796 protein-coding genes, 5 tRNA genes, 3 rRNA genes, 38 pseudogenes and 8 riboswitches (2 of these 850 running past the window's edge) are annotated in these 922,746 nt (G+C 66.0%); of the genes and pseudogenes, 471 read left to right on the top strand and 371 right to left on the bottom strand.

The features are described 5' to 3' along the window. Positions 1-368: the 3' portion of a pantetheine-phosphate adenylyltransferase gene (coaD, locus tag G6N08_RS19255; protein WP_163760119.1), read on the top strand. Its footprint begins 115 nt before the window's first position; 368 of the gene's 483 nt are visible here — the last part of the coding sequence; its start codon lies beyond the left edge, outside the window; its stop codon occupies positions 366-368. A gap of 124 nt (positions 369-492) precedes the next feature. Here coaD and G6N08_RS19250 read toward each other — a convergent pair whose 3' ends face one another. Then, positions 493-1,671 carry a permease gene (locus tag G6N08_RS19250; RefSeq protein ID WP_163760116.1) on the bottom strand — a complete coding sequence of 393 codons (1,179 nt, stop codon included), beginning with the start codon at positions 1,669-1,671 and terminating at the stop codon, positions 493-495. A 216-nt stretch (positions 1,672-1,887) separates the two neighbouring features. Between G6N08_RS19250 and sepIVA the strand changes: the two genes are divergently transcribed. The 15 genes from sepIVA to G6N08_RS19175 all read left to right on the top strand — a co-directional run bounded on the left by sepIVA (position 1,888) and on the right by G6N08_RS19175 (position 21,452). Further along, positions 1,888-2,625: a cell division protein SepIVA gene (gene sepIVA / locus G6N08_RS19245; RefSeq protein ID WP_163760115.1), complete on the top strand. Its 738-nt coding sequence runs from the start codon at positions 1,888-1,890 to the stop codon at positions 2,623-2,625. Positions 2,626-2,676: 51 nt separating this feature from the next. Continuing rightward, the gene (locus G6N08_RS19240) at positions 2,677-3,261 is read left to right on the top strand and encodes a YceD family protein (protein WP_163760111.1); all 585 of its coding nucleotides are present in this window, start codon (positions 2,677-2,679) and stop codon (positions 3,259-3,261) included. Further along, positions 3,258-3,956 (top strand): ribonuclease III, encoded by a 699-nt coding sequence (gene rnc, locus G6N08_RS19235; protein ID WP_163760108.1) that lies wholly within the window; start codon positions 3,258-3,260, stop codon positions 3,954-3,956. The genes G6N08_RS19240 and rnc overlap by 4 nt, the downstream gene beginning before the upstream one ends. After that, the gene (gene mutM, locus G6N08_RS19230; protein ID WP_163760105.1) at positions 3,957-4,808 is read left to right on the top strand and encodes a bifunctional DNA-formamidopyrimidine glycosylase/DNA-(apurinic or apyrimidinic site) lyase; all 852 of its coding nucleotides are present in this window, start codon (positions 3,957-3,959) and stop codon (positions 4,806-4,808) included. Between the two features lie 142 nt (positions 4,809-4,950). Then, complete coding sequence (locus G6N08_RS19225; protein ID WP_163760102.1) at positions 4,951-5,364, top strand: OsmC family protein; 414 nt, start codon at positions 4,951-4,953, stop codon at positions 5,362-5,364. Next, entirely contained in the window at positions 5,351-5,632 is a 282-nt protein-coding gene (locus G6N08_RS19220; protein WP_163760099.1) for an acylphosphatase, read from the top strand. Before G6N08_RS19225 ends, G6N08_RS19220 begins: the two co-directional genes overlap by 14 nt. A 102-nt stretch (positions 5,633-5,734) precedes the next feature. After that, positions 5,735-9,337 (top strand): chromosome segregation protein SMC, encoded by a 3,603-nt coding sequence (smc, locus tag G6N08_RS19215; RefSeq protein ID WP_163760095.1) that lies wholly within the window; start codon positions 5,735-5,737, stop codon positions 9,335-9,337. Positions 9,338-9,432: 95 nt separating this feature from the next. Then, on the top strand, positions 9,433-10,728 hold the full coding sequence (gene ftsY, locus G6N08_RS19210) for a signal recognition particle-docking protein FtsY (RefSeq protein WP_163760092.1): 1,296 nt from the start codon (positions 9,433-9,435) through the stop codon (positions 10,726-10,728). Between the two features lie 134 nt (positions 10,729-10,862). Continuing rightward, complete coding sequence (locus tag G6N08_RS19205) at positions 10,863-12,392, top strand: ammonium transporter (protein ID WP_174813311.1); 1,530 nt, start codon at positions 10,863-10,865, stop codon at positions 12,390-12,392. Beyond that, positions 12,280-12,582 (top strand): P-II family nitrogen regulator, encoded by a 303-nt coding sequence (locus G6N08_RS19200; RefSeq protein WP_246216876.1) that lies wholly within the window; start codon positions 12,280-12,282, stop codon positions 12,580-12,582. Before G6N08_RS19205 ends, G6N08_RS19200 begins: the two co-directional genes overlap by 113 nt. A 31-nt stretch (positions 12,583-12,613) precedes the next feature. After that, entirely contained in the window at positions 12,614-15,100 is a 2,487-nt protein-coding gene (locus tag G6N08_RS19195; RefSeq protein ID WP_163760085.1) for a [protein-PII] uridylyltransferase, read from the top strand. A 57-nt stretch (positions 15,101-15,157) separates the two neighbouring features. Then, positions 15,158-16,681 (top strand): signal recognition particle protein, encoded by a 1,524-nt coding sequence (gene ffh / locus G6N08_RS19190; RefSeq protein WP_163760081.1) that lies wholly within the window; start codon positions 15,158-15,160, stop codon positions 16,679-16,681. 7 nt (positions 16,682-16,688) lie between these two features. Next, complete coding sequence (locus G6N08_RS19185; RefSeq protein ID WP_163760078.1) at positions 16,689-17,756, top strand: metal-dependent hydrolase family protein; 1,068 nt, start codon at positions 16,689-16,691, stop codon at positions 17,754-17,756. 36 nt (positions 17,757-17,792) lie between these two features. Continuing rightward, positions 17,793-19,562: a serine/threonine-protein kinase gene (locus G6N08_RS19180; protein WP_246216815.1), complete on the top strand. Its 1,770-nt coding sequence runs from the start codon at positions 17,793-17,795 to the stop codon at positions 19,560-19,562. Positions 19,563-19,682: 120 nt separating this feature from the next. Continuing rightward, positions 19,683-21,452 (top strand): N-acyl-D-amino-acid deacylase family protein, encoded by a 1,770-nt coding sequence (locus G6N08_RS19175; RefSeq protein WP_163760075.1) that lies wholly within the window; start codon positions 19,683-19,685, stop codon positions 21,450-21,452. A 275-nt stretch (positions 21,453-21,727) separates the two neighbouring features. On the opposite strand, the gene G6N08_RS19170 is transcribed toward G6N08_RS19175, so the two are convergent. Continuing rightward, positions 21,728-22,597, bottom strand: coding sequence for a D-alanyl-D-alanine carboxypeptidase family protein (locus G6N08_RS19170; protein WP_163760073.1), 870 nt, complete (start codon positions 22,595-22,597; stop codon positions 21,728-21,730). 76 nt (positions 22,598-22,673) lie between these two features. Between G6N08_RS19170 and G6N08_RS19165 the strand changes: the two genes are divergently transcribed. The 5 genes from G6N08_RS19165 (at position 22,674) to trmD (ending at position 25,250) form a co-directional block, all read left to right on the top strand. Next, positions 22,674-23,093: a nuclear transport factor 2 family protein gene (locus G6N08_RS19165; protein ID WP_163760070.1), complete on the top strand. Its 420-nt coding sequence runs from the start codon at positions 22,674-22,676 to the stop codon at positions 23,091-23,093. A 168-nt stretch (positions 23,094-23,261) separates the two neighbouring features. Continuing rightward, positions 23,262-23,780 carry a 30S ribosomal protein S16 gene (gene rpsP / locus G6N08_RS19160; protein WP_163760066.1) on the top strand — a complete coding sequence of 173 codons (519 nt, stop codon included), beginning with the start codon at positions 23,262-23,264 and terminating at the stop codon, positions 23,778-23,780. A gap of 8 nt (positions 23,781-23,788) precedes the next feature. Then, positions 23,789-24,031 carry an RNA-binding protein gene (locus tag G6N08_RS19155; RefSeq protein ID WP_163760064.1) on the top strand — a complete coding sequence of 81 codons (243 nt, stop codon included), beginning with the start codon at positions 23,789-23,791 and terminating at the stop codon, positions 24,029-24,031. A 23-nt stretch (positions 24,032-24,054) separates the two neighbouring features. Beyond that, positions 24,055-24,573 carry a ribosome maturation factor RimM gene (gene rimM / locus G6N08_RS19150; RefSeq protein ID WP_163760061.1) on the top strand — a complete coding sequence of 173 codons (519 nt, stop codon included), beginning with the start codon at positions 24,055-24,057 and terminating at the stop codon, positions 24,571-24,573. A gap of 2 nt (positions 24,574-24,575) precedes the next feature. After that, on the top strand, positions 24,576-25,250 hold the full coding sequence (trmD, locus tag G6N08_RS19145; protein WP_163760058.1) for a tRNA (guanosine(37)-N1)-methyltransferase TrmD: 675 nt from the start codon (positions 24,576-24,578) through the stop codon (positions 25,248-25,250). Positions 25,251-25,310: 60 nt separating this feature from the next. On the opposite strand, the gene G6N08_RS19140 is transcribed toward trmD, so the two are convergent. Then, a complete protein-coding gene (locus tag G6N08_RS19140) occupies positions 25,311-26,219 on the bottom strand; it encodes a serine hydrolase (RefSeq protein WP_163760054.1) in 909 nt (302 codons plus the stop codon). Between the two features lie 302 nt (positions 26,220-26,521). On the opposite strand from G6N08_RS19140, the gene rplS reads away from it, so the two are divergent. The 4 genes from rplS to G6N08_RS19120 all read left to right on the top strand — a co-directional run bounded on the left by rplS (position 26,522) and on the right by G6N08_RS19120 (position 28,893). After that, positions 26,522-26,863 (top strand): 50S ribosomal protein L19, encoded by a 342-nt coding sequence (rplS, locus tag G6N08_RS19135; protein ID WP_163760051.1) that lies wholly within the window; start codon positions 26,522-26,524, stop codon positions 26,861-26,863. Positions 26,864-26,917: 54 nt separating this feature from the next. Continuing rightward, positions 26,918-27,772, top strand: coding sequence for a signal peptidase I (gene lepB, locus G6N08_RS19130; protein WP_163760048.1), 855 nt, complete (start codon positions 26,918-26,920; stop codon positions 27,770-27,772). A 2-nt stretch (positions 27,773-27,774) separates the two neighbouring features. After that, entirely contained in the window at positions 27,775-28,509 is a 735-nt protein-coding gene (locus tag G6N08_RS19125) for a ribonuclease HII (protein ID WP_163760044.1), read from the top strand. 78 nt (positions 28,510-28,587) lie between these two features. Beyond that, complete coding sequence (locus G6N08_RS19120) at positions 28,588-28,893, top strand: DUF2469 domain-containing protein (RefSeq protein ID WP_012393608.1); 306 nt, start codon at positions 28,588-28,590, stop codon at positions 28,891-28,893. 14 nt (positions 28,894-28,907) lie between these two features. Here G6N08_RS19120 and G6N08_RS19115 read toward each other — a convergent pair whose 3' ends face one another. The 5 genes from G6N08_RS19115 to G6N08_RS19100 form a co-directional block, all read right to left on the bottom strand. After that, positions 28,908-29,663, bottom strand: a complete 756-nt coding sequence (locus G6N08_RS19115) for a GAF and ANTAR domain-containing protein (RefSeq protein ID WP_246216875.1) — start codon at positions 29,661-29,663, stop codon at positions 28,908-28,910. Positions 29,664-29,840: 177 nt separating this feature from the next. Further along, the gene (locus G6N08_RS21475) at positions 29,841-30,041 is read right to left on the bottom strand and encodes a hypothetical protein (protein ID WP_503826686.1); all 201 of its coding nucleotides are present in this window, start codon (positions 30,039-30,041) and stop codon (positions 29,841-29,843) included. A gap of 188 nt (positions 30,042-30,229) precedes the next feature. Further along, positions 30,230-30,709 carry an Rrf2 family transcriptional regulator gene (locus G6N08_RS19110; protein ID WP_163760038.1) on the bottom strand — a complete coding sequence of 160 codons (480 nt, stop codon included), beginning with the start codon at positions 30,707-30,709 and terminating at the stop codon, positions 30,230-30,232. Positions 30,710-31,019: 310 nt separating this feature from the next. Next, positions 31,020-31,811: a 3'(2'),5'-bisphosphate nucleotidase CysQ gene (gene cysQ, locus G6N08_RS19105; RefSeq protein WP_163760035.1), complete on the bottom strand. Its 792-nt coding sequence runs from the start codon at positions 31,809-31,811 to the stop codon at positions 31,020-31,022. A 96-nt stretch (positions 31,812-31,907) separates the two neighbouring features. Continuing rightward, positions 31,908-33,626 carry a bifunctional sulfate adenylyltransferase/adenylylsulfate kinase gene (locus G6N08_RS19100; protein WP_163760032.1) on the bottom strand — a complete coding sequence of 573 codons (1,719 nt, stop codon included), beginning with the start codon at positions 33,624-33,626 and terminating at the stop codon, positions 31,908-31,910. A 593-nt stretch (positions 33,627-34,219) separates the two neighbouring features. Here G6N08_RS19100 and G6N08_RS19095 point away from each other — a divergent pair. Continuing rightward, on the top strand, positions 34,220-35,152 hold the full coding sequence (locus G6N08_RS19095; RefSeq protein ID WP_371869070.1) for a hypothetical protein: 933 nt from the start codon (positions 34,220-34,222) through the stop codon (positions 35,150-35,152). Positions 35,153-35,770: 618 nt separating this feature from the next. On the opposite strand, the gene G6N08_RS19090 is transcribed toward G6N08_RS19095, so the two are convergent. Next, positions 35,771-37,195, bottom strand: a complete 1,425-nt coding sequence (locus G6N08_RS19090; RefSeq protein WP_163760027.1) for an MFS transporter — start codon at positions 37,193-37,195, stop codon at positions 35,771-35,773. Positions 37,196-38,584: 1,389 nt separating this feature from the next. Here G6N08_RS19090 and G6N08_RS19085 point away from each other — a divergent pair. The 3 genes and pseudogenes from G6N08_RS19085 to cysC all read left to right on the top strand — a co-directional run bounded on the left by G6N08_RS19085 (position 38,585) and on the right by cysC (position 43,331). Then, complete coding sequence (locus tag G6N08_RS19085; RefSeq protein WP_281352782.1) at positions 38,585-39,544, top strand: fatty acid desaturase; 960 nt, start codon at positions 38,585-38,587, stop codon at positions 39,542-39,544. Between the two features lie 1,113 nt (positions 39,545-40,657). Then, positions 40,658-42,110, top strand: a pseudogene (locus G6N08_RS19080) (MFS transporter). Positions 42,111-42,614: 504 nt separating this feature from the next. Further along, positions 42,615-43,331, top strand: a complete 717-nt coding sequence (gene cysC / locus G6N08_RS19075; RefSeq protein ID WP_163760021.1) for an adenylyl-sulfate kinase — start codon at positions 42,615-42,617, stop codon at positions 43,329-43,331. Between the two features lie 122 nt (positions 43,332-43,453). Here the strand turns inward: cysC and G6N08_RS19070 are convergent, their stop codons facing one another. Beyond that, the gene (locus tag G6N08_RS19070) at positions 43,454-44,761 is read right to left on the bottom strand and encodes an ISL3 family transposase (RefSeq protein ID WP_163757659.1); all 1,308 of its coding nucleotides are present in this window, start codon (positions 44,759-44,761) and stop codon (positions 43,454-43,456) included. A 128-nt stretch (positions 44,762-44,889) separates the two neighbouring features. Between G6N08_RS19070 and G6N08_RS19065 the strand changes: the two genes are divergently transcribed. Further along, positions 44,890-45,783, top strand: a complete 894-nt coding sequence (locus tag G6N08_RS19065) for a sulfotransferase domain-containing protein (protein ID WP_246216874.1) — start codon at positions 44,890-44,892, stop codon at positions 45,781-45,783. 124 nt (positions 45,784-45,907) lie between these two features. Here G6N08_RS19065 and G6N08_RS19060 read toward each other — a convergent pair whose 3' ends face one another. The 3 genes from G6N08_RS19060 to G6N08_RS19050 are packed head-to-tail and all read right to left on the bottom strand — an operon-like array spanning position 45,908 to position 48,640. After that, positions 45,908-47,068: a PPE family protein gene (locus tag G6N08_RS19060; RefSeq protein WP_163760016.1), complete on the bottom strand. Its 1,161-nt coding sequence runs from the start codon at positions 47,066-47,068 to the stop codon at positions 45,908-45,910. 21 nt (positions 47,069-47,089) lie between these two features. Continuing rightward, positions 47,090-48,340, bottom strand: coding sequence for a PPE family protein (locus G6N08_RS21135; RefSeq protein ID WP_281352781.1), 1,251 nt, complete (start codon positions 48,338-48,340; stop codon positions 47,090-47,092). Positions 48,341-48,349: 9 nt separating this feature from the next. Then, positions 48,350-48,640 carry a hypothetical protein gene (locus G6N08_RS19050; protein WP_163760013.1) on the bottom strand — a complete coding sequence of 97 codons (291 nt, stop codon included), beginning with the start codon at positions 48,638-48,640 and terminating at the stop codon, positions 48,350-48,352. Between the two features lie 1,365 nt (positions 48,641-50,005). Further along, positions 50,006-50,067: riboswitch (Fluoride riboswitch) on the bottom strand. 300 nt (positions 50,068-50,367) lie between these two features. Here G6N08_RS19050 and G6N08_RS19045 point away from each other — a divergent pair. Continuing rightward, positions 50,368-51,761: pseudogene (locus G6N08_RS19045) on the top strand (IS1380 family transposase). Positions 51,762-51,925: 164 nt separating this feature from the next. Here G6N08_RS19045 and G6N08_RS19040 read toward each other — a convergent pair. The 6 genes from G6N08_RS19040 to G6N08_RS19015 form a co-directional block, all read right to left on the bottom strand. After that, positions 51,926-53,329 (bottom strand): PPE family protein, encoded by a 1,404-nt coding sequence (locus G6N08_RS19040; protein ID WP_163760010.1) that lies wholly within the window; start codon positions 53,327-53,329, stop codon positions 51,926-51,928. A gap of 72 nt (positions 53,330-53,401) precedes the next feature. Continuing rightward, complete coding sequence (locus G6N08_RS19035; RefSeq protein WP_163760007.1) at positions 53,402-54,646, bottom strand: PPE family protein; 1,245 nt, start codon at positions 54,644-54,646, stop codon at positions 53,402-53,404. Between the two features lie 849 nt (positions 54,647-55,495). Further along, positions 55,496-55,828 (bottom strand): DUF732 domain-containing protein, encoded by a 333-nt coding sequence (locus G6N08_RS19030; protein ID WP_163760004.1) that lies wholly within the window; start codon positions 55,826-55,828, stop codon positions 55,496-55,498. 42 nt (positions 55,829-55,870) lie between these two features. Further along, positions 55,871-57,193 carry a PPE family protein, SVP subgroup gene (locus tag G6N08_RS19025; RefSeq protein ID WP_163760001.1) on the bottom strand — a complete coding sequence of 441 codons (1,323 nt, stop codon included), beginning with the start codon at positions 57,191-57,193 and terminating at the stop codon, positions 55,871-55,873. Between the two features lie 12 nt (positions 57,194-57,205). Continuing rightward, on the bottom strand, positions 57,206-57,505 hold the full coding sequence (locus G6N08_RS19020; RefSeq protein ID WP_163759998.1) for a PE family protein: 300 nt from the start codon (positions 57,503-57,505) through the stop codon (positions 57,206-57,208). Between the two features lie 434 nt (positions 57,506-57,939). Then, positions 57,940-58,001: riboswitch (Fluoride riboswitch) on the bottom strand. Positions 58,002-58,215: 214 nt separating this feature from the next. Further along, complete coding sequence (locus tag G6N08_RS19015; protein WP_163759995.1) at positions 58,216-58,773, bottom strand: histidine phosphatase family protein; 558 nt, start codon at positions 58,771-58,773, stop codon at positions 58,216-58,218. Between the two features lie 543 nt (positions 58,774-59,316). After that, positions 59,317-59,391, top strand: a riboswitch (Fluoride riboswitch). 208 nt (positions 59,392-59,599) lie between these two features. Between G6N08_RS19015 and G6N08_RS19010 the strand changes: the two genes are divergently transcribed. From G6N08_RS19010 to G6N08_RS18940, 15 genes and pseudogenes are all read left to right on the top strand, one after another. Then, positions 59,600-60,520, top strand: coding sequence for a respiratory chain complex I subunit 1 family protein (locus tag G6N08_RS19010; RefSeq protein WP_246216814.1), 921 nt, complete (start codon positions 59,600-59,602; stop codon positions 60,518-60,520). Then, positions 60,517-61,200, top strand: coding sequence for a hydrogenase (locus G6N08_RS19005; protein WP_163759989.1), 684 nt, complete (start codon positions 60,517-60,519; stop codon positions 61,198-61,200). The genes G6N08_RS19010 and G6N08_RS19005 overlap by 4 nt, the downstream gene beginning before the upstream one ends. 3 nt (positions 61,201-61,203) lie before the next feature. After that, a complete protein-coding gene (locus G6N08_RS19000) occupies positions 61,204-62,694 on the top strand; it encodes a proton-conducting transporter transmembrane domain-containing protein (RefSeq protein WP_163759986.1) in 1,491 nt (496 codons plus the stop codon). Next, entirely contained in the window at positions 62,691-64,211 is a 1,521-nt protein-coding gene (locus G6N08_RS18995; RefSeq protein ID WP_163759983.1) for a hydrogenase large subunit, read from the top strand. Before G6N08_RS19000 ends, G6N08_RS18995 begins: the two co-directional genes overlap by 4 nt. Next, positions 64,212-65,003 carry an NADH-quinone oxidoreductase subunit B family protein gene (locus G6N08_RS18990; RefSeq protein ID WP_163759980.1) on the top strand — a complete coding sequence of 264 codons (792 nt, stop codon included), beginning with the start codon at positions 64,212-64,214 and terminating at the stop codon, positions 65,001-65,003. Then, positions 65,000-67,033, top strand: coding sequence for a proton-conducting transporter transmembrane domain-containing protein (locus G6N08_RS18985; protein ID WP_163759977.1), 2,034 nt, complete (start codon positions 65,000-65,002; stop codon positions 67,031-67,033). The genes G6N08_RS18990 and G6N08_RS18985 overlap by 4 nt, the downstream gene beginning before the upstream one ends. A gap of 151 nt (positions 67,034-67,184) precedes the next feature. Continuing rightward, positions 67,185-67,553 carry a YraN family protein gene (locus tag G6N08_RS18980; RefSeq protein ID WP_163759974.1) on the top strand — a complete coding sequence of 123 codons (369 nt, stop codon included), beginning with the start codon at positions 67,185-67,187 and terminating at the stop codon, positions 67,551-67,553. After that, positions 67,553-69,064, top strand: a complete 1,512-nt coding sequence (locus G6N08_RS18975) for a YifB family Mg chelatase-like AAA ATPase (protein WP_163759971.1) — start codon at positions 67,553-67,555, stop codon at positions 69,062-69,064. Before G6N08_RS18980 ends, G6N08_RS18975 begins: the two co-directional genes overlap by 1 nt. After that, positions 69,061-70,230 (top strand): DNA-processing protein DprA, encoded by a 1,170-nt coding sequence (gene dprA, locus G6N08_RS18970; RefSeq protein ID WP_163759968.1) that lies wholly within the window; start codon positions 69,061-69,063, stop codon positions 70,228-70,230. The genes G6N08_RS18975 and dprA overlap by 4 nt, the downstream gene beginning before the upstream one ends. 113 nt (positions 70,231-70,343) lie before the next feature. Further along, positions 70,344-71,201, top strand: coding sequence for a siderophore-interacting protein (locus G6N08_RS18965; protein ID WP_163759965.1), 858 nt, complete (start codon positions 70,344-70,346; stop codon positions 71,199-71,201). Positions 71,202-71,224: 23 nt separating this feature from the next. Continuing rightward, a complete protein-coding gene (locus G6N08_RS18960) occupies positions 71,225-72,385 on the top strand; it encodes an alpha-hydroxy-acid oxidizing protein (protein ID WP_163759962.1) in 1,161 nt (386 codons plus the stop codon). 32 nt (positions 72,386-72,417) lie between these two features. Next, positions 72,418-73,331 (top strand): annotated as a pseudogene (locus G6N08_RS18955) (tyrosine recombinase XerC). Between the two features lie 280 nt (positions 73,332-73,611). Beyond that, the gene (locus G6N08_RS18950) at positions 73,612-74,154 is read left to right on the top strand and encodes a hypothetical protein (RefSeq protein ID WP_163759959.1); all 543 of its coding nucleotides are present in this window, start codon (positions 73,612-73,614) and stop codon (positions 74,152-74,154) included. A gap of 276 nt (positions 74,155-74,430) precedes the next feature. Then, positions 74,431-75,345, top strand: a complete 915-nt coding sequence (locus G6N08_RS18945; protein ID WP_163759956.1) for a tyrosine recombinase XerC — start codon at positions 74,431-74,433, stop codon at positions 75,343-75,345. 271 nt (positions 75,346-75,616) lie between these two features. After that, a complete protein-coding gene (locus G6N08_RS18940) occupies positions 75,617-76,165 on the top strand; it encodes a hypothetical protein (protein ID WP_163756977.1) in 549 nt (182 codons plus the stop codon). 70 nt (positions 76,166-76,235) lie between these two features. On the opposite strand, the pseudogene G6N08_RS18935 reads toward G6N08_RS18940, so the two are convergent. Then, positions 76,236-76,763, bottom strand: a pseudogene (locus tag G6N08_RS18935) (M23 family metallopeptidase); the annotation flags it as partial. A 208-nt stretch (positions 76,764-76,971) separates the two neighbouring features. Here G6N08_RS18935 and rpsB point away from each other — a divergent pair. The 3 genes from rpsB to G6N08_RS18920 are packed head-to-tail and all read left to right on the top strand — an operon-like array spanning position 76,972 to position 80,155. Continuing rightward, positions 76,972-77,829: a 30S ribosomal protein S2 gene (gene rpsB, locus G6N08_RS18930; protein WP_163759953.1), complete on the top strand. Its 858-nt coding sequence runs from the start codon at positions 76,972-76,974 to the stop codon at positions 77,827-77,829. A gap of 1 nt (position 77,830) precedes the next feature. Continuing rightward, positions 77,831-78,685: a translation elongation factor Ts gene (gene tsf / locus G6N08_RS18925; protein WP_163759950.1), complete on the top strand. Its 855-nt coding sequence runs from the start codon at positions 77,831-77,833 to the stop codon at positions 78,683-78,685. A 51-nt stretch (positions 78,686-78,736) separates the two neighbouring features. Further along, positions 78,737-80,155 carry an amidase gene (locus G6N08_RS18920; protein ID WP_163759947.1) on the top strand — a complete coding sequence of 473 codons (1,419 nt, stop codon included), beginning with the start codon at positions 78,737-78,739 and terminating at the stop codon, positions 80,153-80,155. A gap of 393 nt (positions 80,156-80,548) precedes the next feature. Here the strand turns inward: G6N08_RS18920 and G6N08_RS18915 are convergent, their stop codons facing one another. Further along, the gene (locus G6N08_RS18915) at positions 80,549-82,927 is read right to left on the bottom strand and encodes a glycoside hydrolase family 65 protein (RefSeq protein ID WP_163759943.1); all 2,379 of its coding nucleotides are present in this window, start codon (positions 82,925-82,927) and stop codon (positions 80,549-80,551) included. A 1,596-nt stretch (positions 82,928-84,523) separates the two neighbouring features. Between G6N08_RS18915 and G6N08_RS18910 the strand changes: the two genes are divergently transcribed. The 4 genes and pseudogenes from G6N08_RS18910 to G6N08_RS18895 all read left to right on the top strand — a co-directional run. Further along, positions 84,524-85,126, top strand: a complete 603-nt coding sequence (locus G6N08_RS18910) for a DUF1643 domain-containing protein (RefSeq protein WP_246216813.1) — start codon at positions 84,524-84,526, stop codon at positions 85,124-85,126. Positions 85,127-85,421: 295 nt separating this feature from the next. Continuing rightward, positions 85,422-86,369 carry an alpha/beta fold hydrolase gene (locus G6N08_RS18905; RefSeq protein WP_163759937.1) on the top strand — a complete coding sequence of 316 codons (948 nt, stop codon included), beginning with the start codon at positions 85,422-85,424 and terminating at the stop codon, positions 86,367-86,369. Between the two features lie 181 nt (positions 86,370-86,550). Continuing rightward, entirely contained in the window at positions 86,551-87,090 is a 540-nt protein-coding gene (locus G6N08_RS18900) for an anti-sigma factor antagonist (RefSeq protein WP_246216812.1), read from the top strand. 217 nt (positions 87,091-87,307) lie between these two features. Further along, positions 87,308-88,225, top strand: a pseudogene (locus G6N08_RS18895) (LysR family transcriptional regulator); the annotation flags it as partial. A gap of 297 nt (positions 88,226-88,522) precedes the next feature. Here the strand turns inward: G6N08_RS18895 and G6N08_RS18890 are convergent. The 3 genes from G6N08_RS18890 to G6N08_RS18880 form a co-directional block, all read right to left on the bottom strand. After that, positions 88,523-89,242, bottom strand: coding sequence for a phosphoadenylyl-sulfate reductase (locus G6N08_RS18890; protein WP_163759928.1), 720 nt, complete (start codon positions 89,240-89,242; stop codon positions 88,523-88,525). Positions 89,243-89,272: 30 nt separating this feature from the next. Next, positions 89,273-90,940: a nitrite/sulfite reductase gene (locus tag G6N08_RS18885; RefSeq protein WP_163759925.1), complete on the bottom strand. Its 1,668-nt coding sequence runs from the start codon at positions 90,938-90,940 to the stop codon at positions 89,273-89,275. Between the two features lie 1,214 nt (positions 90,941-92,154). Then, a complete protein-coding gene (locus G6N08_RS18880; RefSeq protein WP_163760904.1) occupies positions 92,155-92,889 on the bottom strand; it encodes a PAS and ANTAR domain-containing protein in 735 nt (244 codons plus the stop codon). A gap of 407 nt (positions 92,890-93,296) precedes the next feature. Between G6N08_RS18880 and G6N08_RS18875 the strand changes: the two genes are divergently transcribed. After that, on the top strand, positions 93,297-93,770 hold the full coding sequence (locus G6N08_RS18875) for an MPT63 family protein (RefSeq protein WP_163759921.1): 474 nt from the start codon (positions 93,297-93,299) through the stop codon (positions 93,768-93,770). Between the two features lie 457 nt (positions 93,771-94,227). Here the strand turns inward: G6N08_RS18875 and mbp1 are convergent, their stop codons facing one another. Then, positions 94,228-94,470: a microaggregate-binding protein 1 gene (mbp1, locus tag G6N08_RS18870; protein WP_163759919.1), complete on the bottom strand. Its 243-nt coding sequence runs from the start codon at positions 94,468-94,470 to the stop codon at positions 94,228-94,230. Positions 94,471-95,418: 948 nt separating this feature from the next. Between mbp1 and G6N08_RS18865 the strand changes: the two genes are divergently transcribed. From G6N08_RS18865 to G6N08_RS18830, 8 genes are all read left to right on the top strand, one after another. Then, positions 95,419-95,772, top strand: a complete 354-nt coding sequence (locus G6N08_RS18865; protein WP_163759916.1) for an STAS domain-containing protein — start codon at positions 95,419-95,421, stop codon at positions 95,770-95,772. Between the two features lie 278 nt (positions 95,773-96,050). Next, complete coding sequence (pyrH, locus tag G6N08_RS18860) at positions 96,051-96,836, top strand: UMP kinase (protein ID WP_163759913.1); 786 nt, start codon at positions 96,051-96,053, stop codon at positions 96,834-96,836. A gap of 64 nt (positions 96,837-96,900) precedes the next feature. After that, positions 96,901-97,458: a ribosome recycling factor gene (gene frr / locus G6N08_RS18855; RefSeq protein ID WP_163759910.1), complete on the top strand. Its 558-nt coding sequence runs from the start codon at positions 96,901-96,903 to the stop codon at positions 97,456-97,458. Between the two features lie 22 nt (positions 97,459-97,480). Then, complete coding sequence (locus G6N08_RS18850; RefSeq protein ID WP_246216810.1) at positions 97,481-98,389, top strand: phosphatidate cytidylyltransferase; 909 nt, start codon at positions 97,481-97,483, stop codon at positions 98,387-98,389. 33 nt (positions 98,390-98,422) lie between these two features. Further along, positions 98,423-99,565 (top strand): dual-specificity RNA methyltransferase RlmN, encoded by a 1,143-nt coding sequence (gene rlmN / locus G6N08_RS18845; protein ID WP_163759907.1) that lies wholly within the window; start codon positions 98,423-98,425, stop codon positions 99,563-99,565. Positions 99,566-99,613: 48 nt separating this feature from the next. Next, entirely contained in the window at positions 99,614-100,123 is a 510-nt protein-coding gene (gene dsbE, locus G6N08_RS18840; protein ID WP_163759904.1) for a disulfide bond-forming protein DsbE, read from the top strand. A gap of 7 nt (positions 100,124-100,130) precedes the next feature. Further along, positions 100,131-101,057 (top strand): cytochrome c biogenesis CcdA family protein, encoded by a 927-nt coding sequence (locus tag G6N08_RS18835; RefSeq protein ID WP_163759901.1) that lies wholly within the window; start codon positions 100,131-100,133, stop codon positions 101,055-101,057. A gap of 122 nt (positions 101,058-101,179) precedes the next feature. Further along, positions 101,180-101,917, top strand: coding sequence for a DUF4097 family beta strand repeat-containing protein (locus G6N08_RS18830; protein ID WP_163759899.1), 738 nt, complete (start codon positions 101,180-101,182; stop codon positions 101,915-101,917). A gap of 17 nt (positions 101,918-101,934) precedes the next feature. On the opposite strand, the gene G6N08_RS18825 is transcribed toward G6N08_RS18830, so the two are convergent. Continuing rightward, positions 101,935-102,189, bottom strand: a complete 255-nt coding sequence (locus G6N08_RS18825) for a DUF2631 domain-containing protein (protein WP_163759896.1) — start codon at positions 102,187-102,189, stop codon at positions 101,935-101,937. Between the two features lie 103 nt (positions 102,190-102,292). Here G6N08_RS18825 and dxr point away from each other — a divergent pair, with 103 nt between their 5' ends. The 14 genes from dxr to G6N08_RS18760 all read left to right on the top strand — a co-directional run bounded on the left by dxr (position 102,293) and on the right by G6N08_RS18760 (position 117,393). Further along, the gene (dxr, locus tag G6N08_RS18820) at positions 102,293-103,477 is read left to right on the top strand and encodes a 1-deoxy-D-xylulose-5-phosphate reductoisomerase (RefSeq protein ID WP_163759893.1); all 1,185 of its coding nucleotides are present in this window, start codon (positions 102,293-102,295) and stop codon (positions 103,475-103,477) included. Continuing rightward, positions 103,474-104,676 carry a M50 family metallopeptidase gene (locus tag G6N08_RS18815; protein ID WP_163759889.1) on the top strand — a complete coding sequence of 401 codons (1,203 nt, stop codon included), beginning with the start codon at positions 103,474-103,476 and terminating at the stop codon, positions 104,674-104,676. The genes dxr and G6N08_RS18815 overlap by 4 nt, the downstream gene beginning before the upstream one ends. Before the next feature lie 22 nt (positions 104,677-104,698). Then, on the top strand, positions 104,699-105,862 hold the full coding sequence (gene ispG / locus G6N08_RS18810) for a flavodoxin-dependent (E)-4-hydroxy-3-methylbut-2-enyl-diphosphate synthase (RefSeq protein WP_163759886.1): 1,164 nt from the start codon (positions 104,699-104,701) through the stop codon (positions 105,860-105,862). 40 nt (positions 105,863-105,902) lie between these two features. After that, positions 105,903-106,760, top strand: a complete 858-nt coding sequence (locus G6N08_RS18805) for a GNAT family N-acetyltransferase (RefSeq protein WP_163759883.1) — start codon at positions 105,903-105,905, stop codon at positions 106,758-106,760. Positions 106,761-106,939: 179 nt separating this feature from the next. After that, the gene (locus G6N08_RS18800; protein WP_163759880.1) at positions 106,940-107,701 is read left to right on the top strand and encodes a cutinase family protein; all 762 of its coding nucleotides are present in this window, start codon (positions 106,940-106,942) and stop codon (positions 107,699-107,701) included. A gap of 191 nt (positions 107,702-107,892) precedes the next feature. Next, positions 107,893-108,255, top strand: coding sequence for an amidohydrolase family protein (locus G6N08_RS20380; protein WP_218033401.1), 363 nt, complete (start codon positions 107,893-107,895; stop codon positions 108,253-108,255). After that, positions 108,240-108,863, top strand: a complete 624-nt coding sequence (locus tag G6N08_RS18795) for an amidohydrolase family protein (RefSeq protein WP_246216872.1) — start codon at positions 108,240-108,242, stop codon at positions 108,861-108,863. Before G6N08_RS20380 ends, G6N08_RS18795 begins: the two co-directional genes overlap by 16 nt. 271 nt (positions 108,864-109,134) lie before the next feature. Beyond that, complete coding sequence (locus G6N08_RS18790) at positions 109,135-110,952, top strand: penicillin-binding transpeptidase domain-containing protein (protein WP_163759877.1); 1,818 nt, start codon at positions 109,135-109,137, stop codon at positions 110,950-110,952. Between the two features lie 48 nt (positions 110,953-111,000). Further along, a complete protein-coding gene (locus tag G6N08_RS18785) occupies positions 111,001-111,579 on the top strand; it encodes a DUF1707 SHOCT-like domain-containing protein (protein ID WP_163759875.1) in 579 nt (192 codons plus the stop codon). Positions 111,580-111,641: 62 nt separating this feature from the next. Then, positions 111,642-112,499: a type I methionyl aminopeptidase gene (gene map / locus G6N08_RS18780; protein ID WP_163759872.1), complete on the top strand. Its 858-nt coding sequence runs from the start codon at positions 111,642-111,644 to the stop codon at positions 112,497-112,499. A gap of 55 nt (positions 112,500-112,554) precedes the next feature. Next, positions 112,555-114,081, top strand: a complete 1,527-nt coding sequence (locus G6N08_RS18775) for a cobyric acid synthase (protein ID WP_174813331.1) — start codon at positions 112,555-112,557, stop codon at positions 114,079-114,081. Between the two features lie 162 nt (positions 114,082-114,243). Beyond that, positions 114,244-114,798, top strand: a complete 555-nt coding sequence (locus tag G6N08_RS18770) for an alpha/beta hydrolase (RefSeq protein ID WP_163760898.1) — start codon at positions 114,244-114,246, stop codon at positions 114,796-114,798. A gap of 211 nt (positions 114,799-115,009) precedes the next feature. Then, complete coding sequence (locus tag G6N08_RS18765; protein WP_163759869.1) at positions 115,010-115,720, top strand: gamma-glutamyl-gamma-aminobutyrate hydrolase family protein; 711 nt, start codon at positions 115,010-115,012, stop codon at positions 115,718-115,720. 236 nt (positions 115,721-115,956) lie between these two features. Continuing rightward, positions 115,957-117,393 carry a multicopper oxidase family protein gene (locus tag G6N08_RS18760; protein WP_246216809.1) on the top strand — a complete coding sequence of 479 codons (1,437 nt, stop codon included), beginning with the start codon at positions 115,957-115,959 and terminating at the stop codon, positions 117,391-117,393. A 92-nt stretch (positions 117,394-117,485) separates the two neighbouring features. Here G6N08_RS18760 and nicT read toward each other — a convergent pair whose 3' ends face one another. After that, positions 117,486-118,601 (bottom strand): Nickel transporter NicT, encoded by a 1,116-nt coding sequence (nicT, locus tag G6N08_RS18755; RefSeq protein WP_163759867.1) that lies wholly within the window; start codon positions 118,599-118,601, stop codon positions 117,486-117,488. Positions 118,602-118,708: 107 nt separating this feature from the next. Next, positions 118,709-119,821 carry an alkaline phosphatase family protein gene (locus tag G6N08_RS18750; RefSeq protein ID WP_163759864.1) on the bottom strand — a complete coding sequence of 371 codons (1,113 nt, stop codon included), beginning with the start codon at positions 119,819-119,821 and terminating at the stop codon, positions 118,709-118,711. A gap of 91 nt (positions 119,822-119,912) precedes the next feature. Here G6N08_RS18750 and G6N08_RS18745 point away from each other — a divergent pair, with 91 nt between their 5' ends. Beyond that, complete coding sequence (locus G6N08_RS18745; RefSeq protein ID WP_163759862.1) at positions 119,913-120,410, top strand: Fur family transcriptional regulator; 498 nt, start codon at positions 119,913-119,915, stop codon at positions 120,408-120,410. On the opposite strand, the pseudogene G6N08_RS18740 reads toward G6N08_RS18745, so the two are convergent. Beyond that, positions 120,407-120,712, bottom strand: a pseudogene (locus G6N08_RS18740) (mycothione reductase); the annotation flags it as partial. The gene G6N08_RS18745 and the pseudogene G6N08_RS18740 overlap by 4 nt on opposite strands. A 112-nt stretch (positions 120,713-120,824) precedes the next feature. Between G6N08_RS18740 and mqo the strand changes: the two are divergent. From mqo to G6N08_RS18700, 8 genes are all read left to right on the top strand, one after another. Next, the gene (gene mqo, locus G6N08_RS18735; protein ID WP_163759859.1) at positions 120,825-122,363 is read left to right on the top strand and encodes a malate dehydrogenase (quinone); all 1,539 of its coding nucleotides are present in this window, start codon (positions 120,825-120,827) and stop codon (positions 122,361-122,363) included. Next, positions 122,360-122,830 (top strand): GNAT family N-acetyltransferase, encoded by a 471-nt coding sequence (locus G6N08_RS18730; protein ID WP_163759856.1) that lies wholly within the window; start codon positions 122,360-122,362, stop codon positions 122,828-122,830. The genes mqo and G6N08_RS18730 overlap by 4 nt, the downstream gene beginning before the upstream one ends. Beyond that, on the top strand, positions 122,827-124,665 hold the full coding sequence (locus G6N08_RS18725) for a magnesium chelatase subunit D family protein (protein ID WP_163759853.1): 1,839 nt from the start codon (positions 122,827-122,829) through the stop codon (positions 124,663-124,665). The genes G6N08_RS18730 and G6N08_RS18725 overlap by 4 nt, the downstream gene beginning before the upstream one ends. Positions 124,666-124,686: 21 nt before the next feature. After that, on the top strand, positions 124,687-125,301 hold the full coding sequence (gene cobO / locus G6N08_RS18720; RefSeq protein WP_163759850.1) for a cob(I)yrinic acid a,c-diamide adenosyltransferase: 615 nt from the start codon (positions 124,687-124,689) through the stop codon (positions 125,299-125,301). A 97-nt stretch (positions 125,302-125,398) separates the two neighbouring features. Next, positions 125,399-126,775 (top strand): cobyrinic acid a,c-diamide synthase CobB, encoded by a 1,377-nt coding sequence (locus G6N08_RS18715; RefSeq protein WP_163759847.1) that lies wholly within the window; start codon positions 125,399-125,401, stop codon positions 126,773-126,775. After that, the gene (gene cobA / locus G6N08_RS18710) at positions 126,772-127,968 is read left to right on the top strand and encodes a uroporphyrinogen-III C-methyltransferase (RefSeq protein WP_163759844.1); all 1,197 of its coding nucleotides are present in this window, start codon (positions 126,772-126,774) and stop codon (positions 127,966-127,968) included. Before G6N08_RS18715 ends, cobA begins: the two co-directional genes overlap by 4 nt. 33 nt (positions 127,969-128,001) lie before the next feature. Continuing rightward, positions 128,002-129,582, top strand: a complete 1,581-nt coding sequence (locus G6N08_RS18705; RefSeq protein WP_163759841.1) for an MFS transporter — start codon at positions 128,002-128,004, stop codon at positions 129,580-129,582. Between the two features lie 143 nt (positions 129,583-129,725). Next, on the top strand, positions 129,726-131,474 hold the full coding sequence (locus G6N08_RS18700) for a proline--tRNA ligase (RefSeq protein ID WP_163759836.1): 1,749 nt from the start codon (positions 129,726-129,728) through the stop codon (positions 131,472-131,474). A gap of 61 nt (positions 131,475-131,535) precedes the next feature. On the opposite strand, the gene G6N08_RS18695 is transcribed toward G6N08_RS18700, so the two are convergent. Both G6N08_RS18695 and G6N08_RS18690 read right to left on the bottom strand, forming a co-directional pair. Further along, the gene (locus G6N08_RS18695) at positions 131,536-132,039 is read right to left on the bottom strand and encodes a ferritin-like domain-containing protein (protein ID WP_281352779.1); all 504 of its coding nucleotides are present in this window, start codon (positions 132,037-132,039) and stop codon (positions 131,536-131,538) included. Then, positions 132,036-132,560 (bottom strand): hypothetical protein, encoded by a 525-nt coding sequence (locus G6N08_RS18690; RefSeq protein WP_163759830.1) that lies wholly within the window; start codon positions 132,558-132,560, stop codon positions 132,036-132,038. The genes G6N08_RS18695 and G6N08_RS18690 overlap by 4 nt, the downstream gene beginning before the upstream one ends. A gap of 187 nt (positions 132,561-132,747) precedes the next feature. Between G6N08_RS18690 and rimP the strand changes: the two genes are divergently transcribed. From rimP to G6N08_RS18655, 7 genes are all read left to right on the top strand, one after another. Beyond that, the gene (gene rimP, locus G6N08_RS18685) at positions 132,748-133,275 is read left to right on the top strand and encodes a ribosome maturation factor RimP (protein WP_163759827.1); all 528 of its coding nucleotides are present in this window, start codon (positions 132,748-132,750) and stop codon (positions 133,273-133,275) included. Next, entirely contained in the window at positions 133,272-134,315 is a 1,044-nt protein-coding gene (nusA, locus tag G6N08_RS18680) for a transcription termination factor NusA (protein ID WP_163759824.1), read from the top strand. The genes rimP and nusA overlap by 4 nt, the downstream gene beginning before the upstream one ends. Positions 134,316-134,690: 375 nt before the next feature. Next, positions 134,691-135,053 (top strand): YlxR family protein, encoded by a 363-nt coding sequence (locus G6N08_RS18675; RefSeq protein WP_218033400.1) that lies wholly within the window; start codon positions 134,691-134,693, stop codon positions 135,051-135,053. Between the two features lie 65 nt (positions 135,054-135,118). After that, the gene (gene infB, locus G6N08_RS18670; RefSeq protein ID WP_163759821.1) at positions 135,119-137,818 is read left to right on the top strand and encodes a translation initiation factor IF-2; all 2,700 of its coding nucleotides are present in this window, start codon (positions 135,119-135,121) and stop codon (positions 137,816-137,818) included. A 75-nt stretch (positions 137,819-137,893) separates the two neighbouring features. Then, positions 137,894-138,409 (top strand): 30S ribosome-binding factor RbfA, encoded by a 516-nt coding sequence (rbfA, locus tag G6N08_RS18665; protein WP_163759819.1) that lies wholly within the window; start codon positions 137,894-137,896, stop codon positions 138,407-138,409. Continuing rightward, the gene (locus G6N08_RS18660) at positions 138,387-139,385 is read left to right on the top strand and encodes a DHH family phosphoesterase (protein ID WP_170301278.1); all 999 of its coding nucleotides are present in this window, start codon (positions 138,387-138,389) and stop codon (positions 139,383-139,385) included. The genes rbfA and G6N08_RS18660 overlap by 23 nt, the downstream gene beginning before the upstream one ends. A gap of 51 nt (positions 139,386-139,436) precedes the next feature. Beyond that, a complete protein-coding gene (locus G6N08_RS18655; protein ID WP_174813308.1) occupies positions 139,437-139,715 on the top strand; it encodes a hypothetical protein in 279 nt (92 codons plus the stop codon). A gap of 245 nt (positions 139,716-139,960) precedes the next feature. Here the strand turns inward: G6N08_RS18655 and G6N08_RS18650 are convergent, their stop codons facing one another. The 7 genes from G6N08_RS18650 to G6N08_RS18620 all read right to left on the bottom strand — a co-directional run bounded on the left by G6N08_RS18650 (position 139,961) and on the right by G6N08_RS18620 (position 151,067). Next, a complete protein-coding gene (locus G6N08_RS18650; protein WP_163759813.1) occupies positions 139,961-142,561 on the bottom strand; it encodes a LuxR C-terminal-related transcriptional regulator in 2,601 nt (866 codons plus the stop codon). 1,304 nt (positions 142,562-143,865) lie between these two features. Then, on the bottom strand, positions 143,866-144,624 hold the full coding sequence (locus G6N08_RS18645; protein WP_163759809.1) for an enoyl-CoA hydratase: 759 nt from the start codon (positions 144,622-144,624) through the stop codon (positions 143,866-143,868). Positions 144,625-144,731: 107 nt separating this feature from the next. After that, positions 144,732-145,649: an NHL repeat-containing protein gene (locus tag G6N08_RS18640; RefSeq protein ID WP_163759806.1), complete on the bottom strand. Its 918-nt coding sequence runs from the start codon at positions 145,647-145,649 to the stop codon at positions 144,732-144,734. A gap of 65 nt (positions 145,650-145,714) precedes the next feature. Then, positions 145,715-146,878: a DUF1501 domain-containing protein gene (locus G6N08_RS18635; protein ID WP_163759802.1), complete on the bottom strand. Its 1,164-nt coding sequence runs from the start codon at positions 146,876-146,878 to the stop codon at positions 145,715-145,717. Between the two features lie 58 nt (positions 146,879-146,936). Then, positions 146,937-148,442, bottom strand: a complete 1,506-nt coding sequence (locus tag G6N08_RS18630) for a DUF1800 domain-containing protein (protein WP_163759799.1) — start codon at positions 148,440-148,442, stop codon at positions 146,937-146,939. A 118-nt stretch (positions 148,443-148,560) separates the two neighbouring features. Further along, positions 148,561-149,127 (bottom strand): DUF7676 family protein, encoded by a 567-nt coding sequence (locus G6N08_RS18625; protein WP_174813307.1) that lies wholly within the window; start codon positions 149,125-149,127, stop codon positions 148,561-148,563. Between the two features lie 191 nt (positions 149,128-149,318). Beyond that, positions 149,319-151,067, bottom strand: coding sequence for a PPE family protein (locus tag G6N08_RS18620; protein ID WP_163760890.1), 1,749 nt, complete (start codon positions 151,065-151,067; stop codon positions 149,319-149,321). A gap of 310 nt (positions 151,068-151,377) precedes the next feature. Here G6N08_RS18620 and G6N08_RS18615 point away from each other — a divergent pair, with 310 nt between their 5' ends. Further along, the gene (locus G6N08_RS18615; RefSeq protein WP_163759796.1) at positions 151,378-151,977 is read left to right on the top strand and encodes a DUF1802 family protein; all 600 of its coding nucleotides are present in this window, start codon (positions 151,378-151,380) and stop codon (positions 151,975-151,977) included. Here the strand turns inward: G6N08_RS18615 and G6N08_RS18610 are convergent. Both G6N08_RS18610 and G6N08_RS18605 read right to left on the bottom strand, forming a co-directional pair. Continuing rightward, positions 151,936-153,627: a CocE/NonD family hydrolase gene (locus G6N08_RS18610; RefSeq protein WP_246216807.1), complete on the bottom strand. Its 1,692-nt coding sequence runs from the start codon at positions 153,625-153,627 to the stop codon at positions 151,936-151,938. The two genes, G6N08_RS18615 and G6N08_RS18610, sit on opposite strands and share 42 nt — an antisense overlap. Positions 153,628-153,848: 221 nt before the next feature. Beyond that, entirely contained in the window at positions 153,849-154,424 is a 576-nt protein-coding gene (locus G6N08_RS18605; RefSeq protein ID WP_218033399.1) for a DUF3558 domain-containing protein, read from the bottom strand. 117 nt (positions 154,425-154,541) lie between these two features. On the opposite strand from G6N08_RS18605, the gene pptH reads away from it, so the two are divergent. From pptH to G6N08_RS18585, 4 genes are all read left to right on the top strand, one after another. Then, positions 154,542-155,534 carry an ACP phosphodiesterase PptH gene (pptH, locus tag G6N08_RS18600; protein WP_163759790.1) on the top strand — a complete coding sequence of 331 codons (993 nt, stop codon included), beginning with the start codon at positions 154,542-154,544 and terminating at the stop codon, positions 155,532-155,534. Continuing rightward, positions 155,531-156,208 (top strand): 4'-phosphopantetheinyl transferase PptT, encoded by a 678-nt coding sequence (pptT, locus tag G6N08_RS18595; RefSeq protein ID WP_163759787.1) that lies wholly within the window; start codon positions 155,531-155,533, stop codon positions 156,206-156,208. Before pptH ends, pptT begins: the two co-directional genes overlap by 4 nt. Further along, the gene (truB, locus tag G6N08_RS18590) at positions 156,205-157,083 is read left to right on the top strand and encodes a tRNA pseudouridine(55) synthase TruB (RefSeq protein WP_163759784.1); all 879 of its coding nucleotides are present in this window, start codon (positions 156,205-156,207) and stop codon (positions 157,081-157,083) included. Before pptT ends, truB begins: the two co-directional genes overlap by 4 nt. A gap of 106 nt (positions 157,084-157,189) precedes the next feature. Beyond that, positions 157,190-157,891: a TetR/AcrR family transcriptional regulator gene (locus tag G6N08_RS18585; protein WP_163759781.1), complete on the top strand. Its 702-nt coding sequence runs from the start codon at positions 157,190-157,192 to the stop codon at positions 157,889-157,891. Here G6N08_RS18585 and G6N08_RS18580 read toward each other — a convergent pair. Next, positions 157,835-159,406: a PE-PPE domain-containing protein gene (locus tag G6N08_RS18580; RefSeq protein ID WP_246216805.1), complete on the bottom strand. Its 1,572-nt coding sequence runs from the start codon at positions 159,404-159,406 to the stop codon at positions 157,835-157,837. The genes G6N08_RS18585 and G6N08_RS18580 overlap by 57 nt on opposite strands. A gap of 441 nt (positions 159,407-159,847) precedes the next feature. Between G6N08_RS18580 and G6N08_RS18575 the strand changes: the two genes are divergently transcribed. From G6N08_RS18575 to G6N08_RS18555, 5 genes are read left to right on the top strand one after another with little or no spacing between them, the layout of a single operon-like run. Further along, a complete protein-coding gene (locus tag G6N08_RS18575; protein WP_163759779.1) occupies positions 159,848-161,038 on the top strand; it encodes a lipid-transfer protein in 1,191 nt (396 codons plus the stop codon). Between the two features lie 21 nt (positions 161,039-161,059). Further along, positions 161,060-161,500 carry a type II toxin-antitoxin system Rv0910 family toxin gene (locus G6N08_RS18570; protein WP_163759776.1) on the top strand — a complete coding sequence of 147 codons (441 nt, stop codon included), beginning with the start codon at positions 161,060-161,062 and terminating at the stop codon, positions 161,498-161,500. A 13-nt stretch (positions 161,501-161,513) separates the two neighbouring features. Beyond that, positions 161,514-162,374, top strand: coding sequence for a MaoC/PaaZ C-terminal domain-containing protein (locus G6N08_RS18565; RefSeq protein WP_163759773.1), 861 nt, complete (start codon positions 161,514-161,516; stop codon positions 162,372-162,374). Positions 162,375-162,403: 29 nt separating this feature from the next. After that, the gene (locus G6N08_RS18560; protein WP_163759770.1) at positions 162,404-163,273 is read left to right on the top strand and encodes an SDR family oxidoreductase; all 870 of its coding nucleotides are present in this window, start codon (positions 162,404-162,406) and stop codon (positions 163,271-163,273) included. 18 nt (positions 163,274-163,291) lie between these two features. Next, complete coding sequence (locus G6N08_RS18555; protein ID WP_163759767.1) at positions 163,292-164,542, top strand: acyl-CoA dehydrogenase family protein; 1,251 nt, start codon at positions 163,292-163,294, stop codon at positions 164,540-164,542. Between the two features lie 90 nt (positions 164,543-164,632). On the opposite strand, the gene mntR is transcribed toward G6N08_RS18555, so the two are convergent. After that, a complete protein-coding gene (gene mntR / locus G6N08_RS18550; RefSeq protein ID WP_163759764.1) occupies positions 164,633-165,328 on the bottom strand; it encodes a manganese-binding transcriptional regulator MntR in 696 nt (231 codons plus the stop codon). A 73-nt stretch (positions 165,329-165,401) separates the two neighbouring features. Here mntR and G6N08_RS18545 point away from each other — a divergent pair, with 73 nt between their 5' ends. The 6 genes and pseudogenes from G6N08_RS18545 to G6N08_RS18520 all read left to right on the top strand — a co-directional run bounded on the left by G6N08_RS18545 (position 165,402) and on the right by G6N08_RS18520 (position 172,306). After that, complete coding sequence (locus tag G6N08_RS18545; RefSeq protein WP_163759761.1) at positions 165,402-166,376, top strand: bifunctional riboflavin kinase/FAD synthetase; 975 nt, start codon at positions 165,402-165,404, stop codon at positions 166,374-166,376. Between the two features lie 154 nt (positions 166,377-166,530). Continuing rightward, entirely contained in the window at positions 166,531-166,800 is a 270-nt protein-coding gene (gene rpsO, locus G6N08_RS18540; RefSeq protein WP_163759758.1) for a 30S ribosomal protein S15, read from the top strand. Between the two features lie 9 nt (positions 166,801-166,809). Beyond that, complete coding sequence (gene lppU, locus G6N08_RS18535; RefSeq protein ID WP_163759754.1) at positions 166,810-167,313, top strand: LppU family putative lipoprotein; 504 nt, start codon at positions 166,810-166,812, stop codon at positions 167,311-167,313. Between the two features lie 366 nt (positions 167,314-167,679). Continuing rightward, on the top strand, positions 167,680-169,956 hold the full coding sequence (locus G6N08_RS18530; protein WP_163759751.1) for a polyribonucleotide nucleotidyltransferase: 2,277 nt from the start codon (positions 167,680-167,682) through the stop codon (positions 169,954-169,956). Next, positions 169,934-171,279 (top strand): annotated as a pseudogene (locus G6N08_RS18525) (M16 family metallopeptidase). Before G6N08_RS18530 ends, G6N08_RS18525 begins: the two are co-directional and overlap by 23 nt. A gap of 4 nt (positions 171,280-171,283) precedes the next feature. After that, positions 171,284-172,306: a nitronate monooxygenase gene (locus G6N08_RS18520; RefSeq protein WP_163759748.1), complete on the top strand. Its 1,023-nt coding sequence runs from the start codon at positions 171,284-171,286 to the stop codon at positions 172,304-172,306. Between the two features lie 71 nt (positions 172,307-172,377). Here G6N08_RS18520 and ald read toward each other — a convergent pair whose 3' ends face one another. Further along, complete coding sequence (gene ald / locus G6N08_RS18515; protein WP_163759745.1) at positions 172,378-173,493, bottom strand: alanine dehydrogenase; 1,116 nt, start codon at positions 173,491-173,493, stop codon at positions 172,378-172,380. 98 nt (positions 173,494-173,591) lie between these two features. On the opposite strand from ald, the gene aldR reads away from it, so the two are divergent. From aldR to htpG, 13 genes are all read left to right on the top strand, one after another. Beyond that, positions 173,592-174,107, top strand: coding sequence for an HTH-type transcriptional regulator AldR (gene aldR / locus G6N08_RS18510; RefSeq protein ID WP_163759742.1), 516 nt, complete (start codon positions 173,592-173,594; stop codon positions 174,105-174,107). Positions 174,108-174,203: 96 nt separating this feature from the next. Then, on the top strand, positions 174,204-174,689 hold the full coding sequence (locus tag G6N08_RS18505; RefSeq protein ID WP_163759739.1) for a hypothetical protein: 486 nt from the start codon (positions 174,204-174,206) through the stop codon (positions 174,687-174,689). Positions 174,690-174,694: 5 nt separating this feature from the next. Then, positions 174,695-175,432: a 4-hydroxy-tetrahydrodipicolinate reductase gene (gene dapB, locus G6N08_RS18500; RefSeq protein ID WP_163759736.1), complete on the top strand. Its 738-nt coding sequence runs from the start codon at positions 174,695-174,697 to the stop codon at positions 175,430-175,432. After that, positions 175,429-175,887 carry a tetratricopeptide repeat protein gene (locus G6N08_RS18495; RefSeq protein WP_163759733.1) on the top strand — a complete coding sequence of 153 codons (459 nt, stop codon included), beginning with the start codon at positions 175,429-175,431 and terminating at the stop codon, positions 175,885-175,887. The genes dapB and G6N08_RS18495 overlap by 4 nt, the downstream gene beginning before the upstream one ends. Continuing rightward, positions 175,880-176,335: a flavodoxin family protein gene (locus G6N08_RS18490; protein WP_163759730.1), complete on the top strand. Its 456-nt coding sequence runs from the start codon at positions 175,880-175,882 to the stop codon at positions 176,333-176,335. The genes G6N08_RS18495 and G6N08_RS18490 overlap by 8 nt, the downstream gene beginning before the upstream one ends. 20 nt (positions 176,336-176,355) lie before the next feature. Beyond that, positions 176,356-177,939 carry a class I adenylate-forming enzyme family protein gene (locus G6N08_RS18485; RefSeq protein WP_163760884.1) on the top strand — a complete coding sequence of 528 codons (1,584 nt, stop codon included), beginning with the start codon at positions 176,356-176,358 and terminating at the stop codon, positions 177,937-177,939. Positions 177,940-177,952: 13 nt separating this feature from the next. Next, entirely contained in the window at positions 177,953-181,138 is a 3,186-nt protein-coding gene (locus G6N08_RS18480; protein ID WP_163760882.1) for an acetyl-CoA carboxylase family protein, read from the top strand. A 12-nt stretch (positions 181,139-181,150) separates the two neighbouring features. After that, positions 181,151-181,972, top strand: coding sequence for an SDR family oxidoreductase (locus tag G6N08_RS18475; protein ID WP_163759727.1), 822 nt, complete (start codon positions 181,151-181,153; stop codon positions 181,970-181,972). Further along, entirely contained in the window at positions 181,969-182,742 is a 774-nt protein-coding gene (locus G6N08_RS18470; RefSeq protein ID WP_163759724.1) for an SDR family oxidoreductase, read from the top strand. Before G6N08_RS18475 ends, G6N08_RS18470 begins: the two co-directional genes overlap by 4 nt. Continuing rightward, a complete protein-coding gene (locus tag G6N08_RS18465) occupies positions 182,743-183,771 on the top strand; it encodes a phosphotransferase family protein (RefSeq protein WP_163759721.1) in 1,029 nt (342 codons plus the stop codon). It abuts the gene before it with no gap. A gap of 12 nt (positions 183,772-183,783) precedes the next feature. Further along, entirely contained in the window at positions 183,784-184,995 is a 1,212-nt protein-coding gene (locus G6N08_RS18460) for an acyl-CoA dehydrogenase family protein (RefSeq protein ID WP_163759719.1), read from the top strand. Next, the gene (locus G6N08_RS18455; protein ID WP_163759716.1) at positions 184,992-186,104 is read left to right on the top strand and encodes an acyl-CoA dehydrogenase family protein; all 1,113 of its coding nucleotides are present in this window, start codon (positions 184,992-184,994) and stop codon (positions 186,102-186,104) included. Before G6N08_RS18460 ends, G6N08_RS18455 begins: the two co-directional genes overlap by 4 nt. Positions 186,105-186,182: 78 nt before the next feature. Continuing rightward, positions 186,183-188,126: a molecular chaperone HtpG gene (htpG, locus tag G6N08_RS18450; protein WP_163759712.1), complete on the top strand. Its 1,944-nt coding sequence runs from the start codon at positions 186,183-186,185 to the stop codon at positions 188,124-188,126. 65 nt (positions 188,127-188,191) lie between these two features. Here the strand turns inward: htpG and G6N08_RS18445 are convergent, their stop codons facing one another. Further along, positions 188,192-188,935 (bottom strand): dienelactone hydrolase family protein, encoded by a 744-nt coding sequence (locus G6N08_RS18445; RefSeq protein WP_163759710.1) that lies wholly within the window; start codon positions 188,933-188,935, stop codon positions 188,192-188,194. A 42-nt stretch (positions 188,936-188,977) separates the two neighbouring features. Between G6N08_RS18445 and G6N08_RS18440 the strand changes: the two genes are divergently transcribed. The 5 genes from G6N08_RS18440 (at position 188,978) to G6N08_RS18420 (ending at position 193,831) form a co-directional block, all read left to right on the top strand. Beyond that, positions 188,978-189,778, top strand: a complete 801-nt coding sequence (locus G6N08_RS18440) for a thymidylate synthase (protein ID WP_163759707.1) — start codon at positions 188,978-188,980, stop codon at positions 189,776-189,778. Then, the gene (locus G6N08_RS18435) at positions 189,775-190,260 is read left to right on the top strand and encodes a dihydrofolate reductase (RefSeq protein ID WP_163759704.1); all 486 of its coding nucleotides are present in this window, start codon (positions 189,775-189,777) and stop codon (positions 190,258-190,260) included. The genes G6N08_RS18440 and G6N08_RS18435 overlap by 4 nt, the downstream gene beginning before the upstream one ends. 111 nt (positions 190,261-190,371) lie before the next feature. After that, positions 190,372-191,124 carry an FAD-dependent thymidylate synthase gene (gene thyX / locus G6N08_RS18430; RefSeq protein WP_163759701.1) on the top strand — a complete coding sequence of 251 codons (753 nt, stop codon included), beginning with the start codon at positions 190,372-190,374 and terminating at the stop codon, positions 191,122-191,124. A gap of 120 nt (positions 191,125-191,244) precedes the next feature. Next, entirely contained in the window at positions 191,245-192,147 is a 903-nt protein-coding gene (gene dapA / locus G6N08_RS18425; RefSeq protein ID WP_163759698.1) for a 4-hydroxy-tetrahydrodipicolinate synthase, read from the top strand. A 7-nt stretch (positions 192,148-192,154) separates the two neighbouring features. Continuing rightward, positions 192,155-193,831 carry a ribonuclease J gene (locus G6N08_RS18420; protein ID WP_163759695.1) on the top strand — a complete coding sequence of 559 codons (1,677 nt, stop codon included), beginning with the start codon at positions 192,155-192,157 and terminating at the stop codon, positions 193,829-193,831. Positions 193,832-193,856: 25 nt separating this feature from the next. Here the strand turns inward: G6N08_RS18420 and G6N08_RS18415 are convergent, their stop codons facing one another. Genes G6N08_RS18415 through G6N08_RS18405 form a run of 3 tightly spaced genes read right to left on the bottom strand, consistent with a single transcriptional unit; the run spans position 193,857 to position 195,868 of the window. Continuing rightward, positions 193,857-194,729: an SAM-dependent methyltransferase gene (locus G6N08_RS18415; protein WP_163759692.1), complete on the bottom strand. Its 873-nt coding sequence runs from the start codon at positions 194,727-194,729 to the stop codon at positions 193,857-193,859. Positions 194,730-194,732: 3 nt separating this feature from the next. Beyond that, a complete protein-coding gene (locus tag G6N08_RS18410) occupies positions 194,733-195,557 on the bottom strand; it encodes a mycofactocin-coupled SDR family oxidoreductase (RefSeq protein ID WP_163759689.1) in 825 nt (274 codons plus the stop codon). Beyond that, a complete protein-coding gene (locus G6N08_RS18405) occupies positions 195,554-195,868 on the bottom strand; it encodes a putative quinol monooxygenase (RefSeq protein WP_163759687.1) in 315 nt (104 codons plus the stop codon). The genes G6N08_RS18410 and G6N08_RS18405 overlap by 4 nt, the downstream gene beginning before the upstream one ends. Positions 195,869-196,000: 132 nt before the next feature. On the opposite strand from G6N08_RS18405, the gene G6N08_RS18400 reads away from it, so the two are divergent. Further along, positions 196,001-198,475, top strand: coding sequence for an FtsK/SpoIIIE family DNA translocase (locus tag G6N08_RS18400; RefSeq protein ID WP_163759683.1), 2,475 nt, complete (start codon positions 196,001-196,003; stop codon positions 198,473-198,475). A gap of 83 nt (positions 198,476-198,558) precedes the next feature. Here the strand turns inward: G6N08_RS18400 and G6N08_RS18395 are convergent, their stop codons facing one another. The 4 genes from G6N08_RS18395 to G6N08_RS18380 form a co-directional block, all read right to left on the bottom strand. After that, a complete protein-coding gene (locus G6N08_RS18395) occupies positions 198,559-199,635 on the bottom strand; it encodes a PDR/VanB family oxidoreductase (protein ID WP_218033398.1) in 1,077 nt (358 codons plus the stop codon). Between the two features lie 11 nt (positions 199,636-199,646). Then, positions 199,647-201,452, bottom strand: a complete 1,806-nt coding sequence (locus tag G6N08_RS18390) for an SDR family oxidoreductase (protein ID WP_163759680.1) — start codon at positions 201,450-201,452, stop codon at positions 199,647-199,649. Between the two features lie 17 nt (positions 201,453-201,469). After that, a complete protein-coding gene (locus G6N08_RS18385; RefSeq protein ID WP_163759678.1) occupies positions 201,470-202,378 on the bottom strand; it encodes a metal-dependent hydrolase in 909 nt (302 codons plus the stop codon). A gap of 156 nt (positions 202,379-202,534) precedes the next feature. Further along, positions 202,535-202,867 carry a hypothetical protein gene (locus G6N08_RS18380; RefSeq protein WP_163759675.1) on the bottom strand — a complete coding sequence of 111 codons (333 nt, stop codon included), beginning with the start codon at positions 202,865-202,867 and terminating at the stop codon, positions 202,535-202,537. A 935-nt stretch (positions 202,868-203,802) separates the two neighbouring features. Here G6N08_RS18380 and G6N08_RS18375 point away from each other — a divergent pair. Then, positions 203,803-207,042 carry a fatty acyl-AMP ligase gene (locus tag G6N08_RS18375; protein WP_163760878.1) on the top strand — a complete coding sequence of 1,080 codons (3,240 nt, stop codon included), beginning with the start codon at positions 203,803-203,805 and terminating at the stop codon, positions 207,040-207,042. 74 nt (positions 207,043-207,116) lie between these two features. Here G6N08_RS18375 and G6N08_RS18370 read toward each other — a convergent pair whose 3' ends face one another. Then, on the bottom strand, positions 207,117-208,127 hold the full coding sequence (locus G6N08_RS18370) for a diacylglycerol/lipid kinase family protein (protein WP_163759672.1): 1,011 nt from the start codon (positions 208,125-208,127) through the stop codon (positions 207,117-207,119). A 332-nt stretch (positions 208,128-208,459) separates the two neighbouring features. Between G6N08_RS18370 and G6N08_RS18365 the strand changes: the two genes are divergently transcribed. Continuing rightward, entirely contained in the window at positions 208,460-209,329 is an 870-nt protein-coding gene (locus G6N08_RS18365; protein ID WP_163759669.1) for an oxidoreductase, read from the top strand. 34 nt (positions 209,330-209,363) lie between these two features. On the opposite strand, the gene G6N08_RS18360 is transcribed toward G6N08_RS18365, so the two are convergent. Continuing rightward, positions 209,364-209,879, bottom strand: coding sequence for an amino-acid N-acetyltransferase (locus G6N08_RS18360; protein ID WP_163759666.1), 516 nt, complete (start codon positions 209,877-209,879; stop codon positions 209,364-209,366). A gap of 57 nt (positions 209,880-209,936) precedes the next feature. Here G6N08_RS18360 and pgsA (G6N08_RS18355) point away from each other — a divergent pair, with 57 nt between their 5' ends. From pgsA (G6N08_RS18355) to pspM, 4 genes are all read left to right on the top strand, one after another. After that, the gene (pgsA, locus tag G6N08_RS18355) at positions 209,937-210,536 is read left to right on the top strand and encodes a CDP-diacylglycerol--glycerol-3-phosphate 3-phosphatidyltransferase (RefSeq protein ID WP_170301297.1); all 600 of its coding nucleotides are present in this window, start codon (positions 209,937-209,939) and stop codon (positions 210,534-210,536) included. A 113-nt stretch (positions 210,537-210,649) separates the two neighbouring features. After that, a complete protein-coding gene (gene clgR / locus G6N08_RS18350) occupies positions 210,650-210,976 on the top strand; it encodes a transcriptional regulator ClgR (protein ID WP_163759664.1) in 327 nt (108 codons plus the stop codon). Positions 210,977-211,162: 186 nt separating this feature from the next. Further along, positions 211,163-211,978, top strand: a complete 816-nt coding sequence (gene pspA, locus G6N08_RS18345; protein WP_163759662.1) for a phage shock protein PspA — start codon at positions 211,163-211,165, stop codon at positions 211,976-211,978. Positions 211,979-211,988: 10 nt separating this feature from the next. Continuing rightward, a complete protein-coding gene (gene pspM / locus G6N08_RS18340; protein ID WP_163759659.1) occupies positions 211,989-212,819 on the top strand; it encodes a phage shock envelope stress response protein PspM in 831 nt (276 codons plus the stop codon). 19 nt (positions 212,820-212,838) lie between these two features. Here the strand turns inward: pspM and G6N08_RS18335 are convergent, their stop codons facing one another. After that, positions 212,839-213,285 carry a limonene-1,2-epoxide hydrolase family protein gene (locus tag G6N08_RS18335; RefSeq protein ID WP_163759656.1) on the bottom strand — a complete coding sequence of 149 codons (447 nt, stop codon included), beginning with the start codon at positions 213,283-213,285 and terminating at the stop codon, positions 212,839-212,841. Positions 213,286-213,328: 43 nt separating this feature from the next. On the opposite strand from G6N08_RS18335, the gene G6N08_RS18330 reads away from it, so the two are divergent. The 9 genes and pseudogenes from G6N08_RS18330 to G6N08_RS18295 all read left to right on the top strand — a co-directional run bounded on the left by G6N08_RS18330 (position 213,329) and on the right by G6N08_RS18295 (position 220,991). Continuing rightward, on the top strand, positions 213,329-214,489 hold the full coding sequence (locus G6N08_RS18330; protein ID WP_163759653.1) for a glycosyltransferase: 1,161 nt from the start codon (positions 213,329-213,331) through the stop codon (positions 214,487-214,489). 10 nt (positions 214,490-214,499) lie between these two features. Next, positions 214,500-214,694: a DUF3046 domain-containing protein gene (locus G6N08_RS18325; RefSeq protein ID WP_163759650.1), complete on the top strand. Its 195-nt coding sequence runs from the start codon at positions 214,500-214,502 to the stop codon at positions 214,692-214,694. Between the two features lie 210 nt (positions 214,695-214,904). After that, positions 214,905-215,201, top strand: a pseudogene (locus G6N08_RS20945) (PE family protein); the annotation flags it as partial. Positions 215,202-215,303: 102 nt separating this feature from the next. Further along, on the top strand, positions 215,304-215,735 hold the full coding sequence (locus G6N08_RS20940; RefSeq protein WP_246216869.1) for a PE/PPE C-terminal domain-containing protein: 432 nt from the start codon (positions 215,304-215,306) through the stop codon (positions 215,733-215,735). A gap of 68 nt (positions 215,736-215,803) precedes the next feature. Next, positions 215,804-217,033, top strand: a complete 1,230-nt coding sequence (locus G6N08_RS18315; RefSeq protein WP_163759644.1) for a PPE family protein — start codon at positions 215,804-215,806, stop codon at positions 217,031-217,033. Between the two features lie 190 nt (positions 217,034-217,223). After that, positions 217,224-218,276, top strand: a complete 1,053-nt coding sequence (gene recA / locus G6N08_RS18310; protein WP_163759641.1) for a recombinase RecA — start codon at positions 217,224-217,226, stop codon at positions 218,274-218,276. Then, a complete protein-coding gene (gene recX / locus G6N08_RS18305; RefSeq protein ID WP_163759639.1) occupies positions 218,242-218,763 on the top strand; it encodes a recombination regulator RecX in 522 nt (173 codons plus the stop codon). Before recA ends, recX begins: the two co-directional genes overlap by 35 nt. A gap of 105 nt (positions 218,764-218,868) precedes the next feature. Then, on the top strand, positions 218,869-220,383 hold the full coding sequence (gene miaB / locus G6N08_RS18300) for a tRNA (N6-isopentenyl adenosine(37)-C2)-methylthiotransferase MiaB (protein ID WP_163760873.1): 1,515 nt from the start codon (positions 218,869-218,871) through the stop codon (positions 220,381-220,383). Continuing rightward, positions 220,383-220,991, top strand: a complete 609-nt coding sequence (locus G6N08_RS18295; protein WP_163759636.1) for an Rv2732c family membrane protein — start codon at positions 220,383-220,385, stop codon at positions 220,989-220,991. The genes miaB and G6N08_RS18295 overlap by 1 nt, the downstream gene beginning before the upstream one ends. Positions 220,992-221,027: 36 nt before the next feature. On the opposite strand, the gene G6N08_RS18290 is transcribed toward G6N08_RS18295, so the two are convergent. Together G6N08_RS18290 and G6N08_RS21385 are read right to left on the bottom strand one after the other, a co-directional pair. Beyond that, entirely contained in the window at positions 221,028-222,350 is a 1,323-nt protein-coding gene (locus G6N08_RS18290; protein ID WP_163759633.1) for a DUF349 domain-containing protein, read from the bottom strand. Between the two features lie 333 nt (positions 222,351-222,683). Further along, positions 222,684-222,991, bottom strand: a pseudogene (locus tag G6N08_RS21385) (type II toxin-antitoxin system VapC family toxin); the annotation flags it as partial. Positions 222,992-223,160: 169 nt separating this feature from the next. On the opposite strand from G6N08_RS21385, the gene G6N08_RS18285 reads away from it, so the two are divergent. From G6N08_RS18285 to hflX, 7 genes are all read left to right on the top strand, one after another. Next, positions 223,161-224,165 carry a DMT family transporter gene (locus G6N08_RS18285; protein ID WP_170301307.1) on the top strand — a complete coding sequence of 335 codons (1,005 nt, stop codon included), beginning with the start codon at positions 223,161-223,163 and terminating at the stop codon, positions 224,163-224,165. A gap of 136 nt (positions 224,166-224,301) precedes the next feature. After that, positions 224,302-225,222 (top strand): DMT family transporter, encoded by a 921-nt coding sequence (locus tag G6N08_RS18280; protein WP_163759630.1) that lies wholly within the window; start codon positions 224,302-224,304, stop codon positions 225,220-225,222. A 160-nt stretch (positions 225,223-225,382) separates the two neighbouring features. Further along, positions 225,383-226,297 (top strand): DMT family transporter, encoded by a 915-nt coding sequence (locus G6N08_RS18275; protein ID WP_163760871.1) that lies wholly within the window; start codon positions 225,383-225,385, stop codon positions 226,295-226,297. A 9-nt stretch (positions 226,298-226,306) separates the two neighbouring features. After that, positions 226,307-227,002, top strand: a complete 696-nt coding sequence (locus G6N08_RS18270) for a class III extradiol ring-cleavage dioxygenase family protein (protein WP_163759628.1) — start codon at positions 226,307-226,309, stop codon at positions 227,000-227,002. 10 nt (positions 227,003-227,012) lie between these two features. After that, positions 227,013-227,933, top strand: coding sequence for a tRNA (adenosine(37)-N6)-dimethylallyltransferase MiaA (gene miaA / locus G6N08_RS18265; protein WP_163759625.1), 921 nt, complete (start codon positions 227,013-227,015; stop codon positions 227,931-227,933). Between the two features lie 4 nt (positions 227,934-227,937). Beyond that, complete coding sequence (gene dapF / locus G6N08_RS18260; RefSeq protein ID WP_163759622.1) at positions 227,938-228,810, top strand: diaminopimelate epimerase; 873 nt, start codon at positions 227,938-227,940, stop codon at positions 228,808-228,810. A gap of 48 nt (positions 228,811-228,858) precedes the next feature. Next, entirely contained in the window at positions 228,859-230,307 is a 1,449-nt protein-coding gene (gene hflX / locus G6N08_RS18255; protein ID WP_218033397.1) for a GTPase HflX, read from the top strand. Here the strand turns inward: hflX and G6N08_RS18250 are convergent. Then, a complete protein-coding gene (locus G6N08_RS18250) occupies positions 230,302-230,805 on the bottom strand; it encodes a hypothetical protein (protein ID WP_163759616.1) in 504 nt (167 codons plus the stop codon). The two genes, hflX and G6N08_RS18250, sit on opposite strands and share 6 nt — an antisense overlap. Before the next feature lie 143 nt (positions 230,806-230,948). Between G6N08_RS18250 and G6N08_RS18245 the strand changes: the two genes are divergently transcribed. Continuing rightward, positions 230,949-232,109, top strand: coding sequence for an acyl-CoA dehydrogenase family protein (locus tag G6N08_RS18245; RefSeq protein WP_163759613.1), 1,161 nt, complete (start codon positions 230,949-230,951; stop codon positions 232,107-232,109). 68 nt (positions 232,110-232,177) lie between these two features. Here G6N08_RS18245 and G6N08_RS18240 read toward each other — a convergent pair whose 3' ends face one another. Then, a complete protein-coding gene (locus tag G6N08_RS18240) occupies positions 232,178-233,365 on the bottom strand; it encodes a TerC/Alx family metal homeostasis membrane protein (protein ID WP_163759609.1) in 1,188 nt (395 codons plus the stop codon). Positions 233,366-233,683: 318 nt separating this feature from the next. Between G6N08_RS18240 and G6N08_RS18235 the strand changes: the two genes are divergently transcribed. After that, on the top strand, positions 233,684-235,627 hold the full coding sequence (locus G6N08_RS18235) for a sunset domain-containing protein (RefSeq protein WP_371869049.1): 1,944 nt from the start codon (positions 233,684-233,686) through the stop codon (positions 235,625-235,627). 3 nt (positions 235,628-235,630) lie between these two features. Here the strand turns inward: G6N08_RS18235 and lexA are convergent, their stop codons facing one another. Next, entirely contained in the window at positions 235,631-236,323 is a 693-nt protein-coding gene (lexA, locus tag G6N08_RS18230; RefSeq protein WP_163759602.1) for a transcriptional repressor LexA, read from the bottom strand. Positions 236,324-236,530: 207 nt separating this feature from the next. Here lexA and G6N08_RS18225 point away from each other — a divergent pair, with 207 nt between their 5' ends. From G6N08_RS18225 to G6N08_RS18215, 3 genes are all read left to right on the top strand, one after another. Next, positions 236,531-237,007 (top strand): LysM peptidoglycan-binding domain-containing protein, encoded by a 477-nt coding sequence (locus tag G6N08_RS18225; protein ID WP_163759599.1) that lies wholly within the window; start codon positions 236,531-236,533, stop codon positions 237,005-237,007. Positions 237,008-237,157: 150 nt separating this feature from the next. Next, positions 237,158-237,622 (top strand): transcriptional regulator NrdR, encoded by a 465-nt coding sequence (nrdR, locus tag G6N08_RS18220; RefSeq protein WP_163760869.1) that lies wholly within the window; start codon positions 237,158-237,160, stop codon positions 237,620-237,622. Positions 237,623-237,659: 37 nt separating this feature from the next. Then, positions 237,660-238,145: a peroxynitrite isomerase gene (locus tag G6N08_RS18215; protein ID WP_163759597.1), complete on the top strand. Its 486-nt coding sequence runs from the start codon at positions 237,660-237,662 to the stop codon at positions 238,143-238,145. Between the two features lie 57 nt (positions 238,146-238,202). On the opposite strand, the gene G6N08_RS18210 is transcribed toward G6N08_RS18215, so the two are convergent. From G6N08_RS18210 to G6N08_RS18200, 3 genes are read right to left on the bottom strand one after another with little or no spacing between them, the layout of a single operon-like run. Beyond that, complete coding sequence (locus G6N08_RS18210) at positions 238,203-238,889, bottom strand: PhzF family phenazine biosynthesis protein (protein WP_163759595.1); 687 nt, start codon at positions 238,887-238,889, stop codon at positions 238,203-238,205. A 33-nt stretch (positions 238,890-238,922) separates the two neighbouring features. Further along, a complete protein-coding gene (locus G6N08_RS18205; RefSeq protein ID WP_163759592.1) occupies positions 238,923-239,945 on the bottom strand; it encodes an alpha/beta fold hydrolase in 1,023 nt (340 codons plus the stop codon). A 29-nt stretch (positions 239,946-239,974) separates the two neighbouring features. Beyond that, positions 239,975-240,943: a proteasome assembly chaperone family protein gene (locus tag G6N08_RS18200; protein ID WP_163759589.1), complete on the bottom strand. Its 969-nt coding sequence runs from the start codon at positions 240,941-240,943 to the stop codon at positions 239,975-239,977. Between the two features lie 200 nt (positions 240,944-241,143). Between G6N08_RS18200 and G6N08_RS18195 the strand changes: the two genes are divergently transcribed. Then, positions 241,144-241,941 carry a trypsin-like serine peptidase gene (locus G6N08_RS18195; protein WP_163760866.1) on the top strand — a complete coding sequence of 266 codons (798 nt, stop codon included), beginning with the start codon at positions 241,144-241,146 and terminating at the stop codon, positions 241,939-241,941. Between the two features lie 348 nt (positions 241,942-242,289). Then, on the top strand, positions 242,290-243,345 hold the full coding sequence (locus G6N08_RS18190; RefSeq protein WP_163759587.1) for a DUF4192 domain-containing protein: 1,056 nt from the start codon (positions 242,290-242,292) through the stop codon (positions 243,343-243,345). A 55-nt stretch (positions 243,346-243,400) separates the two neighbouring features. Here G6N08_RS18190 and G6N08_RS18185 read toward each other — a convergent pair whose 3' ends face one another. From G6N08_RS18185 to G6N08_RS18175, 3 genes are all read right to left on the bottom strand, one after another. Continuing rightward, positions 243,401-244,093 (bottom strand): iron-dependent transcriptional repressor DtxR, encoded by a 693-nt coding sequence (locus tag G6N08_RS18185; RefSeq protein WP_163759584.1) that lies wholly within the window; start codon positions 244,091-244,093, stop codon positions 243,401-243,403. A 114-nt stretch (positions 244,094-244,207) separates the two neighbouring features. Then, positions 244,208-245,197, bottom strand: a complete 990-nt coding sequence (gene sigB / locus G6N08_RS18180) for a sigma-70 family RNA polymerase sigma factor SigB (protein WP_163760865.1) — start codon at positions 245,195-245,197, stop codon at positions 244,208-244,210. 117 nt (positions 245,198-245,314) lie between these two features. Further along, the gene (locus G6N08_RS18175; protein WP_163759581.1) at positions 245,315-245,776 is read right to left on the bottom strand and encodes a DUF3099 domain-containing protein; all 462 of its coding nucleotides are present in this window, start codon (positions 245,774-245,776) and stop codon (positions 245,315-245,317) included. A 45-nt stretch (positions 245,777-245,821) separates the two neighbouring features. Here G6N08_RS18175 and G6N08_RS18170 point away from each other — a divergent pair, with 45 nt between their 5' ends. Beyond that, positions 245,822-246,061, top strand: coding sequence for a DUF3039 domain-containing protein (locus G6N08_RS18170; RefSeq protein ID WP_218033396.1), 240 nt, complete (start codon positions 245,822-245,824; stop codon positions 246,059-246,061). A 56-nt stretch (positions 246,062-246,117) separates the two neighbouring features. Here the strand turns inward: G6N08_RS18170 and G6N08_RS18165 are convergent, their stop codons facing one another. Beyond that, positions 246,118-246,312: a DUF7455 domain-containing protein gene (locus G6N08_RS18165; RefSeq protein WP_163759578.1), complete on the bottom strand. Its 195-nt coding sequence runs from the start codon at positions 246,310-246,312 to the stop codon at positions 246,118-246,120. 113 nt (positions 246,313-246,425) lie between these two features. Here G6N08_RS18165 and G6N08_RS18160 point away from each other — a divergent pair, with 113 nt between their 5' ends. Next, on the top strand, positions 246,426-246,803 hold the full coding sequence (locus tag G6N08_RS18160) for a DUF952 domain-containing protein (protein ID WP_163759575.1): 378 nt from the start codon (positions 246,426-246,428) through the stop codon (positions 246,801-246,803). Here the strand turns inward: G6N08_RS18160 and G6N08_RS20935 are convergent. Next, positions 246,740-247,144, bottom strand: a pseudogene (locus G6N08_RS20935) (Rid family hydrolase). The gene G6N08_RS18160 and the pseudogene G6N08_RS20935 sit on opposite strands and share 64 nt — an antisense overlap. A gap of 104 nt (positions 247,145-247,248) precedes the next feature. Between G6N08_RS20935 and G6N08_RS18150 the strand changes: the two are divergent. Then, on the top strand, positions 247,249-248,166 hold the full coding sequence (locus G6N08_RS18150) for a hypothetical protein (protein WP_218033417.1): 918 nt from the start codon (positions 247,249-247,251) through the stop codon (positions 248,164-248,166). Between the two features lie 302 nt (positions 248,167-248,468). On the opposite strand, the gene G6N08_RS18145 is transcribed toward G6N08_RS18150, so the two are convergent. After that, entirely contained in the window at positions 248,469-250,115 is a 1,647-nt protein-coding gene (locus G6N08_RS18145) for an RNA polymerase sigma factor (RefSeq protein WP_163759573.1), read from the bottom strand. A 166-nt stretch (positions 250,116-250,281) separates the two neighbouring features. After that, positions 250,282-251,088 (bottom strand): polyphosphate--glucose phosphotransferase, encoded by an 807-nt coding sequence (gene ppgK / locus G6N08_RS18140; protein WP_163759570.1) that lies wholly within the window; start codon positions 251,086-251,088, stop codon positions 250,282-250,284. Positions 251,089-251,203: 115 nt separating this feature from the next. On the opposite strand from ppgK, the gene G6N08_RS18135 reads away from it, so the two are divergent. Beyond that, positions 251,204-252,079 (top strand): inositol monophosphatase family protein, encoded by an 876-nt coding sequence (locus G6N08_RS18135; protein WP_163759568.1) that lies wholly within the window; start codon positions 251,204-251,206, stop codon positions 252,077-252,079. Positions 252,080-252,111: 32 nt separating this feature from the next. On the opposite strand, the gene cei is transcribed toward G6N08_RS18135, so the two are convergent. Continuing rightward, positions 252,112-252,762, bottom strand: coding sequence for an envelope integrity protein Cei (gene cei, locus G6N08_RS18130; protein WP_163759565.1), 651 nt, complete (start codon positions 252,760-252,762; stop codon positions 252,112-252,114). A gap of 164 nt (positions 252,763-252,926) precedes the next feature. Here cei and G6N08_RS18125 point away from each other — a divergent pair, with 164 nt between their 5' ends. Continuing rightward, a complete protein-coding gene (locus tag G6N08_RS18125; protein WP_163759562.1) occupies positions 252,927-253,229 on the top strand; it encodes a DUF4193 domain-containing protein in 303 nt (100 codons plus the stop codon). A 7-nt stretch (positions 253,230-253,236) separates the two neighbouring features. Here G6N08_RS18125 and G6N08_RS18120 read toward each other — a convergent pair whose 3' ends face one another. Continuing rightward, complete coding sequence (locus tag G6N08_RS18120) at positions 253,237-253,713, bottom strand: DUF3093 domain-containing protein (protein ID WP_163759559.1); 477 nt, start codon at positions 253,711-253,713, stop codon at positions 253,237-253,239. A gap of 25 nt (positions 253,714-253,738) precedes the next feature. On the opposite strand from G6N08_RS18120, the gene dut reads away from it, so the two are divergent. Together dut and G6N08_RS18110 are read left to right on the top strand one after the other, a co-directional pair. Further along, positions 253,739-254,203 carry a dUTP diphosphatase gene (gene dut, locus G6N08_RS18115; RefSeq protein ID WP_163759556.1) on the top strand — a complete coding sequence of 155 codons (465 nt, stop codon included), beginning with the start codon at positions 253,739-253,741 and terminating at the stop codon, positions 254,201-254,203. A 49-nt stretch (positions 254,204-254,252) separates the two neighbouring features. After that, entirely contained in the window at positions 254,253-255,005 is a 753-nt protein-coding gene (locus tag G6N08_RS18110) for a DUF3710 domain-containing protein (RefSeq protein ID WP_163759553.1), read from the top strand. A 20-nt stretch (positions 255,006-255,025) separates the two neighbouring features. On the opposite strand, the gene G6N08_RS18105 is transcribed toward G6N08_RS18110, so the two are convergent. After that, positions 255,026-255,733: an alpha/beta hydrolase gene (locus G6N08_RS18105; RefSeq protein WP_246216802.1), complete on the bottom strand. Its 708-nt coding sequence runs from the start codon at positions 255,731-255,733 to the stop codon at positions 255,026-255,028. 157 nt (positions 255,734-255,890) lie between these two features. Between G6N08_RS18105 and G6N08_RS18100 the strand changes: the two genes are divergently transcribed. Both G6N08_RS18100 and G6N08_RS18095 read left to right on the top strand, forming a co-directional pair. Beyond that, the gene (locus tag G6N08_RS18100) at positions 255,891-256,259 is read left to right on the top strand and encodes an OB-fold nucleic acid binding domain-containing protein (protein WP_163760861.1); all 369 of its coding nucleotides are present in this window, start codon (positions 255,891-255,893) and stop codon (positions 256,257-256,259) included. A 53-nt stretch (positions 256,260-256,312) separates the two neighbouring features. Next, positions 256,313-256,930, top strand: coding sequence for a DUF3159 domain-containing protein (locus tag G6N08_RS18095; RefSeq protein WP_163760859.1), 618 nt, complete (start codon positions 256,313-256,315; stop codon positions 256,928-256,930). A 45-nt stretch (positions 256,931-256,975) separates the two neighbouring features. Here the strand turns inward: G6N08_RS18095 and G6N08_RS18090 are convergent, their stop codons facing one another. Continuing rightward, on the bottom strand, positions 256,976-257,665 hold the full coding sequence (locus tag G6N08_RS18090; RefSeq protein WP_163759546.1) for a potassium channel family protein: 690 nt from the start codon (positions 257,663-257,665) through the stop codon (positions 256,976-256,978). 76 nt (positions 257,666-257,741) lie between these two features. Beyond that, entirely contained in the window at positions 257,742-258,413 is a 672-nt protein-coding gene (locus tag G6N08_RS18085; RefSeq protein WP_163759543.1) for a potassium channel family protein, read from the bottom strand. 142 nt (positions 258,414-258,555) lie between these two features. Here G6N08_RS18085 and G6N08_RS18080 point away from each other — a divergent pair, with 142 nt between their 5' ends. Both G6N08_RS18080 and G6N08_RS18075 read left to right on the top strand, forming a co-directional pair. Then, positions 258,556-260,553, top strand: a complete 1,998-nt coding sequence (locus tag G6N08_RS18080; protein ID WP_163759540.1) for an APC family permease — start codon at positions 258,556-258,558, stop codon at positions 260,551-260,553. Further along, a complete protein-coding gene (locus tag G6N08_RS18075; protein WP_163759537.1) occupies positions 260,553-261,755 on the top strand; it encodes a class I SAM-dependent RNA methyltransferase in 1,203 nt (400 codons plus the stop codon). Before G6N08_RS18080 ends, G6N08_RS18075 begins: the two co-directional genes overlap by 1 nt. 45 nt (positions 261,756-261,800) lie before the next feature. On the opposite strand, the gene G6N08_RS18070 is transcribed toward G6N08_RS18075, so the two are convergent. Further along, positions 261,801-263,090, bottom strand: a complete 1,290-nt coding sequence (locus G6N08_RS18070) for an ArsB/NhaD family transporter (RefSeq protein WP_163759534.1) — start codon at positions 263,088-263,090, stop codon at positions 261,801-261,803. Between the two features lie 52 nt (positions 263,091-263,142). Further along, positions 263,143-263,586, bottom strand: a complete 444-nt coding sequence (locus tag G6N08_RS18065; RefSeq protein WP_163759530.1) for a CBS domain-containing protein — start codon at positions 263,584-263,586, stop codon at positions 263,143-263,145. A 116-nt stretch (positions 263,587-263,702) separates the two neighbouring features. On the opposite strand from G6N08_RS18065, the gene dxs reads away from it, so the two are divergent. Beyond that, complete coding sequence (gene dxs, locus G6N08_RS18060; RefSeq protein WP_163759527.1) at positions 263,703-265,625, top strand: 1-deoxy-D-xylulose-5-phosphate synthase; 1,923 nt, start codon at positions 263,703-263,705, stop codon at positions 265,623-265,625. 12 nt (positions 265,626-265,637) lie between these two features. Here dxs and G6N08_RS18055 read toward each other — a convergent pair whose 3' ends face one another. From G6N08_RS18055 to G6N08_RS18045, 3 genes and pseudogenes are all read right to left on the bottom strand, one after another. Beyond that, positions 265,638-266,894: an HRDC domain-containing protein gene (locus tag G6N08_RS18055; RefSeq protein ID WP_163759523.1), complete on the bottom strand. Its 1,257-nt coding sequence runs from the start codon at positions 266,892-266,894 to the stop codon at positions 265,638-265,640. 1 nt (position 266,895) lies between these two features. Further along, positions 266,896-267,530: pseudogene (locus G6N08_RS18050) on the bottom strand (DUF3000 domain-containing protein). A 51-nt stretch (positions 267,531-267,581) separates the two neighbouring features. Then, positions 267,582-268,421 carry an enoyl-CoA hydratase/isomerase family protein gene (locus G6N08_RS18045; protein ID WP_163759518.1) on the bottom strand — a complete coding sequence of 280 codons (840 nt, stop codon included), beginning with the start codon at positions 268,419-268,421 and terminating at the stop codon, positions 267,582-267,584. A gap of 173 nt (positions 268,422-268,594) precedes the next feature. Here G6N08_RS18045 and hemE point away from each other — a divergent pair, with 173 nt between their 5' ends. Genes hemE through G6N08_RS18025 form a run of 4 tightly spaced genes read left to right on the top strand, consistent with a single transcriptional unit; the run spans position 268,595 to position 272,502 of the window. Next, the gene (gene hemE / locus G6N08_RS18040; protein ID WP_163759514.1) at positions 268,595-269,656 is read left to right on the top strand and encodes a uroporphyrinogen decarboxylase; all 1,062 of its coding nucleotides are present in this window, start codon (positions 268,595-268,597) and stop codon (positions 269,654-269,656) included. Next, entirely contained in the window at positions 269,653-271,014 is a 1,362-nt protein-coding gene (locus tag G6N08_RS18035; protein WP_163759511.1) for a protoporphyrinogen oxidase, read from the top strand. The genes hemE and G6N08_RS18035 overlap by 4 nt, the downstream gene beginning before the upstream one ends. A 4-nt stretch (positions 271,015-271,018) precedes the next feature. Beyond that, complete coding sequence (gene hemQ / locus G6N08_RS18030; protein WP_163759507.1) at positions 271,019-271,714, top strand: hydrogen peroxide-dependent heme synthase; 696 nt, start codon at positions 271,019-271,021, stop codon at positions 271,712-271,714. Positions 271,715-271,737: 23 nt separating this feature from the next. Next, positions 271,738-272,502 (top strand): class I SAM-dependent methyltransferase, encoded by a 765-nt coding sequence (locus G6N08_RS18025; RefSeq protein WP_218033395.1) that lies wholly within the window; start codon positions 271,738-271,740, stop codon positions 272,500-272,502. A 212-nt stretch (positions 272,503-272,714) separates the two neighbouring features. Here G6N08_RS18025 and msrB read toward each other — a convergent pair whose 3' ends face one another. The 9 genes from msrB to G6N08_RS17980 all read right to left on the bottom strand — a co-directional run bounded on the left by msrB (position 272,715) and on the right by G6N08_RS17980 (position 280,104). Further along, positions 272,715-273,137 carry a peptide-methionine (R)-S-oxide reductase MsrB gene (msrB, locus tag G6N08_RS18020; RefSeq protein WP_163759504.1) on the bottom strand — a complete coding sequence of 141 codons (423 nt, stop codon included), beginning with the start codon at positions 273,135-273,137 and terminating at the stop codon, positions 272,715-272,717. Then, positions 273,134-274,444, bottom strand: coding sequence for an arabinofuranan 3-O-arabinosyltransferase (aftC, locus tag G6N08_RS18015; RefSeq protein WP_163759501.1), 1,311 nt, complete (start codon positions 274,442-274,444; stop codon positions 273,134-273,136). Before aftC ends, msrB begins: the two co-directional genes overlap by 4 nt. 29 nt (positions 274,445-274,473) lie before the next feature. Next, positions 274,474-276,036: an alpha/beta fold hydrolase gene (locus G6N08_RS18010; RefSeq protein ID WP_371869048.1), complete on the bottom strand. Its 1,563-nt coding sequence runs from the start codon at positions 276,034-276,036 to the stop codon at positions 274,474-274,476. 84 nt (positions 276,037-276,120) lie between these two features. After that, positions 276,121-276,894: a pyrimidine reductase family protein gene (locus G6N08_RS18005; RefSeq protein WP_163759498.1), complete on the bottom strand. Its 774-nt coding sequence runs from the start codon at positions 276,892-276,894 to the stop codon at positions 276,121-276,123. 116 nt (positions 276,895-277,010) lie between these two features. Then, complete coding sequence (locus G6N08_RS18000; RefSeq protein ID WP_163759494.1) at positions 277,011-277,592, bottom strand: GNAT family N-acetyltransferase; 582 nt, start codon at positions 277,590-277,592, stop codon at positions 277,011-277,013. Positions 277,593-277,603: 11 nt separating this feature from the next. Next, positions 277,604-278,062, bottom strand: coding sequence for a hypothetical protein (locus G6N08_RS17995; RefSeq protein WP_246216867.1), 459 nt, complete (start codon positions 278,060-278,062; stop codon positions 277,604-277,606). Positions 278,063-278,252: 190 nt separating this feature from the next. Continuing rightward, positions 278,253-278,843: a methylated-DNA--[protein]-cysteine S-methyltransferase gene (locus tag G6N08_RS17990; protein WP_163759492.1), complete on the bottom strand. Its 591-nt coding sequence runs from the start codon at positions 278,841-278,843 to the stop codon at positions 278,253-278,255. Then, a complete protein-coding gene (locus G6N08_RS17985) occupies positions 278,840-279,316 on the bottom strand; it encodes an RNA polymerase sigma factor (protein ID WP_163759488.1) in 477 nt (158 codons plus the stop codon). Before G6N08_RS17985 ends, G6N08_RS17990 begins: the two co-directional genes overlap by 4 nt. Before the next feature lie 53 nt (positions 279,317-279,369). Continuing rightward, positions 279,370-280,104, bottom strand: coding sequence for a Clp protease N-terminal domain-containing protein (locus tag G6N08_RS17980; RefSeq protein ID WP_163759487.1), 735 nt, complete (start codon positions 280,102-280,104; stop codon positions 279,370-279,372). A 180-nt stretch (positions 280,105-280,284) separates the two neighbouring features. Here G6N08_RS17980 and G6N08_RS17975 point away from each other — a divergent pair, with 180 nt between their 5' ends. Further along, positions 280,285-281,784: an alanine/glycine:cation symporter family protein gene (locus tag G6N08_RS17975; RefSeq protein ID WP_163759484.1), complete on the top strand. Its 1,500-nt coding sequence runs from the start codon at positions 280,285-280,287 to the stop codon at positions 281,782-281,784. A 40-nt stretch (positions 281,785-281,824) separates the two neighbouring features. Here the strand turns inward: G6N08_RS17975 and G6N08_RS17970 are convergent, their stop codons facing one another. Then, positions 281,825-283,009, bottom strand: coding sequence for an NAD-dependent formate dehydrogenase (locus G6N08_RS17970; protein ID WP_163759481.1), 1,185 nt, complete (start codon positions 283,007-283,009; stop codon positions 281,825-281,827). A 315-nt stretch (positions 283,010-283,324) separates the two neighbouring features. Here G6N08_RS17970 and G6N08_RS17965 point away from each other — a divergent pair, with 315 nt between their 5' ends. Next, entirely contained in the window at positions 283,325-283,624 is a 300-nt protein-coding gene (locus G6N08_RS17965) for a DUF732 domain-containing protein (RefSeq protein ID WP_246216799.1), read from the top strand. 84 nt (positions 283,625-283,708) lie between these two features. Here the strand turns inward: G6N08_RS17965 and G6N08_RS17960 are convergent, their stop codons facing one another. From G6N08_RS17960 to G6N08_RS17940, 5 genes are all read right to left on the bottom strand, one after another. After that, complete coding sequence (locus tag G6N08_RS17960; RefSeq protein ID WP_163759474.1) at positions 283,709-284,557, bottom strand: histidine phosphatase family protein; 849 nt, start codon at positions 284,555-284,557, stop codon at positions 283,709-283,711. Positions 284,558-284,586: 29 nt separating this feature from the next. Beyond that, positions 284,587-284,877: a histidine phosphatase family protein gene (locus tag G6N08_RS17955; protein WP_163759471.1), complete on the bottom strand. Its 291-nt coding sequence runs from the start codon at positions 284,875-284,877 to the stop codon at positions 284,587-284,589. A gap of 309 nt (positions 284,878-285,186) precedes the next feature. Continuing rightward, positions 285,187-285,261, bottom strand: a tRNA-Val gene (locus G6N08_RS17950). A 28-nt stretch (positions 285,262-285,289) separates the two neighbouring features. After that, positions 285,290-285,360: transfer RNA gene (locus tag G6N08_RS17945), tRNA-Cys, on the bottom strand. Between the two features lie 29 nt (positions 285,361-285,389). Continuing rightward, positions 285,390-285,462, bottom strand: a tRNA-Gly gene (locus G6N08_RS17940). A gap of 171 nt (positions 285,463-285,633) precedes the next feature. On the opposite strand from G6N08_RS17940, the gene G6N08_RS17935 reads away from it, so the two are divergent. Together G6N08_RS17935 and G6N08_RS17930 are read left to right on the top strand one after the other, a co-directional pair. After that, positions 285,634-285,705 (top strand) — tRNA-Val (locus G6N08_RS17935). A gap of 237 nt (positions 285,706-285,942) precedes the next feature. Further along, entirely contained in the window at positions 285,943-286,854 is a 912-nt protein-coding gene (locus G6N08_RS17930) for a hypothetical protein (RefSeq protein WP_246216798.1), read from the top strand. Positions 286,855-286,902: 48 nt separating this feature from the next. On the opposite strand, the gene G6N08_RS17925 is transcribed toward G6N08_RS17930, so the two are convergent. The 5 genes and pseudogenes from G6N08_RS17925 to G6N08_RS17905 form a co-directional block, all read right to left on the bottom strand. Next, a complete protein-coding gene (locus G6N08_RS17925; protein WP_170301296.1) occupies positions 286,903-288,549 on the bottom strand; it encodes a DUF7159 family protein in 1,647 nt (548 codons plus the stop codon). A 415-nt stretch (positions 288,550-288,964) separates the two neighbouring features. Further along, a pseudogene (locus G6N08_RS21470) lies at positions 288,965-290,715 on the bottom strand (IS1634 family transposase). A gap of 140 nt (positions 290,716-290,855) precedes the next feature. Next, positions 290,856-292,086: pseudogene (locus tag G6N08_RS17915) on the bottom strand (HNH endonuclease signature motif containing protein); the annotation flags it as partial. Positions 292,087-292,481: 395 nt separating this feature from the next. Beyond that, entirely contained in the window at positions 292,482-292,913 is a 432-nt protein-coding gene (locus tag G6N08_RS17910; RefSeq protein WP_170301295.1) for an anti-sigma factor antagonist, read from the bottom strand. 532 nt (positions 292,914-293,445) lie between these two features. Beyond that, entirely contained in the window at positions 293,446-294,105 is a 660-nt protein-coding gene (locus tag G6N08_RS17905; protein ID WP_163759468.1) for a DedA family protein, read from the bottom strand. Between the two features lie 466 nt (positions 294,106-294,571). Here G6N08_RS17905 and G6N08_RS17900 point away from each other — a divergent pair, with 466 nt between their 5' ends. From G6N08_RS17900 to G6N08_RS17885, 4 genes are all read left to right on the top strand, one after another. Then, positions 294,572-295,531 (top strand): Rieske (2Fe-2S) protein, encoded by a 960-nt coding sequence (locus G6N08_RS17900; protein WP_163759465.1) that lies wholly within the window; start codon positions 294,572-294,574, stop codon positions 295,529-295,531. Then, a complete protein-coding gene (locus G6N08_RS17895) occupies positions 295,528-296,013 on the top strand; it encodes a hemerythrin domain-containing protein (RefSeq protein WP_163759463.1) in 486 nt (161 codons plus the stop codon). The genes G6N08_RS17900 and G6N08_RS17895 overlap by 4 nt, the downstream gene beginning before the upstream one ends. Before the next feature lie 159 nt (positions 296,014-296,172). Beyond that, complete coding sequence (locus G6N08_RS17890; protein WP_163759461.1) at positions 296,173-297,171, top strand: YihY/virulence factor BrkB family protein; 999 nt, start codon at positions 296,173-296,175, stop codon at positions 297,169-297,171. 340 nt (positions 297,172-297,511) lie between these two features. Beyond that, positions 297,512-298,741, top strand: a complete 1,230-nt coding sequence (locus G6N08_RS17885) for a lyase family protein (RefSeq protein WP_163759459.1) — start codon at positions 297,512-297,514, stop codon at positions 298,739-298,741. A gap of 19 nt (positions 298,742-298,760) precedes the next feature. On the opposite strand, the gene lnt (G6N08_RS21380) is transcribed toward G6N08_RS17885, so the two are convergent. The 3 genes and pseudogenes from lnt (G6N08_RS21380) to ligD form a co-directional block, all read right to left on the bottom strand. Further along, entirely contained in the window at positions 298,761-300,293 is a 1,533-nt protein-coding gene (lnt, locus tag G6N08_RS21380; RefSeq protein WP_371869069.1) for an apolipoprotein N-acyltransferase, read from the bottom strand. 120 nt (positions 300,294-300,413) lie between these two features. Continuing rightward, positions 300,414-301,520, bottom strand: a pseudogene (locus G6N08_RS21375) (MFS transporter); the annotation flags it as partial. Between the two features lie 80 nt (positions 301,521-301,600). Next, the gene (gene ligD, locus G6N08_RS17875; protein ID WP_163760847.1) at positions 301,601-302,581 is read right to left on the bottom strand and encodes a non-homologous end-joining DNA ligase; all 981 of its coding nucleotides are present in this window, start codon (positions 302,579-302,581) and stop codon (positions 301,601-301,603) included. Positions 302,582-302,738: 157 nt separating this feature from the next. On the opposite strand from ligD, the gene G6N08_RS17870 reads away from it, so the two are divergent. From G6N08_RS17870 to otsB, 4 genes and pseudogenes are all read left to right on the top strand, one after another. Continuing rightward, positions 302,739-303,437 (top strand): rhomboid family intramembrane serine protease, encoded by a 699-nt coding sequence (locus G6N08_RS17870; RefSeq protein ID WP_163759455.1) that lies wholly within the window; start codon positions 302,739-302,741, stop codon positions 303,435-303,437. Continuing rightward, positions 303,422-303,646: a DUF2905 domain-containing protein gene (locus G6N08_RS17865; RefSeq protein WP_163759452.1), complete on the top strand. Its 225-nt coding sequence runs from the start codon at positions 303,422-303,424 to the stop codon at positions 303,644-303,646. Before G6N08_RS17870 ends, G6N08_RS17865 begins: the two co-directional genes overlap by 16 nt. A gap of 622 nt (positions 303,647-304,268) precedes the next feature. Further along, a pseudogene (locus G6N08_RS20920) lies at positions 304,269-304,394 on the top strand (hypothetical protein); the annotation flags it as partial. A gap of 2 nt (positions 304,395-304,396) precedes the next feature. Next, a complete protein-coding gene (otsB, locus tag G6N08_RS17855) occupies positions 304,397-308,059 on the top strand; it encodes a trehalose-phosphatase (RefSeq protein ID WP_163759450.1) in 3,663 nt (1,220 codons plus the stop codon). Here otsB and G6N08_RS17850 read toward each other — a convergent pair. Then, the gene (locus G6N08_RS17850) at positions 308,056-308,328 is read right to left on the bottom strand and encodes a hypothetical protein (RefSeq protein ID WP_163759448.1); all 273 of its coding nucleotides are present in this window, start codon (positions 308,326-308,328) and stop codon (positions 308,056-308,058) included. The genes otsB and G6N08_RS17850 overlap by 4 nt on opposite strands. 274 nt (positions 308,329-308,602) lie before the next feature. On the opposite strand from G6N08_RS17850, the gene fdxA (G6N08_RS17845) reads away from it, so the two are divergent. Beyond that, positions 308,603-308,941 carry a ferredoxin gene (gene fdxA / locus G6N08_RS17845; protein WP_163759447.1) on the top strand — a complete coding sequence of 113 codons (339 nt, stop codon included), beginning with the start codon at positions 308,603-308,605 and terminating at the stop codon, positions 308,939-308,941. Positions 308,942-309,111: 170 nt separating this feature from the next. Here fdxA (G6N08_RS17845) and G6N08_RS17840 read toward each other — a convergent pair whose 3' ends face one another. Both G6N08_RS17840 and G6N08_RS17835 read right to left on the bottom strand, forming a co-directional pair. Then, positions 309,112-309,531 carry a DUF302 domain-containing protein gene (locus G6N08_RS17840; protein ID WP_163759446.1) on the bottom strand — a complete coding sequence of 140 codons (420 nt, stop codon included), beginning with the start codon at positions 309,529-309,531 and terminating at the stop codon, positions 309,112-309,114. Between the two features lie 55 nt (positions 309,532-309,586). Further along, positions 309,587-309,856 (bottom strand): metal-sensitive transcriptional regulator, encoded by a 270-nt coding sequence (locus tag G6N08_RS17835; RefSeq protein WP_163760845.1) that lies wholly within the window; start codon positions 309,854-309,856, stop codon positions 309,587-309,589. Between the two features lie 281 nt (positions 309,857-310,137). Between G6N08_RS17835 and trxA (G6N08_RS17830) the strand changes: the two genes are divergently transcribed. Together trxA (G6N08_RS17830) and G6N08_RS17825 are read left to right on the top strand one after the other, a co-directional pair. Next, complete coding sequence (gene trxA, locus G6N08_RS17830; protein ID WP_163759445.1) at positions 310,138-310,512, top strand: thioredoxin; 375 nt, start codon at positions 310,138-310,140, stop codon at positions 310,510-310,512. A 256-nt stretch (positions 310,513-310,768) separates the two neighbouring features. Then, entirely contained in the window at positions 310,769-311,914 is a 1,146-nt protein-coding gene (locus G6N08_RS17825; protein WP_163759444.1) for a YncE family protein, read from the top strand. A 63-nt stretch (positions 311,915-311,977) separates the two neighbouring features. Here the strand turns inward: G6N08_RS17825 and G6N08_RS17820 are convergent, their stop codons facing one another. Continuing rightward, on the bottom strand, positions 311,978-313,390 hold the full coding sequence (locus tag G6N08_RS17820; protein WP_218033394.1) for a dihydrolipoyl dehydrogenase: 1,413 nt from the start codon (positions 313,388-313,390) through the stop codon (positions 311,978-311,980). A 242-nt stretch (positions 313,391-313,632) separates the two neighbouring features. Between G6N08_RS17820 and G6N08_RS17815 the strand changes: the two genes are divergently transcribed. Together G6N08_RS17815 and G6N08_RS17810 are read left to right on the top strand one after the other, a co-directional pair. After that, on the top strand, positions 313,633-314,256 hold the full coding sequence (locus G6N08_RS17815) for an SAM-dependent methyltransferase (protein WP_163760841.1): 624 nt from the start codon (positions 313,633-313,635) through the stop codon (positions 314,254-314,256). Positions 314,257-314,422: 166 nt separating this feature from the next. Then, the gene (locus G6N08_RS17810; RefSeq protein WP_170301306.1) at positions 314,423-314,842 is read left to right on the top strand and encodes an Hsp20/alpha crystallin family protein; all 420 of its coding nucleotides are present in this window, start codon (positions 314,423-314,425) and stop codon (positions 314,840-314,842) included. Between the two features lie 186 nt (positions 314,843-315,028). Here the strand turns inward: G6N08_RS17810 and G6N08_RS17805 are convergent, their stop codons facing one another. The 5 genes and pseudogenes from G6N08_RS17805 to G6N08_RS17785 all read right to left on the bottom strand — a co-directional run bounded on the left by G6N08_RS17805 (position 315,029) and on the right by G6N08_RS17785 (position 319,518). Then, positions 315,029-315,478, bottom strand: coding sequence for a hydrogenase maturation protease (locus G6N08_RS17805; protein WP_163759442.1), 450 nt, complete (start codon positions 315,476-315,478; stop codon positions 315,029-315,031). Further along, the gene (locus G6N08_RS17800; protein WP_163759441.1) at positions 315,475-316,767 is read right to left on the bottom strand and encodes a Ni/Fe hydrogenase subunit alpha; all 1,293 of its coding nucleotides are present in this window, start codon (positions 316,765-316,767) and stop codon (positions 315,475-315,477) included. Before G6N08_RS17800 ends, G6N08_RS17805 begins: the two co-directional genes overlap by 4 nt. After that, a complete protein-coding gene (locus G6N08_RS17795; protein WP_163759439.1) occupies positions 316,764-317,522 on the bottom strand; it encodes an NADH-quinone oxidoreductase subunit B family protein in 759 nt (252 codons plus the stop codon). The genes G6N08_RS17800 and G6N08_RS17795 overlap by 4 nt, the downstream gene beginning before the upstream one ends. After that, a complete protein-coding gene (locus G6N08_RS17790; RefSeq protein WP_163759436.1) occupies positions 317,523-318,380 on the bottom strand; it encodes an FAD/NAD(P)-binding protein in 858 nt (285 codons plus the stop codon). It abuts the gene before it with no gap. Next, positions 318,373-319,518, bottom strand: a pseudogene (locus G6N08_RS17785) (4Fe-4S dicluster domain-containing protein). The gene G6N08_RS17790 and the pseudogene G6N08_RS17785 overlap by 8 nt, the downstream one beginning before the upstream one ends. Positions 319,519-319,989: 471 nt before the next feature. On the opposite strand from G6N08_RS17785, the gene dosR reads away from it, so the two are divergent. The 3 genes from dosR to G6N08_RS17770 all read left to right on the top strand — a co-directional run bounded on the left by dosR (position 319,990) and on the right by G6N08_RS17770 (position 323,543). After that, positions 319,990-320,640, top strand: a complete 651-nt coding sequence (gene dosR, locus G6N08_RS17780; protein ID WP_163759435.1) for a hypoxia response regulator transcription factor DosR/DevR — start codon at positions 319,990-319,992, stop codon at positions 320,638-320,640. 33 nt (positions 320,641-320,673) lie between these two features. After that, on the top strand, positions 320,674-322,422 hold the full coding sequence (locus tag G6N08_RS17775; protein ID WP_246216794.1) for a GAF domain-containing sensor histidine kinase: 1,749 nt from the start codon (positions 320,674-320,676) through the stop codon (positions 322,420-322,422). Positions 322,423-322,553: 131 nt separating this feature from the next. Then, a complete protein-coding gene (locus tag G6N08_RS17770) occupies positions 322,554-323,543 on the top strand; it encodes an Acg family FMN-binding oxidoreductase (protein ID WP_163760837.1) in 990 nt (329 codons plus the stop codon). 43 nt (positions 323,544-323,586) lie between these two features. On the opposite strand, the gene G6N08_RS17765 is transcribed toward G6N08_RS17770, so the two are convergent. Next, positions 323,587-323,880, bottom strand: coding sequence for a GNAT family N-acetyltransferase (locus tag G6N08_RS17765; RefSeq protein ID WP_163759433.1), 294 nt, complete (start codon positions 323,878-323,880; stop codon positions 323,587-323,589). A gap of 311 nt (positions 323,881-324,191) precedes the next feature. Between G6N08_RS17765 and G6N08_RS21370 the strand changes: the two genes are divergently transcribed. Further along, entirely contained in the window at positions 324,192-324,932 is a 741-nt protein-coding gene (locus tag G6N08_RS21370; protein WP_163759430.1) for a hypothetical protein, read from the top strand. A 159-nt stretch (positions 324,933-325,091) separates the two neighbouring features. Then, positions 325,092-326,103 (top strand): annotated as a pseudogene (locus G6N08_RS21465) (hypothetical protein); the annotation flags it as partial. Between the two features lie 371 nt (positions 326,104-326,474). On the opposite strand, the pseudogene G6N08_RS17740 reads toward G6N08_RS21465, so the two are convergent. The 4 genes and pseudogenes from G6N08_RS17740 to G6N08_RS17725 all read right to left on the bottom strand — a co-directional run. Next, a pseudogene (locus G6N08_RS17740) lies at positions 326,475-327,054 on the bottom strand (transposase); the annotation flags it as partial. Between the two features lie 119 nt (positions 327,055-327,173). Further along, on the bottom strand, positions 327,174-327,704 hold the full coding sequence (locus tag G6N08_RS17735) for a GNAT family N-acetyltransferase (protein ID WP_246216866.1): 531 nt from the start codon (positions 327,702-327,704) through the stop codon (positions 327,174-327,176). Positions 327,705-327,741: 37 nt separating this feature from the next. After that, entirely contained in the window at positions 327,742-328,575 is an 834-nt protein-coding gene (locus tag G6N08_RS17730; RefSeq protein WP_163759421.1) for a universal stress protein, read from the bottom strand. Positions 328,576-328,732: 157 nt separating this feature from the next. Then, positions 328,733-329,533 carry a universal stress protein gene (locus G6N08_RS17725; protein WP_163759419.1) on the bottom strand — a complete coding sequence of 267 codons (801 nt, stop codon included), beginning with the start codon at positions 329,531-329,533 and terminating at the stop codon, positions 328,733-328,735. Between the two features lie 417 nt (positions 329,534-329,950). Between G6N08_RS17725 and G6N08_RS17720 the strand changes: the two genes are divergently transcribed. The 5 genes from G6N08_RS17720 (at position 329,951) to G6N08_RS17700 (ending at position 333,251) form a co-directional block, all read left to right on the top strand. After that, a complete protein-coding gene (locus G6N08_RS17720; protein WP_163759417.1) occupies positions 329,951-330,931 on the top strand; it encodes an Acg family FMN-binding oxidoreductase in 981 nt (326 codons plus the stop codon). A 79-nt stretch (positions 330,932-331,010) separates the two neighbouring features. After that, positions 331,011-331,370 carry a ferredoxin gene (fdxA, locus tag G6N08_RS17715; protein ID WP_163759415.1) on the top strand — a complete coding sequence of 120 codons (360 nt, stop codon included), beginning with the start codon at positions 331,011-331,013 and terminating at the stop codon, positions 331,368-331,370. A gap of 168 nt (positions 331,371-331,538) precedes the next feature. Continuing rightward, the gene (locus G6N08_RS17710; RefSeq protein ID WP_163760835.1) at positions 331,539-331,985 is read left to right on the top strand and encodes a group III truncated hemoglobin; all 447 of its coding nucleotides are present in this window, start codon (positions 331,539-331,541) and stop codon (positions 331,983-331,985) included. 160 nt (positions 331,986-332,145) lie between these two features. Further along, on the top strand, positions 332,146-332,829 hold the full coding sequence (locus G6N08_RS17705) for a helix-turn-helix transcriptional regulator (RefSeq protein WP_163759413.1): 684 nt from the start codon (positions 332,146-332,148) through the stop codon (positions 332,827-332,829). Next, positions 332,826-333,251, top strand: coding sequence for a hypothetical protein (locus G6N08_RS17700; protein ID WP_163759411.1), 426 nt, complete (start codon positions 332,826-332,828; stop codon positions 333,249-333,251). Before G6N08_RS17705 ends, G6N08_RS17700 begins: the two co-directional genes overlap by 4 nt. Before the next feature lie 46 nt (positions 333,252-333,297). Here the strand turns inward: G6N08_RS17700 and G6N08_RS17695 are convergent, their stop codons facing one another. The 4 genes and pseudogenes from G6N08_RS17695 to G6N08_RS17680 all read right to left on the bottom strand — a co-directional run bounded on the left by G6N08_RS17695 (position 333,298) and on the right by G6N08_RS17680 (position 337,137). Next, entirely contained in the window at positions 333,298-333,630 is a 333-nt protein-coding gene (locus tag G6N08_RS17695) for a cupin domain-containing protein (protein WP_163760833.1), read from the bottom strand. 509 nt (positions 333,631-334,139) lie between these two features. Beyond that, positions 334,140-334,637 carry a DUF1990 domain-containing protein gene (locus tag G6N08_RS17690; RefSeq protein WP_163759409.1) on the bottom strand — a complete coding sequence of 166 codons (498 nt, stop codon included), beginning with the start codon at positions 334,635-334,637 and terminating at the stop codon, positions 334,140-334,142. 83 nt (positions 334,638-334,720) lie between these two features. Continuing rightward, on the bottom strand, positions 334,721-335,779 hold the full coding sequence (locus G6N08_RS17685; protein ID WP_163759407.1) for a hypothetical protein: 1,059 nt from the start codon (positions 335,777-335,779) through the stop codon (positions 334,721-334,723). A 52-nt stretch (positions 335,780-335,831) separates the two neighbouring features. Beyond that, positions 335,832-337,137: pseudogene (locus G6N08_RS17680) on the bottom strand (ISL3 family transposase). Between the two features lie 218 nt (positions 337,138-337,355). On the opposite strand from G6N08_RS17680, the gene G6N08_RS17675 reads away from it, so the two are divergent. The 11 genes from G6N08_RS17675 to G6N08_RS17625 all read left to right on the top strand — a co-directional run bounded on the left by G6N08_RS17675 (position 337,356) and on the right by G6N08_RS17625 (position 348,228). Further along, on the top strand, positions 337,356-338,228 hold the full coding sequence (locus G6N08_RS17675) for an aldo/keto reductase (RefSeq protein ID WP_246216793.1): 873 nt from the start codon (positions 337,356-337,358) through the stop codon (positions 338,226-338,228). A 115-nt stretch (positions 338,229-338,343) separates the two neighbouring features. After that, a complete protein-coding gene (gene thrS, locus G6N08_RS17670) occupies positions 338,344-340,398 on the top strand; it encodes a threonine--tRNA ligase (protein ID WP_163759405.1) in 2,055 nt (684 codons plus the stop codon). Continuing rightward, positions 340,391-340,975, top strand: coding sequence for an ATP adenylyltransferase (locus G6N08_RS17665; protein WP_163759403.1), 585 nt, complete (start codon positions 340,391-340,393; stop codon positions 340,973-340,975). The genes thrS and G6N08_RS17665 overlap by 8 nt, the downstream gene beginning before the upstream one ends. Next, positions 340,957-341,643, top strand: coding sequence for a phosphatidylinositol phosphate synthase (gene pgsA / locus G6N08_RS17660; RefSeq protein WP_371869047.1), 687 nt, complete (start codon positions 340,957-340,959; stop codon positions 341,641-341,643). The genes G6N08_RS17665 and pgsA (G6N08_RS17660) overlap by 19 nt, the downstream gene beginning before the upstream one ends. Beyond that, positions 341,640-342,590: a phosphatidylinositol mannoside acyltransferase gene (locus tag G6N08_RS17655; RefSeq protein ID WP_163759399.1), complete on the top strand. Its 951-nt coding sequence runs from the start codon at positions 341,640-341,642 to the stop codon at positions 342,588-342,590. The genes pgsA (G6N08_RS17660) and G6N08_RS17655 overlap by 4 nt, the downstream gene beginning before the upstream one ends. Then, entirely contained in the window at positions 342,590-343,720 is a 1,131-nt protein-coding gene (locus G6N08_RS17650; protein ID WP_163759397.1) for a glycosyltransferase family 4 protein, read from the top strand. Before G6N08_RS17655 ends, G6N08_RS17650 begins: the two co-directional genes overlap by 1 nt. After that, entirely contained in the window at positions 343,720-344,754 is a 1,035-nt protein-coding gene (locus tag G6N08_RS17645) for an NUDIX hydrolase (protein WP_163759395.1), read from the top strand. The genes G6N08_RS17650 and G6N08_RS17645 overlap by 1 nt, the downstream gene beginning before the upstream one ends. Before the next feature lie 81 nt (positions 344,755-344,835). After that, a complete protein-coding gene (gene pdxS, locus G6N08_RS17640) occupies positions 344,836-345,747 on the top strand; it encodes a pyridoxal 5'-phosphate synthase lyase subunit PdxS (protein WP_163759393.1) in 912 nt (303 codons plus the stop codon). 9 nt (positions 345,748-345,756) lie between these two features. Next, positions 345,757-346,602, top strand: coding sequence for an acyl-CoA thioesterase II (tesB, locus tag G6N08_RS17635; RefSeq protein WP_163759391.1), 846 nt, complete (start codon positions 345,757-345,759; stop codon positions 346,600-346,602). Between the two features lie 47 nt (positions 346,603-346,649). Continuing rightward, complete coding sequence (gene pdxT / locus G6N08_RS17630) at positions 346,650-347,246, top strand: pyridoxal 5'-phosphate synthase glutaminase subunit PdxT (protein WP_163760829.1); 597 nt, start codon at positions 346,650-346,652, stop codon at positions 347,244-347,246. A gap of 226 nt (positions 347,247-347,472) precedes the next feature. Further along, positions 347,473-348,228 carry a YebC/PmpR family DNA-binding transcriptional regulator gene (locus tag G6N08_RS17625; protein WP_163759389.1) on the top strand — a complete coding sequence of 252 codons (756 nt, stop codon included), beginning with the start codon at positions 347,473-347,475 and terminating at the stop codon, positions 348,226-348,228. A 200-nt stretch (positions 348,229-348,428) separates the two neighbouring features. Here G6N08_RS17625 and G6N08_RS17620 read toward each other — a convergent pair whose 3' ends face one another. The 3 genes from G6N08_RS17620 to G6N08_RS17610 form a co-directional block, all read right to left on the bottom strand. Continuing rightward, positions 348,429-348,872, bottom strand: a complete 444-nt coding sequence (locus G6N08_RS17620; protein WP_163759386.1) for a hypothetical protein — start codon at positions 348,870-348,872, stop codon at positions 348,429-348,431. A gap of 408 nt (positions 348,873-349,280) precedes the next feature. Next, positions 349,281-350,507, bottom strand: a complete 1,227-nt coding sequence (locus G6N08_RS17615; RefSeq protein ID WP_163760827.1) for a class I SAM-dependent methyltransferase — start codon at positions 350,505-350,507, stop codon at positions 349,281-349,283. Between the two features lie 192 nt (positions 350,508-350,699). Beyond that, positions 350,700-351,251, bottom strand: coding sequence for a hypothetical protein (locus tag G6N08_RS17610; RefSeq protein ID WP_163759384.1), 552 nt, complete (start codon positions 351,249-351,251; stop codon positions 350,700-350,702). 376 nt (positions 351,252-351,627) lie between these two features. Between G6N08_RS17610 and ruvC the strand changes: the two genes are divergently transcribed. From ruvC to G6N08_RS17590, 4 genes are all read left to right on the top strand, one after another. Then, positions 351,628-352,182, top strand: a complete 555-nt coding sequence (gene ruvC / locus G6N08_RS17605) for a crossover junction endodeoxyribonuclease RuvC (RefSeq protein WP_163759381.1) — start codon at positions 351,628-351,630, stop codon at positions 352,180-352,182. Next, complete coding sequence (gene ruvA, locus G6N08_RS17600; protein ID WP_163759379.1) at positions 352,179-352,760, top strand: Holliday junction branch migration protein RuvA; 582 nt, start codon at positions 352,179-352,181, stop codon at positions 352,758-352,760. Before ruvC ends, ruvA begins: the two co-directional genes overlap by 4 nt. Then, positions 352,757-353,800 carry a Holliday junction branch migration DNA helicase RuvB gene (ruvB, locus tag G6N08_RS17595; RefSeq protein WP_163759377.1) on the top strand — a complete coding sequence of 348 codons (1,044 nt, stop codon included), beginning with the start codon at positions 352,757-352,759 and terminating at the stop codon, positions 353,798-353,800. The genes ruvA and ruvB overlap by 4 nt, the downstream gene beginning before the upstream one ends. A 414-nt stretch (positions 353,801-354,214) precedes the next feature. Beyond that, complete coding sequence (locus tag G6N08_RS17590; RefSeq protein ID WP_371869068.1) at positions 354,215-354,796, top strand: hypothetical protein; 582 nt, start codon at positions 354,215-354,217, stop codon at positions 354,794-354,796. A gap of 59 nt (positions 354,797-354,855) precedes the next feature. Here the strand turns inward: G6N08_RS17590 and car are convergent, their stop codons facing one another. From car to G6N08_RS17565, 5 genes are all read right to left on the bottom strand, one after another. Continuing rightward, positions 354,856-358,359, bottom strand: a complete 3,504-nt coding sequence (car, locus tag G6N08_RS17585) for a carboxylic acid reductase (RefSeq protein ID WP_163759374.1) — start codon at positions 358,357-358,359, stop codon at positions 354,856-354,858. 158 nt (positions 358,360-358,517) lie between these two features. Beyond that, positions 358,518-359,858 carry a 4-aminobutyrate--2-oxoglutarate transaminase gene (gene gabT / locus G6N08_RS17580; protein WP_163759372.1) on the bottom strand — a complete coding sequence of 447 codons (1,341 nt, stop codon included), beginning with the start codon at positions 359,856-359,858 and terminating at the stop codon, positions 358,518-358,520. 696 nt (positions 359,859-360,554) lie between these two features. Then, complete coding sequence (locus G6N08_RS17575; protein WP_163759370.1) at positions 360,555-361,394, bottom strand: type IV toxin-antitoxin system AbiEi family antitoxin; 840 nt, start codon at positions 361,392-361,394, stop codon at positions 360,555-360,557. Positions 361,395-361,431: 37 nt separating this feature from the next. After that, a complete protein-coding gene (locus G6N08_RS17570; RefSeq protein WP_246216792.1) occupies positions 361,432-362,151 on the bottom strand; it encodes a nitroreductase family protein in 720 nt (239 codons plus the stop codon). Next, positions 362,148-363,290 (bottom strand): amidohydrolase family protein, encoded by a 1,143-nt coding sequence (locus G6N08_RS17565; RefSeq protein ID WP_163759368.1) that lies wholly within the window; start codon positions 363,288-363,290, stop codon positions 362,148-362,150. Before G6N08_RS17565 ends, G6N08_RS17570 begins: the two co-directional genes overlap by 4 nt. A gap of 157 nt (positions 363,291-363,447) precedes the next feature. On the opposite strand from G6N08_RS17565, the gene yajC reads away from it, so the two are divergent. The 7 genes from yajC to G6N08_RS17530 all read left to right on the top strand — a co-directional run bounded on the left by yajC (position 363,448) and on the right by G6N08_RS17530 (position 372,269). Then, a complete protein-coding gene (gene yajC / locus G6N08_RS17560; protein ID WP_163759365.1) occupies positions 363,448-363,804 on the top strand; it encodes a preprotein translocase subunit YajC in 357 nt (118 codons plus the stop codon). 99 nt (positions 363,805-363,903) lie between these two features. After that, positions 363,904-365,622 carry a protein translocase subunit SecD gene (gene secD, locus G6N08_RS17555; RefSeq protein WP_163759363.1) on the top strand — a complete coding sequence of 573 codons (1,719 nt, stop codon included), beginning with the start codon at positions 363,904-363,906 and terminating at the stop codon, positions 365,620-365,622. A 4-nt stretch (positions 365,623-365,626) separates the two neighbouring features. After that, positions 365,627-366,877, top strand: coding sequence for a protein translocase subunit SecF (gene secF, locus G6N08_RS17550; RefSeq protein WP_163759361.1), 1,251 nt, complete (start codon positions 365,627-365,629; stop codon positions 366,875-366,877). Positions 366,878-366,881: 4 nt separating this feature from the next. Then, the gene (locus tag G6N08_RS17545) at positions 366,882-368,540 is read left to right on the top strand and encodes an ABC transporter substrate-binding protein (RefSeq protein WP_163759359.1); all 1,659 of its coding nucleotides are present in this window, start codon (positions 366,882-366,884) and stop codon (positions 368,538-368,540) included. Beyond that, complete coding sequence (locus G6N08_RS17540; protein WP_163759357.1) at positions 368,522-369,070, top strand: adenine phosphoribosyltransferase; 549 nt, start codon at positions 368,522-368,524, stop codon at positions 369,068-369,070. The genes G6N08_RS17545 and G6N08_RS17540 overlap by 19 nt, the downstream gene beginning before the upstream one ends. 31 nt (positions 369,071-369,101) lie before the next feature. Beyond that, positions 369,102-371,465, top strand: a complete 2,364-nt coding sequence (locus tag G6N08_RS17535; RefSeq protein ID WP_163759356.1) for a RelA/SpoT family protein — start codon at positions 369,102-369,104, stop codon at positions 371,463-371,465. A gap of 495 nt (positions 371,466-371,960) precedes the next feature. Continuing rightward, positions 371,961-372,269: a helix-turn-helix transcriptional regulator gene (locus tag G6N08_RS17530; RefSeq protein ID WP_163759354.1), complete on the top strand. Its 309-nt coding sequence runs from the start codon at positions 371,961-371,963 to the stop codon at positions 372,267-372,269. Positions 372,270-372,292: 23 nt separating this feature from the next. Here the strand turns inward: G6N08_RS17530 and G6N08_RS17525 are convergent, their stop codons facing one another. Then, the gene (locus tag G6N08_RS17525) at positions 372,293-373,171 is read right to left on the bottom strand and encodes a peptidylprolyl isomerase (RefSeq protein WP_163759352.1); all 879 of its coding nucleotides are present in this window, start codon (positions 373,169-373,171) and stop codon (positions 372,293-372,295) included. A 726-nt stretch (positions 373,172-373,897) separates the two neighbouring features. On the opposite strand from G6N08_RS17525, the gene G6N08_RS17520 reads away from it, so the two are divergent. Together G6N08_RS17520 and G6N08_RS21125 are read left to right on the top strand one after the other, a co-directional pair. Beyond that, the gene (locus G6N08_RS17520) at positions 373,898-374,164 is read left to right on the top strand and encodes a hypothetical protein (RefSeq protein WP_163759350.1); all 267 of its coding nucleotides are present in this window, start codon (positions 373,898-373,900) and stop codon (positions 374,162-374,164) included. 85 nt (positions 374,165-374,249) lie between these two features. Continuing rightward, positions 374,250-375,792: pseudogene (locus G6N08_RS21125) on the top strand (hypothetical protein). 820 nt (positions 375,793-376,612) lie between these two features. On the opposite strand, the gene G6N08_RS17505 reads toward G6N08_RS21125, so the two are convergent. Beyond that, positions 376,613-377,980: a hypothetical protein gene (locus G6N08_RS17505; protein WP_163759343.1), complete on the bottom strand. Its 1,368-nt coding sequence runs from the start codon at positions 377,978-377,980 to the stop codon at positions 376,613-376,615. A 652-nt stretch (positions 377,981-378,632) separates the two neighbouring features. On the opposite strand from G6N08_RS17505, the pseudogene G6N08_RS17500 reads away from it, so the two are divergent. From G6N08_RS17500 to G6N08_RS17460, 9 genes and pseudogenes are all read left to right on the top strand, one after another. Further along, a pseudogene (locus tag G6N08_RS17500) lies at positions 378,633-378,974 on the top strand (IS607 family transposase); the annotation flags it as partial. A gap of 33 nt (positions 378,975-379,007) precedes the next feature. After that, complete coding sequence (gene tnpB, locus G6N08_RS17495; protein WP_163760822.1) at positions 379,008-380,387, top strand: IS607 family element RNA-guided endonuclease TnpB; 1,380 nt, start codon at positions 379,008-379,010, stop codon at positions 380,385-380,387. Positions 380,388-380,438: 51 nt separating this feature from the next. Further along, positions 380,439-381,113, top strand: a complete 675-nt coding sequence (locus tag G6N08_RS17490; RefSeq protein ID WP_163759341.1) for an MBL fold metallo-hydrolase — start codon at positions 380,439-380,441, stop codon at positions 381,111-381,113. After that, the gene (gene hisS / locus G6N08_RS17485; RefSeq protein WP_163759339.1) at positions 381,110-382,381 is read left to right on the top strand and encodes a histidine--tRNA ligase; all 1,272 of its coding nucleotides are present in this window, start codon (positions 381,110-381,112) and stop codon (positions 382,379-382,381) included. The genes G6N08_RS17490 and hisS overlap by 4 nt, the downstream gene beginning before the upstream one ends. Before the next feature lie 684 nt (positions 382,382-383,065). Further along, positions 383,066-384,436, top strand: a pseudogene (locus G6N08_RS17480) (HNH endonuclease signature motif containing protein). A gap of 60 nt (positions 384,437-384,496) precedes the next feature. Further along, the gene (locus G6N08_RS17475) at positions 384,497-385,510 is read left to right on the top strand and encodes an Rv2578c family radical SAM protein (RefSeq protein ID WP_163759337.1); all 1,014 of its coding nucleotides are present in this window, start codon (positions 384,497-384,499) and stop codon (positions 385,508-385,510) included. 150 nt (positions 385,511-385,660) lie between these two features. Next, complete coding sequence (locus tag G6N08_RS17470) at positions 385,661-386,446, top strand: aldolase (protein WP_163759335.1); 786 nt, start codon at positions 385,661-385,663, stop codon at positions 386,444-386,446. Positions 386,447-386,464: 18 nt separating this feature from the next. Further along, a complete protein-coding gene (locus G6N08_RS17465; protein ID WP_163759333.1) occupies positions 386,465-387,358 on the top strand; it encodes a dihydrodipicolinate synthase family protein in 894 nt (297 codons plus the stop codon). 516 nt (positions 387,359-387,874) lie between these two features. Then, positions 387,875-388,960: a hypothetical protein gene (locus G6N08_RS17460; protein WP_163759331.1), complete on the top strand. Its 1,086-nt coding sequence runs from the start codon at positions 387,875-387,877 to the stop codon at positions 388,958-388,960. Between the two features lie 250 nt (positions 388,961-389,210). On the opposite strand, the gene G6N08_RS17455 is transcribed toward G6N08_RS17460, so the two are convergent. Next, entirely contained in the window at positions 389,211-391,022 is a 1,812-nt protein-coding gene (locus G6N08_RS17455) for a fatty acyl-AMP ligase (protein WP_163759328.1), read from the bottom strand. 55 nt (positions 391,023-391,077) lie between these two features. Further along, positions 391,078-392,274 carry an outer membrane porin GjpA gene (gene gjpA, locus G6N08_RS17450; RefSeq protein ID WP_163759326.1) on the bottom strand — a complete coding sequence of 399 codons (1,197 nt, stop codon included), beginning with the start codon at positions 392,272-392,274 and terminating at the stop codon, positions 391,078-391,080. A 1,805-nt stretch (positions 392,275-394,079) separates the two neighbouring features. Between gjpA and G6N08_RS17445 the strand changes: the two genes are divergently transcribed. The 6 genes from G6N08_RS17445 to G6N08_RS17420 all read left to right on the top strand — a co-directional run bounded on the left by G6N08_RS17445 (position 394,080) and on the right by G6N08_RS17420 (position 398,835). Beyond that, the gene (locus G6N08_RS17445) at positions 394,080-395,279 is read left to right on the top strand and encodes a hypothetical protein (protein ID WP_163759323.1); all 1,200 of its coding nucleotides are present in this window, start codon (positions 394,080-394,082) and stop codon (positions 395,277-395,279) included. Positions 395,280-395,699: 420 nt separating this feature from the next. Beyond that, positions 395,700-395,999 carry a PE family protein gene (locus tag G6N08_RS17440; RefSeq protein WP_163759321.1) on the top strand — a complete coding sequence of 100 codons (300 nt, stop codon included), beginning with the start codon at positions 395,700-395,702 and terminating at the stop codon, positions 395,997-395,999. Positions 396,000-396,013: 14 nt separating this feature from the next. After that, on the top strand, positions 396,014-397,285 hold the full coding sequence (locus tag G6N08_RS21120) for a PPE family protein (protein ID WP_163759320.1): 1,272 nt from the start codon (positions 396,014-396,016) through the stop codon (positions 397,283-397,285). Between the two features lie 69 nt (positions 397,286-397,354). After that, positions 397,355-397,651, top strand: a complete 297-nt coding sequence (locus tag G6N08_RS17430) for a WXG100 family type VII secretion target (RefSeq protein ID WP_163757283.1) — start codon at positions 397,355-397,357, stop codon at positions 397,649-397,651. 19 nt (positions 397,652-397,670) lie between these two features. Next, a complete protein-coding gene (locus G6N08_RS17425; RefSeq protein ID WP_163757281.1) occupies positions 397,671-397,955 on the top strand; it encodes a WXG100 family type VII secretion target in 285 nt (94 codons plus the stop codon). A gap of 223 nt (positions 397,956-398,178) precedes the next feature. Continuing rightward, on the top strand, positions 398,179-398,835 hold the full coding sequence (locus G6N08_RS17420) for a DUF5642 family protein (protein WP_170301293.1): 657 nt from the start codon (positions 398,179-398,181) through the stop codon (positions 398,833-398,835). 9 nt (positions 398,836-398,844) lie between these two features. Here the strand turns inward: G6N08_RS17420 and G6N08_RS17415 are convergent, their stop codons facing one another. The 5 genes from G6N08_RS17415 to G6N08_RS17395 all read right to left on the bottom strand — a co-directional run bounded on the left by G6N08_RS17415 (position 398,845) and on the right by G6N08_RS17395 (position 402,746). After that, positions 398,845-399,873, bottom strand: coding sequence for an ESX-1 system-associated protein (locus tag G6N08_RS17415; protein WP_163759318.1), 1,029 nt, complete (start codon positions 399,871-399,873; stop codon positions 398,845-398,847). A 78-nt stretch (positions 399,874-399,951) separates the two neighbouring features. Beyond that, complete coding sequence (gene ypfJ / locus G6N08_RS17410; RefSeq protein WP_163759316.1) at positions 399,952-400,833, bottom strand: KPN_02809 family neutral zinc metallopeptidase; 882 nt, start codon at positions 400,831-400,833, stop codon at positions 399,952-399,954. Between the two features lie 176 nt (positions 400,834-401,009). Beyond that, the gene (locus tag G6N08_RS17405) at positions 401,010-401,426 is read right to left on the bottom strand and encodes a TA system VapC family ribonuclease toxin (protein ID WP_163759314.1); all 417 of its coding nucleotides are present in this window, start codon (positions 401,424-401,426) and stop codon (positions 401,010-401,012) included. 7 nt (positions 401,427-401,433) lie between these two features. After that, positions 401,434-401,655, bottom strand: a complete 222-nt coding sequence (locus G6N08_RS17400) for an antitoxin (protein WP_163759312.1) — start codon at positions 401,653-401,655, stop codon at positions 401,434-401,436. A 203-nt stretch (positions 401,656-401,858) separates the two neighbouring features. Continuing rightward, the gene (locus tag G6N08_RS17395) at positions 401,859-402,746 is read right to left on the bottom strand and encodes an oxidoreductase (protein WP_218033410.1); all 888 of its coding nucleotides are present in this window, start codon (positions 402,744-402,746) and stop codon (positions 401,859-401,861) included. A gap of 73 nt (positions 402,747-402,819) precedes the next feature. Between G6N08_RS17395 and aspS the strand changes: the two genes are divergently transcribed. Next, positions 402,820-404,583, top strand: a complete 1,764-nt coding sequence (gene aspS / locus G6N08_RS17390) for an aspartate--tRNA ligase (protein WP_163759308.1) — start codon at positions 402,820-402,822, stop codon at positions 404,581-404,583. Positions 404,584-404,940: 357 nt separating this feature from the next. Here aspS and G6N08_RS17385 read toward each other — a convergent pair whose 3' ends face one another. Continuing rightward, a complete protein-coding gene (locus G6N08_RS17385; protein WP_163759306.1) occupies positions 404,941-405,384 on the bottom strand; it encodes a transglycosylase family protein in 444 nt (147 codons plus the stop codon). Positions 405,385-405,668: 284 nt separating this feature from the next. Between G6N08_RS17385 and G6N08_RS17380 the strand changes: the two genes are divergently transcribed. The 3 genes from G6N08_RS17380 to G6N08_RS17370 all read left to right on the top strand — a co-directional run bounded on the left by G6N08_RS17380 (position 405,669) and on the right by G6N08_RS17370 (position 410,624). Then, complete coding sequence (locus tag G6N08_RS17380) at positions 405,669-407,654, top strand: hypothetical protein (RefSeq protein WP_163759303.1); 1,986 nt, start codon at positions 405,669-405,671, stop codon at positions 407,652-407,654. A 126-nt stretch (positions 407,655-407,780) separates the two neighbouring features. Further along, positions 407,781-409,229, top strand: a complete 1,449-nt coding sequence (locus G6N08_RS17375) for a DUF7159 family protein (protein ID WP_163759301.1) — start codon at positions 407,781-407,783, stop codon at positions 409,227-409,229. A 42-nt stretch (positions 409,230-409,271) separates the two neighbouring features. Further along, a complete protein-coding gene (locus G6N08_RS17370) occupies positions 409,272-410,624 on the top strand; it encodes a replication-associated recombination protein A (RefSeq protein WP_163759300.1) in 1,353 nt (450 codons plus the stop codon). A gap of 3 nt (positions 410,625-410,627) precedes the next feature. On the opposite strand, the gene G6N08_RS17365 is transcribed toward G6N08_RS17370, so the two are convergent. Further along, complete coding sequence (locus G6N08_RS17365; protein ID WP_163759298.1) at positions 410,628-411,248, bottom strand: hypothetical protein; 621 nt, start codon at positions 411,246-411,248, stop codon at positions 410,628-410,630. Between the two features lie 151 nt (positions 411,249-411,399). Between G6N08_RS17365 and G6N08_RS17360 the strand changes: the two genes are divergently transcribed. The 12 genes from G6N08_RS17360 (at position 411,400) to aroQ (ending at position 421,879) form a co-directional block, all read left to right on the top strand. Beyond that, positions 411,400-411,816, top strand: a complete 417-nt coding sequence (locus G6N08_RS17360) for a secondary thiamine-phosphate synthase enzyme YjbQ (protein WP_163760818.1) — start codon at positions 411,400-411,402, stop codon at positions 411,814-411,816. Positions 411,817-411,861: 45 nt separating this feature from the next. Next, entirely contained in the window at positions 411,862-414,558 is a 2,697-nt protein-coding gene (alaS, locus tag G6N08_RS17355) for an alanine--tRNA ligase (protein ID WP_163759296.1), read from the top strand. After that, the gene (gene ruvX / locus G6N08_RS17350; protein WP_163759294.1) at positions 414,559-415,071 is read left to right on the top strand and encodes a Holliday junction resolvase RuvX; all 513 of its coding nucleotides are present in this window, start codon (positions 414,559-414,561) and stop codon (positions 415,069-415,071) included. Between the two features lie 55 nt (positions 415,072-415,126). After that, positions 415,127-416,308: an endolytic transglycosylase MltG gene (mltG, locus tag G6N08_RS17345; RefSeq protein ID WP_371869067.1), complete on the top strand. Its 1,182-nt coding sequence runs from the start codon at positions 415,127-415,129 to the stop codon at positions 416,306-416,308. Then, positions 416,286-417,101 (top strand): shikimate dehydrogenase, encoded by an 816-nt coding sequence (locus G6N08_RS17340; RefSeq protein ID WP_163759290.1) that lies wholly within the window; start codon positions 416,286-416,288, stop codon positions 417,099-417,101. The genes mltG and G6N08_RS17340 overlap by 23 nt, the downstream gene beginning before the upstream one ends. Positions 417,102-417,111: 10 nt before the next feature. Then, positions 417,112-417,540, top strand: a complete 429-nt coding sequence (locus G6N08_RS17335; protein WP_163759288.1) for a prepilin peptidase — start codon at positions 417,112-417,114, stop codon at positions 417,538-417,540. Between the two features lie 33 nt (positions 417,541-417,573). Then, positions 417,574-417,906, top strand: coding sequence for an antitoxin Xre/MbcA/ParS toxin-binding domain-containing protein (locus G6N08_RS17330; RefSeq protein ID WP_163759286.1), 333 nt, complete (start codon positions 417,574-417,576; stop codon positions 417,904-417,906). Then, a complete protein-coding gene (locus tag G6N08_RS17325) occupies positions 417,903-418,454 on the top strand; it encodes an RES domain-containing protein (protein WP_163759284.1) in 552 nt (183 codons plus the stop codon). Before G6N08_RS17330 ends, G6N08_RS17325 begins: the two co-directional genes overlap by 4 nt. 102 nt (positions 418,455-418,556) lie before the next feature. Next, positions 418,557-419,771 (top strand): chorismate synthase, encoded by a 1,215-nt coding sequence (aroC, locus tag G6N08_RS17320; RefSeq protein WP_163760816.1) that lies wholly within the window; start codon positions 418,557-418,559, stop codon positions 419,769-419,771. Between the two features lie 7 nt (positions 419,772-419,778). Continuing rightward, positions 419,779-420,366 (top strand): shikimate kinase, encoded by a 588-nt coding sequence (locus tag G6N08_RS17315; RefSeq protein WP_163759282.1) that lies wholly within the window; start codon positions 419,779-419,781, stop codon positions 420,364-420,366. Continuing rightward, complete coding sequence (gene aroB / locus G6N08_RS17310) at positions 420,363-421,451, top strand: 3-dehydroquinate synthase (protein ID WP_163759280.1); 1,089 nt, start codon at positions 420,363-420,365, stop codon at positions 421,449-421,451. Before G6N08_RS17315 ends, aroB begins: the two co-directional genes overlap by 4 nt. Continuing rightward, complete coding sequence (gene aroQ / locus G6N08_RS17305) at positions 421,448-421,879, top strand: type II 3-dehydroquinate dehydratase (RefSeq protein ID WP_163759278.1); 432 nt, start codon at positions 421,448-421,450, stop codon at positions 421,877-421,879. Before aroB ends, aroQ begins: the two co-directional genes overlap by 4 nt. Here aroQ and G6N08_RS17300 read toward each other — a convergent pair. After that, positions 421,870-422,583 carry a B-4DMT family transporter gene (locus G6N08_RS17300; RefSeq protein WP_170301292.1) on the bottom strand — a complete coding sequence of 238 codons (714 nt, stop codon included), beginning with the start codon at positions 422,581-422,583 and terminating at the stop codon, positions 421,870-421,872. The two genes, aroQ and G6N08_RS17300, sit on opposite strands and share 10 nt — an antisense overlap. 33 nt (positions 422,584-422,616) lie before the next feature. Between G6N08_RS17300 and G6N08_RS17295 the strand changes: the two genes are divergently transcribed. Genes G6N08_RS17295 through nusB form a run of 3 tightly spaced genes read left to right on the top strand, consistent with a single transcriptional unit; the run spans position 422,617 to position 424,779 of the window. Continuing rightward, positions 422,617-423,711: a M24 family metallopeptidase gene (locus G6N08_RS17295; protein ID WP_163759276.1), complete on the top strand. Its 1,095-nt coding sequence runs from the start codon at positions 422,617-422,619 to the stop codon at positions 423,709-423,711. Positions 423,712-423,728: 17 nt separating this feature from the next. Next, positions 423,729-424,286, top strand: coding sequence for an elongation factor P (efp, locus tag G6N08_RS17290; RefSeq protein ID WP_163759274.1), 558 nt, complete (start codon positions 423,729-423,731; stop codon positions 424,284-424,286). A gap of 1 nt (position 424,287) precedes the next feature. After that, positions 424,288-424,779 (top strand): transcription antitermination factor NusB, encoded by a 492-nt coding sequence (gene nusB, locus G6N08_RS17285; protein WP_163759272.1) that lies wholly within the window; start codon positions 424,288-424,290, stop codon positions 424,777-424,779. 82 nt (positions 424,780-424,861) lie between these two features. Here nusB and G6N08_RS17280 read toward each other — a convergent pair whose 3' ends face one another. Genes G6N08_RS17280 through G6N08_RS17270 form a run of 3 tightly spaced genes read right to left on the bottom strand, consistent with a single transcriptional unit; the run spans position 424,862 to position 427,351 of the window. Next, complete coding sequence (locus G6N08_RS17280; protein WP_163759270.1) at positions 424,862-426,475, bottom strand: IS200/IS605 family accessory protein TnpB-related protein; 1,614 nt, start codon at positions 426,473-426,475, stop codon at positions 424,862-424,864. Further along, positions 426,472-426,732 carry a hypothetical protein gene (locus G6N08_RS17275; protein WP_163759268.1) on the bottom strand — a complete coding sequence of 87 codons (261 nt, stop codon included), beginning with the start codon at positions 426,730-426,732 and terminating at the stop codon, positions 426,472-426,474. Before G6N08_RS17275 ends, G6N08_RS17280 begins: the two co-directional genes overlap by 4 nt. Beyond that, positions 426,725-427,351 carry an IS607 family transposase gene (locus tag G6N08_RS17270; RefSeq protein ID WP_163759266.1) on the bottom strand — a complete coding sequence of 209 codons (627 nt, stop codon included), beginning with the start codon at positions 427,349-427,351 and terminating at the stop codon, positions 426,725-426,727. Before G6N08_RS17270 ends, G6N08_RS17275 begins: the two co-directional genes overlap by 8 nt. 61 nt (positions 427,352-427,412) lie before the next feature. Here G6N08_RS17270 and G6N08_RS20895 point away from each other — a divergent pair. The 3 genes and pseudogenes from G6N08_RS20895 to G6N08_RS17255 all read left to right on the top strand — a co-directional run. Then, positions 427,413-427,712, top strand: a pseudogene (locus tag G6N08_RS20895) (antitermination protein NusB); the annotation flags it as partial. A 114-nt stretch (positions 427,713-427,826) separates the two neighbouring features. Continuing rightward, entirely contained in the window at positions 427,827-428,084 is a 258-nt protein-coding gene (locus tag G6N08_RS17260) for a hypothetical protein (protein ID WP_163759264.1), read from the top strand. Between the two features lie 106 nt (positions 428,085-428,190). Next, positions 428,191-431,016 carry an aminotransferase class I/II-fold pyridoxal phosphate-dependent enzyme gene (locus G6N08_RS17255; protein ID WP_163759262.1) on the top strand — a complete coding sequence of 942 codons (2,826 nt, stop codon included), beginning with the start codon at positions 428,191-428,193 and terminating at the stop codon, positions 431,014-431,016. Positions 431,017-431,067: 51 nt separating this feature from the next. Here the strand turns inward: G6N08_RS17255 and G6N08_RS17250 are convergent, their stop codons facing one another. Next, positions 431,068-432,273 carry a serine hydrolase domain-containing protein gene (locus tag G6N08_RS17250; RefSeq protein ID WP_163759260.1) on the bottom strand — a complete coding sequence of 402 codons (1,206 nt, stop codon included), beginning with the start codon at positions 432,271-432,273 and terminating at the stop codon, positions 431,068-431,070. 287 nt (positions 432,274-432,560) lie between these two features. Here G6N08_RS17250 and pyrR point away from each other — a divergent pair, with 287 nt between their 5' ends. The 6 genes from pyrR (at position 432,561) to pyrF (ending at position 440,813) form a co-directional block, all read left to right on the top strand. Then, positions 432,561-433,124, top strand: a complete 564-nt coding sequence (gene pyrR / locus G6N08_RS17240) for a bifunctional pyr operon transcriptional regulator/uracil phosphoribosyltransferase PyrR (RefSeq protein WP_163759258.1) — start codon at positions 432,561-432,563, stop codon at positions 433,122-433,124. Further along, positions 433,121-434,080 carry an aspartate carbamoyltransferase catalytic subunit gene (locus tag G6N08_RS17235; protein ID WP_163759255.1) on the top strand — a complete coding sequence of 320 codons (960 nt, stop codon included), beginning with the start codon at positions 433,121-433,123 and terminating at the stop codon, positions 434,078-434,080. The genes pyrR and G6N08_RS17235 overlap by 4 nt, the downstream gene beginning before the upstream one ends. Further along, positions 434,077-435,381, top strand: a complete 1,305-nt coding sequence (locus G6N08_RS17230) for a dihydroorotase (protein ID WP_163759253.1) — start codon at positions 434,077-434,079, stop codon at positions 435,379-435,381. The genes G6N08_RS17235 and G6N08_RS17230 overlap by 4 nt, the downstream gene beginning before the upstream one ends. A gap of 23 nt (positions 435,382-435,404) precedes the next feature. Beyond that, entirely contained in the window at positions 435,405-436,529 is a 1,125-nt protein-coding gene (gene carA, locus G6N08_RS17225) for a glutamine-hydrolyzing carbamoyl-phosphate synthase small subunit (RefSeq protein WP_163760814.1), read from the top strand. An 85-nt stretch (positions 436,530-436,614) separates the two neighbouring features. Then, positions 436,615-439,962, top strand: a complete 3,348-nt coding sequence (gene carB / locus G6N08_RS17220) for a carbamoyl-phosphate synthase large subunit (protein WP_163759250.1) — start codon at positions 436,615-436,617, stop codon at positions 439,960-439,962. Between the two features lie 2 nt (positions 439,963-439,964). Continuing rightward, complete coding sequence (gene pyrF, locus G6N08_RS17215; protein WP_163759248.1) at positions 439,965-440,813, top strand: orotidine-5'-phosphate decarboxylase; 849 nt, start codon at positions 439,965-439,967, stop codon at positions 440,811-440,813. Between the two features lie 70 nt (positions 440,814-440,883). On the opposite strand, the gene G6N08_RS17210 is transcribed toward pyrF, so the two are convergent. Then, complete coding sequence (locus G6N08_RS17210; RefSeq protein ID WP_163759247.1) at positions 440,884-441,306, bottom strand: TOBE domain-containing protein; 423 nt, start codon at positions 441,304-441,306, stop codon at positions 440,884-440,886. Between the two features lie 555 nt (positions 441,307-441,861). Between G6N08_RS17210 and mihF the strand changes: the two genes are divergently transcribed. From mihF to metK, 5 genes are all read left to right on the top strand, one after another. Next, on the top strand, positions 441,862-442,179 hold the full coding sequence (mihF, locus tag G6N08_RS17205; RefSeq protein ID WP_163759245.1) for an integration host factor, actinobacterial type: 318 nt from the start codon (positions 441,862-441,864) through the stop codon (positions 442,177-442,179). Positions 442,180-442,361: 182 nt separating this feature from the next. Then, on the top strand, positions 442,362-442,988 hold the full coding sequence (gene gmk, locus G6N08_RS17200) for a guanylate kinase (RefSeq protein ID WP_163759243.1): 627 nt from the start codon (positions 442,362-442,364) through the stop codon (positions 442,986-442,988). A gap of 70 nt (positions 442,989-443,058) precedes the next feature. Then, a complete protein-coding gene (rpoZ, locus tag G6N08_RS17195; protein WP_163759241.1) occupies positions 443,059-443,400 on the top strand; it encodes a DNA-directed RNA polymerase subunit omega in 342 nt (113 codons plus the stop codon). 101 nt (positions 443,401-443,501) lie between these two features. Further along, positions 443,502-444,743 (top strand): bifunctional phosphopantothenoylcysteine decarboxylase/phosphopantothenate--cysteine ligase CoaBC, encoded by a 1,242-nt coding sequence (gene coaBC / locus G6N08_RS17190; RefSeq protein WP_163759239.1) that lies wholly within the window; start codon positions 443,502-443,504, stop codon positions 444,741-444,743. Between the two features lie 140 nt (positions 444,744-444,883). Further along, positions 444,884-446,083, top strand: a complete 1,200-nt coding sequence (gene metK / locus G6N08_RS17185) for a methionine adenosyltransferase (protein ID WP_163759237.1) — start codon at positions 444,884-444,886, stop codon at positions 446,081-446,083. A gap of 63 nt (positions 446,084-446,146) precedes the next feature. On the opposite strand, the gene G6N08_RS17180 is transcribed toward metK, so the two are convergent. From G6N08_RS17180 to G6N08_RS21110, 4 genes are read right to left on the bottom strand one after another with little or no spacing between them, the layout of a single operon-like run. Continuing rightward, positions 446,147-447,631 (bottom strand): flavin-containing monooxygenase, encoded by a 1,485-nt coding sequence (locus G6N08_RS17180; protein ID WP_163759235.1) that lies wholly within the window; start codon positions 447,629-447,631, stop codon positions 446,147-446,149. Next, positions 447,628-449,028: a cytochrome P450 gene (locus G6N08_RS17175; protein ID WP_163759233.1), complete on the bottom strand. Its 1,401-nt coding sequence runs from the start codon at positions 449,026-449,028 to the stop codon at positions 447,628-447,630. The genes G6N08_RS17180 and G6N08_RS17175 overlap by 4 nt, the downstream gene beginning before the upstream one ends. Positions 449,029-449,042: 14 nt before the next feature. Further along, the gene (locus tag G6N08_RS21115; protein WP_281352775.1) at positions 449,043-449,423 is read right to left on the bottom strand and encodes a transposase; all 381 of its coding nucleotides are present in this window, start codon (positions 449,421-449,423) and stop codon (positions 449,043-449,045) included. Continuing rightward, a complete protein-coding gene (locus G6N08_RS21110) occupies positions 449,398-449,967 on the bottom strand; it encodes an IS110 family transposase (RefSeq protein ID WP_281352774.1) in 570 nt (189 codons plus the stop codon). The genes G6N08_RS21115 and G6N08_RS21110 overlap by 26 nt, the downstream gene beginning before the upstream one ends. A 419-nt stretch (positions 449,968-450,386) precedes the next feature. Here G6N08_RS21110 and G6N08_RS17165 point away from each other — a divergent pair, with 419 nt between their 5' ends. Further along, on the top strand, positions 450,387-451,412 hold the full coding sequence (locus G6N08_RS17165) for an AraC family transcriptional regulator (RefSeq protein ID WP_163760812.1): 1,026 nt from the start codon (positions 450,387-450,389) through the stop codon (positions 451,410-451,412). A gap of 42 nt (positions 451,413-451,454) precedes the next feature. Here G6N08_RS17165 and lipI read toward each other — a convergent pair whose 3' ends face one another. Then, positions 451,455-452,405, bottom strand: a complete 951-nt coding sequence (lipI, locus tag G6N08_RS17160; protein WP_163759231.1) for an esterase LipI — start codon at positions 452,403-452,405, stop codon at positions 451,455-451,457. 120 nt (positions 452,406-452,525) lie between these two features. On the opposite strand from lipI, the gene G6N08_RS17155 reads away from it, so the two are divergent. Next, positions 452,526-454,580, top strand: a complete 2,055-nt coding sequence (locus G6N08_RS17155; protein ID WP_174813306.1) for a primosomal protein N' — start codon at positions 452,526-452,528, stop codon at positions 454,578-454,580. Positions 454,581-454,615: 35 nt separating this feature from the next. Here the strand turns inward: G6N08_RS17155 and G6N08_RS17150 are convergent, their stop codons facing one another. Continuing rightward, positions 454,616-456,013: an MFS transporter gene (locus G6N08_RS17150; RefSeq protein ID WP_163759229.1), complete on the bottom strand. Its 1,398-nt coding sequence runs from the start codon at positions 456,011-456,013 to the stop codon at positions 454,616-454,618. Between the two features lie 189 nt (positions 456,014-456,202). Next, positions 456,203-457,021 carry a class I SAM-dependent methyltransferase gene (locus G6N08_RS17145; RefSeq protein ID WP_163759227.1) on the bottom strand — a complete coding sequence of 273 codons (819 nt, stop codon included), beginning with the start codon at positions 457,019-457,021 and terminating at the stop codon, positions 456,203-456,205. A 195-nt stretch (positions 457,022-457,216) separates the two neighbouring features. Between G6N08_RS17145 and G6N08_RS17140 the strand changes: the two genes are divergently transcribed. The 5 genes from G6N08_RS17140 to ribD are packed head-to-tail and all read left to right on the top strand — an operon-like array spanning position 457,217 to position 461,831. Continuing rightward, complete coding sequence (locus G6N08_RS17140; RefSeq protein WP_163759225.1) at positions 457,217-457,696, top strand: MarR family transcriptional regulator; 480 nt, start codon at positions 457,217-457,219, stop codon at positions 457,694-457,696. A gap of 36 nt (positions 457,697-457,732) precedes the next feature. Then, positions 457,733-458,665 carry a methionyl-tRNA formyltransferase gene (gene fmt / locus G6N08_RS17135; protein WP_163759223.1) on the top strand — a complete coding sequence of 311 codons (933 nt, stop codon included), beginning with the start codon at positions 457,733-457,735 and terminating at the stop codon, positions 458,663-458,665. Continuing rightward, the gene (locus G6N08_RS17130; RefSeq protein WP_163759221.1) at positions 458,662-460,083 is read left to right on the top strand and encodes an RsmB/NOP family class I SAM-dependent RNA methyltransferase; all 1,422 of its coding nucleotides are present in this window, start codon (positions 458,662-458,664) and stop codon (positions 460,081-460,083) included. Before fmt ends, G6N08_RS17130 begins: the two co-directional genes overlap by 4 nt. Before the next feature lie 42 nt (positions 460,084-460,125). Then, entirely contained in the window at positions 460,126-460,815 is a 690-nt protein-coding gene (gene rpe, locus G6N08_RS17125) for a ribulose-phosphate 3-epimerase (protein WP_163759219.1), read from the top strand. Further along, complete coding sequence (ribD, locus tag G6N08_RS17120; RefSeq protein WP_163759217.1) at positions 460,812-461,831, top strand: bifunctional diaminohydroxyphosphoribosylaminopyrimidine deaminase/5-amino-6-(5-phosphoribosylamino)uracil reductase RibD; 1,020 nt, start codon at positions 460,812-460,814, stop codon at positions 461,829-461,831. Before rpe ends, ribD begins: the two co-directional genes overlap by 4 nt. Before the next feature lie 105 nt (positions 461,832-461,936). Here ribD and G6N08_RS17115 read toward each other — a convergent pair whose 3' ends face one another. Beyond that, a complete protein-coding gene (locus tag G6N08_RS17115) occupies positions 461,937-463,475 on the bottom strand; it encodes an MFS transporter (RefSeq protein ID WP_163759215.1) in 1,539 nt (512 codons plus the stop codon). A gap of 4 nt (positions 463,476-463,479) precedes the next feature. Then, a complete protein-coding gene (locus G6N08_RS17110; RefSeq protein ID WP_163759214.1) occupies positions 463,480-464,193 on the bottom strand; it encodes an LppX_LprAFG lipoprotein in 714 nt (237 codons plus the stop codon). A 117-nt stretch (positions 464,194-464,310) separates the two neighbouring features. Here G6N08_RS17110 and G6N08_RS17105 point away from each other — a divergent pair, with 117 nt between their 5' ends. The 14 genes from G6N08_RS17105 (at position 464,311) to secG (ending at position 479,317) form a co-directional block, all read left to right on the top strand. Continuing rightward, a complete protein-coding gene (locus G6N08_RS17105; RefSeq protein ID WP_163759211.1) occupies positions 464,311-464,910 on the top strand; it encodes a riboflavin synthase in 600 nt (199 codons plus the stop codon). 115 nt (positions 464,911-465,025) lie between these two features. After that, positions 465,026-466,303, top strand: a complete 1,278-nt coding sequence (locus G6N08_RS17100; protein WP_163759209.1) for a bifunctional 3,4-dihydroxy-2-butanone-4-phosphate synthase/GTP cyclohydrolase II — start codon at positions 465,026-465,028, stop codon at positions 466,301-466,303. Positions 466,304-466,319: 16 nt separating this feature from the next. After that, positions 466,320-466,802, top strand: a complete 483-nt coding sequence (ribH, locus tag G6N08_RS17095; RefSeq protein WP_163759207.1) for a 6,7-dimethyl-8-ribityllumazine synthase — start codon at positions 466,320-466,322, stop codon at positions 466,800-466,802. After that, on the top strand, positions 466,799-467,287 hold the full coding sequence (locus G6N08_RS17090; protein ID WP_163759205.1) for a PH domain-containing protein: 489 nt from the start codon (positions 466,799-466,801) through the stop codon (positions 467,285-467,287). Before ribH ends, G6N08_RS17090 begins: the two co-directional genes overlap by 4 nt. A gap of 170 nt (positions 467,288-467,457) precedes the next feature. Then, a complete protein-coding gene (uvrC, locus tag G6N08_RS17085; RefSeq protein ID WP_163759203.1) occupies positions 467,458-469,437 on the top strand; it encodes an excinuclease ABC subunit UvrC in 1,980 nt (659 codons plus the stop codon). Next, positions 469,437-470,393 carry an RNase adapter RapZ gene (rapZ, locus tag G6N08_RS17080; protein WP_246216791.1) on the top strand — a complete coding sequence of 319 codons (957 nt, stop codon included), beginning with the start codon at positions 469,437-469,439 and terminating at the stop codon, positions 470,391-470,393. The genes uvrC and rapZ overlap by 1 nt, the downstream gene beginning before the upstream one ends. After that, a complete protein-coding gene (gene yvcK, locus G6N08_RS17075; protein ID WP_163759202.1) occupies positions 470,390-471,460 on the top strand; it encodes a uridine diphosphate-N-acetylglucosamine-binding protein YvcK in 1,071 nt (356 codons plus the stop codon). Before rapZ ends, yvcK begins: the two co-directional genes overlap by 4 nt. Next, a complete protein-coding gene (gene whiA, locus G6N08_RS17070; RefSeq protein WP_163760807.1) occupies positions 471,457-472,434 on the top strand; it encodes a DNA-binding protein WhiA in 978 nt (325 codons plus the stop codon). Before yvcK ends, whiA begins: the two co-directional genes overlap by 4 nt. Before the next feature lie 159 nt (positions 472,435-472,593). Further along, positions 472,594-474,354, top strand: coding sequence for a DUF3556 domain-containing protein (locus G6N08_RS17065; protein WP_163759199.1), 1,761 nt, complete (start codon positions 472,594-472,596; stop codon positions 474,352-474,354). Beyond that, positions 474,351-475,769: a phytoene desaturase family protein gene (locus tag G6N08_RS17060; protein ID WP_163759197.1), complete on the top strand. Its 1,419-nt coding sequence runs from the start codon at positions 474,351-474,353 to the stop codon at positions 475,767-475,769. Before G6N08_RS17065 ends, G6N08_RS17060 begins: the two co-directional genes overlap by 4 nt. Positions 475,770-476,013: 244 nt before the next feature. Continuing rightward, positions 476,014-477,036 carry a type I glyceraldehyde-3-phosphate dehydrogenase gene (gene gap / locus G6N08_RS17055; RefSeq protein WP_163759195.1) on the top strand — a complete coding sequence of 341 codons (1,023 nt, stop codon included), beginning with the start codon at positions 476,014-476,016 and terminating at the stop codon, positions 477,034-477,036. Positions 477,037-477,038: 2 nt separating this feature from the next. Next, complete coding sequence (locus G6N08_RS17050) at positions 477,039-478,253, top strand: phosphoglycerate kinase (RefSeq protein ID WP_163759193.1); 1,215 nt, start codon at positions 477,039-477,041, stop codon at positions 478,251-478,253. A gap of 14 nt (positions 478,254-478,267) precedes the next feature. Continuing rightward, the gene (gene tpiA, locus G6N08_RS17045; protein WP_163759191.1) at positions 478,268-479,053 is read left to right on the top strand and encodes a triose-phosphate isomerase; all 786 of its coding nucleotides are present in this window, start codon (positions 478,268-478,270) and stop codon (positions 479,051-479,053) included. Between the two features lie 30 nt (positions 479,054-479,083). Next, positions 479,084-479,317: a preprotein translocase subunit SecG gene (secG, locus tag G6N08_RS17040; RefSeq protein ID WP_163759189.1), complete on the top strand. Its 234-nt coding sequence runs from the start codon at positions 479,084-479,086 to the stop codon at positions 479,315-479,317. Positions 479,318-479,379: 62 nt separating this feature from the next. Here the strand turns inward: secG and G6N08_RS17035 are convergent, their stop codons facing one another. The 6 genes from G6N08_RS17035 to tkt form a co-directional block, all read right to left on the bottom strand. Continuing rightward, positions 479,380-479,757 carry an ATPase gene (locus G6N08_RS17035; RefSeq protein WP_163760804.1) on the bottom strand — a complete coding sequence of 126 codons (378 nt, stop codon included), beginning with the start codon at positions 479,755-479,757 and terminating at the stop codon, positions 479,380-479,382. 227 nt (positions 479,758-479,984) lie between these two features. After that, entirely contained in the window at positions 479,985-480,743 is a 759-nt protein-coding gene (gene pgl, locus G6N08_RS17030) for a 6-phosphogluconolactonase (protein WP_163759187.1), read from the bottom strand. Next, positions 480,740-481,651 carry a glucose-6-phosphate dehydrogenase assembly protein OpcA gene (opcA, locus tag G6N08_RS17025; RefSeq protein WP_163759185.1) on the bottom strand — a complete coding sequence of 304 codons (912 nt, stop codon included), beginning with the start codon at positions 481,649-481,651 and terminating at the stop codon, positions 480,740-480,742. Before opcA ends, pgl begins: the two co-directional genes overlap by 4 nt. 49 nt (positions 481,652-481,700) lie before the next feature. Then, a complete protein-coding gene (gene zwf, locus G6N08_RS17020) occupies positions 481,701-483,266 on the bottom strand; it encodes a glucose-6-phosphate dehydrogenase (RefSeq protein WP_163759184.1) in 1,566 nt (521 codons plus the stop codon). Then, the gene (tal, locus tag G6N08_RS17015; protein ID WP_163759182.1) at positions 483,263-484,387 is read right to left on the bottom strand and encodes a transaldolase; all 1,125 of its coding nucleotides are present in this window, start codon (positions 484,385-484,387) and stop codon (positions 483,263-483,265) included. The genes zwf and tal overlap by 4 nt, the downstream gene beginning before the upstream one ends. 41 nt (positions 484,388-484,428) lie before the next feature. Further along, positions 484,429-486,540, bottom strand: a complete 2,112-nt coding sequence (gene tkt, locus G6N08_RS17010) for a transketolase (protein WP_163759180.1) — start codon at positions 486,538-486,540, stop codon at positions 484,429-484,431. Between the two features lie 270 nt (positions 486,541-486,810). On the opposite strand from tkt, the gene G6N08_RS17005 reads away from it, so the two are divergent. The 3 genes and pseudogenes from G6N08_RS17005 to G6N08_RS16995 all read left to right on the top strand — a co-directional run bounded on the left by G6N08_RS17005 (position 486,811) and on the right by G6N08_RS16995 (position 490,094). Further along, the gene (locus tag G6N08_RS17005; protein WP_163759178.1) at positions 486,811-487,725 is read left to right on the top strand and encodes a heme o synthase; all 915 of its coding nucleotides are present in this window, start codon (positions 486,811-486,813) and stop codon (positions 487,723-487,725) included. Between the two features lie 71 nt (positions 487,726-487,796). Further along, entirely contained in the window at positions 487,797-488,519 is a 723-nt protein-coding gene (locus G6N08_RS17000; RefSeq protein WP_163759176.1) for a DUF2275 domain-containing protein, read from the top strand. A 271-nt stretch (positions 488,520-488,790) separates the two neighbouring features. Further along, a pseudogene (locus tag G6N08_RS16995) lies at positions 488,791-490,094 on the top strand (ISL3 family transposase). An 8-nt stretch (positions 490,095-490,102) separates the two neighbouring features. Here G6N08_RS16995 and G6N08_RS16990 read toward each other — a convergent pair. Further along, complete coding sequence (locus G6N08_RS16990) at positions 490,103-492,361, bottom strand: heavy metal translocating P-type ATPase (RefSeq protein WP_163759174.1); 2,259 nt, start codon at positions 492,359-492,361, stop codon at positions 490,103-490,105. A gap of 68 nt (positions 492,362-492,429) precedes the next feature. Here G6N08_RS16990 and sigC point away from each other — a divergent pair, with 68 nt between their 5' ends. After that, a complete protein-coding gene (sigC, locus tag G6N08_RS16985) occupies positions 492,430-492,984 on the top strand; it encodes an RNA polymerase sigma factor SigC (RefSeq protein ID WP_163759171.1) in 555 nt (184 codons plus the stop codon). A gap of 161 nt (positions 492,985-493,145) precedes the next feature. Beyond that, entirely contained in the window at positions 493,146-494,687 is a 1,542-nt protein-coding gene (locus G6N08_RS16980; RefSeq protein WP_163760802.1) for a PPE family protein, read from the top strand. Here G6N08_RS16980 and G6N08_RS16975 read toward each other — a convergent pair. After that, a complete protein-coding gene (locus G6N08_RS16975) occupies positions 494,684-495,667 on the bottom strand; it encodes a quinone oxidoreductase family protein (RefSeq protein WP_163759169.1) in 984 nt (327 codons plus the stop codon). The genes G6N08_RS16980 and G6N08_RS16975 overlap by 4 nt on opposite strands. 19 nt (positions 495,668-495,686) lie before the next feature. Here G6N08_RS16975 and G6N08_RS16970 point away from each other — a divergent pair, with 19 nt between their 5' ends. After that, complete coding sequence (locus G6N08_RS16970; RefSeq protein WP_163759168.1) at positions 495,687-496,358, top strand: DcsG N-terminal domain-containing protein; 672 nt, start codon at positions 495,687-495,689, stop codon at positions 496,356-496,358. On the opposite strand, the gene G6N08_RS16965 is transcribed toward G6N08_RS16970, so the two are convergent. Continuing rightward, positions 496,314-497,237 carry a COX15/CtaA family protein gene (locus G6N08_RS16965; RefSeq protein ID WP_163760800.1) on the bottom strand — a complete coding sequence of 308 codons (924 nt, stop codon included), beginning with the start codon at positions 497,235-497,237 and terminating at the stop codon, positions 496,314-496,316. The two genes, G6N08_RS16970 and G6N08_RS16965, sit on opposite strands and share 45 nt — an antisense overlap. Before the next feature lie 535 nt (positions 497,238-497,772). On the opposite strand from G6N08_RS16965, the pseudogene G6N08_RS21460 reads away from it, so the two are divergent. Next, positions 497,773-499,543: pseudogene (locus tag G6N08_RS21460) on the top strand (IS1634 family transposase). Positions 499,544-499,621: 78 nt separating this feature from the next. On the opposite strand, the gene G6N08_RS16955 reads toward G6N08_RS21460, so the two are convergent. Genes G6N08_RS16955 through mptB form a run of 3 tightly spaced genes read right to left on the bottom strand, consistent with a single transcriptional unit; the run spans position 499,622 to position 503,024 of the window. Further along, positions 499,622-500,398 carry an ABC transporter permease gene (locus G6N08_RS16955; RefSeq protein ID WP_163759166.1) on the bottom strand — a complete coding sequence of 259 codons (777 nt, stop codon included), beginning with the start codon at positions 500,396-500,398 and terminating at the stop codon, positions 499,622-499,624. Beyond that, positions 500,395-501,327: an ABC transporter ATP-binding protein gene (locus G6N08_RS16950; protein WP_246216788.1), complete on the bottom strand. Its 933-nt coding sequence runs from the start codon at positions 501,325-501,327 to the stop codon at positions 500,395-500,397. Before G6N08_RS16950 ends, G6N08_RS16955 begins: the two co-directional genes overlap by 4 nt. A gap of 11 nt (positions 501,328-501,338) precedes the next feature. Then, the gene (gene mptB / locus G6N08_RS16945; RefSeq protein ID WP_163759164.1) at positions 501,339-503,024 is read right to left on the bottom strand and encodes a polyprenol phosphomannose-dependent alpha 1,6 mannosyltransferase MptB; all 1,686 of its coding nucleotides are present in this window, start codon (positions 503,022-503,024) and stop codon (positions 501,339-501,341) included. A gap of 49 nt (positions 503,025-503,073) precedes the next feature. Between mptB and G6N08_RS16940 the strand changes: the two genes are divergently transcribed. From G6N08_RS16940 to G6N08_RS16910, 7 genes are read left to right on the top strand one after another with little or no spacing between them, the layout of a single operon-like run. Further along, positions 503,074-503,913: a helix-turn-helix transcriptional regulator gene (locus G6N08_RS16940; RefSeq protein WP_163759162.1), complete on the top strand. Its 840-nt coding sequence runs from the start codon at positions 503,074-503,076 to the stop codon at positions 503,911-503,913. Continuing rightward, the gene (gene sufB / locus G6N08_RS16935; RefSeq protein WP_163759160.1) at positions 503,910-505,361 is read left to right on the top strand and encodes a Fe-S cluster assembly protein SufB; all 1,452 of its coding nucleotides are present in this window, start codon (positions 503,910-503,912) and stop codon (positions 505,359-505,361) included. Before G6N08_RS16940 ends, sufB begins: the two co-directional genes overlap by 4 nt. Next, on the top strand, positions 505,358-506,563 hold the full coding sequence (gene sufD, locus G6N08_RS16930; protein ID WP_163759157.1) for a Fe-S cluster assembly protein SufD: 1,206 nt from the start codon (positions 505,358-505,360) through the stop codon (positions 506,561-506,563). The genes sufB and sufD overlap by 4 nt, the downstream gene beginning before the upstream one ends. Next, a complete protein-coding gene (gene sufC / locus G6N08_RS16925; RefSeq protein ID WP_163759155.1) occupies positions 506,560-507,342 on the top strand; it encodes a Fe-S cluster assembly ATPase SufC in 783 nt (260 codons plus the stop codon). The genes sufD and sufC overlap by 4 nt, the downstream gene beginning before the upstream one ends. Before the next feature lies 1 nt (position 507,343). Continuing rightward, positions 507,344-508,597 carry a cysteine desulfurase gene (locus G6N08_RS16920; protein WP_163759153.1) on the top strand — a complete coding sequence of 418 codons (1,254 nt, stop codon included), beginning with the start codon at positions 507,344-507,346 and terminating at the stop codon, positions 508,595-508,597. 3 nt (positions 508,598-508,600) lie between these two features. Further along, entirely contained in the window at positions 508,601-509,080 is a 480-nt protein-coding gene (sufU, locus tag G6N08_RS16915; RefSeq protein WP_163759150.1) for a Fe-S cluster assembly sulfur transfer protein SufU, read from the top strand. Next, positions 509,055-509,402: a metal-sulfur cluster assembly factor gene (locus tag G6N08_RS16910; protein ID WP_163759148.1), complete on the top strand. Its 348-nt coding sequence runs from the start codon at positions 509,055-509,057 to the stop codon at positions 509,400-509,402. The genes sufU and G6N08_RS16910 overlap by 26 nt, the downstream gene beginning before the upstream one ends. An 88-nt stretch (positions 509,403-509,490) precedes the next feature. Here the strand turns inward: G6N08_RS16910 and G6N08_RS16905 are convergent, their stop codons facing one another. From G6N08_RS16905 to G6N08_RS16895, 3 genes and pseudogenes are all read right to left on the bottom strand, one after another. Then, positions 509,491-510,057 (bottom strand): DUF5666 domain-containing protein, encoded by a 567-nt coding sequence (locus G6N08_RS16905; RefSeq protein WP_163759147.1) that lies wholly within the window; start codon positions 510,055-510,057, stop codon positions 509,491-509,493. A 323-nt stretch (positions 510,058-510,380) separates the two neighbouring features. Further along, positions 510,381-510,790, bottom strand: a pseudogene (locus G6N08_RS16900) (acyl-CoA dehydrogenase family protein); the annotation flags it as partial. Between the two features lie 16 nt (positions 510,791-510,806). Continuing rightward, the gene (locus G6N08_RS16895; protein ID WP_163759146.1) at positions 510,807-511,157 is read right to left on the bottom strand and encodes an ArsR/SmtB family transcription factor; all 351 of its coding nucleotides are present in this window, start codon (positions 511,155-511,157) and stop codon (positions 510,807-510,809) included. 101 nt (positions 511,158-511,258) lie between these two features. Between G6N08_RS16895 and G6N08_RS16890 the strand changes: the two genes are divergently transcribed. The 5 genes and pseudogenes from G6N08_RS16890 (at position 511,259) to G6N08_RS16870 (ending at position 516,449) form a co-directional block, all read left to right on the top strand. Then, entirely contained in the window at positions 511,259-513,202 is a 1,944-nt protein-coding gene (locus G6N08_RS16890) for a heavy metal translocating P-type ATPase (protein ID WP_163759145.1), read from the top strand. Between the two features lie 88 nt (positions 513,203-513,290). Continuing rightward, on the top strand, positions 513,291-513,650 hold the full coding sequence (gene trxA, locus G6N08_RS16885) for a thioredoxin (protein ID WP_163759144.1): 360 nt from the start codon (positions 513,291-513,293) through the stop codon (positions 513,648-513,650). 42 nt (positions 513,651-513,692) lie between these two features. After that, positions 513,693-514,520: pseudogene (locus G6N08_RS16880) on the top strand (enoyl-CoA hydratase); the annotation flags it as partial. Positions 514,521-514,535: 15 nt separating this feature from the next. Next, complete coding sequence (locus G6N08_RS16875; protein ID WP_163759142.1) at positions 514,536-516,158, top strand: ABC-F family ATP-binding cassette domain-containing protein; 1,623 nt, start codon at positions 514,536-514,538, stop codon at positions 516,156-516,158. Positions 516,159-516,257: 99 nt separating this feature from the next. Then, positions 516,258-516,449, top strand: a complete 192-nt coding sequence (locus tag G6N08_RS16870) for a helix-turn-helix domain-containing protein (protein WP_163759141.1) — start codon at positions 516,258-516,260, stop codon at positions 516,447-516,449. A gap of 84 nt (positions 516,450-516,533) precedes the next feature. Here the strand turns inward: G6N08_RS16870 and G6N08_RS16865 are convergent, their stop codons facing one another. Together G6N08_RS16865 and acnA are read right to left on the bottom strand one after the other, a co-directional pair. Continuing rightward, the gene (locus tag G6N08_RS16865) at positions 516,534-517,097 is read right to left on the bottom strand and encodes a TetR/AcrR family transcriptional regulator (RefSeq protein WP_163759139.1); all 564 of its coding nucleotides are present in this window, start codon (positions 517,095-517,097) and stop codon (positions 516,534-516,536) included. Positions 517,098-517,106: 9 nt separating this feature from the next. Beyond that, positions 517,107-519,932: an aconitate hydratase AcnA gene (gene acnA, locus G6N08_RS16860; RefSeq protein ID WP_163760796.1), complete on the bottom strand. Its 2,826-nt coding sequence runs from the start codon at positions 519,930-519,932 to the stop codon at positions 517,107-517,109. Between the two features lie 260 nt (positions 519,933-520,192). Between acnA and G6N08_RS16855 the strand changes: the two genes are divergently transcribed. From G6N08_RS16855 to G6N08_RS16815, 9 genes are all read left to right on the top strand, one after another. Continuing rightward, positions 520,193-520,771, top strand: a complete 579-nt coding sequence (locus tag G6N08_RS16855) for an Rv1476 family membrane protein (protein WP_163759137.1) — start codon at positions 520,193-520,195, stop codon at positions 520,769-520,771. Positions 520,772-521,000: 229 nt separating this feature from the next. Beyond that, complete coding sequence (ripA, locus tag G6N08_RS16850; RefSeq protein WP_163759136.1) at positions 521,001-522,407, top strand: NlpC/P60 family peptidoglycan endopeptidase RipA; 1,407 nt, start codon at positions 521,001-521,003, stop codon at positions 522,405-522,407. Between the two features lie 12 nt (positions 522,408-522,419). Then, positions 522,420-523,139, top strand: coding sequence for an NlpC/P60 family peptidoglycan endopeptidase RipB (gene ripB / locus G6N08_RS16845; protein ID WP_163759133.1), 720 nt, complete (start codon positions 522,420-522,422; stop codon positions 523,137-523,139). A 174-nt stretch (positions 523,140-523,313) separates the two neighbouring features. After that, complete coding sequence (moxR1, locus tag G6N08_RS16840; RefSeq protein ID WP_163759131.1) at positions 523,314-524,447, top strand: chaperone MoxR1; 1,134 nt, start codon at positions 523,314-523,316, stop codon at positions 524,445-524,447. Then, a complete protein-coding gene (locus G6N08_RS16835; RefSeq protein WP_163759129.1) occupies positions 524,444-525,397 on the top strand; it encodes a DUF58 domain-containing protein in 954 nt (317 codons plus the stop codon). The genes moxR1 and G6N08_RS16835 overlap by 4 nt, the downstream gene beginning before the upstream one ends. Positions 525,398-525,412: 15 nt before the next feature. Continuing rightward, entirely contained in the window at positions 525,413-526,420 is a 1,008-nt protein-coding gene (locus G6N08_RS16830) for a VWA domain-containing protein (protein WP_163759127.1), read from the top strand. Between the two features lie 80 nt (positions 526,421-526,500). Further along, positions 526,501-527,286, top strand: a complete 786-nt coding sequence (gene fabG1, locus G6N08_RS16825) for a 3-oxoacyl-ACP reductase FabG1 (RefSeq protein ID WP_163759125.1) — start codon at positions 526,501-526,503, stop codon at positions 527,284-527,286. Between the two features lie 29 nt (positions 527,287-527,315). Continuing rightward, complete coding sequence (inhA, locus tag G6N08_RS16820) at positions 527,316-528,125, top strand: NADH-dependent enoyl-ACP reductase InhA (RefSeq protein ID WP_163759123.1); 810 nt, start codon at positions 527,316-527,318, stop codon at positions 528,123-528,125. A 5-nt stretch (positions 528,126-528,130) separates the two neighbouring features. Continuing rightward, positions 528,131-529,162, top strand: a complete 1,032-nt coding sequence (locus tag G6N08_RS16815) for a ferrochelatase (protein ID WP_163759121.1) — start codon at positions 528,131-528,133, stop codon at positions 529,160-529,162. A gap of 6 nt (positions 529,163-529,168) precedes the next feature. On the opposite strand, the gene G6N08_RS16810 is transcribed toward G6N08_RS16815, so the two are convergent. Beyond that, complete coding sequence (locus tag G6N08_RS16810; RefSeq protein ID WP_163759119.1) at positions 529,169-530,029, bottom strand: Rv1486c family protein; 861 nt, start codon at positions 530,027-530,029, stop codon at positions 529,169-529,171. A gap of 57 nt (positions 530,030-530,086) precedes the next feature. Between G6N08_RS16810 and G6N08_RS16805 the strand changes: the two genes are divergently transcribed. Next, entirely contained in the window at positions 530,087-530,521 is a 435-nt protein-coding gene (locus G6N08_RS16805) for an NfeD family protein (RefSeq protein ID WP_163759118.1), read from the top strand. A 68-nt stretch (positions 530,522-530,589) separates the two neighbouring features. Then, the gene (locus G6N08_RS16800; RefSeq protein ID WP_163759116.1) at positions 530,590-531,729 is read left to right on the top strand and encodes an SPFH domain-containing protein; all 1,140 of its coding nucleotides are present in this window, start codon (positions 530,590-530,592) and stop codon (positions 531,727-531,729) included. Between the two features lie 541 nt (positions 531,730-532,270). Here the strand turns inward: G6N08_RS16800 and G6N08_RS20880 are convergent. Further along, the gene (locus G6N08_RS20880; protein WP_163759114.1) at positions 532,271-532,897 is read right to left on the bottom strand and encodes a hypothetical protein; all 627 of its coding nucleotides are present in this window, start codon (positions 532,895-532,897) and stop codon (positions 532,271-532,273) included. Between the two features lie 428 nt (positions 532,898-533,325). On the opposite strand from G6N08_RS20880, the gene G6N08_RS16790 reads away from it, so the two are divergent. Further along, positions 533,326-534,027: a response regulator transcription factor gene (locus G6N08_RS16790; RefSeq protein ID WP_163759112.1), complete on the top strand. Its 702-nt coding sequence runs from the start codon at positions 533,326-533,328 to the stop codon at positions 534,025-534,027. Beyond that, a complete protein-coding gene (locus G6N08_RS16785; protein WP_163759110.1) occupies positions 534,024-535,538 on the top strand; it encodes a HAMP domain-containing sensor histidine kinase in 1,515 nt (504 codons plus the stop codon). The genes G6N08_RS16790 and G6N08_RS16785 overlap by 4 nt, the downstream gene beginning before the upstream one ends. On the opposite strand, the gene G6N08_RS16780 is transcribed toward G6N08_RS16785, so the two are convergent. Next, positions 535,512-536,216, bottom strand: a complete 705-nt coding sequence (locus G6N08_RS16780) for a TVP38/TMEM64 family protein (RefSeq protein WP_163760794.1) — start codon at positions 536,214-536,216, stop codon at positions 535,512-535,514. The genes G6N08_RS16785 and G6N08_RS16780 overlap by 27 nt on opposite strands. 208 nt (positions 536,217-536,424) lie before the next feature. Between G6N08_RS16780 and mutA the strand changes: the two genes are divergently transcribed. The 4 genes from mutA to lipL are packed head-to-tail and all read left to right on the top strand — an operon-like array spanning position 536,425 to position 542,820. Then, positions 536,425-538,251, top strand: coding sequence for a methylmalonyl-CoA mutase small subunit (mutA, locus tag G6N08_RS16775; RefSeq protein WP_163759108.1), 1,827 nt, complete (start codon positions 536,425-536,427; stop codon positions 538,249-538,251). Between the two features lie 5 nt (positions 538,252-538,256). Next, positions 538,257-540,509 carry a methylmalonyl-CoA mutase gene (gene scpA, locus G6N08_RS16770; RefSeq protein ID WP_163759106.1) on the top strand — a complete coding sequence of 751 codons (2,253 nt, stop codon included), beginning with the start codon at positions 538,257-538,259 and terminating at the stop codon, positions 540,507-540,509. Next, on the top strand, positions 540,510-541,499 hold the full coding sequence (meaB, locus tag G6N08_RS16765) for a methylmalonyl Co-A mutase-associated GTPase MeaB (RefSeq protein WP_163759104.1): 990 nt from the start codon (positions 540,510-540,512) through the stop codon (positions 541,497-541,499). 52 nt (positions 541,500-541,551) lie between these two features. Then, positions 541,552-542,820 (top strand): esterase/beta-lactamase LipL, encoded by a 1,269-nt coding sequence (gene lipL / locus G6N08_RS16760; protein ID WP_163759102.1) that lies wholly within the window; start codon positions 541,552-541,554, stop codon positions 542,818-542,820. Positions 542,821-543,108: 288 nt separating this feature from the next. Here the strand turns inward: lipL and G6N08_RS16755 are convergent, their stop codons facing one another. Next, the gene (locus G6N08_RS16755; RefSeq protein ID WP_163759100.1) at positions 543,109-543,444 is read right to left on the bottom strand and encodes a hemophore-related protein; all 336 of its coding nucleotides are present in this window, start codon (positions 543,442-543,444) and stop codon (positions 543,109-543,111) included. Positions 543,445-543,851: 407 nt separating this feature from the next. After that, the gene (locus G6N08_RS16750; protein ID WP_163759098.1) at positions 543,852-544,928 is read right to left on the bottom strand and encodes a PPE family protein; all 1,077 of its coding nucleotides are present in this window, start codon (positions 544,926-544,928) and stop codon (positions 543,852-543,854) included. A 1,130-nt stretch (positions 544,929-546,058) separates the two neighbouring features. Between G6N08_RS16750 and G6N08_RS16745 the strand changes: the two genes are divergently transcribed. Further along, a complete protein-coding gene (locus tag G6N08_RS16745) occupies positions 546,059-547,534 on the top strand; it encodes a PE-PPE domain-containing protein (RefSeq protein WP_163759097.1) in 1,476 nt (491 codons plus the stop codon). Positions 547,535-547,854: 320 nt separating this feature from the next. Here the strand turns inward: G6N08_RS16745 and G6N08_RS16740 are convergent, their stop codons facing one another. After that, positions 547,855-550,938, bottom strand: a complete 3,084-nt coding sequence (locus G6N08_RS16740; protein ID WP_163759094.1) for an MMPL/RND family transporter — start codon at positions 550,936-550,938, stop codon at positions 547,855-547,857. A 346-nt stretch (positions 550,939-551,284) separates the two neighbouring features. Between G6N08_RS16740 and G6N08_RS16735 the strand changes: the two genes are divergently transcribed. Further along, positions 551,285-553,033 (top strand): AMP-binding protein, encoded by a 1,749-nt coding sequence (locus G6N08_RS16735; protein ID WP_170301291.1) that lies wholly within the window; start codon positions 551,285-551,287, stop codon positions 553,031-553,033. Positions 553,034-553,084: 51 nt separating this feature from the next. On the opposite strand, the gene G6N08_RS16730 is transcribed toward G6N08_RS16735, so the two are convergent. The 8 genes from G6N08_RS16730 to G6N08_RS16695 all read right to left on the bottom strand — a co-directional run bounded on the left by G6N08_RS16730 (position 553,085) and on the right by G6N08_RS16695 (position 568,664). Continuing rightward, entirely contained in the window at positions 553,085-554,461 is a 1,377-nt protein-coding gene (locus tag G6N08_RS16730) for a PE-PPE domain-containing protein (protein WP_163759092.1), read from the bottom strand. 454 nt (positions 554,462-554,915) lie between these two features. Further along, positions 554,916-555,674: a phthiotriol/phenolphthiotriol dimycocerosates methyltransferase gene (locus G6N08_RS16725; protein WP_163760790.1), complete on the bottom strand. Its 759-nt coding sequence runs from the start codon at positions 555,672-555,674 to the stop codon at positions 554,916-554,918. Positions 555,675-555,917: 243 nt separating this feature from the next. Next, positions 555,918-556,829, bottom strand: coding sequence for a sulfotransferase family protein (locus G6N08_RS16720; protein ID WP_163760788.1), 912 nt, complete (start codon positions 556,827-556,829; stop codon positions 555,918-555,920). A gap of 502 nt (positions 556,830-557,331) precedes the next feature. After that, positions 557,332-558,057 (bottom strand): GAP family protein, encoded by a 726-nt coding sequence (locus G6N08_RS16715; protein WP_163759091.1) that lies wholly within the window; start codon positions 558,055-558,057, stop codon positions 557,332-557,334. Positions 558,058-558,185: 128 nt separating this feature from the next. After that, entirely contained in the window at positions 558,186-559,436 is a 1,251-nt protein-coding gene (locus G6N08_RS16710; protein WP_163759089.1) for a glycosyltransferase, read from the bottom strand. A 59-nt stretch (positions 559,437-559,495) separates the two neighbouring features. After that, complete coding sequence (locus G6N08_RS16705) at positions 559,496-560,959, bottom strand: condensation domain-containing protein (RefSeq protein WP_281352771.1); 1,464 nt, start codon at positions 560,957-560,959, stop codon at positions 559,496-559,498. 49 nt (positions 560,960-561,008) lie between these two features. Beyond that, positions 561,009-567,281, bottom strand: coding sequence for a sulfolipid-1 biosynthesis phthioceranic/hydroxyphthioceranic acid synthase (gene pks2, locus G6N08_RS16700; RefSeq protein ID WP_163759087.1), 6,273 nt, complete (start codon positions 567,279-567,281; stop codon positions 561,009-561,011). A gap of 750 nt (positions 567,282-568,031) precedes the next feature. Further along, positions 568,032-568,664, bottom strand: coding sequence for a TetR/AcrR family transcriptional regulator (locus G6N08_RS16695; protein ID WP_246216787.1), 633 nt, complete (start codon positions 568,662-568,664; stop codon positions 568,032-568,034). 250 nt (positions 568,665-568,914) lie between these two features. Here G6N08_RS16695 and G6N08_RS16690 point away from each other — a divergent pair, with 250 nt between their 5' ends. The 4 genes from G6N08_RS16690 (at position 568,915) to G6N08_RS16675 (ending at position 572,145) form a co-directional block, all read left to right on the top strand. Beyond that, positions 568,915-570,357 carry a sugar porter family MFS transporter gene (locus tag G6N08_RS16690; RefSeq protein ID WP_163760783.1) on the top strand — a complete coding sequence of 481 codons (1,443 nt, stop codon included), beginning with the start codon at positions 568,915-568,917 and terminating at the stop codon, positions 570,355-570,357. A gap of 27 nt (positions 570,358-570,384) precedes the next feature. Beyond that, positions 570,385-570,666: a phosphoribosyl-ATP diphosphatase gene (locus G6N08_RS16685; protein WP_163759085.1), complete on the top strand. Its 282-nt coding sequence runs from the start codon at positions 570,385-570,387 to the stop codon at positions 570,664-570,666. A gap of 32 nt (positions 570,667-570,698) precedes the next feature. Beyond that, positions 570,699-571,559: an ATP phosphoribosyltransferase gene (gene hisG / locus G6N08_RS16680; RefSeq protein WP_163760781.1), complete on the top strand. Its 861-nt coding sequence runs from the start codon at positions 570,699-570,701 to the stop codon at positions 571,557-571,559. A 103-nt stretch (positions 571,560-571,662) separates the two neighbouring features. Next, positions 571,663-572,145 carry a DUF4126 family protein gene (locus G6N08_RS16675; protein ID WP_163759083.1) on the top strand — a complete coding sequence of 161 codons (483 nt, stop codon included), beginning with the start codon at positions 571,663-571,665 and terminating at the stop codon, positions 572,143-572,145. A gap of 65 nt (positions 572,146-572,210) precedes the next feature. Here G6N08_RS16675 and G6N08_RS16670 read toward each other — a convergent pair whose 3' ends face one another. Further along, complete coding sequence (locus G6N08_RS16670; RefSeq protein WP_163759081.1) at positions 572,211-573,092, bottom strand: RecB family exonuclease; 882 nt, start codon at positions 573,090-573,092, stop codon at positions 572,211-572,213. Positions 573,093-573,165: 73 nt separating this feature from the next. On the opposite strand from G6N08_RS16670, the gene G6N08_RS16665 reads away from it, so the two are divergent. Further along, positions 573,166-574,029, top strand: a complete 864-nt coding sequence (locus tag G6N08_RS16665; protein WP_163759079.1) for a tRNA (adenine-N1)-methyltransferase — start codon at positions 573,166-573,168, stop codon at positions 574,027-574,029. 53 nt (positions 574,030-574,082) lie between these two features. On the opposite strand, the gene G6N08_RS16660 is transcribed toward G6N08_RS16665, so the two are convergent. Genes G6N08_RS16660 through G6N08_RS16650 form a run of 3 tightly spaced genes read right to left on the bottom strand, consistent with a single transcriptional unit; the run spans position 574,083 to position 575,434 of the window. Continuing rightward, positions 574,083-574,376, bottom strand: a complete 294-nt coding sequence (locus G6N08_RS16660) for a DUF503 domain-containing protein (protein ID WP_163759077.1) — start codon at positions 574,374-574,376, stop codon at positions 574,083-574,085. Between the two features lie 2 nt (positions 574,377-574,378). Continuing rightward, positions 574,379-574,924, bottom strand: coding sequence for a lipoprotein LppK (lppK, locus tag G6N08_RS16655; RefSeq protein ID WP_163759075.1), 546 nt, complete (start codon positions 574,922-574,924; stop codon positions 574,379-574,381). A 9-nt stretch (positions 574,925-574,933) separates the two neighbouring features. Further along, positions 574,934-575,434 (bottom strand): MTB12 family secreted protein, encoded by a 501-nt coding sequence (locus tag G6N08_RS16650; RefSeq protein ID WP_170301290.1) that lies wholly within the window; start codon positions 575,432-575,434, stop codon positions 574,934-574,936. A 154-nt stretch (positions 575,435-575,588) separates the two neighbouring features. Here G6N08_RS16650 and arc point away from each other — a divergent pair, with 154 nt between their 5' ends. The 6 genes from arc (at position 575,589) to G6N08_RS16620 (ending at position 582,795) form a co-directional block, all read left to right on the top strand. Next, positions 575,589-577,403: a proteasome ATPase gene (gene arc / locus G6N08_RS16645; RefSeq protein WP_163759072.1), complete on the top strand. Its 1,815-nt coding sequence runs from the start codon at positions 575,589-575,591 to the stop codon at positions 577,401-577,403. A 123-nt stretch (positions 577,404-577,526) separates the two neighbouring features. Next, positions 577,527-579,023 carry a pup deamidase/depupylase gene (dop, locus tag G6N08_RS16640; protein WP_163759070.1) on the top strand — a complete coding sequence of 499 codons (1,497 nt, stop codon included), beginning with the start codon at positions 577,527-577,529 and terminating at the stop codon, positions 579,021-579,023. 92 nt (positions 579,024-579,115) lie between these two features. Further along, the gene (locus G6N08_RS16635) at positions 579,116-579,310 is read left to right on the top strand and encodes a ubiquitin-like protein Pup (protein WP_163759069.1); all 195 of its coding nucleotides are present in this window, start codon (positions 579,116-579,118) and stop codon (positions 579,308-579,310) included. After that, positions 579,307-580,197: a proteasome subunit beta gene (gene prcB, locus G6N08_RS16630; protein ID WP_163759067.1), complete on the top strand. Its 891-nt coding sequence runs from the start codon at positions 579,307-579,309 to the stop codon at positions 580,195-580,197. The genes G6N08_RS16635 and prcB overlap by 4 nt, the downstream gene beginning before the upstream one ends. Next, on the top strand, positions 580,194-580,934 hold the full coding sequence (prcA, locus tag G6N08_RS16625) for a proteasome subunit alpha (protein ID WP_163759064.1): 741 nt from the start codon (positions 580,194-580,196) through the stop codon (positions 580,932-580,934). The genes prcB and prcA overlap by 4 nt, the downstream gene beginning before the upstream one ends. A gap of 107 nt (positions 580,935-581,041) precedes the next feature. Beyond that, positions 581,042-581,217, top strand: a riboswitch (M-box (ykoK) riboswitch). Positions 581,218-581,295: 78 nt separating this feature from the next. Beyond that, positions 581,296-582,795, top strand: a complete 1,500-nt coding sequence (locus G6N08_RS16620; RefSeq protein ID WP_163759062.1) for a stealth family protein — start codon at positions 581,296-581,298, stop codon at positions 582,793-582,795. 52 nt (positions 582,796-582,847) lie between these two features. Here G6N08_RS16620 and G6N08_RS16615 read toward each other — a convergent pair whose 3' ends face one another. Continuing rightward, a complete protein-coding gene (locus tag G6N08_RS16615; RefSeq protein ID WP_163759060.1) occupies positions 582,848-583,768 on the bottom strand; it encodes a phosphodiesterase in 921 nt (306 codons plus the stop codon). Positions 583,769-584,159: 391 nt separating this feature from the next. Here G6N08_RS16615 and pafA point away from each other — a divergent pair, with 391 nt between their 5' ends. The 7 genes from pafA to G6N08_RS16580 all read left to right on the top strand — a co-directional run bounded on the left by pafA (position 584,160) and on the right by G6N08_RS16580 (position 592,630). Next, positions 584,160-585,518 (top strand): Pup--protein ligase, encoded by a 1,359-nt coding sequence (gene pafA, locus G6N08_RS16610; RefSeq protein WP_174813305.1) that lies wholly within the window; start codon positions 584,160-584,162, stop codon positions 585,516-585,518. 72 nt (positions 585,519-585,590) lie between these two features. Beyond that, positions 585,591-586,589 (top strand): helix-turn-helix transcriptional regulator, encoded by a 999-nt coding sequence (locus G6N08_RS16605; protein ID WP_163759058.1) that lies wholly within the window; start codon positions 585,591-585,593, stop codon positions 586,587-586,589. Between the two features lie 49 nt (positions 586,590-586,638). Then, positions 586,639-587,625, top strand: a complete 987-nt coding sequence (locus G6N08_RS16600) for a helix-turn-helix transcriptional regulator (RefSeq protein ID WP_163759056.1) — start codon at positions 586,639-586,641, stop codon at positions 587,623-587,625. A 29-nt stretch (positions 587,626-587,654) separates the two neighbouring features. Beyond that, entirely contained in the window at positions 587,655-587,918 is a 264-nt protein-coding gene (gene tatA, locus G6N08_RS16595) for a Sec-independent protein translocase subunit TatA (protein WP_163759054.1), read from the top strand. Positions 587,919-587,963: 45 nt separating this feature from the next. Further along, entirely contained in the window at positions 587,964-588,914 is a 951-nt protein-coding gene (tatC, locus tag G6N08_RS16590) for a twin-arginine translocase subunit TatC (RefSeq protein ID WP_163759052.1), read from the top strand. Between the two features lie 105 nt (positions 588,915-589,019). Further along, positions 589,020-591,755 carry a DEAD/DEAH box helicase gene (locus G6N08_RS16585; protein ID WP_163759050.1) on the top strand — a complete coding sequence of 912 codons (2,736 nt, stop codon included), beginning with the start codon at positions 589,020-589,022 and terminating at the stop codon, positions 591,753-591,755. A gap of 89 nt (positions 591,756-591,844) precedes the next feature. Further along, a complete protein-coding gene (locus G6N08_RS16580; protein ID WP_163759048.1) occupies positions 591,845-592,630 on the top strand; it encodes a DUF4333 domain-containing protein in 786 nt (261 codons plus the stop codon). A 3-nt stretch (positions 592,631-592,633) separates the two neighbouring features. On the opposite strand, the gene G6N08_RS16575 is transcribed toward G6N08_RS16580, so the two are convergent. After that, positions 592,634-593,575, bottom strand: a complete 942-nt coding sequence (locus G6N08_RS16575) for a 5'-3' exonuclease (protein ID WP_163759046.1) — start codon at positions 593,573-593,575, stop codon at positions 592,634-592,636. A gap of 42 nt (positions 593,576-593,617) precedes the next feature. Between G6N08_RS16575 and G6N08_RS16570 the strand changes: the two genes are divergently transcribed. From G6N08_RS16570 to G6N08_RS16545, 6 genes and pseudogenes are all read left to right on the top strand, one after another. Next, a complete protein-coding gene (locus G6N08_RS16570; RefSeq protein ID WP_163759044.1) occupies positions 593,618-594,736 on the top strand; it encodes a M24 family metallopeptidase in 1,119 nt (372 codons plus the stop codon). 101 nt (positions 594,737-594,837) lie between these two features. Then, a pseudogene (locus tag G6N08_RS16565) lies at positions 594,838-595,029 on the top strand (GNAT family N-acetyltransferase); the annotation flags it as partial. 1,377 nt (positions 595,030-596,406) lie between these two features. Then, positions 596,407-597,651: a PPE family protein gene (locus tag G6N08_RS16560; protein WP_163759042.1), complete on the top strand. Its 1,245-nt coding sequence runs from the start codon at positions 596,407-596,409 to the stop codon at positions 597,649-597,651. A 176-nt stretch (positions 597,652-597,827) separates the two neighbouring features. Next, positions 597,828-599,249 (top strand): PPE family protein, encoded by a 1,422-nt coding sequence (locus tag G6N08_RS16555; protein WP_163759041.1) that lies wholly within the window; start codon positions 597,828-597,830, stop codon positions 599,247-599,249. A 165-nt stretch (positions 599,250-599,414) separates the two neighbouring features. Then, positions 599,415-600,143, top strand: a complete 729-nt coding sequence (locus G6N08_RS16550) for an MgtC/SapB family protein (RefSeq protein ID WP_163759039.1) — start codon at positions 599,415-599,417, stop codon at positions 600,141-600,143. A 169-nt stretch (positions 600,144-600,312) separates the two neighbouring features. Then, positions 600,313-600,999 carry an Rv1815 family serine proteinase gene (locus G6N08_RS16545; RefSeq protein WP_371869046.1) on the top strand — a complete coding sequence of 229 codons (687 nt, stop codon included), beginning with the start codon at positions 600,313-600,315 and terminating at the stop codon, positions 600,997-600,999. A 1-nt stretch (position 601,000) separates the two neighbouring features. Here the strand turns inward: G6N08_RS16545 and G6N08_RS16540 are convergent, their stop codons facing one another. Further along, entirely contained in the window at positions 601,001-601,447 is a 447-nt protein-coding gene (locus G6N08_RS16540) for a nitroreductase family deazaflavin-dependent oxidoreductase (protein ID WP_163759037.1), read from the bottom strand. Positions 601,448-601,567: 120 nt separating this feature from the next. Between G6N08_RS16540 and G6N08_RS16535 the strand changes: the two genes are divergently transcribed. The 3 genes from G6N08_RS16535 (at position 601,568) to G6N08_RS16525 (ending at position 604,310) form a co-directional block, all read left to right on the top strand. Beyond that, on the top strand, positions 601,568-602,251 hold the full coding sequence (locus G6N08_RS16535; RefSeq protein WP_218033392.1) for a TetR/AcrR family transcriptional regulator: 684 nt from the start codon (positions 601,568-601,570) through the stop codon (positions 602,249-602,251). Positions 602,252-602,346: 95 nt separating this feature from the next. Next, positions 602,347-602,844: a VOC family protein gene (locus G6N08_RS16530; protein WP_163759032.1), complete on the top strand. Its 498-nt coding sequence runs from the start codon at positions 602,347-602,349 to the stop codon at positions 602,842-602,844. Then, on the top strand, positions 602,841-604,310 hold the full coding sequence (locus tag G6N08_RS16525) for an FAD-binding protein (RefSeq protein WP_163759030.1): 1,470 nt from the start codon (positions 602,841-602,843) through the stop codon (positions 604,308-604,310). The genes G6N08_RS16530 and G6N08_RS16525 overlap by 4 nt, the downstream gene beginning before the upstream one ends. A 140-nt stretch (positions 604,311-604,450) precedes the next feature. Here the strand turns inward: G6N08_RS16525 and bacA are convergent, their stop codons facing one another. Beyond that, positions 604,451-606,370 carry a vitamin B12 ABC transporter pemease/ATP-binding protein BacA gene (gene bacA, locus G6N08_RS16520; RefSeq protein WP_163759028.1) on the bottom strand — a complete coding sequence of 640 codons (1,920 nt, stop codon included), beginning with the start codon at positions 606,368-606,370 and terminating at the stop codon, positions 604,451-604,453. Between the two features lie 91 nt (positions 606,371-606,461). Here bacA and G6N08_RS16515 point away from each other — a divergent pair, with 91 nt between their 5' ends. The 12 genes from G6N08_RS16515 to gcvP all read left to right on the top strand — a co-directional run bounded on the left by G6N08_RS16515 (position 606,462) and on the right by gcvP (position 619,869). After that, positions 606,462-608,105 carry an acetolactate synthase gene (locus G6N08_RS16515; RefSeq protein ID WP_163759026.1) on the top strand — a complete coding sequence of 548 codons (1,644 nt, stop codon included), beginning with the start codon at positions 606,462-606,464 and terminating at the stop codon, positions 608,103-608,105. A 67-nt stretch (positions 608,106-608,172) separates the two neighbouring features. Beyond that, positions 608,173-610,497: an accessory Sec system translocase SecA2 gene (gene secA2 / locus G6N08_RS16510; protein ID WP_163759024.1), complete on the top strand. Its 2,325-nt coding sequence runs from the start codon at positions 608,173-608,175 to the stop codon at positions 610,495-610,497. Positions 610,498-610,507: 10 nt separating this feature from the next. Then, the gene (locus tag G6N08_RS16505) at positions 610,508-611,173 is read left to right on the top strand and encodes a CDP-alcohol phosphatidyltransferase family protein (protein WP_246216785.1); all 666 of its coding nucleotides are present in this window, start codon (positions 610,508-610,510) and stop codon (positions 611,171-611,173) included. Further along, a complete protein-coding gene (locus G6N08_RS16500; protein ID WP_163759023.1) occupies positions 611,166-612,089 on the top strand; it encodes a DUF881 domain-containing protein in 924 nt (307 codons plus the stop codon). The genes G6N08_RS16505 and G6N08_RS16500 overlap by 8 nt, the downstream gene beginning before the upstream one ends. A 91-nt stretch (positions 612,090-612,180) precedes the next feature. Next, the gene (locus tag G6N08_RS16495) at positions 612,181-612,513 is read left to right on the top strand and encodes a small basic family protein (RefSeq protein ID WP_163759021.1); all 333 of its coding nucleotides are present in this window, start codon (positions 612,181-612,183) and stop codon (positions 612,511-612,513) included. Positions 612,514-612,519: 6 nt separating this feature from the next. Then, a complete protein-coding gene (locus tag G6N08_RS16490) occupies positions 612,520-613,356 on the top strand; it encodes a DUF881 domain-containing protein (protein ID WP_163759019.1) in 837 nt (278 codons plus the stop codon). A 32-nt stretch (positions 613,357-613,388) separates the two neighbouring features. After that, positions 613,389-613,784 carry a glycine cleavage system protein GcvH gene (gene gcvH, locus G6N08_RS16485; protein WP_163759017.1) on the top strand — a complete coding sequence of 132 codons (396 nt, stop codon included), beginning with the start codon at positions 613,389-613,391 and terminating at the stop codon, positions 613,782-613,784. A 152-nt stretch (positions 613,785-613,936) separates the two neighbouring features. Then, positions 613,937-614,422: a glycogen accumulation regulator GarA gene (gene garA, locus G6N08_RS16480; protein ID WP_163759015.1), complete on the top strand. Its 486-nt coding sequence runs from the start codon at positions 613,937-613,939 to the stop codon at positions 614,420-614,422. After that, positions 614,419-615,162: a transcriptional regulator FtsR gene (ftsR, locus tag G6N08_RS16475; RefSeq protein ID WP_163759013.1), complete on the top strand. Its 744-nt coding sequence runs from the start codon at positions 614,419-614,421 to the stop codon at positions 615,160-615,162. The genes garA and ftsR overlap by 4 nt, the downstream gene beginning before the upstream one ends. 106 nt (positions 615,163-615,268) lie before the next feature. Next, on the top strand, positions 615,269-615,763 hold the full coding sequence (locus tag G6N08_RS16470; protein WP_163759011.1) for a bifunctional nuclease family protein: 495 nt from the start codon (positions 615,269-615,271) through the stop codon (positions 615,761-615,763). 263 nt (positions 615,764-616,026) lie between these two features. Then, positions 616,027-616,659 carry a MerR family transcriptional regulator gene (locus tag G6N08_RS16465; protein WP_163759010.1) on the top strand — a complete coding sequence of 211 codons (633 nt, stop codon included), beginning with the start codon at positions 616,027-616,029 and terminating at the stop codon, positions 616,657-616,659. A gap of 111 nt (positions 616,660-616,770) precedes the next feature. Next, positions 616,771-616,867, top strand: a riboswitch (glycine riboswitch). A 161-nt stretch (positions 616,868-617,028) separates the two neighbouring features. Beyond that, the gene (gcvP, locus tag G6N08_RS16460; protein WP_163759007.1) at positions 617,029-619,869 is read left to right on the top strand and encodes an aminomethyl-transferring glycine dehydrogenase; all 2,841 of its coding nucleotides are present in this window, start codon (positions 617,029-617,031) and stop codon (positions 619,867-619,869) included. Between the two features lie 62 nt (positions 619,870-619,931). Here the strand turns inward: gcvP and G6N08_RS16455 are convergent. The 10 genes and pseudogenes from G6N08_RS16455 to G6N08_RS16410 all read right to left on the bottom strand — a co-directional run. Beyond that, positions 619,932-620,162: pseudogene (locus tag G6N08_RS16455) on the bottom strand (alpha/beta fold hydrolase); the annotation flags it as partial. A gap of 2 nt (positions 620,163-620,164) precedes the next feature. Continuing rightward, entirely contained in the window at positions 620,165-622,336 is a 2,172-nt protein-coding gene (locus tag G6N08_RS16450; protein ID WP_163759005.1) for a substrate-binding domain-containing protein, read from the bottom strand. Positions 622,337-622,438: 102 nt separating this feature from the next. Then, on the bottom strand, positions 622,439-624,628 hold the full coding sequence (locus G6N08_RS16445) for a malate synthase G (RefSeq protein WP_163759003.1): 2,190 nt from the start codon (positions 624,626-624,628) through the stop codon (positions 622,439-622,441). 36 nt (positions 624,629-624,664) lie between these two features. After that, positions 624,665-625,555, bottom strand: a complete 891-nt coding sequence (locus G6N08_RS16440; protein WP_163759001.1) for a 3-methyladenine DNA glycosylase — start codon at positions 625,553-625,555, stop codon at positions 624,665-624,667. After that, positions 625,548-626,600 (bottom strand): hemolysin family protein, encoded by a 1,053-nt coding sequence (locus G6N08_RS16435; protein ID WP_163758999.1) that lies wholly within the window; start codon positions 626,598-626,600, stop codon positions 625,548-625,550. The genes G6N08_RS16440 and G6N08_RS16435 overlap by 8 nt, the downstream gene beginning before the upstream one ends. Beyond that, a complete protein-coding gene (locus G6N08_RS16430) occupies positions 626,600-627,955 on the bottom strand; it encodes a hemolysin family protein (RefSeq protein ID WP_163758997.1) in 1,356 nt (451 codons plus the stop codon). The genes G6N08_RS16435 and G6N08_RS16430 overlap by 1 nt, the downstream gene beginning before the upstream one ends. A gap of 179 nt (positions 627,956-628,134) precedes the next feature. Next, on the bottom strand, positions 628,135-629,571 hold the full coding sequence (locus tag G6N08_RS16425; protein ID WP_163758996.1) for a GuaB1 family IMP dehydrogenase-related protein: 1,437 nt from the start codon (positions 629,569-629,571) through the stop codon (positions 628,135-628,137). Between the two features lie 92 nt (positions 629,572-629,663). Further along, complete coding sequence (gnd, locus tag G6N08_RS16420; RefSeq protein ID WP_163760770.1) at positions 629,664-631,100, bottom strand: NADP-dependent phosphogluconate dehydrogenase; 1,437 nt, start codon at positions 631,098-631,100, stop codon at positions 629,664-629,666. Positions 631,101-631,249: 149 nt separating this feature from the next. Continuing rightward, positions 631,250-632,200 (bottom strand): M56 family metallopeptidase, encoded by a 951-nt coding sequence (locus G6N08_RS16415; RefSeq protein WP_163758994.1) that lies wholly within the window; start codon positions 632,198-632,200, stop codon positions 631,250-631,252. Positions 632,201-632,214: 14 nt separating this feature from the next. After that, a complete protein-coding gene (locus G6N08_RS16410; RefSeq protein WP_163758992.1) occupies positions 632,215-632,631 on the bottom strand; it encodes a BlaI/MecI/CopY family transcriptional regulator in 417 nt (138 codons plus the stop codon). A gap of 397 nt (positions 632,632-633,028) precedes the next feature. On the opposite strand from G6N08_RS16410, the gene G6N08_RS16405 reads away from it, so the two are divergent. Further along, positions 633,029-633,442 (top strand): PaaI family thioesterase, encoded by a 414-nt coding sequence (locus G6N08_RS16405; RefSeq protein ID WP_163758990.1) that lies wholly within the window; start codon positions 633,029-633,031, stop codon positions 633,440-633,442. Here the strand turns inward: G6N08_RS16405 and G6N08_RS16400 are convergent. The 3 genes and pseudogenes from G6N08_RS16400 to G6N08_RS16390 form a co-directional block, all read right to left on the bottom strand. After that, a complete protein-coding gene (locus tag G6N08_RS16400) occupies positions 633,439-634,821 on the bottom strand; it encodes an NAD(P)/FAD-dependent oxidoreductase (RefSeq protein WP_163758988.1) in 1,383 nt (460 codons plus the stop codon). The two genes, G6N08_RS16405 and G6N08_RS16400, sit on opposite strands and share 4 nt — an antisense overlap. A 139-nt stretch (positions 634,822-634,960) precedes the next feature. Further along, positions 634,961-635,877: pseudogene (locus tag G6N08_RS16395) on the bottom strand (LLM class F420-dependent oxidoreductase). Between the two features lie 38 nt (positions 635,878-635,915). Continuing rightward, positions 635,916-636,593: an SDR family oxidoreductase gene (locus G6N08_RS16390; RefSeq protein ID WP_163758986.1), complete on the bottom strand. Its 678-nt coding sequence runs from the start codon at positions 636,591-636,593 to the stop codon at positions 635,916-635,918. Positions 636,594-636,959: 366 nt separating this feature from the next. On the opposite strand from G6N08_RS16390, the gene G6N08_RS16385 reads away from it, so the two are divergent. From G6N08_RS16385 to G6N08_RS16375, 3 genes are all read left to right on the top strand, one after another. After that, positions 636,960-637,967 carry an alanine and proline-rich secreted protein Apa gene (locus G6N08_RS16385; RefSeq protein ID WP_163758984.1) on the top strand — a complete coding sequence of 336 codons (1,008 nt, stop codon included), beginning with the start codon at positions 636,960-636,962 and terminating at the stop codon, positions 637,965-637,967. 206 nt (positions 637,968-638,173) lie between these two features. Next, positions 638,174-638,452 carry a GlsB/YeaQ/YmgE family stress response membrane protein gene (locus tag G6N08_RS16380; RefSeq protein ID WP_163758982.1) on the top strand — a complete coding sequence of 93 codons (279 nt, stop codon included), beginning with the start codon at positions 638,174-638,176 and terminating at the stop codon, positions 638,450-638,452. Between the two features lie 220 nt (positions 638,453-638,672). Further along, positions 638,673-639,701, top strand: a complete 1,029-nt coding sequence (locus G6N08_RS16375) for a zinc-binding alcohol dehydrogenase family protein (protein ID WP_174813304.1) — start codon at positions 638,673-638,675, stop codon at positions 639,699-639,701. A gap of 47 nt (positions 639,702-639,748) precedes the next feature. Here G6N08_RS16375 and trxB read toward each other — a convergent pair whose 3' ends face one another. Then, positions 639,749-640,720 (bottom strand): thioredoxin-disulfide reductase, encoded by a 972-nt coding sequence (trxB, locus tag G6N08_RS16370; protein ID WP_163758979.1) that lies wholly within the window; start codon positions 640,718-640,720, stop codon positions 639,749-639,751. A gap of 380 nt (positions 640,721-641,100) precedes the next feature. Here trxB and G6N08_RS16365 point away from each other — a divergent pair, with 380 nt between their 5' ends. From G6N08_RS16365 to G6N08_RS16355, 3 genes are read left to right on the top strand one after another with little or no spacing between them, the layout of a single operon-like run. Continuing rightward, entirely contained in the window at positions 641,101-642,768 is a 1,668-nt protein-coding gene (locus G6N08_RS16365) for a nitrite/sulfite reductase (protein ID WP_163758977.1), read from the top strand. Further along, positions 642,765-643,508 (top strand): phosphoadenylyl-sulfate reductase, encoded by a 744-nt coding sequence (locus G6N08_RS16360; RefSeq protein WP_163758975.1) that lies wholly within the window; start codon positions 642,765-642,767, stop codon positions 643,506-643,508. Before G6N08_RS16365 ends, G6N08_RS16360 begins: the two co-directional genes overlap by 4 nt. After that, positions 643,505-644,221, top strand: a complete 717-nt coding sequence (locus tag G6N08_RS16355) for a sirohydrochlorin chelatase (RefSeq protein ID WP_163758974.1) — start codon at positions 643,505-643,507, stop codon at positions 644,219-644,221. The genes G6N08_RS16360 and G6N08_RS16355 overlap by 4 nt, the downstream gene beginning before the upstream one ends. 48 nt (positions 644,222-644,269) lie before the next feature. Here the strand turns inward: G6N08_RS16355 and G6N08_RS16350 are convergent, their stop codons facing one another. After that, positions 644,270-645,220, bottom strand: coding sequence for a LysR family transcriptional regulator (locus G6N08_RS16350; RefSeq protein WP_163758973.1), 951 nt, complete (start codon positions 645,218-645,220; stop codon positions 644,270-644,272). Positions 645,221-645,657: 437 nt separating this feature from the next. Between G6N08_RS16350 and G6N08_RS16345 the strand changes: the two genes are divergently transcribed. Together G6N08_RS16345 and fdxA (G6N08_RS16340) are read left to right on the top strand one after the other, a co-directional pair. Then, positions 645,658-647,025, top strand: coding sequence for an FAD-dependent oxidoreductase (locus G6N08_RS16345; protein WP_163760766.1), 1,368 nt, complete (start codon positions 645,658-645,660; stop codon positions 647,023-647,025). 58 nt (positions 647,026-647,083) lie between these two features. Next, positions 647,084-647,425 (top strand): ferredoxin, encoded by a 342-nt coding sequence (gene fdxA, locus G6N08_RS16340; protein ID WP_163758972.1) that lies wholly within the window; start codon positions 647,084-647,086, stop codon positions 647,423-647,425. A gap of 62 nt (positions 647,426-647,487) precedes the next feature. On the opposite strand, the gene G6N08_RS16335 is transcribed toward fdxA (G6N08_RS16340), so the two are convergent. The 3 genes and pseudogenes from G6N08_RS16335 to G6N08_RS16325 all read right to left on the bottom strand — a co-directional run bounded on the left by G6N08_RS16335 (position 647,488) and on the right by G6N08_RS16325 (position 652,061). Next, the gene (locus tag G6N08_RS16335) at positions 647,488-648,948 is read right to left on the bottom strand and encodes a nitrate/nitrite transporter (RefSeq protein WP_163758971.1); all 1,461 of its coding nucleotides are present in this window, start codon (positions 648,946-648,948) and stop codon (positions 647,488-647,490) included. A 131-nt stretch (positions 648,949-649,079) separates the two neighbouring features. After that, positions 649,080-649,581, bottom strand: a pseudogene (locus G6N08_RS16330) (CPBP family glutamic-type intramembrane protease); the annotation flags it as partial. 101 nt (positions 649,582-649,682) lie between these two features. Beyond that, positions 649,683-652,061, bottom strand: coding sequence for a phosphoketolase family protein (locus G6N08_RS16325; protein WP_163760761.1), 2,379 nt, complete (start codon positions 652,059-652,061; stop codon positions 649,683-649,685). Positions 652,062-652,316: 255 nt separating this feature from the next. Between G6N08_RS16325 and G6N08_RS16320 the strand changes: the two genes are divergently transcribed. Together G6N08_RS16320 and G6N08_RS16315 are read left to right on the top strand one after the other, a co-directional pair. Then, positions 652,317-653,789, top strand: a complete 1,473-nt coding sequence (locus tag G6N08_RS16320) for an acetyl-CoA acetyltransferase (protein WP_163758970.1) — start codon at positions 652,317-652,319, stop codon at positions 653,787-653,789. A gap of 120 nt (positions 653,790-653,909) precedes the next feature. After that, positions 653,910-656,036 (top strand): NAD-dependent epimerase/dehydratase family protein, encoded by a 2,127-nt coding sequence (locus G6N08_RS16315; RefSeq protein ID WP_163758969.1) that lies wholly within the window; start codon positions 653,910-653,912, stop codon positions 656,034-656,036. 14 nt (positions 656,037-656,050) lie between these two features. On the opposite strand, the gene G6N08_RS16310 is transcribed toward G6N08_RS16315, so the two are convergent. Both G6N08_RS16310 and G6N08_RS16305 read right to left on the bottom strand, forming a co-directional pair. Then, a complete protein-coding gene (locus G6N08_RS16310; RefSeq protein WP_163758968.1) occupies positions 656,051-657,283 on the bottom strand; it encodes an NAD(P)/FAD-dependent oxidoreductase in 1,233 nt (410 codons plus the stop codon). Positions 657,284-657,374: 91 nt separating this feature from the next. Next, the gene (locus tag G6N08_RS16305; RefSeq protein ID WP_163758966.1) at positions 657,375-658,100 is read right to left on the bottom strand and encodes a DUF72 domain-containing protein; all 726 of its coding nucleotides are present in this window, start codon (positions 658,098-658,100) and stop codon (positions 657,375-657,377) included. Positions 658,101-658,274: 174 nt separating this feature from the next. Here G6N08_RS16305 and G6N08_RS16300 point away from each other — a divergent pair, with 174 nt between their 5' ends. Then, positions 658,275-659,552, top strand: coding sequence for an ATP-binding protein (locus G6N08_RS16300; protein ID WP_163758964.1), 1,278 nt, complete (start codon positions 658,275-658,277; stop codon positions 659,550-659,552). 35 nt (positions 659,553-659,587) lie between these two features. On the opposite strand, the gene G6N08_RS16295 is transcribed toward G6N08_RS16300, so the two are convergent. Both G6N08_RS16295 and G6N08_RS16290 read right to left on the bottom strand, forming a co-directional pair. Then, the gene (locus G6N08_RS16295; protein WP_163758962.1) at positions 659,588-660,595 is read right to left on the bottom strand and encodes a cytochrome d ubiquinol oxidase subunit II; all 1,008 of its coding nucleotides are present in this window, start codon (positions 660,593-660,595) and stop codon (positions 659,588-659,590) included. Further along, on the bottom strand, positions 660,592-661,947 hold the full coding sequence (locus G6N08_RS16290; protein WP_163758960.1) for a cytochrome ubiquinol oxidase subunit I: 1,356 nt from the start codon (positions 661,945-661,947) through the stop codon (positions 660,592-660,594). Before G6N08_RS16290 ends, G6N08_RS16295 begins: the two co-directional genes overlap by 4 nt. 335 nt (positions 661,948-662,282) lie before the next feature. Between G6N08_RS16290 and G6N08_RS20865 the strand changes: the two genes are divergently transcribed. Then, positions 662,283-662,513, top strand: coding sequence for a hypothetical protein (locus tag G6N08_RS20865; RefSeq protein ID WP_246216882.1), 231 nt, complete (start codon positions 662,283-662,285; stop codon positions 662,511-662,513). Between the two features lie 41 nt (positions 662,514-662,554). Here G6N08_RS20865 and G6N08_RS16280 read toward each other — a convergent pair whose 3' ends face one another. From G6N08_RS16280 to G6N08_RS16265, 4 genes are all read right to left on the bottom strand, one after another. Beyond that, positions 662,555-663,799: an alpha-hydroxy acid oxidase gene (locus G6N08_RS16280; RefSeq protein WP_163758956.1), complete on the bottom strand. Its 1,245-nt coding sequence runs from the start codon at positions 663,797-663,799 to the stop codon at positions 662,555-662,557. A gap of 140 nt (positions 663,800-663,939) precedes the next feature. Further along, the gene (locus G6N08_RS16275; RefSeq protein ID WP_163758954.1) at positions 663,940-664,419 is read right to left on the bottom strand and encodes a nucleoside deaminase; all 480 of its coding nucleotides are present in this window, start codon (positions 664,417-664,419) and stop codon (positions 663,940-663,942) included. 44 nt (positions 664,420-664,463) lie between these two features. After that, positions 664,464-665,000 (bottom strand): alkyl hydroperoxide reductase, encoded by a 537-nt coding sequence (locus G6N08_RS16270; RefSeq protein ID WP_163758952.1) that lies wholly within the window; start codon positions 664,998-665,000, stop codon positions 664,464-664,466. Between the two features lie 8 nt (positions 665,001-665,008). Further along, positions 665,009-665,596, bottom strand: coding sequence for a peroxiredoxin (locus tag G6N08_RS16265; protein ID WP_163758950.1), 588 nt, complete (start codon positions 665,594-665,596; stop codon positions 665,009-665,011). A gap of 102 nt (positions 665,597-665,698) precedes the next feature. On the opposite strand from G6N08_RS16265, the gene G6N08_RS16260 reads away from it, so the two are divergent. The 5 genes from G6N08_RS16260 (at position 665,699) to G6N08_RS16240 (ending at position 669,323) form a co-directional block, all read left to right on the top strand. Continuing rightward, entirely contained in the window at positions 665,699-666,643 is a 945-nt protein-coding gene (locus tag G6N08_RS16260; protein WP_163758948.1) for a hydrogen peroxide-inducible genes activator, read from the top strand. Between the two features lie 68 nt (positions 666,644-666,711). Beyond that, a complete protein-coding gene (locus G6N08_RS16255; RefSeq protein ID WP_163758946.1) occupies positions 666,712-667,350 on the top strand; it encodes a PaaI family thioesterase in 639 nt (212 codons plus the stop codon). 40 nt (positions 667,351-667,390) lie between these two features. Continuing rightward, positions 667,391-668,089 carry an EthD domain-containing protein gene (locus G6N08_RS16250; protein WP_218033391.1) on the top strand — a complete coding sequence of 233 codons (699 nt, stop codon included), beginning with the start codon at positions 667,391-667,393 and terminating at the stop codon, positions 668,087-668,089. Between the two features lie 10 nt (positions 668,090-668,099). Further along, entirely contained in the window at positions 668,100-668,543 is a 444-nt protein-coding gene (locus G6N08_RS16245; RefSeq protein ID WP_163758944.1) for a TIGR03618 family F420-dependent PPOX class oxidoreductase, read from the top strand. A 21-nt stretch (positions 668,544-668,564) separates the two neighbouring features. Next, the gene (locus G6N08_RS16240) at positions 668,565-669,323 is read left to right on the top strand and encodes an enoyl-CoA hydratase/isomerase family protein (protein WP_163758942.1); all 759 of its coding nucleotides are present in this window, start codon (positions 668,565-668,567) and stop codon (positions 669,321-669,323) included. Positions 669,324-669,350: 27 nt separating this feature from the next. Here G6N08_RS16240 and G6N08_RS16235 read toward each other — a convergent pair whose 3' ends face one another. Further along, the gene (locus tag G6N08_RS16235; RefSeq protein ID WP_163760757.1) at positions 669,351-669,536 is read right to left on the bottom strand and encodes a (2Fe-2S)-binding protein; all 186 of its coding nucleotides are present in this window, start codon (positions 669,534-669,536) and stop codon (positions 669,351-669,353) included. A gap of 273 nt (positions 669,537-669,809) precedes the next feature. Here G6N08_RS16235 and bfr point away from each other — a divergent pair, with 273 nt between their 5' ends. From bfr to G6N08_RS16215, 4 genes are all read left to right on the top strand, one after another. Beyond that, positions 669,810-670,292: a bacterioferritin gene (gene bfr, locus G6N08_RS16230; RefSeq protein WP_163758939.1), complete on the top strand. Its 483-nt coding sequence runs from the start codon at positions 669,810-669,812 to the stop codon at positions 670,290-670,292. 321 nt (positions 670,293-670,613) lie between these two features. Beyond that, positions 670,614-671,120, top strand: coding sequence for a carboxymuconolactone decarboxylase family protein (locus tag G6N08_RS16225; RefSeq protein WP_163758937.1), 507 nt, complete (start codon positions 670,614-670,616; stop codon positions 671,118-671,120). Positions 671,121-671,170: 50 nt separating this feature from the next. Next, positions 671,171-672,523 (top strand): type I glutamate--ammonia ligase, encoded by a 1,353-nt coding sequence (locus G6N08_RS16220; RefSeq protein WP_163758935.1) that lies wholly within the window; start codon positions 671,171-671,173, stop codon positions 672,521-672,523. Between the two features lie 2 nt (positions 672,524-672,525). Beyond that, on the top strand, positions 672,526-673,656 hold the full coding sequence (locus tag G6N08_RS16215) for an amidohydrolase family protein (protein ID WP_163758934.1): 1,131 nt from the start codon (positions 672,526-672,528) through the stop codon (positions 673,654-673,656). On the opposite strand, the gene G6N08_RS16210 is transcribed toward G6N08_RS16215, so the two are convergent. The 5 genes from G6N08_RS16210 to G6N08_RS16190 form a co-directional block, all read right to left on the bottom strand. Beyond that, positions 673,580-675,406 carry an N-acyl-D-amino-acid deacylase family protein gene (locus G6N08_RS16210; protein WP_174813303.1) on the bottom strand — a complete coding sequence of 609 codons (1,827 nt, stop codon included), beginning with the start codon at positions 675,404-675,406 and terminating at the stop codon, positions 673,580-673,582. The two genes, G6N08_RS16215 and G6N08_RS16210, sit on opposite strands and share 77 nt — an antisense overlap. Positions 675,407-675,471: 65 nt before the next feature. Beyond that, the gene (locus G6N08_RS16205; protein ID WP_163758932.1) at positions 675,472-676,788 is read right to left on the bottom strand and encodes a cytochrome P450; all 1,317 of its coding nucleotides are present in this window, start codon (positions 676,786-676,788) and stop codon (positions 675,472-675,474) included. Between the two features lie 131 nt (positions 676,789-676,919). Next, a complete protein-coding gene (locus G6N08_RS16200; RefSeq protein ID WP_163758929.1) occupies positions 676,920-677,753 on the bottom strand; it encodes an SDR family oxidoreductase in 834 nt (277 codons plus the stop codon). Between the two features lie 9 nt (positions 677,754-677,762). Then, positions 677,763-678,221, bottom strand: coding sequence for an SRPBCC family protein (locus G6N08_RS16195; protein ID WP_163758927.1), 459 nt, complete (start codon positions 678,219-678,221; stop codon positions 677,763-677,765). A 156-nt stretch (positions 678,222-678,377) separates the two neighbouring features. Further along, positions 678,378-678,806, bottom strand: a complete 429-nt coding sequence (locus tag G6N08_RS16190) for a DUF6188 family protein (protein ID WP_163758925.1) — start codon at positions 678,804-678,806, stop codon at positions 678,378-678,380. A 296-nt stretch (positions 678,807-679,102) separates the two neighbouring features. Here G6N08_RS16190 and G6N08_RS16185 point away from each other — a divergent pair, with 296 nt between their 5' ends. Both G6N08_RS16185 and G6N08_RS16180 read left to right on the top strand, forming a co-directional pair. Beyond that, complete coding sequence (locus G6N08_RS16185) at positions 679,103-679,492, top strand: hypothetical protein (RefSeq protein WP_163760753.1); 390 nt, start codon at positions 679,103-679,105, stop codon at positions 679,490-679,492. Between the two features lie 141 nt (positions 679,493-679,633). Next, positions 679,634-680,236, top strand: a complete 603-nt coding sequence (locus G6N08_RS16180; RefSeq protein ID WP_218033390.1) for a lipoprotein LppJ family protein — start codon at positions 679,634-679,636, stop codon at positions 680,234-680,236. 57 nt (positions 680,237-680,293) lie between these two features. Here the strand turns inward: G6N08_RS16180 and G6N08_RS16175 are convergent, their stop codons facing one another. Beyond that, positions 680,294-680,560, bottom strand: a complete 267-nt coding sequence (locus G6N08_RS16175) for a DUF1918 domain-containing protein (RefSeq protein ID WP_163758924.1) — start codon at positions 680,558-680,560, stop codon at positions 680,294-680,296. A 177-nt stretch (positions 680,561-680,737) separates the two neighbouring features. After that, positions 680,738-681,724: a diacylglycerol acyltransferase/mycolyltransferase Ag85B gene (gene ag85B / locus G6N08_RS16170; protein ID WP_163758922.1), complete on the bottom strand. Its 987-nt coding sequence runs from the start codon at positions 681,722-681,724 to the stop codon at positions 680,738-680,740. 329 nt (positions 681,725-682,053) lie between these two features. Here ag85B and G6N08_RS16165 point away from each other — a divergent pair, with 329 nt between their 5' ends. After that, on the top strand, positions 682,054-683,280 hold the full coding sequence (locus G6N08_RS16165) for a DUF7159 family protein (RefSeq protein WP_163758920.1): 1,227 nt from the start codon (positions 682,054-682,056) through the stop codon (positions 683,278-683,280). A 99-nt stretch (positions 683,281-683,379) separates the two neighbouring features. On the opposite strand, the gene G6N08_RS16160 is transcribed toward G6N08_RS16165, so the two are convergent. The 4 genes from G6N08_RS16160 to G6N08_RS16145 form a co-directional block, all read right to left on the bottom strand. Continuing rightward, positions 683,380-684,036 (bottom strand): DUF4389 domain-containing protein, encoded by a 657-nt coding sequence (locus G6N08_RS16160; RefSeq protein ID WP_163758918.1) that lies wholly within the window; start codon positions 684,034-684,036, stop codon positions 683,380-683,382. 98 nt (positions 684,037-684,134) lie between these two features. Beyond that, positions 684,135-685,031 carry an LLM class F420-dependent oxidoreductase gene (locus tag G6N08_RS16155; protein ID WP_163760749.1) on the bottom strand — a complete coding sequence of 299 codons (897 nt, stop codon included), beginning with the start codon at positions 685,029-685,031 and terminating at the stop codon, positions 684,135-684,137. 13 nt (positions 685,032-685,044) lie between these two features. Next, a complete protein-coding gene (locus tag G6N08_RS16150; protein ID WP_246216784.1) occupies positions 685,045-685,596 on the bottom strand; it encodes a YceI family protein in 552 nt (183 codons plus the stop codon). An 81-nt stretch (positions 685,597-685,677) separates the two neighbouring features. Continuing rightward, complete coding sequence (locus G6N08_RS16145) at positions 685,678-686,940, bottom strand: cytochrome P450 (protein WP_163758916.1); 1,263 nt, start codon at positions 686,938-686,940, stop codon at positions 685,678-685,680. Positions 686,941-687,204: 264 nt separating this feature from the next. Between G6N08_RS16145 and G6N08_RS16140 the strand changes: the two genes are divergently transcribed. After that, positions 687,205-687,630, top strand: a complete 426-nt coding sequence (locus G6N08_RS16140) for a hypothetical protein (RefSeq protein ID WP_163758913.1) — start codon at positions 687,205-687,207, stop codon at positions 687,628-687,630. A 112-nt stretch (positions 687,631-687,742) separates the two neighbouring features. Here G6N08_RS16140 and G6N08_RS16135 read toward each other — a convergent pair whose 3' ends face one another. Next, complete coding sequence (locus G6N08_RS16135) at positions 687,743-688,873, bottom strand: nitronate monooxygenase (RefSeq protein WP_163758911.1); 1,131 nt, start codon at positions 688,871-688,873, stop codon at positions 687,743-687,745. A 228-nt stretch (positions 688,874-689,101) separates the two neighbouring features. Here G6N08_RS16135 and G6N08_RS16130 point away from each other — a divergent pair, with 228 nt between their 5' ends. Genes G6N08_RS16130 through G6N08_RS16120 form a run of 3 tightly spaced genes read left to right on the top strand, consistent with a single transcriptional unit; the run spans position 689,102 to position 691,835 of the window. Further along, complete coding sequence (locus G6N08_RS16130; protein ID WP_163758909.1) at positions 689,102-690,175, top strand: NAD(P)H-dependent amine dehydrogenase family protein; 1,074 nt, start codon at positions 689,102-689,104, stop codon at positions 690,173-690,175. A 59-nt stretch (positions 690,176-690,234) separates the two neighbouring features. Then, the gene (locus G6N08_RS16125; protein ID WP_163758907.1) at positions 690,235-690,975 is read left to right on the top strand and encodes a glucose 1-dehydrogenase; all 741 of its coding nucleotides are present in this window, start codon (positions 690,235-690,237) and stop codon (positions 690,973-690,975) included. 50 nt (positions 690,976-691,025) lie between these two features. After that, positions 691,026-691,835, top strand: coding sequence for a thioesterase family protein (locus G6N08_RS16120; RefSeq protein WP_246216857.1), 810 nt, complete (start codon positions 691,026-691,028; stop codon positions 691,833-691,835). A gap of 46 nt (positions 691,836-691,881) precedes the next feature. Here the strand turns inward: G6N08_RS16120 and G6N08_RS16115 are convergent, their stop codons facing one another. Next, the gene (locus tag G6N08_RS16115) at positions 691,882-692,619 is read right to left on the bottom strand and encodes an SDR family NAD(P)-dependent oxidoreductase (RefSeq protein WP_163758906.1); all 738 of its coding nucleotides are present in this window, start codon (positions 692,617-692,619) and stop codon (positions 691,882-691,884) included. A 164-nt stretch (positions 692,620-692,783) separates the two neighbouring features. Between G6N08_RS16115 and G6N08_RS16110 the strand changes: the two genes are divergently transcribed. Next, on the top strand, positions 692,784-694,715 hold the full coding sequence (locus tag G6N08_RS16110; protein WP_163758904.1) for a flavin-containing monooxygenase: 1,932 nt from the start codon (positions 692,784-692,786) through the stop codon (positions 694,713-694,715). A gap of 1 nt (position 694,716) precedes the next feature. After that, complete coding sequence (locus G6N08_RS16105) at positions 694,717-695,748, top strand: alcohol dehydrogenase catalytic domain-containing protein (RefSeq protein ID WP_163758902.1); 1,032 nt, start codon at positions 694,717-694,719, stop codon at positions 695,746-695,748. A 133-nt stretch (positions 695,749-695,881) separates the two neighbouring features. Here G6N08_RS16105 and G6N08_RS21200 read toward each other — a convergent pair whose 3' ends face one another. The 3 genes from G6N08_RS21200 to G6N08_RS16090 form a co-directional block, all read right to left on the bottom strand. Beyond that, a complete protein-coding gene (locus G6N08_RS21200) occupies positions 695,882-696,085 on the bottom strand; it encodes an HAD family hydrolase (RefSeq protein ID WP_163758900.1) in 204 nt (67 codons plus the stop codon). A gap of 155 nt (positions 696,086-696,240) precedes the next feature. Continuing rightward, entirely contained in the window at positions 696,241-697,155 is a 915-nt protein-coding gene (locus G6N08_RS16095; RefSeq protein ID WP_163758898.1) for a class I SAM-dependent methyltransferase, read from the bottom strand. A gap of 17 nt (positions 697,156-697,172) precedes the next feature. Next, a complete protein-coding gene (locus G6N08_RS16090; protein ID WP_163758896.1) occupies positions 697,173-697,334 on the bottom strand; it encodes a hypothetical protein in 162 nt (53 codons plus the stop codon). A 531-nt stretch (positions 697,335-697,865) separates the two neighbouring features. Between G6N08_RS16090 and G6N08_RS16085 the strand changes: the two genes are divergently transcribed. After that, positions 697,866-698,525 carry a cutinase family protein gene (locus tag G6N08_RS16085; protein ID WP_163758893.1) on the top strand — a complete coding sequence of 220 codons (660 nt, stop codon included), beginning with the start codon at positions 697,866-697,868 and terminating at the stop codon, positions 698,523-698,525. Between the two features lie 8 nt (positions 698,526-698,533). Here the strand turns inward: G6N08_RS16085 and dtd are convergent, their stop codons facing one another. Next, entirely contained in the window at positions 698,534-698,965 is a 432-nt protein-coding gene (gene dtd, locus G6N08_RS16080; RefSeq protein WP_163758891.1) for a D-aminoacyl-tRNA deacylase, read from the bottom strand. Between the two features lie 89 nt (positions 698,966-699,054). Here dtd and G6N08_RS16075 point away from each other — a divergent pair, with 89 nt between their 5' ends. After that, positions 699,055-699,372: an MTH1187 family thiamine-binding protein gene (locus G6N08_RS16075; RefSeq protein WP_163760745.1), complete on the top strand. Its 318-nt coding sequence runs from the start codon at positions 699,055-699,057 to the stop codon at positions 699,370-699,372. A 5-nt stretch (positions 699,373-699,377) separates the two neighbouring features. Here the strand turns inward: G6N08_RS16075 and G6N08_RS16070 are convergent, their stop codons facing one another. Beyond that, positions 699,378-699,872 (bottom strand): macro domain-containing protein, encoded by a 495-nt coding sequence (locus tag G6N08_RS16070; protein ID WP_218033389.1) that lies wholly within the window; start codon positions 699,870-699,872, stop codon positions 699,378-699,380. A 683-nt stretch (positions 699,873-700,555) separates the two neighbouring features. On the opposite strand from G6N08_RS16070, the gene G6N08_RS16065 reads away from it, so the two are divergent. From G6N08_RS16065 to G6N08_RS16055, 3 genes and pseudogenes are all read left to right on the top strand, one after another. Continuing rightward, positions 700,556-700,846, top strand: coding sequence for a hypothetical protein (locus tag G6N08_RS16065; RefSeq protein WP_163758887.1), 291 nt, complete (start codon positions 700,556-700,558; stop codon positions 700,844-700,846). 1,285 nt (positions 700,847-702,131) lie between these two features. Then, positions 702,132-703,328 carry an Rv2253/PknI dimerization domain-containing protein gene (locus tag G6N08_RS16060; RefSeq protein ID WP_163758885.1) on the top strand — a complete coding sequence of 399 codons (1,197 nt, stop codon included), beginning with the start codon at positions 702,132-702,134 and terminating at the stop codon, positions 703,326-703,328. 279 nt (positions 703,329-703,607) lie between these two features. Next, positions 703,608-703,871 (top strand): annotated as a pseudogene (locus G6N08_RS16055) (IS21 family transposase); the annotation flags it as partial. Between the two features lie 102 nt (positions 703,872-703,973). Here the strand turns inward: G6N08_RS16055 and G6N08_RS16050 are convergent. Further along, positions 703,974-704,279: a DUF732 domain-containing protein gene (locus tag G6N08_RS16050; RefSeq protein WP_218033388.1), complete on the bottom strand. Its 306-nt coding sequence runs from the start codon at positions 704,277-704,279 to the stop codon at positions 703,974-703,976. A gap of 169 nt (positions 704,280-704,448) precedes the next feature. Then, positions 704,449-704,661 carry a hypothetical protein gene (locus tag G6N08_RS16045; protein WP_163758881.1) on the bottom strand — a complete coding sequence of 71 codons (213 nt, stop codon included), beginning with the start codon at positions 704,659-704,661 and terminating at the stop codon, positions 704,449-704,451. A 191-nt stretch (positions 704,662-704,852) separates the two neighbouring features. Between G6N08_RS16045 and G6N08_RS16040 the strand changes: the two genes are divergently transcribed. Further along, a complete protein-coding gene (locus G6N08_RS16040) occupies positions 704,853-705,017 on the top strand; it encodes a hypothetical protein (protein WP_163758878.1) in 165 nt (54 codons plus the stop codon). An 89-nt stretch (positions 705,018-705,106) separates the two neighbouring features. Here G6N08_RS16040 and G6N08_RS20855 read toward each other — a convergent pair whose 3' ends face one another. From G6N08_RS20855 to G6N08_RS16025, 4 genes are all read right to left on the bottom strand, one after another. Continuing rightward, on the bottom strand, positions 705,107-705,268 hold the full coding sequence (locus G6N08_RS20855; RefSeq protein ID WP_246216783.1) for a recombinase family protein: 162 nt from the start codon (positions 705,266-705,268) through the stop codon (positions 705,107-705,109). Positions 705,269-705,610: 342 nt separating this feature from the next. Further along, complete coding sequence (locus tag G6N08_RS20850; protein ID WP_246216782.1) at positions 705,611-705,883, bottom strand: recombinase family protein; 273 nt, start codon at positions 705,881-705,883, stop codon at positions 705,611-705,613. Between the two features lie 110 nt (positions 705,884-705,993). After that, positions 705,994-706,398 carry a type II toxin-antitoxin system VapC family toxin gene (locus G6N08_RS16030; protein WP_163758876.1) on the bottom strand — a complete coding sequence of 135 codons (405 nt, stop codon included), beginning with the start codon at positions 706,396-706,398 and terminating at the stop codon, positions 705,994-705,996. A 10-nt stretch (positions 706,399-706,408) separates the two neighbouring features. Continuing rightward, positions 706,409-706,639, bottom strand: coding sequence for a FitA-like ribbon-helix-helix domain-containing protein (locus G6N08_RS16025; protein ID WP_163758874.1), 231 nt, complete (start codon positions 706,637-706,639; stop codon positions 706,409-706,411). A 317-nt stretch (positions 706,640-706,956) separates the two neighbouring features. Between G6N08_RS16025 and G6N08_RS16020 the strand changes: the two genes are divergently transcribed. The 5 genes from G6N08_RS16020 (at position 706,957) to G6N08_RS16000 (ending at position 708,961) form a co-directional block, all read left to right on the top strand. Continuing rightward, on the top strand, positions 706,957-707,220 hold the full coding sequence (locus tag G6N08_RS16020; protein WP_246216781.1) for a type II toxin-antitoxin system Phd/YefM family antitoxin: 264 nt from the start codon (positions 706,957-706,959) through the stop codon (positions 707,218-707,220). Positions 707,221-707,223: 3 nt separating this feature from the next. Continuing rightward, the gene (locus G6N08_RS16015; RefSeq protein ID WP_163758872.1) at positions 707,224-707,649 is read left to right on the top strand and encodes a type II toxin-antitoxin system VapC family toxin; all 426 of its coding nucleotides are present in this window, start codon (positions 707,224-707,226) and stop codon (positions 707,647-707,649) included. A gap of 201 nt (positions 707,650-707,850) precedes the next feature. Further along, on the top strand, positions 707,851-708,075 hold the full coding sequence (locus G6N08_RS16010) for an antitoxin MazE family protein (RefSeq protein WP_163758870.1): 225 nt from the start codon (positions 707,851-707,853) through the stop codon (positions 708,073-708,075). Continuing rightward, positions 708,072-708,401: a type II toxin-antitoxin system PemK/MazF family toxin gene (locus G6N08_RS16005; RefSeq protein ID WP_163758868.1), complete on the top strand. Its 330-nt coding sequence runs from the start codon at positions 708,072-708,074 to the stop codon at positions 708,399-708,401. Before G6N08_RS16010 ends, G6N08_RS16005 begins: the two co-directional genes overlap by 4 nt. Before the next feature lie 344 nt (positions 708,402-708,745). Beyond that, complete coding sequence (locus G6N08_RS16000) at positions 708,746-708,961, top strand: hypothetical protein (protein WP_246216780.1); 216 nt, start codon at positions 708,746-708,748, stop codon at positions 708,959-708,961. 140 nt (positions 708,962-709,101) lie between these two features. Here G6N08_RS16000 and G6N08_RS15995 read toward each other — a convergent pair whose 3' ends face one another. From G6N08_RS15995 to G6N08_RS15985, 3 genes and pseudogenes are all read right to left on the bottom strand, one after another. After that, entirely contained in the window at positions 709,102-709,503 is a 402-nt protein-coding gene (locus G6N08_RS15995) for a type II toxin-antitoxin system VapC family toxin (RefSeq protein WP_163758866.1), read from the bottom strand. Next, entirely contained in the window at positions 709,500-709,748 is a 249-nt protein-coding gene (locus G6N08_RS15990) for an AbrB/MazE/SpoVT family DNA-binding domain-containing protein (protein WP_163758864.1), read from the bottom strand. Before G6N08_RS15990 ends, G6N08_RS15995 begins: the two co-directional genes overlap by 4 nt. Positions 709,749-710,332: 584 nt before the next feature. Continuing rightward, positions 710,333-711,083: pseudogene (locus G6N08_RS15985) on the bottom strand (alpha/beta fold hydrolase); the annotation flags it as partial. A 65-nt stretch (positions 711,084-711,148) separates the two neighbouring features. On the opposite strand from G6N08_RS15985, the gene G6N08_RS15980 reads away from it, so the two are divergent. Next, positions 711,149-712,420 (top strand): competence/damage-inducible protein A, encoded by a 1,272-nt coding sequence (locus G6N08_RS15980; RefSeq protein WP_503826685.1) that lies wholly within the window; start codon positions 711,149-711,151, stop codon positions 712,418-712,420. A gap of 107 nt (positions 712,421-712,527) precedes the next feature. Here the strand turns inward: G6N08_RS15980 and G6N08_RS15975 are convergent, their stop codons facing one another. Beyond that, positions 712,528-712,956: a YncE family protein gene (locus G6N08_RS15975; protein ID WP_163758862.1), complete on the bottom strand. Its 429-nt coding sequence runs from the start codon at positions 712,954-712,956 to the stop codon at positions 712,528-712,530. An 85-nt stretch (positions 712,957-713,041) separates the two neighbouring features. Between G6N08_RS15975 and G6N08_RS21365 the strand changes: the two genes are divergently transcribed. The 4 genes from G6N08_RS21365 (at position 713,042) to G6N08_RS15955 (ending at position 716,453) form a co-directional block, all read left to right on the top strand. After that, the gene (locus tag G6N08_RS21365; protein WP_371869041.1) at positions 713,042-713,923 is read left to right on the top strand and encodes an IS607 family transposase; all 882 of its coding nucleotides are present in this window, start codon (positions 713,042-713,044) and stop codon (positions 713,921-713,923) included. Positions 713,924-714,059: 136 nt separating this feature from the next. Continuing rightward, positions 714,060-715,127 (top strand): amidohydrolase family protein, encoded by a 1,068-nt coding sequence (locus G6N08_RS15965; protein WP_163758860.1) that lies wholly within the window; start codon positions 714,060-714,062, stop codon positions 715,125-715,127. A gap of 78 nt (positions 715,128-715,205) precedes the next feature. Then, positions 715,206-715,607, top strand: a complete 402-nt coding sequence (locus G6N08_RS15960; RefSeq protein WP_163758858.1) for a phage holin family protein — start codon at positions 715,206-715,208, stop codon at positions 715,605-715,607. A 273-nt stretch (positions 715,608-715,880) separates the two neighbouring features. Beyond that, positions 715,881-716,453 carry an XRE family transcriptional regulator gene (locus G6N08_RS15955; RefSeq protein WP_163758856.1) on the top strand — a complete coding sequence of 191 codons (573 nt, stop codon included), beginning with the start codon at positions 715,881-715,883 and terminating at the stop codon, positions 716,451-716,453. Between the two features lie 39 nt (positions 716,454-716,492). On the opposite strand, the gene G6N08_RS15950 is transcribed toward G6N08_RS15955, so the two are convergent. The 4 genes from G6N08_RS15950 to G6N08_RS15935 form a co-directional block, all read right to left on the bottom strand. Next, positions 716,493-716,987, bottom strand: a complete 495-nt coding sequence (locus tag G6N08_RS15950; RefSeq protein WP_163758854.1) for an SRPBCC family protein — start codon at positions 716,985-716,987, stop codon at positions 716,493-716,495. Continuing rightward, entirely contained in the window at positions 716,987-717,616 is a 630-nt protein-coding gene (locus tag G6N08_RS15945; protein ID WP_163758852.1) for a nitroreductase family protein, read from the bottom strand. The genes G6N08_RS15950 and G6N08_RS15945 overlap by 1 nt, the downstream gene beginning before the upstream one ends. A 124-nt stretch (positions 717,617-717,740) precedes the next feature. Further along, positions 717,741-718,133, bottom strand: coding sequence for a thiol-disulfide oxidoreductase DCC family protein (locus G6N08_RS15940; protein WP_308494714.1), 393 nt, complete (start codon positions 718,131-718,133; stop codon positions 717,741-717,743). 205 nt (positions 718,134-718,338) lie between these two features. Continuing rightward, on the bottom strand, positions 718,339-719,364 hold the full coding sequence (locus G6N08_RS15935) for an FAD-dependent oxidoreductase (protein ID WP_163760734.1): 1,026 nt from the start codon (positions 719,362-719,364) through the stop codon (positions 718,339-718,341). 109 nt (positions 719,365-719,473) lie between these two features. On the opposite strand from G6N08_RS15935, the gene G6N08_RS15930 reads away from it, so the two are divergent. Next, positions 719,474-720,637 carry a cytochrome P450 gene (locus G6N08_RS15930; protein ID WP_246216779.1) on the top strand — a complete coding sequence of 388 codons (1,164 nt, stop codon included), beginning with the start codon at positions 719,474-719,476 and terminating at the stop codon, positions 720,635-720,637. 37 nt (positions 720,638-720,674) lie between these two features. Here the strand turns inward: G6N08_RS15930 and G6N08_RS15925 are convergent, their stop codons facing one another. Both G6N08_RS15925 and G6N08_RS15920 read right to left on the bottom strand, forming a co-directional pair. Next, the gene (locus tag G6N08_RS15925; protein ID WP_371869040.1) at positions 720,675-721,169 is read right to left on the bottom strand and encodes an Rv1352/Rv1906c domain-containing protein; all 495 of its coding nucleotides are present in this window, start codon (positions 721,167-721,169) and stop codon (positions 720,675-720,677) included. Positions 721,170-721,575: 406 nt separating this feature from the next. After that, a complete protein-coding gene (locus tag G6N08_RS15920; RefSeq protein ID WP_163758848.1) occupies positions 721,576-722,034 on the bottom strand; it encodes an STAS domain-containing protein in 459 nt (152 codons plus the stop codon). 434 nt (positions 722,035-722,468) lie between these two features. On the opposite strand from G6N08_RS15920, the gene G6N08_RS15915 reads away from it, so the two are divergent. Continuing rightward, positions 722,469-723,713 carry an acyltransferase family protein gene (locus G6N08_RS15915; protein ID WP_163758846.1) on the top strand — a complete coding sequence of 415 codons (1,245 nt, stop codon included), beginning with the start codon at positions 722,469-722,471 and terminating at the stop codon, positions 723,711-723,713. Between the two features lie 177 nt (positions 723,714-723,890). Further along, entirely contained in the window at positions 723,891-724,583 is a 693-nt protein-coding gene (locus tag G6N08_RS15910; RefSeq protein WP_163758844.1) for an Rv0518 family GDSL lipase, read from the top strand. Between the two features lie 124 nt (positions 724,584-724,707). Here G6N08_RS15910 and katG read toward each other — a convergent pair whose 3' ends face one another. Next, positions 724,708-726,825, bottom strand: coding sequence for a catalase/peroxidase HPI (gene katG, locus G6N08_RS15905; protein WP_163760730.1), 2,118 nt, complete (start codon positions 726,823-726,825; stop codon positions 724,708-724,710). A 92-nt stretch (positions 726,826-726,917) separates the two neighbouring features. Beyond that, a complete protein-coding gene (locus G6N08_RS15900) occupies positions 726,918-727,340 on the bottom strand; it encodes a Fur family transcriptional regulator (protein WP_163758842.1) in 423 nt (140 codons plus the stop codon). A gap of 424 nt (positions 727,341-727,764) precedes the next feature. Between G6N08_RS15900 and G6N08_RS15895 the strand changes: the two genes are divergently transcribed. From G6N08_RS15895 to G6N08_RS15880, 4 genes are all read left to right on the top strand, one after another. Further along, entirely contained in the window at positions 727,765-728,265 is a 501-nt protein-coding gene (locus G6N08_RS15895; RefSeq protein ID WP_163758840.1) for a hypothetical protein, read from the top strand. A gap of 113 nt (positions 728,266-728,378) precedes the next feature. Continuing rightward, positions 728,379-729,542: an LLM class flavin-dependent oxidoreductase gene (locus G6N08_RS15890; protein WP_163758839.1), complete on the top strand. Its 1,164-nt coding sequence runs from the start codon at positions 728,379-728,381 to the stop codon at positions 729,540-729,542. 99 nt (positions 729,543-729,641) lie between these two features. Next, positions 729,642-730,661 (top strand): NADP-dependent oxidoreductase, encoded by a 1,020-nt coding sequence (locus G6N08_RS15885; protein ID WP_163758837.1) that lies wholly within the window; start codon positions 729,642-729,644, stop codon positions 730,659-730,661. Between the two features lie 90 nt (positions 730,662-730,751). After that, on the top strand, positions 730,752-731,120 hold the full coding sequence (locus tag G6N08_RS15880) for a hypothetical protein (protein ID WP_163758836.1): 369 nt from the start codon (positions 730,752-730,754) through the stop codon (positions 731,118-731,120). A 456-nt stretch (positions 731,121-731,576) separates the two neighbouring features. On the opposite strand, the gene G6N08_RS15875 is transcribed toward G6N08_RS15880, so the two are convergent. The 3 genes from G6N08_RS15875 to G6N08_RS20840 all read right to left on the bottom strand — a co-directional run bounded on the left by G6N08_RS15875 (position 731,577) and on the right by G6N08_RS20840 (position 733,803). Continuing rightward, on the bottom strand, positions 731,577-732,431 hold the full coding sequence (locus G6N08_RS15875) for a glycoside hydrolase family 16 protein (RefSeq protein WP_163758835.1): 855 nt from the start codon (positions 732,429-732,431) through the stop codon (positions 731,577-731,579). An 84-nt stretch (positions 732,432-732,515) separates the two neighbouring features. Beyond that, entirely contained in the window at positions 732,516-733,181 is a 666-nt protein-coding gene (locus G6N08_RS15870) for a hypothetical protein (RefSeq protein WP_163758834.1), read from the bottom strand. A gap of 109 nt (positions 733,182-733,290) precedes the next feature. Further along, positions 733,291-733,803, bottom strand: a complete 513-nt coding sequence (locus tag G6N08_RS20840) for a hypothetical protein (protein ID WP_246216777.1) — start codon at positions 733,801-733,803, stop codon at positions 733,291-733,293. 193 nt (positions 733,804-733,996) lie between these two features. Between G6N08_RS20840 and tenA the strand changes: the two genes are divergently transcribed. After that, positions 733,997-734,662, top strand: coding sequence for a thiaminase II (gene tenA, locus G6N08_RS15860; protein WP_163758833.1), 666 nt, complete (start codon positions 733,997-733,999; stop codon positions 734,660-734,662). Between the two features lie 163 nt (positions 734,663-734,825). On the opposite strand, the gene G6N08_RS15855 is transcribed toward tenA, so the two are convergent. Further along, positions 734,826-735,599, bottom strand: coding sequence for an enoyl-CoA hydratase/isomerase family protein (locus G6N08_RS15855; RefSeq protein WP_163758832.1), 774 nt, complete (start codon positions 735,597-735,599; stop codon positions 734,826-734,828). A 112-nt stretch (positions 735,600-735,711) separates the two neighbouring features. On the opposite strand from G6N08_RS15855, the gene G6N08_RS15850 reads away from it, so the two are divergent. Both G6N08_RS15850 and G6N08_RS15845 read left to right on the top strand, forming a co-directional pair. Beyond that, the gene (locus G6N08_RS15850) at positions 735,712-736,104 is read left to right on the top strand and encodes an NYN domain-containing protein (protein ID WP_163758831.1); all 393 of its coding nucleotides are present in this window, start codon (positions 735,712-735,714) and stop codon (positions 736,102-736,104) included. 305 nt (positions 736,105-736,409) lie between these two features. Next, entirely contained in the window at positions 736,410-736,712 is a 303-nt protein-coding gene (locus G6N08_RS15845; RefSeq protein WP_163758830.1) for an ANTAR domain-containing protein, read from the top strand. A gap of 53 nt (positions 736,713-736,765) precedes the next feature. Here G6N08_RS15845 and G6N08_RS20835 read toward each other — a convergent pair whose 3' ends face one another. Then, positions 736,766-737,383: a PadR family transcriptional regulator gene (locus G6N08_RS20835; RefSeq protein WP_246216855.1), complete on the bottom strand. Its 618-nt coding sequence runs from the start codon at positions 737,381-737,383 to the stop codon at positions 736,766-736,768. 751 nt (positions 737,384-738,134) lie between these two features. Next, on the bottom strand, positions 738,135-739,502 hold the full coding sequence (locus G6N08_RS15835; RefSeq protein ID WP_163758828.1) for an MFS transporter: 1,368 nt from the start codon (positions 739,500-739,502) through the stop codon (positions 738,135-738,137). 407 nt (positions 739,503-739,909) lie between these two features. Between G6N08_RS15835 and G6N08_RS15830 the strand changes: the two genes are divergently transcribed. The 5 genes from G6N08_RS15830 to G6N08_RS15805 all read left to right on the top strand — a co-directional run bounded on the left by G6N08_RS15830 (position 739,910) and on the right by G6N08_RS15805 (position 746,863). Then, positions 739,910-740,251 (top strand): hypothetical protein, encoded by a 342-nt coding sequence (locus tag G6N08_RS15830; RefSeq protein WP_163758827.1) that lies wholly within the window; start codon positions 739,910-739,912, stop codon positions 740,249-740,251. Positions 740,252-741,128: 877 nt separating this feature from the next. Beyond that, complete coding sequence (locus tag G6N08_RS15820) at positions 741,129-743,138, top strand: glycoside hydrolase family 172 protein (protein WP_163760728.1); 2,010 nt, start codon at positions 741,129-741,131, stop codon at positions 743,136-743,138. Between the two features lie 174 nt (positions 743,139-743,312). Then, entirely contained in the window at positions 743,313-744,167 is an 855-nt protein-coding gene (locus tag G6N08_RS15815; RefSeq protein WP_163758826.1) for a PadR family transcriptional regulator, read from the top strand. A gap of 137 nt (positions 744,168-744,304) precedes the next feature. Next, positions 744,305-745,591 carry an MFS transporter gene (locus tag G6N08_RS15810; protein WP_246216776.1) on the top strand — a complete coding sequence of 429 codons (1,287 nt, stop codon included), beginning with the start codon at positions 744,305-744,307 and terminating at the stop codon, positions 745,589-745,591. 15 nt (positions 745,592-745,606) lie between these two features. After that, positions 745,607-746,863, top strand: coding sequence for an SLC13 family permease (locus G6N08_RS15805; RefSeq protein ID WP_163758825.1), 1,257 nt, complete (start codon positions 745,607-745,609; stop codon positions 746,861-746,863). A 101-nt stretch (positions 746,864-746,964) separates the two neighbouring features. Here the strand turns inward: G6N08_RS15805 and G6N08_RS15800 are convergent, their stop codons facing one another. Continuing rightward, positions 746,965-747,435: an MOSC domain-containing protein gene (locus G6N08_RS15800; protein ID WP_163758814.1), complete on the bottom strand. Its 471-nt coding sequence runs from the start codon at positions 747,433-747,435 to the stop codon at positions 746,965-746,967. Positions 747,436-747,629: 194 nt separating this feature from the next. On the opposite strand from G6N08_RS15800, the gene G6N08_RS15795 reads away from it, so the two are divergent. Beyond that, positions 747,630-748,058 carry a cellulose-binding domain-containing protein gene (locus G6N08_RS15795; protein WP_163758812.1) on the top strand — a complete coding sequence of 143 codons (429 nt, stop codon included), beginning with the start codon at positions 747,630-747,632 and terminating at the stop codon, positions 748,056-748,058. 925 nt (positions 748,059-748,983) lie between these two features. Here G6N08_RS15795 and G6N08_RS15790 read toward each other — a convergent pair. Continuing rightward, a complete protein-coding gene (locus tag G6N08_RS15790; RefSeq protein ID WP_218033387.1) occupies positions 748,984-749,694 on the bottom strand; it encodes a DUF6338 family protein in 711 nt (236 codons plus the stop codon). 522 nt (positions 749,695-750,216) lie between these two features. Here G6N08_RS15790 and G6N08_RS21455 point away from each other — a divergent pair. After that, positions 750,217-750,420: pseudogene (locus tag G6N08_RS21455) on the top strand (transposase); the annotation flags it as partial. Positions 750,421-750,424: 4 nt separating this feature from the next. Further along, complete coding sequence (locus G6N08_RS15780; RefSeq protein WP_163758808.1) at positions 750,425-751,087, top strand: chymotrypsin family serine protease; 663 nt, start codon at positions 750,425-750,427, stop codon at positions 751,085-751,087. Positions 751,088-751,685: 598 nt separating this feature from the next. Here G6N08_RS15780 and G6N08_RS15775 read toward each other — a convergent pair. The 5 genes from G6N08_RS15775 to G6N08_RS15755 all read right to left on the bottom strand — a co-directional run bounded on the left by G6N08_RS15775 (position 751,686) and on the right by G6N08_RS15755 (position 756,357). After that, positions 751,686-752,111: a hypothetical protein gene (locus tag G6N08_RS15775; protein ID WP_163758806.1), complete on the bottom strand. Its 426-nt coding sequence runs from the start codon at positions 752,109-752,111 to the stop codon at positions 751,686-751,688. After that, entirely contained in the window at positions 752,077-752,388 is a 312-nt protein-coding gene (locus tag G6N08_RS15770) for a hypothetical protein (RefSeq protein ID WP_246216775.1), read from the bottom strand. Before G6N08_RS15770 ends, G6N08_RS15775 begins: the two co-directional genes overlap by 35 nt. Positions 752,389-752,727: 339 nt before the next feature. Next, the gene (locus tag G6N08_RS15765) at positions 752,728-754,023 is read right to left on the bottom strand and encodes an APC family permease (RefSeq protein ID WP_281352793.1); all 1,296 of its coding nucleotides are present in this window, start codon (positions 754,021-754,023) and stop codon (positions 752,728-752,730) included. Positions 754,024-754,281: 258 nt separating this feature from the next. After that, positions 754,282-755,196, bottom strand: a complete 915-nt coding sequence (locus tag G6N08_RS15760) for a ribonuclease Z (protein WP_163758801.1) — start codon at positions 755,194-755,196, stop codon at positions 754,282-754,284. A gap of 54 nt (positions 755,197-755,250) precedes the next feature. Beyond that, on the bottom strand, positions 755,251-756,357 hold the full coding sequence (locus tag G6N08_RS15755) for a CapA family protein (protein ID WP_163758799.1): 1,107 nt from the start codon (positions 756,355-756,357) through the stop codon (positions 755,251-755,253). A 96-nt stretch (positions 756,358-756,453) separates the two neighbouring features. Here G6N08_RS15755 and G6N08_RS15750 point away from each other — a divergent pair, with 96 nt between their 5' ends. Further along, positions 756,454-756,726, top strand: coding sequence for a hypothetical protein (locus G6N08_RS15750; RefSeq protein ID WP_163758797.1), 273 nt, complete (start codon positions 756,454-756,456; stop codon positions 756,724-756,726). A gap of 409 nt (positions 756,727-757,135) precedes the next feature. Here G6N08_RS15750 and G6N08_RS15745 read toward each other — a convergent pair whose 3' ends face one another. The 8 genes from G6N08_RS15745 to G6N08_RS15710 all read right to left on the bottom strand — a co-directional run bounded on the left by G6N08_RS15745 (position 757,136) and on the right by G6N08_RS15710 (position 763,914). Continuing rightward, positions 757,136-757,342 carry a hypothetical protein gene (locus G6N08_RS15745; RefSeq protein ID WP_163758795.1) on the bottom strand — a complete coding sequence of 69 codons (207 nt, stop codon included), beginning with the start codon at positions 757,340-757,342 and terminating at the stop codon, positions 757,136-757,138. Positions 757,343-757,745: 403 nt separating this feature from the next. Beyond that, on the bottom strand, positions 757,746-758,816 hold the full coding sequence (locus G6N08_RS15740; RefSeq protein ID WP_163758793.1) for an ABC transporter ATP-binding protein: 1,071 nt from the start codon (positions 758,814-758,816) through the stop codon (positions 757,746-757,748). Between the two features lie 29 nt (positions 758,817-758,845). Continuing rightward, positions 758,846-759,688 carry a carbohydrate ABC transporter permease gene (locus G6N08_RS15735; RefSeq protein ID WP_163758791.1) on the bottom strand — a complete coding sequence of 281 codons (843 nt, stop codon included), beginning with the start codon at positions 759,686-759,688 and terminating at the stop codon, positions 758,846-758,848. Further along, complete coding sequence (locus G6N08_RS15730; RefSeq protein ID WP_163758789.1) at positions 759,675-760,607, bottom strand: carbohydrate ABC transporter permease; 933 nt, start codon at positions 760,605-760,607, stop codon at positions 759,675-759,677. The genes G6N08_RS15735 and G6N08_RS15730 overlap by 14 nt, the downstream gene beginning before the upstream one ends. Next, entirely contained in the window at positions 760,604-761,923 is a 1,320-nt protein-coding gene (locus G6N08_RS15725; RefSeq protein ID WP_163758788.1) for an ABC transporter substrate-binding protein, read from the bottom strand. The genes G6N08_RS15730 and G6N08_RS15725 overlap by 4 nt, the downstream gene beginning before the upstream one ends. 194 nt (positions 761,924-762,117) lie before the next feature. Continuing rightward, entirely contained in the window at positions 762,118-762,864 is a 747-nt protein-coding gene (locus G6N08_RS15720) for a cysteine hydrolase family protein (RefSeq protein WP_163758786.1), read from the bottom strand. Next, on the bottom strand, positions 762,864-763,424 hold the full coding sequence (pncA, locus tag G6N08_RS15715) for a pyrazinamidase PncA (RefSeq protein WP_163758784.1): 561 nt from the start codon (positions 763,422-763,424) through the stop codon (positions 762,864-762,866). The genes G6N08_RS15720 and pncA overlap by 1 nt, the downstream gene beginning before the upstream one ends. A gap of 247 nt (positions 763,425-763,671) precedes the next feature. After that, the gene (locus tag G6N08_RS15710; RefSeq protein ID WP_371869037.1) at positions 763,672-763,914 is read right to left on the bottom strand and encodes a DUF6400 family protein; all 243 of its coding nucleotides are present in this window, start codon (positions 763,912-763,914) and stop codon (positions 763,672-763,674) included. A 288-nt stretch (positions 763,915-764,202) separates the two neighbouring features. Here G6N08_RS15710 and manT point away from each other — a divergent pair, with 288 nt between their 5' ends. Genes manT through mmpH form a run of 3 tightly spaced genes read left to right on the top strand, consistent with a single transcriptional unit; the run spans position 764,203 to position 767,271 of the window. Beyond that, complete coding sequence (gene manT, locus G6N08_RS15705; RefSeq protein WP_163758782.1) at positions 764,203-765,474, top strand: MMP alpha-(1->4)-mannosyltransferase; 1,272 nt, start codon at positions 764,203-764,205, stop codon at positions 765,472-765,474. Next, positions 765,468-766,199, top strand: coding sequence for a class I SAM-dependent methyltransferase (locus tag G6N08_RS15700; RefSeq protein ID WP_163758780.1), 732 nt, complete (start codon positions 765,468-765,470; stop codon positions 766,197-766,199). The genes manT and G6N08_RS15700 overlap by 7 nt, the downstream gene beginning before the upstream one ends. A 19-nt stretch (positions 766,200-766,218) precedes the next feature. Then, positions 766,219-767,271 carry an MMP endo-(1,4)-3-O-methyl-alpha-D-mannosidase gene (gene mmpH / locus G6N08_RS15695; protein ID WP_503826684.1) on the top strand — a complete coding sequence of 351 codons (1,053 nt, stop codon included), beginning with the start codon at positions 766,219-766,221 and terminating at the stop codon, positions 767,269-767,271. A gap of 31 nt (positions 767,272-767,302) precedes the next feature. Here the strand turns inward: mmpH and G6N08_RS15690 are convergent, their stop codons facing one another. After that, entirely contained in the window at positions 767,303-767,971 is a 669-nt protein-coding gene (locus tag G6N08_RS15690; RefSeq protein ID WP_163758776.1) for a class I SAM-dependent methyltransferase, read from the bottom strand. Positions 767,972-768,117: 146 nt separating this feature from the next. On the opposite strand from G6N08_RS15690, the gene G6N08_RS15685 reads away from it, so the two are divergent. After that, positions 768,118-768,903 carry a DoxX family protein gene (locus tag G6N08_RS15685; RefSeq protein ID WP_163760722.1) on the top strand — a complete coding sequence of 262 codons (786 nt, stop codon included), beginning with the start codon at positions 768,118-768,120 and terminating at the stop codon, positions 768,901-768,903. 85 nt (positions 768,904-768,988) lie between these two features. Here G6N08_RS15685 and G6N08_RS15680 read toward each other — a convergent pair whose 3' ends face one another. Further along, a complete protein-coding gene (locus tag G6N08_RS15680; protein WP_163760720.1) occupies positions 768,989-769,390 on the bottom strand; it encodes a DUF2784 domain-containing protein in 402 nt (133 codons plus the stop codon). Between the two features lie 145 nt (positions 769,391-769,535). Between G6N08_RS15680 and G6N08_RS15675 the strand changes: the two genes are divergently transcribed. Then, positions 769,536-770,048, top strand: a complete 513-nt coding sequence (locus G6N08_RS15675) for an RDD family protein (protein WP_163758774.1) — start codon at positions 769,536-769,538, stop codon at positions 770,046-770,048. Here G6N08_RS15675 and G6N08_RS15670 read toward each other — a convergent pair. The 3 genes and pseudogenes from G6N08_RS15670 to G6N08_RS15660 form a co-directional block, all read right to left on the bottom strand. Further along, complete coding sequence (locus G6N08_RS15670) at positions 770,038-770,589, bottom strand: gluconokinase (protein ID WP_163758772.1); 552 nt, start codon at positions 770,587-770,589, stop codon at positions 770,038-770,040. The two genes, G6N08_RS15675 and G6N08_RS15670, sit on opposite strands and share 11 nt — an antisense overlap. 82 nt (positions 770,590-770,671) lie before the next feature. Next, a pseudogene (locus G6N08_RS15665) lies at positions 770,672-771,316 on the bottom strand (protein kinase family protein); the annotation flags it as partial. Between the two features lie 85 nt (positions 771,317-771,401). Then, positions 771,402-772,907, bottom strand: coding sequence for a carboxylesterase/lipase family protein (locus tag G6N08_RS15660; protein WP_163758771.1), 1,506 nt, complete (start codon positions 772,905-772,907; stop codon positions 771,402-771,404). A gap of 73 nt (positions 772,908-772,980) precedes the next feature. On the opposite strand from G6N08_RS15660, the gene G6N08_RS15655 reads away from it, so the two are divergent. Continuing rightward, positions 772,981-773,667 (top strand): hypothetical protein, encoded by a 687-nt coding sequence (locus G6N08_RS15655; RefSeq protein WP_163758769.1) that lies wholly within the window; start codon positions 772,981-772,983, stop codon positions 773,665-773,667. Between the two features lie 5 nt (positions 773,668-773,672). Here G6N08_RS15655 and G6N08_RS15650 read toward each other — a convergent pair whose 3' ends face one another. The 7 genes and pseudogenes from G6N08_RS15650 to G6N08_RS15640 form a co-directional block, all read right to left on the bottom strand. Further along, entirely contained in the window at positions 773,673-776,345 is a 2,673-nt protein-coding gene (locus tag G6N08_RS15650; protein WP_163758767.1) for a PEP-utilizing enzyme, read from the bottom strand. A 15-nt stretch (positions 776,346-776,360) separates the two neighbouring features. Next, positions 776,361-779,030, bottom strand: a pseudogene (locus tag G6N08_RS20825) (type I polyketide synthase); the annotation flags it as partial. Between the two features lies 1 nt (position 779,031). Beyond that, a complete protein-coding gene (locus G6N08_RS20820; RefSeq protein WP_246216853.1) occupies positions 779,032-779,895 on the bottom strand; it encodes a polyketide synthase dehydratase domain-containing protein in 864 nt (287 codons plus the stop codon). Continuing rightward, positions 779,780-785,677, bottom strand: a complete 5,898-nt coding sequence (locus G6N08_RS20815; protein ID WP_246216773.1) for a type I polyketide synthase — start codon at positions 785,675-785,677, stop codon at positions 779,780-779,782. Before G6N08_RS20815 ends, G6N08_RS20820 begins: the two co-directional genes overlap by 116 nt. Next, complete coding sequence (locus G6N08_RS20810; protein WP_174813302.1) at positions 785,670-785,843, bottom strand: hypothetical protein; 174 nt, start codon at positions 785,841-785,843, stop codon at positions 785,670-785,672. The genes G6N08_RS20815 and G6N08_RS20810 overlap by 8 nt, the downstream gene beginning before the upstream one ends. Next, positions 785,810-788,707, bottom strand: a complete 2,898-nt coding sequence (locus G6N08_RS20805; RefSeq protein WP_174813301.1) for a type I polyketide synthase — start codon at positions 788,705-788,707, stop codon at positions 785,810-785,812. Before G6N08_RS20805 ends, G6N08_RS20810 begins: the two co-directional genes overlap by 34 nt. 477 nt (positions 788,708-789,184) lie before the next feature. Continuing rightward, entirely contained in the window at positions 789,185-789,523 is a 339-nt protein-coding gene (locus G6N08_RS15640; protein WP_163758765.1) for a hypothetical protein, read from the bottom strand. Between the two features lie 150 nt (positions 789,524-789,673). Between G6N08_RS15640 and G6N08_RS15635 the strand changes: the two genes are divergently transcribed. Next, positions 789,674-790,012, top strand: a complete 339-nt coding sequence (locus tag G6N08_RS15635) for an RNA polymerase-binding protein RbpA (RefSeq protein ID WP_163758763.1) — start codon at positions 789,674-789,676, stop codon at positions 790,010-790,012. A gap of 71 nt (positions 790,013-790,083) precedes the next feature. Here G6N08_RS15635 and G6N08_RS15630 read toward each other — a convergent pair whose 3' ends face one another. The 3 genes from G6N08_RS15630 to G6N08_RS15620 are packed head-to-tail and all read right to left on the bottom strand — an operon-like array spanning position 790,084 to position 794,664. Beyond that, positions 790,084-790,878 (bottom strand): polyprenol monophosphomannose synthase, encoded by a 795-nt coding sequence (locus G6N08_RS15630; RefSeq protein WP_163758761.1) that lies wholly within the window; start codon positions 790,876-790,878, stop codon positions 790,084-790,086. Then, positions 790,875-792,992, bottom strand: a complete 2,118-nt coding sequence (lnt, locus tag G6N08_RS15625) for an apolipoprotein N-acyltransferase (protein WP_163758759.1) — start codon at positions 792,990-792,992, stop codon at positions 790,875-790,877. Before lnt (G6N08_RS15625) ends, G6N08_RS15630 begins: the two co-directional genes overlap by 4 nt. Next, complete coding sequence (locus G6N08_RS15620) at positions 792,985-794,664, bottom strand: amidohydrolase (RefSeq protein ID WP_163758757.1); 1,680 nt, start codon at positions 794,662-794,664, stop codon at positions 792,985-792,987. Before G6N08_RS15620 ends, lnt (G6N08_RS15625) begins: the two co-directional genes overlap by 8 nt. A 115-nt stretch (positions 794,665-794,779) precedes the next feature. On the opposite strand from G6N08_RS15620, the gene G6N08_RS15615 reads away from it, so the two are divergent. Next, positions 794,780-795,487 carry a dienelactone hydrolase family protein gene (locus G6N08_RS15615; protein ID WP_163758755.1) on the top strand — a complete coding sequence of 236 codons (708 nt, stop codon included), beginning with the start codon at positions 794,780-794,782 and terminating at the stop codon, positions 795,485-795,487. 39 nt (positions 795,488-795,526) lie between these two features. Here G6N08_RS15615 and G6N08_RS15610 read toward each other — a convergent pair whose 3' ends face one another. The 6 genes from G6N08_RS15610 to mtnA form a co-directional block, all read right to left on the bottom strand. Beyond that, entirely contained in the window at positions 795,527-795,910 is a 384-nt protein-coding gene (locus G6N08_RS15610; RefSeq protein WP_163758753.1) for a PPOX class F420-dependent oxidoreductase, read from the bottom strand. 38 nt (positions 795,911-795,948) lie between these two features. Continuing rightward, positions 795,949-797,316, bottom strand: coding sequence for a cytochrome P450 (locus tag G6N08_RS15605; protein ID WP_163758751.1), 1,368 nt, complete (start codon positions 797,314-797,316; stop codon positions 795,949-795,951). Between the two features lie 215 nt (positions 797,317-797,531). Continuing rightward, positions 797,532-801,128, bottom strand: a complete 3,597-nt coding sequence (gene cobN, locus G6N08_RS15600; protein WP_163758749.1) for a cobaltochelatase subunit CobN — start codon at positions 801,126-801,128, stop codon at positions 797,532-797,534. A 28-nt stretch (positions 801,129-801,156) separates the two neighbouring features. Further along, a complete protein-coding gene (mtnC, locus tag G6N08_RS15595) occupies positions 801,157-801,882 on the bottom strand; it encodes an acireductone synthase (protein WP_163758747.1) in 726 nt (241 codons plus the stop codon). Next, a complete protein-coding gene (locus tag G6N08_RS15590; RefSeq protein WP_163758745.1) occupies positions 801,879-802,454 on the bottom strand; it encodes a 1,2-dihydroxy-3-keto-5-methylthiopentene dioxygenase in 576 nt (191 codons plus the stop codon). Before G6N08_RS15590 ends, mtnC begins: the two co-directional genes overlap by 4 nt. A 1-nt stretch (position 802,455) precedes the next feature. Next, positions 802,456-804,057, bottom strand: coding sequence for an S-methyl-5-thioribose-1-phosphate isomerase (gene mtnA / locus G6N08_RS15585; protein ID WP_163758743.1), 1,602 nt, complete (start codon positions 804,055-804,057; stop codon positions 802,456-802,458). Between the two features lie 153 nt (positions 804,058-804,210). Here mtnA and cobG point away from each other — a divergent pair, with 153 nt between their 5' ends. The 5 genes from cobG (at position 804,211) to G6N08_RS15560 (ending at position 809,502) form a co-directional block, all read left to right on the top strand. Further along, positions 804,211-805,374, top strand: a complete 1,164-nt coding sequence (cobG, locus tag G6N08_RS15580) for a precorrin-3B synthase (protein WP_163758741.1) — start codon at positions 804,211-804,213, stop codon at positions 805,372-805,374. Positions 805,375-805,383: 9 nt separating this feature from the next. Next, positions 805,384-806,013 (top strand): precorrin-8X methylmutase, encoded by a 630-nt coding sequence (locus G6N08_RS15575; protein ID WP_163758740.1) that lies wholly within the window; start codon positions 805,384-805,386, stop codon positions 806,011-806,013. Continuing rightward, complete coding sequence (locus tag G6N08_RS15570; protein WP_163758738.1) at positions 806,006-807,475, top strand: precorrin-2 C(20)-methyltransferase; 1,470 nt, start codon at positions 806,006-806,008, stop codon at positions 807,473-807,475. The genes G6N08_RS15575 and G6N08_RS15570 overlap by 8 nt, the downstream gene beginning before the upstream one ends. Positions 807,476-807,617: 142 nt before the next feature. Then, positions 807,618-808,538 (top strand): universal stress protein, encoded by a 921-nt coding sequence (locus tag G6N08_RS15565; protein ID WP_163758735.1) that lies wholly within the window; start codon positions 807,618-807,620, stop codon positions 808,536-808,538. A gap of 106 nt (positions 808,539-808,644) precedes the next feature. Further along, positions 808,645-809,502 (top strand): universal stress protein, encoded by an 858-nt coding sequence (locus tag G6N08_RS15560; protein WP_163758733.1) that lies wholly within the window; start codon positions 808,645-808,647, stop codon positions 809,500-809,502. Positions 809,503-809,603: 101 nt separating this feature from the next. Here the strand turns inward: G6N08_RS15560 and G6N08_RS15555 are convergent, their stop codons facing one another. The 6 genes from G6N08_RS15555 to dprE2 all read right to left on the bottom strand — a co-directional run bounded on the left by G6N08_RS15555 (position 809,604) and on the right by dprE2 (position 816,897). Then, entirely contained in the window at positions 809,604-812,510 is a 2,907-nt protein-coding gene (locus tag G6N08_RS15555) for an MMPL/RND family transporter (protein WP_163758731.1), read from the bottom strand. Then, the gene (locus G6N08_RS15550; RefSeq protein WP_163758729.1) at positions 812,507-812,935 is read right to left on the bottom strand and encodes an MmpS family transport accessory protein; all 429 of its coding nucleotides are present in this window, start codon (positions 812,933-812,935) and stop codon (positions 812,507-812,509) included. The genes G6N08_RS15555 and G6N08_RS15550 overlap by 4 nt, the downstream gene beginning before the upstream one ends. 450 nt (positions 812,936-813,385) lie before the next feature. Further along, positions 813,386-814,129, bottom strand: coding sequence for a cobalt-precorrin-6A reductase (locus G6N08_RS15545; RefSeq protein WP_163758727.1), 744 nt, complete (start codon positions 814,127-814,129; stop codon positions 813,386-813,388). Beyond that, positions 814,129-814,929, bottom strand: a complete 801-nt coding sequence (cobM, locus tag G6N08_RS15540; protein WP_163758725.1) for a precorrin-4 C(11)-methyltransferase — start codon at positions 814,927-814,929, stop codon at positions 814,129-814,131. Before cobM ends, G6N08_RS15545 begins: the two co-directional genes overlap by 1 nt. Then, a complete protein-coding gene (gene cbiE, locus G6N08_RS15535; RefSeq protein ID WP_163758723.1) occupies positions 814,926-816,098 on the bottom strand; it encodes a precorrin-6y C5,15-methyltransferase (decarboxylating) subunit CbiE in 1,173 nt (390 codons plus the stop codon). The genes cobM and cbiE overlap by 4 nt, the downstream gene beginning before the upstream one ends. A 49-nt stretch (positions 816,099-816,147) precedes the next feature. Further along, on the bottom strand, positions 816,148-816,897 hold the full coding sequence (dprE2, locus tag G6N08_RS15530; RefSeq protein ID WP_163758721.1) for a decaprenylphospho-beta-D-erythro-pentofuranosid-2-ulose 2-reductase: 750 nt from the start codon (positions 816,895-816,897) through the stop codon (positions 816,148-816,150). Positions 816,898-816,932: 35 nt separating this feature from the next. On the opposite strand from dprE2, the gene G6N08_RS15525 reads away from it, so the two are divergent. Then, positions 816,933-817,346 (top strand): F420-dependent biliverdin reductase, encoded by a 414-nt coding sequence (locus G6N08_RS15525; RefSeq protein WP_163758719.1) that lies wholly within the window; start codon positions 816,933-816,935, stop codon positions 817,344-817,346. Here G6N08_RS15525 and G6N08_RS15520 read toward each other — a convergent pair. The 9 genes and pseudogenes from G6N08_RS15520 to G6N08_RS15480 form a co-directional block, all read right to left on the bottom strand. Next, positions 817,343-817,816, bottom strand: a pseudogene (locus tag G6N08_RS15520) (GNAT family N-acetyltransferase); the annotation flags it as partial. The gene G6N08_RS15525 and the pseudogene G6N08_RS15520 sit on opposite strands and share 4 nt — an antisense overlap. A gap of 124 nt (positions 817,817-817,940) precedes the next feature. Further along, positions 817,941-818,237, bottom strand: a complete 297-nt coding sequence (locus G6N08_RS15515) for a WXG100 family type VII secretion target (protein ID WP_163758717.1) — start codon at positions 818,235-818,237, stop codon at positions 817,941-817,943. Positions 818,238-818,304: 67 nt separating this feature from the next. Beyond that, on the bottom strand, positions 818,305-819,513 hold the full coding sequence (locus G6N08_RS15510) for a PPE family protein (RefSeq protein ID WP_163760718.1): 1,209 nt from the start codon (positions 819,511-819,513) through the stop codon (positions 818,305-818,307). Between the two features lie 23 nt (positions 819,514-819,536). Continuing rightward, positions 819,537-820,754, bottom strand: a complete 1,218-nt coding sequence (locus tag G6N08_RS15505; RefSeq protein WP_163758715.1) for a PPE family protein — start codon at positions 820,752-820,754, stop codon at positions 819,537-819,539. 21 nt (positions 820,755-820,775) lie between these two features. After that, on the bottom strand, positions 820,776-820,919 hold the full coding sequence (locus G6N08_RS15500; protein ID WP_163758713.1) for a hypothetical protein: 144 nt from the start codon (positions 820,917-820,919) through the stop codon (positions 820,776-820,778). A 292-nt stretch (positions 820,920-821,211) separates the two neighbouring features. Further along, positions 821,212-821,381: riboswitch (M-box (ykoK) riboswitch) on the bottom strand. Between the two features lie 362 nt (positions 821,382-821,743). Further along, entirely contained in the window at positions 821,744-821,956 is a 213-nt protein-coding gene (locus G6N08_RS15495; RefSeq protein ID WP_163758711.1) for a hypothetical protein, read from the bottom strand. 52 nt (positions 821,957-822,008) lie between these two features. Beyond that, positions 822,009-823,676 carry an Nramp family divalent metal transporter gene (locus G6N08_RS15490; RefSeq protein WP_163758709.1) on the bottom strand — a complete coding sequence of 556 codons (1,668 nt, stop codon included), beginning with the start codon at positions 823,674-823,676 and terminating at the stop codon, positions 822,009-822,011. Further along, positions 823,673-825,016: a magnesium transporter MgtE N-terminal domain-containing protein gene (locus G6N08_RS15485; RefSeq protein WP_163758707.1), complete on the bottom strand. Its 1,344-nt coding sequence runs from the start codon at positions 825,014-825,016 to the stop codon at positions 823,673-823,675. The genes G6N08_RS15490 and G6N08_RS15485 overlap by 4 nt, the downstream gene beginning before the upstream one ends. An 84-nt stretch (positions 825,017-825,100) precedes the next feature. Further along, positions 825,101-825,400, bottom strand: coding sequence for a PE family protein (locus G6N08_RS15480; protein ID WP_163758705.1), 300 nt, complete (start codon positions 825,398-825,400; stop codon positions 825,101-825,103). Between the two features lie 301 nt (positions 825,401-825,701). Further along, positions 825,702-825,874: riboswitch (M-box (ykoK) riboswitch) on the bottom strand. A gap of 360 nt (positions 825,875-826,234) precedes the next feature. Next, positions 826,235-826,407: riboswitch (M-box (ykoK) riboswitch) on the top strand. 344 nt (positions 826,408-826,751) lie between these two features. Here G6N08_RS15480 and G6N08_RS15475 point away from each other — a divergent pair. Together G6N08_RS15475 and G6N08_RS15470 are read left to right on the top strand one after the other, a co-directional pair. Then, positions 826,752-827,207: a hypothetical protein gene (locus G6N08_RS15475; protein ID WP_163758703.1), complete on the top strand. Its 456-nt coding sequence runs from the start codon at positions 826,752-826,754 to the stop codon at positions 827,205-827,207. Positions 827,208-827,322: 115 nt separating this feature from the next. Further along, positions 827,323-829,125, top strand: a complete 1,803-nt coding sequence (locus G6N08_RS15470) for an NRAMP family divalent metal transporter (RefSeq protein ID WP_163758701.1) — start codon at positions 827,323-827,325, stop codon at positions 829,123-829,125. A gap of 75 nt (positions 829,126-829,200) precedes the next feature. Here G6N08_RS15470 and eccA read toward each other — a convergent pair whose 3' ends face one another. The 9 genes from eccA to G6N08_RS15425 all read right to left on the bottom strand — a co-directional run bounded on the left by eccA (position 829,201) and on the right by G6N08_RS15425 (position 839,559). Then, positions 829,201-831,039, bottom strand: a complete 1,839-nt coding sequence (gene eccA, locus G6N08_RS15465; RefSeq protein ID WP_163758699.1) for a type VII secretion AAA-ATPase EccA — start codon at positions 831,037-831,039, stop codon at positions 829,201-829,203. Further along, complete coding sequence (gene eccE / locus G6N08_RS15460) at positions 831,036-832,229, bottom strand: type VII secretion protein EccE (protein ID WP_163758697.1); 1,194 nt, start codon at positions 832,227-832,229, stop codon at positions 831,036-831,038. The genes eccA and eccE overlap by 4 nt, the downstream gene beginning before the upstream one ends. Then, positions 832,226-833,956 (bottom strand): type VII secretion-associated serine protease mycosin, encoded by a 1,731-nt coding sequence (gene mycP, locus G6N08_RS15455; RefSeq protein WP_163760716.1) that lies wholly within the window; start codon positions 833,954-833,956, stop codon positions 832,226-832,228. The genes eccE and mycP overlap by 4 nt, the downstream gene beginning before the upstream one ends. Next, positions 833,934-835,442, bottom strand: a complete 1,509-nt coding sequence (gene eccD, locus G6N08_RS15450; protein ID WP_163758695.1) for a type VII secretion integral membrane protein EccD — start codon at positions 835,440-835,442, stop codon at positions 833,934-833,936. The genes mycP and eccD overlap by 23 nt, the downstream gene beginning before the upstream one ends. A 229-nt stretch (positions 835,443-835,671) precedes the next feature. After that, positions 835,672-836,586: an ESX secretion-associated protein EspG gene (locus G6N08_RS15445; RefSeq protein ID WP_163758693.1), complete on the bottom strand. Its 915-nt coding sequence runs from the start codon at positions 836,584-836,586 to the stop codon at positions 835,672-835,674. A gap of 78 nt (positions 836,587-836,664) precedes the next feature. Further along, positions 836,665-836,949, bottom strand: a complete 285-nt coding sequence (locus tag G6N08_RS15440) for a WXG100 family type VII secretion target (RefSeq protein WP_163757281.1) — start codon at positions 836,947-836,949, stop codon at positions 836,665-836,667. Positions 836,950-836,968: 19 nt separating this feature from the next. Continuing rightward, a complete protein-coding gene (locus tag G6N08_RS15435) occupies positions 836,969-837,265 on the bottom strand; it encodes a WXG100 family type VII secretion target (RefSeq protein ID WP_163757283.1) in 297 nt (98 codons plus the stop codon). Positions 837,266-837,751: 486 nt separating this feature from the next. Further along, on the bottom strand, positions 837,752-838,051 hold the full coding sequence (locus G6N08_RS15430; protein ID WP_163758691.1) for a PE family protein: 300 nt from the start codon (positions 838,049-838,051) through the stop codon (positions 837,752-837,754). Between the two features lie 332 nt (positions 838,052-838,383). Then, positions 838,384-839,559: a cytochrome P450 gene (locus tag G6N08_RS15425; protein ID WP_163758689.1), complete on the bottom strand. Its 1,176-nt coding sequence runs from the start codon at positions 839,557-839,559 to the stop codon at positions 838,384-838,386. A gap of 163 nt (positions 839,560-839,722) precedes the next feature. Between G6N08_RS15425 and fdxE the strand changes: the two genes are divergently transcribed. Further along, positions 839,723-839,932, top strand: a complete 210-nt coding sequence (gene fdxE / locus G6N08_RS15420) for a ferredoxin FdxE (RefSeq protein WP_163758687.1) — start codon at positions 839,723-839,725, stop codon at positions 839,930-839,932. A gap of 57 nt (positions 839,933-839,989) precedes the next feature. On the opposite strand, the gene G6N08_RS15415 is transcribed toward fdxE, so the two are convergent. The 4 genes from G6N08_RS15415 to eccB form a co-directional block, all read right to left on the bottom strand. Next, positions 839,990-841,213, bottom strand: coding sequence for a PPE family protein (locus G6N08_RS15415; RefSeq protein ID WP_281352761.1), 1,224 nt, complete (start codon positions 841,211-841,213; stop codon positions 839,990-839,992). Between the two features lie 331 nt (positions 841,214-841,544). After that, positions 841,545-842,732 carry a PPE family protein gene (locus G6N08_RS15410; RefSeq protein ID WP_163758685.1) on the bottom strand — a complete coding sequence of 396 codons (1,188 nt, stop codon included), beginning with the start codon at positions 842,730-842,732 and terminating at the stop codon, positions 841,545-841,547. Between the two features lie 363 nt (positions 842,733-843,095). Next, a complete protein-coding gene (gene eccCa, locus G6N08_RS15405; RefSeq protein ID WP_163758683.1) occupies positions 843,096-847,292 on the bottom strand; it encodes a type VII secretion protein EccCa in 4,197 nt (1,398 codons plus the stop codon). Further along, a complete protein-coding gene (eccB, locus tag G6N08_RS15400) occupies positions 847,289-848,809 on the bottom strand; it encodes a type VII secretion protein EccB (protein WP_163758681.1) in 1,521 nt (506 codons plus the stop codon). The genes eccCa and eccB overlap by 4 nt, the downstream gene beginning before the upstream one ends. Before the next feature lie 226 nt (positions 848,810-849,035). On the opposite strand from eccB, the gene malQ reads away from it, so the two are divergent. From malQ to G6N08_RS15375, 5 genes are all read left to right on the top strand, one after another. Further along, positions 849,036-851,201, top strand: coding sequence for a 4-alpha-glucanotransferase (malQ, locus tag G6N08_RS15395; RefSeq protein ID WP_163758679.1), 2,166 nt, complete (start codon positions 849,036-849,038; stop codon positions 851,199-851,201). A gap of 43 nt (positions 851,202-851,244) precedes the next feature. Then, the gene (locus G6N08_RS15390) at positions 851,245-852,330 is read left to right on the top strand and encodes a class I SAM-dependent methyltransferase (RefSeq protein WP_218033385.1); all 1,086 of its coding nucleotides are present in this window, start codon (positions 851,245-851,247) and stop codon (positions 852,328-852,330) included. 11 nt (positions 852,331-852,341) lie between these two features. Further along, the gene (locus G6N08_RS15385) at positions 852,342-853,229 is read left to right on the top strand and encodes an LLM class F420-dependent oxidoreductase (protein WP_163758675.1); all 888 of its coding nucleotides are present in this window, start codon (positions 852,342-852,344) and stop codon (positions 853,227-853,229) included. After that, positions 853,220-853,681: a nuclear transport factor 2 family protein gene (locus G6N08_RS15380; RefSeq protein WP_163758673.1), complete on the top strand. Its 462-nt coding sequence runs from the start codon at positions 853,220-853,222 to the stop codon at positions 853,679-853,681. Before G6N08_RS15385 ends, G6N08_RS15380 begins: the two co-directional genes overlap by 10 nt. A gap of 241 nt (positions 853,682-853,922) precedes the next feature. Next, positions 853,923-855,653, top strand: a complete 1,731-nt coding sequence (locus G6N08_RS15375) for a molybdopterin-dependent oxidoreductase (RefSeq protein ID WP_163760712.1) — start codon at positions 853,923-853,925, stop codon at positions 855,651-855,653. Positions 855,654-855,956: 303 nt separating this feature from the next. Here G6N08_RS15375 and G6N08_RS15370 read toward each other — a convergent pair whose 3' ends face one another. Further along, positions 855,957-856,181, bottom strand: coding sequence for a hypothetical protein (locus G6N08_RS15370; protein WP_163758671.1), 225 nt, complete (start codon positions 856,179-856,181; stop codon positions 855,957-855,959). A gap of 145 nt (positions 856,182-856,326) precedes the next feature. Here G6N08_RS15370 and G6N08_RS15365 point away from each other — a divergent pair, with 145 nt between their 5' ends. From G6N08_RS15365 to G6N08_RS15345, 5 genes are all read left to right on the top strand, one after another. Next, on the top strand, positions 856,327-857,208 hold the full coding sequence (locus tag G6N08_RS15365) for a PaaX family transcriptional regulator (RefSeq protein WP_218033384.1): 882 nt from the start codon (positions 856,327-856,329) through the stop codon (positions 857,206-857,208). A 134-nt stretch (positions 857,209-857,342) separates the two neighbouring features. Then, the gene (gene boxC / locus G6N08_RS15360) at positions 857,343-859,085 is read left to right on the top strand and encodes a 2,3-epoxybenzoyl-CoA dihydrolase (RefSeq protein WP_163758669.1); all 1,743 of its coding nucleotides are present in this window, start codon (positions 857,343-857,345) and stop codon (positions 859,083-859,085) included. Between the two features lie 5 nt (positions 859,086-859,090). Continuing rightward, positions 859,091-860,512 carry a benzoyl-CoA 2,3-epoxidase subunit BoxB gene (gene boxB, locus G6N08_RS15355; RefSeq protein WP_163758667.1) on the top strand — a complete coding sequence of 474 codons (1,422 nt, stop codon included), beginning with the start codon at positions 859,091-859,093 and terminating at the stop codon, positions 860,510-860,512. A 19-nt stretch (positions 860,513-860,531) separates the two neighbouring features. After that, positions 860,532-862,121, top strand: a complete 1,590-nt coding sequence (locus tag G6N08_RS15350) for a benzoate-CoA ligase family protein (RefSeq protein WP_163758665.1) — start codon at positions 860,532-860,534, stop codon at positions 862,119-862,121. 153 nt (positions 862,122-862,274) lie between these two features. After that, entirely contained in the window at positions 862,275-863,138 is an 864-nt protein-coding gene (locus G6N08_RS15345) for an amidohydrolase family protein (RefSeq protein ID WP_246216772.1), read from the top strand. A gap of 148 nt (positions 863,139-863,286) precedes the next feature. On the opposite strand, the gene G6N08_RS15340 is transcribed toward G6N08_RS15345, so the two are convergent. Next, entirely contained in the window at positions 863,287-863,850 is a 564-nt protein-coding gene (locus tag G6N08_RS15340) for a hypothetical protein (RefSeq protein ID WP_163758663.1), read from the bottom strand. 284 nt (positions 863,851-864,134) lie between these two features. Here G6N08_RS15340 and G6N08_RS15335 point away from each other — a divergent pair, with 284 nt between their 5' ends. Beyond that, positions 864,135-864,896, top strand: coding sequence for a VldE C-terminal domain-containing protein (locus G6N08_RS15335; protein WP_371869066.1), 762 nt, complete (start codon positions 864,135-864,137; stop codon positions 864,894-864,896). A gap of 100 nt (positions 864,897-864,996) precedes the next feature. Here G6N08_RS15335 and G6N08_RS15330 read toward each other — a convergent pair. Further along, positions 864,997-865,073: transfer RNA gene (locus G6N08_RS15330), tRNA-Pro, on the bottom strand. A 180-nt stretch (positions 865,074-865,253) separates the two neighbouring features. On the opposite strand from G6N08_RS15330, the pseudogene G6N08_RS15325 reads away from it, so the two are divergent. After that, a pseudogene (locus G6N08_RS15325) lies at positions 865,254-866,624 on the top strand (HNH endonuclease signature motif containing protein). 10 nt (positions 866,625-866,634) lie between these two features. Here the strand turns inward: G6N08_RS15325 and G6N08_RS15320 are convergent. The 7 genes from G6N08_RS15320 to G6N08_RS15290 form a co-directional block, all read right to left on the bottom strand. Further along, a complete protein-coding gene (locus G6N08_RS15320) occupies positions 866,635-867,417 on the bottom strand; it encodes a sulfite exporter TauE/SafE family protein (protein ID WP_163758659.1) in 783 nt (260 codons plus the stop codon). A 77-nt stretch (positions 867,418-867,494) separates the two neighbouring features. Then, the gene (der, locus tag G6N08_RS15315; protein ID WP_163758657.1) at positions 867,495-868,889 is read right to left on the bottom strand and encodes a ribosome biogenesis GTPase Der; all 1,395 of its coding nucleotides are present in this window, start codon (positions 868,887-868,889) and stop codon (positions 867,495-867,497) included. After that, the gene (gene cmk / locus G6N08_RS15310; protein ID WP_163758655.1) at positions 868,886-869,566 is read right to left on the bottom strand and encodes a (d)CMP kinase; all 681 of its coding nucleotides are present in this window, start codon (positions 869,564-869,566) and stop codon (positions 868,886-868,888) included. The genes der and cmk overlap by 4 nt, the downstream gene beginning before the upstream one ends. Further along, complete coding sequence (locus tag G6N08_RS15305; protein ID WP_163758653.1) at positions 869,563-870,303, bottom strand: pseudouridine synthase; 741 nt, start codon at positions 870,301-870,303, stop codon at positions 869,563-869,565. Before G6N08_RS15305 ends, cmk begins: the two co-directional genes overlap by 4 nt. Further along, positions 870,300-870,980: an SMC-Scp complex subunit ScpB gene (gene scpB, locus G6N08_RS15300; RefSeq protein WP_371869065.1), complete on the bottom strand. Its 681-nt coding sequence runs from the start codon at positions 870,978-870,980 to the stop codon at positions 870,300-870,302. The genes G6N08_RS15305 and scpB overlap by 4 nt, the downstream gene beginning before the upstream one ends. Positions 870,981-871,039: 59 nt before the next feature. After that, the gene (locus G6N08_RS15295) at positions 871,040-871,870 is read right to left on the bottom strand and encodes a segregation/condensation protein A (protein ID WP_246216771.1); all 831 of its coding nucleotides are present in this window, start codon (positions 871,868-871,870) and stop codon (positions 871,040-871,042) included. Next, positions 871,867-872,730, bottom strand: a complete 864-nt coding sequence (locus tag G6N08_RS15290) for a ParA family protein (RefSeq protein WP_163758647.1) — start codon at positions 872,728-872,730, stop codon at positions 871,867-871,869. The genes G6N08_RS15295 and G6N08_RS15290 overlap by 4 nt, the downstream gene beginning before the upstream one ends. Before the next feature lie 237 nt (positions 872,731-872,967). Between G6N08_RS15290 and G6N08_RS15285 the strand changes: the two genes are divergently transcribed. Then, the gene (locus tag G6N08_RS15285) at positions 872,968-873,726 is read left to right on the top strand and encodes an O-methyltransferase (RefSeq protein ID WP_163758645.1); all 759 of its coding nucleotides are present in this window, start codon (positions 872,968-872,970) and stop codon (positions 873,724-873,726) included. Positions 873,727-873,759: 33 nt separating this feature from the next. Here the strand turns inward: G6N08_RS15285 and xerD are convergent, their stop codons facing one another. From xerD to G6N08_RS15210, 16 genes are all read right to left on the bottom strand, one after another. Continuing rightward, entirely contained in the window at positions 873,760-874,707 is a 948-nt protein-coding gene (xerD, locus tag G6N08_RS15280) for a site-specific tyrosine recombinase XerD (protein ID WP_163758643.1), read from the bottom strand. After that, entirely contained in the window at positions 874,707-875,327 is a 621-nt protein-coding gene (locus G6N08_RS15275) for an NUDIX domain-containing protein (protein WP_163758641.1), read from the bottom strand. The genes xerD and G6N08_RS15275 overlap by 1 nt, the downstream gene beginning before the upstream one ends. After that, positions 875,320-877,077 (bottom strand): CTP synthase, encoded by a 1,758-nt coding sequence (gene pyrG / locus G6N08_RS15270; RefSeq protein ID WP_163760706.1) that lies wholly within the window; start codon positions 877,075-877,077, stop codon positions 875,320-875,322. The genes G6N08_RS15275 and pyrG overlap by 8 nt, the downstream gene beginning before the upstream one ends. Before the next feature lie 139 nt (positions 877,078-877,216). Next, positions 877,217-878,158, bottom strand: a complete 942-nt coding sequence (locus G6N08_RS15265) for a copper transporter (protein WP_163758639.1) — start codon at positions 878,156-878,158, stop codon at positions 877,217-877,219. A 12-nt stretch (positions 878,159-878,170) separates the two neighbouring features. Beyond that, the gene (gene steA / locus G6N08_RS15260; RefSeq protein WP_163758637.1) at positions 878,171-879,352 is read right to left on the bottom strand and encodes a putative cytokinetic ring protein SteA; all 1,182 of its coding nucleotides are present in this window, start codon (positions 879,350-879,352) and stop codon (positions 878,171-878,173) included. A 100-nt stretch (positions 879,353-879,452) separates the two neighbouring features. Further along, positions 879,453-881,228, bottom strand: a complete 1,776-nt coding sequence (gene recN / locus G6N08_RS15255; RefSeq protein WP_163758635.1) for a DNA repair protein RecN — start codon at positions 881,226-881,228, stop codon at positions 879,453-879,455. A gap of 2 nt (positions 881,229-881,230) precedes the next feature. Continuing rightward, the gene (locus G6N08_RS15250; protein ID WP_163758633.1) at positions 881,231-882,154 is read right to left on the bottom strand and encodes an NAD kinase; all 924 of its coding nucleotides are present in this window, start codon (positions 882,152-882,154) and stop codon (positions 881,231-881,233) included. Beyond that, positions 882,154-883,002 carry a TlyA family RNA methyltransferase gene (locus tag G6N08_RS15245; RefSeq protein WP_163758631.1) on the bottom strand — a complete coding sequence of 283 codons (849 nt, stop codon included), beginning with the start codon at positions 883,000-883,002 and terminating at the stop codon, positions 882,154-882,156. The genes G6N08_RS15250 and G6N08_RS15245 overlap by 1 nt, the downstream gene beginning before the upstream one ends. A gap of 7 nt (positions 883,003-883,009) precedes the next feature. After that, positions 883,010-883,180, bottom strand: a complete 171-nt coding sequence (locus G6N08_RS20180) for a hypothetical protein (protein ID WP_170301287.1) — start codon at positions 883,178-883,180, stop codon at positions 883,010-883,012. Next, entirely contained in the window at positions 883,164-884,207 is a 1,044-nt protein-coding gene (locus G6N08_RS15240) for an HAD-IIA family hydrolase (protein ID WP_163760704.1), read from the bottom strand. The genes G6N08_RS20180 and G6N08_RS15240 overlap by 17 nt, the downstream gene beginning before the upstream one ends. A gap of 1 nt (position 884,208) precedes the next feature. Further along, positions 884,209-885,111, bottom strand: coding sequence for a tetratricopeptide repeat protein (locus tag G6N08_RS15235; protein WP_371869036.1), 903 nt, complete (start codon positions 885,109-885,111; stop codon positions 884,209-884,211). Positions 885,112-885,247: 136 nt separating this feature from the next. Beyond that, positions 885,248-885,362 (bottom strand): 5S ribosomal RNA (gene rrf / locus G6N08_RS15230). Positions 885,363-885,423: 61 nt separating this feature from the next. Further along, a 23S ribosomal RNA gene (locus G6N08_RS15225) occupies positions 885,424-888,548 on the bottom strand. Between the two features lie 277 nt (positions 888,549-888,825). After that, positions 888,826-890,361 (bottom strand): 16S ribosomal RNA (locus G6N08_RS15220). The 16S, 23S and 5S rRNA genes sit together here, the layout of an rRNA operon. 341 nt (positions 890,362-890,702) lie before the next feature. Continuing rightward, the gene (gene tyrS, locus G6N08_RS15215; protein WP_163758628.1) at positions 890,703-891,974 is read right to left on the bottom strand and encodes a tyrosine--tRNA ligase; all 1,272 of its coding nucleotides are present in this window, start codon (positions 891,972-891,974) and stop codon (positions 890,703-890,705) included. Between the two features lie 75 nt (positions 891,975-892,049). Then, entirely contained in the window at positions 892,050-892,661 is a 612-nt protein-coding gene (locus G6N08_RS15210) for a DNA-3-methyladenine glycosylase (protein ID WP_163758626.1), read from the bottom strand. Positions 892,662-892,722: 61 nt separating this feature from the next. On the opposite strand from G6N08_RS15210, the gene G6N08_RS15205 reads away from it, so the two are divergent. From G6N08_RS15205 to G6N08_RS15195, 3 genes are read left to right on the top strand one after another with little or no spacing between them, the layout of a single operon-like run. Further along, positions 892,723-893,484 carry an ABC transporter ATP-binding protein gene (locus G6N08_RS15205; RefSeq protein ID WP_163758624.1) on the top strand — a complete coding sequence of 254 codons (762 nt, stop codon included), beginning with the start codon at positions 892,723-892,725 and terminating at the stop codon, positions 893,482-893,484. Then, positions 893,484-894,233: an ABC transporter permease gene (locus G6N08_RS15200; protein ID WP_174813300.1), complete on the top strand. Its 750-nt coding sequence runs from the start codon at positions 893,484-893,486 to the stop codon at positions 894,231-894,233. Before G6N08_RS15205 ends, G6N08_RS15200 begins: the two co-directional genes overlap by 1 nt. A 4-nt stretch (positions 894,234-894,237) precedes the next feature. Continuing rightward, on the top strand, positions 894,238-894,855 hold the full coding sequence (locus G6N08_RS15195) for a TetR/AcrR family transcriptional regulator (RefSeq protein ID WP_163758620.1): 618 nt from the start codon (positions 894,238-894,240) through the stop codon (positions 894,853-894,855). Here the strand turns inward: G6N08_RS15195 and G6N08_RS15190 are convergent. From G6N08_RS15190 to G6N08_RS15130, 13 genes are all read right to left on the bottom strand, one after another. Next, entirely contained in the window at positions 894,821-895,045 is a 225-nt protein-coding gene (locus G6N08_RS15190) for a Trm112 family protein (RefSeq protein WP_163758618.1), read from the bottom strand. The genes G6N08_RS15195 and G6N08_RS15190 overlap by 35 nt on opposite strands. A gap of 32 nt (positions 895,046-895,077) precedes the next feature. After that, the gene (locus tag G6N08_RS15185) at positions 895,078-898,047 is read right to left on the bottom strand and encodes an acyl-CoA synthetase (protein ID WP_163758616.1); all 2,970 of its coding nucleotides are present in this window, start codon (positions 898,045-898,047) and stop codon (positions 895,078-895,080) included. A gap of 239 nt (positions 898,048-898,286) precedes the next feature. Further along, the gene (gene argH, locus G6N08_RS15180) at positions 898,287-899,708 is read right to left on the bottom strand and encodes an argininosuccinate lyase (protein WP_163758614.1); all 1,422 of its coding nucleotides are present in this window, start codon (positions 899,706-899,708) and stop codon (positions 898,287-898,289) included. Positions 899,709-899,744: 36 nt separating this feature from the next. After that, on the bottom strand, positions 899,745-900,941 hold the full coding sequence (locus G6N08_RS15175) for an argininosuccinate synthase (protein ID WP_163758611.1): 1,197 nt from the start codon (positions 900,939-900,941) through the stop codon (positions 899,745-899,747). Between the two features lie 30 nt (positions 900,942-900,971). After that, positions 900,972-901,466 (bottom strand): arginine repressor, encoded by a 495-nt coding sequence (locus tag G6N08_RS15170; protein ID WP_163758609.1) that lies wholly within the window; start codon positions 901,464-901,466, stop codon positions 900,972-900,974. Beyond that, a complete protein-coding gene (gene argF / locus G6N08_RS15165; protein WP_163758607.1) occupies positions 901,463-902,389 on the bottom strand; it encodes an ornithine carbamoyltransferase in 927 nt (308 codons plus the stop codon). Before argF ends, G6N08_RS15170 begins: the two co-directional genes overlap by 4 nt. Further along, positions 902,386-903,576, bottom strand: coding sequence for an acetylornithine transaminase (locus G6N08_RS15160; RefSeq protein WP_163758605.1), 1,191 nt, complete (start codon positions 903,574-903,576; stop codon positions 902,386-902,388). The genes argF and G6N08_RS15160 overlap by 4 nt, the downstream gene beginning before the upstream one ends. Beyond that, positions 903,573-904,454, bottom strand: coding sequence for an acetylglutamate kinase (argB, locus tag G6N08_RS15155; RefSeq protein ID WP_163758603.1), 882 nt, complete (start codon positions 904,452-904,454; stop codon positions 903,573-903,575). Before argB ends, G6N08_RS15160 begins: the two co-directional genes overlap by 4 nt. Then, complete coding sequence (argJ, locus tag G6N08_RS15150; protein ID WP_163758601.1) at positions 904,451-905,665, bottom strand: bifunctional glutamate N-acetyltransferase/amino-acid acetyltransferase ArgJ; 1,215 nt, start codon at positions 905,663-905,665, stop codon at positions 904,451-904,453. The genes argB and argJ overlap by 4 nt, the downstream gene beginning before the upstream one ends. Further along, positions 905,662-906,705 carry an N-acetyl-gamma-glutamyl-phosphate reductase gene (gene argC / locus G6N08_RS15145; RefSeq protein WP_163758599.1) on the bottom strand — a complete coding sequence of 348 codons (1,044 nt, stop codon included), beginning with the start codon at positions 906,703-906,705 and terminating at the stop codon, positions 905,662-905,664. The genes argJ and argC overlap by 4 nt, the downstream gene beginning before the upstream one ends. Before the next feature lie 104 nt (positions 906,706-906,809). Further along, a complete protein-coding gene (pheT, locus tag G6N08_RS15140; RefSeq protein ID WP_163758597.1) occupies positions 906,810-909,296 on the bottom strand; it encodes a phenylalanine--tRNA ligase subunit beta in 2,487 nt (828 codons plus the stop codon). After that, on the bottom strand, positions 909,296-910,339 hold the full coding sequence (gene pheS / locus G6N08_RS15135; RefSeq protein WP_163758595.1) for a phenylalanine--tRNA ligase subunit alpha: 1,044 nt from the start codon (positions 910,337-910,339) through the stop codon (positions 909,296-909,298). Before pheS ends, pheT begins: the two co-directional genes overlap by 1 nt. Positions 910,340-910,572: 233 nt before the next feature. After that, positions 910,573-911,391, bottom strand: coding sequence for a rhomboid-like protein (locus G6N08_RS15130; protein WP_163758593.1), 819 nt, complete (start codon positions 911,389-911,391; stop codon positions 910,573-910,575). Positions 911,392-911,794: 403 nt separating this feature from the next. Between G6N08_RS15130 and G6N08_RS15125 the strand changes: the two genes are divergently transcribed. Next, positions 911,795-912,859 carry an oxygenase MpaB family protein gene (locus G6N08_RS15125; protein ID WP_163758590.1) on the top strand — a complete coding sequence of 355 codons (1,065 nt, stop codon included), beginning with the start codon at positions 911,795-911,797 and terminating at the stop codon, positions 912,857-912,859. 3 nt (positions 912,860-912,862) lie between these two features. Here G6N08_RS15125 and G6N08_RS15120 read toward each other — a convergent pair whose 3' ends face one another. Genes G6N08_RS15120 through infC form a run of 4 tightly spaced genes read right to left on the bottom strand, consistent with a single transcriptional unit; the run spans position 912,863 to position 914,937 of the window. After that, on the bottom strand, positions 912,863-913,648 hold the full coding sequence (locus G6N08_RS15120; RefSeq protein WP_163760702.1) for a TrmH family RNA methyltransferase: 786 nt from the start codon (positions 913,646-913,648) through the stop codon (positions 912,863-912,865). A gap of 45 nt (positions 913,649-913,693) precedes the next feature. Next, on the bottom strand, positions 913,694-914,083 hold the full coding sequence (gene rplT, locus G6N08_RS15115; protein ID WP_163758588.1) for a 50S ribosomal protein L20: 390 nt from the start codon (positions 914,081-914,083) through the stop codon (positions 913,694-913,696). A gap of 52 nt (positions 914,084-914,135) precedes the next feature. Further along, positions 914,136-914,330 carry a 50S ribosomal protein L35 gene (gene rpmI / locus G6N08_RS15110; RefSeq protein ID WP_163758586.1) on the bottom strand — a complete coding sequence of 65 codons (195 nt, stop codon included), beginning with the start codon at positions 914,328-914,330 and terminating at the stop codon, positions 914,136-914,138. A gap of 19 nt (positions 914,331-914,349) precedes the next feature. Next, positions 914,350-914,937, bottom strand: coding sequence for a translation initiation factor IF-3 (gene infC, locus G6N08_RS15105; RefSeq protein ID WP_163760700.1), 588 nt, complete (start codon positions 914,935-914,937; stop codon positions 914,350-914,352). 343 nt (positions 914,938-915,280) lie between these two features. Between infC and lysX the strand changes: the two genes are divergently transcribed. Next, positions 915,281-918,676 (top strand): bifunctional lysylphosphatidylglycerol synthetase/lysine--tRNA ligase LysX, encoded by a 3,396-nt coding sequence (lysX, locus tag G6N08_RS15100; protein ID WP_163758584.1) that lies wholly within the window; start codon positions 915,281-915,283, stop codon positions 918,674-918,676. Between the two features lie 83 nt (positions 918,677-918,759). Here lysX and uvrA read toward each other — a convergent pair whose 3' ends face one another. Continuing rightward, entirely contained in the window at positions 918,760-921,669 is a 2,910-nt protein-coding gene (uvrA, locus tag G6N08_RS15095; protein WP_163758582.1) for an excinuclease ABC subunit UvrA, read from the bottom strand. 115 nt (positions 921,670-921,784) lie between these two features. Here uvrA and G6N08_RS15090 point away from each other — a divergent pair, with 115 nt between their 5' ends. Then, the gene (locus G6N08_RS15090) at positions 921,785-922,462 is read left to right on the top strand and encodes an MBL fold metallo-hydrolase (protein WP_163758580.1); all 678 of its coding nucleotides are present in this window, start codon (positions 921,785-921,787) and stop codon (positions 922,460-922,462) included. A gap of 95 nt (positions 922,463-922,557) precedes the next feature. Here the strand turns inward: G6N08_RS15090 and G6N08_RS15085 are convergent, their stop codons facing one another. Beyond that, on the bottom strand, positions 922,558-922,746 hold the final stretch of the coding sequence (locus G6N08_RS15085) for a universal stress protein (protein WP_163758578.1). It continues 255 nt past the right edge of the window; the window shows 189 of its 444 coding nt (coding positions 256-444); its start codon lies off the right edge, out of view; its stop codon occupies positions 922,558-922,560.

Here is a 922,746-nt window from a genome sequence, read left to right as displayed (position 1 = left end):
CCGCCAAAAAAAGCATGTTCGACCTCGATGAGCGGATCGCGATGATCACCGAGTCGACAACGCACCTGCCCAATTTGCGGGTGGAAGCCGGATCGGGACTCGTCGTCGACTTCGTCAGGTCACGGGGGTTGTCTGCCATTGTGAAGGGTTTGCGTACCGGCACCGACTTCGAATACGAGCTGCAGATGGCGCAGATGAACAAACACATCGCCGGGGTGGACACGTTTTTCATTGCGACCACACCACGGTATTCGTTCGTGTCATCGTCGCTGGCCAAGGAGGTCGCGATGTTTGGCGGTGACGTGTCAGACCTGCTGCCGGAACCGGTGAACCGTCGACTTCGCGAAAAGCTTCGGGGCCACAGCTGATCCGCCGACCTCTTCGACAGCGGCTTGGCCGGCCAGCGCCGCGGCGGGGCGTCTTGGTTGATGCACAGCAGCTGTACCGGGTGGTCGTCGGTGTTGGTTCTGGGTGGGTGTGTGCAGCACGCACCTAACCACAGTGACCGTGGTGGTTGTGCTCGGCGTCCGGGGCACCGCCCATCATGCGCAACATCGGAATGCCGCCGGTGGTGATGAACCGGGCGACGAGCAGCGCCCCGACACCGAGAAAGACGATATTGAGCCATGTGGTGTAGTTCCATGCGATCACGGCGTGCATCACCGCGCTATTGCGGTGAGCCGGGATGAGATGTGCTGCGCCGAAGAGTAATTCCACTAAGTACCCAGCGGATATGATCGCGGCGTAGAAAGTGCCCACTATCGTCAGTGTCATCATCGTGCCGTAGTACTTGCGGTAGATGTTGAGGATGGGCACGATCAGCAGGTCGGCGAAGATGAACGCGACGACGCCGCCGAAGCTGATTCCGCCGCTCCACAGCACTGCAGCGAGTGGCACATTGCCGATCGAGCAGACGAACGACGCGATCGCGACCACCGGCCCCACGATCGGCCCCCAGAGCGCGGACAGACCGGGGTGCCCGGTGAAAAAGAAGTGCTGCCAGAATGTTTCGGGCACCCAGGCTGCGATGGCACCCGCGATCACCAACCCCAGGACAAGGTCGCGCAAAACCGCCGCCCATTCCATGACGAACACGTGTGAGATCGACGTAAAGCCCTGTGCCGAAAACACCCGTCGCCAAAACGAGCCCTCACCGGTGACCGACATGTCCATGGCGGCATGGCCTTCCATCGAACCGGCCACCCCGCGCTCAGCTTGCTGACGGGCAGCTTCGACAAGGCGAGAACGCACGAACAGCCGAAACAGCAAGGCCAGCACCACGATCATCAGCGGGCCGCCGACAAACTCGGCTGCGGTGAACTGCCAGCCCATCAGCAAGGCAAGGATGATGCCCAACTCCACCACCAGATTGGTCGAACCGATTTCGAATGCCATGGCGGCGGTAAAGCTCGCGCCTTTCCGAAACAGCGATCGGGCCAGCGCCACCGCGGCATAAGAACATGACGACGAGGCCGCGCCCAGGCCGGCGGCGATGGCCAGGGTGCGCGGCCTGTCGTCGCCCAGCAGCCCCGCGATCGTCGAACGCCGCACCACCGCTTGGATGAGCGCCGACAGGGCGAAACCCAGGACCAATGCCCACAGGATCTCCCATGTCATCGAGGCGGCCAGCGCAAGGGCGTGCCCGAGTGCTCTCAGCACAGCTTTCTCCATGTGGCTACCGTATCGTCGGCGCTCGGTGTCGAGCCCGCTCTGCTGTGGTCCTTCGGCCGGTGCCGCCAAACCGGACAAGCCGACATAATGGCAGGCGGTGCGCTATGGCCGGGCGCTTGTGGTTGAGGCAATGTCCGACACACCGGGCGCGCAGCGCTGTCACAGGGATAACAGCAGGCACACTGGTCACAACAACGATGCCGGGAGGGTATTGCCGTGTACCGAGTTTTTGAAGCGCTCGACGAATTGAGCGCCATCGTCGAAGAGGCCCGCGGTGTGCCGATGACAGCAGGGTGTGTGGTGCCTCGCGGCGACGTTCTGGAGCTGATCGATGACATCAAGGACGCGATCCCCGGCGAACTGGACGATGCCCAGGACGTGCTCGACGCGCGCGATTCGCTGCTGCAGGAGGCCAAGGCGCATGCGGACTCCATGGTGTCGTCGGCGACTACCGAGTCGGAGTCCATGCTGAACCATGCTCGCTCGGAGGCTGACCGGATCCTGTCCGACGCCAAGGCCCAGGCCGACCGGATGGTGGCGGAAGCCCGCCAGCACAGCGAGCGGATGGTCGCCGAGGCCCGCGAGGAAGCGGTGCGCCTCGCCGCGGCAGCTAAACGCGAGTACGAAGCCACGACCAACCGGGCGAAGGCCGAGTGTGATCGGCTGGTCGAAAGCGGCAACATCTCGTATGAAAAGGCTGTGCAGGAGGGCATCAAGGAACAGCAGCGGCTGGTGTCGCAGACCGAGGTGGTCCAAGCGGCCAACGCGGAGGCCACCCGGCTTATCGACGCAGCGCATGCCGAGGCTGACCGGCTGCGAGGCGAATGCGATATCTACGTTGATTCCAAGCTTGCCGAGTTCGAGGAGTTTCTGAACACTACGCTGCGCTCAGTCGGCCGTGGCCGCCATCAACTTCGCACGGCGGCCGGCACCCACGACTACGCCACGCGGTGAACCAGCCCTAGACGCACCGCTGCTCGAGACCGCCCGCCGTAGGATTGCGGTATGGCGAGGCAGTACAGTTCGTCAGCCCAGCGCCATGCGGTGTCTGCGCTGAGCGTCAACATTGCCCGGCTGGCGCGCCGTCCGGGGGCGGCGTTTCCGGTACGTCGCAGTGTGAGCAGCCCGTCGCGGATCGGACTGGAGCTGATCGGGATCGAACGAGGCGCCATGCTGGATCTCGATCTGCTGGTGGAGTCGGTGTCCGAAGGCGTGTTGGTGACGGGCACCGTGGCCGCGCCCACCGTCGGTGAGTGTGCCCGTTGCCTGGCGGCGGTCAGCGGCCGCGTTGAGGTGACGCTGACCGAACTGTTCGCCTACCCGGACAGCACCACCGAGGCGACGACCGACGAGGACGAAGTCGGCCGGGTGGTCGATGAGACTATCGATCTCGAGCAGTGCATCATCGACGCGGTCGGCCTGGAGCTGCCCTTCTCACCGCTGTGCCGCACCGACTGCCCCGGGCTGTGCCCGGACTGCGGCGTGCCGTTGGCAACTGCGGAGCCCGGGCATCACCACGACCGGATCGACCCGCGCTGGGCCAAGCTGGCCGGGATGCTGGGGTCCGCCGACGATGCGGCGCAGCGGTGAGGAGGAACCTGCTCGACGCGCTCGGGGTCGACCTGCCCGATGATTTGCTCACCCTCGCGTTGACCCATCGCAGCTATGCCTATGAGCATGGCGGGCTGCCGACCAACGAGCGCCTGGAGTTTCTCGGCGACGCGGTTCTGGGGCTCACGATCACCGAGGAACTGTTTCACCGCCATCCTGACCGGTCCGAAGGCGATCTGGCGAAGCTGCGCGCCAGCGTGGTCAACACGCAGGCCTTGGCGGATGTCGCGCGCGGCCTGACCGACGAAGGTCTGGGCGCTCATATGCTGCTGGGGCGCGGTGAGATCAACACCGGCGGAGCCGACAAATCCAGCATTCTCGCCGACGGGATGGAGTCGCTGCTGGGTGCGATCTATTTGCATCACGGTATCGATACCGCCCGGGAGGTGATCCTGCGGTTATTCGGTGCGCTGCTCGACGCGGCTCCCACACTGGGCGCCGGACTGGACTGGAAGACCAGCCTGCAGGAACTCACCGCGGCACGCGGCCTGGGCGCCCCGTCCTATGTGGTCACATCGAGCGGTCCCGACCACGACAAGGAGTTCACCGCCGTGGTGGTGGTGATGGACACCGAGTATGGGACGGGTATGGGCCGGTCGAAAAAAGAAGCCGAGCAGAAGGCCGCGGCCGCGGCCTGGGAAGCGCTGGAAGGCGCTGGACAGCACGTGATCTAGATGCCCGAACTGCCTGAAGTCGAGGTGGTGCGGCGCGGCTTGCAGGCTCACGTGGTGGGCAAAACGATCACCGCGGTGCGCATACACCATCCCCGGGCGGTACGCCGCCACGAACCCGGGCCCGCGGATCTGACAGCGCGGTTAGTGGGTGCGCGGATCAACGGCACCGACCGGCGCGGCAAGTATTTGTGGCTGACCCTGGACGGGAAAGATACCGCTTTGGTGGTCCACCTGGGGATGAGCGGGCAGATGCTCCTGGGCGACGTGCCCCGCAGCACCCATGTCCGGATCTCCACCTGGTTCGACGACGGCACCACGCTGAGCTTCGCTGATCAGCGGACATTCGGCGGCTGGATGCTCGCCGACCTGGTCACCGTGGACGCTACCAGGGTGCCGGTGCCCGTCGCGCATCTGGCGCGTGATCCGCTTGACCCGCGGTTCGATGCCGATGCGGTGGTCGATGTGTTGCGCCGCAAGCATTCCGAGATCAAACGCCAGCTGCTCGACCAGACGGTGGTCTCCGGGATCGGCAATATCTACGCTGACGAAGCACTATGGCGGGCACAGGTGCACGGGGCGCGAATCGCTGCCACACTGCCTCGCCGCCAGCTTTTCACGGTGCTGCAGGCCGCCGCCGACGTGATGCGGGATGCCCTGGTGCACGGCGGCACGTCGTTTGATGCGCTGTATGTCAACGTCAACGGGCAGTCCGGCTACTTTGACCGGTCACTGGACGCTTACCGGCGCGAAGGGCAAAACTGCCGACGGTGTGGCACGGTGATGCGCCGCGAGAAGTTCATGAACCGCTCCTCGTTTTACTGCCCACGCTGTCAGCCCCGTCCGCGGCGGTGACGTGCGGTGCCGCTCTGGCGCGAGCGTGCGTGTCGGTACACCGACACGCCGCCGACACGGGCATTCTCTGCACCCTCGCGGCCGGCGGGTACCACCGGGTACCCCCGGATACCCCCGGCGCCGCCGTCGGTAGAAAGAAACCATGACGCGACTGTGGGTGGAACGCACGGGGCCGCGCCGCTACACGGGGTATAGCTCGCGGGGCGCGCAAGTACTGGTCGGCTCTGAGGATGTCGAGGGGGTGTTCACCCCCGGCGAACTGCTCAAGATCGCGCTCGCTGCCTGCAGCGGGATGGCCAGCGACCGGCCGCTGGCCCGGCGTCTGGGTGAGGACTACCGCGCGGTCGTCACGGTGTCCGGCCCGCCTGACCGGGCCCAGGAACGCTATCCGCTGCTGCGGGAAACACTGGAAATCGACCTCTCGGGGTTGAACGGCGAGGAGGCGCAGCAGGTGTTGAGCATCGTTCACCGCGCTGTCGACCAGGCATGCACGGTGGGTCGCACACTCAAATCCGGCACCCAGGTTATTTTCGAGATATCCGATGTCAGAGCCTGAGGTGCGGCTGACCGCGTGGGTGCACGGGCGGGTACAGGGGGTCGGTTTTCGCTGGTGGACCCGTTCGAAAGCACTGGAGCTGGGCCTAACCGGGTACGCCGCCAACCGGCCTGACGGCCGTGTGCTGGTGGTTGCGCAGGGTCCCCGTACCGCCTGCGAAAAATTGCTGGCGCTGTTGCACAGTTCTGCCACACCTGGTCACGTCACCACTGTCGTCGCCGACTGGTCGCACCCGCCGGAACCCATCAGCGGATTCAGCGAACGCTAAGCGTGCGCGTCGACGAGTCCGGCGCCGGCCCCGACAGCGCATCGTTCGCGGCGGTGCGCGTCGCGCATCGTCGCCGCGTCAGCGGCGGTAGTCTGGCGGGTCGTGTATCTCAAGAGTCTGACGCTGAAGGGCTTCAAGTCGTTCGCCGCGCCGACGACTCTGCGCTTCGAGCCGGGTATCACCGCCGTGGTCGGCCCCAACGGCTCAGGCAAATCCAACGTGGTGGACGCGCTGGCGTGGGTGATGGGCGAGCAGGGCGCCAAGACGCTGCGTGGCGGCAAGATGGAGGACGTCATCTTCGCCGGCACCTCATCACGCCCACCGCTGGGCCGGGCCGAGGTGACCGTGACCATCGACAATTCCGATAACGCGCTGCCGATCGAGTACTCCGAGGTTTCGATCACCCGCCGGATGTTCCGTGACGGTGCCAGTGAATACGAAATCAACGGCACCGGCTGTCGTTTGATGGACATCCAGGAGCTGCTCAGCGACTCGGGGATCGGCCGGGAGATGCATGTCATCGTCGGGCAGGGCAAACTCGAGGAAATCCTGCAGTCACGACCCGAGGACCGCCGCGCGTTCATCGAAGAAGCGGCCGGAGTGCTCAAGCACCGCAAGCGCAAGGAAAAAGCGCTGCGCAAGCTCGACGCGATGTCAGCAAACCTCGCCCGGCTCACCGACCTGACCACCGAACTGCGCCGCCAGCTCAAACCGCTGGGCCGCCAAGCCGAAGTCGCCCGGCGCGCGGCGACTATTCAGGCCGACTTGCGCGATGCCCGGCTGCGTCTGGCCGCTGACGATCTGGTCACCCGGCGGGCCGAACTGGACGCGACACATGACGCCGAAGCGGCGCTGCGCCGCGAGCACGATGAGGCGGCGGCCCGGTTAGCGGCGGCATCCCAGGAGCTGGCCGCGCACGAGACGGCGGTGGATAGTCTCTCCGAACAGACCGAGGCCGTGCAGCAGACCTGGTTTCGGCTCTCCGCGCTGGCCGAACGCGTGACCGCCACCGTCCGCATCGCCAGCGAGCGCGCGCAGCATCTCGACGTCGAACCGGCCGTGGCGGCCGGCCCCGACCCGGAGGCGCTGGACGCCGAGGCCCAGCAGGTCGCGGCCCAGGAAAAGCAGCTGTTGGCGGAAGTCGCCGCCGCCAGAGCCCGCTTGGAGGCCGCCCGCGCGGAACTGGCGGAGCGGGAGCACCGCGCGGCCGAGGCTGAGCGGGCGCACATGGCGGCGGTGCGGGCGGAAGCTGATCGGCGTGAGGGGCTGGCTCGGCTGGCCGGCCAGGTGGAGACCGTGCGGGCGCGGGTGGAATCGATCGATGAGAGCATCGGTCGGCTCTCTGGGCAGATCGAGGAGGCCGCGGCCCGCGCACAGCAGGCCCAGGCCGAGTTCGAAATCGTGCAAGGCCGGGTTGGTGAGCTCGATCAGAGCGAAGTCGGACTCGACGAGCAGCACGAACGCACGGTGGCGGCACTGCGGCTCGCCGACGAACGGGTGGCCGAGCTGCAGTCCGCCGAGCGGGGCGCCGAACGTCAGGTGGCTTCGCTGAGAGCCCGCATCGACGCGCTGTCGGTGGGGCTCGAGCGCAGGGACGGCGCCGCCTGGCTCACGGAAAACCATAGCGGTGCAGGGCTTTTCGGATCGATTGCAAACCTGGTCAAGGTGCACCCGGGGTATGAGACGGCGCTGGCCGCGGTATTGGGAGCGGCGGCCGACGCACTGGCCGCGGAGAGTCTGGGTGCGGCCCGCTCCGCCGTCACCGCGCTCAAGGAAGCTGACGGGGGACGCGCCGCCATCGTGCTGGGTGACTGGCCGGCCGCCGACGACCCCGCGCCTGCGACATACCCACTGCCCCAGGGAGCCCGATGGGCGCTGGACCTGATCGAGACGCCGGCGCGGTTGCGCGGCGCAATGACCGCGATGCTCTCCGGCGTCGTGGTCGTGGGCGACCTCGCTGAAGCATTGGACCTTGTCGCCGCCCAACCGCAGCTGCGCGCTGTCACCGTGGAGGGCGACCTGGTAGGTGCCGGATGGGTGAGCGGCGGCTCCGACCGTAAGCCCTCCACATTGGAGCTGACGAGCGAGGTCGAAAAGGCCCGTGCCGAGCTGGCCGCCGCCGAGGCGCGGGCAGCTCAACTGAGTGCGGCGCTGTCGGGGGCGCTCACCGAGCGGGCCGCGCGTCAAGACGCCGCTGAGCAGGCCCTGGCGGCGCTCAACGAGTCCGACGCCGCCATTTCAGCGATCTATGAGCAGCTGGGACGACTGGGTCAAGAGGCTCGCGTCGCCGCGGAGGAGTGGCGCAGGTTGCTGCGGCAGCGTGAGGAACTGGAGGCCGGACGGGCCCAGACCCTCGAGGAGCTCGGTGAGCTTGAGACCCGGCTGCGCACCGCCGAACACACGCAACACGTCGCGGTCGAGCCGATCGACCGGCAGGAGATCATCGCGGCGGCCGAGGCTGCCCGGGTCGCCGAGGTGGAAGCCCGGCTGGCGCTGCGCACCGCCGAAGAACGCGCCAACGCCGTTCGCGGGCGCGCGGATTCGCTGCGCCGGGCAGCCTCGGCCGAGCGTGAAGCACGGCTGCGCGCTCAGCAGGCTCGTGCCGCGCGAGAGCACGCGGCCTCGGTTGCTGCCGCGGTGGCCGAGTGCGGAGGCCGGCTCGCGCAGCGGCTAGAGCACATCGTCGCGGCGGCGTCGGCCAAGCGCGATGCGCTGGCCGCAGAACGGCACCAGCGGTCAACAGCGATGGCGGCGGTCCGTGACGAAGTCAGCAGGCTGAACGCCCGGATCGGGGCTCTGACCGAGTCACTGCACCGCGACGAGGTGGCCAAAGCACAGGCAGCGCTGCGTATCGAGCAACTCGAACAGATGGTCCTCGAGCAGTTTGGGATGTCCCCGTCGGACCTCATTGCCGAATACGGCCCCCAGGTTCCGCTGCCGCCGACCGAACTCGAAATCGCCGAATATGAGCAGGCGCGCGAGCGCGGCGAGCAGGTGAGGCCACCAGCGCCGATGCCTTTTGACCGGACCACCCAGGAACGGCGGGCCAAACGGGCCGAGCGTGAGCTGGCCGAACTGGGCAGGGTCAATCCACTGGCGCTGGAGGAGTTCGCCGCGCTGGAGGAGCGCTACAACTTCCTGGCCACCCAGCTCGAGGACGTCAAGGCCGCCCGCAAAGATCTGTTGAACGTCGTCGCCGACGTGGACGCTCGGATCCTGCAGGTGTTTTCCGAGGCGTTCGCCGACGTGGAACGCGAGTTCCGCGAGGTATTCGCCGCGCTGTTTCCCGGCGGGGAGGGCCGGCTGCGGCTGACCGATCCCGACGACATGCTCACCACCGGCATCGAGGTCGAGGCCCGGCCACCCGGCAAGAAGATCAAACGGCTGTCGCTGCTCTCGGGTGGTGAGAAGGCGCTCACAGCAGTGGCGATGCTGGTGGCGATCTTCCGGGCCCGCCCCTCGCCGTTCTACGTGATGGACGAGGTGGAAGCGGCGCTGGACGACGTCAACCTGCATCGGCTACTCGGCCTGCTCCAACAGCTGCGCGCCCAGTCGCAGATCATCATCATCACCCATCAGAAGCCGACGATGGAGGTTGCCGACACCCTGTATGGGGTGACCATGCGTGACGACGGCATCACGACGGTGATCTCGCAGCGCCTGCGTGGTGAGCAGGTGGGCCAGCTGGTCAGCGCCGCCGGTTAACGCCGTGATGCTGCGGCCTCGAGCGGGGCGTCGTGCCGCAGCTGGCTGACCCGGGGGCGCACGGCGCGGTGTGCTGTGCCTGGAACAATGTTGGCGTGCCGGAAGGTCTGTGGATCGCCCTCGCTGTCGTCGCCATCCTGGCCGTCATGACCGCACTGGCCGTGGGTCTGCTGCTTTACCGGCGGCGGCGGATCAGCCTGTCGGCTGCCCAGCGGACCGGCACACGCGAGCGCCCCGCCAGATACATCGCGTCCTCAGGTATCACTTTGGGCACGGCGGCACCCCCGGTCGAGCCGGCTGAGCGAAGTGACACCACCGGGCTCGGCGGCGACGGTGCCGCCGGGCCGCATGCTACGGTCACGCCCCCCGCCGACGAGGATGACCCGCCGACTGATACCGCCACGCCGACGCGCACCCAACCCCGCGCACCGGCGCCGGTCGAACCGGTCGCACCAGACCGCAGCACCATCGCGCCACCCGAAGGCCGGCTGCGACGGCTGCGCGGGCGGCTCGCCAAATCACAGACCGCGTTGGGGCGCAGCATGCTGGGGCTGCTCGGCGGCGGTGACCTCGACGAGGACTCCTGGCAGGAGGTTGAGGACACCCTGTTGGCCGCTGATCTGGGTCCGGCGGCCACAGCGTCGGTGATCTCGCGGCTGCGGAGCCGGCTCGCCGGAGGCGCGGTACGGACCGAAGCCGACGCCCGCGCGGTGCTGCGCGAGGTCTTGACCGCCGAGCTGCGGCCCGATTTGGACCGCGCCCTGCACGCGCTGCCACACCCTGATCGCCCGTCGGTGCTGTTGGTCGTCGGCGTCAACGGAACGGGCAAAACCACCACCGTGGGCAAGCTGGCGCGCGTGCTGGTGGCCGACGGTCGCCGTGTGGTACTCGGTGCCGCCGACACGTTTCGCGCTGCAGCGGCCGACCAATTGCAGTCCTGGGCGACCCGGGTGGGTGCCGAGGTGGTGCGCGGCGCCGAGGGCGCGGACCCGGCCTCGGTGGCGTTCGACGCGGTCGACAAGGGCATCGCCACGGGCGCGGACGTCGTCGTCATCGACACCGCCGGGCGGCTCCACACCAAAACCGGGCTGATGGACGAACTGGGCAAAGTCAAACGTGTGGTGACCCGGCGTGCCGCCGTCGATGAGGTGCTGTTGGTGCTCGACGCCACCATCGGCCAAAACGGGCTGGCACAGGCCCGGGTGTTCGCCGACGTCGTCGACATCACCGGCGCGGTTCTCACAAAGCTGGACGGAACAGCAAAGGGAGGCATTGTTTTTCGCGTCCAACAGGAGCTCGGGGTCCCGGTGAAATTAGTGGGACTCGGTGAGGGCCCTGACGACCTCGCACCGTTCGAGCCGGCCGCGTTCGTCGACGCGCTGCTGGGCTGATCGCCTCACGGTGAGCATCACGTAACGTTGCCGAAACGTTAAGGCACTAATGGTGCAACAACTTTCGCGCATTGTCTGGCAAGGTCATTGGTCATATTTGGCGGCTGGGAAGCGCCGACCGGAGGTGATGTCGAGTGGACCAGTTCCCGACCCTGGGTGTGCCCAATACCGGCGACACCGCCTGGATGTTGGCGAGCGCTGCGCTTGTGCTGCTGATGACCCCCGGTCTGGCCTTCTTCTACGGCGGGATGGTCCGCGCCAAGAGCGTGCTGAACATGATGATGATGAGTATCAGCGCAATGGGCGTCGTGACGGTGCTGTGGGTGCTCTACGGCTACTCGCTGGCGTTCGGCGACGATGTCGGCAACATCGCCGGCAAGCCAACTCAATACTGGGGGTTGAAGGGTCTCATCGGGATCAACGCCGTCGCTGCGGATCCAAGCACCCACACCGAAGCGGTACGAATCCCGCTGGCGGGCACAGTACCTCACGTCGTCTACGTTGCATTCCAGCTGATGTTCGCGATTATCACCGTTGCGCTGATCTCCGGTGCGGTGGCAGACCGGATGAAGTTCAGCAGCTGGGTGCTCTTCGCCGGTCTGTGGGCGACGTTCGTCTACTTCCCGATCGCCCACTGGGTGTTTGCGGCCGACAAGTTTGCCGCAGCGCACGGCGGATGGATCATCAACAAGCTGCATGCAATCGATTTCGCCGGCGGTACCGCGGTCCACATCAACGCTGGGACGGCCGGTCTGATTCTGGCGATTATTCTCGGCAGGCGGCAAGGCTGGCCCAAGACGCCGATGCGGCCGCACAATTTGCCTTTCGTTATGCTGGGGGCGGGGCTGCTGTGGTTCGGCTGGTACGGCTTTAACGCCGGGTCGGCCACCAGTGCCAACGGCGCTGCCGGGTCGACATTTATGACCACCACCGTGGCGACAGCCGCCGCCATGCTCGGCTGGCTGCTCACCGAACGCGTCCGTGACGGACACGCGACGTCGCTGGGAGCAGCGTCTGGCATCGTTGCCGGACTGGTCGCCATCACACCCTCGTGCTCCTCGGTCAACGTCGTGGGCGCATTGGTGATCGGTGTGGCCGCCGGTGTGGTGTGCGCGGTGGCGGTAGGCCTGAAATACCGCTTGGGATTTGATGATTCGCTCGACGTGGTAGGAGTGCACCTGTTCGGCGGCCTGGCGGGCACCCTCCTGGTGGGCCTGCTCGCCGCCCCGCAGACCACCGCCATCGCCGGCGTCGCCGGTGTCTCCCCCGGGTTGTTGTACGGCGGCGGCTTCGCCCAATTGGGACGGCAAACGATCGGCGCCTTCAGCGTTCTCGCATATTCGGCGGTCATCACCGCTATCTTGGCTCTGATCATCAAATTCGCTATCGGGCTGCGTCTACGCGGCGAGGACGAAGTCTTCGGCATCGATGAGGCTCAGCATGCTGAGAACGCCTACGACTTCGCGGTCGTTAGCGGTTCGGCTGTTGCTCGTCACAGCTTGGAGGAGAGAAGAAATGAAGCTGATCACCGCGATCGTGAAGCCGTTCACGCTGGACGACATCAAGACCAGCCTCGAGGAGGCGGGAGTCTTGGGGATGACAGTCAGCGAAGTCCAGGGTTATGGGCGCCAGAGGGGTCACACGGAAGTCTACCGGGGCGCTGAGTATTCGGTCGACTTCGTTCCGAAGGTCCGCATCGAAGTCCTCGTCGAGGATCCCATTGCCGACAAGGTCGTCGAAGGCATCGTCCGCGCTGCGCGCACTGGGAAGATCGGCGACGGCAAAGTGTGGGTCAGCTCGGTGGAAACCGTTGTGCGGGTGCGCACCGGCGAGCGCGGATCCGACGCCTTATGACACCGCTAGGCCCTGATCCGGTCTGCATAGCATGAGGACACCACCGCCAGGCCTTGTCCGAGACCCTCGGTGGGAGGGTCCGGCCGATGAGAAGTACCGATCGGCAACAGATTTGGTCGCGGCTCGCAGCCAGCTTCTTCTGCTCGGCCCACACCAACTGGATTCAACCGCGCTGCGAAAGATATGGCAGGATCTGCATGAGCTGTGGTTGACGACAAAAGCGGCTGAGATCGGGATCACGGCTAACAGCGGTTTCGCGATCGTCGCAACCGGCTCGCTGGGCCGCCGGGAGCTGCTGCCGCACTCGGACCTGGACCTCATGCTGTTACACGACGAGATGCCCGCCGACGTCGTCGGCCGGGTCGCAAATCTGCTCTGGTATCCGCTATGGGATGCCAACATTCGCCTCGACCACTGTGTGCGCACCGTCGGCGAGGCACTGCAGGTCGCTGCTGCGGACATCTCGTCGGGTCTGGCCATGCTGGAGGCACGCCACATCGTCGGCGACGCGCGGCTGTCTGCGCTCCTGATCGATGGAGTCAGGCGGCAGTGGAGAAGCGGAATCCGTTCCCGATTCGGCGAACTCGTGGCGGCTACGCATGCCCGTTGGCGCCGCAGCGGCGACATAGCGCACCGTGCTGAACCTGACCTGAAACTTGGGCGCGGCGGTATGCGTGACGTCCAGTTGCTCGAGGGGCTGGCTCTCGCTCAACTGGCTGATCGCCAGTCGGGCCGCAACCCGGGCGTCCCGGCTGGTTCGGTAGACAGCGCCTATCAGGCACTGCTTGAGGTGCGCACCGAATTGCGCCGTGTTTCCGGTCGTGGACGTGACGTGTTGTCTGCGCAATTCGCAGACGAGATCAGTGCCGCTCTGCGGCTCGGCGACAGGTTCGAGCTGGCGCGGGTGCTGTCTGACGCCGCGAGGACCATCAGCTATCACGTCGACACCGGGCTGCGGACCGCCGCCAATTCGCTGCCGCGGCGCGGCATGTCGGCGTTGCTTCCGCGGCGACGTCGACCGCTGGACGACGGCGTCGTTGAATGCGCGGGGGAAGTGGTGCTGGCCCGCGGCGCTCAGCCCACGCGCGATCCCGCTCTGCTGCTGCGAGTAGCCGCTGCATCGGCCGTCGCGGGAGTGCCCATCGCAGGCCCGACGCTGAACCTGCTGGCCGATACCGCACCCGAATTGCGCGCTCCGTGGCCCAAGGATGCTTTTGACGACTTGCTGGTTTTGCTGAGCGCCGGTCCGAGCGCGGTGGCGACGATCGAGTCCCTTGACCGTGTGGGCTTGTGGGGCCGGCTCTTCCCGGAATGGGGGGCGGTTCGCGATTTACCGCCCCGCGATGTCGTCCACACCTGGACTGTTGATCGTCATCTGGTCGAGACCGCGGTTCGTGCAAGCTCTTTGATGACGCGGGTGGCGCGACCTGATTTGCTGGTGCTCGGTGCGCTGCTGCATGACATCGGCAAGGGCCGGGGCGCTGATCATTGTGTGATCGGTGCCGAGTTGGCCACTCAGATCGGGACTCGCCTCGGCATGTGGCCCACGGACATCGAGATGCTGTCGCAACTTGTCCGCCATCATTTGCTGCTCATCGAAACGGCCACTCGGCGCGACCTGAACGACCCGCAGACCATTGCGACCGTCACAAAGGCCGTCGGTGGGGATCCGGTGCTGCTCGACGTGCTGCACGCGATGACCGAGGCCGATGCACTGGCCACTGGCCCTGGGGTGTGGGGCGACTGGAAAGCATCGCTGGTCGGTGATCTGGTGCGCCGTTGCCGGATGGTGATGGCCGGGGAGCCGCTGCCGCGCCCTGACCCGATTGACCCCGACTATCTCTCGCTCGCCAGTGACCACGCGGTGCACGTCGAGATCAGGCAGGGTAACAGTCCGCGTATCTACCGGGTCATCATGATTGCCCCTGACAGGCGGGGATTGCTGTCGAAGGAAGCCGGTGTGCTGGCTGTGAATTCACTGCGGGTGCACTCGGCCACCGTGAACGTCCACCGGGGCGCCGCGATCAACGAGTTTCTGGTGTCACCGCATTTCGGTCCTCCGCCCGCGGCCGAACTTCTGCGTCAACAGTTCGTCAGTGCGCTCGACGGTAACCTCGATGTGCTGGGCATGCTCCGACAGCGACATGCCGAGGCCGGCGCCCCGGCATCTCAGCCGCCCGGTGAGCTGGTTACCGGGGTGCCGGTCACCGACTTCGGCGCGCCGCCGCGGATTCTCTGGTACCGCGGCACCGCGCCCGGTCAGTTCATCCTTGAAATCCGCGCCCCGGACAAGACCGGCCTACTTGCGCTGCTCACCGGGGTGCTGGAAAGCGTCGGCGCGGATATCGTCTGGGCGAGAGCCACCACGGTCGGGTCGACGGTCGACGACGTGTTCTGCGTGGTGATGCCGGGCGGCTCCGCTGCCGGCGAAACCACTGGTGAACCCGGCACCGGCCGGCGGGCAGCGGTGGAGCGGGAGCTGCTGGCGGTGTTGAGCGCCGGCCGGCCTGCCGGTTAGCTTCGCTACGCCGCATCGCGTGTCCGGTGCACACCGCGGCCCCGCTAGGCTGGCGACGTGTTTGAATCGCTGTCTGACCGGTTGACCGCAGCCCTGCAGGGGCTGCGCGGCAAGGGTCGGTTGACGGATGCCGATATCGACGCCACCGCCCGCGAGATCCGGCTGGCATTGCTGGAGGCTGACGTTTCGCTTCCGGTGGTGCGGACGTTCATCGGACGGGTCAAAGACCGCGCCAAGGGCGCCGAGGTGTCCCGCGCGCTCAATCCGGCGCAACAGATCGTCAAGATCGTCAACGACGAACTCGTCACCATCCTCGGCGGCCAGACCCGCCAGTTGGCGTTTGCCAAGACACCGCCGACCGTGGTGATGCTGGCCGGCCTGCAAGGATCAGGGAAAACCACGTTGGCCGGCAAACTTGCCAAGTGGCTTCGCGGGCAAGGGCATACGCCGCTGCTGGTCGCCGCCGACCTGCAGCGGCCCGCAGCGGTGGACCAGTTGAAGATCGTCGGCGAGCGGGCAGGTGTGCCGGTGTTCGCCCCGCATCCCGGTGCCTCCGCCGAGGCTGGTCCCGGTGATCCGGTGGCCGTCGCCTCGGCGGGGCTCGCAGAGGCCAGGGCCAAACTGTTCGACGTTCTCATCGTCGACACCGCTGGGCGGCTGGGCGTCGACGAGGAGATGATGGCCCAGGCCGCCGCCATCCGGGATGCCCTCGACCCTGATGAAGTGCTGTTTGTGCTGGACGCGATGATCGGGCAGGACGCCGTCGCCACCGCTGAGGCGTTCCGCGAAGGTGTCGGCTTCACCGGGGTGGCGCTGACCAAGCTCGACGGCGACGCCCGCGGCGGCGCGGCGCTGTCGGTGCGCGAAGTAACTGGTGTCCCAATTCTTTTCGCTTCTACCGGAGAAAAACTCGACGACTTCGACATCTTCCACCCCGATCGGATGGCCAGCCGCATCCTGGGCATGGGTGATGTGCTGAGCCTGATCGAGCAGGCCGAGCAGGTCTTCGACGCCCAGCAGGCCGAGGCCGCGGCCGCCAAGATCGGTTCGGGTGAGCTCACGCTGGAGGATTTTCTCGAGCAGATGGTGGCCATCCGCAAGATGGGGCCGATCGGCAACCTGTTGGGGATGTTGCCGGGGGCGGGCCAGATGAAAGAGGCGCTGGCCGCCATCGACGACAAGCAGCTCGACCGGCTGCAAGCCATCATCCGCGGCATGACCCCGCAGGAGCGGGCCGACCCGAAGATCATCAACGCCTCGCGGCGATTGCGGATCGCCAACGGCTCGGGCGTGACCGTGGCCGAGGTCAATCAACTGGTCGACCGCTTCTTCGAGGCTCGCAAGATGATGTCGTCGATGATGGGAGGCCTGGGCTTTCCCGGGATCAGCCGCAAACGCTCGACCCGCAAGGGCGGCAAAGGCAAGAAAGGCAAAAAGCGCGGGCCGACACCACCGAAGACACGCGGCCCGCTCCCAGCCGGATTTCCCGACCTGTCGCATCTCCCCCAAGGCCTCGATGAGCTGCCGCCCGGGCTGGCCGATGTCGATCTGTCCACGCTGAAGTTCCCGGGCAAAAACTAGCCGCACCGTGCACTGTCATCTGCGCGGTTTAACGCTGCCCGAGGAAGCCGAAGTTGAGCTGTGGATCGTCGGGGGGCAGATCAGCGCGGAACCGGTTGCGGGCGCGCAGACGATCTTTGACGGCGGCTGGATCCTGCCCGGATTGGTCGACGCGCACTGTCATGTGGGGCTAGGGGAGCACGGCGCCATCGAGCTGGACGAGGCGGCCGCCCAGGCCGCCACCGAACGCGACGTGGGGGCGCTGCTGCTGCGTGACTGTGGTTCACCAACTGACACCCGCAGCCTCGACGGCCGCGCCGACCTGCCGCGCATCATCCGGGCCGGCCGGCACCTGGCAAGACCTCGGCGGTACACGCGCAATTTCGCGATTGAACTCGACGACGAAGCGCAACTCCCGCAGGTGGTGGCCGAGCAGGCGCTCCGGGGCGACGGATGGGTAAAACTCGTCGGCGACTGGATCGACCGGCAGATCGGCGACCTCGCCCCCCTGTGGTCTGATGACATCCTCAAGGCGGCAATCGACGCCGCACACGCCCACGGCGCTCGCGTCACGGCGCATGTTTTCGGTGAAGACGCGCTGCCCGGCCTGATCAGCGCCGGCATTGACTGTATCGAGCACGGCACCGGCCTCACCGAGGACACCATTGCGTTGATGCTCGAGCATGACACCGCGTTAGTTCCCACCCTGATCAACATCGAAAACTTCCCGGGCATCGCCGACTCGGCAACCCGTTTCCCCACCTATGCGGCTCACATGCGCGACTTGTACGCCCAGTGCCACCGACGCATGGCCGCGGCGTGGGATGCGGGGGTGCGGGTGTACGCCGGCACCGACGCCGGCACCATGGTTGCGCACGGGCGGATCGCCGACGAGGTGGAGGCGCTCAAGGGGATCGGTATGAGCCCTACCGAAGCCCTTGGTGCGGCATGCTGGGACGCCCGCCGCTGGTTGGGGCGACCGGGTTTAGACCACGGCGCGGCCGCCGACTTGGTGTGCTACACCGAGGATCCCAGGCGGGGACCCGGGGTACTGAGCCGACCCGACCTGGTGGTGCTGCGCGGGCAGCCGTTTTGATCTGCGCGCCGCAGCGGCGGCGGTTAGGATCGGTGGGTGCCGTTGGCCAGCGGGGCGACGTTTGCTGGATACACCATTACGCGACAGCTGGGCTCCGGCGACATGGGTGAGGTTTACCTTGCTCAGAGTCCGGGGCCGCCGCGTAGTGTCGCCTTGAAGGTCCTCCACCCGGCGCTGACTGCCGACAGCGAATTTCGTCAGCGGTTCATGCGCGACACCGAAATTTCGGCCACGCTGTACCACCCGCACATCGTGCCGGTGTACGACCACGGCGAGTTTCACGGCCAGCTGTGGTTCTCGATGGATTACGTCGACGGCACCAACGCTGAGCAGCTTGTGCGAGAACGGTTTCCATCCGGCATGCCTGCGGGCGAGGTACTGACGATCGTGGCAGCTGTCGCCAACGCACTCGATTACGCCCACTACCGCGGACTCCTGCACCGATCCGTCAAACCCGCCAATATCTTGCTGACCGATCCCAGCGCGGGTGAACCACGGATTGTCTTGACCGACTTCGGAATAGCACGCCGTCTTGATAACTTCTGCTCAATCCCGCAGGTTCCCCCGCCCGGAGCGGTCGCTTACGCCGCACCCGAGCAATTGAGGGGTTTGGACCTTGACGGCAGCGCCGACCAATACGGGTTGGCCGCCACCGCGTTTCATCTGTTCACCGGCGCACCGCCGTTTCAGGGCACCGACCCGGTCGCCGTCATCACCCAGCATCTGAACGTGGCGCCGCCACAGCTCAGCGACCGGCGCCCGGGCCTTGCGCCGCTTGACGGCGTCATGGCCACCGCACTGGCCAAAGACCCCGTTGACCGATTCTCCCAATGCCGGGAGTTCGCCGACGCGCTCAGCGCCCGGACCAGCGTTTGGGTCGCGGATCGCGGCCCGGAGGCATTCCTGCCGGTCCTCGACTACCCCGACGATGCGGTGACCGAGGTGCGGGGGGAGCCGGGCGGCCCCGCCCCGTCATCGGCGGAGTCGCAGCGTCGCGGCGCTGAACCGGAGCCGGGCCGGCAGCGGGCGGGGCCGGGGCTGCGCAGATGGCCCTGGGTGCTGCTCGGGGCGGCGGTCGGCGCAGCGCTGGTCGTGCTGGTCGGCGTACTTGCGGTCGGTGCCGGGGCGATGCGCGAGGCCCGCGCACCGTCGAGCCGGGCGGCGAGCCCGACGGGGCCGATGCACCTTTCGGCTCCGCGCGCGGTGCCGACGTCCAGCCTCCCTGCCGAGCCTTCGCCCCAACAGCTCCTCGATGGCTTGTACCGGTTAGATGTCAACCGCTCACAGCAGACGTTCAACGACACTCCTGATCCGCAGCCACCCGATGTGAGCACCTGGTGGGCTTTTCGTGCGGTCTGCACAGCGACAGGATGCGTGGCCACCGGAATCATGCTTGACGACAAAGACCATCGCACGGCGAGCACCTCGGGCGGAGATAAACCGCTGGTGCTGGACTTTCGTGACGGAGCCTGGCAGTCCCGGCCGGACACGGTGCCGTTCCCCTGCGTCGGCGCCGGTGGCACACCCGACAGCGAAATCACCCGGCAGGTGTTGTCGTTGCAACCGCAACGCCACGGCCCGATGCGCGGGGTGATGACCCTCACCGTGCAGACCGATGAATGTGGTCAACAGGGAGCGCAGTTCGTGATCCCCGCGGTAGCAGCGCGAACCGGCGATGTGCCGGCGGATGTCAGCGTGCCCGCCCCGCCGGCACCCGACGCTCCCGCGGCACCGCCCCCCCGGACCCTGCTGCCCGCCCCGGGTGCGCCGTCTGCCCAGATCCCGGAACCGACGCCGACTCGCTGACCGGCGCTTCCGGGTCGGTGGATGGGTCGGAACGTTTCCCGTCGGCGTGGCGTGAACACACGTGTGTCAGCATTGCCTACCTTGGCTATGCTCGCGGCACCCTGCGGCGGTGGAGGGCCGATGACCTACGACGTGATCATCCGTGACGGTTTGTGGTTTGACGGCACCGGCCGCCCAGCGCAGACCTGCACCTTGGGCATTCGCGACGGCGTGGTGGCCGATGTCTCGCCGGGACCGCTGGACGAGACGGGCTGCCGTGAGGTCATCGACGCCTCCGGGATGTGGATCGTTCCGGGTTTCATCGACGTGCACACGCATTACGACGCCGAGGTGCTGCTGAATCCCGGGTTGCCCGAGTCGGTACGGCACGGTGTCACCACAGTGCTGCTGGGCAACTGTTCACTGTCGACCATATACGCCGACGCCGAGGATGCCGCGGATCTTTTCAGCCGGGTTGAGGCGGTGCCCCGCGAATTCGTCGTTGGTGCGCTGCACGCTAAAAAGAACTGGTCGACGGCCGCCGAATACGTGAAAGCGCTGGATGAATTACCGCTTGGGCCGAATGTTAGCTCGCTGCTGGGGCATTCAGATCTACGGACTGCGGTGCTGGGGCTCGGGCGCGCGACTGAGGACGGTGTCACACCGACGAATACCGAGCTGGACCGGATGGTCAGCCTGCTCGGCGAGGCGCTGGACGCCGGGTTGCTCGGCATGTCGGGGATGGACGCCGCTATCGACAAGCTCGACGGGGACCGCTACCGATCACGCGCACTACCGTCCACCTTCGCGACGTGGCGCGAGCGGCGCAAGCTGATCTCCGTGCTGCGTGAACGTGGCCGCATCCTGCAGAGTGCACCGGATGTCGCCAACCCGGCCTCGGCGCTGTTGTTTTTCTTGTCCAGCAGCCCGATGTTGGGACTCCGCAAACCGGTACGCATGAGCCTATTGGTGTCGGCTGATGCCAAGTCGATGCCCGGCGCCACGCGGGTATTCGGGCTTGGCACCCGAGTGCTCAACGCTGTTTTGGGCTCACGTGTGCGGTTCCAGCATCTTCCGGTCCCGTTCGAGTTGTATTCCGATGGAATCGACCTGCCGGTGTTCGAGGAATTCGGTGCCGGAACCGCGGCTCTTCATCTTCGTGATCAACTGCAGCGCAACGCTTTACTGGCTGATCTCCATTATCGGCGCGAGTTCCGGCGTGAATTTGACCGTAAGAAGCTGGGACCAACGTTGTGGCACCGCGACTTCCACGATGCGGTGATCGTTGACTGCCCAGACAAGACGTTGGTCGGCAAAAGTTTCGGGGCGATCGCCGACGAGCGCGGATTGCATCCGCTTGACGCGTTCCTCGATGTGCTGGTTGACAACGGGGAGCGCAATGTTCGCTGGACCACCACCGTTGCCAACCACCGGCCCAAACTGCTCGACCGGCTCGCCACCGAGCCAACGGTTCACATGGGCTTTTCTGATGCCGGCGCGCACCTGCGCAACATGGCGTTCTACAACTTCGCACTGCGGCTGCTCAAGCGTGTGCGGGATGCCGGTCAGGCGAAAACGCCGTTCCTGAGCCTCGAACAGGCCGTTTACCGGCTGACCGGTGAGCTGGCCGCCTGGTTCGGGCTGGACGCAGGTACGTTACGTCAAGGCGACCGTGCCGACTTCGCGGTGATCGACCCGGCGGCCCTGGACGATTCGGTGGATGGTTACCACGAGGAGGCGGTTCCCTTTTACGGCGACCTGCGGCGTCTGGTCAATCGCAACGACGCGGCCGTTGTCGCGACCGGCGTGGGCGGAGTGGTGGTGTGCCGGCACGGCTGTTTCCGCGACGGCTACGGAAAGACGCTGAAATCGGGCCGCTTCCTGCGTGCTCACCAATCCCAGCGGTTCTGAGATGGCCGGCGCCGGAACGATACCGTGGCACGACTGCTCGACGCCGGCATCGCCACCGATCGCATCGACCGACGCGGTGCACGACGAGCCCATGGCGGCCCGCGCGCACCGACGCAAAGCTCACGGCAACACGCCACCATGTTCTCGCAAAGGGCAGCGCGACGACCTGGACGCCGCGCGCACTACCGGGCACCGGCAGCGTCCCCGAGCCGATGCTTGCCACCGTGATGACCAGCGATTTCGACAAATCGCACGTGAAATTCGAACTCGGCGCGCTACAACATGCCGACGCTCGACTGCGGGTTAAGGGCGAAGCCCCAGTCGAGCAGGCTGGCGGCCTGATCCCAATACGTCGGTCCGCCGTCACGTACCAGCCCGTACATCATGGCGATGACCAGCCGGCGACCATTGCGCGCAGCCGCGCCGACGAACGTCTTGCGGGCAGCATCGGTGAACCCGGTTTTGCCGCCGATCGCGCCCGGATAGCGCTGCAGCAATTCGTCCTGGTTGACCAGCTGGCGGTCACCGTGATCGGTGGGGAATGTCGCCGACGGCTCCGCGGTGATCTGCGCGAACACCGGATTGGCCATCGCTGCCCGGAAGATGACCGCCAAGTCGTGCGCGGTCGACCAACCCGGGCCCGCGGGGCCGTCCAACCCCGAGGGGGTGGACGCCTGGGTGTTGACCGCGCCCAGGGCTTGGGCCTTGGCATTCATCTTGGCCACGGCTGCGGACTCCCCGCCCACCATGTGCGCCAGCGTGTTGGCAGCGTCGTTACCCGAGGCCAGCAGCAGCCCGTCGAGGAGTTGGCGTGCGGTGTAGGTGCGGCCGGCCCTGACACCGACACAGCTGCACTCGACGCTGGCGTCGGCTTCGTCGGCGACCACGGTGGAATCTAAGCTCAGCTCGTCGAGCGCCACCAGCGCTAACAAAACTTTGATCGTGCTGGCCGGCGGGTGACGCACGTTCTCGTCTCGGGCGGCCAGCACGTGACCGCTGTCCATATCGGCGACGATCCAGGTTTGTGCCGGCCCCTCCGGTATCGGCACCGAGCCCACCGGTTGCACGCTGTTGTCGGCCCGCGCGCTGACCGCGGCCGCGCCGCAGCATATGACCACGCCGGCAGCGGCCAAGAGTGTCCGCATGGCTGCCCAGCTTAACGGCCCGGGCCCCGCGCCCGGTCGGGTGCCAAGCACTGAGGGCACAGTGTTGAATCAAGGCATGTTGAGCCAGGCTGAAATTTCTGACCGATTGGAGATCCAGCAGCTGCTGGTCGCCTATTCCACCGCGATCGACACGCGCCGATTCGACGATCTCGACCACGTATTCACACCGGACGCCTATATCGACTACCGCGCGATGGGCGGTATCGACGGCCGTTACCCGCAGGTGAAGGCATGGCTTGCCGAGGTGCTGCCGAACTTCCTCAATTACGCGCATATGCTGGGTCTGCCATCGATCCGGCTGTCCGGTGACTCCGCCACCGCGCGGACGTTCTGTTTCAACCCGATGGTGTTTGGGGGCGAGCGCCCCGGCACCATGCTGCTGGGTCTCTGGTATGACGACGAGTTCGTCCGCACACCCGAGGGTTGGCGGATGAGCCGCCGAACCGAGATCAAATGCTTCGACCGGCGTCCCTGACACCGGGCGAATTTCGACCACCCGATATTGCTCTGGCACAATAAGCGCTTGTGCGCCGTGCGAGGAACTGCTGCGCGGTGGTCACACACGCGAGGCAAAACCGGGTCCGGGCATCCTGCCCGGGCCGCTGAATTGCAGCGTGACACCCACAGGAGTATTCGCGTCATTATGGCTGTGAAGATCAAGCTCACGCGGCTTGGCAAGATCCGCAACCCCCAGTACCGAATCGCCGTCGCCGATGCGCGAACCCGGCGGGACGGGCGTGCGATCGAGATCATCGGTCGCTACCACCCCAAAGAAGAGCCGAGCCTTATCGAAATCAACTCCGAGCGTGCGCAGTACTGGCTTTCGGTGGGCGCCCAGCCCACCGAACCCGTCCTCAAGCTGCTGAAGATCACCGGCGACTGGCAGAAGTTCAAGGGACTGCCCGGCGCCGAAGGCCGGTTGAGAAAACCACCACCCAAGCCCAGCAAACTGGAACTGTTCAACGCCGCGCTCGCCGCCGCTGAAGGTGCGCCCACCACCGAGGCCGCCAAGCCCAAGAAGAAGAGTCCGGCGAAGAAAGCCGCCGCCAAGAAGGCCGCGGGCGACGAGGACCAGGACGAGGCTGAGCGGCCCGGCCACGCTGAGGAGACAAACCCGCCGGGCGGGGACGCTGACCGGGCCGACGCGGCCACCGACCGTTGACCGGTGTCATGAGTACCGTCATCGTCGACGCTGTCGAGCACCTGGTCCGTGGGATCGTCGACAATCCCGACGACGTCCGCGTGCGTCTTGTGACCAGCCGGCGCGGGCGCACGGTCGAAGTGCATGTCCATCCTGACGACCTGGGCAAGGTGATCGGTCGCGGGGGACGCACCGCGACCGCGTTGCGCACTCTGGTCGCCGGTATCGGTGGCCGCGGTATCCGCGTGGACGTGGTGGACACCGACCAGTAGCGAATCCCTGCGATGGAGCTCTCATGGAGCTACTAGTCGGGCGCGTCGTCAAAGCGCACGGCACCAGCGGCGAAGTCGTCGTCGAAGTGCACACCGACGACCCCGATGCGCGGTTCGCGCCGGGCGCGGCGCTGCGCGCCAGGGGATCCGACAACCAGGAACGTCACTATGTCGTGGACGCGGTCCGCCGGCACGGGCCGCGGCTGCTGCTGCGATTGGCCGGGGTGGCCGACCGGGACGCCGCCGATGCGCTGCGGGGAAGCTCATTCATCATCGATTCCGGTGACCTGCCACCCATCGATGAGCCGGACACCTACTACGACCACCAATTGGAAGGCCTTCGGGTCCGCACCACGGCGGGGCAGGACGTCGGCATCGTTGCCGAAGTGCTGCACACCGCCGCCGGTGAGTTGTTGGCGATCCGATGCGGCACCGGCCAGGAGGTGCTGGTGCCGTTCGTCCGAGCGATCGTGACGTCGGTATCGCTGGATGATGCGACGGTCGAGATCGACCCACCCGCGGGTCTACTGGATCTGAGCTAGCCGTGCGTATCGACGTCGTCACCATCTTCCCCGCCTATCTGGAGCCGCTGCGTCAATCATTGACGGGCAAGGCGATCCAGGCGGGGCTGATCGACCTGCACGTGCACGACCTGCGGCGTTGGACCCACGATCTGCACCGGTCGGTCGACGATGTCCCCTACGGTGGGGGTCCCGGGATGGTGATGAAAGCCCCGGTGTGGGGTGAAGCTCTCGACGAAATCTGTTCGCAAGAAACGCTTTTGGTTGTGCCTACCCCCGCTGGTGTGCTGTTCACCCAGGCGACGGCGCGGCGGTGGAGCGGCGAGGCGCATCTGGTGTTCGCCTGCGGCCGCTACGAGGGGATCGACCAGCGGGTCATCGAGGACGCCGCTCGGCGGATGCGTGTCGAGGAGGTCTCCATCGGAGACTATGTGCTGCCCGGAGGAGAACCAGCGGCCCTGGTGATGATTGAGGCCGTGGTCCGGCTGGTAGCGGGTGTCGTCGGCAATCCGGAATCACTTCAGGACGATTCGCATTCGCAGGGCCTGCTGGAGGGACCGTGTTATACCCGGCCGCCGACCTGGCGCGGCCTGGATGTGCCCGCGGTGCTGCTGTCCGGTGACCACGCACGCATCGCGCAATGGCGCCGGGCGGCCTCGTTGCAACGCACCCGTGAACACCGTCCGGACCTGCTTTAGGCGCAGCTGCGGGTGCGATGTCGCCGGCGGAATCTGCGCTGACGCGTCGACGGGTGAAGATCAGATTCTGCCGCCGGGAAAGATGGTCTGAACGGCGTGGGTGATTGTCGCGCGCGCGACACCGTCATCGGACGGCTGCAGCGACTCGATCACCACGACGTACCGTCGGTTTGTGCCGACCACACCGGTCGAAAGGTGCATCCAGTTGTCGCCGATGCAGCACATCCACCCCTGTTTGACCGCAACCGGTTCGGCGTACAAGCCATCCGGGATGCCGAACCGCTGCGGGTAGCCGTCGATTCCGGTGGCGGTGGACCGGGCCAGGTTGCTGATGATGATGTCGGTCTGTTCCGGCGCCAGGCCGCCGGAACCGTCGAGCAACATGTCGTAATAACGGATCAGATCGGGCACTGAGCTGACCGTGTTCCACCAACGCCCGTCACCGGGCGGGATGGTCGAGGCCAGTCCGTAGCGCGCGGCGACCTGGGTGATGATGGCGTTGCCGCCGTCTTGATTCCAGAATTTCTCGGCTGCGTCGTCGTCGGATGACCGCAGCATGACCTCCAGTGACCGGCGGTCTTGCGGTGCAAGGCTGACTTTGCCCTGGGCCTCCCGCAGCAGCAGATCGTCCGCGATGAACAGCTTGGCGACCGACGCGGTGGCGACGATCTCGCTGTTGCCGTTGGCGACCATCTGGCGGGTGGCACGGTCCAGTACCGCCACCGAGATGGTGGCGCCGTCGCCGGCGGCTTCTTCAGTGGCCCGCTGGATGCGTGCCCGGAGCCCGGCGAACGCGGCGTCCGGTGGCGCCAGAGACGGCAGAATCGCCCGGGCCAACGGCGATGCCAGAGTCGCCGCAGGTGTGGCGGAGACCCGCACGGGCACGCCGTACACCTTCGCCTCACACCCGGACACCAGCAGCACCGCCGCGGTGACGGTGGCCAGCACCAGGGGTGAGTGCGCTCGCATAGCCCTCCTCGGCACCAGCAGACCACAAATCCGGGTTCGGCACAGCCGTCTGCCCGGCGTGTCGGATAGCGGCCCCGCTCAGCGCGCCCGAACCCGCACCGCATCTGGGGTGTTGCCGTTGGGTGCTGTGATTTCCGCCGCACGCGCACCATCTGGCACAATTGAGCAGTTGTCTGCACCGGGCGGGCGTGCCCGACGGTTGCGAGATGCGCCCCGAAGCCTGAGCCCATCGGCGCGGCGACCACCGGCACCTGTCGGGTGCGAGTGGTTGCCCGTGGCCGCGACTTGCAAGGAAGTATCCGATGAACACGCTGGATTTCATCGACAAAGCGTCGCTGCGTGACGATATCCCGGACTTCGGCCCCGGTGACACGGTCAACGTGCATGTCAAGGTGATCGAGGGCGCCAAAGAGCGTATCCAGGTGTTCAAGGGTGTGGTGCTGCGCCGCCAGGGCGGGGGTGTCCGCGAAACATTCACGGTGCGTAAGGAGAGCTATGGGGTCGGAGTGGAACGCACCTTCCCGGTGCATTCGCCCAACATCGACCACATCGAAGTGGTGACCAGGGGTGATGTCCGCCGCGCCAAGCTGTACTACCTGCGAGAACTTCGTGGCAAAAAGGCCAAGATCAAGGAGAAGCGCTGAGCCGAACCTTGATTGCCGCACGGTACCGCCGACGCTGCTGGCTACGCTGATGTCGTGACCGAAACCACGGATTCGTCATCTGAAGGCCAGCCCGACTCCCCTCCCGCCGAGCCCCGGGTGTCTACCCGCGACCCGGCAAGCACCGACGGAGTCGCCGACGACGAGGCGAAACGCAAGAAACGAGCCGTCTTCCGGGAAACCGTGCTGCTGGCGTCGATCGCGGTACTTCTCTACTACCTCATGCTGACCTTCGTGGCGCGCCCGTACCTCATTCCGTCGGAATCCATGGAGCCCACCCTGCACGGCTGTTCAGGCTGCGTCGGCGACCGCATCATGGTGGACAAGCTCAGCTACCGTTTCAGCTCACCCCGTCCCGGTGACGTCATCGTTTTCAAGGGGCCCCCGGCCTGGAACGCCGGATACAAGTCGATCCGCTCGCACAACACCGTCCTGCGCTGGCTGCAAAACGCGCTCTCGTTTGTGGGCTTTGTGCCTCCTGACGAAAACGACCTGGTCAAGCGGGTCATCGCGGTAGGCGGGCAGACCGTGCAATGCCGAAACAACACCGGCTTGACAGTCGACGGGAAGCCGGTGAAAGAGCCGTATCTGGACCCGGCCACGCTGATGGCCGACCCGTCGGTCTACCCGTGCCTGGGCAGCGAGTTCGGGCCGGTCACCGTCCCGCCCGGCCGGCTGTGGGTGATGGGGGATAACCGGACCCACTCCGCTGATTCGCGTGCGCACTGTACCAGCATCCCCGCTGATGCCTTGAAAGGTTTGCTGTGCACCGGCGATCCGATGTCGGGAACCGTTCCGGTGGCTAATGTCATCGGCAAGGCCCGGTTCATCGTGTGGCCGCCATCGCGATGGGGCCTGATACGCGCCGTGGATCCACAACAGGGGAATTAGCCATGGCCGGTACGTGGCCGCCGCGGACGGTGATCCGTAAATCAGCCGGGCTGCGCACCCTGGAGTCCGCGCTGTATCGCAGTGGTCTGGGACCGGTTGCCGGAGTCGATGAGGTGGGTCGCGGGGCGTGCGCGGGCCCGCTTGTGGTGGCGGCCTGCATGCTCGGCCCCGGACGGTGGGAAAGCCTCGCTGCGCTCGATGATTCGAAGAAGCTCAACGAGAAGACCCGAGAGAAGTTGTTCCCGCTGATTTGCCGCTCCGCGCTGGCCTACCATGTGGTGTTCATCTCACCGGCGGAAGTGGACCGGCGCGGGGTACACGCGGCCAATATCGAAGGCATGCGCCGGGCCGTGGCTGGCCTTTCGGTGCGGCCCGGGTATGTGCTCAGCGACGGTTTTCGCGTGCCCGGATTGCCGATGCCGTCGCTGCCGGTGATCGACGGCGACGCGACCGCGGCCTGCATCGCCGCAGCCAGTGTGCTGGCAAAGGTGAGCCGAGACCGGGCCATGGTCGCGATGGACGCCAAGCACCCGGGCTACGGGTTTGCTGAGCACAAAGGTTACAGCACCCCTGCGCACAGCGCGGCGCTAATGCGGCTGGGCCCGTGCCCTGAACACCGGTACTCGTTCATCAACGTGCGGCGGGTGGCCAGCGGAGCGGGTAGCCGGGTGCTGGCCGAATTCACGCCGACCCACCGAACGAACGCGGCCGATGGCGGTAGGGAAAGATGGGACTAGCCCGGTGGCGAGGTGGGCCGTGCGCGTGGCCCACCAACGAGCGGGACAGTTTGGCACAGCAGAAGGACGGCTGAGCAGATGAGTGCCGAAGATCTCGAGAAATACGAAACCGAGATGGAGCTCTCGCTGTACCGCGAATACAAGGACATCGTGGGCCAGTTCAGCTACGTCGTGGAAACCGAGCGCCGCTTCTACCTGGCGAACAGTGTGGAGATGGTGCCGCGTAACGCCGACGGTGAGGTGTACTTCGAGCTGCGGCTGGCCGACGCCTGGGTGTGGGATATGTATCGGCCTGCCCGGTTCGTCAAGCAGGTGCGGGTCGTCACCTTCAAAGACGTCAACATCGAAGAGGTCGAGAAACCCGAACTGAGGCTGCCGGAGTAGCCCGGTGAGCCGCGCTAACTGTTGAGACTGCGCCCATCGCGTTTGAGGATCAGGCGACCGCGGTTTTCGATGACCGCCCGCGCCACATCGGCCAGCTTGATGTTCATCTCTTGGGAGCAGCGTCGCAGCTTGTCGAAGGCTTCCTCCTCGGAGATGTCGTCTAAGAGCATCAGCATCCCGATGGCCTTACCGATCTCACGGTTGCTCAGCAGTCCATGACGCAGGGTAGCGGCGTCTTCCCCGGAAGCGATGGCGTTGATGGCCACGCTGGCGAACGAGGCCAGCACAATGCCGCGCCGGGCGGACTCGGTGTCGAAGCTGTTGGGGGTGTCGCTGAACAGGTTGAGGGCGCCGACCTTACGTTTGTCCACCAGGATGCGGAACCCCATGGCTCCGCGTACTGGTGTCTCGGCAACAAGGCGGGCGGCCAGATTGGGCCAGGCCGACGGTGTCGTTAAGTCGGTGTCGATCTGAGGGGTTTCCTCCTCGATCGCGTCGAGGCAGGGCCCATCACCGACGGTGCGTTCAAGATCGTCGATGCGCTGAGCGATCCGGTCGCTGGCCCCGATCGTGACGTAGTGATCGTTGCGGCGCACCAGCAGGCTGGCATGATCGCAGCCGGGGACGACCAGGGTCGCTGCGATGCAGATGGCCGCATACACTTCGGCGGGATCCGAGCCCTGGTAGATGATTTCGGCCAGCGCGGCGAAAATATTCGCCGGGTCTGGCGTCGCCGTCTCGGGCGGCGAGCCCCCCGCGCCGACATTCACTTCGTTCACGACGTTGTCCCCGTTTCGCAACTTCGACGGTAATTGTCAATAGCGTCGAACATTAACGGCCCCTGCCGCGTCGGCATCGTGACCGTGGACGCCTAAGTCATGATTCCACACGGTGCAATATCCCGTTGCTGACAGTTGAAACGTTGTGATTGGCACCCTTTAGTCTGATTAGCCCGGTTTTTCGCGCCCAGCACGTGGTCGGCTCGACGGTTTCCGCGCCGGGAATGTCACTGAGGTAACCTCACCCTGGGGCGGTACCGTGCTTCGGGCCGACGAGTACTGCGATGACGTGGGATGAAACCCGCGAATCTCTGGAGAAGGCACTGCTCGAAATCTCCGGTCGCGGGGCCGCCACGGCTCACGGGTCACCGCGACGGCCGCGTCGCTGATGGCGGGGCGGTGGTTTGATCGAACGGGCCTGCGCGCAGTATTCGCGACGGCCGAAGCGGTGTACGTGATAGCTGGTCATGACACTTTCTCAGGAGCGCCGGCCAACTCAGCTGCGAGCTGTTTCTCAACCGGGCCAATCCGCAGCGAAATTAGCCACGGCCCCGGGGTCAGTCATCGATGCGGTAGCGGGACACGCGTTCCTGCTCGCGATACTCGGCGGCCAGCTGCGTCACGTGTGCTGGTAGCGAACCCCTCGCAACATCTGCCAGGGTCGTTTTCTCCAGTACCGAGCGCATACTGGCGCGAAGTGCCCGCCAGACGTCGGCCAGCGCCTGGGTAGGCCCGGAGTAGGGCAGGTCACCGAGTCTGACATCGCGGACGCTGGCGAGGGGACCGTCAATGCAGCGCAGGACGTCGGCAATGCTGATCTCGGTGGCAGGACGGGCGAGTTCGTATCCTCCCTGGCGACCGCGATGGCTGCGTACCAGACGGTCGGCGCGCAAATCCGAGAGGATGTCGACGAGGAACTGCGGCGGTATACCTTGGGCTGTCGCGAGGTCGTCCGTCGTCATCAGCGTTCCGCAGTCGGCGGCGGCAAGCTGCACCATCGCCCGCACCGCGTATTCCGCCTTGGCCGACATGCGCATTTGGTGAATTGTGCCACCGGCTGGTGGAGATAGCGCCAGGAAGAGTCGGGGTGACGTCACCGATCACCCGTGAATGGCCCTGTCGCGTTATTCGTCCGCACCATCGTGACCACCCCGGCGGCGCCGTCCACCAGCTGCGGCGCGATGAGGCCGCATGCGAGGGCAACCCGCTATTCCGCTGGTGTGTCGCCGGCTGGTCACCCGGGCGGGCCGGTGTGCTGCCAAATGGTCACGACCGCCAGGGTATCGGTGGAGATGGTTACCCGTAGTCTGCGCGGTGGTCGTGGTGAGTGCTGGCGATGCGATCAGATCATGACGGCCGTTTCCATGGGATTTTTCGGTCTGCGCTTTCAACGACAAAGGCGTCATTAATGACGGTTCGCCAGGGGTCGTACTCTAAATCCTGACCTGTAGTGACATTAGTTACGTGGCCCCCGGCAGCTGTGACGACAGCATCGGCCGCCGCCGTATCCCATAGTGATGTCGGACCGAGCCGGGGATAAAGTGAGGCCGCGCCTTCGGCGACCAGGCACAGTTTAAGTGACGAACCCATGGCCACCTCGTCATGGTCGCCAACCGATTCGACGAGCGCCTGCGTCTGATCGTTGATATGCGAGCGACTGACGACAACCTTCGGCCGTCCGGCAGGACGAAGAGCCTGAATCTTTGCTTTCTTGTCCCCGGTGATCTTAAACGCCTCGCCTTTTTTAACATTACCGCAATAACATACATTCAGCGCCGGCGCATAGACGACGCCGAGAATCGGTCTCTTACCGCGCACCAAAGCGAGATTGACGGTGAATTCTCCATTGCGTTTGATAAACTCTTTCGTGCCGTCCAGCGGGTCAATGAGCCAGTAGGGATCGGTTGTCGGTATCCGGTTGTCACTTTCTTCTGAGATGATGTCATAGTCGCTGATCCGAGCTAATTCTTCGGCAATAATTTTGTGTGCCGCCTTGTCGGCGCGTGTCACAGGCGAATGATCGGACTTCAACTCCACCGCAAAATCATCCGATCCATAAACGTTCATAATGGCGCTGCCCGCCCGCCCGGCAATGCGGACCATTTCTTCTAACAGTTCTTCTGATCGGCTCGGACTCATGCTGAGATCACCCTCCGGTTAGCAACCGGTGTGTCGATAATCGGATACAAAGCGGTGCGCCAACCAGCCCCCTGTCCGGCCACACGATTCCGGTCATTACGCCAACAAGCCTTCTTTTTCGTGCAAATGCAGCATGAGTTGATTGGCAAGCTCTTCCGCCGTTTGTTCAGTAGTGTCCAGCGTGATATCAGCGTCGGCAGGTTCTTCGTAGGGGTCGGAGATTCCGGTGAATTCTTTGATCCGGCCGGCTCGGGCCGCGGCATACAGCCCTTTGCGATCACGTGCTTCGCAAATATCGAGCGGCGTCGCGACATGGACCAGAACGAATGCACCACGTTGTTCGAGGACCATATTACGAACTTTCTTCCGTGTGTCATCATACGGCGCGATCGGTGTACAAATGGCAACGCCGCCATGTTTGGAAATCTCCGCGGCCACATAGCCGATCCGCAGCACGTTGAGGTCACGGTCTTCTTTCGAAAACCCGAGTTCACTCGAGAGGTGCTTGCGGACTATATCGCCATCCAGCAGCGTCACCGTGCGGTCGCCGCGCTCCATCATCTTGGCCATCAAGGCATTGGCAATAGTTGATTTGCCGGATCCGGACAAACCGGTAAAGAACACGGTGAAGCCCTGTTTATCACGCGGTTTGTAAGTACGCCGCAGTTCGGCAGCTACCTCTGGATATGTGAACCATTCGGGGAGTTCACGGCCGTCTGCCAAGCGTGCCCGTAGTTCGGTACCGGAGATATTCATTACGTCCATGCCCGCGGGCACCTCCGTGGATTCGACATATTTGTCGAGTTCCTTCACGTACACCAGGTAACCGGCTTCCATAATCTCGATCCCGATTTCATCGGCGTACTTCTTTGCCAGTGCCATAGCTGCCAATGGATCGTAGAAGTAGTTACCGCGAGAGTCTTTACCCGGTCCGGCGTGATCACGACCAACGATGAAGTGCGTTGCTCCGTAATTTTTGCGAATAATGGCATGCCAGACAGCTTCCCGCGGTCCACCCATCCGCATCGCCAGAGGCAGCAACGAGATCATGGCCGTTGACGTTGGGAAGCGATTGATCACGGCTTTATAGACACGCACGCGTGTGTAGTAGTCGACATCGCCTGGTTTGGTCATACCGACGACGGGGTGAATCAATATGGCGGCCTCGGCTTTTTTAGCCGCCCGCAGCATAGCTTCGACGTGGTTACGGTGCGTCGGATTCCGGGTCTGGAATGCCACGACTTTAGTCCAGCGCATTTTTTTGAAATGGTCCCTGAGCTGCTGGGGTGTATAGCGAAGATCATTGAAGTCGTAGTGGACCGGAAGTTGCAGCCCTTCGAGCTTACCGCCGATGTAATAATCCCCTGCCGTGTTGTGCAAGTACGCGACAGCCGGGTGAAATGTATCATCTTTACCAAATACCTGTTCGGCTTCTCTCGATTTGTCCGGCTTCCAGATATCGTCGACAGTCAGTACGGCGAGGACCACGCCTTCCTGATCGCGCAGGGCCACTTTCTCACCGATGTCTATACTTTTTGCGAAATTCTCATCGACGTCGAGGGTAATCGGCATTGGCCACAGCGTTCCGTCCGCTAGTCGCATCACCTGACAGACGCTTTCATAATCGGCCTTGTTCATGAACCCGCGAAGGGGTGAAAATGCGCCATTGAGTAAAAGCTCTAGGTCACATATCTGGCGGGGCGTGAGATCCCAGCTTTTATACATTGCGCTCGCGCTTTTGAGTTCTTGGGCACGCTTTTCACCAACCAAAAGGTCGACCAATTTCGGTCCGTCCGGGGTTTCAAGTCCTGGCATTGTTCTCCTCTTCTCGAGTGTTGTGCGCTTGCAGATCTGCGCGCGGTATGAGCGCCGGACGGGGCGCAGTGGTGGGCAGTGCCTCGGTCGCTGGCGAGCGCCAGCGTGTCCGCGTCTACGGGTGCGCAGTCAAGCGGATGACTGCGGGATGAATCCTGGTAAAATTGGTAATTTTTACTGGACTCACCTAGTAGTTAACCACCTGGTGCGGCAGCTGTCAACGCCCGGGGCTTGCGCATCACGTCGACGGGCCGTCGCACGGGGAAGGACGCGTGTGACCACGACACGTGCTGCCGCGCTGGTGCCGCGGGCGCGGAGCGGGAACGTGCCCAGCGTGGGTGTCGTTCGGGGCTCAGCGGGATGGCGGGATCGGTCAGGGGGTGTGGCGTACGTGCAGCGGGCGCTGTGATCGTAGTGCTCGGCAGATCCTTGGCGAGGAATGCGCGCACGGGCAGGACACGGGGTGACACCGCTCGGAGTGGCTCTAGGCTGGTAGGGACGTGCCGACCCGCCGGATTTCGCCGAGAAGGTGCGGCATGACAGGGAGGGTTGCAGAGTCGATGGTCAATCGGGCTCTGCCGGGCCGCCTCGCCATGACTATCGTGGCCGTGCTCTACATTGTGGCACTCGCGGCAGCAGCGCAGTACAGCGGCGGACGTTATCTGTTGTTTCCGGGGCTTGCGGCGCTGTCGTATGAGGTGTTGACCAGGCCGTGGGGAAAGTGGGCGCGCCGGCCCGGACGGCTAATTGCCGCACCAACCTTGGCGGCGGCACTCGGTATAGCGATCACACGGGGAGCTCCTTATCACGCGCTGACGGTTTTATTGGTTGTCGCCCTGTGTCTGCTTCTTTTGGCGGTGCTGCGGTCGACGGTCGCTCCGGCGATTGCAGCCGGCACGTTACCGCTCGTTTTGGGTCTCAAAAGTTGGTTTTATCCCGCATCGATAGCGCTTGGTCTAGTCGTCTTGGTTGGCATTGTGTTGCCGTGGCGAAATCGTTATCTGCGGATGGATCGCGACTGTCCGAAAGTGTCAGGTCGCCACTGCGCCGACTTCCTCGACGGTCCGCCCACCGCAGATATTTGGATTCTGCCGTTCTTCCTGTTTTTAACGGTTCTGGCCGTCTGCGCCGCGGCTTCAGGTCTCCGCCTTATCTTGTTCCCCCCGCTTATTGTTTTGGCGTACGAGATGTTTGCTCACCCGACATCATGCCCCTGGGCCAGAAAACCGTTCGCTATTCCAGTCATCTGCTTTTTGGTATCATCCACAGGATGGCTCGCTGTCAGCCTATTTGGAAGTAGTGGACTCGCCGCAGCATTCGGAATGATGTCCGGTATTATTGTGCTCCGCCTTTTACATATACACATGCCGCCCGCACTTGCGATCGGCCTTTTACCTCTTGTTCTCCATTCACCCAATATAAGCTACCCTATCTCGGCGGCCATAGGCTCAGGAGCTCTAGCGCTTGCTTTTCTGTTCAGCCGGCCGATCATCGGCCAAGGCCACGCCGGTTTCCGGACACGGTGAAGAACATCACGGTGTGACACCGCGCGCGGTTATCTTTCTTTTGCTGTTTTTGCTGTTTTTCACGGTGATAGCGGCCGGGCTTCGGTGTGGGTGAATGGAAGTATGTGGGCTGATTGCGGGCCTGTCATAAGTTAGCGTCAAAGCCCGACATGATGCCGACAACCTTGCGCCGAATCACACGCCTGCGGTGTCAGCGCGGCGAGTCGCGCACTGGAAGGCAAAATCCCGGTGTTGCCGCATGTCCCGGCACGATCCGCGGGCCCGACCGTCGGCCACCACACGCGGATTCCGTGGAAGCCCACAGTCGTGTCCCCATCTGCCCGTTCTTGACCCGGCCGTTCTGGATTGAGCGCCAAATTAGCGGGGGCATGAACCAACTCGTGCACAGCACGCATCAGATGACGCGATGCAGATTCGGCCGGTCACATCCCCGATGACCTTTGCCCCATTGTCCTATGACCTGGCAACATGACCTGGCAACGCACTCACCGGCATCGGCGCGGTGTGCACAAAATTCCGCGCCACTCGGGTCGGCGATGAGCCCCGAGTGAAACACCGAGCCGCTGGCAACCGAAGCAGGTTCCGCCTCAAGGGGCCGAGCGACCACCGCATAAGTGGTCACGCCTTAACCCGTTCTGGTGCACTTGGCTGCTGCGGACCGGGTGCGAGCTTGTGTGCGCGGTGCGGGCGGATGTAGCGCACCCAGGCCAGGACGGCGGCGCCGATGTAGCACACCAAGAAGATCCAGAATGCCGGCGTCTCGGTGCCGGTGCTGTTATAGGACTGCCGCAGAACCAAGTTGATCCCCACACCGCCGAGCGCACCAAACGCTCCCGCTAATCCGATCAACGCACCCGACCTGACACGCGCCCAATTACGGCGTTGAGCGTCGTCGAGGCCCAGCGCGTAACTGCGGGCTTCGAAGACCGAGGGGATCAGTTTGTACACCGCCGCCTTACCTATCCCGGTGAGGATGAACAATGCGATGAAGCCAATCACGTAGCCGGTCATGGTTTCGGCGGTCACGGGTCCGCCATGGGCGCGGGTAAGGTCATCGTGAGCGCTCACGACGACCAAAAAACCACCCGCGACGATTGCCCCGGCGAAGGCGCTGAGGGTGACGCGCCCGCCGCCGAAGTGGTCGCTTAGTCTGCCGCCGACGATGCGGGCCAGCGACCCCAGCAATGGCCCGATAAAAGCGATCTCGGCCGCGTGCAGCGCGGCCTGCCCGTTGGTTTGCCCACTGGCCACGAAGTTGTGCTGCAGTACCTGACCGAAAGCGAAGGCGAAACCCAAAAACGACCCGGAGGCGCACAAATACAGAAACGAGATCACCCACGAGTCCAACACCGGCACAATTGCCCGCAAGTTGGCTATCGACAGACCAGCGCGGTGCGCGACAACATTGTCCATAAACAGGGCCGCCCCCACACCCCCGATGGCCAGCAGCACCAAATAGATCGCGCATACCCAGTAGGGCGCCTCATGCCCAGCGGTGGCCAGCACCACCAATCCGACCGCCTGGATACCTGCCGACCCGAGGTTGGCCATCCCCCCGGTCAAACCCAGCGCAAAGCCCTTGAGCCGCTGTGGATACAAACCGTCGGCCTTGGCCAGCGACGCCGAATAATTACCACCACCCAATCCGGTCAACGCCGCACAGACCAGATACGGCCACAACGGCCAACCAGGATGCGCCAACAACACGATAGCCCCACAGGTGGGAATCAACAGCACCACTGAGGAAAACGTCGTCCAGTTGCGCCCCCCGAACCAGTTGGCCGCCAGCGTATAGGGAATCCGCGCCAGCGCCCCGACCAGTGACGCGGTGGCGTCGATCAAAAGCTTGTCACCGGTGGAAAAACCGTAGACCGACTGCGGCATAAACAGCACCATCACCGACCACAAATACCAAACCGAAAAAGCAACATGCACATTCACGATCAACCAGAACAGATTCCGGCGAGCGATCGCATTGCCGCCGGCCTCCCAAGCCACAGCGTCTTCCGGATTCCACTCCGTGATATGACGCGAACGTGTCATGCGGTAGTTCCTTTCACAGGCGACAGTGGTGTGACGGTGAGTTATTCCTTGATGCATTCGCTGTCCGCGTAAGGCGTTCGCAGGTCTGGTCGGCATCGAGCGTGAGGAGCGGTGCTCACCGCAGTGAGCGATAGCTTCCTTTGCGGGCGCACACCATGCGAGCGAGGTTGGCAGCCAAGCGGTGCGGTGTTCCCCGGTGGGCGTCTGGGCCGCAGCGTCCGCCCATACACCATCGCGGACCTGTGAATCACAGCGGCGTCCGATGGGAATAGTGAGACGAGCCATCGAGCGCAGTCGGCGTCAGATCACGTTGTCCGGGCGCGCTAATCGGTTGACGGATCGATGAGTCCGTAATCGGGCAGTGACCAGTTGTCACTGTGCGGTGCTCGGCGAGACCGCCCCGCCGGTCGTCTTTATGGTCAGCTAAATGGGCGGCTGCCTGAGCGCAATCCAACGTGCGAGACGACACATGAGAACGCGCTACGGTGCCACCGGCCAGGATGGCCGATACGGTGCCGACGGACTGAGCGCGGCAATCAAAAATCCCAATCGGGAAAATCGGCGGAAATCGAACAGCCACCCATGGCCCTCCCCGTCACATCAGCTCCAAATTAGCCATCCGATACTATCTTTCCCGCAGGTCTGTCGGCCCTTGAGATGCGGCACGCATTTTATGGGATATGTCACGGCCATCATTGCCTGAGCCGGCTGGATGCTGGTGTCCTGCACACCGGATACAGTGAAACCTGCAGGCGATCATGCGGCAACGTAACCCGGCTGATGCACAGCACATTTCCAGCGGACTTTTACAGTATGTGCAGCGAGGTATCTCCACACCGGGTTCGCACCAGAATTTTTTTCCGCCGCTGGGGGGCAGGTCAGCTCGGTATTGGCGGCTGGCGGCGCCGACTGCAGCGGGATGTTACCCGGGCGCCGGCGCCAATGGCGTGGGGTTCTCCCGGGGCCGCAGTGATGTCAAGTCGACGGTTGTGCGGTGAACTGGATGCGGCGCCAATGGCATGCGGAATTCGGTGAGCGGCCACGGCAGGGATCCGCAGCTATGTCCACCGCCGCTAGGGGTTAACCTCAGCTGTTAACCTAAGCTGCGGCCCCTGGCCGGCACCTGCGGGTCCGAAATCCAGACGCCCTGACCGCAACCTACCGCCGAACTGTCGGCGCCAACCGTCGTCCAGGTTATCTCGCGGTGGGCCGGGAGAAGTTTGCGCATTGCCGCCTCAACCGGGGTTGATAGTGCCCCGAGTTTGCGCCACGCGTGTTGTCATTGTCATTTGATGACAAAGAGGCATGGTATAAATCCAATCTGTGGAGTCTCCGTCTGCTGAACTAGACCTCCAACCGAAAGTGCAACCCGCAGCAGGGCCAAACTCGATGGCGCCTCTACCGGGTGATGTTCGTGGGTTTCCTGCCCCACGGAAAACGACGCCTATTTTTGCGGTCCCGACGATCGGGATATATCTGATCGGATTCGTAGTGTTCGTCATTTCGACGATCGCCGCAATCCACGAAAAGGCACCGATATGGGTAATAATACCTGTGAATACCACCGTGACTTACCTGATGTTCACGGTGGTGCATGAAGCGATACATTGTTCGATCAGCACAGCGGGTTGGGTCAACGCGGTGATGGGACGGCTCGCGTGGGTATTTGTTGCACCGATGTTTTCGTTTTCATCGTTCACATTCATTCACCTTGCTCATCACCGCTACGCCAATGATCAGGAAAACGATCCGGATGTCTTCGCAACTCGTGCTCCGTTATGGCAGCTGCCGTTTCGGTGGGCATTCACCGACGTGTTCTACGCGGTCTATTACACGCGGCGCCTGCGAACTCGGCGGCCAGCGTATGAGCTCGCCGAGACGGCTGTGATGTCGAGCCTGTGTATCGCGGTGGCAAGTGCGGCGGCTATTACTGGGAACTTGTGGACCCTCGCTGCGATAGTCGTGATCCCGCAGCGCATCGGCATCATCGTACTGGCCTGGTGGTTTGACTGGCTGCCGCATCACGGCCTGCGCGATACGGCAGTTGACAATCGCTACCGCTGCAGCCGGGCTCGCGTCGGGATGGGGTGGCTGCTCACCCCGCTGATGTTGTCGCAGAACTACCATGTTGTGCACCACGTGCATCCGTGGATTCCGTGGTATCGATATCGAGCGACGTGGCGGGACAACGAAAACGCGTACGTGCGGTGTGATGTCGTGATAGAAACTGTTTTAGGTCGTCCCCTCACTGCCCAAGGGTTCATGGAGTGGAAACGGCGGAAAGCTCGTCGCTGTCGGCTGCGCAGATCACAAAAAGGGGAAACGGCTTTCGGGCCCGCCGAGTGCTGATGAGGTAGCGGTGCGGGGCGCGGTAAACGGGCGTTCGGGAGAGGGTGTCGGCGCGCCGGGCGATGTGCATGTGTCGCTTGATGGGGAGCAAGAAAGGCTGAGTGTCGACCGTGCGGGCGCAGCCCGGAGCGGCCACGTCGCAGCGATCTTGGCCGCGAACATCTCGTTTACCACCGCGATCCCACCAGTCTGGCTCGTCGCCGGAAGTCCTTCGGGTGGCATCGGGTTGTCTGGCAGCCCACCCGGTATCTCCGCGAAGACCCGGGCATCTCTGCGGGGCCGGGATGCCCGGCTGGATGTAGCGCCGGTGAAATCAGCTGTTAATCGGCTGTGCATCGGCAATGCTGAGTTGTCGAGCGACCGCTAGTCGGTTTACCCTCGAAAAAGTGAAGTCGTACTGACAGGATGGTCAAGCCATCAACTGTCAGCGCGAGATGGCGGTGGGGCTCGCCAGAACCGTACGTCACATTGACGGCCAACGGTCCCTGTGAAGCAGATCAGCCGGCTGATCAGCTGTGTTCAGCCACATGGGACGCGGAGGAACAACAAAGTGGCCGCTCGATGTTCACCGGTATCTCCGACAGCGGTTGTGGACTCCTGCGGCCGGTTTAAACCCCTGGCGCCGACCAGTTCGGCCGGTGCCCGGCGATTTGGGCTCCCTTGCGGCGATCGGGCTGCCCTCGGATCGATCGGTCTCGATGGTGAGGACCACGGTGTCGGTGCGGGCGGGACCACCGCGCAGGTGAATCCCCCGATTGCGGAGCCGTTGACGTGCCCGTCGCCCGCAGTTGTCCGCCCGGCTGAGTCAGCGCTGCGGATTCTCAATCACGGACTCGACGAGCCCTGGTTGACCGCCCACGCACGTGCCGTCCTCACGGCAACAGCCGCCAGGAAGTTCGGCCCGCACGTTGGACAACCATTGTGGCTGATGAGCCTCGTCGGATGGCGATCCTTGCTGCGGGTTCTACGTGGCGATGACCAAACACCGCCAAACCGAGGTTGTTCCGATTTGGTAGATGCGGAATCATTGACCACCCTGACGCGAACCGCGGTTCCGCTTCTTGCGAGATGGGTTGACGGCTAGGCCGGATAGCTCGGAAAGGGAAACACCGTATGGTGCGTACGCGCATCACGGAGTGGAATCCGGAAGACGCTGTGGCTTGGGAGGCCGGCGGCAATGCGATCGCTCGCCGGAATCTGTTCTGGTTGATCGTGAATGTGCATGTTGCTTTTTCGGTTTGGTATTTGTGGTCGGTGATGGTGCTGTTTATGCCGCAGTCGGTCTACGGTTTTTCCACCGGTGACAAGCTTTTGATCGACGCCACCGCGTCACTGGTCGGGGCGCTGGCGCGGATTCCCTATGCACTGGCGGTCAACTGGTTCGGGGGGCGCAACTGGACGACGTTTTCCTCAGTGGTGCTGTTGATTCCCACCTGTGGGGCTATCGTGTTGTTGGCGCATCCTGGTTGGCCGTTGTGGCCGTATCTGGTCTGTGCGGCGTTGACCGGATTGGGTGGTGGTAATTATTCGGCGTCGCTGGCCAAGGCCGACGGTTTGTATCCACAGCGGCTCAAGGGCTTTGCGCTGGGTTTGACCGGGGATGGCCAACCTCGGGTCGGCAGGTATCCAGGCGGTCGGATTGGTGGTGCTGGCCACCGCTGGGCATGAGGCGCCCTACTGGGTATGCGCGATCTATTTGGTGCTGCTGGCCATCGGGGGTGTGGGGGCGGCCCTGTTTATGGACAATGTTGTCGCGCACCGCGCTGGTCTGTCGATAGCCAACTTGCGGGCAATTGTGCCGGTGTTGGACTCGTGGGTGATCTCGTTTCTGTATTTGTGCGCCTCCGGGTCGTTTTTGGGTTTCGCCTTCGCTTTCGGTCAGGTACTGCAGCACAACTTCGTGGCCAGTGGGCAAACCAACGGGCAGGCCGCGCTGCACGCGGCCGAGATCGCTTTTATCGGGCCATTGCTGGGGTCGCTGGCCCGCATCGTCGGCGGCAGACTAAGCGACCACTTCGGCGGCGGGCGCGTCACCCTCAGCGCCTTCGCCGGGGCAATCGTCGCCGCAGGATTGGTGATCGCGGTCAGCGCCCACCACGATCTCACTCATGGTCCGCGTGGCCCGGTGACGCTATCGACGATGACCGGCTACGTGATTGGCTTCATCGCATTGTTCATCCTCACCGGGATAGGTAAGGCGGCGGTGTACAAACTGATCCCCTCGGTCTTCGAAGCCCGCAGCCGTGCACTGAATCTCAGCGATCTTGAACGCCAAGACTGGGCGCGTGTCAGGTCGGGCGCGTTGATCGGATTAGCGGGAGCGTTTGGTGCGCTCGGCAGTGTGGGGATCAACTTGGTTCTGCGGCAGTCCTATAACAGCACCGGCACCGAGACGCCGGCATTCTGGATCTTCTTGGTGTGCTACATCGGCGCCGCCGTCCTGGCCTGGGTGCGCTACATCCGGCCCCAGAGAGCTGACGTCGGGCTCCGGAGAGTAGGCGTGTCGGCAGCACACACACCTGAAGCCGACCAGGCCACGTCGACAAGAGCGAGAAGGGCGCAATGAGCAGTCAAAACCGTGACCACCTGATCCGCATTCTCGATGATCGGACGCAAATCGCTGTCGATCAGGACGGCCGTCGTGGGGAGCGCCGATCATGACCGGGGCAGGAAGAACATGTTGCCGATGTATTTCGCCGCTACCCGGTCTGAACGTGAGTCCCGTCGAGCGCAAATCCCTCCGGTTACTGGAATGGGATGTGGCGACGGGCGGTGAAAGTTTATCGTCGACGTCAGGTCACTCGAAGTCAGGGGCGATGATCGTGAACGAGACGAGATTCGCTGCAACGCAATTTTACTATTCTAGTGTTGACGCCGGTCGACGTGACCGGGCTGCTGATTGTGTGGCCATGGCAAGTGGTCCCGCTGATGGAGCGGTACGTATTTCGTCAGAGCCCCGCACTGCGCGAAGCGACGACGGGGCCAGCTCGAGGCGGTCGGCAGCATATGTTGCGTATTCCGCCACCACCGGCTATCCCCCGGGGGCTCTCCGTGGCGAAAGAGGTTCGATATGAGTCCTGATATTACCTGGCATCCCCAGAGCGTTACGCGCAGTGAACGAGAGAGGCTCAATGGTCACAGGGGATGCGTTATCTGGTTTACCGGGCTGAGCGGCTCCGGTAAGAGTACGGTCGCGAATTTGGTCGATCGGAAACTTTATGAGCGGGCAGTGCGGAGCTATGTGCTGGACGGGGACAATGTACGCTATGGGCTCAATGCCGGCCCCGGAATACTTGAAGAGCAGCATGGAAAAGACTTCGCGCGGCGTTTTGGGCTCGGATTTTCAGCCGAAGACCGCGAAGAGAATATCCGGCGGATCGGCGCGGTTGCAAAGTTGTTCTGTGATGCGGGAATCATAGTGTTGGCTGGATTTATCAGTCCATATCGGCGTGATCGTGACAGAGTGCGGGCCAGTCTCGGCGATGGGGATTTCATCGAGATTTTCATCGACACCCCCTTAGAGGTATGTGAAAAGCGCGATCCTAAGGGACTCTACAAGAAAGCGAGAGCCGGAGAGATTAAGGGATTCACTGGAATTGATGATCCCTATGAACCTCCGCTCAACCCAGAAGTGAAACTTGAAGGGGCTAAGAAGGATCCAGATTCGCTGGCGAACCAAGTTCTTTCATACCTTGAGAAGGTGGGAGTTGTCCCGCCCTTTTCGGAGTATCGAGAATCTCGGGGAGAGAGTGCCGAGGTGTTCTCCAGGGGAAGACCGGAGTTTTAGAATTGCGGCGAATTTCAGTCGGTGCGATAGACGTTCGTATCGTTGGTTTACACGGAGAGGAGGACACGCCGTGAGTAAACAGCTCATCACTCCGGCCAGGGTGTTCAAAGATTACCGGCTCTTCATGATTGAGGGTGTAGTTGGGGTCTGAATCCGCCGGTTTCTAGTAGTGATCGGGCGATGTAGTTGGTGAGGTTGCGAAATCCGAAGGCGGAGCCGCGCAGGTGTTCGAGTCGGCCGTTGATGGCTTCGGTTGGGCCGTTGCTGGTTCCAGGCCGGTCGAAGTAGGCCAGGATGTCGCCGGCCCGTTTCTTCAACGTGCGGCCCAGTGTGATGAGCTCGCGCAGGGCTTTGGGGACGCCACGGCTGAGGGTGTCGATCACGGCCTGCATCATCGCGCGGCCCTTGGCCCGGTTGGGTTCGCGGTAGGCAGCGACGGTGCGCTGATAGATCGTCCAGGTGGCTTCAACCTCGACATGGGCGTCGGCGGCGAACAGGGCGTGCAGCCGGATCTTCTGTTTGTCGGTGAGCAGGTCGGCGCCGGTGTGTAGGGTGTGCCGGCAGGCGTAGAGCGGATCGGTTTTGCGGCCACGGTGCCCGCAGGTGTCCAGCTGGACGCGGCGTCGGCACTCATCGAGGGCGTCACCGGCGAGCCGGACCACATGGAAGGGGTCCATCACCGCGACCGCTTCGGGCAGTTCGTCGCTGGTGGCGGTCTTGAACCCGGTGAATCCGTCCATCGCAACGACTTGCACGCCGTCACGCCAGGATTTGGGCCGCTCAGCTAGCCAGGTCTTGAAGGCCTGTTTGGAGCGTCCTTCGACCATGTCGAGCAGCCGAGCAGGACCGGTTCCGTCGCGCACCGCGGTCAGATCGATGATCACCGTGACGTGCTTGTCGCCTTTGCGGGTGTGGCGCCACACGTGCTCGTCGACGCCGATGACGCGCACACCGTCGAACCGGCCGGGATCGTCGATGAGCACGCGCCGGCCTTCGGCCAGCACCGCGCTGTTGGCGGTGTTCCACGACACCCCGAGGCCTTCAGCGACTCGTGCCACGCTCAGGTGTTGACACACCAGGGCTTCCAAGGCCCAACGCAGAGCCCGTCGCGACAGCTTGGCCCGCGGCTCGGCCGCAGCACTGCTGTCTTGGCGCCACACATGCGCACAGCCGGCACACCGGTAACGGCGCACGGTGACCAGCAAGGTCGTCGGCCGCCACCCGAACGGCTCATGCGCCAATTCCCGAGTGACGGTGTCGCGGGGGGTGCCCTGTTCCCCGCAGCGGCGACACCACGAGTCGTCATCGACGATCCGGCACGCCAGCACCGCCCGATCAGCCTGCAGGCGTTGGCCGGTCACCTCCAGCCCGAGCTCATCAAGGCGGCAGAACATGGTCAGATCGGGGCAAGCGAAGGTAGCGTCAGGCACGTCGAGGTCTTCTGATAGGCAGTATGGAAACTCCCATCATCAGAAGACCTCGACCCCTATCCCGGCAGCGACGCGCCGACCACCTCTACACCCTCAACTGCGAAGAGCCAGATTACCTATCTAATTCGATGGTGTGGGAGGATTTCCTGGCGCAGGGTGGTTTTGTTGAGGGGGATATTGTTGTCGCGGATCCGTTTAAGGCGGGTACCACGTGGACTCAACGGATCATTCAGCAGATATTGCACAACGGGGAGGAGAAGGGTGAAGGGCTTTCCGATACGTCTCCGTGGCTGGATTCCAGTTGGGGTGATCACGCCAAGATGCTGACGGTGTTAAAGGAGCAGCGTGAGGCAGGGATTCGGCGGGTGATCAAATCGCATCTGCCGGCGGATGCGCTGCCGATTGCTGCGGAGGCCCGGTATGTGTTCGTCGGTCGAAACGGGAAAGATCTGGGGATCAGCTTCCATAACTATCTGAAGAACTTTTCGGATGAGACGATGTCGACGATCAACCGGATACATGCCAGCTGGTGTCCGGAGCATGTGGATCTGGTGATTCCGGCGAACGTGCAGGACTTCTTCGACGTGTGGCTGGATACCGATGGGTATGGCTGTTGCGATTTGTTTGATGTTGTGAGCTCGTGGTGGCGGCTCCGGGATGAGCCCAATGTGCTGCTGGTGCACTACCAGCAACTCAAAGATGATTTGCGGCGCGAAATCGCGCGGCTGGCGCGGTTTCTCGGCATCGATCCCGCATCGCTGCGTATGGATGCCATTGTTGAGCATTGCTCGTTTGAGTATATGCGGGCCCGGGCGGAGAAGATGGCGCCGTTTGGTGGGGGACACATGTCGGATGCGAAGGCCTTTTTCCACAAAGGGCCGCAGCGCGATTACCGTGCCGAGTTGAGTCCGGCGCAGATTGACCGCTTCGATCGCGCCGCGGTAGCGAAGTTGGGTGCCCGGTGCGCGCACTGGCTGGAAACCGGTGAAACCGTTTCTGATCAGCGCGCCGGCGACCGGTGACCGCGGTGGTGCACGGGCACCGGAGCAGCGCGCATCCGGTGCGCGCCGAACCGGTCGGGCAGTGCGCGGGACCTTGACGTGCCCGCGCCACTGTGCAGGCGGTTGCCCTCTTGCCCGGCAGGGGTCATCCCCCAGCGGGGGAGCGAGGGATAACTTTGCGGCGGGGCTTGGCTGCCGCGGCGCTGACCGCGCGTCCCGCCAGGCTGCCCATCAAGGTCTCGCCGAACACGCCACCGGGTATGCCGACCGCGGCGTCCGGCGCGGTCCCGGCAGCCGGAAGCGTCAGGGCCGCCGGGGTGATTTCCGGGGCGGCAGTAGCGGCCCAGGTCGGGGGCACCGACAACAGGCTGACCTGGCTGGCCCGGCCCATCACCGCTGAGGCTGCTGACGTCGTCGACGGTAGCGGAATCCCGAAAATTGGCGCAAATGGCCCGATCCCCTGGGCGAAATCGCGTTGGGCGCTCGAATACCAGCTCGTCAGCCTGGCGCCGAGTGCGGTAAGTCGCCAGAACTCGTCATTGGTTGCCTCGGCCATGTTCGCGAGGGTGAGGGTTTCGAACCCGTACGCCGTGACGGGCTCCCCGGCGATCACAGGGACCACGTTGGCCGACGACGAAGACGCCGAGGATGCCGAAGCGGGCGAGGCGAGACTCTGTAGGGCACTGGTAAGCCCGGACAGAGCGGTGACATTCCGGGCGTGGCCGGCGCCGGTCGCGGTGGCCTGGGCGACTGCCGCGGCCTGGGCGGCCTGGCCCGCCGGATCGGTGGTCCGGGGTGGTTGGCTGAACGGGGTTAACCGGGTGGCGGATGCCGAAGAGCCGGCATAGCCGTACATCGCCGCGGCGTCCTGGGCCCACATCTCGTCGTATTCGGCCTCAGTTGCTGCGATCGCCGGGCTGTTTTGGCCGAAGAAGTTGCTCGCGGCCAGCGCTGCCAACTGTGCCCGGTTGGCCTCGATCAGCGGCGGGGGCACCGTGGCCGCGAACGCCGTCTCGTAGGCGCCCACGGCAGCTTTGGCCTGGGCCGCCGTCTGCGCCGCCCGGGCGGCGGTGTCGTGCAGCCACGCCACATAAGGGGCGACCGCACCGGCCATCATCGTCGACGCGGCACCCCGCCATCCCGTACTGGTCAGGTTGGCAATCACCGATGAGTAGGTGCCCGCTGAGAAACTCAGCTCGTTGGCGAGCCCATCCCAGGCGGTCGCCGCGGCCAGCAGCGGCCCCGACCCGGGACCCGAATACATTCGGGCGGAGTTAATTTCAGGTGGTAATGCTCCAAAATCCATGTCTGGACTCCTTTCTCAGGATTACGTGGCCGACCGTTCAGAGGCCGGGTTGCGTACGATCACCGGTTTGGATTTGTGGCGCGGGGAATCAGCAGCAGTTTTCGACAGGGAACTCAGCAGCGACTGACTGAATGCGCTGCCCGGCATCGACTCTGGCGGCGCGGGACCGGCATCGGCGGCGACAGTGCCCGGGATCGCGAGCGCGGCGGGGCGGATCGCCACGGGCTCGCCAGCCCAGCTCGGTGGTACTGATAACGATCCGACTGCCCCGGCCTGGCCTATTCCCGCTGATACCGAGTTTGTTGACCCGAGGCCGGCGGCGAGTTTGCCGGCCATCCGTTCCGCGAACCGGGCGGCGGCATCGGCTTCCCGGGTGACATTTTCGTTGATCTCCCCGAGCCTCGTGCCGAGGTTGACCTGCGAGTTGGAACGGTAAAAACCCCAGTTCAACATCTGATACGGGTAGGTCATCGCTGATTGCCCGAGGAATGTCGGGCCCAGCAGACCGTTGGAGCCGAAGATAGATGTCGAACCAGTCAGCGACGTCGAACCAGTCAGCGGTATCCAACTAATTGAGCTCGTCGAGGTGGCCGCTTCGGTTGAGGGTGACGACGCCGACGATTCCGGTTGTGGCAGCAAGTCCGTAAGCCCGGACGTGAGCCGCGGCAGCGTCGGCATCCGGGTCACGGTGGCGTTTCCGGCCGCACGGGCGACCGCGCCGGCCTGCATGTCCAACCCGGCCGGGTTGGTGGTCGGGGGTGGTTCGTTAAACGGGCTCAGTGCGCTCGCGTGTGCCGACGCGCCGGCGTAGCCGTACATGGCGGCGGCGTCTTGGGCCCACATCTCGGCGTAGTGGGCCTCGGTGGCCATGATCGCCGGGGTGTTCTGGCCGAAAAAGTTGGTGGCGACCAGCGCTGCCAGCAGCGCCCGGTTGGCCGCGATCACCGGCGGGGGCACCGTCATCGCAAACGCCGCCTCGTAGGCTGCGGCGGCCTCTTTGGCCTGCATGGCGGTCTGTTCGGCCTGGGCGGCGGTGCTCTGCAGCCAGGCCACGTAGGGTGTGGCCGCGGCGGCCATCGCCGCCGAGGTCGGCCCTGACCAGCTTTGGCCGGTCAGCCCCGCGATCACCGAGGAGTAGCCGGCCGCGGTGGTCTCCAGCTCCACAGCCAGCGCGTCCCAGGCCGCCGCCGCCGCCAGCATGGGCCCCGACCCGGGGCCGGTATACATGCGCCCGGAGTTGACCTCCGGCGGCAACAACGCAAAATCCAGCATCGATACTCCTCAGACGATGGTCCGGCTGCGGTGGAATTTCGATGATGGGCGGATGAGCCTCAGCGGGCGCCGGCCTTCGACGTCGCGGGTCTGGCCACGAAACACCGAAGTCATCGCGCCGACGGTGTTGGTCACAGGCAGGCTGGATGGCTCGTCGACGCGCAGCCTCGTCAGCGTCTCGCTGACGCCTACGCGCGGGCTGGCCGTGCCGGAGCGGGTGGGGTGGAACGTCTTAGTCCAAGTCGCCACCGCATCCTGAGTATCCGGCGCGTCGAGACCGGAACGTTCGATCATTCTCACCAGCAACGATCTCCTTTGTGTAGCAAGCCAATCTGAGCTTCCCCTCGACAATCGCGCGACATCAGCAACCGAAACGCCGCCAACAGAGCGCGGGCGGAATTCTTTGTGACACGCATAAATCGATCCGGTAAAGCTCCCGGGAGGTTGCTGCGCGACAGCACTCTGGCCTCGGCAACCGTTGCTGCGCACAACGCTTTCCGAGGTCGGCTTTGGTTGTGTGAGCAAATCAACTCCCTCATTCGCTGCGCTGGTCGAAACGGCAAACACTGGTCATCGATCGAGATCACCCGACCGCTGGTCGTAACCTAACGAGCACGCCATGTGGGAAGCATGGACATCGGCACGCACCCTCGCTAACCCGGCTACCTATGAAACCACCAAACTATATGCGCTCGAGCGCGCTTAGGGCGCAAGGAAACTTGGGAGTTTGCTGAGAGCTAATTGTGGGTGAATTTGAATCACCGTGAGCAAAAACCTTACAGCACTTTACCGATACGAGCGCCACCATGCCCGTGCAGTTGCTGCTCGGACTGCGGTTCACTGAGTTTTGGCGAACTCCTCGGTGCATCAGGAGTTTTCTGCGGTGTAACGTCATCCCTGCTCCCGTGCACAGATCATTGGCGGCATACCCGAACCGGGCTGGAGGCCGTCGTCGCTGCTACTCGGCATGACCGTCCGACGTTCGACCCCCGGTTCAGCTCGGGTTGAGAATTCGTTTGGGGGACTTCGGTCGTCGGGTTATACGCGGCGTGGGTTTCTAACGACCGGCCGGTGCCCGGGGGTGCGCAGCATCATGCTGGGTGTTCTGCATCCCACACCGGTGCCGCATCGACGACAGTCGAAACCGACTGTCGTCGATGCGGCACCGGGCCGGGCTAGGGGTGGCCCCTGTGGGCGGTGCACAGGTTACTGGTCCGGAGGAGCCCGCCGAGTGCCAGGCGGTCGGTTCGTGCTCACCGGCTGTCGGGGTCGGAACCGGCCCCGAACCGGGTCCGGCGAGCATGCGTTCCTTAGGCGATGTGTGTAGGTCGCGTGGCACAACCTCGCCGAGCTCTTTGGAGCTGGGCGAGGTTGTTGGTCACACCCAAAGCCCGGCTGGCGTAAGAGTTGCCGGCACGGGGCGGCGTGCCGCCGGCGCTTGTCGAGGCGCGCGATCGTGGACGAAGCGAACGCGGCTGATCCTGAGCCGGGTCCGCGGCGCGTAAAACACGTAGCTGGGCCGACATTCTCGGACCTCACCGACGGGCGAACTCGAGACCAGCAGAGACGAGCCGCCGGTGGCTGCTGTCCTGAATAGGCGAAACAGCCTTGGTGTGTGAGGATGATGTGCGCACCGCTTTTTTTCACAGCCCCACCAGACCTAGTCGTCAGATAGGGGCCATTAGCCGGGCACGGCGGTTGCGGCGAGCCCCATCGCCGCAACTGACTGTAGCCGACAACCGTGCACCGTGGGTGGAGGTATCGTTGGAATAAGCTGGAAATAAGCTGTGCACAAGACGGTTTGACCGAGCGCCACCACTTGAGCCAGTCAGGCGTTCGGTGGCGGCAGCGTAACGGCTGGCGCGCCCTCCACGTCAGATACCACCAGTCCTCTCGTATTCGTGCTAATCCGGATTTTTCGCGGGATGTCGATGTAGCTGGGTGTTGATACGCGAAAGTGCCTGTCCCGCAGTGGAGGATCTACTTATCTAAGGAAGATCGGTGCATGCGTGAGAGGCACTTCGCAAGTGACGGGTATCGCGGTGGCACAGCGGGTGAAAGTATCGGCGGACGGTTGTGGGGTGGTCTCGCACGCCGGGATGGGGCTGCTGCGGGAACTGGCCGATCTGACGGGGTTGTCGGCCCAGGTCACGGCGGTTTTGGCGGATACCGACAGGGGGCTGTGGACTTATGCCCCGGGGGCGGTGTTGGCGGATCTGGCTGCTGCGGTGGCTGATGGGGCGGATTGTATCGACGGAGTCGGCCGGCTCTGTGAGGATCGTGAGCATGTAGTCGGGGCCAAGGGCTCCACGACGACGATGTGGCGGTGCGTCGATGAGCGTATCGACGCCGCCCACCTGCCGAAGGTTCGCGCCGCACGGACGGCTGCGCGGACGGGGGCCTGGGCTGGCGGAGCCGCCCCCCGGCTGGTGCGCCCCTCTATATCGACATCGACGCCACGGTGGTGATCGACCATTCCGACAACAAACAGGACGCGGCCCGACGTGGAAGAAGTCCTTCGGTCATCACCTGCTGCTGGCGTTTTTGGACCGCCCGGAGATCGCCGACGGTGAGGCGCTGGCCGGGCTGCTGCGCAAGGGAAACGCCGGCTCGAACACCGCCGCTGACCACATCACGGTCCTTGAGCAGGCATTGGATTCGCTACCGGCGCATTGGCGTCCCGACCCGCAGAACCCGGGCGGACCGGCGGTGGTGGTGCGCTCGGATTCGGCGGGGGCCACCCACCGATTCGCCCAGGCCTGCCGCGAGCGGGGGGTTGGGTTTTCCTTCGGGTTTGCCGTCGACGCCCGCGTCTGGGATGCCGTGGACACCCTGCACCTCGGCGAGGGCTGGTATCCGGCGATCGACTCCGAGGGGCAGATCCGGGACGGGGCGTGGGTGGCCGAGGCCACCGGTTTGGTCAACCTTTCTGCGTGGCCTGCCGGGACCCGGCTGATCCTGCGCAAACAGAGGCCCCACCCGGGGGCGCAGCTGCGCTTCACCGACATCGACGGCATGCGCTTCACCGCCTTCATCACCGACACCGCACCCGGGGCCGTGCCCGGCCAGCTGGCCGGGCACGAACTACGCCACCGCCAACACGCCCGCGTCGAAGACCGCATCCGCCAGGCCAAAGCCGCCGGATTGGCAAACCTGCCCTGCCATGATTTCCAGTCCAACAGCCTGGCTCGAGATCGTGCTGGGCCCAGCCGATCTGGTCGCCTAGGCCCAACTGATCGGCTTCACCGGCACACCGCAGCTGGCCCGCTGCGAAATCCACGCCTTCCGCTACCGGGTGCTGCACGTCGCGGCCCGCATCACCCGCGGCGCCCGCCAACTTCGGCTGCGCATCGACGCCACCTGGCGCCAGGCCGCGGCCATCGCCACCGCCTGGCAACGCCTCCGCGCCGCCTTCCCCTGACAACCGCAAACCCGCCCCGACGACCCGAAAGACCCGCGGCCCTGGGAAAGCCCGCCCACCCCGGCGACACGGGACGGTCAAACACCCCAAAGCCCAAAATCGCAATCGCTCACCAATTTTTCATGGTTCAGCACCCCGAAACCCACCGCTGCGAAAAATCGAGGTTAAAGCGACTGTGATTTCGGAGGTTTCATTTTCGCTGTGCCCCCTTTGACGTGCACCGCATGGATGCCGGGTTTTTTCCGCAGCTCGGCCAGCAGGCCGTCGAGATGTTCAGAATCGGTGTGCCAGTGCTGCACGGTGTCTGGTTTTTCAGCCATCGCGGCCACGATGCGGCGGAGAGTCTGCGGCGAATCGCCGTCTTTGAGATTTTTGCGCTCCTTGATCGGGGCACCGCGCCCTTTGGTGCTGCCGTTGGTCACAGCGCGGGACGCTGCGGTACCCAGTGCGCCCCCGGCCATCCCAGCCAGGGCCATCCCGCTGACCAGGCTTCCCTGGCTCACCGCGGTCGCAGGAACGGCCCCGTGCGATGTTCCCGACAAGACGGCGGCGACCGTTCGGATCGCCGGGGTGGCTGCCGCCCAGCTCGGCGGAACGGCCAGCCCGCTAATGAAGCCGGCCTGCCCCACACTCGCCGAGACCGCCGACCCGGTTCCCACGACAGGCACAGTCGGGCCAAGGCCGCCCGCCAGAGCCGGGCCCGCCGCACTGCCGGCTCCCACGGCTATGTCTGACAGGCTTCGCCCCCCGATGACCAGGCCCATGATGGTGGTGATCAAGGCGTCGTTCGCGACGAGGATCGCTTTGGGTATCGTCTCCACATTCGCGGCGATCGTTGCCAATGGCGACGAATTCAGACTGCTGAGCAAACCCGTGAGCGAAGAGAGCGGCGACGGAGTGTCTGCGATTCCCGCGGGACCCGCAAGGCTTTGCAGCGCCCCCGGTGTGGCCGTGGTCAGCTGCGACAACAGCGAGGGGGTGTTCGTCCCGGCCGACAGCGCGGTGGCGTGGGCGACCGCGCCGGCCTGACCTGCGGCAGCGGCTTGGCTGGTCATTGGTGCAGGCGGATCGAACGGCGACAATGTGGCGGCGGCCGCGGATTGGGCGGCGTAGGTGTACATCGCTGCCGAATCTTGGGCCCACATCCCGGCATAGCGGGCTTCGTTCGCCGCGATCGCCGCGGTGTTTTGACCAAAGATGTTGGTTGCAATCAGCGATGCCAGTTCAGCGCGGTTCGCCGCGATGACCGGCGGGGGCACCGTCGCCGCGAACGCGGTCTGGTAGGCGGCCGCCGCCGCCCTGGCCTGGCTGGCGGTCTGCTCAGCTTGCGCTGCGGTGGTGATCAGCCAGGCCACGTACGGCGTCGCTGCGGCAGCCATGCTCACCGAGGACGGGCCCCGCCACGCCGCAGTCAACCCCGAGACCACCGACGAGTAGGACGCTGCGGTCGAGCGCAGTTCAGCGGCCAGGCCATCCCAGGCCGCTGCAGCAGCCAGCAGCGGTCCCGATCCCGCGCCGGTGTAGATGCGAGCAGAGTTGATCTCAGGCGGCAATGTTGCGTAATCCATTGCGAGACTCCTTGTTTGATCGAAGCCGGGAGGGGCTTTTCGGTCGTTGGCAGCAGTAGGGGGCGCTGGTGTTCATTCGTCGAACTCGGGGATCACAAAGATGTTGACGGTGGTGGCGACTTCCTCAGCCGCAGCAAAGCCGCCGCTCATGCCGACGGACCGGGCAGTGTCAGCACCGGTCCCCACGATGGCCCGTCCAGCCAGACCAGACAGGGTCATACCGCCGACGAGGGTGCCCGGGGTGTCGGCTGTCAGCGAAGCGGCAGGCGCGGCCGGGCCGGCCGGTGTGACCATCGCAGCCGCCGTCTTGATAACCGGGGCGGCCGACGCCCAGCTTTGCGGCACCGACAATGACCCGAGCAGGCCCGCCCGGCCCATCCCGGCCGACACGGCCCCAGTTGCCGGCCCCGCCAGAGGCGTCCCCGCACCGAACCCGCCCGGCAGCAGCCCCGCGCCGGCAGCGGCCGGGAGCGCAGATACCCGCTCGGCGGCACTGGTCAGATTCGCCGAAACCTGCGGCAGCAGGTAGCTCTGCACCCCCAATAGCTCAGGCACACCGCCGATGGAGTACAGCGATAGCGGTGATAACGGTCCGGTGATAAAGCTGTCCATCGTCACCAGCGACGACGACGGGTCGGTCGCCGCCGCGGGGGCCGCAGCCGACACCGGTGTCGCCAGGCTGTGCAACGACTGCGGCACCGCAGACATCAACTGCGGTAACGCCTGCACGTGCGTTCCGGTAGCCGTGCCGGTAGCCTGGGCGACCGCGGCGAATTGCGCGGCGCTCCCCGCCGGGCTGGTGGTCGGCGGCGGCGGGTCGAACGGCCGCAGGTGCGCGGCGGTCGCCGAAGAGGCCGCATAGCCGTACATGGCGGCCGCATCCTGGGCCCACATTTCGGCGTAGTGGGCCTCGGTCGCCATGATCGCCGGAGTGTTTTGTCCGAGAAAATTCGTGGCGATCAAGGCCATGAGTTGTGCGCGGTTGACGGCGATCGCAGTCGGCGGCACCGTCGCCGCGAACGCGGTCTCATAGGCGGCGGCCGCAGCCCGGGCTTGCATCGCGGTGCTCTCGGCCCGAGCAGCGGTCGCGCTCATCCACGCGGCGTACGGCGCGGCGGCAGCTGTCATCGCTGCCGACGACGGACCGCGCCACTGGGCGGCCAACCCCGAAACGACGGACCCGTACGATGCTGCCGCGGAGTGCAACTGTGCGGCCAGCTCATCCCAGGCCGCCGCCGCGGCCAGTATGGGACCTGATCCGGGACCGGCATACATGCGGCCGGAGTTGATCTCCGGTGGCAACAGCCCGTAGTCCATTTTTTTCCTCACCTCCCGATTGAGCTGCGGTCGCGTTCGCAGTCAGCGCGGACGGAGTCAGATCCGCAGTGAACCAGATTGCTTCCGCGAACTTTTCTCACGCGATGTTCGGCGTGTGGCTGCAAACCGGTGATCTCCTCTCCGCGATGGTGCTTACCCGAACGTGGACTCGGTTGTCCCGGTTCTCGTGAACGACCTTTCGATGCGTGATGATCGGATTGCCGGGCTTCTGACTGAATGCGGCAAAACCTTCGGCCCCGCTGCAGTGGCCGCTGTGGTGATTGTCCGCGTAAATGGTGTGATCAGTGTTATTTTTGCCGATTTGGCGTGCACTGTCCGGGCATTCCGGCAAGGGTGTCGCGAAGACCGGGTGGACACGTGACGGTGAGGCCGGCTGGCCCGGAAGCACCGTCCGGCCAGGATAGCTGCGAGTGTTACGAATTTCTTCATGCTCCAATCGTTTTGGTGAGCACCTGAGTAGCCAGTGCGATGACCACGATGGCCGGCGTGGTGTGATCGATTCACGGCGGGGTTAGAGACCGTCCGGGACAGTGGGCAGCGCGTTTAGCCATCGGGAAAGCTCTTGGCGATCTCCGAAATCGTCGACCGGCTGGCGTATGTCGCTGCAGGTCGGTGAAGACCTCGTGGTGGTCAGCGATCGCCGAAATTTCGGATAGCGGGGCGTAGAAGAATCGGCTCAGATCGTAGTCTGGGAACCCTGCTGTGATCGCGTCAACGATGGTGTCTCGGTGTAAGTCGCAGAAGCAATCCGCGGCGGTCTCGGCGTGGGCCGTCGCCGCGCTGCGCGGGAACAGGATGCTAGTCAAGCCCGCCATTTGCCGGTCACGGCTACGCGCCGGTCTGGGCATGGGCCCAATCCATCACGTTCTGGTACTGGTCTGGGCACAGTTCGCTCGCGGCGGCCCCCACAACGGTCCCGGCGTGACGACCGCTGAAACCACCGGCGTTTTTGAGCATGTCGATCGTCGACCGCACCGGCGTGCCGTTGCGCAATGAGTCGCAGGCAGCGTAACCCCAATGGAGGGCGTCCTCGGGCGACATATGGCTGACCTGAGCCTTATCCAGCCGGGCCAGGTATCCCGACTCGCTGGCGGCGGCGGGCGCGGCCAGACACACCGCGGCGACGGCCAGGCCAGCGGCGAGCGTTGCTCCCTTGAGCATTTTCAGGCCTCCTGTGACTGTGACAGAGAAATCGAGGTGTCATCAAGCACCGAGAACACGCCGTTTCTGCTCACTGAATTCCTCTTCGGTCAATATCCCGGAATCGCGGAGTTCAGCGAGTTCGCGCAGTTCAGCAGCGAGAGAGCTCACTCGACTGCCCGCCGGCCGCTGTGGATCGGCAGGGCGTGCGCGGCTCGTCGTCTCGACCCGCTCCGCGCGCCGGCCCAGGCCCGTCGTGCCGCCCAGGGCGCGCCCGGCCATCCCCGCTACAGCCATGTCGCTGAACAGGTTTCCCGCGCCGCTCGGTGCGGCCGCAGGCGCGGCGCCGAGGCTCGTGGTTGGCAACTGCGTCGCGACCAGCCTGGCGGGCAAGGCGGTGACGGTCCAGGCTTGCGGCACCGACAACGCCCCGACCATGGAGGCCCTGCCCATGCTGCCAGACACCGAAGTGGCAGTGCCCACTCCCGGGGCCGCCGAGGACATCGGTCCGAGTCCGCTGACCGGTCCCGCCGCTCCGCCACGAATCGCCCCTTGGGCCGCTTCGCTGGCCGCCAGCTGCTCGGTGACAGCTAACCCCGTGGCCGAGTAGCTGGCCGAGGTAAACGACGCGGATGCGCTCGTCGTCGACGCACCCACGGCGGCGCTCGCGGCCGGAATGTCGACCGACGCCGGAATCGCGGCGAGCACGGACACCGGCGCCGCGGCCGAGGATACCGCCGTCGGCGCTGCAAGGCTCTGCAGCGCTTGCGGGATTGCCGACATGAGTGCCGCGGACTGGATCCCTGCCGACGTCCCGGCAGCATGGATGACGGCAGCAGCCTGGTTGGCCGGTCCCGCCGGATTCGTGGTCGGCACAGGCGAAGTGAACGGCGTCAACGCCGAGGCCGCAGCGGAGTGGCCGGCGTACCCATACATAGCGGCTGCGTCTTGGGCCCACATTTCCGCATAATGGGCTTCGGTGGCTGCGATCGCCGGGGTGTTCTGGCCCAGCAGATTCGTGGCGATCAGCACCATCAACAGGCTGCGGTTGGCCGCGATCACCGGCGGCGGTACCGTCATCGCGAATGCCGCCTCGTAGGCGGCTGCTGCAGCCCGGGCCTGGGTCGCGGTCTGCTCGGCCTGTATTGCCGTGGTGCGCAGCCATTCCAGGTAGGGAGCGGCGGCGGCCGCCATCGACGCCGACGCAGGCCCTAGCCACGGTCCGGTGGTCAGCCCGGAGATCACTGACCCGTAGGCAGTCGCCGTGGAGTGCAGCTCGGTCGCCAGTGCGTCCCAGGCCGCGGCAGCGGCCAGCATCGGTCCCGAACCTGGTCCCGCATACATCCGGCCAGAATTAATCTCCGGCGGTAACGTCCCGAAATCCATTGCGCTGCTCCGTTAGCGAACTGCGATCGTATTGGCGGCTTCGCTCGCCGCGTAGGAACCAGCACTGGCGACGAGCGTGCTGACAAACATCTCGTGAACGGCTGCGGCCGGGGCGCTGACCCCTTGATACATCTGCGCGTGCGCGCCAAACTGCATGGCAGTCATTGCCGACACCTCGTTGGCCGCGGCCGGGACGACTCCGGTAGTGGGGAGCGCTGCGGCCGTATTATGCGCGTTCATCTCAGCGCCAATAGCGTGCAAGTCACTGGCGGCTGCTGCCAGCATTTCCGGTTGGGTCGTGACAAAAGACATGGTCATCCTCCGATAAAGCACCGTGTCGGGGGGTGTCGAGCAGGTTGATTCGTGCGCCCTCGCCCGCACCGGCGGTCCCGAATCCCGTTGGTGGAATCCATTGATGAACACCCGGTGGCGAGCATGCCGCTATGGGTTTCATGGTGCGTGGGCGGCAGTCGCACGCAGCGGTTTCGGGGAGACCGAAAACGATGGAAACACAGTAAAATTCGCGAACCACGTGGCGGCGCCGATTCAGGACTGCCGCCCGCTGGTGGGACGCGTGACGCAACACCGCGGGTGCGCCGGTAGCGAGCCGATACGTGGACTTGGCTTCGGCCCAGGGAAATCGGTGCTGCCGACGTCTCGCAATCCGCTATCACGCCGGAACGAAAGATCGCGACTCTGATGAAACACGCCACTCTCGCTGTCACCTCCTCCACCACGTGTCATCGCACGGGGTAGAGGCTATTAGCCAGAGGTGGCGGTTGTGGCGAGCCCCATCGCCTGCCTTTAGGTTAGCCGAAAGCTAATCCATACGCAAACATCCGCGCGGTGCAGTGGCGTCCGGGGCGTTGACGAGCCATGGCGGCATGAGGCGGGGGATCGCCGAACCGCGAATGTCGCCGACCGTGCCGGGAGATCTGTCGGGGTATCTGTCAGGCAAGAGGCGTGTCTAACAAAGCATTCCAAGAATCGTCGTGAGTCCACCGTCGCATTCGCGCGGCAGGCTATTCGGGTTTCCGGTCGTAGGCATCCACCCGCCACACACCGTCGATGAGGCTGAGTTGGTTCCAGCACGCGGTTCGCTGGCCCACGTGGCTCAAGGACGGATCGAGCCGGGCCAGCAGTGCCCGATTGAATGCGTCATGCGACACCAGGACAATAGCTTGCTGCCTGAATTCGCTGACCAGCTCCAGAAAACCGCGGTGCGCTCGCTGGGCCAGGGACGCGAGGGACTCGACTCCAGGAGCCGATTCCACGCTGCCGTAGCGGTGTTCGACCTCATCGGGACGTAGGCCAGTGGCCGATCCGTAATCACGGTCAATGAGCCGACCATCGACCGTGACCGGCAGTCCGGCGGCGGCAGCGATGGCCTGCGCGGTCGCAACGGCGCGTTGCAGCGGACTGGAGACCACCGCGCCGGGGCGTTTGCTGGCGAGCGCATCGGCGAGTCGTGCCGCTTCCGCGGTACCGACGTCGTCCAACGGGGGGTCGCTGTGTCCGCGCAGTCGCCCGTCGGCGTTGAAAGCGGTACGCCCGTGCCGGGCCAGGTAAACGCGTCTCACGCCGCTGGTCACCGCGCACCACCCGGGGATCCGGTGGCGAGATAGAGGGGGCGATTACTGCGGTGCAATCGAGTTCGTCCGGCCGTTCCCGCCGCCACAAGGCCCACGGCCGCTGAGAGAGCGGAATCGGGCTGTTGGACGGGGGTTATCGGCCAGACCGCGGGGAACCCGCCATGCGGAACAACCACGCCGAACTCCTCAGTGGCCTGCCTGAAAACCATAAGCCTTTCGCGTTCTCGATTGCGAACAACTTCGCTGAAGCGGGTCTGAGCGACCCGCTCGGAGGCGGTCCTTGCACGCACGTCAGCGACAGCGGGATCAACGGGCTCCAGTTCCCAAAATAGCCCACGCCCTCGACTGAGGTTCTGGTTTGCCGACGACTGTCGCGGGGATCACCGCGTCGGTGCGGTGTTCGACATGGCGGGATACCCGGGTCAGGAGCGGCACCACAGCGACCACAACCAGTTGGATTTCACCGAGTCAGCCGGCTAGCGCCGGGGCGCACATCGCTGTCGGCTTGACCAAACGGAGCGCCATTGGTTAACTGGGGTTGGCGATGGAGCCCGCCGGGAGCACGTCTTCCGAACCGCCACAAGGGCTGATGGCACCTGCGAACTGAGGAGTCGCAGGTGTCGTGTGCCTTTTTTCGGCCGAGCCTGGTGCGGCGACCGTTGCGGGGTGATGATCGCGGTACCGAAATCCACTTCGGCATGATCTGCTGCGACGCTACTGTGCGCAAGTCCCGCGGGGCGGAGGGCAGTCAGCGGCACCTGAAACGCCGTGGCCGATGATGGATCTGCCGTTACCGCTTGTTCAGGCTTGTCAGGTGCTCACGGTCGCGGCGGGCGCGCCGGGCGTCAGCGGGTTCATCGCGTGGGCAGAGGCGCGGCTGCGAGGTCGCCGCGGTCCCCGGATTCTTCAGCCCTACTTCGATGTGGTGAAGCTTTTCGGCAAGGAATCCCTGGTTCCGCGTGACGCCAGCGTGCTCTTCCGTCTCACGCCGGTGGTTTCTTTCGCGTGTTATCTCACGGTTCCGATGCTTATTCCAGTGCTGACCAGCTACCCGCTGCCGCTCGGCTATATGGGCGATATCCTGGGCGGCGGACTGATCCTGGCGTTTGCGAGCTTCCTGATTGCTGCTGCAGCAGCTGAAACCGGTGATTCCTACGCTCAATTGGCGTCCAGCCGCGCGAAAACGTTCGCCGCAATCACTGAACCGGTCATGCTGCTGGTCTTTTTCACGGTGGCACTAATAACGCGAACCGATTTTCCCTATGTTCTCAGCGCCACACTGCGCAGCGGGCCCAATCAGCTCGTGCGTCCCGCGCACCTGCTCGCCTCGGCTGCCCTATTCATGGTGATCCTGTACGAGACCGGGCGGATACCTATCGCGACGCACACCGGGACAACAGAATTTGGAATGATTGAATCTGGCTGCACTTTCGAGTACTCCGGACCTGATCTAGCTCTATTGCAATGGGGTTCCGCGGCCAAACAGCTGGTACTTTATGCGATATTCCTCAATGTTTTCGTCGCCCCATGGGGTCTGGCGTCGAACAGGTCCGCGGCCGGGGTTGGGCTCGCCATCCCGGCCATGCTGGCTAAGGCTGCGCTGCTGGGGTGTGTGGTGGCCGTGCTGGACAACAGTTACGCGAAGTTGCGTCTATTCAAGATTACTGAATTCGTCTCGGCTGCATTGTTGTTGGCGGTATTGGCTGTGCTCAGCCTCTACCTTGGAGGCGGATGACTATGTTGGCGTACACGCAGGTGGTTCCCACCGTCTTCGGCGGAACAGCCAGCACATTAGCGCTGCTTGTGCTGCTCTTGGAGTTCGGGATGCTGCGCCAGGCACTACTGCGCGGGCAGGTGCGCCTTTATGCCGCCCAATCGTTGGCAGTCAGTGTGTTGGCCGCAGTGGTCGCTTTCGGCCACAATGTTCCCGAACTGTACGCTCTGGCTGTTCTTTCGCTGCTTCTCAAAGTTATCGCGGTGCCAGTGCTGATCGTTCGCCTGCTCCGTGAAGCCCCCGACGCCATCGCGGACAGCGGTGCGGTCGGTGTCGCCAACGCTGTGCTGATCTCGATCGCAGTCGCCACGTTCGGGTTTTTCGCTGTCGGGGCGCTCGGGATCAGTTCCGAAGTGCTCCCCACCATCGCGTTGAGCCTGGCAATGTCGGTTGTGCTGGTCGCGTTCGTCCTGATGATCGTTCGTCGCGACGTCGTCAGCCAGGCAATCGGTTTCTTCTCACTGGAAAACGGGGCTTCGCTGGCCAGTTTGGTAGTCGCCGCGGGAATGCCGCTTCTGCTCGAGGTAGCGTTCTTGTTCGATCTCTTGGTGGCAGTTGGGGTATTCGGACTGCTGGCGCGTACCCATCACCGACGGGCACAGACATTGTCCACCGCAGCACTTGATCGGCTCAGGGGGTAGTTGATGTCGATGGTGCTTCTGCTGATACTGCCGTTGGCCGCTGGGCTCGTATGTACCCGCGCGCCCCACTATGTCGCGGGGGCGGTGACGTCGTTGAGCGGTATCCTCACTTTCGTAGTTGCGGTCAGCCTCATTCCGGCAAGCCTCAATCACCCTGTTATGGTCATGCACTACCTGAGAGCCGATGCACTGTCGGTAATCTTCCTGCTGAGCACGTGTTTTCTCTACGCTGTCGTGGCAATCTACTCAGTCGGTTACCTGGCCGGCGACCAACATATAGTGCGTGCTGATACCGCCGCACGTCAGCAGATCTTCGCACGCTACAGCAGGCGGTTCTATCTCGGCTTGAATGCCTTTTCCTGGTCGATGATCTGGGCGCTGCTGGTCAACGACCTTGCTTTGCTGTGGATCGCCGTCGAAATCACCACAGTGGTGTCGGCGCTACTGGTGGCGCTGGACAACACGAGGGAAGCAACCGAAGCCGCTTGGAAGTACGCGCTCATCGCCTCGTCAGGACTGGGCATCGCGCTGCTGGCCACCCTCTTCCTGTATTACGCCGGGTCACCGGTGCTGGGGCCGTCGTATAGCCTGGCATTAGACCCGTTGATCCAGGCATCTGCCCAATTCCCCCATACACCGGTGCGTTTGGCCTTCGTCCTGGCAGTCGTCGGTTATGGCACCAAAGTGGGCCTGTTTCCGATGCACACCTGGCTTCCGGACGCCCACGCCGAAGCCCCCACCCCGGCGTCAGCCTTGCTGTCGGGATCGCTGCTGGCGGTGAGTCTGTACGCGATCCTGCGCTACTATCAGATCAGTGTGGGCACGCTCGGGCCCCGCTTCCCGCAACAGGTGCTGCTGATATTCGGCGTGTTGTCGCTTTTGCTGGCAGCGTTGTATCTGCTCGAGCAGAGCAATATCAAACGGCTGCTTGCTTATTCGAGTATCGAGCACATGGGTATCCTGGCCATCGGTGTCAGTTTCGGAGTGCGCATGGCGCTGTCGGGAGTGTTGTTACACGTTCTTGCGCATGCCGCCGCAAAAGGTAACGCATTCATGGGCGCTGGTGTGCTGGTGCGAAAATTCGGCACCAGGGAACTCAGCCGCATGGCTGACGGCATCGGGCGGCTGCCCTGGTCGGGCCCGTTGTTTTTAACCACGATCTCGGCGCTGTCAGCAATGCCCCCGTTTGGGCTGTTTCGCAGCGAGTTCCAGATCGTGGCAGGTGGATTCGCCGAGGGCCGCAACTTCGCCGCTGTGGTGCTGGTGTGTTTGGCCACCTTGGCGTTTCTCGGACTGGCTGTCGCGACGACACGGGCCTTGTTTCGCCCCGGGCCACAGGGCGTTGGGACGAGCCGCGGTGAGCCCAGCAGCTGGATGGTCGTGCCGGTTGTTGCCGGGGTGGTGGTGCTGCTGGTGCTGGGCCTGGCCCCACCCGCAGAGCTGGTTGACCTGCTGACCCGGGGTAGCGCCGAACTCGCGGCGGGTGCGTCATGAGCGCCCCCGCCACGTCATGGGTCGTTGATTTGCGGCCGGGCGAATGGCATACCCAGGTAGCTGGGCGTGTCGCCACCGGTGACCGATTCGCCGGCTTGTACAGCACCCGCAGGCAAGATGCCGCACAGTTGCATGCTCTGCTGGTCGGAGACGGTGCTGTGAGCTGCTTACGGACCTTGCTGACACCGGATGCAGACGGCTCACTGTCCTACCGCTCGTTGACACCTCAAGTTCCGGCAGCGTTTTGGTATGAGCGTGCGATGCACGACCTTTCGGGTGTGCTGCCCGTCGGCCATCCACGGCTGGACCCGTTATTGCTAGCGCGCCAGCCCGGACACCCCTCACCGCGACCCGGCTATGCCGCCGCCGAAACGCTCGAGAAGCGTCGTCATTCGCGCGCCACCGAGCGGCACGGTCCGGTTGACGTCACCGGGGGCGGGGTATTCACCTTGCCGCTGGGTCCGGTGCGGTCCGGGGTTGTCGAGTCGATCGAATTTCTCATCGAAACACCGGGAGAGGATATCCCGCATCTGAATATCCGTCCGCACTATAAACACCGCGGGGTTGCCAAGCGGTTTGAGACGTTACCCGTGGCCGACGGGATCCTGATCGCTGAACGTGTCGAAGGTGTCGCCTCCGTCGCTCACGCGTTGGCGTTCACGCACGCCGTCGAGACACTCGGTCAGGTAACTCCGCCGCGACGGGCTGGTTTGATCCGGGTGATCCATGCTGAACTCGAGCGGATTGCCAATCACCTCGACGTGGCGATGCGACTTTGTGACGCTGCAGGCCTTGCCGTTCCGTTCTCCCGGTTCGGGTGGCACAAGGAGTCAGTGCTGCGCTTGATATCGAGGCTGTGCGGCAATAGGTTTGGTCGCTCAGTCGTCTGCGTCGGCGGCGTGCGTGCCGAACCGACGCTGTCCCCGGCGGTGTTGTGCGGCCAACTCGCGGCAATCGTTCAACGGATTCGGGCGGATCGGGAGGCGCTGATGGTCGACGCGTCTTTTCTGGACCGTTTGCGCGGCACCGGGCGCCTAGATCCGTCCTTGGCCGCGTCGCATGGCGCGCTCGGTCCGGTGGGCCGCGCCGCTGGCCTCGCTGACGACGCCCGTCGGCGACCCTACGACGGCTACACCGAACTGCCCACGGTCGCGGGCACCACGGTCGACGGTGGCGGTGACGTGCTGGCCCGGCTGCGGGTTCGGTGGGCGGAAATCGAGACGTCGGTCGAGTTGATTGAGGCGGCGTGTGATCGGCTGAAAACGCTGTCTGACCCTGCGATTGCGACCAGGGTGCCGGTGTCCGACGGTTTCGCCCTGGGGTGGGCTGAGGCGCCGCAAGGAGAGGTGCTCTACGCCCTCGAGATCCGCGACGGCGTGATCGGGCGCTGTTTCGCCCGGACGGCGTCCTTTCACAACATGCTGCTTTTCCACGATGTGTTTGCCAGCGATGTTTTCACCGACTTTCCCTTCATCGAAGCAAGTTTCGGGCTGTGTTACGCCGGGGTGGCGATGTAGATGCCGTGGGTTTTGCGGGGGCTGCGCAATGGGATGCTCACCACCAGATGGCCCGGGGGTGCAGACGGTTACTTTGACGAGTTTCCGGCGGCCGTCAATATGGTCGTCGGCCGGCGGAGCGGCGCCCCGGACGCCCTGGCCGACGCTGCCGCCGCCTGTCCCACCCAGGCCATCTCGGTGGCTCCGCGACCGCGGCTGGACCGTGGGCGCTGCATACTGTGCGGACGCTGCATCGACCGGTCACCCGACTGGTTCGACTGGGAAAGCGGTTGTGCAACAGCACAGCTGAGTCGGCAGGCCATGGTGGTCGGAGATGTCGAAGAAACCGATGAGGCGCTGGCACAGCTGCGTGCCGCGTTGGCGTACCGGGTGCGGCGACTGCGGCGCTCGGTGCATCTTCGTCATGTCGACACCGGGTCCGATGGCAGCGACGAATGGGAGATCGAGGCCTTGACCAACCCGGTCTATGACGTGCACCGGCTGGGGATCTTCTTCACTGCGAGTCCTCGCCATGCCGATGTACTTCTGGTCACTGGTATCGGTGCCAGCGGGATGGTCGAACCGCTGCGCCGCACGCTCGACGCGATGCCGGCGCCGAGCGTGGTAATCGCCGTCGGCACCGATGCAGTCAGCGGGGGGCTCATCGGCGGCGGATATGCCGGTGGCACCGGCATATCCGGCATAGTGCCGGTGGATGTTTGGGTTCCCGGCGCTCCGGCGTCGCCGTTTAGCGTGTTGCACGGAATCCTGTTGGCGCTCGGCCGGCTTCCTTCTGCTGGGGGCAGCCGGTGATCACTGCGGGTCTGGTGCTGGCAGGCGCAGCCATGCTGATCGGCTGGGTGGCCGGACTTGCCCGGCGCACCGACACCCAAGTACTGCTGAGCACCGTGGCGTGGACGGCGAACATCGCTGCGGCCGTGGCACTGACGATCGCCGGCGCCCTGGGGCTGGCCGGCTGCCGACAGCGGGTCGATCTCGATGGGCTGGCCGGTTTCGGACCCGCCACATTGTCGGTCGACAGCCTGGCAGGGCTGTTCCTGGTCACCTCATTTGCTGTGGCGATTCCCGCCCTGGCCGCCGCGGCGTCCCCCGCCAATCGCAAGCGGCCACGGCTGCCCGCCGCTGTCGCTGCGGCACTGGCGGCTGTCGCGGTGATCGTCACGACCGACAACTTTTTCGTGTTGCTGTTTGGCTGGGAGGCCCTGACCGCCGCGTTCTTTCTGATGTCCGGCTACGACCGTGACCTGCCGGGCAGAGCCGAAGGTTCCGTTATCACGGTGGCGTTCGGAAAAGCCAGCGGCGCAGCGGTGTTGATGGGTGCTCTGCTGCTGGCCGCGCACACCCACACCTTCACTTTTGCCGCCGGCGCGGTGAATCCGCGCAGCGCGGCAGGACAAGCGGCGTATGTGCTGCTGCTGTTGGGCTTCGGTATCAAAGTCGGGCTGGTGCACGCGCACAGCTGGATGCCGCGCGGCTACGCTGCGGCTCCCGGGCCCGCCCGCGCGGTAATGGCCGGTGTCGCCGTCAACGTCGGCTTCTACGGAATGTGGCGCACCCTCGAGATCATGGGCGCCCCGCCCGTATGGCTGATCTGTGTTGTGCTCGTTGTCGGGGGCGTGACCGCGATCCAGGGCATCGCCCACGCGGCCGTGCATCCCGATTTAGCGGCATTGATTTCCTGGTCAAGTGTGGAGAACTCCGGGATGATCACCGTGGGCTTCGGGGCCGCGCTGGTGGGCGCGTGGGCAGGCGAGCCGAAGTTGACCGCCGCAGGACTGGTGGCCGGCACGGCCCAGGTGATGGCCCACGCTCTCGGCAAGACCTTGCTCTTCGTCTCCGCCTCGACGATCGAACAGGCCACCGCGACCACAGATCTCGACCGACTCGGCGGGATCGTTCGTCGCTTACCTTGGTCAGGAACGGGTTTGGTGATCGGATCGCTTACCCTGGCCGGGTTGCCGCTGACCGCAGGGTTCGCCTCGGAGTGGTTCACGCTGGAGTCACTGATGCAGCAGTTCCGGGTTTCCAGCCTTGCCATGCATCTTTGCACTGCTGTGGCCGGTGCATTGGTCGCGTTGACCATCGGTATCGCGGGCGTCACGTTTGTGCGTGTTATCGGGCTCACCGCGTTCGGTCCCAAAAGACTGGGTGAGCCGCGGATAGATCGCGACTTTGCGGCGGTGGATCAGCAGTGGGTCTACCGATTCGCCTGCGGCGCACTTGTGTTGGGGTGCCTGGGGGTGGCGGCATTCGCGCCGGTGCAGGTGCGGTTGATCGGGCACGGGCTGACCTCGGTGGTGGGTAGTGAAGCGGCCGGTGCCAACGCCCAGCCGTGGGTGTTGGCGCCGGTGTACGCGGAGTTCGCCGCGCTGTCGCCGAGCTGGCTGTGGATTGTGCTGCCGTTGATGGCAGTGCTGGCCGCCGGGGTCGCGGCACTGTTCGCAAAAAGAAACCCGTTCCGCGCTCGTCACGTGACACCTTGGTCGTCGGCGTCACCGGGCGTCGACCGTGGTGTCGGTTACAGCTCGTTCGCCTACGCCAACCCGGTCCGTAATGTGCTGTCCACGGTGCTTTTGACCCGCGCCGAATTACTCGGGACAGCACACGAATCCAGGAGCCGTGCTCCGGCCCCGGGACGCCTCACCTACCGAGTCGAGGTTGTCGACCTTGTCGAACGCTACTTCTCCCGGGGGCTGTTGAGGTCCGTGCGGGTTGTGTCGCGGGCTGCGCGGGGCCTGCAATCGGGCCGGCTGGACGCCTATCTGGCCTACCTGCTCATCGCAGTGCTCGCCGTGATCGCGGTGGTGATCGCCACGTCCTGATTCCGCGCTGATTTCATGCCGGCTGCGCACCGCGACATGAGCGCTGCCGAGGCTGTGGATCAAGCTGCGACTGGGGATAAGGCCCGACGATAGCCTGGTGCGCCATGTCGTGCGGGCGCGCCGTGTCGGCAGCCACGGGCATGGTTGCCGCATGACAACGTTGACTCGCGCCCAACTGGGAGCGCTTGGCGAGCAGGCCGCGGTGGACTATCTGACCAAACTGGGGCTGCGCGTCCTGACCCGCAACTGGCGCTGCCGCTACGGCGAGCTGGACGTGATCGCGGTCGACCCAGCGACCCGCACGGTGGTGTTTGTGGAAGTCAAGACTCGCACCGGTGATGGATTCGGCGGCCTGGCGCAAGCGGTGAGCCAGCGCAAAGTCTATCGGCTGCGCCGGCTGGCGGCGTTATGGCTGGCCGGCCAACAGCAGTGCTGGGCCGCGATCCGCATCGACGTGATCGGCGTGCGTTTCGGTCGCCGCCGGACGCCAGAAATCCACCACGTGAGAGGAATCGGCTGATGGCCCTGGGGCGCGCATTCTCGGTCGCAGTGCGGGGATTGGACGGCGAGATCGTCGAGATCGAAGCCGACATCACCTCCGGGCTTCCCGGTGTGCATCTGGTGGGCTTGCCCGACGCCGCGCTGCAGGAATCGCGTGACCGGGTCCGGGCGGCGATCACTAACTGCGGAAACCAGTGGCCAATGGCCAGGCTCACACTCGCGCTGTCACCGGCGACGCTGCCGAAAATGGGCTCGGTGTACGACATTGCCCTGGCCGCAGCAGTGTTGTCGGCGCACCGACAGAACCCGTGGCCGCGTCTGGAGAAGACCGTGCTGCTGGGCGAGCTGGCCCTGGACGGCCGGGTCCGGCCAGTGCGGGGGGTGCTGCCCGCGGTGCTGGCCGCTAAACGCGACGGGTGGCCTACGGTCGTTGTCCCGGTGGACAATCTGGCAGAGGCCAGCCTCGTTGATGGCGTCGATGTGTGGGGTGTCCGCACACTAGGCCAACTGCAGGCGTGGCTCAGCGGTTCCACGCGACTCGAGGACAAGATCACCGCGGTGCCGGCCGCTGCGGAGCCAACAGTCGACTTGGCCGATGTGGTGGGTCAATCTCAAGCGCGATTCGCCGTGGAGGTGGCCGCGGCCGGCGCACATCACCTTATGCTGACGGGCCCCCCTGGTGTCGGGAAAACGATGCTGGCGCATCGTCTGCCGGGAATACTGCCGCCGCTTTCTGAAACCGAGGCGTTGGAGGTTACCGCGATCCATTCGGTGGCCGGTCTGCTGTCGGACGCGACGCCGCTGATTACCAGGCCGCCTTTTGTCGCGCCGCATCACAGCTCCAGTGTGGCAGCGCTGGTTGGCGGGGGCTCAGGGATGGCCCGTCCGGGTGCTGTCAGCCGGGCCCACCGCGGGGTGTTATTCCTCGACGAGTGCGCTGAGATTGGGGTGAGTGCGCTGGAGGCACTCCGAACGCCGTTGGAGGACGGCGAGATCCGTCTCGCTCGCCGCGACGGCGTGGCCCGCTACCCGGCCCGTTTCCAGCTGGTGCTGGCCGCCAACCCGTGCCCGTGCGCTCCGGCGGACCCACGTGATTGCATGTGCGCGGCACGGGAGAAACGACGCTACCTAGGTCGGCTGTCGGGTCCGCTGCTGGATCGGGTGGACCTTCGTGTTGAGATGTATCCGATAGGTGCAACGGCTTTTTCCGCCGCGGAAGGCGAAGCGACACAGCAGGTGCGCACCCGGGTCGCGCAGGCTCGGGCCGCAGCGGCCGAGCGGTGGCGACCACACGGATTCCGCACCAACGCCGAAGTCAGCGGGGCACTGTTGCGGCGGAAGTTCCGGCTGAGCACCGCCGCGATGGCACCGCTTCGAATCGCGCTTGACCGTGGCCTGCTCAGCATCCGCGGCGTCGACCGCACTTTGCGCGTCGCGTGGACTCTGTGCGATCTGGCCGGCCGGGTATCGCCTGGACCGAACGAAGTGGCGGCCGCGCTGAGCTTTCGGCAGGCCGGAGCGTCGCGATGACCAGGGCGCTCAAGCGGACTCAGCGCGCCTGGGCCTATCTGTCGCGGGTGGCCGAACCGCCGTGTGCGGAACTCGCTGCTTTGGTGCACCGCGTGGGTCCGGTGGAAGCCGCCGAGCGGGTCCGGTGCGGGCAGGTGGACCCTGATCTGGCGCGGCTCACCCAAGCCAGACGTGGCATCGACCGATCCGCAGAGGATCTTGAGCTGCTGGACCAGCGGGGTGGTCGGCTGATCACCGCCGACGACGACGAATGGCCGACGCTGGCTTGGACCGCATTTCACGGTGCTGCGCTGCAGGGCAAACCACAGGCGAAGCCGCCGATGGTGTTGTGGGCGCTGGGCCCGGCCCGTCTCGACGAGATCACAGAGCGCGCGGCCGCCGTCGTGGGAACCCGGGCCGCCACCGCGTACGGGGAACAGGTCGCGGGCGACCTGGCCGCCGGGTTGGCCCACCGCGGTGTCGCTGTCATCTCCGGCGCTGCCTACGGCATCGACGGCGCGGTGCACCGCGCGGCGCTGGCGGCCGACGGAATCACCGTCGCTGTGCTGGCCGGTGGTCTGGATATCCCTTATCCGGCGGGGCATTCGGCGCTGCTGCATCGTATCGGCTCACACGGATTGCTGGTCAGCGAATACCCGCCGGGGGTGCGCCCGGCGAGGCACCGGTTTTTGACCCGCAACCGCCTGGTTGCCGCCCTGGGCGGGGCAGCCGTGGTGGTGGAAGCCGGCCTGCGCAGCGGGGCCGCCAACACCGCCGCCTGGGCGCGCATCTTGGGACGGGTCGTGGCCGCGGTACCCGGGCCGGTGACCAGCTCAGCCTCGGTGGGCTGCCACGCCCTGCTTCGGGGCGGCGCGGAGCTGGTCACACGCGTCGACGATATCGTCGAACTGGTCGGGCGTAGCGGCGAGCTGGCCCCCGAGGAACCACGACCCACCACCGCGTTCGACGGGTTGTCAGACACCCAGCGGCGGGTCTATGAGGCATTACCGGGCCGTGGTGCAGCCACCCTCGACGAGATCGCCATCGCGTGCGCCCTGAGCCCCGAGCAACTACTCGCGCCGCTGGCGATGTTGGAAGTTGCGGGATTGGCTGAGCGCCGCGACGGCTGCTGGCGAATCGTGCGGGCGGGTTCGCAGCGGGTTGCCGCGACGGCGCGGCTCGTATAGTCGACGAGGTCGAGCCGGGCCGGTGCGAAGCGGGACAATTCGACCGCGCCCGGCGACGATGCGGTTCGCGAAGGAGCCCGGCGACGACCGGGGAAGGTTGGACGGGAGGGATAGTGGGGGCTCGGCCGGTACACACGTTTCACGTCGTCCGCAGTGAACACCTCACACCGCACCTGGTCCGGGTGATGCTCGGCGGCAGCGGTTTCGGCACCTTCGTCCCCAATGAGTTCACCGACTCCTATGTCAAGCTGATATTCGTCGACCCTGAGGTGGATGTGACGGGACTGCCCCACCCGCTGACGCTGGACAGCTTCGCCAGCCTGCCCGCCGACAAGCAGCCCGCTATCCGCACCATGACGGTGCGCCGTGCCGATCCGGTGAACCGCGAGCTCGTCATTGACATCGTGGTGCACGGCGAGCACGGGGTCGCCGGTCCGTGGGCGTCGGCGGCGGAACCCGGACAGCCCCTGTATCTCATGGGACCGAGCGGCGCCTACGCCCCGGACCCGGCCGCCGACTGGCATCTGCTCGCCGGTGACGAGTCCGCACTACCCGCGATCGCCGCTGCTCTGGAAGCGTTGCCCCCCAACGCAATCGGGAAGGCGTTCATCGAGATCGCCGGGCCCGAGGACGAGATCACGCTGACCGCACCCGAATCGGTCCACGTGAAGTGGGTCTACCGCGGCGGGCGGGCCGACCTGGTCGGCGAGGACCGCGCCGGTGACCATGCGCCGCTGATCGAGGCTGTCACCACCACGCAATGGTTACCCGGACAGGTGCAGGTGTTCATCCATGGTGAAGCCCAGGCCGTCATGCACAACCTGCGGCCCTACATTCGCAAGCAGCGCGCGGTGGACGCTCAATGGGCGTCCTCGATTTCCGGGTACTGGCGGCGCGGCCGCACCGAGGAGATGTTTCGGCAATGGAAGAAAGAGCTGGCCGAGGCCGAGGCGGCGGGGGCGGTGGACTAAGCACCGGCTGGCATGCTGGCCTCATGGCATTCAGCGACTACCAGAACGAGATTTACTTACAGGGTTTGGCGGGGGTTCTTCCCTCACTGCCGATGGCGTTCACGGAGTTGGAAGCCAAGGCCGCCGCGGCCCTGCCAGCGTCGGTGTGGTCTTATGTCGCCGGTGGTGCCGGAGACGAGCACACCCAGCGTGCCAACTGTGAGGCGTTCCGTCGGTGGGGGCTGATCCCGCGGATGTTCGCGGGGGCCAAAGAACGTGACCTTTCGGTGCAACTATTCGGAAAGACCTGGGCCGCACCGGTGTTCCTGGCGCCCATCGGCGTCATCGGCCTCTGCGCCCAAGACGGTCACGGCGACCTGGCCACCGCCCGCGCCGCCGCCCGCACCGGGGTGCCGATGATGGTGTCGACGCTGACAGCCGACCCGCTCGAAGACGTCGCCGCTGAGTTCGGCGACACCCCCGGCTTTTTCCAGCTGTACACGCCCACTGACCGGGAGCTGGCCGCCAGCCTGGTGCGGCGCGCCGAGGCGGCTGGTTTCACGGGGATCGTCGTCACGCTGGATACCTGGGTGCCCGGCTGGCGCCCCCGCGACCTGAGTACCGCCAACTTTCCCCAGCTGCGCGGTCACTGTTTGAGCAACTACACCAGCGATCCGGTCTTTCGGGCCAGCCTGCAACAACCCCCGGAGGAAAACCCGCAGGCTGCGGTGCTGCGCTGGGTTCAGGTCTTCGGTAACCCCCTGACCTGGGAGGACCTGCCGTGGCTGCGTTCCCTGACCGATCTACCGTTGATCGTCAAAGGCATCTGCCATCCCGACGATGCCCGGCGCGCCAAAGACGGGGGCGTCGACGGTATCTATTGCTCCAACCACGGCGGCCGGCAAGCCAACGGCGGCCTTCCGGCGCTGGACTGCCTGCCGGCGGTGGTCGAGGCCGCCGACGGGCTGCCGGTGTTGTTCGACTCCGGGATCCGCAGCGGTGCCGACATCGTCAAAGCGCTGGCCCTGGGCGCGACGGCGGTCGGCATCGGCCGACCCTATGCCTACGGCCTGGCGCTTGGCGGGGTCGACGGCATCGTGCATGTGCTGCGCGCGTTGTTGGCGGAAGCCGACCTGATCATGGCGGTCGACGGCTACCCGACGCTGGGCGATCTGACCCGTGATGCGCTGCGGCGCGTCAGCTGAACCAGACCGTCGCCGTCTGCGACCGTAGGGGGGTGCACGCGGTCCTCGAGGAGTACCTGGATGAGTTCGACGAGTATCTGGCGCTGCAGCGCGGCCGGTCGGTGCACACTCGTCGCGCCTATCTGGGCGATCTGCGGTCGTTGTTCGCTTTCTCGACGACCATACGCCGGGGTCGGGTCTGGCCGGGCTGAGCCTGCCGCTGCTGCGCTCATGGCTGGCTGCCGGGGCGAACGCCGGCGCGGCGCGCACGACGTTGGCCCGGCGCACCTCGGCGGTCAAGGCGTTCACCGCCTGGGCGGTGCAGCGCGGCTGGCTGTCCGCCGATCCGGCCGCACGGCTGCAGCAACCGAAACCGCGGCGCACGCTGCCGGCGGTGCTGCGCCAGGATCAGGCGCTGGCCGCCATGGCGGCAGCCGAATCCGGCTCACGGCACGGTGATCCGCTGGCCCTGCGGGACCGGTTGATTGTGGAGCTGCTCTACGCCACCGGTATCCGGGTCAGCGAACTGTGCGGGCTGGACATCGACGATGTCGACACCGGACGCCGGCTGCTGCGCGTCCTCGGCAAAGGTGACAAGCAGCGCACCGCGCCGTTCGGCGAACCGGCCGCCGAGGCGCTCACGGCCTGGCTGGCCGACGGACGTCCCGCGCTGGCCACCGCCGAGTCGGGACCGGCGCTGCTGCTCGGTGCGCGGGGCCGCCGGCTCGACGTGCGGCAGGCCCGCACAGTGGTGCACCAGACTGTCGCCGCGGTCGACGGTGCCCCGGACATCGGGCCGCACGGACTGCGGCACAGTGCTGCCACCCACCTGCTTGAGGGCGGGGCGGACCTGCGCATCGTGCAGGAGTTGCTCGGCCATTCCAGCCTGGCCACCACCCAGCTCTACACCCACGTCACGGTGGCCCGGTTGCGCAAGGTGCACGACCAGGCCCATCCGCGGGCCTGAGGCCCCGGGATGTCTAACCGCTCAACGGTTTGAGCCGGACACCCGGCCTCACCGAATATGAAGCTCCCGGCATGCTTTTCACCTCTCTATTTACTTTTAGTAACCATAACTATCGCTTTACCGTGGTACCGTGCTGAGGCCAGCCTGAGCAGCACTTAAGACGAGGAAGGTGCAGATGATGAGGAGCCATCGTTGTGATCATCGGGGTCGCCGGGCGCCTCGGCGGGGTGCTGCGACGGTTCTCGGTGGCGGCGCCATCGCGGCTGCGATCATGCTCGCGGTGGCCGCGCCGGCTAGCGCCGACGACACGACACTCATGGACACCGCGGGTTCGGACCTGCACACAGCTGATGGCGACTTGAGCACCGCGCTCAACGATTTGGGCACGAATGCCACCCCTTTTGAGAAAACCGGCATTGACCAGGCCATCGCCCTGCAACACCTCAGCCATCTGGGGGATCAGCAGCTGTTGTCTACTGAAGATGCCCTCATCGCGCATAGCAACCCGATTGAGGCCAGCGTGGTGCAATTGCTCAGCAACGTGTTCGATGACGCCATCTACCAAGAGGCCGTGAATTCACTGAACGCCGACCAAGCCTTGGAAGCCGCTGTTGCTGCGACGGCCAGTGCAGCCAATGATCCCTCGGTGTTGGCCGACACGGCGGCAGCGGCCCCGGCGCCCGGGTTTCCGCTGCCCTCGCTTGCGGACCTTCGGGTGACTGAGATGGTCCCGATCGCAGCCGCAGCCGCGTTGACAGACGCGGCGACGGCCCACCTTGCTGAGTCGTTCCTGTCAGTCGTCCCACCCTTATTCTTATTCTAATCTTATTCTAATTTTATTCTAATTCGGGATGGCAGCCGGCCCTCGGCGCTGATTGTTGACCATGCCATGGTCTTGAGGTCCCGGTGTGAATTCGGTCGCACGATTCGGCGACCGGGACGCGCTCGTCCACGGATGGGGGACACACTGACGCCCAAGGCTGGCCGAAGCCGACCTGATCATGGCGGTCGACGGCTACCCGACGCTGGGCGATCTGACCCGTGATGCGCTGCGGCGCGTCAGCTGAACCAGACCGTCGCCGTCTGCGACCGTAGGGGGGTGCACGCGGTCCTCGAGGAGTACCTGGATGAGTTCGACGAGTATCTGGCGCTGCAGCGCGGCCGGTCGGTGCACACTCGTCGCGCCTATCTGGGCGATCTGCGGTCGTTGTTCGCTTTTCTCGACGACCATACGCCGGGGTCGGGTCTGGCCGGGCTGAGCCTGCCGCTGCTGCGCTCATGGCTGGCTGCCGGGGCGAACGCCGGCGCGGCGCGCACGACGTTGGCCCGGCGCACCTCGGCGGTCAAGGCGTTCACCGCCTGGGCGGTGCAGCGCGGCTGGCTGTCCGCCGATCCGGCCGCACGGCTGCAGCAACCGAAACCGCGGCGCACGCTGCCGGCGGTGCTGCGCCAGGATCAGGCGCTGGCCGCCATGGCGGCAGCCGAATCCGGCTCACGGCACGGTGATCCGCTGGCCCTGCGGGACCGGTTGATTGTGGAGCTGCTCTACGCCACCGGTATCCGGGTCAGCGAACTGTGCGGGCTGGACATCGACGATGTCGACACCGGACGCCGGCTGCTGCGCGTCCTCGGCAAAGGTGACAAGCAGCGCACCGCGCCGTTCGGCGAACCGGCCGCCGAGGCGCTCACGGCCTGGCTGGCCGACGGACGTCCCGCGCTGGCCACCGCCGAGTCGGGACCGGCGCTGCTGCTCGGTGCGCGGGGCCGCCGGCTCGACGTGCGGCAGGCCCGCACAGTGGTGCACCAGACTGTCGCCGCGGTCGACGGTGCCCCGGACATCGGGCCGCACGGACTGCGGCACAGTGCTGCCACCCACCTGCTTGAGGGCGGGGCGGACCTGCGCATCGTGCAGGAGTTGCTCGGCCATTCCAGCCTGGCCACCACCCAGCTCTACACCCACGTCACGGTGGCCCGGTTGCGCAAGGTGCACGACCAGGCCCATCCGCGGGCCTGAGGCCCCGGGATGTCTAACCGCTCAACGGTTTGAGCCGGACACCCGGCCTCACCGAATATGAAGCTCCCGGCATGCTTTTCACCTCTCTATTTACTTTTAGTAACCATAACTATCGCTTTACCGTGGTACCGTGCTGAGGCCAGCCTGAGCAGCACTTAAGACGAGGAAGGTGCAGATGATGAGGAGCCATCGTTGTGATCATCGGGGTCGCCGGGCGCCTCGGCGGGGTGCTGCGACGGTTCTCGGTGGCGGCGCCATCGCGGCTGCGATCATGCTCGCGGTGGCCGCGCCGGCTAGCGCCGACGACACGACACTCATGGACACCGCGGGTTCGGACCTGCACACAGCTGATGGCGACTTGAGCACCGCGCTCAACGATTTGGGCACGAATGCCACCCCTTTTGAGAAAACCGGCATTGACCAGGCCATCGCCCTGCAACACCTCAGCCATCTGGGGGATCAGCAGCTGTTGTCTACTGAAGATGCCCTCATCGCGCATAGCAACCCGATTGAGGCCAGCGTGGTGCAATTGCTCAGCAACGTGTTCGATGACGCCATCTACCAAGAGGCCGTGAATTCACTGAACGCCGACCAAGCCTTGGAAGCCGCTGTTGCTGCGACGGCCAGTGCAGCCAATGATCCCTCGGTGTTGGCCGACACGGCGGCAGCGGCCCCGGCGCCCGTGGACAACATCGGTCCGCTGCCCCAGGGTGTCGTGAACGCAGGCGTAGCCGCGTTGACAGACGTCGCGGCGACCCACTTTGCTGAGTCGTTCCTGTCAGCCCTCCCACCCTTATTCTCCATCCCTTTATTATTCTGATCCGGGATGGCAGCCGGCCCTCGGCGCTGACCGGTGACCGGGGACACCGGGGAGCGGCAACGCTGCCTCCGAGCGGCTTGAGCCGGATCGGGGTCGACCTCAGCAGCCCGAGCGGGTCGACGTAGTCGGCGCGAGACGCGGGACCCCACATCGCTCCCCAGTGCAAACACGCCGCGACTGCACACCCGGGGTGACCGCTCGACAACTCGCCGATGGCCGTCGCAGCAGTGACCCGCTGCCCGACCCGAACTCGCGCCCGCACCGGCTCGTAGCTGGTGCGCAACCCGCCCGGGTGGGCCAGCGACACCACCGGCCGGCCGGCCAGCATCCCGGCGAACACCACGGTCGCGGTGCCGGCCGCGTAGACCGGCTGACCCGGCGTGGCGGCCAGGTCCACCCCGCGGTGGCCGGGGTTCCAGTTGGGCGACGGGGCGTCGAACCCGCGCATCACGGCCGGTCGCGGCCGCAACGGCCAGTCCAGCCGGTCGTCGTCGGCCCGCGTCGGCGCCGCGGACAGAACCGCGACGACCACCGCGACCACCGCGACCGCCACCGCCCGCACCCGACCAGTGCAGGCCACGACCGGCTCGGCCGCCAGCCAGGCTCAGGTCAGGCTGTGGACCAAGCCCCAGCTCCCCGCGTGTACACTCAGCTGCGCAGCTCGCGCCAGTGGGCTGACTTCGCGTGTCTGCAACCGACCAGATGCCGTGCGGTCCCCGGGGACGGGGCCGGTAGCTGGGCAGACGCCAGGGCCCGACGCCACCCGGCGCCGGGCGACAACCGACAAGAAAAGGACATGGGCCACTATGCCTGTTGTCACCATGAAGCAGCTGCTTGACAGCGGCACCCATTTCGGGCATCAGACCCGTCGGTGGAATCCCAAGATGAAGCGGTTCATCTTCACCGACCGCAACGGGATTTACATCATCGACCTGCAGCAGACCCTGACCTACATCGACAAGGCGTACGAGTTCGTCAAGGAGACCGTCGCCCACGGCGGCACGATCTTGTTCGTCGGCACCAAGAAACAGGCCCAGGAAGCCATCGCGGCCGAGGCCACCCGGGTCGGCATGCCGTACGTGAACCAGCGCTGGCTGGGCGGCATGCTCACCAACTTCGCCACCGTGCACAAGCGCTTGCAGCGCCTCAAGGAGCTGGAGGCGATGGAGAAGACCGGCGGTTTCGAGGGCCGCACCAAAAAGGAGATCTTGGGCCTGACCCGGGAGAAGAACAAGCTGGAACGCAGCCTCGGCGGCATCCGGGACATGAACAAGGTGCCCTCGGCGATCTGGGTCGTCGACACCAACAAGGAGCACATCGCGGTCGGCGAGGCCCGCAAGCTGGGCATCCCGGTCATCGCGATTTTGGACACCAACTGCGACCCCGACGAGGTCGATTATCCGATCCCCGGCAACGACGACGCGATCCGCTCGGCGGCGCTGCTGACCAAGGTGATTGCCTCCGCCGTGGCCGAGGGTCTGCAGGCCCGCGCGGGTTTCGGGCCGGGCGACGGCAAGCCCGAGGTCGAAGCCGCCGAGCCGCTGGCCGAATGGGAGCAGGAGCTGCTGGCCGCCGCCACGCCTGCTTCCGACCCGGCTGCCGTCGGCGCCGCCGAGCCGCCGGTGAGCGAACCGTCAATCGAACAGACCACCACGGAAGGCTGACATGGCGAATTTCACCGCCGCTGACGTCAAGCGGCTTCGGGAACTGACCGGTGCCGGCATGCTGGACTGCAAAAACGCGCTCGCCCAAAGCGACGGCGACTTCGACAAGGCCGTGGAGGCGCTGCGGATCAAGGGCGCTAAAGACGTCGGCAAGCGCGCCGAACGGGCCACAGCCGAAGGCCTGGTCGCAGCCAAGGACGGGGTGCTGATCGAGCTGAACTCGGAGACGGATTTCGTCGCCAAGAACGCCGAGTTTCAGTCGCTGGCCGAGCACATTGTGGCGGCAGCGGCCGCATCCAAGGCCGGCGAGGTCGACGCGGTCAAGGCTGCTCCGCTGCCCGGCGCCTCGGGGGCCAAGACGGTCGAACAAGCCATTGCCGAGCTGTCGGCCAAGATCGGCGAGAAGCTCGAATTGCGGCGGGTCGCGCGCTTCGACGGCACCGTGGAAACCTATCTGCACCGACGTTCGGCTGACCTGCCTCCGGCGGTGGGGGTGCTAGTCGAGTATCGGTCCGGCGCTGACCACGGATCGGCGGCTCCCTCAGCAAAAGAAGCCGCACACGCTGTCGCGCTGCAGATCGCCGCGCTCAAGGCCCGCTATCTGAGCCGTGACGACGTGCCCGAGGACGTCGTGACCCGTGAACGCCGGATCGCCGAGGAGGCCGCGAAAGCCGAAGGTAAGCCGGAGCAGGCGCTGCCTAAGATCGTCGAGGGCCGGCTCAACGGCTTCTTCAAGGATGCGGTGCTGCTGGAGCAGCCATCGGTGTCGGACGCCAAGAAGACGGTCAAGGCGCTGCTCGACGAGGCGGGTGTGACGGTGACACGGTTCGTGCGGTTCGAGGTCGGCCAGCCCTAGCCCGAGGAGGATGTGGGCCGGCAGCGGTGTCGGCGTTGATAGCGTCGCTGCATGCGACGTGTGCATGCATTCGGTGATGACGCTCTCGGCGACCTCGACGCGGTTGCACTCGCCGACGCCCTCGCAGCGCGGCGGTTGTCCCGGCTCGACGTTGTGCAGGCCGCGATCGCCCGCACTGAAGCCGTCAACCCCACCCTCAACGCCCTGGCGTACCAGGCGTTCGATCAGGCGCTGGCCGCAGCGTCGGCGCTCGACGAGACCGGTTTTTTCGGGGGCGTCCCAACTTTCGTCAAAGACAACGTCGACGTCGCGGGGTTGCCGACGATGCGGGGGACCGACGCGTGGGTGCCGCGCCGGGCTGCAGCAGACGGTGAATTCACCCGGCTGTATTTGGCTACCGGGCTGATCTCGCTGGGCAAGACGCAGCTGTCGGAATACGGTTTCAGCGCATCGGCCGAACACCCCCGACTCGGGCCGGTCCGCAACCCGTGGGATACCGATTACACAGCCGGCGCCTCGTCGTCGGGTTCAGGCGCGCTCGTCGCAGCCGGTGCGGTGCCGATCGCGCATGCCAACGACGGCGGCGGCTCGATCCGTATTCCGGCCGCGTGCAACGGGCTGGTGGGTCTCAAACCGTCGCGCGGACGGCTACCACTGGACAAAGACATGCGCCGCATGCCGCTTCGCCTCGTCACCAACGGTGTGTTGACCCGCTCGGTGCGCGACACCGCCGCCTTCTACCGGGAAGCCGAGCGGATCTGGCGAAACCGCAAACTGCCGCCGATCGGCGACGTACAGCACCCGGGTAAGCAGCGGCTGAAGATCGCCGTCATCACCCGCTCAGTGGATGGCGAGTGCAGCCCTGAAATGCGGGAGCTCACACTGAAATCCGCGGGACTGCTCGAAGAGCTCGGCCACCACATCGAACACATCGAAAACCCGCCGGTGCCTTCGAGTTTCGCCGCCGACTTCGTGTTGTACTGGGCCCTTTTGGCCACGGGGCAGTTGCGCGTCAGCCGGGCCCAGTTCGGTGACACCTTCGACGACAGCCGGCTGGACAACTTGACACTGGGTTTGGACCGCCACGCCCGCCGCAACCTGCATCGGCTGCCTCTGGCGATCGTGCGTTTGCGCGCCGTTCGGCGGCGCACCGCGCAGTTCTACCGCCGCTATGACGCCGCGCTCACCCCGACAGTGGCCGACGTCACGCCCCGTCTCGGTTATCTGGACCCGACCGCTGACTATGAGCAGATTATCGGGCGGCTACGCGGCTGGGTCACGTTCACGCCGCTGCACAATGTCACCGGCGAGCCGGCCATTTCGCTGCCGCTGGCCGAATCCGCGGACGGGCTCCCGGTAGGCATGATGATCTCCACGGACCTCGGGTGTGAGGTGCGGTTGCTGGAACTGGCCTACGAACTCGAAGAGGCAAAGCCCTGGGCTCGTATCCACTCCCACACCCCGGGTTGAACCCCAACTGAGTTGGCGGGCTGGGGTTTCCCCAGTGGCTGCGCGAATTCTGTCAGGCGCGTGTGGGATTCACCGGTATCGGCGCCGACAGCGCCCGCGCAGCGGATTGGTGATTCCTGTCGCGCGCGGCCCGTTCCCGTATTTCGGACGCTGTCGCCGAAGAAAATCGCTTACGCCTGGTTCAGCTGCGTTGCAGCGTCTGTCGACGATCTCAGGGTGCGGCTTATAGACTTGAACACCGGCCCGGAGACACGCGAAGTATCGCTACGACGAGGAATATCATGCTCACGTGTACCGGCTTCGCCTTCCAGGCTGCAACCGCTAATCCATCAACGGGCATCGGCGCGGAGGCAAGACCCGGCCCGCTGGCTACCCGCAGGCTCATGGGCAGTCTTAGCTCAGGCACTCCGGGTCCATGGCTAACCGTCGGTGTAGTGGCTCGCGGCCAGACGGCTGTGGCGGTCGTGGAAGCAGCGGTTTACATGATCGAACCGGGACAGTCACTGGCGAACATGTGTTTAGGGTGAGCTCTTTCCCAGCGTGCCGAATTGTCAACGTATCGCCTGACCCGCCATCGCGTAGGGTGTAAGTGGTGTCGGTGTGAGTGGCATCCACAATGAGCCGGAAGTTTCGCCAGCGCAACCGGAAACGCAGCCGCGAGAAGGCGTCGGGCAGCTTAGGATCGAGCGCCAGCACACCTTGGTCGTCGCGCAAGCCGCCAAAGCCCGCGACCAGCGCAATCCAGGTTCCAGCCAGCGACGCCAAGTGGAGTCCGTCTCGAGTGTTGTGGTGCAGGTCACGCAGGTCGGTCAGAGCGGCCTCGTGGGTGTAGTCGTGAGCCAGGTCAAGGTGTCCGACCTCTGCACACAACACCGCCTGGGTGCATGCCGACAGCGACGAGTCACGCACCGTGCGTCGTTCGTAGTAGTCGACGTTCCGCGCCTTCTGTTCCAGGGTGAAGGCGTGGCTTTGCCAGTGCATCGCCAGTACCAGGTCAGCCTGCTTGATCACCTGCGCGGGATACAGCCGCACATAGGGCTCGTGAAGCAATAGCGGGTAGTTGTTGTGCACCGCGAAGTCCCACTCGGCAAAAGTGGTGAAGCCGTCGCATTGTTGGTGGACACCCAGCTCCTCATCGTAGGGGATGTGCACTGCGCTAGCCGCGTTGCGCCAAGCAGCCATCTCGTCGGTCGTCACACCCAACGCGCGCGCCGCGTCGGGATGACGGGCGCAAGCGTCGGCGGCAGCGCGCAGGTTATGGGCCGCCATCAGATTGGTATAGACGTTATCGCGGACGATCGCGGTGTATTCATCGGGGCCGGTGACCCCGTCGAGGTGCCAGATGCCGTGGCGGTCGTGATGCCCCAGTGACACCCAGAGTCGGGCCGTTTCGATCAGCACCTTTAACCCGCATTCCTTCTCCACGGACTGGTCACCGGTCACGGTGCGGTAGCGTTCGAACGCCATCGCGATGTCGGCGTTGATGTGCCAGGCCGCCGTGCCGGCGGGCCAATAGCTTGAGCACGACTCGCCGTGAATCGTTCGCCACGGGAATCTTGCGCCGTTAAGTCCGAGTTGGGCTGCGCGTTGTTGAGCAAGCTTCAGGGTCGAGGCCCGCCATCGCAACACATCCGCGACTGCCTGTGGTGCAGTGTAGGTGAGCACCGGAAGTACGAACATCTCGGTGTCCCAGAAAGTATGCCCATCGTAGCCAGATCCGGTGAGCCCCTTTGCAGGGATGGGGCGGCGTTCGGCGCGCGCGCTGGCTTGCAGTACGTGAAACATTCCAAACCGCACCGCTTGCTGGCACTCGGCACCACCCTCGACCTCGACATCCGCGGCGTCCCAAAACTCTTCGAGGTAGACCCGCTGGGCGTCAAGTAACCCTTGCCATCCGCTATAGCGCGCGCCGGTTAGTGCCGCAGCGACCTGGTCGTGTAGTGCTGGCCGCGAACGCAGACTCGACCATCCATATGCCAGATACTTGACGATGCGCAGTTTCTGCCCCGGGCGAAGCCCACAGATCACCGTAGTCCGGGCCAGATCGGCGCGCGCATCGGTGGAGACTTCAACCCGACCGGGTACCTCGACCTCATGGTCCATTGCCGCGGCCATCATCAGTCCACTGGCCTTAGTGCGGTGAATCAGCAGCGCTCCTCGCCCGATCTGTTCGTGTTCGACAGCCTCCAGTGGATGTTCTAACACGGCCGCCACTCGCGGATCACCCGTGGACTGCGGAATATCCTCGTTGGCGACGAGTTCAGATTGCACCGTAATCCGAACAAATTTGTTGAGCGCTTCTACCAGGTATTCGATAGCCGCGACACTGCGCTGGGCCAGTGACACTAGTCGGGTCGAGCACACTTTGACCTGCTTACCCGCAGGAGAACACCACTGTGTACGACGAGTCAGCTTCCCAGTCCGAAAGTCGAGAACCCTCTCGTGGTACAGCACTTCGCCATAGCGAACGTCGAAGGGCTCGTCATCGACCAGCAAGCGTATCACCTTGCCGTTGGTGACATTGACCACCGTTTGACCGGCCTCGGGATATCCGTAGCCGGCCTCCGCATACGGCAGCGGGCGGACTTCGTAAAAACCATTCAAGTAGGTACCCGGCAGACCGTAGGGTTCACCCTCATCGAGGTTGCCGCGCAACCCGATATGTCCGTTTGACAATGCGAACAGCGACTCGGTTTGGGCCAACAGGCTCAGGTCGAGCCGGGTCTCGCGCACCTGCCAGGGTTCGACGGGGAAAACGTCTTCGTTGATCATTGCTAAGGTTTCGGCAATCGAAGAGATCAGTCCTTAAGCAGCCGCAGACTGCACATTCAGGACGCTGGAGGTGGATTACAGCCACGAAAGCGCGAGCAGGATCAGCTCGAAAAGATATCCTCAGGTATCGCGGTGATGGCCAGTATTGCTTCATCACTGTCGCCGACGCTGCGATAGCCCCAGCTTTGGACTGTGGCGGCTGCAACATCAAGCGTGCTTACATCCAGGGGTGCACTTAGTCTGGCGTATGTATTAGCCGCGCAGCGCGATGGTGAGTGCATGTTGATGAGATTCCTCTCGTGGATTTCTCTCTTGTGGTCCCTGACGTGGCGGACGTTACGTGAATTTCCTTGTTGTCTTATGGTGTTCTCCGAGTTGACGGGTTTTGCGGCCGTTCACGTCGCCATGCGCGGCGTGCGGTCCTAGCAGTGCGGATTCCTTCCATCGGCTCAACGGTGGAGGTGACGGGAACCGTTCTGTCGAGCAGTCGCACCGACCTAATAATGTCGGTGGCCAACTCAAGAGGAGCGCCGCACGTTAGACACCTCGGGCGTTGCCCCCGCGAGTTGAGCCGCGCGACATGCCGGTTGATCGATAGCCGCAACGCGGCCAGGCACGTTCCGCACAAAATCTCCGTCACGTTGCCCGCCGGATTGGTCGCGTCACCTAAACAGTGGTCCACGGCGTGGAGTTCCACGACATATGCGGCTGTGCGGGAACAGCCCTGTTCGTTCTGGCAGGTGATCGAAGTCCAGTCCAAAGCCGCGAGTTCAGATGGAAAAGCGTCGAGTTGGTCGGAAACAGCGTGCGAAAGCATATGGGGGGGTTTACTCGACGGCTGCGGTGACGGAGACATCCTGTCTTCCGAGCTGAGTTTTGGCACCGCATGCGGTGTTTGACCTCTGATGAGCATGGTGTGTTGATGAGTAGACGCCTCAGCATCCGGTCGTGGTGGCCGAAGAGAGCGATGCTCTCCTGTGTAGCTGTCGGATGCCTTGTGGAGCAGTTTGATCAACTCAATCTTGGCGATGGTGAGGTATGCGATAGCAACGGCCAGCGAAATGTTGACCCATTTTTCGGCAGCGAGCCAGTTCACACAGCAGCCGAAGATCTGCAGTGAATGCAATTTCCGTCCTCCGTACCTGATCCTTCTGGTGATCGAGACCTATCGTCAAATCTCCACGCTGCAACAGAGTTGAGCTAGACGGTTAACGTTGTGGAAGCACAAAGAACCTTTGTCTAGCGTAGCTAAACTAATTCGTCGCTGGTCTACTCGTCGTGGGCATCGATTCTTGTCCCACGCCACGCCACTGGCTGTTTGAGCGGCCAGATAATTAAGGTACAGCGCTTAAACCGACACCGGCTGAACTGCATTCAGACCGCGAAGGAGCCGCGCACCGCCGCTAGCGAAGGAGTGCTGACGGTGTGCAGATCAGTTCATCACCCACGATGTTCCGTTTGGACAACGAATTCTGCGCGCTGACCGGTGAACTCAACGAAGTTTTGTGACTTCACCACATCAACACCTCTAGCCGAAGGATTCTCAGTCAGGGAATCATTGACGGCATCGAGATCTCAACCGAGGAGTGACCTGCAATGGTAGCATTATCTGCACAGCTCCATTGGTCGACCGGCTACTGTGAGTCGTGGGCGGTGTTTAGTCCCTGCCACACATGGCGGTATCGACTGGTGCGCGTGTGGGACTCAGACAAGCCGCGGTTGGCCTGGGTAATCCGCAACGGTTCTGAGGCCGATGAGCGACGCAGCGATGCGACTATCCGTCGTTGCATGAGCTTCGCCCGTGCATGGGGTTACGGTGGTGTCGATATCGGTCACCTTTACGGGCTCGTGTCGAAAAAGCCTGACGCCTTTACGAAGGCCCATTCCGATCCTGTAGGCCCTGACAACGATATCCACCTTGGTGCGGTGTGTTCTCAGAACGACCTCACCGTGCTGGCATGGGGCCCCAACGCTGATACCGAGCGCGTCCACGCGGTTGTCCAGATGCTATCGCGGCACGCTAACCGCCGCGGCGGATCTTTGGCTGTGCTGGACTGGACCCGTGGGGCCCAGCCGCTCCATCCCTTGCTGGCACCCCAAGATGCCACCCTGAAATGTTTGACCTTAAGCGGACCCGACTGCTGTTTCCACGAGACCGAGGATCCGCGTTGGGGTCATCTGGTGGCGGGTGCGGCATGAGTGCCTCTATGACAACGACAGCACGGGATGGCCTGCACCCTAAATTCGGCATCGGATCGATATCGCGCTCAGCTGCCTCGAAATCTGTCGATCGACGCTCACGTGTCATGTTCGTCATGCTGTCCCGCAGGGGATTTCGGCGGGCCTTCATGGTACACGACCGCAATATTCGCCTTTCCGTCTGGCTGGCTGGCTTCCACATCGAGATCTACGACGAATTGATCCCGATTTCTTCGTATTTGGGGTAACGATGGGCAATGGTTCAGGGATTCTGTCTACCGGCATCACACGGACTGTGACGACACGCGATGGCGTGTTGCTGTCATTGGACGAGTACGGTTCGCGCGATGCGGTCCATACCGTCGTTCTGCTTCATGGGTTCTGTTTGACCAAAGAATCCTGGGCCCTCCAAACTGACCACCTGCTCCATCGATACGGCTCCGATATCCGGATCATCAGCTACGACCAGCGCGGCCACGGCGATTCGGCGAGCGCGCCGATGCACACCTACCAGATAGATCAGCTCGCCGACGATCTCACTGACGTACTCGTAGCTACCCGCGCCAGAAGCCCTTTGACGTTAGTCGGGCATTCCATGGGCGGTATGGCGGCTTTGGCCTACTTCGGTCGCCTCGAGCAGCGACCGGTTCGGCCCCATGGGCTTGTCCTCGTCGCCACCGCAGCAGGCAAACTCACCCAGCGCGGTATGGGCCGGTTGCTGGCTAACCCTGGCGCGGACATTCTGTACCAGCTGGTACAGCATGTGCCTCATGCGGCAGCAGAGCACGCCGCCCGAGCATTTACCCGACCGATATGCAGCGCCCTAATCAGATATGGCGGATACGGCTCAGTTGACCGCGACGCACTTATTGCCGCTTCAGTGGCGAAAGTTATCGCTACCCCAGTGACGACGAAAGCTGGTTTTTTGCGGGCTTTGCGGCATCACGACCAATACCGGGCTCTGAGTTCCATCACCGCCACGACAGCGGTCGTCAGCGGTGGCGCCGACAAGCTTACGCCCCCTATTCATGCCCGCGAACTCGCCGGTCAAATCGCCGAGGCTAGGCATGTGCACCTGCCCACCGCTGGGCATATGCTCCTCGATGAGGTGCCGCACGTGATCAGCACCGCCATCATCGACGTCATCGAAGCGTGGAAGACCCCTGAAATCACCCGCGGCGCTGGGCTTCATCGCGAAAACCAGATACCGGACCAACCGCTCGCGTTCCGGGAAGCCAGCTGAAATGTATGGACCTGCACTCAGTTCATGCCACGCCGTGGCCGGTGGTTCTGATCCGTTGGAAGCCAGCGCCGCGCCGTCGCTGAATGTCCGTACGGGTAGAGCGATCATAACCACCAACGACTTGGCGGCTGGCAGTCCCTACAGGTACGTCATCGGTCAGACCAAGCGTGGTTCAACTGGAGTGATCGGCGCCAACAAAAAGCATTCATCAGACGTCGACGCTGCGACTCCGATTGAGCAAATACGCGGCACTGCTCATCTCGATACCAGAAAGGATAACGAAACGGTGCCTGAACACAGCTGTTCGGAAGTCGCGTCATGGTCCGTCTCTAATGCGCCGGTTGGAGGCGCACGGAGGACGTTGCGCGCTAAGTGCGAACGCAACGGGCAGGTGGTCATCGTGCGCGTGTGCGGTGAAGTGGACGCCAGCAACGAAGACACCTGGCGCACCTTGCTGAGCAAGACGGCTGCGACCGTCATTGCACCGGGACCATTCGTATTCGACGTTCGCCACATGCGTTTTATGGGATGCGGTGCGCTCTTCATATTGGCTTGTGAGGCGCGACGGTGTCAGAGGCGCGGCATTTTCTTACGTCTGGTGAGCGACCAGCCGGCCGTCGCGCGGGTTCTTGCTGCCGGGGGACTACGTCCGTTGCTGTCGATTGATCCGACGGTTGAAATGGCGTTATCACGGGTATTCCGATGGCCGGTGGGCTGGTGAATCCACCTGTGGGGGGACGGCTGGCGTCAGTTGTAGTGAGATGGATCAGCGGGAGGTGCTGACTATGAAGTGCACGCGACCGAGAAATCGTGGCAAAACAGCCGATAATCATTACATCGCCAGAACCTGAGGCGCGAGAGCAGATCCTGAAACGGGCCAGTGCGTACCACTGGAATCGATTTGTGTATGCCGTCGGCGAATTGGTGATGTGGTCAAGATGGTGCTCAGTGCTCGAATGCCTGAACTCGCTTCGTTGGAGACTTTTCTGGCCGTCGCCCGGACCGGAAGTCTCGGCGGTGCCGCGCGAGAACTTGGGTTAACCCAGCAAGCTGTATCAGCACGGCTAGCGGCGCTGGAAGCCCAGATTGGGGTGGTTTTAGCGGTTCGCAGCACCCGCGGCTCACAACTCACGCCCGCCGGTGTTCGCGTCGCAGAGTGGGCGGCCCGTGTGATCGAGGTCGCCCATGAGTTCGACGCCGAGCTGGCATCGTTGCGCGCCGAGAGTCGCCAGCGGATCAAGGTGGTGGCTAGCCAAACGGTCGCCGAGCAGCTGATGCCCAACTGGCTGGTCACCTTGAAAACTGCCAGGCCGCACGACGCTCCTGAGGTGATTTTAACCGCCACCAACAGCGAGCGTGCCATCGCGGCGGTTCGCGGCGGCGCCGCCGATCTCGGATTCATCGAAAACCCGGGACCGCCGAAGGGATTGGGCAGCTGTGTAGTCGCCCGTGATGAGCTGGTGATTGTTGTGCGGCCAGATCACAAGTGGGCTCGACGCTCTGCCGGAGTCACTGCAGCTGAGCTCGCACAAACACCGCTAGTTACCCGCGAACCTCACTCGGGTATTCGGGATTCACTGACCGCCGCGCTGCGCGACGTGCTGGGCGACGAAATGCAGCAAGCACCACCCATCCTCGAACTGTCCACGGCGGCCGCGATGCGGGCTGCGGTCCTAGCGGGCGCGGGACCCGCGGTCATGAGCAAGCTCGCGGCGGCGGACGATCTGGCGGTCGGGCGACTCCGCGCCGTTGCCGTCCCCGAGCTGAACCTGCGACGCAAGCTTCGGGCGATCTGGGTTGGGGGCCGCACCCCACCTCCCGGCGCGGTCCGCGACCTGCTCAGCCACATCCTCAGTGGTCGCGTGCGAGGCGCAGTGCGCCGGTCGCATTCGCGCCAGCCGGTGTACTCATCGAGTACCTCGTCGGGGTTGACGGCGCACCAATAGGCGACCTCTGACCCGACGAGCTCCTGACGACCTCGTTGTGGTCGCGCGCATTGGTTTGCTTTCTGGTCGCCCATGATCTCGATGGAGACGTCAAGGGCCCGCGCCGACCGGAGATCAGCAATTCCTCCATACCAGACTGGCGCAGCGTCGCCAGCGCCGACAAAGTGTGGGATTCACCGGTATCGGCGCCGACAGCACCCGCGCCGGTCAAGACGAGCTTGTTGTCGGCTGAACGTGGATCCCGCACTCGGTTTTGTTGAAACCTGCCCAGCGTCCGCTGCGCGGGTCGGCGCCTTCGGCCGGTTTGCTCGTCATCGGCTGGCAGCCAATCGACGGGTAGCCTTCGGCGACCAGTGGATTGACCAGCACCTGGTTTTCGGCAATGTAGTCGGCCATGTCCTGATCGGACCAGGCGGCCAGCGGATTGACCTTGACCAGTTTGAACAACTCGTCGAAGCTGATCAACGGGGCGTTGGCGCGAGTGGGTGCGTCGACGCGACGCAGCCCGGTTACCCACGCGGAGAAACGCTGCAGCGCTTTGGACAATGGGACAACCTTGCGCAGCCGGCAGCACTCGTCGGGGTCGGTGTAGCACAGGCTGGTGCCCAACTCCAGCACCGAGGGTTCGGGGTGGATAGTGAGCAGCCGGATGTCGTAGGTGGCCTCCACCGCATCCCTCATGCCGAGGGTTTCGGCGAATTCGTTGCCGGTGTCGATGTAGAGCACCTGAACTCCCGGGCGCACCTTGGCGGCCAGATCCACCAGCACCGCATCTTGCATGTTGCAGGCCACCACGTAGCTCTCACCGAAGGTTTCATCGGTCCAGCGCAGCAAGTCAGTGGCGCTGGCGCCGTCCAACTCGGCGGCGCCGCGCGCGGCCAGCTTGCGCAGCTCGGCTTCGGGTAAACGGTTCACCTGGTCGTTCATCGGTGTTCCTCTCCTCGTCGTGCTGGGATCTCAGCGCAGGTCGGCTTCGTCGGCTCGCAGCGCCCACGCCGCGAAGCTCTCGCCGTCGTGGCGTTGGTTGACGTAGTTATGCACGACCCGCTCGATGTAGTCGCCGAGTTCGGTGCCGAGCACCTTATGCTGGCGCAGTTTGCGCCCAAACCCGCTTTCGGCGCCCAGGCTGCCGCCCAGATGCACCTGGAAGCCCTCAACCGAGTTGCCCGCACCGTCGTCAACCATTTGGCCTTTGAACCCGATATCGGCAACCTGGACCCGTGCGCAGGAGTTGGGGCATCCGTTGAGATGGACGGTGATCGGTGCATCGAGTTGGGCGTTGAGGTCGGCGAGGCGGCGTTCGAGTTCGGGCACCAACGTTTGCGCACGTACCCGGGTCTCGGTGAACGAGAGCTTGCAGAATTCGATACCGGTACAGGCCATCAGGCTCCGGCGCCAGTGTGACGGCTGCGAGGGGAGTCCCAGCGCGTCCAGGCCAGCCACCAGATTTTCGACCTTGTCGTCGGGAACATCGAGGATGACCAGCTTTTGGTAGGGCGTCAACCGGGCCCGGTCCGAGCCGGCCTGCTCCATCAGGTCAGCGACCGCGGACAAGGTCGTGCCGGACACCCGCCCCGCGATAGCGGCTACTCCGACCGCGTTGAGCCCGTTTTTGAGGCGCTGCACCCCGACGTGGTCGATGGTATGCGCGACCGGCTCGGGGGCCGGGCCGTCGATCAGGCGCCGTTTGAGGTATTCGGTTTCAAGGACATGCCGAAACTTCTCCACGCCCCAGTCCTTGACCAAAAACTTGAGCCGGGCTTTCGACCGCAGCCGCCGGTAGCCGTAGTCGCGGAACAGGGCAGTCACTGCCTCCCACACCTCCGGCACCTCGTCGAGCGGCACCCAGGCGCCGAGGCGCTGAGCCATCATCGGGTTGGTGGACAACCCGCCACCCACCCAAACATCCAGCCCCGGACCGTGCTCGGGGTGGTTGACGCCGATAAACGCCACATCGTGGGTTTCGTGGGAGACGTCTTGCAGACCCGATACCGCGGTCTTGTACTTGCGGGGCAGGTTCGCAAACTCAGGATTGTTCAGAAAACGCTGCCGGATTCCTTCGATCGCCGGGGACGCGTCGAGCACTTCATCGAGGGAATCACCGGCTAGTGGCGAACCGTGAATACCGCGCGGGCAGTCACCACAGGCCTCGATCGTCGTCAAGTCGACCTCGGCCAGCCGCCGCCAGATCTCGGGAACGTTTTCGATCTCGATCCAATGGATCTGCAGGTTTTCCCGGTCACCGATATCGGCGGTGTCGCGACCGAACTCAGTCGAGATCTGGCCCAGCGTGCGCATCGCGGCGACCGACAACGGCCTGCCGTCAGTACGCACCCGCATCATGAAGTAGCGGGCCTCAATGGTGTCGATGTGCTCATCGCCGGTCCAGGTGCCGTCATAACCTTGCTCGCGCTGGGTATACAGGCCCATCCAGCGGAACCGGTCACGCAGATCTGTCTTGTCGATGCTGTCGAAACCTTGCTTGGCGTAAATGTTTTCAATACGCGACCGCACATTGAGCGGTGCATCGTCCTGCTTCAGCTGTTCTTTGTGGTTGAGCGGCGTACGCTCGCCCAGGGCCCACTGCCCCTCACTTCGAGCTTTAGCCGGACCAGGTTTGGTCATGTGCGCGTTCTCCTTCCTCGGCGAAGGCGTCCTGGACCCCACAGGTCACCGGCAGGTTCTACTCGGCGACGACAATCCGGTGGCCAGACCGCGAGACGGGCGCACAGCCTGGCTGACAGCCGCACCACTCAAACGGGTGACTCCATAGCACAGACGGAAAACGTCGTCATGTCCTGCTCCTAGCTGAGTTGGCTTGTCATACGTGCACCGAATCGCCCCGTCCAGAGGCCTTGCGCGGACCTCGGTCATGCAACCCCAGTGCCGCTCGCCGCTACCGCACGGAAACGTGAGCCGATGCGGTTATGATTCCAGCTTTACCACGCGCCACCCCCTGCGGCTGTGATTTCACTGGATGTCCGCTGCGATTTCGCTGCTCGCGGGTCTGCAGCGGCTCCCCGCTGTGGGGGTCTCAGCACGTAATCGGCCCGCCCGGGGCAGCGGATGCGGGACGCCGTCGCGCAGCCGCGCCGCAGTTTCGATGGTTCCGGTCAACCGGCGGGGCAACCACCACCGCACGGCGCAACCACACCGTCCCGATCATCCGCAACGCCTATGACCCGTCACCTGCTTTCGGATTCGACTGGGGACGGTCGGCCCGGAGGGCGGAGGCAACGGTTCGCTTTGACGGTCCTCTGCCGATCAGAATGGGCCCGTAGCCGTTGGCGCGCAAACTACATCGCAGTTCAGCAGAGGGCGTGTTTTCGGCAAGCCACTCGCTGATGGCAAGCCACTGCTCGGTCACTGGTCGGTCACTCACTCCCAGTAGCCGCAGCAGCGCCGGCACCGTTCTCGGCTGAAACTCTGCGCCGCTGCAATCGCTGTTCAACGGCATTGCCATGGTGGCAACCTCCCACTAGCCCCAGTAGCCGAGGCCGTCACCTCACAAGGCGGTATACCTGCGGCGGGACTCAGGTCTGCGTGCTCGCGGTCCGTCACGAGCCGCAGCATCCTGTTAGCTAGCCTTACCCCGATTTGCGGTTGTCGAAACATCCAGCGCCGGGGAAGTCGCGACACTGTTGCGCCCATTGTGGCATCGGCGGGAATCCCGCAACAAGGATCAGCATTGAGCCCAGCTGCGCTCAGAGCGGTCAATCTGCCTGCGGTGCAGACATTGCCGGTCTGAGCGCTGGCGGGCAAGCCCGAAACAAAGGTGTGGGGCCGTCGGGTGACCGGCCGTCGGCCCTCTCAGTTGCCCGCAGCTCTGACCCCACGGGTTAGCTGTGCCGCGAACTGTCGGTCGCCGGCTTTTCCAGGGTGAGTAGCGCGTGATCGATACGGCTGGTTGTGTCACCGGACATGTTGCCGCCGATTGCATTGAGGAAGCGGCCGGCAAGCTCACGCACCTTGATATTGGTCTCCTGTGAACGCCACACCAGGATGTCGAACGCTCGCTCTGCGCTGATGCCGTAGGCCGCCATGAGCACACCCTTGGCTTGTTCGATGCGGGCGCGCGAGTCGGCGACTTGAGACACCGCGGCGCTGACGTCGGACTGGAGCGACTCGGTGACGTCGACGTAGAACCCCGACGTGCCGATCACCGCGCCACTGTCGTCGAGCATCCGGTCGCCGACGACGACCACCCAGCGGGTATGCCCGGCCGCATCGACGATGCGGTGCCGGCTGCTGAACGGCTCGCCTCGAAGGACTCCTTCCAAAGCTGCTGTGACTTGCTGGTGGTCGTCAGGATGTTTGTGGTGCAGCAACAATTCGGTGGTGGGCACCACTGATCCCGGCTGGTAGCCGTGCATGCGGGCAACTGCATCCGACCACTCCCAGCGCTGGCCGTCGAGGAAAAATCGGAACCGGCCCACGCGCTGTGGTTCGCCCAGACCGATGACCAGGTCGATATCACGGAGTTCGTCATCGGGATCCGGCCGTTGGCCGGCTGCTAGTTTGACGGGTTGCGCCGCGGAAACGTGACCGGGCGAAGCGTCGGAGTCTCCGGCCATCACCACAAGCACCTTCCTGCTCGGTTGCCACATCGACGTGCGGACCGGCGCCATCCGCGAGCGAATCGCGCTCGGGCCAGAACCGCTGCCCGTTCGCTACGCATTACCTGGTTAAGGGGATGAGACGCCGCCCGGCCGGCGATGTCTGCGGAACGTGTGAGATCGCCTTATCACTATCGCCCGGCCAGGGCAAAGCCACAACTACTCCTTTCGCTCCCGTACCGGAAAGACCCGCAGCGCTGCTCATCCGCCGGAGTGCCTGGTTACGGCGCCATGGGCCGGGTGGTGTTTTGACAACAGCATCGCAGGGTAGCCGCCGATTAAGTGCGAGTGATGTGTCCACCTTGACGGGCAGTTCGCGCTTCAACGACACACTCGCATGACGTACCCGAGAAAGGAGTAAGCGCGTGAGGTGTATCACCACGGCAGTGAAAACGGCGACCGGAGCCGCTGCCCTTGCGGCCGCAGGTGTTTTCACCGCCGCAACAGCTGCGGCGCAGCCCGCTATCCAAAAGTTCGGCACCGCCGAACAGCTCTTTGACGGTCCGATGGTGACGGCGTACACAGTGAGCCATCTCCAGCCCAGCACTGCAGTGCTGCCGGGCTATACCCCGGCGGGTAAACTGTACCAGGCCGATGTCACAGCCCGCTCCGATGGCGGCACCGTCACCCCGCTGATCTCCGACTTCAACGCCCGGGCGGCCAACGGTCAGACCTATCGGGTCATCGACACGGTGCCGGCACCCGATGGGATCAGTCCAGCGCCCCTGGTCCAGGGGGAGCAGAGCAGCGGGAAGATCTACTTTGACGTCACCGGCGCACCGCCGGACGGTGTCGTCTACAACGATGGGGTCCAAGACGTCCTCATCTGGACCACCTAGTCGTCCGGGTCACTCACCGGCTCTACGTGTCCAGCAGCCGAGGTGGCTGACCTCCCCGCGCCGACTAGCGGTGCGGGGAGGTCGTTTTCGCCGGCAACGGATGCGGTAGACCAGGCGGTTGTGGACCGGCTGCGGGCAGGGCTGGAAACGGGAAAGCCGGGCGGCCGTGCCCTGGCCGGGTGGTCCTGGCCGTGCGGCCATGATCCGGCGGTGGTGCGTAGCGCTGGGCTCCATAGTCGTTCCCGATGCTGCTCCGCCTGCCGCGCGATCATCCGATGTAGTCGGACACGACTCGTGAAAACGTAGTATCCAATCGTTCGTTGAAGCTCTCATATCAACTGTTGCAACGCCTTTTGTACCGACTTGTGCATCGACCACGGTGACAAAAGGCGCGCCGCGGGCTGAACGGCGAAGGGGCCCGGTCCGTTGACGGACCGGGCCCCTTCTCTCCGGCAAGCTAGTGCTGCTCGAACTTTTGGCGCATTTCCGACGCAGCAGCGGCGGCGCGGGCCGATTCGGCTTCGGCCTCCTTCTTGGCGGCATCCCGCTGCGCTTGGGCCTTGTCCTGCTGGGCTTTACCCTCACGCGCGAGGTCGTCTCTACCGGTGATATTTCCCACCGCTTCTTTAGCTTTGCCCTTAACGTCCTCGACGACGCCGTGTACAGCCTCTTCGGGTCCGCTCTTTTTCTGCTCGGCCATGAGCCCTCCTTGTCGGTGCCTGTGCTCTGAGCGCTTTCGGCTCGGCACCGATTAACGTGATCGCTTCCTCGGCGTGGCCGAGCCGCCTGCTTGGCCCGTAGAACTCCGCGCCGTGCCCGGCGGGATTCCCCTTGTGTCGTGTGCTCAAACATCGGCTATCGTGCAGGCATTCGTGAGCCGCCGTCCCACACCGCGCGCCGGCGGGCATTCGCCAGCATCGGTGCGTGTCGGGGAGAACCACAGTGCGTGGCGCGCCGCCCAATGCCTTGGCGATAAAACGAAAACTGGCCGGCAACAGGGGACTACGACAACGTTGACTGACAAGCGTCCCGCACGGCCGGACGACGGTCGGCGCCGTCACCGCCGGGCACCGAATGACGGGTTCGTCACTGGTGCAGTGTCCACACGATAAAACGTGATGTCGAAACGGATTTCGTCAATCCCCGTCGTTCTGGCCTGAGCTGTTGTCGCCCCGAGGGGGATCGCCTCCCGGTCGTCGGTATCTCGGCGCCCACCCGGTCGGATGCACTCGGTAACCGCTCGCACCACCGATGATGCATCCCCTGAGGCATCCCCCGATGCCGCGGGGCCACTGCTCGGCGCGGTGCTGGCCGTGGCGTGGGCATCGGGACGTCCATCCCGCGCGGGTGGGCTCTGGTGAGACCGCACCGGTGCTGGCCGCAGTGCCGGGCGAACACGGGACCGGGTAGGGCTCACCACGCGCCGATATCCGGGAACGGATCGGCGCCGACCACAGCCGACCGTCGGCGGCGGTTCCCCCACGCCGCCCCGCTCAACGGGTCGTGGAAGGGAAACTCATCGGCTATCCGCGGCCCGCGCGAGTTAAGCTCGATCGTCTCTATCGGCGGCGGCGCGAATGCGGCCCCTCGCCAGGTGGCTGGTGCAGTCAAGCAGAGGGCTCCCAGCGGAACCCCAGGAGGACGAGCGATGGAATTGCTGACGGTCCGGCACGAACTGGAAGGCAACGCCGCCGTCGTGCGGGCACGGGGTGAAATCGATTCCAGCACCGTCGGTGAGCTCGGCTCCCATCTGACGGCCGCGCTGGATCTTGCCGCGACAGGTCAGGCGCAGCTGATCATCATCGACTTGCAGGCCGTGACCTTCTTCGGCAGCGCGGGTATGAATGCGGTACTGGATTGTCACAAGAAAGGCAAGGCCAGTGGTACGCCGGTTCGGCTGGTGGCCAGCGACGCCCATGTGGTGCGGCCGATCGAAGTGACAAAGCTCGACAGTATCCTCGACATCTACCCCACTTTCGAGCAGGCGTTGCGGGGCCGGTGACCGCGGGCAGTCCGCGGTCACGATGCTGTGCCGCACCGGGGGCGCGCCGATCGCCGTGGGCTTCGTCGACCGAGTCGCCTGCACCGCGACCGCGCCGCCCCGCCGATGACATAACCCCCACACAACCTTCCCGCGCAGTTCCCGCGCAGCATGGTGGGCGCAGCCGCCGTGTGGAGCAAAGCAGACCCATCCCGTGCGACGGCGCGGCGATGAGGCAGGATGGAACATGCCGTCCTGGGTGGTGATCACCGAGGGCGTTCTGCCATGCGAGGAGTCTGATGACGGAGCCGACCAGCCCCGACGGGGGACGAGCGTTCCCGCCGGATGACGGATGCCTCGCCGGCCAGCCGGCGAGCCGGCCCAAGTACTCGCGAGTGTTGCTCAAACTCGGCGGCGAAATGTTCGGCGGCGGACAGGTGGGGCTTGACCCGGATGTGGTGTCACTCGTTGCCCGCCAGATCGCCGAAGTGGTGCGCAGCGGCGTGCAGGTGGCGGTTGTGATCGGCGGCGGCAACTTCTTCCGCGGTGCGCAGCTGGAGCAGCGCGGAATGGAGCGCGCCCGATCGGACTATATGGGAATGTTAGGCACTGTCATGAACAGTCTTGCGCTGCAAGACTTCCTTGAGCGCGAAGGCATTGTCACCCGCGTCCAGACAGCCATCACCATGGGCCAAGTGGCCGAACCGTACCTTCCTTTGCGCGCGCGCCGACACCTCGAAAAAGGACGGGTGGTCATCTTTGGGGCCGGTATCGGGCTGCCGTACTTCTCCACCGACACCACGGCCGCGCAGCGGGCGCTGGAGATCGGCGCAGAAGTGGTTTTGCTGGCCAAAGCGGTCGACGGGGTGTTCGCCGAGGATCCGCGGCAAAATCCCGACGCCGAACTGCTCAGCGTGATCAGCCATCGTGAGGTCATCGACCGTGGTCTGCGAGTGGCCGACGCCACCGCGTTCAGCCTGTGCATGGACAACGGTATGCCAATCCTGGTGTTCAACCTGTTGACCGACGGCAATATTGCCAGGGCGGTCGCCGGTGAGAAGATCGGAACGCTGGTCACCACCTGAAGGGAGAATGCCGTGATCCGCGTCGGCGACGATGCAGAGCACAGCGATGAGGAGGAGCGGCGCCATGATTGAGGAGACTCTCTTCGACGCCGAGGAGAAAATGGAAAAGGCGGTGGCGGTGGCCCGTGACGAACTGGCAACTATCCGCACCGGTCGGGCCAATCCCGGCATGTTCTCGCGGATCACCATCGACTACTACGGCGCGCCCACCCCGATCACCCAGCTGGCCAGCATCAACGTGCCCGAGCCGCGGCTGGTCGTCATCAAGCCGTACGAATCGGCGCAGCTGGGTGCCATCGAAAAAGCCATCCGCAACTCTGACCTGGGGGTCAATCCCACCAATGACGGCGCCCTCATCCGGGTAGCCGTCCCGCAGCTGACCGAAGAACGCCGCCGTGAGCTGGTCAAACAGGCCAGACACAAAGGTGAGGAAGCGCGGGTGTCGGTGCGCAACATCCGCCGCAAGGCGATGGAGGAACTGCACCGCATCCGCAGGGACGGCGAGGCCGGTGAGGACGAGGTTGGCCGGGCGGAAAAAGACCTGGACAAGACGACCCACCAGTACGTCACCCAGATCGACGAACTGGTCAAACACAAAGAAGGCGAGCTGCTGGAGGTCTAAGGCCGTCCAGCACATCAGGTCCGTGGCAGGCACCGATACCGGCGCAGGCGTCCCGCCCAAAAAGCCGGCGCAGCGCATCAAGAAAGCATCGCGAGCCGGCCGCAATCTGCCGGTGGCGATTGCGGTGGGGGTGCTCTTGGGTGGGGCTGTTATCGCGAGTCTGCTCTACGCAAAGCCATACGGCTGGATTGCGGTAGTGGCTGTCGGGGTCTTACTGGGCACCCTCGAGGTGACGCGGCGGTTGCGTGCCGCCGGGTTTGTGATTCCCGTGATTCCGCTCGTGCTCGGTGGTCAGGCCACCGTGTGGCTGACCTGGCCGTTCCGGGCGGGCGGCGCGCTGGCCGGGTTCGGGGGCACCGTCCTCGTGTGCATGATGTGGCGGCTGCTGAGCCGCCACGGTCACGGTGCCGCACGCGGTGACGACACCGTCGGCCCGACGAACTACCTCCGGGACGTCTCCGCGACCGTGTTCCTCGCGGCCTGGGTGCCGCTCTTCGCGTCCTTCGCCGCGTTGCTGATCTATCCCCCCGACGGGGCCGGAAGGGCATTTTCCCTCGCGTTGGGCGTCGTGTGCTCCGATGTCGGCGGCTACGCGATGGGCGTCCTGTTCGGTAAGCACCCGATGGTGCCGGCGATCAGCCCGAAAAAGTCGTGGGAGGGTCTTGCGGGTTCTTTGGTGTTTGGGATCACCGCGACCACGCTCAGCGTGACTTACCTGACGGGCAAACCGGTATGGGTGGGTGTCGTGCTCGGCGTGGTGCTGGTGATCACCGCAACCCTGGGCGACCTGGTGGAATCGCAGTTCAAGCGGGATCTCGGGATCAAGGACATGGGCAGCTTGTTACCCGGACACGGGGGTGTGCTAGACCGGTTCGACGGGTTTTTGCCGGCGGGAGTGGCGGCCTGGATAGTCTTGACGCTGGTGGCCTGAGCTGGGCCATGGACGGCAGATACTAGATACGTCATGGTCCGACAGCTGGGGTTTGAGGCGCGACACCGTACACGGTTGGACGGCGTCCCGCCGCGGCATTTTGCCGACCTGGACGCGGCCGGCCGGGAATCGGCCGTCGCGGAGCTGGGTCTGCCCGCGTTCCGCGCCAAACAACTCGCCTATCAGTACTACGGTCGGTTGATCGCCGACCCGCGGCTGATGACCGACCTGCCGGCGGGGGTTCGTGATCGGCTTGCTGCGGCGCTGTTCCCGAATTTGCTCACCGCGGTCCGGGAAGTCGCCTGTGATTCCGGCCAGACCCGCAAGACGTTGTGGCGTGCGGTTGACGGCACCATGGTCGAGTCGGTGCTGATGCGCTATCCGCAGCGCGCCACGGTGTGCGTCTCCTCGCAGGCGGGTTGTGGGATGGCGTGTCCCTTCTGCGCCACCGGGCAGGCCGGCCTGAGCCGAAATCTGTCGGCCGCCGAGATCCTTGAGCAGGTGCGGGCCGCCGCGGCGACGCTGCGCGATGATTTCGGGGACCGGTTGTCCAACGTGGTTTTTATGGGCATGGGGGAGCCGCTGGCCAATTACGCCAGAGTGGTGGCGGCCGTGCGCCGCATCACCGAACCGGCCGGCTTCGGGGTTTCGGCGCGCGCGGTGACGGTATCGACCGTGGGTTTGGCTCCAGCCATCCGCAAGCTCGCCGACGAGCGGCTCGCGCTGACGTTGGCGCTGTCGCTGCACGCGCCCGACGACGAGCTGCGTGACACCCTGGTTCCGGCCAACACGCGCTGGAACATCAGCGACGTGTTGGACGCCGCCCGCCACTACGCTGACACCACCGGTCGGCGCGTCTCTGTCGAATATGCGCTGATCCGCGATGTCAACGATCAACCGTGGCGAGCCGAGCTGTTAGCCAAGCGGTTGCGTCGGGTCCTCGGCCCGTTAGCGCATGTCAACGTGATTCCGCTCAATCCCACCCCGGGCAGCAATTGGAAGGCCAGCCCCAAAGCCGTGCGGCGCGAGTTTGTCCGCCGGGTCCGCGCTCACGGGGTGCCGTGCACGGTACGCGACACCCGCGGACGCGAGATCAGCGCCGCTTGCGGGCAATTGGCCGCCGACACCGCCTCCCGGCGTCAGCGCACCCGATTGGTGCCAATGGTATCGCTTTAGGCGGCGAATTGCGTCACTCTGGGCATAGGCCTAGCAAAAGAGGTTCCGATGAAAATCTGCCTGCTCTCTGTGGTCAAAATGGGCGTCCCGGCTGTGCTCACCGCAGCGCTGCTGTTCGCTGCGAGCAGCCCGCCGCGGTCACTGGCGACCGACGACCGCCTGAATTTCACCGGCACGACCCTCACCGGTGCGCCGTTCAACGGCGCAAGTCTGCAGGGTAAGCCGGCTGTGCTGTGGTTCTGGACGCCGTGGTGCCCGATCTGCAACGCTGAGGCTCCGGGGGTCAGCCAGGTGGCCGCCGCGAATCCGGCGGTCACCTTCGTGGGGATCGCCGCCCGCTCCGATCTCGCGGCGATGCAGAACTTCGTCTCGAAGTACAACCTGAACTTCACCAATCTCAATGACGCCGATGGGGCGATCTGGGCCCGGTACAACGTGCCGTGGCAGCCGGCTTATGTGTTTTATCGCCGCGACGGATCATCGACATTTGTCAACAACCCCACTACCGCGATGCCGCAGCAGGAGCTGGCCGACCGGGTAGCCGCGCTTACCGCCTGAACCCGTTGTGGACCGCGGACTGGTCGGGTTGGCGTTCGCTGCCGGGCTGGTCGCCGCCCTGAACCCGTGCGGTTTCGCCATGCTGCCCGCATACCTGGTGCTGGTGGTCCGCGGAGCGGGCGCCGGGGAAGATCGGGCGGACGCCGCCGGGCCGGGCAGGCTGGCCGCTCTTGCCCGCGCGCTGGCGGCCACTGTGGGGATGGCGCTGGGGTTCGTGACCGTGTTCGGGGTGTTCGGTGCCCTCACCATACCGGCGGCCGCGACCGTGCAGCGGTATCTGCCGTATCTGACCGTTTTGGTCGGCATTGCGCTTGTGGCCCTGGGGGTTTGGCTGCTGCTCGGCCGGGAGCTGACGGCACTGACCCTCAGGTTTTCCCGACGCACTTGGGCCCCGACGGCTCGGCTCGGCTCGATGTATGGCTACGGGCTCAGTTACGCGATCGCCTCCCTGTCATGCACGATCGCGCCATTCTTAGCGGTCACCGCGGCCGGTTTCCGGGGTGGCTCTCTGCTTGGCATCGTCGCGGTCTATCTGTCTTACGTTGCCGGCCTCACGCTGGTGGTCGGTGTGCTGGCGGTCGCCGCGGTGTCCGCCAGCTCGGCACTGGCCGGGCGGCTGCGGCAGGCATTGCCGTTGGTCAACCGGCTCGGCGGGGCGTTGCTGGTACTGGTCGGACTGTACGTGGGCTACTACGGAGTCTACGAAGTGCGGGTGGTGGCCGATACCCGCGTGAACTCTCCGGATGTGGTCATCAGCGCGGCTGAGCGCATCCAGGCAACACTGGCCGGCTGGGTCCACCAGCATGGTGGATGGCCGTGGGGGGCGGCGCTGGGTGTGCTGGTGCTCGGGGCGCTTGCCGGCCGCCGGCGCCGGCGGGTCCAGCGCTCACCGCCGGGCCTGAACCGGGGCCGGGTACCGGACCAACGCCGCTGACTGGGCAGCCGGCTGCCGGAGAGGCCGTAAGCTGGCCTCCGATCGGTGGGGATCCGGTTGCGCGGCCGCGGGCCGGGGTCCCACCACGCCACCAGCGCGGTGCGCTGCCGAAGGAGACTCCGATGCCCATCTTCGCCACTCCCCAGCCGATCACGGCGACCATCCAAGCCGGCGGTGGTTCGGTCCGGCTCGTCGCGACCGACCGGGCGGACACGGTCGTCGAGATCTGCCCGCGCGACGCGTCCCGCCGGACCGACGTTCGGTCCGCTGAACAAGCGTGGGTCTCCTACGCGAGCGGCAGATTGGCCGTCGCGCCCGCGAAATGCGGCTTTCTCGGTCGGCGCACCGGTGCGGTCGATATTCACATCGCGCTGCCCACACGCTCGCGCGTGCAGGCAGCCGTGGCCTCCGCCGACCTGCATGCCGAGGGCCGATTCGCCGACATCCGCTTTGCCTCGACCAGCGGCAACCTGGTGGTGCAGTCGGTCAGCGGCCGGCTGCAGGCGGCCACCGCGTCAGGCGGTGTCGACGTCGGCGTGCTCGACGGTGAGCTGACGTTTCAGGCCGCCAGCGGATCGCTTGTGCTCTCGCGGCTGTGCGGCACGGTCAGGTCCGAGATCTCGTCCGGTTCGGTCGCCATCGCCTGCGCGGTCAGCGGCGCGGTGCTGGTGCGCACCGGCAGCGGTGAGGTGGAGATCGGCGTACCCGAAGGCACCGCCGCTCAGCTCGACATCATGACCGGCACCGGCGTGGTCACCAACCGTGTGCCGCGGTCAGCGGGCTCCGAGCATAATGACCACACTCTGGCGGTGCGGGTGCGCACGGGCTCCGGAAGCGTCACCATCGGCCGGGCAGCCTGACGGCCCCGCGGGTCAGGTTATCGGATCCAGCCGCGCCGGCGTCCCCAAAAGTCGCGAACGAGGATCGCGAGCGCTAGCGCGGCGAACCCGATGAGGTACCCGTCTTCGACGTGGCCGACGTGATTGCCCCGCAACAGGCACAGCAAAAAGACGACGATGAAAAAACCGGTGATATGCCAGGTGCGGTGATTGATCCGGCTCCAGCCCCACTCGGCGGAGGGCACCTCGGCGATGTCGACCCCGGTGTCACGCTGCACCTCAGTACTGGCCACGGTGATTCCTCCGCTTCGAGCCGCTCCGGACCGGCGATATGTCCACATTCTGACATACACCACAGGTCTCCAGATCGGTGCCGCTGCGCGGCACAATGAGTGGATGACACAGCCTGCTGGCGAGCACGCCGAGCGCCGCTTGCGTGTGCTCGTGCTGGGCAGTACCGGCTCGATCGGCACCCAGGCGCTGGAGGTCATCGCCGCCCACCCGGAGCGTTTTCAGCTGGTGGGGCTGGCCGCGGGTGGCGGGCACCCGCAGCTGCTGGCCCGGCAGCGTGCCGAGACCGGGGTGACCACTATCGCCGTCGTCAACGAGCACGCGGCCGAGAAGATCGGTGACGTCACCTACCGCGGACCCGATGCCGTCAGCCGCCTGGTCGAGGATGTCCAGGCCGACGTCGTCCTCAACGCGCTGGTGGGGGCGCGGGGCCTGCGCCCGACACTGGTTGCGTTGGCGTCCGGCGCACGGCTGGCCCTCGCCAATAAGGAATCGCTGGTTGCCGGAGGTCCGCTGGTGCTGCGGGCCGCGCGGCCCGGCCAGATCGTGCCAGTCGACTCCGAGCACTCCGCGCTGGCGCAATGCCTGCGGGCCGGCGCCGCCGATGAAGTGTCCAAGCTGGTGCTCACCGCCTCGGGCGGGCCGTTCCGCGGCTGGTCGGCCGCCGAACTCGAGCACGTGACCCCGGACCAGGCCGGGGCCCATCCGACCTGGTCGATGGGCCCGATGAACACGCTGAACTCGGCGTCGCTGGTCAACAAGGGGCTCGAGCTGATCGAAACTCACCTGCTGTTCGGGGTTCCCTACGAACGGATCGACGTCGTGGTACACCCGCAGTCGGTTGTGCATTCCATGGTCACCTTCGCCGATGGCTCGACGATCGCGCAGGCCAGCCCGCCGGATATGAAGCTGCCGATCGCTTTGGCGCTGGGCTGGCCGGCGCGGATCCCCGGCGCGGCCGCGGCCTGTGATTTTTCCAGCGCGTCGCGCTGGGAGTTCGAGCCGCTGGACACCGAGGTGTTCCCGGCGGTAGAGCTCGCCCGGCACGCCGGCCGGACCGGTGGGTGCTTGCCGGCGGTGTACAACGCGGCCAACGAAGAGGCGGCCGCGGCGTTTCTGGCCGGCCGGATCCGTTTCCCGGCGATCGTGCGCACCATCGCCGAGGTGCTGCACGCCGCCGACCACTGGGCGTCGGAGCCCGCTACCGTGGATGACGTACTCGACGCGCAGCGCTGGGCCCGCGAACGTGCGCGCCGCGCGGTCACACAGGAGGTTATGCCCACCCGATGATGTTCGCGCTCGGCATTGTGCTGTTCGCCCTTGCCATCTTGGTGTCGGTTGCGCTGCACGAGTGCGGCCACATGTGGGTGGCCCGCGCCGCCGGCATGAAGGTGCGCCGCTATTTCGTCGGTTTCGGCCCCACGCTGTGGTCAACGCGGCGCGGCGAAACCGAATACGGCGTCAAGGCGATTCCCGCGGGCGGCTTCTGTGATATCGCCGGGATGACCGCCGTCGAAGAGCTCGCGCCCGATGAACGTGACCGCGCCATGTTCCGGCAAGCAACCTGGAAACGTGCCGCAGTGCTGTTGGCCGGGCCCGGGATGAACTTCCTTATCGGGCTGGTGCTGGTCTACACCATCGCAGTGCTGTGGGGTCTGCCCAACCTGCACCCGCCCACCGCCGCTGTGATCGGTGAAACATCTTGTGTCGCACCGGAAGTTGCGAAGGGTCAATTCAGATCCTGTACCGGCCCCGGTCCGGCGGCGACCGCGGGAATCCGCCCCGGTGATGTGATCGTCAAAGTCGGCGACACCCCGGTGGCTAACTTTGCCGAGATGGCCGCCGCGATCCGCAAGCACACCGGGCCCACCCCGGTCGTCGTCGAACGCGACGGTAGCCGGATGACGGTGTCGGTGGATGTCACACCCGTTCAGCGCTGGATCGACGGCAGCACCACGCCGTCGCGAGTGGGGATGATCGGCGTGGCGCCGAAGACCTACCCGCCCACACGCTACGGTGTGTTCTCCGCCGTTCCGGCCACCTTTGTCTTCACTGGCGACTTGAGTGTGGAGCTGGGCAAGGCGCTGGCCGCCATTCCCACCAAGGTCGGTGCGCTGGTGCACGCCATCGGCGGCGGACCTCGCGACCCGGAGACGCCGATCAGCGTGGTCGGCGCGTCCATCATCGGCGGCGACACTGTCGATCACGGCCTGTGGGTGGCGTTTTGGTTCTTTTTGGCGCAGCTGAACTTCATCCTGGCGGCCCTCAACTTGTTGCCGCTGCTGCCCTTCGACGGCGGTCACATCGCCATCGCGGTGTTTGAAAAGATCCGCAACACAGTGCGCTCAGCACGCGGCATGGTCGCTGCGGCGCCGGTGAACTACCTCAAACTCATGCCCGCCACCTACGTAGTGTTGGTGCTGGTGATCGGCTACATGGTGTTGACCGTGACCGCTGACCTGGTCAACCCGATCAGGCTGTTTCAGTAGTCGAGCCGAAAAGGGGACGATGATGAGCGTCGGCTTAGGAATGCCGGCATCGCCCGCGCCCACCCTCGCGCCGCGGCGCAAGACGCGCCAGTTGATGCTGCGCGACGTCGGGGTGGGCAGCGACTATCCGATTTCGGTGCAGTCGATGTGCACGACCAAAACCCACGACGTCGACGCGACGTTGCAGCAGATCGCCGAGCTGACCGCCGCCGGCTGCGATATCGTGCGGGTGGCTTGCCCGCGCCAAGAGGACGCCGACGCGCTGGCCGACATTGTCCGCCACAGCCCGATCCCGGTGATCGCCGACATCCACTTCCAGCCCCGCTACATCTTCGCGGCCATCGACGCCGGCTGCGCGGCAGTGCGGGTCAACCCGGGCAACATCAAGGAATTCGACGGGCGGGTCGCCGACGTCGCCAAGGCCGCCGGCGAGGCCGGCGTCCCGATCCGCATCGGCGTCAACGCCGGCTCGCTGGACAAACGGATCCTGGCTAAATACGGCAAGGCCACCCCCGAAGCCCTGGTGGAGTCGGCGCTGTGGGAGGCATCGCTGTTCGAAGAACATGGTTTCGGCGACATCAAGATCAGCGTCAAACACACCGACCCGGTCGTCATGGTGAGGGCCTACGAGCTGCTGGCCGCCCAGTGCGACTACCCACTACACCTGGGGGTCACCGAAGCAGGCCCGGCGTTTCAGGGCACCATCAAATCCGCGGTCGCGTTCGGTGCACTGCTGGCCCAGGGTATCGGCGACACCATCCGGGTGTCGCTGTCGGCGCCACCGGTCGAGGAGGTCAAGGTCGGCAACCAGATCCTGGAGTCGTTGAACCTGCGGCCGCGTTCGCTGGAGATCGTGTCCTGCCCGTCGTGCGGGCGCGCGCAGGTCGACGTGTACACCCTGGCTAATGAGGTCAGCGCCGGGCTGGATGGGCTCGAGGTGCCGTTGCGGGTGGCCGTGATGGGCTGTGTCGTCAACGGTCCGGGCGAAGCGCGCGAGGCCGACCTTGGGGTCGCGTCGGGCAACGGCAAGGGCCAGATCTTTGTTCGGGGCGAAGTGGTCAAAACAGTGCCGGAGTCGCAGATCGTCGAGACGCTGATCGAGGAGGCGATGCGGCTGGCCGCCGAACGGGGCACGGACGGTCCGGACCCAAGTGTCTGCGGTTCGCCTGCAGGGACCGTAAGCTGAAAGAGCCGAGGCTGGCCGTCAGCTCGCAGAAAGACACACCATGTCGGCTCCACCCATCTTTCGCCTGGTCGGCGAGCGACGGGTGTCTGTGGTGCGTGATGTCGCAGCGGTGTGCCGTGTTTTCGACCAAGACCCCGTGGGGTCGTGCATGGTGGCCGCACGAATCGCCGACCACGGCACCACCGATCCGAATTCGATTGGCGGTGAACTGTGGACGTACCGCGGCGTTGACGAATCACTCTGCTACGCCGGCGCCAACCTGATCCCGTTGCGGGGCGGTCCTGCCGATTTGACCGCCTTCGCCGACGAAGCGATGCGCGTGTCGCGGCGGTGTTCGTCGCTGGTGGGCCGGGCCGAACTGGTCCTGCCGATGTGGCGACGGCTCGAACCAGTCTGGGGCCCGGCTCGTGACGTGCGGGAGAACCAACCGCTGATGGCGCTGAGCTCCATGCCCGCCTGCGCGATCGACCCCGGGGTCCGTCAGGTGCGGCCAGACGAGCTGGAGGCTTACCTAGTGGCGGCCGTGGACATGTTCATCAGCGAGGTGGGGGTGGACCCGCGGCTGGGTGACGGCGGACGCGGCTACCGGCGCCGGGTGGCCAGCCTGATCTCAGCCGGGCGCGCCTGGGCGCGTTTCGAGCACGGCGAGGTGGTGTTCAAAGCCGAGGTGGGTTCGCAGTCGCCGGCGGTCGGCCAGATTCAGGGGGTCTGGGTGCATCCTGAGCGGCGCGGACAAGGCCTGGGCACCGCGGGCACCGCGACCCTGGCAGCGGTCATTGTGGGTACCGGGCGTATCGCCAGCCTGTATGTGAACAGTTTCAACACCGTCGCCCGCGCCGCCTACGCCCGGGTGGGATTCGTCGAAGTTGGCACGTTCGCGACGGTGCTGCTGGACTGAAGCGCACGCCGTTAGTGGGCTGCTCAATCGTGCGGTGCTGGATTCGTAGCCGTTGTGCTGTATAAGGTTTCCGGCTATGGACACTCTGGAACCGAAGCAGAAACAACGACATGCGCCCGCTGCATGCCACCGCCGCCCAGGGTGGGCGCCCGAAAATAGTCGTTTGAAAAAGCGTCTGCATGGGCATTTTCTGCGGCATGAGTGCACGTAACATGGTCCGGTTCTTTGGCCCTGCGGTTGTTGCAGCGTGGGGCCTCGGCGCGTCAGCCCTCCCTGGCTCAGCCCTCCCAGCCGCGTCGGCCCAGGGCTGCCCCGACGTCGAGGTGGTGTTTGCCCGTGGCACCGGTGAGCCACCTGGTGTCGGTCCCACGGGCGAGGCCTTCGTTGATGCCTTGCGCTCGCGGGTCGGCAACAGGTCGCTGAGTGTGTATCCGGTCAACTACCCCGCCAGCGACCAGTGGAATACCGGCCTGGACGGTATCAGAGACGCGGGCGCTCACATCGTCTCGACGGCCCAGGGCTGCCCGCAGACCAAAATGGTGCTGGGAGGCTACTCCCAGGGTGCGGCGGTGATGGGCTTCGTCACCTCGGCCGCGGTACCGGATGGGGTCGACCCGGCGACCGTTCCCAAACCGCTGCAGTCCGAAGTGGCGGACCACGTCGCCGCGGTCGTGCTTTTCGGGATGCCCAATGCCCGGGCCATGAATTTTCTCGGTGAGCCGCCGGTCGCTATCGGGCCCCGCTTTCAGGCCAAGACCATCAAGGTATGCGCTCCTGAGGATCCGGTCTGCTCCGATGGGCTTAATTTCGCTGCGCACAACACCTACGCCGACGACGGAAGCATGATCAGCCAGGGCGCGGATTTCGCCGCCAGCCGCCTCGGCGCAGGTCCCGGGGCACCGGTGACGGTGGTCGCTCCATCGCAAGGTTTTGGAACCTGACGCGTGCGTGACCGCCGCCACGGGCGGCCGGGTGATCGCCGATGCGGCCGGCCCGCGCGGCTCGCCTGAGGCCCGACGATACTGACCCGTGAATGGCGCGCCGTCGACTGCCCAGCGGGCGGTATGGGGTCCATCGCGGGCCGGCGGTGAGGGATAAGAGTGGACGCCGGAGCCGTCGTGAGGAAGCGCCGATGCGGTACATCGCAATCGAAGAAGCGTTTTTCATCGCCGAGCTGGCCGAGCGGCAACCCATGCCGGCGCTACCGCTCGCGTTCAAGCCCGAATGCGCCAAGCAGATTCTGCCTCGGCTCACCGATTTCACCGAATACCGGCTGCCCGAGATGGACGATGCCGGCATCGACATCCAAGTGTTGTCGCTGACGGTGCCCGGTCTGCAGGTCGACATCGAACCGGGGTTGGCCCGCGACAACGCTTGTTTCGCCAATAACTATTTAGCCCAAGTGATTTCGGAGCACCCCGACAGGTTCCGCGGTTTCGCCGCTCTGCCGTTGCAGGATCCGGGGCCGCGGCCGCTGAGCTGGAGCGCGCGGTGACCGAATTGGGGTTGTGCGGGGCGCTGGTCAACGATTGTGTGCACGGGCCCGGCGGGCGCTACCTTGATGCACCCGAATACGACGAGATCTGGTCGGCACTGGAATCCCTTGGCGTGCCGTTGTATCTGCACCCGGGCGCACCGCCGGTCGATCATTGGAGAGTGCTCGACGGGCATCCGGAACTGTACGGGGCGACGTGGAGTTGGGCCGCCGAAACGGGCGGTCATGCCCTGCGGATCCTGTTCAGCGGGCTATTCGACCGCCACCCCGGCGCGACGCTGATTTTGGGCCATATGGGCGAGTTCCTGCCGTTTCAGCGCAGCCGGCTCGATTCCCGTTCTCGCCTTATCGAAACCAACGTGCCGCTGCGTCACCCCCCGTCGGGCTACCTTGGCACCAACGTCGTCTTCACCAACAGCGGCGTATTCTCGCCCGCGGTCATGCTCGGCGCCGTACTGGAAGTCGGCGCCGACGCGGTGATGTTCTCCGTCGACTACCCCTACGAATCGTCGCGGGAAGCCGTCGCCGGATTCGAACGCACCACCCTGCCCGGCGGCGACCGGGAGAAGATCGCCCACGGCAACGCCGAACGCCTGCTGCGCATCTGACCGCCGGGCGTGCGGCGCCCGCATGACGGTTCACGACACCTACGGGCCGATGCCGGGGAGACGATAACCCAGGGCGACGAACCGGCCGACCATGACCGCGGATCGCGCATCAATCGCTGGAAACCAAATCTGACATCGGTCGATGGCGGCGTCCGCCCCGGCGGGCATCGATCGCGGCACCGTGCTCACCACCCGACCCCACCAGCGCCTGACCCGCCCCTTCGGTGCGCCTCCGTCGGTCCCCCATCACAATTTCCTAACATCAGCCTCAATGACAACAACAGCAACAAAAACCACACTGGTATCAGTGGTCACTGTCCTGCTGGTAGCGCTCCCCGCCGCGGTGACGTCGTGCACCGCGCGTCCCGAGGGTCCGGCGCGGGCGGCCGAAAGGTTTTTCGCAGCGCTGGCCACCGGGGACACCGCACAAGGCGCCGAGCTCACCGATGACCCGCCCGCCGCCCGCGAAGCGCTCGATGCCGCCTGGGCTGGGCTGCAGGCCACACATCTGGACGCACACGTGCTCGGGGTGAAGTACACCGACGACACCGGCAGCGTGGCCTATCGCTACACGTGGCATCTGCCCAAAAACCGAACCTGGACGTACGACGGCCAGCTGAAGATGGCCCGCAACGAGGGGCGCTGGCAGGTCCGCTGGAGCACCACCGGATTGCATCCCCGGTTGGGAGAGCACCAGACGTTCGCGTTGCGGGCCGATCCTCCGCGGCGCGCGTCGGTGAACGAAATCGGTGGTACCGACGTGTTGGTGCCCGGCTATCGCTACCACTACGCGCTCGACGCCAGCCGTGCCGGCGGGTACCTGATCAGGACGGCCAGCGCGGTGGTCGAGGCACTGCGACCATTCGACGACACGCTGGACCCGCAGCGGCTCGCCGAACAGGCCAGCTCGTCGGCCCAGCCGTTAGATCTGATCACGCTGCGGGCCGACGACAACAACCGGATCGCCCCGGCGATCGGCAACCTGCCCGGTGTGCTGATCACCCCCCAGGCCGATCTGCTGCCGACTGACGAGCACTTCGCGCCGGCCGTCATCAGCGAGGTGAAAAAAGCAGTGATCGGCCAGCTCGATGGCCAACCGGGCTGGCGGGTGGTCAGCGTCAATCAAAACGGCGTGGATGTCGCTGTGCTGCACGAGGTTCCACCCTCACCAGCGCCGTCGATCACGATCAGTTTGGACCGGGCCGTGCAAGATGCCGCCCAGCATGCGGTGGACGGCCAGCGCGGTCAGGCAATGATCGTGGTGATCAAACCGTCGACCGGGGAAATCCTTGCTATCGCCCAAAACGGCGCCGCTGACGCTGACGGCCCGATCGCGACCACCGGCCTGTACCCGCCGGGGTCGACGTTCAAGATGGTTACCGTGGGGGCGGTCGTCGAGCGGGATATGGCGACCCCCAACACCATGCTGGGCTGCCCCGGCACAATCGGCATTGGGCACCGGGTCATTACCAACTACGGCGGATTCGACCTGGGTGTGGTGCCGATGTCGCGCGCCTTCGCCAGTTCGTGTAACACCACCTTCGCCGAACTGGCCAGCCGGATGCCACCTCGGGGCTTGACCCAGGCCGCCGCTCAGTACGGCCTCGGGCTCGACTATGAGGTCGATGGCATCCCCACGGTCACCGGGTCGGTGCCGCCCACAGTCGACCAGGCCGAGCGCACCGAGGACGGATTCGGTCAGGGCAAGGTGTTGGCCAGTCCGTTCGGGATGGCGTTGGTGGCCGCCACGGTGGCCGCGGGCAAAACCCCGTTACCGCGGCTGATCGAGGGCCGGCCGACCACAGTCGTCGGCAACAGCACGCCGATCAGCCCGAAGATGCTCGATGCACTGCGGCCGATGATGCGGCTGGTGGTGACCAATGGCACCGCCAAGGACATCGCCGATTGCGGCGCGGTATTCGGTAAGACCGGTGAGGCCGAATTCGCGGGTGGATCGCATTCCTGGTTCGCCGGGTACCGCGGTGACATGGCTTTCGCCGCGTTGATCGTCGGAGGGGGAAGCTCGGAGGCCGCGGTGCGGATGACCAAGGCGATGTTCAACTCGCTGCCGGCGGACTATCTGACCTGATTTTCCGGCCGGAACCCGTATGCCCGGCGGCGGTAGATTGATACCGCTATGCCGCGGCCTGACGAATTGGCGGAACTCCGGGTCTCAGACGCCGACCGCAATGGCACACTGCGTCGATTACATAGCGCCGTCGCACTTGGCTTGATCGATATCGACGAGTTCGAGGAGCGCGCGTCGCAGGTGTCCTGCGCTCGCACCCGCGGTGAGCTGGACAGCCTGGTTGGTGATCTGCCCCGACCGGGGGCGATTGTCAGTTCCGCGGCCGACCGGGTGGAGCTGCGGGGGTGGGCCGGTTCGCTCAAGCGGCACGGCGAATGGATCGTGCCGACCCGGCTGGCGCTGGTGCGCCGGCTGGGCTCCTGCAAGCTCGACCTGGTGCGGGCCCGCTTCGCCGGGCCGGTGGTGGTCATCGAGCTGGACATGAAGTTCGGTTCGGTGGAGATTCGTTTGCCCGCCGGGGCCAGCGCCTCGATCGACGACGTCGAAGTCTATGTCGGCAGCGCCCGCGACCGGCGCAAAAGTCCGCCTGCGGAAGGCGCGCCACATGTCGTGCTGACCGGACGCGTGGTGTGTGGTTCGGTGGATATCAAGGGCCCCCGCCGATCCTGGTTCCGCCGGCGCCGGTAACGGCGCGACGTTCGGCGCTTCTCCCGCGTCATCGCTGACGCAGGCGTGACTAAGCTGACGTCATGCCTGTTCGTGCTGCCCTGTCGCCTGGCGTGCTGTCGCCGCCCCTGCCCGTGCCGAAGTGGATTCCGCGTCCGGAGTACGTGGGTAAGCCGACCGCGCGCGAGGGCAGCGAGCCCTGGGTGCAGACGCCCGAGGTCATCGACAAGATGCGCATCGCCGGGCGGATCGCGGCGGGAGCGCTGGCCGAGGCGGGCAAAGCCGTCGCACCGGGGGTGACAACCGACGAGCTGGACCGGATCGCGCATGCCTACATGGTCGATCACGGGGCCTACCCGTCGACGCTGGGCTACAAGGGCTACCCGAAGTCGTGCTGCACCTCGCTGAACGAGGTGATCTGTCACGGCATCCCGGATTCGACCGTGATCGAGGACGGCGACATCGTCAATATTGATGTCACCGCCTATATCCACGGGGTGCATGGCGACACCAATGCGACATTTCTGGCCGGCAATGTCTCCGAAGAGCATCGGCTGCTCGTCGAACGCACCCGCGAGGCCCTGATGCGCGCGATCAACGCAGTCAAACCGGGCCGTTCGCTGTCGGTCATCGGCCGCGTCATCGAATCTTACGCGAACCGGTTCGGCTACAACGTGGTTCGTGATTTCACCGGCCATGGCATCGGTACCACTTTTCACAACGGCCTGGTCGTGCTGCACTACGATCAGCCGGCCGTGCAAACCGTGCTTGAGCCGGGGATGACGTTAACCATTGAGCCGATGATCAACCTCGGTGCCCTAGACTACGAAATCTGGGACGACGGGTGGACGGTGGTCACCAAGGACCGCAAGTGGAGCGCACAGTTCGAGCACACGCTGCTGGTCACCGAAACTGGTGCCGAAATCCTAACCCTGCCATGACGTTTTGCATTCGCTCAAGCGCGCCGTCGCTGTGCTGTTACACCGCATGGGGGTTATGGCGTTCGCGCAACGCGGCAAGGTGAAAGGAGCGTTGCTGGTAGCGGGCACCAGTTCCGATGCCGGCAAGTCCGTGATCGTTGCCGGCCTGTGCCGGTTGCTGGCCCGCAACGGAGTACGGGTTGCGCCGTTCAAAGCGCAGAACATGTCCAACAATTCCGCGGTCACTGTGGAGGGCGGCGAGATCGGCCGAGCTCAGGCGGTGCAGGCACGCGCGGCGGGACTCGAACCCAGCATCAGGTTCAACCCGATCCTGCTCAAACCAGGCAGTGACGGTACCTCACAGCTGGTGATCCGTGGGCAGGTCAGTGATTCGGTCACAGCGGCAGACTACATGACCCATCGTCACCAGTTAGCCAAAGTTGTTGCCGACGAATTATCAAATCTGCGTGCTGAATTCGAGGCGGTAATCTGCGAGGGCGCTGGCTCACCGGCCGAGATCAACCTGCGAGCAACCGATCTGGCCAACATGGGGTTAGCCCGGGCCGCGCATCTGCCGGTGATCCTGGTCGGCGACATCGACCGCGGAGGCCTTTTGGCTCACCTGTTCGGCACTGTTGCGGTGCTGGACGCCCAAGACCAAGCGCTCGTCGCCGGGTTCATCGTCAACAAGTTTCGCGGGGATCCCGCACTGCTGAAACCCGGGCTGCGGCAACTGGCCGAGTTGACCGGCCGCCCCACCTACGGGGTGCTGCCGTACACCGAGGAGCTATGGCTCGACGCCGAGGACTCGGTGTCGGTGCTGGCTCATCGCGTGTTGGGTGCACCGCAGCCACCCCGCGGCCACCAGTGGTTACGGGTTGGGGCGCTGCGACTGCCGCGGATTTCCAACTCGACCGACGTGGAGGCGCTGGCGTGCGAACCGGGGGTGCTGGTGCGCTGGGTCAGCGATCAGGGCGACCTCACTGACGTGGACGTGATCGTGGTGCCCGGCAGCAAGGCCACGGTCGCCGACCTGGGCTGGTTGCGCGAACGCGGTCTGGCCCGGGCTGTTGTTGCGCACGCCGAATCGGGTGGTGTCGTGCTGGGTATCTGCGGTGGCTTCCAAATGCTGTGTCGCTCCATCGATGATCCGGTCGAGACTCGTTCGGGTCGAGTTGACGGCCTGGGGCTATTGGATGCAGACATCGTGTTCGAGTCTCGAAAAGTGCTGCGCCGCTGGACCGCTCCGCTCGCCGGTTATGAGATCCACCATGGTCGAGTGGCTCGCTGCGCGGCCGCCGAGTGGTTCGGTGTGAATGGATCCCCCCAGGGCTATCGGCACGCCGGGGTGTTCGGAACCCATTGGCACGGCCTGTTTGACAACGACGTTTTCCGCCGGCAGTGGTTGGCTGAGGCCGCAAATACGGCGGGCCGCGACGGTTTCGTGGTAGCCGACGACACCGACGTCGCCGCGCGCCGCGACTCCCAGTTGGGCCTGTTAGCAGACTTGTTGGCTACCCATGTGGATATTGATGCGGTTATCGACGTGCTTGAGACCGGACCCCCGCCACGGCCGCTCATTGTCGCCAAACTGCACTACTAGGCTATGGCGCCGATTCTTGAGGTTTGGCAAGGCCTTACAGCGATCAGGCGACTACGTCGCGGCCAATGAGCGGTGCGCATAGCTGACAACGGCCTGAGAGACCGGCGAAACAGCCCCCACACCCGCCAGCCGCCTAGTAACTTTGCGCGAGTGCCTTCAACGATGATGACGACCCTCGACGGGTTTCCCGTACCCGTCAGCATCACCGGTCCGGAGAAGGGTTCCGTCGTCACCATACTCAGCGCCGCCCAGCGCCCGGTTGCCGCGTATGACGTGGTCTGCGAGCGCCTGCACAACGCGTCGCTGCGGACCGTCGTCATCGGCTTCGATCCCCGGCTGACCCCCAAGTCGGTGGTCGGCATTCTCGACGTGCTGGGCATCCGCTGGGCGGTGGTGGTCGGTGACCGCAGCGGTGGTGACCTGGCCTGGGAACTGGCGGCGACCAGGCTGGACCGGTTTACTGGCTTGGTGGCGATCGACCGCGGACATCCCCGGGTGGCCGACCTGGCCGGTGTCGTCCGCGACGAGCACTGCCCACCTGTGGAGGTCAACACCACCGCACTGGTGAGCGCCCCGGCCATGCGGGCGGTGGCCCGCGCCAGCCAGCGCTACGTGCTCGCCGACTACCGGATAGTCGACCTCGTCGGGCGCCGCAATGCCCAGCAGTCGACCGCGCAACTGACCGCGGAGATCGTGCTGCGCACCCATACTTGGTGATGCCCGCTGTTGTGCCCCTGGTTGCCCGTGTCGCCAGCGGGCACCGCCGCGGCCTGCCACGCGGGCGGTGTGGCGCGCGGGCTTCGCGGCCGACCCTATTTCGCCGCGGCAGATCTAAGGGGTCCGCCGTTCGAAGGGCAGGCGCGCGCCGTCGCCCACGACCGATCGGGAGGATGATCTGAGCGCCTCGAGTTCGAAACCGGTGGTGGGTATGACCACCTATCTGGACCAGGCGCACAGCGGGATCTGGGATGTGCGCGCCAGTTTCCTTCCCGCCGCCTACTTGTCGGGTGTCAGCCTGGTCGGCGGGATCGCGATGCTGCTGCCGCCGCAGCCGGCCGACCCCGGTGCCATCGAGCAGGTGCTGCACCGTCTGGATGCGCTGGTGATCACCGGAGGCAAGGACATCGACCCGGCCCGCTATGGCCAGCACCCGCACCCGGCCACCGACGATCCCGGCCGTGACCGCGACACCTGGGAATTCGCGTTGCTCGACGGGGCGCTCAAGCGGGGCCTGCCGGTGCTGGGAATCTGTCGTGGCGCCCAGGTGCTCAACGTCGCGTTCGGCGGCACCTTGCACCAACACCTGCCCGACCTGATCGGCCACGAGGGGCATCGGCCCGGCAACGCTGTGTATGCCACGCTGCGGGTGCGCACGGTTCCGGGCACCCGGCTGGCCGCGCTGATCGGGGAGTCAGCCCAGGTGCAGTGCTATCACCACCAGGCGATCGCGCAGCTCGGCGAGGGGCTGGTGGTCAGCGCGTGGGACGCCGACGGCGTGGTCGAGGCAATCGAGCTGCCCGGCGATCAGTTCGTGCTCGCCGTGCAGTGGCATCCCGAGGAATCGTTGGAGGATGCACGGCTGTTCGCCGCGGTCGTCGATGCTGCACGGCGGTATGCGGGTCAACGGATGGTCACTTGATTACGCCGCGTGCAGAGCGGAAAGCAAAGCAAAAGCCGGCTCGTGACGGCGGTAACCGCCGCCCGCACAAGCCGGCGAACGGAGCAGACGAGGTGTGTCGATGAACGCCAGGCTGGCGCGCTCGGCCGTTTCCACCGTCGGTATCCCCCCGCGATGTCGGGCATAGACTTCTCGGTCGGGTCGGCGACGCCGTCAACCGGAGGGAGGCCAGCACGGATCTGAGGCGCCGTGATGTGGTGCGGGGGTTGGGTGTGCTCGCCGTCGCCGGCGCAGTGTCGTGTGCTCGCCCACCGCAGCCGCCGAGGCTAAAAGGCAAAGCCGACTACACGGTGCGTATCGGCGCAGGGAACGTCGAGTTGGCCCCGGGCCGCACGGTGTCAACCACCCTCTACGGCGGGCAATTTCCGGGTCCGCTGTTGCGCTTCACCGAAGGCAAGCCGACAGTGGTCGACATCTACAACGACACTGACACCCCCGAACAGCTGCACTGGCACGGACAAACGCTGGCCGCTGAGGTGGACGGCGCCGCCGAAGAGGGGACCCCCTACATTGCCGCCCATGGCAGGCGACGACTGTCGTTCACGCCCGGACCGGCGGGTTTTCGCTTCTACCACAGCCATCTGACCCCGGGCGGCGACCTGTCCGGGGGCCAATACTCGGGCCAAGTCGGGCCGGTCTACGTCGAGCCCCGGCACCATCCGGGAGCCTACGACCAGGAGGTGTTCCTGACGCTCAAGGAGTTCGAGCCCAGCCTGACCCGCGGCCAAGAAACGGACGCCGACTTCCTGGCCGGCGCCCACGACCCGGCGTTGCGCGCCCTCGCCGACACGGCGAGGGCGCAAGCGCTGAGCCGCGGCACCCCACCGGGCTACGAAGTGAGCTACCGCGCGTTTACCATCAACGGCCGCATGCTCGGGGCGGGTGATCCGATTAGGGTCAAAACCGGCGAGCGTGTGCTGTTTCATGTGCTCAACGGCAGCGCCACCGAGGAACGCAGCCTGGCGCTGCCGGGGCACATGTTCACCGTGGTGGAACTTGACGGTAATCCGGTGCCCAAACCCGTTGCGGTGCCTGTGCTGTGGCTCGGCACAGCTGAACGGATCTCGGCGTTGGTGGAAATGAACCAGCCCGGTGTGTGGATACTGGGCGACCTGTCCGATGAAGCCCGCCGCCACGGCATGGGGATCGTCGTCGAATACGCCGGCCGCAGCGGACAACCCCTCTGGGTGCCGCCACCGTTGTTCCGGTGGGATTATCGAGTGTTCGCTCACACCGATGCCACCCCTGCCGCTCCTGATTACGTGATCGATTTGCTCATCGAAAAACAGAACGCCGCCGACAACGGCTTCAACGTGTGGACCATCAATGGCCAACGCTTCTCGATGCAATCAAAGCAGCCGCTGATCCAGCTGCACCGGGGCGGGCGTTACCGCTTACGCCTACGCAACGCCAGCGACGACGTTCACTCGATTCACCTGCACCGGCACACCTTCGAAATCACTCGTTTCGCGGGAACACCGACCGCGGGTGTACGTAAAGACGTTGCCATGATTGGCGATTACCAGGTCATGGAGATCGACTTCGTTGCCGATCAGCCGGGGTTGTCGCTATTCCACTGCCACCAGCAGCTGCACATGGACTTCGGGTTCATGGCGTTGTTTCACTGTAGCTGAACCTTGACGGCGGGTGTGCAAACCGCGAAATCTGCTCATGCGGTTGGTATTTCGAATGTTGCGTACAGGGAAGCACCGTTCGTGCACGCGATTTAGGCACCGCGGCGGGCCGGCAGGCGCCACTTGTCCTCGATGTGTGCGAAACGCCACACCAGGAGCGCGACAACCCAGGTCAGCGCGAACAGCGCGACGATGACAACGCCGATAGCGTTGAGGTCGATACCGGCGATCCAGTTCCAGATTCCGCCGGTCCAGCCCAGCTGACCGGCAAGCAGCCCGAGCAGTTCGACGGTGCCGATCACCATGGCGACGGCGACCGACAACCCGGTGATGGTGATGTTGTAGTAGACCTTGCGGACCGGGTTGGAAAACGCCCAGCCGTAGGCGAAGTTCATGAACGACCCGTCGATGGTGTCCAGCAGGCACATGCCGGCGGTGAACAACACGGGCAGACACATGATGGCGTACCAGGGCAGGCCGGACACCGCACCGGTGCCCGCCAGTGCCAGCAGCGCGACCTCGGTGGCGGTGTCGAAGCCCAGCCCGAACAAGACACCGACCGGATACATGTGCCAGGAGGTGGTGATCGATGTGGTGGTGCGGCCGAGAATCCGGTTGAGCAATCCCCGCTTGTGCAACTGCGCTTCCAACTCGTCCTCGTCGTAAACGCCGCGGCGCATCCGGACGAAGACGCCCAAAATACCGGCCAGAATGGCAACGTTGATGAGGGCAATCAGATAAAGGAACACCCCTGAGACGGTGGCGCCGATCAGCCCGGTGTAGTAGTGCAGTTGCGAGGACTGGTTTTCCACCGGCCCGACGATCGTCTTCAAACCCACCGCCAGCAGCACCGCCAGCCCGAATACCACCGAAGAGTGGCCCAGCGAGAAAAAGAAGCCGACCGCCAGCGGACGCTGCCCGTCGTTCATCAGTTTGCGGGTGGTGTTGTCGATCGCGGCGATATGGTCGGCGTCGACTGCGTGCCGCAGCCCCAGCGTGTAGCCCGTAACGCCGACACCCAGGCCGAACGTGGTGCCGCCGACGCTGAAGTGTGCGGGCGCGACGACGCACACCAGAGCGACCCAGCCGATCACGTGCAGCGCCACGATCACTGCGGCCATCGATCCCAGACGCGCCCACTCCGCCGCAGTCAGGGCGCGCCGCAGCCGCGACCACAGCCCCGTCCGCCGGTGGCCAGTACCGGGCATCTCGTTACCCCTCAGCGCCGGAAATCGGCTGAACACACGCTAAACCACCCGGCACATTCGGTGCCGGCGCTCCGCAAGGATATTGCGACTATTTCGCAAAAGCACAACTACCCGCGGAAGGTGATCAGCGGGATCTCCGTCTCGGCCGGCGTGCTCCCGCCGTGGAAGCCGACGAGGCGCGCAGTTTGCGGTGGCTCGTGACCGGTGGCCAGCACCACCGTGTCGCCTGTGCAGGTGACGACGACGTCGCCGATGCGGCTCAGGTGGCGCGGGTGCACGGGCCCGAACACACCGGCGGCCACCGCCTGCTCGCGGCTGCACACCTCGGCGCGGTTGCCGAGCAGCTCGCGCCAGGTGGCCAGCACATCGGCTGCTGCGCCGGCTCGGGTGTACAGGTAGCGCACCCGCGGTTCGCCGGCGACCACTCGGACCCCCGACGTCAGTCGCGGGTCGGCGTCAAGGTCGACGCGGGTCTGGGCATTCACACCGCCGTGGTCGGCGGTGACCAGCAGCGCCGCGTCCGGCGGCAATGCCTCCACCAGGCGGGTCACCAGCGCGTCGACCTGGGCGGCTGCTTGCTGCCACTGCCGCGACCCGATGCCGAACAGATGCGCCGCGGTGTCCAGTTCGGCGGTATAGGCATAGACCAGTCCCGGCGCCGCGTCGAGCTCGTCGAGCACCTGCTGGGCGTAGTCGGTGTGGGGGCCGGCGGGGCGCAGCCGCGCGCCGCGGTACGCGGCCTCGGTCAAGCCGCTGCCGAGGAACGCCGCCGGCAACACCGCCCGGGCGCTGATCCCGGCCTCGGTGAGCCGTTCGAACCATGTCGGGACCGGCTGCCACTGGGCGGGCGGGGGGTCGTCACGCCACATGATGTGATGCAACACCCGGTCGGTGTCGGGGAGCTTGACGGTGAAGCCCAGGATGCCGTGCTCGCCCGCTGACGTACCGGTGGCCAGCGACACCAAGCTGGTCGGTGTCGTCGACGGGAAGGTGCAGACCAGGTTGTCCAGTCGTCCGGCACCGCCGGCCATCACCGAGGCCAGCAGGGGCGCATGGGCGCACATCTGCGGCAGCAGATGTGCGCCCATGCCGTCGACCAGCAGGAGACCCACCCGAGCGACAGCACCGACGCTCTCGGTCAACCCGAGCGCATCCACCGCGACGGGGTGTCCGAGCAGCGCCGCCGCCGACGGCAGCACATCACAGATTGACCCGGCCACGCAGGCCAGTCTGGCAGCCAAACAGAAATCCCTTTCATAAGAATCGCCGCGGTGCGTTGGCAATCCCGGACAGGGGCGCGACACTGAAGGGGTGACGACGAAGCCGTCGGCTCTCGATCCGGCCGTCACCGAGCGGATCGGCGCGTTCCTGCGTGCCCATGGGCTGCGGCGGATGGCTTCCCGCATCGCGGTGCTGGCGGTACTGGAGCCGGTCAACGGGCACCTATCGGTGGCCGAGATCTCTCAGCGACTGCGCGAGTGCCTGCCCGCCGGGACCCCGCCGCCGGACCTGGCGACGATTTACCGGACAGTGACGACACTGGTCGAGCAGGGGGTGCTGCACGCGTTGACCCTGGAGAACGGGGTCACCACGTACGGGCTGGCCACTGACCCGCACCATCACGCGGTATGCACCCGATGCGGCTCGATCATCGAGGTGCCCGCACAACAGCTGACATCAGCGTTGGAGCATGCGATGGCGGGCAGTTCCTTCAGCCTGTCCGAGCGGGCTGGCCTGACGTTGCACGGGCTGTGCCCGCAATGCCAGGCTGAGGGGCAGGAACCCAGAATCCAACCGCGGCAGCGTTAAACCGCATAGAGCGGGCCCCAGTACCGCTCCAGGACCGCGGTCTTGACCACCTCGGGCGGACCGGGCGAGTCTCATCCGCGCCGCGGGCTGTCTCGGCGGCGGTCAGCCCGAAGCTCATCGCCTGGATCAGCGATGCCGGTGGTGTCCGTCATCGTCCAGCCGTAGGCGACGTCGCTATGGTGCTGAACGACGCATACATCGAATCCCTGTGCGAAAGCCCTGTTTTCGGTCAGTCCTACCGTGGTTATCGGCGGATCGGTCAACACCGCGGACGGGACGTCGCGGTGGTCGGTGGCGACCAGCGGGGCCCGCGGCGCCGCCGTTTGATGGCCCGGCACGCGTTTGCGTCCACAGCGGCCGGGATAACCTGAGGGGTCGGGAACGTCGCACAGCCCAGAAACCAGAAGGACTTCGGTGCCAGACCTCGTCACAACCGCGAAGACTGACGTCGTGTTGGTGGGTGCGGGCATCATGAGCGCCACGCTGGGCGCGTTACTGTGCCGACTGCAGCCGGACTGGTCGATCACGCTGGTGGAACGGCTGGACGCGGTGGCCGCTGAGAGCAGCGACCCGTGGCACAACGCCGGTACCGGGCATTCGGCGCTCTGCGAGTTGTACTACACGCCGCAGCGCGACGGCGCCATCGACATCGCCAAAGCCGTACACGTCAACGAACAGTTCCAGGTCACCCGCCAGTTCTGGGCATACGCCGCCGAAAACGGCATGGTGAGCGACGTACGCAGCTTCCTCAACCCGGTCCCGCATGTCGGCTTCGTGCACGGCGCCGGGTGCGTCGACTATCTACGCCGCCGCTGGCAGGCGCTGGTAACCAATCCACTGTTTGCCGACACCGAATTCATCGATGATGCTGACGAATTCGCGCGCCGGTTGCCGTTCATGGCTGCCGGGCGCGACTTCTCCGAGCCGATTGCGCTCACGTGGGCCCCACACGGGACCGACGTCGACTTCGGTGCGCTGGCTACACAGCTCATCGGCTACTGCACCGGTCGCGGCATGACCGCGCTTTTCGGATATGAAGTGCGGGGACTGTCACGTCAGCCCGGTGGCTGGGCGCTGCGGCTCCGCAACCGGCGCACCGGTGAGAATCGCAAACTGATCGCCAGATTCGTCTTCGTCGGCGCCGGCGGGGCCGCGCTGCCGCTGCTGCAGAAGTCCGGCATCGACGAGGTGAAGGGATTCGCCGGTTTCCCGGTGGCCGGCAAGTTCCTGCGCAGTCGCCGCCCTTCACTCACCCGTGCGCACCGGGCCAAGGTGTACGGTCTTCCCGCCGCGGGCGCTCCGGCGATGACGGCGCCGCACCTGGACCTGCGGATCATCAACGGCCAACCCTGGTTGCTGTTCGGCCCGTTCGCCGGGTGGTCGCCGAAATTCCTCAGACAGGGTCATGTCACCGACCTGCTGCGGTCGATCAAGCCCGACAACCTGATCGCGGTGCTCGGTGCCGGCGTTAGCGAAAGGAAACTGGCCGGTTACCTGATCGGGCAGCTGCGGCTGTCCAAACCGGCATATGTGAACGCGCTGCGGGAGTTCGCCCCGAGCGCGGTGGCATCGGATTGGGAGACGATGCCGGCGGGGCAGCGTGTCCAGGTCATCCGGCAAAACAAATGCAGTGGGGTGCTCGAGTTCGACACCACGGTGCTGGCCGCCGCCGACGGCAGCATCGCCGGGGTGTTGGGTGCCTCGCCGGGGGCCTCCACCGCCGTATCGTCCATGCTCGAGGTGCTGCAACGCTGTTTTGCCGACCGCTATCCCTCGTGGCTGCCCACGCTCACGGAGATGGTCCCGTCGCTGGGCACCCAACTGTCCCGCGAGCCGGCATTGTTCGAGCAGGTGTGGTCATGGGGCACCAAGGCGTTGGGGCTGGAATCCGGTGCGGAGGCGGGGGTTTCCCCATCGGCACAGCCGACCGCGGCGGCGCGGTGGGCCTCGTGACGGCCGCGCTCCGTCGCGCCTGGGCGAAAGACCTTGACGCGCCGACACTGTACCAACTGCTCCGGCTGCGGATCGAGGTCTTCGTGGTCGAGCCGGCTTGCCCGTATCCGGAGCTGGACGGGCACGACCTGCTCGCCGAAACCCGGCATTTCTGGCTGGAAGCGCCCGACGGTGCGGTGATCGGTACGCTGCGGCTGATGGAGGAGCATGCCGGAGGTGAGAAGGTGTTCCGTATCGGCCGGCTGTGCACCACGCACAGCGCACGCGGCCAGGGCCACGCCACTCGGCTGCTGCGCGCCGCGCTGGCCGAGGTCGGCGATTACCCGTGCCGGGTCGACGCGCAACACTATCTCGCGGACATGTACGCCCGGCACGGGTTCGCCCGGGACGGTGACGAATTCCTCGACAACGGTGTTCCGCACGTGCCGATGCTGCGATCCGGTTCCGCGGTGGGGACCCCGCCGTGAAGCCCTACCCGTTCAGCGCACTTGTCGGCCACGACCAGCTGCGGCTCGCGCTGTTGTTGTGTGCGGTGCGCCCGGAAATCGGCGGGGTGCTCATCCGCGGCGAGAAGGGCACCGCCAAATCGACGGCCGTCCGGGGGCTGGCCGCGTTGTTGTCAGCCGCCTCCGACGGCGGCGCCGCCCTGGTGGAGTTGCCGTTGGGAGCCACCGAGGACCGTGTGATCGGTTCACTGGACCTGCAACGGGTGCTGCGCGACGGCGAGCACGCCTTCTCGCCGGGGCTGCTGGCCCGCGCCCACGGCGGCGTGCTTTACGTCGATGAGGTCAACTTGCTGCACGACCACCTGGTGGACCTGCTGCTCGACGCCGCCGCGATGGGACGGGTGCACATCGAGCGCGACGGTATCTCGCATTCTCACGAGGCCCGGTTCGTCCTGATTGGCACCATGAATCCCGAAGAGGGCGAACTACGTCCGCAGCTGCTCGACCGGTTCGGGCTCACCGTCGACGTGCGCGCATCGCGCGATATCGAGGTGCGCGCGCAGGTCATCCGGCGGCGGATGGCCTACGAAGCCGACCCGGACACCTTCGCGGCCCGCTACGCCGACGCTGACGCGGAGCTGGCCCGCCGGATCGCCAACGCCCGCGCGCTAGTCGACGAGGTGATGTTGCCCGACAGCGAGTTACGCCGCATCGCGGCGCTGTGCGCGGCGTTCGACGTCGACGGCATGCGCGCCGACCTGGTGATGGCCCGCACCGCCGTCGCCCACGCCGCCTGGCGCGGCTGCCGCAGGGTCGACGAGCAAGACATCCGGGCGGCGGCTGAGCTGGTGCTGCCGCATCGGCGCCGCCGCGACCCGTTCGACGACCCCGGTATCGACCGCGACCAGCTGGATGCGGCGCTGCGGCACGCCGGTGGCTCCGGTACGGGCGGCGATCCCGAACCCGACCCCGACCCACCCGGCGGCGGGCAGTCTGCCGGCACGGACGACACGCCGGTACGACACCATTCGTCGTCAGGCCCGCATCCCACCAGACCCAGCGCGCCGCCCTCGGCGACCTACCGCACCCGGGCGCTGAGCGTCCCCGGAGTCGGGGCGGGTGCGCCGGGACGGCGGTCGCGGGCCCGCAATGTTTCCGGTGCCGTCATCGCGGCCACCGACGACGGCGTTGCCGGTCATGGTGTGCATCTGTTCGCCACGGTGCTGGCCGCTGCGCAGCATGCCGCGGGGCCGGGCCCGCTGCGGCTGCAGCCCGGTGACGTGCACCGAGCCATACGCGAAGGCCGCGAAGGCAATCTGGTCATCTTCCTTGTCGACGCCTCGGGTTCGATGGCCGCCCGCGATCGCATGGCGGCGGTCAGCGGCGCCGCCCTGTCGCTGCTGCGTGACGCCTATCAGCGCCGCGACAAAGTGGCGGTGATCACCTTCCGTGACCACGGGGCCCAGCTGCTACTGCCGCCCACGTCGTCGGCTCATATCGCCGGACGCCGGCTCGCGCGCTTTGACACCGGCGGCAAAACCCCCCTCGCCGAGGGTCTGCTGGCCGCCTGCCAACTGGTCGTCCGGGAGAAGGTGCGTGACCGGGCACGCCGGCCGCTGGTGGTGGTTCTCACCGACGGCCGGGCCACGGCGGGGCCGGACCCACTGCGGCGCGCACGGTCCGCGGCCGCCCGGTTGGTCGCCGCGGGAGCGGCGGCAGTGGTCATCGACTGCGAAATGTCTTATGTGCGATTGGGTTTGGCTGAGCAGCTGGCCGCTCAGCTCGGCGCGCCGGCGCTGCGGTTGGAGCAGTTGCGCGCCGATTTCCTCACCCGGGCCGTGCGCGGCGCGGCCTGAGCCCGCCGGAGGTGATAGTCCATGCCGCACGGTCGCCCGCTTCAGGTTCCTGACGACGGCATGACCACCCGGGCGCGCCGCAACACCCCGGTGCTGGCGGTGCACACCGGCGCGGGTAAGGGCAAATCGACGGCGGCGTTCGGCATGGCGCTGCGGGCCTGGAACGCCGGCCTGAACATCGCCGTGTTCCAGTTCGTCAAAAGCGCCAAGTGGAAGGTCGGTGAGGAGGCCGTGTTCCGTCACCTCGGGCGCCTCCACGACGAACACGGGGTCGGCGGGCCAGTCGAATGGCACAAGATGGGGGCCGGCTGGTCGTGGTCGCGCAAGCGTGGTGACGAGCACGACCACGCCGCGGCCGCCGCCGACGGCTGGGCCGAGATCGCGCGTCGCCTCGCCGCGCAGCGGCACGACTTTTATGTCCTCGACGAGTTCACCTATCCGCTCAAGTGGGGCTGGGTCGACGTCGACGACGTGCTCGCCAGGCTGCGTAACCGCCCTGGCCGCCAGCATGTGGTGATCACCGGCCGCGACGCTCCGCCGGCGCTGGTCCAGGCCGCCGACCTGGTGACCGAAATGGCCAAAATCAAGCACCCCATGGACGCCGGGCGCAAGGGTCAAAAGGGTATCGAGTGGTGAGCATTCCCGCCGTCATCCCCCCCGAGCGTGCGTGTCGGTACACCGACACGCCGCCCAGCGCGGCATTTTATGCACGCTCGCGACGGGTGGGCGCCGCGTGAGCGCCCCGGCTATCGTGCTGGCCGCCCCCGCGTCGGGCAGCGGGAAGACCACCGTCACCACCGGTGTGATCGGTGCCCTGCGACACGCCGGCCAGCGGGTCGCCCCGTTCAAGGTGGGACCGGATTTCATCGATCCCGGCTACCACGCGCTGGCCGCCGCGCGGCCTGGCCGCAACCTCGATCCCGTGCTGGTGGGCGAGCAGCTCATCGGCCCGCTGTACGCCCATGGCGCCGCCGGAGCGGATATCGCCGTGGTCGAGGGGGTCATGGGCCTGTTCGACGGGCGCATCGGTGCCGACGCAGCGCTGCCGGCGGTGGGGTCCACCGCGCACGTCGCCGCCTTGTTGGGGGCCCCGGTGGTGCTGGTCATCGACGCGCGCGGCCAAAGTCACAGCATCGCCGCACTGCTGCACGGGTTTTCGACGTTCGACCCCGCTACCCGGGTGGTCGGCGTCATCCTCAACCGGGTCGGATCGGCCAGACACGAACAGGTGCTGCGTCAGGCGTGCGAGCAGGCCGGTGTACCGGTGCTGGGGGCGATTCCGCGTAACGATGAACTAGCTGTGCCCACAAGGCATCTGGGTCTAGTCACCGCGGTGGAGTATGGGCGGCGGGCCCGCTTGGCGGTCGAGGCGATGACCACGCTGATCGCTCACCACGTCGATCTGGCCGCTGTGGCCGCGGCGGCCGCAAGCCGTGTCACCGACGCGCCGTGGGATCCGGCGGTTGCGGTGGGCCAGAACCGAAATCGGGCCATGGTCGCGTTGGCCGCCGGAAAGGCGTTCAGCTTCGCCTACCCGGAACATGCCGAGCTGTTACGCGCCGCCGGCGCGGACGTGGTCGAATTCGACCCGCTCGCCGACCCGCTGCCCGCCGGTTGCGACGCGGTGCTGCTACCCGGCGGATTCCCCGAGCAGTATTGCGTTGAGCTGTCCGCCAACGACATTGCGCGCCGGCAGATCAACATGCTGGCCGCAGCGGGCAGACCGGTACACGCCGAATGCGCCGGGCTGACCTATCTGGTCTCCGACCTTGACGGTCACCCGATGTGCGGGGTGCTGGCCGGATCGGCGCAGTTCACCCCGCACCTCACCTTGGGATATCGCGAAGCTGCCGCTGTGGCCGATTCGCCGCTGTACGCCGCGGGAGAGTGTGTGGTCGGCCACGAATTCCACCGCACCACAGTCACATTCACAGGCAGTTACCAGCCTGCTTGGAGGTATCGGAGCGGCGGTACGGACATTGCGCACGAGGGCGCCGTGGAGGCCGGCGTCCACGCGTCCTATCTGCACACCCACCCGGCGGCGACACCGCATGCGGTGGCACGCTTCGTCGCACACGCCGCCCGCGCCCGCACTACACTCACCCGGTGACTGAGAATCCCTATCTGGTCGGTTTGCGCCTCGCCGGTAAGAAGGTCGTCGTAGTCGGCGGCGGCACTGTTGCGCAGCGCCGCCTGCCGCTGCTCATCGCCAGCGGTGCGGACGTGCACGTGATCACCCGCTCCGCCACCCGTGCTGTCGAGGCGATGGACCGGATTACGTTGTCGCTGCGTGCTTATCGAGACGGAGATCTCGACGGCGCCTGGTATGCGATCGCCGCCACCGATGACCCGGAGGTGAACGCTGCCGTGGTGGCCGAGGCCGAACGGCGCCGGATTTTCTGTGTGCGCGCTGACATGGCTGTCGAGGGCACCGCGGTCACCCCGGCGTCGTTCGCCTATGCGGGGCTGTCGGTGGGGGTGCTCGCGGGAGGTGAGCACCGCCGCTCGGCGGCGATCCGCTCAGCTATCCGGGAGGCCTTGCAGCAGGGCATCATCACCGCGGCCAGCGATGACGTCGTACCCGGCGGAGTCGCCCTGGTGGGCGGCGGGCCGGGCGATCCGGAACTGATCACCGTGCGCGGGCGCCGGCTGCTCGCCCAGGCTGACGTCGTGGTCGCCGACCGGTTGGCGCCCGCCGAACTGCTCGCCGAGCTGCCGCCGCAGGTGGAGGTGATCGACGCGGCCAAGATCCCCTACGGGCGGGCCATGGCGCAGGACGCCATTCACGCGGTGATGATCGAGCGGGCCAGAGCCGGCAAATTCGTGGTGCGGCTCAAAGGTGGTGACCCGTTCGTGTTCGCCCGCGGCTACGAGGAGGTTCAGGCCTGCGCCGAAGCCGGAATTCCGGTCACGGTGGTGCCCGGTGTGACCAGTGCCATAGCTGTGCCGGCGCTGGCCGGCGTCCCGGTTACCCACCGGGCCGTTTGTCATGAGTTTGTCGTGGTCAGCGGGCATGTCGAGCCTGGTCACCCCGAATCGTTAGTGAATTGGGACGCACTCGCAGCCATGTCGGGCACCATCGTTTTGCTGATGGCGGTTGAACGCATCGAGCTTTTCGCTGAAGTCCTGCTGGCAGGCGGTCGACCTGCGCAGACGCCGGTTCTCGTGGTCCAGCACGGAACGACGGCCGCCCAGCGGACTTTGCGGACGACCCTGGCCGACGCGCCCGCAGAGATCCGCGCAGAAGGTATCCGGCCTCCTGCGATCATCGTGATCGGCGCGGTCGCGGCCTTTGGCGCTTAAACGATTTTTAAGAGTACGGTAAGGTAGCCCGCTATGACGGCTCTCAACGATGGGGAGCGGGTAGTACCTCACTGGACGACACCACGCGCGGAACGAGCAACCCTAATGCCCGTCGACTCCACCTCGTTAGACAGGACGAGCAGGTATTTCCCGACTTGGCTGCCGTCTCGCCGGTTTGTCGCCGCGGTCATCGCCATCGGCGGCATGCAGCTGATGGCGACGATGGACGGCACCATCGCGATTGTCGCGCTTCCTAAGATCCAAAACGACCTGGGCTTATCTGACGCCGGGCGGAGCTGGGTGATCACCGCCTACGTGCTGACGTTTGGCGGTTTGATGCTGCTCGGCGGCCGTCTCGGTGACACCATCGGCCGCAAACGCACTTTCATCGTCGGTGTGGCGCTGTTCACCATCGCCTCGGCGATGTGCGGTATCGCCTGGGATGCGGGCACGCTGGTGCTGGCCCGGTTGTTGCAGGGTGTGGGCGCCGCGATCGCCTCGCCGACCGGTCTGGCACTGGTAGCGACCACGTTCCCGAAGGGGCCGGCGCGTAACGCCGCGACCGCGGTGTTCGGTGCCATGACCGGCGTCGGGTCGGTGATGGGTTTGGTGGTCGGCGGTGCGCTCACCGAGGTCTCGTGGCGGCTGGCGTTCATGGTCAACGTGCCGATTGGGCTGCTGATGATCTCCCTGTCGCGCACTACCCTGCGGGAAACGCAGCGGGAGCGGATGAAACTCGACGCCACCGGCGCGGTGCTGGCCACCCTGGTGTGCACCGCCGCGGTTTTTGCCGTCTCGATGGGCCCGGAGAAAGGCTGGGTGTCGGTGACGACGATCGGCTCGGGGATGGTGGCCCTGGGCGCTTTTGTGGCGTTCGCCATCATCGAGCGCACCGCGGAGAACCCCGTCGTGCCGTTCAGTTTGTTCTTCGACCGCAACCGGTTGGCGACCTTTGCGGCGATCTTCCTGGCCGGTGGCGTGATGTTCACCCTGACCGTGCTGATCGGGCTGTATGTGCAAGACATCATGGGTTACAGCGCGCTGCGGGCCGGTGTCGGCTTCATCCCGTTCGCCATCGCCATGGGCATCGGTCTGGGCGCCTCGTCACAGCTGGTGTCGTGGTTTCCGCCGCGGGTGGTGGTGATCGGCGGTGGAATCCTGGTGCTGGGCGCGATGCTCTATGGTTCGACGCTCAACGCCGGAATCCCGTATTTCCCGAACCTGGTCATGCCGGTCGTTGTCGGCGGTATCGGTATCGGCATGATCATCGTCCCCCTGGCGTTGTCGGCAATCGCGGGCGTCGGGTTCGACCGGATCGGGCCCACCTCGGCAATCGCGCTGATGCTGCAGAACCTCGGTGGACCGGTGGTACTGGCGGTCATCCAGGCCGTGATCACATCGCGGACGTTGTATCTGGGCGGCACCAACGGGCCGGTGAAGTTCATGAATGCTGCTCAGTTGCATGCCCTGGACCACGGTTACACCTACGGTCTGCTGTGGGTGGCCGGGGTGGCGGTCATTGTCGGTGGCGTGGCGTTGCTGATCGGCTACACCGCAGAGCAGGTGGCTCACGCGCAGGAAGTCAAGGGTGCCCTCGACGCCGGAGAACTTTAGGCCGGCGCGCCCGCCGCGGCCGCGTCACAGGAGCGGGGGCCGCGATTCGGCCCCAACCACAGCCGTGGCTTCTGCCGTGAGATGCACGACAGCGCTGCGCCCGGTTTCGCTGTGCACCGCTTTCGTCATTAGGCTTGCCCGCTGTGATCACCCGGATGTCCGAGCTGTTCGTGCGCACACTGCGCGACGACCCCGCCGACGCCGAAGTGCCGAGCCACAAGCTGCTGATTCGCGCCGGCTATGTCCGTCCGGTCGCGCCCGGCTTGTATAGCTGGTTACCGCTTGGGTTGCGGGTGCTGCGCAAGATCGAGCGGATCGTCCGCGAGGAGATGAATGCTATTGGTGGGCAGGAGATTTTATTGCCCGCGCTGCTACCGCGGGCGCCGTTCGAGGCGACCAACCGCTGGACCGAATACGGCGAGAGCGTGTTTCGTCTGCAGGATCGCCGCGGTAACGACTACCTGCTCGGGCCCACGCACGAAGAGTTGTTCACCCTCATGGTCAAGGGGGAGTACAGCTCCTACAAAGACTTTCCGTTGGTGCTCTACCAGATCCAGAACAAGTACCGTGACGAAGTGCGGCCACGGGCCGGCATCCTGCGGGTGCGGGAGTTTTTGATGAAGGACTCTTACTCCTTCGACATCGACGACGCCGGGCTCGCGGCCTCCTACCACGCACACCGGGAGGCCTACCAACGCATTTTCGACCGGCTGCAGGTGCGGTATGTCATCGTGTCCGCGGTCTCCGGCGCGATGGGCGGCAGCGCTTCTGAGGAGTTCTTGGCCGAGAGTCCGGTCGGCGAGGACACGTTCGTACGGTGCCGGGAGTCTGGATACGCGGCCAATGTCGAGGCGGTCACCACCGCACGTCCCGCACCGCTGCCCATCGATGGCCTGCCCGAGCCGGTGGTCTACGACACCGGCGATACCCCGACGATCGCCAGCCTGGTGGAGTGGGCCAACAGTGTGGACCTGGGCCGCACCATCACCGCTGCGGACACGCTCAAGAACGTCATGCTTAAGATCCGTGAGCCCGGTGGAGACTGGGAATTGCTGGCCATCGGGCTGCCGGGCGACCGCGAGATCGACGAGCGGCGGCTGGCGGTGGCGCTCGCCCCGGCCGATTATGTGCTGCTCGGCGACGACGATTTCGCCAAGTACCCGTTTCTGGTGAAGGGCTATATCGGTCCGAAGTCATTGCGGGAAAACAACGTTCGCTACCTTGTCGATCCACGGGTGGTCGAGGGCAGCAGCTGGATCACCGGAGCCGACGCGCCCGGCCAGCATGTGGTGGGGCTAGTGGCCGGCCGGGATTTCAGCGCCGACGGCACCATCGAGGCCGCGGAGGTGCGTGACGGTGACCCTTCTCCGGACGGCGCGGGTCCGCTGATCTCGGCCCGCGGCATTGAGATCGGCCATATTTTCCAGCTCGGCCGCAAATACACCGACGCCTTTGCCGCCGACGTGCTGGGGGAGGACGGCAAGCCGGTGCGGCTGACCATGGGCTCCTACGGGATCGGGGTCTCACGGCTGGTGGCCGTCATCGCCGAACAGCACCATGATGAGCTGGGCCTGCGCTGGCCGTCGTCGGTGGCGCCGTTCGACGTGCATCTGGTGATCGCCAACAAAGACGCTGAGGCTCGGGCCGGGGCCGCTGAGCTGGCCGGGAACCTGGACCGGCTCAGTGTCGACGTACTGCTCGATGACCGCCAGGCGTCTCCGGGTGTGAAGTTCACCGACGCCGAATTGCTGGGCGTGCCCTGGATCGTGGTGGTGGGCCGCGGCTGGGCGGACGGGGTGGTGGAGCTGCGTAACCGGTTCAGCGGCCAGACCCGTGAGGTTTCCGTGGGTGGCTCGCTGGCTCCCGAGATCGCAGCGGCGGTCGCCGGTTAGGTCGACCCGGAGTCGCCCGCATAACTTCCCGACCCAAGACGGCCCCGCAGAATCTGCACCCTCATTCACTGCCGCCGGGAAACGCAGTGGTGATCGGCCATGCCCCCAACACCTGGTTCCAGCGTGCGGCCAAAACCGCGCTCTGCGTCAGGGCGGTCACTCCGAATGCGCGGTCCGGGGGTGTCTGCGCCTGTTCGATGACCGCGCGCCAGGCCACCGCGCAATCATTTTCCATCCGCACAGCCAACCGCGCCGCGTCGCGCTCGGTGTTGACCGGTATCGGCAGTTGGTAGCCTGCCGCGGCGATCGGCGCCGGCACCGAACGGGCCGCCAGCAGCTCGATGACGTGGTCGCGGCGTTGGCGGTGCTGCTCCAGCGCGGTCGCGACCAGGTCGTTGACACCCGGCTGGGCGTGCGCGGACACGATGCCGTAACCGTAGATAGTGGCGTGTTCGGTGGCCAAAGCGTCACGAAGGGCCGCGTTGGCCGCAGCGCTCTTATCACTCCCGCCCGGGCGTCGTGATCCCGACGACGGCGCGCTGGGGGTGGACTGCGGGGAGGTCACGGCTTGACCCCTCCGGGCGCCAGCGCCACCGAGTACGCGGCGGTGCATGCCGCGGCGATGGAGCCAAGCAAACCGGCCCGGTAACCCGACAGGGTGGCCGCCAGTCGAGTGGCGCTGTCAGCGGAGGTGCGCAGCGAGTCGACGACATCGGAGAGCGTCGGCGCGGGAGCGGCCGGTGTGGTGGTGGTGGTGGTCGCGCTGGTCGCAGCCTTGGTGGTATGTGTCGAGCGTCCGGCGATGCGGTCGATTTCAGTGGCCAGCGCCTGGGCATGTCGTGCGCGTTCCGCCGAGACCTCTTTCAGGGCGGCAGCGGTGTGCGCCAACTCGGCGGCGGCAACTGCTGCGGCGAGCTCACTGTCGTGGCGGGCCAGCTCCAACTGCGATTGCAGGTCGTCGACCGCAGGCGGTGGGGGCGGTGAGCCACACGCGGGCGCGACCACGCCGCACAGGGCGAGGGCGGCACCCCCGGCGAGCAGTCGTCGCCGGCTGACGGCGGGCATAGTGCCTGACACAGGCCACATCCTGCCATCGCGAGCGCAGCGCCATGAAGCGGTCACCGGTGTTCGCCACACCGGCCGATCGCTAAATCTGGCGTATCGTTGGTAGCTGGTTCGCGTGGAACGCCGGCTCAGGCGGACCGCAAGGCCGCCGACGCCGCCCTCCCGGCGACACTGTGCTGACCCGACAACTCAAGATGAGGAGCTCGCTGTGGCCACCGGGCTACCGTCGCAAACGCAGGTGATCGAGCTACTCGGTGGGGAGTTTGCGCGCGCCGGGTACGACATCGAAGAGGTCGTCATCGACACCCGCGCTCGCCCACCGCGGATTACGGTGATCGCCGACGGTGACACCGCGCTCGACGTGGACACCATCGCAGCGTTGTCGCGCTCTGCATCAGAGTTGCTGGACAGCCTGGGCAGCATCCGGCGGCATTACATCCTCGAGGTCAGCTCGCCGGGTGTGCAGCGGCCGTTGACGACCGGGAAGCACTTCCGCCGGGCCCGTGGCCGCAAAGTCGAACTGTCGTTGTCGGATGGATCACAGCTGAGCGGCCGAGTCGGTGAGACGCGGGGCGACACGGTGGCGCTGGTGGTCCGAGCTGGCCGGGACTGGACGATTCGGCATATCCCGCTTGACACAATCACCAAGGCCGTTGTGCAAGTTGAGTTTTCACCGCCCGCCGCACGAGAATTGGAGCTGGCGCGGCAGGCAGCGGGCACGGAGGCCGGGATATGAACATCGACATGGCCGCGCTGCACGCGATCGCTGTGGATCGGGGCATTTCATTCGATGAGCTGCTCGAGGACGTCAAGGCCGCGGTGCTCAGCGCCTACCGACACACCGAAGGACACCAGGCCGAGGCGCGTATCGAGATCGACCGCAAAACCGGTGTCGCCCGGGTCATCGCCCGCGAGACCGACGCCGACGGCAATGTCATCAGCGAATGGGACGACACTCCCGAAGGGTTCGGCAGAATCGCGGCCACCACTGCACGGCAGGTGATGTTGCAGCGATTCCGCGACGCGGAAAACGAGCGCACCTACGGCGAGTTTTCCACCCGGGAGGGAGAGATCGTCGCGGGCGTGATCCAACGTGACAGCCGCGCCAATGCCCGTGGTCTTGTCGTTGTCAGGATCGGCAGCGAAACCAAGCCGTCCGAGGGCGTCATTCCGGTGGCCGAGCAGGTTCCCGGTGAGAGCTATGAACACGGCAACCGGTTGCGCTGCTATGTGGTGGGTGTGAGCCGCGGTGCCCGAGAGCCGCTGATCACGTTGTCGCGTACCCACCCCAACCTGGTCCGCAAGCTGTTCTCGCTGGAAGTCCCCGAGATCGCGGACGGGTCGGTGGAAATCGTCGCCGTCGCCCGGGAAGCAGGTCACCGGTCCAAGATCGCGGTGGCGTCACGGGTGCCAGGTTTGAATGCCAAAGGTGCGTGCATCGGTCCCATGGGACAGCGGGTCCGTAATGTGATGAGCGAGCTGTCCGGCGAGAAAATCGACATCATCGACTATGACGAGGATCCCGCCCGCTTTGTCGCCAACGCGCTGTCACCGGCGAAGGTCGTCTCGGTGACGATCATCGACCCCGTGGCCCGGGCTGCTCGGGTGGTGGTGCCTGATTTCCAGCTGTCGCTGGCTATCGGCAAGGAGGGCCAGAACGCGCGGCTGGCCGCCCGGCTCACCGGATGGCGTATCGACATTCGCGGCGATTCGCCCGGACCCGGGGCAGACCAGCACGACCAGGATGCCAGTCACGGCGTGGCCCACGGCCATTAGCGTTCCGGTGCTGTGAGGGCCACCCGGCACCGCGAATCGGCCGGGGTTGCGGTCACCTCAACGCCACCGGCGCGTGCAGCTCACCGTGTCAGGTAACAACACCCAGGCAGATCTCTCCGGCGACGACGCGGGCGGGTTCCGCTGGGTCACAGCGGAATCGACCGTGCTGAGATCCCGCCAGTCTGCCGTTCCGTCAAGCAGCGGTTCTCCGGCGTACATCCTCGCGCGCGTGACCTGCCGCTGCTGCGGGTGCGGCCGGCGCACCGGTGACGCGCTGTCGCCCTGCGGCACGTGCCGGAGCCACTGGTCCTGTCCGATGCCGGACCCGATCGCCGGGTGGTTCTGAGTCACGGCGAGGTGAAGGTAGACTAAGCCGTGACCCAGCGCGAGATTTCGACCCCGACGCGTCGGCATACCAGAGGACCGGTGCGCACGTGCGTCGGGTGCCGGAAGCGAGAGCTGGCCGTCGGACTGCTTCGCGTGGTGGCTGTATCGAGCGGGAACGGCGCATATGCCGTGATCGTTGATCCAGCGAGGAGCCTGCCGGGGCGGGGTGCGTGGCTGCATCCGGTACCGGAGTGTGCGAAGTCGGCGATCCGGCGGCGAGCTTTCACACGAGCGCTGCGTATCGCCGGTTTACCGGACACATCGGCGGTAGTCGAGTACGTCAGTTCGCTCGACGCACCGGCCAACAGAATAGGTAGCAAAGGACATGAGCACACCGTGAAGTCCCGATGACCATGCGTCATAGCTAAACCGAGGCGCGGCCCACCACCGCTGTCGCCTCATGGACAGGAGATCGAGTGGCAGGTAAGGCCCGCGTACACGAGTTGGCCAAGGAACTCGGTGTTACGAGCAAGGAAGTTCTCGCCCGGCTAAGCGAGCAGGGTGAATTCGTCAAGTCGGCGTCCTCGACGGTGGAGGCACCCGTCGCGCGCCGGCTGCGTGAATCGTTTGGCGGCGGTAAGGCGGCCGAGCAGAAGGCCGTGGACAAAGCGTCCGGCAACGGGGAGGCCGGCGCTGCGCCAAGCACACCCGTGGACACAGGTGTGGCTGAGGTTCCGGCCAAAACCACTGATCGCACGCCATCCGCCCCTGCCGCATCCAGGCCGGCCACATCGCCGGCGGCGCCTGCAGCGCCGACCGCTGGAGGCCTCTCGGCCGCACCGCCCAGCCATCCGGCGGCCCCGTCCGGCGCCACACCCGGCCCCCGTCCGAGTCCGGCGCCGAAGCCCGGGATCCGCACACCGCGCGTCGGTAACAACCCGTTCTCGTCGTCGCAGCCCATTGATCGGCCCATCCCGCGGCCGCAGGCACCTCGGCCGGGTGTTGGCCGCCCCGGGGCGCCACGTCCGGGCATCTCCCCGGGCAGTATGCCGCCCCGGCCCGGGGCTCCCGGTGGTCAAGCCCGTCCGCCGCGTCCGGGCGGGCCGCGACCCGCGCCGGGGGGCCGTCCCGGTATTCCAGCCGGCGGGCGTCCCGCAGGAGGTGGCGGCACCTACCGCGGCGGCGGGGTCGGCGCCCCGCCGGGTGTCGGTTACCGCGGCCGTCCCGGCGCCGCCGGTCGTCCCGGTCAGCGCGGTGGGGCCGCTGGGGCGTTCGGCCGTCCCGGCGGTGCACCCAAACGTGGACGCAAGTCCAAGCGGCAGAAGCGCCAGGAATACGACTCGATGCAGGCCCCGGTCGTCGGCGGTGTGCGGCTTCCCCACGGCAACGGTGAGACCATCCGGCTGGCCCGCGGGGCGTCACTGGCGGATTTCGCGGAGAAGATCGACGCTAATCCGGCCGCACTGGTGCAGGCGCTGTTCAACCTCGGTGAGATGGTCACCGCGACCCAGTCGGTGGGTGACGAGACCCTTGAGTTGCTGGGCAGCGAGATGAACTACAACGTGCAGGTCGTCAGCCCCGAAGACGAGGACCGCGAGCTGCTGGAGTCCTTCGATCTGACCTATGGCGAGGATGAGGGCGGTGAGGAGGATCTGCAAGTCCGCCCGCCGGTGGTGACTGTGATGGGCCACGTCGACCACGGGAAAACCCGGCTGCTGGACACCATCCGCAAAACCAATGTCCGCGAGGCCGAGGCCGGCGGTATCACCCAGCACATCGGCGCCTACCAGGTCGCTGTCGAGCATGACGGCACCGAGCGGCTCATCACATTCATCGACACCCCGGGCCATGAGGCATTCACCGCGATGCGTGCCCGCGGTGCGCAGGCTACCGACATCGCGATCCTGGTGGTGGCCGCCGATGACGGCGTGATGCCGCAGACAGTGGAGGCCATCAACCACGCGCAAGCTGCGGACGTGCCAATCGTGGTGGCGGTCAACAAGATCGACAAGGAAGGGGCCGACCCGGCCAAGATTCGTGGGCAGCTCACCGAATACGGTTTGGTGCCTGAGGAATTCGGCGGCGACACCATGTTCGTCGATATCTCCGCCAAGCAGGGCACCAACATCGACCAGCTGCTTGAGGCGGTGCTGCTGACCGCTGACGCGGCCCTTGACCTGCGGGCCAACCCTAATATGGAAGCCCAGGGTGTGGTGATCGAGGCGCAACTGGACCGCGGTCGCGGTCCGGTGGCCACGGTGCTGGTGCAGCGCGGCACGCTGCATGTGGGTGATTCGGTGGTCGCCGGCGATGCCTATGGCAGGGTGCGCCGCATGGTCGACGAGCACGGTGCGGATGTCGAGGCGGCGCTGCCGTCGCGGCCGGTTCAGGTGATCGGATTCACGTCGGTGCCGGGCGCGGGTGACAACTTCCTCGTCGTCGACGAAGACCGCATCGCCCGCCAGATCGCCGACCGCCGGAGCGCGCGCAAGCGCAATGCGATGGCGGCTCGCGCCCGCAAGCGGATCAGCTTGGAAGATCTGGATTCGGCGCTGAAGGAAACCAGCCAGCTGAACCTGATCCTCAAAGGTGACAACGCCGGGACCGTGGAGGCACTGGAAGAGGCCCTGATGGGCATCCAGGTCGACGACGAGGTGGCGTTGCGGGTCATCGACCGCGGGGTCGGTGCGATCACCGAAACCAACGTCAATCTGGCGTCGGCGTCGGATGCGATCATTATCGGGTTCAATGTGCGCGCCGAGGGCAAAGCCACCGAGCTGGCCAATCGCGAAGGTGTCGAGATCCGCTACTACTCGGTGATCTACCAGGCCATCGATGAGATCGAGAAGGCGCTGCGCGGCCTGCTCAAGCCGGTGTACGAAGAGGTTCAGCTGGGCCGCGCCGAGGTTCGCGCGCTGTTTCGGTCCAGCAAGTTCGGCGTCATCGGCGGGTGTCTGGTCACCTCCGGAGTGGTGCGCCGCAACGCCAAGGCCCGGCTGCTGCGGGACAACATCGTGGTCGCCGACAACCTCACGGTGGCCTCGCTGCGCCGGGAGAAGGATGATGTCGCCGAAGTCCGTGAGGGCTACGAGTGCGGTTTGACACTCGGCTACTCCGATATCAAAGAAGGGGACGTCGTCGAAACGTACGAGCTGGTCCAGAAAGAACGGGCCTGACGACCGAGGGAACCCAAGGCCGCGAGGCGCGGCGGAACGAAGCGAACATGGCCCATGAGGCTAGGAGTGTCCGTGATGGCTGACCCGGCTCGAGCGCGGCGGCTGGCCAAGCGGATCTCGGCGATCGTTGCGTCGGCGATCGAGTACGAGATCAAAGATCCGCGGCTGGACGGCGTCACGATCACCGATGTGAAAGTGACCGCTGATCTGCATGACGCGACGCTGTACTACACGGTGATGGGCCGCACCCTGGACGACGAACCGAACTACGATGGCGCGGCCGCCGCGCTGGAACGGGCCAAAGGGGTGCTGCGCTCCAAGGTCGGGGCTGGCACCGGTGTGAGGTTCACCCCCACCCTGACGTTCGTGCGCGATCCGGTGCCCGACTCGGTGCACCGGATGGAGCAGTTGCTGGCTCGTGCCCGTGCCGCTGATGCCGATCTGGAGCGGGTTCGTTCCGGTGCCAAGCCGGCGGGGGAGGCCGATCCGTATCGAGGGGGCGGGGAACTGTCTCCCCCGGCTATGCGGGGTGAGCAGCCCGACGGGTGGACGACCACAAAGGACACCGGTGACGACGGTCGACGCGACTGATCCGGCCGCAAACGCTAGACGGGTCAACGCCGTCGGTGCTGCCGAGCTGCTGGCGGCCGCGACGAGAATCGCCGTGGTGTGTCATGTCTACCCGGACGCCGACACGATGGGCGCCGGCCTGGCCCTGGCGTTGGTCCTGGACCGGTGCGGAAAGAAGGTCGAGGTCAGCTTTGCCGCGCCGGCGACGCTGCCGGAGTCGCTGCAGTCGCTGCCCGGCGCGCAGCTGCTGGTCAGCCCCGACGCCATGAGCCGTGACGTCGATTTGGTTGTCACGGTGGACATTCCAAGTGTCAGCCGACTCGGCGCGCTCGGGGATCTGGCTGCGCCAGGCCAAGAAGTACTGGTCATCGATCATCACGCCTCCAACCAGCTGTTCGGCACCGCGAACTTCGTCGACGCCTCGGCAGACTCCACCACAATGCTGGTCGCCGATCTGCTCGACGCGTGGGACAAGCCCATCGACGCAGACGTGGCGTACTGCATCTACGCCGGGCTGACGACCGATACCGGTTCATTCCGTTGGGCCAGTCCGCGCGGATACCGGCTGGCGGCACGGCTGGTCGAGATCGGCGTGGACAATGCTGCGGTCACCCGTTCGCTGCTGGACACCCATCCGTTCGTGTGGTTGGCGATGCTGGCGCGGGTGCTGGGATCGGCGCAACTGGTGCCCGACGCGGCCGGCGGTCGTGGGCTGGTCTATGTCATCGTGGGGCATCAGGAGTGGGTTGCCGCCCGGCCGGAAGAAGTCGAAAGCATCGTCGACATCGTGCGCACAACCCGGGAAGCCGAAGTGGCTGCGGTGTTTAAAGAAGTCGAGCCGCGGCAGTGGTCGGTGTCCATGCGGGCCAAGGCCGCGGTGGACTTGTCCGTCGTGGCGCAGCGGTTCGGCGGCGGTGGCCACAAACTGGCTGCGGGTTACTCGGTCACCGGCTCCGCCGTCGATGTCGTTGCCTTGTTGCGCGCCGCACTCGGCTGATCGACAGTGACGAACCGGGGCTGAACCGCTGCCCGAAGGTCGACGGATGGTGTGGCTGCACTGAACCGACCGGTGCCCGGGGCAGGGCTGACGCGGTTCACGGCGCGGCGTCTGCTCGTCGTGGGCGGTGCCCCCCGCATCGCTGGTGTCACGACGACCGGTGTGAAGTTGAACGCCAACCCCGCGGGAGATCCCGACTATCTCTTCACGGCGGCGCTCAACGGTCAGACATCCGTCGTGGTCATGGGCAGCGCAGACACACAAATCAACCCCCAACAGGTCATGTCGAACCTCCTTGTCAAAGCCGTGTCGGCGGTCCGCGCGCAATAGCGCCACGGCCGCACCGGCGGCGACCGCGCGGCTGTCTGAGACGGTCCCGGCATGTCAACCGCTGCCCCGCGCCGGCTGGGCGTCGCTGTGCGCCTTCGTCACCGCGACCACATCCCATACCGACGGAGATTGCAGCCCTTATGTTTTCACCGGATTCGAATGAATCTGAGCGCGTTGAGCACGTTGGGATCCTCGTCCTGCTCACTATCCCACCCCAGACCAGCGGGGTGAGGGAACGGTCTCGGTCACGTGTTGATGTCCCGGCAAACGATCTTTGCGAGTTCATCGCGATCGGATACGTCGAGTTTGATGCACGCGCGGTAGATGTGGCCCTCGACAGTTCGCACCGACACGGTCAGCCGATCCGCGATTTGCCGGTTTGACAATCCCTCCGCAACCAGTGCGGCGATCTCCCGCTCGCGGGAGGTCACCGGAAGAGGTCGTGCCGCGGACCTGATCGCCGGTGTTGTCGCTCCGCCGCATTGTGCGGCCAGTCGTAGCGCCCGCGCTGACAACTCGGCATTTTTGCGTTGCTCACCGGCGCGGTTATGCAACGCTGCGGCCTGTGCGGCGGTGTCAGCTGCCGACAGGATTACGCCGGCGTCTTCGAATTCCACACTCAAAGCGTCCAGCGCGGCAGCGTCGCAGGCGGCCACCGCGGCCGCGTGGCGGGCATAAAGATCCACCAGTCGTCCACCAACGTGCGCGGTCGTCGCCGCGAGCTGACTCACGACCGTGCGATCGCCAAACCGTGCGGCGTGGTGCAACGCCTCGGCTTCGACGGCGTACTGGCCAGCGTTGTGTGCGCTATCGGCAGCGGCTCTGGCTAATTCGACGGCACGTCCTTGAAGACCTTTGGCCGCGGCGTGCCATGATTTGGCGATGGTCAGCTGCGGGGCGTGCAGCGCCAGGTGCGGTCCGGTATGTTCGGCTGCGTCGGTAAACACGCGTTCCGCCTCTTCGGTGCGGCCAAGAGCCGCATAAGCTTTCGCTAACAGGGTTCTTGCCGGCAGCCGCCACGGCATGGAGACTTCGGCAGCCTGCGCGGCAACTGCCTGCTCGAGTGCGGAGATGGCGTCGGGAAACTTGCCGCGGTAGACCGCCACAAGGCCGGCCGTGATTTTCGCAATAGCCCACGCTAAACGCTGTCCAGGAGAAGAGAATTCAGCGTAATCGGCTGCACGCCTATCGGCCCGGTCCAGCTCCCCGATAGAGGTGAGTGCGAGCACGTCGCAGTAGCGCACCATAACCCGGATCATGCCCTCAGTGGCCTTCTGCCCGGCACGGCACCGGGCGGCGATCGGTTCAAAGTCCGCACCACGGCCAGCGACCGGCATAGCCAGACCTGCGGCGAAAGCGGCCCATTCGACCGCTTGTTTCGGAGCGTGCTCATCGGCTAAGACACGCTCAGCTTCGGCAATGCCTTCAGCAACCCTATTCTCATGCACCGCTATAGCCGAACCGGTGGCTTCTACCACAAGCTTCAAAGCCGGGTGTTGCACACGTTGACGCAACAACGCCAAGACGTGATTGGCCCGTGCGACATCGCCCATTGACCAGAACAGAATCGACAGATGCGGAATGCCCCACTGGACGAGCTGCAACTCGTCAAGGTCCGCGGGTTCAAACCGGGCGAGAATCTCATCAGCCTGCACCGGATGACCCTGCCACAGCAGTGCGCGCGACAGTAGCTCAGCTTCCTGCACCCCACCGCTGCGCTCAAATGCCGCGCGGGCGATCCGTTCGCCCAGCGGAAGGTTCGACAGGAACATCGCGTCCTTGGCCGCGGCGACAAGGAGATCCGTGCCGACGGTCTGATCACTGTCGACACAAAGCTGCGCCAGGCGGATGCGGCCGGCGGCGGAGTGAAGTTCGCGCTCGCGCAGAACCTGCACGAGGCGGCCCCGGAGTTTTCGCGCCGACGCAGTGCCGATACGGCGGCGAACCACATCGCCAAAGAGCGGATGGCTGAACCGTGCATTGACATGTGCGCCGTCGTGGCCAACCCGGATCAACCCGTGCATCTCAGCCGTGTCGATCGCCTCCTCACCGGCCAGTTCGCAGAGCGTGTCGATTTCGAGCGGTTCGCACAATGCCAACAGCTTCATTGCGTTCACAACTCCAGCGCCTGCGTGATCGAGACGGTTTTCCAACAACGCTGCCAAACCGGACGGAACAACGGTGGGTCCCCGCAGCTGCCACACCCCGTCGATTTCGGCGAGGGTTCCGGCATCCAGTGCCCCCTCGACCATATGCCGGATGAACAGCGGGTTGCCGCCCGATGATTCCCACATGACATCAGCGCTGAGACCCTCGAGCGTCCCACCGAGGACTCGTTCGACAAGCGCGATCGTCTGCTCTTTGGTGAACGGCTGCAGCTCCAGGCGCTGCAAGTAGCCGTCCTTCCACAACGAGGTGACAGCGTCGGGAACCGGCTCGCCGCTGCGGACCGTGGCCAGAATACGGGCGGCCCGGTCGACCGCGATTTGGTGCAGCATTGTCGCGGACAGTTGGTCTAAGAAGTGCGCATCGTCGATGCTGACGACCGTATCGCGCTCGGCGAGAATTGATTCGCGTGCCGATGCGATAAGCGTGATCGGGTCGCGCGACGCTGACGGATTCACCCATTGCGCGAACGCGCCCAGCGGGATGCTGCGCGAGGATTCGGTACAGGCCGCCCAGCGCACCTGGGAACGCGGCGAGGTCGTCACGGCACGGGCCAGCGTTGTCTTACCGACACCTGCGGCGCCGAATAAGACGACGCCGCAACTGTCACCGCCGGTCAGCGCAGACCGAATCCTGTCGTGCTCCAGGGGACGCTCGAGCAGCTGCCAACGGCGGCCCATGGAATCCGAGTGTAAGTCGCCACGTCAGGTTCGGTGGCCATATCGGTCAAGACGACGGTAATCCGCCGGCAGCGGATTTTCGGGATGCTGTCTGAAGAGCAGAGGCTGTGAGGGGCAACTCGGGTTAAAGCCGATACATTTCGCGCGCCATGCGCGAATCTTCAAGGAAGTCCAAGCACGACGGGTAATGCCTTCGCCGTGAATCAGCCGCTGGTGGGGCGACGATACGCGGGGCGAGGGCATGAGTCATTCGCTTCCACCACCGAGTCGACGGCGCCCGCACCGCCGCCGCGGTGCCAAACAGAACCTGTTGTTCGGTGATGACAGCCGGTGCTGGCCTCGGCTGATCAACGTCACTGAGCGACGTTGCGGGTGTCGGCTCCACACCATCGTCTAGCGACAGCGGAGTCGAGGACGGTAATCGCGGCATTTCAGTGTTCCTCCTTAGCCGTACGGCCTTGCGGCCGGTTGAACTCATTTGGGGGTGCCAGGAACGTATCGGCGGCCCTGCACGCTATGCGCGGGTAGCGACTACTCGTTTCGTGCCGGCTATTGACGGGGGCAACGCGTAGCAATGAGGGCGTTTAGCCGTGCGAACGGGGCGGGAATATGGTGTTGATTCCCCGTTTTCGGGGTGGGATAGCACAGGTCCGCGCGTTATCTGTCACGATCTGAGTAACTCGTCGTGGCGTGCACTGCCCACCGCGACCGTATATCCCGGCGCATCCGCAGAGCCGACCTGTTCCCGGGAACGACGAACTGCCGTTCGTCTGTTGGGCTGCTTTAGTTTTGGCTCGACGAACGAGGGCTCGCACCAGCACCGGCGTCAGCCTCGCGGCAGTGACCGGCTGCCCGTGTGACAGTAGTCGGCAGGTGCGGTGTCGGCGAGCATGACAACGAGATACCCGGGTGGTTCACGGAGATCGACCCCGGAGTACAAAAGCGTCATCGGCTCCGCCCGGTGCTCGGTGTCGGCAAAGCGTGCCAGGTTTTCGGGCATCCGTCAGATGCGACCCAAGCCCGGTAGGGGCAATGTCGCAGGGTCCTAACCCGTCGTTACCTTCCTGGAGCAGACCGCGGCGAAACGAATTCAGGTAGCGCACTACTCGCAACGGCAGGCGGGTTTCATCAAACGATGTGTCAATGACGAATACCGCAGCTGGCCACCAGATACGTTCGGCCAGAACCGAAAACACCTCGGTTCCGGTAGGTGCCTGCAGCGCAAGCGCCCGCCAGGGTCGTTGTTTCCCCAATCTGGTGACCGCCCGGCCTCGCGAGCACCGCGTAATTAAGACGCGATTCGATCAACGCACCTGCGTGCGTCCGCGCTGCAGCACGGCTTCGCGGTTGGCGGCGATGTCGTCGCCGCTGGCGGTGCGCATCCACTGCCTGGCCGCGGCCGCCTCCAGCCACAGCCCCGCGCTGGTGTGGCACTCGTCGATACGGTGATAGGAGGCCAGCAGCGCCCGCACCGCGTGTTGGTTGTTGCCGACGACAGATGCCGCCAGCCGGCGGGCGGCGGGCAGCAGCTTCTCGTGCGGCACCACTTCGGTGACCAAGCCGGCCCGCAGCGCCTCGCCGGCGGACAGGTAGTCGCCGGTCAGGCTCATCCGCCGGGCCAGGCCCACACCCACCCGTTGCGGCAGCCGGACGCTCAGCCCCCAGGTGGGCAGCAGCCCCACCCGCGCATGCGTGTCGGCGAATCGTGCCTGCTCCGAGGCGATCAGGATGTCGCAATAGAGCGCCAGCTCAAGCCCGCCCGTGACGGCGGCGCCGTTGATCGCGCCGATCACCGGCTTGCTCATCGACGGCCACCGCGGCGAGATGTCCGGTAGCGCCGATTGGGCGCCCAGTTCCTTGAGGTCCAGTCCCGCGCAGAACGCCGGATCGGTACCGGTGAGGATGATGACATCGACCGCGTCATCGGCCTCGGCGTCGGCGAGGGCGGCGAAAACCCGGTCACGCAGTGCCGCGGACAGCGCATTGCGCGCCTGCGGCCGGTTGAGCGTCAAGGTGCGCACGCGCTCGCGGGTGTCGGTCAGCAGAATGTCGTCGTCGGTCATGTCATCACGCTAGAACGTGTCGATCCAGCCGCGTCCGACCCGCCAATCACGCTCACACAATGGCCGCACCGGAAGTCTCCGCTGCCGGCGCGCTGCCGCAGGCACTGTCACAGCCGATCACCGGCTGTCCAGGGGGGCTCGTAGATTTGGACCCGATGGCGACCCGAATCTGCCACCAGCAGCTGCCCTTGCGGTCCGATGACCATACCAACCGGCCGGAAGAAGCGTTGTTCCTCGGCGTAGCGGCTCGCTTCTTGCCGTCGCTGGTTCACCTGCGGGTACATGTCCAGCCACTGCTGTGCCCACCGCGAAAGCGTGGCGTCACCGGCTAAAGTTCCCCGGTGCCGGCCCTGCTCGTCGAATACCTGCACGCAGTCGTGCCCCCAATCCGACACGGACAGCCCTCCGGCTGCGTCCACCGCAAGACCTGCGGGGCGACTCAGCAGACCCTGCCCGTAGATCCCGCGCACATCACCGTCGGGACCGAAGCGCTGCACCCGGTTGTTGCGCCAATCGGAAACCCAGATGTCACCCCGGGGGCCGATCGCCACACCCCAGGGCATGTTGAGCTGCCCGGGTTCGGCGCCGAAGGAGCCGAAGCACGACACCAGGGTCCCCTCCGGCGTGAACCGCTGCACCCGGGCGTTGAGCGCGTCGACGACCCACAGGCAGCCGTCGTTGTCGACCCGGAGTCCCGCGGGCCGGTCCAGCTGGCCGGGGCCGGACCCCCGGGTTCCCCAGTGCATGACGCAGGTTCCGTCCGGATCGAAGACCGAGATCCGGTGCAAATCTTCGTCGGCGACATAGATTCGACCATGGCGATCGGTGGCCACAGCCGTCGGCGCCAGGAAACAGCCGGGCCCGGTGCCGAAGCTTCCGATCTCAGCGAAGCTGCGCTCGTCAAGCGATGTCACCGTTATGCGCGGGTTCTTGTCCTTCCAGGCGCTGGACCTGCTGAGCACATACACCGTGTCGTCGTTTGTGAGCGCCACATCGACCGGATGGCTGAAGCCCTGTCCGCTCATGCGGGCCACGCCGATGGCGCGGCAGCGCGGTCGCGTCTCACGAACCCCGGTAAGCCCGGCGGTGCTCATGCTGCCGCCCGAAGGGGAAGCTGCTCGAAGCGGGTGTTGGTGCCCAGCACGTCTCGGGCGTCCACGTCGAGGAACTGCTCGAGGATTGACGCATACATGGCGCGAAAGTCGGTGCTGGGCCGCACATCTCCCTCGTCCTGCGCTTCCGGCGCCAGATTCGGGTATTCGCCATACAGTCCACCGGCCACCTCGTCGCCGATGAGGAAGGCCACCCCGCCCGCGCCGTGGTCGGTCCCGATGTTGTTCTCGGCGATGCGTCGACCGAACTCGGAGAAGACCAGGACCAGTGTGGTGCGCCGCAGCCCCAGGTTGTCCAGGTCGGTGAAGAACGCCTCGAGAGCTGCCGAGACCTTCTCCCAGAGCCGAGCGTGCGACGCCACCTCGTCGGTATGGGTGTCGAAGCTGCCGAAACTGGTGTAGAAGATGCGGGTTCCCAGGTTTCCCGCCATCACCGTGGCCACGCCTTTCAGGTCCGTGGCGATCTGGTTGAACTGCGGGTACTCGACGCGGGAGCGATACGCCGCGGCGGCGGCGTTGAGCATTGCGATGCCCTGCTGGGCGGACCGGCCGGTGTTGAACAAGCGAGGCGACCCCCACGCTGTCTGGGGGTTTGGCTGGCGAGAGTAGGCGTCGTGGACCACCCGCAACAGGCGGTCACGGCTATCCCCGGGCCCGATATCGGGGAACAGGCCGTACTTGTCGAGGCTGCTCACCGATGCTGCCGGGACCCCTGGCAGGGACAGGGCCCTGGGCAGGCCGCGCCCGAAGTTCACCGCCAGTACTGGGTTGGTGTGCCGGGGGTCGAGCAGTGAGGCGACCTTGGCCAACCACCCCTCCAGCTTCACCTCGTCCGGTTCGGCGGTGTGCCAGATGTCCATGGACCGAAAGTGCGAACGGCTGTGGTTGGGGTAGCCGATTCCCATCACCACCGCCACCTTTTTCTGCTCGTAGAGGCGCGCGATCGGCGCCAGGGCCGAACTGAAGCCGACCCGCTCATCGATGGGCAACACGGCGTCCTCTCCGAGCGCGACATGGGGCCGGAAGTCGTAGTAGCGGCCGTCGGCGTAGGGAACGACCGTGTTCAGATAGTCGTTACCGCCCGTGAGCTGCACAACCACCAGCCGGGTCGGTTCTTGGGATGCAGTCACCGGTGTGGTCACCTCTGTCACCTTTGCTAGCGATGTCGACGGGTTCGGTGCTCGGTGTGGGCCAGCTGTCTCAGCAGTACTGGTAGTCGGGGGTCGACACAATTGCCCTCAGCAACTCCAGCGTGTAGCGCTCAACCGCGTGGGCGCCGGCGCGGGGCGCCGGCGGGTCGGCCAGGTGTTCGGTTAACACCTGACGTGTTTCTGGCGAGATTTTCAGCGAGCCCATTGCCTGCAGACACGCGTCCACCCAGGCGGCGGGTGTCTGGTCGGCACAGTTTTCCAGCCATGCCCGGACCCGGGCCACGATGCGCTGAACCCCCGGGGCTTCGGGGTGGGTGATCTCGGCGCTGGCGCAATTGATCCGCTCGATCAACCCCGCGCTGTCGATCCACTCCTCACCTTCATGCCACCCCTCCACAGAGGGCGGGTTGAGCAGGGACTGGCCCATGAAGTGCGCGTTGCGGGCAAGCTCGGCGACATCGGTGGTGGGCAGCTGCCAGCGGCCGGTGAGCCGGGCCGTGCCGACCATCAGCTCGACGGGGCTTTTGACCTTGCGGTAGCGCACCTGCTCGGACCGGAAGTGATCGGAGGTGAAGACGGCTCGCAGCAGGCTGCGCACATCACCACCGGTGTCCAGGAACACCGCGCTGAGCCGGGCGATTTCGGCGCGGCCCGACTCATCGGGTTCGTCGGCGACGAAAAAGCGGTAGAGCCGATCGCACAGGAACCGGGCGGTCGCCGGCTGCTGGACGATGATGGCGATGATGTCGTCGCCGTTGAAGGGGCCGGTATGGCCCAAGAAGGTCTTGTCGGTGGCGTCGTGGTCAGACTCGTCGTAGCGGAACGCGGCCGGGAAGGTGCCCAGGAAGAACTGCGGCATCATCGGGATGACCCCCCAGCCGGTGAACGCTCGCGCCGCCGCTTTGACGTCGGCCTCGGTGTAGTTGCCCACCCCCATCGTGAATAGCTCCAGGAGTTCCCGGGCGTAGTTCTCGTTGGGTGCGTCCTTGTGATTGGCCTGGTTGTCCAGCCAGAACAGCATGGCCGGATCTCGGGAGAGGCTGCGCAGCAGTTCTTCGAAGCCGCCCATGCCGCGCCGGCGGAACATCTCGATCTGCTCGAGCTGGGCCGAGCACGGCAGCGGGTATTTGACGCCGGTGGCGAACAGCCCGTGCCAAAACAGCGCCATCTTCTCCTGCAGCGGACGGGTGGTGGTGAGCAGCCGCCACATCCACTGCGGCCACGCGTACTCGGGGCTGCGTGGGCCCACCGAGGCCGTGAAGTACCGGTCCACCAGGTCGTGATCGGGGTAGCAGCCGTATGTTGGCGTTTCCTCGGGCGGGTTCACCAGTGCTTCGACGGTGGCCTGGTAACCCGCCGCCAGATAGGAGTCGAGTTCGTCGGCCGTCGCGCCGAAACCTGCCCGGCGCAGCAGGTGCGCCATCTGCTCGCGGTCGCTGGTCGCGGGTGATGCTGAAAGTGCCGGGTCCACCAGCGTGGGTGGCGTCATTGCTGTCGCCTCGTGTGGATGGGCGTGGGTCGTCGTGCCTGAATCTCCGACGTTGGTTTCAGCCACGACTGTAATGTGCGTCACACTAGTCGTGCAAGTGGTTTGCAGGAATCCGGGAGCGGGGATGAAGCAGCGCCGGGCCCCTGGCGGCCACCGGTGGCCTGGTTTTTGCGCCGCCGGCCACCTAGCTGTGCCGAAAACCCTTGCCGGCGCGATCGAATGGGTCGGGACTCAGCCCTAGATACCGGGCCCGGAGCTTGTCCCATAATTCCAGCTGTCCCCAGGCCGGCTCGTCGCGAATCTGCTGGTGGTTGGTGAGAAACGGGTTCGGCAACATCACTGTCATCATCTGTTCGCCCCGTCCGTTGTAAAGACGCACACCCCATGAGCAGGGGAATCCGTCGCTGGCGAGGCGACGGTAGAGCTCCGCTCGCGCGCATTTCCGGATCCGGCCGAGTTCGCGGCCGCGTCCCTGGTTTTCGCCGATGCACAGGTGGAAATGCCAGCGGCCGAAGTCGACCGTGGCGTAGCCGTCGTGCATCGAGATCCGCCGGGGCGGATTGGGCGCCGCCACTTCCCAGGCCGCGCCCTCCATGATGATCCCGAACCAGATTTGGTCCCAGTACTCGTCGAAGCAGATGTGGATCAGCTCGAGCAGGCTCGCCTCGTCGGCGGGCAGCGCCCAACGCTGTTCGCGGCCACCGCTTTCGGTTTCGACAATGGCGGGGGCGGTGGTGTCGATATCGGTCATTGGGGAACCCTTCCCCGGCCGTTGCGCCGGCTTAGATAACACCGTACTCGCCGTGCGGCGAGCCTGATACTCAGCGGATCCCGCCACCACATCGTCGCAGCAAATAAGGCAACGCACGCATGGCCGCCGCGCACCGCTCATGATGCTGCCTCGCCAGTAGGGTCGCTTGGGTTGATGCGCAATGAGTTTCATTAAGTGTCGTTCTGCGAGTCCTTCTGGTCGGGAAGCCGCGCGGACTCCCGGTCCGCGTCGCGCTCCCAGGTAGCCGGCATCATCGGCACCCACGAGCCGCCGCCGGCCGAGTCGTCGGCCAGAGCGGCCAGCCCCGCTGGGTGTGCGGTGGTCCGCTTGCGCGTGGTCCCGGTGAAACCAATCGATCCGGCAGCGCCATCCGAGACCGGCGCCGCGCCGGGCTGGTTGTCCCGGTCTTCCGCCGACGCGCCGGGTTCTGGCTCCACATCCATGTACTCATAGCCGCGACCGAGCATTGTGACCTTCGCTCGCCGGCGTCGGCGGTCCCGCGCCTTCTGCCCAGCCGCCGCCGCGGCCGCGGCGGCCGGGATCTCGGCCTGATCGCGGGTCGGCGCCCGAGCCTTGGCACGGGCGCTCGCCCGAACCTCGGCGGGAAGGCTTCCCACCACATAGGAGAAACCCGGCATGCCTGCGGCGGCCGGGGGCGGTGGGGCGGGCGCTGGTGGCGGTGGGCCCGCGGCCGTGGGGGGTGCGGGCGTTGCGGTGGGCGCTGGCGCGGGGGCCGGAGCGGGAGCTGGGGTCGGGGCCGGGCTCAACGCCGGAGCCAGCGCCGCGACGGGTGGTGTGACGGGCACCGTAGCCGGCGGCGCCAGACCGGCCAGCCCCGCCAGCCCCGCCACGCCCGCGACGCCGCTCAGCGCACCCACGGGGGCGGCGACCGGGGCCAAAGCGGCGGTCAGCAGGGGAAGAACAGCCGGGATCAGCGACGTCGCTGTGTCGAGCAGCCAGTGCAGCAACTGGATGATATTCGTGACCAGAAACGAAATGAATTCGATAGCGTTGAATATCAAAACGATCGCCACAATTGCGGGATTACCCGTCGCCGCGGCTATCCCTACCACCTCGGGTAAACCGGCCAGTGTGCCCGACACCAAGCTAGAGACCAAGGCGGCAAATGTGCCCGGGTCGATGGGTACCGCCGCATACGCCAGGTTCGCGGGGCTGAAGAAAAAGAACGGGTTGCCGATGAAGGCAAATTCTCCAGGGGGGATTCCCTGAAGTGCGACATTGCCTAGCGGCCCCAGCAGGTTGTCGTAGAAGTCGGTGTAGAGCGGATTGGTCGACAGCTGCGTCAAGAGGTTGAATATCGAATCCACGGCCGACGTTGCGGGGCTGGTGGCGGCTTGTGGCGGGTCGGATGTGGCGTTGGATTTCACGATCTGCGGCGCGGGGCTGGTCTGCGGCGTGGCGGCCACCGCTGAGGTGGCGATCGCCTGGTAGGTGCCCATCGTGGTGGCGGCCTGTATCCACATCCGCACGTAGTCGGCCTCGTTGAGCGCGATTGGGATGGTGTTGATGCCGAAGAAATTCGTCGCCACCAATACCGCGTGGGTGGCGTGGTTGGCGGCCAGTTCGACCAGTGTCGGCATGGCCGCCAGCGCGCTGGTGTAGGCGGCTGCCGCGGTTTCTTGCTGGCTGGCCGTGGCCGCACTGTTGGCGCTGGCCTGCATCAGCCACGCCAGATACGGCGCATTGGCGGCGACGTACGCCGCAGCGGTCGGACCGTCCCAGACGCCGGCCTGTACCGCGCCCAACACCGCGGTCAGCTCGTCAGCGACCCCGGCGTATTCGGCGCTGAGTGAATTCCAGGCCGCAGCCGACGCCAGCAGCGGCCCCGGCCCGGGGCCGCTGGAGAGCAGCGTCGAATGCACCTCCGGGGGAAACGCCATCCAGATCGGCGCGGTCACGGTGCCTCCCACCCGTGCGCAGACGTCAGCGCCGCTGCCGCGCTGTAGACGGGAGGGTGGGCGCTCGGCGTATCGAGTTTCCCGGGCGGGTGAGCCGGCTTTGCGCGATCGGTGATCGTGTGTGGTGGTGTGGGTGCGGAGTCCGCCAGCGCTGGTGGCGTCATCGCTTTCGCCTCTGGGGGTGGCTGTGGATTCGGTCAACCGACGGTCCAGCACGACTGTAATCTGCGTCACACTAAGACTGCAAGTGATTCGCAGGAATCCCAGGGATCGCGGGCGGCGGAGCCGGCGGGCCCCTATCGTCGAAGGTATGGGCACCGGACCGGGCAGAGGCGAGCCGGCGGCCTCAGCGGCCGAGCCTGCGACGGTCCCTGCGCTCAAGGAGTGGAGTGCGGTGGTGCGCGCGCTGCTGGACGGGCGCCAGTGGGTGCTGCTGCGCAAGGGCGGCATCGGTGAGAAGCGCTTCGAGGTGGCGGCCCGGGAGTTTCTGCTGTTCCCCACGGTGGCCCACAGCCACGCCGAGCGGGTCCGGCTAGAACACCGAGACCTGCTCGCCGCCGCAGCCGCCGACAGCACCGGTGAGCAGGTGACTGTGCGCGCTGCAGCGAAAGTCGTTGCCGCAGTGTCGGTTAACCGTCCGGATAACCTGGAGGCGATCGAGGACCTGCACATCTGGACCGCCGAGTCGGTGCGCGCTGATCGGCTCGACTTCCGGCCCAAGCATCGGCTGGCGGTGTTGGTGGTGCAGGCCGTGCCGCTGGTCGAGCCGCTGCCGCTGACCCGCACACCCGAGTACGCCGGCTGCACCAGCTGGGTGCAGCTGCCGGTGACAGCCCGGTTGGCCGCCCCGGTGCACGACGACGCGACCCTACGCCGGGTCGCCGCCCGGGTGCGCGACGCCGTCGGATGACGCGACCGGAAGCAGCAGCCGCGAGGCTCCGAAATGCACCACGTGGGTGACTGGTTGGACCCGCACCCCCGACACCATCGGCTCGCCGGTGCCGAGGTTGCGCGCGTAGCGGGGATGGCAGCCCCCGGCGACCAGAACCCGGATACGCGATCCCGCGGTGAACCGATGGGCGATGGCATCGAGCCGGACACGGATGCGATCTGTCGGCTCGGCCAGCCGCCGGTAGCCGTCACTGACATTCACCGAACGGCCCCGGGCGTCGAGCTGGCTCACCCGCACGAACACATCCAGATGAGGATTGTCGGAGGTATGTGCCAGCTCGATGACCGGGTTGCCACGCACATCGAGATCGTCGGTGAGCACCGCGCCGGTGAAGGTGAGCACGTCGTCGCGCCGGGCAAGGCGGGTGTCGTTGCGGTAACCGCCGACGGGGGAGAGCAGCGGACCACCGATGGTCGGTGTCGGGTCGGTGGGGTCATACCGGAATGTCGCGGGCGGCGAGGTGGCCGGTGGCGGCGTCTCGGCCAGGCCGCCGCCGGGGTGCAGGTAGAGCGCGTACTGAGTCGTTGCCGGGGGCCAATCGGGCAGGTGAGCCCACCCGGCGCCGGTGACGAAGACACGGACCGGGCTGCGCCGCCGCGGCCCGGGCGCACCGCGCAGATGGGTGTCCAGCCAGTCCAGCGATTCCCGGGTGACGGTGCTCAGCCCTTTGGTGAGCAGTTGCGTGTGGGTCCACGGCCCCACCGTGAGCGCCACGTCCACCCCCCGCTCGCGCAGCCGGCGGTACTGTTCGATCGTCTGGTTGATAAACAGGTCTTGCCAGCCGCCCACCAGCAGGACCGGAACCTGCACCCGCTCCAGCGCGTCATCGAACTTCAGCGGATCCCAGAACGGGTCGTCGCGGTCGGGATGTTCCAGCCACGATTCGTACCAGGGGGCACCCGTGCCGAGCAGCGCCCGGCCGGCCGCCCCCATCGGCAACTCACCCGCCGCGCGTGTCACCTGCTGCGGGGCCCGCAGCTGGCGGATCGCGGCCCGGAGTCGTCCAGGGTCTTCCTGGTGGGCGATCAGATCACTCCAGCCCAGGAAGTCGGAGACCGCGAACGAGCCGGTGCCCCATGACGAGAGGCTGAAGTCGTGTGGGCCGGCGGTGATGACCGCCGCCGCCAGCTCCGGCGGAGGATCGGTGAGCAGCGCCCACTGGGTGAACCCCAGATACGAGATTCCGATGGTGGCGAAGCGGCCGGTGAACCACGGTTGCTCGCGTAGCCACACCACGGTGTCGGCGCCGTCGGCAGCTTCGTTGCGCATCGGCTCGAATACTCCGCCCGAGCCGAAGGTCCCGCGCACGCTCTGCAGCACGACGTGATAGCCGTGGGCGGCGTAGAGGTCCGCGAACACCACCGAAAACGGAAACCCGCGTCCATAGGGTCCGCGGACCAGCAGGGTTCCGCCGGGTGTGCCGGCACTGGTGGGAGCGTAGTGGTCAGCCAGCAGCTCGATCCCGTCGCGCATCGGCACCCGAACCCGGCGGACCGTGTACCCGGTGGTTGCCGGGGGCAGGCCCAGCATTCGGCCGAGTGCGCGGCTGCCGACTCGCCTGGCGAGCCAGCGCAGCCCGCGCGGCGGTCCGGTGGAAGTGGTCGTCACCGGCTCAGATTAGGGGGCGGCTGCTGGTCCTGAGCGTCCGACCCTGCGCAGACGGCTGTGGGAGGCGGCCCCGCCGCTGTACGCCCCACTGCGCCGGGCTGTGCCGATGCCGGGCGCAAAGACCGGGCGAAAAGGCCGACAAAAGACCTCCACAAGAGCTGCTGACAACCCCGCTAACGAGGCCGCTAAAAAAACCGCTAAAAAAACCGCTAAAAAAACCGCTAAAAAACGTAGTAGGGGGAAAGTTGCTGTGCCCGCTGCAAGTTGGTCGACGGGCAGTCGACATCGGGATTGGAGTAGATCGTCGAATAGAACAGCGACTGCTGGATCACCCCGTAGCTGGTTTTGAACGTCACCATGCACGACACGTACCAGTAGCTGTTGTGGTAGGTCGGCTTGAGCACCCAGTACTGGGCGGCGCGGTGGCCGTTGATCGTCGTCTCGACGGCGTCGGGCGGCAGCGTCTCCGCGTACCCACGCCAGATGATGGCCTCCACGGCCAGCTGGTAGTTGCCGGCGTCGTAGTGGCAGCGCAGCCCTTCCTCGTGCTCGGGAGGGGTGAACGACAGGCCCAGGCGCTGGATCACGTCGAACGGGATATCCTCGCACGGGTCGAACGGGCGCGGATTGGTGGTCGCCACGATCGGGCTTTTCATGGTCGTGGTCATCGGTTCGGGGGTCGATCGCAGCGCCACGGCCGCCCCGCTGGTGGCACGGGGTGGCGCGCTGGGCCAGCCCATGGTGATCGCCGCGGCCAGCGCTCCCAGCGTGATGAGCAGGCGCACCCTGGTGAGCATCGCACCCCCTGTTTTCCGCCAGCCGATGCCGGGAGTGTACAAGCGCCGCGCGTGCCGCCACAGCGGAAACAAGAACCTGTTCTCGTGGCGTCGGCTCCCCGCGGCGGGTGAGGGGGCATGGGGGACGAACCGGTGCCACCGGGCTGGCTAGGGTGGGAAGGCGTGGCAACAGGCGCGGGACCCCCGACCCTCTGGGCGATTTCCGACCTGCACATCGGCCACCTCGGCAACAAGCCAGTCACCGAGTCGCTGCGGCCCTCATCACCGGACGACTGGCTGATCGTCGCCGGAGACGTCGGGGAACGCATCGATGACATCCGCTGGTCACTGGATTTGCTGCGCCGCCGGTTCGCCAAGCTGATCTGGGTGCCGGGCAACCACGAACTGTGGACCACCGGTAGAGATCCGGTGCAGATCTTCGGCCGCTCCCGCTATGAATACCTGGTCAACATGTGCGACGAGATGGGCATCGTCACACCCGAGCATCCTTTCCCGGTGTGGACGGAGCGGGGCGGTCCGGCCACCATCGTGCCGATGTTTCTGCTTTATGACTACAGCTTCTTGCCCGAAGGGGCGACCACTAAAGCCGAAGGCCTGGCGATCGCGCGGCAACGCAACGTGGTGGCCACCGACGAGTTCTTACTCTCCCCCGAGCCCTATGCCACTCGCGAGGCGTGGTGTCGCGAGCGGTTACGTCTGACCCGTGCCCGCCTCGAAGAGCTGGACTGGATGATACCCACCGTGCTGGTCAACCATTTCCCGCTGGTACGCGAGCCCTGCGACGCGCTGTTCTACCCGGAGTTTTCGATGTGGTGCGGGACCACTGAGACTGCAGACTGGCACACCCGCTACAACGCGACTTGCTCGGTGTACGGGCATTTGCACATTCCGCGCACCACCTGGTATGACGGCGTGCGTTTCGAAGAGGTATCGGTCGGCTACCCACGGGAGTGGCGCCGGCGCAGGCCCTACAGCTGGTTGCGCCAGGTGCTGCCGGATCCGCAGTATGCGCCAGGCTATCTCAACGAGTTCGGGGGACATTTTGTGATCACTCCCGAAATGCGTGAGCAGGCTGAGCGGTTCCGGCAACGGCTGCGTCAACGGCAATGACAGAACCCCTGTTAATGTCGTCGGTGTTGCCTGCTGCCAGCCAGAATTTGGCCTACACGGAGCTGTACTCGGATCCGCCGGGCCTGACCGCCCTGCCCGACGAAGAGCCGTTTGTCGCGCGCTCGGTTGCCAAGCGGCGCAACGAATTCATCACCGTGCGCCACTGCGCCCGGATAGCGATGAGTCGGCTCGGGTTCCCGCCGGTGCCGATCCTCAAGGGCGACAAGGGTGAACCACTGTGGCCCGACGGCCTCGTCGGCAGTCTCACGCATACGACCGGATACCGCGGTGCCGTGGTGGGCCGGCGCGCCGCTGTGCGCTCGGTAGGTGTGGACGCCGAACCGCACGACGTACTGCCCGAAGGGGTGCTGGACGCGATCAGCCTGCCCGAGGAACGCCGGGACATCGAAGACCGCCCCGTCGGACTGCATTGGGACCGAATCCTTTTCTGCGCGAAGGAAGCAACATATAAGGCGTGGTTCCCGCTGACCAAGCGCTGGCTGGGTTTCGAGGACGCCCGTGTTACCTTCGACGCCGACGATTCGGCAAGCGCCGGCCGGTTCGTCTCGCACCTCCTCGTCGACGGCACGACGCTGACGGGGCCGCCGCTGACCACGCTGAGCGGTCGATGGGCGGTGGGTCGCGGCCTGGTGGTGACCGCGATCGTGCTATGAACGCCGGCATCGTCGTCGTCGACAAACCGGGCGGAATGACCAGCCACGACGTGGTCGCGCGCTGCCGGCGGATCTTCAACACGCGCAGGGTAGGACATGCCGGGACGCTGGACCCGATGGCCACCGGGGTGCTGGTGATCGGCATCGACCGTGCCACCAAGATCCTCGGCCTGCTGGCGGGGGCGTCCAAGTCGTATTCCGCCACGGTCCGGCTCGGCCAGGCCACCTCCACCGGTGACGCTGAAGGCCAAGTGCTGCAGGATGTTCCGGCCTCACACCTCGCCGACGCGGCGATTGAGACGGCAATCGCCGCGCTGCGCGGCGACATCACCCAGGTTCCCCCGGCGGTCAGCGCGGTCAAAGTCGGCGGCCGCCGCGCCTACCGGCTTGCCCGCGAAGGCCGCCCCGTCGAGCTGCCGGCCCGAAACGTGCGCATCGAGCGGTTCGAGATGCTGGCGGCGCGCCGCCACGGTCCGCTCATCGATGTCGACGTCGAGGTGGACTGCTCGTCGGGGACCTACATCCGCGCCCTGGCCCGCGATCTCGGTGCGGCACTCGGGGTCGGCGCGCATCTGGTTATGTTGCGGCGCACCCGCGTTGGCCGGTTCGGATTGCACCAGGCGGTCTGTCTTGACGAGCTGGCCCAGCACCCGCGGCTGAGCCACACCCTCGACGAGGCCTGCCTGTTGGTGTTCCCCCGCCGTGACATCAGCACGGACGAGGCCCGGGCCGTCAGCAACGGCGGGTCCCTCGCAGCGGCCGGTATCGACGGCATCTACGCGGCCACCACGGCCGAGGACCGGGTGATCGCGTTGCTGCGCGACGAAGGCCCGCGCACCAGCCCGGTGGTGGTCATCCGGCCGGCCACGCTGTAGACGCGGGTCGGGCGCCCACCGCCGGCCGCATTTACATACAATCGAGCATGTATGCTTGAGCGCACATCGGGCCCAGTCGAGGCGGAGAGGCAAGGAGCGGGCAGCGGTGCCGACGAGCGCAGACGGCCAGGGGGCGCGGCGTACGCAGGCAGAGCGGAGCGCCGCGACGCGCGCGCGTTTGCTCGACGCCACCATCGAATGCCTGGTCACCTACGGGTACGCGAAGACGACCACGCCGCGGGTGGCGGAGCTGGCGGGACTGACCCGGGGCGCTCAGATCCACCATTTCCGGTCGAAAGAAGATCTGGTGGTGGCGGCCATCGAACATCTGGCCCAACAGCGCGCCCAGGCGGCAATCCGTGAACTCAGCCGCGCCCAAGCGAGCGCCGACCCGGTGGCGATGGTGCTCGATTTTCTCTGGGACGCGCATCAGGGGCCGATGTTCGTTGCCAGTATGGAGCTTTGGGTCGCCGCCCGCACCAATCCGGTGCTGGCGCGTCAAATCGAGCGGGTCGAACCCGTTGTCAACAGCACTTTGGTCGCCGCTATCGCTCAGTTGCTGCCAAAGCACCCCGCGCAGAAAGAACTCCGCAACGCCGTCTATACCGCAATGGACGCGTTGCGCGGAATTCTGGTCGCGAGCTTCGTCGATCGCGATACCCGCCGTGCCCGGCGGCGATGGGAGCGTGCCGGCGTGCACCTACGCCCCATCATGACCGGCCTGCTGCCGCCCGCATCGCTGGACGGCGGGTCAGATGTTGAACGGAATGCCGGCGAGGATATCCTCCAGCGCCAAAGCGGGCAGTAAAGCCCCCACCATCACCGCCAGGGTGATATCGGCCGCGGGGATCAGCTGGAGCTCCTGACCGAACCCGCTGAGGTTGCCGGCAGCCAAATCCTCGATCGCGGTGACCAGGAAGTGCACGTCATTGGTGACGAAAGTACCGGGCCCCTCAAGAACACTGGGTAATGCTTGCTCGCCGACGTAGATGGCGTTGGTGATCCGCTCCGGAGCGCCGAGAGCAGTGGCGGCAGCCCGAAGCGGATCACCGACGGCATAAACGGCCCCCTGAATGACGGGATCGATGTCGTCGTTGATGGCGGTATTGAGCACAGAATCCAGCTCGTTCAGCGCGCCGTCGATGACAGCGCCGACGCGCGGCGAAACGGCAAGTGTATCGGTCATGGTCAAAGCGGCCGGCCAGCTCGGCAGCGAGAAGTTCACCGGATCCGGCAGGAACGAGGGCACCGGCAGGTTCGGCAGCGGCGGCAAACCGACCGCGGCGAGTGCATTGTCGACGCCCCGCACGGTGTCCGGCATCAGCAGCGCTATGGCCTCTGCGATGTCGTTGAGGGGCGGGAACAGCCCGGCCGGAGTGGCCACATTCGCCGGGCCGGTCGACCAGCCGTAGTCGGGGTTGCCGTAGCCCAGGTTGACGATCACGCTGAGGTCGGGCTGCAGCAGGTCGGCGAGCGCGTTGCCTCCGATGGGGATGTCACGCACCGGATCCAACAGCGGCAGGTTTTCGGTGGGAATCAGCTCGTAGGTGGTGAGGGTGGGTCCCTCCGTCGGCACTGCGACAGCCGTGGCAAGTTGGGTGGACGTGAGATCCGGATATAAGCCGTGCACAAAAGCCATGCCCGCAAAGGCGTTGAGGTCCGCCAGGATATCGATCGGGTACCGCGGGAAGTCGGCCCAGCCGTCGTATTCGAGTGAGTAGACGGCGGTTGGGTAAACATCGTCGGGGGTGGCACCAGAGAAGGTCAAACCGATGGACGTGATGTCCAGTCCGGGGAAGCGCGCGAGGAAGCCGCCGTCGGGGTTGTTGCCATCACCGAGCAGCACGAAAGACAGTTGGTCTGAACCCGGCCGGGCATCGGCAGGCAGGGCGGCCAGGTGTTCCAGCTCCAGGGTCTCGACCGTAGCGCTTTGGGAGATCCCCAAAACGACGGCGTTATTTCCCGCGGCGAATTGCTGCATGATGGCGGTGTTCAGGTCGCTGGCGCCCGCACTGACCGACTGGTCGAAGGTTGCGCTGGTCAGCCCGGTAAACGGGTGAAACTGTTCGGGCGTGTACAGGCCCTCCACGGTGTATCCCGGAAAGTGGGGGCTGACGTAGAGCCGGTCAACGGCCGCGACGTAGGAGGGGCTCGGCGGTGGCTCTGGCTGTGTGCAGCACGGCCCGGTGCCCCCCATGATCAATGCCGTGCCGCCGGCCAGTAACACGGTGTCCGCGCTCACCGCGTCCGCCCCGGCCCCCAGCGCCGACGGTATCGTCGGCGACCATCCGATCAGCGCGGTGCTGACAATCGCCACCGCCACCGGGCCCCACATCTGGAGTCTGGGGTGCGTCGCGCGAGTCAGCGGGCCGACCAACACGGTCCATCCTGCCCACCGGATCAGCGCTGCACAAGATACACACTGCCGGGTATGTTGTGCCGCCGGGCCCGCCAGGGACCCGGGCGATGCCGGCGCGTATCGACGGCCGCTGAGCCACCCGCCACGGTCGGGGTGAGCGACGCAGGCGGCCCGATCTCCCCTGGCCGTCAGAGGCCCCAACCAGCAGACGGGAACGCCCGCGGCGCCCGGCGCGATCAGCGGCGCATCGCGGTCGGCGGGCGGCCGCCGGCTGTGCCGAGGTGTCTGTGCCCTGCTGTGCAGGCTAGTCAAGATACAATCAGACCTGTATGGTTTATCACCGGGCTTAGAGATTTGCCAGCCGGTGGTTTCGGTACCGGTGAGTGACGGACCGGGAGGAATGCGATGTCAAACAAGGTTTATGTCGTCGGTGTCGGCATGACGAAATTCGAGAAACCCGGTCGTCGCGAGGGCTGGGACTACCCGGAGATGGCCAGGGAGTCCGGAACCAGGGCGCTGGCCGACGCGGGCATCGACTACCGCGAGGTCGAACAAGGCTACGTCGGCTATGTTTACGGCGAGTCGACGTCAGGGCAGCGGGCGCTGTACGAACTGGGCATGACGGGAATTCCGGTCGTCAACGTCAACAACAACTGCTCGACTGGCTCGACTGCGCTATTCCTTGCGGCACAAGCGATTCGCGGAGGGTTGGCTGACTGCACCATAGCGCTTGGCTTCGAGAAGATGAAACCGGGCTCGCTGGGGTCGATGTACGACGATCGCACCCAGCCGATGGACAAGCACATCCAGGCGATGGCCGAACTCTCGGAGGTGGCATTGCCGCCGGCGCCGTGGATGTTCGGCGCTGCCGGCCGCGAGCACATGAAGCAATACGGCAGCACCCCGGAGCATTTCGCCAAGATCGGTTACAAGAACCACAAGCATTCGGTGAACAACCCATACGCCCAGTTCCAGGAGTCCTACACGCTGGAGGACATCTTGGCTTCTCGGATGATCTACGAACCGCTGACCAAACTGCAGTGTTCGCCGACATCAGACGGTTCGGGCGCGGCGATCCTGGCCTCCGAAGCTTTCGTCGACAGCCACGGGTTGGCCGACCGGGCGGTGGAGATCGTCGGCCAAGCGATGACGACCGACTTCGAGGACACATTCGACGGCAGCTGCAAGGCGCTCATCGGCTACCACATGAATGTCCGTGCGGCACAAAGTGTCTACGAGCAATCTGGTCTTGCCCCCGAAGACTTCCAGGTGATCGAACTGCACGACTGCTTCTCTGCCAACGAGCTGCTGCTCTACGAAGCGCTCGGGTTGTGCGCGCCGGGTGAGGCGCCCAAGCTGATCGACGACGGTGACACCACCTACGGCGGGCGCTGGGTGGTCAACCCGTCGGGCGGCCTGATCTCCAAAGGGCACCCGCTGGGCGCCACCGGGCTCGCTCAATGCGCCGAGCTGACCTGGCAGCTGCGCGGTGAAGCGGACCAGCGCCAGGTCGAGAATGTGACAGCGGCGTTGCAGCACAATATCGGGCTCGGCGGTGCCGCGGTGGTCACCGCCTACCAGCGGGCTGAACGCTGAGCGCGGCGAGGAGAGCGGCGTATGGGACATATCGAAGCCACTCGCGAGCTATCCGCCCGACCCGATGCGCTGTGGGCTACGGTGTGTGACCTTCCAAACTGGGACAAGTGGTTCACGGTTCACGACAAGTGGCTGGAGCAGCCGCCTGAAACCCTGACGCAGGGGGCCACGCTCACCGCGAAGATCGTGATGTTAGGCATGGCCAACAAGATCGAATGGACCATTAAATCGGTCGACGCACCGCGAAGCCTGGTGCTGAGCGGTACCGGTATGGCCGGTGTGAAGGCGGAATTCGCGTTCACCATCGAGCCGGCAGGCAGCGGAGCGAAGTTCACCGTGACCGGCGATTTCGACGGTGCCTTGATTAAGGGGGCTTTGGGCAAGGCGGTGGAAAAAGACGGCGCCAAACAGCTTGACAGGACATTAAAGCAGCTTGACGCGCTGGCATCGGCCTCAGCGTGACAAGGTTTTCCGCATGGATGATGAGCTGACGTTCGATGACAGCGGCTTAGACCGCTGGACCGATGAGGTGCGTTTCGAAGTGACCCGAGAGCGCCTGGCGGAGTATGCGGCTGCGACTAACGATCCCATCGAAGCGCACCGTCGCGGCGATGTAGCACCGCCGGTATTCGCGATCGTGCCGGTCTTCGAAGCGCTGCTGACACCGGCGGTCGATGTGATGCCGGTCGAGCTGATCCCACGAATAGTGCACGGGGAGCAGGATTTCCACTTTCATCGCCCGATTTTTCCGGGCGACAGGCTGGTGTCGCGCGGTAAGATGGTCGGCTACCAGGGCTTGGAGAAAGGTACCCGGGCGGCGATCCTGCTCGAATGTCGCACCGAGGCAGGTGAACTGGTCAATCAGCAGTATGTGACCGCATTCGTCAGGGGTTACACTGTTGGCAAATCTGTCGGCACGCTCAGCCCCGGGCACAAGTTCGACGAGGGTCTGCGCATGCAGCCGCCGGCGGCTACGGTGGCGCAGCACATCGACACTGACCAGACTTTCCGCTACGCCGCCGCCTCGGGGGACCCCATGCCGATTCACCTCGACGAGGACGTTGCCAAAAGTGCTGGTCTGCCGGGCATTATCGCGCACGGGCTGTGTACGATGGCATTCGCCTCCTGGGCGCTGCTGACCGCGGTCGACGGCGCTGACGTCACCCGGCTGAAGCGGCTTGCGGCGCGTTTCTCCACACCAGTGCTTCCCGGCGATGATCTGGAAACCCGGATCTGGACGGTGTTACGCGACAACGGTACGACCCGCTATGCATTCGAGACCACCAGGGGTGAGGACTTCGTCATTACCGATGGGCTGGCCGAAATCACCGAGTGAAGACGACAAGTTGACGAGGAGATGCCGTCATGGGTGTATTGGACGGGCGGGTCGCGGTGATCACCGGCGCGGGGCGCGGCATCGGCCGCGAGCATGCGCTGCTGTTCGCGAGGGAAGGTGCCAAGGTTGTCGTCAACGACCGCGGCGGCGACAACGCCGGCGAGGGCAGCGACGCCGGTCCTGCTCACGATGTGGTCGACGAGATCATCGCCAACGGCGGCACCGCAGTCGCCAACACCGACGACGTCGCGGACTGGCAGAGCGCCAAAGCCCTGGTACAGCAGGCGGTTGACGAGTTCGGCGGCCTGGATGTGCTGGTCAACAACGCCGGTATTCTGCGAGACGCCTACATCGCCGGTATGACGGAATCACAGTGGGACGCGGTGATCGCCGTGCACCTTAAAGGCCACTTCGCGATGTTGCGCCACGCGGCCGCATACTGGAAAGCGCAGTCGAAGGCCGGGGCTCAACCCAGCGCCGCGGTGATCAATACGGCCTCCGGGTCTGGAACGACGCTGCCGAACCCGGGGCAGGCCAACTACGGGGCGGCGAAGGCGGCGATCGCTGCGCTGACGCTGATCGCCGCCCAGGAGCTGGACCGCTACGGTGTGCGGGTCAACGCGATCGCCCCGATCGCGCGCACCCGGCTCACGCTCGCCACTCCCGGTATGGGTGAGTTGATGGCCGAGCCCGCGGACGGTGAGCTGGATCTGTTCAGCCCGGCGAACATCTCCCCGCTGGTGGCTTACCTGGCAAGCGAGAAGTGCCCGGTCAGCGGGCAGGTCTACGCGGTTCAGGGTGGCGCGATCTCACGGCTGTCGGGCTGGCATGACGTCGAGACGATTGAGACGGACGGTCCGTGGCTGATTGACGACATCGCCGCGCGGCTGCCGCACTGAGCGGGACCGGAGTTCACGATGTTCGAATGGTCTGACACCGATCTGATCATGCGAGACACGGCTCGCAAATTCATCGACAAGGAGATTCGTCCGCATCTGGACGCGCTGGAAACCGGGGAGCTGCCACCATATCCCATCGCGCGCAAACTGTTCAGCGAGTTCGGCCTGGACGTGCTGGCCGCTGAGGCGGTCAAGGCGATGCTGGAGGGCCAGCGCGCCGCCGACGGTGAGCGCTCGATCGAGCATAACCGTTTTCCACTGAGTTTGGGGGAACTCAGCGGACAGCTATCGACGCTGGCCGTGCTGGTCTCTGAACTTGCCGGGGTGAGCATCGGTTTGCTCAGCACCATCGGCGTCAGCCTGGGTTTGGCGGCGGCGACGATCATGACCCGGGGCACGCTTGCGCAGAAGCAGCGCTGGCTGCCGCAGCTCGTGACACTCGACAAGATCGGGGCCTGGGCGATCACTGAACCGGACTCGGGCTCAGATGCCTTTGGCGGCATGAAAACCCGGGTCCAGCGCGACGGTGAAGACTACATCCTGAATGGGCGGAAGACCTTCATCACCAACGGTCCCTACGCCGATGTGTTGGTGGTTTACGCCAAACTCGACGACGGCGATCCGGCGGCTGACTGGCGCAGCCGCCCGGTGCTGGCTTTCGTGCTGGACGCCGGCATGCCGGGGCTGACCCAGGGCAAGCCATTCAAGAAGATGGGCATGATGTCTTCGCCCACCGGTGAGTTGTTCTTCGACAACGTGCGGCTGACGCGTGACCGGCTGCTCGGCGAGACTGAGCACCACACCGCAGGGGACGGGCGCGACAGTGCGCGAGCGAACTTCTTGGCCGAGCGGCTTGGCGTGGCCCTCATGGCGTTGGGGATCATCAACGAATGTCACCGGCTGTGTGTCGATTACGCCAAGACCCGCAGCCTGTGGGGCCGCAACATCGGTCAATTCCAATTGATCCAGTTGAAGCTAGCCAGGATGGAAATCGCCCGGATCAACGTGCAGAACATGGTTTTTCAGACTCTGGAGCGCATCCGGGCGGGAAAGCCGCCGTCGCTGGCCGAAGCTTCAGCGATCAAGCTGTACTCGTCGGAAGCGGCGACTGACGTTGCGATGGAGGCCGTGCAATTGTTCGGTGGTAACGGGTACATGGCCGAATACCGGGTGGAACAGCTGGCCCGCGATGCGAAGTCGCTGATGATCTACGCCGGCAGCAACGAGGTGCAGGTAACCCACATCGCTAAGGGCCTGCTCGGCGGATAACGGTCGACCGCGGAAGCCCGGCCGGGCGCCGGCGCGGATACGCCGACGGCCGGTGGAACGCGATAGTCTCGCAGGTGGCGCATCCGGTGCTCAGCAAGGCACGACCCAGATCGCTTGCGCCGCAGGGCTACCGAGATCAACGGTGGTGTCGCTGCCCTCGTTCGAGCGGATCGCCACCGAGATCATGCCGGCGAATTCACGGCGGGCCAACACCTCGACCCGCGAGTCGAGGTGGATCCCGACGCTGTCGAAATAGCGCAGCATCTCCGGATCGGCATCAGAGATACGGGCCACCGTCCCAGTGTCCCCGTCGCGGCAGGCCCACAGTTGACGTGCCGGCGGCGTGGGCACCTGCCCATCAGAAGCCGGGATCGGGTCGCCGTGCGGGTCGCGCTGGGGAAACCCGAGTTTGGCGTCGATCCGCGCGATCAGCAGGTCGGAGACGGCGTGTTCGAGCACCTCGGCTTCGTCATGCACCTCGTCCCAGCTGTAGCCGAGCTCGTTGACCAGGAAAGTCTCCAGCAGCCGGTGCCGGCGCACCATCGCCAGTGCCGCGCGCCGCCCGGATTCGGTCAGCGTCACCGCACCGTATTTCTCGTGGTCGACGAGGCCCTGCTCAGCGAGTTTGCGGATGGACTCCGACGCGGTACTGGCCGACACGCCGATCTTTTCGGCCAGCATCTTGGTGCTGACCTTCTCCAACGACCACTCCTGAGTGGTCCAGATGACCTTCAGGTAGTCCTGCGCAACCGTGGTCAGAGTGCCCGGCTCGTCGTCAGAGCTCACACCGGGAAGTCTAGGCAACTATCACCGAGTCCGGGGCTCCGGCTAGGCCTCAGCGCGCCGTAGGCTGGCGGTTGTGCAACGGTGGCGGGGACAAGAGGAGATCCCCACGGACTGGGGCCGGTGTGTGGTCACTATCGGGGTGTTCGACGGCGTCCACCGCGGACACGCCGAGCTGATCGCGCACGCGGTCAAGGCCGGCCGGACGCGCGGTCTGCCGACGGTGCTGATGACGTTTGACCCGCACCCGATGGAGGTGGTCTTCCCGGGCAGTCACCCGGCTCAGCTGACGACCCTGGCCCGCCGGGCCGAGCTGGTCGAGCAGATGGGTGTCGATGTGTTCCTGGTGATGCCGTTCACCAGCGATTTCATGAAGCTCACCCCAGAGCGCTACATCCATGAGCTGCTGGTTGAGCGTCTGCACGTGGTGGAAGTCGTTGTGGGGGAGAATTTCACCTTCGGCAAAAAGGCCACCGGCACCGTCGAGACGCTGCGCCGGGCCGGTGAGCGCTTCGGATTCGCGGTGGAGTCGATGTCACTGGTCTCTGAGCGGCACGACAGCGAGATCGTCACGTTCTCCTCGACCTATATCCGATCGTGCGTGGATGCCGGTGACGTGGTAGCCGCCGCCGAGGCCCTGGGCCGCCCGCACCGCGTCGAGGGCGTGGTGGTCCGCGGCGACGGCCGGGGCACTGCGCTGGGGTTCCCCACTGCCAACGTGGCGCCACCGATGTATTCGGCGATCCCGGCCGACGGTGTCTACGCCGCCTGGTTCACTGTGCTGGGGCACGGACCGGTGACCGGAACCGTGGCGCCGGGTGAACGCTACCGGGCCGCGGTCTCCATCGGCACCAACCCCACTTTTTCCGGACGCACCCGCACCGTGGAGGCCTACGTGCTGGACACCGTCGCTGACCTCTACGGACAGCATGTGGCGCTGGATTTCGTCGCACGCATCCGGTCACAGCGCAAGTTCGACACGGTGGAAGCGCTGATCGCCGCGATGACCGCCGACACGGAGCGGGCGCGTGCGTTGCTGTCGGCCGGCTAATCCTGCGGCGTTCACGACCGATGGGCCCGGCTGGTTCCCCGCCGACGCGGGCCGCATCTTCGCCGGGCCGGTTGCTAGACTTGCCCGCGACACCGGGCGTGCTGCAGTTCGCGGCGGCCGCACCGAATTCACGACGCGGACCAAGGAGACAGTGGTGGCGCTGACAGCCGAGCAGAAGAAAGAAATCCTGCGAACGTACGGTCTGCATGAGACCGACACCGGATCCCCGGAGGCGCAAGTTGCGCTGCTGACCAAGCGGATTGCGGACCTGACCGAGCACCTCAAGGTGCATAAGCACGACCATCACTCCCGGCGCGGGTTGCTGCTGCTGGTGGGGCGGCGGCGGCGGCTGCTCAAGTATGTGGCCCAGATCGATGTGGAGCGCTACCGCTCCCTCATCGAGCGGCTGGGTCTGCGCCGCTAGCCTGCCGCGATGCGGGCTTTGCCTGCGGCAGCGATCGCCGCAGTCGCGCTCATCGGGGCACTGACCGGGTGCTCGTCGATGGCGGACTGGGCAGACCTAACGGTTGGCGATTGTCTGCGGCTCGGTGGTACCGCGGAACGGCCGCAGGTCATCAAAGTGCAGTGCGGCAGCCCTCTGTCCACCTTCAGAGTCGCGGCCACGGTCGCGACCCGCGAGCAGTGCCCGGCCGACGTGGACTCGTCGTACTCGATGCGCACTATGTTCACCAACACGAGCAACACCGCATGCCTGGACATCGACTGGGTGGTCGGCGGCTGTATGAGTGTGGACCCGGCAACCAACGCCGACCCGTTGCGGGTCGACTGCAACGACCACACCGTGCCGCATCGCCAGCGAGCCACACAGATTCTGCGGAACCTCCCCGAGCCGGTCAGCGTCGACCAGTGCGCGAGCGGGGTGGGCTACGCCTACACCCAGCGGCGGTTTGCGGTATGTGTGGAGAACGTTGCCTAACCGGGCAGGATCGCCGGGGAACGTGCAGCGGACTTGCTATTCGTGGCGGAGATCACCAGGTAGACGTGTAGAGTGGTGGCGTTCTGAGCCGCTTCGGCCAGAGCACTGGTGCGGTTCGCGCAGCTCCGCGCGCCGTTCCAGCGGGTCACGACGGGACCACCAACGAGAAAGGCCAGGTCTGTATCGGGCGGTCTTCGGTAGTGGCTGCCGGGCTCCCCGCACCGGGGTAGATCGGCCGCTTCGATCGACGGCCGTAGCCGCATCCAGGCCGGCGTTCTTCGAGCTACGGGTTGTCCTGGAGAACCCTCAGGGGTGTGTGACCACGCGAAATAGTTGAATAACTCCAGAGAGGCCACACGGACGTCCATGTCTGTAGCTGAAATCGACCAAGGCGTGTTCGAATCGACCGCTGTCATCGACAACGGGAGCTTCGGCACCCGCACCATCCGTTTCGAGACCGGGCGGCTGGCTCAGCAAGCCACCGGTTCGGCCGTCGCCTACCTTGACGACGAGAACATGCTGCTGTCAGCCACCACCGTCGGCAAGACCCCCAAGGAGCAGTTCGACTTCTTCCCCCTGACGGTTGACGTCGAGGAGCGCATGTATGCGGCCGGCCGCATTCCCGGGTCATTCTTCCGGCGCGAGGGCCGGCCGTCCAATGACGCAATCCTGACCTGCCGGCTCATCGACCGCCCGCTGCGCCCGTCGTTCGTCGAGGGACTGCGTAACGAGATCCAGATCGTGGTGACGATCCTGAGCCTGGATCCCAACGAGCTCTACGACGTGCTGGCGATTAACGCCGCGTCCATCTCCACTCAGCTGGGCGGTCTGCCGTTTTCCGGGCCTATCGGCGGGGTGCGGGTGGCGCTTATCGACGGCACCTGGGTCGCGTTCCCCACGGTCGAGCAGCTCGAGCGGGCAGTCTTCGACATGGTGGTGGCCGGTCGCGTGATCAACTCCGCCGGCGCGGGCGAACCCGACGTCGCCATCATGATGGTGGAAGCCGAGGCCACCGAAAACGTCATCGAACTCATCGGGCACGGCGCCCAGGCACCGACGGAAGCCGTGGTGGCCGAAGGTCTGGAGGCCGCGAAACCGTTCATCGCCACGTTATGCGCCGCGCAGCAGGAACTCGCCGATGTGGCCGCCAAACCGGTCGGGGAGTACCCGTTGTTTCCCGACTACGGCGACGATGTCTACTACGCGGTCTCCTCGATCGCTACCGACGAGCTGGCCGCCGCGCTGACCATCGCCGGCAAGACCGAGCGCAACCAGCGCACCGACGAAATCAAGGCCCAGGTGCTTGAGCGGCTTGCCGACACCTACGCCGGCCGGGAGAAAGAGATCAGCGCGGCATTCCGCGCACTGACCAAAAAACTGGTGCGCCAGCGGATCCTCACCGACCACTTCCGCATCGACGGGCGCGGTGTCGCCGACATCCGCGCGTTGTCGGCCGAGGTCGCGGTGGTGCCGCGGGCCCACGGCAGCGCGCTGTTCGAACGCGGCGAAACACAGATTCTGGGTGTGACCACACTGGACATGATCAAGATGGCCCAACAGATCGACTCGTTGGGGCCGGAAACCACCAAGCGCTACATGCACCACTACAACTTCCCGCCGTTCTCCACCGGGGAGACCGGTCGCATCGGCTCACCCAAGCGGCGTGAGATCGGGCACGGCGCACTGGCGGAACGGGCGCTGGTGCCGGTGCTGCCCAGCCTGGAGGAGTTCCCGTACGCCATCCGGCAGGTATCCGAGGCACTGGGCTCCAACGGCTCCACATCGATGGGCTCGGTGTGCGCGTCGACGCTGGCGCTGCTCAACGCCGGGGTGCCGCTGAAAGCACCGGTGGCCGGGATCGCGATGGGCCTGGTCTCCGACGATGTCGAGCTACCCGACGGACGAATCGAGCGGCGCTTCGTCACGCTGACCGACATCCTGGGTGCGGAGGACGCGTTCGGGGACATGGACTTCAAGGTCGCCGGCACCCGTGACTTCGTCACCGCCCTGCAGCTGGACACCAAGCTCGACGGGATCCCCTCGCAGGTGCTCGCCGGGGCGCTCGCCCAGGCCCGGGACGCCCGGCTGACCATCTTGGACGTCATGGCGGAGGCGATCGACAAACCCGACGAGATGAGCCCATATGCGCCGCGGGTCACCACGATCAAGGTGCCGGTGGACAAGATCGGCGAGGTGATCGGGCCCAAAGGCAAGATCATCAACGCGATCACCGAGGAGACCGGTGCGCAGATCTCCATCGAGGATGACGGCACCGTCTACGTCGGAGCCACAGACGGGCCGTCAGCGCAGGCCGCGATCGACCGGATCAACGCGATCGCTAATCCGCAGCTGCCCACGGTCGGAGAGCGATACCTCGGAACTGTTGTCAAGACAACCGATTTCGGTGCGTTTGTGTCGCTGCTGCCGGGCCGTGACGGTCTGGTGCACATCTCCAAACTCGGCAAAGGCAAGCGCATCGCCAAGGTCGAGGACGTCGTCAACGTGGGCGATAAGCTGCGCGTGGAAATCGCCGATATCGACAAACGCGGCAAGATCTCGTTGGTTCTGGTCCCCGAGTCGGCCGACGCAGACTCCGCCACGGGTGAGGCCGCGCCAGCCGATGCCGCGACGGCCAGCAGCTAAGTCGGGCGCCCTGCGGCGCGGCCGGCACAGCGTCGAGCCGGCCGCTGCTTTGCGGCGCACCATATTGCCGGGTGGTTTGCGGGTGGTGACCGAGTACCTGCCGGCCGTGCATTCTGCCTCGGTCGGCGTCTGGGTCGGGGTGGGATCGCGCGACGAGGGTGCGACAGTGGCGGGGCCGCGCACTTTCTGGAGCACCTGCTGTTCAAGTCGACCCCGACCCGCACGGCGGTCGACATCGCGCAGGCGATGGACGCGGTCGGCGGTGAGCTGAACGCGTTCACCGCCAAGGAACACACCTGTTACTACGCGCATGTGCTGGACGCCGATCTGGAGCTGGCCATCGATCTGGTCGCCGATGTGGTGCTCAACGGTCGTTGCGCAGCTGACGATGTCGAGCTGGAACGCGATGTCGTGCTCGAGGAGATCGCGATGCGTGACGACGACCCGGAAGACGCGCTGGCCGACCTGTTCCTGGCGGCGTTGTTTGGTGAGCACCCGGTGGGACGTCCGGTGATCGGCACCGTGCAATCGGTGTCAACCATGACGCGGGCTCAACTGCACTCGTTTCATCGGCGGCGCTACACGCCGGAGCGGATGGTGGTGGCGGTGGCGGGCAATGTCGATCACGACGAGGTGCTCGCGCTGGTGAAAGAACACTTCGGACCGCGGTTGGTGCGGGGACGGCGCCCGGTGGCACCGCGCAAAGGCGCCGGACGGGTGGGCGGGCAGCCCGGCTTGGCGGTGCTCAATCGGGAGGCCGACCAGACACACATGTCCTTGGGGGTGCGGACACCGGGGCGGCACTGGCAGCACCGCTGGGCTTTGTCGGTGCTGCACACCGCGCTGGGTGGAGGGTTGAGTTCGCGGCTGTTCCAAGAGGTTCGAGAGTGCCGCGGCCTGGCGTATTCGGTGTACTCGTCGTTGGACATCTTCGCCGACAGTGGGGCGCTGTCGGTGTATGCGGCGTGTTTGCCGGAGCGTTTCGCCGACGTGATGCGAGTGATCAGCGACGTGCTGGAATCGGTGGCACGCGATGGGATCACCGAGCAGGAGTGCCGGATCGCCAAAGGTTCACTGCGCGGCGGGCTCGTGCTGGGTCTGGAAGACTCCAGTTCACGGATGAACCGCATCGGCCGCAGCGAACTGAATTATGGCGAGCACCGCAGTATCGAGCAGACCTTGCAGCAGATCGACGCGGTCACCGTGCAAGAGGTCAACGCCGTGGCGCGTCGGGTGTTGAGCAACCGTTACGGCGCTGCTGTTCTCGGGCCGCATCAGTCTAAACGGTCGTTGCCCCAACAGCTTCGGGAGTTGATACGGTAGCGCGATGGTATTGGGCTTCTGGGATCTTGCGGTGCCCGTGGTCGGGGCGCCGATGGCCGGCGGTCCTGGTACGCCGGAGCTGGCGGCCGCGGTCTCCAATGCCGGCGGGCTTGGCTTCGTGGCCGGCGGGTATCTGAGCCCGGAGCGTTTCGCCGAGGACATCACGGCCGCCCGCGCCGCGACCACGGGCCCGATTGGGGCCAACTTGTTCGTGCCCCAACCCAGCGTGGCCGACTACCTGCAGTTGGAGCACTACGCCGAGGCGCTCGATGAGGTGGCCGAACACTACGACGTCGAGGTCGGGATGCCCCGTTTCGGCGACAACGACGGCTGGACGCGCAAGCTCGAGGTGGTGGCCGACCTTCGGCCCGAGGTGGTGTCTTTCACCTTCGGCGCCCCGTCACCGGACGTGTTGCGCTGGCTGGGATCGCTGGGAATCGTGCTGCTGATCACGGTGACATCGGCTTATGAGGCCGGCGTGGCCATCGCAGCGGGTGCGGACGGCTTGGTGGTGCAGGGACCGGGCGCCGGGGGACACCGCGGCACGTTCGCGCCCGACATGAGACCCGGCACCGAATCATTGGGTGAACTGCTCGACCGGATCGCTGCGACTCATGACGTTCCGCTCATCGCGGCCGGTGGTCTGGGTACCCCGGAGGACGTCGCCGGCGTATTGAACAGAGGAGCGGTGGCCGCCCAGGTCGGCACCGCACTGCTATTGGCCGACGAGGCGGGCACCAACTCCGTGCATCGAAGCGCGCTGCGCAACCCGCAATTCAGCAACACCGTCGTTACCCGGGCCTTTTCGGGCCGGTATGCGCGTGGTCTGGAAAACGACTTCACCCGTCTCCTCGACGACGTTGCGCCGCTGGGTTATCCGGAGGTTAACCACATGACGGCACCGATCCGCGCGGCCGCGGTCGCGCGGGATGACCCGCACGGGACGAATTTGTGGGCCGGAACTGGGTACCGCTCGGCCTGCCCGGGGCCAGCGGCAGACATCGTCAAGAAACTCGGCGGCGCATGATGCGCCCAGCGTGACGTCAGGGCGGAAAATCGGGGCGGGAACCGCCACAGCGTTATGCCGGCGAACGCGGCTCAGCGCAGCACACTGGCGCGGTCGGTGAACGGCAAACCCAGGTCGGCCGCCACCTGCTCGGACAGTAGGGCACCGTCGTGCGTCGAAAGCCCTTTGGCCAGCGCCGGATCCGACCGGCATGCCGCCCGCCAGCCGTGATCGGCGAGCTTGATCACGTACGGCATGGTCGCGTTGGTCAACGCCCAGGTCGAGGTTTTCGGCACCGCGCTGGGCATATTCGTCACGCAGTAGAACAGGGTGTCATGCACGGCGAACGTCGGGTCGTCGTGGGTGGTCGGGCGCGAGTCTTCAAAGCAGCCGCCCTGATCTATGGCGATGTCCACCAGCACGGCGCCCGGTTTCATAGCCGCGACAAGTGAATTCGCGACCACCTTGGGCGCTCGGGCACCGGGTACCAGCACTGCCCCGATGACGAGGTCGGCGCCTTTGACAGCGTTCTCGAGCTCGTACGTCGACGAGTAACAGGTGCGGATTCGGCAGCCGAACTCGGCGTCGAGTTCCCGCAGTTTGTTGACGTTGATGTCCAAAACCGTGACAGCCGCGCCCATCCCACTGGCGGTGCGGGCCGCGTTATAGCCGGCCCGGCCGCCGCCGATCACGACCACCTCGGCCGGTTCGACGCCGGGCACACCGCCCATCAGCACCCCGCGCCCGCCCTGGGTGCGCATCAGCTGATATGCACCGACTTGAGCCGACAACCGTCCGGCGACCTCGCTCATCGGGGCCAGCAGCGGCAGGGAGCCGTCCGCGGTCTGCACGGTCTCATACGCGATTGCCGTTGCGCCGGAAGACAGCAGCGCTTCGGTGCAGGTGCGCGAGGCGGCCAGGTGCAAAAAGGCGAACAGGGTCTGGCCGCGGCGCATGTGCCGGTATTCGAGCGGGGTCGGCTCTTTGACCTTGAGCAGCAGGTCGGCTGCCGCCCAGACCTCGTCGGCGCTGCCGATCAGCTGGGCGCCCGCCGCCTTGAAATCCCCGTCGGCAATCGCCGAGCCTTCCCCGGCGCCGGCTTGGATGAGTACCTCGTGGCCGCGCCGGGTCAGTTCAGCAGCGCCCGCCGGGGTGATGGCCACCCGGAATTCGTTGTTTTTGGTTTCGGCCGGAATCCCGACACGCATGACCGCTCCTGGCAGGCTCCATCAAAGATTCACTCCCAGTCTGAAGAAAGTTCGAGCGGCCAGCAACTAACGTGGAGATAATTTTATACACTTCCGAGATGGCCGGTTATTCTACGGAATATGACGGTAGCGCGACCGGGTCGCCGAAGAATCTTCGGCCGGTCGATCTTGATGACGTGGATCGCAAGATTCTCAGTGTGCTGCACGATGATGCGCGTATCACCAACAACGCACTGGCCGACACGGTCGGTATCGCGCCGTCAACGTGTCATGGCCGTGTTCGGCGGCTGCTGGACCTCGGTGTGATCCGCGGGTTTTACACCGACATCGACCCGGTCGCAATCGGATTGCCGCTGCAGGCGATGATCTCGGTCAACCTGCAATCCAATGCGCGTGGAAAGATCCGCAGTTTCATTCAGGAGATCCGGAACAGGCGGCAGGTCATCGACGTGTATTTCCTGGCCGGTCCCGATGATTTCATCCTGCATGTGGCCGCCCGCGACACCGAGGACCTGCGGTCGTTCGTGGTCGAAAACCTCAATGCCAACGCCGACGTGGCGGGAACCCAGACGTCGCTGATTTTCGAGCATCTCCGCGGGGCGGCACCACTGTAGCGAAGGCAGAGCCCCACCGGAGGTCGACGGGGAGGTTGCGGGCAGCCCGCAGCGCGAGCCGGCACACCGGTCCGCATCGTCGCCGGGCGTATTCAGATGGCCCGGCTCCTCCTCGGACCTCCGGTCCGCATCGTCGCCGGGCGTATTCAGATGGCCCGGCTCCTCCTCGGACCTCCGGTCCGCATCGTCGCCGGGCGTATTCAGATGGCCCGGCTCCTCCTCGGACCTCCGGTCCGCATCGTCGCCGGGCGTATTCAGATGGCCCGGCTCCTCCTCGGACCTCCGGTCCGCATCGTCGCCGGGCGTATTCAGATGGCCCGGCTCCTCCTCGGACCTCCGGTCCGCATCGTCGCCGGGCGTATTCAGATGGCCCGGCTCCTCCTCGGACCTCCGGTCCGCATCGTCGCCGGGCGTATTCAGATGGCCCGGCTCCTCCTCGGACCTCCGGTCCGCATCGTCGCCGGGCGTATTCAGATGGCCCGGCTCCTCCTCGGACCTCCGGTCCGCATCGTCACCGGGCGTGCTCAGATGGCCCGGCTCCTCCTCGGACCTCCGGTCCGCATCGTCACCGGGTTAGGGTGAGGCGTATGCGGGTAGGAGTGCTGGGAGCCAAGGGCAAAGTCGGATCGACGATGGTGCGGGCTGTACAGGCCGCCGAAGACCTGACACTTTCCGCCCAGGTCGACGCCGGTGATCCGCTGAGCCTATTCACCGAGAGCCATACCGACGTAGTCATCGACTTCACCCACCCCGACGTTGTCATGGATAACCTGAAGTTTCTGATCGACAACGGGATTGATGCTGTGGTGGGCACCACTGGCTTCACCGATGAACGGCTGCAGCAGGTGCGCTCCTGGCTGGCCGCCAAACCCGGAACCGCCGCGCTGATCGCGCCCAACTTTGCGATCGGAGCGGTGCTGTGCATGCATTTCGCCAAACAGGCCGCGCCGTTCTACGACTCAGTCGAAATCATCGAACTGCACCACCCGCATAAGGCCGACGCCCCGTCCGGCACCGCCCTGCGTACCGCCAAGCTGATCGCTGAAGCGCGAAAACAGTTACCGCCCAATCCCGATGCCACCACCGTCAGCCTGCCCGGCGCGCGCGGCGCCGAGGTCGACGGCATCCCGGTGCACTCGGTGCGGTTAGCCGGACTGGTCGCGCACCAGGAGGTGCTGTTCGGCATGGCAGGGGAGACACTCATCATCCGCCACGACAGCCTCGACCGCACCTCCTTCGTGCCGGGTGTGCTGATGGCGGTGCGGCGCATCAGGGAACGTCCGGGTTTGACAGTGGGCCTCGAACCCCTGCTCAACCTGCGATGACCAGGACGGTGCGGACCCAGCTGCTGGTCGCGGTCATGTGCGCGGCGCTGCTGGTGTACCTCGTGCTGCTGACCCGCATCGCCGTCGCCATGATCGGCTCCGGCCGGGGTGTGGCCACCGGCCTGGGGGTGGCGCTGCTGGCCCTGCCGGTAATCGGGTTGTGGGCGATGATCGCCACCCTGCGTGCCGGGTTCACCCACCGCAGGCTGGCCCGACTCATCGCAGAAGAGGAAATGGAACTCGATATCAGCGCGCTGCCGCGACATCCCTCAGGGCGTCTGGACACAACCGCGGCCGATGCGCTGTTCGACTCCGTCCGCACCGAACTGGAAGCGCACCCCGAGGACTGGCGGCGCTGGTACCGCCTGGCCCGCGCCTACGACTACGCCGGGGACCGCCGCCGCGCGCGGGAAGCCATGAAGAAAGCCGTCGCGTTGCAGGAAACCCATGAGTAAAACGCTGCTGGTCGTCCACCACACCCCGTCGCCGACCACCCGCGAACTCCTCGAAGCCGTGCTGGCCGGTGCGAACGACCCCGAGATCGATGGTGTCGACGTGGTCGTGCGACCTGCGCTGGCGGCGACCGTGCCGGACATGCTCCACGCTGACGGGTACCTGTTCGGCACGACGGCCAACCTCGGTTACATGTCCGGCGCGCTCAAGCACTTCTTCGACACCGTGTACTACCCGAGCCTGGATCACGTGGCCGGCCGGCCCTACGGTCTGTGGGTACATGGCAATAACGACACGGTGGGCGCGGTGAGCGCGGTGGACAAGGTGGCCACCGGGCTGTCCTTGACCAAGGCCGCCGACGCGCTGGAAGTGATCGGCGCACTCGATGCCGCGATCCGTGCGCGGGCCTACGAGCTGGGCGGCACGCTGGCTGCGACGTTGATGGAGTGAGAGGAGCGGCAATGACCGCGATGCCCGATCGCCCGGCTCCGGCGCGGGCCCAGCCCGCATCATCGTCGGGCAGAACTCTTGTCACCGGAATCCCGCGCAGCCACAACCCTTTCGCGGCGACGGGAGTAGCACGTGATGTGCACGGCATCCCGCACTACCAGCAGCTGCCGGCCACCTTGGTGGAGATGCTCTCCGAGCAAGTCCGGCAGCGTCCGGACAGCGAAGCCGTGGTCGAACTCGGTGCCGGGCGGTTGAGTTACCGGCAGTTGTGGGACCGCGCCGCCCGGGTCGCCGGCGGACTGCGCGCCGGTGGCCTGTCACGGGGCGAGCGTGTCGGCGTGCGCTATCGCGCGGGACTCAACTGGGTGCTGGCGTTCTGGGGCACGGTGATGGCCGGCGGCATTGCGGTGCCGGTCAATACCCGATCCGCCCAACCGGAGGTCGAGTTCATCCTTGGCGATGCCGGTGCCCGCGTGGATTTGGCTCCGGACACTCCGCTGCCTTATGGCGAGCCGTATGTGGACGACGCGGCTGAGCGCGGCGACGTTGCCGCGCTGTTCTACACCTCGGGCACCACCGGACGGCCCAAAGGCGTGCCGACGACCCATGAGGCGTTCTTGACCAATGCGGAGAACATGCTGCGCTGTCTCGGGCAGCCACGAGATCTGGGTGAGCAGTACCGCACGCTGATCTCGGTTCCGCTGTTTCACGTGACCGGCTGTAACTCGCAGCTGCTGGTCTCCGCCTATGTCGGCGGGACATCGGTGATCATGCCCGCACTGGATCTGCCGAAACTGATCGCCGTGCTACCCGAGGAGCGGATCTCGTCGCTGGTGACCGTTCCGGCGGTGTACTCTTTGCTGCTGCGCCACGACGATTTTGCGGGCGCCGACCTCTCCGGGGTTCGTTGGGTGGGTTACGGAGGCGCGCCGATCGCGCCGTCCTTGGTGACGTCGGTGAAAAACGCGTTTACGCACGCCGCCGTCTTCAACGGCTACGGCATGACCGAGACCGCGTCGCTGATGACGGTGCTGCCCGACGGCGAGGCCGTCGAACACGCCGACTCGGTCGGTTACGCGGTTCCCTCCGTGGATCTGGGCGTGGTTCCGTTGGGGGGCGACGCCGGTGTGGGTGAGCTGGTGGTGCGCGGCGCCAACGTCACCGCCGGCTACTGGAACCGGCCGGAAGCCACTGCCACCACAATCGTCGACGGCTGGCTGCACACCGGGGACGTTGTCCGCGTCGACGACGCGGGACGGGTGCACCTCATCGACCGGCTCAAGGACATCATCAACCGCGGCGGCGAGAACATATCCAGCGTCGAGGTCGAAGCCGTGCTGCTGGCCGCCCCGGGTGTGGCGGACGCGGCCGTGCTCGGTGTGCCCGACGAGGTCATGGGTGAGAAGGTCGGCGCGGTGCTCTACGGCGGCCAGCGGCAGATCGACGTGGCTGCAGTGCTGGAGCATTGCCGCCGGCAACTGGCCGATTTCAAAGTCCCGCAATACGTCACGGTGGTCGGCGAACCGCTGCCGCGCAACGCCGGCGGCAAACTTCTCAAGGGCCGGCTGCGCGAACAAGTGCACTGGGGTGAGCCGCTTCGATGACTCGGGCGACGTGATGACGCTGCTGATCGCCAACCGCGGCGAAATCGCGCTTCGGGTTATCGGCACGGCGACCGAACTGGGCATCCGCACCGTCGCGGTCTACGCCGAGGATGACGCCGACAGCCCGCACGTGCACGCCGCCGACGAAGCGATCGGTCTACCGGGCGAAGGCCCGCCCGCTTATCTCAATCACGCTGCCATCCTGGGGGCGGCCACGAAGTCCGGCGCGGCGCTGATCCACCCCGGCTACGGCTTCCTGAGCGAGAACGCCGAATTCGCCCGCGCCTGCGCCGCCGGCGGGTACACGTTCGTCGGCCCGGACGCTGACCTGCTGGAGCTGCTCGGTGACAAATCAGCAGCCCGCCGCGCGGCGGCCGCCGCCGGGCTGCCGGTGCTGGCGGCGACCGAGGGCCCCAGCAGCATCGAGGATGTCCGCAGGTTCTTCGCCGCACACCGCAGCGGCATCATGATCAAGGCGCTCGCCGGCGGCGGCGGACGCGGCCTGCGGACCGTGCGCCGCGCCGGGGAGATCGACGACGCTTATCGCCACTGCTCGGCGGAGGCGCAACTCGGCTTCGGTGACCCCGCGGTGTTCGCCGAGGAGCTGCGCACCGCGGCCCGCCACATTGAGGTGCAGGTCGTCGCCGATGGCACGCGCGCGCTAGCACTGGGGGACCGTGACTGCAGTATTCAGCGGCGCTACCAGAAGCTCATCGAAATCGCTCCGGCGCAAAAGCTTTCCGCAACACTGCGCCGAGACCTGCACCGAGCGGCGGCCCGGCTGTGCGCGCACGTTGGCTTTCGCGGGCTGGCCACGGTCGAATTCCTGGTCACCGACGGCGAATACGTGTTCCTCGAGGTCAACCCACGAATCCAGGTGGAACACACCGTTACCGAGGAGGTCACCGGTCTGGACCTGGTCGCGGTGCAGCTGGCCGTCGCCCGCGGTGCCACATGGGAAGAACTGGGCTTGCCCAGCGGAATCATCGCCCGCGGCACACACATCACGGGCGAACCCACGGCAGCACACGGCATCGCAATCCAGTGTCGGGTCAACACCGAGACCGTCGACACCGACGGGTCGGTGTTTCCCGCCGCGGGCATCCTCACGGCGTTCTCGCCACCGACCGGAGCCGGGGTGCGGGTGGACACCTATGGCCGGCCGGGTCTGACGGTGAGCGCGCGCTACGACTCGCTGCTGGCCAAAGTGATCACCCATACGCGCGGGGCATCGTTCGCAGCGGCGCTGCGCAAGGCCCGAACCGCGCTGGCTGCGTTCAGCGTGGACGGGATTCGCACCAACCTGGGGCTTTTGCGGGAGCTTTTGTCCGACAGTGCGCTGCAGTCCGGCGCTGTGCCGACCAGTTTCGTCGACGCGAAGCTTCCCGAGCTGGCCGCTGCGGCGCTGTCCCACCAGCGAGCGCCCGCCCCCATCGTCCCCGAGCTCTACCCCGGTGAGGAGGTGCTGCGCGCGCCGATGTCCGGCACCGTCGTCGAGGTCGCAGCCGAAGGCTCCGACCTCGACGCCGGCCGGCAGCTGCTGGTGTTGGAGGCGATGAAAATGCAGCACGTCCTCGCCGCACCCGGCGCGCTGCGCACGGTGCGCAACCTGGTCGCACCCGGGCAGGTGGTGGGCACCGGCGACCCATTGATGGTGTTCACCCGCACCGGCGGCGGTGCCGCAGCCGAGTCGGCCGCGGAGCTTGACCTGGACCGGCCGCGAGCTGACCTCGACGAGGTGCGCCGCCGCCACCTGCTCACCCTCGACGAAGGCCGGCCCGACGCAGTAGCCAAGCGCCACCGGCACAATCGCCGCACTGCGCGGGAGAACATCGCCGATCTGGTCGACCCCGGCAGCTTCATCGAGTACGGTGCGCTGGCGATCGCGGCCCAGCGCAGCCGCCGCTCGGAGGACGATCTGATCGCGCACACGCCCGCCGACGGCCTGGTCGCCGGCCTGGCGAGAATCGGTGGAGCCGAAGCGGTCGTCCTGTCCTACGACTACACCGTGCTCGCCGGCACCCAAGGCGTGCGCAACCACGCGAAAACCGACCGTATCTTCGACCTGGCCGCCCGCAAACAGCTGCCGGTGGTGCTTTTCGCCGAAGGCGGCGGCGGCCGTCCCGGCGACACCGACGCCGGCAATGTAGCCGGACTGGGTGTCCCGACATTCCGGGCGCTGGCGGCACTCAGCGGCCAGGTGCCGCTGGTGTCGATCGTGTCCGGGCGCTGCTTCGCCGGCAACGCGGCCCTGGCCGGCATCTGCGACGTGATCATCGCCACACCCGACGCCAATATCGGCATGGGCGGTCCGGCGATGATCGAAGGCGGGGGACTGGGCACCTACCGGCCCGAGGACATCGGACCCATCGAGGTGCAGCGGCGCACCGGCGTGGTCGGCCTGGTCGCCCGCGACGAAGCGCACGCGGTGCGCCTGGCCAAGCGCTACCTGGCGTACTTTCAAGGCAGCGTCGACGGTTGGGAGGCGCCCGATCCGCGGCTGGCCCGGCATGTGGTGCCGCAGAACCGGTTACGCGCCTACGACGTGCACCGGGCGATCGAATCCATCGTGGATGTCGGGTCGGTTTTAGAGCTGCGCCCCGACTACGGTGTCGGGGTGGTGACCGCGCTGGTCCGCGTGGAGGGCGTCGCCTACGGGCTGCTGGCCAACAGCGGTCACCATCTCGGCGGCGCCATCGACCCCGATGCGGCGGACAAGATCGCCGACTTTTTCCGTGTGTGCCAATCTTTTGGGTTGCCGCTGGTCTCCCTGTGCGACACGCCCGGGTTCATGGTCGGCCCGGATGTGGAAAGAGAAGCCGCGGTGCGGCGATTCAGCCGGTTGTTCATCCTCGGTGCGCGGCTGACCGTGCCGCTGGGAATGATCATCCTGCGCAAGGGTTACGGGTTGGGCGCAATGGCCATGGCCGGTGGCTCTTTTCACGCGCCGCAGTTCACGGTCGCCTGGCCCACCGGGGAGATCGGCGGGATGGGGCTCGAAGGCGCGGTGCGGCTGGGCTTCAGCAAGGAGCTGGCCGCCGTCAGCGATCCGGTCGAGCGGCAAAAGCTCTTCGACCGGCTGGTTGAAGCGGCCTACCAGCATGGCAAGGCGCTCACTTCTGCCACTACCTTTGAGCTCGACGACGTGATCGACCCGGCGGACACCCGGGCGTGGATCACGCGGTTGGCCGGTCGCTGAGAGGATTTTCGCGTGAAAGTCGACAACAGGGTCGCCGTCGTCACCGGCGGCGGCGCCGGCATCGGCGCGGCGTTGGCCGTCAAACTGGCACACGCAGGCGCGCGGGTCGTCGTCGCCGACCTCGATAGCGGCGCGGCGGCGGCAGTGGCCGAGGCGATCAACCGGGCGAGTTCCGGCGCGGCTGTCAGCGCGGGCGCTGATGTGTCGGCCACCGTCGACATCCAGCAGCTGATCCGCCTTGCGGAGAACGAATTCGGGCCGGTGGACCTTTATTTCGCGAACGCCGGCATTACCGGCAGCACAGGCCTGGACGTCAGTGAGACCGATTGGGACCGAAGCCTCGACGTCAACCTGCGCGCACACATCCGCGCCGCACAACTGCTCGTACCCGGCTGGATCGAGCGCGGGCAGGGTTATTTCGTGAGCACCTCCTCAGCGGCCGGCCTGCTCACCCAGCTCGGCTCGGCCACCTACTCGGTGACCAAGCACGCGGCCGTCGGCTTCGCCGAATGGCTGAATATCACTTACGGCGACAAGGGAATCCGGGTCAGTTGCCTATGCCCAATGGGAGTGAACACGAAACTGCTGTACTCCGGATCGAAGTCCGGTGACCCGCTGGGTGATCTCGCGACTCGAGCGGTCACCGCCGCGGGTGACGTGCTGGAGCCGACCGTGGTCGCCGACACCGTGTTGGAGGCCATCGACGACGAGCGCTTCTTGATCCTTCCGCACCCGGAAGTGCTGGACATGTACCGTCAGAAGGCCGCCGATTACGACCGGTGGCTGCGCGGCATGCGCCGCTATCAGCGCAGCTTGTTAGGAGACCCGCGATGACGTCAACAGATCTCACCGGCCGCACCGCGATCGTCACCGGCGCCTCGCGGGGAATCGGGCTGGCCATCGCCCAGCAGCTGGCCGCCGCCGGGGCCAATGTGGTGCTGACCTCCCGCACGCAGGAAAACGCCGATGCGGCCGCCGCGCAGGTCGGCGGTAACGCGCTCGGGGTTGCCGCGCATGCGGCCGAAGATGTTGCCGCGCAACGCTGTATCGATACCGCCCTGGACCGCTTCGGCAGGGTGGACATCCTGGTCAACAACGCGGGAACCAACCCCGCCTTCGGTCCGCTCATCGAGCAGGACCACGCCCGCTTCGCCAAAATCTTCGACGTCAACCTGTGGGCGCCGCTGCTGTGGACCTCGCTGGCGGTCAAGGCGTGGATGGGTGAACACGGCGGCGCGATCGTCAACACCTCCTCCGTCGGCGGCATGCACGTGGCGCCCAACCTTGGTCTGTACAACGCCTCGAAGGCCGCCCTGATCCATGTCACCAAGCAACTGGCGCTGGAGCTTTCACCCCGCATCCGGGTCAACGCGATCTGTCCGGGTGTGGTGCGCACCAGGCTGGCCGAGGCACTGTGGAAGGACTACGAGCAGGTGCTCTCGGCGTCGACGGCGCTGGGCCGGATCGGGGAGCCTGTCGACGTGGCGGGTGCGGTGGCGTTCCTGGTCTCGGATGCGGCCAGCTGGATCACCGGCGAGACCTTGGTGGTCGACGGGGGCCAGCTGCTCGGTGATGCGCAGGCGTTCCGGACGGCAACCGGGTAAATGACCGGCGCCGTCGTCGGGATCGATCCGGTGGCCGTCACCGGCTGGATGAAACAGCTCGGAATCGGGTTCAGCGGCCCGCTGCGCTTCGAGCGCATCGGGCTCGGGCAGTCGAACCTCACCTACCGGGTGCGCGACGCCGACGACCACAGCTGGGTGCTGCGCCGTCCGCCGCTGGGCCAGTTGTTGGCGTCGGCGCACGACGTGGCACGCGAAGCGCGGATCCTGTCCGCGCTGGCCGACACTCCGGTGCCCACGCCCCGGGTGTACGGGTTGACCCGGGACGTCGACGGTGTGCCGCTGCTGTTGATGGAATACGTCGACGGCCTGGTGGTGGACCGCATGTCGATCGCCGAATCGCTCACCCCGCAGCGACGTCGCCAGATTGGGTTGTCACTGCCGAAGACCCTGGCCGCGATCCACGCCGTCGACCTGGCCGAGGTGGGTCTTGACCAGCTGGCCAGCCACAAACCCTACGCGCAGCGCCAGCTCAAACGCTGGGCCGGGCAATGGCAGTTGTCGAAAACCCGGGAACTGCCCGAGCTCGACGAGCTGACCCGGCGGCTGGCCGCCGCGGCACCGCAGCAGCAGGAGCTGACGCTGGTACACGGCGATTTTCACCTGCGCAACGTCATCACCTCGCACAGCAGCGGAGACGTGATCGCCGTGTTGGACTGGGAGCTGTCCACACTCGGGGATCCGCTGGCCGACATGGGCAGCCTGCTGGCGTATTGGCCGCATCCCGGCGAGCAGGACTGGGCCGGAGATTTCGCCGCCGCCGCGCTTCCCGGTTTCCCGGACCGCGCCGAGATGACGCAGGTCTACCTGGCCGAAACCGGGCGCGACGCGGCAACCCTGAAATACTGGCATGCGTTGGGGCTGTGGAAGGTCGCCATCATCGCCGAGGGTGTGATGCGCCGCGCCAGGGACGAACCCCACAACAAAGCGGTGGCCGGCACGCCGACCGTGCGCCGGATCGATGCCCTGGTCCGCAAGGCCCGGGAGGTGGCCGACGCCGCTGGTATCTGAACGGAGGCCGACATGAGCATCGACGGGCACGACGTCGCGGCGGACCTGGACGCACGGGTCGCCGCGCTGATCAAGCAGCACGACCCGGCCACCACCGATCCGCGGGAGTTTCTGGGTGCGCGCTTCGACGCGGGGCTGGCCTGGGTGCACTTTCCGCGGGGCTGCGGTGGGCTCGAGCTGCCGCGACGTTTTCAGGCCCGCGTCGAAGCCCAGTTGGCTGCGGCGGACGCACCGCCACCCGGCCTGGGCAGGAACGTCATCGGCATGGGCATGGCCGCGCCCACGATCGCCGCGTTCGGGACCGAGGAACAGAAGCGAAAGTTTCTGCGGCCGCTGTACACCGGTGAGCACATCTACTGCCAGTTGTTCAGCGAACCGGGCGCCGGCTCCGATCTGGCCGGGCTGGCGACCCGCGCGGTGCGTGTCGGCTCGGACAAAGATGGGGACTGGATTGTCAACGGCCAGAAGGTGTGGACGTCGATGGCCCAGCACGCGCAGATGGCCATCCTGCTTGCCCGCACCGATCCCGCCGTTCCCAAACACCAAGGCCTGACGTACTTTCTGTGCGATATGACCGTCGGCGGCGTCGACATCCGGCCGCTGCGGCAGATCACCGGTGAAGCCGAGTTCAACGAAGTGTTCCTCACCGACGTGCGGGTGCCCGACGCCAACCGGCTCGGCCCGGTGGGCGGCGGCTGGAAGGTGGCGACCACCACGCTCAACAACGAGCGAGTGGCCATCGGTTCGCGGCCGGGTGTCCCGAGGGAAGGCGGGATGATCGGCAAGGTCACCGAAGCGTGGCGGGCCGAGCCGGCGCTGCGCAACCCCGCGATGCACGACGAGCTGATGCGGCTCTGGGTGGAATCGGAGGTCGCCCGGCTGACCGGTGAGCGGCTGCGCCAGCAGCTGGCGGCGGGGCAGCCCGGGCCGGAGGGCGCCGGGATGAAGATCACCTTCGCCCGCCTGGCCCAGGCGATCTCGGGATTCGAGATGCAACTGCACCGCGAATCCGGGCTGTGCTACGACGACTGGACAATGCGCAGACCCGAAACGGTCGACCTCATCGGCCGTGGACCCGGATATCGCTACCTGCGCGCCAAAGGCAACTCGATCGAAGGCGGCACGTCGGAGATCCTGCGTAACACCCTCGCCGAGCGGGTTCTCGGGCTACCGCCGGAACACCGCGTCGACAAGGACATTCCCTGGAAGGACCTGGACCGATGACTGCCGACCTGCTCTACTCCGACACCGAAGAAGCGCTACGCGACAGCGTTCGGCGCTTACTCGCCGAGCGGTGCCCGCCGGAGGCGGTCATGCGCCTGTATGACGATGCGCCACCGGACTTTTCCGATGTCTGGAAGCAGTTGGCGGCAGATCTGGGGGCGGCCGGGCTGCTGGTACCCGAACAGCTCGGCGGCGCCGGCGCCAGTGCCCGCGAGGCCGCCGTGGTGATGGAGGAGATCGGCCGGGCCGTCGCGCCGGTGCCGTATCTGTCCAGCGCCGTGCTGGCCACCGTCGCGTTGCTGCGCGCCGGGGAGACCGAGACGCTGGCGCAGCTGGCCAAAGGGGCGTCCACCGCGGCGCTGGTGGTGCCGCTCTCGACCGCACCCGGCGACGTGGTGGGCGGCGTCAGCGCCGGCGACACCGGCCTGACCGGACAGGTCAGCAACGTCGCGGGCGCAACCACAGCCGATGTCCTGGTGGTGCCGGCCGTCGGCTCCGACGGGCTGCAGTTGCATACCGTCCCCCGCAGCGCAGCCGGTGTCGACGTCTCGCCGGTGCTGGCGCTGGATATGACCAGACCGCTGGCGCACGTGCGGTTCAGCGCAGCCGCGTCATCGCGCGTCGACACCGGCTCGGCCGGCACGGCGGTGACGGCGGCGCTGGAGACCGGTGCGGCGTTGCTGGCCTCCGAGCAGCTCGGGGTCGCGCAATGGTGTTTTGACACCACGCTGGGCTACGTCAAACAGCGCAAGCAGTTCGGGCGGGCGATCGGCTCGTATCAGGCGATCAAGCACCGGCTGGCCGATCTGTGGCTGGAAGTCGGTTCCGCGGCGACCGCAGCCCGCTATGCCGCCGACACCTGCGCCCGCGGCGACGAGGACGCCACCATCGCCGCGGCCCTCGCGCAGGCCTACTGCAGCGATGCGGCCGTGCACGTCGCCGAGGAGTGCATCCAGCTGCACGGCGGCATCGGCATGACCTGGGAATACCCGGCGCACCTGTATCTCAAGCGCGCCAAAAGCGACCAGTTGGCGTTCGGCACCGGCTACCGGCATCGCGCCCGGTTAGCCGAGTTGGTCGACCTGCCGGTGTCATCGGCGAGCGGGTGAACACCGGCATCGCGCTGACGGGTCACCGACGACGCGGCGATAATGTTTCCGTTATCGGAACGGAGGTAGCCCAATCAGATGACCGTGCACGCGGAACAGCGGGAGTTTCAGGCGGAGGCGCGCCAACTGCTGGGTCTGCTGGTCCATTCGGTGTACGCCAACAAGGATGCGTTTTTGCGGGAGTTGATCTCGAACGCCTCCGATGCATTGGACAAGCTGCGCTTGGAAGCGCTGCGGGACAAGGACTTAGACGTCGACACCTCCGATCTGCACATCGAGATCGAGGCAGATAAAAAAGCACGCACCCTCACCGTTCGTGACAACGGCATCGGAATGACGCGCGAGGAGGTTGTGGACCTGATCGGCACACTCGCCAAGTCAGGTACCGCCGAGCTGCGTCAGAAATTGCGTGAGGCCAAGCAGGCGGCCGCCTCCGAGGAACTGATCGGTCAGTTCGGCATCGGTTTCTACTCGACGTTCATGGTGGCCGACAAGGTTGAGCTGCTCACCCGCAAGGCGGGCGAAAGCGTGGCGACCCGGTGGGTGTCCAGCGGTGAGGGCACCTACACCATCGAATCCGTCGACGATGCGCCGCAGGGGACCTCGGTCACGCTGCACCTCAAGCCCGAAGACGCCGAGGACGAGCTGCACGACTACACCGCGGAATGGAAGATCAGGCAGCTGGTCAAGAAGTACTCCGACTTCATCGCCTGGCCCATTCGGATGCAGGTCGAACGGCGTACCCCGGCCGCGAAAGAAGGTGACGAGGACGGCGGTGACGAGCAGGTCACCCTCGAAACCGAGACCCTCAACTCGATGAAGGCGCTGTGGGCCAAGTCCAAAGACGAGGTCAGCGACGAGGAGTACAACGAGTTCTACAAGCACATCGCCCACGCCTGGGACGACCCGCTGGTGGTCATCCCGATGAAAGCCGAGGGCACCTTCGAGTACCAGGCCCTGCTGTTCATCCCGTCGCACGCCCCGTTCGACCTGTTCACCCGCGACGCCAAGATCGGGGTGCAGCTGTATGTCAAGCGCGTGTTCATCATGGGCGACTGTGACCAGCTCATGCCCAGATACCTGCGCTTTGTCAAAGGAGTGGTCGACGCACAAGATATGTCGCTCAACGTTTCCCGCGAAATGCTGCAGCAGGATCGGCAGGTCACGGCGATCCGCCGGCGGCTGACCAAAAAGGTGCTCTCGACGATCAAGGAGCTGCAGTCCGAGCGGCCCGAGGACTACCGCACGCTGTGGACCCAGTTCGGGCCGGTGCTCAAAGAGGGCCTGATATCAGACCTGGACAACCAGGACACGCTGCTGCGCATCTGCTCGTTCGCCTCAACCCACAGCGATGAGCAGCCCACCACCCTCACCGAGTACGTCGAGCGCATGAAAGACGGCCAGCAACAGATCTTTTACGCCACCGGCCAGTCGCGTGAACAGCTGCTGAACTCGCCGCACCTGGAGGCGTTCCGGGCCAAAGGCTATGAGGTGCTGCTGCTCACCGACCCGGTCGACGAGATCTGGACGGGATCGGTGAGCGAGTTCGACGGCAAACCGCTGCAGTCGGTGGCCAAGGGCGAGGTGGACCTCGACTCCGAAGAGGAAAAGAAGGCCCACGAGGCCGAGCGCCAGCAGCAACAGCAGGAGTTCGCCGACCTGCTGAGTTGGTTGAAGCAGACGTTAAGCGATCACATCACCGACGTGCGGCTGTCCAGCCGGCTGACCGAGTCGCCGGCCTGCCTGATCACCCCCACCTTCGGGTTCACCCCGGCGCTGGCGCGTATGTACCGGGCTTCCGGGCAGCCGGTTCCGGTGAGCAAACGAATCCTCGAACTGAACCCGAAGCATCCGCTGGTCACCGCCCTGCACCAGGCGCACAAAACCCGCCCCGACGATACCGGGCTCGTCGAGACCGCTGAATTACTCTACGGCACTGCCCTTCTCGCCGAGGGTGACGTTCCCGAGGATCCGGCAAAGTTCGCCGGACTGCTGGCGGACCGGCTCGCGCGCACGGTGTAACCCGCAGCGCCGCTGAGAGCGGGCGCAGCGGCCGTCTCAGCTGTGGGCGCCGGCAGGCCGGCGGGCTACCGGGGCAGCTTCGTCCCGAAGAATTCCCGCATCGCCGCCCAGTGCCGATCGGCTGCGGCGGCGTCGTACACCAGGTTGTCCGGCACCGCGAAACCATGCTCGGCGGGATAGGTCTCGATGGTGTGCTCGACGCCGGCCGCGGTCAGCGCTTTGTCGAGCTGTTCGGCCTGCTCAGGCGTGAACGACCCGTCGTTGATGGCCCCGGCCACATACACCGAGGCCTGGATGTTGTCGGCCAGCAGGTGAGGGCTGTCGGGTTTGTCGGTCGCCAGCCCGCCGCCGTGAAATGACGCGGCCGCAGCCACCCGATCCGGAACCCGCCCGGCCACCACCAGCGACGTCCGCCCACCCATGCAATAACCGGTGGTGCCGAACCGCTCGCCGTTGACCTCCGGGCGAGCGGCCAGGTAGTCGAAGAACGCGCCGGCGTCGCGGGCCATCATGTCCGGGGTGACACTGCCGATCATCGACATCAGCCGGTTGCGCTCGGCGGTGTCGCTGAACGCGGTGCGCATGTCAAACGGCGCCCAGTCGCCGTGGCGGTAGTAGACATCGGGCAGCAATACGGCGTAGCCGAACCCGGCCAGCTTGGCGGCCATCTGGTAGAAGGTGTCGCGCACCCCGCCCGCGTCGGGATACATGACGACGCCGGGCCACGGGCCTTCGCCGCTGTCCGGGGTGAACAGGCGCACCGTGCAGGTGCCATCGGCAGTGGTGATGGTGTCAGTGATGTTCGGCATGCCTACCGTTCTACTACGCGCACGTCGCCGTAAGCTGAGGGCGTGCCCATCCCCACGCCGTACGAGGATCTGTTGCGGCTGGTCCTGGAGCGGGGCACACCCAAAGCCGACCGCACCGGCACCGGGACCCGCAGCCTTTTCGGCCAGCAGATGCGCTACGACCTGTCGGCCGGCTTCCCGCTGATCACCACCAAAAAGGTGCACCTCAAATCGGTGATCTACGAGCTGTTGTGGTTTCTGCGGGGTGACTCCAACATCGGCTGGCTGCATGAGCACGGCGTCACCATCTGGGACGAGTGGGCGTCCCCCACAGGCGATCTCGGGCCCATCTACGGTGTGCAGTGGCGGTCCTGGCCGACCCCGTCGGGGGAGCATATCGACCAGATCAGCGCGGCGCTGGAACTGCTGCGCACCGACCCGGATTCGCGGCGCATCATCGTGTCGGCGTGGAACGTCGGCGAGCTTTCGCGCATGGCGTTGCCGCCGTGTCATCTGCTGTTCCAGTTCTACGTCGCGGAGGGCCGGTTGAGCTGTCAGCTGTATCAGCGCAGCGCCGACCTGTTCCTCGGCGTACCGTTCAACATCGCCAGCTACGCGCTGCTGACCCACATGATGGCCGCCCAGGCCGGACTCGGCGTCGGCGAGTTCATCTGGACCGGCGGCGACTGCCACATCTACGACAACCACGTCGAACAGGTGTGCCTGCAGCTCAGCCGCGAACCGCGGCCCTACCCAGAACTTGTTCTGGCGCACCGTGATTCGATCTTCGACTACACCTACCAGGACATCGTCGTCAAAAACTACGATCCGCATCCGGCGATCAAAGCACCCGTCGCGGTATGAAGGTGGGGCTGATCTGGGCGCAGTCGACATCGGGTGTCATCGGCCGCGGCGGCGGTATCCCGTGGCGGCTGCCCGAAGACCAGGCCCGCTTCAAGGCGCTCACGATAGGCCACACCGTGGTGATGGGGCGGGGCACCTGGGAGTCGCTGCCCGATCGCGTGCGCCCGCTGCCCGGCCGGCGCAATGTCGTGCTGTCCCGCCGCGCTGACTATGTGGCCGACGGCGCGGAGGTGGTGGGAACCCTGGGTGAGGCGTTGACCGATGGGGAGACCTGGGTCATCGGCGGCGCACAGATTTATGCGCTGGCGATGCCGCTGGCCACCCGCTGCGAGGTCACCGAGGTCGGTATCGACCTGCCCCCCGAAGACGGCGACGCCCTGGCCCCGGCGCTCGACCCCACCTGGGTCGGTGTGACGGGGGAGTGGCGGGTTAGCAGCAGCGGGCTGCGCTACCGGTTCGTCAGTTACCGGCGCGCCGCGTGAGCCGGCGGTCCCATGGTGCGCCCGATGGCCTCTACCCGCATACGGATGCGTGTCCGACCACGCTGAGCCGAGCAGCGGCACCTGGGCCAACCGCCCGCTATGGTGAGCGTCGTGGCCGAGACCGCGGCACTGCGCGTGCAGTTGATCGCCAAGACCGAATTCCTGGCACCCCCGGACGTGCCCTGGAGCACCGACGCCGACGGCGGTCAGGCGCTGACCGAATTCGCCGGCCGCGCCTGCTATCAAAGCTGGTCCAAGCCCAACCCGCGCACAGCCACGAACGCGTCTTATATCAGGCACATCATCGACGTGGGGCATTTGTCGGTGCTCGAGCATGCCAGCGTGTCGTTTTACATCACCGGCATCTCGCGATCCTGCACCCACGAGCTGATCCGGCACCGGCACTTCTCCTACTCACAGCTCTCCCAGCGCTATGTGCCGGAACGTGACTCGCAGATCGTCGTACCGCCCGGCATGGACGACGACCCGGAACTGCACGAGATCCTGGCCACGGCCGCCGACGCCAGCCGCGCCGCCTACACCGAACTGCTGGCCAGGCTGGAAGCCAAATTCGCCGACCAGCCCAATGCCGCCCTGCGCCGCAAACAGGCCCGCCAGGCCGCCCGCGCCGTGCTGCCCAATGCCACCGAAACCCGCATCGTGGTGACCGGCAACTACCGTGCCTGGCGGCATTTCATCGCGGTGCGGGGAAGCGAGCACGCCGATGTGGAAATCCGGCGGCTGGCCATTGCGTGTCTGCGCCAACTCAGCGCCGTCGCACCCGCGGTGTTCGCCGATTTCCAGATCACCGCACTCGCTGACGGCACCGAGATCGCCACCAGTCCGCTGGCCACGGAAGCCTGAGACGCCGCGGCCGTCGGTCGAGCGTGCGCAGATGTTCCGCCGCCGCGGCGTGTCGGTGCGCCAACACGCACGCTCGCGCGGTGGTCGGGCGGCTTGAACCTGCCAGGTAGCCTTAGCGTCGTGAGCACCGTCGGATTCGACGCCCCGGCCCGCCTGGGCACACTGCTGACCGCGATGGTGACTCCGTTCGGCGCCGACGGCTCCCTGGATACCGCCGCCGCAACGCGGCTGGCCAACCACCTCGTCGACTCGGGCTGCGACGGCCTGGTGGTGTCCGGCACCACCGGTGAATCACCCACCACCACCGACGAGGAGAAGCTGCGGCTGCTCCGTGCTGTGCTGGAGGCGGTCGGTGACCGCGCCCGGGTCATCGCCGGCGCGGGTACCTACGACACCGCGCACAGCGTCCGGCTGGCGATGGCGTGTGAGGCCGAAGGGGCGCACGGTCTGCTGGTGGTCACGCCGTATTACTCCAAACCGCCGCAGAGCGGGCTGATCGCGCATTTCACCGCTGTCGCCGACGCCACCGCGCTGCCGGTGCTGCTCTACGACATCCCACCCCGTTCGGTGGTGCCGATCGCACCGGAGACCATTCGCACCCTGGCGTCGCACCCGAACATCGTCGCGGTCAAAGACGCCAAGGGCGACCTGCACACCGGCGGCCAGCTCATGGCCGAAACCGGGCTGGCCTACTACTCCGGTGACGATGCGCTGAACCTGCCCTGGCTGGCAATGGGTGCTACCGGCTTTATCAGCGTCATCGCTCACGTCGCCGCGGGTCAGCTTCGGGAGATGTTGTCCGCCTTCAGTTCCGGCGATGTCGCAACCGCCCGCAAGATCAACCTTGAAGTCGGCCCGCTCTGCGACGCGATGAGCCGGCTCGGTGGTGTGACGATGGCCAAGACGGGGCTGAGGCTGCAGGGCATCGACGTCGGCGATCCACGGCTGCCGCAGATGCCCGCGACACCTGAGCAAATCGACGCGTTGGCCGCCGACATGCGCGTGGCCTCGGTGCTTCGGTGAGCCGCAGGTGAACGACGACCTCGCTCCGCCAGGCCCTTTGACCCCCGGCGGGTTGCGAGTCACCGCGCTGGGCGGTGTCAGCGAAATCGGCCGCAACATGACGGTTTTCGAGCATCTGGGCCGGCTGCTGATCATCGACTGCGGGGTCATGTTCCCCACCCACGATGAGCCCGGTGTCGACCTGATCTTGCCGGATCTGCGCCACATCGAAGACCGCCTCGATGACGTCGAGGCGCTGGTGCTCACCCACGCGCACGAGGACCACATCGGGGCGGTCCCGTTTTTGCTCAAGCTGCGGCCCGGCATCCCGGTCGTCGGCTCGAAGTTCACCCTGGCGCTGGTCGCCGCGAAATGCCGTGAACACCAAATCAAACCGGTATTCGTCCAAGTCGCCGAGGGTCAGCGCAGCACGCACGGGGTATTCGAATGCGAATACTTCGCCGTGAACCACTCCGTCCCCGACGCGCTGGCCGTCGCGGTGCATACCGGCGCCGGGACCGTCTTGCACACCGGTGACATCAAACTCGACCAACTCCCGCTCGACGGGCGCCCCACCGACCTGCCCGGTATGTCCCGCCTCGGTGACGCCGGGGTGGACCTGTTCCTGTGCGACTCCACCAACGCCGAGATCCCCGGTGTCGGTCCATCGGAAAGCGACGTGGGCCCCACCCTGCACCGGTTGATCAGAAGCGCCCAGGGGCGCGTCATCGTGGCCTGTTTCGCCTCCCATGTCGACCGCGTGCAACAGATCGTGGACGCCGCCGTGGCGCTGGGGCGCCGAGTGTCGTTCGTCGGTCGGTCGATGGTGCGCAACATGGGCATCGCGCGAGAGCTCGGCTTTTTACGGGTCGAGGATTCCGACCTGGTCGACATCGCCGCCGCCGAGCTGATGCCGCCCGAGCGGGTGGTCTTGATCACCACCGGCACCCAGGGCGAGCCGATGTCGGCGTTGTCGCGCATGTCACGCGGCGAACACCGCAGCATCACGCTCACGTCCGACGACCTGATCGTTTTGTCCTCGTCGCTGATCCCCGGCAATGAGGAAGCCGTCTACGGTGTGATCGACGAGCTGTCCAGGATCGGTGCCAGAGTCGTCACCAATCAGCAAGTTCGCGTCCATGTTTCAGGGCACGCCTATGCCGGTGAGCTGCTGTTTTTGTACAACGGGGTGCGGCCGCGCAACGTCATGCCGATCCACGGCACCTGGAGGATGTTGCGGGCCAATGCGAAGCTGGCCGCTCGCACCGGAGTTCCGGAAGAGTCAATCTTATTGGCGGAGAACGGTGTCAGCGTGGACCTGATCGCCGGTAAAGCCCGCATCGCCGGGGCGGTGCCGGTGGGCAAGATGTTCGTCGACGGTCTGATCACCGGTGACGTCGGCGACATTACGCTGGGAGAACGGCTCATCCTGTCCTCGGGTTTCGTCGCGGTGACCGTGGTGCTGCGCCGCGGCACCGGGTTACCGGCAGCTGCGCCGCACCTGCATTCGCGTGGTTTCTCCGAAGACCCCAAGGCACTGGAGCCGGCCGTGCGCAAAGTCGAGGCTGAGCTGGAATCGCTTGCGGCCGAGCATATCACCGACCCGGCGCGGATCGCCCAGGCGGTGCGCCGCGCGGTCGGCAAGTGGGTCGGCGAAACCTACCGCCGCCAGCCGATGATCGTGCCGACCGTGATCGAAATCTGAAGCGGTCTCGCTGGTAAGCCACGCATCAGGTCTTTTCCGCGTAGCCCGACCATTCGATCTGCGATGCGGTGAGGTTGCGACCGGTGGGCTCGATGTAGCGCTGAACCAACTGTTCGGGGCCCACCTGCTCGATCAGCCGCCACCCGTATCCCGCGAGGAACTCCGCCACTTCCTCGGGCTGTAGCCCGAAGTGCCACAGTTGCCGCCGCTGTCGCGTTCGCCGGTAAAGCGCCGGAGTGCCGTACAGATTGATCCCGTCAATGAAATCGCGCCGAACATAGGTGAACACCAGCCGGCTTCCGGGTGCCACCGGGCGCAGACCTTCCAGGGTAGCCCGCACCGCGGGCTCGGTGAGGTACTGGGTCACGCCCTCCCAGATGAAAAACGCCCGATAGTCGGTGCGATAACCGTACTCGGCTAGTGCAGTGAGCACATCGTCACGCTCAAAGTCCAACGCCACCAAACGAACCGAGCGCGGCGACTGACCCAGCGCTCGGCGCACTGCCGCCGACTTGCGGGCGATGTTGACCGGGAGATCCACCTCGAAGACCGGGATACGGCTGCGCCGGGCCAGCCGGTAAGGCCGGGTGTCCAGCCCGGCTCCGAGGATGACGACGGTGTCGATGTCGTCGAGGGCTTCGTCGAGTTTGTCTGCGACGAACTGCTTACGACAGGTCAGGTTGGCCCACAACCCCGGGCCGGAACGGTCCATCGCCGCGATGACCAGCCGGCGCAGCAGCGCCGACCGGGTCGCCCCAATCAGCCACCGCCCGGGCGCCGGCAGAAACGCTGCCGCCAGGTCGTCGTCGACGAGCCGCCGCGCCGGCGGCTCGTTGTGCTCAATCGCCGCCAAAACCGCTGGCCCTAAAGCAGTCTGCGCCAGAGGATTTCGCGTCATCGGCTATACCTTGTTCAGAAAGCCCGCATCGACCGGTAAGGCGATCCCGGTGATATAACGCGCCTGGTCGGACACCAACCACGCCACCGCGTTGGCGACGTCGTCCGGCTGCAGCATTCCCACCGGCAGCGCGTTGCCCAGGTCCTGGTGCGCCGCACCCTCAGCGCTGATCTGCGCTAGCCACTCTCGTGTGAACTCATTGTTCACCATCGGTGTGTCAACTCCGCCCGGATGCACAGAGTTGACCCGAATCCTATGCGGCGCGAGCAGATTCGCGTACACGCGCATCAACCCCACCAGTCCGTGCTTGGCTGCGGTGTAGCCGATCGAGCCGGCATCGGCGCTGCCGATGCCGGCCAGCCCGGCAGCCGAGCTGATCAGTATCACCGCGCCGCCGTCGCCTTGTTCGATCAGGGTCGGGATCGCGATCTCCACGGTGTGGTGGGCGCCGGTGAGGTTGACCTCGATCACATCGCGCCAGCCGTCGGCACCCGCCCGCATGGGAGCGATACCGGCGTTGGCTACCACGATGTCGAGGCGGCCGAACTCGTCCAGGCCCGCCTGAAGTGCGCTGGATAACGAGGCGCGGTCGCGAACGTCGGCCTGCCGGGCCACGATACGGCCACCGGTGTCTTCGACGAGCTTGGCGGTGGCGGCCAAGTCCTCAGCCGTGGCCAGCGGGTACGGAACGCTGGGGATCTGCGCGCACAGGTCGACGGCGATGATGTTCGCGCCGTCAGATGCCAGCCGGACCGCATGGGCGCGGCCCTGTCCGCGCGCAGCCCCGGTGATCAGCGCGACTTTGCCTTCCAGGGGCCCTGCGGTCACCGGCGTAGTTGGCCTTTGTCCGGGTCGCCCGCGGGCACAGGTGTGAGCATCGTGATATCCGGAGCCCCGGCGAGGTGCTCGCCGGCCGCCTTGAACATCGCGGTGACCGTCGGTGCGGTGCTATGGGCGTGGAGTGCCTCGGCGTCGGCCCACTGCTCGACGACAACGAAGGTTTCCCCGGTTTCGTGCAGGGCGTAGAGCTGGCAGCCGGGCTCGTTGTGCACGTCTTCGACCGCGCGGGTCAGGATCTCGCGAACCGTGTCGACAGACTCGGGTTTGACGGTGAAAGTGGCGATGACGACGACGGGCATGTGGCGGCGCTCCTTGGTGACTGCGGGGTGATTTCTGCCACCCTACCCAGCGCCGCCCATGATCCAACGACCACACCGTGTAGCCAGTGTGGCGGATGGTGCAGATGGTGTATTTGCGATTAGGCTACCCCCATGGCTAGCAAAACCGTCGCCCGCGCCGGCACCCGAACGAGCAGGTCGAGAACCGCTTCGCGGGGCATGTCGCGGCCCCCGCGGCGATCGGCGTCGCGGCGCAGGCCTGCCGGGCGGCGCGGTGGATCCCTGATCGTCGTCGCCTGTCTCGGCTGCGGCCGAGCCGCCCGGGCGGCCTGGCTCATGCTGGCGAGGGGAGCCGGCACCGCGGCACGCTCAGTCGGGCGGGCACGTGAGATCGAGGCGGGACACCGCCGCGATGGGATCGCGCTCGCTCTGCTAGGCCTCGCTGTCGTCATCGCGGCGAGCTCGTGGTTTCACGCCGCCCGCCCGGTCGGGGCATGGGTGGACGCCATGCTGCGCGCGCTGCTGGGCTCGGCGGTGGTGGTGTTGCCCCTGCTCGTCGCCGCGGTGGCAGTCACGCTGATGCGCACCGAGCCCGAGCCGGACACCCGGCCCCGGCTGATTCTCGGTGCCGCGCTGATGCTGCTGTGCGGGCTGGGGCTCTGGCATCTCTGGGCGGGTTCGCCCGAGACGCCACGTGGGCGCCGATCCGCGGCGGGATTCATCGGCTTTGCCATCGGCGGGCCGTTGTCGGACGGGGTGACCGCCTGGATCGCGGCGCCGCTGCTGGGCATCGGCGTGCTGTTCGGCCTGCTTTTGCTGACCGGCACCACGATCCGCGAGGCGCCCGGCGAGCTGCGCGCCCTGTTCGGCGCCCGGCCGCTGCGCCCTGGCCCTCCTGACGTCGACGACGGATATGAGCACAGCACCGACGACAGCCCCGCGGTCACCGGTGACGCGTCAGCCGAGGACTTTTCGGACGGCTACTATGACGATCCGCTGTTCTATCTGGACCAGGGGCTGCAGCCGTGGCCCTCGGGCGGTGCACCACGCGCTGACGAGTCGCCCACCGTCTCAAAGCCAACGGCCACGCGTCGTCGCGCACACCGACCGGCCGCTGAGCGCGCGCCGGGGCGGCCGAGTGACGGACAATACACGCTGCCGCCGCTGAGCCTGCTGATCGCCGGCGATCCGCCGAAGAAACGCAGCGCCGCCAACAACCACATGGCCGGTGCCATCAACGAGGTGCTTGCCCAGTTCAAGGTCGACGCCGCCGTCACCGGCTGTACCCGCGGGCCGACCGTGACCCGTTACGAGGTGGAACTGGGGCCCGGCGTCAAAGTCGAGAAAATCACTGCGCTGCACCGCAATATCGCCTATGCGGTGGCCACCGAGAGCGTGCGGATGCTGGCACCGATCCCGGGTAAATCCGCGGTCGGCATCGAAGTACCCAACACCGACCGCGAAATGGTGCGGTTGGCCGATGTGCTCACCGCGCCGTCGACGCGGCGCGACCCGCATCCGCTGGTGATCGCGCTGGGCAAAAACATCGAAGGCGATTTCATTTCCGCCAACCTGGCCAAGATGCCGCACCTGCTGGTCGCCGGCTCTACCGGGTCGGGCAAGTCCAGCTTCGTCAACTCGATGCTGGTATCGCTGCTGACCCGGGCCACCCCGGACGAGGTCCGGATGATCCTGATCGACCCGAAAATGGTGGAACTGACGCCCTATGAAGGCATTCCGCATCTGATCACCCCGATCATCACGCAGCCCAAGAAGGCGGCGGCCGCGCTGGCGTGGTTGGTTGAGGAGATGGAGCAGCGCTACCAGGACATGCAGGCGTCCCGGGTGCGTCATATCGACGATTTCAACGACAAGGTGCGGTCCGGTGAGATCACCACACCGCTGGGCAGTCAGCGCGAGTACCGGCCCTACCCCTATGTGGTGGCGATCGTCGACGAGCTGGCCGATTTGATGATGACCGCGCCGCGCGATGTCGAAGACGCGGTGGTGCGGATTACCCAGAAGGCCCGTGCCGCCGGGATTCACCTGGTGCTGGCCACCCAGCGCCCCTCGGTCGACGTGGTGACGGGGCTGATCAAGACCAATGTGCCGTCCCGGCTGGCCTTCGCGACATCGTCACTCACCGACAGCCGGGTGATCCTGGACCAGGCGGGCGCGGAGAAGCTGATCGGGATGGGTGACGGGTTGTTTTTGCCGATGGGCGCGAGCAAACCGATCCGGTTGCAGGGCGCGTTCATCACCGACGAGGAGATCCACGCCGTGGTCACCGCCTGCAAAGAGCAGGCCGAACCCGAATACACCGAGGGCGTCACCACCACGAAGCCGAGCGGCGAGCGTCCCGATGTCGACCCGGATATCGGCGATGATATGGACGTGTTCCTGCAGGCCGTCGAGCTGGTGGTGTCCAGCCAGTTCGGCTCCACCTCGATGCTGCAGCGCAAGCTGCGGGTGGGTTTTGCCAAGGCCGGTCGGCTGATGGACTTGATGGAGACCCGCGGTATCGTCGGGCCCTCCGAGGGCTCCAAGGCGCGCGAGGTGCTGGTCAAGCCCGACGAGCTGGCGGCGACGCTGGCGGCGATCCGGGGCGTCGGGGCAGAGCCCGCGTGACGCCCGGCGGGCATTCACGGTGGCTTTCGGGCCTCGAATTCACGGGCTGAAATCTCGCCACCAGCACGCATGTTCGGCGCCGGTCAGGCGTCGATCACCACCCGACCGCTGTTCGCCCGCGACACGCAGACCAGCATCTCGTCCTCCCCCTCCGCGGCGCGCCCCCGGCGATCGACTTCCCCGGCGAGCACCGTGACCTTGCAGGTCCCGCAGAAGCCTTGCCGGCAGGAATAGGCGGTCGCCGGGTTGTGGTCGAGCAGGACGTCCAGCGCGGAGCGGTTGGCGGGCACCCTGAGCACCCGCTGCGAGCGCGCGAGTTCCAGCTCGAAAGGAACACCATCGACGACCGGCGGCGGCCCGAAGCGCTCGTAGTGCAGCGGCGCGTCGGCGTGTTTGTCCCGCTCGGCGCGCACCGACTCCAGCATGCCGCTCGGCCCGCAGACGTACACAGCCGTCGCGGGACCGGCATCGGCGAGCAGGTCCGCCGCGGTGGGAATCCGGCCGCGTTCGTCGTCAGCCCACACGGTGACCCGATCGGGAGCCACCGCCACCACCTCGTCCAGCAGCGGCATGTAATCCCGGCTGCGGCCGGCATACACGGCGCGCCAGTTGATCGCATGCTGATGAGCCAGGCGGATCATGGGCAGAATCGGCGTGACCCCGATGCCGCCGATCACGAACAACACGTCTTGCTCGTCGGTGACCAGATAAAACGCGTTGCGGGGGCCTTCGAAAGCCAGGGTGTCGCCCACGTCGACGGTGTCATGGATCTCGATCGAGCCGCCGCCGCCGTCGGCGATGCGGCGCACCGCGATGCGGTAGTCGGTGCGCCGTCCGGGCGGGCCGCACAGTGAGTACTGGCGGCGACGGCCCGAGGGCAGTCGCACGTCGATGTGCGCGCCGGGGGTCCACGACGGCAGCAACCCGCCGTCCGGGTCGGCGAACGTCAACGCAACCACATCGGGGCTGAGCAGTTCGCGTGCGGTGACCACCGCGGTGATCGTGCGCTGCACCGGGGTGACGCGTGCGGGGGACCACCGTGACGCCGATGCCAGGCCGCCGAAGAGAATGCCCACGCCCCACAATGCGGTGAGAACGCGGTCGCGTTTGCGGCGGCCATACAAGTCGGCGGGTCTGCTGCTCCAAATAGTCTGTGACATAGGCGATCTCACTATGTTGTTGCGCGGTGACCCGCTGCGCCCGGCTCCACCGTGCTTGCGGTCGCCGCAGTTCGTCGAAGGTCAAACCGGGCGAACAGCCGAACCAGGCCGGGGCTGATATGGCTCAGCGCGTAGCCGATTCGCGACTCGGGTGAGATAGGCATTACCGCCGGCCCGGTCCGCACCGCCTTGACAATCGCCTTGGCGGTGGCTTCCGGGGTGTAGTTGCGGCGCCGATAGGCGGCGTCGGCCTGCTGGCGGGCGCGCTCCTGCTGCTCGGCCGTCATGCCCGCGTAGATGGTACTCATGGCGATATTGGTGTTGACGAAACCCGGGCACACGGCCGTGACGGTGATGCCGTCGTCGGCGAAGTCAGCCCGCATCGCCTCACTCAAGGCCAGCACCGCCGCCTTGGTGGTGCCATAGGCGACCATGGATTTCGACGGCAGGAACGCCGCCGCCGAGGCCACGTTGATGATGGTTCCGCCCTGGCCGCGCTCGACCATCTGGGCGCCGAACGCTCGGCTGCCGTTGATCACGCCGCGCACATTGACCCCGATAACGGTGTCCCAGTGCGCCGACGTCGTCTCCAAAAACCGGCCCGCCATACCGATGCCGGCATTGTTGACCAGAATGTCGACCACGCCGTGTTTGTTGTGCACTTGTGCGGCAAGGCTATTCATCGCCGCCTCATCGCTGACGTCGACCTGGTAGACAGCGGCCTCGGCGCCGGCCGCCCGGACGGCGTCCGCGGTTTCGTTCGCTCCGGCAAGGTCTCGGTCGACGACCACGACAGTGCGCGCACCCTGGCGGGCCAGCTCCACCGCGGTGGCCCGGCCGATTCCGGCACCGGCCCCGGTGACCAGCGCGAGTTTGCCGCGCACGTCACCGCGGCCGGCGTCGGCGGCGGAGCGGTCGGGCACCGGCCTGCCCTCGACGACCTGGTCGACCCATTCGCCGGTCAGCCGGGCGACGACGTCGGGACGTGAGCTCACCACCCAGTGCCCGCCCTCAATCGGCACCACCCGGCTACGCGCCGGAATCGAGCCGGTGAATCGCTGCAGCGCAGGTGTGACGAAATAGTCCTGACGTGCCGCGAGCACCTGTACCGGCACCCGTGTGTGCGGCAGCTGCGCCGTTGGCGCCAGAACCGGCGCGGGCATGTTGGCGCGGTACAAGTTGAGCCCGTTGAGGTAGTCATCGATCGACCGGTACCCCGCGCGGCGCCGGCTGCGGGTACTTGAGCTGCCGATACGCTCCACCGCGTCAAAAACTTTCAGCGCCAACCGGGACCGGATCGCCGCCTCCGGTGCGCCCGGGCACAGGAAAAACCAGATATAACTGGACGCCAGGACCTGTCTGGCGACCTCGGCCACTGCGCGGGGTGTGCGCGGTGAGCGCAAAAACCTGCCCGCATAGTTCAGATGGGGCCCGGAGATCGACGTGAACGAAGCGATTTTGGAGCTTACTGCGTCGTCGGTGACTGCCGCCCAGCATTGGACCGACCCCCAGTCATGGCCGAGCAGGTGAACCTCGCCCACGTTTAAGCTGTCGATCACCGCGCCGATATCGGAAACCAGCTGCGGGAGAGCATATCCCGACCTGTTAGCAGGCGACGCTGATTCGCCGCTCCCCCGCACGTCGTAGGCGACAAAGTTGTATCGGCGGGAAAGTTTCTCCGCGACGCCGTCCCACACCCGGTGGTTATCCGGATAACCGTGGACAGCCAGAATGGTCGGACGTTCCCGCTCGATCGCGCCGTAGCTGTGCACGGCCAGGGTGACGCCGTCTGAGGCGGTGACGGTGGCGCCGGTCATCTGTTCTCCGCGGGCCGTCAGTGCGATGCGCGGGCGGCAGGTGATCGAGCCAGGTACTCCACTGCGCGGCCCACCCCGCCTAGCTGGGAGGGATGGAAACTCGGCGTGTAGTAGGCGCCGATGACCCGGATGAACTGGAATGGCCCGGGCACCAAACCCCGGCGTGCCGCGTCGAAATAGTCCCGCCAGCGCGGTTTGGTGCCCGGCGGCAGATGTGGGTCGACCGAGTACATGAATCGCACGCCGCGGATCCACAGCCACAACATCGCGGGGGTGACCAGCAGCTGCGTGCGCACCTGCCGCCAGTACCCGGCCCGCAGATGTTTCATGGTGTCGAAAGCCACGGCCTTGTGTTCGACTTCTTCCGCGCCGTGCCAGCGCAGCAGGTCCAGCATCACCGGGTCGGCGCCCAGGGCGTCGAGCTGGGGGGTGTCGAGTATCCATTCACCCAAGATGGCCGTGTAGTGCTCGATGGCCGCCACGATTGACACTTGCTCGGCCAACCATTTCTGCCGTCGCCGCGGGTTCCACCACGGCCGATCGCCGATCAGCTTGTGAAAGAGCCAGCGGATCTGTTCGGTGAACGGCGTCACGTCGATGCCCTTGGCGGCGAAGTGCTCGAGCACACCGGCGTGCGCCTGGGAATGCATGGCCTCCTGGCTGATGAATCCCTGCACGTCTAGCCGCAGTTGGTCATCTTTGATCAGGGGCCACGCCTTTTTGAAGACCTCAACGATCCACTCCTCGCCCGCCGGCAGCAGCAAATGCAGGACATTGCAGAAATGGGTCGCGAACGGCTCGTTGGGCACATAGTAGAACGGCAGCGTCGACCAGTCGAACTCGACGTCACGCGCCTGCAAGACGAGCCGCTCGTGATCGAGTGACGCGTCGTGCGGCCCCGCTGCCTGGTCATCGATAGCGAACATCGTGAACCCCCTGGCCGGAGTCTGCTGCAGCACCAGTGCCCGATATCAGCTGGCTTGACAAGCTGCCGTCGAGTCTACTCGCGCACGACGGGTGCTCCCGCGAGACGAATTGCCGTCAGCCGTGGTCGCGGGACACCCGCCCTCGTGATGGCGCGGTCAGCGGCGCGCCTGGATAACGCGGGTGATCTGGGCGGACAGTTTGGGGTCGCTCAACAGCTGGTCGACGAGCGCGGCCAAGACCTCCTGCCCGGTCACACGCGCCAATCCGAGACGGTCGGCGGCTTCTCGCTGCCAGAGGTCGAGGGCTCGATGCTGCGCCGGTGAGAGGTCGACGGTTCGTCGGACGTTGGCTCGCGGGGCGCGCGGTCGTCCGATGGCCACGGGTTCGGTCGGCGCCGCCGCGACGGCGGGTGACAGTCGCGGGGGGACTGTGGCACGGGTGTGGCGCTGTTCGGCGGCGTTGACGTTGAGCCGGTCGGCGGCGCTCATGGTGTGCCCTCCCTCTCGTTCACGTACGTCAGTAGTAGGTCAGTAGAAGTGTAGATCAGTATATCAGTAACTACGCGATGGGCAACGTATCGGCACCGTCGTGACAATGTGTCGCGCGGTGGTTGTTGCCTGGTGTGGTTATACGGTAGCGATGTGATCAGGGGGCTTCAGATGTGTGCGCAGACCGATTCAACGTCGCCGCCGGGGGAGTGCGGCTCCCAGAGCCGGCTGGGGCGGTTGCTGAGCTGGCCGGTGTCATCGCCGACACCGCAGCGCCGTGAGCGGATCCCGTGCAGCCTTTGGTGCACCCGGGCGGGCATGAGCGGCCTGTCAACTGTGCGTGCGAATTACCCGGTTTAGTTGTTGCCATTACAGCTGGCTTCTGGCAGTTACTGCTTCGGCCAATAGGCGGGGATTCTATGAAAACGAATGTTTTGCCGTCTGGAGAGCAGCGGTCACGAAAAGACCAATCAATGCCGACACCGTGATACTCGATGTCGGGACACGATCATGGTATACGGAAATACGGAGGCGCGTACTGCAGTATCCCCTTATTTCCAGGTATCTGTGCAGCTTAAGGTGACTTTACTGAAATGCTGAGGCGCGTAGATGCGTACAATTGAATCACAGATTCCGCGCGGTTTCGCACAGTCATTCGGCACCTTGTGGGAACATTTTAACCTATCCGCAAAAATTTAGCTGCAAGGTCAATGAACGCTACCTGGAAAGCGCCTTAAAGGGTTTGCTTTATATCAGTTAGCAGCGCTACTCTTCCATTTAGGGAAATTGTGATCGCGGAGGTTGTCTGGTGATTTCAACGCACTCGGTGCCGACAACCGCCGCGAGGGGGACGACGACACAACTGTCGCTGGTGCCGGCATGGGTCGCTGGCGGACAGTGCGCAGAGAAGGGGTGAAGACGACATGACGCCACCGATGGACACGCTCATTGACTACCTGCAGATGTGGGAAGCCGAGCGGCCCGACCACACGCTCTACCGCTTTGTCGACGTCGAGGGCCGGGAGCTCGAACACTACACCTACCGGCGTTTCAGCGAGCGCACGCGCGAACTGGCCGCCTATTTGCGGGCAGAAGCCGGGCTCCGGCCCGGCGATCGGGCGCTGCTGGTCTACCCGCCGGGTCTGGAGATGGTGGCGGCGTTTTTCGCGTGCGCGCGCATTGGGGTGATCGCGGTACCGGTGAGCCCGCCGTTGCCGATGGCCTTCGATGCGGGCCTGGCCAAGCTCAGCTACATCGCGCGGGACTGCCGGGCCACGGCGGTGCTGTCCACTAAGCAGTTCGAGTACGACTACCGGCTGATGCTCGGCCACCGCCAAGGCGCGCTGCCCTGGCCGGATGCCGAGCGGCCCCCGCAGCTGCCCTGGTTCGCGACCGACGCCGCCCAGGACTTCGGCGGGCGCCCGGTGCCGGATACGCCCGGTCGGGTCCTTTTCCTGCAGTACACCTCGGGTTCCACCAGCGACCCCAAAGGCGTGATCGTCAGCCACGCCAACGTCATCGCCAACCGCGCGGCCTTCACCGGCGGCGAGGTGGCGGTCAGCTGGCTCCCGCAACACCACGACATGGGGTTGATCTCGGCATACCTGTTCGTGGTGGTCAACGGCGGGACCACCCATGCGATGTCGCCGGCCGACTTCCTCCAGCGGCCATCGGCTTGGCTGCGGCTGATCAGCGAGGTGCGCGCCACCCACACACCGGCGCCGAACTTCGCCCTCGACTACTGCCTGCGCGAGGATAAGCTGCCCACCGCTGAGCTGGCCGGCATTGACCTGAGCAGCCTGGACAGCATCGTCGTCGGAGCAGAGGCGCTGCGGGCCAAGAGCTTCACCCGTTTCCGGGAGCGCTTCGCCCCCTACGGGCTGCGGCCCGAGGCGTTAACCGGTGCTTATGGTTTGGCCGAAAACACCCTGGTCGTGTCCGTGCGGGGGCGCCAGACCCTGGCCCTGAACAAGCGAGCGCTGGAGCAGAACCTCGTGCGGGTGGAAAAGGCCTTGCCGGAAAACAACAACCAGACTCCGGTGGTGAGCTGCGGAAAGCCCATAGCGGGAAATGTCGTCCGGATTGTCGATCCCCAGACGCGACACGACCTGGGCGAGGGCCGGATCGGTGAGATCTGGGTAGACGGAGCGTCCAAAGCGGGCGGCTATTGGCGCCGTCCCGAGCTCACCGCCGACACCTTCGGCGCCCGCATCGCCGGTGATGACGTGCGCACCTATCTGCGTACGGGAGATCTCGGCTTTCTGTATGAAGGAGAACTGTTCGTCTGCGGCCGCAGCAAGGACCTGATCATCGTCCGCGGTGTCAACTGCTACCCCTCCGATATCGAGGCCGTGGTGGAACGGACAGCTGCGCAGGTCCGTGCCGGTTGCGTCGCTGCGTTCTCGGTCGAGCGCGACGACCAGGAAGCGCTGGTCGTGGTCGCCGAAGTGCGGGACACCAATGCGCTGCCAGATGCCAGGGCGCTGGCGCGGGCGATCCGTCGGCACTGTCACATCGAGGCCCAGACCCTGGTTTTCGCGCCGCCGCGCAGCATTCCCAAGACCACCTCGGGAAAGATCCGCCGCGCGCACACCCGCCGACTGTGGCTGGACGGCAAGCTGCCCGTGGTGGCGAGCTACACCCACCAGCCCGCTGAGGCGCCGGGCGCTGATGCCGGTCCGCTGGAACGTTTCCGCTTTGTGATCGAGAGTTACGACCTGACCGGGCAGGAGGACTGCTCCTTCGCCGATCTCGGCATCGACTCGCTGGCCCTGGCCGAGCTCCGCAACGACCTGCAGGGCCTGCTGGACGAGCACGGTGCGGGCGAGCTGGCCGGGGAGGTCAACACGCGGCTACTTCAGCGCCTGACCGTCGCCGAATTCTTCCGGCTCATGCGGCACTTCGGTGATGGGTCCGGCCAGCCGCTCGACATCTTGCGTCAGTCGTTGGCCCAGATTTCCGCCGAGTACGAAGCCTATGAGACCACCCGGATGCGCGCCGACACCCGCCTGCCCCTGCCGACGCTGCCGCCGGCGCGCGAAGCGGCGCCGCGAGAGGTTCTGCTGACCGGCGCCACCGGGTTTTTGGGACCATTTCTGCTCAGCAACCTGCTCGGGCGGACCCCCTACACCATCCACGCCCTGGTGCGCGCCACCGATGAGGCGCATGGCCTGGACCGCATCATCGCCGCGCTGCGGCAGGCACGTGTCTGGTCCCCGGCGCTGGACGCCGAGGTCCGGGCACGGGTGCGGGTGGTCTGCGGGGACCTGGCCGAACCGCACCTAGGTGTCGGGGAGGACACGTTTCAGCGGCTGGCGGAGAGCATCGACACCGTCGTCCACAATGGCGCGCTGGTCAACTATGTGCGCACCTACGATGCCCTGCGCCCTACCAACGTGGTCGGCACATGGGAGCTGTTGCGCCTGGCCATGACCGCGCACCGCAAGACGTTCCACCTGGTGTCCAGCACGTTCATCTACGGCTGGAGCACCAAACCGGTGGTCGGCGAGTCCTATGCAAACGAGGAGATGAGCGGCCTGGATTTCGGCTACTCACAGACCAAGTGGGTCGCCGAACAGCTGGCGCTGGCCGCACAGCGGCAAGGGCTCGATGTGCGGATCTACCGGCCCTCGCTGATCTCGCCGACCAGCACGGGTTGTGGCAGCCAGGACGACGTGTTGGTGCGCCTGACCGCGTTCATGATCGAGCACGGCCTGGCCGTCGACGCGCGCAACCAGATCAGCCTGCTGCCGGCAAATCTGGTCGCCGAGCACATCGTCGCGCTGATGGGCCTGCCGGCCGAGCACGGCACCGTTTTCAATGTGACCGCCGACGACTACTACAACCTCGTGGACATCACCCGGGTGTTGTCCGAACGCTACGGCTACCGCTTCACCTACCACGACATCCCGTCCTTCACCGAGCAGGTGAACCGCCGGTGCACGCCGCGTGATCCGCTTTATCCGCTGGTCGATTTCCTCACCCGCTCAGCCGACAAGATCGCAGCCATGCAGCACAAGCGCTACGACAACAGGTGCTACCGGCGGGCGCGTGAGCTGGCCAAGGTGCGTCTGCGCGAGCCGGCCCTGACCCGCACGGTTGACGATCTCGTGCGCTTCCTGCGGCGTGAGCGTCTGATCACCGAGGTGGACACCGAGCAGCGGTGCAGCGCCTAGCCACCGCAACAGTCAGCGACCAACTCGAATGGTGCTGGGGCACAACGTGGCTGCGCAGCGCCGCCGGCACCGGCTCAGGGGACTGGTGGTGACGCCCGTACCTGACCGACGCGGATCTGTGGTCCGGCGCGTACCACAAGCCTGACGATGCCGGCGAACCGCTCGCCGTCGATGATCGGCGCGAGTGGTTCGCCGTGGGCCTCGATGATCATCTCGCGGCCGTTGACGTCGCGCAGTCGATCACCGCGCAGCGTACCGCCGGTAAGCGCCGCGGGAAGACGGGCGATGATTTTCGCCGGCGATGTGTCCCCGGCCTGGAAATGCAGCGCGCCAGGTTCGCACGCCTTGGGGAACAGTCTGAGCCCACCCCCGATCTGAAGGTCAATCGCACCGGCGTGCAGCAACCTGTGTGTCCGGGTCGGGACTTCTTCGCCGTCGATGACGACGCGGGCGCGCGTCGGAGCGAACAGGTGCGACGCGTAGCCGGACCCGCCGGAGCGGCTGGGCAGGAGCGTGGCGGTGAGGTAGTCACCGAACGTGCGAGCGACTACCCGGGCGGCGGATGTGCGGCCGTGATGGTGGTAGTCGTAGTACTTGTCGTAGAACCGGTTGCCCACACCGCCGGCCGCCAACCCGAAGCAGACCCGATGGAATGGAGCGCCGTCCGCGGTTTCACCGTCGAGTTCCAGCGTGTCGAGGCGTACTTCGGGTGGGGGCCGATCGGTTTTCGCCGCGGCGGTAAGGGCGCGCAGGATCGCATCGGTGCGTCCGCGTACCCGCGCCTTGCGCGCGACCGCGTTGATACTGCCCCCGTTGGTGGGCACAAATACCGGCCAGCGTCGTGGATCGGCGATGCATCGCTGGATTTCATTGATCAGCCAGTGCAACGCCCCGTCGCCGCCGTCGGCGACGAAATGGGTGACGCGCGGATGAAGTTGCTGCACAATTGCGCGAAGCTCCTCGACGGAAGCGGTTTCGTGCACCTCGCCCCAGCGGCCGACGATGCGGCGCAGGCCGGCGCTGCGATCGCCTGCAGCGGCACGGTTTTTCCGTGCGAGCGGGTTGACGATGACGCCTAAATACATGCACCGGCCATCGACGTGAGTCTGGCACAGACGCATCGGCGGGCCGATCGGCGACGGTTCCAGGGAACGGCTGACGAGGCGGTTACACCGCGTCCCAACTGAATACTCCTCGGGCGGGGATCGGTGGCGACCAGGTGGTTTTCGCGCGCTATCCGAAAACAATACCTGCGACGGCGTTGCCGCGGCCCGACTCGTCCCCGGGTCCCCGGATCGGCTGGCCGGTCCTCCCGGTCCGCGGCTGGTCTCGGCTACCGCGGTCGGTACCGGCCAAACCGGCGCCCTAACGCAGGAGTTGGGCGGCGATCGGGGTGATCGGCACTACTGTGGCTGGCATGGCTGGTTGGACAGCAGCGGAGCTGCCTTCGTGGGCCGGGCGCACTGCCATTGTGACCGGTGCGAACAGTGGGCTGGGCGCGGTGACGGCCCGGGAATTGGCCCGGGTGGGTGCCCGGGTCATCATGGCGGTGCGCGACACCGAGAAGGGCCGGGCCGCCGCTGCGCAGATGGCCGGTGCAGTCGAGGTACGGCGGTTGGATCTCGCGGATTTGTCCTCGGTGCGGGAGTTCGCCGACGGCGTCGACACCGTCGATGTGCTGGTCAACAACGCCGGCATCATGGCCACCCCCTACGCACTGACCGCCGACGGGTTCGAACGTCAGATCGGCACCAACCACCTGGGCCATTTCGCGCTGACCAATCTGTTGCTGCCCAAACTCACCGACCGGGTCGTGACGGTGTCCTCGCTGTTGCACCGGATTGGCTATATCAGCCTGAAAGACCTCAACTGGCAGTCCCGGCCGTACTCGGCGTGGCTGGCCTACGGCCAGTCCAAACTCGCCAACTTGCTGTTCACCAGCGAACTGCAACGGCGCCTGGACGCTGCCGGCGCGCCGCTGCGCGCCCTGGCCGCTCACCCCGGCTACTCGCACACCAATCTGCAGGGCCGGTCCGGACGCGTGATCGGCGACACGCTGATACGGGCGCTGACCCGGGTGGTGTCCACCGACGCGGAGTTCGGGGCCCGGCACACGTTGTATGCGGCCTCCCAGGATCTCCCCGGCAACACATTTATCGGGCCGCGGTTTGGGATCTGGGGCCGTACCCAGCCGGTCGGGCGCAGCTGGCTGGCCCGGCGCGCAACCACCGCCGCCGCGCTCTGGGAACTTTCTGAACAGCTCACCGGCACCAAATTCGGGCTCTGAGACGCTGATACGCCCGCTCTCGGCGCAACGAGCATCAGAGAATCAGCAGCATCCGCGAGTTGCCCAGGATGTTGGGTTTGACGTAGCTGAGGTCCAAAAACTCGGCGACGCCGAGATCATAAGAGCGGCGCATCTCCTCGTACACCTCGGCGGTGACCGGCGTGCCCTCGATTTCGGTGAACCCGTGCCGGCTGAAGAACTCGGTCTCGAAGGTCAACACGAATAGCCGCTGCAGTTGCAGCTCGCGCGCCACCTCGATGAGCCGGTCGACAATCGCATGGCCAATACCGCGGCCGGTCATTGCGGGGTCGACCGCGACCGTGCGCAGCTCACCCAGATCCGACCACAACACGTGCAGAGCGCCGCAGCCCACGACAGTGCCCTGGTCTTCGGCCACCCAGAATTCCTGGACGGACTCATACAGCGTCACCAGGTTCTTTTCCAGCAGGATCTTTCCGGCGTAGGTGTCGACGAGCCGCTTGATCGCCGGGACGTCGGAGGTCCGTGCGCGCCGGATGACCGGCCGGTGCTGCTGGGGACTTCCCTCCACGGGTGCACAGTAACGGCATCGGGTTCGCAGCAGCTGGGCAACCGTTATTCTGTTGCCGTGCCAGGGCAGCCCCAATCCGGTCCACTAGTGGGGCGTGCCCGCATCACCAATGTCGCCAATATGCTGACCGGTTTACGGTTAGCATTGGTGCCCGTCTTCCTGGCCGCGTTGTTCGCCGGGGGTGGCCACGAAACCTCTAGTCGCACAGCGGCTTTCGTGATCTTTGCGGCCGCCGTCATTACCGACCGGTTAGACGGTGCGCTGGCCCGCAACTATGGCATGGTGACCGAGCTGGGCACACTGGCCGATCCCATCGCCGACAAAATCCTCATCGGCGCGGCGCTGATCGGGCTGTCGATGCTGGGCGATCTGCCCTGGTGGGTGACCGTGCTGATTGTGGCTCGCGAGGTCGCAATCACCGTCTTGCGGTTCGCTGTACTTCGCCGTGGCGTTGTCCCCGCCAGTTGGGGTGGCAAACTCAAAACCCTGGTGCAGGCGGTCGCGATCGGGTTGTTCGTACTCCCAGTATCCGGGACGTGGCTGGTGGTGGCGACGGCGGTGATGGTTGCCGCCGTCGTGCTGACCGTGGTCACCGGTGTGGACTACGTCGTGTCGGCGCGCAGGGAAGTGTGCTGGGCCACCCGCTCCCGGCGATGATGGCGGGCCGGTGGGTGCTTCCGGGGGTGCCCGGCCGGGAACCCGAGCCGCAGGCCCGGGCGTTGACCGGGTGAATACTGTGGAACTGGCCTGACCGGACGAAGGAGAGCACGATGCCCCCACTGTTACGCGAGGTCATTGGCGACGTGCTGCGCCGCGCCCGGATTGCACAAGGCCGGACATTGCGTGAGGTGTCCGGGTCCGCGCGAATAAGCCTGGGATACCTGTCGGAGGTCGAGCGGGGCCGCAAGGAAGCCTCCAGCGAGCTGCTCAACGCGATTTGCGACGCCCTGGACATCCCGTTGTCGACGCTGCTGGTCGACGCCGGCGAGCGGATGGCCACCCGGCAACGCGAGGAGCTCAGCGATGTCGGCGCTCCCGGCATCGACGAAACCACGAAAGTCGTCATCCCGCCGGTGGCGTCGTTGGCCGTGGCCTGAATCCGGCGGTGATACATGTTCTGCGATGTCACCGCGAGGGACCGGGCCCCCGCCGGAAGGGACACAGTGCCGGCCGATACGTGACACAGCGAGGCGTGCCGAACCGATACATTGAGCGGCAGGGGATGCGCAGCAACCCCCCGGGCGAGCCGTCTGGTGAGAGGGACACGAAAGCGGAGCTAACTCATGGCTAATCCGTTCGTCAAAGCGTGGAACTACCTGATGGCGCTGTTCAACGCGAAGATCGACGAGCACGCAGATCCCAAGGTGCAAATCCAGCAGGCCATCGAGGAAGCCCAGCGCCAGCACCAGGCCCTGACCCAGCAGGCGGCTCAGGTGATCGGCAACCAGCGGCAACTGGAAATGCGGCTGAACCGGCAGCTGGCCGATATCGAAAAGCTGCAGGTCAATGTGCGCCAGGCACTGACCCTGGCCGATCAGGCCGCCGCTGCCGGCGACACCGCCAAAGCCACCGAGTACACCAATGCCGCCGAGGCGTTCGCCGCCCAGCTGGTGACCGCTGAGCAGAGCGTCGAAGACCTCAAAACCCTGCACGATCAGGCACTGAGCGCGGCCGCACAGGCCAAGAAGGCCGTCGAACAGAACGCGATGGTGTTGCAGCAAAAGATTGCCGAGCGCACCAAGCTGCTCAGCCAGCTTGAGCAGGCCAAAATGCAGGAACAGGTCAGTGCGTCACTGCGAGCGATGAGTGAGCTGGCCGCGCCCGGTAACACGCCCACCCTCGACGAAGTGCGGGAGAAAATCGAACGTCGCTACGCCAACGCGATCGGCGCGGCGGAGCTGGCGCAGGGCTCGATTCAGGGCCGCATGCTCGAGGTCGAACACGCCAGTATCCAGATGGCCGGACATGAACGGCTGGAGCAGATCCGCGCAGCGATGCGCGGTGAGGCGTTGCCGGCCGGGGACGCGTCGGGCGGTGTGCCGGCCACTCCCGCCTCCAGCAGCGAGCCCGCCGCCGAAAAAACCACCGGCCGCCAATAGCGGAGCAGCGATGACGGTGAGATCGCGGCCCACCGGCGCCGGTCAATGGTGCACGCTGCTGCGTCGCGGACTGGATACCGTCACCGAAATCTCCGGCCTGGTGGCACACAAGATCAGCGCAGTGACTGATCCGCGGGCCCGGATGCGGCGCCGCCAGCGCCGCGCATTGCGGTGGGGATTGTTCTTCAGCGCCGGGTGCCTGCTGTGGGCTGTGATGACGGTGCTGCTCGCGGCCTGGGGCTGGTTCATGCTGCTGCTGGTGATCACCGGGTTCATCGCAGCCGTCCAGGCGATTCCCGCGACCCTGCTGCTGCTTCGCTACCGGCGGCTGCGTGCGGAGCCGCTGCCGGCGCCGCGGCCGGCCAACGCCCGCCGGCTGCCTCCGCCGGGTTCAGCGGCGCGGCCTGCGATGTTCGCGCTGGGTGCCTCCGAACGCGGGTTCTTCTCGCTACTTGGGGTGATGGAGCGAGGGAATATGTTGCCGGCCACTGATATCCGTGACCTTACCGCAGCGGCTAACCAAACGGCTGCGGCCATGGCAGCTACCGCCGCCCAAGTGGTGTCGATGGAGCGGGCGGCGCATCTGACCCCCGGATCGCGGCCGTATCTTGTTCCGGCCATCAATGCCTATACCACACAATTGAATGCAGGCGTCCGTCAGTACAATGAAATGGTCACTGCTGGAGCACAATTCGTTTCTTCAGCCAGTGGCGGTGCACACGCTGGGTCCTGGGCGTCGCAGCGACGCTACCGTGACGAGCTGGCCGGTGCGACTGATCGTCTACAGAGTTGGGCGCAGGCGTTCGACGAACTCGGGGGACTGCCCCGGGTTGAGAGCTAGACCAACATCGCGCGGTTCCTCAGCGGCCGGCGCTGTCGGTCTGAAATGTGGCCCTCAGCGAGGGCAGCACCATCGCGGCCAGACCGCGGACGGTCGCCTTGAGCATGTCGTAGAAGTCGAAGTAGTCGCGCCACAGCGTGATTCGCCCGTCGTGCACCTCGAAGACGCCACAGACCCAGAACTGGATTCGCAGCGGACCGAAGATCAGCGCATCGGTGCGCTCAGTCAGGACCGCGGACTCGTCAGCGGCGATGCGGTGGATTTTCACCTCAAACCGCACCCGGCCCTGCATGCCGCGGAAGAGCTTCATGGTTCGGTCGCGGCCGTAGATGGTGGGCAACCCGACGTTGTGATACACCAGATCATCGGCCAGCGCCGCCCCGGCGGCGTCGAAGTCTTCGTCCTGCAGCGCGTTCAGGAAGGCCTCGACGAGGTGGGTGTTGTCACGGGTGCTCGGCTGGGTCATGGTTGTCAGGGTAAGGGCCGGGCGCTATAGCGGGTAGGGGCAAATGCGCGTCGCGGTGGTCGCTGGGCCAGATCCCGGCCATGCGTTCCCCGCGATCGCCTTGTGCATCCGGTTCCTGGCGGCGGCCGACACGCCGATCCTGCTCACCGGCGCGAACTGGTTCGACGCCGCCCGCTCAGCCGGCGTTGACACCGTCGAACTGGCCGGGCTGGAGGCCACCGACGAGGACCGAGATGCGGGGGCCAGGATCCACCAGCGTGCTGCACATATGGCGGTGCTCAACGTGCCGCAGCTGCGGGCGCTGGCACCCGATCTGGTGGTGTCCGATGTCATCACCGCCGCCGGTGGCATGGCCGCTGAGCTGCTGGGAATCCCGTGGATCGAACTCAACCCCCATCCGCTCTACCTGCCCTCGAAGGGGCTGCCGCCCCTGGGCAGCGGACTGGCGCCCGGCCGCGGCGCCGTCGGGCGGCTGCGCGACGCGGCCATGCGGGCACTGACGGCCCGGTCTTGGCGTCAGGGTCTGCGCCAGCGGGCAACAGCCCGGGCCGGTATCGGCCTGCCGGCATGCGACCCGGGACCACTGCGCCGGCTCATCGCCACGCTGCCGGCGCTGGAAGTCCCGCGCCCGGACTGGCCGGCTGAGGCTGTCATCGTCGGCCCGCTGCATTTCGAGCCGACCGGCCGGCTGCTGCCCATCCCGCCGGGGACCGGACCGGTTGTGGTGGTCGCGCCCTCCACCGCCGCGAGCGGGGCCGGCGGGGTGGCGGAGCTGGCGCTGCGCTGCCTGATCCCGGGTGACACGCTGCCCGCAGGATCGCGGCTGGTGGTGTCGCGTCTGAGTGGGGTGGAACTGAATCTGCCGCCCTGGGCGGTTGCCGGGCTGGGACGCCAGGACGAACTGCTGAAACACGCCGATCTGCTGATCTGTGGTGGTGGCCACGGGATAGTGGCCAAATCGCTGCTGGCCGGGGTGCCGATGGTGGTGGTGCCCGGCGGCGGGGACCAGTGGGAGATCGCTAACCGGGTGGTACGCCAGGGCAGCGGGCGGCTGGTGCGCCCGCTGACCGCTGAGGCGTTAATCGCCGCGGTCGGGGAGGTGCTGTCCTCGGCACGGTACCGTGCGGCCGCCCGACAGGCCGCCGCCAGCCTCACCGAGGTCGCCGATCCGGTACGGGTGTGCCGCCAAGCGGTCGCTGGGTAGGTTGGCGCGCGTGCGGCTGACGGAGTTTCACGAGCGGGTCACCCGGCGGTTCGGCGCCGCTTACGCGGCGTCGGTGCTGGTCGACCATGTGCTGAGCGGGTTCGGCGGGCGCACCGCCGCGGAGGCGATCGAGGACGGTGTGGATCCGCGCGATGTGTGGCAGGCGTTATGCGCCGACTTCGACGTTCCGCGGGAACAGTGGTGAGACCGCTGCCCGCACGGGGGTGTCGGTTCACGAGCACACAGCCGGCAGCGGATGTCGGCGTTGTCAAGGGTCCGTGTTGTCAAGACTGCGTAAGGATTCGGGTTCGATCCGTCAACAACTTGTATGACTTGCTGTGGGTGAGATAAGCGTCTGCTAAGGCTGCCTAACCTCAATGAGTCAGGTTGTCAACCAAGATCATTGAGGAGTGCCATGTCTTTTGTGACGACACGTCCGGAGGCGCTGATGGCCGCCGCCGGGCGTCTGCAGGCTATCGGTGCAGCGATGGCCGCCCAGAACGCGGCCGCGGCCGCACCGACCACCGGAGTGGTTCCCGCCGCCGCCGATGAGGTGTCGGCGCTGCAGGCCACACAGTTCGCGGCGTACGGCACGCTGTATCAGTCGGTCAGCGCACAAGCCACGGCAATTCACGAGATGTTCGTCCACACGCTGGGAACCAGCGCGGGTTCGTACGGCGCCACCGAGGCCGCCAACACCGTCGCGGCCGGCTCCTCCGGGTCGGGGCTTTCCGGAATCCTGAGTTTGCTGACCGGGCAGGGCGCCTACCAGCTCGTGCCCGGCGCGCTCAGCAACAGCGGCGTGGTCGGTGTTATGCAGGTGTCGAATTTCGGTTCCGCCGCCTCCGATCTGCTTCAGCTCGGCAGCGCCGGGTTTATCACCGGTGGCGCCCCGGGCGCCGAGACTCTCGGTTCGGCCGGTGTGGGTGCCCCGTTGCTGGCCGGCGCGGTGGGATCGGCGAGCCATGCCGGCATCGGTGCCGAGCCGGTCGTGGTCGGCCTGGGCCGGGCATCGTCGGTCGGCGGCTTGTCGGTGCCGCCCAGTTGGGCCGGGGAGCCCGGGGCTGCGGGTCCTGCCCCGGCGACGCTGGCGGGCGCGGGCTGGACGGCCGCCCCGCCGACCCCGCCGGTCAGCACCATGCCGGCCGGGATGCCGTCGGTGGCCGCCGCCGGGAAAGCCGCCGGCTTGGGAGCGCCGCGCTACGGCGTCAAGCCCACCGTGATGCCCAAACCGGCAGTCGTCTAGCTGCCCGCGCCGCCGACGTGGCACGGCGAGCTAACCCAAATCGATTACGACAGAACAGGATTGAGAAAATGGATTTTGGAGCGTTGCCCCCTGAAGTCAATTCCGCGCGCATGTACACCGGTCCGGGCGCGGCGCCGATGATGGCCGCCGCGGGGGCGTGGAACGATTTGGCCGCCGAGCTGAGCAGCATGGCGTCCTTCTACCAGGCGGTGATCTCGGAGCTGGCCGGCGACGAATGGCTGGGTCCGGCGTCGGCCTCGATGGCCGCCGCGGCTGCCCCCTATGTGGCGTGGATGAACTCCACCGCCGCGGCCGCCGAGCATGCGGCGGCTCAGGCCATGGCATCGGCGGCGGCCTTTGAGACCGCGTTTGCCATGACGGTGCCCCCGGCGGTGGTCGCGGCCAACCGGGCCCAGCTGGCGGCGCTTGTTGCGACGAATATCCTGGGCCAGAACACCCCCGCGATCATGGCGACGGAGGCTCAGTACCTGCAGATGTGGGCCCAAGACGCCGCCGCCATGTACGGCTACGCCGCCTCCTCGGCGAATGCCGCCACGCTGTACCCGCTGACCTCGCCGGCGCCGACCACCAATCCGGCCGGGGTGTCCGGCCAGGTGGCCGCCGTCGCTCACGCCGCCGCCTCGAGCGCGGGTACCCAAAGCGGGCTGTCGCAGCTGGTCGCCACCCTGCCCAACACCGTGCAAGGGCTGGCGTCCCCGCTTCCGGCAGCCAGCGGGTCATCCGCGTCGGGGCTTTCGGGTCTCATGGGCACCAACGGTTTCCTGTCGGAGATCATCAACTCCACCGAAAACATCGGGATCTGGAACGGCACCCAGACCGTCACCGGCATGGCCGGAAACATCGGGGCCTGGAACATGTTCGCCGGCATCTCCTCCGGGGTCGGGCTGGCAAAGGCCGGGCCCGCAGCATTCAGCGGCGTCCAACTGGTCGGCGCCGACGGTGTCGTCTCGAGCGGTGTGGGAGAAGCGGCTCTGGCGAGCCCGGCGGGCGGTGCGGTCGCCGGTGGTGCACCGGTGTTCGTGAATGTGGGTCAGGCGCCCTCGGTGGGCGGGCTCTCGGTGCCGGCCAGTTGGTCTGCGGCCACCCCCGCGGGCACGGCCTCGGCGACGCTTTCGGGCACGGGCTGGACCGTTGACGCAGAACAAAGCCCGCCAGTGGCTACCATGCCGGCCGGGATGCCGTCGGTGGCCTCGGCCGGGCGCGGGAGCTTGGGCTTCGGCGCGCCCCGCTACGGTGTCAAGCCCACCGTGATGCCCCGTCCGGTGGTCGCCGGATAGCGGGAAAAGCCGGGCAGGTTTGCGCCGGTCCCGGCGTGTCACCTTGAATCGAACAGGTGTTCGTCTACTGTACGTGGTGTTCGGGTGGGCATGGCGCCTGAAGCGGTCCGGGGTTCTTGTCGGTGGGCTGTTCTAGCGTCACGGCCAACCGACCGATACCGGTCACCGAACATCAACTACAGGAGAAAACATGACACCAGCCCCTGATCGTGAGAAGGCTCTCGAGCTGGCGGTGGCTCAGATCGAGAAGAGTTACGGCAAAGGCTCGGTGATGCGCCTCGGCGACGAGGTGCGTCAGCCGATCTCGGTCATACCGACCGGGTCGATTGCACTGGACGTGGCGCTGGGCATTGGTGGTCTGCCCCGCGGCCGGATCGTGGAGATCTACGGCCCGGAATCCTCGGGGAAGACCACTGTGGCCCTGCACGCGGTGGCCAACGCGCAGGCCGCCGGCGGTATCGCGGCGTTCATCGACGCCGAGCATGCGCTGGATCCGGAGTACGCCAAAAAACTCGGCGTGGACACCGACTCACTGTTGGTCAGTCAGCCCGACACCGGTGAGCAGGCACTGGAGATCGCCGACATGCTGGTCCGCTCCGGCGCGCTGGACATTTTGGTTGTCGACTCGGTGGCTGCGCTGGTGCCGCGGGCGGAGATCGAGGGGGAGATGGGTGACAGCCACGTCGGCCTGCAGGCCCGGCTGATGAGTCAGGCGATGCGGAAAATGGCTGGTGCGCTGAATAATTCGGGAACCACGGCCATCTTCATCAACCAGCTGCGGGAGAAGGTGGGCGTGATGTTCGGGTCTCCCGAGACAACAACGGGCGGAAAGGCCTTGAAGTTCTACGCTTCAGTTCGCCTGGACGTGCGGCGAATCGAGACTCTCAAGGACGGCACTGAAGCGGTCGGTAACCGGACCCGGGTGAAGGTCGTCAAGAACAAGGTGGCCCCGCCGTTCAAGCAGGCCGAGTTCGACATTCTCTACGGCAAAGGCATCAGCAGGGAGGGCTCGCTGATCGACATGGGTGTGGATCAGGGTTTCATCCGCAAGTCCGGCGCCTGGTTCACCTACGAGGGCGAACAGCTCGGCCAGGGCAAGGAGAATGCCCGCAACTTCCTGGTGGAAAACGCCGACGTGGCCAACGAGATCGAGAAGAAGATCAAGGAAAAACTCGGTATTGGTGCGGTGGTGACCGATGACGTGACCGATGACAGCGCCCTACCCGCCCCGGTCGACTTCTGAGCCGTCACGCGAGGAGCAGGCCCGGGCGCTATGTCTGCGGCTGCTCACCGCGCGTGCCCGCACCCGGGCCGAGCTCGAAAGCCAGCTGGCCAAGCGGGGATACCCCGAGGACGTCAGTGCGCGGATCTTGGACCGGCTGGCAGCCGTGGGCCTGGTCGACGACACCGCCTTCGCCGAGCAGTGGGTGCAGTCCCGGCGCGCCAACGCGGGAAAGAGCAAGCGCGCGTTGGCCGCCGAGCTGCATGCCAAGGGCCTTGACGACGACGTGATCACCGCGGCGGTAGGCGGAATCGACGCCGGTGCCGAGTGGGAGCGGGCCGAGCGGCTGGTTTCCGCGAGACTCAGACGCGAGAACCTTGACGGCGATCAGCTGCGGGTAGCGCGTCGATTGATCGCGATGCTGGCCCGGCGCGGCTACAGCCAGACCATGGCCCACGACGTTGTGAGCACCGCGATGAGGCGGGAAGTGGAACGACGCCGCGTTTAGCGGGCGTGACGCCGGGCCGGTCGTTCTGGCGATCCGCCCGGCCCGCGTGCGGGCGGCCGGCCGTCGGTCGTGAGCGCGCCGTACCATGGCTCCGTGACGTCGACGATGGCGCAGGAGGTGACTGCGGGCACGACAGCCGGGCGCTCGTCCGGGTGTGCGCGTACCTATCAGGTCCGCACCTACGGCTGCCAGATGAACGTTCACGATTCCGAACGATTGGCCGGCCTGCTGGAAGCCGCAGGCTATCAGCGGGCTCCCGAGGGCGCCGACGCCGATGTGGTGGTGTTCAACACCTGCGCGGTGCGGGAAAACGCCGAGGACAAGCTGTACGGCAACCTGAGTCACCTGGCCCCGCGCAAGCGCCGCAATCCCGACATGCAGATCGCGGTCGGCGGCTGCCTGGCCCAGAAAGACCGCGACGAGGTGCTGCGCAAAGCGCCGTGGGTGGACGTCGTCTTCGGCACGCACAACATCGGGGCGTTGCCTGCGCTGCTGGAGCGGGCCCGTCACAACAACACCGCTCAGGTGGAAATCGCCGAGGCGCTGCAACAGTTTCCGTCGTCGTTGCCGACAGTGCGCGAATCTGCTTATTCCGCTTGGGTTTCCATCTCAGTGGGCTGCAATAACCGCTGTACTTTCTGCATCGTCCCGGCGCTGCGGGGCAAGGAGGTCGACCGCAGCCCCGCCGATATCCTGGCGGAAGTCCGGGCGCTGGTGGATACCGGCGTGCTCGAAATCACGTTACTGGGGCAGAACGTCAACGCCTACGGCGTCTCGTTCGCCGATCCCGGATTGCGCCGTCATCGTGGTGCTTTCGCCGAGCTGCTGCGCGCGTGCGGACGCATCGACGGACTGGAACGGGTCCGGTTCACCTCGCCGCATCCGGCCGAGTTCACCGATGACGTCATCGAGGCGATGGCGCAGACACCCAATGTCTGCCCGGCGTTGCACATGCCGCTGCAGTCCGGCTCCGACCGGATCTTGCGCGCGATGCGGCGCTCGTACCGCGTCGAACGTTTCTTGAGCATCATCGACCGCGTGCGGCAGGCGCTGCCGCACGCGGCTATCACCACCGATGTGATCGTCGGCTTTCCCGGTGAGACCGAAGAGGATTTCGCGGCCACCCTCGATGTGGTGCGGCAGGCCCGCTTCGCCGGCGCCTACACCTTCCAGTACTCCAGGCGTCCCGGCACACCGGCCGCTGAATTGTCCGGGCAGGTGCCTAAAGCTGTTGTGCAGGAGCGCTATGAGCGGCTGGTCGCGGTGCAGGAAGAGATCGCGTTAGCGGAAAACCGCGCTCAGATCGGGCGCACCGTGGAACTGCTGGTCGCCACCGGGGAAGGCCGCAAGGATGACCACACGGCGCGGATGAGCGGACGGGCGCGAGACGGGCGGCTGGTGCATTTCAGGCCCGGGGCATACCCGGTCAGGCCCGGTGATGTCATCACTACGGTGGTCACCGGCGCCGCGCCGCACTATCTCCTCGCCGACGCCGGTGCCGTGACGCATCGACGCACCCGCGCCGGTGACGCATACGAAAACCGTGCGCCCGGGGTGAGTCTCGGCATGCCGCGGGTGCGGCCACCGCTCAGTCACGCTCAGCCGCTCGGGTGCACCTGATGAATCCCAACCCCGACGGGTTCGACGCCTTCCGGCCCGACATCGAGGCCGCCGAACGTCGGATTGCACGTGAAATCGAGCCGGGTGCAAGGGCTTTGGTCGTGGCCATCCTGGTGTTCGTGCTGGTGGGGTCGTTCATCCTGCCGCACACCGGCGATGTGCCGGGATGGGATGTGCTGTTCAGCACGCACCGCGCCGGCGCGGCAGCGGTGGCGTTGCCGTCACGGGTGTTTGGCTGGCTGACCTTGGTGTTCGGTGTCGGGTTTTCGGTACTGGCGCTGCTGACCCGCCGCTGGGCGGTGGCGTGGGTGGCCCTGGCGGGCACTGCGGTGGCCAGTGCCGCCGGATTGTTAGCCGTGTGGTCGCGTCAAACCGTGGCTCCCGGTCATCCCGGCCCCGGGGCGGGGCTGATCATCGCCTGGATCACGGTGGTTTTGCTGACTTTCCACTGGGCCCGGGTGGTGTGGTCGCGCACGATCGTGCAACGTGCCGCCGAGGAGCAGCGGCGCCGGACCGTCGCGCAGCGGCAGTCCAGAACGCTGCTGGACAGCCTGGGCGATTCCGCGGGGGGGACACCGCCCGGCGACGACCACGACACACCGCGGTAGACCCGAGCGTCGGCTCGCCGGGTTCGTCGTCTCCGGCTATGACTTGCGGGTTAACGCGTGGGCGGCGGCGTCGGCCCATTGCCGCCACTGCTCAGCACTCGCCTTGGCCTCTTCGGCTTCTTTGCTGCGCCCTGCCGCTTCGGCCTTCTGCGCCTGGCGTTCGAATTGTTCGGCGCGTACCCGGAACTGCTCGGCGCGGGCCTGCGCCTGCGGGTCCGCCCAGTCCGAGGTGGTCGCGGCGCGCACCTTTTTTTCGACCGCGCGCAGCCGCCGCTCCAACTCCGCCGATTTCTCCCGGGGCACCTTGCCGATGGCTTCCCATTTCTCGGTGATCGAGCGCAGCGCCGCACGTGCGGCGTCCTGGTTGCTGGTGTCGAGCTTTTCCGCTTCGGCCAGCAGCGCCTCTTTGGCTTCGGCGTTGGCCTGCAACTGCGCATCCCGCTGAGCGGTCGCCGCGTTCCGCGCCGCAAAGAACGCGTCCTGGGCGGCCTTGAATCGGCGCCACAGCGCGTCGTCGACATCGCGGGCCGCTCGTCCGGCCGTCTTCCATTCGCTGAGCAGCTTGCGGAATTCTGCGCTGGTGGCGCTCCAGTCCGTCGACCCGGAGAGTTCTTCGGCGCGTTCGCACAGCCGCTCTTTCGCCTGCCGGGCATTCGAGCGCTCCCGGTCCAATTCGGCGAAGTGGGATCCGCGGCGCCGGTTGAACGTGTCGCGGGCTGCCGCGTAGCGCTTCCAGAGGGCGTCGTCGGTTTTGCGGTCCAGGCCCGTGATCGTCTTCCACTCCTCAAGGATCGCCCGCAGCCGCTCCCCGGCGGCTTTCCACTGGGTGGAGTTGGCGGCCAGCTCCTCGGCCTCGGCAGCCAGTGCCTCTTTGCGCGCGGTCTGGGCGGCGCGGTGCTCTTCGCGCCGGGTGCGATCCGCGGCGATGACGCTGTCGGCGTGCTCGCAGATGCTGCTCAACCGGCTGGCGAGCGCGTCGACATCGCCGAGCACATTGGCCGTCGGCAGCGTCTCGGCCAGCGCTGCGGCGGCGGCTTTGATCTTGCGGGCGTCGCCGGTACCCGATGCCAGCCGTTCTTCCATCAAGGTGACTTCGGTGGCCAGATCATCGAACCGGCGGCCGAAATAGGCGAAGGCGGCTTCGGTGTCGCCGGCCTGCCAGGAGCCGATGACACGCGCACCGGCGGCGGTGATCAACCAGACCGTGCCATCGTCGTCGACGCGCCCGAACCGATGGGGGTCATTTGCCAATGGGGCTGCCGCGGCCGGCGGCCGGGGCGCTTGTACGGGCCCGGGACGCGGCCCCGGACGGGGAGTCGGACGAGGTGCCTCATTGCTGCGGGGCTCGTCAGCCGTCATGCGCTACCGTCACCACCCTTCGCGCGGGACACCCGCGCATCTGCCGCGCATCGCGGCGCCATCAGCTGCGCTGCGGGGTCGAGGCCCCGACTACCTCCCAACTGTATTGAAACAGCTCGGCGGGTACCGCGCGGCGCGGCGTCGGTGTGCTGTGGCCGCGCCGCGCGGGCGCCTGGTTGCGCCGGGCGTCCAGACGCGCGTGGCGGGCCCCGCGTGGTCAACACCCCGGCACGTGCTGACCGCATTCGCGGCGGCTGACGCCCGCCGCCGTGGGCCAGGCGTGACAGTCAGGTTGCTGCGCGGGTGCAGGCCCGGGGCGATGGCTGGGCAGCCGATCAGGTCGATCTCTGCCTCATGGCTGTGGGGTTGAGCACGTCGCCCGTCGCGGGTTAGCAGCGGCGCGGCGAGGCCCTCGGCGAGGGCGGCATACCCGCCGTCGGCGACGGTATGGGTGCCCCGCAGTTGGAAGGCGCGCTGGATGAAAGCCTTTGCCGGCCAGCGGCGGGGCGACAGGAGCTGGATATCGGCGAGCGCGACGAGAGCCCTTCGTGATCACTGATCAGCCGGCGCGTTACCGCTCGACGGATAGCACCGGACACCTCGACGTCGACGTGGGCGGGGGTATGCACGGTCTCATCCCGGCTATCGCGGCCACGGCGCGGGCCGCAGCGGTGAGCAGGATCCGGGTGTTCCCGCGTGGCGGCGATACAACGCGGGCGTGATCGAGCACAATAGGGTCCTTGTCAGCCGGTACGTGAGCCAACGGGCCCAGCCAGCGGCCAGTTCGGTCGGCCAGTAAGGGGGTCACCGATCGCGAGCGTGAATATCGCAGCGCTGCTCGCCCTGATTGCCGCGCTGGTGTCGGGTGTGGGCGATGTGATCCGCCAACGATCCGCGCAGGAAATCACCGATGAGCCGGTCGGGCATGTCGAGCTGTTCCGTTTGTCGTTGCGCGACACCCGGTGGTGGCTGGGCGGGGCGGCGGCGGTGGTCAGTTTCGGCCTGCAGGCGGTTGCTTTGCTGGTGGGATCGGTGGTGTTGGTGCAGGCGCTGCAGGTGACCGCGCTGCTCTTCGCCTTGCCGGTGTACGCGCGGCTGACCCGCCATCCGGTGACGCGCCGGGAGTGGACATGGGCGGCGCTGTTGGCCGCCGCCGTGGCAGTGTTCGTCACCATCGGGGAGCCCGCAGCCGGTCAGCAACGGGCGTCATTGCAGACCTGGGCGGTGGTGGTCATGCTGCTGGGTCCGGCATTGGCGTTGTGCGTGCTGGGCGCGCAGCTGTGGTCAGGGACGGTTGCGGCCGTATTACTGGCGGTGGTGTCCGCGTCGTCGTGGGCACTGTTCGCGGTGCTGACGAAGGGGGTTGTCGATGTGATCAATGACGACCCGTGGCATATCCTGCGCGCACCGGAGTTATACGGGTGGATGCTGGTTGCGCTGGTGGGGACGGTTTTTCAGCAGTCAGCCTTTCGCGCCAGTTCGCTGACCGCCTCGTTGCCCACTATGACCGTGGTGGAGCCGGTGGTTGCTTCGGTGCTGGGGGTGACCGTGCTCGGGGAAACCCTCAATGCCGACGGCCCCGAGATATTCGCGCTGGGGGCTGCGGTGGCGGTGGTGATCGTCGCGACGGTGGCATTGGCCCGCGGCGAGGCCGCCACCATGGCGGCCGGCGGCGAGCGGTCGGCACCAGCCAGCCGCCGGGCGGCCACCGCCGACCCCGAGCCGTGGGCTTGGCTCCACACCAGCGCGGGCGCCCACTCGAGCGGGTCGCCTTCGGCGGTACGGGCGCAGGGCGCGCCTCGATTTGTGAGGTAGCAGAACAGGCGGTTTCAGCGCCGGGGCTGCCGAGCAATCGGTGCAGCAGGGCGGGCCGGCTGCACCGATCGCGGTCGGTGAATAGCGTGGGTACGGACGGCGTCCGAGGCGGACGGCGCGCGGAGGAGGGTCACCGATGGTCAATGCCGAGATCGCCGCGACGCTGCTCGCCCTGGGTGCCGCGCTGGCGGCCGCGATCGGTAGTGTGATCCGGCAGCGGTCGGCGCAGGAGGTCACCGATCAACCGGTGGGCCACTTGGCGCTGTTCGGCATGTTGCTGCGCGATGGCCGGTGGTGGCTGGGCGCAGCAGGGGATATCGCGAGTTACTGTCTGCTCGCCGCGGCCCTGGACAAGGGCTCGGTACTGTTGGTCACGGCACTGCAGGTGACCGTGCTGCTTTTCGCCTTACCCATCTATGCGCGGGTGACCCGTCATCGGATCACCAGCCGGGAATGGATGTGGGCGGTCGTGCTGGCCGGGGCATTGGCGGTAGTCGTCACGGTCGGCAATCCCGCGGCCGGCTGCGCGCGCGGCTCCCTGGGAACCTGGATAGCCGTGGCCGTCATGATGGGCCCGGCATTGGCGTTATGTGTGCTGGGCGCCCGGATTTGGTCGGATCGTCCGGTCGCGGCGGTGCTGCTGGCGGCGGTGTCGGGTTCGTCGTTGGCGTTGTTCGCAGTGCTGACCAAGGGCATCGTCGACGTGCTCGGACACGGTGTTGGCCAGTTGCTGCACACCCCCGAGCTGTACGGCTGGGTGCTCGCCGCGCTGGCCGGGATGGTTTTTCAACAGTCGGCGTTCCGTGCCGGTGCATTGACGGCTTCTCTGCCGACCATTACCGTGGCAAAGCCCGTGGTGGCCTCGGTGCTGGGGGTGACCGTGCTCGGCGAAACGTTGCGGGCCGACGGCACGGAGTGGGTGGTGCTTGTACTGGCAGCGATGCTGGTCATCGTTGCGACCGTGGCGCTGGCTCGGGGCGAGGCCGCCAGCATGTCAGCCGGCGCCGGTCGCGACGCGCGGATCGGCGACCACTCGGCAGTACCGTCGCAGCACTAAAGACCTCTCGGCCCACGCGCTTTGGTATCGGCGGGTGGCGAATCGGCGTCGGAGTACTCATCACGCGCGGCGCGCCGGGCAGCAGTTGCGGGCATGGCAGAGTGTTGTGCAACGGTCAGCGTAGCCCCGAATGTTCTCCGACGCCGATGAGGAGGTCGCCATGGACAAGGCGGACATTGCGGCGTTGCTCGCTTTGTGCGCCGCACTGTCATCTGCGTTTGGCTCAGTGATCCGGCAACGGTCGGCGCAGGAGATCACCGACGAACCGGTTGGGCACTGGAAGCTGTTCACCTTGTTGTTGCGCGACCGTCGCTGGTGGCTGGGCGCCGCCGCGGCGGTGACAAACTACAGCCTGCAGGCAGCGGCGCTGAGTATGGGGTCGGTGATACTGGTCACGGCGCTGCAGGTGACGGTGCTGCTGTTCGCACTGCCGATCAACGCCCGGTTGACCCACCACCGGGTAACACCGTGGGAATGGATTTGGGCGACGCTGCTGGCGGCCGCGGTCGCGGTGATCGTCACGGTCGGCCATCCCACCGCGGGCCAGCAGCGGGCGTCGCTGGGCACCTGGGTAGTGGTGGCCGTGGTGATGGGACCGGCGCTGGTGTTGTGTGTGCTTGGTGCACGAGTCTGGCCCGGACCGGTCGCCGCTGTGCTGCTGGCGCTGGTGTCGGGTTCATCGCTGGCCTTGTTCGCGGTGCTGACCAAAGGGGTCATCGAGGCCGGCGAAGCCGGTGCCGGCGCGCTGCTGCGCTCGCCCGAAGTTTATGCGTGGATCGCAATTGCGATGACCAGCATGGTGTTTCAGCAGTCAGCTTTTCGATCGGGTGCGTTGACGGCGTCGTTGCCCACGCTGACGCTGGCCAAGCCGGTGGTGGGCTGGATCTTGGGGATCACCGTGCTGTCCGAAAGACTGCGCGTCGACGGCGCCCAACTGGGTGCGCTGGTGGTGGCGGTTGCGGTGATGGTCGTCGCGACGGTGGCCCTGGCCCGCGGCGAGGCCGCCACGATGGAGGCCCTCAGCCGACGACGCGCGACAGCCACGCGTCCACCGGTGACATCGCCGGGAGGCTAATTTGGTGGCGTGCTGAGCGCCATCGCGATCATCCCGTCCGCGCCGGTGCTGGTTCCTGAACTTGCCGGCGGGGCCGCCACCGAGCTGGCTGAGCTGCGCGCGGCGACGATCGCCGCGGCGGCGACATTACCGCCGCGCTGGATGGCCGTCGGCGTGGGCGCTGCCGACGAGGTGGTCGACCCGGATCGCGTGGGCACCTTCGCCGGGTTCGGCGTCGAGCTCACGGTGCAGCTTTCGCCGCAGACCCGGCAGACCGCACCGGCGGTGGCGCCGTTACCGTTGTGCGCGTTGATCGCCGCCTGGGTGCGGGGGCAAGCGCAGCCGGAGGCGAGCGCGCAGGTCCGTGTCTACAGCCGCGATCATGGGGTCGAGGCGGCGCTTGCCTGCGGTAGGCGGTTGCGTGACGAGATCGACCAGACGGGAGATCAGCTCGGTGTGCTGATTGTGGCCGACGGGGCCAACACGCTCACGGTCGCGGCCCCCGGCGGCTACCAGCCGCGTGACGTGGAGGTGCAACTCGCGCTCGATAACGCCCTGGCGTGCGGTGACGTGGCGGCCCTGACCCGGTTACCCGCGCAGGTGGTGGGGCGAGTCGCATTTCAGGTGCTCGCCGGCCTGGTCGAGCCGGCGCCGCGATCGGCCAAGGAGCTTTGCCGGGCAGCACCCTACGGGGTGGGCTACTTCGCCGGTGTATGGCAGCCGTGAGAACCTCGCGATGAGACCGCTGGCGATTGTCGGGCCGACGGGCACGGGCAAGTCGCAGCTGGCGCTCGAGGTCGCCGAGCGGATCGGCGGTGAGATCGTCAACGCGGATGCGATGCAGCTCTACCGGGGCATGGATATCGGCACGGCGAAGCTTCCGGTCGCAGCTCGGCGCGGCATCCCGCACCATCAGCTCGACGTGCTCGAGGTCACCGACACCGCCACCGTCGCTCACTATCAGCGAGGTGCCGCCGCCGACGTCGAGGCGATCGCAGCCCGGGGCGCTGTGCCGATCGTGGTTGGCGGTTCGATGCTGTATATCCAATCGCTGCTCGACGACTGGTCGTTCCCGGCGACCGACCCCGGGGTACGGGCCCGGTGGGAGCGCCGGCTCGCCGAGGTCGGGGTGGGCAGGTTGCACGCTGAGCTGGCCCGGCGCGATCCGGTTGCGGCAGCGGCCATCCTGCCCACCGACAAGCGGCGCGTGGTGCGGGCCCTGGAGGTCGTCGAGCTTACCGGGCAGCCGTTCGCGGCGTCCAAGCCACGTATCGGCGCACCGCGGTGGGACACCGTCATCATCGGATTAGATTGTGCAACAGAGGTTCTCGATGACCGCTTGTTCCAGCGCACCGACGCCATGTTCGCTCACGGCCTGGTGGAGGAAGTGATCGGGTTGCTAGGTCGTGGGTTGCGTGAGGGTGTCACCGCGTCCCGCGCGCTGGGTTACGCGCAAGTGATCGCGGCGCTGGACGCCGGCGGCACGACGGAATTGCTGGCGGAGGCGCGTCGCAAGACCTACCTGGGCACCCGCCGCTATGTGCGCCGGCAGCGCTCCTGGTTCCGCCGCGACCACCGGATCCGCTGGCTGGACGCCGGCGCTGACCGCACGTGCCTCGTCGACGCCGCGCTGCGGGCCTGGCGGCACGTATCCTGATCAGGTGATCTTCGCCAAAGGCCACGGCACGCAGAACGATTTCGTGCTGCTGCCTGACCTGGACGCGAAGCTGACACTGTCGCCGCAGGCGGTCGTGGCGCTGTGTGACCGGCGCCGCGGATTGGGCGCTGACGGGGTGCTGCGCATCACCACCGCGGCCGCGGCCGTGGCGGCCGGTGTGCTGGATCGGCTGCCCGACGGGGTAGGTGGTGCGGACTGGTTCATGGACTACCGCAACGCCGACGGATCGGCCGCGCAGATGTGCGGTAACGGCGCGCGGGTGTTCGCCCACTACCTGCGGGCCAGTGGTTTGGAGTCGGCCGACGAGTTCGTCATCGGGTCAGCGGCGGGGCCGCGGCCGGTCACCGTCCACCGGGTCAGCCCGGCTGAGGCCGAGATCAGCGTCGACATGGGCAAGGCCGCCGTTGTGGGCACCGGGGAGGCGATCGTGGGGGGCCGGCGGTTTCGCGGTGTGGCGGTGGATGCGGGCAACCCCCATCTGGCGTGCCTGGACCGGGAACTGACCGGGGAAGAGCTTGCGGCGCTGGATGTTTCAGCGCCGATCAGCTACGACCGCGCGCAGTTCCCCGACGGGGTCAACGTGGAAGTGTTGACCGCGCCCGCCGACGGGGTGGTGTGGATGCGGGTGCACGAGCGCGGCGTCGGTGAAACCCGGTCGTGCGGCACCGGTACCGTCGCGGCCGCGGTCGCCGCGCTGGCCGACACCGGGGGGGACACCGGCGTGTTCACCGTGCGGGTGCCCGGCGGCGATGTGGTCGTGAGCATCACCGAAGCCACCAGCTACCTGCGTGGCCCCTCGGTGCTGGTGGCCCGTGGCGAACTTTGCGAGGAATGGTGGCACGCACAGCAGCGTTAAATGCAGGTGCATGTCGTCGTTCGGACATGCACTATCGAATTACTGCCGATGACACATCCAGAAATTCGCAACTCCCGTCAGCTCGGCCCTGAGCCCAGCGCGGGCGAGCTCGCCCTCGACGACCGTTCGGCGCTGCGCCGGGTCGCAGGATTGTCGACCGAACTTGTTGACGTTTCCGAGGTCGAGTACCGCCAACTGCGCCTTGAGCGGGTGGTGCTGGTCGGTGTGTGGACCGACGGCAGTGTCGCCGACGCCGAGGCCAGTCTGGCCGAACTGGCCGCGCTGGCCAAAACGGCCGGATCCGTGGTGCTGGACGGGTTGATCCAGCGTCGCGATAGGCCCGACCCGTCCACCTATATCGGCTCGGGTAAGGCGGCCGAGTTGCGGGAGGTGGTGCTGGCCACCGGTGCCGACACCGTGATCTGCGACGGTGAACTGTCCCCGGCGCAGCTGACCGCGCTGGAGAAGGCGGTCAAGGTCAAAGTCATCGACCGCACCGCGCTGATCCTTGACATCTTCGCCCAGCACGCCACCAGCCGGGAAGGCAAAGCGCAGGTGTCGCTGGCGCAGATGGAGTACCTGCTGCCGCGGCTGCGGGGCTGGGGTGATTCGCTGTCGCGGCAGGCCGGTGGCCGCGCCGGCGGCAGCACCGGTGGGGTGGGGCTGCGCGGCCCGGGGGAGACCAAGATTGAGACCGATCGGCGCCGTATCCGGCAGCGGATGGCCAGGCTGCGCCGCGATATCAAGGCCATGAAACAGGTGCGTGACACCCAGCGCAGCCGCCGACTGGCCAGTGAGGTGCCGTCGATCGCGATCGTGGGCTACACCAATTCCGGTAAGTCGAGTTTGCTCAACGCCCTGACCGGGGCCGGGGTGCTGGTCGACGACGCGCTGTTTGCGACCCTGGAACCCACCGCGCGGCGCGGATCCTTCGATGACGGCCGGGTGTTCGTGCTCAGCGATACCGTCGGTTTCGTGCGTCATCTGCCCACCCAGCTCATCGAGGCGTTTCGCTCCACGTTGGAGGAGGTTGTCGACGCCGATCTGTTGGTGCATGTCGTCGACGGTTCCGACGTCAACCCGCTGGCACAGGTTAACGCGGTACGCCAGGTGCTCTCGGAAGTCATCGCCGACCACCACGAGGATCCGGCGCCCGAGCTGCTGGTGGTCAACAAGATCGATGCCGCAAGCGATCTCGCGTTGGCTCAGCTGCGCCGTGCACTGCCGGGGGCGGTGTTCGTCTCGGCGCGCACCGGGGAGGGCCTGGACCGGCTGCGGCAGCGGATGGCCGAGTTGCTGGCACCCACCGATACCGCCGTGGATGTGGTGATTCCCTATGACCGTGGCGATCTGGTGGCCCGGCTGCACGCCGACGGCCGGGTGGTGCAGGCCGAGCACAATGCGGTCGGCACACATATCAAGGCGCGGGTTCCAGTGGCGCTGGCCGCCAGCCTGCGGGAGTTCTCGGCAGCCGGCGCTTCGTCGGCGAGCTCATAAAAGCTCGTAGACGTCCTCCACCGGTGCGTCGAGCAATCGCTCGGCCAGCTGGGCCTTCAGTTCATCAAGGCGGTTCTCCTCGCCCGCTGTGCGCTGCGGCTTTTGGGCCAGGTCGATGAATTCGCCGGTGACGTAGCCCGCCCGCAGCAGCAGGGTGGCCGACAGATTTCCGACACCGAGCTGAAAGACGAAACTCTGCAACAACCGCCCGCGATCGGGGCGCGCCAGGGTCAGATCGACGGTGTAGCGGCCATCCGTCACCGCTCGGGTGACCATCTCAAATCCGTCCCGAGCGCCCGGGCCCTGAAAGGCGGTGCGCACCACGACCGAACGCCGTTGCGGTGGTTCGTTCGCCGACAACAGCCCAAACGCGCGCTGCATCACCGTGAAGGCGACAGCAACGCCGCCCGGCGAATAGGGACCCGCGTAGCGCAGCAGGTCGGCGAAGGAGAACTCGAGGACCTGGCCGCGCTCCCGCACCCGAATTGTCTCGGCCATGCGCCGACTGTAGGCGCAACCACGATGCGGGCGCGCAGCGCTCCCGGGCGCCGCCGGATGCCGGGTCTGACCCCGACACGATCAACCAACTATCCGGTTGGTATATGTTGGGCGGCGGAGTCCACGTTCGCCGGAGGTCACCGATGGGCAGCGCCGTCAAATACCAGCGCACACTGTTTGAACCTGAGCATGAACTTTTCCGGGAGTCCTATCGGGCTTTCCTGGAACGCCACGTCGCTCCATATCACGATCAGTGGGAGAAAGACAAGATCGTTGACCGGGCAGTCTGGCTGGAGGCCGGCAAGCAGGGTTTCCTGGGTATGGCGGTTCCCGAGCAGTACGGTGGGGGCGGTAACCCCGACTTCCGCTACAACGCCATCATTACCGAAGAGACCACAGCCCGACGCTTCAGTGGTATCGGTTTCGGGCTGCACAATGACGTCGTGGCACCGTATCTGCTGCGGCTGGCCACCGAAGAGCAGAAGCAGCGCTGGCTACCCAAATTCTGCACCGGAGAATTGATTACGGCCATCGCCATGACTGAGCCGGGGACCGGCAGCGATCTGCAAGGAATCAAAACCCGCGCGGTAAAACAGGGTGACCACTACATTCTCAACGGATCAAAAACGTTCATTACCAACGGAATCAATTCCGACCTGGTGATCGTCGTGGCGCAGACCGATCCGGACAAGGGTTCGCACGGTTTCTCGCTGCTGGTTGTCGAGCGTGGTATGGCCGGTTTTGAACGCGGCCGGCACCTGGACAAGATCGGGCTGGATGCCCAGGACACCGCGGAGCTGTCATTCACCGATGTCAAGGTGCCGGTCGAAAACCTGCTCGGCGAGGAGGGCAAAGGGTTCATCTACCTGATGCAGAACCTGCCGCAAGAACGTATCTCGATCGCCATCATGGCGGCCGCGGCGATGGAAACCGTGCTGGAGCAGACCCTGCAATACACTAAGGAGCGCAAGGCCTTTGGCAGGCCGATCGGCAGCTTCCAAAACAGCCGCTTCCTGCTTGCCGAGCTGGCCACTGAGACGACCGTGGTGCGGATGATGGTCGACGAGTTCATCCGGCTGCACCTCGACGGCAAGCTCACCGCCGAGCAGGCGGCGATGGCCAAGTGGTATGCCACCGAAAAACAGGTGCACCTGATTGACCGCTGCTTACAGTTACACGGCGGCTACGGCTACATGCGCGAATACCCTGTCGCGCGGGCCTACCTCGACGCTCGGGTGCAGACGATTTACGGCGGCACGACCGAGATCATGAAGGAGATCATCGGCCGTAGTCTTGGTGTTTAAGCCTGGATCGGTTATGGCACAGCGGGTTTCGTCGATAATCGACGCGGCGTAACCGGCTATGGGCAGCCTCATCCTCGGTTGTGGGCGTCGTGGGCCCGATGAGCGCGCTCGAGCAATTCGGTCAGCTCGTCCTGGTGACGGATCCGTGCGCGGTATTTGGGGGGGAGCGCATCGATCTGGCGTTCTTCGGCGAGAAGCTGATTGTAGGTTCTCTCCCGTTCGGCCGGATCGGTGTCACAGTTGAGGTCGAGGTACTCGTACGCATGACGGCGAGCGCGTGCGACAGCGTGCTGCGCCCGTCCGCGGCTGGACAGCAGCGACGCCGCCGTCGTGACGACCAGGATGACGGTGATCACCACCAGCGACAGACCCGTGCTCACGTCGGCGACCGGGACGGGGTTGCCGTGGTTGATAAATGGAATGTTGTTCTCGTGCAACGCTTGCAGCATCAGCTTGACGCCAATGAAGCCGAGGATCACGGCGAGGCCGTAGGGCAGGTAGATCAGCCGGTCGAGCAGGCCGTCGATCAGAAAGTACAGCTGGCGCAGACCCAATAGCGACAGGGCGGTAGCGCTGAACACCACGTACACGTTGCGGCTCAGGCCGAACAATGCCGGGATCGAATCGAATGCGAAGAGCAGGTCCGTTCCCGCGAGGGCGACCATCACGAGCAGCATCGGGGTCAGCACCGGTTTGCCGTTTTCGATGGTGAACAGCCGATCACGGTGATACCGGTCGGAGGTGCGTAAGAATCGCCGGGCCGCGCGGATAACCACCGCGTCCGCGGTGTGGCCTGCCGACTCCGACGGCCGCAGCAGGTTCCCCGCGGTGATCAGCAAGACCGCAGCGAACAAGTAGAACGCCCAGTCGAAGACGCTGATGAGCGCGGCACCAACAAAGATGAAGGCGGTGCGCGCGACCAGCGCGACCATGACACCGTACAGCAGCACTTTTTGCTGAGCCACCCGGGGAACCGCGAAGACGCCGAGGACGACCAGAAAGATGAACAAGTTGTCCACCGAGAGCGCTTGGTTGCTCAGGTAGCAGGCGAAGTATTCGACACCCATGGTGGTGCCGCCGACGATCACGACTCCGATTCCGAACAGGATCGCGAGTCCAATGAACAGCGCCGACCAGAGAGCGGCTTCACGCAGGGTCGGCACATGCGCATGCCGCACATGCGCGAGGTAGTCGAACATCGCCAAGCCCACCAGCACGGTTACCGTCAGGGCCCAAACCACCGCGGAAACACCCATGTCAGCTGCGTTACCTCCCACGGTTTTACGTGGCTGTCACCGCACGGTAACCCGACGACCGACCCGGGTGTGGCGCAGACGCGCCGCGATGTCCCGGGCAACCCGGCGCCATTTCCCCCTCGGCAGCGCGTTCTGTTTCGTAATGTCTGCAATATGCCTTCGGAATGGTCTTCTGCAGAGGCACAGGGGTGTGAGGCCGGGCGCACAGGGCTGCCCGGCGGCACGACCGCCCGGAACCGCGTGACCGGGGATCTACCCCTGCGTGCGTGGCTGAGCCCCGCGAGTGGGTATCGACGGGCGCATCGGCAGGGAGGCTTGGTGACTGGACAACGATGTCGACCGGGCCGGCGCGTCGGGTGCGCACTGGCCGCGGTGGCCACGACAGCGGCGGTCTTGCAGTTTTTGGCGCCTCCGGTGTCAGCGTCACCGGAAAGCGACGCCGGTGAGGCCATCACCGCGGCATGGGAGCAAGCCGGCGGCGAACATTCGGTTCTGGGCGCTCAACGGGGGGATGTCTACCCGGTCGGTGGTGGGTTCGCGCAGAACTTCGCCGGCGGCAAAATATTCTTTACCCCGGCCACCGGCGCCCGGATCCTCTACGGCGCCGTCTTGGACAAATACGAATCACTGGGCGGGCCCGCCGGCAGCGACCTGGGTTTCCCGACCATCAACGAGGTCCCTGGACTGGTCGGACCCGACACCAGGGTGAGCACCTTCTCCGCCCCCGACAAGCCGGTGATCTTCTGGTCGCCCGAGCACGGGGCGTTCGTCGTGCGCGGCGCGATCAACACCGCATGGGACAAACTGGGCAGCTCGGGCGGTGTATTGGGTGTCCCGGTGGGCGATGAGCTCTACGAGGGCGAACTGGCCACCCAACCGTTCAGCGGTGGCCGGGTGTCATGGAACCGGGTCACGAAGACCTTCGCCACTGTTCCACCGGAATTGGCCGGCCAACTGGCAGGTCTGCCCGTGCCGATCGACCCCACCGCGGCCATCAACATCGCATGGCGATCAGCGGGCGGGCCCGGCGGCCCGTTGGGCGCGAAAAAAGGCGGGCAATACCCCATCGGTCGCGACGGGATCGGGCAAAACTTCGCCGGCGGCAAGGTCTTTTTCAGTCCGGCCACCGGGGCGAATGCCGTCGAGGGAGCCATCTTGGCCAAGTACGAGTCATTGGGCGGGCCGCTCGGCAGCAACCTGGGTTATCCCGTGGCCAACGAAGCCGACGGCGGAATCAAGCCGGTGAGCCGGGTCAGCGTATTCTCCGCACCTGACCGGCCGGTGATTTTCTGGACGCCCGAGCACGGCGCGTTCGTCGTGCAGGGTGCCATGAAGGCGGCGTGGGACAAACTGGGCGGCGCGACCGGCACACTGGGTGCACCGGTCGGCGATCCGGCCCTCGACGGCGACGTGGTCTCCCAGAAGTTCGCCGGCGGCACGATCGCATGGGATCGGGTCAAGAACACATTCAGCACCCGACCGCCGAACCTGGCGGCATTGTTGCGGGGGCTGCAGGTCCCGGGTCAGCACATGCCGAGCCGTTCGGCGACGACGGCGCACTCGAGCCAGGTGCTGCACTGGCACTGGTGGTGGCTCGTCGCGGTCATTGTGGTGCTGCTGGCTGTGGTGATGACGCTGGCCGGGTTCCGGTGGCGCCAACGCCGCAGTGCCGGTCCCGGCACCACGGTGGGCGAGGCCGAACAGGGCGGGCACACCGCCGAGCCCGCCGACACCCAGTGGTCGCCGGCCGAAGGCCGCCGCGTTGCTGTGACGTCGCTGGGGCCTCGCTACTCGGAGCGGTCACGGGGCTCACCACCGACCCACGCCCCGGACCCGTTCGCGCGCGACAGCACCTGGATACCCGATGCCAGTGGGCCGGTGTCCGCTGCCCGGGCTGTGCCCACTGCCTCGGAGTCCCTCCGGGCGCCGGCCGGGTTCGACGCCGCGGGAGAGGATCCCGATGCGGTGGACACGGCTCCGACCCGGGTGCCTACGGCAACCGAAGTGCGCAGCGGGCGCCACGCGGCGGTGGAGACCGCAGCAGACGCCGGCCCGCGGACCCCGGCTGCGCCTGCCCGGCTGGCGATCCACCTGCCGCTGGAGGATCCCTACCAGGCTCCCGACGGCTACCCGGTCAAGGCCAATACCAGTTCCGGTCTGTATTACACACCCGAAAGTGAGCTCTACGAGGAGACGCTGGCCGAAATCTGGCTTGCCAGCGAAGAAGTCGCGCGGGCCAACGGATTCATCAAAGCGGGTTGAGCCTTAGAGCTTACGGATCACCGTGACGACCTTGCCCAGCACCGTGGCCTCGTTTCCCGGGATGGGGTCGAACGCCGGGTTATGCGGCATCAGCCACACCTGATTGCCGGTGCGTTTGAACGTTTTCACGGTGGCTTCCCCGTCAATCATCGCTGCGACGATATCGCCGTTATCGGCGACGTTCTGCTGGCGGACCACGACCCAGTCGCCGTCACAGATCGCCGCCTCGACCATGGAGTCGCCGACGACTTTGAGCAGGAATAGCGCGCCGTCACCGACCAGCGCCCTGGGCAGCGGGAAAACGTCTTCAACGGCTTCTTCGGCGAGGATCGGGCCGCCGGCCGCGATCCGTCCGAGAACCGGGACGAACGTGGGCTCCGGCACGGCGTCGGAGCCGGCGACCTCAGTGGCCGGCACTGCGACAGCCTCGTCGGCTCCACGGACGTCGACAGCGCGGGGGCGGTTCGGGTCGCGGCGCAAATAGCCCTTGCGCTCCAGCGTGCGCAGTTGGTGAGCCACCGACGACGTCGAGGTCAGACCAACAGCGTCGCCGATTTCCCGGATGCTGGGCGGATAGCCGCGGGTGGTCACCGAGGCGCGGATGACATCCAAGATGGTGCGCTGCCGCGCGGTGAGCACCGAATCGGCAGCATGCGGACGGCGACCCGGGTCGGTGGTGTCGCTGGAATCGCTCATACCACGCGAGAGTAGCCGCATTTCATCGATTAATCAAACACGTGTTCGATGCATGTCGCGGGGCTAGCGCGCACCCGGTGGTGTCGGTGGCCCGCGGTATCGTCCGGCCATGTCTGACACCATTCGATCAGATGTTCGACATTCGAACAGAGTATCGAGTATATTTCGAACACATGATCGATGACCACGGTGAGGAGGCGAACACCGATGACACTGATCGACGCGAGCCCGCTGAACAACCGCCGTGCAGCGCGGCCGGCCCGGGTTAAGGCGCGGTGCCGCCCGCCCGGCTCGCGGCGGCCCGGGCCGGCACGGCCGGCATGGCCCTCACCGCGGTACCGGGGTCCGGGTGTGGCCAGGTCCACTGCCGCGCACCACAGGCGCCCCGTAACGGCGGCGACGACGGTGGCGCTCGCGCTGGTCTCGGCGCTGATCACACTCTGGCTGGGGCTGGTTGCCCACCGCGGTGGGCTGGTGGGCGGCGCCGTGGCAGGGACGCCCGCCCGGATACCTGACCGGCTTGCCGTGGTGCGCGTTGAGGCGGGGGAGACGTGGGATCACCTGGCGGCCCGGGTGGCTCCCGGCGCGCCGGCGGGCCAGGTGGCCGACCGCATCCGCGAACTCAACGGCCTGGACGCCGCCACGCTGACCGCGGGTCAGACACTGATCGCTCCGGTCGGCTGACCTGTTCGGATGGCACGCGAAAAAGCTGACGGCCCAACGCTGGTCAGCGCAGGTGGGCCGACCGCGGCGGTGTTGGCGGTACCGGGGAGCGCCCAGGTACTCTCAAAGTCGTCTGAGAAACCTGGCCATCAGCGCGGCGAAGGAGCGGCCATGCACTGCCCGTTCTGCCGCCATCCCGATTCCCGGGTGGTGGACTCACGGGAAACCGATGAAGGTCAGGCTATTCGGCGTCGAAGGTCCTGCCCGGAGTGCGGGAGGCGGTTCACCACTGTGGAAACCGCCGTGCTGGCCGTCGTCAAGCGCAGCGGTGTCACCGAGCCGTTTAGCCGGGAGAAGGTCATCCGCGGCGTGCGCCGCGCGTGCCAGGGCCGCCAGGTCGATGACGACGCGCTCAACCTGCTCGCCCAGCAGGTCGAAGACACCGTGCGCGCGACCGGTTCGCCGGAAGTGCCCAGCCACGAGGTGGGCCTGGCGATCCTCGGGCCGCTGCGCGAACTTGACGAGGTGGCCTATCTGCGGTTCGCGTCGGTGTACCGATCCTTTTCCTCTGCTGACGATTTCGAGCGGGAGATTGAGGCGCTGCGTGCCCATCGCAAACTCTCGACGCCCAGGTGAGGCGGTGACGCCCCAGAGCCGGCGCTAGTCTGGCTCCATGCCGATAGACCTACACCCCGACCTTCAGCCCCTGGCGCCTCTGCTCGGCACGTGGGCGGGCCGTGGTTCGGGGAAATACCCGACGATCAGGCCGTTCGAGTATTTCGAAGAGGTGGTCTTTTCGCATGTGGGCAAGCCTTTTCTGAGCTACGGGCAAAAGACCACAGCAGCCACCGACGGCACGCCGCTGCATGCGGAGACGGGGTATTTCCGCGTGCCGGAACCGGGTCGGGTCGAACTGGTCCTCGCGCATCCGAGCGGCATCACCGAAATCGAGGTCGGCCGTTATTCGGCCGCCGAGGGTGTTATCGAGGTTGAGATGACGGCGTCACACATTGGATTGACCCCGACCGCCAAAGAGGTCACCGCACTGGCCCGGCGCCTTCGGGTCGACGGCGACGAATTGTCCTACCAGGTGGAGATGGGCGCGGTCGGGCAACCCCCGCAGAATCACCTCACCGCGGTGTTACACCGGCAACGCTGACTGCCACCCAAAACGCGTTGGCGGCTTTGCCGGATCCACGCTAGACACGCGGCGTGGTCACACGACGTGCGTCACGCCGTCGTTGACCACCCGGCCGGCTACCCGAACCCAGCCTTGGGGATTCCAGGTGGTTTCGATCACAGAACCCTTGCCCTGCACGATGGTCAGGTCACGGCTGAGGTAGTCGGTTATCCGCACGGCCGCCGCGCCGGTGGCTTCGTCTTCGGGCACACCGACGTTGGCGGCGAACATCCGGCAGCGCAGCACGCCAGCGGCCTCATCGCTCCAGGCCCACAAGTAGTGCTGGATGTCGTCGGGATAGTCGGCCGGATCAGCGGCGGCGAGGGCGTCGAGAGAGTCCAGATCGTAGATGGCGAACTCGGGTGCCCATTCCGAGCGCGCGCTGATCGCGGTGAGCTCGTCGTCATAGCTGACCTGGACGACCCCGGCGGGCACTTGCAGTGTCCGTATCGGCATACCCTGTTCGCGCAGCCACCACGACGCGCCCACAATCGGGTGGCCGGCGAACGGAAGTTCGGTGCGCGGTGTGTAGATACGGGCATGCGCGGATGTCGAACCAGCGGCGGGCAGATCGACGAATATCGTTTCGCTATACCCTAATTGGGTTGCGATGTGCTGCCTGGCCGGGGGCTGGACCTGACCCGCATCGATGACGGCGAGCGGGTTTCCGAAATCGCCGTGTGGGTCGGTGAACACCCGCAAAACCGTCACCTCGATGCTCATGGGGTGACTGTACGACGCCGCCGGCCGGGCTGATCAGGTGGCGCTGCGTTCGTCGGAGCCCATCGCGGTGAGCACCGCGTCACGGGTTTCTGCCGAACCCGACACGCTGAGCTCACCGCCGCCGCTGCGGAGCAGCTCCCGATGTGCGGCCGGGTCGTGGCGCGCCGGTTCCGTCGTGTCGATAAAGTGTTCGACGACTTCGATGAAGCGGTCGGGATCATCGTGGAAAGGGAAGTGCCCGCAGCGCTCAAAAATCTCCAACCGTGAACCTGGCATGGCCGCATGGGCCATCCACGCGTGTTTGACGGGCACCACCACATCCTCTGTGCCCCAAATGATTTGCACCGGCGTCGACTCCATCAGATAACACCGGTCGAGCATCGTGACCAGCTGACCACGCCAGTCCACCACCGCCCGCAATGTGCGGGTGAAAGCCGACGACGCCATCGGCTCGGGCAGGTCGGCCAGCACCCGCAGCACATCGGGCAGGTCACGGCCCAGCTTGGTCGATCCCAGCACTGCGCCCACCGCGCGCCCGGCGATCTGCACGGCGGGCAGCACCAACGGCAGCCGCAGCAGCGCCAGGGTCTCGCTGCCCATCGGCAGCGAAGCCAGGCGCAGCACCATATTCACATCACTGGTGACACCGCCGGGCGCGACCAGGACGAGCCGCTCAACCAATTGCGGGAACTGGTAAGCGAACTGCATCGCTACCCCGCCGCCGAGCGAATGGCCGATGACGGTGGCACTTTCGATATCAAGCACGGACAACAAGTCGCGCATCCCGTTGGCGTAGGCCGCGACCGAGTAGTCGGCCCGCGGTTTGTCGGACTGTCCGTGACCCAGCAGGTCAACGGCGATGACCGTGAACCGCTGCGCGAGCCTGGGCTGCACACTGGTCCACGTGGTGGAGTTGTCGCCGATGCCGTGAATCAGCAACAGTACCGGCCCCGAGCCGGCGATGCGGAACGCCCGTCGGTACCCGTGAATCGCGCGGAACTGCAGTGACGGTGTGACCTCACGCACCGGGCGCAGAGTAGGTTTGCGCTCGGTCATATCGCCAACTTCGTCTCGGGGCTGTCGTGTCAGGTTGGGTTGTCGCCGTTTTTCTTCTCCGCCTGTTGGGCCAGGAAACGCTCGAATTCGGCACCGAGCTCTTCTCCGCTAGGCAGATCTTCGTCGCGCGCCAGCAGCGACCTGTTTTCCTGAGCGGCGACGAAAGCATCGTACTGTCGCTCGAGCGCGGCCACCACCTGAGCCACCTCAGGGCTCGCCTGAACCTGCTCGTCGATTTTGGCCCGGATCTCGGCCGCGGCGTCGGCCAGCGCTTTCAGCGGAAGCTGCAACGACGCGGTCTTTGCCACCTGTTCGAGCAGCGCCTGCGCGGCGGCGGGATAGTCGGTCTGCGCCAGATAATGCGGCACGTGCACGGTAAATCCCACCACCTCGTGACCGTGCTGGGCCATCCGGTATTCCAGCAGGTTTGACGCACTGGCGGGCACGTGGACCTCCGATATCCACGGCGTGAAGTCGGCGATCAGGTCCCGGTTGTTGGAATGCGCGGTCAACGTCACCGGTCGGGTGTGCGGAACCGCCATCGGGATGGTGCCCAGCCCGATCGTCCGGCGCACCCCGAGACGCTCGGCCAGCAGCCGCACCGCGCTGATAAAGCGCTCCCACTTCAAATCCGGTTCCATCCCGGCCAGCAGCAGAAACGGTGTGCCGACGCTGTCATGCAGCGCGTACAAACTGAGCTCGGGGTCGTCGTAGTGGGTGAAATGGTCGGTCCGATAGGTCATCAGCGGCCGCCGGGACCGATAATCGAGCAGCTCGTCGATCGCGAACGACGCGACCAGTTCGGTGTCCAGGCTTTCTTTGAGGTGGGCAGCCGCCAGCCGGATGGCATGCCCGGCGTCGGAAAACCCCTCCAAAGCGTGTATCAGCACCGGTCCACGCCCGTCCTTGGACGATAGCTGGGGCGCCGGGACCTCAAGCTGGTACATCCCAGTCTGCTCTGGCTGGTAGTGCCGCTCCTTGCTGTGATCCTGGGCCATTCGGTTGCCTCCTTGTCACGACGCAGTAGTGCACCGTGTCAGCTAGTGTCTCTCAGTCTCTCATCTCGACGGGCACCAGCGATCAACCCACCCGCCTGTATGTTCGAAACACGGCGTCGCCGGGCGGCATTCCGCACCCGATGCCCCGCGAAAACCCGTGGTGGGCAGAGTTGGTTTTCGGGGCGCGCAACCGGTGCGCCATGATATCCCCGATGCGCATTCGGGCGGCGGTGGTGGTGGGCGTGCTGATGGCGCTGCCGGCGTGCGGCCACCCGGTCGGCTCCGCGCCCGCTCCCACGCACGGGCACTTGGTCGGTGACCCGGCCGAGGTCCCGGTCGCGCACCCGGTGAGCCCGGACCGACGGGTGGGGGCGGTGTTTCTCGGGGCCGGTGACCTGCACACCTGCACAGGGTCGGTGGTGCATTCGGGCCACGGCGACCTCATCATGACCGCGGCACATTGTCTGGGCGGGAACACGCCGACGAGTTTTGTGCCCGGTTTCGCCAAAACAGCCGCATCTCCTGACGTGTGGATGGTGCACGCTGTCTACCTCGACCCGCGCTGGGTTAACGCCAGAGATCCGCGCGCCGACTACGCTGTCGTGCGGGTTGGTCGCGCCGACGGTCAACCCGTGGAGGCCAGGACCGGTTCGGGGCTGTCGCTGGGCCACGCGCCCCCACCGCACAGCCCGGTCAGCGTGGTGGGCTATCCGGCCGGCGTCGGCGGCATGCCGGTCGGTTGTCGGGCCCGCACCGGGATCACCGAGAGTGGTTATCCCTCGGTGGCGTGCGCGGGTCTGGTCGAGGGAACCAGTGGCGCGCCCTGGATGAGCGGGTCGACGGTGGTCGGGGTCACCGGCGGCCTTGAGGGGGGCGGCTGCGGGCAGAACGTGTCGTACTCGGCGCCGTTTGACGAGCACACCGCAGCGCTGCTGGCCCGCGCCGAGGCGGGTGGGCCGGGTGACGTGGCGCCGGTCGCGTTCGCCAGCGGTTGCTAGCGCGGCGCCGGCGCGCGGTGGCCGGTCAGCTGCGGTATTGATTGAGGGTACGCATTTCATGACGTCCAGCGCGGTGATCTGGTCAGGTCTCCGAGCATGTCGGGTCGGTGAACACCGCGTCCACACATGCGGCGGTCCCCTCGTATCTCGGTGGCATTGCTGCTGACCGGTACATCACCGCCGCGGCGGAACCCGCGAAGACGCAGGTACGTGTGCCTGATACCGGCCGGCGGAGCACGCAGCTGCGGATGCCCGATGAGACCCACAGTGGCGGGTTTGTCCACAGCTGGTCGTTTTCTCGCCTCGGGTGTGCGCCGGCTGACGGTGCCGGTTGCCAACGTTCGGCGTATGACCAACCCTCGAGATGACTTTCGACTGGACCGTCCGAGCGCGCTGATCGCGGCCTTACCGGCGGTGCTGGGATTTGTGCCGGAAAAGTCGCTGGTCTTGGTATCAGTCCACGCGGGTGACATGGGCTCGGTGCTGCGTGTCGATTTGTCGCCTGAACTCAGCGACAGAGTCGGGCACCTGGCCCAGGTGGTGGCGGCGGCCCGGCCCGAGGCGGCCATCGCGGTGGTCGTCGACGCGGACGGGGCGCAGTGCCCGGCCTGCCACCAGGACTACCGCCAGCTGTGCACCGCGCTCACCGTGGCATTGGCGCGGCATGACATCGTCTTACTGGCCGCTCACGTGGTGGATCGCGTGGCTGCCGGCGGCCGCTGGCACTGTGTCGACGGCTGCGGGGCAGGCGGTGTGGTCGACGACCCGATGGCATCGCCGCTGGCGGTGGCGGCGGTGTTGGACGGTCGGCGCCTCTACGCGCGCCGGGCCGATCTGCACGCTGTGATCGCGCTTGATCCGGTCCGCAGCGCCGAGCTGATCAGCGTGCTCGCTGAGCAGGCGAAGTCACGCGCAGCCGCCCAGAACGCTGACCCGGTCGGCTGCAGCCGCCGCGACGTCGAAAACGTGCTGGCCGCTGCGGCACGGGTTGCCGGGGGAGAGCCGCTCTCTGACCCGGAGTTGGCAGGGCTGGGCTGCGCGCTGTCCGATGTGCGGGTGCGTGACCCGCTGTGTGCCCTGGCGGTCGGGGAGAATGCCGACGACGCTGAGGCGTTGTGGGCCCTGCTGGCACGCAACCTGCCCGAGCCGTGGCGGGCAGAGGCGCTGGTGCTGCTCGCGTTCAGCGCCTATGCCCGCGGTGACGGTCCGCTGGCGGGAGTGTCGCTGGAAGCTGCGCTGCGCTGCCAGCCCGATCACCGGATGGCCGGGCTGCTGGACCGGGCGTTGCAGTCGGGTCTGCGTCCCGAGCACATCCGCGAACTGGCGGTCACCGGTTACCGGCTGGCCGAGCAGCTCGGGGTCCGGCTACCGCCGCGGCGACTGTTCGGCCGGCGAGCGGTATAGCGGATCGCTCAGGCTGCGCTGTGCGCCGCCGGGCCCGCATCGTGGTCGGGTGAGGTTATACCTTCTCGACCCTGACCGCGTGGGCCATTGCATGCGGCAGCGTCACATTCTCGTGGCCCGGTATCACGATGGTCACGTCGCCGGCGGAGTTGGTCTGCACGGTTACCCGGGCGTTGGGGACGACGCCGGCGTCCTTCAGCCGGGTGATCAGATCGATGTCGCCTTGCACATGTTCGGAGAGTTGGCGGACGATGACCGCTACCGGCGAGCCCGGCGGTAGCTCGGTCAACCGCACGAGATTGGCGTCTTCGGCGCCGAACCCCGGCCCCACGCCAAGGTCCTTCAGCCCGGGGATGGGGTTGCCGAACGGTGATGTGGTCGGGTTGTTGAGTACTTTCACGAGCCGGCGCTCGACATCCTCGCTCATCACGTGCTCCCAGCGGCAGGCCTCGGCGTGTACTTCCTCCCACGGCAACCCGATGACGTCAACGAGCAGTCGTTCGGCGAGCCGGTGTTTGCGCATCACCGCGATGGCCAGCGCACGGCCTTTATCAGTGAGTTCGAGATGACGGTCGCCGGCCACGTGCAGTAGCCCGTCGCGCTCCATCCGCGACACGGTCTGGCTGACGGTCGGACCGCTCTGGTCAAGCCGTTCGGCGATCCGCGCCCGCAACGGGGTGACGCCCTCCTCTTCGAGGTCGTAGATCGTCCTCAGATACATCTCGGTGGTGTCAACCAGCTCGTTCATTCCGCACCCTCCATCGCCGCTGAGTCTACTTGCCGAGCTGGGGGAATGGTTCACGAACACTCCAGCGCGCCAGTGCGCCCGTCGCGGGCGGCGACGGGCGCACTGCGGCTGGTCTCAACTGGCGTATGACCGCAACCGATCGGCGCGCTCACCATTGCGCAGCTTGGCCATCACTTCCCGCTCGATCTGGCGCACCCGCTCGCGGGACAGGCCGAAGAGCTTGCCGATCTGATCCAGGGTGCGCGGCTGCCCGTCGTCCAGACCGAAACGCAACCGGATGACCTGGTGTTCACGCTCGTCGAGGGTGGCCAGCACGCGGCTGATGTCGGTGTGCATCAGTTCGGCGATCACCGCACTCTCCGCGGACGCTGCCTCGGCGTCCTCGATGAAATCGCCCAGCGGCGCTTCTTCTTCGGAGCCCACCGGCATATCCAGGCTCACCGGGTCGCGGCTGTGCTCCAGCAGGTCATTGATCTTGTCGATCGGGATGCCGGATTCCGCGGCCAGTTCCTCTTCGGTGGCTTCACGTCCAAGGTTTTGATGCAACTCGCGCTTGATCCGCGCCAACTTGTTGACCTGTTCGACCAGGTGCACGGGCAGTCGGATGGTGCGGCTCTGGTCGGCCATGCCGCGGGTGATGGCCTGGCGAATCCACCAGGTGGCATAGGTGGAGAACTTGAATCCCTTTGTGTAATCAAACTTTTCCATCGCCCGGATCAAGCCGAGGTTGCCTTCCTGGATGAGGTCTAGCAATGGCATGCCCCGGCCCGTGTAGCGCTTGGCCAGTGACACCACCAGCCGCAGGTTGGCTTCCAGCAGATGGCGGCGGGCCGCCTCCCCGTCGCGTACCACAGCTTCCAACTCGCGTTTGCGGTTCTCGCCGAGGCGCTTGCGGGTTTCCAGCAGATGTTGGGCGTAGAGCCCGGCCTCGATGCGCTTGGCAAGCTCGACTTCATCGGCGGCGTTGAGCAATGCCGTCTTACCGATGCCGTTCAAATACACGCGCACGAGGTCCGCTGCAGGGCTCTGCGCATCCAGATCGCTGTCAACCCAGCTTGTGGTGGCGTCTGCCATAGCGGCCTCCTGATTGGCTTGAACTGTCAACACATCTAACGACCATCTCCAGCCAGGAGTTCCCGCCCGATCCCGGTCTCACACCCGTTGACGTGCAGAAATGTGCCGATGACCTGAGAATGTCCTGAGAAGTGCGGTGATCGGCGGTTACGCGGAACCGTCGGGCGGCGAGGTGGATGCCTGGTCCGGAGAGAAGCCGGGCCATCGGACTTGCTGCGGTGAGTCCGGTTGCGCCACCGGGCCTCTCCCGCGCTCGAGAGCTGGCCGCTGGGCCGTCGGGAACAGCGGAATGCGCCGGCGGTTCTCGAACCGACGGGGCTCTTCGGCGCGGCGGGGCGGGCGGTCGTTGGCGATCAGAACTGCCATCCACGGCAGCGGGATCGAAATAGCCACAATCGCCAGCGAGACCAGACCGTTGTGCCAGGCGCCGTAGGCGATCGCTGCCAGCACAAGAGCCGGAACCCGGAACGCCATCAACGTCAGGTATTTACGTACCCGCGCTCGATGCTGTACCTCGTAGGCGGGTGCGGCGGCGGTGATGAGCACTGGCCGACCATCGTCGTCGAAACCCAGCTCGTGGCCGCGCTTCATACCTCTACTGTCGCACATCCGAGCGGTTCCGGCGCAGCCGGTTCTCGGGGCACAATATGTGGCATGCAGACGCAGACGATCGAACGCACCGATGCCGAGGAACGTCTCGACGACGGAACCGATAGCGGTACCCCCAGGTACTTCCACTACGTCAAAAAGGACAAGATCGCCGAAAGTGCGGTGCTGGGGACTCATGTGGTCGCGTTATGCGGTGAAGTTTTTCCCGTCACGCGGGCACCCAAGCCGGGTTCGCCGGTATGCCCGGAGTGTAAACGGATCTACGACACGCTCAAAAAAGGCTGATCAGCGCGGCGCCGCGGCCCCAAAAGCCGCGGCAATCTCGTGCGCGCACCCTGCCGTTACGGCTCTACCTCGTCGCTGATGTGCAGCACCGCGGATAATTCGATCAGTTTGGCTTCGTGCTGGGTGGCGTGGTGTCGGCAAAACAGTAGTTCAGCGCCGGAGGGCAAGGTGACACGCACACGAGCCACGGCGCCGCATCGGTCGCAGCGATCAGCCCTGGTCAGTTCAGGACTGGTCAGTGTCGCGTTCATAGTTCTCCGTTTCGTGCCTGCTTTAACGTTGTCAGACGCCGCCCGCGTGGGCCTTGTTCCCCGAGGGTTACCCGCTGTGTCATTTCTCACCCGTGGCTGGCAGTCTGGGTGAGGTGAGTCACTCGGCCCGCCTGCTGGTGCACCTCTGCGGTGTCCGGGACTGGTGGGATGCCCGCAACGCAGGCGAACTGCGTCCCGAGTCACTCGATAGTGCCGGGTTCATCCATCTTTCGACGCCCGAGCAGGTGCATTTGCCGGCCAACCGGCTCTACCGGGGGCGGGCTGACCTGGTGCTGCTTACCATCGATCCGGGTGCGCTCGAGTCACCTGTGCGGTGGGAACCGGGAGTACCAACAGATCCGGCGTCGATGTTGTTCCCCCACCTGTACGGTCCGCTGCCGGTCCGTGCGGTGGTCGGTGTCACCGCCTATCGGCCGGGCCCCGACGGTGCTTTTCCACCGCTGTGCTGGTCGGCTGCCGACCCTACGTAGGCGTCGGCTTCGATCTCGGCCAGCAGGTCGGCCGCGATGAGCGCGGACACCTCGACCATGGTGGCCGCCGGCCGGGTGTCGCCGACGAGGCCGGCGAGCACCGCGCCCACCTCACGCCAGCGCGAGATATCGGTCAGATAGATGCGGGTTCGGACCACACCACTGAGTGCCGCGCCCGCCCGTTGCAGCGCAATCTCGATGCGGCGCAAAGCCTCTCAGATTTGAGCGGCAACATCGCCGGCGCCAGTGGGCTGCTGGCACCTTATGGTCCCACGTGATCGAGCTACCGGGAGTGAAGGCCTGCTGCCCCCGCTGCGTGAGTACACCGCAACGACTTCCAAGCGGACCGGGACCGGGTATGGCGTGCCGGCCCGATCTGCTGAACTCGCAGCGAGCGACACCTCCAAGGCGTAATCTCGCCCTCGGTGATGGAGGCACCACCGTGATGAGTGTCGAGGCTCTCGCCGTCCACCGGCGCTGCTTGGAACGAATAGAAGGCGCATGGGCCGCCTTCCTCACTCGACGAAGAGAACTTCTCGCTCAAGCGGAACGCTTTGGTTCAGCGCCTGAGAAAGTGACCGAACAGATTCTGTCCGCGCTCTTCAGCGACGTTCTTGACTGGCCAGTCGCGCACGTCAATTACCAGCTGGGATGGGCCGACATCGTTCTGACCAGCCCCGGAGTGCGGTGGGTTGTCGTGGAAGCGAAGCGCCCCGGAAGGCTCGCCTGGCATCGCAGTGCCATCGAGCAGGCCCTTGGCCAGGTCTGCCGGTATGCCGACCAACAGAACGTGCGCGTTGTGGTGATCAGCGATGGTCAAATGCTCTATGCCGCCGATCGCGTCCATGGCGGGCTGCAGGATCGTGTCTTCGTCGATCTCTCTGCTGGAGCGCCTCCACAGGACCTGTGGTGGATAAGCGTTCACGGTGTTTACCGTCCCAGAGACGATCTCGACGCTGCTCAACTACGCCTCTTGCCTGAAGCGCCGCTCGAAACGACTACCCACTGCTCGCAAGACGGACAGGTCGACGGTCTTCTGCATCCACGGTACAAGCTGACGGCGCAGTGCTTCGCTTACGTCGGCAACGCGGCAAATACCCGCTCGTGGAAGCTGCCGTATCGTACCGAGGCGGGTGCAATCGACCTCAGGAGACTCCCTGGGGCCATCAACGCGGTTTTGAAGAGCTATCGAGGTGTCAGGGTGGATATTCCCGAGGCAGCGATCCCCGATGTCCTTGTGCGACTAGCACGAGCCGCTAAGATCGCCGGACGCTTCGACGGAACGCTTCGGGACGAACCCGCCAACTGCTATGAATTGCTTGCTGTGATTCTCGCGCAGGAGGGTAGGCTCTCGGAGGTCTGAGCTGCTCGCGTTTTCGGCATCATGGCTGCTGAGCTGCACAACTGAGTGGTTGCTCGACTACTGTTGCCGAACTGGACTGCCGCAAGTGCGCCACAATCGCCGTCCCTCGCGTTCAGCCGCTCGGGCTTGGGCTCACAGCCCTGCACGCCGTGATCCCGGTAGCGTTCAATGGCCCTCGGGCGCAGGGTGATTGAGTTGAGGAGCGGCAACACCCCGCCGTGCCATTGTTTGCGCCTACCAGCCTGGTGAAGGCGTCACCAATAAAACCAACCACCGGTCAGAACGGCACGGTGGAGTGTCGCTCAGTCCAGGTAGTCGCGCAGCACTTGGGAACGGCTGGGGTGACGTAACTTCGACATGGTCTTGGATTCGATCTGGCGGATGCGCTCCCGCGTCACCCCATACACTTGGCCGATCTCGTCGAGGGTACGGGGCTGGCCGTCGGTAAGCCCGAAACGCAACCGCACTACACCGGCCTCGCGTTCGGACAGCGTCTCCAGCACCGACTGCAGCTGATCCTGCAGCAACGTGAACGAGACCGCATCTACGGCCACCACGGCCTCGCTGTCTTCAATGAAGTCACCGAGCTGGCTGTCGCCTTCGTCGCCGATGGTCTGGTCCAACGAGATCGGCTCGCGAGCGTATTGCTGGATTTCGAGGACCTTTTCCGGCGTGATGTCCATTTCCTTGGCGAGCTCTTCCGGAGTGGGCTCGCGACCCAGATCCTGCAGCAGCTCACGCTGGATACGGCCCAGCTTGTTGATCACCTCGACCATGTGGACGGGTATCCGGATGGTGCGGGCCTGGTCGGCCATGGCGCGGGTGATGGCCTGCCGGATCCACCATGTCGCGTACGTGGAGAACTTGTACCCCTTGGTGTAGTCGAATTTCTCCACCGCGCGGATCAGGCCCAGGTTACCTTCCTGGATCAGGTCTAAAAACGCCATCCCGCGGCCGGTGTAACGCTTGGCCAGCGACACGACAAGCCGCAGATTGGCTTCCAGCAGATGGTTTTTCGCGCGATCACCATCGCGACAGACCCACAACATGTCGCGGCGCTGCGCCGGAGAGAGCTTTTCGCCGCGCTCAGCCATCTCGGCCAGCAGCTGTCCGGCGTACAGGCCCGCTTCGATCCGCTTGGCCAGTTCGACCTCTTCCTCGGCGTTCAGCAGCGCCACCTTGCCGATCTGCTTCAGGTACGCGCGAACCGAGTCCGCCGACGCGGTGAGCTCGGCGTCTTTGCGGGCCTGACGCAGGGCCTCGGATTCGTCTTCGTCCCAGACGAAATCGCCTGAAGCCTTGTCCATTTCAGTGGGCTCAGCGATCTCTTCCTCGTCATCGATGGTGTCGTCGGCAACCGCTGCCATGGCGACCGCGTCGACCGATTCGGCGTCGTCGGGGTTGAGCTCGACGTCCTCGCTCTCCTCCGGCGGCACATCCTCCCCGAGTTCGTCGAGGTCGAGGTCGGCGACGTCAAGGTCGATGCCTTCAGCATCGATGTCCTCGCCCGGTTCGAGATCAAGATCCGGCTCGGAGTCGAAGTCTTCGGCTAGTAGGTCAGGATCGACGGCGTCGGATGCGATGGCCTCGATATCCTTCGGCGCCGCGATTTTCTTGGTGTGGCCCCGGGTGGACGCCGGCTTGACGGTGGCGCTTTTAGTGGACGCGGTGGTTTTTTTCCGCACACCGCCACGGCTGGCCGAGCTTGTTTTGGTGGTCCGGCTGGCCGAACCGGTCTTGTCGGCCCGGCTGGTCGAGGATGTCTTGGTGGTCCGGCTGATCGAGCCGGCCCTGGTGGCCCGGGTGGTGGTCTTGGTAGCCCGTTTGCCGGAAGCCGAGCCGTTGGCGGCCTTGGCCGCGGATGGCTTCGCTCCAGCTTTGGCGGGGGATTTGGTGGCCGTGCGTTTCAGCGGCTCATCGGTTGCCGGGCTTGCCTTGCTCGCTGCCACGAACACCCCTTCGGTCGGACTCGCTTTCGGTGCTTGCAGGCGTGCTTAACCGAAAGTGTCTGTTATGTCGAATGTCGGCGTGAACACTCGCCGCTACCGGTTGGGCGGCCGCCGGTGACCATTGTAGCGACAGCATGTGGCCGCAGGTGCCCGTGCGGGGCAAAATTCAGCGCGTCACGTCGATGGTGGCTGCCATTGCCGCGCCGACGATCCCTGCGCTGTTCTGCAACGCAGCCGGCACCACCGGGGTGCGGTTCTCCAGCAGAGGCACCCATTTGTCGGCCTTTCTGCTGATGCCGCCGCCGGCGATGAACAGATCGGGCCAGATCGCGTTCTCGATGACGATCAAGACCTTGGTCACTTCTTTCGCCCACTTTTTGTAGCTCCAGTGGTGCTGGTCTCTGACCGACGACGCTGCCCGGTGCTCGGCCTCCTTGCCGTGGACCTCCAGGTGGCCGAACTCGGTATTGGGCAGCAGCTTCCCGTTGTGAATGACAGCCGATCCGATCCCGGTCCCGAAGGTGAGCAATACCACTACGCCGGTTTTGTCTTTCCCTGCGCCGTATCGTTCTTCGGCCAGTCCGGCGGCGTCGGCGTCGTTGAGAACGGTGACCGGCTGGCCGTCGAGTTCCGCGCTGATGACTGCGCGTGCATCGGTGCCGATCCAGGACTTGTCCACATTGGCCGCGGTTTGCGCGACGCCGCCAGTGACGACGCCCGGATAGGTCACGCCCAGCGGTTGAGTCCAGCCGAATTCGTTGACAACCTTGGCGATGGTTTTGGCAACTGCCGATGGTGTGGCTGGCTGCGGGGTGGGCAGCTTGAGGCGGTCGCCGATCAGTTGCCCGGTGCTGAGATCGACCACCCCGCCTTTGATGCCGCTGCCGCCGACGTCGACACCGAACCCGCGGCGCGGTTCGCCGCTGGTCGCATCCGTGCCGGGCACGGTGGTGGTGGAGTCGCTGGTGGTCATCACATCTCCTCAGCGGGACTTGGGTGTTTGCCCACACCCTAGTGGGTGGGCCACGAGTCGGCGGCGGTGTGCGGGCCGCCCGCAGCCGCTGAGTCCGCTGTGATGCGATAGACCGGTGACATCTGACAACGACCCCGCCCAGCTGCGTTCGGTGGCCGAAACGCTCGTCGACGAGGCCGCTGCGTTCGTGCGCCGTCGTCGTGCTGAGGTGTTCGGCGCCGACGCGGGTACATCCGACAACAGCGCGGTGCGGACGAAAAGTACCCCCACCGACCCGGTGACGGTCGTCGACACGGAAACCGAACGGCTGCTTCGCAGCCGGTTGGCCCAACTGCGGCCCGGCGACCCGATTCTTGGTGAGGAGGGGGGTGGTCCGGCCGGTGAGGCGGCGGCCGACACCGGGACGGTCACGTGGGTGCTCGACCCCATTGATGGCACGGTGAACTTCGTCTACGGGATCCCGGCGTACGCGGTGTCCATCGCCGCCCAGGTCGGTGGCGTGTCGGTGGCCGGTGCGGTCGCTGACGTCGCGGCGGGCCGGGTGTATTCGGCCGGGGCCGGGCTCGGTGCGCATCTGGCTGACCAGGACGGAACCCGGGCGCTGCACTGCACCGGGATCGGTGATTTGTCGATGGCCCTGTTGGGCACCGGGTTCGCGTATTCCAGGCAGCGGCGGACAACTCAGGCAGCGCTACTGGCGCGGATGCTTCCCCTGGTCCGTGACGTGCGTCGTATCGGTTCTGCGGCATTGGATTTGTGCATGGTGGCGGCCGGCCGTCTGGACGCCTACTACGAGCACGGTCTGCACGTGTGGGACTGCGCAGCGGGCGCGCTGATCGCCGCTGAGGCCGGAGCCCGGGTGTTGTTACCCGCGCCGGAGGGGCCGGCGGGCGCTGCCGGTCTGGTGGTCGCCGCCGCGCCCGGGATCGCCGACGAGCTTTTCGCAGCACTGGACCGTTTCGACGGGTTGACCTCGATGTGGGGGGAATGATCCGCTTGGCGACCGCCGGGGCGGGTCGCGGTTCAGCAGGTGTTGGCGTGGATCTTTGACAGCAGCGCGGGATCGGAGGGCTCGGTGGCGCCGGGGCGCAGACTGGCGAGCACGGAATCGATGTCGTCGCTGTGCGCCAGGGTGGTGAAGTCGGTGCCCAACGCCAGGTCTACGGAGTCGTCGGTGCGGTCATCGCGGAACAACTCGGTACACGGTGCCACCAGCCACACCGCGGCCGCGGTCGCTTCACCGGCCTCGCCGAAGCGGATCTGGCCCTGGCAGGTCAGGCGTGCGCTGGCATAGATCGGGTCATTGGCGGCGGTCGGCTGCGCGAAACCCAGGTCATGGAGTGCGTCGGCGATGTCGGCGGCCTGACCGCCCCGGCCGCTGGCGTTGAGGACACGGACCTTGGTCTGGGCGAGTTTTGCGGGTGTGACATTCACCATAGCCGCGCGTGACACTTTCTCGCCCAGCTTCGGCTGGGCCGGATCGGTTGGCTCAGGGGGCGGGTTACACACGGCCGCCTCGCGGATGTCGGCCGGGCGGGTCAGCGCGATTGTCCACACCACGGCCGCCGCCACCGCCAAAACGGCCAAAAGGCACAGCGCCGGCCGGGCATTGCGTCGTCGAAAGGGCCGCCCGCGCTTGTCGAACGCGGTGCCCTCCGTGATGAGCGCGACCACAGGGGAACTTTAAACCGCAGTGCCCGGAATGGCACAGGACGGCACGCACATCGATGTGATGTAAATCACACATGATCGCGAGGAAATACGGGCACGAATCGTTTGGTGGATGCGTTCGACGCTGGTACAAAGCGTTGCTTGCAAGGTAACGAGGGGACACGAAGATGCCTACCGACTATGACGCCCCACGGCGCACCGATACCGACGATGTCTCCGAGGATTCGCTGGAGGAGCTCAAAGCCCGGCGACACGAGGCAGCTTCGGCCGTGGTCGACGTCGATGAATCCGAAACCGCCGAATCGTTCGAGCTACCCGGCGCCGACTTGTCCGGTGAGGAGCTTTCGGTTCGCGTTATCCCTAAGCAGGCCGATGAGTTCACCTGCTCGAGTTGCTTCTTGGTGCAACATCGCAGCCGACTGGCCAGCGAGAAGAACGGCGTGATGATCTGCACCGATTGCGCCGCTTAGGCCGGTTTCAACTCTGCAATGCCGAGAGCACCCGCTGCGGGTGACGGCAGCTCACCAACCAGTAAGGCGTCGGGTCGTCCGGGTCGTCAAGGACCAGCAGCACCATCGGGCCGACCCACCCGCGGTGCACGACAAAGGCGGCCGGGTCGAGCTGGCGCCCGAGCGCGGCGGATTTGGCGGAGCGCGGCACGACGGCGGAGCGGGTGATTGCGGTGAGAGGCAGATGTGCTTGTCCGGCCCAGAATTCGACGCCAGCATCACTGGCAGTGACCCGGATCTCGACGCGGCCCAGCCACAGCAACGCGGCGGCGGCTAACGCGAACAGTGCCGCGAATGGCAACCAGTCCGGCAGGCCCGGCACACCCTGGTTGACTTCGAGTGCGATGAGCGCCGCTAACCCGAATCCCAGTGGCCACCACCACCATGGCACCCACAGCCGCTCGCGATACCGCACGCTTTGCGGACTGACGCGCGGACCCGACACGCGCTCGAGGGTAATCTGTGGGCCCGTGTCGACTAGTCTGGCGGTGGTCCGCCTGGATCGTGGGCTGCCCTTGCCCAGCCGGGCCCACGACGGCGACGCCGGGGTCGATCTGTACAGCGCTCACGATGTCGAACTCGCCCCGGGGCAACGCGCCCTGGTGTCGACCGGCATCGCGGTCGCCATTCCGTTCGGAATGGTGGGCCTCGTGCATCCGCGTTCGGGATTAGCTGCGCGGGCGGGACTTTCGATCGTCAACAGCCCGGGCACCATCGACGCGGGTTATCGCGGCGAGATCAAAGTCGCGCTGATCAACCTCGACCCACACACCCCGATCGTCGTGCACCGCGGTGACCGGATCGCCCAGTTGCTGGTTCAGCGGGTGGAGCTGGTGGACTTGGTGGAGGTCTCCTCGTTCGAGGAGGCCGGCCTGGCCGACACATCGCGCGGAGACGGTGGCCACGGCTCTTCTGGCGGACATCCCAGCCTGTGACCGGTGACGACAATGCGGAGCGAAGCGATGAGGAGAAGCGGCGGGGGTAATGGCATTCGGTAGACGCAAGCGCAAAGACGAACGCGCATCCATCAGCCGCGCGGCCGAGGATGAGCCGCTGGAGCCGGCCGCTGCGCTCGCAGCCGAACCCGCCGAGGAGCTGGAAGGCCCCTTCGACATCGACGACTTCGATGACCCGGCGACTGCCGAACTCGCCCGCCTCGACCTCGGGTCGGTGCTGATCCCAATACCCACGGCCAGCCAGCTGCAGGTCGAGCTCACCGAAACCGGGCTGCCGAGCGCGATCTGGATTGTGACCCCCAACGGCCGGTTCACCATCGCTGCCTATGCCGCGCCGAAGACCGGAGGTTTGTGGCGCGAGGTGGCCGCCGAGCTGGCGGCCGCGCTGCGCAAAGACAGCGTCGAAGTCAGCATTCATGACGGGCCGTGGGGCCGCGAAGTCGTGGGCACCGCCTCTGGCGTCGTGCGCTTCATCGGGGTCGACGGGTATCGCTGGATGATCCGTTGCGTGGTCAACGGCACCCCCGACACTATCGACGCGTTGACGCAGGAGGCTCGAGAAGTTTTGGCGGACACCGTCGTACGTCGCGGCAACACGCCGTTGCCGGTGCGCACGCCGCTGCCGGTGCAGCTGCCTGAGCCGATGGCTGCGCAGCTGCGCGAGGCCACCGCCGCGCAGCAGGCCGGTGCACAGCAACCCGGTGCGGGCGTGTCGGCCGCGCGCCGCAGCGCAGCCGGATCAGCGATGCAGCAGCTGCGCAGCAGCACCACCGGCGGCTGAGGATTGCCCGGTGGGTCCGGCTAGCGATCGTCGGCGTCGCCCAGCGCGGCCAGGCAGGCAGCGCCGAGCATGGCCGGGTCGGCGCCGATCTGGTCCAGCGTGACGCGCCGCAGCGCCGCACGCGGCGCGGCGGCCGCCCATTCCACACCCACCTGCAGCGGGTGAATCGGGTCGTCCACTGCGGCGGCGATTCCCAGCGGGGCGGTGAGCCCCCGCAGGTCGGCGCCGCTGGGCGCGACATAGCCGGCGGCTTCCTCCATGGCGTCGGGAAGCTGCGGCCACTGGGCCCGCCATGACCGGGCCAGCTCCTCAGCCAGCCAGGGTGGGCTGGAGGCGCGCAGCTGTGTCGTTGCCGCGGTCAAGCCGGCACGGCGCAGCAGCAGCGCCGAGTGCCGCGCCGCCTGGGCCGCCGGAGCCGCCCCGGGCGCCCCGGTCCAGGGCGGCAGCGCGGCCAGGACCGCAACGGCCCGATCGGGATGGTCGAGGGCCCACGCCGCCGCTACTGCGGCACCGATCGAAATACCGCCGACAGCAACCGGGCCCGACCGGGCCGCCTCATCGAGGGCGGCGCGGTATCCGGCGATCAGACGTCCCGGCTGCGGCGGTGGCGCCAGCAGCAGCGCCCCCGTCGCGCGTAACGGGCCGGCAAACGCCCGGCAGACGTAGTCGTCATCGGAACCGGTCCCGGCCAGCAACACGGTCGTCACACCGCGCAAATCGACAGCCACCCCCCGATAGTGCCTTGCGGTGAGGGGTAGGTCACCGCCATCCGCGGGTCGGCGTGGCATCGCGGAACCAACAGGTCTACGGTGTCCGTTGGCATAACTGGCGCCCATCATCAGTCAGATGGGCCCCAGACCGGATCTTGAGGTGTCAGGAGAGGCCATGGCGGCCGGAGGTTATCTACGCCGGCTAACTCGTCGGTTGACCGAGGACCCCGAGCAGCGCGACGTCGAGGAGCTTTCCGACGAGGTCGTCAATACCGGCGCGCAGCGTGCGATTGATTGCCAGCGCGGCCAGGAGGTCACGATGGTGGGCACGTTGCGCAGCGTCGAGACGAACGCCAAGGGTTGTGCCGGCGGAGTCCGCGCCGAATTTTTCGACGGCACCGACACCGTCGCCCTGGTGTGGCTGGGTCAACGCCGGATACCCGGCATCGACTCGGGCCGCAAGCTTCGGGTGCACGGCCGGCTGGGCAAGCTGGACAACGGGACGAAAGCGATTTACAACCCGCACTACGAAATTCAGCAGTGACCGCCGCCGATGACCGGTCACAGGCTCGCCGGGAGGTAATTGGCCGGGACCCGATGCGGGCTAACCGTTCCGGTGCCGAGCGGCTGCTGGCCCACGTGGGTGGCCTGAACGGGCTGGTGTACTCATCGCTGCCGGTGGTGGTGTTTGTGCTGAGCTCCGGCGTCTTTGGCCTGTTACCTGCGATCGGCGCCGCCGTCGGCGTGGCGGCGCTGATCATGCTGTGGCGGCTGATCCGCCGGGAGTCCACCCGACCGGCGGTGTCCGGTTTCATCGGGGTGGGCCTTTGCGCGCTGATCGCCTACGCGGTGGGCGAATCCAAGGGCTACTTCCTGCTGGGCATCTGGATGTCGTTGGTATGGGCGGTGGTGTTCGCGTTGTCCGTGGTCATCCGCAGACCGGTCGTCGGTTATCTGTGGAGCTGGGCCAGCGGACAGGATCGCAGCTGGCGCGGGGTGCGCGGCGCGGTCTACGCCTTCGACGCTGCGACGCTGGGCTGGGTGATGGTGTTCGGTGCCCGGTTCGTGGTTCAGCGGCTTCTCTACGACGCCGATCAGACCGGCTGGCTTGCGGTGGCACGCATCGCCATGGGCTGGCCGCTGACGGCGGTGGCGGCGGCGGCGACGTACGGGGCCATCAAGGCCGCGCAACGTGCGATGGCCGCCCGCGGGTAGCCTGCCCGAACCTTTCGCCCGCGGCTCAGGACAAACCGGCGGTCCTCAGGTCGGGACGGCGCCGTCGGCGGGTGAATCCGTCGGCAGCAGTAGCCGGCGCAGCTCCTCCTCCACCTCGGTGACCGCGACGAAGATCAACTCGTCACCGCCTTCCAGCGGTTCGTCGGCCTGCGGCACGATGACCCGCGGCCCGCGCAGAATCGTCACCAGCGCGGCATCGCGCGGCAGTTGGAGCCGGCGCACCGGTTTACCGCCCCATGGCGTGTCGTCGGGCAGCGTGATCTCGACCAGGTTGGCTTGACCCTTGCGAAACTCCATCAGCCGCACCAGGTCGCCCACGGCGACGGCCTCTTCGATCAGCGACGCCAGCATCCGCGGCGTCGACACCGCCACATCCACACCCCAGGCGTCGGTGAACAGCCACTCGTTACGTGGATCGTTGACCCGGGCCACCACCCGCGGCACCGCAAACTCCGTCTTGGCCAGCAGGCTGAGCACCACGTTGACCTTGTCGTCACCGGTGGCGGCGACCACCACATCGAAGTCTTCCAGATGCACCGACTCCAGCACACTCAACTCGCAGGCGTCACCGAGCCGCCAGTGCGCGGCCGGGATCACATCGACGTCGACATGATCGGGGTTGCGTTCGATCAGCGTCACGTCGTGGCCGCTTTCGACGAGTTCGCGGGTGACCGAACGGCCCACCGCGCCGGCGCCAGCGACAGCTACTTTCATGTGCGCCACTCCTTAATCCCGGTTATGCCGGCATCGTCGTCGCCGGGTTTCAGCCGCCTTCCCCGGCCGCGCAGCCTCACGACTCGAGGTCCTCGCTGGGCGGCAAGGCCGCGATCGCAGCGGCTTCGGCGGCCCGCCCGGCGATCGCGGCCACGTAAACCTGATCGCCGGCCTGGATCACGGTTTTCGCCTCCGGCAGCACGCCGGTGCCGAACCGGATCAGGAATGCGACCCGCGAACCGGTGGCCTCCTCCAGTTCGGTGATGCGGTGCCCCACCCAATCTTCGTGCACGACGAGTTCGGTGACGGCGACGGTGCCGGTCGGGTCGCGCCACTTCGTGGTCTCACTTTCCCGCAGGAGGGCATTGAGCAGGCGGTCGGTGGTCCACGGCACGGTGGCGATCGTGGGGATACCCAGCCGTTCGTAGACCGCGGCGCGTTTGGCGTCGTAGATGCGCGCGACAACACGCGGCACACCGAACGTTTCCCTGGCCAGCCGCGCCGAGATGATGTTCGAGTTGTCCCCGGATGACACCGCGGCGAAGGCTTCGGCTTCCTCGATACCGGCCCGCAACAGCACGTCGCGGTCGAATCCCAGACCCAGGACCCGTTCGCCGGCAAATTCCGGGCTGAGCCGGTTGAAGGCGGTGCTGTCACGGTCGATTACCGCGACATCGTGACCGATCCGTGACAGGCCCTCGGCAACCGAGGCCCCCACCCGGCCGCAGCCCATCACCACTATCCGCACCTGAGATCCTTTCGGCCGTGTTCTGTTTGCCCCTGTTTGTCAAGCCCTGTCGGTAACCACGTTAGCCAGCCGATTTAGCCTTCGAACGTTCCCGACGAGGGAACGCTACCGCCAACCGGGCGGGGGCTTACCCTTGGCTCTCGTGGCCAAACTTTCCACCGCGGCGCGGCGGCTGGTTTTGGGCCGGCCCTTTCGCAGTGACCGGCTCAGCCACACGCTGTTGCCCAAACGGATCGCGCTGCCGGTGTTCGCCTCGGATGCGCTGTCTTCGGTGGCCTACGCCCCGGAGGAAATCTTTTTGACCCTTTCCGTGGCCGGTTTGGCGGCCTACTCGTTGACGCCGTGGATCGGCCTGGCAGTGGCGGCGGTGTTGCTGGTCGTCGTGGCCAGCTACCGGCAGAACGTGCACGCGTATCCGTCCGGCGGCGGTGACTACGAGGTGGTCACAACCAACCTCGGCGCCAACGCCGGGCTGGCTGTTGCGAGTGCCCTGATGGTGGATTACGTTCTCACGGTTGCGGTTTCGACTGCGTCGGCGATGTCGAATATCGGCTCGGCAATCCCCTTCGTCGCCGAGCACAAGGTGTTGTTCTGCGTCAGCGCGGTGCTTCTGGTCATGGCGATGAATTTGCGCGGGGTCCGGGAATCGGGGGTGGCTTTCGCCATCCCCTCTTATGCGTTCATCGTCGGGCTGGCCATCATGCTCGCGTGGGGGCTGTTCCGGATTTACGTGCTGGGCGATCCGTTACGGGCTGAATCCGCGAGTTTCCAAATGCATTCCGAACACGGCAGGATTGTCGGTGCGGCACTGGTGTTTCTGGTGGCACGGTCGTTCTCCTCGGGGTGTGCCGCACTCACTGGTGTGGAAGCCATCAGCAACGGCGTGCCGGCATTCCGGAAACCCAAGTCGCGCAACGCGGCGGCGACACTGCTGATGCTGGGCATCATCGCGGTGAGCTTGTTCATGGGCATCATCGCATTGGCGAAGAAAACCGGTGTTCAAGTGGTCGACGACCCGGCCACCCAGCTGGCCGGTATCCCGGCGGGCTACCAGCAGAAGACACTGGTCACCCAGATCGCCCAGACTGTATTCGGCAGCTTCCACATCGGCTTCTTGCTGATCGCCGCGGTGACCGCGCTGATCTTGGTGCTGGCGGCCAACACGGCGTTCAACGGTTTCCCGGTTCTCGGCTCGGTGCTGGCGCAGCACAGCTACCTTCCCCGCCAACTGCACACCCGGGGCGACCGGCTGGCGTTTTCCAACGGGATCGTGTTTTTGTCCGTGGCAGCCCTGGCGGCGCTCATTGCGTTCCAGGCGGAGGTCACCGCGCTGATCCAGCTGTACATCGTCGGCGTGTTCATCTCGTTCACGCTGAGCCAGATCGGCATGGTGCGGCACTGGACCCGGTTGCTGCGCACCGAGACCGACCGGGCGCTCCGGCGCAAGATGATGCGTTCCCGGGTGGTCAACACGATCGGCTTCATATCCACCGGGACGGTGCTGCTGATCGTGCTGGTAACCAAGTTCGTGGCCGGGGCCTGGATTGCCGTGGTGGCGATGACATCGCTTTACGCCGTGATGAAGCTGATCCGCAGACATTACGACGCCGTCAGCCGGGAATTGCGCGAACAAGCCGCTGCTCAGGATCACGAGGTGGTGTTGCCCAGCCGCAACCACGCCCTCGTATTGGTGTCGAAGCTGCATCTGCCGACGCTGCGCGCACTTGCCTACGCGCGCGCCACCCGTCCGGACGTGCTGGAGGCGATCACGGTCAACGTCGACGACACGGAAACCCGTGCGCTGGTGCGTAAATGGGCAGACAGTGACATCAGCGTGCCGCTTAAGGTGATCGCTTCGCCATATCGCGAGATCACCCGGCCCATACTCGATTACGTCAAGCGAGTCAGCAAGGAATCGCCCCGGACCGTGGTGACGGTGTTCATTCCGGAGTATGTGGTCGGCCACTGGTGGGAGCAATTGCTGCACAACCAGAGTGCGCTGCGGCTCAAAGGCCGATTGCTGTTCATGCCGGGCGTGATGGTGACGTCGGTTCCCTGGCAGCTGACGTCGTCTGAACGACTCAGAACGCTGCAGCCGCATGCGGCTCCGGGTGACGCCCGCCGGGGGATTTTCGATTGATGCCGCAATGCAATAGCGTGACACCTGCGGAACTGACAATGGTCACCGGCGCCCCGGCGAACGGCGGCAGCTGTGTGGCACGCCACGAGGGCCGGGTGGTTTTCGTGCGTTACGCATTACCCGGTGAGCGGGTGCGGGTGCGGGTCACCGCCGACCGGGGTTCCTACTGGCACGCCGAGGCGATCGAGGTGCTCGAACCGTCACCGGATCGGGTTGCGCCGTTGTGCCCGATCGCCGGGGTCGACGGCGCAGGGTGTTGCGATTTGGCGTTCGCCGATCCACAGGCGGCGCGCGCCATCAAGGCGCAGGTGGTCGCCAATCAGCTCGCGCGGCTGGGCGGTTACCACTGGTGCGGGGATATCGAACCGCTTGGGGCTCCGACCGGTTGGCGCACCCGGATTCGGCTCGACGTGGGTTCCGACGGCCGCGCCGGTTTTCACCGTTACCACAGCGACGAGCTGGTCACTGACTTGCGCTGCGGGCAGCTGCCCCCCGGCATGACCGCGGGTTTGGACTCGGCGGCCTGGCCGCCGGCCGCGCACCTACACGTCGCCGTCGGCGATGACGGTCAACGGCATGTGGTGCGGACGGCAAAACAGGGCCGGAAAACCGTCGCCACCGTGATCGAGGGCGGCGCGCAGGCGCTGCAGCGAGTGGGGCCGCGCAGCTGGCGGGTGCCGGTCACGGCGTTTTGGCAACCGCACCGCGACGCGGCCCGGGTGTACAGCAACCTGGTCCGCGACTGGGCTCAGCCCGCAGCCGGGATGATCGCCTGGGATCTGTACGGCGGCGCCGGGCTGTTCGCGGCGGTGCTGGCTGAGGCGGTGGGGGAGACCGGGCGGGTGTTGAGCGTGGACACCTCACCGGTGGCGTCGCGGGCGGCACGGGCCGCGCTGGCCGATTTACCCCAGGCCCAGGTGCTGACCGATTCGGTGCGTCGTGTGCTGGCAGCACAAACTGATGCCGCGGATGTGGCGGTGCTGGATCCGCCCCGTTCGGGTGCCGCGCGCGCAGTCATCGACCTGGTGGTCACTGCCGGTGTCCGGCGGTTGATTCACTTCGGTTGCGAAGCAGCAACTTTCGCTCGAGACATCGGTCTTTACCGCGGTCACGGCTACGCCGTCGAGGACATCCGGGTGTTCGACGCGTTCCCGCTGACCCACCATGTGGAATGCGTCGCCCTGTTGACACGCCCGCGGTGACGACGCCGGTGTGAGCGGCCCGGCTCGAGTCCGGCGGTGGCGCTGTCAGCTCAGCACGAAGTAGCGCACCCAAAGGTAGACACCGGTGAGCGCGAAGGAGGTGGCGGTGACTACCGCGCCTTTGCGGGTGAATTCCCAAAATGTGATGGGATTGTCTGCGCGCCGGGCGATTCCGAGGATGACCACGTTGGCGCTGGCGCCGACGGCGGTGAGGTTTCCGCCGAAACCGGTGCCGATGGCAAGAGCCCACCACAGGGCGTGCGGGTGCCCGTGGCCCAGCATGGATGGGGCCAGTTCGCCGACGATCGGCGCCATGGTCGCCGCAAACGGGACGTTGTTGATGACGCCGCTCACCGCCAGGGACACCGCCAGAATCAGCATCGTCGTCCACACCGCGTTGCCCCCGGTGACTGTGGCGGCCGAGCGCGCCAACTGGCCGACGACACCGGTCTTCACCAAAGCGCCGACCATGATGAACAAGCCGGCGAAAAACAGCAGCGTGTCCCATTCCACGCTGGCCAGATAATCCGCCCGTTCCAGTCCCGAAACCACGATCAGGATGCCGGCGCCCAACAGCGCCACCACCGACGGATCCATGTGCAGCAGTGAGTGGGCGATGAAAGCGGCGAACACCAGCACCAACACGACACCACACTTGATCAGCAGGGAGGGGTCGCGGATGGCCTCGCGCTCTTCCAGCGACATGACGTCGGCGACCCGCTGGGGGTCGACGGTGAACGCGCCGGGGAACAGTTTGGGCAGCAACGTGACGAACACGCCGATGACGATGACGACCAGCGGTGCCAAGTGGATCAGAAAGTCGTTGAACGACAGCCCCGCCCGGCTGGCGATGATGATGTTGGGCGGGTCGCCGACCAGCGTGGCCGTGCCGCCGATATTGGCGGCGAACGCTTCTGCGATCAAAAACGGTGCCGCGTTGATCGCCAGGCGCTCGCATACCAGCAGGGTCACCGGGGCGACCAGTAACACCGTGGTGACGTTGTCCAGCAGGGCCGAGCCGAACGCGGTGACCAGCACCAGCAGCACCATGATGCGCAGCGAGGAGCCTTTCGCACGTTTGGCCGCCCAGATCGCGGTGTATTCGAATACACCCGTCCGCCGCAGCACGCTGACGATGATCATCATGCCGAGCAGCAAAAAGATGACGTCCCAGTCGATTCCGGTGGTGCGCGAATAGAACACGTCGCTGGAACTGATCACCGGCAAGGTGACGACGATCGCCGCACCCGTCAACGCCACCAGCGTTTTGTTGACCCGGTCGTTAGCGATGAGCGCATAGGCGACCACGAAGACGGTGACCGCGATGACGCTCATGAAACGTCCTGTCGCCGTGCGCGTCCGCGGCTTTTCGCCGCTTTCGCGGAGCTCAATGTCTCAGTGCCGCGGCCAGCAGCCGCGATGCCGTGATCACTCCACGCAGCGCGCCGTCTTTGACCACGGCGATGAGCGGGCTTCTCACCCGCGCCATGGCCGCGGCCACTTCGATGATCGTGTCGCCGGCGTCGGCCGGGGGCACGTCGACCAGATGCTCGGGCAGCACGTCGCGGACCCTCTTGCCGCGCAGCTTGTCCGCGGCCCGGTCGGCCATGGATTCGTCGAGCACACCGGCCAGCGAGGGGTCGTCCTGGACGTAGCGGGGCACGATGAAGCGGACAACCTGCGACGCCGGCAACACCGCATACGGTTTTCCGGCGGTGTCCGTGACGACGATGCCGGGCAGGCGGTGCTCGGCGAGCATGCGGGCGGCCTCAAGTGCGTCGGAGTCGATGGACACGACCGGGAAATCCTCGGCGATCTCCTCTGCACGCATACGGTGATGATACGTCGCCGCCGCACATGCGGCAGGTGCCCGGTCGGGTGCCCGCAGCCGCAGAGCCGGCCCGACGCGCCGACACCGGGCCGGCGCCGTCTGCGTACACTGGCGAGATGCTTGAACAGATCCGCGGGCCCGCTGATCTGCAGCACCTCTCCCAGCCACAGCTTCGGGAGCTGGCTCACGAGATCCGCGAGTTTTTGATCCACAAGGTGGCCGCGACGGGCGGACACCTGGGACCTAATCTCGGTGTCGTCGAGTTGACACTGGCGCTGCACCGGGTGTTCGACTCGCCGCACGACCCGATCATCTTCGACACCGGCCACCAGGCTTACGTGCACAAGATGCTGACCGGCCGCTGCCCGGATTTCGAAACGCTGCGCAAAAAGGGCGGGCTGTCGGGTTATCCCAGCCGTGCCGAGAGCGAACACGACTGGGTGGAGTCCAGCCACGCCAGCGCGGCGCTCTCGTACGCCGACGGTCTGGCCAAGGCGTTCGAGCTGACCGGGCACCGCAACCGGCATGTGGTGGCCGTGGTCGGCGATGGCGCGCTCACCGGCGGCATGTGCTGGGAGGCGCTCAACAACATCGCCGCGGCCCGCCGGCCGGTGGTGATCGTCGTCAACGACAACGGCCGCAGCTACGCGCCCACCTTCGGCGGGCTGGCCGACCACCTGGCCATGTTGCGGCTGCAGCCGGGCTATGAGCGGGCGCTGGAGAAGGGCCGCAGCGCCATGCGCGGCATTCCGATGGTGGGCGAGTTGTGCTACCGCGTCATGCACAGCGTCAAAGCCGGCATCAAAGACGCATTGTCCCCGCAGCTGCTGTTCACCGATCTCGGGCTGAAATACGTCGGGCCCGTCGACGGCCACGACGGGCACGCGGTGGAGACCGCGCTGCGCAACGCGCGCGGCTTCGGCGCCCCGGTGATCGTGCACGTGGTCACCCGCAAGGGCATGGGCTACCCGCCCGCCGAGGATGACGAGGCCGAGCAGATGCATTCCTGCGGGGTGATCGACCCGGCGACCGGTCAGGCCACCACGGTGGCCGGCCCGAGCTGGACGGCGACCTTCGCCGACGCGCTGCTTGCCTATGGCGCCAAACGCCGGGATGTGGTGGCCATCACCGCGGCGATGGCGGGCCCGACCGGGTTGACCGCGTTCGGGCAGCGGTTCCCCGACCGGTTGTTCGACGTCGGGATTGCCGAGCAGCATGCCGTGACCTCGGCGGCCGGGCTGGCGATGGGCGGGTTGCACCCGGTCGTGGCGATCTATTCGACGTTTCTGAACCGGGCGTTCGACCAGATCATCATGGATGTCGCGCTGCACAAGCTGCCGGTCACCCTGGTACTTGACCGGGCCGGGATCACCGGCCCGGACGGCGCCAGCCACAACGGCATGTGGGATTTGTCGATGCTGGGCATCGTGCCCGGCATGCGGGTGGCCGCGCCCCGCGATGCCACCCGGCTGCGCGAAGAGCTCGGGGAGGCGCTGGACGTCGACGACGGTCCCACCGCAATTCGCTTCCCCAAAGGTGATGTGGGAGAGGATATTCCGGCGCTGGAGCGCCGCTCGGGTGTCGATGTGCTGGCGGTTCCCGCCGACGGGCTGAGCCACGACGTGCTGCTGGTGGCGGTGGGGGTGTTCGCGTCGATGGCGCTCGCAGTGGCCACGCGGCTGCGCAAGCAGGGTATCGGGGTCACGGTGGTCGACCCGCGGTGGGTTTTGCCGGTGCCGGATGCGGTGCGCGAAATGGCGGCAACACACAAACTGGTTGTCACGGTGGAGGACAACGGTGTCAGCGGCGGTGTGGGGTCGGCGGTGTCGGCGGCGCTGCGGCGCGCCGAGATCGACGTCCCGTGCCGCGATGTCGGGCTGCCGCAGCGGTTCTACGACCAGGCGTCGCGGGGTGAGGTGCTCGCCGAGGCGGGCCTGACCGAGCAGGATATCGCCCGCCAGATCACCGGGTGGGTCGCCGCGTTGAGCAGCGGCCAGGTGCTGGGGCACGAGCCGGAGACCAGCGAGCACCTCGACTAAGACGCAGCGGGGTCAGCCGGCACAGGGCCGCAGCGCGGCGGCCAGCACCGGGACCACGAGTTGCCGCTGCCAGGTCCGCGCCTGGCCGGCCCGTAAAAAGTCCTCGATCGTCTGTTCGTCACCACCTGCCCACTCCCAGCACAGCCGGCGCACCAGCTCCGGTGACACCAGATTCTCCGTCGGCACCGAAACACGCTGCGACAGCTCGGCCAGCGCGGCGCGGGCGGCATCCAGCCGCGCAGCGGCTTCGGGTTTCCGTTTGCCCCACCGCACCGCCGGCGGGGGACCGTTCGTAGGCTCGGATTCCTGTGGGGGATCGGGATTTTCCCGGGCCGCTTGTAACGCGGCCAGCCACAGCTGGGCGTTGCGGCGCTGTTTGCGCCCGCCGAAGACCGGCAACGCGATGAGGTCGTCGAGCGTTTTCGGGTCGGCGATGGCGGCCTCGATGATGGCCGAATCCGGCAGGATGCGGCCCGGCGCGATATCGCGGCGGGCCGCGATGCTGTCCCGGAGCATCCACAGCTCGCGGACCGCGGCCAGCCCGCGCCGGTCGCGCACAGTGTGGATCCCCGAGGTGCGTCGCCACCGATCCCGCCGGCCCGCCGGAGCCGACTGTGCTGCAACGGTGCGCAGGTACTCGAATTCCTCTGCGGCCCACTGTGTTTTGCCCTGTTCAGCCAGCACGGCCGCGATTGCTTCGCGTAGCTCGATGAGCACTTCGACATCAAGTGCCGCATAGTTCAGCCACGCCGCCGGCAGCGGACGTTTCGACCAGTCGGCCGCGCCGTGGCCCTTGGCCAGGCTCAGCCCGAGCAGCCGCTGCACCATGGCCGCCAGATTGACCCGTTCAAAACCGGCCAGCCTTCCAGCCAGTTCGGTGTCATACAGCGCCGGCGGCCGCATACCCAGCTCGGCCAGACACGGCAGATCTTGATCGGCGGCGTGCAGGATCCATTCGTCGGCGCCGAGCACCGCGGCGACGGGGCGGAGCACGGCCAGCGGATCACCCCCGTGGCTGACCGGGTCGATGAGCACGGTGCCGGCACCGGCGCGCCGGATCTGGATCAAATACGCGCGGTTGACATAGCGGAAACCCGATGCCCGCTCGGCGTCCACGGCAAACGGTCCCGATCCGGTCGCCAAGAGCTCGGCGGCGGCCGCGATCTCAGTCGGTGTCGCCGAGAGCTCCGGTATCCCGTCGGCGGGATGCAGCAGCGGGATCGGGCCGGGTTCGGTACTGCCGTGCTGATCGGGCGCCGCTCCCGACATCTCAGACGCGTGACCGCGAGCTCAGGTCGGTCACCCCGACCGGCGGCAGCCCAGCGGCGTGCTCGAGCACCTCGCAGAACGCCTCCACATGGGTGCCCAGGTCAGGAGTGGTCGCCGTCCACGAGGCCCGCAGCTCGAGCTGATGCGCCCGCGGCGGTCCGGCGATGTCGCCGTAGCGCACCGATGTGGTGGCGGTGACGGTGCCACCGAGAGCGGTGACATGGTCGGCGCGTGACCCCAGCGCGTCGGCCAGCCAGCTCCACGCCACTTCAGGCAGCAGTGGGTCAACGGCCTCGCTGGCGTCCAAGTCGGCCTGGATATAGGCCACCAGCCGCATGGTGCCGTCCCAGGCTTCGGATCTGTCCGGGTCATAGAGCAAGATCAGCCGGCCGAACGCGTCGCCCTCGGATCGTTCCGGGACGATGTCGAGCTCGGGATGTTTCACCTCGGCACCCAGGGCATAGCTGTACGGCGCGAGTCGCTGCGGCGGGCGGATGGGGCCGAGCTCGATTTCGGAGCGCACCCTGACAGCATTCATCGCTGCCACTGCCTCGCGAAATGGGGCCGGTTCGGCTGAGGTCAACAGCGCCGCTCCTCCTCATCGCTGCGCTCTGCATCGTCGCCGGCGCGCGTCACAACACTCGACGGTAGCCCCATCCGCCGACACGCGGGGACAGGCACGCCGGTTCATCGTGGCCGGGCCGCGGTGCTCTCGGGGCCGGCGGCGAACCGGGCGGGGCGCTTCTCGCGGTGGGCGGCCAGCCCCTCGTGGACATCGGGGCCGCTGAACCCGATGAACTCCAGGCCGAGCGCTGTTTCGAAAGCGGGCGCGAACATCCGGTACCAGTAATTGAGGCTGTGCTTGGTCCAGCGGATCGCCGTCTGCGCGCCTTGCGCGAGATCCTCGGCCAGCTGTGTTGCGGTCGCGAGCACCTCGCCGTCGTCCACACACGTGGAGACCAGGCCGATCCGCTCGGCCTCCGCACCGCTGAGCGGGCGGCAGGTGAGCAGGTAGTACTTGGCCTTGGCCATGCCGACCAGCAGCGGCCAGCAGATGGCGGCGTGATCGCCGGCCGCCACCCCGAGCTTGGTGTGCCCGTCGATGATTTTTGCGTTGCGGCCCGCCACCGAGATATCGGCGAGCAACGCCACCACCAGGCCAGCGCCGACAGCCGGTCCGTGGATGGCCGAGACCACCGGCTTATCGCAGTTGACCATGTTCAACACCAGGTCACGGGCTTCACGCATGATCCGGACCCGGTCGGCAAATCCGCCCATAGTCTCTTCGATCAGGTCGAAACTGCCGCCCGAGGAAAACGCCGTGCCTTCCCCGCGGACGAGGACCACGCGCACGTCCGGATCGCGGTCGATCTCCGGCCAGATGTCGGCAAGATCCCGATGCATCTGCGGGCCCACCGAATTGAGCCCGGGCGCGTCGAGCACCACGTGCAGCACGCCGCTGTCGCGCAGTTCGATTCGCAAACTGGGGAACTGGTCGTAATTGACGGGAGGGTGGCTAACTGGCATCCCGGCTCCTGACATCACTGTGCCCAGCATGGCGCGGTGCGCCACACGGACCATCTCAACGTTCGCGTCTGGCGATGTTACGCACCCCCGCTGATCGGCGCGCATCGGCGCCGCCGCGACAGAGGTGTCGGGCCGGGACGTGCCCGGCCGGTGACATGGCAGCATGGAGCCCGATGAGTAACCGTCGCCGGCTTCCCAGGTCGGCCTATCTGGCCGCGGCCGCCGGCCGCAAACCGCATTGGGTGCCGGTGTGGTTTATGCGGCAGGCCGGCCGCTCGTTGCCCGAGTACCGCCAGCTGCGGGAAAAGCACAGCATGTTGGCGGCGTGTTTCGATGCCGAGTTGATCTGCGAGATCACCGTGCAGCCGGTCCGCCGCCACAACGTGGACGCGGCGATCCTCTTCTCCGACATTGTCGTTCCGCTGCGCGGCGCCGGTATCGACGTGGACATCGTTGCCGACGTCGGACCGGTGATTGCGCAGCCGGTGCGCACCGCCGCCGATATCCGCGCGCTGAAACCTTTTGACCCGCAAGTGGTGGAGCCGGTGTCGGAGGCAGTGTCATCGTTGGTGGCCGCGCTCGGCGAGGTGCCGCTGATCGGCTTCGCGGGTGCGCCGTTCACGTTGGCGTCCTACCTGGTGGAGGGCGGGCCGAGCCGCCACCATGCCCGCACCAAGGCGATGATGTGGGGTGACCCGGCCAGCTGGCATGCGCTGATGAGCAAGCTGACCGATATCACCATCGCGTTCTTGCGCACCCAGCTCGACGCCGGGGCGGACGCCGTTCAGGTCTTCGATTCGTGGGCCGGAACCCTGTCGCTGGCCGACTACCGCACCCATGTGTTGCCGCACAGCGCCCGGGTGTTCAGCACGCTGGCCGGGTACGGGGTGCCGATGACGCATTTCGGGCTCGGGACGGCCGAGCTGCTGGGTGCAATGTCGGGCGCGCTCAAACCGGTGGCCGCCGCTGTGGTCGGCGTCGACTGGCGGACCACGCTGACCGACGCGGCGGCCCGGGTGCAGCCGGGGACCGTGTTGCAGGGCAACCTTGACCCCGCGGCGCTGTTGGCGGGCTGGCCGGTGGTGGAACGGGCTGCACGGGCTGTGGTGGACGACGGGCGCCGCGCTGTGGACGCCGGAGCGTCCGGCCATGTCTTCAACCTCGGGCACGGGGTATTGCCGGAGACCGACCCGGGTGTGCTCACCGAACTGGTGTCGCTGGTTCACTCGTTATGAGCGTCTCGTATTGCGTGGTGGGCGGCGGTATCTCGGGACTGACGGCGGCCTACCGGTTGCGGGCGAGCGCCGGTGCGCAAGCGCGCATCACGGTGTTCGATCCGGGTGATCGCCTCGGCGGCGTGTTACGCACCGAGCACGTCGGCGGGCAGCCGATGGATGTGGGCGCCGAGGCCTTCGTGCTGCGCCGTCCCGAAGTTCCGGCGTTACTGGCCGAGCTGGGGCTGGCGGACCGGCAACTGGTCAGCAGCGGTGCCCGCCCGCTGCTCTACAGCCGGCAGCGGCTGCGGCCACTGCCGGCCGGCACGGTGGTCGGAATCCCGTCGTCGGCGGCGTCGATGACCGGGCTGGTCGATGACGCGACGCTGGCCCGTATCGAACGTGAACCCGCCCGCCCGCTGAACTGGCAACCCGGTGGTGATCCCTCGGTGGCCGCGGTGGTGGCCGACCGGTTCGGCCAGCAGGTAGTGGCCCGCTCGGTGGATCCGCTGTTGGGGGGTGTCTATGCCGGCTCGGCCGCCACGATCGGTGTGCGCTCGGCGGCCCCGGCACTGGCGGCGGCCCTCGACGCCGGCGCGGCCAGCGTGACCGACGCCGTGCGCGCAGCGCTTCCGCCGGCCGGCGCCGGCCCGGTGTTCGGTGCCCTCGCCGGCGGCTACGCGGTCCTGGTGGAGGCGCTGGTGGCCCGCAGCGGTCTGCGGTGGGTGCAGGCGGCGGTGGAAACGATCGATCGTGCCGAGCGCGGCTGGACACTCCTGGACGCCGGCGGCGACCGGTGGCATGCCGATGCGGTGATCCTTGCCGTCCCGGCGCCCCGGTTAGCCGCGCTGATCGAGCGTGTTGCCCCGCGCGCCGCGACGGCCGTGGGCCGGATCGCCAGCGCGTCCTCGGTGGTGGTGGCGTTGGCGGTGCCGGCCGATACCAGGCTCCCGCAACAGTCCGGTGTGCTGGTCGCCAGTGAGGAAACGTTGCACACCAAGGCGATTACGTTGTCGTCACGCAAGTGGGGCCGCCGCAGCGACCTGGAGTTGATCCGGCTTTCGTTCGGGCGGTTCGGTGACGATGCGAGCCGTGCCACCGACGACGAACTGCTGGCGTGGGCGCTGGCAGATCTGGCCACCGTGTTCGACGTGACGGTCGAGCCGGTCGACGTCCGGGTTCAGCGCTGGGGTGATGCGATGCCCCAGTACGGCCCCGGCCACGCCGGTATCGTCGCCGAACTTCGCGCCGGTTTGCCGCCGCGATTGGCGGTGGCGGGCAACTTTCTTGACGGAATCGGGGTGCCGGCGTGTATCGCCGCGGCCGGCCGGGCCGCCGCCGAGGTCGTCGGGGCGGTGACCGCCCCCGTGGCACCATAGAGCCATGGCCCGGCTGGACTACGACGCGCTCAACGCCATGCTGCGCTACCTGATGTTCTCGGTGTTCGCGGTGCGGCCCGGGGCGCTCGGCGACCAGCGGGAGGCCGTCATCGACGAAACCACCACCTTCCTCAAGCAGCAGGAGGAACGCGGCGTGGTGGTGCGCGGCCTCTACGACGTCGCCGGCTTGCGCGCCGACGCCGATTTCATGATCTGGACCCACGCCGAGCGGGTGGAAGCACTGCAAGCCACCTACGCCGATTTCCGGCGCACCACCACGCTGGGACGCGCATGCACACCGGTGTGGAGCAGTGTGGCGCTGCACCGGCCGGCCGAGTTCAACAAAAGCCACATTCCGGCGTTTCTGGCCGGCGAGGAGCCGGGTGCCTACATCTGCGTGTATCCGTTCGTGCGCTCCTACGACTGGTATTTGCTGCCTGAGGAGGAGCGTCGGCGCATGCTCGCCGAGCACGGAATGGCTGCCCGCGGCTATAAGGAGGTCCGCGCCAATACCGTGCCGGCGTTCGCGCTCGGCGACTACGAGTGGATCCTGGCGTTCGAGTCCCCTGAGTTGCACCGCATCGTTGATTTGATGCGCGACCTGCGTGCCACCGAAGCCCGGCGTCACACCCGCGCTGAGACGCCGTTTTTCACAGGTCCGCGGGTGCCGGTCGAACAGCTGGTGAACTCGTTGCCGTAGCCTGCGCCGAGACGAGGAGACAGATGAGCCAACCCGCTGAGGGCGCCCGGGCGCGGGGAGATTTCACCCGCTTCGAGGAGATGTATCGCGACGAGCGTCTGCTGCACGGTTTGCCGGCCGCGACGCCGTGGGATATTGGTGGTCCGCAGCCGGTGGTCCAGCAGCTGGTGGCGCTGGGTGCTGTCCGGGGCGAGGTACTTGACCCGGGCACCGGTCCGGGTCATCACGCTATCTACTACGCCTTGAAGGGTTATTCGGCCACTGGCGTCGACGCGTCGCCGGCAGCGCTGGACCGCGCCCGCGAAAACGCGCGAAAGGCCAAGGTATCGGTGAACTTTCAGTTGGCCGACGCGACGAAATTGGACGGGCTGGAAAACCGGTTCGACACGGTTGTGGACTGTGCTTTCTACCACACGTTCGGCGATGACCGGGCGCTGCAGAGCGGCTACCTGCGGGCTCTGCACCGGGCCACCAAGCCGGGAGCGCGGCTTTTTATGTATGAGTTCGGCGCCCACGACGTCAACGGCTTCCGCATGCCACGCTCGCTGGATGAGGCGGACTTTCGTGACGTGCTGCCCGGCAACGGCTGGGAGATCACCTACCTGGGGCCGACAACCTATCAGATCAACGCCAGCGCTGAGACTTTCGAGAGGATGGCGCAGCGAAACCCGGACATGGCGGATCGAATCCGGATGGTGCAGGACCGTTTCCGGGTCATCGAGCCTTGGCTGGTCAACGGCCGGCTGCACGCCCCGTTCTGGGAAGTGCACGCCACCCGGCTGGACTAGGTGCAGCGTCAGCCGGCGCCGGCCGCGCCTTCGGGGGTCACAGGTGGTGTCACGTCCGTCGCGCCGGCTGGCCTGACATCTCGGACACGGGCGATAGCGTATGCGCCATCAGACGGCCGGGTGTCGTTTTTCCCGGGGAGGTGCGGCAGAGCTGTGCGGGTGCAGCGCTGTTTGGGGGCGCGCCGCGACACCGCCGGCAACCACCTGGACGCTCACGAGCGTGTCGGGACCAGCCGCAGCGATATCGAGTTGATGCAGTAGCGCAAGTCGGTCGGTGTCGGATACCCCTCGCCGGCGAAGACATGGCCCAGATGGCTGTGACAGCTCGCGCAGAGCACTTCGGTGCGGGTCATGCCCATCGAGTGGTCAGGACGCAGGATCACCGCGTCAGACCGTGCCGGGTCGAAGAACGACGGCCAGCCACAATGTGATTCGAATTTCTCGCTGCTGCGGAACAACTCGGCTCCGCAGGCGCGGCACTGGTAGATGCCCTCGGTTTTGGTGTCGGTGTACTCACCGGTGAAGGGCGGCTCGGTGCCGGCGCGGCGCAGCACGGCGAACTCCTCCGGGGTGAGTTTCTGGCGCCATTCGTCGTCGGTGAGTTGCACGCGCGGGGACGGGCTCTCGGAGCTCATGCGTTCACGCTAGCGCGTGGCTTCTGCGGCGTCAGCCACGCCGGGTCGATGCCGTGGTCCAGCCGGTTTTCGGCCTTGGCGTCCAGATAGCGGAAGTAGAGCACGCAGAAGATGACGATCAGCAGCAGCGACCAGCCGTAGGTGATTTTCAGGTATTCCAGCGCGCGCCCGTACCTCATCCAGTTGAACAGCAGCCAGCGGTCCAGGGTCATGAAACCGTAGATCCCCAGCCAGGCCGGCCAGTTGCGGATGACCGAGTTGGGCAACACCACGGTCATCAGGAACGGGAAGAGCATCATCGAGTAGTAGCCCTGGGCCAAAGACAGCACCAGCCACGAGCACAGCAACAACACGCCGGACGACGTGGTGAACCAGAACAGCGGGTCGCGGGTGCGGTAGTAGCGGTACAAGAGCCACAAACTGGCGATCGCGATGGCCGTGAACAGGATCCGCAGAAAAAGGATCAACCAGGTCGGCAACCCGAAATAGACGCCGTTGCCCTCGATCGAGCTGTTGAAGTAGTCCCGGGTGCCGAGGATGTAGGGCAGCGTGCGGGTGAAGAAGTCCATCGGGTGGCTGACCAACGGCAGTGCAGCCAGGTTGAACACCAGCGGCACCACCAACGCGGCCACCACGGCCCGCCACTGGCGGTTCAGCAGCGGCAGCAACACCAGCGGTGCCAGCAGCGGTTTGACCGCCAGCGTCAGCCCCACCGCGGTGCCCGCCCACCACTGGTGACTGACTTTGCCGTCGAGCAGCCACCGGAAGAACAACACCTCGGCCAGCAGGACGCATCCGTTGATGTTGGTGAAAACCAGTGTGTTGGTGACGGACTCGGTGCAGAACATGGCCAGCAGCAAGGCCGGGGCTGCGACCGAAGCCAGTGTGAAACCGAACAGCCGCAACAGCAGATATGCGGCGATCAAGATCGCCACAACGTTGCACAAGATGAACAAGTACCGCGACGGTATCTCGGGCAGGTATCCGAACGGCGCCATAATCAGCGTGCCGCCGGGCGGATACAGGTAATGCGGGTCGACATAGTCGAAATGCTCGTTGTAGATGTCCCAGCCGTGCCGGAAGTTCAGCACCGCCCGGTAAACGGGTTTGAAGTCGTCGGTCTTGTTGCCGTTGGTGGTCAACACGATGCTGCGGTGAATCACCGACATGATCGCCGCCGGCCACAACACCGAGCGCAGCACCGTTGCGGCGCTCGGTGCGCTGGACGGGGGACGAAACGCGGCCTGCACCCAGTCGCGCACGCCGATACGGGTCGAATCAACTGCCGTCACCAGCGCACAGTACACCGGCGGACCCGCCCCGAAAAACCGAACTCTCAGGCCGGACAGTAGGTGTCGGTGGGAGGCAGCTTGCCGGTGTCCAGATAGCCGATCAGGGGCGGCACCGCGCACGACGAATAGATGCTGGCACCGTGGCCGATACCCTGCCACATCACCCGCTTGCTGGCCGTGCCGGCGTTGATGATGGCGGCGGCGGTGGCGGCAACCCCCTCGGAGCCCGCGATCGGATCGTCCTTCTGGACGCCCATCAACAGCACGTTGACCTTGAGGTCCTTCGGCGGCTGGGGGGGCGAAGCACTCGGCCAGTGCACGCATTTGACCAGGCTGAGCGCACCGACGGTGCCGAACTGCGGATAGAGCTTGCCCCAGGCGACCACGAGCTGGCGGATGCGGTCCGGAGTGGGGCGGTTGAGCGAATCGCTGCAGGAGTTGATGAACTGCCCATCGGTGTCGCGGAGGGCCACCGCCCGGTTGATCAGGTTGGTCAGCAGGTTGGCGTCACCGGAGCGGGCGCTGGCCAGCGCAGTGGCCAGGTCCATCGTGTTGCCGACACGATCGCCGGTGGGATAACCCAGGGCCGTGGTGAGAGCGTTGGCCACCGATGCCACCGACGCACCCCCGGGTCCATGGCCGGTTCGGGCGGCGGCCAGCAGCGCGTCCACGGCGCCCTTCGGATCGGGGCCCAGCGGGCAGTTCAACGCGGCGCACTGGGCGGCGAACGCGTCGAGTGCCGCTTGCTGGCCCTTGACTTGTTGCTCAGCGGCAGCTTCGGCGCTCACTCCCAGTGGCACGGGGGAGTCGAGAATCAGCCGGGCGACCTTATCGGGATGCGACCCGGCGTAGGTCAACGCCACCTGGGCACCGTTGCCGATCCCGATCAGCGCCAGCGCGGGCACGTCCCAGATGCTGCGCAGCCGTTCGACGTCGGCGGCCGCGTGCGTGTCGTCATAGTCGGAGTCGCCGGGAGCGATGGTATCCGTGCAGCTGGTGGTGGCTTTGTCGGTGATGTCACTCAGGGCTGCCACCGGGTCGTCACCGGGCTCGAATTGCGCTTGGTCGTGCATCTCTTGGCGGTCGATCTGGTCGCGACAGTCCACCGCACTGGACATGCCCATCCCGCGGCGGTCAATGGCGACGATCGGGTGACTGTGCAGGACATCGGCGCCCGCGTGCGAAAGCCATATCGGCAGCTGCACCGACGACGGCAGATCCGAGCCGGTGGTGAAAATCAGCGGACCGGCCTCGGGCGGGGTCCGATTCGAGCGGGCCCGGACCACCCCGATGCTCAGTGTGCCGGTCGCCCCGTTGACGGGGTCAAGGTCGGCGTCATAGCTGGCGCAATCGAGGCGGATCCCCGGCGCGGCGGGCACGGCGGCCTCTCCGAACACCCGCGCGGTACAGTCGCGCCACGGCAGATCGTTTTTCGGCGCGGGAATGGGCGGTGGACCGTTGGGGGCAGGGGTTGTGGTGGCCGCGCCGCGCTGCCGGGCGCCGGAGTTGGTGGCGAACCGCGGATCGGCGGCCAGGCCCGGGACGCAGCCGGCCAGCAGCACAGTCGCCGCGAGCCCGAGCGCGGCCGATCTGACATGCCGGTTCATGCCGACCACACTAGCGATCGTGCACATCGATGCCGCGTAGCTGCGGTGATGTCAGGCTCATCGTCGCGCGACGGCGCGCGGGACTCAGATTTTCACATACCGCGTGTACAGATAGCCGCTTTGGTCGGTGAGGATGTGGGCGCAGCGCATCTGGGTGAGCACCTGCCCCGGCCCGGTGATGATCCGGCTGGCCTGTCCCCCCACCAGGCACGGCGCGATCGTCAGGCACAGCTCGTCGACCAGGTCCCGCTGGACAAACGAGCTCAGCAGCGTGGGGCCGCCCTCGGTGAGAACGCGGTTCATGCCGCGGCCGGTGAGCGCCGCGAGCACGGCGGACTCGTCAACGGTGCCCGGGTCGTCGCCCGAGCAGTCGATGACGTCGGCGAGGCTGGCCAGCCGTTGCCGTATCCGCTCGGCCGCCGCGGAGCAGGTCAGCACCAGCGGCGGCACCTCGGTGCGGGTGAACACCGGCATTTCCCGGTCGAGCTGACCGGACGCGGTGACGATCGCAAGGGGGGGCACCTCGCTTTGTCCGCGGATCTGGCGGCGCCGACGCTGCGCCACGCTCAGCTGCGCGCCGGCGTAGCTCTCGGCGCGCACCGTGCCGGCGCCCACCAGGATGACGTCGGCCAGTTCGCGGAGCACGCTGAACACGAACCGGTCGCCGGGCCCACCCAGCCCGGCTGTCGTGCCGTCGAGGGTGGCGCCCCCGTCGAGGCTGGTGATGAAGTTCGCCCGCACCCAGGCACGCTGCGGGTCGGCCGGGTAGCTGTAGAGCCGGTACAGCTCGGCGTCGTCGAGATCGCGAACCGATCCCAGCATCATCAGCTGGGTTTCACCGGCGTGGGGGTCGGGCATGAGCATGATTGCAGCACGCCGCCCTGCGGTTGGCACGCACCGCCCCCGCCGGACAGCTGGTGCGGCCCAGCCGAGCCGCCCGGCGGACTGAGCGCGGCGGCCGCCGATACCTGCGGTCAGATGACTCGAACCATGACGTAGTCGTCTTCAAGACACTCGTCCACGCGAAATGTTCTGGTGCCCTTGATGATAAAGCCATGCTTAGTGTAAAAGCGTTGTGCGCGCTGATTTTTCTGGTTCACTCCCAGCCATACACAGGCCGCGCCGCGGTCGGCAGCCGCAGCCAGCGCGGTGTTCATCAGTGCCGCCGACACGCCGTGCCCGTGACGCTGCGGAAGAACATACATTTTCGAAAGCTCGACGGCCGGGCGAATGTCGACCGCGCGCATCACGTCGGCATCGGCGCCCACGCCGTGAACGAGCATGGCATAACCGACGATCCGATCGGCTTCTCGCGCAGTGAAGATCAGTCTTTGAGGGTCGGCCAGATACTCGGCGAAGCGGGCGGCAGACAGGTTGGCATCGATGAATGAGGCGATGCTCGCCGGACTCACCGACTGCGGACACGCCAGCGGAAAGGTGCGTGCCGCGACCGCCGCCAGCTCGTCGACACAATCGGCTGTCGCGGCACGCACAGCCGGGAGAGTTTGCGCGCCTTGATCGACCGGTCGCTGCGCGCCCGGTTGCGCCGGGCACATTCTCGGCGGGGTCAGAGGTTCCACTGTGCAAGATGCACGCCGGTCTTGCGGTCCAGCAGCATCACATAGGAGACCGGATCACGCTGGACGTCCCAATACACGCCACCGTGGACCGTCGAACCCGCGGGCGCGTTGGTGAGCACCGAGTCCAGCGCGTCGGGGGCATCCGAGGGCCGCGACGTGTAGGCATCGGCGAATGGGGTGACTCCGTCGAAGGTGAAGTCGGTCGCCATCTGGAACGGGGAGGGCACCGTGATCGCGTGGATGGTGACGTCAGCACGCACGACCCCGCTACCCGGAAAGCCCTTGATTGTCCCCCCGCGCTGGTAGCCGAATCCGGGCGGCGGATCTACCGGCTCGACCCGGCTGACTGTGACGTCGGCGATGATCTTGCCGGTGTCGACCCGCAGGGTGTCACCGAGCCGGCCGATTGGGGCGTCGCCGGCCGAGGCGGGCGACACGGTGGCCATTGACGCGATCACACTGGCAACCAGCAGCGCCAACCAGCGATACATCATCCTCGTTGGTCGTCCTCCTTGGTCGTCCTGCTTGGCCGTCCTGCTTGGCCGTCCTGCTTGGTCGTCCTGCTTGGCCGCTTACCGCGACCTTCGCATGATCGCATATGGCGACGCTGCACCGGTGGGAGTTGCACCAGAGCGGCTAGGCCGCTTCCAGGTCGAGCAGCAACGCCTTGGCGCGGGCGCCGCCGGCGTAGTGACCAGGCGAGCCGTCCGATCGGACCACCCGGTGGCAGCCGATGACCACCGGCAACGGGTTGTGCGCGCAGGCCGTGCCGACCGCGCGCACCGCTCGTGGGTTGCCGATGCCGGCAGCCACGCCGGCATAGCTTTTGCGCTGCCCATAGCCGATACTGCGCAGGTATTCGATGACCGTGCGACGGAAGCCCGTGACTAGGCGCAGATCGATCGGGAGCTCGAAGTGGGTGCGCCGCCGGGCGAAGTACTCCTCAAGCTGGCGCGCCGCGTCGTCCAGCCGCGCGGGTGCCCGCAGGATACGTGGGCTGACCGAGCTGGCCAGCGCCGCCAGCACCGCGGCGTGGTTTTCGACGTCGAAGGCAACCCGGAGCAGCCCGACATCGGTGGCCGCCAGCAGCAGCACACCGACCGGGGTCTCCAGGGTGCGGTAGGCGACGTCGAGCAGGCCGTGCCGGTCGGCGCTGCGTTCCAGCTCCGCATGCAGCCGCGCCAAAGCGGCGGTTTCGTCATGCTCTGGAAAGACGTTGGTGTTCACTGGGTTTCACCTCCCAAATAGGCCCGGCGAAGAGTTTTGATGCCGTCGGCCGCGGCGCGGCGTGCGGCCTGGGGGGAGTTGCCGAGCAGTGCGGCCACCTCGGCGAAGGGCAGCCCGCCGATATGGTGGTAGGCCACCGCCAGACGTTGTTTATCGGGCAGGCGTGCCAGCGCGGTCCACAGGTCATCGTCACGGGTGGCGGGATCGCTGTGCGCCACAGGTCGATCGGCGATGTCGGCGGCCGGAATGGGATGCCGGGACCGGGCCCGGCGGGCGTCGACGGCACGCCGGTGGGCGATGGTGACCAGCCACGCCTCGATATTGCTGCCGGGAGGCAGCTCGGGGTAGGCGCGCAAAGCCGAGACGAAGGTGTCCGACCACACGTCTTCGGCGTCCTGACGCCCGACCACGGCCCGGCATACCCGCAGCACGGTGGGGCCGTATTCGGCCACCACGTCTTCGAACGGTCTCATCGGCCCCACACTGGGTAGACGACAGGTACCCGCCGGGTGTGAGACTCGAGTTCTCAGTCGGCTTTCCCGGAGGTTCCGGCCACCAGTGATTCCAGCACGTTAATCAGATCGGCCTCCACCCGTCCCTTGTCGAAGCCGGCTTGGTGCAGCGGCCCGGTGTCGTCCTCGAGTTCGAATAGCGCCAGCAGCAGGTGTTCGGTCCCCACGTAGTTATGGCCCAGCCGTAGCGCTTCCCGGAAGGTCAATTCCAGGACCTTGCGGGCGGGCCCACTGAATGGGATCAGCTCGGGCGGTTCCGCGCCACCCACCGGCAGCTCCACCGCGGCCCGGACCGCTGCGGCATCAATCCCTTGTGCGTCCAGTAACGCGGTGGCCAGCGCGTGGGGGTCACTGAGCACGCCCAGCAGCAGATGATCGAGCGTGATCTGGGTGTTGCGGGCCTCTGAGGCAATGGTGTGGGCGGCGGCGACGGCGTTACGGGCCCGCGGCGTGAAGCGCTCGAAACCGTGATCGGAATCGAGCGTTGTGACCTCCGCTCGCGGAACGAACCGCTTCTGCGCGGCCTGTTTGGTGACACCCATGCTTTTGCCGATGTCGGTCCACGACGCCCCCGAGCGGCGGGCCTGGTCAACGAAGTGACCCACCACATGATCGGCCACCTCGCTGAGATGCTCGGCGAGCATGACCGCATCGCGCAGTTGGTCCAGCACACCACGATGCGCCTGGGCGATAGCGGTGATCAGGTCGTCGAGGCGGACCGGATAAGTGACGGACCCGGGCTGTGACATACCGTCAACGATAGGTTGACGTCTCCGCGGGCGTCAACGATGTGTTGACGCCCAATGGCCAGTTAACTGTTTCGTTGCAGTTTTAACATTTTTGGCTGAACGACCGAGTGTCGCGAGACGAGTGGTTAACACGCCGCACATATGATCATCACGCCTTGCCGGTTTTTTTGGGAAGCGAATATGGACGTCATTCAGGGACACGTGGTCGATCAGGTCAACAAACTGCTGTACAGCTATGTCCTCATTTATTTGTTAATCGGTTCCGGTATCTATTTCACCGTCCGGACCCGATTCATTCAGATCCGCTATTTCGGGCGTATGCTGCGCCAGATCAGCCGGTCGCGCAGTGCGGGGGGCGGGATCTCGTCATTTCAGGCGTTTTGCGTCGGTTTGGCGTCGCGGGTGGGCGCCGGCAATGTTGCCGGAGTGGCGGTGGCGCTCACGGTCGGCGGTCCCGGTGCGGTGTTCTGGATATGGGTGGTCGCGGCGGTCGGTATGGCGACGGCATTTGTCGAGGCCACACTCGCGCAGCTGTTCAAGGCCCGCTCCAATGACGGCGCCTTCCGGGGCGGTCCCGCGTTTTACATCCAGCGGGGGCTGGGCTCGCGGGCAGGTGGAGCCACGTTAGCTGTGCTGTTGGTGTTCACCTTCGGGGTCGCGTTCAACATGGTGGAGGCAAACGCGGTCAGTGACGCTTTGAAGACATCGCATTCGGTTGGGGTCGGTTGGACGACAGTGGGTCTCGTCGTGCTGGCCGCGCCCGTGCTGTTCGGCGGAGTCCGCCGGGTCGCTAGGGTGACCGAACTCGTGCTGCCCCCGGTGGCAGTACTGTATATGGTGCTCGCACTTGCGATCGTGGCGGCCAATATGACAAGCCTTCCCAGGGTGATCGAGGAGATCGTCGGCGGTGCGTTCGGAATCCGGCAGATGGCAGGCGGTTTCGGCGGTGGTATCGCCGCCGCGATGCTCAACGGCGTCAAGCGAGGCCTGTTTGCGAACGAGGCCGGAATGGGAAGTGCGCCAAACGTCGCGGCCACGGCGACGGTGTCGCATCCTGTCGAACAGGGTCTGATTCAATCGCTCGGCGTTTTCGTCGACACCATTCTGGTGTGCACGGCGACGGCGTTCATCGTCTTGGTGTCGAGTCCCGATGTCTACGACCCCGCTCGCCGCGATGCGGTGGCCGGCGTGGGGCTGACGCAGTCGGCGGTGGCCGCCGGTCTGGGTTCCTGGACCACCGGATTGATCACAATGGTGGTTTTTGTTTTCGCGTTATCGGCAGTATTGGGCAATTATGTGTGTGCGGAAGCCAACCTGTTCTTTTTGGGCGCCGGACAGGGTGCGGTCAATGTGCTCAAAGTTTCGACACTGGTGGCCGTCGCATTCGGGGCGATGTCCAGGCTGACGGTGGTGTGGGCGCTCGCCGATCTGGGGATGGCATTGATGGCGATCGCCAACCTGGTCGCGATTTGCTTGCTGGGCACGTGGGCATTCGCGGCCTTACGCGATTTTCAGCGCCAGTCCGCAACCGGTAAAAAGCCGGTCTTTATTGCTGACGAGGCCGGGCTGCCCGGTGCGCTCGTCGGGGATATTTGGGCAGTCGGCGAGCCGGTGTGCGAGCCCGCGAGTAGCGCCATCGGGACGCCGTCATCGCCGGCGATGGTTCCGGCGGCCAAGTGACGGGTGTTTGCGCGGGCCGCGCAGGGCCCTAGACCGGTATCTAGCGTTGGCCGTCGGAGGCCTTGCCGGCTCCGGCGGTATAGGACTCTTTGCCGGTTCCGGCCAGTTGGCCGCCCGCGACGATCAGGTATTCCTCGCGGATGGGCCGCCCGGCGAACCAGTCCTCGAGGATTTCGCGGGTGCCGGCCGCATAGCGGGCCTGGGCGGACAGCGTGGTGCCGGAAACGTGCGGGGTCATGGCGTGGTGCGGCATGGTGCGCCACGGGTGGTCGGCGGGCGGCGGCTGCGGATACCACACATCTCCGGCGTAGCCGGCCAGCTGCCCGCTCTGCAGAGCCGCCACGATCGCATCGCGCACACAGATCTCGGCACGGGCGGTGTTGACGATGTAGGAGCCGCGGCGCATCGAGGCCAGCAGCTTGTCGTCGAAGAGGTGATAGGTCTGCGGATGCAGCGGCGCGTGGATGGAGAGCACGTCGACCGCACGCACCAGCGAGTGCACATCGGGATGAAACGTCACATTGAGTTCGCGTTCGACCGCTTCCGGCAATCGGCGGGTATCGGTGTAATGCAGGTTGACCGCAAACGGCGCCAGGCGCCGCAGGAGCGCTTGTCCGATGCGGCCGGCGGCCATCACACCCACGTCCATGCCCTCGAGGTCATAGGCACGGGCGGCGCAATCGGCGATGTTCCAGCCGCCGTCGACCACCCATCGATGCGATGGAACGAAGTTGCGCACCAGCGCCAGGATCTGCATCACCGCGTGCTCGGCCACGCTGATGCTGTTGCTGTAGGTGATCTCGGCGACGGTGATTCCGCGGGCGATCGCGGCGTCGAGGTCCACGTGGTCCGAACCGATTCCAGCTGTAATCGCCAGTTTGAGCCGAGGCGCCTTCGCGATCCGCTCAGCGGTCAGGTATGCCGGCCAAAATGGTTGGGAGATAACGATGTCGGCGTCTGGCAGTTCGCGCTCGAACTCCGAGTCCGGGCCGTCTTTGTCCGACGTCACCACTAGCTGGTGCCCAGCCTGTTCGAGAAACGTCCGCAATCCCAGCGCACCGGACACACAGCCGACCAGCTCCCCGGGGGTGAAGTCGAGCGCTGACGGGCTTGGCAGACTCTGGCCACCGGGATAGCCGGGCACCACAGGGACGCCGTCGCGGGCATAGACCGGCGGATAGCCAGAGATCGGGTCGGGATACAACACCAGCACGATCTTGGCCATCACGTCCTCCTCCAGCGATGTGCTCCGGTAGGTGAGCTCAGCCCGCTTGTGCGTTCGCGCTGGTTGGCGCACAGGCGGGCTGAGGAGTGTCCAGGGGTCTGTCCGACACAGACTATCCCGTGCCCGGTAGGCGACGTGATTCGGCATCGGGCACGCAGCTGTCCGCCCGGCTACCGGGCGCGACCGTGTGTTCGCGTCGGTCACCTCAACGCCGCGTGTTCGCAGTTCTGCGCGCCGACCGGTGTGCTGCTGACAAATGTGGTGTGCACATCGCCCGCTGCCGGACAATGATGAACCATGAGACTTTCACTCCTGGTGGCCGGCCTCGTGGCCGTGGCCGGCCTGGCGGTGCCAGCTCATGCCGACCCCGCCGAGGACGACGCGAACTTCCTCGCCATGCTCAAAAACGCCGGTATCACCTACAACAACGCCGGCCGAGCGGTAACTGCGGGTCGCACGGTGTGCCAGCTGATCAATAGCGGCACGGCCCCTGCGGACGTCGTCACGCAACTGACCAATGCCAACCCCGGGTTCAAGACCGAAAACGCCCTTACCTTCACCGGGATCGCCGCGCGGGTTTACTGCCCGGGGCGCCTGAAGGACAGCGGCGGCTGACACCGGCATATCGGACGGTTCAGATCCGGGCCGCGCTCATACCGGCCCATCACATCCGCGGGCGCTGCCGGGCCTGGGCCAGGCCTACAGGCCCAGCACCATGGTGGGGAGGTCTGCCAGGAGTGTGCTCAGCATCGAGCTGATGCCCGCCGGATCGAACAGTGTTGCTGCGGCGGGCACACCGAGGTCGCCTGCCGGTAACCCGGCCACATCGGCGGCGAGGTCGTGCACACCCGCCGTCGCCGTACCGCCGATGTCATCGAACACCGAGAAGGGGAACTGGACTAGCGCCGTGGCGACTTCGCTGACACCATTGTCGACCGCGTTCACGATCGCCGTCGGATCGCCGCCCAGGATGGCCTCAAAAACGTTGTACGCGGCAACCTGAGGGGCGGTGATCACGTCACGCACGTCGACGAACAACTGCGTGAGCAAGCCAGGATGCTGCGGGACGGGTTGCCCGTTCCAGCTGACTATTGTCCATCCCTCTTCGGGGTTCCCCTCGACGACGACAATGCCTGTGGTGGGTAAGAAGGCCTCCACATTGCCGCCCAACACCGCATGAAGGAAAAGCGGCGCGAAGAATGACAAATCGGGGTTTTTAGCGTTCATCAGCGCCCAGGTACTGATCGCAGCTTCACCGGAAACTGCGACGTCTTTGGTCGGCCCGCCCGCGCTCACGGTGTTGTCGTAGATCGTGTCAACGGCGCTGCTGAAGCTTTCGTCGAATGCCACCCCGTTTACGTAAGCGCCCGGCATCGGCACGAAGTCTAATCCGAAAACCCACGCAATTAAGGTCAGGTTGTACAGGATTCCGCCGGGGCTTAAAAGTGGGTCGGCGTTGTAAATGCCGCCGGCGATCTCGTCGAGCCCGGGCAAGAGCTGCACATTCATGTGGAGCAGATCGGCCAGCGGCGCCGCGGTCTGTGGCATCCGGATGTTATCCCCGGCGTAGATCCCCGCTACGGGCCTTCCTGCGCCAGTACGGCGCCGAGGGCTTGCGCCTGTTCCCGGCCCATCTCGCTCAGTGGATGTCCGGGGAGAAACGACCCGACTTTGGACAGATACGAGGGGGAGCCGGCCGGTTGAGCGTGCCGCACGAGGTCCAGGGTGATGTCCTCCTCGCCGGTGAGGAGCTGGACCGCATGTTCGTGCACCTCCCGCGGCGGCAGGCCGACCGGGGTGACCGCGATGAGACTGGTGGCCGCAGTCGCAGCGCCGACGATGACATCGCGACGACGGGTCAGGTCCATGAGCGTGTCCTCGGACGCGGGATCAGCCGGCGCAGATCGACGGCGGTGACCCTACCTGCGGCGAGCCTGTGGGAACAATAGTGCGGCGCGCGCCCGGGAGCGCAGGCGGGGCGGCGCCGCATCGGCACAACGCACGACGACCGGGCACGCACAGCGAACACGCGACACCAGTCCCCGGTCACCCTTGGCGAATCTGACTATCCCCGGCTGCTTGTCGAGAACGGCTGAGATATGCCAGCCAGCGGACCGGCGGCACCGCGGTGGTTGAGGCTGCCCACTCTTTAATGTCTTAATGCCCTGGATAAACACTGGTGCGCGGTACTGGGATTGAACCAGCGACCTCTTCCGTGTCAGGGAAGCGCTCTCCCGCTGAGCTAACCGCGCCCGGGTCCGACAAAGATCCGACACAGGGAGGTGGAGACGGGAATCGAACCCGTGTGCACGGCTTTGCAGGCCGTTGCCTCACCACTCGGCCACTCCACCGTGGGGTTGATGCCACTAAAACACCTTCGAGCGGATGACGGGATTCGAACCCGCGACCCTCACCTTGGCAAGGTGATGCGCTACCAACTGCGCTACATCCGCGCGCCACAGACGATACCGTCGCCCGCCGCGAAGCACGACGATAGTCCACCCCAGCGGGCGCGCACAAATCTTTTGATACCACGTGGCACGTCTTTACTGCGGCCTCTTGCAGCGCGTTCTCCCGCAATGGGCGTGCGTGCTAGTCTTCGACCTCGTTCGCCGCTCGGCACCGGTCCCGTGGCTCAGTGGAAGAGCGCCCGCCTCACACGCGGGAGGTCGCTGGTTCGAACCCAGCCGGGACCACCGGTGTTGACGCATCCGCCGAATACGCGGCCGGCAAACTGAGACTGCTGGCTAGGGCAGAATCGGTGCCGCCGAGCCGATTGGCTACCGCGACGAAGGTGTGGGCTCGCGCCGAGTGCGCTGCCACACGATTCGGCGCTGAGCGAAAGGAGCGGGCCGGTGGCGAATGTCAGACCAGCCGCGCCGAGTCCCGGTCTGGAGCCCCACCGCAGGAGCCCTGGGCAAAGACACACCGAGATGACTGGACCGGCACGGGCCCACCGGGCTGCGAGGCCTGCCGAGGCCGACGCAGCCAGCGACACCGCTCCGCTGACCCAGCTGCCCAGCCCTACCGGGCCGCGTCGTAGCCGACGCTGGTTCGCCGGCATGGGCGGTGCGCGTGGAATCGATTGGGTGGCCTGTGGTGTGGCAGCAGGTCTTGCCATGATCTGGGTGGTCGCCTACAGCGGTTGGCGGGTCGGGTCCAAGGCCGATTGGTTTTTCGGTGCCAGCGTATTCAGTGCCGTCGTGGTTGCCTTATGGTTGGCGCTGACCATCCAACGCCAGGCGCTGGGAAACGCTGCAGACGCCGTCGATCAACTCCGCAGGGAACTGGCGGCTGTTGCCGCACGCTCAGCCGAGGAGCTGGCACACGCCCGGGAATTGCACCGTCTCCAGGGTGAATTCCACCGCGCTGAGGTGGAGGCGCATCGGGAGTTGGCCCGCGTGCAGCGCGCTCAGCTGCTGGCGCAGCAACAAAGACAGGCCACGATCGACGTCTCGCGTGCCATCGGCGCCCACACTCACACGCTTGCCATGCTGTGGGATCAGGGCGCGAACATCGTGCGCATCGAGGACCCTCAAGAGCGAGAGCAAGCGTTGCAGCCCATCTTCGAGCGGATCAGTCAAGTGGTGAACGACTTTGCCGTGGAGCTCGCCAACGCCCACGTGCTCGTTGAGGACGATCGTTTGCACGCGGCGCTCAACCGGGTCAACGACGCTGTGCTCATGGCGATACGTGTCGCAGAAGATGTGCATGCGGCCTTCATCGACGGGCGCACGCCAGAGCCCAACCCGATCCCTCCCGTGCAGCTATTGCTGCGTGAAAGGGCCGCTGAAGCCCGGCATCTGGCATGGGAGTTACTCAGTGCCGGTCTGGGCAAGGCCTAACCCCCGCAACGCTTCCGGGGTTGTCCTTACCATTGCACCCGCCCGGGGTTATAACCCGAAGCGCGGCATGATGAGCGGGATACGCGGTATGACCGGAGGCAGCGCTGGGCCTGGCATCACCGGAAGGTGTGGCATCTCAGGCGCCGGCATCACCGGAATGTGCGGCGCCTCGGGTGCGGGCATGGCCGGGATGGGTGGCGCCTCGGGTGCGGGCATGTGAATCGGCGGTTCAGGGGCCGGGACGTTCATCGGTGGTTCTGGCGCCGGCAGATTCACCGGCGGCTTGGGGACCGGCTGCTGCACCGGCGGCGCTGGAATATGGACCGGTGGCGGCGCCGGAGCCGGCTGTTGTATCGGCGGCGTCGGAACATGAACAGGCGGCTGAGGATTCGGAACACCAACCGGAGGCTGCAGGACCGGGAAGTTTATCGGCGGTGGGGGAACTGGAGCTCCCGGGGCCGGCAGGTGTACGGGGCCGGGAATCGGAGGCACCGGGATGGGAGCCACCGGCACGGGGGCCGGCAGCGCCGGCATCGGAGGCGGAGCTACCGGCGGCCGAATCGGCGCCGGTGGTGCTGCGGGAACCGCCGGGGCAGGCGGGGCTAGGGGCTGCCTGGCCGGAACCTGAATGGGTGGTGGGACCGGGGGGTGTGCTTCGGGTGCGGGAGCCTGCTGGGCGGGAACGATGAGGTTTTGCCCGGGCGTGGGTCGCAACGCCACGGTCGGGCGAATGCTAACCGCTAGTGAAATCTCCAGCGCCACAACGATAGCCAAAAACACCGCCGCAGCAGCGCTGCCCACCAGCAGAACCGGTCGGCGCCGCGTGCTGTCGTCCACCCCGCCGGCGGCGTCGAAAATGCTGGTGCCGCTTTCGGCGTCCTCATCCGGCACGGCACTATAGGCCAGACCTTCGTCGCCCGGGCCGGTGCCCGCGTATCCCTCGGTAAACGCATAGGGATCGATCTCGCTGACGGCCGGGTCTTGAGCGTAGGCCAGCGCGGTGGTTGCCGAGGCGAATAGCGGGGCATTCGCAGAGGCCAGTGCCGCTCCGCGGGCCAGTGCGGTGGCCGGATCCTCCGGTGTGTTGACCAGGAGCGGCGTCACCGTTTCCAGCGCCGCTTTGATCGGGGCAACGTCGATCCCGCAGCCGACGACAAAGACTCCCTGGGGGCGGGTTTCGCTCTCCTTGATTGCCGACACCATGCTGCTGAGCTGAGCCGGTGCCGGATCATCGTCACTCAGGGTCTTACGACACACGTCGGTGACTGATCCGTCGTCGCAGTCGACGACACCCACGGTAGCGCTGCCGGCCTCGACGAACAGCATTGCGATGTGGTCGTAGCCGATTGCCTGGCCAACGGTTTGAGCCAGTGCGGCGGCGGCGAGAAATGCCGACACCAGCATGACGTTTTCGATTTTGCGAGCTGCCAGGGCTTCACGAAGTACGCTAGCTTCGGCCGCATCGGTCCAGGCCACGCCGGTCGAGGCCAGCCGGCAACCGGCCTGGGTGGCACCCTCGCGGGTGCCCAGTATCGCCGAAATCACCTGATCGGCCGTACTCGGCATGGGTTCGTCGTGGGCTGCGGGAATCTCGAAGGTGTCTTCTTCCACGGTGACCCCGTCGGCGTTATCGCCCTCTATGAGCACCATCTGGATCGCCGACGGCGCCATCGACACCCCGAGAACGAGGTCCACCGCTCCTCCCTGCTCCTGGCCCACCAACCACGGCCGGACACCGCGGCGGTTCTCCTGCATGAATTTCGTCGCTGCGGCATACCGCGCCGTTACAGGCCGTGATTGCCCGACTCATCCAGTTCTGTAGGCAGCAACCTTGCCGATCGTGGTACTGCGACCCTACTCCGAACCGGAGCGGCGCGCGTCAACCCGGCTCGTTGTCATCTGGTCGTAAGAGCTGTTCAGGGTGGTGGAAGATGTTGGTGCGAGACTGGCCATAGTCAAGATACGGCGGGGGCAGCCATGCGGTGGTGCCGTCGGCGCGTTTGCGGGTGGTGTAGCCGCCGCAGGTGACTAGCCCGAAGTTGCGACTGTTTGGGTGGCTGATCTGGGCTTTGGGGTGGGGATTTGGTGGTTTTTGGTGGGTTGGGTCTGACTACGCGGCGATGGTGAGGGGTATGGTGACCCCGATGAGGTCGAAGGCGCGGCGTTGTTCGGGTGTTGGCTGGGTGAGTGTGTCGATTTCGATGTTGGTGTGGTGGTAGCGGATTTGGTTGCGGGTCAGGGTGGCCAGGTGGTCGAGCAGGGCGCGAAAGCTCCGCGGGGTGCCGTGGGGGGTTTGTTGGCGGGAGGCTTTGGCTTTCGCGGCTGGTGAGCGTTGGGCGGGCGCGACGGGGTTGTCGCGAGCTGGTGGGTGTTCGTCGGTGTAGGTCAGCGGTGCCCAGGTTTTACGCAAGTGCCAGGTCAGATAGCAGGCCAGCAGGCAGATCAGCACGTGGGCTTTGACACGGTCGGACAGCCGGTGGTGGATGGGCCGCAGGTCGAGGTCGTCGGTTTTGATGCTGCGGAAGTCGCGTTCGAGGTGGGCGAGGTTCTTGTAGCTTTGCACCACGGCGGGGGCGTCGAGGTCGGCGGCGGGCACGCAAGTGCGCAGCACGTAGATGCCATCGAGGGCGGCTTCGGCGGCGATGGCGGCCTCATCGCGCCCGTAGGTGAAGCCGGTGTCGGTGATCTGGTAGCGAAAATGCTTGCCCACCTTGTATTTATTGATGACTTTCCCGACGGCTTCTCCGATGCGGGCCGCACCGGTGAGGGTTCCGCGATCGACCCGCTCGGCGATACGGGCCAGCAGCGCCTGGGTCGCGGCCAACAGTTCGGCGCGTTTGCGGGCGCGCTCGGCGGCCAGGGCGGGTTGCGGCAGGCGATCAGCCGCTCGCCCGGGTAGTCGGGGTGGGTGATCTCGGCGAGGTCTTGGATGTCGAACAGGCTCATCTGCAGCGGCCCGTCGTCGGCGGCGAGTTTGGTGATCGCCGGGCGCGCAGCGCGGTGATCCACCCGAACCCGGCGCCGGTGTCGTTGAGTTTTGATCGCCTCGATGCGCGCGCGGGTGATCATCCCGCGATCACCCACCAGCACCAGCTGGGTCAGCCCAAACCTGGTTCGGATGACGTCGACGATCTCGGTGAAGGCGAGCGGGTCGGCGGTGTCGCCGGAAACACCCGCACCGCCACCGGGCGCCCGGCCGCATCGGTGAGCACCCCGTAGGTGATCTGGGAAGTCCCTTTTGCGGTCGCGGGAATACCCGCGGGCGGCCAGCTCGCAGCAGCGCCCGGTCACCCACGAGCTGGTCAGGTCAAACAACGCCATACGCGACGGGTTCACATCGCGACCAAGGTGTTTGGCAACAAGCTTTTTTTCGATCACGTCTTGGCGGGCCAGCAGCCAGTCCATCGCGGCATACACCTCGTCGGTGGATGCGCCGGCGATGGCCAGGTCGGCTCCCAGCGTGGTGTCGGCCCAGCGCGACAGCGTCGCCAGCTTAGAGCCCGGGTGATTCACCCGGGAGATGATCAATCCCAGCACGAGATCGCGGGACCGGCAGGGCGGTCCCAAAAGCGCCGGCAAGCCAAGCTGGCGGGCCATCGCCGCCACGGCGGCCACATGCCCGTGCGGCAGCGCCCGCGTCACCGTGAATTCATCGTCGGCGGGCACCAGGGTATGCCCCTTCAACGTCGCCTCCAGCGCGGCGATCGCCGCCGGGGGCAGCGTGGACAGGTTGGCCACCGTCTCGTTACGCACCGTGGGCCCATCACGGTAGGTGCGGCGCAGCAGCACCGACTCATAGATCCGTTCGCTGCCCTGCTTATCCACGTGAGTCTTCCTCACTCTGACTACGTGGGCCTTCATCGGGCTACGCGGCATAGCCACAAGTATAGACGCTTTACACCAGAATACTCGGAACAACACACATAAATTCGTGACTACAAATTCAGGCCAGGTCCATGCCCAAAATGTCAGCTCAAACGGCTAATCCCCGATCAGAACCCGCCGCAACTTCGGACTAGCTTGTGGTGAGGCCCGCAGCCGAAGGTCAGATCGTTCACGTCAGTACTGCGGGATTGAGCGTAGTCGGTGACGTGATGGACTTCGCAGTAGTACCCGGCTACATCGCAGCCGGGATGCGAGCATCCACGGTCCTTGGCGTATAAGACTATTCGCTGCCCAGGTGAGGCCAGCCGTTTGGTGTGGTACAGCCCGATCGCCTGTCCCTTATCGAAAATCGCCAGGTAGTGATGGGCGTGGCCGGCCAGCCGGATCACCTCTTTCATGGGCAGCAGTGATCCCCCGCCGGTGAGTGCTCTACCGCTGCCCGCCTCCAACTCGGCCAGTGTGGTCGTGACGATGATCGAAACGGGCAGCCCGTTGTGCTGGCCCAGTTTTCCCGACGCGACGATTGCGCGCAGCGCGGGCGTGCAACCCATCATGGTTGCGTTGGGCCGGGGTGCGGGTGTCAGCGTCAATGGCTTGCTGTGAGGGTGGCCCGTCCAACACCGGGTGCTCGCTGTAGGGGTCGGCCATCCCCGGGGCGGCCAGCTTGGCCAGCACGGCTTCCAGGGCGGCGCGTGCGGCGGGGGAAAGCCAGGCGCGCAGCTGTGACATGCCGTCAGCGTCTTGTTTCCCCAATGTCAACGCACGTCGGCGAGCGCGGTCCTGTTCGCTGAAATTGCCGTCCGGATTCAGGCAGTCGGCGAGTTTGTCGGCCAGCGTGCGCAGCTGATCGGGTCGATATTGGGCGGCCAGCCCGGCCAGATGTGCTTCGGCGCGTTGCTGGGTCGCCGCGTCAACGCAGCAGGGCAGCTGCTGGAAAAACGCCCGGATCACGCTGATGTGGCCGGCTCCGAGCTGCCCGGCGCGCTGTGCGGCCGCGGTGGCAGGTAATCGCGGCGGCAGCGGTTCACCGGTGAGCGCCCGGCGGTCCCCGAGGTCCTGGGCCTCGTGGATGCGCCGAGTGGCCTCGCTGCGGGTGATGCGCAGCCGATTGGCCAACCCGTGCGCAAGGCTGCCGCCCAACTCCACCGGGGCTGCTTGCTCGCGCAGTTGGTTGATCAGCGCATACTCCGCGACCGGCAGCAGGCGACGCACCTGCTCCAGCCGCTCCAACAGCACCAAGCGTTCCGGGGTGGTCAGGGAATCACAGTCCAGCCGGATCACTCCCTCGAGCGCGGCCTCGAGGGTATCGGCGGCCGCTAGCGCCGAATCCCCGCATATCGAATGCATGTTCGAATAATAGCCGGTGGTTCCGACAGTCGGCCGCCCGCCGGCAGCGGTTGTGGACGAAGTGGGGTCTGTGGATGAGCGCTGAGGAGTGCGGCGTTCCGGATTCATCACTTGAGCGGCAGATGGGTGCCGGAACCGGCCGACAGCTGCGAGACGGTCAGCCCGGCACGCGGTGACGGGCCCGTCTGGGCCCGCAGCGCTGTGATCCACACGCATCAGCGGGCGGCTGACGGCGCTCATCCGCACATTCTCTGGTCGTGCCCCGCCGTCGCCCCGCTGATTGCCGCCGGTACAACGCGCCAAGAACCTCTACGTCCTCAGGCAAAACACTTCCAGCCCCATGGATCTGCCGATGGACATCGACGATGCGTGATCGAGGGTGGTCACACCCGGCGTCAGGGAGCGGTTGCCGACAAGGCGGCATCCATGCTCGGGTAAACCGGCAGCATTTCGCTCAGCCCGCAGGCCGCGACGATCCGGGGCACGATCGGCTCACGGCTCACCAGGCGCAGATCGACACCGCGGCGCAGGCATCGATCTGCCTCGTCCGCGAGCACTGCGAACGCGCAGCAGGCCATGAAATCCACCCCGTTGGTGTCGATGACCAAGGGTCCCGGTGTGGTGACTGCGGCGGACGCCTCCGCCAGCAGGCGTCGCCAGGTGCTTTCGTTACAGGCGTCGATCTCGCCGCCGGCGTAGACCATGACCGCAGAGCCGTTGCGCTGGGTGGTCGCTCGCAGGGTGCTGTGTGCGTCGCCCAGCTCCGAAATCAAACGAGTGCTGAGCATCACATGGCCAGAAGATCGTTCTGCGATGGGCATATTCATGGTGGACTCCTAATCGGCTAGCGCCTAAAGCGCAGCGATGGATGCCCGTCCTACGCATCTGAAGACAGGGTCTGCCTGTCCTACGCATCTGAAGACAGAACGTCACTGCTGGAAGTCTCATTTCTATAACGAGACACTCCGGTCTGTCTACACGTGGGCGATAAGAGTACGGTAAGGCGATCTCGGGGCGCGCCGTCGCGGCAATATCGCTATCGAAATCGCTATCGAAATCGCTATCGAAATCGCTATCGAAATCGCTATCGAAATCGCTATCGAACGCGTAAACGCGGTGTCAGCACCGCTGATGAGCTGTCCTGCGCCGGTGTTCGCGTGGTAGGCACCGATCAGGTGATCGCACGGTCCTGGCACATCCTGAGGAAGGCGGCCATCATCGCCGCCCGAGGGTGACCCGCCCGAGGGTGACCTGCCCGAGGGTGACCTGGAGGCCGCGCACCGCGCCCAGGGCATGGTGCGCCTGCTGATCGAGCACCATCGTGGGTGGGTCGTCTGCAGGACGCCCGTTTGCCCCCGTTCAGCTCGCTGTCGGTGTGTCGGATGTGCGGTAATGCTCTGCTTCCAGCGCGGCGATCACCCGTGACGTGCGCTCGCGCAGCAGCGCGGCAGCGATCAGTCCGGCGACGACGGCGACGATGAGCGCAATCCACGAGGAACGCTCCAGCCAGCGTTCAGCGGCCACACCGGCGTAATAGACGAGTGCGGTGGTGCCGCCGGCCCAGCAGATCGCGCCTGCGACATTGGCTGACAAAAAACGCGGATAGCGCATCTTTAATGCGCCCGCGAGCGGTCCGGCGAATATCCGCAGCAACGCGATGAACCGGCCGAAGAACACTGCCCGCATACCCCAGCGGTCGAACAAGCGCTCCGCGAACGCGACGTGTCCCGGACCGAAGTGCTTCGGAAATCGGCGGCCCAGCCGATCGAAGAGTGGCATGCCCAGCCGGCGCCCGACCGTGTAGCCGATCGAATCACCGACCGCCGCGCCGATCACCCCGGCGACGCCGACGCCGATCGGGTTGACGGCCAGCTCATGATGTGACGACAACAGCGCGGCGCTGACGAGTACGATCTCGCCCGGCAGCGGAATGCCCAGGCTTTCGATCCCTACCACAGCTCCGACCACCGCGTAGACCGTCAGCGGCGGGATCGCCTGTAGCAGGGATTCCACCGTCATGGCTCAAGCATGCCTGATGCGGTGCGCCGGGCTGCACTCGGCGGCGCCCGTGTCGACCGGCAACCCCTGGCCCGACCTGAGTTGGCGCCGGCAGCGCCCGCTTCGTCTGGGCCGTCACCGATTCCGTGACGCCTCGACGTCTTCTTATCGCAGGTGTCGATGACGCTGTGACGTTGGTACCCCGGCACACGCCACCGCCGATCCGGCTGATGAGCGGATCAGCCCAGGCGAAATACCACCTGCGCCAACACGTCCGGCGCAACGACGGCATTCCTGTGAGTTAGCTGCGTGGTCTAGCCAGTAGTAGCCTTTCAGGGGTACGGTGATGTAACGGAGTCTCTGAACCGCATTTGCGGTGCTGTGTATCATTCTGCCGGGGATTATGCAAAACAGTGCGTCTATCGCATGAACTAATCTCCGCATTTACGGAAATGCTGGCGGAAAAACTGCGGAAAGGCTGGTGCTCATGGCCGGGCGATCGCCGCGTGTGCAGAACCGCATTCACAGGCTGGGCATGTGGGTGCTGTCGCTGTTAGGGCGCCAGGAGTGGCTGGATCGGCCCAGCTACCGACTCGAGCATGTGCTGGCCTTCATGTTCAACGCGCTGGGCGGGGCCCGGGATCGGGTGACCAATGTGTTGCACGGGGTGTGGCTCGGGCATCCACTGCACCCCGCGTTGGCGTCGCTGGCGACCGGGTCGATCGGAACGACCGTGGCGTTGGACGTGCTCAGCGCGCTGCCCGGCCGGCCAGCCGCGGAAGTGCGCGACGTGTCGCGGTTTGCCCGACATGCGCTGGCTATGGGGTTCGCCGCCAATATGGGCGCGGCGGTCACCGGGGCGACCGATTGGCAGCACACCCACGAACAGGCGCGCCGTGTCGGGCTGGTGCACGGGGTGCTGAACACCCTCGCGATGGTGCTCTACGGCTGGTCATGGTGGGCGCGCCGCCGCGGGCGGCATCTGCGGGGGATCGCGGCCAGTGCGGTCGGTTATGGAATCACCATGGCCAGCAGCTATTTGGGTGGGGCTCTGGTGTTCGACGCGGGCCTGGGAATGGACCAGTCCGGTAAGCGGCTGCAGCTGCCGGACTGGACACCGGTGCTGCGGCTGGAGGAGCTGGCCGAGGGGCGCCCGCAGCGGGTTCAGCTCAACGGCGCGGGATTGGTCTTGTACCGCAGCGGACAACAGGTGACAGCGGTCGGTGAGTACTGCCCGCATCTGGCAGCGCCGATGGCCGACGGCTGGATTGACCGGGGCCGCATCGTGTGCCCGTGGCACGGGTCGCGGTTCGACGTGGAGTCGGGTGAGGTGCTGCGCGGTCCGGCGGTGGCCCCGCTGCCCTGTTACCAGGTGCGGCTGGTCGACGGCATGGTTGAGTTGCGCGGCGGGAAGCGAAATCCGGTTGGACAAGGAGTGGCTCAGTGAACGCCTACCAGGTGCTGCATGATCATCACCAGACCATCAAGGGATTGATCAAAAAGATCGATTCGGCGCCGGTGGGCAGCGTCGAGCGGCAGCAGCACCTCGACGAGCTGCTCGTCGAACTGGATATCCATTTTCGCATCGAAGACGATCTGTTTTACCCGGCATTGTCGGCGGCCAGCGCGCTAGTCGCCATCGCACATGCCGAGCACCGTCAGATCAACGACCAGCTGGCGGTGCTGTTGCGCACTCCGCCGAGCGCGGCCAGCTATGAAGACGAATGGCATTCGTTCGCGACCGTTTTGGAAGCGCACGCTGACGAAGAAGAACGTGACATGATTCCCGCCCCGCCTTCTGTGCAGCTCAGCGACGACGAGCTTGACACGTTGGGTAGCCGGATGGCGGCACGCATCGAGCAGCTGCGGAACTCCACCATCCACAAACTGCGCGTGCGCGGCAAGATGGCAACACTGAAAGCGATCTGAACCCGTCTGCGGTGTGCCCGCGGGGTCGCCGGCGTCCGGGTATGCCGCCAAACCTGCGCCTATTCGGGCACTGCGCGCGATTCGTTCACTGACTGCGCCCGGTGTGGTGTAGGGAGGAGGAGTCATCGCTGGCGGGCTCAGAGCGCGGGAGGGTCGGACATGAACCGCGTGGAGGTTGTGATACGCCGAATCGACCGGTTCCAGCAGCGTCACCCGGTTGTCGGTCTGCCGTTCGCGGTCATTCAGAAATTTGGCAACGATCAAGCCGGGGGAAAGGCCAGTACGATGGCCTTCTACGCGCTGTTCGCAATCTTTCCGCTGCTGCTGTTGTTTTCCACGGTTCTCGGTTTCATTCTCAGCGGGCATCCCGCCCTCGAGCACCGGCTGTTGAGTTCTGCGCTTGCCGATTTCCCGATCATCGGGGCCCAGATGCGCAGTTCGGCCCACCCGCTGCGGGGTAGCGGATTGGCATTGGTGTTGGGTGTTTTCGGTGCGCTATACGGTGCGCAGGGCTTCGGCCAGGCCGCCCAAAACGCCATGAACACAATCTGGAATGTGCCTTTCAAAGAGTGGCCCGGCTTCGTCGGTCGTCGGCTGCGGGGCTCTGCGAGCCTGGCGCTCATCGGGATCAGCATTCTGCTGACGACCACACTGATCGGCATGGCGCCGCAATTCCGTCCGCTGGATCAGGCGTGGTCCTGGGCGGCGTCATCGCTGGTCAATTTCGCCGTGTTCCTCGCCGCCTTCGCGCTGCTGACCGCGGCCAGGGTGCGGGTCCGCGATGTCGCGGTCGGCGCGGCGGTCGCAACAGTGTTCTGGGAGATCCTGCAGGCGGTCGGAGACGTTTACGTTCGATACGTGCTGATCCACGCCACCGAGGTCTATGGTTTCTTCGCCATCACGATCGGCCTCGTGTCGTGGCTGTATCTCGGGGCTCGCCTGACACTGCTGGCGGCAGAAATCAACGTGGTTCTGCGATATCGGCTCTGGCCCCGTTCGATGACCCAGCCTCCCTTCACCGCAGCGGACAAAAAAGCGTTCATCATGCTGGCGAAAATGGAGGAACGGCGTCCGGAGGAAACCGTCGGGGTGACGTTCAGCAGTGACGCCGATCGTCAGCCGCTGGAGGAGCCGCGGCACGCGGTGGCGCCGGCCTAATCGCCCGCGTCGCCGGACTGAGGGCGGCACCCGATGCCAGCCCACCATGAGCGGTGTGACCACCCGCCTGTTCTCAGCCGGGTGGGCCGCGGCCGCGTCAGCATCGTCAGGCGAGAACAGACCGGCCTCAGACCACTGTTGTGTCGGCCGGCGCCCGTGTGGAGGGCCGGCGTGCGAAGCTTAGGGATGCGCACTCGCCGACCACGTCGCAGAGGTGGGGTGAAGTTCAACTCGGTGACCGGGCCCCGTTGCGGTGTGACCGCCCGGGCCGGTCTCTGCCGCCGAAAGCGTTTCCAGCCTTGGGAGGTAACGCGTTCCCGGTGTTCGACGGAGTGAAGCAATGACCAACCTGCTGTGGCCCGGAGACCAGCGTGCCGGGGATTTGATGACCGATCAGGCGTTGGTGCAGGCGATGGTCGCGGTGGAGTCCGCCTGGTTGAGCGCGCTGGCGGCCGCCGGGTTAGCGCCTGTGGAATGCGCCGCCGTCGACCTGGGGCAGCTGGTGGGGGAGCAGGACTGCGAAATGCTTGCGCTCACTTCCGAAGCGGGCGGCAACCCGGTGATCGGGTTGGTGGCGCTGTTACGTGACCGGGCCGACGCAGTTGCTGCACAATGGATTCACCGCGGGCTCACTAGCCAGGATGTTCTCGACACTGCCCTCATGGTGGCCGTCCGTGCTGTCGCCAGATTTCTTCTACCGCTGCTTGCCGAACAGATTTCGACGCTGTGCACGCTGGCGGCGACGCATCGCGGCACTGCGATGGTGGCCCGAACGCTGACCCAGCACGCGGTGCCGACCACATTCGGGGCCAAGGTCGCCGGCTGGTTGAACGGTGTCACCCACGCCTATCAGCAGCTCAGCGCTTTGGCCACACCGGCGCAAATCGGCGGTGCAGCGGGAACATTAGCTGCGACAACAGAATTAGCAACCCTCGTTGCGGGTTCGGATGATCCGGTGGAGACGGCTGCCCGCATTGTGGAAAGCGTAGCGACTGTTTTGGGATTAGACACCGGCGTGCCCTGGCATACCACCCGAACACCGATAACCGCCGCCGCTGACGCCCTGGTGGTGTGCACCGACGCGTGGGGCCGTATCGCATCGGATGTCGTGATCCTCGTCCGCCCGGAAATCGCTGAGCTGGGTGAATCGATAAACACGCGGGGCGATGAGTCATTGACGGTGCCGCACAAGCGCAATCCGGTGTTGTCGATTTTGGTGCGGCGAGCCGCTATTGCGGCCCCCCAGCTGGCGGCGACTCTGCATACTGCGGCCGCATTGGCCAACGACGAACGACCCGACGGCGCCTGGCACGCCGAGTGGGACACTCTGCGCACACTGGCGCGCCGTACCGTCGTCGCGGGTTCGCAGTGCAGCGACCTGCTCGCCGGGCTGCAGGTCAACTCCGCGCGCATGGCCGAAAACCTCGACGCCGCCGATATCGGCGATGAGCAGCAAGCTATTGCGGAGCTAGCCGGAAAGCCGCCGTCGCCAACCTATTCGGGCTCAATCGACCGGCTGATCGATGCGAGCATCGATCAGGCGCGAAGACAGATCGAAGACCGGTCGTGACTGGGCAGGCGCCGTCGCGCTATGCGCTTCCACGCCGAAACCGCAGTGTCGCAACGACACCGGCGCTGACAACGATAAAGCAGGCCATCGCCAGCACCCAGTCGCCGAACCGCACGTACACCGTGTTGAACGTCTCGAGCGGCACGTCAACCACCGCCGCACCCCGATACGTGGACGGGCACCACGCCAGTAGCCGGCCGTGCGCATCGAAGGCTGAACTGTCTCCGGATAAGCTCGCGTGCACCGCCGGGTGGCCCACCTCTACCGCATGCACCGCGACATCACCGGCTAACTGGGGCTGGGCCCAGCTGCCCTGGAACGTCGACGTGGAGCTTTGGTAGACCAAGAGCTCGGCGCCGAGCTGTACCTCGCGGCGGGGCAGATCGGAGAAGGTGGCCTCGAAGCTGATCAACGGCCCGATCGCCAGCGTCCCGGCGTGCAGCACCACCGGCCCGGTTCCGCGCCGCCGGTCTTGGGCGGCGGCCTTGGTGTGCTGGGTAATCCAACCGAGCAAGGGCCGCAGCGGGACGTATTCGCCGAACGGCACCAGACGATGTTTCCGGTAGGTGCCCAGGGTTCCGTTCGGTCCGATCAGCACGGCGGATTTGTAGATTCCCCCGTGGGGAGCCGGGGCATCGACATTGACCAGCAGGTCGGCCCCGGTCTGCGCGGACAGGCGCCGCAACCCGGCGAGCACGGCCGGATGGCTGGCGAGGTCAATCCCGATACTGCTCTCACCCCAGACGACCAAATCCGGGCGTTGTCCTGCCAGGGTTGCTGTGATGGCTTCGCTTGCCGCCTGACGGGCGGCCGAATCGGTGATATCGCCGGGCTGCACCAGGGCCACCCGCACCGTCGGGCCGGGCGACGGTGGCGGTCGCAGCAGCAGCCAGGCCGGGCCGAGCCCGGCGCACACCAGCGCCATTCCCAGCGCGAAAAGCCGAGCCGAGATCCCAGGGCACCGAATGGCCGCGGCGATCGCGGTATTGGCCGCGATGAGCAGAAAGCTCGTCAGCCACACCCCACCCAGCGAGGCCGATACCAGGGTGGCGGGCTGATTCCACTGCGAGGCGCCCAGCAAAGCCCAGGGGCCGCCCAGGCTTTGCCACGACCGCACCGCCTCGGCCAGCACCCAGGCGCTGGGCACAACGAGCAGCGCCGCGAGCAGCCGCCGCGTCGTCAGCTGCCCGGACAGCAACCGCTGCGTGGCCCAACCCCACGGGATCCACAACGCGCCCACCACGGCCGCCATCACCGCCAGTAGCGGACCCGCACTGGGCAGCAGCCAGCACTGTGTTGCGGCCACATAGCCGGCAAGGCCCAACCACGCCCGCAGCCCGCCCTCCCGCGGGGTCGGCGCGGCCCGCACCACCAGCAGCAGCGGCACCACACCGATCCAGGCCAGCCACCACCATGACACGGCAGGAAAAGCCAGCGCGGGCAGCGCGCCGGCGCACAGCGCGGTGAGTCGGCCCGCTGCGCCCCCGAGTCGGCCCGCTGCGCCCCCGAGTCGGCGCACTGCGTGCGGGCGGCGCCATCTCCAGCCCAGCATCAGCGCGCCCACCACCCACCAGCCGAGCACGAAACCGGCGGCGATCAGCCACAACAGCCAACGCTCCCGGCCGATTCGCCATAGCGGGACCAGGGCCAGCCCCGCTGTGACGAACGCGACGTTGTAGAGCACGTCATAAACGGCGAACACCCGCCCCCGCACCTGGTCGGAGGCGGTGCCGCCGACCAGCGCGTCCACCGCGATCTTGAGCACCTGAAACGCGAACGCCGCCGCGCTCACACAGCAGACCAGTGCCGCCAGCGACGGAAACAGGCCGCCGGCATAGGCCGCGGCGGCGCCGGGCAGAAACGCGGCGGGCACCAGCGCCACCGCCGAATATCGCCGTGCCAGCGGCGGCGCGGCCAGCGTCCCGGCGAATGCCGCCAGCCCGGTCGCCGCCAGCGCCACCCCGTACCCGGAAATCCGCAGGTTGTAGCGGGAATCGGCGATCAGCACCAGCACCACGAATCCGGCGCCCAGAAGCAGTCGATGTGCCGCGACCGCGAGCAGCGGCCACCGGATAGCGGGCTCCCCGGCCACCGCCCGTATCCCCTGGGCGAGTTCAGCGGCGAGCTGCCTGAACCGGGCGAGCAGCCCGCTCCGTTGCCGGCCACCCACATCGGGAAGCCGGGTGAACGCGACGCAAGCCGCCAGGTAGCACACCGCCGCGAGCACAAAACCCGCCGCAGTCGACCGGCCCACGATCAGCGACCCGCCGACCGCCCCCAGAAACGATGCGCTCATCCCCGCCAGCGCGGATACGGCGTTACCGGTGACCAGATCGGCGATCGGCACCGTCCGCGGCAGCGCGGCGCCCTTGGCCGCCAACACGAACCGCGAGAATGACAGCAGCACCAACACTTCGATGAACGCCGCGGCCGCCGACCGCGCCGAAACTGTGACGATCCCGGCCCCGGTGAGCACAGCCCGCAGCACCGAGACGGTGATCAGTGTGCGTCGCCGGTCCCAGCGATCGATCAGCACTCCCGCGGCAGGGCCGACAAGGCTGAATGGAAGCAAGGTCACCGCGAGCACTGCGGCAATACGGCCCGGCGTGGCGCCGCGCCCGATGTCGAACAGCACAAACTGTGCGAACGTGATTTGGGCCAGCCCGTCGGCGAGCTGGCCCAGACATTGTCCGCCCACCAACCATTTCAGCGGACCGGCCAGCAGCGTCCGTGCGCCGCGCCAACTGCGCTCCGCGCCGACACCGCCGGCGCCGGCCATCGCGCCGGTCACCGGTAACGGGTCAGCCCTATCGATGGTTGGCCGCCTCAGCAGAAGGTCTCACTGGTGTGCACTTGATGTTATGTCGGGGCATCAGCGGTCTCCCTGACCACCTGGGTGGGGTTCTTGTCGGTGCGCAGACCCCGATAGCGCGGGTGCCTTAACTTGCCGTCACGCGTCCACTCGGTGAATGCGACCTGGGCGACCAGCTTCGGATGCACCCAGTGCACGCCGGCCGGATGACCCGGTCCCCGGGTGAACGGCGAGGTGTCGCTTTCGATGGCTGACAGCCGCTGGTGCAGGCTGCGCAGCGCGGCGGCGTCGAAACCGGTTCCCACCTTGCCCGCGTAGACCAGATCGGGTCCCCGGTAATAGCCGACCAGCAGCGCGCCCAGCCCTACCCGGCTGCCGTTGGGTTCGGTATAACCACCGATGACGAACTCCTGGTCGTGAACGCACTTGAATTTCAACCAGTTCAGCGAACGGCGCCCCTCGTAGCGCGCATCCGCTAACTTGGCGATCACCCCTTCGTCACCGTGCTGGCATGCCGCCCGGTAAGCTTCCTCGCCATCTTTCACACGGTGTGGTGTGTAACGCAGCGGATCACGAAACTCGAACGCGTCGCGGAGCAGCTGTTTCCGCCAAATCAGCGGCAGAGCGGTGACGGCCTTGCCCTCGAGATGCAGCAGGTCGAACAGGTAGTAGAACACCGCTATCCCGGTGGCCCGGGCCCGCTGTGGATCGGTGATGCCCATTCGGGCCTGCAGGCGCGCGAAGCTGGTGTGGCGGCCCCTGAAGGCCACGATCTCGCCGTCGACGACGAACCGGGACGGGCCCTGCGTACCCAGCGCGTCAACGAGTTCCGGATACGTCCCATTGAGCAGATGGCGGTTGCGCGACCTCAGCCGCACCCGATCACCGTCGCGGAAAGCCAGGCATCGCTCACCGTCGAATTTGGTCTCGAAGATCCACTGCGGGTCAGAGAATCGCTTCTCGGTCAAAGTGGCCAGCATCGGAGGCGCCCAGTCGGGGACCGGCTCCTCGCGCAGCAGGGCGCGCATCTCCTCGGGCAGTTCATCGATCACGACAATGCGTCCGCCAGGCCGACAACCAATCTGTACGTACCCTATGCTCCCATGGGTGATGCAGAGGTGAGCTGGCTGCGCGCCCGCATGTGCGCGCCGCCGCCGGGTCCCGGGCCCGCGTGACAGACCGCTGATGATCCCGCTATCCGATGGCATTGCGGCCCGCCGGTTTCCGCTGGTCACCGGGGCGCTGATCGCGGCCAACGTCGCGGTTTTTCTGTTCTACGAGCTGCCCGACCCCGAGGCGGCGATCGCGCACGCATCGTTTTATCCGTGCGGTGTGGTCAACTCTTGCCGTCCACCCGAGCCGTGGGGTATCGGCTGGATCACGGCCATGTTTGTGCACGCGGGCTGGGATCACATCCTGGGCAATATGCTGTTTCTGGCGATCTTCGGCAAGAACGTCGAGGACGCGTTCGGCCGGGGCGGGTACCTGGTCTTCTACTTCGCCGGCGGCTTCTTCGCCACCATGGCGCAGACCGCGATGACCCTGCTCTTCGGCGCACCATCCGATGCGCGCATACCCACCCTGGGGGCCAGCGGTGCGATAGCTGCTGTGCTCGGAGCGTATTTCATGGTCTATCCCCACTCATGGGTGCTCACGCTCGTGCTGTGGCTGCCGATCAGTATCCCCGCCTGGTTCTATCTCGGCGCGTGGTTCCTGTACCAGTTCTTCGAGAGCAATTTTGCGCTGTTAGAAGGGAATATGGGCGGAAGTGGGGTAGCGTTCTTCGCTCATGTCGGGGGATTTGGGTTCGGCGCAGTGGTGGCCGGGGTTCTGCTTGACGTAGGTGAAATCACGCGGCGGAGGGCACGATGGTACGGAATGTAGGTCCAGTCCTTGTGCTGGCGGGCGTCGTCATCGTCGTGGTGGGCGTCCTGGTCTGGGCCGGTGGGCTGTCGTGGTTCGGCCGGCTTCCCGGGGATATCCGCATCGAGCGGGAAAACCTGCGTGTCTACATCCCGCTGGTTTCGATGCTGGTGTTATCGGTCGCGCTCAGCGCAGCGCTGTTTTTGGCGCAGTGGATATTTCGGCGGTGATGCTCAAGCGGGCCCCGGGAGCAGTCGCGGTCGCCGATCATCAGATTGTGTTCGACCGGTTGGTCGGTTATGCCGCCACGTCAGCCACGAACTCGTTGCTGCGGGAGTGGGTCGCCCGGTAGATCACCAGTCGGCAGCTTTGGGGCGCAGGTCCGCTCGCGGCGCTTGACGGTGCTGCAATCCAGGGGCCACGACCTGTTTTTCGCCTGGTCTGCCCTATCGCCGACGAGCACGACGATACCGCTGTGTGTTCGTGTGCTTCGGCGGGGACTGGCCGCTGCCGGGGGTTTGTGCAGCCACCCCACGCTGTGCCGACACACCGCGCTCGGTGTAGCGCCGAAGAGCCACAGCCGCCGCAGCGAAAGGTTACCCGGGCAAGGGGCGAAGGTCCCGGGTGCGTGCTGCCGCCGTCGGGACCAACGACTCTAGCGGCATATACCGCCCTCACTAGGGTCGATCGCAGACCCCGATAGCAGGAAGTGACATGCCCCAAACAGCTTCGACGATGGAGAGTGTCAAGAAGGCGGTGCCGTCGGCGTGGTGTGCCCCGTCGGCGCATAACAGCCCTCCGCTGCGGTGGGTGCTTAACGGCGCGGCGTCGGACCTGTTCGTCGATCTGGGCCGGCCGGAGCCGCACGTATTGATCCGTGTTGGCATCGCACCGCCAAGGGAAGAGCTGCCCGCCGCCACACCGCGACGGCCGCTGCACGATGTGCTGGACATCTGCGAGCCGCGCTCACGGACCTAGTCATGACGGTGACGATCGATCCGCGCCATTACGACGCGGTGATCTTCGAAATCGACGGTGTCGTCGCCGACACGGCCCGCGTCGGTGCGCCGGTGTTCGATTCCGCGGTTGCGTTGCTGGGCGCGGTGCACGATGCCGGATTACGCACCGGTGCCGTCGCGTCCGGGGGCAACTGCACGGGTTTGGCTGCGGCGGGTATCGGGGACATCGTCACCGTTTGTGTCGACCTGGGCCGCCCCGGCGAGCCGGATCCAGCCGACATGCTGGAAGTCGCACGACAACTGGATGTGTGGCCGAGCCGCTGCGTGCTCATCGCAGCGTCGGAATCCGTGGTCAGGGCCGGCCGTGACGGTGGATTCGCTTTGGTCATCGGTGTCGATCGCAGCGGCCACGACGGCGAGCTGCGCCGCAGCGGCGCAGACGTGGTGGTTGCCGACCTCGCCGGGGTCATTGTGCACAGTGGGCACCGCCGGATGTCGACGCTTCCCGACGCGCTGCAGTCCTACGCTCAAATCGCGGCGGCGGTGGCCGCCCGGCGGCCAGCGGTGCTGCTGGACTTTGACGGCACACTGTCTGCCATTGTCGATGACCCCGGCTCCGCTGCGCTGGTCGGCGGCGCGGCCACTGCGCTGAAGGCGCTGGCGGCGCAGTGCGCTGTCGCGGTGGTCAGCGGCCGCGATCTCGCGGACCTCACGCCTCGTGTCGGGCTGACCGGCATCTGGTACGCGGGCAGTCACGGCTTCGAGCTCACCGCGCCCGACGGTACCCATCACCACCAGGCGAGCGCCGAGACAGCTGTTGGTGTGCTCGAACGGGCGGCAGCCGAATTGCGGGACCGATTGGCGCTTCTCGACGGGGTCCGCCTCGAACATAAGCGATACGCCGTGGCCGTGCATTACCGCAACGCTGCGCCCGGGGCGGTGCGCGAGGCGATCGTCACGGCGCATACCATCGCTCAGCGCAGCGGGCTTCGGGTTACCAATGGGCGCAAGGTGATCGAACTACAGCCGAGCATCTTGTGGGACAAAGGAAAAGCCCTCCGATGGATTGTGCAACGAATCGCCGGGTCTGAACCGGTGTTGCCGATCTACATCGGCGACGACCTCACCGACGAGGACGCCTTCGACGCAGTGCGCTATGACGGTGTGGGGATCGTCGTGCGCCACGGTGAAGAAAAAGACCGCCCGTCGGCCGCCCGGTTCAGCCTCGATGGCCCGGATGCGGTGCGCGCATTCATCGAACACCTCGCCCGGCAGATCACCGCCGACCGAGACGAATCGGCCAATCCCTGGACTCTCAGCTTCGGCGGTTATGACCCTCGCGATGAACCGCTGCGTGAAGCGCTCTGCACTGTGGGCAACGGGTGTTTCGCCACCCGTGGCTGCGCCCCGGAGTCGACGGCGGGAGGTGTTCATTATCCGGGGACCTACGCCGCCGGCGTCTATAACCGACTTACCGATCACATTGCCGGCAGCACGGTCACCAATGAAAGCCTGGTGAATCTGCCCAACTGGCTGCCGGTGACATTTCGTATCGACACCGGGCCGTGGTTCGACATCGATGCGGTCGAGCTGTTGTCCTATTCGCAAACCCTCGATCTGCGTCGGGCGGTATTGACGCGCCAGTTTCGGTTCCGCGACGCCGCTGGCCGCACCACCGCGGTGACCCAGCGCAGATTCGTGGCAATGCACCTGCCCCATGTGGCCGCGCTGGAGACCACGGTGACAGCCGAAAATTGGTCGGGGACACTGGAGTTTCGATCCGCCATACACGGCGACGTGGAGAACCGACTGGTCGAACGCTACCGCGAATTGTCCAGTAGGCACCTCGAGGTGACGCGGCTGTGTGAGTTATCCAGTGAAGCAGTCCTTTTGGAGGCTGCGACCGTGCAATCCCGGATACCGGTCGCGGTGGCAGCGCGCCATACCCTGTGGCGCGACCAAACACCGGTGCCGGCTGGTCACCGGTTGGTGCAGCACGTGGCCCGCATCGGTCACGACATCGCGGTCGACCTTGCAGTCGGGCAATCGATCACGCTGGAAAAGGTGGCTACCGTCGTCGCCGGACGCAATCCCGCAGTGTCCGAACCGGCGGAGGAGGCGGCGCGGCAGCTGCGCGGGCTGGGCCGAATCGCCGAACTGCTGCGCGGCCACCTGCTCATCTGGGCACATTTGTGGGAACGATTCAACATTACCATCGACGAAAAGCCTGACGAACTGCGTATCGTGCGGCTGCACCTGCTGCATCTGCTGCAGACCCTCTCGCCGAACACCGCCGAATTGGATGTCGGGGTGCCCGCGCGCGGCCTGCACGGTGAGGCTTATCGCGGCCACATCTTCTGGGACGAGCTGTTCGTTTTTCCCGTTTTGAATGTTCATCTGCCGACGGTGACCAGATCATTGCTGCAGTACCGCTATCGACGGCTGCCGCAGGCCCGCCGGGCTGCTCGAGAGGCCGGCCACATCGGCGCGATGTTTCCCTGGCAATCCGGTAGTGACGGTCGGGAGGAAAGCCCGCAGTTCCACCTGAATCCGCGCTCGGGCAGGTGGAATCCGGATCCCAGCGCACGCGCCCACCACAGCGGTCTCGCCGTGGCCTATAACGTGTGGCAGTACTACCAGGTGACCGGCGACGTCGACTACCTGGTCGACTACGGAGCGGAAATGCTGACCGAGATCGCGCGCTTCTGGGTGAGTTTGGCCAGCCTGGATACCGCGCGTGGACGCTATGTGATTCGCGGTGTCATTGGGCCCGACGAGTTCCATTCGGGCTATCCCGGTCGGATCTACGACGGCATCGACAACAACGCCTACACCAATGTGATGGCGGTGTGGGCGATCGTGCGTGCGATGGAAGCATTCGAGCTGCTGCCGTTGTCGGATCGGCTCGACCTGGTGGAAAGGCTCGGGGTGGACAGTTCGGAATTCGACTTGTGGGACGACGTGAGCCGGCGGATGTTCGTGCCGTTCCACGACGGTGTGATCAGCCAATTCGAGGGCTATGAGCAGCTAGCCGAATTGGATTGGGACGGCTATCGCAAGCGGTACGGGAACATTCAGCGTCTGGACCGCATTCTGGAGGCCGAGAACGACGACGTCAACAACTACAAAGCCGCTAAGCAGGCCGATGTGCTGATGCTGTTTTACCTGCTGTCCTCCGACGAACTGCGTGAATTGTTCGACCGTTTGGGATACCGATTCGCCCCCGATCAGATCCCGAAAACCATTGACTACTACCGATCCCGCACCTCACACGGCTCCACGCTGAGCGCGATCGTGCATTCCTGGGTTTCGGCCCGCGGCGACCGGGACCGGGCGCTGAAGTACTTCCAGCAACTCCTGTTATCCGACATCGCAGACGTGCAGGGAGGAACCACCTTTGAGGGCATTCATCTGGCGGCGATGGCCGGAAGCGTCGACCTTTTGCAGCGGTGCTTCACCGGACTGGAATTTCGCGCCGACCGTATCGTGCTGAACCCGCTGTGGCCTGAAACCCTTGGAACACTGACCTTTCCCCTCAGATATCGTGGTCATCGCCTGCACGTGCAGGTCAGTGGCCGCCAGGCGAAGGTCACCTCGGACTCTGAGCAGACCAACGCGATCGATATCGAGTATGGGGGGCGAGTGCATTCGCTCATGCCCGGGTGCACGATCGAATTCGGCTAGTGTGTCGATCTGCCGGCGGTTGCGGTCTTGGTCAAAAACAGGTTCGCTACGCGCTCGATGTTGCCGATCACGCGCGCCCGCTTAGCGCTCGGCGCTACGTCGGTGTTGGTGGGCCCAGCGGTCAGCGGCGTGGCCGCGAAGCGCAGGCCGGCGAAAGGGCCGCCCATCGCATACGACAACCTCGACTGCCCCGCTGCTGTTGTGGGCCGGGCCGGCCTAGTGGTGATCGCCGGATCGGATGCGTTACCTGCCGCGCCGCTAGTGCACAAGGGCTCACGCTGCCAGACGGACGGTGCACACTTCGCAGCGATTATCCGCGGCGCCGCTGCGCTGAGACCGGTGAACGCGGTGCCGGGGCAGTGCGGCAGCTCGAATCGACTTTGGTTGTCGGGCAACTGGGCGCCATGGTTGTCCGCTGATCGTGTACGAGGTGCCGAGTTGCGCCCGAGGTGGTCACCGGACCCCGCCCCAGTGCCATTGGTCCCCACGAAATGGGTCTTCTTCCTCACCCTGAAACATCTCAGGCGACAGTAGGCTTCGGCCATGACGTATGTGATTGGCAGATCATGTGTTGACGTGATGGACAAGTCCTGCGTGCCGGAGTGCCCAGTCGACTGCATCTACGAAGGAGCCCGCTCTCTGTACATCAATCCTGATGAGTGCGTGGATTGTGGTGCCTGCAAACTAGTTTGCCGCATGGAAGCGATCTATTACGAAACCGATCTACCAGCAGATCAGCAACAGCACCTGGCTGACAATGCCGCATTCTTCAGCGAGATATTGCCTGGCCGCGAGCGTCCCCTGGGCTCGCCCGGCGGCGCGGGCAGGCTGGGGCGGATCGGGGTCGACACGCCGTTGGTCAGTGCCCTGCCGCCACGGTAATCGCACTCAGCCGGCCGCTGTGCGCGCCGATCAGCATTCCTCCGGGCGGGGTTAAGCGGAAGGCGAACCGGACAGCACTGCAGGATTCTTGCCCCCATCGACGGGTCAGCGGGATCGCACCGTCCCAGACCCGCGTCAGAAGGGCCACAGCGTTGGCTCGGCTTGGCCGTCTACCGTGTCTGGGCGGTTTGCCCGATCGCGCTGACCGCGGCCTGCAGTTTGGCGGCGGCTTGGTCGGCGATTTCCTGCAGCGCCCCCGCCTGGCCGGTCACCTGGATCATGACCTGCGGGTCCATCGCCTCGACGATGACCTTTCGGCCCGGGCTGGCAGGGTCGGTTCGCACCACAACGTTGCAGGGCAGCAGCTGACCGATCTGGCGGTCCACATCCAGGGCGCGGTGCGCCAGTGCCGGGTTGCAGGCGCCGAGAATCAGGTAATCCTCCATGTCCTCGCCGAGCTTTTCTTTCAGCGTGGCTTTGACGTCGATCTTGGTCAGCACACCAAAGCCCTGCTCGGCCAGCGCCTGCGTCGTGCGTTCGACTGCCTCGCCGAACGAGGTGTCCAGTGTGGTGCTGAGACCCGATGTCATCGGTAAACCTCCTGGATGTGTCGATGTTGCCGTTTGTCGATGATGTCCACGGGCGCTATGCCAAAGCCAGGAAGAGCTTTTCGAGTTCGGACTCCGTGAGCGGTGCGGTACCGGTCGCGCTGGTTCCGGTGATGCAGTCGCGCAGACCGGATGCGACGATCTTGAACCCCGCGCGGTCCAGGGCGCGGGACACCGCCGCCAGCTGTGTCACGACGTCCTTGCAGTCACGGCCTTGCTCGATCATCGCGATCACCCCGGCAAGTTGTCCCTGGGCGCGCCGCAGCCGATTGAGCACGGCGGACATGCTGTCCTCGTCACGAATCATTGATTCCTCCATCCGCCGACCCCATGTTACCCCCTGGGGTATGCTTGGGCTAGCCGCCGGTCAGCAGGCCCGGGAATACCCCGACGGGTATCACTATTGTAGTGATCATGAGCGCACACAACCACTACCACGCCGTACTCGGCGAGCTGAAACCGCAGCACTGCCCTGTGCGGGAGAGACGGCCCCGGAAGCTGGGGCGGGCGTGAGCACCCAAACCGTTTCACCTACACGACAGAAACACCGCAAAAACGTTACCGAGACACCACAGAAAGGTGTGTGAAATGGGCGTTAAAGAGCTTACTTTCACCGATTTTGAGCCGACGATCCGTGACAATCCGCTCGTCTTGGTCGACTTCTGGGCGCCCTGGTGCGGGCCCTGCCGGGCGTTCGGCCCGGTTTTCGAACAGTCCGCGCGCAAGCATCCCGACATCGTTCACGCCAAGGTCGACACCGATGCTGAGCGGGAGTTGGCAGCCGTTGCCGGCATCCGGTCGGTTCCCACCATCATGGCATTCCGCGACGGCGTGCTGGTATACAGCCAGCCCGGAGCGCTTCCCGCAGCGGTGCTGGAAAACCTGATCGGCCAGATCAAAGCCCTTGACATGGTTGAGGTCCGCGCCAAGATCGCCGAACGCAAAGCCGCCGCCCAGACCTAGTGGGGCGGGTGGACAGCCGGTAGCCGGCCGGCGCCGGCGCCAGCTCACTGCAGACCGTGGGTGAAATCCGGCGGCAGTGGGCTGCGAGAACGATAGCTCCCAACGGATTAATGACTTTTGCCTCTATGCACGGCTACCTCCGCACCGTCGACAATCATGATGCGGCGATCGGGTCGTCATCACCAGGTCGGCTGCGAGATCTGCAGGAGCTGAGGTGATGGCACCGCAACCCAGTCGACCAGCCACATCAGCGGCAATGACCGGCAAGACGTGTGAGAGCCGTCATCAGGCCATCGGCCGGGGCGACTCAGGCACGGGCCCGGTCGATCCCGCTGGTGCGCTGCTGTGGGATGAGCCGGATCCGGGTGAGTGTGCACCGGTGCCGCGGGTTGTCGCGACTATCGCGCTTGCCGGTCGGGCCGGTGATGTGGCGGTCAGCCCCGACAGCGCTTGCGTGTATGTGGCGCAGAGCAACTCGGTCGCGGTGATCAGCCGTCTGAACAACATCACGGGCATTATCTCGGCGTGCGGGCATCCGAAGGATCTGATGTTCGGTATCGACGGCGATCGACTCTATGTGACGAGCTACGAAGGTTGTGTTTCTGTGGTCGACCTCGCCGACCACAGGGTCGGTGTGATTCCCGGCGCCGTGTGCGCGCGGGAGGTCGCGACCACGGATCAGACCCTGGTCTACGCAGCGCACAACGCGAAGCATGATCGTGGTTGCAGCAGCTGGATTTCGGTGAGCACCACCCAAGGCGTCACGGTCGCAACCATTCCCGGTGCGGGCGGCTGCGCGATCGTTGATCTTGCGGCGAACCCCCACGGCACTCGCGTGTACGCCGCCTGTGTTCGGCCCAGCCCGTATCGCCAGTACCGTCGTGGTTTCGTCGCCGTGATCGACACCGCGGCCCACGCCGTGGGCGATGTCATCGACCTGCCTGCCGCCCCGGACAGCATCACGGTCAGCCCCGATGGATTGACGATGTACGTCACGCATGAGGACACCGAATCGGTGTCAGCGGTCAACCTGGCCACCCACTGCGTCACGCCGATTGAACCGGGTGATACACCACTTGCGGTGACGTTGACCCCAGACAGCTTGACGGCGTATGTGACCGGTTGCTGCTCACTGTCGGTCATCGACACGGTGACCAACGCAGCGCAGCGCATCATGGTCGGCGGCCTGCCCCGAAGTGTGCAGATCAGTCCAGACGGCAAGCGCGCATACGTCGGCAATGTGGGTGAGCGGACCGTGTCCGTTATCGACACGATCGTCCAGTGCGTCGTCAACACCATCGACATCGGCGCCTATCCCCACGGATTGGCGATCAGCCCCGACGGCAGTCGCCTCTACGTCAGCGACTACTGGGCCGGCACCGTCACGGTGGTCAGTATTTAGCCGCCCCTGCCGAGCTCAGCGGGTGGTGACCCGGCCTCAGCCCGGCGCCCGGCGGTGGGTCGCTCAGACAAGTATCTGGCGTGCCGCGGCGTTGATGCCTTCGGAGATCATCGGGTGGGGAAAAGCCACCTCGGCCAGGGCACGGGCGTCGAGTCCTTCGTTGAGCGCGAGGGCGAGGGGCGCTACGAGGTGGGCGGCGTCGACGCCGGCAATCTGGGCGCCGAGCAGGCGGGCGCTGTGCGCGTCGAACAGGAGCTTGAGATACCCGATGGTCTCTCCGAGAATCTGGGCCCGGGCGTCGACGGTGTAGTCATAGCTGCCGACAACCACGTCACGGTGCTGTTCGGCGGCTTTCGCCTCGGTGAGTCCCACACTCGCAAGCTCGGGGTCGGTGAAGACGGTAAAGGGCACAGCGGTGAAGTCCATCCGGTCTGCGCTGGCGCCGCCGGCGAGGATGTTGTGCGCGACGACGATGCTCTGGCGCACCGCGGAGTGGAACAGCATGCTTTTGCCGTTGACATCGCCGGGTGCCCACACCGAAGGATTGGTGGTGCGGATTGTGGCGTCGATGAGCGGGGCTCGGTGATGATCGAGCTTGACGGTGAGATGCTCGATTCCGTCGGGAAGAACCGGGACCCGGCCGGTTGCCATGACGACGAGGTCGCCGACGACCGAGTCCTCGGTGCTGTCGTGAGCGGATCGGTAGCGCACCACAAAATCGGTGCCGGAGCGCTCGATCCCGGTGACGGCCGCGCCGAGCTCGAGCCGGACCCTCCCGCGCAACGAGCGCGCCAGAAAGTCGGCCAGGTCCCGGTCGAAGCCCGGCAGCAGCTGGTCGGTGAGCTCCAGGATGACTGGAGCGGCACCGAGGTGCTCCAATATGGTGGCGGTCTCAACGCCGATGTAGCCCCCGCCGATGATGACCGGCCGGTGCGGAAACACCAGATCGGCGCCGAGACGGAATAGCTCGTGGGACGTTGCGGCCAATTCCGCTCCAGGGATAGGAAGTCGGCTGGGGGCCGAGCCGGTGGCAATCACCAGGCTGTGAAAGCCCACGCGGCGAACCTCGCCGGCATCGGTCTCCACCTCGAGCTCGTTTTCGTCGACCACGCGGGCTCCCCCTGCCACGAAGTGCACCGCGGATTCCTTAAGTTCGTTGCGGTGCTGGTCGTAGCGCATCTGCTGGACGGCATCTTTGCGCCTGAGGATGGTGTGCCACCTCGACGTCGCGTCAAGCAGGTCCGGCCCGGGCGGGCCGCTGATATCGGCGAGGGGCCCCCGCCGGGCGCGTTGGTAGCTGAGCGCCGCCTCGCGTACCGCCTTCGACGGCACACAGCCTTCGGCCAGGCAATCGCCGCCGAGGTTACCGATTGGGTCGGCCATGAGCACCTCGCGCCCGGCTGCGGCGAGCCGGAAGGCGGCGGGGTAGCCAGCTCCTCCGGCACCGATGATCGCCACATCCACGAGCTTTGTCATGACCGCCATCATGGCGCCGGGATTCCTAGCCGAGGTAGGGTCATTCGGCCTTAGGTGGACTCTGTGACGGGCTCAGTGTCTGGTCCGTGCTGGCACCGTTGCCGAGCCAGGCTTGCCCTCGGGAGTCCCACTGCCACCTGCTGCTCATATACCCGTGTGGGTATGCTGGCCGGTGACGTGATCTGTGTGGGTCGGTTGACCGTGTGGGGCCGAGCAGCGCGGCGGCCGGATTGGAGCGACGGATGGACGCCGAGGCCTGGAATGCCCGCTACGGCGAGGCTGAACTGCTGTGGGGGACGGAACCGAACACCTTTGTGGCTGCCGAAATGGCGGCTGTGCCGCCGGGCCGGGCGCTGGATGTGGCATGCGGTGAGGGCCGAAACGCGATTTGGCTGGCTAGCCGCGGCTGGCACGTGGTCGGTATCGACTTTTCCGAGGTGGGGCTGGAGCGGGCTGCGCGGCTGGCCGGCTGTGCGGGGGTAGCCGACCGGGTCAGTTTCCGCCTCGTCGACGTGGTGAGCGACCCGCTGCCGGCCGGACCCTTCGACGCCGTGATTGTCGCCTACCTGCAACTGGCGGCCGGCCCACGTCGCACGGTGCTGCGCAAGGCGGCTGCAGCCGTCGCCCCGGACGGCACAGTGGTGGTGGTGGGCCACGACACCACCAACCTCAGCGAAGGGATCGGCGGGCCGCAGGATCCAGCGGTGTTGTTCTCCCCGGCGGATGTGCTCGCCGATCTTGCCGGCCTCGAGGGGCTCGTGGTCGAGAAGGCGCAGCGGGTTCGACGAGTTGTTCCAGGCGCCGACCGGGATGCGATCGACGCACTGGTCCGGCTTCGGCGGGAACCGTTGCCGGGCCGGGGATGACCAGCCGGATGGCGGGTTCGACGCATTGACTGTGCCGGCGGTGTTCTTGACGGCGGCATCGAACACGACCAACGGCCCTGCGATGGGGGGCTTCGGTCTCTACCGGGGGACTGGGTCAGGTGATCGGATCGAGTTGTCCCCACACCATAGGACCTCAGGAGGAGGCATCATGACAACGCTTCCGGTTCGGCGTCGGACGCGCTCGTTTTTTCCGGAGTTGTCGGAGTGGTTTTCCGGTTTCACCGGTCTGCATCCGCTCTTTGAGACCCGGATGATGCGGCTGGAAGACGAGATGAAGAAAGGCTGCTATGAGGTGCGCGCCGAGCTGCCCGGTATCGACCCGGCCAAGGACGTCGATATCACCGTGCATGACGGTCTGCTGACGATCAAGGCGGAGCGCAGCGAGAAAAAGGAATTCAACGGGCGCTCCGAATTCGCGTACGGGTCGTTCGAACGCACGGTATCGCTGCCGGCGGGCGCCAACGAGGACGGTATCGAAGCCAGCTACGACAAGGGCATTCTCACGGTGTCGGTTCCGGTTGCCGAGGCGAAACCCGCCGAAAAGCACGTCAAGGTCAAGTCCTGACGCGGTGGTGCGATCCCGGGGCTTCGGCTCCGGGACCGCAGACCGTATTCCAATCATCTTCTGGATCAACAACTCTCACGTCAGTTATGCCGGGCAGCTGCTGAGTGAGGGTGAACCTGAGATCGCCGGCTCGGCCTTACTCAAGTGGTCCGCGGGTTGTGACCGTGACGACGAATCCCGGTGAGGTCAGCCGAACCCGCCGATTTCGGCCATGATTGCGCCCACCACCTGGGGCACCGCCGCCGCGACCGGCGGGGTCAGTCCGATGCCGTGGCTGGTGTCGGCGGCCTCGACGGTAAACAGCACCAGCCGCTCGGGTGCTCGGCCCAGCGCCCGCCCCAGCGCGAGCGCCCCGGCGATATCGAGATCATGGGTGCTCAGCCCACCCGGGGCGGTCACCTCGCCGGCGGCGATCCGATGGATGCGGCCGGGCGCCGGCGGCGATGCGACCGCCGCGTCGACCAGCACCGCCAGTGCCGCGCCGGGCCACACCTCCAGCAGGCTCAGCGGGTCCTCGATTCCGGCGACGACCCGAACACCGGGGAGTTTCTGTTCGCCGACTGCGGCGGCCACCACGGGTCCGACACCGTCGTCGCGGCGATATGTGTTTCCGATGCCGATGATTACGGTGCTCAACGCCGGTCCACGGTGAGCGTCAGAAAATGCGCCGAGCAGGAAATACAGGGGTCATGGTTACGAATCACCCGCTCGCACAACGCTGTCAGCTCGCTGTCGTCCAGCGTCAGATGCTGCGACACCACCTGCGCCAGATCGGCTTCAATGGCTGCCTGGTTCTGCGCGGTGGGCGGGATGATCGTGGCGGCGTGGATCAGCCCGTCACCGTCGAGCTGGTAGCGGTGATACAGCAGTCCCCGTGGCGCCTCGCTGACACCATGGCCCACCCCGGCGCGGGCCGGCACGTCGACGGCCGGGCGTGCCGGGCGCTCGTACTCGTCGATGATCCGCAGCGCCTCTTCGATCGCATAGACAACCTCGACTGCGCGAACCACGATGCTGCGAAACGGGTTTCGGCATTGCGCGGCCAGTCCGGCGTCGGCTGCCGCGTGCTGGGCGAGCGGTGAGAGCGTCGAGGAGTTCAGCGAGTAGCGCGCCAGCGGGCCGGTGAGATAGCGGCCGCCGTCGAGAGTCGCATGCAGTGCGGTGGAGTAGGGCACCTGCGACTCGGTGACGTGATCGCTGAATTGCGCTGCAGCAAAAGTGGTTCCAGAGCTGCGGGCGATCATGCCGTTTTCGATCGGGTAGCGGCCGGCGGCGGTGAGCGCCATCAGCTCGTGATCGAACTGCAGGTCGGGGAAATCGAATCCGGCCACCCACGCGACCGTGGCCAGCGCGTCATCGAGCGCACCGCGCAGCGGGTCGCGCAGCGACACCAGCTCGGGGCGGGTAGGTACCGAATAAAACCCGCCCAGGCGCACATTGACCGGGTGGATCGCGCGTCCGCCGATGGCTTCCATCAGCCGGTTGCCCGCTTTTTTCAGCCTCAGCCCCCGCTCGACGGCCTCGCGCTGGTCGCGGGACATGCTGATCGCATCCGGGTAGCCGAGAAAGTCCGGCGCGTGCAGCAGGTAGATGTGCAGTGTGTGGCTGTGGATCCACTCGCCGCAGTACAGCAGTCGGCGCAGCGCGAGCAGTTGCGGATCCACATCGACCCCGCAGGCGTCCTCGATGGCGTTGCAGGCGCTGACCTGGTAGGCCACCGGGCAGATGCCGCAGACCCGCGCGGTGAGGTCCGGCGGCTCGGTATACGACCTGCCGCGCAGGAACGCCTCGAAAAACCGCGGCGGCTCGTAGATGTTCAGCTCGACGCTCTCCAACGCCCCGTCGCGCAATCTGACGTGCACGGCGCCTTCGCCTTCCACCCGGGTCAGCGCGCCGACGCCCAGCGTGCGGGTGGGCGGGGTCACGGTGTGCCCCGTTCGGCGGCGAAGGCCGCGACATTGAACGTCGAGAACACCCGCTCGACATCGTCCCCGGACATCCCGTCACGGCGCAGCAGCGGGATCAGCGTCGCGGTGTGCGGCACCGCGGACGGGCCGAAACAGCCGTAGCAGCCGCGGCGATGCCGGGGACACAACGCCCCGCAGCCGGCGTGGGTGACCGGGCCCAGGCACGGGGTGCCGTCGGCAACGAGGACACAGGTCACGCCGCGCAGTTTGCATTCGGTGCACACCGTCTTGGCCGGCAACCGGGGTTTGCGCCCGACCAGCAGCGCCGCCAGGGTGTCCAGCAGCTGGCCGCGGTCGATCGGGCAGCCTTGCAGCTGGTAGTCGACAGTGACGTGCGCCGACGCCGGTGTGGACGTCGCCAGGGTGTCGATGTATTCCGGTTTGGCGTAGACCACCGAGGTGAATTCGGTGACGTCGGCGAAGTTGCGCAGCGCCTGGACACCGCCGGCGGTGGCGCACGCCCCGATGGTGACCAGCACCCGCGACTGTTCGCGGATCTCGCGGATGCGCCGCTCGTCGGCCTTGGTGGTGATGGATCCCTCGACCAGCGACACCTCGTAGGGTCCGCCGACGATCGCGCTGGAGGCTTCCAGGAAGGTGGCGATCTGCACCTGCCCGGCCAGCGTGAGCAACTCGTCCTCGCAGTCCAGCAGGGTCAGCTGGCAGCCGTCGCAAGAGGCGAACTTCCAGACCGCCAAGGTGGGTGGGCTCATCTACAACTCCTTGACCGCGAGCAGGGGGCGGGCGACGTCGTAGCCGACCACGGGACCGTCCAGGCACAACAGCAGCGGCCCGAGCTGGCAGTGGCCGCACCAACCGATCCCGCACTGCATGGTGCGCTCGAGTGAGACCCGGATGTCGCTGGGCGCTATCCCCTTATCCAGCAGTGCCTCACCGGCGGAGCGCATCATCGGCTCCGGCCCGCACAGAAAAGCCGTGGTGCGATCGGGATTCAGCGCCAGCCGGTGCAGCGGCTCGGTGACGAACCCGATCTCACCCGGCCAGCCTTGCACCGGCACATCGACGGTGAGGTGCACCTCGATCCGCGGGTCCGCCGTCCATGTGTCGAGCTCGCCGGCGAACAAGAAGTCCGCCTGGGAACGGGCTCCCGCGATCAGCACGATCCGGCCGTAGTCCTGCCGGTGGGCCAGTGCGCCCAGCACCGCCGGACGCAGCGGGCACAGCCCCACACCACCGGCGACCATGACCAGATCCCGGCCGACGGCCTCCGCCAGCCCCCAGGTGGTGCCAAACGGGCCCCGCACGCCGACCACGGTGCCGACCGGCGCGTCGTGCAGGGCGCGGCTGACCGCGCCCACCGCGCGGATGGTATGGGTGATGGTGCCGTCGGTGACGGTGGGGTCGCCGCTGACAGAGATCGCCACTTCGCCGACACCGAACGCGTAGAGCATCATGAACTCGCCCGGTTGGGGAGCCCGCAACGCGTCCTTCAGCGGTTCCAGGCACAACGTCGCCGAATCCCGGTTCTCCTGCACGCGGCTGCGAACCCGGTAGGGGGCCGGTGTCATGGGGGCGTCAGCCGGGGATATCAGCAAAGCAGGGTCAGTCATCGTCGGCCTCAGCGCGGGCCAGCAGGTTCATTTCCTCGGTGATATCGATGCCGGTCGGGCACCAGGCGATGCAGCGCCCGCAACCCACACAGCCCGACATCCCGAACTGGTCATGCCACGTGCCCAGCTTGTGGGTCAGCCAATGCCGATAGCGTGATGCCCCGGACTGGCGGACGCTGCCGCCATGAATGTAGGTGAAGTCGAACTCAAAGCACGACGCCCAGTGCTGCCAGCGTTCGGCGTGCTCACCGGTCAGATCGGTGACGTCCTCGGTGCTGGTGCAGTAGCACGTCGGGCACACCATCGTGCAGTTCCCGCAGGTCAGGCAGCGGTCGGCCACCTGCTCCCACTGCGGCGACTCGCGCGAACGAATCAGCAGCTCCCGATGATTCGTCTGCGGCATCTGGCGGCCCATGCGGTGTGACGCCGCTGCGACAGCAGCCCGGGCACGACTGGTTTCGGCGACACCGGCGCCACGATGCGGCACCGCCGCCAGCACCTCGGCGCCCTGCGGGGTGCCGACGTCGACGAGATAGCGCCGGCCATCGCCGTCGACCTGTTCGGTCAGGGCCAGGTCATAGCCCGGCCCGGCGGCGGGTCCGGTGCCCATCGACGCGCAGAAGCACAGACCGCCCGGCTCGGTACAGTTCACCGCGACGACGAAGAGCCGCTGCCGCCGCTTGACGAACGAGCCGTCCGGAAACGTGCCGCGGCCCAGTACCCGATCCAGGGTCGCGATCGCGGCCAGGTCGCAGCCGCGCAGGCCGATAAACGCACAGGGCGGCACCTCTGCTGTGTCCTCCGTCATCGGGCCGCCGCGCTCAGCAGACCACAGCCGCCGCCGCGGTGGGTGCAGAAACTGTTTCTACGACTGCGGACCGGCCGAATGCGCGAACACCGCGTCATCGTCGCGGCGCCGCAGCCGATAATGCCCCGGGCCCACGTCCACACCCCACCCGCAGGGCAGGTCTTCGGCCGACTCGAGCTCAGCGAGCACGATCGCGTTATCCCGCAGCGTCGGGCCGATCACCCGATGACCGCGTTCGATCAACACATCGACCAGGCGCTTGAGCCCGGCCACGTCCAGAATCACCGCCGGTGCGGGGTCCTCCGAGGCTACGTCGCTACGTTGGTTCATCGACAACACCGGTTGATTGCGGCGGGTGTGGTGCCCGCTTGTGCCGTGGCCCCGCGATCACACCGAGCGATAGCACTGCGCCGGCGCTGACCCCGCCGGCGGCGCGTGACGCCCGGGTGGGCTATCCGCCAACGGCGCGGATCGAGCGGGAAAGTCAGTGATGGCGGCTCGTCCACCCGCATGATCGTGCCCTGCCTGTCGCGGAGTTCCCAGAGCCGAAAGGCCCTGTCCACCATGGCCGCTTGTCACCACAACGAGTGGCGCCGGGACCATCGGCACGAAATCAAGGACCAACGACCCTGAACGACGTGCACCGGCATCGGTAGGGTTGCACGCGACTGGCCGGTTACCCGCCGGCAAGTCTGCGCCTGTGACACGCGATGTTGAGATGATCGTTCCCGATGACCAGGACATGAGGGAAGCCACGGCGTCAGCGTTCGTCGCTGACCCGCCGCAGACGGAGGGCTCGCCATGGTGAGGGTCTTTTTGGTCGACGACCACGAAGTGGTTCGCCGGGGAATCATCGACCTACTCGGCTCTGATCCCGAGCTGGACGTCGTCGGCCAGGCCGGTTCGGTCGCCGAAGCGTTGGCGCGAATACCGGCGGTGCGGCCCGATGTCGCGGTGCTCGACGTCCGGCTGCCCGACGGCAGTGGAATCGAGCTGTGCCGTGACTTGCTGTCTGACTTGCCTGAACTGCGCTGCCTGATGTTGACCTCGTTCACCTCAGAGGAGGCGATGCTGGATGCGATTCTGGCCGGCGCCAGTGGATATGTGGTCAAAGACATCAAGGGCATGGAGCTCGCACAGGCCATCAAAGATGTCGGTGCCGGCAAATCACTGCTCGACAACCGGGCAGCAGCGGCGTTGATGGCCAAGCTCCGTGGTGCTGCCGACCATACCGATCCGCTGCTGGGACTCACCGACCAGGAACGCACCCTGCTCGCCCTGCTCAGCGAGGGACTGACCAACAAGCAGATCGCGGCGCGGATGTTCCTCGCCGAAAAAACCGTGAAAAACTACGTATCGCGGTTGCTGGCCAAGCTGGGAATGGAGCGGCGGACCCAGGCGGCGGTGTTCGCGTCCAAACTGAACGCGTCGGGCCGCCATGGCGATCGTTAACACGCCGGCGCGGTTCGGTTGCACCATGAGCTCATGACCAGGGCACCAGACAAAGGGGCGATGCCCCAGCTGCGCGACACATTGTCGCAACTGCGGTTGCGCGAGCTGCTGGTGGAGGTTCAGGACCGCATCGAACAGATCATCAAGGGTCGTGACCGGCTGGACGGTCTGGTCGAAGCCATGTTGGCAGTCACATCCGAGCTGGACTTGGACGCTGCGCTGCGTGCCATTGTGCACACCGCCATCGAGCTGGTCGACGCCCGGTACGGGGCACTGGGAGTGCGGGGCAGCGGACACGAGCTCATCGAGTTCGTGTACGAGGGCATCGACGAGAAAACGCGGGAGCACATCGGGCATTTGCCCGAAGGCCGTGGTGTGCTCGGGCTGCTGCTTGACGATCCGAAGCCGATCCGGCTCGACGACATCGCGCAACACCCGGCATCGGTGGGATTTCCCCCGCATCACCCTCCAATGCGGGCATTTCTCGGCGTGCCGGTCCGGATTCGCGACGAGGTGTTCGGCAATCTGTATCTGACCGAGAAGACCAATGGGCAGCCGTTCAGTGAGGACGACGAGGTGCTTGTCCAGGCCCTGGCTGCTGCCGCCGGCATCGCGATCGAAAACGCCCGCCTCTACGAGCAATCCAGGATCCGCCAGTCCTGGATCGAAGCGACCCGCGATATCGCAACCAAACTGCTCTCCGGTAGCGACCCGGCGACGGTTTTCCGGCTCATCGCCCGATCAGCCCTGAAACTGACTGACGCTCAGGCAATTCTGGTCGCGGTGCCGTCCGGGGATGACACACCGTCGGACGAGGTCGATGAACTGCTGGTGATCGAGACCGCCGGCGAGCTGCCCCCGTTGCCTGAGGTGCCGGCGATCGCGGTCAGCGCGACGGCGGTGGGGCAGGTTTTCCGCGATCGCACACCACGGCGATTCGACCACCTCGACCCCGGGATCGACGGGCTGACCATGGCGGCGGGCCCCGCCCTGCTGGCACCTCTTCGCACCACCGACAAGGTCGCTGGTGTGGTCGTTGCCCTGCGCAATACGGGCGCCATGTCGTTTAGCGAAGAACAACTGGAGATGATGGCCGCTTTCGCCGACCAGGCGGCGCTGGCATGGCAGCTGGCCACTGCGCAGCGATTGGCGCACGAACTCGATGTCTTAGCCGATCGCGACCGCATCGCCCGGGATCTGCACGACCACGTTATCCAGCGTCTGTTCGCGGTCGGGCTCGCGCTGCAGGGGACGATCCCGCGGGCACGCTCACCCGAAGTGCAGCAACGACTTTCGGAGTATGTCGACGATCTGCAAGCCGTCATCCAAGAGATCAGGTCGACCATCTTCGATCTGCACGGGCCGGCTTCGGGAATGACCAGGCTGCGCCAACGGCTCAGCGAAGCGATCACCCAATTCTCCGACAGCAAGGTGCACATCACGACCCAGTTCGTCGGACCGCTCTCGGTGGTCGATGCCACATTGGCCGATCACGCCGAGGCTGTCGTGCGCGAAGCAGTCAGCAACGCTGTGCGGCACGCAAACGCCACCTCGCTCACTGTCACCGTCGTGGTCGAAGACGAGCTGTCCATCGAAGTGGCCGACGACGGCCGCGGCATCCCGGAGAACATCACCGGCAGCGGATTGACCAACCTGCTGCAGCGTGCTCAGGCGGTGGGCGGCACGTTCACAGTCGACAGTCCCCCTGCTGGGGGCACCGTGGTGCGCTGGTCGGCGCCGCTACCTGATCCCGGACGCCAACAACCCGGGAGTCGGCGCTAAGCCGCGCCGGGTGCCGCTGTGTCACGGCTTGTCCGGGATGAAGTCCCCCGAAGTCGGGTCTTTCGGCTCTAGGAGCCCAACGCCGATCCCGCCACGCTGGATTGAGCGGACTGGTGATCGAAAGCGAGACAATGAGCGCCCACTTCCCGGATCGGGAGACCATCCAGACGGTTTTGTCGCTGGCAATCCGTGCGCCCTCGGTGCACAACACGCAGCCGTGGCGGTGGCGGGTGGGGCAGCAGAGGCTGCATCTCTACGCCGACCCCGGTTTGCAGCTGCCCAGCACCGACCCGGACAGCAGGGATCTGATCGTGAGCTGCGGTATTGCGCTGCACCACTGCCTGGTCGCGTTGGCGGCTCTGGGGTGGCAAACCAAGGTTTACCGGTTACCCGACCCCGATGAGCCGAAACACCTTGCGGTGATAGAGGTTTATCGTCACCCGGCCAACGAGCTCGACATCACGCTCGCGTCGGCCATCCCCCGGCGGCGCACTGACCGGCGCCCTTACAGTTCGCGGACAGTACCCACCAACTACATCACGCTAATGGGTGCGCGCGCTGCCCGCGGGGGCGTGATGCTGCGCCAAATCGAGTCGCTACCCCGATTGCAACACATTGTGGCGCAGGCCGTTCGGCGACATGCGGCCGACCACGACTACGTGACCGAGCTCACCACGTGGAGTGGACGTTACGCTTCGCTGGCCGGGGTGCCCGCTCGCAACACACCCAAACCCGATCCGGCCGCACCGATACCGCCGCGACTGTTCGCCGGTCCCGCGCTGACACCCCGTGACACCGACACCGGGCAGGACAATGCGGTGGTGTTGGCGCTGGGCACCAAAGACGACAGCACCCTGGCCCGGCTCCGCGCCGGCGAAGCCACCAGCCTGGTATTGCTGAGCGCGACCGCGCTCGGCCTGGCCAGCTGTCCGGTCACCGAACCGCTGGAGATCCCCGAAACACGTGACGCGGTGCGGGTCGAGGTTTTCGGGATCAGCGGGTATCCACAGATGTTGCTGCGAACCGGCTGGGCGCTGCCCGATGCCGAACCTTTACCGCAAACTCCGCGCCGCCCCCTCGCGGATGTGGTCGAGTGGCCGGACGGACCGGCGACTCGCTGACGGGGCGACACAGCAGGGAGATAACCCAAAACCGACAGCGCAATTAAAGCGTAATTGATAATGACGATGCGTCGTCGGTCAGGTCGATGTCGAGGTGTACCACACCGTCGCCGGATGCCGAATGTCGCGGCCGTAGCCCCGTCTCGGCGAGCACCGTGAAAATCAGATGGTTGCTGGCCAAGACATCGGCGACGAGGTGCCGGATCCCATGGTGGTGGGCGATCTGCGCGAGCCTGCGCAGCAACGTGGTTCCCACCCCGCGCAGCTGATCGTCGTGGGCGACGACGACGGCCACTTCGGCGGTGTCGGGCTTGCCGCACACCACATAGTTAGCCACACCGACTAACTAGATGGGGGTGCGGATTTCTCGTTAAGCCTGGGGGATCGCCGGGGGGTCGGTGAGCTGGGTGTGCTGGTGGGGTCGTTCGATTGGCGGTGCGCTGGTCGTGGCGCGGTCGAGGCATCGGGAACCGGTGAGTTTTTCCTGGATTTGATTTTACTCACGATTTACTGAGGGTGTGGCTACCATTCGTCGCGGGTGGGTCGGTAGGTGTCGGGTCGGAGGGTCGTGAGGTGGGTCATCGACGTCGCAGTACGGCTAGGGGCTGGTTGGGTTGGGGCGGGTGTTGGGGTTGTCGTGTGTTGGGTGTGGGGGCATCGGTGGGTGCGGTGGCCGCGGCAGTGTTGGTCCCGGGGCGGGGGGCTCCGACGGCGCGGGCTGATGTGGTGGATTGGATTGTTGACCCGATCGTTGAGCCGCTAAGCGCTGCGGCGATGGCGGCGACCACCGGGCTCGGTGATGTGGGTTTAGGTGGTGTTGATGCGGGGTCGGCTGTGGTGTTGCCGCCTGGGCTGGATGCGGTGTTGGTGGGGTTGGTGGCGGAGCTGAACAGCGCGGTCAACGGGTTGGCTCAGGGGTGGATCACCGGCCCGATCGGCGCCGCGGTGGATCCGGTCATCAATGCGCCGTTTGTGTTTTTGGTGGGGCGGGATTTGATCGGTAACGGGGTCGACGACTTCACCGGGGCCAACACGTCGCTATTGGGCAGCTCGGGGATGTTCGGCAATTTGAGCGACGGGGGGTTGTTGGTCGGCGACGGTGGCACCGGGGTCCCTGGGGTGGCCGGGGTTGACGGTGGGGATGGCGGGGTGGGTGGTTCGGCTGGGTTGATCGGTGAGGGCGGTGCCGGGGGGGTCGGGGTGGACGGTGGGACCGGCGGGGCTGGCGGTGACGGTGGGGAAGCGGGAACGGTGGGCCTGGTGGTGGAGCTGGTGGGGCTGGTGGTTCGGCTGGGTTGTTCGGCAACGGTGGGGCTGGAGCGGCAAGGCTGGGTCACTGGTGGACGATGGTGCTGGAAGGGAGGAAGGGTGCTGGGTTGGGATCGGTGATGGAAGGAATGGCGGCGCCGGCAAGGCGGGGGCAGCAGCGGTGGTGCCGGCGGGGTCGGTGGCCACGGCGGGCAGGGCGGACTGGGCGGTGTTGGCGGTCGTGGTGGCGCGGGAGGGGTGAGCGGCATGGTCGGTGCCGGTGGTGATGGAGGGGCTGCCGGGGCCGGCGGCACTGGTGGCACCGGCGGTGATGGCGGTGTCGGCGGGGCGGGCTACAGCCAAACCGGGGACACCGGTCTTAGTGGCGGGAACGGTGGTGACGGCGGGGCCGGTGGTGAGGGCGGGGCCGGTGGCGCGGCAGGAACAGCGGGAATAGGTGGTCTCAACGGGACCGGTGCCGACCGGGCCGCCTCCGGGATGACCGGCAAAGGCAATGGTGGGATGGTGGGGAACGGGCCGGGCCAACAGGGCGGGCGGGGGGACGGCACGGCTACGGCGGCGCCGGTCAGGACGGCGGGGCCGGCGGGACCGGCGGCAACGGCGGGGACGGCGGTCAGGGTGGGGCAGCCGGGACCGGCCACATCGACGGAACAGTGGGTGCGGGCGGGGTCGGCGGCAACGCCGGTAACGGCGGCACTGGTGGCACGGGTGGCAGCGGCGGTGTCGGCGGCGCCGGCTACACCTATACCGGGGACACCAGCGCCAACGGCGGGAACGGCGGGAACGGAGGCAACGGCGGTGACGGCGGGGCCGGCGGCGCGGCGGGAACAGCGGGAACGGGTGGTCTGAACGGGGCCGGGACCGGAACTGTTGGTGTGCGGGGAGCGGTGGCAGCAGGGACCGGATGACCGGCGGTGACGGCGGTGACGGAGGCCATGGCGGATCGGGTCTCATCGGCGGCTCCGGTGGTGAGGGGGGCCTCGGCGGCATCGGCGGGCGGGGTAACTTCGGCGGCACCGGTGGTAATGGCGGCACCGGCGGCACCGGCGGCTCGGGTGTTCTCGTCGGTGGCCCCGGTGGCCCCGGTGGCCCCGGTGGCCCCGGTGGCCTTGGTAGCGTCGCTCTCGGTAGCGGCCATGGCGGCGACGGCGGCGACGGCGGCACCGGCGGCACCGGCGGCCCCGGCGACGGCGTGCCCGGCGGACTCGGCGGTTCCGGCGACCCCGGCTCCGCGTACAGCGGCGATAGCGGCGGCGCCGGCGGTGCCGGCGGCGCCGGCGGGGCCGGCGGCTAGGCCAGGCGCGCTCGACCAGCCTTGGCCGTTGCAAATACCCAGCCACTGCCGGGTGTTCTTATCGATTCTCTCCGGTGGTCGCGTATCGACGGTATGTGATCCGGTTCTCGCGTTCTTGAGCAAGTCCGTCGCGGCGTGTGATGCGGATGGCATCACCGCGTTCTTCGTGTTCGTCGTTGCGAGTCACGTGCTTCAGGGCGGCATGCAGCCAAATCCCGCTGACACTATCGCGGTCACCGTCGCCGGTCGGCGCAGTTGTGCTTGAGTTCCCCGATTTGTTAACTGGGGTTGAGCCGTGATGGTGGACACCTGACTCGTCAGACCGCTGGTTTCCGCGGCAGGGCACATATCGTAGAGAGTCCTAGCCTCGATCCCTTCCGTAACAGCCCGGCCAGCGCCTCGCCGTCGGCGATCTCCGGGAGGTCCAACAACGCCAGCAGCGGGTGATGGCCGAAGGACTTCTTCCACGTCGGGGCCGCGTCCTGTTTGTTGTCGGAATGGTCGATCACCACGGTGGCGTCGATGTCGATATAGAGGGGCTGACCAGGAGCGGGGGGCGGCTCCGCCAGCCCAGGCCGCCGTCCGCGCAGCCGTCCGTGCGGCGCGAACCTTCGGCAGGTGGGCGGCGTCGATACGCTCATCGACGCACCGCCACATCGTCGTCGTGGAGCCCTTGGCCCCGACTACATGCTCACGATCCTCACAGAGCCGGCCGACTCCGTTGATACAGTCCGCCCTGTCGGCCACCGCAGCAGCCAGATCCGCGAACACCGCCCCCGGGGCATAGGTCCACGACCCCTTGTAGGTATCCGCCAAAACCGCCGTGACCTGGGCCGGCAACCCCGTCAGGTCGGCCAGTTCCCGCAACAGGCCCATCCCGGCGTGCGACACCTCCCCGCGTCCGTCCACCAATACTTTCACCCGCTGTGCCACCGCGATACTCTTCACTTGCGGGGTGCCTCTCACGCATGCACCGATCTTCCTTAGATAAGTAGATCTTTTACTGCGGGACAGGCACTTTCGCGTATCAACACCCAGCTACATCGACATCCCGCGAAAAATCCGGGCTAATAGGATGCGCTTCCCGTCAAGTCGACGTCGAGATGTACGACACCGTGGCTGGGCCTCAAGTGTCGCGGCTGTAGCCCCGCGTCGGCGAGCAGCTTGAACATCAGGTAGTTGGTGGTCAAGACGTCGGCGACGAAACGCCGGATCCCGTTGTGGCGGGCGATCTGTGCAAGCCTGCGAAGCAACGTGGTTCCGAGACCGCGCATATGATCGTCGTGGGCGACGACGACGGCCACTTCGGCGGTGTCGGGCTTGCTGGATACCACGTAGTTGGCCACACCGACCAATGTTCCCGACTCGAATGCGCCCAGTGCATAGCCTTTGCCGTTGCGTTCGGTGAGCTTGTGCGCCAGGGTTTTCAGATATGTCGGATGCATCGTGAAAAACCGCAAATAGCGCTCACGGTCGGTGAGTGTGTCATGAAGCTCGATAACCGCATCGATATCCGTATCGTTAAGCCGGCGGAGCTGCACCGCAGCCCCATCACGAAGCCTCACTGAGGTTTCGTCCACCCATCCGTTTTCCGTCATCGCCACCTGCCGTATTCGATCCGATGCGAGACCGAACCTAGGAGCGGACAACCAGCACCGAGCACTGAGCGTGATTGAGGATGGGATGGCCGTGCGGGCCGATCAGCTGAGCGAGCTGATGGGCCTCGGAGCTGCCGATCACGGCAAGCTGGATTTGCTTGGTGTTGTCTGCGAGGAACTCGGTGACGCCAGTGCGTGTTTTAACGGAATAAATGTGCACATCGGGGTAGCGCCGGCTCAACATCTGCACCTGCGTGTCCAGTTCGTCGGATGTGTCCTTCCCGTCGTGCAACGCGCCAACGGCCAGCACCGGCGCGTGACGCCGTCCGGCCTCGTCCATCGCATAGGCGATCACACCCTCGTTGGCCGATGGACCGTCGATCCAGACCACGATCCACCCCTCGTCAGCTTTGGACCGGTTCTGCTCGGTGCGGATAATCGCGACCGGGCACCTGGCGGAGCTGGCGAGTTCTGCGGCGGTTGAGCCGAGTATGGCGCGGGTGAAACGCCCGATTCCTACCGCGCCGACGCAGACCATGTCGGCGTAGCGGGATTCGGCGACGAGCGTGGCGACCGGATCACCGCGGACAATCACCGTTTCGACTTTGACGGGTTTTGCGGTGGCCGACACTGCAGCGGAGGCACTGCGCAGCGCGGCCTCCGCGTATTCGAGCCCGTAGTCGAGCTCCCTTCGCACATTGCCCACCGACGTCAGGGGGGCTGGTTCGGGCTGCTCCGTCATCACGTGGATAAGTCGCAGCGGCACGTCTCGGTTGATCGCTTCATCGGCTGCCCATTCCGCTGCTCCGATCGCAGATTGGGAGCCATCGATGCCGACCACGACCGATCGGCGAGAATGCGTGCTATTCATTGTGTTCTGGTCCCTTGACGTTCGGTCGGCAGCCTAGACAAAGTGCCATGCAACGCCTCCACGCGGAGCGAGTCGACCAAACCGCGGTGCATCACCGCACGGTTGTCGACCAGGAAAACCGCGACCACAGCACGCACTCCAGGTGTACGACCTTCTTTTAATGGCGTCGCCGCATGATGAGGACGGAGCAGGCGGTCGAACGCGGCCCGCCCAGCTCGCATCGGCCACCGAGAGCAGCGGTAACAAAAAGCTGAACCGAATCGGCGTGGTCGGTCACATAGCGGCAAATACTGCCGCGGACCGCCACCGTCTCGACCAGTACGTCGGGATACAGCCGCCGCCACGTCGCGAGACGACGATCAAGCCGGGCGCGCACCAGGCGGCCGTCGTCATCATCAGGTGTCTCCGCTTGCCATGAGCCGACGATCCGCAGCGGTGCCTTGCGGAGTCTGGCCTCCTCGAAAGCGGCTCGCAGCACCACACCGTCATCGGCGTCGGCGACAATGCTGCCCGGTTCGGGGTTTACCGATCGGCGCACCGGCCGGCGGATCACCGCCACCGGACACACCGCCCATTCGGCCAAACCCGCCGCAACCGAACCCACGCCGTGATGTGCGTGCTTGCGCCCGATCGACCCGACGCAGACCATCACCGCCGCACGCGACGCGTCCAGCAGCACGCGCAGCGGCTTTCCCTGCACGACCTCAGTTTCCATTTTGACTGGCTTGCCCGTCGCCTCGACAGTCCGTTGCACGTCGTAGAGCGCCGCATGGGCAGAAGCGTAGTGGGCAGTGCCATTGTCGGCGCCGTAGCGATCCGCAGGGTCGATCACGGATACCAGACGCAGCGGGACATCCCGGCTGACAGCCTCATCGACCGCCCATAGCGCCGCGTCGGTCGCCTCACTCGACCCATCGACGCCCACCACGATCGACGGAGCTGAAGAAAAGTCGTGCATTCCTTGTTCCCGGACTGAGGGCTAAATTCTTTCGAGCCTGACGTTAGACGCGGCCAGGCGGTGCCGCCCAGGACCATCGGACCCCGAAATGGAGGGCCATTGGTCCACGCTCGGGACTGGAGCCGCTGAGAGACTTGTCGTGGAGATCACGGAGGGCAACGTATTCGCGTCGATGCAGCGCGCGGCAGCAGGCGGGGCTGAGGCCGAGCGGAAAGGCCGGGCCACGGTCATCAATGTCCGTGCAAAGCGGAACATCTCCGCGCAGCTGCGCGAATGCTCCCGTTGCCGGTCGGGGGAACTGCCCGTCCCGGCCGGACGCGGGGCGGGCCATATGGGTGTTGCACCGAGGACCAATGGCCCTGCCGATGCGTGCGGTTTCGGAGGAGAGTCAATGGCAGGCAGGGATCGGAGGTCGGTATGGCTGTCACAGTGGCGAGAATCGACGTCATCACGAACGCGGTGCGGTTAGCATGCCGTGCGCCGTCGCTTCATAATGCCCAGCCCTGGCGGTGGGTAGTAGACGACGGCGACGTGCACTTGTTTCTTGATCGGAGCCGAGTGACGCTCTCCGACCGGTCGGGGCGGGAGGCGTTGATCGGTTGCGGCGCGGTGCTCGATCACCTTCGGGTGGCGATGGCAGCAGCCGGGTGGCGGGCCCAGACAGACCGATTTCCGAATCCTGACGATCCGGATCATCTTGCGGTGATTCGCTTCACCCCGATGAAGTCTGTGACTGATGCCCAGCGCCGCCGCGCCGATGCGATTGTCGCGCGCCGCACCGATCGGTTGCCGTTCATGGCGCCCACCGACTGGGAATCATTTGAGCCGGTTCTCCGCAACACCGTCGATGGCGACACGGTGCGGCTAGATGTGATGCCCGAGGACATGCGTGGCTGCCTGGCGGAGGCGTCTGGGCTTGCTGATTCGCTACGGCTCTATGATTCCGGGTATCACACCGAACTGGGCTGGTGGATGACACCGTTCGAGGGATCAGAGGGTATCCCGTACAGTTCGCTGCTGTCTGAGGCCGAGGCCAGCCGGGTGGATATCGCGCGGACGTTCCCGGTCACGCACCACAGCGAGAGACGCACCGAAGTCCCAGAAGACCACTCGGCGATTCTGCTGCTGTCCACCCGCGACGACAGCCGGGATGCCGCATTGGCAACGGGCGAAGCTTTGTCCGCCGTTTTGCTGGAATGCACAATGGCCGGGTTGGCCACCTGTCCGGTAACTCATATCACCGAGGTCCGGGTCACCCGGGACATGGTCGCGGCGTGCCTGGGACGCGACCTAAAACCTCAGATCTTCGTCCGCGTGGGGGTGGCGCCCGTCATGGAAGAGCTGCCTCCCCCCACGCCGCGGCGGCCACTCAAGGACGTCTTGTGGGTGCGCGATTGACAGTTGTTGTGCCGTAAGCACGGTCAGTACCCGTACTGAGGGCTAGTTTATACAATAGATTTTGTGTAAACTCGAGCACATGACCTATGTGATCGGGAAGCCGTGTGTTGACGTGATGGACCGGGCCTGTGTGGAAGAGTGCCCGGTTGACTGTATCTACGAAGGTGGCCGCTCGCTCTACATCCATCCCGATGAATGTGTGGACTGCGGGGCGTGCGAGCCGGTCTGCCCGGTGCAGGCGATCTACTATGAAGACGACCTGCCGGAGGAGCTGCAGCCCTACCGAGCCGACAACGCGGCGTTTTTCTACGAAACTCTGCCGGGACGCGACGAGCCGCTTGGATCACCGGGTGGGGCCGCCAAACTCGGCCGGCTCGGCGTGGACACCCCGCTGGTGGCTGGCCTACCGCAACCGGCCAATCCCCCGCGGGGAGAGTGAACGCGATCACCTGGACAGCAAGTCAGCTATTTGTTTATACAATAGCTATTATCTAAACTAGACATATGATTTTCGCTACGTAAAGCCATCATGGTCGTCAGCAAGTCTAATACGCGAGAGTTTTCATGATCTCAAATGTAAGAACGTGGTTGAGGGGTACGGGACGTGATGAGCCCTGCTAAGAACCCGCTGACGCAGGTGCGGGCAGATCTGTCCGGCCGCGCCGACGTGGAAGCACTACTGAGACGTTTCTACGGTCGAGTACTGGTCGACGAGATGCTCGGCGAGCCGTTCGCCGAGGTGCGTGCTCGCGGTGTGGACTCCCACATCCCGACGATGTGTGACTTCTGGGAGACGGTGTTATTTCGCGCCGGGCGTTATCGGGGGAGTGCGCTGGATGCGCACCGACACGTTCATCATCGAACCCCTTTGAGTAGCCGTCATTTCATCCGCTGGCTGATCACCTGGAACAGCACCGTCGATGAGATGTACTGCGGTCCGGTGGCCGAGCACGCGAAAACCCAGGCCGCCCGGATCGCGTGGGCGATGCATCGCCGGCTGGCTGGAGGTGACGCCCGCGAACTTGACGCTTTGGTGAGACGCTCACCCCGTTAACCCCCCTCAACTGTTTCTATAATATTTACTGTGTAAACTGTTTGTGCATGACCTATGTGACCGGGAAGCCGGGTGTTAATGTGATGGTCCGGGGCTGCAGAGCGTGGTCTGAGCGACTGTATGAGGGCGACAACGCGGCATCCGCCGATCGTGAAAGACTATGAGCGATATGGCGAAGTCCTCGCAAGAAGTCCCAGGGCGGCGGCGTGACGTGCTTCGTGTGCTCAAGGCCGCATCCTCCCCGATGAGTATCGCCGCGATCGCCGACGAGCTGCGTGTGCACCCCAATACCGTGCGCTTTCACCTCGAAAACCTGGTCGGCGAGGCTCTTGTGGAGCAGGTCGCACCCGATCAGAAGCGGCCGGGGCGCCCGCCGCAGCTGTTTCGTGCGATCGCCCAGATGGATCCCCGCGGCCCGCGTCGGTACCGGCTGCTCGCCGAGATTCTGGTCATGAGCCTTGCTGGCGAGCGTAATTCGCGCACCAAAGCGCTGGCTGCGGGCCGCGCCTGGGGACGGCGACTGCCGGCGCCGACCATTGCGGGGCGGCACGCTCGGAAGGTTGGCTCCCAAGCGGCTCTCAACCATCTCGTCAGGGCGCTCGAGGAGCTCGGGTTCGCACCGGAACGCCGCCGGTCGGGTCGGGAAAAGCAGATCGGTCTGCGCCACTGCCCGTTTCTTGAGCTCGCTGAACTGCAAAGCGGCGTCGTCTGCCCGATCCATTTGGGGATCATGCAGGGGGCACTGCACACTTGGAACGCGCCGTTCACCGTCGACCGGCTCGATCCGTTGGTGGAACCGGATTTATGTCTGGCGCACTTGCGTCCGCTGAGGACCACACGGTGAGTACCGCGGCGGCGGTGGCGGCCGCTGTCATTTTCGTCTGGATCGGCATGATCGTTGCGATCTCGTTTCTCGAGGCCCCGCTGAAGTTCCGTGCTCCCAACGTGACGCTGCAGATCGGGCTGGGCATCGGCCGTCTGGTGTTCCGCGCGCTGAACAGCGTCGAGGTCAACGTGGCGATCGTTATCGGGGTGTGCCTCGCGAGCAGCCCGGTACCGGCGCAAGCCATAGTGGCTTTCGTAGTCGCCGTCGGTGCGCTGGCTTGCCAGTTGATCGCGGTGCGACCCTTCCTGAACCGTCGTTCCGACAGGGTATTGGCCGGGCTCAATGCGCCGCGCTCACGCGCTCACTATTGCTATGTCTGCTTGGAGGTGATCAAACTGACCGCATTGCTCGCGGCCGGTATTCTGCTGCTATCGGGCTGACGAAGCGTCCGAATCAGCGGGCCATCACGGACGGGAAGCCGACTTCCTAAGGCTTTTTTGCCACGGTCAGCAGGACTGTCGAGTTCTCCAAAGCGTCCAGACCATGCTTCTCGTCAGGCACCACCAAAAAATCGCCGGCACGGCCGATCCATTCGTTGTGGCCGGCGGTGAGGCGAACCCGGCCGGTCAAGACTTGAAGAGTTGCCTCACCGGGGTTGTCATGGTCGGCAAGTGTGTGCCCTTCGCGCAGGGCAATGACGGTCTGCCTCAATATATGTTCGTGACCGCCGAAGATCGTGGTGGCACTGCGTCCGCTACCTTCGTTGGCTGCGCGATCAAGCTGTTCGCGGGCCAGAGCTGTTAACGAGAACTTCTTCATCATCGACAAAACCCGTCTTCGAGGACGTGGCGGTGGGCATCCGCCGTGGCTGGTTGTGAGAGTACCGTCCGCTCATCGGCGTCGCTGCGGGTTTGGGCCGTGCACGTCGGCCTCGATGACATCGGGGGTGTCGGCCAGGACCGGGGGTCGCGGGGCAGAGGCGGGCCAGGTGCTCCCTGCGGTAGCCGCATAGTCTGCTTGGAGCTTTTCATGCGAGTGCGCGAAATCGTAGTCGTTGACGAGCGCGAACGGGCAGCGGAGGTGGCGCGGCTACGTGTCCGGCGTGTGTCGCTGCCGGACGTCGAGGTCGGTGAAAGTCATGGATTCGGTTGCTTTTCTGGATCTCCGGAAACTGCGCTCCAGCCCCGTAATTGTCATAATCGTGATTGCGTAAACCATCGGGCGGGACGGGCTCGTCGCCATGGCCGGTTGGCCGGAGGCATTCGCCGGGTGGCGGACATGAACCGAGCGGACCGATCACCGGCCCCGTCCGCGCGCCCCAGTGGATATCACACCGCGCGCAGATAACGTTTGGCGATAGCGCGCTGGGCCAGCGACACCAGCGGTCCGCCCGCTTTGCTCCACCAGGATGCCGGGCGGGAGAACGCGGCCACTTCGGCGTATACCGCGGCGGTGACCGGGTCGTGGCGCACCGCGAACCGCTCCTCGCCCGACTCGGGATGACCGGGCAGGGTGCCATAGGCGAATCCGCAAAGATCGGGCTCGTCGATGACATAGACCACGCGGCAGGGTGCGCGCAGAAACCCGAGCCCGACCAGCACCACCGCGTTGACTGCGACCACCTCACTGCTGGCGTGCACCCGCAGGCCAGCGCCACGCTGCATACCCCAGTGCATCAGTGCGTCGGCGGCCTCGTCGAATCGCTGTTGGCCGGCACCGATTTGGCTGACAAAGCCGAAGTGGCGATATCCGGGGGGCGGCGGGCCGGCAGTGGCACCCACGTCGGGGTAGGTGAACGGGAGCTGGGTCAGCATGCTCAAGTCCACGCGCCCAGCTTGCCATGCCGCCGCCCCCGCCGGATTTCGCGGGTCGCAGTGGCGATGCGCCGGCCGGCCCGGCTACCGGCGCCTCACAGCCCGGCAAGCAGGTCGAGAGCCATCGACATGGCGTTCACGACCGGGGTTGCCGCCAGGTCCGCGGCGATCGCGGCCGGCAGGATGGTCACCAGGTTGGCCAGCAATCCGCCGCTGACCGAGAATGAGTCCGCCGGCGTCAGAAGGCCAGCGAAGTAGATGTTGTTGACCGAGTCGTCGATCCCGTTCAGCAAGCCATACAACGCCGAAGACGGAATGTTCACGGCGTCATAGAGCGCTTCGAGCGGCTGCCCGGCGCTGAATGCGGTGGCCGCGATATCCGCGGCTTCGGCGGCCTGAATGAACCCGGCCTCAAACGAGCCCAGAACCCCGCCGGTGATACTCAGCAGCCCGGCGTTGGAGGGGCCGAGCAGCGTGTCGACCACTTGGTACAGGTGATAGGTCATGTCGATCGGGATATCGAACACGCCGCCGTTCACCAGCGCCTCACCCGGGTTGATGAGAAACCCGTCGAAGATATTGGTGAACGCGGGGCCGACCTCCGAGAAGTTGCCGCTGGCTAGCGCCTCGACAAGGGCCGTCAGCGACGGCAGCAGGTCGGTCGACTCGCTGCCCGTGACGAAGTCGGCAAGGCTGGAGCCGCCCGCCGCCAGCGATGTGACCACGGTGTCGGCGTAGGCCACCTGGTTGGCAATCAGTTGGTTGATCACCGGGAAGGGGTCGGCCAGGAACCGCTGAGCGGTCTCGGAGACATTGCTGAACGAGGTGCTGATGACGTCGAGCGGGGTTTTCACCCACGGGTACGAGGTACTCACGGCACCCGGCAGCGCACCGGCGCCGGCCAGGTCAGCGACGATGCCCTGGACCGCAGTGCTGGCGTCGCTGCCCAGAGCTCCCAAATCGGCGACGGCTGAGCTGGTCAATTCGATCGCCCGGTACGGCACCCCGGCGACTCCGGGTGTGAGCGGGCAGCTGGCGATCAGTCCGGCACCGGTGATCGCGGCACCGGCAACCATCAGGCTTCGCCGCCGGGTGCCGGTCCTCGGCGCATCGGTGACATCGGATACTGCAGTGGCAGGTGAGGTGTGTGTCATGGCTATCTCCTGGAGCGGATATTGACGAAGGTGCCTAAAGAATAGCGGCTCTTCATGATTGAGGGTGTAGTTGGGGTCTGAATCCGCCGGTTTCTAGTAGTGATCGGGCGATGTAGTTGGTGAGGTTGCGAAATCCGAAGGCGGAGCCGCGCAGGTGTTCGAGTCGGCCGTTGATGGCTTCGGTTGGGCCGTTGCTGGTTCCAGGCCGGTCGAAGTAGGCCAGGATGTCGCCGGCCCGTTTCTTCAACGTGCGGCCCAGTGTGATGAGCTCGCGCAGGGCTTTGGGGACGCCACGGCTGAGGGTGTCGATCACGGCCTGCATCATCGCGCGGCCCTTGGCCCGGTTGGGTTCGCGGTAGGCAGCGACGGTGCGCTGATAGATCGTCCAGGTGGCTTCAACCTCGACATGGGCGTCGGCGGCGAACAGGGCGTGCAGCCGGATCTTCTGTTTGTCGGTGAGCAGGTCGGCGCCGGTGTGTAGGGTGTGCCGGCAGGCGTAGAGCGGATCGGTTTTGCGGCCACGGTGCCCGCAGGTGTCCAGCTGGACGCGGCGTCGGCACTCATCGAGGGCGTCACCGGCGAGCCGGACCACATGGAAGGGTCCATCACCGCGACCGCTTCGGGCAGTTCGTCGCTGGTGGCGGTCTTGAACCCGGTGAATCCGTCCATCGCAACGACTTGCACGCCGTCACGCCAGGATTTGGGCCGCTCAGCTAGCCAGGTCTTGAAGGCCTGTTTGGAGCGTCCTTCGACCATGTCGAGCAGCCGAGCAGGACCGGTTCCGTCGCGCACCGCGGTCAGATCGATGATCACCGTGACGTGCTTGTCGCCTTTGCGGGTGTGGCGCCACACGTGCTCGTCGACGCCGATGACGCGCACACCGTCGAACCGGCCGGGATCGTCGATGAGCACGCGCCGGCCTTCGGCCAGCACCGCGCTGTTGGCGGTGTTCCACGACACCCGAGGCCTTCAGCGACTCGTGCCACGCTCAGGTGTTGACACACCAGGGCTTCCAAGGCCCAACGCAGAGCCCGTCGCGACAGCTTGGCCCGCGGCTCGGCCGCAGCACTGCTGTCTTGGCGCCACACATGCGCACAGCCGGCACACCGGTAACGGCGCACGGTGACCAGCAAGGTCGTCGGCCGCCACCCGAACGGCTCATGCGCCAATTCCCGAGTGACGGTGTCGCGGGGGGTGCCCTGTTCCCCGCAGCGGCGACACCACGAGTCGTCATCGACGATCCGGCACGCCAGCACCGCCCGATCAGCCTGCAGGCGTTGGCCGGTCACCTCCAGCCCGAGCTCATCAAGGCGGCAGAACATGGTCAGATCGGGGCAAGCGAAGGTAGCGTCAGGCACGTCGAGGTCTTCTGATAGGCAGTATGGAAACTCCCATCATCAGAAGACCTCGACCCCTATCCCGGCAGCGACGCGCCGACCACCTCTACACCCTCAACTGCGAAGAGCCAGAATAGCTGATAGGAACCTGAGATGCCTGACATCTGTGCAATAAATCGTCGGTGGGTGCGGGTTTGCCCGGACGGGCCGGTCCGGGCCGTGGAGTAGCGTCGAGTGGTGTGACTATCCAACCCATCGCACAGGCATCTGGAACGTTCACCCTCGGCGGGGATCTGACCGTCAACCGGCTGGGTTTTGGCGCGATGCGGCTGACCGGCAAGGGGGTGTGGGGTCCGCCCGCAGACCGTGACGAAGCCATTCGGGTGCTGCGTCGCGCTGTGCAGCTCGGCGTCAACTTCATCGACACCGCTGATTCCTACGGCCCGTATGTTTCCGAGGAGATCATCCGGGAGGCGCTGCATCCCTATGACGGTGTGGTCGTCGCCACCAAGGCCGGGCTGCTGCGCACCGGGCCCGATGTGTGGATTCCGCTGGGCCACCCCAGCTATCTACGCCAAGAGTGTGAGATGAGCCTGCGGCGGCTGGGCGTCGAGCGCATCGACCTGTTCCAGCTGCACCGCGTCGACCCGAATTTCCCGCTGGCGGACCAGGTTGGCGAGCTGGCCAAACTCAAAGACGAGGGCAAGATTCGGCATATCGGTCTGTCGGAGGTCGACACCGACCAGCTGGCCGCTGCCCAGCAGGTCACCCCGATCGTGTCGGTGCAGAACCTGTTCAATCTGACCGCCCGGAGCGCCGAGCCGGTCGTGGACGCCTGCACCGCGCAGGGCATCGGCTTCATTCCCTGGTTCCCGTTGGCCGCCGGTCCGCTGGCCGCGCCCGACAGCCCGCTGGCGCGGATGGCTGCCGAACACCGGGCGACACCGTCGCAGATGGCTCTGGCCTGGTTGTTGCGTCGCTCGCCGGTGATGTTGCCGATCCCGGGAACGTCCAGGGTGGCGCACCTGGAAGAAAACGTCGCCGCCGCTGAAATCAGGCTCTCCGACGAAGAGTTCGAGTTATTGGGGGCGATCGGAGAACAGAACGCGTAGCAGCACCCCAAGCCCAGGAGCCGCCCGGCCCGGCCAGCTGTGAGGCCGCCGACCCGACGTCCCGATAGCATGGTCGCTACCGTTCCGACTCGCTGAAGGCCTTGGAGATTCGCTGATGAGCGCCCCCCCACAACCCGCCGCAGCTGCCGTGATCCGGGTGCCTGCCGGCACCACCGCGGCGGCCGCAGTGCGCGCCGCGGGATTGCCGGGCCGGGGTGCTGCGGACGCGATCGTCGTGGTACGCGACGCCGAGGGCAAGCTGCGTGATTTGAGTTGGGTTCCTGACCGCGACACCGATGTCACCCCCGTGGCGGCCAATACCGACGACGGGCGCAGCGTTATCCGGCACTCGTGTGCGCATGTGCTGGCCCAGGCTGTCCAGGACTTGTTCCCGGGAGCCAAACTCGGGATCGGGCCGCCGATCGCCGATGGTTTCTACTACGACTTCGACGTGCCGGAGCCGTTCACCCCGCAGGACTTGGAGGCGCTGGAGAAGCGGATGCGCCAGATCGTCAAGGACGGGCAGTTGTTCTCCCGGCGGGTATACGACTCCGTCGAACAGGCCCGCGCCGAGCTGGCCGACGAGCCCTACAAGCTGCAGCTGGTTGATGACAAGTCCGGTGACCCGGAGGTGATGGAGGTCGGCGGCGACGAACTCACCGCCTACGACAATCTCGATCCGCGCACGCGGGAACGGGTTTGGGGTGATCTGTGCCGCGGCCCGCACATCCCCACCACCCGCTACATTCCGGCGTTCAAGCTCACCCGCTCGTCGGCCGCATACTGGCGAGGCGACCAGAACAACCCCAGCCTGCAACGCATCTACGGCACTGCGTGGGAGTCGCAGGAGGCGCTGGAGCGCCATCTGAGGCTGATCGAAGAGGCCCAGCGCCGCGACCACCGCAAACTGGGGGCGGAGTTGGACTTGTTCAGCTTCCCGGACGAAATCGGTTCGGGCCTACCGGTTTTCCACCCGCGGGGCGGAATCGTGCGCCGGGAGCTGGAGGAGTACTCGCGGCGCAAGCACATCGAAGCGGGCTACGACTTCGTCAACACCCCGCACATCACCAAGGCGCAGCTGTACCACACGTCCGGGCACCTGGACTGGTTCGCCGACGAGATCTTCCCGCCGCTGCATATCGACGCCGAATACCACGTCGACGGCACCGTGCGCAAGCCCGGGCAGGACTACTACCTCAAGCCGATGAACTGCCCGATGCACTGCCTGATCTTCCGCTCGCGCGGGCGGTCATACCGCGAGCTGCCGTTGCGGCTTTTCGAGTTCGGCACCGTCTATCGCTACGAGAAGTCCGGGGTGGTGCACGGCCTGACTCGAGTCCGCGGCATGACTCAGGATGATGCGCACATCTTTTGCACCCGCGAGCAAATGCGCGACGAACTGGCCTCGCTGCTGCGGTTCGTGCTGGAGTTGCTCAGTGACTACGGGCTTACTGACTTTTATCTGGAGCTGTCCACCAAGGATCCGGACAAGTTTTTCGGCTCCGAACAGATATGGGAGGAAGCTACCGCCACTTTGGCCGCGGTGGGCGAGGCGTCGGGCCTGGAGTTGGTCCCCGATCCGGGCGGCGCGGCGTTTTACGGTCCCAAGATCTCGGTTCAGGCGCGCGATGCGCTGGGCCGTTCTTGGCAGATATCGACGATCCAGCTGGACTTCAACACGCCCGAACGTTTCGAGCTGGAGTACACCGCGGCCGACGGCAGCCGCCGCCGGCCGGTGATGATCCACCGGGCGCTGTTCGGGTCGATCGAACGGTTCTTCGGCATCCTCACAGAGCACTACGCCGGGGCGTTTCCGGCGTGGCTGGCACCGGTGCAAGTGGTGGGCATACCGGTTGCCGATCAGCACGTGCCGTATCTGGAAAGCGTTGCTGAGCAACTGAAGTCACACGGGGTCCGGGTTGAAGTCGATGCCGGTGACGACCGGATGGCCAAGAAGATCGTGCACCACACCAATCGAAAGGTGCCGTTCATGTTGCTGGTCGGCGACCGCGATATGCAGGCTGGTGCCGTGAGCTTCCGGTTCGGTGACCGCACCCAGATCAACGGCGTGGCCCGCGACGACGCCGTCGCAGCCATCGTGGGCTGGATCGCCGACCGCGAGAACGCTGCCCCCACAGCCGATCTGGTGAAAGTAGCCAGTCGTGAGTGACGACGAACGCACAGACGAGGATCGCAGCACCGACGAGCGCACGATCATCGACCGCGGTGTGGGCGAGGCCGACCACCTGCAGCGGTTGTGGACGCCGTACCGGATGAGCTATTTGGCCGAGGCGCCGGTGCGCCGTGACAACTCCAAATCCGCGCAGCCGTTCACCGATATCCCGCAACTGCCCGATGAGGACGGACTGGTGGTCGCCCGGGGCGAGCTGGTCTACGCCGTGCTCAACCTCTATCCGTACAATCCCGGGCATCTGATGATCGTGCCCTACCGGCGGGTGTCCGAACTCGAGGATCTCACCGACAAGGAAAGCGCCGAGTTGATGGCGTTCACGCAGAAGGCGATCCGTGTCATCAAGGCGGTGTCGCGGCCACATGGGTTCAATGTGGGCATGAACCTGGGGACGTCGGCGGGCGGGTCGCTGGCCGAGCATCTGCACGTCCACGTCGTGCCGCGATGGGGTGGTGACGCCAATTTCATCACCATCATCGGCGACTCGAAGGTCATCCCGCAGCTGCTGCGGGACACCCGCCGGCTGCTGGCCGATGAATGGGAAAGGCAACCGTGAGCAGGCTGCGCCTGGCCCGGTCGGCTTTTACCCGCGTCACCGCCCCGGTGGCCCGGGCGTTGCTGCGGGCCGGTTTCACCGCGGATGGGGTCACCATCATCGGCACCGCGGCCGCCGTGCTGGCCGCGCTCACCCTGTTTCCCACCGGCCACCTGTTCGCGGGCACACTCGTGGTCTGGTTTTTCGTGCATTTCGACATGCTCGACGGCGCGATGGCCCGGGAGAGCGGCGGCGGCAGCCGGTTCGGGGCCGTATTGGACGCCACCTGCGACCGCATCAGCGACGGTGCGGTGTTCTGCGGGCTGGCGTGGTGGGCGGCGTTCGGTCTGCGCAGCGCACCGTTGGTGGTGGCGACGTTGATCTGCCTGGTGACGTCGCAGGTGATCTCCTATATTAAGGCACGCGCGGAGGCCAGCGGGCTGCGCGGTGACGGCGGGCTCATCGAACGACCGGAACGGTTGATCATCGTGCTGGTCGGCGCTGGTTTGTCGGATCTGCCGGTCTTTCCGCTGCCGTGGGCGCTGCATCTGGCGATGTGGGTGCTGGCGCTGGCCAGCATGATCACCTGTGCCCAGCGGTTACATACGGTGCGGCACTCGCCCGGGGCAGCGGATCCGCCGCCCTCAGCCGGAGAATCGGCGAAGCCACAAGGGAAAAACACATCGTGATCTCCATCCCGGTCGGCCTGAAAACACCGGCGGGCATAAGCTCCCCGCTGCGGAGCAGCGTCGCCGGCTGGGCCTATGCGGCCGGGTGGATGGTGGTGCGAGCGGTGCCGGAATTCGCTGCGCGCGGCGTGTTCGACGCCGGTGCCCGCTACGCGGCCCGTCACGGCGGCCCGGTGCAGCTGCGGAAGAACCTGGCTCGCGTCCTCGGTGTGGCGCCGGGCGAGGTGCCCGACACGCTGATGCGGGCCTCACTTGCCTCCTATGCGCGCTATTGGCGGGAAGTATTTCGGCTGCCGGCGATGAACCACCGCGCACTGGCTCAGCAGCTCGACGAATCGGTGGGCGGCAGAGAACATCTGGACGCCGCGCTGGCATCCGGGCGCGGGGCCGTGCTGGCATTGCCGCACAGCGGCAACTGGGATATGGCGGGGGTGTGGCTGGCTCAGATCTACGGCAGGTTCACCACGGTCGCCGAACGGCTGAAACCCGAGTCGCTGTATCGGCGGTTCATCGACTACCGCGAAGGCCTCGGTTTCGAGGTCCTGCCGCTGTCCGGTGGCCGACGGCCCCCGTTCGAGCTGCTCAGCGAGCGACTGCGGGCCAACCGGGTGGTCTGCTTGTTGGCGGAGCGCGATCTCACCCGCACCGGTGTCCCGGTGGACTTCTTCGCCGAGCCCACCCGGATGCCCGCGGGCCCGGCCAAACTCGCGATCGACACCGGTGCGGCGCTGCTGCCGGTGCACTGCTGGTATGTCGACGACGGCTGGGGTTTCCAGGTGTATCCGGCGCTGGACTGCACCAGCGGTGACGTCGGTGTCATCACCCAGGCGCTGGCGGAGGTGTTCGCGCGAAACATCGCCGCGTACCCCGCCGACTGGCACATGCTGCAGCCGCAGTGGCTGGCCGATCTGCCCGACGAGCGGCGCACCGCGTTAGGGGCAGCCTGATGCGGATCGGCATGGTGTGCCCCTACTCGTTCGACGTGCCGGGCGGGGTGCAGTCGCATGTGTTGCAGCTGGCCGAGGTGATGCGCGAGCGTGGTCACATGGTCAGTGTGTTGGCCCCGGCCTCTCCGGACCGGCATGTCAAGCTGCCCGACTACGTCGTCTCCGCCGGCAAAGCCGTCCCGATTCCCTACAACGGGTCGGTGGCCCGGCTCCAGTTCAGCCCGGCGGTGCACCGCAAGGTCAGGCGCTGGCTGGCCGACGGTGATTTCGACGTGCTGCACCTGCACGAGCCGAATGCGCCGAGCTTGTCGATGTGGGCGTTGCGGGTCGCCGAGGGCCCGATCGTGGCGACCTTTCACACCTCGACCACCAAATCGCTGACACTGTCGGTGTTCCAGGGTGTGCTGCGGCCCTGGCATGAGAAGATTGTGGGCCGGATCGCGGTGTCGGACCTGGCGCGGCGCTGGCAGATGGAGGCGCTGGGTTCGGACGCGGTGGAGATCCCCAACGGTGTCGACGTGGCCGCGTTCGCCTCGGCAACCCGGCTGCAGGGCTATCCGCGCCCGGGCAAGACGGTGTTGTTCTTGGGCCGCTACGACGAGCCCCGCAAGGGGATGAGCGTGCTGCTCGGTGCGTTGCCGAGCCTGGTGCAGCGCTTCCCGGCCGTGCAGCTGCTGATCGTCGGCCGGGGTGACGAGGACCAATTACGCAGCCAAGCCGGCGATTTGGCGCACCATCTGCGGTTTCTCGGGCAGGTCGACGATGCCGGGAAGGCGTCGGCTTTGCGCAGCGCCGATGTGTACTGTGCGCCCAACACCGGCGGTGAGAGTTTCGGCATCGTCTTAGTGGAGGCGATGGCGGCGGGAACCCCGGTGGTGGCCAGCGATCTGCACGCGTTCCGCCGGGTACTGTGCGACGGCGCGGCCGGTCGCCTGGTCGCCGTCGACGATCCGGCTGCCCTGGCGGCGGGACTGATCGCGGTGCTGGAGAACGACATCCTGCGCGAGCGCTACATCGCGGCCGGCGCCGCCGCGGTGCGTCGATATGACTGGTCGGTGGTGGCCAACCAGATCATGCGGGTCTATGAGACGGTTGCCGGCTCGGGCACCAAGGTCCAGGTGGCCAGCTGATGACCTGGGCGGTCGTGACCGTCGTGGTCCTGGTCGCGGTGCTGGTGGCGCTGGGCGCCCGGGTGTATCAGATGGCCAACCGGCTGGACCGGTTGCACGTGCGCTACGACCTGTCCTGGCAGGCCCTCGACGGTGCGCTGGCGCGCCGCGCGGTGGTGGCCCGCGCGGTCGCCGCCGACGCCTACGGCGGCGCCCCGGAAGGCAAGCGGCTGGCCGCGCTGGCCGACGCCGCCGAGCGTGCGCCCCGAGCCGAGCGTGAAGCGTGCGAAAACGAGCTGTCGGCGGCGTTAGCGATGGTTGACCCGGCGGCATTGCCGTCGGCTCTGGTCGCCGAGCTGGCCGACGCCGAGGCACGGGTGTTGCTGGCTCGCCGATTCCACAACGACGCGGTCCGTGACACCTTGGCGCTCCGCGAACGGCCCCTGGTGCGTCTGCTGCGGCTGGGTGGAAGAGCTGCGCTGCCAACGTATTTCGAAATCGCAGAGCGCTACCGCGCGGTGCTGGACAGCACTCAACCGGTGGCCAGTCAGCGCACCTCGGCGCGGGTGGTGCTCCTCGACGAGACCGGTGCGGTGTTGTTGCTGTGCGGTTCGGACCCGGCGATCACCGACGGCAGCGCGCCCAAGTGGTGGTTCACCGTCGGCGGCCGGGTGCGGCCCGGCGAGCCCCTGGCGCACGCAGCGGCGCGGGAGCTGGCCGAGGAGACCGGTCTGCGGGTCGAGCCCGCGGACATGATCGGACCGATCTGGCGGCGCGATGCGGTGTTCGAGTTCAACGGCTCGGTGCTCGACAGCCAGGAATTCTTCTTCGTGTATCGCACCCGGCGGTTCGAGCCGTCCCCGTCGGGGCGGACTGAATTGGAGCGCCGCTACATTCACAGTCACCGCTGGTGTGACGCCGGCGACATCGCCGAATTGGTAGCCGGCGGTGAAACGGTCTACCCGCTTCAGCTGTCCGAACTGCTCGCCGACGCGAAAGCGCTGGCCGACGCCGGGGCACCGGCGCGGGCGCGGCAGTTGCAGTCGATCCGCTGACGCGTCCGCTGCGGTCGGGCGAAAAACCCGCTCGTTGTTCCCCACTAGACTGGAACGGCATCGGTTGAAGGAGAATCAGCAGTGGATACCGCCGCTTCGTCGAACGCTGCCGGGCAAACCGGGACGACGCGGGTCAAGCGCGGAATGGCCGAAATGCTCAAGGGCGGCGTCATCATGGATGTCGTCACCCCCGAGCAAGCCCGCATCGCCGAGGGAGCCGGGGCCGTCGCGGTGATGGCACTGGAGCGGGTACCCGCCGATATCCGCGCCCAGGGCGGTGTCGCCCGGATGAGCGATCCCGAGCTGATCGAGGCCATCATCAACGCGGTCACCATCCCGGTGATGGCCAAAGTGCGTATCGGCCATTTCGTCGAGGCGCAGATCCTGCAGAGCCTGGGGGTGGACTACATTGACGAGTCCGAGGTGCTGACTCCCGCCGACTACACCCACCACATCGACAAGTGGAAGTTCACCGTGCCATTCGTTTGCGGGGCGACCAATCTCGGTGAGGCATTGCGGCGGATTACCGAGGGCGCGGCCATGATCCGGTCCAAGGGTGAAGCCGGCACCGGTGACGTGTCCAACGCCACTGCGCACATACGGGCGATGACCAGCGAGATCCGCCGGCTGACCACGCTGAGTGAGGACGAGCTGTTCGTCGCCGCCAAAGAGCTGCAGGCACCCTATGAACTGGTCGCCGAGGTCGCCCGCGCCGGCAAGCTGCCGGTGACATTGTTCTGCGCGGGCGGTATCGCCACCCCCGCCGACGCGGCGATGATGATGCAACTGGGCGCTGAAGGAATCTTTGTCGGCTCCGGGATCTTCAAATCGAGCTCCCCCGCCCACCGCGCCGCCGCCATCGTCAAGGCGACCACCTTCTACGACGACCCCGATGTGCTGGCCAAGGTGTCGCGGGGCCTGGGGGAGGCCATGGTGGGTATCACCGTGGAGGACATCGCCCAGCCCCACCGGCTCGCCCAACGCGGCTGGTAAACAAGTCGGATGGCGATCGAAGAGATCCTCGATCTCGAACAGCTCGAGGTGAACATCTACCGCGGCCGGGTGTTCAGTCCGGAATCGGGCAACTGGCAGCGCACGTTCGGCGGGCACGTCGCCGGACAGTCCCTGGTGTCGGCGGTGCGCACCGTCGACCCGCGTTACCTGGTGCATTCGCTGCACGGTTATTTTCTGCGGCCCGGAGATGCCACAGCGCCCACCATTTTCCTCGTCGAACGCCTCCGCGACGGCGGCTCGTTTTGCACCAGGCGGGTGAACGCGATCCAGCACGGCGAGACGATCTTTTCCATGTCAGCGTCGTTTCAGACCGATCAGAGCGGCATCGAACATCAAGACGCGATGCCTTCTGCGCCGCCGCCGGACGACCTGCCGGGGCTGAGGTCGATGAAGGTGTTTGACGACGCGGGTTTCCGCCAGTTTGACGAATGGGACGTGCGCGTGGTTCCGCAACAGAAACTCGAACGTCTGCCCCGGTTAGCATCCCAGCAGCAGGTGTGGTTCCGGCATCGCGACCCGTTGCCCGACGACCCGGTGCTGCACATCTGCGCGCTGGCCTATATGAGTGATCTCACTCTGCTCGGCTCGGCCCAGGTGATCCATATCGAGGAGCGCCACCACCTGCAGGTCGCCTCGCTGGATCACGCGATGTGGTTCATGCGGCCGTTCCGGGCCGACGAGTGGCTGCTCTACGACCAGTCCTCGCCGTCGGCGTGCGGCGGGCGGGCGCTGACCCAGGGCAAGATCTTCAACCGGTACGGCGAGCTGGTCGCCGCAGTCGTGCAAGAGGGCTTGACCCGGTACAAACGCGAGCTTCGTCCGGCGAGCCGGTGAGCGCCGGTGCTGATGCGCAGCCCAGCGCCGAGCGGGAGCGGCGCCTGGTGACCACGCCGCGAATTGGCGTGCTGGCGCTGCAAGGTGACACCCGGGAGCACCTGGCGGCGGTGCGCGAAGCCGGTGCTGAGCCACGTGCCGTGCGTCGTCGCGCTGAACTGGACGCGGTGGACGCCTTGGTCATTCCCGGCGGAGAGTCCACCACCATGAGCCAGCTGCTGCGCGAGCTGGACTTGCTGGAGCCGCTGCGGGCACGGCTGGCCGACGGGTTGCCGGCGTACGGAGCGTGTGCCGGGATGATCCTTTTGGCCAGCGAGATCCTTGATGCCGGCGCCAAGGGCCGCGAGGCGGTTCCGCTGGGTGCCATCGATATGACCGTGCGGCGCAACGCATTCGGCCGCCAGGTCGATTCGTTCGAGGGCGATATCGCGTTCGCGGGCCTGGACGAGCCGGTGCGTGCGGTGTTCATCCGCGCGCCGTGGGTCGAGCGGGCGGGCCCGGGGGTGCAGGTGCTGGCCCGCGCGGCCGGCCATATCGTGGCGGTGCGGCAGGGCCCGGTGCTGGCGACGGCGTTTCACCCGGAGGTGACCGGCGACCGCCGCATCCACCGGTTGTTTGTCGACATCGTCACCGGCGAGCGTTAGACCGGCGACGATGCGGGCCGGTGCGGCCCGGGGAGGAGCCGGGCCATCTGAACACGTCCGGCGACGACGCGGACCGGTGCGGCCCGGGGAGGAGCCGGGCCATCTGAACACGTCCGGCGACGATGCGGGCCGGTGCGGCCCGGGGAGGAGCCGGGCAGGCTTGCGTGTGGTGCACGTAGACTCGTCTGGCCGAGAACTACGCATCCGGATGTGAGATAGGACGGGGATGAGCGGCCATTCCAAGTGGGCCACTACCAAGCACAAAAAGGCGGTCGTCGACGCGCGCCGCGGCAAGATGTTCGCGCGGCTGATCAAGAACATCGAAGTCGCGGCGCGGGTCGGTGGCGGTGACCCAGCGGGAAACCCCACGCTGTACGACGCTATCCAGAAGGCGAAGAAGAGTTCGGTACCCAACGAAAACATTGAACGCGCTCGCCGGCGCGGCGCTGGCGAGGAGGCCGGCGGTGCGGACTACCAGACCGTCACCTACGAGGGTTATGGACCTAACGGTGTTGCGGTGTTGATCGAGTGCCTGACCGACAATCGCAACCGCGCCGCCAGCGAGGTACGGGTGGCGATGACACGCAACGGCGGCACCATGGCGGACCCGGGGTCGGTGTCCTATCTGTTTTCCCGCAAAGGTGTGGTCACCCTGGACAAGAACGGCCTGACCGAAGACGATGTGCTGGCGGCCGTGCTGGACGCGGGTGCCGAGGAGGTGAACGATCTCGGCGATAGCTTCGAAATCATCTCGGAACCGGGCGATTTGGTGGCAGTGCGGACCGCGTTGCAAAACGCCGGGATCGACTACGTGTCAGCCGAGGCCAGTTTCCAGCCCTCGGTCAGCGTTCCGGTCGACCTCGACGCCGCCCGCAAGCTATTTAAACTCGTCGACGCGCTGGAAGATAGCGACGATGTGCAGAACGTGTGGACCAACGTCGACGTGCCCGATGAGGTACTGGCCGCACTCGAGGACGAGTGACGTCCTTTCAGCACCGTTTCTGACACGCTGCCGCCGGGAGCGCGGCGGCAGCGTGGGTCACCGCGGTCCACGACTACCCCCTGCCCGGAATCGCCCGTCTGCGCACACTATTGCGACGTGAAGCATGCACTACCGTTGCAGCGACGTGCCGGCGTTCGAGCCGGCCGGCCACGCTCTGTGCACTCAGCGGGCAAGATCGGTTATGTGCACAGCCCGTTTATTTGGTTGATCTCCGAGTTGAGCTCGTTGCGCAACGGGTCCTGAACGATATTGGATGCACCGGCAAGGTAGTTGACCCCCAGCTGCTCAAGCGTATTGATCATAGATTTAACGGCTTTCGCCAGATCAGCTGGAGTCGCAGCTTCTGCGGCGAGGCGGTCTCGTAAGTAGGCGCCGCCCCCTAACAAGGCCAGGCGAGCATTGGCCGCCACCGCCAGTTGGCCAATCGGGTCGTCCGGGCGCGGGTTCACCAGGTGGGTGTTGATGACCACCGCTTGCTGCACGGTCGTGTACGCGGCGCAGACATTCGTTTTCGCGTCGGAGATTTGCTGGCTGGTGAACGCGGGAGACGCGCTGTGAGTGGGGCGGAACCACGACCCAATGGCCAGTCCTACGGCGATTACCGCAATGACCAGTGACACCACTGTGAGCCAGCGCGACGACTTGCGCCCGCCTGTGGTGGGAGGAAGTGGCTCGTCAGGAAAATCCTTTGCGGGGCTCTCAGTGAGAGACCCTGTCTCTGGAGAAGACTGATGAGACGTCGACCACTCGCCTACACCGGCGGGGGCTGTCGTGGGGTCATTCTCGCGGCCAGGCTCAGTGGGAGATGTATGAGTCATCGGCCGATGATATCGTTCCTCACCGCGTAGTAGTCAATTACGCTGCGTGTCCGCCGGTCGGCGTGCTCAAATCACCTTGACCGCAATGCCGTCCGTCGGATTGCCGGAGATCGGCCCGCTGGGTCGGATGGTGCGGCTGTCTGCAGCACATGACACCGGAGGCCTCTGGGCGGCCGCTGTGGCCGTCGACCGCTCAGCGAAGCGAGCGGCCGCCTAACTCCCTGGGTTCGCGTTCAGGGCCATTGCAACAAAATCCAGACGCCACAGGGATTGAAATAGCTTGCGTCCGAATTTCTCCAAGTCAGCTGTGCTGGCCCGCGGCGTCTCGCCACTTCGCGCCACGCACGCAGCGATCTCTCGGATCGTGCGACGGCCATCGATGTGCCGCACAAAAGGCACCTGAGCCGGGCTGAGGCTCATACGCCAATCCGGCCGAAAAATCTCAGTGCCGGAAAGGCCGCAGCGCATGCGCATCATCGGCACGTAGTCGAGACAGTCAACCGTCGAAAAATCAAGGGTGTAGCTCTCTTTGGGCCGCTCCGGATGGCACGCCATGAAGAAGTGGCAAGCGTTGCGGGTGTGGAGACGTTCCATCACCGACCAGAGCTTAGCCTCAGGCAACGCGGTCACGGCCGAATAGAACCCGGCCGCCTGCGCAACCGAATCGTGCGCGTAATACGGCGAGTTGAGGAGCCATCCCTGAAATACGAGTCCCGCCGAGGTGACCAGATCGATACAGTCATCGACGGTGTAACTACGTGCGCGGCCATGCAGAAACGTATCCACCAGCACGGCGTCGAACTGCATATTCTGCTCGATTTTAAGATAGCCTTGGACAGGGTGATCCGGTGACAGGACAGAGATGGTCTCCCGCACCGTTTGCACCGACGCATCGTCTTGGCGCAGCCCCAGGTCATCAAACACTGATTGCAGCAGTTCGATTCCGATTCGACCGTACTTCGCATACAGCATGACGCCGATGACACCGTCGGGCCGCAGGCAGCCGGCGAGCGCTTTCATGCCTTTCAATGGATCTGCCATGTGATGTATAACGCCGGTCGAGACAATGAGATCAAAGTCGAGTCCGAGCGCCGGTAGCTCTTCGATCGGCAGCAGATGCAGGTCGAGGTTCCACAGCCCATGCTTTTCTTTCAGATATTGCTGATGGTCCAGCGACGGCTGGCTGATATCGACCGCCACCACCCTGGCGTCCGGATTGGTGAACGCAAAAACGGCCGCCTGGTTGGTGCCGCAACCGGCGATCAGAATATCGAGATCGGGCCGATATTCGCGATCGGGCCACAAAATCCGGTGAGCGTGAACCGGGTCGAACCATTCCCAGTTGTGTGTGACCCACGTCCTCAGGTCATGAATAGGTTGCGGATACCGGTATCGCTCGTACTGGCGGGCTACCACATCGGCGCGTGGATCGCCGGCCATCTCAGCGCTGCTCACTTCAGCGTCGGCTCCTTTACAGTCGGCGGTTGATCAGTTCGTCAGTCGAGAGTATCCCCGGTGCTTCCACGGCTGATCATGGTGAGCGCCGTGCTGCCGCAGCGGGCGCGGTGGTGGATGTGGGTGGCCGCATCATCCGGTGGGCGGCCGACCTGACACAGCCGGGCTTAGCCGGTCTTAGCCGGGCGCCCCGGGCTGGCCGGGCGCCCCGGGCTGGCCGGGCTGGCCGGGCTGGCCGGGCGCCCCGCCGGGTCCCGGTGCGCCACCGGCTCCGCCGGGGCCGGGCTGCCCGCCGGCTCCGCCGTGCCCCCCTTGCCCGCCGGCTCCCCCGTGCCCGCCGGCTCCGCCGTGACCGCCGGGGCCGCCTTGCCCGCCTTGCCCGCCGGGGCCGCCGTGCCCGCCTTGCCCGCCGGGGCCGCCATGCCCGCCTTGCCCGCCTTGCCCGCCGGGGCCGCCGTCGTCGCCGGGGCCGCTGAGCGCGTGGCCGCTCCTGTCGATCCCACTGGCGGCGGGGCGAGGAGCGACGATCACCGGGACAGGGGCCGGGGCGCTGGCTGCGTTGCTGAGGACATCGATGATGCCCGCAGTGGCGGCGGGCGCGGTGGCCAGCGGGGTCATCGCCGCAGCCAGAAACGCACCGGCAGCTGTCCCGACAATGATCGGATGAGCATCGCGTGCCGTGCCGTGGCCCGGTCGACGATTCCGCTTGGTGCAGCGCATACGGCCCATCTGTCCGCCTTCCGGTCAGCCACCTGACTTGCCCTGAGTGTGCACCAACCTTAGCCTGCCGGGCTTGGCCGGCCGGTGGTGCTGTCGCTGGCGGCGCCGTGGAGTCACACCGATCACACGCGCCCCATGGCGAGATATACCGTGACGATTCCCAAGCGAGCCCGGATATGCGACTGATCCCGCTGCACGATCGCTACGACGATGGGCTGAAACGCTGCACCGTGGATACAGCGACTTCGCCGGTGAGGCGATACCGATATCGCATGTTTATCGTCGGCGACCGCCGGCGCGACGGATCTCACCGCGTGTCGTTCCGATGGCTGTCGGCTCGGCCCGATAGGGTATCGAACAGTCGTTCGGCAGCGGGAGTGATGCAGTGCGGGTGATGGGTGTTGATCCAGGCTTGACGCGCTGCGGATTGTCGGTGATCGACGGCAGCCGCGGGCGGCAGATCGTCGCACTGAATGTCGAGGTCGTACGCACCGCGGTCGACGTCCCGTTGCCGGGGCGGTTATTGGCGATCAGTGATGTTGTCGAGCAGTGGCTGGATACTTATCGCCCGGATGTGATGGCGATCGAGCGGGTGTTTTCCCAGCAGAATGTGTCGACGGTGATGGGTACCGCGCAGGTTGGGGGCGTGGTGGCGCTGGCGGCGGCCAAACGGGGTGTTGCGGTGCATTTTCACACCCCCAGCGAGGTGAAGGCGGCGGTTACCGGTAACGGTGGTGCGGGCAAGGCGCAGGTGACTGCGATGGTCACCAGAATCCTTGGGTTGCAAGCCAAGCCGACACCGGCGGATGCGGCTGACGCGTTGGCGTTGGCGATATGTCATTGCTGGCGCGCGCCGATGATCGCGCGGATGGCCGCCGCAGAAGCCCAGGCGGGCGGGCAGCGTCAGCGGGTCGGTGCGAAGGTCAAGGCGGCGCGGTGATCGCCTCGGTGCGCGGGCAGGTGCTGGAGGTGGCGCTGGATCATGTGGTGATCGAGTGCGCTGGGGTCGGTTACCAGGTAATGGCGACCCCGTCGACGCTGGCAAGGCTGCGGCGTGGGACTGAGGCTCGGTTGGTCACCGCGATGATTGTGCGCGAGGAGTCGATGACGCTGTACGGGTTCCTCGAGGCCGAGGCCCGCGATTTGTTTGTGATGTTGCTGGGGGTTTCGGGGGTGGGGCCCAAGATCGCGCTGGCGGCGTTGGCGGTTTATGACGCGACAGCACTGCGGCGGGTGCTGGCCGACGGCGATGTGGCGGCGCTGACGCGGGTGCCCGGGATCGGCCGCCGGGGCGCCGAGCGGCTGGTGTTGGAGTTGCGCGATAAGGCCGGTGCGGTGCCCGCAGCGCCGGTCAATGGGCACGCGGTGCGTGGCCCGGTGGTCGAAGCCCTGATCGGACTGGGTTTTGCGGCCAGGCAGGCTGAGGAGGCCACCGATAGGGTGTTGGCCGGTGAGCCCGGGGCCAGCACTTCTGCGGCGTTGCGCGCGGCGTTGGCGCTGCTGGGGACGACGACATGAGCGAACCCGCCGAGCGGGAGGTGTCGGCAGCGCTGACCGTCGGAGAAGCCGATGTCGATGCCAGTCTGCGGCCACGGTCGCTGGCTGAGTTTATCGGCCAGCCGCGGGTGTGTGAGCAGTTGCAGTTGGTGATCGAGGGCGCCAAAAACCGGGGCGGCAGCCCGGATCACATCTTGTTGTCGGGTCCGCCGGGGTTGGGTAAGACGTCGCTGGCGATGATCATTGCCGCCGAGTTGGGGTCGGCGTTGCGGGTGACGTCGGGTCCAGCGCTGGAGCGGGCGGGGGATTTGGCGGCGATGCTGTCCAACCTGGTCGAGCGCGATGTGCTGTTTATCGATGAGATCCACCGCATCGCCCGCCCGGCTGAAGAGATGTTGTATTTGGCGATGGAGGATTTCCGGGTCGACGTGGTGGTGGGCAAGGGTCCGGGGGCGACGTCGATTCCGTTGGAGGTGGCGCCGTTTACGCTGGTGGGGGCGACCACGCGGTCAGGGGCGCTGACCGGCCCGCTGCGGGATCGGTTCGGGTTTACCGCGTACATGGATTTCTATGAGCCTGCCGAGTTGCAGCGGGTGTTGGCGCGGTCGGCGCGGATCTTGGGTATCGAACTGGGGGCTGATGCGGGTGCCGAGATCGCCCGCCGCTCACGGGGCACCCCGCGGATCGCCAACCGGTTGCTGCGCCGGGTGCGTGATTTCGCCGAGGTGCGCGCTGACGGGGTGATTACCCGCGATGTGGCCAAGGCCGCGTTGGAAGTGTACGACGTCGACGAACTGGGCTTAGACCGGCTGGACCGCGCGGTGCTCTCGGCACTGACCCGCAGCTTCGGCGGTGGCCCGGTGGGGGTGTCGACGCTGGCGGTGGCGGTCGGGGAAGAGGCCGCCACCGTCGAGGAGGTGTGTGAGCCGTTTTTGGTGCGCGCCGGGATGATCGCCCGCACCCCCCGCGGGCGGGTGGCCACCGCCGCGGCCTGGACGCACCTGGGCATGACCCCACCGGCCGGTGCGGGGACTCTGGGCCAGCCCGGGTTGTTCGAGTAGGTGTCCGGGCGCCGGCTGCGGCTACGCTGTCAGCCGATCGCAGTCGGCGGCGAGCGGGCGTGTTTGCCCGCGACACGCCGGGGCCGGATGGCATTGTGCGCACCCTGAGGACGCACAGCGTCGCGGGCCGGCGAGACTCGCGTTCCGAGCTGACAACGCCGCGATCAACCGGCTGGTATCGGCCAGCGAGCCCGGCGGCAGGGTTGTGCAGGCTCGGGGCGCCGTTCTGAACGGCCGACCACGGCCGCGGTTCTGTGGCATTGTAGGGACACCGTGTGTCTTTTTCCGGGCACTGTCAGCCCGGCACGGTTACCGAACAGCTGTTCGCGATGAGGGGGAGTGCGTCGTGCCGATTCTGCGTTGTCTCTCGGTCCTTTGATGAAAGGTCGGGTTGTGGGTTTCGACAGTCTGCATATGCCTCGCAGCCGCGGTGCGGTCACCGGGTTGCTGTTGGTGCTGCTGGGTGCCTGGGGTGCGTTGATACCGTTCACCGGCCCGTACTTCCACTTCGCGTATACGCCCGATCAGCCTTGGATATGGACGGCGGCCAGGGGGTGGCTGGAGGTGTTCCCGGGAGCCACCACCCTGGTAGGCGGTCTGCTGCTCGTCGGCTCCGGCAACCGCGCCATCGCCATGTTCGGCGCCTGGCTGGCGGTCTTCGCCGGTGCCTGGTTCGTGGTCGGTGCCACGCTGGCGCCGACCCTCGGGCTCGGGGACATCGGGCACCCGGCGGCCGCCACAGACGCCAAACGGGCGCTGGTGGAGATCTCCTACTTTTCCGGGCTGGGCGCAGTGATCGTTTTCCTGGGCGGGGCTATTCTGGCGCGCCTGTCGGTTCGGTTAGCGCGTGACGTCAAGCCCGCCCCCGACATGTCGACAGCCGTGGTTGCCGCGGACCAGGGGCTCCCGGAGACGATGACCCAAGTCCTTCCCGAGCAGCCAGCAGGCCCTGAGCCGCGCAGAGGCGTTTTCCGGCGGCGCCGCGCCGGCACGTAACCGGCACCACACACGAAAGCCCGCATTCCAGCGGGAATGCGGGCTTTCGCTACCCCTCGTCAGAGCAGCCCGAGCAACTGCAGGTCGGTGATGTATTTGACGATGATCTCCCGTGTGACGTGCGGGATGTCTTTGTCGGGGCCGATCTTGGCCTCCTGCACAGCCGCGCGGAAGCGATCGGTGGGTGCCATCGAGCCGCGGAGCGGCTTTTCGGGCTTTTGGTAGTTGTGCAGCAGCGGCAGCAGCGAGTACTGACGCTGGCGTTCCGGTAGTGCCCGCAGGCTGGTCTCGAACCGCCGCAACCACTCCGCGTAGTCGTCGATGCGCCGGATCGGGTAGCCGGCCTCAGTCAGCCAGTCGACGTACTCGTCGAGACCGATACCGTCGTCGTGCGGGTTCATCACGTGGTAGGTCCGGAACCCGGTCACCGCCTGGGCGCCCAGCGTCGCGATCGCCTCGGCGATGAACTCCACGGGCAGCCCGTCGTAGTGTGCACGCTGCCGGTTACCCTCGGGGTCCAGCTCGTAGAACGAGCCGGGCGCAATCCCGGTGGCGACCAGGCTCAGCATTAGCCGGGTGAACATGTCCGGCAGGTTCAGCTGGCCCGCATAGGTGGTGTCGGCCAGGATCATGTCGCAGCGGAACACCGCGACCGGCAGGCCGCACAGGTCGTGTGCCTCGCGCAGCAGCACCTCCCCGGCCCACTTGCTGTTGCCGTAGCCGTTGGCGTACCCGTCGTTGAGTGCCCGGGTGGGACTGATGACCCGGATGTCGGCGTCTTCGACGAACTTCGCCGGCTCGATCTGATCACCCACCCCGATCGTCGACACGTAGGTATAGGGCTTGAGCGTATGGGTTATCGCGAGCCGGATCAGCTCAGCGGTGCCCAGCGCATTGGGTCCGAACAGCTCGCTGTAGGGCAGCACGTGGTTGACCAGGGCGGCGGGGTCGACGATCACATCGACGGTTTCGGCCAGCCGTTGCCAGGTGCGCCGGTCCAGGCCCAGGTTGATCTCGCCCTTATCGCCGGCGAGCACTTCCAGGTGATCGGCGGCCAGCTCCCGGTAGTGCGTCAGCAACCCGGGGTCACCGCTGTCAAAGGTTGCGTCCAGGCGGCGGCGCGCCTCCTCGTCGGACTTGGCCCGCACCAGGCAGATCAGCGTGCCGTCCACCAAGTCCATGCGCTCCAGCCACTCCAGTGCCAGGTAGCGGCCCAGAAAACCGGTCGCGCCGATCAGCAGCACCGTGCGCACCTCGGCGCCGGCGCGGGGCAATCCCGGTGCGGCGGCCAGCGTCTCGGCGTCGAGGAATTTGTCCAGGGTCAGGTCGCGGGCGTGCACCTCGGTGGTGTCGCGGCCGTGCACGCTGGCGAATGTGGGCCGCTGCGATCCCCGTCGCTGCGTGTCGATGTAGTCGGCGATTGCCTGCAGGTCGCTGGCCGGGCTGACAATGACGCCGACCGGCACGTCAATGTCATAGATGTCGCGCAGCAAGTTGCCGAATGTCAACGCCGACAACGAGTCTCCGCCCAGGTCGGTGAAATGGGCGTCGGGCGCGAGGTCGGCGGCGACCGCCCCCAGCAGCGCACCGGCGGCACGGGTGACGGTCTGCAGCACCGGCCCCTCCGCGCCCCCGCGGCGCAGCTCGGCGAGCTCATCGGCCTGGTTGCGGTCGAGTTCGGCGTACAGCTGTTCCAGACGCTCGCCGTAACGTTCTTTAAGCTTGGGCCACGCCAGCTTCCGGATACCGGTCAGCAGGCCGTTCTCCAGCGTGAACGGCGTGGTTTCGATGATGAAATCACGCGGCACCTCATAGGACTGCAGGCCGGCCTGTTGGGCAACACTGTGCAGCGACTCGGCGATCTGTGGCTTGAGCTCTTCGGTGCCGAAGCGCGCCAGCGCGTCCTCGGTAGGCACCACGACCGCGAGCAGATAGGGATGGGCGCTGTTGCCGTAAACGTAGATCTGGCGCACCAGCGGGCTGTTGTTGAATACCGCCTCCAATTTCGCGACGGTGACGAATTCGCCCTGGGCGAGCTTGAGCACGTTGTTACGGCGGTCGACATACACCAGCCGATCAGGGCCCACCTCGGCGACTACGTCGCCGGTGCGGTAGTAACCGTCGGGGTCGAACACCTCGGCGGTGATCTCCGGGCGCTTGTAGTAGCCGGGGAACATGTTCTCGGTCTTGAGCAACAACTCGCCGCGCGGATAGGGCCGGTCAGTGAGGAAGTAGCCCAGCTCGGGCACGTCGACCAGCTTGTAGTCGATCACCGGGGGGCGTTGCACGACACCGTCGAAGAAGATCATGCCGGCTTCGGTGGAGCCGTAGCCGTCCGTCAAATGCATGCCCAGCAGGGACTCGACCCACTGGGTCAGCTCCGCAGAGATCGGCGCCGAGCCGGTCATCGCGGCAATGTATCGTCCGCCGAGCAGGCGCTCCCGCAGGTCGGCCCTCACCTGCTCTTCGGCGGCGGCCCGGTCGGCGCCCCCGGACACCAGCCGCTCGACTCGCGTGTGAAACTCCGCGTAGAGGGTGTCCCAGACTCGTGGCACGAAGTTGAGCTCGGTGGGTCGCACCAGCTCGAGGTCTTCCAGCAGCGTCGACAGATCGCTCGTGGCGCCGAAGTATGCCGTGCCGCCGTTGCCCAGGGTGCCGTACAGGATTCCGCGGCCCATGACGTGGCTCATCGGCATGAAGTTGAGCGTGATCGAGGCGGCGCTCGGGCCGAACCAGTTGCGGGTGGACCGCCGCCACATCTTGGCCACGTTGCTCTGCAGATACATCGCCCCCTTAGGCGCCCCGGTGCTGCCGGACGTGTAGATCAGCAGCGCCAGCGGATCGTCCTCGGGGACCACCGGCTCGGCCGGCGGGTGTGACGTGCCGCGCTGCAGCACATCGGGCAGCGTCTCCACCGGCACCGCGCTGCCGGCCAGCCGCGCCCGGGCGCTGTCGAGCGCTTCGCGGTGGTCATCGACCTGCGGACGGTAGTCGAACACCACCAGCCGCGCGGGGGTATGAGCGGTCCGGGCCAGTTCGACGGCGTCGGGCAGATAGTCGATGCTGGCGGCGATGACGCCCGGCTCGGTTTCCACGACGATGGGCGCCAACTGGGTGATCGCGGCGCCGGTCTGCAACGGAACCGACACAGCGCCGAGAAAAGCCAGCGCGATGTCGATGGTGGTGTAGTCGACGCTGGTGAATCCCAGCACACATACCCGGTCACCCGGAGTGATCACGCCATCGGCCCAGGCGGCGGTCAGTGCGCCGACCCGGTCGGCGAGCTGGCGGTAGGTGAGGGTGTCGAAACGAGGCAGCAGCTGAGCGGAGGTACGCCCGGTGTTCGGGTCGGTGACGAACTCGACCGCGCGCTGCCCTAGTGCGGGCCGGTCCGCGTAGCCTTCCAGCACGGTCTGGATCACCTGCGTCAGCCGCAACCCGGGCTGTTCGATCGCCGCGGCGACCGCCGCGTCGGGGCGGGCGGCCGCGAATTGCGGGTCGCTGGCGGTCAACTCCGTGATTCGGCGCTCCAACTGCTCGTCACGGACATGATCAATCGACATCACAGCACCTCTGCACAATCGCTGGGGAAGTCTTACGAGCGCCTCGTTGCGCTTGACCGATACTACGTTAGCAAAGCTAATAATATTCCGGGGTTGACCGCGGCGAGTGTCACAACATCGGTGAGATGCGCGACCGCTCACTCAGCAACCCGGGCACGCTACACCCGCGCCAGGACCTCGGCGATGATGTCGAGCCCCTCGATCAGCAGCTCATCGCTGATGGTCAGCGGTGGCAGCAGTCGCAGCACGTTGCCGAAACTGCCGGCGGTCAAGACGATGACCCCGGCGGCGTGCGCGGCCGCGGCGACCCCGCGGGCCAACTCGGCGTCAGGGTCGGCGCTACCCGGTTTCACCAACTCGACGGCGATCATCGCGCCGCGGCCGCGGATGTCGCCAATGCGCTTGTCGACGCGCTGCATCCTGGTCAGCCGTTTCGTCATCACTTCGCCGATGCGGCGCGCTCGCGTGATCAACCCGTCGTGTTCGATCGTGGCGATGGCCGCCAGCGCTGCCGCGCACGCCACCGGGTTACCACCGAATGTGCCGCCCAGCCCGCCGCGGTGAGCGGCGTCCATGATCTCGGCGCGCCCGGTCACCGCCGACAGGGGCAGGCCGCCGGCAATGGCCTTGGCGGTGCAGATCAGGTCCGGCTGGATGCCCTCGTGCTCACAGGCGAACATCGCCCCGGTTCGGGCGAAGCCGGTCTGGATCTCGTCGGCGATGAAGACGACATTGTGGTGCCGGCACCAGCGCAGCAAGGTGGGCAAAAACCCCTCCGCCGGAACGATGAAACCGCCTTCCCCTTGAATCGGCTCGATGAGCACCGCGGCCACATTGTGGGCGCCGACCTGTTGGTCGATGACTTGAATGGCCCGCGCCGCGGCCAGTTCGCCGTCCACGGCGAGCTTTTCGTCGAGCAGGCGGTCGCGGAACGGGTAGGACAGCGGCGCGCGATAGACCTCCGGCGCGAACGGGCCGAAGCCGCTCTTATACGGCATGGATTTGGCGGTCAGCGCCATCGCGAGGTTGGTGCGGCCGTGATAAGCATGATCGAACGCCACCACGGCCGGTTTACGGGTGTAGTAGCGAGCGATCTTGATGGCGTTTTCCACGGCTTCGGCGCCGGAGTTGAACAGCGCCGAGCGTTTCTCCCCAGCGATCGGGGTCAGCCGGTTCAGTTGTTCGGCGACGGCGATGTACTGCTCGTACGGGGTCACCATGAAGCAGGTGTGGGTGAATTCGGCGACCTGGGCGCATACCGCGTCAACCACGCGCGGGGCGGCGTTGCCGATCGTGGTCACCGCAATACCCGAACCCAGGTCGATCAGCCGGTTGCCGTCGACATCTTCGACGATGCCGCCGCCGGCGCGCGCGGCATAGACCGGCATGGCGCTTGCGACGCCGTGCGCTACCGCAACGGCTCGGCGCTTGCTCAGCTCCCGCGATACCGGGCCCGGGATCTCGGTGGCGAGGTAGCGACTCTGTTCGACAGCGGACACCCCAGCAGCCTATCGGCGCGCTTACCCGGCGGCCCGACACCCAGCGGCAGGCACACGTTAGTCGGGTCCCGGTACTGTCCGGGATCGCCGGCCAGCGGCTGCCGCCCTTGACCTAACGGCCGGCGGCAGGCAGGTCTTGCTTGCTGAACGACTCCCACCACTGCCCGGGCTCGCACTGCGCCGAGGAGACAGGCGACACGATCGTCCCAGAGGCCGTTGCCAGTGCCGACACGACGGCCGCCGTCAGGTTTCGCATCGCGGGTACACCTCACCGGAGAAGACTCGACAATGGTTAGGCAATGGTCTAGCCATGACCAACCGAATCGACCGCGCTTGCTACTCCTAGCGGGTTATGCGGGTATTGGCAGATTTTTCGCGCTAGAGGCGCTGGCTCGTGAGTTGAGTGGACCGGCATGCAGCCCAGACGCCGACGAGCACCGGACCACCCGGCTGACGACTACCGCCGAGGGCAATGGCCGATAAGGCTGGTGCTACTAGAAGGGGCGGTCTGGTGTCGTCGATGCGCATTCCCAGGGCTTCTTATCCGTGTTATACGCGCAGCCTTCACGTGTACTGCTCGCTACGCTCAGCCGCGCTCACCGCGGCACATCGTCACGGAGGAGCACCTGCTGCGCCGAGGGCAGGGCGCCGAGCGTGAAACTGTTGCGAAAATCGGGCCGGAAACTCGCAACAGTTTCACTTTCGGCGAGCCCATGCGGCTGACACTCGGGCGATGACCCCGCCCTCGGTGTCTTCTGCGGTCACCCGGACGTCGATCCACCCCAATTGGGCGATGGTCTCGGCCCGCCGGATGTCTTTGTTGAAGGTCCGCCGGTCGGTGCGATGGTGGTCGCCGTCGTATTCGACGGCCACCTTGATGTCCTCCCAGCCCATGTCGAGGACGGCGATGAGCTGGCCGTATTCGTCGTAGAGCGGAATCTGGGTCTGCGGCGGCGGGAATCCCGCGCGGATCAAAAGCAGGCGTAACCAGGTCTCCCGCGGCGACTCGGCGCCGGGATCGACGAGCGGCAATGCGATACGGGCACGTCGAATGCCGCGGCGGCCGGTGCATCGCTGCGCGAGCAGCACGACATCGGCACGCTTGAGACGGCTTGCCCGCGCGAGTGCGTCGATCATCGCGACCGCTTCGCCGATAGGGTAGCGGCAGGCCAGGTCGAGGGCGGTGCGCGCCGGCGTCGTTACCCGCATCCCGTCGATCAGCATGATCTCGTGGTTCTCCACACGCTGAGACCAGATCCGGATGCCCGGTGGTGCGTGGCGGTTCTGGCAGATGATCTCGGCGGGTCGCCTGGCGTCGACCCACTTCGCGCGATGCAACGCCGCGGCAGAGCGACCCGCGAGCACGCCGCGCCGTCGCGACCACAACCAAGCCGCCTTCGCCCGCATGATGGCGGTGATCTCCGTATCACGCGGCACGAAGACGTCGCGATAGATCGCCTCGAACCTGCTGCGAAGTGCGTACGGTGTCACAAGGCCGGCCGCGACGGCCTCGCTGCCGAGGAATGGTTGCTCCATCCGGGGAAGTGTGCACAGCGGCACTGACAGCGGCGCCCTAGCCGAACGCCGGCCCGTCGACCGTGTCGACGGTGGCAAACGAGCTGACCGGCGCGCGACTCAGCCGGCGCGGCTGGTGAACCGGATACCCCAGGGCGATCACCGCCGCCAGCGCCAGCGGATCGGGTGCCCGCAGTAGGGCCTTCACCTCCGCCTCTGCGCGGATCGGCATCGTGGTGATCACACCGCCCAGCCCCTCATCGCGGGCCGCCAGCACGATGCTCCACGCGAACGGGTAGATCGAGGCGCCGCCGGCGAACGAGTACCGGGGCGTGTCGCGGTCCACCGCGGCCAGCAGCGACAAGTCGGCGAACAGCGCCAACAACACCGGCACCTGGTCGAAACGCTCGGCGAAGCCGGGCCCGGTACTCGGCGGCGGCTCTGCGAGCGCGCGGGCTTCGGCCTCGCGGTCGTTGGTCGGCGCCCATGGCTGCAGACCCGCCGCCAGCATGGCCATATAGTCGCGCCAGCCCCGCAGATAGAGTTCCCGCACGTGGCGACGTTTCGCGGGGTCTTTGAGCACGACGACGCGCCACGCCTGGGCATTCCCCCCGCTGGGCGCAAACCGTGCGGTGTCGAGCACCCGGGCCACGACGGTGTCGTCGACGGGCTGGTCGCTGAAGTCGCGGACCGCGCCGGTCGTCCGCAGCGCCTCAGTGAGCGGCAGCGATACGGCTGCCGCCGCGGAATCGGTGGGGTCGGACTGAGCTTGTCTCACGATCGATGCAACAGCCAGTCGATATTGGTGTGAAACAACCCCGGCATCTGCTTTTCGTGGCAGCCCATGCGCCGGTAGTCGTCCAGCGGTGTCGCGGTGCCTTCCGAGTGTGGGTAATCGCTGCAGAACATGAACACGTCACCGGTCTTCTCGGTCAACTGCCGGGGATCCTCGTAGGAGAATGACGACACCCGGACGTGGTCGAGGAAGTATTCGCTGGGCCGCCGGGACAACGCTGCCACCGGCTTGCCGTTGAGCCGGGTAGTGAAATCCGAGGCGCCGTCGAGCATCAGCAGAAACGACGGTACCCATGCCGAGCTGAGCTCCACCACGCCGATGCGCAGCTGGGGATGGCGGTCGAACACACCGTGCAGGATCAGATCGGTCAACGCCAGCGCCGGCGGCACCCAGAGGAACACCGCCTCAGTGGCCGGCACCAGATCTCCGGACTGGTCGTCGGGGTACCAGCAATCGTCGAAGGTCCGCGCCTGGTCGGCGACGTGGAAGACCGGGGTGATGCCATGGTCGACGAATGCCGACCAGATCCGGTCATGATCTGGATGAGATAGGGCCCGACCCTCGACCGGTCCGGGGCTGATCATGGCCAGTCCGACGCCGGCATCGGCGAGCCTGTCCAGTTCGGTCTGCAGCCAACCCGGGTCACGCAAGGTGAGATGGGCGACCGCATGCAGCCGCCCGCGCGCCTCCTGCTGCACCACGGCGCACCAGCGGTTCCATGCTGTCATATTGGCGGTCAGCGCGGGCAGCGACGACGTGAGCCGGCGCTCCCATAACAGGCCGTAATTGGGGAAGACGACGGCCTCGTCGAGGCCGGCCGCGTCAAGCCAGTCGACGCGGGAGTCGGGCCGCCAGTACGAGTCGGGCAACGCGTCGTCGTAGCGGTAGCCGGGCTGTGCACCGGCCCGCTGACGTTGGCGATGCATCCCGCAGGATGCGGTGTCACCGGGCGTGTGAACATCGGCCAGGGCAAGCCGGGTGCCGCGCCAGGTCAACCACGTGTAACCGAGCTCGTCGTCGACCAAACTCAGCGCCTCATCGCGGGCCGCGGGGTCGATGTGCTCGGCCCAGAGGGAACGGCTCTCGTAGAGGTGCTGATCGGAGTCGACGATGCCGGTCACAGCGCCAGTTCTGCCACCGCGGCATCCGCGCGTCAAGGCCTGCGGCACCGATAGCGGGCAGTCCAGCGCGCGCGATGGCAGACTGGGGACTTACCCAGGCCGGCTACCTGTTCTGATCTGGCGGCCCGGGAACCGATGACGAAAGACGACGGTGGCCATGGATCTGCTCGCCTTCTTACCGCTGATTCTGGTCGTGGCTGTGTTCATGTTTGTCGCGTCACGGCGGCAGAAGCGTGCGATGCAAGCCACCATCGAGCTGCACGAGTCGCTGAAGGTCGGCGACCGGGTGCACACCACCTCGGGGTTGCAAGCGACGGTCACCGGCATCACCGCCGACACGGTGGACCTTGAGATCGCGCCGGGTGTGGTGACGACCTGGATGAAACTGGCCGTCCGCGACCGCATCGAGCCAGAGACTGCAGCAACCGGGGACAGCGAGGTATGCGACGACGATGCCGAGGCGGCCGGGCTCACCGACGTCGCCGACCCCCCTCAGCGACTGACCGAGGAGTGAGCTCTGCGCAGTGCCACGTACCCTTTGCGGGGACGGTCGATCGTCTGGCGCGGGACGCCGACGACGACGGACCGCGCATGAGTGAAGGAGACTGACAACGTGGCATCGCCGTCGGTTCCGGTGCATCCAGCCCGCTACCTGTCGGTGTTCCTGGGCATGTTGGTCGGCGTCTACCTGCTGGTGTTCTTGACCGGGGATGAGCGCCCCGAGCCCAAGCTGGGTATCGACCTGCAAGGCGGCACTCGTGTCACGTTGACCGCGCGCACGCCCGATGGCTCCGCTCCGACGCGCGAGGCGCTGTCGCAGGCCCAGCAGATCATCAGCGCACGGGTCAACGGGCTGGGTGTTTCCGGTTCGGAAGTCGTGGTCGACGGTGACAACTTGGTGATCACGGTGCCGGGCAGCAACGGCAACGAAGCCCGCGACCTCGGGCAAACCGCGCGGCTGTACATCCGGCCGGTGATCAACGCAATCCCGGCGCAAAGCGCCCCCGAAAAACCGCTGCCCGCACCAACCCCGCGGGGTCGGCCCGAGGAGATCCCGCCGACCGAACAGCCCGCGTCGCCGCCGGCAGCGCCCAGCGGCCGGCCGGCCGCACCCCCGGCCCAGCCGCGGCCCTACCCCCTCGAGCCGGCACCCAGTCCCAGCCCACCAGCACCGCCGCCGCCTGCTGCGCGGCCCGGACCACCGGATCCGCGTAAGGATCTCGCCGAGCGCATCGCGGAAGAGAAGAAGTGGCGGCAAAGCACCACCCCCGGTATTCAGTTCCTGGCGCTGCAATACGAGGCCAGCCGTTGCGGGCAGGACGACATACTTGCCGGTAACGACGACCCCAACCTGCCGCTGGTGACGTGTTCGACGGATCACAAAACCGCCTACCTGCTGGCCCCGTCGATCATCAGCGGCGACCAGATCGCGAACGCCACGTCGGGTCTGGACCAGCGCACCGGTGGCTACGTCGTGGATCTTCAATTCAAGAGCAGCGCAGCCGACACCTGGGCTAACTTCACCGCGGCCCATGTCGGTACCCAGACCGCGTTCACGCTGGATTCCCAGGTGGTCAGCGCGCCCCAGATCCGGGAAGCGATTCCCGGCGGGCGCACCCAGATCAGCGGCGGGGATCCGCCGTTTACTGCCAGCTCCGCGCGTCAGCTGGCCAACGTGCTGAAATACGGGTCGCTGCCGCTGTCATTCGAATCATCGGAAGCTGAAACAGTATCGGCGACATTGGGTTTGACGTCATTACGGGCGGGGCTGATCGCCGGGGCGATCGGCCTGACGTTGGTGCTCGTCTACTCGCTGCTGTATTACCGGGCGCTCGGAGTGCTTACGGCTTTGTCGTTACTGTCCTCTGGCGCAATGGTTTTCGCCATACTGGTGCTGCTTGGCCGATACATCAATTACACGCTGGATCTGGCGGGCATCGCGGGTCTGATCATCGGTATCGGCACCACAGCCGACTCGTTCGTGGTGTTTTTCGAACGCATCAAAGACGAGATCCGCGAGGGACGTTCGTTCCGTTCGGCGGTCCCGCGCGGCTGGGTGCGCGCCCGCAAGACGATCGTGTCGGGCAACGCCGTCACGTTCCTGGCCGCTGCCGTGCTGTATTTCCTGGCCATCGGCCAGGTGAAGGGGTTCGCGTTCACCCTCGGCCTCACCACGATTCTGGACACCGTCGTGGTGTTCTTGGTGACCTGGCCGCTGGTGTATCTGGCGTCTAAGTCCACGACGTTGGCCAAACCGGCTTTCAACGGCCTGGGGGCGGTGCAGCAAGTCGCTCGTGAACGTCGCGCCGCAGCTCAGCTAGAACGAGGATAGCGAGATGGCTTCCGGAGCGAATACCGACAACGACATCCCGGCGACCGGAGCAACCGCGGTCGCCGACGCGGCCGACCGTGACAGCGCCCAGTTGCCGCAGCACAGCTTTTTGTCCCGGCTCTACACCGGCACGGGCGCGTTCGAGGTGGTGGGCCGGCGCCGGCTGTGGTTCGGGGTAGCCGCCGCAATCGTCGGCATCGCGATCGCCAGCATCGTGGTGCGCGGGTTCAGCTTCGGTATCGACTTCGCCGGCGGCACGAAGGTGTCCTTTCCGCGCGGCGACGCGCAGGTCGCCCAGGTCGAAGACGTTTTCCGGCACGCGCTGGGCAAAGACCCCGAGTCGGTGGTCATCGTCGGCAGTGGTGCGTCGGCGACCGTGCAGATCCGCTCGGAGCACCTGACCAACGCCCAGACAGCCAAGCTGAGAGACGCCTTGTTCACCGCGTTTCATCCCCGAGGCGCCGACGGCAAACCCAGCAAACAAGCCATCAGTGATTCGGCAGTGTCGGAGACCTGGGGCGCTCAGATCACCAAGAAGGCAGTGATCGCGCTGGCGGTGTTTTTGGTGCTGGTCGCTCTGTATATCACCGTGCGCTACGAGCGGTATATGGCCATCTCCGCGCTGGCGGCCATGTTCTTCGATGTGACGGTCACCGCCGGTGTCTACTCGCTGGTCGGCTTCGAGGTCACCCCGGCCACGGTTATCGGCCTGCTGACGATCCTCGGCTTTTCCCTCTACGACACGGTCATCGTCTTCGACAAGGTCGAAGAGAACACGGCGGGCTTCCAGCACACCACCCGGCGCACCTTCGCCGAGCAGGCCAACCTGGCGATCAACCAGACGTTCATGCGCTCGATCAACACCAGCCTGATCTCGGTGCTGCCGGTGCTGGCGCTGCTGGTGGTCGCGGTGTGGCTGCTGGGTGTCGGCACGCTGAAAGACCTGGCGCTGGTGCAGCTGGTCGGCATCCTGGTGGGCACCTATTCGTCGATCTTTTTCGCCACGCCGCTGCTGGTGAGCCTGCGCGAACGCACCGAGCTGGTGCGCACCCACACCCGCCGGGTGTTGCGCCGGCGCAACCCGGCCGCGTCCGCGGACGTGCCGGCCGACTCCGGCGAGCCGCATGAGCAGACCACGCCCGCCGCGGCGGCGTCGAGCGCCCGCGCGGCGGGTAGCAAACCGGCACCGGGTGCGCGGCCGACCGGGGGACGGCGCGGACGTCCGAGCGGTAAGCGGCACGCCGACCGACGTTAGCCCGATGCTGAGGGGATGCCCGGTCACTGTGGGGTTGGCGGTGCTGCTGACCGCTGCGGCCGCGGGTCTTTCGAGCGCGTGTTCGGGAAGCGCCGCCCGTCAGATCGACTATGTGGTCGATGGCGCGCTGATCACCTATAACACCAACACCGTCACCGGCGCCGCGTCGGCCGGGGCGCAGGCGTTCGCGCGCACGCTGACCGGGTTCAGCTACCACGGCCCCGACGGACAGGTGATCGCCGACCACGATTTCGGGACCGTCTCGGTGGTCGGCGGCACACCCCTGGTGCTGGATTACCAGATCGCCGACAACGCGGTCTATTCCGACGGCAGACCGGTCACCTGTGACGACCTGGTGCTGGCGTGGGCAGCGCAATCCGGGCAGTACCCGGCTTTCGCCGCCGCCAGCCAGGCCGGTTACGTTGACATCGTCAACATCGACTGTTCGCCGGGACAGAAGAAAGCCCGGGTGTCTTTCGCCCCGGACCGCACCATCGTGGACTATACCCAGCTTTTCACCGCGACCTCGATGATGCCCTCTCACGTCATCGGCGAGGAGCTGGGCGTGGATGTCACCGGCGCGCTGCTTGGCCACAACATGGCGGTGGTCGACAACATCGCCCGGCTGTGGAACAGCATCTGGGATCTCAAACCCGGTCTCAAGGCCGACATTCTGGGGAAACGCTTCCCATCGTCCGGGCCCTACAAAATCGACAAAGTTCTGGATAACGGCGCGGTTGTGCTGGTGGCAAACGACCGCTGGTGGGGCACCAAGCCACTGACCAGGCGGATCACGGTGCGCCCGGCCGGCGCCGACATTCAAGACCGGCTCAACCACCGGGACGTTGAGGTCGTCGACATTGCGACCGGGTCGGCGGGAGCGCTGATCACACCCGACGATTACCAGCGCACCGACACGCCGTCAGCCGGGATCGAGCAGCTGATCTTCGCCCCCCGGGGACCGTTGTCGCAGACCCCGGCGCGCCGGGCGCTGGCCCTGTGCACGCCGCGCGACCTGATTGCCCGCGACGCCGGGGTGCCGATCGCCAATTCGCGGCTCAACCCCGCCGGCGACGATGTCGTGAGCCAGTCCGACGGCAGCGCCGAAGCCAATCAGTTCCTGCGCTCAGACCCGGCGGCCGCCCGTGCCGCGCTGGGCGGTGCACCGCTGGCGGTGCGTATCGGCTACCGCGCGCCCAACGCCCGGCTGGCCGCCACCGTGGGGGGGATCGCCAAGGCCTGCGCACCGGCCGGGATCACCGTGTCCGACGCAGCCTCCGGCTCCACCGGACCACAGACCCTCACGGACGCAAAGATCGATGTGCTGCTGGCCAGCACCGGTGGGGCCACCGGCAGCGGGTCGACGGGTTCATCGGCGATGGACGCCTATGACCTGCACACCGGCAACGGCAATAACCTCTCGGGTTATCGCAACGGGCAGATCGACGGGATCATCAGCGCGCTGGCGGTATCCGCTGATGCGGGTGACCGGGCGCGGCTGCTGGCGGACGGCGCCCCGGTGCTGTGGGCTGATATGCCGACGCTGCCGCTGTACCGCCAGCAGCGCACACTGCTGACGTTGAAGAAAATGTATGCGGTGAGCAGCAACCCGACCCGGTGGGGCGCGGGCTGGAATATGGACCGATGGGTCCTGGTGCGGTGACGTCCGGATCCGTTGCGCATGTCATCGCCTCCCTGACTCGCGTGGTGGACGATTTCCCTTGCGCGGGAGTGCAATTCAACGATCTGAGCCCACTGTTTTTGGACCGGCGGGGATTCGCCGCGGTGACCGGGGCGCTGGCCGAGGCGGTGTCGGGTGCCGAGGTGGTGGCCGGTCTGGACGCCCGCGGATTTCTGGTGGCCGGCGCCCTCGCCGACCGGTTGGGCACCGGAGTGCTGGCCATCCGCAAGGGCGGCAAGCTGCCGCCCCCGGTGCATACCGAGACCTATGACCTGGAGTACCGCAGCGGCGCCAGCCTGGAGATCCCCGCGACCGGTATCGAGCTTGCGGGCCGGCGGGTGGTTGTGGTCGACGACGTGCTGGCCACCGGCGGCACGGTTGCCGCGGCCTGTCGGCTGCTGGATCGGTGCGGCGCCGTAGTGACCGCGGCTGCGGTGGTGCTCGAGCTCACCGCGCTGGGCGGTCGCGACAGGGTCGCGCCGCTGCCGGTGCACAGCCTGCGCCGGATCTGAGCGATATCCTGGGAGATCGGAGGTGACGACGGTGGCGGATGACCAGGGCACGGCTCAGGCGGTGCAGCCGGCCGTGCAGTCACCACCGATCCCCGAAGCACTGCCGACCGCGGAGCGGGTCGGGCTGAGAACCACCAGCAGCGCGTCCCGGCGGGTGCGGGCCCGGCTGGCGCGGCGGATGACCGCGCAGCGCAATGCCATCAACCCGGTGCTCGAACCGCTGGTCGCAGTGCACCGCGAGATCTACCCGAAGGCCGACCTGTCGCTGCTGCAGCGGGCTTATGAAGTCGCTGAGCAGCGTCACGCCAGCCAGCTGCGCCGGTCGGGGGATCCGTACATCACTCATCCGCTGGCCGTCGCCAACATCCTGGCCGAATTGGGAATGGACACCACCACGCTGGTGGCCGCGCTGTTGCACGACACCGTCGAGGACACCGGTTACACGCTTGAGCAGCTCTCCGAAGAGTTCGGGGCGGAAGTCGGTCACCTGGTCGACGGGGTGACCAAGCTGGACCGGGTGGTGCTGGGAAGTGCGGCCGAAGGTGAGACGATTCGCAAGATGATCACCGCGATGGCCCGTGACCCACGGGTGCTGGTGATCAAGGTGGCCGACCGGCTGCACAACATGCGCACGCTGCGTTTCCTGCCCCCCGAAAAACAGCTCCGAAAAGCCCGCGAGACACTGGAAGTCATCGCGCCGCTTGCTCATCGGCTGGGTATGGCCACTGTCAAGTGGGAGTTGGAGGATCTGGCGTTCGCGATCCTGCACCCCAAAAAATACGAAGAAATCGTGCGACTGGTCGCCGACCGGGCTCCGTCACGAGACATCTACTTGGCCAAAGTACGCGCCGAGATCATCAACACGCTCAATGCGTCGAAGATCAAGGCGACGGTGGAAGGGCGCCCCAAACACTACTGGTCGATCTATCAGAAGATGATCGTCAAGGGCCGCGACTTCGACGATATCCACGACCTGGTCGGTATCCGCATCCTCTGCGACGAGATCCGGGACTGTTATGCCGCTGTGGGCGTAGTGCATTCGCTATGGCAGCCGATGGCGGGACGGTTCAAAGACTATATCGCCCAACCCCGCTACGGGGTGTACCAGTCGTTGCACACGACGGTTATCGGGCCCGAGGGCAAGCCGTTGGAGGTGCAGATCCGCACCCGCGACATGCACCGCACCGCAGAGTACGGCATCGCGGCGCACTGGCGTTACAAAGAAGCCAAGGGCCGCAACGGTATTCCACACCCGCACGCCGTCGCTGAGATCGATGACATGGCCTGGATGCGGCAACTGCTCGACTGGCAACGGGAAGCCGCCGACCCCGGAGAATTCCTCGAGTCGTTGCGCTATGACCTTGCAGTGCAAGAGATTTTCGTGTTCACCCCTAAAGGGGACGTGATCACGCTGCCGGCCGGGTCGACGCCGGTGGACTTCGCCTACGCCATTCACACCGAGGTCGGGCATCGTTGCATCGGCGCCCGCGTCAACGGCCGGCTGGTCGCCCTGGAACGCAAACTGGAAAACGGGGAAGTCGTTGAGATTTTCACCTCCAAGGCCCCCAATGCCGGACCGTCGCGCGACTGGCAGCAGTTTGTGGTGTCACCGCGCGCCAAAGCCAAAATCCGGCAGTGGTTCGCCAAGGAGCGCCGTGAAGAAGCGCTGGAGGCCGGTAAGGAAGCGATGGCACGCGAAGTGCGCCGCGTCGGGCTTCCGCTGCAGCGCTTGGTAAACGGGGTGTCCATGGCGGCGGTTGCCCGAGAGCTGCACTACGCCGATGTGTCGGCGCTCTACACCGCGATCGGTGACGGACATGTGTCGGCGCGGCATGTGGTGCAGCGGCTGGTGGCCCAGCTCGGCGGCATGGACCAGGCCGAGGAAGAGCTCGCCGAGCGCTCCACCCCGGCAACGATGCCCCGACGGCAGCGCAGCACCGACGATACCGGGGTGGCGGTGCCCGGCGCCCCGGGTGTGTTGACCAAGCTGGCCAAATGCTGCACCCCGGTGCCCGGTGACCAGATCATGGGATTCGTCACCCGCGGCGGCGGAGTCAGTGTGCACCGCACCGACTGCACCAACGCGGCGTCGCTGCAGCAGCAGAGCGAGCGCATCATCGAGGTGCGCTGGGCGCCGTCGGCGTCGTCAGTATTTCTGGTGGCGATCCAGGTGGAAGCCCTCGACCGGCACCGGTTGCTCTCCGACATCACCCGCGCGCTGGCCGACGAGAAAGTCAATATCTTGTCCGCATCGGTCACCACGTCCGGAGACCGCGTGGCGATCAGCCGCTTCACCTTCGAGATGGGTGACCCCAAACATCTCGGGCATCTGCTCGACGTGGTGCGCAATGTCGAAGGCGTGTACGACGTTTACCGGGTGACGTCGGCGGCCTGACCCGTGCCGGGGAGAGCCCGGGCCCCTGTCACCAGCCCGTGCGGGTCAGGGCTGTTGATAGCAGAACTGGCCGAACCGTCCCGCCGGCTGGCAAATGGTGCGGACGTGGGGCTGGCTCGGCGGTTGCTGGTGAGCTTGACTCCACGAGGCGGCGGGCCCGTTCCCGGGCGGCGGGCACGGATCTGTCGGGGTGGCCGGGCACTGCGGGTTATCCGCGTGGGCTGGCACTAGCCCTGCGACGTCGCCCAGCGGGCAGATGATCAGCAGCGCGCTGACGGCGGTGATAACGGGGTGTGACCGCCACATCGGGCGGGGGACCGCAGTCTGGAGTGCCGACATAGTCGTGCTCCTTGTTCCGGGCGTACCCCTTGTTACGGACATGTTAAACCCATGTTACACGACGATTGTCCACAGGAGTAGACAGTGCTCCCGTAACCGGATATTTACGTCCGCTGACTCGGCGCAGCGTCCACCTGCACACTACTGTCGGTGGACATGGACGACCGCGATAAGGACCCCGCGGTGGTGTTGCCCTACCTGGTCGGCAGACCCCTTGCCGCCGCCGAGGTCTACGAGGCGTTCGGATACCGCAAATCGGCGTACTATAAGGCGGCGCGCGAGCGCAGGCTGGTCACCGCCGACAACCTCATCAGGGTGGCCAAATATTTCGGGTTGAACCCCGTCGACCTTCAGGTTCGTTTCGGGCTGATTCCACCCGAAGCGGTCATCGAATACGTGGAATCCGCCTCCGGTCACCGGCGACTGCCTGACCGCCAGCCCGAGCCCGGCGCGCCGATCCGCTAACGGGCCGGCTGAAAGATCTAGGGTCAGTCCAGCCGCACCGACTTGATGATGACCTCAGTTGCGGGTGGGCCGTCATCACCGCCGCCCGCGACACCGGCCTTGGCGATCTTGTCCAGGGTGGCCAGCCCGTCCTGCTGGATGGTGCCGAACACGGTGTACTCCGGGGGCAGCTGCGAGTCCTTGTACACCATGAAGAACTGGCTGCCGTTGGTGTTGGGCCCGGAGTTGGCCATGGCCAGGGTGCCGCGCGGGTAGACGACGGGCTGGTGCAACGCGGGATCGTCGGGCTGGTATTGGTCGGTGGGGTATTCGTTGGCAAACTGATAACCGGGCCCGCCGGTGCCATCGCCCTTGGGGTCTCCGCACTGCAGCACACCCAGCGTCGCCGACGTGGTCAGCCGGTGGCACTTGGTGTCGTCGAAAAACTTCTGGCTAATCAGGCTCGCGAAACTGTTGACCGTACAAGGTGATTCGTTGTTGGCCAACAGCAGGCCGACATTGCCCTGGTTGGTGACCATGCTGACGCTGACGGTTGCCGGGTCGGTGGGCACCTTACCGGAGCGCGGAGGCTTCACCGGTTTGCTGGCCGGGTCCGGCGATGGCGGGTACTGGCAGTTGGCGCCCAGGTTGGCCGTGGGCTTGAATGCCGGCAACGGCGGCACACCGGCCAGCGCTGAAGCAGCGGACGTCGTTGTGCTGCTTTGCGCCGACGCTGCTTTGTGCGCGTGCTCCCGATTAGTCATCACCACCGTGGCCACAGCGACGGTCAGCACCACCAGCGCCGCAACCGATCCCCCGACGATCATCATGATGCGGCGTCGACGGGCTTGCTGTGCGCGGCGCTGAAGCTGCCGTTCGAGTTTGCGTTTCGCTGCCGCACGTCGCTGTTCGTTGGTCGGCACCGCCGGTATCCCTTTCTGGTCGTGGTTGAGTGAGTCTGGACCGAGTGTGCCAGCTGATGCTGAGTGCCGGCAGTGCCGACCCGTCTCGGTGTCACCGCCCCGCAGCTCGCCGCCCGCTGCGCAGCGGCGGCGGGCGGCCGGTTGGCCTGTGCTGATCGGTGTGTCACCGCGGAAGTGGATTAGGGCCCAATACGACAGGGCGGTCGATTTGTCCCGCGGTAGAGCAGGCATGTGCGCTGCCGGCATCCGCAGTGTTCGCCGCAGAGCGTTGGACGAGCCAGAGCTGATCTCGTGCGGCCGCCGGAACTGGTTGAGCGGACACGTGTTTCGCTGGTGCACTGCGGGGCGCATTCACTGTCGACGGCGGAGATTGCGCGAGTTCACGTTCGCCGGCGCCGATCTCGCCACCGGCCCGAACAGCCGTAACCGCGACTCAGGATTTCTTAACCCGCGCCGAACTATCACAAACCCCTTCGCCGAACCGTTCGCGACGGGATTCCCATCGCTATCCAACGCACGCGCAACAACCCAAATACACACGAGTGCAACATAAATCGCTCCACAGGCCATGCCGGACAGGTTTGTGGCACCCGCTCATCTTGGGTGTTTTCCAATCAGTGACTTCGCGGTTTGACACCGCTGTGCGCAACGGGTAAACAAAGCGTGTTCTCAGTCAAAGCTTAGGTTGACAGTGCACCGGTCACAGCACGGAAGGTGGGGTAGGTCATGGCTGGAGGTCCGCGGAGTCGGCGGCAGCGGCGTCAGGCGGGTGGGGATGCTCGTCGGCGGCGGGTGGTGGTGCGCGGTTTTGGTGTGGGTGCGGCGGCTGCGGGGTTGGTGGCGGCCGCGGGTGCTACCGCGCCGGGGGCGCAGGCCGACATTTTAGATGTGATCATCGATCCCATTATTGATCCGATGATGAGCGCGCTGAGTGCGGGGATGAGTGATCTGGGTGGGGCCGCCGCGGCGCTGGGTGTCGGGGGGGCTGGCTGATGTGGGGTCGGCCACGTCGGTGTCGGCTGATCCGCTGGGCGGATTGGATGCGGCGCTGGTAGGGGTGGTGCAAGACCTCAACAACGTGGTGAACGGGGTGGCCCAGGATTGGATCACCAGCCCGATCGGGGGGCCTGTTGATGAGGTGATCAACACCCCGTTTGTGTTGTTGTTTGGCCGGGATTTGATTGGTAACGGGATCAATGATTTCACCGGGACTAATGATTCGCTGTTGGGTAGCTCGGGGTTGTTCGGCAATCTGAGTGATGGCGGGTTTTTGATCGGTAACGGCGGCACCGGGGCCACGGGGGTGGCCGGGGTTGATGGGGGTGCCGGCGGGATTGGGGGTCTGGTGGAGGGGGGTGGTGCGGGCATGGTGGTGGGTGCTGGTGGGGGGGTGGTGCAGGGGGGGGGGTGGGGCGGGGTGGCGGGGGGGGGGGCCGGTGGTTGGGCACCAATGGTGGTGGCCGGTGGGGCCGGGGGCCGGGGAGCCGGTGGCACCGGTGGTACCGGCGGGGCCGGGGCTGCCGGCAGTGACACGGTTGCTGCGGGTAACGGCGGCGCCGGTGGTGCCGCGGGCAATGGTGGCACCGGTGGTGTCGGTGGGGCCGGTGGTGCCGGCGGCGATGGTGGTGTCGGCGGCATCTTTGGTTACACCGGGGCCGGTGGTGACGGTGGCGCCGGCGGGGCCGGCGGTATCGGCGGTGACGGTGGTGTCGGTGGCACCGGTGGAGTCGGTGGCGCCAACTCGCTGCTGGTGTCTGGTACCGGCGGGACCGGTGGTGATGGCGGCGCCGGTGGTAACGCCGGGGCCGGTGGCGCCGGTGAAGGCAGGGCCGCGGGCACCGGGAGCGTTAATGGCACGGCCGGGACCAACGGCGCCAGCGGTATCGAAGGGAACGGCGGTATGGGTGGCACCGGTGGGGCCGGTGGCACCAATGGTGCGGCGTGTGAGCGGTGCGCTTGGCTCCGGCGGCACCGGCGGTAACGGTGGTACCGGTGGTGAGGGTTATGTCGGCGGCACCGGCGGTACCGGTGGGGCCGGTGGCGCGAACTCGGCCGCGCTTGCCACCGGAGGCACCGGCGGTAACGGTGGTACCGGTGGGGCCGGCACCCACACTGCGGGTACCGGTGGTACCGGTGGAGCTGGCGGTAAATCGACAGGTGACGCCACCACCGGCGGGACCGGCGGTAACGGCGGTACGGGTGCGGCCGGTGCGGCTGGTCAGGTCGGCGGCGCCGGTGGTACCGGCGGGGCCGGCGGTGACGCGACAGGCACCGCTGGTATCGGCGGTAACGGTGGCACCGGCGGCACCGGCGGTGTCGGTGGGACCGGCACCACGCTCGGCGCTAATGGTGGCGCGGGCGGTCAAGGTGGTATGGGTGGCACCGGTACCACAACCGGCGGCACCGGTGGTACGGGCGGTACCGGCGGGGCTGGTGGTAACGCCACCGAGTCCAGCGGTATCGGCGGCACCGGCGGCACGGGTGGCACCGGCGGCACCGGAGGCACCGGTGACGGTGTGGCCGGGACGGCCGGCTCGGCTGGTCAGCCCGGTGTGACACCCACCGACGCCACCGGCGGGGCCGGTGGGGCCGGCGGCGCCGGCGGGGCCGGCGGCAGCTAACCTCCGCAGTGAGTCGGCAGGTGGGGTCTCCTCCGCTTCGGCGGGGGAGACCCCACCATCGTTGCGCGGCCACGTGCGAAGCACCCGAGGGCTGGGTGGGGTCGCCCCGGCGAATTTCCCGCCGCCGCGCGGTTACGCGGATGTCAGAGGTGTGCAGGCTGTGCTGTCGACGCTGCCCAGGGGACGCGCCACCAGATTGTGTTGACGCGCCAGTCCACACCTGGCCGCGAGGCTGGAGCAGATTCCCGACCATCGGCAACACGAGCGCTTGACGTCGAGTGTGTAGGCTCAAAGACCCTCAAAGACCGGAGGCAGGCGGATAATCGGCTCGCCTACCACTCCTACACAGGGGTGCGAAAGACGCCCTCAGCGGCTTGTACACCAGCGCTACCACGCAAGTGGCATAGAACCACGAGATGCAGGCGCGCTGGCTGGTTATTGGCCGTGTCACGTGGTCACGTGTGCGGGTGATCCGCAGCCTAAGGCGATCGGCCCGCTGATGCTGAGCAGCAGGCGCTCCGGCCCAGCGGGCCCCAGTACGGCGCTGCCGCAGGGGCGCCGACATTGGCCGACCCGAAGTGCCCTGACGCACCGAACACCGCGGATGCGGCCGAGCCACAACGTGACGCCGACAATCCGCACGATGCCCGGGCCAACCAGGTGACGCGCCGAAACCCGGGTGCCGGCGGTAACCGGGAAGCTGCTCAGCACATTCCGCCGGCCGGTGCCTCGACGAAGGCTGTCAGGTCTCGGTGACAAGACTGCGATCGGAAATCACCGGGGCCGATTCCGCAACCCTGTGGACGACGTTCGGCCAGTATCAGAAAATACTAGCGAGGTCTAACCAAACCGTGCTGATAGCCGGAAGCAGATCCGCCGTTATCCCTTGGATTTGCGCAGCTATAGACTCGGCCGGGATTGCAAGATCGCCAATTAATGTGCTCACATTTATATCGCTGGGTCCCAAGCCGGTGAATACATCACTTGCGGCCGCACTAGCGGGGCTCAGATATAGACCGGTGATTAACTTAATCAGTACATTAATCACACTGTCATTACTGATACCCAAGTCGTTGAGCAGTCCGCCCAGTGTCAGATTCTGGAGGAAGCTGACGTTGTCCAGGTCACCGAGCAGGGTGTCCACGGTCACGTTGCTGAGCCCCAGGCCGCTGAGCAGGCTATCCACTGTCGCGGTGTCCGGAATCAGGCCGCTCGTGAGGATGTTACCCAAAGTCACGTCGTTAATACCGAGATTCGCTAACGTGCTGCCCACAGTCATGGTTTGCAGGAAGTCGACTTTGCTCAGACCGCCGAGCAGGGTGTCCAGGGTCACGTCGCCGATACCCAGGTTATTCAGCACGTCGACAACGGTAAGCGAAGAAATAGCGAGGTTAGGGTCGCTGGTCAAATTTACCAGGCCGGCAAATACATCTGCATTCGTCAGGCCTAAATAATTCAGAAGCTCGCCGACGTCGGTAATCCCAAGAGGGCTAAGGACAGCCAGTAAGTCATTTACTGCAGTGGGCTGCGCACCCAGGTCGGTAAGGACGGTGCTGATGGGAACGTTCTGGAGGTCTACCGCGTCAACAAGATTGCCAAACGTCAGATTGCTCAGGCCTAACGCGTCGATGACAGGTGTGAAGCTTTGCAGCACGGTGCCGAGATCTTCGTTGAACCCCAGGTTAGTGACCAAACTGTCGAGTGTGTCATTCCCCAAACCCAGGGCATTGACAAGGGTGGTCAGGAAGGGCACCAGCCCCTCGTTGCTCAAGCCCAGGCCATTGAGCAAATCACCCAGCGTGACGTTGCTCAGGCCCAACGGACCAACCAGGGAGCTCAGCAACTGATCTAGGGGTGTCTGGCCTAAGCCCAAGTCATTGACCAGACCGCTTACCGTGTCACCACCCAAGCCCAGGGAATTGGCAAGAGTGGTCGCGAACGGAATCAGCCCCTTGTTGCTCAGGCCCAGTAGATCAATCAAATCGCCCAGCGTGAACGTCAAGTTGCTCAGGCTCAGCGCGTCGACTGCACCGCTCGCCAATGGAGTCGCATCAGCAATGGAGGTCAACGTCACAGGCCGGTGCTGGATGTCGAGAGCCTGCAGTCCCGCTGGGCAAACACCGATGAGCCCAGCGCCAAGGATCGCGATACCAGCAGTGACCGACGGCCGGAGTGTGTTGGCGCGCATTATACCCCCTCGAAGTAAGCAAAACACTTGCGGCGATGTTAAATTTCCCACAGGAGAATGTCAACACAACTTAAGAATTGATGCCAGCGGACAGTTCCTCGCGAACCCCTGGCTGGCGGCGTGAGACCACTCGTGACTCCAGATGCTTTGGCGCCCAGAGCTTTTCGGCACGACGAAGCAACACAGGGTAGTCTGGTAACGCTGGTCAAACTGGCAATGAAATGCCGAGTACCAAGCCAGGATGCCCGGACGGGTTCGCAAAACCGGTAGTTGGCTGCTAGTTGAGCGGAAACACCGATCGTAACGGTGGCCGCCGAACAGAGGCCCGACGAGAGGACGGCAGCCACAAGCCCGCCGAGAGACTACGGGGGCGCACGGGGCTCCTCGTCGGGCGACCCTATGCCGGATCTTATTCGGCCTCAAGGTCGTTCGTCCTCGCTGCGCGGCGGGCGCTGCACCGTGACCCCGATCGTGAGCGCGGGCGACAACGAGGCGCCGGACAACGAAAAACCACCCGGATCCACCCGCTACCGGGGCCCCGCATCACAGATAAGGGGTTGCTAGCTGTTGCGGGTTGAGTGGTCGGTAGTTGTCGGTGGTGTGCTGGAGGAACAGAAGCATGAATCTGGCGGCGTGGGCGGAGCGAAACGGTGTGGCGCGGGTGAGCGCGTGGGCCACGACCCAGCGGGTCGTCGTCGACAAGGTGGTGACCGAGGTTGGTGCTGCGCTGGGCGGGCATCGCCGCAGGTTTCTTACTCTGTTAGGCGATCCGGCGGTGACGTGAATCGTGGTGGAGCATCGGGATCGGTTCTGCCGGTTCGGCTCTGAGTATGTCGAAGCCGCATTCGCCGCCCAGGGCCGTGAGCTGGTGGTGGTCGACTCGGCCGAGGTTGACGATGACTTGGTGCGGGATATGACAGAGATTTTGACCTCGATGTGTGCGCGACGCTATGGCAAACGCGCGGCGGCCAACCGGGCTCGCCACGCAGCAGCGCGGCGGGGTCGTCGTAGGAGCGGAGGCGGCCTGATGGCCAGATTCGAGGTGCCCGAGGGGTGGTGTGTGCAGGCGTTTCGGTTCACCCTGGACCCGGCCGAGGACCAGGCCCGGTCGCTGGCCCGGCATTTCGGGGCTCGGCGCAAGGCATTCAACTGGACCGTGGCCACCCTGAAAGCCGATATCGCGGCCTGGCGTGCGGGGGGTGTCGGGATCGCGAAGCCGTCGCTGCGGGTGCTGCGCAAACGCTGGAACACCGTCAAGGACGAGGTTTGCGTCAACGCAGAGACCGGGCAGGTGTGGTGGCCGGAATGCTCGAAAGAGGCCTACGCCGACGGGATTGGCGGGGCGGTGGATGCCTACTGGAACTGGCAGACCTCGCGGGCGGGCACGCGCGCGGGCAAGCGTGTCGGCTTCCCGCGGTGCAAGCGCAAGGGACGCGACGCCGATCGGGTGGCGTTTTCGACCGGGGCGATGCGGGTCGAGCCAGACCGGCGACACCTGACGCTGCCGGTGATCGGCACGGTGCGCACCCATGAGAACACCCGCCGGGTGGAGCGGCTGATCACCACAGGCCGGGCGCGGGTGCTGGCGGTCAGTGTGCGCCGTAACGGCACCCGGATCGATGCCAGCGTGCGAGTTGTTGTCCACCGCCCCCAGCACGCGAAGGTTGCGCAGCCCGACTCACGGGTGGGTGTTGATGTCGGGGTCCGCCGGCTGGCCACGGTGGCTACCGTGGACGGCACGGTGATCGAGCGAGTGCCCAACCCGCGCCGGCTTGATGCCGCGCTGGGCGAGTTGCGGCATGTCTGCTGTGCCCGGTCGCGCTGCGTGAAAGGTTCACGACAATATCGTGAGCGCACCACCGAGATGTCCCGGCTGCATCGCCGGGTCACCGATGTCCGCACCCATCACCTGCACGTCCTGACAACACGATTGGCCAAAACCCACGGCCGCATCGTTGTCGAAGGTTTGGACGCGGCGGGGATGCTGCGGCAAAAGGGCCTGCCGGGTGCCCGCGCCAGGCGGCGCGGACTGTCCGATGCCGCCTTGGGCACCCCGCGTCGGCACCTGTCCTACACGACGGTCTGGTACGGATCACAACTCGTGGTCGCCGATCGCTGGTTCCCGTCATCGAAAACCTGCCACGCCTGCGGGCATGTGCGAGACATCGGCTGGGACGACCATTGGCTATGCGACGCTTGCTTGGCGTCGCATCAGCGTGATGACAACGCCGCCGTGACCCTCGCGCGCTACCAGGAAACCATTAGCGTCGTCGGCCCAGTCGGGGCCGCCGTCAAGCGTGGAGCCGACCCTAAGACCGGGCCTCGCCCGGCGGGTGGCCGTGAAGCGCGGAAGGGACGCAGCCGCAAGGCTGCCGAACAACCCCGAGACGGGGTGCAAGTCGCGTGATCACTAAAGACCACTCACTTGCAACGGTGACGAGATGGGACACTGGGGATCGTGTTGATCACCGGATTTCCCGCGGGCTTGCTGCAGTGCAACTGTTATGTGCTCGCTCCGCGTCAGGGGGCCGACGCCGTCATCGTGGACCCGGGCCAGCGGGCGATGGGCCCGCTGCGGCGTATCCTCGACGAGCACCGGCTCACCCCGGCTGCGGTGCTGCTCACCCACGGGCACATCGACCACATGTGGTCGGCCCAGAAAGTGTCGGACACCTTCGGCTGCCCCACCTACATCCATCCCGAGGATCGGTTCATGCTCACCGACCCGATCAACGGTGTGGGTCCGCGGCTGGCGCAGCTGCTGGCGGGCGCGTTCTTCCGCGAGCCCAAACAGGTCGTCGAACTCGGCCGTGACGGTGACAAGCTCGACCTTGGCGGCATCCCGATCACCGTGGACCACACCCCGGGGCACACCCGCGGGTCGGTCGCTTTCCGCGTGCCGCGGGAGTATTCGAGCACGACCGATGTGGTGTTCACCGGTGACACACTGTTCGCTCGGTCGGTGGGCCGCACCGACCTGCCCGGCGGCAGCGGGCGTGACCTGCTGTGCTCGATCGTGGACAAACTGCTGGTACTGGACGACGACACCGTGGTGCTGCCCGGGCACGGCCCCAAAACCACCATCGGCGCTGAACGCCACGAAAACCCGTTCCTCGAAGGCCTGAGCTCGTGAGTGCCTTTTCCGCGCCGAAGGGGGTGCCGGACTACGTTCCGCCGGAGTCGGCGCAATTCGTGGCGGTGCGCGACGGGCTGCTCGCGGCCGCCCGCCGGGCGGGCTACCGCGATATCGAACTGCCGGTTTTCGAGGACACGGCGCTGTTCGCCCGCGGCGTGGGCGAGTCCACCGATGTGGTGTCCAAGGAGATGTACACCTTCGCCGATCGCGGCGAGCGGTCGGTGACGCTGCGCCCGGAAGGCACCGCCGGGGTGGTGCGCGCGGTAATCGAACACGGCCTGGACCGCGGCGCGCTGCCGGTCAAACTCTGCTATGCGGGGCCGTTCTTCCGCTATGAGCGCCCCCAGGCCGGCCGCTACCGTCAGCTGCAGCAGGTCGGGGTGGAGGCCATCGGTGTCGACGACCCGGCGCTGGACGCCGAGGTGATCGCGGTGGCCGACGCGGGGTTCCGCTCACTGGGCCTGGAGGGATTCCGGCTGGAAATCACCTCGCTGGGCGACGACACCTGTCGGCCACAGTACCGGGAATTGTTGCAGGAGTTCCTGTTTGCGCTCGACCTGGACGAGGAGACCCGCAGGCGCGCCGAGATCAACCCGATGCGGGTACTCGACGACAAACGCCCGCAGATCAAGGCGATGACGGCCGATGCGCCGGTGATGCTTGACCATCTCTCCGATGTCGCCAAGCAGCACTTCGACACCGTGCTGGCGCATTTGGACGCCTTCGGCGTGCGGTATGTGATCAACCCTCGTCTGGTGCGGGGACTGGACTACTACACCAAGACCGCGTTCGAATTCGTGCACGACGGGCTGGGCGCGCAATCGGGTATCGGTGGCGGTGGGCGCTACGACGGACTGATGCGCCAGCTCGGCGGAGCCGACCTGTCCGGCATCGGATTCGGGCTCGGTGTCGACCGCACCATGCTGGCGTTGCGCGCCGAGGGCAAAACCGTGGGGGAGACTGCGCGCTGTGAGGTATTCGGTGTGCCGCTGAGCGAGCAGGCCAAGCTGCGACTGGCGGTGCTGGCCGCACAGTTGCGGGCCGCCGGTGTGCGCGTCGACCTGGCCTACGGTCAGCGAGGGCTCAAGGGTGCGATGCGGGCCGCCGACCGCTCGGGGGCGCGCCTGACGTTGATCGCCGGTGATCGGGATATCGAGGCCGGCACGGTCGCAGTGAAAGACCTGTTCACCGGTGAGCAGGTTGACGTGGCGATCACCACCGTCGTGGCCGAGGTGATATCGCGTCTGGGTGTGACGGGTTCATAGCTTTCCGGGCCTGATCCGCTCCGCCGGCGAGATCACTTGTGTCACTGCGGTTGCTGGGGTATCTGCTGCTCCTATTCGTGACTGGCATCTGCACCAAGGCGATGCGCGCGTTGTTGGCGGCGCGGTCACCGGCGCGTGAGAGCCAATGTGTGGTGGTCTGCCCGATGATGCCGGCACGGGCAGCTTCTGCGGCGGGTGCATCGATTTGGGATCGGGACTGCACGAACTGCACACGTTGCGCCAGCAGCTTGACTGCGACAAGCACCGACTGCGCCCACGGATCAGCCACGGTCTTGGGGCGATTTGATCGCCGCGGTGTAACCGGCGTGGGGAACTCCGTGTCGCCAGCGGCTGCGCCGGTCATCGTGATCGCGGCGAGGTGGATGGTGTCGACGGGGGTGTCTGCGCCGCCGACGATGAGCGTGGATTCTGCCAAGATGGGGGTGTCCCTTCTGATCTGACGGTGGATAGGGCACACACCGACAGGGCGGGCAGACAACACACCGGTGAGAACGGCCAGGCTCCTGACCAAGTCATGTCCGCGCCGACCCGCGTGCTCACGGCACGCACCACACAGGCCGGGCAGATCACGTCAAAGACAACCCGGCACAGCGTCAGTCAAACCCACCTGCGCGGTAACGCTCTTCCGTCATCAATGTCAGACCCCGTGGCTAGGTTCGGGGTATGGGTTGGCGCGGGATTGTGGACCGGCGGGCGATGGTCGCCAAGTTCGACGCGCTGCAGACCGCGCTGGATGAGGTTATCGAGCTGGAATTCGAGGCGTTGACGACGCCGGAACGGTTGCGGCTGTTGGAGCGTCTGGAGCGGATACGCCGATGCCTGCCGGCGGCGGAACACCCCTTGGTCAACCAGCTCGCCGAACAGTCCAGTGAGCAGGAACTGGGCGGACGGCTTTCGCACGCGTTGGCCGACCGGCTGCGTATCAGCCGCGCCGATGCCGCCCGCCGCATCCGAGAGGCCGCCGAACTGGGACCGCGCCGCGCGCTGAATGGCGAACCGCTCGCGCCGGTGTTACCCGCGACGGCGGCCGGGCAGCGCCGCGGGCAGATCGGAGCCGGGCAGGTGGCGGTGATCCGGCGGTTTTTCGGTCAGTTGCCCGACTGGGTGGATGTGGCAACCCAGGACTGCGCCGAGGCGCATCTGGCGAAACTGGCCGCCCAGTACCGCCCCGATCAGCTGGGTACGCTGGCCGACAAGCTGGCGGACTGCCTGAACCCCGACGGCAACTACACCGACGAGGATCGGGCCCGACGGCGGAGCCTCACCCTGGGTAACCAAGACCCCGACGGGATGAGCCCGATCCGGGGCTGGGTCACCCCCGAACTGCGTGCCGGCCTGGAGGCAGTGCTGGCCCGCTAGGCCGCTCCCGGTGTGTGCCACCCCGACGATCAGACGCCCGTCGTCGATGACACACCCGGCGAGCACGCCATTGGCCGCGATACTCGCTCGACCGGTCAGCGCAACCACGACGCGCTCAACGCTGTCGTGCGCGCGATCCTGGCGTCGGGGCAGCTGGGACAACACAACGGGCTACCGGCCACCATCATCGTGTCCACGACATTGGCCGATTTGCAGGCCGGCTCCGGCCAGGCGCTCACCGCGGGAGGCAGCCTGCTCCCGATGAGCGATGTCATCCGGCTGGCCCGCCACGCCCATCACTACCTGGCCATCTTCGACAAGGGGCGTCCGATCGCGCTCTATCACACCAAACGCCTGGCCTCGCCGGGACAACGAATTGTGTTGTACGCCAAGGACCGTGGCTGCAGCTTCCCGGGATGCGATGTGCCTGGCTATTTTTGCGAAGTCCATCATGTCACCGACTTCGCCACCTGCCGCACCAGCAATGTCGATGACCTGACGTTCGGGTGCGGGCAGCATCATCCGCTGGTCAAGCCCGGCGGCTGGAAAACCCGCACACTGGCCACCGGGGACACCGAATGGATACCGCCACCGCATCTCGACCACGGCCAGCCGCGCACCAACAGCTTTCATCATCCCGAAAAGCTGCTCCGCGGCGACGAAGACGATCCTTGACGCGGTACACACCGGGACGGCGCCGTTGACAATGAATCGAACCCATGTTCGAATTGAGGGATGCGGTGGGCGACCCAAGGTGTCGACGTCGACGACGGAGCACTGCCCGGGCTGCAGCGGCTCGGGCTGGTGCGCAGTGTGCGCACTCCGCAGTTCGACGGCCTGACCTTCCACGAGGTGCTGTGCAAGTCGGCGCTCAACACAGTTCCTGAGGCCGCCGCGCTGCCGTTCCGCTACACCGTCAACGGGTATCGGGGCTGTTCGCACGCCTGCCGCTACTGCTTCGCCCGTCCGACGCACGAATACCTCGAGTTCGACTGCGGCACCGGCTTCGACACGCAGATCGTCGTCAAAACCAATGTCGCCGAGGTGCTGCGCCGCGAGCTGCGCCGGCCGTCGTGGCGGCGTGAGACCGTTGCCCTGGGCACCAACACCGATCCCTACCAGCGGGCCGAGGGCCGATATGCACTGATGCCCGGGATCATCGGTGCGCTGGCAGAATCCGGAACGCCGTTTTCCATCCTCACCAAGGGAACCCTGCTGCGCCGCGATCTTGCACTGATTTCTCAAGCATCACAACAGGTTTCAGTGTCACTGGCGGTGTCGTTGGCGATCGCGGACCCACAGCTGCACCGTGACGTCGAACCCGGAACACCCACGCCACACGCGCGGCTGGGCCTGATCAGCGCGATCCGCGCGGCCGGACTGGGCTGCCATGTGATGGTCGCACCAGTGCTGCCGTACGTGACCGACAGCGCGGAGCATCTCGACGAGCTGCTGGGCCGGATCGCGGCCGCCGGCGCCACCGGTGTGACGGTGTTCGGGCTGCATCTGCGCGGCTCGACCCGCGGATGGTTCCTGTCCTGGCTGGCGCGTTCGCGTCCCGAATTGGTTGGCCGGTACCGCGACCTATACCGGCGCAGCGCCTACCTGCCTCGGGACTATCGCGACGAGTTGAGACAGCGGGTCGCGCCGCTGATCGCAAAATACCGGCTATCGGGCGACCACCGGCCGGTGACGATGGCGCCGGCGGTGGCAGCACCGCCGGCACCGGTCCAGCCTGCACTGTTTTGAGGTGTGACGCGGCGAAACTCCCGGCCCCGCGCGACTTTCACGGCCCGTCTCCTGTCCTGGTCGACGGCATCCTCGGTCAGCGGCGTCCCCCCGATCACACAACGTTTCCTATGGTGTTCAGTTATCAGGCACGACGATCCAGGAGCCCCGATGGCAACCACGTTTTCCGATGCCAAATCCGAGTTAATGCGCCGCGCCCAGGAGAGCCTGGCCGCCAACGTCACCGATTCGGGGCTGACGATCCGGCAGAAGGTGGCACTGACGTGTCGGGTGCTGTTCGACGCCGGCCATGACTCGGGTCTGGCCGGTCAGATCACCGCCCGCGCCGACGAGCCCGCGACCTACTACACCCAGCAGCTGGGGCTGGGATTCGATGAGATCACCGAGGACAATCTGCTGCTCGTCGACGAGGATCTGCACGTGCTCGACGGTCAGGGCATGGCCAATCCCGCCAACCGTTTCCACAGTTGGATTTACCGCGCCCGTCCGGATGTCACCTGCATCGTGCACACCCATGCCTTTCACGTGGCGGCGTTGTCGATGCTGGAAGTGCCGCTGATCGTTGCGCACATGGACACCACACCGCTATACGACGACTGCGCGTTTCTCGCCGAATGGCCCGGGGTGCCGGTGGGTAACGAGGAGGGGGAGATCATCAGCGCCGCCCTCGGCGACAAAAAGGCCATCCTGTTGGCTCACCACGGCCAGGTGGTGGCCGGGGCCAGCGTCGAGGAAGCCTGTTCGCTGGCACTTTTGATCGAGCGCGCGGCCAGGTTGCAGCTGGCCGCGATGGCGGCGGGCACGGTCAAAGAACTGCCTGAGCGGCTGGCCCGTGAGGCCCACGACTGGACGTTGACACCGCAGCGCAGCCGGGCGAACTTCGCCTACTACGCGCGTCGCGCGCTGGCCCGGCACCCCGATGTGCTGCGCAGCTGACCACGAAGGAGCCCGCCCGTGTCCGAACCCGCTACGCCCCCCATCCACGGCATCATCGCCTACCCGGTGACGCCGTTCTCTGCGGGCTCAGACACCGTCGACACCATGACACTGACGGCGCTGATCGAGCGGCTGATCGCCGCGGGGGTCCATGCGATCGCCGCGCTGGGCAGCACCGGCGAGCTGGCCTATCTCGACGAGCGCGAGTTCGACACCGTGGTCGACACGACGATCGCCGCGGCCGACGGCCGGGTGCCCGTCATTGTCGGCGTCTCCGACTTGACCACTGCCAACACGATCCGGCGTGCCCGCTACGCCGAAAAGGCTGGAGCCGATGCGGTGCAGGTGATCCCGGTGTCGTATTGGAAACTCAGCGAGCGGGAGATACTCGGGCATTACACCCGGGTCGGCGCGGCCATCGGCATCCCGATCATGGCCTACAACAACCCGGCCACCAGCGGGGTGGACATGAGTCCCGAGCTGCTGGTGCGCATGTTCGATACGGTCGACAACCTCACCATGGTCAAGGAGTCCACTGGTGAGCTGTCGCGGATGCGCCGCATCGCCGAGCTGAGCGGCGGGCAGTTGCCGTTTTACAACGGCAGCAATCCGTTGGTGCTCGACGCGTTGCGGGTCGGCGCGGCGGGCTGGTGCACGGCGGCACCCAACCTGCGGCCGCAGCCGTGCCTGGATCTGTACACCGCGGCGCGCGCCGGCGAGTGGGACACGGCGCACACGATTTACACCGACCTCAAACCGCTGCTGCAGTTCATCGTCAGCGGTGGTTTACCCACCACCGTCAAGGCCGGGCTGGATCTGCTCGGGTTCCCCGTCGGGGATCCGCGTCTTCCGCTGCTGCCGCTCGAGGCTGAGGACCGCGCCGAACTGCGCAGACTGCTCACCGTGGGCTAAGCCGGCGCGCTATGCCCACCGGCCCGGGTTTCCGGCCCGCATCGCGTTCTCAGCTACCTCTCAGGTCTGCGTGCGGTGTCGATAAGGACAGGCACGGGGTGGCGGCTGCGGGCTGAGCGCCGGACATGTGGCGATTGCCGCTGAGGAATGCGGCCATATTAGAGGCCTGTCTTATTGGTCGCCAGCTATCGTTCAGGCCGATCATACTACCGCTCGGAATATTAGGTAGCGCTGTAAAAGGCTCTGCAGCAGAGATATTTCCACATAGCAGCATCAGCGGCGGGGGCCGATCTGCTCAAGTCCAGCAAACTACCTATGTGGATACGGTGACCGCATGAGACGAGCATTCTCAGCGTCACCCGAAGCCGCACTCGTTGCTCAGGTGTTGGTCAGATTGCGCGACGCGCCGGTATTGTCGCCGACCAACCATATTGTTTGCCTATCAGATTATTCTCATGTAGTCTCGCCGGAGTTGTTCGCCTGTTTACCCGTGGAACGTCGTGGAAGGAAACGAGGATGCGGGTTGCTCCGCGCGCTGTCATTGCCGCCAGTGCCGCCGTCACCCCGGCGGTACTGCCGCCAGGGGCGCTGCAGCAGCGCGACGTCCAGCTCACCGCGGGAGCCGACCTCACCGGTCTGGTGAGCGACGCCAGTCAGATGGTCAACGCCATCACCGAAGCGGGCGGATCGTCGTCGGGCCTCATCGGTGAGCTGCTGAGTCCGGCGAGCAGCCTGGGCGACTCTGCCCCCTACGCGCTGGTCGGGCCGCTACAGCTGTTCGCGGACACCCTCGCCAATTCCAGCAGTTTGGCCGATATGGCGCTGGCGGGCCCATTTATCCTCGAGCAGATTCTGACCAACCAGATCGGCTACGCCACCAGCCTGGCCACTGCGGCCGAAGATTCGGCCACGAGCGTCGTCAACTATTTCAGCACCGACTTCATACCCGCCCAACAAAGCGCCCTGTCTGACCTGATGTCCCTCGACACGTTCCAGACCGGGTTTTACAGCTTCTTCTGGTCCAACCCCGTCCTCACTCCGCTGCTGGAGGCTGCTACTCCGTTGTTGATGGCGGTCCCGCAGGTCGTCGAGGCGTCGCTGAAGAATCTGGAAGCTGCGGCCACAGCGTTCTTCCAAAGCCAGATCTTCGCCGCACTTGGCCTGATCGACCCGCCGGGCAGCCTGGTGAACGCCACCGGGGGAATCCTGGCCGACCTGATCGCGGCGATGCAGACCGCAAATCCGCTGGCGTTTGCCGAAACGGTTGTCCTGGCCCCGACCACCCTGGTCGACGCCTTTCTCAACGGGGACAGCTCGAATCCGGGCGTTCTCTATCCGGGTCTCGGCGGGTTGATTTATGGGTTGTTGGAGGTACGTAACGCTGTCGCCGAGGCAATCACGCCGACGTCGACCAGCGCCGCCGCCGCATTGGACCCCTCCGCGGCGCTCAGCGACCTCAGCGCGGCGCTGAACCCGACGGATTTGGGCTCGCTGCTGAACCCCGCTGATTTCGCGGCGCTGTTCGACCCGGCGGGGCTGGCCTCATCGCTGGCCGGGCTCGCAGCGGAGCTTCCCGCGATGCTGCCGGCCCTGATCCCCTGACGCGCGCCCCGGTGGGCTCGGACCCGCAGCGGTGGGCCCGGACCCGCGGCGCGACCCTGACCGACACCGCAATGATGCTCGCACAGCAGTCACGGCGGCGTTGCGTTCAGGATTGCGTTCAGGAGTTGTCAAGCGCGGGCCGTCGCACACCACCGAAGTGAGATCCGAAAGTCATTGCGGCGCAGGCGGTGCTGGGCGTGCCCTGCTGATTGAGCTCATTGCGCGGTCATTGTTTCTCGATGACGTGGCGTCAGCCTTGTTCAGCGGACCGCTGCTGCAGCGCTGAGGCGAGTGTGACGAGCCCGGCGATTTTGATCGCCGCCGCCAGCTTGTCGGTGGTGACGCCATTGTCGGGTTGGGGCGGGCCGTGCCATTCGGCCAGGGTCTCGAGGGTGCGGTCGAGGAACTGCTGTTTGCACAGTCCGCGCTGGATCTTGCCACTCGACGTGGTGGGGATCCGCATCGGCCCGACCAGGATCACCGATCGTGCCGTGATCCCGTGGTGGTCGGAGAGTGCGGCCTGGATAGCGTCGACCATTTCGGTGAGTTCGGCCTGACCGATACGATCGCGGTTAACCTCCTGCACAATGACGAGCTGGTCGGCGGCGCCCTCGGCGGGTGGGGTCGCAAACACCGCGCCGCGGCCTGACATAAACGCCGGGTGGCAGTTTTGCACGGTTTCCTCGATGTCATTGGGGTAGTAGTTGCGGCCGCCGATGACGACGAGGTCTTTGCATCGCCCGGTGACAAACAGTTCGCCGCCGCGCAGGAAACCCATATCGCCGGTGCGCAGGAACGGGCCCTCCCCGGTGTCGGCCACCGTCGCCGCGAAGGTGCGCTCGGTGTCCTCGGGCCGGTTCCAATAACTTTGGGCAACACTGGGTCCGGTGATCCAGATCTCCCCGACCTCATCGGGCCCGCGGCGCAGGCGGGTCTCCGGGTCCACGATGACGATGTGCTGTCGGGGCCGGCCGCACCCCACCACTGCTGCAGCGGCCGGATCATCCGGCGGGGTCTCGGCGACGCGGTCCTCGCCCAGCGCGTTGCGATCGATGTGGACAACCGTCGGCAGCGCCGTGCGCCGTCCACCGGATACCATCAGCGTGGCCTCCGCCAATCCGTAGACTGGGGAAAAGGTTTCGGGCCGGAAACCGGCCGGGGCGAACGCGTCGGCGAACGCCGTCAGGGTGGCCTCGCGCACCGGCTCGGCGCCATTCATCGCGGTGGACAGGCTGGACAGGTCGAGGGCGGCGCGCTCGGCCGGGCTGCTGTGCTCGACACACAAGTCGTAAGCGAAGTTCGGCGCGGTGGTGATGGTGCCGCGATATCGGGAGATGGCTTCCAGCCAGCGCAGCGGGCGCTTGATGAACGCCGTCGGCGACATCAGCATGGTGGTGCGTCCGACGTACAGGGTGGACAACACGCCACCGATGAGACCCAAGTCATGGTGAGGCGGCAGCCAGTACACACCGATTCCATACTCGTCAGCGCGGGTGGTTTGACGGATGGTTTCCAAGTTGTGCACAAGGTTGCGGTGGGTGAGCACAACGCCCCTCGGCGAGCCGGTGGAGCCGGAGGTGTACTGGACCATGGCGACAGCGTCCGCGTCGATGTCGGGCGCCACCCAGTGCTCGGCGTCGTCCGCGTCGGTGGTAAACCACTGCAGGGGCCGCTTCGCGGCGAGAAGGTCGACGGCGGCCCGCACCTCGGGTGGTGTCTCGGGGGTGGTGAGTGCGAAGCCGGCTTGGGCGTCGGGGACGACCGATCGTAGCCGCGGTGCGAGCCGCTGATGTACCGGCACGGCAACCGCACCGGCGTAGACGCACCCGAAAAAGGCGGCGATGCAGTCCAGTCCCGGGCGGCATATCACCAGCACCCGCTCACCGGCGGCACCGTGTTGTTGCAGCCGCGATGCGATCGCTCGTGCCTTGTTTTCCAGCTCGCGATAGGTCAGCTGGGTGCTGTCTACCCCATCGCCGTAGTAGGAGAAGCTGAACGCCACCTTGTCGTGGTAAAGGCCAGCCCGTTCCTGCAGCAGATCCACCAGAGTCAGCGCGGTCATTTGCTGTCGCGTCTCGTTCGCTGGGGTCGTCGCCTGCCGCGCCGACAGGTGCCGACTAGAACAGAGCGAGCAGGCCGTTGAGGATATGCTCCGGCAGCGCTGCCAGTTCAGCCATCCCGCCGCTCAGCAGAGCCGTGAGCGAATCGGCAGTGCCGAGGTCGTCCACGTTGAATGCGTTCAGCGCGTCGGTAAACACAGCCGCAGCGCTGCCCGAGTCGCCAGTCGGGATGGTCGGGAAGGTCAGCGTGGACAGTGGGGGAACCGGCGGGTGTCCTTTGGCATCCCAGTTATCGCCGAGCAGCACCCCGACAATCTGGGAGAAGCTCTCCAGTGCGGCAATCGGGCCGACCGGCTCACCGGGAATGGGAACCCCTAGGGCGGTGATGCCGAGGGCGTTGAGCATGGAGCCACCCACAGCAGGGATCGATTGGATGACGTCGCCGGAGCTGTTGTAGAAATCGTACGTTTGCGACACATCACCCGGGGTGAGCAGCCCGCCGAAGGCGTAGCTGAGCGCGGTGATGTCGAAGCTCTTCGGCAACAGCGGTACCAGGAAGTCGAGATTGAGGGTGGCACCGTTGAAGAAAGCGCCCACAAAGTCCGCTGGCGTCGCCAACAGGGCCTGCCACGCTGCCGAGGGGTCATCGGCGGAGAGCGCGGCCATGATCGCCTCGGCGCTGTTGATCAGCGACACCCCGGGGCTGATGATCGGACCCAGGGCGCCGATGAGCATGGCGCTGGCCGGGGACGACAGCACATTGACGATCGTCGTGGCCAAGGCCTGGTCGGACTCGGGTAACTCACCGGGAAGAATTTGCGCGACGAGGCTGTGCAGGCCATTGAGGGTGTGGTCTTGCACTGCAGACAAGGTCGAATCGCTCGCGTCGTACAGCAACAGCGACGACACCACGGTCTGCAGGTTGTCTTTCATATCGACCAGCACGGCGCCTAGCTGCGCCGGATCGTTGATCACATCCCCCAGGTAGGTGACCTGGTTGACAATGGCCTGCTGCAGCCCCACCGCCGGGGCCAGGGCGAAGTTGTCGACGAGCCTCGACGCGTTCGCGGAGGCTTCGTTGACCTGGTCGATCCACGGGGTGAGGAGGTCAATCCCGTCGGCGGTCAGCCGCACCGCCGGTGACTGCATATCGGGCAGAGCGAGTCGAGGCGGCGCCACCGGGGTGAGGGCGATGACACTACCGCCCAGCAACGCCGCGCCGGTCGTGGCGTAGGGGCGAAGAGCTAACTGCATGACCGTGCTCCTCTGCTAGTGATGCCTTCGGCCGTCGTCCAGCAGAAGACGTTAGCGAAAAATATACTTACCTGCAATACATAATTATTAGCAGAATCTCAGTGTCTTCTGTGTTTTGTCTCCAAGCTACGCGGCTATCAGTGCCCCTGCCGCGGTCGGTGTCGCCGACCCACACCCTGCGGCACTCCGAGGGTGCGCCGTCCCTGTTGGCCAAGGCCAGCAAACCTCCCCAGACAACCTAAGGGCGCCGGCACGCTGCCATGGCAGCGATCAGGAGCTCGGCTTTTGTGACCGCGCCGGCCCGGCCGTTGCGCACCGCCGCCAAAAGCCCCTGCACCAAGGGAGCTCACTGGCGACCCGCCCGTGCCGCCTATTGGTGCCTCGGTTGTTGTGGCGAGCGTTCATCAGGGGCTAACGGGTAACCCAGCGAACACCGGAGAAGCGCATGAGATCCGTATCCGCAGAGACTAATTCGACTCCATACTCGATCGCGAAAGCAGCCGACTACGCATCAGGGACCAGGTTTACAGTAATCACGACCTGGCGCAGAATCGTGCACACACCCGCGCGGTGAGGTCGGTCGCAGTTGGAATCAACACCGGGACCACGAGCCAGTCTGTGACGTATCGCCACGCCTCGGCGTCGGAGAGGGGTTTTGGGTGATTCGCGGGTGTGTGGCGATGCGGAGGACTGCCCCGATGCCCAGCTAGAGGTAACATCAGCCACACTTTTCACGATCAAGGTCACAAACTGACAGTCAGTTTTCATTGATGACAATTTTAAGCTCCCTCACAGGTTATGTGCGGCCGCAAGCGCCAGCGACCTGACCGGGGCCGCAGGCTCGAATCGGTTACCTGATCTGAGCACGATGCTGAGTTCAGCCGCCGCCGATCTCAGCGCGGCGCTGAACCTCGGTGATCTCTCAGCGATATTCGACCCGGCGGGCAGGAGCTCGATGCTGAGGGGGTTCGCCGTGGTGGGCGCCCTTCCCGCACACCTGTTGAGCGGGAAGGGCTCCCATTCGGTCGCGTGGGTGCGGGACGCCAACATGTCGTACCGCCCGAGCGCGGAAACATCCAGCGATGCGATGTTCTCAGGTCCGGGCGCGCCGTTGACATGCGCAGGCCTCGCGCCACCGGAGGCTGGGCCGGCGACTGCGAGCTGCCGAGATCAACTCCCGGTCTGTCGTCGCCGCCCAGTCGACGGACTCCGTGGGACTGCTGAACCGCCGTCTGGGGTCTTCCCGGGGTCGCAGACCGTCATCAGGACGATGCGCCGCACGACCCGTTCCCCGCCGGCACCCGACCGGCCCGGGTGTCCGCTGCGCGGCGACACGACGCTCGCAGCTGCGGGTGGCATCGCTGCGACAGCGCCGCGGGCCGTTATCAGCTCGCGTTCAGTATTGTGCGGCGGTGCGGCGAGTCCGGTCACCTGGCCCGCGCGGGGAGAGCGGTCGGCGGGGGTGAGCCGGGGGCGGCCGGCCGATGCCGTTTTCGCCGCGCCGCCAGCGGGCGGCAGCCGTTGCAGACATCACCGGCTATGTCGAATGGTGTTGTCTGACACGTGTTTTGACGCGACGAGTCGTGCGGGACGGGTGTGCAGAATCGGCGCCCCGGCAGCCGGCCATGGTCATGGTCCGGTCGAGGTCGCTGCGGGCGAGCAACCGGGTAACAGTGTCAACTCGGGTATGCAGCAGCCTCACAGTTCACAAGAAAATGTGTGTTGCGTCTCAGCTTACTCTTGGGTAATGTCCGATGCGCGTTTGCGCGTTCGCACCCTGCCACAGCGATCAAAGGACATGTCGTATGGAACTTGCTCTGCGCCCGTATGTCACCGCCGGTGTCGGCGTCGCGGCCGCCGGCCTGATTGCCGTCACACCCGTGGCGGGTCCGTCGCTGGAGCTGCAGCAGCGCGCGGTACAGCTCACCTCGGCGGCGGCCGATGTCCTCGGCGGCGCAAGCGCCGCTGACCTGGGCACGTTCACCAACCCCATCACCGAGTGGTTGGACGTCTTTTCGACGACCGCCGACAACCTGCAGAAGCTGGCCGACATCGTCCTGGCCGACCCGTTTCCCATCATGTCGCAGATCCTGAGCAACCAGCTTGGTTACGCCGATACGCTCGCCGGCGGGCTGGAATCGGCCAGCAGCGGCCTGGCGGCGTTTGCCGATGGGCTGCCGGCCGTGCTGCAGACCGCGTTGGGTGATATCGCCTCGGGCCAGATCCTCACCGGGGTCGGCGACATCTGGAACTACGCGGTCTCGTTCGGGAAGGGCGGCCTGCTGATCCCGATCAACGACCTGTTCACCGCGACGGAGTCGGTCGCCGAGGGGATGGCGGGCAATGCCGACAAGTTCGTCGATGCCCTCTTCACCGGCAACCCGACTATCAGTGACCTTATCCCGGAGCTTGCCGGGACGACCAGCCCGCTGGGTCTGAGCCTGGCCTCGGTGATCTTCCCGGTGCACGCCGGTCTCGCGGAATCGGCGACCCTGGCCCAGGACATCGTCACCGCCATGCAGGACGGGCAGTACCTGACCGCGCTGAGCGATATCGTCAACGCCCCGGCGTATGTCACCGACGCCATCCTCAACGGCACCACGGCCACTTTCGGGCCCAGCGAGTTGATCGGCGTCCTAGGCTTCCCCGGCAGTGGCCTGCTCACCTCCACCACGTTGCCGTCGCCGTTGCCGTTCGGCAGCGGTCTTTTCCCGGCCCTGGAGAAAGACGGCACGATTTTCGCGCTGCTGTGGGCGCGGCTGGCCCTCGCCCACGCGATCGAACCGGCGCACAGCGCGGCCGCGAGCGCCAGCGACCTGACCGGGGCCGCGGGCTCGAGTGGGTTACCGGATCTGAGCACGATGCTCAGTTCGGCCACCGCCGATCTCAGCGCGGCGCTGAACCTCGGTGATCTCTCAGCGATATTCGACCCGGCGGGCATGAGCTCGATGCTGAGCGGGTTCGCTGCGGATATCCCCACCATGCTGCTGGGCCTGATCCCCTGACCGGCCGAGGCGGTGGGCGTCCTTCCCGCTCACCAGGTGTGCGGGAAGGACGCCCATTCGGTCGGGTGTGATCGCGTGGGCGCGGGACGCCGACATGTCGTAGCGCCGAGTGCGGAAACCTCCCGCGGTGCAGTGCTCTCAGGTCCGGACGCGCCGTTGACATGCGCAGGCCTCGCGCCACCGGAGGCCGGGCCGGCGACTGCGAGTTGCCGAGATTAACTCACCGTGGGGTCGTGGTGTTTCCCCGAATTTCCGCTAAGTTCACTCCCTGTGGTTTGTGCGAGCCTAGTATTCTGACAGGGCTGTAACCGTATTCTGACAGGCCTGTAACGATTGCTCGCCCTGTCACAACTTCAAGAGTGGTGACGCGAAACGCCGTCGGTCACAGAGCTTGACGGCATCGTTGAAGGAGGAAAGCCCATGTCGTTTGTGGTCACTAATCCGCAGACGCTGACGGCGGCGGCCGGGAATATGCAGGATCTCGGTGTGGCGATGGCTGCGAACAATGCAGCCGCGGCCGGGCCGACGACCGGTGTGGTTCCCGCTGCGGCCGACCCGGTGTCAGCGTTGACCGCGGCTCAATTCGCCGCGCACGCCCAGATGTATCAGGCGGTCAGCGCACAGGCCGCAGCTATCCACGAACAGCTCGTGGCCACGCTGGGCTCCAACGCCGGCGCCTACGAGATGACGGAAGCCGCCAACGCCACCGTGACCGGCTGACGGGGGAGCAGGCTGTGAGCGTTTTTGCCGGATGGCCGCCGGAGGTTATCTCAGGGATGATGTACTCCGGTCCGGGGTCGGGGCCGATGATGGCTGCCGCAGCAGCCTGGGACAGCTTAGCCGCCGATTTGACCGCGGTGGCGAACTCCTACCAGTCGGTGATTGCCGGGCTGACCGGCGCGTGGCAGGGCCCGTCGTCGGCGTCGATGACGGGTGCGGCCCAGGCGTATTTGTCCTGGCTCACCGGCACCGCAGCGCAGGCCGAGCAGGCGGCAGCCCAGGCCAAGGCCGCGGGGACGGCGTTTGAGACGGCGTTTGCGGCCACGGTGCCGCCGCCGGTGATCGCAGCCAACCGCGCCCAGTTGGCGGCCTTGATCGCGACGAACTTCTTCGGGCAGAACGCCGCCGCCATCGCGGCCACCGAGGCCCAGTACGCCGAAATGTGGGCCCAAGACGTCGCAATGATGACCAGCTACGCGCTCTCCTCAGCCGAGGCGACGATCCTGCAGGCCTTCAGCGCCGCCCCGCAAGTGGCCAGCGGCGCGCTGAGTGCTCTGCAGGCCGCGGTCAGCCAGGCCGTCGGCGCGGCCAGCCAGGCGGCCGGCGCGTCGAATATCCTGGGGTCGCTTCCACAGCTGGTGCCGACCGCGCTGACCCAGCTGGCGACACCCACCGCGGCAGCAGTGGAGTCGACGGGCGGGTCTTCGTTCCTGTCGACGGTGCTGACCGATCTGGGTCTGGGCTCACTGGCATCGGCCATCTCCAGCTCGGGTCTGGGCTCAGTGTTGAGCGGCGTGCCGACGACGGCGCTGATGCTGCCGATCTACGTCGCCTATTACGGGGCGATGATGTCGACCATCCCCGCCCGGATGTTCATGAGCGCGGGCAGCTCGATGGGCGCGATGTCGAATATGTCAGGGATCAGCGGAACATTGCTGAACTCGGTAGGCCAACTCGTCGACGGCAAGTTCCAGGCGATCGTGGCCAGTGTGGGCAACCAGCTCAAATCCTGGGGATCGGCGGTCACCGCGCAACTGGCCCACGCGACGTCGGTGGGCGGGCTCTCGGTGCCCCAGGCCTGGTCGGCCGCAGCCCCGGCGATGACCCGGGCCGCCCCGGTGCTGCCGAACGCCAGCGTCGCGACCCCGGCACTGGCGCCGCAGGCGTCGTCCATGCCCGGCGGTCCGTTCGGTCAGGCGCTCATGGGCGCACTGAGCGGGCGCGGCCTGGGCAGTATCGCCGCCAAAGCGCCCAAAGTGGTGCCCCGCTCACCCGCCGGCGGATAGTGGGAGGGCGATGCCGTTGCAGCACAACGTGATCAACACACATCGGATTCAAGGTAAGGAGTGAGTAGGGTGCCTGCGCGTTTTATGACGGATCCGCATCAGATGCGGGCGATGGCTGGGCGTTTTGATGTGCACGCTCAGACGGTGGAGGATGAGGCCCGCAAGATGTGGGCGTCGTCGCAGAATATTGCCGGTGCCGGGTGGAGCGGGACCGCGCAGATGACGTCGTATGACACGATGGGTCAGATGCATCAGGCGTTTCGCAACATTGTGAATATGTTGCATGGGGTGCGTGATGGGCTGATTCGTGACGCGAATAATTATGAGGCTCAGGAGCAGGCCTCTCAGCAGTTGTTGAGCAGCTAGGGCAGAGGAGTTTTGGGTTATGACGATTAATTATCAGTTTGGTGATGTGGATGCGCATGGCGCCACGATTCGTGCTCAGGCGATGGCGTTGGAGGCTGAGCATCAGGCGATTGTGCGTGATGTGCTTGCGGCTGGGGATTTTTGGGGTGGTGCCGGTTCGGCGGCTTGCCAGCAGTTCATCACCGAGTTGGGTCGCAACTTTCAGGTGATCTACGAGCAGGCCAATGCCCATGGTGCCAAGGTGCAGACCGCCGGCTCCAATATGGCCGACACCGACGCCGCCGTCGGCTCCAGCTGGGCCTGACCTGATCAGCCGCCAACACCCCGGGCCGATGCAAGGCCCGGGGTGTTGGCGACTTTCGTTGCGGCAACGCAATTCGTCGATGAGCTGAACCGCGCATCATCGACGGCGTCACCGGTGTCAGCAGCGCGGGCCGGGTAGCGCGTGGGTGCGAGCCGCAAGTGTTGTCGATGAACCCGGCGGCCCTGTGGTGATGACGCGCGAACGCGTTGGGTACATTGCGGGGGTGCAGGTACACAAGACGGTGGTTGGTGTCATGTGCGCGGGGTGGCTGGCTGCGTGTTCGACAAGCCACTCGGCGCACCCGCCCGACATCGCCAAGCTGTTCACGGTCAAGTCCACCTTCGGTCCGGAGTATCGGGTCACAACCAAGGGGCCGAGCGGGATTGACCCCAATATGGCGGGGCCGCAGAAGCTTCCCCCGGGAGTGAAATTCGATCCGCCGGGCTGCGCCGACTACGCGGCGAGCCGGCGGTTGCCGCTCGGGCTGCAAGGCAAGATGGCGGTCCTGGCCGCCGACGGGAACGGCAACAGGTTTTACTCGATCGCCGTTCTGGCCAACGAAGCCGTGCCGTTCAACGGAATTCCGGACAATTGCAAACATGTCACGTTCGACGCCGGCAAGATCAGCGGTGTCATCGACGCGGTGGACGCCCCGCGAATCAACGGTGCCCAAACGGTGGGCACCCATCGGCAGATTCAGGCAAACGCCGCCGGAAAGTCGGTGTCCCGCGAGGTTTACAACTACGCCGCCTATCTGGGTGATCTGGTTGTGATGGTCAGCGTCAACCCGGTGGCGGCTCGCGATCAGCCGCCCCCCGTCATCGACGTCGAGCGTGCTCGCCGGCTGCTGACCGACTCGGTGTCAGCCATCCGCGGGTGAGCAGAGTGTCTACCACGCGGCTAGCGCCGCACAGGCTCCCAGGATGATGGTGGACGCGTAGTTGGCGGCATTCGCCAGATGGTTGTCCGGCGGGGTGTAGGTCGGCACAGCCAGAACGAAGGCCCGGCGATACTGGGCGGACAGTTCGGCGAAATCCTGGAATATGGGGTTTCCGCTGCGCCGGCCCAGCTGTTCCAGCTTGCTGGCATAGGTGTTCATCAGAGACGCTGCCGCGTAGTTGGTCGCCTTCTGCTCCGGGTTCCACAACATCGCGGGAATGCGGGGATCGATCTTTTGCCAGTCGGCGGTTTGGCGGCCGAACTGATCCAGCGCCGCTTTCCACTCGGCGCACACGGGTGTGGGGCTGGTGAGGAAGCTTTGCGGATTCGCCGGGTTGCCCAGCGGCGCGATCTGCGACGGGGCGGCCACCGGCGGAACCATCGGGCCCCGTGCCGCGGCGGAACCATCGGTAATCGCGGCGCAGATCGCCCCCAACGCAGACGACGCACTGTTGGCGGTGCCCGCCAAATTGTTGTCCGCCGGAGTGTATTTCGGGATACGTTCGGAATAGGCGCGCGCGTAGGCGATGAACTGCTCGTAGAGTTCGCGCATGACGCGATGCGGTGTCAACTTGGCCAGCCCCACGGTCTGCGCGGCGGCGCTGCGCATCGCCTGCGCCGCCGCCATGAACTTGCCGCGCTGCTTATCCGTCCACGCTGAGGCCGGCACCGACAGATCCCGGTCGTTCCACAGCAGTTCCCCGCCGGATGCGAGGTCGTTGTGGATGGACGTCCATGCGCCGCAGCTGGGATCTTCGGTGATCACCGCGACCGGTCCGGTGTCGTTTGCGCTGGCGATGCCCGACGCCGCGTCGGACCCCGTCTTCGACGGTGCATTCGCGGCCGGGTCTCGGTCGGAACCGCCGCTCAACAGTAACGTCACCGCGAGGGCGGTAGCCACCACCGCGATGAGAGTCACCGCCCCCAACGCCCATTTGAGGTTGTTACCCCGCGATCGTGACTCGCGCTCAGATGCCACGCTGTCCAGCCTAAAGCACCCGAGCGGTGAGCCGTCGAGGTTCCGGCCGTCCGGTCGATCACCGCAGCGGTGACGAACCTAACCCAGGTCATAGGTGGCGAACGTGTCGCACTTGTTGGGATCACCCGTCTGATAGCCCACGGTGAACCACTTCTGCCGCTGCGCTGACGAACCATGCGTCCACGACTCCGGGTTGACGTGTCCGGTCACCGACTGCTGGATGCGGTCGTCACCCACCGCCGCCGCCGCCGACAACGCGTCGTGGATATCCTTGTCGCTCAACGGCTCCAGGAACGGCACCCCGGTGCTCTCCTGTTTGACCGTTGCCGCATAGTGCGCCCACACCCCGGCATAGCAATCGGCCTGCAATTCGGTGCGCACACCGCTGCCCTGCGCGCCCTGGGCACCCTGCTGGGCGCGGCCCAGCAGGCCCTCCACGTTCTGCACGTGGTGGCCGAATTCGTGGGCCACCACATACTCCTGCGCCAACGGCCCACCGCTGGAACCGAATTCGTCTTTCAGCACCTCAAAGAAGTCGGTGTCGAAGTATGCGGTGCGATCCACGGGACAGTAAAACGGCCCGATATCGCTGGTGGCCGGCCCGCAGCCGGTGTCCACCCGCACGCTGAACAGCCGCACCCGGGGGCGGGTGTAACCGGGCATCAGTTGGTGCCAGACGGCGTCGAGCGAATTGCCGGTGGCGACCACGCGGCATTGCACGTATCGGTTGGCGTCGGCCCCGGTCCGGCATTTGTTCACATCGAAACCGGGCGCCACATCGTCTCGCGTGTTGACGGGATGCTGGCTGAGCACATCACCGGGATCGGCGCCAAACAGCAACGCCAGCAGCACGATCAGCAGCCCACCCAGGCCACCGCCGATGGCGATCCCGCGTCCTGCGCCGCCGCCGGACGTCGATGTCGTGGTGGTGTCGATCTGCACACCCTCGTTGAAGGTCATCACACGCCTCCGCTGCGGCTGGTGCTGCTCGGTGACGGGGCCGCCACCGAGGTGGGCGACCTCAGCTTCGCACACTCTGTTGCGCCGCGCCGGCTTTGGCGAACTCTCGGTGTCGGCGCCGGTCTCAGCGGATACCGGGTTGGCGGTGGCGGCGGGCGCCGGGGTCGCCGAATTGTTCAGAGTGTGGTCAGCAGCTCGACGTCGCGCCCCTGCGCAAGGGCGACGACGGCGGTGTCGAAGGTGACGAGACGGACACCCCGGCGGCGGGCGAGCGTCAGCAGGTGTGCGTCGGTCACCTGCCGGTGACCGGCAACCGGCGGCACATCGTCATCGACCATCGACACGTCGTCGGCGAGGAACCGGTGACCCGTGAGGTTGCGCAGGGCCGCTACGACACGTCGCGCCTCAGCGATGGTGATCGGGCTGGCAAGCACCTTTGGGTTGGTCGACACACGCACGAACCCGCTCTCGGTGATCGGGCACGTCGCCCACCCCTCCGATGCGTTGGCCGCAAACCACTCACGGATCCGCACATGGTGAATGTGCGAGTCCCACGCCAGCGCGACCAGCGCGTTGACGTCGAGCAGTGCCATTGCGGCGTCAATCCTCGTCGAGCGCGCGCCGCACCATCTCTGGCGTGATCGGCGGCGTGCCGGGTGGCACGCGAATCACCGGCAGTCCATCAGCGGCGTCGACACGCGCCGGCATGAGGCCTCGGCGCGCCAGCTCGGAGATCACCGCGCCGAGCGAACGGTGCTCGCTCGCGGCGAGTTCACGAGCGGCGGTCATCACGTCGTCGTCGATATTCAGGGTGGTTCGCACCCAATTGATGTTATTGCATCAACGCATCAGGCTGTGTCGCGGCCGGTCTGCGACGCGATGCGGCACCGGTCGGCTCGACGGCGTCACCGCGCGGGTGGCCGCGCTGGCCGATATGATCCGGTCCACGCGGGCGGCGAACCGGCCCACGGACCATCGTGTGCGTGCTCACCGGCAGCGTCCGTGACGCCGCGTTCTGCCGCAGCTCAGCCGGGACCGTCGCTGGCGGCGGCCAGCAGCGGGACCACCACCTCGCTGATCGGGGTGGCCAGGCCGTGCGTACGCGCTTTGCGGATGATGACCCCGTTGCGGATATCCCATTCCAGTGGCCGGCCGGCTTCCCGGTCGGCCAGCATCGACGTGCCCATATCGGCGGGAGCACGGCGGAACATCTCGACCAGCTCCGCGGCCACCTCGTCGCCGAGCCGGGCGCCCTCGGCCCGGGCGGCCGCCAGGCATTCGGCGACATAACGGCGGGCCAGCGCGGCCACATCGGTGCGGCGGAACATCCCCGAGCGCCGCCCGGACAACGCCATGAGGCCGGCGACGGCGTTGGCCAGCAGCTTGCGCCATGCCGCGGTGGTGAAGTCGGGATCGCAGTCCACCGTGCACCCGGCGCTGCGCAGCAGCTCGGCGATCGTCGCCGCAGCAGCTCCAGTCGGCAACACCAGCCGCGCCTCCCCGCGCAACCGCACCCAGCCCTGCGGGTGGGTCTCCGCCGAAAACCACACGATGCCGGGAACAATGGCCGAGGACGGGCAGTGCGGCCGGACCCGCTCGATGTGCTCGACACCGTTTTGCAGCACGGCGACCACGGTGCGCTCGTCGCACAGCCGGGCCAGCCAGCCGCGGGCGGCGTCGTTCTGGGTGGCTTTGACCGCCAGCACGACGACGTCGGCCGCCGTGGTGATCTCGGCGGGATCGGTGCACACCGGCCCGGGCACCACGATCGGGTCGGCGCCGTCGGGCCGCAGTTCGATCTGCTCGCGCGGGGTGCGCCCGCACAGCAGCACCGGATGACCGGCGGCGTGCAGCAATGCGGCGACCGTCGTGCCGACGGCGCCCGGACCGACCAGTGCGATGTGTGTGTCGATGGCACCGAAATTACCGCCTCTAGACTGGTCACTCGTTGCCCCTGAGACGATCCCCTTGAGATGAGGAGTGTGAGTGCTGCGCAGCCACGCCGCGGGCTCGTTGCGGGCATCCGACGCCGGGCAGAAGGTGACACTGGCCGGGTGGGTGGCCCGCCGCCGCGACCACGGCGGCGTGATCTTCATCGATCTGCGCGACGCTTCCGGTGTCGCGCAAGTGGTGTTCCGCGCTGCCGACGTGCTGGCGCAGGCGCATCGATTGCGCACCGAGTTCTGCATCGCCGTCGACGGTGTCGTCGAGATCCGCCCGCGCGGCAACGAGAATCCGGAACTGGCCACCGGCGAGGTCGAGGTGAACGCGACAGTGCTGACCGTGCTGGGCGAGTGCGCGCCGCTGCCGTTTCAGCTTGATGAGCCCGCGGGGGAGGAGTTGCGGTTGAAATACCGCTACCTCGACCTTCGCCGCGACGGACCCGGTTCGGCAATTCGGCTGCGCTCCAAGGTGAATGCGGCCGCTCGCGAGGTGCTCGCACGGCACGATTTCGTCGAGATCGAGACGCCGACGCTGACGCGCTCGACTCCGGAAGGGGCGCGCGACTTTTTGGTGCCGGCCCGGCTGCAGCCGGGAATGTTCTACGCGTTGCCGCAAAGCCCACAGCTGTTCAAACAGCTGCTGATGGTGGCCGGCATGGAACGCTACTACCAGATCGCCCGCTGCTACCGCGACGAGGACTTCCGCGCCGACCGCCAGCCGGAGTTCACCCAGCTCGATATGGAGATGAGCTTCGTCACGGCCGAGGACGTCATCGCGATCTCCGAGGAGATCCTCGCCGCGGTGTGGGCGTTGATCGGCTATCGCCTGCCCACGCCGATCCCGCGGATCAGCTACGCGGAGGCGATGCGGCGTTTCGGCACCGACAAGCCCGACCTGCGTTTCGGACTGGAACTCGTCGAATGCACAGACTTCTTCAGGCACACGGCTTTTCGGGTCTTCCAGGCACCCTATGTCGGTGCAGTGGTGATGCCGGGCGGGGCCGCGCAGCCGCGGCGCACGCTGGACGCTTGGCAGGACTGGGCCAAACAGCGCGGGCACAAGGGCCTGGCCTATGTGCTTGTCGGCCAGGACGGTTCGCTGTCCGGTCCGGTGGCCAAGAACCTGAGCGACGCCGAGCGTGCCGGCTTGGCCGCTCATGTCGGCGCGTCGCCCGGGGACTGTATCTTCTTCTCCGCCGGGCCGGTGAAGGCGTCACGGGCATTGCTGGGCGCGGCCCGCGCCGAAATCGCGCAGCGGCTGGGCCTGATCGACCCGGACGCGTGGGCGTTCGTCTGGGTGGTCGATCCGCCGCTTTTCGAGCCCGCCGATGAGGCCACCGCGGCGGGTGAGGTCACGGTCGGCGCTGGTGCGTGGACAGCGGTGCACCACGCGTTCACCGCCCCCAAGGCAGAGGCGCTGGAGTTCCTGGACAGCGACCCGGGCGCGGTGTTGGCCGACGCCTATGACATCGTCTGCAACGGCCACGAGATCGGCGGCGGCTCTATTCGTATCCACCGCCGCGATATTCAGGAACGGGTGTTCGCGGTCATGGGACTCGACCAGGCCGAAGCCGAAGACAAGTTCGGGTTCCTGCTGGAGGCGTTCCTGTTCGGCGCACCCCCGCACGGCGGCATCGCGTTCGGCTGGGACCGCATCACGGCGCTGCTGGCGGGGGCGGACTCGATCCGCGACGTCATCGCCTTCCCCAAGACCGGCGGCGGTGTTGACCCGCTGACCGGCGCACCCGCCCCGATCACCGCCCAGCAGCGCAAAGAGTCCGGTATTGACGTCAAGCCCACCGGATAGCCGTGACGATCTCCTGGTGATGTGAGACCCTCATGGTCGCATCGGCCATGTCTGGCCCGGCCGTGACCGACCGCTGAAACCCGATGACGCCTCTGATCTCGGCCGTCAGTGCCCGCCCTCGCCGTATCCCGGCCGGTGTCATGGCCGGTCACGGCCGGTGTCATGGCCGGTGCGGCACGGAAATACCGAAACGTTATCGGCAACTCAGTAGCGCATGCGCTAGGGAATTATCGACGGCAGCCGCCCCCTGTGGAGCGACGGACGAGACGATTGTGACGAACGAGGTTATTGATTCTCACGAGGTTTGCGGGGTATCCGGACCTCGCATTGCCGACGAGGGCCATCGGTGGCAACTGCTCAGTGCGGGATCGCTTTTGACCACAGCTTTTTGAGCGTCGTGTGCACCGGGTGCCCGGAGCGCAACACCGTGACCACTTCGGTGGGGAACAGCCTTTTATCGGGACCGCACTTCGGCCAGGCTTCCGGGCCCTGGGTGGCCAGGACACGCTCGGCCACTGCGATCTGCTGTTCGCGCGATGCGTCCGCCGGTGAGCCCACACCGCCGTTGGCTTCCCAGGTCGACTGCTTGAATTGCAAGCCGCCGTAACGGCCATTGCCGGTGTTGGCGGACCAGTTGCCGCCGGACTCGCACTGGGCGACAGCGTCCCAGTCGATACTGTCCGCGTATGCCGTGCCGGTGGCGGGATCGATGAACACCGAGATGACGACGGCGATGATCGCGGCTTTCACAAATGCCTTACACAAAGTCTCCACGCTGAGTGTTGTGTTGATTTGTGCCATTTAACACGTCTAACAAACTGTGGTGAAAATTGTCAACACCTGGGGCTGATTTTAGGTAGCGAGATGCTTGGGTGTTCTGAATTTCGAGTAGCTGCTGTTATTTAGAGTGGCATATGATTCTTTTGTTACTTATGTAGTTATAGTGCCTAATGGTGTGTTTGTTAAATGCGCATATTTTTGTGCTTTGAGTGACTAAAGATCTTGGTGTGACTGGTGATACTTGTGTGATTTTTGATCATGAGTGCGCGGATGCGTCGGCCGGGCGCCCGCTCAGGGAAAAATTCATGGTTATTCAGCTCGTGCTCAGCAAGTGTGAGAGTTATCCTCAGGTCTACGTTATCCTCAGGTCTAATAGCGTGGTCGGCTGGAAGGAGTGGGCGGTGCAGGCAGTACGTCACGTCCGCATCACCGCCGGTGTGGCCATCGCCGCGGCTGGCCTGATCGCCGTGAGCCCATGGGCCCCCGCGGTACCCGTTGAGCTGCAGCAACGAGCAGTACAGCTGACAACGAGTGCCGGTTTGCTGAATCTGGGCACAGTCGGTGATCCGCTGGCCGGGTTGTTCAGCGGTGTCAGCGCAGGAACCTATCCGGTGATCGGGCCCACCGAGCTGATCGCGAACACGATGGGCAACCTCAGCGGGTTAGAGCATGTCGCGGCAAACACGGTCGCCGCTGTGACAGCGCCCGACGCGGAACTGGGCCTGCGAGCAGTGATCGAGGGCCTGCTGCAGCTTCATCTGACCAACCCGGTGATGAACCCGATCTCAGTGCTGACCGAGGGCGCGCTGCTGGCGCTCGCGCCGCTGTACGGGCCCAACGCCGCGTTCACCGGGCTGGTCGGGATCGCCAACAACATCGACGCCGCGATCAACTCCGGCAGCTCCCAGGCGGTGCTGGAAAACCTCGTCCTGGCCCCCACCACACTGCTGAACGACTTGGTCAACGGCTACCCGCTCACCGGCGTCGAGCCGTTCAGCGACGTGCTCTCTCCCCAATTCGGGCTGCTGACCAACCCCGACAGCACCACCAACCCGCTGGCAACCGGGGGCATCGACGGGCTTTTGGCGCTGCAGCAGACCCTGGCCGACGAGATGTCGGCGGCCGGGGGAGCCAATCTGACGACCGGTTCGTTGACCCTGCTCAACCCCGGCTCGATCGACCTGACTGTCAACGTCGACACACTGCTCAACGCGCTGGCCCCCAGCGGCGCGTTCACCCTGCCGATCACCCCTGATCAGCTGCTGAACGATCTCGCCCCGAGTGGTGTGCTCACCCTGTCGGTCAGCGTTGACCAACTGCTTAACACGGCGGTACCCAGCGGCACACTCACGCTGCCGTTCAGCCTCAACGACCTGCTTGCCAACGCTACCCCGAGCGGCAGCGTCACCATCCCGATCAGCCTCGACCAACTTCTCTCCGACGCCGCCCCCAGCGGCACCATCACCGTGCCGATCACCCCCGACCAGATCCTCAACAGCATCGCCGGCTCGGGTGGCAGCATCAGCGTGCCCCCCATAGCCGTCTCCACCATCGTCAGCGACCTGGGTAACCCCACGGTCAACGTCGGCTGTTTCCACTTTGTCGGATGCATCAGCATCTCGCTCGCCCAGTTGGTCAGTGACGCGGGTCTTTCCAACAGGAGCATTAACCTCCCGTCCATTTCGGACAGCACGGTCGTCAACGATCTCGAGTCGGCGCTTGGCAGCGCCGGAAACCAGAATCTCAGCGTCTCGGTCAGCTCGCTGGAGAGTCTGCTGGGCGGTGTGGGCAGCCAGAACCTCAGCGTGTCCACCAGCACCCTCGAGCAGCTGCTGGGCAGCTCGGGCAGCGAGAACATCAGCCTGTCGGTCAGCACCCTCGAACAGCTGCTGGGCAGCGCGGGCAGCCAGGAGATCAGCATCCCCGTGAGCACTCTCGAGTCGGCGCTGGGCAGTCTCGGCAGCCAGCAGATCAGTATCCCGCTGAACACCCTTGAGTCGGTTGTGCCGAGCACCCTGAACCTGGGCTTCACCACTCCCGCGGTGACCGGTCCGGCCGTGCCCACCTATACCATGGACCTGGCCCATGACCTGGTGGCGGTGCTCGGCAGCATCGGACCGGTGTCCTCGGCGCTGCCCGCTCTGTTATCGCCCGACTCGACGCTCAACCTGGTCAGCCTGGCCGAAGATGCGACCACTGCGCTGGGTCTGCCGCTGTCGGTCACCGGCGGTGAGCTATCCGCCAACCTCACCGATATCGTGGCGGTATTGCTCAGCAGCATGCTCCCCTGACCTGGGTTGCTGCACCCGGCCGGGACGCCGCGATGCGGCCCCTGCTGCTGGGTTTGTGCCAGCCGAACCCGGCGGTAGGCTGCTCCTGCAGAGCGCGGCCAGCCGGCAAATCATTGGGGAGGGGCGGTGGACACCGTACTCGGTGTGTCAATGGCACCCACGGCAGTTCGCATGGTGCTGGTCGAGGGGGAGGACGCCGATGGCGTCACCGTCGACGAAGACAACTTCGAGGTCACCCCGGTCGACGACTCGGCAACCCCGAGCGGGCCCCAACAGGTGGTCTCGGCGATCCTGGGCACGCTGGAGGCGGCGGCCCAGAGCGGTTACCGGGTGAGATCGACCGGGGTCACGTGGACCGATCCCGCCGACGCCGTGGTGCTGCGCGATGTGCTGGCCGCTCACAAGGTCGAAAACGTCATGCTGGTCTCGACGTTTCTGGCGGCGGTGGCGCTGGCCCAGACTGTGGGCAGCGCAACGGGTTACCAACACACCGGTTTGCTGTTCGTCGAACCGGACACCGCGACGCTGGCGGTCGTCGACACATCCGACGGTTCGGTCACCGATGTGCGCCGCGAGGCCCTGCCCGAGGACGACACCGAGGCAGTGGCGCTGCTGACGGCGATGGTTGCCAGCGCTGACGCGCTGCCGACACATCCGCAGGGTGTGTTTGTGGTGGGCTCCGACGGCGTCGATGTCGCCGCGATCAAGCCCGCGCTGCAGGCGGCGACGTCTCTCGCGGTGAACGCGCCCGAGGAGCCCGAGACGGCGCTGGCCCGCGGGGCGGCACTCGCCTCGGCGAATGCACCGTTGTTCGCCTCGGCGACCGCGGCAATGGCCTACGCGCGCGACCCCGGCACCGGTGCGATCGACCCGCTTGCCATCGCTCCGGCATATCTCGATGTGCCCGCGAGCGGATCGGGCGAGGACGGGCTGGCCTACAGCGCGGTCGCCGACGACGAGGCCGGTGCCACCACCCTGGTGGGGGGTGGTCCCGACGAGTACACCGCCGTCGCCGGCCAGGAGGATCTGCGGACCGGCCTGTATCCCGACTTTCACCCCGAGCCGGGCGAACAGCAGCCCACCACCAAGCCATTTCTGGTCGCCATGGGGGTACTGACGCTGTTCGTCGGGGGTGTGGTGGCCCTGGTGATGTCCCTGGCGGTCGCCATCCGGCCGCACGCCGATAAGCGCCCGAGCCTTGGCCAAAGTGTTGTTGCCCCGGCCAGCCAGGCGCCGGTCCCGCCGCCGGCTCCGCAGGCCCCGCCGCCGAAGGCGCCCGCCCCCGCTCCGCCGGCGCCGGCCGCGCCGGCCCCCGCCGGCCCGCCGGCGCCGGCGCTTCCGGCCCCGCCGCCGGTGCTTCCGGCCCCGCCGCCGGTGCTTCCGGCGCCGCCGCCGGTGCTGCCGGGCCCGCCGCCGATGTTGCCGATGCCGGGGCCCCCGCCGGGCCCGCCGCTGCCGGGGATCCCCGGCCCGCCCGGCCCGTTCGGGCCCCCGGGCCCGCCGGTTCCGCATCTGCCGGGCCCGGCGATTCCGCATCTTCCGTTACCCGGGATCCCCGGTATTCCCGGGCTCTAGCCGTGTCTCCGAAGCAGGCGGCCCGCGCCCGTTCGCCGTGGTATGCCTGAGGTCGTGTCCGACGCGCTCTTCGATGTGCCGGGGGCATCGCCGACGACCGGGCCCGCGCCGGGCGGGGCGCCGCTGGCAGTCCGGATGCGCCCGGCATCCCTGGACGAGGTGGTGGGGCAGGAGCATCTGCTGCGGCCCGGCTCGCCGCTGCGGCGGCTGGTCGAAGGCTCGGGGGTGGCCTCGGTCATCCTCTACGGTCCGCCGGGAAGCGGTAAGACCACGCTGGCCGCGCTGATCTCGCAGGCAACCGGCCGTCGCTTTGTGGCGCTGTCAGCGTTATCGGCCGGTGTCAAAGAGGTCCGTGCCGTGATCGACGTCGCGCGGCGCGCCGCCGGGCAGGGTGAGCAGACGGTGCTGTTCATCGACGAGGTGCATCGCTTCTCCAAGACTCAGCAGGATGCGCTGCTGTCCGCAGTGGAGAACCGGGTGGTGCTGTTGGTGGCGGCCACCACCGAGAACCCGTCGTTCTCGGTGGTGGCGCCGTTGTTGTCACGTTCGCTGATCCTGCAGCTGCGGCCGCTGAGCGCCGACGACATCCGCACCGTCGTGCAGCGCGCCATCGCCGATCCCCGGGGCCTGGGTGGGCGGGTGACGGTACAGCCCGAGGCGATCGACCTGCTGGTGCGCTTGGCGGCCGGCGACGCCCGCCGTGTCCTGACCGCGTTGGAGGTGGCCTCGGAAGCGGTGCAGGCGGCGGGCGGAACCGTCACAGTGCAGGCCGTCGAACAGTCCCTGGATCAGGCCGCCGTCCGCTACGACCGCGACGGGGATCAGCACTATGACGTGATCAGCGCGTTCATCAAATCGGTCCGCGGCTCGGACGTCGACGCCGCGCTGCACTACCTGGCCCGCATGCTGGTTGCCGGGGAGGATCCGCGCTTCATCGCCCGGCGGCTGATGATCCTGGCCAGCGAGGACATCGGCATGGCTGACCCGACCGCACTGCAGACAGCGGTCGCGGCCGCGCACACCGTGGCGTTGATCGGCATGCCCGAAGCCCAGCTCACCCTCGCGCATGCCACCATCCATCTGGCGACCGCACCCAAGTCGAACGCGGTCACCACGGCGCTGGCCGCCGCGATGAGCGATGTCCGGGCGGGCAAGGCCGGGCTGGTGCCGGCGCATCTGCGCGACGGGCATTATTCGGGGGCGGCGGCACTGGGCCACGCCCAGGGCTACCGGTACTCCCACGACGACCCCGACGGCGTTGTCGCGCAACAATATCCGCCGGATGAACTGGTCGGCGTGGACTATTACCGGCCCACCGGTCACGGTGCGGAACGCCCGCTGGCCGGCCGGCTGGACCGGCTGCGCGCCATCATCCGCGGCAAGCGCGGCACCTGACGTTCAGACCAGCTCGGGTACCCGCAGGCGAGCCAAAGCCAGCTCGAATTCGCCGACATCGACCTGGTCGGCGCCCAGGTCGCGAAGCAATTCGGTGCGCAGCGACCGGGCCTGGTCACCGCTGCGCTCCATCGCGGCCAGGCTGTCGAATGTCGACGACGACACCGCACGCCCGGACATCCGGTCGACCATCAGGCTGGCGCTGCAGAAACCGTCGAGCCTTTCGATATCGGGCAGCACCGCGGTCTTGTAGAAGTCGATGGCGCTGGCAAACTGCTCGGGCCGGATCTTGAGCCAGGTGGCGCGCACACCGGCGCCGGGACCGGAGTGGTGGTCGCGGTGCAACATCGCGATGTCCCACTCGTCGACCGTTGCCGTGCCCGCGAAGGCCCGCGCGGCCCGGTCCCGGAGCGCCTGCACTCGTTGCGCGCTGGCGCGCATCGCCTCGCGCGTCGCCCAGGCGCTGGTCGCGATGCATCGGCCGGTCTCGCGGTCAACCAACAGCGACAGGCCCACATATCCGTCGAACTCCTGCAGCGCCGGCATCACCACATCCCGGATGTGCGCAATCCCCTCCTCAATCGACGACGGCTGTGCCTGAATAGTGGTAGAGCGTGCGTACACGATCGGCCCCCTCACCTAGTCGGGCAGCGCCCGGGTAGCGCCGGCCCTCCATCCCCTACCTTCCTCCAACCGGGTATGCGTCGCAATGGGTTTGCCACGGATTGGCCGCGAGGAGAACCCGCCCCGTAGGCTGAATTGCGTGCATACCGACGTGCTGGACGTGGACACCGCGCGCCGCCGCATCGTCGATCTCACCGAGGCGGTGCGGGCGTTCTGCAAACCCCACAGCGATGGCCTGTGCAATGTTTTCGTGCCGCACGCGACCGCGGGGGTCGCGATCATCGAGACGGGCTCGGGTTCCGACGACGACCTGGTCGACGCGCTGGAACGGTTACTGCCGCGCGACGGCCGCTATCGGCACGCGCACGGATCGTACGGCCACGGCGCCGATCATCTGCTGCCCGCGCTGGTCTCCCCGTCGGTGACCGTGCCGGTGCAGGGCGGGGTGCCACTGCTGGGCACCTGGCAGAGCATTGTGCTGGTCGACCTCAACCGCGATAACCCGAGGCGCTCGGTACGGTTGAGCTTTGTCGTCGGCGCCCCGGAGCCGTCACCGGCGAGCACCTGAGAATACCCTGGTGACAGGCCGCGGCACGGCAAAAGGAAGCGGAAAGTGCAGACACACGAGATCAGGAAACGGTTCCTCGATCATTTCGTGAAGGCGGGGCACACCGAGGTGCCCAGCGCCTCGGTGATCCTCGACGACCCCAACTTGTTGTTCGTCAACGCGGGGATGGTCCAGTTCGTGCCGTTTTTCCTCGGCCAGCGCACACCGCCGTACACCAGGGCCACCAGCATCCAGAAGTGCATCCGCACCGCCGACATCGACGAGGTGGGCGTCACACCGCGGCACAACACCTTTTTTCAGATGGCCGGCAATTTCTCGTTCGGCGACTATTTCAAGCGTGGCGCGATCGAATTGGCGTGGACACTGCTGACCACCAGCGTCGCCGACGGCGGGTACGGGTTGGACCCGGAAAGAATTTGGGCCACAGTGTATTACGACGACAACGAGGCCGCGGAGCTGTGGCAGGAGGTGGCCGGGCTGCCCGCTGAGCGGGTTCAGCGCCGCGGTATGGAACACAACTTCTGGTCGATGGGTATTCCCGGTCCGTGCGGGCCGTCGTCGGAGATTTACTACGACCGCGGAGAAGAATTCGGCCCCGGCGGCGGCCCGGCGGTCAGCGAGGACCGCTATATCGAGCTGTGGAATCTGGTGTTCATGCAAAGCGAACGCGGCGAGGGCACCGGCAAAACCGGTTTCGAGATCCTCGGGCCGCTGCCGCGCAAGAACATCGACACCGGCATGGGGGTGGAGCGGGTCGCCTGCGTGCTGCAGAACGTGCACAACGTCTACGAGACTGACCTGCTCAGGCCGATCCTCGACAAAGTTGTCACCGTTGCCGCGCGTCCCTACGACGCCGGTAACCACGACGACGACGTGCGCTACCGCATCATCGCCGACCACAGCCGCACCGCCGCCATCCTGATCGCTGACGGCGTCAGTCCGGGCAACGACGGCCGCGGCTATGTGCTGCGCCGGCTGCTGCGCCGGGTGATCCGCTCGGCCAAGCTGCTGGGTATCGACGGGCCGATCGTGGGCGAGTTGATGGCCGCCGTGCGCGACGCGATGGGACCGTCGTATCCGGAACTGGTCAGCGACTTCGCGCGGATCAACCGCATCGCGGTCGCCGAGGAGACCGCGTTCAACCGCACCCTGGCCTCCGGGTCGCGGCTGTTCGAGGAGGTGGCCAGCGCCACCAAATCCGCCGGCGCCACCGTGGTTTCCGGCTCGGATGCCTTCACGTTGCACGACACCTATGGTTTCCCGATCGAGCTCACCCTCGAGATGGCCGCCGAAGCGGGGCTGACGGTCGACGAGCACGGCTTCCGCGAGCTGATGGCCGAGCAGCGCCGCCGCGCCAAGGCCGACGCCGCCGCGCGCAAACATGCGCACGCCGACCTGTCCGCCTACCGGGAGCTGGTCGACGCCGGGCCCACCGAGTTCACCGGGTTCGACGAGCTGACGTCCGAGGCGCGGATCCTGGGCATCTTCATCGACGGCAGGCGGGTTCCGGTGGTATCCCACAGCGACGCGGCCGGCGCCGGCCGGGTCGAGCTGGTGCTGGATCGCACCCCGCTATACGCCGAATCCGGGGGACAGCTCGCCGACGCCGGCACCATCAGCGGCACCGGCGCGGGTGCGAGCGCCCGCGCGGCGGTCACCGATGTGCAGAAGATCGCCCAGACCTTGTGGGTACACCAGGTCAACGTGGAATCGGGGGAATTCGTCGAGGGCGACACCGTCATCGCCGCGGTGGATCCGCAGTGGCGCAAGGGCGCCACCCAGGGCCACTCGGGCACCCACATGGTGCATGCTGCGCTGCGTCAAGTGCTGGGGCCCAACGCTGTTCAGGCTGGGTCACTGAACCGGCCGGGTTATTTGCGTTTCGACTTCAACTGGCAGGGGCCGTTGACCGAGGAGCAGCGCAGGCAGGTCGAGGAGGTCACCAACGAGGCGGTGCAAGCCGACTACGAGGTGCACACGTTCACCGAGCGGCTCGACAAAGCCAAGGCGATGGGTGCGTTGGCGCTGTTCGGTGAGCGCTACCCCGAGGTGGTACGCGTCGTGGAGATCGGCGGACCGTTCTCCCTGGAGCTGTGCGGCGGCACCCATGTCCACAACTCCGCGCAGATCGGGCCGGTGACGATCGTCGGCGAATCATCGATCGGCTCGGGAGTGCGCCGGGTGGAGGCCTACGTGGGGCTGGACTCGTTCCGCCACCTGGCCAAGGAGCGTGCTTTGATGGCGGGGCTGGCCGCGTCGTTGCGGGTGCCCTCCGAGGAGGTGCCGGCCCGGGTGGCCAACCTGGTGGAGCGGCTCAAGGCCGCCGAGAAGGAACTCGAACGCACCCGGCTGGCGAACGCGCGCGCCGCTGCCACCAACGCCGCCGCCGGCGCCGAGCGCATCGGTAACGTCCGTCTGGTGGCGCAGCGGATGTCCGGGGCAATGACGGCCGGCGACCTGCGGTCGTTGGTCGGTGATATCCGCGGCAAGCTGGGCAGCGGTCCGGCGGTGGTGGCGCTGATCTCGGGAGGTGACGGGGACGCGGTGCCCTATGCCGTCGCCGCCAATCCCGCCGCGCAGGATCTGGGCATCCGGGCCGACGACCTGGTCAAGCGGATTTCGGCGGCGGTCAACGGCCGCGGCGGCGGCAAGGCCGACCTGGCGCAGGGCTCGGGGAAAGACGCCTCAGGTATCGACGCTGCACTGGACGCGGTGCGCACCGAGATAGCACAGGTCGGCTGAGTGGGCCGCCCAGCGCACCGCGGGCCCGACCGGCCCGGCGATCCGGCCCAGGCCAAAGACCCGGGGCGGGGCCGCCGGCTCGGGATCGACGTGGGCGGGGTGCGCATCGGGGTGGCGGTCAGCGACCCGGACGCCATCCTGGCCACCCCGGTGGCAACCGTGCGCCGCGACGGCGGGCATCTGCGCCGGCTGGCCGAGATGGTCGGTGAGCTGGAAGCGGTGGAGGTGGTCGTCGGGCTGCCGCGCACCCTGGCCGATACCACCGGCCCGGCGGCCCGGGACGCGATCGAGCTGGCCGAGGCGCTGGCGCGGCGGATCGCCCCCACCCCGGTGCGGCTGGCCGACGAGCGGCTCAGCACCGTCAGCGCCCAGCGCGCGCTGCGCGCGGCGGGAGTGCGGGCAAAGGCGCAACGCGGCCTCATCGACCAGGCCGCGGCGGTGGCGATCCTGCAGGGGTGGCTGGATCAGCGCCGCACCGCGCTGGCCGCGTCCGGGGAGGGCAGTGGTGGCTGAGGGGTCGCGGCGCAACCGGGCCGGGCCGGTGGCGGTCGGGCCGTCGCGGCGGCGGATGACCCGCGCTGAGCGGATCCGCGCCGAACGCAGCCGCCGCCGGCGGCGCATGGTCACCGGATTCGCCACCGCGCTGCTCATCACGGTGGCCGTGGCGGCGGTGTTCGTCGGCTCGCGGCTGTGGCACACCGTGTTCGGACCCAACAACGACTACAGCGGCTCCGGTAAGCGGGATGTCGTCATCCAGATCCACTCCGGCGACTCGACCACGGCCATCGGGGAGACGCTGCAGAACCACGACGTCGTGCGCACGGTCCGGGCATTCGTCGACGCGGCGCACGGCAACGCCGCGATCTCATCGATTCAGCCGGGTTTCTACCGGATGCGCACCCAGATTCCGGCGGCCGCCGCCGTCGCGCGGCTGACCGACCCCAACAACCGGGTCGGCCGGCTGGTCATCCCGGAAGGCCGCCAGCTCGACGACACCACCGACGTCAAAACCAACGCGGTGACCCCGGGCATCTTGACGCTGATCTCCCGGGCCACCTGCGTGGATCTGGATGGGCAGCGGCGCTGTGTCTCGGTGGCCGACCTGCGCACCGCGGCCGGCGAGGCTGCCCCGGCGATGCTGTCGGTGCCGAACTGGGCCAGCCAGCCGGTGACGGAGATGGCCAATGACCATCGCCGCATCGAGGGGCTGATCGCGCCGGGAACGTTCAACGTCAACCCGTCGGCCTCGGCCCAGAGCATCCTGGCGACGCTGATCAGCGCCAGCACCGAGCAATATGTGGAATCCGGGCTGCTGGACACCGCCAGAACGATGAACCTGTCCCCCTATGACGTGCTGGTGGTGGCCTCGCTGGTGCAGCGCGAATCCACACCGCAGGATTTCCCCAAGGTGGCTGAGGTCATTTACAACCGGCTGCGTGAGCACCGCACATTGCAATTCGACTCGACGGTGAACTACCCGCTGGACCGCCGGGAGGTGGCCACCACCGACGCCGACCGCGCCCAGCCCACGCCGTGGAACACCTATGTCGCCGAGGGGCTGCCGGCCACCCCGATCTGTTCCCCCGGGGTCGACGCGCTGCACGCGGCCGAGCATCCCGAGCCCGGCGACTGGCTGTACTTCGTCACCATCGACGCGCAGGGAACGACGCTGTTCACGGCGGATTACCAACAGCATCTGGCCGACGTCGAACTGGCCAAGCACAACGGTGTCCTCGACAGCGCGCGGTAGAAAAGCCGGCGTGCTGGGCTCACCGGTTGCGCATTCCCGCTCTCCGCAGCTGCACCTGGCCGCCTATCGGGCGCTGGGCCTGCACGATTGGACCTACGAGCGCATCGAGTGCGACGCCGAGCGGCTGCCGGCGCTGGTCGGCGCTTTGGGACCCGAGTGGGTGGGCGTCTCGGTCACCATGCCGGGCAAGTTCGCCGCGCTGCGCTGCGCCGACGAGCGCACCGCCCGCGCCGATCTGGTCGGCGCGGCCAACACCTTGGTGCGCACGCCGCGCGGCTGGCGGGCCGATAATACCGATATCGACGGGGTGAGCGGGGCGCTCGGTGCGGCCTCCGGGCACGCCCTGGTGTGCGGGTCGGGCGGCACCGCCCCGGCCGCGGTGGTGGCGCTGGCCGGGCTCGGCGTCGACGCGGTGACCGTGCTCGCCCGCAATCCGGACCAGGCCGCCCGGCTGGTGCGGCTGGGCGAACGCGTCGGTGTCGAGACCCGGTTCTGCGCCCTGGACAGCAGCGGGGCACCCGACGCGGTCGCCGCGGCGCAGGTGCTGGTCAGCACCATCCCGGCGGAGGCGGCGGGCCGCTACGCCGAGCTGTTCGCGCGGGTTCCGGTGCTGCTGGACGCCGTCTATGACCCCTGGCCCACCCCGCTGGCGGCCGCCGTGACGGCCGCCGGGGGGCAGGTGATCAGCGGGTTGCAGATGTTGCTGCATCAGGCGTTCGCCCAGGTCGAACAATTCACAGGACTGCCCGCACCGCGAGAGGCGATGGCTTGCGCTTTAGGGGCGTTGGGTTAGCCTGCCGCGGATGCGGACCGGAATGCTCAGCGCAGTGCTGGTGTGGCTGACGCTGTTAACCCTCTACGATCTGCGGCACCGCCGGCTGCCCAACTGGCTCACCCTGCCCGGAGCGGGCGTGATCCTGTTGGGGGCGGTGCTCGCCGGGCGCGGAGGCCCGGCCCTGCTGGGTGCGGGCGCGCTCGGTGCGGTGTATCTGCTGGTGCATCTGGCGGCGCCGGCGGCGATGGGCGCCGGGGATGTCAAGCTGGCGTTCGGGCTGGGCGCGCTCACCGGCTGGCTGGGTGCCGCGGTGTGGTTTCTGGCGGCCGTGGGTGCGCCGCTGCTGACCGCGCTGTGGGGTGTGGTCGCCGTGCTGCGCCGATCCGGGCCGGCGGTGCCGCACGGGCCGTCGATGTGTCTGGCCACCGTGGCGGCGGCCGCACTGGTGCTCCAGTGAGCGCAACACATTATGTTGCGCTAGGCTGGGGTGGTGCCCGTTCCCACAGCCGAGAAGGTCGCCGCGCTGAGCCGTGACGTCGGCTCGCAGCGGCGCCTGGCCGACCTGCTCGGTGTCAATGCCGCGCAAGTCACGCGGTGGCGCAGGGGCCAGGGCATCGATGACCTCAATGCCGCCCGGGTGGACCTGCTGGAGCTCGTGATGGCCCACCTGTTGCGGCTGTATGCGCCGGAGGCCGCGCAGCGCTGGCTGCTCGGGGCGAACCCGAACCTGGGCGGTCGGCGGCCGGTGGATCTGATTCGCCGCGGCCAGACCCGCGAGGTTCTGGATGCGATCGCCAACGAACGCGCCGGCGGCTTCGCGTGAGGCTGTGGCGGGTCTTGCCCTGGGACCCGTCGGCGCCGGTCGCAAAACCCGGGCACGCCCTGTGGGTGCCCCGCGAATACCAGGGCAGCGGGCGCCACGACGCCCCGGACCGGTACGGCTGTCTGTACGTGGCGGAGACGGCCGTTTCGGCGGTGGCCGAGATGCTCGCCCCATTCCGCGGGACCGGGGACCTCACGCCCGGGCTGCTGGTCCGATCGGGGCGGCAGCTCGCACTGGCTGAGTTGGAGCTCGCCGCGACCGCGCGGCTCGTCGACCTCGACGAGCCGTCTGTGCTGGTGGCCGAGTCGCTGCGCCCCTCGGTGGTGGCGACCGGCCGGCGTTCTGTCACGCAGGCCTACGCGCTGGCCCAGTTCGAGCGCCATCCCGAGGCGGCGGGGCTGCGGTGGTGGTCGACACTGGAGGCGAGCTGGTTGCAGGTGACGCTGTTCGACCGTGCCCTGGATGCACTGACCGTGCGCGGCGTGCGCACACTCAGCGTCGATGACGAGGCCGTGACGGCCGCCGCGACACATCTGGGCCTGGCGTGACGGGGACGCGATGCACGCTCGGGGCCGCCCCGGGGTGATCCGCGCCGCGGCTCCGGGGCGCGCGCTGCCCGGAGCAGCAGCCGACATGGGAAGATGGGACGCGTGTTGCGCTGGACCACCGCCGGTGAATCCCACGGCCGTGCGCTGGTGGCCGTGCTGGAGGGCATGGTCGCCGGGGTGGCCGTCACCAGCGACGACATCGCAGCCCAGCTGGCGCGGCGGCGGCTGGGCTACGGCCGCGGCGCCCGCATGACATTCGAACGCGACGCCGTGACACTGCTGGCCGGGGTGCGCCACGGCGTTACCCTGGGCGGGCCGATCGCCATCGAGATCGCCAACACCGAATGGCCCAAATGGCAGACCGTGATGGCCGCCGACCCGGTCGACCCGGCGGCACTGGCCGGCCTGGCCCGCAACGCCCCGCTGACCCGCCCGCGACCCGGCCACGCCGACTATGCCGGCATGCTCAAATACGGTTTCGACGACGCCCGCCCGGTGCTGGAGCGGGCCAGCGCCCGCGAGACCGCGGCCCGCGTCGCGGCCGGCACGGTCGCCCGGCTGTTTCTGCGGCAGGCCCTGGGCATCGAGGTGCTGTCCCACGTCATCTCCATCGGCGCGTCGGTGCCCTACGACGGCCCGCCGCCCGCGCCGGAGGACCTGCCCGCGATCGACGCCAGCCCGGTGCGCGCCTTCGACAAGGCCGCCGAACAGTCCATGATCGCCGAGATCGAGGCCGCCAAGAAGGACGGCGACACCCTCGGCGGCGTGGTCGAAGCCGTCGCGCACGGTGTGCCGGTGGGGCTGGGATCGTTCACCAGCGGCGATAACCGGCTCGACAGCCAGCTCGCCGCCGCCGTGATGGGCATCCAGGCGATCAAGGGTGTGGAGATCGGCGACGGGTTCGCCACCGCGCGCCGCCGCGGCAGCCGCGCCCACGACGAGATGTATCCCGGCCGCGACAGTGTGGTCCGCTCCACCAACCGGGCCGGCGGGCTGGAAGGCGGCATGACCAACGGCCAGCCGCTGCGGGTGCGCGCGGCGATGAAACCGATCTCCACCGTGCCGCGGGCGCTGGCCACCGTCGACCTGGCCACCGGCGAGCAGGCCGTCGCGATCAACCAGCGCTCCGACGTGTGCGCGGTGCCGGCCGCCGGGGTGGTGGTCGAAACCATGGTGGCGCTGGTGCTGGCCCGCGCGGCGCTGGAGAAGTTCGGCGGCGACTCGCTGGCCGAAACCCGCCGCAACGCCGAGGCGTATCTGCGTGCGGTCGCCGAGCGGGCACCGGCCACCGGCCCGGCCCGGTGCGCCGGGGGATAGGCGCGCGATGGCACCCAAGGCGGTACTGGTGGGCCTGCCCGGCTCGGGCAAATCCACGATCGGGCGGCGGCTGGCCAAGGCGCTGGGAACCAGCCTGCTCGACACCGACACCGTGATCGAGCAGCAGACCGGTCGCCGCATTGCCGAGATCTTCGCCACCGACGGCGAGAAGGAATTCCGCCGTATCGAAGAAGAGGTGGTCCGGCGGGCCCTCACCGATCACGACGGCATCGTGTCACTGGGCGGCGGCGCCGTCACCACACCGGGGGTACGCGCCGCGCTGGCCGGTCACACCGTGATCTTCCTGGAGATCAACGCCGTCGAAGGGGTGCGGCGCACCGGCGGCACCACCGTGCGCCCGCTGCTGGCCGGGCCGGACCGCGCCGAGAAATACCGCGCCCTGATGGCGCAACGGGTCCCGCTGTACCGGCGGGTTGCCACCATCCGCGTCAACACCAACCGCCGAAACCCGGGAGCCGTGGTGCGCCATATCCTGTCGCGGCTGCACGAACAGCAGCCCGGCTCAGGGCCGCCGCAGCCCAGCCCGCCGGCACCGGCCGCGCTGGGCGCTCGTCGCGCCGAGGCCGGCAAATGACCGGCACCGCCGCCCCGGTCACCGTGCAGGTGGCTGTCGACCCGCCGTATCCGGTGCTCATCGGCACCGGCCTGCGCACCGAATTAGACGAGCTGCTCGCCGGCCGCCACCGGGTGGCGATCCTGCACCAGCCGGTGCTGGCGCAGACCGCGGAGACAATCCGAAGTCAGTTGGCCGGCAAAGGTGTCGACGCGCACCGCATCGAGATTCCCGACGCCGAAGCCGGCAAAGAGCTGCGGGTGGTGGGATACATCTGGGAAGTGTTGGGCCGCATCGGAATTGGACGCAAAGATGCGCTGGTCAGCCTGGGCGGCGGGGCGGCGACCGATGTGGCCGGGTTCGCGGCGGCGACCTGGTTGCGCGGTGTTTCGATCGTGCACGTGCCCACCACGCTGCTGGGCATGGTGGACGCCGCGATCGGCGGCAAGACCGGCATCAACACCGCCGCCGGCAAGAACCTGGTGGGCGCGTTTCACCAGCCGCTGGCGGTGCTCGACGATGTGGCGGCGCTGCAAACGTTGCCGCGCGCCGAAATCGTGTCCGGCATGGCCGAAGTGGTCAAGGCGGGTTTCATCGCCGACCCGGTGATCCTGGACCTGATCGAAGCCGACCCGTGCGCCGCGCTGGACCCGGGCGGGGAGGTGCTGCCCGAGCTGATCCGCCGGGCCGTCACCGTCAAAGCCGATGTCGTCGCCGCCGACGAGAAAGAATCGCAGCTGCGGGAAATCCTCAACTATGGCCACACTTTGGGGCACGCGATCGAGCGGCGCGAGCACTACCGGTGGCGCCACGGCGCCGCGGTGGCGGTGGGGCTGGTGTTCGCCGCCGAACTCGGGCGGCTGACCGGGCGGCTCGACGACGCCACCGCTGACCGGCACCGCGCCATCCTCTCGGCGCTGGGGCTGCCGGTCAGCTACGACGCCGACGCGTTACCGGAACTGTTGGGCTACATGGCCAGTGACAAGAAGACCCGGGCCGGGACACTGCGGTTTGTGGTGCTCGACGGTCTGGCCAAACCGGGCCGGCTCGAGGGGCCCGACCCCGCGCTGCTGGCCGCCGCCTACGCCGAAGTCGGTGGCCGATGAACGTCAATGTGATCAACGGCCCTAACCTGGGCCGGCTGGGCCGGCGGGAACCCGACGTCTACGGCAGCACCACCCACGACGAGCTCACCGCGCTGATCGAACGGGAAGCCGCCGAATTAGGACTGAAAGTTGTTGTGCGCCAAAGCGACAGCGAGGCGCAGCTGCTGGAGTGGATTCACCTGGCCGCCGACGCCGCCGAACCGGTGATCCTCAACGCCGGTGGTCTGACGCACACGTCGGTGGTGCTGCGTGACGCCTGCGCGCAGCTCCGTGCCCCGCTGATCGAGGTGCACCTGTCCAACGTGTATGCCCGCGAAGAGTTTCGCCATCACTCGTATCTGAGCCCGGTCGCGACCGGCGTGATCGTCGGGCTGGGGGTGCAGGGTTATCTGCTGGCGCTGCGTTATCTCGCCGCCGTTTACCGTTGATCGTCCTCCGGCGGGTGCTGGAGTATCTGGCCGGTGTCCGCCGGGGTCACGGGCTGCTGCGGCTGAGCCGTCGCAGCCGGCAGGGTGGGTTCGTCAGCGTACGCGGGCAGGGTCACCTCGGTCGTTTCCCGGGCGCCCGCGCCCGCCACCGCCGATGTGCGCAGCCCCGGTGTGACGACCTCGCCGGTGGGGGTTTCATCGGCGCGAACGGCGGCGAACACGTCGGTGTCGACGCGGTCCTGGTTGCCGGCCGCCAGGCCGTGATGGCGCACGGGCATCTTCTCCAGCTGCCGGTCGACAGCCCAGCGGCCGACCGTCACACCGCCCATCCCGGGCAGAAACACCAACAGCGCGGTAAACGCGGCGAATGTCGTCAGCTCGTTGATCAACGTCCCCACGTACAGACCCTTGTAGAACAGGGAAATCAGCCACGTCACCGCACCGCTGACGATCCCGGCCACCAAACCGGCCAGCAGCCAGGTCATCGCCAGGTCGGCGCGCCGATCCGGATCCGGGTTGGCGATGGCGTCGGCGCGGCCGTCGGTCAGCCCCCATGCGACGACCGCGATGACGAAGACGGCGACCAGCACAAGGCTGATCAACCCCGCCCGGGTCGGCCACGTGTTGATCAGCGTCCCCTGGAATAAGCGGACAACGACCATCGCGGCGGCGAACACCAATCCGCGTGACATCCAGTTAGTCATGGGGCCACAGCGTAGCGAGTAACGTCGTCGGTTGTGACACATTCCCAACGCCGAGACAATCTGCGCGCCCGGCTCGCTGCGGAGGGACTGGACGCGATGCTGGTCACCGACCTGGTGAACGTGTGCTACCTGTCGGGCTTCACCGGCTCCAACGCGGCGCTGCTGGTGTTCGCCGATGAGCGCAACCCGGTCTTGGCCACCGACGGGCGCTACCGCACCCAGGCCGGGCAGCAGGCCCCGGACCTGGATCTGGCCATCGACCGGGCATGCGGGCGCTATCTGGCGGGGCAGGCCGCCGCCGGCGGAGTGCGGCGGCTGGGCTTCGAGAGCCATGTGGTCACCGTGGACGGGTTCGACGCGCTGTCGGAGGCGGCGGGCGCCACCGAGCTGGTCCGCGCTTCGGGCACCGTGGAGGCGCTGCGCGAGGTCAAAGACCCCGGCGAGGTGGCGTTGCTGCGGCGCGCCTGCGAGGCGGCCGACGCGGCGCTGACCGACCTGGTGGCCCACGGCGGCCTGCGCCCGGGCCGCACCGAACGCGACGTGACCCGCGAACTGGAGTCGCTGATGTTCGACCACGGCGCCGACGGGGTGTCCTTCGAGACGATCGTGGCCGCCGGAGCCAACTCGGCGATCCCGCATCACCGGCCCACCGACGCGGAGTTGGCGCCCGGTGATTTCGTCAAGATCGACTTCGGCGCGCTGGTGGGCGGATACCACTCCGATATGACCCGCACCTTCGTGCTGGAGCGGGCGGCCGACTGGCAGCGGGAGCTCTATCAGCTGGTCGCCGCCGCACAGCGGGCGGGCCGGGAGGCGCTGCGGCCGGGAGCCTGTCTGCGCGACGTGGACGGCGCGGCCCGCCGCGTGATCGACGACGCCGGTTACGGGGAGCACTTCAGCCACGGCCTCGGCCACGGGGTGGGCCTGCAGATCCACGAAGCGCCCGGGATCAGCGCGGCAGCCGCCGGTACACTACGGGCGGGCTCTGTGGTGACCGTGGAGCCCGGCGTCTATCTGCCCGGCCGCGGAGGTGTCCGCATCGAGGACACCTTGGTTGTGGCTGACGAAACATCCGGGCACGCACCGGAATTGCTCACTCAGTTCCCTAAGGAACTGACCATTGTGTAGTAGGAGATTCACCGACCGTGGCGACCACTGCCGACTTCAGGAACGGGCTGGTTCTGGTGCTGGACGGCCAGCTGTGGACGATCGTGGAGTTCCAGCACGTCAAACCGGGCAAGGGCCCGGCTTTTGTGCGCACCAAGCTGAAAAACGTGCTCTCGGGCAAAGTCGTGGACAAGACGTTCAACGCCGGGGTCAAGGTGGAGACCGCCACCGTGGACCGGCGCGACACGACGTTTTTGTACCGCGACGGTTCGGACTTCGTGTTCATGGACGCCGAGGACTACGAACAGCACACGTTGCCGGAGTCCCTGGTCGGCGACGCCGCCCGGTTCCTGCTGGAGGGCATGCCGGTGCAGGTGGCCTTCCACAACGGCACCCCGCTGTACATCGAGCTGCCGGTGACCGTGGAACTCCACGTCGCCCACACCGAGCCCGGGCTGCAGGGTGACCGCTCCAGCGCGGGCACCAAGCCGGCCACCTTGGAGACCGGCGCGCAGATCAACGTGCCGTTATTCATCAACACCGGCGACAAGCTGAAGGTCGATTCCCGCGACGGCAGCTACCTGGGCCGCGCGTGAGATGTCTGGCGCTAGGCCGGTCAAAGGACGGCATCAGGCCCGCAAACGCGCCGTCGACCTGTTATTCGAGGCCGAGGCCCGCGGTTTGACCCCGCTCGAGGCGGCTGAGGCGCGTGCGGCGCTGGCCGCAGCCAAACCGGAGGTGGCGCCGCTGCACCCCTACACGATGACGGTGGCCCGCGGGGTCAGTGAGCACAGCGCCCACATCGACGATTTGATCGCCGCGCATCTGCAGGGCTGGACGCTGGAACGGCTGCCCGCGGTGGATCGGGCCATCCTGCGGGTCGCGGTGTGGGAGCTGCTGCACGCCGACGACGTGCCCGAGCCGGTGGCGGTCGACGAGGCGGTGCAGCTCGCCAAAGAGCTGTCCACCGACGAGTCACCCGGTTTCGTCAACGGCGTACTGGGCCGGCTCATGGTGGTGACCCCGCAGATCCGCGCGGCCGCCCACGCGGTCCGCGCACCGGCGCCCGACCAGAAGGCACCGTCGTGACCCGGCTAGAGCTGCGCGTCGTCATCGCCGGGCTGCTGGCGGCGACGGTGGTGCTGGGCCGCATACCGGCTGGCTACCGTTCCTAGACACTGAGCGGAAGCGAGTTCTGCTCTGTGGGCGGCCCCGAACGGTGTTGGGTCGCCTGGTTGCCCGCGTTCTTCGACCCGGGTGGTTTCGCGGATCGTGTCCGTGTTCCAGCCGCGGGGTGGCGGGTTTCCTCGCGTCTTGGGGTGCCGGGTCTGGCCTGGCCGGTCCGATGCCCGGCCACATCGCTCTGGTGTTGCCGGGGCGGTGGCGTCCGTCGCCGGATCCGGTGCCCAAGGGCGCGCCGACCGATCGCCACGCTCGCGGCGTGGTGACGGGTGGTCTGTGGGTGGGCGGCAGTCAAGGGCTCCTGCCAGTGCTGCGCACCCCATTTCGAGGTGTAGGCGGGATCAACGGCGATAACGGCGATCCCGGCTTGGGTGGCCATCGCCAGCAACCGTGCGCGCAGCCGCGCGGTGGGCATACCGGAGATGATCTGCCGGAACCGGCGCCGGCGGCCATGCTTCTCCCGTGTCGTGGAGTCGGTGAAGTCGAGATCCTCGACCGCGATCGCTTTGACCCCGGTGCGCTGCGCCCAGTGCAGCAGCCCAGATAGCGCGTGGCGGAGTTGGGCGTCGCGGTGATCGGCGGCGCCGTCGAGTTGGTAGCTGAACGTGCGCGGCGCGCCGATCGGGTTGCCGTGTGGGTCCAGTCGCCATGCGGCGAGGTGATCGGTGTTCATGTCCACCCCGATCAGCGCGGCGGACCGCACTGCTTCCAACGGCACGCTCGGCGCGGCCTTGCGCTGCCAGGAGGCGTCCACATACCAGCGTCCGGTGCCCGGATTGTGGTGAATGCGGTAGGCGACAGCCTGATTGGCGGCGACCCGGTCGGCCCATTCATCGCCGCGATGGGCGAAGGCGGCCAAGCCGGTGAGGATGTAGCGGTGGTGTGGCGCGTTCGCGAGATGAGCCAGCGGTGCGGGCAGCCGGATCGACACCTGCCCATCAGGTGTGATGCGGATGGTTTCATTCCCGTGCTTTTTGCCGGCCTCGCCGTCAGCGGATAGAAACCACCGCGATGATTCCCACTGCGCGCGCCACTGCTCTTCGGTGAGGTCGGCGGTGTCGAGATGATGCCGCTTGTGCAGCAACCGTTTTCCGCCGCGAACCACGCTCACCCGCCCGGCCGCGTAATCGGCCTCAACACGGGCCAGCCGGGCTTGCAGGGTCGCCAGGCGGCGAGACTTGACGAACCACTCGTGCGCCGACCGGTAGCCGCTGGCCATCCCGTGCGTGCCCTTGGCGCCGAGCCTCTGGGCCAGCCGGTGTTCGATCATCACCACCGCATCCCGCAACGACTGAATGTGGGCGAGCTGCCCCCGCCGCGCCAGCGCCCACTGATCATGGGTGGCTTTGGTGATGCTGCCCGCCCACCGCGCGGTCGATGACGCGGTGATGTCGCGTTTGCGGTCCGCCCACGCCTGGTTGTCGTGGGCCAGGCCGTCACGGACACGCTCAGCCAAATCCGCCGCGGCGAGCCGCCCCAGATGGGCGCCGACCGCGCGCAGCACCCGCACATCAGTGTCGGTGAGTCCCTTCAACCGGGTCCGGATGCACACACCGGTCGCCGGATCAGCCACGAATGGCGCCGCGATCACGCGCAGTTTCATGGGCGCTGCGCCTTTTGGCGGGCGCACTCAGCTGCCAGATACGGGTACTGGTCGGCGATGGCGTTCAACACCCGTTCACGAATGAGCTCGACGCGGGGGAGGTCGTACAGGCGCATCCTCGGCCCCGAGCGATAGTTCGGGTTAGTGACCAGCGCGTCCGGCTCGCCCAGAAACCGCTTGACGGCCCCGTCGGTCCAACCCCGCTGTTTGAGCGTGCACAACGTGACACGCTCGATCTTCTCCGCAGTCTCACTCATGGCCGCCATCATCCACCCGGCCACCGACAACCGCCTTGGGACCGATATCCCGCTGTGCGCACCCGACCGCTTTGAGCGCACGGTTTCGAGCACTGCGCCGCCCGTAGAGTCGAGCGCAGAAACTTGTGAGCACCTCCACCATGTCGCGCACCAGATCATCGGTGACCTCACCGTCGTCGAGCACCACCAGCCGGCGGCCATGCGCCGAGAGCGCCGCCTCCACCAGCTCGGTGTTCATCCGCCCCAACCGGTCCCGGTGCTCGACCACCACGGCGGTCACCTTCGGATCGGCCAGCAGCCGGCGTACCTTCGCCCGTGACCCGTTCATCCCGGACCCGACCTCGGCCTCCACCCGCACCACCGTCCCGCCCGCCTCGGCGGCCCAACTGGTCAGCCGCGCGACCTGGCGGTCCAAGTCCGGCTTTTGATCATGAGACGACACCCGCGCGTATAACCCGAACGCGCCCGCCGACGCCGATCCTGTGGGCGCATCCGGTGACACCAACACCGTGCGCTCATTCACCCGCACCGCCGGAACCGGCAACATCCCCTCCCGAAACCACCGGTACGCCGTTTGCGGATGCACGCCCTGAGCCCGCGCCCACTCCGTCAAATTCACACCACCAGCACACTCACTAGAACATTCGTACGCTCACTATCACTCAGTATTCCGCCAACTGCTCAGCACCCTCGCCGCAGTGCTGGCGATCTCTGCGCTGGGCGTGGGCGCCTGGCTGTACCACTCGATCGAACGCTATGTGATGGCCCGCCGGATCAGCACCGTGCGGTCGGCGGTGCAGCCGTTTCGCCCGCTGCTTCCGGTGATGCTGGCGATCGTGGGTCTGACCCAGGCCGTGGTGCGGGCGCTCGGCGATGTCACCGAGGACCGGCCGCGCCGTGCGGATATCCCCATTCGGCGCTGGACGGCGCTGAGCCGCGGTCCGCGGCGGGCCGCCGGCAGCGGCGACGGGCGGGGCTGAGTCCTCGCTCGAACGGCTGGGCGACCGGGCCGCTACGGCGCCGGCGCGGCCGGCCCACCCGGTTAGAGTGGGGCATCGGACGTTGGCACTGAACGGTTCACCAGAAGGTCCACGATGACTCGGAAGAAAGCCGCGGCAATCGCGGCCGCGGCCGGGCTGCTGGTATTCGGCGTCGGGGCGGGTCAGGCCCAGGCTCATCCGTTTCCCGAGCAGCCGGGGCCACACGTACCCGGCCCGGGTCCGGACATACCCGGGCCCGGCGAACCCGGCCGGGGCGATGTCCTGGCGCCGGGCCGGGACTCGCCGCTGCCGCCGGGCCAGGTAGCCCAGCTGCCGTTCGTGCCGCCGCCCGGTCACTGGGACAAACCGTGACGGCCGGGTCGCTGCCGGCGGTGTCGATGACAGAGGTCGACGACGGAGGACGACACAGGTCGACGAAATAGCCTCACTCTGATCAACGGCGGGACAGACTGACGACATGCACCGAGACGACGCGCGCCCGAGACGACTTCGCGTTTCCGCGCTGGCGGCGGTAGCAAATCCGTCCTACACGCGTATCGACACATGGAATCTGCTCGACGACGCCTGCCGGCACCTCGCCGAGGTGCACCGGGCCGGACAAGACACCACCCATGAAGTGGCGCGGGTCAGCCGGCTGCTGGATCGGATCGGTGCCTACGAGCGATATTGGCTGTATCCCGGCGCGGCGAATTTGGCGGCATTCCGCGGATATCTGGCCGATCGAGCCACGGTCCGTTTAGCCGAAGAGGTGTCGCTGGCGGTGCGGCTGCTGTGCGAATACGGCGACCGCGCCGCACTGTTCGACACCTCCGCACCCCTGGACGATCAGGAGCTGGTGGCGCAGGCCACACAACAGCAGTTCTACACGGTCCTGCTCGCCGACGATTCCGCCACAGCCGCCCCGGAAAGTCTGGCGGAGGCGCTGCGCGCGCTGCGCAAACCGTCCGACACCGTGCAGTTCGAGTTGCTGGTGGTGGCCAGCATCGAAGACGCCATCACCGCGGTGGCGCTGAACGGCGAGATTCAGGCGGCGATCATCCGCCATGACCTGCCGCTGCGCTCGCGGGACCGGGTGCCGCTGATGACCACGTTGCTCGGCACCAACGACGAGGCCGTGACCAGCGACCCCACCCACGACTGGGTGGAATGCGGGCAGTGGATCCGCGAGCTGCGGCCGCATATCGACCTCTATCTGCTCACCGACGAGTCGATCGCCGCCGAAACCGAAGACGAGCCTGACGTGTACGACCGCACGTTCTACCGGCTCAACGATGTCACCGATCTGCACAGCACGGTGCTCGCGGGCATCCGGAACCGTTTCGCCACACCGTTTTTCGATGCGCTGCGGGCGTATGCGGCGGCGCCGGTCGGCCAGTTTCACGCGCTGCCCGTCGCGCGTGGCGCCAGCATCTTCAACTCCAAGTCACTGCAAGACATGGGCGAGTTCTACGGCCGCAACATCTTCATGGCCGAGACATCGTCGACCTCCGGTGGGCTGGATTCGCTGCTCGAACCGCACGGCACCATCAAGGCGGCCATGGACAAGGCCGCCCGCACCTGGTGCGCCAACCAGACCTACTTCAGCACCAACGGGACGTCCACCGCGAACAAGATCGTGCTGCAGTCGTTGACCCGGCCCGGGGATATCGTTCTCATCGACCGCAATTGCCACAAGTCGCATCACTACGGTCTGGTGCTCGCCGGGGCGTATCCGATGTACCTGGACGCCTATCCGCTGCAGCCGTTCGCGATCTACGGGGCGGTGCCGTTGACCACCATCAAGAAGGCGCTGCTGGATCTGGAGGCCGCCGGGCAGCTGGACCGGGTGCGGGTGCTGCTGCTCACCAACTGCACGTTCGACGGCATCGTCTACAACCCGCGCCGGGTGATGGAAGAGGTGCTGGCGATCAAACCCGATATCTGTTTCCTCTGGGATGAGGCGTGGTACGCGTTCGCGACCGCGGTGCCGTGGGCCCGTCAGCGCACCGCAATGATCGCCGCGGCGCAACTGGAGTCGATGCTGGCCTCGCCCGGCTACGCCGCGGAATACCGGCGCTGGCGCGCCTCGATGCAGGGGGTCGAGCGTGCGCAGTGGAGCGAGCGCCGGCTGCTTCCCGACCCGGATCGCGCACGGGTGCGGGTGTATGCCACCCATTCCACACATAAATCGCTCTCGGCGCTGCGGCAGGCGTCGATGATCCACATCCGCGACCAGGACTTCGAAGCGCGCAACCGGGATGCGTTCCACGAGGCGTTTTTGACCCACACGTCCACCTCGCCGAACCAGCAGTTGCTCGCCTCCCTGGATCTGGCGCGCCGCCAGGTCGACATCGAGGGCTTCACCCTGGTGCGCCGCGTCTACAACATGGCGCTGGTGTTTCGCCACCGGGTCCGCAAAGACAGGTTGATCAGCAAATGGTTTCGCATCCTGGACGAATCCGATTTGGTGCCCGACGAGTTCCGGTCCTCCGCGGTCAGCTCCTACCGTCAGGTCAGGCAGGGGGCGTTGGCGGAGTGGAACGAGGCGTGGCGCTCCGACCAATTCGTGCTCGACCCGACCCGGGTCACCTTGTTCATCGGCAAGACCGGACTGAACGGCTACGACTTCCGCGAGAAGATCCTGATGGAGCGCTTCGGGATCCAGATCAACAAGACCTCCATCAACAGTGTTTTGCTGATCTTCACCATCGGGGTCACCTGGTCGAGCGTGCACTACCTGCTTGACGTGCTGCGCCGGGTGGCCAGCGATCTCGAACACGGGCAGAGTGTGGCCAGCGCAGCCGATCACGCCGTGCACCAACGCCGGGTCGCGGAGATCACCGAGGATCTGCCGCCGCTGCCCGACTTCAGCGAGTTCCACCCCGCGTTCCGCCTGGGCGGCGCCCGCGCCATCGGTGATGTGCGGGCGGCTTTTTATGCCGGCTACGACGAGTCTGATCGCGAGTATGTGCTGCTCGGTGCGGCCGGCCGGCGCCTGGCCGAGGGCAGGCCGCTGGTGTCCACCACATTCGTCGTCCCCTACCCGCCGGGCTTTCCGGTACTGGTGCCCGGGCAGGTGATCTCCAAGGAGATCCTGTATTTTCTGGCCGAACTGGACGTGAAGGAGATCCACGGCTACAACCCCGAGCTGGGCTTGTCGGTGTTCACCGAGGCGGCGCTGACGCGGCTCGCTGCGACCCGGACCGCGGTGGCCGCGGCCGCGGAGGCACAGGAGCCTCCCGGCGGCGACGGGTATCGGCAGAGCGCCGAGCGGCGCGGGGCGGACAGCCCCGCAGGGGCCTGACAGCGGGCGCACCGCGGGGCATGTGTGCGGTGACGCGACCCGTCGGGGGCGCTACAAACCCAGTGCCCGGTAGGTGCGCCGCACGAATGTGGGTTGCACGGCCTGCAGTGTGGCCCGCGACGTGTTGCCGGCGACCGCCGCGGCCGCGTCCGCCGTCAGCGCCGGCAGGTTCTGGATCAGGTACAGCAGGATCAGGTCGGCCTCCGGGTCAGCCTGCCACCACGTCCCGTAGGCACCCGGCCAGCTGAATGTGCCCAGCCCGCCCGGCCCGAACAGCGGTGCGGACCGGGCCGGGTCGGTCACCACCGACAGGTTCAGCCCGAACCCGCGGCCGATCCAAAACGGCGCCCCCAGAAAGGGATGACGCTTCTGCTCAGGGGTCAGCCGGTCGGTGCGCATCGCCCGCGCCGACTCCGCCGAGAGCACCCGCACCCCGTCGAGCATGCCGTCACCCAGCAGCATGCGGGCGAACCGCAGATAGTCGTCGGCGGTCGACCACAGCCCGCCGCCGGCGTTGGGAAACGCCGGCGGCGTGGTTCGCGGCGGTCCCATGACGGCGTGCTGCAGCCGATCGTTCTCGTCGAGCCGGTACATGGTCGCGGCGCGGTGGCGGTTGCCGGCCGGCACGAAAAACCCGGTGTCGTTCATGCCCAGCGGACCCAGCACCCGCTCGTCGAGCACCTGGTGAAACGGTTTGCCCTCGATGCGCGACAGCAGGACGCCCAGCACGTCGATGGCGTGGCTATAGGTCAGCCGCTCACCCGGCTGATGCACCAGCGGGAGGGCGGCAAGCGCGGCCAGCCAGGCGTCGGGCCCCTGCCCGTACGGCAACCGCAGGTAGGCCCGCGAAATCGGGCCGGACACCGAAAAGCCGTACGCCAGGCCGCTGGTATGGGTGAGCAGGTCTTCGACCAGGATCGCCCGCTGGGCCGGATGCGTGCGCTGCAGCGGACCGTCCGGGTCGTCGAGCACCCGCATCCGGGCGAACTCCGGGGCCCAGCGCGCAATCGGGTCCCGCAGCGCCAGCTTGCCCTCGTCGACCAGGCTCATCGCGGCCGCGACGGTCACCGGTTTGGACATCGACGCGATGCGAAACAGCGTGTCGCGGCGCATCGGCAGACCGGCTTCCACGTCGCGATAACCGATCTCGTTGACCTGCAGCACTTTTCCGTGCTGCCACACCATTGTCACCGCGCCGGCGAGCAGGCCGGCGTCGCACGCCTCGCGGATGGAGGCCTGGTTGGCGTCGAGACTCACCGGATCAGGTTAGTGTGCGCCGCCGGGCGCGAACGAGCCAGAACGCCATCTCGATGTCGCTGCCGTCGCGAACGTGGCGTGCACCCCGGCGTCCCGGGCGCGACGCCGGGCAGTGCTCAGCGTGGTCGGGGAGATGTCCAGCCCCGGTCTGCGCCTCGCCGACGCCGATGCCGGGCGGTGCGGGCTGCGGTGCGTCCCGCATCCTCGCGGCGGGCAACCAGTGCTAGGCTGCGCAGCAGTCGACATCCTTTAACGATCCGTCCGGTGAGGCGGAGAAGGAGTCCACCATGGGTGCCGCGGGTAATGCCGCCACCGGCCGAGAGTTGATGTCTGCGGCCGATGTCGGCCGTGTGATTGCCCGTATCGCGCACCAGATCATCGAAAAGACCGCGCTGGATGGTCCCGACGCGCCGAGGGTGGTGCTGCTGGGTATCCCCACCCGCGGGGTCACCCTGGCGACCCGGCTGGCCGCCAAAATCAGGGAATTCTCCGGGGTGCCGGTCACCCACGGCGCCCTCGACATCACCCTCTACCGTGACGATCTGATGCGCCAGCCCGCCCGGCCGCTGGAGATTACCTCGATCCCGGCCGAGGGTATCGACGATGCGCTGGTGATCCTCGTCGACGACGTGCTCTACTCCGGGCGCTCGGTGCGCTCGGCGCTGGACGCGCTGCGCGACGTGGGGCGGCCCCGGGCCGTGCAACTGGCAGTGCTGGTCGACCGCGGCCACCGCGAACTGCCGGTGCGCGCCGACTATGTGGGCAAGAATGTGCCCACTTCGCGCCGCGAGAGCGTGCATGTGCTGCTGGCCGAGCACGACGGGCGTGACGGGGTGGTGATTTCGCGATGACCCCCCGGCACCTGCTGGCGGCGGGCGACTTGAGCCGTGACGGCGCCACCGCCATCCTCGATGACGCCGACCGGTTCGCCCAGGCGCTGGTGGGCCGCGAGGTCCGCAAGTTGCCGACCTTGCGCGGGCGCACCGTCGTCACCATGTTCTACGAGAACTCCACCCGCACCCGGGTGTCGTTCGAGGTGGCCGGCAAGTGGATGAGCGCCGACGTGATCAACGTCAGCGCGGTCGGATCCTCGGTGGGCAAAGGCGAATCGTTGCGCGACACCGCGCTGACGCTGCGCGCCGCCGGTGCTGACGCGCTGGTGATCCGGCATCCGGCTTCCGGCGCGGCGCAGCTGCTCGCCGAATGGACCGTCACCGACAACGGCGGCCCGTCGGTGATCAACGCCGGTGACGGCACCCACGAGCACCCCACCCAAGCGCTGCTGGACGCGCTGACCATCCGGCAACGCCTGGGCGGCATCGACGGGCGGCGGGTGGTCATCGTCGGCGACATCCTGCACAGCCGGGTCGCCCGCTCGAACGTCATGTTGCTGCACACGCTGGGCGCCGAAGTCGTGCTGGTCGCCCCGCCCACGCTGCTGCCGGTGGGGGCGGCCGACTGGCCGGTCAGCATCTCCTACGACCTGGACGCCGAACTGCCCGCCGCCGACGCGGTGTTGATGCTGCGGGTGCAGGCCGAGCGGATGCACGGCGGATTCTTCCCGTCGGTGCGGGAGTACTCGGTGCGCTACGGGTTAACCGAGCGCCGCCAGGCGATGCTGCCCGGCCACGCGGTGGTGCTGCATCCGGGGCCGATGCTGCGCGGGATGGAGATCGCGTCGCCGGTAGCGGACTCATCACAATCTGCTGTGCTGCAACAAGTTTCGAATGGAGTACATGTGCGCATGGCGGTGCTGTTTCATGTCTTGGTCGGCGCCGAGTCGGCCGGAAACGAGGGTGCGGCGTGAGTGTGCTGATTCGGGGCGTCCGCCGGTACGGCGAGGGGAAGCGCGTCGACGTGCTGGTCGATGACGGGCAGATCGCCGAGATCGGTGCGGGGCTTGCCGAGTCTGGCGGGCTCGACAAAGCCGCAGTGGTGATCGACGCCACCGATCAGGTGCTGCTGCCGGGGCTGGTCGACCTGCACACGCACCTGCGTGAGCCCGGCCGCGAATACGCCGAGGACATCGAATCAGGTTCGGCGGCAGCGGCTCTCGGCGGCTACACGGCGGTTTTCGCGATGCCCAACACCACGCCGGTCGCTGACAGCCCGGTGGTGACCGACCACGTCTGGCACCGCGGCCAGCAGGTCGGGCTGGTCGACGTGCACCCGGTCGGCGCGGTGACCATGGGACTGGCCGGAGCAGAGCTCACCGAGATGGGCATGATGGTCGCCGGGGCGGCACAAGTGCGGATGTTCTCCGACGACGGCAACTGCGTGGCCGACCCGCTGGTGATGCGCCGCGCCCTGGAATACGCCACCGGGCTGGGGGTGCTGATCGCCCAGCACGCCGAGGAGCCGAGGCTGACCGTCGGCGCCGTCGCCCATGAGGGGCCCACCGCCGCGCGGCTCGGGCTGTCGGGCTGGCCGCGCGCCGCCGAGGAGTCGATCGTCGCCCGCGACGCCCTGCTGGCCCGCGACACGGGAGCCCGGGTGCACATCTGCCACGCGTCCACCGCGGGAACCGTCGAGATCCTCAGATGGGCTAAGGCACAAGGAATTTCAATCACCGCCGAGGTGACCCCGCATCACCTGATGCTCGACGACAGCACGCTGGCCACCTATGACGGGGTGTACCGGGTCAACCCGCCGTTGCGGCAGGCCGCCGACGTGGCCGCGTTGCGTGCGGCGCTGGCCGAAGGAGTGCTCGACTGTGTGGCCACCGATCACGCCCCCCATGCCGAACACGAGAAGTGCGTCGAATTCGCTTGCGCCCGTCCGGGCATGCTCGGGCTACAGACCGCCCTGTCGGTGGTGGTGGCCACCATGGTGCAGCCGGGCCTGCTGAGCTGGCGCGACGTCGCGCGGGTGATGAGCGAGCAGCCGGCGCGTATCGCCGGGCTGCCCGACCACGGTCGTCCCCTGGAGGTGGGGGAGCCGGCCAACCTCACCGTGGTGGATCCCGAGGCGAGCTGGACCGTCGTCGGCACCGAACTCGCCAGCCGCTCGGCCAACACCCCGTATGAGTCGATGACCTTGCCCGCCACGGTGACTGCGACACTGCTGCGCGGCAAGATCACCGCCCGTGACGGAAAGAGCCCGGCGTGAATCCGGCAACCGTGGGCGGTGCGGTGGACAAAGCAGTGCTGGTGCTCGAGGATGGGCGCATCTTCACCGGGAAGCCGTTCGGCGCGATCGGCCAGACACTCGGGGAAGCGGTGTTCTCCACCGCGATGTCCGGTTACCAGGAGACACTGACCGATCCCAGCTATCACCGCCAGATCGTGGTGGCCACCGCCCCGCAGATCGGCAACACCGGCTGGAACACCGAGGACTCCGAAAGCCGCGGCGACAAAATCTGGGTGGCCGGGTACGCGGTGCGGGATCCCTCGCCGCGCGTCTCGAACTGGCGGGCCACCGGCACGCTGGAAGACGAGCTGCTCCGCCAGGGCATCGTCGGAGTTGCCGGTATCGATACCCGCGCCGTGGTACGCCATCTGCGCAGCCGGGGATCGATGAAGGCGGGGATCTTCTCCGGCGCCGCGCTCGCCCAGCCGGCAGAGCTGGTGGCGCGGGTGCGGGCCCAGCCGCCGATGCTCGGTGCTGACCTGGCCGGCCAGGTCAGCACCGACGCACTGTATGTTGTGGAACCGCAAGGGCCGCAACGGTGGACGGTGGCGGCACTGGACTTGGGCATCAAGACCAACACCCCCCGCAACTTCGCCCGCCGGGGAATCCGCACCTACGTGCTGCCCGCGTCAGCCACGTTCGAGCAGATCGCCGAGATCCGCCCGCACGGGGTTTTCCTGTCCAACGGCCCGGGTGACCCGGCCACCGCCGACCACGCGGTCGCGGTGACCCGAGACGTGTTGAACGCCGGAATCCCTTTTTTCGGCATTTGTTTCGGCAATCAGATTCTCGGCCGGGCGCTGGGCTTGGCAACCTACAAAATGGTTTTCGGCCATCGCGGCATCAACATCCCGGTCATCGACCATGCCACCGGACGGGTCGCCGTTACCGCGCAGAACCACGGTTTCGCCCTCGAAGGCGAGGCGCGCCAGCGGTTCGACACCCCGTTCGGCCCGGCCGTTATCAGTCATACCTGCGCTAACGATGGCGTTGTGGAAGGGGTCAAACTGGTCGACGGCCGGGCGTTTTCGGTGCAGTATCACCCTGAGGCCGCGGCCGGCCCGCACGACGCGGAGTATCTGTTCGACCAGTTCGCCGATCTGATGGCAGGGCAGCGGGCATGGTAATAGCCGCGAGCGTGCGTGTTTGCACGTCGACACGCCGCAAACGGTGTACATCCATGCCCGCTCGCGACGAGAAAGGCGGCCCCTGATGCCGCGTCGCACCGATCTGCGCCACGTGCTGGTGATCGGATCCGGCCCGATCGTCATCGGGCAGGCCTGCGAATTCGACTATTCGGGCACCCAGGCGTGCCGGGTGCTCAAAGCCGAGGGTTTGCAGGTCAGCCTGGTCAACTCCAACCCGGCCACCATCATGACCGACCCGGAGTTCGCCGACCACACCTATGTCGAACCCATCACGCGAGAGTTCGTCGAACGCGTCATCGCCCAGCAGGCCGAGCGGGGCAACAAGATCGACGCGCTGTTGGCCACGCTGGGCGGGCAGACGGCGCTCAACACCGCGGTCGCGCTGTACGAGAGCGGGGTGCTGGAGCGCTACGGCATCGAGCTGATCGGCGCCGATTTCGACGCGATCCAGCGTGGCGAGGACCGTCAGCGGTTCAAAGACATCGTCGCCAAAGTGGGTGGTGAATCCGCGCGCAGCCGTGTGTGTTTCACCATGGACGAAGTCCGCGAGACCGTCGCTGAGCTCGGCTTGCCGGTCGTGGTGCGCCCGTCGTTCACCATGGGCGGGTTGGGCTCGGGCATGGCGCACAACGCCGAGCAGGTCGAGCGGATGGCCGGCGCGGGGCTGGCGGCCTCGCCCAGCGCAAACGTGCTGATCGAGGAATCCATCTACGGCTGGAAGGAATTCGAACTCGAGCTGATGCGCGACGGTCACGACAACGTGGTGGTGGTGTGCTCGATCGAAAACGTCGACCCCATGGGTGTGCACACCGGCGACTCGGTGACCGTGGCGCCGGCGATGACGCTGACCGACCGGGAATACCAGCGGATGCGGGATCTGGCCATCGCCATCCTGCGCGAGGTCGGGGTGGACACCGGCGGCTGCAACATCCAGTTCGCGGTCAACCCGAAAGACGGCAGGCTGATCGTCGTCGAGATGAACCCGCGGGTGTCCCGGTCCAGCGCCCTGGCGTCCAAGGCCACCGGCTTCCCGATCGCCAAGATCGCCGCCAAGCTGGCCATCGGCTACACCCTCGACGAGATTGTCAACGACATCACCAAAGAGACACCGGCCTGCTTTGAGCCGAGCCTGGACTATGTCGTCGTCAAAGCTCCGCGGTTCGCGTTCGAGAAGTTTCCCGGCGCCGACCCCACGCTGACCACCACGATGAAATCGGTCGGTGAGGCAATGTCATTGGGCCGTAACTTCATCGAGGCGCTCGGCAAGGTGATGCGGTCGCTGGAAACCACCCGCGCCGGGTTCTGGACCGCGCCGGACCCGCCGGGCGATCTCGACGAGATACTCGAGCGGCTGGCTGCGCCGGCCGAAGGCAGGCTCTACGACATCGAGGTGGCGTTGCGGCGCGGCGCGTCGGTGGACCAGGTGGCCGAGGCCTCCGGTGTTGACCCGTGGTTCGTCGCGCAGATCGCTGAACTGGTGGCCTTGCGCGCCGAGGTGGTCGACGCGGCTGTCCTCGACGCCGACCTGTTGCGCCGCTGCAAGCACAGTGGGCTGTCGGATCGCCAGATCGCCGCGCTGCGACCGGAACTGGCCGGAGAGGCCGGCGTGCGCTCGCTGCGGGAGCGGCTGGGCATTCACCCGGTGTACAAGACGGTGGACACCTGCGCCGCCGAGTTCGAAGCCAAGACGCCGTACCACTACAGCAGCTACGAGCTCGACCCGGCCGCCGAAACCGAGGTGGTCCCGCAGACCGAAAAACCCAAGGTGCTGATCCTCGGGTCAGGACCCAACCGCATCGGGCAGGGCATCGAATTCGACTACAGCTGCGTGCATGCGGCAGTCACTTTGAGCCAGGCCGGGTTTGAGACCGTGATGGTCAACTGCAACCCGGAGACCGTGTCGACGGACTACGACACCGCCGACCGGCTGTACTTTGAGCCGCTGACGTTCGAAGACGTCCTGGAGGTGTTCCACGCCGAAACCCAGTCGGCAGCCGGCGGCCCGGGGGTGGTCGGGGTCATCGTGCAGCTCGGCGGGCAGACCCCGCTCGGGCTGGCGCAGCGGCTGGCCGACGCGGGCGTTCCCATCGTCGGAACCCCGCCGGGAGCCATCGATCTGGCCGAGGACCGCGGCGCATTCGGCGACGTGCTGACCGCGGCCGGGCTGCCCGCCCCACGCTACGGCACCGCGACCACCTTCGCGCAAGCACGCCGGATCGCCGCCGACATCGGCTACCCGGTGCTGGTGCGGCCGTCGTATGTGCTGGGCGGGCGCGGAATGGAGATCGTCTACGACGAACAGACGCTTGAAGGCTACATCACCCGCGCCACCGAGGTTTCCCCGGAACACCCGGTGCTCGTCGACCGGTTTTTGGAGGACGCCATCGAAATCGACGTCGACGCCCTGTGCGACGGGACCGAGGTCTACATCGGCGGGATCATGGAGCACATCGAGGAGGCCGGGATTCATTCCGGCGACTCGGCGTGCGCGCTGCCGCCGGTGACGTTGGGCCGCAGCGACATCGAGAAGGTGCGTCAGGCGACAGAGGCGATCGCGCACGGTATCGGCGTGGTAGGGCTGCTCAACGTGCAGTACGCGCTCAAAGACGACGTGCTTTACGTGCTGGAAGCCAACCCGCGGGCCAGCCGCACGGTACCGTTCGTGTCGAAGGCGACTGCGGTTCCGCTGGCCAAGGCGTGCGCGCGGATCATGTTGGGCGCCAAGATATCTGAGTTGCGCAGGGAAGGGATGCTGGCGGCCGCCGGTGACGGGGCCATGGTGGCGGCGCACGCACCGATCGCGGTCAAGGAAGCCGTGCTGCCGTTTCACCGGTTCCGGACCGCCGAAGGCGCCGGCATCGACTCACTGCTGGGCCCGGAGATGAAGTCGACCGGCGAGGTGATGGGAATCGACCGCGACTTCGGCAGCGCGTTCGCCAAAAGCCAGACCGCCGCCTACGGATCCCTGCCGACACACGGCACCGTTTTCGTGTCCGTCGCCAACCGCGACAAGCGGTCGTTGGTGTTTCCCGTCAAGAGACTGGCGGACCTCGGTTTTCGCGTTCTGGCCACCGAGGGAACCGCGGAAATGTTACGCCGCAACGGAATACCATGTGACGAAGTGCGTAAGCATTTCGAGTCGCCACAACCGGGCCGCCCGGCGCTGTCCGCCGTCGACGTGATCAAGGCCGGTGAGGTCGACATGGTGATCAACACACCCTACGGCAACTCCGGCCCGCGCATCGACGGATATGAAATCCGTTCCGCCGCAGTCTCGATGAACATCCCTTGCGTGACGACCGTGCAGGGTGCCTCGGCTGCCGTGCAGGGTATCGAAGCCGGCATCCGCGGTGACATCGGGGTGCGCTCGTTGCAGGAGCTGCACAGTGCGTTGACCAACGGCGGGCACTAGCGATGCCGGGGTTCGGTGTTCGGCTGCGTGAGGCCATGTCTCGTCGCGGCCCACTATGCCTGGGCATTGACCCGCATCCGGAGTTGCTGACGGCATGGGGTCTCCCGGTCAGCCCCGACGGCCTGGCCGCGTTCTGCGACACCTGTGTTCGGGCGTACGCCGGTTTTGCCGTCGTCAAACCGCAGGTGGCGTTCTTCGAAGCCTACGGCGCCGCGGGATATGCGGTGCTGGAACGCACGATCGCTGCCCTGCGCGAGGCCGGTGTGCTGGTGCTGGCCGATGCCAAGCGGGGCGACATCGACACGACGATGGCGGCGTATGCCACTGCCTGGGTCGGGGATTCGCCGCTGGCGGCCGATGCCGTAACCGCGTCGCCGTACCTGGGATTCGGCTCGTTACGCCCGCTGCTGGTGGCCGCTGCGGCCCGTGGGCGGGGGGTTTTCGTGCTGGCCGCGACGTCCAACCCGGAGGCTGTGAGCGTGCAGGGCGCCGACGCCGGCGGCTGCAGCGTGGCCCAGGCGATCGTCGACGCGGCGGCGGCGTTCAACCGGGAGGCCCAACGCAGCGCCCGGGCCGGGCTCGGACCGGTGGGCGTGGTTATCGGGGCGACGGCGGCCCATGGTCCCGGCGAGGTGCCCGATGTCAGCGCACTCGCCGGGCCGGTGCTGGTGCCCGGTGTCGGGGCTCAGGGCGGCCGGGCCGATGAGCTGGGCGGGCTGGGCGGGGCGGCGCCGGGACAGCTGTTACCCGCGGTGTCGCGCGCGGTGCTGCGGGCCGGCCCGGACGTGACGGCGCTGCGGACCGCGGGGGAACGGATCCGCGACGCCGTCGCCTACCTGGCCGAGGTTTAGGGGGCCACGCAGGTGCGCGGCTGCGGACATCTCGCCTGCCCATCGGCCAGCGACGGGGCGCCGACCACCCTCATGCCGACGCCAGGGTTTCACCGGTCCCCGGGGTCTCGACGATAACGGTGGTGGCCTTGACGACGGCCACGGCCACGCTGCCGGGCTCCAGTTTCAGCTCGCGGGCAGCTTCGGCGCTCATCAACGACACGACGGTGAACGGCCCGCACTGCAGCTCGACCTGAGCCATCACCTTGTCGATGAGCACCTTGGTCACCAAACCGACGAACCGGTTGCGTGCCGAACTGCCCACACCGAGCGGATTCGGCGGCCGCGCAGGTGCTTTGGTGCGGGAGAACTCGGCCAGCACATCACCGGCGATCACCTTCCGGCCGGACTCGTCCTGGCTGGCCGGCAAAAGACCGTGGTCGATCCACCGCCGGACGGTGTCGTCGCTGACCCCCAACAGTTCGGCGGCCTCCCGGATCCGCATAGTCGCCACGCAGCCATCGTAAACCGCTGTGCGCCGCAGAACTCCGATAATGCGGTCGAGGGGTGCGCACGATGCCGTGTGTGCGGCCGGCGCTGCGGATAGGGTGTCCGGAACCGCCCGGCACCGCTGTGCCCGCGCCTCAGCACATGAGCTACTACACGGCGTAGTTTCGAACATGTGATCGCTTCAGGTTGGCATCGAGTGCCGCGCCGACGCGCGGCGACACGCCCGACACGCCGTCACGGGCATAATCGGGTGGTTTCGGGTTAGGGCGGGGGTGCTGTCAGCTGCCGGGGACGCCCCGTGACCGGCCGAAGGGCAGGCGAAAACCGCTGCTAGGAGCCGGGATCCACGGAGGGGGGACGAGTACGCGGGCACCGATGCGACGGCGGGCGCCCGCACTGCAGACGACGCGGAGCACGTCGCCCGGGGTCTCATACGCTGCGCCTTTGTGGCTTCCAGCAGGGGGGCGGGTTAGATTTCGTCAGACAGCGTGGGTACGGTCGTCTCCGCTGGCCGGAGTACCCGGCTGAGACAAATCAAGATCGATGAGACGGAGGAATTGTGGCCCTTCCCCAGTTGACTGACGAGCAGCGCGCAGCCGCGTTGGAGAAGGCTGCTGCCGCACGTCGAGCGCGTGCCGAGCTCAAGGATCGGCTCAAGCGCGGCGGCACCAGCTTGAGGCAAGTGCTCAAGGACGCCGAGAGCGACGAAGTATTGGGCAAGATGAAGGTTTCTGCGCTGCTCGAGGCGCTGCCGAAGGTCGGCAAGGTCAAGGCGCAAGAGATCATGAACGAGCTGGAAATCGCCCCCACCCGGCGCCTGCGTGGTCTGGGGGATCGTCAGCGTAAGGCATTGCTGGAAAAGTTCGGCTCCGCCTAAGCCCAGCGACGATGCGGGCCGTGCAGCGGCGCGAGGAGGAGCCGGGCGATCAGGACCAGCCCAGCGACGATGCGGGCCGTGCAGCGGCGCGAGGAGGAGCCGGGCGATCAGGACCAGCCCAGCGACGATGCGGGCCGTGCAGCGGCGCGAGGAGGAGCCGGGGGGTTGACCCGGGAGTCGCGGTGAGCGCCGGGGGCAAACCGGACGGTGGGCACGGTGACCATCGTCGGCCAGCAGTCCGGGGCCGGGTGGTCGTGCTGTCCGGGCCCTCGGCGGTTGGTAAGTCGACAGTGGTGCGGTGCCTCCGCGAGCGGGTTCCGGACCTGTATTTCAGTGTCTCGGTGACCACCCGAGCACCACGACCCGGTGAGGTCGACGGGGTCGACTACCACTTCGTGACCCCAGAGCGGTTCCAGCAATTAATCGACCAGGGCGCCCTGCTGGAGTGGGCCGAGATTCACGGCGGGCTGCACCGGTCGGGCACGCTGGCTCAGCCGGTTCGCGACGCCGCCGCGTCGGGCCAGCCCGTGCTCATCGAGGTCGACCTGGCCGGAGCCCGGGCGATCAAGGCGGCTATGCCAGAGGCGATCACGGTGTTTTTAGCGCCGCCGAGCTGGGAGGATCTCGAGGCCAGGCTCATCGGCCGCGGCACTGAGACACCCGAGGTGATTCGGCGGCGCCTTGCCACTGCGCGCACCGAACTGGCAGCCCAGGACGATTTCGACGAGGTCGTGGTGAACAGCCGATTGGAGACGGCCTGCGCCCAGTTGGTATCCTTGCTGGTGGGAACCGCGCCAGGACCGGTGTGATCCACCTTTGACCACTCAGTATCGAGCTTCCCGCTGTGCTGAGCCACACGTTCGCCAGGAGATTGTGCACGTGAGTACTTCGCCATCCGAGGCGCCCTTGGCCGCCGTCCCCAGCGCAGAGCGTCGCGGTCCTTCGTCGGGTGCGGCCGCCCCCTACGACACCTACGACACCCCGGTAGGGCTCACCAACCCGCCCATCGACGAGCTGCTGGAGCGGGTCTCGAGTAAATACGCGCTGGTGATCTTCGCCGCGAAGCGGGCCCGCCAGATCAACGACTACTACAACCAGCTCGGCGAGGGCATCCTGGAATACGTCGGCCCGCTGGTGGAGCCCGGTCTGCAGGAAAAGCCGCTGTCCATCGCCCTGCGTGAGATTCACGCCGATCTGCTGGAACACACTGAAGGCGAATAAGATCCGGGACTGGCGATGTGCCGCGCAGGCCAAAAGCGTCATGACGTGAGCCGGGGAAGCGGTCCGCGCGGCAGGTGTTATCACGGCGAAGAGCCGGTGTAATGGACAGCAAGCGGATCATTGTCGGCGTCTCCGGCGGCATTGCCGCCTATAAGGCCTGCACGGTGGTGCGGCAGCTCGCCGAGGCCGGTCACCAGGTTCGCGTCGTCCCTACCGAATCCGCTTTACGCTTCGTCGGCGCCGCCACCTTCGAGGCACTGTCGGGCGAACCGGTCCGCACCAGTGTGTTCGACGATGTGCCGCTGGTGCCGCATGTCCAGATCGGTCAAGAGGCCGATCTGGTGGTCGTGGCGCCGGCCACCGCCGACCTGCTGGCCCGGGCCGCGGCGGGCCGGGCCGATGACCTGCTCACTGCGACGCTGCTCACCGCACGCTGCCCGGTGCTGTTCGCACCGGCGATGCACACCGAGATGTGGTTACATCCGGCCACCGTCGACAACGTGGCCACCCTGCGCCGCCGCGGCGCAGTCGTGCTGGAACCCGCGTCCGGGCGACTCACCGGCGCCGACAGCGGCGCAGGGCGGCTTCCCGAGGCCGAGGAGATCACCACGTTCGCGTATCTGCTGCTGGAGCGGCCGGATGCGTTGCCGTATGACCTGGCCGGCTACAGGCTGCTGGTGACCGCCGGCGGCACCCGGGAGCCGATCGACCCGGTGCGGTTCATCGGCAACCGCAGCTCAGGCAAACAGGGTTATGCCGTCGCGCGGGTCGCCGCCCAGCGTGGCGCCGAGGTGACCCTGATCGCCGGGCACACCGCGGGATTGATCGATCCCGCGGGGGTCGAGGTGGTGCACGTCAGCTCCGCGCAGCAGATGCGGGACGCGGTCTCCAAACACGCGCCCGATGCGCACCTGTTGGTCATGGCGGCAGCGGTTGCCGACTTTAGGCCCGCGCAGGTGGCAACCGCCAAGATCAAAAAGGGCGGCGAGGCGGCGCCGACGATCGAACTGGTGCGCAATGACGACGTGCTGGCCGCGGTGGTGCGGGCCCGGGCCGAGGGCCAGTTGCCCAATATGCGGGCCATTGTCGGGTTCGCCGCCGAAACCGGCGACTCCGAGGGCGATGTGCTCTACCATGCGCGGGCCAAACTGCGCCGGAAAGGGTGCGATCTTTTGGTGGTCAACGCCGTCGGTGAGGGCAGGGCCTTCGAGGTCGACAGTAACGACGGGTGGCTGCTGGCGTCGGATGGCACCGAATCGGCCTTGCGGCACGGCTCCAAGACGTTGATGGCCAGTCGTATCGTTGATGCGATCGTCGCCTTCCTGAATGGCACCAGCCGGTAGGCGCGGCGCCGGGGCCGTCGGCGTGCGGGTGAGCCGATTGTCGGCAGGCGCGCAGGCGCCCATGCCGGGAGCCGGGCGAGACGACGATATAATTTGTTTAGCTAAGTATCTGGCTGCGTGATCGGGAAGGATTTGAGGGCGTGAGCGAGAAAGGTCGGCTGTTCACCAGCGAGTCGGTAACCGAGGGACACCCCGATAAGATCTGCGACGCGATCAGCGACTCGGTGCTTGACGCGCTGCTCGAGCAAGATCCGCGCTCGCGCGTGGCGGTCGAGACGCTCGTGACCACCGGGCAGGTGCATGTCGCCGGCGAAGTGACGACATCGGCCAACGTCGACATCCCTACCATCGTGCGAAACCGCATCCTGGAGATCGGGTACGACTCATCAGAGAAGGGGTTCGACGGCGCGTCCTGCGGGGTGAACATCGCCATCGGCAAACAGTCACCCGATATCGCGCAGGGCGTCGACACCGCCTGGGAGGCCCGCGTGCAGGGAGTCGCCGACCCGCTGGACGCGCAGGGCGCCGGGGACCAGGGCCTGATGTTCGGCTACGCGATTCGCGACACCCCGGAAATGATGCCGCTGCCCATCGCGCTGGCCCACCGGCTGGCCCGGCGGCTGGCCGAGGTCCGCAAGAACGGTGTGCTGCCGTATCTGCGTCCCGACGGCAAGACGCAGGTGACCATCGGCTACGACGGCGACACCCCGGTGCGGCTGGACACCGTGGTCATCTCCACCCAGCACGCCGCCGATGTCGACCTCGACATGCTGACTCCCGACATCCGGGAAAAAGTGCTGAACACCGTGCTCGATGACCTCGCCCACGACACCCTGGACGTATCGTCGGTTCGGCTGCTGGTCAACCCGACCGGCAAATTCGTGCTCGGCGGGCCGATGGGTGACGCCGGCTTGACCGGTCGCAAGATCATCGTCGACACGTACGGCGGCTGGGCCCGTCACGGCGGCGGCGCCTTTTCCGGTAAGGATCCCTCCAAGGTGGACCGCTCCGCGGCCTACGCGATGCGCTGGGTGGCCAAAAATGTCGTCGCCGCCGGACTGGCCGAGCGGGTCGAGGTGCAGGTGGCCTACGCCATCGGCAAGGCCGCCCCGGTGGGGTTGTTCGTCGAGACGTTCGGCACCGAGACCGTCGACCCGGCCAAGATCGAGAAGGCCATCGGTGAGGTGTTCGACCTGCGGCCCGGCGCGATCATCCGCGACCTGGATCTGCTGCGCCCGATCTACGCCCAGACGGCAGCCTACGGGCATTTCGGCCGCACCGATATCGATCTGCCCTGGGAGCAGCTCGACAAGGTCGACGACCTCCGGCGAGCGGTCTGATGCTGCGGCCGTCACGCCACGGCGGCACTGGCGCGGATTTCTGGCCGCGGCGGTCGGCTCGCCTTACGCCGTGAACCGGTAGTCACTGAGCGGGAAGCGCCGGCTGCGCCAGTAGGCCTCGATCGTGGTGGTCGGCCGCAGCGGGACGTCGCCGTTCTTGTCGAAGTAGTAGCTGTTGGCCAGCCGGCAGCTGTCTTGCCAGAAAACCTGGCGGTGCCGGCGGCGCATCATCTCGGCGAAGTAGCGGGCATTGGCCGCGTCGGTCACCTCGACGCGGGTCGCCCCCACGCGGCGGGCGTGTTTCAGGCAGCGCACGATGTGATGCGTTTGGGCTTCGATGAGCGCGAAATAGGACGATCCCACATACCCGTACGGGCCGAAGACGCTGAAGAAGTTCGGGAAGCCGGGCAGGCTGACGCCTTCATAGGCCTGCAGCCGATGCTCGTCCCAAAATCGGCTCAGCGACCGGCCGTTGCTGCCGGTGACCGCAAACGTGGGAACGCTGTCGGTGTCCATCACCTGGAAACCGGTGGCCAGCACCAGCACGTCGACCTCGTGGTGCACGCCGTCGGTGGTGGCCACCCCGGCGGGCGTGATCTTGTCGATCGGCTGGGTGACCAACCGCACGTTGTCGCGGTTGAACGTGGCCAGGTAGCCGTTATGGAAGCCGGGCCGCTTGCAGCCCACGGCGTAGCGCGGAGTGAGCTGCTCACGCACCAGCGGGTCACGGACCTGCTGGCGCAGATAGGCCCGCCCGATCGACTGCATCCGCTTGGCCAGGGGGAACACCGTGAAGTAGTGAGCCGGAACCGGGAAGGTCGCTTCCACGAACGCCTGACTGGCCAGCCGCTGCAGCGCCCGGCCGCCGGGCACCCGCATCGCCCAGCGGACGGGTTTGGGCAGCGGCACGTCGAACTTCGGGAAGCACCAGATCGGAGTGCGCTGAAATACGGTGAGGTGCTTGACGATCGGTGCGATCTCGGGAATCACTTGCACGGCCGAGGCGCCGGTGCCGATGACGGCGACCCGCTTGCCGGTCAGGTCCTGGTCGTGATCCCAGCGCGCGGTGTGCATGCGGACACCGGCAAAAGAGTCGACACCGTCGATATCGGGCAGCTTCGGCACGGTCAGCACCCCGCTGGCGTTGACCAGGAAACGCGCGGTGAGTTCGTCGCCGTGATCGGTCTGCACCCGCCACAGGCAGTTCCGGTCATCGAACTCGGCGGTGAGCACCTTGGTGGTGAATCGGATGCGGGGTCTGATGCCGTACTTGTCGACGCAGTGCTCCGCGTAGGCCTTCAGCTCGTGCCCGGGCGCGTAGGTTCGCGACCAGTTGCAGCTCTGCTCAAAGGAGAACTGGTAGGAGAACGACGGAATGTCCACGGCGATGCCGGGATAGGTGTTCCAGTGCCAGGTGCCACCGACTCCGTCGGCGGCTTCGATGAGCACATAGTCGGGTAGCCGGGCCTTGTCGAGGGTGATGGCGGCGCCGATTCCGGAGAACCCGGCGCCGACAATAAGGGTGTGATAGCCGGGGGAGACGCTCATGACCGTCTGGTAGCGATGACGTGCACCCCGCGCTTGGGCCGCAGTGTCAGTGTCGCCTCGAGGTCGACGGGATGGCCGGGTGCAAGGTCAAAAGTGAAGTGCTGACTCATGATTGCCGCCATCAGCACCATCTCCATCAGGGCGAAGCTTTGTCCGATGCAGATGCGCCGCCCGCCGCCGAACGGAAGGTAGGCCGAGCGGGGCCGGCTCTTGGCGGCGTCTCCCAAAAACCTTGTGGGATCGAATTTCTCGGGGTCGGGCCACCAGCGCGGGTCGTGGTGGATCTGGTGGATGGGAATGATGACGGTGGTGCCGCGGCGAATATGGTGTCCGTCGATGACATCGTCCTCGATCGCCTTGCGGGAAAGAATCCACGCCGACGAGAAATAGCGCTGCGACTCCTGCAGGCATGCGGTGGTCCACGGCAGGTTGCCCAGGTCGTCGGCGGTGGGGCGGCGAGCGCCCAGCACCTCGTCGACTTCGGCCAGCAGCCGGGAGCGGGCATCGGTGTGGAGCGCCATCAGATACCAAAACCACGACATGGCGTTGGCCGTGGTCTCATGACCGGCGAGCATGAACGTCAGCGCCTCGTCGCGCACCCGTTTGCGCGGCCATGACCCGTGGTCGGCGTGGAGCAGCACATTGAGCAGATCGGGAGCATCGGTCGGATGAGCCAGCCGCTCATCGATCACCGCGTTGACCGCGCGGTCGAGTTCCAGGGTGATCTTCTGCATGTCGCGCAGCGGGGGCGGCAGGGGGATCCCGGAGTAGGCGCACCACGTCAGCGCTGTGTAGCAGGCCGACGGCAACAGTCCCCACAGCCTGAGTCGCTCCAGCCGCTCGGTGTGGCGTAATCCGCGTGTGGCCAGGTCATGCATGGTGTGCACCAACGGCCCGAAGTCCTGGCCGAACAGCGCGTTGGCGACCACCCGCAGCGTCGCCTCGACCATCGTGGCGTGCATGTCGAACGCCACCGGATCGGGGCGGGCCACCAGCGCCGCCGTGACCGCGCTGATGGGATCGATCATCAGGTCGATGAGACCATTGAGGTGCCGCCGGGCGAAGATGGGGTTCAGCGCCCCGCGATGCGCCGCCCAGGATTCGCCTTCGTCGGTGAGCAGGTTGATGCCGGCGGTGGCGCGGATGGGTTCGTATTCATCGGACTTGACGTATTTCAGCCGTGCCTCATACAGGACGTGGTCGACATAGTCGGGATGGCTGATCGACACGAAACGCCTGCCGCCACAACGAAAGCGGACAATGTCGTGGCCGCGAGTCCGGCCCAGGAATCCCTCGCCCACGTCGAACCCGACGGTGAGAGCCTCCCGCGTCATGGTCCAGGTGCTCAGCCGCTGAGCCGGTCGGGCCGGTGGGCGCTCGGCACTCAGCGTTGCCATGGGTTTCTCCTATGTCAAGCCGCTGCCGGTTGGCAAGGCTGTTGACGGTTCTGTTCGTCGGTCTGGAGGTGGCCGAAGACGACGCGGGCCAAGCGGCGTTTGAGGCAGCGCAGGGCTTCGGTGGTGGAATCGCTGTCGGCTAGCCGCTTCCGGTAGTAAACCTGCCCAAGGCCGTTGAGACGGATCTGGGTTACGGCGATGCGATGCAGGGCGGCGTTGAGTTGGCGGTTGCCCGAGCGGGTCATGCGCACGCGACCGGCAGTGTTTCCCGACCACACCGGGACAGGCGCCACCCGGCATGGCGCGCGAAGGCGGCCGCGCTTTTGAACCGGGTCACCCCGGCGGTTTCTCCGACGAGTTTGGCCGCGGTCAGCTCCCGCAGCCTGGAAGAGCAAGCAGCACCGGGGCGACGTGGCGAACTCGCTGTCCGATGCGCTTGGTCAAGGCGTTGATGGTCTCGGTGAGTCGGATGATGTCGGCTAGCTCGTCGCGCGCCAACTCAGCGACCAGGCCAGGCACCGTGGCAAGCCAATCGCCGAGAATCCGGCGGTGCTTGGCCAGATCCAGCGAACGGGCTTTGGGCGCGTGGTCGGGGTCGAGCTCGTGCACCCGCCACAACAGCCGGTTGATGGTGGCAGTGCGTTGCGCCACAAGGACTTCCCGGCGATCCACCAACAACTTCAACTCCCGCGACACCTCATCATGGGAGGCGACCGGCAGATCGGGTTCACGCAGAAAACCGCGCGCGACTGCTAAGGCGTCGATTGGATCAGACTTGCCCCGGGTGCGTGCGCTAGCCCGCGTTTGGGCCATCAACTTCGGCGGCACCCGCACCACCGACTGACCAAAGCCCATCAGATCACGCTCTAACCGGGCCGACAGATGCCGGCAATCCTCGATCGCCCACACCACCTCTGGCCCGAAGCTTTCTCGGCCCACATCACCGCCTCGGCATGACCTGCAGTAGTGGCCTTGACAACCTTCTCGGCCAGCTTGCGCCCGGCCTCATCGACCGCGACGAACGTGTGCGTGCGCTTGTGTACATCGGCTCCAACAACAACCATGGTGGTTGCCTCCTTCACTGTGAGGTGACGGTTGGGCCGGTCGGCGGACACATCTCAGTCGGGGCGGATGCCACGCTCCTATCAAGTCACGCCGGCCGGTCCTTCACACCTGATGCCGACAAAACCCATGCACGCCAGCCCGAAGGCGGCAGACACTCTACGAGCCAGACACCAGGTGATCAGGATCCAACCACCGCAACATGCGGCATCTCACCCTGACACTGAGTCCACTGTAGGGATGACCTCCGGCGATCGTAATGAGAGTATCGGACAAACAGTTGGGAGTTGAGGACAGTGCCGCTGGTCCCGCCTGCCGAGGTGCGGCACCCGGTATATGCCACCCGGGTGCTGTGTGAGGTCGCCGCCGAGCGAGGGGTGTCGGCGCGTGAGGTGCTGTCGGGCACCGCTCTCCGGCCAGGCGACCTGGATGACCCCGACACCGTGGTCAGCGCGCTTGACGAGGTCGCGATGGTGCGCAGGCTGCTGGCCCGGCTGCCCGATGACGCCGGTGTCGGCATCGACGTCGGCAGCCGCTTCAGGCTGACCCACTTCGGGTTGATGGGGTTCGCCGCAATGTCATGTGCCACCCTTCGCGAGCTGTTCACCATCTCGATGCGCTACTTCGCGTTGACGATGCTGCACATCGACATCGCGTTGGTCGAAGGGGCTGACGACTGTCTGCTGGAATTCAGCGCCGATCACCTGCCCGCCGATGTGCGGCGATTCTTCATCGAACGTGATATCGCCGGAATCATCACGACGACATCGAGTTTCGCTCTTCCGGTGGCGGAAAAGTACGCGGACCGCGTGTCGGCGGAGCTGGCGCTCGATGAGGAGGTGCTGCGCCCGCTGCTCGGGCTTGTTCCGGTCAAGGATGTCGCTTTCGGTCGCGCGCACAACAGGCTGCATTTTCCGCGGGCCATGTTCGACGAGCCGCTGCCGCAAGCGGACCGCCACACGCTGGAGATGTGCGTCGCGCAGTGTGACCTGGTGATGCAGCGCAATGACCGGCGCCGTGGCATCGCGGCGGTGGTGCGCACCAAGCTGTTCCGTGATTCCGGTTGTTTCCCCACACTTCCCGACGTGGCAGCTGAGCTCGACGTTCATCCGCGAACGCTTCGGCGCCGGCTCGCCGAGGAGGGTACGTCATTTCGCGCGTTGCTGAACGAAGCTCGCTCCACGGTGGCGGTCGACTTGCTGTGCAACGTCGGGCTAACCGTGCAGGAGGTGTCCAAGCGGCTGGGTTACACCGACGTCTCGACGTTTTCACACGCGTTCAAACGCTGGTACGGTGTGGCGCCCAGCGCGTATCCGCGTTGAGCCGCGCGACGGCGCCGGGCCCACTTCTGCATCGGCGGCGGACTATGCGTGCAGTGCGGCACGCAGCGCCGCCAGGCCCCGGTCCATGGCATCGGTGGCCGCCGGGACGACACCGGCGTAGCCGAGATAGCCGTGCACCAGTGTCGCGGCGTTGTGCACCTCCGCGCAAACCCCGGCGGCGGTGAGCAACTCACCGTAGCGAATGCCGTCGTCGCGCAGCGGGTCGTGGCCGGCGACACCGATGTAGGCGGCCGGTAGGCGGGCCAGGTTGTCCGCCCGGCCGGGTGCCATCCCGGGCGGCGGGTCAGACAGATCGACATCTCCGGCATACCAGCGTGAAAACGCCGCAATAGCAGCCCGGTCGAGGATGGGCGCCGCCGCGTTCTCGGTGAATGACGGCAGTGACGGATCCCACAGGGTGGACGGATACCACAACAGTTGGAAGGTGATCGGCGGAGCGCCGTGGTCACGGGCGCGTTGCGCGATCACCGCGGCGATGGTGCCCCCCGCGGAATCTCCGGCCACGGCCAGCCGGGTCACGTCCGCGCCGATGTCGCTGCCGTGACCGGCCACCCACTGGGTCGCGGCCCAGGCGTCGTCAATGGCCGCGGGATAGGGATGTTCGGGCGCCAGCCGGTAGTCGACGGATACCACCACCGCCTCCGCGCCCACGGCGTGCTGGCGGGCAGTGCCGTCATGGGTATCCAGGTCGCCGACGACGAAACCCCCGCCGTGGAAATACACCACCACCGGCAGATCATCGGAATCGATTGGCGGCCAGTAGATCCGGATACCGATGTGGCCCGCGGGCCCGTCGATGACACGGTTCTCGGCGCGTACCTCCGGGTGCACCGGGCGGCGAGGCAGCTCCCGCAGCCGGCGGCGCGCCGCGTCAACGCCGTCGTCGGCGGATAACCGGAACGGCACCGCATCCAGTACCTTCAGCAGGATGGTGTCGATGCCGGGTTTGTCGTCATCATCAAAGCCGGGCATGCAGACACCGTACGCACCGCGCTGGGCTCTCGGTGGGCAGGTGGCCGCCCGGCCCCCACGCGCGCGAGCGCAGCGCCGTGGGCCCGGACCGGAGCCGGTGAGAGCCTCGGGGCGTTCGCGGTGACACCGCGGGCCGCCGAGCACGAACCGATCGCCCGCGTGCTGCCGCTGCTGCCGGTGCCGCATCTGGACCGCGACTTCGACTACCTGGTCGCCGCCGAGCAATCCGATGACGCGCAGCCCGGAGTGCGGGTCCGGGTGCGTTTTCACGGGCGGCTGGTCGACGGGTTTGTGCTCGAGCGGCGCACCGACACCGATCACGCCGGCAAGTTGGGGTGGCTGGAGCGTGTTGTCTCCGCCGAGCCCGTGCTCACCGCCGAAATCCGGCGTCTGGTCGACGCGGTGGCCGCCCGCTACGCCGGAACCCGGGCCGACGTGCTGCGGCTTGCCGTGCCGGCCCGGCATGCCAAAGTCGAGCGCGAACCCGCACCGGCAGCACTGCCGCTGGTGGTGGCGCCGGTCGATCCGGTCGATCCGGCGGGCTGGCGGATCTATAGCCGCGGCGCTCAGTTCCTGTCTGCCCTGGCCGAGGCGCGGGCGGCCCGCGCGGTGTGGCAGGCGCTGCCCGGCGAGCTGTGGGCCGACAGATTCGCCGAGGCCGCGGCGGAAACGGTGCGGGCTGGGCGCACGGTGCTGGGAATCGTCCCCGACCAACGGGATGTCGAGCTGCTGTGGCGAGCCGTGACGAGCCGGATCGATGAGCGCAGCGTGGTGGCGCTGTCGGCGGGACTCGGGCCGGCCGCGCGCTACCGGCGTTGGCTGGCGGCGCTGCGCGGCAGCGCCCGCGTGGTGATCGGCACCCGCAGTGCGGTGTTCGCACCGGTGACCGACCTGGGTCTGGTGATGGTCTGGGATGACGGCGACGACAGTATGGCCGAGCCCCGGGCACCGTACCCGCATGCCCGGGAGGTGGCGATGCTGCGCGCGCATCAGGTGCGCTGCGCCGCACTGATCGGAGGTTACGCCCGCACCGCGGAAGCCCACGCGCTGGTGTGCAGCGGCTGGGCCCATGACGTGGTCGCTGTCCGTCCGGTGGTGCGCGCCCGCACCCCGCGGGTGGTCGCGCTCGATGACCGCGGCTACGAGGACGAACGCGACCCCGCCGCCCGCTCCGCCCGGCTGCCGTCGGTCGCGATGCGCGCGGCCCGGTCCGCCCTGCAGGCCGGGGCGCCAGTGCTGGTGCAGGTGCCTCGCCGTGGTTATGTGCCCTCGCTGGCCTGCGGCCGCTGCCGCGCGATCGCACGCTGCCGGTACTGCACCGGCCCGCTGTCGCTGCCCGACCGCGCTGACGATCCGAGTCGGCCCGCCCCCCAGCCACGGGGGCCCGGCATGGTCGGCGGGCGGGCGGCGGTCTGTCGCTGGTGCGGGCGAACCGAGGCTGCGCTGCGGTGCTCCCGGTGCGGATCGGAGGCGGTGCGCGCCGTCGTGGTCGGCGCCCGGCGCACTGCCGAAGAGCTGGGCCGGGCATTTCCGGGTACGCCCGTGATCACCTCGGCCGGAGATCGCATCGTGCCGCACATTGCCGGCCATCCCGCCCTGGCGGTGGCCACTCCGGGGGCCGAGCCCCGCGCCTGTGGGGGATACGGGGCGGCGCTGCTCCTGGACAGCTGGGCGCTGCTGGGCCGACAGGATCTCCGCGCCGCCGAAGACACCCTGCGGCGCTGGATGACCGCCTCGGCACTGGTGCGTCCCCGGGGTGACGGCGGTGTGGTGGTTGTGGTCGCCGAATCGTCGATCCCGACGGTGCAGGCGCTGATCCGCTGGGATCCGGTGGGGCACGCGGACGCCGAGTTGGCGGCCCGCACGGAAGTGGGGCTGCCGCCGAGTGTGCACATCGCCGCGGTAGACGGCCCCGCCGACGCGGTGACGGCGCTACTGGCCGAAACTCAACTTCCCGGCGGTGCCGACCTGCTCGGCCCGGTGGACCTGCCCCCCGGCGTGCGCCGCCCGGCGGGGACGCCGCCCGACGTCGCGGTGGTCCGAATGCTGGTGCGGGTTCCCCGCGACCAGGGGCTGGCGCTGGCGGCCAGCCTGCGCCGCGCCGTCGGCGTGCTCAGCGCCCGGCAAACCCACTCGCTGGTCCGGGTGCAGATCGATCCGTTGCACGTCGGCTGACCGTCGTTGGCCACGCCCGGTGATCGCCGGCGGTGTTATTCGGGCAGGGTCGCGCGTCCGGCGCCGGTTTTCAGCGGTGGCGCGGTGGGCCGGCGCACATACCTTGCCCAGGTCAGGACCGCGGCGAAAACGTAGAAGAACAGAAAAATCAGGTAGGCCGACGTCGGGGTGCCGGTGGTCGAATACGACTGTCGCAGCGCCAGATTGATCGCCACACCGCCGAGCGCGCCGAACGCCGCAACGAACCCGATCACGGCCCCGGACGTGGCCTGCGACCAGCGGCGGCGTTCGGCCTCATCGACCGCGAGCAGGTAACTGCGGGCTTCGAAGACCGACGGGATCATCTTGTACACCGATCCGTTGCCCAGTCCGGCCAGGATGAACAACACGATAAAGCTGCCGATGTAGCCGGTCAGGGTGACGGCCGTGGCAGCGCCGGACACCCGGTTGTTCCCCGCGCTGAGGCCGACCAGCAGCCCGGCGGTCAGCACCATGAGGACGAACACCACTAAGGTGACGCGGTTGCCGCCGTGCCGGTCGGCCAGCCGGCCACCGTAAATGCGGGACAGCGACCCCAGCATCGGCCCGACGAACGCGAACTCGGCCGCGTGCAAGGCGGCCTGCCCGTGGCTTTGGCCGGCGGCGATGAAGTTGATCTGCAGCACCTGGCCGAACGCAAAGGAGAATCCGATCCACGATCCGAAGGTGCCGACGTACAGCAGCGCCAGCAGCCAGGCATCGCTTTCGGACAGGCTTAAGCGCAGGTCGCGTACCGCGTAGGTGGCGTGGTCGAGATTGTTCAGGTAACGGGCTGCCCCGATCGTGACGACCGTCAGCAGCACCAGGTAAAGCCCGCACACCCAATACGGCTGATGGGGGCCGGCGACGGCGATCACCACCAGCCCTACCACCTGGATCGTGGGCACCCCGAGATTTCCGACCCCGGCGTTGAACCCCAGCGCCGAACCCTTGAGCCGGTGCGGGTAGAACGCGTTGGTGTTGGTCATCGACGCGGCGTAGTTGGCGCCGCCCAGCCCGGTCAGCGCTGCGCATGCCAGGTAGGGCCACAGCGGCAAGCCGGGATGGGCCATCAACCAGATGGTGGCGGCGGTGGGGACCAACAGCACCGCAGTCGACAGCATTGTCCAGGTGCGCCCGCCGAGTGTGGCGATGCCCAACGAATACGGAATGCGCAGCACGGCGGCGACCAGGGCGGCGGTCGCGCCGAGCAGGAACTTGTCGGCTGCCGAGAAACCGTACACCTGCCTGGGCATAAACAGCGCCATCACCGGCCACAACGTCCAGACGCCGAAGGCCACGTGATCACAGGCCACGATCCAGAGCAGATTACGGCGTGCGACGGCACGGTTGCCGGCCTCCCAGGCTGCACGGTCTTCGGGATCCCAGTCGATGATGCGATGCGAGCGGACCATGCCCCGTCATCTTTCCTCAGGGCTACTCGTGGGGTTCGTCAGGGTTGCCGATGTGGCGAACGTGTCGGGCAATGACCGCCGCACGGTGAAACACCTGCTCGCCGGACCGGTGTGCGAGGGCCCGTCGCCGTCGTGCGCACCCGCGGCGGGCCCTCATTGCGGCCGGGATGGTGTCACGAATCGTTGGGCTTACCGCCTGCGGGCGGTGACCAGCAGGTACTCCCACTCCATCCCGGTAGGTGTCATGTAGCGGTGCGCGAGTTCGGTGAGCTGGGCGTCCAGCGTGGCGGCCAGCAGCGGGTTGTCGCCGATCGTGCGATAAGCGTTGATCGTCGGGCCGTAGTGACGCTTGAAATAGGCGTGGACTTCCCCGGCGGTATCGAATCGGTGAACGTGCAGCATGCCCCGGACCGCGCGGATATCGCCGGCCCTCTCGCCCAGCAGTCCACGCACATAGTCTGCGCGCCCCCACAGCGCCGCCGGGGGCACACCGGGCGTCAGGGTCGGCCGATACGGCCGGAGCGTGGCGAGCATCTGGCCGAAGAAACCCTCCGGTGTCCAGCTGATCACACCGATCGTGCCGCCGGGCCGACAGACCCGCAGCAGCTCGCCGGCTGCGCGCTGATGGTCTGGCGCGAACATCACCCCGATCGCCGACAGCACGGCGTCGAACTCGCCGTCGGCGAACGGCAAAGCCTGGGCATCAGCGGTCCGGCACTGCAGCGTCACCCCGCGCTGTTCGGCTCTGTGGTGTGCGCGGCGCAGTAGTTCGGGTGTCAGATCGGTGCACACAACCGTCGCGCCCGTCAGGGCGGCAGGGATGGAGATATTGCCGGATCCCGCGGCCACGTCGAGCACCCGCTGGCCCGGGCCGATGCCGGTGGCACTGACCAGTACCGGTCCCAGGGGGGCCATCACGTCCTCGGCCATGCGGGCGTAATCGCCCAGGGCCCACATCGCCTGGTGTGTGGTGGCCGCTGCGCTGGTCATCGAGGTGTTGCTGTTCATCACAACCTTTCAGAGGGTCTTTCTGAGGGGGGCTACTCCGGCACCGCCGTCGGCCGCAGGATATACACCCCGACAAATCATGCTATATGCAATAGTATTATCAAGCAATCGTTTGTGTCGACGATGATGGTCGGTTGCTAAAATCCTGGCCGGCAAGCCCGGGCGACGATGACCGCCCCGACTGTTGGGAGCACGATGCCCGCCGATGACGTGACGGCCGTTGATGAGTCTGTCGATGCGATCACCGACGCGCTGCTGACAGCATCGCGGCTGCTGGTGGCCATCTCGGCCCGCTCGATCGCACTGGTCGACGAGACCATCACCATCCCGCAATTCCGGACCTTGGTGATCTTGTCGAATCGAGGCCCGGTCAATTTGGCCACGCTGGCCGGTCTGCTGGACGTCCAGCCCTCGGCCACCGGCCGGATGGTGGACCGGCTCGTCAGCGCCGGACTGATCGACCGGCGGCCCCACCCGAGATCACGGCGCGAGCTGCTGGCGGCGCTGACCCCGCGGGGACGAGAGGTCGTCCGCCAGGTCACCGCCCACCGCCGTGCCGAAATCGCCCGCATTGTGCAGAAGATGCCGCCGGCGGAACGCCACGGGCTGGTGCGCGCGCTGATGGCGTTTACCGCCGCCGGCGGCGAGCCGGCCGCGCAGCTCGAGGTCTTCTAGCCCGGCGGCGCGGCATGGTCTTCCTAGACTGTGCCCGTGCGCCTCGTCTTCGCCGGCACGCCCGAACCCGCGCTGCCCGCGTTGCGCTGCCTCATCGGCTCGGAGCGCCATGAGGTGATCGCGGTGCTCACGCGACCGGATGCCGCCTCGGGCCGCCGCGGCAGACCGCAGCCTTCGCCGGTGGCGCGGCTGGCGCTCGAGCACGGTATTCCGCTGCTGCGGCCGTCGCAACCCAACTCGGCACAGTTCGTCGCGGAACTCGCGCAGCTGGCACCGGATTGCTGCGCGGTGGTGGCCTATGGCGCGCTGCTTGGCGACGAGTTACTGGCGGTACCCCGACACGGCTGGATCAATCTGCATTTCTCCGTGCTGCCGGCCTGGCGGGGCGCCGCTCCCGTGCAGGCGGCGATAGCCGCGGGCGATACCGTGACCGGGGCGACCACGTTTCAGATCGACTCGGGTCTGGATTCCGGACCGGTCTACGGTGTCGTCACCGAGCCGATCGGTCCCACCGACACGGCGGGCGATCTGCTGCAGCGGCTCGCGGTTTCAGGGGCCAGGCTGCTGGTCGCCACCCTCGACGGCATCGCTGACGGGACACTCACACCGGTGCCCCAACCCGCCGAGGGGATCAGCTTCGCGCCCAAGATCACCGTGGAACAGGCCCGCGTCCGCTGGGACCTGCCCGCCCAGGTCGTCGAGCGGCGAATCCGCGCCGTCACGCCCAGCCCCGGCGCCTGGACACTGATCGGCGGCCTGCGGATCAAGCTTGGGCCGGTGTGCATCGACACGCACACGCCAACACCATTGTCACCCGGTGAGATCTCTGTCGGGCGGCACGCTGTGTGGATCGGCACCGGCTCAGATCCGGTGCGGCTGGGCCAAGTTCAGCCACCCGGAAAGAAGTTCATGAACGCCGTCGACTGGGCCCGCGGCGCCCGGCTGGCCTCGACCGACCGGGCGTCGTGACGGCGTCCGGTAAGCCCCCGGGCGCCCGGTCACCCCGCCGCGCCACACTCCGGCGCCGCCCACTGGATCCGGCGCGGCGCGCCGCGTTCGACGTGCTGCGGGCGGTCACGGAACGCGACGCGTACCCGAACCTGGCGCTGCCGGCGCTGCTGCGCGAGCGCGGCATCACCGGCCGTGACGCCGCCTTCGCCACTGAGCTGACCTACGGCACCTGCCGTACCCGCGGCCTGCTCGACGCGATCATCGCGGCCGCGGCCGGCCGGACACCGCAAGCTATCGACCCCGTGCTGCTGGACCTGCTGCGGCTGGGCGCCTACCAGCTGCTGCGCACCCGCGTGGACGCGCATGCCGCGGTGTCGACCACCGTCGAACAGGCTGCACTCGAGTTTGATTCGGCCAGAGCTGGTTTTGTGAACGCTGTATTGCGCAGTATCAGCACCCGAGACGAGAGCTCATGGGTAGCCCAGTTAGCGCCCGACCCGGTGAGTGACCCGATCGGGCACACCGCCTTCGTTCATGCCCACCCCCGCTGGATCGCCCAGGCGTTCGCGGACGCGTTGGGCGCGGCCGCCGGCGAGCTCGACGCCGTGCTGGCCAGCGACGACGAGCGGCCGCAGGTGCATTTGGCGGCCCGTCCCGGAGCGTTGACCGCGGCCGAATTGGCCGATGCGGTGCACGGCACGCTCGGCCGCTACTCGCCGTTTGCGGTGTACCTGCAGGCCGGCGATCCCGGGCAACTGGCGCCGGTGCGCGACGGGCGCGCCCTGGTTCAAGACGAGGGCAGCCAGCTGGTAGCCCGGGCGCTGACGTTGGCGCCGGTAACCGGCGACACCGGACGCTGGCTCGATCTCTGCGCCGGGCCGGGCGGCAAAACCGCTCTGGTGGCGGCGCTGGGCGCCGCCGCCGGAGCGCACGTCACCGCGGTCGAACCCTCACCCACACGGGCCGCACTGGTGCGGCAGAACACCCGCGGGCTGCCGGTCGAGGTGGTGCAGGCCGACGGGCGGCACACCGGTCTGCAGCCCGGATTCGACCGGGTGCTGGTCGACGTGCCGTGCACGGGGCTGGGGGCGTTGCGCCGCCGTCCCGAAGCCCGCTGGCGACGGCAGCCGGCGGACCTGCCGGCGCTGGTCGGATTGCAGCGGGAACTGCTCGCCGCCGCGATCGCGCTGACCCGTCCCGGCGGTGTTGTGCTGTACGCGACCTGCTCGCCGCACCTGGCCGAGACTATCGGCGTGGTTGCCGACGCACTGCGCCGGCACCCGGTGTGCGCGGTGGACGCCCGGCCGTTATTCGAGCCCGTCGGTGAGCTCGGTGCGGGCCCCTTCGTGCAGCTGTGGCCGCACCGGCACGGGACCGACGCGATGTTCGCCGCCGTGCTGCGGCGTCGAGGTGCCCGCGATTCTTCAGCGGGGTAAGCGCTTCTGCGCCGCGCGGCATCGCTCAGTAGGCTCAGACGCATGCCAGGCAACACCAGCGGGCCCTTGATCGCCCCGTCGATCCTGTCGGCTGATTTCGCTCGGCTGGCCGACGCCGCCGCCGCCGTCAACGGCGCCGACTGGCTGCATGTCGACGTGATGGACGGTCATTTCGTCCCGAACCTCACGATCGGTCTGCCGGTGGTGGAGAGCCTGCGCGCCCACACTGCCCTGCCGATGGACTGTCATCTGATGATCGAAAACCCGGGCCGGTGGGCGCCCGGGTATGCCGAAGCCGGTGCCTACAACGTGACTTTCCACGCCGAGGCCACCGACGACCCGGTAGCCGTGGCCCGCGATATCCGCGCCGCGGGCGCCCGGGCGGGGCTGGGCATCAAACCCCAGACACCGCTCGAGCGCTACCTGGAGATCCTCCGCGAATTCGACACCTTGCTGATCATGTCGGTCGACCCCGGGTTCGGCGGCCAGGCGTTTATCGCTGAGGTGCTCACGAAGGTGCGCACCGCCCGCCGGTTCATTGACGCCACCGGGCTGACCATTCTGGTGGAGATCGATGGCGGTATCAACGAGGACACCATCGAGCAAGCGGCCGAGGCCGGGGTCGACTGCTTTGTCGCGGGCACGGCCGTCTACCACACCGACGACCCGGCGGCCGCGGTGGAAAGGCTGCGCCGGCGCGCCGCCGCCGCGTCAGCGCATCTGCATCGATGACTAGCCGGGCGGCTATCGGCCACGACGCCGCCATGCGTCTCGCCGTCGAGCAGGCGAACCTGGTCAAGGGCGGCACCTATCCCAACCCGCCGGTCGGGGCGGTCATCATCGACCGCGGCGGCCGCGTGGTGGGCGTCGGCGGCACCGGTCCGCCCGGCAGCGCGCATGCCGAGGTGGTGGCGCTGCGCCGGGCCGGTGCTTCGGCCGCCGGCGGTACTGCGGTGGTCACCCTCGAGCCGTGCAACCATCACGGGAGAACGCCGCCCTGCGTGGATGCTTTGCTGGCTGCCGAGGTCGCGTGCGTGGTCTACGCCGTCGCCGATCCCAACCCGATCGCCGCCGGTGGTGCGGCGCGGTTGGCGGCCGCGGGCGTGCAGGTGGTCGCCGGCGTGCAGGCGGACCTGGTGGCGGCGGGCCCGCTGCGGGAGTGGCTGCACAAACAAAAGACCGGGCTGCCGCACGTGACCTGGAAGTATGCCACCAGCATCGATGGACGCAGTGCCGCCGCCGACGGGTCCAGCCAGTGGATCACCAGCGAGGCCGCCCGCGCGGACCTGCATCGGCGCCGCGCTGCTGCCGACGCGATCGTGGTCGGTACCGGCACAGTGCTCGCCGATGACCCGGCGCTGACCGCGCGGCTGCCCGACGGCTCGCTGGCGGAACGGCAACCGCTGCGCGTGGTGGTGGGAAAGCGGGACATACCGGCCGAGGCGCAGGTGCTCAACGACGATTCGCGCACCATGCTGATCCGCACCCACGATCCGCACGAAGTCCTCAAAGCCCTGTCGGACCGCACCGATGTGCTGCTGGAGGGCGGTCCCACCCTCGCGGGGGCGTTTCTGCGCGCCGGGGCCATCGATCGCATCCTGGCCTATGTGGCGCCGATTCTTTTGGGTGGGCCCATCACCGCGGTCGACGACGTCGGGGTGCCGAGTATTGCGCGGGCGCTGCGCTGGCGGTTCGACGGGGTGGAACGGGTCGGCCCGGATCTGCTGCTGAGCCTGGTGCCGCGGTAGCTCGCCTGCCCGCGGCGCGAGCGTGCGTGTGTGCACACCGACACGCCGCACACAGCGGCATTGTGTGCACGCTCGCGACGGCGGCGCTACGCAGACGGCGCGGCGCTACGCAGACGGCCCGACGGCCTGCAGCTCGTCCACCGAAGGTTCCGCGGCGTGTACGCGGCGGCTGGCGACCAGCAGTCCCAACAGCGCCCCCGCCACGCAGACCAGGGCGGTGACCGTGAAGATCTCGCCGTACATGTCCGCGAACGCCTGCCGGTACAAGCGAGCCTGGATGGCTATCCGCACCGCCAGGCTGGCGTTAGGCGGCACTGACGCGGTCAGGCCCGCCACGATCTGGGTGAACCGGTAGAAACCCCACGCACTCAACGCGGCCACTCCGACCAGCATGCCGGTCATCCGCGCCACCACCACCAGCGCGGCCGCGATACCGTGCTGCGCCGACGGCACCACCCGCAGACTTGCCGACGACAACGGGCCGATCACCAGACCCAACCCGAGCCCGGCGATCACCAGGTCGGTATCCATCGCCGGCAGCGAAACCACGCCGAACACGTCGTGGCGGTAGGACAGCAGGTCGACCGGCCACTTCGAGATCAGCCAATAGCCGCCGGCCGCGATCAGAAGCCCGGCGAACGTCATCGCCCGATCACCGACCCGGATGGCGATCCATCCGCCCAGCAGCGCCCCGACCGGCAACGCGATGAGAAAACGCAGCAGCAGGATGGCCGCCTCGTCCTGGTCCATGCCCAGCACGCCCTGACCGAACAGTTCCACATCGACCAGCGTCACCATCAGAGCCGCACCGGCTGCGATCGAGGCACCCAATGCAGCCAGGAACGGTCGGAAGTGCACCCCGGCCGGTTCGATGAGCCGGGTGCGTGCGAAACGTTCCCACAGCGCGAACACTACGGCCGCGGCGAGCGCGCCGATCACCAGCGGCAACCCGTAACTGGGCAACGCCTGCCGGCCGTTGGGGTTGGGGTTGTAGAGCCCGATGACCGCCAAGCCCAGCGTGACCGCCAGCAACACCCCACCGACCAGGTCGATCCGCTCCGGTTCGGTGCTGCGGTCCCGCGATGGCAGGCTGAACTGGATCATCACCATCGCGGCCAGCGCCAGCGGCACGTTGATCCAGAACACGTCCTGCCAGCGGTGCAGCAGCCAGACGATAAAAATCCCGTACAGCGGGCCCAGCACGCTGCCCAGTTCCTGGGCGGCGCCGATACCACCGAGCACCCCGGCGCGGTTGCGGGCCGCCCACAAGTCGGCGCCCAGCGCCAGGGTCACCGGCAGCAGCGCGCCGGCGGCCAGACCCTGAAGGGTGCGCCCCACCACCAGGATGTGCAGATCGGTGGCCAGAGCGGTGATCACCGAGCCGACGGCGAACATGGCCAGGCTGGTCTGCAACAGCAGTTTGCGGCCGAACCGGTCCGACGCCCGGCCCAGCAGTGGCATGGCGGCGATGTAGCCCAGCAGATACCAGGTGACGATCGGGGTGATCCGCTGCAGCTGGTTGATCGGGATGCCCACGGTGGTGATGATGTCGCGCATGATGGTGACCACGACATAGGTGTCGAGGGCACCGAGCAGCACAGCGAGGCTGCCCGCGCTGATCGCGACTCTGCGGCCTGCTCGCATTGGCCTAGCTCGCCGGAGGTTTCGTCACCTGCACGGGCTCCCCCCAGTTGGACAGGGTGATCTGGATGGAATTACCCGCACTTTGATCCAGCTTCGCCTGAACCAGCTGGTGGTCGCCGTTCTCCTGGATCCAGACGGTGGCAGGCAGCGGCTGGTTCACCTTCAATTGCGGCGCAAGGGCGTTCACGGCTTCTGCGGGAACGCTGCCGCTGATGCGCACGGTGTCTTGCCCGTTGATGATGTCGCGGCCTTCGGCCTTGGCATCGGCGAAGTTGGCCAGGATGTTGGCCAGCCCGGTGTTGGGGTTCAAGATCGTGGAGACGTCGTAGATATCGGCGGCGGGACCGAGATCAGTCCATTTGTTCGGGGTTAAGGTGGCATACAGGTCCGAGTCGTACACCACGAAGTCGGCGTCGAGATCAGAACCGCCGACCACGACCTTGGCGTTGCCCTTGGCGGCGGTGCTGGGCGCGGTGGTGAGGTCGCCGGTGAGCATTTTGACGGGCAGCCCCTGAACCTTGCCGGTCGTCGACAGCACCACGTGCACGCTCTGGACGCCCTTGGTGGTCTGGCTGGATTCCCTCAGCAGTGTCGCCGCATCGGGGAGCGGCTGCTTGCTGGTCGGCTTGGACGACGAGCAGCCGGCGAGGAGCGCGGCGGTGGCGCTCAGGACGGCCAAAGCGACAAGGACGACGGCACGTCGGCGGGGCGTGTGCATACCTGGCATCGTAGAGGGTGCCGGTGACCCGACCGGAAAACGTGCGGTGTGTGTCCGGCGTCCGGCTGGGCCTGATCGGGGCGAGGTTTCCGGCCAGCCGGAGACTAGCCTGGTGCGGTGTTCACCGGAATCGTCGAAGAATTGGGTGAGGTGACCGGCCGGGATGACGTGGCCGACTGCGCCCGCCTGACCATCCGCGGTCCCGCGGTCACCGCCGATGCCGGTCACGGTGATTCGATCGCGGTCAACGGTGTGTGCCTGACCGTTGTCGAGGTACTGCCCGGAGGGCAATTCACCGCCGACGTGATGGCCGAAACGCTGCACCGGTCCAACCTACGTGACATCCGGGTCGGCAGCCGGGTGAACCTGGAGCGCGCGGTCGCGCTGAACAGCCGCCTGGGCGGGCACATCGTGCAGGGCCACATCGACGGCACCGGCACGATCCTGGCCCGCACCCCGTCCCCGGAGTGGGAAGTGGTGCGCATCGAGCTGCCGCCCGCGCTGGCGCGATACGTCGTCGAAAAAGGGTCGATCACCGTCGACGGCATCTCGCTGACCGTGTCCGGGTTGGGCCCAGACTGGTTCGAGGTCTCGCTGATCCCCACCACCCGGCAGCTGACCACCCTGGGCCGCGCCCCGGTGGGAACGCCGGTGAATCTCGAGGTCGACGTCATCGCCAAATACGTGGAACGGCTGATGGGGCGGTCCGCCCGGTAAGCCGCGGCACCGGCGGCGCGCGGTGGTTCATACTGGTGACAGCAAGGTGGGCTCGTGGCGCGAGCCCTTCCGGGAGCGTGTCCCGCTTCGGGCGGGCGCGGGCGAGGTGGCAGAGATGACGAGGCTGGATTCCGTCGAACGGGCGGTTGCCGATATCGCGGCGGGCAAAGCCGTGATCGTCATCGACGACGAGGACCGCGAAAACGAAGGTGACCTCGTCTTCGCCGCCGAGAAAGCGACGCCGGAGCTGGTGGCGTTCATGGTGCGCTACACCTCGGGCTATCTGTGTGTGCCGCTGGACGGCGCGATTTGCGACCGGCTGGGCCTGCTGCCCATGTATGCGCTGAACCAGGATAAGCACGGCACCGCCTACACGGTCACGGTGGACGCGAAAAATGGTGTGGGCACCGGGATTTCAGCTTCCGACCGGGCTACGACGATGCGGCTACTGGCCGATCCCGCCAGCGTCGCCGACGATTTCACCAGGCCCGGACACGTGGTCCCGCTGCGCGCCAAGGACGGTGGGGTGTTGCGCCGTCCCGGCCACACCGAGGCTGCCGTCGATCTGGCGCGGATGGCAGGGCTGCAGCCCGCCGGCGCGATTTGCGAGATCGTGAGCCAGAAGGACGAGGGCGCGATGGCGCAGACCGATGAGCTGCGGGTGTTCGCCGACGAGCATGGTCTCGCGCTGATCACCATCGCCGACTTGATCGCCTGGCGACGCAAACACGAAAAGCATGTCGAGCGGGTCGCTGAGGCGCGTATCCCGACCCGGCACGGGGAGTTTCGCGCAATCGGCTACACCAGCATCTACGAGGACGTCGAACATGTCGCGCTGGTTCGCGGCGAAATCGCAGGACCGCACAACGACGGCGACGACGTGCTGGTGCGGGTGCACTCGGAGTGCCTGACCGGAGATGTGTTCGGCTCGCGGCGCTGTGACTGCGGGCCGCAGTTGGACGCGGCGATGGCGATGGTGGCGCGGGAAGGGCGCGGGGTGGTGCTCTACATGCGCGGGCATGAGGGCCGAGGCATCGGCCTGATGCACAAACTGCAGGCCTACCAGTTGCAGGACGCCGGCGCCGACACCGTGGAAGCTAACCTAAGGCTCGGGTTGCCAGCCGACGCAAGGGATTACGGGATTGGCGCGCAGATCCTCGTCGATCTCGGGGTGCGCTCGATGCGGCTGCTGACCAACAACCCTGCCAAACGTGTCGGGCTCGACGGCTACGGACTGCACATCATCGAACGGGTGCCGCTGCCGGTGCGGGCCAACGCCGAAAATATCCGTTATCTGATGACCAAGCGCGATCGGATGGGTCATGACCTGGCCGGGTTGGACGATTTCCACGAATCCGCCCATCTGCCAGGTGAGTTCGGTGGTGCGTTATGAAACAGGGAGCCGGTTGGTGAGCGGTGGCGCCGGTGTACCGGAGATGCCTCCGCTCGACGCGTCCGGGCTGCAGCTTGCCATTGTCGCCAGCACGTGGCACCGCACGATCTGCGACGCGCTGCTGGAAGGAGCCCGCAAAACCGCTGCCGAGTGGGGTATCGACAACCCGACGGTAGTCCGGGTGCTGGGAGCGATCGAGATCCCGGTGGTGGCCCAGGCACTGGCCCGCGACCATGACGCTGTTGTCGCGCTAGGTGTCGTGATCCGCGGTGCAACACCACATTTCGACTATGTTTGCGATGCAGTGACTCAGGGTCTGACCCGGGTGTCGCTGGACGCCTCCACACCGGTAGCCAACGGTGTGCTGACCACCAACACCGAGCAGCAAGCGCTGGAGCGGGCCGGGCTGCCGACCTCCACCGAGGACAAGGGTGCGCAGGCGACGGCGGCGGCGCTGTCCACCGCGCTCGCGCTGCGCGAGCTGCGCCCAAAACCGTGAACGCCACCTCCGGACACGACTGGGACGCCGAAATTCGGCCCTATCTGACACCCTATTTCGCCTATGGGGCGGCTTTTGTGATCGCGGCGGCACATATCGCGGTGGGTGCGCTGCTCAAGGCCAAGTCCACCGGGGTGGTCTTCCAAACGGCCGACCAGGTGGCGATCGGCGCGTTGGGGATAGTGATCGCCGGGCTCGTGTTGCTGCTCGCCCGTCCGCGGCTTCGGGTGGGCCCTGCCGGGCTATCAGTGCGCAATCTCGTTGGCTACCGCCTCATCCCGTGGTCCGCTGTGGTCGATGTGTCATTTCCCGACGGTGCCCGCTGGGCACGAATCGACTTGCCCGGGGACGAGTACATCCCGGTATTGGCGATCCAGGCCGTCGACAAAAACCGCGCCGTCGACGCCATGAACACGGTGCGTGCCTCGCTGCTGCGCTACCGGCCCGACCTGAGATCCGCCGCCGATGACACGTCCTCGGCGTAGTGTGCGCCGGGCGGCACGTCGCCCGAACCCGGCGGACACCAGGCGGTCACTATCCCCGCCGAGCCGCCCGGCTGCGCCGGTTCACCCCGCGGGGGTACACAGCCCCGGCCCGGTCCGCAGGCCCGACCGTCGTTCTCGGCCCCCTTCCGGCGGCCACTAGCCTAGAAAGAGTGCCTGATCCCGCGACGTACCGCCCCGCGCCCGGATCCATCCCGGCGGAGCCGGGTGTCTACCGGTTCCGGGATCAGCATGGGCGAGTCATCTACGTCGGTAAGGCCAAAAGTCTGCGTAGCCGGCTGACCTCATATTTCACTGACGTCGCCAGCCTGAACCCGCGCACCCGCCAGATGGTGACCACCGCGGCCAAGGTGGAGTGGACGGTGGTCAGCACCGAGGTCGAGGCACTGCAGCTGGAATACAACTGGATCAAGGAGTTCGACCCGCGGTTCAACGTCCGCTACCGCGACGACAAGTCCTATCCGGTGCTGGCGGTCACCCTCAATGAAGAATTTCCCCGGTTGATGGTCTACCGCGGCCCCCGGCGCAAGGGGGTGCGCTATTTCGGCCCGTACTCGCACGCCTGGGCGATCCGGGAGACGCTCGATTTGCTCACCCGGGTATTTCCGGCTCGCACCTGCTCGACGGGAGTGTTCAAGCGTCACAGGCAGATCGGGCGGCCATGCCTGCTCGGCTACATCGACAAATGTTCGGCGCCATGCATCGGCCTGGTCAGCGCCGAGCAGCACCGCCAGATCGTGAACGATTTCTGCGATTTTCTGTCGGGCAAAACCGAGCGGTTCGCTCGCGACCTCGAGCAGCAGATGAACGCCGCAGCCGAACAACTGGATTTCGAACGCGCTGCCCGGCTGCGTGACGACCTGTCGGCGCTCAGGCGAGCCCTGGAGAAGCAGACCGTGGTGCTCAGTGACGGGACCGACGCCGATGTGGTCGCGTTCGCCGACGACGAGCTCGAAGCCGCCGTCCAGGTATTTCACGTGCGTGGCGGCCGGGTTCGCGGCCAGCGTGGCTGGGTCGTCGAAAAACCCGGTGACCCTGGCGATTCCGGCGAAGCACAGCTGGTCGAACAGTTTTTGACCCAGTTCTACGGTGAGCAGGCGGAGCTGGGCGATGCTGCCGACGAGTCCGCCAACCCGGTGCCGCGTGAGGTGCTGGTGCCGTGCCTGCCGCCCAATGCCGACGAGCTGGCGAGCTGGCTCTCAGGTCTGCGCGGCACACGGGTTATGCTGCGGGTGCCGCGACGCGGCGACAAACGGGTGCTGGCCGAAACCGTCCAGAGAAACGCGAAAGAGGCCCTGCAGCAACATAAGCTGAAACGAGCCGGAGATTTCAACGCCAGATCCGCTGCGCTGCAGAACATCCAGGATGCGTTGGGACTGGCCGACGCACCGCTGCGAATCGAATGCGTCGACGTCAGTCACGTCCAGGGCACCGATGTGGTCGGCTCGCTGGTGGTTTTCGAGGACGGGCTGCCACGCAAGTCCGACTATCGTCACTTCGCCATCCGGGAGGCCGCCGGGCAGGGCCGCTCCGACGACGTCGCTTCCATCGCCGAAGTCACCCGGCGCCGGTTCCTGCGTCACCTTCAGGACTCAGATGTGCCTGCCCCCGAAGGAAAGTCGCGTCGTTTCGCCTATCCGCCCAACGTCTACGTCGTCGACGGCGGTGCTCCGCAGGTCAACGCGGCGGCAGCGGTTCTCGACGAACTCGGCATCACCGATATCGCGGTCATCGGCCTCGCGAAGCGGCTCGAAGAGGTGTGGGTGCCTTCGGAACCCGAGCCGATCATCTTGCCGCGCAATTCCGAGGGATTGTATCTGTTGCAGCGGATTCGCGATGAGGCGCACCGCTTCGCCATCAGCTATCACCGCAGCAAGCGCTCCAAGCGCATGACGGCGTCGGCGCTGGACGCGGTGCCGGGACTGGGTGAGCACCGGCGCAAAGCACTGGTCAGTCATTTCGGATCGGTGTCCCGCCTCCGGGAGGCCACCGTTGAGGAGATCACCGCTGTGCCGGGCATCGGTGTCGCGACAGCGACGGCGGTGCTCGAAGCGTTGCGGCCGGGCCGACCCGGTTCGAAAACGGAAGCCCCGACGTATGATCAGCACACGGCCGGACAGGGGACCGGATGATGGGCCGGATCATAGATGACGAGAAACGGGTGGGCGGGGTGAAAGCCGAACCGCCAAACAAGCAGGCCGGCCAACCCGTCGGTGCACCGCAGTCGGGTATCGATGTGGTTTTGGTGACCGGGCTGTCCGGCGCCGGGCGCGGTACCGCGGCCAAGGTGCTCGAGGACCTCGGTTGGTATGTCGCCGACAATCTGCCTCCGCAACTGATCACCCGCATGGTGGACTTCGGGCTGGCGGCCGGATCGCGGATCACCCAGCTTGCGGTGGTGATGGATGTGCGCTCGCGTGGGTTCACCGGGGACCTGGACTGGGTGCGCAACGACCTGGCGACCCGCAACATCACCCCGCGGGTGCTGTTTATGGAAGCCTCCGACGACACGCTGGTGCGCCGTTACGAGCAGAATCGCCGCAGCCATCCGCTCCAAGGCGAGCAGACGCTGGTGGAAGGGATCGCCGCGGAGCGTGAGATGCTGTCGCCGGTGCGTGCCACCGCCGACCTGATCATCGACACGTCGACCCTGTCGGTGCGAGCCTTACGCGAAAGCATCGAACGCGCATTCGGCGGCGAGACCGTCGCGCACACCAGCGTGACGGTCGAGTCGTTCGGCTTCAAATACGGTCTGCCGATGGACGCGGACATGGTGATGGACGTGCGCTTCTTGCCTAATCCGCACTGGGTCGACGAGTTGCGGCCCCACACCGGTCAGCATCCGGCGGTGCGCGACTACGTGCTGGGCCAGAACGGCGCGGCAGAGTTCCTCGACACCTACCATCGATTGCTATCCCTGGTTGTCGACGGCTACCGCAAGGAGGGGAAGCGCTACATGACTGTTGCCATCGGCTGCACCGGCGGCAAGCATCGCAGTGTCGTCATCGCCGAGGCGTTGGCGCAGCTGCTGGGACGCAATGCGCAGCTATCCGTGCGGGTGCTGCACCGGGACCTGGGTCGCGAATGAGCCTGGAAAAAAGCCACAGCATCGTCGCTCTAGGCGGCGGACATGGTCTGTATGCGACGCTGTCGGCCGCCCGCCGGTTGACCCCGCACGTCACCGCCGTGGTCACGGTGGCCGACGACGGCGGCTCGTCGGGTCGGCTGCGCAGCGAATTGGACGTAGTGCCACCGGGTGATCTGCGAATGGCGTTGGCGGCGTTGGCATCTGACAGCCCGTACGGACGGCTGTGGGCCACTATCCTGCAGCACCGATTCGGCGGCAGCGGGGCGCTGGCCGGACACCCGATCGGCAACCTGTTGCTCGCCGGCCTCAACGAGGTGCTGGGCGACCCGGTCGCGGCCCTCGACGAGCTCGGGCGCATCCTCGGTGTCAAGGGCAGAGTACTGCCGATGTGCCCGATCGCCCTGCAGATTGAAGCCGACGTGGCTGGTTTAGAGGCCGACCCGCGGATATTTCGGGTGATCCGTGGCCAGGTGGCGATAGCCACCACACCGGGAAAGGTGCGGCGGGTGCGGTTGTTGCCCCCCGACCCGCCGGCCACCCGGCAAGCCGTCGACGCGATCATGGCGGCCGACCTGGTCGTGCTGGGCCCTGGTTCGTGGTTCACCAGCGTGATCCCGCACGTGCTGGTGCCCGGGCTGGCGGCGGCGCTGCGGGCGACCACGGCACGCCGCGCCCTGGTGCTCAACCTGGTGGCGGAGCCGGGGGAAACTGCCGGGTTCTCGGTCGAGCGCCATTTGCACGTGCTGGCTCAGCATGCGCCCGGTTTTACCGTGCACGACGTCATCATCGACGCCGAGCGGGTGCCCAGCGAGCGGGAGCGAGACCAACTGCGCCGCACCGCAACACTACTCGAAGCTGAGGTCCGCTTCGCTGACGTGTCCAGACCTGGTACACCATTACACGACCCGGACAAACTGGCGGCGGCGCTGGACGGGGTGCGGATGCGTGACACTGGACCGGGGCCGTCGCCGGTGACCGCCCCGGTGCCGATCGAAGCTGAACGGCAACAGGCCGGCGCACACGGACCGGGAGGTAACGGACCGAGGGGTGACGACGCGTGGCAATGACAGCCGAAGTCAAAGACGAGCTGAGCCGGCTGGTGATCAACTCGGTCAGTGCTCGGCGCGCCGAAGTCACGTCATTATTGCGGTTTGCCGGGGGGCTGCACATCGTCGGCGGCCGCGTGGTTGTGGAGGCGGAGCTGGATTCGGGCAGCGTAGCACGCCGGCTGCGCCGAGAGATCTTCGAGCTATACGGTTACAACGCGGCAGTACACATGTTGTCAGCCAGCGGGATTCGCAAGCAGACCCGTTATGTGGTGCGGGTCGCCAACGACGGTGAGGCGCTGGCCCGCCAGACCGGACTGCTCGACCAGCGCGGGCGCCCGGTGCGTGGCCTGCCGGCCCAGGTCGTCGGCGGCAGTATCGCTGACGCCGAAGCAGCTTGGCGGGGCGCCTTTTTGGCGCACGGATCGCTGACCGAGCCGGGGCGCTCGTCGGCGTTGGAGGTCAGCTGCCCGGGTCCGGAGGCCGCGCTGGCGTTGGTGGGCGCGGCGCGGCGGCTTGGGGTCAGCGCCAAAGCCCGTGAAGTGCGCGGCGCCGACCGCGTGGTGGTGCGCGACGGCGAGGCGATCGGTGCGTTGCTGACGCGGATGGGCGCCAACGACACTCGGCTGATTTGGGAGGAGCGCCGGATGCGCCGGGAGGTGCGCGCGACCGCCAACCGGCTGGCCAACTTCGATGACGCTAACCTGCGCCGCTCCGCGCGGGCGGCGGTGGCGGCGGCAGCCCGGGTGGAGCGGGCGTTGGAGATACTCGGCGACAGTGTGCCCGATCATCTGGCCGCCGCCGGCAAGCTGCGTATCGAGCACCGGCAGGCTTCGCTGGAGGAACTGGGCCGGCTTGCCGATCCTCCGATGACCAAAGATGCGGTGGCCGGTCGGATCCGGCGGCTGCTGTCGATGGCGGATCGCAAGGCGAAACAGGAGGGCATCCCGGACACCGAATCGGCGGTGACCCCGGATCTGCTGGAGGATGTGTAACGTTCAGCTGGCGCTCGTGGCCGTCGCCACGGCAACCGAAGTTCATGCGCAGAACACCGATGCGCCTGTGGCCGGCGTCCGGAGCGCATATGCCGGCACGCAGACAACGGCCCATGACGACGTGGCCGCCGCCGGCCGGTCCTGCGCGGAGAGGCAGCCATGGGATTCATGACACCGGATCTCCCCGACGTTGACCGGGAGACGTGGCGCACCCTGCCACGGGCCGCCCGGCTGCAAGTGGTGACCCGCCACTGGGTGGAACACGGTTTCGGCACGCCCTCGGTAGCGTACCTGGTGTACGTGATCAAGATCGCGGTGTACGTTGCTGCGCCCGCCGCGATCATCTCGTTGACACCGGGCCTGGGCGGACTCGGTCAGATCGGCCACTGGTGGACGCAGCCGATCGTGTACCAGAAGGTCGTCGTCTTCACGCTGCTGTTCGAGGTGCTGGGTCTGGGCTGTGGTTCCGGCCCGCTGACCGGCCGGTTCTGGCCACCGATCGGCGGGTTTCTTTATTGGTTGCGGCCCAACACGATTCGTCTGCCACCGTGGCCGGGCAAGGTGCCGTTCACCAGCGGGGACACCCGCACTGTCGTCGACGTCGTGCTCTATGCGATCGTGGTGGTCTCGGGGGCGTGGGCCTTGGTGTCACCCGGATACGGTGGCCCGGTCACCGGTAGCGGTGACGTGGGGCTGATCAACCCGGCCCGGGTGGCGCCGGTCATCGTCGCGCTGGCTGTGCTGGGTCTGCGCGACAAAACGATCTTTTTGGCCGCCCGCGCCGAACACTACTGGCTGAAACTGTTCGTGTTCTTCTTCCCGTTCACCGACCAGATCGCGGCGTTCAAGATCATCATGCTGGCGCTGTGGTGGGGAGCCGCGACCTCCAAGCTCAACCACCACTTCCCCTACGTGGTAGCAGCGATGATCAGCAACAATGCGCTGCTGCGCAGCAGGATATTCGACCGGTTCAAGCACATGCTGTACCGCGACCCCCTCAACGACCTGCGCCCATCCTGGCTGCCCACCTTCCTGGCGCATGTCGGCGGTACCACAGCGGAATTCCTGGTCCCGGGGCTGCTGGTGTTCGTCGCCGACGGTCAAGCGTGGTCGTGGCCGCTCATCGGTTTCATGGTGCTGTTCCACCTCAACATCATTTCCAACTTCCCGATGGGAGTTCCGTTGGAGTGGAACGTTTTTTTCATCTTTTCGCTGTTCTACCTGTTCGGCCACTACGGCAGCATCCACGCCACCGATCTGCAGTCACCGCTGCTACTGGCTATCCTGGTGTTCGCGCTGGCCGTGGTGCCGATCGTGGGAAACATTTTCCCCCAACAGGTTTCATTTCTTCCGGCGATGCGCTACTACGCCGGCAACTGGGCCACCAGCGTGTGGTGTTTCCGCGCGAACGCCGAGGACACAATCGAGGCCAACGTCGTCAAGAGCTCTGCGCTGACCGTCAAACAACTGGCCAGGCTTTACGATCCGGCGACCGCTGAGATGACCACCGACATGGGCGCCGCGTTTCGGTCCATGCACACCCACGGCCGGGCGCTCAACGGGTTGTTGCCGCGCGCTGTGGAAAACGAAACCTGCTACAGCGTGCGGGAGGGCGAACTGGTGGCCGGGTCACTTGTCGGCTGGAACTTCGGCGAAGGTCACTTGCACAACGAGCAGCTTCTCGCGGCGGTGCAGCGGCGCTGCCATTTCGGCGAGGGCGATGTTCGCATCATCGTCGTGGAGGGTCAGCCGATCCATACGCAACGGCAGTGGTATCGCATTGTCGACGCCAAGACCGGCCTGATCGAACAAGGCTATGTCAAGGTCGCCGACATGCTGAGTCGCCAGCCCTGGCCCGAACCCGGGGACCAGTTCCCGGTCTACCTCACAGCCCATCACACCCGCACCGCGCCACGATGACCACCGCGGTCGTCGTCGGCGCCGGGCCCAACGGCCTGGCTGCCGCAATTCACCTGGCGCGCAATGGTATCGACGTCCACGTGCTGGAGGCCCGCGACACGGCGGGCGGGGGTGCACGCTCGGGTGAGCTGATGGTCCCCGGTGTCATCCACGACCACTGCTCGGCATTTCACCCGATGGGGGTGGGCTCTCCGCTGTGGCAGCAGATCGGCCTGGACCGCTATGGACTGCGCTGGAAATGGCCGGAGGTCGACTGCGCGCACCCGCTCGACGACGGCAGCGCCGGCGTGCTGTATCAGTCCATCGATGACACCGCCGCGGGCCTTGGCCGCGACGGGCCGCGGTGGCGGCACGTGCTGGGTGACCTGGTGGCCGGTTTCGACGACCTGGCCCAGGATCTGCTGCGGCCGGTGCTGCATATTCCGCGTCACCCGATCCGGCTGGCCACATTCGGGCCGCGGGCGGTGCTGCCGGCCACGGTGCTGGCCCGCTGGTTTCGCACCGAACAGGCTCGCGCGTTATTCGCCGGCACGGCCGCGCACATCTACACCCGGTTGGACCGGCCGCTGACCTCAGCGCTGGGGTTGGTGATGTTGGCCAGTGGCCACCGGTATGGGTGGCCGGTGGCCGAAGGCGGCTCCGGGTCGATCGTGGACGCCCTGGTCGCTGCGCTGCGCGAGCGCGGCGGCACGATCACCACCGGTGTCCGTATCACCGACCGCCATGACATTCCGGCTGCTGACCTGGTGATGCTCGACCTGAGCCCGGCCGCGGTGTGCGAGCTCTACGGCGATCTCCTGCCCCCCCGGATCAGGCGCTCCTTTCAGCGCTATCGGCAAGGCTCCTCGGCGTTCAAGGTCGACTTCGCGATCGAGGGTGATATCCCGTGGACCAATCCGGCGTGTGCGCGTGCGGGCACGGTCCATCTCGGCGGCAGCGTCGCCGAGATCGCGGACAGCGAACGCCAGCGCGCCCAGGGACGTATGCCGCAGCGGCCCTTCGTGCTCGTCGGGCAGCAGTATCTGGCTGACCGGTCGCGCTCGGCCGGCCCGATCAATCCGATCTGGGCGTACGCCCACGTGCCGTTCGGTTACACCGGTGACGCCACCGCCGCCGTCATCGACCAGATCGAGCGGTTCGCGCCCGGATTCCGTGAGCGCATCACCGCGACGGTCAGCACGTCGACCGCCGAACTGGCGGCCTACAACCCCAACTTCATCGGCGGTGACATCATCGGCGGCGCCAACGACCGTTTGCAGGTTCTGTTCCGCCCCCGCATCGCCCGTGACCCCTATTTCACTGGGGTGCCCGGTGTCTACCTGTGCTCGCAATCCACCCCGCCCGGCGGCGGCATCCACGGCCTGTGCGGCTACCACGCGGCCGAATCGGCGCTGCGCCGGCTGCGTGCGCACTAGGAACTGGGCACGAAGGTGGTGCTCTCAATGTTCCGGATAGCCGGCAGGTTCCCACAGGTGCCGCATGGTGCGGGATCCGGGTGTGCCGATGTGGCGCGTCACCCGGGTTGGCCGGTGAAGTCGTGGCCGGGGTGTGACTGATGTCGCACCGGGACCGGCGACGGGCCCGCGGCCGCGAGCGCATCGTGGTGGTCGCCCCATTAGGCTGACGGGCGGATCACACCAGCGGACTAAGGAGACAGACGTGACGGTCCGAGTGGGCATCAACGGCTTCGGCCGGATCGGACGCAACTTCTATCGGGCGCTGCTGGCGCAGCAGGCCCAGGGTGCGGGCACCGACATCCAGGTGGTGGCCGTCAACGACATCACCGATAACGCCACCCTGGCGCATCTGCTCAAATTCGACTCGATTCTGGGGCGGCTGCCCTGCGACGTCGGCCTGGACGGCGAGGACACCATCGTCGTGGGCACCGCCAAGATCAAGGCTCTTGAAGTCCGTGAAGGCCCGGCAGCTATGCCGTGGGCTGACCTGGGTGTCGATGTGGTCGTCGAATCCACCGGGCTTTTCACCCACGCCGCCAAGGCTCGAGGCCACCTGCAGGCGGGCGCGAAGAAAGTCATCATTTCCGCGCCGGCCACCGACCCGGACATCACCATCTGTCTGGGCGTCAACGACGACAAGTACGACGGCAGCCAAAACGTCATCTCCAACGCCTCGTGCACGACCAACTGCCTGGCGCCGCTGGCCAAGGTGCTCAACGACGAGTTCGGCATCGTCAAGGGTCTGATGACAACGATTCACGCCTACACCCAGGACCAGAACCTGCAGGACGGTCCGCACAAGGATCTGCGCCGCGCCCGGGCCGCCGCGCTGAACATCGTGCCGACCTCCACCGGGGCGGCCAAGGCGATCGGACTGGTGTTACCCGAGCTCAACGGCAAACTCGACGGGTACGCGCTGCGGGTTCCGGTGCCCACCGGCTCGGTCACCGACCTGACCGCCGAGTTGTCCAGGCCGGCCGGCGTCGACGAGGTCAACGCCGCGTTCAGGGCGGCCGCCGAGGGTGCGCTCAAGGGCATCCTCAAGTACTACGACGCGCCAATTGTCTCCTCCGATATCGTCACCGATCCCCACAGCTCGATCTTCGACGCCGGCCTGACCAAGGTGATCGACAACCAAACCAAGGTGGTGTCCTGGTACGACAACGAGTGGGGCTACTCCAACCGCCTGGTCGACCTGGTCGCCCTGGTGGGCAAGTCACTCTAGCCGTGAGCATCAAAACGCTGGACGATCTTCTCGCCGAGGGAGTTTCGGGTCGAGGAGTGCTGGTGCGCTGCGATCTCAATGTTCCGTTAGCCGAGGACGGCACGGTCACCGACGCGGGCCGTATCACGGCTTCGGTGCCGACGCTGCGGGCGCTGCTCGACGCGGGCGCCAAGGTCGTGGTGGCCGCTCACCTGGGCCGGCCCGACAGCGGGCCCGATCCCAAGCTGTCGCTGGCGCCGGTCGCGACGGTGCTGGGGCAGCAGCTGGGTGGGGATATCCAGCTGTCCCGCGACGTCACCGGTCCCGACGCCCGGGCGCGGGCACAGCAGTTGGCCGGCGGGAAAGCCCTCCTGTTGGAGAACGTCCGCTTCGATCCGCGTGAAACCAGCAAAAAAGACGCCGAACGCTTGGCATTAGCCACGCAGCTGGCCGAACTCGTCGGGGACAAAGGCGCTTTCGTCTCCGACGGGTTCGGTGTCGTGCACCGCAAACAGGCCTCGGTCTACGATGTGGCAACCTTGCTGCCCTCCTATGCGGGCAAGCTGGTAGCCGCCGAGACTCGTGTGCTGCAACGCTTGACCAAATCACAGCAGCGTCCGTACGCGGTGGTCCTGGGCGGATCGAAGGTGTCCGACAAGCTGGGCGTGATCGAATCGCTGGCGACCCAAGCTGACAGCATCGTGATCGGCGGTGGTATGTGCTTCACATTTCTTGCAGCGCAGGGTTTCTCAGTAGGTAAATCGCTGCTGGAGGCGGATATGATCGACACCTGCCAGAGGTTGCTCGACGCGTACTGCGATGTGCTGCGGCTGCCTGTCGATTTCGCGGTGGCCGGGACTTTCGCACCCGATGCTCCATCGGAAATAGCCGCAGCAGAACAGATTCCAGCAGACAAGATGGGCCTGGACATCGGGCCGGGATCAGTCCAGCGTTTCGCCGCGCTGCTGTCCAACGCCAAAACCATCTTCTGGAACGGCCCGATGGGGGTGTTCGAGTTCCCGGCGTTCGCCGCGGGTACCCGAGGCGTCGCCGAGGCGATCGTGACGGCCACCGCCAAAGGCGCGTTCAGCGTGGTCGGCGGCGGCGACTCGGCCGCTGCGGTGCGCACACTGGGCCTGCCCGAAGACGGCTTTTCGCACATTTCCACCGGCGGCGGCGCGTCACTGGAATACCTTGAGGGCAAAGCGCTCCCCGGCCTCGAGGTGCTGAACACCTGACGCGAAGGATGCTGATGAGCCGTAAACCGCTGATCGCGGGCAACTGGAAGATGAACCTCAACCACTTCGAAGCGATCGCGCTGGTGCAGAAGATCGCGTTCGCACTACCGGACAAGTACTACGACAAGGTCGACGCCGCGGTGCTCCCGCCGTTCACCGACCTGCGCAGCGTGCAGACTTTGGTCGACGGTGACAAACTGCGACTGACCTATGGGGCCCAGGACCTTTCGCCGCACGACGCCGGTGCTTACACCGGTGACATCAGCGGCGCTTTCCTCGCCAAGCTGGGGTGCACGTACGTCGTCGTCGGCCACTCCGAGCGGCGCACCTACCACGCCGAGGATGACGCGCTGGTGGCGGCCAAGGCCGCTGCAGCACTGCGGCACGGACTGACCCCGATCGTGTGTATCGGTGAGCATCTCGAGGTCCGCGAGGCCGGGGATCATGTGGCCCACAACATCGGGCAACTGCGCGGATCGCTGGCAGGGCTCTCGGCAGAGCAGATCGGAGGCGTGGTCATCGCCTACGAGCCGGTCTGGGCCATCGGCACCGGGCGGGTGGCCGGCGCCGCCGATGCCCAAGAGGTGTGCGCGGCGATCCGCACGGAGCTGGGTGCGCTGGCGTCACCGCAGGTTGCCGGGGGGGTGCGGGTGCTGTACGGGGGCTCGGTGAACGCGAAGAATATCGGCGACATCATCGCGGCAGACGACGTCGACGGGGCGCTGGTCGGGGGGGCGTCGCTGGACGGGGAGCAGTTCGCCACCATGTGCGCCATCGCCGCCGGCGGGCCGCTGCCGTGACCGGATGCTGATACCGCTAGGGTAGCTGATATGGAGTTGGCCCTGCAGATCATCCTGGTCATCACCAGCGTGCTCGTGGTGCTGCTGGTGCTGCTGCACCGCGCCAAGGGCGGGGGCTTGTCGACACTGTTCGGCGGCGGTGTGCAGTCCGCGCTGTCGGGGTCGACGGTCGTGGAAAAAAATCTCGACCGGTTAACACTGTTCATCACCGGGATCTGGCTGGTGGCCATTATCGGCATGGCGCTGCTGATCAAATACCGCTGAGAAATACCCGGCACCATAACAGGTTTCGTCGGCTTATCGGCACGGCGGCGGTGGCCGTGAGCTTAACGCGCGGCCCGGTTGCGCAGAGCGCTGAGCACACCGCGCACCGCCTGTTCGGTCGCCGAAAGGGGCGCGGTCACCGCCTCGGCCAGATCGACGATGTGCTCGACTCGCCCAACGATGACCTCCATCCGGTCGACCACAGCGCTGAGCCTCGGCGCCAGTTCGTCAAGTTTGCCCAGGGTGGTGTTGAGATGTCCCAGGCTGTCTTCGAAGGTGTCCAACGCACCGTTAAGGCCTGACAGCGACGTGGTCATGTCGGCGAGCACCGCGTCCAACTGCTGCACCGTGAGATCGGCATTCAACGCGGCCTGCGCCAGTGTCCTGAGCCGCTGGCGCTCCGAGCCGGCGCGGGCGGTTTTGTCGGCCATGACCGCCATTATGACCGTCGCGGGAACCGCCGAAACGTGCTTTACCATCTCACCGGTGTGCGGCGACGACACTGCAACCGAAGCTGGCGGCGATACCGTGCGCACAGCGCCGCGGGAACATCCGAGGTCACGCGGCGGCTCGATGAGTACACCACCGGATATGCCGACGCGCGTGTCGAGCGGGGCCGCGGCTCTGAGCGGGCCGCACCTCCGGTGCCGCGTCCTCGCCGCCGGGCTTAAGCCAGCCGCCGCTGGCCGGGGAGTTTGGCCGCTGCCGCGCTGTCCAGCAGCCAGAGGGTCTTCTCGCGGCCGACCGCCCCGGCGGCCGGCACCGCCACCGGATCAGCGCCGGCGACTGCGGCGGCCACCGCCTCGGCCTTCTCGGCTCCCGACACCAGCATCCAGACCTCGCGGGAGCGCCGGATCGCGGGCAGTGTCAGGGTGAGTCGTCGCGGCGGTGGTTTGGGAGAGTCGTCGACCCCCACCACCATGCGGCTGCCCTCATGCACCGCCGCGCTGTGGGGGAACAATGAATTGACATGTCCCTCCGGCCCGACGCCGAGCAGATGGACGTCGAAGTTCGGTGCCGGATCGCCCGGCTCGGCGTTGGCCGCCAGCACCTGTTCGTAAGCCAGTGCCGCCGCCTCCAGATCATTGCCGAATTCGCCGTCACTGGCGGGCATCGCATGGACGTTGCGGGCCGGGATGGCGATACGATCCAGTAAGGCAACACGGGCCTGCTTATCGTTGCGCTCGGCGTCGTTTTCGGGAACGTAGCGTTCGTCACCCCAGAACAGGTGTATGTGTGACCAGTCGAGCTGCTGGGCGTGGTCACCGAGGCGGCGCAGCAGCGCGGTGCCGTTCCCGCCCCCGGTCAGCACGATCAGCGCACGTCCTCTGGCCGCCATCGCGGCTTCAATGACGCCCACCAGTCGTTGAGCTGCGGCCGCGACGAGAGCTTCGCTGTCGGGATAGATTTCGGTGATCGTGCTCATATGTACTGCACCTTGTTGATGCCGCCGAGCGCAGCGAAGTAGATGTCATCAGGGTCCAGGCGCCGCAGATCCTCGGCGAGGCACTCGCGAGTTTCCCTGCGCGGCAAGGGAACCAAGGCATCGGGTCGGCCTGTCCGGCTTAATGTGGCCGTCACCCCGTCCTGGGGTCTGCTCAACGTCACCGTCTCGGTGCAGCGCACCAGCTCGACTTTGAGCTCACCGACGGCGCGTCGCACCGGCCCGTCGATCCGGCTGGCCAGCCAGCCGGCCAGGATGTCAAGTGCTGGCTCGGTCTTGAGGCCGGACACCAGTGCCGAGGTGATCGGCTCGTACGGTGGCTGGTCGACCGTCGCAGTGAGCAACGCCCGCCAGTGAGTGATCCGGCTCCACGCCAGGTCCGTGTCGCCGGGGGTGTAGCCCGACAACCGGCTTTTGATCGCAGACAATGGGTCCTCGCTGTTCGTCGCGTCCGTAATGCGGCGAATCGCCAACTTCCCCAGCGGGTCTTGAGCCGGTACCGGGGGAGCAGTGTCGGGCCACCACGCCACTATCGGGGTGTCGGGCAACATAAACGGCATGACCACGCTGTCGGCGTGCATGGAAAGCGGGCCGGAAAGCCGCAGCACCACAACCTCTCCGGCGCCGGTGTCACCGCCGGTGCGTAACTGTGCGTCAAGTCGCGCCTCAGCGCCCCCCGAAGCCTCGGTCATCACGACGATTATCCGGCTGGGATGCTCGTGGCTTGCGAAATTGGCTGCGTCGATGGACTCGTCCAACCGGGCATCGCTGTCCGGCGCGATGATGAGCGTCATCACCCGGCCCCTGGTGACTGCGCCGACCCGCCGGCGTAACTCGTTCAGCTTGTCGTTGATTGCGGTGGTGCTGGTGTCCAGCATGTCGACGATCATCTGCGCCGCTTCTCCTCATCGCCTCGTTCTGCATCGCCGCCGGCGCGGATCACGGCCGCCGCCATTCCCGGCCGGCGCGGCGAAGCATCTCCAACGACGACGCGGGACCCCAGGTGCCGGCCTCGTAGGGATCGGGTTTCCCATGCGCAGCCCAGTTCTCAAGGACGGGATCGAGGATCTCCCAAGCTAATTCAACTTCCGCGTTGACCGGAAACAGGGACGGCTCACCGAGCAGCACATCGAGGATGAGCCGTTCGTAGGCCTCCGGCGAATCCTCAGCGAACGCCGAGCCGTAGGAGAAGTCCATATTGACGTCACGGACTTCCATAGCGGTGCCGGGAACTTTGGACCCGAACCGCAGCGTGATCCCCTCATCAGGCTGCACCCGGATAACCAGTGCGTTAGTACCCAGCTCGCCGGTCATGGTTTCGTCGAACGGCAGATGCGGCGCACGTTTGAACACCAGTGCGATCTCGGTCACCCGGCGCGCCAGCCGCTTGCCCGTCCGCAGATAAAACGGCACACCGGCCCACCGACGGGTGTCGACTTCCAGTGTGATGGCGGCGAACGTCTCGGTGATCGAATCTTTAGCGAACCCTTCCTCGTCGAGCAACCCGATTACTTTCTGCCCGCCCTGCCAACCGGCCGTGTACTGCCCACGACTGGTGGTTTGGTCCAACGGCTGAGCGAGCCGAGTCGCCGAGAGCACTTTGATTTTCTCGGCCTGTAACTGCGAGGGCTGGAAGCTGACTGGCTCTTCCATGGCCGTCAACGCCAGCAGCTGCATGAGGTGGTTCTGGATCACGTCGCGGGCTGCGCCGATGCCGTCGTAGTAGCCGGCCCGGCCCCCGAGTCCGATATCTTCGGCCATGGTGATCTGCACGTGATCGACGTAATTCGCGTTCCAGATCGGGTCGAAGAGCTGGTTGGCGAACCTCAGCGCCAGGATGTTCTGCACCGTCTCCTTACCCAGATAGTGGTCGATACGGAACACCGACTCCTCGGGAAAGACCGCATTGACCACCTGGTTCAGTGCGCGTGCGCTGCGCTGGTCATGACCGAACGGTTTCTCGATGACCACCCGGCTCCACCGCCCGTCTTGCGGGCAGGCCAGCCCGGACTTCTGCAGCTGTTGACACGCCAGCGGGAAGAGCTTCGGGGGGATGGCCAGGTAGAAGGCATGGTTGCCGCGAGTGCCGCGCTCGGCTTCGAGTTTGTCCAGGGTTTCGGCGAGGCGGGCGAACGCCGCGTCGTCGTCGAACGTCCCCGGCACGAAACGAAACCCCTCCGCCAGCCGGTCCCATGTCACCTGCCGAAACGGGGTACGGCTGTGGTCTTTCACAGCCTGGTAGACGACCTGCCCGAAATCCTCGTGGTCCCAGTCCCTGCGGGCAAACCCCACCAGGGCGAAACGCGGGTGCAGCAGACCGCGGTTGGCCAGGTCGTAGATGGCGGGCATCAGCTTTTTGCGGGCAAGGTCGCCGGTGACGCCGAAAATCACCATGCCGCACGGACCGGCGATCCTGGGCAGCCGCTTGTCTCGCTTGTCCCGCAGCGGGTTACGCCACTGATCAGCAGCAGTCGCTGCGCGGCCCCGGATGCTCTCAGAGCTCATTTGGTGGCGGAGCTCAGCTGAGCCTGGGTTTCCCGCAACAGTTCGTTCCAGGACGCAACGAACTTCTGCACGCCGTCATCCTCTAAGACCGCGAACACGTCGCTCAGGTCGATGCCGATCGCCGCCAGCTTGTCGAACACCTGCTGTGCCGCCGGGGCGGTGCCGCTGACCGTGTCACCCTTGATGACACCGTGGTCGGCAACAGCGTTGATTGTCTGCTCCGGCATGGTGTTCACGGTGTTGGGAGCGACGAGTTCGGTGACATACATGGTGTCGGGGTAAGCGGGGTTTTTCACCCCGGTCGATGCCCACAGCGGCCGTTGCACGCGGGCACCGTCGGCTTTGAGCGCTTGATAGCGTTCGCCGCTGAACACCTCCTGGTAGGCTGCATACGCCAGGCGCGCATTGGCGATACCGGCCTGGCCGCGCAACGCGAGTGCTTCTTCCGAGCCGATCTTCTCCAGCCGGTTGTCGACTTCGGTGTCCACCCGGGAGACGAAAAACGATGCCACCGAATGGATTTTCGACACGTCGTGTCCGGCTTCGCGGGCACGTTCCAGCCCGGTCAGGTACGCGTCCATAACCTCGCGGTGCCGCTCGACAGAGAAGATCAGCGTCACATTGACCGAAACCCCTTGCGCCAGCGCCGTGGTGATGGCCGGCAGACCGGCCTTGGTGGCCGGGATCTTGATGAACAAATTGGGGCGGTCGACCATCTTCCACAGCATGACCGCCTGCTCGACGGTCTTGTCGGTCTCGTTGGCCAGCCGCGGGTCGACTTCCAGCGACACCCGGCCGTCGACACCGCCGGTCGCCTGATATACCGATGCCATCACGTCACAGGCGGCGCGCACGTCGTCGGTCACGATAGTGCGCACCGCCGTGTCGACATCGACACCGCGAGTAGCCAGTTCAGCGATCTGGTCGGCATAGACATCCCCGTGCGAGAGCGCCTTCTGGAAGATGGTCGGGTTGCTGGTGATCCCGACGACGCATTTGGTGTCGATGAGTTCCTGCAGATTTCCGGATGTGATCCGGTCACGGGAAAGGTCGTCCAGCCACACGGACACGCCTGCGGCACTCAGAGCGGCGAGGTTGGGGTTCTGAGCCGGTGAGGTCATCTGCGTTGCCCTTCTTCTCGAGATTTCCGGTGCTGGTTTCTTCAGTTATCCAGTGCCCGCTCGGCCGCGGCGACAACGGCTTGCGGAGTGAAACCGAACTCGCGGAACAAGGTTTTGTAGTCCGCTGATTCGCCGTAGCGTTCGATCGACACGATCTGCCCGGTGTCGCCCACCCACCTGTGCCAGCATTGCGCGATACCGGCCTCGACGGCGACCCGGGCCGACACCGCGGGCGGTAGCACGCTGTCCTGATAGTCGTAGGGTTGGGCCTCGAACCATTCCACGCACGGCATCGAGACCACTCGCGCGGTAATACCCTTGTCCGCCAAAAGTTTTTTAGCCTCGACACACAACTGAAGCTCTGAGCCGGTGCCGATCAGCACGACGTCGGGCTGCTCGTCGCCGGCGCCGCCGAGCACGTAACCGCCCCGGGCGACACCGTCGGCGCTGGTGCCCTCCAGGACCGGAACACCTTGGCGGGTCAGGATCAGCCCGGTCGGACCGGCGACCCGGCTTCCCTGCCCGACGCCGGCACCTCGGGCCAGGATGGTACGCCAGGCGTAGGCGGTTTCGTTGGCGTCGGCGGGACGTACCACCGACAAATGCGGGATGGCGCGCAACGCCGCCAGGTGCTCGATCGGCTGGTGCGTCGGCCCGTCCTCGCCCAATCCGATCGAGTCGTGTGTCCACACGTAGATGGTGTCGATCTGCATCAACGCGGCCAGCCGCACCGCGGGCCGCATATAGTCGGAAAACGTCAGGAACGTGCCGCCGTAGGCACGGGTGGGCCCGTGCAGCACGATGCCGGACAGAATCGCGCCCATCGCGTGCTCCCGGATCCCGAAATGCAGAGTGCGCCCATACCAGTCCGCGGTGAACTCCTTGGTAGAGATCGACGGCGGCCCAAAGGATTTCACACCCTTGATGGTGGTGTTATTACTGCCGGCCAGGTCGGCCGAACCGCCCCACAACTCGGGCAGTTTCGGGCCCAGGGCCGCCAGCACCTCCCCGGACGCCTTGCGGGTGGCGACGTGCCCCGAACCCGGCTCCCACTGCGGCAGCTCGGCATCCCAGCCGTCCGGCAGCTGTTGCGCCAGCAACCGGTCCAATAACGCCTTGCGCTCCGGTTCGCGTTGCGCCCATGCGTCGAACTCGGGCTGCCACCGTTGGTGCGCCTGCCTGCCGCGGTCCACCAGCTTGCGGGTGTGCGCCAGCACCTCGTCGCTGACCTGGAAACTTTTGTCCGGATCGAACCCGAGGACCTTTTTGACCGCGGCCACCTCGTCCTCGCCGAGCGCGGCGCCGTGAGCTTTGCCGGTGTTCATCAGGTGTGGCGCGGGATAGCCGATGACGGTGCGCACCGAGATGAACGAGGGCCGATCGGTCACCGCCTTGGCTTCGGCGATGGCAGCCAAGATCCCGACCACATTCTCGCCGCCCTCCACCTCCTGCACATGCCAGCCGTAGGCCCGGTAGCGGGCCGCGGTGTCCTCGCACAGCGCGATCGTGGTGTCATCTTCGATGGAGATCTGGTTGTGGTCGTAGAACACGATGAGGTTGCCCAGCTGTTGCACCGCGGCCAGCGACGACGCTTCCGACGTCACACCCTCCTCGATGTCGCCGTCGGAGGCGATCACATAGATGTAGTGGTCGAACGGGCTTGTTCCCGGAGGGGCGTCCGGGTCAAACAGGCCACGTTCATAGCGCGACGCCATCGCCATGCCCACCGCCGACGCCAAGCCCTGCCCGAGCGGGCCGGTGGTGATCTCCACACCGGGCGTGTGCCGGTACTCGGGATGTCCCGGGGTTTTGGATCCCCAGGTGCGATAGGCCTCGATATCAGACAGTTCCAGACCGAAGCCGCCCAGGTAGAGCTGAATATAGAGGGTGAGGCTGCTGTGCCCGCAGGACAGCACGAAGCGGTCGCGGCCGATCCAGGCGGGGTCGCTGGGGTCGTGACGCATCACCCGCTGAAATAACGTGTAGGCCAGCGGAGCCAGACTCATCGCCGTACCCGGGTGACCATTGCCCACCTTCTGGACCGCGTCGGCGGCCAGCACCCGGATAGTGTCCACCGCGGCCGAGTCGATGTCGGTCCAGTCATCGGGGTACCGGGGCCGGGTTAGCGCAGAAAAGTCTTCCACCGTCGTCATCAACGTCATCCTCAAGTCGACTCACTGGTTCCCGCCTAACACTAGTGCGGGCTTGCTGCGAGCTGCAGGCTGCCATCTGGGCGTACCCGCTCGACCAGTGACGAAAACCACGGGCGAAAACCACGGGTAGGCCACGGCGCCGTGGCCTCACCGCAGATGAGCCCCGGCAGGCGACCCTGCGGTTCGGCGGCCAGCGCCCGGCCGTCTACCATCGTCTGTAGTAGAAGCCGCGCGCTGGTGCGACCCGAGGAGTACCCGAGGAGTAATTGCGTGAGCGTTCGCGGGCACGTCGCGCTGAACCGGCGCTGGGGCACGGCGCTGGCCTACCTGGCGCTGACCAAGCCCCGGGTCATTGAACTGCTGCTGGTCACCGCGATACCAGCGATGCTGCTCGCCCACCGCGGCACTGTTCACCCGCTGGTGATCCTCAACACCCTCATCGGCGGAATGCTGGCAGCGGCGGGAGCCAACACGCTCAACTGCGTGGCCGACGCCGATATCGACAAGGTCATGACGCGGACTGCCCGGCGGCCGCTGGCACGGGCGGCGGTGCCGATGACAAACGCCCTGGTGTTCGGGCTGACGTTGAGTGTCGCCTCGTTTTTCTGGCTGTGGTGGACGACCAACCTGTTGTCGGGGCTGCTGGCGGTCGCCACCATCGCGTTCTATGTCTTCGTCTACACGCTGTTGCTGAAGCGGCGCACGTGGCAAAACGTGGTGTGGGGCGGGGCGGCCGGGTGCATGCCGGTGATGATCGGCTGGTCGGCGGTCACCGGAACCATCGGCTGGCCGGCGCTGGTGATGTTCGCGATCATCTTCTTTTGGACGCCCCCGCACACCTGGGCATTGGCCATGCGCTACAAGGACGACTACAAGGCGGCCGGTGTGCCGATGCTGCCGGCCGTCGCCACCGAACGCCGGGTCGTGCGGCACATCGTGGTCTACACCTGGCTGACGGTGCTGGCGACACTGGTGCTGGCGCTGGCCGCCGGCTGGCTGTACGCGGCGGTCGCCGTGCTGGCGGGGACGTGGTTTGTGACCATGGCGCACCAGCTGTATGCCGGGGTACGCCGCGGCGCGCCGATCCAGCCGCTGCGGCTGTTTTTGCAGTCGAATAACTACCTCGCGGTGGTGTTCTGCGCGTTGGCGCTGGACTCTGCGATCGCATTGCCGACCCTGGTGTGAGCCTGCTCCGGCCCGCGTCGGCAAGGGCGGGCCGCTCCCACCGGGATACGCGAGGATGCAGACTGTGATATGTGGATTGCGATGTCGCGCGTGAGGCCCTTTCCGCGCGGCTGGACGGTGAGCGCGAGCCGGTGCCGCCGGCCCGCGTCGATGAGCATCTGGCGTCGTGCCCGCACTGCCGGGCGTGGTTTGCCGATGTCCGTGACCAGTCCCTTGTGCTTCGCCGCATGACCGGCAGGCCGAAACTGGCCCCCGCCGTACCCGACACGTCATTGCCGCGGCGGGCTGAGCGCGCGATGACATGGCGACTGCGGTATTGGGCCCGCGCCGCGCTGGCGTTCGCCGGTCTCGTCCACATCATGCTGGCCATTGCGCAAAGCGCCGGTGTCGACTTCGGTATGGTGGCCGGCCGCCACGGTACGATGACCGGCGCGCATCTGCTCAACGAATCCACTGCCTGGTCATTCGCTGTCGGCGCGGGCATGCTTGTCGCGGCGGCCTGGCCGCGGGCGGCGCCCGGCCTGTCGTGCGTGCTGGCGGTTTTCGCCGTGGTCTTGGTCGGCTACGTCATCAGCGACGACCTTTCCGGCCAGGTCACCACCGTTCGCGTGCTGAGCCATCTTCCGGTGTGGGCCGCAACGGTATTGGCGTTTTTGGTGTGGTTTTTCGACAGCCCCGACCGGGTGCCCGGGCGGGCCCGGGCTGACGAGGAAGGCGGTATCACCCTGCCGGACCGGGCTGCTCGGGGCCGGCGGCGAGGACATCTGCGGCCGACCGACGATTCGGCGGCGTGATCGGCTGCGCACTACGGCGCGGCGGATGCGTCGACGACACGCAGCCCGAGGCTGTCAAGCCGCCGCAACAGGTTTCGCCGCTGGCGTGATGTTTGCGGGCGCTGGCTGCGATGCGCACCGTGTCATGCGGCAGCGATCGAGAGATCGATCGAGAGATTATGCGGCTCTTCGCAGTTGAGGGTGTAGAGGTGGTCGGCGCGTCGCTGCCGGGATAGGGGTCGAGGTCTTCTGATGATGGGAGTTTCCATACTGCCTATCAGAAGACCTCGACGTGCCTGACGCTACCTTCGCTTGCCCCGATCTGACCATGTTCTGCCGCCTTGATGAGCTCGGGCTGGAGGTGACCGGCCAACGCCTGCAGGCTGATCGGGCGGTGCTGGCGTGCCGGATCGTCGATGACGACTCGTGGTGTCGCCGCTGCGGGGAACAGGGCACCCCGCGACACCGTCACTCGGGAATTGGCGCATGAGCCGTTCGGGTGGCGGCCGACGACCTTGCTGGTCACCGTGCGCCGTTACCGGTGTGCCGGCTGTGCGCATGTGTGGCGCCAAGACAGCAGTGCTGCGGCCGAGCCGCGGGCCAAGCTGTCGCGACGGGCTCTGCGTTGGGCCTTGGAAGCCCTGGTGTGTCAACACCTGAGCGTGGCACGAGTCGCTGAAGGCCTCGGGTGTCGTGGAACACCGCCAACAGCGCGGTGCTGGCCGAAGGCCGGCGCGTGCTCATCGACGATCCCGGCCGGTTCGACGGTGTGCGCGTCATCGGCGTCGACGAGCACGTGTGGCGCCACACCCGCAAAGGCGACAAGCACGTCACGGTGATCATCGATCTGACCGCGGTGCGCGACGGAACCGGTCCTGCTCGGCTGCTCGACATGGTCGAAGGACGCTCCAAACAGGCCTTCAAGACCTGGCTAGCTGAGCGGCCCAAATCCTGGCGTGACGGCGTGCAAGTCGTTGCGATGGACGGATTCACCGGGTTCAAGACCGCCACCAGCGACGAACTGCCCGAAGCGGTCGCGGTGATGGACCCTTCCATGTGGTCCGGCTCGCCGGTGACGCCCTCGATGAGTGCCGACGCCGCGTCCAGCTGGACACCTGCGGGCACCGTGGCCGCAAAACCGATCCGCTCTACGCCTGCCGGCACACCCTACACACCGGCGCCGACCTGCTCACCGACAAACAGAAGATCCGGCTGCACGCCCTGTTCGCCGCCGACGCCCATGTCGAGGTTGAAGCCACCTGGACGATCTATCAGCGCACCGTCGCTGCCTACCGCGAACCCAACCGGGCCAAGGGCCGCGCGATGATGCAGGCCGTGATCGACACCCTCAGCCGTGGCGTCCCCAAAGCCCTGCGCGAGCTCATCACACTGGGCCGCACGTTGAAGAAACGGGCCGGCGACATCCTGGCCTACTTCGACCGGCCTGGAACCAGCAACGGCCCAACCGAAGCCATCAACGGCCGACTCGAACACCTGCGCGGCTCCGCCCTCGGATTTCGCAACCTCACCAACTACATCGCCCGATCACTACTAGAAACCGGCGGATTCAGACCCCAACTACACCCTCAATCATGAAGAGCCGATTATGCGCACGAATGGCGGTGTTCGCGACCACCCTGACGTAACCGAAGACTATTGGACACCACGAAGAACGACGACAACGCCATCGCGGCGCCCGCAATGAGCGGATTCAGCAGACCCGCGGCGGCGATCGGAATCGCGGCGATGTTGTAGCCGAACGCCCAGAACATATTCACCCAGATGGTGCGGACGGTCGCGTGGGCCAAGTCGAGAGCCTGTGGGACCAACTCCAGGCTGTCGCGAACCAGGATCACATCGGCCGCGCCGAGGGCGACATCGGCGCCGCGGCCAATGGCAAGTCCCAGATCTGCGCACGCCAGCGCCGGTCCGTCATTAATGCCGTCGCCGACCATGGCGACGACATGGCCACGGTCGCGGAGCTGTTCGACGATGTCGACTTTGCCCTCCGGGCGCAGTTCGGCAATCACTTCGCCGATACCCACCTGCTCAGCGATCGCCTGCCCGGTAGCGGCGTTGTCACCGGTCAACAGGATCGTGCGCAGGCCGCGGCGGCGCAGCGCCGTCACCGCGGGCGCGGCGGACTCCTTCACCACGTCGGCAAGCGTGATCGCACCGCACACCTGATTGTCCACCGCGACGAAAACCACGGTCTCCCCGCGGGATTCGTGGGCACGCCGCGCTGCCACCAGGGTTGCGTCAACAGCACCGGGCCGAGCCACCCACGCCGGTCGTCCTACTGTGACGCAGCGGCCGCTCACCGTTGCCACGGCACCGCACCCCGGGACAGCGTGGAAGTCTTCAGCCGGCGGTGCCGGCCGATCGCTGGCAGCCACGATGGCCACCCCGACGGGGTGTTCTGAAGCGGCCTCCACCGCTGACGCCAGGGCGAGCACCTCAGCGCCCTCCCAGCCCGGCGCGGCGGTGACCGAGGTCAGGGTGAGACGGCCGACCGTCAGGGTGCCGGTTTTGTCGAAGGCGACGGTGTCGATGCGGCGGGTGGCTTCCAGCGCGCGATGGCCCTTGAGGAAGATGCCCAGCTGCGCGCCCCGTCCGCAGGCCACCAGCAACGCGGTGGGCGTCGCCAGGCCCAAGGCGCACGGGCAGGCGATCACCAGAACGGACAGCGCGGCAGACACCGCGTGCTCGGGACTGCCGGCGACAAGCAGCCACACCGCCGCCGTCAGCACCGAAATGACCAGCACTCCGGGCACGAAAACCCCGGCGACACAGTCGGCGAGGCGCTGCGCATTGGCCTTGCCGGCCTGGGCCTCGTGCACCACGCGCAGCATGGCGGCGACGTGGGTGTCGGCACCGACGGCGCCCGCCTCGACCACCAGGCGCCCGTTGAGCGCGACCGTACCGCCGATGACGCTGGCGCCGGGGCGGGCATACACCGGACGGGTTTCGCCGGTCAGCGGGCTCATGTCGATCGCCGACTCGCCCTCGACCACCAGGCCGTCGGCGGCGATCCGCTCGCCCGGACGCACCACAAATTTCTGTTGCTCTTTGAGTTCGCCGGCCGGTAACAGCATCTCGGTGCCGTCGGATAGCAGCACCGACACCTCTTTGGCACTCAGCGCCGCCAGGGCCCGCAATGCCCCGCCGGCCGTCGATCCGGCACGCGCCTCGACGTATCTGCCGGCGAGCACGAAAACCGTCACGCCGGCGGCCACCTCCAGGTAGCCGGAGTGGGCACCCGTGATCGCCGGCCAGATACCCGCGGGGGCACGTATGTGGTGATGAACGACGATCGTGGACAGCGACCACACGCTGGCGGCGGTGATCCCGGTGGAGATCAAGGTCTCCATGCTGGTGTTGCCGTGACGCAGGTTCGCGGCGGCCACCCGGTGAAACGGCCATGCCGCCCAGGTGACGATCGGCGCGGCGAGCACGACGAGCGACCATTGCCATCCGGTGAAGCGGGTGCCGGGCGCCATCGCGAACAGCACTGACAGCGCGGCCAGCGGCACAAACAACACCACGGCGATGACAAGCCGGCGCAGCAGGTCGCGGGCGCGCGCGGTATGCGGATCGTCGGCTGAAGCCAGCAGCGGCCGCCGCGGCCGCGCCCGATAGCCGCTTTGGTGTACGACCTCATACAGCGCGTCAGCGCTGACGCTGCCCAGGACATCGATGGTGGCGATCCCGGTCGCGACGTTCACCGATGCCCGCACACCATCAACCTTGTTGAGCCGGCGTTCCACCCGGTCGGCGCATCCGGCGCAGGTCATTCCGAAGATCTCCAGTTCGATGCGCTGTACCTGCGGGCTGTCCGGGTCGTGCGCGAGGGCGGTGGTCATGCGTCGTCTTCCTCACCACGCGGTAGGTCCGCCGATGCGTCCCGGGGGACCGGATAAGGTCGGGACTCGTGGACGTCCACGGCGGCAATGACGAACTTACCTCGCTGGCCCTGGCCGCCGGGCGTGGTGATGCAGAGGCGCTTCAGCGGTTCATCGAGGCGACCCACCAGGACGTGTGGCGGGCCGTGGCGTATCTGGCCGATGTTGACAGCGCAGACGATCTCACTCAGGAGACATTCCTGCGCGCGATCGGCTCGCTGCCCCGCTTCGCCGGTCGATCGTCGGCCCGCACCTGGCTGTTGAGCATTGCGCGGCGGGTGGTGATCGATCACATCCGCGGCAGGCGAAGGCGACCGCGCCCAGCCGTCCGGTCTGATCTCGACGCTATCGTGCCCATCGAGCACCCGCGCCACGGTTTCGAGGACATCGTGGAAGTCCGGCTGCTGCTGAACGGTCTTGACCCCGACCGCCGCCACGCCCTGCTGTTGACCCAGGTGCTGGGACTTTCCTACGCCGAGGCAGCGGCGGTGTGCGGCTGCCCGGTCGGAACCATCCGATCACGAGTTGCCCGGGCACGCGACGACCTGCGCACCAGCCTGCAGCGTGACAACCTGACCGGCTAAAAATCACCGCCCCGGTGGCTCGGCCGTGGCCACGGTCGACAGTGGCTGTCCCGTGCGGGAACTTTGGCGCTTCTGCACCGACTATTGCTGACGATCCGGTATTCGGCGTGATGGCTGGGAGCTGAGGAGATGAGGTTGCGCTGCCGGGGTGCTGGCCGATGATGCCGGTTCCGGTCTGGATGGCATTGCCGCCAGAGGTGCATTCGGCGCTGTTGAGCGCCGGTCCGGGTGCGGGTCCTTTATTGGCTGCCGCCGCGGCGTGGAATTCGTTGAGTGCTGAATACGCTTCAGCAGCAGATGAACTCAGTGCGGTGTTGGCGGCGGTGCAGGCGCGGGTGTGGGAGGGCCCCAGCGCGGAGTCGTATGTGGCCGCGCACGGTCCGTACCTGATGTGGTTGCTGCGGGCCAGCGCCATCAGCGCGGCGGCGGCCGCGCAGCACGAGACGGTAGCCGGCGCCTATACCACGGCGGTGGCGACCATGCCGAGCCTGGCCGAGCTGGCGGCCAACCATGCCGCCCATGCGGTGCTGGTGGCGACGAATTTCTTTGGGATCAACACGATTCCGATCGCGTTAAACGAGGCAGACTATGCGCGGATGTGGGTGCAGGCCGCCACCACCATGAGCACCTATCACGCCGTGTCCAGCACCGCGGTGGCGTCGACGCCGCACACCGGTGCGGCGCCGCAGATCCAAAATTCCGGATACGGTCATGGGGTCCAGACCGGCCCCGGCACAACCGGTGCCGAATTCGGTGGTAAGGGCAACCCCACCGACGGGATACTGCCCATTATCGACAATGACGCCGGTGACCCGTACGACTTGAGTTGGTGGATCAATCGATTACTCGAGGTTCCTGAGACCCTGGTGCGGGACATTCAGTTGATCGAGCACAACCCGGCCCAGGGGCTCACGCAACTTTCGTACGATATCCCGGGACTGGTCTCAGACGAGTTCGGCCACGCGCTCCAAGCCGTTCAGTACTTTCCGGAAACGACGGCACTTCCGTTCACCGTGCCGGCCGGATCGGGCGGAGGCTTCGCGGGGATGGTCCCCAGCGCGCTGGCCGGTGTTCAGCCCGAAGCGATCACGGCTCCCGCCGCGGCGGCCGCACCCGCGGCATCCGGTGTGCCGACGGTCGCGAGTAGCGTCGCGAGTAGCATTGCCGCACCGGGGATTACAGTGCCCGCCTCAACGCCGGCAGCTGCGCCGGCGGCCACAGCGAGCACCGTCGTTGGTGCTGCGCCGGTGCCCCCGACTGCGGCGACTGGGGCGGGTTTTGTGCCGCCTTATGTGGTGGGCCCTCCGGGTATCGGGTTTGGCTCGGGAATGCGCGCGAGCGCCGGCGCCAGTGCCAACCGCAAGGCGCCGCAGCCTGACCCGGTTGCGGCCGTCACCCGGGAACAGGGGCGGGCGTTACGGCCCCGGCGGGCTAAGCGGCGCGGGCGCGGGGCGGAGGTCATGGCGATGAATATCGCGGTTGACCCGGACTGGGGCGGGCCGCTGGATGAGGAGCCGCTCACCTCGACGGCGGAGTCGGGCGCGGGTGCCGCACGGATGGGGTTCGCCGGCGTGGCGGGTCAGGGCACCCCACGGCAGGCGGCCGGCCTGATCACGCTCGCCGGCGGCGAATTCGGCGGCCCCGCGGTGCCGATAGTGCCGGGCACGTGGGATCCCGACGGTGCAGGGGAAACACAGCGCTAGCCGGGCAGGAGGACAATCGCACCAATAGTGTTGCGCTCGTGTAGGTCTCGGTGCACCTGGGCGGCTTGCCGGAGCGGATAGCTGGCCCCGACGGTGACGGTCAGGGCTCCGGAGTTAATCACATCCATTAATTCCTGGGCGCGCCAACGAAATTCCTGTCCTGTCCGGGTGAAATCGGCGAGCTTTGGCCGGGTCAGGTATACCGAGCCGGCGGCGTTGAGCCGTTGCGGGTCGACCGGCGGGACCGGGCCGCTGGCAGCGCCGAACAGGGCCAGGGTGCCGCGGACAGCCAGGCTGGCCAGGCTGGCGTCGAACGTGGTGGCGCCGACCCCGTCGTACACCACCTGCACACCCTGGCCGTCGGTGAGCTCTCGCACCCGGGCGCCGAACTCGCCGGGCTTGGCCGGGTCCGGATAGGACAGCACCGCACTGGCACCGGCCTGCCGGGATACTTCGGCTTTCGCGTCGGTGGACACGGTGGTGATCACCGTGGCGCCCAGGTGCGCGGCCCACCGGGTCAGGATCAGCCCCATACCGCCGGCGCCGGCGTGCACCAGCACGGTGTCGCCCCACTGCACCTGGTAGACCGACTTCAGCAGATAATGCGCGGTCAGCCCCTTCAGCAGCACTGAGGCCGCTTCGGAGGGGCTGACGTCCTCGGGAACTTTGGCTGTGAACTCCGCTGGTGCGGTGGACAGTTCGGCGTATGCGCCGGACGCGTTGGCAGTCACGACCCGCTCCCCGGGAGAAAAACCCGTCACGCCCGCGCCCAGTCCGGCGACCGTGCCACAGACTTCCATACCGGGGATGAACGGCGTGTCACGCGGATATTGCCCGGAACGAAAATAGGTGTCGATGAAGTTGACACCGATCGCCTCGGCCTTGATCAGCAGTTCGCCGGGGCCGGGAGAGGGGTCGGGTTTTTCGACGTAGCGCAAAACGTCGGGCCCACCGTGTTCAGCGACTTCGATGGCATGCATCTGACTATCATGCCCGCACATGAAGCGCGCCCGGCCCGACCTATTCCACCCGCGCATTGTGCTGGCAGGCCCCGGTGACGACGCGGGCCTGATTGCCGCGTTGCGCCGGCGCGGGCTGCATGCGCGGTGGAGGTCCTGGCAGGACCCGGCCACTGTGCATGCCGATCTGGTGATCCTGCGGGCAGCCACGGATTACCGCGGGCGGCTGCGCGATTTCCTCGCGTGGACGAAACGGGTGCCGAACCTGCTCAATGCGCCTGATGTGCTCGCCTGGAACGTCGACCGGCAATACCTGCGCGACCTGAGACGTGCCGGAGTGCCGACGGCTTACGTGCCGGTACCGGGAGACCAGACGGCGCTGGTCTTTCTCGGTGGGGAGCAATCCCACGCGTTTGCCGACAAGTCGGCGGTCGAGGTCGATGACGAGCTGTGGGACGTCGGCCGGGCCGCGTTGCAGGCGGCAGCCGACCGGGTCGGCGTGCGCGCCGTCGAGATGCTCTACGCCCGGGCCGATGTGACCGGCACGCGAAGCGGGGCAAGGCTGGTGAGCCTGGATCTGGTGGCACCGTCGTTGGGTTGGCGGTCGCTGACCGACACAGCACGCGCCAACGGCCAGCGGCGCTTCGCGGTGTGCGTTTCGGCGGCCCTACAGCGGCTGGGGCTGGGCCCGTTCGCGCATCGACGCCCATAACGCTGCCGTGGCCGCGGTGCACAACACCGCGCCCCCCACGTGCAGGGCAACCAGCGCTGCCGGCACGCCGGTGAAGAATTGCACGGTCCCGATTACCGCTTGCCCACAGACCAGAAGCAGCAGCACCCCCAGCCTCGCCAACACCGGCCGGGGGGCGCGCACCGCCAATAACCCGAAGCCCAGCCCCACCAGCAGCGCCAGGTAGGCCACCAGCAGTGACGAGTGGAGGTGTACCAGCGTGGTGATCTCGAGCCTGAGTCGCGGCACCGGCCGGGTGGCGCTGCGATCGCCCGCGTGCGGGCCCGCCCCGGTCACCAGCGTGCCGGTGATGAGCACCGCGGCCAGGGTCAGCGCGCTGAGCGCTGTGAGCCCCCGCAGCGGTGTGACGACGCGGGAGCGGATGACCCCATCATCGGGCTCGCCGATCTTGACGTAGAGCAGCACCGCCAGCCACACCATCGTCATCGAGGCCAACAGGTGAACGGCCACTGTCCACCACAGCAGGCCGGTGAGCACGGTGACACCGCCGATCACCGCCTGCACGAGGGTGAACACCGGCATCAGCCACGCGTAGATGAGCACCTCGGCGCGCCGGCGTGCCCGGGTGACGGCCAGCACGGCCAGCGCCGCGGCGACTGCCACGCCGACGGTGATCATCCGGTTGCCGAACTCGACCGCCTGGTGCACCCGGGGCACTTCCGCGACCGCCACCGGGGTGAAGCTGCCCGGAAAACATTGCGGCCACGTCGGGCAGCCCAATCCGGACGCGGTGACGCGGACGATCGCCCCGGTGACGGTGATACCGCCCTGGGTCAGGATGACAGTCGCGGCGATGGCCCGCTGGGCGCGCGGGCTGGGGTTGGGCAGCAGGTCAACCAGCCGCAGCAGCAACCGTGCACCGGGTACCGCCCGATCGTGCGTCACCACGAACGACACACTGTAGTAGAGTTTGCGGCAATCGGCACTTCACCCACCGACTTCACCAGCCTCACCTGTGACGCCACGCCGGCAGAGCATGCTGCCGGAAAATGGCATATGCGATACCACGCTTCCTGCGGTGCGTGTGTCATTGCTTGTCGAGGCGCCTCTGTAGGCCTGTATGGGCCTCCCGTTGCCGCTGAGCTCGCCCTGCGGCGGCCCGGTTGGGTCCAGGCCCACGACGGGATATCGCATACGACATCGGGTGAAAACAGGTAGCCATACCGGGTCGAGCGACACAAGAGGCAGCTGTGCTTCGTGAGATCTCAGTGAGGTGTCAGTCCTCGGCTAGGTTAAACCGAAGTTGCGGCGGGTTCTGATCGGGGATTAGCCGTTTGAGCTGACATTTTGGGCATGGACCTGGCCTGAATTTGTAGTCACGAATTTATGTGTGTTGTTCCGAGTATTCTGGTGTAAAGCGTCTATACTTGTGGCTATGCCGCGTAGCCCGATGAAGGCCCACGTAGTCAGAGTGAGGAAGACTCACGTGGATAAGCAGGGCAGCGAACGGATCTATGAGTCGGTGCTGCTGCGCCGCACCTACCGTGATGGGCCCACGGTGCGTAACGAGACGGTGGCCAACCTGTCCACGCTGCCCCCGGCGGCGATCGCCGCGCTGGAGGCGACGTTGAAGGGGCATACCCTGGTGCCCGCCGACGATGAATTCACGGTGACGCGGGCGCTGCCGCACGGGCATGTGGCCGCCGTGGCGGCGATGGCCCGCCAGCTTGGCTTGCCGGCGCTTTTGGGACCGCCCTGCCGGTCCCGCGATCTCGTGCTGGGATTGATCATCTCCCGGGTGATTCACCCGGGCTCTAAGCTGGCGACGCTGTCGCGCTGGGCCGACACCACGCTGGGAGCCGACCTGGCCATCGCCGGCGCATCCACCGACGAGGTGTATGCCGCGATGGACTGGCTGCTGGCCCGCCAAGACGTGATCGAAAAAAAGCTTGTTGCCAAACACCTTGGTCGCGATGTGAACCCGTCGCGTATGGCGTTGTTTGACCTGACCAGCTCGTGGGTGACCGGGCGCTGCTGCGAGCTGGCCGCCCGCGGGTATTCCCGCGACCGCAAAAAGGGACTTCCCCAGATCACCTACGGGGTGCTCACCGATGCGGCCGGGCGCCCGGTGGCGGTGCGGGTGTTTCCCGGCGACACCGCCGACCCGCTCGCCTTCACCGAGATCGTCGACGTCATCCGAACCAGGTTTGGGCTGACCCAGCTGGTGCTGGTGGGTGATCGCGGGATGATCACCCGCGCGCGCATCGAGGCGATCAAAAAACTCAACGACACCGGCGCCGGGTTCGGGTGGATCACCGCGCTGCGCGCCCCCGGCGATCACCAAACTCGCCGCCGACGACGGGCCGCTGCAGATGAGCCTGTTCGACATCCAAGACCTCGCCGAGATCACCCACCCCGACTACCCGGGCGAGCGGCTGATCGCCTGCCGCAACCCCGCCCTGGCCGCCGAGCGCGCCCGCAAACGCGCCGAACTGTTGGCCGCGACCCAGGCGCTGCTGGCCCGTATCGCCGAGCGGGTCGATCGCGGAACCCTCACCGGTGCGGCCCGCATCGGAGAAGCCGTCGGGAAAGTCATCAATAAATACAAGGTGGGCAAGCATTTTCGCTACCAGATCACCGACACCGGCTTCACCTACGGGCGCGATGAGGCCGCCATCGCCGCCGAAGCCGCCCTCGATGGCATCTACGTGCTGCGCACTTGCGTGCCCGCCGCCGACCTCGACGCCCCGCCGTGGTGCAAAGCTACAAGAACCTCGCCCACCTCGAACGCGACTTCCGCAGCATCAAAACCGACGACCTCGACCTGCGGCCCATCCACCACCGGCTGTCCGACCGTGTCAAAGCCCACGTGCTGATCTGCCTGCTGGCCTGCTATCTGACCTGGCACTTGCGTAAAACCTGGGCACCGCTGACCTACACCGACGAACACCCACCAGCTCGCGACAACCCCGTCGCGCCCGCCCAACGCTCACCAGCCGCGAAAGCCAAAGCCTCCCGCCAACAAACCCCCACGGCACCCGCGGAGCTTTCGCGCCCTGCTCGACCACCTGGCCACCCTGACCCGCAACCAAATCCGCTACCACCACACCAACATCGAAATCGACACACTCACCCAGCCAACACCCGAACAACGCCGCGCCTTCGACCTCATCGGGGTCACCATACCCCTCACCATCGCCGCGTAGTCAGACCCAACCCACCAAAAACCACCAAATCCCCACCCCAAAGCCCAGATCAGCCACCCAAACAGTCGCAACTTCGGGTTAAACGAACCGGAACCAGCGCAGAGCAGCCAGTGCCGCCGATACTCCCCACACGGCCAGGACGGTGACACCCACCCAGTCCACCGACAGCGCCATCGCCTGCGACAGCGCCTCGCAGAGCGCTCCCGAGGGGGTCAGCCGCGCGACCCACGTGACCGCAGGGGGGACCATGGCCGTCTCCAGGGTCAGGGCACCGAAACCGGCGAAAACGAACCACAGCAAGTTGGCGATCGCCAGCACGATCTCGGCCCGCAGTGTGCCGCCCAGCAGCAGCCCCAGGGCGGCAAAGGCCGCGGTGCCCAGCGCGATGATCAGCGCACCCAACCCCAGAGCCGCCACACCGGGCCGCCAGCCCAGCGCAACGCCGATGACGCCCAACAAGAGTGCCTGTAAGAACACGACCGCGACCACCGCCAGCGACTTGCCGGCGACGATTCCCCAGACCGGCAGCGCGGTGGCCCCCAGCCGTTTGAGGGCGCCGTAGCGCCGGTCGAACGCGACCGCGATGGCCTGGCCGGTGAATGCGGTGGAGATCACCGCCAGTGCCATGATCACCGGCACAAATGTCGCAGCGCGGTGGTGACCGAACGAGCCGAGCGGCAGGGTCGTCAGCCCCACCAGCAGCGTGACCGGGATGAACATGGTCAGCAAGAGTTGCTCACCGTTGCGCAACAACAGCTTCAACTCCAGCGCGGACTGCGCGGCCAGCATCCGGGGCACCGTGTTCGGGCGCGGATTGGGGGTGAACGTGCCTGCGGGAAACCGGATGTCTGTCATGGCCGCAATTCTCTGCCGGTCAGGTCGAGGAAAACATCTTCAAGGCTGCGTTGCTCTACCCGCATGTCGGTGGCCAGCACATCGATCTGTGCACACCATGCGGTGACCGTCGCCAGCACCTGCGGGTCGATCGGGCCCTCGACCACGTAGTCGCCGGGAGTCACTTCGGCGGCTTTGTAGTGTTCAGGCAGGGCCGCGACCAGCAGTGACAAGTCCAGCCGCGGTGGTGCGGTGAACCGCAGCTGGTCTTTGGCGCCGGTGCGCATCAGTTCAGCGGGTGTTCCGGAGGCCACCGCCACCCCGTGATCGATGATGACAAGCCGGTCGGCGAGTTCCTCAGCCTCGCGGAGATGGTGGGTGGTCAGCACCACGGTCACCCCGTCACGGCGCAGCGCGTCAATCAGCTCCCACACCACAAGGCGGGCATGGGCGTCCATTCCGGCCGTGGGTTCGTCGAGAAACACCAGTTCAGGGCGGCCGACCAGGGCACAGGCCAGCGCCAGGCGCTGCTGCTGTCCGCCGGACAGGCGCCGGTAAGTGGTGCGCGCCGCCTCGGTGAGACCCAGGATTTCCATCAGCCAACGCGGATCCAGCGGATCGGCGGCGTAGGCAGCCACCAGGTTGAGCATCTCGCCGGCGCGGGCGGCCGGGTAGCCCCCTCCGCCTTGCAGCATCACTCCGATTCGGGCGCGCAGCCGCGCGTTGTCGGCGATCGGATCCAAGCCCAGCACCTCGATGGTGCCGGCGTCGGGGCGCAGAAAGCCCTCGCACATTTCGACCGTTGTCGTCTTACCCGCACCGTTAGGGCCCAGCAGCGCGAACACCTCGGCGGTGTGCACGTCGAGATCGAGGCCGGCGACTGCCGTGGCGGACCCGTACCGCTTGCACACCCCACGCAGTCGCACCGGGACTGTGGAGTCCGAGCTCACGTGATATCAGCCTAGGCGCCGGGCACCGTACTGGGTTGCCGGGTCTGCGTGGCGGGTGCCGCATCGCCGAGCGTGTCGCCCAGCATGTCGCTGTCCTCGCTCGGTAGGCGCCGCCACGGCAACCACGTCGAGGTCAGCGCGATCAGCACCACCACGATGAGGGTGCTCGCCACGGTGGCGTCCAGGATCTGAAACAGCGCGAAGCGGTCGCCGTTGGCGGTCGGGCCGAACACGCCGACCACGAATGTGACGGCGATTGCCGCGATTCGGAAGCCCGGACGGGTGGCCCAGGCGGCCAGCGGGATCACCGCCCAGAGCACGTACCAGGGCTGCACCACGGGGAACAACAACACCGTCACCCCCAACGCGACACCGAGACCCCCCACCGGATGCAGCCGCCCGCGGAGCACTAACCACAGCAGCCAGCCCACCATCACCGCGATGATCAGCACTCCGATGCTGCGGGTCAGCGACAACACAGCCGTCGTGTGATCACCCAGCCCGAGCAGGATTCCGGCCTGGCCGGTCGCGAGCGCCAGCAGGGTCGGCGGTGACATCCAGCTGCGCACCACGTTGGCCGTGCCCAGCGTGTAAATCCAGCCAAAACCGAGACCGCTGGCCCACCCCACGATCGCCATGACCGCAAAGGACAACCCCGCCATCGTGATGCTGACCACCACAAACGCCGGCAGTCCGCCGCCCTGGCGATGAGCCAGGGCCATCGCGACAAATCCCAGCGCCAATAACGAGGGCAGTTTCACTTGTGACGACAGCGTGATCAGCACCACACCGAAGACCAGCATGCCCAGCGGCGCCCAATCCGATCGCCGGGTGTGCCGCCACCGCGCCGGCACCCGCAGGGGAGCATCCACGCCGCGCAACGCGAATTCGGTGCCGGTGAGCATCAGCCCAAGCATCAGCGCCTCATTGTGAATACCGGCGACCAGATGCATGATCAGCAGCGGATTGGCGGCGCCCAGCCACAGCGCGCTGACCTCGGCGACCCCGCACCGCCGGGCCAGCCGCGGTGTGGCCCACACGATCAGGCCCACCCCGGCCAACACCACCAGCCGGTGACATAGCACCGCCGCGACGATGTTTTCCCCGGTCAGCGCCGAGATTCCGCGTCCTATCCACAGAAACAGCGGACCATAGGGTGCGGGGGTCTCGCGCCACAGGCTGGGCACCGAGAGCGTGAACACGTGGCCGAGGCCCAGGCCCGACGCCGGGCCGACCCGGTAGGGGTCGAGTCCCTCGCGGGAGATCTGGCTCTGCGCCAGGTAAGAGTAGACATCCTTGCTGTACATGGGCGGCGCCACCAGCAGGGGCATTGCCCACAACAGAAGCGTGCGGTCCAGCTCGCCGCGGGACATCCGCCGGTGGCCCAGCGCGAACCGGCCCAGCATCAGCCACGCCAGCGCCATCATGGCCGCGCCGGTCGTGGTCATCGTCAGCGACACGGTCTGGATTCGCGACGACAGGTTGAGCAGCCGGACCCCGAAGGTGGGATCCTGGATCACCGGTCGCGCCCCGGCACCCAGCGCGCCGATTGCCATCAATACGGTCCCGGTGGCGCCGAACAAGCGGGTGCGTTGCAGGGCGACCAGCTCGCTGTCGTTCAGCGGCGAGCCCACGGCCTGCTCGTCTCCGTGCCAGCGGGCGATCGATGAGCTCAGCGTCTGATGGCGCGCTGCCATCACAGCAGCGTAACCGGGGCCGACGGGGCTGTGACCGGCGTAACCCTCGATGAGGCTGACCTTGCTAGACCCACCGCGGGAATTTTGTCACACTTGTGTTGTGAAATTCGCGCCGGACGTCACGAGCGGGGGAACGCCGTCCGCCGCCGTGACAGCCGTGCCGAACGACGGGCACACCCGCCGTGCTGTCGTGGGCTTGCTGCTGGAGGCCGGACCGGTCACCGCCGGGGAGATCGGCGACCGGCTCGGTCTATCGGCAGCTGGGGTGCGGCGCCATCTCGACGCGCTGATCGAGGCCGGTGAGGCCGAATCCATCGGTGCGGCGGCCTGGCAGCAGACAGGGCGCGGGCGCCCGGCGAAACGCTATCGGCTGACGGCGGCCGGCCGGGCCAAACTCGGCCACGCCTACGATGACTTAGCCTCGGCGGCTATGCGTCAACTCCGGGAGATCGGCGGCGAAGACGCGGTGCGCAGTTTCGCCCGGCGACGCATTGACAGCATCTTGGCCGATGTCGGGGCTGCGGAAAGCAACGCCGACGCCGATGTCGAGGCGGCCGCCCAGCGGATCGCCGCCGCGCTCACGAAGGCCGGGTATGTGGCCACCACCGCGCGGGTCGGGCCACCGATTCACGGTGTGCAGATCTGCCAGCATCACTGCCCGGTCTCCCATGTCGCCGAGGAATTCCCCGAGCTCTGTGAAACCGAGCAGCAGGCCATGGCCGAGGTGCTGGGCACCCACGTGCAGCGGCTGGCGACCATCATCAACGGCGACTGCGCCTGCACCACCCATGTGCCGCTCACCCCGGCACTGGGCACCCGTAGGACTGACCGCATCGCGGCGCCCAGCCCGCGCCGCACCACCACGAGCGTTGAAGGAGCCTCGATATGACCGTTGGTACCCCGGAGGTCACCGCACCCGTCGCCGAGCCGTTGACCCAGGATCAGACGATCGCCGCGCTGAGCCGGTACGGCTACGGCTGGGCGGATTCTGATGTCGCGGGCGCCAGCGCGCGGCGTGGGCTCTCCGAAGAGGTGGTCCGCGACATTTCGGCGAAGAAGAACGAGCCGGAGTGGATGCTGGAGAACCGGCTGAAGGCGCTGCGTATCTTTGAGCGCAAACCGATGCCCGGGTGGGGCGCCAACCTGGAAAACATCGACTTCGACAACATCAAATACTTCGTGCGCTCCACCGAAAAGCAGGCCGCAACCTGGGATGACCTCCCCGCCGATATCCGCAACACCTACGACAAGCTGGGCATCCCGGAAGCCGAGAAGCAGCGGCTGATCGCCGGTGTGGCGGCTCAGTATGAGTCCGAGGTGGTGTATCACAAAATCCGGGAAGACCTTGAAGCTCAAGGCGTTATCTTTTTGGACACCGACACCGGGCTGCGCGAGCACGAGAGCTTGTTCAAGCAGTACTTCGGCACCGTGATCCCCGCCGGGGACAACAAATTCTCCGCGCTGAACACTGCGGTGTGGAGTGGCGGCAGTTTTATCTACGTCCCGCCCGGCGTGCACGTCGAGATCCCGCTGCAGGCCTACTTCCGGATCAACACGGAGAACATGGGCCAGTTCGAGCGGACACTGATCATCGTCGACGAAGGTGCGTATGTCCACTATGTGGAAGGCTGCACAGCTCCCATTTACAAGTCGGATTCGCTGCACTCGGCGGTGGTGGAGATCATCGTCAAACCGCACGCCCGCTGCCGTTACACCACCATCCAGAACTGGTCGAACAACGTCTACAACCTGGTGACCAAGCGGGCCCGCGCCGAAGAGGGTGCCACCATGGAATGGATCGACGGCAACATCGGCTCCAAAGTCACCATGAAGTACCCGTCGGTGTGGATGACCGGTGAGCACGCCAAGGGCGAGGTGCTCTCGCTGGCGTTCGCCGGTGAGGGCCAGCATCAGGACGCCGGCGCCAAGATGCTGCACCTGGCGCCCAACACCTCGAGCACGATCGTCTCCAAGTCGGTGGCCCGCGGCGGCGGCCGCACTTCCTACCGCGGCCTGGTGCAGGTGAACAAGGGTGCGCACGGTTCGCGCTCGAGTGTGAAATGCGATGCGCTGCTGGTCGATACGATCAGCCGCAGCGACACCTACCCCTATGTCGACATCCGCGAGGACGACGTCACCATGGGGCATGAGGCCACGGTGTCCAAGGTCAGCGAAAGCCAGCTGTTCTACCTGATGAGCCGCGGGCTGACCGAGGACGAGGCGATGGCGATGATCGTGCGCGGTTTCGTCGAGCCGATCGCCAAAGAGCTGCCCATGGAATATGCGCTGGAGCTCAACCGGCTGATCGAACTGCAGATGGAGGGCGCAGTCGGATGACGGCCCAGAATCTGGCCGAGACCTCAGCGCAATCACCGGAGAGGTCCCGGCTCACCGCATTGAACAAGGGTGAGCAGTTCACCTCGTTCGACGTCGACGCCTTCGAGGTTCCCGGTGGCCGCGACGAGATCTGGCGTTTCACCCCGCTGCGGCGGCTGCGCGGCCTGCATGACGGGTCTGCGCCGGCGACCGGGAGCGCCCAGATCACCGTGACAGAGCAGGCCGGTGCGCGGGTGGAGCGGGTGCACCGCGGCGACCAGCGGCTCGGGCAGGGCGGTGTTCCCGCGGACCGTGTTGCAGCCCAGGCGTTTTCGTCGTTCAACTCAGCGACGATCGTCACCGTGGAGGCTGATACGCGAACCACCGACCCGGTGGACGTTCGAGTCACCGGGCCGGGGGAGGGGGCGACGGCCTACGGCCATCTGCAGGTGCGCGTCGGGGAGCTGGCGGATGCGGTTGTGGTGATTGACCAGCAGGGCAGCGGAACCTACGCCGACAACGTCGAATTCGTCGTGGCCGACGCCGCCCGGCTCACCGTGGTGTGCATCGCCGACTGGGCCGATGACGCCGTGCACGTGAGCATGCACCACGCCGCACTGGGCAAGGACGCGGTGCTGCGCCACGTCGCGGTCACCCTCGGCGGGGAGCTGGTGCGGCTGACGGGTCGGGTGCGGTTCGACGGCCCGGGCGGCGACGCGGAGCTGCTGGGCCTGTACTTCGCTGACGACGGCCAGCATCTGGAGTCGCGGTTGCTGATCGACCACGCACAGCCCGACTGCACATCGAATGTGTTGTATAAGGGTGCGCTGCAAGGGGATCCAACATCGCCGCGGCCGGATGCGCATACCGTGTGGGTGGGCGACGTGCTGATCCGTCCCCAAGCGGCCGGCACCGACACCTTCGAGGTGAACCGCAACCTGGTGCTCACCGACGGCGCGCGCGCCGACTCGGTGCCCAACCTGGAGATCGAGACCGGCGAGATCGTCCGCGCCGGACACGCCAGTGCGACCGGACGATTCGATGACGAGCAACTGTTTTACCTGCGCTCGCGCGGTATTCCCGAAGAGCTGGCCCGCCGGCTGGTGGTGCGTGGCTTCTTCGGCGAGATCATCTCCAAGATCTCAGTGCCCGACGTCCGCGAGCGCCTGACCGCCGCCATCGAACACGAACTGGCCATCACGGAGAAGACAACAGTCTCATGACGACCCTGGAAATCAAAGATCTGCACGTCAGCGTTGACAATCCCAACACGTCGGACGGCCAGCGCGAAATCCCGATCCTCACCGGTGTCAACCTGACCGTGCGCTCCGACGAGACGCACGCATTGATGGGACCCAACGGGTCGGGCAAGTCCACGCTGTCCTATGCCATCGCCGGTCACCCCAAATACCGGGTGACGTCCGGGTCGGTCACACTGGACGGCGAAAACGTCTTGGACATGAGCGTCGACGAGCGTGCACGGGCCGGGTTGTTTTTGGCGATGCAGTATCCCGTGGAAGTGCCGGGTGTGTCGATGTCGAACTTTTTGCGTTCGGCCGCCACCGCGGTTCGCGGCGAAGCCCCCAAACTGCGGCACTGGGTCAAAGAGGTCCGCTCCGCGATGGACTCCCTCGGCATCGACCCGGCGTTCGCCGAACGCAATGTCAACGAGGGGTTTTCCGGCGGGGAGAAAAAACGTCACGAAATCCTGCAGCTGATGCTGCTGAAACCCAAGATCGCCATCCTCGACGAGACCGACTCCGGCTTAGATGTCGACGCGTTGCGGGTGGTCAGCACCGGGGTGAACCGCTACGCCGAAACCGAGCACGGCGGCATCCTGCTGATCACGCACTACACCCGCATCCTGCGGTATATCCACCCGCAGTTCGTGCACGTGTTCATCGGTGGCCGCATCGTTGAATCCGGCGGGCCGGAACTGGCCGACGAGCTTGACCAGAACGGATACGTGCGCTTCACGCAAACAGCAGCCGCGGGGGCTTGAGATGACGACCTCGGTGGCGCCGCTCGACCTCGCTGCGCTTCGCGCTGACTTTCCCATTCTGCAGCGCGTGATGCGCGGCGGGAAGCCGTTGGCGTACCTGGATTCCGGGGCGACGGCCCAACGTCCGGTGCAGGTGCTCGACGCCGAGCGGGAATTTCTCACCACCTCCTACGGGGCAGTGCACCGTGGTGCACACCAGTTGATGGAGGAATCCACCGACGCCTACGAGCAGGGGCGCGCCGACATCGCGGCATTCGCCGGCGCCGACGCCGACGAGGTGGTGTTCACCAAAAACGCCACCGAGGCACTAAACTTGGTGTCATATGCGTTCGGCGACAACCGCTTCGAGCATTCCGTCGGGCCCGGCGATATCATCGTCACCACTGAGCTGGAGCACCATGCCAATCTCGTCCCGTGGCAGGAGCTCGCCCGGCGCACCGGAGCCACCCTGCGCTGGTACGGCATCACCGACGATGGCCGCATCGACCTGGATTCGCTGGAACTCGACGAGCGTGTCAAAGTCGTTGCATTCACCCATCATTCGAATGTGACCGGCGCACTGGCCCCGGTCGGCGAACTGGTCGCCCGCGCCAAAGCCGTCGGCGCGTTGACCGTGCTCGACGCTTGCCAGTCGGTGCCGCACCAGCCGGTCGACTTCCATGCGCTCGACGTCGACTTCGCTGCATTTTCGGGCCATAAAATGCTGGGCCCCAACGGTATCGGCGTCCTCTACGGCCGCCGCGAGCTTCTCGCCGCGATGCCACCGTTCCTCACCGGCGGCTCGATGATCGAAACGGTGAGTATGCAGGCGAGCACCTACGCACCGGCGCCGCAACGGTTCGAGGCCGGCACGCCGATGACATCGCAGGTGGTCGGTCTGGCCGCGGCGGCACGGTATCTGGGTGGCATCGGTATGGATACCGTCGAAGCCCACGAACGCCGGCTGGTCGCGGCTGCGCTCGAAGGGTTGTCGGGTATCACGGGGGTGCGGATCGTCGGACCAGTGTCGACGGAAAACCGCGGATCGCCGGTGTCGTTCGTCGTCGACGGTGTGCATGCGCACGACGTCGGTCAGGTGCTCGACGACGACGGTGTCGCGGTGCGCGTCGGGCACCATTGTGCATTGCCGCTGCACCACAGATTGGGCCTGGCGGCCACGGTGCGAGCGTCGTTCGCGGTCTATAACACCTTCGAGGAGGTGGAACGCCTGGTCGCTGGCGTACGGCGGGCAGTGGACTTTTTCGGCGGAGCGTGAACCGTGCGGTTGGAGCAGATCTATCAGGACGTGATCCTCGATCACTACAAGCATCCGCAACACCGCGGTCTTCGTGAGCCGTTCGATGCGCAGGTGTACCACGTCAACCCGCTCTGCGGCGACGAGGTCACCCTGCGGGTCACGTTATCCGGCGGCGAGCACATCGCTGATGTCTCCTATGACGGGCAGGGGTGTTCGATCAGCCAGGCGTCCACCTCGGTGCTCACCGAGCAGGTGATTGGCCGAAGCGTGGGTGAGGCGCTGAAGACCGTCGACGCGTTCACCGAAATGGTGTCCTCGCGTGGCACCGTGGCGGGTGATCCGGATGTCCTGGGTGACGGGATCGCATTCGCCGGGGTGGCCCGATATCCGGCGCGGGTGAAATGCGCGCTACTCGGATGGATGGCCTTCAAAGACGCGCTCATGCAGGCGACTGGCGACTTCAAGGAGGTTGACGATGAGCGACATTGCAGCAGCGGATAACGACTTGCTCGCCGAGGTCGAGGAGGCGATGCGTGATGTCGTCGACCCCGAATTAGGCATCAACGTCGTCGATTTGGGACTGGTCTACGGCCTGAACGTGGAGCACAGCGGGGAGGGAACCGTCGCGCTCATCGACATGACACTGACCTCGCCGGCCTGCCCGCTGACCGATATCATCGAAGACCAGTCGCGGACCGCGCTGATCGGCAGCGGACTGGTCGACGATTTGCGCATCAACTGGGTGTGGAACCCCCCGTGGGGGCCGGACAAAATCACCGACGAGGGCCGCGAGCAGTTGCGTGCTCTCGGGTTCACCGTGTGATCATCTTCCGAGCGAAGCCGTCCGGCAGGGTTTGTCCGGGCCGGAGGTGCTGACGCCGGCAAGGCCCGCGACGGGCGCGCCGGTCACCTTAGCCGCCGTGGCCGTGATGCTGTTCGCCCGGCTGCGGGCAGCCGCCGTCAGTGGCCTGGCGCACCGTGACGGTCGTCGCCTGCAGCGCGCCGCCGGCTCCTGCGGTTCCCCGCGCGACGATGCACGTGCCCTGCGCGATCGCTTGCGCGGTGGCCGTTATCTGCTTGGTGTATGTCGTTGCGTCGGTGACGGTCACGGTGGTCTGCGAGGCGTCGGGGCCGGTGACGGTGATGGTGTTTCCGCTGACCGAGGCGACAGTGCCCTGGACGGCCGGATGCCTGGCGGGTGCTCTCGACGACGGAGCCGACGGCGTGGTAGCCGACCGTGCCGGCGGTTGTTTCGGCTGCCGGCACTGGCCGTCGGCAGCCGGGCTCACCTGCACGGATTGTGCGGTGATCGCGGTGCTGTCGTGGGTGCTCTCCCGGGTGGGCCGCACCTTGACGCAGCTGCCGGCGGTGACGTCGGTCAGCTGCGCCGGGGTGATCTCGGTGACCGTGGTCGACGGGGTCAGATCGACGGTGGCGGACCCGCTCTGTTGCCGGATCTGGATGGTGCTGCCGGACACCGCCGCGACCAGGCCCGCGACCTGCTGCCGTCCCCGCGCCGGGGAGCTCGCCGGGCTTGCTGACGGGGCAGGTTTATTCGATGTACCGCACCCGGCCAGAGACAGGGCGATCGCCGCAGCGATCGTGAGACTGGTGAGTCGAGCGGGTCGGCGGGTGCGGCACATCGTGGGCATCAATTCTCCGATCGTGGGGTTGGCCGGTGCGGATGCCGGCAGTAGGGCGGGTTTCACCCTCGGTGGTGAAGCTATCAGCCGCTGTTAAGCTGTGAAAGCGCTGTGTATGCGCCCGGGTGCGCTGAGAAGGCGCTCTCCGGAACACACATGATCTGCTCGTCGCCGGTGTCGATGGTGCGGGCGATCTGCGACGTCACCTGCTCCACCGCCTGGCCGCGGTCGCGGACGATCTTGCGGAAAAACTTGCGGAAAAACTTGCGGAAAAAGAAGTCCAGCGCCTGGATGGCGGTGGTGCCCTCGTAGAGCGAATCGATCGTGGAATCGCGGATGTACTGTTCGATCGGGTAATCGGCCACATAGCCCGACCCGCCCAGTGTTTGCAGCGACTCGGTCAACATTTCCTAAGCCCGTTCTGAGCCCGCCCCCTTGACCGCCGGGAACAGCAAATCGGCCATGCTGCGCGCCATGTCCGGATCTGTCCCCGAAACATCAGGCTGCGACGCGCATCCGGGTGGGCGATGATCGCCACGCGCGGTGCGGTGCTGCACGACGAGCGAGTGGATCCCGATGCGCGGTTAGGCGGTGGCGTCGCGGGCGCCCAGGCGCAGGTGCTCGATGTGATAGACGGCTTCATCGAGCAGCGCGGCAACGTGGTTGTCGTAGAGACGGTAAACGATGTTGCGGCCGTTGCGGTCTCCGCACACCAGGCCGAGGTTGCGCAGCAGCCGAAGCTGGTGTGAGACGGCGGGCTGTTCCATCCCGACCGCGGCGGACAAGTCGGTGACCGAACACGGCGATTGCCGCAACCGGGTCAAGATGAGCAAACGGGTGGGGGAGGCCAGGGCCTGCAATGTCTCGGCGACCGGGCCCGCCGCGGCGGCGTCGAGGATGGCCGGCGGGGTGTGTCCTTGCACACCATGTCCCATACGCCAATTCAAGCACAGGAGCGCAAATAGATACATGCATGTAGATCTCGACATGTATACACTTATGAGCTGATTTCGCCATCTGTGACGAGGCTGCCGGCATGACCTTGACTACCGTCGACCAGACGCGGCATGATCGCCGGCCGGCCGGCTGGTGGGGTGCGGTGCGCGGAGTGGGCTCGGTGCGCTGGGCGGTGACCGCGCTGGTGCTGTTCGCGGCCGGCCTGGCCGCCCAGTTGGGTGGTACCCCCGCGACGGTGTGGTGGGTGCTGTATGTGTCCTGCTCTGTCACCGGTGGTTGGGGACCGGCACGGGCAGGTGTGCGCGCGTTGCGCGACAAGACGTTAGACGTCGATCTGCTGATGGTCGTCGCAGCGGTCGGCGCCGCCGCGATCGGTCAGATTTTCGAGGCTGCTCTGCTGATCGTCATCTTCGCCACGTCGGGTGCGCTCGAAGACGTCGCCACCAAACGCACCGAGGAGTCGGTTAAGGGCCTGCTCGACCTCGCGCCGGACCGCGCCGTGGTGCTCGACGACGGCGGCCGTGGGCGGGTGGTGCCCGTGGCCACACTGACAGTGGGCGACCGGGTGCTGGTGCGCCCCGGAGAGCGCATCTCCGCGGATGGCGTCGTGGTCTCCGGCTCCTCGGACGTCGACCAGTCCTCGATCACCGGTGAGGCGCTGCCGGTGCCCAAGGCCGGGGGTGACGAGGTGTTCGCCGGCACCCTCAACGGGTCGGGGGCGCTGCAGGTCGTGGTCACCCGGGACCCGTCGCACACCGTTGTTGCCCGCATCGTGGAGCTGGTGGCCGAAGCCTCGGCGACCAAGGCCAAAACCCAGCTGTTCATCGAGAAGGTCGAGCAGCGCTACTCCGTCGCCATGGTGACGGCCGCAGTCGCCCTGTTCGCTATTCCGCTGCTGCAGGGTGTGCCGTTGCAGCCGGCGTTGTTGCGGGCCATGACGTTTATGATCGTGGCCTCCCCGTGCGCGGTCGTTCTGGCCACCATGCCGCCCCTGCTGTCGGCGATCGCCAACGCCGGCCGTCATGGTGTGCTGATCAAATCCGCGGTTGTCGTCGAGCACCTCGCCGACACCTGCATGGTGGCGTTGGACAAGACAGGAACCCTGACCTGCGGCGTGCCGCGGCTGTGCGCCGCCGAACCGCTGGATCCTGATCGCGTTGACGGGCACCGTCTGCTGCAACTGGCTGCCGCCGCAGAGCAATCCAGCGAACATCCGCTCGGGCGGGCCATTGTGGAGGCGGCCCGGGAGCGGGGGATCAGCGTGCCGGCCGCCGACGACTTCCGCGCGTTGCCGGGCTGCGGGGTCCGCGCCGTGGTGCAGGGCCACCAGGTCGAGGTCTGCAGTCCACGCTTTGGCCCGCGAATAGCGGCTCGCCAGCTGGCGCAGATTCACGACAGCGGGGCCACCGCCGCGCTCGTCCTGCTGGATGGCCTCCCGGTCGGTGTGCTCGGACTCACCGACCAGATCCGCCCCGACGCCGCCCGCGCGGTCACCACACTGACCACGCTGAGCTGTGCGCCGCCGGTGTTGCTGACCGGTGACCATGCCCGTGCCGCCACGCACGTTGCCCACCACACCGGCATCAGCGATGTCCGCGCCGCATTGCTGCCTGAGCAGAAAGTCGACGCCGTGCGCGGCATGCAGGACGGCGGTCACCGGGTGCTCGTGGTCGGTGACGGCGTCAACGACGCCCCGGCCATGGCCGCGGCCCGCACCTCGGTGGCGATGGGCGCCGCCGGCGCCGACCTCGCCCTGCAGACGGCCGACGGCGTCACCGTCCGTGACGAACTGCATACCATTCCGACGATCATCGCGCTGGCCCGCCGGGCGCGGCGGTTGGTGATCGCCAACCTCGTCATCGCGGCCACGTTCATCGTGGTCCTGGTGACCTGGGATCTGGTCGGGAACCTGCCGCTGCCGCTCGGAGTGGCCGGTCACGAGAGTTCCACCGTGATCGTTGCCCTCAACGGCATGCGGATGTTGACCAACCGCGCCTGGCGGCGCGCGTCGACTGCGCGCTAAGCGGCTGACGGCGGGAATTCAACCGCGGCTTTCCGGGCCGCGCCGAACTACGGGAACAAGTGTGGTGCCCGAAGGCGTTGGGCTGAGGATGACTACCCGAGATCTCACTGCCGCAGAGTTCGCTGACACCATCCACAACAACGACATCGTCCTCGTCGACTTTTGGGCGTCCTGGTGCGGGCCGTGCCGCGCGTTCGCGCCCACGTTTCAGGCCTCGTCGGAGAAGCACCCTGATGTCGTGCACGCCAAGGTCGACACCGAAGCCGAACAGCAATTGGCTGCGGATGCCGAGATCCGGGCAATCCCCACGCTGATGGCATTCAAAAAGGGCAGGCTGGTGTACAACCAGGCCGGCGCATTGCCACCGGCCGCGTTGGAGGATTTGGTGCAGCAGGTCAAAGCCTTTGACGTCGATGCTGCCATCGCTGCCGAGGAGGATCAGGTCTGATCCGCCCGGGCCCGGTGCACAGCCCGGTCCCGGCGGCGGTCGGTCGGTTACCGTTCAACGGTGAACTTCGTCCTCGTTGAACACCCCCGGCCCGCGGTCGCGCTGATCACCCTCAATCGGCCCGAGCGGATGAACTCGATGGCGTTCGATGTGATGGTGCCGCTCAAACAGGCACTGCAGGCGGTCACCTACGACAATTCCGTGCGAGTGGTCGTGCTGACCGGAGCGGGCAGCGGGTTCTCGTCCGGCGCCGATCACAAATCCGCCGGGGTGGTGCCGCACGTGGAGGGACTGACCCAGCCGACTTATGCGCTGCGCTCCATGGAGTTGCTCGACGACGTCATCCTGGCGTTGCGCCGGTTGCATCAACCGGTGATCGCCGCGGTCAACGGCCCGGCTATCGGTGGCGGGCTGTGTTTGGCGCTGGCATGTGATATCCGAATCGCCTCAACGAAAGCCTATTTCCGGGCCGCCGGCATCAACAACGGGCTGACAGCCAGCGAACTGGGGCTAAGTTATTTGCTGCCCAGGGCGATCGGATCCTCACGGGCGTTCGAGATCATGCTGACCGGACGCGACGTTGACGCCGACGAAGCCGAGCGGATCGGGCTGGTGTCGTGCCGGGTGCCGCCGGAGCAGCTGCTGGACACCTGCTATGCGATGGCCGCGCGTATCGCCGCGTTCTCGCGGCCCGGGGTCGAGTTGACCAAACGCACACTGTGGAGTGGGCTGGACGCCGCTAGTCTGGAGGCACACATGCAGGCCGAAGGCCTCGGGCAGTTGTTCATCCGCTTGCTCACCGGCAACTTCGAGGAAGCAGTTGCTGCACGTGCCGAGAAGCGGCCACCGATATTCACCGACGACAAGTAACAGGAGATAACGCGTGTGATCACCGCAACGGACCTCGAGGTCCGCGCCGGCGCACGCATCCTGCTCTCGTTTAGCGGTGCGGCACTGCGGGTCCAGCCCGGTGACCGCATCGGGCTGGTGGGACGCAACGGGGCCGGCAAGACCACCACGTTGCGCATCCTGGCGGGAGAGACCGAGCCGTATGCGGGGTCGGTGACGCGCAGCAGCGAAATCGGTTATTTGCCACAAGATCCCAAAGAAGGCGATCTGGAAGTCCTGGCCCGTGACCGGGTGCTGTCAGCGCGCGGTTTGGACACTCTGCTCACCGAGATGGAAAAACAACAGGTGCTGATGGCCGAGGTTGCCGACGATGGCGACCGCGACCGTGCGATTCAGCGCTACGGCGAACTCGAGCAGCGATTCGCGGCCTTGGGCGGCTACCGCGCGGAAAGCGAAGCGAGCCGAATCTGCGCGAACCTCGGGCTGCCCGAACGGGTCCTGACCCAGCCACTGTGCACGCTGTCGGGTGGGCAACGCCGCCGGGTGGAACTGGCACGCATTCTGTTCGCCGCCACGGACACCGGCTCGAACATGGCGTTGCTGCTCGACGAGCCGACCAACCACCTCGACGCCGACTCACTGAGCTGGCTGCGAGATTTCCTGCGCGCACACACCGGCGGACTGGTGGTGGTCAGCCACAATGTCGATCTGCTCGCCGACGTCGTCAACCGGGTCTGGTTCCTAGACGCGGTGCGCGCCGAGGTGGACGTGTACAACATGGGCTGGCAGACATACCTCGATGCGCGCGCGACCGATGAACAACGCAGACGGCGGGAGCGCGCCAATGCCGAACGCAAAGCTGCGGCGCTGCGCACCCAGGCCGCGAAGTTGGGCGCTAAGGCCACCAAAGCCACTGCAGCCCAGAATATGTTGCGGCGTGCCAGCCGGATGATCGCCGCACTCGACGACGAGCAGGTCGGCGAAAAAGTAGCCCGGATCACATTCCCCACACCGGCCGCCTGCGGACGGACGCCGCTGATCGCCGAGGGCCTGACGAAGACCTACGGGTCGCTCGAAGTGTTCAGCGGTGTCGATCTGGCGATCGAGCGCGGCTCACGGGTAGTGGTGTTGGGGCTTAACGGGGCAGGCAAGACGACACTGCTGCGGCTGCTGGCCGGTGTCGAGAAACCTGACACGGGGGTGCTGCAAGCCGGCCACGGTTTGAAGATCGGTTATTTCGCGCAGGAGCACGACACGATCGACGGCGATGCGACGGTATGGCAGAACATCGTCCACGCCGCCCCGGACTCCGGCGAGCAGGATTTGCGCGGCCTGTTGGGGGCCTTCATGTTCAGCGGTCTGCAGCTCGACCAGTTGGCCCGCACCCTTTCCGGCGGGGAGAAAACCCGGCTGGCGCTGGCGGGGCTGGTGGCATCGACCGCCAACGTGTTGTTACTTGACGAGCCGACGAACAATCTCGACCCCGCCTCCCGCGAGCAGGTGCTTGACGCGTTGCGCAGCTATACCGGCGCAGTGGTGCTGGTGACGCATGACCCGGCGGCGGCCGAGGCCCTCGATCCGCAACGCGTCGTGTTGCTGCCCGACGGCACCGAAGACTACTGGTCGGACGAGTACCACGATTTGATCCAGCTGGCCTGAGAGCTGCCGCAAGCGTTTTCGGTCAAACGGCCCCGCCGTCGACGATGGCTTCCTACGCTATGTGACTTGGGTCCTGTTGAACGGGGAGGCGGAAGTTCAATGAGGAAGTCGAAAAAGACCCGTGAGCAGTTGGTTGCCGAGTTGCGCCATGCCTACGAGGGCGGCGCCAGTATCCGCAAGCTGGTGGCCTCGACCGGCAGATCATACGGTGCCATTCACAGCATGCTGCGCGAATCCGGTGTCACCATGCGCAGCCGCGGCGGCCCCAACCACCGGACCCGATCCCGGTAGACCGCAGTCAGTCCCGGCGAGCGTGCGCGTCTGCACACGACACGCCGGGGCAGGGTGGCGTTCTGTGCACTCTGGGCGGCAGACCTAAACCCGCCGTAGCGAGTTTTCCACCAGATCAAGGACAGTGGCCAGGCGCTGCGGGTCCTCACCGGAAGCCAACCGGGCCACCAGTCCATCCAGGACGAGCTCCAGGTAGCACTGCAACACCTCGCTGGAGATGTCGTCGCGCAGTCGGCCGGCCCGCTTCTGGCGACGCAATCGCTCGGTCGTCGCCGCCGCCAGCCCGGCCGAGCGCTCGGCCCATCCGCGGCTGAATGCCGGGTCGTTGCGGAGTTTTCGGGCGATCTCCAGCCGGGTGGCAAGCCAGTCGAACTCCTCGGGTGCGGCGAGCATGTCGCGCATGACCTGGATGAGACCTTCGCGGGAGGCGACATCGGCCATCCGCTGGGCATCCTCGCGGGCCAGCTCGAAAAACAGCGTGTCCTTATCGCGGAAATGGTGGAAAATTGCGCCGCGCGACAAACCGATCGCCTGCTCCAGGCGGCGCACCGTGGCCCGGTCGTAGCCGTATTCGGCGAAACAGCGGCGCGCGCCGTCGAGGATCTGCCGTCGGCGTGCCGCCAGGTGGTCCTCGCTGACCCTGGGCACGGGGCCGTGCTAACCCGTCTTCAGCATGGTGCGCAGCACGTACTGCAAGATGCCGCCGTTGCGGTAGTAATCGGCCTCGCCGGGGGTGTCGATGCGCACCACCGCATCGAACTCGACCGGGCTGGCGCCGTCTTTACTGGCCTTGACGTGCACGGTCTTCGGCGTCTGGCCGCGGTTGAGCGCCTCGATGCCGGTGATGTCGAACACCTCGGTGCCGTCGAGTCCCAGTGAGGCGGCGGACTTGCCGTCAGGGAACTGCAGGGGGATCACGCCCATGCCGATCAGATTGGAGCGGTGGATGCGCTCGAAGGATTCGGCGATCACCGCCCGCACACCCAATAGCAGCGTCCCCTTGGCCGCCCAGTCCCGTGACGAGCCCGACCCGTACTCTTTGCCGCCCAGGACCACTAGTGGAATCTTCTTGGCCGCATAGTTTTGCGCGGCGTCGTAGATGAACGCCTGCGGACCGCCCGGTTGGGTGAAGTCCCGGGTATACCCACCGGTGACTCCCTCCGCTATCGCGTCGAGCAGCAGATTGCGCAACCGGATGTTGCCGAAGGTCCCGCGGATCATCACCTCGTGATTACCGCGCCGCGATCCATAGGAGTTGTAGTCGCGGCGTGCCACCCCATGCTCGTCGAGATACTGCGCGGCCGGAGTGCCCGGTTTGATGCTGCCCGCCGGGGAAATGTGGTCGGTGGTCACCGAATCACCCAACAGGACCAGCACCCGGGCCCCAGTGATGTCGTGCACCGGCTGCGGCTCGGCGGCCATCCCGTCGAAATAGGGAGGTTTGCGCACATACGTCGAATTCGGATCCCAGGCAAAGGTGTTGCCGCTCGGGGTGGGCAGGTTGCGCCAGCGCTCGTCACCCCTGAACACATCGGCGTAATTCTTGGCGAACATCTCGGAGTTGATCGCCGAGGCGATGGTGTCGGAGACGTCCTTTTGCGAGGGCCAGATGTCCCGCAGATAGACGTCTTTACCGTCCTTGTCGCGGCCCAGTGGCTCGGTCTCGAAGTCGAAGTCCATGGTTCCGGCCAGCGCGTAGGCGATCACCAGCGGCGGCGACGCGAGATAGTTCATCTTCACATCGGGGTTGATCCGGCCCTCGAAGTTGCGGTTGCCCGACAACACGGCGGCCACCGCAAGGTCGTTGTCGTTGATGGCCTTCGAGATCTCTTCGGGCAGCGGACCGGAGTTGCCGATGCACGTCGTGCAGCCGTAGCCAACGAGGTAGAACCCCAGCTTCTCCAGATACGGCCACAGCCCGGCCTTTTCGTAGTAGTCGCTGACCACCTGCGAACCGGGTGCGATCGAGGTCTTCACCCACGGCTTGGAGGTCAGGCCCTTTTCGACGGCGTTGCGGGCCAGCAGTGCCGCACCCAGCATCACCTCCGGGTTGGAGGTGTTGGTGCACGAAGTGACAGCAGCGATCACCACCGCGCCGTGGTCGAGCACGAACTCGCCCCGCTCGGCAGAGCGGACCGGCACCGGGTTGGTGGGGCGGCCGTTCGCATTGGCGGCCGCCGATTGCACCGCGGCTCCGTCGTCGTCAGCGAACGACAGCTGGCCGGGGTCACTGGCCGGGAAGGTCTCCTCGACAACCTCGTCGAGTTTGGAATGGGGCCCCGGCTGGGGTTGGCCGCCGATGTAACCGCGAATCTGCTTGCGAAATGTCGATTTCGCCTCTGACAGGGCGATCCGGTCCTGTGGGCGCTTGGGTCCCGCGATCGAGGGCACGACATCGGACAGATTGAGCTCCAGATATTCGGAGAATGCCGGCTCATGGGCAGGGTCGTGCCACATGCCCTGTTCCTTGGCGTAGGCTTCCACCAGCGCCACCTGCTTAGGGTCGCGCCCAGTGAACCGCAGATAGTCGAGGGTTTCCTGATCGATCGGGAAAATTGCTGCGGTGGAACCGAATTCGGGGCTCATGTTGCCGAGGGTCGCGCGGTTAGCGAGCGGCACTTCGGCCACGCCCTCACCGTAGAACTCGACGAACTTACCGACCACGCCATGTTTTCGCAACATCTCGGTCACCGTCAGCACGACATCGGTGGCCGTCACGCCCGGCCGGATCTCGCCGGTCAGCTTGAAACCGACCACCCGCGGGATCAGCATCGAAACCGGCTGACCGAGCATCGCGGCCTCGGCCTCGATACCGCCCACTCCCCAGCCGAGCACACCCAGGCCGTTGACCATCGTGGTGTGCGAGTCGGTGCCCACACAGGTGTCGGGATACGCCACGCCGTCGCGCTCCATCACGACCCGCGCCAGATATTCGATGTTGACCTGGTGCACAATCCCGGTGCCCGGCGGTACCACTTTGAAATTGCGGAAAGCGCCCTGACCCCAACGCAAAAACTGATAGCGCTCACCATTGCGCTGGTATTCGAGCTCCACATTGCGTTCGAAAGCGTCTGGGCGGCCGAATAAGTCGGCGATCACCGAGTGGTCTATGACCAGGTCGGCCGGGGCCAGCGGGTTGACCTTCTCGGGATCCCCGCCAAGGTCCGCGATGGCCTCGCGCATGGTGGCCAAGTCGACGACACACGGCACGCCGGTGAAATCCTGCATGACGACACGCGCAGGCGTGTACTGGATTTCGACGCTGGGTTCGGCCCGGGGATCCCAGTGTGCGATCGCCTCGACATGGTCCTTGGTGATGTTGCTGCCATCCTCGTTACGCAGCAGGTTCTCGGCGAGCACTTTGAGGCTGTAGGGCAGCTTTTCGATGCCGGAGACCGCGTCGAGCCGATAGATCTGATAGCTGGTGTCCCCGACGTCAAGGGTGCTGCGCGCTCCAAATGAGTTCACCGAATCTTTGCTGATCACATCAACTCCCGGGGGTCGAGGTCTCATCGTCGACGGGTTCTGCCGACGATCCCGTGCCACTTTAACAGTACGCCCGTACTGCATTGCGTGCGGCACCGTTCACGACACGTGTACCCAGTCTTGTCGGGCCCGGGCGGGGTTTCCAGCCGCGCGGTGACGGGCACAGGGCCGACCTGGTGGGCTGCCGATCTCGCCCGCACCGCCGGGCGGTCGCGTACGGTGCTTGCAGACACGTGAGCTCCGCAGGGAAGGATGCGATGACCGAGCATGCTTCGTTTGTCCCGGTACCGGGACCACAGACCATCCCGTTTCTGCCGGCCTATATCCCGCAAGACATCGACATGACGGCGATCAAGGCCCAAGTGGCCGCGGAGGGTGTGAGTGCACCACCGGCCGTCGTGCCTGAGTTGCTTCAGGTGGTCAACGAAGCCCGCGACGATGGCATCAACCTCAAAATCGTGGTCATCGACCACAACCCGCCAATTGATACGCCACTGCGCGATATCGCCACCGTGGTGGGCGCCGACTACAAAGACGCGACCGTTTTGGTGCTCAGTCCGTCCTACGTCGGCACCTACAGCACGCAGTTTCCCAGGGTGACGCTGGAAGCCGGCGAAGATATTTCCAAGACCGGCAACCCGGTGCTCTCGGCGCACAACTTTCTGAACGAGCTGAACGCTCCGGAGTTTCCCTGGAGCGCATTGACCATCGTGTTGCTGGTCGTGGTGCTCGCGGCCGCGGTAGGCACCCGGATCATGCAGGTGCGAAGCGCACGCTCGCCCCTGGCCGCCGACGGCAGTGTGCCGGGAGCCGACGACCCCGCGCGCACCGGGTAATCGGCGGCCCACCGCGCTGGTCGCGTTCACCTCGCAGCCCGCCGAGCAATCGGCGAGGTCACTTTTCGGTCACAGGCGCTTAAATACCCGCGCGCAAGGTGTGACTAATGTTTCTTCCGGGTCAGATGTGACGTACGGTGCAGTTGATGCCTGTGTAATAAGTCGCGCTTCCAGTGACTGTTGGGGCAGTACCGTCCGTCCGCGCTGAGCCAGAGGAGACCCGAGTCGAATGAGACGCCCGCGCCGCGGCTCCCGTGTCCGGCTGGCGGTTGGGTTCGTGCGCGCTGCCACGTCGCTGGCATTGGCCGTGGCGCTGCTGGCGTGCACGCCCGGATTGGCCGCGGCTGATCCGGGTCCGGACACGGTGGCGGCCCTGGTGGCCGACGTGGCTCGGGCCAACCAGCGCTTGCACGAGCTGGCCGCGGCGATCGAAACGGAACAGGAAGCCGTCAACAAGGCGCTCGTCGACGTGCAAACTGCCCGGGATAACGCCGCGGCCGCGCAGCACGACGTCGAGGTCAGGCAACAAGAAGTCCACGACGCTAACACCGCCATTGCCGCCGCCCAGCGCCGGTTGAACTCGTTCGCGGCGGCCACCTATGTCAACGGCCCGCCCAGCAGCTACCTGACCGCCAGCGGCCCCGACGACATCATCGCCACCGCGGCCGCGGGACGGACCCTGGCCGCCACCTCCCAGCAGGTGCTCACGGCTCTGCAGCGGGCACGGACCGAGCAGGTCAACAGGGAATCCGCAGCCCGGCTGGCTAAGCAGAAAGCCGACAAGGCCGTCGCCGACGCACAGGCCAGCCAGGAGGCTGCGGTCGCGGCACTCACGGACACCCAGCGAAAATTCGGCGAACAGCAAAAAGAGGTCGAGCGCCTGGCCGCCGAACGCGATGCGGCGCAGGCCAGGCTCGACGCGGTACGCAACGCGTCGGCACGCAGTGCAGGGGGTGCGCCGCCCCCGGCTGACCGCTGGGATTCGCCGGGCGCGGCAGGCCCGCCGGGACACCGCGCCGGCCAGTGGGACGGTGAGTGGGATCCCACCCTGCCGATGGTTCCCAGCGCCAACGTCCCGGACAACCCCATCGAAATCGTCAACGGGGTACTGCGGATGTCGGCGACATCGGCGCAGGTCACCGCCGACATGGGTCGCAAGTTCCTGCAAAACGTGGGCATCCTTCGGCCCGACGACACCGGCATCACCAATGGCCGTATCCCGCGGGTGTACGGCCGGCAGGCCTCCGAGTACGTCATCCGCCGGGGGCTCTCCCAGGTGGGAGTGCCGTACTCGTGGGGCGGCGGTAACGCTGCAGGTCCGAGCCGGGGGATCGGTTCCGGTGCCGACACGGTCGGCTTCGACTGCTCGGGCTTGATCCTGTACTCGTTCGCCGGCGTGGGCATCAAACTGCCGCACTACTCGGGATCGCAGTACAACCTCGGCCGCAAGATCCCATCGGCACAAATGCGTCGCGGTGACGTGATCTTCTACGGCCCCGGTGGCAGCCAGCACGTGACCCTCTATCTCGGCAACGGCCAGATGCTCGAAGCGCCCGACGTCGGATTGCGGGTCAGGGTTGCGCCCGTGCGCACCGGCGGGATGACACCCTACGTAGTTCGCTACATCGAGTTTTGACGGTGAATGCCTATGCGCTGCAGACAGTTTCGCCTGGTCACGCTGATCTTGGCCGCCCTGGCGGCGATCGCTGTGCTGATCGGGCCGGCGGGTCCGGCGGCTGGTGACGATGCCGCGTGGGATCCCACATTGCCCGCGGTGCCCAGCGCGGGTGCGCCCGGAGATCCCGTCGCCATCGCCAACGCCTCGATGGCGGCCACCGCTCAGGCCACCCAGACCACCTTGGAGCTGGGCCGGAAGTTCCTGGGCAGTCTCGGAATCAACCTCGGCGGCAGCCCCGTCAACAACAACAACAACACCAGCCCGAGCCGCATCCCAAGGGTCTACGGGCGGCAGGCAGTCGAATACGTCATTCGCCGCGGAACATCACAGCTGGGGGTCCCCTATTCGTGGGGCGGCGGCACGCTCAACGGTCCCAGCCGGGGTGTGGATTCCGGCGCTGACACCGTCGGGTTCGACTGCTCGGGGCTGACCCGATACGCGTTCGCCGGGGTTGGTGTGCTGATCCCGAGGTACTCCGGTGACCAGTACAACGCCGGCCGGCATGTTCCGCCGGCACAGGCCAAGCGCGGCGACCTGATCTTCTACGGCCCCGGCGGCAGCCAGCATGTCACGCTCTACCTGGGCAATGGCCAGATGCTGGAGGCGTCCAGCATCGCCGGCAAAGTCATCGTCAGCCCGGTGCGCACGGAGGGGATGACGCCCTATGTCACCCGGATCATCGAATATTGAGCCGCCGGTGACGTACGGTGCCCACCCCGGCCGGGAGATGGGCTTTCTCACGACGCGTGTCGTCGCTCCGCGGTGCCACGTCGACGGAATCGCAGCGGCCTGGAATAGTTGAACCGAGGCATGTCGCTGCCCCGGACACCGGCCGGTGTCCGATAGGACTGTGGAGGATTGTCGATGACATCAGCAGGTGGGCTGCCCCAGGGCGCCAGTGGTTTTTCCAGCCCGAGTGGGGCCTCACCATCGCCGGCGCACGCGGCGCCGTCGAGCGGCGGCAATGGCCTGGCCGCAGAGGTGCACACCCTGGAGCGGGCCATCTTCGAGGTGAAGCGGATCATCGTCGGGCAGGACCAGCTTGTGGAGCGGATGCTGGTCGGGCTGCTGGCCAAGGGGCATGTGCTGCTCGAGGGTGTTCCCGGCATCGCCAAGACGCTGGCGGTGGAGACCTTCGCGCGCGTGGTCGGCGGGTCGTTCGCGCGGATCCAGTTCACACCCGACTTGGTGCCCACCGACATCATCGGAACCCGCATCTATCGGCAGGGCAGAGAAGAGTTCGACACGGAACTCGGTCCGGTGGTGGCAAATTTCATCCTCGCCGACGAGATTAACCGGGCACCGGCCAAGGTGCAGTCGGCGCTGCTGGAGGTCATGGCCGAACGCCACGTGTCCATCGGCGGCAAGACGTTTCCGATGCCCAACCCGTTTTTGGTGATGGCAACCCAGAACCCGATCGAGCAGGAGGGGGTCTACCCGCTGCCGGAGGCGCAGCGTGACCGGTTCTTGTTCAAGCTCAACGTCGGCTATCCCTCCCCGGAAGAAGAGCGGGAGATCATCTACCGGATGGGGGTAACCCCGCCGCAGCCCAAGCAGATTCTGAACCCCGGCGATCTGCTGCGGCTGCAGGAGATCGCGGCCAACAACTTTGTGCATCATGCGCTGGTCGACTATGTGGTCCGGCTGGTCACCGCCACCCGCCAGCCCGAACAGCTCGGCATGAATGACGTCAAAAACTGGGTCGCTTTCGGTGCCTCTCCCCGGGCGTCGCTGGGCATCATCGCGGCCTCGCGGGCACTGGCGCTGGTGCGCGGCCGTGACTACGTCATCCCCCAAGACGTGATCGAGGTCGTTCCCGACGTGCTTCGCCACCGGTTGGTGCTCACCTATGATGCGCTGGCCGACGAAATCTCCCCGGAGATCGTCATCAACCGGGTGCTGCAAACGGTTGCCCTGCCGCAGGTGAACGCCGTTCCGCAACAAGGTCATTCGGTGCCTCCGGTGATGCAGGCGGCGGGAGCGGTTGGCGGTCGGTGACCGAATCGAAGACGCCGGCGGTCGTGCATCCGCCGTCTTTGCAGCGCGGCGAGATCGGCGACCCGAAGCTCTCAGCGGCGCTGAAAACCCTTGAGCTCACCATCAAACGCAAGCTCGACGGCATCCTGCACGGTAACTACCTCGGCCTGATCCCGGGTCCGGGGACCGAACCCGGGGAGTCGCGCCTGTATCAGCCCGGTGACGACGTCCGACGGATGGACTGGGCGGTCACGGCGCGCACCACACATCCGCATGTGCGCCAGATGATCGCCGACCGCGAACTGGAGACCTGGCTGGTGGTCGACATGTCGGCCAGCCTGGACTTCGGCACCGCGGTGTGCGAGAAGCGTGATCTGGCAGTCGCGGCTGCGGCCGCCATCGCATTCCTCAACAGCGGCGGCGGCAACCGGCTGGGTGCGGTGATCGCCACGGGCGCGACGATGACCCGGGTCCCGGCCCGCTCCGGGCGTCAGCACCAGCAGACGGTGTTACGCACCATCGCGACCACACCCAAGGCGCCGGTCGGCGTGCGCGGTGACCTCGCGATGGCCATCGACGCGCTGCGCCGGCCCCAACGGCGCCGCGGGATGGCGGTCATCATCAGCGACTTCCTCGGCCCGATCAACTGGATGCGTCCGCTGCGCGCGATCGCGGCCCGCCACGAGGTGCTGGGCATCGAAGTGCTCGACCCCCGTGATGTCGAGTTACCGGATGTCGGAGATGTCGTTCTGCAGGACGCCGAAACCGGCGTCACCCGCGAGTTCACCATCGACGCCCAGTTACGCGACGACTTTGCCCGGGCTGCGGCGGCTCACCGCGCCGACGTATCCCGCACCATCCGCGGCTGCGGAGCACCGTTGTTATCGCTGCGCACCGACCGCGACTGGATCGCCGACATCGTCCGTTTCGTCGCCTCCCGTCGGCGTGGGGCGCTGGCGGGACGTCAGTGACATGACAGGTCTGCTATGACGCTGCCAGTGCTCGGGCCGATGACCCTGTCGGGGTTCGCGCACCCGTGGTTTTTTCTGTTCCTGCTGGTCGTGCTCGGTGTGGTGGCGCTGTACATCATCATGCAGGTGGCGCGGCACCGGCGGATGCTGCGATTCGCCAACATGGAGCTGCTGGAAAGCGTCGCTCCCAAGATGCCCACCCGGTGGCGGCATTTGTCAGCGATTCTGCTGGTGGTGTCGTTGCTGCTGCTCACCATCGCGATGGCTGGCCCCACGCACGACATCCGGATTCCCCGCAACCGCGCGGTCGTGATGCTGGTGATCGATGTGTCGCAGTCGATGCGGGCCACCGACGTCGAGCCCAACCGCATGGAGGCCGCCAAAGAGGCCGCTAAGGAGTTCGCCGACGAGCTGACACCGGGCATCAATTTGGGGTTGATCTCCTACGCGGGCACCGCGACCGTGCTGGTGCAACCGACGACGAACCGGGCAGCGACCAAGGCGGCGCTGGACAAGCTGCAGTTCGCCGACCGTACCGCCACTGGCGAAGGCATTTTCACCGCGTTGCAGGCCATCGCCACCGTCGGGGCGGTGATCGGGGGTGGTGACACGCCGCCGCCGGCCCGTATCGTGTTGTTCTCGGACGGTAAGGAGACGGTGCCGACCAACCCGGACAACCCCAAGGGAGCCTTTACCGCAGCGCGCACCGCCAAGGACCAGGGCGTGCCGATCTCGACGATTTCGTTCGGCACTCCCTACGGATTCGTCGAGATCAACGGCCAGCGCCAGCCGGTGCCCGTCGACGACACCACCATGAAAAAGGTCGCCGAACTATCCGGCGGAAACGCCTACAACGCCTCCAACCTGCAAGAGCTCAAACAGGTCTACGCCAACCTGCAGCAGCAGATCGGCTACGAGACGATCAAAGGTGACGCCAGTGTCGGCTGGCTGCGGTTGGGGTCGCTAGTGCTGGCGGTGGCGGCGGTGGTGGCACTGCTGATCAACCGCCGGCTGCCCACCTGAGTTTCGCGAACGCAGATGTCACCGCTGGGCGCGGTGCAGCCGATTTCGGCGGTGCAGCGGTGAGGCGATAAGTTGTCCGGGTGACTGATGTTGCTACCGCGAAGGCCACCGAAAACCGCGCCGAGACTGCCGGCCTCGCCGAGGGCGGCAAACCACCGTTTGTGTCCCGCTCCGTGCTGGTCACCGGCGGCAACCGGGGGATTGGGCTCGCGGTGGCGCGTCGGCTGGCCGCCGACGGGCACAAGGTGGCGGTGACGCATCGGGCCTCGGGTGCCCCCGAGGGACTGTTCGGGGTCGAGTGTGACGTCACCGACTACGACGCCGTCGACGCCGCATTCACTGCGGTTGAGGAGCATCAGGGCCCGGTGGAGGTGCTGGTCGCCAACGCCGGCCTCAACTCCGACATGCTGATCATGCGGATGACCGAAGAGCAGTTCTTGAAGGTCATCGACGCTAACTTGACCGGTGTCTTCCGGGTAGCCAAGCGGGCGTCGCGCAACATGGTCAAAAAGCGCTTCGGCCGCTACATCTTCATGGGGTCGGTGGTGGGGCTCACCGGTTTACCCGGTCAGGCCAACTACGCCGCGTCCAAGGCGGGTCTGGTCGGGATGGCCCGTTCCCTGACTCGCGAGCTGGGGTCGCGCTCAATCACCGCCAATGTGGTGGCCCCGGGCTTGATCGACACCGATATGGTGCGCGCGATGGATCCCAAGTACCAGGAGACCGCGCTGCAGGCGATCCCGTTGGGACGTATCGGTAAACCAGAGGAGGTCGCGGGTGTTGTCAGCTTCCTGGCCTCCGAAGACGCCGGATATATCTCAGGTGCGGTGATCCCCGTCGACGGTGGCCTCGGGATGGGCCATTAACGGCGGGCACCCTGACATCGAGGACGGTTATGGCAGGACTGTTGGAAGGCAAACGGATCCTCGTCACCGGGATCATCACTGACGCGTCGATCGCGTTCCACATTGCCCGGGTGGCTCAGGAACAGGGCGCGCAGCTGGTGTGCACGGGGTTTGACCGGCTGCGGTTGATCGAGCGCATTCTTGGCCGGTTGCCGCAGAAACCACCGCTGCTGGAACTCGACGTCCAAAACGACGAGCACCTGGCCACACTCGCCGATCGGGTGATTGAGGTCATCGGTGAGGGCAATCAGCTCGATGGTGTGGTGCATTCGATCGGTTACATGCCCTCCAGTGGGATGGGTCTGTCGCCGTTCCTCGATGCCCCCTTCGAGGATGTTGCGAAAGGTATTCATATTTCGGCGTATTCCTACGCGTCGCTGGCTAAAGCGTTGCTGCCGATCATGAGTCCGGGCAGCGCCATCGTCGGCATGGACTTCGACCCGAGCCGTGCCATGCCGGCCTATAACTGGATGACGGTGGCGAAAAGCGCGCTGGAGTCGGTGAACCGGTTCGTGGCGCGCGAAGCGGGACGATACAAGGTTCGCTCGAACTTGGTTGCAGCAGGCCCGATCCGGACGCTGGCGATGAGCGCGATTGTTGGTGGCGCGCTTGGCGAACAGGCCAGCGATCAGATGCGGTTGCTCGAGCAGGGATGGGACCAGCGGGCGCCGATCGGCTGGGACATGAAGGATGCCACACCAGTCGCCAAGACGGTGTGCGCGGTGCTGTCCGACTGGCTGCCGGCTACCACGGGTGACATCATCTACGCCGACGGTGGTGCGCACACTCAATTACTTTGAACACCATGCAGTTTGACGCGGTCCTGCTGCTGTCTTTCGGCGGGCCGGAAGGGCCTGAACAGGTCCGGCCGTTCCTGGAGAACGTCACCCGCGGCCGCGGTGTGCCGCCGGAGCGCATCGACGAGGTCGCCGAGCATTATCTGCATTTCGGCGGGGTATCTCCGATCAACGCGATCAACCGCAGGCTGGTCGCGCAGCTCCGCGCAGAGCTGGTCGATCACGGCATGGATATTCCGGTGTATTTCGGCAACCGCAACTGGCAGCCGTACGTCGAAGATGTGGTTGCGACGATGCGGGACAACAACGTCAGCTGTGCTGCGGTGTTCACTACATCGGCGTGGAGCGGTTATTCGAGCTGCACACAATATGTCGAAGACATCGCCAGGGCGCGACGGCTGGCGGGTCTGGGGGCACCCGAGATGGTCAAGTTGCGACCGTACTTTGACCATCCGCTGTTTGTGGAGTTGTTCGCCGAAGCGATCGGTGCCGCCGCCCGGACCGTCGCGGCGGACGCGCGGTTGGTGTTCACCGCGCACTCGGTGCCGGTCGCTGCAGACGAGAGCTTCGGCCCCCGGCTGTACAGTCGCCAAGTCGCTTATGCCACAAGACTTGTCGCAGCTGCAGCCGGATACGACGATTACGATCTGGTGTGGCAGTCGCGGTCGGGTCCGCCGCAGGTCGCATGGCTGGAACCGGACGTCTCCGACCATCTGGCGGCGCTGGCCGATCGGGGCACCAAGGCGGTCGTCATCTGCCCGATCGGCTTTGTCGCTGACCATATCGAGGTGGTGTGGGATCTCGACCACGAGCTGCGCCGGCAGGCCGAAGCGTCGGGCATGGCTTTCGCCCGGGCCAGCACACCCAACGCCGATCCGCGATTCGCCCAGCTCGCAATCGCGTTGATCGACGAGCTACGGTCCGGCGGCGAGCCGGTCCGGGTATCCGGGCGTGATCCGGTCCCGGGTTGTGCGGCCAGTATCAACGGCGCGCCGTGCCGCCCGCCGCACTGCGTCGCGCAGCAGCACTCGACGCGGTGAACAGCCTCACTGCCAGGCCGAGCGCAAGATCGCGGCGGCGGCGGACATCCGCGCCGAACGGACCACGGCGGCCAGCGGTCGCAGCGCGTCGCTTGCGATCTGGGCCTCCGACACTGAGCGTTCGGCGCCGGGCAACCGGGTCAGCCCGGCGCTGACGGTGACGATCGCGTCGACGTGCGCCGCTTTCTCCAGCACCCGCAGCGCACGCGACGGGGCGTGATCGGGCGCCCGGTGTTGCCGTGACGATTCCAGCAGCTGGGCGACCAGTGCCCGCGGATCGGCGATCCCGCTGCAAAGGGATCCCAACCCGAGACCGTCGAGCGCATCAGCCGCCGAGCGCACCGCCGATCCCAGCGCGTATTCGGCTTCACCCAGCTCGTGGTAGTCGAGTACGGGCGCGCCGGGCAGCGAGTACACCGTCCACGACAAGGCACATAATTCGGGCGTACCCGCGCGGTCGTCGGCGTTGCGGTAGTCAAATTCGGGGACCAGGCCGACGGCTGCGGTGGGGTCGCTGGGATCGGCGACGATCACCGCTTCACCGACGGTCAGCGCGTCCCGCTCGAACTGGGTGCCCGCCGCCAGCCCGCGCACGTCGCCCGGTACGGGTGACACCACGCTGATCGGCGGGGCGGACGCTACCGGCGGCCCGGCCGCGGCGCGTAGCGTCTGCAGCAGTGACACCGCCCCGGAGTTGTCGACATCCGGCCACGGCAGCCCGGTATGACCCGCAGCAACCGCGTCGTAAGCTGTCACGGATTGTGTTGGCGCCCAACATGATAACGCATCAAGAACGTCATCGGGCGCTGCTCGTCCAGCAAGCCAGGCGTTGGCCCAGATCGACAGCGTTGCACTGGGGCACCACATGATCTCGGAGTTTAGTTGTTTGCCACGATCAACGCTGTTCACGCGTATTCTGACCGCATGCCTGAGGCCCTGATCTGGCTGGTCTTCGCGGTGGGGCTCGCGGGCGGGGAAGCGCTGACCGGCGACATGTCCTTGCTCATGCTGGCGGGCGGCGCGCTGGCCGCCGCCGCATCCAGTTGGCTGCTGGGCTGGCCGGTCTGGGCCGACGGAGTGGTGTTTCTGGTGGTCTCGGTGCTGCTCATCGCGGTGGTCCGCCCCGCGCTGCGGCGGCGGCTGGTCGCCCCTGCGGGACTGCAGACCGGTGTTCAGGCGCTGGAGGGTAAAAGCGCGCTGGTCATCGACCGCGTCGCCGGTGACCGCGGGCAAGTAAAGCTCGACGGCCAGCTGTGGACAGCCCGGCCATTCAACGACGGCGACATCTACGAGCCCGGCGAGCGGGTGACCGTCGTGCATATCGATGGCGCCACCGCCGTGGTCTGGAAGGACACCTAACGCCTGCGGAGTAACGCCTGTGGAGTAGAGCCTGTGGAGTAGAGCCTGTGGAGTAAAGAGAGGACATCATGCCAGGTGCGGTTGCGGGTCTGGTGTTGCTGGCTATCCTGGTGGGCTTCGCCGTCATCGTGGTGGCCAAATCGGTTGTGCTGATTCCGCAGGCCGAGGCCGCGGTCATCGAGCGGCTGGGCCGCTACAGCCGCACCGTCAGCGGACAGCTGACGGTGTTGGTGCCGTTCATCGACCGGATCCGGGCCCGGGTGGATTTGCGCGAGCGGGTAGTGTCGTTTCCGCCGCAGCCGGTGATCACTGAGGACAACCTGACCCTCAATATCGACACCGTGGTCTACTTTCAGGTCACCAATCCGCAGGCGGCGGTTTACGAAATCAGCAACTACATCGTCGGGGTCGAGCAGCTGACCACGACCACGCTGCGCAACGTGGTGGGCGGGCTGACACTGGAGCAGACGTTGACCTCGCGTGACGAGATCAACGGCCAGTTACGCGGTGTGCTCGATGAGGCAACCGGCCGCTGGGGGCTGCGGGTGGCGCGAGTGGAGCTGAAGGCCATCGACCCGCCGCCGTCGATCCAGGCGTCGATGGAAAAGCAGATGAAAGCCGACCGGGAAAAGCGCGCCATGATCCTCACCGCCGAAGGCACCCGGGAGGCGGCGATCAAAGAGGCCGAGGGACAGAAGCAGGCGCAGATCCTGGCGGCCGAAGGCGCCAAACAGGCCGCGATCCTGGCCGCGGAGGCCGATCGGCAATCCCGGATGCTGCGCGCCCAGGGAGAGCGGGCCGCGGCCTACCTGCAGGCGCAAGGTCAGGCCAAGGCCATCGAGAAAATATTCGCGGCGATCAAAGCCGGACGGCCCACCCCGGAGCTGCTGGCTTACCAGTATCTGCAGGTCCTGCCGCAGCTGGCCCAGGGCGAGGCCACCAAGGTGTGGGTGGTGCCCAGCGACTTCGGGGCTGCGTTGCAAGGGTTCACCAAACTGCTGGGTGCGCCCGGTGAGGATGGGGTGTACCGGTACCAACCGTCACCGGTGGAGCCGGATCTGCCCAAGCCCGAGGACGACAGCGAGGATGTCGCCGACTGGTTCAGCCTGCAGACCGATGCGGCGATTGCGCAGGCGGTGGCCAAGGCCGAAGCGGATGCCCGCAAACCGGTGGAGGGGGTGGCCGGGACGCCGCCGGCCGGCTCATGAGTGTGATGACAGAAACCTGTGCTGCGCCGAGCGGCAGTGGCTCAGGTTGACTGTTCCTCGTCGCCTCCGACGGCGTGGTGCGCTCACACACCACCTGCGGACCGCGACGTGCTTCTCGGCGAGCGCCGCGAAATCACAGACAGCACTGACCCGTGGCGCGGCGCCGGCCGTAGCGAACGCACCATTTCGTCGTCGACCGCCGTACTCGCCTACGCACTTTCCGATTGGCCGGCCGGCACCTGCTGCGCAAGAGCTTCCCGTGGACGGCCTGGCGCCTCCGGTGCCGGTGGCACCACCGGTCGTGCCGCTTCAGCCGTCGAACGTGAGCGTGCCCGTGCGAGAGAGCCGGACCATCCGCGAGCCCGTCCACGAGGTAGTGGTTGCCGGGGCTGGCCCCGGCCAGGCGGGCATGGCGGGTTCGGCGCTGGTCACCGCGGTTTCGGAAGGGGACTCAGCGGCGGCCACCGCGACCGATGACGCTCGGCCGCGCGACACGTGATCGGCCGGCCAGTTCGCGCTGGGCGGCGGCGCCCCCGGTGGCTTACGGACCGAGCAGCGTCGCGAAGAGCCCGCCGGGTCCACCGAAAAGCCCCGGCCCGCCGAAAATATCGGGTCGGCTCCGGACTGAGCACACCACCAGGATGGCGATCGCGGTGCCCAGTACCCACAGCCACCCCGGAGCCGGCGCAGCCCGTGATGGCTCCGCGGGGTAGCCGGCAGGGTGGCCGGCGGTGTCGGGGCTGTGCCGGCGGGAAAAGTCGTCGCGGGGTGGCCGCCGACTATGGGCACCCGCCCAGTAGGCGCCTGCCACGGCGGCCACGAGCAGCAGCACGATCACGGTCTGCCCTCCCGCTCTCGTCTCATCGGTGTCGGCGGCGGTTAGGCCGGTGGGGGCAGCGGCGCGCCCCAGGCCGGTGGGGGTGGAGGCGGCGGGCCCCACGGTCCCGGCGGTGGTGGGGGCGGAGGCCCCCAGGCCGGTGGAGGCGGCGGGCCCCACGGTCCCGGCGGTGGTGGGGGCGGCGGGCCCCAAGCTGGTGGGGGTGGGGGCGGCGGCCCCCAGGCCGGTGGCGGAACACCCGGCGGTGGTGGCGGCGGCGGCGGGATCGGGTCCCGTGGCGCCGACGGCCAGCTCAGCGGACCGCGGCGACCCGGGGGTGGGGCCGGCCAAGCCTGCGGGGGAGGCGGACTACCCGGTCCGAGTGCCGGGGCGGGGCGAAGGGCGAGTGGCTCCCGCGGCACGGCGGGAGGACTCCACGTCAGCAGAATTACGGCAGCGGCCGCGGCTGCGCCCATCACCAGGCCCACTACCGCTGCACCTGCCACGGTGGCGATGGGATGGCGGCGGGCCGCTTCGCTCACGCCCACCCAGCGGCGACGAGGGGGTTGTGCAGGCGGGGCCGACGTCTGGTCCGGCCGGAGCATGTCTGCCCCGGTGTTGATGTCGTTGTTATCGGAGCTCATACGCTGTCCCATACGGTTGAGGGTCTACCGGCGGACCATAGCCAGCCTAGTTGAAGTGAACCTGAAGAATCCCGCGCCACTCGTTTCTTCAGGCTGATTTCAGGGATGCGGCGCTAACGGCGCTAACAATGAACCATGCCCAGTAGCTGGCGCGACCATCGGCGCACTGCGCCGCGGGTGCTTGTGGTGGAAGATTCGGAAACTATCCGCGAGATGGTCGCCGAAGCATTAACCGAGGTCGGATACCACACCGAGGCCCGCGCCGACGGCGACGGGCTGGAGGAGCTTCTCGACGGTCTGCGTCCTGACCTGGTGGTGCTGGATGTGATGCTGCCGGGTCGAGACGGATTTGCGCTGATCGACGTCATCCGCGAATGGGGCGATGCCGGGATCGTGATGATCACCGCCCGTGATGCCCTCTCGGACCGAGTGCGCGGTCTGGACAGCGGAGCAGACGATTACGTGGTCAAACCATTCGAACTCGTCGAACTGCTCTCGCGGGTCGGCGCGGTCCTGCGCCGGCGCGGACGGCTGCCTCAGGTGGTGCAGGTCGGTGACCTGATCCTGGACGTGGAAGCCGGTGTCGCCGCCCGTGATGGTCATCGCCTGGAGCTGACCGCCACAGAGCTACGGCTGTTGGCTTTTCTCGTCGAACAGCGCGGCCGGATCGTCAGCGCCAGCCAGATTCTTCGCGCGGTGTGGGGATATGACGCCTACGACACCAACCTGGTGCAGGTACACATCAGCGGACTACGACGCAAACTCGAAGCGCACGGCCCGCGTATCGTGCACACCGTCCGCGGTATCGGCTATCGCCTGCAGCCACCGCGGCCATGATCCCCGGTGCCTCTCCGGATCCGCCGACGCCGACACCGTCTCTGCGGTACCGGGTGACGTTGATGGTGCTGGGGCTACTGACGGTGTTACTGGTGATCCTCGGGGTCGTCGTCGACGTGAGCGTGGGTGCACAAGCACGACGCAATCTGCACGACCGGCTGATCGCGGCCACATCGCGCGCCGACGCGCTGGCGCTCGCTCGAACTCCGCCGGGCCAGATTGCGGCCGAACTCAACGGTGGTAGTGTGCGGGCGCTACTCGTCGGCCCCGACGGTGCCACCTACGGGGATCCGGCGATCAGCCCAGACACCACCGCCGGCCCCACCGTCCCGCCACCGCCGCCGTGGGGCCCGCCGCCCCCGCCACCACCAGCCTGGGGTCCGCCGCCCCCGCCACCACCCCCGCCGCCGTGGGGTCCGCCGCCCCCGCCGCCGCGTCCGGATGCCACCGCCACGGTGGTGGTGCACCCGCTGCCGACTGGCGGACGGGTGATCCTGGTGGCCGATACCACGCAAACCACCCAAGTGACACACCAGCTGCGCCGGCTCATGATCGGAGCCGGCGTGGCGACTCTTCTGGTGGCCGCTCTGTTGCTCGTGGCCGCGAGCCGGGCGGCCCTGCGGCCGCTGGATCGGCTCACCGCGCTAGCCAAGGACATCGCTACCGGTGACCGCGGTCGGCGGCTGCGCCCTGACCGTCCCGACACGGAGCTTGGCCGCGCGGCAAGCGCATTCGACGGGATGCTCGACGCCCTGGAAGCCTCCGAGCGCCAGGCTCAGCACGCCGCGGAAGCGGCGCAGCGTGCCGAGACGGCCACCCGGCGGTTCCTCGTCGACGCCGCTCACGAACTGCGCACCCCCATAGCAGGTATCCAAGCCGCGGCTGAACAGCTTGCCGGCAATGCCGGCCAAGATCCGGCCGGGCGTCGCCAATACCGGCGGGCCACGCTGCTGCTGTCCGACGCTCGCCGCGCCGCCCGACTGGTCGCCGACATGCTTGATCTCAGCCGCATCGACGCCGGCCTGGCGCTGGACGTGCAAGACGTCGACCTCGCCGCCCTTATCGAGGCCGAAGCCGACCGGACCGCCATGCTGGCACCCCAGCTGACCATCACGCGCAGCGGACCGACCGCGCTGGTCGTCCCGGCTGATCCCACCCGGTTGGCGCAGATCTTGTCCAATCTGCTCGACAACGCACGTCGCTATACCCCGCCGAACGGCCGGATCAGTATCGACCTGCGGCGGTGTGCGGAGCACGCCACCGGTCGCGAACTCGCGGAGGTCACCGTTACCGACACCGGCCCGGGGATTCCCGACGACGAGCGGGAGCGCATCTTCGAACGACTGGTGCGCCTGGACACCGCCCGCAGCCGTGACCGGGGCGGCGCCGGACTGGGTTTGCCCATCGCACGCGCACTCGCCCGCGCCCACGGCGGCGACTTGGTCTGCCTGCCCCATGAGGGCGGCGCACGATTCCAGCTGACACTACCTGCCACTGCGGCGAGATCGTGAGGTGTTCGCCCCGCGGCGCTGCTGGCGGTGCCGGTAAATTTCGTAGCCCAGCACGCTCACACCGACAGCGGCCGTGCACGCCGACACCAGGTACAGCAGCGGGTTGACCCGGCCGGTCAGCGCGTCACCCAAGATCACCACGGCGACCGTTCCCGGTGTCACGCCTGCCAGCGTGGCCAGCAGGTAAGGCAATACCCGCACGGCTGACGCGCCCGCAGCATAGTTGAGCACGGAAAACGGCACGGCGGGGATCAGGCGCAGCGACAAGATAGCCGGCCAGCCGCGGTCCCGCAGACGCGCGTCGACGCTCTGGACCGCCGCGTGCCGCACCAGACGGCTCAGCTGCCAACCGGCCGCGCGCACCAGCAGCAGCGCGATCAGCGCGCTGGCCGTACTGGCCGCGACCGCCAGCACGACACCGAGCAGCGGACCGAACAGCAGCCCGGCGGCCAGGGTGAACGCGGTGCGCGGGAATGGCAGCACTGTCACGACGATATGCGCGGTGAGGAACGCCAGCGGAAACCACGGTCCCGCCGAGGTTGCCCAGTCCCGCAATTGCACCGCGGTGGGACGAGGCACAAGCACCGCCACAGCGACCAGGGCGACGAGCACGCCGGTGGTCACGGTCATCCGCCGCGGGGACAGCTGGCGTGTCGTTGCGACCAGCGAAGCGCCCATACTGCGCAGGGTGCAGATCACCGTGCTGGCGGCGGGCGCGCTCACACAGCACAGGTTAAAGGCCCTTGACAACGATGGCGTCGCCCAGGCGTTTCGCAGAGCCGGTCGCTTCCAAGTCGCTGATCGCGATCAATTAGCCTGAGTGACAAAAGGCAAGGATCTTGTCAACGGCGATCATCGCCCCATGCTGTGACCACAGGAGCCGCCGGTGTCCATCGACATGTCCGCCGACAACCTGGCGCAGGCCCGCGCCCGATGGCGTACGGCGGTGACCGAGGTGCTCAGCAAAAGCCGTCATCGCAGCGAGCTCGGCGACGAGCCCGAGCGGCTGCTGGAAACTCCGACATACGAGGGGTTCGCGATCCGCGCGCTCTACACCGCGCTTGACGAAATGCCGGAGCCGCCGTTACCCGGCCAGTGGCCTTTCGTGCGTGGCGCTGACGCCGCACGCGGCGTCGCCGGCGGCTGGAAGGTCGCCGAGCTGTTTCCAACCCAGGGCGCCGACGACAACGCTGCTGTGCTCAGCGCGCTCACCAACGGGGTCAGCGCGCTGGTGCTTCGGGTGGGGGAATCGGGCGTGGCGCCGGGTCAGCTCGGCCGGCTCCTGGACGGCGTCTATCTGGAACTGGTGCCGCTGATCGTGGACGCCGGCGCTGACTACACGATGGCGGCCGACGCGGTGCTGGGGCTGATGTCCTCGGTGACACCTGAACAGCGGGCGACGCTGTCGGTCGACCTGGGGGCCGACCCGCTGAGCGCGCCGCTGAGCGGACGTCCCGCCCCGTCTGTCGACCAGGTGGTCGCGGTCGCGCAGAAAATCGCCGCTGGCCGCGGCGTGCGGGCGATCACGGTCGACGGCCCGGCATTTCACAACCTGGGCGCTAACGCGTCGTGGGAGCTCGCCGGCAGCATCGCTGCCGCGGTGGCCTACCTTCGGACACTGGACGAATCTGGGATTTCAGTCTCAGACGCATTGCGCCAGATCAGTTTTCGACTCAGTGCTGACGACGACCAGTTCATGACGATCGCCAAGATACGGGCGGCCCGGCAACTGTGGGCGCGGGTAGGTGAAGTTCTCGGCGACCCGGCCGGCGCGGCGGCCATCGTGCACGCCGAGACATCGTTTCCGATGATGACCCAGCGAGATCCGTGGGTGAACATGCTGCGCACCACGGTGGCGGCTTTTAGCGCCGGAGTGGGCGGCGCCGACACGGTGCGAGTACTGCCGTTCGACGCGGCGATCCCGGACGGTTACCCGGGCACGGGACCGAATTTTGCCCGCCGGATCGCCCGCAACACGCAGCTGCTGCTGCTGGAAGAGTCCCACATCGGCCGAGTGCTGGATCCCGCGGGCGGATCGTGGTTCGTGGAGAACCTCACCGAACAGCTCGCCCAGCGTGCTTGGCAACTTTTTCAAGACGTCGAAGCCCGCGGGGGATTCGTCGATGCCTGCGACTACATCGGTGGTCAGATCGCCGAGATCGCCGCCCGCCGCGCCGATGACATCGCCCATCGCCGTCTTGCGATCACCGGGGTCAACGAATACCCGAACCTGGACGAACCGGTTCTGTCGCCGGGCGGTTCGGCGATCAAACGCTACGCGGCGGAATTCGAGGCTTTGCGGGATCGCTCGGATGCCTATCTCCAGCGCACCGGATCTCGTCCGCGCGTGTTGTTGCTGCCGCTGGGTCCGCTGGCCGAGCACAATGTCCGGGCGACGTTTGCGGCCAACCTGTTGGCATCCGGTGGTATCGAAGCAGTCAACCCCGGGCCCGTCGACGCTGGAAGTGTCGCCCATGCCCTCTCGGTGAACGGTTCAATTGATGTCGTGGTGGTTTGCGGCACCGATGACCGCTACCGCACAGAAGCGCCCGGCGTCGTGGAGGCGGCCCGCCGCGCCGGGGTGTCGCGGATCTACCTGGCCGGGCCAAAAACCGTGCTGGACGGTTCTGACCATCTTCCCGATGAGTATTTAACTGCGAAAATCAATGCAGTCCAAGTTCTTTCGAATCTGTTGACCCGATTGGGGGCCTAGGCGAGATGACTGCGAGTATGTCTGCTATCGGCAGTTTTGCCGATGTCCCGCTACACGGAGCGCATGCGGACAAAAAGGCGACCGCAGCGGCCCTCACCACGCCTACTGCAAAAACCGCGGCACCGCATGGCTACACAGCAGACGAACTTGAATGGCACACACCCGAAGGCATTGCTGTCAAATCCGTCTACGTCGCCGCCGATCGAGACGTCGCCGTCCGCGAGGGCTACCCGCTGAACAGCTTTCCGGGCGAGCCGCCTTACATCCGGGGCCCTTACCCGACAATGTATGTCACTCAGCCGTGGACCATCCGCCAATATGCCGGGTTTTCCACTGCCGCGGACTCGAACGCGTTTTACCGCCGCAACCTCGCAGCCGGCCAGAAGGGCCTGTCGGTGGCGTTCGACCTGGCCACTCACCGCGGCTACGACTCTGACCATCCCCGAGTGCAGGGCGATGTCGGAATGGCAGGTGTGGCAATCGATTCCATCCTCGACATGCGCGAGTTGTTCGACGGTATCGACTTGTCGAAAGTATCGGTGTCGATGACGATGAACGGCGCCGTGTTGCCGGTGCTCGCGCTGTATGTGGTAGCCGCCGAAGAACAGGGTGTCCCCCCGGAGAAGCTCGCCGGCACCATCCAGAACGACATCCTCAAAGAATTCATGGTCCGCAACACCTACATCTACCCGCCGAAACCGTCGATGCGGATCATCTCCGACATCTTCGCCTACACCAGCGCCAAGATGCCCAAGTTCAACTCCATTTCCATTTCCGGCTATCACATGCAAGAGGCCGGCGCCACAGCGGATTTAGAGCTGGCCTACACGCTGGCCGATGGGGTGGACTACGTCAAGGCGGGCCTGGACGCGGGATTGCACATCGACCAGTTCGCGCCGCGGCTGTCGTTCTTCTGGGGTATCGGGATGAACTTCTTCATGGAGGTCGCCAAACTCCGGGCAGGCCGGCTGCTGTGGAGCGAGCTGGTCGCGCAGTTCGGTCCGAAGAACCCTAAATCGCTGTCGTTGCGCACACATTCGCAGACTTCAGGCTGGTCGCTGACTGCCCAGGATCCCTTCAACAACGTCGCCCGCACCTGCATCGAGGCGATGGCCGCGGCGCAGGGTCACACCCAGTCGCTGCACACCAACGCGCTCGATGAGGCGCTGGCGCTGCCTACCGATTTTTCGGCGCGCATCGCGCGCAACACCCAGCTGTTGCTGCAACAGGAATCGGGCATCACCAGGCCGATCGATCCTTGGGCTGGCTCGTATTTCGTGGAGTGGCTGACGTATCGGCTCGCGCAGAAGGCTCGTACCCACCTGGCCGAGGTGGCCGAGCACGGCGGCATGGCGCAGGCCATCAGTGACGGCATCCCGAAGCTGCGTATCGAAGAGGCCGCCGCGCGCACCCAAGCGCGCATCGACTCCGGACGTCAGACGGTGATCGGGGTCAACAAGTATCAGATCGATGAGGACCATCCGATTGAGGTTCTCAAGGTCGACAACAGTCGGGTGCGCGCCGAGCAGCTGGCCAAACTTCAACAACTGCGAGCCAACCGGGATCAGGACGCCGTGGACAAGGCACTGGCAGAGCTGACGCGCGCGGCCGCCGCCACCGGGCCGGCCGGGGCCGATGGGCTGGGTAACAACCTGCTCGCGCTGGCCATCGACGCCGCCCGGGCCCAAGCCACCGTCGGGGAGATCTCCGAAGCGCTGGAAAAAGTCTACGGACGCCACCAAGCTGAGATTCGGACGCTCGCAGGCATCTACCGTGATGAGGCTGGAAACGTGACCAGTATCGCCAAGGCCACTGAACTGGTCCAGAAGTTCGCCGAGGCGGACGGTCGGCGGCCGCGGATTTTGGTGGCCAAGATCGGTCAGGATGGCCACGACCGGGGGCAGAAGGTGATTGCGACGGCGTTCGCCGACCTCGGGTTCGACGTCGACGTCGGCTCGCTCTTCTCCACGCCCGACGAGGTCGCCCGCCAGGCAGCCGACAATGATGTGCACGTCATCGGCGTGTCGTCGCTGGCCGCCGGGCATTTGACGCTGGTGCCCGCCCTGCGTGACGCGCTCGCCGGGGTGGGCCGGCCCGACATCATGATCGTGGTCGGCGGCGTCATCCCACCCGGCGACTACGACGAACTGTACGCCGCCGGAGCCGCCGCGATCTTTCCGCCCGGCACCGTCATCGCAGATGCCGCAATCGACTTGCTGCACAAGCTTGCCGACCGGCTGGGCTACACGCTCACCTAGATGGCAACCAACAACTTTGACACTGTCGAGGACTTGGCGGCGGCTCTGCGCAGAGGCGACCGTGCAGCGCTGCCGCGGGCCATCACGTTAGTAGAGTCCACCCGCAGCGATCATCGCGAGCAAGCCCAGCAATTGCTGCTCGCACTGACTCCGGATTCCGGGAAGGCCCACCGAGTCGGGATCACCGGTGTGCCCGGTGTGGGCAAGTCAACGGCGATCGAAGCGCTGGGAATGTATCTGGTCGACCACGGCCATCGGGTTGCGGTACTGGCCGTCGACCCGTCATCGACCCGCAGCGGTGGTTCGATCCTCGGCGATAAAACCCGGATGGCGCGGCTGGCAGTACACCCGAACGCCTACATCCGGCCCTCGCCAACCGCGGGCACGCTCGGAGGTGTCGCCAGGGCGACCCGTGAAACCATTGTGCTGTTGGAAGGCACGGGCTTCGACGTGATCCTGGTCGAAACCGTTGGGGTCGGTCAGTCCGAGGTTGCGGTGGCCAACATGGTCGACACATTCGTGCTACTGACCCTTGCGCGCACCGGTGATCAGTTGCAGGGCATCAAGAAAGGGGTGCTCGAACTGGCCGATATCGTCGTAGTGAACAAGGCCGACGGCGAGCACCTCGGTGAAGCACGGTCAGCTGCACGTGACCTCTCGGCAGCTATCCGTATGATCTATCCGCGTGAAACCCTTTGGAAACCACCAGTTCTCACCATGAGTGCGGTCGAAGGGACCGGGCTCACACAGTTGTGGGACACGGTCGAACGTCACCGACGGGTGCTCACTGAGGCTGGTGAGTTCGAGGCGCGCCGGCGAGCGCAGCAGGTCGACTGGACCTGGCAGTTGGTTCGTGACACGGTGCTGGACCGAGTGCTGTCCAATCCCGCTGTGCGCGAAATCCGCGCCGACGTCGAACGGCGGGTGCTGGCGGGCGAACTGACCCCGGCTTTGGCTGCGCAGCAAATACTTCAGGTTGCGTCAGTTTAACAGAAAGGTAACTTGAGGTTTGTTTGCCAGCCACGCGGGTAAATTTGACACTGTGACACAACAGACCCGCGGCCGTCGCAGCGGTGCGCTTCCCCGCGGTGTCCACGGCGCAGCGGACCCGCACTTTGCCTGCGCCGTCCGCAGCTTCGCCAGCTTGTTCCCGGGGCGCCGGTTCGGCGGTGGCGCGATGGCGGTGTATCTCGAGGGTGTACCGGTCGTCGACGTCTGGATGGGGTGGTCTGACCGGCGTGGACAGGTGCCCTGGACGGCAGACACCGGCGCCATGGTGTTCTCGGCGACGAAGGGGATGAGCTCGACCGTCATTCACCGGTTGGTGGACCGAGGGTTGATCGACTACGACGCCCCGGTTGCCGAGTATTGGCCGGAGTTCGGCGCGAACGGTAAAGCCGCCATCACGGTGCGCACAGTGATGCGGCACCGCGCCGGGTTGTCATCGTTGAATGGCGCCACCCGAGACGACTTGCTGAACCACAGATTGATGGAAGAGCAGCTTGCCGCGGCGCCACCGGGCCGGTTGCTGGGCAAACCCGCGTATCACGCACTCACCTACGGCTGGCTGATGTCGGGTCTGGCGCGGGCGGTCACCGGCAAGGGCATGCGTGACTTGATCCGCGAGGAGCTTGCCGAGCCGTTGGGCACCGACGGTTTGCATCTGGGCCGGCCGCCGGCTGAGGCGCCCACCCGCGCCGCACAGATCATCATGCCGCAGAGCCGCAACCGTAACCCCGTCTTCGACTTCGTCGCGCCTCGAATCGCGTCGCTGCAGACCTCAGCCGGATTCGGCGCAATGTACTTTCCCGGCATGAGAGCCGTTGTTCAGGGAGATATCCCGCTGCTTGACGCGGAAATCCCCGCGGCCAACGGGGTCGCGACGGCACGCGGGCTGGCACGGATGTACGGTGCCATCGCCAACGGTGGTGAGATTGACGGTGTCCGGTTTCTCTCCCGCAGGCTGGTGGACGGTCTGACTGGTCGACGCAATCTGCGCCTGGACCGCAACCTGTTCGTACCCTTGGGTTTTCACCTCGGTTACCACACAATTTTCGTGCCCGGCCTGATGCCGGGCTTCGGCCACGCCGGGCTGGGCGGATCGTTGGGCTGGGCAGATCCGGCGAGCGGGTTGGCGTTCGCGTTCGTTCATAACCGGCTGCTGTCGCCGTTTGTGGTACTGGATCACACCGGGTTCGTCGCCGTGCACACAATGATCCGCTACGGCGCCGCCCAGGCGCGCAAGAACGGTTTTCACAGGGTGCCCGAGTTCGGCGCACCGTTCCGCCAGCCAGGAGCAGTCGCGGGCTAAGCCGCCCTACCGCGTGGGTCTTCCAACCGGAAACCAGCTCTGAGAATAACCCGAAACTGCGTGATGGAACCGCTCTCCACGTCGCCGCACACGGACTCACGGCAAACCAGCCCCGGCGGATAACCGGTCGATTCGTGGGCCGCGAAGATAACTGCTTGTTTGAGACTATACGAAAACGATTGCGCTACAAGCCCATTCAGCCCGCTATCTCACGGCGATCTCAGTTCAGAGCTGAGGTTAAACTTCGAAGCAGTTGTTGTGCAAGCGGTTTGCCCACACGCTGTTAGCTCAGTAGTTGTTGCAGGTGTTGGCGATCTGCACCACGAGCCCAGCGTACTGCTGAGCCCGCGGCATGCTTTGTACCTGCTGGATCATTCGCTGGCGCTGGTCCGGCGGGGAGTCGAGAAAGGTGCGCAGCCAGGACTGCGCCACCGGCGATGCGTTGAACTGCGCGGCAGCTGCCGGATCTTGCGCATTCAGCGCCGCCACCGCCTGCGAATAACTGCACGTGGTATTGATGACCTGATCCATACCGGGATCCGCGGACGCGACCCCGATTCCGGCAGTCACCGACACCACCAGAGCGCCAACTGCCACAGGCAGTCTGGTCAGCAGCTTGGTCATGCGGACACCTCCCAGCTTGCGCGCCGCCGAACGCTGGATTGAGATGACATCAGCGCAGCGGTCGCCGTCTTGGCCCCAGGCTAGCAGGTTCTCTTCGAGTCCGTCATCTCCTGCGGATGTGCCTCAGATCCTATTCATCATGTCATCACCGGGAATCACAGCAGAATCACAGAGGAATCACAGAAGACGTTGTCAGCACAGAGCAGTCCGAAGGTCATCGTGGGAGCCCGCTGACTGCCCAACGACGTCCGCCGGATAAGACAGACTGACCGCCGAGCCGCGGATCTGGGGGATTTGGATTTGTGATGACGAGCGAGATCAGGAGCTCCTTGTCATCGATTGGGTGACGGACGATTCGATGGGTTGCACGCTCTGACATCGCTGTTATGTGTTTATGCGGCGGCCCGTCAGGGTGTGGGGGACCCAGGAATCGCATTGCCCGCGGCCGGCCCGGCCAGGCCCGTGACAGCCATTTCCGATCGTGCCGCCCCGCTCGCCGCGACCGCCGGCGCGGCACTGACGTTGGCGGCCGGTGACACGAGGGCGGTTCCGGTGCCCGCGGCCCAGCTCGGCGGCACCGACAATCCGCCGACCGAGCCCGCCTGGCCCACACTCGCCGACACCGCCGGATTGCCCATGCCCAGGATTCCCGGGCCTCCCAAGCCCGCCAGGATCGATTGCAGTGGGCCCGGACCGAACTCGTACTGCAAGTCCTGCACTGTGTGGATCGCGCGCGCCGCAGAGGTGGCCCATGTGGACCACGAGGTGGAGGCCGAGACAGGCTCGTAGGCAGCGGGCCCCAGGAAGGTCGCCGCTGTGGGCAGGTGCGGCGACGTGAGCCCATGCAGTGCAGACGACACTGCGGCCATCAGCTGCGTCAGCGGGGTGTGCGCGTGGGAGGCGGCGGAGGTAGCGGAGGCCTGGGCTACTGCGGCGAATTGGCCAGCCAGCCCGGCCAGGTTGGTGGTGGGCGGTGGGGGAGTGAACGGCGTCAACGTCGACGCGGCGGACGAGGCGCCCGCATAGCCGTACATGGCGGCGGCGTCTTGGGCCCACATTTCGGCGTAATGTGCTTCGGTGGCTGCGATTGCCGGGGTGTTCTGACCGAAAAAGTTCGTCGCGACCAGCGCCATCAACAGGGCGCGGTTAGCCGCGATTACTGCCGGGTGCACCGTCATTGCAAAAGCCGCCTCGTACGCGGCCGCTGCTGCTCTGGCCTGGGTGGCTGCCTGCTCGGCCTGCGCGGCAGTGGCGGAAAGCCATGTCACATAGGGGGCGGCCGCAGCCGCCATCGATACCGACGACGGACCCACCCACGGCCCGGCGGTCAGCTCCGACACCACCGAGCCGTAAGACGCTGCCGCGGAGTGCAGTTCGATGGCCAGACCGTCCCAAGCGCTGGCTGCGGCCAGCATGGGCCCTGCGCCCGGACCGGAATACATCCTGCCCGAGTTGACCTCCGGGGGTAGCATCGCGAAATCCATTGTCGCACTTTATCCTTAGAGGGCAACAGCGCTAGTGTCCTCAGTAGCTGCATACGAACAGGCGCTGGGCTGCCGGAATGTCCTAGACGTTTGAGTTTGGACCCAGTGTACGTCGGCTGGGCGGTGCAGCTGAGCCAAACTTTTGCCTCGCCGGGATGTCGGCGGTTTCACGTCGAGCAGCGTCCTCGTTGTGTGAGCGATTCCCAGCATCTCGATATTGTCGGGGATGACGGGTCCCTGCGCGACCGGAGTCGGCGGTTCCGTGGACCAGCCGGGCCGGGCAGTCACGGATCAGTTCGTAAGACCGGAATTTCGTTCGACATCAGCGGCGGCGAGCGTTAGGACACCCCGCGGAGACACCTGGCCTGCTTCGACGATTCTGCACCAGCCTGCCCGCGGGTGGGAGGTGGCACATGTCAGGCCGTACGCTTTGTTTGCTGGGGGACTGGCAGCAACCGCCGGTGTCGTGGCGCTGACCGCGATGAGGGATCCGGCCGGCGCGCACGCGGACATCTCCACCGACGATCCGCCCACCATCGGATTGGTCATGGGCCCCAGCGGCCAACCACTGCCCAACGACGATGTACCCGGCTATGGGCACGCGGCGAATCAGCTCTACATCCACCCCCTTTTCCCGACATCACCTACCCGGACCCCTATGCGAACGGCCGGTTCACGCCCGAGTATCCGATCCTCAGCGTGCCCTTCTCGATCAATTACCCCACCGCCGCGACGGGTCCTTTGGCTGGCTTTCCGGCCCTGAACACCTCGATGGGCCAGGGCATGCTCCAGCCTGGTCCAGGACCACCTCACCAACCCCATCGATGCCATCGGCCTGCCCCTCGCGGCAGACACCGGCCTGCTCACCGTGGTGGCCGGTTTCGAAGTCGAGCTTGTCGAGCAGGCGCTCAGCGCGGCCCTCGGCGATCTCACCGCCGTCCTACCGTAGGGTCCGCCGGTCTGGGCGCCGGGGGCGACTCCCGAGCCGGGAAACCGGGTCAGCTGGGCAGCGGTCACGTCCTCTCATTTGTTGATTTGAGATTCGGGTTGGTGTGCGCTGCTGTAGTGTTGCGTCGTCCCTGGGTTTCTGCTCAGGAGTGCCTCAGCATCCGCTCACCGAGGAGAAAGCTATGCCACGTGCCCTGGGACCGCTCATTGCCGCGAGCATCGTCATCGTCGGCACTGGGCTGACCGGGGTCCCCACCCTGACCACATCGCCACCTACTGCGCAGGTGCGCGCGGTGCAGCTCGTGGATGCAGAGATCAGTCAAGGTATTGCGGACATCATGGCCGGCAGCGGAACACCGATACCGTCGGACAGCTACGTGGAGCACGTTTTCGACGTTTTCGTCAAACCGCTCTATCCCGGGTACAGTCCGCAACCCGTCTACTATCCCGCCGGAAATTACGCGTTATATACCGGTGTCAAGAGTTTGCCGCTGGACACCTCCGAAGCCCAGGGCACCCAGATTCTCGACAACCTGATCACCCAGCAAGTCAACGACGGCTTCGACGTCGTCATGAAGGGGCAGTCGCAGAGTTCGACGATCGCCGGGATGACCATGACCGAGCTGGCGGCCCAACATGTGTCCAGTTCCGACGTGTCATTCGTACTGACCGGTGACCCCAACCTGCCTAACGGCGGGCTCTTTGAGCGCGCCGATGGCCTGACCTTGCCCAGCCTCGGGATCACCTTCAACGGCGCGACCCCCTCCGACCTCTATCCGACCACCATTTACACGCTGGAATACGACGGCTTCGCCGACGTCTGCCAGTATCCGATCGACGCCATCTGTGACCTCAACTCGATACTCGGCATCCAATACGTGCACCCCACCTATTCCGTGGATGTCACACCCGAGCAGCTCGCGACGGCGATCAAATTGCCCACCATGGGCGCCACGATGACCACCTACTACATGATTCCCACCAACGATCTGCCGCTGCTGGATCCGCTGCGCGCCATCCCGGTCGTCGGCGACCCGCTGGCCAACCTGCTGCAACCGGACCTGGAGGTGCTGGTCAACCTGGGCTACGGCGATCCCGACTACGGCTGGTCGCAGGGTTTTGCCAATGTGCCCACCCAGTTCGGGCTGTTCCCGAGCCTTGCCGACCTGGAAAAGGTCCCGGGCTTGCTGGTGTCGGGAACCCAACAAGGCATCAGCAACTTCGTGGGTGACATCACCTCGGGCGCAGCGGCGGTGCTGTCGGACCCGTCGGCAACCGTGTCCAGCGTATTGGCCAGCCCCATGGCGGCGCTGTCGACCATGCTGTCCCCAGCGGCGCTGCTCTCCGGCTTGTCGCCCAACGGAATCGCCGACGAGGTCACCGCTGTGGTCAACGCGCTCTCCGGCGCGGCCTCGGCGGCCTATGCGACGCTGCTGCCGACGGCTGATGTCATCACCGCGGTCCTGACCGGGCTGCCCACCTATGACCTGAACCTGTTCGCCGCCGGGCTCGGCTCGGGCAACCTGGTGGAAGCCCTCGGTCAGCCAATCGCGACAGACACCTACCTGCTGCAATTGGCCGCCGGGTTCGAGTTTTTCGCGGTGGTGGGCCAAGCGTCGACAGCGGTCGCTGATCTGAGCAGTCTGATCCCACTCTGACCGGAGCTGAGGTCAACCGGCAGCCGTGCACGCATCCGTCATCAGTGCAAACGTGCTGGGGATCACCGACTTTCACCTGGACAGTCACGTTTTGCTCTGATAGGCGCGTTGGCGTACAGCACAAACCTGAGTCGTCACAAGTCTGCATTGACCGACTGAGAAAACACGACCAAAAACCTTGCGAGAACGCCCTGTTCACCGAAAACGTGGCGATGCAGCAGGCCGTGGCGGTGGTGACCACCACGGCGACCTGCGGGGCCACTTCCATGGTTCTGCTGACACGCCGGAAACCACCGGGCATGACCACTTTCTGGGGATGGTCATACGAGCTGCGGCTGGGTTGTGTCGTGCTCAGACAGTGGTTCCGCCTGTGGCGCCGTGGTTCGCGTCGCGGGCTTCGACCGGCGCTTCGGCTGCGAGACCGTCCGCGACGGCCACCAGTTTGCCCGGCCCACCAGCGAAGCTATGGCCGGGATGGTGATGGTGCGCACCAGGAAAGTGTCGAGCAGCAGCCCGACTCCCATCACGAACCCGGCTTGGACCATCGTGCTGATACCGGCGAAGAGCAGACCGAACATCGTGGCGGCGAAGATGACGCCCGCGGCGGTGATCACACCGCCGGTCGATCCCACAGTGCGGATGACACCGGAGCGCACGCTGTGCGCGGACTCATCCCGAATCCGGGAGATGAGCAGCATGTTGTAATCCGCCCCCACCGCAACCAATATGATGAAGGTCAATCCGGGCACGCTCCAATGCAGTTGCTGGCCGAGTACGAATTGAAACATGATGACGCCGATACCAAGCGCCGATAAATAGGAAATGACCACCGAAGCGATCAGATAGAGCGGCGCCACGATCGCACGCAGCAGCGTGATCAAAATCAGGAACACCACGATAATCGTCACCACGACAATAAGCCGGAAGTCATGGTTGTAGTATTCACGGGTGTCACGGAGCCCGGCGGATAATCCTCCCACCGATATCGAGGCATCCGCCAGCGCGGTATTGGGTTGAGCTTCGCGGGCGGTGCGGGTGATCGCGTTGATTTGGTCCAGGGCCGCGGTGCTGAAGGGATTGAGTTTGGTCTGTATCAGATACCGCACCACATGCCCATCGGGCGAAACGAAAACCTGGGCGGCTTTTTTGAACTCGTCGCGGGTCAGCACCTGGGGCGGAATATAGAACCCGGCCATTGACGGCGTTGCCGCGTCGTATTTCATCGCCCGCAAGAAGGCTGACGCGTCGGCAAGCCCCACACCCATATGCTTCATCTGCTCAACCAGCGCCTGCACCCCGCCGGACAGCCGCCGCGTCGCGTCGGCCAGGGTATCGGCGCTTTGCTGCAGCGTTGTCAAGCGGGGCTCTACGTCACCGGATTGGTTGACACCCGCCGCGTTCAAGGTTTTCGTGGTGGTGTCGAGTGCGTCGCGCAGGCCGTCCAACGCGGACTGCAGATTCTGCGGGTCGGGTGTGGATTGCAGTTGTTTGGCCAAATCAGCCATCTGGTTGAGCGTGCCGTTGTCCCGAGCATTGATCAACCAATGGAACTGGCTGCGCGAGGTGCTGCAGGAGGGGTCAGCGTCGCAGATCGGGCTGGCGTCGAGGGCACGCAGTACCGGGGGGACCCAGTCGAAAGTGTTCGCGACATTGCTGACGTCCATGGCGAGAGCGAAGCCCAAGGCGTGCATTTTGCTGATGAGGTTGGCCGCGTCGTCGAGTTGTTTGAGCGTCGCTCCCGAGCCGAACTGGTTCTGGACATTGGTGAGGGCGTTGACCACGCCGCGGATACTGGGTATCGCCTGACTGATTCCGCTGCGTAAATTGGCGATGTTGTCGGCCAGGGCGTTAGCCCCATTGGCCAGTTGGTTGAGGTCGCCGGTGTGGCCGGTGATCATGCCGGATGCGTCGTTGAGTTTGCTGCCGACTTCGCCCGCCTGATATGTCAAGCTGGCTTGTTGTAACGGTTCTCCGGTAGGACGGGTGATGCCCCGGACACTCGCGATATCGGGTATCTGGCTGATCCGCGCTGCCATCTGTTCCAGGTCGGCAAGGGCTTGCGGTGTGCGCAAGTCGTGCGGTGATCGGATGAGCAGATACTGCGGAATCGTCGAGTTGACCGGGAAATGCCGTTCCATCGCAGCGTACCCGACGGTGCTCTCGACCGAACGCGGCAGCGTGGCACGATCGTCGTAGTTGAAGCGGGCCAGACTCACGCAACCCGCCAGGGCGGCCAGCACCAGGAGGCTGGCAACCAGGTGGACCGCGGGCCGGCGCACGATGCGTATTCCCGAACGACGCCAGAACCGAGTGGTGAGGTCACGCCGGGGTTTGACCCAGCCGCGGGGCCCGGCAAGCACCAGAAGGGCCGGCAGGAAGGTCACCGCAGCGAGGAACGCCACCGCGATGGAAATCGCTAATGCGGGACCGATTGTTTGGAACGCTGTCAACCGGGAAAAAATCATTCCGAGAAAAGTGACTGCCACGGTGGCGGCGGACGCGGCGATTACTTTGCCAATTGACGCCAGCGCCTTCCTGACTGCTTGATTCGAATCGACGCCGAGCCGCACGTAGTCGTGGTAACGGCTGATGAGAAAGACGGCGTAGTCTATTCCGGCCCCGGCCATGATCGCGCTCATCAAAATTATGGCCTCGTTGGAAATACCTAAACCCATTTGGGCAGCTCCGGCCACAATTGCCTGCGCCGTCACCAACGATATGCCGATTGTTATCAACGGCGCCAACATGGTGATTGGGTTGCGGTAGATGATCAGCAGGATGATCAGCACCATGACGGCGGTGGCGTTCTCGATCAGATGCAGATCTCGCTCACCGACGACGATCAGGTCGGTCGCGGTGGCGGCGGGGCCGGTCAAGTATGCGCTCAGCGTGGACCCCGCAACGGTGTGCTTGACGATGTCGACGACCCGTGGGTAGGCGTCCCGGAATTGGGGTGAGTTCAACAGACCCGCGATGCCGATCGGCAGGTACCACGCCTTGTGATCTTTGCTGGTCATGGCTTCGCGCAGGGGCGGTGTGTTGACGAAATCCTGCAGCATCACGACGTCGCGGCTGTCCTGGCGCAGCTTATTGACCAGGGTGCGGTAGACGTTTTCGTCGGCGGGGCTCAGCCCCTTCTCGTCGGCCAGAACGACCAGCAGCAGACTTTCTACCCCCGATTCATGGAACGCCGCGGTCATCTGTTGGGCGGTGACCAGCGTCGGGGCGTCAGGCGGCAGGACAGCGACCGTCCGTTCACGCGCCATCTGGGTCACCGATGGGAGGGTCAGCGACAGACCGGCCGCCAGAGCGACCCAAAACCCGATGACAACCAGCGGCCACCGCACCACATAATTGCCCAGCCGACCGAACGCGCCCCCAGCTGCTGCCTCACGTGTCGTCATCTGCCGAGACATTCGTTAAGGTTACACTCCCCGAAACACCGATCACCACAAAACCGCAGATAGAGTGGCCGTTTCGCGCTTCACGGCCGATCAGCTCAGCTGCCGAAATGCTGTCCACAACTGGTGGTGCGCTGTGGTCCTCGGCTGCACACGGGGGCTCCACAACAGGGTGTGTCAGGGTTGTGTTGAGGTGTTATCCAGGAGCCGGGGCCGCAGGCGACACCACTGGCGTTGTCCACGACAACACTACGCCAACGGCGCCGGTTATGCGCGGCGCAGTGGCTTTACACTAATAGCGGCACTCTCGCCGGATGCAAGCCCGTTTCGCCGAGCAGGAAGGCAACAGATGCCTGTGGTTGAGCCGTCCATTCCGGCTGTGCTGCGCGAGCGCGCCAGTCTGCATCCGCATGGTACAGCGTTCACGTTTATTGATTACGAACGGGACTGGGCCGGGGTTGCGGAGACCCTGACGTGGTCGCAGTTATACCGGCGAACACTCAACGTCGCGCATGCCCTGAATGATGACGTGGCGGCGGCCGGTGATCGGGCCGTGATACTGGCGCCGCAGGGACTGGACTACATCGCCGCTTTTCTCGGAGCATTGCAGGCCGGCCTCATCGCGGTTCCGCTTTCGGTCCCGCTGGGCGGTGTCAGCGATGAGCGTGTCAGTTCGGTATTGCGCGACGCGTCCCCGTCTGTCGTTCTCACCACGTCGTCGATAGCAGGCACCGTCGCCGAGCATGTGAAAACGCAGTGTGGCGAAACCACTCCGTCAGTTGTCGAAGTCGATTTGCTTGACCTCGACTCTCCGAGCGAGTCCCAGACCAGACGCGAGAAGCGCACGGGCACGGCGTATTTGCAATACACGTCCGGATCGACTCGTCAGCCTGCTGGGGTGATGGCGTCGAGCCGGAACGTGTTGGCGAATTTTGAGCAGATCATGGCCGACTATTTCGGGGACTATGGTACCGCTGCGCCGCCGGATACCACGGTGGTGTCGTGGCTGCCCTTTTATCACGACATGGGTTTGTATGTGGGGATTTTCCTGCCGGTTCTGGCGGGGCTTCAGGCGGTCGTGACGAGTCCGGTGGCGTTTTTGCAACGGCCGGCGCGGTGGATGCAATTGCTGGCGAGCAACAGCCACGCGTTCTCGGCGGCCCCGAACTTCGCGTTCGAGCTGGCAGCACGAAAAACCTCGGATGAGGATATGGCTGGGCTCGATCTGGGCAGCGTGCTGGTTATTATCAACGGCAGTGAACGAGTTCAGCCCGCGACGCTGAAGCGTTTCACAGAGCGGTTCGCGCCCTTCAACTTTCCCGACGCGGCGATCCGGCCGTCGTATGGACTGGCCGAAGCGACGGTGTATGTGCGGACCCGAACGCCCGCTCAACCGCCCGAAATCGTCTACTTCCACTCCGAGAAGCTGACCGCCGGCCATGCGGAGCGCTGCGAGGGACCGGGCGCTACGCCCCTGGTCAGCTACGGTGTGCCGCGGTCACCGATGATCCGCATCGTCGATCCTGACACCAACATCGAGTGTCCGCCGGGAACGGTCGGTGAGATCTGGGTGCACGGCGACAATGTGGCAACGGGCTACTGGCGCAAACCTCAAGAGACCGAGAGCACCTTCGGTGGACGGCTAACCAGCCCGTCCGCCGGCACACCCGAGGGTCCCTGGCTGCGAACGGGAGACTCGGGGTTTTTGTTCGACGGCGAATTGTTCATCATCGGCCGCATCAAAGACCTCTTGATCGTCTACGGGCGCAATCATTCTCCCGACGACATCGAGGCGACCATCCAAGAGATCACGCGGGGCCGGTGCGCGGCGATAGCGGTGCCGGACGAGGGCACAGAGAAGCTGGTGGCCATCGTCGAACTCAAAAACCACGGTCGGTCCGGCGACGATGCGATGGCCGACCTTGATACCCTCAAGCGTCAAGTCACGTCGGCGATCTCAAGTGCGCACGGCCTCGCTGTCGCGGATCTCGTTGTGGTACCGCCTGGTTCGATACCCATCACGACAAGCGGCAAGGTGAGGCGATCGGCGTGTGTGGAGCAGTATCGGCAAAATCAGTTCGCCCGCTTGGACGCATAGGCATTGCCGCGCCTATCAAGCACTCCGGACTCTACCTGCGCGGCCAGTGCGTTACGGGATGAGACGCAAGAGGTCGTTGATGACGCTGATCACACCGTTGAGGGTGCTATCGATGGCAAGGTTGACGGCAATGAGCTCGAGGAAACCGCCAAATGAGACCAGTCCCAGGTCGGCTGCGATCGGGTCACCGACTGCGTTAAGGAGACTGCCCTGTTCGAGCCCGTCCACGAAGAGGTTGGCGTCATATGCCGGAAGAGTGATACCCAGGGCAAGCGCTAAGTCTGCGGTCGGAAGCAGGGTCGCATAATCGTTGGAGAGCACACTACTGACCGTGTTGGCGACGTTGGTGATTTCAGACGCCAGTGTCTCCGGAGAAATCACCCAATCGCTCGCGGGCGTGTGTACGGCGTGCATCAGCGCTGGAAGCGGGTCTAACGTCATCAGAGTCGACAGGTCGGACATCGACGGCTCCGGCGGCGCCGACGATTTGACAGCGGCGATGGCGTCCTGCACGCCTTGCTGAGCTCCCTGGACCAGATCGTCAACGACGGTGCGCGGGTTGACGTCCGGCAACAATGCGAACGGGGTGGCCACATTCGCCGGTCCTTGGCTCCAGCCATAGTCGGGGTTGCCGTAACCCAGGTTCACGAGCACCGTCAAGTCCGGTTGGATCAGGTCGGCGAGTAGTTTGCCCACGACGGGGATCTCGCGTAGCGGGTCTAAAAGCGGCAGGTTCTCGGTGGGGATCATGTAGTAGGTGGTGAGGGTGGGACCTTCTGTCGGCAATTGGATAGCCGAATCAAGCTGGGCGGAAGTGAGATCCGGATATGTGGGGTGTAGGAAATAGAAACCCGCGGCAGCGTTGAGGTCAGCCAGTAAATCGATGGGGTAGCGCGGAAAGTCGGCGGCGCCGTCGTATTCGATCGTGTAGATGGTGGTCGGGTAGACATCGGCCGGAGTCGCGCCGTACAGCGTTGCACCCAGCGTGGGGAACGTCAGACCGTCGAAACGTTCGAACAGGCCACCGTTGGGGTTCATGGGATCACCGATCAGCACGAATGCCAGCTGGTCGGGGCTGGGAGCAGTGGGTGAAGCGGCGAGGCGCTCCATTTCCAGTGAGGCGATTAAGGCGCTCTGCGAATAACCGAAAATGACGACGTTCCCATCGGGGATTTGCGAGGTGATCGCATTGTTGAGGATCGTGACGCCCTCGTCGACGGACTGGTCGAGGGTCAGGGATTCGACGCCGGTGAGCGGATATAACTGCTCCGGCGTGACCAGCCCTTCCGGCGTGTAGGAACCGTAGCCGCCGGGGACCAGAAATTTATCGACGACGTTGTCGATGTAGGTTGGGGGAGGTATCGGGTTCCCGCTGCCGCCCATGACAAACCCCGTCCCGTCGCCCAACGCGCGTGCCGGAGTCATCATCGAAGTCACGGCTGTCAGACCGGCGCCAGCGCAGGCCAGCAGAGCAAAACTTCGGAAACGGGATGTGCGGGACGTCATTGCGACCTTCCAGCTGGGCGGCCATGCGCATGAGGTGTCATGAGCCGCGACGAACAGCGGGATCAGCTCAGTCGAGGCCCGGAAATGTACGTGTGTGCAGATGATAGCGGGTCGGGCGAGCGTGCGCCCGATATCGACCGGGATTGCCGGTAGGCGCCGATGAGCAGCCCGCCAGCGGGACACAATGAGGTATTGCGTGAAAAAGCCAGCGGCGTCCGGCTTTTTCGTGCAGCGAGAATGTTTTTGCCATCGTCGAATTCAGCAATTGCGCAAGGTTCACGTCGTCAGCACGGCATGCGTCGGGCAACAGCGGCAGAATCGGTTCGCACGCTCGGCTGTTTAGATATCCGCGTGCCGTTGACGCGTGGGCGGACCGTCAGTCTTTGGTGAAGCAATACACCCGGTAAGAGAACTCTCCGCGTTGCAGGTCGCGGTAGTAGCGTGAGCCCTGGACGTGGGCGGCCTCGCGGCCCACGCCGTGCAAGATCGGCGGCAAACGTTGACTGACCAGCGTCAGCAACCGTTCTGAATTCCGCATAAGTGCCCGGAGAACCTCCGCGTTGATCTCGGCCTGCGAGACCATCCGCAGCGGCGCTTTGGCCAGCGCGGCCTCCCATTCGGCGATCCGGAGACGGGGGCGCAGGTCGGTGTAGAGAAAATGCCCTCCCGGACGCAGGACACGTGCCACTTCGGCCAGGAAACGGTCAAAGCGCGGATAGCAGTGCGAGGCTTCGACATTGATCACCGCGTCCATAGATTGATCAGCAAAGGGCAGGTCCTCGGCGTTCCCCTGCACGAAATCGAGCCCGGGCAGAACATGCGTTTTCCGGCAGAACGCCACGCCCGCGGGGTTCAGGTCCAGCCCGGTGTAGGAAGCCGGGCGCATGGTGCGCACAAGATAGGAAGCCCCACCGCCATGGCCACAACTGACCTCCAGCACCCGCTTCCCGGATAGGTCCACCTGATTTGCGACGCGGTGGTAGAGCTGGATGGGGAAGCGGTGAGGCTCATCGGACGCCGCCAGCGGCAGGGCCATCGGAGGATCCTCTTCGTAGCCGTCGTTGAGGAACACCATGTCAGCGATCCCGAGCCTGCGGGTGACCAGCGGATAAAAGTACCGGGCGAAAAGCTTCATGACGAACGGGCTGAACCCGAGGCGGTAGATGAGAGCGATGGGGTGGGGGCGATCGACGAGAGCCATAGGCGTAAGTATGTCAAGAATGCACGCCGGGAAACGCCGAACCGGAGGTGTAGTCATCATCTGTGCCTCATCTGGCCCAGCCGGGAATGCCGAGGAGAACACCGTGCGCCATCCGGTGTCGGCGGCAGCGGGCGGTCCGGGACCGCGGTGGCGGTCTGAGCCGGCCCGCAGGCATTCTCAGGCCCGGTGAGCGGTAGCGGCGAGCACTCGGACCAGCTTCGTTATGGACGGTCGCACGACCAGGCTGTGGAACCGAACCACCTTGCTGTTGAAGTGGTGGTGGAAATCCTCGAACGCTGCCCGGAAACCATGTTCGCTCGCCGTATACGCCCGGAAAACGCGGTCGAGTTCGGACTGGTCCCAGGGTTCGTCCCGGGCGGCCGCGCTGAGGGCGGCATGGGCTGCGGAAATCCAGTCCGTGCCGAAGGGCTCTGTCACCGGGCCGCGGTGCCGCTGGCGGTAAAGATCCAGTCGGAGAAACTGCTCGATTGCAGCCTCATCCCGGTTATTGAGATCGATCTTGAGCCCCGCGCCGACCCGCGTCATTTCACGGCGCCAATCATCAAGCAGGTTGGAGTACTCGACGAAAACGCGCGGCAGGTTGCGCGTATATCGCTCGGCCAGCAGATTGTATTTCAGCCATAACGCACGTGCGAGCTGGGGTGAGACCCGATCGCGCGCTGCGAGCGACGCGACGACTTCCTCCGGGTGACGCACCGCGATCGTCACCGCGATATCGAATCCGGCCCGCCGCGCCGCCTCGAACCACAGGCTCGCCAGCACCGTGATTCGTGGTTCCTTGATAAGCACGACTGGCTCGGTCGGCAGGGTGCTGAGAAACGACCCGATCTCGGCGATGTACGCGGCCTGCTCTTTGGCATCGAACGTGCCCTCCTCCTGCAAGCGCAATGTGGGGTCGTACCAGTTGCTGCCGTGGCGATACAAGATCGCTTCGTTAAGGTCCAGAGCTGCGCGCGGTTCCCAGTGGCCAGCTGGATTACCCCTATTCGCACCGAACAGCACGGTCGGTAGTGTGGCTCCGCACAACGACAGAACCCGGGTGAGCGCTGAGGTACCGGACCGACCCATGCCCATCACGAACACGATGAGCGGATGGGACACCCGAGTGGTATGGGCAGCCGGGCTCACGAGCACTCCGCGGCCGATGCGGTGCGCAGCGCAGAAGTGCGGTGACCCGCCGTTTCGCGCCTGCCGGCGATGGCCGCACCGTCGAACTGTAAACCCTTGGCTCTTGTGGGTATACGGAGTTGATCGGTCTGCGCCGTTGTCGGCCAAACAGAACGAGATCCGATGGCGGACTGCGCGGCAGTGCGTCGGGTCTTACTCATGGCAAGAGAGTAGATGAGGCTGGTACTGACATGTTGACAACGGCGCGTGAGCCATGTGCGGGCCGGAGTCAGCTCGGTCACCGCAGCTCAGCCCCCCCAATAGCTCCCCTCTCAACCGTGCCGGATAATTCTGGAAGTCTACAGGCAAGGAAAACAATCGGCGATCGGAGCTGTCCCCCTTTCGGTGACCAACGCAGCACCCGGGTCGCGGGCGTCGCGTAAAGCTCATTTGCCGTTTCGACTCAGAGGATTCCGATTCCCTGAGCGATCATGAACACCCCCAACGTCACGAAGCCGGCGCAGAAGATCCGGTGCCGCTGAGCCCGCATCCAATCGTGCAGCTGCCGCATGATGGCTTCGGTCTTTGCGGGCGCAACCAGGTAGCTGACGAGCGGGATTTCGACAAGCACAAACGCCCCGGCGGTGAACACCATGATCGCGATGAGCTGTGTCCCAAGTGCGGCTCCCGAGCTGAGGATGGCGGCAAGCACCAACAGATACTCGCCAGGCGGCGTCGCAGATCCGAGGCCGGCCACAAATGCCACCCACGGCGGCCCGTCTTGCAGCACTTGCCGGGCACGGCCCAACAGCCGGTGGTACACGGTCGGTGTTCGTGGCTGCGCCAGCGGGCCCGATGATTCGCCGGCCGCGATCGCGACCGGTGTCCGTGACCGCGCCAGGCTCACCGCTTTCACCGCGGCGATGAGCAGCGCGAGCACACCGATGGCAATCTGCGTCCGGCCGTCGTGAGATTTCGCCATCGTTGTCAAGTCGTGAACAAAACCCGGGAAGGACTCGCGCAGCAACACGGTGCCGAAACCGGCGATGATACTCGTTGCCATGCCGCCGAGCCAGAACGTGAATAGGTTGAGCAGAGGCCGTGGCCGTGAGACCAGGAACATGGCGATACCTGTTCGTACCGGGTCTGGCGCCGTCACAAACGCCATCCACAGCACGATGCCCCACATGACCCAGACCTTACCGTGCGATAGCCGGTTGTACTGCGCTACCGTCACATTGGTCCACTGGCAGCCCGCTTAACCGGAGGTGTCCTCGCCGCGGCGCACCCGTCCGGTGCCGGGCCGCGCGGCTTCGATCAGCCGGCACTGTTCCCGCAGGCGATGTTTTCCACCAGACCTGCGGCGGCGGTGACGCTGGCTTCGGGCTTGGTCATTCGAGCGGCGATCTCCCGGGCCCGGCTCGTGTATCGCGGCGTGAGAATTTTACGCAGGTCAGCGACCAGCGATTCCGGTGTGGTACGCGAAAAGCGCCGGGCGGCACCAACTTTTAGTTTGCGGAGCATAGCCGCCCAGATGGGCTGATCGGTGCCAAGCCACAGGATCAACATGGGCACACCCGCCCGCATGCCTAAGGCTGTGGTTCCTGCGCCGCCGTGGTGGACGACCGCCCGGCATGTTGGAAAGATCGCCGCGTAGTTAACCAGCCCGACGACTTTCACGTGGCTGTACTGTGGTGCATGAGTGAAATCACTGGCACCGGAACAAAGTAACGCTCGCTCGCCCAATTGCGCGCAGGCTTTGCCGATCATCGTGACCGTCTCCGCCGGGGATTCGATCGGCATGCTTCCGAAGCAGAAGGCGATCGGTGGTGTTCCGGCGGCAATCCATGATGCGACCTCATCATCCGAATTGGTCGGCAATTCCATGGTCAGCGCGCCGACAAAAGGCCGTCGCTTTTCCCACTTCGACCACTCGGCTGCCAGCCCGGGAAAGCAGAGCTCCTCATAAGCCTGGATCTCGACATATCCCCGCTCCACGATCCGGCGCTCCAAGGGAGTGCTCGTCTGGGGAAGCCCCAATTCACGGCGTTGAGCGTCTTCAGCGTCCTTCGTCATGCGCCCATGCAGCCACCAGATTGCCGAAATCGTCGCGCGAATCACCGGCGCCGGCAGCTTCGGAATGAGCTGGCCGTTGGTCCGCAGCGGAAAGCAATGCAACGCGACCATCGGGATGTCGTAGTATTCCGCGACGTTCGCGGCCACGGCCTGATAGAGCGCACCTGTCAGGATGAGGTCGGCCCCGTCGGCCAGCGAGGTGAGAGTCCTGCTCATCTCCGCCCAGCCCTGGGTGAGGTGCTCCGCTGCGGCCCGCACCACCGTGATCGGATTCTGGATCGTCCAAAAGTTGCGGACGAAGTCCGTGTTCAGCTGCTCCTGCGAGTCCGGCCCGTAAGCGACCGCGGCAAGCCCGGCGGATTCGACAAAGCCGACCAGGTTGGGGGGAACCGCCATGCGCACTTCATGTCCCCGGCGAAGCAGTTCACGACCGACGGCAGCGCAGGGCTCGACATCGCCGCGAGTCCCGTGGACCGCCAAAACAAATTTCATGGATGTGCGAGTGAATCAGATGCCTTCATTGCAAAGCCTTAATCCCGACAAGTGAGTTGCTATCTCTGTGGATCCAAACGCACTAATGCGGGAGCGCCGTTGTGCAGAGGTGCCGTCGCATCGCTGCCCTCGGCGACACGGACGCACATGGACTTGACCGCCTCCATGTAGCGGATGACGGATTCCCGGGCGACGGGGTTGTTGGGGAAGAACACCGTCATCGAGACCTCATCGAAGAGTCGTCCCACCGACATGTAGAGATGTGCAGGGTTTCGTGCGTCACAGTAGGCGCCGGCGTTCGCCCCGTCCAAGTGGGAGGCGACGACAGCGGAAAGCGGGGGAAGACCGGCGTCCATGTAGTTCAGCATCGTGAAGTTCGGTCCTGGCCTTCTCAGCCAGGGCGCCAATTCCAGCACCCGGTCGAACGGCACGTTCGCGAGCTCGGTATTCGAGTCGAAGGAGGCCTGCGCGGCTCGGGCGGTCTCACCGAACGATGTCGGGTCGACCGGGATCGTGAACGGGATGACCCCGGTGAACCAGCCCGCCGTCAGAAACTCCGCTGGTGTGCTGCGCTTGTCAAACGGGGTAAGCCCGTAGTACGTTTCGGCGCCGGTCAACCGATACTGTGCCAGAGCCACGCAGGCGAACAAACCACCGCTGAATCGGGCGCCGGCCTCAACGCAGGCGGATTCGAATCGGGCCGTTTGTTGCTTGTCCATCAGCTGCTCGGTGACGATGTCCCCGCCGCAGGGTATTGTCGGATCGCCAAGTGGCAGCGGAAAGTCGGGAAGGGTTCCGCCGTTGTTTTCGGCGAACTCGATCCATTTGCGCACCGGCGGGGAATCCAGGCTCAGCGTCGATGTGTACTGCCGTTGACGCACGCAGTACTCGTCGTAGCTGCCAGCGGGCGGCAACGCAACAGGTGCTGCACCGGCCACCAGAGCGTTGTACGTCACGTAGAGCTCCATGTACAACAACGCCATCAGCATCGGGTCGGTGTGCAGATGATCGACAATCACACAGAACGTGAAATGGTCCGGCCGTTGAATCACGCCGAAGCTGAAGCATTCCCAGTGCAATGGATCGGGGATGGACAACAAGTAGTGCTGCCATTCTGCCGGCGTCATCTCACCATGCTGAGTGGGGACAAATTCGATATCGGCGGGGCTGGCGAGGGTATGGCGGACGATGTGGTCCATGTCGTGATAGTCAAACCAGCTGCGATAGGTGTCGTGCCGGCGCAGATGCGAATTGATGACATATGTCATCGCTCGGATATCGCAGCGGCCCGGTATATCCCAGGAGCCCATGACCAGCCGCGAATAATCAAGTCCCTGCGCTGCGAACTCGCAAAAGCCCCGAAGATGTTGGGCTTGCATATAGCTGGCCGGCACCGGACTCGTCGGCGCTTCCCGGGCTTTGGCAAGCGAGGCAGCTGACGGATGCCACGTGACCACTGAACCTGGGCCCGGCACCCAGTCATAAAGCGTTCCCACTTTCACCGCCCCTGCGCCGATGAACAACGTCTCCTCCTCTGCTTCGCTGTCGCTGGTTGAGCGGACTTTTCCGCTGTCAGGCGGCCTCCGCGGGCGCTAGTTTTTCGCATAGCAGCCCCGCCAAACCGCGAACGGTGGTGATATCTGTGGAGGTGATACGGATGCCCGTTTCGGTCTCGATGCGGGTGCGCAGTTCGAGGTTACCCAGCGAGTCAACGCCGTATTCGGAGAGCGGACGATCGGGGTCGACGCTGCGGCGCAGGATCAGGCTGACTTGATCGGAGATCAGCCGCCGCAGCCGGGCGGGCCACTCCTCCTGTGGGAGCGAATTCAATTCAGCGAGGAATTCGCTTGTGCCCCTGCGGCTTTGCCCGGCTGATTTGAACGCTTCAGCGAACGGGCTGCGCTGCGCAAGTGAGATCAACCACGGCACCTCGCCGATCGGCGCGTATCCGGTGTAGCCGCGGTCGTGGCGCAGCAGTGTCTCGAACGCGTAGGCGCCCTCATCGGGGGTGATTGCGGCGCCCGAAGCGTCGGCCAAAGCCGTGGCACGGCCGACCTCGGCCCATGCCCCCCACGCGATCGCGGTCGCCGGCAAGCCCTGCGCCCGGCGCCAGTGGCTGAACGCGTCCAGCCAGCTGTTCGCCGCGGCGTAGGCGCCCTGACCGGGTGAACCCACCAATGCGGCCGCCGACGAGAACGAGCAGAACCAGTCCAATGGCTGCCCGGCGGTGGCCCGGTGCAAGTGCCATGCGCCGAACACCTTCGGCGCCCAGTCCCGCTCTACGAGCTCATCGGTGATGTTGGCCAGCGTGGCATCCTCAACCACCGCCGCTGCGTGCAGCACTCCCCGCAGCGGTAACCCGGTCGCGGTCGCCGCGGCCACCAGCCGCTGCGCGGTCCCCGGCTCGGCGATATCGCCGCACTCCACGACGACGTCGGCGCCGATCGCGCGGATGAGCTCGATCGTCTCCAGCTGCTGGAGTTTCGGCTGGGAGCGGGAAGACAGGACAATACGCCCGCATCCTGCCGCGGCCATCTTCTCCGCGAGGAACAGCCCGAGACCACCCAAGCCGCCGGTGATGATGTAGGCGCCGTCGCGACGAAAGACCGGGGTCTGCTCCGGCGGCACCACCACCCGGCTGTGCCCGGCCCGCGGAATGTCGAGCACGAGTTTGCCGGTGTGCTGGGCCGCTCCCATCACACGGATGGCGGTGGCCGCATCAGCGAGCGGGTAGTGTGTGCTTTCCGGCATCGGCAGTACGCCGTCGGCAGTGAGCCGGTATACCGTCGTCAGCAGCTCGCGGATCTTCTGCGGGTGGCTGACGGTCATCAAACCCACGTCGACGCCGTAAAACGCGAGGTTGCGGCGGAACGGAAAGAGCCCCAGCCGGGTGTCCCCATAGATGTCGCGTTTACCGATTTCGATGAATCGTCCACCGAACGCCAGCAGTTCGATGCCGGCGCGCTGCGCAGCCCCGGTCACCGAGTTGAGCACGATGTCGACACCATACCCGCCGGTGTCGTGGCGGATCAGCTCGGCGAACTCGATGCTGCGCGAATCATAGACATGCTCAATTCCCATGTCGCGCAACAACTGTCGACGCTGCTCACTACCCGCGGTAGCGAAGATCTCAGCGCTGGCGGCGCGGGCTATAGCGATCGCCGCCTGCCCCACGCCACCGGTTGCGGAGTGGATCAACACCTTGTCGCCCGGGGCGATCCGGGCCAGGTCGTGCAGGCCGTACCAGGCGGTGGCGTGTGCGGTGCTCACCGCTGCGGCCTGCTCGTCGGCCAGCCCCGGCGGCAGCGGGACCGCGACGTTGGCGTCACACGTGACGAACGTCCCCCAACACCCGTTGGGGGACAGGCCCCCGACATGGTCACCGACTTGATGCCCGGTGACATCCGGGCCGACTGCGGTCACCACGCCGGCGAAGTCGGTGCCCAGCTGCGGCAGTCGCCCCTCGAAGCTGGGGTAGCGGCCGAATGCCACCAGCACATCGGCGAAGTTGACACTGGACGCAGTGACCGCGACCTCGATCTGTCCGGGCCCAGGGGCAACCCGGTCGAACGCGGCCAGTTCCATCGATTCGAGGTCACCGGGCGTGCGGATCTGCAGGCGCATCCCGTCGCGGTCGTGGTTGACGACGGTGGTGCGCCGCTCCTCGGGACGCAGCGGAGCCGCGCACAGCCGCGCGGTATACCACTGGCCGTTGCGCCACGCGGTTTCGTCCTCCGCAGATCCACTCAGCAATTGCCGGGCCAGCTGCTCGGCATCGGTTGCCTCGTCGATGTCGATTTGAGTGGCGCGCAGATGCGGATGCTCGGTGCCGATCACCCGCACCAAGCCCCGCAGCCCCCCGTGCTCTAGGTTCGGCCGGTCGCCGGCGACGACCATCTGCGCGTTCCTGGTCACGACGTACAAGCGGGGCGGCTCGCCCGGGATATCGGGCAACTGGCGGGCAATGTGGACCAGCTGCTGCACATACTGACCGCCGCGCAGCGCACACTCGTCGTCCGATGCACCGGTGTTGGGTCCCGTCAAGACGACCACTCCGTCGAAGCGGCCGGCACGAAGACGGCTTGTCAGCGGTTCCCCGTTCGACACAGGGTCGCCGTGCTGCGGCCAGCATACGGACGTACATTGTGCGCCAAAGAGTTTCAACGCATCAGCCAATGTGGTCGCCGCCTCCTCCGCAGCAGGGGAGGTACTGACCAGAAGCCACGTTCCCGCATGAACATGGTCGACGTCGGGAAGCTCTCGGGGCCGCCATTCAATGGCGAGCAACCGCTCACCCAGGACGCGGGCGCGGTCAGCGCTCTGCGAGACCCCGGTGCCCATCTGCAGGCCGCGCACCGCCAGCACGACGGTTCCGTGCTCGGTAAAGACGTCGAGGTCGGCCTCCGCGGTGCCGTTCACTGCGGTCACCCGCACCGAGCAGTAACGGGCGTCTCGCACCGGACCGTAGGCACGCAACCGCCGTACACCTAGCGGTAACAGCAACCCGTTTTGACTGACCTCCTGGACGGTGGGGTGGGCTGCCACAGCCTGGAAACAGGCGTCCAGCAGGGCCGGGTGCACACCGTAGGCAGCCTGTTGCGAACGAATCGAACTTGGCAAGCCCACCTCGGCCAGCAGGGTGCTGACTGTCCCCTCAGCGGTGTACACAGCCGCAAGTCCGGTGAAGGCCGGACCATAGCCGATTCCGCGTTTACCCAACCGCTCACGCAGTTCGGCGCCGTCCACGCGGCACGGGTGCGCTGCCAGCAGGGCGGCCAGGTCCTGGGCGGGCGGGGAGTCGGCATCCTCGACGGCGCGCAGCATCGCGGTGGCCCGCCGCACGTGTTCACCGTCCTGGCTGGTCTGCACGGTGAAGCTGACCACACCCGGTGACACGACCGACGCGACCACGCCCACCGTGGTGCGCTCATCGAGCAACAGCATCTGCTCGAACCTGATGTCATGGACCTCGGACGACTCGCCGAGCACAGAGTGAGCCGCCGCTAAGGCCATCTCGCAGTAGGCGGCCCCGGGAAGGGCTGCCACGCTGTGTATCTGGTGGTCGGCCAGCCAGGGCAGCGCCGCGGTGCCGACCTCAGCCTGCCAGGCGTGCCGTTCGGGCTCCTCCGGAAGCCGCACATGCGAGCCCAGCAGCGGATGCACCGAGACGCTGCACACGCCGTGGGTCTGCGAGTCCTGACCGTCGCGGGCCAACAGCAGCGGACGGTGAGTCCAGGTCGGAAGGGGCGCGTCGACCAGCCGCCCCTCGGGATACAGCACCGAGAAGTCCACCGCCGCCCCTGCGCTGTAGAGGTCAGCCAGCAAACCGCGCAGCCCATACGGCAGCTGCTGCTCGCGGCGCATGCCGGCCAGGGCGGCGATCGCCATGTCGAGGCTTCGGGCGGTCTGTTCGATGGGGTGCGTGAGCAGTGGGTGGGGCGCCAGCTCCGCGAAGACCCGGTAGCCGTCCTCCAGCGCCGCCTGCACGGCTGCGGCGAACCGCACCGTGTGACGCAGGTTCTCCACCCAGTAACCGGCGTCGCACACCGGCTGCTCGCGCGGGTCGAATAATGTCGCCGAGTAATACGGAACCTCCGGGGCCTTCGGCTGTAGCTCCGCCAGGACCTCGGCCAGTTCGTCGAGAATCGGATCGACCTGGGGAGAGTGCGAAGCCACATCGACGGCCACCTCGCGGGCCATCACGTTACGCTGCTCCCACGCCGCGACCAGCTCGCGAACCGTCTGGGTGGCGCCACCGATCACCGTGGACTGCGGGGAAGCCACCACTGCCACCACGACGTCGTTGACACCCCGGGCCATCAGCTCCGACAGCACCTGCTGGGCCGGCAGCTCCACCGACGCCATGGCGCCGGCACCGGCGATACGCGACATCAGCCGCGAGCGCCGGCAGATGACACGCGCCCCGTCCTCCAGTGACAGCGCTCCCGCGACCACGGCGGCCGCGGCCTCGCCCAGCGAATGCCCGATCACCGCGCCCGGGCGCACCCCGTACGAGCCCATCGTGGCGGCCAGCGCGACCTGCATGGTGAACAGCGTCGGCTGGATGCGCTCGATACCGGTGACCATCTCCGGCGCTGACATGGCCTCGGTCACCGAAAACCCGGACTCCCGGGCGATGATCGGCTCCGCCGCGGCGACCGTCGCGGCGAACACCGGTTCCGCCGCGAGCAGCTCCGCACCCATCCGCGCCCATTGCGAACCCTGCCCGGAGAACACCCACACCGGTCCGCGGTCGTCGCGTCCGGCCGCGGCTTGATACGGCGTGTCACCGTCGGCGACCTGCCGCAGGGCCTCCGTGAGCTGCGACCGGTCGCGGGCGATCACTGCGGTGCGGACCGGGCGGTGGGCGCGCCGGCGCGCCAGGGTGTAGGCCAGATCCGGTAACGCGACCTCGGCGTGGGCGTGAAGCCAGTCGGCCAGCCGGCCCGCGGTGCGGCGCAACTCCTCGGGCGAGGTGGACGACAGCGAAAACAGCAGCGGCGCCGCTGACGCCGGCTCGGTGGAGACGGTCGGCGCCGTCCCGGCCTCGGGAGCCTGCGGTGCTTGTTCGACAATGGCGTGCACGTTGGTCCCCGAGAGCCCATATGACGACACGGCCACCCGCCGCGGGTGGTTCCCGTTGGTAGGCCAGGGCGTGACCTCTTGTGGCACAAAGAGTTTCGTGTCGATTCGAGCGAGGTCATCGGGTAGACGGGTGAAGTGCAGATTCGGCGGAACCACCCCGTGCTGTACGGCGAGGATCGCCTTCATCAGCCCCAGAACACCGGATGCCGCCTGGGCGTGCCCGAAATTCGTTTTCACCGAGCCCAGCGCGCAGGGGCCGTTGATACCGTAAACCTCCGCCAGGCTCGCGTATTCGATGGGATCACCCACCGGGGTGCCGGGGCCGTGCGCTTCGACCATACCGATGCTGGCAGCGTTCACCCCCGCCGCCCTGAGTGCCGCGCGGTACACGACGGTCTGCGCGGTCGACGACGGTGTCGCGATATTCACGGTGCGGCCATCCTGATTGGCGGCGGTGCCGCGGATGACGGCCAGAATCCGGTCGCCGTCGCGCACCGCATCCGGCAACCGCTTGAGCAGCACCACGACGCAACCCTCGGATGACACGAACCCGTCGGCGGCGACGTCGAACGCATGACAGCGTCCGGTGGGCGACAACATACCCTGCGCCGACCCCGAGACGAACTTCCGCGGATCCAGCATCACGGTGGCGCCGCCCGCGAAGGCAAGGTCGCTTTCGCCGTCGTGCAGGTTGCGGCACGCCATGTGCACGGCCAACAGACCGGACGAACATGCCGTGTCCAACGTGACCGCGGGACCGTGGACGCCCAGCGTGTAGGCGATGCGCCCGGAGGCCAGACTGAAACTGGTGCCGGTGAACCCGTAGGGCCCTTCCAGAGTGTCGGCGTCCGCGACCAATTGGTAGTCGCCATGGGTCAAGCCCACGAACACTCCGGTCAGGGAGTCGGCCAGTGCCCCCGGACTGAGACCGGCGTGCTCCATGGCCTCCCAGGAGGTCTCGAGCAACAAGCGGTGCTGCGGGTCGATCGCGGTCGCGTCCCGCTCATTGATCCCGAAAAACTCTGCATCGAAGCCCGCGATGTCATCGAGGAACGCGCCCCACCTCGACACCGACCGTCCGGGCACACCCGGCTCCGGGTCGTAGTAGGCGTCGGCGTCCCATCGGTCGGGGGGAATCTCGGTGACCAAGTCGTCGCCGCGCACCAGCGCTTCCCACAGGCGTTCGGGAGAGTCGATACCGCCGGGGAGCCGGCACGCCATGCCGATGACCGCAACGGGAGTGACAGGTGTGTCGCCCATAGTGGAGAAACAATAGCCTGAAGCCGAGCGGTACGCTCGATCACCAACTGCTGCGAATGAAACCACTCCGCCTCCTCACGGCAACGACTAAGTAGCCTTGTCCGCTGCGCGACTCCCGGCTCGGCATCTCCTTGACTACTCGGATTGCCGACATCTGCGCCAATTGATTCCGTGCCCGTATGAGGGGCTATCGGGTACGTCAGCGGCCTAGCTTCAGAACGCTATTCGACGTGCGATCACGCTTGTGCTATTTGGGCCGATCGTTACCTGATCGTTACGCTTCCCGAAAGCCGCATCCCGGACAACCTCGTCACTCAAAATAATCCTGCAGTTTGCCCGCCCGACAGATCGGCCAGTATTTTGTTGTCATGGCAGACTGCTATAATTGCAGTCTAGTTGCAGTTTTCCAGGATTGTTAGATACGACCAACAGGGCGGGGCGCGCCATCGATCTCCAATACCACAAAGAACCCAGAGTTGACGTCGCCAATATTCTCTGGGCAGATGGGTTGCCGTGGCCCCGTCAACCTCTCTCAGCAGGTCAAGCACACCAATACGGTCAGAACGCCAGCAACCGGTGCTCCTCATAGGAACCCCGGCGACACGTGGCTGATCCATGGCCGTTCACCTGCTCCCACTATCCCGTGGTTCAGTAGACGTGATGAAATTCGATTTGCTGAGTGGGGTGATCTCGTCAAGCCAGAGCATCTTGAGGCATTTGCAGTGCCGTCGGAACGTTGGATCTCCACGCTCATGCTGACACCGATTCTAATTTGTCGATGAAGCGTGAGGTGACAGTGTCGATATAGGAGTCGAAACCGGCCCGGAAGCTCCGTTCGTCAGAAACGAATGGGCGTTGCATCGACATGCCGAGCAACCCGCTCTCGATCAAGCGGACAGTTTCGTCGATCAGACCGGTCGGTGTGCGCTCACCGGCAATATCGCGGAGCACATTGGCGAATTGCCGGCGCAGAGCATCTCGGTAGCCCACATATGCTTTTCGTAAAAGTTCGTTGTGATTGGCTGCCGCGGCGAACTCCACCGTGAATGTGACCGCGTCGAGGTCGCTGATGAACAACTGGTAAACGAGATCGGCCGCCTCAAGCAGGGCTTCGCGAACCGACTTTCCGCGGGGCAGGGACTCCGCGGCCGCCGCGAGCAATGTCTGGGCCAGATTCGCCTTCGTCGACTCGAAGAGCTTGGCCTTGGTCTCGAAGTGATACTGCACCAGCGCCTGAGAAACCCCAGCCCTGGCCGCGATCTTCTTCATCGAAGACTTTCCGTAACCAAGCTCACGGAAGCACTCCACGGTCGCCTGCATAATTCGGCTGGCATCGGCGGCGGCGCGAGCGCCGTCGGGAGCTTTCGAGATCGTTGTGACCACTACAACACTCCTACCGGCGCCTCAGGGGGAGACTGGCTGATCGATCAGTCAAGCACTGATCGACGAGGTACGTTACCTCCTGATCGATCAGTTCGACAAGAGTCCCTGATCGATCAGTCAGACCGGGCTCCCGCATCGGTCAGGCCGCAGGAGTTGACCGGGGGCAAGCCGCCCGGCCTCGAGCAGCCGGGCCGGGGTGGACGGCGTGTCGGTGCCCGGCACGTGGCAACACACCCGGGGGCCGGTGACAATGCCCTCGATGCGCTATCGACGTCTCAGCGGGACTTGCCAGGCTCGCACCGCCGTTCGGGCGGCCTCGGTGGCCGGGCTCGGCGGGCTGTTGTTCGGCTATGACATCTCACTGATCAACAGCGTGGCTGCGGCGCTGCACACCGCATTCGGGATCGCCAACGCGGTGCTGGGTATCACAGCGGCCGCCACCCTCCTGGGTGCTGCGGCGGGCGCGGCCACCGCCGGCAGGACCGCCGACCGCATCGGCCGTCTGCCGACACTGAGGCTGGCGGCAATGCTTTTCGCCGTCTGTGGGCTGGGTAGTGGGCTGGCGGCCACGATCTGGCTGGTCGTCCTCATGCGCATCGTCGGCGGCCTCGGCATCGGGCTGATCTCTGTGGTCGCCTCCGCATATATCGCGGAGATATCGCCGCCGAATATCCGGGGACGGCTCAGCTCCCTGCAACAACTCGCCATCGTGTCGGGCATCTTCGTGTCTCTGGTCGTCAACTGGCTGCTGACCGATCTCGCGGGCGGCCCGCGTGCCCAGTTCTGGGGTGGGTTGCCCGCGTGGCGCTGGATGTTCTTCGGGGAAGCCGTTCCCGCGGTCCTGTACGGCGCACTGGCCTGCACCATCCCCGAGTCTCCACGCTATCTTGTTGCAGCACAACGGATTCCAGAGGCACGACGGGTGAGCGCCATGCTGTTCGGCGAGCGCAAGGCAGATTTCACCGTGAAACGGATCTCCGAGACACTCCGACACGAGGCACGGCCGTCGTGGCGTGACCTGCGCAGGCCTACCGGCGGGCTGTACGGGATCGTGTGGGTAGGGGTGGGGATGGCAGTCTTTCAGCAATTCGTGGGTATCACGGTGATCTTTTTCTACTCGAAACCGCTGTGGCAGGCGGTCGGATTCGGCGACAGTTCGTCGTTCGCGATCGCAGTGCTCACCGCGGCCGTCAACGTCCTGACCACCGTGGCCGCGCTTGCCCTGATCGACAAGACCGGCCGTAAACCCTTGCTGCTGACCGGATCAGCCGGCATGGCGGCAATGTTGGCGACGCTGACATTTGTTTTCGTCAGCGCTCCGGTCATCGACGGCCAGGCGCACCTCGGTGATGTCTCCGGCCCGGCCGCGCTGATCGCAGCCACTGTCTTCGTCATCGCGTTCGGCTTTTCGTGGGGACCGATCCTGTGGGTGCTGCTCGGCGAGATGTTTCCCAACCGGATCCGGGCGGCTGCGCTGAGCTTGGCAGCGGCCACCCAGTGGACGGCCAACGGGATGATCACGGTCAGCTTCCCGGCGCTGCGCCATGTGCTCGGCTTGGCTTACGGTTTTTATACGGTGTGTGCGATGTTGTCGTTCCTGTTTGTCTGGAAGTGGGTGCCGGAGACCAAGGGTGTAGCCCTGGAAGACATGCGCGCCGAACTTCCGCGCACACGGAAACCGGCGGCCAGGTAAAACCTCCGTGACTTTGCTGGCCGGCACGTGAAACAATCGCTGCCCGTGAAGACTTTCGAGGATCTGTTCGCCGAACTCGAGGAACGTGCCCGCTGCCGGCCCGCCGGCAGCGCCACGGTGGCCGCGTTGGACGGCGGGATACATGCGGTGGGCAAGAAGATCCTGGAGGAAGCCGGAGAGGTGTGGCTCGCGGCAGAGCACGAACCTGACGAGGCGCTCGCCCAGGAGATCAGCCAGTTGCTGTACTGGACGCAGGTTCTGATGATCTCCCGCGGACTGACGCTCGATGACGTGTATCGGAAGCTGTGATGGCGGATTTCCGTTCCGGCGATCAAGCACCGATGCTGCGTGTCGCCGTTCCCAACAAGGGGGCGCTGAGCGAGCCCGCTGTCGAGATCCTCGCGGAGGCCGGCTACCGTCGCCGCACCGACCCCAAAGACCTGACCGTCATCGACCCCGTCAACAGCGTCGAGTTCTTCTTCCTGCGGCCCAAAGACATTGCGATCTATGTCGGATCTGGCGAATTAGACTTCGGGATCACCGGACGGGATCTGGTGAGCGAATCTGATGCGCCGGTGCGGGAACGCTTGGCGCTGGGTTTCGGGATGTCTAGTTTCCGTTACGCCGCGCCGGCCGGGCGCGAGTGGACAACAGCCGACCTGGCCGGGAAGCGCATCGCCACCGCATACCCGAACCTGGTACGAAAAGACTTGGCCGCCAAGGGAATCGAAGCTCATGTCATCCCCCTTGACGGTGCTGTAGAGATATCGGTGCAGCTTGGGGTGGCCGACGCTATCGCCGATGTCGTTGGGTCCGGCCGCACCCTGAGTTTGCATGATCTCGTGGCGTTCGGCGAACCGCTGTGTGACTCCGAGGCGGTGCTCATCGAGCGGGTCTGCCCGGATCGCGCCGACTCGAACCATGTCGCCGCCCGTAACCAGTTGGTGGCACGGGTACAAGGTGTGGTCTTCGGCCAGCAGTACCTGATGCTGGATTACGACTGCCCGCGTTCGGTAGTCGACACGGCCACCTCGATCACCCCCGGCCTGGAGTCGCCGACGATCGCTCCGCTTGCCGACCCGGACTGGGTCGCGGTGCGCGCACTGGTTCCGCGCCGCGACGTCAACGCGATCATGGACCGGTTAGCGGCCATCGGGGCCAAAGCGATCCTGGCTTCCGACATCAGGTTTTGCCGGTTCTGACCGGCGACGTCATTGCTGTGTTAGCGTCGCGGCTGATGACTGGCCGGCTCGGCGGGTCGTTACCTGGCCCATGGGACGCTGTCATGCCCGCAGGAGAGTGGTCGTGACGCATTCCCTTGTGCTGTTGCTGGCTCTGTCGATCGGTGTCGTTGCCGGGTTGCGTGCCCTGACAGCGCCTGCGGCGGCCGGGTGGGCCGCCCTGTTGCGATGGATCAATCTGGACGGCACATGGGTGTCGTGGGCGGGCCACCCGGTGACGGTGGCCGTCTTCAGCGTTCTCGCAGTTGCCGAGCTGGTCACCGACAAGCATCCCAGCACACCGAGCCGCACCACCGCGGTGTCATTCGCGGGCCGGATCATCGCCGGGGGGTTCGCGGGCGCAGTGATTGGCACCGCGTGGGGTTACCCGTGGAGCGGGTTGGGGGCCGGCGTCCTCGGCGCCGTGTGTGGAACCATGGGCGGCTATCACGTGCGCGCCCGGTTGGTCGCCGCCCGTGACGGGCAGGATCTGCCGATCGCTCTGCTGGAGGATGCGATCGCGGTGCTCGGCGGATTCGCGGTAGCGGCGATGACAGCTGTGGTGTGACAGAAGATCGAGTGGCCAGTCTTGCCGATACCGCAGAAGTCACATGTGCTGACAGCGAAAATCCGTCACGCCGCCGGCTCGGTTCGCCGGGACAGCGCGGCTGTCGCCACCTCCGGCGGGCCGCTTGCCGGCCAACCGGGATAAGGCGGCGGTGTGCCACCAAAAGCCGGGCAGCGGGCCTGATGGGGGCACCAGTCACACAACCGTGAGGGTCTTGGACGGAAATCGCCTGTGACGGCAGCTGTTTGGATCGCCTGCCAGATCGCCATCAAGGTCTTTTCGAAGCGCAGCAGTTCATCAACGTCGGGGGAATAGTCCAGCAGCTGCCCGTCGGCCAAATAAATGAGCCGCAGCCGTGCTGGCGCGACACCCTGTGCACGCAGCAGCGCCACCGCGTAGAACTTCATCTGAAACAGCGCCTTGAACTCGGCCAGGGCCTGCGCTTCCGGTGGCGCCTTGCCGGTCTTGTAGTCCACGACGCGAACCTCGCCGGTGGCTGCGATGTCAACCCGGTCGATGAAACCGCGCAGCAGTGTGCCGTCGGCGAGCTCGACCTCGACGCGCTGTTCGCGGCTTTGTGGAGTGAAGCGGGTCGGGTCCTCCAGCCGGTAGTAGCCTGACACCAACGTACGAGCGTCCTCGAGCAGTCGGGTGTGCTCGGTGGGGTCGAGCTCAGCGGCCAAAGCCGGCTCGGCGGCGATCAACTGATTCCAGGCGGGCTCCACCAGTGCCCTGGCGGTGTCCGGGCCGCGCCGCGCCGCGGGTAAACCGTAGAGCTGCTCAAGCACCACATGAACCACCGAGCCCCGCAATTGCGCGGTCGACAGCGGCTCGGGCAGCCGGTCGACCGCCCGCAACCGGTACAGCAGCGGGCATTGCTTGAAGTCGGCTGCCCGCGACGGCGACAGCGCCGGCCGTGAGAGGAGTGTGTGCCGTCGGCCGCTCATAGACGCAGCCTAGAGCCGGGCGCCGACAACCCTGCGCACCGTGGACGGCGCGTCGGCTGGCAGGCTAGACAACGTGTCCGCAACCGGCCCGTTCACCGTAGGTGACCGCGTCCAGCTCACCGACGCCAAGGGCCGGCGCTACACCATGGTGCTCAGTCCGGGCAAGGAGTTTCATACCCATCGCGGTGCGATTGCCCACGACGCGGTTATCGGGCTGCCCGAAGGCAGCGTCGTGCAATCCAGCCATGGCGACCCGTTTTTGGTGCTGCGCCCCCTGCTTGTCGACTTTGTGATGTCAATGCCCCGCGCAGCCCAGGTGATCTACCCCAAGGACGCGGCCCAGATCGTGCATGAAGGCGACATCTTCCCGGGCGCGCGGGTGCTGGAGGCCGGTGCCGGGTCGGGTGCGCTGACGTGTTCGCTGCTGCGCGCGGTTGGACCGCAGGGCCGGGTGATCTCCTACGAACGCCGCGCTGATCATGCCGAGCACGCCCGGCGTAATGTGCAGACATTTTTCGGTCAGCTGCCGCAGAACTGGCAGCTGGTCATCGCCGACGTCGGTGTTTGCGAGCTGGGCGCCGGCTCCGTGGACCGGGTGGTGCTGGACATGCTGGCCCCGTGGGAGGTGCTCGACGCGATTTCACACGTCGTGGTCGCCGGTGGTGTGCTGATGATCTATCTGGCTACTGTCACCCAGTTATCGCGAACCGTGGAGGCGCTCCGGGAACTGCGCTGCTGGACCGAACCGCGCGCGTGGGAGACGTTGCAGCGGGAATGGAGCGTCGTTGGGTTGGCCGTTCGGCCACAGCACACCATGCGAGCTCACACCGCGTTCCTGGTGTCCGCGCGCCGTCTCGCCCCAGGCGCGGTCACCCCGGCCCCGGTGCGGCGCAAACGCCAACGGGAGGACGGACGCGATTTGGGAGAAAGCCGCTGAGTGCGGCCGCGCGCCAAGGGCCCGATGACGGGGATGGGATGTCGAGCCCGACGTCAGTCGTCGCTGCGGTGCAGCCCGCGGCGCACGGACAGCAGCTCCAGTTCCGGGTGGGCGGCCACCAAGCGTTCGGCGGCGTCGAGCACCTCGACCGCGTGGCGGCGGTCGCTGGAGACCATGGCTACCCCGATGCCGGCGCGGCGGCGCAACTCATGGCTGCCCGTCTCGGCGGCTGACACACTGTACTTGCGCTGCAGCTCGGCAACGACGGGCCGGATGACGGAGCGCTTTTGTTTCAGTGAGCGTACGTCCCCGAGCAGCAGGTCGAATTCGAGCCAGCCGATCCACATCGTCACGGGGTCGGACTCGGCGGCGGACCCGGGACGGCCTGCGGGCTGCCGAACGCCAGCAGCATACCGGCAGTCTGTTGGGACAATTGCCAGCCGCCCCGATAGGGCTTGAATTCCATCGGGAACGAAAACCCGGGAACGTCACGGTTGGGTGTGGTGACGTTGACGTTGGCCACGACCTCGGTCGGATCGCGGTCCGACCACGCGACGTTCGTCACGTCGAAGATCGCCGGTGAGTAGCCGCCGTCAACCAGGGCCACCGCGAACTTGTCCAGCGCGGGGGCGTTGTCGACGGTGGCGCCTTCGACGAGGCTCAGTTTTTCGGTGCCGGGGACCGCTCGATCCGCGAGCCGGTACAACACGTCCGCGAGCGCATCGGGCGGAGGCACCGGGGCGGTCTGCCGAACCGCGGTCGCCGTCGAGGTGATGGTGACCGCCGGCCCGACAGCCGGCGCCGTACTGCTCGATTGCCGATGTGAACACCCGGAAAGCCCGAGCGCCGCCACGAGGGTGGCGGCGCCCACGACAAACGTGACGTGCCGGTGCATCCAGGATGATCAGCCCGAGGCTTGCACGGCCTGCAGCACCGACATCGCCGAGGCGCGCGACAGCTTCCAGCCGCCCTGGTTGACGAACGTCACGGTCTGTGTCGTCGGCGCGAGGTTCGGACCGGAGGCGGTGACGGCGGCGGTTGCCGCACCCGGGCCGGCAGGGGCAATGTTGGCGACAGCGAATGACAGCGGCAGATCGCCCCGCTGCGCGGCTTTCTGCATCTGCCGATCCGCTATCCGGGCTTCGACCGGGCCGATGCCACCTTCCACCAAGTAGCCCTTGCTGGCGAACGAGACGCTCGGGTTCGCGAGACCGTAGAGCACATTCGCCAATTGCTCGGGGGTGGGCAAATCAGCTGCCGGGTCCAGCGGCAGCGGTGTGGTGAAAACAACCGGTTCGATCTGGGGTGCGGCCGCGGTGACGGGTGCACCGGAAGTCACGCCGGCGGCTGCTGCGCCGACCGCGGCAGCCGCTGCCACGCCCGTGGCGAGGGATTTCACGGTCACGGCTATCCTTTCGATGGGCCCGACTCAACCCAGAGGTTACCAGTGGCACCGCGGTGTCGAATTATTCGTCCGCGCGCGAAGCCCACATTCATCCGGAATCGCCGGTAGCGTTGATGTATCCGCCGCGCAACCTTGGCGGCGAAAGGAGCTCAACATGGGTGAGGCAGAACGTTCGGAAGTGTTCGGAGGCCCTATGCCCAGCGATGATGCCGCCGAGCTGGAAGCGTTGCGGCGCGAAGCAGCGATGCTGCGCGAGCAGCTGGAGAATGCGGTGGGCCAGAATGCGGTGCGCAGTGCCCGTGATGTGCACCAGCTTGAGGCCCGCATCGACTCGCTGGCCGCGCGCAATTCCAAACTGATGGAAACGCTTAAGGAAGCCCGCCAACAGCTGCTGGCGCTGCGCGAGGAGGTTGACCGGCTGGGGCAGCCGCCCAGCGGTTATGGCGTATTGCTGTCCACCCACGACGACGAAACCGTCGACGTGTTCACCTCCGGGCGCAAAATGCGCCTGTCATGCTCACCCAACATCGACGTCAAATCCCTCAAGAAGGGACAAACCGTTCGGCTCAACGAGGCGCTGACCGTTGTCGAGGCCGGCACTTTCGAATCGGTCGGCGAGATTTCGACCTTGCGGGAGGTTCTGGCCGACGGTCACCGCGCGCTGGTCGTCGGCCACGCCGATGAGGAACGGATCGTGTGGCTGGCCGAACCGCTGGTCGCACCCGACCTGCCCGACGGGCCTTCTGACAACCTCAAAGACGACACCAAGCCCCGCAAGCTGCGTCCCGGGGATTCGCTGCTGGTCGATACCAAGGCCGGGTATGCCTTCGAGCGCATCCCCAAGGCCGAGGTCGAAGACCTCGTGCTCGAGGAGGTGCCCGACGTCAGCTACGACGACATCGGCGGGCTATCTCGGCAGATCGAGCAGATCCGCGATGCGGTGGAGCTGCCGTTTCTGCACAAGGAGCTCTATAAGGAGTACGCGCTGCGCCCGCCCAAAGGGGTGCTGCTTTACGGTCCACCCGGTTGCGGCAAGACACTCATCGCCAAGGCGGTGGCCAACTCGCTGGCCAAGAAGATGGCCGAGGTCCGCGGCGACGACGCCAAGGAGGCCAAGTCGTACTTCCTCAACATCAAGGGCCCCGAGCTGCTGAACAAGTTCGTCGGTGAGACCGAACGTCACATCCGGCTGATCTTCCAGCGGGCCCGCGAGAAGGCGTCTGAGGGTACGCCGGTGATCGTGTTCTTCGACGAGATGGACTCGATCTTCCGCACCCGCGGCACCGGGGTGTCCTCGGATGTGGAGACCACGGTGGTGCCCCAGCTGCTGAGCGAGATCGACGGCGTGGAGGGCCTGGAGAACGTCATCGTGATCGGCGCCTCCAACCGCGAAGACATGATCGACCCGGCGATCCTGCGGCCCGGCCGTCTCGACGTCAAGATCAAGATCGAGCGCCCGGACGCCGAGGCGGCGATGGACATCTTCTCCAAGTACCTCACCGAGGACTTGCCGGTGCACGCCGACGATCTCGCCGAGTTCGACGGCGACCGCGCCGCGTGCATCAAGGCGATGATCGAGAAGGTCGTCGACCGGATGTACGCCGAGATCGACGAGAACCGGTTCCTTGAGGTCACCTACGCCAACGGCGACAAAGAGGTGATGTATTTCAAGGACTTCAACTCCGGGGCGATGATTCAAAACGTCGTGGACCGGGCCAAGAAGAACGCCATCAAATCGGTGCTGGAAACCGGCCAGCCGGGGTTGCGGATCCAGCATCTGCTGGATTCGATCGTCGACGAATTCGCCGAGAACGAGGATCTGCCCAACACCACCAATCCCGATGACTGGGCACGGATCTCGGGCAAGAAGGGGGAGCGGATCGTCTACATCCGCACCCTGGTCACCGGCAAGAGCTCGAGCGCGTCGCGGGCCATCGACACCGAGTCGAGCCTGGGCCAGTACCTGTAGTCCCCGCTCCCGGCGAGCGTGCGTGTTTGTGCACCGACACGCCGACAACCGTGCACAACTGCGCACCCTCGCACAGCGACCCGCGCCCGCTGTTTTACCTGCGGTCTCGCCTAGGCTTGAGCCATGCAGCGGATCATCGGGACTGAGGTCGAGTACGGCATTTCCTCGCCGTCGGACCCGACCGCGAACCCGATCCTGACGTCGACGCAGGCGGTGCTGGCCTATGCCGCCGCGGCGGGTATCCAGCGGGCCAAGCGCACCCGCTGGGACTACGAGGTGGAATCGCCGCTGCGGGATGCCCGCGGGTTCGACCTGAGCCGCTCGGCAGGGCCGCCACCGGTGGTGGACGCCGACGAGGTGGGGGCGGCCAACATGATCCTGACCAACGGTGCGCGGCTCTACGTCGACCATGCCCACCCGGAGTACTCCGCGCCCGAGACCACCGACCCGCTCGACGCGGTGATCTGGGACAAGGCCGGTGAGCGGGTGATGGAGGCCGCCGCCCGGCACGTCGCCAGCGTTCCCGGCGCGGTGAAACTGCAGCTGTACAAGAACAACGTCGACGGTAAAGGCGCTTCCTACGGCGCACACGAAAACTATCTGATGAGCCGCCAGACGCCGTTCTCGGCGATCATTGTCGGCCTGACACCGTTTCTGGTGTCCCGCCAGGTCATCACCGGTCAAGGCCGGGTCGGCATCGGACCCGCCGGTGACGAACCCGGCTTCCAGCTGTCCCAACGCGCCGACTACATCGAAGTCGAGGTCGGGCTGGAGACCACGCTCAAACGCGGCATTATCAACACCCGGGACGAGCCGCACGCCGACGCCGACCGCTACCGCCGGCTGCACGTCATCATCGGCGACGCCAATCTCGCGGAGACGTCCACCTACCTGAAGCTTGGCACCACCGCGCTGGTGCTCGACCTGATCGAGGAAGGCGTCGACCTCACCGATCTGACGCTGGCCCGCCCGGTGCACGCCGTGCACACCATCAGCCGTGACCCCACGCTGCGCGCCACCGTCGCGCTCACCGATGGCCGGGAGCTGACCGGTCTTGCGCTGCAACGGGTCTACCTGGACCGGGTGGCCAAACTGGTCGATTCGCGCGACCCGGATCCGCGCGCCGCCGACATCGTGGCGACCTGGGCGGACGTGCTCGACAAACTTGAGCGTGATCCGATGGACTGCGCGGAGATCCTCGATTGGCCGGCCAAACTGCGCCTCCTCGACGGTTTTCGGCACCGGGAAAATCTGAGCTGGTCGGCGCCCCGACTGCATCTGGTCGACCTGCAGTATTCCGATGTGCGGCTCGACAAGGGTCTCTACAACCGGCTGGTGGCTCGCGGCTCGATGCGCCGACTGGTCACCGAACAGCAGGTACTCAACGCGGTGGACAACCCGCCGACGGATACCCGGGCATATTTCCGCGGCGAGTGCTTGCGCCGGTTCGGCGCCGATATCGCCGCAGCCAGCTGGGACTCGGTCATATTCGACCTGGGCGGCGACTCGCTGGTGCGGATCCCGACGCTGGAACCGCTGCGCGGCAGCAAGGCCCATGTCGGCGCATTGCTGGATTCGGTGGACAGCGCCGCGGAACTGGTGGAACAACTGACCACCTAAGCGTCGTTACCCCGGCAAGACCGGCATCGACCGGTAGGGTGGAGTAACGGCCCGCGTGCGATGTGTGGCCAAAGACGAAGCAGGAGGCAGCGATGGCTCAGGAGCAGACCAAGCGTGGGGGTGGCGGCGGCGATGACGACGACTTCACCAGCGCCGCCGCCGCAGGTCAAGAGCGTCGCGAGAAGTTGACCGAGGACACCGACGATCTGCTCGACGAGATCGACGACGTTCTGGAGGAAAATGCTGAGGATTTCGTGCGCGCATACGTCCAAAAGGGCGGACAGTGACCTGGCCGTTCACTCATGGCCTGGCCACTAACTCAGCACTTCCCGGAGTCCCTTCTCGCCCCATCGACCTGTCCTCGTTCGCCGAGTTCCTGCGCCGACAGGCGCCGGAACTGCTGCCGACGGTCGCGGGCGGCGCGGTGGCCGGCGCCGGCGGGCAATTGCCGCACGGCACCACGATCGTCGCGCTGAAATACCCCGGTGGGGTGGTCATCGCCGGCGACCGGCGCTCCACGCAGGGCAACGTGATCGCCGGGCGCGATGTGAAAAAGGTGTATATCACCGACGATTACACCGCGACCGGTATGGCCGGCACCGCCGCGGTTGCCGTGGAGTTCGCCCGCTTGTACGCGGTCGAACTCGAGCACTATGAGAAGCTCGAAGGCGTACCGCTGACATTCGCCGGGAAGGTCAACCGACTGGCGAACATGGTGCGCGGCAATTTGGGCGCCGCGCTGCAGGGGCTGGTGGCGCTGCCGCTGTTAGCCGCCTATGACATCGACGACCCCGACCGGCAGAAAGCCGGCCGGATCGTGTCTTTCGACGCTGCCGGTGGCTGGAACATCGAAGAAGAGGGCTACCAGGCCGTGGGCTCGGGCGCGGTCTTCGCCAAGTCGGCGATGAAGAAGCTTTACGCTCGGGTAACCGACACCGATTCCGCGTTGCGGGTTGCGGTCGAGGCCCTCTACGACGCGGCCGATGATGATTCCGCCACTGGCGGCCCGGATCTGGTGCGCGGTATTTACCCGACAGCGGTCAACATCGACGCCGACGGCGCTGTCGAGGTGCCCGAGCAGCGCATCGCCGAGCTAGCTCAGGAGGTCATCGAAAGCCGTTCCCGCTCCGATACTTTCGGTCCGGACGCGGACGCTCCGCGGAGTCAGAAGTGAGTTTCCCATATTTCATATCGCCCGAGCAGTTGATGCGCGAACGCGGCGAGCTCGCGCGCAAGGGCATCGCGCGGGCCCGCAGCGTGGTGGTGCTGGCATATGCCGACGGCGTGTTGTTCGTTGCCGAGAATCCGTCGCGGTCCCTGCAGAAGATCAGCGAGCTCTATGACCGGGTGGGTTTCGCGGCTGCCGGCAAGTTCAACGAATTCGACAACCTGCGCCGCGGTGGCATCCAGTTCGCCGACACCCGCGGCTACGCCTACGACCGCCGGGACGTCACCGGCCGGCAGCTGGCCAACGTCTACGCGCAGACACTGGGCACCATCTTCACCGAGCAGGCCAAACCCTACGAGGTCGAGTTGTGCGTGGCCGAGGTCGCGCACTACGGCGAGAGCAAGCCGCCTGAGCTGTACCGGATCACCTACGACGGGTCGATCAACGACGAGCCGCATTTCGTGGTGATGGGCGGCACGACCGAGCCGATCGCCGACGCACTCAAAGAGTCCTACACGGAGAACGCCGGCCTCGCCGACGCAGTCGGCATCGCGGTGAACGCCTTGCGGACCGACGCCAACGGCGCAGAGCCCCGGCCGCTGGGAGTGGACACCCTGGAAGTCGCCGTCCTGGACCAGAATCGCCCGCGGCGGGCGTTTCGGCGGATCACCGGTCCCGCGCTGGAATCGCTGCTGCCCGCCGCGCAGGGTTCTCAGGCGAGCCGCCCGAAGTCGTCCGGGTAGCTCGCCGCCCACGGCGAGTTGTGCAGACACCGCACATGCACAACTGCGGCGGTGTCGGCCGTGTTCGCGACCATGTTGCCCAGCGGTGGAATCGGTGCTACCTTGCGGGAGCACCTCGTTAGGCGAGGCTTCTGGACGAACACAGGCCACTGATCTGACGACGTCGAGAGACGCCCAAGATCAGGACAGATCTCCCCGGCTTAAGGGGTGATCCCAAGTGGCTTTCCCAGGTGTTGCTGGGGATACGTCGACCAGTGCCGAAGCTCAACCTGTGAGGGCAATGCCGCCGCTCGACCGCGTCAGCGGGATCCCTCTGTGTGCGCGATTTGACCGACATCGAGTACGGAAGGCAGGTGTTCCCATGACCAGCATGATCGACGCGCCCGTCGTCAGCTCGACCCAGGGTGTGCGCCTGACTCCGTATGAGGCGATGACGCAAGATTTGCTGTTTATCCGCGCAGAGCTGGATCGGGCTGGTATCCCGTTCTTGCTTATTCGCGGTGCGGAAGGACGCCCGGCGCTGGTGGTTGACATCGCCTTGCGCGCCCGGGTTGCCGACGTCTTGATGGCGGCGTGCCTGGAGGCACCGCTGCGCGCCAAGATCCTCGACGGAACCGGGCGCCGCTCGGTGTATCTGGGTGACGGGCTGCTCTCGGTGGACCCCGACCCGAGGCTGCTGCGGGTGTTCCGGCGGCGCGAATGCCCCCGCTCGGGTATGCGTTACGGTGCGTCTGCCGGAGTGGAGCTGCAGTTTTGGGTGTTCGACGGAGAACAGGCCATCTGCCCGATCGAAAACTCGCTGACCCGCAAAACCTTAATGCTCAGCGAGATCGAGTACACCACCGTCGAGCTGCACGGCCGCACGTGGCCGACGATCGCGGGGATGTTCGCCCCGCATGCCGATGACATCACCTTCGACATCGACATGGTGTTCTCCTGGGTGGACGGCAACGACCCGGAGTTCCGTGCCCGCCGCGCGGCAGCGATGGCGAATTACCCGCTCGGCGAGGGTGACGATTCCGATGCACGCATCCGTCATGTCGACGAACTCAAATACGCCCTGCGGTCGGTGCACGCCTTCGCGCCATGGGTGCGACGGATTTTCATCGCCACCGACTCGCGGGTCCCGCACTGGCTTGCCCCGCACCCCAAAGTCACGATTGTGCGCGCCGAGGAGCACTTCACCGACGTGTCGGTGCTGCCGGTGTACAACAGCCACGCAGTGGAAACGCAACTGCACCACATTCCCGGTCTCGCAGAACATTTCCTGTACTCCAACGACGACATGTTTTTTGGCCGGCCGGTGTCGCCGACGATGTTCTTCTCCCCGGGTGGAGTCACCAAGTTCATCGAAGCCGGTGTGCGCATCGGGCTCGGCGCCAACCACGCCGAGCGCAGCGGCTACGAGAACGCGGCACGGGTGAACCGGCAGCTACTGTGGCAGAGGTTTGGGAAAATCATCACCCGTCACCTCGAGCACACCGCTGTCCCGCTGCGTAAAAGCGTGCTCAGCGAACTGGAGCGTGAATTTCCTGAGGAATTCGCCCGCACCCAGGCCAGCCGCTTCCGGTCCAGCACGGATATCTCGGTGACAAACTCGCTGTACCACTATTACGCGCTGATGACCGGACGCGCAGTGCAAAATGAGTCGGCGAAAGTGCTTTACGTGGACACCACGCTGTGGTCCGGGCTGGCGAAACTGCCCAAACTGCTCAACAAGCGCAAGTTCGACTTCTTCTGCCTCAACGACGGCAGCTTCCCAGAAGTGAGCGCTGAGGAGCGTGCCCGGGCGGTTGGTGAGTTCCTCGAAAGGTACTTTCCAGTGCCGGCCCCATGGGAGCGACTCGCCGACGACGAGTGAAGGCGTCCAGCGGGCGGGGGCGCGTCAGTCCCCCCGCCCGCTGGGGATCACTCTATCGACGCGCCAACTCCGGTGCGATGCGCGGTATCCGGGCGGCCGGAAGGATACTGATCCCGGCGTCGACGAGTTCGCGGCGCACCGCGTCGGGCGGGACGAACCGTCCCACCGTGCGGCCGGCTGCTAATGGAACGACCGTGTGCACGACAGTTTCGGGGTAGCAGTGAACCAGATTGAAGGACTGTGCCTCGTCGCGACCACGGGTTCCCGCGGTCAACAGATCTTGGGTGTAGCACGTGGCTGAAGCCACCGAGACAGGGATGCCGGCGAACGTGGCCGTGGTGGAGTAGTGCAAGTGTCCGGCGAGGATGGCACGCACATCGGTGCCGCGGAGTACCTGCGCCAACCGTGCCTGGTCGCGCAACTCGACCAGGACAGCGAGATCCTGCATGCTGGGCACCGGTGGGTGATGCATCGCCAGGATGGTCCCGAACGGCGCGGGTTCAGCCAACTGGTCTGCCAGCCACAGCAACTGCTCCGGCGCCACCTCTCCGTGGTGGTGACCGGGAACCGACGTGTCCAACACGACGACACGCAACCCGGCGACGTCGTACACCCTGTCCATCGGCGCCATCGTCGGGGCCTCACACAGCAGGTGTTCGCGCAACGCCGCCCGGTTGTCGTGGTTACCCATCACCCAAATAACTTGGGCGCCAAGGCGATCAGCCAACGGCTCGACGACGTCGCGTAGCTTGTGGTAGGCGCGCGGATGGCCGGTGTCGGCGAGGTCGCCGGTAAAAATCAAGGCGTCGGGGCGCGTTTGGGAATCTTCAAGCCGCTTCAGCAGCTCCGATAGTCGGGCAGCTGCGTCAACATCGCCGTAAAGGTCGCCGTCCCCGGCGACCAGGTGGGTATCGCTGATGTGTGCAATGACGTGGTCCGGCCGCGGATATTCCGCGGCCCTGGGTCTGTCCACGAGACTTCAAAGACCTCTCTGACGAGTGCGCTCGCACGATACGTCACGGTAAGTGATCTCAACTTTACCGGAGCCGCTCCGGGTTGCCGGCAAGGTGCGCCCTCGCGTCGGCGAATTCGCGCACAACCGCACCGGTCATCCGGCGCACCTGAGACCACCTGAGCCCAACGAATCGGGCGGGTCGACAAGGGCCCGTCGAGCGGCGGTCGCGGCTGGTCAGCCCGCCACTTGATGCGGTGCACGCTCGCGCTGACCGGCGTCGCCGGCGGGCGGTGGAGCGGGTCTGCGGCGGTCTGGGAGAAGTGTGTCGGCATCGCGGGCCAGCGGTCCGGCTGCCACCCAGCCGTGAAGAGTGCCACCGTCGCGGTCCGCCAGCCAGTACGCTCGAATCGTGCAGCGGCGAATCATGGGCCTCGAGACCGAGTTCGGTGTCACCTGCACATTTCACGGTCATCGGCGTCTGTCACCGGACGAAGTGGCCCGCTACCTGTTTCGCCGGGTGGTGTCGTGGGGCCGCAGTTCTAACGTTTTCTTGCGCAACGGTGCGCGGCTCTACCTTGACGTGGGCAGCCACCCCGAATACGCCACGGCCGAATGCGACAACCTGACTCAGCTGGTCACCCATGACCGTGCCGGCGAACGGGTACTGGAAGACTTGCTCATCGACGCGGAGCAGCGGCTCGCCGACGAGGGCATCGGCGGCGACATCTACCTGTTCAAAAACAACACCGACTCGGCGGGCAACTCCTACGGCTGCCACGAGAACTACTTGATCGTCCGGGCGGGGGAGTTCTCCCGGATCTCCGACGTGTTGCTGCCGTTTCTGGTCACCCGGCAGCTGATCTGCGGTGCCGGCAAAGTCTTGCAGACACCGAAAGCAGCCACCTTTTGCCTGAGCCAGCGGGCCGAGCACATCTGGGAGGGGGTCTCGAGCGCGACCACCCGCAGCAGGCCCATCATCAACACCCGCGACGAACCGCACGCCGACGCCGAAAAATACCGGCGGCTGCATGTCATCGTCGGTGACTCCAACATGTGTGAGACCACCACCATGCTGAAGGTGGGCACCGCGGCGCTGGTGCTGGAGATGATCGAAGCCGGGGTGGCGTTTCGTGACTTCTCGCTGGACAATCCCATCCGCGCCATCCGCGAGGTCAGCCACGACACGACCGGACGGCGCCCGGTGCGGCTGGCCGGCGGGCGTCAGGCCAGCGCGCTGGACATTCAACGGGAGTACTATGCGCGCGCCGTCGAGCATTTGCAGACCCGGGAACCCAACGCCCAGATCGAGCAGGTCGTCGACCTGTGGGGCCGCCAGCTCGACGCCGTCGAGAGCCAGGACTTCGCCAAGGTCGACACCGAGATCGACTGGGTGATCAAGCGCAAACTGTTCCAGCGCTATCAGGAGCGTCACAACCTCGAGCTGTCCGACCCCAAGATCGCCCAGCTGGACCTGGCCTATCACGACATCAAGCGCGGCCGCAGTGTCTTCGACCTGCTGCAGCGCAAGGGCCTGGCCGCCCGCGTCACCACCGACGAGGAGATCGAGGAAGCCGTCGACACCCCGCCGCAGACCACGCGCGCCCGGCTGCGCGGGGAGTTCATCAGCGCCGCCCAGGCCGCCGGCCGTGACTTCACCGTCGACTGGGTGCACCTCAAACTCAACGACCAGGCCCAGCGCACGGTGTTGTGCAAAGACCCGTTCCGGTCGGTTGATGAACGGGTCAAACGGCTGATCGCCAGCATGTGACCTGCGGTCATAGCCCCGGGGGCGTGGAGTGGCGTGCACCTGTGCGGGGTGATCGGACCTACCCTGTTACAGGTGGCAACCTCCAAAGTCGAACGGCTGATGAATCTCGTCATCGCGTTGCTGTCCACCCGCGGTTACATCACCGCAGACAAGATCCGCTCGACCGTGGCGGGCTATGCCGACAGCCCCACCGACGAAGCGTTTTCCCGGATGTTCGAACGCGACAAAAACGAGTTGCGTGACCTGGGTATCCCCCTGGAGGTCGGTAAGGTGTCGTCGCTCGACCCCACCGAGGGCTATCGCATCAACCGCGATGCCTACGCGCTGCCAGACGTCGAGCTGACCCCCGACGAAGCCGCCGCGGTGGCGGTCGCTACCCAGCTGTGGGAGTCTCCGGAGCTGACCACCGCCGCCCAGCGGGCGTTGCTCAAGCTGCGGGCCGCCGGAGTTGACGTGGATCCCGACGCCCCGGTGGCCATGACCTCCGCAGCCTTGCGTCCGGGTCTGCGCGGATCAGAACAAGTCCTCAGCACACTGTTGGCGGCCATCGACGCCGGGCAGGCGGTGCAGTTCCCGCACCGGTCGTCGCGGGCCGAACCCTACACGGTGCGCACCGTTGAGCCCTGGGGGGTGCTCACCGAAAAGGGCCGCTGGTATCTCGTGGGCTACGACCGCGACCGCGGCGCGACCCGGGTGTTTCGACTGTCTCGGATCGGTGCCGAGGTGACGCCGGTCGGCGCGGTCGGCGCGGTGACCCGGCCCGCCGACGTCAATCTGCGCGCGATTGTGGCCGAGGCGGTCACCGCGGCCCCGACCGCGGTGCGGGCGCAGGTGTGGGTGGCCGACGGGCGAGCCACGGCGCTGCGGCGAGCCGGAACACCGGTGGGACGGCGGCGGCTGGCCGGCCGCGACGGTGAGGTGATCGAACTGGACGTCGGCTCCGCCGATCGGGCGGCCCAGGACATCGCCGGCTACGGGGCTGACGCCGTGGTGCTGGCGCCGCAGTCGCTGCGCGACGACGTGGTGGCCCGATTGCGCGCGCAGGCCGAAATGTCTGAGGTGAGCACATGACCGCGTGGGCGCCGATGCAGAGCGCGGCGATAGGCCGGGGCGGCGCGCAATGACTCAGCTGTCTACCCGGCTGGTCCGGCTGCTCAACATGGTGCCGTACTTCCAGGCCAACCCACGGATCACTCGCGCCGAAGCTGCCGCCGACCTGGGCGTGTCCGAAAAGCAGCTCGAAGAGGATCTCAATCAGCTGTGGATGTGCGGGCTGCCCGGTTACAGCCCCGGAGATCTCATCGACTTCGAATTCTCCGGTGACACCATCGAGGTGACATTCTCCGCGGGTATCGATAAACCCCTCAAACTCACCTCGCTGGAGGCCACCGGTCTTCTGCTAGCGCTGCGCGCCCTGGCAGACATCCCCGGTGTGGTCGATCCGGACGCCGCGCGCAGTGCGATCGCCAAGATCGAAGCGGCGGCCGGGACCGTCGCGCACGGCGCAGCCGCTGTCGACGAGCCGGCGCCCGCGGAGGGCCAAGCTGCGGCCGCGGTCCGTGCCGCGGTGCGTGGCAATCGTGCGGTGGCGATCGACTACTACTCGGCCTCGCGCGACCTGTTGTCACGGCGAGTCGTCGACCCCATCCGGGTGGTGCTTGTCGGTGAGCACAGCTACCTAGAGGCCTGGTCCCGGGAGTCCGAAGGGGTACGGCTGTTTCGCTTCGACCGCATCGTCGACGCCCAGGTGCTCGACGAGCCGTCCGCACCGCCGCAACCCGCGGTCCAGGCGACACCGGACACGTCGCTGTTTGAAGCCGATCCAGCGCTGCCGTCGGCGACCCTTCGGCTGGCGCCGTCGGCGTCGTGGATGTTCGAGTACTACCCGATGCGGCTGCTGCGCGAGCTGCCCGGGGGTTACTGCGACGCGGCGATGACCTACGCCTCCGAAGACTGGATGACACGCCAAGTGCTCGGGCTGGGCGCGGAGGTGCGGGTGCTCGAGCCGCAGTCACTGGCGCGGCGGGTGCGCCAGGCCGCGGCGGCGGCGCTGGAGTTGTACCAGGCCACGGCGCGGGCCGACCGGAAATTGCCGCAGCTGCGGTAGCATCGTGGCGACGTCTGGAGGTAACCGAAGTGGGCAGTCTTAGTCCGTGGCACTGGGCGATCCTGGCCGCCGTGGTGATCGTGCTGTTCGGCGCCAAGAGGCTTCCCGACGCCGCACGCGCTTTAGGAAAGTCGTTGCGAATCTTCAAAGCCGAGGTCCGTGAGCTGCAGAACGAAACCAAGGCGGACACGCCTGCCGCGGCTCATCCGGCGCAACCTCACCAGGTGCAGTCCGAGCGGGTCGACCCTCCGATGACCCCGGGCCCGGGTGACAGCGACGCACGGTCGGCCTAGCCCGGTCTTATTGCCGCGGCGCGCAAGCGCCTTCGACGGACGACGGTGAAAGTGGTGAAAGTCTCGCCGCGTGCCAACCGCATACTTCGCCGGCTCGACCCGCGCCTTCGTCGCCGACGCACCAATCCTGACGGGACGATGTCGCTGGTCGATCATCTGACTGAGCTGCGCAACCGGTTGTTGATCGCACTGGCCACGATCGCGCTCACCACGGCCATCGGGTTCATCTGGTACTCGCACTCGTTTTTCGGGCTGGAGAGTCTCGGCGAGTGGCTGCGGCACCCCTACTGCGCACTCCCACAATCGGCACGCGCCCAGATCAGCGCTGACGGACAGTGCCGGTTGCTGGCCACCGCGCCCTTTGACCAATTCTTGCTGCGGTTCAAGGTGGCGCTCACCGCCGGCGTTGTGCTGGCCTGTCCGATGTGGTTGTACCAGATCTGGGCGTTCATCACTCCCGGGCTCTACAGCAAGGAGCGCCGGTTCGCGGTGGCGTTCGTCATCCCGGGGGCGGGGCTGTTCGTCGCCGGGGCGGCACTGGCGTATGTGGTGCTGTCCAAAGCATTGCGGTTCTTGTTGACCGTCGGCAGCGACGTGCAGGTGACCGCGCTGTCCGGCGAGCGCTACTTCGGTTTCCTGATCAACCTGCTGCTGGTTTTCGGGATCAGCTTCGAGTTCCCGCTGCTCATCGTCATGCTGAACCTGGCCGGTGTGCTCAGCTATCAGCGGCTCAAGTCGTGGCGGCGCGGCCTGATCTTTGCCATGTTCGTATTCGCCGCCGTGTTCACGCCCGGATCCGACCCGTTCTCGATGCTCGCGCTCGGGCTGGCCCTGACCTTGCTGCTCGAGCTGGCTATCCAGATCGCGCGGCTGCATGACAAGCGAAAAGCCAAGCGCGAAAACATGGTTCCAGACGACCAGCCGTCGGTGATCGAGGCGCCCGCGCCGATTCCGCAGCCGTCGCCCGTAGCCGGACCTCATGACGACATCACCTGAGCAGGTCCGCCCCTGCCCCAGCCACCACCGCGAGCGTGCGTGTCTGCCCAGCGACACGCCGTCAGCGGTGTGCACCTGTGCACACTCGCCCCCGCTGGGGGCGGCGTGAGCGATCCGACCGAGCTGTCTCGCTTCACTGCCGAACTGCCCTTTCCGCTGGACGACTTCCAGCAGCGTGCCTGTGCGGCGCTGGAACGCGGTCACGATGTGCTGGTATGCGCGCCGACGGGGGCCGGCAAGACCGTGGTCGGCGAATTCGCGGTGCACTTGGCGCTGGCCGCCGGCGGCAAATGCTTCTACACCACACCGCTTAAGGCGCTGAGCAATCAGAAGCACACCGATTTCACGGCACGTTACGGCCGTGACCGGATAGGGCTGCTCACCGGAGACTTGTCGGTCAACGCCAGCGCACCCGTGGTGGTGATGACCACCGAGGTGCTGCGCAACATGCTGTACGCGGATTCACCGGCGCTGCAAGGACTTTCCTATGTCGTGATGGACGAGGTGCATTTTCTCGCCGACCGGATGCGCGGGCCCGTGTGGGAAGAGGTCATCTTGCATCTGCCCGCCGCAGTGCGGCTGGTCAGCCTGTCGGCGACGGTGAGCAACGCCGAAGAGTTCGGCGGCTGGATCCAGACTGTGCGCGGTGACACCACCGTGGTGGTCGACGAGCACCGGCCGGTTCCGCTGTGGCAACACGTGTTGGTCGGGAAACGCCTTTTCGACTTGTTCGACTCCGACGCTGACGCCGGTCAGCCACGGGTGTCCCCGGCGCTGGTGCGTCACATCGCCCATCGGCGCGAGGCCGACCGGCTGGCTGACGCGCAGCCTCGCCGGCGCGGACCCGGGCGTCCACACCGGCCGAGGGTCTACCGTCCCCCCGCGCGCCCCGACGTAATCGCGATTCTCGACTCCGAAGGTCTGCTGCCGGCGATCACATTCGTGTTCTCCCGCAACGGGTGTGACGCCGCCGTCGCCCAGTGTTTGCATTCGCCGTTGCGGCTCACCAGCGACGAGGAGCGCGCGCAGATCGCGGAGGTGATCGATCACCGCTGCGGTGATCTGCCCGACACCGACCTGGAGGTACTCGGTTATTACGAATGGCGGGAAGGACTGCTGCGCGGTTTGGCGGCCCACCACGCCGGGCTGTTACCGGTGTTTCGGCACACCGTCGAAGAACTGTTCACCGCAGGCCTGGTCAAAGCGGTGTTCGCTACCGAAACGCTGGCGTTGGGTATCAATATGCCTGCGCGGACCGTGGTGCTCGAACGGCTGGTGAAGTTCAATGGCGAGCAGCATGTCCCGGTGACCCCGGGGGAGTACACGCAGCTGACCGGCCGGGCCGGCCGGCGTGGTATTGACGTCGAGGGCCACGCAGTGGTGATCTGGCACCCGGATGTCGACCCGGTTGACGTCGCGGGCCTGGCCTCGACCCGCACCTTTCCGCTGCGCAGCTCGTTCGCGCCGTCGTACAACATGACAATCAACCTGCTAAACCGGCTGGGGCCCGAGCGCGCACATCGGTTGCTGGAACAGTCGTTCGCCCAGTACCAGGCCGACCGCTCGGTTGTCGGCCTGGTCCGCGGTATACAGCGCGGCCAGCGGATGCTTGACGAGATCGCCGCGGAACTGGGTGGACCCGACGCAGCAGTCCTCGACTACGCGCGATTGCGGGCGCGGGTGACCGAACGGGAACGTGCGCAGGCCCGGGCGGCCCGGGCGCACCGGCGGCGAGCCGCCAGCGACGCGCTGGCGTCGCTGCGGCGCGGCGATATCATCACCATCGCCCGCGGCCGCCGCGGCGGGCTGGCCGTAGTCCTGGAGTCCGACCGTGACAGCTCCGACCCGCGGCCATTGGTGCTGACCGAACACCGCTGGGCGGGGCGGATTTCGTCGGCCGACTGGTCCGGGGCGTTGGCGCCGGTGGGTTCGATGACATTACCCAAGCGGGTGGAATACCGTCAGCCGCGGGTCCGGCGCGACCTGGCCTCGGCGTTGCGGTCAGCGGCCGCCGGGCTGGTCATCCCGGCCGGACGCGGGGCAGGCCAGGCCCGGATCAGGGACGGCGACAGTGCTTTTCACGACCCTGAGCTGGCGGCACTGCGCGCACAGTTACGTCGTCACCCCGCACGCCATGCTCCCGAGGACCACATTCGTGCCGCTGAGCGTTATGTGCGCATTGAGCGTGACAATGCTCAGCTCGAGAACAAGGTGGCCGCCGCCACCAACTCGTTGGCCCGGACCTTCGACCGGATTGTCGGGCTGCTCACCGAGCGCGGTTTCATCCAGGGGCCGCATGAGCATCCCCAGGTCACCTCCGACGGCCGGCTATTGGCCCGCATCTACAGCGAAAGCGACCTTTTGGTGGTCGAATGTCTGCGAACCGGCGCGTGGACCGATCTGCGGCCTGCCGAGCTGGCGGGCGTGGTGTCGGCGGTGCTGTACGAGTCCCGAAGCGGTGACGGTCCCGTCTCGCCGCAGGGCAGCGAGATAGCCACCCGGCGATTACGCCAAGCACTGGATCGGACCCGACGGCTGTCAACACAGTTACGCGCCGACGAGCAGCGGCATCGCATCCCGCTGAGCCGCGAGCCCGACGATGGTTTCGTGGCGCCCATCTTTCGCTGGGCGAGCACCGGTGATCTGACCGCTGCGCTGGCCGCTGCCGACGACAGCGCGGGATCGCTGCTGTCCGCTGGGGATTTCGTGCGCTGGTGCCGGCAGGTGGTCGACCTGTTAGACCAGGTCCGCAACGTCGCGCCTGACCCGGATCTGCGGGACACGGCCAAGCGCGCCATCGACGCTGTTCGGCGCGGCGTCGTCGCAGTTGACGCCGGGTAGGCTAAGCGCCAGCTACGGTTACATTCGGCGACAAGCGGTCAAGCAGTTCACACGAAGCGCAGCCCGCACTGAGAGGACCAAGACACACGATGAGCGAACCGCAGGGATTTGACCCGACAACGCCGTGGCAGCCGCAACGGTCGGAGGGTGAGACTGTGCAATCCACCAGCGGTGAGCCGGCCGGTCAGGCCTCGCCGTGGCAGCAGCCGGGCAGCCAGCAACCCGGCGATCAGCAGGCCTGGCAGGCACCCGCCTATACGCCCACCGAGTATCCGCAATACCAGCAGCCGCCGGCTCAGTTCTATCCGCCGGCGCAACAGTACCCGCAGGCGCCGCCCGGCTACCCGCAACCGGGCCAGTACGGTCCGCCCGGCCAGTATGGCCCGCCGGGCCAGTACGGTCCGCCCGGCCAGTTTCCGCAGCAGCCCGGCCAGTACGGTCCGCCCGGCCAGTTTCCGCAGCAACCCGGCCAGTACGGTCCGCCCGGCCAGTTTCCGCAGCAACCCGGCCAGTACGGTCCGCCCTCGGAGCGCTCAAAGCGTTCGGCTGCGGTCATCGGCACGGTGGTGGGTGTGTTCGCTGCCGTTGTCGTCATCGTGGTGCTGGTACTGGGTTTCTGGGAGCCCGGGTTTTTTGTCACCACAAAACTCGACATCACCAAGGCCCAGGCCGGTGTACAGCAGATCCTCAGCGATGAGACCAACGGGTATGGGGCGAAAAACGTCAAAGACGTCAAATGCAACAACGGCCAGAATCCCACGGTGAAGAAGGGCGCCACGTTCAACTGCGAGGTCAGCATCGACGGCACCAAGCGGCAGGTGACGGTGACGTTCCAGGACAACAAGGGCACCTACGAAGTCGGCCGACCCAAATAGGGTTCACGCCGAGCGCGCAGCCAAGGCTTTCTGCAGCCGCCCGATCGACGATCCCACACCCAGCCGAGTTGCCAGCTCGTCGACGCGGATTTCGTCAGCCGGCGTCCGCGGCAGCGTGTCGGTGGATGTCGAAAGCCTGACCGGCGCAGTGGTGACCACTCGCACGACCGGGGCTGCGGCCGCGATGTAGTCGAGGGCAGCCAGCAGTTTGGCCCGAACACCCGCGGCCATCGGCGACGCCGGTGCGCGGGCGGCAGCCAGGATCCCGTCCAGCGAGCCGTACCGGGCCAGCAGGGCGGCTGCGGTCTTTTCCCCGATACCCGCCACACCGGGCAGCCCGTCGGATGGATCCCCACGCAACAGTGCCAGCTCAGCGTAGGCCGGACCGGCCCGTGCGATGGGCACGCCGTACCGGTCGGCCAGCTCGGCCGGCCCCAGCATCGTCGCGTTGGACAGTCCGCGGCCCAGGTAGAGCACCCGCACCGGGACGGGATGGTCGGCGACCAGTTGCAGAAGGTCACGGTCGCCGCTGACCACCACCACCGGGTCGAGACGCTCGGCGGCGGCCAGCGTGCCCAGCACGTCGTCGGCTTCGAAGCCCGCAGCGCCCGCTGTCGGGATGCCGAACGCCTCCAGCAGCTCAAGGATCAGCTCGACCTGTGGCGTCAGCTCGTCGGGCATATCCTCGGGCTGGCCGTCCTCAGCCGCCCGGTGCGCCTTGTACGACGGGACGAGGTTCACCCGAAACTGCGGACGCCAGTCCAGGTCCAGACACACCACCAGCCGGTCTGGCCGCTGCCGGGTGATCAGCGCGGCCACCGAGTCGAAGAACCCGCGCACCGCATTAACCGGCCGGCCATCCGGGGCGGTGATCGAGGACGGCACCCCGTAGTAGGAGCGAAACCACATGCTGGGACCGTCGAGCAGCAGCAGCGGTGCGGACATGCCCGTCATCCTGCCAGCAGTGCGGCGGATAGCCTGGCTGCCGTGGATGCTGGCCGATTCGACGCGGGCGTCTATTCGCGTCGGCTCGCTGCGGCCGCGGCCGCCGCCACAGCCGCCGGCCTGGCAGGTCTGGTCATCACTCCGGGATATGACCTGCGCTATCTCATCGGTTCACGCGCACAGACATTCGAACGGTTCACCGCGCTGGTGCTGCCCGCCCGCGGGAGACCAACCCTCGTGGTGCCGCGGCTGGAGCTGGCCGCGTTCACCGACTCCGTGGTCACTGAGTTGGAACTGCCGGTGCGGGACTGGGTCGACGCTGATGACCCCTACCGTCTGGTCGCTGCGGTCCTGGACGGCCCCGAGATCGCGGTCACCGACTCCATGCCGGCACTGCACCTGTTACCGCTGGCCGGGGTGCTCGGTGTGCTGCCGCTGCTGGCCACCGGGGTACTGGGCAGATTGCGGATGGTCAAGGACGCCAGCGAGATCGACACGCTGCGCAGGGCGGGCGCGGCCATCGACCGGGTGCATGCCCGGGTGCCGCAGTTTCTGGCGCCGGGTCGCACCGAAGCTGAAGTGGCCGCTGATATCGCGGAAACTATTATCGCCGAAGGTCATTCGGAGGTGGCGTTCATCATCGTGGGGTCCGGGCCGCACAGTGCCGACCCGCACCATCAATGCTCGGATCGCCGGCTGCAGCGGGGTGACCTTGTTGTGGTGGACATCGGCGGGGTGTGCGAACCGGGGTATCACTCCGACTCAACACGAACGTATAGCATCGGGACGCCGGACCCCCAAGTCGTCCAACACTATTCGGTGCTGCAACGCGCCCAGCGCGCAGCCGTGGACATGGTTCGTCCGGGTGTGACCGCGCACCAGGTCGACGCCGCCGCCCGCGACGTGCTGGCCCAAGCCGGGCTGGGCGAGTATTTCATCCACCGCACCGGGCACGGTATCGGGCTATCGGTGCATGAAGACCCCTACATCGTCGCGGGCAACGATTTGCCGCTGGCCGCCGGGATGGTGTTCTCCGTCGAGCCGGGCATTTACCTGCCCGGCCAGTGGGGTGCCCGCATCGAGGACATCGTTGTGGTGACCGACGAAGGCGCAATATCCCTCAATCACCGGCCGCATGAGCTGGTCGTGGTGCCGGCCTGAGCCCGCGCATGGTGCGGACGGGCGCCGCCGGAGCGTGGTCGCGGTCCCCGCAGCGTGCGAGGGGCGAGCGCCCGTTGTGGATCCGGGTCTACCCTGAGGCGATGACCGATCACGACCGTGTCGCCGGCCGCCGCGAGATCGCCGACGCTCTGTTCGCCGCGCTCGAACGTCGTCATGAGGTGCTCGACACGATCGTGGAGGCCGACGATCGGCGGTCCGCTGTCGAGGCGATCGCGGCCTTGCTGGGTATCTCGCGCCGAGGCAGCGAGGCGGTGATGGCGATGACATTGGACCCCGGGATTCACCCTTGTCGGCGCCGCTAAGTTCGCCGTGATCGCCGCGGATCAGTATTGCCCCCAACATCTCAGCGGGGGCGACGGCGATGACGGCGGCAGCGGTGGCTCTGGCTCGTTGCAGGCGGCTGTTGCCGGCAGCGGAGGGCACTGACGCCGCCCGCATACCGCTGCCACGTCCTTGGTGACGTGGCGGAGGGGAAGGCCATGCATCGCCGGCCGGTGCCGTGCACATGACGACGCGAAATCTTTGACCGCGCTCAACGTTTCGCACCCGACCGGGGCTGCTCCGGCGATGATGGGCAACCGCACCGCAGCCGTGCGGCGCGACGCGGGTTCACACGACCGTTCCCTTTAACGATTGTCGAACCACTGGCGTGATAATGGCGTGCGCCGCGCACACAAACCTTTAGCGAAATCGTGAGCGCCTGCGAATATTGTGATGAGTCTATCGATGCTCAGCGCGGTGCATGAGGAGGAGCAGGCCATGACATGCCTCGACCATTTGCGGGGATTTCAATTCGTATCTGCGCGAACACGGTTAACACCATTGCCCGGCCCGGCAACGCAATACCACTGATCAGCGCTCAGCTAAAAGTCGCTGAATGCCATCCTGGCGAATCTGGCAGTTCGACGGACAATTCCCGCCGACATATGCCTGGGCTGCGTTTTGCCACAAACAGAGCACCGACTTGCGTTTGACTACCGCACCCGAACAGAGCGAGCACTCTGACCAGTTGATCCGGCAGTCAGCAAATCGTCACCGAATTGTGCGGCAACTCTCAGGGTATCGGCCTGCCCAGGCCCTACAGTACTAAGGCGTCGTCAGCACGTTCCACCGTGATCGTCATCGTATCCCCGCTGGGCCTAACCTTTTTGACCGATGGGCATAACCGCTGCTTCATTCACTCGTTTCGGCCCGATGACCGGTGTTCGTTCCCGAACGGACCGGGAATCGCTCACGACACGCTCACCGATAATCGCTGGTTATCACGGTAACGGCGGTGGGGCATTCAGCCGCGGATCCTCCCATGGTTCTTCGATTGAGCACCACCACTATCGGGCAATCTGGCGACACGCGGCGACCTCCGGGATCGACCAAGAACGCCCGGCGCCCAATGATACTTTCGAGTTTGTCATACGTTTTGAGGCACCGATGAGCACATTTCAACGTTGACGATGGCGAATTATCCTCAAGCCACAGCAACTAGTTGACAATCATCACAGACACCGCTGAGTAGGAGGGTAGAAGACTTTTATCGTCACCGGCGTGGTATCGCCGGGAGTACCCGCCGACAACCGCGCAGCCCGTTTTGTCAGTTTGTCATAAGTGCTGCGAATTCGATCGCAGCTGACCGAAACATCGAGAGGTGAAAAATGGATTTCGGAATGTTACCGCCGGAGATCAACTCAGGTCGGATGTATGCGGGTCCCCGTTCGGGGCCAATGCTCGCGGCTGCCGCGGCCTGGGACGAGCTGGCCACCCAGTTGCACGCCGCGGCGGCCTCCTACAACTCGGTGATCTCGGCACTATCTGGGGTATGGCAGGGGCCCTCGTCCGCGGCGATGGTGGCTGCGGCCGCACCGTATTCGGTATGGATGAGTGCGACCGCCGTCCAGGCTGAGCAGACGGCCGCCCAGGCAAGGGCCGCGGCAGCGGCCTTTGAAAACGCTTTTGCCGCAACGGTGCCCCCACCGGTCGTCGCGGCCAACCGCGTTCTGCTGATGTCGCTCATCGCGACCAATTTTTTCGGTCAGAACACCCCCGCGATCGCGGCGACCGAAGCACATTACGCCGAAATGTGGGCTCAAGATGCGGCCGCCATGTTCGGCTACGCCAGCTCATCGGCCGCGGCGTCGCGCGTGACGCCATTCGCCGAGCCGCCGCAGACAACCAACTCGGCGGCACTGGCCGGCCAGTCTGCCGCAGTCGCTCACGCCACCGGTACGGCGGTGGGCACTCAGGTGCAGACGTTGCCACACCTGATCTCCGCGGTGCCGCAGGCACTGCAGAGTCTTGCAGTCCCCGCGTCGTCGGCAGCGGCTGATGCGTCACCCCCGTCGTCCCTGGCGTCCTCGCTCAACACGATCGCCAGTTTCTGGACTGGCTCGGTATCCCCGTTTTCGTATTTCACCATCGCCGGGGTGCCCTACCTGCTGGGCTTCCAGAGTTACCTTTTACCGCAAGCCGGAGTGAATCTCGCCGGTGTCGCGGGCAAAGCGTCAGCTGTGGGCAGCGCAAGCTTGCTGGAAAGCAGCCTCGGCGCGGGCACGCATATGCTGGCGTCCACAGGTTTAGGCGGCGGGGCCGTATCGGCGGGTATCGGTCGCGCCGGCGTGATCGGCGGCTTGTCGGTTCCCCAGGGTTGGGCGACAGCCGCCCCAGCGGTGAGGACAGCTGCCGCAGTGATGCCGCAAACCCAGCTGGGGGTCGCGCCCGCGGCTTTCGCAGACACCCAGGGAAACCTGTTCAGCAACATGGCCTTGTCCGGCCTGGCCGGGCGAGCGCTGACCGGTACCGCTGGCAGCGCCGCTCGATCCGTCGGCATTTCCGGCGGGGTGACTCCCGCTGCTCCGGCCGTTACCGCCAACATCTTCGTGATACCCGAGGCCGGCAAATAGGCCCACCACGTCTTTCCCAACTTGAAGACACATCGATGACAACCACCCAGAAATCCGGCATCAGCGCCACAGCGCAGTGGACTGTGTGCCGGACATGGCGGTGGTGGACGATCGCGCCGGGCCCGATGCGCCCGGCGCGACCCCCAGAGTAATGACGACGAATTAAGAGGTTTGCCATGTATTTCGCCTTATTACCGCCAGAGGTTAACTCCGGCCGCATGTATGCGGGTCCAGGATCGGGTTCGATGATGGCCGCCGCAGCGGCCTGGGATGGTTTAGCCGCCGAGCTACAGTCGGCAGCAGCGTCCTACGGTTCGGTCATTTCCGGGCTGACGGCCACCTGGCAGGGACCATCATCTGCGGCCATGGCGGCCGCAGCCGCACCTTACGTGGCCTGGCTGAACACCACTGCGGCGCAGGCTGCGCAGACCGCGGCGCACGTCAAGGCGGCGGCCGCCGCCTACGAAACCGCCTTCGCGGCGATGGTGCCCCCGCCGGTGATCGCAGCCAACCGCAGCCAACTGGCGTCGCTGGTGGCAACCAACATCTTCGGCCAGAACACTGCTGCCATCGCAGCCACCGAGGCCCGATACGGGGAAATGTGGGCCCAGGACGCCGCCGCGATGACCAACTATGCCAGCCAGTCGGCGGCCGCCACGCAGGTGACGCCGTTCACCTTGCCCCCGCAGACCACCGAGCCGGGTGGGTTGCTGGGTCAGCTCTTGGCGATCCTCCAAGCTGGCGTCGGGTCGGTCGTCAGCAGCGCGAAGACGCAGTTCACGCAACTGTTCTCCGCGGTACCCACCGCCCTGCAAAGCTTCGCGTCGATTGTCACGTCCCCCGACCCGGTCCAGGGGCTGCTGTCGGCCGCGCAAAGCTTCGCCGGGATGCAGAGCCTGTCGTCGATCAGCGCGGATGTCGAGCTGATCCCGAAATTCATCCTGCCCGCTAACGACGTGATGATCACCGCCATTTTGGCCTTGGTGGCATCGACTGCGGGTCTGAAAAGCACGGCAGGTGCAGCTGCCGGGGCAGCGGCAAGCGGCGGATCTGCGCTGGCCGCCGGGCTGGGCACCACGCAAGCGGCCGGACCGGCAAGCCTTGCCAGCCTCGGCGGTGCCGGGCCGGTGGTGTCCGCGGAGGTGGGCCACGCCGGTCTGGTGGGCACCCTATCGGTGCCGCCGAGCTGGGCGGCAGCCACCCCGACGGTCAGGCTGGCTGCCGCCGCGTTACAGGGCGCCGGCGCCGCAGCCGCCCCCGCGGCCGCGCCAGAGAGTGGTGGCAGCCTGACCGCTCAACTCGTCATGGCCGGTTTGGCAGGAGGCGCCCTGGGCGCTGCCGTGCCACGCGCCGTGAACCGCGCAGCTGCCTCTAGCACCCGCAACACCCCGGGCACAACCCGCCAGACACCGGACGACCTGCAGCGCGCCCTGGCCGAAGTGGCACAGAACCCGGAGTCGGTACAGCACTGGCATACCGACAAGGCGAACCTGGAAAACCTGCTGGATCAGCTGTCGAAGAAACCGGGCTTTCATGCGGTGCACGTGTCTTCCGGCGAGCATTCCCAATCTTTGCCGCCGCGGGCGCAGTCGAATTAACGACCCGTATGCACCGCGCCTAGGCCCGGTCCCCGCCATCCAGGGCGGGCCGGCTCACCTGCTGTTTACCTGCGTGTGATTGGCTGCTGTCACTTGCGCGGTCCACACACCGGGCCGCGCTGCCAGCGGCTTCTTGGCCTCGCGGTCGGGAAGGAGTACCGCATCATGCAGACGCTCAGCGTCGCCGATTTCGCGCTGCGACTGGCCGTCGGATTGGGCTGCGGCGCCCTGATCGGCCTGGAGCGGCAGTGGCGCGCACGCATGGCCGGGTTGCGCACCAACGCGTTGGTCGCGACCGGTGCCACGTTGTTCGTGCTTTACGCCGTGGCGACCAACGACAACAGCCCCACCCGGGTGGCGTCATATGTAGTGTCGGGGATCGGATTTCTTGGGGGGGGTGTGATCCTGCGTGAAGGGTTCAACGTCCGTGGGCTCAACACCGCTGCGACGCTGTGGTGTTCGGCTGCGGTCGGGGTGCTGGCCGCCGCCGGGCATCTGGTGTTTGCGTTCATCGCCACCGCCACCGTGGTGGGAATCCACTTGGTGGGGCGTCCACTCGGACGGCTGATCGACCACGACAATGTCGTCGAGGAGGCCGAGGACCAGCGGCCATACCAGGTCCAGCTGATTTGCCGCCCCAAAAGCGAGAAATACGCACGCGCCCAAATCGTTCAACACACCAGCACCAATGACGTCATCCTGCGCGGAATCCACACCGGGCGTGCCGGCGACGAGAACGTGGTGTTGACCGCATACCTGCTCATGGACGGACATGCGCCGGCACGGCTTGAGCGACTAGTGGCCGAACTGTCCCTGCAGCCGGGCATCCAGGCGGTGCACTGGTATGCCGGTGACCAATCCGAACCCGCGCCGCCGGCGCCGCACAACAACTAGAGCCCGAATGAGGCCCGCGCCCCGCCGCCTGCACCGCCGAGCGGCAGCGCCCGCCGCTGCGCCACCGGGCCGGGGCGAAGTTCAGACGGCGGCCCGGTGCGAGCTGGAATCGTTACCGTGGTAATCATGCGGCCGGGCACTGCGCACCGGCCCCGGCGGATCGGAGGCAATGGTGCACGGACTAACGAGGCCTTTGTTCGCAATGGTCGCCACCGCGATGCTCGCGGCCGGCCCGTCGCCCGTAGCGGCCAACGCTGCTCCCGTACTCGTCTTCCCGGGAATGGAAATCCGCCAGGGCAACCAGGTGTGCACTTTGGCGTACGTCGACCCGGGGCTGAAGGTCGCGTTCACCGCCGGCCACTGCCGCGGCGGCGAGGCGGTCACCGACAAGGACGGCAATGTTATTGGCCATCAAGCCGCTTATCGGGACAACACGCCGAGCGGTTCCACGGTGAGCACCAACCAGATGATCGCCGATTACGAAGCAATCGTGCTGGCCGATGACGTGGTGGCCAACAACATCCTGCCCGGGGGGCGTCCGCTGGTCTCCGAGCCGGGCCTGGTGGTCGAGCCCGGCGAGGCGGTGTGCCATTTCGGCATCATCACCGGTGAAAGCTGCGGCACCGTCGAACGCGTCAACAACGGCTGGTTCACCATGGCCAACGGTGTCATCAGCCAGAAGGGCGATTCAGGCGGGCCGGTCTACGTGACCAGCCCCGCGGCTCCGGCCAGGATCGTCGGGATATTCAACAGCATGTGGGGCCAATTTCCCGCGGCGGTGTCCTGGCGGACCGTTTCGGAGCAAGTCCGCGAGGATGTCGGGGTGACCACCAGCCTCGCTGCGCCCCTCGGCTAAGTCAGCCGGGAGTCCTCAGCGCGAACACCGGGATCGAGGGCGCCGCTGCGCGCAGCGCCGCATCGTCGGAATCCGGTGTCAGCCCTGCAACATACTTCTTGACCTGCCAATACCACCGGCTGAGGTAGCGGCGCAGCAGAACAGGTTTGGCGGCGTCGGCCACCTCGGTGATGGGCGTGATCCGCCTGCGCCAGCACGGTCCGATCTCAACGACACCCGCGGCCCGGGCATTGCGTACCCAGTCGGTGTCGCCGCGCGGCGCAACGAGGTAGTCCACGCCGTCGACGGTCAACACGTTCACCACCACGGCGTGACGTTTCCCGGTCCTGCGGCCACGGACACGAAGCACCTGCGTGCCTGCGACGCTGATTCCCAGGTCGGCGAGGCGGCGGACGACTGTGTTAGCCGCGCGCGCCGCTCTGGTGGGTTCGGTATATCGCGCGGACACCGCGTTTCCTCTCGCCTCGGGTCGGCGTGTCGAGAGCACCGCTCTCTCTGTGCTAGTAACAGTGCCACACCCCCCGCCGAAATTCAAGAGCGGTGATCTCGGTTGTGTCACACTGGCCACGTGGGCAAACGCCAGGAGTCGCGGGAGCGGATCGAAGCGCAAATCATCGAACTCGGGCGACGCCACCTGGTGGATCGCGGTGCGGCGGGGCTGTCGCTGCGCGCGATCGCCCGCGAACTGGGCATGGTGTCCTCCGCGGTGTACCGGTACGTCTCCAACCGCGACGAACTGCTGACATTGCTGCTGGTCGACGCCTACACGGACCTTGCCGACACCGTGGACCGGGCTCGCGACGTGGTCTCGGACGTGTGGAGCGACGACGTCATCGCGATCGCGCACGCGGTCCGGCGCTGGGCCCTGGCGCACCCGGCGAGTTGGGCGCTGCTCTACGGCAGCCCTGTCCCCGGTTATCGGGCACCGCCGGAGCGCACCGTCGGACCCGGTACCCGGGTCGTCGGGGCATTGTTGGACGCTGTCGCCGCCGGGATTGCGACCGGGGATATCATGTTGACCAATATTCCTGCGCCGCAACCAGTCTCGTCGGATTTTGACCGGATTCGGCATGAGTTCGGGTTTCCCGGTGACGATCCGGTCGTGGCCAGGTGCTTCGTCATCTGGGCCGGGCTGGTGGGCGCAATCAGCCTAGAGGTGTTCGGCGGCTACGGTGCCGACACGCTGACCGACCCGGAGGCGCTGTTCGACACCACGGTGCGGTTGCTGGTGGGGATGCTGACCGCACACTGAATGAGAACACGTTCAGCCACGCTCGGGCGGCGCTGCCGCCGTGACGGCGGCAACGGCTTTTTGTCGGGTGAAGCGCTGGGCTATCCTGCCAGGCGATGAGCCTTTCCACCGGGTCGCCGGTGCAGATCGCGTGGGTGACCCCCGAGTTAGACGTCACCGAAACGGCCCTCACCAGCCTGTTAGGCGTGAAGAAGTGGGTGCGGATACCGGAGGTGCATTTCGGCCCGGAGACGTGCCGCTACCGCGGCGAGCCGGCCGATTTCGTCGCCAGCATTGCGTTGAGCTACCTCGCGGACATGCAGCTGGAGCTGATCCAGCCGGTCCGTGGCCAGAGCATCTATAGTGATTTTCTCGCCGATCACGGGCCCGGACTGCACCACATCTGCGTCGAGGCGGAGAATCCGGATCTCGCTGCGGCACTGGCGGCGGCTGTCGGGCACGGCGCAACGGTGGTTCAGCAGGGCGTGATGCCCGGCGGGATGCGGTTCGCGTATGTGTCGGCGCCGCGGGCGGGAGTGCCGTTCCTGGAAATCGCCTACATCCCGCCCGAAGTCAGGGCTTTTTTCGACGACATCAAACGGGAGCAGCAGTGAGCACCGAGATACCGGCGACAGTCAACGCGGACGAGGTGACCTCATGGTCGGATGACGTCGACGTGGTGGTGATCGGCTTCGGGATAGCCGGCGGTTGTGCGGCGGTCAGCGCGGCGGCGGCCGGCGCGCGGGTGCTGGTGCTGGAACGCGCCGCGGCCGCCGGCGGCACCAGCGCCATGGCCGGCGGGCACTTCTACCTCGGGGGCGGCACCGCGGTGCAGCAGGCGACCGGTCATGCTGATTCGCCCGAGGAAATGTACAAGTATCTCGTCGCGGTGTCGCGGCAACCGAACCACGAGAAGATCCGCGCCTACTGCGACGGCAGTGTCGAGCATTTCACCTGGCTGGAGGATCTGGGTTTCCAGTTCGAGCGCAGCTACTACCCGGAGAAGGCGGTGATCCAGCCCAACACCGAAGGGCTGATGTATACCGGCAACGAGAAGGTATGGCCGTTTTGTGAGATAGCCGCGCCTGCGCCGCGGGGGCATAAGGTGCCGGTGCCCGGCGACACCGGCGGTGCGGCTCTGGTAATCGACCTGCTGCTCAAGCGAGCGGCCAGCCTCGGAGTGCAGATCCGCTACGAGACCGGGGCCACGCAGCTGGTGATGGACGGGCCGGCGGTGACCGGGGTGATGTGGAAACATTTCGGGGAAACCGGTGCCGTGCGGGCGAAGTCGGTGATCATCGCCGCCGGGGGGTTTGTGATGAACAAGGAGATGGTGGCCGCCTTTACCCCGAAACTGGCGGAGAAGCCGTTCGTGCTGGGCAACACCTATGACGACGGGCTGGGTATCCGGATGGGTATCTCGGCCGGCGGTGCCACCCAGCACATGGACCAGATCTTCATCACCGCGCCGGCTTACCCGCCGGCGATTCTGCTGACCGGGATCATCGTCAACAAGCTCGGGCAGCGCTTCGTCGCCGAGGACTCCTATCACTCGCGCACGTCGGGGTTCGTGATGGACCAGCCTGACAGTGCCGCCTTTTTGATCGTCGACGAGGCTCACCTGGCCAACCCCGAGGTCCCGCTGATCCCGCTGATCGACGGCTGGGAAACCGTCGAAGAGATGGAAGCCGCGCTGGGCATACCACCCGGCAATCTCGCCGCGACGCTGCAGCGCTACAACACCTATGCCGCCCGCGGCGAAGACCCCGATTTTCACAAACAGCCGGAATTCCTTGCGCCCCAAGACAAAGGGCCCTGGGGTGCGTTCGACCTGTCGCTGGGCAAGGCGATGTACGCCGGGTTCACCATCGGTGGGCTGGCCACCACGGTGGACGGCGAGGTGCTACGCGAGGACGGGGCCGTCATCCCGGGTTTGTATGCCGTCGGGGCGTGCGCGTCCAATATCGCCCAGGATGGCAAGGGATATGCCAGCGGCACCCAGCTGGGGGAGGGATCGTTCTTCGGCCGCCGCGCCGGAGCGCACGCGGCCAGAAGGGCCGGGGGCGCGCAGGCGCGCTGACACCCTGCGCCGGAGCGCACGCGGCCAGAAGGGCCGGGGGCGCGCAGGCGCGCTGACTTTTCCACCGCGAGCGTGCGTGTCTGTACGCCGACACGCCGCGTGCACCGCACATGTGTGCACGCTCGCCGCGGCAGGGGGCGCTAGACCCGCGCGGGTTCCCGTTCGATGCGGCTGAGCCGCCACTCGCCCTCACCGAGCAGCTCAAGCAGATGCTCATGATGCTGTTCGACGGTGTGCCGGTGGCTGACGCTGACCAGGATGGTGTCCGGCAATTCGCTGCGCAGCAGCTGGTAGAGCGCGAACTCCAGACCCTCATCGAGCGCCGACGTGGACTCGTCCAAAAACACCGCCTTCGGTTTGGTGAGCAAGACCCGCGCGAAGGCCACGCGCTGCTGCTCGCCGGGGGACAGCACTTTGGCCCAGTCCGCTTGCTCATCGAGCCGCTCACCAAGGTGAGCCAGTGCCACCTTCGCCAGCGCCTCCCGCAGCACGTCGTCGGGGATCTCCCCGGGGGCACTCGGATAGGACACCACAGCGCGCAGATCGCCAAGCGGAACATACGGCAACTGGGACAAGAACATGGTCTCGTAATCCCCATCCGGACGCCGCAGCGTCCCCGAGGTGTAGGGCCACAGCTCGGCGAGGCTGCGCAGCAGTGTCGTCTTGCCGCTTCCGGACGGGCCGGTGATCACCAGCGAGTCGCCGCGGTCGAGGCGGATGTCCAGCGGGTCGATCAACTGCGCGCCCTGTGGTGTGCGCACCTCGACACCGTCGAGCTCAACGGAGCCGTCGCCGCTGGGTGCGGTGGCCAGGACCGGCAGCTCCCGGCCTCGGGTATTGGCGTCCACGAGCCCGTGCAGCCGGATAATGGCCGCGCGGAAGGCAGCGAACGCGTCGTATTGGTTACGGAAGAATGACAGCGACTCCTCGATATTGCCGAACGCGGTCGCAGTCTGAGTGACGTCACCAAACTGGATCTTGCCTGCGAACAACCGCGGCGCCTGAATCACCCACGGCAACGGCACGATGAGCTGGGTCATCGACCAGTTCCACCCGTTGAACCCGATGGTGCGACGAACGTAGCGGCGGTAGTTGTCGATGATTGGGGTGAAGCGCTGCCACAACTGGGAGCGTTCGGCCCGCTCGCCACGCCAGAAGCCCACCGCCTCAGCGGCGTCCCGTAACCGCACCAGCGCGTAACGGAAAGCGGCGTTGAGTTTTTCGTTACGGAAGCTCAGCCAAATCAGCGGGCGCCCGATCCAGAAGGCAACGATTGTGGCGACCAGCACGTAAATGATGACCGTCCAAAACATTGCGCGCGGAATTTCGACGCCGAGGACGTTCAGCCGTCCCGAGAGGTTCCACAAAATTGCGGTGAACGAGAACACCGACACCACCGATTCGACGGCCCCGAACAGCAGTGTGCTGCCGGTTCCGTTGGACGGAATGTTCGGAGTGCCGCCCGCTCCTGCGGTGAAAATGTCGATGTCTTGCTGGATGCGCTGATCAGGGTTGTCAATTGTGTTGTCGATGAACAGGTCCCGATAGTAGGCGCGGCCATCGAGCCAGTCGTTGGTGAGATGGTCGGTCAGCCACACCCGCCACGCGATGATAAAACGCTGGGTCAGGTAGATATCGGCCATCACCCTGGCCACGAAGATCGCCGCTAGCACGCAGAAAATACCGAGCGACATCCAAAAGCCATGAATGCCAGAACGTTTAACTTCGTCATTGCCCGACGCAAGGCCCTCAACAGCTTTCTGCACGGCCGTATTGAGGTCGTTGCCCTGATAGCTGAGCAGCACGTTCAGCCGCACCGCCACGATGACGGAAAGCAGCAATACGGCGAGCATGAGCCACACCGGCACGGCACGGACCCCGGTGAAATAGCCATGCGTGACCCGCCAGTACTGACGGCCCCACGGCGCGGCATATCGGAGCACGACCAGCATGACAACAACGCAGACAGCGCTGATCGCCCATGCTTGTGCTATCCACCACAACGAGTCGGGCAGCGCATGGCCCCAGTCGATGGATGGTGTGAACGGTTTCGAACCCATTCGACATCTCCTTGCGGCCGGGCGCCACAACGGCGCCTGCGGGAACATCCTCTCGGCGAAGGTACCCGAGGTCTGCGGATAGGCTCCGGTTATGGTTACCGACACAGCCCCGACCCACACTGTGCACGCCGGCCAGCTCATCGCCCGGCGGTTGCGGGCCAGCGGCATCGACACCGTCTTCACCCTCTCCGGTGGTCATCTGTTCTCCATCTACGACGGTTGCCGCAGCGAGGGCATCCGGCTGATCGACACTCGCCACGAGCAGACCGCCGCCTTCGCCGCCGAGGGCTGGTCGAAGGTGACCCGCACACCGGGTGTGGCCGTGTTGACCGCGGGACCTGGTGTCACCAACGGGATGAGCGCGATGGCGGCTGCGCAGCAAAACTCCTCCCCGCTGCTGGTGCTGGGCGGGCGGGCACCGGCGCAGCGGTGGGGCATGGGATCGCTGCAGGAAATCGACCATGTGCCGGTCGTGGCGCCGCTGGCACGATTCGCCGCCACCGCATCCTCGGCCGACGACGCGGGCACGCTCGTCGACGACGCGTTGCGGGCAACGGTCACCCCCCCGTCGGGCGTGGCGTTCGTCGATTTCCCCATGGACCACGTGTTCTCCATGGCTGGTGACGACGCGCGCCCGGGCGCACTGGGTGACCTGCCGGCTGGTCCGGCCCCCGACGGAGACGCCCTGGACCGCGCTGCGAGCCTCCTGGCCACGGCGCGACGACCGGTGATCATGGCGGGAACCAATGTTTGGTGGGGCCACGCGGAGACGGCGCTGCTGCGGCTCGCCGAGACGAACCGGATCCCGGTACTGATGAATGGGATGGCCCGCGGCACCGTTCCCGCCGACCACGAGCTGGCTTTCTCCCGGGTACGGGCACAAGCGTTGGGGGAGGCTGACGTTGCCGTGGTGGTCGGTGTGCCGATGGATTTTCGGCTCGGCTTCGGCACGGTGTTCGGACCACACACCCAGCTCGTCGTGGCCGACCGTGTGGCGCCGGAACGCGAGCATCCCCGGCCGATCGCGGCCGAACTTTACGGGGATCTGGCGCTCACACTGTCAGCGCTGACCGATGCCGGCGGCAGCGGTCACACCGACTGGATTCGCGCATTGCGCGCAGCCGAGAGCACGGCCCGCGACCTTGAACACACTGAATTGACCGATGACCGGATTCCGCTGCACCCGATGCGGATCTACGCGGAGCTGGCGCCGCTGCTGGACCGCGACGCGATCGTCGTCATCGACGCCGGCGATTTCGGCTCCTACGCGGGCCGGGTCGTCGACAGCTACGTTCCGGGGGCCTGGCTGGATCCCGGCCCCTTCGGCTGCCTCGGCTCGGGGCCGGGCTACGCGCTGGCTGCGAAGTTGGCGGCCCCGGACCGGCAGGTCGTGCTGCTGCAGGGCGATGGCGCGTTCGGGTTTTCCGGCATGGAATGGGACACCCTGGTCCGCCACGGGGTGCCGGTGGTATCCGTGATCGGCAACAACGGCATCTGGGGCCTGGAGAAGCACCCGATGGAAGCGCTCTACGGCTATTCGGTGGCTGCCGAGTTGCGTCCGGGCACCCGCTACGACGAGGTGGTCCGCGCGCTGGGCGGCCATGGCGAGCTGGTGTCCACTCCTCTCGAGCTGCGCCCGGCGCTCGAGCGCGCTTTCGCCAGCTCGCTGCCGGCCGTCGTGAACGTGCTCACCGATCCCACCGTCGCCTATCCCCGCCGGTCGAACCTGGCCTGAGGCGCGACCGCGGGCGGGCACAGACAGGCACGCTCACGCGCGGCCGGTCACCGCGTACCGTTGTGCTGTGCCTAATACCACCAGCGTCCTGCCGGGGCGTCTGAGCAGCCGGTTCTGGCGGCTGCTGGGCGCCACCACGGAAAAGAACCAAAGCCGTTCGCTGGCTCTGGTCAACGCGTCAGCGGACTACAGCGAAAAGGCCGCCGGTCTCGACGACGAGCAGCTGCGCAAAGCTGCCGCGCTGCTCAAACTCGATGATCTCGCCGGATCCGCCGACATCCCGCAGTTTCTCGCCATCGCCCGGGAAGCTGCCGAGCGCTCCACCGGGCTGCGGCCGTTTGACGTGCAACTACTGGGAGCGTTGCGGATGCTGGCCGGTGATGTGATCGAGATGGCCACCGGGGAGGGCAAAACCCTGGCCGGTGCGATCGCGGCGGCAGGCTATGCGCTGGCCGGCCGGCACGTGCACGTCGTGACCATCAACGACTATCTGGCCCGCCGCGACGCCGAATGGATGGGTCCGCTGCTGGAGGCGCTGGGCCTGACGGTCGGCTGGATCACCGCCGAGTCCACGCCCGAGCAGCGCCGGGCGGCCTACACCTGCGACGTCACCTACGCCTCGGTCAACGAGATCGGTTTCGACGTACTGCGTGACCAGCTGGTCACCGACGTCGCCGACCTGGTGTCGCCGAACCCGGATGTGGCGCTGATCGACGAAGCCGACTCGGTGCTCGTCGACGAGGCCCTGGTGCCGCTGGTGCTGGCCGGAACCACGCACCGGGAGACACCGCGGCTGGAGATCATCCGGCTGGTCGGGGAACTGGAGCCCGGCGTCGACTACGACACCGACTCTGATAACCGCAACGTGCACCTCACCGAGGCCGGGGCGCGCAAAATCGAAAGCGCGCTCGGCGGTATCGACCTGTACTCCGAAGAGCACGTGGGCACCACGCTGACCGAGGTGAACGTCGCACTGCACGCGCATGTGCTCCTGCAGCGCGATGTGCACTACATCGTGCGCGACGACGCCGTGCATCTGATCAACGCCTCCCGCGGGCGCATCGCGCAGCTCCAGCGCTGGCCGGACGGGCTGCAGGCCGCCGTCGAGGCCAAGGAGGGCATCGAAACCACCGAGACCGGGGAGGTGCTCGACACCATCACGGTGCAGGCACTGATCAACCGCTATACCACCGTGTGCGGTATGACCGGTACCGCGCTGGCGGCGGGTGAGCAGCTGCGCCAGTTCTACCAGCTCGGAGTCTCCCCGATACCGCCGAACACCCCCAACATCCGCGAGGACGAGCCGGACCGGGTCTATCTCACGGTGGCCGCCAAGAACGACGCGATCGTGGAGCACATCATCGCAGTGCACGAGACCGGGCAGCCGGTGCTGGTCGGCACCCGCGACGTGGCCGAATCCGAGGAGCTGCACCGGCGGCTGCTGCGCCGTGGCGTGCCCGCTGTGGTGCTCAACGCCAAAAACGATGCCGAGGAGGCGCGGGTGATCGCCGAGGCCGGCAAATTCGGTGCGGTCACAGTATCCACTCAGATGGCCGGGCGGGGCACCGATATTCGCCTGGGCGGCTCCGACGAGGCCGACCACGACCGCGTTGCTGCGCTGGGTGGGCTGCATGTTGTCGGCACCGGTCGCCACCACACCCAGCGGCTGGACAACCAGTTGCGGGGCCGGGCCGGGCGCCAAGGCGATCCGGGTTCGTCGGTGTTCTTTTCCAGCTGGGAAGACGATGTCGTCGCCGCTAACCTCGAGCGCAACAAGCTGCCGATGCACACCGATGACACGGGCCGGATTGTCAGCCCCAAAGCGGCCAGGTTATTGGATCATGCGCAACGCGTCGCTGAGGGCAAACTGCTCGACATCCACGCCAACACCTGGCGCTACAACCAGTTGATCGCCCAGCAGCGGGCGATCATCGTCGAGCGCCGAGATGCGTTGCTGCGCACTGCGACGGCGCGTGAGGAGCTCGCCGAGCTGGTACCTGAGCGCTACGCGGAGCTCGCCGAGCGCCTGCCTGAGGAGCGCCTGGAGAAGATCTGCAGGTTGATCATGCTCTATCACCTCGACCGTGGCTGGGCCGATCACCTGGCGTATCTGGCGGATATCCGCGAGAGCATCCACCTGCGCGCGCTGGGCCGGCAGAACCCGCTCGACGAGTTTCACCGGATGGCAGTCGCCGCGTTCGCGTCGCTGGCCGCTGACGCGATCGAGGCGGCCCAGCAAACGTTCGAAACCGCTGATCTTCTCGAGGATGAACCGTGGCTGGATCTGTCCAAGCTGGCGCGGCCGACGTCGACGTGGACCTACATGGTGCGCGACAACCCACTGGCCGACGACGCGCTTTCCGCGCTGAGCCTGCCGGGAGTGTTCCGATAGGTTTAAGGTCGTGGAGCAGCCCGGCCCGGTGCGCGACCAGATACTGACGGTGCCCAATGCGCTGAGTGTGGCGCGCCTGGCGCTGATCCCGGTGTTCGTCTACGTGCTGCTGGTGCCGCACGCTGACATGTGGGCAGCGGCGATTCTGATGTTCAGCGGCGCGTCGGACTGGGCGGACGGCAAAATCGCCCGGGTCCTGAACCAGGCGTCGAAACTGGGGGTCTTGCTGGATCCTGCGGTCGATCGGCTGTATATGGTCGTCGTCCCGATCGCATTCGGTGTGCGTGGCATCGTGCCATGGGCGATCGTCGTGGCGCTGTTGGCCCGCGACGGGCTGCTGGCGGCGACGTGGCCGCTGCTGCGCAGCCGGGGACTGTCGGCGTTGCCGGTGACCTATATCGGTAAGGCCGCGACGTTCGGCTTGATGTCGGCTTTTCCGCTGATCCTGTTGGGTCAGTGGGATGCGATGTGGAGCCGCGCACTCCTTGCCTGCGGATGGGCCTGCCTGATCTGGGGTATGTACGCGTATTTTTGGGCTTTGGTGTTGTATCTGGCGCAGGTGACGATGGTGGTGCGCCGGATGCCTGCGGTCTCCCGGACGGGCCGGGAACTGCGCGCCACAACACCGGGTGACGCCGGGCAACCACTCGCGGGCACGGTGGACGACCGTGGCTGATCCGGATCGTGCTCTCGGCGGTTACGATCCCGGCGCCGGGCGCAACGTGCATGCGGTGGGGCAACCACGGCTCATCCCGGTCCCGTCGCTGCTGCGTGCGCTGCTATCGCAGCACGTCGATCCCGGGTATGCTGCCGCAGCCGCTCGGCGCGGCTCCGGGGCACCGCCGTCCGTGCGCACACGCATCCTCGGCTGGCTTTGGCAGGCGGCGGCCGCACTGCTGGTCGCCACCGTCTTTGCCGTGGCCGTCGCCCAGGCCCGGTCGACGGCACCCGGGGTGCGGGCCGAACAACAGGTGCTGCGCCAGAGCGTGCGTTCGGTCGAGACGGCCATCGATGAGCTGGCCGGTCACCGCGCAGCGCTGTCGGCGCAAGTTGATGACATCCAGCGCCGTGCGCTGGCAGACGACGCCGAAGGTCAGCGTTTGCTGGCCAGCCTCGACAGACTCAACCTGGCCGCGGCCAGCACGCGCGTCACCGGCCCCGGTTTGGCCGTGACCGTCACCGATCCAACTGCCGGACCCAATCTCTCCGATGTGTCCAAACAACGCCTACCGGGCAGCCGGCAAGTCATCTTGGACCGCGACGTGCAGCTGGTCGTGAACTCTTTGTGGGCCAGCGGGGCGGAGGCGATCTCGGTCGGCGGAGTGCGCATGGGGCCCAATGCGACGATCCGGCAGGCGGGGGGCGCGATGTTGGTCGACAATAACCCGGTCAGCAGTCCCTACACGATCCTGGCGGTCGGGCCGCCGCACGCCATGCGTGACGCATTCGAGCGCAGCCCCGGATACCAGCGCCTGCGGTTGCTGGAGGCCTCGTATGGTGTTGGTGTCAGCGTGAGCACTGACGACGGTCTGGTACTTCCCCCCGCAGCGATCCGGGATATCAAGTTCGCCAAGCAGATTGGACCCCAGTGAACGACTACAGCGCGGAAGAGAGTTTCGTGGAACGACATTGGGTGCAAGCAGTTGCGGCGAGAGCAATCGAACCGGTTGGGGTCTGGCGGCAATGATCGGTATAGCAGCGTTGGTGGCCGGCGTTGTCCTGGGACTGGTCTTCCACCCCAGTGTGCCGGAGGTGATCCAACCCTATTTGCCGATCGCGGTGGTGGCGGCACTGGATGCTGTATTCGGCGGGCTGCGGGCTTACCTGGAACGGATTTTCGACCCGAAGGTTTTCGTGGTGTCGTTCGTGTTCAATGTGTTCGTGGCCGCGCTGATCGTCTACCTGGGTGATCAACTGGGTGTGGGCACACAGTTGTCCACAGCGATCATCGTGGTGCTGGGCATCCGCATCTTCGGTAACACCGCCGCGTTGCGACGGCGACTGTTCGGGGCGTGATACCCCATGAGCGACCAGGCCCCGCCATCTGGAAACGCACCCGAGAGTGCAACCGCGGCGCGTCACGGCCGGCACGAGCTACCCCCGGATCAGCCGCGGCCCGCGTTCGGGCGGCTGCAGCAGACCGGCCTGGCCGGTCTGCTGCAGCGGAGCCGCTCGCAGCTGGTGTTCGGGCTTCTGGCGATCCTGCTGTGCGTACTGCTGGGGGTCGCGATCGTCACCCAGGTCCGGCAGAACGAATCCGGGGACGCGCTGGAGACAGCGCGGCCAGCTGATTTGCTGGTGCTGCTGGATTCGTTGCGGCAACGCGAAGCCACGCTGAACACCGAGGTGGCGGAATTACAGCGCACACTGAGCTCCTTGCAGGCGTCGGGCAGCAGCGACCAAGCCGCCATCCAAAACGCCCAGGCCCGGTTGGCTGCGCTCGCCATCCTGGCCGGTACCGTCGCGGCCACCGGCCCGGGCGTCAAGGTGACGATCGAGGATCCCGAGCGGGGCGTTTCCCCCGAAACACTGCTCGACGTGGTCAACGAGCTGCGCGCCGCCGGTGCCGAGGCGATTCAGCTCAGCGACGCGCACCAGGCGGTGCGGGTGGGCGTCGATACCTGGGTCATGGGGGCGCCCGGTGCACTGATCGTCGACGCCCGCACCCTCGCCCCACCGTATTCGGTTTTGGCGATTGGAGATCCACCCACACTGGCCGCGGCCATGAATATCCCCGGGGGCGCGGTCGACAGCGTCAAACGCGTCGGCGGGCGCATGGCGGTGCAACAAACCGACCGAGTGGATGTGACCGCCTTGCGGCAGCCAAAACCGCGCCAATACGCTCAGCCCGTCAAGTAATACCGACAATACCGACCACAACAAGGATGACCGTGAGCGAAATCCCACCCGATCTGCACTACACCGCCGAACACGAGTGGGTTCGTCGCACCGGCCAAGACACCGTGCGGGTCGGCATCACCGACTTCGCTCAGTCGGCACTTGGCGACGTCGTTTTTGTGCAGCTGCCCGACGTGGGCACTGAGGTGACCGCCGGCGAATCCTTCGGCGAGGTGGAGTCGACCAAATCGGTGTCGGACCTTTACGCACCAATGTCGGCGAAAGTGATTGCCGTCAACCGCGATCTGGAGACCGCCCCGCAGCTGGTGAATTCCGACCCGTACGGCGCGGGTTGGCTGATTGATCTGCAGCTCGACAGTGGCGCTCTTGAGCAGGGCATGGCGGCACTGCTGGACGCTCAGGCCTACCGCGGCACGCTGACCGAATGAGATTGGTAAAGTCCAGCCGGCCCGCCGATCCTGCGGTGGGGCGCACATTGCGGACCGGTGCGCGGTACGGTCGACACATCGACAGTAAAACCGGTAGGAAACCGGCCGAGCGGCCTCGACAGTAACGCCACATCGGCCAGGAGGAGCAGCGGGTGACGGACAAGGATACCGACAGGGAGAAAGACCAGACTTCTGACGACGTCACCGTGGAGACGACATCCGTTTTCCGCGCCGACTTCCTCAGCGAGTTGGAAGCTCCCGCACAAGCGGGCGTCGAGGGCGCAGTGTCCGGAGTTGAAGGGCTGCCGCCGGGCTCGGCGCTGCTGGTCGTCAAACGAGGACCGAATGCCGGGTCACGATTTTTGCTGGACCAGCCGACCACCTCAGCCGGCCGGCATCCTGATAGCGACATTTTCCTCGATGACGTGACCGTGAGCCGTCGCCACGCCGAATTCCGGTTGGAGGGCAACGAGTTCCACGTCGTCGACGTGGGCAGCCTCAACGGGACCTACGTCAACCGGGAACCGGTGGATTCCGCGGTGCTGGCAAACGGTGACGAGGTCCAGATCGGCAAGTTCCGCCTGGTTTTCCTGACCGGCCCCAAGCCAGGTGACGGACAAGGATCGCCGAGCCAGTGACCGCGCCCGAGAGCTCCGCGCCGACCGGGATGTCGATCGGGGCGGTGCTGGAGCTGCTGCGGCCGGAGTTTCCGGATATCACCATCTCCAAGATTCGTTTCTTGGAGGCCGAGGGCCTGGTGACACCACAGCGGGCGGCTTCGGGCTACCGCCGATTCACCGCCTATGACTGTGCACGGCTGCGTTTCATCCTCACCGCGCAGCGCGACCACTACTTGCCGCTGAAAGTGATCAAAGCGCAACTGGACGCGCAGCCCGATGGTGAGCTGCCGCCGACGCCGTCACCCTATGGTGTGCCGCGGCTGGTTGCGGTGACTCCTGGCGCTGCTGCCGACGCTGGGCCCGACACCACCGCGGTGTCGCCCACCCCTGTGCGGCTGACCCGGGAAGACCTCCTTGAACGCTCAGGAGCGGATGACCACCTGCTGACAGCGCTGCTGAAGGCGGGAGTGATTACCGCCGGCCCGGCTGGTTTTTTCGACGAACACGCGGTGGTGATCCTGCAATGCGCGGGCGCGCTGGCCGAATACGGTATCGAACCACGGCACTTGCGGGCGTTCCGCTCTGCGGCCGACCGGCAATCTGACTTGATCGCGCAAATCGCCGGGCCGGTGGTCAAAGCCGGCAAAGCGGGTGCCCGTGACCGTGCTGACGATTTAGCGCGCGAGGTCGCGGCGCTGGCCATCACGTTGCACACGGCGTTGATCAAATCCGCCGTACGCGACGTTCTTCACCGCTGAGGACTAGACTTCGTTCGACAGGCTGGTGTTCGGCGGTTCGGAGTTCGGACCCACCCCGCCGCGCCAGATCTGAGTGGACACGGCACCATGCGGAGGGCAGACACAGATGGCTGAAGTTCGCGTCGTGGGCATTCGCGTCGAGCAGCCGCAGAACCAACCGGTGCTGTTGCTGCGCGAGGCCAACGGGGACCGGTATCTGCCGATCTGGATCGGCCAGTCGGAGGCCGCCGCCATCGCGCTCGAGCAGCAGGGCGTTGAGCCGCCGCGCCCGCTGACGCATGATTTGATCCGCGATGTTATTGCTGCGCTTGGGCATTCACTTAAGGAGGTGCGGATCGTCGATCTGAAGGAAGGCACCTTCTACGCTGACCTGATCTTCGACCGCAACATCAGGGTGTCAGCGCGGCCGTCGGACTCGGTGGCGATCGCGCTGCGTGTCGGCGTTCCGATCTATGTCGAGGAGGCGGTGCTCGCCGAGGCTGGTCTGTTGATCCCCGACGAGACAGACGACGAGTCCACCAGCGCTGTCCGCGAGGACGAGGTGGAAAAGTTCAAAGAGTTCCTCGACAGTGTCTCACCGGACGATTTCAAGGCCACCTGAGCGGCCAGCGGGGCGAGATGCGCCGCGCAGGCGGGTGGGAGTTGTCCGCCGCCCGCGGCGCCAATATCACGGATGCGTCTCATCTGAGAGTCCGAGGTCGACACGCCCACCGGATAGCGGCCCGTGACCGGTGTGATCGCCATACTTTGATGGCAACGGCGAGCAGACAGCTTGTCGAAAAGCGTATGCTCTCAAGCACTCGGGCCGGAGCAGACTGCCGCGACAGCCAGTGACAACGAGCGCGATCGGCGAGAGGAAGCACCGTGGGTGATCAACCACGTCAAGACCAGCTCGACCTTGCTGAGCAATCAGGACCCACCCCGGGTCACACCAGCCCCGCCGCGACGCCCGACGAGCCCGTACAACCTGGTTTGTTCCCCGATGACTCGGTGCCCGACGAGCTTGTCGGCTACCGGGGGCCCAGTGCCTGTCAGATAGCCGGGATCACCTACCGCCAGCTGGACTACTGGGCGCGGACCTCGCTGGTGGTGCCGTCGATCCGCAGCGCGGCTGGTTCGGGCAGCCAGCGACTGTATTCCTTTAAGGACATCTTGGTCCTCAAAATCGTCAAGCGGTTACTTGACACTGGTATCTCGCTGCACAACATCCGGGTCGCGGTTGACCATCTGCGGCAGCGCGGTGTCCAGGATCTGGCCAATATCACGCTGTTTTCCGACGGCACCACGGTTTACGAGTGCACCTCGGCCGAGGAAGTCGTCGACCTGCTGCAGGGCGGTCAGGGGGTGTTCGGTATCGCGGTGTCCGGTGCGATGCGGGAGCTCACCGGCGTCATCGCGGACTTCCCGTGCGAACGCGCTGACGGTGGCGAATCGATCAGCGCGCCCGAGGACGAGTTAGCCTCCCGGCGCAAAAACCGCGACCGCAAGATCGGCTAGCGCCGCGTCACGGCACGCAGCCGCAAAGGCTCCTGGAAGTCCAGGCTTCCGGAGGGGCGCCAGTGTCCGCTCGCCTTCGGGTTTTGCAGAACGGTATGCTCGGCAACGCATCGCCCTCGTGCGGGAGAGTTCTGTGGCGCCAGCTGCAGACGCCGAAGGAGCAACACCTCTCCGCCAACCTCTCAGGCACCCGGACCGCACGAATAACCGATGCCTCTGGAAAGTGGTAGCGGCCGGTAGCGGCCCGCACCCGCCGATGGGGAAAGGCGCCCGCGACAAATCGGCGCCGAATCTCTCAGGTGCCCGGTGCCCGGGTGACGACAGAGGGAGAGGGCCGGTAGTCCTCTGCCCGTGTCAGGAGCTTTGCCAGTGTCCGACCGTTCAGTTTTCGCCAGCCGCCACATCGGCCCGGATAGCCGCGATATCGCAACCATGCTTGCCGTCATCGGCGTCGACTCGCTTGAGGACCTTGCCACCAAGGCGGTCCCGGCGGGTATCCGCGACCCGCTGACCGGCAGCGGCGCCGCCCCCGGGCTGGACCAGCTGCCACCTGCCGCCACCGAGGCCGAAGCGCTCACCGAGCTGCGAGCGCTGGCCCAGGCCAACACCGTCGCGGTGTCGATGATCGGGCAGGGATACTATGACACCCTCACGCCGCCGGTGCTGCGCCGCAACATCCTGGAGAATCCCGGCTGGTACACCGCCTACACGCCATACCAGCCGGAGATCAGCCAGGGCCGGCTGGAGGCGCTGCTGAATTTTCAGACCATGGTCTCCGATCTCACCGGTCTGGAGGTGGCCAACGCGTCGCTGCTGGATGAGGGCACCGCCGCCGCCGAGGCGATGACGCTGATGCATCGCGCCGGGCGAGGGTCGGCGAAGCGGCTGGCCGTCGACAGCGATGTGTTCGCCCAGACCCGCGCGGTGCTGGCCACCCGCGCCGAGCCGTTGGGCATCGACATCGTCACCGCCGACCTGCGTGACGGTCTGCCCGACGGGGAATTTTTCGGTGTCATCACGCAGCTGCCCGGAGCCAGCGGGCTGATCACCGATTGGGCCACGCTGATCGCCGAGGCACATGAGCGCGGCGCGCTGGTGGCTGTCGGCGCCGATCTGCTGGCGCTGACGCTGATCACCCCGCCAGGCGAGATCGGTGCTGACGTCGCGTTCGGCACCACTCAACGATTCGGTGTGCCAATGGGATTCGGTGGCCCGCACGCCGGGTACCTGGCGGTGCACGCCAACCATGTGCGCCAGCTGCCGGGCCGGCTGGTGGGGGTGTCCGTCGATGCAGATGGGTCGCCGGCGTTCCGGTTAGCGCTGCAGACCCGTGAGCAACACATCCGTCGCGACCGGGCAACGAGCAACATCTGCACCGCTCAGGTGCTGCTGGCGGTGATGGCCGCCATGTATGCCAGCTATCACGGCGCCGAGGGGCTCACCGCGATCGCCCGCCGCGTACATGCCCACGCCCGCGATCTGGCCGCCGGCCTGGCCGCGTCGGGTGTGCAGGTGGTGCACCGGCGGTTCTTCGACACGGTGCTGGCCCGGGTGCCCGGGCGCGCGGCCCAGGTCCAGGCCGCGGCCAAGGAGCGCGGTATCAACGTGTGGCGAGTTGACGATGACCACATCTCGGTCGCGTGCGACGAAGCCACCACCGCCGAGCATGTGGCCGCCGTGCTGGCCGCGTTCGGTGCAACGCCGGCACAAAACAGCGGCGAGTTTGCCGATATCACCACCCGCACCTCGACGTTCCTGACGCACCCGGCGTTCACCCGCTACCGCACCGAGACATCGATGATGCGGTATCTGCGCACGCTGGCCGACAAAGACCTCGCCTTGGACCGCAGCATGATTCCGCTCGGCTCGTGCACGATGAAACTCAATGCCGCAGCCGAGATGGAGCCGATCACCTGGCCGGAGTTCGCTCGTCTGCACCCATTCGCCCCGGCCTCGGATTCCGCTGGGCTGCGTCAGCTCATCGACCAGCTGGGCTCTTGGCTGATGCAGCTCAGCGGTTATGACGCGGTATCGCTGCAACCTAATGCGGGTTCCCAAGGCGAATACGCGGGTCTGCTGGCGATTCGCGCCTACCACGCCAGCCGCGGGGAATCCCGGCGCAATGTCTGCCTGATCCCGTCAAGCGCGCACGGCACCAACGCGGCGTCGGCGGCGCTGGCCGGCATGCGGGTGGTTGTGGTGGGCTGCCGCGACAACGGTGACGTCGACCTCGACGATCTGCGCGCCAAGGTGCGCGAGCACGCCGACCGGCTCTCGACCCTGATGATCACCTATCCGTCCACCCACGGGGTCTACGAGCCCGATATCGCGGAGATCTGCGCCGCGGTCCATGACGCCGGCGGTCAGGTGTACGTCGACGGCGCCAACCTCAACGCGCTGGTCGGCCTGGCCCGGCCGGGTAAGTTCGGCGGCGATGTCAGCCACCTGAACCTGCACAAGACGTTCTGCATCCCCCATGGCGGCGGCGGACCGGGTGTTGGTCCGATCGTGGCTCGCTCGCACCTGGCGCCGTTCCTGCCGGGTCATCCCTACGCCCCCGAATTGCCGGGTGGGCGCCCGGTGGCGTCGGCGCCCTATGGTTCGGCGTCGATTTTGCCGATCACCTGGGCCTACATCCGGATGATGGGCGCCGACGGCCTGCGCAGAGCGTCGCTGACTGCGATCGCCTCGGCGAACTACATCGCCCGCCGGCTCGACGAGTATTACCCGGTGCTTTACACCGGCGAGAACGGCATGGTCGCCCATGAGTGCATCCTGGACCTGCGGCCCATCACCAGGTCGACCGGAGTGACCGTCGACGATGTCGCAAAACGCTTGACCGACTATGGTTTTCACGCTCCCACCATGAGCTTTCCGGTGTCCGGCACGCTGATGGTGGAACCCACCGAGAGCGAGAGCCTGGCCGAAGTGGACGCGTTCTGTGCGGCGATGATCGCCATCCGCGCTGAGATCGACCGGGTCGCCGCGGGGGAGTGGCCGGCTGACGACAATCCGCTGCGGGGTGCGCCGCATACGGCCGCGTGTCTGCTGAGAGCCGACTGGGACCACCCCTACACCCGCGAAGAAGCCGCCTACCCGCTCGGTGAATCCTTCCGGCCCAAGGTGTGGCCGCCGGTGCGTCGCATCGACGGCGCCTACGGTGACCGCAACCTCGTCTGCTCATGCCCACCGGTGGAGGCGTTCGCTTAGCCTCGGCAGTGCGTTCCGCGGCGGCGCGAGCGCGTCGGCGGCGCACTTCCGCAGTCGCCTGCTTAGCCGAAGCGCTCGCTGATCGCCGCTGCGATCGGTTCAGGCGCATCCTCGTGGATGAAATGCTTGGCGTTCGGCAATTCGACAACGACGTGATCCGGGAAGATGCTGCGCATCCGCGGCACCGATCGGCCGGGAGGCAACGCGGGATCCTTCATTCCCCACAGCAGCAGTGCCGGTTTGGCACCTAGCCGGTCAGGCACCTCCCGCGCGAGCCGTCCCAGCAGCGGCCGGGTCAGCTTAACAAGCTGGTCAGTGCGGTAGTCAGCTCAGGCGACGCTGAACTCGCCAGGTGCTGGTAGCTGCCACCGGATAGCCGGGCAACGGCCTGCCAGGTGGACTGGTCGGGGTCGTTGCCGAAATCGATGATGTTGATCGCCACCGGTTTGTTCGGATCCATGCTGGCGCGGATGAAATCCTGCAAACCAGGCCCGTCGAGCGTGCGGTCGGTGTGTGGTCCAGCAGTGAGTACGAGTACTGAATTTGGTTCGCCGGGAATGAAATTCGCGAGCGCTTGCTTGTAGACCAAGCGCAGTGTGGTGAACGAAACCGCACCGCCGGCCGAGGAGCGCTGCTTGTCGAGCACCGCAGCGATGACTGCCGAACGTGGCTGACCGTTGACCGGGTCGGACAGCGGCCCGGGCGAGACCTCAGTTCGCCCCTCGACGCCGTCAAACGTCCACAGCCCCACCACCGCGGTCGGCGGCAGCGCCTTAATCCGATCCTGCAGCGCCGCGATGACATTGGCCAGCCGGGTTTTGCCGCCCTCCTCGGTGGTCATCGATTGGTCGAGCATGATGGTGACCGCTCCGCCCGCGGCCGGTGCGGTCAGCACATCGGCCAGTGTCGCGCGCATCGCATCGTCACCAACCGACAGCGTCGCCGGCAATGCGGTGAATTTAGTGACTTCGCTGCTCGGCGGCTTGACGCCCTGCACGCGGAAACCGGCTTTGGCGAGATCGGCAAGCTGGTCGGGTTTGTGCATGAACCGGGCAAACGCACTCGCAGCGGTCGCCTGCTCTTGCGACAGCCACGGACCGCTAAGCAGCACAGTGGGGAAGTCGGCGACCGCTGCCGGTCCGGGCGGCAGCCATGAACTCAACATGCTTGCCGCATCCGGGAGCGACTCGCCGCGTTGGAAGAGCTGCTGCTCGGTGGTGACCACCGCGTGTACCGGCGCGGCCGCCGGGTCGCCGGGTCTCAGCAGCGCGTTCATCGCTTCGGTAAGCGAGTCGTCAGCAAGCTTCGGCTGGGCGGCGACCAGCGTCCGCACCGCCCCCGTGCCCGCGGTGGGCGGCGCACCCGGAGGTGCTGACGCTGCTGCCACCGCCTCGGCGGCCAGAAACGCCGCATCACTGTTGCCGCGGATCGGCAGCGCCAACCGCAACGATCCCCAGGCCGGCAGGTTGAGCCTCGCCAACGCGTCGGGATCGTTCTGCAGGCCCGGCAGCGTCGCCCAGTTCTGGCTGACCAGCGCACGTTGCAGTTCCGGGCGGACCGCGAGCAGCACCGGCGACGTGACCAGCGACCGGCTGTCGCTGACGATTTGCGGGCCCGCCGCCGCGGTCAACCGCGCCGCTGACACCGAGCTGCCCGGTATCCACAAGCCCGGACGTTCGCCCAGATCGGCGGGCCAGTTTCCGATAAAACCGTTGACCACAGCGTCGGAACCGGCGGGTTTGACGCTGATCGACACACATCGATCACCCACCGGGGTCGCCGAGGCGTTGTACCGGTCGGCGAATTCCTGCACGTGATCGGCGATGGCGGGATCGGCGATCACCGCCACTGTCTCCTTACTACCCAGGCAACGCCCCACGGCGGTGTGGGAACGGTGTGACAACACCTCGCCGAAGAAGCGCCACAGGATCACGGTTGCGACGACGATGACCACGGTGACAAGAGCCGCGATCACCCCGATGCTGACACCGCGCCGACCGCCGTCACTGCGGTGCCAGCCTCGCCACTCGTTGCCGCCGCGATGTTCGCCGTGTCGCCGCGGCGGCAGGCTGGGCGGCTGCTGCGCGCGGCGCGGAAAATCGGGGTAGTCGTCGGCGTCCGCGCTGGTTTCCACGGCAGGATAGCGGTCCTCGTCGCGAAAGCCGCCCTCCGCTAAACGACCGTGCCGGTGCTCTCGAAGAGCCTCGGGATCATCGCCGGAGTAATCGGCAGAACCCGGATCATCCTCGGGGCGTTCCTCGCTGTACCGCGGATCACCGACTGGCGCGGGGAAGCCGGAGTCAGCGCCGCCGACCGAGTACCTCCCAGCGTGCGAACCGTCACGTGCGTACTCGGCTTCGTCGTGCGCACCACGCCAGGCGCCGCGGGTGTCGTCGTCCCAGAATGTGTAGTCGTCAAACGGTTCGCCGGCAAAATCCCCGGGCTCGGGCATGCTATGCCTACCCATGCCGGTGTGTGCATCCTCTCTTTCGGCCCAATATCGCCTGCTCCGTTGCCGGCCCGGCGCCGAGTCTAGTCATCCGGGAGGTCGCTGCAGGGCGAGCCGAAATCACGCACCGGCGCGGGCCTTGAACTCGCGGCGGCGGCGATGCAGGATCGGCTCGGTGTAGCCGTTGGGCTGCTGCGTCCCGGACAGAATCAGCTCCTGAGCAGCCAAAAACGCGATGCTGTTATCGAAGTTGGGCGCCATCGGCCGGTATGCGGGATCACCCGCGTTCTGCTGGTCGACCAATGGGGCCATGCGCTCCAGGCTGGCCCGCACATCGTCGGCGGTAATCACGCCGTGGCGCAGCCAGTTGGCCAGCAACTGGCTGGAGATGCGCAACGTTGCGCGATCTTCCATCAATGCGATGTTGTGGATGTCGGGCACTTTTGACGACCCGACACCCTGGTCGATCCAGCGCACCACGTAACCGAGGATCGACTGGCAGTTGTTGTCGAGCTCTTCGCGGATTTCTTCGGGTGCCCAGGCTAATTCCTTGGCCAGCGGAATGGTCAGCAGCTGATCGATCGTGGTGCGCTTCTTGCCGGCCAACTCCTTTTGTACCGCCGCCACGTCGACCCGGTGGTAGTGCATCGCGTGCAGGGTCGCTGCGGTGGGCGAAGGCACCCAGGCGGTGCTGGCGCCGGCACGGGGCTGAGCGATTTTTTGCTCCACCATGTCGGCCATCAACTCGGTCATCGTCCACATCCCTTTGCCGATCTGAGCGCGGCCGGCGAACCCGGCGGCCAGGCCGACATCGACGTTGTTGTCCTCATAGGCCAGGATCCAGGGCTGGGTCTTCATCGCTCCCTTGCGCACCATCGGACCGGCCTCCATCGAAGTGTGGATCTCATCCCCGGTGCGGTCCAGGAATCCGGTGTTGATGAACACCACCCGGTCGGCGGCGGCTTTGATGCAGGCCTTCAGGTTCACGGTGGTGCGCCGCTCCTCGTCCATCACGCCGACCTTCAGGGTCTTCTGCGGCAGCCTGAGAACATCTTCGACCCGGCTGAACAGCTCGGTGGTGAACGCCACCTCCTCGGGACCGTGCATCTTCGGTTTGACGATGTAGATGGACCCGGTCCGGCTGTTCACCAACGGCCCGTTGGCCTCGCTGGCTTTCAGGCCGTGGATGGCGGCCAACCCGGTGAACAAAGCGTCCATGATGCCTTCGAACACCTCGTTGCCGTCGGCGTCCACGATGGCGTCGTTGGTCATCAAGTGCCCCACGTTGCGCACGAACAGCAGGGCTCGCCCGGGCAGGATGAGCTCGCTCCCGTCGGGCGCGGTGTAGCGACGATCGTGGTTGAGCACCCGGGTGAAGGTGCGCCCGTCCTTGTCGACCTCGGCGGCCAGATCACCCTTGTTCAGGCCCAGCCAGTTGCGGTAGGCGCGGACCTTGTCGTCGGCGTCGACCGCGGCCACGGCATCCTCGAAGTCGATGATCGTGGTGACAGCGGCTTCCAGGATCACGTCCTTGATACCGGCGCGGTCAGTCTTGCCGATCGGCGATTCCCGGTCGATCAGAATGTCGATGTGCAGGCCGTGGTTGACCAGCAACACCGACGTGGGTGACGCCGGATCGCCGGTGTAGCCGGCTAACTGGCCGGGATTGGCCAGTCCACGCGAGAGTTCGTCACCGGCCAGATCGACCAGCAACCGGCCGTCGTCGACCCTGAAGGCGGTGGCATCCGCATATGACCCGGAGGACAACGGTACCGATTCGTCGAGGAAGTTGCGTGCATAGGCGATCACCTTCTCGCCGCGCACCTGGTTGTAGCCGGTGCCCTTCTGGGCGCCGTCGGTCTCCGGGATGACATCGGTGCCGTAGAGCGCGTCGTAGAGCGAGCCCCAGCGGGCGTTGGCCGCGTTCAGCGCAAATCGTGCGTTGGTGACGGGCACGACCAGTTGCGGACCTGCCGTCGCGGTGATTTCCGGATCGACCCCAGACGTGGTGATGGTGAAGTCCTCCGGTTCGGGCAGCAGATAGCCGATGTCGGTGAGGAACTGACGGTAGGCCTCCGGGTCGTGCGGCTCGAGCACATGGTGCCGGTGCCACTTGTCGATCTGGGCTTGCAGTTCGTCGCGGCGGGCCAGTAGCTGGCGGTTCTGCGGAGTCAGATCGGTGATGACCTTGTCCACGCCTGCCCAGAAGCTCTCCGCGTCGAGGTCGGTGCCGGGCAACGCCTCGTCGTTCACGAAGTCGTAGAGCACCTCGGCAACGCGCAGGTTCCCTACCGGCACACGATCAGTCATCAAGTTGTCCCTCCCTCTGCTGGCAACGAGCTCAGCTTACCGGTAGGTAGTGTCGTCGCCGTTTTCCGCGACCCGCAGCAGCTGGTCACACCGGGCTAACAACGCCGTGCGCAGCGGCGCGGCGCGCTGCGCGATCAGCCGCTGGCAACGCACAAACTCGGCGCGACCGGCGCGGTGTTCCACGGTAATAGGGGAGTATCCGTAGCCGCTGAGATCATACGGGCTGGCACGCATGTCAATTTCGCGTGCGGCCGCGGCGAGTTCCAGGCAGTCGAACAAGAGGTCGGAGTCGACCAGGGGGATCAGTTTGTAACACCATTTGTACAGATCCATATTGGCGTGCAGGCATCCGGGCTGCTCCCAGTCCGGTTGGGTAGCGCGGCCGGGTGTGCCGTCATTGCGTGCAGCGGCCGGGGCGGTGAAAAAACGAAAAGCGTCGAAATGGCTGCACCGCAAGGGCATTGACTCCACCACCGCGTCAGTGGCCGACCGCGACAGCCGCAGCGGGATATGGCTGTGGCGCACGGCCTCGCTGCGATAGACCATCGCCCATTCGTGCAGACCGAAACAGTCGAGCCGGGCTGAGCGCCGCGCGGTCGCCCGCAGCAGCCGCGCCACGAATCGAACAGTGTCCAGCCGGCTGCGCAGGTGGTTTTCGCTGACCGTCACACCGTCACGCCGAACGGTGTAGCCGCGCCGGCTCCGGTAATGCCGCACGGCGTCGTCACCGGCGAGGAGCACACCAAAACCCGGGTGCCAGCAACGCAACTGACGTGGCCGCAGGCTGTAGTAGGTGAACAGGAAATCGCCCACCGGGTTGCCGCCCCGGCTGCGGTGCCGGCTCAGGAACGTCTCGACGCGTCGGCTGTACTCCTCGGCGCGCGCCATCCAGTGCTCGGGTTCGAGCCGCGCGCCGCACTCAGGCATGATGTGCCCCGTCCCGTACCGTGCCGATCAGGTCTTCTACCAGATCCGCCAGCGCCACCATCGCGACCACGTCACCGGTGGTGGCAGTCACCAGCGCCAAATGGCTGTTGGTGCGGCGTAGCTGGGACAAGGCCTCCGCCAACGGCAGCGACTCGGGCAGCAGCGGCAGCGGGCGCACCATCTCCCGATCCACCACGGCCCGCGGATCCTCGCCGAGCGCCAGCACGTCTTTGATGTGCACGTACCCGACGAAGCGGCCGTCGGCCCCGACCACCGGAAACCGCGAGTAGCCGGTTTCGGCCAGCGCTTTTTCCAGCGCCGCTACCGTCGGACCTGATCCGGGCGCGGCCACCGGCACCGCACGCACCTGCGCCAGCGGCACCGCGACATCGGCGACGACCCGATTACGAATCTGCAGGGCGCGGGTGAGCCGGGTGTGCTCCTGGTGATCCAGCAGCCCTTCCGACAAGGATTCGGCGATCATCTCGCTGAGTTCAACTGTGGACACCGTGACATCGAGCTCGTCTTTGGGCTGCACGCGCAGCACCCGCAACGTCGCACCGGCGCACCAGTTGTACAGCGCGATGACGGGGCGGGCCACCCGAATGTAAAGCAAGTAGGGCGGGACCAAGAACATCGCCGCCTTCTCCGGGCCGGCCAGGGTGATATTCTTCGGGACCATTTCACCGAGCAGCACATGCACGGTCACCACGATCGCCAGCGCGGCGACCAACGACGTCGAATGCAGCAGCGCGTTGGACGCCCCGAGCCAACCCAACGGCTTGGCCAGCAGGTCGGCCACCGCGGGCTCGCCGATGCGGCCGAGCAGGATCGAGGACACCGTGATCCCTAACTGGGCGCCGGCGAACATGAGCGGGAGCTGTTCACCGGCATTGACAACCGTGGCCGCCCGGTGTTTGCCCTGGCCGGCTAACGTGTCGAGCCGGTCACGCCGCGCCGAGATCAGCGAGAATTCCGCAGCCACGAAAAACGCGTTGGTGCCGATCAACACGACGGTCAGCAGCGCGCGCAGCAGGTCCCCCATCAGTGGCTCTGCTCCCGTCCACCGCTCAGCGGGATCAACTCGAGCATGTCGATACGACGGCCGTCCATGCGCAGCACAGTCGCCAGCCACCGCTCGGCGCCCCGCGAACGCCCCTCTGGGCTGAACGCTGTCAGCTCTACCGTCTCGCCGACCACCGGAATGTGGCCGAGCTGATGCAGAACCAGTCCGCCGATCGTCTCGTAGTCGCCTTCGGGGGCGTGATACCCGGTGGCCGCAGCCACTTCGTCGATCCGAAGCAGCCCCGATACTCGCCAGCCGCTGCCGGCGGGCACCACATCCGGTGCGGCGCGGTCATGTTCGTCGCGGACGTCGCCGACGATCTCTTCGATCAAATCCTCGACGGTGACCATACCCGCGGTACCGCCATACTCGTCGACGACGAGCGCAGTCTGCAGGCTGTTGCCGCGGATCTGGGCCATCACCGCATCGCCGTGCAGGGTGGAGGGCACCACCGCGACCGGCTGGGCGACTGCGGTGAGCAGCGTGTGAGCCCGCTCGGCGGGAGGCACTTCGAAAATCTGCTTGACGTGCACGATCCCGACCGTCTGGTCGAGGTCGCCGTCGATGATCGGAAACCGGGAGAACCCGGTCTGGGCGGCGGTGGCAACCAGGTCGGCGACGGTGTTGTCGGTCTGCAGTGCCACGATCTTCGAGCGGGGTGTCATCAGCTCCTCGGCGGTGCGGGCGCCGAACTGCAAAGACCGGCGCACCAGTGCGGCTGTGGCGCGGTCCAGCGCGCCGCTGCACGCCGACGCTTGCACCAGCGACAGCAGTTCTTGCGCCGAACGAGCCGATCTCAGTTGCTGCGCCGGCTCGATGCCGAGCTGGCGCACCATCCAGTTCGCGGTGCCGTTCGTCAGCCGCACGGCCGGCGTCAGCATTGCGGAGAACAGCAGCTGAGGACCTGCGACCGCGCGCGCGACTCGAAGCGGGCGCGCCACTGCGACGTTCTTCGGCACCAGCTCGCCGAAGACCATCGACAAGGAGGTGGCGATCCCCAGTGCGGCGAAGGCGGTGACCGCGTCGCCGACGCGATCCGGTACTCGCAGTACCTCCAGCGCCGGGTGCGGCAGGTGCCGCACCATCGGTTCGGTGAGATAGCCGGTCACCAGCGTGGTGATGGAGATGCCCAACTGGGCACCGGAAAGCTGGAACGACAGCGTGCGGTGTGCACGCTGGACGAAGCGGTCGCGGCGGCTCCCATTGCGTGCATTGGCGTCCACCGTGCTGCGCTCCAATGTGGTCAGCGAGAACTCGGCGGCGACGAACATCGCGGTCCCGGCCGTCAACACCACGATGGCCAGCAGGCTGAGCACGGTGACGGTGAGATTCACCGGTGTAACCCGCTCCCTGGCGGCCGCTGAGCCCGGAAGCCAACGGCCTCAACGGGTGACTGCGGCACGTCATCCCTTTCGCTTGATGCCGCGCAGCAGGATGCTGCGGAATCGAAGCTCACATGGTAGCGAAGATCGCGCGACCGGGGCTCCGCACCGGCAAAGATCCCCGGTCCGGATCACCAACCGAACGGCAGCGGATGACCCTCGGCGAACCCCGCGGTCGACTGCACACCGATCACCGCGCGCTCGTGGAGTTCGCTCAGAGTCCGTGCACCGACATAGGTGCAGGCACTGCGCACCCCGGACGTGATGTGGTCGATCAGGTCTTCCACGCCGCCACGGTCGGGATCGAGCCCCATCCGCGAGGTCGAGATCCCCTCCTGGAACAAGGCTTTCCGGGCGCGCTCGTATGCGCTGTCGGTGGCGGTACGAGCGACCACCGCCCGCTTGGACGCCATCCCGTAGCTCTCCTTGTAGGGCTGGTCGTCACGATCTCGCATCAGGTCGCCCGGAGATTCGTAGGTGCCCGCGAACCAGGAGCCGATCATCACGTTCGAGGCCCCGGCCGCCAACGCCAAAGCCACGTCCCGCGGATGGCGTATCCCGCCATCTGCCCACACGTGTGCACCGAGTTCTCTTGCAGCGCTAGCGCATTCGACGACAGAAGAGAACTGTGGCCTTCCGACGCCGGTCATCATCCGGGTGGTGCACATCGCTCCGGGACCCACACCGACTTTGACGATCCCGGCACCGGCGCCGATCAGGTCTCGGGTGCCCTCAGCCGACACCACATTGCCCGCAGCCAGTGGCACCCCTAAATCCAGCGAGGACACCGCCTTGATCGCCTCCAGCGTCTTCACCTGGTGACCGTGCGCGGTGTCGATGACCAGCAGGTCAATACCTGCTTCCACCAGGGCCTGGGCCTTGGCAGCGACGTCACCGGTGATGCCGATGGCCGCGCCGATGCGCAACCGGCCGGCCCGGTCGAGCGCCGGGGTGTAGATACCGGCGCGGACAGCTCCGGTGCGGGTCAGCACCCCGGCGAGTGTGCCCTCCGCGGTGGTCAGCACTGCGACGTCGATCGGGGCGTGCTCGAGCAAGTCGAAAACCTGCCGCGGATCGGTGCCCATCGGTGCAGTCACGAAATCACTCACGGCGACATCGCGCACCCGGGTGAAGCGGTCCACACCCATACAGGACGCTTCGGTCACCAAGCCGATCGGGCGGCCTTCGAAGACCACCACCGCCGCACCGTGCGCGCGTTTGTGGATCAGCGCCATGGCATCTGAGACCGAATCATCAGGTGCCAACACCACCGGGGTGTCGGCGACCGCATCGCGGCTTTTGACGAACTCCACCGTCTGTTTCACCGCAGTGATCGGAAGGTCTTGCGGCAGGATCACGATTCCGCCACGGCGGGCCACGGTCTCCGCCATTCGCCGCCCGGCGACCGCGGTCATGTTGGCGACCACGATCGGGATGGTGGTGCCGGAGCCGTCATCCGTCGACAGATCGACGTCGAATCGCGACGCCACCTCGGAGCGGTTCGGCATGATGAACACGTCGTCGTATGTCAGGTCGTATCCGGGCCGGTGCCCGTCGAGAAACCTCATCGGTCTCGCATCGCCCCTCAATTGCCTGATGTCATTGTCGGGCTCCTCCTCGTCCTCGCGCCGTCACGCGGTGTGCGCTGCCGACGGATGCGCTAGGCCGGTACTTCGCTGCGATCGCCGCTCCACAAGGTGTGGAACTTGCCCGGTTCGTCGATGCGCCCATAGGTGTGGGCGCCAAAGAAGTCACGCTGGGCCTGGATGAGCGCCGCGGGCAACCGCTCGGTGCGCAACGCGTCGTAATACGACAACGCCGACGAGAAACCGGGAATCGGAATGCCCAGTTGCGTCGCTGTGGACACCACCCGCCGCCAGCTGTCGACCGCTGATTCCAGCGCACCACGGAAATAGGGTGCGACGATCAGGGTCGGCAGGTTCGGGTCGGTGTCAAAAGCCTCTTTGATCCGGTTGAGAAACTTGGCCCGGATAATGCAGCCGCCGCGCCAGATGGTCGCCAGGTCGCCGGGTTTGATGTTCCAGCCGTATTCGGCGCTGCCAGCCTGAATCTGGTTGAACCCCTGTGCATAGGCAACGATTTTTGAGGCGTACAAAGCCTGGCGGATATCCTCGGTGAACCGGGCGGGGTCACTGGGCGCGTCGGCGAGCTGCCCGGCGGCTAGACCGATGGCCGCTCGGCGTTGTGCCACCGAGCCAGACAGGGCGCGCGCAAACACCGCTTCGGCGATGCCGGTCACCGGGACACCCAGGTCGAGCGCGGATTTGACGGTCCAGCGTCCGGTGCCCTTCTGTTCGGCTTCGTCGCGGATGACGTCGACCAACGGTTTGCCGGTCTTGGCGTCGGGCTGGCGCAGGACCTCGGAGGTGATCTGCACCAGGTAGCTGTCCAGCTCACCGTTATTCCAGTCGGCGAATACGTCGGCGATCTGCGGGGCGGTCAAGTTCAGCCCATCGCGCAGCAGCTGGTAGGCCTCGCCGATCAGCTGCATGTCGGAGTACTCGATCCCGTTGTGCACCATCTTGACAAAATGTCCCGAGCCATCTGGACCGATGTGGGTGCAGCACGGCACCCCGTCGACGTGCGCAGAGATCGTCTCCAGCATGGGACCCAGGGCCTCGTAGGACTGCGCTGGACCACCCGGCATGATCGACGGCCCATTCAGCGCGCCCTCTTCGCCCCCCGAAATGCCGGCACCCACAAAGTGCAAGCCGCGCTGGGCCATTGCCTTTTCTCGGCGGATGGTGTCGGTGTACAGCGCATTGCCCCCGTCGATGATGATGTCGCCGGGGTCCATGGCGTCGGCGAGTTGGTTGATAACGGCATCAGTGGCCGCGCCGGCTTGGACCATGATCAGCACGCGACGTGGCTTTTCCAGTGCGGCAAGGAATTCCGGGATCGTTTCGCTGCGCACAAAGTTGCCCTCCGAGCCGTGCTCATCGAGCAGCGCATCGGTTTTGGTGACCGACCGGTTGTGCAGTGCCACGGTGTAGCCGTGCCGGGCGAAGTTGCGGGCGATGTTCGACCCCATCACAGCCAGGCCGGTAACCCCGATCTGGGCGGTCCCCGTTGTCATGTTGTGCGCTAACAAGCTCATCTTTTGCCTTTCGGTTGTTCGTCGCTGCCCGGAGGCTTTCGTCCCGCCTGTTCTTTCTTGCCTGGAGATGCCCGCAAAGCACTGTGGCACAGCAGGTTTCGGACATTCCCCAATGCTCTCTAAGTCCGTCAGGCGGTGAACAGCCGGTGTAGCTCGACCAGCCACGGCACAGCCAGTGCAACGGTGGGTACCACCAGCACAGCAGCCGCCGCCAGGTAGGCGGCCGCCGACAGTAACACGCTGTTTCCGCGGCCTGCCAGCCGACGTACCCGCAGCAGGGTAGTGGGCCCACCTGCGGCCAACGCGCCTGACGGCGCCGCCCCAGATGCGCAGGTGACCAATGCCCGGGCCAGCGGAGCGCGTCCCGCAGCCCGCACCGCAGCATCGTCGGCCAGCAGTTCGACGAGCAGTTGCACCGCATCCAGTGCGCTGGCGCTGCGGACCAGCCGGGGAAAGGCAGCGTGCACCGCGGTGAACGCTTCCAGCACAAGGTCGTGGCGGGCGCGCAGATGGGCGCGCTCGTGGCTCAGTATCGCGGCGATTTCGGCCTCGGTGAGGCTGCTCAGCGTTCCTTGGCTCACCACGACTCGGCTGCGCACCCCGGGCAGGCAGTAGGCCAGTGGCTGGGCCACCCCGAGCACCCGCAGGTCCCGGCTGCGGGCACAGCGCGAGAGAGGCACCTCGGCGTGACCGATCCCCACCAGGTCGACCAGCATGCGATGGTGGGCCCGCCGCCGACGGGTGCCAATGGCGACCCGCAGCACGGCGACCGCCAGCCGGGCGCCGATCAGCACGGTGAGCACCAAAACCCCTACGGAAAGCCCCCACAATGGGAAGCCGAGCCGCCCGATGCCACCGACGATGCTGGTTGTGGGCCGCCCGTCGGCACCGGGCATCAATAGCCTGCTCGCGATCGCGATACCGGCGCTGAACGCCGATAACACGGCTGCAACGGTGATCGCCTGCCACAGCACCACCGTGGCGCGCGGCGCGCGCAACGGCCACCTGGCTCGCGCCAGCAATGCCGGGGCCGGCCCGACCAGCAGCACCGCAAGGATGGTGAAGGCCAGCGCGGACACGCTGCCAGTGTCCCTCAGTCTCCGGACCGAGCGCCAGCCGGTGGGCTCTTGCGGTGGCCGGCTTCCAATTCGGCCAGCGCCCGCCGCAGTGCCGCCGCCTCGTCGGCGCCGACACGCTCGACAAAGTGCACCAGTGCGGCTTGTCTGCTGCCGGAGTCCTCAGCCTGATCCAGGGCATCGACCATCAGCCCGGCGACCAACTCGTCGCGACTATGCACGGGCGCATATCGGTGCGCCCGGTCATCGCGAATCTGCGAAACGAGATTTTTCTTCGCCAATCGCTGCAGCACAGTCATCACCGTCGTGTACGCCAGTTCACGTCGCTCCGACAAGGCTTCGTGAACCTGGCGGACGGTTTGGGGCTCCGGCGCGGACCACAAGTGGTCCATCACCGCGCGTTCCAGATCCCCCAGACGCGTCAGCTTGGCCATCGTTTCGTCTCCTGAGTAATGCCACCAGCATACGCCGGTTTACTACCGACTGTCGTATCAACGTTCTGCTAATACCCGGCTTGGGCTGACGCAGCCGGCGGATCGCCGGGTAAGGGCAATCACACCGCCGGCGGGTTGGCCCGAGCCATCGGTGTGACGGTTCTCACACCAGCAATCCGGATTGTGGCCACGCCACACTTGTGAAATTAGGGCAGGCTTGCCTATATTGGCGGGGCACGAGCGGAAAATGACCGCGGCGCGTCCTGAGGGCTGCAGTGACCCCCGGTCGATCCCACGGGCGGGCTCCGTGCGACAGGCATGGGGCCCGCCCCCGTGCGGCCCGCTCCCGTGCGGGAGGGTTGAGTGGTGATTGCGCCCGTGGTGTAGACACGAGGGCGTGTCACCGCTGCCGAACCCCCCTCTCCCACCCGACTTCACCGGACCGTTTGACAAAGAGCTTGGACTGGTCTTCACGGAGCTAAGCCCGGATCGGGCGCAGGCACAGCTTGAGATCCAGCCCAAGCTGCTTCAGCCGATGGGCATCGTGCATGGCGGCGTGTATTGCTCGATGATCGAGAGCATGGCCAGCGTCGCTGCCTACACATGGCTCAGCGCGCACGGTGGCGGCGCCGTCGTCGGCGTCAACAACAACACTGACTTTCTGCGTGCCATCAGCTCGGGCACGGTTTACGGAACCGCCACGCCGGTGCACCGCGGCCGACGCCAGCAGCTGTGGCTGGTCACTATCACCGATGCCGAGGATCGCATCGTGGCCCGCGGTCAGGTGCGTCTGCAAAACCTGACCGATTAGCTGGCCGCCCTGGCGGCTGCGCCATGGCGTGCCTCGGCGGCGAGCACCGCGAGCTGTTCGAGGCGGGTCCGGGCGAACGCCTGCTGCTCGGTGATCGTCAGCTGACCGCGCCGAGTGCTCAAAAAGGTCACGGTCCACGACAGCAGGGTGGTGATCTTCGTCTTGAAACCAATCAGGTAGGCCAGGTGCAGCACCAGCCACATCAGCCAGGCGATGAAACCGCTGAACTCCAGTGGGCCGATCTTGGCGACCGCGGAAAACCGCGACACCGTCGCCATCGATCCCTTGTCGAAGTATTGGAATGGCTCACGCTGAGCAGGGTCAGCGCCGGCAAGCTCGGCTTTGATCGTGTTCGCGACATATTTGCCGCCCTGGATAGCACCCTGCGCCACGCCGGGCACACCCTCCACGGCCGCCATGTCACCGATGACGAACACGTTCGGGTGTCCCGGGATGGAAAGGTCAGGCAGCACCTTGACCCGGCCGGCCCGGTCAAGTTCGACGCCCGACTGCTTGGCGAGGTCGGCACCCAGCGGGCTGGCCTCGACACCGGCCGACCAGACCTTACAGGCTGACTCGATGCGCCGGATGGTGCCGTCGGCGTCCTTCACGGTGATGCCGTCGCGGTCGACGTCGGTGACCATCGCGCCGAGTTGGATTTCCACACCCAGTTTCTGCAGCCGTGCCGCTGCCTTTTTACCGAGCTTTTCGCCCATCGGCGGCAGCACGGCCGGGGCGGCGTCGAGCAGGATCACTCGCGCTTTGGTCGGATCGATCTGGCGGAACGCGCCTTTGAGGGTGTACTCAGCCAATTCGGCAATCTGCCCGGCCATCTCCACCCCGGTTGGCCCGGCGCCGACCACAGTAAACGTCAGCAGCTTCTTGCGTCGTTCCGGGTCGCGGGACCGCTCGGCCTGCTCGAACGCGCTCAAGATCCGCCCGCGCAGCTCCAGCGCGTCGTCGATCGATTTCATCCCGGGGGCGAACTCGGCGAAGTGGTCATTGCCGAAGTAGGACTGGCCGGCGCCGGCGGCGACGATCAGACTGTCGTAAGGCGTCTCGTAGGTGTGACCCAGCAAATCCGAGATGACAATCCTGCGGGTCAGGTCGATATGGGTGACATCACCGAGTAGAACTTGAACATTGCGCTGTCTGCGCAAGACGACCCTCGTTGGGGGCGCGATTTCGCCTTCGGAGATGATGCCGGTCGCCACCTGGTACAACAAGGGCTGGAATAGGTGGTGGGTAGTACGGGCGATCAATTTGATGTCAACGTCGGCCCTTTTGAGCTTCTTGGCCGCATTCAGCCCGCCGAATCCGGATCCGATGATGACAACCTGGTGTCGACGCTGGGCAGTGGCTTCCGGATGGGCACTCATAGGTTGTGGGTTGCCTCCTCGACGGCTCCTGCGGTCCCTGTACACCGTAGTCACCCGGACCGGCAACAGCCCAGTTCGGTGCCTGTGTGTTCAGCCACAACCGGCCGTCACCCGCCCCGCCCGGCACGCCCCCGCATGTCTAGCAACCCAGCAAGGGACGCAGCGCCGCGCCGGCAGCGGCCACCACACCAGGCGTATAGGTGGGCATGTTGATGATTACGCCGTCGATTCCCGCGTCAAACACCGTGGTTTTGATCTGCTCGGCGACCGATTCGGCACTGCCCACTACCACGGAGTGGGTCAGCTCAGCGGGAATCTGGTCGGCAGTCATGCGCTCATCGATTATCACCGTGGTCAACGTACTGGTTTCCAGTGTGGCCGGGTCGCGGCCGACTTCTTCGCAACACCGCTGCACGACGGCGACTTTGTGGGGCAACTCGTGGAACCCCGCGATGATATTGAGGTGATCGAAGTGCCGGGCGGCCAGCGGGAACGTCTTCTTTTCCCCCGCCCGCCGATCAACAGCGGAATGTGAGCCCGAAAGCGCGGCTCCGCCATCGCCTCCCGCACGTGATACCAGGTGCCCGAGAAGGTGGGGCGCTCACCTTTGATCATCGGCACGATGATCTGCAGGGCTTCCTCCAGCCGGTGGAATCGGTCGGTGAAGGTACCGAACTCAAAACCCAGCTGCTCGTGCTCCAGCTCGAACCAGCCCGTGCCGATGCCTAAAATGGCCCGCCCGGCGCTCACCACGTCGAGGGTGGTGATGATCTTGGCCAGCAGAGCCGGGTTGCGGTAAGTATTACCGGTTACCAGTGCGCCCAGGTTGATTCGTTCCGTGGCCGTGGCTAATGCGCCCAAAGTAGTGTAGGCCTCCAGCATCGGCTGATCTGGCGAACCCAGCAACGGTAGTTGGTAGAAGTGATCCATCACGAAAACCGCATCGAAACCGGCGGCTTCGGCTTCGCGGGCCTGGGCGATAACCGTGGGGAAGAGCTGTTCGACGCCGGTACCGTACGAGAAGTTGGGGATCTGTAGCCCGAGCCTGATAGTCATGCAGCGTACGGTAGCTGGCGAGCACCGCCGGTGCGGCGCTATCGCAGATGAGCCAGCGCGCCTTGACTGACATGCAACATCTGTCCTGAGATATGCCGGGCCGCAGGGGACATCAGAAACAATGCCAGCCGGGAGATCTCAGCGGCGAGCGGCGGTGGGGTACCGGTGAGTCCCTCGTAACCGGGCTGCGCGCTGCGTCCGCACGCGACCGCGTTGACAGTGATTCCGCGGGTTCCGAAAATGTCTGCCTGACCGGCGATCCAGTTTGCCAACGCCGCCTTGACCGCCGCCTCGGCGCTGCCCGCCCGCGGGTTTTCGGGCACCACGGCGACGATGGAGCCGCCCGAACGCAGGTGATCACCCACCGCCTGCACGGTCAGCACCGCCGACAGCACCGTGGTATCGAGTGCCTGACGCCAGGCGGTGGCCAGATCCGCCAGCGAGTAGGTGCGCGGGTCGGCGGCGTCGCAGCGCCGCGCCGGCACGGTCACGATGGTGTCGAGGTGATGCGGGAAAAGGCTACGGGCCTCGGTGAGGCTTGTGGGGTCGGTGTTGTCGCAGACGATCGCGTCGGCGTCGAGTTCTTTGGCAGCGATCTCGAGATCGCCGCGGCACGCGCCCAGCAGTGTCACAGTATGGCCCGCATCGCGACAGGCTTCGGCAACTGTGCGCCCCAGCTCGGTATCACCGCCAGTGACCAGCACGTCCACTGCCATGACCTCCTCGTCGTCGGCGCTCAACCCGGGCCAGAGGCCGGACCACCCTTTCGTCGGCTCAAGACTTCTGCCGATGTTACTCGACAGTAGCCAGCGGTGTAACCACGGCCTGAGACGACTCGCGCAGCATTTCCATAACTATTTGGAACGGTGTGCCTGTCGTGCGTCGCAGGTGCGGGTGTCAGCGCGGAAACACCGCGTCACCACCCACGACCGGCCACGACCGGTGCCAGGAGGCCGACCATCACCGGCACAGTTGAGAACTATGCGCCGGTGAACCACACGCGCGCAGCACCCTCGCACGGCCAATCACATCTTCAGCAAGCCACACTTGCGTCACGGCTGTAACACGGTAGGTTCTTCGCCATGGACCGGGTGGACCCCAATCCGACGCACCGGAACGGCCGCTGGATGACCTTGGCGCTCGCCGTGGTGAGCGGTGCTGGCGGTATCACGATTGCGTTGCCGGCAACTGCCGCGAACGCGGATCCGCCACCTCCACCGCCGGGTAGCACGGCGCCGGCCCCGCCGCCGGCCGGCACCAACACCAACACGGCACCAGACGCCGCGCCGGGTCCGGCTGATCCCAATGCGCCTGCAGCGCCGGCTGGCCCGAACGCGGTACCACCGCCGGTTGACCCGAACGCACCCGAAGCCGGTCGCGTTACCAACGCCGCCGGCGGATTCAGCTATGTCATCCCCACCGGCTGGGTGGAATCCGACGCTACCCACCTCGACTACGGATCTGCACTGTTGAGCAAGGAGATCGGTCCGGCCGCGCCAGGGCAACCGCCGCCCGTTGCCAACGACACCCGTATCGTGCTGGGCCGGCTGGACCAGAAGCTGTATGCCAGCGCCGAACCCGACAACGCGAAAGCCGCGACCCGGTTGGCCTCGGACATGGGGGAGTTTTTCATGCCATACCCGGGCACACGGATCAATCAGGAAACGACACCGCTGAAGGCCAACGGCATGACGGGCAGTGCGTCCTACTACGAGGTCAAGTTCAGCGACACCAGCAAACCGAATGGCCAAATCTGGACCGGTGTGATCGGCACGACAGCACCCAACGCTGCCACCAGCTCGCCACCCCAGCGCTGGTTTGTGGTCTACCTGGGCACAGCTAACGACCCGGTGGATAAATCCGTGGCCACCACGTTGGCCGAATCCATCCGCCCCTGGACACCACCACCCGCTCCGCCGGCCCCTGCCGCTCCGCCGGCCCCCGGCGCTCCGCCGCCGGTGCCCGCACCTGCCGCTCCGCCGGCCCCTGCCGCTCCGCCGGCCCCCGGCGCTCCGCCGCCGGTGCCCGCACCTGCCGGGGAACAAGCTCCAGGCACCGCACCGGTCCCGCAGACGACGCGAGCGGCCTGACCGGGCGTTCTGTGCTGGTCAGCGCTTTGCCCGCTGGGGCAGGCCCGCAATCGGACCGTCCCTCACGGTCCTGATCCGGCGGCGCGGATTTTGCGCCGATGCGCTACCGATTTTGTTTTCCCTCTCGGATTGCTTATTGTCCATTTACTGTTAAGCCGCCGCGTTATCCTGGCCACCAGCCGACAAGATCGTCAAAGGAGCTGGCCGTGGTCTGGCACATCATCTGGATAATTATTCTTGGTCTTATCATCGGTTGGGTTGCGCGCTTTATCGTGCCTGGTACGCCACGCATGGGTTGGCTCGCGACAGCGCTGCTGGGCATTGCTGGCAGTTATGTCGGAGGCACGCTTGGGAGTGTGGTTTTCGCGCCACACCAGTTCACGATTACTCCCCCGATCAAGCACTCGTTCTTAGGAGCGCTGATCGGCGCTGTGATCTTGTTATTGATCTACCGGCTTGTCAGGGGACGCGCGTCCAGAACCTAACCGCGAGAACGCCGGTGCGTGCACCCGATCACGGCACCGGATTCACGGCAAACACATCAATTGTGTATTAATTGTGCGATCACAAGCCAATACGGCTATCGCCGAGTGCTTTTGACCAAGCCCGCTCACCGATGACGAGCAGTCGGTTGTGACGTGCGCACATATGCCTCTCCGCACTGACCGGGTGTGCATGGGCATATCGCGGTGCACTATTAAGGACATGACGGTGAGGTCGGCGAAAACGACGATGAGTGCCTGGCAGGTCCGTCAGCCCGGGCCGATGAGCAGTCATCCACTCGAGCAGGTGATCACCAAAGTGCCGCGTCCGGGGCCTTCTGAACTGCTTGTCGCAGTGCATGCGTGCGGGGTCTGCCGCACCGACCTGCATGTTACCGAGGGTGACCTGCCCGTGCACCGCGAGCGAGTGATACCCGGACATGAGGTGGTGGGGGAGGTCGTTGAGGTCGGCGCCGGTGTAGGCGACGAGTTTGCCGTGGGCGACCGGGTTGGCATCGCCTGGCTGCGGCACACCTGTGGTGTGTGCAAGTACTGTCAACGCGGTGACGAGAATCTCTGCCCCGAGTCCCGGTACACCGGTTGGGACGCCGACGGTGGGTATGCTGAATTTACCACTGTACCTGCAGCTTTCGCGCACCGATTGCCAAGCGGCTACACCGAAAGCGAACTGGCGCCGTTGCTGTGCGCCGGAATTATCGGTTTCCGTTCCCTGCTGCGCGCACAACTGCCGCCCGGTGGCCGACTGGGTGTCTACGGGTTCGGCGGCAGCGCTCATATCACCGCGCAGGTTGCTTTGGCGCAGGGAGCAGAACTCCACGTGATGACGCGTGGGGCCGCGGCACGGGAACTGGCGTTGCAACTCGGCGCCGCGTCAGCCCAAGGTGCCACCGATCCGCCACCCGTGCCCCTGGACGCCGCAATTCTGTTCGCCCCGGTCGGCGATCTGGTGCTGCCCGCACTGGAAGCTCTCGACCGCGGCGGCACGTTGGCGATCGCCGGTATCCACCTCACCGATATTCCGCAGCTGAACTACCAGCGACATCTGTTTCAGGAACGCCAGATCCGATCGGTCACGTCAAACACGCGCGCCGATGCACGCGCCTTCCTTGACTTTGTCAGCCAGCATCACATCACGGTGACCACACCGGAATATCCGATGGGACAAGCCGATCAAGCGTTGGCTGATTTGTCAGCCGGCCGTATCGCCGGAGCGGCGGTGCTGCGGATGTGACCAATCCGGCAGCACTCACTGCCCGGAATGCGTCGAGCACGGTGTGGTCATCGCTGTGCCCCACTCACGGTGTCGGCAGGTATGTGTGCGTGTTCGGCCAGCCAGCGTTCGGCGTCGATGGCGGCGGCGCAACCGCTGCCGGCGGCGGTGACGGCCTGCCGGTAGGTGCGGTCCACCAGGTCGCCGGCGGCGAACACACCGTCGAGGGAAGTGTGGGTGGTGCGTCCCTGGACCAGCACGTAGCCGTCGGGGTCTAAGTCGATGATGCCGCGCACCAGCTGTGAGCGCGGCTCGTGACCGATGGCGATGAACACTCCGCTGACTGCCAGCGTGGTGTGGGCACCGGTGCGGGTATCACGCAACTGCAATCCGGTCACACGGGTATCACCGTGCACGGCGAGCACCACATGGTTGGTCATAAACCGAATCGTGTCGTTGTGGCGGGCGCGATCCAGCATGATTTTCGACGCCCGGAACTGCTCACGGCGATGCACGATGGTGACGCTGCGGGCAAACCGGGTCAAAAACAGCGCCTCTTCCATCGCCGAATCCCCACCGCCGATCACCGCGACATCTTGATCACGAAAGAAAAACCCGTCACAGGTGGCACACGAACTAACCCCGCGGCCCAAAAACTCCTGCTCACCAGGCACATCCAAATACCGCGCCGCCGCGCCCATCGCTAAAATCACCGCCCGCGCCTGATAACGGCCCTCGGCAGTCACCACCGATTTCACCGGCCCCTGCAGCGAGACCTCCTCCACATCTTCCATCCGTAAATCCGCACCAAACCGCAGCGCCTGCTCGCGCATCTCCTCCATCAACTGCGGCCCGGTGATCCCCTCCCGAAACCCCGGATAGTTCTCCACCTCCGTCGTGGTCATCAGCGCACCACCAAACGACGTCCCCTCAAACACCAGCGGCGCCAACTGCGCACGCGCCGCATACAACGCCGCCGTATACCCAGCCGGACCAGAACCCACAACAATCACATCACGAACAGCAGGGGCGCCAACCATACAAGCCTCTCCGCCACAACATTCACCAGCGATGGCATCCGCCAGCCGATGATTATTCGGTCACTGTGATGACAGGCTAAGACACAATGACAAAACTAATCCAAGCCGGCGATATCTCGGCAGAAAGATCACACAAGGAAATGTTGTGACCCCACAACATCCCGACACCTACTACCGCAGTCGCGGGCAGTGAACCATCGAGAATGTGAACTCGCCGAACCACGCGAAGCAATGCCAACGATCGGCGTGCCGCTGGCTGGGCACTTCTGACTTCGATGTTGTGGGCTTGCCCACATGTGCCGGCAAGCGGTCGCCGTTACTGGGAGGCACCTTCCGCTGATGGGTGCTACTCGGCGACCGTCGCTAAGGAGGATTGCGACATGAGCGCACCGCGACCCACCAAAACTCGCAGTGAAGGCCAGTGGGCCCTCGGTGAGCGCGAGCCGCTTAATGACAACGAGAAGTTCAAGCAGGATGATGCGCCGCTGAATGTCCGGGACCGCATCATCAACGTCTACGCCAAGCAGGGTTTCGATAGCATCGACAAAACGGATTTACGTGGGCGCTTCCGCTGGATGGGTCTCTACACCCAGCGCGAGCAGGGTTATGACGGCACCTGGACCGGTGACGAACACATCGACACCATCGAGGCCCGTTACTTTATGATGCGGGTCCGCTCCGATGGTAAGCCGATGTCGGTGGCGACACTGCGGACACTGGGGGAGATCTCAACCGAGTTCGCCCGTGACACCGCCGATATCGGTGACCGGGAGAACGTGCAGTTCCACTGGATTGAGATCGAAAACGTTCCCGAGATCTGGCGGCGTCTGGCCGCGGTTGGTTTGCAAACGACTGAGGCCTGCGGTGACTGCCCGCGCGCTATCCACGGTTCACCGCTTGCCGGCGAATCACTCCAGGAGGTGCTCGACCCTTCGCCAGCGATCGAGGAGATCCTGCGGCGCTTTTTGGGCAATCCTGAGTATGCGAACTTGCCCCGCAAGTACAAAACGGCGATATCGGGTCTGCAGGACGTCTCTCATGAGACCCATGACGTCGCGTTTATCGGCGTCAATCATCCCGAGCACGGCCCCGGGATGGACCTGTGGGTCGGTGGTGGCCTGTCGACAAATCCGATGCTCGCCCAGCGGGTTGGCGCGTGGGTGCCGCTCGAGGAGGTGCCCGACGTCTGGGAAGCTGTGACGAAAATATTCCGTGATTACGGTTACCGGCGACTGCGCTCCAAAGCCCGGCTGAAGTTTTTGGTCAAAGACTGGGGTATCGAGAAATTCCGGGAAGTCCTGGAAACGGAGTATCTCGGCCGCCGGCTCATCGACGGCCCGGCTCCCGAACCGATCACGCACCCGATCGACCATGTCGGGGTTCAGCGACTGAAAAACGGGCTCAACGCGGTCGGTGTGGCCCCCATTGCCGGACGAGTGTCGGGAACCATTCTGTCCGCGGTGGCCGACCTCATGGAGCGGGCCGGATCGGATCGGGCGCGGTTCACTCCGTATCAAAAGCTGGTCATTTTGGACGTTCCCGACGACAAACTCGACGAGATGGTGGCCGGCCTTGATGCGCTGGGGTTGCCGTCGCGGCCGTCGCATTGGCGTCGGAATCTCATGGCCTGCACCGGGATCGAGTTCTGCAAGCTGTCGTTCGCCGAAACTCGCGTGCGCGCCCAGACACTGGTGCCCGAACTGGAGCGCCGCCTCGACGACATCAACGCCCAACTCGATGTGCCGATCACCGTGCACGTCAACGGATGCCCAAACTCCTGTGCCCGAATCCAGGTGGCCGACATTGGCTTCAAGGGTCAGATGGTTGACGACGGTGAAGGTGGTTCAGTCGAGGGTTTCCAGGTGCACCTGGGCGGTGGCCTTGGAGTGGACAGTGGTTTCGGCCGGAAACTGCGCCATCACAAAGTGCTCAGCCACGAGCTTGGTGATTACATCGACCGGGTAGTGCGCAACTTTCTCAAACACCGCAATGAGGGAGAACGGTTCGCGCAGTGGGCGATGCGAGCAGACGAAGCAGAACTACGATGACCCGGGAGTCGAACAAATTGACCGAAGCGGAACTACGCGAACTGGCAGAACGCGGTGCAGCGGAGCTTGAAGGGGCGAGCGCCACTGACATACTGCGCTGGACCGACGAGCATTTCGGTGGTGTCGAGGGACCCCGCGGGTGGGCGACATGTAACTGGGTAGTGGCCTCTAACATGCAAGACGCCGTACTGCTGTCGCTGGCGTCCAAAGTGCGCCCCGGTGTGCCGGTGGTCTTCCTCGACACCGGCTACCACTTCCCGGAAACGATCGGCACCCGTGACGCAGCCGAGGCTGTCTACGACATCCATCTGCTCAATATCACGCCTGAGCATACGGTGGCCGAGCAAGACGAACTGCTCGGCAAGGACCTGTTCGCCCGTGATCCCAACGAGTGCTGCCGGCTGCGCAAAGTCGTCCCGCTGGCTAAAGCCCTTCGCGGCTACTCCGCATGGGTGACCGGGCTGCGTCGGTGCGAGGCGCCCACCCGCGCTAACGCGCCGCTGGTCAGCTTCGACGACAAATTCCACCTGGTGAAGGTCAACCCCCTTGCGACGTGGACCGACCAGGATATGGCCGATTACATCGCCGAAAATAATGTGCTGGTCAATCCGCTTGTCGACGAAGGTTATCCGTCGATCGGCTGCGCTCCGTGCACGGCTAAACCGGCGACGGGCGCCGATCCGCGAAGCGGGCGCTGGCAAGGTCAGGCGAAGACCGAATGCGGGTTGCACGCCCCGTGAACACCCTTGTGCTCACTGCGCACGGCAGCAAGGATCCGAGGTCTGCGGCCAACGTCCGCGCCGTGGCCAGTCGGCTCAAATCAATGCGGCCCGGGCTCGACGTGCGGATCGCGTTCCTCGAACAAAATTCACCACGCTTAGCGGACGTGCTGGCCGGGCTTCCGGATCCGCACCGGGCTGTTGTCACCCCCTTGCTCCTGGCCAGCGCCTACCATGCCCGGGTCGACATTCCACAACACATGGCACGTGCCGGGGTGGCCGGTCTGCGGCAGGCCAGCGTGCTGGGCGAAGACGATCGGCTGGTGGTGGTGCTGCGTGAACGGCTGGCCGGGTTGGGCGTGACGGCGCACGACCGAGGATTGGGTGTGCTCGTGGTCGCCACCGGCTCGTCGGACGGCGCAGTGAATGCGCGCACCGCGACGGTGGCAGCCCGCCTTGCGGCAGGAACGCGGTGGGCCGGTGCGACGATGGCGTTCGCCACCGGGCCTCAGCCCTCGGTCGCAGAGGGAGTGAACCAGTTGCGGCGGCGCGGCGCCCGCCGTCTCGTTATCGCACCGTGGTTCCTGGCACCAGGACGCATTACCGACCGGGTGTTGAGCTACGCACACGACACCGGGATCGCCATGGCTCAACCGCTCGGCGCGCACCGACTGGTCGCCGAGACCGTGCTGGACCGCTTCGCACAGGCCTCGGTTGACCAAGCCGCGGCGTGACCCACGCCATCACGCTGCATGCACGATCTCTCATCGGCCCGGATGACGCTATTTGCGGGCTGCCGGGGTGCGGGTCCTGATGTGGCTGAGTAGATCTCGTATTGCACCCGCCGGCGGCGTGCGCCCACCAACCCAGATGGCCCGCAACTGCCGCCGCAGGTTTAACTCCGGGACGCTAACGGCCCGCAGCCGACCGATCGCCAGATCATCGGCGACTGCCAGCCGGCTCATCACGGCCGGTCCCGCGCCGGCGAGGACAGCGGCGCGCATAGCAGCAGCTGACGTCAATTCGAGTACAGGGGGTGCTTGACGCATATCGCTGCCCAGCACCTGGCGTAAGGCCACTGTGAGTGAATCGCGTATACCTGAGCGGGGTTCACGGGTGACCAGCGGTGTTTGCGCGAGTTCAGCGGCGCTGACCACCCGTGCCCGCCGAGCCCATTTGTGGTCCGGCGGCACGACGATCACCAGTTCGTCGTGTGCCACGACGCAGCTGCCTAATCCCTTTGGCGAGCCGGGATTTTCGACAAAACCTAAGTCCGCTGTGCCATCGCGTACCGCGGCGATAGCGTGGTCACTGTTGGTCGCGGTGAGAATGACCTCGGGGACAGCGCTGCCCCGCTGTGCAGCCGCGGCGTGCAACGACACAAGCCAGTGAGGCATCAGTTGTTCAGCGATCGTCTGGCTGGCCGCGACCCTGATGCGCTGGCGACTTTCGGCCCGCAGCGACCCCAAGCCGGCATCGACCTCGCGGGCAACTTCAACCAGGCGGGCGGCCCACTCGGCGACAAGGACACCCGCAGGGGTCAGCGTAGAGCCCCGCGTCGTCCGGACAGCCAGGCGGACCCCGAGCTGGGCCTCCATCGAGGCCAGCCGTGCCGATACAGCTTGTTGGGTCAATCCCAACTCGCGGGCGGCGCCGCCCAAACTACCTGTCTTGGCGATTGCCAGAAACATTTCGAACAAGGCAAGTTCGGGCATGCGAGCGCTGAGTGCCATACTTGCTCAAGTCACAAATCAACCTTGTGTGCAGTGCACCAGTTTCACACTCTCATCATAAAGGGTGCTGCCGTCAGCCCGATGACTGCCCAGTCGTGCCGCGACCCCATTACAGCGACAAATATGCCGTTGCGGGTGACAACAGGTCAGCTTCACAGCTGATGTGCAGCACACTCCCATGCGCCCCGAAGTTTCTGCTAGCCGTTGAGAGCAGGCGCCGTCCATACGATCCGTGCGTCCTACCACAAGACGACCACACAAGGGATTCTTGTGACTCCACAAGCTCTACGCCTCTACTGCAAACCCAGCACACCGACAACTATCGGACGTATGCCCGGTCCACCCAGCGAAACACCGGCGCACAGGTCGCGCCGGCGCGTTCGCGGCGTGTATCAAACCGAACACCAGACTGGTCAGCGCCACAGGAGGCGGTGAGTATGCGTCCGTACTACGTTGCGATTGTCGGTTCCGGGCCGTCGGGGTTTTTCGCGGCGGCGTCGTTGTTGAAGGCCGCCGATTCCGGTGGGTTCGACGTTGCGGTGGACATGCTGGAGATGCTGCCTACGCCATGGGGGCTGGTGCGTTCCGGGGTAGCGCCGGATCACCCGAAGATCAAGTCGATCAGCGCACAGTTTGAAAAGACCGCCGCGGATCGGCGTTTTCGTTTTTTCGGCAATGTGGTAGTGGGCAAGCATGTCCAGCCCGCCGAGCTGGCTGAGCGCTATGACGCGGTTATTTATGCCGTCGGCGCGCAGTCTGATCGCGCACTCAATATTCCCGGCGAGGATCTGCCGGGCAGTATCGCGGCAGTGGATTTTGTCGGGTGGTACAACGCGCACCCGCATTTTGTGCACATGGCGCCGGATTTGTCCGGGGGCAGGGCAGTGGTGGTCGGCAATGGCAATGTGGCCCTCGATGTGGCACGCATCCTGGTGACCGATCCTCAGGTGCTCGCCGGCACCGATATCGCCGATCACGCATTGGCCGCGCTGCGGACCCGCGGCATCGAGGAGGTACTGATCATCGGGCGGCGCGGCCCCTTGCAGACCGCGTTTACCACCTTGGAGCTGCGGGAACTGGGCGAGTTGGACGGGGTCGATGTGGTCGTCGATCCCGCGCAGCTGGAGGGCATCAGTGACGACGACGCCGCGGCGGCGGGCAAAACCGCCAAACAGAACATCAAGGTGCTGCGCGACTACGCGGCCCGGACACCCAGCCCCGGCCATCGACGTATCGTCTTCCGGTTTTTCACCTCCCCAATCGAGATCAAAGGTAACGGCAAAGTCGAGCGCATCGTGCTGGGCCGCAACGAGCTGGTCACCGACCATAGCGGGCGTGTGGTGGCCAAAGACACCGGCGCACGTGAAGAGCTCCCGGCCCAGCTGGTGGTGCGTTCCGTGGGCTACCGCGGCGTGCCCACCCCGGGGCTGCCGTTCGATGAGAAAACCGCCACCATCCCCAACCTCAACGGTCGCATCGCCGGCAGCCGCAATGAGTATGTCGTCGGCTGGATCAAACGCGGTCCGACCGGTGTGATCGGCACCAACAAAAAAGACTCCCAAGACACCGTCGACACCCTGCTGGACGACCTGGCCGCTGCCAAAGACTCCGCGCACCTCGCTAACTTCCCGCTCGATCACCCCGAGGAGCTCGCCCACTGGCTGGCCACCCGACAACCCCAACTGGTCACCACCGACCACTGGCAGGTCATTGACCGCCACGAACGCCAAGCCGGCCAACCGCACGGCCGGCCACGAATCAAACTGGCCACCCTGGAGGAACTACTCCGAGTCGCTCACGGCTGATCGCCGCCCGCGAACAGGCTGTGCCGGCTCCCGGATCGCTGCACGAAAGGAGATGCTGATGACCTACGTGATTACCGAACCCTGTGTCGACGTCAAAGACAAGACCTGCATCGATGAATGCCCAGTCGATTGCATCTACGAGGGCGCCCGGATGCTCTACATCCATCCTGATGAATGCGTCGACTGCGGTGCCTGCGAGCCGGTCTGCCCGGTCGAGGCCATTTACTACGAAGACGATCTGCCCGAGCAGTGGGGTGAGTACACCCAGATCAACGCCGACTTTTTCGCCGAGCTCGGCTCACCCGGCGGCGCGTCGAAAGTCGGACTCACCGAGAATGACCCGCCGGCGGTCAAAAACCTGCCGAGCAGAGCGGAAGATCCAGCCGCCCCCGGTGTGTGACGACCGGCAGCACCTTCGGTGCGCGTAGCCGGGGTAGCCGGGGGTCAGGGCGCGTAGCCGGGTCAGGGGTCGATCCGCCCCGCTACCGCCGGCTGCGCTAACCCGCCGGCATCGCCGGGCGCGGATAGCGACGCGGACCGCTGACCGATCCCCGCGGCGGTAACCGGCCAGACCGCGAAGGGACGACGCACGTACATCCACCACGTGACCAGCGCCGCGACACAATACAACGCCAGGAAAACCCAGAACGCCGCTGTTTCTGACCCGGTGCTCTGGTAGGACTGCCGTAGCACGAGGTCGATTCCGACCCCGCCGAAGGCGCCGGTTGCGGCGGCAAACCCGAGCAGCGCACCTGACATATTGCGGGACCAGTGGCGGCGTTCGGGTTCGCTGAAGCCCTGCGTGTGACTGCGCGCTTCGATGACCGCCGGGATCATCTTGAACACCGACCCTTTGCCGAGTCCTGCCAAGACGAACAAAACGATGAGGCAGACAATATAGCTGACGATCGTGGCCGTCGTGGTGGGCCCCGGGGTGTGGTCATCGTGAGTGCTGACGCCGGCCAGCGCACCCGTTGCGCCGATCATGCCGATGAAGACCGCCAGAGTGACACGGCTCCCGCCGAAGCGATCAGCCAGCCGCCCGCCGTAGATGCGGGCCAGCGAGCCCAGCAGCGGCCCGATGAACGCGAATTCGGCGGCGTGCAGTGATGCTTGCGCGGCGCTTTGCCCACCCTCAACAAAATTGACCTGTAACACCTGGCCGAACGCGAAGGAGAACCCGATAAACGTGCCGAAGGCACCGACGTAAAGCAGCGCGAGCACCCAGGTATCAGGCACGCCCATGACCGAGCGCATGGTGGTCACCTCGATGCCGTGCTCCAAGTTGTCCATCAGCAGCGCAGCCGCGATCGCGACGACCGCCAGCAGCACCAGGTAGACCGCACAGACCCAGTAGGGCTGGCGATTACCGGCGATTGCGAGTACCACCAGGCCGACCACCTGAACGATCGCCACCCCGAGGTTACCGATGCCGGCGCTGACCCCCAGGGCCCAGCCTTTGAGCCGTTGCGGGTAAAACGCGTTGACATTAGCCATCGACGCCGCGTAGTTGGCGCCGCCACATCCGGTCAGTGCCGCACAAATCAGATAAGCCCACAACGGCAGACCGGGGTTTGCCAGCAGCACGATGGTTCCGACGGTGGGAATGAGCAGCACCAACGCCGAAAACGTCGTCCAGGTGCGGCCACCGAAGGTCGCGATGCCCAACGTGTAGGGGATACGCAGGCAGGCGCCCGACAGCGTCGCGGTCGCCCCCAGCAGCAGTTTATCGGCCGGCGAAAATCCGTATACCGATTGCGGCATGAACAGCACCATTACCGACCAGAGAGCCCAGATCGAGAAAGCGACGTGGTCGGAAGCCATCATGCACAGCAGGTTGCGCCGCGCAATTTTCTTATTGCCGGCCTCCCATGCCACAACGTCCTCGGGATTCCAATCCACGATCCGGTGCGTGCGGCCCACATAACCTCCTCATTCACAACGGCCGCCGATCAAATTAACCCACGAACCCCCTGCCGTTCGTATCGGTAGCTGTGAGTTGGCGGTGAATCTGGGCCACCCAATCCCGCCGCTCAGGTGGTCAGGTGCCACACCACGGCGGCGGCCAGCGCCCCGACGGTCCCGCCGCCGAATACCCGCGTGAAGCCGACGTTGCGGCGGGTCAGTCCCAACGATGCGGCGATGTGCCAGAGCCCGAAAAGCAACGAACCCGCCCCAGCGACACCGCGAAATCCCCAGGCTCGTTGCAGCGCCCCTTGCGGTGCTGCGAAACACCAGCTCCCCGGGTATGACGGTGTGTAGCGCAATAATCAGCAGTGAGGCGATCAGCGCCCCTGACAGCGTTGCGTAGTGAGTATTAAGGGTGAGTACAGCCCATCCCGGATTTCCGGTGCTCACGGACCAGGCCCAGCTCAGTGCACTCTAAACCATTGCACTGCAACAGGATTACCAACCCGATTGCTGCCGCGGCTACGTCGCGATACCCGCCCATGCGGTGGTGAAATGCGCAATCAGGTTTGCCAGCTCCAGGACCACGACGACAACTGCGACGTCGACGTCGGTTCTGAACCGGTGCAGCGCCGAGAGCTGCCACATCAGCGGGTGCGGTTCACTTACCATTGCACCCTGGTCACAAGGTATTTCAAGGTATGTTACCCACACCGACGAGTTGTCTCGTTCCCGTCACGTTGTTCCGCTCACTCGACTCCCCAGGCCCACCCTGAAATTTGGGGGTCATCTTCACCGTGTTCGCGGGTGTAACTGCGCGCGGCAAGACGAGCGTCGACCATCCGCTGACGAAGAACCGCAGCGCGCGAGGCCAGCCCCGGCACCCGGTCGATGACATCGATCACCAGATGAAAGCGGTCCAGGTCGTTGAGCATCACCATGTCGAACGGTGTCGTTGTGGTCCCGCGTTCCTTGAAGCCGCGCACATGAATCTGATGGTGATTGGTGCGCCGATACGTCAGCCGGTGGATCAGCCAGGGGTAGCCGTGATACGCGAAGATAACCGGTTTGTCAGACGTGAACAACGCGTCAAACTCCTTGTCCGGCAAGCCATGCGGGTGCTCTGATGGCGGTTGCAGGCGCATAATGTCGACGACGTTGACCACCCGCACTGCCAGATCGGGCAGTTCGCGTCGCAGGATGTCGGCGGCGGCCAGTGTTTCCAGCGTCGGGATGTCTCCGGCACAGGCCAGCACCACGTCGGGTTCACCGGTCGCCGTGCTCGCCCACTGCCAGATGCCCAGCCCGCGGCTGCAGTGCGCGATCGCGGAGTCGATGTCGAGGTAGGCCAGTGCAGGCTGTTTGCCGGCCACGATGACGTTGACATAGTCGCGGCTGCGCAGGCAGTGATCCATCACCGACAGCAGCGTGTTGCCGTCCGGCGCAAGATAGACACGCACCACCTCGGGGCGCTTGTTGGCGACGAGATCAATGAATCCCGGGTCCTGATGCGACGCCCCGTTGTGATCCTGGCGCCACACATGAGACGTGAGCAGGTAGTTCAGCGACGCGATCGGTCGCCGCCACGGCAATTCCCTACTGGTAGAAAGCCATTTCGCGTGTTGATTGAACATCGAGTCGACGATGTGCACAAATGCTTCGTAGCAGTTGAATACACCGTGGCGACCGGTTAACAGATAGCCCTCCAACCACCCCTGACACAAGTGCTCGGACAACACTTCCATCACTCGCCCCTCGGCCGAGAGATGATCATCACCGTCGACTGTGTCAGCCAACCACGTTCGGTCCGTCGCCTCGAACACCGCACCGAGCCGGTTTGACGCGGTTTCATCGGGACCCATCAGACGGAACCGGTCCGGGTTACGACGGATGACATCCCGCAGATATCTGCCCAATACCCTAGTGGCTTCGTGTGTTTCGGTTGCCGGGCGAGACACCGGCACCGCATAGTCCCGAAAATCAGGCAGATCCAGGTCGCGCAGCAGCAGCCCGCCGTTGGCGTGCGGGTTCGCGCTCATCCGGCGATCACCCGTGGGTGCCAGCGCCCGAAGTTCGGGCCGCAGTTTGCCGTTGTCGTCGAACAGTTCCCGGGGCCGGTAACTGCGCAACCACTGTTCAAGTTGCTTGCGGTGCGCGGGGTTGTCACGCGTTTCGGCGAGCGGCACCTGATGTGATCGCCAGGTGCCTTCAACCTGGTTGCCGTCGACTACCGCCGGACCGGTCCAGCCTTTCGGGGTGCGGAGCACGATCATCGGCCACACCGGTCGCTCCCTGCGCTCGCCGCTGCGCGCGGCACGTTGGATCGCCTCGATATCGTCGAACGCTTCGTCAAATGCAGCGGCCAACTGCTGGTGTACGCTGGCGGGCTCATCACCGGCGACGGTGATGGGCCGGTAGCCGTAACCACGCAGCAGCGACTCCAACTCCGCGTACGGCAGGCGGGCCAGCACAGTCGGGTTGGCGATCTTGTACCCGTTAAGGTGCAAGATCGGCAGCACAGCCCCATCACGCACCGGGTTGAGGAATTTGTTGGAGTGCCAGCCAGCGGCCAGCGGACCGGTTTCGGCTTCGCCGTCACCAATCACACAGGCCACCACCAGGTCGGGATTGTCAAACGCGGCGCCGTAGGCGTGCACAAGTGCGTAGCCGAGCTCACCTCCCTCATGAATCGAACCTGGTGTCTGGGCAGCAACATGGCTGGGGATTCCGCCGGGAAAGGAGAACTGCCGGAACAGCTTGCGCAGTCCTTCGGCGTCTTCCCCGATCCCGGTGTAGACCTCGCTGTAGGTGCCTTCCAGATAAGCGTTGGCGACGAGTCCGGGTCCGCCGTGACCGGGTCCGGTGATGTAGATGATGTTGGCGTCGCGGTTGCCGATGATGCGGTTCAGGTGGGCATAGATCAGGTTCAGCCCCGGGGTAGTGCCCCAGTGCCCCAACAACCGGGGTTTGACGTGCTCCGCTGCCAGCGGTTCGGTCAACAGCGGGTTGTCCAGCAGGTAGATCTGGCCGACCGACAGATAGTTGGCGGCTCGCCAGTAGGCGTCGATGAGGGCGAGTTCGCGCTCGGATAGGACTGCCGGCACCGGTGCAAGGGTATCTGCGTTCATCTGGCTCATTTGGCTCATTGTGCGCGCCCCCGTAAACACCGCTTGGCACGAGCACAATGCCGATGTGACTGAACTCACGTGACCGGCAGGAATCCGTCGCCGAGAGCGCACTGAGCAGGATGGGCGCTCCGCCAAACACCACGCCGGTCACACCCGTGCGGGTCGAGCGCCCGGGACGGGCGCTAGGGCCTGAGGTGGCGCCGGGTTACGTTCGAGGTGTGTCGCTGCGTTGCCAGAGTCACGGAAGGTGAGCCCATGCCAACAGATCCGAAGACACCGGTGCTGGTCGGCTACGGCCAAGTCAACCAGCGTGACGAGACGGCTTATCTGGAACCGGTCGATCTGATGGCCGCCGCGGCCCGCCACGCCGCCGAGCCGCGGGTGCTGGAAGCTGTCGACACGATCCGCGTGGTGAACCTGCTTTCAGCGCATTATCGCGATCCCGGGCTGCTGCTGGGGCAGCGCATCGGTGCCGACAGTCCCGCCACCGGATACAGCGGTGTGGGCGGCAACGTGCCGCAGGCGCTGGTCAACCGGGCATGCCGGGACATCCAGGACGGGCGCGCCGGAGTAGTACTGATTGCCGGCGCCGAAACGTGGCGCACCAAGATGCAGCTGCGGGCCCGCGGCGGCAAACTGGCGTGGACGCGTCAGGACAAGTCGGTTCCGATGGCCGACGTTGCCGACGATGACGTGCCGCTGGCCGGGCCGGCTGAGCTGCGGATCGGCCTGGACCGGCCCGCATACGTATACCCGATGTTCGAGCAGGCACTGCGCATAGCGGCCGGTGAGCCGATTGAGGATCACCGCAGGCGTATCGGCGAACTGTGGGCGCGGTTCAACGCCGTCGCGGTGAACAATCCGCATGCCTGGATTCGCCAACCCCTCACCGCCGAGGAGATCTGGCAGCCCAGCCCTGCCAACCGGGTGATCAGCTGGCCCTATACCAAACTGATGAACTCCAACAACATGGTCGACCAGGCCGCGGCGCTGGTCTTGACATCGGTCGAGACGGCGGTTCGCCTGCAGATTCCCAGCGACCGTTGGGTCTACCCGTACGCCGGCACCGACGGGCACGACACCTACGCCATCGCCGAGCGCGACGAGCTGCACCGCTCTGCGGCCATCCGCATCGCCGGAGCCCGTGCGCTGGAACTGGCCGGACTGGGTATCGATGACATCGACTACGTTGACCTGTACTCGTGCTTTCCCTCCGCGGTGCAGATCGCCGCGGCCGAGCTCGGCCTGGCGGTCGACGATCCGGTCCGGCCGCTGACGGTGACCGGCGGATTGACCTTCGCCGGCGGCCCGTGGAGCAATTACGTCACCCACTCCATCGCCACCATGGCTGAATTGCTGGTGAGCCACCCCGGCCGGTATGGCTTGATAACCGCCAACGGCGGCTACCTAACGAAACACAGCGTCGGCGTTTACGGCACCCGGCCACCGTCGGAATTCCGTTGGGAAGACGTTCAGCCGGCCATCGACCGGGAGCCCACCCGCCAGGCCGTCATCGAGTGGGATGGGGTCGGCATGGTTGAATCATGGACGGCCCCGTTCAATCGGGACGGACAACCGGAGAAGGCTTTCCTGGCGGTACGGACACCAGAGGACTCGCGCACTCTGGCGCTGATCGCCGATCCCGCATCAGCGGCTGTGACCGTGCGCGAGGACATCGCCGGCGCCAAGGTCGCGGTCAACCCGGACGGGACCGCCACCTTGCAGTGATCACCGGCCCGGCGTGAGGCGCGGCGACCAGCCCAGTTCTCAGCTACATGTGCGAAGCCCCGCACAACCACACCAATGTGCCTATTGTCGAGGTAAGCACCGGGGGAGGTAGGAAACGCGATGCGGATCCTCATCACAGGTGTCACTGGGGTGGTCGGGCGATCAGTCGCACGGCAGCTTGTGGCAGCGGGGCACATGGTCAGCGGTATCGCACCGTATGGGCATCGCTGCCTGGATCCGGACGTCAACTTTGTGTGCACATCGCTGCGCGACCCGGTGCTTCAGCATCTGGCGGACGAGGCCGATGTGGTCATCCATCTCGCCCCAATCGATAATGACGCCCCGGGCAGTGCAGGCATCAACGGTGTTGTCCACGTGACCCATGCGGCGGCTCGGGCAGGTGCCCGGCTGCTTTTTTTATCCCACGCTGCCGGGCATCCGTCGCTCTACCGGCACGCCGAGATGCTGGTGTCCACCGGATGGGCGCCGAGCCTGATCGTCCGGGCAGCACCGCTGATGGGCCGGCAACTCGACTGGATGGTGTGCCGTACCGTGGCTACCCTGCTGCGCGCCAGGGTGTCACCGCAGCCGGTGCGGCTGCTCCATGTTGATGATCTGGTCCGTTTTCTGGTGTTGGCGGTCAATACCAACCGCACCGGTGCCGTCGATGTGGCGCCGCCCGACGCGACGAACACGTTCACGGCCTGGCGGCTGCTGCGCTCAGTTAACCCGAGACCGCGGCTCCAAGGTATTCGCAGCTGGACAGGGCTGACACCTGACATGGACCTTGCTGCGGTGCAAGAGCGTTGGGTGTTCGACTTCGGCTGGACAGCGTCGCAGGCGGTGGCGGACACCGCCCGTGGACTCGCTGGGCGAAGGCTCAGCGCAGCCGGCGCGGTCAGCGTGCGCGGCCATGTGTCGTTACCGGCCGAGGTGACACCGCGGTTGGCGCCATCCGACGGCATGCCCCTGCACTGTGCAGCACCCGACGGGCTGGAAGGCGAGTTCGACGACCGAATCGACCCCCGATTCCCGACCTTCAGCTGTACAGGTCTGAATCGGGCGCTGCCCGAGCCGCTGACCCCGATGACGCTGGATGTCCAGGTATCCGGCCTGCGCGCGGCGGCTCGGGTGATGGGTCAGGTGATGGCGCTGGACACTGTGGTCGCCAACGAGTGGGGGAGCAGAGCCCTCGCGGTGTTCGGTCATCGGCTCTACGCCGGGGTGTCAGTCAACATGGTCGCCGCCTCCCAGTTGCCCGGGTGGGATCTGCACGCTATCGCCCAGCAGGCCTGCAACGGACAACCACAGACTCCTGTCGTGCCTTGGGATTGTTCACCGCGAGCGGGCCGACTACGCGGGCCGCTCGCCAAGCCCCGGATTGTGGCACGCGCTCTCATGGTGTTGCGGCATCTCAAGGCTGACACGCGGGCCTACAGCACGGCAGCGATCGCCGAACACCTCGATCCGGCCCAGCTGGCCGCTCTGACCGATGCCGGGCTGCAGACACGGATTCGGATGTTGCGCGACCGCATCCACCAGGGCTGGATTATGACGGCGCTGTGGGTGATCGACTCCGGTGTCACGGCGGCAGCGCTCCGGCACAGCCGCACCGGCCAGATCAACTCCGTTCCGGGCATCAGCGCCATCGTGGAAAGCAGTCGGGTGGACGCTGAGATCGCGCCGCTGGCGGAAATCCTGCGCGCCGACCCGCGACTGGCGGCGATGGCGCGCGCCGGCGACCTCGGCAGCATCCGTGCCCGGTCCCCGGCGGCCGCGGCGGCTGTCGACGCCACCCTCACCCGGGTCGGGCACCGGGGGCCCGGGGAAGTGGAGCTCGCCAATCCGACATTCGGCGACGATCCGCTGATGCTGCTGGCGGCCGCGGCGCACTCCGCAGCGGCGCTGCCCCCGCTGGGCGCTCCGGAGCGGTCGACACTGCCGGGACGGTTGGCGACCAACTGTGTCGCATCCCGAGAACTGGCCCGTGACGCGACGATGCGGTTCACCAATGAACTCAGAACGGCACTGCGCGAGCTGGGGTCTCGACACGCGTGTGCGGACGTCATCGATACGCTCGATGACGTGTACTACCTGACCTGCGAGGAACTTTTGGCCATGCCGGCTGATGCCCGGTTGCGGGTGAAACGCCGACGCGCGGAACGGGAGCGTCTACAGGCGCTGCGGTTGCCCGGTGTCATCAACCGGGGCTGGGTTCCCGTGAGCCGCTGTCCCGCCGCTGGCTGAGCATGCGCCTGAAGTCAGCGCAGTAATTCCGAGAGCGGCGTCTGCGGGTCAGCCAGCCGGTCGGTGTCCACGGGGCGTTGCGAGCGGATCAGGTTTTTGACGTCGTCGAGCACGTCCCAGACGTTGACGTTCATCCCGGCCAGCACCCGGTTGTCGCCGTCGAGCCAGAAGGCGACGAACTCGCGGCCGGCGACGTCACCGCGGAGCACTACCCGCTGATAGCCGGGAGCGTGTCCGACATATTCCATCCCCAGCTCGTACTGGTCGGTGAAGAAATAGGGCAGTTCCGCGTATTCGGCTGGCCTGCCGAGCATCCCGGCTGCCGCGACAGCGGGCTGCTTCAGTGCATTGGCCCAGTGCTCGGTTCGGATGCGGGTGCCGAACAGCGGGTGATCGGCGGCGGCGATGTCGCCGACGGCGTAGATGTCGGTATCGCTGGTGCGCAGCGATGTGTCGACCAGCACGCCGCCGTCGCGCACCGATAAACCGGCTCGCTCGGCGAGTTCGATGTTGGTGTGCGCACCCACCGCCACCAGCACAATGTCGGCAATGACCGTCGAGCCGTCACGCAGCCGTAGACCGGTGGACTTGTCGTCGGCGGAAAAGATCTCGTCGACCTGCACGCCGAGCCGCAGGTCCACACCGTGGTCGCGGTGCAGCCCGGCGAATATGGCGCCGACTTCTTCACCGAGTGCAGTCATCAACGGTTGTCGGGTGGTTTCGACTACGGTGACGTCCACGCCGCGCTGACGGGCGCTGGCAGCGACTTCGAGGCCAATCCAGCCTGCACCCACCACCGCGAGCGAAGATGCTTGACCCAAAGCAGAATTCAGCCGCTGAGCATCGTCGAATGTACGCAGGTAGTAAAGACTGTCGGCATCGGCACCGGATATGGGTGGGCGCCGGGGCCGCGATCCGGTGGCCAACAACAGCTTGTCGTATCTGACGGTGCCGCCGTCGGCGACGCCGACCACGTGCGCGGACGGGTCGACCGAAGTAACACCCGTGCCCAGCCGCAGGTCAATGTCATGGTCGCGATACCAGGCTGAGTCGTGCACGGTGAAGTCGGGTAACGATTTCTTGCCGGCCAAGAATTCCTTGGACAGCGGCGGCCGCTCGTAGGGCAGGTGTTCCTCGTCGGCGAAGAGCACGATGCTTCCGTCGAAATCATTGTCGCGCAGCGCTTCTGCAGCTTTAGCCCCCGCAAGCCCACCACCGGCGATGACGATTGTGGTCGAGATTGACATGGCGGATGCTCCGTTCTGCGGTATTGACACACAAGCCGGGCCCGTGGGTGCGGCACCGCGGCGCAGGGCTTGGCTTCAGACTACTCGGCGCTCAACTCAACAGCTGGCGCAGCGCCAGGGCATTGCGGACAGCGTGGCCGTGCGGGTCATTATTGAAATACACCCAGACGTCCTTACCTTCGGCACGCCAGCGGGCAATCCGGTCGGCCCATCGGCGCAACTCGTCGGCGGAATAGGATCCGGTGTACATTTCAGCGGGGTCGGGACCGTGCATCCGGACATACACCAGATCGGTCGTGGTACGCGGGACGCAGGGCAGACCTGCACCACTCATCACGACATAGGCTGCCCGGCGGCGTTCCAGCAGCGCATAGACCGCCGGATCGTTCCACGACGGGTGGCGCAGTTCGACAGCAACCCGGATCCACGCAGGCAGACAACTCAGAAAGTAGTCGAGGCGGGCGTCGTCACGGTGCTGCCCGGGATGCAGCTGCACCAGCAGCACCCCGCAGCGATCACCTAAGGTGCGCCAGCATCGTTCGAATCGCTGCACCCAGGGTTCGGGGGAAGCCAGCCGACGGTAGTGTGTGAGCCCGCGATGAGCCTTGACCGACATGGTGAACCCCTCCGGCAGCTGGTTGCGCCACCCGGCGAAGCGTGATTCGGTGGGCCACCGATAGAAACTGGAATTGAGCTCTACGGTGTTGAACACCTCGGCGTAGCGGGCAAGCCGGCGCGCCGTGGACAAACCCGGCGGGTAGAGCACGCCGGCCCAATGGTCATACGACCAGCCGGAGGTGCCGATCCGCACGGTCACGGGCCGCTCAACCGCTCACCTCGCCGACCGACCGCATCAGGGCGGCGGACGGCTGCGCACAGCGGCGAGAATGCACAGCACCAGCAGTTTACGTGATGCGCAGGCCGGCGAGTCCCCCCTGTGACCACCCGCGGGGGTGGTCCGCTCGGCTCAGCTGCTGTGCAGCGTGTACGCATGCCCCCGTGGCGGCTTCGCGACTTTCACGCCGACGACTTGGACCAGGCGATTTCGGTGTGGGATCAAAGCCGTCATCCCGGTGAGCCTTCGCCGGTCTTCGCGGTCTCCGAGGTGGTGGCGGCGGCCAGGTCGGGGCAGCCCGCGGTGGTCGCCGTGGTCGGTGACGAGCTGGCCGGTATCGCGGTCGCCCAGTTCCAGGGTGAACGGGCATGGATCGTGACGGTGGGGCTGAGTAGCCGGTGGCGGAATCGAGGGATCGGCAGCGCACTGCTCGGCGAGTTGGAAACCCGGCTACGCAGCCTGGGCGTCCGGCGGATCGGTGCGCTGCTGCCTCCCGGAGGCGCCGGGACGACCGCGCTGCGCAACTCGGGCTACCACGAGCGTGGTGAGCTGGTGTTTTTTGAAAAGGTCGACCATAGCGGCGCCTCGGACGCCGGTCTGCTGGCCGAACTCGGCGCACAGGCCATGCCACGGGGCCTGTGGCAGGCGATGGCGGGGATGGAATCCGAAAAGCAGATCATTGACCGGCGAATCGTGTTGCCGCTGACAGAGCCGGACGCCGCTCAGCGGTACGGGGTCTCACCACCTCAAGCGGTGATTCTGTTCGGCCCCCCGGGTACCGGCAAAACCAGTTTCGCCAAAGCGGTCGCCGGCCGGCTCGGATGGCCGTTCGTCGAACTGTTCCCGTCACGATTGGCGACCCCGGCCATGGCCATGGCGGCCGCGTTGCGTGAAGCGTTCACCACGCTGATGGAGCTGGACGCCGTCGTGGTGTTCATCGACGAAGTCGAGGAGGTCGCCGGCTCACGTTCCGGGGGCCGGTCCGATCCCGCGCACGGCGTCACCAACGAGCTGCTGAAGTTGATTCCCGCGTTTCGTCAGCGCGACAACCGACTACTGATCTGCGCAACGAACTCGGTGCGCTCGCTGGATTCGGCATTCCTGCGGCCAGGCCGATTCGACTACGTCATTCCGATCGGACCGCCGGATGCGACGGCGCGAGCGGCGATCTGGACTCGGTATCTGGGTCCGGCGGCGGAGTCGGTTGATGTCGGGGCGTTGGTCGCTGCCACGGAAATGTTCACCCCGGCCGATATCGAGTTCGCCGCGCGCAAGGGCGCACAGTTCGGGTTCGAGCGCGAGATCGAATTCCGCCGCGGCGAGCCCGCCTGCACCAACGACTATCTGACGGCGGTCAACGAGACACGTCCGTCACTGACCGAGGCTGCGCTGGCCGACTTTTCCGAAGACATCGAGCACTACACCCGGCTGTGAGGCGCAGGCTTGCCCCCACACACCGGCGCGGCTGTTCAGCGCACGGTCCCCGGCCGCTGGCGCTGGAAGATCACAAACAGCCATAGCAGCGACGGAATCAGCACCAGCGCGCCGCAACCCAGCGCGATCAACATAGCTGTGAGGACAGCCCGATTGGCTGCAGCATCGCCGATGGTCACATCCGGGACGAGCAGGTAGGGGTACTGAGCAACGGCCCACCCCCACAGCAGGGTGCCCACAGCAAACGCTGCGGTCAGCCGTACCGCCAGATAACGGCGGGTCAGCAGCAGCAACAGCGAGGCCACACCCGCCGCTGCTGAGGCGATGATCAGGGGAAATGCGCGATGTGTCAGGCCGTGAAACAGACGTGGCGCGTCGGCGTGCAGCACCGCGACACCCCCGAGTGCCGCGACGCCCAGCACCGCACCCGTCGCCAGCGCCCGCAGCCGGAATGCGTCGACGAGCGCACTCTGGCCCTCACGCTGCGCGTCTGCGCACAGGTAGGTGGCCGCCAGATAGGCGGCCGCGCCGACCGCGAGCGTGCCGCCCAGTATCGAACTCGGGTTCCACCAGCTGTTGAGGAGGTCGCCGCGCGCCAACCCGGCCGGCACGCGGCCCGACGCGATGCCGCCGGCCACGGCGCCCAAACAGAATGGCGTGATCACCGAGGACAACGCGAACGCGGCGCCGAACAGCCGCTGCTGCCCGAGCTCATCACTTGCCTTGCGGAACGCGAAACCCGCGCCGCGCACGATAATGCCCAGCGCCACCAGCGTCAGCGGTATGTACAGGGTGGACATGACGGCGGCGAACACCGGGGGAAACGCGGTCCACAGCAGCACCAACACGAATATCAGCCACACATGGTTCGCCTCCCACACCGGGCCAATCGAGTGCTCGATCAGTGTTCGCTGCGCGCGGCCCCGTTCGCTCCCGCCGGCGAACAGGTCCCAGAATCCGCCGCCGAAGTCCGCGCCGGCGAGCAGCACGTACAGCGTCAGACCGATCCACAGCACACCGATCGACCAATCCGCCAGCGTCATCCGGCCTCCACCGGCTGTCGCGGTGCGAACATGCGGCGGCTGTGCGCCATGCGGCGCAGGACAAGGACCGTGCCCACGGTTAACAGCACATAGACCGCGCTCACGACGAGCAAGCTGGCAGCCAGGCCCGGCGCGGGATTCACCGCGTCGGCGGTTCTGAGGAATCCCCAGACGATCCAGGGTTGGCGCCCGACCTCGGTGGTGACCCAGCCGGTTTCCAGCGCGACGCAGGCGGCGGCGCCCGCGAGCGCTGCCGCCCGCAGGAACCAGCGGTTGCGGGGCAGGTCGCGGCGCCGCCACCACGTGACGCCAAGCCAGGCGACCAGCAGCAACAAGGCAAAGCCGCTGCCGACCATGAGGTCGAAGGTCAGGTGCACCACGACCGGGGGGCGGGCGTCGGCGGGTGCACTGTCCAGGCCGGTGATGACGGTTTCGGGGCGGAAACCCACGAGCAGTGACAAACCGTCCGGAATCTTCAGGCCGTAGCGCAGCTGACCATCGACGGGAAACCCGCCGATCGTCAACGGGACATGCGACCCGGTCTGGTAGACGCCTTCGATCGCAGCCAGTTTGATCGGCTGTTTGGCGACGAGGAAGCGGGCAGCGTAATCACCGGCGACGATCTGCAGCGGGGTGACGATGGCGGCGGCAGTGAACGAGACCAGAAACCCGAGTCGGTGGTAACGGTCACGCCGGCCGCGGAGCAGCCCGACCGCGTAGACGCTTGCCATGACGAAACCGGACACCATAAACGCGGCCAGGATCATATGGATCGTCTCCGGCGGGGTCGCCGGATTCAACATCGCGGCATACGGATCGACGGCACTGACGTGGCCGTCCCGCAGGGCAAAACCGCGCGGCTGGTTCATCCACGCGTTCGCGCTGACGACGAAGAATGCCGAGGCAATGCCCGCGACGATGACCGGGATGCCGGATACCAGGTGAGTACGGGCCGGCAGACGGTCCCACGCGTAGAGGTAGATGCCGAGAAATATGGCCTCGATGAAGAACGCGACACCCTCGATCGCGAACGGCAGGCCGATAACTTGCCCGTAGCGGCCCATCATCCCCGGCCACAAAAGACCCATCTCGAAGCTCAGGATGGTGCCCGACACCGCGCCGACCGCGAAAAGCACCCCCATGGCCTGAGCCCACCGACGCGCCAGCAGCCGGTAAGCGTCGTCGCCGGTACACCAGCCCCGCCACTCGGCGAAGAGCGTCAACGCGGGCATCCCGACGCCCAGGCAGGCCAGGATGATGTGCCAGCCCAGCGAGATCGCCATCTGCTCACGCGCCGCCACCAGGTCCAGCGGCGAGGCGGCTGAGGCGAGCAGCGGACCGGCCGACGACATTGCTGGGGTGACCTCCGGGCATCTCGGTTTTGTCTCGACGGTACCGGCCGCGGCTGGCCCCGGCACCGCCGCACGCGGATGGCCACCGACCACACCGCCAGATGCACACGACAGCGCGGGCACGCGCGCGCCACATCAGCCGGACCTCAGCCGCCGGTTGCGATCGGCGGAAACGGGTATACGCGAGCTGCTGGGATAAGCCCCGGCCGGGTCCCGACCGTCAAGGAGCGCTCCATGTTTTTGCACAACACCGCGATGATGTACACCGTGCGGGTTGATGAGCCCAATCCCGCGTTCGCGAAACTGCTCTTGGAGCAATTCGGGGGCGCCAGAAAATGTTCGAAGCCGCGCTGGCGGCGATCGAAACCAACTTCCCGCCCGGCAAGCTGCCCGGCACCGAAACATTGGGCCACACCTACATCGCCGACTCCGGGAACTTCGGTGAATCGGGCCGCGACAGTGCCGCCAACACCGAGGGCTTTGATCTGGCCGAGGCCAACAGCTCCTGGGGATTCACGCTCGACGATAAGCCCACCCGACACGCCTCCGACCAGCACGTGCAGTAGCCGAAAGCCACCTGCGCATCCCGGGCGCACCGGCCCGCCACTCAGCGAGAAGCCGGTGAAATCGGCAGCAGCCGCCGCAATTGAGTCACATGTTTCGGCGACAACTCCTCCAGGCAGGTCACACCGAGCAGCCGCATAGTCCGGGTCAACTGTCCGGAGAGAATCTCGATGGCGCGGTGCACACCTGCTTCGCCACCGGCCATCAGCCCGTACAAGTACGCTCGCCCGACCAGTGTGAACCGGGCCCCCAGCGCGATGGCAGCGACGATATCGGCCCCAGACATGATGCCCGTATCCAGCAGGATCTCAGTGTGCTTGCCCACTTCGCGCGCAACCGAGGGCAATAAATGAAACGGGACCGGAGCCCGATCGAGTTGGCGGCCGCCGTGATTCGACAACACTATGCCGTCGGCCCCTGCATCGACGACCTTGCGGGCGTCCTCGAGCGTCTGGATCCCCTTGACAACCAGCTTGCCCGGCCACTGGGTCTTGATCCAGGCCAGATCCGCAAACGTCACGCTGGGGTCGAACATGGTGTCCAGGTACTCGCCGACGGTGCCGGGCCAACGCTGCAGGGAGGCGAACGCCAGCGGCTCGGTCGTCACCAAATCGAACCACCAGGTGGGGTGCCGCAGCGCATCGAGGACCGTCCGCGCTGTCAGCGCCGGCGGGATCGTCATCCCGTTGCGGATATCGCGCAGCCGCGCCCCGGCGACCGGCACATCGACGGTGACCATCAGCGTGTCAAACCCCGCGTCCGCAGCCCGTCGCACCAGTGCCATGGAGCGGTCGCGATCACGCCACATGTATAGCTGAAACCATTTGCGGCTCTCCGGAATTGCCGCTGCAACATCTTCGATCGAAGCGGTACCCAAGGTGGACAGCGAAAACGGGATCCCCGCTGATGCCGCCGCTCGCGCGCCGGCGATCTCGCCCTCGGTGTGCATCAGTCGAGTGAAACCGGTCGGGGCAATCCCGAAAGGCAACGCTACCGGCTGGCCGAGGACCTCCCATCCGGCGCGTACCGTCGTGACGTCGCGCAAAATTGATGGGTGAAATTCGATCTCACGAAACGCTTGCCGGGCACGTTCGATCGACAGCTCGTCCTCGGCAGCGCCGTCGGTGTAGTCGAATGCGGCCTTCGGGGTGCGCCGCTTAGCGATGCGCCGCAGATCGTGGATGGTCTGTGCGGCCTCCAGGCGTCTCCTGCGGTTGAATCGAGGCTTGTCAAACCGGATCAGCGGTGCCAGGTCTCGCAGTCGTGGCACCCGCCGGTTGACCGTCATCGAGTGATACCCTCATCCGCCCTGCCGCCTCGCTTATGCTGAGGCGTCGCCCGTGTGCAACTCTAGGTGGCGCGGCTCGATGTCGCCCACGAAACCGACGGGATGGGCCTGCCGCTACATCGCGTACCGGACCAGACGGCTCACCGTTGATATTTGGCCGCGTACAACGACTTCAGTTCCTCCTCGAGCGCAGGTGCCGGGCCGTCGACCACGGCCTTGGGCGCCACCGTGGTGATCGGCAGCGGCGCCACCGGAGGTGTGGGTGCGCGCCATTCCGCAAGCCAGTTGTTCAGCTGAGCGGCTGACGTTGCGTAGACAATGCGTCCCAGACCGACCCAGGCGTGGGCGGCCGCGCACATGGGACAGTGTTCACAAGACGTGTACACCGTCGCCCGAATCCGACTGACCGGAGCCACATTTACTGCGGCCCAACGGGCGATGGCGAATTCGGGATGCTGGGTGAGGTCCCCGTTGCCAGAGCGGTTGCGGCCTTCGTAGAGGGTTCGGCCCTCGTCGTCCACCAGGACTGACCCAAAAGGTGCGTCTCCGGCGTCGAGCGCAACACGCGCAAGTTCAACACAGCGCCGCAGATAGTCGAGATCGATCTCGCTGATGGCCACGAAGGCCAAGTCTAGTGTTCAACCCGGCGCCGGCAGCGTCATGCTCAGCCGGCAGCGGCCAATGTTTGGGCAGCGGTGATCGCCTGCGCCACACCCGCGACGATCGCGGCGACTTTCAACGCTTCCAGAATCGTTTCCCGGTCGACGCCTGCTTCGCGCAGTGTGTGCTCGTGGGCGGTGACGCAGTCGGGGCATCCGTTGATCGATGACACTGCGAAGCACCACAGCTCGAAATTCTTTTTGTCCACGCCGGGGTTGGCGATGATGTTCATCCGCAACCCGGGCCGCAGGTCGTCGTACTGGCCCGCGAGGAAACCCCGGCCGCGGTAGAACACGTTGTTCATACCCATCACCGAGGCGGCGCCCAGCGCCGCATGATAGGCCTCAGCCGACAGAATGCCGACCGCTTCGGCGGCAATTTCGGCCAGCACCTGTGTGTTGCGGCTGGCCGCCGCACTGGCTAATAGGGTGCCCCACAGCTGCTCTTCATTGAGCAGCGTGGTGCGTGTCACCGAGCCGAGGTTGAGTTTGAGGTCTTTGGCGTACTCCGGCAGGGCATCCTTCAGATTCTCGACGCTCATCGCCCCCCCTACGCCGAAGCCTTCAGCAGTTCAGCGGCGTTGAGGGTCGGGTCGCCCTTGCGCCAGTTGCAGGCACACAATTCGTCGGACTGCAGCGCATCCAGCACCCGTAGCACCTCGTCGACATTGCGGCCCACTGAGCCCGCGGTCACCGAAACGAACTGAATCTCGTTTTCGGGGTCAACGATGAAGGTCGCACGATCGGCGACACCCTCGTCGTTGAGCACACCGGTGGCGGTGACCAGCTCGCGCTTGATGTCCGACAGCATCGGAAACGGCAGGTTCTTGAGGTCCTCATGCTGTGCCCGCCAGTGGAAGTGCACAAACTCGCTGTCAACCGAAACGCCCAGTACCTGTGCGTCACGGTCGGCGAATTCGTCGTTCAACCGGCCAAACGCAGCGATTTCGGTGGGGCACACGAACGTGAAGTCCTTGGGCCAAAAGAACACCACACGCCACTTGCCCGGGTGGTCATCGCTGCTGATGGTGGTGAAGTAGTCGCCGGGTTGTTTGGCGTCGATCTTCGACAGGTCCCCGGGCACCAGCGCGGTCAGGCGGTAGGCGGGGAACTGGTCGCCGATGGTCAACAGCGCCATATCACTCCTCGTCGAATCTGTTGGTGGATCGGGCTTTCACCCTCCATAGTGCCGAAAACGAACTTTGAATTAAAGGTGATATATCCCACTATACTAATAGGTATGTCCGATAGGTGTTATCAACCGACCCTGGCCGGGCTACGGGCATTTGCCGCAGTGGCGGAAAAGCAGCATTTCGGCAGTGCGGCAAGCGCTCTGGGCGTCAGTCAGTCGACCCTGTCACAGGCGCTGACAGCCCTGGAAACGGGACTGCAGATGCAGCTGGTAGAGCGGTCGACCCGGCGGGTGTTTTTGACGACGGAGGGTAGGCAGCTGCTGCCTTACGCCCAGGCCGTGGTGGAGGCGGCGGCCCGTTTCACCGCAGCCGCCGCGGGAGTGTCCGATCCGCTGCACGGCAGCATACGACTCGGGCTGATTCCGACGGTGGCGCCGTATGTGTTACCGACGGTGCTCGCAGGACTGACCGAGCGGCTACCGGCGCTGAGTTTGCGCGTAATCGAAGACCAGACCGAACGGCTGCTGACGGCGCTGCGCGAAGGGCGATTGGATGCCGCGTTGATCGCCCTGCCGGCCACCACCAGCGGAATCACCGAAGTACCGATCTACGAGGAGGATTTCGTGCTGGCGCTGCCGCCCGGGCACCCCCTGTCAGGTAAACGGCGGGTGCCTGCGGCCACCCTGGCACATCTGCCCTTGCTGTTGCTCGACGAAGGTCACTGCCTGCGCGACCAGGCGTTAGACGTGTGCCGCAAGGCAGGCGTACGACCCGAGGTGGCGAACACCCGCGCAGCGTCGCTGGCGACCGCGGTGCAATGCGTGACAGGAGGACTGGGGGTGACGCTGATCCCACAGACCGCGGTGGCCGTCGAAGCCGCACGCAGCCGGCTCGGTCTGGCCCAGTTCGCCGCGCCTCGTCCCGGGCGGCGGATCGGACTGGTGTTTCGCTCTTCGAGCGGCCGCGAGGGCCCGTATCGACGACTTGCCGGTATCATCGGCGAGCTGATCAGCCACGATCAGCAGGTGCGCCTTATCAGCTTGAGCGATTAGCCGGCGATTCGCACCCGGACCGGCCCCCCTTTGTCGCCGTCGCACAGCAACGTGTTCTAGTTTCAGGCATGCTGGAGTTCACCCCGGAAAACCTCAGCGCCGCAGACGTCGAGCGGCTGCGCGCGGTGTACGAGCCGTTGACCCGCTCGGTACGGGCCTTGATCGACGCCACCATCCGGACCCAGGTGGACTTTGACGTCGTCGCCGCGGCCAAGGCCGAGATCGACTCGGCAACAGCACGTTTGCAGAGCAAACAGCTCGACGGAACGTTCGGTATCCGCTATCTGAGCACTGGAGAGCGGATGGCGTGGGGCAACGTGGCGATCGGGATTCGCAACCCCATCGCACCTCCCTTGGAGGTGCATCACGACGCGTCAGGCACGGTGTGGTGTGACTTTCACCTGGGCGCTGCGTACGAAGGACCTCCCGGGCACGTGCACGGCGGAGTTGCTGCCCTGATTCTCGATCACATCCTCGGCGAAGCGGCCAGCGACGGTGTCAACCCACGTTTCACCGGAACGATCAGTCTCCGCTACGTCCGGGCCACCCGGTTGGGGCATCTGCACGCCGAAGCGACAACCACCCGAACCGACGGGGTGAAAACATTCGCCGTCGGCCACCTCGCCGATGATGATGGTGTCACGGTTCAGGCCGAGGGAGTGTTCATCCTGCCCCGGTGGGCCAGAGGTCAACCCGGCCCCGAGTAGTCAGGCGCCACCTGCCCGGGCAGAAACGGAGGTTACGGCCGTGGAGAAGGTCGTTGCGGTGCTGATGACCGCAGACGGGGACGACGACTGGTGCGAGCGCTTACGCGGTCCGGTGGCCGCCGCCATCGTGCAACTCGGCGTTCCGGGGTTATCGGTCAACGTTCGTGACGGCGCGGTGCGTGATTCGCTGATGACGTTCACGACGCTCGACCCGCCGGTCGCCGCGGTGGTGAGTATGTGGACCCAGCAGTGCTACGGCGAGCAACTTGCGGCGGCGCTGGCCTTGCTGCAGAAGGAAGCCGCGCACCTGGCCGCCTACTTGGTGACCGAATCGGTACCGCTTGCGCCGCCGGTCGACAGCGGTTCGCGGACACCGGGTCTAGCCAATATTGCGTTGCTGCGCCGGCCACCCGGGCTTGACCAAGAGACCTGGCTGAACCGCTGGCAGCGTGACCACACGCCGGTGGCCATCGAGACGCAGGCGACCTTCGGCTATACCCAGAACTGGGTGGTGCGCGCGCTGACTCCCCACGCGCCGGCGATTGCCGGAATCGTCGAAGAATTGTTCCCGGCCGAAGCGGTCAGCGACCTGAAAGCGTTCTTTGGAGCCGCCGACGAGGACGACCTGCATAACCGGCTGAACCGGATGTTGGCCAGCACAACGGCGTTCGGCGCCAACGAGAACATCGACACCGTGCCGACCAGCCGCTACCTCATCAAAACACCGTTTAGGACCTGAGGGCTTGCTGATGACCACCCTCGACGGCGCTGTGGCACTGGCCCGGGCAGAGCGGGGTCTCGCCGTGGTGTCCACCGTTCGTGCCGACGGGACCGTGCAGGCTTCGCTGGTCAACGTCGGTCTGCTGGCCCACCCGATCAGCCGAGAACCGTCGCTGGGCTTCGTCACCTACGGCAAGGTCAAGCTTGCCAACCTGCGCGAGCGGCCGCAGCTGGCGATCACCTTCCGCGACGGCTGGCGCTGGGCCACCGTCGAGGGCCATGCGGAGCTCGCCGGGCCGGACGACCCGCAGCCCTGGTTGGCCGAGCCCCATGGTTTGCGCCTGCTCAGACGCGAGGTGTTCATCGCTGCCGGGGGCACCCACGACAACTGGGACGAATACGACCGGGTGATGGACGCCGAGCGGCGCACCGTGGTGCTGGTGGCCCCCACCCGGGTGTACGGCAATGCCTGACCCGCGCTTTAGGCTGCAGCGGTGATCCTGCAGAGCGACGATACCAACCGAGTACGCACCCTCACCCTGAACCGGCCCGAGGCGCTCAATGCCTTCAACGAGGCCCTCTACGATGCCACCGCCGAGGCCCTGCTGGCCGCCGCCGACGATCCGCAGGTCGCCGTCGTGCTGCTGACCGGCGCTGGACGGGCCTTCAGCGCCGGCACCGATCTCACCGAGATGCAGGCGCGTGTCAGCGACCCGCACTTCGTCCCGGGGAAATACGGTTTCACCGGACTCATCGACGCACTCAGCCGTTTCCCCAAACCGCTGATCTGCGCGGTGAACGGTATCGGGGTGGGCATCGGCGTCACCATCCTCGGCCACGCCGACCTGGCGTTCATGTCGTCGACGGCGCGCTTGAAATGCCCGTTCACTAGCCTCGGCGTCGCGCCCGAAGCCGCGTCCTCCTACCTGTTACCGCGGCTGCTGGGCCGGCAGAACGCGGCCTGGCTGTTGATGTCCGCGGAATGGGTGGACGCCCACCAGGCGCTGCGGATGGGGCTGGTCTGGAAAGTCTGCGAACCGTCCGAATTGTTGACCGAGGCGCGCCGACATGCGGAGATTCTTGCTGCGCACCCGATCTCGAGTCTAATGGCGGTCAAAAACTGTATCGCTGAACCGCTGCGCCCGGGGATCAGCGCGGCGAGCGCACGCGAGAACGCCTACTTCGCCGAACTTCTCGGCACGCAGGTCAACGCCGAGGCCCTGGCCAAATTCACCGCAGGCCGGGGCATGTGACGCTCGCCGGCCACCTGAGACCGCGGCCTAGGCTGACCGGCTGGGTTCGAGTGGGGAGGCCGCGGCAATGATTGCCCGCAGCGTGCGCCGGCAACGCCCGCAATCGGCGCCGGCCCCGCAGGCAGCGGCAATCTGCTTGGACGTCGACGCGCCGCGCTGGACGGCCGCCGACACCGTCTGGGTGGTAGCTCCGACGCACAGGCAGACGTACATCAGCACAGCCTCACACATGCCGCTGTCCCGATCTCGGCCATCACACCTCCTGGTCGGAGACGGTGCCACCACATCACACCACAGCTAGTTTAGCGCAGTCTAACCTAACTTGGATGAGTGCAGTCTAACCTAAGCCAAAACTGGTGCGCGCTTGGCTCCGGCGGGCCTGTCGCGCAATGCGCCATGCGCGCCGGTAGATTGAACGCGGCATCGCCGGGCAGGGCCACGGCAGCCTGCCCGGCAGTCCACAGCTTTTGAGCCGAAGGAGCGACCATGCACGGTGATCCGGACGTCTTACGCCTGCTCAACGAGCAACTGACCAGCGAACTCACCGCCATTAACCAGTACTTTCTGCACTCCAAGATGCAGCAAAACTGGGGCTTCACCGAATTGGCGTCCCGGACTCGCGCCGAGGCGTTCGATGAAATGCGGCACGCCGAAATGGTCACCGACCGGATCTTGTTACTCGACGGCCTGCCGAACTATCAGCGGATCGGGTCGTTGCGCGTCGGCCAGACGCTACGGGAGCAATTCGAAAGCGACCTGGCGATTGAGTACGACGTGCTGAACCGCCTGAAACCCGGGATCATCATGTGCCGCGAAAAGCAAGACACCACGACCGCAAACCTTTTCGAGAAGATCGTGGCAGACGAGGAAACCCACATCGACTATCTGCAAACGCAGCTGGAACTGATGGACAAGCTCGGCGAGGAACTCTACTCCGCCCAGTGCGTGGCCCGGCCCCCGACGAACTGAGAGATCGTGCGGGGCTGAGCCGGGATGCTCGGTCGCAAGTTCCCGGCTGCCTGTGGCACGACAGTTCGTTCAGCACCGCGATGCACGGCCCGCCAGTCGGCCGGTTGGCCCGTACCCGGTGACGGGGTGTGCGACGGCGACCGGGGGAGGCTAACGAAGGATGGTGCGCATCAAGGTGATTACGGCCGACGCAAGATCCAACCGGGCTGCGATGAGCTGAGCAGCCGGGCACGCGGGCGGAGACAATACCGTGCGGGTGGTGTCGCGCCGTGGTGGGCCGATCTATTCGGCTGTGCGATTGCACCGGAGTAGCATCGCGCCATGAGCAGGATCGGGCCTTTTGCCGACGATGACCTCGCGGGTTGGCTGTCGAAATCCCCTGAACTCGGGGCCGCGATCGCCGGGTTCAGCGATGCGGTCTACAACCGCAACCGCTTGCCGCTGCGCGCCCGCGAATTGGCACGCATGGTGATCGCGTATCACAACGAGTGCGCTGTATGTGTCAACACCCGCGTCGGCGACGGGCCCGCCGCCGGTGTCGATGATGAGTTCTACAACCACGCGATCGAGTGGCGCACCTGGCCGGGGTACACCGACCAGGAGCGCCTGGCAGCGGAGTTCGCGCACCGGTTCGCGACGGAGCACACGGTCTTGCGTGATGACGAAAACTTCTGGCGCCGCTGCCGCGAGCAGTTTAGCGAGGAGTTGCTGGCCGACCTGGCGTTGTCGTGTGCGCTCTGGCTGGGAATGGGCCGGGTGCTGCGCACCCTCGATATCGGGCAGGCCTGCATGCTCACCTTGCCTAGCCCGGCCCACCACAGCGGATAGCCGACGAGGACTCCACGCCGGGGCCGTATCCGCACTGCACAATGGCTGCCATGACCGCCACACCGCTTGCCGCCGCGGCGATTGCTCAGCTGGAAGCCGAGGGAGTGGACGCCGTTATCGCTACGGTGGTGAACCCCGCCGGGCTGATGCACGCCAAGACGGTGCCGATACGGCGCACCAACACGTTCGCAGACCCCGGGGTGGGCGCCAGCCCAGTCTGGCACGGCTTTGCCATCGACCAGACCGGAATCGCGTTGAGCGATACCGTCGGAGTGGTCGGCGACCACCGTATCCGGGTGGATCTGTCGGCGTTGCGCATCATCGGCGACGGGTTGGCCTGGGCTCCCGGCGCGTTCTTCGAACAAGATGGCACGCCGCTTGCGGCGTGCAGCCGCGGAACACTGGCTCGCGTCGAGACGGCGCTGGCTGAGGCCGGCATCCGTGCGTTGATCGGTCATGAAATCGAGTTCCTGCTGGTCAATCCGGACGGCAGTCGGCTTCCGTCAACCCTCTGGGCGCAGTACGGACTGGCCGGTGTACTCGAACATGAAGCGTTCGTCCGCGACGTGACCGCCTCGGCGACCGCATCCGGTGTCGGTATCGAGCAGTTCCACCCTGAATACGCGCCCAACCAGTTCGAGATCTCACTAACACCCCAGCCCCCAGTGGCCGCCGCTGACCAACTGGTGCTGGCGCGGACGATCATCGGCCGCGTCGCCCGCCGCTATGGGCTGCGTGTGAGCCTGTCGCCGATGCCTTTTGCCGATAGTGTGGGATCCGGTGCGCATCAGCACTTTTCGCTGGCGACAGCCGAAGGGCCGCTGTTCTCTGGCGGAACAGGGGCCCGAGGTATGACGGCGGCCGGCGAAAGTGCGCTGGCCGGATTACTGGAGGGTTTGCCGGAGGCTCAGGGTATCCTGTGCGGTTCGATCGTGTCGGGGTTGCGGATGAAGCCCGGTAACTGGGCCGGGGCGTATATCTGCTGGGGAACTGAAAACCGGGAAGCCGCACTGAGGTTCGTCTGCAACGCTCGAGGTAAGCCGAACGGCAGCAATGTCGAGGTGAAAGTGGTGGATCCGTCGGCTAATCCCTACTTCGCATCCGCGGCGATTCTCGGCCTGGCCCTCGAGGGAATCAAACATAAGGCGGTGCTTCCGCCGGAAATCACGGTGGACCCGGCAACATTGCCCGACCACGAGCGCCAACGCGCCGGAATTGCGGCGCTCTCCGCTAGCCAAAGCAAAGCCATTGCCGCACTGGATAGTTCGAAGCGGCTTCGAGCTATTCTGGGTGATCCCGCCGTCGATGTGGTGGTCGCGGTCCGCCGCCTGGAACAGGAACGATACGCGAACCTGCGCCCGGAACAACTGGCCGACAAGTTCCGCATGGCCTGGAGTGTGTAAGAGTGGCGACGCTGGCCAGTTCGGCGCTGGAGCACCACATCGCCGCCGTGCCGTTGATCGATCAGCATGTCCACGGGTGCTGGTTGACTGGGGGGGACCGGCGGAGGTTCGAAAACGCCCTCAACGAGGCCAACACCGAGCCGCTTGCTGACTCAGGCTTTGACTCTCAGCTGGGCTTCGCGGTGCGCGCTCATTGCGCGCCGATACTCGGTTTGCCGAGACATGCTGACCCGCAGCAGTATTGGGAACGGCGCAGCCAGTTCACCGAGACGGAGCTGGCCAGGATTTTTCTATCCGCCGCCGGGGTGAGCGACTGGCTGGTGGACACCGGCATCGGCGATGGTGTCGCCGATGTCACCACGCTGGCTGAGCTCTCCGGGGGCCGGGCACACGAGCTGATCCGCCTTGAGCAGGTAGCCGAGCAGGCCGCGCACGCCGCAGGCGATTATGCTTCAGCGTTCCAGGAGATCCTGCACCGACGCGCAGCCAGCGCTGCGGGGACCAAATCGATCCTGGCCTACCGGGGCGGATTCGAGGGTGTGCTCAGCGAGCCGTCGCCGGCGCAAGTCTCGGCCGCTGCCGACCGGTGGCGTGCGGCCGGTGGGGTGCGACTGCGTGACCGGGTGCTGCTGCGTTTCGGTTTGCACCAGGCCCTGCGGCTGGGCAAACCCTTGCAATTCCATGTCGGTTTCGGCGACCGGGACTGCGACCTGCACAAAGCGAACCCATTACATTTGCTCGACTTTCTGCGCCAGTCCGGCGACACCCCCATCGTATTGCTGCACTGCTATCCCTATGAACGCGAAGCGGGCTATCTGGCGCAAGCCTTCAACAACGTGTATGTGGACGGGGGACTGAGTATCACTTTCCTCGGGGCTCGCGCACCGGCGTTTATCGCCCGGCTACTCGAGATGGCGCCATTCCACAAAATTGTGTATTCGTCGGACGGGTTCGGGCCAGCAGAGCTGCATTTTCTCGGTGCGATCTTGTGGCGCAACGGCATCCAGCGAGTGCTGCAACGTTTTGTCGACGACGGTGACTGGAGTGAGGCCGACGCTATCCGAGTGGTCGACATGATCGCACACCGGAATGCGACACATCTGTACCGCCTGCCGCCGGCGGTCTCCGATTAGGTAGTGCAGCAGTTTTCGCGCGCAAGAAACTGCCGGTGCGCTGGGTGCCGAGCAGGCCGGTTGGTGCGCCTTCGACGAAGACCGCGCGCCCATTGACGAAAACCGCGTTCACCGCGCCATCGCTGCGGTTCACCATCCGGGCCAGGCTGTCGTACTGCTCAACTGCCGCTTCGGCGTAGTCATCCAGCGACGAGTCAAGATGCTCGGGATCAACCACGACGAAGTCGGCCCGATCGCCCAGCCGAAGATGACCGGCATCAAGGCGATACCAGTCAGCCAATTCGCCGGTGAGCCGATGCACGGCATGCTCGATCGTCATGAACGGCCGACCGGACTTTTCCGCGTCGTGAACGTGCCGCAACAGCCGGAGTCCGAAGTTGTAGAACGCCATATTGCGCAGATGGGCACCAGCATCGGAGAAACCTAGCTGCACTCCGGAGTCGCGGGCCAGCTTCTTAAGTACCCCGGGCCGGTGATTGGAAATCGTGGTCCGCCACCGCAGCGCTCTTCCATGTTCGACGACTAGATCAAGGAAGGCATCCACAGGATGCAGGCCGCCGCGGTCGAGGCCAACTTGGCCGAATGACTTTCCAAGCACCGATGCATCCGGACATGCGACGATTTCGGCGTCGAAGAAGTCACGATGCCACACCCGAACCCCGAATCTGCTGTCGTAATCCTTGCGGAAGCGCCGCCGGTAGGCTTCGTCGCGCATCAACGCGTTTCGTTCCACCTCGCTGCGGAGATGCAAAGCTTCCGCACCCGCACCGAATTCTTCGAACACCACGAGGTCTATGCCGTCGGCGTACACGGTGAAGGGAACCGGAAGGTGCTGCCACCGAAAGTCCCCGCCCAGCCAGGTCACGAATCTCGCGGCAGGTCCCAAGGCGTGGATGACGAGTGGGTTGGCTTTGACGTCCGCCGCGGAGAGCAAGCTGGTCTTCAGCGGCTTGCGGAACACCCCCAGCGACTGAACCAGTTGAGACACAACATCAAACGGATTGGCAATGTCAGGACCGGATTGCAAGACCCGGCCGTTTCTACGCAGAAGCGCCTTGAGCCGCCGCAGTTCTCGACGTTTTGCATAAGTCGACGGCAAAGTGCGGGAGCGGCAAGTCACTCCATCAAGTTTGTCGAAAAGAAGTTGTTGCGAGGACATCCCAACAAAGCCGGCGTCCAGTGCTTCGGTCAGCATCTGTTCCATGCGCACCTGCTCGCACGCTGTCGGCTGCAATGAATTCCTCGTGGCACGGTCCAGACCCATTGTGGCGGCCCGTATATCGGAGTGGCCAATGAATGCTGCCACATTCGGGCCCAATGGCCGCGCTTCCAGTGCGGCGATGTATTCTTCACAGCTGCGCCACGTCTTGTGTTTGGCCAGCGCAGCGATCACGTGGTCGCGCGGGATTGCCTCAACTCGGCCGAACAGGTCGCCGGCCTGAACCGGGTCGACATAAATAGTCGACAGCGAACACGATCCCAGTAGTACCGTCGTCACGCCGTGGCGCAGCGATTCGGGCAGCGCGGGCCCGTCAAGCACTTCGATGTCGTAGTGCGTGTGGATGTCGAGGAATCCGGGCATCACCCACTTGCCGCTAGCGTCGATCACCTGCGGGCAGCCCGACTCGCCCAAACGGTGCGGGCTTATCGCCACAACACGACCGTCGCGGATACCGATGTCACGGATCGCCGAGGGCGCACCCGTCCCGTCGAACCAACGGCCATTGCGGATGATGGCGTCATACGTCACGGCGTCAATACAAGTCGGTTGCAAGACAGGTGTCAAACACGTGATCGTCGGGGTGAATGAGCTGGCTAGCGGGCAACCATTGACCGCGCCGGACCCAGCGCCACCGGGAGCGTCGACCAACCCCGCAGCACCCGGGTGTCCCGCCGGCTGCCGGCGCCCGCGGCGCGCACCTCGGGGAAGCGGTCGAAGAACGCCCTCAGCCCCACTTCGCCCTCGGCACGGGCCAGGGCCGCACCCAGGCAGAAATGCTGGCCGCCCGAGAAAGCCAAGTGCCTGCCGGCGTTGGCGCGTTCGATATCGAAACGGTGCGGATCGGGGAACACCGCTGGGTCACGATTGGCGGCTGCCAGGTACACAACCACCATTTCGCCGGCCCTGATCACCCTGCCGGCTACCGCCGTGTCGGTGCGCGCCACCCGGGCGGTGAGCTGAACCGGTGACTCGAGCCGCAGAATCTCCTCGACCGCATTCGGCCAGAGCTGCGGACGTTCACTGAGCTTCCGCAGGTGTTCGGGGGCGTCGAGCAGCATGCGGATCCCGTTGCCCAGCAGGTTCACTGTGGTCTCGAAGCCCGCGGCAAGCACCAACCCGGCGATTCCCTGCAGTTCGGTTTCAGTGAGATAGGTTTCTGCGGAACCGCTTTCAGCGGCTTGAATCAGCTGACTCATCAAGTCATCGCCGGGGGCACGCCGCAATTGCCGTAAGTGCCCGGCCAGCCAGGAATTGAACCCGGCGATTCCGCGCTGCACACGCCGGTATTGCGGCCAGGGCAGCCCGATGTCGAGGCTCGGCGCGGCCAATTCACCGAACTCGAGGATGCGCCGCCGATCCGGCCCGGGTACCCCCAGGATGTCGCTGATGATCGCAACCGGAAGCTGGGAGCAATACCGGGCCACGATGTCGACCACCCCCGGCCCGTCGGTGAGCTCATCCAGCAAGATGGCCGCGGTTTCTTCCACCCGATCGCGGAGCTTGGCGACCGCCCTGGGGGTGAACACCGACGAGACCGTCTTGCGGTATCGGGTGTGGTCAGGCGGCTCGACGGACAATAACGACGGCGGGCGCAGCGGATGCAGCAGCTTATCGCGGCTGCGGCGCTCCAGCCAGCGCAGGGGTGCCGGCAAGTTCGAACCCAGCGAAATCACCCGGAACGCCTCTGACCGCAGCACCTCGGAAGCGACCGCGTGGTCGACGGTCAGGTAGCTGATACGACCTCGCACCAAAGGCCCGCGCGAGCGCAGCTCCTCATAGAACGGTACCGGGTCGGCTTTGACGGCGGGGTCGACAATCAAGCGGGCCTGTGGGTCGCCGCGCCGAATGCCGATCGCCGCCACACCGCGGACGAACCCGTGCAGGACCAGCCAGTGCAGCCGTTCTCTCACCAGCGCCTCCATACATCGTGAGATCCCGCCTCCGCGGCTCATGCTACTGAACCGGGCCGACCGCGCCGGCCGTGAGAGCTGCTCGCGGATGCTCTGGTATTCCCGCTCCCGGAGTTTGTCAGCTGGTGTCGCTACCGCTGCGGTATCAGGGTGGGCAGCGCTTTAGCGATACGGCCGCGCACGAACTCGGGGCTAACGCTTTTCAAACGGTCGATCCAGCGAATGCTTTTCGGCACATACCAGTGCAATCGGCTGGGGTGATGATAGGCGCGCCAGGCCACCCGGGCCACGCTGACGGCGGGCATCAGCCGGAACATGCCCCTTGTGGGTGCGGCGGCGCGAATCTCCTCAGCGGACCGTGTCGCACCGGCGCCGTCGGAGTGGTCGGATGTTGAAGTGAGTATCGCGGTGTCGATCAGGCCGGGAAGCACATCGGCAACCCGCACACCGTGGCGTTGCCACTCCACACTCAGTGCTTCAGTGAGCCCCTTGACCGCATGTTTGGTCGCCGCATAGACCGCCAGACGCGGAATTCCGTATGTGCCGGCAGATGACGACGTCGAGAACATCAAACTGCCCGGTGCCTTCTTGAGATAGGGCAGTGCCGCATAGGCCCCCGTGAGCACCGCCTTGAAATTGATGTCCACGACACGCATCGCGGCCTCATACGGTATGTCTTCAAACCACCCGGATTCGCCGATACCGGCGTTGTTCCACATCATGTCCAGCCCGCCGCCCGGGTTGCCGGCGCAAAAGTCAGCCACCGCCGAATGCAGGGCCATCCGGTCTGTCACATCGACCCTGCGGGTCCACAGCCGCGCGGCGTCGAGCTGGTCGGCAAGCAGCGCCAGGCCGGCGTCGTTGCGGTCGATAGCCCCGATTCGCCAGCCGTTGGCGTGGAAGAGCTTGACCCCCTCACGGCCTATGCCGCTCCCGGCGCCGGTGATGAAGATCGATTTCGCCATGGTTGGCCGTCAGGCGGCCTCGACGACGTCTTTAATGCGTTGCAGCGTCGTCGTCATGTCGCGAATGTTGCGCCGCTGACGCAGATAACCGCCGAACAGCCAATAGTAAAGGGTGGTCCACACGGAGGGGGTGAGCCGAAAGGATTCGGTCACCTCCGTGCCGCCGTCGGTCGGTGTCAACCGGTAGTGCCAGTGATTCACCGGCCTGTCCCCGAGAAGGACATCGAAACCGAACTCGCGGCCGGGTTCGCATGCAGTCACCCGGCAGGTCGTCCAATACACCGGCCCGATCCCATTGCGACGAACATGTCCGCGGAACCGGGCGCCAACCGCCGGTCCGGTCGCGCCGTCGATCCACTCCGCCTCGAAAGTCTCCGGGGAAAAGCGTCCAATAGTGCGGACATCCGTGATCAGCTCCCAGATTTTCTCTGCAGGTGCCTTCATCCGAACGGTCGCCGAGCCTTGCATGGGACGATCCAATCACGTTGGCGCGTGATCAGCGACCGGAACCGCTGAGATCCGCATGCGATCGACCCTGACGTGCGCCGACTATGCCGGTCGTGACGGGTGCACGCGTCTGATGCCGGGTGAGACGTTGCGCCGGGGGAGTCCAGATTTTCTGGTCTAGCCGGAATCGTCACCGTCAGGCATATCGTGTCGCACCACGCGCACCTTGCCACGTGCCAGGCAAGCCGCGTATCCATGATGCTTGCCGTACAGCTCCCACGCGGTGTGGGTGGCGTCGGGCGATACGTCGATGTGGTGACCGTCAGAAAATTCCAGATGCAGGTCTCCGGTGTCATACCACAAAACCGCGGTGCACGTAGTGCCAGAAAAGTCGAATAGGGGACGCTCCTCGACGGCCGGATCTTTGGGGTCGATGGAAACGACCTCGACGGGGGAGGTGTCCGTCGCGGGCAGGGTCAGCCGCATCGGTGCCGAGACGACAAGTTCGTTGTAGTCGTCGAAGTTCAATATCAAACCGTCGCGGAACATGATCCGCTGTACCGCACAACCCTCGAGCCAGTGCGTGATCATTTTCTGTTCGGTCATGTCCTCACTCTGAACGCTATCCGTCGCGTGCACAAGAGCGGAAACGTCGGCCGCTGCCGCCCCGGTCGGGGAGACGCTGCGGCAGGAGCCGGCGACGTCTCAAACCCTTGTGAAGACGATCGATCCGCGCTAGCGTGTCGGCGTCTTCTCCCACGACGTCGTTGACCTATGGAGTGATCACCATCGACACGCAGATCAGTGCGGCCGGATACGACACCAGACGGTTCAACGCTGACGGCACGGTGGATGACGGCGAGGCCCCGGTCATCGTCAGCTTGGTGGACGCGGCGATGCAAATGTTCATTGCCGCGATTGACGCGCTGCCGGACACCGGCGATCCGGAATTTTCCGATCGCGCCGCCGTGATCCTGTCCGGTTTGCGGAAACTGCAAGCGGCGCTGACCCGGGCGGCCGCCCGGGGCAGGGCCACACCAGCGGTTATCGTGGCGCTAAGCGGGGTTCGCACCCGCTATGACGATCTGATGGCCCGGGCCGCCTCGGCACCCGGCGCCACCCTGGGCCAGCAACTTTACGTTGCGCGTCGGCGTGCCAAACTTTCCGCCCAAGAAACTGCTAACGGCGCGGGCCTGCGGGCGGACCTGATCGACGCCATCGAGGCTGATGAGACCCCCACTGAAGAAGAGGCGGCCCGAATCAAGGAGCTCATCGCCGCTCTGAGCGGCTGACAACTGCCGACGGGAAGCAGGGGCCGCCGGGCTCACCGCTGAGGCGGAAGGCGTGCTCACGGTGTCGAAGGTGCGAGGCGTTTTCGTCGGCGGGTTAGCCTGAATTGGGAGAGTGACGCCGGTTACCTGGAACGCTGGTCGATGATGCAGGCGTACGTGGCGTATCGCGGCACATGGGAAAGACGGTTTCGCTCGCCGTGGGGCCGGGCGCTCATTGCGGCTGCGCTGATGGTGTCGCTGGTGCTGGACGGGATTTTTCTGGCGGTCGACCGACTCCATTCGCCGGCCGCCGACAGGCTCGAACACCCGGCCGACCCGGTGACCGATGCGCAGAGCAGGAACCAGGTTGTCGAGCCGGCTCAACAAATCGTCACGGTGGCCCGGCTGCAGAATCCGACGGCAGGTTATTTGCTGATGTCGTGCAAAAACCATGATGACCCCCCGTATCAGGGCGCGGTTTACCTGAACTTCACGCTGCCCGCCGGGGCGCATGCCGAGAGCTTTTTCCGCAACGTCGCGGCGACGATGGTGGCCCACGGCTGGTATGAGGGTCTACCGCCCAACCAGCACTTGCACGGCGTCACCCTGTACAAAAAGGGCGTCACCGCCATCGTTTATCCCGACAGCGATGACGCGAGTATGGGAACGATGCGCCTCTACGGGGAATGCCGGAACCTCAACGACCACCGCAACGACACCACCGGGTGGGTCGATATCACCGGTGAATTCAACCCAACCCGCTAAGCTCACCCGGGTTGCCCATCGCTCCCAGGGGCAAGGCCGGCCGTGGGCCGCCGGAGTCTAGCCGCTGGGACTGCGCTGCGCGGTCGCATGCTCCGCGCCGGCCCGATGCCGAGCCCGCTCGTCAGCCTCTTGCAATTCTGCCGGTGTCATCACAAGTGCATCCGGTCCGGGAAACACTGTCGTCTCGTGGCCGGTCGAGGCCCAGCGCACCACATACGGTGGGGAGCCGTCGGCTGATCGCACCTCGGTGATCACCCCGCGCTGATCGGGCTTTTCGACCGTCGTGCCCTTGATCACCAACCAATCGCCAACGTGGGCCTTCATTGCAGCTCCTTTCGTTGCGTTCCTTCTCCGATTGTGCGCGTGCGGCAGTGCTTCGGGAAGGGGAGCAGACCACCAATCACGGAACGGCCGTCCGCGGTGCGGAGATCCCAGAACACCCGCGACGGCCGCCCGGGTATGCGCCCTGACTCGTCAGCGGCAGTACCGAAAGCAGGCCGGTTAGGCCGCCCCGGTGGCGCCCAACGTGCGCTGCAGATCCGGTTTCATGGCATTCAGCTGAGCACCCCAGTACTCCCAGCTGTGGGTGCCGTTGTCGGGAAAATTGAACACGGCATTGTGGCCGCCGGCAGCCTGATAAGCCTGCTGAAACTTCAAGTTGCTGGTCCGGACGAAACCTTCGAGGAACTCGGCGGGCAAATTGGCCCCACCCAGCTCGGACGGGGTGCCGTTACCGCAGTAGATCCACAGCCGGGTGTTATTCGCCACGAGTTCGGGGATGTGCAGCATCGGGTCGTTGCGCTGCCACGCCGGGTCTTCTTTCGGGCCCCACATGTCCTGGGCCTTGTAACCGCCGGCGTCACCCATCGCGAGGTTGATCAGCGACGGTCCCATGCCCTGAGAGGGATCCAACAGCGCCGAAAGCGAGCCGGCATAGATGAACTGCTGCGGGTGGTAGACGGCCAATATCAAGGCCGAGGATCCCGACATGGAGATGCCCACTGCAGCGCTGCCGGTCGGCTTGACATTTTTGTGCGACGCCAGGTACTGGGGAAGCTCGCTGGTCAAGAAGGTTTCCCATTTATAGGTCTGGCACCCAGCCTTACCGCAAGCGGGGCTGTACCAGTCGGCATAGAAACTGGACTGGCCACCAACCGGCATCACAAGCGAAAGACCGGACTGGTAGTACCACTCGAACGCCGGGGTGTTGATATCCCAGCCGTTGTAATCGTCCTGAGCACGCAGCCCATCGAGTGCGTAGACCGCAGGGGAGTTGGGTCCACCACTTTGGAACTGGACCTTGATGTCGCGGCCCATCGAGGGTGACGGCACCTGCAGATATTCCACCGGCAGGCCGGGCCGCGAGAACGCCCGCGCCGTCGCGGCTCCTCCGGCGAGGCCGACCAAGGCAGGCAGCACCGCGGCCGCAACAGCAGCGACGACAAACCGGCGTGCCCAGCCCCGCATCTTCTCACTCACGTCTGTCATACCTATGCCCCTCGTCATGCCCCTCGTCGTATGCCGTCATGCGCCCTCGGCAAAACTTACCGTGTGAATAGCCGGTATGTCGATCAGGACGCAAAGACGTCTCGATTCGATTCCAGCGACCCGCCCCCTGGTAGGGGTACGGCACGGCGCATCCGGAGGCGTTTGACCGGCCCGACGAGCCGAAGTTGCGACGCCCGCGTAGGCTCACCCAAGATAAGCCGACGAAGACCACGCTGGCCCGGTCCGGTCCGCGCTCGCCAACCACCGCCCAGTGGTGTTGTGGTGCGCAGCGACGGGGCCTGCACTCCGGGCACGATCGAGGTGCGAATGTGGACACGGTACTCGGGCTGTCGATGACGTCGACCACCGTGGGGTGGGTTCTTGTCGAGGGAAGCGACGCAAACGGCAGCATCCTGGACCACGGCGAGTTCGGTGTGTGCACCGGCGGCGGGGGCCGCGCTGTCAAGACCGCGAAACAGGTAACCGCAGCGGTGCTGCGTGCCCACAATGTGGCGACCACACACGGCTACCTGCTGAGCGTCATCGGCGTGACGTGGAACAACGACGTGGCCGCGGAGGCGGCGCTGCTGCTGGAGTCGTTGACCGGGGCAGGGTTTGACAATGTTGTGCCAGTTCAGTCGCTCCAGGCGGTGGAAACGTTGGCCCGAGCGATAACACCGGTCATCGGCTACGAGCAGACCGCGATGTGTGTGCTGGAGCGCGATTCGGCCACCGTCGTTCTGGTCGACAGCTGTGAACCCCCGACACAGACAGCCGTCAGACAGCTGGGCAACGGCCGCGACAAGCTGATCCGCTGGCTGACGACCATGTTCGACCGTGGCAGGTGGCATCCGGCTGCCATCGTCCTGGTCGGATCGGAGCCCGAACTCGAAACCATTTCATGGCAGCTTGAAAAGGTTCTGCCGGTGCCGGTTTTCGCTCAAACCACGGCGCAGTTGGCAGTTGCGCGGGGGGCGGCCCTCGCGGCATCGCGAAGCACCGAGTTCATTGAGGTACAGCTGCCGAAGGTCGGTGCCGAGCGCGGCGCGCAGCCGGTGCGCTCGGCCTCTTATTCGGGTTATAGGGGGGCGCTGGCCACGTTGGCTGCCGGTGCGGTCACTTTGGTGGCCTCGGTATCGCTCGTGGCGGGGTTGCGGCTGACACCAGACAGGGCTCTTGGAGCGGTGCAGCAGGCGGCGCACCCCTCGCCACAGGGGATCGCGCCGGTGGCTCCGCCCGCACCACACGCCCAAGCGCCGCGGGTGACGACTCCGTCACCACCGCCACCCGTGGCGCCGCCGGTCGCCGCGCCGGCCAGCCAGCCGGAACCTGACCCGGTCCGGGAGCCGTCGGCTGATATACCCGCCGATGAAGCGCTCACACCAGCCCCACAACAGCAGCCGAGTGTTCCTCCGCCGCAGTCCGACAGCCGGGCACCGCTGTTGACCAGGGTGCTTGAGCATATCCAGGGTTGGCATCGAGACCCGCCACCGGCACCGCCCCCGCTCCAGGCTCAGCCGGGGCAACCGCCGAATCCCGGGGTTCCCTCGCCATAGCGGATAGGGCATCGCGGCGGCCAGTCGGCGATGACCTCAGTGCGCCAGACGGATTGGGCTATCGATACCGGCTATCGATACCGGAGATGCCGGCTGCGGTCAGCGGGCTCCCATGTCCAGTCGCAGCGGCGGGTACTCATCGCGCATCAGTGTGGCGTAAGCGCGTACTCGGATACCCCAGCGGTTGATGCCGAGCACGAAATCGTATAGGCCCTGCGGGTAGCGCCCGGTGAACAGTAAACCCAGCAAAGCAATCAGAAGCAGGATCACAATCAGCGGCGGCAATAAGTAGGCAACGAATTCGTTCGGGTTCACCGTGAGAACGTGCCAACTGCTGGTGTAGAAGACGGCGAGTATGAGGTAGTGGGGGATGGCCAGCAGCCACCACTTGATCAGCACCAGGCCCCGGTGCAGACGTTCGGGATAGTCGATCTCGACATCGGCCGGGTAATCTTCTTTCGCCCGCAGACTGAACGGAGGGTATTTGTCAGTCCCCAGAGCGTGCAACGCGTAAAAGGCCACCCGCCAGCGCCACCGCAACACCCCGAGGCTGAAGTCGAACAGCGGGCGTGGGTACTTGCCGGTGATCAGAATGGCAAAGAATGCGATCACCGTGACCACCACAACCGCGATGTTCAAGAACAGCAGCACAATGTAGTGCGGGATGGCCAGAATCCATTTGACCAGCCATTGCCAGCGTGATAACGCGGGGTCGAGGTCACCTCGCACCCGAACCGGGTAGGTCTCAGGTTGCATGATCGACAGCTCCTTGGGTGTGTGTTGGCTGCAGCGGTGCGCCGCCCTGATTGTTCCGCATCCTGGTGTGGAACCCAAACACATTTGCCGCGACACGTTCAGCGAGACGAGGACCCATCGAGGTGAAGCGGTGAATTCTCGGCCGCTTCGGCCACGCTCGCCAGGACGGCGAGGTGGTCGTCGACCGAGGTCAAACCGGCACCCATGGTGTTGATCGACACGTGGGTTGCCCCGGTATCGGCCCATGCGCGCAGCTTGTCCAGAAGCTCGGGCACGTTACCCCGCCAGGTAACACGACCCTCCATGGCGATGCCGTCGGGGTCTCGGCCCGCATCCGCGGCCGCTTGACGGACCCATCGGCGCGCCTCGTCCAGTTGGGGTCCGGGGCCCACCATGGGAAACCAACCGTCACCGAGCCGGCCGGCGCGCCGGTATGCCTGCGGTGAAAACCCGCCGAACCACACGGGAATTGGCCGTTGGATCGGCAACGGCGCCAGTCCCGCTCCGGTCACCCGGTGGAATTTGCCGCGGTAGGTAACGGTGCTTTCGGTCCACAGCCTGCGCATCAGGTCCACTTGTTCCTCGCAACGCCTGCCGCGGTTGGAGAAGTCTTGCCCGAGCGCTTCGTATTCCACGGCGTTCCAGCCCAGACCGACGCCGAGGCGAAGTCGTCCGCCGCTGAGCACGTCGACTTCGGCCGCCTGTTTGGCCACCAGCACAGCCTGCCGCTGCGGCAGAATGACGATGCCGGTGACCAACTCCAGCGACGACGTCACCGCGGCGAGATACCCGAATGTCACCAGCGGTTCGTGGAACGTGCTGTGCACGTCATACGGCCCGTCCCAGCCGACGTGAATCCGGGGGTCGGCGCCGACGACATGGTCATAGGCGAGTATGTGGGTGAAACCCAGCTCTTCGACATGCTGGGCGTAGGCACGCACCGCGCCTGCGTCGGCGCCGATCTCGGTCTGCGGCAACACCACTCCAATGCGCATCGTCACCTCGCTATCAGACGTCTTTACCCAGATTGGCGGTGAACGCCACCGTCACTTCATCGGCGACCCGCACCGACCCCATGAGCAGCGAATAGGGCCGTACACCGAAATCGGAATGGCGAACGATGAATTGGGCCGACAATCGCCATGAACACCCGAGATCTTCTGTTCGCAAGTCGATGACATGTCCTCGAGTTTTGCCATTGATCACCAGCCGGCCGGTCAGCCGATATCCGCCATCGGTCTTCTCAATACGATCGGCATCGAAGCGTACTTGTGGAAATGCTCCGGCGTTGAGCGACTTCAGCGCGTTCGAGCGCACCAGGGCCTTCTCCGGCGCGGACAGGCTTGTCACACCGCCTTCGCCGTGTAACACCTCAAGCGCAGCCAAGTCGACGATGACCTCCGTGCTGACCGGTTCGCCATCGGCCCATCGCACCGTGGCGTGCCACTGCTTCATCGCAATGGTCAACCGATGGCCCATCCGCGCGGCCCTCCCGGTGACCCCGGTACGCACGATCAACTCACCGTCGGAGGCGCCCAAGGCGCGCACGGTGTCGATCACGGACCGACTCTACACATCACCGCTGAACAGCACGCTGCCGTTGCGGCAGCGTCTTTCCGCCGGGCGCGCGTCAGCCGACTTCTAATGCGCGACAGGGCACTTCGCCGCGGAATTACCCCGGTAGTCGACCTGCCAGTGTTTGATGCCGTTCAGCCAGCCCGAGCGCAATCGTTGCGGTGTGGAGATCGGCGTCAGATCGGGCATGTGATCGGCGATCGCATTGAACATCAGCTCGATCGTCATCCGGGCCAGGTTGGCGCCGATGCAGTAATGCGCTCCGGTGCCGCCGAATCCCACATGCGGGTTGGGGTTGCGCAGGATGTTGAAGCGGTAGGGATCCTCGAACACGTCCTCGTCGAAGTTGGCCGAGCGGTAGAACATCACCACCCGCTGCCCCTTTTTGATCTGCACCCCGGACAGTTCATAATCCTGCAGCGCGGTGCGCTGGAAACACGTGACCGGGGTGGCCCATCGGACGATCTCATCGGCGGCGGTCACCGGGCGTTCCCGTTTGAACAGCTCCCACTGGTCGGGGAACTCCGTGAAGGCCATCATGCCCTGCGTGATGGAGTTACGGGTGGTCTCATTACCGGCGACGGCCAGCAGGATCACGAAAAACCCGAACTCGTCCTCAGAGAGCTTGTGGCCGTCGACATCGGCCTGGATCAGCGTGGTGACCAGGTCTGGCCCAGGGTTTTTGGCCTTCTCCGCGGCCATCTGCATGCCGTAGGTGATCAGTTCGAGAGAGGCGGTGATGGCGTCGTTGTCGGCGAACTCGGGATCCTGGTCGCCGACCATCTGGTTGGACCAGTGGAACAGCTTCTTGCGATCTTCCTGCGGCACACCCATTAACCCGGCGATGGCCTGTAACGGCAGCTCACAGGACACCTGTTCGACGAAGTCGCCGGAACCCTCGGCAACGGCCGCCTTGACGATATTCTGGGCCCGCTCGTTGAGATCCTCGCGCAGGCGCTCGACCGCCCGGGGTGTGAACGCCCGCGAGATGATTTTGCGCAGCCGGGTGTGCTGGGGAGCGTCCATATTGAGCAAGACAAACTTGCCCCGTTCGACCTGCTCGCCGACCGTGCCGTCCTTGTAGCGTGGCAGCGCGGTCTTTTGCAGGCTGGAGAAGATGTCGCTGCGCAGCGACACCTCTTTGACGTCTTTGTGCTTGGTCACCACCCAGAAGCCGCCGTCATCGAACCCGCCAACGCCGAGCGGCTGCTCATTCCACCAGATCGGCGCCGTTCGCCGCATCTCGGCCAGCTCTTCGATCGGCAGCCGCTCGGCATAGATGTCGGGGTCAGTGAAATCGAACCCGGGAGGAAGATTCGGAGTTGGCATCGGTGCACCTCTTCGCGACGACGTCTTCTAGTCCAGTAAAACATTGCTACACCACAGATGGAACGTGTCGTTGCGGGATGACAAAAGCTGGAATGAAACGTGTTCTCGGTCGGGCGCCACACCGCCGCAGGGGGACGTGCACGGGTGCCGGCGTGATCGCGGGCAGGGGCAAATGGGCCTTGTCACCTCGCCGCCCTCGTTATGCTGCGGTGCAGACCACCGGCAGCCCGGACGGTCCGGCGGTCTCGACGCCCAAGGAAGGACATGTTTCGAGAACTAGTCACCGCGGTCGCGATCACCGGAGCGGCTCTCAGCGCGACCCCCGGCGCAGCCGCCGATCCGCGACAGTACGACGGAGACGTACCGGGGATGAACTACGACGCTTCACTCGGTGCACCGTGCGACAGCTGGGAACGGTACGTCTTCGGACGAGGCCCCAACGGTGAGGCTGAGGCGTGCCATTTCATACCCAATCAGTTCCCGGCTGTCAGCACCGGGTTTTGGGTGATCTCCTACCCGCTGTACGGTGTCCAGAACGTCGGCGCGCCCTGCCCGGGTCCACAATCGGCGGCACAGTCTCCCGACGGCCTGCCGATGCTGTGTCTGGGCGCCCGCGGCTGGCAGCCGGGCTACTTAGTCGGAGGTGGCTACCCGCAGACCGGAGGCGGCTTCGTTCCCATCACCGAGTAACCGGTGTGCCGTGCCGAACGGCCGGGTGCCGCGAGAGGTGCGGTGCCCGGGGCGACGGCAGCGCCGGGAGGGTCGACGAGCTTAGACGGCCGTGGCCCCGGGCCGGCCCCTGTCAGAGGGTGGCGGCCTCGTTGAGCTCGTTGAGCCTCGTGGTCGCCTCGAGATACTCCTGGACCCAGCGCTCGATGACCGCTGAGGTCTTCTCGACTTTGACCAGCTGACCGACCACCTGACCAATCGGGTTGAACGCGACATCGACGGATTGCTCTGGATACTTCTGGGTGGCGGCGACGGCCATGCCCGAAACCATGTACTGCAGCGGCATGTCCAGCGGTTTCGGGTTACCGGGTTGTTCCCACGCCTCAGTCCAGTCATTACGCAGCATGCGCGCCGGCTTGCCGGTGAACGAGCGACTGCGCACGGTGTCTTTACTGGTCGCCTTCGCGTAGGTGGCCTGCTGCACCGCGGTGTTGGACGCTTCCTCGACCATCAGCCATTGGGAGCCGGTCCACGCGCCCTGCGCACCCATGGCCAGGGCCGCAGCGATCTGGTAGCCACTGGCAATACCGCCGGCCGCCAGCACCGGCCGCGGCGCGACTTCCTTGACAACCTGGGGCCACAGCACAATCGAGCCGATCTCGCCACAGTGCCCGCCGCCTTCGCCGCCCTGGGCGATGATGATGTCGACGTCGGCGTCGGCATGTTTGCGCGCCTGCGACGGCGACCCGCACAACGCGGCCACCGTGCGTCCGGAGTCGTGGATGTGTTTGATCATGTCAGCCGGGGGAGTGCCGAGCGCGTTGGCGATCAACGCCACCTTCGAGTGCCGCAGCGCCACTTCCACCTGCGGGGTAGCCGTGGCCTCGGTCCAGCCCAGCAATTGCAGAGCGTGGGCATCACTGTCCTCGACCGGCACACCGTGGTCGGCGAGGATTTTCCGGGCGAAATCGAGATGCTCTTGCGGAACCATGGCCCGCAGCGTCTTCGCAAGCTCCTCCGCCGACAGGTGCGAATCCATACCCGCGTACTTGCTGGGGATCACGATGTCGACCCCGTAGGGATGCTCGCCAATGTGCTCGTCAATCCAGTTGAGCTCGATCTCGAGCTGTTCGGGAGAAAAACCGACCGCGCCGAGCACTCCGAACCCGCCGGCCTTGCTCACCGCGACGACCACATCGCGGCAATGGGTAAACGCGAAGATCGGAAACTCGATACCAAGTTCGTCACAGACTGGGGTATGCATCCCTGCTCCTTACGGGCCGGCCGGCCGAATTGAAACATGTTCTAGTTTAGTACCGGCGTGAGTCGCCCGGCCAGCCGGTCCGGATCAACCCGCTCGGTGCCGACCGGATCGGGCCGGGCTGCGCTGCCGCCCGCCCGGCAACGCCCGCCGGTGCCCCGCGGCTAGGCTGCCGTCAGCTAGCCGCCGGGCGCCACGCAACACCAGGCACCAGACACCAGGGAGATGTCCGTGACCATCCGCGTAATTCACCTCGGCACCGGCAATGTTGGTCGCCTGGCGCTGGCCCAGCTGATCGCCGATGTCCGGTTTGAGCTGGCCGGAGTCTGGGTGTCCGCGAAGGATAAGGTCGGCAAAGACGCGGCAGCGCTGGCAGGACTGGATGGTTGCACGGGTGTCACCGCCACCAACGATCTTGGGGCCGTGCTGGACAGCAGACCCGATTGCGCGGTCTACTGCGCCATGGGTGACACCCGAACCCCCGACGCCATCGAGGATTGCCGGCGCATCCTGGCGGCCGGCATCAACGTCGTCGGCTCCGCACCGGTGGTGTTGCAGTTCCCGTGGCACCTGATTCCCGACAAGTACATCCAGGCTGTGGAAGACGCTGCCCGCCAAGGCAATTCGAGCCTCTTCATCACCGGCGTGGACCCCGGGTTTGCCAACGACCTCATCCCGCTGGCGCTCGCAGGAACCTGCCAGCGCGTCGAACAGGTGCGCTGCATGGAAATCGCCGACTACGCCACCTACGACGGCTCCACCGTCATGTTCGACGTCATGGGTTTCGGCAAGCCGCTCGACGAAATCCCGTTGCTGCTGCAACCGGGTGTCCTCGGCATCGCGTGGGGCACCGCGATCCGGCAGCTGGCCGCCGGCCTGGGCATCCAGGTCGAAACGATCACCGAAAGCTACGAACGCGAACCCGCACCGGAAGCCTTCGACATCGCCGCCGGGCACGTTGCCCAGGGCCACGTCGCGGCGCTGCGCTTCGAGATCCGCGGCATGGTGCAGGGACGGCCGGCCATCGTGATCGAACATGTCACCCGGCTGCGCGAGGACCTGCGTCCGGACTGGCCCCAGCCCGCACAACCGGGCGGCTCTTACCGAGTCGAAATCACCGGTGAGCCGTCCTACACCGTCGATGTGTGCCCCAGCAGCCGCAGAGGTGACCATAACCACGCCGCGATCGTGGCGGCGGCGGGCCGGATCGTCAACGCCATTCCCGCGGTGGTGGCGGCCCCGCCCGGGATCAGGACCACGTTGGATTTGCCGCTGGTGGGCGGGCCAGGGTGCCATGTCGGCTAGACCGGGCCGGCTGCAACAGGTTCTCACTTCTGCGACAGTCTCCGGTAGCCTGACCGGTCATGGGACGCGTGGACGGAAAAGTTGCACTGATCAGCGGCGGAGCGCGAGGTATGGGCGCATCTCACGCACGGCTGCTGGTGGCCGAGGGCGCCGAGGTGGTAGTCGGCGACATCCTCGACGACGACGGTAAAGCCCTGGCCGACGAGCTCGGCGCTGCCGCCCGTTACGTCCATCTCGACGTCACGCAGCCGGACCAGTGGAAATCCGCGGTGTGCACGGCAGTAGACGAATTCGGCAGGCTCAACGTCTTGGTCAACAACGCCGGCATCGTGAACCTCGGGCCGCTGAAGACGTTCGACCTGGCCAAATGGCAGCAAATCCTGGACGTCAACCTCACCGGCACACTGCTGGGTATGCAAGCCGTGATCGACCCAATGATCACCGCCGGCGGCGGGTCGATCATCAACGTCTCGTCGATCGAGGGGTTGCGCGGTGCGGCATGGGTGCATGGGTACGTGGCTTCCAAGTGGGCGGTCCGCGGACTGACCAAGTCGGCCGCGCTCGAGCTGGCGGCCAACAATATCCGGGTCAACTCGATTCATCCGGGTTTTATCCGAACTCCAATGACCAAACATCTTCCCGACGACATGGTCACCGTCCCGCTCGGGCGGCCCGGAGAGCCGATGGAGGTGTCGACGTTCGTGCTGTTTCTGGCCAGCGACGAGTCCTCCTACGCAACCGGCGCCGAATTCATCATGGACGGTGGCCTGGTGGCCGACGTACCGCATAAAGCGATGTAGCAATCACAGTGGTAACCCCGGATCGCACGCGGGCCGCTGGTGCCCGCGAAATAGACGAAACAGACGATGTGCGGGCCTATGTGGTGCCCGACGGTGACAGCTACGTACCCACCCGGATTGCGCAGGGCCCATGGGGCGCCACCATGGCCGGACACGTGATCGGCGGGATTTTGGGCTGGGCGGCCGAGCGCGCGGCCGGCGATCCGGAACTGCAGCCGGCCCGGCTGACCGTCGACCTGTTCCGCCCGACGAAGCTCGAGCCCATGCGCGTCACGGCCACTATCGCGCGCGACGGGCGTCGCATCCGGGTGGTCGACGCCACACTCACCCAGCACGGCACCGACGTCGCGCGGGCGAGCGCGGTGTTCGTGCGCCGTGGTTCCCAGCCTGATCAACACGTCTGGTCGATGCCGGTGACGATGCCCCCGATGCCGTCCGAACGTGATGCTGCGCCGGACAATTCGCCGTTCTTCCTCCGGGCCTACGGGTGGGGTTCGGATACCGGGCCCGCTCACGGCGTCACCCACAGGCTGACGCCGAAATACGCGTGGGTGCGGGAAACAAAGGTGCTCGTCGACGGCGAGCCGCTGACCCCGTTTACCCGGGCAGCAATGGCCGGCGACGTCACGAATCCGTTAACACACTGGGGCACAAAGGGTCTGCAGTTCATCAACGTCGACTACACACTGACGCTCAGCCGGCTACCCAGCGGTCCCGACATTGGGTTGGCTGCGCTAACCCATTACAGTCACGCCGGTGTCGCCGCCGGGGCGGCGATGTTGTTCGATCAGCACGGCCCGATCGGAAACGGCATGGCTACCGCGTTGGCCGACACAAGATTCCGTCCACCGCGCCGCTGACAGCTCGTCCGCACCGGAACTGCAGCGCGTCTGTGTGCGGCAGACCTCAGGGATGGCGTGCCGTCACCCCGCCGTCAACGACCAGGTGGGCTCCGGTAATGAACGACGCCCGCGGCGACATGAGAAACACGACCGCTTGCGCGACCTCACCAGGCTCCCCGATCCGTCCCAACGGTGCGGCTTGCTCGAATCCGGCGCGGACCTCAGCGATGTCGAGCGCGACCTGAAGCATCGGCGTGCGGATGAAACCCGGGCACACCGCGTTGACCCGGATACCGGCCGGACCCAGCTGTGCGGCCATCGACCGGGTCAGCCCGAGCAGACCGGACTTCGAGGCGCAATAGGCCGGTATGTGGGGATTAGCCGCCAGGCCTTCGATGCTGGCGATGCCGACGACGGCCGGGGAGCGGCCCGCGCGCGCGGAGTCCTGCAGGAGCGGCAGCAACAGTTGCACCAATAGCGCATGCGCGCGCAGGTTGACGTCGAGGATCGCGTCCCACGACTCGGCGGTGTAGGCGCCCACAGGTTCGGCGAGCACGCGACCAGCGGCGTGCACCAGGCCGTCGATCCCGTCGAGCGCGCGGTCGGCGGCTGCGACCGCATCGGGCAGGGCTGCGTCGTCACAGACATCGACCACGGCCGCGGGCATCCCCACAGCGGCCGCCACCTGCTCGACGGCGGGGGAGATGTCCCACAACGCCACCCGCCGGCCTTCGGCGACCAGCGCCTCTGCGCATGCCCGCCCGATGCCGGAGGCAGCTCCGGTAACGACTATCCCGCTCACCGCGATCCTCCTCAAACGTCACGGAAACCCGCAGACCATAACGCTGTTTCGATGAAAGCAGCCCCATGGAAGCGGCCTCTTGATCGATTACGGCACCAAAGGTATCGTATTGCTGCCCCGATTACGAAACTATGCGTCGCGTAATTGGCGAAAGGATCGGCTCGATGCGCAGCCCTTACGCCGGCCAGCCATTCACCACCTCGACAGACGACATCGCGGCGGCACTACAGGATGTCAGCGTTCCGACGCTGCTGCTGTCACTGGTGCATATCACCGGCGATCCCCGGTTTATCCGCGAGTTCAAACCCGTCGGGATCTTCCTCAACGAAGTCCAGGGGTTCATGTCAGAAGAGGAGAAACAGCGCGCCCGGGCGGCGGCGCTGCCGGTGATCACCGCATATCGCGACCGCGGCTGCCCGGAACCAACGCCATTGAGCCGCAGCCTGATCAAAGAGATGATGGACTGGGCTGCCTGCGAAACCGTGCCCGACGAGTACCTTCCGCTGCTCTTCGAAGAACTCGACTTCGACGGGGCCGACCCGCGCCGCCCGGAAGCGCTGGACCCGCAGACCACCGCAGAACTGCCGGTAGTCGTGATCGGGTGTGGAGAATCGGGCATCTTGGCCGGAATCCGTCTTCGGCAGGCCAACATTCCGTTCACCATCGTAGAAAAGAACGGCGGTCCGGGCGGGACCTGGTGGGAGAACAGCTATCCCGGCGCCCGCGTCGACGTCGCAAACCATTTTTACTGCTACAGTTTCGAACCCAGCAACGACTGGACACACTATTTCGCCGAACAACCCGAACTGCAGGCCTATTTCTCCCGCGTGTTGGACAAGCACGGGCTTAGCGAGCATGTGCTCTGGCACACCGAGGTTCTGGCAGCCGAGTGGGACGACGACGACGGCATGTGGCGTCTTGTGCTGCGCTCGCAGAACGGACGGACCACGACAGTGCAGGCCCGGGCCGTTATCACCGCGGTCGGCCAACTGAATCGGCCCAACATTCCCGAATTCGAGGGTGCCGGCACTTTCGCCGGCCCGTCATTTCACTCGGCAGCCTGGGATCATTCCGTGCAGCTCAGCGGCAAACACGTTGCGCTGATCGGAGCCGGCGCCAGCGGGTTTCAGATTGCGCCGGCGATCGCCGACGACGTCGCGCGGCTCATCATCTTCCAACGCACCGCCCAGTGGATGTTCCCCAACGCGATGTATCACGAACGTGTGGGCGACGGCGTGCGCTGGGCGATGAACCACCTGCCGTTCTACGGTCGCTGGTACCGGTTTCTGGTGATGTGGCCCGGCGCCGACAAAGGCCTGGACGCCGCGCGGGTCGATCCCGACTACCCCAACCAGGACTACGCCGTGAGCGAACTGAACGCCGCGGCCCGCTTGATGTTCACCGACTGGATCACCAACCAGGTCGGCGACGACCGGGAACTGCTGGCGAAGGTGCTGCCCGACTATCCGGCTACCGGGAAGCGCACGCTGCAAGACAATGGCAGCTGGCTGCGAACGCTGCGCCGCGACAACGTCGAGTTGGTGCGCACCCCGATCCAGCGGATCACCCCCCGCGGTGTGGTCACCGAGGATGGTGTGACCTACGCAGCCGACGTCATCGTGTACGCCACCGGATTCCGCCACACCGAGGTACTCTGGCCGATGACCATCACCGGCCGCGACGGCATCGACCTGCGCAGCATGTGGGGCCAGCGCCCGTACGCCTACCTTGGCATCACCGTGCCGGGATTCCCCAACTTTTTCATGCTCTACGGCCCGGGAGCCCATCTGGCCCACGGGGGCAGCCTGATCTTTAATTCTGAACTTCAGATGCGTTATATCAACAGCTGTCTGGCGCGAATCGCCGAGCAGAACCTGCACTCGTTGGAGCCGACTGCCGAGGCAGCCAGCGCCTGGCATCTACGGACACAACAGGAAATCACGAAGATGGTGTGGTCGCATCCGGCGGTCAAGCACTCGTATTTCAAAAACGCCGACGGTGAGATCCACACGGTCAGCCCATGGCGACTCAGCGAGTACTGGGCCGCGGTGCGTGAGCCGAAGTGGTCTCATTTCGTCGCGAGGCGAAAAGGCTGACATGCGGGCCGTAATCATCGATGCTCCCGGCAGCATCCGGGTTGACAGGCGGCCCGATCCGGGGCTGACCGGTCCGGACGGAGCCATCGTCGCGGTGAACGCCACCGGCATCTGCGGATCCGACCTGCATTTTTACGAAGGCGAATATCCGCTGACCCAGCCGGTGGCATTGGGTCACGAAGCCGTGGGCACCGTCGTCGAAACCGGGCCGCAGGTGCAGACGGTGCGCGTGGGTGAGGTGGTCATGGTGTCGTCGGTGGCCGGCTGCGGCGCCTGCCCCGGCTGCGCTACCCGCGACCCGGTCATGTGCCATGCCGGGCCGCAGATCTTCGGGTCCGGTGTGCTCGGCGGTGCGCAGGCCGACCTCCTCGCCGTGCCCGCCGCCGACTTTCAGCTGCGCACGATCCCCGAACAGATCACCACCGAGCAGGCGCTGTTGCTCACCGACAACCTGGCCACCGGCTGGGCAGCCGCGCGCCGAGCCGATATTCCGTTGGGCGGCACAGTGGCGGTGATCGGACTGGGCGCAGTGGGCCTGTGTGCTCTGCGCAGCGCGTTTGCCCAAGGCGCGGCAACGGTTTTCGGTGTCGACCCGGTGGCCGGCCGTCGCGAGCGGGCCGCCCGCGACGGCGTCATACCCGTCGAGGCGCCGGCAGCGGAGGCCATCGTGGCCGCGACCGGTGGCCGCGGCGCCGATGCGGTGATCGATGCGGTCGGCACCGATGCGTCCATGACTGACGCGCTGGCCGCGGTGCGGCCCGGCGGCACCGTTTCGGTGGTCGGTGTGCACAATCTGGAGCCGTTTCCGCTGCCCGCCCTGACCTGCCTGTTGCGCAGCATCACGCTGCGAATGACCACCGCGCCGGTGCAGCGTACCTGGCCCGAACTGATTCCGTTGCTGCAGTCGGGCCGACTCACCGTCGACGGCATCATCACCACGACACTGCCGCTCGACGAGGCGGCGCACGGCTACGCGGTAGCCGCTTCCCGGTCAGGTGACCAGGTCAAGATTGTGCTGACACCCGGGGGTTAGCGCCGCCGATCCTGCCCGGCGAACCCCGTCAGGCGCCGCACGGACCGGATCCGTCCGGCGCGGCGGGACACGGTGACCCGCAGCACCGGCCATCCCCGTCGGTCGGCGATGGCGGTGAGCCCCGAGCGGGGATTCACCGGCCGCGATATCCGACCAGCGACATCACGTCCAGCTTTTCGTCGCCGTCAGCGCGGAAAGAACGAGGGTGCAGCGCACCATGGTTGCCGGCACAGAACTGCTGCACCGCGGCGGCCTGCATCGCTCCCGAGGCGATGGGTTTGACGATCCCGCCCGTCAGCAACCCGTGATCGTCGAGCTCGAAGTGGTTCCACACCACCTGATCGATGTCTGGAAAGCGGGCGAGGCTCGGCGTGGATGGTCAGCGCTGACGAACTAAGCACCACGGTATGTCCGCGCAGCCGGTGCGCCTGCACGATTTCCCGCATATGCGGGTAGACCCGGCAAGCGCGTCAGACGACGAGAACGTCGGGTTCACCGTGTGGCCGTGATGTACTGGGAGTGCATGATGGCGTCGATTCGGACGTCGACGACGGCCGGGGTGCTGCCATAGCTGGCCTGTAACTCGGGGTTGGTGTGGACCGGATCGACCGCCCAGCCGCGATCTGAAAGCCACGCGGCGGGGTCGAAACTCGCATCGTCGGCGTAAGTCAGAGCGGAAAAGTCGACGTCACCGGACATGTTGACTCCCGGGTGTTCCGCTTCCAACTCAACGAGCCGTCGCTGGTCCATCCGCGAACCCAGGGCGCCTATCCCGATCTTGCTCCCAGAAGCCGAAAGCTCATCGAGGCGGGTAAACAGGGTCTTTTGGGCTGCGCCAGTCAAATACGGCAGCACTCCCTCCAGCGACCAGGCCGTCGGCTGGTGGGGGTCGAACCCAGCTTCCTGTAACGGTATCGACCACTCCTCCCGCAGGTCTGCCGCTACCTCTTTGCGGTGTGCTTTAGGCTGGGCGCCGTGCGCGGCGAGCACGCTAGCCTTAAACGCCAAAACTTTAGGTTGATCGACCTCGAAAACCGTTGTCCCGTCAGGCCAGTCAAGCCGATACGTGCGGCAGTCCAAGCCGGCGGCGATGATCACTGCCTGCCGGATTCCGCCAGCGGCGGCCGATCGGAAAAACTCGTCGAAAAACCGTGTTTGCACGGCGTAGAGGCGAGGAAACGCGGTGGCATCCTCTGACGTCGCGGGGTTGGTGAGCAACCCCATCAAGTACGGGTCGCCGGACGCGGTGATGAAATGCCTTGCGTAGTCGTCTCGGACAAGAGGCTGCGGGCACAGTGTGTGCACTGCGCGCCATCCGGCCACCAGCAAAGCGGTGTAGCCCACGCCGGTGACAATGTCCCACGTATCGTCATCGGAACGAGCCGACCCGTATTGGGGCTCTGTCATAGCGAACGCCTCTTTCACTACCTCGACGGACGAAACCGATACGACCCCACGGTAGTCGCGTGGTCGTCGGACCGTTGGTCGTGCAGCACGGTGCGGACCGCGACCGTCCCCTCGGTGTCGGTGATCGGCTCCCCATCGACACCGAACGGGCCGAGCCTGCCGCGCGCCACGAACATCACGTGCGATGAAACTCCCTAGAACCGATCGGGGCCGGCGAGACAGCGGCCGCTGTCGCCAAGACCTGTCTAAGACCTGTCTCCAAGACAAGCAACTGCGACCCGACGGGCAGCGCGCCGTCGGGGAGGCGACCTGCACCGCCAACTCCGGCAGCCGCCAGCGGCGGTCGGGGCGGCGGTGGCCACCGGAAACCTGCCACAGCGGCGGCAGCGGCCCGCCCGTGGGGTTGTGCGTGTCGCCACGCAGCGTGACGGTGTTGTCGCCCAGCTCAGCCGTGCCGGCGTCGGGGTCGTTGACAAGCTCACGGATGTCGCGAAGCATCGGCCCCCTTTTCCGTCATGGGCAACCTACCTCCGGCGGCAGGCAGGCGCGTGTTGGCATTTCGCTCGTCCGGGACGCCGGCCGCGACTAGCATGGCGCTCAGGCCGCGAAACGGTCGGGCAGCAATGAACGTCGTCACACTGATCCATGCTCAGCGGGCGCAGCGCTTCGCACGGTTCGTTAGTGCGGGGTGGGTGGCGATGTGCGCGCTGATGAGCGCACCGCTCCCGACCGCCTCCGCTCAACCGTGCCCGGATGTCGAGGTGGTATTCGCCCGCGGCACCGATGAGGCACCCGGTGTTGGCATGGTTGGACAGGCATTCATCGATGCGCTGCGCCCGCAAGTCGGCTCGAGATCAGTGGGTGTGTATCCGGTCAACTACGCCGCCACCTGGCCTGCCGGCAATGATTTCGCCGACCGTCTCGCGTTCGCCAAAACCGTCGTCGACGGGATCGGGGACGAGGGCGCTCATGTCGAGTCGATGGCCGCGAAGTGCCCCAACACCAAGATGGTGCTGGGCGGCTACTCTCAGGGCGCGGTCGTGAGCGGTTTTGTCACCTCACCCACCATCCCGAAAGAAGTACCGCCGGAGTACGTGTCCTACCTACCCAAGCCGATGCCGCCGGAGGTCGCCAACCACGTTGCCGCGGTGGTCCTGTTCGGGAAACCCTCGGATGAGTTCATGCGCGCGGTGGGCGCAGTACCGGTCACCATCGGCCCCCTGTATCAGCCCAAGACCCTGGAGTTGTGCGCTCCCGATGACACGATCTGCAATGGTGCTCCCGGCCTGCAACCCAGCGTCGCGCATATTCTCTACACGGTGAACGGCATGACGGGCCAGGGCGCGGATTTCGCCGCGAGTCACCTGTAACCAGCCGTTCACAGCTCCAGGAGCAGTGTCACCGGGCCGTCATTGACCAGCTGCACGTGCATGTGCGCGCCGAACACACCGGTCTCCACGTGAGCTCCCAGCTCACGCAGGGCTTCTGCGAACGCCGTCACCAGCGGCTCGGCCACCGCCCCGGGCGCGGCAGCGTTCCATGACGGCCTCCGGCCCTTTGCGGTGTCGGCGTAAAGAGTGAATTGGCTGACCACCAGGATCGGTGCGTTGACGGCGGCCGCAGATCGTTCGCCGTCGAGGATTCTTAGGTGCCACAGTTTTTCGGCAAGACGGCGGGCTGTATCGACGTCGTCGCCGTGGGTGACACCGACGAATGCGAGCAGCCCCTGGCCAGCGGGCTGGATGGTGCCGACCACCTGGCCGTCCACCGAGACAGTTGCCGATGAGACCCGTTGCACCAGAACCCGCACGAGCCCGATGCTGCCATCGAGCGCGCCGGTGTGACCAGTTTTGGCGCTTCAGTACGCTCGTTGTGTCACGGTGCGGGGAGGTGGGAAAGCTGTCGGTATTGGTCGCGTTTTCCGTCACGCCGCTGGGCGTGGGCGAGGGTGTCGGTGAGATCGTCGCCGACGCCGTGCGGGTGGTTCGGGAATCCGGTCTGCCCAACAAGACCTACGCGATGTTCACCGAAATCGAGGGCGACACCTGGGACGAGGTGATGGCGGTCGTGCAGCGCGCCGCCGAGGTCGTGGCAGCTCGTGCGCCCCGGGTCAGTGTCGTGGTCAAAGCCGATTGGCGACCGGCGGTGACCGACGCGATATCACACAAAATCGAGTCGGTGGAGCGCCATCTCGCCAACCCGGCACCTGACCGGTAGGCCGCTTAGTCCTGCACCGCCGCCCGAAACGCCCGCTCTGCTTCATCGCCGTGCACTGCGAACACCACCCGCTGCAGTGCGCGTGGCTCGTGCTCGCGCACAGCGCCGACCATCAACCGCGCCGCCTCGTCGAGCGGGAAACCACCGACCCCGGTGCCGAACGCCACCAGCGCCAGCGAGCGGCAGCCGAGCTCGTCGGCCTTGCGCAGAGTTGAGCGGGTGGCCTTGGCGATGATCTCGGCCGAGGTCGGGCCGCCAAGCTCCATCGTCGCCGCGTGGATCACGTAGCGTGCCGGCATGCGCCCGGCGGTGGTCTCGACCGCTTCGCCGAGACCGATGGGCGCTTTCTCGTTCGACTCGCGCTGCACCTCAGGGCCACCGGCGCGGGCGATCGCACCCGCCACCCCGCCGCCGTGGCGCAGTTGGGTGTTTGCCGCGTTGGCGATCGCGTCGACCTCGAGCTTGGTGACGTCGGCCTGCAGTACCTCTAACTCGATCATCGGCATATTGTCCTAGAAGGGCGGCGGAGGGTTGCGTTCGGCGGTGGGACGGCGTTGAGTGCGCGTTCGGCGTCGATGCGGCGTGCCCGGTCCTGCACCCGCGTCCGTCGGCGCACGAGCATCATGAACCCGTGGTCACCCGGGGGTTGAGTCACTGTTGCGGCACAAGGTAACCCCCCGGTGGGCAGGCACACGGTGGGAGACAGCAGGCGACTGCCCGGGCGAGTGGTGTACGCCTGCCCACTTGGGAAGTCCAGACCACTGTGCCGTCGGGCAACTGCTCGTCGCGCCAACCGTTCAGCCCTGTCCAACATGTTTTGCGCAAGTGGTAGCTGCGATTTCGAAAGAACTGTTGAGCCGTACTTGTCGGTACCCTTCAGTATCCTCGGCGGCGTGACCAAGGGTTTATCCAGCCCATCAGGCCCCTTACATCAGTAGTGCGGGAGGCCAACGTCCGCGAAAACGGCCGATTCCTCAGTCCTGCCCCTCAGGACGACTGCCCGTGCGGATCACGCCACCAAGCTCAGCGTTGTCACCGCGCCGCCGACCACTCCTGGGTAGCCGAGCGGCCGCCCGCACTCCTTGCCGGTCCGCGCACGGGTTACTCAAACCCCGGCTGCTACGCGCGAAGCAGGAAAGACTGCGATGAGGAACTGTCCCGTGAGCACTTCATTACTGATGAAGTGCTCGGAACCATCTCGGCTGACAAAAAGGTCGTCATGGTGGAGGGCGCAAACTGGCAGGGGCCCGATGCCAAGCAGAAAGTCACTGGGCTGAAATCGCTGTCATCGTGGATGCTGTGCCGTCGGCACAACACCGCCCTGTGGGCGTTGGACTCAATGGCGTCCCAGTTCTTTCGCTACTTCCGCGATGACGGCCTCGACGTAATGAGGTTCCACGGAAATGACTTCCAGCGCGACTTCACACTCGTCAGCGGCCGGTATCTCGAACTGTGGATGCTGAAGATGCTTTAGGGCGCGATCGAGGCTAAGGCGACGGTGGTAGAAGGATCGCTGGCCTACCGGTTCCGGCTCGGCGTAACCACCGAGACCCTGGCGGAGATACTGTGGCGCGGCGCCGACTGGCCAGCCCATTGGGGTATGTATGTGCTCACGGGCGACCAGAACGCGAATCATCCGGTGACGCAGAACTCCGTCCGGTTGAGACTGGCGAGCATGGGCAGTGAAGTCCTCGGCGGCTTCATCCAGATCGCCGGGGTCGAGTTCCTCATCTCCTTCGAGCTGCCTCCGGTCCCACGGATGTACCGGCCATGTGGCCTGACACCCAACGCGTCGGGTTTCCGAAGCGCAGCTGGAAGATGTTTGCATTCGCCTGGCCGGAGGTCGGCCACCCGATCATCAACATAGTCAGCGGCGTGCCACCGAACACGAACTTCTTGGTCCCACCCAATCCATACGCTGCGGGCCGCGCCGACCAGCCCTTGCCCGGATCGCTGCACATTACCAGCGGAGTGCAGCAGCAGCCGGACGCGTCAACGGGCGGGCCAGCTCAGTCGGCATAGTCATCCCGACCTACCATTGCGAGCTGTATGATGATGAATCACATTATTAGGCAACGTAATTGGGCTGCTCACCATCCAGAACGATTGGAAAGGGTTGCGTTTCAGCGTCTCCCCTTGCTGGAAAAGGAGGTGAGCAAGCATAGTCAAATGCAGTTTTTGTGGTCATCCAGGTGTGCATGCCGTCATCGTCCCGAAGGATCGGGCGCCGAAGGGGCGCCCGGACTGCCCGCGTTGTGTTGCAGAGCAGCGCGCCGATGATCGGTAAGGGCATCCGAATCGATCGGTGGTGTGGCTTCAACCGGCGTTCGCTGACGCCACCACCGATCGGCTCCGTCTGTACCCGCGAACCTCCTACGGCCGGAGTCACAGCATTGGAGTGCCTGCGATCGTGGGCGAAGTAATTGACTCCAAGGCAGTAATTCTCACCAGACGCCCACGATGTTGCCGCAAAAGCAGTGGCAGCGTGGGATCGGTGGCTTAAAGGACCTAGTGAGCTCCCCGCCGGGCTGCCGTAGACAATTCGTGGCGCATGATCTCGACGGCGACGACCGCCGGGTCGTCGGGATTAAGGCCTTTTTCCTACAGCGTCCACGCCGTTGCGCTGGCCGTCACGGTTCCGATTCGACAGCCACGGATGCCCCACTGAACGCACGTTGCGATTTTGACCACGCGCCGGCCGATCGAATCATTACGATCAAGTCGACACCGCCCGGCATGAGGTCGATTGGTGGTTCGGCATGCCCGAGCTCAATCCTGAACAAGAAGCGGCAGAGGTTGAAGAACCTACATGGCTTGCTGATGGACCGACACAGGCTGGGCCGACGGAGGCTGCAGAGCTACCGCCGGTCGGTTTTGCATGGTCGGCCGAGCCTGAGATGGAGCCTGAGCGCAGTGGGTGGTCAGCGGTCGCTCTCAAGCTCCTCGCGCCGGCTTTGGCCGTAATGCTGGGTGCCGCCGGTGCAACGGTGGCCTTGCTGTTCACGGGCCACCATGGAAACCTACCGGCTGGTCCGTTCAACACGCCAGGTCCGAGTGCAGCCGCGCCGCCCGCCGCGAGCCCACCTACGAGCGAATCGCCACCGGTTGTTGCTGTCCCACCGCTTGACGGGACCTACCGCCTCGACTTCGACGGTTCAAAGCTTACATATAACGGAGAACCCGACCCGATACCCAACGACTCGATCTGGATGGCATTTCGGTCGGCATGCACGGCGGCTGGCTGCGTCGCTACGGGCACCAAACTTGACCCGAAGAACCTTCAAGCCGCAAGTAGTTCCGACTATTATCTGCTTCTTCACTGGATCGACGGACGATGGGAGGGCGAGCACACCGGTCCATCGGAGTGCTCGACGGGTATTGATATGTCCGCCTTGAAGCAGCAGACGGAGTTCGACACGATTTCCCTAGTGCCGCAGTCCGACGGCACCTACCTGGGCACGTATTCGTGGACTATCCAGGACAATGAGTGCGGACAGCAAGGCAGCGTGCGGAACGAGCCGTTCGTCGCATGGCGGACAGGTCCCGCCCCGCCAGGCGTTGTTGCGGACCCGCCGACGCAGCCCAGCCTGCCACAGACGCCAACTTATATACAGCGTATACAGCCGACGACAGAGGCAGCGCCATCAATCACATTTGATCGCATGCGTGATTTCGTTACCGAGTTGTACGCCCTACTCCCAGCGCAACCAATGGCTGCGTGGGCTCAGTTTGATACCCATTTCCAAACAAAGAGTGGCCTTTCAGCATACTTAGAGTTCTGGGCCACAATACAATCCGTCACGGTGCTTTCCGTTAGTCCGCGAGACGGAACAAGCGTGGTAGTAAGGCTCAAATATGTCCGGAAAGACGGAAAATCCGATACGGAAGATCGTTGGCTGAGCGTAGTTTCGGTTAACGGTCAAATGCTCGTCGACGATTCCGAACGAATCGGTTAGCTCTGGTGAGCGCCTGTCGTGGCGCTTGAAGGTTTGTCAGTCTGCGAAGGGGAGGTCATCGAAAGCGAACTGCAGTCGCTGGCCGCCGTACGCTGGGTGTGCCGGGCGGGAAGAGTGGGACAGTACCTCCGGTAGGCGAACCGCTCGATGAAGAACGGCGCGACGAACTGACCAGTGTCAACCGGCTCGGCGGAAGGTTCGTATCCGTGTGATGGCGGTGCTTCTTTGCTCTCCGTGGCCATGTGAAAGTCCCCAGTTATGGGGCGCAAGGACAATCATCGGGGTCGTCGCCCGGCGGTGTGGTCACCAAGTGAATACCTGGTGATCGACTGGGCTGAGGCCGCGCCGGAGTTGTTCGTGTTCTGCGCGGTGCTGGCGTTCTCGCGGTGGCGGTTCGTGCGGTTCGCCGCCGATCGGAAAGTGTTGCCGACGCTGGCGATGATCGCTGAGGCACTGGCCGTGATCGGCCGGGTGCCGGCGAAAGTGCTGGCAGATCGGATGGGCTGTCTGAAGGGTGGGGTGGTCGCCAACGTGGTCGTCCCTCGCTGGTCGCCGGGTGTGTCCGTGGCCGGTCTCCGTCTCGATCGTCACGTTCTCGATCACCATGTTTCTGGTCACCGAGAGCCGGTCGCGCGCGGCCCTGGATCAGCACCCCAATTCGTTTTGGGCTAAAATTTCCACCCAGCTCGCGGCACTATCTGACATGGGCAGATCGCCCCTTATTCGTTCCACGACTGCGTCATCCGACATCCCTTGCGCTTCCCAGTCACAGACTTTATTACCTTCATTCACAAGTGATTCTGGCCCATATCGTTCGTAGACGTTGGGGATTTCTTGCTGCAGCCGCGCCAGGTAGCTGTCCTGATCGGCAGATGCTTTAATTGGTAGCGCACCAAGCAATCCAATGGCCGCTATCGCAACAGCAGCGCCGGTGAATACTGCCCGAAACATGCGAACCCCATGCATTGATATCCCTCTCAGTTGAGATGAGTGGCAGTTTACCAGGCGCGTCGGCACTTTCACAAATTTCTTGGAGGGCAGGAGCAGCCTCACTCAGGTGGTGGGCGGCCGGGGGGCTGGGTTCAGCGGCACATGGCCGTTTCGCAATCGCCGCGCGCCCTCACACGCTTAGAATATTGCGAATGCCGAAGCGCCCGGTCATGGTCGCGACGCTGGCCACCGCCAACGCCACCAGGCCGCCGCACACCAGACCGAACACCTGCACCACCGGCCAGTGACGTGGCGGACCGGGCTCGGCCAGCTCAAGCTCAGGCACCAACTGCTCAGGCTCGGGCTGCTGCTCCTCGGCGCTCCAGGCAAGATCGACAGCCATGGCAATCCCCTAATCGTCGCTACCGGCCGCGCCGTTACACTCGCCCGGCTCGTCCAGTTCTGGGATGCCGTGCGCGGCGCGATAGGCACGCACCTGCTCCATAACCTCGTCAACGATCTGGTCCTGGGGTTCACCCCTGATGTTGGACAACTGACTGGTGGGACTGCTGGTCCCCCAGGAAGGATGTCCGCATGTCGGGCAAGCGTCGCAAGTACACTCCCGAGTTTCGGGAGCAGGCTGCCCACCTGGTGATTGAGACCGGCCGCCTGGTGGCTCACGTGGTGCTGAGATTGGTGTGGGTGATCAAGTGCTGGGGCGTTGGGTGCGCCTGCAACGCCAGGCGGCTTCGGCTGTGATACTGGCGCAGTGTTAGATGCTGGTGAACGCGCGGAGTTGGAGCGTCTGCGTAAAGAGAACGCCGAATTACGTTTGGACCGTGATGATATCAGTCACCGATCACTTTGCCGTACTTGTCGAGCCGGGTATGGGAGCGCAAACCGGCATTACGTGGTGAGCGCAGGAAGAGCGAAACCGTTTTGGCGCTCCACGGTTTTCCGTTAAGGCCAAATGCGCCAGCATCGTTCAGCACTCTGCCGATATCGTTCAACTACGCATCCGCCAAAAGCATCCGATAGGCTTGCTGCATCAATGGCGCTGTGCGCTGGTCGATCTCGCGGATGGCGTCGTCATCCTTGGCTGCGCGAGTCTCGGGCAGCTAGCCGAAAGACCTGCGCCACTTCGGGAATCCGCGTTCGGCCCGCTGCCTGGCGGCGCGGCGCAGGCGCACCCGCATCATGGCGATTTCGTGCTCGCTGACGGCCCTCTTGATCTGCGCCATCATCACCCCGGTCGGTGAGTAGAGGTCGATCTCGCCTTGGTCGGTGGTGGCCAGCTTGATCTACCGACCGAGCCCCGGCGAAGAAACGGCGCAACGTCTCCAGCTCGTGCATCATCCCCACCCGCGGTCCTGGTCCCAGGCGGCGATGGCGTCTATCTTCCCGGCCGTGATGTCAGCGAGAAGGTCGTCCCACCGGGGCCGCTGCTTGCCATTGCTCGCCGACCGGTCGTTGTCTACGTAGAAGCCGACCGGCATCCATTCTTTGACCTCGTAGAGCGCGGTGGTGTCGGCGCGCTGGCGTTCAACGCCCGCCCGTTTGTCCTGGGGGTCGGAGCTTATGCGGCAGTAGCAACCCTGCTGTTTTGCGGTGGGTGTAGTAACCATGCGCTAAAGGGTACTTTCACAAACCGACAATATGTCCGGCATAAACATTTGCTGGCAAACCGTTTATCTACCCCCATGCGAGCCGCTTAACCCCCGTATCGCCGGCGGACCTAGATCAGGGTGATCGCGACGGGGACACTGAGCTGGTCAGTGGCACTGGCCAAGTGGCTGTCGGCGGTGATCAGGGCGGCAGAGCGTTCGGCGGCGACCGCGACATACAGGCCGTCGTAGATCGAGATGTTGTGCCGCCAGGCCCAGGCGGTGTGCAGGAGCAGTGCATCCGGAAGCACGTATTCGATGGCGAGTGCGGTGACGGTGTCAGCGACGGCCTCGGCGTCCTCGGGCTCCAATTGGTTGCGCCGTACGGCTTTGTGGAGGGTGCGTAGCACCTCGCCCGGCATGTGGGCCGGTGCAAGCCAGCCGTCGTCGTCGTTTAGGGCTGCGCGTGCCGCGTCGCCTTGGGACGTGTCGCTCGTAAGCGCCGATACCAGCACACCTGCGTCCACGATGATCACAGGCGGGAACTCACCCGTCGCGGTCGGCGCGGATGACCGCCGTCACTTCCTCGGCTGTCATGGTGAGGCTGCGATGACCAGCCAGCGCCTCTAAGAGCTGCCGGTTGCGTTGAGCCTGGTACTCCCGTTCCAACAGTGATCGCAGATACGTTTGGGTGGACTGACCGCGTGCCGCGGCGCGGGCGGCCAGCGCGTCGCGAACTTCTTCAGGGACATCTTTGATCTGAATCGCAACCGCCATAGCCGCAAACTATCGCATGCGCATGACATGCACATGCGATGCGTGCTTGTCGTCAGCGATCACCCAACTATCCCCGGACCCTTTTTAGGGTATTACCCATCCGAGTTCCCGTCGCGTATATCAAACAACACCCCAGGCCCTAATCAATGGCTTTTACAGCCATTTCGCCAAGACCTATGAGGCAATACGGCAAAGGCAGGTGACGTTACTCGCAAGTCAGTAAGCTACCCCTTCGCCACGTCTTCAACGGTCGATGGCACCGGGGTTTGATCGGGCACGATGTACAAGTTGTTGCTCTTATATTGTACACTGCCGTTATGGAGGTTGCGGTGAGTACGTTGCGGGCCGAGCTCGCGGACTGGATCGAGCGTGTCCGTGCCGGCGAGGAGGTCGTCGTGACCGACCGGGGAATCCCGGTCGTTCGGCTGGTGGCCGTGGACGCCGCGCCGCTGCTGGAGCAGCTGACCCGGCAGGGTGTGGTGAGCCGGCCGCGATCGGCGGGCCGGCCCACGGCCAGCGGGGCACCACGCGTGCGTGCTCGAGGGTCGGTCTCCGACCTGGTCAGCGAACAACGCCGCTGACCCGTGCCGATCGTCTACTTCGACAGCAGCGCGTTCATCAAACTCCTCGTTGAGGAGGATGACAGCGACATCGCCGCGGCGCTCTGGGATGGCTGCGACGCCGCGGTCTCTTCGCGGTTGGCCTACCCCGAGGTGCGCGCGGCGCTAGCGGCTGCCGGCCGTGCACGCCGCTTGGGCACCGACGAACAACTTCAGGCCCAGGTGATGTGGGAAGAGTACTGGGCAGCCACCCGTGCGGTGGAGCTGACTGAGAACATCGCTCACCACGCTGGACATTTAGCCACAGCGCACGCGCTGCGTGGCGCCGACGCGGTCCACCTTGCCAGTGTCCTCGCTATTGGGGTCGATGACGCCGTGTTCGCCGTGTGGGACCAGCGGCTACGCTCCGCAGCGCAGCAGGTCGCTGTAGGGCTGGCGCCGAGCCAGTAGCCAACCGGGCCAAAGCCAAAGAACCGCCAACGCGTCTTCTGGAGCATCCGGGCGATCAGGTTGGCTTCGCGAGCCAGGTGTTTCGACTGCGCCAATGCCTGCTCAGCGGCCATGGCCCGCAGCCGATCGTGCTTGGTGCGCACAGCGCGGCGCCAGCCGAGCCGAGTTGATGACCCGGGATGTTACATGTAACCTCGGTGCATGGCTAGCCCACGAGAGCGGGTGCAGGAACATCGTCGGCGGCTGCGCGCCCAGGGGCTTCGGCCTGTCCAGATGTGGGTACCTGATGTGCGGGCGCCGGAATTCGCCGCAGAGGCTCACCGCCAGTCGGCTGTTATCGCCGCCAGCGAGCATGAGGCCGACGATCAAGCTTTCGTCGATGCAATCTCTGTCGACTGGGCTGCCGAGGGCGAGCTCGCCGAGTGAGGCGAGGCGATATCCACGTCGCCGCTGCACGAGGTTTCTATACGGGCAAGCCGAGACCGGTCGTCATCGTTCAGGATGACCGATTTGATGCGACCGCCTCGGTCACGGTCTGTCCGCTGACAACCAACCTCGTCGAGGCGCCGCTGATCCGGATCGCTGTGGACCCGACGGTGGCAACCGGCATTGAGCAGCCAAGCCAGATCATGGTCGACAAGATCACCACCATGCCGCGGGCGAACGTGCATGAGCGCGTCGGCCGTCTCGCCGATAGCGACCTCATCCGACTCGATCGCGCACTGCTGGTGTTCCTCGGGCTTGCCGGATGAGCAGGAGACCAGGATTCGTGGTGTAGAACAACGTGGGGACAGAGGCCGAAAGGATTGCCCATCGCACCCGACGGCACCCACTTAGCTGCGACAATGCAGCCACTCGACCATGGCCCACGCACCCGACTCGACTCACCTCAAATGTCGCGAATAACACCAAACGACAGAACGATCTAACCTTGGTGACAAGTCGGGAATCTACCCCCTTCGCACTGCCGCGGTGTGCGGCCGGGGTGTCGCCGTCTTAGCGATCGATCGGGCCCGCGAGAGACCGCTGCAACTTCAGCAAAGCGCGTCTTCGAGGTATCAGGACATGTCCGCCTGCCTCCGTAGGCTGAGCAATCGTGGATTACAACCGGCGCACCCATGAGCGTCGCATTACCGAGTTTGTGACCACGCGGGAGGCGATGGAGTACCGGCTTAAGCTCGAAGCCGAGCGCACCGATAGGGACGTCGAGATCGCCGCACTTGTCAGCAAATCACTGGACACCTTAAAGCAAACCCACTCGCGCTACTTCAGCGGCAAGGAGTTAGCTGCTAGAGACTCCATGCGGATCTGACGTACCACGCTAGGTGCATCACCGGCAAACCAGCCGCACCTTGGTGACAAGTCGCTAACCTACCCCCTCCGCAGCGCGTCTAGGTGATGATTGATAGCCACTCGGTCCTACCGTCTGTTGCGGCGGCCGCAATTGCCGGATCAGATCGGCGGAGGTTCAATCCGTTCGACCGTCTTGACGCGGTCAATGGCCCGGTCGAAAGAGGCGATCTTGATGACCCCGGTGCTTTCCGCGCACGCGACGAGGTATGCCTCCGCGAAATCAATCCGGTCAGTCTCGTAGACCTCGATTGAACGCAAAAGAAGCGCCGGGTCCACGCAGACAATGGAGTCGAATGTGATGAGCGACCTCATCGCTTCGGCGACTTGTTCGCGTGGCGCCTCATAGAAGGACTCCAACACGTACACCGTCTTAGCGACGATGAGGTCGGTCAGTAGTAGCTCGCGCTCGGTCCCAAGGTAAGCAGTCGCCCGAGCCGCCATCTCAGGCGGATCGCCGGTGAGGTGACGGACGAGGACGTTGGTATCAATGATCGCGGTCAACGGCGGTCGGCGGTTCGAGCGGCTCTGGTGCGGCGGATCACCTCATCCCAGGCGACATTGCGTTTCGCCGCTGGTACGCGGACCGTTTCGGCAAGCGTGAGAAAGTTCGGCGTGCGGGCCAGCACCGCTCGACTGCCTTCCACCCGGAAGATCACCTCGTCGCCCTCCTTCAGGCCGAGCGCATCACGCACTGCCTTCGGGACCGTCACCTGACCCTTCGACGTCAGTTTGGCAGCAACGTCCATCTGAACTCCTTACTATTGACTAAAAGTAAGGATACGCCACGCCGCGGCGGCAACGGACGTCGACGATACTGGATGGAGTCGTCTCGTTGCGATGTGACACACCTTGGTGACAAGTCGCTTGTGCGGGGATATCGACACGGCGTGGCACGCAACATCCAGGCTGCAGCCAGCGTCAGGCTTCCGGGGGTGTCAGTCGGCGTGGCCGCCCGTGCATTCGCCCAACTCATGCCGGCCACCTCAGATATCTCAAACAACACCCCTCGACCCAATCATCTTCTCCACCAGCATGTTTCGCCAGAGACTGGCGCCAATACGGCAGAACGATCCTACCTTGGTCGGATGGGTCGGCCCGACGGGGTACGCAATTGGGTGATCGATATCGCACAACTCAGCAGGTCGATCGCAGTTGGGGAAGCGGCACGTGGATACCTCTGCCCAGACGCCATACTGTGGCTAATTACTTGTGCGACAGCGGCTTCCGCGGCCATCGCATCCTAGTTATCGCACGACCACCGCCCGCGCTCGGGCGCGCCGCCTTCGACACAGCGGCAAACCAGTCGGCGCGCCGACGCCGCGGCCTCCATGTTCACTTCACGCCCGCCGAGCCGCTGAAGCTGGTGGCGGACGATACGGTCGTGGTCGTCGAGCAGATCGCGCCACCGGTCATCGCCGAGTGCCGCGGCGCGCTCGGTGGAGCCGACGATGTCGGTGAACACGATGGTGGTGAGTACGCGTTCGGCGTCGAAACCGCCACGCACCCCGGTGATGAACTCCTCAATCTTGTTGAGCATCGGCGCGGTGTCGCCCACCCAGTACAGGGAATCCGCCCCAGGGAGTTCCCCATAGCGTGATCCCGCGATGCGCTCGGCGAGATACTGACCATTGCCGGCAGGGATGAACTTCGCGTTGCCGTGATGCACGATCAGCGTCGGCGCGGAGATACGGGTGAGGGTGTCGCGCACGTCGGACTCGATCACCACCTTGGTCGCGGCGCGGGCCATGCTCGGCGACGCGGCACGATTGCCGGCGAGATCCCACCACGCGCGAAACGCGTCATCGCGGGCGACGCTGGGCGCGACGATGCCCAGCATGTCGAAACCCTGGAATGCGCGACGACAAGCCCATACCGCGGAACCGGATCACCCGGCTGAACGTGGCCAGGCGCCGATGAAAGCGGTACATCGACGGCTCGGCGTCGATGGTGTCAATCGGGATGGACGGCCCCGGTAGCACGAGCAGATCACCCGGGCCGTCACCGAAGACCCGGTAAGCGATGTCCAGCCGGAGGTCTGGGTCGCCACACTTGGCGTAGCGAGTCCGCGGAACCTGCGCCACTGAAACAGGCTCGTTCATGTCAGCGCCGATATCCGCGCCGACGGGCGGTGCGTAGTCTCATCCCGGTGAGTGTGCGCGCGGGCATCGTGGTCACCGGAACCGAGGTCTTGAGCGGGCGGGTCCAGGACCGCAACGGTCCCTGGATCGCCGACCGGCTTTTTGAGCTGGGGGTCGAGCTGGCGCACCTGACGATCTGTGGTGACCGTGCGCGCGACATCGAGGCGCAGCTGCGTTTTCTCGCCGGCGAGGGGGTGAATCTAATCGTCACCAGCGGCGGTCTGGGTCCGACCGCTGACGATATGACCGTCGAGACGGTGGCCCGCTTCTGCGGGCGCCAGCTGGTGTTGGACACCACCCTCGAGGCCAAGATCGCGGCGATCCTGAGGTCTTTGATGCCCGACCGCGTCGACTTCGACGCGGTCCGTGCGGCCAACCGCAAGCAGGCCATGATCCCGGCAGGATCACAAGTGATCGACCCGGTGGGTACCGCGCCCGGTCTGGTGGTGCCGGGCAAGCCGACGCTGGTCGTGCTGCCGGGGCCGCCACGCGAGCTTCAGCCGATGTGGCCCACAGCGGTGCAGACACCCGCCGTGCAGCAGGCGATCGCGGGCCGCACGATCTACCGACAGGAGACCGTGCGGATGTTCGGGCTGCCCGAGTCCGGCCTGGCTGAGACGCTGCGCGAGGCGGACAAGCGCATCCCCGGTTTCCGGTTGCTCGAGATCACCACCTGCTTGCGCCGTGGCGAGATCGAAATGGTCACCCGCTACCAACCCGACGCCGCCGGGGTGTATCAGCAGCTGATCGAGTTGCTGCGCGAAAAACACCGCCAGCACATCTTTTCCGAGGACGGCTCGCGAGTGGACGATCAAGTCGCGTTACTGCTGGCAGGTCGCCGGGTAGCGACGGCGGAGTCCTGCACCGCGGGGCTGCTGGCGGCACGGCTGACCGAGCGGCCCGGTTCGTCCGCCTACCTCACAGGCGGGGTGGTGGCCTACGCTAACGAGGCGAAAGTGCAGTTACTGGATGTGGATTCGGCGCTGATCGAGGCGCACGGGGCGGTGTCCGAGCCGGTCGCGGAGGCAATGGCCGCGGGTGCGCTGCGGCGCTTCGACGCCGATACCGCGATCGCCATCACCGGAATCGCCGGTCCGGGCGGAGGGACAGCTGAAAAACCAGTAGGCACAGTGTGTTTCAGTGTGATGCTGGCGGGCGGGCACACGCTTACCCGCACCGTGCGCTTGCCAGGTGGCCGCGACGACATTCGTGAGCGCTCGACGACGGTGGCGATGCACCTGCTACGGCGTGCGCTCAGCGACACGCGGGAAACCTCGTAAGAGACTACGTGACACTTGCCCGCCCCGCAGATAGAATGGCTAATACATTGGCCGACTTGAGGTTTCGTCGAATCGAGCGCTAGCCGGTAACTGCGCCGAGCGCGGTATCACGCTCGACGGTGAGCCGAAAACCCGATGCCATCGGTGGCGTACAGGGTGCGCATATCGTGAGCGGGCACAACATGCTGTACCTCGCAGCCCACCGGGTATTTGCCGACCACCTGATAGGTCGCCGGGTCTATCTCCCAAACGTCGCCCGAGCGGTTATGCGGCACATACACCAGTGGCCGGTCCTCACCCACACCGGGAGCGAAGGTACCCACCCCCGCCGCGGCATAGATGTTGCGCCGCCCGGGCCGGCCCGGCGTCGTGGGCGTGACCCCCGGCGGCGCGTGCTCGGACGGTCGCGGAGCGGCCGGCGGCCGGGCGGGCGGCCGGTGCGCCGTGGTTGCGGTGCCCGACGGGCCCGGCCCCGCCGCACACCCTGCAACCACCAGAGCCAGGGATGCCAGGAAGGGCAGAACGCGGGAACTCACGGAGTACCTAGCCAGGGGTTCTGAGCAGTTGGCGAATACTGAGTGATAGTGAGCGTACGAATGTTCTAGTGAGTGTGCTGGTGGTGTGAATTTGACGGAGTGGGCGCGGGCTCAGGGCGTGCATCCGCAAACGGCGTACCGGTGGTTTCGGGAGGGGATGTTGCCGGTTCCGGCGGTGCGGGTGAATGAGCGCACGGTGTTGGTGTCACCGGATGCGCCCACAGGATCGGCATCGGCGGGCGCGTTCGGGTTATACGCGCGGGTGTCGTCTCATGATCAAAAGCCGGACTTGGACCGCCAGGTCGCGCGGCTGACCAGTTGGGCCGCCGAGGCGGGCGGGACGGTGGTGCGGGTGGAGGCCGAGGTCGGGTCCGGGATGAACGGGTCACGGGCGAAGGTACGCCGGCTGCTGGCCGATCCGAAGGTGACCGCCGTGGTGGTCGAGCACCGGGACCGGTTGGGGCGGATGAACACCGAGTTGGTGGAGGCGGCGCTCTCGGCGCATGGCCGCCGGCGCCGGTTCCGGCGGATCATCTCCGGTATGCCCACCGCGCGGCTGCGCGCACGCTTGCTGGCGATGGCCACCGAAGCCGGGATCGCCGTTATCGCCGTTGACCCCGCCTACACCTCGAAATGGGGTGCGCAGCACTGGCAGGAGCCCTTGACTGCCGCCCACCCACAGACCACCCGTCACCACGCCGCGAGCGTGGCGATCGGACGGCGCGCCCTTGGGCACCGGATCCGGCGACGAACGGCACCGCCCCGACCACGCCAGAGCGATGTGGCCGGGCATCGGACCGGCCAGGCCAGACCCGGCACCCGAAGACGCGAGGAAACCCGCCACCCCGCGGCTGGAACACGGACACGATCCGCGAAACCACCCGGGTCGAAGAACGCGGGCAACCAGGCGACCCAACACCGTTCGGGGCCGCCCACAGAGCAGAACTCACTTCCCCTCAGTGTCTAGGAACGGTCGTGACTGGTTCGGATACTGCCGCCGCTGTGCCGGGCTGGCAAGCCTGCCATCCGCAATGTGGTGCCGTTGACCGCGACATTCTTTAGGGTTTCGAGTGGCAGGTGTGAAACGTCAAGTGGGGTGAAGCATGCGAATCATCGACGCCGACGGACATGTCGCCGAGAACCCGTCGCTGGCAGTCGAAGCCATGAGGCGCTGGCCGCAGTTCGTCGCGGCGAGCGCGGACGGCAAGCCGAGGCTGGTCATCGAAGGCCGCAACTATCCCGAGGACCGCGGCCCCGGGGCCGGTTGTCCCCCCGAGCACGGGATCAGCAAGGCCGCTGATATCCACTGCCGATCGGCCGAGGGCGTCCTGAGTGACGCCGACCGCGATCATATCGACACCATGGTGCTATATCCCAGCCTCGGGCTTTGCGCGCCGACCTTGCAGAATCCCGAATTCGCCGCGGGGTTCGCGCGGCTGTACAACCAGTGGATCGCGGATTACTGCGCATCGTCGAACGGCCGGTTGCGTGGTGTCGCCGTGACCCCCATCGAACACGGCCAGGTCGCGATCGATGTCATGCGCGAGGCCAAGGAGCTTGGGCTGGTGGCCACCCTGGTCCCGCCGGCGCTCACGACCCGCAACCTCGATCACCCCGATCTCGACCCGTTTTACGCCGCGGCCGTCGAACTCGACATGCCATTGGGCATCCATGGCGCGCCGGGCATCCACCTGCCCAAGATCGGTGTCGACCGCTTCACCAACTACATTCAGGTGCACTGCATCAGCTTCCCGTTCGACCAGATGACGGCGATGACCGCGCTTGTCTCCGGCGGCGTGTTCGACCGGCATCCGCAGTTGCGTGTCGCGTTTCTGGAGGCCGGGGTGGGCTGGGTGCCGTTTTTCATCGACCGCCTGCACGAGCACTTCGAGAAACGCGGCGAATGGATCGAAAACGGCTGGCAGCGCGATCCGCAGGAGTACCTGCGTGCCGGCAACATCTGGGTAACCTGCGAGCCGGAGGAACCCATCCTGCCCGGTGTCATCGAGGTGCTCGGCGCCGACTTCATCATGTTCGCCAGCGACTACCCGCACTGGGACGGAGAGTGGCCGCAAAGCACCAGGGGTCTGCGTACCCGCGGCGATATCGGTGAGGAGGCGCGCGCGAAGATCGCCGGGCTCAACGCACAGCGCTTCTACGGGCTGAACTAGAAGCCCGCCCGCCACGCATATGACCGCACAGCATTCGATTCGCCCCTGACGCCAGCGCATGGTGGCAAAATCAGCCGGGTGGGGCCTTTTCTCGTCCGCGCCGCGTTGACCGGGTTCGCCCTGTGGGTTGTCACCCTTTTCGTCCACGGGCTCACATTTGTCGGCGGCCACACCACACTTCAGACGATCGGCATCATCTTCGTCGTGGCGGTGATCTTCGGTCTCGTCAACGCGTTTATCAAACCGATCGTGCAGATCCTGTCGATCCCTCTCTACATCCTCACGCTCGGCCTCTTCCATATCGTGGTAAACGCGTTGATGCTGTGGATCACCGCCTGGATCACCAGCCACACCACGCACTGGGGACTCCAGATCGACCACTTTTGGTGGACCGCAATCTGGGCTGCGATCGTCTTGTCGATCGTGAGCTGGGTGCTGTCGCTGGTGATTCGCGACATCAGCCGCGCCGGGCGTGTCTGATCGGACGGTACTGACGCTGTGTGCAGCTGCTGCCGGCAGGAACCGGCGCGCCCGCCGCCGCGGGCATTGGTGTCGCGACAACGCGTTGGCTGTCGCGGGTTTCGTTGTTGTGGCGTTGCCGGCCCCTAAGGGCTTCAGTCAAAGCCCGGGCGCTGAATTCAAAATTTCCTTCTACCCACGGTTACCAGATACCCTCAACCTTGCAGTTGCAGTCACGGCGCCCGGTTGGCGAGCCGCTTCAGCAGCCGGACACCACCACAGAATTGAGGGGCCATGGGCGAATTTGATCCGAATGACGGTGAATCACAAGTTATTGTCAGTCTCGCCGAGGCGGCGATGCACATGTACCGCGCCGCCATCGATTCTTTGCCTTTCCCTGAGGACAAGAAGTTCCAGAAGCGGGCAGAAGTAGTTCTCTCCGGTCTGCGTAAATTACGGGCGTCGTTGGCCGAGGCAGCAAGCCGGAGCCGATCCACACCCGCGGTCATCGTGGCGCTCAGCGAGGTGCGCCGCCGCTACGACGACCTGATGGCACGCGCGGCTGCCGCACCCCATGCGACGCTGGGGCAGCAGCTCTATAGCGCGCGCATCCGCGCCAAGTTATCGGCCCACGAGGTGGCCAACGGGGCGGGGCTTCGGCCCGATCTGCCAGATGAGCTCGAGGCCGGACAAACACCCACCGACGAAGAGGCGGCGAAGGTCAAAGAACTCATCTCCGCGCTCGGGGGAGTGGCCGCGCCGGCGGATGTCGAGCACACGCGCCCGGCGGACTCACACTTCAATGGCTGGGACGAATCGTTGGCAACGAACGGCGCAGACGACCAGGCCGACGCCGTCACCCACTGAACCGGTTTTTGGCGGAGTGGCGCCAACCTTTGTCGCCGGTTAGGTAAGCCGCCGCACGCGCCCGGCATAGCTGAGCACATGCTGGTAGGTCGCGAGGTTATCGCGCGAGATTTTTGCGTGCACTCGGCGTTCCAGCAGAAACCGCAGCACCGGGTTATAGGCGTGATAGGTCTCGTGGAATGTCAGTACCGTGGTGCCGTCGGGCTGCTCTTCCAGTTCGTAATAGCCCTCGGCGCGCGACCACAGCGGCTTGCCGATGGCCACGTACCGCGACAGTTTGTTGATTTTCGCCTCCGTCACGGTCTCCCACGACCGGCCCTTGCCCCCAGATAACAGATACCTGGGCACTGGAAAAACACACGTGCGCACCAACCCGGCACCGGCCTCGTCGCCCTCGTTGAGGATCTCCATGCGGCCCGTGGGCCACTCCAGGACCCGTGGGCGGGGAGCGTCCGGCGGCGCCGGCGGATGCAGTACCCGCCAAACTTTCCGCGCGGGCGCGTCAACATGGAACCGCACCGTATAGGACTGCATCAGTGTTCTCCCCAGGTGTCCCAGAAGGTGACAGTCTCCGCGGGGGGCCGCGAGGCAGGCCGGAAACCGGAGCCCACCGTGTACGCCACCGGAAAAAGCGCGGCTTGTGTCACTGTGGCCGGAATTCCCAGCAGTTCGGCCACTTCTGCTTCCCTGGCCAGATGCATCGTGGTCCACACCGATCCCAGCCCACGCGACCGAAGCGCCAGCAAAAAGCTCCACCCGGCGGGAATGATCGACGCCCAGGCTGACGCGGCAACCAGCCGGTCGCGTTCATCGATGCGCCGCTGCAGGCAGGGGATCACGTGGACGGGAACCGCGGCCAGGGTTTCGGTGAGGGCAAGGGCGCTGCGGTACACGCGCCGGGTCTGCGGATCGGGTTCGGTTGCCGCGGCATGCGTAAGATATTGCGCACCAATGCTGCGATAGATTTCGGCGACCGCGGCGCGCTTGCCCGCGTCGGTGATCACCAGCCAGCGCCAGTCCTGTGCATTGCTCGCAGTGGGCGCCTGCATCGCCAGGCGGATGCATTCCAGGATCACGTCACGACCGACGGGCCGGGTCAGGTCCAGGCGTTTGCGCACCGCCCGGGTGGTGCTGAGCACTTCGTCAACCGACCCGACGTCCATGGTTAAGCTCCCGCCGGTGCAAACCTTACCGGTGTGAGCAAACCAGATCCCGGCCATCGTTGTCCAGGTGCCGGACCGCTGACGCAGCGGTGCGAATAGTGCGCGAATATCGGCATTTCGCCGGTCAGCACTCGTCCGGGTGTGCCTGGCAGTATGGAGTTGTTCCGGGTAAGCGGTCGCGGTGTGTGGCCACCCAGTGATAGATCGCGTCTTCGATCCAGCGGACACCCGGAAAGCGGTACACAATCAGCGGCACCCGGATGCCCAGTGCGGCCGACAGCGCCGCATTGGCGGCTTCGGCGCCCGAGTACACGGCCCCGGAGGGGTCCAGCCATCGCGCCGATTCGAGTAGCCGCGACGGGGGAATGCCCAGTTGCTCGGCGACTCCGCGCGCTTGCAGCGGCTTGGTCTGCAGGTTGCCTGTACGGTTCAACCGTAACAGAAAATTCCTTGCGCGAGTGCATATTCCGCAGTCGCCGTCGAAGAACAAGGTACCAATCATCGCCGGGGCGTTCACGCGGTCCCTCCTTGGATCTCGTAGCTGGGTGTCACGCACAATCCCACCCGTGCGGTGCGGCTACACCGGGCCGCCTCCAAGGCCGCAGCCGGAAAGCGGAACGACACCCATCTTGGCCACAGGATGATCGGAGGCCGAATGTGATTTAGCTGCAAGGGTATTGATGGATCGCTGTGCTGCACTGCGGGCTGTTGACATCATGAGGTCAGTCCGTGACGCCGCCATCAGACCGGGAATCGTCGGCCGCCAAGTGGGCGGCATCATGAGCGCATCCCCAGGACAAGGTCACGCCGCTGCTGCCGTGACCATAGTTGTGGATACAGCGGGCACGACCGAGCGGCTCAGCCGCCACTCGTACCGCCGGGCGGTCGGGACGCAATCCGGTGATCGTCTCGATCACCTCCGCGTCGGCCAGCCGTGGCTCGATCCGGCGACAACGCTGGAGAATTCGCTCGGTGACCTCAGGATCCGCAGTGGTATCCCAGCGGCCGGGAATGCGGATGCCGCCGCAGACCACGCGCTGCGGATGGGGGAAATAGCAGATCCATTCCGGGGCCGCGGTGAGTTCTAAAAACAGACGCTCGAGCCCGGGATTGGTCAGTACGACATGCTGGCCGAACACCGGCCGCATCGTGTCATCACCGAGCAGAGCACGCGCGCCGAGACCGGCACAGTTGATCACTATCGGTGCGGCGTCGGCGGCCTCGGCCAGCGACCGTACCGGGTGCGTCTCGATTTCTCCGCCGGCGGCCGTCAAGCGCTCGCTGAGATAGCCGAGATAGCGCGGCATATCGACCAGCGGCATGGTGGCATGGAATCCGATTTCGAAGCCGTCCGGCAATTCGGTCGGGTCAGCTGGCCGCAGGTCGGGGACGAGCCGGGCCTGGGGCGGAAGCTCAACTGGATTGCGCGCGTCAGCCACCCCGAATAGCTCAGCTGCGCCGGACCGCCCACCGACGATCAGGGCCGACGCCATGCGCACCCCGGTGGAGGGATCGGCGGACAGTGTGCGGAATTCCCGCAACGACCGTTCGGTCCAGGCCAGTGTCTTAGCCACCGGTTCGCTGAATACCGGGCTCCACACCGCACCGGCCACCATCGAGGTCGTCGCCTGCGGTCTCGCGGCCGTCCACACCTGGACTGCCCAGCCCGCCTCAGCCAGGCACACACCAGTGGTCAACCCGCTGACACCGGCACCCACTACCACCGCTTGTTGGGCATCGCTGGCCACATCAGCACCGTAATCGACATCCACGATCAGCGGGCACTGGCCGCCTCGGCCACACGGCCTTGCCCCGGTCCACTCTTGTCAACGCCCTACCGCGCGATGATGGATGACCGTGCGGGAGTTCCCTCTCGGCCGTCGCGTGATCCTGGACGAGCTGGCGCAGGATCCGCATCCCATCCTGGCACGGCTGCGGGTGGCCGAGCCCGTGTCGTGGATCCCCGCCCGGGGCGGCTGGCTGATCACCCGCTATGACCTTGCAGTACACGTACTGCGGAATCCGGCAACCTTTACGGTCGATGACCGTCGGTTCTCCACCTCCCAGGTGATCGGCGCGAGCATGCTCTCGCTTGACGGGGCAGACCACGCCCGGCATCGTGCGCCGTTCGCGCATCCGTTCCATCCCACTCGGGTGCGGAACCGGTTCACAGCGCTCGTCGAGGCGACGACCGACCGGTTGATCGCCGCGATGCGACCGGGCGGCGGCGCCGATCTGCGCCGTGAATTCGCCGGTCCGCTAGCGGCCGATGTGATCACCCACGTGGTGGGGCTACGTGACGTCAGCGCTGAGTCGGTGCTGGCGTGGTATGACACGATCGCCGGGGCGGTGTCCGGGGTGACCGCCGGCGGGCCGGTCGCCGCGGCGGGCGCACAGGCCTTCAGCCACGTGCGCACCGCCGTCGTCCGCAGCCTCGACCGCTACGACAGGCCATCGCTGCTCACCCAGGCAGCGCAGGCGCGGCTGAGCCGCCCGGAGATCATCTCCAACGCGGCGGTGTTGCTGTTCGGCGGTATGGAGACCACCGAGGGCATGATCGCCAACGCCGCCCGGTATCTGCTGGGCGACCCCGACACGCTTACGCTGGTGCGTGATCGGGGGGATCTTGTACCGAACGCGATCGAAGAATCGATGCGGATGGAACCCGCGGCGGCGATCGTTGACCGATACGCCACCCGGGATGTCGAGCTCGCCGGTGTGCAGATTCAGCGCGGTGATCTAGTCAGCGTCTCGATCACCGCTGCCAACCGGGATCCGGCCGTGTTCACGAACCCAGACCGGTTCGATGTGCGGCGTCCCAATGCCAGGCTCCACCTGGCCTTCGCGTACGGGCCGCATTTCTGCCTCGGCGCCCAGCTCGCCAGGACCGAAACCGTGATCGCGATGAGCCGCCTTCTGGAACGCCTGCCCGGCCTGCGGCTCGACCCCGATTGTGCCTGTATGCCACAAGGTCTGGTCTTCCGCAAACCGCAGGCACTGCCTGTGCGCTGGACCGCGTGAGACGCCGATCAGCACCGAACGAAAAACTTTCACACCCTTACGGTCCGGGAACCTGCCCTGCACCAGACTGACGGCCGGCGCCGTTCAGGCCACCGATGATGGTCTGCAACTGGCCTTGCGCGGCCGACGGGGGCAGGGGCGGCGGGGCCTCCGCGGAATCTGTTTTCTGCCAAGGCTGGCAGCCGTCCGTTTTGAACGCTTTGTCGCTCGGCTCGATCTGCACGACTTGCGGCTTCTTGGTCATCGCGTTGTCAATGATTTCGTTGCCGTTCGAACCGCCGAGTCGCTTCCAGTAGCACGCACCTTTGCCGGCCGGCCCCGCGGAGCTGTACGTTCCCGGCGCGATATCGGTTCCTACCGCATACATGCCGTCGTGGTCGATGGTGGTCTTGGGGCCAGGGTTAGGCGACGGAGCGGGCGGGTGCGGGTCGGCGCCGGCGCCCCCGGCCGATGCTCCGCCGGCCAGGACAAGCGCCGCGGCGACCATCACCGCTTTCGTGCATACCATCGCCACGTTCATCGGAAACCCCATCGACAAGCAGCCTACCCGCTTCCTGCGCGGGTGTGACTCTCAGCCACCGGCCGCCGCACCCGGCACGATATCCAGCACGATATCCAGCGCAAGCAGCCAATCGGGCGCAGGCGGCGGGGCCCGGCGTTGGCATCTCATTGCCACGATATTGCTACGGTTATGCCGCGCGCTGACTTTTGCGCTCGCTATGCGTCCCGGTGCGCTGGTGATCCCAACCGCTTGACACGGACCATGAATTGGCAGCAGGACTCGTCTGCGAAAATCCTGCATTCGACGCGATCGTGTGGGTTTGGCAATTGGCTGGCGCCAGTGAACCGAACAGAATTCTCTGCCCATTCGGCGCTCCCACAACGGGGATTAGAGGACCTGGATTTTGCGGGGCAAGTATCGCCTCCGAGCGACACCTCTACGCTGTTTTCTTGATGAGCGGTAGCAACAGTTCACGGCGCCGGGAAATCATGTCGGCGAAATTGTGCAGTGCTTCGCGCGCCGAATGTGTTAACGGAAACACCGTCTCGTGGCCGGTACTACCGAGCACGTCGAGCACGTGCAGACTTGGGACCAGCGCCCATTCCACTCCAGCGGCCCGGCAGCTGTCGTCGAGCACGTACAACATCGAGATAGCGCTCGGATCGAAAGACGTCACACCGCTGAGATCGAGTACCACAGCGTTTTTCACCAGGGAGCACTGCCGGATATAGTCGGTGACCCGGTCGATATTGCCGGCATCGATGGTGCCTTCGATTGTCACGACAATCGCAAGATGGCGGCAGTGCGCCCGGATATGAGCCGCACCGCAATCAATGGCGGTGGTTCGGTATCGAGGGGTGAGGTTTGAAGCCGGTCTGGCGATGGTGGCACTCATACGCAACCTCACTCTGGTGGTGTCACAGCGGCCGACCCGTGTCGACCAATCTGCCATCCACGCTAACGCGCAAATCCTAAGGCGACCGGAAGCCGTCTCTAACTCTTTGCTAAGAAACGACTTTCGCGTGTTGATGGCGTGTCAGGCAATAGTGCCGTCGGCGTTTTGCGGCGTCGGGGCGCTGCGGATCCGGTACTGCGCAGCGCAAAGCCACGCAAAGCCGTTAGTGGCAGTCGGCTGGCTGTACCGCGGTCGCGGTGATCAGCAGTTTCACGATCGACCCGCATACACACACGATCCCGTGCCCACGGTGGCGGCTGGCCCGCTGTTAGTCTGCGAAGGGCGCCGGTTGCCACGGCGCGGAGCTGCGGAGCGCCCGGCCAGCCGAGCTGCGAGGCCAACAAAACAGCAGAATCCTGACGGAAAGAGTGTTTGTGCGTACCGCAGAGATCAAAGCCTTGACCGGACTCCGCATTATCGCCGCGGTATGGGTTGTGCTGTTTCACTACCGGCCGATGCTGGGCGACGCATCACCGGGTGTCCGCGATGCGCTTGCGCCGGTGCTGAACTGCGGCGCCCAAGGGGTTGATTTGTTCTTCATCCTCAGCGGGTTCGTGCTGACCTGGAATTACCTCGACCGGATGGGCCCGTCGTGGTCAGTGCGTGCCACACTGCATTTCCTGTGGCTACGGCTGGCCAGAGTGTGGCCGGTGTATCTGGTGACATTGCACCTCGCTGCCCTGTGGATCATATTCACACTGCACGTCGGCCACGTGCCGTCCCCCGACGCCAGCCAGCTCACCGCGGTGAGTTATGTACGCCAGATCCTGCTGGTGCAGCTGTGGTTTCAACCGTACTTCGACGGGTCCAGCTGGGACGGTCCGGCCTGGTCGATCAGCGCCGAATGGCTGGCCTACCTGCTTTTCGGCCTGCTGGTCGTGGTGATTTTCCGGATGCAGCAGGTTACCCGGGCACGCGGTCTGATGTGGCTGGCGTTCGCCGCCTCGCTGCCACCGGTGCTGTTGTTGTTGGCCAGCGGACAGTTCTACACCCCGTGGAGCTGGCTGCCGCGTATCGTCACGCAGTTCATCGCGGGTGCGCTGGCCTGCGCCGCGGTCCGCAGATTGCGGCTGACCAACCGCGCTCGCCGCGGCGCGGGATACGCTTCGCTGCTCTTGACGGTTGCGATTGTGGGCGCTCTGTACCTGCTTGATGCGCACCCCTTGCCTGGTGTTGTGGACAGCGGGGGGCTGGTCGACATGCTGTTCGTGCCGCTGGTGATGACACTGGCAACCGGGACAGGCAGTTTGCCCAGACTGCTGTCGACCCGGTTGATGGTCTATGGGGGTCAGATCTCGTTTTGCCTGTACATGGTTCACGAGCTGGTGCATACCGCCTGGGGATGGACCGTGCAGCAGTTTCAGCTCACCCTGCAAAGCTCACCATGGAAATGGAACGTCGTCGGCCTGCTGGTGATCGCGGTGGGTATGGCAATTCTGCTGTTCCATTTCGTTGAAGAACCTGCTCGCCGCTGGATTCGCAGAATGGCCAACATCAGCGCCTACCCGCCGCAAATCGGCTCACTGTCCGGGTTCTCCGAGTCGCCGGCAACCACGGTTGAGCCGGTCCAGGGGGCTCGGACGGGGCAAACCGAGCCGCTCTCGGTGCCCGCACTGTGATTGCCGGAGTGTCACGCGAAGCATGATGCGCCGCAGCGTCTATCGAATAATATGAGCTGTTCTGCCCGGCACGAGTCGTGAAAGCAGCGTTTTGACGGCCCATTTCGTCTGGCAGGTCATAGGCTGTCGGTGATCGCGCCGCGACCACGCGGTTGCAGGTTGGCGGTGGAGGTAGGTGTGAATCGTCTGACCACCTGGGTCATGTCATTGACCCTTCTGGTCAGCGCGGTCAACGCGCATCGGGTACCGGTGCGGCTCTGCACGTCACCCAACCTGGATTCCCCGCTGAATCACGTCGCCGTGATCGGTGACTCTTATACCAGCGGCACCGCGGAAGGCGGTATTGGCCCGAAGTCCTGGACGGCTCGCGCCTGGCAGATTCTCGCCCAGCACGGGGTGCACATCGCAGCAGGCGTGGCCTCGGAAGGCCGAGCCGGTTATGCGGTACGTGGTGACCACGGCGACCTTTTCCAAGACCTCGCCAGCAGGGCGATCCGGCCCGACGATGTGCTGGTGGTGTTCTTTGGCTCCCGCAACGACCAAGATGTCGATCCTGAGCTGCTGGCTCAAATCGCCCACGACACCTACGATCTGGCCCGCCGCACTGCGCCGTCGGCCAGGCTCCTGGTGATTGGGCCGCCGTGGCCGACCGACGATGTGCCCGAATCCATCCTGCAGGTCCGTGACGTGCTCAACACTCAAGCCCGGGGTGCCGGCGCCGCGTTCGTCGATCCGATTGGTGATCACTGGTTTGTCGGCAGGCCCGATCTCATCGGCGCGGACGGTGTGCACCCCAACGACACCGGGCATGCGTACCTAGCCGACAAAATCGCCCCGCTCATCGGCGCACAGTTATCCCGGCGACCCTGAGGACGGTGCGGCGGGTGCAGGGCGCCCGCCGATCTCACCGGCACCCGGTCATGCGTGACACCCCGCGAGCGTGGAGCTGCTCACGGGGTGTCCGCCCCGGATGATCGGTCGGCAACGGCGATGATCAGCGAAGGTCGAACCGGTCGAGGTTCATCACTTTGTCCCACGCCGCGACAAAGTCGCGTACGAACTTGTCCTGCGCGTCATCGGTACCGTAGACCTCGGCCAGACCGCGCAGGACCGAATTCGAACCGAACACCAAGTCGACAGCGGTCGCTGTCCACTTGAGCTGGCCGGTGGCGCGGTCGCGAATCTCGTAGACATTTTCCGCCGACTCGGAAACCTTCCACTCGTTATTCATGTCGAGCAGATTCACGAAGAAGTCGTTGGTCAACGTCTCGGGCCGGTCGGTGAACACGCCGTGTTTACTGTGACCGTAGTTGGCCCCCAACGCCCGCATGCCCCCGATGAGCACCGTCATCTCCGGAGCGCTCAAGTTCAACATGAACGCCCGGTCTACCAGCATGGTCTCCGGCGAGAGCTTCTCTCCGGCCTGCACATAGTTGCGGAACCCGTCGGCCTTGGGTTCGAGCACCTCAAACGACTCCACGTCGGTCTGCTCCTGGGAGGCGTCGGTGCGCCCGGGTGCGAACGGGACCGTGATATCGACTCCGGCCTTCTTGGCCGCCTGTTCGACCGCCGCGCACCCGCCGAGCACGATCAGGTCAGCCAGCGAAATCCTTTTCCCACCGGATTGGGAGTTGTTGAACTCCTGCTGAATCTTCTCGAGTACCGGCAATACCTTGGCCAGCTCAGCCGGGTTGTTGACCTCCCAATCCTTTTGCGGCGCAAGGCGGATCCTCGCCCCGTTCGCACCACCTCGCTTGTCTGTGCCGCGGAAGCTTGCCGCCGCAGCCCAAGCGGTGGAGACCAATTGCGAAATCGAGAGCCCCGATTGCAGCAGCTTGGCCTTCAGCGCGGCGATGTCAGCCTCCCCAACCAGTTCGTGGTCGACCGGGGGCACGGGATCCTGCCACAGCTGCGGCTCGGGAACCCACGGACCGAGGTAGCGGGAGACGGGCCCCATGTCGCGGTGCAGCAGCTTGTACCATGCCTTGGCGAACTCCGCCTCCAACTCCTCCGGGTGATCCAGCCAGCGACGGGTGATCTTTTCGTACGTGGGATCCACCCGTAGCGAGACATCGGTCACCAGCATTGTCGGGAGGCGTTTGACCGACGGGTCGAAAGGATCGGGCACAATCGGCTCGGCATCCTTCGCGACGTATTGCCAGCCACCCGCGGGGCTTTTCGTCAACTCCCATTCGTAGCCGTAGAGAGTCTCCAGGAAGCTGTTGTCCCACTGTGTGGGGGTGGGCGTCCATACCACCTCGAGGCCGCTGCAAATGGCGTCCCTGCCTTTGCCCGAACCGTAGGCGCTCTTCCAGCCCAGACCCTGCTGCTCGATCGGGGCACCCTCAGGCTCCGGGCCGACGAGGTCGGCCGGGCCGGCGCCGTGGGTCTTACCGACAGTGTGGCCGCCGACGATCAGCGCGGCCGTCTCGACGTCGTTCATCGCCATCCGGCGGAAGGTTTCCCGGATGTCGACGGCCGCGGCCAGCGGATCCGGTTTGCCATTGGGCCCTTCCGGGTTCACATAGATCAGCCCCATCTGAGTGGCGCCGAACGGTTTGTGAAGATCCCGTTCACCGCTGTAGCGCTGATCACCAAGCCAGGTGTCCTCGGGACCCCAGAAGATCTCGTCGGGCTCGTAGATGTCCTCCCGACCGAACCCGAATCCGAACGTCTTAAACCCCATCGACTCGTAGGCGACGTTGCCGGCGAAGATGATCAGGTCAGCCCAGGAGATCTTGCGGCCGTACTTTTTCTTGACCGGCCACAGCAGCCGACGGGCCTTATCGAGGATGCAGTTGTCGGGCCAGCTGTTCAGCGGGGCAAAGCGCTGCGCCCCTTCGCCGCCGCCGCCGCGGCCGTCGTGGATCCGGTAGGTGCCGGCGGCGTGCCAACTCATCCGGATGAAGAGCGGCCCGTAGTGGCCATAGTCGGCCGGCCACCAGTCCTGCGACGTCGTCATGACCTCGATGAGGTCACGTTTGAGCGCCTCGACATCGAGCTTTTTAAATTCCTCTTTGTAGCTGAAGCCCGCGCCCATCGGGTCGGGCCGCCCGTGTTTCTTGAGGATCGACAGGTCAGGCTGATTTGGCCACCAGTCCCGGTTGGTCATCGGCCGATGCACGGTGGGCTCGGGGGAGGAGATTACCGGGCTTTCACTGTCAGACACTGGAGAATTCCTTTCGGGGTAGGTAGGTGAATAGTTCACGCCTGAGAACACTCGGCGCACAGGCCCCAATAGATGACCTCCGCCTCGTCGAGCTCGAAGCCATAGTCGTCGGACGGGGTCAGACACGGTGCCGCGCCCACGGCGCAGTCGACATCTGCGATAACCCCGCAGGATCGGCAGACGACGTGATGGTGGTTGTCACCCACCCGGGATTCATAGCGAGCAACCAGGCCCGACGGCTGCATCCGCCGGATCAGACCCACCCGGGTAAGGGCATGCAGCACGTCATATACGGCCTGACGGGACACCTCGGGCAGGGCGTTACGCACGCTGCCGAAGATCGTTTCGGTGTCGGCGTGTGGATGCGCCTCCACCGCCTCCAACACTGTGACCCGCGGCCGGGTTACCCGGAGACCGGCCATACGCAGCCGCTCCGCGTAGCCCGGCATTGGGGACACAGAAACAATATTCGCACTTTTCTGGACTCAGTCAATACTTTTCCTCGTTTTAGTTGCTGCCGGCTTCCCGCGCTGCAAGCTTGAATTGGGCACAGCTTGGCGAGCCTAAAACACAGTCGCACAAGAAATTTCGATAATTCAGGAGACTCCGCAGTAATTGTCCAGCGCCCCGGGTAGTCGACGAATCAGCTACCTCAGACCAGGCGACGCAGGGACACGTCCAGAGCATCCCCGAGACCACTCAGCTGCGGAACACCCGGCCCGGCATCCCTTGCCGCCGCGGCATCTCACGGTGTCGCATCGGCAGCGCTCGATACCAATCTGCATGAATTCTCCTGCAACGCGCCCCCTGATATCCAACCGTTTTAGTTATGCACAGGTCGGGTATACGTCACGCGGACTTGCGACGAGAGTTGGGAGACCAATGAATTCCAAAGATAAGACACGGGCCGCACTATTCGGCGGTGCGGCCGTGCTGGTTTTAGCGGTCGGATGCGGTGGCGGCGGTAAGTCACCGAACACAACCACAACGACAACCCCGAAAACGACGACGACGACGATGACGACGACCCCCCCGTCCAGCGTGTCGCCTGCGCCGTCGCCGGGCGGCGGCGGACCCGGCGGCGGCTGGGGCACCATTCCGGGCGGCCCCGGCGGGGGAGGAGGCCCCGGCGGAGGCGGCGGCAGCATCCCCGGCGGACCCACCGGCGGCGGCGGACCCGGCGGCGGCTGGGGCACCATTCCGGGCGGCCCCGGCGGGGGAGGAGGCCCCGGCGGAGGCGGCGGCAGCATCCCCGGCGGACCCACCGGCGGCGGCGGACCCGGCGGCGGCTGGGGCACCATTCCGGGCGGCCCCGGCGGGGGAGGAGGCCCCGGCGGAGGGGGCGGGTGTATTCCCAGCGTAGGTTGCGCCGGATGGCCATGACCGGCTCGGCACCGCTGAGCTAGCCGCACCCGAGGGCCCACGATCGCTGCTTTGACGCCCGGAAACGATCGCGCACGCTAAGGTTCGGGCATCTCGACCGCAAGGGGACCGCCATGGCCAAACTCAGATTCGGGTACTTCATCGCCCCGTTTCACCGAGCGGGCACCAACCCGACACTCGCGCTGCAGCGCGACCTGGAATTCGTCGAATATATCGACAGGCTCGGCTTTGACGAAGTCTGGATCGGCGAGCATCACTCGGCGGGCAGCGAGATCATCAGTTCACCGGAGATTTTCATCGCCGCCGCCGCGCAGCGGACCCAACGGATCCGGCTGGGTACCGGGGTAATCTCACTCGCCTACCACAATCCGCTGTGGGTTGCCGACCGGCTAATGCTGCTTGACCACCTGACGCGGGGCCGTGTGATCGGCGGGGTGGGACCGGGCTCGCTGCCCACCGACTCCGCGATGATCGGCCTGAACCCGACCGACACGCGAGAGTTGCTGGAAACCAACCTCGACATCCTGGTCCGCCTGCTGGCCGGGGAGACCGTCACCGCGAAAACCAGGACGCACGAATTGTTCGACGCCCGGCTGCAGCTCGCCCCGTACTCCGAGGGAGGAATTCCCCTGGCGGTCGCCGCTGTCGCGTCGCCGACCGGGGCACGGCTGGCCGGCAAGCACGGGATCGGCCTGCTGTCCATCGGAGCGACGATGACCGTCGAAGGTTTCGACGCGCTGGCCTACCACTGGGGCATCGCCGAAGAGCGCGCCGCAGCCTTCGGCAAGCAAGTCGACCGTAAAGACTGGAGACTGGTCGGCCCTTTCCATATCGCCGAGAGCGACGAACAGGCCCGCGCCGACGTGAAATTCGGTATCGAGCCGTGGTTTCGCTACTTCCAGAAGGTGGCCGCGTTCCCGCAGATGACGATGCCGGGTGATCGCCTCGACGAGATGATCGACATCATCAACAATGCGGGAGCCGGGGTGATCGGCACACCGGAGCGGGCGCGGGCACAGATACAGCGGCTGTGGGAGCAGTCCGGCGGATTCGGGTGCATGTTGCAGATGGCCCACGAATGGGCAAACCCGGCAGCCACCAAACGCTCGGCTGAGCTGTTCGCCGCCGAGGTGCTGCCACACTTCCAGGGCCAGGCGCAACCCACGCTCGAGGCCGCCGCCCGCGCCAGCGACGTGCGCGACGAGCTCGCACGTACCCAACTGCAGGCCATCGACCAGATGACCAAGAAGTACCACAACGAAACCGGGCCCAGGTAAACATCACGACAACGGCCGTCGGCGTGGCCGCGGCGTCCGGACTGCACGCCCGTGCGGTCAGCACTGGTGAAATGAAACAGACTGTGGCAGTTTCGCATCGTGCCCGACTTGACAAACCGCCAGATTGTGCTGCGCCGCCGCCCCAAAGGACTGGTTCAACCTGCTGACACCGAACTGGTCAGCGCACCCGCACCGCAACCCGCCGAGGGCGAGGCGCTGGTACGTGTCACCTATGTCGGCATCGATGCCGCGGTCCGTACGTGGCTCAATGACCAGCCCAGCTACCTGCCGCCGGTGCAGCTAGGCGAGGTTATCCGAGCGGCCGGGATCGGCGAGGTGGTGGCCTCCCGTTGTCCTGCCTACACCGTCGGTGATGTGGTCACCACACTCTCGGGCTTCCAGGAGTACGTGATCGTCCGCGATGATGTGTTCACCACACCGATTCCCGGGGCACCCGATCAGCTCGCGGTGATGTCGGTGTACGGGCCGACCGGCGCCACCGCCTACTTCGGGATGACCGACATCGGCCGGCCGCAACCGGGGGAGACGGTGGTGGTGTCGGCCGCGGCGGGCGCCACCGGGTCGGTGGCCGGTCAGATCGCCAAGATCGCCGGAGCCCGGGTGGTGGGCATCGCCGGCGGGCCGCAGAAGTGTCGCGTTGTGGTCGACGACTTCGGGTTCGACGCGTGCATCGACTACAAGCAGGGTGACCTGGCGGCGGCGCTCAAGCAACACTGTCCCCGCGGGGTCGATGTCTACTTCGACAACGTCGGCGGGGCAGTTCTCGATGCGGTGCTGGGCCGGCTGGCGCCCAGGGCGCGAGTCGTGCTGTGCGGCGTCATTTCCAGCTACCTCACCGGTGAGCATCCCGGTCCAGCCAACTATGTCAATCTGTTAGCCAAGACCGCCCTCATGCAGGGCTTCAACGCGCTGGACCAGTGGGGCCGCTTCGATGAGGCCTTCGCAGCGCTGCGCGAATGGGAGCAGAAAGGCCTGCTTGTGCATCGCGAGACCATCCTGGAGGGCATCGAGTCGTGTGTCGATGCCCTCAACGGCTTGTTCACCGGGGCCAACATCGGCAAGATGCTGGTCAAGCTCGGCGAGCCCACCACATCCTGATGTGCACCCGTGGCGGCGGGCTGGCTTTGAGGGCGAAAGACCGCGCACCATGGTCCCGCTGGTGACGTCATCGAACTAAAGTGATCGCCTATGACGACGCCGGCAAACCTGTGGGGCGACGCGTGGGGACCGCGTCTGCACATGAATCAGGTGCTGACCCGCAGACGGGCGCGACGGATGAGCCGGCGCTTTGCTGATGTCGGTATTGGGATACCGGCGGCGCGCCTTCAGGCGATCGCGGCGGGCGCGCCGGTCGCCTCCGACGAACTGGTCGATGTTCATTTTGCGCTTGTCGCGACCGAGATAACGCGCCAGCAGCGCCTGGCGAAGTTGCAGCAGATGCGGCGCCGGGCTATCCGAGGGCTTTTACTGGCAGGCCTGGTGCTCGTCGCGTTGAACCTGCTGTTGTGCATGGCCTGCCTGTTCATCAGCCTGACCTTGCACGGCTCGCCGTTTTGACCTGGCGAGAAGATTGACCTGAGATGAGTTCGCGGGGGGTCGGTTCAGACGCTTCGCCCAGGGTGTCGGACCGCGGCGGATGGCTGTCCGGCGGTGTACTCCCCGATAGCGGGGATGTCCAAGCCCCGCGCAGCGCGGGTGAATGACGCCCACTGCGCTCCCTTTTCCGGTGAGCACCCGGGTGAACGTGTCCGTCGTGAGGAGGCCAGGAGAGTCGGATGTCTGACGCACGGGCTCACGGCATCAATCCACGGTTCCCGTGGAAACCCTCCGATGCTGATTTACAGGCTCAAAGCACACCGGTCTTTGCGGGGACAACCACGACGAACACCACGAACGATCCCGCCGCACCCACGGTGAGCACAACAGGTGACCACCGCCGAATCTTCGCGGACCACGGTGCGCCCACCCGGCGCCGGTCTACCGACTTGCCGAAGCCCATGTCATCAGCGGCCCTTACCAGACGCGCACATAGTCGATGAGCATCTCCGCCGGGTAGGTGCCCGGCCGGGGATCGCCCCCACCCGAGCCGGCCACCGCCAGGTTCAACACCGGGTAGAGCTGATAGCTGGGATTGTTGAACGGCCAGTCCGGCAACGAATTCGCCGGAACATCGAAATAGGGTGGCGCGCCGTCGACGTAGTCTTGCCAGAAGCGGATGCCGGCCGCATCCCATTGGCATCGCCAGGTGTGCCACCCGCTATCCATTGCGATCTGGTGGGTCGCCCATTCCGAACCGTTTGCTTTGGCGTGAACAGTGGTTGCCGACGGCCAATTGCCGTTGCCGTACCACTCGAACACGTCGATCTCGCCGCGCTCGTCGTTACCCAGCCACCACGCAGGCCAGCAACCGGCCGTCAGGCAATCGAGTTTGATCCTGGCTTCCCAGGTATGACCGATGCCACCCCGCCACGGGCTTTGAACCTTGCCGCTGTAGTAGGTGTTACCGTCTTTCGCGGCCCGCAGAACAAGGTTGGACTTGCCGTCAAGGAATACGTTTCGGCGGTCGTCGCGATATTGCCCGACGTTCTCGGGTCTTTCCCAAAATGTCGGATCCTTCATCGGCTCCCGGGCTCGCGCTACCGTCCATTTCGACGGATCGGGGGCCGCACCCGCCGGTCCGTCGAATTCGTCGTGGAAAAGGTAGCTCCCGGCGGCTGTGTTACCGGGCGGCGCCTCGGGCCCTGGACCGCGTCGGGCCGGCGTGTGGCGTCCGGATACCGAGGCCCCGGCCGGCTGGGCTGGCATCGCGGCGCCCAGCACACCGATGCCTGCCATCACCATCACACTGCGACGAGTCATCTCAGGCACAGCTGAACGATAGCCCAACAGACCATGGTGGACGCCAGCAGCGCAGGTCAGCCCCGCTGGCCCGGTATCCCCGGTATCGACGTGCTACCGGTCGATCTCACCGGAGATCCCCCGCTCGATTCGCTCTTGTGTCACCGTCGGCAACACGATCAGACCGTCGAGTTCATGGCGTGCACGGTGGTACGCGCGCTGGCGCTCATGCGGTGTCGCCGCGGGGTCCGCCGCCACGCGCAAAAGAGTCTGGGCGCGAGAGATCCGCTGCTGCGCGTCGTGCGGAAAGTCGTTGCGGCGCCGGCGGATGGCCTCCGCCTCAACGGCGTTGAATGCGGTCACGTACTCCTCGACGGCGGTGAGGTACCGGTCCGCGGCTTCGCGATCATCGAGCAGATCTTCGGCTTTGACGGGCCGCAAAAGATCCGCCCGCAACTTGGCCTTGTGAAAGTCCATGGTGAGCGGGTCGCGCAGATCGGTCATCAGCGGGAAATCCAGCAGTGCGGCGGGGTCGAGTTCATAGTCCAGCCAGCGCGCATCCGTCCTGCTGTGCTCTTCGATGACGCGCCGGATCAAGGCCCACCGCGCCGCGGGGTTGCCGCCGACGCCTCTGCGGGATCGTTCATCCGGGGCGCGGGCGTCGGCGGACTCGACATTACGCCGCGGATTAGCCGTGAACGCTTTGACGGCGGCAATGATCGCACCGGCCAGCGGCAGGATCACCAGCAAAAGCTCCGCCAGCCGGACTAGTGCACCCATGCCGCGAGGATGCCACCATAATCTGTCCGGCGCTGCTCGTCAGCGCAGGATCGGACGGCTGCGGCGAACCCGAATGGGTCACCGCGCCAATCGCACAGCCGCAGCGGGTTCACATCCACACGTACAGGCGGGGATTAGCCGGATCGCGGCGCGCACCCTCTCGCGCGAAAGAAACCACGGTGTCAGAACCGGCCAGTTTGACGTTAATCGCCGAGGAGTCCGCGGAGACAGCGGCGACGGTGCCGATGTGGTACCTGTGCTCGTCCTCCCACCTGATCATGACGGGACGACCGAGATGGTGTACGGAAAGCTCCTCCGGGGCGACCTCCGTGGGTTGCGCTGCTAACGCCGGTGGCCCGGCGGTGGGCTGGGCATGAGCGGGCGCAGCCTGTGCAGCGGCATCAGACCATGCGCGGTCGTCGCCGAAATACTCCACATCGTCGCTGCTGCGCTCGAACCGATTCAGCACAGACTGGGCCGGACGCACGGCCGGGGCATCATCGTCAACCCACAGTTTCCACCCCGGGGGAGGGGGCGGCCAGGACGGATCCGGTGACCATTGCGGCGGCGGCACCCAACCCTCGGGCGGCTTGGGCCAGTTCGGGGGAGGGTTGTAACGCATCAACAGTTACCTCTGGTAAATCGACGGTCCGCGTTACAGCAACCATATCTCCGCTCACCGGGCGCACCGGCGGATACGGGGCGATCGATTCGCGGCACGGGCACGGCGACTCAACCATCGTTGTGGACATCCGTCGAGCCGCTATCCCGAGCACCGCGACACCAGGGTGCTGGGCGCTGGAATCATCGCGGGTGTGACGCGAAAAAGTTGGACCCGGCGGTTATGGGCCGATGTCGTGCCCACCTACACGGCAATCCTGCATCACCCGTTTGTGGCCGGGCTGGCCGACGGCAGCCTTCATCCAGATGCGTTTGCCCACTACCTTGTCCAGGACACGTATTATCTGCCCGATTTCGCGCGTGCGCTCAGCGTCGTGGCCGGCAAGGCACCCGGCCACGCTGATATGGGCTTGCTCGTGCGGCACGCCGCCGCCACCGTCGACGTCGAGCTCACTCTGCACGAGTCCCTGCTGCCCGAACTCGACATCGACTACGCCGGTGCCGCGCCGGCCGGGCCGACGACCCGTGCCTACACCAGCTACCTGTTAGCCACCGCGTACGGCGGCAGCTTTGCCGACGGAGTGGCGGCAGTCCTGCCGTGCTACTGGATTTACGCCAAGGTGGGCGCCGAGCTGGGCCGGTGCGGCTCACCCGATCCGCGTTACCAGCGTTGGATCGACACCTATTCCGCTGACGACTATCAGACCATGGTCGCCGAGGTGCTGGACCTGGCTAACAACATCGGCGAAACCCTTTGTACGACTGAGGAAATCCGCGCCCGATCGCATTTCACCACGGCTGCCCGCTACGAGTGGATGTTTTGGGATGCCGCCTGGCGCCGCGAGACATGGCCGGTCTAGCACTGGGTGGGCAGCAGCCGTTTGGTTAACCAGTGACCACCGTCTCGGCGGGCGAGTTGCCGCGCGGCCAAAACTGATTGCTGGTTGCAGCTGAAAAATACAGACAGAAAATAACTTTCAGCGTTTTCACCCGAGTTGACAATAGTGGCCGACCGAGCCGGGGTCAGCGACCCCGCCACTCGGGTTTGCGTTTCTCGCGCCACGCCCGAATACCTTCGATCACATCACCGGTTGACCCGACGACCTTGCGCATCGTTTCACCGAACCGCACCGACTCGATCCAGCCCATGTCCGCGGTGCGCCAGGCCACCTCTTTGGTTGCGCGTTGGGCCAGAGGAGCGGCTTCGGTCAGGGTTTCCGCCCACGCCCGAGCCTCCGCCTGCAGCGCGTCGGGCTCGACAAGCTTCCACACCAGACCGATCTCTTTGGCCCGCTGCGCGCTCATCGGCTTCCCGGTCAATAACAGCTCCATCGCGTTGGCCCACCCGACCCGATGGGGGAGCCGGATGGCTCCAACGATGGTGGGCATCCCGAGCAACACCTCGGGGAAGGAGAAGCTGGCCTCGGTATCGGCGATCACGAAATCGCAGAACAGCACCCCGGTCAGCCCGTAGCCGATACAGGGACCGTGCACGGCAGCGATCGTCGGCTTGAAAAGTTCCATGCCGCTCTCGAAGGAGTTGATCGTCGGCTTCTCCCAAAAGGTGCCGCCGAAGGTGCCGACGGCGCCGTCGCCATCGTTAAGGTCGGCGCCGGCGCAGAAGACGCTACCGTTGGCCGTCAGAATCCCCACCCAGGCGTCTTCCTCATCACGGAACCGGTCCCAGGCCGCGTTCAGGTCGCGGCGCAGTGCTCCGTTGATGGCGTTGCGAGCCTCGGGACGGTTGAGGGTGATGGTGGCGATGTGCTGGGTCAGCTCATAGGTGACGAGGCTCATGGCTTGCACCTTAGTTTCGCTGCGTTATCGGCCTGGCCACGAGGTGCCGCCGGCGGACTGGGTGCAAGTGTGCGGGGTCCCCGAGTGAAGGCCGGCCCCGTAGTGTCAGATTGTGCGATGGATCGTTGACGCCATGAACGTGATCGGTTCTCGCCCGGACGGCTGGTGGAAGGACCGCCGACGTGCGATGGTCAGGCTGGTGGATCAGTTGGAGCGCTGGGCTTCGGCGGAAGGACACCACGTGACAGTGGTATTCGAGCAGCGGACGTCACCGCCGATTCACTCATCCGTTGTCGAGGTAGGACACGCCCCCAACGCAGGCCCAAACGCCGCCGACGACGAGATTGTCCGGCTGGTCCGCGCTGATGACCGACCGCAGGACATCAACGTCGTGACATCTGACATCACCTTGGCCGGCCGCGTCCGGCACGCGGGCGCATCCACCTATCCGGCGGCAAGCTTCCGCAATCTCATCGAACGGCTTCCCAACCCGAAACACGATTAGGCACACCACAAGCAAATCCGTTGCGGTGTAAGTCAATACCAGCAGGTGGCCGTTACCGGCAGCTGGGCGTTTTCATGCTCCTGCCACCACAGGTATTGGCGCATATGCGCGCGGGGACGTGGCGCCGCTGTGTACCGAGACGATCACAGGTCCATATCAATGTCGACGGCGCTCTGGCACAGCCAGCGGAATACCCAAATCATGGCACAGGGCGCGATAACTGATGAGCGCCGCGAGAGTCCCGCGCCCACAGGGTTCTTCCGCCGTCTCGGCGGGACCAGTATCAGGCAGGAGGTAGGCACGGCATGACGGCGGACTGGTTTCCCGCCCAGACCTCATTCGACCTGCATGGTGGTCGGATCCTCGACACCGCGCAGGGCATACTGATCGGCCTTCGCCGGTGCTCTTCGGAGACGGCTTTACACGAATTGCTCAGCGCCGCCAAACGACACCAAATGCCGGTGTTCACGATGGCGTGGGCGCTTGTTCACCTCGCAAGCGGTGCCGATGCCGACCGAAAGAGCATCCACAGTTTCGTCGGTGCACAGTCAGCGGCCCGTCACGAATGGGGTGAACTGCTCGCAGGGCCCGCGGTACCGGCCTGTTGACAGCAGCACAACACCAGCGCCCGGCCAATCACCGTGACAATGGCCGCTGATGTCTACTCCGATTCAGCCAGCATGGTGTAGATCTCGCGGCGGGCTTTTTTGAGAATAGCCACGACGCGTTGCTGTTGTTCACCGGTGGCCGCGTACACGGATTGCACCACCGCCCCGTATAGCTGGCCCAAGGCTGCGCGCAGGTTGACCTGATCTTGGTCGGCGTCTTCCGTGATCTCCTCCCATGGCGGGGTCTTGATCTTTTCAGCCGCGGCCCGACCTTCGTCGGTCAACTCGAAACGCCTTTTGTTGCCTTCAGTTTCGGAGCCCACGATCAGGCCCTCGTCTTCTAGCAACTGCAATGTCGGATACACCGATCCCGGACTGGGCCGCCACATGTCCCGGCTCCGTTCGGCGATCTCCTGGATCATCTCGTAACCGTGCATAGGGTGCTCCGCGAGCAGGGCCAGAATCGCCGCGCGCACATCACCGCGGCGGCCGCGCCGACCCGGGCCACCACGCCGGCGGCCGCGGCCCTCCCGGCCGAGACCTATCCCGAAACCAAAACCGGGGCCGGGCCCGAAACCAGCTCCGGGCCCAAGGCCAAAATCCGGCGCTGGTCCGTTCGCCTCGCGGTGATGCTCACGCCCATGTCCATGGGGATGCTCAGCGTCCCGGATTGCATGCGGCGGGGGTGGGGGTCCTTCAGCCGGCGGCGGTGGGTGGCCGGGGCCATGCTCATGCGGAGGTGGGGGCAGGTGGCCCCGGTGCTTTTTCGGCCCGGGCGCCTTTTTCCCGGGTACCTTCTTGCCGGGGGCTTTCTTGCCGGGACCTTTCTTTGGGCCGTGCTCATGCGGCGGCCCTGCCGGGCGACCCGGGCCATGTTTGGGGCCAGGAGCGAGTTTCGGTTCGCGGTGGCCTAATCCGGGACGGTGCTGAGGGTCGTCGCCGGGGGCGAAACCCGGGCCGAATCCGGGCTCCTCGCCGTAGTACGGTTCGAGGTCGGTTTCGTCGTCGTAGTCAGGCTCCTCCTCATCGTCGGGCTCCAGCACCGACTCCTCCTCGTAGTCGGGTTCCCAGTCGGCCTCGATCGGGTGTTTGTCTTGGTAGAGGTCGAGGTCTTCGCTGGGCTCTCCGTACTCGTGCGGCCGTGCCGTGGGACTCAAGGGTCGATGGTCGGCACCAGCTTCGAGCTCGACGGGAGTTTCGATATTTCTGTCCGCGGATTCCCCGCGGGTGAGGGGATCGGTGACCTGTGCGGCCTTGTCTTTGTCTTTCTTGGATCGCCCGTGCGGGTGGTCGCTGGATGTTTGGGGCTCAGTCATCGTTCAGCTCTCCGTTCCAGTGGCGCAGTTCCGATACCAAAAGATATATCGGAAGCTATCGAGATGCAACGGTTTGGGGTGAATTTCCGGCGGTCGGGTGCTCGGCTCAGTCACGGTCCCCGTTGGGGTCGGGCGCCAGATGGCTCCGGCCAGGCCGGTCGACCGGCGCCGTTACCCGCACGTGACGATTGGGGGGTGACTGGGCCAATACCCGCCAATCAGCCTCGTCCTGCGACGATGGGATGCCGACCGATCGGGAACTATCACGTGTTTCCGGCATCGCGATCAGGTAGAAGACGAAACCGGCGGCAGCGATAGCGCCCAGGGTCACGAATGCCACGTGGTAGCCGGCGGTGACCACGATCCAGCCAGCGGCGAAGTTCGAGAGCGAAGAGCCCACACCCCACGCGGTGGTGATCGCCGCCAGGCTGACGTTGTAACGCCCGGTTCCATGGGTAACGTCCTGAACGATCAGCGGAAATAAGACCCCGAAAATACCGGCGCCGACACCGTCGAGCAGCTGCACACCGACAAGCCAGTAGGAGTTGTCCGAGATCGCGTAGAGCAAGCCACGAACCGTTAACACCGCGAAACCCGTCAAAAAGATCGGCTTTCGTCCCCACCGATCGGCCTTAGCGCCCGCGATGTACGCCACCGGGACCATGACCGCCTGCGCGGCGACGATGCACACCGACATCAGCGCCGTGCCGATGCCTTTGTTGTGCAGCGCCAGCTCTTGGCCCACCAGCGGCAGCATGGCCGCGTTGGCGAAATGAAAGACCACCACAACGACGGCGAAAATCATCAATCTGCGGTTGTGCAGCAACACCGCGAACCGCGAGGGTTGTCTCGGCGGCCCAGCCGGGGTGAGGTCCATACCGCGTGCCATGTCGTGGTCGATCGCTTCCCGCGGGATCCGCAGGGTTGCCAGCACACTGATCACCGCCATCCCCGCCAGCACCCAAAACACCACCACGGGACCGGTGAAATAAGCCAGTCCACCGGCAGCAGCAGCGGTCGCCGCAGTTCCGGCATGTCGGAACGACTCGTTGCGGCCAACTCGCCGGGAGAAAAATCGGGGACCGACAATCCCGAGCGTGATCGCGGCCAATGCCGGCGCGAAAACCGAGCCCGCGATCCCCGTGGCCGCTTGCAGGAACGAGATCGAAGAAAAGCCGGGAAACAGCGGCATCGCCAAAGCGCTGGCACTGACCGCCGCTGCAGCGGCGATGATCAGCGCCCGCTTCGCGGTTGTGCGGTCGACCAAGGCGCCGACCGGCGTCTGCGCGATGATCGCCGCGATACCGCCGACCGCCATGACAAAGCCGATCGAGGCCTGGTCCCAATGGTGGGTCAGCAGCAGGTAGATCGACAGGTACGGACCTAGACCATCACGAACATCGGCCAATGAGAAACTGAGTAAGTCCAGGGCGTGTGATATTCGCCGTGGAAGCACGTCAGCGATGTCCGGCATCGCTGGATGCGGGTTGGTTCGGGCCCGTGTCGATTGGTGGGTAGCTCGTCATGGGACTCCCGGTCTGGATTGGTGTCGTTCGGCCCACGGTAGCCAGCGAAGATGAAATAGATCTGAAGACCCACGCCCGGGTTGTGCCGTCGGACCTGATCAGCCCACCGCTACACGTCGCGCAGACACGCATTCGGCGACGATTTCGGCCCGCCCGCTCACGCTGTGCCGGGGGATTGATCTTGCCAGCTGACGGTAGCTGGGATTCACCCAGCGCTGGCCTGGAGCAGTTGCGCCGATCAGCTGGTAAGCAGGATTACGACCACCAGGCCGGCTGCGGGAGCGAACAACGGCTCACCCGCCGACTGGCTGACGTGGGGCGACAGGCTCGGCCGGTCTGCAGAAAGGGACGGTGGATGAAAACTTTCACCGACGACGAGATGAACCAACAAATGATCAATGCGCGGCCGTATAGCCTCGTCATCCTCAAACCCGGGCCGAATTCCTCAGATGAATCGGCACCGTCGCTGATGTGGGAGCACGCGCGGCGCAACTTTGGCCTGCGCGATGCCGGTGTGCTCGCAGCGACTTTGGTCGTGCTCGATGACTCAGATCTTTGGGGCATCCGGGTGTTAACTGGCACGGTCGATGACACCGTTGCGCTGATGAACGAGGACCCGGCAGTGGCCGCCGGGATCTTCACCGTCGAAGTGCATCCGTGCCGCGGGTTCGTGGGAGGGGCGACCGAGGCCGATTGAGGACCAGGCAACGGGCGACCGGCAGCCCGTGTTGCGAGGTACGGGTACACCCGGTTGTCCGCCCCAACCACCTCGATTGAGGCGGACAACCAGGTGCCGTAGCGCGACGGCGTTAAAAACCCGGCGGGGGCGGCGGTCCGAACGGTGCCGGCGGGGGCGGCGGTCCGAACGGTGGGGGCGGGGGCGGCGGTCCGAACGGTTCCGGCGGTGGTGGCGGTCCGGGTTGCCACGGCCCCATCGGTCCAGGTGGTGGCGGTCCGGGTTGCCACGGCCCCATCGGTCCAGGCGGTGGCGGTCCGGGTTGCCACGGCCCCGGCGGCGGGTCCGCACTCGCTGCCGGGACACCAAAGCCCGCCATGGCCATCCCCACCACACCCGCGAGCAACGGGCCAGCAATGAGTTTCTTGCTCTTCACACTTCGCATACCACTCCTCATCGGGTTACTGCACACTCCTGATCGGGTTAGCAGGGATGGGTTGGTGGTCATGGTGACCGCAATCTGATCCTCGCCGAGACCTCTCGGCAGCCGATACCCATCGTTACCGGCAGCACTACCCCCTGGTCGATCGAATGCCCCTTATGGCACAAAAATCTACCCGCACGATCTCCCGTCTTGGCAATGACGTCCCCGGCGGGCCGTCAGGCCGACGCCGCGGCACCGGCGCCGGCCCGCATCATCGCGGCGATAGTGCAGATCCTGAACGGTGTAACAGCCCGGGGGAAACCTCCGGGGAAACCCCGGGGGAAACCTCAGGGGAAACCCCGGGGGAAACCTCAGGGGAAACCCCGGGGGAAACCTCAGGGGAAACCCCGGGGGAAACCTCAGGGGAAAGTAGCCTTCGGTGCTATGCCGGAGGTGGTCCGGGCGTTGTCGACGATGTTCGCGGTACCGCTGCTGGGGAGTGCCGCCATGGGTCCTGCAAGCGCGGCGCCCGCTGAGCCGGTGATCCCAGAACTCGGCACACGGTTGGTGGGCTGGGATACCTACCGCCGATTGGATCGGTTGCCGTATCTGAGCGCCGACACGCAAACCCTGCAGGTGTCAAGTTTCGATCGCAGCGGCGGAGATTTCGACGTGTCCACCGGTAATCGCAACGGTACCGGTGGCTGTCTGGCTTCCGGTGGTGCCGGTTGTGTGATCGCCGAGGATCGCGGTGCCGGCGAGGTTGATTCGATCTGGTTCACCCGCGACGGCGGCAATGTGCGTGCGTTGGGAACGATCCGCATTGAGCTAGATGGAAACCCAGTCGTAGACGCCCCGGTGCAAGCATTGGTCGACGGTGCGCTGGGTGCGCCATTCCGGTGGCCTCTGGTGGCCAACGCCGCGCAGTCGCCGGGGGGCGTGTACGTCAAGGTGCCGATGCCGTACCGGCAGTCGATGCGGATCAGTGTCACATCGAATGTGGAGTACTACCACATCGACTATCGCAAGTTCGCAACGGCCGACGGCGTGAGCACTTTCTCGCCCTCCGATCCCGCGCTCGACGTACTCGCCATGCTCGGCGCGGCGGGCACCATGGATCCCAAACCGGAAATGCCCGGACTCATCCATGACCGTCGGAGCGTCGACCTGGGCGCCCATACCGAGCTCACGGTCGCCGAACCGGCGGGACCGGGCATGATCTCGGCGCTGCGGCTGCAACTACCAGAATCGGCAGATCAGCTCCTGGCCGGCGTGCGGCTGCGCATCGAGTTCGACGGACGAACCATGGTCGACTCCCCAGTTGGGGAATTCTTCGGCGCCGGGCTGGGTGTCAGCACCGTGCGATCGCTGATGTTCGCCACCATCCCACAAGCCGGGGGACCGGTGTCGCTGGCGGAATGGTGGCCGATGCCCTTCGCCCGCTCTGCCCGCATCTGTCTCGTCAACACCACCGACGACCCCGTCCCCGGGCTCGACAGCGAGGTCGCGACCACACCCGACCCGCAATGGGCACCCGCGCTGGCCAGCGGCCGCGCCGGCTACTTCACCGCCCGCTCGCATGCCGGACCAACGATTCTCGGCCAGGACTGGTTGTTCGCCGACGAGCAGGGCCACGGCAAATTCGTCGGCGTCAGCCACACCATGCGTGGTTCCCGGATCACAACGTCGTTCAGCGCCGAAGCCCCGTACTTCCTGGAAGGTGCCGAGCGCGTGTACACGGACGGCTCCGCGTCGCCGCAGTGGTACGGCACCGGCACGGAGGACTTTTACGAGGGTGGCTGGTACTTCAACAACGGCAGCCGCTATAGCGCTCCGCTCACCGGCCAACCCGACCACCGCGTGGCCACGAACGGGTGCACAGACTACTGCGTTGCCGCCTACCGGCTGCTGCTTGCCGACGCCATCGACTACCACTCCGGCATCCGCTTCGGCATCGAACACGGCAAACGCAATCTGGTTCAACCGTATTACAGCTCAACCGCATTCCTCTACACGCAACCGAACGACACCATGACACGCAGCGACGACATCAACCCCGCCGATCCGGTCAGCCGGCTGCTGCACGGCTACACCGACGGTGCCGCCACCGAGCACATGCTGATCAGCGAGTACGAGGGGAGCGAGGACACCCGCCCCGTCATCGGGTTCGTGCGCTTCACCCGCGACACGATCACATTCCACGTCCTGATCGGCCCGGACAACCACGGCATCGTGCTGCGCCGCATGTCTGACCAGGGAGACGGCTATCAATCGGCAGATGTCGCCCTTGACGGCGCACCTGCCGGGAACTGGTTACAGCCACGCAGCAATACCTCCCACCGCTGGCTAGAGGACGCATACCTCGTGCCTGAGTCGCTCACCGCAGGCAAAGCCCTTGTCACGGTTACGCTGACACCTAGCCCCAGTACTGCACCCTGGACTGCTGGCCACTATCGCATTGACGCACTGACCTTGACGCACTGACCCACGCCGCTCCCGGGCGTCGCCGGCGGCCCTGACCTCGCTTGTGCCATGCGCACCCCCGAAAGGGATGACACCAGCACCGCCTGCACTGAGCCTCCACACCGTGCTTGCAATACGATATTAATAGATATATCGTTTCATATCGCAAGTGTGCTGCGGCTGCGGGAGGCGACCATGAGTGAAATACCATCGCCGGACGACCGCCGGGTCCACGGGGAGTCCGATGAGAAGGGCGTCAGACCCGAACCCGATGGGGAAGCCGGATACGGCCGCGCGCATCACCCCGGCCCCGGCCATGACCCTCGTCCCAGGCTCGCCCCGGGCTCCACGCCGGGCCCCGCTCGGCCACCCCGGGAGCACCGGCCCGCCCCAAAGAAAGCTCCTGGCAAAAAGGTGCCGGGGAAGAAGGTTCCCGGGCCGAAAAAACATCCCGGCCACCCTCCGCCGCCTCACGGCCATGGCCCCGCCGGCCCCGGGTGGGATGTTGACCTGCGGCCCAGCGCCGGCCTTGGTCTCGGGCCCGGCGCCGGTTTCGGATTCGACTTCGGCCCAGGCGCCCGCGGTACCCGGCGCGGGTCGGCCACCGGTCGCCGCGGGCGCCGTGGTGATGTTCGCGCGGCCATCTTGGCGCTGCTCAGCGAGCGCCCCATGCATGGCTACGAGATGATCCAGGAAATCGCCGCACGCACTCACGATTTGTGGCGGCCCAGCCCCGGCTCGATATACCCGACGCTGCAGCTGCTCGACGAGGAGGGACTGATCGTCGGTTCCGAAAGCCGGGGGAGCCAAAAGCTTTTCGAGTTGACCGACAAGGGGCGCGCCGCCGCCGCGACGATCAAAACCCCGCCATGGACGCAGATCGCCGAAGCGGTCGACTCCGCTCACGTGAACCTGCGGGAGCTGTTGGATGAGTTAATCGGCGCGGTGCGGGCCGTCTACGCGACCGCTCCGGACCAACTGCAGCGCGTCGTCACCATCCTCAAAAACGCCCGCCGCGACATTTACACCCTGCTCGCCGAATCCGACTAACAGGGCGCGGTGCTGAGCCCGGCTCCCCATCCTGCGGCTCGCCGGAAAGCCTCCCCACAAACCGGTTGGGCATGACAGCACTCCGGCCCGCCCCGGCACCGCCGCTGTCCTCAAGCATGCGAGAAAGGACCAGCCCAGTGGTAACACCAGACCGTTCAGCACCGGCGAGCCGGGCCCGCGATCGCGCCGCGCTGTTGGCGGTGAATTTCTTCATGGCTGACATGCACGCAGGTATCGGCCCGTTTTTGGGGGTGCTGCTGGCCGGCCGTGGCTGGGCCACCGGGGCCATCGGCACTGTCACCGCCATCGGCGGAATCGCCGGGCTGGTGGCAACCACCCCAGCGGGGGCGTTGATCGATGCCACCACCCGTAAACGGGCCACCGTCATCGTCGCCGGTGTCTTCACCGTCGCCGCCTCAGGCCTGATCCTGCTGTCACGGCAATTCTGGGTTGTTGCGGGCGCGCAGGCAGCCACCGCGATCGCCGGCGCGGTGCTCGGCCCCGCGGTGATCGGCATCACCCTTGGTGTGGTTCGCCAAGCCGGGTTCACCGCCCAAAACGGCCGTAATCAGGCCTACAACCACGCGGGCAACATGGCCGGCGCGGCGCTGTCCGGGTTGCTGGGCTGGCGCTATGGATTTGCCGCGGTGTTCTGGTTAGCTGCCCTGTTCGCACTGATCACCATCACCGCGGTGCTGATGATCCCGGCCCGCCGCATCGACCACCAAGCCGCGCGCGGCGCTATCACAACCGACCACCACCAGAATCGCCGCAGAGGACTGCAGGCGCTGGTCGAATCTCCTCCACTGCTGGCGCTAGCGGGCGCGGTCACCCTGTTTCACCTCGGCAACGCCGCGATGCTGCCACTGTATGGGCTGGCCGTCGTCGCCACCCACGCCAACCCGTTTATCACCGTGGCGAGCACCGTCGTGATCGCCCAAGCCGTGATGATCGGCGCTGCGCTGAGCGCCATGCGCATCGCTGAAACCCGTGGCTACTGGCTGGCCATCATGATCGCGTTCACCGCACTACCCATCCGCGGGCTCATTGCCGCCGGGATCATCACCACATGGGGCGTCATCCCCGTGCAAATCCTCGACGGTATTGGCGCGGGCATGCTCTCGGTAGCCGTCCCCGGGCTGGTGGCCCGGCTACTGGACGGCACCGGCCACATCAATGCCGGCCAGGGCGCGGTGCTGACCGCCCAAGGCATCGGCGCGGCGATAAGCCCCTTGTTAGGGGGATACCTCGCCCAAGAATTCGGCTACCGAACAACATTCACGGTGCTGGGCGCGCTGTCGGTGGGAGCACTGGTCATTTGGGTCAAGTACCGCTCGGTGCTGCAACCCGGTACCACTGCGCGCGCCGCTGAGATGACGAGCGCGGGTTGCGAACCCGGTGTGACGCATTCGCCGGCCGAGTAGTCGGGGACGACTGTGATGAGCGCGATCGGGGCCGAAACGTGGTCAGTTGCCGGGTTGCTGACGGTGTTGGCGTGGGCGGTGATTCGCCCCTTCGGCTGGTCCGAGGCCGTCATCGCCGTGCCCGTAGCCTCGATTCTGGTCACCGTTGGGGTGATCTCGCCGACCGACGCCTGCAGCGAGCTCACCGAGCTGGCACCGGTCATCGGATTTTTAGCCGCAGTGCTGGTGTTGGCCCGGCTGTGCGCCCACGAGGGCCTGTTCAGCTGGTGCGGAACCGCGATGGCGCGCATGGCGCGGGGCCAGCCGGACCGGCTGCTGACGTCGGTGTTCGTGGTGGCCTCGCTGGTGACCGCGGTGTTCAGCCTCGACGCCACCGTGGTGCTGCTAACCCCGGTCGTGTTCGCGACCGCTGCCCGCCTGGCAGCGCGGGCTCGTCCCCACGTTTATGCCTGTACCCATCTCTCCAACACCGGCTCGCTGTTGCTGCCCGTCTCCAACCTGACCAACTTGTTGGCCTTTCACGCCAGCGGGTTGAGTTTTCTCCGGTTCGCGAGTCTGATGGCGCTGCCCTGGCTCATCGCGATAATTACCGAATTCGCGGTGTTCCGCTATTTCTTCCGCCGGGATCTCGTCGCTGCACCGGCCCCGTCAGAGACCCCCGAGCCCAGCGCGCCGCCATGGTTTGCCCTCGCCACCTTGAGCGCCACCCTGGCCGGGTTCGCCATCACCTCAACACTCGGTGTGAACCCGGCGTGGGCGGCAGCGGCAGGAGCGCTGGTCATGACCGCACGCGCCATCCGGTGCCGGCGGCTGCGGCTAACCTCGATCATCGGTGCCGCTGACCCGCCGTTTTTGGCGTTTGTGCTGGCCCTGGCTCTCGTGGTCCACGCGGTCATCGACAACGGCCTCGATGACACGATTGACGGGTGGCTACCCCACACCGGCGGGCTGACCGGATTGCTCGGCATCGCCGCGGTGGCCGCAGTGGCCGCCAACCTGATCAGCAACCTGCCCGCGGTGCTGGTCTTGCTGCCCCTGACCGCCGCGGGCGGCCCCGCAGCAGTGCTCGCTGTGCTGATCGGGGTCAACATCGGCCCTAATCTCACCTACACCGGCTCACTTGCCACCATGTTGTGGCGACGTGTCCTGCACCAGCATGACCACGCCACCAGCCTGACCGAATTCACCCGACTTAGCGTGCTCACCACACCAGCGGCACTTCTCGCCGCGCTGGTGGCGTTATGGGCGTCGCTGCACCTGTTCGGAAGCTGATACCCCGGCAAGGAGGCGGCGCCACCAGAACAGCTGCGGCACAATCGGTGTCGACGGCCGGGTCGATGACGCGGATTGATGCACTCGCTGACAACGACGATTTACACCCGATAACCGGACATATCCGGATGTGTCGTCGCCGGCGGCCGCACGCTGACGGCGTCTCCCACGCGGATCGTGCCTGAGGTGAGCGCCCGACATGCCGAGCCCGCCCGCCGACGCAACGCCGTGGCGGCGCCAGAACCTATCGCGTCGTCGAGTAGCTTGCACGGGGCTGCCACACGCACAACCTCGAGCTCCACCTCACCGATCACAATCCTGGTGCCGGGTTGCGCGGGAATCTCGCCGGTGTCGACCGTGAGATTACGGCGGGTGGCGCCGCAGTCAAATGCGTACCCGAGCTCCTGCGCCGCACGGTCGAGCAGCTCCAGCGACTGAACTGTCACGTGCCGGTGCCGGCTGCCGTGATAGCGGTCTCCGACCAGCCCTTTCCCCGCTTCGGCGACAACGGCTTCGAGCGAGCGCATCGGCAATCGCCGGGCCGGCGCGATATGAATCGCCACGACTCGCACGCACGAAGTCTACGGCCTGGACCCGCTGGGGCTATGCCCGCGGACGTGGTGTCGCAGCCGGCTTCGCCGCGTGACGTCAGGGAGGGGCTGGATCGCGGCCAAACATTTCATGATGGTTTCGGTTGCGCAAAGTTACTGCAGCTTGCCCGCAGCGGCACGCTCATAGCGCCGGTTCGGTTTTACCGTTGGTTGCTATGACCGGCCTGAACACATGCGTGAAGCATTGGCGGATAGTGCTTCACGTCACCGTCTGGGCGTCGATCGTTGCCGTCCTCGGGCTCGCCGCCACGCCCGTAGCGCACGCGGCTGCCGCGACGGCGACCTTGTCGGTGACATCGACATGGAAAACCGGTTTCATCGCACGGTTTGTCGTCACAAACCTGAGCACCGCGCCGCTGACAGATTGGAAGCTTGAATTCGACTTGCCGCCAGGAGAATCCGTCTCGCACACGTGGAACAGCACCATCACGCAATATGGCACGCACTATGTCGTCACCCCGGCAAATTGGAATCGCATCGTCGCACCCGGTGGTTCCGCCACGGGCGGTCTCCGAGGTGTGCTCAGCGGTACCTACTCGCCACCGAGGAATTGCGTGCTCAACGGGCAATATCCCTGCACCTAGGGACAACTGCGCACTCAGGCCCGATGCCTCCGACGGCGCGCCCGGGCCCACAGGTCAGGGCCACTCGAAACGTCCCCGATTCACCTGATGAACCCGAAGTACTGCGCCGATGACTTCGCCGGTCGACCGCACGGCCCGGCAGAGTGCCCACCCGCTCATTTGGACCGGCCGCGCTTGCTACAGCAAGTCAGCGCACCGATCTCGCGCGTCGCCGCACTGGGCACACAACACTCATCGAGCGGGGATGATGACGTTTCAGGGATTGAAAGCTCGCTTGCTGCCTCCGTTTTGATCGTCGGACCTGGTCGTCCCACGCCAACCGATCGTCACGATGTTTGTCCATTCCGGATTTAGTTGTCATGCGCGAGCTTGGTGTATGCCAACATTTTTCGGACTTGTTCGAGCCATAGCGTCCAAGTCAAGATGACATTTCCGTGCGATCCCGATCCACACGGCTATGCCGACGGCGGGAAGCGCCAATGGGCCCCAGTCCGTTCCGGCGCGACCTCGTGCACGTCTGCCCAATACTGGCGATTAGCGGCGAAGCGAATGAGCCCTCGTAGCCGCGCGCATAGGTGCCACGAATGACCAGCAGCGCCGCGGGAGGGTCGTCAACTGAAGCCTGCTACTTCTTCGTGACACTGCCGCCACCAGGCGGTGGCGGAGGTGGGGGCGGTGGTGGGGGTGGGGGTGCACGGTGCGGTGAGGGCTGACGCCCGCCTTTTTTCTCGAAGCCGTCTCCGGAGACGGCTTTAGTCGGCATCGTGGCTCGCTGCTTTGGTGACACCCGCTGGTCCTGGCGGTGGCGGACCTGGCTCTGATTTCCGGGTTGGCGATGGGCTCGCGGTGTTCCTGCCCGGACGATAACCGCCCCCTCGCGGCGGCATCCAGCCGTCATTAGCCGACGTTCTCGTGTCTGAGTCGCTCACTGCGGCTCACCTCCTGCTTCGCTCCTACCAGTATCCGCCTGCTCGTCCTGCGGTGCCGGTCTATCCCGCGAGGTGTCCTGTGGCCTGAGAAATTCAATAACCGGTGCATCATCGCACTTGATCCACTGGCCCGCACTTCCCGCGATCGGCTTTTCGAACTTGCCTTGCTCGTCGAGGCGCCAAGCCGTTTCGACGAAGATCTCGCGAGACTGCGGAAAGTTGGTGTAGAACGAGTCCTCGCCGGCGTAACCACCCACCCAATTGCCGTCCTTACTGAGGACGCGTACGTATCCTGGACCGACACGGTTCACCGCGAAATCCCATGCGGTCGGCGTGGGGTTGTAGACCCGAAAGACCTGCTTCCACGACACGTTCGGATAGAGCCGGCGGGTGTTGCGGGCGTGTTGTGCTACCGCTACACCCGCCGGGATTAGGAACACGAGCGCGAACAACAGCAGCGCTGTGGAGCGAGGATGGTCAAGGTAGGACCTCGGATGACTGATCGCCGATGTGAGTATTTGACCGAGGGCGATGAGGTAGATCAGGGCGAACAGGCCTGATGTGGTCAGCGCACGCAGGACGCGCACGCCCAAGTCGCCATCTTCGGGAGTGGGCCCCCGCAGGCGCGATCGAACGATCTGGTGGACGAATCCGGGAATCACGATCACCAGGACGGTCAGAGCCTGCTGCCATCCAGTTACGAGCATGCGATCACGATAGGACTTTCCACCGACAGGTCTGAGTCGCTGAGCGACGCGCGCGTGGTCGAAGCGGTCACAAATGCCAGCTTGAATAACACGCCCCTGCGATTTCGTAAGGTGCCAGATCAACTGCGAAAAGCGCCAACCCCACTGAGACTGGATTTGAGACGACTGGATTTGAGACCGTGCGGACGCGCATGGGCAAGGCGGCTCAGCATGCGGCTTTCGACTGTCGTCGAGCCAGCACGAAATGGCACCGGACACCTCGCCGAAGGCCGTTGTCATTCGCGTCCGTCCCGTCCTGTGGACTTCGTTATTCGCTGTGGAACTTGCTGGGGTAAGCCGTCGTCCTTAACGCCACTTCACCTCAGCTTTAGCTTAAGTACGCTCAATAACGCTTGCGTGCCTTTAAGGGTGGGCGCGAACAACACGATGGGGGTCGCGATGGCCGGCAGTGTCTGCCGATGGGTTACCGGTGTGGGCGTGGCCGGGGGCGGGGTGGTGGGCACCAAGGGGCCTATCTGGCCATCGGCGTGCGACGGGCTGCCCGGCTTGCCTGATGCGATCCGCTCGATCTTCCCCGACACCGTGATCCAAACCTGTGTGGTGCATGTTATTCGCAATGCGGGTTCACACTGTTCAGCGCCATCCTGGACGACGTCAACGCCAAAGGTGGCCCGGGCGCCGCGTTCACACCGATCCCGGCCTGAGCCATCGGAGAGACAGAAGTAGCGCGGTGCACATCAATCGTTGGCAGCTCGCTGTAGGGCTCGGCACGGTACTGATAGCCAGCCTCCTCGCTCCCACGGCCGCAGGCGACGACAAGGTAATGCTGGGTGGCGGCGCCGGGATCGTGCTCAACGGTGACCCGTGCACGCTGGCCACCATCGGCTACGACCGTGCCGGTGAACTGGTCGGTTTCACCTCGGCGCACTGCGGGGGTGTCGGGGCCGCGGTCGCCGCCGAGGGCGCGGCCGGCACCGTGGGCGGCGTGGTGGCCGTCGACGATCAACTGGATTACGCGGTGATCAAGTTCGACCCGGCCAAGGTGACCCCGATACACGACTTCGACGGTTTCGCGATCAACGGCATCGACCCGAACCCCGGTCTCGGACAATGGACCTGCAAACTAAGCCGCGCCACCGGACAAAGCTGCTTTTCGCTCAGATTCTGGGCCCTCGACCCGTCCATCTATACCGCGAAAGCGCCCTGGCAACCGGGCGATGACGGGGCGCCGGCCACCGTCAACGATCTACTGATCGGCATGTTCCGCGACGGCTCCGTGACGTTAGCGCTTGTGCCCCCGACGCGACCCGAGATTCTAAAAATCACCGTACTCCTGGACGACGTCAACGCCAAAGGCGGCCCGGGCGCCGGGTTCACACCGATCCCGGCCTGAGGACGGTTATCGGGATCAGCCGGAGAAACCGAGGTCTTCGTGCCACGCCAGCCAGGCTGGCAGCTAGCTCAAACGAGACGAGGATCCGATCACTCCCATTTCTCTAAATTCGGGCAAAATCTGCGTGCTGGCTCGGCTCGGTGTTGCCGCGTCATCCAGCGTGTTCATCCGCAATCGGGTGGTCGTCGTGGTGGACCGCGGCCGGTCGGATTGCGTAGTCATCCCAGCTATCATCGATCACGAGGTCTGGTAGGTCGATGAATCGGAGCAGGTTGTAATGGGTGCCGCGGGCCGGCGCGCCCACAGCCGGGACTCGCGTCGTAACTCGGTGAGCCGTCGCGCGACAGCCCAAATCCGTTCGGTTACGCGCCAAGACTCACAATCATCCCATATAGGCAGGATTCCCGTGACTTCGTGCGCGATTCGGGCACGACGCTCACGCGCTCCCAGCGCAGGATCGGTGACATATTCCAAAAAGCTGCGATTCGTGAGTAGCCTCGCGAACTTCACCTGTTCGGGGTAGACCAGCGCGCCGGCGGTGTCGATGCCGATACATTGTCGGCGCCTTTCCATTTCCTCGTCGCCGATGAATACCGAATTAGCGCATCCACGGGGCGAGCTCCATCGCGAACGAGTCGAACAGAACGCCTCGGCGGGCCAGGTGATTGCGGAACTGCCGCTCAGCCGTCAAAGCGGGAATATAGTCATGCAGGCCGATCTGGGGTGCTTCCAGCCAGCGCTTGTGGCGCAGGCAGACCATTCCCACGCCTGGCATTCGGCCCATGGCCCGATAGCCCTGCGTGCAGGCCAGCCACAGTTGTCGATCACTGACGACGCTGCCGGCAATCGAGGCCGGCGTGCTGAACGTGGTCTGGTGGAGGGAACCGAGTTGCCGCCAAACTTCGAGGCGCTCCGGTGACAGGCATGTTTTCGGCCGCCGGATACCACGCTGACGGATGCCGTGTTCAATGTCGGCGATATTGCTGTGGTTACGTGTGCCGTGGCGCTGGCAGTAGGAGATCACACCCCAGAATGCTCTCGATACCCGACACCAGTTCTTCCCATGCCTGGCGTTGCGCCTGCGATCCGGAACCGTAGGGGCGCATCTCGTGAACGGTCATGCGGCCCTTGATCTGTCGACCCATGTGACCGGAGAACAGGACACTTTGCAGGAGGTCAATCCCGGCGTAGAGGAACGCCGCGTTGAGGCGCTCGGAAAACACTTTGAGCGCCGACGCGGCCTCGCTGCCGGCTTGATGATTGGTCGTCAGGCCAGGATTATCTGGAAAAGTGCCAGCCAACTAAATCTGGAACAGACAATGTTGACTCCCAACGGCCGCCTGCGCGAGAGGAGATATGTCAGAGCGCAACCTGACATAATGTTGCTTATCGGTACAGAACCACGCCGGGTTACAGAGGAAAGACCTGGTGCCCCTTGATAATTGAAGGTGATTCGACACGTCGGGCGCGGCCTGCACGCGGTGCGGGTCGCCGGCCCAGCACCGCTTGCCGAGTCCGGCGTTGGGTGCGGAGCTGATCCTGACACCCGTCCGCACTCCCAGGCCTGCACACCCGCAATACGTCACTGTGACGAATTGTGCCGGCCCCGCTTTCCCGACTGTAGTCAGGTGGTCGACCGCTTAGCCGCGGCCTTGTCGCCGCACGGGTCGGGTACGCCGTCGAGTGGCGCTGTGGACGCGGCGCAGCGCGTAAGCCGTGACTCCTGCGCCCAGCACCCCAGTCGCGGATACCACCGACGACGGCGGTAGCGCGAACGCCAGGACCGCGCAACCAAGAAGGCCGATGACCGGGATTCCGCGGGGCGGGCGGTTTTCCGCGCGGCGCAATGTCAGCGCCGAGGCGTTGGCGATGGCGTAATAGAGCAACACCGCGAAGGAGGAGAACCCGATCGCGCTGCGCACATCGGCGCAGGCTGCGAGGACTGTGACCACTACGCCGATGAGCAGTTCGGCTCGGTACGGCACATGGAATTTGGGATGCACAGCCGATAACCCGTGTGGCAGGTGGTGGTCTCGCGCCATCGCGAGGGTGGTGCGGGAGACACCCAGCAGGAGGGCTAAGAGCGAACCGAGCGCGGCGATCGCTGCGCCGGCTTGGACGACGGGCACCAGCCAGCCCGCTCCGGCGGCGCGTACCACGTCCGACAACGGGGCCACGGCGGCGGCGAGCCGATCTGGCCCCAACACGGTCAGCGCCGTCGCCGCGACGGCGGCGTAAACCGTCAGGGCGATGCCCAAGGCGAGCAGGATCGCACGGGGAATCGTCCGGGTGGGGTCACGGACTTCCTCGCCCAGGGTGGCAATCCGCGCATACCCCGCGAACGCGAAGAACAAGAGGCCGGCGGCCTGCAGCACCCCGCCAGCCGTGGCACCAGCCACGTCGAAGACGTGGAGCCGGCCCAGCCTGCTGGTAGGGGAACTCAATGCCGCGATCACCACGGCTGTCAGCACGGCCAGTACCGCCACGACGATCACTCTGGTCAGCCGGGCCGACTTCTGCACTCCCGTGTAGTTGACCGCGGTCAACGCGACCACGGACGCGGCGGCGATCAGGTGGGCGGCGGCTGGCCACACGTATACCCCAATGGTGAGTGCCATGGCCGCACATGAGCCGATTTTGCCCACCACAAATCCCCACCCAGCCAGATAGCCCCAGAAATCACCCAGCCGTTTCCGCCCGTACAGGTACGTGCCACCGGAGGCGGGATAGCGCGCGGCCAGGCACGCTGATGATATGGCGTTGCAGTACGCCACCACCGCCGCGATCGCCAGCCCGATCAGCAGACCGGGCCCCGCGGCCCGGGCGGCGGGACCGACTGCGACGAAAATTCCGGCCCCGATCATCGAGCCCAACCCGATCACCACCGCATCGGTGGTGCCGAGCCGGCGTGGCAGCCGCGGGTGCGCGCCAGGGATCGCTGCTGCGCCCGGGGAGATCTTGTCGCCTCGGTCGGTTAACTCCGCGGCTGTCCCTGCCGCGTGGATTGGTTTGAACCGCACGCAGTGCAGATTAGGTAGCCGCGCGGCGCGGCGTAGGAACTGAGTCATGGATCTATCTTCATCGTGCCGAAACCGGGTTGATTCCGCGTGACCGGGATCCGGCAGGAGGCGCGGCTAAGACGCGGCGCGCACCTGTCGCCATCGGCGGTGAAAAGCGCTGGTCCCCCAGTGTGCTTAGGGTCGCGCGGGAACCGGGATCCGAGCAAAGTCCTCGGCGATGACCAGATCCCCGCTGAACACCTCGGCTGCCTGCGCCGCATACCGATTGGTATCGGGGTACCGCTGCGAAAAGTGGGTCAGCACCAACCGGCGCACGCCGCACTCCGCCGCCACTGTCGCTGCCTGCTGCGCAGTCAAATGCCCGTAGCGGGCTGCCAGTTCGGAGTCCTCGCTGAGGAAGGTCGCCTCTATCACCAAAAGATCGGCGCCGTCGGCTAGTGCGTAGACGGCGTCGCAGAGCCGGGTGTCCATAATGAACGCGAACCGCTGGCCCCGCCGCGGCTGGCTGACTTCCTCGAGCCGGACCCGCCGCCCGCCGGCGCGAATAGACCCGGCGCGCTGCAGTTCGCCCACGGCGGGGCCCTCGATGCCGAAGCGGGCCAGGAGTTCTGGTACCAGCCGCCGCCCGTCAGGCTCGACCAGCCGATAGCCGAATGCATCGATGGAGTGGTCCAGCCGGCGCGCCTCGAGCACACCGAACGAGGCCATCGCCACCGCGCCGTCCCCGCTGACCGGCACCTCACGCAGGTCCGCCACCTCGTGGAAAACACAGGCGTACCGCAGCCGGGTAAATAATTGCCGGCCCGAAGCCGGAAAATATGCCCACACCGGATGCGCCACCCCATCCACTGACAACCGCTGCACCAGACCCGGCACGCCCAGGCAATGGTCACCGTGGAAATGGGTAATGCATAAGCGATGGACACCGTTGACCGATACGCCGGCCAGGAGCATTTGCCGCTGCGTGCCCTCGCCTGGATCGAAGAGCAGACCCTGGCCGTCCCAGCGCAGCAGGTACCCGTTGTGATTGCGGTGTCGTGTGGGTAGCTGACTGGCGCTGCCGAGCACGATCAACTCACGGGTCGACACAGTCTGAGACTACGGCCACCTGTCTGTGCTCCTCGGCCGCTGCTCGCCCACGGCTCAGGCGCTGACGGTAAGCGCGCCGTCGCTCGTGAGCCGGACACGAGTTCCGAACGGTCGGCTCACCTGCTCGAGGGTGGATCGCAACCATTCGGCCTCATCGCGGGTTGCGCGCTCGAGGCGCATTCGTCTCGCCCGCATCGGGACCATGAGCAATGCGGCGGCGTCGCCATCAGTCCGGGCGAAGTACAGCAGGCGCAGCTCAGGCCGGAAAGATCCATGCGTTCGGATACCTTCGTAATCATCGATCAGGTCCCCACAGCCGTACACGATGAGCTTGCCCCGGTAGATTTCGACCGGCCGCGGATGGTGCGACGAATGCCCGTGCACCACATCGATTCCGGCGTCGATTAGCCGGTGGGCGAAACGTCTCTGAGCTGGTTCGACGCCATAGCCCCAATTGGAGCCCCAGTGCACCGACACGATCGCGATATCCCCGGGCTGTTTGAGCGCCATGACGCGGCCGGTGATCTCGTCGGCGGCCTGATCCGACAGGTCGGCCAGCAGGGCCACTCCCGGCCGATTGATACCCGCCGCCCAGCTGTGCGGAATCCCGCTGGACTCCGTTCCACGCGCGGCAATGACGACACGCCGACCATGGGGAAGGCCGACAACCGCAGGACACTCGGCCTCCTCGACCGTCAGGCCCGCGCCGACGCCGCGTAATCCGGCTTCGTCAAGGGCCCGTAAGGTGTCGGCCAGGCCACGGATCCCGAAATCCATGACGTGGTTATTGGCAAGTGCGACCGCATCCGGTCGGATTACCGTCAGACAGGCGATGTTGTCGGGGTGCATCCGGTAATGAACAGTTTTACCGGGCGCGAATTCACCGTCGGCGGTGATGCTGGTTTCCAGATTGATCAGCCGCACGTCGGGTGCGACCTCATCGAGTAACGCCGCCGCTTCCCCCCACGGCCACGCGAAGTCGACGGGGACCGCGATGGGGCCATTGGTTTGCTCGGCAAGAGCCACATAGGTGCGGGCATCGGTCACCACAGGCTCGTGCAACTCGGGACTGCCCCGATGCGGCAGTATCTGATCCAGCCCCCGGCCGGTCATCACATCCCCGCAGAGAAATACCGTGTGAGTGGTCTCGGCGGCTCTCATGCCTTGCTCTCGTTCCTCGACCTCCGAGCCAACTCGGCGCGCGGCGGCTCCGTGTTGCTACCCGCCTGGATGTCAGGATGGGGGCGGGGTCGACCCGTGACGGGGATCGGCCGGCGTCTGCGACGGGGGAAAACGACGCCGCAGCGTCTCCAGCAGCCGGCGCGCCTCCCCGATCCGGGCACGGAGCTGCGCGAGTTCCTCGGCGTGCCGGTGATCGGCAGCGCCGCGCGGGGATGGTTTCATCCTGCGGTCGACACATTGCCTGGCCAGGTGCTCCAATTGCGCGATCTCAGCGCGCAACATCGCTTCGAAATGCCTTGCCTGGGCAACGTCGGCGGCGTTGAGCGGCTGCTCTGTCAGGTGGTCTAAGCGGGAAACCCGGGGATCCCGAAGCGTCTCCTGCGAAGAGGGCACACTTTTGCCGGCCCCAGCTCGTACCGCACGCCCTTGCTTACCGGCGCCACCGCGCGGCAATGCGATGGGCCCTGAGTCGGCGGACTGAATCATCCGAAACTCCCCCACCACGTCTTCCCGGTTCCCCGTCCGCCCGGTCGCTGCAACCGGGCCGACCCACACTGAGGCTGCATCGCCAGAGCTCCCATGCCTGCGGCCCAAAACATACCGCAGCGCTGAGTGCTGCGACCGAAACATGCCGGTTGGGCCCTTGCGTGAGTGAGCTTAGCGGCACCGGCGGCATTGTGCCGGATTAAGTGATGCGGTACCCGACGCCACCGGGGTTTCGGGCTCGGCAAATCGTGGCCGCACGGGAATTGTCGAGTCAATGCGCAGGACAGCGAACCGGATTGGCCGCAGAGCCCGCCGGAACGGCGGGTTCGTCATCCGACAGCTGAGGGTGAAACCGACTCCGCAACGCCGCAAGGAGCCGGTTCACTTCCTCCATGCGCACGATCAGCTCCACGAGGTTGTTGGGTAGCTGGCCGGCGGCGTTCGCCGCGGACAAACGCGGAGTCATGACTGTCGCCATGTGCCGCAGTTCAGCCATTTCGGCTCGCAGCAGACCTTCGAAGACACCAGCTTGGGCCGCGTCCCCCGGGTGTATCGGACACGTCGTCGTGGTCGCCGGCTGCAGCCGACGACGTGCGGAGGTTCTGGGTAGCCGACGCGGTTCCCGTCGCTGGTTATCCCGGCCCCGGCGAGCGTACTCGATTACGCGGGACGGCATCGCCGCGGGTCCTGATCTGGCGGGTCGCATCATGGGAGGACCTCCCGACACGTCGGCGTGCTGCTGGCGGTATCAAGGAAGTATCCGCGTTGTGAACCGGGCGCAACGCTCAGGCGAAATCTGTTAACCCGATGGTCATCTGTAGCACCTGTTGTTCACCGAATGGCTTTTCAGTGTTCGGCTGATAGACAACAGGGCAGCCTGCCTACCGGATCCGCCGGCCGTCACGCCCGAAGAAATGCACGTGTCCGAGCTGCGGGTTAAGGCGCAGCCGGCTGCCCCGTTGCGGGGGGTTGTGTCCGTCGGCCCGGGCGACGATGGGGCGGTCAAGTGCGGGGCCCGGCCCGGTGATGCGGCCGTAGAGGTACGCGTCAGCACCGAGTTCCTCTACCACGTCGACCTCCATCTCCACGCCGAGGCTGCCCAGTTCGAAGTGTTCGGGCCGGATCCCGATGACGACTTCGCCGGTAGTGTCGGTGACCTCGCGAGGCACTGGAATCCGCCAGTCTCCCAGCGCTACTGAGCTGTTGGCGATCGGAAGGGTAAAAAGGTTCATCGCCGGAGAGCCGATGAACTCCGCGACGAATACATTAGCGGGGGTTCGGTAAAGCTCTCGCGGTGTTGCGTACTGTTGCAGCACACCGTCGCGCAGCACCGCGACGCGGTCCCCCATAGTCATTGCCTCGACTTGGTCATGGGTGACGTAGACGGTGGTGGTGCCCAGCCGGCGTTGCAGAGCGGCGATCTGAGCGCGGGTTTGCACCCGCAACTTGGCATCGAGATTCGACAGCGGCTCGTCCATCAGGAAAACCTGCGGGCGACGGACAATAGCGCGGCCCATCGCCACCCGCTGGCGCTGCCCACCGGAGAGATCCTTGGGTTTGCGATCCAGGAATGGTTGCAGGTCAAGCAATCGCGCTGCATCAAGCACCCGCTCACGGATCTCCGCTTTCGGTGTCTTGGCTACCTTCAAAGCGAACCCCATGTTCTGCGCCACCGTCATGTGCGGGTAAAGCGCGTAGTTCTGAAATACCATCGCCACATCACGGTCTTTGGGGTCAACATTGGTGACATCACGTTCACCGATACGGATACGTCCGGAGTCCAGAGTTTCCAATCCCGCCACCATCCGCAGTGACGTCGTCTTGCCGCATCCGGAAGGACCCACCAGCACGACGAATTCGCCGTCGCCGATTGTCAAGTCCAGGTGGTCCACCGCAGGCCGCTTTGCGCCGGGGTATTGCCGCGTCGCCTCTTCGAAACTTACCGACGCCATGCTGTCGGAATCTCCACTCTCTTCAGGAGCTAACCACCGAGTCCGGTGACAGCGATACCACGGATGAAGGCCCGTTGCGCGACTGCGTACACGACGACCAGCGGCAGCAGGATGAGCATCGACGCGGCCATCAGGACCGGCCACCTGGCAACGTATTCACCTTGCAGCCGCACCAGTCCGAGAGTAAGCGTGGCCAGGCTCTTACGCTCAATCATCAGCAGTGGCCACAGAAAGTCGTTCCACACGTTGACCCAGGTGAGCACCGCAAGCACCATGACCGCTGGCTGCGCATGGGGCAACAGGATCCGCCAGTAAATCTGCCACGGTGAGCAGCCGTCGAGGATCGCCGCCTCTTCGAGCTCGGCCGGCAGGGTCCGGAAGAATTGGCGCATAAGATAAGTGCCGAACGCGCTGCCGAACAATCCCGGCACAATCATCGCCCACGGGGTGTCCACCCACCCCGCGATCCGCATGAGGATGAACTGCGGGATCACCGTCACGGTCAGTGGCACCATCAAGGTGCCCAGGTACACGATGAACAACACATCGCGGCCACGAAATTGCAGGCGCGCGAAGGCATATCCGGCCAAGGAACAGAAGAACACCTGGCCGGCCGTGACGCATCCCGCATACACGACGGTGTTGAGGAACATCCGCCAGAAAGGCATCAGGGTGAACACTTCGGTGTAGTTCGACCATCGCGGATGAGCGGGAAACAGCCTCGGTTCGGTTACTTCTCCCTCTTTCTTCAGCGAGCCCGACACCGCCCACAGGATCGGGAATAACGCGCACCACGCGATGGCGGTCAGCCCGAGATAAAGCGCTGCGGCACGAACGATCCCGAATTTGGTCACTCGTTCAACCAAGCCCACGATCGGCCTCCCAAGCGCTCCGGCGCGCCAGCCGCAGCTGCAACACGGTCAAGACGAGCAAAATGGCGAACATCACCCACGCCAGCGCGGATGCGTATCCGAACTCCAAGAAGGCGAACGCGTTCTGGAACAGCATGATACCTAACACGTAGGTCCCGGTCTCCGGACCGCCGTTGCGCCCGGTCAGCACATACACCAAATCAAAAGCCTGGAACGCGTGAATGATCGAGATCACCACCACGAACGACAGAGCGCCCCGGATCAGCGGCACGGTGATGAAGACGAACCGCCGGATCTCCCCGGCGCCATCGATTTTTGCTGCCTCGTAAAGACTCTCCGGAACCCCTTGCATCGCAGCCAGCAAGACCACGGTGGCGAACGGCACGCTTCGCCACACACTGACCAGGCACAACGACACCATGGCCCATTTCGGGTCGATCAGCCACGGGATCGGGCGGATCCCGATCCAACCCAGCATGATGTTGAGCAGCCCGTTATCGGTGTTGAACACGAACTGCCACACGACCGCCATGACCACCGACGACACCGCCAGCGGCAAAAACACGATGGTTCGGAAAATGCCGATACCTTTGACTTTCCGGTTCAGTACCCCGGCGACCACCAGGCTGATCACCACGGTCGGCACGATCGTCCCGATGGTGAACACCACCGTGTTACGCATCGCGATGGGGAAAAGCGGGTCAGCGGTAAAGAGGTTGTGGAAGTTCGCCAGGCCAACAAACCTCGCGGGTCTGAACAGGTCCCATTCCTGGAAACTCATATAGAGCGAAAATCCCAGCGGGAACAGCATGAACACCGCCACCGCGGCCAGGTTGGGTGCGATGAACAGATAACCAGCCCGGGCCCGTCGTTGCGACGGTCGCTCGGCGGCGTGGATCGGCTGATCAACGGTGCTCATGGACTGCGCAATACCTCGTCGGCTTGGTGCGTCAGTCCGTCGGCCAACGATGTCGCCGGCCGCGTGCCACGCAGAACGGGTCCGAAGTTACGATCCATCAGCGCGTTGATCTTTTCCCACGCCGGGGTGATCGGCAGCCCTTCGGAATGGGCGGGCCCGCCGGTCAGCACCGCGAGGTTGGCGATGCGGCGGTGCGCCTCGGCAAAGCCGGCCGATTCGATCGCAGAGCGCAGCACCGGCACAAAAAGCCCGGATCCGCCGATCAAGGCCTGCCCGACGGGTCCGGTGACGAACTTCACGAACTCCCAGGCCTGCTGCTTGCGTCGGCTGCTGGCTGCGATGGCCAGCCCCGTGGTGCCGATATTGGAGCGCGCGGCCCGGCACTTGGGGCCGGTCGGCAAAATGGTGAGGTCGAAATCCAGACCCTCTGCCCGGTCAAAGGTCTGATATCGCCAGTGCCCGGCAAGCGCCATCGCCGCCCGGCCCGACGAGAACAGGTCCATGGTCGACATCGACTGTGTTTCGGATGCGGTGGGCGCGACTTTGTATCGGGTCGCCAAGTCGGCGTAGAACTGAACACCCTCGAGAAACGCCGCGTTGTCGAAATTGAGATGAGTGGGGTTTAGCCGCGGGGTGGACCACGGCACCCCGTTGTTCATGCCGAACAGCCCCGCCGAGTAACAAGCGACCCAGGTGTCGACGAACCCCCACTGACTGACCCGTCCGGACCGGTCGCGCTTGGTGAGAGCGCGGGCGGCATCGAGGAATTCACCGAAGCTCCACGGCTGCTGCCACCGGCTGGGCGGTGGATCCACCCCGGCCTCGGCGAACAGCTGCTTGTTGTAGAACAAGAAGTTCCCCGACCACTGCTCCGGGAACGCATACTGGCCACCGTTGAACGTGAAGGTCTCATACAGCGGGGGAATGCTGTCGGCTTTGAGTTCGGCCGCGAAACCGGGATCGCGGGCTAGCAGGGTATCGAGGTCCAAGAGCACCCCCCGGTCAGCCAATTCGGCGTAGCTGAATTCCCACGCCATCAGCACGTCCGGGCATCTGCCCCCGGCACAAAACGTCGACATCTGCTGGAAGGGATCCGGCCCGGACAACACCGCCCGCACCTTGATCCCAGGGTGGCGGCGCTCGAACGCGTCGATGATCCGCAGCCTAACGTCGGCCTCTTCCGGATTTGCCGCGAAGAAAAATGTCAGTGCATCGTCGCCGGCGCCGCATCCAGCAGACCACGTCGCCAGCGACGCCGCGCCGAGCACACCGGCACCGCGCAGCAGCGTCCGCCGTCCGAACGGTTTGTCGAGCATGACGCTGTCAATCTTGGTTCAATCGTGGCCGGTATTCACAGTGGGTGTGGCGTCGCCTTTGCTGGCCCGCGCAGCAGCCGCTGCGCATGGGGCACTCAGCACGAGACTGTCGCGACGAGCTTACCGATCCGGCGCCGCCGCGCGGCGCGACGGCGAGTGCCGGCGGCCCACGGGCGAGCGTCGCCGCCCGCCGGCTACCCGGGGCCCTGGGCGGCGTCGTCGACGTTGGTGCTCGCCCGTGGGCCGCCGGCCAGCCAGTGCAGTGTCGCGGATAGCTCGCACACCGAGACCCCTATTCGGCGGCATTCTTCGATGCCCCGGTCGTCCAGTCCCGACACGGCGTCGGAAACCACGAGAATCCGAAAATCACGCTCGGATGCCTCATAGATCGACGCGCGGGGACAGTTGGGGAAGTTGCATCCCCCGAAGACAACTGTGTCACAGCTATTTTCACGTAAGTACGATTCGAGCTTGGTCTGGTAGAAGGCGCCCCAGCGGGGCTTGTACATCACGTGCTCGCGTGGGCCGATCTGCTGGAAACCACCGGCCAGCAGCAACTGATGGTCCAGCGTGACCGCGTTGGGCAATAACTCCGGTGCGATCTGTGAGCCCGCACTGCCCGGCGCGAGCATGCGCGCTCCCCGCTCGATCGCCTCGCGGCGCACCAGCTCCACATTCGAGCCGTCCGGCCGGTACAGGCGCACGACGTGCACGATTGGCGAACCGCGTGCGCGGAACGCCTGTGCCAATCTGGCCATCGCCGGAATGGCTTCGCGCGTTCCCTCGACTGGGAGCGCACCATCCTCGGCGTAGGTATCACGTTGGACATCGATGAGAACCAGTGCGGCTGAACCGGACCGCGGCCGGGTATACCGGTGTGTTGCTGCCGCCTGCGGCAATGGGTCGACCGCCGCGGGCAGACCGGGATCCCGTGGCGCCATCACCCGGTGTCGACCAATGCGATGCCGGCGCTGCGCATCTGCTCGAGCGCGGCTGCCGTGGATTTCGGTGTCACACCGGCCGTCAGACCCAGCAGCACCCGGGTGACAAACCCTGCGCGCGCGGCGTCCTCGGCCGTTGCGCGCACACAGTGGTCGGTAGCGAGGCCGACCACGTCGACCTCGTCGACCCCGCGTTGGCGCAGCCACTCGAGTAGCGGGGTGCCCTGCGCATCGACGCCCTCGAACCCGCTGTAGCCGGCGCTGTAGGCGCCTTTTTTGAAGACCGCTTCGATCGGGCGGGTATCAAGATCGGGGTGAAATTCCGCGCCCCGGGTTCCGGCGACGCAGTGCGGCGGCCAGGACGTCGAGTAGTCCGGGGTCTCGGAGAAGTGGTCACCCGGATCTCTGTGGTAGTCCTGCGTGGCCACGACATGCTGATAGCCCGGCGCGGCGGCTAAATAGCTGTTGATGGCGCGCACCACCGCGGAACCGCCGGGCACCGGCAACGCGCCGCCCTCACAGAAGTCGTTTTGGGCGTCGACGATGATCAACGCGCGCATACGGCCACCGTATCGCCGTGGGCCGGCGCGGGTAGCCCGTCAGGCGACCCGGCGTCGCGTCCTGGTGTCGAGTGACCACAGATGCGTGCAGCTCGGGCACTGCAGATGCACGACGGTGGCGTGGTTGGAGATCAGGTACTGCCAGTGGGCCGGGCAATTGCGACCCTGCAGGCAGTCCTGACACCCCACACCGTGGTCGCAATTCGGGCAGGCTACCCAGGCCCGCCGGCTCCTGTCGGCATCCGGGTCAATCGGCAGCATGGCCCGCCACCCGATCCGGCAGCACGCCGGCCCTGACCAGCTCGTCGTAATAGCGCTGCTGCTCGGCGTCGAGGTTGGAATACAGCATCGCGTACGCCTGCTCTTCCTCGGCTAGCGCCCGAATCGGATCCCAGCCCTCCCCGATTGCCTCCAGCACAGCGCTGCGCCGACGGACCTCGTCGAGCGTCAGGTCGTAGGCGAATTCCAGATTTGGCAGGTTAATCGGCACGGGTGGCTCCACGGCGCAGCGACAGCAAGTAATAGCAAGTAACGAGGTCAAACTCGCCTAAAATAGATTGACTATGCAATGACGCGCGTCACAGCATGAGGTTGATTTAGCTCACACACCGCCGGGTGAGGTTCCCTTGCCACGCCTCGCTGAAGACCACCCGGCGCGTTGCATCACGTAGCTTGTCAAATTATAGTCCAGACACGTGTCCAGACATCTCTGTGCCGATCTTCGTGCTGGTTCCACGACGATGTCTGCCCGCGATGCCGATGCGGAACGGTCCTGAGCATGCGGATCGCTCTGCTCTCCTACCGCAGCAAGACGCACTGTGGCGGGCAAGGGGTCTACGTCCGTCATCTCAGTCAGGGGTTGGTCGAACTCGGCCATCACGTCGAAGTGTTCTCCGGTCAGCCCTATCCCGAAGGTATCGACCCGCGGGTCGTGCTGAACAAGGTGCCCAGCCTCGACCTTTATCGCGAGCCTGACCCCTTTCGCATTCCGCATCCTCGTGAAATACGAGACCGTATCGACCTTCTCGAACTCGCCACGGTGTGGACCGCCGGATTTCCCGAGCCACGTACCTTTAGCTTGCGTGCCGCCAGAATACTTGCTCAGCGCCGAAACGATTTTGATGTGGTGCACGACAATCAAAGTCTGGGCACCGGACTGATCAAGATCGCCGCGATGGGCCTACCGGTCGTGGCCACCGTGCACCACCCCATCACCCGTGATCGGTTGCTTGACCTCGCAGCGGCACCATGGTGGCGTAAGCCGTTGGTGCATCGATGGTATGGCTTTTCGAAGATGCAAGAACGGGTGGCACGCAGCATCCCGGAGCTGCTGACGGTCTCGACGTCGTCAGCCGCCGATATCGCCACCGACTTCGGGGTCAGCCTGGCGCAGTTGTCCGTTGTGCCGCTGGGGGTCGACACCACCGTGTTCACCCCGTCAGCGCAGCCACGAATCCCCGGTCGCATCATCGCAATCGCGAGCGCCGACCGGCCACTCAAGGGCGTTGGTCACCTATTGCGCGCCGTCGCCAAGTTGCGGACCGAGCACGACATTGAACTGCAACTCGTCGCCAAGCTCGAAACCAATGGGCCCACTGAAAAACTGATCGCCGAACTCGGCATCTCCGATATCGTGCACACCTCCAGCGGCCTTTCTGACACTGAACTCGCGCAGTTGCTTGCTTCAGCCGAGATCGCGTGTGTCCCTTCCCTATACGAGGGATTCTCGTTGCCGGCTGTGGAGGCGATGGCGAGCGGCACGCCGATCGTCGCCAGCCGCGCCGGCGCTTTGCCGGAAGTTCTCGGGCCCGACGGAATGTGCGCCAGGCTGGTCCGGCCCGGCGACACCGACGACTTGATCCGCGTGCTCGATGACCTGTTGTCTTCTCCTGACGAGCGGCGCCGGCTCGGATTAGCCGGCCGCCGACGGGCGCTCGCGGTGTACAGCTGGGAATCGGTTGCCGCCCAGACAGTACACGTGTACGAACGCGCCGTCGCCCGCAACACCCAGCAACGCGATGCCGCCAGGGCGCTGGGCGAGCCGTGCTGACAGTAGATTTCGACCGGCTCGGCGTCGGCCCCGGAACCAAAGTCATTGACGTGGGGTGTGGTGCCGGGCGTCACAGCTTCGAGGCCTACCGGCGGGGCGCCGACGTTATCGCTCTCGACCACAACCCTGCTGAACTGGACCAGGTCAACACCGTGCTGCGTGCCATGGCCGAGGCCGGTGAAGCGCCTGCCTCAGCGCATGCCGAGACCGTCCTCGGAGATGCGCTGGCCCTGCCTTACCCTGACGAAACGTTCGACTGCGTGATCGCGTCGGAAATCCTCGAGCACATTCCCGCGGACACCGAGCTGATCGGCGAACTGGCCCGCGTCCTCAAGGTTGGCGGCAAACTCGCTGTGACGGTCCCGCGGTGGCTGCCCGAACAGGTGTGCTGGCTGCTCTCCCGCGAATACCACAGCAACGAAGGCGGCCATATCCGGATCTATCGGGCAAGCCGGCTGCGCGCCAAGGTCACCCGCGCGGGGCTGAAATTCACCCATTCGCATTTCGCACACGGTCTCCATACACCCTTTTGGTGGCTCAAATGCCTCGTCGGCGTGTCTAATTCAACCCATCACGTCGTTGCCGCATATCACAAGATGCTGGTGTGGGACATGACGGAGCAGCCCAGGCTCACCCGGCTGGCCGAGACCCTGCTCAACCCGCTGATCGGCAAGAGTGTCGCGCTGTACTTCGAGAAACCGGTTCACGCCGTTGAATTGGTATAACAGCGCAGAAGCGCCGGGTGTGCCCGGCATCGTGTCTGCATCGCAATGCCGGCAAACAGCAGAGTCGATTGCGGCTGTGCAGGAACCATCCGGCGCGATCCCCTGGTCAGAAACCGGGCACACCGATCCCTGGGACCATGTCGAATGCGCGATGGCTCTTACCGCAGCAGGGTTGATCGAACCGGCGCGTCACGCGTTCGACTGGTGCCGCGAGCAGCAGCGGCCCGATGGGTCCTGGCCGATCCAGCTACGTTCGGGAGTGGTCGAAGACGCCAACAGTGACAGCAACTTTTGCGCATACATCGCAGTCGGTGTCTGGCACCACGTGCTGATCACCGGCGACCGGGCGTTCGCCACGGCGATGTGGCCGACGGTGCGGTCAGCGATCGACTTCGTGCTCGAGCTACAGCTCGAAGGTGGCGAGATCGCCTGGGCGCGTGGGCCCTCGGGACCTGTCCCCGAGGCGCTCCTGACCGGCAGCGCCAGTGTATTTCACAGTATCCGCTGCGCGCTGGCCCTGGCGAACTACGTCGACGAGCCGCAACCCGAGTGGGAGGTTGCCCTGGGCCGTCTGGGCCACGCGATCTGCGCGCACCCGTGGGCGTTCACGCCGAAGCCGCACCACTCGATGGACTGGTATTACCCCGTCCTGGGTGGTGCACTTCGCGGTCACGCTGCGGTCGCCCGGATCGCCGAGCGCTGGTCTGATTTCGTGGTGGACGGCCTGGGTATTCGTTGCGTCGATGACCGGCCGTGGGTCACCGGTGCCGAAACATGCGAATTAGTGCTGGCGCTCGACGCCATGGGCACGCGGCGGACCGCGTTGGAGCTGTTCGCGGCTATGCAGCATTTGCGGGAAGCCGATGGTTCCTACTGGACCGGCCTGGTGTTCACTGACGGCAAGCGGTGGCCGGTCGAGCGGACGACTTGGACCGGGGCGGCGGTGATCCTGGCAGCGGACGCGTTGTCCCGCACCACGCCGGGCAGCGGCATCTTCCGCGGCACCGATCTGCCACGCGGCCTGGAGGGCGACTACGACTGCGAATGCGTTAGCAGCCCAACGGATCGTTAACCGTCGGACCTTCCCTTATTTACCTCGGTCCTCATCGGGCCGTCCCGGCCCGCGCCGCCGGGGCGCTGGCTGTGCGTTCCAGTACGCGCAACGACCCCGTCGCGGAAACCTCGCGGAATTCGCCGCTTGCGATTGCGTGGCAATAAATTCGGTAGGGTGCCTGTCCGCCGTCACGCGGATCGGGGAACACATCGTGGATGATCAGCGCGCCGCCCACTGTCACCCATGGTGCCCAGCTGTCGAAGTCTTGCCGGGCGGCTGCCTCGGTGTGGCCGCCGTCGATGAACAATAGCTGCAGCGGTGTGCGCCAGGCCCGCGCCACCACGGCCGACTTGCCCACCACCGCCACCACATTGTCGTCTAGTCCGGCGTCATCGAGGGTGCGACGAAATCTCGGCAACGTGTCGAAACGCCCGGTGGCCGGGTCGACCAGCGACGCGTCGTGGTATTCCCACCCAGGCTGGTGTTCTTCGGATCCGTGGTGGTGGTCGACCGTGTAGAGCACGCTGTCGCGGCTGACCGCCGCCGCGCCTAACAGCACGGCCGACTTGCCGCAGTACGTCCCGATCTCCACACCGATACCGTGGTCGAAATAGCGGAGGGCAGCATCGTGCAGCGCCCGTCCTTCGTCAGCGGGCATAAATCCGGGAACCCGATCCGCCAGCTCAAACAACCGGTCGATTCGCGACGATGTCACCATGACCTGAACCTAATCGCCTGCGCGCCTGAAAGCGCGTGATGAGCGACACCGGGCAGGTACGGCGCACCGGACAAATAACACTGCCATGAGGTTCGAGACTACGGTGGGCGGTTTGCGCGCCGGTGAGCCGGGGAATCCCCTTGCCCATGGTTATCCGCAGAATCGCACGACCACTGTTGTCAGCGGCATTCGTCGGCCAGGCAGTGGACTCACTGCGAAATCCCAAGGCTGCCGCGGATGCCGCCCGGCCAGCACTGGACGGTTTGCAGTCGCTGCCGGAGCCGGTTAAGCGCAAAATCCCGCGAGACGCCGAAACGTTTGCCCGGATCAACGCCGCCGTCCAGATCGGCGGCGGCGTCTTGCTTGCGACCGGCACAATGCCCCGCTTCGCCGCCGCCGCGCTGGCATGCACGGTGATTCCGGGAAACCTTGGTACGCACATGTTTTGGAGCGAAATCGATCCTGAACGCAGGGCGCAGAAACGGCGTCAGTTTTTGACCGACTTAAGCCTGCTGGGTGGGTTGATGATCGCGGCCGCGGATACCGCGGGCAAACCATCGGTTGGGTGGCGTGGTCGCCAGGTGGCAGGCCGGATCCCGGGCGCGCTCGCTGCAGCGCTGCCGTCACACACCTCCGATCGAATGCTGGTGGACTCCGACCTCGGTGAGAAGATCGGCCGTGGTCTGGCCAGAGGAGCCGAACATGGCCGCGAGCTGGCCAGCACGGCGGTTGAGAAGACCACACCCCTGCTGGAGGCTGCCCGTGCACGCGGTGGCCAGTTGGCTGAGATCGCCCGCGATCGCGGGACGGAACTGGCCCAAACCGCCCGCCAGCGCGGAACCGGGCTGACCCGCCGACGTGGCAGCCGTCTGGCCGATACTGCCCGGCGCGATAGCCCACGCAGACGGTTCCCACTCCGGCGCAAACACTGACTTTGGCCGCTGTTCTGCGCGGTCGCCGCGGGGCTCTGCTGCGGGCCCCGGCGATGACCAGGCTGCCCCCGGCAGCGCAGGCGTTTTACCGGCCATGTCGTAACAGCAGCCCGCCATGGCGCCCGGGGCGGAAATACGGGCGGAGATAGCGGCGGAGATATAACAGCCACGACAGTGCGACGATCCCGAATGCACACACCTGCACACCGCCCGCCCAACCGGCCGGATAGATCACCCCGGTGATGTAGTGCGCAATGAATCCTTGCGGGGGAAGCGGCGCCATCCCGGCCCTGGCGCGAGCCCAGCGCTCCAACAAGGTCAGCGGGCAGTCGAGGTGTGCGACCGTGGTGACTATCCCCCAGCTCACCGCGGGCATGTGCAGCCAGATGCTGCGCCGCCAGCGCAGCGCGACAAAACCGCCGGCGAGCACGTACCCGAGGAAGCCGAAGTGCACGGCCACCACCATCGCGACCAGAAGTTCATCCATCATTACCGGATTGCGGAAACGCCACCGTTCGGGCGGCCGGTGGTCCCGGTACAGATGCTAGTTCTCCGTCACGGCGCCGCAGCCAGCCCGGCGCTCCCCCGGCCGGGTAGATTGACGCACACCGAGGCGCCGAGGAGCAGATCTGATGACAACCGACGACGTCAACTTTCCCCCGTCCTCCTACGACCGGCCAGGGGCCTATCCTCCCCCGTCGCCTCCCCCGTTGCCGCGGCACCCACATCCCGCCGGCCTTGGCGTACGTTTGCTGGCCCGCCTCATCGACGGCATCCTGGTGAACCTCGCAGCGTTTATGCTTTCGGTTGTTTTGCTCGCACCCGACTCCTGGGTGCTGGCGACCGGCCTGTTCTCCGGTGTTCTCATGTTCGGCTATTTTGTGCTCTTCGAAGTCACCCGGGGCGCCACCCCGGGCAAAATGATGCTCGGCCTGGCGGTGCGCGGTGCCGGGAACCTGCCCAAACCCGACGCGAAGCAGTCCGCGATACGCAATGCCTTCACCTTGCTGACGCTGTTCCCCTACATCGGTAATCTGCTGGCGTTGATCGCCTATATCGTCATCGCGGTGACCATCAGCGCCAGCCCCACCAAACAGGGCAAACACGACGAATTGGCCGGCGGCACCCAGGTGGTCAGCTGTTAGGGTGCGGTGATCGATCGGTCATACCCGACCGGGCCAGGACGGTCTCGACCACCGCTTCGACAGTCCCACTGACATCGATGACCACACCACGCTCATCGGGGCCGAGCGGCTCGAGGGTGTCGAACTGCGAGGTGAGCAGCGCCGTCGGCATGAAGTGCCCCGGCCGGCTCACATGGCGGCGTTCGATCAGCTCCGGTGAACCCGATAAATGCACGAACCGGATCGGCGCGCAGCGCGCACGGAGCTGGTCCCGGTATGTGCGCTTGAGCGCTGAGCAGCTCATCACCCCGCCGTCACTGTGCTCAGCCAGCCACTCCCCGACCGCGTCCAGCCACGGATGGCGGTCCTCGTCGGTCAGTGGTTCACCGGCACGCATTTTGGCGATATTCGCCGGCGGGTGCAGGGCGTCGGCATCCGCGAACGGCACCCGTAAGCGGCGCGCCAGCGCCGCACCTACCGTCGATTTGCCCGAACCCGACACACCCATGACGACGATCGGCGGGCCGGCACCGGCCGCGCTGTGCTGCACGCCGCCGAGCATGCTCGCGTCATCAGACGATGGCAAATGTCAGGGGGCGTCCCGCCTAGCTTGCGCGGTTGCGGTTCCATTCCAGCCATCCCACAGCCAGGTAGTCGTCGAACGCGGTCACGAGGCGGTCGCACACCGTGCGGTACTGCGGCGCGATCTGATCGCCGTAACGGTCGAGGAAGCCGGCGTAGCGCTGGCTCATCATCGCCTGGTTGATCGGCGCGTCGCGGGTGAGCCATGCGGTTTCGGCCAGCGTGCTGTCGCCGAGCAGTGGACCCTGCATGCGAGCCAACTCGGTGACCGCTAGTCGGGCCTGTTCGATTGTGGTGCCTCGGATTTCGTCGCCGACGGTCGCCGGCCCGGCGTCACCGAGCAGCAGATCGAACGCCTCCGCGTCGAACGCGGCGTGATAGCACGGCGCAACCGGCCCGCCGAGGCGGGGCGCGATATCGCGGCAGAAGCGCACTTCGCGCTCGTAGAGGCCGAGCGCCACTCCGGTCTGGCGGCTGACCGGATCAGCAGCCGCGACCTTCAGCACCACCGAATCGGGCCCGTCGGCGCCGTCGGCGTAGCGCAACCCCACGCGGTAACACTCGCTCATCTGGCCGGTGCCGATGCGCTCGACGCTGAAATCGGCGACGGTTCCGGCTCCAAGTGTCGCGGTCAGCCAGGAGGCGCTCAGCTCAGCCGGGCCCGCGATGACCTGCTCGGTGTTGCCGATAACGCGCGCGTGTGCCACGGTTCCGCGTGCGATGTCATGACCCGTTCACGCAATCACATCCGTCGGCGCCCGCGCAGCACAACCGAAAAACTCGTACCGCTCGTCAGCGCGCCAGCGAGACGCCCTGCCACGCCATTCGGCGCTCGGGATGCGGATCGTATTCGACACGCGTCCGGCGGTCGAAGACCATCACGGCACGGTCGGCCGCGGTGTAGGCCGGCCAGTCCTCGCCCGGCACTCCGCTGCGGCTGAAGGACTGCCAGCGCCGCTGCACGTCGTCGGTGACGCGGAGTGCGGTGTGCCGATCAGCGATACCGGTCAGCAGCGACCCCAGCCGAGTGCGGTAGACGCCGAAAACAGCGAGCAGCTCGGTGGCATGCGTGGCTCCCAGACCCGACCAGCGCAGCATCCGCGGCGCGTAATCGTATCGGTACACGTATGTGGGTGCGTGGCTGCCGTGTGCCTCGGCGATCTGCCAGGCGGCCGAGCTGAAAGCGAAGTCGCCGCCGAGCCGGATACAGGCGGATCGGTTGGGATAGCCGGGGTAGGCAGCGGTAATGCGTTCCCGTGCGGCCGGGTCCACATCGGCGAGCAGCTCTTCGACCATCGGCTCGGTCGTGGGCAACAGTCCGAGGAAACGGGTGAACAGCCGGCCTTCGTCGGCGTTGGTGCCCACGATAAGCGGCACCCGGTGCGCCCGGCCGCTCCGCATCGCCTCGACGGGGTCGAGGGGCAGGTAGTCGTCACCGAACACCGGACCGATCGGGAAGGCGCCCAATCGGTCACGCATGCCCTGATCGATCAGGCGGTGTTGCGCTTTCACCAGCTCGGCAGCCGGCACCCGCATCAGGGCATGGGCAGCGTCTCGCCGGTGTACCCCCAGCAGATCGGCGAAGCGGGCCGCGAACTCGGCCGCGACCTCACGCGAGCGCACCATACCCGTGGCCGGGCTTTCCGCAATCGCGTGGCGGAACAGGCCTTCCGCTGCGGGCACCGCCAGCAAAGTGGCGACTGCGTGCGCACCTGCGCTTTCGCCGAAGATGGTGACATTGCCGGGATCGCCGCCGAACTGTGCGATATTGTCGTGCACCCAGCGCAGTGCCATCACCAAATCGCGCAGGTAAAGGTTGCTGTCGAGGGTGATATCCGGGGTGGACAGCGACGACAGGTCAAGACAGCCGAGAGCCCCGAGCCGATAGTTCACCGACACGTATACACAACCGCGGCGGGCCAGCGATGCGCCGTCATACAGCGGGGTGGCTGAGCTGCCCAGAATGTAACCGCCGCCGTGGATGAAAACCATGACCGGCAGGGGTTGGCTGCCGGCTGACCGCGGTGTCACCACGTTGAGCGTGAGGCAGTCTTCGCTTGTGGGCTGGTACTTGCCCGGGCCGATCATCGTGTAGCGGCGCTGCTGGGGTGCGCAGGCGGTGAACCTGTGGCAGTCCCGCACACCCGGCCAGGGCTCAGCTGGCTGCGGGGCGCGGAAACGCAGCGGCCCGACCGGCGGGCGGGCGTACGGAATGGAGCGCCAGCGGTTCACCCCGTCGCGGGTGAAACCTTCGACGCTGCCGGCGGCGGTGTGAACCCGAACGATCCGTCTGTGCATGCGTTGACGCTAGCCGGGCGCCACGCTGGGCGTGGACGGCAGGTCAGCTACGCGCGGCGGCTAACCTGGCCGCATGCGGGTCAGCATGCTGGTCGCGGTGTCGCTGCTGGTCGCCGGGTGTTCACATGCCATCGGCAGTCACTCGCATCCGACCACCACCGTGTCCCTGTCCACCACGGCACCCGTCGCCGCGCCCCCGGCCAAGCCGCCGGTGCCGCGAAGCGCCCCGGGGGCGGGCGCGCCGATCGCCGATGTCATCGCCTGGGTGGAGGCCGCCGCCCCCGCCGACGCGGCCCGCTATCACAGCGCGATCCGCGACGGCACCACCACCGAACTCGGCGACGACATCGCGTTCACGGGCCCCTCAGGCCCGGCCGGCAAAGTTCGCTGCATGACCGACACCAAACACAGCGGCGCAACGCTGTCCTGCCTGGTCGATCTGTCCACACCGCTGCCGCGCCCGGCGACAGCCTACGGCGAATGGAAGGGCGGCTGGGTCGATTTCAGCGGCTCAAGCCTGCAGGTCGGATCGGCTCGTGCTGATCCGGGGCCGTTCATCGACGGTGACGGACCGCAGCTGCCGGACGGCTCGTCGTTGTCATTCGGTGATTTTCGTTGCCGCGCCGATCACGTCGGCCTGTTCTGTGTGAACTACGCCTATCGGTCGGCGGTCCGGCTCGCCGCCGCCGGTGTCGAACCCTTCGGCTGCCTGCGTCCGGTTCCGCCTCCGGACGGCGTCGGAGCAAAGTTCAGCTGCTGACCCTGCTATGGCCGCATGCGGTTGCGGTCAGTCCACGGCAGCGACGAGTCGTCGGCGGCGAGTTCCAGCAGCCGGATCTCCCCCGCAGCGCCGTCGACCTCCACGAGCGCTCCCGGCGGCAGCCGCCGCGTCGCGCCCGCGACATCCACCACACAGGGGAACCCGAACTCGCGGGCCACCACCGCGGCGTGCGACATCGGTCCGCCCAGCTCCGTAACCACTGCGGCCGCATAGGAGAACGCGGCGGTATACCCGACGTCGGTCACCTCGGCCACCAGGACCTCACCCGGCTCGAGCTCGTCGATGGTCTCCGGGCGCACGATACGCACCCGGCCCCGGACCCTTCCGCCGCACACGCCCACACCGTGCAGGGTTTCTCCGGGGGCCAAGACAGTCGCCAAGGTGCTGCCCGGCTGCCAGCTGCCGCTGAAGACCGCGGGAGGAGCCACCGTGGCCAGCCGGCGTTGTTCGGCGCGGCGGCGTGCCACCAGGGCCGAAATGTCTGGCGGCCATGCGTCGAGTTCATCGACCAGCAGGTAAAACACGTCGTCGGCGGTCCGGAAGACACCGCGGTCCGCAAGGCGGCGCCCGTACTCGCGGAGCAGCCGCCGCAGCACCCAGATGGCGCGCACCATCGTGTCGCGACGAACCTCGCGGCCGCGCAGCTGGTTTGCTGCCAGCACGGCAATGGGCCGGGCCCGCAACGGAATAGCCTGATGTTCAGGCCGCGGTGTCGCGGCTGCGCGCAACGACTTGGCCACCATCGACACCAGCAGCTCCGGGTCATCGCCATAGGTGCTTGCCCGCATCTCCACCTCGGCCGGGCCGCGGTGTCCGATCGATGCCAACTCGGCGCGCAGCGCGGCGAGAAAATCCGGGGCCTGCGCGGCCAGCGCGTCTAGGTGCTTACCCGGCTGCGCAAGCAGACTACTGACAACCGGATCACGGCGGGCTGCGGTCACCAGGCGGTAGACCGCGTCCAGCGGTCGCGCACTGACCAGCTCCGGTCCCGCCGGTGGCGCAGTGGCTCGCCCGCACAACCCGCGCAGCATCGCGTTGAACGCGGCGCATAACATGAACGATCCCGAGGCCAGCACCCAGCCGTGCACCACGTGATCACGGGCCAGCAGGATCAGGCTGAGCAGCCGCCGCTCGTCCAGCCGGGTGAGATCGTCGCCGGCCAATCTCTCCAGCCGCGCGATATCGCTGATGTAGTCCCGGGTTTCGCGGGCAGCGCCGGCACTCAGACCGACCAGGTTGATACCGAAGACCCCGATATTGCGGAGGGTGCGCAGCGGTTTGGCCACGCGGCTGGACGGCGAGGGCAGCCGCTGCTCGCCGAAGATCGGCAACGCGGCCGCGCTGGGACCGAAGAACCCGCTGTTGGCCACGATCGTCGCCGGTTTGGCGAACGGCACGGTCTCGGCCATGAAATGCGCAGACGTGATAGCGCCGTAGAGCCGATGCGCGAACACCGCGACGGTTCGTATCGCGATCTCCCGCTCAACCAGCCCGCCGGGGCGCAGCCGTTCGGCGATGAGCGCACCGCCTGCCCGCAGGCCGCGCACTGTCACCGACGCCGACGACGGCGTGAACGGCCCGGGTAGTGCCTCCGACAAGTTGGTGGCCAGAAAAGTCGGGAATCGCGGGTCGATGGGGGTGTCGAATTCGCCGTTGAGCCCTTCCGGGCCGGCCAATCTGGGCACCACTCCGTCGGCGGCCGGGGCGTCCGCCGCGGGGATGTCCGGCACATGGCGCAGCCGCCACGGCAGCGACACCATGCGTGTGCCCAGGCTGACCTGCCCCCGCACGGCCAGCGCGAAGTCGTCGACACATTCGGCCGCGTGCCACACCGGCGTGAACCCCGACACCTCGCGCAGCCTGCAGGTCTCCATCAGCGGCGCACTGGAGAGCGTCTCCAGCTCGGCGAGCCATCCGGGCACGAATCGCCGAAATCTTTTGTACTTCCGAGGGATTGGCACTATCGGGCGCCTAATCGCAGCGGCGATGTCGCGCAGCGTCGACTCACCCGGCGCCGCGAGGTTGACCGGCCCGCTGGGCGCGGCGGTGTCGAGGATCGCCCACACGAACACTCGATGCACGTCGTCGGTATGCACCACCTGCAGCGGCCGATCGCACCCGGCGATACCGGGCAGCAGGGGGACCCCCAGCAGCCGGCGCACCCAATTGTCGACATCGCGGCCGAGGATGAGCGCGCAGCGGATGGCCACCCATTCGGCGCCGGACGCTGCCAGCATGTGCTCGACGCGGGCATGCACCGATGCCGGGCCGGTGTGGTCACGTTCGCTCACCGGCGGCGCCGAGGGCGGGCGACCGCGGTAGACGAGTGCTGACGAACCGAACACGATGCGCCGGGTACCGGTATCGGCCATCGCGGCGAGCACATTGGCGGTGCCGTCGAGGTTGACCTGGCGGCCGGTCTGCTCGTCGGTGAGCGGGCTACCCGCCCACGCGCAGTGTGCGACGACTTCGGCACCGTCGATGGCGCGCCGCACCGCGGCGGCGTCACGAATATCACTCTCAACGAAATCGACTGAGCTCGGCCAGCTTGCGGGCCGACGGCGTCCCAACCCGACGACCTCATGGCCCTGGCTGAGCAGCCGGGCGGCGACGCCGCGGCCGACCACTCCGCTCGCTCCGGTGACGGCGACTCTCACGTGCTGACCTCAGGCTTACTCGTCGTCGTCACGCAGTGCAGCGTTGACCAAGTCGTCGAGGTCCATATCCGCGATCTGTTTCTCGGTGCTCTCCGAGTCGGCGGCCCCGTCGGTTTCATTCGCCAGCTTGAGCAACAAATCCAGCACTCCGGCTTGCCGCAGACGCTTGACCGGGATCGAAGCCACTACCCGTTGGATCTCCGCTTCCCCGGGCGCGGGCTGGTGGCCGTCCTGCGCCGCGGTGCCCAGCAGTTCTTGACGGAAGTAGCCGGCCAACGCTGCAGAGTTGGGGTAGTCGAAGATCAGGGTGGGTGACAGTGACAGCCCGGTTGCGGCTTTGAGCCGGTTGCGCATTTCGACGGCGGTCAGCGAGTCGAAGCCCAGTTCCTGGAACGCCTTGTCCGGGTCGACCGCGTCGGGGCTGATGTTGCCCAGCACGGTGGCGATGTGCGAGCGCACCAGATCCAGCAGCACCGCGTGCTGCTCCTCGTCGGAGAGCCCTTCGAGACGTTGCAGCAGAGCCGATTTCGATTTAGCGGCGGCCAGCGAATCGTCGACACGGCGACGGGCGGGGGCGTTGATCAGATCAACGAACATCGGCGGCAGGGTGCCGTCGTCGAATTTGGTCCGCAAGGCCGCCAGGTCGATGCGGGCCGGCAGCAGGAAGGGTTCGTTGACGATGATCGCGGTGTCGAAGAGCTCGAGCGCTTCGGCCAGCGACATCGCCACGACGCCGTCTCGGGCAAACCGGGCGTAATCAGTCGCGCCCAGGCCGCCGGTCATGGTGCTGGCCTGCTGCCACAGGCCCCAGGCCAGCGCCGTCGCCGGTAGACCGTGGGCGCGCCGGTACATGGCCAGCGCGTCGAGGTAGGAGTTGGCCGCCGCGTAGTTGGCCTGCCCCGAGGAGCCCACCAGCCCGGCCAGCGACGAGAACATCACGAACGCCGACACATCCAGCTCCCGGGTCAGCTCGTGCAGATTCCACGCCGCATCCACCTTGGCGCGCAACACCGCATCAAGACGCTCCGGCGTCAACGAGGTGATCACCGCGTCGGCGACGATCCCGGCCGCATGGATCACCGCCGACAGCGGACACTGGTGCGGAATATCCGCGAGCACTGCCGCCAGGGCGTCGCGATCGGCGGCGTCGCAGGCCACCACCCGCACATGAGCGCCGGCCTGGGTCAACTCGCTGACCAACTCCGCCGCGCCGGGCGCATCCGGGCCGCGCCGGCTCACCAACAGCAGGTGCCGCACCCCGTGGCGGTCCACCAGATGACGCGCCAACGCCGAACCGGCCATCCCGGTGCCACCGGTGATCAGCACCGTGCCCGCCGCCCACGCATCCGGCATCGTCAGCACCACCTTGCCCACATGACGGGCCTGACTCAGATACCGCAGCGCCGCCGGCGCGCGACGCACATCAAACACCGTCACCGGCAACGGCTTGAGCGCCTTCTCGGTGAACATCGCGGTCAGGTCGGCGAGGATGCGCCGGATGCCGTCCGCGCCGGCTTCGAAGAGGTCGAAGGCGCGGTAGCGCACACCGGGGTGGTGCTGGGCCACCACGGCGGGGTCGCGGATATCGGTCTTGCCCATCTCCAAAAACACCCCGCCGGGGGCGACCAGCCGCAGCGAAGCGTCCACGAAATCACCGGCCAGCGAGTCAAGCACCACATCCACACCGCGCCCCCCGGTGACCGCACGGAACTTCTGCTCAAACTCCAGCGTGCGCGAGTCGGCGATGTGATCATCGTCAAAACCCATGGCCCGCAACGTGTCCCACTTAGGCCGGCTGGCGGTCGCGAAAACCTCCAACCCCAAATGACGGGCCAACTGCACCGCAGCCATCCCCACCCCCCCAGTGGCGGCATGCACCAACACCCGCTGCCCCGCCTTCACCTCGGCCAGGTGCACAAAAGCGTAGTAGGCGGTGGCGAAGCCGACTGATGCGGTCGCGGCGTCGGTGTGCGACCAGCCCGTCGGTACTTCGGCCAGCAGCCGCTCGTCGGTGACCGCGGTTGTGCCGCTGCCGTCGGGGAAGAACCCCATCACCCGGTCGCCTACAGCGAAACGACCACCTGCTGAACAGGTTTCGATGACCGTGCCGGTGGCCTCGATACCCATGGCCGCGTCGTCGTCGGGGTAAAGACCCAGGGTGATCATGACGTCGCGGAAGTTGGCGGCGATAGCGCGCACGGCGACGCGGACCTGGCCGGGCTGCAGCGGGGCATCGGCGTGGGGAACCGGTTCAAGGATCAGGTTCTCGAAGGTGCCCGCACTGCTGAGCCCCAACCGCCAGGGCCCATCCCCGGGGGGCACCAGCACCGAATCCACCGCCCGACTGGCATGCACCCGCGGCACATAAACCCGCCCACCGCGCACACACACCTGCGGCTCCCCAGCACCCAAAATCGCCGCCACCGCCGCATCATCGAGCGGCCCATCCACATCGGCAAGCACCAACCGGCCCGGATGCTCGGTCTGCGCCGAACGCACCAACCCCCACACCGCGGCCCCCGCCAAATCCCTGACCCGCTCACCGGGCAACCCCACCGCACCCCGGGTAAGCACCACCAACACCCCCCCATCACGCTCAGCCACCCACGACTGCACCACAGCCAGCACCTGACGGGTCCGCTCAGCCACCCCCGCCGGCCCCTCAGCAGGCACCGACTCAAACAGCTCATAAGACTGCACCCCCCGCACCCGCCGCCGCAGACACCGCCGACCACACCAGCTCAAATAACCGATCCGGGCCAACCCCCGACACCGCCGCCCGCAACTGCTGCGCACTGACCGGGCGAGCCCGCATCGCCGCCACCGACAACACCGGCAACCCCAACCCATCAGCCAACTCAATCGACACCGCCGACGGACCCGCCGGCGCGACACGCACCCGCACCGCACTGGCACCAGCAGCGTGCAACGACACCCCCTGCCAACAAAACGGCACCAACACCGCACCCTCGGCACCCTCAGCACCGGCCATCAACAACGCATGCAACGCCGCATCCACCAGCACCGGGTGCACACCAAAACCACCCACACCCCCCGCCGCCTCCGGCAACGCCACCTCAGCAAACACCTCATCACCACGACGCCACAGCGCAGTCAACCCCCGAAACGCCGCACCATAGCCATACCCACGCGCCGCCAACCCCGCATACCCATCACCCACATCCACCGGGGCGGCACCCACCGGCGGCCACACCGACAAATCCGCCACCGGCTCCACCACCCCCGGCCGCAACACCCCCTCGGCATGACTGACCCACGCCCCATCAGCATCAACCCGCGAATACACCCACACCCCCCGCCGACCCGACTCCTCAGCAGCACCCACCACCACCTGCACCGCCACCGACCCCGACGCCGGCACCACCAACGGCGCCGCCAACGTCAACTCCTCAACCACCCCACAACCCACCTCATCACCGGCGCGGATCACCAACTCCACAAACCCCGCACCCGGAAACACCACCACCCCCGACACCGCATGATCTGCCAACCACCCCTGCACCGCCACCGACAGCCGCCCCGTCAACACCACCCCCCCAGACGCCGGCAACTCCACCACCGCACCCACCAACGGATGCCCCCGCCTGCAAACCCAACCCCGCCGCATCCACCGACGCACCATCACCAGCAAGCCAAAACCGCCGCCGCTCAAACGCATACGTCGGCAACTCCACAAAACCCCCACCCGCCAACACAACCCGCCAATCCACCCCCACACCCGACACAAACACCCCCGCAGCGGCGTTCGCCAGCGTGTCGGGCTCGGGGCGGTCTTTGCGCAGCGTCGACACCAGCAGCGGGTCAGCGTCCGGCAGCGATTCCGCGACGGCTGCTGTCAAACCGCCCGTCGGCCCGACTTCGAGGAAACGCGTCACCCCGGCTGAGTGGGCGAAGCGGATGCTGTCGGCGAAGCGTACCGGCTGACGGATGTGACGTTTCCAGTAGTCGGCCGAAGCGAAGTCGTGTGCTGCCGATTCACCGGTGATGTTGGAGATGATCGGAATGACGGGCTGTCCGACGGCGAGTTCCGCGGCAACAGCGCCGAATTCGTCGACCATGGGTTCCATCAGCGGGGAGTGGAACGCGTGCGAGACAGCCAATCTGTGAACCTTGCGGCCCTGGCCGCGCAGCTGCTCGGCGACGGCGCTCACCGCGGCCTCAGCTCCGGAGATCACCACCGACGCCGGACCGTTGATCGCGGCGATACCGGCATCGGCGCCCAGCAGCGGCTGCACTTCCTCTTCGGTGGCCTGCACGGCGACCATGGCGCCGCCAGCGGTCAAGGATTGCATGAACCGCCCCCGCGCAGCCACCAATACCGCCGCGTTCTCCAGTGAGAGGACACCAGCGACGTGCGCTGCGGTGAGTTCACCGACCGAATGGCCCATCACGAAATCGGGCCGGATTCCCCAGGAGTCAAGCAACCGGAACAACGCCACTTCCACTGCGAACAGCGCGGGCTGGGCGAACTCTGTTGTGTTCAGAAGATTTTCGTCTGTGCCCCACATCACCTCACGCAGTGGACGTAACAGGTGCCGGTCCAGCTCGGCTACGACGGTGTCGAACGCCTCGGCGAAAACCGGGTATGCGGCATGCAGGCCCTTTCCCATGCCGAGCCATTGGGAGCCTTGGCCGGGGAAGATGAACACGGTTTTGCCGCTGGGGGCGGCGCTGCCGCTGATGACACCGGCGCCGGGGATGCCCTCGGCCAGCTGGGAAAGCCCGGCCAGCAGCTGCTCACGATCGGCCCCCAGCACCACCGCCCGATGCTCAAACACCGAGCGGCCCGCCAACGACCAGCCCACATCCAGCGCATCCAGCCCCGGGCGCGCACCCACAAACTCACGCAGCCGGGCCGCCTGCGCCCCAACCCGACGCGGTTTTCGCCGACACCACCCACGCCAACACCGGCGGACGCGTGGCCGACTCGGGCCGCGGCGGCTGCGGCGGGCAGCCTCAAGAATCACATGCGCATTCGTGCCCGAAATCCCAAACGAGGACACCCCCGCCCGGCGCACCCGCCCCGCCGCCGGCCACGGCCGGCCCTCGGTCAACAACGCCACCTGACCCGCCGACCAATCCACATGCGGACTGGGCCTATCCACATGCAACGTCGCCGGCAACCACTCGTGGCGCAACGCCAACACCATCTTGATCACACCCGCCACCCCGGCCGCCGCCTGGGTATGACCCATATTCGACTTAATCGAACCCAACCACAGCGGCTGCGAACGATTTTGCCCATAGGTGGCCAACAACGCCTGCGCCTCAATCGGATCCCCCAACGTGGTGCCGGTGCCATGACCCTCCACCACATCCACCTCCGCCGGGCTCAACCCCGCATTGGCCAACGCCGCACGCACTACCCGCTGCTGCGACGGCCCATTGGGAGCCGTCAACCCGTTGGAAGCCCCATCCTGATTGACCGCCGAACCACGCACCACCGCCAACACCGGATGCCCCAACCGCTGCGCATCCGAAAGCCGCTCCACCACCACCATCCCCCCACCCTCGGAGAACCCGGTGCCGTCGGCTGCCCCGGCGAACGCCTTGCAGCGCCCATCAGGGGACAGCCCGCGCCAGCGGCTGAACTCGACGAAGATGTCGGGTGTGGCGTTGACGGTGACTCCCCCGGCCAGGGCCAGGTCGCATTCACCCGAACGCAGCGAGGCCACCGCCATATGCAGCGCCACCAGCGACGAGGAACACGCGGTATCCACCGACACCGCCGGGCCCTCCAACCCCAGCACATACGCCACCCGGCCCGAGGCCACGCTGGAGAGCTGTCCGGTCAGCCGGAACCCCTCCACCGGCTCGGCGGCGAACATGCCGTAGCCCTGGGTCATGATCCCGGCGAATACCCCGGTGGCGCTGCCCCGCAACGACATCGGATCAATCCCGGCCCGCTCCAACGCCTCCCACGCAAGTTCGAGGAACATCCGCTGCTGCGGATCCATCGCGAGTGCCTCGCTCGGCCCGATCCCGAAGAACCCGGGATCGAAATCGGCGACACCGTCTACGAATCCGCCAGTGCGGGTGTAACAGGCACCCGGAACATCGGGGTCGGGGTTGAACAACCCGGCCAGATCCCACCCGCGGTCGGTCGGGAACTCCGACACCACGTCACGGCCCTCGACCAGCATCTCCCATAACGCCTCCGGGCAATCCACCCCACCCGGGAAACGACACGCCATCCCCACAATCGCGACGGGGTCGTCACCTGCGGGCCGCGCCGCGGGAATGTGCTTGATTTCCTGCGGGACTCCGGCCAGTTCGGTGCGGATGTAGGTGGCAAGGCCGCGGGGGGTCGGGTAGTCGAAGATCAGGGTGGGTGACAGTGACAGCCCGGTTGCGGCTTTGAGCCGGTTGCGCAGTTCGACGGCGGTCAGCGAGTCGAAGCCCAGTTCCTGGAACGCCTTGTCCGGGTCGACCGCGTCGGGGCTGATGTTGCCCAGCACGGTGGCGATGTGCGAGCGCACCAGATCCAGCAGCACCGCGTGCTGCTCCTCGTCGGGCAGCCCGTGCAGACGCTGCGCCAGCGCAGATTTCGATTTAGTGGCGGCCAGCGACTCATCAACGTGGCGGCGCGCCGGCGCGTGGATGAGGTCGCCGAACATCGGCGGGACCAGGCCCGGGGTTGCCGACGCGGCGCGCAGCGCGGCCAGGTCGATGCGCGCGGCGATCTGGACCGGTTCGTCGACGATCAAAGCGGTGTCGAGTAATTCGAGAGCTTCGGCGGTCGGCAGTCCCAGGACGCCGCCGCGGCTTAGCCGCGCGCGGTCGGTGTCCGCCAGGCCGCCGGTCATGGTGCTGGCCTGCTGCCACAGGCCCCAGGCCAGCGCCGTCGCCGGTAGACCGTGGGCGCGCCGGTACATGGCCAGCGCGTCGAGGTAGGAGTTGGCCGCCGCGTAGTTGGCCTGCCCCGAGGAGCCCACCAGCCCGGCCAGCGACGAGAACATCACGAACGCCGACACATCCAGCTCCCGGGTCAGCTCGTGCAGATTCCACGCCGCATCCACCTTGGCGCGCAACACCGCATCAAGACGCTCCGGCGTCAACGAGGTGATCACCGCGTCGTCGACGATCCCGGCCGCATGGATCACCGCCGACAGCGGACACTGGTGCGGAATATCCGCGAGCACTGCCGCCAGGGCGTCGCGATCGGCGGCGTCGCAGGCCACCACCCGCACATGAGCGCCGGCCTGGGTCAACTCGCTGACCAACTCCGCCGCGCCGGGCGCATCCGGGCCGCGCCGGCTCACCAACAGCAGGTGCCGCACCCCGTGGCGGTCCACCAGATGACGCGCCAACGCCGAACCGGCCATCCCGGTGCCACCGGTGATCAGCACCGTGCCCGCCGCCCACGCATCCGGCATCGTCAGCACCACCTTGCCCACATGACGGGCCTGACTCAGATACCGCAGCGCCGCCGGCGCGCGACGCACATCAAACACCGTCACCGGCAACGGCTTGAGGATCTTCGCATCGAACAGCTCCGCCAGCTCGAGCAGATACTGGTGCATGCGCACCCGGCCGGGTTCGAAGAGGTCGAAGGCGCGGTAGCGCACACCGGGGTGGTGCTGGGCCACCACGGCGGGGTCGCGGATATCGGTCTTGCCCATCTCCAAAAACACCCCGCCGGGGGCGACCAGCCGCAGCGAAGCGTCCACGAAATCACCGGCCAGCGAGTCAAGCACCACATCCACACCGCGCCCCCCGGTGACCGCACGGAACTTCTGCTCAAACTCCAGCGTGCGCGAGTCGGCGATGTGATCATCGTCAAAACCCATGGCCCGCAACGTGTCCCACTTAGGCCGGCTGGCGGTCGCGAAAACCTCCAACCCCAAATGACGGGCCAACTGCACCGCAGCCATCCCCACCCCCCCAGTGGCGGCATGCACCAACACCCGCTGCCCCGCCTTCACCTCGGCCAGGTGCACAAAAGCGTAGTAGGCGGTCATGAAAACCGCTGATACACCGGCGGCTTGGGCATACGACCAGTCGGCGGGCATCGGCAACAGCAGCCGGACATCGCCGGCCACCAGGGTGCCGCTGCCGTCGGGGAAGAACCCCATCACCCGGTCGCCCACAGCGAATTCGGTGACGCCGGGCCCGACTTCGACCACCACGCCAGCGGCCTCGCCGCCGAGTAGAGCGTCGTGGGTGAACATGCCCAGGGTGATCATGACGTCGCGGAAGTTGGCGGCGATAGCGCGCACGGCGACGCGGACCTGGCCGGGCTGCAGCGGGGCATCGGCGTGGGGAACCGGTTCAAGGATCAGGTTCTCGAAGGTGCCCGCACTGCTGAGCCCCAACCGCCAGGGCCCATCCCCGGGGGGCACCAGCACCGAATCCACCGCCCGACTGGCATGCACCCGCGGCACATAAACCCGCCCACCGCGCACACACACCTGCGGCTCCCCAGCACCCAAAATCGCCGCCACCGCCGCATCATCGAGCGGCCCATCCACATCGGCAAGCACCAACCGGCCCGGATGCTCGGTCTGCGCCGAACGCACCAACCCCCACACCGCGGCCCCCGCCAAATCCCTGACCCGCTCACCGGGCAACCCCACCGCACCCCGGGTAAGCACCACCAACACCCCCCCATCACGCTCAGCCACCCACGACTGCACCACAGCCAGCACCTGACGGGTCCGCTCAGCCACCCCCGCCGGCCCCTCAGCAGGCACCGACTCAAACAGCTCATAAGACTGCACCCCCGCACCCGCCGCCGCAGACACCGCCGACCACACCAGCTCAAATAACCGATCCGGGCCAACCCCCGACACCGCCGCCCGCAACTGCTGCGCACTGACCGGGCGAGCCCGCATCGCCGCCACCGACAACACCGGCAACCCCAACCCATCAGCCAACTCAATCGACACCGCCGACGGACCCGCCGGCGCGACACGCACCCGCACCGCACTGGCACCAGCAGCGTGCAACGACACCCCCTGCCAACAAAACGGCACCAACACCGCACCCTCGGCACCCTCAGCACCGGCCATCAACAACGCATGCAACGCCGCATCCACCAGCACCGGGTGCACACCAAAACCACCCACACCCCCCGCCGCCTCCGGCAACGCCACCTCAGCAAACACCTCATCACCACGACGCCACAGCGCAGTCAACCCCCGAAACGCCGCACCATAGCCATACCCACGCGCCGCCAACCCCGCATACCCATCACCCACATCCACCGGGGCGGCACCCACCGGCGGCCACACCGACAAATCCGCCACCGGCTCCACCACCCCCGGCCGCAACACCCCCTCGGCATGACTGACCCACGCCCCATCAGCCAACCCGCGAATACACACACCCCGCCGACCCTCTCAGCAGCACCCACCACCACCACCACCACCACCCCACCACCAACGGCGCCGCCAACGTCAACTCCTCAACCACCCCACAACCCACCTCATCACCGGCGCGGATCACCAACTCGCACCCCACCACCACCCACCGCATGATCTGCCAACCACCCCTGCACCGCCACCGACAGCCGCCCCGTCAACACCACCCCCAGACGCCGGCAACTCCACCACCGCACCCACCAACGGATGCCCCCCCGCCTGCAAACCCAACCCCGCCGCATCCACCGACGCACCATCACCAGCAAGCCAAAACCGCCGCCGCTCAAACGCATACGTCGGCAACTCCACAAAACCCCCACCCGCCAACACAACCCGCCAATCCACCCCCACACCCGACACAAACACCCCCGCAGCGGAGGTGAGGAACCGATCCAGCCCGCCGTCCTCGCGGCCCAGGGTGGGGATGACGATCGCGTGCCGGTCACCGCCGACACAGTCGTCGAACGTGTCCTCGACGCCGGTGATCAGTGCAGGGTGCGGACTGCATTCGATGAAGGTGCGGTACCCCCGTTGGCACGCGCTGCGCACCGCCGCCTCGAACTGCACGGTCTGCCGGATGTTGCGATACCAGTAGTCGGCGTCGAGGTCGGCGGTGTCCATCACATCGCCGGTGACTGTGGAGAAGAACGTGGTGCGCGATGAACGCGGCTCGATACCCGACAGGGCCGCGCTGAGCTGGTCGCGAATAACCTCGACTTCAACCGAATGCGATGCGTAGTCCACGTCGATGCGGCGGGCCCGCAGCTCGTGCGCCGCGCATTGCCGCATCAATTCGTCCAGGGCAGCGACGTCGCCCGACACCACTACCGCCGACCGCCCGTTCACGGCGGCGATGCTGATACGTTCTCCCAAGGGTGACAACAACTCTCGCGCCCGCTCCACACTGCAGGCGATGGACACCATGCCGCCCGGCCCGGATAAACCGGTTAACAGCTTGCTGCGCAGCGTTACCACGCGAGCCGCGTCGCGCAGCGACAACGCACCTGCCACATAGGCGGCAGCGATCTCCCCTTGTGAATGACCGATCACAGCATCCGGTTTCACCCCGATCGACTTCCACAGCTCGGCCAGCGACACCATCACCGCGAACAGCGCGGGCTGTACCACGTCGACGCGGTCCAGGCCCGGGGCACCGGGCGCTCCGCGCAGCACATCGGTGAGCGACCAGTCCACGAATTCAGAGAAAGCCTCTGCGCATGCGTTGATCTGTTGCGCGAAAACCGGTGCACAATCCAGTAATTCGACGCCCATGCCGAGCCATTGGGAGCCTTGGCCGGGGAAGATGAACACGGTTTTGCCGCTGGGGGCGGCGCTGCCGCTGATGACACCGGCGCCGGGGATGCCCTCGGCCAGCTGGGAAAGCCCGGCCAGCAGCTGCTCACGATCGGCCCCCAGCACCACCGCCCGATGCTCAAACACCGAGCGGCCCGCCAACGACCAGCCCACATCCAGCGCATCCAGCCCCGGGCGCGCACCCACAAACTCACGCAGCCGGGCCGCCTGCGCCCCCAACCCCGACGCGGTTTTCGCCGACACCACCCACGCCAACACCGGCGGACGCGTGGCCGACTCGGGCCGCGGCGGCTGCGGCGGCGCAGCCTCAAGAATCACATGCGCATTCGTGCCCGAAATCCCAAACGAGGACACCCCCGCCCGGCGCACCCGCCCCGCCGCCGGCCACGGCCGGCCCTCGGTCAACAACGCCACCTGACCCGCCGACCAATCCACATGCGGACTGGGCCTATCCACATGCAACGTCGCCGGCAACCACTCGTGGCGCAACGCCAACACCATCTTGATCACACCCGCCACCCCGGCCGCCGCCTGGGTATGACCCATATTCGACTTAATCGAACCCAACCACAGCGGCTGCGAACGATTTTGCCCATAGGTGGCCAACAACGCCTGCGCCTCAATCGGATCCCCCAACGTGGTGCCGGTGCCATGACCCTCCACCACATCCACCTCCGCCGGGCTCAACCCCGCATTGGCCAACGCCGCACGCACCACCCGCTGCTGCGACGGCCCATTGGGAGCCGTCAACCCGTTGGAAGCCCCATCCTGATTGACCGCCGAACCACGCACCACCGCCAACACCGGATGCCCCAACCGCTGCGCATCCGAAAGCCGCTCCACCACCACCATCCCCCCACCCTCGGACCAGCCGACCCCGTCGGCCGCCCCGGCGAACGGCTTGCAGCGCCCATCGGGCGCCAATCCCCGGTGCCGGCTGAATTCGACGAACACCGTCGGTGTGGCGTTGACGGTGACTCCCCCGGCCAGGGCCAGGTCGCATTCACCCGAACGCAGCGAGGCCACCGCCATATGCAGCGCCACCAGCGACGAGGAACACGCGGTATCCACCGACACCGCCGGGCCCTCCAACCCCAGCACATACGCCACCCGCCCGGTGGCCACGCTGGAGGTCATGCCGGTGAGCCGGTAGCCCTCGATCTCGTCGGCGAGCATGCCGTAGCCCTGCACGATGAGCCCGGCGAATACCCCGGTGGCGCTGCCCCGCAACGACATCGGATCAATCCCGGCCCGCTCCAACGCCTCCCACGACAGCTCCAGCAGCATGCGGTGCTGCGGGTCGGTGGCCAACGCCTCGGTTGGTGACACCCCGAAAAAGCCGGCGTCGAAACCCGCGACGTCGTCAACGAATCCGCCATGGCGCGTGTAGGTCTTGTGCGGCGTGTCGGGGTCGGGGTCAAACAACCCGGCCAGATCCCACCCGCGGTCGGTCGGGAACTCCGACACCACGTCACGGCCCTCGACCAGCATCTCCCATAACGCCTCCGGGCAATCCACCCCACCCGGGAAACGACACGCCATCCCCACAATCGCGACCGGTTCACTCGACCGTTCCAGCAGCGCACGGTTCTTGCGCTTCAACCGCTCGACCTGAACCAGCGCTTTCCGCAACGCCTCGGTCGCGTGCTGGAGTTGATCAACCATGTGGCTACCCCTCGCTTAACACCGGTCGTCTGTGGCTGCCCAACGCAGCCCGTGTCGGGTCAGGAAAAATGAAGTTGGTCTACGCGGCGACGTCGCATGCCGGCACGCCAATCCAAGGACGTTGGTGGTGAGTATCGCCAACTCCGCCAGGATTACCAAACCTTCCGATGTTCTCGGCTTTCTCCCTGAGCAGGCCGCGCCGCGCAGAGAAACAGCCACCCGCTGGGTGGCCGGGCGTGTGCGGCCGACTCGCCCGCGGCCCGGCAGTCCATGGCGCGACTGTACCTGTGAGCGGTGGCGGCCGGACAGCCGCGTCGCGTCCGGTGTGGTCAGCCGGGCACGGCGGCCCAGGTCGGCGCTGCGGGTGCCGGCCCGGAGTCTCAGCACACCCTCCTGGACTTCGGCCCCCTGCCAACCGCGCCGTTCGACCACGACTCACGCCATTGACGGGGCTTGGTACGGGTCGGGGCGCCGCGCTCAGCGCCACCCGTCTGCAGCCCGGGCTGCCCGGATCAACACCGCACACAGATGACGAAGCTCGGACGGTCCAGCCCCCTCGTCAAGTGCTGTGGCAACGTCCTCTGCTGCGCATCGTACCTGGTAAACCCGGTCTGCGAGATCGGCCGCCTCAGTGGCTGAGAGCACCACCGCGTCGGGCGACAACGATGTCGATTTGGCCCCGGTGATCAACGCCCGTTGCTCGTAGGCCCGCTGTCGGCAGGCCTGTCGGCAGTACTGGCGGCGGCGGCCTCTGCCGGTATCTGTCACATCACGACCGCACCAACGGCACGGCTGCCGGCGCGTTCGGCGAGTCACAGGTGTCGACTTTAGTCGGTTACCGGCTCCGATCCCGGTATCATGAGAGGTCGCGTCATATCCGGAACTAGGCAGCTCGTCGCGAACGTTGGTAACCGCGAAGAGACCGTGAACAGAATGGGACCGAGAAATTCGGAGGAGTAGGGGTCGATGGCTGATCGTGTCCTGAGGGGCAGTCGCCTCGGAGCCGTGAGCTACGAGACTGACCGCAACCACGACCTGGCGCCGCGTCAAACTGCCCGGTACCGCACCGACAACGGTGAAGTGTTCGAAGTCACATTCGCCCACGACGCAGAGATCCCCAGCACGTGGCTGTGCCGCAACGGCATGGAAGGCGTCCTGATCGAAGGTGACCAGCCGGAACCCAAGAAGGTCAAGCCACCGCGGACGCACTGGGACATGCTGCTCGAGCGACGGACGATCGAGGAGCTTGACGAACTGCTCAAGGAGCGTCTCGAAATCATCCGGGCACGCCGCCGCGGCAGCTGAGCATCGGCGCTTCGGTCTGAACCACCGGGTGGGTGTGGGGGTGAGCCGGCGCCCTCAGCGGCGAGCCGGCGCTAGCTGAGATCGTCGGCGCGGACAGCGCGGCCCCGAGTCAACCGCCCCTCGATCCCCCATCGGGCCACTTTGACCAACGCTTCCCGAATGTTCGAACCGCTCATCTTGGACACCCCCAGTTCACGTTCGGTGAACGTGATGGGCACTTCGACGACCGCGAAGCCGTTGGTCACCGTGCGGAACGTCAGATCGATCTGGAAGCAGTAACCCTTGGAGTCCACAGCGTCGAGGTCGATGGTCTCCAACACTTCGCGGCGGTAGGCGCGATAACCGGCGGTCACGTCGTGGACGTCGATGCCGAGGAGCAACCGCGAATAGGTGTTCGCCGTCTTGGAGAGCGCCCGGCGGCGCCAGGGCCAGTTGCGCACCGCTCCGCCGTCGACATAGCGCGACCCGATGACCAGGTCTGCTCCGGCGTCGACGGCGTCCAGCAGCCGGTGCAGCTGTTCCGGCGCATGACTGCCGTCGGCGTCCATCTCGACCAGCACCGTGTAACGCCGGCCCAGCCCCCATGCGAAACCCGCGAGGTACGCGGCGCCTAAACCGTCCTTGGTGACGCGATGCATGACGTGCACCCGGTCGGGGTCGGCCTCGGCCAACTGGTCTGCCAGCTGGCCGGTGCCGTCGGGGCTGCTGTCGTCGACGACCAGCACGTGAACATCGGGACACGCCCGGTGCAGCCGGTCGAGGATCAACGGCAGGTTCTCGCGCTCGTTGAAGGTGGGAATGATCACCAGGGTGCGCTGGCTGGGACGACTGCCCTGAAGTCGGGACGCCGACTGGCCGGTGGTCATGTGGCTCCTCTGTGTCGCCCGGCCGAGTGTCGGCCGCCCTCCTCGGGTGGGGTGTCGTCCTCGGGTGCGGTCTGGTGCCCGGTTTCGCCGAGCAAAACCTCCGGCTCCCCTGCGCCGGAGGACTTATCGTCCCCGGATCCGGCGGACGGCGCATCGGACTCGTCCACGGACCGGAACCGGCGGCGATTCAAGCGCGGGAACCACCTATTGTGCCGTACCGCGACGAGGAGGGCTGCGGCACCCGAAACCACGAGCAACCCCTGCCCCGCGGGGCCCCACCGGCCGGCCGGCGTCAACGTCGTCTTGAGCCGCACCTGGGTGTCCAGGTACGTGGGCACAAAGAACTGAGTACGGGCCAGCTCACGGCCATCCGGAGCGATCACGGCGCTGATACCGGTGTTACTGGCGACGATCACATACCGGTCGTTCTCCACAGCGCGGATCTTGGAGAAGGCCAGCTGCTGTTCGCTCATCGTCTGGTTGAAGTTGGCGTTGTTGGCCGGCACCGTGAGCACCTGCGCACCGTTGCGGACCGACTCTCGCAGCGCGCGATCAAACACCACTTCCCAGCAGGTGGCGACACCGATGGGGATGCCCGCGGCGCGTACAACACCAGTACTTTCACCAGGCACGATATTGCTTGCCATGTCGGCGAGCGCGGTCAGGTGGCGGAAAAACCCGCGCCAGGGCAGATACTCGCCGAACGGCTGCACGATCTGTTTGTCGTGGCGGTCGGCCGCGCCGGTCCGCGGATTCCAGACAATCACCGTGTTGCGGTAGGCCGGTTTGCCGGCATTCGTGCCGGGAACATCGGTCAGCGCGCCAACCAAAATCGGTGCGCGGATCGCATCGGCGGCAGCGGTGATCTGCTGCGCGGCGTCGGAATTGAGCAGCGGATCGATTTCGGTTGCGTCTTCGGGCCAGACGACGAATTGAGGCTGCGGCGCGACACCGGCGCGGATGTCGTCGGCGAGCCGAAGGGTCTCCCGCACATGGTTACGCAGCACCGCCAGGCGCTGCGCGTTGAAGTCAAAGCCGAGTCGGGGCACGTTACCTTGCACCGCCGCCGCCGTCACGCTGGGATCATTGCCTGACCCGATCCCCGAACGCCGCGCCTGTGGCCAGACGATGATGCTGAGCAGCAGCACGACACAGATGCATAAGCCCGGCAGCACCACCGCCGGCGGGGGACCTGCATCAGCGGGCGCGCCGGAGCCGCTCGCGATCCGGGGACCCCGCCGCCACCAGGACACGATCTCCAACGCGATTGCGGTCACACTGCAACCGATCAGCACGATCGCCGTCGAGAGCAGCGGAACACCGCCCAACCGCGCCAGCGGCAGAAACGGGCCGTCGGTTTGTCCCTGCGCGACCACACCCCACGGGAATCCCCCAAACGGCACAGTGCATTTCAGCCACTCCTGCACCGCCCACAGCAGGGCGAACCAGATCGGCCAGCCGGGCAGCCGCCGCACCACCACGGCCGACAGGCCGAAAATTCCCGGGAACACCGCGCACAAGGCCACCAATGCCACCAGCGGCACCGCGCCGACGAGGGTGCCGATCCAGGGCAACAATGACAGATAAAACGACAGCCCACACAAATAGCCGTAGCCAAATCCGCCGGCCACCGTGGTAGCCGGCCGAGTCAGCACCCAGGACAGCAGCGCAAAGGCCACCACCGCAGCCCACCACCAGTTCACCGAGGGGAAACTGGCCCGAAGCAGCGCACCGGCGCCAAGCGCCGCAGCCAGTCGCGGTGAGCGTCTCAGGGTGGCTTTGCCCAGCCGCGGCAAGCTGCTCAGCAGCACCGTGCGCAGCCACGCCAGGATCACACTGCCGAGGCGGGACAATCCCATCCGAACCGCCCCGGCGAGCAGAGCGGTCGCACGCGGAGCGGTCCGCGCGTCGCGGGACGCCTCCTCGGTGGCTCCTCGTGTCCGCGCATCGGGGGGATCGCCGATATCGTGCTCAAGGTCTGTCTGCCCATCGATGCCTTCGTCATCGGCTGCGACGGTGAGAGCGCCGGTGTCGTCGTCACCGACCACCGGCAGAATCTCGGTGATCTCGTCGCGCCGGGGTGTGCGGCGCGGCCAGCCGGTCTCGTCAGCCATAGATGACGAGTCCCCCGCGGACGGTTTGCCGGCATCGCGGCAAGGCGTCGGCGGGCCCCAGCCGCGGTAATGCCGGGACCCGCGAACGCAGAGCAGCCGGCCCGCGCCGGCGAGCGTCCGCCCCACCACTGCGGCCCGGGCGGCTCACGCCGCTATGCTCCGCACCGCGATGGGCGGACACCTCCGCCAACCACGTTGGTGCGCCACTGTCGAGTTCCCCGATATCCCAAATGGCGTAGGACGCCGGTGCGCCGGGCGTCAGTGTGCCCGCCAGGGCGTCGCGGACCCCGGCGGCCCGCCAGCCCCCGCGAGTCGCAGCGGCGAACGCCGCCTGTGCTGATACCGCACTGCCGGGCGTGCGGTGATTGGCCGCCGCCCGCACGCTCGTCCACGGATTCAGATCAGTCACCGGCGCGTCGGAACCGAACGCGAGTGGCACGCCTTGCGATGCTAACAGCGCGACATTGTTGAGCCGGCTGGCTCGCTCGGCGCCCAGCCGGTCAGCGTACATCCCGTGCCGACCACCCCAGAGCGCATCGAAGTTGGGTTGCACACTGGCGATCACACCCCAGGCCGCCAGTTTGGCTGCCTGATCTGCGGTGACCATCTCCACATGTTCCAAGCGGTGCCCGCAGCGCGCGACAGCGGCCACCCCGAAAGCGTCGACCACCTGTTCTAAGGCGGTGACCACCGCCGAGACCGCGGCATCGCCGATGACGTGAAACCCGGCCGTGACGCCGGCTTCGGTACATGCGCGCAGGTGTGCGGTGATCGCCTCCGGGTCGAGGTAGCAGACACCGCTGCTCTCCGGCGAATCGGCGTAGGGTTCGTGCAGCCAGGCGGTGCGCGAGCCCAGTGCTCCATCGACGAACAGATCACCGGCCAGTCCGCGGGCACCGGTCTCGCGCAGCAGGTGGCGGGCGCGGCCCGGGCTGGTCACCGCCTCGCCCCAGTAACCGATCACCTCGACACGATGGCCGCTGTCGCGGACGCGCTGCCAGTCGTCGAGCCCGCCGATACCCGGGCCTGCGCATTCGTGCACCGCAACGATGCCGCACGCAGCGGCGGCGTCCAGCGCCGCGGTGCGGGCCTCTGCCAGTTGCCCGCCCGTCAACCGGCCGCGGGCCGCGGCCCGCACCAGCCGATGAGCCTCGCCGACAAGGGGCCGCTGGGCGGAGAAGCCGGCTGCTCCGGCCAATCCGGGCACCAAGCGGCGTAGCGCGCTGGACGCCAGCGCCGAATGCATATCGATACGGGCCAGGTAGCCGGGCCGGTCGCCGAGTACCGCGTCCAGCTCGGCGGTGCTCGGCGGTTCGTGTTCGGGCCAACGTGACTCGTCCCAGCCGTGTCCCCACACCGGCTGGCCGCGATGGGCGGCCGCGTAGTCGGCGACCATCCGCAGACAGTGGCGACGTGACGTGGCCGGCCGCAAATCCAGCCCCGTGAGAGTCAGGCCGGTGGCGGTGACGTGGATGTGGCTGTCGACGAAGGCGGGCGTGACAAACCCGTCGTCGAGATCGACGACCCGGGCATGGGGGAAGTGCGCGCGGCCGGTGTTATCCGCGCCCAGCCACACGACCACACCGTCGCGCACCGCCATCGCGGTGGCGTCAGGATGAGATGAGCTGTATATCCGACCCCCCACCAGCAGCTCCACCGAATGCCGGGTCACAGTGCAACGTTACGGGCAGTGCTGACGGCGAACCCCCTCAGGCCGCATCAGCACGGACGACTATCACCGGGCCCCGGCTGCGGTCCTGTCCCACGCCCGGCTTAGATAGTGGATTATGACAGCAATCACCATCGACACGCCCGCCGGCCCGATCGATGCGGTGCTGGGCATCCCTGAAGGGCAGGGCCCGTGGCCGGGTGTGGTCGTGGTGCACGATGCCATCGGCTACGGCCGGGACAAGCAGCGGATCTCCGATCACATCGCCGCGGCGGGATATGTGGCGCTCACCCCGAACCTGTTCGCGCGGGGAGGATGGGCGCGCTGCGTCACAGCAGTCTTTCGGGATCTGCTGACCAGACGGGGCCGCGCTGTTGATGACATCATGGCGGCACGTGATCACCTGCAGTCGATGGCGGAATGCACCGGCCGTGTCGGCATCGTCGGTTTCTGCATGGGTGGCCGGTTTGCTTTAGTGCTGTCGCCAAAGGGTTTCGGCGCGTCTGCGCCGTTCTACGGCACACCGTTGCCCCGCAACCTCAGCGCGCTACTCGACGGGGCCTGCCCGATCGTGGCCAGCTTCGGCGCCCGTGACCCGTTGGGCATCGGCGCAGCCACCAAACTGCGGCAAGCTGCCCTGGAGAAGCACATCACCGCCGATATCAAGGTTTATCCGCACGCGGGGCACAGCTTCGCCAACAAACTCCCCGGTCAACCGCTGCTGCGAATCACCGGATTCGGCTATAACGAGATCGCTTCCGAGGACGCGTGGAGTCGCGTATTCGCGTTCTTCGCCGAACATCTGCGCACTGATGCGCCGCCCTAGCTGCGGGCGATGCCCCGCCAGCGCCGAGCCGCCGGCCCCTCAGTGCGCTGGCCTCAGCTCAAGCCCCACATTGTTGTCCATGCCGCCCCGCAGCTTGCTGAACAGGTTAAAGAGCCGACCGATCAGGCCGTACCGCTTACCGATGGCGTCGTAGACGGCCCCGTTGTATGACTTGTCCAAGATGGTCGCTGTGGCTTCAACCGCGGCGGACCGCGGGCGGCCACGCATATCGCAGGCGGCCAGCGTGACGCGGGGCGAGTTGCGGATCCGCTTCACCTTCCAGGACTTTTCGCCCGTGATGACCAGCAGCCGGTCGCCGTCGAGGGCGGCCCAGACGGGGGTCGGCTTGGGTCGGCCGTCCTTGGTGAACGTGGTCAACAAGATGTAGCGAGATCGAGCAATATCGGTGAAGCTGTCAGTCACAGCGCTAATCTAATCTCGCGCCGGCCGTGACAGTGGCATCAGGCGGCAACGGGGCGGTCCGTCACGAGCCGATGCACCACGACCCGCCCACCGTTTTTGGGCATGAACCCAAGGCCGCCGGTTCGCCACTTCTCGCCTGGAGCTGTTGTGGTTTCGATAGTGAAGTGCCGCAACACGGTTCGTAGCACGACGTTCATTTCCATCTTGGCGAAGGCAGCGCCCGCGCAACGCCGCGCCCCGCCGCCGAAGGGGATCCAGGCGAAGGTGGACGGTTTGCCGTCGATGTAGCGGCGCGGATCGAAGCGGTCAGGGTCGGGAAACTCGTCGGGGTTGGTGTGGCAGGCCGAGATGCTGACGACGATCGAGTAACCCCGGGGAATGACCCAGTCGCCGAGCTCAAACCCCGGGGCGGTGACCCGGCGGCCGGAGAAATCGATGACCGGCCTGGTGCGCTGCACCTCGTAGATCGCCGCATGGCGTAGCTCGTTGTCGGCGGTCTCGCATTCGGCCACCAGGGCGGACAGCACTTCGGGGTGGCGGCTCAGGCGTTCGAATACCCAGCCCAGCGTGGTGGCGGTCGTTTCGTGGCCCGCGACGAGCAGTGTTAGCAGGTCGTCGTGGATATCCTCGCGCGACATGGCTGAACCGTCGTCGTAGCAACTGCGCAGCATCAGCGCGAGGATGTCGGACCGATCCGCCAGGTGCGGATCGGCCTGTGCCGTGTCGATCAGTCTGTCGACGATCGTGTCGTACTTGCGCCGCCATTCCGCCAGCCGGCCCCACGGCGTGAAACGCCCGTAGTTTCGCGCCGGTTTCGGCAACGTCGCCAGCCGGGACGCCCACTTGGCCCACTGCGGGATCACCTGCCGCAGTTCGTCGAGATCGGCGCCCTGCGCGCCGAAAACCGCGCGCAGGATGACGTTGAGGGTGATCCGCTTCATCGAGGGCAGTGTCGGAAACGGCGTGCCCTCCGGCCAGCTAGCCACTTCGCGAAGCGTCTCTTCTTCGACGATGTCCTGGTAGTTTTTCATGTTCTTGGCGTGAAAGGGCTCAGCCAGAAATCGCCGCCGCCTGCGGTGATCGGCGCCGTCAAGTCCGAACACCGAACCCGGCCCCAGTAGCCGGCTGAGATTGGGTTTGATACTGCCGAGATCCTCGGGGCCGGCGGCGAAAACCTGCTTGGCCAGCTGCGGATCGACCACGACGACCAGGCGACCGAATACCGGCACGGTCAGCCGGAACGCGCTGCCGTATCGTCGTGCCAGCTGCCGAGTGACCCACCGCCGGGCAGCGAAGAACGCGATACCCTGCACTGGCCCGGGAACGATCCGCGGCGGACCCGGCGGCAATTTCGCCGCGGAATGTGTTGCCGCAGTTTGATTCTCGACGCTAACCGCTTTACCCATGGCGGGAAACCACCTCACGCGAAACTACCTCGTCGCCGGTAACGGGTGACCGACGCTACCCAACAGGGCACTGCACATGTGAAGTACCCGAGACCGTGCTCCGCCAACCGTCGGAGCATCCGCACCCCCGTCGGCCGTACCCGCATGGCGGTTTGCGGCGCTGGTCGACGGTATCCCCGCGACCCCGGGGGACCCGCTGGCTGGTGCGCGCCAGCTCACCCTTCCAGCTCGCCCTCGGTATGCAGCAACACCTGGCGCAGGCCGTCCACTGTTTCGCCCGGCGGGTTGGCCCACATGCCCCGGCTGACGGCTTCCAGCAACCGCTCAGCCATCCCGTGCAGTGCCCACGGGTTGGACTCGGCCAGGAATTTGCGGTTCTGCGCGTCCAGTACGTAATGCTCAGCGAGCTGCTCGTACATCCAGTCGGCCATCACGTGTGCCGTGGCGTCGTACCCGAACAAGTAGTCGACGGTAGCCGCCATCTCGAAAGCACCCTTGTAACCGTGCCTGCGCATGGCCGCGATCCAGCGGGGGTTGACCACCCGGGCACGGAAGACACGTGTGGTTTCCTCCGAGAGTGTGCGGGTGCGCACCGCATCGGGCCGGGTGTTGTCGCCGATATAGGCGGCCGGCGCCTGTCCGGTCAGCGCGCGCACCGTAGCCACCATCCCGCCATGGTATTGGAAGTAATCGTCGGAGTCGGCGATGTCATGCTCGCGGGTGTCGGTGTTCTTCGCCGCCACCGCGATGCGGCGATATTGGCGGTTCATATCCGCGCCGGCCTCCCGGCCGTCGAGACCACGGCCATAGGCGTAGCCGCCCCAAGCCGTGTAGACCTGGGCGAGGTCGGTATCGTCGCGCCAGTTGCGGCTGTCGATCAGCTGCAGCAACCCGGCACCATATGTGCCCGGCTTGGACCCGAAAATCCTTATAGTGGACCGGCGTTGATCGCCATGTTCCGTCAGATCGGCCTGGGCGTGGGCGCGCACGTAATTGTCGTGCTCGGGTTCGTCGAGGCCCGCGACCAGTTGCACGGCGTCGTCGAGCAGCGTGATGACGTGCGGAAACGCGTCGCGGAAGAACCCGGAAACGCGCACCGTGACGTCGATACGGGGCCGGCCCAGCTCTTCCAGCGGTATCGGCGTGAGATCGAGGACCCGGCGCGAGGCGTCATCCCAGATTGGCCGAACACCCAGCAGTGCAAGCACTTCGGCGACGTCATCGCCGGCAGTCCGCATCGCGGAGGTTCCCCAAACCGAAAGCCCGACTGAACGGGGCCAGTGCCCGTAGTCGCTGCGGTACCGCGCCAGCAGCGACTCCGCAAGTGCTACACCGGTTTCCCAAGCCAGCCGCGATGGCACGGCTTTGGGGTCGATGGAGTAGAAGTTGCGCCCGGTGGGCAAAACGTTGACCAGACCGCGCAGCGGCGAGCCCGACGGGCCGGCAGCGATGAAGCGCCCGTCCAGCGCGCGAAGGACCTGCTCGATCTCGGTGGATGTGCCCGCCAGCCGCGGGACCACCTGGGTGGCGGCGAACCGCAGTACCGCCGCAACTGCGGGATCGTCGGTGAGCTGTTCGACAGCGTCTGCGTCCCAGGCCCTTTGCTGCAGAGCTGTGAGCAGCTCCCGAGCCTGTGCCTCAACGCGGTCGACCGAGGTGCGCTCATCGCTGCCGTCCTCGGCCAGGCCCAGCGCCTGGCGCAGGCCGGGCAGGGACGTGGCACCGCCGAAGAGCTGGCGGGCCCGCAGGATCGCCAGCACCAGGTCGAGTTCGGCTTGTCCTGTTGGCTTTTGACCAAGAATGTGCAGCCCGTCGCGGATCTGAACGTCTTTGATCTCACACAACCAGCCGTCGATGTGCAGCAGCATCTCGTCGAACGTGTCATCTTCCGGCCGACCGGCCAGGTTGAGGTCATGGTCCATTCTGGCGGCCCGGATCAGTGTCCAGATCTCCTGGCGCACTGCAGGCAGCTTCGCGGGATCCAGCACGGCGATGGCCGCGTGTTCATCGAGCAGCTGCTCCAAACGGGCTATGTCGCCGTACGTTTCGGCGCGCGCCATCGGCGGGATGAGATGGTCGACCAGTACGGCGTGCGCTCGCCGTTTGGCCTGAGTGCCCTCCCCGGGATCGTTGACCAGAAACGGGTACACCAGCGGCACATCGCCCAGTGCGGCGTCGGGCGCGCAACCCGCCGAAAGCCCCAGCGTCTTTCCCGGCAGCCACTCCAGGTTGCCGTGTTTGCCCAGGTGCACGATGGCGTGGGCCTGGAAACTGTTGGGGAAACCGGTGCCCAGCCAGCGGTACGCCGCCAGGTAGTGGTGACTGGGCGGCAGGTCCGGATCGTGGTAGATCGCCACCGGGTTGTCGCCGAACCCACGCGGCGGCTGGATCATCACCACCACATTGCCGGCTTGCATTGCCGCGATCACGATTTCACCGTCGGGGTCGCGGCTGCGGTCGACGAACAGCTCCCCCGGCGGCGGCCCCCAATGCTCCTGTACTGCCGCGGCGAAATCAGCGGGCAAGGTAGCGAACCAGGCGCGATAGTCGCTGGCGCGCACCCGGATGGGGTTATCTGCCAGCTGTGCCTCAGTGAGCCAGTCGGGATCCTGACCACCATGCTTGATCAGGGCGTGCACCAGCGCGTCACCGTCTTGCGCGTCGACACCGGGGATGTCGCCGACCTGATATCCGTGCTCCCGCATGGCCTGCAACAGCCGCACGGCGCTGGCCGGGGTGTCCAGGCCCACCGCGTTACCGATGCGGGCGTGCTTGGTCGGGTACGCGGAGAACACGAGCGCCACCCGTTTTTCCGGATTCGGGATCCGGCGCAGCTGCGCGTGGCGTACCGCCAGGCCGGCGACCCGCGCGCAGCGTTCCGGGTCGGCGACGTAGGAAATCAATCCTTCATCGTCGATCTCTTTGAACGAGAAAGGAACTGTGATGATGCGCCCGTCGAACTCCGGCACCGCCACCTGACTGGCCACATCGAGCGGGCTGAGCCCGTCGTCGCTGGTGTGCCATTGCTGCCGCGGGGTGGTCAGGCACAATCCTTGCAGGATCGGAATATCCAGCGCCGCGAGATCTTCGACGTTCCACGAGTCGTCGTCGCCTCCGGCCGACGCTGTCGCGGGCCGGACTCCCCCGGCGGCCAGCACGGTGACGACCATCGCGTCAGCCTGAGCGAGCATCTGCAGCATGTCGGGTTCGGCGGTGCGCAGCGACGCGCAGTACACCGGCAGCGCGCGGCCCCCGGCGGATTCGATGGCCCGGCACAGCGCCTCAACGTAGCCGGTGTTGCCGGCGAGTTGCTGGGCGCGGTAGTAGAGCACCGCGATAGTCGGGCCGTCGACATCTGCCCGGGGACGCTGCAGCAGCCCCCAGCTCGGGGTGCGCGCCGGCGGGCTGAACCCCATGCCGGTCATCAGCACGGTGTCGCACACGAAGGCGTACAACTGGCGCAGGTTTTCCACGCCGCCGTGGGCCAGATAGACGTGGGCCTGCAACGCGATGCCGGCCGCGACGGTGGACCGCTGGGTCAGATCGGCGTCCGGGGCTTGTTCACCGCTGACCAGGATGGTGGGAAGACCGCTGGCCAGTACCGTGTCGATGCCGTGCTGCCAAGCCCGGTACCCGCCGAGGATCCGCACCACGACGACGTCGGCGCCGTCCAGCAGGCGGGACAGCTCCGTATCAGTGGCGGGGTCAGCCAGTCGTGCCGGGTTGGCCCACCGGTAGGTGGCGCCGCTCGCGCGGGCGGTGATCAAATCGGTGTCAGATGTTGACAGCAACAGCACGGTCGGGTCGGGCACCCGTCATTCGTACCGCACCAGCGCCGGATCAGCGACACCCGCCGGCACCGGGTCGGTGCTCACCCAGCGCCGACAGCACGTCGACCTCGGCGAAGGTGGTGACCCAGCGGTGCGGGGGCCGCGGCGGGTGAGGTTCGCCCGGGCGGGTCACGCCGAGCACCGACCAGCCCGCGGCCGCTGCGGCGTCGAGTTCGTCGGCGTGATCGGAGAGCAGCAGGATCTGCTGCCCGGACAGTCCGATGCTCCCGGCGATCCTGCGGTAGGAGGACACGTCCCGCTTGGGTCCGGCTGTGGTCAGGTCGAACCAGCCGCTGATCAACGACGCCAGCTCACCACCCCGGGCATGCGCAAACCAATCCTGTTGATTGCGAGCCGAACCCGATGAGTACACGTAGAGTCTTATGCCGGCGTCATGCCAGGAGGACAGCGCCGGCGGTACGTCGTCGAAGAATTCCCCACGCAGGTCGCCGCTGCGGAAACCCTCCGCGCAGATCAAACCCTGCGCGGTCTTCAACGGTTCGGCCTTGACATCCGAATCAAGCCAGCGGCAAAGGATTTCCGTTACCTCGGTTGCGTCGGCTTCGGGTCGTCCGGCCAGTTCGCGGGTGGCAGCTATCACCGAATCGGCTGGGCCGCAGCGGTTATCGGCCAGCCACCGGCCGAGGCGGGCTTTGGTGTAGCCGTAGAGGTTCTCGCGCACCGAGCGGGTCGGGCTGGTGGTGCCTTCGATGTCGAGGACGATCGCGGTGATCATGCCGCGACAAGCTCATCGAGCGTCGGAAACCGTGTGGCGATAGGGTCGCCGGTGAAGTCGCCGATCCAGCCGCCCTGCTGTTCAAAAAACCGGATCGCCACGAAATCGGGGCGCTCACCCATATCGAACCAGTGCCGTGTGGCGGCCGGCACCGACAGCAGGTCACCCTCTTCACACACCACCGCGACGACCTCCCCGGGCAGGTGCAGGTAGAAGCAGCCCCGCCCGGCGGCGAAGAACCGCACTTCGTCCTCGGCGTGACGGTGCTCGGAACGGAACGTGTCCCGGGCGGCCTTGGCGGTGGCCGCCCAGCCCGGGTCTTGGTCGTCGGGATGCAGCCGGGCCACGTCGATGACCCGGTAGCGTCCGCCGGCATTGAGTGCGCTGATCCGGTCGCCGTAGGCGTCCAGGATCTCGGCGGCGGACGCTGTTGCGGTGCGTCCCGGCTGCGCGGGCCAGCGGTCGAACCTGATTCCGCGGCCGGCTAATTCGGTCTCGATCTCGGCCGGGTTGTCGGTGCGCAGCCGCACATCGGCGGCTGCGCCGTCGGCCATCACCTGAAGCAGGGTCATCTCAATGCCTCCTGCTGTTCTTCGGGTGGGTGCTGATCTCGCGACGACCGGTCAAGGTGACCAGTTCGCAGATGGCCTCCAGGCATTCCGCGCGGTCGCGGGCCTGGGCCAGGCTGGCACCCCAGGCCGTGATGCCGTGCCCGGCGATGAACAGCACCGGCGGCGTGTCGGGGTGCCCGATCAGGTAGCGCTCGATATCAGCGCCGATGCGGCCGATCTCAGCGTGGTTGGTGAACACCGGGACGGCGACGGTTTCGTTTGCCGCAAGGCCCTTGATGAGCTCATAACCGCTGAACCGCAACACCGCGGGGGCGTCGATCGACTGGGTGGTGGCATGCGGCGGATGCACATGCACGACTGCCTGCGCATCGGTGGCGCGGTAGATCGCGGTGTGCACCGGGGTCTCCGCTGAGGGCGGTACCGCACCTGAAAGCTGTTGGGAGTCGGCGACAGTCACCGTCACGAGATCTCGGGTGGTGAGCTCGCCTTTGGACAGTCCGCTGCCGGTGATCAGTGCGGTCTGGCCGGTGCGGACCGAGATGTTGCCGGCGCTGCCCGGCATCCAGCCGCGCGCGTACAGTTCGCGGGCGATCTGCGGAATCTCGCCTGCCACACTGTGGTTGGCTGCGCCGACCACACCGTTTTCGGTGACGACTGCGGTCACCAGTTCCGGCGGGGTGACGTCGAAGGCGGGGTTGAATACCGCGGTGTCTGCCGGCGCGGTGGCCACACCGCCCAGCTGGGTGATTTCGGCCGCGGCGCGCTGCTCGACAACGATATCCCGGCCGTGCGTGGTGGCCAGATCCCGCGTGGATTCGGGGGCGACGACGATAAACGGGATACGGTGATGATGGGCCGCCAGGGCCAGGCCGTAGGTGCCGATCTTGTTGGCGACCGACCCGTCGGCGCTGATACGGTCCGCTCCGACGATCACGCAGTCCACCTGTCCGTCCGCCATTGCCCATGCCGCAGCGGAGTCGATGGTCAGCCGGTGCGGGATACCGGCCTCACGCAGCTCCCACGTCGTCAACCGGGCTCCCTGCAACAACGGGCGTGTCTCGGCGACCAGCACTTCGCCGATCGCGGCCCGCGCATGCAACACCTGCAGCGCCCCCAGCGCCGTGCCGAAACCCGCGGTGGCTAGCCGCCCGGTGTTGCAGTGGGTGAGGACCCGCAACGGCCGCCGCCGGCATAACCGCAGCACCAGGTCCGCCGCATGGCTGGCGGCGGCCCGGTCGACACGGCCAGCTTCGGCCAGCATCTCGAGGGCCTCGTCCAGCACCGCCTGGGCGCCCTGCGGCAGTTTGGCCACTGCGCGCTGTACCCCCCAGTTCAGGTTGGCCGCGGTCGGCCGCGCCGATGCGATACGCGCGGCCTCCAGCTGCACCTTCTCCGTATCACCGGCGTGCGCCAACGCCGCCAGTGCCACCCCGAACGCCCCCGACACCCCCAGCGCCGGAGCGCCCCGGATCGCCAGCGAGGTGATCGCGTCGATGAGCTCGTCGACCGTCGTGATCCGCAACCAGCGCAGCTGGTGCGGCAGCGCACGCTGATCGACGGTGACCAACGCACCGTCCCTCCATGCCATCAAGCTCTCAGCCATCGGCGCCGCCCTCAGATCGCGACGAAACCACCGCCACGCGATGCAGTGAACGCCGAGTTCAGCGGCCCACCAACGTCGTTAGTCACACTGAGCACCCTACGCCGCAGGGCCGGTGTGTGTCGCTGGGCGATGTCCGGGCCGTACGGTTAACGGGTGAGCAGAACCCGCGTCCGCGACGGGTGCCCCGGCGCCTTGCGCGTCCATCAGGCCGCCGATGGCGCGCTGGTGCGGATCCGGCTGCCCGGTGGGGTGTTGACCGCCGCACAGTTGGCGGTGCTGGCCAGGGTGGCAGACCGGTTCGGCGCGGCGACACTGGAGCTGACCGCTCGCGGCAATCTCCAAATACGCAGAGTCGATGACACCGCCGCGGTCGCCCATGCCATCGACCGGGCCGGTCTGTTGCCGTCGGCAACCCACGAGCGGGTCCGCAACATCGTCGCCTCGCCGCTTTCCGGCCGGGTCGGCGGGCGCGCTGACGTCCGCGGCTGGGTCCGCGAGCTGGACGCGGCGATCCGGGCCGAACCCAGGCTTGCGGCACTGCCGGGCCGGTTCTGGTTCAGTATCGACGACGGTCGCGCCGACGTCGCCGGCCTGGGCGCTGACCTGGGTGTTCATCTTCTCGACGACGCGGTCGCGTTACTGGTCGCCGGCCGTGATACCGGCCTGCGGCTCAGCGCCACTGAGGTGGTGCCGACATTGGTCGAATTAGCCGTCAGATTCCTTGAGGTTCGGGAAAACGCTTGGCGTATAAGCGAACTGGATGACCTGTCCGCTCTGCTGCCCGGTGTTGAGCCGGGGGCGACCCCGTTTCGTCCGGTCACGACACCACCGCTGGGGCTGTTACACCAGGACGACGGCCGCATCGCCCTGGGCGCCGCGGTGCCGCTGGGTATTCTGCGGTCAACGGTCGCCCAATCCCTGGCCACCTTCGACGCGCCGCTGGTGGTGACACCGTGGCGGTCGGTGCTGCTGTGCGACCTGGACGAGAGCCGCGCCGGCGCAGCACTGCGGGTGTTGGACGCGGCAGGCTTGGTTTTCGATGAGACGTCTGCCTGGCTGAGGGTGAGCGCATGCACCGGAAGCCCGGGCTGCGCCCACTCTGCTGCCGATGTGCGCGCGGACGCCGCCGCAGCCGCCCGCACTGCTGACAGCACCGGCCACCGGCACTTCGTCGGCTGCGCGCGGGCATGCGGCAGCCCGCCCGTGGGCCAGGTTCTGGTGGCCACCGCAGAGGGATACCGACTGCTGCGGGACGCGGCGCTCCCCGGCGCGGCGACGTCCGGCACAGCCGGTGGTCACCCGCAGGTTAAGCCGTAGGGTGATCGGGTGCTCGACTACATTCGCGATGCCGCGGAGATCTACCGGCGATCATTCGCGACCATCCGCGCCGAAGCGGATTTGACGGGTTTCCCCCCCGATGTGGCAGATGTCGTGGTGCGGTTGATCCACACCTGCGGCCAGGTCGACCTCACCGAGCACATCGCCTACACCGACGATGTTGTCACCCGCGCCGGCGCCGCGCTGCGCGGCGGCGCCCCGGTGGTGTGCGACTCGTCGATGGTGGCCGCCGGCATCACCAGAAGGCGGCTGCCGGCCGGCAATGAAGTGGTGTCACTGGTGGCCGACTCGCGGGCTGCTGAGCTCGCCGACCGGCAGCACACCACCCGATCGGCGGCCGGTGTCGAGCTGTGGGCCGACCGGCTGGGCGGCGCGGTGCTGGCGATTGGCAACGCGCCCACGGCCCTGTTCCGGCTGCTCGAGCTGCTCGACGATGGGGTCCCGGCGCCGGCCGCTGTGCTCGGCGGCCCGGTGGGCTTCGTCGGCTCCGCCCAAGCCAAGCAGGAGCTCATCGACCGCCCGCGCGGTATGGCCTATCTTGTTGTGCGGGGACGCCGCGGCGGAAGCGCGCTGGCCGCCGCGGCCGTCAACGCGATCGCGGCCGGTGCACATGACTAAGCGGGGAACGCTTTTCGGGGTAGGGCTGGGGCCGGGCGACCCCGAATTGGTGACGGTCAAAGCCGCCCGGGTGATCGGCGACGCCGATGTGGTCGCCTACCACAGCGCCCGCCACGGCCGCAGCATCGCGCGTGCTATCGCTGCACCGTATTTGCGGCCCGGCCACATCGAGGAGCACCTCATTTATCCGGTCACCACCGAGGCGACGGACCATCCGGGCGGCTATGCCGGCGCACTCCAGGATTTTTACGCCGAAGCCACTGAGCGGATCGCGGCGCATCTGGACGCCGGGCGCGACGTGGCGCTGCTCGCCGAGGGCGATCCGTTGTTCTACAGCTCCTATATGCACCTACACACGCGACTGACCCAGCGGTTCAACGCGGTCATCGTGCCGGGCGTGACCTCGGTCAGCGCGGCAGCGGCGGCCATCGCCACTCCGCTGGTGGCCGGCGACCAGGTGCTGTCGGTGCTGCCGGGCACATTGAGCCTCGCCGAGCTGACCCACCGGCTTGCCGACACGGACGCCGCCGTCGTGTTGAAGCTGGGTCGCTCTTATCCAGCGGTGCGGGAAGCGCTTTCACTGGCCGGCCGTCTCGGCGAGGCGGTCTATGTGGAGCGGGCCAGTACACCCGGGCAGCGGGTGTCGCCGGCCGCGGAGGTCGACGCGACCAGCGTGCCCTACTTCTCGCTGGCGCTGCTGCCGGGGGGACACCGGGCCGAACCGGCGGGCGGCGTCGCGGTGGTGGGGCTGGGGCCCGGCGGGGCCGACTGGATGACCCCGCAGTGTCGCCGCGAGCTCGCCGCGGCCACCGATCTGATCGGCTACCGGCGGTACCTGGATCGCGTGCCGGTGCGCGACGCTCAGCGCCGCCACCCCTCCGACAACACCGACGAAACCGCGCGCGCCCGGCTGGCCTGCGAACTGGCTGAGCAGGGACGCGCGGTCGCGGTGGTGTCCTCGGGTGATCCGGGGGTTTTTGCGATGGCCACCGCGGTGCTCGAAGAGGCCAAACAGTGGCCGGGCGTGCGAGTGCGGGTCGTGCCCGCGATGACCGCAGCGCAGGCGGTGGCCAGCCGGGTCGGCGCCCCGCTGGGCCACGACTATGCGGTGATCTCGTTGTCTGACCGGCTCAAACCGTGGCGGGTGATCGCCGCGCGGCTGTCCGCCGCAGCCGCTGCTGACCTGGTGCTGGCGATCTACAACCCGGCGTCCACGACACGAACGTGGCAGGTGGCCGCCATGCGGGATCTGTTGCTGGCGCATCGCGATCCAGGTACTCCGGTGGTGATCGGCCGCGATGTGTCCGGGCCAGGTGAGCAAGTCCGCGTGGTGCGGCTGGCCGATTTGGATCCCGCCGACGTCGACATGCGCTGCCTGCTGATCATCGGATCGTCGCAAACACAGTGGTACTCTTCGGATTCCGGTGACCGGGTGTTCACCCCGCGGCGCTACCCGGGCTGAGTTCACCGGCCGGGTCGCGGGAAAACCCGGCTGGTGACAACTGCCTAAAACCACTGCCTGTGAGCACACCTCGGCAAGCTTCTCGGGGCGCTACTGTCGACCCAGGGTGTCACTGACTTTTTTCCCGAAACGAGGCAACACGATGCCCACTGCACTCGCGCAGCCGGGAATTGTCGTCGGTATCGACGGCTCCGCGCATTCGCACGCCGCCCTGCGCTGGGCCGTCCAGGAGGCGACGATACGCAACGCGGCCCTGACACTGGTGTACGCCGCGGCCCCGATCCCGGCCGGCTCGCCGATACTGACGCAGTGGCCGGGAGGCGTCGTCCCGGCTGAGGTCCTGCAACAGCTGGAAGGCAGGGCACGGCAGGTGCTCGCCGACGCGGTCCAGGTCGTCGAGGAGATGGCCGGCGACCGCAGCCGCCTACGCATCAAAAGCGAGCTGATCTCCGAGCCGCCGGTTCCCGCGCTCGTCGACGTGTCCACGAAAGCCGACATGGTCGTTGTGGGCAGTCGCGGCCAGGGTGCGGTGAAACGCGTGCTGCTGGGTTCGGTGAGTACCGGGCTGGTGCATCACGCCCACTGCCCGGTGGCGGTGATTCGCGACGGGGTCGTTCCGCCGGCGCACGGACCGGTGCTGGTCGGGATCGACGGGTCGCCGGTGTCGGAGCTGGCTACCGCCATCGCTTTCGATGAGGCGTCGTGGCGGGGGGCGGAGTTGGTCGCCCTGTACGCCTGGACTGACGCCGAGGTGCCCGACATGACACACCGGGAATGGACGGGGTTGACCCGAACATCGTGGTCGGCGCTGCAATCGGAGGCCGAGGAAACCCTGGCCGAACGGTTGGCCGGCTGGCGGGACCGCTACCCCGACGTCACCGTCCACCGGGTGGTGGTCCCCAACCGGCCGGCACAGCACCTGCTCGAGCGCGCTGAGTCGGCCCAGCTGGTGATCGTGGGCAGCCACGGGCGCGGCGGCTTTGCCGGCATGCTGCTCGGATCGGTCAGCACGGCGGTGGTGCACGCGGCCCGCACACCGGTGATCGTCGCCCGGCAGCGTTAGCCGGCACCGCGGTCGCCGTTTGGTGCGCCGCTACCCCTGTGGACCGGCACCGGCGCGGTGTACCGTCGAAGCTGCGGAGCGGATTGTGCAGGGACGAGGCGCCACGATGTCCAGCGCGGTAGCGCAGCCGGGAATCGTCGTCGGTATCGACGGCGCCGCGCATTCACATGCCGCGCTGCGCTGGGGCGCCCGCGAGGCGGTGCTGCGCAACACGGCGCTGACCCTGGTGTACGTGGCCGCCTCCCCGCAGCCGAAACTGCAGGCACACCGGGTTCTGGAAGAGGCGGTTCGGTTCGTCGAGGATATGACCGACGAGCACACCCGCCCGCCGATCAACAGTGAGCTGATCTCCGGGGCGCCGGTTCCCGCGCTTGTCGACTTGTCCCGGAAAGCCGACCTGATTGTCGCGGGTTGCCGCGGCCAGCGGGCCGTAAGACGCCTGCCCTTCGGATCCGTTCTCCCGGGGCTGGTGCATTACGCCCACTGCCCGGTCGCGGTGATCCACAGCGAGGCGTCACTGCCGCTGCAGGGGCCGGTGCTCGTCGGCATCCACGGTTCGCCGGCCTCGGAGCCGGCCACCGCCCTCGCATTCGACGAGGCTTCCCGGCGGGGTGCCGAGCTGATCGCCCTGTACGCCTGGACCGACGCCGAGGTTCCGGCCCTGGCGAATCGGGAGTGGACCGGGTTGACCAGGCGCTCGTGGTCGGCCCTGCAATCGGCCGCCGAGAAAACGCTGGCCGAGCGGTTGGCCGGCTGGCAGGAACGCTACCCGGACGTGACCGTCCAGCGCATGGTCGTTGTCAACCGGCCCGCGGAGCGCCTGCTCGAGCACGCCGGATCAGCCCAACTCGTCGTCGTGGGCAGCCCCGGGCGCAGTGGTTTTGCCGGCATGGTGCTCGGGTCGGTCTGCACAACGGTGCTGCGAACCGTGTGCACGCCGGTGATCGTCGCCCGGCAACGCTAATCGGTTAACCCGTCTCGGTTACCCGGCGGGGCAGCGAGGCGATATGCCCTGGTGAATATCCTGGTGACGGCCGCATGTGGCATTCCTTGCGGAGCAGCGTCCTAGCTGGACACCCCCTGGAGCCTGTCGGTCACCGCCTCCGAATCCTCCCTTAGCAGCAGGGAACGGACCAGCCGTCGCGGTCCGAAGGCCCGCAGCAGATAGCTGGCCGGGCGGCGGCGCACCCGTTGCGGCCACCAGAACCAGCGCCCCAGCAGCGCCGCAATCGACGGTGTCATCAGCGAGCGCACGACCAGGGTGTCGAACAGCAGGCCGAGGCCGATCGTGCTGCCGGCCTGGCCGATGGAGCGCACGTCGCTGGCGACCATGGACATCATGGTGAACGCGAACACCAGGCCCGCCGCGGTGACCACCTGACCGGTTTCGCCCACGGAGCGGATAATGCCGGTCCGTAATCCCGCGCTGATCTCCTCCTGGAACCGCGATACCAACAGCAGGTTGTAGTCGGATCCGACGGCCAGCAGGATGATCAACCCGAACACCGGCGCGATCCAGTTCAGGTCCGAGCCGACCAGGTATTGCCACGCCAGCACCGAGAGCCCGAAGGCGGCCCCCAGCGACACCAGCACCGTGCCGACGATCACCAGGGAGGCGACCAGGGCGCGGGTGATCATCACCATGACGACGAAAATCAGTGTCAGCGCCCCTATTCCCACGATGGCCAGGTCGTATCTCATTCCGGTTTGTATGTCGTTGTACACCGCCGCTGTCCCGGTCAGATAGAACTTGCCGTCGGCCAGCGGCGTCCCCTTCACGGCTTCCCGGGCGGCGAGGAGTTCGGGCTTGACCGCGGCGATGCCCTTGGGCGTGGCCGGGTCTGCGGTGTGGGTGATGATGAAGCGCGCCGCTTTACCGTCGGGGGACAGGAAGAGCTTGAGCCCTTTCTGGAAGTCGGGATTGTCGAACGCCTCCGGCGGCAGATAGAAGTAGTCACCGGTCTTTGCGGAGTCAAACGCCTCGCCCATCGCACTGGCGGTGTCTGTCATGCGCGCCATCTGGTTGACCAGCCCCGCGAAACTGCTGTGCATGGTGAGAAGGCTGCCGCGCATGGCCTTCGTGACCGCGATAATCGGCGGAAACTCTGCGAGCATTTTCGGCAGCACCGCATCGAAATGATCCATGTCCTTCAGCAGCGCGTCCATGTCTGCACTGAATTTGTCGACATCGTCGAGCGCGTCGAATAGTGATCTCGTCGCCCAGCAGATCGGGATGTTGAAACAGTGTTTTTCCCAGAAAACATAACCGTGCAGCGGCCTGGCGAAATCATCGAAATCCGCCAGATGATCTCTCATCTCGTCGACGGTGGCTTTGAGCTCTTTCATGTCGATATTCATGTGATGAGTCGTGTCGGTCATCTGGCGCATCAAATCCTGCAACCGCTCCATCGACCCGATCATGACACCCAGGTCGTCGCTCATTTTGAGCATATCGGCCATCCGGTCCTTCATGAACTGCAGGTTTTCTTGAATCGGAATCGCCTGCATGCTGACCTGGAACGGTATCGAGGTATGTTCGATCGGGCTTCCCAGCGGCCTGGTGATGCTTTGTATTCTGGCAATACCGGGTGTACGGAAGATATCCTTGGCGATCCGGTCCAAGATGATCATGTCGCTTGAATTCCGCATGTCGTGATCGGCGTCGATCATGAGAATGTCAGGGTTCAGCCTGGCGGCGCTGAAATGCTGCTCGGCCGCCGTGTATCCGATATTGGATGGGAACCGGGCGGGAATGTAGAAGCGATCGTCGAAGCTGATCCTCATGCCCGGCATGAGCACCACCCCGACCAAAGCGATCAGCAAGGAGGCCACGAAGATCGGCGCTGGCCAGCGGACCGCCGCGGTGCCGACCCGACGCCACCCGCGAGCCTTGATCATCCGTTTCGGGTCGAGCAGGCCGAACCGCGTGGCCACGGCGACCACGGCGGGCGCAACGGTCAGCGCCCCGGCGATAACGACGAGCAGCCCCAGTGCGGACGGAATACCCAGAGCACTGAAGTAGGCCAGCCGCGCGAAGTGCAGGCAAAACGATGCTCCGGCAATTGTCAGCCCCGAGCCCAAGATGACATGGTAGGTTCCCCGGAACATCGTGTAATACGCTGTTTCCCGATCTTGACCGGCCTGGCGCGCCTCGTGGTAGCGGCCGATCAGGAATATCGCGTAATCCGTTCCGGCCGCGATCGCCAGTGACGACAGCATGGCCACCACGAACGTCGAAAATCCCAGGAGATTGTAATTTCCGAGAATCGCGACGATCCCCCGGGCCGTGCCCATCTCGAAACCGACCATCACGAGAACCAGAAGCACGGTGCTGAGGGAGCGATAAACGATGAAGAGCATGATCATAATGACCACGCCGGTCACGCCCATCATTTTGAACATGCTTTTGTCGGCGGCCTCGTTCATATCCGTCGTGAGGGCACCCGGACCGGTGACGTATGCCTTGATCCCGGGCGGCGGCGGGGATCTGTCGACAATCGTCCGCACCGCGTTGACGGACTGGTTTCCCAGGGTGCTGCCCTGATCGCCGGCGATGTTGAGCTGGACGTAGGCGGCTTTACCGTCGCTGCTTTGGACACCGGCGGCAGTGATGCGGTCTGCCCACAAGTTTTGGACATGCTGGACGTGCGTGGTGTCTGCCTCCAGCTTTTTCACCAAGCCGTCGTAGTAGCGGTGAGCCTCGGTGCCGAGTTCTTTATCACCGATCAGGACGACCATCACCAGGTTGTCCGAATCGAACTCGTGAAATTTCTTGCCGATGCGTTTCGCGGCGATCATCGCCGGGGCATCCTGCGGTGACATGGTCACCGCGTGCTGTCTCGCGACCACCTCGATCGGCGGTACCAGCAGGTTCACCGCCAGCGTCAGCAGCAACCACGCCAGAATGATCGGCACCGCGAACGTCCGCACCGCCCGCATGAAGACCGGGCGGGTGCCGTCGTCGGCGCTCATGCGGCTTTCACCAGGCAGAAGGCCTGGGCGTGGTGCTCCCGGATGACATGCTCGTCCTTCACCTCACCGTTCACGGTGATGCGACAGCCGATGCTGTCGCTGTTGCCTTGGGCCACCACATCGGCGACCACGGTCGGTATCGTCGTGGTGAGGGTGTAGGTCCAGGGCAGGCTGGTGAAGGTGGCCTGCTCGGGCTCCGCCAACTTGTTCAAGTAGCTGACACTTCCCGCCGTGTCGGCGGGCCCGAACACCTCGTAGGTCACGCGTTTAGGGTTGAAATTCACGATCCTCTCCGCGGTGCCGGTCGAGGTGAAAATCTCATCGGAACCGAAAACGCCACGCAGCCGGTTGACGGCGATACCGCCAATAGCGACGACAACGATGACGACCAGCGGCACCCACGTCCGCTTGAGCATGGTCAACATCTGACGTTCCCTCCGCCAGCGGCCTCGTGCGAGCCGCTCCATCGTTTCATGCCCGCACCGCCGCGCCGAACAGGAAAGCTCGCCCCCGACGGAAATGGGTTTCGGGAGGGTGTGCCGGTACGGGTATACCCCCGAGCCGCCCGCCCGGACACCCCACCGGCGCAAGGCGCGGCGGCCAACGCTGCTGCTGGCATGTCTCCCCTACTCCTTATGACCACGCAATGACGGCCTCGCGGCCCGTCACGGCCGCATTGTTCCGACAAACGATATATACCCTACCCGGTATTCTGCGGGAAGCGGGCCGGTATGACAGGCGTGCGCGGGTTCGCGGGGCGGGCCGGGACGCCGGCCAGCACCCGCCGGCCATGTATCCGAACGGTCGCGGTGCGCGCCAAGACCGATCACCGCCGAGGCGGGCCGAAAGCCGTGATTGCACAACGGCGTCGGTGACTACCGGCGCCGATGACACCCCGAAGCGTTGGCCACCCACGCGACCGCTTCCTCGACGGTGCTCGCCGTCGTCACACCCGCCGGCAGCGGCGGGCGGCTGACCATCACGACGGGGATCTGCAGCGCCGCGGCCGCGTCGAGCTTGGCGCGTGTCATCTCGCCGCCGCTGTTTTTGGTCACCAGCGCGTCGATGCGGTGTTCCGCCAGCAGCGCGTATTCCCCGTCGTAGTGATACGGTCCGCGGGAGAGCACCAGCTGGTGCCGGCGCGGCAAGACGGCGGGGTCCGGCGCGGTGACCGCCCGGATCAAAAACCACGCGTCGCTGTCGGCGAACGCGCCGACACCCGATCTGCCTGTGGTGAGAAACACCCGGGAAAACCCCTGGACAGCAACGGTCTTCGCTGCTTCTCGGTCGGATGTCACCACGATCGCGTCGCCGGGGTCCCACGCGGGCCGGGCCAGCACCAGGTAGGGCAGCCCCAGGTCGGCGCACGCCTCGGCGGCGTGCGCCGTGATGGTTTGCGCGAACGGATGGGTGGCGTCGACGACGGCGCCGATCTGCTCGTCGCGCAGCCAGCGCCGCAGCCCGTCGACGCCGCCGAACCCGCCGATGCGCACCGCCCCGGCCGGCAGCGCCGGACGCGGCACCCGCCCGGCCAGCGAGCTGACCAGGTCGACCTGCGGGTGCAGCCGTGCGGCCAACGCCCGGGCTTCGCCGGTGCCGCCCAGCAGCAGCACCCGCATCAGTGCCCCTCCCGCGGGAACGCGGGCCGGGCGGGGGCCGGGTGATCGGACCGGGCGCGGCGGCGCCGGGCCGCCGAATACAGGTAGCTGTCGGTGAATCCCTCAGCGGCCAGCACCTCGCCGACGATGATGACGGCGGTTTTGGTGATACCGGCGTCGTGAACCTGTTGCACGATATCGGCCAGCGTGCCGCGCAGCACAGTCTGCTGCGGCCAGCTGGCGAAAGCCACCACCGCCGTTGGTGTTTCGGGCTGGTATCCGCCGGCCAGCAGCTGCGGTACGGCGCTGTCGATCTGCGCGGCCGCCAGGTGCAGCACCAGGGTGCCGCCGGATCGGGCCAGCGCGGTGAGGTCTTCGCCGGGCGGCATGGGTGTCGACAGCGTCGCCACCCGGGTCAGCGTCACCGTCTGCGCCACCCCCGGCACGGTGAGCTCACGCTGTAACGCAGCGGCCGCAGCCGCGAAAGCCGGTACGCCGGGCACGATTTCGTAGTCGATACCCAGCGCGTTTAACCGGCGGCACTGTTCGGCCAGCGCGCTGTACAGCGACGGGTCACCGGAATGCAGCCGCGCCACGTTGTGACCGGCGGCGTCGGCGTCGGCGATCTCGGTGATGATCTGCTCCAGGGTCAGCGAACCGGTGTCGACAACCCGGGCGTGCGGCGGGCAGCAGGCCAGCAGATCGTCGGGCATGATCGATCCGGCGTACAAACAGACCGGGCAGGTGCTGAGCAGCCGCCGGCCCCGCACCGTGATCAAGTCGGCGGCGCCGGGACCTGCACCGATGAAATACACCGTCACTGTTTGCTCACCTCCCACTGGGTAACCGGCAGCTGCGGACGCCAACCGGTAAAGGTGCCCAGCGGCTCACCCTGGTAATGCTGGAACCGTCGCAACTTTCCGCCTATCCGCGAATATGCTTGCACCAGAACAACTTCGGATTCTGCTGTGACAGCGTTGGCGACCAGGCGCCCACCGCCGGGCAGATGGTCCAGACATGCTTCGAGCAGACCCGGCCGGGTGAGGCCACCCCCGATGAATATGACCGACGGTGCCGGAGCACCGTCGAACGCTTCCGGTGCCTCGCCGCGCAGTTCGATGTCCAGCCCAAACGCGGCCGCATTGGACCCGATATTGCGGCGGCGGCGTTCGTCGCGTTCGAATGCCACGGCGGTACAGCCCCGCCAACTCCGGCACCATTCGACAGCGATGCTGCCCGCGCCCGCGCCGACATCCCACAACCGTTCCCCGGGCCGCGGCGCCAGCACCGACAGCGTCACGGCGCGGATGCCCGACTTGGTGATCTGCCCGTCGTGGACGAGCGCGTCGTCGGGCACCGGCGACACCCGCTGGTCGGGCAGGTAGCGCACCGCGATGACGTTGAGGTCGTCGACCTCGGCGGGTGCTTGAGCCGCGTAATCGCGGGCCGTGCCGCGCCAGCAACGCTCCCCGGGGCCGCCGAGTTGTTCGAGCACGCTGAACTCGGAGTCCCCCCGCCCCTGTTCGACGAGCAGCCGCGCCACCGCGGCCGGAGATTCGCCGCTGCGAGACAGCACGATCGCCTGGCCGCCGCGGCGCACAGCGGTGTGCGGGGGTGTGCTGACCAGGCTGATCACATCGGTGTCCTGGACCGCCCAGCCCAACCGCGCGCACGCCAGCGAGACTGCCGACACGTGCGGCAGCACCCGCACCCGCTCGCACCCGAACATCCGGATCAGTGTCGTCCCGATACCATGCAGCAGCGGGTCGCCGCTGGCCAGCACATGCACGTCAGCCGGGTGCTCGAGCAGGCCGTTCACAGCGGGCAGCAGCGGGGAGGGCCACTCCCGACGTGCCGCGCCCACCGTATCGTCGAGCAGGCCCAGTTGCCTGCGTGACCCGTAAATCACTGTGGCGCGGCGTAATTCGGAGCGCGACACCTCCGATAAGCCCGGCATCCCGTCGGCGCCGATCCCGACCACGACGATCATCGGCGCCGCTTCTCCTCAGCACTGTGCTGTGTGTCGCAACGGGCGCGGGTCATCGCGGCATCCGCCGCCAGATGAACTGCGGCAGCAACCGCATCCCGATGAACAGCGGATGCAGCGCCCCGGGAACCCACACTGTGCGCCGGCCCCTGGCCAGTGCGCGCGCGGCCGCCGCGGCCACCTGCGCCGGTGTGCTGGCCAGCGGTGCGGGCCTCATACCCTGTGTCATGCGGCCGATGACAAAACCCGGCCGCACGATCAGCACCTGCACTCCGGTGCCGGCGAGCGCATCGGCCAATCCGCTGGCGAAGCCGTCCAGGCCGGCCTTGGCCGAGCCGTACACGTAGTTCGCCCGGCGCACCCGCACCCCGGCCACCGAGGAGAACACCACCAGCGATCCGCGGCCCGCGGCCCGCATCGCCGCGCCAAGATGGGTGAGCAGGCTGACATGGGCGACGTAGTCGGTGTGCACGATGGCCACCGCGTGCGCGGCGTCGGTCTCGGCGCGGGCCTGATCACCGAGAATCCCGAAGGCCAGCACCGCGATGTCGATGGGCCCGTGCTCGGCGATGATCGAGTCGACCAGCGCGCCGTGCGATTCCAGAGCATCGGCGTCGAACTCGCGGGTGAACACCGCGGTCGCCCCGGCCGCGCGCACCGTCGCCACCTGCTCGCCGAGCCGGTCGGCATTGCGCGCCGCGAGCACCACCGTGGCGCCGGGCGCCAGCCGCAGCGCGAGTTCGGTGCCGATCTGACTGCGGCCGCCGAAAATCACCACCGGACCACGACCCGTGTCCTTCACGGCTGCGATTATCGCCTGCGCTAGCGTGAGCGATGATGGCCAAGACCACTACCCGGCTCACCAATGATGCGCTGGCGTTCCTCAGCGAACGCCATCTCGCCATGCTGACGACGCTACGCGCCGACAATTCGCCGCACGTGGTGGCGGTGGGTTTCACGTTTGACCCCAAGACCCATATCGCGCGGGTCATCACCACCGGCGGCTCACAAAAGGCCGTCAACGCCGAGCGCGGCGGGATCGCGGTGCTCAGCCAGGTCGACGGCGCCCGCTGGCTGTCGTTGGAGGGGCGGGCCCGGGTCAACAGCGATATCGACGCCGTGCGGGACGCGGAACTGCGCTACGCCCAGCGTTACCGCACCCCGCGGCCCAATCCGCGCCGGGTGGTCATCGAGGTGCACATCGAGCGGGTGTTGGGATCCGCTGATCTGCTCGACCGCGGCGACGACTAGGACGGCCTGGCGCCGGGTGCGCGGATGACCAGCGGCACCGCGGGGAAATACGCTGCCATCTCCGGTCGCGACTTGGCCAGTGCGGCGGTGCCGTAGCCTTTGTGCCGGTGGTCGGGGTGAATCCAGATCCGGACGTGAACTTCGTGTCCGACGAGTTCGCCGAACACCATTCCGACCTTCTGGGTGCCGTCGACGGCGACGAACCAGGCGGCTTCCTCGGCGTGGATTCGGGCCAGCGCTGCGCGGATCTCGTCGTCGAGGTCGCCGACCGGCCCGCCTGTCCCGTCGCCGGCGGTTCCGGTGTCCCGGGTGCGCGCGGCGAAGATCTCGCGGTCAGCCTCGCCGGCGAAGGGGCGAAGTATCAGGGTGTCGCCCGAACTGGCCGGCCGCTCCCGGCGGGTGAAGGTCAGCTGGGCGTTCAGGTCGTCGAGCTCGCCAGCGATCTTGTGGCGCGAATCCCTGGTGAGGCGCATCACGCAGGATGGCCTGGTGCCCGGCCGCCAGCGCCGGCCGCCGCCACGCGGTTCGTGGCTCCGTGCGTGCCGATGCCACCGAAGTGCTCGTTGATTGTCATTGCCGTTGCCCTCGGGCCGGTTAGCTGCTCAGCGCCTGCTGAGAGGCCTGTTCTTGGGCCTCGTAGTTGCCGGCGTCACGAATCAGCCCGTCACGCACCCCATGCAGCATCGTGACGATGTTGCGAAACGCCTGGTGCATCTGAGCCATCGTGTCATAAGAGGTGCTCTGCGCCGAACCGCTCCACCCGGCGCCGGCGATGTTGACCGACGACGCCCACATCTTGCGGGCCTCGTCCTCCACGGCCTGAGCGTGCGTATCAAAACGACCCGCCATGTCACGCATAGCATTCGGGTCGGTCATAAATCGGGTGGGCATGACGTACTCCTTCTCGTGACGTAGTGACTGCACTGGATTAGGCTGTGTCACCAGGCATTCCCGGTCGCTAACCCGCGGCTGGAGGACGTGCCATCACGACGGGACGAAATCCGTAAATCGGTTCTTCTTCGAGTTGGTGAGCGGCCATGGCTGCTGTGCCACCCAGGGGTAGGCCGGGCATGCCCACCGAAGTATCGGGGGCCGCCATGGGGGTGGCGCCGAGCGCGCGGCTCAGGCTGCCGGCACCCGGCAGCTCCGAGGCGATCTTGGTGAATGCCGGTGCGCCGGCGGCCCAGCCTTGCGGTACCGACAACACCCCCAGTGGGGCCGCCTGCCCCATCCCCGCCGACACCGTCGGGCCCAATGCTGTTGCGGCCGGAGCCAGCCCGAGGCCGGCGTTCAGCGGCATGGTGGATAACGCTTGGCCGTGGGAGGCAGCCATGGCAGGCAACAGATACGTCAGCGCCACCGCCGAGTCGAGCATCGTATTGGGGTTGGTCAACCCGCTGGTGGTCATTGCGTTGCTGAAGTTGGAGACCGTGGCGTCGTTGAGGTAGCTGCCAAGCAGTGATCCGTTGTTCCCGTCGAGGTAATTGAGCACACCGGCCAGTCCCGTGGTGGAGGTGTCCGAACCGGGTGAGAGCCCAAGCCACGAGAGAAGTCCTGTGCTGGTGGACGCGCTGCCGGCGGCAGAGTTCGTGGCCTGGGCTGCCGCGGCCGCGGGCATGCTGGCTGCGGCGGCCAGACCGGTGGTGGTCTGCGGCGGCGCGGTAAACGGCGTCAGCTGAGTCGCCGCCGTCGAGGCGCTGGCATAACCGTACATGGCCGCGGCGTCCTGGGCCCACATCTGTTCGTATTCGGCCTCGGTGGCCGCGATTGCCGGGGCGTTCTGGCCCAACACGTTGGTGGCCTGCAGCGCGGCCAACTGGGCGCGGTTGGCCGCGATCATCGCCGGGGGCACGGTGGCGGCATACGCCGACTCATAAGCGTTCGCCGCCGATTGCGCCTGCGCCGCAGTCTGCTCAGCCTGGGTGGCGGTCGTGTTCATCCATCCCACAAACGGCGCGGCCGCAGCGGCCATCGACGCCGACGCCGGACCTAGCCAGCTGCTGGTGGTCAATGCCGAAATCACCGAAGCATATGAGGACGCCGCCGACCGCAGGTCGGCCGCCAACTTGCTCCAGCCGGATGCCGCGGCCAGCATAGGTGCCGCGCCGGGTCCGGAATACATACGGGCCGAATTGATCTCCGGCGGCAACATCGCAAAGTCGATCATCACAGCGTCTCCGTCTCAGTGGGTTATCCGGCAGCCGGCGGGCGCGGCATCACCAACGGGCGAAAGCCATATTTTGGAATCGGGCGGCGCAGACGCCCCACGGCATGGGCCAGCGGCGACGCGACGCCTCCCGGGCCACCTGTTGACGAACCCGGTGGCCCGCTCAGCGGAGTGCCACCCAGTGCTGAGCTCAGCGGGCTGTGCGGCGCCAGCGCGGCCCAACCCGGCGGCACCGACAACGCTCCCAGCTGCCCCCCGTGGCCCAGGCCGGCTGACACCGCACCCAGGCCCGGCAAGCTGGCCGCCGGTACCCCACCACCGGGCAGGCCCAGCAGGCCACCCAGGCTCGGTAACAATCCGCCTCCGGCGGCGCCCTGCATCCCGCTCATGGCCTTCATCGCGTTGATGGTGGCCACCGTCGACATGATGATGAACTGCGGGTTGAACGGCCCGCCCGCAAGCGCTCCATTGACCACCATCGTGCTGAAGAAGTTGCCGCTCAAGAACGTTCCGACCGCCGAGTTGTTCGACCCACTGAGCGCCCCAGTCAGCAGCGACTCCAGGTTCGAGAGCCCCGACGATGACGCAGTCGACGTGGCAGTCCCTCCCAGCAGCGACGAGAGCCCCGAAAACACCGACGTGCCACCGCTTGAGCTGGCTGCCGAGCCGGCGGCGGCTTGAGCCACGGCAGCGGCTTGTCCACCGGCAGCGGCAGCTGTGGTGGTCGGCTGCGGCGCACTAAACGGCGTCAGCTGAGTCGCCGCCGTCGAGGCGCTGGCATAGCCGTACATGGCCGCGGCGTCCTGGGCCCACATCTCGGCGTATTGGGCTTCGGTGGCTGCAATCGCCGGGGTGTTTTGCCCCAACACGTTGGTGGCCACCAGCGCGGCCAACTGGGCCCGGTTGGCCGCGACCGCTGCCGGCGGCACTGTCGCGGCGAACGCAGCCTCGTAGGCGGCGGCTGCCGACTGCGCCTGCGCCGCAGTCTGCTCAGCCTGGGTGGCGGTCGTGTTCATCCACCCCACAAACGGCGCGGCCGCGGCGGCCATCGACGCCGATGCCGGACCCCGCCAGCTGCTGGTGGTCAACCCCGAAATCACCGAAGCATATGAGGCCGCCGCCGATCGCAGCTCACTGGCCAGCTCGCGCCAGCCAGCTGCGGCCGCTAGCATTGGTCCCGATCCGGGACCGGAATACATGCGGGCCGAATTAATTTCCGGCGGCAGCGCAGCAAAATCCATCACGATGAACCCTCCAGACGCTCACAGCGCCGCCACCGTGTTGGCCGCAACCGACTCCTCCCACGCGTCCAGGCCAGCCGAGGGTGCATTCTGCAGGGCCGGCTCGAGATTCCGCACGCTGCTTGCTGCCGCGCTGACCATTTGCGGAATAGTGCTGAACGACATCAACTCTCCTTAAAAGCAATACAAGTCGAATCCAGGGCTACAAGCCGCATCGATGCGCCACCCCAACGGCCGTACCGCAGGCCAACATTCGCGGATGTTTAACCGCCGCGACGCAGGTCGATTCAGATGGCGGTAGTGATGCCGGGGCCGGATACGAACGAAATGGTCATCGGCCTCGGATAAGAACTATCACCGGGACTCATCCCGCTCTCACCTCCTCACGGCCAGGGCGCACAGGGGACGATAATCCAGTGCACAGCGAGGTGGAGTCACCTAACCAGAACGGGTCAGATGCGCACCTCTCTCGTCAGAGCTTTGGCACTGCACGTCGTATCCGGTGTTCCGGAAGCCACTTGGGCTCGACCCTTAGGCCGGGAGGAGCTGTCCTGACCCGGGGCGTCTTTCGACGTTAGGGGTCAGTGGCCTGTATCCGCGCAGACGCCTCACCTAGCGAGGTGCTCGCATCGGCAACAGTACACCGAAAACGGCGTAAGTCAACCCAGCCGCATCGTGTTTTCCGACGCTGTGCTCTTCGCTGGAAGTGGCTGCGACACATACCTCGCGAGCCGAGCGCAGTCACGGCCGCCCGCCGCGGTAACGCTACCCGCTGGGGCAACGGGCGCACATCGGCGCGGTGCTCGCATACCGGAGTCACGCAGTGCGACCGGCGAATACACGAGCTGTTCTTGACCGGGCTGGGTCGGTCCGCGTCAAGGCGCCGCGGGCACGCGCATTGACTCCACGACGACATCGCGGCGTGCTGCCGATGCAGCCGCCGCTCAGTCCGGTGGGCGGTCTGGCGGCAACCGACCATCCCGAACGTTTTACCGGGCAGCTGAAATCAACGTGGGCCTCACGCCGACGTCTTTGACGTGGTGCGTCACCATCGCCCAGGCCGACGGCGAGTAGTGCGTTGTCACCTTCTCGAATCCCTCGACCCGAGTTACGGTCACCACGCCGGTGTCGTGGTTGATCGAGATTTCATCTCCGTCCGTTGCGCGCACTTCCTGTCCGTTAAGCAGCCGGATGATGAACACGGTGGTTTCTCCTTCCCAGCCAGGTCTGACCGGCTCGGCTTTCCGACACGGGTCAGGAACTACCGATCAGAACGGCTTTGACCCCAAGCAAGATCGCGCCGACAATGAGATAGCCGCGCAAAGCAAGCATGCCCAGCCGGGTTCCGAGCGACCAGGTCACCGGTTCCAGCAGGATCAGCGGCGGCATCCGCCAGGTGGCACGATCAGTGGCGGCCGTGCCGCGCGAAAAGCGGTGAGGAATGAGAGGCTTTGGCCGTGCACCGCCGAAGCTGCGCAGAACCAGAAAAGTGACCGCTGCGCATACCACAAGACCGACCGTCAGATGACGTGCGATAGAGACCACGTCGAGCTTGGGGAAAATCGTTGTTGCCATCAAGATTCCCGAGAGCAGCAACAACGCCCCGACAATGACACCGGCGACCGCATTGAGCCACGGCCGGTTTACCCAGGGGCCCAGGACTTCCCGATCGTTGCATAACAGCAGTAGGAATACCGTCGCGCTGGGCAGCAGCAACCCGGCTAGCGCTTGCACACCGGTGGTGATCAAACCGAGAGGTGCACCGGGGATAAGTACGATCACGGCGGCAGCCACGACCATCGCGGTGTAGGACAGGTAGAAGGGTTTGGCGTCCGCGAAGCTGCGGTGCAGAGAATGTTTGGTTCCGAACACATCTCCGAACGCGTAGCTGGTGGAGAGGGTAACCGCCGCAGCGCCGATGATCGAGGCGTTGAGCAGCACGATCGCGAACACCGACCCGAGGATGGGGTTATGCTGGCCAAGCAGGTGGGCAAGCGTACCGGCGTCGACGAAACCTCCACGGCTGTGGGTAGCGCGAGCGGCCCAGTCACCGGTCATCATCAAAGCCGCTGCGCCGAGCGCCACAACGAACGCGCCAAGCGTGGTGTCGGCTCGCTCGTAGCTGATGAAACGCGGCGTAATGCGTTTGTCGACAACATTGGACTGCTGAAAGAACAGTTGCCAGGGGGCGACTGTAGTGCCGACGATCGCGATGATCAGTAGCACTGCGTCGGAAGTGACTCCACCGTTAATCCGGGGGGTGACAAAGGATTTCGCTGCATTTCCCCAATCCGGATGGGACATGAGCAACATGGGAATCTGCAGCAAGGTGATGGCAATGAACACCAGCATCGCGCGTTCCCAGCGCCGAAAGCTGCCGGTAGTCATGATTGCGATCAGTGTGATCGCGGCGAATGGGACAACTATCGATCGGGGAATGCCCATACAGTCGGCCGCTAACGTTATGCCGATGAATTCGGTGACGAGGGTCAGAAAGTTCAGCAGGAACAGGTCACCGACTGAGAAGGCGCCCCAGCCCCGGCCGAAACGTTCGTTGATCAACCGCGCGTGACCAACTCCGGTGACTGCTCCGAGCCGGACAACCATCTCCTGGTTGACGATGAGCACCGGGATCAACAGCAGCAGCACCCACAGCAGGCTGTAACCGTAGTTTTGCCCGGCCTGGACATAGGTCGCAACGCCTCCGGCGTCGTTGTCACCGACCATCACGATCAAACCAGGCCCGATGATCGCCAGTAGTGTTGCCAGGCGGACCCTGAGGGTGCGCGGGCGCTCGATATCAGTGATGCTGATCCGGCCCAGGGCACCCTCGATGTCACCGACATGGGCGCTGTCTAAAACGGCTGTGCGCGGCGGCGCAGGTATTGCGGCGTCGACGGTACCGGGGTCCAGGGCGGTCACGGCCACTCACATCCTGTGTCGGCGCAGGCCGCAGTCTCGGTTACTGAGAGCGATCCCCGTATTGGGCATGGGCCGGCTTCCCGTCGGCGCCAGTCGTCGGGAACAGTGATCTTGAGAACGTCATCGACGGTGACGACACCCAGCATTCGGTCCTCGTCGTCGACGACAGGGATGGTGTGCAGGTCGTAGTCGGCCATGAGCATCGCAACTTCAGCCAGATCGGCGTCCGGGGATACCCGAATTGGATCCGAATCCATCAGTGTCGCGACCATATCCATCGGGCGGGACTGCACCAACGCAACCAGTGAAACCACACCGCTCAGCCGACCCCGATCATTGAGGACGTGCATCTGCAAAAGCGCCTCGGGCTGGATTGTCAACGCACTGCCGATCACGGCGAGCGCGTCTGCGACCGTGGCTTGCGTGTCGCAGCAGACGAAGTCGACCGTCATCAATCCCCCCGCGCTATTCGGGTTAAAGCCCAAAAGGGTCAGGATTTTTAGGCATTGCGGACCAGGCATCAAATCGAGAACCCGCCGGCGGCGGGACTGGCGTAGGTCGATGATCGCGTCGGCGGCGTCGTCGGCGCGCATCCGGCTGAGGAGGCCGGCCACCTCGTCGTCGGGCATGTCGTCGAGCAGTCGGCTGGCCTTGTCCGGATCGAGTTCCTCGAAAACGTCGGCTTCCAGCTCCGGGTGGCAGCGAACTCGGTCCAGGATTTCCCCGCCTTCGGCCTGGTCGGCCTCTTCGAGCAGATCGGCGATTTGCGCTGGCTTAAGCGCCGCCACTCGCCCAGAAACCCGGCGCACGGCCATCGACCAGCTATGCCCGATCAGCGGCTCAAAGGCCTTCCAGTCGCGGGCAGGATGACCGCCGGGAGTCTTGAGCAGTCCGAACAGACGTGGTGGGCGCCGGGTGTCCAGCCGCCTGAGCACCCAGCCTTCTGTGTTGTGTTCAAGCTCGACATCGTAGGCGTGGACCAGTTTGCCTGCGGGAACGTCGATCAGCCGATAGCCCAGCACGTCGGCGCGTAACAGCACCTCACCAGGGCGGCGCTCGAAACGACGCAGATCAATCTCATTGTGGCTCAAAGTTATCCAGTCCGGACCGAACCAATCGATGGACTGGCTACCCACGAAGACTTGCCGGCCACCGACACCGGCCACCAGGCCGGTCACCAACGGATAAGCCTCCGCGCCGCGTAGCCGCACAATGATGTCATCAACTCGGCCAACTGCCTCACCAGAAGGCGTCATCACAGGGCTCCGCAGCAACTGCGACAAATGGATGACTGAGCGGCTGGTGCCGACATCGCACGGTTCGACAGCTGGCATGTTCATGGCGGTACCTTCTCGATGCTTTTCACGCGTTGCGTGTTGGTCAGAAATACCGGGCAAAATCCGGCAGACGCGTATCCCAAACGTTCACAGAACTGTCGCCGCGTTAGCTACTTCGGTGGCGCCGTAGGAGTCGGCGCTGACCCGCAAGATAGTCACAAACATGTTGTGGATCGCAGTGGCTTGTGCGCTGACGGCCTGATACGCCTTGGCATGCGCTGCGAATTGTGCTGCCGTCATTGCGGATACCTCGTCGGCCGCAGCGGGCACCACTCCGGCCGTCGGGGCCGCAGCAGCCGCGTTCTGCGCAGCGAGCGCGGAGCCGATCTCCTGTAACTGGCTGGCTGCCGCGGCCAGCATTTCGGGTTGTGTGGTCACGAAAGACATCGGGCGTCCCTTTCAAATTCAAAAGACAATGCAATCCGCGGAAACCGCCTCACGGTTTTCAGGGCAGGACAAAATTCGGCGAGCCCACAAAGCGTGGACTGAAATTAACGATCTGAAGCGACGCGAGCCGATTCAGAAAACGGATATGTTGCCAGGCTCGGGCTCGAACGAAACGGCTACCGAACCCCGATAAGGAGGATCACTGGAACTCATTTCGCTCTCACTTCCTCGCGGCCAGGACACACGCGGATGGACTCAGGTTGCACAACGGGGCAAGGTCCAACCGGCGGATCAGCCGGATGAGGTACCCCACTCGTCAGAGCTTTGGCACTGCACGGCGTATCCGGATCGGATCCGGAAGCCACTTGGGCTCAACCCTTGTGCCGGGAAGAGCTGTCCTGACCCGGGGCGTCTCTCGACGTTAGGGGTCAGTGGCCTGTATCCGTGCAGACGCCTCACCTAGCGAGGTGCATGCATCGGCAATGGTGGCACTAAGGCCAGCCGGAGTCAACCCGACAGCGCGGATACAACGCAGAACTGGCTTACCGGGGTGCACAGCCTTGATGTCGGCGGGTGCAGAGCTCATCGCAGCTCAGTGGCGGACCCGGCTGCTCACGCAGATTCGCGTCGCGCCAAAAGCACACGGCAGCAGAGTCGTTGCTGACAGCCGGCTTGGCCCGCCAACCGGGAAATCGCACGTGGAGTGGATCTGGCATCCGATTGCCGGCCCAGCCTGCTCTGGGGCGCAGGACCCGAGCGTGCCGATCGGACGGCCTGGTGGAAGTTTCGCTGAAACGTTGACGAGTAGCCCGTCTCGGTGCCACGATAAAACGGCAAGCACCTCGGTAGGTGAGGCGTCTGCGTGGATACAGGCCACTGACCCCGAACGTCGAGAGACGCCCCGGGTCAGGACAGCTCTTCCCGGCACAAGGGTTGAGCCCAAGTGGCTTCCGGATCCGATCCGGATACGCCGTGCAGTGCCAAAGCTCCGACGAAAGGGGTGCGTGCTCGGCTCCGTCAGTGCCGGGCGCTCGATCCCCTTCCGTGCGTGTACTGTAGTGACGCCCGCGTGTGTCCTGGCCGCGAGGAGGTGAGGGCGAATGAGTCCGAGCGATAGTCCATGGGCGTATCCGGAATCCGTTTCGTCCCGAACCCGTAGCGGCATTCGTTCTGCCGCGTAAGGCTTTCCGGACGCTGACTCGCTAATCCTGCGTGCTATCAGTATGCGGGGCAATGTGGCACGCCCGCATAGCGCTGGCGAGTTCGCGATCCTGCGTGTTAGCCGGTCGGGCTCATCAACACAGACGACCGCATCCTTTGTTGGTAGACAGGCATATCAGGGGGATAACTGATGGCTCCACCCAATCCCGAGCGCCAGATTCACCGGGCGTGCGGAGACATCCGCGCCGCACTGTTCGGCGCACTAGAACTACTCTCGGGGACAACGGTCCCCCGCGCTGGCCAGGATGACGTGTTCCGGGCGTTCAGCGATTTAGGCCGTGCTCAGCATCACGTCGCCTTAGCCCTGCATGCGACCAACCTGCTCGACCAGATGGTGGGCACCCCGCCTGAGCAGCGGCAGCCATGGTCCTACTACCGCAGCCGCATCGGTAAAAAGCTGCCCCAAGGAGCACAAGTATCTAAAAATCCTTGGCATGCAATGCATTTCACTGAACCCCAGGTTGATGGTGCAGCAGTGGGCCAACCATGGAGCCAAGATGCCGCTCGCAGTGTCCGCCGGCTCCCCATCCAGGCGTCTCGCCGGCAGCGGCGTGTGGTAGCGCACCCGGAACACGCGGCAAGTTAAGGGATTCGCCCCACAGTCGGGGCGGCGTTTCTCGCTCGCGGACACTCGCGGATCAGCGCGCGGTTGACCGTCTGCCATACCACCCACGACTGTCGTACAGATTGCGAAGATCGTGATGACCGAAATCTCCGCTGAACCACGCGTTGCCGTCGCCGTCGGTGACGCAGCGGCAGTCCGCGGCGGCACGCGTCACAGCGGGCAGCACGTCACACCTGGACTCGTACCAAAAGCACCCGGGTCGGCGGCGCCGAACTCAGCGCATCTCGGCGACATTATCGGTGCTTTCGGCCGCATCGCACGCGACACCACTGCCCCAACAGGCAACCGCCGGCAGCAGCTGCGAACACTACTGGTCGTCGCTGGTCCGGGACTGATCGTCATGACCGGTGATAACGACGCCGGTGGTGTAGCGACTTATGCGGAGGTCGGGCAGAACTACGGAATGAGTCTGCTGTGGACATTAGTGTTGATGATCCCGGTGCTGTACGTGAACCAGGAGATGGTGCTGCGGTTGGGTGCGGTCACCGGGGTAGGTCATGCCCGGCTGATTTTCGAACGGTTCGGCAAGTTCTGGGGCGCATTCAGCATCGGTGACCTGTTGATTCTCAATGCGTTGACAATCGTCACGGAATTCATCGGTGTATCGCTGGCGCTCGGATTTCTGGGCTGTCCCAAGACGATCGCCATCCCGACGGCTGCGGTGTTGCTGTTCGGCGTTGTGGCCGGTGGTTCGTTCCGCCGTTGGGAGCAAATGATGTTCGTGCTCATTACGGTGAATCTGACCCTTGTCCCGGTGGTGCTGCTGGTACATCCCACCTTGGGCAAAAGTTTCCGAGGGCTGGTGCCTTCGCTACCGGGTGAGCCTGATTCCATCGTCTTGATGGTGATCCTGGCGATAGTTGGCACCACCGTGGCACCGTGGCAGTTGTTCTTTCAGCAATCCAACGTCGTCGACAAACGGATCACGCCCAGATGGATGCACTACGGTCGAGCCGACCTGATCATCGGCATCGTCGGTGTGATTGGCGGGGCGATAGCGTTGATGGCGGTGACCGCATTCGGGTTGGGCGGGACGAGCGCTGCCGGTAGATTCACCGACGCTGGAGCGGTCGCGTCTCAACTGTCCGACCATGTCGGGCATCCGGTTGGCGTCCTCTTCGCTGTTGTCTTGTTGGACTGTTCGCTGATCGGCGCCAACGTGATCGGATTATCCACCACCTATGCGCTCGGTGACGCCCTGGGCAAACCCCACTCGCTGCACTGGAAAATCACCGAAGCCCCCTTGTTTTACGGCACTTACGCGGCGCTGCTTGGGGTGTCGGCCGCCGTCGCGTTTAGTCCCGACCACGTCCTCGGTCTGATCACCCAAGGCGTCCAAGTACTCGGCGGTGTTCTGCTGCCCTCGGCGACGGTGTTCTTGGTGCTGTTGTGCAACGACCGTCCGGTGCTGGGACCCTGGGTGAACACTTTCCGCCAGAACGCTTTAGCCTGGATGATCGTCTGGTCGCTGGTCGTGCTGTCGCTGATGCTGACGGCGGTGACGCTCTTCCCCAACCTGTCAACCGAGACACTTGAGGGTGGTCTGGGTGTTGGTGCGGTAATCGGCCTGCTCGGCGCCGCCATTGTGTTCGCAATCGGTTGGTACGCCGACCGGCGGGATGCGGAAAACACCGTGCCACTCGGTGCGCTCGATCCCGAACAGCTCGACGAATTGGAAAACTTTCCGCGGTTGACCCGTGCCGATCGCAAAGCCCTCCGCGACAAGATCCGCGCAACGTGGCGCATGCCTGCTTTCGCATCCCTGGAGCGGCCCGTGATGTCGCCGGTGCGCCGCGCAGGGCTGCTAACGCTGCGGGCCTACCTGGTGCTTGCCGGTGTGCTGGTCGTGGTCAGGGTCGTCCAGGCCGGCATCGGCTAAACGGTCAGCCCGGCGGTGCGGCGCACCGGCGTCGGCGACCGCCGGCAGCGCGCTCGTGCCCTCGATGCCGACACCTTATGCTTCGTCTGTTTTCTTTTCGGCCACCGCAGCGCTGAGGCCTTCGGCGAGATCTTCACGGGTCAGTTCCTTGAACCGGAGCAGCTGCGCTTCGCTGAACTCTTCGACATCGCTGGCCAACACCGCGTCGAGATCTTCGTCATCGAGACGAAAACTGCGGTGATCCCGAGCCTTCTCCACCACGTTGCGTACAAATCCCGCATTGCCGAGCACGTCGATGCCGCGGATCAAATCCCCGTCCTCGGAGTAGTTTTCGTCGAGGTAAAACTTCGTGTACGAGGGCCGCAGCACCTCAGCTGACTCGTCGCTGATGACGTCTTCGTTTTCCCTGCCCATCAACTTCGTCAGCGCGATCAACTCGTCAGGGGTGTAGCTGTAGAACTCGATCACGGTCGAAAATCGCCGCCGCAGACCGGGGTTGACCTCCAGCATCCGATCCATGGCCTTGGCGTAGCCCGCCCCGAACACTACCAGCTCGTCGCGGTGGTTTTCCATGTACAGCAGCAGGGTGTTGATGATCGCGTTGCCGTACGGGTCGCCTTGGTGATACCCGCGTTCGTGCAGCGTGTGCATCTCGTCGAAAAACACCGCGCCGCCCAGCGCTCCTTCGAGCATCTCTTCGGTGTTCTTTTCCGCGTCCGCCATATAACGGCCCAGCAGCTTGGAGCGGCTGGTTTCGACCACCACCGGTTTCCGCAGCACCGTCAATCCGCACAATTGCTTGGTGAACGCGCGTGCCACCGAGGTTTTCCCGGTGCCGGGCGGACCCAGCAGCAAGGTGTGGCGCGACGTGACCGGTACGGGCAGGCCCATCTTGGCGCGGGCCAGGTTCACCTTCGTCGTCGACTTGATCAGCTTGATCTCGCGTTTGGCCTTCTCCATGCCCAGCATCGCGTTGAGCTCGGCATCTCCTTCTGCCAAATACTTCTTGGCCATCTCGGCGTGGCGGGCGGCCTCGGCCTGCTCGCGGGTGGGCGCGCTGTCGGGATCCCACGGGTCGGTGCGTGCCTCGATGGTTTCTGGGTCGGTGAGCACCAATCGGTAGCTGGGGTTGTCCAAGGCTTCCCGGGCCGGGGCGAACTTCGCGTCGCGCGAATACACCCGGCGCAACAGTTCAACGGCTTCTTCTTCACGGCCCAAGTGGCGCAGGCACATGCCCTGGGTATACATCGCGACGTTGGCCGCGCTGGGCACCCGGTCTCCTTCGATGGCCTCCTGTGCGCGGCGACAGGCTTCCTCAAACACCCCGAGGGAGGCCAGTGCCGTTGTGGCCATGGCCGCCCCGGCGGCTTTCAGTTCGGGCTGTCGCCACAGCTCCGCGGGCGGGAATTGGGTCAGCACATCCGGCCAGCGGCCGGTGCGGAAGTAGAGCACACCGCGCACATACCTGAGCAGTTCGGCGTCGATCGGGTTTCGCGGTTCGGCAGCATCGAGCAACCGCGACGCTTCCTCGTAGCGTTTGGCCTCAGCCAACACCGCTGCATAGCCGGCCGCGAGCGACTCCACGCTGGTAATCGCCAACCGCAAAAACAGTCCGTCGGACACCTCTGGGCGGAACTGGAGGTCCGTGATGCCCAGGCGGCGGATCTCCCACCCGAACGTTTTGACCGCGGCCCACGCCCCGGCAAGCACCTCAAGGCTTTGGTCACCGGCCAGCAGCCGGGCCAGCCAGGCATCACACATCTCGGGATCGATGGCGGTGGCCGTGGTGAACATCCGCAGCGCCACCTGGGGGTTATGGCTGGGTTGCAGCCCGTTGACGGAGATTCCGGAGGCCAGCAGACCGGCCACCATCGCGTTGCGTGCATCCACTGCGGCCGACTGCGGCGTGGTCATCGTTGCGCTGTTGCCCCGCTCATTTCGTCATGTGCTGCGTATTGCGGTACCGCGTTCACGGGCACCTCGATATGTTCGTTGTCATCCAGCCTACGACTTGGCACGTTCAGCGCCGGCTGGGGTGCCGGCGCCGGCAAGCTGGCGCGCAAGGCGGCCAGTTGACGGCCGGTGAGCCGATTCAACCCACTGCGCACGTCCTTGTGCAAGCGCCTGCGGCTGTGGTACCGGACCCAGGCCGATACCTGTGGTTTGCCGCCACGCATCGTGAGCCGGATCGTGACAACAGCGCCCTCCGTATCCGGATGCCACAACTGACCGAGGGTCTCAGAAGTAATATCGTTCGGCGATACCCAGAAGCTGGTCACGTAGCCGCTCATGTGCCGGAGATAGCGCCAGTAGGGCCGGATCTGCGCCGGCTGCAGACCGGCCAGCACTACGTCCTCCATGTCAGCGATGTCATCGGCGGTCAGTATTCGGGCGCTGCAGCGTCGACCATCCAGGTTCTGGGCGACCCGCTCGGTGGCCGCGGCCAAGGTGGACGCCACCGAGTCGCGAGCAGCCACCGCGGCGACATTGCGTTGCGCATCCATCCGCAGCACCAGCCAGGTGCTGCGCTGGTCAAGTGTCGAGGCTTCGTCGGTTGGTTCCCGATACCCCGGGACCGGGGACACCGCGGCGGTCGCGCGTCGTGTTCCCACCGAGACGATATCGATGCTGTCCAGGCGGACATCGAACTGGCGCAGCCATGAGGCGACGGCGTCCAGGGGTAATGTGGCCGGTGCTACTTCGGGGTGGTGGTGTCGGCCAGGAGGGGTCTCTTCCCGCCCTTCCACGGCGATCACCGAGAGTAGGTGGCCGCGGTCCTCGCGGATCCCGACGACATCGCGGCTGAAGCGCCGCCGGTGGTCGATGGCCGGGGTGCGTCCGGCGGTCAGCACGCCGTCAGGGTTGGCATACCAGTTCCTCACCCGGGCGAACGGCGCCGACGCGATCGGTATCCCGAGGTAGGTGAGCAGCCCGCCGATGGTTACCGCTACCGCAATGGTGATACCGGCCCACCATGCGAGGTGATCGGTCTGCCAAGACTCCGGGCAGTGGCTGGCCAGCGCCAGCACCGCGACGTCGATCAGGAAAACGGTGGTGACCCGGGGCCACGAGAGAGCCAGGTTGAACCGGGATTGCGCTTTCATCCGCGCCTCGAGCGCCGCAGCAGCACCGCTCCTCCGACGACGGCGCCGGCAACCAGCAGTGCCGCGGCCAGCCCCCCGGCGGCCACCCACACCGGCGTCATATCGCGCGGTGGGCTTGGTGGCGGCATCTGCAGCGGCGCGGACAGCCGTTGTGGCGGCAGCACCGGCCCGTCCGGCACATCCCAGGTCAGCGCCGCCACCGGGTCGACGATGCCGTACCCGACCTGGTTGTCGACGCCGCGGGCCGGGGGCCTGGCGGTGCGGATCAACCGGTTGATGATCTGATGGGCGGACAGCTGGGGATATTTCGCGCGCACCAGCGCCGCCACCCCGGAGACGATCGCGGTCGAAAAGCTGGTGCCGGACGGCACCAGCAGCGTATTGTCAGGGCCCTCGACCGCGTTCATCAGGCTGTCGTCACGCGGTGAGAGTCCCTCGACGTCGGTACCCGGAGCGGCGATCGACACCCACGGTCCCGCGACACTCATATTGGTCATCGGCTGGCCGGTGGAATCCACCGCGCCCACGGTCAAGACATATTCGTTGAACCACGACGGTGTGACGACCGTGTTGACACCAGCCCAGTCTCGAGGATCGTTGGGCTGCAATGGATCATAGATCGGGTTTTGTTTGCAGTCTTTTTTGCTGGTGTCGCCGGCCGCAGCCACGATGACCACATCCTTGTCGACCGCCGCGTAGCGCACTGCTGCGCCGAGGTCCGCCTGGTCGATGATGTTGCGGGCGCTCATACATGTCACGTCGGAAATATTGATGACCGAGGCTCCCAGGTCGGCGGCGTGCACGATCGCGCGGGCCAAGGTCCGGATGTTGTCCCTCTTCTTCCGCGTCTGCGGATCCTCCCCGCCGAATGGCTCCTTTTCGGTAAAGGCCTGGCTCGACTGGCGGATCGAGATCACCTCCACGTCCGGGGCAATGCCGCTGAACGCATCGGGAGGCGGCGGCGCCGGCGGCTCGGCCGGATTCTTCGGGTGGTCGGCGCCGGCCACGCGCCTGCCGCCTGAATAGACGGGGGTCGTGATGCTCGCATGACCTTTGTTGGCGGCCGGCGCCTTCGGCGGCGGCGGCGGCAGCCACGGTAGCCCGGGCTGTGGCGGAAGCTCCTCCGGCGGTGGATTCACCATCACTGTTGTCGGCGGCGGCGGCGATAGCGTGATCGTCTGCGGTGGTGGGGGTGGCGGCGGCGGTTCGTTGGTGGGAACGGGAAGCGGCCTGCGGACCGGCGGTGGCAACGGTGCGGCGCCATTGGCCGGGGTCGCGGCGATCATCGATGCCACCAGTGTGCCGTGAGCGTCGCAGTCCGATAGACCGTCGCCCCCGGCCACCACGTAATCCCCGCCCGGGATCAGCCGCGGCAGCCGGGGATGCGGCGTCACCCCGGTGTCGATGACGGCCACCTTGACACCGGCGCCGCGGCCGAACTGCCATGCCTCGTTCAGGTTCAGCATGTCCATGTATTTGGGCTGGACCCGAAAATCAGTGCCCGGTAAAACACCTACCTCGGTGCAGTACGAGCTCTGGCGCATCGGCTGTATCGGGCCCGGCGGTCCATCAGGAGGCACCGCCGCGGGGTCGATCACCGGCGGGCTGATGGCGTAGGCGGACGGCATACCGTTCAGTGCACCCGCAGCCACCATCATCGCGGCTGCGGTGACTCCGGCTACCCGGCTGCGCCGGCGCCGACGGTCAGCGATACCGGATTGCCGCATAGACATTCATCAACCACAGCGCCAGCGGGAATATCGGCATGAGGCACAGATATTCGATCCATTCCACGAATTTGCGGAACAGCGGACTGTAGATGGAGTTGGGCACCACCGCAGCGGCGGTCAGCCCGGCCGCCGGCAGCAGCACCAGGATCGCCGCTGCCACGGACACCACCAGGGGGTTAGCCAACACCATCGCATAGCGCACGACAACCGCCGCGACAATCAGCACTGCGGTGACCGCCACGGTGATCGCCTGCCAGCGATCCCGGAAGGAGCGCCCCCGCAAGATCAGGAACCCGAACATGCAGGCGGCCAGCAGCAGCGGCAACCAGCGCTGGGTGGTTCGCGGATCACACAGCCCGGCGCTGCACACCACGACCAGCGCACCCAACCCGGCCAGCAGCCCTGTCAGGAACGATCGCGCGCGTTCGGCTTCTGCGAGCACGTCTCGGATTGACGCGGGGCCTTCCAGCGTCCGCGTCCCGCCATCGGATGTCACGACGGTGGTCGGCAAGTCGGGTCGGGCCTCAAACACCCAGCGGCTGGTGGCGGACGGGAACACCGGCAGACGTATCCCGGCCAGCCACCGCGATAACGCGGGGGCGGCGTGATACATCAGCACACAGCCCAGTAGCACGCAGGTTTGCAGCGTCACAGCTCCGGTGAGCAGCACCATCCGCACCATCGCCGCTACTGTGACCGCGGCGCTGACCACGACGATCGCGGTGTAGATGCCCAGCCGGCGACCGGTGAACCGCATGATCAACACCGACGCGACCGCGACGACTCCGAAGCCCAGCACCGCATGGGGAGCGCCCAACGGACCCGGCGGTGTGGCGGCGGCCGCCACGGCCAGCGGCGGTAGTCCGCTGAGCAGGATGATGTCGCCGAGCCGGCGATCCTGCACAGTCTGGGATCGGATCAGGATCAGGGCAGCCACGGTGAACACCACGACGGCCACCGCGCCGGCGTAAGCGGCCGCCAGCCATGACTGGTCCTGCCAACGCCACCAGCCGAGCAAGGCACTGGCCAACAGCACTCCGATCGCCACCATCGCGGTACCGACGTGCACGGCGGCATCCGGGTCGATGGGCGCGAATCGTTTGCTGAGCGTCGCCGCAACCGCTGTGGAGATATGCTCGATGACTTGTGACCGGCGTTCCGTGTCTTCTAAGAACTTAAGCCACAAGCGGTCGCCGTCGTAGATGTCTTGCTCGGTGAGCGACTGCGTGGGCCGCAGCGGGGTGCCATCGACCAGGCACAGCGCCCAGCGGCCACGGCCCTTGGCTTCCAGGGTGGGAACGCCCAACTCCCGCAAGCGGCTGTTGATCACCTTCAGCAGCGGGTCGATCATCACGTGGACCGGGGCATTCGCGTCCAAGAGCACGCTAATCTGCACGTCGTTGGCCATGACGCCGACGACCGCCGCCCGGGAAACGGAGACGGCGTCGGCACCTGGCTGTGGTGCCTCGATTACCGCTGTCATCGCCTCGCCCTTCCCGCTCGAGAGACCGCCATATCGGGCACGTCCGCCCCGACGTCACACTCCGGCGGTACGCACCGGCCCGCAAATTCTGAACCCATCCGGCTTGCCTCGCGATTTGTTATTGGTGGCGCTGTTTTGCACGCCTCTTCTCCAGCACTATACGACGTCTGCACCATTGCTGACAGCTTTGCTGAAATAGCTTGGCGGACTTCGTGTTTCATCCTGACAGCTAAAGTCGGCTATGTGTCTTCCACTCGCCATATGGCAGCGTATCTAAAACCGTCTTCACCCCGACTTGCACGAGCTGCGGCGTTGCGGGACAGATCGCCAGCCACGTTTCGCCCGAACCTGCTGTCCGCGCTTGCTGGTAGAGCGCGATGCGTCCGCCCGATCCGTCTTTCAACGACAGCACCGAAGCGCTGGGGGCGCGTTCGTCGTCGCGGTACTGGCGGGCATAAACCGCCGCTTCGGCCTGCGGGTCCGCCAGTGCTTGTCCAAGCGCGGCCACGGTGGCGGCACTGATACCCAACCGTCGCAAATCTCCCCCGGAGAAGACGTTGAAGCCCGAACTCTGCCACGCCTTGGTCACTTCCAGCATTTCCTCGAGCGGCACGTTGACCGCGCTGATGGTCGCCGGATCCGCGTGATGGATCGACTCCAGGCCGTCGAATACCAATGCGGCGATCGAAGCGGTATCGGTGATAGCCACGTCATCGATGGTGATCTCATTGCCCACCCGAACCGCCGACACCCAGTGCTGACCACGCCGAGCCAACACGACACGGAATTCGTTGTCGGGGATGTCCCGTGACCCCGGAGGTTCTTCTTCCTCCCCTTCAGCTTTTTCCTTGACGCCGTAAAGCAACTTGCCCCGTGACAGCAGTGCGATGACTTCCAGATCCGGTGCGGCAAGCACCCGCATCCGGGCGGCGACCTGTTCATTGACCGTGTCTCCGGTGACAATGCCTTCCTCGCGCATGACGTCCATCCCCGGATGCTGGTTGAGCCAGTCCATGGAGTCGGTCGATACGAATGGGCGGCACCGCAGCTCGGGCGCGACGTGGCGGATGTCCAGCAGCGCCTGCAGCAGCCACAAACCTTCGACGTTGACGGTGATATCGGTGCGGGTGCTCTGTTGATCCATCGCTACTCTCGTGTGTTCTCGTGAGATCGCAGGACGCGACAGCACACCTGGCCGGTGTGCTGTCGCGCCTGGTGGAGATTAGGCCCAGCTGGAGCCGACGGCGGCGTCGGTGTCGGCCATATTGGAGCCGGCGGTCTGCACCTTGGCACCATGGGCATTGGCCTGCTCGTAGATCACCTGAAAGTTGCGACCCAACTCGGTGATGAACTGCTGGCAAGCCGCCGAACCGGCACCACCCCAAAAATCCCCAGCCGCAAGCACATCACGCACAATCGCCTGATGCTCAGCCTCCAACGCCATCGCCTGAGCACGAATCGTGGCGCCATGCGCATCCACATCACCAAACTGATAATTAATCGTCATAACCCAAAACTCCTCTGCCCTAGCTGCTCAACAACTGCTGAGAGGCCTGCTCCTGAGCCTCATAATTATTCGCGTCACGAATCAGCCCATCACGCACCCCATGCAACATATTCACAATGTTGCGAAACGCCTGATGCATCTGACCCATCGTGTCATACGACGTCATCTGCGCGGTCCCGCTCCACCCGGCACCGGCAATATTCTGCGACGACGCCCACATCTTGCGGGCCTCATCCTCCACCGTCTGAGCGTGCACATCAAAACGCCCAGCCATCGCCCGCATCTGATGCGGATCCGTCATAAAACGCGCAGGCACCCTACTCACTCCTTACCTTGAATTAGTTGACTGTGATCGATGTGGTGATGCTCGGCTATCGACAGGTTACGCCGTAGCGCACCGACCTAAAACACTCGGATCAGTCCCCCTTTCCTCAGCCGGCGTATACCGGGCGTTGCACCACGATGAACACGATGAAAAAGACATCGGACGGGGGTCGCCTTCCGGGCGGCCACCGGTTTGGCCCACACCCTGGACTGCTCGACCCGGGCTGCGGCGGAGTCGACGGGCACCCGGCGGGGTGCCGCCGAGGCTCTCGTCGCGACCGACGACGGCCGCGGGCCGCCGCTGATCAGCCCGGAGATGACCGAACTGCGCCAGCCCACGTGCGGTTCGGTAGCCAACGTGTCCCCAGGCCATGGCGGTGGTCGATATCGGTGTTGCTCCCGGCCCGGCAGATGTCAGCCCCGAATCGATCCCCGGTGGCAGCACCCCACGATGCATGGATGGAACCCGTCGCGCCGGTTACTGCGCTGCGATCGCGTTCGCAGCCTCGGTAGCGGCGTACGAGCCGGCGCTGGTGGTGAGCGTGTTCACGAACATCTCGTGAATCGCTGCGGCCTGCGCGCTAACCGCCTGGTACATCTGCGCATGCGCGACGAACTGTGCCGCCGTCAGCGCCGATACCTCGTCAGCTGCCGCGGGAACCACCCCCGTCGTTGGGGCCGCCGCAGCCGCGTTCTGGGCGCTCATCGCCGAGCCGATCCCCTGCAAGTTGGCGGCCGCGGCTGCTAACGCTTCGGGCTGTGTGGTCACGAACGACATTCAGCTTCCTCCCTCACTAGCTTTGAGCAATTGCTCCGTGGAAAGACTAAAGGCATGCCGCGCACTCTGCCGTGTGCAGCGCCACATGTTCACAACTGTTCACCAGGCGGCAATAGGTGTTCACCTGAAGTAACAATACGGTAACAGCCGTCAACCGTCAGTTGGTGAATCAGCGCAGTTCACGCCGTTGCAGCGGACTGCTCACCGCCGGTTGCGGCGGCAGTGGTGATCCGCCGCCCAAGGACTTGCCCGCCGCGTCCCGGCTACTTCGCAGAAAAAATCCTTGGTGATTAAAACCCGGTGCGGTCGCGGTCAGTCGGCCCGTCGTGTGATCAGCGGTAGCGCAGCGGCAACTGCTTGAGCGCGAAGGTCTTCGACGGAAAGCGGATTTCGGGCGCGTAACCAGGCGCCAGTTCGAATTCAGGGATTCGCGCCAGCCATTCCGCGACGATGACGGTCAGTTGTATGCGCGCCAGATGCGAACCCAGGCACCGGTGCGGCCCGCCACCGAATCCCCAGTGCCTGTGCACTTTCCCATTCATGACCAGCTCATCGGCGGACATCGGGTCGCTGCCGTCACGGTTGACCGCGGCCAGGCACAGCTTCACCGGTGAGCCCGCGGGTAACGTCATCCCGCCGACGTGGAGAGCCCGGGTAGTGACCCGGGGCGCCACCGGTGCCGACGGCTCCAAGCGGACGATCTCTTCGACGAAAGCTCTTATTTGCGGGGGATTCTGGCGTAGCAACGTTCGCAGCTGAGGTCTGCGCGCCAGTTCGAGCAGACAGAAGCCGATCGCCGCGGTTACCGTGTCCAGCCCCGCCAGGATCAACAGATGGCTCATACCCAGCAGTTCGAGATCGCTCAAGCCCCCGCCGCCCGTCATCACTTGCGACAACATGTCAGAACCCGGCTGCCGCCGGCGTTGCCTGATCGCGGCCACTAGATAGTCGTGCAGTTCGCGGCCGGCGGCGAGGCTGGTCTGGGTCGGGTAGGGCGTGTCGGCGATGATGGCGTCTTTCCAGGCGATCAGGTGGTCGCGATCCTCCAGCGGCAGGCCGTAGAGGTCGAGGAATACCTGAAATGGATACCGGCTCGCGAAATCTGCCATAGCCTCACACTCGCCCCGGCTGGCCAGCATCTCGATCATGTCGGCGGCATGCCGGCGAATCACCGGAACCGAGGTGCTCAACCCGTGCGGGCTGAAGTACGGTTGCAGGATTTTGCGGTAGCGGGTGTGTTCGGGGGGATCGAAAGCCAGCGGCACTACCGGCAGGGGGCTGCTCGGCGGTTGCAGCGCCAACCGTGACGAGAAGACCTCGGGGTTGCGCAGCGCCGCGAGTACGTCCGCACGGCGCGTCAGGTAATACGACCCGTTCATGAACACCACCGGTCCGGCATCGCGCAGTTGCTTCCATCCGGCACCCCGGTCCGCGGCCATGGGCAACGTGGAGTAGTCGAGCCGCGGCAGGTGAAACGTGGCGGGCTCGCCGTCATCGCCAACGCTCATGCCCGGTCGTTCTCCTGTCTGTGCACGGCCGTGAGATCTTCGTATCGTAGGCGCGGTAGCCCGGCGGCGATCGGGTCAGCACCCGGGCAGGGCCAGGCGCACCCGGCCTACACTCGAACGGCGCCGGCGCGTGGCTCGGCGCCGTCGAGAGAGGAACACCGTAATGAGGGTCCGTCTCGATCAGTCGAGATGTGTGGGGCATGCGCAGTGCTACGCCGTCGACCCCAATCTCTTCCCGGTCGATCACTCCGGCTATTCCATTCTTGAGGAGCACGACGTGCGACCGGACGAGGAGCAAGTGATCCGCGACGGCGTGGCCGCCTGCCCGGAAATGGCGCTCATCCTCGAGGAGAATCGGGCAACCGGTGACTAGATAACCGGGCCGAATATCCGCTATGCCGGGGGGATCCGTATGCGCGGCACCTCGGCATCATCCCGCGAACGGTGGGCGTGCCATCACAGTCGGTTTGACCCCGTACCGGGGGGCGGCACCACCGGCGCCGGCGTTCGTCCCGGCCAATGGCATACCGCCGAGCAGGTTTCCGGCGCCCCCAATCTCCGGGGCGGCGCTTATGCTGCTGATCGGCAGTGGGGCGGTGGGCTTTGCCAATGGAGCGTTTCCCATCCAGGACGGCGGCACTGAGAGCCCGCCGACAGCCGGTGCGTTACCCAGTCCCGCCGATACTGCCGCCGGACCGCCACCCCCGCCCAACAAGCCGCCCACTGCCCCTGCGCCGGCGGATGCGCCGTTTGCCGCGCCCCCGGCAGCGGCCGGGGCACCGCCGCCGATCCAGCCCAGGCTTTTGGCGATCTGAACGCCGAAGTTGCCCATACCGACGCTGAAGTACGGCAGGCCCTCCGTGTTGTACCACAAGTTCGAGTAGGGGCTGTAGCCGGTTATCAACTGTCCGACGCTGGTGGGCAGCGTGGTCTGACCGCTGAACAGATACCACAGTTCGGTCAGCGGGTCTGTTGTCGACGAGGCCGACGTGGCGGGTGCCGCGAGGCTTTCCAGCGAACTCGGCAGCCGGGAAGTTAGCTCTTGCAGAAGGCTCTGCGAGCTCACGCCGGATGCGTTGGCGGCGGCCTGGGTGACTGCTGCAGCCTGCATCGCTTGCCCGGCCGCGTTGGTGGTCTCCACCGGCGACGTGAACGTTGCCATTGTGGTGGCGGCCGCCGCCCGGCCGGCGTAGCTGTACATCGCCGCGGCATCCTGAGCCCACATCTGGCCGTATTGCGCTTCGAGTTGCGCGATAGCCGAAGTGTTTTGGCCCAGCACGTTAGTCGCTACCAGCTGCATCAGCTGGCCCCGGTTGGCTGCGATCACCGGCGGCGGCACCGTCGCCGCGAAGGCCTCCTCGTAGGCGGCAGCCGCCGCTCTCGCCTGAGTAGCTGCGTGCTCGGCCTGCGTGGCAGTGCTGCTCATCCAGTCGATGTACGGTGTCGCGGCGTTGGCCATCGACGTCGACGCCGCGCCGAGCCATTCCTCGCTGGCCAGTTGCGTAATCACCCGCTCATAACCGATGGCCGCCGAATTCAACTCTGCCGCAAGGCTGTTCCACGCTGACGCGGCGGCTTGAAACGATGCCGAACCGGGGCCGGCGTACATCCGGGCGGAGTTGATCTCCGGCGGTAACGCGCCGAAATCCAGCACGAAAACTCCCTATCCCGCCGCGGCCGCGTTGGCAGTCCCGGTTACCGCGGAGGCCCCGGCGCTGTGTAAAGGATGTTGAGGACCTTTGGCACGTAGGTTAGACGGCAAAGTTAGCTAACGCGCACAACCGCGCCAACTATTCACTGCCCGATGACAAGCGTTCATCGGTAGGCATCCGCTGTTCATCTGCCGTTGGCTTGGCCGGCCCGTGCCACTGCCGCGAACACCATGAACACCGGGGTGTTCGCGGGCGCCGCGCGCACCGATAGTTAGGCAGAAAGCAACCGTGCCGCACGTGGACGGATAATCGTGGCGCGGACAACCCCAGGCGCTACCCGGCCGACGGCGGGCGCGGCATCACCGCGTGGCGGAACCCATAGCGGTGGACGAAACCGCCCGCGCGCCGCCCCGCACCGCTCCCCAGTGGAATACCGCGCAGCAGACCGCTGGTGCCCGGGTGGACAGGCGTGACGGCGTGGCCGCCCAGCGTCGCCTCGCCTGGGGCTTGCGGTGCCGGGGCCGTCACCCAGCTCGGCGGCACCGACAGTCGCCCGATCGCGCTCCCCTGGCCTACCGCCGCCGAGACGGTTCCGCTCCCAGCGCCGGGGCCCGCCCATTGCGGTGTCGGGTACCAGGCCCCGCCGGCACCGGCAGTGGTGCCCCCGGGGCCGAATGTCAATTGCTGTCCGATTGACCACGCGGAGTTTCCGGTCCCGTACGAGTTGTACTCCTGAAGCAGGTCGTGAATCAGTGTCTTGTAGTTGGCGGGGGTCAGACCCCAAGCGGGATTCGTGGGGCTCGGTATCAGCGACCACGGCCACGATGACGTTACAGGCCCTGCCTCATCGGCAGCCGATGTCGTTTGCAGTTGTTGCAGCCCTTTAGTTATTGCTGTCCGGGAAGCCAGCCGCGGGCCGGTGGTCGATGTCTGTGCCGCCGTGCCGCTTCCGGCTTTCGTGATCGTCCCAGACCGATCGATCGCGGTGACGAGATTCGTGGTCTGCGGCGGCACGGTGAACGGTGTCACGGCCCAGGCTACCGAGGAGTCGTCGGTATAGCTGTACATGGCGGCGGCGTCTTGGGCCCACATCTCACCGTAGTGGGCTTCGGTGGCGGCGATCGCGACGCTGTTCTGGCCGAAAAAATTCGTCGCGGTCAATGCCCTCAGCTGAGCCCGGTTGGCTGCGATCACCGGCGGCGGCACGGTAGCCGCAAACACCGCCTCGTACGCGGCCACAGCTGCCCTGGCGTGATCGGCTGCCTCTTCCGCCTGCGCCGCGGTGCTGGTCAACCACGCCACATAGGGTGCTGCTGCGGCCGCCATTGACGTTGACGCAGGACCCAGCCACGGGCCACTTGTCAGCCCCGCCACCACTGAGCCGTAGGACGCGGCAACCGACCGCAGCTCGGCGGCCAGCCTGTCCCAGGCCACTGCAGCTTTCAGCATCGAATCCGACCCGGGCCCCGAATACATTCGGCCCGAATTGATCTCCGGCGGTAGTAGCCCGAAGTCCAGCACTAGACCACACCCCTGGCCACCACCGCGCGAGGGCTGCCGATGAACGCGCGCCGAGCGACAGCAACGTGCGGTGTGATAGGGAATTGCCCAGGAATCGGCACGGTGTCGCGCTCTCTCCCTCAGTATCTGTGTCAATCCTCGACCCACGGCAACGGCCCGGCCGTCACCGACCGTCGTCCAGTGCTGAGATTAATAGCGGCTCCCGGGAATCACCGGCGACGACGCGGAGTGTTCATGACCGGCCAGCGAGTGTTCATTCACACGTTGCCCCTGTTCATCTGCGGCCCTGGTGAACGACACGCTCGCGGCGCACGCGAAGCGCGGTGCCCAGACGAACGCTGCGCAGTAGTTCTGCTCAGCCGGCTACTGAGTCGTCTGCGTTGTCGGGCGGCGCAACTCTGTTGCTGCCACTTGCACGAACACCCCGGTGTCTTCGGCCATCAGCAGCCCGCGGCCGCGCGGTAGCGGACCGCCCTTCATCTTGCCGCGGATGAAACCCTCGTCGGGGTCGGCATCCATCACCAGCAACGGCGCGTTGGCCTGGTGCAGGGCCCGCAGCATGGGATCGCTGCCGGCCGACGACCAGCCCCCGAAGGTGCGGCTGACAAGCACATGTAAACCGACGTCGGCAGCCCGGGTCACCCAGGGCACGGCCTTGTGCAACGGCGAGTCGAAACCCGCCGGCAGCTGCTGGACGTCGTCGATGATCAAAAAGATTTCCGGCCCGCTCCACCAGGCGTGCGACAACAACTCTTCGGCGGAGAGGCCCGGTGGCGGCTCCCGGCGGGCCAACGTGGCCGCCAGTTCGTCGATCATCGCCGAAACCCCGTCCAGGTTGTAGGCGAATTTCTCCACATAGTCCGAACCCAGCACAGTCAGCAGCTGGCGGCGCGGGTCGACCAACCACACCTGCGCCGACGGCTGTGACGCCGGCGGTGCGCTGCTGGCTCCCGGCGCGTAGATGCGGCCGATCTCAGACATGATGGTGGCAAGTGTGGTGGTTCGCCCACATTCGCGCCGACCCGTAATCATCAGGTGTGCATTTTCAGCGAAATTCAAATACACCGGCTGCAAATCCAATTGCGATATCGCCCAAGCGATTCCGCCAGCGCCGACTTTCTCGCGGCGGTCGTTGGCCGCCAGCGCCCGCACCTGCTCCAGGCTGAACCATGCGGGCAGCCTGCGCACCGGCCGGGCCTGTCCGGTCGCGACCTGGCTGACTGCTGCGACCACACTGTCCGACTCGAACACCCCCTTGGGGGTGCTGGCAAGCGCGGGCCGGGCGACGAGCGTATGCAGACCCGACTGCGGGTCACTTTCCAGTCGCACGTAGTTCACCGCGACCATACCGCGGCCCGGTTTGGCCGGAACATCCTTGGCGAAGCGGGAACGCACCAGCTTGGCGTCCTCTACCGCGGCCAGGCGCAGCTCCACCCGGGAGCCGAATCCGCTGCGCACCGGGGGCCGCAGCTCCGATTCCCGGTCTGCGGTGACGATCACGTGCACCCCGAACGACGGGCCCTGGTTGATGATCTGGTTCACCTGCTCGATCAGCACTTCGTTTTCCTCGGCCAGTGCCCGGTAGTTGTCGATCACCAGATAGACATCACCGAACCCGTCGTCGGGCACGCGGCCCGGATCGCCGCCGAACTTGCGCCGCCGGAACACCTCCATCGACGGAACGTCGTACTCGAGGAAGCTGCGTTTGCGGTCGCGCACCAGGCCCAGCACCTCGGCGATAGTGCGTCGCACCCCATAGGGGTCGGTGGGACCCGCGACACCGCCGACGTGCGGCAGACCGGCCACCGTTGTCAGCGCGGTACCGCTGTAGGCCAGCACGTAGAACTGGACCTGCTCGGGTGTGTGGGTCAGCGCGGCCGAGCAGATCAACGTCTGTAACGCGGTCGTTTTGCCTGCGCCGCCGGCGCCCAAAATCAGCACGTTCGAACCGGATCCGGAGGTCTCCACGGTCCACGGCGGCTGGTCGTGCTTGAACGGGCGGTCGATGATTCCGATCGGGAACACCAGGTTCTGCGCCGAACCGTAGTCCTGCTGCCAGGGACGGCCCAGGAAGCGGTTCACCAGTTCGTCAACCGGAACCGGCTCGTCCAGAGGCGGTTGCCACAACCGGTAGGGCTCGAATTGAATCTGCCGCAGCCGGTCGATGATCACGGTACCGACTTTGGGAGTCCGAATCCCCTCGTCGTCCTCGTCATCCTCGGCGTGTCGTTTGCCGTTGGTGCTCACTTCGCCGTCGGTGAGCACCTCTCCGTCGACGACGGGTATCGGCTCAGGCTCGGCGACCCGTACGTCCAGCGGGGTGAATTCGGTGGTGAACAGTTGTGGGCGAATGTAATCGGCGGTGTGCACAACCGGGGCTTGCTCGTCGTCCAGCGATACCCCGCGCCGGTAGTCGCGCCACAAGAACTCGGCCTGGAACCGGATGATGTCCTCGCCGCTTTTGCGGAAATAACCCAGCCCCGGCTGCGCCGGAAGGTTCACCGCATTGGGCACCCCGGCCGCCTGGGCCGCGCCGGCAGTCCGTGCTTTCAGCACCAGGCGATAACCCATGTTTTCCATCAGCTTTTCGGCCCGGCTTTCGATAGTCTGCGACGCCATCATCAAGTGAATCCAATAGGCGCGGCCCTGGCGGCCGATCGAGTCGAGAACATCCACCGCGGTGGGCATGATGCGAAACCATTCGTAGAACTCGTCGATCACCACGACCAGCATCGGCAGCGGCGGCAGGTCCTGGCCCCGGGCCCGCATCCTGTTGCGCAGCTCGTTGTATTCCTTGGCGCCGTCGACTCCCGCGGAAAAGCAGATCTCCTTGCGCCGGGCGATCTCACCCCACAGCGCGTCCAGGAACCGCTCCATGAGCGCCTGGTCCTCTTCGAGGTCGGTGATGATCCGCGAGACGTGTGGCACTCCCTCGAACGGCTTGACCGCCGACCCGCCTTTGAGGTCGGCCAAAACGAATTGCAGCTCTTCGGGTGGATGAGCGAGCAGCAGGGATTCGATCACGGTACGCACCAGGCTCGACTTACCCGAGCCGGTTGTTCCCGACATCACCCCGTGCGGACCGTCGCCGCCCTCGTCGAGCGACTTCATATCCAAAAACAGCAGTTCGCCGTTGTCGGAGCGGTTGCCGAACGGCACCCGCAACCGCGACCGGCCCAGCGAGTCACGGCGGCCGCCCCACAGCGCGTTGAAATCGATCTCTGCCGGATCCTCAATACCGTAGTAGGACAAGATATCCCGTGCGCCGATGTGCGCTGCCACCCGCTGACCGATTTCCTCATAGGCTTCGGCGAGCCGCCATTGCGCCATCTTCTGGGCGAACTCCTCGGCCTCGTATTCGCTCATCTGGTCGGCGAGGGCGAAGAACCACGCATTGTCGTCGATCACCATCCAGGTGTCGCGATCGCGGGGCAGTGTCTCGATCACCCCGGTGCTGTCGAACCGCAGCACCCGTTGCGGGACAGCTGTCCACATCGACGATCCGGTCAAGTCGAAGAATGTCACTCCGTCGACACCATCGGTGCTGATCACGTACTCCCATTGCGGGTCGGCGATGTCGGCGATGATCACGTGGTGCGGTGTCGGTGTCTCCGCGGACGAACTTGCGTGACGGGGCATGAACGAGCCACGGCCCGCGAATAATTCGGCTTGCTCCGCGCCGAATTCGCGCACCGAGCTGTAGACCATCCGCGCATTACCCGCGGCGTCGTGCCGGCGAGGGTCGCCGAAATGCGGCAGCCACTTCACCCAATCCCACTGCGCTACATCAGAAGTGACAACCATCATCTTGACGTGATCAGGGCCGTGGGAAAACGCCAGCTGACAGATGATCGCGCGAATCAAAGCCAGCACCTGCTCGCGGTCTCCGACCAGTGAGTACCAGGGTTCAACCAGCAGCGAGACCATCTTGGGCAGGTTGTATACGACACTTTGATAGCGCCCGAATTCCTGCAGTGCCTTACCGGTCACCGGTTCCAATTCGATGTCCGTGGGCATGTTCTGCGGTTCACCCCAGGTCACCTCGGGTCGTGTCATCCCCACCCCGACACGCACGACTCCGAAGTTGAGATCCCTGCCGTCGGGCTGGCGCTCCCACATCCGCGATGATCCGACCGCGGCCGCCAAAGTCGCCGGTGCCGGATGAAACCAGCGGTAATTGGCGTCCATGCTGTCGGCTGACTCCGAGGCCGTCTCGCGCAGCAGGTCCAGCATCATCATGAACTGGGCCCGCATGGCGTCCAGTTTCGGCCGGCTCATCTGCTGCTGGCCGCCGAACCGGCCGCCGAACATCATCATCGCGATACCACCGATCATGAAGATCGGGAAGATCGCGCCGGCGCCCAGAAACATTCGCGAGCCGCTGGCTACCGTCATACCGACCATGCCGACGAGCAAACCGACCACGAGAACCCCGACCACGACCAGCCACCAGGGTTTACCTTCCGGTGGCGGCACGCTCAAAGGTGTTGGGAGGACGATATTTTCCGGCTTGACTACCGGCGCCTTCTCCGGTGTCGGCCGGGCAAAACCACGTTTCACTTCGGTACCACCAACTCTGCAGGGTTCATGTCTTTCGGCAGCGTGTCATGGCGCACCAGCGCGTCTGCCCGCGAAAGCATCGGGCCGGGAGCCAGCAACCGCAGCGCCACCCACGGTGCCGGGCTCGGAGTGGAAGTCAATCCCAGCGCCGTGCGTGCCTCACGGGAGTCGTCCACCCCGAATCTCACCCCGGAATCGGACAACCACCACAACGACTCGCTTGTCTTCGCGCCGGGATCGTTGCCGGTCACTGCGACGAAATTGGCGTAGTCAGGGCCGAAATACACGCGGTCAGCTTCCCGGCCGGAGGTGTCAGCCTTCACCAGCGACACCACCTTGCCCATTTCGCCGGTGGCCACCGGGATCGTCGGCCCGGACACGACCTGAATGCGGGCCCGCTCTTCTCCGGTGGTCTTCTCCCACCACCAGCAGGTTGCCGGATTCTCGCGGATATCCACGACGTTCAACGGGCTGTCCGGATATGCCGACAGATCCAGCTCGTTCACGACCGGCATTTTCGCCAGCGCTGCAGGTGCGATCACGACGGGCAGGTTGCCCGCCGGGGTGCCGGCATTCTGCAGGATCTGTGCCACGATCGGCGAAATGGTCTGTACACCTCCGGCCAATACCACCGAGTACTGTTGCGGTCCGCTGATTTGGGGGGTCACCAGCACGGTTCCGACCAGGCCCGGTGCATTGGGAAAGGCTGCCGGGGCGCCCAGGTTCGGCACTTTGGGCACCACCAGTTCGGGGCCCACCGGGAGGGCGTCGTAGAGCGCCCGGCTCATGGGCCGCGCCTGGGTAACCTGCTCGGGGGTCAAACCCAGGGGTAATAACACCGCCCGGTTGGTCGCGTCGACACGCGATCGGCGTCCCTGCCGGATCACCCACGTGTCGGTGCCGTATCGCAGCACCACAGCATCCGGTCCGCTCAAAACGCGACGCCGCCCCGACAGATCGGGTGCGCCGTCGATCACGGTCACGCTTACCGACGCCGGCGCGCTCACCCCCGAGCTGGCCGTCACCGTGTCGCACACCAGCCACGACGATGTCGTCGGGCTAGTGGGGGTGAACTGTGACGGCGCACCCGGAATACCCACCAAGGGTCCGTGCGGCTGCTGCGCGATCTGACTCGACCGCACTTTGTGCGGATTGTCCGGCCGCCCGGCGATCAGCCGTGCCGAGGCCAGATTCAGCGCGGGATACAGCGTCTCGCCCACCCGCACGTACAACGCCCCGGAATCCCGGTCCGCGATAATCGGCGACTCGTTCAGCTGGCCCGACGGGCTGATAAACGACCACATCAGCGCACCCAGGCAGATCACCGCGGCCGCCGACACCGAGGCCAGCACCGCTAACGCCTGGCGCCGGCCCGGCTCAACCTCCATGCGGACCCGCCAGCGGGTCAGCGCCATCGCGGTGCGACGTGCCAAGAATTGGTAACCCGTGACCTGGGTCCGCGTCGACAACCCCAGGCCGTACCCCGACCGCTGGGTGCGGTCCCGATCAGTCGGCATGTCCGGTCACATTCCAGCCGGGCACAGTGCCCGGACGTCGCGCATAGCCGCTACCCACACCGACAACCGTAAGGCACTGCCAGCGACCTCGCCACGGGACAACGCCTCGGTCACCTCCCGGTAACCGTGCGGTCGTCGGCGAGAGCCACCCGTGGTGCGCGTCACACACCGCGCCGGTTCCCGATCTGCGTTTTCTGTCCGGGGATGATCCGGCCAAGATGGCGGCATGACCGTGCTCGCGCCATCACTGGTCGAACTCGCGACCAGATTGGGCATAGCCACCGATTACCAGGACTGGACAGGTCGCCGGGTGTCCGTTCCCGAGACCACTGTGGTCGCGGTCCTTGCCGCGTGCGGCATTCGCGCCGAGTCGGAACCGGAACGCGCCGCAGCGCTGATCGCGTCCGACCGGGCATATTGGTCGCGTCCGTTACCGGCCACGATCGTTGCGCGCGCCGGCGCCGAAACCGGGTTTTGGGTGCATGTGACCCACGGTGCGCCCGCAGAAGTATGGCTGCGTCTGGAGGACGGCACGGTGCGCTGCGCGCGCCAGGTCGACAACTTCACACCACCGTTTGAGCTTGACGGACGCTTGATCGGCGAAGCCAGCTTCGTTCTGCCCGATGACCTGCCGATGGGCTACCACCGCGTGTACCTGCGGTCCGGCGACACGGAAACCAGCGCCGCACTCATCGTGACGCCCAACTGGCTGGGATTGCCCGAACGGCTCCGCGGCAGGCGGGCGTGGGGCCTGGCAACTCAGCTGTATAGCGTGCGGTCGCGAGAGTCCTGGGGCATGGGGGACCTTACCGACCTCACCGACCTGGCGGTATGGTCGGCCGTTCGGCACGGCGCCGACTATATGCTGGTCAATCCGCTGCACGCGGCCGCACCGGTGACACCGATGGAGCCGTCACCGTACCTGCCGACGTCCCGGCGCTTCGTCAATCCCCTGTATCTGCGTGTCGAAGCCATCCCTGAATTCGCTTACCTGCGCAAACGCGGCCGGGTGCGGCGGCTGCGCGAGCAGCTGCAGGACCGGACTGCCGCGCTGGACGCCATCGACCGTGACAGTGCCTGGGCGGCCAAACGGTCAGCACTGGAGCAGCTCTACCGGGTACCGCGCTCAGCGGGCCGCAATCTGGCCTACGCCGCGTTTTGCGCCCGTGAAGGCAGTGCGCTCGACGACTTCGCCACCTGGTGCGCACTCGCCGAGAAGTACGGGGGTGACTGGCGCCGCTGGCCGAAAGCTCTGCGGCACCCCGCCAGTGCGGCCGTCGCCGAGTTCGTCGACCACCACCGGGACGCGGTCGATTTCCACCGCTGGCTGCAGTGGCAGCTCGACGACCAGCTGGCTGCCGCACAATCGCAGGCGCTGCGGGCCGGGATGGCCCTCGGTGTCCTCCACGACCTCGCTGTCGGCGTTCACCCCACCGGCGCCGACGCGTGGGCGCTGCAGGACACGCTGGCAACCGGTGTGACCGCCGGCGCGCCGCCGGACGAATTCAATCAGCTGGGCCAGGACTGGTCCCAACCGCCGTGGCGGCCGGACCGGCTGGAGCAGCTGGAGTACCGGCCGTTTCGTGACATGATCCGGGCCGTGCTCCGCCATAGCGGCGGTGTGCGCATCGACCACATCATCGGATTGTTCCGGCTGTGGTGGATTCCCACCGGTGCGCCACCCGCCGACGGCACTTACGTGCGTTACGACCACGAGGCCTTGGTCGGGATCGTCGCCCTGGAAGCGCACCGGGCCGGGGCGCTTGTGGTGGGCGAGGATCTGGGCACGGTCGAGCCCTGGGTCCGGGATTATCTGCGGGCCCGGGGCCTGCTCGGCACTTCTGTGTTGTGGTTCGAGGCCGACCGCGACGGTGCTGGCGGCCCGCTGCCGGCCGAACGCTGGCGCGAGTACTGCCTGGCGTCGGTCACAACCCACGATCTGCCCCCGACCGCCGGCTACCTCGCTGGAGACCATGTGCGCTTGCGGGAGTCGCTGGGCCTATTGACCCGCCCGGCCGGAGAGGAGCTCGAGGCCGACCGGGCGGCCCAGGCGGCCTGGCGGGCAGAGCTGCGCCGGGCCGGGCTGCTGGACGATGACACCGACGTGGAACAGACGGTGCTGGCCCTGTACCGATACCTGGGCCGGACGCCCTCGCGGCTGCTCAGCCTGTCGCTGGCCGACGCGGTTGGGGATCGGCGCACCCAGAACCAGCCGGGCACCACCGACGAGTACCCCAACTGGCGGATACCGCTGGCCGGTCCGGACGGACGGCCGATGATGCTTGAGGACGTGTTCGGCGATCGCAGGGCGGCCGCCCTGGCCGAGGTGATGCACGCCCACACGGCGCTGCCGGGCGCCGAGGCGGCCGGTTCGTTCGGGTCACCGGGCTGATCACTGCTGGCGGTGAGCCCGTCTGGTCAGGTAGAGGAGTGTGATGTCAGATCCATGTCCTGGGACGAGCAACCCCGCGGGGCTGCATGCAGCTATGGTCCGGCGGCTGCACCGGCGCGCGGTGGCCGTCGGGCACCTGACCCTGCCAGCGGTTCCGAGCATGATCGACGAATACGTCACGATGTGTGGCGCTATTGTCGCCGGCCTGGGCGTCCAGTTCACACCCGAGCAATGTGCCCAACTCAAGGGGCTGTTGGCCGAGCAGTTGGCCGAGGCGTATGCGGCATCGTCACGGTCGAACGTCGTCATCTCCTTTCACAAACCCTTCGGCACGGTCGTGAACTATCGCGTCAAAGCGGAATGGCAGACCGTGCAGAACGCTTATGACCAGTGGTTCGCCATTCGCGAGCCACCGTTTTTCGGCACCGAACCCGACGCCCGGGTGTGGGCTCTTTCCGGTGAAACAGCCGATCCTCATACCCATCGGGTGCTGGATATCGGAGCGGGCAGCGGGCGCAACGCCCTGGCCCTGGCGCGACGCGGCCATCCGGTGGACGCCGTCGAGATGGCTCCGAAGTTTGCCCACATGATCCGCCTGGAGGCCGAACGACAGGCCCTGGACGTGCGTGTCATCGAGCGCGACATCTTCGCGATCGGCGACGACCTGGCCCGCGACTATCAGCTGATCGTGGCCTCCGAAGTGGTACCCGACTTCCGGGACACGCGGCAGCTGCGCGAGATGTTCGAACTGGCGGCGCGCCGCCTGGCTCCGGGCGGACACTTGGTGTTCAACGCCTTCCTCCCGCGCCGGGGCTACATCCCTGACGATGCCGCGCGAGAGCTCGGGGCGCAGTGCAACACCATGATCTTCACCCGCGACGAGATGGCGGGCGCAGCGGGGTCACTGCCTCTTCGGCTCGTTGCCGATGACCCGGCCTACGAATACGAGAAAACTCATCTGCCCGAAAGCGCCTGGCCGCCGACACGCTGGTATGCGCATTGGGCCACTGGCCTCGACCTGTTCGACGTCGAGCGGGATGAATCCCCGATTGAGCTGCGCTGGCTCGTGTATCAGAAGGCGGACGGTGAGCCTCGACCGGGCGCTGACTCGGGCACCGGTTCACGATAGCCTCGGGTGCCATGAAGTTCGCGGTGGTGGCCCCGGTCGCTGCCGGGGTCACCGCGGACCCGGACTGGATGGCGGCTTTTGCATGTCATCTCGAAGCGTGCGGGTTCGAGTCCATCGTCGCGGTGGAGCATGCCATCCTGCTGACCTCCTACAACAGCGTCTACCCCTACGACCCTTCCGGACGGGTTGGGCTCTCCGCCGACTGTCCGATTCCCGATCCGCTCGATCTGCTTGCGTTTTTGGCCGCCCCAACCGAGCGCCTCGGGCTGGCCACCGGCGTTTTGGTGCTGCCCAACCATCATCCGGTGGTGCTCGCAAAACGCGCGGCGACCGTGGACGCGCTCTCCGGAGGCCGGCTTCGGTTGTGTGTGGGTGTCGGCTGGCTCAGGGAAGAGATCGAAGCCTGCGGTGTGGCGTTCGACAGCCGGGGCCGGCGGGCCGACGAGCAGCTCGCGGTCTTGCGGGCGCTGTGGTCTGACGAGCCGCGCGGGGCCACCCACCATGGCGAGTTCTTCGGCTTCGACCACGCCATGTGCTACCCGAAACCGACCGCCGGCGCCCGGCTTCCGCTGCACATCGGTGGACACAGCCCGGCGGCGGCGCGCCGGGCCGGGCGTCTCGGCGATGGGTTTCAGCCACTCGGGGTCAGCGGGGCGCGACTGGAGGCGTTGCTGACGGTGATGCGCGAGGAGGCGGCGGCGGCCGGGCGTGACCCCGGGCAACTCGAAATTTCGCTGGGCCACCAGGTCACCACGATCGACACCGAACGCGCGGCTGAACTCGCTGCCCGGGGGGCGGACCGGATCGTGTTGGCGATGCCGCCGCTCACAGAAATCGAGCACGCCAAAGATGTCCTGTCCGCCTGTGCGCAACGTCTATCGCTCACACCGTGTCGCTGACAACCCTGGACCGGTTGGCCCTCACCGACCTGGTCCACCGCTACGCTGCCGGGCTCGATGATCGGCGATTTGACGCTGTGGCGGAACTTTTCACCGACACCGCCGAGCTGGCGGTGCCCGACCCGCCGGCGACGCTGGAGCCCGTGCATCGGCACCACGGGCACCGTGCCATCGCCGCGGCGGTGGCCGCGGTTGCGGCGATGGCTCGTACCGAGCATGCGATTGTCGGTGAGGTCTACGACGGGGGGCCCCACCCGGGCGTCGCACGTGGCCGCATCGCCTGCGTGGCGCACCACTGGAACGGCGAGGCGGACCGGCTGACCGATGTGGTCTGGCATCTGCGCTACGACGACGAATACCAGAGGGGTGACGGGGGCTGGCGGATCGCTCGCCGGATACTGACGATCAACGCGATCGAGACGCGTCCGGTGCGGCGGTTGCGACGCAGCTGAGCGTGCACATCCGATCGGGGCTCGGGCCTGCCCCAGGGCTTATCACGCCGGACCAACTGCGCCGCGATGCTGTGCCGGGTCGTGTTTCCGCGATGTTAACTACATCTCACAGCGGTAATCGTGTATGGTCAGCCGCGTGACGACCACTGCGGGAGACAGCGCTGACGGACGCACCGGGACGGGAGGCACTTCGGTCGCTGCCCGCAATGGCCCGGTCGGGACATTAGCGGTAGGCACTCCACTGGTCGACATTCCCGACTACCGCTCCGAAATACATACCGCCGAAGACACCATCGATGTGGAGACCTACGGCGGCGGGTTCGACCTCACCCGGCGAGCATCTGCCCCTAAGTTACGGGTCGGCCGGGACAAGTGGTTCAACCTGTTGTGGTTGATCCCAATCGGCTTGGCCGCGCTGGTCGCCGCCGTGGCGATCGGCAAAGGGCTTTACCACACACCCGCCGTGCACACGTTCATCCTGCGGTATCCGGGCAGCGAGCCCCAGGGAGTCAGTCCGGGTATCCCGGCATGGGTCGGATGGACCCACTTTTTCAATCTGTTCATGATGATGTTCATCATCAGGACTGGGATCCAGATCCTCTGCGATCACCCGCGGCTGTACTTCAGCCGCAACTCCACTCCCGGCAAAGACGAGTGGCTGCGGGTGGGACCGCCGGTGCCCGACGATATTTATTGGACTGCCAACGCTGATACCGTTGCGCTGCCAAGGCATTTTGGTTTGCCCGGGTTCCGGCACTCCATCGGGCTGGCCCGCTGGTGGCATCTTGGTGTCGATGTCTTGTGGCTGCTCAACGGTGCAGTCTTCTACGTGCTGTTGTTCGCTACCGGACAGTGGCGGCACATCGTGCCGCGAAGCTGGGACGTGTTTCCCAACGCGGCGTCGGTGGCGATCCAGTACCTGTCGCTGCACTGGCCAGCCGATAACGGCTGGGTCGCGTACAACGATCTGCAGGTACTGGCCTACTTCACCACGGTGTTCATCGCCGCGCCCGCCGCACTCATCACCGGGTTGGGCATGTCACCGGCACTGTCACAGCGATTCACGATGATCAGCAAGCGGGTGAACATTCAACAGGCCCGCTCATTGCACTTCCTGGTCCTGGTGTACTTCTTGTTGTTCATCCTGGTGCATGTCACCCTGGTGCTCACCACCGATGCGCTGCGCAACCTCAACCACATGTTCGCCGCGCGCGACGACAGCAGCTGGGTTGGATTCGGTATTTTCGCCGTCGCCATGACGGTGACCGCGGTCGCGTGGGTATGGGCCACTCCGTTCACTATTCGCCACCCCCGCGTCATCCAGCGTGTCGGCTACGCGCTGATCGGGCCGTTCCAACGGCTGCTGGAGAACCTGGATCCCAAACCGGGCGCGTTCACCGAAAAAGACATCTCGCCGCACCACTGGCGCAACGGCCGGCTGCCGGAGACCGTCGAATACAAAGAGCTGGAGAAAAACGACTTCCGCGACTGGCGGCTGAAGGTTTATGGCCTGGTTGAGCATCCGATGGAATTTTCGTTGGAGGACCTGAAGGCACTGCCCTACCACGACCAAATCACCCAGCACTTTTGCATCCAGGCCTGGTCAGGTGTGGCCAAATGGGGTGGCGTACAGATGAAGACGATCATGGATATCGTCAAACCGCTGCCCGAGGCGAAATGGGTGATGTTCTATTCGATGGGCCTTGGCGCCACCGGCGGTATCTATTACAACGCGCATCCCATCGACCAGATGACCCACCACATGACCATGCTGGCCTACAACATGAACGACGAGCCGCTCCCCTATCTGCACGGCAAGCCGCTGCGGCTCCGCAACGAGTTACAGCATGGTTTCAAACTAGTGAAATGGATCAAAGGGATTGAGTTCGTTGCCGACTACCGTGAAATCGGTAGTGGCTATGGTGGATACAGCGAAGACCACAAGTACTTCGGTCGTCACCAGACCATCTAGGACATCGCCGGCTGAACAGCGTTGCGCGGCAGCAGAATTCGCTCGGCTAAACCGGTTGACGCGAGCCAATTTCAGGTGCTGCCACGGTCTGATCGAAGAATCGAACATCGCCGACAATCCTGATAAGTACACGAAGCCCCCGCGCCGGCCGGGTAGAACGGTCCACAGTTGGCTGGCTAAGCTCTCAAGTCTCACGCCGTCCAGAAATCAGGTTGATGTGACATACCGCGCTATCCGGCGACTGGCGCTGCCGGTCCTTGCCAGCGGCCTTGCTTTCGCAACAGCCGCGTGCGGCGGGGGCGGTCAGCGCGGCCCCACCACCACGACCACCGTCACGACCACCATCACGAGCACCATCACGAGCACCGCAGCGCCGACGACCACTTCTGGCTCTCCGTGCACGTGCCCGCCTGCGCCGCCGGCTAACCCCAATCCGTCTGGCGGATACCCGGTGCCGCCAGGGGCGCCTCTGCCGCCGCCTATCCCGGCTATTCCGCCGATTCCGTCACCACCGCCCATTCCTCCCATTCCCCCTATTCCGGCTATTCCCTCGATCCCGTCGCCGCCACCGATTCCATATCCGTAACGGATTCACGGCGTGACCAGCGGGAACCCGGCAAGACAATGGGACACTGGTTTGTAAGCCGCGAGACGATGACCCAGGAGGAGTGTGGTGACACGAGTTGGCGCCGGCACCACGGGTGAAAACCCGGGCGGGGCTCCTGCGATGAGCCGCCGCCGCGAAGTCGCCGAGGGGAGTGCCCGTTCGCTGCTGATGACCACATTGGGTGAATTCGTCCTGCCGTTCGGTCTGCCGGTATGGACCGCAACGTTGGTGCACGCGATGGGTTTGTTGCGCATTGAGCAGGGCTCGGCGCGTCAAGCGCTGGCCCGTACCGCAGCGGAAGGCTGGGTGTCGTCGGAACGCGCCGGCCGACGAGTGCGGTGGTCGTTGACCGAAGCGGGGCGGCGTCTGCTCAGTGAGGGAGCGCACCGCATCTATACCTTCGGCTCGGCCGAACAGCCGTGGGACGGACGCTGGCTGGTGGTCATGATTTCGATCCCCGAGTCGATGCGGGCGCTGCGGCATAAGCTTCGTACGCAGTTGAGCTGGGCTGGGTTTGGTTCACCGGCACCCGGCGTGTGGATTTCGCCGCGCACCGCTGCCGCTGCCGAGGCCAAAGAGATCCTTGATGACCTGGACGTGTCCGCCAAGGCGTTGTCATTTGTCGCCGAATACGGGGTTTTGGGCGGCAGCCAGCAGGACATGGTCCGTGCGGCGTGGAATCTCGCCACCATCGAGCGGCGGTACAACGACTTCGTCACCGAGTTCGCCGATCTCACCCCAGAAGCGCCGGACGAGGTGTTCGTGGCGCAAATTCGGCTGGTTCACGAGTGGCGGCGGTTTCCATTCCTGGATCCGCAGTTGCCGCGGGTGCTGCTTCCGCCACACTGGCCGGGCGCTGCGGCGGCGCAGGTGTTCGCGGAAAAACACTCAGCGTGGCGTGAGCCGGCCCAGCGCCGCTGGGAGGAATTGGTCGCTGCCGGCGGATAGATCCCGGTCATCGCTGGTGAACACGGTCATCGTGGGGCATCGGTGACGCCGCGGCTCTGAATATATACAACTCTATTGCGCGACGCGATAAACATGTATTATATTGTCAGCGACGCAGATCACAGGGAGGACCCATGGCAGTCGCTGCGGACATAGGCGTCGGGCGTGAACCATTCGTCTCGGTTTCTGATGTGGGCGAAGTACCCGAAAGACGGCAGGTGTCGTTTGACACCCACCCGGATTGTTATCGCCACTGGACCCTCCGCATCGAGGGTGAGGTGGCATGGCTGGTTCTGGATGTCGACGAGGGCGGCGGGCTGGTCCCCGGTTATGAGTTGAAGCTCAACTCCTATGACCTCGGGGTTGACATCGAGCTCTACGATGCGACCCAGCGACTGCGGTTCGAGCACCCCGAAGTAAAAGCAGTCGTCATCACCAGCGGCAAGGAGAGGGTGTTCTGCGCAGGTGCCAACATCCGGATGCTGGCGTCCTCGCCGCATGAGTGGAAGGTCAACTTCTGCAAGTTCACCAACGAAACCCGCAACGGAATCGAGGACGCCGCAGCGTATTCCGGACAACGATATCTGGCCGCGGTTAACGGTTCCTGCGCCGGTGGCGGCTACGAACTCGCGTTGGCGTGCGACCACATTCTGCTGATCGATGACAACGTCTCGGCGGTGTCGCTGCCTGAAGTACCCCTGCTCGGTGTGTTACCCGGCACCGGTGGCTTGACCAGACTGGTGGACAAACGCCGTGTGCGTAAGGACCGCGCCGACGTGTTCGCGACAAGGCCCGACGGGCTGCGCGGTAAGGCCGCCCAGCGGTGGGGTTTGGTGGACGAACTTGCGCCGCCACGCCAGTTCGAGCATGCCGTCAAGCGACGTGCCGCGGCCTTGGCTTCCACCTCGCGGCGGCCGTCAGGGGTGGCGGGTGTGCAGCTCACACCGCTCAGGCGCACCTCAAGCGACCACTCGATCGCCTATGACTTCGTCACCGCGGAGTTTGACCGGGCCAATGGTGCAGTCCACATCACCGTTCATGCGCCCACAGAGCCGGCGCCCGCCGACATGGATGCCGCGGCGGGGCAAGGAGCTTCGTTCTGGCCATTGGCGCTGACCCGCGAGCTTGACGACCTGATCCTGCGATTGCGGACCAATGAAATGACCGTTGGCATCTGGATCTTCAAGACCAGCGGTGATATGGACGTTGTGGCCGGCTTCGAACGACTCCTGCTGGACGGCCTCGATAGCAACTGGCTGGCAACCGAGATCGTGCACTACTACAAGCGCGTTCTCAAACGACTGGACTCCACTAGCCGCAGCCTGATGGCGTTGATCACCCCGGGAAGCTGTTACACGGGTATGTTGGCGGAGTTAGCGTTCGCCTGCGATCAGCAGTATATGCTCGACGGACCGCCGCCTGAGGACGAGAACAGTGAACTGAGCGCCGGCCTGCGGCTCAGCGCGATCAACTTCGGAACGCTCCCAATGGGCAACGGGCTCTCGCGTCTGGGGTCCAGGTTTTATGGACATCCTGACCATTTGAATTGGCTGCGGGACAATAAAACCGACGTTGTCCTGACCGCTGCTCAGGCGGACGAACTGGGCCTGGTAACCGCGGCTCCCGATGACATCGACTGGGAAGACGAGATCCGCCTGGCCATCGAGGCACGTGCTGCGCTATCGCCGGACGCGTGCACTGGGATGGAAGCTAACCTTCGATTTGCCGGGCCGGAAACGTTGGAAACAAAGATCTTGGGCAGACTTTCGGCATGGCAGAACTGGGTCTTTAGTCGTCCCAACGCAACCGGTCCTGAAGGTGCGTTGCTCCGTTACGGCACAGGACAAAAACCTATCTTTGATAAGAAACGGGTGTGACAGCGATGACCACAGCGATCAACTACCAAGACAAGATTCCCAACAACGTCGACTTGTCGTCCGACCGCCGGCTACAACGCGCGCTGGAGAGCTGGCAGCCGAAATTCATAAGCTGGTGGGGTGAGATGGGACCGACGCTGCGGACACATGGTGTCTATCTGCGCACCGCGGTCGCCGTCGGCCAGGAAGGCTGGGCGCATTTCGACCACGTCGAACTGGATAAGTATCGCTGGGGAATATTTTTGGCCGAGCCCAAGGCCAATCGGCGCGTGGCGTTCGGTGAATACAAGGATCAACCGGTATGGCAACAGGTGCCTGGCGAACACCGCGCCGATTTGCAGCGGCTGATCGTGGTACAGGGCGACACCGAACCTGCTTCGGTCGAGCAGCAGCGTTTGCTGGGCCTGACGGCCCCGTCACTGTATGACTTGCGAAACCTGTTCCAAGTCAATGTTGAAGAAGGCCGGCATTTGTGGGCAATGGTATATCTGCTCCACGCCTACTTCGGCAAAGAAGGCCGGGAAGAGGCCGAAGCGCTGCTCTGCCGCAATTCAGGTAGCCCAGACTCGCCGCGCATCTTGGGTGCGTTCAACGAGAAGACAACTGACTGGCTGGCTTTCTTCATGTTCACCTACTTCACCGACCGGGACGGGAAATACCAGTTGGGAGCGCTGAAAGAAAGCGCGTTCGATCCGTTGTCGCGTACCTGCGAATTCATGCTGAAAGAAGAAGCGCACCACATGTTCGTCGGAACCACCGGCGTGGACCGGGTAGTGATGCGCAGCGCGCAGCTAATCCGTGAACACGACACCCTGGACATCGCCGCCTACGGCGGCATCCCCCTGGACGTTATCCAGAAGTACATCAACTTTCACTACAGCGTGTCGCTGGATTTGTTCGGCAGTGAAACCTCTACCAACGCGGCAAACTACTTCACCGCCGGACTGAAGGGTCGCTGGCAGGAGGAACGGCGCACTGACGACCACCAGCTCATCAGTGGCAGCGTCGCCTTGGACAAGCCCAACACCGACGGCACCTGGTCGCAGGAACAGGTGTCCGCACTGCTGGCGCTTAACCTCGATCTTCGTGACGCATACGCCCGCGACTGCCTCCGCGGCCTCAACCGCTGGAACACGATTCTCGCAGAAGCCGGTATCGACTACACGTTCCATTTGCCGCACGTCGGATTCAACCGCAGTGTGGGTGTGTACGCAGACCATCACATCAGCCCGTCAGGGGCGATCTTGGACGCCGAGGAATGGCATCGCGCGCAGGCGGCGTGGCTGCCCACCTCCGAAGACCTCGCTTTCGTGCGTTCACTGATGCAGCCCGTTTACCAGCCCGGGAAGATCGCCGGCTGGATCGCGCCACCGCTGCACGGCATCAACGGCAAGCCGTTTGACTACGAATACGTCCGCCTGGCCTGACATCAGATCGGAGTCCACGTTGTCGGCGACGTCGCCCCATGCGGTATTCAACGCTGCTGATTATCTTGTCGACCGGCACATCCGGGAAGGTCACGGTACGCGCAGCGCGGTCATCACACCGTCCCAGACGCTGAGCTACCAGGATCTGGCCGACACCGTCCACCGGGTCGCCCATGGCCTGCACCAGCTCGGCGCACGCCCCGGGGATCGTGTCATGCTGTGCATGGCCGACGATGTGGAACAGCTCACCGCAATACTTGCGGCGATGTATGTGGGAGCGGTTCCGGTGCCGGTATCGACGATGTTGACCGGCAAAGAATTGGGTCTGCTGCTAGCTGATTCGCGAGCAAAAGTATTATGCGCGTCAACAGAATTCGCAGCGCAGGTCGCTGTCGCCCTCGCCGCGGCTCCCGAGGTTACCGATGTGGTCTTCGACGCCGCACCCCCCGTCGATGCGCCGACTGGCGTCACCCTACACCGATGGGATGTGCTGTCTTGCGCCGAACCGATGGCAGCTCCGTATCCGACTTCGGGCGATTCAGTGGGGTTGTGGCTGTATACCTCCGGGACCACCGGAACCCCGAAAGCCGCTATGCACCGCCACCGTAGCATCCGCTCAGTCGCGGAGAATTACGGTGTTGGCGTCCTTGGAATTAGCCCCCAGGATCGCTGCCTGTCGGTGGCCAAGCTCTTCTTCGCGTACGGCATCGGTAACTCATGCTTTTTCCCTTTTGCGGTGGGGGCTACCAGTGTCTTAGAGCGGGCGCGGGCCACCCCGGCCAGCATCGCAAAACGGGTCCGCGCGGCACAGCCCACGCTGTTTTTCGGTGTGCCGACCTTCTATTCCTCGCTGCTTGCCAGCGACCTTCCTTCTAATACGTTTTCGTCTGTTCGGCAAGGTATTTCGGCAGGAGAGGCGCTACCGGCTGTGCTGTTCAACCGGTTGCGTGACCGTTTCGGGATTGAAGTGCTGGACGGAATCGGGTCGACCGAGTCATTGCACATTTTCTTATCTAATCGGCCCCGACAGGTGCGCACAGATTCCGCAGGGATCCCGGTGCCCGGCTACGAAGTCCAACTGCGCACCGATGACGGTGCGGTGATCGATTCGACCAAAGAACCTGGAACTCTCTACCTGCGAGGGCCGTCGATCGCCGCCGGCTATTGGTGTCGAGATGAGACGACACGACGCGTTTTCCAAGAAGGTTGGCTGCGCACCGGCGATGTCTGCGTGCGCAACGATGATGGTACCTACAGCTGTCTGGGTCGCAGTGATGACATGCTCAAAGCGAGCGGCATCTGGGTGTCACCGGCTGAAGTCGAAAAACGGCTGCTCCAGCACCCCGCCGTCGCCGAGGCGGTCGTGGTCACGGCTCCCGACGAAGCTGGGCTGGACAAACCCGTGGCGTGCGTGGTAGTCGACGAGGGGCGCACCGTCGACCCCGAAGAGCTGATCGGCTGGTGCCGCATGGAATTGGCCTCTTTCAAACGACCGCGTGCGGTGGTAATGATGCCGGAGCTGCCCAAAACGTCAACCGGAAAAATCCGCCGGAACCTGCTTCGCGAGCGAGTCGCACACGTCCTGACCACCATAGAGATCACGGCATAGGAGCTTGACTCTGAGAGGTTTACGACGGTACCGGGAGACGATCGATGACGGATGGCGGTATGACAGCTGCTATGGTTCGGCCCACCGTTGTTCTGTCCGGTCATCGCGAAACCGATTGTGAACTAATGGGTATACCTGCGTTTAGAGCGGGCCATGTCGCTCAGTTATGAGTACATGCCGCTGGTCGATGCGCATATGCATGTCCCGCGGCTATCCACCCTCAGGCCAGCCTGGTTGGATTGGGCCAACCGCTTCGGTGCGCCGGGATGGCGGGAGGTGTTCGACAGGGACGGCGATCCGATGCCGGACCGCCTCGATGCGATGCTGGACAGCCAGGGCGTAAACCGGGCGTTGCTGTTCTGCGAGTACAGTCCTCGTGCCACCGGAATTCAGGCGATCGAAGATCTCATTCCGATCCGGGATTACAACGTCACCAGATTCCGGTTGGTCGCGAATGTCAATCCGCACCTGCACTACCCGATCGGTGCCGAGGTTGAACGGCAACTCGATCTGGGCGCAGTTGCGGTGAAACTGCATCCGGTGCACGGCGCATTTTCGCCGGCAGATGTCGAAGTGCGGCCGGTGTTTCACGTCTGCGCGGAGCGCGCTGTTCCGGTGATCGTGCATTCCGGAATCTCGACTTTCCCCGGTTCACGGTCACGCTACGGTGACCCGGCGTTGCTGCTCGACGTCATCGAAGATTTCCCGCAGGTCAACGTTGTGATCGCTCACGGGGGCCGCGGGTGGTGGTATGACACCGCAGCGTTTCTGGCGCTGACCAGGCACAATGTCTGGCTGGACCTTGCCGGCCTGCCTCCGCATAAGCTGGCGCAGTACTACGCGCGGTTTGACTTAGTGCGGCTAGCCGAGAAGTGGATCTTCGGCACGGACTGGCCCGGCGCTCCGGGTATCCGTCGTAACGCTGATTCGCTGCGGGATATCGGGCTCCCGGCGGAGGTGCTGCGCGGTGTCTATGCGGGCAACGCCGCCAAGGTGTTTCCCGGTTTGGATATCTGATTCCCGCCGCTTGTGCGACAGACGGGCCGCACGAATCCCGGATGAGAAGTCGGTGGCTATTGGCGCCATGAGCGTTGCGTCCTGGGCACAGCAACCCGCCGCCATAGCGCACCAGATCCAGGTCCTCACCCGGCAGGCGGCGGAGCCGCTAGGTGCCGGTCCACGCTGTATCGAGGTGCTCAGCCACGTCGATGACCTGCGCCGCTTGTGATTGCGGTGAGTCGATCTCATTGGCTACGTGCTGGGCGATGAACCGGCGGATTTCCCCGTCAACGCCGGCGATGAGGCGCAGCACCTCGCCGCGGATGGAACTCGACGACACGTGCACGACGATGTCGGAAGGCTGTGGTTTTGCCACAGCGACAATCACCAAAAGCGGCTCCGCTGCGTGTGCGGTAGCTTGTAACGCGATGTCTCCGGCCACCTTGAACCGCTGCTTATCCAGCCGTAGATCCACCAGCAGATCGATCTGCAGCGGGATGTGAATGGTAAAGGTGATGGTGTCGGCGAGGTGGCGCGTGACTTGAGGTTGTTGGATCTTGACCTGGGCGCTGACTCTGGCGATCCTGCCCGGTCCCAGGCCGATCGGTGCCATCGCGAACTCCTCGCCGGCAAACTGGGCGAATGCGGCCGCGACACGCTCGGCTGTGACGGCAATCTCGAAGAATCTCCGGCCGAATTCTTCATAGGTCACGTACTGGTGAGTCTGCATAGGTTCATACCGTCTCATGGCGCTCCCAGTGGGCGATCGGCGATCCGGTTGGCCGATGTCACATTCGGCACCGAGAGTCGGCACTGAGCTCGCGCTGCTGCACGGATGCCCGGCGCCTTGGCGCTCCGGGGCCTCAGCCCGCTCACGGTTGCCCGCTGCGCGTCCACAGATCGCGTGGTCAGTGGCCGCCACGGCCAGCAGCCTGCCACCACCCGCCGGCCGGCCCGGTCGGCCACGAGCAGCGCTCTGGGTCCGTCCGGGTGGGCCGCTTGCCGCAACAGTCGCTGAACCACACGAATAGCGCCGCGCACGCCGCTAAGGTGCTGATCGTGGGCAGAACCGTCTCAGCCAACGGCCGGGTCCGCTGGTTGGTGCTGGGTACCTCGCTCGCCGTCTCAGCCGCGATGCTTTACGCGCAGGGCGCAAAACCGCACTGCTGTGTTGAGATGCCGTCGGCAACCGCACCAGGCAAAGGATCGGTGCCGGCGAGCACGCCGCGCGTCGCCAGCCCCGCCGGGGCACAATCGTCGGCGTCAAACACGCCGCGCGTCGCCACCCCCGCCGAAGCACAATCGCTGGTGGCAAGCGCACCCGCCGCTGCCCCGGAATTCAAGTTCGCGTTACCGCCCGGCGTCGCACCGGAGAAGGGGCTGCAGGTCAAGACCATCTGGGCGGCCCGTGCCATCAGCGTGTTGTTTCCGCAGATCACCCACATCGGCGGGTTCCGGGAGGATCCCTTGAAGTGGCATCCGAACGGGTTGGCGATCGATGTGATGATCCCGAACTATCACTCCCCCGAGGGCATTGAGCTCGGCAACCAAATCGCGGGGTATGCCTTGGCGAACGCGAAACGATGGGGAGTGGTCCATGTGATCTGGAGACAGAAGTATTACCCGGGCATCGGCGCGCCGAGTTGGACGGCGGACTACGGCTCAGAAACCCTTAACCACTACGACCACGTTCATATCGCCACCGACGGCGGCGGATACCCAAGCGGGCACGAGACCTACTACATCGGATCGATGACCCCGACGCCGCCCGATTGATCAGGCCGACCACGACGCGGGTGGCGGCGCGTCGCCACCCGGAATTACAACGCCCCGGGCCGGGTCGCGGGTCAAATAATGCGGCTACCTGCGCAAAATTTGGTCGGGCTGACAGGATTTGAACCTGCGACCACTTGACCCCCAGTCAAGTGCGCTACCAAACTGCGCCACAGCCCGCTGTCATTGCCGACCTCAGCGTCGGCAGGTCGACAGCCTACCCGAACTCGCAAGCCCCACTCCAATGCGGCCGCAGCGCACCCAATCGGTGTGTCAAGTCGCGCTCCCGCGTGCTGTGGACAGCGTGCGGCCTGGGGATGACGACGGTGCACTGTCGGCGCGAGCTGCTAGCATTCGAACATGTATTCGATCACTGCTGCGCCGGAGGTAACCGCCGCATTGGATGCGCTCGATGCGGCGGTGGCCCGGCTGCGTGAGGTGGACTTCGGCAGCTACGAACCCGTTGTCCGGCTGCAGGCGTTGGAGCGGCTGGAGACTGCGCGGCGCCGTCAGATGGTCATGGCCCATGACGTGATCGCGGGTTTGGCCGACGAGGATCCCTCCGATACCGGCGGCCCGACCCATAAGGTGGTCGCCGACTGATTACGCATCAGCTGCGCGGAGGCCCGTCGGCGACTGCGCGATGCCCAGCAGCTTGCTCCTTGCCTCACGCTGACCGGTCAAGTCCTGCCGCCCGAATTGCCGGGCGCCGCGCGAGCCTGGCGCGCAGGTGTGCTCGACGGGGAGCATCTGCGGGTGATTCAGAACTTCGTGCGTGGGCTGCCCGAGGCCATCCCGGTTGACACGGTTGAGCGTGCTGAGCGGTTTTTGGCTGAGCAGGCCGCCAACCTGCGCCCGGATCAGCTTGACACATTAGCCAAGCGGTGTGCGCTGCTGATCAATCCCGATGGCACATTCTCCGACGCCGACCGGGCTCGTCAGCGTGGTTTCAGTTGGTGTGGGCAACGCGCCGACGGGATGAGCGTTGGCAAACTCGTCGCGTCACCGGAGCTGCGAGCCAACCTCGATGCCTGGCTGGCGCGCTTCGCCGCACCGGGCATGTGTAACCCCGACGACGAAACACCCTGTATCAGAGGGGAACCCGATCAAGAGGTTGCCAGCACTGATCGGCGCAGCCACACCCAACGCCAGCATGACGCCCTCAACGCGCTGGTGCGCAGCCAGCTGGGCAACCCCAAACTCGGTGTGCACAACGGGCTGCCGGTCACCGTGATCGTCTCCACCACCCTCAAAGAGCTCACCGCAGGCACCGGGCAGGCGGTCACCGCCGGCGGTACCGTGCTGCCGATTCGGGATCTCATTCGCATGGCCCGCCATGCCTACCACTACCTGGCCGTCTTCGATGAGCATCACAGCCGCCCGCTGTATCTCGGCCGCACCCGACGAGTCGCCTCACCCGATCAACGCGTGGTGCTCTACGCCAAAGACCGCGGATGTACTCACCCGGGCTGCGATGCGCCCGGCTACTGGTGTGAAGTCCACCACCTCGACGACTGGGCCACAGGGGGGCACACTAACGCCGACAAACTCACTCTCGCCTGCAAACCCCACCACAACCTCACCGAAAACGGCTGGAAAACAACCAGGCTCGCCAACGGCCGTACCGCCTGGATCCCGCCACCACGGCTCGACCGCGGTCAGCCTCGCACCAACGACTACCACCACCCCGAACGCTTTTTCAACGACGACAGCCCGCCCGGTGGCCCCTGACGCTGAGCGGCTATACGGTCACCAACCGGTACAGCCCGATGAGGCCAACGACAACGATCGCAGCGCGCAGCGCGTTCGGGGAAAGCTGACGCCCGTAGTGGGCACCCAGCCAGCCACCGACGAGAGAACCGGCCCCAATGAGACCCGTTGCTTCCCAGCTGATCCGGTCGAAGGCGGCCACAATGTAGGCCAACGCCGCGACGATGTTCACCAGCAGCGTCATCAGGTTTTTCGCCGCGTTCATCCGCTGCATCGATTCGGGCAGCAGCGCGCCCATAGCACCGACAAGCAGAATACCTTGCGCTGCAGTGAAATAACCGCCGTAAACCCCGATCGCGAATGTACACGCCACCAGGGCCGCCATCCGCGCCGATGAGACCCGGGCGGCCGAAAGGTCCGATTCTTCGGTGCGCTTCCGCGCCCAGGCCTGGATCCAGGGGCCGATCACCACCGAGGCGAGGGCGGCGGCCAGCAGTACCGGCACCACCGCGTTGAAGACTTTCTCCCGCAGGTGCAGCAGCAGCCAGGCACCCAACCCGGCCCCGATCAACGAGGCAGGAATCTGCCAGCGCAGCCGGCCCCACTGACCACGCAGTTCACGCCGGTAGCCCCAGGTTCCCGTTGCGCTCCCGGCAACCAGGCCGATCGCGTTGGACATCGTCGCCGTCACCGGCGGATAATCCAGCGCAACAAGCGTCGGAAAGGTGATCAGGCTGCCCGATCCCACGGCGGCATTGACCGCGCCGGCGGCCGCGCCGGCCACAGCGATCACGATCGCATGGGAAAGGGACACCGCATGGAACCTATCTCAGGCCATCGCGGCCCGGCTTTGCGCGGTGCCCGCGGACGCTGACACGCAGTCGCCCGAATTCAGTGTGGCCGCGCGCCCCGTTTCTCGCGCATCCGCACGTTGATCCGGATCGGGCTGCCCTGGAAACCAAACGTCTCGCGCAGCCGTCGCTCCAGAAACCGCCGATAACCGGCCTCCAGAAAACCGGTGGTGAACAACACAAACGTCGGGGGCCGGGCACTGGCCTGGGTCGCGAACAGGATGCGTGGCTGCCTGCCGCCGCGTACTGGGGGTGGGGTGGCCGCGATCACCTCTGTGATCCAGGCGTTCAACCGGCCGGTAGGGATGCGGGTGTCCCACGACGTGAGCGCCTGCTCCAGCGCCGGCACCAGTTTGTGTACCGCGCGACCGGTTTTCGCGGAAATGTTGACCCGCTGCGCCCAGCGCACCTGCACCAGATCGCGGTCGACCTCACGCTCCAACAGGTAACGCCTTTCCTCGTCGACCAGATCCCACTTGTTGAACGCCAGCACCAGCGCACGCCCAGCCTCGATCACCATGGACAACACCCGCTGATCCTGTTCGGTCAACGGCTCTGCCGCGTCGACCAGGACGACCGCCACCTCGGCGGCGTCAATTGCGCCGCGCGTGCGCACCGCCGCGTAGTACTCGTGCCCGCTGGCCTGGCGAACCTTACGACGCAAGCCGGCGGTGTCAACGAATCGCCAAACTTTGCCGCCCATTTCGATGAACGAGTCAACCGGGTCGACCGTTGTTCCCGGCACCTCATGCACAACTGAGCGCTGATCTCCTGCGAGCCGGTTCAACAGTGAGCTCTTGCCGACATTGGGTTTTCCGACCAGCGCTACCCGCCGGGGACCCTCACCTCGCGACGCCGATTCCGCGGCCGGTGGCAGTGCGCTGACCACGGCGTCGAGCAGTTCGGCCACCCCGCGGCCGTGCATCGCGCTGATCGCATAGGGCTGGCCGAGCCCCAGGGACCACAGCGCCGCGGCGTCCGCCTCCGCCTTCTCGCTGTCGACCTTGTTGGCGGCCAAAAACACGGGCTTGCCCGAGCGACGCAATATCCGTGCGGCGGCTTCGTCACCGGCGGTCGCTCCGACAACCGTATCCACCACGAGCACCACCGCGTCGGCGGTGCGCATCGCCACCGACGCCTGCTCAGCCACCAGCTGTTGCAGCCCCTTCGCGTCCGGTTCCCAGCCGCCGGTGTCTTGCACGACAAACCGGCGCCCGATCCACACCGCGTCGTAGGACACCCGGTCGCGAGTTACGCCGGGTACGTCTTGTACCACCGCCTCGCGCCGGCCCAGGATCCGGTTGACCAGAGTGGACTTGCCGACGTTGGGCCGGCCGACCACGGCCACCACCGGGGGTGGCCCGGAACCGATCTCTTCCGAGAATCCCTCGATTTCCCAATCGGTTTCGTCGAACCACGTGTTGTTGTCGCTCACCGCGCTGCCCCGCTTCGTTGCCTCACCAGTTTCAGCACCCGAGCGACGACTTCGTCTTCCGTCATCTCGCTGGTGTCGATGATCACCGCGTCGTCGGCTGCCCGCAGCGGCGACACCGCTCGCGTCGAATCCAGCCGGTCGCGCCGGCGCACGTCGGCCAGCACTCCCTCGTAATTGTCGACGAGCCCTGCGGCGACATTCTGCTCGTTGCGCCGCTGTGCCCTGGTCTCCGCCGACGCGGTCAAGAAAACTTTCACCGGCGCGTCGGGCACCACGACCGTGCCGATATCGCGGCCTTCCACAACGATGCGGCCCTGCCCCGCGGCCAAGGCTCGCTGCAAACTGACCATCCGGTCACGCACAGCGGGGATCGATGACACCGTGGACACCGCCCTGGTGACCTCGTCACCACGGATTTCAACCGAAACATCTTCTCCAGCAAGATAACAGCGGTTCTCGTCGGGGTCGTAGCCAACCGATATCGGCAAGTGTGCTGCGATCGCCGTGACAGCGTCTGCGTCCGCGGGGTCGACGCCTGCGCGCAACACCGCCAATGTGACCATCCGGTACATCGCCCCGGTGTCCAGATACCGCGCCCCCAATGCTCGTGCTAATCGTCTTGAGACAGAAGACTTTCCAGTACCAGCTGGACCATCGATCGCGATGACAAAGTTCACAAGCCCACCGCTTTGTACAGTTGGCCGACCTCGTCACGGCCCAGCGCCCGGATGCTGCCCGGCCGCTGCCTGCCCAGCGACACCGGGCCGATATCGGTGCGGACCAAAGCCTGAACCGGAAACCCCGCGGCCGCCAGCAGCCGGCGCACGATGCGTTTGCGCCCTTCGTGCAGCGTTACCCGCACCAGCGTCTTGCCGGGAACCGTGTCCACCACGACGAAATCGTCAACACGGGCGATCCCATCGTGCAGTTGGATGCCCGCGCAGAGTCTCTTGCCAAGCCCACGTGGGACCGAGCCGGATACTGTCGCGACGTAGGTCTTGGGCACCTGGTAGGAGGGATGCATCAACCGGTGCGCCAGCTCACCGTCGTTGGTCAATAGCAGCAGCCCCTCAGTGTCGGCGTCCAGGCGGCCGACGTGAAAAAGCTTTTTGTTTCCACGTACCCGGTGCTCGACCAGATCGCCGACACACGGCCGGCCACGCTCGTCGGACATGGTCGAGTGCATCCCGCGCGGCTTGTTCAGCGCCAGATACACCAGCGACTCGTCGAGCACCACCCGCGCGCCGTCGACACGGATCACCGACGCGTCGGGGTCGACACGTCTGCCCAACTCCGTCACCAACTGACCGTCTACCTCGACGCGACCCTCAGTAATCAGCTTCTCGGCCGCTCTGCGCGACGCGATTCCCGCCTGCGACAACACTTTCTGCAGGCGCACACCCTCGACCATCATTCTTGGTCCACGTCGAACGACATCGGTTTGTCCGCACCCGAGCTGCCAGTGAGCTTGATAAAACGGGGCTCGGCGTCCAGGGATTCGCTTAGTTCGTCGATGGCATCGACATCAGGCAGCAACGGCGCGATATCCGGTAAGTCGGCCAGCGACGATAATCCCAGCCGCTCCAGGAAAAGCTCGGTGGTCGCGAACGTCACCGCGCCGGTGTCCGGGTCGGTGCCGGCCTCGGTAATCAGGCCGCGCGCCAATAACGAGCGCATGACGGCGTCCGAGTTGACCCCCCGCACCGCGCTGACCCGCGCGCGGGTCACCGGCTGTCGGTAGGCCACCACGGCCAGCGTCTCCAGCGCCGCACGGGTGAGTTTGGACCGCGAGCCGTCGAGCAGCAGCCGCTCCACATACGGAGCGAAGCGGGCACGGGTGTAGAGCCGCCAGCCTCCGCCGGCTTCGCGCAAGTCAATACCGCTGTCGCGGCGGGTGAGCTCGTCGGCCATCACCCGGAGCTTGGCGGCGACCCGGTAGACCGGTTGCTCGCTGGCCGCGGCCAGCGCCTCGACGCTCACCGGCGTATCCACGACGAGCAGCAGCGCTTCCAATACCCGGCCCAGCTCATCATCGTCGAGTTCGGGCTCACCCGGCGCAGCGACGCCGAGGCCCAATTCGAGATCAGGCATGTCGTCGGTCACGGGCGCGGCTCCTTCTCATCGCTTGTTCAGCTCGTCACCGGCGCGGGTCATGGGTGGTCGCGTGCTTCGTGAGTAGCTGACGGCTCTGCCGCCACCAAGTCTTCGCTGGCTGGTCGTTCTCCGGTCCACGAAACCTGGAGCACGCCAAGCGGTTCTGCCTGGTCAAATGCTACCGCCCTGGTCCGATACAGTTCGAGCAGCGCCAAGAAGCGCCCGACGATCTCGATCGGCGCCCGGCAGTCGGCCACCAGTTCGGAAAACGACGCCCACTGTCCTGCACCCTTCTCCTCCAGCAGCGCCAACAGCCGTTTGGCCTGCTCCGGCACCGAAACCACCAACTCATGCAGATGTTCGGTGGCCACCGTCGGCACCGGTCGGGGCGTGAACACGCTCGCGGCGATCTGCGCAAACCGCTCAGCATCGACGCCGAGCATGACCTCGGGCAGCAGCCCACTGAACCGGTCCTCCAACGACGCGGCCCGCGGGTAGCTGCGCAGCGCCGCAGCTTCCAGCTCAGCGAACATCTGCGCGACATGTTTGAACGCGCGGTATTGCAGCAGCCGGGCGAACAGCAGGTCGCGGACCTCTAGTAAGGCCAGGTCTTCGTCGTCGTCGACTTGCCCCGCCGGCAGCAGCCGGGCGGCTTTCAAATCGAGCAGTGTGGCCGCGATCACCAGAAAAGCCGTCGTCTCCTCCAGCCCCCGCTCCAGGCCGATTGCGCGGGTGTAGGCGATGAACTCATCGGTGACCTGGTGCAGCGCCACTTCGGTGACATCGAGGCGGTGGGCGAAGATCAGCTGCAGCAGCAGATCGAACGGCCCCTCGAAATTGGTGAGCCGAACCTGGAAGCCGTTCGGTGCCGGCGTCTCGAAATTCACGCGCCGAATCGGTCGATGACCTCGCGGGCCAGTGAGCGGTAGGCCTCCGCGGCCCCGGACTTGGGTGCCCATGTGGTGATCGGTTCGCCCGCGACGCTGGTCTCGGGGAAGCGGACGGTGCGGGTGATGACGGTGTCGAACACCAGGTCACCGAAGCGCTCCACGACCCGGGCCATGACTTCGCGCGAATTGACCGTTCGCGGATCGTAGCGGGTGATCACAATCCCGCTGATCTCCAGTTTCGGATTGAGCCGACTGCGCACCTTGTCGACGGTGTCGGTGAGCAGCGCCAGCCCGCGCAGCGCGAAGAACTCGCACTCGGTTGGGATGATGACGCCATCCGAACAGGCGAGCCCGTTAACGGTGAGCAGCCCCAGCGAGGGCTGACAATCGATGAGCACATAATCGTAGCGGTCCAGCGCCGGATGCAGTTCGCGCGCGAGGGTCTGCTCCCGGCCCACCTCATTGACCAGTTGGATCTCGGCCGCCGACAGGTCGATATTGCTGGGCACCAGGTCCATGTGCTTGACGCGCGTGTGGATCAGCACGTCGTCGACGGAGACCCGTGGCTCGACCAGCATGTTGTGGATGGTGTGCTCCAGCTCGTAGTGCGGCACGCCGAGACCCGCAGACAACGCACCCTGGGGATCCATGTCGACCAGCAGCACTCGCCGGCCATAGTCGGCCAGCGCCGCGCCCAGGTTGATCACCGACGTTGTTTTCCCCACGCCACCTTTCTGATTACACATCGCGATGACCTTGGCCGGGCCGTGCGAAGTCCGCGGCTTAGGCTCGGGAATCGCCCGCGGCGGTCGCCCGGTCAGGCCAACCCCGGCGCCGCTGTCGGCGTCGTCGGTCATGTCCGGTCGCGGCTCATCGTCGAACGCTGAGGTATCCGAAGCGTTCGGTCAGGGCTGGCCAGGCTGGTGACGGACATCGCAGGAAAGTGTAACGGGTATGTGCGGCTGCGCAGGGGAATGCGCGGGCAAACATGGCCGAGCCCGGGTTGGTCGCAGCCGGCTGAGGTCGGTGCGGCTGGTGCGGCGCCAGCGCCCATTGCGGACGGAGTGTGTCGTGCAGTTCGTAAGGTTTCAACTATGAGTCTCAAGCAACGTATGCCTTTCCTGCGGTGGTCGGTGTGGCGGATGGCACGCGGAACACGAAACATCACCACGACCGGACAGATCGGCGACGGACGGGAGGCGGCAGCCGTCGAGTACGTCCTTAACCATGCCCGCGCGGGCGACCCGGACGACGTATTGGCCGCCTTCGACCGGTTCGCCTACCACAAGGCGATCCTGATCAACGTCGGCGACGAGAAGGGAGCGCTGCTCGACGCTGCGGTGCGGCGCGCTGACCCGAAACTGGCGCTGGAACTGGGTACTTACTGCGGTTACGGAGCACTGCGGATCGCGCGCGCCGCGCCGGCTGCGCAGGTGTACTCCGTCGAACTCGCCGAAGCCAACGCGGTCAACGCCCGGCGGATCTGGGCGCACGCCGGCGTCGCCGACCGGGTGACCTGTGTGGTCGGCACCATCGGCGACGGCGGACGGACCTTGGACACGCTGGCAAACGAACACGGATTTTCAACCGGGACACTCGATTTCGTGTTTTTGGACCACGACAAAGACGCCTATCTCAGCGACCTGCAGAGCATCCTCGGGCGCGGCTGGCTGCACCCGGGCTCCATCGTCGTCGCCGACAATGTCAAAGTGCCGGGCGCGCCCAGGTACCGCGAGTACATGCGCCAACAACAAGGCAAGTTGTGGAACACCATCGAACACAAGACCCACGTCGAGTATCAGACATTGATCACCGACCTGGTTCTGGAGTCCGAGTACCTGGGCCAGTCGTGAGCCCCCGGTCGATGACCTGACCGCGACCGATCGTCAGCGAGCCCGGGGGTGGGCTTCAGCCCATACTTCGCGCAGTGCGCGGACGGTGACCAGCGTGTAGATCTGAGTGGTGGTCACCGAGGCGTGACCGAGCAACTCCTGCACTACACGGACATCGGCGCCGCCGTCGAGCAAGTGCGTGGCAAACGAATGCCTCAACATGTGCGGCGACACCCCAGCGGTGATACCGGCACGTTCAGCGGCGTCCCGCAGCAGCTGCCACGCGCTTTGCCGAGACAACCGGCCGCCGCGCGCATTGAGAAAAACCCCCGCCGTTCCCCGCCCCCGACGGGCCAGATCCGGGCGCCCACGCACCAGATAGGCCTCCAGCGCCCGCACCGCCGGACGTCCCACCGGCACCAGGCGCTGTTTGCCGCCCTTGCCACGCAGCAGCACCGACCTCGCCTGGGTGTCCAGATCGTCGACATCCAGCCCTACCGCTTCGGAGATTCGCGATCCAGTCGAGTACAGCAGTTCCAGCAGCGCGCGGTTGCGCAGTGTCAACGGGCCGTCGGCGGGGCTTTCCCCGCCTACGCTTTCCAGCAACTTCACCACCTCGTCGACGGTCAGGCTCTTGGGCAGCCGGCGACCCGGAGCCGGAGGTTTGACGGCTCGCGCCACGTCCCGCTCAGCCAGCCCCTCAGCGGCCGCGAACCGATGCAGCCCGCGCACCGCGATCAGCGCCCGGGCCGCTGACACCGCCGACAGCGCTGAGGCCCCGCTGTCGGGATCACCGCGCCGCAGTGCCAGGAGGAACTCGCTGACATCGTCTTCACTGACATCAGCAAGGTCGTCGATACCACGAGCCGCCAGATGTTCTGCGTAGCGGCGTAAGTCGCGACGGTAGGAGCTCACGGTATTCGCGGCCACGCCCCGTTCGATGGTCAGATGGTCGAGATAGCCCTGAAGTTGTTTCTCCAGCTGCGGCGCCAGCGTCGTCATCACCGGGCCTGTCGCGCAGCGAACGCTGTCGGCCTGTCCCTCCACGGGCAGTCCACCGGCCGCGGTTCAGCGAAACCTGCCGTCACCGTGTGGGCCGCTAAGATGCCAGCTACGGCAATGGCGTTAACGATCTCACCGCTGAACACCATACGGACGGCATCCGCGAGGGAATACCAGCGCAACGTCATGTCCGCTTCCTCGTCGTGGCCCGGCGGCCGCGGCACCTCGGTCAACCCGGTGGCCAGATAGACGCGGACCGACTCGTCGCTGAAGCCGGGAGTGGAATCCAGGTCCACCAGCACCCGCCAAGTGTCCGCTTCCAGCCCGGCTTCTTCGCGCAGCTCCCGGGCAGCCGTGATATGCGGTGCCTCACCGCCGATGTCGAGCAGCCCGGCCGGCAGCTCCCAGAGCCGGCGGCCGAACGGATGGCGGTACTGGTAAACCATCGGGATGTTGTGGCTATCGTCCATGGCCACCACCCCCACCGCGCCATAATGCTCGACCACTTCGCGGGTCACGATTCCGCCCCCGGGCATCCGCACATGATCGGTTCGGAGGGCAAAAATCTTGCCGCAATAACGGGTTTCGGACGATGTCGTCTCGAAAATGTGCTCAGCCACGAGCGGCGGCGTGCTGTTCGACGAGCGGTTGTCCGAGACCGACGCGGTGTTCGCTTCCGTTGGCGCCGTGATCGGGGATCTCGACTGGCAGCCGTTCAGCGGCCTTGTAGTCGATCGCCGCGCCGACGAACGCAACAAACAAGGGATGCGGTCGAGTGGGGCGGCTTTTCAGTTCGGGATGCGCTTGAGTACCAACGATGAACGGGTGGATCTCTGTTGGATATTCGACGAATTCCACCAGTTGACCGTCGGGCGAAGTCCCGGAGAAGCGAAGTCCGCTTTGGGCGATTTTCTCGCGGTAAGCGTTGTTGACTTCGTAGCGATGCCGGTGGCGCTCAGATACTTGCGTTGTTTGATAGGCCTTGGCGACAATGGAGTCCGGCTCCAGAACCGCAGGATAGGCGCCAAGCCGCATGGTCCCGCCGAGATCGGCCTCGCCGGCGACGATGTCTTTCTGGTCGGCCATCGTGGAAATGACCGGATCCGGTGTAGCGGGATCGAACTCCGCGGAATTGGCCTGGGTCAGACCAATCGAGCGGGCCGCCTCGATTACGATGCACTGCAGACCCAGACACAGCCCCAGTACCGGCAGTCCTCTGGACCGGGCGTAGCGGATAGCACCGATTTTGCCTTCGATCCCCCGGATCCCGAAGCCCCCGGGGATCAGCACACCATGGACGTCGCTGAGCACCGCAGCGGCGCCGCTGGTTGTCTCGCAGTCGTCGGAGGCCACCCAGCGCATCTCGACCTTGGCGTGGTGCTTGAATCCGCCGGCTCGCAGCGCCTCGGTGACCGATAGGTACGCATCCGAAAGATCGACATACTTGCCCACCAAAGCGATTCGTACAGTTTCACGTGGCTGGTGAACTCGCTGCAGCAGGTCGTCCCACTCGGTCCAGTCGACGTCCCGGAACGGCAGGTTCAGCCGGCGCACGACGAAAGCGTCGAGCTCCTCGCGGTGCAGCACCTTGGGGATGTCATAGATCGACGGCGCATCCGGGGTCGAGATCACGCCGTCGATGTCGACGTCACACATCAACGCGATCTTGTTCTTTAGCGGCTCGGGAACATCGCGGTCGCAGCGCAGGATCAGCGCGTCCGGGGTGATACCAATGCTGCGTAACGCTGCCACCGAGTGCTGGGTCGGTTTGGTCTTGAGTTCACCCGACGGCGCCAGGTACGGCACCAACGACACGTGCAGGAAAAACACGTTCTCCCGGCCCAGGTCATGGCGCACCTGCCGGGCCGCCTCCAGGAAGGGCTGTGACTCGATATCGCCGACGGTTCCGCCGATCTCGGTGATGACAACGTCGGGGCGGTTGCCTTCGGCGTCTGGTTCGGCCATCGCGAGGATTCGCCTTTTGATCTCATCGGTGATATGCGGAATCACCTGCACGGTGTCACCCAGGTATTCACCCCGGCGTTCCTTGGCGATGACCGACGAATAAACTTGCCCAGTAGTGACATTCGCTGAACCGGAGAGGTTGCGGTCGAGAAAGCGTTCATAGTGGCCGACGTCGAGGTCGGTCTCGGCTCCGTCCTCGGTGACGAACACCTCGCCGTGCTGGAACGGGTTCATTGTGCCCGGGTCGACGTTGAGGTAGGGGTCAAGTTTCTGCATGGTCACATAAAGACCACGTGCGGTCAGCAACTGCCCGAGGCTGCTGGCGGTCAGTCCCTTGCCGAGTGAGGACACCACGCCGCCGCTGACGAAAAGGTGCTTGGTGGCGGTCTGCGGATGCTTGCGCAATGCTGGCAAGAGCGACCTCCGTGAAGACGGCGCAGGGCTAGCCCCCGGCTAGCTGGGCCTGCCGACCCACGGAAACCCACCCTAACATCCGCGCCGCCGCGCCGTCGTTAACCACGCCCTGAGGCGGGTTACCGCGCTGTTACTGCGCGACGGTGATCGACGTTGCACCGTGACCGACACCGTACTGCCCCGGATGGCCGCCGTTGACGAGGTCGTGCAGAGCCAGAATCACGGTGATCCGCCCGGGCTCGGTCTCCACGTCATCGACAGTGCTGATCGTTGATGCTATGCCGGCGTCGGCGCGCGCGACCGCGATAGCCGCCGTCCCCGTCGACGACCCCTCGCGGCCGGCCAGCACCGTACCCGAGCCGTGCGGTGCCAGCGCAGCGGCGAACCGCGCGACAGTGGCCCCTTGATTTCCGGCGTCGTCGGGCAAGGCGCCGCCGGTGACCACGATCGCGGTGTTCGCCGGCCCGATGTGTGTGCGCGGGTAGGTGATGAAACCGGTGTCACGCAACGCCGCCAGCACGGTATCGCGCTCGGAGTCATCGACCGCCGCCGTGGTCGCATCGGCGTTGACCAGCAACACAATACCGAGCAGATCACCAGCCTGCGAACCTTGATCGACCAACTTGGTACTCAGCTGTGCGCCAGCGGGCACAATTGACGAATTCACCACCGAGCGCAGCTTCTCAGCGGAGTTGGCATCGACGAACTCTTGCGTCAGCGACACCGTGCCGGTGAGTGCACCGCCCGCCTGCCCGACCATCTTCGAGAGCGCGGCGACGTCATCGTCCTTCGCATCGGGGGTTCGGAATATCACGACCGATTTGCCTGCCAATGCATCATGCACTATGCGGCCGGCTAGCTGTGCATCAAAACCGTTGGCCGCGCTGAGTTTCTGGATGAGAACATTTTTCTGATCGTTGAGCGTGTTGATCTGAGCGTGCAAATCTCGCTTTTCGGCGCGAAGTCCGGACAGTATCGTGTCCGAGAGCAAACCCGAACCTAACACGACACCCGCTGCCAAGGCCAGAAACACCGCGGCCAGCGAGATCGCATGGTGGCGTAGAGAGATCACCGCCCTGACGTCCTAGGCGATCCAGCCTTGCACCCACAGCGAAAACCGGTTCCAGTATTCGACCACCCAGTGCATCACCAACGCGTCAGTGCGGGACACGTAGAGAACAATGCTGACAGCGATCAGCATGGTCAGCACCAACAGCGCGATGGCTCCGCCGGAGACGTGGTTGTGGTACAGGGTGGCGACCGCTTTCGCGTCCACCAGCTTCTCCCCTACCCGCAGTCTGGTCAAAAAGGTCGACGGATTGCTCTGCTGACGGGTCCGGTCGAAAAACGTCTCGATGTTTGCGGTGTGCCCGGCGGTGACCAGCAGTGATGCCCCGTGGTGATCGGCCAGCAGCAGAGCCAAGTCGATAGGCGAGCCCGCGGCCGGAAAGGTCATTGCACCGACCCCGAGATCCTGGATGCGCTCCAGGCCCGGGGCGTGGCCGTCAGCGTCGGCGGGAAGCACCACTTGCGCGCCGCACTTCAGCGTTTCGGTGCTGATCTGATCGGGGTTGCCGACAATAATTTGCGGCCGATAACCCGCCTTGCGCAGCACATCCGCGCCGGTGCCCACCCCGATCAGTATCGGTTGGTATTCCTTGATGAACGGTTTAAGACCCTTCAAATCGTCGGCGGCACTGGGCTCGTCGCCGACCACGACAACGTGGCGACGGCGCAGATCGACATCGATATCGGGAATGCCGATCCCGTCGATGAGCAGCGGGCTTTCACTGCGGATGAACTCAATAGTGTTGCCCGCGAACGCCTCCAGGTGGGCGACGAGACCATTTTTAGCCTCCCGCATCAAATCGGCGATATCGTGGTCGGTCCGTTCGGTCCCGCGGACCAGCCGACGGTCACCCGAATACACTCCGCCGTTGTACAGCCGGACCCGGGCGCCGTCTTTGACCTTTTTGAAAACCTCGGGACCGGTCTCGTCGATCAAGGTGACCCCGTTGGCCACCAACACCTCTGGCCCCAGATTGGGATAGCGGCCCGAGACCGACGGGGAAGCGTTGACGACAGCCGCGATTTCGGCTTCCACCAGCGCATCGGCCGTGACCCGGTCGAGGTCCAAAACGTCGAGAACGACGATGTCGCCGGGACCCACCCGTCGCAGCAGCCGATCGATATCGCGGTCCACCCGAGCAGTGCCGACGACACCGGGTCGGGAGGAATTACGGGTCAGAAGCGCGGGCATCCTCATGGGCAGATTGTGTCGGTGATGGGCGTCCAGAGCGGGGAGGCGCGCCGTAACAGCAGCCTCACAAGTCTCATTTTGTCACTTCTGCCACAAATGTTCCAGCTCAAATCTGGTCACTGTGGGCAGCTGCGAGCAGCTCCCGCGCGTGTGCACGGCCGCTGTCGGACTCACCCAGCCCGGCCAGCATCCGGGCCAGTTCAGCCACCCGGTCATCGGTGTCGACCCGGCGTACGGTGCTGGCCCCGTCTGCTCCGGTGCTGTCCACGACCAGATGCGTGTCCGCATAGGCGGCAACCTGTGGCAAATGGGTCACCACGATGACCTGGTAGGCGCGGGCCAGACGGGCCAGCCGCCGCCCGATCTGCACTGCGGCGCGGCCACCCACACCAGCGTCGACCTCGTCGAAGACCATGGTGGTGCCCGCCGCCTGTTTTCGGGAAGTCGCCAGCACCACCTCCAGCGCTAGCATCACCCGCGACAACTCGCCCCCTGAAGCGCTTTTCGAAAGCGGCAGCACGGCCATATCACGATGCGCCGCAAACCCGAACTCGACGTTGTCGACGCCGTCCGCTCCGGCATGCGCCAGCGCTCCCGACGGCAGTCGCACAGCGGCGGGATCGTCATCGCCGGCGGGCGCCGTGGTCACGCTGACGGTGAATGCGGCATCACTCATCGCCAGCTCGGCCAGTTCCGCTGTCACCGCCGCAGCCAGTTGGTTGGCCGCTTGCCCGCGGATCTTACTGAGATCGGCTGCGGCTTCGGCTAATTCGCGTGATAGCTGCTCAACACGGCGTTCCAGGCCGGCGAGCGCCTCCTCGGAAACATCCAGCTGTGCCAACCGGGCGCGGGATTCGGCGGCCCACGCGAGTACCCCGTTGATATCCGCAGCGTACTTGCGCGTCAGCGTGCGCAGCTGGGCTTGCCGGGCGAGCTTGGCATCCAGCGCGCCGGCGTCGTCGGGCAGCTCGTCGAGGTAGTCACCGAGCCCACTGACCACATCACGCACCACGGTCAGCGCCTCTCCGAGTTCTGCGGCTAATGCCCGCAGGGTCATGTCGCCGGTGGATTCCAGTACCGTCTTCGCGCGCGCCAAGTTGTCGGCGGCTGACTCGACGGCCCCGGGATTCTCGGCCGGCTCGGCGTCCGCCACCCCGCACAGCGCCGCGTGCGCGGTCGCTGCCGCCTCGCGCAGCGCATCGAGTTCAGAAAGCCGGTGGATCTCGGCGCTCAGCGCGTCGTCTTCACCGGGTTGCGGACCAACGGTCTCGATCTCCCGCAGCGCGAACTTCAACCGATCCGCCTCCTGGGCGAGCTCACGTGCCCGGTTGGTGCGGTCGATGAGGTCGCGCCGCGCCGACTGCCAGGTATCGCGCAGCTCACGATAGCGCTGCACCGCCGCTTCGGCCCGGGCGAATCGGTCCAAGGCCGCACGCTGTTCGTCTGGTCGCATCAGCCGCTGCTGATCGTTCTGGCCATGGACGGTCAGCAGCCCCGCGGTGAACGCGCTCAGCGATTTCGCGGGCACGCTGCGCCCTCCCAGGTAGGCGCGTGAGGGCCCGTCGCGGCTGACGGTGCGCAACGCGATCACACTACCGTCGTCATCGCGCTCTGCTCCCGAGGCATCCAAGATCTCGTCGATCTGCGCGGCCACTGACTCATCGAGATCGGTGGTGGTGAAACGGCCTTCGACTGCTGCCCGATCGGCCCCCGACCGGACCCGAGTGGTTTCGGCCCGGGCACCGCCTAACAGGTGCAATCCGGTGACCACCATGGTCTTACCGGCGCCGGTTTCGCCGGTCAGCACCGTCAAGCCCCGGCCGAATTCCGCAGTCGCGACGCTGATAGCACCCAGCGACTCGATCCGTAATTCCGCCAGCACCGTTACTGCCCGCGCCAGCCCGTGACCGGGAGCTGGAACTTGCGCACCAGGCGGTCGGTGAACGGTGCGCTGTCCAGCCGCGCCCATTTCACCGGCGTGTTTGACCGTGTCACCTCAAGGCGCCCGCCGGCCGGCACGAGCATCTCGCGCCGACCGTCGCAGAACACCAGGGCGTCATGGCCCTCTGCTTCCACTTCGACGGCGATGACGGCATCGGGACTGGTGACCATCGGCCGTGCGAACAGTGCGTGCGCGTTGTTGGGCACCACCAGAATCGCCTCGAGATCGGGCCAGAGCACCGGCCCCCCCGCGGAGAACGCGTACGCGGTCGATCCGGTCGGCGTCGACACCAGCACCCCGTCGCAGCCAAACGTCGACACCGGCCGCCCGTCGACTTCGAGGGCGACGCCGAGCACACCCAGCCGCGGACCTTTTTCCAGGCTGGCTTCGTTGAGCGCCCAACCGCGATCGACGATCCGCCCCCCGGCACGGACCGTGACATCTAACGTCAGGCGGTCTTCGATCCGGTAGTCGCGGGCGATGACGCGCTCGAGCACCCCGTCGATGCCTTCGGCTTCGGCCTCGGCCAGAAAGCCGATGCGGCCCAGGTTGACACCCAACACCGGGACGTTCGCGTTGCGGGCCAGCTCGGCCCCCCGCAAAAAAGTGCCGTCACCGCCGAGCACTAAAACCAGCTCGCAACCGTCGGCAGCGTGCACATCGGGGTCGACCACCTCGATGTCGATGCCGAGCGCGCGCATATCGTCGGGTGCCAGGTGCACCGATCCCCGGTCCACCGCCTCAGCTGAGAGGACTCGCAGACCAATCCCATTGTCGCCCAGGACTTTCTCCACCCTCCGGCCGGTGTCGGTTGCTTCGTCTCTTCCGGTGTGGATCACCAGCAGCACAGTGCGTTCGCGACTCATCACGAGTGTCCGGCTTCCCCGCGGGCCCTCTCGGCCGGCATCGCCACCGGGCCGCTCACCGCGTTTCGCACTGCCCGTTCCAGTGCGTCACCGGCTAACCACCGCTCGGCTTGAGCACGCAGCCACAAGAAGTACTCCACGTTGCCCGCCGGGCCGGCCAACGGGCTGGCCGTGACGCCGACGGTGTGCCAGCCGAGTTCGTCAGCCCGGCGGGAAACCGCGAGCACCGCGCCCGCCCGCAACTGCGGGTCATGCACCACGCCGCCGGAGCCGACCTGACCCTTACCCACTTCAAACTGCGGCTTCACCAGTGGAACAATATCGGCGCTCAGCGACGCGCATCCAGTCAGCGCGGGCAACACAGTGACCAGGGAGATGAAGGACAGATCTGCCACCACGATGTCGACGGGGTCGCCGACCGCCGCGGGTGAGAGATCCCGCACGTTGGTCCGCTCGAGGACAATCACCCGCGGATCACGACGTAACGACCACGCCAGCTGGCCGTAGCCGACGTCCGCAGCGACCACTTGGCTGGCCCCGCGAACCAGGAGGACTTCGGTGAAGCCCCCGGTCGACGCCCCCGCATCAAGACAGCGACGGCCCGCGACGGAAATGCCGAAGGTGTCCAGGGCGCCGATGAGTTTGTGGGCGCCGCGCGACACCCATCTGTGTTGCCCGCTGTCGGCGACGGTCAAAACCGCGGTGGCGGCCACGGCGGTGCTCGGTTTGACCGCCGGCATCCCGTCGACGGCCACCTTGCCGGCGTTGATCAGCTCTGCGGCTTGCTGGCGGGATCGTGCAAGTCCGCGCCGGACCAGCTCCACATCAACGCGGGCACGCCGGACCACCGCGCACTCAGCCCTTCTCCGCTTTTTCGAGGGCCTGCACCAAGACATCGTGTGCCGCCGAAAGGCGGGACGCTATCTCGTCCAGATCGTTGAGTTCAGCTTTGGTGTCGCTGATCTCGGGCAGCTCGGCAAGCACTGCTTCGATGTGGGCACGAATGTGCTCAGGGTCGATGGTCATGGTGGTTCTTTCGTGAGTCGACATCCATCAAAGACCAGCGCCGCAGCGCGGCGCGGGCATACTCATCACCGGCTTTGATGGTGCAGGATCGCCCGTCGGCATTCAAATTCCAGAGCGCGCTGGCGAGTGCGCGAACGATCGAGAGGCCGTCGCCGGGCCGGTCAGCACCGTCAGCGGTGACGGTGACCGCGTCGTCACCGATGTCGACCCGCCAGGCCGGCTGTGGCGTTACGGCGAGCAGCTCGGCACTGTGATGCAGCGCTCGCAGGTCCTTGGCGATATAGGTGGGCCGTTCCGCTGCGCGCGCGTACACCGCGTCGCGTGCGGTGGTAACACCGGTGAGCACCAGCAGGCTGGGCAGCTTGGCTGCGTTGGCGCCGGCGATATCGGTGTCGAGCCGGTCACCGACCACAAGGGGCGCGCAGCAATCGGCCCGGGCGGCTGCATCGTGCATGAGTCGTGGCGATGGCTTACCCGCGACCTGCGGTTCGGCACCGGTTGCTGCGCGTAAAGCTGCCACCATAGCTCCGTTACCGGGCACCAGTCCCCGCTCAGACGGGAGGGCGGGGTCGACGTTGGCTGCGACCCACAACGCACCGGCACGGATGGCCAGGGCGGCCTCGGCCAGATCGGCCCACCCGGTGGCCGTGGAGTGGCCCTGGACGACGGCGACGGGCTGGTCCTGGAATCGGCGCACCGGCCGCAATCCGGCGCGGGCGATCTCGTCTGCCAACGACTCGGTGCCGACGATCAATACCCGCGACCCCGCTGGCAGCTGCTCGGCCAGCAAACGAGCGGCGCTCTGGCCGCTGGTGACAACATCGCCACCTGTGGCGCTAAAGCCCAGTTCGCGCAGGTGCGCTGCGACTTCGTCGGCACCGCGAGAAGCGTTGTTGGTTATGAATAGCTTGTGAGTTTGCACCCGATCCAGTGAGTCCACCGCACCCTCGGTGGGCCGGCTGCCGCACAATAGCGTTCCGTCCAGATCGAGTAGCAGACAATCATGTTGCTGGGCAACCGTTTTCATTTCAACCGAACTCGCTGACCCGATCCTCGGCATCGGTGACACCCTCGACATCCGCGGCCGCCGCGCGCAGGAACCATTGCAGCGCCTCGTCGCAGCGGCCGAGCGCCAGCAACGTCTCCGCGTACGCATAAAAGAGCCGCGCGGCGGTGGTGCCAGTGCGCGCCGGATCCAGCTGCGGCATGGACAAGATGGTCAGCGCCTGCTCGAGTTGACCCAGGTCGGCGCGCGCACCCGCGGCGACAATCCGCAACTCGTCGGCCTCGTCGCCGCTGAGGCGGGCAGCGTGGGCTCCCCGCGCCAGCTCGATCGCCCGTTCCGGGCGGCCGAGACCGCGTTCACAATCGGCGATCAGCGGAAGTAAGGCTGACGTGCTGCCCAACCTGCGCGCAGCGCGCAGTTCGGCCAGCGCCTGCGCCCAGTCACCGCAGCGGTAGGCGGCAATGCCGACGGCTTCGCGGACCGCTGCGATCCGCCCCGACCGGGCCCGAGCCGCGCGCGCATGCCGTAACGCGGCTGGTGGGTCCTCGTCGATCAGTTTGCCCGCGGCGACGAGGTGACGCGCCACAATATCGGCGGTAGCACGGTCCAATGTGCTGAGTTCCCGGCGGATCTCGGGCGCCAACTGCTTAGGGTCCACATCGGGCGGCAGCGTCGGCGCACAACGATCGGCACTGGAGCCCACGGGGGGCGAGGGGCTCTGGCGCGCCCGGTCCGCTCCATGTGAGCGGGTGGGCCGGTGTTCCAGCCCGGATCGGCGTCCGGGTGCACCAGACAGCTGCGGGCGCGGACGTCGCTGACCACCGCCACCATGCCTATCCACTACTGCCGCCCGTCCTTGGTCGCCGTGGCACCCCCGCACCAGGATACGGGCTAACGCACTCGGACACAGTCGCCGGAGCGGCATTGCAATTGGGTCTTGCAATTGGGTCTTGCAATTGGGTCTTGCGATTGGGTCTTGCAATTGACGTCTTGCAATTGACAATGTCTCTCGACGCCATTCATGTAAACACCCCCCGTTGTTGTGGGGGGTGTTGTGTGGTGTTCGGCGGTGTCCTACTTTTCCACCCGGGGTGGGTAGTATCATCGGCGCTGGCTGGCTTAGCTTCCGGGTTCGGGATGGGTCCGGGCGTTTCCCAGCCGCTATGGACCGCCGTAACTTTTTTGTGTTGTTGGTGTGGTGGTGGGGTGTGGGTTTTGGTGGGTGTGGTTGTGGTGTGTGGGTAAGTTTTCGGCCGGTTAGTGCCAGTTCCCTGAGCTCATTGCTGGGCTTGTAGGTCTGGTCTATTGATCCCGTGTTCTGCGGGGGGCCTTATCCCATGTGGTGGGTGAGAAGCCTGGTCTTGGAGGGGGTTTCCCGCTTAGATGCTTTCAGCGGTTATCCTTGCCGAACGTGGCTATCCAGCGGTGCCCCTGGTGGGACAACTGGTGCACCAGAGGTTCGTCCGTCCCGGTCCTCTCGTACTAGGGACAGGTTTCCTCAGGCTTCTGACGCGCGCGGCGGATAGAGACCGAACTGTCTCACGACGTTCTAAACCCAGCTCGCGTGCCGCTTTAATGGGCGAACAGCCCAACCCTTGGGACCTGCTCCAGCCCCAGGATGCGACGAGCCGACATCGAGGTGCCAAACCATCCCGTCGATATGGACTCTTGGGGAAGATCAGCCTGTTATCCCCGGGGTACCTTTTATCCGTTGAGCGACACCCCTTCCACTCGGGGGTGCCGGATCACTAGTCCCGACTTTCGTCCCTGCTTGACGTGTGGGTCTTGCAGTCAAGCTCCCTTGTGCACTTGCACTCGTCACCTGATTGCCGTCCAGGTTGAGGGAACCTTTGGGCGCCTCCGTTACGTTTTGGGAGGCAACCGCCCCAGTTAAACTACCCGCCAGGCACTGTCCCTGAACCCGGTTTCAGGGTTCGAGGTTAGATGTCCAATACGGCCAGAGTGGTATTTCAAGGACGACTCCACACAAACTGGCGTTTGTGCTTCGCAGTCTCCCACCTATCCTACACAAGCCGCATCGAACACCAGTACCAAGTTGTAGTAAAGGTCCCGGGGTCTTTTCGTCCTGCCGCGCGTAACGAGCATCTTTACTCGTAGTGCAATTTCGCCGAGTCTATGGTTGAGACAGTGGAGAAGTCGTTACGCCATTCGTGCAGGTCGGAACTTACCCGACAAGGAATTTCGCTACCTTAGGATGGTTATAGTTACCACCGCCGTTTACTGGGGCTTAAATTCTCCGCTTCACCCCCGAGGGGGTTGACGGGTCCTCTTAACCTTCCAGCACTGGCAGGCGTCAGTCCGTATACCTCGTCTTGCGACTTCGCACGGACCTGTGTTTTTAGTAAACAGTCGCTTCTCCCTGGTTTGTGCCACCCCCTGCCGCTGCCCCCAGCGTGTGGGTTGACGGTGTGGGGGTCCCCCTTCTCCCGAAGTTACGGGGGCATTTTGCCGAGTTCCTTAACCATAGTTGACTCGTACGCCTTGGTATGCTCTACCTGACCACCTGTGTCGGTTTGGGGTACGGGCCGTGTGTGTGCTCGCTAGAGGCTTTTCTTGGCAGTAGAGGATCACCGAATTCGCCTCACTCGGCTATGCATCACCTCTCGGGGTTTACGCCAAACGGATTTGCCTATCTGGCCCCCTACGGGTTTGCCCCAGTGTTACCACTGACTGGTACGGCTACCTTGCTGCGTCACCCCTTCGCTTACCTACTAGCAGACCGGGTCCCACGCAGCGGGCAGGCGCTGGTTTTTCCGAAGAAAAACCAGTCACCGGCCGTTTGGGTGGTTAGCGGATCTGATTCGGTATGGGCGCGCACACACGGGTACGGGAATATCAACCCGTTGTCCATCGACTACGCCTGTCGGCCTCGCCTTAGGTCCCGACTCACCCTGGGCGGACTGGCCTGGCCCAGGAACCCTTGGTCTTTCGGCGGGCAAGGTTCTCACTTGCCTTATCGCTACTCATGCCTGCATTCGCACTCCCCTCACCTTCACCGTGGATCACTCCACGACTTCACCGATGAGGGGACGCTCCCCTACCCAGCCGGCCACTGGCCGGCTGCCGCGGCTTCGGCGGTGTGCTTGAGCCCCGCTACATTATCGGCGCGCAATCACTTGACCAGTGAGCTATTACGCACTCTTTCAAGGGTGGCTGCTTCTAAGCCAACCTCCTGGTTGTCTTCGCGATCACACATCCTTTCCCACTTAGCACACGCTTAGGGGCCTTAGCCGGCGATCTGGGCTGTTTCCCTTTCGACGCGCGAAGCTTATCCCCCGCCGTCTCACTGCCACGCTTACCACCACGGCATTCGGAGTTTGGCTGACGTCAGTAACCTAGTCGGGCCCATCGGCCATCCAGTAGCTCTACCTCCGCGGTGAACCACGCAACGCTGCACCTAAATGCATTTCGGGGAGAACCAGCTATCACGGAGTTTGATTGGCCTTTCACCCCTACCCACAGCTCATCCCCTCAGTCTTCAACCTAAGTGGGTTCGGGCCTTCACGCGGTCTTACCCGCGCTTCACCCTGGCCATGGGTAGATCACCCCGCTTCGGGTCCACAACACGCCACTACACCAACCCCAACGAGTTGGATACGCCCTATTCAGACTCGCTTTCGCTGCGGCTACCCCACCCGGGTTAACCTCGCGACATGTCAGTGACTCGCAGGCTCATTCTTCAAAAGGCACGCCATCACCCCACACCACAGGGCGGGGGCTTTGACGGTTTGTAGGCACACGGTTTCAGGTACTTTTTCACCTCCCGGGGCTTTTCACCATTCCCTCACGGTACTGTTCCGCTATCGGTCATCGGGAAGTATTTAGGCTTACCGGGTGGTCCCGGCCGATTCACAGCAGATTCCACGGGCCCGCTGCTACTCGGGAACGCTTCCACGGAAGCCGCGCTGTTTTCGCCTACCGGGCTCTCACCGTCTACGGCGGGCCATCCCAGGCCACTTCGACTAACACCACGGTTGATCACTTCCGCCCGGGCCGGCGGACCCAGACCAGAAACGCCCCACAACCCCGCACACACAACCCCCGCCGGGTATCCCATGTGCACGGTTTAGCCATCCTCCGCGTTCGCTCGCCACTACTAACGGAATCACAGGTTGTTTTCTTCTCCTGCGGGTACTGAGATGTTTCACTTCCCCGCGTTCCCCCCCGCACCCTATACATTCAGATGCGGGTGACACGACATCACTCGTGCCGGGTTACCCCATTCGGACATCCTCGGATCCACGCTCGGTTGACAGCTCCCCGAGGCTTATCGCAGCCTCCCACGTCCTTCATCGGCCCCCGATGCCAAGGCATCCACCATGCGCCCTTAACCACTTACCTTCACACACAAAACCAAGACACAAAAAACGCTGCCACGCTTTTTGTCGATGCTCGCAACCACTATCCACGACTCAAACACCACACCCCACCACCACGGTGAGGCCACAACACCAAACCGGTGTTGCCTCAAAACCCAACAGTGTGCTGGCGGCTCATCTGCTGCGCACCCCACCCAACCAACCCCACCACGGGGCCGGCCCCGTCAACATTGATATTGACGCTCCCCCGAACCCCCGCTACCACACGAGAACCCGGGAAAACACGAGGTGCTCCCTAGAAAGGAGGTGATCCAGCCGCACCTTCCGGTACGGCTACCTTGTTACGACTTCGTCCCAATCGCCGATCCCACCTTCGACGCCTCCCTCCCGGACGGGTTAGGCCAGCGGCTTCGGGTGTTACCGACTTTCATGACGTGACGGGCGGTGTGTACAAGGCCCGGGAACGTATTCACCGCAGCATTGCTGATCTGCGATTACTAGCGACTCCGACTTCACGGGGTCGAGTTGCAGACCCCGATCCGAACTGAGACCGGCTTTCAAGGATTCGCTGAACCTCACGGCATCGCAGCCCTTTGTACCGGCCATTGTAGCATGTGTGAAGCCCTGGACATAAGGGGCATGATGACTTGACGTCATCCCCACCTTCCTCCGAGTTGACCCCGGCAGTCTCCCATGAGTCCCCACCCTCACGTGCTGGCAACATGGGACAAGGGTTGCGCTCGTTGCGGGACTTAACCCAACATCTCACGACACGAGCTGACGACAGCCATGCACCACCTGCACACAGGCCACAAGGGAACCGACATCTCTGCCGGCGTCCTGTGCATGTCAAACCCAGGTAAGGTTCTTCGCGTTGCATCGAATTAATCCACATGCTCCGCCGCTTGTGCGGGCCCCCGTCAATTCCTTTGAGTTTTAGCCTTGCGGCCGTACTCCCCAGGCGGGGTACTTAATGCGTTAGCTACGGCACGGATCCTTCAGGAAAGAACCCACACCTAGTACCCACCGTTTACGGCGTGGACTACCAGGGTATCTAATCCTGTTCGCTCCCCACGCTTTCGCTCCTCAGCGTCAGTTACTGCCCAGAGACCCGCCTTCGCCACCGGTGTTCCTCCTGATATCTGCGCATTCCACCGCTACACCAGGAATTCCAGTCTCCCCTGCAGCACTCCAGTCTGCCCGTATCGCCCGCACGCCCACAGTTAAGCTGTGGCATTCCACGAACAACGCGACAAACCGCCTACGAGCTCTTTACGCCCAGTAACTCCGGACAACGCTCGCACCCTACGTATTACCGCGGCTGCTGGCACGTAGTTGGCCGGTGCTTCTTCTGCCCCTACCGTCACCACGAGAAAACCCGCAGCTTCGTCGAGGCTGAAAGAGGTTTACAACCCGAAGGCCGTCATCCCCCACGCGGCGTCGCTGCATCAGGCTTGCGCCCATTGTGCAATATTCCCCACTGCTGCCTCCCGTAGGAGTCTGGGCCGTATCTCAGTCCCAGTGTGGCCGGACACCCTCTCAGGCCGGCTACCCGTCGTCGCCTTGGTAGGCCATCACCCCACCAACAAGCTGATAGGCCGCGGGCCCATCCCACACCACTACATAACGCTTTCCACCACACCACATGCATGGGGTGGTCCTATCCGGTATTAGACCCAGTTTCCCAGGCTTATCCCGAAGTGCAGGGCAGGTCACCCACGTGTTACTCACCCGTTCGCCACTCGAGCACCCCCAAAGGGGCCTTTCCGTTCGACTTGCATGTGTTAAGCACGCCGCCAGCGTTCGTCCTGAGCCAGGATCAAACTCTCCAAACAAAACCCAACACTCCCCACAACAGAGAGCCCAGGCCAATCAGAGATACCTGACCACAAACACCACACCCTGACACGGGGACATCAGAGCGCGGCACAAAAACAACAACAAACAAACCACCAAACACACTATTGAGTTCTCAAACAACACCCGCACCGCCCGCGCAACCATCCGCGGCACTCGGGCCGCAGACGGATAGTGCGGACGATAAAGGACCCACCGAAGTGGGATCTTCCTCAGGGATGTCGCGGTGGATTGACCACCTCGCGACTCCATCAAGTTACGCTCAGCTGCAACCGGAGTCAAACAACCTGGTAGACGGCGTGTTTCGCCGGTTTCGATGCTACCCAACGCGCTGGACACCAGCGATATTCCGTTTGCCCCGGCGCAGCACCAGCCATCGGCCATGTAAAAAGTCCGACTGCCGCGGCACCCACTCGTCGCTGTCGATCCGGCTGTTGTTGACCGATACCCCGCCCTCGGCAATGGTGCGCCGAGCAGCTCCCTTGCTCGCCGCCAGCCCGGTGGCGACCAACAAATCGACGATGCTGTCCGGGCCACCCGGCTTCAGCTCGGCCACCGGCGTCTCCCGCAACGCAGCCGAGAGTGTTGCCTCATCGAGGCGGGCTAGTTCGCCGTGGCCGAATAGGGCCCGGCTGGCGTGCTCGACCGCCGCCGTGGCCGCCTCACCGTGCACCAGCAGCGTGAGCTCGCGCGCCAAGCGGCGTTGTGCGGCGCGTTCGTGCGGACGGCTGGCCGTTGCCTGTTCCAGCTCGGCCAGCTCCTCGGCCGACAAGAAGGTGAACCACCGCAGGTAGCGCATGACATCGGCATCGGCGGTATTGATGAAGTACTGGTACCAGGCATAAGGGCTGGTCATGTCCGGGTCCAGCCACAGGTTGCCGCCGCCGCTGGATTTGCCGAACTTGGTGCCGTCAGCGGCGGTCACCAGCGGGACCGTGAGCGCGTGCACCGTCGCGCCCAGCTTCTGGCGCACCAGCCGCACTCCCGCGATGATGTTGCCCCACTGATCCGAGCCACCGATCTGCAGGCGACAACCGTAGCGCCGGTGCAATTCGACGTAGTCGTTGGCCTGTAACAGCAGGTAGCTGAACTCGGTGTAGGAAATGCCCTCGCCGTGCAGGCGCCGCCGGATGGTGTCGCGGTCCAGCATCACGTTGACCGAGAAATGCTTGCCGACATCCCGCAAGAACTCCACGACGGACATCGTCTGGGTCCACTCGAAGTTGTTCGCCACGATCGCCCCGGTCGGCGAATCGCCGAAGTCGACGAAATGTTCGAGCTGCCTGCGAATCCGTTCAGTCCACTCCAGCACGGTCTCCGGCGCGTTGAGGACACGTTCGCCGGTGTCCCGGGGATCCCCGATCAAGCCGGTGGCACCGCCGGCCAGCACGATCGGGCGATGGCCCGCGCGTTGAAAGCGGCGCAGCACCAGCAGCGGCACCAGGTGGCCGGCGTGCAGGCTCGGGGCGGTGGGGTCGAAGCCTGCGTAAACGGTGATCGGCCTGCGCGCCACCTCGGCAGCCAGCGCGTCACGATCGGTGGACTGGGCGATCAGCCCGCGCCAGCCGAGCTCGTCGAGGATCGTGCCCATGGCTCAGATTCTCCAGGATCGTCCCCAGCGCCTTGCACATATCGGTCCCGCCGCGTCCGGGCATGCCGAACTGAGTTAGTCGCTCGCACCGGGTGCGGGGGCGCGCGGGCTGCGCCGGTACGCGGAGACTTCAGGGCGGCCCTGCACCCACAAGCGCCACGGCCGGTCGGCAGCGTGGCTGATACCGACGCGCGGCCCACACACGGCGGTGAGCGTGTCGCCCAGCGTCAGCCTCACCGGACTGTCGGGATCGAAAAGGTCGATCCCGTTATCAGCCATAGTGATTCCCAAAGCAGCACAGAGGTTACCCGGTCCGCGGGCCAGCGCCGCGGTGCGCGAGAGGTTGCCGCGCCGGCGCCGGGCGACATCAAGACCGGTCTCCACCGAGCCGGCCCTGAGCAGAACCGCGGCCGCGGTCCCATCGGGGCCACAGGATACGTTGGCGCACACATGGATCCCATGACTGCGGTAGGTATACAACCGCCCGGGCGGGCCGAACATCACGGCGTTGCGGCCGTTGCGACCCCGATAAGAGTGTGCGGCCGCGTCTGGCCACGGACCGTCGGGCACCCCGCCGTAGGCTTCGACCTCAACGATCGTGATGCTTACCCCTCGCCCGGTAAGCCTGGCGCCGAGTAGCCGGTGCGCAGCCGCCAGCGGGTCGACCGCCAGTTGCTCAGCACTCATCGGTCCGATTGTGCACGCGGCGCTTGACAACCCGACAGGCAGGGCACATATTCATCAGACAATGACTTCATCGAGCGATGAATTACTTCGCGGCGGTGCCGAGCCGGCCGTGATCATCGAGCAACTACGGGTGATCCGTGGCAAACATGTTGCGCTGCAAGATGTGTCGATGCGGATCGCGCGCGGAACGATCACCGGGCTGCTCGGCCCCTCCGGCTCGGGTAAGACCACACTGATGCGCTGCATCGTGGGGACTCAGATCATCGCGGGCGGCTCGGTCACAGTGCTGGGGCGCCCGGCCGGCTCAGCGTGGCTGCGGCGCCGGATTGGTTACATGCCGCAGGATCCGACGATTTACCGCGACCTGCGTGTCATCGACAACGTCCGCTACTTCGCCACCCTGTACGGTATGGGCGCCCGTGCCGCCGAGGAGGCGGTTGCAGCGGTCGACCTGCACGACCAGCGAACCGCGTACTGTGCCAGCCTGTCGGGCGGTCAGCGTGCCCGGGTCTCGCTGGCCTGCGCGCTGGTCTGCCGCCCTGAACTGCTGGTGCTCGACGAGCCGACCATCGGCCTGGATCCCGTGCTGCGTGCCGACTTGTGGGAGAAATTCGCCAAGCTGGCCCGGGCGGGCGCGACGTTGCTGGTATCAAGTCACGTCATGGACGAAGCCGCGCACTGCGACGACCTGGTGCTCCTGCGCGACGCACGCCTGATCGCCCACACCACCCCCCACCGATTACGAGAGGACACCGGATGCACCTCGCTGGAGGAGGCGTTTCTGTCCATCATCCGGCGCACCACCGCGCCCGCGGCCAGCTGATGCAGGGTTACACGGCCACCACCACGCGGATTCTGCGTCAGCTGAGCGCCGACCGCCGCAGTGTCGCGATGATCGTGCTGGTGCCCATCGTGGTGCTGACGCTGATGTACTTCATGTTCGAGAACGCCCCGCATCCTCCGGGCACTCCGCCGCCGTTCAACACTGCCTGTCTGATCCTGCTGGGGCTCTTCCCGCTTTTCCTGATGTTCATCATCACGTCGATAACCATGCAACGCGAACGGGCTTCGGGGACGTTAGAGCGCATTCTGACCACCCCGCTGCGCCGGTTTGACCTGTTGATGGCGTACGGCAGCGCGTTTTCGATCGCAGCGGCCGCCCAGGCCTCCCTGGCGTGCGGGGTATCGTTCGGGCTGCTCGGCTTCGACACCGCGGGCAGCCCGGCGTGGGTGTTCGTCATCGCGATCATCAATGCGGTGCTGGGCGTGGGGCTGGGCCTGCTGTGCAGCGCGTTCGCCCGCACGGAATTTCAGGCCGTACAGTTCATCCCGGTGGTCATGGTGCCGCAGCTGCTGCTGGCCGGAATCATCGTGCCGCGCACATTGATGGCCGGATGGCTGCAGTGGCTCAGCAATGTCATGCCGGCCAGCTACGCGCTGGAGGCATTGCAGCAAGTGGGTGTGCATACCGAGCTGACGGGTGTCGCGGTGCGCGACATGGTCGTCGTGCTGTGCTTCGCAATCGCGGCGTTGTGCCTGGCCGCGGCGACATTGCGCCGCCGGACTCCCTAGACCATTGGCTACCTCCCAGCGCCGACGTCCCGGGCGACCGGCTGGGCGGTCCGACACCCGCGAACGGATCTTGGCAAGTGCCCGGCAACTCTTTGCGCGCAACGGGATTCACAAGACATCGGTCCGGGCGGTGGCCGCGGCCGCGGGTGTGGACCCGGCGCTGGTGCACCACTACTACGGAACCAAAGAGCGGCTGTTCGCCGCGGCCGTTCGCATCCCCATCGATCCGATGCAGATCATCGGCCCATTGCGGGAAGCGCCGGTCGAGGAGCTGGGCTACACGCTGCTGTCGACGTTGCTGCCGATATGGGACTCCGAGATGGGCGCGGGACTCATCGCCACACTGCGGTCGATCCTGGCCGGGTCAGAGGTGAACCTGTTGCGTTCGTTCATACAAGAGGTGATCGCGGTCGAGGTGGGGTCCCGGGTCGACAATCCCCCCGGAAGCGGGATCATCCGCATCCAGTTCGTCGCGTCGCAGCTGATGGGCGTGGTCATGGCCCGCTACATCCTGGAATTAGAGCCGTTCAAATCGCTGCCCGCCGAACAGATCACCCGCACCATCGCGCCGAATGTACAGCGCTACCTTACCGGGGAGGTGCCGGAGTGGCCCGCGCCATGAGCCGGGCGTGTTCGTCTTCGTCGACGTCGCGGGCTTCATCGACCAGCAGCACCGGGATACCCTGCTCGACCCGGTAGGCGCGCCGCAGCCGCGGGTTGTACAGCAGTTCCTCATCGCCCCTGTCGATGTGCACCAACGGGCCCCGGTCTGCCGGGCACACCAGGATACTCAGCAGTGTCTCGTCAATCATCGGTATGCCCTTGACAGTAACAGGTGGCGGCGTCAGTGTGCGCCGACGATTTCGCTTCGCGCGGTCGAGGTCAACCGCCGGAACTGGCCAGCGCTGGGCTCGAAATACCACACCTGACGTCCCGGCTTGGGAATACCGGCTGCCCGCAAGGCGCTGACGGTCGGGCGATACGTCGCACTCAGCGTCATCTCCGGGACCACGTGCACGATATCGGGCCCCAGCCCCACCGGCATGCGCCCCACCGCTTCGGTCAGGTCGGCGGCCGTGATGGTCGCACCTGGCCGCAGTGTGACCGCCGAGATGACCACCTGCCGGCCCCGCACGGAGATCGGGTAGGTCACCGCGAGGTCCACTCCGTTGACGAAGCCGAGGGCGTCGGTGACCGGCTCGCAGTACACGATTCCGCGCGGGGTGCGGACCACAGAACCCCGCCGGCCCAGCAACCAGTAGTCTCCGTCATCGTCGCGGCGGAACAGGTATTCGGTGCATATCCAGGTGTCGGCGGGGGCGAAAACTCCCCGCTTCACCGAGGCCGTCGGATCGATCGGCCCGCGCGGTTCGGCGAGCAACACTCCCGCCTGGTTGACGTCCGCCACCTGCACAAAGCCCCGATCGTTTTCCAGGATCAGGTCGTGCTCGGCGTCGTAGGCGCCGAGTTCGATGTGGACGGCGCCGGGGAGCGGACGGCCCTTACTGCCGACCTTGGCGCCGGTTACATTCGCCAGCACCGCGTGCCCGTCGGTGGTGGCGAAGAATTCCACGACCCGCGCGGGCGCAAAAGCATCCGCGACTCGCTGCCACAATCCCGTCGGCATCCCCGAACCGATGAACAGCCGCACCGGATGATAGCCGTGTAACGCGAATCCCGGGTCGTCGATGACATCGCGCAGCATGGCCCAGGTGTAGGACACCACCGAAACACCGTACTGGCGTACCTCGGCGACGAACCGGTCCGGACGTAGCCCGCGAGACAGCGCGATGCGGGAACCGCCGACGACCGCGCCGCCGAGGCTGACCAGCAGACCGGACTCGTGGTGCAGCGGTGTCAGGCAGTACACCGTGTCGCCGTGGTCGAGCGCGGCCGTCGAGGCCGTCCCGAATGCCGACAGCGCCCAGCGGTAGTTGGTGATCTGTTTGGCGACCAGCTCGCCGTCGACCGTGGTGAACGCGACGAACGCCAGATCGCGGGCCAGACCCGGGTTCGGCCGGTACCACGCCGGCAGCTGGACCGCGTCCGGGTCGATCTTTTCCATATCCACGACAGCGGCGTCCCGCGGCAGGTGCAGGTCCCGGGACTCGCCGCCGCCGAGCACCAGAACCCGGCCCGGCAGCTGACGCGCGGTCTCCAGGTTGGGCGGGTCGGTGATGATCTCGGTGACTCCGCCGATCCGCACTGCCGCGGCGAGATCGGTGTCGGGCCGCAGCAAGACCGCGACGGCACCCAGCCGCGACAGCGCGGCGATCGCAACCAGTGCGCTGGGCCGTGTTTCCATCAGCACACCGACGTGCTCGCCCTGCCGCACCCCGACTTCGATCAGGCCCCGCACCACGTTGTTGATCCGGCGGTCCACGGCCTCGTAGGTGTGCACCCGCCCGTCGAACAACAGGAATTCCCCGTGCGGAGCGTCGTGGGCCTGCTCAGCGATGATGCGCCCCAACGAGATCCGGGTATGGTCGTTGATCTGTCCGAGCCGGGCCAGCCGGGGCAGCGTGCGCACAGTCTCCACGGCCAGCGTGCGTATGGATTTGTTGGCCGCGACGACCGCATCGGCCGCGCTACGGGCAAACGCCAGCGCCATCTCGGAAGCCTCGCCCACGCCGTGAAGAATCCGGTTGCTGAGGGTAACGCCGGTGTCGGTGTATTCGGCCGGCTGCTCGATCATCGGCGCGATATTGCTGGGCTTGTCGCCGTGGCCGGAGATCCATAGCACCCATTCGGCAACGGTCGGCCAGCTCAGCTGCGCCGCCTTGGACCCGACGACCAGGCCGAAATGACCTGTGCGCACCGTGCATTCGTAGACCTCGGCATTGGGTGCAGCACGCCGGATTCCACGCACGGAAGCTGGCTGGCCGATATCGTCGACCTCGCCCACGAAAGCCAGCACCGGGCAGGTGATGTCGGTAAGCGTCACCAGCTGCCCGCCGATCGCGAAACCGCCGGTCATCATGCGGTTGTGCGCGATGAACTGTTTGAGCAGTTCGGAAACCGCCGGGCCCGACCAGGCGATCCAGCCTTCGGATTCAAGGAACCGGCGTTGCTGCTCACGGGGCAGCAACGCCTCGCGGTCGTGCAACTGGCGCAGGAAATCGATCCGGGCTTTGGCGGTTTTGAGCGGATCCATCAACTGGAAGCCCGTGCGAGCCAGCCAGCTGGGGATGGCTAACCGGTTGAAAACATGATCGGCCATGAAGTTGGCGGCAGCCGCGCCAAAGTTTGCCGGTATCCCCATGGGCAGTGCTGCCAGGGTGTCGACCGGAGCGCCGAACGTCACGATGCTGGCGATGTTTTTCGAGCGCCGGTAGGCCGCTGTTTGATAGCAGAACATCCCGCCCTGCGAATACCCCGCCAGGTGCACGTCTTGACCGGTGGTCTGCGCGACGGTCTCGACCGCTTGGCTGAGCGCGACGACGTGGTCGGCCAGGTTGCGCCGCATCCCGCCCTCCACCTTGTCCGGGGAACCGAAGTCGATGACCCAGGCATCCAGGCCGGCAGCATGCACGATGCCCACCGCTCCGTGCTCGCGGGTGACGTCCCACATGTCTGCCGACATCATCATCGGGTGCACCATCAGCACCGGGGGCCCCGGCCGCGGCTGGCCGGGCCGGCTGTCCGGGGGGAAATAGCGCCGCAACTTGTACATCTGGACGCTTTCGACGATCTGGAACGGCGACGGTGCGCTGTCGGTCTCCAAACCGCCTAACCGTAGGACTTCCAGTCCGTTCTGCGCCGTAGCCACCAGGCGCTCGATCGGTCGTGTGATCGCCGACAGATTCACATCCACGCGCTGCTCCCTGCTTAAAGTCTTAAAGTATTGCCGCCGCACGCGAGTGCCTGACAGCGCGCACGTCTGCAAGCGTGCACATCATGGCACACCGGGCCGCCCCGGCCGTGGCTTTCGCTGTTTGCCGGGCCGGCCACCGTGCTGGTCGCCCAGCGCGCTTGCGCCGCACCCCAGGCCACCCGGGGACGGCACCGGGCCGGCGCCCGGCGCGGGGCACAACGGCCCGCCGCTTCGGCCGGTCAACCAGCCGCCGGGGCCAGCTGCCGGCGCAATCGGCCGGCCTTGCTGCGCACCGCGTCCAGTTGCCTGGCGACCTGCGCAGGGGCGGTGCCGCCGCGGGCGTCACGTGACGACACCGAGCCCTCAACCGTCAGTATGTCGCGCACCTTCGGTGTGAGCAGCGGGCTGATGGCCGCCAGGTCCTCGTCGGTGAGCTCATCGAGCCCGACACCGCGCTGCTCGGCCAACCGCACCGCCGCCCCAGCTGTTTCATGCGCAACCCGAAATGACACGCCTTGGCGCACAAGCCATTCTGCGATATCAGTGGCCAGTGTATAGCCGGTGGCGGCAAGCGCAGCCATCCGCTCGACGTTGAAAGTCAAGCTCCCGACCAGCCCAGCCATCGCCGGCAACACCAGCTCCAGCTGAGCGACCGAGTCGAACACCGGCTCCTTGTCTTCTTGCAGGTCGCGGTTGTAGCCCAGCGGTTGGGCTTTCAGCGTCGCCAACAGCCCGGTGAGGTTGCCGATCAACCGGCCGGCTTTACCCCGAGTCAGCTCGGCGATGTCGGGATTTTTCTTCTGCGGCATCAGTGAACTACCGGTCGACCAGGCGTCGTGCAAGCTGACATAGCCGAATTCTGTTGAGCTCCAGATAATGATATCTTCGGCGAGCCGCGACAGATCGATGCCGATCATGGCGAAAACGAATGCCGCCTCGGCGGCGAAGTCCCTGGCGGCGGTCGCGTCGATTGAATTATCGGCGGCTGCACTGAATCCCAGCTCTTGGGCGATGGCGTCAGGGTCGAGTCCCAGTGACGACCCGGCCAGCGCTCCTGAGCCGTACGGGCACACCGCCGTGCGTTCGTCGAAATCGATGATCCGGCAGACATCGCGCAGCAAAGGATGCGCGTGTGCGAGCAGATGGTGCGCCAGCAAGATCGGCTGGGCGGACTGCAAATGCGTCTTGCCGGGCATGATGGCGGTGGGATGCTCATGAGCCTGACGGGTCAGCGCGTCCACGACGTCGAGCACACCGCTGGCAACGCGGCGCACCGCGTCGCGCAGCCACATCCGAAACAGCGTGGCCACCTGATCGTTGCGCGACCGGCCGGCCCGCAGCCGGCCACCCAGATCCGGACCGACCCGCTCAATCAGTCCGCGCTCCAGTGCGGTGTGCACGTCTTCGTCGGTGGGCGCCGGCCGGAAACTGCCGTCGGCGACAGCGGCAGCGAGGCTGTCGAGCCCGGAAAGCAGCCCGTCGCGCTGTTCCTCGGTAAGCAGGCCGGCCCGGAACAACACCTGTGTGTGCGCGCGGGACGCGGTGATGTCGTACGGCGCCAACACCCAGTCGAACTGGGTGGACCGACTCAACGCGGTCAGGGCATCGGACGGACCTTCGCCGAATCGCCCGCCCCATAGCGACCCCTCGTAGGCGCTCATCGCGTTACCGCCGCCGCCAGTGCTGTGCCGGCCGGATCATCGCCGGTCCCGTCTGGCGGCGATCTTCGACGACAGCCCGTGGATGTGGACGAATCCGCGTGCGGCGGACTGGTCGAAACTGTCGCCCTCGTCGTATGTGGCGAGGTTGAAGTCGTATAGCGAGTGCGGGCTGCGCCGGCCGTTGACCGCAATATGCCCGCCGTGCAGCACCATCCGGATCTCGCCGGTCACGTGCTCCTGAGTTGTGGCCACGAAGCTCTCCAACGCGGTCTTCAGCGGCGAATACCACAAACCGTCGTAGACCAGCTCAGCCCAGCGCTGGTCGGTGAGCCGTTTGAACCGCCCGAGTTCGCGTTCGAGCGTGACGTGTTCGAGTTCGGTGTGCGCGGTGATGAGCACCATCGCCCCCGGCGCTTCGTAGATCTCCCGGCTTTTGATGCCGACCAGCCGGTCTTCGACAACGTCGAGGCGGCCGACCCCCTGCGCGCCGGCGCGGCGATTGAGCTCCTCGATAGCCTGCAGCACGGTAACCGATCTGCCGTCGATCGAGGCCGGCACACCACGCTCGAATCCGACGATCACCTCGTCGGGGGTGTTCCAGTTGACGGTGGGATCCTCGGTGTAGGCGTAGACGTCCTTGGTCGGCGCGTTCCACAAGTGTTCCAGGAAACCGGTTTCCACCGCGCGGCCCCACACGTTCTGGTCGATGGAGAACGGCGAGCGTTTGGTGACGTTGATCGGGATCGCGTTCTCCTCGGCGAAGGCGATGGCCTTCTCCCGGGTCCATGCGTAATCGCGCACCGGTGCCAGCACCTCCAGATCCGGTGCCAGGGTGGCGAATCCGACTTCGAAGCGGACCTGGTCATTGCCCTTGCCGGTACAGCCGTGCGCGACGATGCTGCCGCCGTGCTCGCGCGCGGCCGCGACCAGGTGCTTGACGATGAGCGGGCGGCTGATCGCCGACACCAGCGGGTAGCGGTCCATGTACAAACCGTTGGACCTGATGGTGGGCACACAGTAGTCGTTGGCGAACTCCTCACGGGCGTCCACAACGATCGCCTCCACCGCACCGCAGTCGAGCGCACGCTGGCGCACGACCTCCATGTCCTCGCCTCCCTGGCCGAGGTCGATGGCGACCGCGACGACCTCGCGCCCGGTTTCTTTGCCGATCCAGCTGATCGCCACAGAGGTATCCAGACCGCCGGAGTAGGCCAGGATGACACGCTCGGACATGAACCGCTCTCCTTGGAAAAGGTCTCGTCGCTACGTCAGGTTTTGCAGGGCCCTGGCAAGCTCGGCGCCGGTCATCGGCTCGCGGGCCGCCACGAAGATGGTGTCGTCACCGGCGATGGTGCCGACGACGTCCGGCAGCGCCGCACGGTCGATCGCGCTGGCCAGGTAGTGAGCCGCCCCCGGGGGTGTGCGCAGCACGGCGAGGTTTCCGGTGGCGTCACTGGCCACCAGCAACTCACCCAGCAATCGCGACAGCCGGGCGGTGCCACCGGACACCCCGCGCACCGGGCTGCCGTCCTCGGGCACCACGTAGACCCCGACGCCGCCGTCGGCGCCGCGCAGTTTCACCGCGCCCAGCTCTTCCAAATCCCGCGAGAGCGTGGCCTGGGTGACTTCGATACCTTCGCCGGCCAACAGCGCCGCCAACTCGTTTTGGCTGTGCACCGGGGTCGACGACAAGATCGCCACGATCCGGGCCTGCCGGCCGGCCCGGGTGATGTCCGGTGAGGTCCGCGAGCGTGTCATCGGCACCGCTCCAACAGCCACACCAAAAGTGCCTTCTGCGCGTGCAACCGGTTCTCGGCCTCGTCCCACACCGCGCTGTGCGGCCCGTCCATGACCTCGTCGCTGATCTCGTGGCCGCGGTGCGCCGGAAGACAATGCAGCACAATCGCGTCGCGGTCGGCCAGCGCCAGCAGACCGGCATTGACCTGGTACGGCCGAAACGGCGCCACCCGGTCCAGCCCGTCGTGCTCCTGACCCATCGATGTCCAGGTGTCGGTCACCAGAACGTCGGCGCCTTTGGCCGCGGCGTGCGGGTCGGTGGTCACCGTCACCGACGCACCGGTGGCGGCAGCGCGATCTTCGGCTGCGGCCACCACCGACCGGGCTGGCGTGAAGCCCGGGGGCCCGGCGATCGTGACGTGCACACCGGCGGTCACCCCGCCCAGCATCAGCGAGTGGGCCATATTGTTGGCGCCGTCGCCGAAATAGGACAGCCGCAGGCCTCGCAGCGACCCTTTACGCTCGGCGATGGTCTGTAAATCGGCCAGCACCTGGCAGGGGTGGAACTCGTCGGACAGCGCGTTGACGACCGGCACGCTGGCCGCCGCGGCCATTGCGGTCAGCCGGTTTTGACCGAAGGTTCGCCACACGATCGCCTCCACGTAGCGCGACAGCACCGCCGCGGTGTCCGCCAGTGTCTCCGCGCGGCCCAGCTGGGTGCTGCTGGAATCCACGACGACGGCATGCCCGCCCAGCTGCGCGATGCCCAGCTCGAAGGAGAACCGGGTGCGGGTGGAGTGCTTGTCGAAGATGACCGCGACCCCGCGGGGCCCCTCCAGCGGACGGCGGCTCCACGGAGCTTTTTTCAATTCGGCAGCCAGCTGCAAGATCTCGGCCTGCTCGGCCGGTGACAGGTCGTCGTCGCGCAGGAAATGCCGCATCATTGCACGCCCCTCGCGGCGTCGAGGACGCCCGGCAGTGCCGTGACGAAAGCCTCGATCTGGCGCTCGGTGATGATCAGCGGCGGCGCCAACCGGATGACCTGGGGTGTCGCGGCGTTGACGAGAAACCCGGCGTCCCGGGCTGCGATCTCGACGTCTTTGGCGCGCGCGGCAGTCAACACTACACCGCACAGCAATCCGCGGCCGCGCACGTGGTCGACCAGCGGATGCCCCAGGGATTCGATGCCGCGGCGCAGCGCCTCCCCCAACACCTCGGCCCGGCGCACCAGGTCGTCGGCCGCCAGCACGCCCAGTACCGCCAGCGCCGCCGCCGCACAGATCGGGTTACCGCCGAAAGTGCTGCCGTGCAGGCCCGGCATGAGCAGGTCGGCGGCTCCTCCCACGGCCAGGCACGCTCCGATCGGCAGCCCACCGCCCAGTCCTTTGGCCAGTGTCACCACATCCGGGGTGATGCCCTCGTGCTGGTGGGCGAAGAAAGCACCGGTGCGGCCCATGGCCGTCTGCACCTCGTCGAGCACCAACATGGCGCCGTGGCGCGCGGTGATCTCACGCGCCGCAACCAGATAACCCTCCGGCGGCACCACCACACCGGATTCACCCATGATCGGCTCCAGGAAAACCGCCGCGGTTTCGTCGGTGACCGCCGCGGCCAGCGCCTCGGTGTCGCCGTAGCGGACATGCGTGACGTCCCCGGGGAGCGGCGCGAACGGCGCCTGCTTGGCCGGCTGGCCGGTCAGCGCCAGCGAACCCATCGTCCGTCCATGAAAAGCATCTTGCGCCGCAACCAGTTTCGTGCGGCCAGTGAGCCGGGACAGCTTAAACGCCAGCTCCACGGCCTCGGTGCCGGAGTTACAGAAGAACACCCGCGTGGGAGCGTCAGCCCCCAGCAGCCCGACCAGCGCCTCGGCCAGCGCGATCCCCGGTTCGGTGGCGTACAGGTTGGAGGTGTGGCCCAGTGTCGACATCTGCCGGGTAACCGCGTCGATCACGGCAGGGTGGCGGTGGCCGAGGACATTGACGGCGATACCGCCGAGCAAATCCAGGTAGGACTTGCCGTCGACGTCGCGGACCACTGCCCCCTCACCGCTGGCCAATGCGACCGCCGGAGTGCCGTAGCTGTTCATCATCACGGCCGACCATCGTTTCTGCATCGCTTGGGTGCCGCTCATGCCCGCACCACCTTGGTGCCGGTACCCGCATCGGTGAACAGCTCCACCAGGACGCAATGTTCGACGCGCCCATCGATCATGTGCGCGCTGGGCACCCCGCCGCCCACCGCCCGCAGACATGCCTCAACTTTGGGGATCATCCCGCTCTCCAGGGTTGGCAGCAGCTGTGCCAGTGTGTCCGTGTCGATTTCGCTGACCAGTGAATGCCGGTCGGGCCAGCGGGTGTAGAGGCCTTCGACATCGGTGAGAATCAGCAGCTTTTCGGCTCCCAACGCTTCGGCCAGGGCCGCCGCGGCGGTGTCGGCGTTGATGTTGTGCACCACCCCGTCGGCGTCGGGAGCCAGCGTGGACACCACCGGGATGCGGCGTGCGGCAATCAGATCCAACACCGCCTCGGTATTGACCCGGTCGACGTTTCCCACCAGACCGATGTCGGTGTCGACACCGTCGACGGTGACGCTTCGGCGCACGGCGGTGAACAGCTGCGCATCCTCGCCGGTGATGCCGACCGCGTAGGGTCCGTGCGCGTTGATGAGGTTGACCAGCTCCCGGCCCACTTGACCGAACAACACCATCCGCGCGACATCGAGCACTTCCGGTGTGGTGACCCGGAACCCGCCTTTGAAATCGCCGGGGATGCCCAGCCGCTGCAGCATGGCGTTGATCTGTGGTCCTCCGCCGTGCACGACGACGGGATGAATGCCGCAGTTGCGCAGAAACGCCATATCTGCGGCGAACGCTTGCTTGAGTGTGGCATCGGTCATGGCGTTACCGCCGTACTTGATCACGACGATCCTGCCGTGCAACTGCTTGAGCCAGGGCAGGGCTTCGGCCAATACCTGTGCCTTGACCCGCGTAGGCAATGCGTCGGTGGTCATGAACTGTAGGCCGAATTCTCTCGGACGTAAGCGTAGGACAAGTCAGTGGTTCGAACCGCGCCCCGGCCATCGCCCAAGCCGAGTTCGACAGTGATGTCGATATCAGTGCCCGACAGATCGACCTGACGCGCGCCGGGCACCCCGACGCCGTCGACACACACCGCAGATCCGTTGAACGACACGGTGATCCGATTCGGATCGATGCGCACCGGGGCCATGCCGACCGCGGCCAGCACCCGGCCCCAGTTGGGGTCAGAACCGAACAGGGCGGTCTTGACCAGGCTGTCCCGCGCGATCACTCGAGCGACGGCAACGGCGTCGTCGTCGCGGGGGGCCCCGGTCACGGTGATCCTGATGCGCTTGGTGACCCCCTCCGCGTCGGCCTGCAGCTGCGCGCACAGGTCGTCGCACACCCGCAGCACAGCGTCGTCGAGATCGGCTTGGTCCGGGGTGATCCCACTGGCGCCGGAGGACAGCAGCAGCACCGTGTCGTTGGTTGAGCAGCTGCCGTCAATGTCGAGCCGGTCGAACGTGAGGGCACTGGCGCGGCGCAGCGCATGGTCGAGCGCGGTCGCGTCCGCGACGGCGTCGGTGGTCAGCACGCCCAGCATGGTGGCCAGCGACGGTGCCACCATGCCGGCGCCCTTGGCCATGGCGCCGACGGTCCAGTTGCGGGGATGGTGCAGCGCAACCTGTTTGGGCACGGTATCGGTGGTCATGATCGCCCGCGCCGCGTTCTCGCCGCCGGCGAGGCCACCGGCCATCTCGTGGACCACCTCGCGTACCCCAGCGAGCACCTTGTCCATCGGCAACCGGTCCCCGATCAGTCCCGTGGAGCAGACGGCGACCTCGATCGCGCCGGTCTCGGTGCCCCACTCCGAGAGTGCGGCGGCGACGGCTTCCGCGGTGGCGTGCGTGTCGTGGAAGCCGCCCGGTCCGGTGCAGGCGTTGGCGCCGCCGGAATTGAGGATCACCGCGCGCAGCCGGCCGGTGCTCAGCACCTGCTGGCTCCACAGCACCGGCGCGGCTTTGACCTGGTTGCGGGTGAACACGCCGGCGGCGGCGTAATCCGGGCCCTCGTTGAAGACCAGTGCGAGATCCAGTGCGCCCGACCCCTTGATCCCGGCGGCAATACCGGCCGCCCGGAAACCGGCAGGAGCGGTGACGCCTTGCGAGCGCACCAGCCGCGCCGAGCTGGCCACGCCGGTCACGGCGCCACCCCCACCACCGGTAACCCTGCGGTTTCCGGCCAGCCCAAGGCCAGGTTCATCGATTGCACGGCCGCGCCCGCGGCGCCCTTGACCAGGTTGTCGATCGCCACGATCGCGACGAACATCGCGGCCGTCTCGTCGACTGCGACGGCGATGTGTGCGGCGTTGCTGCCGATGACCGCGCCGGTTCGGGGCAAACGACCCTCGGGCAGAAGCTGTACAAAAGGTTCGCTCTGGTATGCCTTCTCGTAGGCCGCGCGCAGCTGTGACACCGACGAGCGGGTGCGCGCCGTGCACGTGGCCAGGATGCCCCGCGAAGCCGGGATAAGCACCGGCGTGAACGACACGGTGACCTCGCGGTCGGTGAGCGTCTTCAGGCCCTGCACGATCTCAGGAGTGTGCCGGTGGGCACCGGCGATGGTGTAGGCGCGCGCTGACCCGATGACCTCCGAGCCGAGCAGGTCGGTCTGTGCTGTGCGACCGGCCCCGGAGGTGCCGCTCACCGCGACCACGGTGACCACGGGGTCGATGAGGTCCTCGGCCACGGCCGGCGCCAGCCCGAGTAGGGCCGCCGTCGGGTAACAGCCCGGCACCGCAATGCGGCGGGCAGCGTGCAGGTGTTTTCGGGATCCGGGTAGCTCGGGCAATCCGTACGGCCAACTGCCGGCGTGCGGCGTCTGGTAAAACCGCTCCCACACAGCAGCGTCGGTGAGACGGAAATCCGCCCCGCAGTCCACGATCACCGTCTGGGCGCTGAGTTGGTTCGCCAATCCCGCCGAATGGCCGTGGGGAAGGGCCAGGAAAACGACGTCGTGGCCGCTGAGCTCATCGGCCGTGGTGGGTGCGAGGACCCGCTGGGCCAGCGGAGTCAGGTGCGGGTGGTGCTCACCGAGAAGGCTGCCGGTGGCCGTCGCGGCAGTGACCGCACCGATGGTCAGCCGCGTGTCGAGGTACCCCGGGTGGCCGAGCAGCAGCCGCAGTATTTCACCCCCGACATAGCCGCTGGCCCCGGCTACCGCCGCTCGGATCATCGTCGCCATCCCGGCAAGTATGAATGACTATGCAATTAGTTGCAAATCCATTCTCAACCGGCTGTCCGTCGTGCGGTCTGATATCGGCGCTGGTGTGCCCAACAATCTGCCGGTCAGGTGCGCTGTACCGCACCGGTGCGCTCAGCGGCACACCGCACGGCTGCGTCTCGGGCCGCGCTGGCCTCATCTTCGGTGAGAGTGCGATCCGGCGCGCGAAACCGCAACGCGAAGGTGAGCGACTTATGGCGCTCACCGATCTGCGGGCCGGTGTAGACATCGAATAATCGCACGTCCTCCAACAGCTCACCGGCTCCCTCCCGGATGGCGTCGGCGACCTGCTGCGCCGGGACATCGTTGTGCACGACGAGGCTGACGTCCTGGAACACCGCCGGAAACGGCGACACCTTCGGCGCGGGCAAGTTGGTGACGATGGGGATAGCGTCGAGATCGATCTCCACCGCGCAGGTGCGCTTCGGCAGCCCCGACCGCTCGATCACCGCCGGATGGAGTTCTCCGGCATAGCCGATCGCTCGATCGCCGATGAGCACCTCCGCGCACCGACCCGGGTGCCACGGCAGCTGCTGGGCGGCTCGCAAAGCGATGTCAATTCCGCTCGCGCGCGCAATGATCCGAACCGCTTCGAACGCGTCGGCGGCTTCCGCCCGCCGGCCGGGCCCCCACGGGCCGCGTTGTTCACGCAGACCGGTCACCACCGCTGCGACGTGCTGCGGTTGGCGCGGCAGTGCCGCGTTGAGCGTTGCCAGCTCGGCGTCGGTCGGCCGGCGGTCCACCGGCACGGGAGCGACACGACGCGGTTGTCCCGCGGGCAGGACCACTGCGGCGATGGCGAATAGCGCGACGTCGACAAGGCCTCGAGATACGTTGCGTTCCAGCGCTTCCAGCAGCGCCGGCAGCAGTGTGGTGGCCAGGTGCGGGCGATCGGCCTCCAGCGGGTTGAGCACTTGTGTGGTGCTGCGGCGCGGGTCGTCGGACGGCAATCCCCACAGGTCGAATACGCGGGCGGGCAGAAACGGCGTCGGCAGGATCTCGACATAGCCGGACAGCGCGAGCGATTTCGCGATCGCGCGGCGCCGCTTCTGCGCCGCGGTCAGGCCCCGGCCGGCCGGTGCCGACGGCAACACCGACGGAATGAGGTCATAGCCCTCCAGCCGGGCGACCTCCTCGACGAGATCGGCAGGCTGCACCAGGTCGGGGCGCCAACTCGGCGGGATCACGGTCAGGATGCCGCCCTCATCGTTGACCGCCGCGCCGATCTGGGTCAGGCGACGGACGGCGGTGCCGCGCCGATACTCAGCGCCCACCAGCCGGTCCGGCATGTCGGGCGCCATCCGGATCGGCGGCAGCGCCCAGTCGTCGCAGGGCGGGTCGCCGCGCCAATCGGTCAGACAGGGGGACACCGTTCCGCCAGCGATGTCGGCCAGCAGCGCGGCGCACCGGTCCAGGGCGGCCACCGAGATGGCCGGGTCGACCGACCGCTCATAGCGGCGGGCCGCCTCGCTGGGCAGGTGCAGCCGGCGCTGGGTGCGCGACACCGCCGCCGGATCCCACACCGCGGCTTCCAGCAACACGTCGGTGGAGTCCGCGCGCACCTCGGTGCTGGCCGCTCCCATGACACCGCCGATCGCGGCTGCGGCGACCTCGTCGACGATCAGGACATCTGCCGGAGCGAGCCGCCGTTCGACATCATCAAGGGTGATCACCGTCTCGCCGGGGCGGGCGAACCGCACCGCCAACCCGCCTGTGATGCGACGACGGTCGTGTGCGTGCATCGGGTGACCCAGTTCGAGCATGACGTAGTTGGTGACGTCGACCGCCGGTGACGCCGGCCGGATACCCGATAACAGCAGCCGCCGCTGCAGCCACCACGGCGACACCGCGCCGGGGTCGATTCCGGTGACCGCGCGCAGCGCGAATCGGCGCACCCCCGTCCGCGGATCCACGCTCAACGGCCATGCCGGTCCCTCAACGGGTAAGGGTGTCACCTCGGCAGGGTCGACGAACGTCAAGTCGTAGGCGCATGCGATTTCGCGAGCCAAACCGCGCACCGACATGCAGTAACCGCGGTCCGGGGTGATTGCAAGGTGCAACAGCACATCGTCGAATCCGAGCACATCGACCGCGTCGCGACCAGGTTCGGCGGTTCCGGCCGGCAGCACCAAAATCCCGGAATGATCACTACCCAAACCGAGTTCGGCTGCCGAGCAGATCATTCCCGCAGAGTTGCGACCATAAACCCGGCGGGCCGAAATAGTGAAATCACCCGGTAGCGTGACACCCGGAAGCGCAACCACCACCAGATCGTCGACAGCAAAATTAGTTGCACCACAAATGATCTCATGAACCCTGCCATCCCCGACGTCGACAAGGCAGGCCCGGACGGGTTTTTTGAAACCGCTCAGTTCCTCGATGCCGGTGACCCGGCCCACCTTCAACGGACCGCTGACTGGCCCGAGCGCGAGCACAGCTTCGACTTCGTGACCGATGCGCAGCAGGGTCTGCTCAACATCAGCCGGAGCAGCGTCCCATCCGGGTGCCCCGGCTGCGACGACTTCGCGCAGCCAGCTGTAGGGGATCCGCATCAGTCCCCCACCCCGAACGGTAACGAAAAGCGGATATCTCCTTCGACCATGTCACGCATGTCGGGGATACCGTTGCGGAATTGCAGGGTCCGTTCCAGCCCCATGCCGAAGGCGAACCCTGAGTACATCTCGGGGTCAATACCCGCGGCGCGCAACACATTGGGGTGGACCATTCCGCAGCCACCCCATTCCACCCAGCCGGCGCCGCCCTTTTTGTTCGCGAACCACACATCGACCTCAGCCGACGGCTCGGTGAACGGGAAGAAGTGCGGCCGGATGCGGGTCCGCGCCGACGGTCCGAACTGCGCGCGCGCGAACGCGTCGAGCGTTCCCCGCAGGTGTGCCATCGTAAGACCCCGGTCCACCGCCAGCCCTTCGACTTGATGGAACACCGGTGTATGGGTGGCATCGATCTCGTCGGTGCGAAAGGAGCGCCCGATCGAAATCACGTACACAGGCGGTGTGCGTTCGAGCAGGGTCCGCACCTGCACTGGCGACGTGTGCGTGCGCAACACCAGCCGCGACTCCTCCGGCGCGACGTAAAACGTGTCCTGCTCGCTGCGCGCGGGGTGGTCAGGGGGAAAGTTCAGGGCATCGAAGTTGAACTGTTCGGTTTCGACCTCGGGCCCCTCCACCAGTTCCCATCCCATCGCGACAAAGGTGTCGGCGATATGCTCAGCCAAGATCGTGATCGGGTGCCGGGCGCCGATGGGCTGGCGGGTCGACGGCAATGTCACATCGATACGTTCGGCGACCAATACCGCCGCGTCCCGCTCCGCACGCAGCACCGCCAATCGCTGCTCGTAGCTGCGCTGGACCTCGCGGCGGGCGGCGTTGACGCGCCGGCCGGCGTCGGCGCGGTCGCCTGCGGGCAAAAAGCCCAGCGCCTGCCGCGCCAGGGCCAGTGGTGAGCGGTCACCGAAATGTTCGATCTTGGCCCGGGCCAGCGCGTCGAGGTCGGCCGCGAGCGCAAATGCCTGCCGGGCGGCGCTGACCGCTTTGGCCAGCGCGTCCTCCGACAAATCGACGGGTTGATCACCCACGCTGCGACACTCTCCTCGCTGGTGGCTCGTTCGATTCCCCGCTGTCGCCGGCCTGGACCGTCACCGCGGCGGTTCGATCGGCCAGCTCCTCATTCTCCCCATCAGGCCGCGTCACGGCCCGCATCGTCACCGAGCTGCCTTGGCCGTCACGTCACGGGTGTGACGCAAGTGCTGATCATAGATGCCGGCGGCCCGGCACCGAATGTGCGCCGACGACCGCCGCTGCGGGTCGCTTAGGCGGTCAACCGCGAGGCGCAGCCGCCCAGTGTCGACTGCCCGGCCGTCAGCGCGACCGATGACATGCGTATCACGCGGAAGCGGTCGATCCTGTCGACGGCCAGGGCAGTCAGCGCACCGGCGGCCAGTGCGATCACAATCGCCCACCCGCTGTGGGCCAGCACCACAAAGCCGAACGCCACAGACACCGTCAGCAGCCCATACCGCGTCACCGTCCAGCGAGCGGGCCGGCCGAACCGGGTGGCCAGCAGCATGCCGAGAATCAGTGCGACGGTGTGTCCGGCGTCCGTAAAATCCGCGCCCACAATCGCGCCGACCAGCCCCACCGAAATCCACCACCCGACCCAGCCAGGCCGCCAGCGGCGCGGGATCGCCGCTGTTAACGCCCCCAGGACCGCCACAGCACCGTAGCTCATCCCGACATCGGTCGCACGAGTGATGGACAACGGCAGCCAGCCGAACTCGACCGCCGCGGTGAGCCCGGCCGCGACCAGCAGTGTCGCGCCGATATGGCCGACCAGGAACGCGGCAATCAGCCGAGTGCTGTGCCAGAGCAGTTCAGCCAGGGCCAGCAAACACGCTAAGCCCGGGAGCCAGATGTAGATCGGCCCCGGTTCGGCGACGAAGGCACTGCCGAACAGTGTTCCCAGGTTGCCGTGCGCCAAGTTGTGGAGGTTGGTGCTGGCGCGCTGGGCGACCTGCGCCTGCACTTGGGGACCAAGAATCAGTAGAGCGGTGCTGACCGCCACCAGAGCCGCCACGTAACTCACCGTGAAGCGCACACGTGCCAGCCCGCACAGGATGCGGTAAACCATCAGCGTCTACTATGCCTCCGAATTCGTTTGACGAGCCTGGTCGGTAGCTGTCAACTCCCTACCAGTTTCCGACGATATCTGGCCGGTGGAACCCCCGTGGGTTTGCCCGCGGACACCGGTCGATGAATCCACCAGGCGACGACACCCGATGCGGCCAACTCCGGAATCTCGCCGCGCGCGGAGCCGGACACCATGATGCCACTCCCGGTGGTGTGGTCCATCACCCACAGATCGTGACATCGACACCGGCGGCATGCGTCGCCGGAACCAGCGCAGAGCCTGGTCACAGGGGTGCGGCAGGGATGTTGACACCCGGTAACACCGCGCTCCGGCGCGACCCGAAATCGTAGACAACGTATGTTGTCAAGGTTATTGTGGGGCGCATCAGTCCCAGGAGGCCGTGATGACTGCCACATCGACCACGTCCGCCCAGCCCTCGCCCGTCACCCCGGAGGACCCATCGTCGGGGAAGGCCACACCGCTCGGACCGGATTCACTGACGTGGAAGTATTTCGGCGACCTGCGCACCGGGATGATGGGTGTGTGGATCGGTGCGCTCCAGAACATGTACCCGGAGCTGGGCGCGGGTGTCGAGCAACATTCGATTCTGCTGCGCGAACCGCTGCAGCGGGTTACCCGCTCGGTGTACCCGATCATGGGCGTTGTCTATGACGGTGAGCGGGCTGCGCAGACCGGCGAGCAGATCAAAAACTACCACCGCACCATCAAGGGCGCCGATGCGTCAGGCCGTCGCTACCACGCGCTCAATCCGGAAACGTTCTATTGGGCGCACGCCACATTTTTCATGCTGGTGATCAAGGTCGCCGAATATTTCTGCGGTGGTTTGACGGAGGCGGAGAAGCGGCAGCTCTTCGACGAGCACGTCCAGTGGTACCGGATGTACGGGATGAGCATGCGTCCGGTGCCGAAATCCTGGGAAGAATTCCAGCACTATTGGGACCGGGTATGCCGGGAGCGCTTGGAGATCAACCAAGCCACCCTGGACATTCTCCAGATGCGCATCCCTAAGCCGAAATTCGTTCTCATCCCGACGCCGCTGTGGGACCAGTTCTTCAAGCCGCTGCTGGCCGGCCAGCGCTGGATCGCCGCGGGACTTTTCGATCCGCCCGTCCGCGAGAAGGCGGGTATGCGCTGGACACCCGGTGACGAAATACTGCTGCGGTTATTCGGCAAACTTGTTGAGCTGGTGTTCGTGGCGGTGCCTGACGAAATCCGTTTACATCCGCGCGCACTGGCCGCCTACCGGCGGGCGCAGGGACGCATCCCCGCCGACGCGCCGCTGGTCGAAGCGCCGCGATTTGTGGCGCCGCCCCCGGATCGGCGCAGCCTGCCGATGCACTACGTCCCCCCGCGCCGGACCATCCTGGAACGCGCCGGCTCACTGGTGCATACCACGCTTTCGCTGGCCGGTCTGCGGCCCGTGCGCAACCGGGGCAGGGCCGCGTAACGATCAGCACCGGCGCCGGAGCCTCCGGGCACTCTGGTACAGGCAAATAGCCGCGGCCGCGGCCACGTTCAGACTCTCCGCCGCTCCGGGCATCGGGATCCGCACCCGATGGTGGGCCAGGGCGGCAAGCTGCGGCGACAGTCCGTGCGATTCCGGCCCGAACAGCCACGCCGTCGGCCTCGCCAGCAATGGCTCGGCGTCGTCGAGAGACAGCTCACCATCGGTCATGGTCGCCAATACCTGCAACCCGGCCGAGCGCAGGTCCGCGACCGCCGAGGCGGCATCCGGCGCGTGGACAACCGGGATCGAGAAAATGCTGCCGGCGGAGGCACGCAGACACTTGCCGTTGTACGGATCCACGGTGTGCCCGCAAAGAACCACGGCTGCAGCGCCCATCGCGTCGGCGAGGCGGATCACGGTGCCCGCGTTGCCCGGCTCACGGATTTCGGCCGCGGCCGCGATCAGCTGCGGTGCGCGCGCCAGCACATCATCGAGACGGGCATTCGGCATCTCGCACACAGCGATCAAACCTGCGGGCGTGGCCGTATCGGATAGCGCTTTGGCGGCACGTTCGCTGACCAGATGAACCGGGGCCCCCGCCATGGCCAGCAGCGCAGTGTGCCGCTGCGCGGCCACCTCGGTGACAAAAACCTCCTTGACCAGGCGACGGGCCGCCGCAGCCTGCACCAGATTGGGGCCTTCCGCAAGGAAGCGCCCCGACCGGGCGCGGCCGACGCGGCGATGCAGTTTGACAGCCCCGGCCACCCGGGCCGAGCGTTCGGTGAGCACCCGCAGGTCTGCAGCTCCCCCGCGTCGCGGCGGCATCGTCGCCGGTTACGCGGCCTCTCCCGAGGGGGCGTTGACGTCGTCGGGCAACGCGGTGCGGGCGACGCCGACAAGTGCGGTGAACGCCGCCGGATCACTGACCGCGATCTCGGCCAGGTTCTTGCGGTCCACCTCGACACCCGCGCACTTCAGACCCTGGATCAACCGGTTGTAGGTGATATCGTTGGCCCGCGCCGCCGCGTTGATCCGCGAAATCCAGAGCTTGCGGAACTCCCCCTTGCGAGCGCGACGGTCACGATAGGCGTAATTCAGGGAACGCAGCTGCTGCTCTTTCGCCTTGCGGTACAGCCGAGACCGCTGGCCACGGTAGCCACGCGAAGCCTTCAGGATCGTGCGCCGCTTCTTCTGGGCGTTGACCGCCCTTTTCACGCGTGCCATGAGTTTCCCTATCCTCGTGCAGAAATCGTCGTGTCGGCGTGCCGGGGTCAGGTCAGCCGTTCAGCATCTTGTTGACTCGTTTGGCGTCGTTGCGCGAGACCGCGGTGCGGCCTTCCAGACGCCGGGTGCGGGTGCTCGGCTTGTGCTCGAACAGATGCCGCCGATTTGCGTGCTGACGCACCAGTTTTCCGGTTCCGGTGCGCCGAAACCGCTTCGACGCCCCACTGTGGGTCTTGACTTTCGGCATGTGTCCTCGTTCCTCACGGTCAATTCGCTGATGGTCCGGTGCCGCCGTCGTGTCCGACCGCGCGGGCTTGCTGAGCCGCCCGGGCACGGGTCTTGGCGCCACGGTGCGGTGCCAGCACCATCGTCATGTTGCGTCCGTCCAGCTTCGGTGTGGTCTCGATGAACCCGTAGTCGGCGACATCCGCGCCCAGCCGCTGCAGCAGCCGGTAGCCCAGCTCCGGGCGTGATTGTTCGCGTCCGCGGAACATGATGGTGACCTTGACCTTCGACCCCGCCTCCAAAAACCGGATGACATGGCCCTTCTTGGTCTCGTAGTCGTGGTCGTCGATCTTGGGCCGCAGCTTTTGCTCTTTGACGACGGTCTGTTGCTGGTTCCTGCGAGACTCGCGCGCCTTCTGCGCCGCCTCGTACTTGAATTTGCCGTAGTCCATGATCTTGCAGACCGGTGGTCTGGCATTGGGGGCGACTTCGACAAGGTCGAGATCGGCGTCCGCGGCGACGCGGAGCGCATCTTCGATCCGCACGATGCCTACCTGCTCACCTCCCGGGCCGATCAACCGGACTTCAGGTACGCGGATGCGCTCGTTGACGCGCGTCTCAGTGCTGATGGGGCCTCCCTGGGTTGTCGTCGTGGTTGCGGCCGGTGCCCTCCGGATACAGCAATCGAAATACCACGCCATCAGCAAAAAAGCCCTGCAGAAGCAGGGCCCTGTACCGACCGATCGCGGCTTGAAACTGCTCAGGCCGCCTGCGACATGCGCAGACCAGGCATCGGGTGACGCCTGTGACCGGACCGCTGAGCCGGTGTGGCCAACGGTGGGAGTGGCACTCCACTTGCTGTACCCGGCATCGCCGGGACGGTCGCACCGGCCAGTCTAGCAGCTGCGCAGGCTCACCGTGACACCAGCGAGCCCCGAAAGTCACCGGGTACTGAAGGTTCACCGACGGTTCATGCAGAAACTCCGGGAACACCGGTGTGGAGTACCCCGCGCCGCGGCCCCGAGTCGCCGCGACGATTCCCAGCCTGAACGAATATCCTCGCCGTCTGTGACACCCACCACGAGCCGGTCGAGATCCCGTTATCACTGGGTTCCCGCAGCCGCCGGCTGGACCGTCGGCGTCATAGCCACGGTCTCACTGCTGGCGAGCGTGTCACTGCCGATCCGGTGGATGATCAAGGTCCCACGGGAGTTCATCAACGACTACGTGTTCAATTTCCCGGACACCAGCGTCGCGTGGTCGTTCGTGCTCGCGTTGCTGGCCGCTGCGCTGACCGCGCGCAAGCGCATCGCGTGGTGGCTGTTGACCGGAAACCTCGCCCTTGCCGCCGCTTTAAATATCGCCGGCCTGGCAGCAGCCCACGGCACGGCCTTGCACACGATCGGCGAGAGTTTCGGGCTCACCGTGCACACCGCGGCTCTGGTCGTCCTGGTGCTGGGCTACCGGGAGTTCTGGGCCAAGGTGCGCCGCGGTGCGCTTGTCAAAGCGGCCGTGGTGCTGATGGCGGGCTGGGTCATCGGGATTGCGCTGTCCTGGGCACTTGTCGAGGTGTTCCCCGGCTCGTTGGCGCGAGAAGACCGGTTGCCCTACGTGGTGAACCGGGTCATCGGATTCGCCCTGGCCGACCCGGATTTATTCAAGGGCAAACCCGACGTCGTCCTCAACGCACTGTTCGGGTTGTGCGGCGCCTTAGCGCTCATCGCGGCGGCGATCGTGCTGTTTCAGTCCCAACGCGCCGAGAACGCGCTCACCGGTGAAGACGAATCGGCGATCCGCGGACTGCTGGAGTTATACGGGAAAAACGACTCGTTGGGCTACTTCGCGACCCGCCGCGATAAATCGGTGGTGTTCGCGCCCAGCGGGCGCGCCGCCATCACTTACCGCGTCGAAATAGGCGTCTGCCTGGCCAGCGGTGACCCGGTCGGAGATCCCAGGGCCTGGCCGCAGGCCATCGACGCCTGGTTGCAGCTCTGCCAGGCATATGGGTGGGCACCGGGCGTGATGGGCGCGAGTTCACAAGCGGCGCAAGCGTTTCGCAGCGCCGGCTTGAACGCGCTGGAGCTGGGCGACGAAGCCATCCTGCACACCGCGGATTTCAAGCTGTCCGGCCCGGATATGCGCGCGGTGCGCCAGGCGGTGACCCGTGCCCGCAGAGCCGGGCTGACAGTGCGCATCCGTCGCCATCACGATGTCCCCCCTGATGAAATGGCCCAGGTCATCGCACGCGCCGACGCCTGGCGGGACAGCCAGTCCGAGCGCGGCTTTTCGATGGCGCTGGGCCGGCTCGGCGATCCCGCGGACGGCGAGTGCCTGCTGGTCGAGGCGGTCGACCGCGACGACCTGGTCGTCGCCATGCTGTCGCTGGTGCCGTGGGGCCATAACGGCGTTTCGCTGGACCTGATGCGGCGTTCGCCGCAGTCACCCAACGGCACCATCGAGCTGATGGTCAGCGAACTGGCCCTGCATGCTGAACGTCTGGGCATCAGCCGTATTTCCCTGAATTTCGCCATGTTCCGGTCCGCGTTCGAACAGGGCGCCCAACTGGGAGCCGGTCCGGTAGCACGGCTGTGGCGGGGTCTGCTGCTGTTCTTTTCGCGATGGTGGCAGCTGGAAACCCTGTACCGGTCCAATATGAAATACCAGCCCGAATGGGTGCCCCGGTACGCCTGCTACGAGGATGCCCGGATGATTCCGCGGGTGGGTGTCGCCTCGGTGATCGCCGAAGGGTTCCTGGTGTTGCCGTTTTCTCGGCGCAACAAACAGCACACCGGCCATCATCCGGCTGTCCCGCCGACGCTGACCGCAACCGGGATCCTGCACCAGGATGGCAGTGCGCCGGACCTGCGCGGTTTGCCACCGGATGCCCTGGAACGCCGGACCCGCCTGCCCGAGCAGGTCCGGGTTCGGCTGACCAAGCTGAAAGCGCTGCAGCGCAGCGGCGTTGATCCCTATCCCGTCGGATCCCCGCCGACGCACACCGTCGCCCAGGCTCTCGACGCCGGCGATCAGGCCGATGTCTCGGTGTCCGGACGTGTGCTGCGCATCCGCGACTTCGGCGGCGTGCTGTTCGCCCAGTTACGCGACTGGTCTGGCGAACTGCAGTTGCTGCTGGACAACTCGGTGCTGGAGCAGCGCCGCACCACCGATTTCACCAGGTCAATCGACCTCGGTGATCTGGTCGAAGTCGCCGGAAAGATGGGGTATAGCAAATCCGGAACCCGCTCGCTGATCGTGGCCGGTTGGCGGCTCATCGGCAAGTGTCTGCGTCCGCTGCCCAATAAGTGGAAGGGACTCACCGACCCGGAAGCCCGCGTCCGGTCCCGCTATCTCGATCTGGCGGTCAACACCGAGTCCCGCGAACTGATCACTGCACGCAGCGCTGTCTTGCGTGCCATCAGGCAGACGCTGTTCGACAAGGGATTCATCGAAGTCGAGACGCCGGTCCTGCAGCAGGTGCACGGCGGAGCGACGGCGCGCCCGTTCGTCACGCACATCAACACCTATGACATGGACCTGTACCTGCGGATCGCACCGGAGCTGTATCTCAAGCGGTTGTGTGTGGGCGGCGTCGAGCGGGTTTTCGAGCTGGGCCGGGCTTTTCGCAATGAGGGGGTTGACTTCAGCCATAATCCCGAGTTCACCTTGCTGGAGGCCTATCAGGCACATGCCGACTACCTGACGTGGATGGACGGCTGCCGGGAGCTGATCCAGAACGCCGCCAAAGCCGTCAACGGCGCGCCGGTGGTAATGCGGCCGCGGTCGGGCAGCACCGACGGAAGCCTCGAGCCGGTCGACATCTCCGGTGTCTGGGCGGTGAAGACGGTCCATGACGCGGTATCGGAGGCACTGGGTGAACACATCGACGCCGACACCGATTTAGCTAAACTTCGCAAACTCTGTGATGCTGTGGGCATTCCCTATCTGGCCCGGTGGGACACCGGCTCGGTTGTGCTGGAGCTTTACGAGCACCTCGTCGAAGGCCGGACCGCACAACCAACCTTCTACATCGACTTTCCCGCATCGGTGTCGCCGCTGACGCGGCCGCATCGCAGCAAGCGCGGGCTCGCCGAGCGGTGGGATTTGGTGGCCTGGGGCATCGAGTTGGGCACCGCCTACAGCGAGCTCACCGATCCGGTCGAACAACGGCGCCGGCTGCAGGAGCAGTCGCTGCGGGCCGCGGGAGGCGATCCGGAGGCGATGGAGCTCGACGAGGAGTTCTTGCAGGCGATGGAGTATGCGATGCCGCCCACCGGCGGGTTGGGGATGGGTGTCGACCGGGTGGTCATGTTGATCACGGGCCGCAGCATCCGGGAAACGCTGCCGTTCCCGCTGGCAAAACCCCGCTGAGGCGATACCGGGTGATCGGGAAGCTGACCGTGGCCGGCGGTGGCCAGGGCACGCCGGGCGTGTCGGGGTCGCGGTTGCCGGCGTTAGGCGCTGACCTGCCGTCGGCTCGCCGCCCGTGATGGGCCGGCCGGCACGCCCAGGACCTCGGCGAGGAACTTGCCGGTGTAGCTTTCCGGTACGGCTGCGACCTGCTCGGGAGTGCCTTCCGCGACGACTGTCCCGCCTTCGGCGCCACCCTCGGGCCCCAGGTCGATGATCCAGTCCGACGTTTTGATCACATCCAGGTTGTGCTCGATGACGATCACTGTATTACCTTTGTCCACAAGACCATTGAGCACGTTGAGCAGCTTGCGGATATCGTCGAAGTGCAACCCCGTGGTCGGCTCGTCGAGGATATAGACGGTGCGCCCGGTGGAACGCTTCTGCAGCTCCGAGGCCAGCTTCACCCGCTGTGCTTCACCACCGGACAGCGTGGGGGCCGGCTGCCCGAGCCGCACGTAGCCGAGTCCGACGTCGACCAGCGTCTTCAGGTAGCGATGGATACCCGTGACGGGCTCGAAGAATTGTGCCGCATCGTCGATCGACATGTCGAGCACTTCGGCGATCGTCTTGCCCTTATAGTGCACTTCGAGCGTCTCGCGGTTGTAGCGTGCGCCGTGGCACACCTCGCATGTGACGTACACATCGGGCAGAAAGTTCATCTCGATTTTGATCGTGCCGTCACCCGAACAGGCTTCGCAGCGGCCGCCTTTGACGTTGAACGAGAACCGGCCCGGCTGATACCCGCGCACCTTGGCCTCGGTGGTGGCCGCGAATAACGCGCGGATCTTGTCGAATACCCCGGTGTAGGTGGCGGGGTTGGACCGCGGCGTGCGACCGATCGGTGACTGGTCGACCTGCACCAGCTTATCGACCAAATCCAGTCCGGTGACCCGGGTGTGCCGGCCCGGGACCTGCCGGGCACCGTTGAGCTTGTTGGCCAGCACCGCGGCCAAGATATCGTTCACCAGCGTCGACTTGCCGGAACCGGACACCCCGGTCACTGAAACGAGTACCCCGAGCGGAAACGACACGTCGATCTCGCGCAGGTTGTGCTCGCGGGCACCCACAACCGTGAGACGGCGCCGGCGGTCCACGGGCCGGCGGATTGCCGGGATCTCGATACGCTGTTTGCCCGACAGGTACGCTCCGGTGATGGAGTTGGGGTTGCGCAGCAGCTCGTCGTAGGGGCCACTGTGCACGATCTGGCCACCCTGCTCGCCGGCACCAGGGCCGATGTCGACAACCCAGTCGGCGTGCGCGATCGTGTCCAGGTCGTGTTCGACGACGATCAGCGTGTTCCCCAAATCCCTTAGTCGCGTGAGGGTTTCGATGAGTCGGCGGTTGTCGCGCTGATGCAGCCCGATCGAGGGCTCGTCGAGCACGTAGAGCACACCCACCAGCCCGGACCCGATCTGCGTGGCCAGCCGGATCCGTTGCGCCTCACCACCTGAGAGAGTGGCGGCGGCCCGCGACAACGACAGATAGTCCAGCCCGACATCCAGCAGGAACCCGAGCCGGGTCTGAATTTCTTTGAGCACCTGCCCGGCGATGGCCTGCTCGCGCGGCCCGAGGATGAGCGCGCTGAGAAAGTCTGAGCAATCCGCGATCGACAGATCGCACACCTCGGCGATCGATTTGGTTCCGCGTTGTTCGGCTGACAGCGTCACCGCCAGGATCTCCGGTTTTAGCCGGGTGCCGTGACATACCGGGCACGGCACATCGCGCATGAAACCCTCGTAGCGTTCCTTCATCTGTTCCGACTCGGTCTGGGCCATCTTGCGGTGCAGGAACGCAATCACGCCTTCGAAATCGGCGTAATACGAGCGGATGCGGCCATACCGGTTGCGGTAGCGGACGTGGACCTGTTCGTCGCAGCCTTCCAGGATCGCCTTGCGCGCCCTCGACGGCAGTTTGCGCCACGGCGTGTCGATATCGAAGCCCATCACCTCGCCGAGACCCGCCATCATCCGGGTGAAGTAGTCCGCGGCGTGGCCCATCGACCACGGTGCCACCGCGCCCTGCGCCAGCGTGAGATCCGGGTCGGGCACCACCAAATCGGGGTCGACCTCCTTGCGGATCCCCAGTCCGGTGCACTCCGGGCAAGCACCGTAGGGCGAGTTGAACGAGAACGACCGCGGTTCCAGGTCGTCGACGGCCAGTGCGTGGCCGTTAGGGCAGGCAAGTTTTTCGGAGAACCGCTGCTCGCGGGGACGGTCGTGGTCGTGGGCCCGGTCATCGGGGAACTCCAACACCACGATCCCGTCGGCCAAACTCAGCGCTGTCTCGACGGATTCAGTGAGCCGTTGTTTGGCAGTGGGTTTGACGGTCAGCCGGTCCACCACCACCTCGATATCGTGTTTTTCCTGTTTTTTCAGCTTCGGCGGATTCGTCAGGGAATGCACCACACCGTCGACCCGGATCCGGCTGTAGCCCTGGGTGTTGAGTTTCTCGAACAGGTCGGCGAACTCGCCCTTGCGGGTGCGCACCACCGGGGCGAGCACCTGGAAGCGGGTGCCCTCGGGCATCGCCAGCACCTGGTCGACGATTTGCTGCGGAGTCTGGCGGGCGATCCGCTCACCGCAGACCGGGCAGTGCGGCGTGCCCGCGCGGGCGTACAGCAACCGCAGATAGTCGTACACCTCGGTGATGGTCCCCACGGTGGAGCGCGGGTTACGGTTGGTCGCCTTCTGGTCGATGGACACCGCCGGGGACAGGCCTTCGATGAAGTCCACGTCAGGCTTGTCCATCTGCCCCAGGAATTGACGGGCATAGGCGGACAGGGATTCCACGTAGCGGCGCTGCCCTTCGGCGAAGATGGTGTCGAATGCCAGTGACGATTTGCCCGACCCGGATAACCCGGTGAAGACGATCAGAGTGTCGCGGGGCAAATCCAAGTCGACGCTGCGCAGGTTATGCTCACGCGCGCCCTTGATAATCAGGCGGTCAGCCACTCCGTCCCTTCCATCGGGCCCGTGGTGCGGACCCGTTCCCGCAGTCGGTACCCACGTGGTTCTTATGCTAGGTGGCGGTACCGGCAACCCACCGCCGGCCACTAACGTGGCCGCTATGACTGTTGTCGACGACACCTACACGGGACATGTGGAACCGGGCACCGCGGCACGCCGCATTCTGCCGGGTGCCACCATCATCAAAGCGTCGGTGGGGCCGATGGACAACAACACCTATCTGGTGACGTGTGCACAGACCGGCGAAACTTTGCTGATCGACGCCGCAAATGACGCCGACCTGCTCATCGACCTGGCACGGCGCTACGCCCCCAAAGTTTCGCTGATCGTCACGACCCATCAGCACTGGGATCACTGGCAGGCCCTGGACGCGCTGGCCCAAGCCACCGGCGCGCCCACCGCGGCGCACAGCATCGATGCCGGGCCCTTACCGGTGAAACCCGACCGGTTGCTCGAGGGCGGTGACGCCGTGCAGATCGGCGCCTTGAGCTTCGATGTGATTCACTTGCGCGGCCACACACCCGGATCGATCGCGCTGGCGCTGGACGGACCGGCGACCGGCGCGGTCACCCAGTTGTTCACCGGCGACTGCCTGTTCCCCGGCGGCGTCGGCAAGACATGGAGCCCGGGCGACTTCACCCAACTGCTCAACGATGTCACCAGCCGCGTCTTCGACGTCTACCCGGATTCCACCGTGGTCTATCCGGGTCATGGCGATGACACCACGCTCGGCGCGGAGCGCCCCAAACTGGGCGAGTGGCGTGAGCGGGGCTGGTAAGCGTCCCGGCCGATCCCCTTTTCTCGCGTGGCTATGTCGGTGCTCGCACGCCACGTCGGGTCCGCGGGGTGGCCGCGGACGCGGCCGGCGGACGCCTAGGGCGTGGTGTGCACAATCAGCACATCGGTTTTGGCCCGGCGGGCCACGTTGGCCGGAACGGAGCCCAGCAAGCGACCGGCGATCGTGCTCAACCCGACATTGCCCACCACCAAAAGGTCGGCTTTAACCTCCTCGGCCAGGTCGACCAAAGCATCGACCGGGGCACCGGCTATCGGCCGCTCTTC

It is taken from the genome of Mycobacterium botniense (assembly GCF_010723305.1).
Classification (GTDB): Bacteria; Actinomycetota; Actinomycetes; order Mycobacteriales; family Mycobacteriaceae; genus Mycobacterium; species Mycobacterium botniense.
Note: the sequence above shows the minus strand (reverse complement) of the source record. Positions and strands in the feature narration are given on the sequence as shown.

Bases quoted from the DNA above. Each gene is read 5' to 3' on its own strand.
- G6N08_RS19250 (WP_163760116.1), bottom strand. From the start codon at position 1,671: ATGGAGAAAGCTGTGCTGAGAGCACTCGGGCACGCCCTTGCGCTGGCC.
- G6N08_RS19240 (WP_163760111.1), top strand. From the start codon at position 2,677: ATGGCGAGGCAGTACAGTTCGTCAGCCCAGCGCCATGCGGTGTCTGCG.
- mutM (WP_163760105.1), top strand. From the start codon at position 3,957: ATGCCCGAACTGCCTGAAGTCGAGGTGGTGCGGCGCGGCTTGCAGGCT.
- G6N08_RS19225 (WP_163760102.1), top strand. From the start codon at position 4,951: ATGACGCGACTGTGGGTGGAACGCACGGGGCCGCGCCGCTACACGGGG.
- G6N08_RS19220 (WP_163760099.1), top strand. From the start codon at position 5,351: ATGTCAGAGCCTGAGGTGCGGCTGACCGCGTGGGTGCACGGGCGGGTA.
- G6N08_RS19195 (WP_163760085.1), top strand. From the start codon at position 12,614: ATGAGGACACCACCGCCAGGCCTTGTCCGAGACCCTCGGTGGGAGGGT.
- G6N08_RS19175 (WP_163760075.1), top strand. From the start codon at position 19,683: ATGACCTACGACGTGATCATCCGTGACGGTTTGTGGTTTGACGGCACC.
- G6N08_RS19170 (WP_163760073.1), bottom strand. From the start codon at position 22,597: ATGCGGACACTCTTGGCCGCTGCCGGCGTGGTCATATGCTGCGGCGCG.
- G6N08_RS19165 (WP_163760070.1), top strand. From the start codon at position 22,674: ATGTTGAGCCAGGCTGAAATTTCTGACCGATTGGAGATCCAGCAGCTG.
- rpsP (WP_163760066.1), top strand. From the start codon at position 23,262: ATGGCTGTGAAGATCAAGCTCACGCGGCTTGGCAAGATCCGCAACCCC.
- G6N08_RS19155 (WP_163760064.1), top strand. From the start codon at position 23,789: ATGAGTACCGTCATCGTCGACGCTGTCGAGCACCTGGTCCGTGGGATC.
- rimM (WP_163760061.1), top strand. From the start codon at position 24,055: ATGGAGCTACTAGTCGGGCGCGTCGTCAAAGCGCACGGCACCAGCGGC.
- G6N08_RS19140 (WP_163760054.1), bottom strand. From the start codon at position 26,219: ATGCGAGCGCACTCACCCCTGGTGCTGGCCACCGTCACCGCGGCGGTG.
- rplS (WP_163760051.1), top strand. From the start codon at position 26,522: ATGAACACGCTGGATTTCATCGACAAAGCGTCGCTGCGTGACGATATC.
- G6N08_RS19125 (WP_163760044.1), top strand. From the start codon at position 27,775: ATGGCCGGTACGTGGCCGCCGCGGACGGTGATCCGTAAATCAGCCGGG.
- G6N08_RS19120 (WP_012393608.1), top strand. From the start codon at position 28,588: ATGAGTGCCGAAGATCTCGAGAAATACGAAACCGAGATGGAGCTCTCG.
- G6N08_RS19110 (WP_163760038.1), bottom strand. From the start codon at position 30,709: ATGCGCATGTCGGCCAAGGCGGAATACGCGGTGCGGGCGATGGTGCAG.
- cysQ (WP_163760035.1), bottom strand. From the start codon at position 31,811: ATGAGTCCGAGCCGATCAGAAGAACTGTTAGAAGAAATGGTCCGCATT.
- G6N08_RS19100 (WP_163760032.1), bottom strand. From the start codon at position 33,626: ATGCCAGGACTTGAAACCCCGGACGGACCGAAATTGGTCGACCTTTTG.
- G6N08_RS19095 (WP_371869070.1), top strand. From the start codon at position 34,220: ATGACTATCGTGGCCGTGCTCTACATTGTGGCACTCGCGGCAGCAGCG.
- G6N08_RS19090 (WP_163760027.1), bottom strand. From the start codon at position 37,195: ATGACACGTTCGCGTCATATCACGGAGTGGAATCCGGAAGACGCTGTG.
- G6N08_RS19085 (WP_281352782.1), top strand. From the start codon at position 38,585: ATGGCGCCTCTACCGGGTGATGTTCGTGGGTTTCCTGCCCCACGGAAA.
- cysC (WP_163760021.1), top strand. From the start codon at position 42,615: ATGAGTCCTGATATTACCTGGCATCCCCAGAGCGTTACGCGCAGTGAA.
- G6N08_RS19065 (WP_246216874.1), top strand. From the start codon at position 44,890: ATGGTGTGGGAGGATTTCCTGGCGCAGGGTGGTTTTGTTGAGGGGGAT.
- G6N08_RS19060 (WP_163760016.1), bottom strand. From the start codon at position 47,068: ATGGATTTTGGAGCATTACCACCTGAAATTAACTCCGCCCGAATGTAT.
- G6N08_RS21135 (WP_281352781.1), bottom strand. From the start codon at position 48,340: ATGCTGGATTTTGCGTTGTTGCCGCCGGAGGTCAACTCCGGGCGCATG.
- G6N08_RS19040 (WP_163760010.1), bottom strand. From the start codon at position 53,329: ATGGATTACGCAACATTGCCGCCTGAGATCAACTCTGCTCGCATCTAC.
- G6N08_RS19035 (WP_163760007.1), bottom strand. From the start codon at position 54,646: ATGGACTACGGGCTGTTGCCACCGGAGATCAACTCCGGCCGCATGTAT.
- G6N08_RS19030 (WP_163760004.1), bottom strand. From the start codon at position 55,828: ATGCTCAAGGGAGCAACGCTCGCCGCTGGCCTGGCCGTCGCCGCGGTG.
- G6N08_RS19025 (WP_163760001.1), bottom strand. From the start codon at position 57,193: ATGGATTTCGGGACGTTACCGCCGGAGATTAATTCTGGCCGGATGTAT.
- G6N08_RS19020 (WP_163759998.1), bottom strand. From the start codon at position 57,505: ATGTCTTTTGTCACGACCCAACCGGAAATGCTGGCAGCAGCCGCCAGT.
- G6N08_RS19005 (WP_163759989.1), top strand. From the start codon at position 60,517: ATGACTATGTTGGCGTACACGCAGGTGGTTCCCACCGTCTTCGGCGGA.
- G6N08_RS19000 (WP_163759986.1), top strand. From the start codon at position 61,204: ATGTCGATGGTGCTTCTGCTGATACTGCCGTTGGCCGCTGGGCTCGTA.
- G6N08_RS18995 (WP_163759983.1), top strand. From the start codon at position 62,691: ATGAGCGCCCCCGCCACGTCATGGGTCGTTGATTTGCGGCCGGGCGAA.
- G6N08_RS18990 (WP_163759980.1), top strand. From the start codon at position 64,212: ATGCCGTGGGTTTTGCGGGGGCTGCGCAATGGGATGCTCACCACCAGA.
- G6N08_RS18980 (WP_163759974.1), top strand. From the start codon at position 67,185: ATGACAACGTTGACTCGCGCCCAACTGGGAGCGCTTGGCGAGCAGGCC.
- G6N08_RS18975 (WP_163759971.1), top strand. From the start codon at position 67,553: ATGGCCCTGGGGCGCGCATTCTCGGTCGCAGTGCGGGGATTGGACGGC.
- dprA (WP_163759968.1), top strand. From the start codon at position 69,061: ATGACCAGGGCGCTCAAGCGGACTCAGCGCGCCTGGGCCTATCTGTCG.
- G6N08_RS18960 (WP_163759962.1), top strand. From the start codon at position 71,225: ATGGCATTCAGCGACTACCAGAACGAGATTTACTTACAGGGTTTGGCG.
- G6N08_RS18940 (WP_163756977.1), top strand. From the start codon at position 75,617: ATGCTCGCGGTGGCCGCGCCGGCTAGCGCCGACGACACGACACTCATG.
- rpsB (WP_163759953.1), top strand. From the start codon at position 76,972: ATGCCTGTTGTCACCATGAAGCAGCTGCTTGACAGCGGCACCCATTTC.
- tsf (WP_163759950.1), top strand. From the start codon at position 77,831: ATGGCGAATTTCACCGCCGCTGACGTCAAGCGGCTTCGGGAACTGACC.
- G6N08_RS18920 (WP_163759947.1), top strand. From the start codon at position 78,737: ATGCGACGTGTGCATGCATTCGGTGATGACGCTCTCGGCGACCTCGAC.
- G6N08_RS18915 (WP_163759943.1), bottom strand. From the start codon at position 82,927: ATGATCAACGAAGACGTTTTCCCCGTCGAACCCTGGCAGGTGCGCGAG.
- G6N08_RS18910 (WP_246216813.1), top strand. From the start codon at position 84,524: ATGGTAGCATTATCTGCACAGCTCCATTGGTCGACCGGCTACTGTGAG.
- G6N08_RS18890 (WP_163759928.1), bottom strand. From the start codon at position 89,242: ATGAACGACCAGGTGAACCGTTTACCCGAAGCCGAGCTGCGCAAGCTG.
- G6N08_RS18885 (WP_163759925.1), bottom strand. From the start codon at position 90,940: ATGACCAAACCTGGTCCGGCTAAAGCTCGAAGTGAGGGGCAGTGGGCC.
- G6N08_RS18880 (WP_163760904.1), bottom strand. From the start codon at position 92,889: ATGGCCGGAGACTCCGACGCTTCGCCCGGTCACGTTTCCGCGGCGCAA.
- mbp1 (WP_163759919.1), bottom strand. From the start codon at position 94,470: ATGGCCGAGCAGAAAAAGAGCGGACCCGAAGAGGCTGTACACGGCGTC.
- G6N08_RS18865 (WP_163759916.1), top strand. From the start codon at position 95,419: ATGGAATTGCTGACGGTCCGGCACGAACTGGAAGGCAACGCCGCCGTC.
- pyrH (WP_163759913.1), top strand. From the start codon at position 96,051: ATGACGGAGCCGACCAGCCCCGACGGGGGACGAGCGTTCCCGCCGGAT.
- frr (WP_163759910.1), top strand. From the start codon at position 96,901: ATGATTGAGGAGACTCTCTTCGACGCCGAGGAGAAAATGGAAAAGGCG.
- rlmN (WP_163759907.1), top strand. From the start codon at position 98,423: ATGGTCCGACAGCTGGGGTTTGAGGCGCGACACCGTACACGGTTGGAC.
- dsbE (WP_163759904.1), top strand. From the start codon at position 99,614: ATGAAAATCTGCCTGCTCTCTGTGGTCAAAATGGGCGTCCCGGCTGTG.
- G6N08_RS18830 (WP_163759899.1), top strand. From the start codon at position 101,180: ATGCCCATCTTCGCCACTCCCCAGCCGATCACGGCGACCATCCAAGCC.
- dxr (WP_163759893.1), top strand. From the start codon at position 102,293: ATGACACAGCCTGCTGGCGAGCACGCCGAGCGCCGCTTGCGTGTGCTC.
- G6N08_RS18815 (WP_163759889.1), top strand. From the start codon at position 103,474: ATGATGTTCGCGCTCGGCATTGTGCTGTTCGCCCTTGCCATCTTGGTG.
- ispG (WP_163759886.1), top strand. From the start codon at position 104,699: ATGAGCGTCGGCTTAGGAATGCCGGCATCGCCCGCGCCCACCCTCGCG.
- G6N08_RS18805 (WP_163759883.1), top strand. From the start codon at position 105,903: ATGTCGGCTCCACCCATCTTTCGCCTGGTCGGCGAGCGACGGGTGTCT.
- G6N08_RS18800 (WP_163759880.1), top strand. From the start codon at position 106,940: ATGGGCATTTTCTGCGGCATGAGTGCACGTAACATGGTCCGGTTCTTT.
- G6N08_RS20380 (WP_218033401.1), top strand. From the start codon at position 107,893: ATGCGGTACATCGCAATCGAAGAAGCGTTTTTCATCGCCGAGCTGGCC.
- G6N08_RS18790 (WP_163759877.1), top strand. From the start codon at position 109,135: ATGACAACAACAGCAACAAAAACCACACTGGTATCAGTGGTCACTGTC.
- G6N08_RS18785 (WP_163759875.1), top strand. From the start codon at position 111,001: ATGCCGCGGCCTGACGAATTGGCGGAACTCCGGGTCTCAGACGCCGAC.
- map (WP_163759872.1), top strand. From the start codon at position 111,642: ATGCCTGTTCGTGCTGCCCTGTCGCCTGGCGTGCTGTCGCCGCCCCTG.
- G6N08_RS18775 (WP_174813331.1), top strand. From the start codon at position 112,555: ATGGCGTTCGCGCAACGCGGCAAGGTGAAAGGAGCGTTGCTGGTAGCG.
- G6N08_RS18770 (WP_163760898.1), top strand. From the start codon at position 114,244: ATGATGACGACCCTCGACGGGTTTCCCGTACCCGTCAGCATCACCGGT.
- G6N08_RS18765 (WP_163759869.1), top strand. From the start codon at position 115,010: ATGACCACCTATCTGGACCAGGCGCACAGCGGGATCTGGGATGTGCGC.
- nicT (WP_163759867.1), bottom strand. From the start codon at position 118,601: ATGCCCGGTACTGGCCACCGGCGGACGGGGCTGTGGTCGCGGCTGCGG.
- cobO (WP_163759850.1), top strand. From the start codon at position 124,687: ATGCCGCACGGTCGCCCGCTTCAGGTTCCTGACGACGGCATGACCACC.
- G6N08_RS18705 (WP_163759841.1), top strand. From the start codon at position 128,002: ATGACGGCTCTCAACGATGGGGAGCGGGTAGTACCTCACTGGACGACA.
- G6N08_RS18690 (WP_163759830.1), bottom strand. From the start codon at position 132,560: ATGTGGCCTGTGTCAGGCACTATGCCCGCCGTCAGCCGGCGACGACTG.
- nusA (WP_163759824.1), top strand. From the start codon at position 133,272: ATGAACATCGACATGGCCGCGCTGCACGCGATCGCTGTGGATCGGGGC.
- rbfA (WP_163759819.1), top strand. From the start codon at position 137,894: ATGGCTGACCCGGCTCGAGCGCGGCGGCTGGCCAAGCGGATCTCGGCG.
- G6N08_RS18650 (WP_163759813.1), bottom strand. From the start codon at position 142,561: ATGGGCCGCCGTTGGCAGCTGCTCGAGCGTCCCCTGGAGCACGACAGG.
- G6N08_RS18645 (WP_163759809.1), bottom strand. From the start codon at position 144,624: ATGACCGACGACGACATTCTGCTGACCGACACCCGCGAGCGCGTGCGC.
- G6N08_RS18640 (WP_163759806.1), bottom strand. From the start codon at position 145,649: ATGAGCGGACAGGGCTTCAGCCATCCGGTCGATGTGGCGCTCACAAAC.
- G6N08_RS18625 (WP_174813307.1), bottom strand. From the start codon at position 149,127: ATGACCGATATCGACACCACCGCCCCCGCCATTGTCGAAACCGAAAGC.
- G6N08_RS18615 (WP_163759796.1), top strand. From the start codon at position 151,378: ATGGGCACCGGACCGGGCAGAGGCGAGCCGGCGGCCTCAGCGGCCGAG.
- G6N08_RS18605 (WP_218033399.1), bottom strand. From the start codon at position 154,424: ATGCTCACCAGGGTGCGCCTGCTCATCACGCTGGGAGCGCTGGCCGCG.
- pptH (WP_163759790.1), top strand. From the start codon at position 154,542: ATGGGGGACGAACCGGTGCCACCGGGCTGGCTAGGGTGGGAAGGCGTG.
- pptT (WP_163759787.1), top strand. From the start codon at position 155,531: ATGACAGAACCCCTGTTAATGTCGTCGGTGTTGCCTGCTGCCAGCCAG.
- truB (WP_163759784.1), top strand. From the start codon at position 156,205: ATGAACGCCGGCATCGTCGTCGTCGACAAACCGGGCGGAATGACCAGC.
- G6N08_RS18575 (WP_163759779.1), top strand. From the start codon at position 159,848: ATGTCAAACAAGGTTTATGTCGTCGGTGTCGGCATGACGAAATTCGAG.
- G6N08_RS18570 (WP_163759776.1), top strand. From the start codon at position 161,060: ATGGGACATATCGAAGCCACTCGCGAGCTATCCGCCCGACCCGATGCG.
- G6N08_RS18565 (WP_163759773.1), top strand. From the start codon at position 161,514: ATGGATGATGAGCTGACGTTCGATGACAGCGGCTTAGACCGCTGGACC.
- G6N08_RS18560 (WP_163759770.1), top strand. From the start codon at position 162,404: ATGGGTGTATTGGACGGGCGGGTCGCGGTGATCACCGGCGCGGGGCGC.
- G6N08_RS18555 (WP_163759767.1), top strand. From the start codon at position 163,292: ATGTTCGAATGGTCTGACACCGATCTGATCATGCGAGACACGGCTCGC.
- lppU (WP_163759754.1), top strand. From the start codon at position 166,810: ATGCGGGCTTTGCCTGCGGCAGCGATCGCCGCAGTCGCGCTCATCGGG.
- G6N08_RS18530 (WP_163759751.1), top strand. From the start codon at position 167,680: ATGTCTGTAGCTGAAATCGACCAAGGCGTGTTCGAATCGACCGCTGTC.
- G6N08_RS18520 (WP_163759748.1), top strand. From the start codon at position 171,284: ATGGTATTGGGCTTCTGGGATCTTGCGGTGCCCGTGGTCGGGGCGCCG.
- ald (WP_163759745.1), bottom strand. From the start codon at position 173,493: ATGCGTGTCGGGATTCCGGCCGAAACCAAAAACAACGAATTCCGGGTG.
- aldR (WP_163759742.1), top strand. From the start codon at position 173,592: ATGGCCGGTTATTCTACGGAATATGACGGTAGCGCGACCGGGTCGCCG.
- G6N08_RS18505 (WP_163759739.1), top strand. From the start codon at position 174,204: ATGGCCCGGCTCCTCCTCGGACCTCCGGTCCGCATCGTCGCCGGGCGT.
- dapB (WP_163759736.1), top strand. From the start codon at position 174,695: ATGCGGGTAGGAGTGCTGGGAGCCAAGGGCAAAGTCGGATCGACGATG.
- G6N08_RS18495 (WP_163759733.1), top strand. From the start codon at position 175,429: ATGACCAGGACGGTGCGGACCCAGCTGCTGGTCGCGGTCATGTGCGCG.
- G6N08_RS18490 (WP_163759730.1), top strand. From the start codon at position 175,880: ATGAGTAAAACGCTGCTGGTCGTCCACCACACCCCGTCGCCGACCACC.
- G6N08_RS18485 (WP_163760884.1), top strand. From the start codon at position 176,356: ATGCCCGATCGCCCGGCTCCGGCGCGGGCCCAGCCCGCATCATCGTCG.
- G6N08_RS18480 (WP_163760882.1), top strand. From the start codon at position 177,953: ATGACGCTGCTGATCGCCAACCGCGGCGAAATCGCGCTTCGGGTTATC.
- G6N08_RS18470 (WP_163759724.1), top strand. From the start codon at position 181,969: ATGACGTCAACAGATCTCACCGGCCGCACCGCGATCGTCACCGGCGCC.
- G6N08_RS18465 (WP_163759721.1), top strand. From the start codon at position 182,743: ATGACCGGCGCCGTCGTCGGGATCGATCCGGTGGCCGTCACCGGCTGG.
- G6N08_RS18460 (WP_163759719.1), top strand. From the start codon at position 183,784: ATGAGCATCGACGGGCACGACGTCGCGGCGGACCTGGACGCACGGGTC.
- G6N08_RS18455 (WP_163759716.1), top strand. From the start codon at position 184,992: ATGACTGCCGACCTGCTCTACTCCGACACCGAAGAAGCGCTACGCGAC.
- htpG (WP_163759712.1), top strand. From the start codon at position 186,183: ATGACCGTGCACGCGGAACAGCGGGAGTTTCAGGCGGAGGCGCGCCAA.
- G6N08_RS18445 (WP_163759710.1), bottom strand. From the start codon at position 188,935: ATGCCGAACATCACTGACACCATCACCACTGCCGATGGCACCTGCACG.
- G6N08_RS18435 (WP_163759704.1), top strand. From the start codon at position 189,775: ATGAAGGTGGGGCTGATCTGGGCGCAGTCGACATCGGGTGTCATCGGC.
- G6N08_RS18415 (WP_163759692.1), bottom strand. From the start codon at position 194,729: ATGACGCGAAATCCTCTGGCGCAGACTGCTTTAGGGCCAGCGGTTTTG.
- G6N08_RS18405 (WP_163759687.1), bottom strand. From the start codon at position 195,868: ATGCCCGTCGTCGTCATCGCCACTTTCACCGTCAAACCCGAGTCTGTC.
- G6N08_RS18400 (WP_163759683.1), top strand. From the start codon at position 196,001: ATGGCTAGCAAAACCGTCGCCCGCGCCGGCACCCGAACGAGCAGGTCG.
- G6N08_RS18395 (WP_218033398.1), bottom strand. From the start codon at position 199,635: ATGTCACAGACTATTTGGAGCAGCAGACCCGCCGACTTGTATGGCCGC.
- G6N08_RS18390 (WP_163759680.1), bottom strand. From the start codon at position 201,452: ATGACCGGCGCCACCGTCACCGCCTCAGACGGCGTCACCCTGGCCGTG.
- G6N08_RS18385 (WP_163759678.1), bottom strand. From the start codon at position 202,378: ATGTTCGCTATCGATGACCAGGCAGCGGGGCCGCACGACGCGTCACTC.
- G6N08_RS18380 (WP_163759675.1), bottom strand. From the start codon at position 202,867: ATGAGCGCCGCCGACCGGCTCAACGTCAACGCCGCCGAACAGCGCCAC.
- G6N08_RS18375 (WP_163760878.1), top strand. From the start codon at position 203,803: ATGGACACGCTCATTGACTACCTGCAGATGTGGGAAGCCGAGCGGCCC.
- G6N08_RS18370 (WP_163759672.1), bottom strand. From the start codon at position 208,127: ATGTATTTAGGCGTCATCGTCAACCCGCTCGCACGGAAAAACCGTGCC.
- G6N08_RS18365 (WP_163759669.1), top strand. From the start codon at position 208,460: ATGGCTGGTTGGACAGCAGCGGAGCTGCCTTCGTGGGCCGGGCGCACT.
- clgR (WP_163759664.1), top strand. From the start codon at position 210,650: ATGCCCCCACTGTTACGCGAGGTCATTGGCGACGTGCTGCGCCGCGCC.
- pspA (WP_163759662.1), top strand. From the start codon at position 211,163: ATGGCTAATCCGTTCGTCAAAGCGTGGAACTACCTGATGGCGCTGTTC.
- pspM (WP_163759659.1), top strand. From the start codon at position 211,989: ATGACGGTGAGATCGCGGCCCACCGGCGCCGGTCAATGGTGCACGCTG.
- G6N08_RS18335 (WP_163759656.1), bottom strand. From the start codon at position 213,285: ATGACCCAGCCGAGCACCCGTGACAACACCCACCTCGTCGAGGCCTTC.
- G6N08_RS18330 (WP_163759653.1), top strand. From the start codon at position 213,329: ATGCGCGTCGCGGTGGTCGCTGGGCCAGATCCCGGCCATGCGTTCCCC.
- G6N08_RS20940 (WP_246216869.1), top strand. From the start codon at position 215,304: ATGCAGGTGTCGAATTTCGGTTCCGCCGCCTCCGATCTGCTTCAGCTC.
- G6N08_RS18315 (WP_163759644.1), top strand. From the start codon at position 215,804: ATGGATTTTGGAGCGTTGCCCCCTGAAGTCAATTCCGCGCGCATGTAC.
- recA (WP_163759641.1), top strand. From the start codon at position 217,224: ATGACACCAGCCCCTGATCGTGAGAAGGCTCTCGAGCTGGCGGTGGCT.
- recX (WP_163759639.1), top strand. From the start codon at position 218,242: ATGACAGCGCCCTACCCGCCCCGGTCGACTTCTGAGCCGTCACGCGAG.
- miaB (WP_163760873.1), top strand. From the start codon at position 218,869: ATGGCGCAGGAGGTGACTGCGGGCACGACAGCCGGGCGCTCGTCCGGG.
- G6N08_RS18295 (WP_163759636.1), top strand. From the start codon at position 220,383: ATGAATCCCAACCCCGACGGGTTCGACGCCTTCCGGCCCGACATCGAG.
- G6N08_RS18290 (WP_163759633.1), bottom strand. From the start codon at position 222,350: ATGACGGCTGACGAGCCCCGCAGCAATGAGGCACCTCGTCCGACTCCC.
- G6N08_RS18280 (WP_163759630.1), top strand. From the start codon at position 224,302: ATGGTCAATGCCGAGATCGCCGCGACGCTGCTCGCCCTGGGTGCCGCG.
- G6N08_RS18275 (WP_163760871.1), top strand. From the start codon at position 225,383: ATGGACAAGGCGGACATTGCGGCGTTGCTCGCTTTGTGCGCCGCACTG.
- miaA (WP_163759625.1), top strand. From the start codon at position 227,013: ATGAGACCGCTGGCGATTGTCGGGCCGACGGGCACGGGCAAGTCGCAG.
- hflX (WP_218033397.1), top strand. From the start codon at position 228,859: ATGACACATCCAGAAATTCGCAACTCCCGTCAGCTCGGCCCTGAGCCC.
- G6N08_RS18250 (WP_163759616.1), bottom strand. From the start codon at position 230,805: ATGGCCGAGACAATTCGGGTGCGGGAGCGCGGCCAGGTCCTCGAGTTC.
- G6N08_RS18245 (WP_163759613.1), top strand. From the start codon at position 230,949: ATGGGCAGCGCCGTCAAATACCAGCGCACACTGTTTGAACCTGAGCAT.
- G6N08_RS18240 (WP_163759609.1), bottom strand. From the start codon at position 233,365: ATGGGTGTTTCCGCGGTGGTTTGGGCCCTGACGGTAACCGTGCTGGTG.
- lexA (WP_163759602.1), bottom strand. From the start codon at position 236,323: ATGAGCGATTCCAGCGACACCACCGACCCGGGTCGCCGTCCGCATGCT.
- G6N08_RS18225 (WP_163759599.1), top strand. From the start codon at position 236,531: ATGACACTGATCGACGCGAGCCCGCTGAACAACCGCCGTGCAGCGCGG.
- nrdR (WP_163760869.1), top strand. From the start codon at position 237,158: ATGCACTGCCCGTTCTGCCGCCATCCCGATTCCCGGGTGGTGGACTCA.
- G6N08_RS18215 (WP_163759597.1), top strand. From the start codon at position 237,660: ATGCCGATAGACCTACACCCCGACCTTCAGCCCCTGGCGCCTCTGCTC.
- G6N08_RS18210 (WP_163759595.1), bottom strand. From the start codon at position 238,889: ATGAGCATCGAGGTGACGGTTTTGCGGGTGTTCACCGACCCACACGGC.
- G6N08_RS18205 (WP_163759592.1), bottom strand. From the start codon at position 239,945: ATGACCGAGCGCAAACCTACTCTGCGCCCGGTGCGTGAGGTCACACCG.
- G6N08_RS18200 (WP_163759589.1), bottom strand. From the start codon at position 240,943: ATGGCCCAGGATCACAGCAAGGAGCGGCACTACCAGCCAGAGCAGACT.
- G6N08_RS18195 (WP_163760866.1), top strand. From the start codon at position 241,144: ATGATATCCCCGATGCGCATTCGGGCGGCGGTGGTGGTGGGCGTGCTG.
- G6N08_RS18190 (WP_163759587.1), top strand. From the start codon at position 242,290: ATGACCAACCCTCGAGATGACTTTCGACTGGACCGTCCGAGCGCGCTG.
- G6N08_RS18185 (WP_163759584.1), bottom strand. From the start codon at position 244,093: ATGAACGAGCTGGTTGACACCACCGAGATGTATCTGAGGACGATCTAC.
- G6N08_RS18175 (WP_163759581.1), bottom strand. From the start codon at position 245,776: ATGTGCGACAGTAGAGGTATGAAGCGCGGCCACGAGCTGGGTTTCGAC.
- G6N08_RS18170 (WP_218033396.1), top strand. From the start codon at position 245,822: ATGCAGACGCAGACGATCGAACGCACCGATGCCGAGGAACGTCTCGAC.
- G6N08_RS18165 (WP_163759578.1), bottom strand. From the start codon at position 246,312: ATGAACGCGACACTGACCAGTCCTGAACTGACCAGGGCTGATCGCTGC.
- G6N08_RS18150 (WP_218033417.1), top strand. From the start codon at position 247,249: ATGAGTGTCGAGGCTCTCGCCGTCCACCGGCGCTGCTTGGAACGAATA.
- ppgK (WP_163759570.1), bottom strand. From the start codon at position 251,088: ATGACCACCAGCGACTCCACCACCACCGTGCCCGGCACGGATGCGACC.
- G6N08_RS18125 (WP_163759562.1), top strand. From the start codon at position 252,927: ATGCCTACCGACTATGACGCCCCACGGCGCACCGATACCGACGATGTC.
- G6N08_RS18110 (WP_163759553.1), top strand. From the start codon at position 254,253: ATGGCATTCGGTAGACGCAAGCGCAAAGACGAACGCGCATCCATCAGC.
- G6N08_RS18100 (WP_163760861.1), top strand. From the start codon at position 255,891: ATGGCGGCCGGAGGTTATCTACGCCGGCTAACTCGTCGGTTGACCGAG.
- G6N08_RS18095 (WP_163760859.1), top strand. From the start codon at position 256,313: ATGCGGGCTAACCGTTCCGGTGCCGAGCGGCTGCTGGCCCACGTGGGT.
- G6N08_RS18090 (WP_163759546.1), bottom strand. From the start codon at position 257,665: ATGAAAGTAGCTGTCGCTGGCGCCGGCGCGGTGGGCCGTTCGGTCACC.
- G6N08_RS18075 (WP_163759537.1), top strand. From the start codon at position 260,553: ATGCCGCAATGCAATAGCGTGACACCTGCGGAACTGACAATGGTCACC.
- G6N08_RS18070 (WP_163759534.1), bottom strand. From the start codon at position 263,090: ATGAGCGTCATCGCGGTCACCGTCTTCGTGGTCGCCTATGCGCTCATC.
- G6N08_RS18065 (WP_163759530.1), bottom strand. From the start codon at position 263,586: ATGCGTGCAGAGGAGATCGCCGAGGATTTCCCGGTCGTGTCCATCGAC.
- dxs (WP_163759527.1), top strand. From the start codon at position 263,703: ATGCTTGAACAGATCCGCGGGCCCGCTGATCTGCAGCACCTCTCCCAG.
- G6N08_RS18055 (WP_163759523.1), bottom strand. From the start codon at position 266,894: ATGTCGGGAGCGGCGCCCGATCAGCACGGCAGTACCGAACCCGGCCCG.
- G6N08_RS18045 (WP_163759518.1), bottom strand. From the start codon at position 268,421: ATGCCAGTTAGCCACCCTCCCGTCAATTACGACCAGTTCCCCAGTTTG.
- hemE (WP_163759514.1), top strand. From the start codon at position 268,595: ATGAGTAACCGTCGCCGGCTTCCCAGGTCGGCCTATCTGGCCGCGGCC.
- G6N08_RS18035 (WP_163759511.1), top strand. From the start codon at position 269,653: ATGAGCGTCTCGTATTGCGTGGTGGGCGGCGGTATCTCGGGACTGACG.
- hemQ (WP_163759507.1), top strand. From the start codon at position 271,019: ATGGCCCGGCTGGACTACGACGCGCTCAACGCCATGCTGCGCTACCTG.
- G6N08_RS18025 (WP_218033395.1), top strand. From the start codon at position 271,738: ATGAGCCAACCCGCTGAGGGCGCCCGGGCGCGGGGAGATTTCACCCGC.
- msrB (WP_163759504.1), bottom strand. From the start codon at position 273,137: ATGAGCTCCGAGAGCCCGTCCCCGCGCGTGCAACTCACCGACGACGAA.
- G6N08_RS18010 (WP_371869048.1), bottom strand. From the start codon at position 276,036: ATGAACCGGCATGTCAGATCGGCCGCGCTCGGGCTCGCGGCGACTGTG.
- G6N08_RS18005 (WP_163759498.1), bottom strand. From the start codon at position 276,894: ATGCCCGACCCCCACGCCGGTGAAACCCAGCTGATGATGCTGGGATCG.
- G6N08_RS18000 (WP_163759494.1), bottom strand. From the start codon at position 277,592: ATGTGCCCGGCGCAACCGGGCGCGCAGCGACCGGTCGATCAAGGCGCG.
- G6N08_RS17995 (WP_246216867.1), bottom strand. From the start codon at position 278,062: ATGGCCACCGTGTCGCCCGCCTCGGCCGGCGACGCCCCAATCGGCCGG.
- G6N08_RS17985 (WP_163759488.1), bottom strand. From the start codon at position 279,316: ATGAGACCGTTCGAAGACGTGGTGGCCGAATACGGCCCCACCGTGCTG.
- G6N08_RS17980 (WP_163759487.1), bottom strand. From the start codon at position 280,104: ATGTCACAGCCCGGGTCCGTCACTTATCCGGTCCGCCTCGACGACCTG.
- G6N08_RS17975 (WP_163759484.1), top strand. From the start codon at position 280,285: ATGGACGTCATTCAGGGACACGTGGTCGATCAGGTCAACAAACTGCTG.
- G6N08_RS17970 (WP_163759481.1), bottom strand. From the start codon at position 283,009: ATGGCCAAGATCGTGCTGGTGTTGTATCCCGACCCGATCTCTGGCTAT.
- G6N08_RS17960 (WP_163759474.1), bottom strand. From the start codon at position 284,557: ATGCCACAGACCGCGGCGCCGCTGGCCGATCTGCTCCACATGAATGTG.
- G6N08_RS17955 (WP_163759471.1), bottom strand. From the start codon at position 284,877: ATGGACCTGACCCGTCGTCGCGATGTCATCGTCGGCGCTGCGACTGCG.
- G6N08_RS17930 (WP_246216798.1), top strand. From the start codon at position 285,943: ATGACTGGACCGGCACGGGCCCACCGGGCTGCGAGGCCTGCCGAGGCC.
- G6N08_RS17910 (WP_170301295.1), bottom strand. From the start codon at position 292,913: ATGAATATGCCCATCGCAGAACGATCTTCTGGCCATGTGATGCTCAGC.
- G6N08_RS17905 (WP_163759468.1), bottom strand. From the start codon at position 294,105: ATGACGGTGGAATCCCTGCTACAGGCGATCCCGCCGCTGACGGTCTAC.
- G6N08_RS17900 (WP_163759465.1), top strand. From the start codon at position 294,572: ATGGCCGGGCGATCGCCGCGTGTGCAGAACCGCATTCACAGGCTGGGC.
- G6N08_RS17890 (WP_163759461.1), top strand. From the start codon at position 296,173: ATGAACCGCGTGGAGGTTGTGATACGCCGAATCGACCGGTTCCAGCAG.
- G6N08_RS17885 (WP_163759459.1), top strand. From the start codon at position 297,512: ATGACCAACCTGCTGTGGCCCGGAGACCAGCGTGCCGGGGATTTGATG.
- lnt (WP_371869069.1), bottom strand. From the start codon at position 300,293: ATGCTGGGCTGGAGATGGCGCCGCCCGCACGCAGTGCGCCGACTCGGG.
- ligD (WP_163760847.1), bottom strand. From the start codon at position 302,581: ATGCGCGCCCTGCTGCGCGAGGAGCCGGTCCCCGACTGGGCGCCTCCG.
- G6N08_RS17870 (WP_163759455.1), top strand. From the start codon at position 302,739: ATGATCCCGCTATCCGATGGCATTGCGGCCCGCCGGTTTCCGCTGGTC.
- G6N08_RS17865 (WP_163759452.1), top strand. From the start codon at position 303,422: ATGGTACGGAATGTAGGTCCAGTCCTTGTGCTGGCGGGCGTCGTCATC.
- otsB (WP_163759450.1), top strand. From the start codon at position 304,397: ATGACGGTGACGATCGATCCGCGCCATTACGACGCGGTGATCTTCGAA.
- fdxA (WP_163759447.1), top strand. From the start codon at position 308,603: ATGACGTATGTGATTGGCAGATCATGTGTTGACGTGATGGACAAGTCC.
- G6N08_RS17840 (WP_163759446.1), bottom strand. From the start codon at position 309,531: ATGACATCGGGTCTCAGCACCACACTGGACACCTCGTTCGGCGAGGCA.
- G6N08_RS17835 (WP_163760845.1), bottom strand. From the start codon at position 309,856: ATGATTCGTGACGAGGACAGCATGTCCGCCGTGCTCAATCGGCTGCGG.
- trxA (WP_163759445.1), top strand. From the start codon at position 310,138: ATGGGCGTTAAAGAGCTTACTTTCACCGATTTTGAGCCGACGATCCGT.
- G6N08_RS17825 (WP_163759444.1), top strand. From the start codon at position 310,769: ATGACCGGCAAGACGTGTGAGAGCCGTCATCAGGCCATCGGCCGGGGC.
- G6N08_RS17820 (WP_218033394.1), bottom strand. From the start codon at position 313,390: ATGACAAAGCTCGTGGATGTGGCGATCATCGGTGCCGGAGGAGCTGGC.
- G6N08_RS17815 (WP_163760841.1), top strand. From the start codon at position 313,633: ATGGACGCCGAGGCCTGGAATGCCCGCTACGGCGAGGCTGAACTGCTG.
- G6N08_RS17795 (WP_163759439.1), bottom strand. From the start codon at position 317,522: ATGAGCCCACCCACCTTGGCGGTCTGGAAGTTCGCCTCTTGCGACGGC.
- G6N08_RS17790 (WP_163759436.1), bottom strand. From the start codon at position 318,380: ATGACTGACCCTGCTTTGCTGATATCCCCGGCTGACGCCCCCATGACA.
- dosR (WP_163759435.1), top strand. From the start codon at position 319,990: ATGGTGAGGGTCTTTTTGGTCGACGACCACGAAGTGGTTCGCCGGGGA.
- G6N08_RS17775 (WP_246216794.1), top strand. From the start codon at position 320,674: ATGACCAGGGCACCAGACAAAGGGGCGATGCCCCAGCTGCGCGACACA.
- G6N08_RS17770 (WP_163760837.1), top strand. From the start codon at position 322,554: ATGAGCGCCCACTTCCCGGATCGGGAGACCATCCAGACGGTTTTGTCG.
- G6N08_RS17735 (WP_246216866.1), bottom strand. From the start codon at position 327,704: ATGACGGAAAACGGATGGGTGGACGAAACCTCAGTGAGGCTTCGTGAT.
- G6N08_RS17730 (WP_163759421.1), bottom strand. From the start codon at position 328,575: ATGAATAGCACGCATTCTCGCCGATCGGTCGTGGTCGGCATCGATGGC.
- G6N08_RS17725 (WP_163759419.1), bottom strand. From the start codon at position 329,533: ATGCACGACTTTTCTTCAGCTCCGTCGATCGTGGTGGGCGTCGATGGG.
- G6N08_RS17720 (WP_163759417.1), top strand. From the start codon at position 329,951: ATGGCTGTCACAGTGGCGAGAATCGACGTCATCACGAACGCGGTGCGG.
- fdxA (WP_163759415.1), top strand. From the start codon at position 331,011: ATGACCTATGTGATCGGGAAGCCGTGTGTTGACGTGATGGACCGGGCC.
- G6N08_RS17710 (WP_163760835.1), top strand. From the start codon at position 331,539: ATGAGCCCTGCTAAGAACCCGCTGACGCAGGTGCGGGCAGATCTGTCC.
- G6N08_RS17705 (WP_163759413.1), top strand. From the start codon at position 332,146: ATGAGCGATATGGCGAAGTCCTCGCAAGAAGTCCCAGGGCGGCGGCGT.
- G6N08_RS17695 (WP_163760833.1), bottom strand. From the start codon at position 333,630: ATGAAGAAGTTCTCGTTAACAGCTCTGGCCCGCGAACAGCTTGATCGC.
- G6N08_RS17685 (WP_163759407.1), bottom strand. From the start codon at position 335,779: ATGACACACACCTCACCTGCCACTGCAGTATCCGATGTCACCGATGCG.
- thrS (WP_163759405.1), top strand. From the start codon at position 338,344: ATGAGCGCCCCCCCACAACCCGCCGCAGCTGCCGTGATCCGGGTGCCT.
- pgsA (WP_371869047.1), top strand. From the start codon at position 340,957: ATGGGAAAGGCAACCGTGAGCAGGCTGCGCCTGGCCCGGTCGGCTTTT.
- G6N08_RS17650 (WP_163759397.1), top strand. From the start codon at position 342,590: ATGCGGATCGGCATGGTGTGCCCCTACTCGTTCGACGTGCCGGGCGGG.
- G6N08_RS17645 (WP_163759395.1), top strand. From the start codon at position 343,720: ATGACCTGGGCGGTCGTGACCGTCGTGGTCCTGGTCGCGGTGCTGGTG.
- tesB (WP_163759391.1), top strand. From the start codon at position 345,757: ATGGCGATCGAAGAGATCCTCGATCTCGAACAGCTCGAGGTGAACATC.
- G6N08_RS17625 (WP_163759389.1), top strand. From the start codon at position 347,473: ATGAGCGGCCATTCCAAGTGGGCCACTACCAAGCACAAAAAGGCGGTC.
- G6N08_RS17615 (WP_163760827.1), bottom strand. From the start codon at position 350,507: ATGGCCGGCGATCCACGCGCCGATGTGGTAGCCCGCCAGTACGAGCGA.
- G6N08_RS17610 (WP_163759384.1), bottom strand. From the start codon at position 351,251: ATGGGCCGTATGCGCTGCACCAAGCGGAATCGTCGACCGGGCCACGGC.
- ruvB (WP_163759377.1), top strand. From the start codon at position 352,757: ATGAGCGAACCCGCCGAGCGGGAGGTGTCGGCAGCGCTGACCGTCGGA.
- G6N08_RS17590 (WP_371869068.1), top strand. From the start codon at position 354,215: ATGCCTCGCAGCCGCGGTGCGGTCACCGGGTTGCTGTTGGTGCTGCTG.
- car (WP_163759374.1), bottom strand. From the start codon at position 358,359: ATGTCGATTGATCATGTCCGTGACGAGCAGTTGGAGCGCCGAATCACG.
- G6N08_RS17575 (WP_163759370.1), bottom strand. From the start codon at position 361,394: ATGGAGCAACCATTCCTCGGCAGCGAGGCCGTCGCGGCCGGCCTTGTG.
- yajC (WP_163759365.1), top strand. From the start codon at position 363,448: ATGGATCTGCTCGCCTTCTTACCGCTGATTCTGGTCGTGGCTGTGTTC.
- secF (WP_163759361.1), top strand. From the start codon at position 365,627: ATGGCTTCCGGAGCGAATACCGACAACGACATCCCGGCGACCGGAGCA.
- G6N08_RS17545 (WP_163759359.1), top strand. From the start codon at position 366,882: ATGCTGAGGGGATGCCCGGTCACTGTGGGGTTGGCGGTGCTGCTGACC.
- G6N08_RS17540 (WP_163759357.1), top strand. From the start codon at position 368,522: ATGGGTCCTGGTGCGGTGACGTCCGGATCCGTTGCGCATGTCATCGCC.
- G6N08_RS17530 (WP_163759354.1), top strand. From the start codon at position 371,961: ATGGACGACCGCGATAAGGACCCCGCGGTGGTGTTGCCCTACCTGGTC.
- G6N08_RS17520 (WP_163759350.1), top strand. From the start codon at position 373,898: ATGGCTGGAGGTCCGCGGAGTCGGCGGCAGCGGCGTCAGGCGGGTGGG.
- G6N08_RS17505 (WP_163759343.1), bottom strand. From the start codon at position 377,980: ATGCGCGCCAACACACTCCGGCCGTCGGTCACTGCTGGTATCGCGATC.
- tnpB (WP_163760822.1), top strand. From the start codon at position 379,008: ATGGCCAGATTCGAGGTGCCCGAGGGGTGGTGTGTGCAGGCGTTTCGG.
- G6N08_RS17475 (WP_163759337.1), top strand. From the start codon at position 384,497: ATGCGGTGGGCGACCCAAGGTGTCGACGTCGACGACGGAGCACTGCCC.
- G6N08_RS17470 (WP_163759335.1), top strand. From the start codon at position 385,661: ATGGCAACCACGTTTTCCGATGCCAAATCCGAGTTAATGCGCCGCGCC.
- G6N08_RS17460 (WP_163759331.1), top strand. From the start codon at position 387,875: ATGCGGGTTGCTCCGCGCGCTGTCATTGCCGCCAGTGCCGCCGTCACC.
- G6N08_RS17455 (WP_163759328.1), bottom strand. From the start codon at position 391,022: ATGACCGCGCTGACTCTGGTGGATCTGCTGCAGGAACGGGCTGGCCTT.
- gjpA (WP_163759326.1), bottom strand. From the start codon at position 392,274: ATGCAGTTAGCTCTTCGCCCCTACGCCACGACCGGCGCGGCGTTGCTG.
- G6N08_RS17445 (WP_163759323.1), top strand. From the start codon at position 394,080: ATGGAACTTGCTCTGCGCCCGTATGTCACCGCCGGTGTCGGCGTCGCG.
- G6N08_RS17440 (WP_163759321.1), top strand. From the start codon at position 395,700: ATGTCGTTTGTGGTCACTAATCCGCAGACGCTGACGGCGGCGGCCGGG.
- G6N08_RS17425 (WP_163757281.1), top strand. From the start codon at position 397,671: ATGACGATTAATTATCAGTTTGGTGATGTGGATGCGCATGGCGCCACG.
- ypfJ (WP_163759316.1), bottom strand. From the start codon at position 400,833: ATGACCTTCAACGAGGGTGTGCAGATCGACACCACCACGACATCGACG.
- G6N08_RS17405 (WP_163759314.1), bottom strand. From the start codon at position 401,426: ATGGCACTGCTCGACGTCAACGCGCTGGTCGCGCTGGCGTGGGACTCG.
- G6N08_RS17385 (WP_163759306.1), bottom strand. From the start codon at position 405,384: ATGGCACAAATCAACACAACACTCAGCGTGGAGACTTTGTGTAAGGCA.
- G6N08_RS17380 (WP_163759303.1), top strand. From the start codon at position 405,669: ATGGTTATTCAGCTCGTGCTCAGCAAGTGTGAGAGTTATCCTCAGGTC.
- G6N08_RS17370 (WP_163759300.1), top strand. From the start codon at position 409,272: ATGCCTGAGGTCGTGTCCGACGCGCTCTTCGATGTGCCGGGGGCATCG.
- mltG (WP_371869067.1), top strand. From the start codon at position 415,127: ATGACCCGCGCTGAGCGGATCCGCGCCGAACGCAGCCGCCGCCGGCGG.
- G6N08_RS17335 (WP_163759288.1), top strand. From the start codon at position 417,112: ATGCGGACCGGAATGCTCAGCGCAGTGCTGGTGTGGCTGACGCTGTTA.
- G6N08_RS17315 (WP_163759282.1), top strand. From the start codon at position 419,779: ATGGCACCCAAGGCGGTACTGGTGGGCCTGCCCGGCTCGGGCAAATCC.
- aroB (WP_163759280.1), top strand. From the start codon at position 420,363: ATGACCGGCACCGCCGCCCCGGTCACCGTGCAGGTGGCTGTCGACCCG.
- aroQ (WP_163759278.1), top strand. From the start codon at position 421,448: ATGAACGTCAATGTGATCAACGGCCCTAACCTGGGCCGGCTGGGCCGG.
- G6N08_RS17300 (WP_170301292.1), bottom strand. From the start codon at position 422,583: ATGACTAACTGGATGTCACGCGGATTGGTGTTCGCCGCCGCGATGGTC.
- nusB (WP_163759272.1), top strand. From the start codon at position 424,288: ATGTCTGGCGCTAGGCCGGTCAAAGGACGGCATCAGGCCCGCAAACGC.
- G6N08_RS17280 (WP_163759270.1), bottom strand. From the start codon at position 426,475: ATGAAACTGCGCGTGATCGCGGCGCCATTCGTGGCTGATCCGGCGACC.
- G6N08_RS17275 (WP_163759268.1), bottom strand. From the start codon at position 426,732: ATGAGTGAGACTGCGGAGAAGATCGAGCGTGTCACGTTGTGCACGCTC.
- G6N08_RS17260 (WP_163759264.1), top strand. From the start codon at position 427,827: ATGACTCGGAAGAAAGCCGCGGCAATCGCGGCCGCGGCCGGGCTGCTG.
- G6N08_RS17255 (WP_163759262.1), top strand. From the start codon at position 428,191: ATGCACCGAGACGACGCGCGCCCGAGACGACTTCGCGTTTCCGCGCTG.
- pyrR (WP_163759258.1), top strand. From the start codon at position 432,561: ATGGGTGCCGCGGGTAATGCCGCCACCGGCCGAGAGTTGATGTCTGCG.
- G6N08_RS17235 (WP_163759255.1), top strand. From the start codon at position 433,121: ATGACCCCCCGGCACCTGCTGGCGGCGGGCGACTTGAGCCGTGACGGC.
- carB (WP_163759250.1), top strand. From the start codon at position 436,615: ATGCCGCGTCGCACCGATCTGCGCCACGTGCTGGTGATCGGATCCGGC.
- pyrF (WP_163759248.1), top strand. From the start codon at position 439,965: ATGCCGGGGTTCGGTGTTCGGCTGCGTGAGGCCATGTCTCGTCGCGGC.
- coaBC (WP_163759239.1), top strand. From the start codon at position 443,502: ATGGACAGCAAGCGGATCATTGTCGGCGTCTCCGGCGGCATTGCCGCC.
- G6N08_RS17180 (WP_163759235.1), bottom strand. From the start codon at position 447,631: ATGAGCGTCTCCCCCGGCTATCACACCCTTATTGTCGGCGCCGGGTTC.
- G6N08_RS17175 (WP_163759233.1), bottom strand. From the start codon at position 449,028: ATGGCAACGCTGAGTGCCGAGCGCCCACCGGCCCGACCGGCTCAGCGG.
- lipI (WP_163759231.1), bottom strand. From the start codon at position 452,405: ATGCCCGGCTTTGATGATGACGACAAACCCGGCATCGACACCATCCTG.
- G6N08_RS17150 (WP_163759229.1), bottom strand. From the start codon at position 456,013: ATGGTCCGCTCGCATCGCATCATCGACTGGGATCCCGAAGACCGTGCA.
- G6N08_RS17145 (WP_163759227.1), bottom strand. From the start codon at position 457,021: ATGAACAGCAACACCTCGATGACCAGCGCAGCGGCCACCACACACCAG.
- G6N08_RS17140 (WP_163759225.1), top strand. From the start codon at position 457,217: ATGCCCGCCGATGACGTGACGGCCGTTGATGAGTCTGTCGATGCGATC.
- rpe (WP_163759219.1), top strand. From the start codon at position 460,126: ATGCCAGGCAACACCAGCGGGCCCTTGATCGCCCCGTCGATCCTGTCG.
- ribD (WP_163759217.1), top strand. From the start codon at position 460,812: ATGACTAGCCGGGCGGCTATCGGCCACGACGCCGCCATGCGTCTCGCC.
- G6N08_RS17115 (WP_163759215.1), bottom strand. From the start codon at position 463,475: ATGCGAGCAGGCCGCAGAGTCGCGATCAGCGCGGGCAGCCTCGCTGTG.
- G6N08_RS17110 (WP_163759214.1), bottom strand. From the start codon at position 464,193: ATGCACACGCCCCGCCGACGTGCCGTCGTCCTTGTCGCTTTGGCCGTC.
- G6N08_RS17100 (WP_163759209.1), top strand. From the start codon at position 465,026: ATGACGAGGCTGGATTCCGTCGAACGGGCGGTTGCCGATATCGCGGCG.
- rapZ (WP_246216791.1), top strand. From the start codon at position 469,437: ATGGGCCGGATCATAGATGACGAGAAACGGGTGGGCGGGGTGAAAGCC.
- yvcK (WP_163759202.1), top strand. From the start codon at position 470,390: ATGAGCCTGGAAAAAAGCCACAGCATCGTCGCTCTAGGCGGCGGACAT.
- whiA (WP_163760807.1), top strand. From the start codon at position 471,457: ATGACAGCCGAAGTCAAAGACGAGCTGAGCCGGCTGGTGATCAACTCG.
- G6N08_RS17065 (WP_163759199.1), top strand. From the start codon at position 472,594: ATGGGATTCATGACACCGGATCTCCCCGACGTTGACCGGGAGACGTGG.
- G6N08_RS17060 (WP_163759197.1), top strand. From the start codon at position 474,351: ATGACCACCGCGGTCGTCGTCGGCGCCGGGCCCAACGGCCTGGCTGCC.
- tpiA (WP_163759191.1), top strand. From the start codon at position 478,268: ATGAGCCGTAAACCGCTGATCGCGGGCAACTGGAAGATGAACCTCAAC.
- secG (WP_163759189.1), top strand. From the start codon at position 479,084: ATGGAGTTGGCCCTGCAGATCATCCTGGTCATCACCAGCGTGCTCGTG.
- G6N08_RS17035 (WP_163760804.1), bottom strand. From the start codon at position 479,757: ATGGCGGTCATGGCCGACAAAACCGCCCGCGCCGGCTCGGAGCGCCAG.
- pgl (WP_163759187.1), bottom strand. From the start codon at position 480,743: ATGAGCACGATCACCGAAATCTATCCCGACAGCGAAGCTCTCGTCGCG.
- opcA (WP_163759185.1), bottom strand. From the start codon at position 481,651: ATGATCGTCGACATGCTGGACACCAGCACCACCGCAATCAACGACAAG.
- zwf (WP_163759184.1), bottom strand. From the start codon at position 483,266: ATGAGCTCTGAGAGCATCCGGGGCCGCGCAGCGACTGCTGCTGATCAG.
- tal (WP_163759182.1), bottom strand. From the start codon at position 484,387: ATGACCTCACCGGCTCAGAACCCCAACCTCGCCGCTCTGAGTGCCGCA.
- tkt (WP_163759180.1), bottom strand. From the start codon at position 486,540: ATGACGACGGTGGAAGACTTTTCTGCGCTAACCCGGCCCCGGTACCCC.
- G6N08_RS16990 (WP_163759174.1), bottom strand. From the start codon at position 492,361: ATGACCACCGCCCTCGCGCACGACCCGGACAGCCCGCAGGTACAGCGC.
- G6N08_RS16980 (WP_163760802.1), top strand. From the start codon at position 493,146: ATGCCGGTTCCGGTCTGGATGGCATTGCCGCCAGAGGTGCATTCGGCG.
- G6N08_RS16975 (WP_163759169.1), bottom strand. From the start codon at position 495,667: ATGCATGCCATCGAAGTCGCTGAACACGGTGGGCCCGACGTTTTGCGC.
- G6N08_RS16970 (WP_163759168.1), top strand. From the start codon at position 495,687: ATGAAGCGCGCCCGGCCCGACCTATTCCACCCGCGCATTGTGCTGGCA.
- G6N08_RS16955 (WP_163759166.1), bottom strand. From the start codon at position 500,398: ATGACAGACATCCGGTTTCCCGCAGGCACGTTCACCCCCAATCCGCGC.
- mptB (WP_163759164.1), bottom strand. From the start codon at position 503,024: ATGGCAGCGCGCCATCAGACGCTGAGCTCATCGATCGCCCGCTGGCAC.
- G6N08_RS16940 (WP_163759162.1), top strand. From the start codon at position 503,074: ATGAGGCTGACCTTGCTAGACCCACCGCGGGAATTTTGTCACACTTGT.
- sufB (WP_163759160.1), top strand. From the start codon at position 503,910: ATGACCGTTGGTACCCCGGAGGTCACCGCACCCGTCGCCGAGCCGTTG.
- sufD (WP_163759157.1), top strand. From the start codon at position 505,358: ATGACGGCCCAGAATCTGGCCGAGACCTCAGCGCAATCACCGGAGAGG.
- sufC (WP_163759155.1), top strand. From the start codon at position 506,560: ATGACGACCCTGGAAATCAAAGATCTGCACGTCAGCGTTGACAATCCC.
- G6N08_RS16920 (WP_163759153.1), top strand. From the start codon at position 507,344: ATGACGACCTCGGTGGCGCCGCTCGACCTCGCTGCGCTTCGCGCTGAC.
- G6N08_RS16910 (WP_163759148.1), top strand. From the start codon at position 509,055: ATGAGCGACATTGCAGCAGCGGATAACGACTTGCTCGCCGAGGTCGAG.
- G6N08_RS16895 (WP_163759146.1), bottom strand. From the start codon at position 511,157: ATGGGACATGGTGTGCAAGGACACACCCCGCCGGCCATCCTCGACGCC.
- G6N08_RS16890 (WP_163759145.1), top strand. From the start codon at position 511,259: ATGACCTTGACTACCGTCGACCAGACGCGGCATGATCGCCGGCCGGCC.
- trxA (WP_163759144.1), top strand. From the start codon at position 513,291: ATGACTACCCGAGATCTCACTGCCGCAGAGTTCGCTGACACCATCCAC.
- G6N08_RS16870 (WP_163759141.1), top strand. From the start codon at position 516,258: ATGAGGAAGTCGAAAAAGACCCGTGAGCAGTTGGTTGCCGAGTTGCGC.
- G6N08_RS16855 (WP_163759137.1), top strand. From the start codon at position 520,193: ATGACCGAGCATGCTTCGTTTGTCCCGGTACCGGGACCACAGACCATC.
- ripA (WP_163759136.1), top strand. From the start codon at position 521,001: ATGAGACGCCCGCGCCGCGGCTCCCGTGTCCGGCTGGCGGTTGGGTTC.
- ripB (WP_163759133.1), top strand. From the start codon at position 522,420: ATGCGCTGCAGACAGTTTCGCCTGGTCACGCTGATCTTGGCCGCCCTG.
- moxR1 (WP_163759131.1), top strand. From the start codon at position 523,314: ATGACATCAGCAGGTGGGCTGCCCCAGGGCGCCAGTGGTTTTTCCAGC.
- G6N08_RS16830 (WP_163759127.1), top strand. From the start codon at position 525,413: ATGACGCTGCCAGTGCTCGGGCCGATGACCCTGTCGGGGTTCGCGCAC.
- inhA (WP_163759123.1), top strand. From the start codon at position 527,316: ATGGCAGGACTGTTGGAAGGCAAACGGATCCTCGTCACCGGGATCATC.
- G6N08_RS16815 (WP_163759121.1), top strand. From the start codon at position 528,131: ATGCAGTTTGACGCGGTCCTGCTGCTGTCTTTCGGCGGGCCGGAAGGG.
- G6N08_RS16810 (WP_163759119.1), bottom strand. From the start codon at position 530,029: ATGTGGTGCCCCAGTGCAACGCTGTCGATCTGGGCCAACGCCTGGCTT.
- G6N08_RS16805 (WP_163759118.1), top strand. From the start codon at position 530,087: ATGCCTGAGGCCCTGATCTGGCTGGTCTTCGCGGTGGGGCTCGCGGGC.
- G6N08_RS16800 (WP_163759116.1), top strand. From the start codon at position 530,590: ATGCCAGGTGCGGTTGCGGGTCTGGTGTTGCTGGCTATCCTGGTGGGC.
- G6N08_RS16790 (WP_163759112.1), top strand. From the start codon at position 533,326: ATGCCCAGTAGCTGGCGCGACCATCGGCGCACTGCGCCGCGGGTGCTT.
- G6N08_RS16785 (WP_163759110.1), top strand. From the start codon at position 534,024: ATGATCCCCGGTGCCTCTCCGGATCCGCCGACGCCGACACCGTCTCTG.
- G6N08_RS16780 (WP_163760794.1), bottom strand. From the start codon at position 536,216: ATGGGCGCTTCGCTGGTCGCAACGACACGCCAGCTGTCCCCGCGGCGG.
- scpA (WP_163759106.1), top strand. From the start codon at position 538,257: ATGACTGCGAGTATGTCTGCTATCGGCAGTTTTGCCGATGTCCCGCTA.
- meaB (WP_163759104.1), top strand. From the start codon at position 540,510: ATGGCAACCAACAACTTTGACACTGTCGAGGACTTGGCGGCGGCTCTG.
- G6N08_RS16755 (WP_163759100.1), bottom strand. From the start codon at position 543,444: ATGACCAAGCTGCTGACCAGACTGCCTGTGGCAGTTGGCGCTCTGGTG.
- G6N08_RS16750 (WP_163759098.1), bottom strand. From the start codon at position 544,928: ATGGATTTCGCGATGCTACCCCCGGAGGTCAACTCGGGCAGGATGTAT.
- G6N08_RS16745 (WP_163759097.1), top strand. From the start codon at position 546,059: ATGCCACGTGCCCTGGGACCGCTCATTGCCGCGAGCATCGTCATCGTC.
- G6N08_RS16740 (WP_163759094.1), bottom strand. From the start codon at position 550,938: ATGACGACACGTGAGGCAGCAGCTGGGGGCGCGTTCGGTCGGCTGGGC.
- G6N08_RS16735 (WP_170301291.1), top strand. From the start codon at position 551,285: ATGCCTGTGGTTGAGCCGTCCATTCCGGCTGTGCTGCGCGAGCGCGCC.
- G6N08_RS16730 (WP_163759092.1), bottom strand. From the start codon at position 554,461: ATGATGACTCCGGCACGCGCGTTGGGCGACGGGACGGGGTTTGTCATG.
- G6N08_RS16725 (WP_163760790.1), bottom strand. From the start codon at position 555,674: ATGAAGCTTTTCGCCCGGTACTTTTATCCGCTGGTCACCCGCAGGCTC.
- G6N08_RS16720 (WP_163760788.1), bottom strand. From the start codon at position 556,829: ATGGGTCGGTCCGGTACCTCAGCGCTCACCCGGGTTCTGTCGTTGTGC.
- G6N08_RS16715 (WP_163759091.1), bottom strand. From the start codon at position 558,057: ATGTGGGGCATCGTGCTGTGGATGGCGTTTGTGACGGCGCCAGACCCG.
- G6N08_RS16710 (WP_163759089.1), bottom strand. From the start codon at position 559,436: ATGAAATTTGTTTTGGCGGTCCACGGGACTCGCGGCGATGTCGAGCCC.
- pks2 (WP_163759087.1), bottom strand. From the start codon at position 567,281: ATGGGCGACACACCTGTCACTCCCGTTGCGGTCATCGGCATGGCGTGC.
- G6N08_RS16690 (WP_163760783.1), top strand. From the start codon at position 568,915: ATGCCCTCGATGCGCTATCGACGTCTCAGCGGGACTTGCCAGGCTCGC.
- hisG (WP_163760781.1), top strand. From the start codon at position 570,699: ATGCTGCGTGTCGCCGTTCCCAACAAGGGGGCGCTGAGCGAGCCCGCT.
- G6N08_RS16670 (WP_163759081.1), bottom strand. From the start codon at position 573,092: ATGAGCGGCCGACGGCACACACTCCTCTCACGGCCGGCGCTGTCGCCG.
- G6N08_RS16660 (WP_163759077.1), bottom strand. From the start codon at position 574,376: ATGTGGATCGGCTGGCTCGAATTCGACCTGCTGCTCGGGGACGTACGC.
- lppK (WP_163759075.1), bottom strand. From the start codon at position 574,924: ATGCACCGGCACGTCACGTTTGTCGTGGGCGCCGCCACCCTCGTGGCG.
- arc (WP_163759072.1), top strand. From the start codon at position 575,589: ATGGGTGAGGCAGAACGTTCGGAAGTGTTCGGAGGCCCTATGCCCAGC.
- dop (WP_163759070.1), top strand. From the start codon at position 577,527: ATGCAGCGGATCATCGGGACTGAGGTCGAGTACGGCATTTCCTCGCCG.
- G6N08_RS16635 (WP_163759069.1), top strand. From the start codon at position 579,116: ATGGCTCAGGAGCAGACCAAGCGTGGGGGTGGCGGCGGCGATGACGAC.
- G6N08_RS16620 (WP_163759062.1), top strand. From the start codon at position 581,296: ATGACCAGCATGATCGACGCGCCCGTCGTCAGCTCGACCCAGGGTGTG.
- G6N08_RS16600 (WP_163759056.1), top strand. From the start codon at position 586,639: ATGACTCAGCTGTCTACCCGGCTGGTCCGGCTGCTCAACATGGTGCCG.
- G6N08_RS16580 (WP_163759048.1), top strand. From the start codon at position 591,845: ATGAGCGAACCGCAGGGATTTGACCCGACAACGCCGTGGCAGCCGCAA.
- G6N08_RS16575 (WP_163759046.1), bottom strand. From the start codon at position 593,575: ATGTCCGCACCGCTGCTGCTGCTCGACGGTCCCAGCATGTGGTTTCGC.
- G6N08_RS16560 (WP_163759042.1), top strand. From the start codon at position 596,407: ATGGATTTCGGAATGTTACCGCCGGAGATCAACTCAGGTCGGATGTAT.
- G6N08_RS16555 (WP_163759041.1), top strand. From the start codon at position 597,828: ATGTATTTCGCCTTATTACCGCCAGAGGTTAACTCCGGCCGCATGTAT.
- G6N08_RS16550 (WP_163759039.1), top strand. From the start codon at position 599,415: ATGCAGACGCTCAGCGTCGCCGATTTCGCGCTGCGACTGGCCGTCGGA.
- G6N08_RS16545 (WP_371869046.1), top strand. From the start codon at position 600,313: ATGGTGCACGGACTAACGAGGCCTTTGTTCGCAATGGTCGCCACCGCG.
- G6N08_RS16530 (WP_163759032.1), top strand. From the start codon at position 602,347: ATGAGCCTTTCCACCGGGTCGCCGGTGCAGATCGCGTGGGTGACCCCC.
- bacA (WP_163759028.1), bottom strand. From the start codon at position 606,370: ATGGGTTCGAAACCGTTCACACCATCCATCGACTGGGGCCATGCGCTG.
- G6N08_RS16515 (WP_163759026.1), top strand. From the start codon at position 606,462: ATGGTTACCGACACAGCCCCGACCCACACTGTGCACGCCGGCCAGCTC.
- G6N08_RS16495 (WP_163759021.1), top strand. From the start codon at position 612,181: ATGATCGGTATAGCAGCGTTGGTGGCCGGCGTTGTCCTGGGACTGGTC.
- G6N08_RS16490 (WP_163759019.1), top strand. From the start codon at position 612,520: ATGAGCGACCAGGCCCCGCCATCTGGAAACGCACCCGAGAGTGCAACC.
- G6N08_RS16470 (WP_163759011.1), top strand. From the start codon at position 615,269: ATGGCTGAAGTTCGCGTCGTGGGCATTCGCGTCGAGCAGCCGCAGAAC.
- G6N08_RS16450 (WP_163759005.1), bottom strand. From the start codon at position 622,336: ATGGGTAGGCATAGCATGCCCGAGCCCGGGGATTTTGCCGGCGAACCG.
- G6N08_RS16445 (WP_163759003.1), bottom strand. From the start codon at position 624,628: ATGACTGATCGTGTGCCGGTAGGGAACCTGCGCGTTGCCGAGGTGCTC.
- G6N08_RS16440 (WP_163759001.1), bottom strand. From the start codon at position 625,555: ATGCCTGAGTGCGGCGCGCGGCTCGAACCCGAGCACTGGATGGCGCGC.
- G6N08_RS16435 (WP_163758999.1), bottom strand. From the start codon at position 626,600: ATGGGGGACCTGCTGCGCGCGCTGCTGACCGTCGTGTTGATCGGCACC.
- G6N08_RS16425 (WP_163758996.1), bottom strand. From the start codon at position 629,571: ATGAGGTTTCTCGACGGGCACCGGCCCGGATACGACCTGACATACGAC.
- gnd (WP_163760770.1), bottom strand. From the start codon at position 631,100: ATGACAACGGGGACCGCCCAGATCGGGGTTACCGGCCTGGCTGTGATG.
- G6N08_RS16410 (WP_163758992.1), bottom strand. From the start codon at position 632,631: ATGGCCAAGCTGACGCGTCTGGGGGATCTGGAACGCGCGGTGATGGAC.
- G6N08_RS16400 (WP_163758988.1), bottom strand. From the start codon at position 634,821: ATGAGTGCCCATCCGGAAGCCACTGCCCAGCGTCGACACCAGGTTGTC.
- G6N08_RS16390 (WP_163758986.1), bottom strand. From the start codon at position 636,593: ATGGCAGTGGACGTGCTGGTCACTGGCGGTGATACCGAGCTGGGGCGC.
- G6N08_RS16385 (WP_163758984.1), top strand. From the start codon at position 636,960: ATGGACCGGGTGGACCCCAATCCGACGCACCGGAACGGCCGCTGGATG.
- G6N08_RS16375 (WP_174813304.1), top strand. From the start codon at position 638,673: ATGACGGTGAGGTCGGCGAAAACGACGATGAGTGCCTGGCAGGTCCGT.
- trxB (WP_163758979.1), bottom strand. From the start codon at position 640,720: ATGGTTGGCGCCCCTGCTGTTCGTGATGTGATTGTTGTGGGTTCTGGT.
- G6N08_RS16365 (WP_163758977.1), top strand. From the start codon at position 641,101: ATGAGCGCACCGCGACCCACCAAAACTCGCAGTGAAGGCCAGTGGGCC.
- G6N08_RS16360 (WP_163758975.1), top strand. From the start codon at position 642,765: ATGACCCGGGAGTCGAACAAATTGACCGAAGCGGAACTACGCGAACTG.
- G6N08_RS16350 (WP_163758973.1), bottom strand. From the start codon at position 645,220: ATGGCACTCAGCGCTCGCATGCCCGAACTTGCCTTGTTCGAAATGTTT.
- G6N08_RS16345 (WP_163760766.1), top strand. From the start codon at position 645,658: ATGCGTCCGTACTACGTTGCGATTGTCGGTTCCGGGCCGTCGGGGTTT.
- fdxA (WP_163758972.1), top strand. From the start codon at position 647,084: ATGACCTACGTGATTACCGAACCCTGTGTCGACGTCAAAGACAAGACC.
- G6N08_RS16325 (WP_163760761.1), bottom strand. From the start codon at position 652,061: ATGAACGCAGATACCCTTGCACCGGTGCCGGCAGTCCTATCCGAGCGC.
- G6N08_RS16320 (WP_163758970.1), top strand. From the start codon at position 652,317: ATGCCAACAGATCCGAAGACACCGGTGCTGGTCGGCTACGGCCAAGTC.
- G6N08_RS16315 (WP_163758969.1), top strand. From the start codon at position 653,910: ATGCGGATCCTCATCACAGGTGTCACTGGGGTGGTCGGGCGATCAGTC.
- G6N08_RS16310 (WP_163758968.1), bottom strand. From the start codon at position 657,283: ATGTCAATCTCGACCACAATCGTCATCGCCGGTGGTGGGCTTGCGGGG.
- G6N08_RS16300 (WP_163758964.1), top strand. From the start codon at position 658,275: ATGCCCCCGTGGCGGCTTCGCGACTTTCACGCCGACGACTTGGACCAG.
- G6N08_RS16295 (WP_163758962.1), bottom strand. From the start codon at position 660,595: ATGACGCTGGCGGATTGGTCGATCGGTGTGCTGTGGATCGGTCTGACG.
- G6N08_RS16290 (WP_163758960.1), bottom strand. From the start codon at position 661,947: ATGTCGTCGGCCGGTCCGCTGCTCGCCTCAGCCGCCTCGCCGCTGGAC.
- G6N08_RS20865 (WP_246216882.1), top strand. From the start codon at position 662,283: ATGTTCGAAGCCGCGCTGGCGGCGATCGAAACCAACTTCCCGCCCGGC.
- G6N08_RS16280 (WP_163758956.1), bottom strand. From the start codon at position 663,799: ATGACGGTCAACCGGCGGGTGCCACGACTGCGAGACCTGGCACCGCTG.
- G6N08_RS16270 (WP_163758952.1), bottom strand. From the start codon at position 665,000: ATGAGCGTCGAGAATCTGAAGGATGCCCTGCCGGAGTACGCCAAAGAC.
- G6N08_RS16265 (WP_163758950.1), bottom strand. From the start codon at position 665,596: ATGGCGCTGTTGACCATCGGCGACCAGTTCCCCGCCTACCGCCTGACC.
- G6N08_RS16260 (WP_163758948.1), top strand. From the start codon at position 665,699: ATGTCCGATAGGTGTTATCAACCGACCCTGGCCGGGCTACGGGCATTT.
- G6N08_RS16255 (WP_163758946.1), top strand. From the start codon at position 666,712: ATGCTGGAGTTCACCCCGGAAAACCTCAGCGCCGCAGACGTCGAGCGG.
- G6N08_RS16245 (WP_163758944.1), top strand. From the start codon at position 668,100: ATGACCACCCTCGACGGCGCTGTGGCACTGGCCCGGGCAGAGCGGGGT.
- G6N08_RS16235 (WP_163760757.1), bottom strand. From the start codon at position 669,536: ATGTACGTCTGCCTGTGCGTCGGAGCTACCACCCAGACGGTGTCGGCG.
- bfr (WP_163758939.1), top strand. From the start codon at position 669,810: ATGCACGGTGATCCGGACGTCTTACGCCTGCTCAACGAGCAACTGACC.
- G6N08_RS16225 (WP_163758937.1), top strand. From the start codon at position 670,614: ATGAGCAGGATCGGGCCTTTTGCCGACGATGACCTCGCGGGTTGGCTG.
- G6N08_RS16220 (WP_163758935.1), top strand. From the start codon at position 671,171: ATGACCGCCACACCGCTTGCCGCCGCGGCGATTGCTCAGCTGGAAGCC.
- G6N08_RS16200 (WP_163758929.1), bottom strand. From the start codon at position 677,753: ATGGCGAAATCGATCTTCATCACCGGCGCCGGGAGCGGCATAGGCCGT.
- G6N08_RS16195 (WP_163758927.1), bottom strand. From the start codon at position 678,221: ATGCAAGGCTCGGCGACCGTTCGGATGAAGGCACCTGCAGAGAAAATC.
- G6N08_RS16190 (WP_163758925.1), bottom strand. From the start codon at position 678,806: ATGACCGAACAGAAAATGATCACGCACTGGCTCGAGGGTTGTGCGGTA.
- G6N08_RS16185 (WP_163760753.1), top strand. From the start codon at position 679,103: ATGTTCATTGCCGCGATTGACGCGCTGCCGGACACCGGCGATCCGGAA.
- G6N08_RS16180 (WP_218033390.1), top strand. From the start codon at position 679,634: ATGATGCAGGCGTACGTGGCGTATCGCGGCACATGGGAAAGACGGTTT.
- G6N08_RS16175 (WP_163758924.1), bottom strand. From the start codon at position 680,560: ATGAAGGCCCACGTTGGCGATTGGTTGGTGATCAAGGGCACGACGGTC.
- ag85B (WP_163758922.1), bottom strand. From the start codon at position 681,724: ATGACAGACGTGAGTGAGAAGATGCGGGGCTGGGCACGCCGGTTTGTC.
- G6N08_RS16160 (WP_163758918.1), bottom strand. From the start codon at position 684,036: ATGCAACCTGAGACCTACCCGGTTCGGGTGCGAGGTGACCTCGACCCC.
- G6N08_RS16155 (WP_163760749.1), bottom strand. From the start codon at position 685,031: ATGCGCATTGGAGTGGTGTTGCCGCAGACCGAGATCGGCGCCGACGCA.
- G6N08_RS16145 (WP_163758916.1), bottom strand. From the start codon at position 686,940: ATGCCAACTCCGAATCTTCCTCCCGGGTTCGATTTCACTGACCCCGAC.
- G6N08_RS16140 (WP_163758913.1), top strand. From the start codon at position 687,205: ATGTTTCGAGAACTAGTCACCGCGGTCGCGATCACCGGAGCGGCTCTC.
- G6N08_RS16135 (WP_163758911.1), bottom strand. From the start codon at position 688,873: ATGCATACCCCAGTCTGTGACGAACTTGGTATCGAGTTTCCGATCTTC.
- G6N08_RS16125 (WP_163758907.1), top strand. From the start codon at position 690,235: ATGGGACGCGTGGACGGAAAAGTTGCACTGATCAGCGGCGGAGCGCGA.
- G6N08_RS16110 (WP_163758904.1), top strand. From the start codon at position 692,784: ATGCGCAGCCCTTACGCCGGCCAGCCATTCACCACCTCGACAGACGAC.
- G6N08_RS16105 (WP_163758902.1), top strand. From the start codon at position 694,717: ATGCGGGCCGTAATCATCGATGCTCCCGGCAGCATCCGGGTTGACAGG.
- G6N08_RS16095 (WP_163758898.1), bottom strand. From the start codon at position 697,155: ATGACAGAGCCCCAATACGGGTCGGCTCGTTCCGATGACGATACGTGG.
- G6N08_RS16085 (WP_163758893.1), top strand. From the start codon at position 697,866: ATGAGCGCACCGCTCCCGACCGCCTCCGCTCAACCGTGCCCGGATGTC.
- G6N08_RS16070 (WP_218033389.1), bottom strand. From the start codon at position 699,872: ATGATCGAGTTAGAGGTACTGCAGGCCGACGTCACCAAGCTCGAGGTC.
- G6N08_RS16060 (WP_163758885.1), top strand. From the start codon at position 702,132: ATGCCCGAGCTCAATCCTGAACAAGAAGCGGCAGAGGTTGAAGAACCT.
- G6N08_RS16050 (WP_218033388.1), bottom strand. From the start codon at position 704,279: ATGTTTCGGGCAGTATTCACCGGCGCTGCTGTTGCGATAGCGGCCATT.
- G6N08_RS16045 (WP_163758881.1), bottom strand. From the start codon at position 704,661: ATGGCTGTCGATCTTGCCTGGAGCGCCGAGGAGCAGCAGCCCGAGCCT.
- G6N08_RS16040 (WP_163758878.1), top strand. From the start codon at position 704,853: ATGTCGGGCAAGCGTCGCAAGTACACTCCCGAGTTTCGGGAGCAGGCT.
- G6N08_RS20850 (WP_246216782.1), bottom strand. From the start codon at position 705,883: ATGGTTACTACACCCACCGCAAAACAGCAGGGTTGCTACTGCCGCATA.
- G6N08_RS16025 (WP_163758874.1), bottom strand. From the start codon at position 706,639: ATGGCGGTTGCGATTCAGATCAAAGATGTCCCTGAAGAAGTTCGCGAC.
- G6N08_RS16020 (WP_246216781.1), top strand. From the start codon at position 706,957: ATGGAGGTTGCGGTGAGTACGTTGCGGGCCGAGCTCGCGGACTGGATC.
- G6N08_RS16010 (WP_163758870.1), top strand. From the start codon at position 707,851: ATGGCTAGCCCACGAGAGCGGGTGCAGGAACATCGTCGGCGGCTGCGC.
- G6N08_RS15990 (WP_163758864.1), bottom strand. From the start codon at position 709,748: ATGGACGTTGCTGCCAAACTGACGTCGAAGGGTCAGGTGACGGTCCCG.
- G6N08_RS15965 (WP_163758860.1), top strand. From the start codon at position 714,060: ATGCGAATCATCGACGCCGACGGACATGTCGCCGAGAACCCGTCGCTG.
- G6N08_RS15955 (WP_163758856.1), top strand. From the start codon at position 715,881: ATGGGCGAATTTGATCCGAATGACGGTGAATCACAAGTTATTGTCAGT.
- G6N08_RS15950 (WP_163758854.1), bottom strand. From the start codon at position 716,987: ATGCAGTCCTATACGGTGCGGTTCCATGTTGACGCGCCCGCGCGGAAA.
- G6N08_RS15945 (WP_163758852.1), bottom strand. From the start codon at position 717,616: ATGGACGTCGGGTCGGTTGACGAAGTGCTCAGCACCACCCGGGCGGTG.
- G6N08_RS15925 (WP_371869040.1), bottom strand. From the start codon at position 721,169: ATGGGGTTTCCGATGAACGTGGCGATGGTATGCACGAAAGCGGTGATG.
- G6N08_RS15920 (WP_163758848.1), bottom strand. From the start codon at position 722,034: ATGAGTGCCACCATCGCCAGACCGGCTTCAAACCTCACCCCTCGATAC.
- katG (WP_163760730.1), bottom strand. From the start codon at position 726,825: ATGACCAACCGGGACTGGTGGCCAAATCAGCCTGACCTGTCGATCCTC.
- G6N08_RS15895 (WP_163758840.1), top strand. From the start codon at position 727,765: ATGAATTCCAAAGATAAGACACGGGCCGCACTATTCGGCGGTGCGGCC.
- G6N08_RS15890 (WP_163758839.1), top strand. From the start codon at position 728,379: ATGGCCAAACTCAGATTCGGGTACTTCATCGCCCCGTTTCACCGAGCG.
- G6N08_RS15880 (WP_163758836.1), top strand. From the start codon at position 730,752: ATGACGACGCCGGCAAACCTGTGGGGCGACGCGTGGGGACCGCGTCTG.
- G6N08_RS15870 (WP_163758834.1), bottom strand. From the start codon at position 733,181: ATGGGTGCACTAGTCCGGCTGGCGGAGCTTTTGCTGGTGATCCTGCCG.
- G6N08_RS20840 (WP_246216777.1), bottom strand. From the start codon at position 733,803: ATGCGTTACAACCCTCCCCCGAACTGGCCCAAGCCGCCCGAGGGTTGG.
- G6N08_RS15855 (WP_163758832.1), bottom strand. From the start codon at position 735,599: ATGAGCCTCGTCACCTATGAGCTGACCCAGCACATCGCCACCATCACC.
- G6N08_RS15845 (WP_163758830.1), top strand. From the start codon at position 736,410: ATGACGGCGGACTGGTTTCCCGCCCAGACCTCATTCGACCTGCATGGT.
- G6N08_RS15835 (WP_163758828.1), bottom strand. From the start codon at position 739,502: ATGCCGGACATCGCTGACGTGCTTCCACGGCGAATATCACACGCCCTG.
- G6N08_RS15830 (WP_163758827.1), top strand. From the start codon at position 739,910: ATGAAAACTTTCACCGACGACGAGATGAACCAACAAATGATCAATGCG.
- G6N08_RS15820 (WP_163760728.1), top strand. From the start codon at position 741,129: ATGTTCGCGGTACCGCTGCTGGGGAGTGCCGCCATGGGTCCTGCAAGC.
- G6N08_RS15815 (WP_163758826.1), top strand. From the start codon at position 743,313: ATGAGTGAAATACCATCGCCGGACGACCGCCGGGTCCACGGGGAGTCC.
- G6N08_RS15805 (WP_163758825.1), top strand. From the start codon at position 745,607: ATGAGCGCGATCGGGGCCGAAACGTGGTCAGTTGCCGGGTTGCTGACG.
- G6N08_RS15795 (WP_163758812.1), top strand. From the start codon at position 747,630: ATGACCGGCCTGAACACATGCGTGAAGCATTGGCGGATAGTGCTTCAC.
- G6N08_RS15790 (WP_218033387.1), bottom strand. From the start codon at position 749,694: ATGCTCGTAACTGGATGGCAGCAGGCTCTGACCGTCCTGGTGATCGTG.
- G6N08_RS15755 (WP_163758799.1), bottom strand. From the start codon at position 756,357: ATGAGAGCCGCCGAGACCACTCACACGGTATTTCTCTGCGGGGATGTG.
- G6N08_RS15745 (WP_163758795.1), bottom strand. From the start codon at position 757,342: ATGGCGACAGTCATGACTCCGCGTTTGTCCGCGGCGAACGCCGCCGGC.
- G6N08_RS15740 (WP_163758793.1), bottom strand. From the start codon at position 758,816: ATGGCGTCGGTAAGTTTCGAAGAGGCGACGCGGCAATACCCCGGCGCA.
- G6N08_RS15730 (WP_163758789.1), bottom strand. From the start codon at position 760,607: ATGAGCACCGTTGATCAGCCGATCCACGCCGCCGAGCGACCGTCGCAA.
- G6N08_RS15725 (WP_163758788.1), bottom strand. From the start codon at position 761,923: ATGCTCGACAAACCGTTCGGACGGCGGACGCTGCTGCGCGGTGCCGGT.
- G6N08_RS15720 (WP_163758786.1), bottom strand. From the start codon at position 762,864: ATGGCGCCACGGGATCCCGGTCTGCCCGCGGCGGTCGACCCATTGCCG.
- pncA (WP_163758784.1), bottom strand. From the start codon at position 763,424: ATGCGCGCGTTGATCATCGTCGACGCCCAAAACGACTTCTGTGAGGGC.
- manT (WP_163758782.1), top strand. From the start codon at position 764,203: ATGCGGATCGCTCTGCTCTCCTACCGCAGCAAGACGCACTGTGGCGGG.
- G6N08_RS15690 (WP_163758776.1), bottom strand. From the start codon at position 767,971: ATGGTGACATCGTCGCGAATCGACCGGTTGTTTGAGCTGGCGGATCGG.
- G6N08_RS15685 (WP_163760722.1), top strand. From the start codon at position 768,118: ATGGTTATCCGCAGAATCGCACGACCACTGTTGTCAGCGGCATTCGTC.
- G6N08_RS15680 (WP_163760720.1), bottom strand. From the start codon at position 769,390: ATGGATGAACTTCTGGTCGCGATGGTGGTGGCCGTGCACTTCGGCTTC.
- G6N08_RS15675 (WP_163758774.1), top strand. From the start codon at position 769,536: ATGACAACCGACGACGTCAACTTTCCCCCGTCCTCCTACGACCGGCCA.
- G6N08_RS15670 (WP_163758772.1), bottom strand. From the start codon at position 770,589: ATGCTCGGCGGCGTGCAGCACAGCGCGGCCGGTGCCGGCCCGCCGATC.
- G6N08_RS15660 (WP_163758771.1), bottom strand. From the start codon at position 772,907: ATGCACAGACGGATCGTTCGGGTTCACACCGCCGCCGGCAGCGTCGAA.
- G6N08_RS15655 (WP_163758769.1), top strand. From the start codon at position 772,981: ATGCGGGTCAGCATGCTGGTCGCGGTGTCGCTGCTGGTCGCCGGGTGT.
- G6N08_RS20810 (WP_174813302.1), bottom strand. From the start codon at position 785,843: ATGCGGTGGGTGGTGGTGGGGTGCGAGTTGGTGATCCGCGCCGGTGAT.
- G6N08_RS20805 (WP_174813301.1), bottom strand. From the start codon at position 788,707: ATGGTTGATCAACTCCAGCACGCGACCGAGGCGTTGCGGAAAGCGCTG.
- G6N08_RS15635 (WP_163758763.1), top strand. From the start codon at position 789,674: ATGGCTGATCGTGTCCTGAGGGGCAGTCGCCTCGGAGCCGTGAGCTAC.
- G6N08_RS15630 (WP_163758761.1), bottom strand. From the start codon at position 790,878: ATGACCACCGGCCAGTCGGCGTCCCGACTTCAGGGCAGTCGTCCCAGC.
- lnt (WP_163758759.1), bottom strand. From the start codon at position 792,992: ATGGCTGACGAGACCGGCTGGCCGCGCCGCACACCCCGGCGCGACGAG.
- G6N08_RS15615 (WP_163758755.1), top strand. From the start codon at position 794,780: ATGACAGCAATCACCATCGACACGCCCGCCGGCCCGATCGATGCGGTG.
- G6N08_RS15605 (WP_163758751.1), bottom strand. From the start codon at position 797,316: ATGGGTAAAGCGGTTAGCGTCGAGAATCAAACTGCGGCAACACATTCC.
- mtnC (WP_163758747.1), bottom strand. From the start codon at position 801,882: ATGATCACCGCGATCGTCCTCGACATCGAAGGCACCACCAGCCCGACC.
- G6N08_RS15590 (WP_163758745.1), bottom strand. From the start codon at position 802,454: ATGACCCTGCTTCAGGTGATGGCCGACGGCGCAGCCGCCGATGTGCGG.
- mtnA (WP_163758743.1), bottom strand. From the start codon at position 804,057: ATGGCTGAGAGCTTGATGGCATGGAGGGACGGTGCGTTGGTCACCGTC.
- G6N08_RS15570 (WP_163758738.1), top strand. From the start codon at position 806,006: ATGACTAAGCGGGGAACGCTTTTCGGGGTAGGGCTGGGGCCGGGCGAC.
- G6N08_RS15565 (WP_163758735.1), top strand. From the start codon at position 807,618: ATGCCCACTGCACTCGCGCAGCCGGGAATTGTCGTCGGTATCGACGGC.
- G6N08_RS15560 (WP_163758733.1), top strand. From the start codon at position 808,645: ATGTCCAGCGCGGTAGCGCAGCCGGGAATCGTCGTCGGTATCGACGGC.
- G6N08_RS15555 (WP_163758731.1), bottom strand. From the start codon at position 812,510: ATGAGCGCCGACGACGGCACCCGCCCGGTCTTCATGCGGGCGGTGCGG.
- G6N08_RS15550 (WP_163758729.1), bottom strand. From the start codon at position 812,935: ATGTTGACCATGCTCAAGCGGACGTGGGTGCCGCTGGTCGTCATCGTT.
- G6N08_RS15545 (WP_163758727.1), bottom strand. From the start codon at position 814,129: ATGCGGGTGCTGCTGCTGGGCGGCACCGGCGAAGCCCGGGCGTTGGCC.
- cbiE (WP_163758723.1), bottom strand. From the start codon at position 816,098: ATGATCGTCGTGGTCGGGATCGGCGCCGACGGGATGCCGGGCTTATCG.
- G6N08_RS15525 (WP_163758719.1), top strand. From the start codon at position 816,933: ATGGCCAAGACCACTACCCGGCTCACCAATGATGCGCTGGCGTTCCTC.
- G6N08_RS15515 (WP_163758717.1), bottom strand. From the start codon at position 818,237: ATGCCCACCCGATTTATGACCGACCCGAATGCTATGCGTGACATGGCG.
- G6N08_RS15510 (WP_163760718.1), bottom strand. From the start codon at position 819,513: ATGATCGACTTTGCGATGTTGCCGCCGGAGATCAATTCGGCCCGTATG.
- G6N08_RS15505 (WP_163758715.1), bottom strand. From the start codon at position 820,754: ATGGATTTTGCTGCGCTGCCGCCGGAAATTAATTCGGCCCGCATGTAT.
- G6N08_RS15500 (WP_163758713.1), bottom strand. From the start codon at position 820,919: ATGTCGTTCAGCACTATTCCGCAAATGGTCAGCGCGGCAGCAAGCAGC.
- G6N08_RS15485 (WP_163758707.1), bottom strand. From the start codon at position 825,016: ATGAACATGCCAGCTGTCGAACCGTGCGATGTCGGCACCAGCCGCTCA.
- G6N08_RS15480 (WP_163758705.1), bottom strand. From the start codon at position 825,400: ATGTCTTTCGTGACCACACAACCCGAAATGCTGGCCGCGGCAGCCAGC.
- G6N08_RS15475 (WP_163758703.1), top strand. From the start codon at position 826,752: ATGGCTCCACCCAATCCCGAGCGCCAGATTCACCGGGCGTGCGGAGAC.
- G6N08_RS15470 (WP_163758701.1), top strand. From the start codon at position 827,323: ATGACCGAAATCTCCGCTGAACCACGCGTTGCCGTCGCCGTCGGTGAC.
- eccA (WP_163758699.1), bottom strand. From the start codon at position 831,039: ATGACCACGCCGCAGTCGGCCGCAGTGGATGCACGCAACGCGATGGTG.
- eccE (WP_163758697.1), bottom strand. From the start codon at position 832,229: ATGAAAGCGCAATCCCGGTTCAACCTGGCTCTCTCGTGGCCCCGGGTC.
- mycP (WP_163760716.1), bottom strand. From the start codon at position 833,956: ATGCGGCAATCCGGTATCGCTGACCGTCGGCGCCGGCGCAGCCGGGTA.
- eccD (WP_163758695.1), bottom strand. From the start codon at position 835,442: ATGACAGCGGTAATCGAGGCACCACAGCCAGGTGCCGACGCCGTCTCC.
- G6N08_RS15445 (WP_163758693.1), bottom strand. From the start codon at position 836,586: ATGGATCAACAGAGCACCCGCACCGATATCACCGTCAACGTCGAAGGT.
- G6N08_RS15440 (WP_163757281.1), bottom strand. From the start codon at position 836,949: ATGACGATTAATTATCAGTTTGGTGATGTGGATGCGCATGGCGCCACG.
- G6N08_RS15430 (WP_163758691.1), bottom strand. From the start codon at position 838,051: ATGTCGTTCGTGACCACACAGCCCGAAGCGTTAGCAGCCGCGGCCGCC.
- G6N08_RS15425 (WP_163758689.1), bottom strand. From the start codon at position 839,559: ATGAGCGTTGGCGATGACGGCGAGCCCGCCACGTTTCACCTGCCGCGG.
- fdxE (WP_163758687.1), top strand. From the start codon at position 839,723: ATGAGGGTCCGTCTCGATCAGTCGAGATGTGTGGGGCATGCGCAGTGC.
- eccB (WP_163758681.1), bottom strand. From the start codon at position 848,809: ATGCCGACTGATCGGGACCGCACCCAGCGGTCGGGGTACGGCCTGGGG.
- malQ (WP_163758679.1), top strand. From the start codon at position 849,036: ATGACCGTGCTCGCGCCATCACTGGTCGAACTCGCGACCAGATTGGGC.
- G6N08_RS15390 (WP_218033385.1), top strand. From the start codon at position 851,245: ATGTCAGATCCATGTCCTGGGACGAGCAACCCCGCGGGGCTGCATGCA.
- G6N08_RS15385 (WP_163758675.1), top strand. From the start codon at position 852,342: ATGAAGTTCGCGGTGGTGGCCCCGGTCGCTGCCGGGGTCACCGCGGAC.
- G6N08_RS15370 (WP_163758671.1), bottom strand. From the start codon at position 856,181: ATGGGAGGAATGGGCGGTGGTGACGGAATCGGCGGAATAGCCGGGATA.
- boxC (WP_163758669.1), top strand. From the start codon at position 857,343: ATGGCAGTCGCTGCGGACATAGGCGTCGGGCGTGAACCATTCGTCTCG.
- boxB (WP_163758667.1), top strand. From the start codon at position 859,091: ATGACCACAGCGATCAACTACCAAGACAAGATTCCCAACAACGTCGAC.
- G6N08_RS15345 (WP_246216772.1), top strand. From the start codon at position 862,275: ATGTCGCTCAGTTATGAGTACATGCCGCTGGTCGATGCGCATATGCAT.
- G6N08_RS15340 (WP_163758663.1), bottom strand. From the start codon at position 863,850: ATGCAGACTCACCAGTACGTGACCTATGAAGAATTCGGCCGGAGATTC.
- G6N08_RS15305 (WP_163758653.1), bottom strand. From the start codon at position 870,303: ATGATGGTCGAGGGTGTGCGCCTGCAGAAAGTGTTGTCGCAGGCGGGA.
- scpB (WP_371869065.1), bottom strand. From the start codon at position 870,980: ATGCCTGATCTCGAATTGGGCCTCGGCGTCGCTGCGCCGGGTGAGCCC.
- G6N08_RS15290 (WP_163758647.1), bottom strand. From the start codon at position 872,730: ATGACCGACGACGCCGACAGCGGCGCCGGGGTTGGCCTGACCGGGCGA.
- G6N08_RS15285 (WP_163758645.1), top strand. From the start codon at position 872,968: ATGAGTCTCAAGCAACGTATGCCTTTCCTGCGGTGGTCGGTGTGGCGG.
- xerD (WP_163758643.1), bottom strand. From the start codon at position 874,707: ATGACGACGCTGGCGCCGCAGCTGGAGAAACAACTTCAGGGCTATCTC.
- steA (WP_163758637.1), bottom strand. From the start codon at position 879,352: ATGAGGATGCCCGCGCTTCTGACCCGTAATTCCTCCCGACCCGGTGTC.
- G6N08_RS15250 (WP_163758633.1), bottom strand. From the start codon at position 882,154: ATGAGTCGCGAACGCACTGTGCTGCTGGTGATCCACACCGGAAGAGAC.
- G6N08_RS20180 (WP_170301287.1), bottom strand. From the start codon at position 883,180: ATGACCATCGACCCTGAGCACATTCGTGCCCACATCGAAGCAGTGCTT.
- G6N08_RS15240 (WP_163760704.1), bottom strand. From the start codon at position 884,207: ATGAAAACGGTTGCCCAGCAACATGATTGTCTGCTACTCGATCTGGAC.
- G6N08_RS15235 (WP_371869036.1), bottom strand. From the start codon at position 885,111: ATGCCGCTCCGGCGACTGTGTCCGAGTGCGTTAGCCCGTATCCTGGTG.
- tyrS (WP_163758628.1), bottom strand. From the start codon at position 891,974: ATGGGCACGATCCTCGACGAGCTCGGCTGGCGCGGGCTGATCGCCCAG.
- G6N08_RS15210 (WP_163758626.1), bottom strand. From the start codon at position 892,661: ATGAGTGCTGAGCAACTGGCGGTCGACCCGCTGGCGGCTGCGCACCGG.
- G6N08_RS15205 (WP_163758624.1), top strand. From the start codon at position 892,723: ATGACTTCATCGAGCGATGAATTACTTCGCGGCGGTGCCGAGCCGGCC.
- G6N08_RS15200 (WP_174813300.1), top strand. From the start codon at position 893,484: ATGCAGGGTTACACGGCCACCACCACGCGGATTCTGCGTCAGCTGAGC.
- G6N08_RS15190 (WP_163758618.1), bottom strand. From the start codon at position 895,045: ATGATTGACGAGACACTGCTGAGTATCCTGGTGTGCCCGGCAGACCGG.
- argH (WP_163758614.1), bottom strand. From the start codon at position 899,708: ATGAGCGCCTACGAGGGGTCGCTATGGGGCGGGCGATTCGGCGAAGGT.
- G6N08_RS15175 (WP_163758611.1), bottom strand. From the start codon at position 900,941: ATGTCCGAGCGTGTCATCCTGGCCTACTCCGGCGGTCTGGATACCTCT.
- G6N08_RS15170 (WP_163758609.1), bottom strand. From the start codon at position 901,466: ATGACACGCTCGCGGACCTCACCGGACATCACCCGGGCCGGCCGGCAG.
- argF (WP_163758607.1), bottom strand. From the start codon at position 902,389: ATGATGCGGCATTTCCTGCGCGACGACGACCTGTCACCGGCCGAGCAG.
- G6N08_RS15160 (WP_163758605.1), bottom strand. From the start codon at position 903,576: ATGAGCGGCACCCAAGCGATGCAGAAACGATGGTCGGCCGTGATGATG.
- argB (WP_163758603.1), bottom strand. From the start codon at position 904,454: ATGACCACCGACGCATTGCCTACGCGGGTCAAGGCACAGGTATTGGCC.
- argC (WP_163758599.1), bottom strand. From the start codon at position 906,705: ATGGCGACGATGATCCGAGCGGCGGTAGCCGGGGCCAGCGGCTATGTC.
- pheT (WP_163758597.1), bottom strand. From the start codon at position 909,296: ATGCGGATCCCCTACAGCTGGCTGCGCGAAGTCGTCGCAGCCGGGGCA.
- G6N08_RS15130 (WP_163758593.1), bottom strand. From the start codon at position 911,391: ATGGTTTACCGCATCCTGTGCGGGCTGGCACGTGTGCGCTTCACGGTG.
- G6N08_RS15125 (WP_163758590.1), top strand. From the start codon at position 911,795: ATGACTGCCACATCGACCACGTCCGCCCAGCCCTCGCCCGTCACCCCG.
- rplT (WP_163758588.1), bottom strand. From the start codon at position 914,083: ATGGCACGCGTGAAAAGGGCGGTCAACGCCCAGAAGAAGCGGCGCACG.
- rpmI (WP_163758586.1), bottom strand. From the start codon at position 914,330: ATGCCGAAAGTCAAGACCCACAGTGGGGCGTCGAAGCGGTTTCGGCGC.
- lysX (WP_163758584.1), top strand. From the start codon at position 915,281: ATGCAGAAACTCCGGGAACACCGGTGTGGAGTACCCCGCGCCGCGGCC.
- G6N08_RS15090 (WP_163758580.1), top strand. From the start codon at position 921,785: ATGACTGTTGTCGACGACACCTACACGGGACATGTGGAACCGGGCACC.